807 protein-coding genes, 1 tRNA gene, 2 rRNA genes, 1 other RNA gene, 5 pseudogenes and 1 CRISPR repeat array (2 of these 817 running past the window's edge) are annotated in these 910,266 nt (G+C 67.4%); of the genes and pseudogenes, 338 read left to right on the top strand and 478 right to left on the bottom strand.

Annotation, left to right across the window (positions count from 1 at the left end; all coding sequences use genetic code 11):
* The 15 genes from mraY to dapF form a co-directional block, all read right to left on the bottom strand.
* A protein-coding gene (gene mraY / locus DACI_RS07360; RefSeq protein WP_012203397.1) for a phospho-N-acetylmuramoyl-pentapeptide-transferase crosses the window boundary here: on the bottom strand, nt 1–299 show its start. The gene continues 880 nt to the left of window position 1, outside the view; only the first 299 of its 1,179 coding nucleotides appear in the window; its start codon is at nt 297–299; the stop codon falls past the left edge of the window.
* On the bottom strand, nt 290–1,705 hold the full coding sequence (locus DACI_RS07355; RefSeq protein ID WP_012203396.1) for a UDP-N-acetylmuramoyl-tripeptide--D-alanyl-D-alanine ligase: 1,416 nt from the start codon (nt 1,703–1,705) through the stop codon (nt 290–292). Before DACI_RS07355 ends, mraY begins: the two co-directional genes overlap by 10 nt.
* Nucleotides 1,702–3,231, bottom strand: coding sequence for a UDP-N-acetylmuramoyl-L-alanyl-D-glutamate--2,6-diaminopimelate ligase (locus DACI_RS07350; RefSeq protein WP_012203395.1), 1,530 nt, complete (start codon nt 3,229–3,231; stop codon nt 1,702–1,704). Before DACI_RS07350 ends, DACI_RS07355 begins: the two co-directional genes overlap by 4 nt.
* Nucleotides 3,228–4,976: a peptidoglycan D,D-transpeptidase FtsI family protein gene (locus DACI_RS07345; protein WP_012203394.1), complete on the bottom strand. Its 1,749-nt coding sequence runs from the start codon at nt 4,974–4,976 to the stop codon at nt 3,228–3,230. The genes DACI_RS07350 and DACI_RS07345 overlap by 4 nt, the downstream gene beginning before the upstream one ends.
* Complete coding sequence (gene ftsL, locus DACI_RS07340; RefSeq protein WP_012203393.1) at nt 4,973–5,257, bottom strand: cell division protein FtsL; 285 nt, start codon at nt 5,255–5,257, stop codon at nt 4,973–4,975. The genes DACI_RS07345 and ftsL overlap by 4 nt, the downstream gene beginning before the upstream one ends.
* Nucleotides 5,258–5,294: 37 nt before the next feature.
* Nucleotides 5,295–6,224, bottom strand: coding sequence for a 16S rRNA (cytosine(1402)-N(4))-methyltransferase RsmH (gene rsmH, locus DACI_RS07335; RefSeq protein ID WP_012203392.1), 930 nt, complete (start codon nt 6,222–6,224; stop codon nt 5,295–5,297).
* 15 nt (nt 6,225–6,239) lie between these two features.
* Complete coding sequence (gene mraZ, locus DACI_RS07330) at nt 6,240–6,668, bottom strand: division/cell wall cluster transcriptional repressor MraZ (RefSeq protein WP_012203391.1); 429 nt, start codon at nt 6,666–6,668, stop codon at nt 6,240–6,242.
* Nucleotides 6,669–7,036: 368 nt separating this feature from the next.
* Nucleotides 7,037–8,356: an ATP-dependent protease ATPase subunit HslU gene (gene hslU / locus DACI_RS07325; RefSeq protein ID WP_170962086.1), complete on the bottom strand. Its 1,320-nt coding sequence runs from the start codon at nt 8,354–8,356 to the stop codon at nt 7,037–7,039.
* 117 nt (nt 8,357–8,473) lie between these two features.
* On the bottom strand, nt 8,474–9,019 hold the full coding sequence (hslV, locus tag DACI_RS07320; RefSeq protein WP_012203389.1) for an ATP-dependent protease subunit HslV: 546 nt from the start codon (nt 9,017–9,019) through the stop codon (nt 8,474–8,476).
* Between the two features lie 124 nt (nt 9,020–9,143).
* On the bottom strand, nt 9,144–10,925 hold the full coding sequence (locus DACI_RS07315; protein ID WP_012203388.1) for an STAS domain-containing protein: 1,782 nt from the start codon (nt 10,923–10,925) through the stop codon (nt 9,144–9,146).
* Nucleotides 10,926–10,970: 45 nt separating this feature from the next.
* Entirely contained in the window at nt 10,971–11,465 is a 495-nt protein-coding gene (gene dksA, locus DACI_RS07310) for an RNA polymerase-binding protein DksA (RefSeq protein ID WP_012203387.1), read from the bottom strand.
* Nucleotides 11,466–11,996: 531 nt separating this feature from the next.
* Nucleotides 11,997–13,112: a CobW family GTP-binding protein gene (locus DACI_RS07305; protein ID WP_043780841.1), complete on the bottom strand. Its 1,116-nt coding sequence runs from the start codon at nt 13,110–13,112 to the stop codon at nt 11,997–11,999.
* Between the two features lie 134 nt (nt 13,113–13,246).
* Nucleotides 13,247–14,344 carry a tyrosine recombinase XerC gene (locus tag DACI_RS07300; RefSeq protein WP_012203385.1) on the bottom strand — a complete coding sequence of 366 codons (1,098 nt, stop codon included), beginning with the start codon at nt 14,342–14,344 and terminating at the stop codon, nt 13,247–13,249.
* A 14-nt stretch (nt 14,345–14,358) separates the two neighbouring features.
* The gene (locus DACI_RS07295; RefSeq protein WP_012203384.1) at nt 14,359–15,072 is read right to left on the bottom strand and encodes a DUF484 family protein; all 714 of its coding nucleotides are present in this window, start codon (nt 15,070–15,072) and stop codon (nt 14,359–14,361) included.
* Entirely contained in the window at nt 15,069–15,929 is an 861-nt protein-coding gene (gene dapF / locus DACI_RS07290; RefSeq protein WP_012203383.1) for a diaminopimelate epimerase, read from the bottom strand. The genes DACI_RS07295 and dapF overlap by 4 nt, the downstream gene beginning before the upstream one ends.
* A 115-nt stretch (nt 15,930–16,044) precedes the next feature.
* On the opposite strand from dapF, the gene DACI_RS07285 reads away from it, so the two are divergent.
* From DACI_RS07285 to DACI_RS07270, 4 genes are all read left to right on the top strand, one after another.
* Entirely contained in the window at nt 16,045–17,715 is a 1,671-nt protein-coding gene (locus tag DACI_RS07285) for an MBL fold metallo-hydrolase (protein WP_012203382.1), read from the top strand.
* A 53-nt stretch (nt 17,716–17,768) separates the two neighbouring features.
* On the top strand, nt 17,769–18,512 hold the full coding sequence (locus DACI_RS07280) for a pseudouridine synthase (protein WP_012203381.1): 744 nt from the start codon (nt 17,769–17,771) through the stop codon (nt 18,510–18,512).
* Nucleotides 18,513–18,607: 95 nt separating this feature from the next.
* Nucleotides 18,608–19,930, top strand: a complete 1,323-nt coding sequence (locus tag DACI_RS07275) for a sigma-70 family RNA polymerase sigma factor (RefSeq protein WP_012203380.1) — start codon at nt 18,608–18,610, stop codon at nt 19,928–19,930.
* Nucleotides 19,931–20,084: 154 nt separating this feature from the next.
* Nucleotides 20,085–22,553, top strand: coding sequence for a TonB-dependent siderophore receptor (locus tag DACI_RS07270; protein WP_012203379.1), 2,469 nt, complete (start codon nt 20,085–20,087; stop codon nt 22,551–22,553).
* A gap of 44 nt (nt 22,554–22,597) precedes the next feature.
* Here DACI_RS07270 and rnpB read toward each other — a convergent pair.
* Nucleotides 22,598–23,030: RNase P RNA component class A (gene rnpB, locus DACI_RS30850), an RNA gene on the bottom strand.
* A gap of 56 nt (nt 23,031–23,086) precedes the next feature.
* A complete protein-coding gene (locus tag DACI_RS07265) occupies nt 23,087–23,881 on the bottom strand; it encodes an AraC family transcriptional regulator (RefSeq protein ID WP_043780839.1) in 795 nt (264 codons plus the stop codon).
* 180 nt (nt 23,882–24,061) lie between these two features.
* Between DACI_RS07265 and DACI_RS07260 the strand changes: the two genes are divergently transcribed.
* The 4 genes from DACI_RS07260 to DACI_RS07245 all read left to right on the top strand — a co-directional run bounded on the left by DACI_RS07260 (nt 24,062) and on the right by DACI_RS07245 (nt 28,740).
* Complete coding sequence (locus tag DACI_RS07260) at nt 24,062–24,961, top strand: DMT family transporter (RefSeq protein WP_012203377.1); 900 nt, start codon at nt 24,062–24,064, stop codon at nt 24,959–24,961.
* 273 nt (nt 24,962–25,234) lie between these two features.
* The gene (locus DACI_RS07255) at nt 25,235–26,554 is read left to right on the top strand and encodes an MFS transporter (protein WP_012203376.1); all 1,320 of its coding nucleotides are present in this window, start codon (nt 25,235–25,237) and stop codon (nt 26,552–26,554) included.
* Between the two features lie 87 nt (nt 26,555–26,641).
* The gene (locus DACI_RS07250; protein ID WP_012203375.1) at nt 26,642–27,319 is read left to right on the top strand and encodes a DUF2848 domain-containing protein; all 678 of its coding nucleotides are present in this window, start codon (nt 26,642–26,644) and stop codon (nt 27,317–27,319) included.
* A gap of 50 nt (nt 27,320–27,369) precedes the next feature.
* Complete coding sequence (locus DACI_RS07245) at nt 27,370–28,740, top strand: amidase (protein WP_012203374.1); 1,371 nt, start codon at nt 27,370–27,372, stop codon at nt 28,738–28,740.
* 20 nt (nt 28,741–28,760) lie between these two features.
* Here the strand turns inward: DACI_RS07245 and DACI_RS07240 are convergent, their stop codons facing one another.
* Complete coding sequence (locus tag DACI_RS07240) at nt 28,761–29,696, bottom strand: LysR family transcriptional regulator (protein WP_012203373.1); 936 nt, start codon at nt 29,694–29,696, stop codon at nt 28,761–28,763.
* A 140-nt stretch (nt 29,697–29,836) separates the two neighbouring features.
* On the opposite strand from DACI_RS07240, the gene cysK reads away from it, so the two are divergent.
* From cysK to DACI_RS07230, 3 genes are all read left to right on the top strand, one after another.
* Nucleotides 29,837–30,754, top strand: a complete 918-nt coding sequence (gene cysK / locus DACI_RS07235) for a cysteine synthase A (RefSeq protein WP_012203372.1) — start codon at nt 29,837–29,839, stop codon at nt 30,752–30,754.
* Between the two features lie 36 nt (nt 30,755–30,790).
* The gene (locus DACI_RS32695) at nt 30,791–30,922 is read left to right on the top strand and encodes a hypothetical protein (protein ID WP_013804127.1); all 132 of its coding nucleotides are present in this window, start codon (nt 30,791–30,793) and stop codon (nt 30,920–30,922) included.
* Between the two features lie 139 nt (nt 30,923–31,061).
* Entirely contained in the window at nt 31,062–32,918 is a 1,857-nt protein-coding gene (locus DACI_RS07230) for an ABC transporter ATP-binding protein (protein WP_012203371.1), read from the top strand.
* Here DACI_RS07230 and DACI_RS07225 read toward each other — a convergent pair.
* Nucleotides 32,915–33,661 carry a GntR family transcriptional regulator gene (locus DACI_RS07225; RefSeq protein WP_012203370.1) on the bottom strand — a complete coding sequence of 249 codons (747 nt, stop codon included), beginning with the start codon at nt 33,659–33,661 and terminating at the stop codon, nt 32,915–32,917. The genes DACI_RS07230 and DACI_RS07225 overlap by 4 nt on opposite strands.
* 97 nt (nt 33,662–33,758) lie before the next feature.
* Between DACI_RS07225 and pcaB the strand changes: the two genes are divergently transcribed.
* The 3 genes from pcaB to DACI_RS07210 are packed head-to-tail and all read left to right on the top strand — an operon-like array spanning nt 33,759 to nt 37,616.
* Nucleotides 33,759–35,141 (top strand): 3-carboxy-cis,cis-muconate cycloisomerase, encoded by a 1,383-nt coding sequence (pcaB, locus tag DACI_RS07220; RefSeq protein ID WP_012203369.1) that lies wholly within the window; start codon nt 33,759–33,761, stop codon nt 35,139–35,141.
* 44 nt (nt 35,142–35,185) lie between these two features.
* Nucleotides 35,186–36,178 (top strand): tripartite tricarboxylate transporter substrate-binding protein, encoded by a 993-nt coding sequence (locus tag DACI_RS07215; protein ID WP_012203368.1) that lies wholly within the window; start codon nt 35,186–35,188, stop codon nt 36,176–36,178.
* Between the two features lie 4 nt (nt 36,179–36,182).
* Nucleotides 36,183–37,616 carry a class II fumarate hydratase gene (locus DACI_RS07210; protein ID WP_012203367.1) on the top strand — a complete coding sequence of 478 codons (1,434 nt, stop codon included), beginning with the start codon at nt 36,183–36,185 and terminating at the stop codon, nt 37,614–37,616.
* A gap of 5 nt (nt 37,617–37,621) precedes the next feature.
* On the opposite strand, the gene DACI_RS07205 is transcribed toward DACI_RS07210, so the two are convergent.
* The 14 genes from DACI_RS07205 to DACI_RS07175 form a co-directional block, all read right to left on the bottom strand.
* Nucleotides 37,622–38,578 (bottom strand): tripartite tricarboxylate transporter substrate binding protein, encoded by a 957-nt coding sequence (locus tag DACI_RS07205; protein ID WP_012203366.1) that lies wholly within the window; start codon nt 38,576–38,578, stop codon nt 37,622–37,624.
* A 383-nt stretch (nt 38,579–38,961) separates the two neighbouring features.
* Entirely contained in the window at nt 38,962–40,950 is a 1,989-nt protein-coding gene (ggt, locus tag DACI_RS07200) for a gamma-glutamyltransferase (RefSeq protein WP_012203365.1), read from the bottom strand.
* Nucleotides 40,951–41,182: 232 nt separating this feature from the next.
* Nucleotides 41,183–42,883, bottom strand: a complete 1,701-nt coding sequence (locus DACI_RS07195; RefSeq protein ID WP_012203364.1) for a J domain-containing protein — start codon at nt 42,881–42,883, stop codon at nt 41,183–41,185.
* A 2-nt stretch (nt 42,884–42,885) separates the two neighbouring features.
* Complete coding sequence (locus tag DACI_RS07190) at nt 42,886–44,604, bottom strand: molecular chaperone HscC (RefSeq protein ID WP_012203363.1); 1,719 nt, start codon at nt 44,602–44,604, stop codon at nt 42,886–42,888.
* Nucleotides 44,605–44,751: 147 nt separating this feature from the next.
* On the bottom strand, nt 44,752–45,117 hold the full coding sequence (locus tag DACI_RS30970; RefSeq protein WP_192812311.1) for a barstar family protein: 366 nt from the start codon (nt 45,115–45,117) through the stop codon (nt 44,752–44,754).
* A 113-nt stretch (nt 45,118–45,230) separates the two neighbouring features.
* Nucleotides 45,231–45,641 carry a hypothetical protein gene (locus DACI_RS31865; RefSeq protein ID WP_012203361.1) on the bottom strand — a complete coding sequence of 137 codons (411 nt, stop codon included), beginning with the start codon at nt 45,639–45,641 and terminating at the stop codon, nt 45,231–45,233.
* 504 nt (nt 45,642–46,145) lie between these two features.
* Nucleotides 46,146–46,445 (bottom strand): hypothetical protein, encoded by a 300-nt coding sequence (locus DACI_RS31860; RefSeq protein ID WP_157059630.1) that lies wholly within the window; start codon nt 46,443–46,445, stop codon nt 46,146–46,148.
* Nucleotides 46,446–47,262: 817 nt separating this feature from the next.
* Nucleotides 47,263–47,796 carry a hypothetical protein gene (locus tag DACI_RS31855; protein ID WP_157059629.1) on the bottom strand — a complete coding sequence of 178 codons (534 nt, stop codon included), beginning with the start codon at nt 47,794–47,796 and terminating at the stop codon, nt 47,263–47,265.
* A gap of 370 nt (nt 47,797–48,166) precedes the next feature.
* Nucleotides 48,167–48,571 (bottom strand): hypothetical protein, encoded by a 405-nt coding sequence (locus tag DACI_RS31850; protein WP_157059628.1) that lies wholly within the window; start codon nt 48,569–48,571, stop codon nt 48,167–48,169.
* Between the two features lie 2 nt (nt 48,572–48,573).
* Nucleotides 48,574–48,876: a DUF6984 family protein gene (locus DACI_RS31845; RefSeq protein ID WP_157059627.1), complete on the bottom strand. Its 303-nt coding sequence runs from the start codon at nt 48,874–48,876 to the stop codon at nt 48,574–48,576.
* A 178-nt stretch (nt 48,877–49,054) separates the two neighbouring features.
* Nucleotides 49,055–49,504: a hypothetical protein gene (locus tag DACI_RS31840; RefSeq protein ID WP_012203355.1), complete on the bottom strand. Its 450-nt coding sequence runs from the start codon at nt 49,502–49,504 to the stop codon at nt 49,055–49,057.
* Between the two features lie 458 nt (nt 49,505–49,962).
* Nucleotides 49,963–60,219, bottom strand: coding sequence for a hemagglutinin repeat-containing protein (locus DACI_RS07185; RefSeq protein WP_192812310.1), 10,257 nt, complete (start codon nt 60,217–60,219; stop codon nt 49,963–49,965).
* Between the two features lie 195 nt (nt 60,220–60,414).
* Nucleotides 60,415–62,112 (bottom strand): ShlB/FhaC/HecB family hemolysin secretion/activation protein, encoded by a 1,698-nt coding sequence (locus tag DACI_RS07180; protein ID WP_012203351.1) that lies wholly within the window; start codon nt 62,110–62,112, stop codon nt 60,415–60,417.
* 5 nt (nt 62,113–62,117) lie between these two features.
* Nucleotides 62,118–63,944, bottom strand: a complete 1,827-nt coding sequence (locus DACI_RS07175; protein WP_043783228.1) for a filamentous hemagglutinin N-terminal domain-containing protein — start codon at nt 63,942–63,944, stop codon at nt 62,118–62,120.
* 676 nt (nt 63,945–64,620) lie between these two features.
* On the opposite strand from DACI_RS07175, the gene DACI_RS07170 reads away from it, so the two are divergent.
* Nucleotides 64,621–66,405 carry an NAD(P)/FAD-dependent oxidoreductase gene (locus tag DACI_RS07170; RefSeq protein ID WP_012203349.1) on the top strand — a complete coding sequence of 595 codons (1,785 nt, stop codon included), beginning with the start codon at nt 64,621–64,623 and terminating at the stop codon, nt 66,403–66,405.
* Nucleotides 66,402–66,971 (top strand): VUT family protein, encoded by a 570-nt coding sequence (locus DACI_RS07165; RefSeq protein ID WP_012203348.1) that lies wholly within the window; start codon nt 66,402–66,404, stop codon nt 66,969–66,971. The genes DACI_RS07170 and DACI_RS07165 overlap by 4 nt, the downstream gene beginning before the upstream one ends.
* Nucleotides 66,972–67,137: 166 nt before the next feature.
* Here DACI_RS07165 and DACI_RS07160 read toward each other — a convergent pair whose 3' ends face one another.
* The gene (locus DACI_RS07160; RefSeq protein ID WP_012203347.1) at nt 67,138–68,514 is read right to left on the bottom strand and encodes an amidohydrolase; all 1,377 of its coding nucleotides are present in this window, start codon (nt 68,512–68,514) and stop codon (nt 67,138–67,140) included.
* Nucleotides 68,515–68,610: 96 nt separating this feature from the next.
* Between DACI_RS07160 and DACI_RS07155 the strand changes: the two genes are divergently transcribed.
* Nucleotides 68,611–69,630, top strand: coding sequence for a GlxA family transcriptional regulator (locus DACI_RS07155; protein WP_012203346.1), 1,020 nt, complete (start codon nt 68,611–68,613; stop codon nt 69,628–69,630).
* A gap of 476 nt (nt 69,631–70,106) precedes the next feature.
* Nucleotides 70,107–70,376 (top strand): hypothetical protein, encoded by a 270-nt coding sequence (locus DACI_RS07150; RefSeq protein ID WP_012203345.1) that lies wholly within the window; start codon nt 70,107–70,109, stop codon nt 70,374–70,376.
* Nucleotides 70,377–70,696: 320 nt separating this feature from the next.
* Here the strand turns inward: DACI_RS07150 and DACI_RS07145 are convergent.
* A pseudogene (locus tag DACI_RS07145) lies at nt 70,697–71,305 on the bottom strand (integrase core domain-containing protein); the annotation flags it as partial.
* Between the two features lie 47 nt (nt 71,306–71,352).
* On the opposite strand from DACI_RS07145, the gene DACI_RS07140 reads away from it, so the two are divergent.
* Nucleotides 71,353–72,141 carry a UPF0149 family protein gene (locus DACI_RS07140; RefSeq protein WP_192812280.1) on the top strand — a complete coding sequence of 263 codons (789 nt, stop codon included), beginning with the start codon at nt 71,353–71,355 and terminating at the stop codon, nt 72,139–72,141.
* Nucleotides 72,142–72,174: 33 nt separating this feature from the next.
* Here the strand turns inward: DACI_RS07140 and tnpC are convergent, their stop codons facing one another.
* The 20 genes and pseudogenes from tnpC to DACI_RS07040 form a co-directional block, all read right to left on the bottom strand.
* Nucleotides 72,175–73,770 (bottom strand): IS66 family transposase, encoded by a 1,596-nt coding sequence (tnpC, locus tag DACI_RS07135; RefSeq protein ID WP_012203342.1) that lies wholly within the window; start codon nt 73,768–73,770, stop codon nt 72,175–72,177.
* 101 nt (nt 73,771–73,871) lie between these two features.
* Nucleotides 73,872–74,222, bottom strand: coding sequence for an IS66 family insertion sequence element accessory protein TnpB (gene tnpB, locus DACI_RS07130; protein WP_012203341.1), 351 nt, complete (start codon nt 74,220–74,222; stop codon nt 73,872–73,874).
* Entirely contained in the window at nt 74,198–74,641 is a 444-nt protein-coding gene (tnpA, locus tag DACI_RS07125) for an IS66-like element accessory protein TnpA (protein ID WP_012203340.1), read from the bottom strand. Before tnpA ends, tnpB begins: the two co-directional genes overlap by 25 nt.
* A gap of 80 nt (nt 74,642–74,721) precedes the next feature.
* Nucleotides 74,722–75,312, bottom strand: a pseudogene (locus tag DACI_RS07120) (helix-turn-helix domain-containing protein); the annotation flags it as partial.
* Between the two features lie 248 nt (nt 75,313–75,560).
* Nucleotides 75,561–76,556, bottom strand: a complete 996-nt coding sequence (locus DACI_RS07115) for a tripartite tricarboxylate transporter substrate binding protein (RefSeq protein WP_012203338.1) — start codon at nt 76,554–76,556, stop codon at nt 75,561–75,563.
* 155 nt (nt 76,557–76,711) lie between these two features.
* A complete protein-coding gene (locus tag DACI_RS07110) occupies nt 76,712–77,641 on the bottom strand; it encodes a 2-hydroxyacid dehydrogenase (RefSeq protein ID WP_012203337.1) in 930 nt (309 codons plus the stop codon).
* 8 nt (nt 77,642–77,649) lie between these two features.
* Complete coding sequence (locus tag DACI_RS07105) at nt 77,650–78,420, bottom strand: class II aldolase/adducin family protein (protein ID WP_012203336.1); 771 nt, start codon at nt 78,418–78,420, stop codon at nt 77,650–77,652.
* Between the two features lie 47 nt (nt 78,421–78,467).
* Nucleotides 78,468–80,012, bottom strand: a complete 1,545-nt coding sequence (locus tag DACI_RS07100; protein ID WP_012203335.1) for a class I adenylate-forming enzyme family protein — start codon at nt 80,010–80,012, stop codon at nt 78,468–78,470.
* A gap of 86 nt (nt 80,013–80,098) precedes the next feature.
* Entirely contained in the window at nt 80,099–81,085 is a 987-nt protein-coding gene (locus DACI_RS07095; RefSeq protein WP_012203334.1) for a tripartite tricarboxylate transporter substrate binding protein, read from the bottom strand.
* Between the two features lie 125 nt (nt 81,086–81,210).
* Entirely contained in the window at nt 81,211–82,143 is a 933-nt protein-coding gene (locus DACI_RS07090) for an electron transfer flavoprotein subunit alpha/FixB family protein (protein ID WP_012203333.1), read from the bottom strand.
* A 13-nt stretch (nt 82,144–82,156) separates the two neighbouring features.
* Nucleotides 82,157–82,906 carry an electron transfer flavoprotein subunit beta/FixA family protein gene (locus DACI_RS07085; RefSeq protein WP_012203332.1) on the bottom strand — a complete coding sequence of 250 codons (750 nt, stop codon included), beginning with the start codon at nt 82,904–82,906 and terminating at the stop codon, nt 82,157–82,159.
* Between the two features lie 122 nt (nt 82,907–83,028).
* Entirely contained in the window at nt 83,029–84,003 is a 975-nt protein-coding gene (locus DACI_RS07080; RefSeq protein ID WP_012203331.1) for an NAD(P)H-dependent flavin oxidoreductase, read from the bottom strand.
* A 7-nt stretch (nt 84,004–84,010) separates the two neighbouring features.
* Nucleotides 84,011–85,024, bottom strand: coding sequence for a Bug family tripartite tricarboxylate transporter substrate binding protein (locus DACI_RS07075; RefSeq protein ID WP_012203330.1), 1,014 nt, complete (start codon nt 85,022–85,024; stop codon nt 84,011–84,013).
* A 65-nt stretch (nt 85,025–85,089) separates the two neighbouring features.
* Nucleotides 85,090–86,109, bottom strand: coding sequence for a Bug family tripartite tricarboxylate transporter substrate binding protein (locus DACI_RS07070; protein WP_012203329.1), 1,020 nt, complete (start codon nt 86,107–86,109; stop codon nt 85,090–85,092).
* A gap of 118 nt (nt 86,110–86,227) precedes the next feature.
* Entirely contained in the window at nt 86,228–87,484 is a 1,257-nt protein-coding gene (locus DACI_RS07065) for a CaiB/BaiF CoA transferase family protein (RefSeq protein WP_012203328.1), read from the bottom strand.
* A 42-nt stretch (nt 87,485–87,526) separates the two neighbouring features.
* The gene (locus tag DACI_RS07060; protein WP_012203327.1) at nt 87,527–88,327 is read right to left on the bottom strand and encodes an oxepin-CoA hydrolase, alternative type; all 801 of its coding nucleotides are present in this window, start codon (nt 88,325–88,327) and stop codon (nt 87,527–87,529) included.
* Between the two features lie 16 nt (nt 88,328–88,343).
* Complete coding sequence (locus DACI_RS07055; protein WP_012203326.1) at nt 88,344–89,480, bottom strand: acyl-CoA dehydrogenase family protein; 1,137 nt, start codon at nt 89,478–89,480, stop codon at nt 88,344–88,346.
* Nucleotides 89,481–89,500: 20 nt separating this feature from the next.
* A complete protein-coding gene (locus DACI_RS07050) occupies nt 89,501–90,697 on the bottom strand; it encodes an acyl-CoA dehydrogenase family protein (RefSeq protein ID WP_012203325.1) in 1,197 nt (398 codons plus the stop codon).
* Nucleotides 90,698–90,863: 166 nt separating this feature from the next.
* Nucleotides 90,864–92,060 (bottom strand): acetyl-CoA C-acyltransferase, encoded by a 1,197-nt coding sequence (locus DACI_RS07045; protein WP_012203324.1) that lies wholly within the window; start codon nt 92,058–92,060, stop codon nt 90,864–90,866.
* Nucleotides 92,061–92,168: 108 nt separating this feature from the next.
* Complete coding sequence (locus DACI_RS07040; protein WP_012203323.1) at nt 92,169–94,286, bottom strand: 3-hydroxyacyl-CoA dehydrogenase NAD-binding domain-containing protein; 2,118 nt, start codon at nt 94,284–94,286, stop codon at nt 92,169–92,171.
* Between the two features lie 274 nt (nt 94,287–94,560).
* On the opposite strand from DACI_RS07040, the gene DACI_RS07035 reads away from it, so the two are divergent.
* Nucleotides 94,561–95,478, top strand: a complete 918-nt coding sequence (locus DACI_RS07035; protein WP_012203322.1) for a LysR family transcriptional regulator — start codon at nt 94,561–94,563, stop codon at nt 95,476–95,478.
* Nucleotide 95,479: 1 nt separating this feature from the next.
* On the opposite strand, the gene DACI_RS07030 is transcribed toward DACI_RS07035, so the two are convergent.
* From DACI_RS07030 to DACI_RS06980, 11 genes are all read right to left on the bottom strand, one after another.
* Nucleotides 95,480–95,839 carry a YXWGXW repeat-containing protein gene (locus DACI_RS07030; protein ID WP_012203321.1) on the bottom strand — a complete coding sequence of 120 codons (360 nt, stop codon included), beginning with the start codon at nt 95,837–95,839 and terminating at the stop codon, nt 95,480–95,482.
* 128 nt (nt 95,840–95,967) lie between these two features.
* Complete coding sequence (locus DACI_RS07025) at nt 95,968–96,393, bottom strand: type II toxin-antitoxin system VapC family toxin (RefSeq protein ID WP_012203320.1); 426 nt, start codon at nt 96,391–96,393, stop codon at nt 95,968–95,970.
* Nucleotides 96,393–96,650 (bottom strand): type II toxin-antitoxin system Phd/YefM family antitoxin, encoded by a 258-nt coding sequence (locus tag DACI_RS07020; protein ID WP_012203319.1) that lies wholly within the window; start codon nt 96,648–96,650, stop codon nt 96,393–96,395. Before DACI_RS07020 ends, DACI_RS07025 begins: the two co-directional genes overlap by 1 nt.
* Before the next feature lie 154 nt (nt 96,651–96,804).
* Nucleotides 96,805–97,683 (bottom strand): protease HtpX, encoded by an 879-nt coding sequence (htpX, locus tag DACI_RS07015; RefSeq protein WP_013804154.1) that lies wholly within the window; start codon nt 97,681–97,683, stop codon nt 96,805–96,807.
* Nucleotides 97,684–97,766: 83 nt separating this feature from the next.
* The gene (locus DACI_RS07010; protein ID WP_012203317.1) at nt 97,767–98,576 is read right to left on the bottom strand and encodes a DUF3025 domain-containing protein; all 810 of its coding nucleotides are present in this window, start codon (nt 98,574–98,576) and stop codon (nt 97,767–97,769) included.
* Entirely contained in the window at nt 98,573–99,484 is a 912-nt protein-coding gene (locus DACI_RS07005) for an NYN domain-containing protein (protein WP_012203316.1), read from the bottom strand. The genes DACI_RS07010 and DACI_RS07005 overlap by 4 nt, the downstream gene beginning before the upstream one ends.
* 33 nt (nt 99,485–99,517) lie before the next feature.
* Nucleotides 99,518–100,558 (bottom strand): dihydroorotase, encoded by a 1,041-nt coding sequence (pyrC, locus tag DACI_RS07000; RefSeq protein ID WP_012203315.1) that lies wholly within the window; start codon nt 100,556–100,558, stop codon nt 99,518–99,520.
* Nucleotides 100,559–100,630: 72 nt separating this feature from the next.
* Nucleotides 100,631–101,866, bottom strand: coding sequence for an alpha-hydroxy acid oxidase (locus tag DACI_RS06995; protein ID WP_012203314.1), 1,236 nt, complete (start codon nt 101,864–101,866; stop codon nt 100,631–100,633).
* Between the two features lie 2 nt (nt 101,867–101,868).
* Nucleotides 101,869–102,852, bottom strand: coding sequence for a Bug family tripartite tricarboxylate transporter substrate binding protein (locus DACI_RS06990; protein WP_043780830.1), 984 nt, complete (start codon nt 102,850–102,852; stop codon nt 101,869–101,871).
* Nucleotides 102,853–102,913: 61 nt separating this feature from the next.
* Nucleotides 102,914–103,609: an RraA family protein gene (locus tag DACI_RS06985; protein WP_012203312.1), complete on the bottom strand. Its 696-nt coding sequence runs from the start codon at nt 103,607–103,609 to the stop codon at nt 102,914–102,916.
* A 23-nt stretch (nt 103,610–103,632) separates the two neighbouring features.
* Complete coding sequence (locus DACI_RS06980; protein ID WP_043780828.1) at nt 103,633–104,634, bottom strand: hydroxyacid dehydrogenase; 1,002 nt, start codon at nt 104,632–104,634, stop codon at nt 103,633–103,635.
* Between the two features lie 100 nt (nt 104,635–104,734).
* Here DACI_RS06980 and DACI_RS06975 point away from each other — a divergent pair, with 100 nt between their 5' ends.
* Entirely contained in the window at nt 104,735–105,664 is a 930-nt protein-coding gene (locus tag DACI_RS06975; RefSeq protein ID WP_012203310.1) for a LysR family transcriptional regulator, read from the top strand.
* Between the two features lie 16 nt (nt 105,665–105,680).
* On the opposite strand, the gene DACI_RS06970 is transcribed toward DACI_RS06975, so the two are convergent.
* Nucleotides 105,681–106,418 (bottom strand): Crp/Fnr family transcriptional regulator, encoded by a 738-nt coding sequence (locus DACI_RS06970; protein ID WP_012203309.1) that lies wholly within the window; start codon nt 106,416–106,418, stop codon nt 105,681–105,683.
* A gap of 153 nt (nt 106,419–106,571) precedes the next feature.
* Here DACI_RS06970 and DACI_RS06965 point away from each other — a divergent pair, with 153 nt between their 5' ends.
* Genes DACI_RS06965 through DACI_RS06935 form a run of 7 tightly spaced genes read left to right on the top strand, consistent with a single transcriptional unit; the run spans nt 106,572 to nt 115,829 of the window.
* Nucleotides 106,572–107,636, top strand: coding sequence for a porin (locus tag DACI_RS06965; protein ID WP_012203308.1), 1,065 nt, complete (start codon nt 106,572–106,574; stop codon nt 107,634–107,636).
* A 9-nt stretch (nt 107,637–107,645) separates the two neighbouring features.
* Nucleotides 107,646–109,763 (top strand): acetate--CoA ligase family protein, encoded by a 2,118-nt coding sequence (locus DACI_RS06960; protein ID WP_012203307.1) that lies wholly within the window; start codon nt 107,646–107,648, stop codon nt 109,761–109,763.
* A complete protein-coding gene (locus DACI_RS06955; protein WP_012203306.1) occupies nt 109,760–110,782 on the top strand; it encodes a Bug family tripartite tricarboxylate transporter substrate binding protein in 1,023 nt (340 codons plus the stop codon). Before DACI_RS06960 ends, DACI_RS06955 begins: the two co-directional genes overlap by 4 nt.
* A 24-nt stretch (nt 110,783–110,806) precedes the next feature.
* Complete coding sequence (locus DACI_RS06950) at nt 110,807–112,204, top strand: DUF1254 domain-containing protein (protein WP_012203305.1); 1,398 nt, start codon at nt 110,807–110,809, stop codon at nt 112,202–112,204.
* An 8-nt stretch (nt 112,205–112,212) separates the two neighbouring features.
* Nucleotides 112,213–113,538, top strand: coding sequence for a DUF1254 domain-containing protein (locus DACI_RS06945; RefSeq protein ID WP_043780825.1), 1,326 nt, complete (start codon nt 112,213–112,215; stop codon nt 113,536–113,538).
* Nucleotides 113,535–114,788, top strand: coding sequence for an alkyl sulfatase dimerization domain-containing protein (locus tag DACI_RS06940; protein WP_012203303.1), 1,254 nt, complete (start codon nt 113,535–113,537; stop codon nt 114,786–114,788). The genes DACI_RS06945 and DACI_RS06940 overlap by 4 nt, the downstream gene beginning before the upstream one ends.
* A gap of 51 nt (nt 114,789–114,839) precedes the next feature.
* Entirely contained in the window at nt 114,840–115,829 is a 990-nt protein-coding gene (locus DACI_RS06935) for a Bug family tripartite tricarboxylate transporter substrate binding protein (RefSeq protein WP_012203302.1), read from the top strand.
* Between the two features lie 24 nt (nt 115,830–115,853).
* Here DACI_RS06935 and DACI_RS06930 read toward each other — a convergent pair whose 3' ends face one another.
* The 3 genes from DACI_RS06930 to DACI_RS06920 all read right to left on the bottom strand — a co-directional run bounded on the left by DACI_RS06930 (nt 115,854) and on the right by DACI_RS06920 (nt 119,174).
* On the bottom strand, nt 115,854–116,882 hold the full coding sequence (locus DACI_RS06930) for a Bug family tripartite tricarboxylate transporter substrate binding protein (RefSeq protein ID WP_012203301.1): 1,029 nt from the start codon (nt 116,880–116,882) through the stop codon (nt 115,854–115,856).
* A 76-nt stretch (nt 116,883–116,958) separates the two neighbouring features.
* Nucleotides 116,959–117,975: a Bug family tripartite tricarboxylate transporter substrate binding protein gene (locus DACI_RS06925; RefSeq protein ID WP_012203300.1), complete on the bottom strand. Its 1,017-nt coding sequence runs from the start codon at nt 117,973–117,975 to the stop codon at nt 116,959–116,961.
* A 14-nt stretch (nt 117,976–117,989) separates the two neighbouring features.
* Nucleotides 117,990–119,174 (bottom strand): M20 family metallopeptidase, encoded by a 1,185-nt coding sequence (locus DACI_RS06920; protein ID WP_012203299.1) that lies wholly within the window; start codon nt 119,172–119,174, stop codon nt 117,990–117,992.
* A 77-nt stretch (nt 119,175–119,251) separates the two neighbouring features.
* On the opposite strand from DACI_RS06920, the gene DACI_RS06915 reads away from it, so the two are divergent.
* A complete protein-coding gene (locus DACI_RS06915; protein WP_012203298.1) occupies nt 119,252–120,196 on the top strand; it encodes a MurR/RpiR family transcriptional regulator in 945 nt (314 codons plus the stop codon).
* 55 nt (nt 120,197–120,251) lie between these two features.
* Here the strand turns inward: DACI_RS06915 and DACI_RS06910 are convergent, their stop codons facing one another.
* The 5 genes from DACI_RS06910 to DACI_RS06890 form a co-directional block, all read right to left on the bottom strand.
* Nucleotides 120,252–120,989, bottom strand: a complete 738-nt coding sequence (locus DACI_RS06910) for an amino acid ABC transporter ATP-binding protein (RefSeq protein WP_012203297.1) — start codon at nt 120,987–120,989, stop codon at nt 120,252–120,254.
* A gap of 150 nt (nt 120,990–121,139) precedes the next feature.
* Nucleotides 121,140–121,811: an amino acid ABC transporter permease gene (locus tag DACI_RS06905; RefSeq protein ID WP_012203296.1), complete on the bottom strand. Its 672-nt coding sequence runs from the start codon at nt 121,809–121,811 to the stop codon at nt 121,140–121,142.
* Nucleotide 121,812: 1 nt separating this feature from the next.
* Nucleotides 121,813–122,565, bottom strand: coding sequence for an amino acid ABC transporter permease (locus DACI_RS06900; RefSeq protein ID WP_012203295.1), 753 nt, complete (start codon nt 122,563–122,565; stop codon nt 121,813–121,815).
* Nucleotides 122,566–122,677: 112 nt separating this feature from the next.
* The gene (locus DACI_RS06895) at nt 122,678–123,577 is read right to left on the bottom strand and encodes a transporter substrate-binding domain-containing protein (protein ID WP_012203294.1); all 900 of its coding nucleotides are present in this window, start codon (nt 123,575–123,577) and stop codon (nt 122,678–122,680) included.
* Nucleotides 123,578–124,020: 443 nt separating this feature from the next.
* Complete coding sequence (locus DACI_RS06890; protein ID WP_170962088.1) at nt 124,021–124,956, bottom strand: LysR substrate-binding domain-containing protein; 936 nt, start codon at nt 124,954–124,956, stop codon at nt 124,021–124,023.
* A gap of 326 nt (nt 124,957–125,282) precedes the next feature.
* Here DACI_RS06890 and DACI_RS06885 point away from each other — a divergent pair, with 326 nt between their 5' ends.
* Genes DACI_RS06885 through DACI_RS06875 form a run of 3 tightly spaced genes read left to right on the top strand, consistent with a single transcriptional unit; the run spans nt 125,283 to nt 128,199 of the window.
* On the top strand, nt 125,283–125,828 hold the full coding sequence (locus DACI_RS06885) for a TRAP transporter small permease (protein WP_012203292.1): 546 nt from the start codon (nt 125,283–125,285) through the stop codon (nt 125,826–125,828).
* Complete coding sequence (locus DACI_RS06880) at nt 125,825–127,123, top strand: TRAP transporter large permease (protein ID WP_012203291.1); 1,299 nt, start codon at nt 125,825–125,827, stop codon at nt 127,121–127,123. Before DACI_RS06885 ends, DACI_RS06880 begins: the two co-directional genes overlap by 4 nt.
* Nucleotides 127,124–127,155: 32 nt before the next feature.
* Nucleotides 127,156–128,199 carry a DctP family TRAP transporter solute-binding subunit gene (locus DACI_RS06875; RefSeq protein ID WP_012203290.1) on the top strand — a complete coding sequence of 348 codons (1,044 nt, stop codon included), beginning with the start codon at nt 127,156–127,158 and terminating at the stop codon, nt 128,197–128,199.
* A 156-nt stretch (nt 128,200–128,355) separates the two neighbouring features.
* Here DACI_RS06875 and DACI_RS06870 read toward each other — a convergent pair whose 3' ends face one another.
* A complete protein-coding gene (locus DACI_RS06870) occupies nt 128,356–129,012 on the bottom strand; it encodes a TetR/AcrR family transcriptional regulator (RefSeq protein WP_012203289.1) in 657 nt (218 codons plus the stop codon).
* 131 nt (nt 129,013–129,143) lie between these two features.
* Here DACI_RS06870 and DACI_RS06865 point away from each other — a divergent pair, with 131 nt between their 5' ends.
* On the top strand, nt 129,144–129,569 hold the full coding sequence (locus DACI_RS06865; protein ID WP_012203288.1) for a hypothetical protein: 426 nt from the start codon (nt 129,144–129,146) through the stop codon (nt 129,567–129,569).
* An 8-nt stretch (nt 129,570–129,577) separates the two neighbouring features.
* On the opposite strand, the gene DACI_RS06860 is transcribed toward DACI_RS06865, so the two are convergent.
* The 7 genes from DACI_RS06860 to DACI_RS06830 form a co-directional block, all read right to left on the bottom strand.
* Nucleotides 129,578–130,525: a 2-hydroxyacid dehydrogenase gene (locus tag DACI_RS06860; RefSeq protein WP_012203287.1), complete on the bottom strand. Its 948-nt coding sequence runs from the start codon at nt 130,523–130,525 to the stop codon at nt 129,578–129,580.
* 106 nt (nt 130,526–130,631) lie between these two features.
* Complete coding sequence (locus tag DACI_RS06855) at nt 130,632–131,594, bottom strand: PDR/VanB family oxidoreductase (RefSeq protein WP_012203286.1); 963 nt, start codon at nt 131,592–131,594, stop codon at nt 130,632–130,634.
* A 32-nt stretch (nt 131,595–131,626) separates the two neighbouring features.
* Nucleotides 131,627–132,703, bottom strand: coding sequence for an aromatic ring-hydroxylating dioxygenase subunit alpha (locus tag DACI_RS06850; RefSeq protein ID WP_012203285.1), 1,077 nt, complete (start codon nt 132,701–132,703; stop codon nt 131,627–131,629).
* Nucleotides 132,704–132,733: 30 nt separating this feature from the next.
* Entirely contained in the window at nt 132,734–134,086 is a 1,353-nt protein-coding gene (locus DACI_RS06845; RefSeq protein ID WP_012203284.1) for an MFS transporter, read from the bottom strand.
* Nucleotides 134,087–134,340: 254 nt separating this feature from the next.
* Nucleotides 134,341–134,814 (bottom strand): MarR family winged helix-turn-helix transcriptional regulator, encoded by a 474-nt coding sequence (locus DACI_RS06840; protein WP_012203283.1) that lies wholly within the window; start codon nt 134,812–134,814, stop codon nt 134,341–134,343.
* A 98-nt stretch (nt 134,815–134,912) separates the two neighbouring features.
* Nucleotides 134,913–136,004, bottom strand: coding sequence for an aromatic ring-hydroxylating oxygenase subunit alpha (locus tag DACI_RS06835; RefSeq protein ID WP_012203282.1), 1,092 nt, complete (start codon nt 136,002–136,004; stop codon nt 134,913–134,915).
* Between the two features lie 94 nt (nt 136,005–136,098).
* On the bottom strand, nt 136,099–136,857 hold the full coding sequence (locus DACI_RS06830) for a GntR family transcriptional regulator (protein ID WP_012203281.1): 759 nt from the start codon (nt 136,855–136,857) through the stop codon (nt 136,099–136,101).
* Between the two features lie 230 nt (nt 136,858–137,087).
* Here DACI_RS06830 and DACI_RS06825 point away from each other — a divergent pair, with 230 nt between their 5' ends.
* Complete coding sequence (locus DACI_RS06825; RefSeq protein WP_085930544.1) at nt 137,088–138,980, top strand: S9 family peptidase; 1,893 nt, start codon at nt 137,088–137,090, stop codon at nt 138,978–138,980.
* 60 nt (nt 138,981–139,040) lie between these two features.
* On the opposite strand, the gene DACI_RS06820 is transcribed toward DACI_RS06825, so the two are convergent.
* Nucleotides 139,041–140,867 (bottom strand): ABCB family ABC transporter ATP-binding protein/permease, encoded by a 1,827-nt coding sequence (locus DACI_RS06820; protein ID WP_012203279.1) that lies wholly within the window; start codon nt 140,865–140,867, stop codon nt 139,041–139,043.
* Nucleotides 140,868–140,908: 41 nt separating this feature from the next.
* Here DACI_RS06820 and DACI_RS06815 point away from each other — a divergent pair, with 41 nt between their 5' ends.
* Complete coding sequence (locus tag DACI_RS06815) at nt 140,909–141,385, top strand: acyl-CoA thioesterase (protein ID WP_012203278.1); 477 nt, start codon at nt 140,909–140,911, stop codon at nt 141,383–141,385.
* Between the two features lie 75 nt (nt 141,386–141,460).
* Here DACI_RS06815 and DACI_RS06810 read toward each other — a convergent pair whose 3' ends face one another.
* On the bottom strand, nt 141,461–142,126 hold the full coding sequence (locus DACI_RS06810) for a bactofilin family protein (protein ID WP_012203277.1): 666 nt from the start codon (nt 142,124–142,126) through the stop codon (nt 141,461–141,463).
* A gap of 218 nt (nt 142,127–142,344) precedes the next feature.
* Between DACI_RS06810 and DACI_RS06805 the strand changes: the two genes are divergently transcribed.
* Together DACI_RS06805 and DACI_RS06800 are read left to right on the top strand one after the other, a co-directional pair.
* Complete coding sequence (locus DACI_RS06805; protein ID WP_012203276.1) at nt 142,345–142,812, top strand: MarR family winged helix-turn-helix transcriptional regulator; 468 nt, start codon at nt 142,345–142,347, stop codon at nt 142,810–142,812.
* On the top strand, nt 142,809–144,188 hold the full coding sequence (locus tag DACI_RS06800) for an MATE family efflux transporter (RefSeq protein ID WP_012203275.1): 1,380 nt from the start codon (nt 142,809–142,811) through the stop codon (nt 144,186–144,188). The genes DACI_RS06805 and DACI_RS06800 overlap by 4 nt, the downstream gene beginning before the upstream one ends.
* A gap of 40 nt (nt 144,189–144,228) precedes the next feature.
* On the opposite strand, the gene DACI_RS06795 is transcribed toward DACI_RS06800, so the two are convergent.
* The 19 genes from DACI_RS06795 to DACI_RS06705 all read right to left on the bottom strand — a co-directional run bounded on the left by DACI_RS06795 (nt 144,229) and on the right by DACI_RS06705 (nt 166,038).
* Nucleotides 144,229–144,729, bottom strand: coding sequence for a thioesterase family protein (locus DACI_RS06795; protein WP_012203274.1), 501 nt, complete (start codon nt 144,727–144,729; stop codon nt 144,229–144,231).
* Nucleotides 144,723–145,517 (bottom strand): enoyl-CoA hydratase, encoded by a 795-nt coding sequence (locus tag DACI_RS06790; RefSeq protein WP_012203273.1) that lies wholly within the window; start codon nt 145,515–145,517, stop codon nt 144,723–144,725. The genes DACI_RS06795 and DACI_RS06790 overlap by 7 nt, the downstream gene beginning before the upstream one ends.
* A gap of 16 nt (nt 145,518–145,533) precedes the next feature.
* Nucleotides 145,534–146,364 (bottom strand): acyl-CoA thioesterase, encoded by an 831-nt coding sequence (locus tag DACI_RS06785; RefSeq protein ID WP_012203272.1) that lies wholly within the window; start codon nt 146,362–146,364, stop codon nt 145,534–145,536.
* 37 nt (nt 146,365–146,401) lie between these two features.
* The gene (locus DACI_RS06780; protein ID WP_012203271.1) at nt 146,402–147,304 is read right to left on the bottom strand and encodes an alpha/beta hydrolase family protein; all 903 of its coding nucleotides are present in this window, start codon (nt 147,302–147,304) and stop codon (nt 146,402–146,404) included.
* A gap of 104 nt (nt 147,305–147,408) precedes the next feature.
* Complete coding sequence (locus DACI_RS06775) at nt 147,409–148,605, bottom strand: acetyl-CoA C-acyltransferase (protein WP_012203270.1); 1,197 nt, start codon at nt 148,603–148,605, stop codon at nt 147,409–147,411.
* Between the two features lie 23 nt (nt 148,606–148,628).
* Complete coding sequence (locus DACI_RS06770) at nt 148,629–151,031, bottom strand: 3-hydroxyacyl-CoA dehydrogenase/enoyl-CoA hydratase family protein (protein ID WP_012203269.1); 2,403 nt, start codon at nt 151,029–151,031, stop codon at nt 148,629–148,631.
* Between the two features lie 53 nt (nt 151,032–151,084).
* Complete coding sequence (locus DACI_RS06765; RefSeq protein WP_012203268.1) at nt 151,085–151,525, bottom strand: DUF2147 domain-containing protein; 441 nt, start codon at nt 151,523–151,525, stop codon at nt 151,085–151,087.
* Between the two features lie 80 nt (nt 151,526–151,605).
* Nucleotides 151,606–153,411: an acyl-CoA dehydrogenase C-terminal domain-containing protein gene (locus DACI_RS06760; RefSeq protein ID WP_012203267.1), complete on the bottom strand. Its 1,806-nt coding sequence runs from the start codon at nt 153,409–153,411 to the stop codon at nt 151,606–151,608.
* Nucleotides 153,412–153,474: 63 nt separating this feature from the next.
* Entirely contained in the window at nt 153,475–154,182 is a 708-nt protein-coding gene (locus tag DACI_RS06755) for a TetR/AcrR family transcriptional regulator (protein WP_012203266.1), read from the bottom strand.
* A gap of 149 nt (nt 154,183–154,331) precedes the next feature.
* Entirely contained in the window at nt 154,332–154,874 is a 543-nt protein-coding gene (locus DACI_RS06750; RefSeq protein ID WP_012203265.1) for a hypothetical protein, read from the bottom strand.
* Nucleotides 154,871–155,974: an efflux RND transporter periplasmic adaptor subunit gene (locus DACI_RS31835; protein WP_157059626.1), complete on the bottom strand. Its 1,104-nt coding sequence runs from the start codon at nt 155,972–155,974 to the stop codon at nt 154,871–154,873. Before DACI_RS31835 ends, DACI_RS06750 begins: the two co-directional genes overlap by 4 nt.
* Nucleotides 155,974–156,675: a hypothetical protein gene (locus DACI_RS06740; protein WP_012203263.1), complete on the bottom strand. Its 702-nt coding sequence runs from the start codon at nt 156,673–156,675 to the stop codon at nt 155,974–155,976. Before DACI_RS06740 ends, DACI_RS31835 begins: the two co-directional genes overlap by 1 nt.
* Nucleotides 156,653–157,588, bottom strand: a complete 936-nt coding sequence (locus DACI_RS06735) for a hypothetical protein (protein WP_012203262.1) — start codon at nt 157,586–157,588, stop codon at nt 156,653–156,655. The genes DACI_RS06740 and DACI_RS06735 overlap by 23 nt, the downstream gene beginning before the upstream one ends.
* Complete coding sequence (locus DACI_RS06730) at nt 157,585–162,552, bottom strand: tape measure protein (RefSeq protein WP_012203261.1); 4,968 nt, start codon at nt 162,550–162,552, stop codon at nt 157,585–157,587. The genes DACI_RS06735 and DACI_RS06730 overlap by 4 nt, the downstream gene beginning before the upstream one ends.
* Nucleotides 162,553–162,622: 70 nt before the next feature.
* Nucleotides 162,623–162,913, bottom strand: a complete 291-nt coding sequence (locus DACI_RS06725; RefSeq protein WP_012203260.1) for a DUF1799 domain-containing protein — start codon at nt 162,911–162,913, stop codon at nt 162,623–162,625.
* A gap of 29 nt (nt 162,914–162,942) precedes the next feature.
* On the bottom strand, nt 162,943–163,398 hold the full coding sequence (locus DACI_RS06720) for a hypothetical protein (protein ID WP_012203259.1): 456 nt from the start codon (nt 163,396–163,398) through the stop codon (nt 162,943–162,945).
* A gap of 43 nt (nt 163,399–163,441) precedes the next feature.
* Entirely contained in the window at nt 163,442–164,368 is a 927-nt protein-coding gene (locus DACI_RS06715; protein ID WP_012203258.1) for a phage tail tube protein, read from the bottom strand.
* A gap of 129 nt (nt 164,369–164,497) precedes the next feature.
* A complete protein-coding gene (locus tag DACI_RS06710) occupies nt 164,498–164,983 on the bottom strand; it encodes a hypothetical protein (protein ID WP_013804206.1) in 486 nt (161 codons plus the stop codon).
* A gap of 440 nt (nt 164,984–165,423) precedes the next feature.
* Nucleotides 165,424–166,038: a S24 family peptidase gene (locus DACI_RS06705; RefSeq protein ID WP_012203256.1), complete on the bottom strand. Its 615-nt coding sequence runs from the start codon at nt 166,036–166,038 to the stop codon at nt 165,424–165,426.
* 146 nt (nt 166,039–166,184) lie between these two features.
* Between DACI_RS06705 and DACI_RS06700 the strand changes: the two genes are divergently transcribed.
* Nucleotides 166,185–166,697: a Mor transcription activator family protein gene (locus DACI_RS06700; protein WP_012203255.1), complete on the top strand. Its 513-nt coding sequence runs from the start codon at nt 166,185–166,187 to the stop codon at nt 166,695–166,697.
* A gap of 103 nt (nt 166,698–166,800) precedes the next feature.
* Here the strand turns inward: DACI_RS06700 and slmA are convergent, their stop codons facing one another.
* The 6 genes from slmA to DACI_RS06670 all read right to left on the bottom strand — a co-directional run bounded on the left by slmA (nt 166,801) and on the right by DACI_RS06670 (nt 172,827).
* Entirely contained in the window at nt 166,801–167,496 is a 696-nt protein-coding gene (slmA, locus tag DACI_RS06695; RefSeq protein WP_012203254.1) for a nucleoid occlusion factor SlmA, read from the bottom strand.
* A gap of 82 nt (nt 167,497–167,578) precedes the next feature.
* Nucleotides 167,579–169,066, bottom strand: coding sequence for a sensor histidine kinase (locus DACI_RS06690; RefSeq protein WP_012203253.1), 1,488 nt, complete (start codon nt 169,064–169,066; stop codon nt 167,579–167,581).
* 37 nt (nt 169,067–169,103) lie between these two features.
* Nucleotides 169,104–169,823, bottom strand: coding sequence for a response regulator transcription factor (locus DACI_RS06685; protein WP_012203252.1), 720 nt, complete (start codon nt 169,821–169,823; stop codon nt 169,104–169,106).
* Nucleotides 169,824–169,944: 121 nt separating this feature from the next.
* Nucleotides 169,945–170,835: an acetylglutamate kinase gene (gene argB, locus DACI_RS06680; protein ID WP_012203251.1), complete on the bottom strand. Its 891-nt coding sequence runs from the start codon at nt 170,833–170,835 to the stop codon at nt 169,945–169,947.
* Between the two features lie 109 nt (nt 170,836–170,944).
* The gene (locus DACI_RS06675) at nt 170,945–172,048 is read right to left on the bottom strand and encodes a glycosyltransferase family 4 protein (protein ID WP_012203250.1); all 1,104 of its coding nucleotides are present in this window, start codon (nt 172,046–172,048) and stop codon (nt 170,945–170,947) included.
* A 5-nt stretch (nt 172,049–172,053) separates the two neighbouring features.
* Complete coding sequence (locus tag DACI_RS06670; RefSeq protein ID WP_012203249.1) at nt 172,054–172,827, bottom strand: glycosyltransferase family 2 protein; 774 nt, start codon at nt 172,825–172,827, stop codon at nt 172,054–172,056.
* A gap of 344 nt (nt 172,828–173,171) precedes the next feature.
* Between DACI_RS06670 and DACI_RS06665 the strand changes: the two genes are divergently transcribed.
* A complete protein-coding gene (locus DACI_RS06665; protein ID WP_043780812.1) occupies nt 173,172–176,927 on the top strand; it encodes a methyltransferase domain-containing protein in 3,756 nt (1,251 codons plus the stop codon).
* A gap of 243 nt (nt 176,928–177,170) precedes the next feature.
* Nucleotides 177,171–179,633, top strand: coding sequence for a DUF7657 domain-containing protein (locus DACI_RS06660; RefSeq protein ID WP_225971047.1), 2,463 nt, complete (start codon nt 177,171–177,173; stop codon nt 179,631–179,633).
* 44 nt (nt 179,634–179,677) lie between these two features.
* On the opposite strand, the gene DACI_RS06655 is transcribed toward DACI_RS06660, so the two are convergent.
* From DACI_RS06655 to DACI_RS06565, 19 genes are all read right to left on the bottom strand, one after another.
* Nucleotides 179,678–180,559 carry a class I SAM-dependent methyltransferase gene (locus tag DACI_RS06655; RefSeq protein ID WP_012203246.1) on the bottom strand — a complete coding sequence of 294 codons (882 nt, stop codon included), beginning with the start codon at nt 180,557–180,559 and terminating at the stop codon, nt 179,678–179,680.
* Nucleotides 180,560–180,579: 20 nt separating this feature from the next.
* Nucleotides 180,580–181,464: a lysophospholipid acyltransferase family protein gene (locus tag DACI_RS06650; protein ID WP_043780809.1), complete on the bottom strand. Its 885-nt coding sequence runs from the start codon at nt 181,462–181,464 to the stop codon at nt 180,580–180,582.
* 5 nt (nt 181,465–181,469) lie between these two features.
* Nucleotides 181,470–182,744, bottom strand: coding sequence for an ABC transporter ATP-binding protein (locus DACI_RS06645; RefSeq protein WP_012203244.1), 1,275 nt, complete (start codon nt 182,742–182,744; stop codon nt 181,470–181,472).
* The gene (locus DACI_RS06640) at nt 182,741–183,541 is read right to left on the bottom strand and encodes an ABC transporter permease (protein ID WP_012203243.1); all 801 of its coding nucleotides are present in this window, start codon (nt 183,539–183,541) and stop codon (nt 182,741–182,743) included. The genes DACI_RS06645 and DACI_RS06640 overlap by 4 nt, the downstream gene beginning before the upstream one ends.
* Nucleotides 183,542–183,686: 145 nt before the next feature.
* The gene (locus DACI_RS06635; RefSeq protein WP_225971046.1) at nt 183,687–184,598 is read right to left on the bottom strand and encodes a peptidylprolyl isomerase; all 912 of its coding nucleotides are present in this window, start codon (nt 184,596–184,598) and stop codon (nt 183,687–183,689) included.
* Nucleotides 184,599–184,702: 104 nt separating this feature from the next.
* Nucleotides 184,703–186,322 (bottom strand): hypothetical protein, encoded by a 1,620-nt coding sequence (locus DACI_RS06630; RefSeq protein ID WP_012203241.1) that lies wholly within the window; start codon nt 186,320–186,322, stop codon nt 184,703–184,705.
* Nucleotides 186,323–186,845: 523 nt separating this feature from the next.
* Nucleotides 186,846–187,256, bottom strand: a complete 411-nt coding sequence (locus DACI_RS06625) for a hypothetical protein (protein WP_157059624.1) — start codon at nt 187,254–187,256, stop codon at nt 186,846–186,848.
* A gap of 53 nt (nt 187,257–187,309) precedes the next feature.
* Nucleotides 187,310–189,769: a type II secretion system secretin GspD gene (gene gspD / locus DACI_RS06620; protein ID WP_012203239.1), complete on the bottom strand. Its 2,460-nt coding sequence runs from the start codon at nt 189,767–189,769 to the stop codon at nt 187,310–187,312.
* A gap of 20 nt (nt 189,770–189,789) precedes the next feature.
* Entirely contained in the window at nt 189,790–190,458 is a 669-nt protein-coding gene (locus tag DACI_RS06615) for a hypothetical protein (protein ID WP_012203238.1), read from the bottom strand.
* Complete coding sequence (gspM, locus tag DACI_RS06610; protein WP_012203237.1) at nt 190,455–191,030, bottom strand: type II secretion system protein GspM; 576 nt, start codon at nt 191,028–191,030, stop codon at nt 190,455–190,457. The genes DACI_RS06615 and gspM overlap by 4 nt, the downstream gene beginning before the upstream one ends.
* Nucleotides 191,027–192,082, bottom strand: a complete 1,056-nt coding sequence (locus DACI_RS06605; protein WP_012203236.1) for a PilN domain-containing protein — start codon at nt 192,080–192,082, stop codon at nt 191,027–191,029. The genes gspM and DACI_RS06605 overlap by 4 nt, the downstream gene beginning before the upstream one ends.
* A 162-nt stretch (nt 192,083–192,244) precedes the next feature.
* Complete coding sequence (locus tag DACI_RS06600; protein ID WP_012203235.1) at nt 192,245–193,033, bottom strand: general secretion pathway protein GspK; 789 nt, start codon at nt 193,031–193,033, stop codon at nt 192,245–192,247.
* A complete protein-coding gene (locus DACI_RS06595) occupies nt 193,030–193,710 on the bottom strand; it encodes a prepilin-type N-terminal cleavage/methylation domain-containing protein (RefSeq protein ID WP_012203234.1) in 681 nt (226 codons plus the stop codon). Before DACI_RS06595 ends, DACI_RS06600 begins: the two co-directional genes overlap by 4 nt.
* Nucleotides 193,707–194,111, bottom strand: a complete 405-nt coding sequence (locus DACI_RS06590) for a type II secretion system protein (protein ID WP_012203233.1) — start codon at nt 194,109–194,111, stop codon at nt 193,707–193,709. The genes DACI_RS06595 and DACI_RS06590 overlap by 4 nt, the downstream gene beginning before the upstream one ends.
* Nucleotides 194,111–194,557 carry a GspH/FimT family pseudopilin gene (locus tag DACI_RS06585; protein WP_012203232.1) on the bottom strand — a complete coding sequence of 149 codons (447 nt, stop codon included), beginning with the start codon at nt 194,555–194,557 and terminating at the stop codon, nt 194,111–194,113. The genes DACI_RS06590 and DACI_RS06585 overlap by 1 nt, the downstream gene beginning before the upstream one ends.
* A 58-nt stretch (nt 194,558–194,615) precedes the next feature.
* The gene (gene gspG, locus DACI_RS06580; RefSeq protein ID WP_012203231.1) at nt 194,616–195,056 is read right to left on the bottom strand and encodes a type II secretion system major pseudopilin GspG; all 441 of its coding nucleotides are present in this window, start codon (nt 195,054–195,056) and stop codon (nt 194,616–194,618) included.
* A 32-nt stretch (nt 195,057–195,088) separates the two neighbouring features.
* Nucleotides 195,089–196,306: a type II secretion system F family protein gene (locus DACI_RS06575; protein WP_012203230.1), complete on the bottom strand. Its 1,218-nt coding sequence runs from the start codon at nt 196,304–196,306 to the stop codon at nt 195,089–195,091.
* Nucleotides 196,299–198,005: a type II secretion system ATPase GspE gene (gspE, locus tag DACI_RS06570; RefSeq protein ID WP_043780792.1), complete on the bottom strand. Its 1,707-nt coding sequence runs from the start codon at nt 198,003–198,005 to the stop codon at nt 196,299–196,301. The genes DACI_RS06575 and gspE overlap by 8 nt, the downstream gene beginning before the upstream one ends.
* Nucleotides 198,006–198,176: 171 nt before the next feature.
* Nucleotides 198,177–198,989 (bottom strand): type III pantothenate kinase, encoded by an 813-nt coding sequence (locus tag DACI_RS06565; protein WP_043780789.1) that lies wholly within the window; start codon nt 198,987–198,989, stop codon nt 198,177–198,179.
* A gap of 185 nt (nt 198,990–199,174) precedes the next feature.
* On the opposite strand from DACI_RS06565, the gene lysM reads away from it, so the two are divergent.
* Complete coding sequence (gene lysM / locus DACI_RS06560) at nt 199,175–199,645, top strand: peptidoglycan-binding protein LysM (RefSeq protein ID WP_012203227.1); 471 nt, start codon at nt 199,175–199,177, stop codon at nt 199,643–199,645.
* A gap of 169 nt (nt 199,646–199,814) precedes the next feature.
* Here the strand turns inward: lysM and DACI_RS06555 are convergent, their stop codons facing one another.
* Nucleotides 199,815–200,573 carry a maleate cis-trans isomerase family protein gene (locus DACI_RS06555; protein ID WP_012203226.1) on the bottom strand — a complete coding sequence of 253 codons (759 nt, stop codon included), beginning with the start codon at nt 200,571–200,573 and terminating at the stop codon, nt 199,815–199,817.
* Between the two features lies 1 nt (nt 200,574).
* A complete protein-coding gene (locus DACI_RS06550; protein WP_012203225.1) occupies nt 200,575–201,549 on the bottom strand; it encodes a Bug family tripartite tricarboxylate transporter substrate binding protein in 975 nt (324 codons plus the stop codon).
* Between the two features lie 105 nt (nt 201,550–201,654).
* On the opposite strand from DACI_RS06550, the gene DACI_RS06545 reads away from it, so the two are divergent.
* A complete protein-coding gene (locus DACI_RS06545; protein ID WP_012203224.1) occupies nt 201,655–202,590 on the top strand; it encodes a LysR family transcriptional regulator in 936 nt (311 codons plus the stop codon).
* A gap of 22 nt (nt 202,591–202,612) precedes the next feature.
* Here the strand turns inward: DACI_RS06545 and DACI_RS06540 are convergent, their stop codons facing one another.
* From DACI_RS06540 to glyQ, 6 genes are all read right to left on the bottom strand, one after another.
* Complete coding sequence (locus DACI_RS06540) at nt 202,613–203,053, bottom strand: rhodanese-like domain-containing protein (protein ID WP_012203223.1); 441 nt, start codon at nt 203,051–203,053, stop codon at nt 202,613–202,615.
* 90 nt (nt 203,054–203,143) lie between these two features.
* The gene (locus DACI_RS06535; protein ID WP_012203222.1) at nt 203,144–204,070 is read right to left on the bottom strand and encodes a M48 family metallopeptidase; all 927 of its coding nucleotides are present in this window, start codon (nt 204,068–204,070) and stop codon (nt 203,144–203,146) included.
* 16 nt (nt 204,071–204,086) lie between these two features.
* A complete protein-coding gene (locus DACI_RS06530) occupies nt 204,087–204,827 on the bottom strand; it encodes a lysophospholipid acyltransferase family protein (protein WP_012203221.1) in 741 nt (246 codons plus the stop codon).
* A gap of 150 nt (nt 204,828–204,977) precedes the next feature.
* Nucleotides 204,978–205,547: a D-glycero-alpha-D-manno-heptose-1,7-bisphosphate 7-phosphatase gene (locus tag DACI_RS06525; RefSeq protein ID WP_012203220.1), complete on the bottom strand. Its 570-nt coding sequence runs from the start codon at nt 205,545–205,547 to the stop codon at nt 204,978–204,980.
* Nucleotides 205,548–205,602: 55 nt separating this feature from the next.
* Nucleotides 205,603–207,717, bottom strand: a complete 2,115-nt coding sequence (gene glyS, locus DACI_RS06520; RefSeq protein WP_012203219.1) for a glycine--tRNA ligase subunit beta — start codon at nt 207,715–207,717, stop codon at nt 205,603–205,605.
* A 34-nt stretch (nt 207,718–207,751) separates the two neighbouring features.
* Complete coding sequence (gene glyQ / locus DACI_RS06515) at nt 207,752–208,690, bottom strand: glycine--tRNA ligase subunit alpha (protein ID WP_012203218.1); 939 nt, start codon at nt 208,688–208,690, stop codon at nt 207,752–207,754.
* Nucleotides 208,691–209,048: 358 nt separating this feature from the next.
* Between glyQ and DACI_RS06510 the strand changes: the two genes are divergently transcribed.
* Nucleotides 209,049–210,164 (top strand): SPFH and helix-turn-helix domain-containing protein, encoded by a 1,116-nt coding sequence (locus tag DACI_RS06510; RefSeq protein ID WP_012203217.1) that lies wholly within the window; start codon nt 209,049–209,051, stop codon nt 210,162–210,164.
* 79 nt (nt 210,165–210,243) lie between these two features.
* Nucleotides 210,244–211,416 carry a zinc ribbon domain-containing protein gene (locus tag DACI_RS06505; RefSeq protein WP_012203216.1) on the top strand — a complete coding sequence of 391 codons (1,173 nt, stop codon included), beginning with the start codon at nt 210,244–210,246 and terminating at the stop codon, nt 211,414–211,416.
* Between the two features lie 15 nt (nt 211,417–211,431).
* Here the strand turns inward: DACI_RS06505 and DACI_RS06500 are convergent, their stop codons facing one another.
* From DACI_RS06500 to DACI_RS06475, 6 genes are all read right to left on the bottom strand, one after another.
* The gene (locus DACI_RS06500; RefSeq protein ID WP_012203215.1) at nt 211,432–212,547 is read right to left on the bottom strand and encodes a TIGR03364 family FAD-dependent oxidoreductase; all 1,116 of its coding nucleotides are present in this window, start codon (nt 212,545–212,547) and stop codon (nt 211,432–211,434) included.
* Between the two features lie 32 nt (nt 212,548–212,579).
* Nucleotides 212,580–214,358 carry a putative 2-aminoethylphosphonate ABC transporter permease subunit gene (locus tag DACI_RS06495; RefSeq protein WP_012203214.1) on the bottom strand — a complete coding sequence of 593 codons (1,779 nt, stop codon included), beginning with the start codon at nt 214,356–214,358 and terminating at the stop codon, nt 212,580–212,582.
* Complete coding sequence (locus DACI_RS06490) at nt 214,355–215,428, bottom strand: ABC transporter ATP-binding protein (RefSeq protein WP_012203213.1); 1,074 nt, start codon at nt 215,426–215,428, stop codon at nt 214,355–214,357. Before DACI_RS06490 ends, DACI_RS06495 begins: the two co-directional genes overlap by 4 nt.
* A 14-nt stretch (nt 215,429–215,442) precedes the next feature.
* Entirely contained in the window at nt 215,443–216,486 is a 1,044-nt protein-coding gene (locus DACI_RS06485) for a putative 2-aminoethylphosphonate ABC transporter substrate-binding protein (protein ID WP_012203212.1), read from the bottom strand.
* Between the two features lie 198 nt (nt 216,487–216,684).
* On the bottom strand, nt 216,685–217,434 hold the full coding sequence (locus tag DACI_RS06480; protein ID WP_012203211.1) for a GntR family transcriptional regulator: 750 nt from the start codon (nt 217,432–217,434) through the stop codon (nt 216,685–216,687).
* Between the two features lie 10 nt (nt 217,435–217,444).
* Entirely contained in the window at nt 217,445–218,896 is a 1,452-nt protein-coding gene (locus DACI_RS06475; protein WP_012203210.1) for an NCS1 family nucleobase:cation symporter-1, read from the bottom strand.
* A 213-nt stretch (nt 218,897–219,109) separates the two neighbouring features.
* Between DACI_RS06475 and DACI_RS06470 the strand changes: the two genes are divergently transcribed.
* Nucleotides 219,110–219,991 (top strand): LysR substrate-binding domain-containing protein, encoded by an 882-nt coding sequence (locus DACI_RS06470; RefSeq protein ID WP_012203209.1) that lies wholly within the window; start codon nt 219,110–219,112, stop codon nt 219,989–219,991.
* A gap of 6 nt (nt 219,992–219,997) precedes the next feature.
* On the opposite strand, the gene rfbC is transcribed toward DACI_RS06470, so the two are convergent.
* The 10 genes from rfbC to DACI_RS06420 form a co-directional block, all read right to left on the bottom strand.
* Complete coding sequence (rfbC, locus tag DACI_RS06465) at nt 219,998–220,546, bottom strand: dTDP-4-dehydrorhamnose 3,5-epimerase (RefSeq protein WP_012203208.1); 549 nt, start codon at nt 220,544–220,546, stop codon at nt 219,998–220,000.
* A complete protein-coding gene (gene rfbA, locus DACI_RS06460) occupies nt 220,543–221,433 on the bottom strand; it encodes a glucose-1-phosphate thymidylyltransferase RfbA (protein WP_012203207.1) in 891 nt (296 codons plus the stop codon). The genes rfbC and rfbA overlap by 4 nt, the downstream gene beginning before the upstream one ends.
* 41 nt (nt 221,434–221,474) lie before the next feature.
* Nucleotides 221,475–222,377: a dTDP-4-dehydrorhamnose reductase gene (gene rfbD, locus DACI_RS06455; protein WP_012203206.1), complete on the bottom strand. Its 903-nt coding sequence runs from the start codon at nt 222,375–222,377 to the stop codon at nt 221,475–221,477.
* Complete coding sequence (rfbB, locus tag DACI_RS06450; protein ID WP_012203205.1) at nt 222,374–223,444, bottom strand: dTDP-glucose 4,6-dehydratase; 1,071 nt, start codon at nt 223,442–223,444, stop codon at nt 222,374–222,376. Before rfbB ends, rfbD begins: the two co-directional genes overlap by 4 nt.
* Nucleotides 223,445–223,608: 164 nt before the next feature.
* Entirely contained in the window at nt 223,609–224,832 is a 1,224-nt protein-coding gene (fabB, locus tag DACI_RS06445; protein ID WP_012203204.1) for a beta-ketoacyl-ACP synthase I, read from the bottom strand.
* Nucleotides 224,829–225,353 carry a bifunctional 3-hydroxydecanoyl-ACP dehydratase/trans-2-decenoyl-ACP isomerase gene (fabA, locus tag DACI_RS06440; protein ID WP_012203203.1) on the bottom strand — a complete coding sequence of 175 codons (525 nt, stop codon included), beginning with the start codon at nt 225,351–225,353 and terminating at the stop codon, nt 224,829–224,831. The genes fabB and fabA overlap by 4 nt, the downstream gene beginning before the upstream one ends.
* A gap of 178 nt (nt 225,354–225,531) precedes the next feature.
* Nucleotides 225,532–227,184 (bottom strand): apolipoprotein N-acyltransferase, encoded by a 1,653-nt coding sequence (lnt, locus tag DACI_RS06435; protein WP_012203202.1) that lies wholly within the window; start codon nt 227,182–227,184, stop codon nt 225,532–225,534.
* A 74-nt stretch (nt 227,185–227,258) separates the two neighbouring features.
* Entirely contained in the window at nt 227,259–228,140 is an 882-nt protein-coding gene (locus DACI_RS06430) for an HlyC/CorC family transporter (protein WP_013804259.1), read from the bottom strand.
* A 105-nt stretch (nt 228,141–228,245) separates the two neighbouring features.
* The gene (locus tag DACI_RS06425) at nt 228,246–228,971 is read right to left on the bottom strand and encodes a GNAT family N-acetyltransferase (RefSeq protein WP_043780785.1); all 726 of its coding nucleotides are present in this window, start codon (nt 228,969–228,971) and stop codon (nt 228,246–228,248) included.
* A gap of 137 nt (nt 228,972–229,108) precedes the next feature.
* A complete protein-coding gene (locus DACI_RS06420) occupies nt 229,109–229,591 on the bottom strand; it encodes an Lrp/AsnC family transcriptional regulator (protein ID WP_012203199.1) in 483 nt (160 codons plus the stop codon).
* Nucleotides 229,592–229,966: 375 nt separating this feature from the next.
* On the opposite strand from DACI_RS06420, the gene DACI_RS06415 reads away from it, so the two are divergent.
* The gene (locus tag DACI_RS06415) at nt 229,967–231,049 is read left to right on the top strand and encodes a Bug family tripartite tricarboxylate transporter substrate binding protein (protein WP_012203198.1); all 1,083 of its coding nucleotides are present in this window, start codon (nt 229,967–229,969) and stop codon (nt 231,047–231,049) included.
* Between the two features lie 64 nt (nt 231,050–231,113).
* On the top strand, nt 231,114–232,004 hold the full coding sequence (phhA, locus tag DACI_RS06410) for a phenylalanine 4-monooxygenase (RefSeq protein ID WP_012203197.1): 891 nt from the start codon (nt 231,114–231,116) through the stop codon (nt 232,002–232,004).
* Here phhA and DACI_RS06405 read toward each other — a convergent pair.
* Complete coding sequence (locus DACI_RS06405; RefSeq protein ID WP_012203196.1) at nt 231,953–232,951, bottom strand: esterase/lipase family protein; 999 nt, start codon at nt 232,949–232,951, stop codon at nt 231,953–231,955. The genes phhA and DACI_RS06405 overlap by 52 nt on opposite strands.
* 170 nt (nt 232,952–233,121) lie before the next feature.
* On the opposite strand from DACI_RS06405, the gene DACI_RS06400 reads away from it, so the two are divergent.
* Complete coding sequence (locus DACI_RS06400; protein ID WP_012203195.1) at nt 233,122–234,822, top strand: AMP-binding protein; 1,701 nt, start codon at nt 233,122–233,124, stop codon at nt 234,820–234,822.
* An 86-nt stretch (nt 234,823–234,908) separates the two neighbouring features.
* A complete protein-coding gene (locus DACI_RS06395) occupies nt 234,909–235,868 on the top strand; it encodes an MBL fold metallo-hydrolase (RefSeq protein WP_012203194.1) in 960 nt (319 codons plus the stop codon).
* A 148-nt stretch (nt 235,869–236,016) separates the two neighbouring features.
* On the opposite strand, the gene DACI_RS06390 is transcribed toward DACI_RS06395, so the two are convergent.
* Both DACI_RS06390 and DACI_RS06385 read right to left on the bottom strand, forming a co-directional pair.
* Entirely contained in the window at nt 236,017–236,580 is a 564-nt protein-coding gene (locus tag DACI_RS06390; RefSeq protein ID WP_012203193.1) for a DUF4124 domain-containing protein, read from the bottom strand.
* A 107-nt stretch (nt 236,581–236,687) separates the two neighbouring features.
* Nucleotides 236,688–238,667: a lytic transglycosylase domain-containing protein gene (locus DACI_RS06385; RefSeq protein ID WP_012203192.1), complete on the bottom strand. Its 1,980-nt coding sequence runs from the start codon at nt 238,665–238,667 to the stop codon at nt 236,688–236,690.
* Nucleotides 238,668–238,682: 15 nt separating this feature from the next.
* Between DACI_RS06385 and DACI_RS06380 the strand changes: the two genes are divergently transcribed.
* A complete protein-coding gene (locus tag DACI_RS06380) occupies nt 238,683–239,255 on the top strand; it encodes a 5-formyltetrahydrofolate cyclo-ligase (RefSeq protein ID WP_012203191.1) in 573 nt (190 codons plus the stop codon).
* Between the two features lie 141 nt (nt 239,256–239,396).
* Here DACI_RS06380 and queC read toward each other — a convergent pair whose 3' ends face one another.
* Nucleotides 239,397–240,146: a 7-cyano-7-deazaguanine synthase QueC gene (gene queC / locus DACI_RS06375; RefSeq protein ID WP_192812309.1), complete on the bottom strand. Its 750-nt coding sequence runs from the start codon at nt 240,144–240,146 to the stop codon at nt 239,397–239,399.
* 97 nt (nt 240,147–240,243) lie between these two features.
* Between queC and DACI_RS06370 the strand changes: the two genes are divergently transcribed.
* The gene (locus tag DACI_RS06370) at nt 240,244–240,933 is read left to right on the top strand and encodes a glutathione S-transferase family protein (RefSeq protein WP_012203189.1); all 690 of its coding nucleotides are present in this window, start codon (nt 240,244–240,246) and stop codon (nt 240,931–240,933) included.
* Between the two features lie 32 nt (nt 240,934–240,965).
* Here DACI_RS06370 and DACI_RS06365 read toward each other — a convergent pair whose 3' ends face one another.
* On the bottom strand, nt 240,966–242,507 hold the full coding sequence (locus DACI_RS06365) for a M20/M25/M40 family metallo-hydrolase (RefSeq protein ID WP_012203188.1): 1,542 nt from the start codon (nt 242,505–242,507) through the stop codon (nt 240,966–240,968).
* Between the two features lie 94 nt (nt 242,508–242,601).
* Here DACI_RS06365 and DACI_RS06360 point away from each other — a divergent pair, with 94 nt between their 5' ends.
* On the top strand, nt 242,602–243,855 hold the full coding sequence (locus DACI_RS06360; protein ID WP_012203187.1) for a multifunctional CCA addition/repair protein: 1,254 nt from the start codon (nt 242,602–242,604) through the stop codon (nt 243,853–243,855).
* 25 nt (nt 243,856–243,880) lie between these two features.
* Here DACI_RS06360 and DACI_RS06355 read toward each other — a convergent pair whose 3' ends face one another.
* Nucleotides 243,881–245,839, bottom strand: coding sequence for a sensor histidine kinase (locus DACI_RS06355; RefSeq protein ID WP_012203186.1), 1,959 nt, complete (start codon nt 245,837–245,839; stop codon nt 243,881–243,883).
* A 68-nt stretch (nt 245,840–245,907) separates the two neighbouring features.
* On the opposite strand from DACI_RS06355, the gene DACI_RS06350 reads away from it, so the two are divergent.
* Nucleotides 245,908–246,591: a response regulator transcription factor gene (locus DACI_RS06350; RefSeq protein ID WP_012203185.1), complete on the top strand. Its 684-nt coding sequence runs from the start codon at nt 245,908–245,910 to the stop codon at nt 246,589–246,591.
* A 43-nt stretch (nt 246,592–246,634) separates the two neighbouring features.
* Here DACI_RS06350 and trxC read toward each other — a convergent pair whose 3' ends face one another.
* Nucleotides 246,635–247,069, bottom strand: a complete 435-nt coding sequence (trxC, locus tag DACI_RS06345) for a thioredoxin TrxC (RefSeq protein WP_012203184.1) — start codon at nt 247,067–247,069, stop codon at nt 246,635–246,637.
* Nucleotides 247,070–247,143: 74 nt separating this feature from the next.
* A complete protein-coding gene (locus tag DACI_RS06340) occupies nt 247,144–247,338 on the bottom strand; it encodes a DUF2905 domain-containing protein (RefSeq protein WP_012203183.1) in 195 nt (64 codons plus the stop codon).
* A 145-nt stretch (nt 247,339–247,483) separates the two neighbouring features.
* On the opposite strand from DACI_RS06340, the gene DACI_RS06335 reads away from it, so the two are divergent.
* Nucleotides 247,484–248,380 (top strand): hypothetical protein, encoded by an 897-nt coding sequence (locus tag DACI_RS06335; RefSeq protein ID WP_043783208.1) that lies wholly within the window; start codon nt 247,484–247,486, stop codon nt 248,378–248,380.
* 26 nt (nt 248,381–248,406) lie between these two features.
* Here the strand turns inward: DACI_RS06335 and DACI_RS06330 are convergent, their stop codons facing one another.
* Nucleotides 248,407–249,420: a class I SAM-dependent methyltransferase gene (locus tag DACI_RS06330; protein ID WP_012203181.1), complete on the bottom strand. Its 1,014-nt coding sequence runs from the start codon at nt 249,418–249,420 to the stop codon at nt 248,407–248,409.
* A 116-nt stretch (nt 249,421–249,536) separates the two neighbouring features.
* On the opposite strand from DACI_RS06330, the gene DACI_RS06325 reads away from it, so the two are divergent.
* From DACI_RS06325 to DACI_RS06300, 7 genes are all read left to right on the top strand, one after another.
* On the top strand, nt 249,537–250,322 hold the full coding sequence (locus DACI_RS06325) for an SDR family oxidoreductase (protein ID WP_012203180.1): 786 nt from the start codon (nt 249,537–249,539) through the stop codon (nt 250,320–250,322).
* Nucleotides 250,323–250,364: 42 nt separating this feature from the next.
* On the top strand, nt 250,365–250,736 hold the full coding sequence (locus tag DACI_RS06320; RefSeq protein WP_012203179.1) for a dihydroneopterin aldolase: 372 nt from the start codon (nt 250,365–250,367) through the stop codon (nt 250,734–250,736).
* A gap of 140 nt (nt 250,737–250,876) precedes the next feature.
* Nucleotides 250,877–251,722, top strand: a complete 846-nt coding sequence (locus DACI_RS30965) for a sterol desaturase family protein (RefSeq protein WP_012203178.1) — start codon at nt 250,877–250,879, stop codon at nt 251,720–251,722.
* A gap of 12 nt (nt 251,723–251,734) precedes the next feature.
* Nucleotides 251,735–252,676 carry a tRNA 2-thiocytidine(32) synthetase TtcA gene (ttcA, locus tag DACI_RS06315; protein ID WP_012203177.1) on the top strand — a complete coding sequence of 314 codons (942 nt, stop codon included), beginning with the start codon at nt 251,735–251,737 and terminating at the stop codon, nt 252,674–252,676.
* A 77-nt stretch (nt 252,677–252,753) separates the two neighbouring features.
* A complete protein-coding gene (locus DACI_RS06310; protein ID WP_012203176.1) occupies nt 252,754–253,449 on the top strand; it encodes a DUF4136 domain-containing protein in 696 nt (231 codons plus the stop codon).
* A gap of 146 nt (nt 253,450–253,595) precedes the next feature.
* Nucleotides 253,596–253,955, top strand: coding sequence for a type II toxin-antitoxin system RelE/ParE family toxin (locus DACI_RS06305; RefSeq protein WP_012203175.1), 360 nt, complete (start codon nt 253,596–253,598; stop codon nt 253,953–253,955).
* On the top strand, nt 253,952–254,275 hold the full coding sequence (locus DACI_RS06300; RefSeq protein WP_012203174.1) for a helix-turn-helix domain-containing transcriptional regulator: 324 nt from the start codon (nt 253,952–253,954) through the stop codon (nt 254,273–254,275). Before DACI_RS06305 ends, DACI_RS06300 begins: the two co-directional genes overlap by 4 nt.
* A 27-nt stretch (nt 254,276–254,302) precedes the next feature.
* On the opposite strand, the gene DACI_RS06295 is transcribed toward DACI_RS06300, so the two are convergent.
* The 4 genes from DACI_RS06295 to DACI_RS06280 are packed head-to-tail and all read right to left on the bottom strand — an operon-like array spanning nt 254,303 to nt 259,526.
* Nucleotides 254,303–256,030 carry a dipeptide ABC transporter ATP-binding protein gene (locus tag DACI_RS06295; protein WP_012203173.1) on the bottom strand — a complete coding sequence of 576 codons (1,728 nt, stop codon included), beginning with the start codon at nt 256,028–256,030 and terminating at the stop codon, nt 254,303–254,305.
* The gene (locus DACI_RS06290) at nt 256,027–256,965 is read right to left on the bottom strand and encodes an ABC transporter permease (protein WP_012203172.1); all 939 of its coding nucleotides are present in this window, start codon (nt 256,963–256,965) and stop codon (nt 256,027–256,029) included. The genes DACI_RS06295 and DACI_RS06290 overlap by 4 nt, the downstream gene beginning before the upstream one ends.
* A complete protein-coding gene (locus DACI_RS06285) occupies nt 256,962–257,927 on the bottom strand; it encodes an ABC transporter permease (protein WP_012203171.1) in 966 nt (321 codons plus the stop codon). Before DACI_RS06285 ends, DACI_RS06290 begins: the two co-directional genes overlap by 4 nt.
* 6 nt (nt 257,928–257,933) lie before the next feature.
* Complete coding sequence (locus tag DACI_RS06280) at nt 257,934–259,526, bottom strand: ABC transporter substrate-binding protein (RefSeq protein ID WP_012203170.1); 1,593 nt, start codon at nt 259,524–259,526, stop codon at nt 257,934–257,936.
* A gap of 355 nt (nt 259,527–259,881) precedes the next feature.
* On the opposite strand from DACI_RS06280, the gene DACI_RS06275 reads away from it, so the two are divergent.
* Together DACI_RS06275 and DACI_RS06270 are read left to right on the top strand one after the other, a co-directional pair.
* Entirely contained in the window at nt 259,882–260,367 is a 486-nt protein-coding gene (locus DACI_RS06275) for a DUF2501 domain-containing protein (RefSeq protein WP_012203169.1), read from the top strand.
* A gap of 146 nt (nt 260,368–260,513) precedes the next feature.
* Nucleotides 260,514–261,155: a histidine phosphatase family protein gene (locus tag DACI_RS06270; protein ID WP_012203168.1), complete on the top strand. Its 642-nt coding sequence runs from the start codon at nt 260,514–260,516 to the stop codon at nt 261,153–261,155.
* A gap of 50 nt (nt 261,156–261,205) precedes the next feature.
* Here DACI_RS06270 and DACI_RS06265 read toward each other — a convergent pair whose 3' ends face one another.
* The 5 genes from DACI_RS06265 to DACI_RS06245 all read right to left on the bottom strand — a co-directional run bounded on the left by DACI_RS06265 (nt 261,206) and on the right by DACI_RS06245 (nt 266,973).
* Complete coding sequence (locus tag DACI_RS06265) at nt 261,206–262,660, bottom strand: CsgG/HfaB family protein (RefSeq protein WP_012203167.1); 1,455 nt, start codon at nt 262,658–262,660, stop codon at nt 261,206–261,208.
* A 26-nt stretch (nt 262,661–262,686) separates the two neighbouring features.
* Nucleotides 262,687–263,349 carry a hypothetical protein gene (locus tag DACI_RS06260; RefSeq protein ID WP_012203166.1) on the bottom strand — a complete coding sequence of 221 codons (663 nt, stop codon included), beginning with the start codon at nt 263,347–263,349 and terminating at the stop codon, nt 262,687–262,689.
* A 147-nt stretch (nt 263,350–263,496) separates the two neighbouring features.
* Nucleotides 263,497–264,636 carry a hypothetical protein gene (locus DACI_RS06255; RefSeq protein ID WP_012203165.1) on the bottom strand — a complete coding sequence of 380 codons (1,140 nt, stop codon included), beginning with the start codon at nt 264,634–264,636 and terminating at the stop codon, nt 263,497–263,499.
* The gene (locus DACI_RS06250; protein WP_225971045.1) at nt 264,627–265,781 is read right to left on the bottom strand and encodes a hypothetical protein; all 1,155 of its coding nucleotides are present in this window, start codon (nt 265,779–265,781) and stop codon (nt 264,627–264,629) included. Before DACI_RS06250 ends, DACI_RS06255 begins: the two co-directional genes overlap by 10 nt.
* A gap of 187 nt (nt 265,782–265,968) precedes the next feature.
* Nucleotides 265,969–266,973 (bottom strand): Bug family tripartite tricarboxylate transporter substrate binding protein, encoded by a 1,005-nt coding sequence (locus tag DACI_RS06245; RefSeq protein WP_043780777.1) that lies wholly within the window; start codon nt 266,971–266,973, stop codon nt 265,969–265,971.
* Nucleotides 266,974–267,212: 239 nt separating this feature from the next.
* Between DACI_RS06245 and DACI_RS06240 the strand changes: the two genes are divergently transcribed.
* From DACI_RS06240 to DACI_RS06220, 5 genes are all read left to right on the top strand, one after another.
* A complete protein-coding gene (locus DACI_RS06240) occupies nt 267,213–269,093 on the top strand; it encodes a lysoplasmalogenase family protein (protein WP_012203162.1) in 1,881 nt (626 codons plus the stop codon).
* A 251-nt stretch (nt 269,094–269,344) separates the two neighbouring features.
* Nucleotides 269,345–269,581 carry a hypothetical protein gene (locus DACI_RS06235; protein WP_012203161.1) on the top strand — a complete coding sequence of 79 codons (237 nt, stop codon included), beginning with the start codon at nt 269,345–269,347 and terminating at the stop codon, nt 269,579–269,581.
* A gap of 212 nt (nt 269,582–269,793) precedes the next feature.
* Complete coding sequence (locus DACI_RS06230; RefSeq protein WP_043780774.1) at nt 269,794–270,204, top strand: hypothetical protein; 411 nt, start codon at nt 269,794–269,796, stop codon at nt 270,202–270,204.
* Nucleotides 270,205–270,222: 18 nt separating this feature from the next.
* Nucleotides 270,223–272,982, top strand: coding sequence for a magnesium-translocating P-type ATPase (mgtA, locus tag DACI_RS06225; protein ID WP_012203159.1), 2,760 nt, complete (start codon nt 270,223–270,225; stop codon nt 272,980–272,982).
* A gap of 40 nt (nt 272,983–273,022) precedes the next feature.
* Nucleotides 273,023–273,739, top strand: a complete 717-nt coding sequence (locus tag DACI_RS06220) for an MgtC/SapB family protein (protein ID WP_012203158.1) — start codon at nt 273,023–273,025, stop codon at nt 273,737–273,739.
* A gap of 7 nt (nt 273,740–273,746) precedes the next feature.
* On the opposite strand, the gene ruvB is transcribed toward DACI_RS06220, so the two are convergent.
* Together ruvB and ruvA are read right to left on the bottom strand one after the other, a co-directional pair.
* The gene (gene ruvB / locus DACI_RS06215) at nt 273,747–274,832 is read right to left on the bottom strand and encodes a Holliday junction branch migration DNA helicase RuvB (protein ID WP_012203157.1); all 1,086 of its coding nucleotides are present in this window, start codon (nt 274,830–274,832) and stop codon (nt 273,747–273,749) included.
* Nucleotides 274,833–274,839: 7 nt separating this feature from the next.
* Nucleotides 274,840–275,412 carry a Holliday junction branch migration protein RuvA gene (gene ruvA, locus DACI_RS06210; RefSeq protein ID WP_012203156.1) on the bottom strand — a complete coding sequence of 191 codons (573 nt, stop codon included), beginning with the start codon at nt 275,410–275,412 and terminating at the stop codon, nt 274,840–274,842.
* A gap of 125 nt (nt 275,413–275,537) precedes the next feature.
* Between ruvA and DACI_RS06205 the strand changes: the two genes are divergently transcribed.
* A complete protein-coding gene (locus DACI_RS06205; protein ID WP_012203155.1) occupies nt 275,538–276,509 on the top strand; it encodes a PhoH family protein in 972 nt (323 codons plus the stop codon).
* A 64-nt stretch (nt 276,510–276,573) separates the two neighbouring features.
* Complete coding sequence (ybeY, locus tag DACI_RS06200; RefSeq protein WP_012203154.1) at nt 276,574–277,032, top strand: rRNA maturation RNase YbeY; 459 nt, start codon at nt 276,574–276,576, stop codon at nt 277,030–277,032.
* A 14-nt stretch (nt 277,033–277,046) separates the two neighbouring features.
* On the opposite strand, the gene acuI is transcribed toward ybeY, so the two are convergent.
* The 3 genes from acuI to DACI_RS06185 are packed head-to-tail and all read right to left on the bottom strand — an operon-like array spanning nt 277,047 to nt 280,301.
* A complete protein-coding gene (gene acuI, locus DACI_RS06195; protein ID WP_012203153.1) occupies nt 277,047–278,033 on the bottom strand; it encodes an acrylyl-CoA reductase (NADPH) in 987 nt (328 codons plus the stop codon).
* A gap of 41 nt (nt 278,034–278,074) precedes the next feature.
* A complete protein-coding gene (locus DACI_RS06190; protein ID WP_012203152.1) occupies nt 278,075–279,331 on the bottom strand; it encodes a CaiB/BaiF CoA transferase family protein in 1,257 nt (418 codons plus the stop codon).
* Between the two features lie 22 nt (nt 279,332–279,353).
* Nucleotides 279,354–280,301 carry a Bug family tripartite tricarboxylate transporter substrate binding protein gene (locus tag DACI_RS06185; protein ID WP_012203151.1) on the bottom strand — a complete coding sequence of 316 codons (948 nt, stop codon included), beginning with the start codon at nt 280,299–280,301 and terminating at the stop codon, nt 279,354–279,356.
* A gap of 118 nt (nt 280,302–280,419) precedes the next feature.
* On the opposite strand from DACI_RS06185, the gene DACI_RS06180 reads away from it, so the two are divergent.
* Both DACI_RS06180 and DACI_RS06175 read left to right on the top strand, forming a co-directional pair.
* On the top strand, nt 280,420–281,364 hold the full coding sequence (locus tag DACI_RS06180) for a LysR family transcriptional regulator (RefSeq protein ID WP_043780772.1): 945 nt from the start codon (nt 280,420–280,422) through the stop codon (nt 281,362–281,364).
* A 190-nt stretch (nt 281,365–281,554) separates the two neighbouring features.
* Nucleotides 281,555–282,313 carry a sulfite exporter TauE/SafE family protein gene (locus DACI_RS06175; RefSeq protein ID WP_012203149.1) on the top strand — a complete coding sequence of 253 codons (759 nt, stop codon included), beginning with the start codon at nt 281,555–281,557 and terminating at the stop codon, nt 282,311–282,313.
* A 212-nt stretch (nt 282,314–282,525) separates the two neighbouring features.
* On the opposite strand, the gene DACI_RS06170 is transcribed toward DACI_RS06175, so the two are convergent.
* On the bottom strand, nt 282,526–283,008 hold the full coding sequence (locus DACI_RS06170; protein WP_043780768.1) for a helix-turn-helix domain-containing protein: 483 nt from the start codon (nt 283,006–283,008) through the stop codon (nt 282,526–282,528).
* A gap of 198 nt (nt 283,009–283,206) precedes the next feature.
* Here DACI_RS06170 and DACI_RS06165 point away from each other — a divergent pair, with 198 nt between their 5' ends.
* Complete coding sequence (locus tag DACI_RS06165; protein ID WP_012203147.1) at nt 283,207–283,593, top strand: hypothetical protein; 387 nt, start codon at nt 283,207–283,209, stop codon at nt 283,591–283,593.
* Between the two features lie 194 nt (nt 283,594–283,787).
* Nucleotides 283,788–287,297: a CRISPR direct-repeat array (repeat unit 28 nt; unit sequence TTTCTGAGCTGCCTACGCGGCAGCGAAC).
* A 129-nt stretch (nt 287,298–287,426) separates the two neighbouring features.
* Here the strand turns inward: DACI_RS06165 and cas6f are convergent.
* Genes cas6f through csy1 form a run of 4 tightly spaced genes read right to left on the bottom strand, consistent with a single transcriptional unit; the run spans nt 287,427 to nt 291,564 of the window.
* Entirely contained in the window at nt 287,427–287,993 is a 567-nt protein-coding gene (gene cas6f, locus DACI_RS06160) for a type I-F CRISPR-associated endoribonuclease Cas6/Csy4 (RefSeq protein ID WP_043783206.1), read from the bottom strand.
* 5 nt (nt 287,994–287,998) lie between these two features.
* The gene (csy3, locus tag DACI_RS06155) at nt 287,999–289,027 is read right to left on the bottom strand and encodes a type I-F CRISPR-associated protein Csy3 (RefSeq protein WP_012203145.1); all 1,029 of its coding nucleotides are present in this window, start codon (nt 289,025–289,027) and stop codon (nt 287,999–288,001) included.
* Between the two features lie 54 nt (nt 289,028–289,081).
* Entirely contained in the window at nt 289,082–290,170 is a 1,089-nt protein-coding gene (gene csy2, locus DACI_RS06150) for a type I-F CRISPR-associated protein Csy2 (RefSeq protein WP_012203144.1), read from the bottom strand.
* Entirely contained in the window at nt 290,167–291,564 is a 1,398-nt protein-coding gene (csy1, locus tag DACI_RS06145; protein ID WP_012203143.1) for a type I-F CRISPR-associated protein Csy1, read from the bottom strand. The genes csy2 and csy1 overlap by 4 nt, the downstream gene beginning before the upstream one ends.
* A gap of 170 nt (nt 291,565–291,734) precedes the next feature.
* Here csy1 and DACI_RS06140 point away from each other — a divergent pair, with 170 nt between their 5' ends.
* Entirely contained in the window at nt 291,735–292,016 is a 282-nt protein-coding gene (locus tag DACI_RS06140; protein WP_012203142.1) for a type II toxin-antitoxin system RelE/ParE family toxin, read from the top strand.
* Between the two features lie 78 nt (nt 292,017–292,094).
* The gene (locus tag DACI_RS06135; RefSeq protein ID WP_012203141.1) at nt 292,095–292,406 is read left to right on the top strand and encodes a HigA family addiction module antitoxin; all 312 of its coding nucleotides are present in this window, start codon (nt 292,095–292,097) and stop codon (nt 292,404–292,406) included.
* Between the two features lie 3 nt (nt 292,407–292,409).
* Here DACI_RS06135 and DACI_RS32765 read toward each other — a convergent pair whose 3' ends face one another.
* The 6 genes and pseudogenes from DACI_RS32765 to DACI_RS06110 all read right to left on the bottom strand — a co-directional run bounded on the left by DACI_RS32765 (nt 292,410) and on the right by DACI_RS06110 (nt 300,379).
* Nucleotides 292,410–293,531: a hypothetical protein gene (locus tag DACI_RS32765; protein ID WP_373769348.1), complete on the bottom strand. Its 1,122-nt coding sequence runs from the start codon at nt 293,529–293,531 to the stop codon at nt 292,410–292,412.
* Between the two features lie 205 nt (nt 293,532–293,736).
* Nucleotides 293,737–295,896: pseudogene (gene cas3f / locus DACI_RS06130) on the bottom strand (type I-F CRISPR-associated helicase Cas3f); the annotation flags it as partial.
* Nucleotides 295,893–296,906 (bottom strand): type I-F CRISPR-associated endonuclease Cas1f, encoded by a 1,014-nt coding sequence (gene cas1f / locus DACI_RS06125; RefSeq protein ID WP_012203140.1) that lies wholly within the window; start codon nt 296,904–296,906, stop codon nt 295,893–295,895. The pseudogene cas3f and the gene cas1f, both read right to left, overlap by 4 nt.
* Nucleotides 296,907–297,021: 115 nt before the next feature.
* Nucleotides 297,022–298,797: a dipeptidase gene (locus tag DACI_RS06120; RefSeq protein WP_012203139.1), complete on the bottom strand. Its 1,776-nt coding sequence runs from the start codon at nt 298,795–298,797 to the stop codon at nt 297,022–297,024.
* 122 nt (nt 298,798–298,919) lie between these two features.
* The gene (gene dtd / locus DACI_RS06115; protein ID WP_012203138.1) at nt 298,920–299,390 is read right to left on the bottom strand and encodes a D-aminoacyl-tRNA deacylase; all 471 of its coding nucleotides are present in this window, start codon (nt 299,388–299,390) and stop codon (nt 298,920–298,922) included.
* Entirely contained in the window at nt 299,387–300,379 is a 993-nt protein-coding gene (locus DACI_RS06110; protein ID WP_043780764.1) for a cation diffusion facilitator family transporter, read from the bottom strand. Before DACI_RS06110 ends, dtd begins: the two co-directional genes overlap by 4 nt.
* A 73-nt stretch (nt 300,380–300,452) precedes the next feature.
* Between DACI_RS06110 and DACI_RS06105 the strand changes: the two genes are divergently transcribed.
* The 6 genes from DACI_RS06105 to DACI_RS06080 all read left to right on the top strand — a co-directional run bounded on the left by DACI_RS06105 (nt 300,453) and on the right by DACI_RS06080 (nt 308,408).
* Nucleotides 300,453–302,024 carry a sensor histidine kinase gene (locus DACI_RS06105; protein WP_043780762.1) on the top strand — a complete coding sequence of 524 codons (1,572 nt, stop codon included), beginning with the start codon at nt 300,453–300,455 and terminating at the stop codon, nt 302,022–302,024.
* Complete coding sequence (locus DACI_RS06100; RefSeq protein ID WP_012203135.1) at nt 302,021–302,662, top strand: response regulator transcription factor; 642 nt, start codon at nt 302,021–302,023, stop codon at nt 302,660–302,662. Before DACI_RS06105 ends, DACI_RS06100 begins: the two co-directional genes overlap by 4 nt.
* A gap of 160 nt (nt 302,663–302,822) precedes the next feature.
* On the top strand, nt 302,823–303,326 hold the full coding sequence (locus DACI_RS06095) for a GlcG/HbpS family heme-binding protein (RefSeq protein WP_013804315.1): 504 nt from the start codon (nt 302,823–302,825) through the stop codon (nt 303,324–303,326).
* A 172-nt stretch (nt 303,327–303,498) separates the two neighbouring features.
* Nucleotides 303,499–305,577: a putative bifunctional diguanylate cyclase/phosphodiesterase gene (locus DACI_RS06090; protein ID WP_012203133.1), complete on the top strand. Its 2,079-nt coding sequence runs from the start codon at nt 303,499–303,501 to the stop codon at nt 305,575–305,577.
* Nucleotides 305,578–305,580: 3 nt separating this feature from the next.
* Nucleotides 305,581–307,077: an AMP nucleosidase gene (locus DACI_RS06085; protein ID WP_012203132.1), complete on the top strand. Its 1,497-nt coding sequence runs from the start codon at nt 305,581–305,583 to the stop codon at nt 307,075–307,077.
* A 62-nt stretch (nt 307,078–307,139) separates the two neighbouring features.
* Nucleotides 307,140–308,408: a GGDEF domain-containing protein gene (locus DACI_RS06080; RefSeq protein ID WP_012203131.1), complete on the top strand. Its 1,269-nt coding sequence runs from the start codon at nt 307,140–307,142 to the stop codon at nt 308,406–308,408.
* Here the strand turns inward: DACI_RS06080 and DACI_RS06075 are convergent.
* Nucleotides 308,405–309,997: a GMC family oxidoreductase gene (locus tag DACI_RS06075; RefSeq protein ID WP_012203130.1), complete on the bottom strand. Its 1,593-nt coding sequence runs from the start codon at nt 309,995–309,997 to the stop codon at nt 308,405–308,407. The two genes, DACI_RS06080 and DACI_RS06075, sit on opposite strands and share 4 nt — an antisense overlap.
* Nucleotides 309,998–310,153: 156 nt before the next feature.
* Between DACI_RS06075 and DACI_RS06070 the strand changes: the two genes are divergently transcribed.
* The 4 genes from DACI_RS06070 to DACI_RS06055 all read left to right on the top strand — a co-directional run bounded on the left by DACI_RS06070 (nt 310,154) and on the right by DACI_RS06055 (nt 312,958).
* Nucleotides 310,154–311,002: a 3-hydroxybutyryl-CoA dehydrogenase gene (locus DACI_RS06070; protein WP_012203129.1), complete on the top strand. Its 849-nt coding sequence runs from the start codon at nt 310,154–310,156 to the stop codon at nt 311,000–311,002.
* A 98-nt stretch (nt 311,003–311,100) separates the two neighbouring features.
* Complete coding sequence (locus DACI_RS06065) at nt 311,101–311,916, top strand: crotonase/enoyl-CoA hydratase family protein (protein ID WP_012203128.1); 816 nt, start codon at nt 311,101–311,103, stop codon at nt 311,914–311,916.
* Nucleotides 311,917–312,009: 93 nt separating this feature from the next.
* The gene (locus DACI_RS06060) at nt 312,010–312,477 is read left to right on the top strand and encodes a MarR family winged helix-turn-helix transcriptional regulator (protein ID WP_012203127.1); all 468 of its coding nucleotides are present in this window, start codon (nt 312,010–312,012) and stop codon (nt 312,475–312,477) included.
* 64 nt (nt 312,478–312,541) lie between these two features.
* Nucleotides 312,542–312,958 (top strand): organic hydroperoxide resistance protein, encoded by a 417-nt coding sequence (locus tag DACI_RS06055; protein WP_012203126.1) that lies wholly within the window; start codon nt 312,542–312,544, stop codon nt 312,956–312,958.
* Here the strand turns inward: DACI_RS06055 and DACI_RS06050 are convergent, their stop codons facing one another.
* On the bottom strand, nt 312,959–313,762 hold the full coding sequence (locus DACI_RS06050; RefSeq protein WP_050771826.1) for a 2'-5' RNA ligase family protein: 804 nt from the start codon (nt 313,760–313,762) through the stop codon (nt 312,959–312,961).
* Between DACI_RS06050 and DACI_RS06045 the strand changes: the two genes are divergently transcribed.
* Nucleotides 313,761–314,825 (top strand): serine/threonine protein kinase, encoded by a 1,065-nt coding sequence (locus DACI_RS06045; protein ID WP_012203124.1) that lies wholly within the window; start codon nt 313,761–313,763, stop codon nt 314,823–314,825. The genes DACI_RS06050 and DACI_RS06045 overlap by 2 nt on opposite strands.
* A gap of 116 nt (nt 314,826–314,941) precedes the next feature.
* Nucleotides 314,942–315,892, top strand: coding sequence for a diguanylate cyclase (locus tag DACI_RS06040; RefSeq protein ID WP_012203123.1), 951 nt, complete (start codon nt 314,942–314,944; stop codon nt 315,890–315,892).
* A gap of 51 nt (nt 315,893–315,943) precedes the next feature.
* Here the strand turns inward: DACI_RS06040 and DACI_RS06035 are convergent, their stop codons facing one another.
* On the bottom strand, nt 315,944–316,423 hold the full coding sequence (locus DACI_RS06035; RefSeq protein WP_012203122.1) for a hypothetical protein: 480 nt from the start codon (nt 316,421–316,423) through the stop codon (nt 315,944–315,946).
* A gap of 320 nt (nt 316,424–316,743) precedes the next feature.
* On the opposite strand from DACI_RS06035, the gene DACI_RS06030 reads away from it, so the two are divergent.
* A complete protein-coding gene (locus DACI_RS06030; protein WP_012203121.1) occupies nt 316,744–317,913 on the top strand; it encodes an MFS transporter in 1,170 nt (389 codons plus the stop codon).
* A 23-nt stretch (nt 317,914–317,936) separates the two neighbouring features.
* Here the strand turns inward: DACI_RS06030 and soxR are convergent, their stop codons facing one another.
* Nucleotides 317,937–318,407: a redox-sensitive transcriptional activator SoxR gene (gene soxR / locus DACI_RS06025; RefSeq protein WP_012203120.1), complete on the bottom strand. Its 471-nt coding sequence runs from the start codon at nt 318,405–318,407 to the stop codon at nt 317,937–317,939.
* Nucleotides 318,408–318,536: 129 nt separating this feature from the next.
* Between soxR and DACI_RS06020 the strand changes: the two genes are divergently transcribed.
* The 10 genes from DACI_RS06020 to ureG all read left to right on the top strand — a co-directional run bounded on the left by DACI_RS06020 (nt 318,537) and on the right by ureG (nt 326,667).
* Nucleotides 318,537–319,064 carry a RidA family protein gene (locus tag DACI_RS06020; RefSeq protein ID WP_012203119.1) on the top strand — a complete coding sequence of 176 codons (528 nt, stop codon included), beginning with the start codon at nt 318,537–318,539 and terminating at the stop codon, nt 319,062–319,064.
* A 46-nt stretch (nt 319,065–319,110) separates the two neighbouring features.
* A complete protein-coding gene (locus tag DACI_RS06015; RefSeq protein ID WP_012203118.1) occupies nt 319,111–320,376 on the top strand; it encodes an MFS transporter in 1,266 nt (421 codons plus the stop codon).
* Nucleotides 320,377–320,575: 199 nt separating this feature from the next.
* A complete protein-coding gene (locus DACI_RS06010; protein WP_012203117.1) occupies nt 320,576–321,493 on the top strand; it encodes an urease accessory protein UreD in 918 nt (305 codons plus the stop codon).
* Between the two features lie 17 nt (nt 321,494–321,510).
* Nucleotides 321,511–321,813 (top strand): urease subunit gamma, encoded by a 303-nt coding sequence (locus DACI_RS06005; protein WP_012203116.1) that lies wholly within the window; start codon nt 321,511–321,513, stop codon nt 321,811–321,813.
* Nucleotides 321,814–321,824: 11 nt separating this feature from the next.
* Nucleotides 321,825–322,436, top strand: a complete 612-nt coding sequence (locus DACI_RS06000) for a HupE/UreJ family protein (RefSeq protein WP_012203115.1) — start codon at nt 321,825–321,827, stop codon at nt 322,434–322,436.
* Nucleotides 322,437–322,463: 27 nt separating this feature from the next.
* Nucleotides 322,464–322,769 carry an urease subunit beta gene (locus tag DACI_RS05995; RefSeq protein ID WP_175403235.1) on the top strand — a complete coding sequence of 102 codons (306 nt, stop codon included), beginning with the start codon at nt 322,464–322,466 and terminating at the stop codon, nt 322,767–322,769.
* Between the two features lie 165 nt (nt 322,770–322,934).
* Nucleotides 322,935–324,638, top strand: coding sequence for an urease subunit alpha (ureC, locus tag DACI_RS05990; RefSeq protein ID WP_012203113.1), 1,704 nt, complete (start codon nt 322,935–322,937; stop codon nt 324,636–324,638).
* A 7-nt stretch (nt 324,639–324,645) separates the two neighbouring features.
* The gene (ureE, locus tag DACI_RS05985) at nt 324,646–325,296 is read left to right on the top strand and encodes an urease accessory protein UreE (RefSeq protein ID WP_012203112.1); all 651 of its coding nucleotides are present in this window, start codon (nt 324,646–324,648) and stop codon (nt 325,294–325,296) included.
* Nucleotides 325,289–326,005 carry an urease accessory protein UreF gene (locus DACI_RS05980; RefSeq protein ID WP_012203111.1) on the top strand — a complete coding sequence of 239 codons (717 nt, stop codon included), beginning with the start codon at nt 325,289–325,291 and terminating at the stop codon, nt 326,003–326,005. The genes ureE and DACI_RS05980 overlap by 8 nt, the downstream gene beginning before the upstream one ends.
* A 20-nt stretch (nt 326,006–326,025) precedes the next feature.
* Complete coding sequence (gene ureG, locus DACI_RS05975) at nt 326,026–326,667, top strand: urease accessory protein UreG (RefSeq protein WP_012203110.1); 642 nt, start codon at nt 326,026–326,028, stop codon at nt 326,665–326,667.
* Between the two features lie 19 nt (nt 326,668–326,686).
* On the opposite strand, the gene DACI_RS05970 is transcribed toward ureG, so the two are convergent.
* The 4 genes from DACI_RS05970 to htpG form a co-directional block, all read right to left on the bottom strand.
* Entirely contained in the window at nt 326,687–327,442 is a 756-nt protein-coding gene (locus DACI_RS05970) for an exosortase H-associated membrane protein (RefSeq protein ID WP_012203109.1), read from the bottom strand.
* A gap of 10 nt (nt 327,443–327,452) precedes the next feature.
* Nucleotides 327,453–328,004: an exosortase H gene (xrtH, locus tag DACI_RS05965; RefSeq protein ID WP_013804335.1), complete on the bottom strand. Its 552-nt coding sequence runs from the start codon at nt 328,002–328,004 to the stop codon at nt 327,453–327,455.
* 149 nt (nt 328,005–328,153) lie between these two features.
* Nucleotides 328,154–331,762: an IPTL-CTERM sorting domain-containing protein gene (locus DACI_RS05960; protein WP_012203107.1), complete on the bottom strand. Its 3,609-nt coding sequence runs from the start codon at nt 331,760–331,762 to the stop codon at nt 328,154–328,156.
* A gap of 365 nt (nt 331,763–332,127) precedes the next feature.
* A complete protein-coding gene (htpG, locus tag DACI_RS05955) occupies nt 332,128–334,080 on the bottom strand; it encodes a molecular chaperone HtpG (RefSeq protein WP_012203106.1) in 1,953 nt (650 codons plus the stop codon).
* Nucleotides 334,081–334,323: 243 nt separating this feature from the next.
* Here htpG and aqpZ point away from each other — a divergent pair, with 243 nt between their 5' ends.
* The 3 genes from aqpZ (at nt 334,324) to DACI_RS05940 (ending at nt 338,282) form a co-directional block, all read left to right on the top strand.
* Complete coding sequence (gene aqpZ, locus DACI_RS05950; RefSeq protein ID WP_012203105.1) at nt 334,324–335,028, top strand: aquaporin Z; 705 nt, start codon at nt 334,324–334,326, stop codon at nt 335,026–335,028.
* A 215-nt stretch (nt 335,029–335,243) separates the two neighbouring features.
* Complete coding sequence (locus tag DACI_RS05945; protein WP_012203104.1) at nt 335,244–337,469, top strand: TonB-dependent receptor; 2,226 nt, start codon at nt 335,244–335,246, stop codon at nt 337,467–337,469.
* Nucleotides 337,470–337,601: 132 nt separating this feature from the next.
* Nucleotides 337,602–338,282 carry a Fe2+-dependent dioxygenase gene (locus DACI_RS05940; protein WP_012203103.1) on the top strand — a complete coding sequence of 227 codons (681 nt, stop codon included), beginning with the start codon at nt 337,602–337,604 and terminating at the stop codon, nt 338,280–338,282.
* A 24-nt stretch (nt 338,283–338,306) separates the two neighbouring features.
* Here the strand turns inward: DACI_RS05940 and DACI_RS05935 are convergent, their stop codons facing one another.
* From DACI_RS05935 to DACI_RS32465, 4 genes are all read right to left on the bottom strand, one after another.
* Nucleotides 338,307–340,718 carry a TonB-dependent siderophore receptor gene (locus DACI_RS05935; RefSeq protein ID WP_012203102.1) on the bottom strand — a complete coding sequence of 804 codons (2,412 nt, stop codon included), beginning with the start codon at nt 340,716–340,718 and terminating at the stop codon, nt 338,307–338,309.
* A 118-nt stretch (nt 340,719–340,836) separates the two neighbouring features.
* Complete coding sequence (locus DACI_RS05930) at nt 340,837–341,907, bottom strand: FecR domain-containing protein (RefSeq protein WP_012203101.1); 1,071 nt, start codon at nt 341,905–341,907, stop codon at nt 340,837–340,839.
* Nucleotides 341,907–342,404, bottom strand: a complete 498-nt coding sequence (locus DACI_RS05925; protein WP_013804342.1) for a sigma-70 family RNA polymerase sigma factor — start codon at nt 342,402–342,404, stop codon at nt 341,907–341,909. The genes DACI_RS05930 and DACI_RS05925 overlap by 1 nt, the downstream gene beginning before the upstream one ends.
* 195 nt (nt 342,405–342,599) lie before the next feature.
* Complete coding sequence (locus tag DACI_RS32465; RefSeq protein ID WP_318773082.1) at nt 342,600–344,195, bottom strand: pseudouridine synthase; 1,596 nt, start codon at nt 344,193–344,195, stop codon at nt 342,600–342,602.
* Between the two features lie 558 nt (nt 344,196–344,753).
* Between DACI_RS32465 and DACI_RS05915 the strand changes: the two genes are divergently transcribed.
* Complete coding sequence (locus DACI_RS05915) at nt 344,754–345,293, top strand: hypothetical protein (RefSeq protein WP_012203098.1); 540 nt, start codon at nt 344,754–344,756, stop codon at nt 345,291–345,293.
* 17 nt (nt 345,294–345,310) lie between these two features.
* Here the strand turns inward: DACI_RS05915 and DACI_RS05910 are convergent, their stop codons facing one another.
* Nucleotides 345,311–346,177, bottom strand: a complete 867-nt coding sequence (locus DACI_RS05910; RefSeq protein ID WP_012203097.1) for an IclR family transcriptional regulator — start codon at nt 346,175–346,177, stop codon at nt 345,311–345,313.
* Nucleotides 346,178–346,234: 57 nt separating this feature from the next.
* On the opposite strand from DACI_RS05910, the gene DACI_RS05905 reads away from it, so the two are divergent.
* From DACI_RS05905 to DACI_RS05895, 3 genes are read left to right on the top strand one after another with little or no spacing between them, the layout of a single operon-like run.
* Complete coding sequence (locus tag DACI_RS05905; protein WP_012203096.1) at nt 346,235–347,404, top strand: acyl-CoA dehydrogenase family protein; 1,170 nt, start codon at nt 346,235–346,237, stop codon at nt 347,402–347,404.
* 14 nt (nt 347,405–347,418) lie between these two features.
* Entirely contained in the window at nt 347,419–348,417 is a 999-nt protein-coding gene (locus tag DACI_RS05900; RefSeq protein ID WP_012203095.1) for a Bug family tripartite tricarboxylate transporter substrate binding protein, read from the top strand.
* Nucleotides 348,417–349,625 carry a CaiB/BaiF CoA transferase family protein gene (locus DACI_RS05895; RefSeq protein WP_012203094.1) on the top strand — a complete coding sequence of 403 codons (1,209 nt, stop codon included), beginning with the start codon at nt 348,417–348,419 and terminating at the stop codon, nt 349,623–349,625. Before DACI_RS05900 ends, DACI_RS05895 begins: the two co-directional genes overlap by 1 nt.
* Nucleotides 349,626–349,643: 18 nt before the next feature.
* On the opposite strand, the gene DACI_RS05890 is transcribed toward DACI_RS05895, so the two are convergent.
* The 3 genes from DACI_RS05890 to DACI_RS05880 form a co-directional block, all read right to left on the bottom strand.
* Nucleotides 349,644–350,558 (bottom strand): nucleotidyl transferase AbiEii/AbiGii toxin family protein, encoded by a 915-nt coding sequence (locus tag DACI_RS05890; protein WP_012203093.1) that lies wholly within the window; start codon nt 350,556–350,558, stop codon nt 349,644–349,646.
* Nucleotides 350,555–351,292, bottom strand: coding sequence for a type IV toxin-antitoxin system AbiEi family antitoxin (locus tag DACI_RS05885; protein ID WP_012203092.1), 738 nt, complete (start codon nt 351,290–351,292; stop codon nt 350,555–350,557). The genes DACI_RS05890 and DACI_RS05885 overlap by 4 nt, the downstream gene beginning before the upstream one ends.
* A 161-nt stretch (nt 351,293–351,453) precedes the next feature.
* A complete protein-coding gene (locus DACI_RS05880; RefSeq protein WP_012203091.1) occupies nt 351,454–352,182 on the bottom strand; it encodes a Crp/Fnr family transcriptional regulator in 729 nt (242 codons plus the stop codon).
* A 319-nt stretch (nt 352,183–352,501) separates the two neighbouring features.
* On the opposite strand from DACI_RS05880, the gene DACI_RS05875 reads away from it, so the two are divergent.
* The 8 genes from DACI_RS05875 (at nt 352,502) to DACI_RS05840 (ending at nt 362,347) form a co-directional block, all read left to right on the top strand.
* Nucleotides 352,502–354,439 (top strand): AMP-dependent synthetase/ligase, encoded by a 1,938-nt coding sequence (locus tag DACI_RS05875; protein ID WP_012203090.1) that lies wholly within the window; start codon nt 352,502–352,504, stop codon nt 354,437–354,439.
* Nucleotides 354,440–354,453: 14 nt separating this feature from the next.
* A complete protein-coding gene (locus DACI_RS05870; protein WP_012203089.1) occupies nt 354,454–355,239 on the top strand; it encodes an ABC transporter ATP-binding protein in 786 nt (261 codons plus the stop codon).
* Nucleotides 355,240–355,396: 157 nt separating this feature from the next.
* Nucleotides 355,397–356,326, top strand: a complete 930-nt coding sequence (locus tag DACI_RS05865) for a branched-chain amino acid ABC transporter permease (protein ID WP_012203088.1) — start codon at nt 355,397–355,399, stop codon at nt 356,324–356,326.
* A gap of 21 nt (nt 356,327–356,347) precedes the next feature.
* Complete coding sequence (locus tag DACI_RS05860; RefSeq protein WP_012203087.1) at nt 356,348–357,412, top strand: branched-chain amino acid ABC transporter permease; 1,065 nt, start codon at nt 356,348–356,350, stop codon at nt 357,410–357,412.
* Nucleotides 357,413–357,491: 79 nt separating this feature from the next.
* Nucleotides 357,492–358,808: an ABC transporter substrate-binding protein gene (locus DACI_RS05855; protein WP_012203086.1), complete on the top strand. Its 1,317-nt coding sequence runs from the start codon at nt 357,492–357,494 to the stop codon at nt 358,806–358,808.
* A 173-nt stretch (nt 358,809–358,981) separates the two neighbouring features.
* Nucleotides 358,982–359,815, top strand: coding sequence for an ABC transporter ATP-binding protein (locus tag DACI_RS05850; protein WP_013804352.1), 834 nt, complete (start codon nt 358,982–358,984; stop codon nt 359,813–359,815).
* 53 nt (nt 359,816–359,868) lie between these two features.
* Nucleotides 359,869–361,116, top strand: coding sequence for a phenylacetate--CoA ligase family protein (locus DACI_RS05845; protein ID WP_012203084.1), 1,248 nt, complete (start codon nt 359,869–359,871; stop codon nt 361,114–361,116).
* Nucleotides 361,117–361,357: 241 nt separating this feature from the next.
* Complete coding sequence (locus DACI_RS05840) at nt 361,358–362,347, top strand: tripartite tricarboxylate transporter substrate-binding protein (RefSeq protein WP_012203083.1); 990 nt, start codon at nt 361,358–361,360, stop codon at nt 362,345–362,347.
* Nucleotides 362,348–362,455: 108 nt separating this feature from the next.
* Here the strand turns inward: DACI_RS05840 and DACI_RS05835 are convergent, their stop codons facing one another.
* The gene (locus tag DACI_RS05835) at nt 362,456–362,971 is read right to left on the bottom strand and encodes a hypothetical protein (protein WP_012203082.1); all 516 of its coding nucleotides are present in this window, start codon (nt 362,969–362,971) and stop codon (nt 362,456–362,458) included.
* Between the two features lie 64 nt (nt 362,972–363,035).
* Nucleotides 363,036–363,938 (bottom strand): LysR family transcriptional regulator, encoded by a 903-nt coding sequence (locus tag DACI_RS05830; RefSeq protein WP_012203081.1) that lies wholly within the window; start codon nt 363,936–363,938, stop codon nt 363,036–363,038.
* Nucleotides 363,939–364,086: 148 nt separating this feature from the next.
* Between DACI_RS05830 and DACI_RS05825 the strand changes: the two genes are divergently transcribed.
* Nucleotides 364,087–365,070, top strand: coding sequence for an aldo/keto reductase (locus DACI_RS05825; RefSeq protein WP_043780739.1), 984 nt, complete (start codon nt 364,087–364,089; stop codon nt 365,068–365,070).
* Nucleotides 365,071–365,092: 22 nt separating this feature from the next.
* Here the strand turns inward: DACI_RS05825 and DACI_RS05820 are convergent, their stop codons facing one another.
* The 3 genes from DACI_RS05820 to DACI_RS05810 are packed head-to-tail and all read right to left on the bottom strand — an operon-like array spanning nt 365,093 to nt 367,418.
* Nucleotides 365,093–365,422: a DUF1840 domain-containing protein gene (locus tag DACI_RS05820; RefSeq protein ID WP_012203079.1), complete on the bottom strand. Its 330-nt coding sequence runs from the start codon at nt 365,420–365,422 to the stop codon at nt 365,093–365,095.
* A 33-nt stretch (nt 365,423–365,455) separates the two neighbouring features.
* Nucleotides 365,456–366,784, bottom strand: a complete 1,329-nt coding sequence (locus tag DACI_RS05815) for a class I SAM-dependent methyltransferase (protein ID WP_012203078.1) — start codon at nt 366,782–366,784, stop codon at nt 365,456–365,458.
* Nucleotides 366,785–366,809: 25 nt separating this feature from the next.
* On the bottom strand, nt 366,810–367,418 hold the full coding sequence (locus DACI_RS05810; protein ID WP_043780736.1) for a hypothetical protein: 609 nt from the start codon (nt 367,416–367,418) through the stop codon (nt 366,810–366,812).
* Nucleotides 367,419–367,440: 22 nt separating this feature from the next.
* On the opposite strand from DACI_RS05810, the gene DACI_RS05805 reads away from it, so the two are divergent.
* On the top strand, nt 367,441–368,712 hold the full coding sequence (locus DACI_RS05805; RefSeq protein ID WP_043780734.1) for an aminopeptidase: 1,272 nt from the start codon (nt 367,441–367,443) through the stop codon (nt 368,710–368,712).
* Here the strand turns inward: DACI_RS05805 and DACI_RS05800 are convergent.
* Nucleotides 368,664–370,091 carry a sensor histidine kinase gene (locus DACI_RS05800; protein WP_012203075.1) on the bottom strand — a complete coding sequence of 476 codons (1,428 nt, stop codon included), beginning with the start codon at nt 370,089–370,091 and terminating at the stop codon, nt 368,664–368,666. The two genes, DACI_RS05805 and DACI_RS05800, sit on opposite strands and share 49 nt — an antisense overlap.
* Entirely contained in the window at nt 370,084–370,758 is a 675-nt protein-coding gene (locus DACI_RS05795) for a response regulator (RefSeq protein WP_012203074.1), read from the bottom strand. Before DACI_RS05795 ends, DACI_RS05800 begins: the two co-directional genes overlap by 8 nt.
* Nucleotides 370,759–370,893: 135 nt before the next feature.
* Between DACI_RS05795 and DACI_RS05790 the strand changes: the two genes are divergently transcribed.
* The gene (locus tag DACI_RS05790; protein ID WP_012203073.1) at nt 370,894–372,645 is read left to right on the top strand and encodes a phosphoethanolamine transferase; all 1,752 of its coding nucleotides are present in this window, start codon (nt 370,894–370,896) and stop codon (nt 372,643–372,645) included.
* Nucleotides 372,646–372,669: 24 nt separating this feature from the next.
* Here DACI_RS05790 and DACI_RS05785 read toward each other — a convergent pair whose 3' ends face one another.
* The 6 genes from DACI_RS05785 to DACI_RS05760 all read right to left on the bottom strand — a co-directional run bounded on the left by DACI_RS05785 (nt 372,670) and on the right by DACI_RS05760 (nt 377,551).
* Nucleotides 372,670–373,194 carry a nucleoside deaminase gene (locus tag DACI_RS05785; protein ID WP_012203072.1) on the bottom strand — a complete coding sequence of 175 codons (525 nt, stop codon included), beginning with the start codon at nt 373,192–373,194 and terminating at the stop codon, nt 372,670–372,672.
* 14 nt (nt 373,195–373,208) lie between these two features.
* Nucleotides 373,209–373,976 (bottom strand): ABC transporter permease, encoded by a 768-nt coding sequence (locus DACI_RS05780; protein ID WP_012203071.1) that lies wholly within the window; start codon nt 373,974–373,976, stop codon nt 373,209–373,211.
* Between the two features lie 16 nt (nt 373,977–373,992).
* Nucleotides 373,993–374,835 (bottom strand): ABC transporter ATP-binding protein, encoded by an 843-nt coding sequence (locus tag DACI_RS05775; RefSeq protein WP_012203070.1) that lies wholly within the window; start codon nt 374,833–374,835, stop codon nt 373,993–373,995.
* Between the two features lie 68 nt (nt 374,836–374,903).
* On the bottom strand, nt 374,904–375,941 hold the full coding sequence (locus DACI_RS05770; protein ID WP_012203069.1) for an ABC transporter substrate-binding protein: 1,038 nt from the start codon (nt 375,939–375,941) through the stop codon (nt 374,904–374,906).
* A 55-nt stretch (nt 375,942–375,996) separates the two neighbouring features.
* Nucleotides 375,997–376,512 (bottom strand): nucleoside deaminase, encoded by a 516-nt coding sequence (locus DACI_RS05765; protein ID WP_012203068.1) that lies wholly within the window; start codon nt 376,510–376,512, stop codon nt 375,997–375,999.
* 10 nt (nt 376,513–376,522) lie between these two features.
* Nucleotides 376,523–377,551 carry an ABC transporter substrate-binding protein gene (locus DACI_RS05760; protein ID WP_043780730.1) on the bottom strand — a complete coding sequence of 343 codons (1,029 nt, stop codon included), beginning with the start codon at nt 377,549–377,551 and terminating at the stop codon, nt 376,523–376,525.
* Nucleotides 377,552–378,148: 597 nt separating this feature from the next.
* Here DACI_RS05760 and DACI_RS05755 point away from each other — a divergent pair.
* Nucleotides 378,149–379,171 carry an isopenicillin N synthase family dioxygenase gene (locus DACI_RS05755; RefSeq protein WP_012203066.1) on the top strand — a complete coding sequence of 341 codons (1,023 nt, stop codon included), beginning with the start codon at nt 378,149–378,151 and terminating at the stop codon, nt 379,169–379,171.
* A gap of 227 nt (nt 379,172–379,398) precedes the next feature.
* On the opposite strand, the gene DACI_RS05750 is transcribed toward DACI_RS05755, so the two are convergent.
* The 4 genes from DACI_RS05750 to DACI_RS05735 form a co-directional block, all read right to left on the bottom strand.
* Nucleotides 379,399–379,653 carry an acyl-CoA-binding protein gene (locus tag DACI_RS05750; RefSeq protein WP_012203065.1) on the bottom strand — a complete coding sequence of 85 codons (255 nt, stop codon included), beginning with the start codon at nt 379,651–379,653 and terminating at the stop codon, nt 379,399–379,401.
* Nucleotides 379,654–379,768: 115 nt separating this feature from the next.
* Complete coding sequence (locus tag DACI_RS05745; protein WP_012203064.1) at nt 379,769–380,548, bottom strand: ABC transporter ATP-binding protein; 780 nt, start codon at nt 380,546–380,548, stop codon at nt 379,769–379,771.
* A gap of 61 nt (nt 380,549–380,609) precedes the next feature.
* Complete coding sequence (locus DACI_RS05740; RefSeq protein WP_012203063.1) at nt 380,610–381,818, bottom strand: M20 aminoacylase family protein; 1,209 nt, start codon at nt 381,816–381,818, stop codon at nt 380,610–380,612.
* Nucleotides 381,819–381,844: 26 nt separating this feature from the next.
* A complete protein-coding gene (locus DACI_RS05735; RefSeq protein ID WP_012203062.1) occupies nt 381,845–383,002 on the bottom strand; it encodes an ABC transporter substrate-binding protein in 1,158 nt (385 codons plus the stop codon).
* 198 nt (nt 383,003–383,200) lie between these two features.
* On the opposite strand from DACI_RS05735, the gene DACI_RS05730 reads away from it, so the two are divergent.
* Complete coding sequence (locus DACI_RS05730) at nt 383,201–385,279, top strand: molybdopterin-containing oxidoreductase family protein (protein ID WP_043783196.1); 2,079 nt, start codon at nt 383,201–383,203, stop codon at nt 385,277–385,279.
* A gap of 90 nt (nt 385,280–385,369) precedes the next feature.
* Complete coding sequence (locus DACI_RS05725) at nt 385,370–387,130, top strand: ABC1 kinase family protein (RefSeq protein WP_012203060.1); 1,761 nt, start codon at nt 385,370–385,372, stop codon at nt 387,128–387,130.
* Between the two features lie 164 nt (nt 387,131–387,294).
* Here the strand turns inward: DACI_RS05725 and DACI_RS05720 are convergent, their stop codons facing one another.
* From DACI_RS05720 to DACI_RS05710, 3 genes are all read right to left on the bottom strand, one after another.
* Nucleotides 387,295–388,269: a Bug family tripartite tricarboxylate transporter substrate binding protein gene (locus tag DACI_RS05720; RefSeq protein ID WP_012203059.1), complete on the bottom strand. Its 975-nt coding sequence runs from the start codon at nt 388,267–388,269 to the stop codon at nt 387,295–387,297.
* A gap of 81 nt (nt 388,270–388,350) precedes the next feature.
* Entirely contained in the window at nt 388,351–389,364 is a 1,014-nt protein-coding gene (locus DACI_RS05715; RefSeq protein WP_012203058.1) for a TraB/GumN family protein, read from the bottom strand.
* Complete coding sequence (locus tag DACI_RS05710; RefSeq protein ID WP_012203057.1) at nt 389,361–390,383, bottom strand: fumarylacetoacetate hydrolase family protein; 1,023 nt, start codon at nt 390,381–390,383, stop codon at nt 389,361–389,363. The genes DACI_RS05715 and DACI_RS05710 overlap by 4 nt, the downstream gene beginning before the upstream one ends.
* Before the next feature lie 126 nt (nt 390,384–390,509).
* Between DACI_RS05710 and DACI_RS05705 the strand changes: the two genes are divergently transcribed.
* The 8 genes from DACI_RS05705 (at nt 390,510) to DACI_RS05670 (ending at nt 400,149) form a co-directional block, all read left to right on the top strand.
* Complete coding sequence (locus DACI_RS05705) at nt 390,510–391,289, top strand: IclR family transcriptional regulator (RefSeq protein ID WP_012203056.1); 780 nt, start codon at nt 390,510–390,512, stop codon at nt 391,287–391,289.
* A 167-nt stretch (nt 391,290–391,456) separates the two neighbouring features.
* Nucleotides 391,457–392,614, top strand: a complete 1,158-nt coding sequence (locus DACI_RS05700; RefSeq protein ID WP_192812307.1) for a DUF3108 domain-containing protein — start codon at nt 391,457–391,459, stop codon at nt 392,612–392,614.
* 205 nt (nt 392,615–392,819) lie between these two features.
* Complete coding sequence (locus DACI_RS05695; RefSeq protein WP_012203054.1) at nt 392,820–393,113, top strand: BTH_I0359 family protein; 294 nt, start codon at nt 392,820–392,822, stop codon at nt 393,111–393,113.
* 241 nt (nt 393,114–393,354) lie between these two features.
* On the top strand, nt 393,355–394,803 hold the full coding sequence (locus tag DACI_RS05690) for an MFS transporter (protein ID WP_012203053.1): 1,449 nt from the start codon (nt 393,355–393,357) through the stop codon (nt 394,801–394,803).
* 13 nt (nt 394,804–394,816) lie between these two features.
* The gene (locus tag DACI_RS05685) at nt 394,817–396,358 is read left to right on the top strand and encodes an FGGY family carbohydrate kinase (RefSeq protein ID WP_012203052.1); all 1,542 of its coding nucleotides are present in this window, start codon (nt 394,817–394,819) and stop codon (nt 396,356–396,358) included.
* On the top strand, nt 396,355–398,037 hold the full coding sequence (locus DACI_RS05680) for a glycerol-3-phosphate dehydrogenase/oxidase (protein WP_012203051.1): 1,683 nt from the start codon (nt 396,355–396,357) through the stop codon (nt 398,035–398,037). Before DACI_RS05685 ends, DACI_RS05680 begins: the two co-directional genes overlap by 4 nt.
* Nucleotides 398,031–399,581, top strand: coding sequence for an FAD-binding oxidoreductase (locus DACI_RS05675; protein ID WP_012203050.1), 1,551 nt, complete (start codon nt 398,031–398,033; stop codon nt 399,579–399,581). Before DACI_RS05680 ends, DACI_RS05675 begins: the two co-directional genes overlap by 7 nt.
* A 1-nt stretch (nt 399,582) precedes the next feature.
* Nucleotides 399,583–400,149: a glycerol-3-phosphate responsive antiterminator gene (locus tag DACI_RS05670; RefSeq protein ID WP_012203049.1), complete on the top strand. Its 567-nt coding sequence runs from the start codon at nt 399,583–399,585 to the stop codon at nt 400,147–400,149.
* An 8-nt stretch (nt 400,150–400,157) separates the two neighbouring features.
* Here DACI_RS05670 and DACI_RS05665 read toward each other — a convergent pair whose 3' ends face one another.
* From DACI_RS05665 to DACI_RS05605, 13 genes are all read right to left on the bottom strand, one after another.
* Nucleotides 400,158–401,252, bottom strand: a complete 1,095-nt coding sequence (locus DACI_RS05665; RefSeq protein ID WP_012203048.1) for an AbrB family transcriptional regulator — start codon at nt 401,250–401,252, stop codon at nt 400,158–400,160.
* Between the two features lie 71 nt (nt 401,253–401,323).
* On the bottom strand, nt 401,324–401,902 hold the full coding sequence (locus DACI_RS05660; RefSeq protein ID WP_012203047.1) for a hemerythrin domain-containing protein: 579 nt from the start codon (nt 401,900–401,902) through the stop codon (nt 401,324–401,326).
* Nucleotides 401,899–404,343, bottom strand: coding sequence for an adenosylcobalamin-dependent ribonucleoside-diphosphate reductase (locus DACI_RS05655; protein WP_043780726.1), 2,445 nt, complete (start codon nt 404,341–404,343; stop codon nt 401,899–401,901). The genes DACI_RS05660 and DACI_RS05655 overlap by 4 nt, the downstream gene beginning before the upstream one ends.
* 55 nt (nt 404,344–404,398) lie before the next feature.
* Complete coding sequence (locus DACI_RS05650) at nt 404,399–405,085, bottom strand: carbonic anhydrase (protein WP_043780723.1); 687 nt, start codon at nt 405,083–405,085, stop codon at nt 404,399–404,401.
* Between the two features lie 14 nt (nt 405,086–405,099).
* Nucleotides 405,100–405,921 carry a peptidylprolyl isomerase gene (locus DACI_RS05645; protein WP_043780720.1) on the bottom strand — a complete coding sequence of 274 codons (822 nt, stop codon included), beginning with the start codon at nt 405,919–405,921 and terminating at the stop codon, nt 405,100–405,102.
* A 91-nt stretch (nt 405,922–406,012) separates the two neighbouring features.
* Nucleotides 406,013–406,750, bottom strand: a complete 738-nt coding sequence (gene narI / locus DACI_RS05640) for a respiratory nitrate reductase subunit gamma (protein WP_012203043.1) — start codon at nt 406,748–406,750, stop codon at nt 406,013–406,015.
* Nucleotides 406,747–407,460, bottom strand: a complete 714-nt coding sequence (gene narJ, locus DACI_RS05635) for a nitrate reductase molybdenum cofactor assembly chaperone (protein ID WP_012203042.1) — start codon at nt 407,458–407,460, stop codon at nt 406,747–406,749. Before narJ ends, narI begins: the two co-directional genes overlap by 4 nt.
* An 11-nt stretch (nt 407,461–407,471) precedes the next feature.
* Nucleotides 407,472–409,013, bottom strand: coding sequence for a nitrate reductase subunit beta (gene narH / locus DACI_RS05630; protein WP_012203041.1), 1,542 nt, complete (start codon nt 409,011–409,013; stop codon nt 407,472–407,474).
* Between the two features lie 177 nt (nt 409,014–409,190).
* On the bottom strand, nt 409,191–413,030 hold the full coding sequence (locus DACI_RS05625) for a nitrate reductase subunit alpha (protein WP_012203040.1): 3,840 nt from the start codon (nt 413,028–413,030) through the stop codon (nt 409,191–409,193).
* 67 nt (nt 413,031–413,097) lie between these two features.
* Nucleotides 413,098–414,558, bottom strand: coding sequence for an MFS transporter (locus DACI_RS05620; RefSeq protein WP_012203039.1), 1,461 nt, complete (start codon nt 414,556–414,558; stop codon nt 413,098–413,100).
* Nucleotides 414,559–414,574: 16 nt separating this feature from the next.
* Complete coding sequence (locus tag DACI_RS05615) at nt 414,575–415,897, bottom strand: MFS transporter (RefSeq protein ID WP_012203038.1); 1,323 nt, start codon at nt 415,895–415,897, stop codon at nt 414,575–414,577.
* A 425-nt stretch (nt 415,898–416,322) separates the two neighbouring features.
* Nucleotides 416,323–416,994, bottom strand: coding sequence for a response regulator (locus DACI_RS05610; RefSeq protein WP_012203037.1), 672 nt, complete (start codon nt 416,992–416,994; stop codon nt 416,323–416,325).
* A gap of 28 nt (nt 416,995–417,022) precedes the next feature.
* Entirely contained in the window at nt 417,023–418,921 is a 1,899-nt protein-coding gene (locus DACI_RS05605) for a type IV pili methyl-accepting chemotaxis transducer N-terminal domain-containing protein (RefSeq protein ID WP_012203036.1), read from the bottom strand.
* A gap of 161 nt (nt 418,922–419,082) precedes the next feature.
* Here DACI_RS05605 and DACI_RS05600 point away from each other — a divergent pair, with 161 nt between their 5' ends.
* Nucleotides 419,083–419,958 (top strand): ChaN family lipoprotein, encoded by an 876-nt coding sequence (locus tag DACI_RS05600; protein ID WP_012203035.1) that lies wholly within the window; start codon nt 419,083–419,085, stop codon nt 419,956–419,958.
* A 51-nt stretch (nt 419,959–420,009) separates the two neighbouring features.
* On the opposite strand, the gene DACI_RS05595 is transcribed toward DACI_RS05600, so the two are convergent.
* Nucleotides 420,010–420,267, bottom strand: a complete 258-nt coding sequence (locus tag DACI_RS05595) for a DUF3297 family protein (protein WP_012203034.1) — start codon at nt 420,265–420,267, stop codon at nt 420,010–420,012.
* A 121-nt stretch (nt 420,268–420,388) separates the two neighbouring features.
* Here DACI_RS05595 and DACI_RS05590 point away from each other — a divergent pair, with 121 nt between their 5' ends.
* Nucleotides 420,389–421,693 carry a DUF445 domain-containing protein gene (locus DACI_RS05590; protein WP_080518168.1) on the top strand — a complete coding sequence of 435 codons (1,305 nt, stop codon included), beginning with the start codon at nt 420,389–420,391 and terminating at the stop codon, nt 421,691–421,693.
* Here DACI_RS05590 and DACI_RS05585 read toward each other — a convergent pair whose 3' ends face one another.
* On the bottom strand, nt 421,694–422,665 hold the full coding sequence (locus tag DACI_RS05585) for an arsenic resistance protein (RefSeq protein ID WP_012203032.1): 972 nt from the start codon (nt 422,663–422,665) through the stop codon (nt 421,694–421,696).
* A gap of 127 nt (nt 422,666–422,792) precedes the next feature.
* Nucleotides 422,793–424,475, bottom strand: a complete 1,683-nt coding sequence (locus DACI_RS05580; protein WP_043783188.1) for a sigma-54 interaction domain-containing protein — start codon at nt 424,473–424,475, stop codon at nt 422,793–422,795.
* A 222-nt stretch (nt 424,476–424,697) separates the two neighbouring features.
* Between DACI_RS05580 and DACI_RS05575 the strand changes: the two genes are divergently transcribed.
* The 6 genes from DACI_RS05575 to DACI_RS05550 are packed head-to-tail and all read left to right on the top strand — an operon-like array spanning nt 424,698 to nt 431,441.
* Nucleotides 424,698–426,245: an acyl-CoA carboxylase subunit beta gene (locus tag DACI_RS05575; protein ID WP_012203030.1), complete on the top strand. Its 1,548-nt coding sequence runs from the start codon at nt 424,698–424,700 to the stop codon at nt 426,243–426,245.
* Nucleotides 426,246–426,274: 29 nt separating this feature from the next.
* On the top strand, nt 426,275–427,294 hold the full coding sequence (locus DACI_RS05570) for a tripartite tricarboxylate transporter substrate binding protein (protein ID WP_012203029.1): 1,020 nt from the start codon (nt 426,275–426,277) through the stop codon (nt 427,292–427,294).
* Between the two features lie 10 nt (nt 427,295–427,304).
* Nucleotides 427,305–429,413 (top strand): acetate--CoA ligase family protein, encoded by a 2,109-nt coding sequence (locus DACI_RS05565; protein WP_012203028.1) that lies wholly within the window; start codon nt 427,305–427,307, stop codon nt 429,411–429,413.
* Complete coding sequence (locus tag DACI_RS05560; protein ID WP_012203027.1) at nt 429,410–430,771, top strand: acetyl-CoA carboxylase biotin carboxylase subunit; 1,362 nt, start codon at nt 429,410–429,412, stop codon at nt 430,769–430,771. The genes DACI_RS05565 and DACI_RS05560 overlap by 4 nt, the downstream gene beginning before the upstream one ends.
* Before the next feature lie 11 nt (nt 430,772–430,782).
* Nucleotides 430,783–431,007 (top strand): acetyl-CoA carboxylase biotin carboxyl carrier protein subunit, encoded by a 225-nt coding sequence (locus DACI_RS05555; RefSeq protein ID WP_012203026.1) that lies wholly within the window; start codon nt 430,783–430,785, stop codon nt 431,005–431,007.
* Nucleotides 431,004–431,441, top strand: a complete 438-nt coding sequence (locus tag DACI_RS05550) for a PaaI family thioesterase (protein ID WP_012203025.1) — start codon at nt 431,004–431,006, stop codon at nt 431,439–431,441. Before DACI_RS05555 ends, DACI_RS05550 begins: the two co-directional genes overlap by 4 nt.
* Before the next feature lie 7 nt (nt 431,442–431,448).
* On the opposite strand, the gene DACI_RS05545 is transcribed toward DACI_RS05550, so the two are convergent.
* The 3 genes from DACI_RS05545 to DACI_RS05535 are packed head-to-tail and all read right to left on the bottom strand — an operon-like array spanning nt 431,449 to nt 433,993.
* Nucleotides 431,449–431,877 (bottom strand): hypothetical protein, encoded by a 429-nt coding sequence (locus DACI_RS05545; protein ID WP_012203024.1) that lies wholly within the window; start codon nt 431,875–431,877, stop codon nt 431,449–431,451.
* A gap of 35 nt (nt 431,878–431,912) precedes the next feature.
* Nucleotides 431,913–433,307, bottom strand: a complete 1,395-nt coding sequence (locus tag DACI_RS05540) for a heavy metal sensor histidine kinase (RefSeq protein ID WP_012203023.1) — start codon at nt 433,305–433,307, stop codon at nt 431,913–431,915.
* Nucleotides 433,304–433,993 (bottom strand): heavy metal response regulator transcription factor, encoded by a 690-nt coding sequence (locus DACI_RS05535; RefSeq protein WP_169807217.1) that lies wholly within the window; start codon nt 433,991–433,993, stop codon nt 433,304–433,306. Before DACI_RS05535 ends, DACI_RS05540 begins: the two co-directional genes overlap by 4 nt.
* Before the next feature lie 153 nt (nt 433,994–434,146).
* Here DACI_RS05535 and DACI_RS05530 point away from each other — a divergent pair, with 153 nt between their 5' ends.
* From DACI_RS05530 to DACI_RS05510, 5 genes are all read left to right on the top strand, one after another.
* The gene (locus DACI_RS05530) at nt 434,147–434,563 is read left to right on the top strand and encodes a hypothetical protein (RefSeq protein ID WP_012203021.1); all 417 of its coding nucleotides are present in this window, start codon (nt 434,147–434,149) and stop codon (nt 434,561–434,563) included.
* A gap of 167 nt (nt 434,564–434,730) precedes the next feature.
* Entirely contained in the window at nt 434,731–436,065 is a 1,335-nt protein-coding gene (locus tag DACI_RS05525) for a TolC family protein (protein ID WP_012203020.1), read from the top strand.
* Between the two features lie 30 nt (nt 436,066–436,095).
* A complete protein-coding gene (locus tag DACI_RS05520) occupies nt 436,096–437,475 on the top strand; it encodes an efflux RND transporter periplasmic adaptor subunit (protein ID WP_012203019.1) in 1,380 nt (459 codons plus the stop codon).
* Nucleotides 437,476–437,486: 11 nt separating this feature from the next.
* Nucleotides 437,487–440,672, top strand: coding sequence for a CusA/CzcA family heavy metal efflux RND transporter (locus DACI_RS05515; protein ID WP_012203018.1), 3,186 nt, complete (start codon nt 437,487–437,489; stop codon nt 440,670–440,672).
* Nucleotides 440,673–440,881: 209 nt separating this feature from the next.
* The gene (locus DACI_RS05510; protein ID WP_012203017.1) at nt 440,882–441,232 is read left to right on the top strand and encodes a DUF4148 domain-containing protein; all 351 of its coding nucleotides are present in this window, start codon (nt 440,882–440,884) and stop codon (nt 441,230–441,232) included.
* A 62-nt stretch (nt 441,233–441,294) separates the two neighbouring features.
* Here DACI_RS05510 and DACI_RS05505 read toward each other — a convergent pair whose 3' ends face one another.
* A complete protein-coding gene (locus DACI_RS05505; protein ID WP_013804415.1) occupies nt 441,295–441,717 on the bottom strand; it encodes a hypothetical protein in 423 nt (140 codons plus the stop codon).
* Nucleotides 441,718–441,835: 118 nt separating this feature from the next.
* Between DACI_RS05505 and DACI_RS05500 the strand changes: the two genes are divergently transcribed.
* On the top strand, nt 441,836–442,858 hold the full coding sequence (locus tag DACI_RS05500; protein WP_012203015.1) for a hypothetical protein: 1,023 nt from the start codon (nt 441,836–441,838) through the stop codon (nt 442,856–442,858).
* A gap of 76 nt (nt 442,859–442,934) precedes the next feature.
* On the opposite strand, the gene DACI_RS05495 is transcribed toward DACI_RS05500, so the two are convergent.
* From DACI_RS05495 to purU, 3 genes are all read right to left on the bottom strand, one after another.
* Nucleotides 442,935–444,446: an FAD-linked oxidase C-terminal domain-containing protein gene (locus DACI_RS05495; protein WP_013804417.1), complete on the bottom strand. Its 1,512-nt coding sequence runs from the start codon at nt 444,444–444,446 to the stop codon at nt 442,935–442,937.
* A 142-nt stretch (nt 444,447–444,588) separates the two neighbouring features.
* On the bottom strand, nt 444,589–445,512 hold the full coding sequence (locus tag DACI_RS05490) for a LysR substrate-binding domain-containing protein (RefSeq protein WP_012203013.1): 924 nt from the start codon (nt 445,510–445,512) through the stop codon (nt 444,589–444,591).
* Between the two features lie 19 nt (nt 445,513–445,531).
* The gene (gene purU, locus DACI_RS05485) at nt 445,532–446,380 is read right to left on the bottom strand and encodes a formyltetrahydrofolate deformylase (protein WP_013804418.1); all 849 of its coding nucleotides are present in this window, start codon (nt 446,378–446,380) and stop codon (nt 445,532–445,534) included.
* Between the two features lie 73 nt (nt 446,381–446,453).
* Here purU and DACI_RS05480 point away from each other — a divergent pair, with 73 nt between their 5' ends.
* Nucleotides 446,454–448,409, top strand: a complete 1,956-nt coding sequence (locus DACI_RS05480; RefSeq protein ID WP_192812306.1) for a putative bifunctional diguanylate cyclase/phosphodiesterase — start codon at nt 446,454–446,456, stop codon at nt 448,407–448,409.
* A 79-nt stretch (nt 448,410–448,488) separates the two neighbouring features.
* Here the strand turns inward: DACI_RS05480 and hmpA are convergent, their stop codons facing one another.
* Nucleotides 448,489–449,715, bottom strand: a complete 1,227-nt coding sequence (gene hmpA / locus DACI_RS05475) for an NO-inducible flavohemoprotein (RefSeq protein WP_012203010.1) — start codon at nt 449,713–449,715, stop codon at nt 448,489–448,491.
* A 120-nt stretch (nt 449,716–449,835) separates the two neighbouring features.
* Here hmpA and norR point away from each other — a divergent pair, with 120 nt between their 5' ends.
* Both norR and DACI_RS05465 read left to right on the top strand, forming a co-directional pair.
* The gene (norR, locus tag DACI_RS05470) at nt 449,836–451,407 is read left to right on the top strand and encodes a nitric oxide reductase transcriptional regulator NorR (protein ID WP_012203009.1); all 1,572 of its coding nucleotides are present in this window, start codon (nt 449,836–449,838) and stop codon (nt 451,405–451,407) included.
* A 124-nt stretch (nt 451,408–451,531) separates the two neighbouring features.
* Entirely contained in the window at nt 451,532–452,713 is a 1,182-nt protein-coding gene (locus DACI_RS05465; protein WP_012203008.1) for a Fic family protein, read from the top strand.
* Nucleotides 452,714–452,722: 9 nt separating this feature from the next.
* Here the strand turns inward: DACI_RS05465 and DACI_RS05460 are convergent, their stop codons facing one another.
* The 5 genes from DACI_RS05460 to DACI_RS05440 form a co-directional block, all read right to left on the bottom strand.
* Nucleotides 452,723–453,637 (bottom strand): DMT family transporter, encoded by a 915-nt coding sequence (locus DACI_RS05460; protein WP_012203007.1) that lies wholly within the window; start codon nt 453,635–453,637, stop codon nt 452,723–452,725.
* An 88-nt stretch (nt 453,638–453,725) separates the two neighbouring features.
* Nucleotides 453,726–454,145 (bottom strand): FKBP-type peptidyl-prolyl cis-trans isomerase, encoded by a 420-nt coding sequence (locus DACI_RS05455; protein ID WP_012203006.1) that lies wholly within the window; start codon nt 454,143–454,145, stop codon nt 453,726–453,728.
* 33 nt (nt 454,146–454,178) lie between these two features.
* Nucleotides 454,179–455,321, bottom strand: a complete 1,143-nt coding sequence (locus DACI_RS05450) for a pyridoxal-phosphate-dependent aminotransferase family protein (RefSeq protein WP_012203005.1) — start codon at nt 455,319–455,321, stop codon at nt 454,179–454,181.
* A gap of 100 nt (nt 455,322–455,421) precedes the next feature.
* Nucleotides 455,422–458,715 (bottom strand): carboxyl transferase domain-containing protein, encoded by a 3,294-nt coding sequence (locus DACI_RS05445; RefSeq protein WP_012203004.1) that lies wholly within the window; start codon nt 458,713–458,715, stop codon nt 455,422–455,424.
* A gap of 146 nt (nt 458,716–458,861) precedes the next feature.
* A complete protein-coding gene (locus DACI_RS05440) occupies nt 458,862–460,460 on the bottom strand; it encodes an AMP-binding protein (RefSeq protein ID WP_012203003.1) in 1,599 nt (532 codons plus the stop codon).
* 159 nt (nt 460,461–460,619) lie between these two features.
* Here DACI_RS05440 and DACI_RS05435 point away from each other — a divergent pair, with 159 nt between their 5' ends.
* Together DACI_RS05435 and DACI_RS05430 are read left to right on the top strand one after the other, a co-directional pair.
* Nucleotides 460,620–461,342: a TetR/AcrR family transcriptional regulator gene (locus DACI_RS05435; RefSeq protein WP_012203002.1), complete on the top strand. Its 723-nt coding sequence runs from the start codon at nt 460,620–460,622 to the stop codon at nt 461,340–461,342.
* Nucleotides 461,343–461,368: 26 nt separating this feature from the next.
* Nucleotides 461,369–462,652 carry a branched-chain amino acid ABC transporter substrate-binding protein gene (locus DACI_RS05430; RefSeq protein ID WP_012203001.1) on the top strand — a complete coding sequence of 428 codons (1,284 nt, stop codon included), beginning with the start codon at nt 461,369–461,371 and terminating at the stop codon, nt 462,650–462,652.
* Between the two features lie 38 nt (nt 462,653–462,690).
* On the opposite strand, the gene DACI_RS05425 is transcribed toward DACI_RS05430, so the two are convergent.
* Nucleotides 462,691–463,416 carry a YggS family pyridoxal phosphate-dependent enzyme gene (locus DACI_RS05425; protein WP_012203000.1) on the bottom strand — a complete coding sequence of 242 codons (726 nt, stop codon included), beginning with the start codon at nt 463,414–463,416 and terminating at the stop codon, nt 462,691–462,693.
* A 37-nt stretch (nt 463,417–463,453) separates the two neighbouring features.
* Here DACI_RS05425 and DACI_RS05420 point away from each other — a divergent pair, with 37 nt between their 5' ends.
* The 4 genes from DACI_RS05420 to DACI_RS05405 all read left to right on the top strand — a co-directional run bounded on the left by DACI_RS05420 (nt 463,454) and on the right by DACI_RS05405 (nt 467,456).
* Entirely contained in the window at nt 463,454–464,497 is a 1,044-nt protein-coding gene (locus DACI_RS05420; RefSeq protein ID WP_012202999.1) for a type IV pilus twitching motility protein PilT, read from the top strand.
* A gap of 31 nt (nt 464,498–464,528) precedes the next feature.
* Nucleotides 464,529–465,161 (top strand): cyclic nucleotide-binding domain-containing protein, encoded by a 633-nt coding sequence (locus DACI_RS05415; RefSeq protein WP_012202998.1) that lies wholly within the window; start codon nt 464,529–464,531, stop codon nt 465,159–465,161.
* Between the two features lie 121 nt (nt 465,162–465,282).
* On the top strand, nt 465,283–466,419 hold the full coding sequence (locus DACI_RS05410; protein WP_012202997.1) for a PilT/PilU family type 4a pilus ATPase: 1,137 nt from the start codon (nt 465,283–465,285) through the stop codon (nt 466,417–466,419).
* A 125-nt stretch (nt 466,420–466,544) separates the two neighbouring features.
* Nucleotides 466,545–467,456, top strand: a complete 912-nt coding sequence (locus tag DACI_RS05405; protein ID WP_012202996.1) for an NAD(P)-dependent oxidoreductase — start codon at nt 466,545–466,547, stop codon at nt 467,454–467,456.
* A gap of 199 nt (nt 467,457–467,655) precedes the next feature.
* Here DACI_RS05405 and DACI_RS05400 read toward each other — a convergent pair whose 3' ends face one another.
* From DACI_RS05400 to DACI_RS05390, 3 genes are all read right to left on the bottom strand, one after another.
* Nucleotides 467,656–468,387 carry a BON domain-containing protein gene (locus DACI_RS05400; RefSeq protein WP_012202995.1) on the bottom strand — a complete coding sequence of 244 codons (732 nt, stop codon included), beginning with the start codon at nt 468,385–468,387 and terminating at the stop codon, nt 467,656–467,658.
* Nucleotides 468,384–468,992: an SIS domain-containing protein gene (locus DACI_RS05395; protein ID WP_012202994.1), complete on the bottom strand. Its 609-nt coding sequence runs from the start codon at nt 468,990–468,992 to the stop codon at nt 468,384–468,386. The genes DACI_RS05400 and DACI_RS05395 overlap by 4 nt, the downstream gene beginning before the upstream one ends.
* Nucleotides 468,993–469,065: 73 nt before the next feature.
* Complete coding sequence (locus DACI_RS05390) at nt 469,066–469,482, bottom strand: YraN family protein (protein WP_012202993.1); 417 nt, start codon at nt 469,480–469,482, stop codon at nt 469,066–469,068.
* Between DACI_RS05390 and rsmI the strand changes: the two genes are divergently transcribed.
* Complete coding sequence (gene rsmI / locus DACI_RS05385; RefSeq protein ID WP_012202992.1) at nt 469,482–470,423, top strand: 16S rRNA (cytidine(1402)-2'-O)-methyltransferase; 942 nt, start codon at nt 469,482–469,484, stop codon at nt 470,421–470,423. The genes DACI_RS05390 and rsmI overlap by 1 nt on opposite strands.
* Before the next feature lie 125 nt (nt 470,424–470,548).
* Here rsmI and DACI_RS05380 read toward each other — a convergent pair whose 3' ends face one another.
* The 3 genes from DACI_RS05380 to DACI_RS05370 form a co-directional block, all read right to left on the bottom strand.
* Complete coding sequence (locus DACI_RS05380; RefSeq protein WP_043783186.1) at nt 470,549–471,805, bottom strand: Hsp70 family protein; 1,257 nt, start codon at nt 471,803–471,805, stop codon at nt 470,549–470,551.
* Nucleotides 471,806–471,921: 116 nt separating this feature from the next.
* Nucleotides 471,922–472,746, bottom strand: coding sequence for a VOC family protein (locus DACI_RS05375; RefSeq protein WP_012202990.1), 825 nt, complete (start codon nt 472,744–472,746; stop codon nt 471,922–471,924).
* Between the two features lie 25 nt (nt 472,747–472,771).
* Nucleotides 472,772–473,323: an OsmC family protein gene (locus tag DACI_RS05370; protein WP_013804436.1), complete on the bottom strand. Its 552-nt coding sequence runs from the start codon at nt 473,321–473,323 to the stop codon at nt 472,772–472,774.
* A 252-nt stretch (nt 473,324–473,575) separates the two neighbouring features.
* Between DACI_RS05370 and DACI_RS05365 the strand changes: the two genes are divergently transcribed.
* Genes DACI_RS05365 through DACI_RS05335 form a run of 7 tightly spaced genes read left to right on the top strand, consistent with a single transcriptional unit; the run spans nt 473,576 to nt 481,253 of the window.
* Nucleotides 473,576–475,249, top strand: coding sequence for a TIGR04028 family ABC transporter substrate-binding protein (locus DACI_RS05365; protein ID WP_012202988.1), 1,674 nt, complete (start codon nt 473,576–473,578; stop codon nt 475,247–475,249).
* A 28-nt stretch (nt 475,250–475,277) separates the two neighbouring features.
* A complete protein-coding gene (locus DACI_RS05360) occupies nt 475,278–476,225 on the top strand; it encodes an ABC transporter permease (protein ID WP_012202987.1) in 948 nt (315 codons plus the stop codon).
* Nucleotides 476,222–477,178: an ABC transporter permease gene (locus DACI_RS05355; RefSeq protein ID WP_012202986.1), complete on the top strand. Its 957-nt coding sequence runs from the start codon at nt 476,222–476,224 to the stop codon at nt 477,176–477,178. The genes DACI_RS05360 and DACI_RS05355 overlap by 4 nt, the downstream gene beginning before the upstream one ends.
* A complete protein-coding gene (locus DACI_RS05350; protein ID WP_012202985.1) occupies nt 477,175–478,866 on the top strand; it encodes a dipeptide ABC transporter ATP-binding protein in 1,692 nt (563 codons plus the stop codon). The genes DACI_RS05355 and DACI_RS05350 overlap by 4 nt, the downstream gene beginning before the upstream one ends.
* A complete protein-coding gene (locus DACI_RS05345) occupies nt 478,847–479,977 on the top strand; it encodes a putative FMN-dependent luciferase-like monooxygenase (RefSeq protein WP_012202984.1) in 1,131 nt (376 codons plus the stop codon). Before DACI_RS05350 ends, DACI_RS05345 begins: the two co-directional genes overlap by 20 nt.
* Nucleotides 479,974–480,669 (top strand): CMD domain protein, encoded by a 696-nt coding sequence (locus tag DACI_RS05340; RefSeq protein WP_012202983.1) that lies wholly within the window; start codon nt 479,974–479,976, stop codon nt 480,667–480,669. The genes DACI_RS05345 and DACI_RS05340 overlap by 4 nt, the downstream gene beginning before the upstream one ends.
* A complete protein-coding gene (locus DACI_RS05335; protein ID WP_012202982.1) occupies nt 480,666–481,253 on the top strand; it encodes an alkylhydroperoxidase domain protein in 588 nt (195 codons plus the stop codon). The genes DACI_RS05340 and DACI_RS05335 overlap by 4 nt, the downstream gene beginning before the upstream one ends.
* A 12-nt stretch (nt 481,254–481,265) precedes the next feature.
* Here the strand turns inward: DACI_RS05335 and DACI_RS05330 are convergent, their stop codons facing one another.
* Nucleotides 481,266–482,771, bottom strand: coding sequence for a DASS family sodium-coupled anion symporter (locus tag DACI_RS05330; protein ID WP_012202981.1), 1,506 nt, complete (start codon nt 482,769–482,771; stop codon nt 481,266–481,268).
* 294 nt (nt 482,772–483,065) lie between these two features.
* Here DACI_RS05330 and DACI_RS05325 point away from each other — a divergent pair, with 294 nt between their 5' ends.
* Nucleotides 483,066–483,383 (top strand): hypothetical protein, encoded by a 318-nt coding sequence (locus DACI_RS05325; protein ID WP_012202980.1) that lies wholly within the window; start codon nt 483,066–483,068, stop codon nt 483,381–483,383.
* A gap of 82 nt (nt 483,384–483,465) precedes the next feature.
* Here the strand turns inward: DACI_RS05325 and DACI_RS05320 are convergent.
* The 25 genes from DACI_RS05320 to DACI_RS05205 all read right to left on the bottom strand — a co-directional run bounded on the left by DACI_RS05320 (nt 483,466) and on the right by DACI_RS05205 (nt 501,330).
* Nucleotides 483,466–483,542 (bottom strand) — tRNA-Met (locus DACI_RS05320).
* A gap of 21 nt (nt 483,543–483,563) precedes the next feature.
* Nucleotides 483,564–483,956, bottom strand: a complete 393-nt coding sequence (rplQ, locus tag DACI_RS05315) for a 50S ribosomal protein L17 (RefSeq protein WP_012202979.1) — start codon at nt 483,954–483,956, stop codon at nt 483,564–483,566.
* A 186-nt stretch (nt 483,957–484,142) separates the two neighbouring features.
* Nucleotides 484,143–485,141 carry a DNA-directed RNA polymerase subunit alpha gene (locus DACI_RS05310; protein WP_012202978.1) on the bottom strand — a complete coding sequence of 333 codons (999 nt, stop codon included), beginning with the start codon at nt 485,139–485,141 and terminating at the stop codon, nt 484,143–484,145.
* Nucleotides 485,142–485,253: 112 nt separating this feature from the next.
* Nucleotides 485,254–485,877 carry a 30S ribosomal protein S4 gene (gene rpsD, locus DACI_RS05305; protein WP_012202977.1) on the bottom strand — a complete coding sequence of 208 codons (624 nt, stop codon included), beginning with the start codon at nt 485,875–485,877 and terminating at the stop codon, nt 485,254–485,256.
* Between the two features lie 90 nt (nt 485,878–485,967).
* On the bottom strand, nt 485,968–486,372 hold the full coding sequence (gene rpsK / locus DACI_RS05300; protein ID WP_012202976.1) for a 30S ribosomal protein S11: 405 nt from the start codon (nt 486,370–486,372) through the stop codon (nt 485,968–485,970).
* A gap of 18 nt (nt 486,373–486,390) precedes the next feature.
* A complete protein-coding gene (gene rpsM / locus DACI_RS05295) occupies nt 486,391–486,756 on the bottom strand; it encodes a 30S ribosomal protein S13 (protein WP_012202975.1) in 366 nt (121 codons plus the stop codon).
* A 22-nt stretch (nt 486,757–486,778) separates the two neighbouring features.
* Complete coding sequence (gene rpmJ / locus DACI_RS30960) at nt 486,779–486,892, bottom strand: 50S ribosomal protein L36 (RefSeq protein WP_003050535.1); 114 nt, start codon at nt 486,890–486,892, stop codon at nt 486,779–486,781.
* Between the two features lie 132 nt (nt 486,893–487,024).
* The gene (secY, locus tag DACI_RS05290; RefSeq protein ID WP_012202974.1) at nt 487,025–488,344 is read right to left on the bottom strand and encodes a preprotein translocase subunit SecY; all 1,320 of its coding nucleotides are present in this window, start codon (nt 488,342–488,344) and stop codon (nt 487,025–487,027) included.
* Between the two features lie 24 nt (nt 488,345–488,368).
* The gene (rplO, locus tag DACI_RS05285) at nt 488,369–488,800 is read right to left on the bottom strand and encodes a 50S ribosomal protein L15 (RefSeq protein WP_012202973.1); all 432 of its coding nucleotides are present in this window, start codon (nt 488,798–488,800) and stop codon (nt 488,369–488,371) included.
* Nucleotides 488,801–488,811: 11 nt separating this feature from the next.
* Nucleotides 488,812–488,994 (bottom strand): 50S ribosomal protein L30, encoded by a 183-nt coding sequence (gene rpmD / locus DACI_RS05280; RefSeq protein ID WP_012202972.1) that lies wholly within the window; start codon nt 488,992–488,994, stop codon nt 488,812–488,814.
* Nucleotides 488,995–489,008: 14 nt separating this feature from the next.
* On the bottom strand, nt 489,009–489,530 hold the full coding sequence (gene rpsE, locus DACI_RS05275; RefSeq protein WP_012202971.1) for a 30S ribosomal protein S5: 522 nt from the start codon (nt 489,528–489,530) through the stop codon (nt 489,009–489,011).
* A gap of 15 nt (nt 489,531–489,545) precedes the next feature.
* Entirely contained in the window at nt 489,546–489,911 is a 366-nt protein-coding gene (gene rplR, locus DACI_RS05270; protein ID WP_012202970.1) for a 50S ribosomal protein L18, read from the bottom strand.
* An 11-nt stretch (nt 489,912–489,922) separates the two neighbouring features.
* A complete protein-coding gene (gene rplF, locus DACI_RS05265) occupies nt 489,923–490,456 on the bottom strand; it encodes a 50S ribosomal protein L6 (RefSeq protein ID WP_012202969.1) in 534 nt (177 codons plus the stop codon).
* Nucleotides 490,457–490,480: 24 nt separating this feature from the next.
* On the bottom strand, nt 490,481–490,876 hold the full coding sequence (gene rpsH / locus DACI_RS05260) for a 30S ribosomal protein S8 (RefSeq protein ID WP_012202968.1): 396 nt from the start codon (nt 490,874–490,876) through the stop codon (nt 490,481–490,483).
* A gap of 20 nt (nt 490,877–490,896) precedes the next feature.
* Entirely contained in the window at nt 490,897–491,202 is a 306-nt protein-coding gene (rpsN, locus tag DACI_RS05255) for a 30S ribosomal protein S14 (protein ID WP_012202967.1), read from the bottom strand.
* An 8-nt stretch (nt 491,203–491,210) separates the two neighbouring features.
* Nucleotides 491,211–491,750 carry a 50S ribosomal protein L5 gene (gene rplE / locus DACI_RS05250; RefSeq protein ID WP_012202966.1) on the bottom strand — a complete coding sequence of 180 codons (540 nt, stop codon included), beginning with the start codon at nt 491,748–491,750 and terminating at the stop codon, nt 491,211–491,213.
* Nucleotides 491,751–491,760: 10 nt separating this feature from the next.
* Nucleotides 491,761–492,081, bottom strand: coding sequence for a 50S ribosomal protein L24 (gene rplX / locus DACI_RS05245; RefSeq protein WP_012202965.1), 321 nt, complete (start codon nt 492,079–492,081; stop codon nt 491,761–491,763).
* A gap of 10 nt (nt 492,082–492,091) precedes the next feature.
* Nucleotides 492,092–492,460 carry a 50S ribosomal protein L14 gene (gene rplN / locus DACI_RS05240; RefSeq protein WP_012202964.1) on the bottom strand — a complete coding sequence of 123 codons (369 nt, stop codon included), beginning with the start codon at nt 492,458–492,460 and terminating at the stop codon, nt 492,092–492,094.
* Between the two features lie 688 nt (nt 492,461–493,148).
* Entirely contained in the window at nt 493,149–494,738 is a 1,590-nt protein-coding gene (locus DACI_RS05235; protein ID WP_012202963.1) for a glycerol-3-phosphate dehydrogenase/oxidase, read from the bottom strand.
* Nucleotides 494,739–495,082: 344 nt separating this feature from the next.
* On the bottom strand, nt 495,083–496,816 hold the full coding sequence (locus tag DACI_RS05230; RefSeq protein ID WP_012202962.1) for an ABC transporter substrate-binding protein: 1,734 nt from the start codon (nt 496,814–496,816) through the stop codon (nt 495,083–495,085).
* 100 nt (nt 496,817–496,916) lie between these two features.
* A complete protein-coding gene (locus DACI_RS05225; protein WP_012202961.1) occupies nt 496,917–497,225 on the bottom strand; it encodes a DUF2160 domain-containing protein in 309 nt (102 codons plus the stop codon).
* 160 nt (nt 497,226–497,385) lie between these two features.
* The gene (locus DACI_RS05220; protein WP_012202960.1) at nt 497,386–498,201 is read right to left on the bottom strand and encodes a carbohydrate ABC transporter permease; all 816 of its coding nucleotides are present in this window, start codon (nt 498,199–498,201) and stop codon (nt 497,386–497,388) included.
* A gap of 75 nt (nt 498,202–498,276) precedes the next feature.
* Nucleotides 498,277–499,170, bottom strand: coding sequence for a carbohydrate ABC transporter permease (locus tag DACI_RS05215; RefSeq protein WP_012202959.1), 894 nt, complete (start codon nt 499,168–499,170; stop codon nt 498,277–498,279).
* Nucleotides 499,167–500,249: an ABC transporter ATP-binding protein gene (locus DACI_RS05210; RefSeq protein ID WP_012202958.1), complete on the bottom strand. Its 1,083-nt coding sequence runs from the start codon at nt 500,247–500,249 to the stop codon at nt 499,167–499,169. The genes DACI_RS05215 and DACI_RS05210 overlap by 4 nt, the downstream gene beginning before the upstream one ends.
* Before the next feature lies 1 nt (nt 500,250).
* On the bottom strand, nt 500,251–501,330 hold the full coding sequence (locus tag DACI_RS05205; RefSeq protein WP_043780690.1) for an ABC transporter ATP-binding protein: 1,080 nt from the start codon (nt 501,328–501,330) through the stop codon (nt 500,251–500,253).
* A 270-nt stretch (nt 501,331–501,600) separates the two neighbouring features.
* On the opposite strand from DACI_RS05205, the gene DACI_RS05200 reads away from it, so the two are divergent.
* From DACI_RS05200 to DACI_RS05190, 3 genes are all read left to right on the top strand, one after another.
* Nucleotides 501,601–502,365 carry a DeoR/GlpR family DNA-binding transcription regulator gene (locus DACI_RS05200; protein ID WP_012202956.1) on the top strand — a complete coding sequence of 255 codons (765 nt, stop codon included), beginning with the start codon at nt 501,601–501,603 and terminating at the stop codon, nt 502,363–502,365.
* 73 nt (nt 502,366–502,438) lie between these two features.
* The gene (gene glpK / locus DACI_RS05195; RefSeq protein ID WP_012202955.1) at nt 502,439–503,935 is read left to right on the top strand and encodes a glycerol kinase GlpK; all 1,497 of its coding nucleotides are present in this window, start codon (nt 502,439–502,441) and stop codon (nt 503,933–503,935) included.
* Entirely contained in the window at nt 503,904–505,109 is a 1,206-nt protein-coding gene (locus DACI_RS05190; RefSeq protein WP_012202954.1) for an esterase-like activity of phytase family protein, read from the top strand. Before glpK ends, DACI_RS05190 begins: the two co-directional genes overlap by 32 nt.
* A 7-nt stretch (nt 505,110–505,116) precedes the next feature.
* On the opposite strand, the gene DACI_RS05185 is transcribed toward DACI_RS05190, so the two are convergent.
* A complete protein-coding gene (locus DACI_RS05185) occupies nt 505,117–505,812 on the bottom strand; it encodes a GntR family transcriptional regulator (protein WP_012202953.1) in 696 nt (231 codons plus the stop codon).
* Nucleotides 505,813–505,908: 96 nt separating this feature from the next.
* On the opposite strand from DACI_RS05185, the gene DACI_RS05180 reads away from it, so the two are divergent.
* The 4 genes from DACI_RS05180 (at nt 505,909) to proC (ending at nt 510,366) form a co-directional block, all read left to right on the top strand.
* Nucleotides 505,909–507,606: a thiamine pyrophosphate-binding protein gene (locus DACI_RS05180; protein WP_012202952.1), complete on the top strand. Its 1,698-nt coding sequence runs from the start codon at nt 505,909–505,911 to the stop codon at nt 507,604–507,606.
* 64 nt (nt 507,607–507,670) lie between these two features.
* Nucleotides 507,671–508,663, top strand: coding sequence for a tripartite tricarboxylate transporter substrate binding protein (locus DACI_RS05175; protein ID WP_012202951.1), 993 nt, complete (start codon nt 507,671–507,673; stop codon nt 508,661–508,663).
* Nucleotides 508,664–508,702: 39 nt separating this feature from the next.
* A complete protein-coding gene (locus DACI_RS05170; protein WP_012202950.1) occupies nt 508,703–509,494 on the top strand; it encodes a VOC family protein in 792 nt (263 codons plus the stop codon).
* Nucleotides 509,495–509,526: 32 nt separating this feature from the next.
* A complete protein-coding gene (proC, locus tag DACI_RS05165) occupies nt 509,527–510,366 on the top strand; it encodes a pyrroline-5-carboxylate reductase (RefSeq protein WP_012202949.1) in 840 nt (279 codons plus the stop codon).
* Nucleotides 510,367–510,438: 72 nt separating this feature from the next.
* Here the strand turns inward: proC and ubiA are convergent, their stop codons facing one another.
* The 6 genes from ubiA to recG form a co-directional block, all read right to left on the bottom strand.
* A complete protein-coding gene (ubiA, locus tag DACI_RS05160; protein WP_043783182.1) occupies nt 510,439–511,308 on the bottom strand; it encodes a 4-hydroxybenzoate octaprenyltransferase in 870 nt (289 codons plus the stop codon).
* Nucleotides 511,309–511,433: 125 nt separating this feature from the next.
* On the bottom strand, nt 511,434–512,231 hold the full coding sequence (locus tag DACI_RS05155; RefSeq protein WP_012202947.1) for a phosphatase PAP2 family protein: 798 nt from the start codon (nt 512,229–512,231) through the stop codon (nt 511,434–511,436).
* Between the two features lie 59 nt (nt 512,232–512,290).
* The gene (locus DACI_RS05150) at nt 512,291–512,896 is read right to left on the bottom strand and encodes a Dps family protein (protein WP_012202946.1); all 606 of its coding nucleotides are present in this window, start codon (nt 512,894–512,896) and stop codon (nt 512,291–512,293) included.
* A gap of 120 nt (nt 512,897–513,016) precedes the next feature.
* On the bottom strand, nt 513,017–513,982 hold the full coding sequence (locus DACI_RS05145; RefSeq protein ID WP_012202945.1) for a LysR substrate-binding domain-containing protein: 966 nt from the start codon (nt 513,980–513,982) through the stop codon (nt 513,017–513,019).
* Between the two features lie 226 nt (nt 513,983–514,208).
* Complete coding sequence (locus DACI_RS05140) at nt 514,209–514,982, bottom strand: MHYT domain-containing protein (protein ID WP_012202944.1); 774 nt, start codon at nt 514,980–514,982, stop codon at nt 514,209–514,211.
* 336 nt (nt 514,983–515,318) lie between these two features.
* Entirely contained in the window at nt 515,319–517,559 is a 2,241-nt protein-coding gene (gene recG, locus DACI_RS05135) for an ATP-dependent DNA helicase RecG (protein WP_012202943.1), read from the bottom strand.
* Between the two features lie 194 nt (nt 517,560–517,753).
* Between recG and DACI_RS05130 the strand changes: the two genes are divergently transcribed.
* Nucleotides 517,754–519,013, top strand: coding sequence for an HD-GYP domain-containing protein (locus tag DACI_RS05130; protein ID WP_012202942.1), 1,260 nt, complete (start codon nt 517,754–517,756; stop codon nt 519,011–519,013).
* Nucleotides 519,014–519,111: 98 nt separating this feature from the next.
* Nucleotides 519,112–520,212 (top strand): tRNA preQ1(34) S-adenosylmethionine ribosyltransferase-isomerase QueA, encoded by a 1,101-nt coding sequence (gene queA / locus DACI_RS05125; protein ID WP_034389929.1) that lies wholly within the window; start codon nt 519,112–519,114, stop codon nt 520,210–520,212.
* Between the two features lie 180 nt (nt 520,213–520,392).
* Here queA and DACI_RS05120 read toward each other — a convergent pair whose 3' ends face one another.
* The 9 genes from DACI_RS05120 to hpf all read right to left on the bottom strand — a co-directional run bounded on the left by DACI_RS05120 (nt 520,393) and on the right by hpf (nt 530,393).
* Nucleotides 520,393–521,151, bottom strand: coding sequence for an iron ABC transporter ATP-binding protein (locus tag DACI_RS05120; RefSeq protein WP_012202940.1), 759 nt, complete (start codon nt 521,149–521,151; stop codon nt 520,393–520,395).
* A complete protein-coding gene (locus DACI_RS05115) occupies nt 521,148–522,146 on the bottom strand; it encodes an iron chelate uptake ABC transporter family permease subunit (RefSeq protein ID WP_012202939.1) in 999 nt (332 codons plus the stop codon). The genes DACI_RS05120 and DACI_RS05115 overlap by 4 nt, the downstream gene beginning before the upstream one ends.
* Nucleotides 522,143–523,126: an ABC transporter permease gene (locus DACI_RS05110; RefSeq protein ID WP_043780677.1), complete on the bottom strand. Its 984-nt coding sequence runs from the start codon at nt 523,124–523,126 to the stop codon at nt 522,143–522,145. The genes DACI_RS05115 and DACI_RS05110 overlap by 4 nt, the downstream gene beginning before the upstream one ends.
* A 46-nt stretch (nt 523,127–523,172) precedes the next feature.
* The gene (locus DACI_RS05105; RefSeq protein ID WP_043780675.1) at nt 523,173–524,183 is read right to left on the bottom strand and encodes a siderophore ABC transporter substrate-binding protein; all 1,011 of its coding nucleotides are present in this window, start codon (nt 524,181–524,183) and stop codon (nt 523,173–523,175) included.
* A 14-nt stretch (nt 524,184–524,197) separates the two neighbouring features.
* Nucleotides 524,198–525,973 (bottom strand): enterochelin esterase domain-containing protein, encoded by a 1,776-nt coding sequence (locus DACI_RS05100; protein ID WP_012202936.1) that lies wholly within the window; start codon nt 525,971–525,973, stop codon nt 524,198–524,200.
* Nucleotides 525,974–525,977: 4 nt separating this feature from the next.
* On the bottom strand, nt 525,978–528,167 hold the full coding sequence (locus tag DACI_RS05095) for a TonB-dependent receptor (protein WP_043780673.1): 2,190 nt from the start codon (nt 528,165–528,167) through the stop codon (nt 525,978–525,980).
* Nucleotides 528,168–528,407: 240 nt separating this feature from the next.
* Nucleotides 528,408–529,364, bottom strand: coding sequence for an HPr(Ser) kinase/phosphatase (gene hprK / locus DACI_RS05090; RefSeq protein WP_012202934.1), 957 nt, complete (start codon nt 529,362–529,364; stop codon nt 528,408–528,410).
* 40 nt (nt 529,365–529,404) lie between these two features.
* Nucleotides 529,405–529,878, bottom strand: a complete 474-nt coding sequence (locus tag DACI_RS05085; protein WP_013804474.1) for a PTS sugar transporter subunit IIA — start codon at nt 529,876–529,878, stop codon at nt 529,405–529,407.
* Between the two features lie 155 nt (nt 529,879–530,033).
* Complete coding sequence (hpf, locus tag DACI_RS05080; protein WP_012202932.1) at nt 530,034–530,393, bottom strand: ribosome hibernation-promoting factor, HPF/YfiA family; 360 nt, start codon at nt 530,391–530,393, stop codon at nt 530,034–530,036.
* Between the two features lie 364 nt (nt 530,394–530,757).
* On the opposite strand from hpf, the gene DACI_RS05075 reads away from it, so the two are divergent.
* A complete protein-coding gene (locus DACI_RS05075) occupies nt 530,758–531,681 on the top strand; it encodes a phosphoribosylaminoimidazolesuccinocarboxamide synthase (protein WP_012202931.1) in 924 nt (307 codons plus the stop codon).
* A gap of 158 nt (nt 531,682–531,839) precedes the next feature.
* On the top strand, nt 531,840–532,424 hold the full coding sequence (locus tag DACI_RS05070; RefSeq protein WP_012202930.1) for a DJ-1/PfpI family protein: 585 nt from the start codon (nt 531,840–531,842) through the stop codon (nt 532,422–532,424).
* 29 nt (nt 532,425–532,453) lie between these two features.
* Here DACI_RS05070 and DACI_RS05065 read toward each other — a convergent pair whose 3' ends face one another.
* Nucleotides 532,454–533,314 (bottom strand): DMT family transporter, encoded by an 861-nt coding sequence (locus DACI_RS05065; protein WP_012202929.1) that lies wholly within the window; start codon nt 533,312–533,314, stop codon nt 532,454–532,456.
* A 94-nt stretch (nt 533,315–533,408) separates the two neighbouring features.
* Between DACI_RS05065 and DACI_RS05060 the strand changes: the two genes are divergently transcribed.
* A complete protein-coding gene (locus tag DACI_RS05060; protein WP_012202928.1) occupies nt 533,409–534,305 on the top strand; it encodes a LysR family transcriptional regulator in 897 nt (298 codons plus the stop codon).
* 3 nt (nt 534,306–534,308) lie between these two features.
* On the opposite strand, the gene DACI_RS05055 is transcribed toward DACI_RS05060, so the two are convergent.
* Nucleotides 534,309–535,220 carry a LysR substrate-binding domain-containing protein gene (locus tag DACI_RS05055; RefSeq protein ID WP_012202927.1) on the bottom strand — a complete coding sequence of 304 codons (912 nt, stop codon included), beginning with the start codon at nt 535,218–535,220 and terminating at the stop codon, nt 534,309–534,311.
* 96 nt (nt 535,221–535,316) lie between these two features.
* Here DACI_RS05055 and DACI_RS05050 point away from each other — a divergent pair, with 96 nt between their 5' ends.
* Nucleotides 535,317–536,123: an aminotransferase class IV family protein gene (locus tag DACI_RS05050; RefSeq protein ID WP_043783180.1), complete on the top strand. Its 807-nt coding sequence runs from the start codon at nt 535,317–535,319 to the stop codon at nt 536,121–536,123.
* A gap of 64 nt (nt 536,124–536,187) precedes the next feature.
* On the opposite strand, the gene trxA is transcribed toward DACI_RS05050, so the two are convergent.
* Nucleotides 536,188–537,144: a thioredoxin gene (trxA, locus tag DACI_RS05045; RefSeq protein WP_012202925.1), complete on the bottom strand. Its 957-nt coding sequence runs from the start codon at nt 537,142–537,144 to the stop codon at nt 536,188–536,190.
* A 275-nt stretch (nt 537,145–537,419) separates the two neighbouring features.
* Between trxA and DACI_RS05040 the strand changes: the two genes are divergently transcribed.
* The 6 genes from DACI_RS05040 to DACI_RS05015 all read left to right on the top strand — a co-directional run bounded on the left by DACI_RS05040 (nt 537,420) and on the right by DACI_RS05015 (nt 543,446).
* Nucleotides 537,420–538,406: an ABC transporter ATP-binding protein gene (locus DACI_RS05040; protein WP_012202924.1), complete on the top strand. Its 987-nt coding sequence runs from the start codon at nt 537,420–537,422 to the stop codon at nt 538,404–538,406.
* Nucleotides 538,403–539,791: a hypothetical protein gene (locus DACI_RS05035; protein WP_012202923.1), complete on the top strand. Its 1,389-nt coding sequence runs from the start codon at nt 538,403–538,405 to the stop codon at nt 539,789–539,791. The genes DACI_RS05040 and DACI_RS05035 overlap by 4 nt, the downstream gene beginning before the upstream one ends.
* 83 nt (nt 539,792–539,874) lie before the next feature.
* Entirely contained in the window at nt 539,875–540,372 is a 498-nt protein-coding gene (gene purE / locus DACI_RS05030) for a 5-(carboxyamino)imidazole ribonucleotide mutase (protein WP_012202922.1), read from the top strand.
* Nucleotides 540,369–541,532, top strand: coding sequence for a 5-(carboxyamino)imidazole ribonucleotide synthase (locus DACI_RS05025; RefSeq protein ID WP_012202921.1), 1,164 nt, complete (start codon nt 540,369–540,371; stop codon nt 541,530–541,532). Before purE ends, DACI_RS05025 begins: the two co-directional genes overlap by 4 nt.
* 11 nt (nt 541,533–541,543) lie before the next feature.
* Nucleotides 541,544–542,542, top strand: coding sequence for an L-threonylcarbamoyladenylate synthase (locus DACI_RS05020; RefSeq protein ID WP_012202920.1), 999 nt, complete (start codon nt 541,544–541,546; stop codon nt 542,540–542,542).
* A 214-nt stretch (nt 542,543–542,756) separates the two neighbouring features.
* Nucleotides 542,757–543,446, top strand: coding sequence for an NYN domain-containing protein (locus tag DACI_RS05015; protein ID WP_225971041.1), 690 nt, complete (start codon nt 542,757–542,759; stop codon nt 543,444–543,446).
* A gap of 36 nt (nt 543,447–543,482) precedes the next feature.
* On the opposite strand, the gene DACI_RS05010 is transcribed toward DACI_RS05015, so the two are convergent.
* Nucleotides 543,483–544,382 carry a MurR/RpiR family transcriptional regulator gene (locus tag DACI_RS05010; protein ID WP_012202918.1) on the bottom strand — a complete coding sequence of 300 codons (900 nt, stop codon included), beginning with the start codon at nt 544,380–544,382 and terminating at the stop codon, nt 543,483–543,485.
* 100 nt (nt 544,383–544,482) lie between these two features.
* Here DACI_RS05010 and DACI_RS05005 point away from each other — a divergent pair, with 100 nt between their 5' ends.
* Genes DACI_RS05005 through DACI_RS04990 form a run of 4 tightly spaced genes read left to right on the top strand, consistent with a single transcriptional unit; the run spans nt 544,483 to nt 549,343 of the window.
* Entirely contained in the window at nt 544,483–546,456 is a 1,974-nt protein-coding gene (locus DACI_RS05005) for a bifunctional 5-dehydro-2-deoxygluconokinase/5-dehydro-2-deoxyphosphogluconate aldolase (RefSeq protein ID WP_043780668.1), read from the top strand.
* On the top strand, nt 546,453–547,256 hold the full coding sequence (gene iolB, locus DACI_RS05000; RefSeq protein ID WP_012202916.1) for a 5-deoxy-glucuronate isomerase: 804 nt from the start codon (nt 546,453–546,455) through the stop codon (nt 547,254–547,256). Before DACI_RS05005 ends, iolB begins: the two co-directional genes overlap by 4 nt.
* A gap of 44 nt (nt 547,257–547,300) precedes the next feature.
* On the top strand, nt 547,301–548,320 hold the full coding sequence (locus DACI_RS04995) for a Bug family tripartite tricarboxylate transporter substrate binding protein (protein ID WP_012202915.1): 1,020 nt from the start codon (nt 547,301–547,303) through the stop codon (nt 548,318–548,320).
* Nucleotides 548,321–548,362: 42 nt separating this feature from the next.
* Nucleotides 548,363–549,343, top strand: a complete 981-nt coding sequence (locus DACI_RS04990) for a Bug family tripartite tricarboxylate transporter substrate binding protein (RefSeq protein WP_012202914.1) — start codon at nt 548,363–548,365, stop codon at nt 549,341–549,343.
* Nucleotides 549,344–549,356: 13 nt separating this feature from the next.
* Here DACI_RS04990 and DACI_RS04985 read toward each other — a convergent pair whose 3' ends face one another.
* On the bottom strand, nt 549,357–550,331 hold the full coding sequence (locus DACI_RS04985; protein ID WP_012202913.1) for a LysR family transcriptional regulator: 975 nt from the start codon (nt 550,329–550,331) through the stop codon (nt 549,357–549,359).
* 82 nt (nt 550,332–550,413) lie between these two features.
* On the opposite strand from DACI_RS04985, the gene DACI_RS04980 reads away from it, so the two are divergent.
* Nucleotides 550,414–551,952, top strand: a complete 1,539-nt coding sequence (locus tag DACI_RS04980) for a CoA-acylating methylmalonate-semialdehyde dehydrogenase (RefSeq protein WP_012202912.1) — start codon at nt 550,414–550,416, stop codon at nt 551,950–551,952.
* Between the two features lie 64 nt (nt 551,953–552,016).
* On the opposite strand, the gene DACI_RS04975 is transcribed toward DACI_RS04980, so the two are convergent.
* The 3 genes from DACI_RS04975 to dacB all read right to left on the bottom strand — a co-directional run bounded on the left by DACI_RS04975 (nt 552,017) and on the right by dacB (nt 555,641).
* Nucleotides 552,017–552,688, bottom strand: coding sequence for an OmpW/AlkL family protein (locus tag DACI_RS04975; protein WP_012202911.1), 672 nt, complete (start codon nt 552,686–552,688; stop codon nt 552,017–552,019).
* A gap of 31 nt (nt 552,689–552,719) precedes the next feature.
* Nucleotides 552,720–553,853 carry an SGNH/GDSL hydrolase family protein gene (locus tag DACI_RS04970; protein ID WP_012202910.1) on the bottom strand — a complete coding sequence of 378 codons (1,134 nt, stop codon included), beginning with the start codon at nt 553,851–553,853 and terminating at the stop codon, nt 552,720–552,722.
* Between the two features lie 252 nt (nt 553,854–554,105).
* Nucleotides 554,106–555,641, bottom strand: a complete 1,536-nt coding sequence (dacB, locus tag DACI_RS04965) for a D-alanyl-D-alanine carboxypeptidase/D-alanyl-D-alanine endopeptidase (RefSeq protein ID WP_225971040.1) — start codon at nt 555,639–555,641, stop codon at nt 554,106–554,108.
* Nucleotides 555,642–555,743: 102 nt separating this feature from the next.
* Here dacB and tsaB point away from each other — a divergent pair, with 102 nt between their 5' ends.
* The 4 genes from tsaB (at nt 555,744) to corA (ending at nt 559,118) form a co-directional block, all read left to right on the top strand.
* A complete protein-coding gene (tsaB, locus tag DACI_RS04960; RefSeq protein WP_043783177.1) occupies nt 555,744–556,484 on the top strand; it encodes a tRNA (adenosine(37)-N6)-threonylcarbamoyltransferase complex dimerization subunit type 1 TsaB in 741 nt (246 codons plus the stop codon).
* The gene (gene rimI / locus DACI_RS04955) at nt 556,481–557,005 is read left to right on the top strand and encodes a ribosomal protein S18-alanine N-acetyltransferase (protein WP_013804496.1); all 525 of its coding nucleotides are present in this window, start codon (nt 556,481–556,483) and stop codon (nt 557,003–557,005) included. Before tsaB ends, rimI begins: the two co-directional genes overlap by 4 nt.
* Entirely contained in the window at nt 556,996–557,958 is a 963-nt protein-coding gene (locus tag DACI_RS04950; RefSeq protein ID WP_012202906.1) for a uracil-DNA glycosylase family protein, read from the top strand. Before rimI ends, DACI_RS04950 begins: the two co-directional genes overlap by 10 nt.
* A 173-nt stretch (nt 557,959–558,131) precedes the next feature.
* Entirely contained in the window at nt 558,132–559,118 is a 987-nt protein-coding gene (corA, locus tag DACI_RS04945; protein ID WP_012202905.1) for a magnesium/cobalt transporter CorA, read from the top strand.
* Nucleotides 559,119–559,152: 34 nt separating this feature from the next.
* Here corA and DACI_RS04940 read toward each other — a convergent pair whose 3' ends face one another.
* From DACI_RS04940 to DACI_RS04925, 4 genes are all read right to left on the bottom strand, one after another.
* Nucleotides 559,153–559,548, bottom strand: coding sequence for a RidA family protein (locus tag DACI_RS04940; protein ID WP_012202904.1), 396 nt, complete (start codon nt 559,546–559,548; stop codon nt 559,153–559,155).
* Nucleotides 559,538–560,680: a DSD1 family PLP-dependent enzyme gene (locus DACI_RS04935; protein WP_012202903.1), complete on the bottom strand. Its 1,143-nt coding sequence runs from the start codon at nt 560,678–560,680 to the stop codon at nt 559,538–559,540. Before DACI_RS04935 ends, DACI_RS04940 begins: the two co-directional genes overlap by 11 nt.
* Nucleotides 560,681–560,699: 19 nt before the next feature.
* Entirely contained in the window at nt 560,700–561,713 is a 1,014-nt protein-coding gene (locus tag DACI_RS04930; RefSeq protein ID WP_012202902.1) for a tripartite tricarboxylate transporter substrate binding protein BugD, read from the bottom strand.
* Nucleotides 561,714–561,779: 66 nt separating this feature from the next.
* The gene (locus tag DACI_RS04925) at nt 561,780–562,457 is read right to left on the bottom strand and encodes an HAD family hydrolase (RefSeq protein ID WP_012202901.1); all 678 of its coding nucleotides are present in this window, start codon (nt 562,455–562,457) and stop codon (nt 561,780–561,782) included.
* Between the two features lie 72 nt (nt 562,458–562,529).
* Between DACI_RS04925 and DACI_RS04920 the strand changes: the two genes are divergently transcribed.
* Nucleotides 562,530–563,438, top strand: a complete 909-nt coding sequence (locus DACI_RS04920; RefSeq protein WP_012202900.1) for a LysR family transcriptional regulator — start codon at nt 562,530–562,532, stop codon at nt 563,436–563,438.
* Between the two features lie 7 nt (nt 563,439–563,445).
* Here DACI_RS04920 and DACI_RS04915 read toward each other — a convergent pair whose 3' ends face one another.
* The 12 genes from DACI_RS04915 to DACI_RS04855 all read right to left on the bottom strand — a co-directional run bounded on the left by DACI_RS04915 (nt 563,446) and on the right by DACI_RS04855 (nt 576,057).
* Complete coding sequence (locus DACI_RS04915; protein WP_012202899.1) at nt 563,446–564,741, bottom strand: MFS transporter; 1,296 nt, start codon at nt 564,739–564,741, stop codon at nt 563,446–563,448.
* Nucleotides 564,742–564,770: 29 nt separating this feature from the next.
* The gene (locus DACI_RS04910; protein WP_012202898.1) at nt 564,771–565,838 is read right to left on the bottom strand and encodes a porin; all 1,068 of its coding nucleotides are present in this window, start codon (nt 565,836–565,838) and stop codon (nt 564,771–564,773) included.
* 79 nt (nt 565,839–565,917) lie between these two features.
* Complete coding sequence (locus tag DACI_RS04905; protein WP_012202897.1) at nt 565,918–566,877, bottom strand: PDR/VanB family oxidoreductase; 960 nt, start codon at nt 566,875–566,877, stop codon at nt 565,918–565,920.
* Nucleotides 566,874–567,899 carry an aromatic ring-hydroxylating oxygenase subunit alpha gene (locus DACI_RS04900; protein ID WP_012202896.1) on the bottom strand — a complete coding sequence of 342 codons (1,026 nt, stop codon included), beginning with the start codon at nt 567,897–567,899 and terminating at the stop codon, nt 566,874–566,876. The genes DACI_RS04905 and DACI_RS04900 overlap by 4 nt, the downstream gene beginning before the upstream one ends.
* A gap of 24 nt (nt 567,900–567,923) precedes the next feature.
* Nucleotides 567,924–568,145 (bottom strand): recombinase-like helix-turn-helix domain-containing protein, encoded by a 222-nt coding sequence (locus DACI_RS04895; RefSeq protein ID WP_012202895.1) that lies wholly within the window; start codon nt 568,143–568,145, stop codon nt 567,924–567,926.
* 184 nt (nt 568,146–568,329) lie between these two features.
* On the bottom strand, nt 568,330–569,307 hold the full coding sequence (locus DACI_RS04885) for a Bug family tripartite tricarboxylate transporter substrate binding protein (protein WP_012202894.1): 978 nt from the start codon (nt 569,305–569,307) through the stop codon (nt 568,330–568,332).
* Nucleotides 569,308–569,357: 50 nt separating this feature from the next.
* The gene (locus DACI_RS04880; protein WP_012202893.1) at nt 569,358–570,332 is read right to left on the bottom strand and encodes a VOC family protein; all 975 of its coding nucleotides are present in this window, start codon (nt 570,330–570,332) and stop codon (nt 569,358–569,360) included.
* Nucleotides 570,333–570,344: 12 nt separating this feature from the next.
* Nucleotides 570,345–571,820: an aldehyde dehydrogenase gene (locus tag DACI_RS04875; RefSeq protein WP_012202892.1), complete on the bottom strand. Its 1,476-nt coding sequence runs from the start codon at nt 571,818–571,820 to the stop codon at nt 570,345–570,347.
* 35 nt (nt 571,821–571,855) lie between these two features.
* Nucleotides 571,856–573,562 (bottom strand): thiamine pyrophosphate-binding protein, encoded by a 1,707-nt coding sequence (locus tag DACI_RS04870; RefSeq protein ID WP_012202891.1) that lies wholly within the window; start codon nt 573,560–573,562, stop codon nt 571,856–571,858.
* A gap of 34 nt (nt 573,563–573,596) precedes the next feature.
* On the bottom strand, nt 573,597–574,394 hold the full coding sequence (locus tag DACI_RS04865; RefSeq protein WP_012202890.1) for an SDR family oxidoreductase: 798 nt from the start codon (nt 574,392–574,394) through the stop codon (nt 573,597–573,599).
* Entirely contained in the window at nt 574,387–575,274 is an 888-nt protein-coding gene (locus DACI_RS04860) for an IclR family transcriptional regulator (RefSeq protein WP_012202889.1), read from the bottom strand. Before DACI_RS04860 ends, DACI_RS04865 begins: the two co-directional genes overlap by 8 nt.
* 12 nt (nt 575,275–575,286) lie before the next feature.
* Nucleotides 575,287–576,057, bottom strand: coding sequence for an SDR family oxidoreductase (locus tag DACI_RS04855; RefSeq protein ID WP_012202888.1), 771 nt, complete (start codon nt 576,055–576,057; stop codon nt 575,287–575,289).
* Between the two features lie 832 nt (nt 576,058–576,889).
* Between DACI_RS04855 and DACI_RS30955 the strand changes: the two genes are divergently transcribed.
* On the top strand, nt 576,890–577,165 hold the full coding sequence (locus DACI_RS30955; protein ID WP_012202887.1) for a hypothetical protein: 276 nt from the start codon (nt 576,890–576,892) through the stop codon (nt 577,163–577,165).
* A 278-nt stretch (nt 577,166–577,443) separates the two neighbouring features.
* Here the strand turns inward: DACI_RS30955 and DACI_RS04850 are convergent, their stop codons facing one another.
* The 7 genes from DACI_RS04850 to DACI_RS04820 form a co-directional block, all read right to left on the bottom strand.
* Entirely contained in the window at nt 577,444–578,631 is a 1,188-nt protein-coding gene (locus DACI_RS04850; RefSeq protein ID WP_012202886.1) for an IS481 family transposase, read from the bottom strand.
* Between the two features lie 224 nt (nt 578,632–578,855).
* Nucleotides 578,856–579,611, bottom strand: coding sequence for a 5'-methylthioadenosine/adenosylhomocysteine nucleosidase (locus DACI_RS04845; protein ID WP_012202885.1), 756 nt, complete (start codon nt 579,609–579,611; stop codon nt 578,856–578,858).
* Nucleotides 579,612–579,722: 111 nt separating this feature from the next.
* Nucleotides 579,723–580,520, bottom strand: a complete 798-nt coding sequence (locus tag DACI_RS04840) for an aspartate dehydrogenase (protein ID WP_043780656.1) — start codon at nt 580,518–580,520, stop codon at nt 579,723–579,725.
* A gap of 54 nt (nt 580,521–580,574) precedes the next feature.
* On the bottom strand, nt 580,575–581,381 hold the full coding sequence (locus tag DACI_RS04835) for an IclR family transcriptional regulator (RefSeq protein WP_012202883.1): 807 nt from the start codon (nt 581,379–581,381) through the stop codon (nt 580,575–580,577).
* Between the two features lie 22 nt (nt 581,382–581,403).
* Entirely contained in the window at nt 581,404–582,258 is an 855-nt protein-coding gene (locus DACI_RS04830) for an alpha/beta fold hydrolase (RefSeq protein WP_012202882.1), read from the bottom strand.
* A gap of 14 nt (nt 582,259–582,272) precedes the next feature.
* The gene (locus DACI_RS04825) at nt 582,273–582,803 is read right to left on the bottom strand and encodes a cupin domain-containing protein (RefSeq protein WP_012202881.1); all 531 of its coding nucleotides are present in this window, start codon (nt 582,801–582,803) and stop codon (nt 582,273–582,275) included.
* Between the two features lie 185 nt (nt 582,804–582,988).
* The gene (locus DACI_RS04820; protein WP_225971039.1) at nt 582,989–583,306 is read right to left on the bottom strand and encodes an Lrp/AsnC family transcriptional regulator; all 318 of its coding nucleotides are present in this window, start codon (nt 583,304–583,306) and stop codon (nt 582,989–582,991) included.
* Between the two features lie 17 nt (nt 583,307–583,323).
* Between DACI_RS04820 and DACI_RS31830 the strand changes: the two genes are divergently transcribed.
* Complete coding sequence (locus DACI_RS31830) at nt 583,324–583,521, top strand: hypothetical protein (protein ID WP_192812337.1); 198 nt, start codon at nt 583,324–583,326, stop codon at nt 583,519–583,521.
* 68 nt (nt 583,522–583,589) lie between these two features.
* Here DACI_RS31830 and DACI_RS04815 read toward each other — a convergent pair whose 3' ends face one another.
* Together DACI_RS04815 and dkgB are read right to left on the bottom strand one after the other, a co-directional pair.
* Nucleotides 583,590–585,269, bottom strand: a complete 1,680-nt coding sequence (locus DACI_RS04815; RefSeq protein WP_012202878.1) for a long-chain-fatty-acid--CoA ligase — start codon at nt 585,267–585,269, stop codon at nt 583,590–583,592.
* Nucleotides 585,270–585,425: 156 nt separating this feature from the next.
* Entirely contained in the window at nt 585,426–586,247 is an 822-nt protein-coding gene (gene dkgB / locus DACI_RS04810) for a 2,5-didehydrogluconate reductase DkgB (protein ID WP_012202877.1), read from the bottom strand.
* 140 nt (nt 586,248–586,387) lie between these two features.
* Between dkgB and DACI_RS04805 the strand changes: the two genes are divergently transcribed.
* From DACI_RS04805 to DACI_RS04795, 3 genes are all read left to right on the top strand, one after another.
* Complete coding sequence (locus tag DACI_RS04805; protein WP_012202876.1) at nt 586,388–587,281, top strand: LysR family transcriptional regulator; 894 nt, start codon at nt 586,388–586,390, stop codon at nt 587,279–587,281.
* A 142-nt stretch (nt 587,282–587,423) separates the two neighbouring features.
* Nucleotides 587,424–588,677, top strand: coding sequence for a M20 aminoacylase family protein (locus tag DACI_RS04800; RefSeq protein ID WP_012202875.1), 1,254 nt, complete (start codon nt 587,424–587,426; stop codon nt 588,675–588,677).
* Nucleotides 588,674–589,648, top strand: coding sequence for a tripartite tricarboxylate transporter substrate-binding protein (locus DACI_RS04795; protein ID WP_012202874.1), 975 nt, complete (start codon nt 588,674–588,676; stop codon nt 589,646–589,648). The genes DACI_RS04800 and DACI_RS04795 overlap by 4 nt, the downstream gene beginning before the upstream one ends.
* 28 nt (nt 589,649–589,676) lie before the next feature.
* Here the strand turns inward: DACI_RS04795 and DACI_RS04790 are convergent.
* The 4 genes and pseudogenes from DACI_RS04790 to tkt form a co-directional block, all read right to left on the bottom strand.
* Nucleotides 589,677–590,035: pseudogene (locus tag DACI_RS04790) on the bottom strand (tRNA-binding protein).
* A gap of 54 nt (nt 590,036–590,089) precedes the next feature.
* Nucleotides 590,090–590,626: a hypothetical protein gene (locus DACI_RS32690; protein WP_012202872.1), complete on the bottom strand. Its 537-nt coding sequence runs from the start codon at nt 590,624–590,626 to the stop codon at nt 590,090–590,092.
* A 124-nt stretch (nt 590,627–590,750) separates the two neighbouring features.
* Nucleotides 590,751–591,752 carry a type I glyceraldehyde-3-phosphate dehydrogenase gene (gene gap, locus DACI_RS04780; RefSeq protein ID WP_012202871.1) on the bottom strand — a complete coding sequence of 334 codons (1,002 nt, stop codon included), beginning with the start codon at nt 591,750–591,752 and terminating at the stop codon, nt 590,751–590,753.
* Between the two features lie 109 nt (nt 591,753–591,861).
* Complete coding sequence (gene tkt, locus DACI_RS04775) at nt 591,862–593,907, bottom strand: transketolase (protein WP_012202870.1); 2,046 nt, start codon at nt 593,905–593,907, stop codon at nt 591,862–591,864.
* A 117-nt stretch (nt 593,908–594,024) separates the two neighbouring features.
* Between tkt and DACI_RS04770 the strand changes: the two genes are divergently transcribed.
* Nucleotides 594,025–594,810 carry a nucleotidyltransferase family protein gene (locus DACI_RS04770; protein ID WP_043780651.1) on the top strand — a complete coding sequence of 262 codons (786 nt, stop codon included), beginning with the start codon at nt 594,025–594,027 and terminating at the stop codon, nt 594,808–594,810.
* A gap of 132 nt (nt 594,811–594,942) precedes the next feature.
* Complete coding sequence (locus tag DACI_RS04765) at nt 594,943–595,779, top strand: sulfite exporter TauE/SafE family protein (RefSeq protein ID WP_012202868.1); 837 nt, start codon at nt 594,943–594,945, stop codon at nt 595,777–595,779.
* A 56-nt stretch (nt 595,780–595,835) separates the two neighbouring features.
* On the opposite strand, the gene fba is transcribed toward DACI_RS04765, so the two are convergent.
* The 3 genes from fba to DACI_RS04750 form a co-directional block, all read right to left on the bottom strand.
* Entirely contained in the window at nt 595,836–596,900 is a 1,065-nt protein-coding gene (fba, locus tag DACI_RS04760) for a class II fructose-bisphosphate aldolase (protein WP_013804528.1), read from the bottom strand.
* Between the two features lie 129 nt (nt 596,901–597,029).
* Nucleotides 597,030–598,400 (bottom strand): sensor histidine kinase, encoded by a 1,371-nt coding sequence (locus tag DACI_RS04755; RefSeq protein WP_012202866.1) that lies wholly within the window; start codon nt 598,398–598,400, stop codon nt 597,030–597,032.
* A complete protein-coding gene (locus tag DACI_RS04750) occupies nt 598,397–599,095 on the bottom strand; it encodes a response regulator transcription factor (protein ID WP_043783171.1) in 699 nt (232 codons plus the stop codon). The genes DACI_RS04755 and DACI_RS04750 overlap by 4 nt, the downstream gene beginning before the upstream one ends.
* 93 nt (nt 599,096–599,188) lie before the next feature.
* Between DACI_RS04750 and DACI_RS04745 the strand changes: the two genes are divergently transcribed.
* Together DACI_RS04745 and DACI_RS04740 are read left to right on the top strand one after the other, a co-directional pair.
* Nucleotides 599,189–599,965, top strand: coding sequence for a phosphatase PAP2 family protein (locus DACI_RS04745; RefSeq protein ID WP_012202864.1), 777 nt, complete (start codon nt 599,189–599,191; stop codon nt 599,963–599,965).
* A 12-nt stretch (nt 599,966–599,977) separates the two neighbouring features.
* Nucleotides 599,978–600,547 (top strand): phosphatase PAP2 family protein, encoded by a 570-nt coding sequence (locus DACI_RS04740; RefSeq protein ID WP_012202863.1) that lies wholly within the window; start codon nt 599,978–599,980, stop codon nt 600,545–600,547.
* Nucleotides 600,548–600,622: 75 nt separating this feature from the next.
* On the opposite strand, the gene pyk is transcribed toward DACI_RS04740, so the two are convergent.
* Nucleotides 600,623–602,059 carry a pyruvate kinase gene (gene pyk, locus DACI_RS04735; protein WP_012202862.1) on the bottom strand — a complete coding sequence of 479 codons (1,437 nt, stop codon included), beginning with the start codon at nt 602,057–602,059 and terminating at the stop codon, nt 600,623–600,625.
* A 373-nt stretch (nt 602,060–602,432) separates the two neighbouring features.
* Here pyk and DACI_RS04730 point away from each other — a divergent pair, with 373 nt between their 5' ends.
* From DACI_RS04730 to DACI_RS04720, 3 genes are all read left to right on the top strand, one after another.
* Nucleotides 602,433–603,416 carry a cyclase family protein gene (locus tag DACI_RS04730; protein ID WP_012202861.1) on the top strand — a complete coding sequence of 328 codons (984 nt, stop codon included), beginning with the start codon at nt 602,433–602,435 and terminating at the stop codon, nt 603,414–603,416.
* Complete coding sequence (locus DACI_RS04725; protein ID WP_012202860.1) at nt 603,413–605,074, top strand: AMP-binding protein; 1,662 nt, start codon at nt 603,413–603,415, stop codon at nt 605,072–605,074. Before DACI_RS04730 ends, DACI_RS04725 begins: the two co-directional genes overlap by 4 nt.
* Nucleotides 605,075–605,265: 191 nt before the next feature.
* Entirely contained in the window at nt 605,266–606,531 is a 1,266-nt protein-coding gene (locus tag DACI_RS04720; RefSeq protein ID WP_012202859.1) for a TIGR03118 family protein, read from the top strand.
* 2 nt (nt 606,532–606,533) lie between these two features.
* On the opposite strand, the gene DACI_RS04715 is transcribed toward DACI_RS04720, so the two are convergent.
* The 4 genes from DACI_RS04715 to DACI_RS04700 form a co-directional block, all read right to left on the bottom strand.
* On the bottom strand, nt 606,534–607,352 hold the full coding sequence (locus tag DACI_RS04715; RefSeq protein ID WP_012202858.1) for a hypothetical protein: 819 nt from the start codon (nt 607,350–607,352) through the stop codon (nt 606,534–606,536).
* Nucleotides 607,345–608,727 carry an aminopeptidase P N-terminal domain-containing protein gene (locus DACI_RS04710; protein WP_012202857.1) on the bottom strand — a complete coding sequence of 461 codons (1,383 nt, stop codon included), beginning with the start codon at nt 608,725–608,727 and terminating at the stop codon, nt 607,345–607,347. Before DACI_RS04710 ends, DACI_RS04715 begins: the two co-directional genes overlap by 8 nt.
* Nucleotides 608,728–608,826: 99 nt before the next feature.
* Nucleotides 608,827–609,357: a rhodanese family protein gene (locus tag DACI_RS04705; protein WP_012202856.1), complete on the bottom strand. Its 531-nt coding sequence runs from the start codon at nt 609,355–609,357 to the stop codon at nt 608,827–608,829.
* A 27-nt stretch (nt 609,358–609,384) separates the two neighbouring features.
* Nucleotides 609,385–609,702, bottom strand: coding sequence for an ArsR/SmtB family transcription factor (locus DACI_RS04700; RefSeq protein ID WP_012202855.1), 318 nt, complete (start codon nt 609,700–609,702; stop codon nt 609,385–609,387).
* An 85-nt stretch (nt 609,703–609,787) separates the two neighbouring features.
* Between DACI_RS04700 and DACI_RS04695 the strand changes: the two genes are divergently transcribed.
* Together DACI_RS04695 and DACI_RS04690 are read left to right on the top strand one after the other, a co-directional pair.
* A complete protein-coding gene (locus tag DACI_RS04695) occupies nt 609,788–610,684 on the top strand; it encodes an MBL fold metallo-hydrolase (protein WP_012202854.1) in 897 nt (298 codons plus the stop codon).
* A gap of 56 nt (nt 610,685–610,740) precedes the next feature.
* Nucleotides 610,741–611,151, top strand: a complete 411-nt coding sequence (locus DACI_RS04690; RefSeq protein ID WP_012202853.1) for an OsmC family protein — start codon at nt 610,741–610,743, stop codon at nt 611,149–611,151.
* Between the two features lie 81 nt (nt 611,152–611,232).
* Here DACI_RS04690 and DACI_RS04685 read toward each other — a convergent pair whose 3' ends face one another.
* A complete protein-coding gene (locus DACI_RS04685; protein ID WP_012202852.1) occupies nt 611,233–611,529 on the bottom strand; it encodes a hypothetical protein in 297 nt (98 codons plus the stop codon).
* Nucleotides 611,530–611,720: 191 nt separating this feature from the next.
* Between DACI_RS04685 and DACI_RS04680 the strand changes: the two genes are divergently transcribed.
* Nucleotides 611,721–612,674 carry a pirin family protein gene (locus tag DACI_RS04680; RefSeq protein ID WP_043780647.1) on the top strand — a complete coding sequence of 318 codons (954 nt, stop codon included), beginning with the start codon at nt 611,721–611,723 and terminating at the stop codon, nt 612,672–612,674.
* Nucleotides 612,675–612,774: 100 nt separating this feature from the next.
* Here the strand turns inward: DACI_RS04680 and DACI_RS04675 are convergent, their stop codons facing one another.
* Nucleotides 612,775–613,155, bottom strand: a complete 381-nt coding sequence (locus DACI_RS04675; protein WP_012202850.1) for an HPF/RaiA family ribosome-associated protein — start codon at nt 613,153–613,155, stop codon at nt 612,775–612,777.
* A 372-nt stretch (nt 613,156–613,527) separates the two neighbouring features.
* On the opposite strand from DACI_RS04675, the gene DACI_RS30950 reads away from it, so the two are divergent.
* Nucleotides 613,528–614,409 carry a gamma-glutamyl-gamma-aminobutyrate hydrolase family protein gene (locus tag DACI_RS30950; protein WP_012202849.1) on the top strand — a complete coding sequence of 294 codons (882 nt, stop codon included), beginning with the start codon at nt 613,528–613,530 and terminating at the stop codon, nt 614,407–614,409.
* Here the strand turns inward: DACI_RS30950 and DACI_RS04665 are convergent.
* Nucleotides 614,311–615,330 (bottom strand): LysR family transcriptional regulator, encoded by a 1,020-nt coding sequence (locus DACI_RS04665; RefSeq protein ID WP_012202848.1) that lies wholly within the window; start codon nt 615,328–615,330, stop codon nt 614,311–614,313. The genes DACI_RS30950 and DACI_RS04665 overlap by 99 nt on opposite strands.
* A gap of 76 nt (nt 615,331–615,406) precedes the next feature.
* Here DACI_RS04665 and DACI_RS04660 point away from each other — a divergent pair, with 76 nt between their 5' ends.
* On the top strand, nt 615,407–615,748 hold the full coding sequence (locus tag DACI_RS04660) for a protocatechuate 4,5-dioxygenase subunit alpha (protein WP_012202847.1): 342 nt from the start codon (nt 615,407–615,409) through the stop codon (nt 615,746–615,748).
* Between the two features lie 47 nt (nt 615,749–615,795).
* Nucleotides 615,796–616,641 carry a class III extradiol dioxygenase family protein gene (locus DACI_RS04655; protein ID WP_012202846.1) on the top strand — a complete coding sequence of 282 codons (846 nt, stop codon included), beginning with the start codon at nt 615,796–615,798 and terminating at the stop codon, nt 616,639–616,641.
* Between the two features lie 87 nt (nt 616,642–616,728).
* Here DACI_RS04655 and DACI_RS04650 read toward each other — a convergent pair whose 3' ends face one another.
* Together DACI_RS04650 and DACI_RS04645 are read right to left on the bottom strand one after the other, a co-directional pair.
* Nucleotides 616,729–617,199, bottom strand: coding sequence for an FKBP-type peptidyl-prolyl cis-trans isomerase (locus DACI_RS04650; protein ID WP_034399899.1), 471 nt, complete (start codon nt 617,197–617,199; stop codon nt 616,729–616,731).
* Between the two features lie 111 nt (nt 617,200–617,310).
* Nucleotides 617,311–618,213, bottom strand: a complete 903-nt coding sequence (locus tag DACI_RS04645; protein WP_043780643.1) for a LysR family transcriptional regulator — start codon at nt 618,211–618,213, stop codon at nt 617,311–617,313.
* 100 nt (nt 618,214–618,313) lie between these two features.
* Between DACI_RS04645 and DACI_RS04640 the strand changes: the two genes are divergently transcribed.
* The 3 genes from DACI_RS04640 to DACI_RS04630 are packed head-to-tail and all read left to right on the top strand — an operon-like array spanning nt 618,314 to nt 621,192.
* Nucleotides 618,314–619,330, top strand: a complete 1,017-nt coding sequence (locus tag DACI_RS04640; RefSeq protein WP_012202843.1) for a Bug family tripartite tricarboxylate transporter substrate binding protein — start codon at nt 618,314–618,316, stop codon at nt 619,328–619,330.
* Between the two features lie 16 nt (nt 619,331–619,346).
* Nucleotides 619,347–620,723 carry a lyase family protein gene (locus DACI_RS04635; protein WP_012202842.1) on the top strand — a complete coding sequence of 459 codons (1,377 nt, stop codon included), beginning with the start codon at nt 619,347–619,349 and terminating at the stop codon, nt 620,721–620,723.
* A gap of 16 nt (nt 620,724–620,739) precedes the next feature.
* Nucleotides 620,740–621,192, top strand: a complete 453-nt coding sequence (locus DACI_RS04630; protein WP_012202841.1) for a carboxymuconolactone decarboxylase family protein — start codon at nt 620,740–620,742, stop codon at nt 621,190–621,192.
* Between the two features lie 26 nt (nt 621,193–621,218).
* On the opposite strand, the gene DACI_RS04625 is transcribed toward DACI_RS04630, so the two are convergent.
* Entirely contained in the window at nt 621,219–622,265 is a 1,047-nt protein-coding gene (locus DACI_RS04625) for a pirin family protein (RefSeq protein ID WP_012202840.1), read from the bottom strand.
* Nucleotides 622,266–622,397: 132 nt separating this feature from the next.
* Entirely contained in the window at nt 622,398–623,120 is a 723-nt protein-coding gene (locus DACI_RS04620; protein WP_012202839.1) for a glutathione S-transferase C-terminal domain-containing protein, read from the bottom strand.
* 142 nt (nt 623,121–623,262) lie between these two features.
* On the opposite strand from DACI_RS04620, the gene DACI_RS04615 reads away from it, so the two are divergent.
* Nucleotides 623,263–624,249: a Bug family tripartite tricarboxylate transporter substrate binding protein gene (locus DACI_RS04615; RefSeq protein WP_012202838.1), complete on the top strand. Its 987-nt coding sequence runs from the start codon at nt 623,263–623,265 to the stop codon at nt 624,247–624,249.
* Nucleotides 624,250–624,288: 39 nt separating this feature from the next.
* Here the strand turns inward: DACI_RS04615 and DACI_RS04610 are convergent, their stop codons facing one another.
* Nucleotides 624,289–624,858 carry a DUF1439 domain-containing protein gene (locus tag DACI_RS04610; protein WP_065346849.1) on the bottom strand — a complete coding sequence of 190 codons (570 nt, stop codon included), beginning with the start codon at nt 624,856–624,858 and terminating at the stop codon, nt 624,289–624,291.
* Between the two features lie 273 nt (nt 624,859–625,131).
* Between DACI_RS04610 and DACI_RS04605 the strand changes: the two genes are divergently transcribed.
* The 3 genes from DACI_RS04605 (at nt 625,132) to DACI_RS04595 (ending at nt 628,730) form a co-directional block, all read left to right on the top strand.
* Nucleotides 625,132–626,214: a porin gene (locus DACI_RS04605; protein WP_012202836.1), complete on the top strand. Its 1,083-nt coding sequence runs from the start codon at nt 625,132–625,134 to the stop codon at nt 626,212–626,214.
* 280 nt (nt 626,215–626,494) lie between these two features.
* On the top strand, nt 626,495–627,883 hold the full coding sequence (yjjJ, locus tag DACI_RS04600) for a type II toxin-antitoxin system HipA family toxin YjjJ (RefSeq protein WP_012202835.1): 1,389 nt from the start codon (nt 626,495–626,497) through the stop codon (nt 627,881–627,883).
* A 199-nt stretch (nt 627,884–628,082) separates the two neighbouring features.
* On the top strand, nt 628,083–628,730 hold the full coding sequence (locus DACI_RS04595) for a DUF924 family protein (protein WP_012202834.1): 648 nt from the start codon (nt 628,083–628,085) through the stop codon (nt 628,728–628,730).
* An 81-nt stretch (nt 628,731–628,811) separates the two neighbouring features.
* On the opposite strand, the gene DACI_RS04590 is transcribed toward DACI_RS04595, so the two are convergent.
* The 3 genes from DACI_RS04590 to DACI_RS04580 all read right to left on the bottom strand — a co-directional run bounded on the left by DACI_RS04590 (nt 628,812) and on the right by DACI_RS04580 (nt 631,936).
* Entirely contained in the window at nt 628,812–629,960 is a 1,149-nt protein-coding gene (locus tag DACI_RS04590; RefSeq protein ID WP_012202833.1) for an acyltransferase family protein, read from the bottom strand.
* Nucleotides 629,961–630,470: 510 nt separating this feature from the next.
* Nucleotides 630,471–631,316: a tRNA-uridine aminocarboxypropyltransferase gene (locus DACI_RS04585; RefSeq protein WP_012202832.1), complete on the bottom strand. Its 846-nt coding sequence runs from the start codon at nt 631,314–631,316 to the stop codon at nt 630,471–630,473.
* 8 nt (nt 631,317–631,324) lie between these two features.
* Nucleotides 631,325–631,936, bottom strand: coding sequence for a class I SAM-dependent DNA methyltransferase (locus DACI_RS04580; RefSeq protein ID WP_013804555.1), 612 nt, complete (start codon nt 631,934–631,936; stop codon nt 631,325–631,327).
* 366 nt (nt 631,937–632,302) lie between these two features.
* Between DACI_RS04580 and DACI_RS30945 the strand changes: the two are divergent.
* A pseudogene (locus tag DACI_RS30945) lies at nt 632,303–632,945 on the top strand (peptidoglycan recognition protein family protein).
* Between the two features lie 32 nt (nt 632,946–632,977).
* The gene (locus DACI_RS04575; RefSeq protein WP_043780631.1) at nt 632,978–633,379 is read left to right on the top strand and encodes a hypothetical protein; all 402 of its coding nucleotides are present in this window, start codon (nt 632,978–632,980) and stop codon (nt 633,377–633,379) included.
* Nucleotides 633,380–633,518: 139 nt separating this feature from the next.
* On the opposite strand, the gene DACI_RS04570 is transcribed toward DACI_RS04575, so the two are convergent.
* A complete protein-coding gene (locus DACI_RS04570) occupies nt 633,519–633,905 on the bottom strand; it encodes a VOC family protein (RefSeq protein WP_012202828.1) in 387 nt (128 codons plus the stop codon).
* A gap of 139 nt (nt 633,906–634,044) precedes the next feature.
* On the opposite strand from DACI_RS04570, the gene sbcD reads away from it, so the two are divergent.
* The 4 genes from sbcD to DACI_RS04550 all read left to right on the top strand — a co-directional run bounded on the left by sbcD (nt 634,045) and on the right by DACI_RS04550 (nt 640,317).
* Nucleotides 634,045–635,322 (top strand): exonuclease subunit SbcD, encoded by a 1,278-nt coding sequence (sbcD, locus tag DACI_RS04565; protein ID WP_012202827.1) that lies wholly within the window; start codon nt 634,045–634,047, stop codon nt 635,320–635,322.
* Nucleotides 635,319–638,816, top strand: coding sequence for an AAA family ATPase (locus DACI_RS04560; protein ID WP_012202826.1), 3,498 nt, complete (start codon nt 635,319–635,321; stop codon nt 638,814–638,816). The genes sbcD and DACI_RS04560 overlap by 4 nt, the downstream gene beginning before the upstream one ends.
* A 255-nt stretch (nt 638,817–639,071) precedes the next feature.
* A complete protein-coding gene (locus DACI_RS04555; RefSeq protein ID WP_012202825.1) occupies nt 639,072–639,680 on the top strand; it encodes a hypothetical protein in 609 nt (202 codons plus the stop codon).
* Between the two features lie 109 nt (nt 639,681–639,789).
* Nucleotides 639,790–640,317: a lysozyme inhibitor LprI family protein gene (locus DACI_RS04550; RefSeq protein ID WP_225971038.1), complete on the top strand. Its 528-nt coding sequence runs from the start codon at nt 639,790–639,792 to the stop codon at nt 640,315–640,317.
* A gap of 37 nt (nt 640,318–640,354) precedes the next feature.
* Here DACI_RS04550 and DACI_RS04545 read toward each other — a convergent pair whose 3' ends face one another.
* The 3 genes from DACI_RS04545 to DACI_RS04535 form a co-directional block, all read right to left on the bottom strand.
* Complete coding sequence (locus tag DACI_RS04545; RefSeq protein WP_012202823.1) at nt 640,355–640,813, bottom strand: RDD family protein; 459 nt, start codon at nt 640,811–640,813, stop codon at nt 640,355–640,357.
* Between the two features lie 113 nt (nt 640,814–640,926).
* Complete coding sequence (locus tag DACI_RS04540; RefSeq protein ID WP_012202822.1) at nt 640,927–641,991, bottom strand: asparaginase; 1,065 nt, start codon at nt 641,989–641,991, stop codon at nt 640,927–640,929.
* 129 nt (nt 641,992–642,120) lie between these two features.
* Nucleotides 642,121–642,627 carry a glutathione peroxidase gene (locus DACI_RS04535; RefSeq protein ID WP_012202821.1) on the bottom strand — a complete coding sequence of 169 codons (507 nt, stop codon included), beginning with the start codon at nt 642,625–642,627 and terminating at the stop codon, nt 642,121–642,123.
* Nucleotides 642,628–642,868: 241 nt separating this feature from the next.
* Here DACI_RS04535 and DACI_RS04530 point away from each other — a divergent pair, with 241 nt between their 5' ends.
* Complete coding sequence (locus tag DACI_RS04530; RefSeq protein ID WP_034389809.1) at nt 642,869–643,438, top strand: ferritin-like domain-containing protein; 570 nt, start codon at nt 642,869–642,871, stop codon at nt 643,436–643,438.
* A gap of 164 nt (nt 643,439–643,602) precedes the next feature.
* Complete coding sequence (locus DACI_RS04525; RefSeq protein WP_012202819.1) at nt 643,603–646,128, top strand: penicillin-binding protein 1A; 2,526 nt, start codon at nt 643,603–643,605, stop codon at nt 646,126–646,128.
* Between the two features lie 341 nt (nt 646,129–646,469).
* Here DACI_RS04525 and DACI_RS04520 read toward each other — a convergent pair whose 3' ends face one another.
* The 3 genes from DACI_RS04520 to DACI_RS04505 form a co-directional block, all read right to left on the bottom strand.
* Nucleotides 646,470–647,657 carry an IS481 family transposase gene (locus DACI_RS04520; RefSeq protein WP_012202818.1) on the bottom strand — a complete coding sequence of 396 codons (1,188 nt, stop codon included), beginning with the start codon at nt 647,655–647,657 and terminating at the stop codon, nt 646,470–646,472.
* Between the two features lie 505 nt (nt 647,658–648,162).
* Complete coding sequence (locus DACI_RS04510; protein ID WP_043780624.1) at nt 648,163–648,942, bottom strand: tyrosine-protein phosphatase; 780 nt, start codon at nt 648,940–648,942, stop codon at nt 648,163–648,165.
* A 203-nt stretch (nt 648,943–649,145) separates the two neighbouring features.
* On the bottom strand, nt 649,146–652,073 hold the full coding sequence (locus tag DACI_RS04505) for a DNA topoisomerase III (RefSeq protein ID WP_012202816.1): 2,928 nt from the start codon (nt 652,071–652,073) through the stop codon (nt 649,146–649,148).
* 128 nt (nt 652,074–652,201) lie between these two features.
* On the opposite strand from DACI_RS04505, the gene DACI_RS04500 reads away from it, so the two are divergent.
* From DACI_RS04500 to DACI_RS04490, 3 genes are read left to right on the top strand one after another with little or no spacing between them, the layout of a single operon-like run.
* Complete coding sequence (locus DACI_RS04500; RefSeq protein ID WP_043780622.1) at nt 652,202–652,864, top strand: SET domain-containing protein; 663 nt, start codon at nt 652,202–652,204, stop codon at nt 652,862–652,864.
* Entirely contained in the window at nt 652,861–653,691 is an 831-nt protein-coding gene (locus DACI_RS04495; protein ID WP_012202814.1) for a biotin--[acetyl-CoA-carboxylase] ligase, read from the top strand. Before DACI_RS04500 ends, DACI_RS04495 begins: the two co-directional genes overlap by 4 nt.
* Before the next feature lie 34 nt (nt 653,692–653,725).
* Nucleotides 653,726–654,481 (top strand): hypothetical protein, encoded by a 756-nt coding sequence (locus tag DACI_RS04490; RefSeq protein WP_012202813.1) that lies wholly within the window; start codon nt 653,726–653,728, stop codon nt 654,479–654,481.
* A 75-nt stretch (nt 654,482–654,556) separates the two neighbouring features.
* On the opposite strand, the gene DACI_RS04485 is transcribed toward DACI_RS04490, so the two are convergent.
* Nucleotides 654,557–655,489, bottom strand: a complete 933-nt coding sequence (locus tag DACI_RS04485) for an N-formylglutamate amidohydrolase (protein WP_012202812.1) — start codon at nt 655,487–655,489, stop codon at nt 654,557–654,559.
* 167 nt (nt 655,490–655,656) lie between these two features.
* Complete coding sequence (locus tag DACI_RS04480; protein WP_012202811.1) at nt 655,657–656,625, bottom strand: Bug family tripartite tricarboxylate transporter substrate binding protein; 969 nt, start codon at nt 656,623–656,625, stop codon at nt 655,657–655,659.
* Between the two features lie 109 nt (nt 656,626–656,734).
* Here DACI_RS04480 and DACI_RS04475 point away from each other — a divergent pair, with 109 nt between their 5' ends.
* Nucleotides 656,735–657,745 (top strand): LysR substrate-binding domain-containing protein, encoded by a 1,011-nt coding sequence (locus DACI_RS04475; protein WP_012202810.1) that lies wholly within the window; start codon nt 656,735–656,737, stop codon nt 657,743–657,745.
* Here DACI_RS04475 and DACI_RS04470 read toward each other — a convergent pair.
* The 3 genes from DACI_RS04470 to DACI_RS04460 form a co-directional block, all read right to left on the bottom strand.
* Complete coding sequence (locus DACI_RS04470; protein WP_012202809.1) at nt 657,702–659,204, bottom strand: sensor histidine kinase; 1,503 nt, start codon at nt 659,202–659,204, stop codon at nt 657,702–657,704. The two genes, DACI_RS04475 and DACI_RS04470, sit on opposite strands and share 44 nt — an antisense overlap.
* 94 nt (nt 659,205–659,298) lie before the next feature.
* The gene (locus DACI_RS04465) at nt 659,299–659,973 is read right to left on the bottom strand and encodes a response regulator (protein ID WP_012202808.1); all 675 of its coding nucleotides are present in this window, start codon (nt 659,971–659,973) and stop codon (nt 659,299–659,301) included.
* A 99-nt stretch (nt 659,974–660,072) separates the two neighbouring features.
* Nucleotides 660,073–660,573 (bottom strand): MarR family winged helix-turn-helix transcriptional regulator, encoded by a 501-nt coding sequence (locus DACI_RS04460; RefSeq protein WP_012202807.1) that lies wholly within the window; start codon nt 660,571–660,573, stop codon nt 660,073–660,075.
* Nucleotides 660,574–660,720: 147 nt separating this feature from the next.
* Between DACI_RS04460 and recA the strand changes: the two genes are divergently transcribed.
* Both recA and recX read left to right on the top strand, forming a co-directional pair.
* On the top strand, nt 660,721–661,824 hold the full coding sequence (gene recA, locus DACI_RS04455) for a recombinase RecA (RefSeq protein WP_012202806.1): 1,104 nt from the start codon (nt 660,721–660,723) through the stop codon (nt 661,822–661,824).
* 202 nt (nt 661,825–662,026) lie between these two features.
* Nucleotides 662,027–662,503, top strand: coding sequence for a recombination regulator RecX (gene recX, locus DACI_RS04450; protein ID WP_012202805.1), 477 nt, complete (start codon nt 662,027–662,029; stop codon nt 662,501–662,503).
* On the opposite strand, the gene yddG is transcribed toward recX, so the two are convergent.
* The 3 genes from yddG to argC are packed head-to-tail and all read right to left on the bottom strand — an operon-like array spanning nt 662,500 to nt 666,258.
* Complete coding sequence (yddG, locus tag DACI_RS04445) at nt 662,500–663,420, bottom strand: aromatic amino acid DMT transporter YddG (protein ID WP_012202804.1); 921 nt, start codon at nt 663,418–663,420, stop codon at nt 662,500–662,502. The two genes, recX and yddG, sit on opposite strands and share 4 nt — an antisense overlap.
* Before the next feature lie 22 nt (nt 663,421–663,442).
* Nucleotides 663,443–665,329, bottom strand: coding sequence for a hypothetical protein (locus tag DACI_RS04440; protein WP_012202803.1), 1,887 nt, complete (start codon nt 665,327–665,329; stop codon nt 663,443–663,445).
* Nucleotides 665,326–666,258 (bottom strand): N-acetyl-gamma-glutamyl-phosphate reductase, encoded by a 933-nt coding sequence (argC, locus tag DACI_RS04435; RefSeq protein ID WP_012202802.1) that lies wholly within the window; start codon nt 666,256–666,258, stop codon nt 665,326–665,328. The genes DACI_RS04440 and argC overlap by 4 nt, the downstream gene beginning before the upstream one ends.
* A 436-nt stretch (nt 666,259–666,694) precedes the next feature.
* On the opposite strand from argC, the gene sucC reads away from it, so the two are divergent.
* The 6 genes from sucC to DACI_RS04405 all read left to right on the top strand — a co-directional run bounded on the left by sucC (nt 666,695) and on the right by DACI_RS04405 (nt 672,379).
* On the top strand, nt 666,695–667,855 hold the full coding sequence (sucC, locus tag DACI_RS04430) for an ADP-forming succinate--CoA ligase subunit beta (RefSeq protein WP_012202801.1): 1,161 nt from the start codon (nt 666,695–666,697) through the stop codon (nt 667,853–667,855).
* Nucleotides 667,856–667,875: 20 nt separating this feature from the next.
* Nucleotides 667,876–668,769 carry a succinate--CoA ligase subunit alpha gene (sucD, locus tag DACI_RS04425; RefSeq protein WP_012202800.1) on the top strand — a complete coding sequence of 298 codons (894 nt, stop codon included), beginning with the start codon at nt 667,876–667,878 and terminating at the stop codon, nt 668,767–668,769.
* A 166-nt stretch (nt 668,770–668,935) separates the two neighbouring features.
* On the top strand, nt 668,936–669,628 hold the full coding sequence (locus tag DACI_RS04420; RefSeq protein ID WP_012202799.1) for a TerC family protein: 693 nt from the start codon (nt 668,936–668,938) through the stop codon (nt 669,626–669,628).
* Between the two features lie 295 nt (nt 669,629–669,923).
* The gene (locus tag DACI_RS04415) at nt 669,924–670,706 is read left to right on the top strand and encodes a PP2C family protein-serine/threonine phosphatase (RefSeq protein WP_043780614.1); all 783 of its coding nucleotides are present in this window, start codon (nt 669,924–669,926) and stop codon (nt 670,704–670,706) included.
* A gap of 243 nt (nt 670,707–670,949) precedes the next feature.
* Complete coding sequence (locus DACI_RS04410) at nt 670,950–671,663, top strand: FHA domain-containing protein (RefSeq protein WP_012202797.1); 714 nt, start codon at nt 670,950–670,952, stop codon at nt 671,661–671,663.
* A gap of 224 nt (nt 671,664–671,887) precedes the next feature.
* The gene (locus DACI_RS04405) at nt 671,888–672,379 is read left to right on the top strand and encodes a pilin (RefSeq protein ID WP_012202796.1); all 492 of its coding nucleotides are present in this window, start codon (nt 671,888–671,890) and stop codon (nt 672,377–672,379) included.
* Between the two features lie 205 nt (nt 672,380–672,584).
* On the opposite strand, the gene DACI_RS30935 is transcribed toward DACI_RS04405, so the two are convergent.
* The 3 genes from DACI_RS30935 to moaC all read right to left on the bottom strand — a co-directional run bounded on the left by DACI_RS30935 (nt 672,585) and on the right by moaC (nt 675,395).
* Complete coding sequence (locus DACI_RS30935; protein ID WP_012202795.1) at nt 672,585–674,528, bottom strand: O-linked N-acetylglucosamine transferase, SPINDLY family protein; 1,944 nt, start codon at nt 674,526–674,528, stop codon at nt 672,585–672,587.
* A 16-nt stretch (nt 674,529–674,544) separates the two neighbouring features.
* The gene (locus DACI_RS04400) at nt 674,545–674,841 is read right to left on the bottom strand and encodes a hypothetical protein (protein WP_225971036.1); all 297 of its coding nucleotides are present in this window, start codon (nt 674,839–674,841) and stop codon (nt 674,545–674,547) included.
* Between the two features lie 83 nt (nt 674,842–674,924).
* On the bottom strand, nt 674,925–675,395 hold the full coding sequence (gene moaC / locus DACI_RS04395; RefSeq protein WP_012202793.1) for a cyclic pyranopterin monophosphate synthase MoaC: 471 nt from the start codon (nt 675,393–675,395) through the stop codon (nt 674,925–674,927).
* Nucleotides 675,396–675,547: 152 nt separating this feature from the next.
* Between moaC and DACI_RS04390 the strand changes: the two genes are divergently transcribed.
* A complete protein-coding gene (locus DACI_RS04390) occupies nt 675,548–677,173 on the top strand; it encodes a M48 family metalloprotease (protein ID WP_012202792.1) in 1,626 nt (541 codons plus the stop codon).
* Here DACI_RS04390 and DACI_RS04385 read toward each other — a convergent pair.
* The 3 genes from DACI_RS04385 to DACI_RS04375 form a co-directional block, all read right to left on the bottom strand.
* Nucleotides 677,147–677,494 (bottom strand): phage holin family protein, encoded by a 348-nt coding sequence (locus tag DACI_RS04385; protein WP_012202791.1) that lies wholly within the window; start codon nt 677,492–677,494, stop codon nt 677,147–677,149. The genes DACI_RS04390 and DACI_RS04385 overlap by 27 nt on opposite strands.
* Before the next feature lie 152 nt (nt 677,495–677,646).
* Nucleotides 677,647–678,105, bottom strand: a complete 459-nt coding sequence (locus tag DACI_RS04380; protein ID WP_012202790.1) for a hypothetical protein — start codon at nt 678,103–678,105, stop codon at nt 677,647–677,649.
* Between the two features lie 135 nt (nt 678,106–678,240).
* Nucleotides 678,241–678,981, bottom strand: a complete 741-nt coding sequence (locus DACI_RS04375) for a TerC family protein (RefSeq protein WP_012202789.1) — start codon at nt 678,979–678,981, stop codon at nt 678,241–678,243.
* 511 nt (nt 678,982–679,492) lie between these two features.
* On the opposite strand from DACI_RS04375, the gene DACI_RS04370 reads away from it, so the two are divergent.
* The 3 genes from DACI_RS04370 to DACI_RS04360 all read left to right on the top strand — a co-directional run bounded on the left by DACI_RS04370 (nt 679,493) and on the right by DACI_RS04360 (nt 681,049).
* The gene (locus DACI_RS04370) at nt 679,493–679,924 is read left to right on the top strand and encodes a DUF3717 domain-containing protein (RefSeq protein ID WP_012202788.1); all 432 of its coding nucleotides are present in this window, start codon (nt 679,493–679,495) and stop codon (nt 679,922–679,924) included.
* 125 nt (nt 679,925–680,049) lie between these two features.
* Nucleotides 680,050–680,184, top strand: a complete 135-nt coding sequence (locus tag DACI_RS32685; protein ID WP_264080303.1) for a hypothetical protein — start codon at nt 680,050–680,052, stop codon at nt 680,182–680,184.
* A 151-nt stretch (nt 680,185–680,335) separates the two neighbouring features.
* Complete coding sequence (locus tag DACI_RS04360) at nt 680,336–681,049, top strand: hypothetical protein (protein ID WP_012202787.1); 714 nt, start codon at nt 680,336–680,338, stop codon at nt 681,047–681,049.
* A 26-nt stretch (nt 681,050–681,075) separates the two neighbouring features.
* Here DACI_RS04360 and DACI_RS04355 read toward each other — a convergent pair whose 3' ends face one another.
* The 3 genes from DACI_RS04355 to purB are packed head-to-tail and all read right to left on the bottom strand — an operon-like array spanning nt 681,076 to nt 684,124.
* Entirely contained in the window at nt 681,076–681,636 is a 561-nt protein-coding gene (locus DACI_RS04355) for a YaeQ family protein (protein WP_012202786.1), read from the bottom strand.
* Between the two features lie 27 nt (nt 681,637–681,663).
* Nucleotides 681,664–682,740, bottom strand: a complete 1,077-nt coding sequence (locus DACI_RS04350) for an acyltransferase family protein (protein WP_012202785.1) — start codon at nt 682,738–682,740, stop codon at nt 681,664–681,666.
* Between the two features lie 4 nt (nt 682,741–682,744).
* Nucleotides 682,745–684,124 (bottom strand): adenylosuccinate lyase, encoded by a 1,380-nt coding sequence (gene purB, locus DACI_RS04345; RefSeq protein ID WP_043780606.1) that lies wholly within the window; start codon nt 684,122–684,124, stop codon nt 682,745–682,747.
* Nucleotides 684,125–684,239: 115 nt separating this feature from the next.
* Here purB and DACI_RS04340 point away from each other — a divergent pair, with 115 nt between their 5' ends.
* Entirely contained in the window at nt 684,240–684,860 is a 621-nt protein-coding gene (locus DACI_RS04340) for a glutathione S-transferase family protein (protein WP_012202783.1), read from the top strand.
* A 374-nt stretch (nt 684,861–685,234) separates the two neighbouring features.
* On the opposite strand, the gene glnE is transcribed toward DACI_RS04340, so the two are convergent.
* Nucleotides 685,235–687,979, bottom strand: a complete 2,745-nt coding sequence (gene glnE / locus DACI_RS04335) for a bifunctional [glutamate--ammonia ligase]-adenylyl-L-tyrosine phosphorylase/[glutamate--ammonia-ligase] adenylyltransferase (RefSeq protein ID WP_043780602.1) — start codon at nt 687,977–687,979, stop codon at nt 685,235–685,237.
* A gap of 133 nt (nt 687,980–688,112) precedes the next feature.
* On the opposite strand from glnE, the gene DACI_RS04330 reads away from it, so the two are divergent.
* From DACI_RS04330 to DACI_RS04315, 4 genes are read left to right on the top strand one after another with little or no spacing between them, the layout of a single operon-like run.
* A complete protein-coding gene (locus DACI_RS04330; RefSeq protein ID WP_043780600.1) occupies nt 688,113–692,258 on the top strand; it encodes a YhdP family protein in 4,146 nt (1,381 codons plus the stop codon).
* Nucleotides 692,255–693,070, top strand: coding sequence for a carbon-nitrogen hydrolase family protein (locus DACI_RS04325; RefSeq protein WP_012202780.1), 816 nt, complete (start codon nt 692,255–692,257; stop codon nt 693,068–693,070). Before DACI_RS04330 ends, DACI_RS04325 begins: the two co-directional genes overlap by 4 nt.
* A gap of 17 nt (nt 693,071–693,087) precedes the next feature.
* Nucleotides 693,088–695,157 (top strand): two-component system sensor histidine kinase NtrB, encoded by a 2,070-nt coding sequence (locus DACI_RS04320; protein ID WP_012202779.1) that lies wholly within the window; start codon nt 693,088–693,090, stop codon nt 695,155–695,157.
* A 16-nt stretch (nt 695,158–695,173) separates the two neighbouring features.
* Nucleotides 695,174–695,803 (top strand): response regulator transcription factor, encoded by a 630-nt coding sequence (locus DACI_RS04315; protein ID WP_012202778.1) that lies wholly within the window; start codon nt 695,174–695,176, stop codon nt 695,801–695,803.
* A 5-nt stretch (nt 695,804–695,808) separates the two neighbouring features.
* Here the strand turns inward: DACI_RS04315 and DACI_RS04310 are convergent, their stop codons facing one another.
* The 3 genes from DACI_RS04310 to DACI_RS32335 form a co-directional block, all read right to left on the bottom strand.
* Complete coding sequence (locus tag DACI_RS04310) at nt 695,809–697,083, bottom strand: amino acid deaminase (protein ID WP_012202777.1); 1,275 nt, start codon at nt 697,081–697,083, stop codon at nt 695,809–695,811.
* 105 nt (nt 697,084–697,188) lie between these two features.
* Complete coding sequence (locus tag DACI_RS04305) at nt 697,189–697,923, bottom strand: OmpA family protein (protein ID WP_012202776.1); 735 nt, start codon at nt 697,921–697,923, stop codon at nt 697,189–697,191.
* Nucleotides 697,924–698,069: 146 nt separating this feature from the next.
* On the bottom strand, nt 698,070–698,240 hold the full coding sequence (locus DACI_RS32335; protein WP_016449371.1) for a hypothetical protein: 171 nt from the start codon (nt 698,238–698,240) through the stop codon (nt 698,070–698,072).
* On the opposite strand from DACI_RS32335, the gene mltA reads away from it, so the two are divergent.
* The gene (mltA, locus tag DACI_RS04300) at nt 698,239–699,423 is read left to right on the top strand and encodes a murein transglycosylase A (protein WP_034389752.1); all 1,185 of its coding nucleotides are present in this window, start codon (nt 698,239–698,241) and stop codon (nt 699,421–699,423) included. The genes DACI_RS32335 and mltA overlap by 2 nt on opposite strands.
* 247 nt (nt 699,424–699,670) lie before the next feature.
* Here mltA and DACI_RS04295 read toward each other — a convergent pair whose 3' ends face one another.
* Together DACI_RS04295 and DACI_RS04290 are read right to left on the bottom strand one after the other, a co-directional pair.
* A complete protein-coding gene (locus DACI_RS04295) occupies nt 699,671–701,431 on the bottom strand; it encodes an MFS transporter (RefSeq protein ID WP_012202774.1) in 1,761 nt (586 codons plus the stop codon).
* 161 nt (nt 701,432–701,592) lie between these two features.
* Complete coding sequence (locus DACI_RS04290; protein ID WP_012202773.1) at nt 701,593–702,096, bottom strand: Lrp/AsnC family transcriptional regulator; 504 nt, start codon at nt 702,094–702,096, stop codon at nt 701,593–701,595.
* Between the two features lie 188 nt (nt 702,097–702,284).
* Between DACI_RS04290 and DACI_RS04285 the strand changes: the two genes are divergently transcribed.
* The 5 genes from DACI_RS04285 (at nt 702,285) to DACI_RS04265 (ending at nt 711,956) form a co-directional block, all read left to right on the top strand.
* On the top strand, nt 702,285–705,866 hold the full coding sequence (locus tag DACI_RS04285; protein WP_012202772.1) for an indolepyruvate ferredoxin oxidoreductase family protein: 3,582 nt from the start codon (nt 702,285–702,287) through the stop codon (nt 705,864–705,866).
* 331 nt (nt 705,867–706,197) lie between these two features.
* A complete protein-coding gene (gene yajC / locus DACI_RS04280) occupies nt 706,198–706,533 on the top strand; it encodes a preprotein translocase subunit YajC (protein WP_012202771.1) in 336 nt (111 codons plus the stop codon).
* A gap of 91 nt (nt 706,534–706,624) precedes the next feature.
* Nucleotides 706,625–708,547 (top strand): protein translocase subunit SecD, encoded by a 1,923-nt coding sequence (gene secD / locus DACI_RS04275; protein ID WP_012202770.1) that lies wholly within the window; start codon nt 706,625–706,627, stop codon nt 708,545–708,547.
* 13 nt (nt 708,548–708,560) lie between these two features.
* Complete coding sequence (secF, locus tag DACI_RS04270; protein WP_012202769.1) at nt 708,561–709,511, top strand: protein translocase subunit SecF; 951 nt, start codon at nt 708,561–708,563, stop codon at nt 709,509–709,511.
* A 39-nt stretch (nt 709,512–709,550) separates the two neighbouring features.
* Nucleotides 709,551–711,956, top strand: coding sequence for a DUF1631 family protein (locus DACI_RS04265; protein ID WP_012202768.1), 2,406 nt, complete (start codon nt 709,551–709,553; stop codon nt 711,954–711,956).
* A gap of 143 nt (nt 711,957–712,099) precedes the next feature.
* Here the strand turns inward: DACI_RS04265 and dprA are convergent, their stop codons facing one another.
* Nucleotides 712,100–713,317, bottom strand: coding sequence for a DNA-processing protein DprA (gene dprA / locus DACI_RS04260; RefSeq protein ID WP_012202767.1), 1,218 nt, complete (start codon nt 713,315–713,317; stop codon nt 712,100–712,102).
* Between the two features lie 25 nt (nt 713,318–713,342).
* Nucleotides 713,343–714,548 carry a LysM peptidoglycan-binding domain-containing protein gene (locus DACI_RS04255; RefSeq protein ID WP_012202766.1) on the bottom strand — a complete coding sequence of 402 codons (1,206 nt, stop codon included), beginning with the start codon at nt 714,546–714,548 and terminating at the stop codon, nt 713,343–713,345.
* A 199-nt stretch (nt 714,549–714,747) separates the two neighbouring features.
* Here DACI_RS04255 and def point away from each other — a divergent pair, with 199 nt between their 5' ends.
* The 8 genes from def to DACI_RS04215 all read left to right on the top strand — a co-directional run bounded on the left by def (nt 714,748) and on the right by DACI_RS04215 (nt 720,653).
* The gene (def, locus tag DACI_RS04250; protein WP_012202765.1) at nt 714,748–715,260 is read left to right on the top strand and encodes a peptide deformylase; all 513 of its coding nucleotides are present in this window, start codon (nt 714,748–714,750) and stop codon (nt 715,258–715,260) included.
* A complete protein-coding gene (locus tag DACI_RS04245) occupies nt 715,257–715,796 on the top strand; it encodes a membrane protein (protein ID WP_012202764.1) in 540 nt (179 codons plus the stop codon). The genes def and DACI_RS04245 overlap by 4 nt, the downstream gene beginning before the upstream one ends.
* 35 nt (nt 715,797–715,831) lie before the next feature.
* Nucleotides 715,832–716,815: a methionyl-tRNA formyltransferase gene (gene fmt, locus DACI_RS04240; protein WP_012202763.1), complete on the top strand. Its 984-nt coding sequence runs from the start codon at nt 715,832–715,834 to the stop codon at nt 716,813–716,815.
* Nucleotides 716,812–717,675, top strand: coding sequence for an AzlC family ABC transporter permease (locus DACI_RS04235; RefSeq protein WP_012202762.1), 864 nt, complete (start codon nt 716,812–716,814; stop codon nt 717,673–717,675). The genes fmt and DACI_RS04235 overlap by 4 nt, the downstream gene beginning before the upstream one ends.
* A complete protein-coding gene (locus DACI_RS04230) occupies nt 717,675–718,010 on the top strand; it encodes an AzlD domain-containing protein (RefSeq protein WP_012202761.1) in 336 nt (111 codons plus the stop codon). Before DACI_RS04235 ends, DACI_RS04230 begins: the two co-directional genes overlap by 1 nt.
* Nucleotides 718,011–718,203: 193 nt before the next feature.
* Complete coding sequence (locus DACI_RS04225; RefSeq protein WP_043783159.1) at nt 718,204–719,397, top strand: phosphoglycerate kinase; 1,194 nt, start codon at nt 718,204–718,206, stop codon at nt 719,395–719,397.
* A 120-nt stretch (nt 719,398–719,517) separates the two neighbouring features.
* Nucleotides 719,518–720,057 carry a hypothetical protein gene (locus DACI_RS04220; RefSeq protein ID WP_012202759.1) on the top strand — a complete coding sequence of 180 codons (540 nt, stop codon included), beginning with the start codon at nt 719,518–719,520 and terminating at the stop codon, nt 720,055–720,057.
* Entirely contained in the window at nt 720,054–720,653 is a 600-nt protein-coding gene (locus DACI_RS04215; RefSeq protein WP_012202758.1) for a FlgO family outer membrane protein, read from the top strand. Before DACI_RS04220 ends, DACI_RS04215 begins: the two co-directional genes overlap by 4 nt.
* A 74-nt stretch (nt 720,654–720,727) precedes the next feature.
* Here DACI_RS04215 and DACI_RS04210 read toward each other — a convergent pair whose 3' ends face one another.
* Nucleotides 720,728–721,609: a DMT family transporter gene (locus DACI_RS04210; RefSeq protein ID WP_034389732.1), complete on the bottom strand. Its 882-nt coding sequence runs from the start codon at nt 721,607–721,609 to the stop codon at nt 720,728–720,730.
* An 88-nt stretch (nt 721,610–721,697) separates the two neighbouring features.
* Here DACI_RS04210 and pyrF point away from each other — a divergent pair, with 88 nt between their 5' ends.
* From pyrF to DACI_RS04190, 4 genes are all read left to right on the top strand, one after another.
* Nucleotides 721,698–722,525, top strand: coding sequence for an orotidine-5'-phosphate decarboxylase (pyrF, locus tag DACI_RS04205; protein ID WP_012202756.1), 828 nt, complete (start codon nt 721,698–721,700; stop codon nt 722,523–722,525).
* Nucleotides 722,526–722,545: 20 nt separating this feature from the next.
* Nucleotides 722,546–723,451: a LysR family transcriptional regulator gene (locus DACI_RS04200; RefSeq protein ID WP_012202755.1), complete on the top strand. Its 906-nt coding sequence runs from the start codon at nt 722,546–722,548 to the stop codon at nt 723,449–723,451.
* A 155-nt stretch (nt 723,452–723,606) separates the two neighbouring features.
* Nucleotides 723,607–724,590 carry a Bug family tripartite tricarboxylate transporter substrate binding protein gene (locus DACI_RS04195; protein WP_043780594.1) on the top strand — a complete coding sequence of 328 codons (984 nt, stop codon included), beginning with the start codon at nt 723,607–723,609 and terminating at the stop codon, nt 724,588–724,590.
* A 150-nt stretch (nt 724,591–724,740) separates the two neighbouring features.
* Nucleotides 724,741–725,718 (top strand): M14 family metallopeptidase, encoded by a 978-nt coding sequence (locus tag DACI_RS04190; protein ID WP_012202753.1) that lies wholly within the window; start codon nt 724,741–724,743, stop codon nt 725,716–725,718.
* Between the two features lie 21 nt (nt 725,719–725,739).
* Here DACI_RS04190 and DACI_RS04185 read toward each other — a convergent pair whose 3' ends face one another.
* A complete protein-coding gene (locus DACI_RS04185) occupies nt 725,740–726,894 on the bottom strand; it encodes an NAD(P)/FAD-dependent oxidoreductase (protein ID WP_012202752.1) in 1,155 nt (384 codons plus the stop codon).
* 8 nt (nt 726,895–726,902) lie between these two features.
* Nucleotides 726,903–730,016, bottom strand: a complete 3,114-nt coding sequence (uvrA, locus tag DACI_RS04180) for an excinuclease ABC subunit UvrA (RefSeq protein WP_012202751.1) — start codon at nt 730,014–730,016, stop codon at nt 726,903–726,905.
* 263 nt (nt 730,017–730,279) lie between these two features.
* On the opposite strand from uvrA, the gene DACI_RS04175 reads away from it, so the two are divergent.
* The 4 genes from DACI_RS04175 to DACI_RS04160 all read left to right on the top strand — a co-directional run bounded on the left by DACI_RS04175 (nt 730,280) and on the right by DACI_RS04160 (nt 734,554).
* Complete coding sequence (locus DACI_RS04175; protein WP_043780591.1) at nt 730,280–731,455, top strand: MFS transporter; 1,176 nt, start codon at nt 730,280–730,282, stop codon at nt 731,453–731,455.
* A 160-nt stretch (nt 731,456–731,615) separates the two neighbouring features.
* Nucleotides 731,616–732,182, top strand: coding sequence for a single-stranded DNA-binding protein (gene ssb, locus DACI_RS04170; protein ID WP_012202749.1), 567 nt, complete (start codon nt 731,616–731,618; stop codon nt 732,180–732,182).
* Between the two features lie 86 nt (nt 732,183–732,268).
* A complete protein-coding gene (locus DACI_RS04165) occupies nt 732,269–732,766 on the top strand; it encodes a hypothetical protein (protein ID WP_012202748.1) in 498 nt (165 codons plus the stop codon).
* Between the two features lie 333 nt (nt 732,767–733,099).
* A complete protein-coding gene (locus DACI_RS04160; RefSeq protein WP_012202747.1) occupies nt 733,100–734,554 on the top strand; it encodes a SulP family inorganic anion transporter in 1,455 nt (484 codons plus the stop codon).
* A gap of 30 nt (nt 734,555–734,584) precedes the next feature.
* Here DACI_RS04160 and paaE read toward each other — a convergent pair whose 3' ends face one another.
* The 6 genes from paaE to paaK are packed head-to-tail and all read right to left on the bottom strand — an operon-like array spanning nt 734,585 to nt 739,733.
* Nucleotides 734,585–735,682, bottom strand: a complete 1,098-nt coding sequence (gene paaE / locus DACI_RS04155) for a 1,2-phenylacetyl-CoA epoxidase subunit PaaE (protein ID WP_012202746.1) — start codon at nt 735,680–735,682, stop codon at nt 734,585–734,587.
* Nucleotides 735,679–736,248 carry a 1,2-phenylacetyl-CoA epoxidase subunit PaaD gene (gene paaD, locus DACI_RS04150; protein WP_012202745.1) on the bottom strand — a complete coding sequence of 190 codons (570 nt, stop codon included), beginning with the start codon at nt 736,246–736,248 and terminating at the stop codon, nt 735,679–735,681. The genes paaE and paaD overlap by 4 nt, the downstream gene beginning before the upstream one ends.
* Nucleotides 736,248–737,030 (bottom strand): 1,2-phenylacetyl-CoA epoxidase subunit PaaC, encoded by a 783-nt coding sequence (paaC, locus tag DACI_RS04145; RefSeq protein ID WP_012202744.1) that lies wholly within the window; start codon nt 737,028–737,030, stop codon nt 736,248–736,250. Before paaC ends, paaD begins: the two co-directional genes overlap by 1 nt.
* A 13-nt stretch (nt 737,031–737,043) precedes the next feature.
* Nucleotides 737,044–737,349 carry a 1,2-phenylacetyl-CoA epoxidase subunit PaaB gene (gene paaB / locus DACI_RS04140; protein ID WP_012202743.1) on the bottom strand — a complete coding sequence of 102 codons (306 nt, stop codon included), beginning with the start codon at nt 737,347–737,349 and terminating at the stop codon, nt 737,044–737,046.
* A complete protein-coding gene (gene paaA, locus DACI_RS04135) occupies nt 737,346–738,368 on the bottom strand; it encodes a 1,2-phenylacetyl-CoA epoxidase subunit PaaA (protein ID WP_012202742.1) in 1,023 nt (340 codons plus the stop codon). The genes paaB and paaA overlap by 4 nt, the downstream gene beginning before the upstream one ends.
* Before the next feature lie 45 nt (nt 738,369–738,413).
* Nucleotides 738,414–739,733, bottom strand: a complete 1,320-nt coding sequence (gene paaK, locus DACI_RS04130) for a phenylacetate--CoA ligase PaaK (protein ID WP_012202741.1) — start codon at nt 739,731–739,733, stop codon at nt 738,414–738,416.
* Nucleotides 739,734–739,881: 148 nt separating this feature from the next.
* Between paaK and paaN the strand changes: the two genes are divergently transcribed.
* Complete coding sequence (gene paaN, locus DACI_RS04125) at nt 739,882–741,540, top strand: phenylacetic acid degradation protein PaaN (RefSeq protein ID WP_012202740.1); 1,659 nt, start codon at nt 739,882–739,884, stop codon at nt 741,538–741,540.
* 15 nt (nt 741,541–741,555) lie between these two features.
* On the opposite strand, the gene DACI_RS04120 is transcribed toward paaN, so the two are convergent.
* Nucleotides 741,556–742,191, bottom strand: coding sequence for a TetR/AcrR family transcriptional regulator (locus tag DACI_RS04120; RefSeq protein ID WP_012202739.1), 636 nt, complete (start codon nt 742,189–742,191; stop codon nt 741,556–741,558).
* A 191-nt stretch (nt 742,192–742,382) separates the two neighbouring features.
* On the opposite strand from DACI_RS04120, the gene DACI_RS04115 reads away from it, so the two are divergent.
* Together DACI_RS04115 and DACI_RS04110 are read left to right on the top strand one after the other, a co-directional pair.
* Nucleotides 742,383–743,066, top strand: a complete 684-nt coding sequence (locus DACI_RS04115; RefSeq protein WP_013804635.1) for a LuxR C-terminal-related transcriptional regulator — start codon at nt 742,383–742,385, stop codon at nt 743,064–743,066.
* A 5-nt stretch (nt 743,067–743,071) separates the two neighbouring features.
* Nucleotides 743,072–745,069, top strand: coding sequence for a sensor histidine kinase (locus DACI_RS04110; RefSeq protein ID WP_043780586.1), 1,998 nt, complete (start codon nt 743,072–743,074; stop codon nt 745,067–745,069).
* On the opposite strand, the gene DACI_RS04105 is transcribed toward DACI_RS04110, so the two are convergent.
* Both DACI_RS04105 and mnmA read right to left on the bottom strand, forming a co-directional pair.
* The gene (locus DACI_RS04105) at nt 745,038–746,597 is read right to left on the bottom strand and encodes a serine hydrolase (protein ID WP_012202737.1); all 1,560 of its coding nucleotides are present in this window, start codon (nt 746,595–746,597) and stop codon (nt 745,038–745,040) included. The two genes, DACI_RS04110 and DACI_RS04105, sit on opposite strands and share 32 nt — an antisense overlap.
* Nucleotides 746,598–746,728: 131 nt before the next feature.
* Nucleotides 746,729–747,847, bottom strand: coding sequence for a tRNA 2-thiouridine(34) synthase MnmA (gene mnmA / locus DACI_RS04100; protein ID WP_012202736.1), 1,119 nt, complete (start codon nt 747,845–747,847; stop codon nt 746,729–746,731).
* Nucleotides 747,848–747,948: 101 nt separating this feature from the next.
* Here mnmA and DACI_RS04095 point away from each other — a divergent pair, with 101 nt between their 5' ends.
* Complete coding sequence (locus DACI_RS04095; protein WP_012202735.1) at nt 747,949–748,875, top strand: LysR substrate-binding domain-containing protein; 927 nt, start codon at nt 747,949–747,951, stop codon at nt 748,873–748,875.
* Between the two features lie 2 nt (nt 748,876–748,877).
* Here the strand turns inward: DACI_RS04095 and DACI_RS04090 are convergent, their stop codons facing one another.
* From DACI_RS04090 to DACI_RS04065, 6 genes are read right to left on the bottom strand one after another with little or no spacing between them, the layout of a single operon-like run.
* On the bottom strand, nt 748,878–749,666 hold the full coding sequence (locus tag DACI_RS04090; protein WP_012202734.1) for an enoyl-CoA hydratase: 789 nt from the start codon (nt 749,664–749,666) through the stop codon (nt 748,878–748,880).
* An 11-nt stretch (nt 749,667–749,677) separates the two neighbouring features.
* Entirely contained in the window at nt 749,678–750,691 is a 1,014-nt protein-coding gene (locus DACI_RS04085) for a Bug family tripartite tricarboxylate transporter substrate binding protein (protein WP_012202733.1), read from the bottom strand.
* Between the two features lie 36 nt (nt 750,692–750,727).
* A complete protein-coding gene (locus tag DACI_RS04080) occupies nt 750,728–751,894 on the bottom strand; it encodes a CaiB/BaiF CoA transferase family protein (RefSeq protein WP_192812305.1) in 1,167 nt (388 codons plus the stop codon).
* Between the two features lie 48 nt (nt 751,895–751,942).
* The gene (locus DACI_RS04075; protein ID WP_012202731.1) at nt 751,943–752,728 is read right to left on the bottom strand and encodes a citryl-CoA lyase; all 786 of its coding nucleotides are present in this window, start codon (nt 752,726–752,728) and stop codon (nt 751,943–751,945) included.
* Between the two features lie 31 nt (nt 752,729–752,759).
* Nucleotides 752,760–754,259, bottom strand: coding sequence for a class I adenylate-forming enzyme family protein (locus tag DACI_RS04070; RefSeq protein WP_012202730.1), 1,500 nt, complete (start codon nt 754,257–754,259; stop codon nt 752,760–752,762).
* A gap of 56 nt (nt 754,260–754,315) precedes the next feature.
* A complete protein-coding gene (locus DACI_RS04065; RefSeq protein WP_043780580.1) occupies nt 754,316–755,353 on the bottom strand; it encodes a tripartite tricarboxylate transporter substrate binding protein in 1,038 nt (345 codons plus the stop codon).
* A 143-nt stretch (nt 755,354–755,496) separates the two neighbouring features.
* Here DACI_RS04065 and DACI_RS04060 point away from each other — a divergent pair, with 143 nt between their 5' ends.
* From DACI_RS04060 to DACI_RS04040, 5 genes are all read left to right on the top strand, one after another.
* Complete coding sequence (locus DACI_RS04060) at nt 755,497–756,303, top strand: IclR family transcriptional regulator (RefSeq protein WP_012202728.1); 807 nt, start codon at nt 755,497–755,499, stop codon at nt 756,301–756,303.
* Nucleotides 756,304–756,359: 56 nt separating this feature from the next.
* Nucleotides 756,360–757,322, top strand: a complete 963-nt coding sequence (locus tag DACI_RS04055; RefSeq protein ID WP_012202727.1) for a LysR substrate-binding domain-containing protein — start codon at nt 756,360–756,362, stop codon at nt 757,320–757,322.
* An 87-nt stretch (nt 757,323–757,409) separates the two neighbouring features.
* Nucleotides 757,410–758,834 carry an FAD-dependent tricarballylate dehydrogenase TcuA gene (gene tcuA / locus DACI_RS04050; RefSeq protein WP_012202726.1) on the top strand — a complete coding sequence of 475 codons (1,425 nt, stop codon included), beginning with the start codon at nt 757,410–757,412 and terminating at the stop codon, nt 758,832–758,834.
* Between the two features lie 5 nt (nt 758,835–758,839).
* Nucleotides 758,840–760,042 carry a tricarballylate utilization 4Fe-4S protein TcuB gene (gene tcuB / locus DACI_RS04045; RefSeq protein ID WP_043783152.1) on the top strand — a complete coding sequence of 401 codons (1,203 nt, stop codon included), beginning with the start codon at nt 758,840–758,842 and terminating at the stop codon, nt 760,040–760,042.
* Nucleotides 760,043–760,084: 42 nt separating this feature from the next.
* Nucleotides 760,085–761,065 (top strand): Bug family tripartite tricarboxylate transporter substrate binding protein, encoded by a 981-nt coding sequence (locus DACI_RS04040; protein ID WP_012202724.1) that lies wholly within the window; start codon nt 760,085–760,087, stop codon nt 761,063–761,065.
* 15 nt (nt 761,066–761,080) lie between these two features.
* Here the strand turns inward: DACI_RS04040 and DACI_RS04035 are convergent, their stop codons facing one another.
* The 3 genes from DACI_RS04035 to DACI_RS04025 form a co-directional block, all read right to left on the bottom strand.
* On the bottom strand, nt 761,081–761,584 hold the full coding sequence (locus DACI_RS04035) for a carboxymuconolactone decarboxylase family protein (RefSeq protein ID WP_012202723.1): 504 nt from the start codon (nt 761,582–761,584) through the stop codon (nt 761,081–761,083).
* Between the two features lie 137 nt (nt 761,585–761,721).
* Nucleotides 761,722–762,708: a tripartite tricarboxylate transporter substrate binding protein BugE gene (locus DACI_RS04030; protein WP_012202722.1), complete on the bottom strand. Its 987-nt coding sequence runs from the start codon at nt 762,706–762,708 to the stop codon at nt 761,722–761,724.
* Nucleotides 762,709–762,759: 51 nt separating this feature from the next.
* Nucleotides 762,760–764,001 carry an alpha-hydroxy acid oxidase gene (locus DACI_RS04025; RefSeq protein WP_043780577.1) on the bottom strand — a complete coding sequence of 414 codons (1,242 nt, stop codon included), beginning with the start codon at nt 763,999–764,001 and terminating at the stop codon, nt 762,760–762,762.
* A gap of 111 nt (nt 764,002–764,112) precedes the next feature.
* On the opposite strand from DACI_RS04025, the gene DACI_RS04020 reads away from it, so the two are divergent.
* Nucleotides 764,113–765,063: a LysR family transcriptional regulator gene (locus DACI_RS04020; RefSeq protein WP_043780571.1), complete on the top strand. Its 951-nt coding sequence runs from the start codon at nt 764,113–764,115 to the stop codon at nt 765,061–765,063.
* 221 nt (nt 765,064–765,284) lie between these two features.
* Here the strand turns inward: DACI_RS04020 and DACI_RS04015 are convergent, their stop codons facing one another.
* On the bottom strand, nt 765,285–766,301 hold the full coding sequence (locus DACI_RS04015) for a LacI family DNA-binding transcriptional regulator (RefSeq protein WP_043780568.1): 1,017 nt from the start codon (nt 766,299–766,301) through the stop codon (nt 765,285–765,287).
* A 177-nt stretch (nt 766,302–766,478) separates the two neighbouring features.
* On the opposite strand from DACI_RS04015, the gene DACI_RS04010 reads away from it, so the two are divergent.
* Genes DACI_RS04010 through DACI_RS03985 form a run of 6 tightly spaced genes read left to right on the top strand, consistent with a single transcriptional unit; the run spans nt 766,479 to nt 772,546 of the window.
* Nucleotides 766,479–767,468, top strand: a complete 990-nt coding sequence (locus DACI_RS04010; protein WP_012202718.1) for a substrate-binding domain-containing protein — start codon at nt 766,479–766,481, stop codon at nt 767,466–767,468.
* Between the two features lie 13 nt (nt 767,469–767,481).
* Nucleotides 767,482–768,981, top strand: a complete 1,500-nt coding sequence (locus DACI_RS04005; protein ID WP_012202717.1) for a sugar ABC transporter ATP-binding protein — start codon at nt 767,482–767,484, stop codon at nt 768,979–768,981.
* On the top strand, nt 768,974–770,008 hold the full coding sequence (locus DACI_RS04000) for an ABC transporter permease (protein ID WP_012202716.1): 1,035 nt from the start codon (nt 768,974–768,976) through the stop codon (nt 770,006–770,008). Before DACI_RS04005 ends, DACI_RS04000 begins: the two co-directional genes overlap by 8 nt.
* Nucleotides 770,005–771,042 carry an ABC transporter permease gene (locus DACI_RS03995; RefSeq protein WP_012202715.1) on the top strand — a complete coding sequence of 346 codons (1,038 nt, stop codon included), beginning with the start codon at nt 770,005–770,007 and terminating at the stop codon, nt 771,040–771,042. Before DACI_RS04000 ends, DACI_RS03995 begins: the two co-directional genes overlap by 4 nt.
* Complete coding sequence (locus DACI_RS03990; protein ID WP_012202714.1) at nt 771,039–771,908, top strand: sugar phosphate isomerase/epimerase family protein; 870 nt, start codon at nt 771,039–771,041, stop codon at nt 771,906–771,908. The genes DACI_RS03995 and DACI_RS03990 overlap by 4 nt, the downstream gene beginning before the upstream one ends.
* Nucleotides 771,905–772,546, top strand: a complete 642-nt coding sequence (locus tag DACI_RS03985) for a nucleoside/nucleotide kinase family protein (RefSeq protein WP_012202713.1) — start codon at nt 771,905–771,907, stop codon at nt 772,544–772,546. Before DACI_RS03990 ends, DACI_RS03985 begins: the two co-directional genes overlap by 4 nt.
* Nucleotides 772,547–772,568: 22 nt before the next feature.
* Here DACI_RS03985 and DACI_RS03980 read toward each other — a convergent pair whose 3' ends face one another.
* Nucleotides 772,569–774,170, bottom strand: a complete 1,602-nt coding sequence (locus tag DACI_RS03980; protein WP_043780565.1) for a gamma-glutamyltransferase family protein — start codon at nt 774,168–774,170, stop codon at nt 772,569–772,571.
* A gap of 167 nt (nt 774,171–774,337) precedes the next feature.
* Nucleotides 774,338–775,345, bottom strand: a complete 1,008-nt coding sequence (locus tag DACI_RS03975) for a Bug family tripartite tricarboxylate transporter substrate binding protein (RefSeq protein WP_012202711.1) — start codon at nt 775,343–775,345, stop codon at nt 774,338–774,340.
* Nucleotides 775,346–775,498: 153 nt separating this feature from the next.
* On the opposite strand from DACI_RS03975, the gene DACI_RS03970 reads away from it, so the two are divergent.
* From DACI_RS03970 to DACI_RS03960, 3 genes are all read left to right on the top strand, one after another.
* On the top strand, nt 775,499–776,419 hold the full coding sequence (locus DACI_RS03970) for a LysR family transcriptional regulator (RefSeq protein WP_012202710.1): 921 nt from the start codon (nt 775,499–775,501) through the stop codon (nt 776,417–776,419).
* 453 nt (nt 776,420–776,872) lie between these two features.
* Nucleotides 776,873–777,532, top strand: a complete 660-nt coding sequence (locus tag DACI_RS03965; protein WP_012202709.1) for a hypothetical protein — start codon at nt 776,873–776,875, stop codon at nt 777,530–777,532.
* On the top strand, nt 777,525–778,073 hold the full coding sequence (locus DACI_RS03960; protein WP_012202708.1) for a GTP-binding protein: 549 nt from the start codon (nt 777,525–777,527) through the stop codon (nt 778,071–778,073). The genes DACI_RS03965 and DACI_RS03960 overlap by 8 nt, the downstream gene beginning before the upstream one ends.
* 184 nt (nt 778,074–778,257) lie before the next feature.
* Here DACI_RS03960 and DACI_RS03955 read toward each other — a convergent pair whose 3' ends face one another.
* Nucleotides 778,258–778,971, bottom strand: coding sequence for a Crp/Fnr family transcriptional regulator (locus DACI_RS03955; protein WP_012202707.1), 714 nt, complete (start codon nt 778,969–778,971; stop codon nt 778,258–778,260).
* 89 nt (nt 778,972–779,060) lie between these two features.
* Here DACI_RS03955 and DACI_RS03950 point away from each other — a divergent pair, with 89 nt between their 5' ends.
* Entirely contained in the window at nt 779,061–781,094 is a 2,034-nt protein-coding gene (locus DACI_RS03950; protein ID WP_012202706.1) for an alkyl/aryl-sulfatase, read from the top strand.
* Here DACI_RS03950 and DACI_RS03945 read toward each other — a convergent pair.
* From DACI_RS03945 to DACI_RS03895, 11 genes are all read right to left on the bottom strand, one after another.
* Nucleotides 781,088–781,819: a uracil-DNA glycosylase gene (locus DACI_RS03945; protein ID WP_043780562.1), complete on the bottom strand. Its 732-nt coding sequence runs from the start codon at nt 781,817–781,819 to the stop codon at nt 781,088–781,090. The genes DACI_RS03950 and DACI_RS03945 overlap by 7 nt on opposite strands.
* A gap of 157 nt (nt 781,820–781,976) precedes the next feature.
* On the bottom strand, nt 781,977–783,470 hold the full coding sequence (locus tag DACI_RS03940) for a fibronectin type III domain-containing protein (protein WP_012202704.1): 1,494 nt from the start codon (nt 783,468–783,470) through the stop codon (nt 781,977–781,979).
* Nucleotides 783,471–783,488: 18 nt separating this feature from the next.
* On the bottom strand, nt 783,489–784,226 hold the full coding sequence (locus DACI_RS03935; RefSeq protein WP_197968067.1) for a right-handed parallel beta-helix repeat-containing protein: 738 nt from the start codon (nt 784,224–784,226) through the stop codon (nt 783,489–783,491).
* A 194-nt stretch (nt 784,227–784,420) separates the two neighbouring features.
* Complete coding sequence (gene trpC, locus DACI_RS03930) at nt 784,421–785,224, bottom strand: indole-3-glycerol phosphate synthase TrpC (protein WP_012202702.1); 804 nt, start codon at nt 785,222–785,224, stop codon at nt 784,421–784,423.
* Between the two features lie 50 nt (nt 785,225–785,274).
* Entirely contained in the window at nt 785,275–786,309 is a 1,035-nt protein-coding gene (trpD, locus tag DACI_RS03925; protein WP_012202701.1) for an anthranilate phosphoribosyltransferase, read from the bottom strand.
* A gap of 28 nt (nt 786,310–786,337) precedes the next feature.
* Nucleotides 786,338–786,925 (bottom strand): anthranilate synthase component II, encoded by a 588-nt coding sequence (locus DACI_RS03920; protein WP_012202700.1) that lies wholly within the window; start codon nt 786,923–786,925, stop codon nt 786,338–786,340.
* Between the two features lie 398 nt (nt 786,926–787,323).
* Nucleotides 787,324–787,947 (bottom strand): hypothetical protein, encoded by a 624-nt coding sequence (locus DACI_RS03915; RefSeq protein WP_012202699.1) that lies wholly within the window; start codon nt 787,945–787,947, stop codon nt 787,324–787,326.
* Between the two features lie 28 nt (nt 787,948–787,975).
* Nucleotides 787,976–789,586: a vWA domain-containing protein gene (locus DACI_RS03910; RefSeq protein ID WP_012202698.1), complete on the bottom strand. Its 1,611-nt coding sequence runs from the start codon at nt 789,584–789,586 to the stop codon at nt 787,976–787,978.
* A 2-nt stretch (nt 789,587–789,588) separates the two neighbouring features.
* Complete coding sequence (locus DACI_RS03905) at nt 789,589–790,833, bottom strand: toxic anion resistance protein (RefSeq protein WP_012202697.1); 1,245 nt, start codon at nt 790,831–790,833, stop codon at nt 789,589–789,591.
* 22 nt (nt 790,834–790,855) lie between these two features.
* On the bottom strand, nt 790,856–791,968 hold the full coding sequence (locus DACI_RS03900) for a hypothetical protein (protein ID WP_012202696.1): 1,113 nt from the start codon (nt 791,966–791,968) through the stop codon (nt 790,856–790,858).
* A gap of 195 nt (nt 791,969–792,163) precedes the next feature.
* A complete protein-coding gene (locus tag DACI_RS03895; protein WP_012202695.1) occupies nt 792,164–793,660 on the bottom strand; it encodes a hypothetical protein in 1,497 nt (498 codons plus the stop codon).
* A gap of 381 nt (nt 793,661–794,041) precedes the next feature.
* Here DACI_RS03895 and DACI_RS31825 point away from each other — a divergent pair, with 381 nt between their 5' ends.
* From DACI_RS31825 to DACI_RS03850, 10 genes are all read left to right on the top strand, one after another.
* On the top strand, nt 794,042–794,206 hold the full coding sequence (locus DACI_RS31825) for a hypothetical protein (RefSeq protein ID WP_157059622.1): 165 nt from the start codon (nt 794,042–794,044) through the stop codon (nt 794,204–794,206).
* A 15-nt stretch (nt 794,207–794,221) separates the two neighbouring features.
* On the top strand, nt 794,222–794,989 hold the full coding sequence (gene fabI, locus DACI_RS03890) for an enoyl-ACP reductase FabI (RefSeq protein ID WP_012202694.1): 768 nt from the start codon (nt 794,222–794,224) through the stop codon (nt 794,987–794,989).
* 33 nt (nt 794,990–795,022) lie between these two features.
* Entirely contained in the window at nt 795,023–796,498 is a 1,476-nt protein-coding gene (locus tag DACI_RS03885; RefSeq protein WP_012202693.1) for an efflux transporter outer membrane subunit, read from the top strand.
* A gap of 17 nt (nt 796,499–796,515) precedes the next feature.
* Nucleotides 796,516–797,607 carry an HlyD family secretion protein gene (locus tag DACI_RS03880; protein ID WP_012202692.1) on the top strand — a complete coding sequence of 364 codons (1,092 nt, stop codon included), beginning with the start codon at nt 796,516–796,518 and terminating at the stop codon, nt 797,605–797,607.
* Entirely contained in the window at nt 797,604–800,360 is a 2,757-nt protein-coding gene (gene rbbA, locus DACI_RS03875; protein ID WP_012202691.1) for a ribosome-associated ATPase/putative transporter RbbA, read from the top strand. Before DACI_RS03880 ends, rbbA begins: the two co-directional genes overlap by 4 nt.
* Nucleotide 800,361: 1 nt before the next feature.
* Nucleotides 800,362–801,492: an ABC transporter permease gene (locus DACI_RS03870; protein WP_012202690.1), complete on the top strand. Its 1,131-nt coding sequence runs from the start codon at nt 800,362–800,364 to the stop codon at nt 801,490–801,492.
* Nucleotides 801,493–801,545: 53 nt separating this feature from the next.
* Complete coding sequence (locus tag DACI_RS03865; protein WP_012202689.1) at nt 801,546–802,055, top strand: hypothetical protein; 510 nt, start codon at nt 801,546–801,548, stop codon at nt 802,053–802,055.
* A gap of 137 nt (nt 802,056–802,192) precedes the next feature.
* Nucleotides 802,193–804,652, top strand: coding sequence for a DUF3141 domain-containing protein (locus DACI_RS03860; RefSeq protein ID WP_012202688.1), 2,460 nt, complete (start codon nt 802,193–802,195; stop codon nt 804,650–804,652).
* A complete protein-coding gene (locus DACI_RS03855; protein ID WP_012202687.1) occupies nt 804,649–806,127 on the top strand; it encodes a bifunctional enoyl-CoA hydratase/phosphate acetyltransferase in 1,479 nt (492 codons plus the stop codon). Before DACI_RS03860 ends, DACI_RS03855 begins: the two co-directional genes overlap by 4 nt.
* Entirely contained in the window at nt 806,124–807,356 is a 1,233-nt protein-coding gene (locus DACI_RS03850; protein ID WP_012202686.1) for an acetate/propionate family kinase, read from the top strand. Before DACI_RS03855 ends, DACI_RS03850 begins: the two co-directional genes overlap by 4 nt.
* On the opposite strand, the gene DACI_RS03845 is transcribed toward DACI_RS03850, so the two are convergent.
* On the bottom strand, nt 807,353–807,703 hold the full coding sequence (locus DACI_RS03845) for a chorismate mutase (RefSeq protein ID WP_012202685.1): 351 nt from the start codon (nt 807,701–807,703) through the stop codon (nt 807,353–807,355). The genes DACI_RS03850 and DACI_RS03845 overlap by 4 nt on opposite strands.
* Nucleotides 807,700–809,199 (bottom strand): anthranilate synthase component I, encoded by a 1,500-nt coding sequence (gene trpE, locus DACI_RS03840; protein WP_012202684.1) that lies wholly within the window; start codon nt 809,197–809,199, stop codon nt 807,700–807,702. Before trpE ends, DACI_RS03845 begins: the two co-directional genes overlap by 4 nt.
* Before the next feature lie 357 nt (nt 809,200–809,556).
* Here trpE and DACI_RS03835 point away from each other — a divergent pair, with 357 nt between their 5' ends.
* The 4 genes from DACI_RS03835 (at nt 809,557) to DACI_RS03820 (ending at nt 812,338) form a co-directional block, all read left to right on the top strand.
* Nucleotides 809,557–809,952 (top strand): hypothetical protein, encoded by a 396-nt coding sequence (locus DACI_RS03835; protein WP_012202683.1) that lies wholly within the window; start codon nt 809,557–809,559, stop codon nt 809,950–809,952.
* The gene (locus tag DACI_RS03830) at nt 809,949–810,398 is read left to right on the top strand and encodes a hypothetical protein (protein WP_012202682.1); all 450 of its coding nucleotides are present in this window, start codon (nt 809,949–809,951) and stop codon (nt 810,396–810,398) included. The genes DACI_RS03835 and DACI_RS03830 overlap by 4 nt, the downstream gene beginning before the upstream one ends.
* Entirely contained in the window at nt 810,398–811,378 is a 981-nt protein-coding gene (locus tag DACI_RS03825; protein WP_012202681.1) for a CBASS cGAMP-activated phospholipase, read from the top strand. The genes DACI_RS03830 and DACI_RS03825 overlap by 1 nt, the downstream gene beginning before the upstream one ends.
* Before the next feature lie 363 nt (nt 811,379–811,741).
* Entirely contained in the window at nt 811,742–812,338 is a 597-nt protein-coding gene (locus tag DACI_RS03820) for a chalcone isomerase family protein (RefSeq protein WP_012202680.1), read from the top strand.
* Here the strand turns inward: DACI_RS03820 and DACI_RS03815 are convergent.
* The 8 genes from DACI_RS03815 to DACI_RS03780 all read right to left on the bottom strand — a co-directional run bounded on the left by DACI_RS03815 (nt 812,313) and on the right by DACI_RS03780 (nt 820,546).
* Nucleotides 812,313–813,728: a sensor histidine kinase gene (locus DACI_RS03815; RefSeq protein WP_012202679.1), complete on the bottom strand. Its 1,416-nt coding sequence runs from the start codon at nt 813,726–813,728 to the stop codon at nt 812,313–812,315. The genes DACI_RS03820 and DACI_RS03815 overlap by 26 nt on opposite strands.
* The gene (locus DACI_RS03810; protein WP_013804692.1) at nt 813,697–814,383 is read right to left on the bottom strand and encodes a response regulator transcription factor; all 687 of its coding nucleotides are present in this window, start codon (nt 814,381–814,383) and stop codon (nt 813,697–813,699) included. The genes DACI_RS03815 and DACI_RS03810 overlap by 32 nt, the downstream gene beginning before the upstream one ends.
* Nucleotides 814,361–814,861 carry a hypothetical protein gene (locus tag DACI_RS03805; protein ID WP_043780551.1) on the bottom strand — a complete coding sequence of 167 codons (501 nt, stop codon included), beginning with the start codon at nt 814,859–814,861 and terminating at the stop codon, nt 814,361–814,363. The genes DACI_RS03810 and DACI_RS03805 overlap by 23 nt, the downstream gene beginning before the upstream one ends.
* 170 nt (nt 814,862–815,031) lie before the next feature.
* Nucleotides 815,032–815,724, bottom strand: a complete 693-nt coding sequence (locus tag DACI_RS03800) for a hypothetical protein (RefSeq protein WP_043780549.1) — start codon at nt 815,722–815,724, stop codon at nt 815,032–815,034.
* A gap of 244 nt (nt 815,725–815,968) precedes the next feature.
* Nucleotides 815,969–817,264 (bottom strand): polyamine aminopropyltransferase, encoded by a 1,296-nt coding sequence (speE, locus tag DACI_RS03795; protein WP_012202676.1) that lies wholly within the window; start codon nt 817,262–817,264, stop codon nt 815,969–815,971.
* A gap of 152 nt (nt 817,265–817,416) precedes the next feature.
* The gene (locus DACI_RS03790; protein ID WP_012202675.1) at nt 817,417–818,094 is read right to left on the bottom strand and encodes a phosphoglycolate phosphatase; all 678 of its coding nucleotides are present in this window, start codon (nt 818,092–818,094) and stop codon (nt 817,417–817,419) included.
* A gap of 152 nt (nt 818,095–818,246) precedes the next feature.
* A complete protein-coding gene (locus tag DACI_RS03785) occupies nt 818,247–819,992 on the bottom strand; it encodes a methyl-accepting chemotaxis protein (RefSeq protein ID WP_012202674.1) in 1,746 nt (581 codons plus the stop codon).
* A gap of 71 nt (nt 819,993–820,063) precedes the next feature.
* Complete coding sequence (locus DACI_RS03780) at nt 820,064–820,546, bottom strand: chemotaxis protein CheW (RefSeq protein ID WP_012202673.1); 483 nt, start codon at nt 820,544–820,546, stop codon at nt 820,064–820,066.
* Between the two features lie 332 nt (nt 820,547–820,878).
* Between DACI_RS03780 and DACI_RS03775 the strand changes: the two genes are divergently transcribed.
* The 6 genes from DACI_RS03775 to DACI_RS03750 all read left to right on the top strand — a co-directional run bounded on the left by DACI_RS03775 (nt 820,879) and on the right by DACI_RS03750 (nt 828,695).
* Entirely contained in the window at nt 820,879–822,576 is a 1,698-nt protein-coding gene (locus DACI_RS03775) for a methyl-accepting chemotaxis protein (RefSeq protein WP_012202672.1), read from the top strand.
* 74 nt (nt 822,577–822,650) lie between these two features.
* On the top strand, nt 822,651–823,886 hold the full coding sequence (locus tag DACI_RS03770; RefSeq protein WP_012202671.1) for an HD-GYP domain-containing protein: 1,236 nt from the start codon (nt 822,651–822,653) through the stop codon (nt 823,884–823,886).
* Nucleotides 823,887–824,154: 268 nt separating this feature from the next.
* Nucleotides 824,155–824,526 carry a response regulator transcription factor gene (locus DACI_RS03765; RefSeq protein ID WP_012202670.1) on the top strand — a complete coding sequence of 124 codons (372 nt, stop codon included), beginning with the start codon at nt 824,155–824,157 and terminating at the stop codon, nt 824,524–824,526.
* Nucleotides 824,526–825,290 carry an HD-GYP domain-containing protein gene (locus DACI_RS03760; RefSeq protein WP_012202669.1) on the top strand — a complete coding sequence of 255 codons (765 nt, stop codon included), beginning with the start codon at nt 824,526–824,528 and terminating at the stop codon, nt 825,288–825,290. Before DACI_RS03765 ends, DACI_RS03760 begins: the two co-directional genes overlap by 1 nt.
* A 9-nt stretch (nt 825,291–825,299) precedes the next feature.
* Nucleotides 825,300–826,139, top strand: coding sequence for a substrate-binding periplasmic protein (locus tag DACI_RS03755; RefSeq protein WP_012202668.1), 840 nt, complete (start codon nt 825,300–825,302; stop codon nt 826,137–826,139).
* A 30-nt stretch (nt 826,140–826,169) separates the two neighbouring features.
* A complete protein-coding gene (locus DACI_RS03750; RefSeq protein WP_012202667.1) occupies nt 826,170–828,695 on the top strand; it encodes a sensor histidine kinase in 2,526 nt (841 codons plus the stop codon).
* Nucleotides 828,696–828,739: 44 nt separating this feature from the next.
* Here the strand turns inward: DACI_RS03750 and DACI_RS03745 are convergent, their stop codons facing one another.
* Both DACI_RS03745 and DACI_RS03740 read right to left on the bottom strand, forming a co-directional pair.
* Nucleotides 828,740–831,343, bottom strand: coding sequence for a putative bifunctional diguanylate cyclase/phosphodiesterase (locus DACI_RS03745; RefSeq protein ID WP_043780544.1), 2,604 nt, complete (start codon nt 831,341–831,343; stop codon nt 828,740–828,742).
* Nucleotides 831,344–831,582: 239 nt separating this feature from the next.
* A complete protein-coding gene (locus DACI_RS03740; protein ID WP_043780540.1) occupies nt 831,583–832,497 on the bottom strand; it encodes a LysR substrate-binding domain-containing protein in 915 nt (304 codons plus the stop codon).
* Between the two features lie 161 nt (nt 832,498–832,658).
* Between DACI_RS03740 and DACI_RS03735 the strand changes: the two genes are divergently transcribed.
* From DACI_RS03735 to DACI_RS03710, 6 genes are all read left to right on the top strand, one after another.
* Complete coding sequence (locus DACI_RS03735; protein WP_012202664.1) at nt 832,659–833,408, top strand: SDR family NAD(P)-dependent oxidoreductase; 750 nt, start codon at nt 832,659–832,661, stop codon at nt 833,406–833,408.
* Between the two features lie 62 nt (nt 833,409–833,470).
* Complete coding sequence (locus tag DACI_RS03730) at nt 833,471–834,457, top strand: TRAP transporter substrate-binding protein (RefSeq protein ID WP_012202663.1); 987 nt, start codon at nt 833,471–833,473, stop codon at nt 834,455–834,457.
* A gap of 17 nt (nt 834,458–834,474) precedes the next feature.
* Complete coding sequence (locus DACI_RS03725; RefSeq protein ID WP_012202662.1) at nt 834,475–835,029, top strand: TRAP transporter small permease; 555 nt, start codon at nt 834,475–834,477, stop codon at nt 835,027–835,029.
* 13 nt (nt 835,030–835,042) lie between these two features.
* Nucleotides 835,043–836,302, top strand: coding sequence for a TRAP transporter large permease (locus DACI_RS03720; RefSeq protein WP_012202661.1), 1,260 nt, complete (start codon nt 835,043–835,045; stop codon nt 836,300–836,302).
* Between the two features lie 33 nt (nt 836,303–836,335).
* Nucleotides 836,336–837,196 (top strand): transketolase, encoded by an 861-nt coding sequence (locus DACI_RS03715; RefSeq protein ID WP_012202660.1) that lies wholly within the window; start codon nt 836,336–836,338, stop codon nt 837,194–837,196.
* Nucleotides 837,193–838,200 carry a transketolase family protein gene (locus DACI_RS03710; RefSeq protein WP_012202659.1) on the top strand — a complete coding sequence of 336 codons (1,008 nt, stop codon included), beginning with the start codon at nt 837,193–837,195 and terminating at the stop codon, nt 838,198–838,200. Before DACI_RS03715 ends, DACI_RS03710 begins: the two co-directional genes overlap by 4 nt.
* 52 nt (nt 838,201–838,252) lie before the next feature.
* Here the strand turns inward: DACI_RS03710 and DACI_RS03705 are convergent, their stop codons facing one another.
* On the bottom strand, nt 838,253–838,945 hold the full coding sequence (locus DACI_RS03705) for a winged helix-turn-helix domain-containing protein (RefSeq protein WP_012202658.1): 693 nt from the start codon (nt 838,943–838,945) through the stop codon (nt 838,253–838,255).
* Nucleotides 838,946–838,978: 33 nt separating this feature from the next.
* Nucleotides 838,979–840,397 carry a hypothetical protein gene (locus DACI_RS03700; protein WP_225971034.1) on the bottom strand — a complete coding sequence of 473 codons (1,419 nt, stop codon included), beginning with the start codon at nt 840,395–840,397 and terminating at the stop codon, nt 838,979–838,981.
* Nucleotides 840,398–840,879: 482 nt separating this feature from the next.
* On the opposite strand from DACI_RS03700, the gene DACI_RS03695 reads away from it, so the two are divergent.
* Together DACI_RS03695 and DACI_RS03690 are read left to right on the top strand one after the other, a co-directional pair.
* Nucleotides 840,880–841,926, top strand: a complete 1,047-nt coding sequence (locus DACI_RS03695) for a porin (protein ID WP_012202656.1) — start codon at nt 840,880–840,882, stop codon at nt 841,924–841,926.
* Nucleotides 841,927–842,124: 198 nt separating this feature from the next.
* Nucleotides 842,125–842,412, top strand: a complete 288-nt coding sequence (locus DACI_RS03690) for a CzcE family metal-binding protein (protein ID WP_225971033.1) — start codon at nt 842,125–842,127, stop codon at nt 842,410–842,412.
* Between the two features lie 67 nt (nt 842,413–842,479).
* On the opposite strand, the gene rpe is transcribed toward DACI_RS03690, so the two are convergent.
* Complete coding sequence (rpe, locus tag DACI_RS03685) at nt 842,480–843,163, bottom strand: ribulose-phosphate 3-epimerase (protein WP_012202654.1); 684 nt, start codon at nt 843,161–843,163, stop codon at nt 842,480–842,482.
* Nucleotides 843,164–843,279: 116 nt separating this feature from the next.
* On the opposite strand from rpe, the gene apaG reads away from it, so the two are divergent.
* The 6 genes from apaG (at nt 843,280) to DACI_RS30925 (ending at nt 849,382) form a co-directional block, all read left to right on the top strand.
* A complete protein-coding gene (apaG, locus tag DACI_RS03680) occupies nt 843,280–843,687 on the top strand; it encodes a Co2+/Mg2+ efflux protein ApaG (RefSeq protein WP_034367895.1) in 408 nt (135 codons plus the stop codon).
* A 52-nt stretch (nt 843,688–843,739) separates the two neighbouring features.
* Nucleotides 843,740–845,707 (top strand): site-specific recombinase, encoded by a 1,968-nt coding sequence (locus tag DACI_RS03675; protein WP_012202652.1) that lies wholly within the window; start codon nt 843,740–843,742, stop codon nt 845,705–845,707.
* Nucleotides 845,708–845,905: 198 nt separating this feature from the next.
* Nucleotides 845,906–847,168 carry a cation:proton antiporter gene (locus tag DACI_RS03670; protein ID WP_012202651.1) on the top strand — a complete coding sequence of 421 codons (1,263 nt, stop codon included), beginning with the start codon at nt 845,906–845,908 and terminating at the stop codon, nt 847,166–847,168.
* Nucleotides 847,158–848,282, top strand: a complete 1,125-nt coding sequence (locus DACI_RS03665; protein WP_013804717.1) for a YbdK family carboxylate-amine ligase — start codon at nt 847,158–847,160, stop codon at nt 848,280–848,282. Before DACI_RS03670 ends, DACI_RS03665 begins: the two co-directional genes overlap by 11 nt.
* Complete coding sequence (locus DACI_RS32750; protein ID WP_318773081.1) at nt 848,188–848,652, top strand: Com family DNA-binding transcriptional regulator; 465 nt, start codon at nt 848,188–848,190, stop codon at nt 848,650–848,652. The genes DACI_RS03665 and DACI_RS32750 overlap by 95 nt, the downstream gene beginning before the upstream one ends.
* Complete coding sequence (locus DACI_RS30925; RefSeq protein WP_012202649.1) at nt 848,636–849,382, top strand: hypothetical protein; 747 nt, start codon at nt 848,636–848,638, stop codon at nt 849,380–849,382. The genes DACI_RS32750 and DACI_RS30925 overlap by 17 nt, the downstream gene beginning before the upstream one ends.
* Before the next feature lie 62 nt (nt 849,383–849,444).
* Here the strand turns inward: DACI_RS30925 and DACI_RS03655 are convergent, their stop codons facing one another.
* The 4 genes from DACI_RS03655 to DACI_RS03635 form a co-directional block, all read right to left on the bottom strand.
* A complete protein-coding gene (locus DACI_RS03655; protein WP_012202648.1) occupies nt 849,445–851,565 on the bottom strand; it encodes an alpha/beta hydrolase domain-containing protein in 2,121 nt (706 codons plus the stop codon).
* 108 nt (nt 851,566–851,673) lie between these two features.
* Nucleotides 851,674–852,657 (bottom strand): Bug family tripartite tricarboxylate transporter substrate binding protein, encoded by a 984-nt coding sequence (locus tag DACI_RS03645; protein ID WP_012202647.1) that lies wholly within the window; start codon nt 852,655–852,657, stop codon nt 851,674–851,676.
* Between the two features lie 48 nt (nt 852,658–852,705).
* The gene (locus DACI_RS03640) at nt 852,706–853,077 is read right to left on the bottom strand and encodes an AtuA-related protein (protein ID WP_012202646.1); all 372 of its coding nucleotides are present in this window, start codon (nt 853,075–853,077) and stop codon (nt 852,706–852,708) included.
* On the bottom strand, nt 853,074–854,522 hold the full coding sequence (locus tag DACI_RS03635; protein ID WP_012202645.1) for an acyclic terpene utilization AtuA family protein: 1,449 nt from the start codon (nt 854,520–854,522) through the stop codon (nt 853,074–853,076). The genes DACI_RS03640 and DACI_RS03635 overlap by 4 nt, the downstream gene beginning before the upstream one ends.
* 70 nt (nt 854,523–854,592) lie before the next feature.
* Between DACI_RS03635 and DACI_RS03630 the strand changes: the two genes are divergently transcribed.
* From DACI_RS03630 to DACI_RS03610, 5 genes are all read left to right on the top strand, one after another.
* On the top strand, nt 854,593–855,492 hold the full coding sequence (locus DACI_RS03630; protein WP_012202644.1) for a LysR family transcriptional regulator: 900 nt from the start codon (nt 854,593–854,595) through the stop codon (nt 855,490–855,492).
* Nucleotides 855,493–855,557: 65 nt separating this feature from the next.
* The gene (thiL, locus tag DACI_RS03625; RefSeq protein ID WP_012202643.1) at nt 855,558–856,523 is read left to right on the top strand and encodes a thiamine-phosphate kinase; all 966 of its coding nucleotides are present in this window, start codon (nt 855,558–855,560) and stop codon (nt 856,521–856,523) included.
* A gap of 38 nt (nt 856,524–856,561) precedes the next feature.
* On the top strand, nt 856,562–858,214 hold the full coding sequence (locus DACI_RS03620; protein WP_012202642.1) for a DUF4139 domain-containing protein: 1,653 nt from the start codon (nt 856,562–856,564) through the stop codon (nt 858,212–858,214).
* A gap of 130 nt (nt 858,215–858,344) precedes the next feature.
* On the top strand, nt 858,345–858,845 hold the full coding sequence (locus tag DACI_RS03615) for a phosphatidylglycerophosphatase A family protein (RefSeq protein WP_012202641.1): 501 nt from the start codon (nt 858,345–858,347) through the stop codon (nt 858,843–858,845).
* A 10-nt stretch (nt 858,846–858,855) separates the two neighbouring features.
* Nucleotides 858,856–859,347: a CinA family protein gene (locus tag DACI_RS03610; RefSeq protein WP_012202640.1), complete on the top strand. Its 492-nt coding sequence runs from the start codon at nt 858,856–858,858 to the stop codon at nt 859,345–859,347.
* Here DACI_RS03610 and DACI_RS03605 read toward each other — a convergent pair.
* The 12 genes from DACI_RS03605 to DACI_RS03550 form a co-directional block, all read right to left on the bottom strand.
* Entirely contained in the window at nt 859,328–859,642 is a 315-nt protein-coding gene (locus DACI_RS03605; protein ID WP_012202639.1) for a helix-turn-helix domain-containing protein, read from the bottom strand. The genes DACI_RS03610 and DACI_RS03605 overlap by 20 nt on opposite strands.
* 33 nt (nt 859,643–859,675) lie before the next feature.
* Nucleotides 859,676–860,500, bottom strand: coding sequence for a YecA/YgfB family protein (locus DACI_RS03600; protein ID WP_016450524.1), 825 nt, complete (start codon nt 860,498–860,500; stop codon nt 859,676–859,678).
* Nucleotides 860,501–860,658: 158 nt separating this feature from the next.
* The gene (locus DACI_RS03595; RefSeq protein ID WP_225971032.1) at nt 860,659–861,180 is read right to left on the bottom strand and encodes a hypothetical protein; all 522 of its coding nucleotides are present in this window, start codon (nt 861,178–861,180) and stop codon (nt 860,659–860,661) included.
* 12 nt (nt 861,181–861,192) lie between these two features.
* The gene (locus DACI_RS32455; RefSeq protein ID WP_012202636.1) at nt 861,193–862,302 is read right to left on the bottom strand and encodes a type VI immunity family protein; all 1,110 of its coding nucleotides are present in this window, start codon (nt 862,300–862,302) and stop codon (nt 861,193–861,195) included.
* A gap of 19 nt (nt 862,303–862,321) precedes the next feature.
* On the bottom strand, nt 862,322–863,410 hold the full coding sequence (locus DACI_RS32450) for a type VI immunity family protein (protein WP_225971031.1): 1,089 nt from the start codon (nt 863,408–863,410) through the stop codon (nt 862,322–862,324).
* Nucleotides 863,411–863,448: 38 nt separating this feature from the next.
* Nucleotides 863,449–864,204, bottom strand: coding sequence for a hypothetical protein (locus DACI_RS03580; RefSeq protein ID WP_012202634.1), 756 nt, complete (start codon nt 864,202–864,204; stop codon nt 863,449–863,451).
* On the bottom strand, nt 864,201–864,623 hold the full coding sequence (locus DACI_RS03575; RefSeq protein ID WP_225971030.1) for a hypothetical protein: 423 nt from the start codon (nt 864,621–864,623) through the stop codon (nt 864,201–864,203). The genes DACI_RS03580 and DACI_RS03575 overlap by 4 nt, the downstream gene beginning before the upstream one ends.
* A complete protein-coding gene (locus DACI_RS03570) occupies nt 864,602–865,162 on the bottom strand; it encodes a DUF4123 domain-containing protein (RefSeq protein ID WP_225971029.1) in 561 nt (186 codons plus the stop codon). The genes DACI_RS03575 and DACI_RS03570 overlap by 22 nt, the downstream gene beginning before the upstream one ends.
* Before the next feature lie 54 nt (nt 865,163–865,216).
* Nucleotides 865,217–865,528 carry a PAAR domain-containing protein gene (locus DACI_RS03565; protein ID WP_043780510.1) on the bottom strand — a complete coding sequence of 104 codons (312 nt, stop codon included), beginning with the start codon at nt 865,526–865,528 and terminating at the stop codon, nt 865,217–865,219.
* A 45-nt stretch (nt 865,529–865,573) separates the two neighbouring features.
* Complete coding sequence (locus DACI_RS03560) at nt 865,574–867,952, bottom strand: type VI secretion system Vgr family protein (RefSeq protein ID WP_012202630.1); 2,379 nt, start codon at nt 867,950–867,952, stop codon at nt 865,574–865,576.
* 269 nt (nt 867,953–868,221) lie between these two features.
* Nucleotides 868,222–869,364, bottom strand: a complete 1,143-nt coding sequence (locus tag DACI_RS03555; RefSeq protein WP_012202629.1) for an acyl-CoA dehydrogenase family protein — start codon at nt 869,362–869,364, stop codon at nt 868,222–868,224.
* Between the two features lie 48 nt (nt 869,365–869,412).
* The gene (locus tag DACI_RS03550; RefSeq protein ID WP_012202628.1) at nt 869,413–870,978 is read right to left on the bottom strand and encodes an AMP-binding protein; all 1,566 of its coding nucleotides are present in this window, start codon (nt 870,976–870,978) and stop codon (nt 869,413–869,415) included.
* Nucleotides 870,979–871,141: 163 nt separating this feature from the next.
* Here DACI_RS03550 and DACI_RS03545 point away from each other — a divergent pair, with 163 nt between their 5' ends.
* The 4 genes from DACI_RS03545 to DACI_RS03530 are packed head-to-tail and all read left to right on the top strand — an operon-like array spanning nt 871,142 to nt 875,271.
* Nucleotides 871,142–872,320, top strand: a complete 1,179-nt coding sequence (locus DACI_RS03545) for a thiolase family protein (RefSeq protein ID WP_012202627.1) — start codon at nt 871,142–871,144, stop codon at nt 872,318–872,320.
* A 22-nt stretch (nt 872,321–872,342) separates the two neighbouring features.
* Nucleotides 872,343–873,122, top strand: coding sequence for an SDR family NAD(P)-dependent oxidoreductase (locus DACI_RS03540; protein ID WP_012202626.1), 780 nt, complete (start codon nt 872,343–872,345; stop codon nt 873,120–873,122).
* A 40-nt stretch (nt 873,123–873,162) separates the two neighbouring features.
* Nucleotides 873,163–874,125, top strand: coding sequence for a Bug family tripartite tricarboxylate transporter substrate binding protein (locus DACI_RS03535; protein WP_012202625.1), 963 nt, complete (start codon nt 873,163–873,165; stop codon nt 874,123–874,125).
* Between the two features lie 21 nt (nt 874,126–874,146).
* Nucleotides 874,147–875,271, top strand: coding sequence for a CaiB/BaiF CoA transferase family protein (locus DACI_RS03530; protein WP_012202624.1), 1,125 nt, complete (start codon nt 874,147–874,149; stop codon nt 875,269–875,271).
* Nucleotide 875,272: 1 nt separating this feature from the next.
* Here the strand turns inward: DACI_RS03530 and DACI_RS03525 are convergent, their stop codons facing one another.
* Nucleotides 875,273–876,055, bottom strand: coding sequence for an IclR family transcriptional regulator (locus tag DACI_RS03525; RefSeq protein WP_012202623.1), 783 nt, complete (start codon nt 876,053–876,055; stop codon nt 875,273–875,275).
* Between the two features lie 194 nt (nt 876,056–876,249).
* Here DACI_RS03525 and DACI_RS03520 point away from each other — a divergent pair, with 194 nt between their 5' ends.
* Nucleotides 876,250–877,074, top strand: coding sequence for a BUD32 family EKC/KEOPS complex subunit (locus tag DACI_RS03520; RefSeq protein WP_043780506.1), 825 nt, complete (start codon nt 876,250–876,252; stop codon nt 877,072–877,074).
* 41 nt (nt 877,075–877,115) lie between these two features.
* Here DACI_RS03520 and DACI_RS03515 read toward each other — a convergent pair whose 3' ends face one another.
* Entirely contained in the window at nt 877,116–877,940 is an 825-nt protein-coding gene (locus tag DACI_RS03515) for an IclR family transcriptional regulator (protein WP_012202621.1), read from the bottom strand.
* Between the two features lie 160 nt (nt 877,941–878,100).
* Here DACI_RS03515 and DACI_RS03510 point away from each other — a divergent pair, with 160 nt between their 5' ends.
* The 3 genes from DACI_RS03510 (at nt 878,101) to DACI_RS03500 (ending at nt 882,445) form a co-directional block, all read left to right on the top strand.
* Nucleotides 878,101–879,081 (top strand): Bug family tripartite tricarboxylate transporter substrate binding protein, encoded by a 981-nt coding sequence (locus DACI_RS03510; RefSeq protein WP_012202620.1) that lies wholly within the window; start codon nt 878,101–878,103, stop codon nt 879,079–879,081.
* A 27-nt stretch (nt 879,082–879,108) separates the two neighbouring features.
* Entirely contained in the window at nt 879,109–881,493 is a 2,385-nt protein-coding gene (locus tag DACI_RS03505) for a cytochrome P450/oxidoreductase (protein WP_012202619.1), read from the top strand.
* Nucleotides 881,494–881,893: 400 nt separating this feature from the next.
* Nucleotides 881,894–882,445 carry a GNAT family N-acetyltransferase gene (locus tag DACI_RS03500; RefSeq protein WP_012202618.1) on the top strand — a complete coding sequence of 184 codons (552 nt, stop codon included), beginning with the start codon at nt 881,894–881,896 and terminating at the stop codon, nt 882,443–882,445.
* A 12-nt stretch (nt 882,446–882,457) separates the two neighbouring features.
* Here DACI_RS03500 and sugE read toward each other — a convergent pair whose 3' ends face one another.
* From sugE to DACI_RS03485, 3 genes are all read right to left on the bottom strand, one after another.
* Nucleotides 882,458–882,775, bottom strand: coding sequence for a quaternary ammonium compound efflux SMR transporter SugE (gene sugE / locus DACI_RS03495; protein WP_012202617.1), 318 nt, complete (start codon nt 882,773–882,775; stop codon nt 882,458–882,460).
* 190 nt (nt 882,776–882,965) lie between these two features.
* Nucleotides 882,966–883,454, bottom strand: coding sequence for a putative toxin-antitoxin system toxin component, PIN family (locus tag DACI_RS03490; protein ID WP_012202616.1), 489 nt, complete (start codon nt 883,452–883,454; stop codon nt 882,966–882,968).
* Nucleotides 883,451–884,731, bottom strand: a complete 1,281-nt coding sequence (locus DACI_RS03485) for a THUMP domain-containing class I SAM-dependent RNA methyltransferase (RefSeq protein ID WP_012202615.1) — start codon at nt 884,729–884,731, stop codon at nt 883,451–883,453. Before DACI_RS03485 ends, DACI_RS03490 begins: the two co-directional genes overlap by 4 nt.
* Nucleotides 884,732–884,846: 115 nt before the next feature.
* Here DACI_RS03485 and DACI_RS03480 point away from each other — a divergent pair, with 115 nt between their 5' ends.
* Together DACI_RS03480 and rocF are read left to right on the top strand one after the other, a co-directional pair.
* Complete coding sequence (locus DACI_RS03480) at nt 884,847–885,920, top strand: ornithine cyclodeaminase (RefSeq protein ID WP_012202614.1); 1,074 nt, start codon at nt 884,847–884,849, stop codon at nt 885,918–885,920.
* 17 nt (nt 885,921–885,937) lie between these two features.
* A complete protein-coding gene (rocF, locus tag DACI_RS03475) occupies nt 885,938–886,903 on the top strand; it encodes an arginase (protein WP_012202613.1) in 966 nt (321 codons plus the stop codon).
* A gap of 6 nt (nt 886,904–886,909) precedes the next feature.
* On the opposite strand, the gene rtcA is transcribed toward rocF, so the two are convergent.
* The 5 genes from rtcA to DACI_RS03450 form a co-directional block, all read right to left on the bottom strand.
* A complete protein-coding gene (gene rtcA, locus DACI_RS03470; RefSeq protein ID WP_012202612.1) occupies nt 886,910–887,953 on the bottom strand; it encodes an RNA 3'-terminal phosphate cyclase in 1,044 nt (347 codons plus the stop codon).
* Nucleotides 887,954–887,962: 9 nt separating this feature from the next.
* A complete protein-coding gene (locus DACI_RS03465) occupies nt 887,963–888,778 on the bottom strand; it encodes a nucleotidyltransferase domain-containing protein (RefSeq protein WP_012202611.1) in 816 nt (271 codons plus the stop codon).
* A 158-nt stretch (nt 888,779–888,936) separates the two neighbouring features.
* Nucleotides 888,937–890,175: an RtcB family protein gene (locus tag DACI_RS03460; protein ID WP_012202610.1), complete on the bottom strand. Its 1,239-nt coding sequence runs from the start codon at nt 890,173–890,175 to the stop codon at nt 888,937–888,939.
* 32 nt (nt 890,176–890,207) lie between these two features.
* Nucleotides 890,208–891,053, bottom strand: coding sequence for a hypothetical protein (locus DACI_RS03455; protein WP_012202609.1), 846 nt, complete (start codon nt 891,051–891,053; stop codon nt 890,208–890,210).
* 71 nt (nt 891,054–891,124) lie between these two features.
* Nucleotides 891,125–892,264: a slipin family protein gene (locus tag DACI_RS03450; RefSeq protein WP_012202608.1), complete on the bottom strand. Its 1,140-nt coding sequence runs from the start codon at nt 892,262–892,264 to the stop codon at nt 891,125–891,127.
* Nucleotides 892,265–892,961: 697 nt separating this feature from the next.
* On the opposite strand from DACI_RS03450, the gene rtcR reads away from it, so the two are divergent.
* Nucleotides 892,962–894,569, top strand: coding sequence for an RNA repair transcriptional activator RtcR (gene rtcR / locus DACI_RS03445; RefSeq protein WP_012202607.1), 1,608 nt, complete (start codon nt 892,962–892,964; stop codon nt 894,567–894,569).
* Between the two features lie 38 nt (nt 894,570–894,607).
* Here rtcR and DACI_RS03440 read toward each other — a convergent pair whose 3' ends face one another.
* The 9 genes from DACI_RS03440 to DACI_RS03400 all read right to left on the bottom strand — a co-directional run bounded on the left by DACI_RS03440 (nt 894,608) and on the right by DACI_RS03400 (nt 903,215).
* A complete protein-coding gene (locus tag DACI_RS03440) occupies nt 894,608–896,224 on the bottom strand; it encodes an RNA polymerase factor sigma-54 (protein WP_012202606.1) in 1,617 nt (538 codons plus the stop codon).
* 54 nt (nt 896,225–896,278) lie between these two features.
* Nucleotides 896,279–897,067: an LPS export ABC transporter ATP-binding protein gene (lptB, locus tag DACI_RS03435; protein WP_012202605.1), complete on the bottom strand. Its 789-nt coding sequence runs from the start codon at nt 897,065–897,067 to the stop codon at nt 896,279–896,281.
* Nucleotides 897,064–897,726 (bottom strand): lipopolysaccharide transport periplasmic protein LptA, encoded by a 663-nt coding sequence (gene lptA / locus DACI_RS03430; RefSeq protein WP_013804753.1) that lies wholly within the window; start codon nt 897,724–897,726, stop codon nt 897,064–897,066. Before lptA ends, lptB begins: the two co-directional genes overlap by 4 nt.
* A 171-nt stretch (nt 897,727–897,897) precedes the next feature.
* Nucleotides 897,898–898,548, bottom strand: a complete 651-nt coding sequence (locus DACI_RS03425; protein ID WP_012202603.1) for a thiol:disulfide interchange protein DsbA/DsbL — start codon at nt 898,546–898,548, stop codon at nt 897,898–897,900.
* 81 nt (nt 898,549–898,629) lie between these two features.
* A complete protein-coding gene (locus DACI_RS03420) occupies nt 898,630–899,319 on the bottom strand; it encodes an SPOR domain-containing protein (RefSeq protein WP_012202602.1) in 690 nt (229 codons plus the stop codon).
* Between the two features lie 20 nt (nt 899,320–899,339).
* On the bottom strand, nt 899,340–901,037 hold the full coding sequence (argS, locus tag DACI_RS03415) for an arginine--tRNA ligase (RefSeq protein WP_012202601.1): 1,698 nt from the start codon (nt 901,035–901,037) through the stop codon (nt 899,340–899,342).
* A gap of 54 nt (nt 901,038–901,091) precedes the next feature.
* Complete coding sequence (locus DACI_RS03410) at nt 901,092–901,538, bottom strand: DUF2214 family protein (protein ID WP_012202600.1); 447 nt, start codon at nt 901,536–901,538, stop codon at nt 901,092–901,094.
* Nucleotides 901,539–901,645: 107 nt separating this feature from the next.
* Nucleotides 901,646–902,251, bottom strand: a complete 606-nt coding sequence (locus tag DACI_RS03405) for a DUF3016 domain-containing protein (protein WP_012202599.1) — start codon at nt 902,249–902,251, stop codon at nt 901,646–901,648.
* 28 nt (nt 902,252–902,279) lie between these two features.
* Nucleotides 902,280–903,215, bottom strand: a complete 936-nt coding sequence (locus DACI_RS03400) for a LysR family transcriptional regulator (protein WP_013804758.1) — start codon at nt 903,213–903,215, stop codon at nt 902,280–902,282.
* A gap of 304 nt (nt 903,216–903,519) precedes the next feature.
* On the opposite strand from DACI_RS03400, the gene DACI_RS03395 reads away from it, so the two are divergent.
* From DACI_RS03395 to DACI_RS03390, 3 genes are all read left to right on the top strand, one after another.
* Nucleotides 903,520–905,712 carry a malate synthase G gene (locus DACI_RS03395; RefSeq protein ID WP_012202597.1) on the top strand — a complete coding sequence of 731 codons (2,193 nt, stop codon included), beginning with the start codon at nt 903,520–903,522 and terminating at the stop codon, nt 905,710–905,712.
* An 80-nt stretch (nt 905,713–905,792) separates the two neighbouring features.
* Nucleotides 905,793–906,047: a cysteine-rich CWC family protein gene (locus tag DACI_RS30920; RefSeq protein WP_012202596.1), complete on the top strand. Its 255-nt coding sequence runs from the start codon at nt 905,793–905,795 to the stop codon at nt 906,045–906,047.
* Between the two features lie 17 nt (nt 906,048–906,064).
* Nucleotides 906,065–906,253, top strand: a complete 189-nt coding sequence (locus tag DACI_RS03390) for a 4-oxalocrotonate tautomerase (RefSeq protein WP_012202595.1) — start codon at nt 906,065–906,067, stop codon at nt 906,251–906,253.
* Between the two features lie 63 nt (nt 906,254–906,316).
* Here DACI_RS03390 and DACI_RS03385 read toward each other — a convergent pair whose 3' ends face one another.
* A complete protein-coding gene (locus tag DACI_RS03385) occupies nt 906,317–906,946 on the bottom strand; it encodes a hypothetical protein (protein WP_225971028.1) in 630 nt (209 codons plus the stop codon).
* Nucleotides 906,947–907,084: 138 nt separating this feature from the next.
* On the opposite strand from DACI_RS03385, the gene DACI_RS03380 reads away from it, so the two are divergent.
* Nucleotides 907,085–907,852, top strand: coding sequence for a class II glutamine amidotransferase (locus tag DACI_RS03380; RefSeq protein WP_012202593.1), 768 nt, complete (start codon nt 907,085–907,087; stop codon nt 907,850–907,852).
* A gap of 154 nt (nt 907,853–908,006) precedes the next feature.
* On the opposite strand, the gene rrf is transcribed toward DACI_RS03380, so the two are convergent.
* Both rrf and DACI_RS03370 read right to left on the bottom strand, forming a co-directional pair.
* Nucleotides 908,007–908,119, bottom strand: a 5S ribosomal RNA gene (gene rrf, locus DACI_RS03375).
* Between the two features lie 125 nt (nt 908,120–908,244).
* Nucleotides 908,245–910,266 (bottom strand): 23S ribosomal RNA (locus DACI_RS03370); it runs 854 nt beyond the window's last position.

Genomic DNA, 910,266 nt, shown 5'->3' with positions numbered 1-910,266 from the left:
AAGCGGTTGGACAGGTCGAACCACAGCAGCGTGGAAACGGCAATGGACAGCAGGATCAGCGCCCCGCCCATGGTGGGCGTGCCGCTCTTGGCCAGATGGGTCTCCATGCCGTAGCCGCGCACGGGCTGGCCGATCTTGAGCGAGGTCAGCATGCGGATCAGGCGCGGCCCGGCCAGCAGTCCGATGACCAGGGCCGTGAGCGCGGCCATCACGGCGCGCATCGTGAGGTACTGGAAGACGCGCAGAAAGCCGAACTCGGGGGACAGGCCCTGCAGCCATTGGGACAGCATCAGCAGCATGCGGCCTCCTGCTTGCAACCGTCATCCTTGCCGGCCGCCTCGACCGCCTGAACCACCTGCTCCATCTTCATGAACCTCGAACCCTTGACCAGAATGCTGCCCACCTCGGGCAGCGCGGCACAGGCTGCCTGCTGCAGCGAGGCCATGTCTTCGAAATGCCGCGCACCTGCACCGAATGCGGTGGCGGCGGATGTGCTTTGCGCGCCCAGCGTGAACAGCCGGGCAATGCCCAGGCTGCGCGCCAGCGCGCCAGCCTCGGCATGGAATTGCGGCCCCTGGTCGCCGACCTCGCCCATGTCGCCCAGCACCAGCAGCTGGGGCGCGGGCAGTTCGCGCAGCACCTCGATGGCAGCGGCCACCGAGTCGGGATTGGCGTTGTAGCTGTCGTCGATCACGGTGACCGTGCGGCCCTGCACCGAAACGCCCAGTGCGCGCGAGCGGCCCTGCACGGGCTCGAACACGCTCAGGCCGCGTGCAATGTCGGCCAGCGGCACACCGGCTGCCTGGGCGCAGGCCGCAGCGGCCAGCGCATTGCGCACGTTGTGGCGGCCGGCAATGTGCAGGCGCACCGGGGCCTCGCCCTCGGGAGTGACCAGGGTGAACTGCCAGGCATCGCCCAGCCACAGCGCATCGCGGGCATGGACCTGGGCGCCATCGGCAGACTCGCCGAACAGCAGGCACTGGCGCGCAGCGGCCAGCTCGCGCCACAGCGGCGTGTAGGTGTCGCCGGCCGGGAACACGGCCACGCCGTCGGCGGGCAGGGACAGCAGCACGCTGCCGTTCTCGCGCGCCACGGCCTCGACCGTGTGCATGAATTCCTGGTGCTCGCGCTGCGCGTTGTTGACCAGGGCCACCGTGGGCTGGCCGATGGCGGCCAGCTCGGCAATCTCGCCGGGATGGTTCATGCCCATCTCCAGCACGGCCACGCGGTGCTGGGCGGTCATGCGCATCAGGCTCAGCGGCAGGCCGATGGAGTTGTTGAAGTTGCCGCGCGTGGCCAGGGCCGCCTCGCCCGCATGGGCGCGCAGGATGGAGGCCACCATCTGCGTGACCGTGGTCTTGCCGTTGCTGCCGGTGACGGCAATCAGCGGCAGCGCAAAGCGCGCGCGCCAGGCCGTGGCCAGTGCGCCCAGGGCGGCCAGCGAATCGGGCACCTCGATGCCGGCCAGGCCTGCGGCCTCCAGGCCGCCATGGGCCAGGGCTGCGGCAGCGCCGGCCTCGCGGGCCTGGGCCAGGAACTGGTTGGCATCGAAACGCTCGCCCTTCAAGGCGACGAACAGATCCCCGGCCTGCAGCGTGCGGGTGTCGGTGTGCACGCGCGTGAGCACGGCCTGGCCGTTGCCGACCAGTCGTGCCTGGGGGATATGCGACTGGATCAGCTCCAGCGCTTGTTGCAAGGTCATCATGACCGCTTCTTTCCTTCGCGGGCCGCCAGCGCCTTGTGCGCCTCGGCCATGTCGGAGAACGGATGGCGCTGGCCCGCCGTCTCCTGGTAGTCCTCATGTCCCTTGCCGGCGATCAGCACCACGTCGCGTTCGCTGGCGTGCGCAATCGCCTGGGCGATGGCCGCTGCGCGATCGGCCTGGGACTGCAGGTTCTCGCCCGGCTGCATGCCGGCCAGGATCTGGTCGATGATGCGGTCGGGCACTTCGCTGCGCGGGTTGTCGCTGGTGACCAGCACACAGTCGGCATTCTTCTGGGCGGCCTGCCCCATGAGCGGCCGCTTGGTGGCATCGCGGTCGCCGCCGCAGCCGAACACGCACCACAGCCGGCCACGGCGCTGCTCGGCGGCCGGGCGCAGGGCGCGCAGGGCCTTGTCCAGCGCATCGGGCGTGTGGGCGTAGTCCACGGCCACCAGCGGCTGGCCGGGCTGGACGATCTGCTGCATGCGGCCGGGCACGGGCTCCAGGTGGACGCAGGCGGCGACGGCCTGGTCCAGGGTCAGGCCCAGGCAGCGCAGCGCGGCCAGCACGCCCAGCAGGTTGGATACGTTGTACTGACCCACCATGCGCGTGTGCATGCGCAGGCTGTGGCCGGCCTCGATCACGGTGAAGCTCAGGCCCTCGGCACCCAGCGCAATGTCCTTGGCCTGCAGGCGCGCCGCGCCTTCGATGGAAATGCTCCAGACGTCGAGCGCGGCAGGCTGCTTGCGCGACTGCAGCGTGGCCCACAGGCGTGCGCCATGCGCGTCGTCCACATTGACGACGGCGGCCTGCAGGCCGGGCCAGTCGAACAGCGCGGCCTTGGCATCCCAGTAGGCCTGCATGCTGCCGTGGTAGTCGAGGTGGTCCTGCGTGAAATTGGTGAACAGCGCCACACGGATGCGCGTGCCGTCCAGCCGGTGCTCGACGATGCCGATGGACGAGGCCTCGATGGCGCAGGCCGCCAGGCCCGCATCGGCGTACTCGCGGAACGCGCGCTGCAGCCGCACCGGGTCGGGCGTGGTCATGCCCGTGGATTCCATGGCGGGCGGAATGCCCACGCCCAGCGTGCCCACCAGGGCGCAGCCGCTGCGTTCCTGCAGCTTCACCTGGGCCAGCGCGTGCGCCAGCCACCAGGCGGTGGTGGTCTTGCCATTGGTGCCGGTCACGGCCAGCACGTCGATCTGGGCGCTGGGGTGCTGGAACCACTGGTCGGCGATCAGGCCCGTGGCGGCCTTGAGGCCGGGCAGCGCCGCGATGTGCTCGCCGGAAAAACCGAAGGCTTCGACACCCTGCGCTTCGACCAGGCAGGCCATGGCACCGCGCTCCAGGGCCGAGGCCACATGGGCGCGGCCATCGGTGGCCCCGCCGGGCCAGGCGATGAAGGCGTCGCCGGGCCGGACCTTGCGGCTGTCGGTCTGCAGCGTGCCGCTGCCTTGCAGGCGGGCGGCCAGCCACTGGACAGCCTCGGTGGCCGTGGACAGCACCCGCAGGGCTTGGGAGGAACTCATAGCGAGGGCTCCTCCACGGGGTTGGCGACGATCAAGGGCTTGACTTCCATATCTGGCTGCACGCCCATCAGGCGCAGCGTCTGCTGCACCACTTCGCTGAACACGGGTGCTGCCACGGTGCCGCCGTAGATGGTGCCGGCACTGGGCTCGTCCACCATCACGGCGACGATGATGCGCGGGTTCTCGATGGGCGCCATGCCCGTGAACCAGGCGCGGTACTTGCCGGCGGCATAGCCCTTGCCCTGCTGCTTGCGGGCCGTGCCCGACTTGCCGCCCACCGAGTAGCCGATGGTCTGGGCGCGCTGGCCCGTGCCGCCGGGGCCGGCCGCCAGGGCGAGCATCTTGCGCACCTCGTTGGCCGTGCGCGGAGAGAACACGGGCACGCCCACGGGCGGCTCGTCGGTCTTGACCATGGTGGCCGGGATCACGCGCCCGCCGTTGGCAAAGACGGTGTAGCTGCGCGTCATCTGCAGCAGGCTGGCGGACAGGCCGTAGCCATAGCCCATGGTGGCCTGCTCCACCGGCCTCCAGGTCTTGTAGGGACGCAGGCGACCGCTGGCGGCGCCGGGGAAGGATATCTGCGGCTTCTGGCCGAAGCCCACGGCCGAGAAGGTTTCCCACATTTCCTTGGCCGGCATCTGCAGCGCGATCTTGGTCGTGCCCACGTTGCTGGACTTCTGGATCACGCCGGCCACGGTGAGCAGGCCGTAATTGTGGGTGTCGGAAATCGTCGAGCCCGTGACGTTGACGCGGCCCGGCGTGGTGTCGATGGGCGTTTCCGGCTTGAAGCGGCCCGACTCCAGCGCCAGGCCGATGGTGATGGGCTTCATGGTCGAGCCGGGCTCGAAGGTGTCGGTGATGGCGCGGTTGCGCAGCTGCTCGCCCGTCAGGTTCTTGCGCTTGTCGGGCACGTAGCTGGGGTAGTTGGCCAGGGCCAGCAATTCGCCGGTGTGCGCATCCATGACCACCACGCTGCCCGCCTTGGCCTTGTGCGCGATGACCTGCTCCTTGAGCTTCTGGTAGGCGAAGTACTGGACCTTGCTGTCCACGGACAGCTGGATGTCGCGGCCGTCCTGCGGCGGCACTTCCTCGCCCACGCCCTCGACCACGCGGCCCAGGCGGTCCTTGATCACGCGGCGCGAGCCGGGCTTGCCGCCGAGCTCCTTGTCGAAGGCCAGCTCCATGCCTTCCTGGCCATGGTCTTCCACATTGGTGAAGCCCACGATGTGGGCGGCCGATTCGCCTTCCGGGTATTGGCGCTTGTATTCCTTGCGCTGGTAGATGCCCTTGATGTTGAGGGCATGGATCTGCTGGCCAACATCCCAGTCGAGCTGGCGCTTGATCCAGACGAAGGTCTTGTCCTCGTCGGCCAGCTTTTCCATCAGCGCGGGCAGCGGCATCTCCATGAGCGCGGCCAGCTGCTTGAGCTTGGCCTTGACCTCGGGGTCCTCCTGCTCGACATCTTCGGGAATGGCCCAGATGCTGGCGGCAGGCACGCTGGAGGCCAGGATCAGTCCATTGCGGTCGAGCAGGCGGCCACGGTTGGCCGGCAGCTCCAGCGTGCGCGCGAAGCGCACCTGGCCCTGGCGCTGGAAGAAGTCGTTGCCGAACACCTGCACGTAGGCTGCGCGCGCGCCCAGGCCGACAAAGCCCAGGCCCAGCATGGCCACGATCATCTTGCTGCGCCACAGGGGAGTCTTGGACGCCAGCAGGGGACTGGAGGTATAGAGCACGCTGCGCGTCATGGAGCCACTCCGGTGCGCGCATCGTCATTGACGTACTGGGCGATGGCCGGCGTGGCCGGCTTCATCTGCAGGCGCTCGCGCGCCATGACCTCGATGCGCTGCGGCGTGGCCTGGGCGCGCTTTTCCACCTGCAGGCGCTGCTGCTCGGTGGCCAGGCGGCGCGACTCGGCCACGGCGCGGTCCAGTTCGGTGAACAGGCGGCGCGATTCGTACTGGTTGTGCACCAGGAAGATGGCGCTGGCCATCACCGCCAGCAGCAGCACGAGGTTCAGGCGCAGCATGCCACGCCCTCCTCTTGCGCCAGACGGTGCATGCGCTTCATGCAGGCACCCCGGTGCGGCGGGCCACGCGCATCACGGCCGAGCGCGAGCGCGCATTGGCGGCGACCTCGGCCTCGCTGGGCTTGATGCGGCCCAGCGCTTCAAGGCGCATGGGCGTGGGCACGGCAAAGGGTGCGCGCCGGTCATAGACTTCCTTGGAGTGCTTGGCGATGAACTGCTTGACGATGCGGTCCTCCAGCGAGTGGAAGCTGATCACCACCAGGCGTCCGCCCGGAGCCAGCACGCGCAGGCTGGCCTCTAGCGCCTGTTCGAGCTCTTCAAGCTCGGCATTGATGAAAATCCGAAGAGCCTGGAATGTGCGTGTCGCTGGGTTCTGCCCAGCCTCGCGGGTCCGGACCGCGCCAGCCACGAGCTCGGCAAGCTCCGCGGTGTTGCGAAGGGGCCCCTGGCTTTCGCGCCGAGCAACAATCGCCTTTGCAATGGGGCCAGCAAACCGTTCTTCGCCGTAGTCACGTATCACCTCCGCAATCTGCTGGGCATCGGCTTCCGCCAGCCAGTCCGCCACGCTCTGGCCGCGCGTGGTGTCCATGCGCATGTCCAGCGGACCCTCGAAGCGGAAGCTGAAGCCACGCTCAGGGTTGTCGATCTGGGGAGAGCTCACGCCCAGGTCCATCAGCACGCCCTGCACGCTGCCGGCCGGCAGCTCGCTGAGGTGGCGAAACCCTTCGTGCCGAATCGAAAAACGCGCATCGGTGATGCGCGCTGCCTCTTCGATCGCGTCCGGGTCCTTGTCGAACGCCAGCAAGGCCCCATCCGGCCCCAGCCGCTGCAGGATGCGCCGGGAATGCCCGCCTCGCCCGAAGGTCGCGTCCACCCATTGCCCGGCAACGGGCTGTGCGGCGCCGTCCAGCAGCGCATCGACGGCCTCGTCGAGCAAAACGGTGATGTGTTGCAACGGCTGATTCAAGAAAACGCCTCTTTCCTAGAAAGCAAAATCCTGGAAGGCCGCAGGCATTTCTTCCTGCATGGCCTTCGCTTCATGTGCCTCATAAGTGGCCTTGTCCCACAGCTCGAAATGGTTGCCCATGCCCAGCAGCACGACCTCCTTGGTCAGACCCACGGCTTCACGCAGCTCGGGCGACACCAGCACGCGGCCGGTGGCATCCATGTCCACGTCCATGGCGTTACCCAGGAAGATGCGCTTCCACCACTGCGCCGACATGGGCAGCTGCGCGATCCGCTCGCGAAACTGCAGCCACTCCGTGCGCGGGAACAGCATCAGGCAACCGTGGGGATGTTTGGTGAGGGTGACCTGGCCCTGGGCCATGGCCACAAGGGCGTCACGATGCCGGGTCGGCACAGACAGCCGCCCCTTTCCATCGAGATTCAGCGAGGACGCCCCTTGAAACACGGTCAGTCACCCCGGTCGGTTGGAGCCATCGCGTCCCGGAAATCGGGGCACAAAGGCAACTTTCACCACTTAATTGCACTTTTTTGCACTGTAGCAGCAATTTGGTGTTTCACAACCCGGGAATGGACAATTATTTGCAATGAAATCAACAACTTAGAAGCCGAATGCAATGTGAGTGGTGACAAAAATCCCTGGCTTTACAAGTACTTAGAGGACTGACTGCAAGTGATCTCTCAAAGCCTGCACGCAATTGCAACGATTCAATTCGCCGGCGACCGGTTGCAACTCGGGCAACCCTCCTACAAAAAGTGACTGCCCGGCAATGCGGGCAGTCACTTCGGTGGCGGCTGCGCGGCAGCCGGCCCGTTTCAGAGGATGAAGCGCGAGAGGTCTTCGTCCTGGCTCAGGGACTGCAGACGCTGGTCCACGTAGGCCGCGTCGATGGAGATGGTCTGGCCGGACAGATTGGCCGCGTCGAAGCTGACCTCGTCCAGCAGGCGCTCGAGCACGGTGGACAGGCGGCGCGCGCCGATGTTCTCGGTGCGCTCGTTGACATCGAAGGCGATGCCGGCGAGCCGGGTGATGCCTTCGGGCGTGAATTCCAGCGTGACGCCTTCGGTGGCCAGCAGCGCCTGGTACTGCTTGACCAGGGAGGCATGGGTCTGGGTGAGGATGGCCTCGAAGTCCTGGACCGACAGCGAGTCCAGCTCCACGCGGATCGGGAAGCGCCCCTGCAGCTCGGGGATGAGGTCGCTGGGCTTGGACAGGTGGAAGGCGCCCGAGGCGATGAACAGGATGTGGTCGGTCTTGACCACGCCGTACTTGGTGGAGACGCTGGTGCCTTCGACCAGGGGCAGCAGGTCGCGCTGCACGCCCTGGCGCGAGATGTCGGAGCCGCTGGTCTCCTGGCGCGTGGCCACCTTGTCGATCTCGTCGATGAAGACGATGCCGTTTTGCTCGGCATTGGCGATGGCGCGGGTGCGCACGTCTTCCTCGTTGACCAGTTTTGCCGCTTCCTCGTCGGTCAGCAGCTTCATGGCTTCGGCAATGCGCAGCTTGCGCGTCTTGCGCTTTTCCTGGCCCATGTGGCTGAACATGCCGCGCAGCTGCTCGGCCATCTCTTCCATGCCCTGGGGGCCCATGATCTGCACCTGGGGCGGCGCGTCGGCGACATCTATCTCGATTTCCTTGTCGTCGAGCTGGCCCTCGCGCAGCTTCTTGCGGAAAACCTGGCGTGCCGTGTTGTCGGCGGCCACCTCGCCGCTGCGGGCCTGGGGCACGAGCACGTCAAGGATGCGGTCCTCGGCCGCGTCTTCGGCGCGCAGGCGCAGCTTCTTCATGTCAGCCTCGCGCGTCTGCTTGACGGCCACCTCGGCCAGGTCGCGGATGATGGCATCCACGTCCTTGCCCACGTAGCCCACTTCGGTGAACTTGGTGGCCTCGACCTTGATGAAGGGCGCATCGGCCAGCCGCGCCAGGCGGCGCGCGATCTCGGTCTTGCCCACGCCTGTGGGGCCGATCATGAGGATGTTCTTGGGCGTGATCTCCTGGCGCAGGCCGTCGGCCACGTTCTGGCGGCGCCAGCGGTTGCGCAGCGCGATGGCCACGGCGCGCTTGGCGCCAGCCTGGCCTACGATGTGGCGGTCCAGTTCGGAGACGATCTCCTGGGGGGTCATGGCAGAGGACATGGTGTGTATTCGATGCATTGCGCCGCCAGCCCCGTTGCCTGGCCGCTGGCGACTGTGAGTTTCAATGCCGTGCGTTTCGATCGCCGGCCTGCTGGGCAAGCCGGCGCCGCGCGGGTGTCAGAGCGTCTCGACCGTGTGGTGCATGTTGGTGTAGATGCACAGCTCGCCGGCGATGGCCAGCGACTTGCGCACGATCTCCTCGGCCGACAGCTCGGTATTGGTCAGCAGCGCCTTGGCCGCAGAGTGCGCGTAGGCGCCGCCCGAGCCGATGGACACGATGCCCTGCTCGGGCTCCAGCACGTCGCCGTTGCCGGTGATGATCAGCGAGGCCGATGCGTCGGCCACCGCCAGCATGGCCTCCAGACGGCGCAGCACGCGGTCGGTGCGCCAGTCCTTGGTCAGCTCGATGGCTGCGCGCGTCAGGTGACCCTGGTGCTTTTCCAGCTTGGCCTCGAAGCGCTCGAACAGCGTGAAGGCGTCTGCCGTGGCGCCGGCAAAGCCGGCAAGCACCTTGCCGTGGTAGAGCTTGCGCACCTTGCGCGCGGTGCCCTTGACGACGATGTTGCCCAATGTGACCTGGCCATCGCCGCCGATGGCGACCTGCACGCCTTCGGGGGTCTGCCGGCGCACGCTGATGATGGTGGTGCCGTGATACTGTTCCATAGCGGTGCCAGATGAGGGCGAAGGCGGCCTTCTCAAGGGTCTGCTCAAAGAATGCCCACGCGCTCTTCGCAGCGAGTGCGCCGCCCTGCCGCAAGGGGTGTGGCGCAGCCGCCGCGCGGCAGGATCAGTCCCGCCGTGGAGTGACCTGCGCGTGCTCCTGGATGCCGATCACATTGAAGAACACCGCCACCAGCTGGTGCAGCTGGCCGAACTGCAGCACATGGCCCAGCGACTGCATGTGGGCAGCCCAGTTGAGCACGGAGCCGGCTGCCGCAAAGTCCATGCGGACCAGTTGGGTGCAGTCGATGAACACGGGCTCGCCCAGGCTGGCCCCCTCCTGCACCGGGTCCAGCCAGGTGGAGGCATCGCCTTCAATGGTGCCGGCCAGCGCAAATCGCACGGCGTCCGCCGTGGCAGCAACGCCTGCCGAAAGGGGCGCATCCGCGCCCTCGGTTTCGATGGCTTGCGTCAGGCACTGGCAGACCGGGTCCACCCACGAGGGAGGCGAGACCTCGTAGGTGACGCAGTAGTCCAGCGCCACCAGCTCGAAATCATCCTGCCGGTTCATCAAACGCAGCACCGCCATGCGCAACCGCCACCACAGCGTATCCACGCTGGAATCGCCCGAGGGAGCCAGCGTGCCCAGCAGCGCCAGCAGCCGGTCCGCATTGAGCAGCACGAACACGCCCTGCGAGCCCGCCCATTGCTGCAGCAACGCCTCCAGGGGCGTGGCCGCCGCATCGTCGATGCCGGCCACGGCAGCCCAGTCCAGGCACCAGGGGCTGGAAGCCTTGGCCTGGGAGGCCTTCAGGGCCGTCACGGCACTCGGCGTGATCTGCGCAGGTGCGCTCCAGCGCCAGCCACGCCCTGCCGCTGCGCCCGGCATGGACACCACGGGGGGGGTGCGCTGCTGCGGCATCGCAAACCATTGGGGAGCGGAGCGGCCGAAGCGCGCTGCGAATTCGATGCCCGCCTTGTCGAACTGCAGCGGGCGGTCGGCCGCACGGTACAGGTCCAGCAAGGCCAGCCACACCGGCAGCTGCGCGGGAACATCGCGCCGGTCGATCAGCTCCAGCATGCCCTGCTCGGCGCCATCCACATCGCCATTGGCAAAGAGGATGGCCGGCTCTTCCAGGTCGGGATCGTGCTCGAACACCACGAAGCAGGGCGGCACCATGTCCATGGGCTGCGGCGGAGAGACCTCGGTGGCCGCGAAGGCCGGCAGGAAATCGGTCGCCCCCTCCAATGGCCGCAGGGGGCGGGCCATGGGCATGGGGTCAATGATGGGAGCCGTCGAGACGGAGGGCACCTGCGGCGCAGGTGCCAGGCTCATGGGCAAGGTGGTGGCAAAGGCCGCCACGTCGCCGGCCGAGGCAATGGCCGGCGGCACCACGTCGCTGAGCATGGGAATCTGCCCAGACGGCGGCGGCTGCTTGCGAAACGAGGCCGGAGCGGGGTTGCCACCCGCCGGCAGCGCCATGGGAATGGTGGTTGCGTCGGCCGCCTGCTTGCCCCGCCACCATTGCTGGGACATCTGGGCCTCGATCTCGTCGATCTTCTTGAGCGTGACGGCGCGTTCACCGGAGGATTTGGAGCTCAGCAGGCTGCTGAGAAATTGCGAGCCCTGCGCGGCGGGGCCGGGCACACCGACCGGTGCGGTGCCCGGCCTGGAGGCCTGTTGCAGCTCGGCCTGGCGCAGGCGGCGCAGCTGGTCGAACTCGCGCTTGCGCACGAAATCGTTGCGGCGCTTGCGCTCGATCATTTCCTTGAGCGCCTGCTTGCTGTACTGGCTTTCCTGCTCCCCGTCCAGGCCGTCGAGGTCGGACCAATTGACCGTAGGGTGGCGCACAAAGCGCACCACCTTGGACAACAACCCCCCCGATTTGCTGCTCTCTTCTTTTGCCATGGCGAGTCAGATTAGCACCGACGGCCTGCAGGCCGTTGCTGCAACTCAATCCCCATACATCTTCTGCTTGAGCTCACGGCGCTGCTGGGCTTCCAGCGACAGCGTGGCCGTGGGGCGGGCCAGCAGGCGGCCCACGCCGATGGGCTCGCCGGTCTCGTCGCAGTAGCCGTAGTCGCCTGCGTCGATGCGTGCAATGGATTGCTCGATCTTCTTGAGCAGCTTGCGTTCGCGGTCGCGCGTGCGCAGTTCCAGCGCATGCTCTTCCTCGATGGTGGCGCGGTCGGCCGGATCGGGAACCACCACGGTGTCCTCGCGCAGGTTTTCTGCCGTCTCACCCGCGTTGGTGTGCATGTCGTGCTTGAGAGTGAGCAGCTTGAGGCGGAAGAACGCCATCTGCTTCTCATTCATGTATTCGTCATCCGACATGGCCAGCACTTCGGCATCCGTCAGTTCTTCCACCGACTTGGTCTTCCAGGCATTGGCCAGCTTGGGGTCTCGTTTCGTCGATCCCGACGAAGGCGTTTGCGTAGTGGTAGGCATAGTGTTGGTTTCGCTAACTTAGTCCGCGCCGAGGGCTTCGGACGGGGCCATGGATGGTACTGTCAATCGGGGCGCCCGGGTCGAATGCCGTGTAGGACAGCCGATCGCCGCAGTTGCGGAACCTGCCGGCTTCCCCGTGCGGCGGGGTGCGGCAATCCAGGCCGTGCGGCGGCCGTGCGTGCAAAGAGCCCTTTTGCGGTCAGCAAGGGACACCAGGTCGGCAACGCCGACCGCAGTGCGGACCGCGGCCTTCTGGCTTGCAGCCGGGGCCGGTGCGGCCACTGACGGCTTCTTGCTGGATTCGGCGCTCACTTGCTGTCTCCTCACGGTATGGGCGACCCCTGCGGGGCAGTCCATTGGGCTTGGGGGCTCTCTTCAGGGGCGCGATTGTATCGATGCTCTACAGGAGCGCAAGCCGTTGCACATACCCCACAGGAATGCAAAGGGGCCGCCCACGCATGCGGGCGGCCCCTGTGTCATTCAGATGTCAGCAAAAAGCCATCCGATTGCCCACAAAGGTTCACAAAAAACTCAGACCAGGCACTGCTCCAGGCCCTGCAGGAAGATGTCCTGGGGCAGGTCGATGCCAATGAAGACCATCTTGCTCTGGCGCTTTTCGCCCTCGGCCCACTGCGGTCCCAGGTCGCTGCCCATGAGCTGGTGCACGCCCTGGAAAATGACCTTGCGCTCCGTGCCCTGCATGTTCAGCACGCCCTTGTAGCGCAGCATGCGCGGGCCGTAGATGTTGACGATGGCGCCCAGGAAGTCCTCCAGGCGGGCAGGGTCAAAGGCACGGTCGGCACGGTAGACGAAGCTCTTGACGTCGTCATCGTGGTGATGGTGGTGCGGATGCTTGCAGTGCTCGCCATGCTCGTGGTCATGGGCGTGGTCGTGCCCGCAGTTCTCGTCGTGCTCATGGCCATGGTCGTGGCCGCAGTGCTCGTCATGCTCATGCTTGTGGCCATGGTCATGTCCGTGGTCGTGGTCGTCTTCCTTGAGGAAGTCGGGATCGATGTCCAGCTTGGCATTGAGGTTGAAGCCGCGCAGGTCGAAGACCTCGTTCAGGGACACTTCGCCGAAATGCACGGCACGGATGGGCGCGCGCGGGTTCATGTGCTTGAGGCGGTGGATGAGCGCGTTCTTCTCGTCCTCGCTGACCAGGTCGGTCTTGGACAGGAACAGCTGGTCGGCAAAGCCCACCTGGCGGCGCGCCTCCTGGCGGTCGTCCAGCTGCTGGTTGGCGTGCTTGGCATCGACCAGGGTGAGGATGGAGTCGATCAGATAGGTCTCGGCGATCTCGTCGTCCATGAAGAAGGTCTGGGCGACGGGACCGGGATCGGCCAGGCCCGTGGTCTCGATCACGATGCGGTCGAACTCCACCAGGCCCTTGCGGCGCTTGGCGGCCAGCAGCTGCAGGGTTTCGCGCAGGTCTTCGCGGATGGTGCAGCAGATGCAGCCGTTGCTCATCTGCAGGATCTGCTCCTTGGACTCCGTCCTGAGGATGTCGGTGTCGATGTTCTCTTCGCCGAACTCGTTCTCGATCACGGCGATCTTCATGCCGTGGGACTCGCTGAGCACGCGCTTGAGCAGCGTGGTCTTGCCCGAGCCCAGGAAGCCGGTGAGGATGGTGACGGGAATCAGTGCCATGGGATTGCTTTCAGAAAATTCAGCAAGGGGAAGCGGCAAGGCCCATCCACCACGGACGGGCCTTGTCGAAAAGACGTTCCGAATAAGTTTAGCGAGCCTGTCAAGTGCCGTTTTGCCAGAGGGCTTGGCCTTTTTTATCGGGGGCGGCCCTTTTCATCGTTATCTCCATTGCCATCGCCATCGCCACTGTCGCTGCCGCCCCCACTCTGGCGCCGCGCGCGTGGGTGGGCGTTCTCGTAGGCCTGGGCCAGATGCTGGAAATCCAGGCGCGTGTAGATCTGCGTGGTCGAGATGCTGGCGTGGCCCAGCAATTCCTGCACGGCGCGCAGGTCGCCGCTGGACTGCAGCATGTGGCTGGCAAACGAATGCCGCAGCACATGGGGATGGACGCCGGCCGACAGGCCGGCCTGCTGGCCGCGCTGTCGCAGCCGGGTCCAGACCGACTGCGCGCCCAGGCGTTCGCCGCGCCGGCCGATGAAAAGTGCGGATTCGTGATGCGCAGCCAGCGCGGCCGCGCCAGCCAGGCCTGTCTCCCGCAAGGCCAGCCAGCGCTGCAGCGCCTGCAGCGCGGCGGCGCCCACGGGCACGGTGCGCCGCTTGCCGCCCTTGCCCTGCACATGGGCATCGGCGGCCTGCAAATCTATCCAGCCACGGCCCTGGCGCTGCGTGTCCTGGCCGGGCGCCACGTCCAGGCCCACCAGCTCGCCCACGCGCAGGCCGCAGCTGTAGAGCAGTTCGGTGATGGCGGCGTCACGTGCCTCGATCCAGGGATCGGCTTCGGCGTTGCTGAAGGCGGCCAGCTGCACGGCGTCATCCACGCCCAATGCCTTGGGCAGGGGTTTGGGGGCCTTGGGACCGCGCACGCCCTCGACGGGATTGAAGGGCACCAGCGATTGCTGGGCTGCCCAGCGGAAGAAGCTGCGCCAGCCAGACAGGATGAGCGCAATGCCGCGCGGGCTGCGGCCCCGGGAATGCATCTGGGCCACGAAGCGGCGGATGTGGGCGGGCTGCAGCGCCAGCAACTCCTGGCCGGCGTCGCGGGCCATGGTGCAAAGCCGGGCCATGTCCAGCGCATAGAGTGCGCAGGTGCGGTCGGCCAGGCGCTTTTGCACGCGCACATGCTCGAGATAGGCATGGACGGCGGCGGGGAGCAGCGCCAGGTTCTCTGCCGCCAGATCCTCCGCCGGAATGTCGCCTTCCGGGAGCCCGTCCCTGTCCGATGCTCCCGGCATGGGCTTTCAGCCGGTCAGCCGCGCGCCAGGGTCAGCGGCACGGGCCGCATGCGCGACAGGGCCGCGCTGGCCAGGGCCGAGATGCGCGAGAGGAATTCCGTGCCCATGGTGGCCTCGAAGCGCAGCGGATCGGGAGACCCCAGCACCAGCATGCCGAAGGCATTGGCCGGGTTGATGCTGTCGCCGTCATGCAGCGTGAGCAGGGCCAGGGACTGGGCCGCATCGGGATCGACCAGCCAGCCGCCGGGCTCGAAGCCCATGTTGGGGCCGCAAAACGGCATGGTCAGCGATGCCGCGAAGGACTTGGCGTCCTCGCTGACGCCCATGGTGTAGATGCTGCTGGTCTGGGCGCCGGAGACGTTCCACAGGCGCAGGGCCACCTGGGGCACCTCGAAGACATGCTGCAGGCTGGCCGTGAGCGCGTGGGGCAGCTCGCGCAGGTCCTGGACCTTGGCCAGTGCGCAGCTCCAGGCATGCAGCTTGTCGCCGATGGAGGCGTTCTCGCTGCTGTGGCGCATCATGTCCATGATGCGGTGCTCCAGGCCCTTGATCTTCTCGCGCAGCATCTCGGCCTGGCGTTCCTGCAGGCTGACGGTACGCGGGCTGTGGCTGCTGACCAGCTGCACGCGCGCGAGCATCTCGGCGTGGCGCTCAAAGAATTCCGGATGGTTCAGCAGGTAGTCGGCAATCGTCTCTTCGGTGACGGCGATATCGGTAGTGCTGTTCATGGCTGGTCGGGAACCTCGATCTGTCCTTCAAAAACAAACTCTGCGGGGCCGGTCATGCGCACCGCGCCGCCGTCCCACTCGATGGTCAGCCGGCCGCCGCGGGTGTGCACATCGACGCGCGCGTCGAGCAGCCCCCAGCGAATGCCGGCCACCACGGCCGCGCAGGCGCCCGTGCCGCAGGCCAGCGTCTCGCCGGCACCGCGCTCGTAAACACGCAGCCGGATCTGGCCGCGATCGACGATCTGCATGAATCCCGCATTGACGCGCTGGGGAAAGCGCACATGGCGCTCGATCAGCGGGCCCCAGGTGGCCACGGGGGCGTGGTCCACATCGTCCACCAGTTGCACCGCATGCGGGTTGCCCATGGAAACGGGGGCGATCCAGACCGTGGCCTCGTCGCCCAGCTGCAGGGGCCATTGCTGCGCCGCACCCAGCGGGCGGGGCACAAGGTCTGCACCATTGAAGGGCACCAGGGAGGGCTCCAGCACGGGCTGGCCCATGTCCACGGTGACGCGGCCATCGGCATGCAGCTCGGGGGCGATGAGGCCGGCCAGCGTCTGCACGCGGATGACGGACTTGCCGGTCAGGCCCTTGTCGTGCACATAGCGCGCAAAGCAGCGCGCGCCGTTGCCGCACTGCTCGACCTCGCCGCCGTCGGCGTTGTGGATCACATATTCGAAATCGATGCCTTCGGCGGGCGAGGGCCGCACCGTGAGGATCTGGTCGGCGCCCACGCCGAATTGGCGATGGGCGAGGAAGCGGTACTGGGCTGCGCTCAGGCCCAGCGGGCCGGCGGTTTCGTCGAGAACCACGAAATCGTTGCCAGCGCCCTGCATCTTGGTAAAGCGGATCTGCATCCGGCGATTATCCCCTGCACGGCAGCCTCATGGCGCAATCCGGGGCCATGCCCCGCAGCAGTACTTGCGTCTCTTGCGCAACAGCGGCGGGCGGGCCAATCCGCATAATGCCCCCATGACCCGCCCCAGCCAGCTCCTGCACCCCCAGCGCCAGCCCGTAGACACCCTCAAGGCCTCCACCGTCCTGCTGCTGCGCGACCGCGCCGATGGCCAGGGGCTGGAGGTGCTGATGACGCGGCGCTCGCCCAAGGCCAGCTTCGTGCCCAGCGCCTACGTCTTCCCGGGCGGCGGCATCGAGGCCCAGGACGCGGCCGAGGCCGCCCATGCCTGCGCCAGCACCCGCCCCGCCCAGGCCGGCGACGCACTGCGCATCACCCAGGCCATCGCCGGCCTGCGCGAGACCTTCGAGGAGCTCGGCATTTTGCTGGCCCACGACGCCCAGGGCCGGCCGGTATCTGCCGCCGAACTGGCCACGCTGGACCGCAAGGCGCCGCTGGTGCCCCAGTGCGAGGCACGCGGCCTGCGCCTGGCCGTGGATGCGCTGTGGTACCTGGCCCACTGGACGGCCGACCGCGACCAGCCCCGGCGCTTCGATGTGCCCTTCTTCGTGGCGCGCATGCCCGAAGGCCAGGAACCCGACGCCGACGGGTCGGAACAGTTCGAGCCCATCTGGGTGCGCCCGCAGGAAGCGCTGGAGCGCCACCGCGCGGGCAGCTTTCCCATGATCTTCCCCACCATCCGCACGCTGGACCGGCTCAGCCGCTTCGCGGGCACCGATGCCGTGTTCGCCGCCCTGCAAGGCGAGCAGCCGCTGTGGCAGTGCTGCCCGCGCACCGGCTTTCTCAATGGCAAGGAAGCCCGCCACATGGAGGACGAGGCCCCCTTCGGCGAGCTGGAAATGGTCTGCCCGGACGGCCAGATCCTGCACACGCTGGACTGGCAGAGCGAGCGCGCCGTGCCACTGCGCAAGAACCTGCTGCGCCTGACGGCACCCAACCCCGGCGTGATGACCGGCCCCGGCACCAACAGCTATCTGGTGGGCGATGCCGCCACGGGCTACGCCGCCATCGACCCCGGCCCGGCCGATGCCGCCCATGTGCAGCGCCTGTTCGATGCGGCGGGCGGCGACATACGCCACATCCTGTGCACGCATTCCCATGCCGACCACTCGCCGGGCGCCGCGCTGCTGCAGGCGCTGGCCGTGCAGGCCGGCAGGCCCAGGCCCGCCATTGGCGGCCTGCCCTCGGCGCCCACGGCCCGGCCGGCCAGCCGCTTCACCCCCGACTACGCACTGACCGACGGCCAGCGCATCGTGCTGCAGGATGCGCAAACTGGCACCACCCACACCCTGCAGGCCGTGTTCACGCCCGGCCATGCGGCCAACCATGTGTGCTTTGTGCTGGAGGAAGACGCCCTGCTGTTCAGCGGCGACCACATCCTCAATGGCAGCACCACCATCATCGATCCGCCTGACGGCAACATGCGCGACTACATCGATTCGCTGGACAGGCTCGACGCGCTGTGCGCCGCGCACGATGTGCGCTTCATCCTGCCGGCCCATGGCTATGTGCTGGGCTTTGCGCGCCAGGCGATCGCCAAGCTCAAGGCCCACCGGCTGGCGCGCGAGGCCAAGGTGCTGGCCGCCATGCAAAAACAGCCCGACGGCAGCGTGCAGGACTGGGTGCGGCTGGCCTATGACGACGCCCCGCCGCAGCTGTGGCCGATTGCCGAGCGCTCGCTGCTGGCCCATGTGGAGCGCATCCGTGCGCTGTGCGGGCGGCAATGACCGGCAATGACCGACGACGCGCGCGGGGCCTGGTATCTGGTTAAGCTGCGCGCATGTCTGAATCTGAAAGCGTTCGCCTGGCCAAGCGCCTGGCCGAACAGGAACAATGCTCGCGCCGCGAGGCCGAACTGCATATCACCGCCGGCAACGTCCAGGTGGACGGCAAGGTCGTGCAACTGCCCGAGACGCGCGTGCGCCCCGAGCAGCAGGTCACGCTGCGCAGCGGCGCCCAGCCCGAGGCCGTGCCGCCCGTCACCCTGCTGATGAACAAGCCTGCGGGCTACACCCAGGGCCGGCCCTATGGCCGGGTGCGCAGCGCGCACTCCCTGCTGGGCGAAGCCAGCATGGCCCAGGTGGACACGCCCATGCCGCTGCTGGTGCTGGCCCAGCACTTCAAGAACCTGGAATCCTTCCTGCCCCTGCCGCTGCCGGCCAGCGGCCTCATCGTCTACACCCAGGACAAGCGCGTGGCGCGCAAGCTGGGCGAGGAAGGCATGTGGCTGGAGCAGGAATGCATCGTCGGCGTCGAGGGCCAGATCCACGAGGACGGTCTGGAGCTGATGAAGGCCGGCCTGCCGATCGGCAAGCGCCAGCTGCCGCCCTGCCGCGTGAGCTGGCAGAACGAGAACCATCTGCGCTTTGCGCTCAAGGGCATCGCCCCCGACGAGATCGACGCCATGTGCACCGAAGTGGGCCTGCGCGTGGTCAGCCTGCGCCGCCTGCGCATTGGCCGCCTCTCTCTGGCCAAGGTGCCCGAAGGCCAGTGGCGCTACCTGATGCCCTGGGAGCGGTTCTAGGCCAGCATTGCCGGGTGCGCGGCGGGCAGCACATTCGGCAAATGAGAATCATTTCATAGAATGCGGGATTCCCGTGCTGCCTTCGGGCCTCCCGCATGCCTGCGCCCGCCTCTTCCTCTTCTTCCCTGCTGAGCACCTTCCAGGACAGCTACCACGAGCTGGTACGCTTCGTGGCGCGCCGCGCCGGCCCGCAGGCCGCGCGTGACCTGGTGCATGACGCCTGGATACGCCTTGCCGAACGCCAGCGCGGCGAAAGCGATGCGCCCGCCGCGCCGGACAGTCCGCCAGGCGCCAGCCGCGCCTATCTCTACGCGGTGATGGAGAACATCGCCATCGACCACCTGCGCCATGGCCAGCGCACGGCCGAGCGCTTTGACACCAGCGCGAGGGAAGGCGAGCCGCCCTCCCCCCTCAGCCCCGATGTGGCCGACACCCATTCCTACCGCCAGGCCCTGGCCGGGGTCGAAGGCGCCCTGGCGCAGTTGCCCGCGCGCTGCCGCGACATCTTCCTGGCCGACCGCATCGAGGGCGCCTCGCATGCCGAGCTGGCCGAGCGCCACGGCGTCTCGGTCAAAACCGTGGAACGCGAGGTCATGCGCGCCATGGACAGCGTGGAAGCCGCGCTGCGCCGCTGGCGCGGAGAAACCGCCGCACCCGCACCACGCACGGGCCGCCGCCGCGCCCTGTCCACCCTGCTGGGGATGGCGGGCCTGGGTGTCGGCAGCCCGGCGATCTGGCTGGCCTGGCGCCAGTGGATGCCGCAGTACCAGGTGCGGCTGGCCACGGCCACCGGCCGCCTGCTGAACCAGCCCCTGCCCGACGGCAGCAGCTTGACGCTGGACGCCGCCAGCCGTGCCGAGGTGGATTTCTACGCCACGCGCCGCCAGGTGCGGCTGCTGGCCGGCAGCGCCTTCTTCGCCGTGGCGCGCGACACGGAATGGCCCTTCATGGTCCAGGCAGCGGACGTACAGGTCACCGTGCTGGGCACGCGCTTCGAGGTGGCGCTGGAGGACGATGCGGTGCTGGTCGCCGTCGATGCGGGCCGCGTGCAGGTGCGCGACGGCAGCGGCGCCCCGCATGAACTGGGCGCAGGCCAGATGCTGCGCCTGGCGCCAGGCCAGACGGCCGCCGTGCAAACCGTTGCGGCGGTGGCCGCCTGGCGCGAGGGCTGGCTGGACTTCCAGAACACGCCGCTGGCCGAGGTGGTCCGGCGCCTGGAGCGCTACAGCCTGCAGCCACTGCGCGTGGAGCCCGACGCCGCCGCCCTGCCCGTGCTGGGGCGCGTGCGCATTGCGGCGGCCCAGGGCTGGCTGCGCATGCTGCCGCGCACCCTGCCAGTCAGCGTGCAGGAAGAGGTGCAGGAAAAGGAGCAGGGCCCGGGAACCGGGCGCACCCTGGTCATCCGCCGCCGCAGCTGATGCGCTGATGCGCCCATGACCCCGGAATGCACGGCGCATGCGCACCAGGCGTGAGGGAATGTCTGCACCCGTTCGTATAGGCATGAGGACCCGGGAACGCGACGCATTCGCAGCCCGGGAATCGCCATTGCCCAGATCCGCCACGGGACCTTCCATGTCTTCATTCCCCTCCAAGCCTTCCCGCCTTGCCTGCCACCATGCCGTTGCGGCGGCCATCGCGCTGCTGGCCGTGCAGCTTTCTCCAGCCGCGCTGGCACAGGCGGCGCCGGTCACGGCCGCCAGCACCGACTTCCACATTCCCGCCCAGCCGCTGGACCAGGCGCTGGCCCAACTGGCCCGCCAGGCTGGCCTGCAGCTGCTGGCCGCGCCTGAACTGGTGCAGGGCCGCCGTGCGCCCGCCGTGGAAGGGCGCCTGAGCACCGCCGCCGCCGTGGCCCGGCTGCTGCGCGGCAGCGGGCTGGAAGGCCATGTGAGCCAGGGCACGCTGGTGGTGGAAAAGCCCGCCGGCACCGTGGCCCTGCCCGAAGTCACGGTCTCCGCCGTGGGCGAGACCACGACCACCGAGGGCTCGGGCTCCTACACCACGGGACTGATGAGCACCTCGACCAAGCTGCCGCTGTCCATCCGCGAGACGCCCCAGTCCCTCACCGTGGTCACGCGCCAGAAGATGGACGACCAGGGCATGCTGTCCATCGACGACGTGGCCAACAGCGCCACCGGCATCACCATCAACCGCTGGAGCGACGACCGGGCGCGCTATTTCTCGCGCGGGTTCGTGATCGGCTCCTTCCTGCAGGACGGCGTGCCCGTCTCGTATGAAACCGACACCTCCACCTACGACACCATGGCCATGTACGACCACGTGGAAGTGGTGCGCGGCCCCACGGGGCTGATGACGGGCGTGGGCGACCCTTCGGGCACCATCAACTTCGTGCGCAAGCGCGCGCCGCGCACCACCCAGCGCTCGGTCACCCTGCGCGGCGGCAGCTGGAACCAGGCCGTGGGCGAGGTCGATGTGGGCGGCGCCCTCAACGAGGACGGCTCGGCGCGCGGGCGTGTGGTGGCCTCGGCCCAGTCGCGCGACCACTTCATCGATGGCTATAGCAGCCGCCGCCAGCTGCTGTACGGCACCGCCGAGTTCGACCTGGGCCGCGACACCATGCTGAGCGTGGGCGGCTCCTATGTGAACGAAGACAACCCCGGCTCGCAATGGATGGGCGTGCCCATGGGCTTCGATGGCTCCTTCCTCGACATTGCGCGATCCAGGCGTTTCTCGCCCTCCTGGAGCAAATGGGACAAGAAGGAGATCAGCCTGTTCGCCGACCTGGAGCACCGCTTCGACAACGGCTGGAAGGCCAGGCTGGCCGCGCGCGCCCTGCAGGCCAAGTCCGCGCTGGACGGCGCCTACCTGGTCTCGGGCGGCCTGGACGACCAGGGCCGCACGCGCTACGACGTGGCCGGCGGCCTCTACGACTACGACAGGCGCCAGCTCAGCCTCGATGCCTCGGCCCAGGGCCCCGTGCGCCTGTTCGGCCGCGAGCATGACCTGGCCTTCGGCGTCAGCCGCCGCACCATCCGCTGGAGCGACCAGGGCTACAGCTACCTGTCGCCCACGGGGGAATGGCTGATCGCCAATGGCGTCGATCCCTATACCTGGAACCCCGACTCGCTGGACCGCTCCGGCCTGCTGGCCGAAGACCTGTGGACGCGCCGCCAGAAGACCACGCTGACCTCGGCCTACGCCACGGGCCGCTTCCTGCTGGCCGAGCCACTGAACCTGATCGCCGGCACGCGCCTGGACTGGTACGACTTCACCAACGTCCAGCGCCAGGGCAGCTGGAGCCGGGAACGCGAATTCAGCGAGAAAGCCCATGCCACGCCCTATGCCGCGCTGACCTATGACATCAACAAGACCTACTCGGCCTATGCCAGCTACACCAGCATCTTCCGGCCGCAGGATTTTCTGGATGTCTCGGGCAGCATGCTGGCGCCGGTGGAGGGCCGCAATTTCGAGCTGGGCCTCAAGGGCAGCTACCTGGACGAGCGCGTGAACCTGGCCGTTGCCGTGTTCAAAACCACGCAGGACAACCTGCCCCAGGCCATCGCGGACATCAACTCCTGCACGGTGAAGACCAATTGCTACCGCTCCGTCGGCAAGGTCAGGAGCAAGGGGCTGGACGTGGACATTAGCGGTGAGATCCTGCCGCGCCTGAACGCCGGCCTTGGCTATACCTTCACCCAGGCCGAGATCGCCAGCGACAGCACCGAAGGCGCCAAGGGCGCGCCCTATGCCAGCTACACGCCGCGCCACCAGCTCAAGCTGTCGGCCATGTACCACCTGGGCGGCGAGCTGGGCGCATGGCGTGTGGGCGGCGGCCTGCGCTACCAGAGCCGCACCACGTCCGAGTCGCTGACCAGCGCCGAAGGCTATGCAATCCGCCAGTCCGCCTATGCCGTGGCCGACCTGGTCATCGGCTATCGGGTGAACCGGCAGCTGGACCTGCAGATGAACATCAGCAACCTGTTCGACCGCCGCTATTTCGAGACCCTGGGCACGAACAACGGCGGCAACTATTTCGGCGTGCCGCGCAGGCTGCTGCTGACGGCCAAATACCAGTTCTGAACCGCCCATGAAAATGCCCCGCCGGTGGCGGGGCATGGAAGAAAGTGTGAAGCGCGCCGATAAGCCGGATTCTGTGCACGCGGTTGCCCGCATGTGACCGCCATTAATCTGGGCCGGGCGTCGCCGCCCGGCTCGGTGCTACCTACCCGCACACTCCGGGGGCCCCGTCAACGTGTGCCTACTTGGTATTGCTGCGCGTAGAGATTGCCCGTTTCACCCGGGGACGCGTTCCGCGTCCCCGGGTGGCTATGGGGCCCAGGCTTTCGCCTGGGCGTCTGGCTTGCGCCATCCGTCGCCAGCTTGCGCTGGCACCCCATAGAACACCAAGTTGGCGGCACATGTCCCCGACTCGTCTCTGTTGCTCTGATCCTCACCTCACGGTGGACAGCCGTTAGCTGCTACGCTGCCCTGTGCAGTCCGGACGTTCCTCCAGTGCCGTGTTTCCACGATTGCACCAGCGGCGGTCTGGCGTGCTTCACGGGCGGCATTATCTCGCGGCTTGGGCCGGGCTGCAGGCAGATGGCGCAACAGCCTCACGGCGGCATGCAGAACTCGCGGCGGAATTGTTCGGGTGAGGTGCCGGCCTCGCGCTGGAACATGGCGATGAAGGCCGAGGGCGTGCTGTAGCCCAGGTCATAGGCGATCTGCTGCACGCTCAGGCCGGCCTCCAGCGCGTCGATGGCCAGCAGGTAGCGCATGCGCTGGCGCCATTCGCCCAGGCCCATGCCCAGCTCGCGCTGGCAGTGGCGCGCCAGGGTGCGCTCGGTCATGTGCACGCTGGCGGCCCATTGGGCCAGGCTGCGGTGGTCCTCGGGCGCAGCGCGCATGCGGGTCAGCACTTCGACCAGGGCCGGGTGTTCGGCGGCTGGCAGATAGCCGGGCTCCACGGGAACGGCCCGCAACTGGTCGTAGAGCACACGGGCCAGGCGCAGGTCGGCATCCGTGGCGGGAATGTGCACGTCGCGCACGGCAAAGTCGGCCAGGATGGCCTTGACGATGGCGCCGATGCGCATGGAGCACGGCTGCGCCGGCAGCTCCCTGCACAGCGCAGGCGCCAGGTAGACCGAGCGGTAGACCACGGCGTGCGCCACATGGCAGCTGTGCACCACGCCGGGCGGCACCCAGACGCCGTACTGCGGCGGCGAGACCCAGTGCTGGCCTGCCGTGTCCATGCACATGCTGCCGTGGGGCGTGTAGTTCAGGTGACCCCAGCTGTGGCTGTGCGGCGGCACCTCGGTGTCGGCGCCGAATTCGTCGTAGCGGAAGTAGTACTCGCCCGGCACATCCTCGACGTTCTGGATGTGCATGGGTTTGCTGGGACGGGGCATGGCGGATGGTCCGGGTTGCGCTATCGATTGTCCGAAACCAGGGATGCACTCCAAGTTGTGCATGGGTTTGCTGGGACGGGGCATGGCGGATGGTCCGGGTTGCGCTATCGATTGTCCGAAACCAGGGATGCACTCCAAGTCGGACAGAACGATCATAGGATCAGTCTTAGGAGTCTTCCAATGGGGTCTTACCTTTTCCCTTTGATCGCCGTGCTCATCTGGTCGGTCAATACCGTGGTCAGCAAGATGGCGGCCGACAGCATCGGCGCGGCCGAGATCGGTTTCTACCGCTGGCTGGTGGCGGCCGTGCTGTTCACGCCTTTCCTTTTGCCGTCCATCTGGCGCCAGCGCGCCGACATCCGGCCGCTGCTGCCACGCCTCATCGTGCTGGGGATGCTGGGCATGGTGATCTACCAGAGCCTGGCCTATTACGCGGCCCATATGACATCGGCCACGCACATGGGCCTGATCGGCTCGCTCACGCCCATGATGGTGCTGGGCCTGTCCACCGCCATGCTGGGCCAGGCGTTGAGCCGGGGCGCCGTGCTGGGCTGCGTGCTGGCGATTGCGGGCGTGGCCCTGGTGGTGTCTTCGGGGCAGCCTGCCACCTTGCTCACCCAGGGCCTCAATGGCGGCGATGCGCTGATGTTCGTGGCCATGCTGGCCTATGCGGTCTACAACATCCTGCTCAAGCGCTGGCCCATGCCGCGCCTGGCCACGGTGCAACTGCTGTACCTGCAGATCCTGGTGGCCGTGATCGCGCAGCTGCCGCTGTTCCTGATGGCGCCGCGCACGGGGCTGAACGCGACCAACCTGCCGCTGGTGGGCTTTGCGGGCATCATGGCCTCCATCGCCGCGCCGCTGCTGTGGATGATGTCGGTGGCGCGCATCGGCCCGGGCCGCTCCAGCATGTTCTTCAACCTGGTACCCATCTTCACGGCCGTGATCGCCTTCATGGCATTGGGTGAGCCCCTGGCGGCCTACCACGCCGTGGGCGGCGTGCTGACCATTGGCGGCCTGCTGCTGGCCGAGCTGTGGAAGCAGCCTTTGCGCGCACCGCGTGCCGCCGCCACCGCCTGAAAAATCAGGGTTTTCCCGAGCGCAAATGGTGCACGCATGCTGCATGCCGGTGCGGCGCCCGCACCAGCTCTGCCCATAAGAATTTGCATTCAGGCCTGCTCATAATTTCTTGTTGGACAGCCCTGTCCCGCCTTTCGATACTGCCGCCACAGGAACAGCTCCAGACGCCCGGCCGGTCCCACTGCAGACCCGCCAGCGCCTGAAGCCCCTGAGACACACGGGCCCCGCCCCGGTCCGTGTGCCCGCTGCACCGTCGAAGACAGGAGACACCCCATGAGCAGTCCGGCATCCGCCGCACATTCCCCCGCCCACGGCGCCGGCCAGGCATCGCCGCCCGACATGGACGCCACCTACCGCAAGATCGCCTGGCGCCTGATTCCCTTTCTGGTGCTGCTCTTCATCCTGGCGTGGATAGACCGCGTCAACGTCGGCTTCGCCAAGCTGCAGATGCTGGACGACCTGCAGTTCAGCGAGGCCATCTACGGCCTGGGTGCCGGCATCTTCTTCATCGGCTACTTTTTGTTCGAAGTGCCCAGCAACCTGCTGCTGGAGAAGATCGGCGCACGCAAGACGCTGGCGCGCATCACCATCCTGTGGGGCGCGGCCTCCATGGCCATGGCCTATGTGACCACGCCCACCATGTTCTACGTGCTGCGCTTCATCTTGGGCGTGGTGGAGGCCGGCTTCTTCCCCGGCGTGGTGCTGTACCTGACCTACTGGTTCCCGGCCCGCCACCGGGCGCGCGTCAACGGCCTGTTCATGACCTCGTTCGCCATTGCGGGCGCCGTGGGCGGCCCGATTGCGGGCGCCATCATGAACGGCATGCAGGGCGTGGGCCATCTGTCCAGCTGGCAGTGGCTGTTCATCCTGGAAGGCATTCCCTCGGTGATCGCCGGCTTCTTCGTGCTGCTGTACCTGCCCGAGAAGCCCGCCAACGCCAGGTGGCTGAGCCCGGCCGAGCAGCGCGCCGTGACAGCCGCCGTGGAGGCAGAGAACCAGGGCGGCCACAAGCATGTGTCCTTCCTGGACGCCTGCCGCAACTACCGCGTGTGGCTGTACGCTGCCGTGTATTTCTGCATCGTCAGCGGCAACGCCACCATTGCCTTCTGGTCGCCGTCCATCATCAAGGAGATCGGCATCCAGAACACGCTGCAGATCGGCCTGATCTCGGCCATTCCCTTCCTGGCCGGCACCCTGGCCATGGTCTGGAACGGCATGCATTCGGACAAGACCGGCGAGCGCCGCATGCACTGCGCCCTGTCCGCGCTGATCGCGGCGGCGGGCCTGATCCTCACGGGCCTGTTCCTGCACAACGCCGTGCTCGCCCTGTGCGCGCTGACGCTGGCCTCCATCGGCATCCTCGCGGCCTTTCCCGTGTTCTGGTCGATTCCTGCCGCCTTCCTGGCCGGCACGGCGGCGGCCGGCGGCATTGCGCTGATCAACTCCATCGGCAACCTGGCCGGCTTCGTGGCGCCCTACATGATCGGCGCGCTCAAGACCAGCACGGGGTCGCTGTCCTCGGGCCTGTACTTCGTGGCCGCGCTGGAATTCATGGCCGCCTTCCTGGTCGTGCTCTTCGTCAAGAAGCAGTGATGCCTGCGCGCGGCACCGCGCGCGCCACTGCCCCCTCCTCTTTCCCACCGGGGCCTGCGGCCCCGCCTTTTCCCTGGATCGCCTGCCATGCAACTGCAGTTCACCACCCCCGAGGGCCAGACCTTCGCCCCTGAATTCGACACCCTGATCGTCGCCGGCTGGGCCGGCCGCGACCGCGAGGCCATCGAGCACCACATCGAGGAGCTGGCCGCCATCGGCATCCCGCGCCCCAGCGCCGTGCCGCTGTACTACCGCATCTCCAGCAACCAGCTGAGCCAGCGCAGCGCGCTGCAGGTGCTGGGCGCGGACTCCTCGGGCGAGGTCGAGGTCTTCGTGTTCACGCACGAAGGCGAGATGTTCGTGAGCCTGGCCTCCGACCACACGGACCGCAAGCTCGAGGCCTACAGCGTGGCCTTTTCCAAGCAGGCCTGCGTCAAGCCCGTGGCCACCCAGGCCTGGCGCTTTGCCGACGTGGCCGGCCACTGGGATGAGCTGGTCGTGCGCTCGTGGATCGTGGAAGACGGCCGCGAGGTGCTCTACCAGGAAGGCACGCTGGCCAGCCTGCGCACGCCCCAGGACCTGATCGCAGGCTTCACGGGCGGCAAGGATCTGCTGCCCGCAGGCTGCGGCATGACCTGCGGCACGGTGGGCGCCATCGGTGGCATCCGCCCCTCGACGCAGTTCTCCATGGAGCTGTACGATCCCCGCAGCCGGCGTTCCATCCGCCACAGCTACCGCAGCGAACTGCTGGACGTCGTGGCCTGAGCCCCGACTCCGATCCGCCCACGCCCGCCTTCACCCACAGGACTTCCCACATGACCCAAGCCCTCCCCCTGCCCAGCCTGGAACTGGCATCACAGCGCCTGCATGGCGGCGAAACCACCTCGGTGCAGCTGACCGAGCAGGCCCTGGCCCGCACCATGTCGGGGGAAGGCCCCAAGGTGTTCACGCGCGTGTTCCAGGGCGCGGCCTTGGCCGAGGCCCGTGCCAGCGACGTGCTGCGTGCGGCCGGCCTGGCGCGCTCGCCCATCGAGGGCCTGCCGGTCTCGGTCAAGGACCTGTTCGACATCGCCGGCTTTCCCACGCTGGGCGGCTCGCGCCTGCTGGCCGACGCACCGCCCGCGCAGCGCACGGCCGAAGTGGTGCAGCGCCTGCGCCAGGCCGGCGCCGTCATCGTGGGCACGACCAACATGACCGAGTTCGCCTACTCGGGCCTGGGCATCAACCCGCACTACGGCACGCCGCGCAATCCCTGGCAGCGTGACGAGGGCGGCGGCCGCATCCCGGGCGGCTCGTCCTCGGGCGCGGCCATCTCGGTCACCGACGGCATGGCCATGGCGGCCATCGGCTCGGACACGGGCGGCTCGGTGCGCATTCCTTCGGCGCTGTGCGGGCTCACGGGCTTCAAGCCCACGGCCCGCCGCGTGAGCATGGAAGGCGTGCTGCCGCTGTCGGCCAATCTGGACTCCATCGGCCCGCTGGCGCCCAGCGTGCGCTGTTGCGCCACGCTGGATGCCATCCTCTCCGGCGAGCCGCTGGGCGAGCTGCATGCCGCGCCGCTGCAGGGCCTGCGCCTGCTGGCACCCACCAACGTGGTGCTGGACGGCATGGACGCCACCGTGGCCGCCGCCTGGGAGCGCGCCCTGTCCCTGCTGTCGCAGGCGGGCGCCCACATCACCCATGTCGTGGTCGCGCCCTTCGGCGAGCTGGCCGACATCAATTCCAAGGGCGGCTTCACGGCCGCCGAGGCCTGGGCCTGGCACCGCCACCACATCGCCACACGCCTGTCCGAGTACGACCCTCGCGTGGGCACGCGCATCCTGCGCGGCAAGGACATCAGCGCGGCCGACTACATCGACCTGCTGGCACGCCGCAGGCAGTGGATTGCCGCCGTCAGCGCCCAGATGGCCGACCATGACCTGATCGTCATGCCCACCGTGCCCGTGGTCGCCCCGAAGATCGCCGACCTCACGCAGAGCGACGAGGCCTACTTCGGCGCCAACGGCCTGATCCTGCGCAACCCCACGCTGATCAACTTCCTCGACGGCTGCGCCATCTCCCTGCCCTGCCACCGCGCAGGCGAGGCGCCCGTGGGCCTGAGCCTGGCCGGTCTCGGCGGGCAGGACCGGCGACTGCTGTCCGTGGCCCTGGCCGTGGAGCAGCTGCTGGCTTCGGCGCAGGGCTGATCGACCAGGCGGCCTCGGGCCTAGCCGCCCAGGCCGCTGCCCGGCAGCCGCGCCACGGCCTGGCCGTGGTTCAGCGCAAAGGCGGCAGCGGTCTCCTCGGCCGCGCGCGCCACCACTTCGGTCAGCGGGTTCTGGTGGTCATTGCGAAAGCAGGCCACCAGCGGCAGCGAGGGAAACTCCCGGTCCACGCGCAGCAGGCGCAGGCGCTGCTCGGCCAGCTCGCGCTGGATGATGGCCGGCGGCACGGCGGCCACGCCCAGGCCGTCGCAGACCACGCGGATCATGGTCGCCACCGAGGCGATGCAGTTCAGGTGCACCGAGGCGCTGCTTTCGGTGGAGAACAACTGCTCGATCACCGCATACGGCTCGGAGCCGCGCGCAAAGCACATGATGGGAAAGGCCGCCAGCTCGGCCAGGCTCAGGGTCTCGTCGCCAATGCCCAGCTTGGGGCTGCCCACCCAGGCCATGGGAAATTCACCCAGCGACAGATGGCCCACGCCGGCCGCCGTCACGGGCTTGGCCTGCAGCGACAGGTCCAGCTGGCCCTTCACCAATTGCTCGGACATGTGCAGCGTGGTGTCGCAGGCGATCTCCACCTGCAGGCGCGGATAGCGCTGCTGCAGCAGCGCCAGGAAATCGGGAAACCAGCTGTGCACGATGGACTCGATGGCGCCGATGCGGATCACGCCGGCATAGGCCTGCTTGTCCAGCATGTCCTCGCGCATCTCGCGCATGAGGCGCAGCATGCGCTCGGCATGGACCAGGGCCTTGGCGCCGTCGGCCGTCAGCGTGACCTCGCGCACGCCACGGTCGAACAGGCGCACGCCGAACTCCTGCTCCAGCGTGGCGATGCGGCTGGAGACGGCGGCCTGCGTGGTGTACAGCCGCTCGGCCGTCAGGCGGAAATTGCGCAACTCGGCCAGCAAGACAAAGGTTTCCAGGAACCGTAGATTCATGCGGCGATGTTAGCCGTCCAGGCCATATCGATATAGCCCATGCATAGAACAGCTGCGTGCACAATGAATGCCTGGTTTTCGCGCAGCGTCTGCGCGCCACCCCCGACTGTCCAACCACCACCCCAACTCGCGGAGGTCCGATGAGAGCTGACAACATCCTGCAAACGATTGGCAACACGCCCCATGTGCGCATCAACCGCCTGTTCGGCGCCGGTGCCAATGTGTGGATCAAGTCCGAGCGCGGCAACCCCGGCGGCTCCATCAAGGACCGCATCGCGCTGGCCATGGTCGAGGACGCCGAGAAGTCCGGCGCCCTGCAGCCCGGCGGCACCATCATCGAGCCCACCAGCGGCAACACCGGCGTCGGCCTGGCCCTGGTGGCCGCCGTCAAGGGCTACAAGCTGGTGCTGGTCATGCCCGAGAGCATGAGCATCGAACGCCGCCGCCTGATGCTGGCCTACGGCGCCAGCTTCGACCTCACGCCCAAGGAAAAGGGCATGAAGGGCGCCATCGCCCGCGCCCAGGAACTGGCCAGCCAGACGCCCGGCGCCTGGATTCCCCAGCAGTTCGAGAACCCCGCCAACATCGATGTGCATGTGCGCACCACGGCCCAGGAAATCCTGGCCGACTTCCCCGAAGGCCTGGATGTGCTGATCACCGGCGTGGGCACGGGCGGCCACCTGACCGGCGTGGCCCGGGTGCTCAAGGCCAGGTTCCCCCAGCTCAAGGTCTTTGCCGTGGAGCCTGCCGCCTCGCCCGTGATCTCGGGCGGCCAGCCCTCGCCCCACCCCATCCAGGGCATTGGCGCAGGCTTCGTGCCCAAGAACCTGGACACCAGCCTGCTGGACGGCGTGATCCAGGTCGAGGCCGAACCCGCGCGCGAGTACGCACGCCGCTCGGCCCGCGAGGAAGGCATCCTGGTCGGCATCTCCTCGGGCGCCACCCTGGCCGCCATCGCGCAAAAGCTGCCCGAGCTGCCCGCAGGCGCCAAGGTGCTGGGCTTCAACTACGACACGGGCGAGCGCTACCTGTCGGTGGAAGGCTTCCTGCCGGCCTGACGGCGGCAAGCCCCGTCCGCTGCAGTGCACTGCAGCATGAAACACAAGGCCTCGCAAGAGGCCTTTTTTGTTGCCGCCAGCGGGATGCTGCATTCCCCATTCGCGCACAACGAAGCGGCCCCGGACGCGGACAATCTTCCCCACGGCGCGGTGTTCCCCCTGCACTGAAATCCGGGCGCGAATTCTGGCGTAGGACAGTTGTGTGGAGATTTCTTACAAAACATGTTGCGGCCCAAGGTCATGCTGAACGGGCATCGGGCAAACCCGACTCTGGCCTACGATGGTCTGACCAAGGAGTAAAAAAATCTTGTTCGGTTTCTTTGAAAAACGCGTTCCGCCCTATCCCAGCGTCGAGCCCACGGTCCCGCCCAAGGGCTTTTTCGCCTTCATCTGGGCCTGCACGCAAGGCATGCGCGGCTGGATCGCGCTGCTGACCTGCACCTCGGCGCTGCTGGCCGTCTACGAGGCGGCGCTGTTCGCCCTCATGGGCCATGTGGTGGACTGGTTGTCCACGGTGTCGCCGGCCGGTTTCTGGGCAGAGCAGCGCGGCACGGTGTGGGGCATTGCCGCCGTCCTGCTGTCCAGCGTGCTGTTGCTGGCCTTTCACACGGCGGTGATGCACCAGGTGCTGGCCATCAACTTCCCGATGCGGCTGCGCTGGGTGTTCCACCGGCTGATGCTGGGCCAGAGCATGTCGTTCTATGCCGACGAGTTCGCGGGCCGCATCACCACCAAGATCATGCAGACCGCGCTGTCGGTGCGCGAAGTGGTGTTCATGGTGGTCGATGTGCTGGTGGGCGTGAGCGTCTACATGATCGGTATCCTGATCCTGGCGGCCAGCTTCGAGTGGCGGCTGATGATTCCGTTTGCGCTGTGGCTGGCCGCCTATATCGGCGCCTGCTGCTACTTCGTTCCGCGCCTGGGCAAGATCGGCAAGGAGCAGGCCGATGCACGCTCCATGATGACGGGCCGCGTGACCGATGCCTACACCAACATCGCCACCGTCAAGCTGTTCGCCCACACGCGCCGCGAGGCCGAGTACGCGCGCAACGCCATGGAGGCCTTCAAGTCCACGGGCTATGCGCAGATGCGGCTGGTCAGCCAGTTCGAGATCGTCAACCACCTGATGATCACGATGCTGCTGGTGGGCTCGGCGGGCACGGCGCTGTACCTGTGGTCTGCCGGCCAGGCCAGCGCGGGCGTGGTGGCAGCGGTGATTGCCATGGCGCTGCGGCTGATGGGCTATTCGCACTGGGTGATGTGGCAGATGACGGGCCTGTTCGAGAACGTGGGCACCATCCAGGACGGCATCCTCACGCTGACCAAGCCGCGCACCATCGTGGATGCGCCCGACGCCAGGCCGCTGCAGGTCACGCACGGCGCCATCGCCTTCGAGGACCTGAGCTTTGCCTACAAGGACGGCGGCAAGCAGGTGATCGACCACCTGAACCTGCACATCCGCGCCGGCGAGCGCATCGGCCTGATCGGCCGCTCGGGCGCGGGCAAGTCCACGCTGGTGAACCTGCTGCTGCGCTTCCATGAGCCCCAGGGCGGGCGCATCACCATCGACGGCCAGGACATCCGCACCGTCACGCAGGACAGCCTGCGCGGCGCCGTGGGCATGGTCACGCAGGACACCTCGCTGCTGCACCGCTCCATGCGCGACAACATCCTCTACGGCCGCCCCGACGCGACCGAGCAGGAGATGCTCGCCGCCGCGGACAAGGCCGAGGCCTCGGACTTCATCGCCACGCTGACCGACCTCAAGGGCCGTGGCGGCTATGACGCCCAGGTGGGCGAGCGCGGCGTCAAGCTGTCGGGTGGCCAGCGCCAGCGCGTGGCGATTGCGCGCGTCATGCTCAAGGACGCGCCCATCCTGCTGCTGGACGAGGCCACCAGCGCGCTGGACAGCGAGGTCGAGGCCGCCATCCAGCAAAGCCTGGACAGCCTCATGCACGGCAAGACCGTGATCGCCATCGCCCACCGCCTGTCGACCATCGCGGCCATGGACCGGCTCATCGTCATGGACCAGGGCCACATCGTCGAGCAGGGCACGCACCAGCAACTGCTGGAGCTGGGCGGCATCTACGCCAAGCTGTGGTCGCACCAGAGCGGCGGCTTCCTCGCAGAGCAGGGCTCGGAAGCTGCCAACGCCAACGGCTAGACGCTCGCCAGATCCCGGTCCAGCTGCGTATGCAAGGTGTAGCGGCTGGCCGGGTGCAAGGTCACGCTGAGGTCCATCAACTCCCCATCGGTATCCAGGTAGCGGCGCACGATCTTCAGCGCCGCTGACCCTGCCGGGGCCTGCAATTCCTCCGACAGCGCATCCGGAATGAGCGCCCCCACCACGGCCTGCCGCACCCGCGCGATGCGCAGGCCGTATTGCTGCTCCAGCAGGCTGCTGACCAGCATCTCGGGCGCGGCGCGCACGCGCTCGGCCAGTTCCTGCGTGTCAAAGCGCTGCGCATCCACATAGACCACGGTCCAGGCAATGGGCAGGTGCGGCGCGGCGCCGTCGCGGCGCAGGCTGCAGATGGCCAGCCAGCGGCTGCCGGCCGGGCAGTCCAGTTCGGCGGCCAGGTCCTGGTCCAGCACCACCTCCTCGATGCGCCGCACCTCGCGCACATGGGTGGCGCCGAACTGCACCAGGTCTTCCAGCGAGGTCAGCGCCTGGCGGTAGTGCGCATGGGGCTGCGCCGCCTCCACGCGCGTGCCCACCTTCTTGCGCCGCGATACCAGCCCCGACTGCTGCAGCTCGGCAATCGCCGCGCGCACGGTGTGGCGGCTCACGCCATAGCGGTCGCACAGCTCCAGCTCGGTGGGCAGCAGGGCGCCCACGGCGTATTCGCCCGAGGCAATGCGCTCGGACAGGTCGCGCGCCACCTGGGCATAGCGTGTCTCAGCCATGGGCGCAGGCCCTCACCCCAGGCAAACCCGGATGTTCGTAATGTACGTACATAAATAAAAATAACGATATGTCCGAACTTAATCGCAATTGCGCATCATGACCCTTCCGTCCTTCACCTCCAGCACCGCCATCGATTCGCTGCTGTTCCGCGACGCCTTCGGCACCCCCGCCATGCGCGCCATCTTCGCCGACAGCGCGCTGGTGTCGCGCTACATCGAGGTCGAGGTCGCGCTGGCGCGCGCCCAGGGCCGCTGCGGCGTGATTCCGGCCGAGGCCGCACACGAGATCGCGCAGCGCTGCAGCCTCGACGCGCTGGACTTCGAGCTGCTGCGCAAGGAAACCGACATTGTCGGCTACCCCATCCTGCCGCTGGTGCACCAGCTGGTGAAACAGTGCGGCGAGGCAGGCCGCTACATCCACTGGGGCGCTACCACCCAGGACATCATGGACACGGCCACCGTGCTGCAGGTGCGCGATGCGCTGGACCTGGTCGATGCCGACATCGCCGCGCTGCGCACCATCCTGGCCGACCTGGCAGAACGCCACCGCGACACGCCCATGGCCGGCCGCACGCACCTGCAGCACGCCCTGCCCATCACCTTCGGCTACAAGGCCGCCATCTGGCTGGCCATGTTCGACCGCCATGCCCAGCGCCTGCAGGAACTGCGCCCGCGCGTGCTGGTGGGCCAGTTCGCGGGGGCGGCAGGCACGCTGGCCTCGCTGAGCGGCCGGGGCCTGGAAGTGCAGCAATTGCTGATGGAAGAACTGGGCCTGGGCGTGCCCGCCACCACCTGGCATGTGGCGCGCGACGGCCTGGCCGAAGCGGTGAATTTCCTGGCCCTGGTCACCGGCTCGCTGGGCAAGATCGCCTACGACGTGATGCTGCTGTCCTCCACCGAGTTCGGCGAGGTGTTCGAGCCCTTCGTCACGGGGCGCGGCGCCAGCAGCACCATGCCGCAAAAGCGCAACGCCATCTCCAGCGAGCTGATGCTGGCCGCCTCCAAGGCCGTGCGCCAGCATGCGGGCCTGATGCTGGACGCCATGGTCCAGGACCTGGAGCGCGCCACCGGCCCCTGGCACGCCGAATGGGTGGCCCTGCCCGAGAGCTTCGTGCTCTCGGCCGGCGCCCTGCACCAGGCGCGCTTCATGCTGGGCGGCCTCATCGTCGATCCCGAACGCATGGCCCGCAACCTGGACATGACCGACGGCCTGATCGTGGCCGAGGCCGTGATGATGGGCCTGGCCCCGCACACGGGCCGCCAGCAGGCGCACGACATCGTCTATGCCGCCTGCCGCAGCGTCAACGCCGAGGGCGGCACGCTGGCCGATGCGCTGGCCCGCCTGCCCGAAGTCACGGCCCATTTCGACCGCGCGGCGCTGCAGCGCCTCACCGACCCGCGCAACTACCTGGGCGAGGCCCCGCAGATGGTGGACCGCGCCCTTGCGCTGTCGCGCGCCCATACAGCCAGCGGCCGCTGACATCCCGGCCCAGGACAGAACACAGCACTACAGGAGACAACACCATGCCTTTCCATCTTCCCCGCCTGCCACGCCTGGCCCTTGCCCTGGCCGCCACCACCTTCGCCCTGGCCGCGCACGCCCAGGGCGGCTACCCCGCCAAGCCGCTGACCTGGATCGTGCCCTTCGCGGCCGGCGGCCCCACGGACGCCATGGCGCGCGACATCGCCCAGCGCACCAGCACCCAGCTGGGCCAGCAGATCATCATCGAGAACGTTCCGGGTGCGGGCGGCACCATCGGCGCGGCCAAGGCGGCGCGCTCGGCGCCCGACGGCTACAGCTTCCTGGTCGGCCACATGGGCTACATGGGCGCGGCGCCGTCGCTGTACAAGAAGCTGGCCTATGACCCGGTCAAGGACTTCGAGGCGGTGTTCCGCTTCCCCGACACGCCGCTGGTGCTGCTGGTGGGCAAGAACTCCCCGTACAAGACGGCCGAGGAGTTGGTGGCCTTCGGCAAGCAGAACCCGGGCCGGCTGAACTTCGGCAACGCGGGCGTGGGATCGACCTCGCACCTGGTGGCGGCGCTGTTCGCCAGCCGCGCGCAGATGGAGATCACCCAGGTGGCCTACAAGGGCGCGGCACCGGCCATGACCGATGTGATCTCCGGCCAGGTCGATGCCATGTTCGACCAGACCAACACCGCCCTGCCCCAGCTGGCGGGCGAGCGCATCCGCGCCATCGCCCTCACCTCGGACAAGCCCATGCCCCAGTTCCCGGGCGCCGCCGCCCTGGGCCAGAAGCTGCTGCCGGGCTTCGAGACCGCCACCTGGTACGGCATCTACGCGCCCAAGGGCACGCCGCGCGACGTGGTGCAAAAGGTCTACCAGGCCTATACCAAGGCGCTGGCCGACAAGGCCTGGACCGACAGGATGGCCGCCCAGGGCATACGCCTGCTGCCCGCAGATCAATACGCGCCCGAAGCCCTGGCACGCCACACGGCCGCCGAGGTGGAGCGCTGGCGCAAGGTGGCGGCCGACGCGAAGATCTCGCTGGACTGAGCCCATGGACCAGACACGCACCCAGGCCCAGGCACCGACCCAAGCTCATACCCGCATCGAGCACGATGCCTTCGGCCCCGTCCACATCCCTGCCGACCGCCTCTGGGGCGCGCAGACCCAGCGCGCGCTGGAGCTGTTCACCATTGGCGAGGAGCGCTTTCCGCAGGGCCTGTACCGCGCCTTCGGGCTGCAGAAGCTGGCGGCAGCGCGTGCCAACCGGCGCCTGGGCGTGCTGGACGACGAGCGCGGCGCGGCCATCGAGGCCGCAGCCGCCGAACTGCGCGACGGCCTGCTGGACGCGCATTTCCCGCTGACCATCTGGCAGACGGGCTCGGGCACGCAGACCAACATGAATGCCAACGAGGTCATCGCCAACCGCGCCAACCAGATGCTGGGCCAGCCCCCGGGCACGCGCAGCCCGGTCCACCCCAACGACCATGCCAATGCCTCGCAGTCGTCCAACGACAGCTTTCCCACGGTGATGCACCTGGCCACGGCGCTGGAGCTGCGCGACCACCTGCTGCCCGCCCTGGAACAGCTGCAGCAGCGCCTGCAGGAACGCGCCCTGGCCTTTGCCGGCGTGCTCAAGGTGGCGCGCACGCACCTGATGGACGCCGTGCCCATGACGCTGGGCCAGAGCTTCGAGACATTCGCCCACCAGGTGGGCCACGGCATCCACCGGCTGCAGGCCACCCAGCCCCGGCTGTGGAGCCTTGCCCAGGGCGGCACGGCGGCCGGCACGGGGCTCAACGCGCCGTCCGGATTCGACCGGGTCTTCTGCGAGGAGATACAGGCGCTCACGGGCCTGGCGGTCACGCCCAACCCCTGCAAGTTCGAAGGCATGGCCGCGCACGATGCGCTCATCGAGGTCTCGGGCGCGCTCAACGTGGTGGCCGGTTCGCTGGCCAAGATGGCCAATGACATCCGCCTGCTGGGCTCAGGCCCGCGCTGCGGCCTGGGGGAGCTGGTGTTTCCCGACGATGGGCTGAGCTCCTCCATCATGCCGGGCAAGCGCAACCCGACCGTGGCCGAGGTCGTGGTGCAGGCCGCCTACCAGGCCATGGGCCACCACCTCACCGTCACGCTGGCGGGCTCGGCCGGGCACTTCGAGCTCAACGTGGCCAAGCCCGTGCTGATCCACCACCTGCTGCGCGCCATGCTCGCGCTGGGCGACGCCAGCCGCGTGTTTGCCGAGAAGCTGGTGGCAGGCCTGCAGGCACACACCGAGCGGCTGGAGCAGCAGGTCAGCCACTCGCTGCTGCAGGCCACCGCGCTCAACCCGGTGCTGGGCTATGACGCCGTGGCCCGCATCACGCGCGAGGCCATGGCACGCGGCATTGCGCCGCGCCAGGCGGCCGTGGCGCTGGGGCTGATCACGGCGGCCGAGTACGACCGGCTGGTGGACCTGCGGGCCATGGCCGGGCTGCCGCCCGCGTAGCGGCCTCAATCCTCCAGGCCTATGTTCTGCACGATCTTCTTCTCGTCCTCGAACGCCTTCCTGGCGAACGCCGTGTACTCCTGGCTGCCGCGGAACTGCGTGCGCACGCCGTAGTTGCCGACGACCTGGCGGAAGGCCGGGTCGTCCATGGCGGCCTTGATGGCGGCTTCGAGCTTGCGCACGATCTCGGGCGGCAGGCCGCGCGGCCCGGCAATGCCCAGGGGCGAGGGCACATCGAAGGCATAACCGGCCTCGCGGAACGTGGGCACGTTGGCAAAGGCCTCGGGCCGCACCTCGGAGGCCGAGGCCAGGGCGCGCAGCTTGCCCGAGCTCAGGTACGGCAGCACCGTGTTGGCGTACACGCCGGACTTGATGTGGCCGGCCATCAGCGAATTCAGCGCCTCGGCATCGCCCTTGAAGGGCGCATGCGTGAAGCGTGCGCCCGTGGCCTGCTCCAGCAGCGCCATCACCACGTGGTTGGCCGTGAACTTGCCCGGCGTGCCGTAATCCACGGCGCCCGGATTCTTCTTGGCGAACTCGACCAGGTCCTGCACCGTCTTGAACGGCGAGTCCTGGGGCACGGCCAGCACGAAGTCATAGGTCATGTACGTGGCGATGTAGCTGAGATCGCGCACCGGGTCGTACTGCACCTTCTGGATGTGGGGCTGGCGGAAGATGCTCACGGGCGCCAGCGTCAGGCGGTAGCCATCGGGCTTGGCCGTGCGCATCTCCATCACGCCCATGGACGCGCCTGCGCCGGGCTTGTTCTCGATCACCACGGTCTGCCCCAGCTGCTTGCCCATGCCCTGGGCCAGCGCACGCGCCACCACGTCGGTCACGCCGCCCGCGCCGTAGGGCACGACCAGGCTGATGGGGCGGCTGGGATAGCTGTCCTGCGCCCATGCTGCGCCCGTCATCAGGACCGATGCGCACATCCATGCGCCAAACACTCGTCTTTGCATTTCCATCTTCCTCAGAGGCTCACGACCATCGAACTTGCTGCTGTTCAATTTAGATGGATGCATGCCAACCATGGATTCGGGCAAGCCCGTAGCGTTGGGGCTTGTGGGGAAAACGCGCAGCGTGGGTGCGGGGAGTGGAACTCTATAGCGGGGGGTGACGTGGTTACTTGGTTTGCAGAGTTTGTGGGCTGCTTTTTGTGCGCATCGCGGTGATTGGGGCATGTCTTTGACGTGACAGCTACGGGGCGTATGCCTTCAGAGCGGCTGCCATTCAGGGATGTTTTTTTGTCCCTGCCGGGGGGCAGGCTATGGACCCCATAAAAGAAAAGCGCCACCAGCATCCCTGCCAGCAGCGCCTTCCTCAGTCAATCATCAGACCAAAATCAGCGAACGGTATCGCCCAGAACAAGCCCTTCACGGCGCGGATCAGCCCCACCTTCCAGCTGCGCCTGCCCATTGCGCTGCACCCGCAAGATGGTGCCAATACCGCTGGACTGCGCACTGATGGACACCACATGGCCCAGGGCACGCAGGCCGCTGACCAGCGGATCGTCGTTGCCGCCATTGGCCGTGTTGATGTTGGGGTGCTCGCCGCCCACGTTGGTGGTCGGGCTGTTGGCCGCGCCGAAGTCCACCATCGATGTGGCCTGCTGGGCATCCAGACCCCAGTCCAGCGCGCCGACCAGGGTCTTGGTCACGTACTGGATGATGGTGCTGCCGCCCGGCGAGCCGGTGGCCATCTTGAAGTCGCCGGCGGTGCCGTCGGTCTTCAGGTCGAACACCAGCGTGGGCGCCATGGAGCTGCGCGGGCGCTTGCCCGGCTGCACGCGGTTGGCGACCGGGCCTTCGGTGGTGCTGGGGATGGCAGCGAAGTCGGTCAGCTGGTTGTTGAGCACGAAGCCGCGCGTGACGTGGAAGGAGCCCATGCTGGACTCCACCGTGGTCGTCATGCTCAGTGCGTTGCCCTTGGCATCGACGATGCTCATGTGCGTGGTGCCGGCCTCCTTGACATCGACCACGCCCTGCGAAGGCGTGCCGAAGTTGCCTGCCTGGGCCGTGCCCATGCTCTTGGTCGTGGAGATGAGGGCGGCGCGCTGGCGCAGGTAGCTCTTGTCCAGCATCAGGGCCGGCGAGCCGCCGGGCAGGGGCACGAAGTCGGTGTCGGCCACGTACTTGTCACGGTCGGCATAGGCCAGGCGCAGGGCTTCGCTGACCAGGTGCACGCCCATCACCGAAGGCTTGCCGCCCTCGCCATCGATGGCCGTGGGCGCATAGGCCTTGAGGTCGAAGTTCTCCAGAATGCCCATGGCCTGTGCCACGGCGATGCCGCCGGACGACGGCGGCGGCATGCTACAGACCATGTAGCGCGCGCGGTAGGTGGTGCAGACGGCCTCGCGGCGCTTGGCCTCGTAACTGGCCAGATCCTGCAGCGTGGTCTTGCCGGGGGTGATGGGTGCGCCGTCCGAGACGGTCTGCGTCACGCCCACCTTGCTGACGATGGCCTGGGCCAGGTCGCCACGGTAGAAGGCGTCGGCGCCGCCATTGGCGATGCTGCGCAGCGTGTCGGCATAGGGCTGGTTGACGAACTTGGCGCCCAGCGCCAGCGGCTTGCCCTGGGCATCGAAGTACAGCTTGGCGGCGTCGGCGTCGCGCGCCAGTTCCACCTTGGAGCCGTCCAGCGCCGCAGCCATGCGGCCGCTGATGGGAAAGCCCTTGCTGGCCAGGTCGATGCCCGAATTGAACAGCTGGGGCCACGCGGTCTTGCCGTAGTCCTTGTGTGCGAGTTCCAGCATGCGCAGCACGCCCGGCGTGCCGATGGAGCGGCCGCTGGCGCGCGCCGAGGGCTTGGGCGCGGTCTGGTCGGCGGTGTCGTCCACGTAGCGCAGGTAGTTTTCCGTGGCGGCGGCCGGCGCGGTCTCGCGGCCGTCATAGGCCACGACCTTGCCCGTGGCTGCATCGCGGTAGAGCATGAAGGCGCCACCGCCGATGCCGCTGGACTGCGGCTCCACCAGGCCCAGCACCATCTGCACGGCCACGGCCGCATCCACGGCCGAGCCGCCGGACTTGAGCACCTCGCAACCGGCCTTGGACGCCAGCGGGTTGGCCGTGACCACCATGTACTTGGAGGTGTGCAGGGCCTTCTTGCCGAGGCGGTAGCCCGACGAGGGTTCGGGTGCGGCCGGATCACCGGGCAGGCCCGAGCCCACGACCACGCTGCCATCGCCCGAGGTGATGGCACAGGCGGCCAGGTCGTCCTGGCCCAATCCGCCATTGCCGCCGCCTCCGCACGATGCGAGGAACAGCGGCGTGGCGGCAGCAAGGCCGATCCACTGCCATGCAGGCAGGCGTTGCCTGGAAGGGGGTTGCTTCATGAAATGTCTCCTTGTGGTGCGTGGAATGCGTTGATCTTGTTCACCTGGGGCAGCACCCGCCCGCAGGCTTGCCGCGAGCTTACATCCGTTCCACCACCACTTCGCGCAGATGCAGCCACGCGGTGCAGGACGTCCGTCCGGCGCCTGAGCGACCCGGCATCCATGCAATCTTCATACCAAGCGTGTGCACTGTTTTGGCAAGCGTGAAGGATGCGAGGCAATTGAACTGACGCTAGCGTTCGGAACGCTGCTGCGATGTTTGACGCATGTGTTGTGTTGTCTGCGGGACAGTCTCCGTTGGCAGGCGCCAGTCAAAACCGACCGCCGTGTTGCCACGCACCAAGGACTCGAGAGGCAATGCAGGTCGCGCCCCATCCGGCCAGGCGTCCGTATGACGCAGAAATGCCCAGAGCGCATCGCTTTCATGCCGCTCTCCATAGGTCACCCTCTCCCTGGCGTTGTCTCGGCCCTCATTCTTGGCGGCGAGCAGCTGCGCCTGGCACCAGGCCACCTCCCGAACCAAGCCAGTCGCCGCGGGTACGTCTCCAAGCTTGAGCCACATGCCTTCCAATGCAAAGGCCCGAATGTTGGCGCAGTAGCTGGGAACCGACCCCACGCGCTCGAATCCGAAAGCTCGGCCATCCTTCGTGTTCAGGCGCAGATAGTCTCCCCAGAGCGGACTGCTATCGATCCACCCCGTCGATGGATCCACCAGCACCCTGGCGATGCGCTCGGCCTGATCCATGCCGCGTTGATCCGGGATGGTGTGCACTCCCTGCGACCTGCAGGACCTCAACGAATAAAGCTTGTTGGACGGCACGTCATGCCAGCCATTCAATCGACGATCCGCATAGGCGTTGACGCATGCCTGCTTCTCCTGCGCGACCTGCTTTCCGCTCGTGCGATCCGCAATGGTGCGGAACACAAAAATCGCAGCCACCACGATCAGGCCGGCTATCGCCAGGCGAGCTCCAAGCACCTTGAGAGCCAGTCCCGCCAGCTTGGCCCCGGCCACAAGCCCCATTGAGGCACGCGTGCCTATTGGAATCCGGCGCCATGCCAACCCCCAACGATGCAATTGCTCTTCGGGAAGCCACCACTTCAGCCATGATTGCCATTGCTGTTCCACGTAACCCAGAAACCTCGGCGTGAGCAGCAGCTCCCGTGCAGAGTCGGGATTGGGCTCACCGAGCAAGCCTGTCGCTACTTTGTGCAGCATGGGAGGTAGCCGCGCCAGGCTATCCAGTATGTGTTCGAGTGGCTCCACACCCACCCCTCGGCGGCGCCAGTCGAATACGGCATCTGCGGCCAGCAGCAAGGCGCTGCTGCGCGTCCCGAAGGTCCTGCCGGCGATGCGCCGTGCGAGCTGCCGCTCGAAGGCCTCACGGTTGTCGAAGCCCTGCAATTCCGGCCTTTTCAGCAGGATCCGAAGCTCCTGCGTGGCGGCATCCAGCTCCCATGGCTGGAACCGACACTCCCACCCATCCAGCACACGGTTGGCCACATCCTCTGGTAGCTCTGGTAGCTCTGGTAGCTCTGGTAGCTCTGGTAGCTCTGGTAGCTCCGGTGGCTCGGGTGGCTCGGGTGGCTCGGGTGGCTCGGGAGTTTCTGCCAACTCCATCTGTTTGGTTGGCTCGGCATGTTCAGGGCGATCCGGGCCAGGTGCCGGCCTGGCAATGAAAGCCAAAGAGTCTCGGACAAATGCGTCTGCCTGCGGTTCATTCAGCTGCGCTTGGGTGCCAAGCTCCTGCACATTTGCATTTGCCCGCACATGGGCCATTGCCAGCTCGTAAGCGGCGCGCAATTCCATGAAAGCCTGTGGCTGGGACACCTGATCCAGACCCTTGAGCAACTGCGCGTAAGCCCTGCGCACTGCACGCCCATCAGAGTCGGGGGGCAGCCCCAGTTGTGCGAATGCCTCGCTCAGAGTCATGGCTACTCCAGATCAGGGAGGAACTGGTCAGCCTCGATACTCGCCAGCAGGTCTTCAAGCCGTTTGCGCGGCTGCGCGAACCTGCGGTCATCCTGCGTCTCCAGTGCTACCTCGAGGCTCAGGATTGCATCGGCCAGCAGGCTACGCCACTGGCCGAGCAGTTGCGCGTGGTGCCGTTCGGCCCGTGCCATCAGCGCACGCACTTCCAGGCGGTCGCGCGGATGCAGTTTGAGCGATTGCAATCGTTCAAGGCATCTTGACAGTTCCTCAGGGGAGAGCCGCTCGGCCGATGCCTCGATCACCAAGTGCTTTGCCTCTCCCTGCGGCTGATCGCCGCGCAACGGCCAGGCCTCGACTTCCAGCAGTCCGTTGGCATCGAGCGTGAAGCGTACGTCGATCGCCACATCGTCGAGATTGCCTTGCGGCAATGGCAGCACGAGCTTCCCCAGCGCCGTGTTGTCCTGCACGCGGCGGGCCTCCCCCTGGTAGATCTCTATATTGATCTGCCTGTGCTTTGCCGACACCGGGTAGAAACGCTTCACCCGGCTCGCCGGAACAATGGTGTTGCGCTCCAGCACCGGAGCCATGAAACCCGTTTGCCGACGTCCATCGCCCAGTTCCCTGGAGACATGGATTCCGAGCGTATAAGGACAGACATCCGTCATCACCCGCTCGGCCAGCGCCTTGTCTCGTCCGCGCAGCGCGGCCTGCACCGCAGCACCGAGAGCCACGACCTCATCGGGATCGAGCGCGACTTCCGGAAAGCGCCCGAACAACCGCGTCACCAGCTGCCGCACGGCCAGAAGACGCGTGCTTCCACCTGCGAGCACGACGGCATCCAGCTCCTGCGGGCGAATGCGCGAATCACGCAAGGCGCGCTCGACCGGCTGGCGCATGCGCTCCAGCAAGGGTTCGAGCGCCGCCTCAAGATCCTGCAGTGTCCAGGTCATCGTCAGCGACTCGCCATCGACATCGATGCGCATCACGGCCGCCTCCTGCACGGTCATCCTGCGCTTGGCGGCCTCGGCCGCACGCCGCAGTCGCGCGGCCACCCCGGGCTCGTGCGCCTGCTCTTCGGACATACCCGCATGCCGCACAAAGCGACGCACCATGAGCTCATCCACATCCTCGCCACCGAGGCGGTTGTCGCCCGCTGTGGCGCGCACCTCCATCACGCCCTCGAACAGTTCGAGCACCGACACATCGAACGTGCCACCGCCCAGGTCGAAGACCAAGAACCGCCCCTCATCCCGATGCAGCCCGTACGCCAGAGCCGCCGCCGTGGGCTCGTTGAGCAAGGTGATATTCGCAAACCCCGCCAGCACGCCCGCAGCGCGCGTGGCCTGGCGCTGCGCGTCCGCAAAGTAGGCAGGGACGGTGATCACCACGTCCGTTACCACCGCGCCCAGATCGGCCTCCACATCCGCTTTGAGCGAGCGCAGCACCAGCGCCGACAACTCCTCGGCACGCATCAGATGCTCACCCAGCCGAAACACGCGCGCCGTGCCCATGTCGCGCTTGAACACGGCGCAACTCAGGTGCGGATGGCTCTGCAGCCGTTCACGCGCCGGCTCTCCCACCAGCAGGCGGCCATCGTTGTCCACACTGACAACGGATGGTGTAAGCACTTTGCCAAGCGCATTGAGCACCAGGCGGGCGCAGCCGTTCTGCCATACCGCCACAAGACTGTGCGTGGTGCCCAGATCGATACCTACGAACATGTTTTTCCCCTCTCGAAACATCAGCGTCATTCCAGCCGTGCGCTGACGGCCTCATTCGCAGGCTGTGAACAAAACCTGCTGATACCGGATTAGTTGGCTTGGAGTGATCTACATCCCCCGATGGGATCGCCGGCCAATTTATTCTTGTTATTTTCTTACAATGAATTTTTCAACAACATCCTTATCCGTAAAGTCAAAATATACCTGAAAATCGTGCAAAGAATGATTTTTACCATTCCAGCTATCACATACGTCATTTAATACAGAAAAATATTTCCCCATGTCATTCACCTCCATCCCCGGAAGTCCATTGTGAATTATCAGTATCCTTCTCTTTTTTATCCATGAAATATCACACAAGAAATCGTACATAGCATCCCAGTTAAATCCAAAGTAACCCGGGAACCACATCGCACGATAATAAAAATTAAACAAATCCGTTTTATCGGTTATCCCCGGATCTACCTGAACAAAGAAAACTTCATCAAGAAAAACATGAGGTCTTTCGTTCAAATATCTAAAATTCATAGGACAACCTTACTTATATCTCATCGATATAAATTATTTCAACGTAATTTATTCGAAATTCTCAAGAGGATTCAAAAAATAAAATCAGTCAAAAGAATTTAAATATATCCATACGACCGGGCTGCACGGATAATATCCATTTCAGAACTACTACCAAATCCACTAATAGCAATAGCGCTTTTCCACGTGGAAAAAAAGTCAGCCCCCAAAGACTCCATCAAAATTTCTTTTTGCCCTGCAATCATATGATACTCATCGCACACATTTAGATAGCAAAATTCTCTAGATTCCGGAAAAATAAAATACGCCTGCCCATATAGTGAAATCATTCCTCTGCGGACTATGTTTATATTCTCGATACTCAGATAAAGATGAGCCACCAATGCCGGAGAGAAAATATCAAATTCCGGAGTCTTGTTACGATTCTTCTTCGAATATGACTTGGCGGGCAACGCATAGGCGTGTTCTTTATATCTATCCGCCAACACTTCAAACAAATTACCCAACATATAATTCTCTGCATCTTCTTTGTTACATGAGATTATTCCAACACTCCATTATCTCAAATCAACATAGGCTGGAGAAATCATAGATCCAAAATGACTATCAACCATGTCCCTGAAATTTATAATTTCATTCACTTTATCGATATCATTCAGATGGTAAAAATTTTTCTCCTCATCAAATATCCAAGGATTCTTTTTAAAACATTCATCAGGCATAAATAACCCCCCATCGCAAGAATTTCTTCAATGGAAAAATAATTACGACACTAAGTCATGCAACAGTAGAACCACTCACCCCGCCTGCCATAGAAAATCTATAGCCCGCAAATATCAATGTTGTCACGCATATTCTTTCCTTTAAAAATATTCTTCAACAGACAAGAAAAACACGTCGCATCTGCATGCATTTTGATATAAATAGCCATAGATTACTCGCGGGCGATACGCATAGCCCCCTGACTACCAGACTGTCTAACGAGGGAAACTCATGTCATTTAGCTGCCGGAATCATCTTCTTGAGTATTGAGCATCAACATCTCTCGATGTTTTAAATCCGAACACCAATCCTATCTCAAGCAATCCAACTGCATTTCCACCTGAAATCTTAAAAGAATATTTTTCCAAAAGAACGACGATTATTTCATAAGCAACACCAAACTCATCAGCGCTGTTTATATATTCATCAAGATTTCTCATTTGCACATCGAAATCTAAAATACCGTTCGGGTATTTTTCGTAAATATCTCTTTGCTCTTTTAACTCAAGAAATATCTTATTCAGTATCTCCGCTATATATTCATATCTCATAGCCACACCAATCACAAGATAAAATCGGAGAGATATTTTTCTTTTACTTCAATCTTCTTTCTTGTACACAGAGAAAAGTCTACTGTATAAGTCAGGGTTGGAAATATGAACACGACTGCACTCAGGGCATATATAAATAGACAGCGCACCAGAATCTATCTGATCATAGAAATCCTCCTCATTCATAGCACCATTATTTATACAGTCACCAATTTCCTCTATTTTTGGATTTTTAACAATCCTGCAATCATAATCTTCACACCCGGTTGACAAGATAAAAACATAACCACATTTGCATAGATATTTAGCCATAAATAAGCATTTATTATCTCAAGTACTCAACACATGCAATCTAATCTCTCTTTTATATACCTCAAAAATATTGCTAGTAAAAGCAGGTGTTGACACATATAATCTCTTGCACTCAGGACACCAATATACATTCCTAGAATTCTCGTCAATCTTTTCAAAAAAGACATTGGAGTCAATTGCCGATTTCTCAATGGATGCAGCAGTACTCTCTACATTAGAATTTCTTACCAACATAAGATCATAATCTTCATTCCCAGTAGAGAGATGAAGTACATAGCCACATAAGCATCTATATTTAGACATAAATCACTCAGGCGCTATAAATACTTTCCTATTCAACATATCGACACCGTGCTCAAGAACACAGGGTGATGTATTCCAAATCAAACGAATATCCAGACTCGCTGCATAGTGCAGCCAAACACAAAGTCGGCAAACATAGCGGAACACCCAGAACGTGGGCGATAGATATGGCGGTCCTGACTAACAAACCCCGACCAACGAACTACAGCCCAGGCGGACGAGGACAGATCAGCGGCGCGCCAGGCACTTCCCTTGGCTCATCAGACCTGCTGATATCCACGACACGCAACCCGCACTTACGCATGCCAGCCCAGACAAAATCAACAAGATAGACGCCATCGGCCGTGGGTGTGAACCGCTTGGCGACTGGCCCACAGGAACCGCTGCTGTACTGGTCCTGCCAGAAAGAAAAGCCTTTGACCTGCACTGGCGCATCTGCAGGCACTGCAGCCTCTTGCACGGTTGGTACGCCGCTGAGCTTGTTGCTCAACGCAGCAATCCAGGGCAGCAGCACGCCCTCGCCTCCATCGCGGACAGATCCTGCGAATTCAAAGCCTTCGCACGCCGTGGTGGCGGAACTGATGGAGAAGCTTGCCGACATGGGCATGCCTGTGGAGCGGAGATGCAATGTGGCGTCGTTGGGCTGTGGCGTGTAGTTGCGGCGAGGTTCAATGGCGCAGCCAGCCAGTACAGAACCCAAACAAAGAATCAATATAGAAGAATACGTGCTACTCATATTTATTCCTATATTTAAACTGCCCTGCAAAGGTATTTAATTTCCTATTTTAGGCCACCCAAGAGAATTCACTCCTCCTTCTTATGTATCTCAAAGCTATTAATATTAAAATCAGGCATCGATACGTGCAACCTATTGCAATCTGGACACCAGTACACAGTTCTTGAATTCGCATCTGTCAAACTCTCCATTTCGGAAGCAGACAAATCTTTTTGCACCATCGCGCCACTACCCTGATTGTCATTTTTTCTACAGCACGCGCTTTCTATTTAAATGAAAAAATATAAATCAGAAAAGTCATTTTATTTCAAATAACCAATGATAAATCAACATCAAATTTAGAATAATAATTATTATTACCTCAGTAGCATCAAATTATTCCAATCGAAAAAAATCTCCCTTCGTTGTAAGAAGCTCTATAATTTATCCATATGAATTTTGTTAATTCACTTAATATTGAAAAAACATCATCATCATCCAAACCATTTAGATAAAACTCAAACTCAGCACCATAATCACACTCTTTCCAACCAACATACACATCACAACTTTCATCAATCCAAAACTGGACACCATTAATTAACCCGGATTCAAAATATTCATTAAAATCAGAAAGATTTCCTTCTAATCTTTTTCCAGAAACATCAAAATAGAAAATAGTTCTACTGAACGGATTTTCTTTCAGAATATTCAACCCACTCAATAATCCTTCAATTTTCTTAAATCCATTGCTCAAGTTCTCAGGGAGAACAACACAACAAAGAGGCACGGACATATTTATTTTCTTTTAAATATAAATACTTTGCCAACGCCACCGAATAGTTTCTCGTCATCATTTCCTGCAACAAATTCAATACTCCCCATCCCACCATCACTCATATCCAAGACAAGTACTTTTCCATATGTTTCTTCAACCTCATAAAGAGAAATACCTAGCAACGCTGAAATTAATCGCTTTTCATTTTCCCGAAGAAATCTACTGTTTTTTTTCGGTGTGATTCGGTCGACATTTCTCCTCCCATCAGGACGCAAAAAATACAACCCTACCAACCAACACATTGCCATTATTCGGACCAGCATCCAGGGACTTTAAATTATTCACAAGATCATTTCCAACAGCCGATCTTAATGATTCTTTATCTGAACCTTAATTTAATACGTGCCTAGGGATTCTCTGCAAAACCTCGCTTTCTGGAAATTCAACCAGATCAATAAGTTGCGATCGATTGAATGCATGAATGAGTTTTACAGATCATCCTTAGCACAATGAAATATCGCTCACATCAGAACCAAAATCCTTATATATAGATATTATTTCGCTCATAAAATCATGATTCACATCAAAATCAAGATACCTCCAATCACCAAGGCCATATCTCTCAATTAATTCATCAAGCTTTTTGGTACTTGAATATATAACTCCATTCCACAATACAAGAGACTCCTCATTTACATCAACCTCTAAAGTTTCATATTTTTTAGAGAACTTCACAATGTCTTTTATCTTATAAATATCCGGATTTACACAACCAATCAATCCTGATGAATAATTTCTAAAGACAAACCTTGAAACGGCATTTCTCCACTTATCCTGATTAGCCCCATACTGACCACCACACCATCCAGAGAGAATACTGACGCCTGATATATCATCTAATGAGGCATCAATAAGATTTCGCTGATAACCCAACAACAATTCATAATTCATTCTATTTCCTAGGAAATTTAAACTGTGCAGGCTTATTTCTATTGATATAAAACCATAACTTATGTAAGAAGGAACAAAGCGCGCGGCTTGTCATAGGGCGCAGCACGTTGTCGCATCCTGTTTGTGTAAGTCCTTAAAACGATAGTTCTAATACTGGCAATTTTGGCAACTTCACTTCCAGATGAAATTCATACCTCCCTCTTATATATCTCAAAATTATTGCTAGACAAATCAGGTGTTGATACGTGTAGTCTTCTACAACTTGGACACCAATAAACAGTTCTTGAATCTAGGTCAATTTTTTCGAAAAATGAATCCACATCAATCCCCTTATTTTTAACAATAGCGTTGCCAATATCCTCTACATTTGCATTCTTAATCAGCATCAAATCATAACTCTCTCTCCCAGTAGAAAGATGAAATACATACCCGCACAAGCATCTATATTTAGGCATAGTTTATTTCGGCCTTTTAAGCACCTTTAGCTTACCATTTGAATTAAATATCAATGTATCAATATTTTTTGCATTAGGTTTTTTCCAAACCATGTTACTCAAAATTTCTATTTCATAATCAGTCAAATCCTTCTGCACCATCACCCCATTTCCCTGCTTGTTCTTCTTCTCTATGGCACGTGCCATATTAGGCAGCTCCGTAGATGGATCCGGACTGTACTCGTCAACTTGCCCGATTCCTTCCACATAATAATCAGCTTTTCGTCCTGGCTGATTTTGCGATGAATTAGTCGGCTGATGAACCACATTAAAACCGTTATCTGCAAGTGCATCAGCCCCTTTTATCTCGTTAACTCCAGGCGCAGCCCCGGGCAAAGCACTGACGCTACCCCCATTTTTTTTCTCGCTGAGAACAAGCTGCGGCCCTTGCGGTTCTGGGATCGGGGTAACAGTTGTAGTGTCTGAAGGGTCTGCTATCGGTTTGCCATTAGGGCCCAACCCACCCTTCGGACCATCATTAGGTGTCGTAGTAGTGCCGCCACCAGGATTCGGATTCCTAGTCTGATCCCCGCCAGTGTGGTTCGGCCCTGGAGCAGGCGTTTCCGGCTTACCCTGCACACCCAATAGCCGAGGATCCACGCCTTGCGCAATAAGCGACAGCGTACACATGGGGATCAGCCCACATCCGCGCATCCACGACTGGCCAACGGCACTGGCAACCTGCTCCTTGGTCAGACTGGCCAGATACTGCTCCATCTGCGGTGCAATGTTCTTCGCGCATGCAGGCAGCGCATAGCATCCTGCCAAAGCCAGCGCGCCTCCCTCCAGCAACACATTTATGGCAAAGGGTGCCACCGCGTTGTTTGACGCTTCATTAGCGCCGGCTGCAGCACCGGGTGCACCGCCAATTCCGGCGCCAGCACCCAGCGCATAGCCTTGCACCAGAGCATCCACCACGGGCTCCGGCAAGCCAGCTCCCCGCAGCAGGGCCTGTGCCTGCGGCGCCGTCAGTGAGGTAAACCCGCCAGCGGCCGCACCGCCCACGCCGCCTGTCGCGCCGCCAATCAGCGCATGGCCGACGGCACGGCATGCGCCGCTGGGTCCCCAGCACTCTGCCGCTTCAGCATCCTGGTTCTTCAGTGCTTCGGCATATTGCCTGGTGGCGTAGTTGCCCCATGCTGCGCTGCCTTGCTTGCCAAACTCCCGCGTGATCTCGATCTGCGCATTGACGTTCTCGCGCACCTTGTCCTTGTCGAAGATGGGCTTGAGGCCCGTCTCCTTGTCCCCCGTGCGCGCACCGCTGTCACCCGCCACGCCGCTGATGCCTGCCTTGGTGGTGCTGCTGGCATTGCCGCTGTCGCTGCCCACGCCGGCACTGCCGCCCGTCAGGCCCTTGCCTGTGTCGAGTGCGGCCTTTTTTTGTTCTTCCGTCTTGGCTGTGCTCTGGTCGCCTGCCTGGAAGCCCACGCTGCCGCCTGCGCTCCAGCCGCTGGCGTCATAGGCCGCGTGGTTTTCAATGTCGCTGGTGGTCAGCTTGCCGCCCGTTTCAAAGCGGTTCTTGCCGTCGTCCATCGCCACCTGGGTGCTGGTGATGGCGCCGCCCTTGAGCGTGGTGTCGCCCTTGACCTTGACGTCAAAGCCACCGTCGCCAGCGCGGATGCCGCTTTGCTCGACCACGCTCTGGTAGTCGCTGTCGATGCGCGTGCGCCCGGCGCTGCCGCCCACGCTGGAGGGGCCGTAGCACAGGGGAGGCACGCACAGGCTGACGTTGAGGCCGGCGCTGCTGCTTTTCTCGTTGTAGGTGCTCTTGTCCTGCAGGCTTTCGATGGCGAGGTTGCCGCCTATGTCGGCCTTGACCGTGTCGGCCACGATGGTGGCGCCCTTGAGCGTGGTGTCGCCGCCGCTTTGCACGCTGGCCGTGCCGCCTGCCTTGATGTGGGTGTTGGTGTGGCTGAGGCTTTCACCGCTGCCACTGCCCTTGCCCTGGCTGAGCCCCACATTGACGCTGAAGCCGTTCTTGCTGCCCAGGGTGAAGGCCACGCCCACGCTGGCCGAGCTGCTGCTTTGGCTGTTTTGCTCGGCAAAGCGGTTTTCTGCCGCTTCCAGGACGATGTTGCCCTTGTCCGCAGCCAGGCGTACGTCCTTGCCGGCTTCCACGCTGCTGCCGCGCACGTGGACGTCACCCTGGGTGGCCGTGATGCTGACGTTGCCGTCGGCCTTGACCAGGGAGCCTACGGCGCTGTTGACCTGGTATTCGCTGGTGCTGCGGCTGGAGCTTTTGCCCAGGCTGAGGCTGATGCCTACGCTGGTGGCACTGCTGGGGTCTGCGATGAGCTGGCTGGCCTTGCCATAGGTTTCATAGGCCGCCATGCCGGCAGCGGCCGCACCCAGGGCCTGCATCCGGGCATCGCTGGTCTTGCCGGTCGCCCCGGCAATGCGGGCGACCGTCTCGCCGCCTTGCACGACATTGACCACGGGGTTGCTGATGCTGACGCTCAGCCCGCTCTGTTTGGCCCGCATCTCGAACTTGTCGCGCTCCAGCTCGCGCGCCTCGTTGATCTCCACGCTTTTGCCGACGATGTTCACATCGCCCTGCGCCAGCACGGCCGAGCCCGTCTGGCGGTACTGGTTGCCCGCCACGATGGAGGCGTTGCCGCCCTGCGCCTGCACGCTGGAGCCGGCCGCGCGCACGCTTTCGTTGCTGCGGTCGATGGTGACGGACTTGGAGCCCAGCGTGATGCCGAAGCCGCCGCCGCTGAACAGGCCCGATTTCTTGGTTTCGCTGTGGCTGGTGGCGGCGGCGCTGTCCTGGCCCGCCAGCAGTTGCACGTCGCGCCCGGCCACCAGGCCCACATCGCCCTGGCCCACCACGTGCGAGCCGGTCACACTGATGTCGCGCCCGGCCTGCAGGTAGATGTTGTTGGCACCGAGCACGCTGCCTTCGCTGAGGCTGCTGGCGCCTTCCTCCACGGTGTGCGTGCTCTTCTTGCTCAGGAAGCCGCTTTTCTTGCTGTAGGTTTCCTCGAAGCGGCCGTGCTCGGTCTGCATGTCCTGCAGGTTGACGTCGCGGCTGGCGATGAGGCTGGCGTCGCCCTTGGCGGTGACGGTGGCGCCCTTGAGGGTGATGTCGCCCTTGCCGGCGTCGGCCTTGCCGTTCGCCACGATGCTCAGGTTGCGGCCTGCCTCTATTTCTCCGCCCGACAGGGATTCGCTGCGCTGGAACAGCGCATGGTCGTAGTTCTTGCGGTGCTCTTCCTCCAGGCTGCTGGACTTGTCCACCAGGGCTTCGACGCGCACGCTGGCGCCTTGCACCAGAACGTCCTCACCGGCCTTGATGTGCGAGCCCAGGGCCACCACGTCGCCCTTGGCCCGCAGCGTGACGCCGCCTTCGCCGCCGTCGATGGTGGTGCCGGTGTGGGTCAGGGTGTCGGTGCGCCGCTGGGTTTCGCCGATCTTGATGCGGATCTCGGGGTCCGTGAGGTTGTTGTCCGCGTCGTAGTGATGGGTGACGAGGATCTGGTCCTCTTTCTTGTGCGTGCTTTCGGCCTTGGCGGTGGCGCCCAGGCGGATGTCGCCGTCGGCATACAGGCCCGCGCCCTTCTTGCCCTCGACCTTGCTGGCGACCAGGTCGATGTTGCCGCCCGCGTCCAGCACGATCTTGCCCGCGTCGCTGACGAAGCGGCCATCGGTGGCGGCGATATTGCCGCTGGCCTGCAGGTAGCCGCCGTCATGCGCGACGATGCTGCCGCGGCTGTTGTCGATGTCGCCCTTGAGGGAGGTCAGCAGGGTGCCGGTCTCTATCCTGCCGTCCCTGTTGTCGAGGCCACCGCCGCTGAGGCTGGTGTAGCCGCCCGCGCGAATGCTGGCGCCGAAGTTGTCTATGCCTTCGGCGGCGCGTATGGCCAGGTTGTTGGTGACTTCGAGCTGGCCCCGGTTGATGAACTGGCCGTTGAGGTTGAGTTCCAGGTCGTTGGCGCTGATGCCGCCGGGCACGATCTGCATCTGCTTCCAGTCGGGCCAGGCCACGCTCTTGCCGCCACCCAGCAGGGCGGCCACGCCGCCTTCGGGCGTGGCCAGTTCAGGGCGCGAGAGGTCCAGCGGCCTGGAGGTCCGGGGCGGCAGGCCTTCGTCGCCCGGGCCCTTGATATCGCTGCCCTGGCCCTTGGTGTCGCCGGCGCCGATGCTGCCGGGGTCGCCGCCCAGGACCTTGAATTCCCTGGGCGCGTCGGCCTTGCCGGCATCGCCGGTCTTGACGTCGCCCTTGACGGCCTGGCCGTCGGGGCCCTTGGCCACGTCGCCGGGCTTGACCTCGCGGTTGCGGGCTTCCACGACCAGGGGCAGGCCCGTGGCGGGATCAATGCCGGGCCGTACGGTGATGGTGCCGCCATTGATGGTGATGGCATCGCCGACGATGGTGCCGGTATCGGGCCCGACCAGAGTGATGGTGGAGCTGCCGCTGCCGGTGTTCAGGCGCGGCACGCTGCGGGCCAGGCCTTCGACGGTGACGATGTCCCCGTCGGCGTTCTTGCCCTCCCAGGTGATGGTCTGGTTCTTCTTGCGCTGCTCGATGCTGCCGCCACCCACGCTGGCGTCCGAGGCCTCATTGACCAGCGAGCCGTCGAAGCCGCCGCCGATGTACAGCTGCGCGCGCTGCGCCACGTCGGTGTAGCCGACGACGCGCACTTCCTTGAGGTCGGCCAGCGCGGCCGGGTAGTCGGGCACCTCGTAGGTGCCGTCGCGCACATCGGGCTCGCCACTGCCGCTGCGGGTGCCCGTGGCTTCGTTGTGGATGCTGCCTTTGGCGCTGCCGGCGATGGCGACGCTGCCCTGGTTGTGCAGGGTGCCGGTCCAGGCCACGGAGTTGCCGCCATAGGACCAGCTTTCCGAGGCGCCCACGTTGATGCCGCCCACGTTGAGCTGAAGGTGGCCCAGGGCCAGCAGTTCGTTGCCGGTGGCTCCATAGGCGCCGGCCATGGTGAGGGTGACGTCGCCCAGGCTGCCCACGGTGCCGCCGCTGTTGCTGTAGCCGCCAGACTGGATGTTGAGCTTGCCGCCCGCGACAAGGGTGCCGCCGCTGTTGCTGAAGCCGCCCGTGGTGTTGATGTCGATCTCGCCGGGCGCGCCGCCCTGGCCATAGACCGTGCCCTGGTTGCTGAAACCCGAGCCCTTGATGCGGATGTCCTGGCCCAGCAGGTTGGCACCGTCGCCGTTGCTGACCGCGCCGCTGGCCTGCAGTTGCAGGCCACCGCTGGCGGCCACCGTGCCGGTGTTGGCAATGCCGCCGGCGCTGGCGGTGAGCTTCGCATCGCCGCTCTTGGCCAGCAGCGTGCCCTGGTTGTCGATGCTGGCGGCGTTGATGGTGACGCTGCTGCCCTGGATCTGGCCGGTCACCCCTTCGGCAGGGGCGCCATTGCTGAAGGCACCGGCCGATGTGATGTTGACGGCGCCGCCTGCCTGCATCTGCCCGCCCGCGTTCTGCACGGAGGGGCCCGAGATGGTGAGGTCGCCACCGGCCGAGATGATGCCGGTGCTGGCGCCACCACTGGCGCCTGCGGAAGTGTAGGGGTCGTTGACGCTGCGCGTGTTGTTGAGGCTGCCCTGGATATTGACGCTGCTGCCTGCGCTGACCACGCCCTTGTTGGTCATGCTGCCGACGTTGACGGTGAGCGCGCCGCCCGCATGCACGGCGCCCGGGTTCTGGCTGTAGCGCCAGTCTTCGGGGGCGGAGCCCGCGCCGCAGCCGCTGGCCGAGACGCAGCTGCGCGATTCGGTCAGCCCGTTGTCGAAGCTGCCGCCCGAGATGCTCAGGGAGCCCGAGGACTGGATCTGTCCATCGTTGCCTATGCTGCTGCCGCTGAGGGTGACGTCGCCGCCCGCCAGGGAGCCGCTGTTGGAGATGGAGCCGCCATAGACGCCGAGCGAGCCGCTGGCGCCTATGCTGCCGCTGTTGCTCAGGCTGCCATCTATGCCCACGCTGGAGCCGGAGATGCTGCCCGAGTTGCCGGTGGCGCCCAGTGAGATGCCCTGCGCACCGATCTGGCCGCTGTTGTCCACGGCGGCCATGGTGATGGTGCTGGCGGCAATGTTGCCGCTGTTGCTGGTGCTGCCCGAGACGCCCAGGCTGCCCTGGGCATAGACGCTGCCGCCCTGGTTGCCCAGCGCGCCGTCGATGGTGATGTCGTCGGCCACGACGCTGCCGCTGCTCGACAGGGTGCCGGTGTGGGTGAGCTTGCCACCCGCCTGGATGGTGCCCTGGCTGCTGGTGCCGCCGGCCGCCTGCAGCGCCATGTCCTGCCCGGCGCTGAGTTTGCCCTGGCTGCCCAGGCGCGTGGCGCCCCCGGCCTGGACGGTGAGTTGGCCCGGTGTGACGATGCCGCCGGCCCTGGCCAGGTTGCTGTCGATGTTGCGCGCACGGATGGAGATGTCCTGCTGCGACTGGATCAGGCCTTCGTTGGAGAGATCGCCGCCGGTGTCGATGTCCACCGCCTTGGCGAAGGTCATGTCGCCCCGGTTGCGGATGGCACCGTTGTCCGCCTTGAGCCGGGCCTCGCCCAGGAAGAGGCTGTTGCCTTCAAAGCCCAGGTTCTGCGCCGCATGGGCGTCGAAGTCGCCGGCCACGTCGAGGTTGCCGCCAAAGCCGATGCTGCCAGCCTCGCTACGGGCGGTGAGCCGGCCTTGCGCGACGGTGGTACCGCCAATGGCAATGTCACCCCGGGACTTCAGTCCCAGGTCCTGTTCGGCAGAGACCTTGCCTGCGATGGCGATGGCGCCGCCGGAGCTGGCAAGCTCACCCTTGCGCAGTTGCAGGTCGCCGCCCACGCGCACGCCGTCCGAGCCCTGCAGGCGCGCATCGCCCAGCGTGGCAAGGCCGCCGCCCACGTCGATGGCACCGGCCTTGGCCTTGATGTCCATGCCGTCGTTGACGCGCAGCTCCTTGCCCACGGCGAAGCCCTGGCCGGCGCTGGCATCGAGCCTGCCGGTGACGCGCATCTGCCCGCCCGCCTTGCCGCCCGAAGTCTCGCCGTAGCTTTGGCCCGCACCGCTTTGCAGGCGTGCATCGCCCAGCACCAGGGTGTCGCCGGCCACGGCAATGCGTCCGCCGGCATTCGCGGCCAGGCCCTGGCCGAAGGCTGCATCTGCACCCACGGTGATGTCCGCGCCAGCGGCGATGTCGGCCGGTCCCTGGACGGTGGCCGCGCCTGCCACCTCGTGGCTGCCTCCCGCGCGGGCCTGGTAGGCGCCGCCGGTCTCCAGGCTTTGCAGGCGGATGTTGCCGCCCGCGTCGATCACGGCAGCCTGGCCGTCGGCCGTGCCGGCCACCACCTTGCCGGCCTCGGCATCGGTGCCGGCCTTGAGGCTCAGCGCCCCCGGCGTGGCCACCGTGCCGGTGACCGAGATGGCGCCCGTGCGCGCCGTGGCGTCGATGCCGGCGCCCATCAGGTCGCCCTGGATGCGCAAGGCATCGTCGGCGCGCAGCGTGGCCTGGCCCTGCGCCAGCACGCTGCGGGTGTGGACGGATGCGGCCGCAACGTCAAGATCGGCGCCAGCCTGCAGGCGTTCGGCCTTGAGGGCCTGTGCCGACCGGATGTCCATGGTGCCCATGGCCGCGATGTCGCCCGCCACCGTGATGTCACGGCCTGCGCGCAGTTGCAGGTTCTCGCCGGAAAGCACGGGCCCCTGGACGTCGATCTGGCCTGTGGACAGGGCGGTGATGCCCCGGTTGGCGACCAGCTGGCCCCGGCTGGCGATGCCGCCGTCACCCGCTTCCAGGCGCAGATCGCCGCCGGCCTGCAGGCCCTTGTCCAGGCTGATGGAGCTGCCTGACAGCGCCACGTCGCGCCCGGCATAGGCATCGCCGCGCACGGTGGTATCACCCTTGGCGGCAATGCGCGCATCGCGCCCGGCATGCAGTGTTCCATCGACGAGCACATTGCCCGCCGCAGTCACGCCGGCATCGCGCCCGGCCAGCAGGTTGCCCGTTGCAATGCTGCCCGTCGAGGATTCCAGGCGCACGTCGCGCGCGGCCTGCGCCTGCTCCAGGGAGATGTTGCCCTGGCTGCGGATGTCGAGGTCTTCGTTGGTGAGGATGGACTTGGCGGTGATGCCTTCGGCGCCGGCGCTCAGGGTGGTGCTGCCTGCTGAGCGCAAGTCGCCTCCCAGCTGGAGCTTCTGGCCTGCCTTCATGTTGACGGCGCCCTGGGACAGCACATCGCCGGCGATGCGGATGTTGCGGCCCTCGACGGACAGGCCCGCAGCCTCCATGCCCTTGTCGGCGGAGAAGTCGCCGCCCGCACTCCATTGCTGGGAACCGGCCGAGCCCACCTGCCCGCCCAGGCGGATGTCCCCGCCCGCCTTGCCCGTGATGCCGCCGCCCGCAAGGATGTCGCCGTGCGCCGTGAGGTTGCCTGCGGCATTGAAGCTGGCCTTGCCGCCCGATGTGACCGGGCCGGCCATGGTCAGGTCGCCACCCGCGCTCAGGCCCAGGTCGCGCCCGGCAGTGATGGCGCCGTCGAACCGGGCGTCGCCCCCGCTGGAAAGATTCGCGCTGCCCGTGACACTGACATCGCCACGCGCATGCAGGGAGTCGCCGACGCGCAGGTTCAGGTCGCCGCCGATGGACAGGCCTTTTTCCGCGCTGCCGAGATCGACCCTGCTGGCGTCCACATTGGTCTCGCCGGCCGAGATGTCACCGTTGATGCCCACGGTGCCCGCCTTCATGCTCAGCGACTGGCCCACCTGGGCACTGCCGATGAGGCCAACCGATCGAACACCGTCGAGCTGGAAGTTCTCGCCAACGACGCTGCGTCCCGTGACGTCGATGGTGTCGGCCGAAACCTTGGCGCTGCGGTTGACCTGCAACTGCCCCGACAGCAACGCACCTTGGCCGGCCCGCATGTCCAGGCTGCCCGCGACTGCGGTGACGCCGCCCAGGGACGCACCTTCGCCCGCGTCGATGGCCAGGTCGCCACCCACCAGCAGCTTGCCGGTCTGGTGGACGTTTTTGCCACCCAGTGTGGTGGCGCCCGCAACCTGCACGGTGCTTGCGCCAGAACCCATCTGCAGGTCGCCACCCGCACGCGCCTGCAGGCTGCCGGCGGTCACGAGATCGCCGCTCACGGCGATGCCGCCCTGCGCGCTTTGCAGCCGGATGTCGCCCTGCGCCTGAACGGGTCCGTTGAACTGCATGCCATCGCGGCCGCTGACCTGCAGTTGCTTGCCCGCAGAGACTTCTCCAGCAACGCTGACATAGCCATCGCTGTCGATGCGGATGTCCCGTGCCGATGCCAGGGAACCCGTGCTGACGCGGCCGGCGCTCTGGATCTCCACGTCGCGCTGGTAGGCCAGAAGCGGGCCCTGCAGGTTGACGCCCATGCCGGCATCGGTGGAAATGACACGGATCTGGCCTGCGGTCATGGCACCGAGGGCCGTGGCATCGATGGCCAGAGCCCGGCCCGACTGCGCTGGAGCCGGGGTCTGCGGGGACTGCGGCGATTCGGAAGCGGCACGCGCGGAGCCCGGCATGGCAGGCGTCTTGCCTGCCGTCAGGTTGATGCTGGAGATGTCCTGGTTCAGGTAGTGGGCGCGCAGGGGAGCGTCGATGCTCAGCATCTCGCCGATCAGGTCCAGCTGTCCCACCGTGCCTTCGATGCCCGAGCCGCGCACTTCGATGCGGCCACCGGTCACGTCGAAGCCCTGTTTTTTTGCATCCTGGAACGTGCTGCCCATCCCCCCGGCATCCAGCCAGGTGGGCCGGCCCGTGCTCAGGGTAAGCCTGGGCGTATTGACCACGCCACAACCATCGCAGGTGATGCCGTTGGGGTTGGCGATGATGACGGTGGCGGGCGTTCCGAAGACTTCCACCGTGCCCCGCATCTGGCTGGGTGTTCCGGTGACGGTGACCTCGTTGACGATGGTGTTGGCCGCGCGCCCGCCAGACAGATTGGGATTGGCAGCCGCCGTGCCGCCCAGCAACGGCGTGCCACCGATGAGGCTGTTGTTGAGAACGACACCGGACGTTGGCACATCGAAGCGCTCGTACTGGTTGAGCGAGGTTCCGGCCGCATTGGGCGCCGTGATGTTGACCAGGGCACCACCACCCGGCAGCGACTGGATGCCCGGCTGGAAGGCCATCGGCGCGCGCGGGTCGGCAATGGGCCCGCCGAATGGGCCTGCGATGGCCCCGGCCGGCGGCTGCGGCTGGGCCTGCGCGGTGCCGACCATGACCAGTTGCAGTTGAGTCAGCCAGAAAACAGCGGCCATGAACGCCGCTGTGCGCCGGGCCCACCGAGGGGCGCGGTACGCGGTTCTCGGTTCCTCGGGCACAGGGGAGGACTGTTGGTTGTGCTGGCTCATGGTCGGTGCATGCATGCTGGGCTCCCTCTTCATTGCTCTGTCTTGTCTGTCTCTGTGTTGCTGCTGTCTTGCTGCCGGTGCGCCTGTGCGGGCGGTACAGCGCTAGAACTGGTAGGCCAGGCTGGCATTGACACGCCAGCCGGGCTTGGGCATTTCACTGGGTGTGCGCAACGGCTTGCCCGCGATCAACTCGGCGAAGCCGCCCGCGAAGGCGATGCGCAGCCCGCCTCCCGCGCTGGCCAGGGCATGTGAGCGGCTGTCTGCAACGGTGGACAGCCGCGCCGCATCCACAAACAGGTAAGGCTCGTAGCGGATCTGCCCGCCCAGGATCTGAGGCGGCCGCTGCAACGCCCATTCATTGCGCCAGACCATGCCCTTGTCGCCGCCAACGGACGATTCGGGAAATCCGCGCACGCTGCCCACGCCTCCGGCGAAGATCTGCTCGGACGAGTACAACGGATGCCGGCTCCATTGGCCCAACGCACGCGAGCGCCAGGTCAGGAGGCTGCCCAACGGCCGCTCCACCGATGCCGACAGCTCCAGCTTGGTGAACCGGTAGCGGGCGGCCTCCCGGGGCAGGTCGGCCGGGTCGCGGTTGGTGTCCAGCCAGGGCATGCCGCGCGAGATGCCCGCATCCACCGTCCACTGGCCCAGCCCCTCGCCGGCCTGAAAGCGCGTGAGGCGGTTGATGCCCAGGCGCAGCACGGCCTGGGTCTGCGGGCTGAGCGAGATGTTGTTGACGGAACGCTCGGACTTGCGGTGCGAGAAGCTCAGGTCCATGGCCGTCTTGCTGTTCTGGTCGCGCTGCAGCAGGCGGCTCAGCGACAGCGTGTAGGTCTTCGATGTGCCGTGGACCAGGGCGGTGTCGCCAATGAGGTTCTGGTATTCCGAGACGGAAGCCATTGCCGACAGCGTGGCATAGCCCAGGGGCACGGAGAAGGTGCCATACAGGGCGTTGGTTTCCGTGCTGGTGGTCAGGCCGGCGCCCAGCGACTCCATCAGGCCCAGCACATTGCCGGCATCCAGGCCCAGCTGCACGCGAAGGCGGCCGGTGGCGGCCGCGCCCTGATTGTCCAGCGAGACGTTGTAACGCGCGGCCTGGCCCGCCCGGTTGACGAACTCGACGATGGAGCCGCCCGGCTGCGTGCCCGGGCGGATCTGCACCTGCACGTTGTTGCGCCTGAGGCGGTTGAACTGGTCCACCGACTGCTCGATGTCGCGCAGGCGCAGCACGTCGCCCTGCTTCATGGCAAGGGCCAGATGCACGCCCGGAGCCTGATCGTCGCCAGGACCGACAGGGGTGCCGTTGAACAGCAATTGCTCGATGCGGCCCGGCACGATGGTAAGGGACAGCACGCCCTCCTGCAGGCTCTGGTTGCCCACGTAGGCACGCGAGGTGGTGTAGCCCGCCGCGATCAGGGCCCGGTTGACCCGCTCCAGCAGCACGTTGATGTGTTCGACCCCGATCGAGCGGCCGACAAAGGGCGCGGTGACCCTGGCAAAGACAGCCTCCGGCAGCAACGCCATGCCATCTTGCCTGATGGTATGAATGGGAAAGGCCGGTCCCTGGGGCTGCAGGCCTTCGGGGAATCGGTCTTCCATGCCTGCGGCTGCGGCAGCGGGTTGCTCGAATTCAATGCTGGCGGGTGCGGAGCGGCGCAGCATTTCCTCGCGCAGTTTTTCCTGCTGTTCGCGGATGATCTGGTCGTTGGGGTCGCGCGCAGACACAGGCTGTGCATGGACGAGCATCGGACTGAGGGCCAGCGCGCAGATGCCCGCAGCGGAGATCCAGTGGCTCATGCGGTTCACCACCAGAAGATGCCGAGGTGGTCCTCGATGCGCACCGCATCGCGGGAAGGCTTGCGAATCACGTCGATGGCGCCGTCCACGCCTTCGGAGGCTTGCAACACCCCGCCGTCCTGGTATGCCAGCCCCTTGAGAACCAGCCGTCCTTGCTGGACGGTGTAGCTGCCGCCCAGGTCCGTGGCATAGATCCTGGCCCAGGTGTCGCCGAACAGCGCCTTGAGCCCCTTGTCGCGCAGGATGACGGTATGCACGGGGCGTCCTCGCGCGATGATCTCGGGAGCCTCCAGGGTCATTCCCTTGCCTGCGTAGACCTGGCCGGCATCGTTGAGGATCTTCCCGCCAGCACGTATATCGACCGATTCGGCGCCCATGATCTGCCCGCCCACCAGCGCCTCATTGGAGGAAGCTGTGCGCCTGCAGACGAACAGGAAGCAGCTTTGCCGGTACTCGAACCCGCCAATGCTGTGCGCCTTGGTCACGACGCTCTCTTGCGCCTCTATCTTGATGCCGCCCTGGTTGGAGAACACATGGCCGCCCAGGTTGGAGAAGTTGCGCGCCGTGACCTTCACATTGCCTTGCGCCACCCAGTAGGCCTGGTTGGCAGGATCGGCCAGCTCGCCCATGTCCACGCTGTAGCCTTTTCTGCGCTTGAAGACGCTGTGCGACTGCCAGTCGCTCTGGCCTGCCCCCGCAATGTGCACGCTTTCATTGCGCACATCCGCAGCACCTCGGATGAACAGATCGCTGTTGGAGACAATGCGCGCGTTGACGGAGTCCAGGCCCCGCCCGCTGTCCAGGAACACGGAGCCTTCCTTGCCGAAAATCAGCGCGGTCTTGCTGGCCCCGACGGGCGTCCGGTGCTCTATGTCGCCGCCGGCCTTGAGCACGACGGCATGGGCATCCTCTGCGTCGCCGACGCCCTGCTGGCCGGATATCTCGCCACCCAGGTTGCGGATGGATCCGTCGGCCTGGAGCCGGACGCGGCTGCCCGCCGCCAGCAGGCTGCTTTCTTCCCCACGCGAGCTGAGCACGATTTCCTGGGAACGTATGTCCACCTGGCCCTGGGCCTGCACCTTGCCTCCAATCTGCTCCAGTTGGCCCGTGCTGGTCAGCCGGAAATCCCCCGCGGAAGCCACCATCTGCCCCTGGTTGCGCACGCCGGCGCCCTGGTCGGTCACCAGAATCTCGATACGCCCGGAGGTGACCTTGGAGTCCGCATTCAGGTCCACCGCCAATGCGGTGCTGCGCGCCTTCCCTCCCTCGTAGTAGACCCATGGCGTCAAGTTGTCCGTGGGCGACGCCGCCGTATCGAACTGGGCCGTGGATTCCCCGGCCACCATGCGGACCAGGGCACTTGATGATGAGAACTCGTTGGTGACGGCACCCTGCAGGGCAATGCTCTTGGCAATCATCTCCAGACGGATCAGATTGCCGGTGACCCCCTGCTCGCCAATCACGATCTCGCCTTGCTTCGTATGGACATCCACCAGCCGCTGGACATAGCCAGAAGGCTGCAATTGATCGCGCAGCGTCACGGCGCCCGTGGTCAGGGCAACGCTGCCGAAATTGACGAAGCTGCCTCCATTGACGCGGATGCCGTTCTGATTCGCAAAAATCAGATTGGCGCGGGGGCCATTGACATCGATGGTTCCTGTGATATGCGAGGGCGCAGCGGAAAAAACCTCCGCCACGATGGTCCGCGCCTTGACCCCCTCATTCAAGAAGGTAAGTCCAGCCTTGCCCACATCGAACTGGCTGAAGCCGTTGTATGAAACACCGTCTGTGACCTGGGCCGGCGTGACCTGCACGCGGCCACCGTCACCCATGTTCACCCGCGTGGCGGAATCTGGCAGGGCCGTGACCCTGGAAACCACCTCAGACCGGACTTCCCCCACTGCTCCCCAACCGCAGACAATGACGCCCAGCGCACCGCAAAGCGCGGCGCCTCCCATTGATTTCTTCATATTGCATAGCCAGCCGCCCCACGCACCGGGTACTGTCGCCAGCCTGTCCATCTGGTTGAACTCCATTGCCGGCACATGGCAGGCATTCTTTGCCGGCAACCCTCTCTTGCAAAATCTCCACTGCCAATGGCAATGCCCATAGCCCACTGACAGCGCGAGCAGATGATCAGCGAAATCACCGCTATCGCCAATACACTTTTTTTGACAATGGGATTTTCATCCTAGGAAATATCTAATTTTTCTGGAAAAAATCAGACCACTCCTAATTGATTAGCATGCCATTAATATGGCATTCGTTTTTTCCGTCGCCCCATTGGCCAGGGAGATAACGCCAATCACGCCAGTGCAGTTGCCCGGGCCATGCGCCCGTCGGCCGGATGCTTCCCGCCACAGGTCTTCCCGCATTCCAGGCGTGCCGGCCGGAAACCTGTGCGCCACCTGCGAACCCGAGCGTGCCCCAAGGGCGTGGCCATGGCGGAATGTGCCGCCTGGCGCTTTGGCTTACCATCGCCGGCCCTCTGCTTGATAGGTACAAGCCATGATCCGCGTCTCTGAACTGAAACTGCCCCTGTCGGCGGTGCAATACCACCCCGACAGCCACACCGAATATCTGCCCCTGGAGCCGCTGCGCGCCCTGGCCGCGCGCCAGTTGGGCATTGCCGAGGAGGCCATTGCCTCCGTGCACGTGCACAAGCGCAGCTTCGATGCGCGCAAGGCCGAGCTGCTGGCCGTCTACATCGTCGACCTGACGCTGGCCGACGAGAGCCAGGAAGCCGCACTGCTGGAGCAGTTCTCCAGCCATGCCCATGTGAACCCGACGCCCGACATGCGCTGGCATGCCGTGGGCCAGGCGCCTGCCGACCTGCAGCGCCGGCCCGTGGTGGTGGGCTTCGGGCCCTGCGGCATCTTTGCGGCCCTGGTGCTGGCACAGATGGGCTTCAGGCCCATCGTGATCGAGCGCGGCCGCTCGGTGCGCGAGCGCACCCAGGACACCTGGGGCCTGTGGCGCAAGCGCGAGCTGGTGCCCGAGTCCAATGTGCAGTTCGGCGAAGGCGGCGCAGGCACCTTCTCCGACGGCAAGCTCTACAGCCAGATCAAGGACCCGCGCCACCTGGGCCGCAAGGTGATGCAGGAGTTCGTCACCCACGGCGCACCGCCCGAGATCCTCTATGCCGCGCACCCGCATATCGGCACCTTCAAGCTGGTGAAGGTGGTCGAGGGCATCCGCGAGGAAATCATCCGCCTGGGCGGCGAGATCCGCTTCGGCCAGCGCGTGTGTGACATGCGCATCGAGGGCGAGGGCGAGGACCGCCGTCTCACCGCCCTGGAGGTGCTGGACCAGGACAGCGGCGAGCGCCAGTGGCTGGAGACCGACCATGCCGTGATGGCCCTGGGCCACAGCTCGCGCGACACCTTCGCCATGTTCTACGAACGCGGCGTGCACATGGAGGCCAAGCCGTTCTCGGTAGGCTTTCGCATCGAGCATCCGCAGGGCCTGATCGACCGGGCGCGCTGGGGCAGGCATGCCGGCCACCCGCTGCTGGGCGCGGCCGACTACAAGCTGGTGCACCACGCCAGCAACGGGCGCGCGGTCTACAGCTTTTGCATGTGCCCGGGCGGCACCGTGGTGGCGGCCACCAGCGAGCCCGAGCGCGTGGTCACCAACGGCATGAGCCAGTACTCGCGCGCCGAGCGCAATGCCAACGCCGGCATGGTCTGCGCCATCGACCCCTCCGACTATCCGCGCGATGCCAAGAGCTTTGCCTGGGCCTTCGACGGCAAGACCCATGGTGTGGAAAACCTCAAGGACGGCGAGCTGCACCCGCTGTCGGGCATCGTGCTGCAGCGCCAGCTGGAGACCAAGGCCTACCTGCTGGGCGGGCGCAACTACAACGCGCCGGGCCAACTGGTGGGCGACTTCATCGCCGGCAAGGAATCGGCCGCGCTGGGCGAGGTCGAGCCCTCCTACCAGCCCGGCATCACGCTGACCAACCTGCACCACGTGCTGCCGGCCTACGCCATCGAGGCCATGCGCGAGGCCCTGCCCGCCTTCGGCAAGAAGATCCGCGGCTACGACATGCACGACGCCGTGCTCACCGGCGTGGAAACGCGCACCTCCTCGCCCGTGAAGATCGAGCGCGGCGCGGACTTCCACAGCCTGAACACGCGCGGCCTGTACCCGGCCGGCGAAGGCGCCAGCTACGCGGGCGGCATCCTGTCGGCCGGCGTGGATGGCGTCAAGGTGGGCGAGGCCGTGGCCTGCGCCATCCTCGGGCTGCCCCTGCCCTCGTCGGGTGCACGCGGCTCCGGTGGCGCAGCATGACACCGCGCCCGCCCCGTTGCGTCGCCCCCTCGCGCACCCAGCTGCTGGCCGCCATCGCTGCCATGGGCGTGGTGGTGCTGTCGTCCAACATCCTGGTGCAGTACGCCATCAACGACTGGCTGACCTGGGGCGCCATCACCTATCCGTTCGCCTTCCTGGTGAGCGAGCTGGTCAACCGCAGCTTCGGCCCGCAGCAGGCCCGGCGCGTGGCCTGGGTGGGCTTTGCCGTGGCCGTGGCCGCCTCGCTGGTGCTGGCGCCGCCGCGCATCGCGCTTGCCTCGGGCGCGGCCTTCATTGCCTCGCAGTGGCTGGACATCGGTGTGTTCCACCGCCTGCGTGCGGGCCGCTGGTGGCGTGCCCCCCTGGTGGCCACGCTGCTGGCCGCCTGCCTGGACACCTTCCTGTTCTGGAGCATCGCCTTCGCAGGCGCCGCCGAGCCCTGGGTGACCTGGGCGCTGGGCGACCTGGGCGTGAAGCTGGTGCTGGGCGTGGCGCTGCTGCTGCCGTTCCGGCTCGCCATCGCCCGGTGGTGGAAAGGCCCATCGGCAATCGCCAGCGCCAAATAAAGCCGACGCGGTTCGCACGGACTCGATCTCAAGCCAGGGACACCGAGCAAGGGCCTACGCCGGCCGCGCCGCCCCGCAGCGCGGGTGCCGTCCCCCTCCCGCGTAGCGAGAGAGGGAGTGCCGTGCAACGGGAAGCGGCGTCCGCCGCTCAGGGGGAGTCCAACAACTATGGGTTGCGCTGCAGATAGTCCACGGCCAGCGCGGCCAGTGAGCGCGCGCCCGTGGGCAGTTGCTTCTCGTCGATGTCGAAAAGCGGCGAGTGGTTGGACGGCGCCTTGGCGAAATCCTGGCCTGCCGGCGGCGCGCCCAGGAAGTAGAAGAAGCCCGGCACCACCTTCTGGAACTCCGAGAAATCCTCGGAGCCGCTGACCTTGGGAATCACCATGGCCTTGCCGCCCATGGCCAGCTTGAGCGCGGGCAGCGAGGCCTCGGTCAGTGCGGCAGGGTTGGTGGTCACCGGATAGGCCACGGGGCCGAAGCGCACCTTGGCCTTGGCGCCGCTGGAGGCCGCGATCTGCTCGGCCGTGGCGGTGATGCGCTTGTGTGCCTCCTGGCGCATGTCCTCGTCGAAGGTGCGCAGCGTGCCCTGCATCTCCACGTTGTCCGGGATGATGTTGTAGCGCGTGCCGCCCTGGATGGAGCCAATCGTCAGCACGGCCGGCTCCAGGCTGATGTTGAGCTGGCGGCTGACCACGGTCTGCAGGCCCAGCACCACCTGGCTGGCCGCGACGATGGGATCGACCGCATTCCACGGCGACGAGCCATGGCCGCCCCGGCCCTCGACCTGGATGCTCAGACTGTCCGAACCAGCCATCAGCGGCCCGCTGCGATAGCCCACCATGCCCGAGGGCAGGTTGGCCGTGATGTGCAGGCCGTAGATGGCCTGCACGTCCTTGAGCACGCCGGCCTCCACCATGGCCTTGGCACCGAAGCTGGGCACATGGCCGTGGGCATCGGCCTCCACCGGGGCGCCTTCCTCGGCGGGCTGGAAGATGAACTTCACCGTGCCGGGCAGCTTCGCGCGCATGCCGGCCAGCGCCTCGGCCGCGCCCATGAGCATGGCCACGTGGGCATCGTGCCCGCAGGCATGCATGACCGAAACCTCCTTGCCCATGTACTGGGCCTTGGCCTTGGAGGCAAAGGGCAGGCCGGTCTTCTCGGCCACGGGCAGCGCATCCATGTCGGCACGCAGCGCCACGGTCTTGCCGGGCTGGCTGCCGCGCAGCACGCCCACCACGCCCGTGCCGCCCACGCCGGTCTGCACCTCCATGCCCAGGCGGCGCAGGTGATCGGCCACCAGCTTGGCCGTGCGTTCTTCCTGGCCCGACAGTTCGGGGTGCTGGTGGATGTCGCGGCGCCACTCCACCATCTTGGGCGCCAGCGGCTGGATGGCGGTATCCAGGGCCGCCAGGCCCTGTGCATCGAGCCCCTGGGCGCTGGCCGCCAGTGGCAGGCCGCAGGCCAGCAGCCCGGCCAGGGCGATGGAGCGCAGGCCTGTGCGCGGGGAGGAGGAAGGCTTTGTCTCGGCGCTGGTGTGGAGCATCTTCGTGGTCCTGGAAAGTGGCACAAGCAGCCATGCTAAAAGTGAAGCACGTATGACGGGCACGTCAAAATCGCCATTCGAGGAGCCAGAACCGCCATGCCCCGAGCCTTCATCATCGAGTTGCCCTGCCTGGAGCACAGCGCCATCGGCCACGCCGCGCACCTGGTGGAGATGCTGCGCAGCGCCAACCTGGTCGCCAGCCTGCGCCTGGGCCGGCGCGCGCCACGCTTTGGCTGGCGCTGGGTCGACGGCCAGGGCCGGCCCCTGCCCGCCATGCCGCATGCGACCGAAGGCGCGGCAGCCGAAGGGCCCGCGCAGGCCGTCTTCGTGAGCGCGCTGCACTGCCCCGACATCCCATCCATCCGCGACATCGTCGCCGCGCATCCGGCCCTCGTGCGCCGCATCACCACAGCCTTCGACCAGGGCCTGGCCGTCTGCACGCTGGGCAGCGCCGCCTGGTTTGCGGCAGCGGGCGGCCGCTGCAAGGGCCGGCTTGTGGCCCTGCCCTGGTATTTCATGGGCGGCTTCGGCCTGGACTTCCCGGGCATCGAACTGGCCGAGGGCCAACCCTTCGTGGACGACAGGCCCTGGCTCAGCGCCTCCCACCCCGAGGCCCTGGCACCCATGGCCGTCGCGCTCACACGCCATGCCTTCGGCGACGACCTGGCCGCAGCGCTGGCCGCCGTGCTGCAGCCCGATGCCCAGCGCGAACGCGCCACCCGCGCCGCCCTGCAGGACCGCCGCATTCCCGCCACGCGCAACAGCGTGCTGGCCCATGCCATCGCCTGGCTGGAGGCGCGCGTGGAGCAGCCCTATGACCTGCAGGCCCTCGCGGACGCGGCATCCACCAGCCCGCGCACCCTGCTGCGCCACTTCCAGCAGGAACTGGGCCACAGCCCGCTGGACCACCTGCACCGCCTGCGCTGCGCGCGGGCCCGGGTGCTGCTGGAGATCACGCTGGAGAGCGTGCCGTCCGTGGCGCTGGCCTGCGGGTATGGGGATGCCTCGGCCTTTCGGCGGGTGTTCTTGCGGTATGTGGGGATGGCGCCTGCGGCCTATCGGGAAAGGCATGCGTTGAGGGCGCCCAGGAGGCGGTGGAGGGTGGGGGCTGCTTGATTGTTTTTGCCCCTGCCGGGGGGGTTCTTTTCGAGGCCGGGTCTCGGCCCGGCAGCCGAATGTCCGCGACCCTCCGCTTCGCTGCGGGCAACCTGCGTAGTGGCGGTCGCTGCGCTCGGCCTGGGACTTTGGCCTCGCTTTCATTCAAAGCCTCTATCATTCCGAGTGGCCCCCAGTACAGGGGCTGGTGCGTAAGAACACCTTTTCTCAAAGCGGTGCGGCCTCCCCGTTAACGAGGCCTTGTCACATCTGCATTGCCGGATCGTGGGTGTACGCCCACGTCCCTACGGTTATGGACGGGATGGGGCTACCCGCAAGGGCGTCCGCACGGCTTTGAGCGTGTTCTTAACATCCCGTCCACCTGTCTGCGCGTAAGAACGCGGATTGGTGGTTTCAAGTCTCTCAAAGGAGCACGGAACCATGCATACAGCGCCAATGATTCAGAGCGCCCTCACATTCACATGGAGGGCCATGCCATGAAGCAGGAAGTCCGACCCAGCAGCGCCAGGACCACGCAACTGACCCTGGCCGTCGCCGAGATGAACGCCATGGTTCAATCAGGCTGCAACGAGGTCTCTGCACTATCCCAGCTCGCGCAGTCATGGCTGCAGACGCCAGAAGGCCTGCGCGATCCGGATGTGGTGATCAGCGCCTTGCGCACCATTCAGCACAGCGCCGAACGGCTGGCCACCTCCATGGACGACGAAATCCACGTCCTGCGCAACACCGCCAGGCCCGAACCCTGACGCCGCACCAAACTCCATGAAAACAGCCGAGCGCACCAATGCGCATCGGCTGTTTGTATTTTTGGCTGTTGGCTGTCCTTCAGCCTCCCCCTTCTGCCCACGCCTGCGTTGGGCGGGATGCGGGGTGGCAAGCCTGCCGAAGGACAGGCTTGCTTCGTCATCTGACTTGCCGCAGTTGTTTGAACGGATTGCGCCGCAGGCGCAAGGAGTGAGTTCTGCGGCACACCCCGCATCCCGCCCAACGCAGGTCGCCCGTAGCGAAGCGAAGGGGTCGCGGACATTCGGGGTGTACGTGTCAAGGACATGGGTAACAACTCAGCTCACAGACATGGGTAACACTTCAAGCTCACATAGTCCTTCTGGGGTCCTCGCACATCCTCTTCGTTGAAGCAGCCCAGTCGCACCGGCCCCAGATACACATCCCACTGGCCAGCGGCCACCTCCTGCATCCCGATCCACTGCCCCGCCAGCAGGTAGCCGATGTAGACCCGCAGCGCTCGCCAGTAAATCAGGCCGTTGTGGCTGACTCGAACTCGTTCCCAATGCTTCGGGTACTGCAGCTCCGGTAGCTTTGAGGGGTATGGCCTGGCCGAGTCGCTGTAATGCTGGGCCGGCATGCTTTGCTGCAAGGCCTCATGCGGGCGCTGCTGGTTGTAGTGCTCCACAAAGGCATCGAGCTGCATCTGCAATGCCGCTTTGTCCGCCGCAGGCTCTTTGCCCAGGGCATGCTTGAGCGTGCGGTGCATCCGCTCGTGGCGACCGTTTTGCTGTGGCTTGCCCCTCTCGATGCGCTCCGGCCTGATGCCCAGCCTTATCCACCATATCGCCAGGCGTGACAGGCCCGCCACGCCAGTAGTCGCGAATGGCGGACCGTTGTCACTGCGTATGCGCTCGGGCAGTCCGTATTGCCGAAACACCTGTTCGAAGGTAAGCGCTCTATTGACCACGCCCTTGCACTCGGATGCCCGTTGCGGCAATGAATGTTCTCTCTGCGTGGTGCGGTCTGCGACGCGCGAGAATCTGGGTCAGCGCCGCATTTCATATTCAGTTGATGACAGACCCATTTGCTCCCTTGTCCGAGGAAGAGTTCGAAGAACTCGACCACTTTCTGCTGTTCGGCATTGACACGGAAGAAGGCATGACCATGGACATGGTCGATGGGTTCTTGCACGCCATTGCGGTCGGGCCGACGACCGTGCATCCCAAGCAATGGCTGCCCAAGATCTGGGGTACCAAGGAGATGATGCCTCCGATGGGTTCCATCGAAGAGCTGAACCACATGCTGGGCTTGGTCATGCGCCACTTCAACACCATCATTGCCGGCCTGGGGGATGATCCCCGGGAGATCAGCCCGTGCTGGTCAACGATGGCCTACGACGGTGACGAGCGTGAATACGACGACGCAGAATCGTGGGCGTATGGCTTTGTCCAGGGGATGAGGCTTTGCTGGAAGGACTGGCAACCGTTGCTGTCCACTCCTCAAGGGCAAGCTTGGTTCAGACCCATTGCCCTGCTGGGCGAAGACGACTATTCCGTGGACCAGGACGAACTCACCCGAACACCGGCCATGCGATCGGAGCTGGCTCAACAAATCCCGCCGGCTGTTCTGGACATGCACGCTCACTGGCTGCCACTTCGGCTCGCTGTCTATCAGCGGGAAGTGGCCAAGTCGATGCAGCCCAAGGTGGGGCGCAATGATCCGTGCCCTTGTGGGAGCGGGGCGAAGTTCAAGAAGTGCTGTGGTGCTGCGGCCGATTTGCACTGAGCCATCTCGCGCCTCGAACCGTCAGGCGGTGGATCACCGCACCAGTCGCCAGGGCAGCAAGGCCTCGTAGTCCTCAACGGTCCTGGCCCGAGGAAGCGCCACCAGCAGCGCCCTCAGGTACTGGTACCCATCGACGCCGTTGACCTTGCAGGTCTCCAGCAACGAGTACAGGTTGGCGCTCGCGTTGGCGCCGGCCACGGTGTCGGCGAAGAGCCAGTTGCGTCTGCCGATGACAAACGGACGGATCGAATTCTCACAGCCGTTGTTGTCGATGGGGTAATGGCCGCTGGTGACGAAGCGCTCCAGCTTGACCCACTGCGAGGACAGGTAGTGCAGCGCCTTGCCCAGCAAGCTGCCCGGCAGCACCGCATGAACATTGGCCAGCAGCAAGGCCTGGATCTCTTGCAGCACCGGCACACTGTGGGTCTGGCGGCTTTGCAGCAGCGCATTCACATCCAGCCGTTGTTCTTTGGCCAGTGCCTCCACGCGGTAGAGCGTGCCGATCAGCGCGATGAATCTGGCCGCCAATTGCTCAGGCCCCCGGTTCGCTTTGGGCAGCGCCTGCAGCGCGTCATTGAAGTAACGTCGGCAATGCGCCCAACACCCAATGTGCACGAGCTTGTTGGCCAAGGCGATTTTGTTGTAGACCTCGTAGCCGTCGCTCATCAGCACGCCGCCCTCGCGCACGCCGACGTACAGACGCTGCGCCGCTTCGGTGCTGCGTGAGGGTGAGTAGGCGAACAAGCGTATGGGCGGACCCGTGCCGCTGGCGCCAGAGCCATCGGTCATCTGCGCCCACATGTAGCTCTTGGACTGGGCGCTGCGCCCAGCCTCCTTGAGCACCTGGATCTCGGTTTCGTCACCGAAGATCAGCGGGGCGTCCAGCACCCGGTCGCGCAGCAGGTTGATGACGGGCTGCACCGCCTGGCCCACCCGCACCACGCTGGCGGCCATGGTGTTGCGCGAGAGGTCGCTGCCGCCAAAGCGCCCCAGCAAGGCCGCCTGGCGGTACAGCGGCAGGCCGTCCACGTACTTGGAGGTGATCACCCAGGCCAGCAGGCCTTCGCTGAACAGCCCCTTGGGGATGACTTGCTCGGGCTTGGCCGCCAGACGCAGCGTGCCATCGCAGCACGGGCAGGCGTACTTGACCCGCTCGTGGCGGATCACGCGCACTTGTTGCGGAATGATGTCGAGCTGCTCGCTGGCCTCCACGCCAATCTCCCGCAACACGGCACCGTCGTGCGGGCATACGCGCTCGGATTCGGGCAGTTCGTGGCGCACCACCTCGCGCGGCAGCGCCGGGTCCAGCGGCTTGCGCCCGCGCTTGGTCCGTTTGTGGGCGGGGACCTCGACGGTGTTGTCGTCGGCCTCGGTTTCTTCCTGGGCCGGCTGGGTTGCCGATCCAAGCGCCTCGGCCTCGTTGAAGAACATGTCCTTCTGGTGGCCGGCGCTGGCCTCGCTCTTGGCGGCGAACAACTGGCGCTTGAACTTGTTGAGCTGCTCCTTGAGCAGGTCGCGCTCGGCGCGCGTGATGCGCAGCTCACCAGCGAGCGATTCGCTGGTCTGGGTGGCTTGGGCCAGCGCCTTTTGCAAGGCTGCAAATTCTTCGGCGGTGGGCATGTGAACCATCGCCTGCTTCGATCTGCTTGTCGCTCAGGCGGTTCCTTGTGCTGGGGATTTTGCGGCAAATATTCTCAGCAGTGGCCTTGCTCATTTCGGCAGCACCAGCCTCACGCAACGCGCTCGTAGAACCGCTGTGGATGTCGCTGTGTGACCGCCAGATCAATGCCATCAAGCAACCAGTGCAGTTGCTCCACCGTCAGCGTCGGCACCACCGCCTCGTCCGGCCAGATGAAGCGGTCTTGCTCCAGGCGCTTCATCAACAACCAGAAGCCGTTGCGCTCCCAGACCAGGATCTTCACCCGGTTGCGCTGGCGGTTGCTGAACACGTACACCGCCGCCGCGAACGGGTTCATGCCCAGGGCTTGCTCCACCAGGATGGCCAGACCGTTGATGCCCGTTCGGAAGTCGATGGCCGGGCGGTGCAGGTACACCGTCAGCGTGTCGTCGAGTCGGAACATGGCAGGCGCCCCAGAAGTTCAATGACGGGCAACCACTCGCCTGGGCCTGTTTCGCTGAGGTCGATCTCCACCCCATTAGGCAGTCGGGCGTGCAGGCGTGCCTTGATCTGCGCAGCGGTGACGGAGGACACCTCGGGGGCCGCCAGCCGCAGCGGGACAAAAGCACTGGTGCTGGCCATGGCCACGGTCGGCATGCTGGCCCGACTTGCCTTCATGTCTGCACCCATGCTCTGGGTGATCCAGCGGCGCAGCAAGTTGGCGTTGATGCCGCATTGCAGCGCCATGCGCGCCACCGACACACCCGGCTTCAGGCACGCCCGCACCACCTCTGCCTTGGCCTGCGGGTCGTACACGGCCCGTCCATCGTTCTTGCGACCCGTGACCAGGCGCCGTACCACTTCTGCGTCGATCTCTGACATACGTGTCCACCTTGTTCTACATGGACACGTAGCTTCCCCTCTCAAGCGCTCTGTGGGAAGACGTAGTTGGATGACCGCTTACGTTCGAAGCTGCGTTTGGCATCCTCGTAGTTGGGGCTGTCGTAGACGTGCACGGCCAGCAAATAGCGGCTGGCGTGGTCCATGATGGTCAATGGATAGCACCAGTGACCATCGGCTGTCTTGAACTGGCCTTTGTAGTCTGCACTCCACACCCCATTGGGCTGCTTGCTCGTTCGCAAGGGCTGGGCCGTAGGCACCGAGCGTCTGCGTACACGCCTGCTGCAAACAAGCCCCTCAGCCTTCAGCACGTTGTAGATGGTGGTTTTGCTGGGTGTCTCCTGTGGGCCCCAACGCTGCAGGAGCAAAGCGTGCAGCTTCTTGGGCCCCATCTGTGACCTTTGCTGCGTGCGCAGCTCAATGATGGCCCGGCGCTGTGCATAGCTGATCGCCTGATTGTTCCCGTGGGGCCTGCGACTGCGTTCTTGCAATCCATCCATGCCCAGTTGGCGGTAACGCTCAACCCACTTGTAGGCCGTCTTGCGGCTGATGCCGTAGCGCCTGCACAGCTCGCTCAGCGGCGCACCACCGCGCAGGTGGTCGGCTATGAAGAGCAGTTTCTCGTCCATGGGTGCGCACTCCTTCCAGGGCATGGTGATCGCTCCTTGGCTGCTGTTGGCTCCAGCTGCCAAGCTTGGATCTGTTACCCATGTCCTTGTACTGATGTGTCACCTATGAGTGTGAGTCGTACCGGGCGCGCTTCTTTGCCTACTTTCTTATCGCGCGATAAGAAAGTAGGTCGGCCGCCGGGCCGAACCCCGGCCTCGAAAAACAACCACACGGCAGGGGCAAAAACAGAAAAACAGACCGACGAACAAAAGGATCAACGGACCAGCAAAACCTAGTCCACCGTCACCTTCGCCTCCCGAATCACCCTCCCCCACTTCTCCGTCTCGGCAGCAATGAACCGATCGCACTCCTCAGGCGTGGACCCCTCCGCAAACGTCCCCATCACCTGCTCCAGCCGCTGCGACACCTCGGCACTGCGGATGATGCGCGACACCTCGGCGGACATGCGCTGCACGATCTCGCGCGGCACGCCGGCCGGCGCGATCATGGCCGCCCAGGTGCTGCCCAGCAGGCCGTCGTAGCCCTGCTCCACGAAGGTGGGCACGTCGGGCAGCGCGGCCAGGCGCTTGTCGCTGGCCACGCCGATGAGGCGGATGCGGCCGGCCTTGGCGGGCTGGATGAGGTTGGGCGGCGGGTCCAGGAACAGCGGGATCTGGCCGCCCATGAGGTCGGCCAGCGCAGGCGCGGCGCCCTTGTAGGGCACGTGGACCATGTCCGTCCTGGTGAGCAGCTTCATCAGCTCGGTGGTCAGGTGGGCGCTGGAGCCGCTGCCCGAGGAGCCGAAGCCCACCTTGCCGGGATTGGCCTTGGCATAGGCGATCAGCTCGGGCGTGGTCTTGAAGGGCGCGTTCATGGCCACGGCAGCGACCAGGGGCGAGACGCCCATGAGCGAGACGCCGACCAGGTCCTTCTTCGGGTTGTAGGGCAGCTTGGGATAGAGCGTGGTGTTGGCCGCATAGGCCGCGATGACCACGCCGAAGGTGTGCCCGTCCGGCGCGGCCTTGGCGATCTGGTCTACGCCGATGATGCTGTTGGCGCCGGGCTTGTTCTCCACGATGACGGGCTGGCCCAGGGCCTTTTGCAGGCCGACCTGCAGCAGGCGCGCCATCTGGTCGGTGAAGCCGCCTGCCGTGTACGGAACGATGATGCGGATGGGCTTGGAGGGCCAGGGGCTCTGGGCCCAGGCCGAGGGGGCCAGCACGGTGGTGGCTGCTGCAGCGGCGGCAGCGGTCGATTGCAAAAAGCCGCGGCGGGAAGTCGAAGGCATGGTGTCTCTGGGTTCTTCTCAGTTGAAAAATGGCCCCCACGCTACCCTTGCTGCGCAAGGTCCGCTGCCCCCCAAGGGGGCCGCTTTTCATCTTGGGGCGGCCCGGCGATGAAAAAACGCCACGCAACAGCGCAGCGTCGGATGGAAAACAAGGCTCAATACCCCCGCGCCACATCCACAAGGTTGAGCAGCGGCTCGCCTGCGCGCAGGCGGCGCAGGTTCTCCAGGCACTGGCGGGCCACGGTGTCGGCCGAGGCCTGGGCCGCGATGTGCGGCGTGACAAAGGCCTTGGGATGGCCCCAGACCTTGTTGCCGGGCTGGGGCGGTTCGTCGCGCAGCACGTCCAGCGCGGCGCCGGCCAGGTGGTCTTCGTCGAGCAGGGCCAGCAGGTCGTCTTCCACCACCTGTTCGCCGCGCCCCACGTTGATGAAGTAGGCGCCACGCGGCAGCAGGGACAGGGTTCGGCGGTCCAGCAGGTCGCGCGTCTCGGGCGTGAGCGGCAAGGCGCAGACCAGGATGTCGCTGGTGGACAGCAGCTGCTTCAGACCTTCGGCACCGCTGTGCGTGGCCAGGCCTGCAATGCTCTTGGCGCTGCGGCTCCAGCCTACGACGGGGTAGCCGATGGCCTGCATGGCGCCGGCCACGAAGCGGCCGACCTCGCCCAGGCCCAGGATGCCCACGCGGCAGTCTGCGCTGGCGCGCACGGGGCGGCGCAGCCAGTCGCCGGCCTGCTGCTGGCGCGCGAACAGGTCCAGTTCGCGCGTGTGGCGCAGCGCGGTGCCGACCACGTACTGTGCGATCTCCACATGCTGCTGCGGATCGACCGTGCGCGCCACGGGCAGGCCGGCCGGCAGATCAGGCACGGCCAGCAGCTTGTCCACGCCCGCGCTGGGTGCGCACAGCAGCTTCAGGCCCGGATAGGCCGGCAGCACGCCCGGCTTGAGGCTCCAGGCGAGCATGGCCTCGACCGCGTCGGCCGGCGCCTCCTCGCGGTGGCCCCAGACCTGCACGCCGGGCGCCAGCGCGCGCAGCGAGTCGACGATGGGCGCGCCCATGCTCGGGTGGATATTGACCAGAATTCCCATGGTTTCCTTCAGTCCTTGTAAGAAGGGTCTATGCGGTCCAGGCGGCGCAGCAGGCCGGGCCAGGCCAGGCCTGCGCCCTTGCCCTTGGTGACCTGGCGCGACTGGTTGACCGCATCGGCAATGATGTCCTGCGGGATGCGCGTGAGCTCGCCGCCGCCCGACTGCGCCAGGATCTGGATGCGGCAGGCCGACTCCAGCGTGTACATGGCCAGCACGGCCTCGGCCACGTTGCGGCCGCAGGTCAGCAGGCCGTGGTTGCGCAGGATGAGGAAGTTGCTGGCGCCCAGGTCATCGACCAGGCGCGGCTTCTCGTCGTCGCGCAGGGCCACGCCTTCGTAGTCGTGGTAGGCCAGGCGCGCCAGCGGGAAGATGGACTGCTGCGAGATGGGCAGCAGCCCTTCCTTCTGCGCCGAGACGGCCACGCCGTAGCGCGTGTGCGTGTGCAGCACGCACTGCACCTCGGGACGGCCGTCGTGGATGGCGCTGTGGATGACGAAGCCGGCCGGGTTGACGTCGTACTCGGTCTCCATCAGCGGCCGGCCCTCGTGATCGACCTTGACCAGGCTGGAGGCCGTGATCTCGTCGAACAGCATGCCGTAGGGGTTGATCAGGAACTGGTCGGGCTGGCCCGGCACGCGCGCCGAGATGTGGGTGAAGATCAGGTCGTCCCAGCCGAAGTGGGCGACCAGCCGGTAGGCGGCGGCCAGCTCGATGCGGGTCTGCCATTCCTCGGCCGTCACCTGGCGGCGGACCTCGGACATCGTGGTGTCGTTGCTCATGGGGTGTACCTCTTGGTGGACATCGTTTGGAGAAAGCATCCGCCGGTTCAGCGCCCCGTCGCGTACTGGTCGCGCAGCTCGCGCTTGAGCACCTTGCCGATGGCGCTGCGCGGCAGCTCGGCAATGAAGCGCAGGTCCGCCAGGCGCTGGGTCTTGCCGGCCCGCTGGTTGTACCAGCCCATGATGTCCTCGGGCAGGGCCGGCTGCCCCGCGCGCGACACCACGTAGGCCACGGGCGTCTCGCCCCATTGCTCGGAGGGCACGCCGACCACGGCCACGTCGTCCACGGCCGGGTGGGCGCGCAGCTGGGTCTCCAGGTCGCTGGGGTAGATGTTGAAGCCGCCGCTGATGATCATGTCCTTGCGGCGGTCGAACAGGGTGAGGAATCCATCGGCATCGAAGCGGCCCACGTCGCCCGTGCGGATGAAGCGCTTGCCCGTGGGGTCGAACCATTCGGCCTCGCGCGTCTTGGCAGGCTGGCCGTGATAGCCGGTCATCATGCTGGCCGAATGGCCCACGACCTCGCCATCCGCGCCCGGGGCGACCTCGCGGCCGTCCTCGTCGATGAGGCGGATGTCATGGCCCTCGGCGGGCTTGCCCACGGTGTGCAGCTTGTCCGGGTGCAGATGGGCTTCGAGGATGCAGGTGCCGCCGCCTTCGGTCATGCCGTAGAACTCGGTCAGGCTGCCGGGCCAGCGCGCCACCACGTCGGCCTTGAGCTCGGCCCGGAACGGCGCGCTGGTGCAGAACTTGGCGCGGAAGCTGGACAGGTCATGCTCGCCGAACTGCGGCAGCGCCATGATGCGCTGGTACTGCACGGGCACCAGCATGGTGTGGGTGACGCGGTGCTGCTGGGCCAGCTGCAGGTAGCGGGCCGCGTCGAATTTGGGCATCACCACCACGCAGCCGCCGCTGCCCAGCGTGGGGAAGAACACCACCAGCGTGGTGTTGGAATACAGCGGCGTGGCCAGCAGCGTCGTGCCCTCGGGGCCATAGCCGTAGACGCTGCCCCGGTTGATGTGGGCCCAGCGCATGCCGTGCGACTGCACGATGCCCTTGGGGGTGCCCGTGGTGCCCGAGGAATAGATGATGTTGAACGGCGCGGCCGGCTCCACGCTCACGGGCGCGGGCTGCGCGCCTTCGGGCGCCAGCCAGTCGTCAAAGGCCCGGCCGGGCGCGGCGCCGTCCAGCGAGATGCATTGCAGGGCGCCGTCGGCAGGCACCAGGTCCTGGGCCGCCTTGTCGAGGAACAGGTGGCGCTCCTGGGCATCGCGCAGCATGGAGGCCAGGCTGTCGGCCGTGGAGGACGGCGCCAGCGGCGCAACCACCACGCCCGCGCGCAAGGCGCCCAGGAACAGGGCGGCATAGCGCACCGAGTTCAACGCGCAGATGGCAATCGCCTGGCCAGGCTGCACGCCGTCGCGCTGCAGCGCGGCGGCCACGCGGTCCATGAGGGCGTCAAGCTGCGCGTAGCTCAGCGTCTGCTGGTCGTCGCGCAGCGCGGCATGGGCGGGCTGCTGGCGCGCGTGGCTGCGGATCAGCTCGGCCAGCGTGGTGAAGGGCGCATCGGGCGAAGGCAGGGAGACAGTCATGAGGGACTCCGTTTCACGAATTCACGAATCTCAAGCGGACTGCGCCCGCCAGCCCCCTGGCCCTGCGGGCGCATTGGAGGACAGGCCTACTTGGCGGCCAGGCCCAGGCGGTCGATCAGGACCTTGTCCTTGGCATAGGCCTCGCGCACCCACTGTGCATAGTCGGCGCCGGAGCGGTACCAGGCGTCCTGGTTCAGCTGCTTGAGCACCTCGATGTGGCGCGGGTCATCCATGGCTTTCTTGAAGGCGTCGTGCAGCTTGCGCACCACGGCCGGGTCCATGCCCTTGGGGCCGGCCAGTCCGTAGGGCGAGGTGGAGACCACGCCATAGCCCAGCTCCTTGGCCGTGGGCACATCGGGCCAGCGCTGGGTGCGCTTTTCGCCGAAGGTCATGAGCAGGCGCATCTGGCCGCCATCCACATAGGTGTCCCAGCCCGAGGCATCGCTTTGCGCGGCCACGTGGCCGCCCAGCAGGGCCTGCTGCAGGTCGGCGTTGCCCTTGAAGGGCACGTGGTTGAGCGTGACCTTGGCGTTCTCGGCCAGTTCCTCCATCAGCAGGTGGGGCGAGGAGCCTATGCCGGTGGAGCCGTACTCTATCTTGCCGGGGCTCTTGCGCGCGGCGGCAATGTATTCGTTGAAGCTCTTGTAGGGCGAGTCCGAGCGCACCGTGAAGCCGAAGGTGTAGCCCGAGACGCCGATGATGTAGGTGAAGTCCGTGACCGGGTTCCAGGCCGTCTTTTGCATGTGCGCCATGCGCAGCATGGACATGGGGAACTGGGTGATGGTGTAGCCATCGGGCTTGGCCGTGCGGGACATGTTGCCCGGGCCCAGCGTGCCGCCCGCGCCGGGCTTGTTCTCCACGATGATGGTCTGGCCCAGCTGCTTGCCCGCGATGTCGGCCAGGGTGCGCATGTGGCGGTCGGTGGAGCCGCCTGCGGGGAAGGGCACGATCAGCGTGATCGGGCGCGTGGGAAAGTCGCTGGCCTGGGCCCATGCCGGTGCGCTGGCGCCCGTGGTGGCCACAAAGACAACAGCCGCAAGCGCAAGGCTGCGGCGGCCAATGGAAATCTGCATATCTGTCTCCTGCATCTCTGAACCAGGTGGGGCCGGGGCACATGCCTTGTGTGCCGCTCTGGCCAGGGCCCGGATGCTTCACCCGGGCCCGTTGGCACCGCCTCCCGGTGCGGTGCCTTGCGTTCCTACAGCGACTGCACCAGCTCGGGCACGGCCTGGAACAGGTCGGCCTCCAGGCCGTAGTCGGCCACCGAGAAGATCGGTGCCTCGGGGTCCTTGTTGATCGCCACGATCACCTTGGAGTCCTTCATGCCGGCCAAGTGCTGGATGGCGCCGGAAATACCGGCCGCAATGTACAGCTGGGGCGCCACGATCTTGCCAGTCTGGCCGACCTGCAGGTCGTTGGGCGCATAGCCTGCGTCCACCGCAGCGCGGCTGGCACCGATGGCGGCGCCCAGCTTGTCGGCCAGCGGGGTCATGACTTCGTTGAACTTCTCGCTGCTGCCCAGCGCACGGCCACCGGAGACGATGATCTTGGCGGCCGTCAGTTCCGGGCGGTCGTTCTTGGTGACCTCGCGGCCCACGAAGCTGCTCTTGCCGTTGTCGCCAGCGGCTGCCAGCTGCTCCACCTGGGCGCTGCCGCCCGTGGCGGCCGCTGCGTCAAAGCCCGTGCCGCGCACGGTGATGACCTTGATCTTGTCGCTGCTTTGCACCGTGGCAATGGCGTTGCCAGCGTAGATGGGGCGCTCGAAGGTATCGGCGCTGTCCACCTTGGTGATGTCGCTGATCTGGGCCACGTCCAGCTTGGCAGCCACGCGCGGCGCGGCGTTCTTGCCGCTGGCGGTGGCGGGGAACAGGATGTGGCTGTAGTTCGAAGCAATCGCCAGCACTTGCGCCGCAATGTTCTCGGCCAGGCCGTCCTTCAGGCTGGCGCCGTCGGCGTGGATGACCTTGGCAACGCCAGCGATCTGGGCAGCGGCCTGCGCAGCGGCGCCGGCATTCTCGCCCGCCACCAGCACATGCACGTCGCCGCCGCAGGCCAGGGCCGCAGTGACGGTGTTGAGCGTGGCGCTCTTGATGGAAGCGTTGTCGTGTTCTGCAATAACGAGGGATGTCATGTCGCTGTCTTCCTTAGATCACTTTGGCTTCGTTCTTGAGCTTGGACACCAGCGTGGCAACGTCCGGCACCTTGACACCGGCGCCGCGCTTGGCGGGCTCGGCCACCTTGAGCGTCTTCAGGCGCGGGGCGACATCGACGCCCAGCTCTTCAGGCTTGACGGTGTCCAGCTGCTTTTTCTTGGCCTTCATGATGTTGGGCAGCGTGACGTAGCGCGGCTCGTTCAGGCGCAGATCGGTGGTGATGACGGCCGGCAGGCTCAGGGCCAGGGTTTCCAGGCCGCCGTCCACTTCACGGGTCACGTTGACCTTGTCGCCAGCGACTTCGACCTTGGAGGCGAAGGTGGCCTGCGGCAGGTCGGCCAGGGCCGCCAGCATCTGGCCGGTCTGGTTGGCGTCGTCGTCGATGGCCTGCTTGCCCAGGATGATCAGGCCGGGCTGCTCCTTGTCCACCAGGGCCTTGAGCAGCTTGGCGACGGCCAGGGGCTGCAGCTCCTCGGTGGTCTCCACCAGGATGCCGCGGTCGGCACCGATGGCCATGGCCGTGCGCAGGGTTTCCTGGCACTGGGCCACGCCGCAGGAGACGGCGATGACTTCGGTGGCCACGCCCTTTTCCTTGAGGCGAACGGCTTCTTCGACGGCGATTTCGTCAAAGGGGTTCATGCTCATCTTGACGTTGGCGATGTCCACGCCCGTGCCGTCCGACTTCACGCGGACCTTCACGTTGTAGTCCACGACACGTTTGACGGGTACAAGGATTTTCATGAGAAAGCTCTTTCCTGGTTTTTGAAGTACGACCTACGCAAGAAGGAACAAGGCAAGCGGCTTGCCATGGGGCGCAGCACGTTGTCGCATCCTGTTTGCGTAAGCCCTGTGAAGATGGGCGGTCAGCGGGCCAGGCCGGCCAACCGCTCGTTGATCAGTGCATGGGCCTGGTCCATGATGCCGGAGATCAGCTGCTGGACCGTGGGCACGTCGTTGATCAGGCCGGCCACCATGCCGCAGGACCAGACGCCTGCGTCCATGTCGCCGTCATGCATGATGCGCGGATAGACGCCGGCCACCTCGGGCGCGATGTCGGCAAAGGTGATGGCCGCGCCCAGCTCGCGCTCCTTTTGCAGCAGGCGCTCGGTGGCCGGGTTGGTCAGCACGCGCTCGGTGTTGCGCAGCGGGCGCATGACCAGGCGCGTGTCCAGCTCGCTGGCCGCGACGATGGCCTGCTTGACGTTGTCGTGCACGGGCGCTTCCTGCGTGGCAATGAAGCGCGTGCCCATGTTGATGCCCTCGGCGCCCAGCGCCAGCGCAGCCACCAGCGAGCGGCCGTCGGCCATGCCGCCCGAGGCGACGAAGGGAATCTTCAGTTCTTCGGCCGCGCGCGGCAGCAGGATGAAATTGGGGATGTCGTCCTCGCCTGGATGGCCGCCGCATTCGAAGCCGTCCACGCTGATGGCGTCGCAGCCGATGGCCTCGGCCTTGAGCGCATGGCGCACCGAGGTGCACTTGTGGATGACCTTGATGCCGGCTTCCTTGAGCGCGGGCAGCCATTTCTGCGGGTTGTTGCCCGCCGTCTCCACGACCTTGACGCCGCCTTCGATGATGGCCTTGACGTAGCCCGGGTAGTCGGGCGGGTTGACCGAGGGCAGGAAGGTCAGGTTGACGCCGAAGGGCTTGTCCGTCATCTCGCGGCAGCGCGCGATCTCGCGCGCCAGCAGCTCGGGCGTGCGCTGGGTCAGGCCCGTGATCAGCCCCAGGCCGCCCGCGTTGGAGACGGCGGCGGCCAGCTCGGCCAGGCCCACATGGTGCATGCCACCCTGGATGATGGGATGCTCGATGCCAAAGAGTTCGGTGATGCGTGTCTTCATGTCGATGTCACTCCACTGCAATGCCCTTGTCGCGGATCAGTTGGCCCCAGCGCGTGTAGTCCTGCTGGATGCGCTGGCCCAGCTGGGCGGGATTCTGGTATGCGGCGATGGCGCCTGCGTTGAGCAGCTTTTCCTGGATGTCCTTGTCGGCCAGGATCTGCTGCACTTCGCTGGCGATGCGGTCGACCACGGCCTTAGGCGTGCCCTTGGGCGCCAGCAGGCCGCCCCAGGAGACGGCGTCGTAGCCCTTGATGCCCTGCTCGGCAATGGTCTTGGTGTCGGGCAGCATGGCCACGCGCTGGGGCGATCCCACGGCGATGGCGCGCAGCTTGCCGGCCTGGATGTGGGGCAGCGCGGCCACGAGGTCGGCATACATGATGGGCACCTGGCCGCCGATGGTGTCGGTGATGGCGGGCACGCCGCCCTTGTAGGGCACGTGCTGCATGTCGAAGGCGGCCATCTGCTTGAGCAGCTCCATGCTCAGGTGGCCGAAGCTGCCGGCGCCCGAGCTGGTGTAGTTGAGCGCGACCTTCTGCGCCTTGGCGTGGGCGATCAGGCTCTTGAGGTCGGTGACGTCGGGCAGCAGCGTGGGGTTGACCACGATGACGATGGGCAGGTCATAGACCGTGGCCACGGGCGTGAAGTCCTTGACGGTGTCGTAGCCGGCCTTCTTGTACAGGTGCGGCGCCAGCAGCGTGGGCGTGGCCAGCATCATCAGCGTGTAGCCGTCGGCCGGGCTCTTGGCGACCTGCACGGCCGCGATGGAGCCGGAGGCGCCAGGGCGGTTTTCCACCACCACGGTCTGCTTGAGACGCTCGCCCAGCTTCTGGCCCACGATGCGCGATGCCGTGTCGGTGGGGCCGCCCGCCGGGAAGGGCACGACCAGCCGCAGCATCTTGCTGGGCCAGCCGGTCTCGGCCAGGGCGCCGCCGGCCATGCCGGCCAGCAGCGGGGCTGCGGCCAGGGCCAGAACGCTGCGCCGCGTGGGGCGTGCCGGGGATGCGGGATTGCGCGTGTACATGAAGTCTCCTCTCAAAGCTGTCTCAGCAGTCGTCGGTGGCGGCCCGCTGCTGCGGGCCGGAAAAATCAATCAAGCTTTGCGCCAGCCTCATCGACCAGCGCCTTCCAGATGGGCATGTCGCGCTGGTAGTTCTCGCGGAAGGCCTGCGGGCTGTTCATCAGCGGCATGAAGCCTGCTCCCACGGTGCGCTCCAGCACCTTGGGGTCCTTGGCGATTTCGCGCAGGTGGCCGTAGAGCTGGTCCACGATCTCCTTGGGCACGCCGGCCGGTGCGCCCATGGCCACCCAGCCGTAGATGGCGTATGCGTCGTCGGTGACGCCCTGCTCATGGATGGTGGGCAGCTTGGGCAGGATTTCCATGCGCTCCTTGCCCGTGACGCCGATGGCCTTGAGCTTGCCCGAGTCGATGAAGGGCTTGGTGTTGAGCGCGCTGGAAAAGCACATCTGCAGCTGGCCGCCGATCAGCTCCTGGATCATGGGCGCCTCGCCCTTGTAGGCGGCGTGGGTCATGTCGGCGTCCATGGTCTTGCTCATGTAGGCACCGGCCAGGTGGGCATACGAGCCCACGCCCCAGGAGCCGTACGAGAGCTTGCCCTTGTTGGCCTTCACATAGGCCAGCAGCTCCTTCATGTTGTTGGCCGGCACCGAGGGATGGACCACCAGGGTGACGGGCGCCGCCGCGATCTGGGTGATCAGGGCGATGTCCTTTTGCGGGTTGTAGGGCAGCTTGGTGTAGAGGAACTGGTTGATCAGCATGGAGGTGCTGAGCGAGACCAGCAGGGTGTGGCCATCGGCGGGCGCCTTGACCACGGCGTCCGTGCCCAGGATGCCGGCCGCACCCGCGCGGTTGTCGATGACCACGGGCTGGCCCACGCGCCTGGCCAGGGCCTCGCCGATGGTGCGCGCAATGATGTCGGTGGCGCCGCCCGCGTTGAAGGGCACGACCACGCGGATGGGCTTGGTGGGCCACGCTGCCGGCTTGCCGGCCTGTGCGAGGGCGCTGGTGGCACCCGTGGCCAGCAGGCTGGTGCCGCCGATGGCGGCCAGCCCTTGAAGAATGTCGCGGCGTGTGACTTGGTTGCTCATGGTTTTGTCTCCTGGGTATTGCTGTCTATGGGTGCCGTCTTGGTGCGGCATGCAAACCTGGCGGGTCGGGAGCCGGGCATCAATGGCCCCCGTGGAATCAGTCGCGTGATCGGTCCTCTTATCCCTGTTGCGCGGGGGTCTCGGGCAGGGTCAGCACGCCCTTGGACTGCAGCTGCTGCAGCTGCTCGTCGCTCATGCTCAGCAGCCGGTGCAGCACCTCGCGCGTGCCCTCGCCCAGCGTGGGCGGTGCATGGCGGATGGGCAGGCGCTGGCCGTCCAGGCGGTAGGGCGGCGCGAACACGGGCGTGGTGCCGACCACGGGGTGGGGCATGTCACGCAGCAGGCCGCCACGGCGCGTGCGCTCGCTGGTCAGGGCCTCGTGCAGGCCGGCCACGCGGCCGCAGGGGATGCCGGCGGCCGTCAGGCGCTCCAGCAGCAGATCGCGCGGGAAGGAGCGGATCAGTTCCTTGAGCATGGGGCCCAGCTCCAGGCGGTTCTTGGCGCGGTTGACGTTGGTGGAGAAACGCGCGTCCTCGACGATGTCGGGGCGCATCACCACCTGGCGGCAGAACTTGTCGAACTGGGCGTTGTTGCCCACGGCGATGATCAGCGGGCCGTCGGCCGCCTCGTACATGCCGTAGGGAACGATGGAGGGGTGGGCATTGCCGTAGCGCTCGGGGTCGTGGCCCAGCTGCATGGCGTCCAGGCCGTAGTAGCCGGTGATCATGATGCCGCTGTCGTACAGCGCCATCTCGATGAGGCGGCCCTTGCCCGTGCGCTCGCGGCGGAACAGCGCGGCCAGGATGGCCTGGGCCGCGTACATGCCGGTCATGAGATCGACCACGGCCACGCCGAACTTGAGCGGCGGCGTGCCGGCCTCGCCGTTGAGCGCCATGAGGCCCGCCTCGCCCTGGATGACCAGGTCGTAGCCGGGGCGCTTGGCCTCGGGGCCGCTGCTGTCGTAGCCGGCCACGGCGCAGTAGATGATGCCGGGCTTGATGGCCTTGAGCTGTTCGTAGCCCAGGCCCAGCTTCTCGGCGCCGCCGGTCTTGAAGTTGTGGATGACCACGTCGAACTGGGGCAGCAGGTCGTGGACGATCTTCACGCCCTCGGGGGTCTGCAGGTCCAGCGTGATGGACCGCTTGTTGCGGTTCATGCTGTTGTAGTAGGTGGTCTCGGTCTTGCCGATGCGCAGGCCCCAGTCGCGCGTGTCGTCGCCGCGGCCCGGGTGCTCGACCTTGACCACTTCGGCGCCGAAGTCGGCCAGCACCATGCCGCACAGCGGCCCCGCGAACACGCGCGAGAGGTCGAGCACGCGCACACCCTCCAGCGGGAAGTCGATGTCCTGGTTCTGATCGTTGTGGCTGTCGGCCATGTGCGTTGTCTCCTTGGGAAGTCTTTTAGGTCTTGAACGGTGTCAGCTGCGCAATTTCGTGAAGTCGGCGCTGCGCTTTTCGAGGAAGGCGCCAATGCCTTCGCGCGATTCCTCGCTCTCCTGCGAGCGCACCATGTACTGCGCCTCCAGCTCCAGCTGCTCTTCCAGCGTGTTGCGCGGCGCCTGGCGGCACAGGTCCTTGATCAGGGCCATGGCCTGGTCGGGGCCGGTGGCCACCTGGGCGGCCAGCGCCACGGCGTCGGCCTGGGCCTGGCCCGGTTCGGACAGGCGGTTGACGGGGCCCAGGGCATGCAGGCGCTCGCCGCTGATGCGCTCGCCGGTCAGGCACAGCTCGGTCAGCACCTGGCGCGAGACGAACTCGGCCAGGAAGGCGGTGGCGCCGCCATCGGGCGTGAGGCCGACCTTGACGTAGGCGACCGAGAACACGGCGTTCTTCGCCGCCACCAGCATGTCGCAGGCCAGGGCCAGCGACAGGCCCGCGCCGGCCGCCGCGCCTTCGACGGCGGCGATCACGGGCTTGGGAAAGTCGCGCACGCTGCGGATCAGGTCATGCAGGCCTTCGAGCTTGGCGCGTCGCTCCTGCACCGGCAGCTCGCGGCGCTTGGCCAGCTGGCGCAGGTCGCCGCCCGCGCAGAAGTGGCCGCCCTCGCCCGTGAGCACCACGGCGCCCACGGTGGGGTCGGTCGCCGCGCTCTTGAGCGCCGCCGAGACGGCCGCGTAGAACTCGGGCGACAGCGCGTTGCGCGCGGCCACGTTGTTGTTGGACAGCACCAGCACGGCGCCTTCGCGGCGGGTCAGCAGGACTTGGTTCGCTTCGGTCATGGCGGCTTTCCTTGGCTCAGTGTTGCGAGCCGAGTGCGATGTAACGCGACAGATGGTGGTCCTCGTCGCCGAACTGGTGGTCGATCATGACCAGGCGCTTGGCATAGTGGGCCAGGGGCAGTTCCCAGGTCATGCCGATGCCGCCATGCATCTGGATGCTTTCCTCGGCCACCAGGGTGCCGATGCGGCCGATGCTGTACTTGGCGGCCGACAGGGCCTTCTCGCGCGCCACGCGGTCTTCGTCCGCAATGGCGGCGGCCGCGTTGATCACGGCCGAGCGCGCCTGCTCCACTTCCAGCAGCAGGTCGGCCATGCGGTGCTGCAGGGCCTGGAAGCTGCCGATGGGCACGCCGAACTGCTTGCGCGTGCGCAGGTACTCCAGCGTCTGGTCCTTGGCCACGTCCATGGCGCCCACGGCCTCGGCGGTCAGCGCCAGCACGGCGTAGCCGCTGATGCGTTCCAGCAGGGACAGGCCCTGGCCTTCTTCGCCCAGCAGGGCGTCTGCGCCGACCTGCACCTTGTCCAGCACCAGCTCGGCGGCGCGGCCGCCCTCGATGCGGTTGTAGCCGCGCTTTTGGATGCCTGCGGCATTGCCGGGGACCAGGAACAGGCTGATGCCGGCCTCGTCGTACTGGCTGCCCGAGGTGCGGGCCGAGACCAGCAGCAGGTCGGCCTTCTCGCCGAAGGCGACCACGCCCTTGGCGCCGTTCAGCACCCAGCCGTCGCCGCTGCGCACGGCCGTGGTGGCGACGTTGTTGAGCTCGTAGTGGCTGCCAGGCTCGTCATGGGCCAGGGCCGCGATGGACGTGCCGCCGATGATGGCTGCCAGCTGTTCCTTTTGCGCATCGCTGCCAGCCGCGATCAGGGCCTGGCCCACGACCAGGGCGCCCAGCAGCGGCTCGGCCACCAGGCCGCGGCCCAGGCATTCGAAGACCACGCTGATGTCGAAGCCCTGGCCGCCGAAGCCGCCAGCGTCCTCGGGGAACAGCGCGCCGATGGCGCCGATGTCCGCGAACTGCCCGTACAGCAGCGGGCTGTGGCCTTCCTCGCCATAGGCGACGTGGTTGCGCGCCTCGATGGCGTACTGCTCGGAGACGAAGCGGTTGAGGCTGTCCGCCAGCATGCGGCGGTCTTCGGTGTGTTCGAAGTTCATGTTCCGTTTTCCTTGCCGGATCAGAGGCCGAGGATCATCTTGGAGATGATGTTCTTCTGGATTTCGTTGGAGCCGCCGAAGATCGACAGCTTGCGGTAGTTGAAGTACGCGGCGGCGGCCGTGGCGGCTGCAGTGTCGCCGATGGCAGGCTGGTCGTAGCCGGCCTGCAGGGCCTCTTCGATGAAGGGCGCGGCGTAGGGGCCCATGGCGCGGCGTACCAGGGACAGGATTTCCTGGCGGATCTCGGTGCCGCGGATCTTGAGCATGGAGCTTTCGGCGCCCGGCACGCCGCCGCCGGCCACGGCGGCGATCACGCGCAGGTTGGTGGTCTTCATGTTCTCCAGGTCGATCTCGACCTTGGCCAGGCGGGCCGCGAACAGCGGGTCCTGCGTCAGCGGCTTGCCGTTGCGCAGCATGCGGCCGGCGACGGCCTTGAGCTTTTCCAGGCCGGCCACCGAGAAGCCCACGCCCGCGATGTTGGTGCGCTCGTAGGTCAGCAGGTACTTGGCGTAGGTCCAGCCCTTGTTCTCTTCGCCGACCAGGTTCTCCACGGGCACCTTGACGTCGGTGAAGAAGACTTCGTTGACCTCGTGCTCGCCGTCCAGCGTGATGATGGGGCGCACTTCCACGCCGGGCGAGTTCATGTCCACCAGCAGGAAGCTGATGCCCTGCTGCGCCTTGGCCTCGCGGTTGGTGCGCACCAGGCAGAAGATCATGTTGGCGTGCTGGCCCAGCGTGGTCCAGGTCTTCTGGCCGTTGACGATGTAGTGATCGCCATCGCGCACGGCAGACGTCTTGACCGAGGCCAGGTCCGAACCCGAACCCGGCTCCGAATAGCCCTGGCACCACCAGTCGGCGCCATTGAGGATGCGCGGCAGCCAGTGGGCCTTCTGCGCCTCGTTGCCGTACTTGATCAGGACGGGGCCCAGCATGCTCAGCCCGAAGGGCACGATGCGCGGCGTGCCCGCCAGTGCGCATTCATGCTCGAAGATGAATTTCTGCACCGCGCTCCAGCCCGGGCCGCCGTGCTGCTCGGGCCAGTGGTTGGCCAGCCAGCCGCGCTCGTTGAGGATGGCGTGCCAGCGCTCCATGTCCTGCTTGCTCAGTTGCAGGCCGTTCTTGACCTTGTGCGACAGGTCCTCGGGCAGCTTGTCCTTGAGGAAGCCGCGAACCTCGTCGCGGAAGGCCAGTTCTTCAGTCGTAAATTGCAAATCCATTGCTATTCCCCAGTAATCCGTGGCGTTGTAAGCCGTTTGCAGCCCTGAAATTGGCGTGCCCCAAGCGAGGGACGCCGAGCAAGGGCCGCCCCGCAGCAAGGGCGTCGTTCCCCTCCCGCGAAGCGAGAGAGGGGGAAGCGGCGCCAGCCGCTCAGGGGGTGCTTATTCAGTAAATTTCGAACAGGCCTGCGGCGCCCATGCCACCTGCGATGCACATGGTGACCACGCCCCACTTGACTGACGCGTCCCGGGCCTTGCGGCGCCGGCCTTCCAGCAGGATGTGGCCGGCCAGGCGCGCACCCGTCATGCCGAAGGGGTGGCCGATGGAGATGGCGCCGCCGTTGACGTTCAGGCGCTCGTTGGGAATGCCCAGCTTGCGCTGGCAGTACAGGGCCTGGGAGGCGAAGGCCTCGTTGAGTTCCCACAGGTCGATGTCCTCGACCTTGAGGCCGTGGCGCGCCAGCAGCTTGGGGACCGCGAAGACGGGGCCGATGCCCATTTCGTCAGGCTCGCAGCCGGCCACGGCAAAGCCGCGGAAGGCGCCCAGCGGGGACAGGCCCAGGCGCTCGGCCTGCCTGGCCTCCATCAGCACGCAGGCCGACGATCCATCGGACAGCTGCGAGGCATTGCCGGCCGTGATGAACTGGTCCGGGCCCTTGACGGGTTCCAGCTTGGCCAGGCCTTCCAACGTGGTGGAGGCGCGGTTGCAGTTGTCCTTGGTGGCGACCACGTCGCGGTAGGTGATCTCGCCCGTGTCCTTGTTCTTCTCGGCCATGCGCGTGGCGCAGGCAATGATTTCGTCCTTGAACAGGTCGGCGGCCTGGGCGGCGGCCGTGCGCTGCTGGCTTTGCAGCGAGAAGGCGTCCTGGTCCTCGCGGCTGATGCCGTAGCGGCGCGCCACGATGTCGGCCGTGTCGATCATGGCCATGTACAGCGCGGGCTTGTGCTCGACCAGCCAGGGGTCCATGTCGGTGGGCAGGTTGTTGCCGGGGCGGATGCCCGAGATGGTCTCGATGCCGCCGGCCAGCATGGCGTCCACGCCCTCGGCCACGATGCGGCCCGCCGCGATGGCGATGGACTGCAGGCCCGAGGCGCAAAAGCGCGTGATGGTCGTGCCCGCGATGGACAGGGGCAGCTCGGCGCGCAGCACGGTCTGGCGGCCCAGGTTGCGGCCCTGGAAGCCGTCGGGGTTGCCGCAGCCCAGGATCAGGTCCTCGATCATGGCCGGGTCGATGCCCGAGCGCTCGACCGCGGCCTTGACCGAGAAGGCCGCCAGCTGGGCGGCGGGCGTGACGTTGAACTCGCCGCGGTGCGACTTGGTCAGGGGCGTGCGGGCAGTGGAAACGATGACGGCTTCGCGCATGGTCGGTCCTTGCTTGTCTCTGGAAAATTGTTGTGGTTGTGCACGGCCCTGCCCGCTCTGCGTTGGACGGAGCGGGTCAAGGGCATGCCGGAGAAACGCGGGGACGGCTTACGCCGCCTTGTTCAAGCTTTCGAAATCGCGGCCTTCGGCGACCAGCTTTTCGAGCAGTGGAGCGGGCTTCCAGAACAGCGCGTCTTCCTTGGCGAATTCGCGGATGTCGGCCAGCACCTTGTCCAGACCTTGCATGTCGGCCCACTTCATGGGGCCGCCACGAAAGCGCGGGAAGCCGTAGCCGGACAGGAAGGTCACGTCCACATCCAGCGGGCGCAGGGCAATGCCCTCCTCCACCACCTTGGCGCCTTCGTTGACCATGGCGGCCATGTAGCGGCGCATGATTTCCTCAGGGGTGAACTTGCGCGGCGTCACGCCCTTCTTGGCGCGTTCGGCATCGACGATGGCCAGCACTTCGGGGTCGGGCTGGCCGACGCGCGCGCCGTGCGGGTAGAGGTAGAAGCCACGGCCCGTCTTCTGGCCGAACCAGCCGCGCTCGCAGACGCGGTCGGCCACTTCGACGTAGCGGGCCTTGGGATCGCGCGTGGCAGCGCGCCGCTTGCGCGTGGCCCAGCCGATGTCGCCGCCGGCCAGGTCGGTGACCTGGAACGGGCCCATCGGGTAGCCGAAGCCGCGCACGGCCTCGTCGATCTCGTAGGGGCTGGCGCCGTCTTCCATGATGTAGTCGGCAGCCTGCTTGTAGACGGCCAGGATGCGGTTGCCGATGAAGCCGTCGCAGACGCCGGCGCGCACGGGCACCTTCTTCATGCGCTTGGCCAGCTCGAAGGCCGTGGTCACCACGTCGGGCGCCACCTTGGCGGGCACCACGATCTCCAGCAGCTTCATGATGTTGGCGGGGCTGAAGAAGTGCAGGCCGATCACGTCCTGCGGGCGCGAGGTGGCGGCGGCAATGGCGTCGATGTCCAGGTAGGAGGTGTTGGTGGCCAGCACGGCGCCGGGCTTGCAGACGCGGTCCAGTTCCTTGAACACGGCCTTCTTGACTTCGAGGTCCTCGAACACGGCCTCGATCACCAGGTCCACATCCTTGATGTCGTCATAGGAGGTGCTGGGCGTGTAGCGCGCCATGACGGCGGCCTTGGCCTCCTCGGTCATGCGGCCCTTGGCGATCAGGCCGTTGTAGACCTTCTCCACATTGGCCTGGCCGCGCGCGATGGAGTCGGCGTCGCGCTCGATCATGGTCACCGTGAGGCCCGCGTCCAGCGCGGACACCGTGATGCCGGCGCCCATGGTGCCGCCGCCGATGACGGCGATCTTGGCAAAGTGGCGCGGCGCGGCAGCCTTGGCTTCGGGAATCTTGGCGGTTTCGCGCTCGGCGAAGAAGGCATGGATCAGGCCGGCGCGCTGCGGGCTGTTCAGGCATTCCACGAACAGGGCACGCTCCTTGGCGATGCCTTCGTCGAAGGGCAGCTCCACGGCGGCGCGCACGCATTCCACGATCTTCAGCGGCGAGAACAGGCCGCGGCTCTTCTTGGCGGTGTCGGCGGCCAGCGCGTCGAGTTCGGCCAGGGCGGCGGCCTTGTCGGCAATCTCGATGTCACGCGTGCGGCGCGGCGCGGTATTGGTTGCCAGCAGTTCGTTGGTGTATGCCAGGCCTGCAGCGGTGGCGTCGGTGCCGTCCACCAACTTGTCCACCAGGCCGGCGGCCAGCGCGGCCTTGGCCGACAGGTGCTTGCCGCTGAGCATGAGGTCGGCGGCCGCCTTCACGCCCATCAGGCGCGGTGCGCGCTGCGTGCCGCCAGCGCCGGGCAGCAGGCCCAGGTTGACTTCGGGCAGGCCGAGCTTGGCAGCCGGCAAAGCCAGGCGGTAGTGGGCCGACATGGCGACTTCCAGGCCGCCGCCCAGGGCCGGGCCATGGATGGCGGCGACCACGATCTTGTCGGAGGCTTCGAGGCGATTGAGCACCTCGGGCAGCGAGGGCGGCATGGCGGGCTTGCCGAATTCGCGGATGTCTGCTCCGGCGATGAAGGCCTTGCCCTCACCCACGATGAGCACAGCCTTGACGGCGGCATCCGATTCGGCCTGCTCCACGGCAGCCAGCAGGCCGGCGCGCACGGCCTGGCCCAGGGCATTCACGGGGGGGTTGTTGATGCTGACCACCAGCACGGCACCATCAAGGCGGGTCTGGACCACGGAAGCCTGGGCTTGTTCGCTCATCTGTATGTCTCCGAACTTGGGTTTTCCACTCAAAACATCCATTCTTGCCACGACAATGGTTCTTTACAATCCCATGAATCATTGACAGACTGTAAAAAAATCTTTGACATTTAGGCGCTTGCGCGCCTTCCCCCTCTATTCGCTGCGCGAGGAGGGGGACGACACCATCGCTGCAGGGCGGCACGGCAGGCGTAGGCCCTTGCTCGGTGCCCCTGGTTTTGGAGCCCCGCCCATTTCATAGGCTGTGGGCGAAGCAAAGTATCTGGACATATCCATGGATCTGAACTCGCTGACCCTGCTGGTGGAAATCATCGATAGCGGCAATCTGAGCCAGGCGGCACGCAAGCTGAAGATGACGCGGGCCAATGTGAGTTATCACCTGACGCAGCTGGAAAAATCGGTGGGGGTGCAGCTGGTGCGGCGCACCACGCGGCGCGTGGAGCCGACCGAGGTGGGGATGCGGATGTACGAGCATGGCCGCGCGATCCAGAACGAGATGATGTCGGCGCGCGAGACGATCACGTCGCTGGGCCAGGGGATGGCGGGGCGCGTGGGGCTGAGCGTGCCCAGCGGCTATGGGCAGATCGTGATGAGCGACTGGCTGATCGAGTTCAAGCGGCTGTATCCGGGCATCGTGCTGGATGTGCTGTTCGAGAACCGGGCCGACCATTTGCGCGACGAGGTGGACATCGCCATCCGCGTGATCCAGGAGCCGCCGCTGTCGGTGATTGCGCGCAGCCTGGGCAATGTGCACTACGTGGCCTGCGCCTCACGCGAGTATGCGCAGCAGCACGGCCTGCCCACCACGCTGTACGAGCTGCGCAACAGCCCGCTGATCACGGCCGGCGTGATGGGCCGCCAGCTGCGCCTGTCGGCCTACCAGGGCACGGACCGCCAGGAGGTGCTGTTGGCGCCGACCATGATCTCCGAGCACTTCCCCTTCCTGCGCCAGGGCATTCTGGCGGGCCTGGGCGTGGGCCTGGTGCCCGACTACGTGGTGCAGGACAAGGTGGCCAGCGGCGAGGTGGTGCTGACCCTGCAGGAGTACCGCCTGAGCATCTTCGGCACCCACATGTACCTGCTGTACCTGCCCGACCGTCATCAGACGCGGGCCGTGCGCACCTGCATCGACTTCCTGCTGGCCAAGGCCGGCCAGGGTGGCAGCGGCAGCGGCGACGCTGCCGCCACCTGACTCAGCGGCGATACCAGCCGCCCGGACGCTGGTACCAGCCACGCGGGCCATGGTCCCAGCCGTGCGGACGCCAGGCATAGCCGGGATGCGGCGGCGCGGCCCAGTAGCCGGGGCGCCAGGCATAGCGGCCGCCACCCCAGCCCCAGGAGCCGCCGATCCAGACATGGACGGGCGAGGGAGCGACCGGAATGACCTCGGTCTGCAGGGGCGGCGGCGCCATGGGCGCGTAGACCACCTCGCCCGAAGGACCTACGGGATAGGCAGGCGCCACCACGCAGCCGGTCAATGCCACGGTGGCGGCAGCCAGGACCAGGGCCGGAACCAGGCGACGGCCCGGCGTTTGAATCGATACAGACTTCACGATGCACTCCTGGCCGCGCTTAGTGCGGCCATGCAGATACAACGAAAAAGCCCCTGCCGGTTGTTGACAGGGGCTTGTGAAGCCTGGGTAAAGATCAAGTCTGGCTGTACCTGAGGTTGAGACGGGCCCTACATCCAAGGGTTCAAGACGCGCACTCCATGAACATGGAACGGCTCGAAATCCTTGATGTTGCGGGCGACTACGCACAAGCCATGCACCTTCGCCGTGGCCGCGATCAGGCTGTCGGCCAGCGGCCGCGGCGCAGGCACGTGGTAGGCCGCGTTTTCCATGGCAACCATCGCATCCACTGGCAGCACACGCCCCTGAAAGGCCGTGAACACGCGTTCCACCAGCCAGCGGCGCAGCACCTGCCCGGCAACCGGGTCTTGCCGGGCTTTCAACTGCACGCCTTTCTCCAGCTCCATCAGCGTGATCGCGCTGATGAAAAGGGAGTCGGCCGCGACCGATTGCGCCCAGGCCACAACGCCATCGTTCGCGCGGCCCGACGATGCCTTGCGCAGTTCGGAAACGATGTTGGAGTCCACCAGATACATCAGGACAGGTCCACGGCGCGCGGCAAATCCTTCGTGCGCTCAATGTCGAAATCGATATCGGCGGCCTCGGGCATGGCCAGCAATTGAAGAATGTTCCGGGTCTGCCCCGACAGTTCACGGAATTTCTCAATGCTCATCAGCACGTGGGCAGGTTGCCCCCGGTCCAGGATGTAGACCACGTCATCACCGCTGGCCGCTTTCTTGGCAGCGGAAACATGCTGGTTGAATTCACGGCTGCTGAAGGTCGAAATCTGCATGACGCACCTCCGTCAAAGAAAATGCTTGTACGTTACTACATTCGCATAAATGCAGCACCGGACAAGCATTTCTGATGGGGCTTCGGGAAGCGGAGCCCAGTCGATGACCGGGCTCCCACTGGACAGGTTCCAGCGTATCGAACCTGATCCTGAATCAGAGGTTCTGCGCGTTCTGCAGCGCGGCAATGCGCTCTTCGATCGGCGGGTGGGTCGAGAACAGCTTGCCGATGCCGCCGGCAATGCCCATGGCGGCCACGCTCTTGGGCAGCTCGCCGGGGTGCATGCCGCCCAGGCGGGCCAGGGCATTCATCATGGGCTGCTTGCGGCCCATGAGCTGGGCAGCGCCCGCGTCGGCGCGGAATTCGCGCTGGCGCGAGAACCAGGCCACGATGATGGCGGCCAGGAAGCCCAGCACGATGTCCAGCACGATGGTGGTCACGTAGTAGCCGATGCCGGGGCCCGAGCTGCTTTCGTCGTTCTTGCGCAGGAAGCTGTCCACGGCATAGCCGATGACGCGCGACAGGAAGACCACGAAGGTGTTCATCACGCCCTGGATCAGGGTCATGGTCACCATGTCGCCATTGGCGATGTGGGCGACCTCGTGGCCGATCACGGCCTCCACCTCTTCGCGCGTCATGCCTTCCAGCAGGCCCGTGGACACGGCCACCAGGGCCGAGTTCTTGAAGGCGCCGGTGGCGAAGGCATTGGGCTCGCCCTCGTAGATGCCGACTTCGGGCATGCCGATGCCGGCACGGTCGGCGAAGCCGCGCACGGTGTTGACGATCCAGGCCTCATCGGCGTTGCGCGGCTCGTTGATCACGTGCACGCCCGAGCTCCACTTGGCCAGCGGCTTGGAGATCAGCAGCGAGATGATGGCGCCGCCAAAGCCCATGATGAAGGCGAAGCCCAGCAGGGCCCCGAGGTTCAGGCCATTGGAGGTCAGGAAGCGGTTGACGCCCAGCAGGCTGGCGACGATGCCCAGCACCACCACGACGGCGACGTTGGTCAAAAGAAAAAGTGCGATGCGTTTCATCAGTGGGTTCTCCACAAAGTGGGGAAAGGGGGGAAGGATCTGGGCCCTGCAGCGTTGACAAGTGAGGGCCCCACCGGCTGTTTTCAAGCCGGGTCCTGCGCCGCTGCCATTCCTTGTTGTGATGCTTGTGCGGAACGGGGCGCCCGGAACACGAGAGAGTCATCATAGAAGGAAAAGTTCTCGTTCTCGCGCCACCAGCCGGGCACGCCCAGCACGGGCAAGGGTGCAAAAGGCTTGCACGCCAGGGTGTCGGCCCCCAGCCAGATGCTGCCGGCCAGCCAGGCGTCGATGTCCGCCGTGGCGGGGCCTGCCGTGGCGCCTGCACCATTCGTGTGCACGCACAGCACATGGGCCGTGATGGGCTTGCGCGGCTGCACCAGCTTTTCCAGCAGCGCATGGCCTATGGGCAGCAGCCTGGCCTGGCGCCACAGCGCGCGCTGCTCCACGAAGAGCTGGTGCCAGCGCCGGTGGCGCAGCGCCTCGCACAGCGCGGCCGGCGCCAGCAGCAGGGCGCCGTTCTCGTCCAGCACGGTGACGGCATCGCGCAGCGGCCCGCGCTGCGCGCCCACGCCCGCCTGGGCAATGGCGCGGGCCTGCAGGGCATTGCAGCGCTGCTTGAGCGCGGGCCAGCGCAGCCAGATCAGGCCGTTGAAGAAGTCATGCAGGTTGTCGCGCGTGGGAATGCAGCGCGTCTCGAAGATGAATTGCTCGTAGGCCGTGCCTTCGGGCAGATCGTGCTGGGGCACAAAGCGCCAGGGCAGCGCCTGTGCGTCGGCCAGTGACTGCAAGGCCTGCCAGACCGGCCGGCCCTGCGCCACCTGCAGGCAGGCCGCCCTGCCCTGCGTTTGCAGCCCCTGCAGCCAGGGCGCATTCCAGTCGATGGGAAACGTCAATTGCCGGACGGCCTGGACTGGGCCTTGGCCAGGCGCTTGTCGCGCACGGCCACGCGCGAGGTGCCTTCGTCGCGCATCTCGAAAGCCTGCGTGGCCGCCAGCAGCTTGGTGAGCGTGGCGTAGCCGTAGTTGCGCGCATCGAACGAGGCCTTGTTGCCGATCTGCGCGCCCACGGCGCCCACATGGGCCCAGCCGCTTTCATCCTGCGTGGCGTTGACGGCGCTGCGCAGCATGGCCAGCAGCCGCTTGTCCTGGCGCAGTTCCTGGCTGGGAACGCGCAGGCAGGGACGCTGGGGCTGGGCTTGGGGTTCTGCCGAGGGTTCGTTCTCGGCCTGGGCCGGCGCACGCTCCTTTCCAGCGCCGTTCGGCGGCTGGGGAGCGGTAGCCACTGCGGCTGCAGCCACGGGCGGCACCGCCGCCTGGCCCGCCTCATGCGCGGCGTCCTGGCCATTGCCGTTGGCGGGCGCCGCCTCGCCCAGCGCCTCCAGGTACAGGAAGCGCGAGCAGGCATTGACGAAGGGCTGGGGCGTCTGCGCCATGCCGAAGCCGTAGACGGCCGCGCCCTTGGAGCGCAGGTGCATGACCAGCGGCGTGAAGTCGGCGTCGGAGGAGACGATGCCGAAGGCGTCGGGCCGCTCGGTGTAGAGCAGCTCCATGGCGTCCACGGTCATCGCCATGTCGGTGGCGTTCTTGTGCTTGGAGTAGTCGAACTGCTGCATGGGCCGCAGTGCGAAATCGAGCAGCTTGCGCTGCCAGCCGCTGAGCGAATGCTTGGTCCAGTTGCCGTAGGCGCGGCGGATGTCGATGACGCCGAAGGTCGACAGCTCGGTCAGGATCTCGTCGATCATCTCGGCCGGCGCGTTGTCGGCGTCGATCAGCAGGGCGATGCGCGGTTGCGGCTCAGGCATGGCAATCCTCTGGCGGGTGGCAGTCCCGCCAGCTTAAACCAGCTTCCAGGGCAAGGCTTCGCCGGAGCGCAGCGGCTTCAGTTGCGCCTCGCCGAAGGCGAAGCTGTCCGGCGGCGTCCAGCTTTCGCGCACCAGGGTGATCTTGCCGGTGTTGCGCGGCAGGCTGTAGAAGTCCGGGCCGTTGAAGCTGGCGAAGGCTTCGAGCTTGTCCAGCGCGCCGGCATTGTCGAAGGCCTCGGCATACATCTCGATGGCGGCATGGGCGCTGTAGCAGCCGGCGCAGCCGGTGGCGTGTTCCTTGAGATGGGCCGCGTGCGGCGCGCTGTCCGTGCCCAGGAAGAACTTGGGCAGGCCGCTGGTGGCCGCCTCCACCAGGGCCAGGCGGTGCGTCTCGCGCTTGAGCACGGGCAGGCAGTAGTAGTGCGGACGGATGCCGCCCGTGAAGATGGCGTTGCGGTTGAACAGCAGATGCTGGGGCGTGATGGTGGCGCCCACGAAGCGGTCGGCCTCGGTCACGTACTGGGCGGCTTCGCGCGTGGTGATGTGCTCGAAGACGATCTTGAGTTCGGGGAAGTCGCGGCGCAGCGGGATCAGGTGCTGGTCGATGAAGGCGGCCTCGCGGTCGAACAGGTCGATGTCGCTGCTGGTGACTTCGCCGTGCACCAGCAGCAGCAGGCCTTCGCGCTGCATGGCCTCCAGCGTGGGGTAGATCTTGCGCAGGTCGGTGACGCCGTGGTCGCTGTTGGTGGTGGCGCCAGCCGGGTAGAGCTTGCAGGCCACGACGCCGGCCGCCTTGGCGCGCACGATTTCCTCGGGCGGCAGGTTGTCGGTGAGGTACAGCGTCATCAGCGGCTCGAAGGCCATGCCCTCGGGCACGGCCGAGAGGATGCGCTGCTTGTACTCCAGCGCCTGCTCGGCGGTGGTCACCGGCGGCTTGAGGTTGGGCATGATGATGGCGCGCGCAAACTGCGCGGCCGTATGCGGCACCACGCTGCGCATGGCTTCGCCATCGCGCACGTGCAGGTGCCAGTCATCGGGACGGGTGATCGTGAGGGTGTTGGTGGAGGCGGTCATTCCGACATTTTCCCATCGCCGCGAAACCGCGGGCCAATTGCGGGGCACGCCACCCTCGGGACTGGCGCGTGGCTAACGCGGTCGCAGGTGCTGCGGCCCCAGCTCCTGCAGGCCTTGCACGCCGATCAGGGCCATGTTGCGCCGCATCTCGGCCGCCAGGATGGCGATGGCGTGCAGCACGCCGGCCTCGCCGCCCACGGCGCCCGCATAGTTGAAGGGTCGCCCCACGAAGACGAAGTGTGCGCCCAGGGCCAGCGCCACCAGCACGTCGTTGCCCCTGCGAAAGCCGCTGTCGATCATCACCGGGTAGTCCGGCCCCAGCGCACCCACCACCAGGGGCAGCATGTGCAGGGGCGAGACCGCGCCATCGAGCTGGCGGCCGCCGTGGTTGGACAGGATGATGGCGTCGGCCCCGGCATCGCGCGCGGCCAGCGCGTCCTGCGGGCTGAGGATGCCCTTGACCACGAGGCGGCCCTTCCAGCGCCGGCGTATCAGGGCCAGGTGTTCCCAGCTCAGGTGGTCGCGTGCGCCGAAGTCGCGCGTGACGGTGGACGAGAGAATGGGCGCGCCGCGCGTGGCCTGCGAGTTCTCGAAGTGCGGCATGCCGTGCCGCACCAGCGTGCGCAGCGCCGTGCCCAGCAGCCAGCGCGGATGGGTGATGCCCTCCCAGGCCAGGCGCAGGCCGGGCCGCAGCGGCGTCGAGAAGCCCGCGCGGATGTTGTTCTCGCGGTTGCCCGAGACGGGCGTGTCCACGGTGACGACCAGGGTGGCGAAGCCTGCGGCCTCCACGCGCTCCAGCAACTGCACGATGCGTTCGGTCTCGCCGGGCACATAGGCCTGGAACCAGGCCTGGGGATTGGCCTGGACCACCTCCTCCATGCGGATCAGCGAGGTGCCGCTCAGGATGGCCGGGATGCGGGCGGCCGCCGCCGCGCGCGTCTGCACCAGGTCGCCCCGGTAGGCCGACAGCGCGCTGATGCCCATGGGCGCGATGCCGAAGGGTGCAGCCCAGGTCTGGCCCAGCAGCGGTGTGGCCAGCGTGCGCCGCGAAGTGTCGGTGAGCACGCGCGTCACCCAGCGGTGGGCATCGAAGGCCTCGCGGTTGGCGCGCAGGGATTTGTCGGTCTCGCAGCCGCCGCTGACGTAGGCGAAGATGGGCGCAGGCAGGTGGTGGCGCGCCGCCCGCTCGAAATCATCGAGCGACAGGATGCGCCTGAGCCTGCGCGGCGTGGAGGAGCCCGCGCCCGCACCTGCGGGTGCGGAGGAACTGGGGGTGTCGAGCCGGTCGACCTCGATTGGGGCTGCCATGGTCAGTTGATCTGGAACTTGCCCTCGCGGATCAGCTTGCCCCATTTGGCGTGCTCGCTGCGAATCCACTCGCCGAACTGCGCGCCATTGGCGGGCGTGGCCATGCTGCCTTCCTGGGCCAGCTTCTCTTTGACCTCCTTGGTGGCCAGCAGCTTCATGGTCGCGTCGGCAATGCGCTCGGCGATGGGGGCGGGCAGGTTGGCCGGCCCCACCAGGCCCAGCCAGGTGGAGGCCTCGAAGCCCGGATAGCCCTGCTCGGCCACCGTGGGCACGTCGGGCAGGGACGGCACGCGCTGGGCCGAGGTGACGGCCAGCGCACGGATCTTGCCCGTGGCCAGTTGCGACATCACCGACACCGTGTTGCCGAAGTACAGGTCCACCTGCCCGCCCATCAGGTCGGTGAGCGCGGTATTGGCGCCCTTGTAGGGCACCTGCAGCACCTCGATGCCCGCGCGGCGTGCCAGCATTTCCCCCGCCAGGTGGCCTACCGTGCCATTGCCGGCCTGGGCGATGCCGTAGGTGCCGGGCCTGGCCTTGGCCGCCTTGATGAAGTCCTGCAGGTTCTTGAAGGGCGAGTCGCGCCGCACGGTCAGCACCACGGGCTGCAGGGCCACGCTGGCGATGGGCGTGAAGTCCTTGAGCGCATCGAAGGGCATCTTGGCGTAGAGGCTGGGATTGATGGCCAGGTTGGCGGCCTGCCCCATGCCGATGGTGTAGCCGTCCGGCGCGGCCTTGGCCACGGCATCCAGGCCGATGTTGCCGCCCGCGCCGGGCTTGTTGTCTATGACCATGGTCCAGCCCATGGCGAGGTTGAGCCGGTCGGCCACCAGGCGCGAGGTGGCATCCGTGCCGCCGCCGGGCGGAAACGGCACGATCAGGCGCACGGGCCGCTGCGGCCATTCGCCCTGGGCCAGCGCCAGTGCAGGAAAGGCCGTGGCCAGGGCGGCGGCAGCGCCGCCCAGAAGATGCCGTCTGCGCATTGTCATTGTTTGTCTCCTTGGAATCGTTGTGGCGGGAAAAAGTCGGGCGCAGCCTGCGCGCGGGACGCTAGACCGGCAGGCCCTTGGCGCGCAGCACGGCGTCGAAGCGCTCGGGGTCGGCCGTGCCGCTGCGGTTGGTCTCGCGGATGACGGCCTCGCGGGCCAGGTGGGCCTGGCTGCGGCGCAGCACCTCGGCGGCCTCGGCCGCGGGCACGGCGATCACGCCGTCGGCATCGCCCACGATCAGGTCGCCGGGCAGCACGGCCAGGCCGGCGCAGGCCACGGGCACATTGATCTCGCCCGGGCCGTCCTTGCTGGGCCCGCGGTGCGTGTGGCCGCGCGCAAAGATGGGCATGCCGTCCTGCGCCCATTCGCACAGGTCGCGGATGGCGCCGTCGATGACCAGGCCGCCCAGGCCGCGCGCCAGGCAGGTGGTGCGCATCAGGCCGCCGACCAGGGCCTGCGAGACATCGCCACCGCCGTCGATGACCAGCACATCGCCGGGCTGCACCATCATCAGCGCCTTGTGGATCATGAGGTTGTCGCCGGGCCGCACGCGCACGGTGACGGCCGGGCCGCAGAGAACGGCCTCCAGCCGCGCGTGGTACTGGCGCAGGCCGATGGCGCCGACATTGCGGCTCATGGCGTCGCCGATGGCGGCCACGGGAATGGCCTTGAAGGCCTGGACGACGCCGGCCTCGGGGCCTGCGGCGCGCGGATGGATGCGGTAGCCCGCAGGCCATTGGCTGGATGGGGTGGTCATGGCAAATCTCCGGGAAAAACAGCTCAGCGCAGAACCTCGGGGTTCACGCAGTGGGAAGGGTCGGCGGGGCTGCCCTGCAGCCAGCCCAGCACATTGGCGGCGGCCATGCCGGCCATGGCAGCCAGAGCAGCGGGCGTGGAGCCGCCCACATGGGGCGTCAGCACCACGTTGTCCAGCGCGGCCAGGGCGTGGCCCGCAGGCAGGGGCTCCTCGGCCATGGTGTCCAGGCCGGCGGCGGCCAGGTGGCCGCTGCGCAGGGCGTCGATCAGCGCCGCCTCGTCCACCACCTCGCCCCGCGCGGTGTTGACCAGCAGGGCGCCGCGCGGCAGCTGGGCGATGCGGCCGGCATCGAGCAGATGGCGCGTGCGGGCATTCAGGGGTAGGTGCAGGCTGAGCACATCGGACAGGGGCAGCAGCTCGTCCACCGAGCCCAGCATGCGCACGCCCGCCACGGCGCCGGGCCCTGGGGCGCAGGCCGGATCGAACGCTGGATCGAAGGCCACCACCTGCATGCCCAGCGCCAGCGCCACGCGCGCCACGCGCTGGCCCACCTGGCCAAAGCCCAGCAGGCCCAGGGTGCGGCCGCTCAGCTCCAGGCCGTCCTGGGCGCGGGACCAGCGGCCGGCGCGCAGCTCGGCATCCATCCAGGCGATGCGGCGGGCGGCCGCGAACATCAGGCCCAGCGTCATCTCGGCCACGGACTGGGCATTGGCGCCCGGCGTCACATAGACCGGAATGCCACGCTGGCTGGCCGCGGCCACATCGATATTGCTCACGCCCACGCCGTGCTTGGAGATGACCTTGAGCGTGGGACAGGCCGCGATGGCAGCGGCCGACAGCGTGGCCGTGCGCGAGATCACGGCATCGACGCTCTCGCGTGCCAGCACGGCGGCAACCTCGGCCTCGCCGCCGCCCTCTTGCAGGTACAGCACGCGGCAGTGCGCCGCCTGCAGGCGCTGCAGCCCGGCGGGCGCCAGGCGTGGCGCGGTCACGAAAACGGTGGGCGGGTGGGTAGTGGCGGTCATGGGAACGGGCAATTCGCTTTGTCGATGCACCGCATTCTTGTGAGCGCAACCCATTCCGTCCATTCGATAATGTTCATTCAAACATCACTTTTATTCATCGATGGACCTGCACCTGCGCGACCTGCGCTTCTTCGAGATCGTGGCCGACCTCGGGCACCTGGGCCGGGCCGCAGAACAGCTGGGGCGTACCCAGCCCGCGCTGAGCAAATGCATACAGCGCCTGGAACTGACCGTGGGCGGCGCGCTGTTCGAGCGTGCCGGGCGCGGCATACGCCTCACGCCGCTGGGCGATGTGCTGCTGGCCCGCGCGCGCATGCTGCGCAATGCCAGCCAGGAGGCGCTGCGCGAGGTGCGCGATTTCAACGAAGGCCATGCCGGCCATGTGCGCATCGGCAGCGGGCCGGTGGCCGCCGACCACCTGCTGCCCGAGCTGTGCAGCAAGGCACTGGCCGACGGGCGGCGCATCACCATCAGCATCGTGATCGGCCCCAGCTGGGAACTGCGCGACCGCCTGCGCGAGGGCCAGCTGGACCTGCTGATCGGCCTCACGGCCGATGGCGATCCCGAGCTGGTCTCCCACCCGATCGCCGAGGACGTGGTGGTGGTCGCGGCGCGCCAGGACCACCCCGTCTTCGAGCGCCAGCGCATCACCATGGCCGCGCTGCTGCGCCATCCCTGGGCCCTGCCCAGCGCCAACATTCCCAGCCGGCAATGGCTGGACCAGGCCTTCACCTCGCGCGGCATGCCGGCGCCCACGGTGCAGGTGGAAGCGGGCTCCATCCCGCTGCTGCCGCGCATGGTGGCCAAGACCGATCTGCTGACCTTCGTCTCGCGCCACACGCTGCGGCTGGAGCGCAGCCGCACGCTCAGGGAAGTGCGCCTGCCGGCCACCACGCTGCGCCGCCACCTGGGCGTGACCTGCCGGCGCGACGGCTATCTGTCGCCCGCAGCCCGGCACATGCTGGAGCTGCTGCGCGCCGACGGCCAGGCCCTGTTCGGCGAGGATGCATCGCCTCTGGACGAGGACTGATTCCAGCGGACCGGGGCTAGGGCCCCGGCCGCGCGCCCGCATCGGCCAGGCGCAGCAGGCCCGCCAGGTCGACGATGGTCAGCCGGCCATAGGCGGCCTGCAGCAGGCCGCGCTGCTCCAGCAGGCGCAGCTCCTTGTTGATGGTCTGGCGCGAGACCGACAGCATGGCGGCCAGGTCGCTCTGCGAGATGCGCAGCACCACGCCCTGCCCGTCGGGCGCGGGCTGGCCATGCGTGGGGGCCAGCCGCGCCAGCAGCTCGGCCACGCGGTTGTCGATGTTGCTGAAGGCGTGGCGCTGCTGGACGACGATCAGTTCGTGCATGCGCGCCAGCACCAGCAGGCAGATGTCCTTCCACAGCGGCGGATGGGCATCGAGCAGGGCCAGGAAGGACTCGCCGGGAATCTCCACCAGCACCGTGGGCTGGTGCGCGTGGTAGTCGTAGACGAATTGCGTGTGCTCCAGCAGCCGCGCCAGGCCGACGATGTCGCCCGCGCTGTGCATGGACAGCACGAAGCGCGAGCCCGTGGCGTCCACGCCGCCCACTTCCACGCAGCCCGAAGCCACCACCAGCACCTCGCGCCGCTTGGGGTCGGCGGCGCGCACCTGCTGGTGGCGCTCGTAGCGGCCCAGGCGGGACAGCGCCGTCAGCTCATCCAGCACCTCGGGCGGCCAGTTGTGCAGCATGCGGCACAGGCCCAGGGCGCGGCGGATCAGCGCCGAAGGGTCGGCCACGGGAGCAGGCTTGGAGCGCATGGTTCTCTCACGATGTCGAAGGCCCCGGGTTAGTCCGGTGCCCATGTACCGCCATTTGTCAATGGCTTGACAGAGTGCACCCCCTGTCGCTCGGGATAGTAGCAAGCAAGCCACCGGGCAAAGCATCCGGGGCGCTACCAAGGAGACAAGTTCGTGAAGCACAAGCATTGGCTGGCCGCCGGCGGCATGGCGGCCCTGGGCATGTCCGCGTGGGCCCAGAGCAGCGTGGAGATGTTCGGCATCGTCGACGTCCACATCAACAGCGCAAGGTCGGGCGCCACGCGCCTGAGCCGGCTGGAGGACGGGGGCAGCGCGGCATCGCGCATCGGCTTTCGCGGCAGCGAGGACCTGGGCGGCGGCCTGCGCGCCCAGTTCATGCTGGAGGCCGGCGTGGCGCCGGACACGGGCCTGGGCACCATTCCCGGCCCGGGCCTGGCCTTCACGCGGCAGGCCTGGGTGGGGCTGAACAGCGGCTGGGGCGCCGTGGAGATGGGCCGCATGTACACGCCCATGTTCGGCGCGCTGTTCCGGGCCGATCCGCTGGGCATGAACGCGCTGTTTTCCTCGCTGAACCTGGTGTCGGCCACCGATGCCCAGGCCGGCCTGCGGCCGTTTGCGGCGCGGGCCAACAACCTGGTGCGCTACCGCACGCCGGCAGGCCAGCCCTGGCTGGCGGACCTGGCCTATTCCTTCGGCGAAGTGGCTTCGCCGAACAGCAGCAACGGCCGCCTCTACGGCGCCACGCTGGGCTGGAACCAGAAGCCCTGGTTCCTGGCCTACAGCTTCCAGAAGTCCGTGGAAGGCAGCGCCGCCGCACCCGTGGCCGCGCCCGCCACCAGCCAGTACCAGGCACTGTCGGCCAGCTGGGAGGCCCTGGACGGGCTGCGCCTGACGGGCAACTACGTCATCAACCGCGTGGACCGTGCCGGCACACCCAAGGCGAAGCTGGCCCAGCTGGGCGCCGATTGGAGCGTGGATTCGCGCTCCAAGCTGCTGGTCTCGGTGGCGCGGCGCGAGGTGGGCGGCACGGACCGCGCCCAGAACACCTGGACGCTGGGCTACGACTACGCGCTGAGCAAGCGCACCGTGCTCTACGCGCGCTGGCTGCAGCTGGGCAACGCGGCCAATGCCTCGGCCGCCATTGCCAACGTGCCGGTGGCCGCCAACAGCGGCGACGGCGTGCGGTCCCTGGCGCTGGGCGTGCGCCACAACTTCTGAGGGACACCCATGACCGACAGCCATTGCTTCGACACTTCCCGGCTCGACGCGCTGTTCGCGCCGCGCTCCATCGCCGTGGTCGGCGCCTCGGACCAGGCCAGCAAGATCGGCGGCATTCCGCTGGACTACCTGCTGCGCTTCGGCTACGGCGGCGCGCTGTATGCGGTGAACCCGCGCGCCAGCCGCGTGCAGGGCCTGCCCGCGCACGAGCGGCTGGCTGCCATCGGCGCGCCGGTGGACTTGGCCATCGTCGCCGTGCCGCAATCGCAGGTGGCCGGCGTGCTGGAGGATGCGGCCGCCGCGCGCGTGCAGTCCATGGTGCTGTTTTCCTCGGGCTATGCCGAGACCGGCTCCGACGGCACGGCCGCCCAGCAGGCGCTGGCGCGGCGCGCGCAGGAGGCGGGCATACGCCTCATCGGCCCGAACTGCCTGGGCTTCATGCGCCCCGGCCACCAGGTCTACGCCACGTTCTCGCCCGCGCCGGGCGGCGGCCTGGTGCGGCCCGGGCGCATCGGCATGGTCAGCCAGTCGGGCGCCTTCGGTGCCTATGCCTACAGCCTGGCGCGCGAGCGCGGGCTGGGCCTGTCGCTGTGGGCCACCACGGGCAACGAGGCCGATGTGCAGCTGGCCGATGGCCTGGCCTGGCTGGCCCAGGACCCCGAGACCGACGTGATCATGGCCTACATGGAGGGCTGCCGCGACGGCCCCCGGCTGCGCGCGGCCCTGGCCCTGGCGCAGGAGCGCGGCAAGCCCGTGGTCATGTGCAAGGTGGGCACCAGCGCCCTGGGCGCGGCCGCCGCCGCATCGCACACGGCCTCGCTGGCGGGCAACGATGCCGTCTATGAGGCGGTGTTCCGCCGCTACGGCGTGCTGCGCGCGCATTCCATCACCGACTTCTTCGCGCTGGCGGCCAGTGCCTACATCGCGCGGGCGCCCAAGGGGCGGTCCATCGGACTGTTCACGGTCTCGGGCGGCGTGGGCGCCATGATGGCCGACGACGCCAGCGCAGCCGGCCTGGAAGTGGCACCGCTGTCCGATGCGGCCCAGCGCCAGCTGCGCGAATGGGTGCCGTTTGCCGCGCCGCGCAACCCCGTGGACATCACGGGCCAGGTCACCAACGACATGACGCTGCTGGAGCGCAGCGCCCGCCTGATGCTGGCCGACCGGCAGTTCGACAGCTGGCTGGGCTTCTTCGCGGCAGGCGGCCTGTCCGACGCCTTCTGGCCCGTGCTGCAAAGCCTGGTGCAGACGCTGCGCACCCACCATCCCGACACCCTGCTGGCCGTCAGCACGCTGTGCCCGCCCGAGCGCCGCGATGCGCTGGAGGCGCTGGGCTGCCTGGTGTTCGCCGACCCGGGCGCAGCCATACGCTGCATTGGCGCGCTGGCCCGCCTGCATGAAACACCGCAGGCTTTGCCCGCGATGGCCGATGCAGGCAGCGCGCTGCACCTGCCGGCGGGCACGCTGTCGGAGCAGCGCAGCATGGCCCTGCTGGCCGAGGCCGGCGTGCCCGTGGTGCCGCACCGGCTGGTGCGCACGGCGGCCGAGGCAGCGCAGGCCGCGCAGGAGATGGGCGGACGCATTGCGCTCAAGGTCTGCAGCGATGCCATCGCCCACAAGTCCGACGTGGGCGGCGTGGCACTGAACCTGGCGGATGCGGCCGGCGCCCAGGCCGCCTTCGACCGCATCCTGGCCAATGCGCGCCAGGCCCGGCCCGATGCGCGCATCGACGGCGCGTTGGCCGCCCCCATGGTGCAGGGCGGCGTGGAGTGCATCGCCGGCGTGCACCGCGACCCGGTATTCGGCCCGGTGCTGATGTTCGGGCTGGGCGGCATCCATGCCGAGATCCTGCGCGATGTCTCGCTGCGACTGCTGCCCATCACGCGCGACGACGCGCTGGCCATGGTGCGCGAGCTGCGGGCCTTTGCCGTGCTGGACGGCGCGCGCGGCCGCCCCCGCGTGGACCTGGACAGCATTGCCGACACGCTGTGCGCCCTGGCCGGCTTTGCGCAGCGCGCAGGCGCCACGCTGGAGAGCGCCGAGATCAACCCCCTGATCGCCCGCCCGCGCGAGGACGGCGGCTGCGTGGCCGTCGATGCGCTGGTCATCGGCAGGGAGGCTGCATGAAAGCCAATGCCCATTCCATCTCCTGCCCGGAGGCCACCATGAACACACCCCTGCTGCGCACCACCGCGCTGACCTGCCTTGCCCTGGCCTGCAGCGCCGCGCTGGCCCAGGACGGCTATCCCGCCCGGCCCGTGCGCATCGTCGTGCAATACCAGGCCGGCGGCTCCACCGACACCGTGGCGCGCATCCTGGCCGAGGGCCTGGCCAAGCGCCTGGGCCAGCCCGTGGTGGTGGACAACCGCAGCGGCGCGGGCGGCATCATCGGCACCGAGCATGTGGCCAAGAGCGTGCCCGACGGCCACACCCTGCTGCTGACCGTGCCCGGGCCCATCACGGCCAACCTGGTGCTCTACAAGAAGCTGCCCTACGACCCGCGCACCGAGCTGCGCATGGTCTCGGACGTGGTCTCGCCCTCCATGGTGATGGCCGTCAACCCGGCCGTGCCGGCCAAAGACTTCAAGGGCCTGGTCGAGGCCGTGCGCCAGTCGCCGGGCAAGTACGCCATGGGTTCCTGGGGGGCGGGCACGCAGCCGCACCAGGTCCAGGTCTTCATGGACAAGGCCTACGGCCTGCAGTCGCTGCACGTGGCCTACAAGGGCGAGGGGCCCATGTCCATCGACCTGATCAGTGGCGTGATCCAGATGACGCTGGGCTCGGCCGCCACGCTCAAGCCCTTCATCGACGCTGGCAAGCTGCGCGCCCTGGCCGTGGCAGGACCGCGCCGCAGCAAGGCACTGCCCGATGTGCCCACCTTTGCCGAGCAGGGCTACCGCGAGCCCGTGTATGCCATCACGGGATCGATCTCGCTGATGGCGCCCGCGCGCACGCCCGACGCCATCGTCGAACGCCTGGGCCGCGAGGTGGCCGCCGTGATGCGCGAGCCCCAGGTGCGCCAGCGTGTCGAGGCGCTGGGCCTGGAGGCCCAGGGCAACAGCCCGGCCGAGGCCAGCGCCGCCTACGCCGCCTTTTTGCCCGTGGCGCTGGACCTGGCGCGCTCCACGGGCGTGACCCTCGACTGACCCCCTCATCCCCTGAAGAAAACAATGGACATGAACCCGACCCCTCCCTCCCTGCCCGAAGTCCGCCGCGCCCTGGCGCGCTCCATCGGCCTGGCCGCCTTTGTCTACGGCTATCCGCTGATAGAGACCTACCGCACCTGCCGCCTGCAGACCGATGCCGGCGCCGCACGTGCCACCGGTCTGAGTGTGGGCCTGGGCCTGGACATGCGCGGCGACTTCGACACGCTGCACCACAGCCAGCGCCCCTCCACCCATGAGGACCGCGACGTGGTCACGCCCGCCAACGACCTGCTGTACTCGCTGGCCTGGATCCACCTGGCCGACGGCCCGCGCCTGCTGACCGTGCCCTCCAGCGCCGCGCATCCGGGCCGCTATTTCGTGCTGGCCCTGTACGACGCCTATACCGAGAATTTCGAGAACCTGGGCCCGCGCAACTGCGCGCCCGAAGGCGAGACCGTGGTCCTGGTCGGGCCGGGCGGCCAGGTGCCGGAACACCTGGCCGGCCACCGCCTGGTGCACTGCCCCAGCAACCTGGTCTGGCTGATCGGCCGCACCGTGGTGGGCGATGCGCCCGACTGGCCTGCAGCCCGCGCGCTGCAGGCCGACATCCGGCTGGAGCCCGCGCCGGGCGTGCCGAAAGGAGGCCGCCCGGCCGCCGTCGCGAACTGGGTCGGCCCGCCCGTGGACGCCATGGCGGCCGCCTTCGAGAACCAGGAGCCTGCGGCCGAGGTTGCGCCGCGCTTTTTCACCAACCTCTGCCATGCGCTGGCCGAGGCGCCTGGCCGCAAGGAGGACCAGGGGCTGCTGGCCTGGTTCGGCCAGGCCGGCCTGGTGGCCAGCGCCCACATGGCGTGGGAGCAGCTGGAGGAGCCCGTGCGCGAAGGCCTGACCGAGGGCTTTGCCGACGGCGTGCGCACCGTGGCCGCCATGGGGCGCAACCGCCGCCCCCGGCCCTGGACCATGACGCCGTCCACCGGCCGCTACGGCAGCGAGTACCTCGGCCGCGCACGCACCGCCTACCTGGGCCTGGGCGCGCTGGCCACCAGCGAGGCCATCTACGCGGCCGCCCACCACGACGCAGGCCTGCAGCCGCTGGACGGCAGCCAGCGCTATGTGCTGCGCTTCGATGCCGCCGACATGCCGCCGGCCGATGCCTTCTGGTCCGTCACCCTGTACGACGCCGACCGCTTTCTCTACGGCAACGAGATCGGCCGCCACTCCATCGGCGACCGCACGCCGGGATTGCTGCGCGAGGCCGACGGCAGCCTGCAGATCGACCTGGGCCATGCCCGACCGGCACAGGGCGCCGCCAACTGGCTGCCCACGCCGCACGGGCGCTTCTACCTCATCCTGCGCATGTACCACCCGCAGGCAGGCGCGCACCAATGGCCTGTTCCGCCCCTGCAGCCCGTGGCCGCATGAGACACGCCATGGACCTGAGCGCACTGGCCGAAGAGGCCGTCATCCACACCTGCCCGCTGTACGAGATGCGCCGCATGCGCGCGGCCACCTCGCCCCGGCGCAATGCGGCCGGCGAGGCCGCACCAGCCCCGCTGCGCTGGTGCAACCAGTTCGTGCATGCGCGCCAGCTGCTGCGCGCCGGCACCAGCCGCGTGGTCACGCCCAACAACGACACGCTCTACACCAACGCCTGGCTGGACCTGGGCGCCGGACCGCTGGTGATCGATGTGCCCGACACGGCGGGCCGCTACTACGTGCTGGGCCTGCTGGACTTCTTCACCAACCCCTTCGCCCACCTGGGCCAGCGCCTGACGGGCACGGCTGCGCGCTCCTTCCTTGTCACGCCGCCCGGCTGGCAGGGGGCGCTGCCGCCACCGTTCGATGCGCCCGGCGCACACATTGCCGCGCCCACGCCCTGGCTGTGGGTGATAGGCCGCATCCTGGTCGATGGCGTGCATGACCTGCCCGCCGTGCACGCGCTGCAGGACGGCTTTGCGGTGCGCCCGCTGGCCGACTGGCAGGCGGGCACGCCCTCGCAGGCCCGTGCCTTCGACCCGGACTGCGATCCCCAGGCCCCGCCAAATGCCGAGCACTATGCAGCCCAGGTGAATGCCGCCTTGCGCGACAACCCGCCGCCGGCAGGGCATGCCGCACGGGTCGCGCGCTTTGCGGCCGTGGGCCTGGGCGCCGGGCTGGGCGCACCCGATGCGCAACAGCAAGCCGCACTGCAGCGCGCGCTGGACAGCGTGCTGCCCCGGCTGCGCGCGGCCAGCACGGGCCGGCGCCTTGACTCGGGCTGGGAACTCCCCGCACTGGTCGAAGGCAGTTTTGGCGACGACTTCCAGGCCCGCGCCGAAATTGCGTTCAAGTACATCGGCATGCTGGAAAGCCGCGAGGCCATCTACCCGCTGGCCTGGCATGACGCCCGGGGCCGGCCCCTGGACGGCAGCCGCCGCTACCGGCTGCGCTTTGCCCCAGGCGCGCTGCCGCCCGTGCAGGCCTTCTGGTCCCTGACCCTCTACGGCGCCCACGACTGCATGCTGGTGGACAACCCCATCGACCGCCATGCGATCGGCGACCGCACGCCGGGCCTGTGCCCCGACTCTGATGGCGATGGCGGGTTGACTATCCACATCAGCCACGCGCCACCGGCCAGCGAAGAACACCGAGCCAACTGGCTGCCCGCGCCGCGCGAAGGCTTTTACCTGTGCCTGCGCGCCTACATGCCACGGCCCGAACTGCTGGACGGCCGCTACGCCCTGCCCCCCATCGAACCAGACCCGGAGACCCCATGAACGCCAGAGACGACGACAAGCCCTTCTTGCTGGTGGGCACCGGCAGCGAAACCGTGGCGCCGGGCCTGCACATACTGCGCGGCCAGGGCCAGTCCTTCGTGGCCGAGACCGACGCGGGCCTGGTGGTGATCGACGCCGGCCCCGGCGGCAAGGTCAGCCAGGACATGATCGCCAGCCTGCGCCAGCTCAGCGACGCGCCCGTGCATGCGCTGTGCTACAGCCACGGCCACATCGGCTACAACGCGGGCGTGCCCGCCTGGCTGGAGCATGCGGCCGCGCGCGGAGAGCCTGTACCGCGCCTCATCGCGCACCGCAACCTGCCGCGCCGCCAGGCACGCTACCGCGAGACCCGGGCGCTGCAGCACCGCATGGCCGAGATCCAGTTCAACCGCAGCGCGGGCTTTTTCGAGCACCGGCTGGACATGCACGAGCCCACCGAAACCTTCGACACGCGGCTGGAGATAGGCAGCGGGGACAGCCGCATCGAGCTGTTCTGGGCGCCGTCCGAGACCGACGACGCCATCGCGCTGTGGAGCCCCGGCCAGCGCGTGCTGTACGGCGGCGCGGCGCTGCTGGACTCCATCCCCAACATCGGCACGCCGTTTCGCACGCTGCGCGACACCGTGCGCTGGGCCGACACGCTGCAGGCCATGGCCGCGCTGCGCCCGCTCAAGGCCGTGCGCGAGTTCGGTCCCGTGATCGAGGGCGAGCAGGCCGTGCAGCAGGTGCTGCTGCACACCGCACAGGCGCTGCGCTGGCTGCGCGCCGAAGTCGTGCGCCTGATGAACGAGGGCCTGAACGAGCAGCAGGTGCTCGCGGCCATGGACTATCCGCAGGAACTGTTCGGCGTGGAGTGGATGAAGCCCACCTATGGCGACCCCAGCTACATCGTGCGCGACATCTACCGCTCGGAAAACGGCTGGTGGGACCGCAACCCGACCACGCTGCACCCGGCCCCGCCCGAGACTGCGGGCGCCGCCATTGCCCAGGCCATCACCGACAAGCCCGGCCTGGTGGCCAGCGCCCAGGCGCTGGCCGACGCGGGCCAGTGGCAGCTGGCCCTGCATGTGATCGACGTGCTGGCAACGGCGGCGGGCGACGCGCCCGAGATCGGCCAGGCCCGCAGCCTCAAGGCCGCCTGGCTGCGCGAGCGTGCGCGCGAGGTGGACAGCTATGTCTCGCGCAACCTCTACCGCGTGGGGGCCGACATGATCGAGCAGGGCCGGCAGGCGCGCCTGGGGCTGCGCTGACGGGGCCGCGCACAGGCAAGGCGACTCAAGGCGACACAAGGAGACAAGTGCATGAAGACGATGAAGAAGCACGGCATGGCCCTGGCACTGCTGCTGGCCATGGCCTGCACGGGCCACGCCCAGCCGGCACAGGATGCCGGCAACTACCCCGCCCGCCCCGTCACGCTGATCGTGCCCACGGCCGCCGCCGGCGGCACGGACACCATCGCACGGGTGTTTGCCGAAGGCCTGACCCGGCTGCTCAGGCAACCCTTCGTGGTGGACAACCGGCCTGGCGCCAACGGCCTGGTCGGCGTGGAGCAGGCCGCGCGCAGTGCGCCGGACGGCTACCGGCTGCTGTTCACCTACACGGCGTCCATGGCCGTGAACCCCAGCCTCTACCGCAAGGTGCCCTATGACCCGGTGAAGGACTTCACGCCCATTGCGCAGATAGGGCGCGCCGGCAATCTGCTGCTGGTCTCGCGCGATCTGCCCGTGCATTCGCTCAAGGAGTTCGTGGAGCATGTGCGCGCCCGGCCCGGCCAACTCAGCTACTGCTCCTGGGGCCAGGGCTCGGGCGGGCACCTGACCATGGAATTCCTGCTCAAGCAGGCCGGCCTGCAGATGCAGCATGTGCCCTACAAGGGCAGCAGCCCCTGCGTGCAGGGCCTGCTGGGCGGGCAGGTGCAGGCCGCGTTTGCGGACACCTCGTCCACCGTGGAGCTGGTGCGTGCCGGCCGCGTGCGCGCCATCGCCCACAGCGGCGACAAGCGCATTCCCAGCCAGCCGGACCTGCCCAGCCTGACCGAGGCGGGCTACCCGTTCCACAACTATTCCTGGTACGGCGTCTTCGCGCCCGCCAAAACGCCGCAGCCCATCGTGGACAAGCTCAACGCCGCCATCAACCAGTTGCTGCAGGACCCGGCCACGGCCAAAAAGCTGGGCGAGCTCAACCTGACTGATCTGCCCCGGACCACGCCCGCGCAATTCGCCGACACGCTGCGCCAGGACCTGGCGGACTGGGGGCGGCTGGTGCGCGAGGTGGGTGTGCAGCTGGACTGAGGGCAGGCCCTTGGCGGGCCAGGCTCACTCGGCCACGATGCCCGTCCTGCGCACCACCTCGCCAAAGCGCTTCAGGCGCTCGGACATCATGGCCTCGAAAGCGGCCGGGCTCATTTCCTCGGGCGGGGTCACGCCCCGGTCCTGCAGGCTGGCTACCATGGCCGGCGCCGTGGCGGCCTGGCGCACGGCCTTGAAGAGGGCCTGCACCACGGGTGCAGGTGTGCCGGCCGGCGCGGCCAGGCCGGTCCATGAGCTCATGTTCAGCTGCGGGTAGCCCACCTCGGCCAGGGTGGGCACATCGGGAATTTGTGCCACGCGCTGCTCGGAGGCCACGGCCAGGGCGCGCACCTTGCCCGCCTGGATGTGGGGCAGCATGGAGATGAGGTTGTCGAAGAACACCTGCACCTCGCCCGCCAGCACCGAGGTGACCAGCAGCGTGCCGCCACGGTAGGGAACATGGGTGATGTCCAGGCCCGCGTCGGCCTTGAACATCTCCATGTTGAGCTGGCCCATGCTGCCCGTGCCGCCGCTGCCGTAGTTGAGCTGGCCAGGGTGCTTTTTGGCATAGGCGATGAACTCCGCAAAGCTGCGGATGGGCAGGCTCGCGGGCACGACCAGCACATTGGGCAGACGGCCCAGGATGGCAATGTTCTCGAAGTCCTTGATGGGGTCGTAGCCCACCTTGGGCTGGGTCAGAGGATTGGCCAGGTGGCTGCTCTGCGAGGACACGACCAGGGTGTAGCCGTCCGGCCTGGCGCGCGCCACGGCCAGCGCAGCCACCGAGCCGCCCGCGCCGGGCCGGTTCTCCACCACGATGGGCACGCCCAGGATGCGCGCCATGGGCTCGGCGTACTGGCGCGCCATGGCGTCCACCGAGCCACCGGCCGGAAACGGCACGATGAAGCTGATCTGGCGCGTGGGGTAGCCGGCGGCCTTGCCTTCGGTGGCCAGCGCCGCAAGCGGCGCCAGCACACCCAGGCCCAGCCCCGCGCCGAGCACGCGGCGGCGGGAAGGGTGGCTGGCAGCCTGGCGGGCGATAGGGGTCATGCTCATGTCTCCTCCTTATGGAAATACGTCGGCTGCGCCCGGCCATCCGGGGCGCCCTGGGGGCACCCTGGGCGTGCCCTGCTTACTCGGCCACGATATGGGCCTTGCGCACCACCTCGCCGAAGAGCTTCAGGCGCTCGGCCATCATGTTCTCGAAGGCGGCGGGGCTCATCTCCTCGGGGGCGACCACGCCGCGCTCCTTGAGGCTGGCCACCATGGCCGGCGCCGTGGCCGCCTGGCGGATGGCCTTGTACAGCGTCTGGACGATGGCGTCGGGCGTGCCCGCAGGCGCCGCAATGCCGGTCCAGGAACTCATGTTGAGCTGGGGATAGCCGACCTCGGCCATGGTGGGCACGTCGGGCAGCATGGGCAGGCGCTGCTCCGAGGCCACGACCAGGGCGCGCACCTTGCCCGACTGCACGTGGGGCAGCATGAAGACCAGGTTGTCGAGGATGAACTGCACCTCGTTGCCGATGGCGGCCGTGACCAGCGGCGAGCCGCCACGGTAGGGGATGTGCGTGGCAAAGATGCCCGTGGCGGCCTTGAGCATTTCCACATTGAGCTGGCCCATGCTGCCGATGCCGGCGCTGCCGTAGTTGACCTGGCCGGGGCGCTTCTTCACGTACTCGATGAACTCCTGGAAGTTCTTCACGGGCAGGCTGGAATGCACCATCAGCGCATTGGGCTGGCGGCCCAGGATGGCAATGTTCTCGAAGTCCTTGATGGGGTCGTAGCCCACCTTGGGCTGGGTCAGCGGATTGGCCAGGTGGCTGCTCTGCGAGGACACGACCAGGGTGTAGCCGTCAGGCTTGGCGCGCGACACGTACTGCGTGGCTACCGAGCCGCCCGCGCCGGGCCGGTTCTCCACCACGATGGGCGCGCCCAGGATGCGCGACAGGGGCTCGGCGTACTGGCGGCCCATGATGTCCACCGAACCGCCGGGCGGAAACGGCACGACCAGCGTGATCGGGCGCGAGGGGTACTTGTCATCGGCGCGTGCGGCCAGCGGCGCCAGCGCGGACAGGCCCGCCAGGCCAAGGCCTGCGCCCAGCAGTTTGCGGCGGGTAGGGACGGAGGGGTTCACGGACAGGTTTTTCATGGGTATCAGCGCAATCAGGGGTGATCAAAGATGGCGAGGGCCACGGCCTGCGCACGCGGCACGAAGGTGGCCAGCTCGCAGTACTCGCGCTCGGTATGGGGATGGCCGCCCACGGGGCCGGTCGCGCACAGCGTGGGCACGCCCACCGACGCGGTCAGGCCGCTGTCGGCCGCGCCGCCCGTGAACTCGCCCTGCACGTCAAAGCCCAGCGACTGCGCGCCGCGCCGGTACAGCTGCAGCAATGCATCAGGCGTGGGCGCCATGGGCAGGGTGCGGCGCACGGCGGTGACGCGGCCCTGGGTGCGGGGCACGGATTCTTCCTCCACGATGGCGCGGATGCGCTCCATCAGCGCATCGGGATCGGTCTGGGCCGTGTAGCGCACATCGAGCTCAGCCTTGGCGTGGGGCGCCACCATGTTCGGCACGATGCCGCCCTGCAGCACGCCCACATTGGTGGTCGTGCCCGTGGCGGGATCGGTCAGCGCATGCAGGGCCAGCAGCTTGCGCGCCATGGCCTCCAGCGCGCTGGCGCCGGCCGCGTGGTTGATGCCCGCATGGGCGGCAACGCCCTGCACCTCGAACTCCACGGCCATGGAGCCCTTGCGGCTGGTCACCAGGTTGCCGCTGACGCGGCCCGGCTCGGCGTTGAAGACGGCGCGCGCACCGCGCACCGTATCCATGATGGTCTGGCGCGTGGCGGGCGAGCCGATTTCCTCATCGCACGAGAAGAACAGCTTGAGCGGCGCCTTCAGGCCGCCGCAGCGCGCAAAGGCCTCGGCCACGAAGACGTTGAGCACCAGGCCCGACTTCATGTCGGCCACGCCGGGACCGTAGGCCCTGCCCTCTTCCACGCGGAAGGGGCGGCGCGCCACGGTGCCCGCCGGAAAGACCGTGTCCATATGGCCCATCAGGTAGATGGGCGCGCCCTCGGCCGGGCCGTCCCCGTCGGGACCGGCGACATCGGCATGCAGCAGCACGCCGTAGCCGGGCACGTCCTCGAAACGCACGGCCACGCCTGCCGCCTCCAGCCGCTCGCGCAGCGCCTGGGCCACGGCCAGGATGCCGGCTTCATCGCGGCTGCCGCTGTCGATATCGACAATCCTGTGCAACAGATCTTGCATGGCCTGCTGCTGGCCGCCCAGCCAGTCCAGCAGTCTCGCGCGCTGCTGCACGCGGCTTTGTTCGAGGGTATCGTGCATGGTGGAATCTCCAGAGTGCATGCAGTGTTGCACGCGACCCCCTATTTTGCAACACACGTTGCATATACAAGAAAAATATGAAATCACCATTGCAAAAAGCCACACTGCTGCTGCCGCAGCGCCTGGCGCAGCAGGGCGCGGATCTGACGGCCAGCGAGCTGACGGTGGCCCAGACCCTGGGCAGCAACTACCCGCATGCGCTGCTGGAGTCGGCCACGGCGCTGGCCGCGCACACGGGCACCAGCGCATCGACCGTGGTGCGGCTGTTCGCCAAGCTCGGCTATGCCAGCTATGCCGAAGCCCAGCGCGAGGCGCGCGGCGAGGTGACGGCGCTGCTGCAGACGGCTGCCCAGCGCGCGCCCGTGCTGCTGGGCGCGCAGCGCAGCCTGAGCGAGTGCGTGGACGATGCGCTGCTGCACGACCAGCACAACATCCAGGCCACGCGCGAGGGGCTGGACATGGCGGCCTTCGAGGCCATGGCCCGCAAGCTGGCCCAGGGCGAGGGCCGCGTGTTCGTGCTGGCCCAGCTCAACAGCTCGCCGGTATCCGCCTGGCTGGCCCTGCACCTGAACATGTGCCGCCCCGGCGTGCAGGAGCTGGATGCCGGAGCCATCGCGCCGGCAGACCAACTACTGTGGATCGGCCCCTCGGACACGCTGCTGGCCTTCAGCGTCAGCCAGTATTCGCGCGGCACCTTCGAGATAGCGCAGCGCTTTGCCGACGCCGGCGCCCAGGTGCTGGCCCTCACCGACAGCCCCGCCGCGCCGCTGGCCACCGTGGCCCACCACTGGCTGCAGGTGCGCACGGCCAATGCCTCGCCCTTTCACTCCTACACGGCAGCCTTCTACCTGTGCAACGCCCTGGTCTCGGCCGTGGCCCAGCTGCGCCACAAGGATGTGTCCGAGGCGCTGGCCCGGCGCGACGCGCTGTGGAAGGAGTTCAACCACCAGTTGATCAGGACGCCCGAGCCGCGCACCGCCGCACGGCGCAACCCCGGCCGCTCCAGAGCGGCAAAAGACTAAGGGCGCCGAAGCGCCCTTGTCTTGAGATGGCCTGCTGCCTGCCGGCAGCAGCCGATCAGTGCTGCAGGATCTTGTTGAGGAATTCCTTGGTCCGGGGCTGGCGCGCTTCCGGGTTGCCGAAGAATTCGTCCTTGGAGCAGTCCTCCAGGATCTTGCCGCCCACGTCCATGAAGATCACGCGGCTGGCCACCTTGCGCGCAAAGCCCATTTCGTGGGTCACGCACATCATGGTCATGCCTTCGTTGGCCAGGCCGATCATCACGTCCAGCACTTCGCCGACCATTTCGGGGTCCAGCGCGGAGGTGGGTTCGTCGAACAGCATCACGATGGGGTCCATGGACAGCGCGCGCGCAATGGCCACGCGCTGCTGCTGGCCACCCGACAGCTGGCCCGGGAACTTGTCCTTGTGCGCCGTCAGGCCCACGCGGTCCAGCATCTTGAGGCCGCGCTTCTTGGCATCGTCCGGACTGCGACCCAGCACCTTGATCTGGGCGATGGTCAGGTTCTCGGTCACCGACAGGTGCGGGAACAGCTCGAAGTGCTGGAACACCATGCCCACGCGGCTGCGCAGCTGGGGCAGGTTGGTCTTGGGATCGTGCACGGCCACGCCGTCCACGAAGATCTCGCCCTTCTGGAAGGGTTCCAGCGCGTTGATGGTCTTGATCAGCGTGGACTTGCCCGAGCCCGAAGGGCCGCAGACCACCACGACCTCACCCTTCTGGATGTTGGTGGAGCAGTCGGTCAGCACCTGGAAGCTGCCGTACCACTTGGAAACGTTCTTGAGTTCAATCATTGGTTCACTCCGACTCGTGTCAGTTGTCCATCGCCGCGCCGACAAGGGGCGCGGTCATGGGGGCGGGACGGCCAGCAAGGGCCGCCCCGCAGCCAAGGCCGTCGTCCCCCTTCAAGGGGGAAGGCGCGAAGCGACTCAGGGGGTGGTGTGTCATCGAATGATGGCAATCTTTTTGTGCAGGCGCTTGACTGCCCACGAGAGCGAGTAGCACAGCACGAAGTAGGTCACGCCAGCGGCCAGATAGGATTCGATGGGACGGCCATAGTTCTTGCCCGCCACTTCGAAGCCCTTGAGCATGTCGTAGGCACCGATGGCATAGACCAGCGAGGTGTCCTGGAACAGGATGATGGTCTGCGTGAGCAGCACCGGCAGCATGTTGCGGAAGGCCTGGGGCAGGACCACGAGGCGCATGTTCTGGCCGTAGGTCATGCCCATGGCCTGGCCCGCGGAGACCTGGCCGCGCGGGATGGACTGGATGCCCGCGCGCATGATCTCGCTGAAGTAGGCCGCCTCGAAGGCGATGAAGGTGATGATGGCCGAGACCTCGGCGCCGATGGGCCGACCGATGATCAGCGGCATCAGCAGGAAGAACCACAGGATCACCATCACCAGCGGCACGGAGCGCATGCCGTTGACGTAGAGCGTGGCGGGCACATCAAGCCACTTCTTGCCGGACAGGCGCATCAGCGCCAGCACGGTACCGAAGAGCACGCCGCCGATGGTGGCGATGACGGTCAGCGTCAGGCTGAAGTACAGGCCCTTCAGCACGAAGTTGCTGAACAGGTCCCAGGTGAAGAACGACCAGTCGATTTGCAGGTTCATGTCAGTGTCCTCCGCCGCTGGCAGCGATCAGGCCCGGGACGCGCGAACGCTTCTCGATGAAGGCCATGATGCGGTTGATGGCAAAGGCGGAAACCACATACAGGCCGGTGACGGCCAGATAGATCTCGATGCCGCGCGAAGTCTCTTCCTGCGCCTGCATGGCGAACATGGTCAGCTCGGCCACGGACACGGCGAAGGCCACGGACGAGTTCTTGAACACGTTCATGGTCTCGCTGGTCAGCGGCGGGATGATGATGCGGAACGCCATGGGCAGCAGCACGTAGCGGTAGTACTGGAACGTGGTGAAACCCATCGCCATGCCCGCATAGCGCTGGCCGCGCGGCAGCGCCTGGATGCCCGAACGCACCTGCTCGGCGATACGCGCCGAGGTGAAGAAACCCAGCGCCAGCACCACGAGCACGAAGCCGGGCAGCGACTTCAGCGCAGGAACAAAGGACGGAACCACGTGGTACCACATGAAGATGTGGACCAGCAGCGGAATATTGCGAAACAGCTCCACCCAGGCATTGCCCAGCCGCACGATCCACGGCCGGCCCTCCAAAGTGCGCAGCGTGCCGATCAGCGATCCGACGACCAGAGCGATCACCAGCGACAGCAGCGACACGGAAATGGTCCAGCCCCAGGCCGACAGCATCCAGTCCAGGTAGGTGATATCGCCGTTCTTGCCGAAGCAGCTTTGACCGACCTCTTGGGTAATGGTGTCCTGGCAGAACACCTGCCAATCCCAACTCATAGGAGCACCCCTTCATTCAAAACACGAAATGCGTGCCGGCAGAAAAACCGACGACGCAACAAAAAACGCCCCTTCCAACCGCATGGCAGAAGGGGCGGCATTCAGCTGGTACTTACTTGACTTCGTACGACTCCATGGGCTTGTCGTTGGGGTGGGCCCATGCGTCCTTGGTGGCGTCGGACAGTGGCAGGCCGACCTTCACGTTGGCCGGGGGAATCGGCTGCATGAACCACTTGTCATAGAGCTTGGCCAGCGAGCCGTCGGCGATCTGGCGCTTGATGGAGTCGTCCACGGCCTTCTTGAAGGCAGGATCGTCCTTGCGCAGCATGCAGGCGATGGGCTCGACCGACAGGGTTTCGCCGACGATCTTGTAGTCGGCAGGTGCCTTGGACTTGGAGATGTTGGCAGCCAGGATGGAGCCGTCCATGATGAAGGCGTCGGCACGGCCGGTTTCCAGCATCAGGAAGCTGTCGGCGTGGTCCTTGCCCATGACTTCCTTGAAGGTCAGGCCGTCGGCGCGCTTGTTCTTGCGCAGGGTCTGCACCGAGGTGGTGCCCGTCGTCGTGACGATGGTCTTGCCGTTCAGGTCCTTGATGCCGGTGATGCCGGAGTTGCCCTTGACGGCGATGCGCACTTCTTCCACGTAGGTGGTCACGGCGAAGGCCACATCCTTTTGGCGGGCCTGGCTGTTGGTGGTGGAGCCGCACTCCAGGTCAACGGTGCCGTTGGTCACCAGGGGGATGCGGTTTTGCGAGGTGACGGGCTGGTACTTGATGTCCAGCTTGGCCAGGCCCAGTTCCTTCTGGATGTCGGCCAGCACGCGCTCGCCCATCTCGGTGTGGAAGCCCACGTACTTGCCATTGCCCAGCGTGTAGCCCAGGCCGGAGGATTCACGCACGCCCAGCGTCACGGCGCCGGAGGACTTGATCTTGGCCAGGGTGTCACCAGCCTGCGCGAAAGCGCTGCCTGCAGCCAGGGCGGTCACGGCGATGGCCAACAAATGCTTCTTCATACGGGTCTCCTGAGATGAGAACGAAAACGGTCTTGATGAGAACGGTCGAGTCGCCTTGTGGGCTGGCTCGAACTATCAACGATGTGACACATATTGTGCAATCACGCACGGTGCTGGAGCACCGACACGTGCTAGGGCTTTCCAGCACGTCAGCCGGATTCAGGTAAGCAACTGCCGTGCCATGGCACGCGTTTTTTGACCGATCCAGCGCACCGGCGGTCCTGCACACGGCGTGGTTGCTGTGCGCGCACTCTAATGCCAGGGCCGGTGGCACAGCCAATGCCGTTTGCAAAAGCCCTTATGCATGCTATGCATAATAGGTGTTTACCCTAGGCATAACCCGTGCACCAAGTCGGTCTCTTGCCGGGCACCCGCATGCACCAACGTGCAGCAAAAAGGGGCTGCGAGAGCCCCTTTTTTCCTGATGCGTGCCGTTTGGCGTGTCAGCCGATGGTCTCGCCCTGCTCCAGCAGGAAGTTCCACAGCGCGCCGGCCACGCCCTGGGGCGCGTCCTTGCTGGCGGGTTTTTCACGGTAGGCGCGCACTTCCATGTCCATGCGAAAACCGTTGTCGCCCGCAGGCGCGGCGCTGACCAGGCGCCCGGCCTCCAGCTCGTTGCGCACGGCACTGAACGGCAAGAACGCGACGCCATGGCCTTCCAGCGCCATGGCCTTGAGGCCTTCGGCCATGTCGGTCTCGTAGACGCGTTCCAGGTGCACGGCCTCGGCCGCTTCCTTGAGGATGAGCTCCGTCACCCGGCCCAGGTAGGCGCCGGGCGCATAGCCCAGATAGGGCAGCGGCTGGCCCTGGCGGCCCGGCAGCTGGTGCAGCGGCAGGCCGTCGGCGTCGGGCTTGGCGTAGGGGGCGAGCACCTCATGGCCCAGGCTGACCATCTCGTAGCGCGCCGGGTCAAGCTGGAAGGGCTGGGACGGATGGAAGTAGGCGATCAGCAGGTCGCAGCCGCCTTCGACCAGGCGCATCACGGCGTCATGCACGTTGAGCGCGAACAGCCGGCTGCGGAACGGCCCGAACTTGGCCTGCACGCTGGAGACCCAGTTCGGGAAGAAGGTGAAGGCCAGCGTGTGCGGCACGGCAAAACCCACCATGCCCTTGCCCGCGCTGACATGGGCCCGCAGCATGGTGCGCGTGCTCTGCAGCGACTGCAGCATCTCCAGCGCCTGGTCATACATGGTCTTGCCGGCCGGCGTGAGCCGGGTCGGGTAGGAGCTGCGGTCCACAAGGTCGGTGCCGGCCCAGGCCTCCAGTGCCTGGATGCGGCGCGAGAACGCAGGTTGCGTCACATGCCGCAGTTGGGCGGAGCGGCTGAAACTGCGTGTTTCAGCCAGGCTGACGAAATCTTCTAGCCATTTGGTTTCCATGCCCGCCATTATCCGCTGTGATGGAAGGCACCCCCTGAGCGGCTACGCCGCTTCCCCCTCTCTCTCCGGGAGGGGGACGGCACCCTCGGTGCGGGGCGGCCCTTCCTCGGTGCCTCCACGCCGGGTATGCCCGTATCAACGTCCCGCATGGGCCGCCACACTGAGGAAACCGCCATCTGATGCGGCGCTCGTATGCGCACATAATGGCGCTGCGCCGCATTTACCCAATGTGACATTTTTTCCTCACGGCCCCCGGCACACGACGCCGAGGAAGCTCAGTGACTGCATCTGCCCCGCCATGTGTAATTTTCTGACTCCCCGCGTCCATGTCATCCCCTCCCACCGAAAACGGCGCCGCTGAGACGCCTTCGCAGCCGGACGAGCCGCGTTCGCTGCGCATCGAGGACTGGCTCACCGTGGTGATCATGGCCCTGCTGGCCCTGATCACCTTCGCCAATGTGCTGGTGCGCTACTTCACCTCCTCCTCCTTCGCCTGGACCGAGGAAATCTCGGTCTTCCTGATGATCCTGCTGGCCATGGTCGCGGGCTCGGCGGCCGTGGCGCGCAACGCCCATATCCGCATCGAGTACTTCGCCGAAGGCGGCAGCGCCCTGCGCAGGAAGCGCCTGGCGCGCTTCGGCACGCTGATGGTGGCCCTGCTGTTCGCCGTGATCGCCGCACTGAGCGTGCGCGTGGTCTGGGACGACTACCGTTTCGAGGAAACCTCGCCCGGCATCGGCGTGCCGCAGTGGTGGTATTCGATGTGGCTGCCGATTTGCTCGGCCCTGATCACGGTGCGCGCGCTGCAGCTGTTCCAGCGCCAGGGCCGCCCTGGCGCCTTCGATGACAGCCCCGGGGAGAAGGCGCAATGATCGCAACCCTGCTCTTCATCGCCTTCCTGGGCCTGATGTTCCTGGGCGTGCCGATCGGCGCGGCCCTGGGCCTGGCGGGCGCCGCCGCCATCGCGCTGGCCAGCCCCGACACGCAGTGGTACGGCCTGCTGGCCGTGCCGCAGAACTTCTACGCGGGCCTGGGCAAGTACCCGCTGCTGGCGATTCCGATGTTCGTGCTCGTGGGCTCGATCTTCGACCGCTCTGGCGTGGCGCTGCGTCTGGTGAACTTCGCCGTGGCCATCGTGGGCCGCGGCCCCGGCATGCTGCCCCTGGTGGCGATTGCCGTGGCCATGTTCCTGGGCGGCATCTCGGGCTCGGGCCCGGCCAATGCCGCCGCCGTGGGCGGCGTGATGATCGCGGCCATGAGCCGTGCCGGCTATCCGGGCAGCTTCTCGGCCAGCGTGGTGGGCGCGGCCGCGGCCACCGACATCCTGATCCCGCCGTCCGTGGCCTTCATCATCTACTCGGTGCTGGTGCCCGGCGCCTCGGTGCCGGCGCTGTTTGCGGCCGGCATGATCCCCGGCATCCTGGCCGGCGTGGCGCTGATCATTCCTGCCGTGTGGATGTCGCGCAAGCACAAGATGGGTGCGCTGGAGTCGTCCATGCCGCGCCCGCCGTTCTGGCGCAGCCTGCGCGAGGCCTCCTGGGGCCTGGCCGCTCCGGTGCTGATCCTGGGCGGCATGCGCGCCGGCTGGTTCACCCCCACCGAGGCCGCCGTGGTGGCCGTGTTCTACGGCCTGTTCGTGGGCATGGTGATCCACCGCACCATCACGCTGCGCGACCTCTACCCCATCCTGCGCGAGGCCGGCGAGCTGTCGGCCGTGATCCTGCTGGTGGTGTCGCTGGCCGGCATCTTCGCGTTCTCGCTGTCCACGCTGGGCGTGATCGATCCGGTGGCCAAGGCCATCGTGGACTCGGGCCTGGGCGAGTACGGCGTGATGGCGCTGCTGATCCTGCTGCTGATCACCGTCGGCATGTTCCTGGACGGCATCTCCATCTTCCTGATCTTCGTGCCGCTGCTGCTGCCGATCATGCAGCACTACAACTGGGACCCGGTGTGGTTCGGCGTCATCCTCACGCTCAAGGTGGCGCTGGGCCAGTTCACGCCGCCGCTGGCCGTGAACCTGATGGTGTCCTGCCGCATCGCGGGCGTGCGCATGGAGTCCACCGTGCGCTGGGTCGGCCCCATGCTGCTGGCCATGTTCCTGGTGATGATCGCAGTGATCGCCTTCCCGCAGCTGGCTCTCTGGCTCCCAGCACGCCTGGGCTACTGATTTCCCAAAAATTCAACAAGGAGACCTTCGCAATGAAACTTCGCACTTTCCTCGCCAGCGGCCTGGCCGCGGCTGCGGCCCTGGCCCTTTCGTCCGCTCCCGCAGTGGCGCAGACTCCGGCCAAGTACAAGAGCGAGTACCGCATGTCGCTGGTGCTGGGCACGGCCTTTCCCTGGGGCAAGGGCGGCGAGATCTGGGCCAACAAGGTGCGCGAGCGCACCAACGGCCGCATCAACATCAAGCTCTACCCGGGCGTGTCCCTGATCCAGGGCGACCAGACGCGCGAATTCAGCGCGCTGCGCCAGGGCGTGATCGACATGGCCGTGGGCTCCACGCTGAACTGGTCGCCCCAGATCAAGGAGCTGAACCTGTTCGCCCTGCCCTTCCTCATGCCCGACTACGCCGCTGCCGACGCACTCACGCATGGCGAGCCCGGCAAGCGCCTGTTCCAGCGCCTGGAAAAGGCCGGCGTGGTGCCGCTGGCCTGGGGCGAGAACGGCTACCGCGAGATCAGCAACTCCAAGCACGCCATCAAGACCCCTGCCGACCTCAAGGGCCTGAAGATCCGCGTCGTGGGCTCGCCGCTGTTCCTGGACACCTTCACCGCGCTGGGCGCCAACCCCACGCAGATGAGCTGGGCCGATGCCCAGCCCGCCATGGCCAGCGGCGCCGTGGACGGCCAGGAAAACCCCGTCTCGGTCTACATGGCCGCCAAGCTGCAGTCCGTGGGCCAGAAGCATCTGACGCTGTGGGGCTACATCAACGATCCGCTGATCTTCGTGGTCAACAAGGACATCTGGGCCACCTGGACCAAGGAAGACCAGGACATCGTGCGCCAGGCCGCCGTGGACGCCGCCAAGGAGCAGATCGTGATCGCGCGCAAGGGCATGATCGAGGCCGACAAGCCCCTGCTCAAGGACCTGGCCGCCAACGGCGTGACCGTGACCCAGCTCACGCCGGCCGAACGCGAAGCCTTCGTCAAGGCCACGCGCCCCGTCTACGACAAGTGGAAGCAGCAGGTCGGCACCGACCTGGTGGATGTGGCGGAGAAAGCCATTGCCGCGCGAACTCGTTAGAATGCTATCGGTTGATCGCACACTCCGGTAGAAGCAAAAGGCCCCGCTCTGCGGGGCCTTTTTTTGCCATCCTCCTGCGCAGGAACGGCCCGGGCCTCCGGCACGCCCTCAACGAACGCCATGCCCCCATGATGGCCTCGGCGAATGGGACAGCCTCTATGAGGCAGCAGCGCCGGCGCCCTGCACGCCACCCAGCAACATGTCTGTCCCCATCTCGCACAGCAGCTCCTCCAGTGCGCCCGAGGCAATCAGCGGCGAGGCCTCCAGCGAGGCGAAGCGCACCGTGCCCAGCACGGCCCGCGTGGCTACGTAAAGGCGCGCATAGGACAGCGAGGGGCCACCCCAGCGCTGCAGGTGGGCGGCCATGCGCTCGGCGGTCTCGCGCATGGACAGGGCAATGCGCTCGTCACCATCCTGGCGCCAGGCAAAGCGCGCCAGCTTGCGCCGCGCAGGCGTGCGGCCCGCAAAGCCCTCGACGATGCAGGCGACCACGCCGCGCGCCACGGCCTCGCGCGGCAGGCCCTGCTCCGACGCCTGCTCCAGCCAGGCCTCGATGGCCGCGACGGCCACACGGCGCTGGCCATCGACCATGGCGCGGAAGACGGCCTGCTTGTCGGGGAAGTACTGGTAGAGCGTGCCGATGGAGACGCCTGCGCGCTCGGCAATGCGGTTGGTGGTGAGCGCGGCTTCGCCCTCCTTGACCAGAATCTGAGCTGCTGCCTGAACAATGGCCTGCAGCGTGCGCTGCGCACGGGCCTGTACGGGCTGTCTTCTTCTCTGGGATTCAGTGGTAGCGGAGGTATGGGAGGGCATGCGGCAAAACCTGAGCACAAGGCGAGTTTTCTGCCCGGAGTTTAAGCACTACAGTGGCCGGCCATTGCAGCAAATCCCAAGGAATACACCATGAAGAAACATCAGCACACCGGCGCGTGGGAAGCCCTGCCGTGAAGGGCTTGCAACTGCTGGCCCTGGCCGCCGCCCTGTTCGACACGGCGGCCGCGCTGGCCCACTTCGCCTGCATCGTCTGGGGGGGACGCGGGCTGCGGCTCATGGGTGCCGGCGAGCGCATGGCGCGCATGGCCGAGGCCGGGCACTGGTATCCGCCGCTGGTGTCGGCGGCCATCGGCGTGGTGCTGTCGCTGCTGGCGGGGTATGCGCTGGCAGGCGCGGGCCTGCTGGGTCCCCTGCCCTTCATGCGCACGGTGCTGGCCGGGGCCGGCCTGGTGCTGGTGGCGCGGGCCGTGGCCTATCCGTGGCTGAAGCCGCGTTTCCCGGACAACAGCGACCGCTTCTGGCATGTGTCCTCGGCCATCTGCCTGGTCATGGGGCTGCTGCACCTGGCAGCAGCTGCCGGGATGGCACAGGGCTGAATCCGGCCTCAGGCCGTGACCGGCGAGACCAGCGGGCGGCCTTCCAGGTGGCAGCGCATGTTGGCGATGAAGCGGTCCACCGAGGCCTGCACGGCTTCGGGCGACCAGCCGCCCACATGGGGGGTGAGCACCACGGCGTCCAGGTCCAGCAGTTCGGCCGGGGGCGCGGGTTCGCTTTCGTAGACATCCAGGCCCGCGCCGGCAAGGCGGCCTTCGCGCACGGCGGCGGCCAGGGCGGCGGTATCGACCACGCTGCCGCGCGCGATATTGACCAGATGGCCCTGCGGGCCCAGCGCATCCAGCACCTGCGTGTTGATGAGGTGGCGCGTGCCCGGGCCGCCCGGCGTGGCGACCAGCAGCACATCGGCCCATTGCGCCAGGGACAGCAGATCGCCGAAGTAGCGGTGTGGCAGCTCGCTGCGCTGGCTGCGGTTGTGGTATCCGATCTCCATCTCGAAGCCCAGCGCGCGCTGGGCGATCTTGGCGCCGATGGCGCCCATGCCGAGGATGCCCAGGCGCTTGTGCGAGACATTGGGCGGCAGCGGCATGGCGGTGCGCCAGACGCCGTCGCGCGTGGCGCGGTCCAGGCGCACCAGGCCGCGCACGGAGGCGATCAGCAGGCCCATGGCGTGGTCGGCCACGCAGTCGTCATTGGTTCCCGCGCCATTGCCCACGGCAATGCCATGGGCCTGCGCATGGGCGACATCGATGTTCTCGTAGCCCGCGCCCAGCGCGCAGACCAGCCGCAGCGCAGGCATGCGCTGCATCTGCGCGGCCGACAGGCCGATGGAGCCGATGGTCAGCACGGCCTGGATGCGTGCGCCGTGCTCGGCGAGAGCCGCCTCGCATTGGCTGGCGTCGGGCGCGTAGAGCAGGTCGAAGGAGGGAAAGGCCTGGGCCATCTGGCGCAGATGGCCTTCGGCGTTGAAGTTCAGGACAAGCAGGGCAGGTTGCATGGCGAAAGAGCGGCGCCCGCTGCCGCGGGGAAATCAGCGGCTTCAACGGGCTGTGGGCAAGGGAAAACCCATTGTCCACCCGCCAGGGGCCCTGCGCGGTGCAGCGCTACAGGTCCAGCACCAGCCGGGCGGATTTGGCGCGCGAGCAGCAGGGCAGGAACTGGTCGCAGGCGGCCTGCTCGTCCTCGGTCAGGTACATGTCGCGGTGCTCGGGCTCGCCCGAGAGCACACGCGTGAGGCAGGTGCCGCACACGCCCTGCTCGCACGAGGTCTGCACCTCCACGCCGATGCCGGCCAGCGCCTGGACCACAGTCTGCTCGGGCGCCACGCGCACCACCTGGCCGGTGCTGGCGATCTCGATCTCGAACCCGGCATCGCCCTCGCGCTGCACGGCCTCGCCCGCGAAGAACTCGTAGTGCAGACTGTCCTCGCTCCAGCCCGACGCGCGGGCATGGCCCAGGGCCGCGTCCATGAAGCCGCGCGGGCCGCAGACATACAGGTGCAGGCCCGCCTGCGGGGCGCCGAGCAGTTGCGCCATGTCGAGCGCCCCCTCGCCATCCACATGCAGATGCACGCGGTCGGCCCAGGGCATGGACTGCAGCAGGGCCGTGAAGGCCATGCGCTCGCGCGAACGCGCGCAGTAGTGCAGTTCGAAATCGGCACCCTCGCGCGCCAGGTGGCGCGCCATGGCCAGCACGGGCGTGATGCCTATGCCGCCGGCCAGCAGCAGATGCCGCGCAGGGCCGTCTGCATGCAACGCGAAGTGGTTGCGCGGCGCGCCAATGGCGATCTGCTGGCCTTCCTGCACCTGTTCGTGCACGGCGGCCGAGCCGCCGCGCGAGGCGGCCTCGCGCAGCACGCCGACCACATAGCGGCCCGTGTCCTGCGGGTCGTTGCACAGCGAGTACTGGCGCACCAGGCCACCGGGCAGGTGCAGGTCGATGTGCGAGCCGGCCGTGAAGGCGGGCAGTCTCTGGCCGTCCAGCGGCACGAGTTCAAGGCTGCAGATGTCCTGCGCCTCTGCGCATTTGCGCGCGACACGCACTTGAAGGATCGAGTTGGCTTGCATGGGGAAACGTGGGAATGGAGGGGTTCGGAAAATCAGGCCGCCGCCAGCGCACGGGCGCTGGCCTCGCGCAGCCGGCTGATCACGCGGCGCGCGCGGTTGGGGCCGGCGTCCACGTGGATGTCGATGACGGGGCGCGCGCCAAAGCGCTGCTGGTTGCGGAACTGTGCCTCGATGACGACCTTGTCCTCCTCGAAGGTGGCGGCCGTCTGGTCGATCACCAGGCGCGTGGTGTCCTGCATGTCGGGATGCGGGTTGGTGGCGATGGTCCAGAAGTAGTGGGCCGAATGCTCGGTCTCCGGCGTCACGCCGTGAAAGCCCCGCATGTGAAAGCCTTCGCGCTGCGGATCGTCCAGCTGCCCGCTGCCTGCGTCCATGGCGCCGGTCCAGATGCGCACATGCGAGGGGTGGAACTCCACCTCCTGCCAGCGGTCGATGCGGCCCGCGAACGGCCAGGCCGCCGCATAGGTGGGCGGCGGGTCGGAGTCTGGCATCCAGCGCAGCACGGTGACGCTGTCGCCGTCCTGGCGGACCTTGAGCTCGGCATTCATGTGGACACCGGCATTGCCGCCGATGGTCTTGAGGTGCACATAGCCCAGGTGGCTGAGGTCCAGCAGGTTGTCGTGGATGAGCTGGTAGGGCGCGTCGTAGTGGTAGACATCGCCGCCGAAGCGGTAGCGCGCATCGCCGTGCACGGGATAGGCGGGCGGCTCCTGCGCGGGCACGGAATCGGGCGTGGCGCCCATCCAGATCCAGAGGATCTGGTCACGTTCGCGCAGGTCGAAGGACTTGACGCAGGCCTTGGGCGGTATGCGCTGCTGGCCCGGAATCTCCAGGCACTGCCCGGCGCGGTCGAACAGCAGGCCGTGGTAGCCGCAGCGCAGGCCGCGCGCCTCCACCGTGCCGCAGGACAGCGGCAGCTCGCGGTGGCAGCAGCGGTCTTCCAGCGCGGCCACGCTGCCATCGGGCGTGCGAAACAGCACGACGGGCCGGCCCAGCAGGGTACGCGCCAGCGGCGCGTCCTGCAGTTCCCAGGCAAAGCCGGCGACATACCACTGGTCCAGCGGGAAGGCAGGCGTGGAGGCGGGTGCAATGGTGGTGCATTCGGTCATGGGGTTCTCCTTCTTGTCTGCAAGCCGCGCTCAATGCGCCGACAGCGTGCGGCCCGTGGCTGCGGGCCTGCCGGCTTCGGGCCCTTGCAGCCGGTGCAGCGACACGATGCAGGCCGCGAACACGAAGGCCGCGCCATAACCCACGTACAGCTGGCTGGCCGACCAGGAGGCGTCGAGCAGCGAGCCCGCGACCATGGGCGAGACGATGGCGCCGATGCGCCCTATGCCTATGCCCCAGCCCACGCCGGTCACGCGCACCTCGCCGCCATAGACCATGGGCGCGATGGCATAGAGCCCCGCCACGCAGCCGTTGACGAAGACGCCGATCAGGAAGGCCAGCGCGTAAGACAGCAGCAGCGAGCCCGGATTGCTCACGATGAAGCACAGCAGCACGGCCGTGGCCAGCATGAAGCCGGCCAGCGCGCGGTGCACGGGATAGCGCGCCGCCAGCAGGCCCAGCAAGGTGGCGCCCAGAATGCCGCCCAGGCTCAGCAGCACGCCGCCGGTCACGCCCTGCTCGGGCGTGAGGCCCGAGGCGGCCAGCAGCTTGGGCGTCCAGCTCATGACGAAGTAAAAGCCGAACATCACCGCGAAGAACGACAGCCAGACCAGCAGCGTGGGCCGGCGCAGGCCCGGCGCAAACAGCTGCAGCGGGCCCCGCCGCGCCGGTCCCGCCGATGCGGGCGCGGCAGGCGGCAGCGCCCCCAGCGTGGGCAGATCCAGGCGGACCGCCAGGGCATTGAGCCGCTGCAGCGCGCCGGCTGGGCGCCGCGCCAGCAAAAAGTCCATGGATTCCGGCAGGCGCCACCAGGCCAGGACCAGCACGCCCAGCGTCACGCAGCCGCCGAACAGGAAGACCGCGCGCCAGTCATGGCTTCCCAGCAGCCACACCGCGATGGAGCCGCCGATGCTGGCGCCCAGCGCGTAGCCCGTGGACTGCAGGGTGACGGCCAGGCTGCGCCAGCGCTGCGAGGCGTATTCGCTGGCGATCACGTTGCTGCAGGCCAGGATGCCGCCCACGCCCAGGCCCGTGAGCACGCGCAGCGCCGCAAGCTGGATGGCGCTGTGGCTGAATGCCGAGCCCAGCATGCCCACGCCCGAGAGGGCCAGGCAGGCCAGGATCAGCGGCCGGCGGCCCAGCCGGTCGGCCCAGGGCGCAATCAGCAGCGATCCGCCCGCCATGCCGAACAGGCCCGCACTGAGCAGAAAGCCCAGCTGGGCGCCGCTGAGCTGCCAGTGCGCCGACACGGCCGAGGCCGTGAAGGCCATGACCAGCACGTCGAAGCCGTCGATCATGTTGAGCACCATGCACAGGGCTATGACCGACCACTGGAAGCGCGTCATCGGCCGCTGGTCGACGCTTGCACGCAGGTGGGCGCTCATGGCCGCAGCTCCCGCAACGGGCAGTTGGACGATGCGGCGGCGCAAGGCCGCTGCAGCCATGGGACAGGGGTAGAGGCAGTCATCGTGGGTCTCCTTGGGTTGAAGCTCTGTGGGAGCTTTCTTGTGTTCTCAGCACATCATTACGTATGCTGAATGTGATTCAGTTTACTGAATGAAAATCTGCGCAAGATACCGGGATTTCCCCGATCAGGCGGGGCCGCGCAGACTCGGACGCGGAGGCGGCCGGGCCGCCGTCAGTCGGATGAGGAAGCGTCGAGGGTGTCGCGTGCGTCGTGCAGCTGCACGAACTTGCGCAGCAGGCGCTTGAACTCGGCCTGCTCTTGGGGTTCGAGCGCGGCCAGCATGCGCTCGTGCAGTTCGTGGACATTGGGCACGAAGCCGGCCAGCATGGTCTCGCCCTCGGCCGTGAGCGTCAGGCGCCGCTGGCGCCGGGGCAGGATCTCGCGCAGCACCCAGCCCTTGGCCTCCAGGCGCGCCGCGATGTCGGCCGTGGTGGAGTTGTCCAGCGCCACCAGCCGCGCCAGCGTCACCTGGTCGATGCCCGGCTTTTCCTGCAGCATGCGCAGGATGGCGTACTGCACCGGCGTCACGTCCGGCCCCAGCACGTCGCGGAACAGCTGCGCCGCGATCTGCTGCGCGCGCCGGATCAGGTGGCCCGGCTGGTCGTAGAGGTCGATGGAAAGCGGATCGGAGGCGGAGTGGACCATCGGTGGCGGCAGGCCTTGCGGCCCTGGGGTTGAAGCCCGCCGAGGTTACCCCATCCCCGGCGCCGCCCGCGCCTGCTGGCCTGGCCATGCCGGCAGCCTCAGGCCACGGCGGCGGCAGGCTGGGCCGCTGCTGCGGCCACCGCCGCCGCCTGCTGCTCCTGCGCAATCCATTTGTCGATGACCTTGCGCGACTGCACGCCGCCCGCATCGATGTTGAGCTTGAGCAGCTTGCGGTCGGGGTGGGCACTGAGGTTGCGCTGCTGCAGCTCCAGCATCTGCAGGTCTTCGCTGAAGATCTTGTGCTGGCCCTCGCGGATGCGGTCGGTGACTTCGGCATCGCCCGGATTGAAGCGGCGCGCCATGCCCCAGAAGTACCACATGGATTCCTCGGTCTCCGGCGTGATGAAGTCCACCACCATGCTGTAGACCTTGTGTTCGTCGGGCGCGTCGTAGCCGCCGTGGCCTGCATGGGCCACGCCGACCTCGATCAGCACATGGCTGGGCGGGGTGAAGCGGCAGACCTGCCAGCGGTCCACGGGCACATCGTCGGCCAGGCCGTTGCTGCGCAGCGCCATCTTCCAGAACGGGGGGGCGGGGATGTCGTTCATGAAGCGGCTGGTGACGACCTCGACATCGGCGCCCTCGCCGCGCGTCTCGGTCTTGCAGGGCGTCTCGTCGATCTCGGCCTGGCCGATGGAGCTGGCGTGCACATAGGTCTCGTGCGTCAGGTCCATGAGGTTGTCGATCATCAGCCGGTAGTCGGCCTGGATGTGGAACATGCCGCCGCCGTAGGCCCATTCGGGGTTGTCGTGCCAGGGCAGCTTCGGAATCAGGGCGGCATCGGCCAGCGCCTTGTCGCCGGGCCAGACCCAGATGAAGCCGTGGCGCTCCTCGACGGGATAGCTGCGGATCTCGGGGAAGCCGCGCACGCGCTGGCCCGGCATGGCAATGGTCTTGCCGTCGCAGCCCATCTCCAGCCCGTGGTAGCCGCAGACCAGTTTGCCCTCGCAGACAAAGCCCAGCGACAGGGGCGCTCCGCGGTGCGGGCAGAAATCCTCCACGGCGGCAATGCCGTGCTGCGCGCGGTAGAACGCGATGCGCTCGCCGCAGATGCGACGGCCCAGCGGCTTGTCCTGGATCTCGTCGGACGTGGCGGCCACGTACCAGGTGTTCTTGGGAAATGTGCTCATGGGGGGTCTCCTTTATGGGTGGGGTCCGCAGTCCTTGGCGCTGCGGTGGCTGGGGCACGGGCGGCCGAGGCCGCCGGCACGTATCAAGCTTGGATCAGGCTCGGATCAACTGCACGCCAGGAACCGCGTGGCTGCCGGGCTCGCTCACGGCCTCGCGCAGGTTGCGGCGCGCGATGCGCGAGTGCTCTTTCATCAGCGCCTCGGCCCGGGCGCCCTCGCGCGCGGCAATGGCGTCCAGCACCTGGCGGTGCTGGTCCTGGGCCACCATCAGGCTGTGGCGCGCACGCGGGGATTCGGCCCGCGCCAGCACAAAGCCCGAAGGCGAGGCGAAGGGCATGCGCACCACGCGCTCCAGCTCGCGCTGCATGACGCTGCTGCCGGCCATGGAGTGCAGCAGGTCGTGGAATTCGGAGTTCAGCGCCACATAGCGCGAGAAGGCCTCGTCGCCCCAGTCGGCCGTCTCCAGCACACGGTCGATGGCGTCCAGGCAGCGGCCGGCCTGGGCCAGCAGCGGCTCGGCCACGCCGCGCTCGGCCGCCCAGCGCGCGGCCAGGCCTTCCAGCGTGCCGCGCAGCTCGATGGCATCGGCCACATCGGCCTCGGAGAACAGCCGCACGCGGTAGCCGCGCCCGCCGGCCATGGCTTCGAGCAGGCCTTCCTGCTCCAGCCGCATCAGCGCGGCGCGCACCGGCGTGCGCGAGATGCCCAGGCGCTGCACCACGGTCAGCTCGGCGATGCGCTCGCCTGCGGGCAGTTCGCCCGCAAGAATCATCTCGCGCAGTTGCAGCTGGGCCTTGATGACCTGGGAGTGGCTTTCCGCTTCGGAGGCGGCGGGGGCAAGCTGGGGGCTCATGGGGCTTTGTCTGGATGGAATGGCGTGAATGTATACAACCAAGGCAATTTATGGCGCATATTTCCGCAAAAATGCGGGAAAACACCAATCAAATGTATACAACCAATCCCGGCAAAGACAGTGGCCCGCCTGTTTGTATACATCGCCATGGCATCATGGCCGGCTCCCTTTTTCCCCTGCCGCTGCAACCCAGGAGGTCACCCTTGCCGACGTTTTCCCGACACCCCGCCATGGCCGCCCACATCCTCAACCTGGCACGGGATGCCAGCGCCGATGCGCAGGCTCCGCAGGCCTATCCGATCAAGGACTTCTTCCGCAATCCGGAGCGCGGCTTCTTCCGCCTGGCCGATGACGGAAGCATGCTGGGCTTCATGCAGCCCGTCAGCGTGGACGGCTATCCGGCGCGAATGAACATTCATGTGCAGGCGCTGGAGGGCAGCACCCCTGTGGGCGAGCCGCGCCGCATCACGGCCGAGACCGAGCGCGACATCAGCAACTTCTTCTGGAAGGGCTCGGATGTGGTGCTCTACCAGAAGGACTTCGGCGGCGACGAGAACTTCCACGTGCTGGCGGTCAACGCGCGCAGCGGCCAGGCCACCGACCTGACGCCCTGGGACGGCGTGCGCGCCAGCATCGAGGACGACCTGGAAGACGACCCCGACCATGTGCTGATCAGCCACAACCAGCGCGATGCCGAGGTCTTCGACGTGTACCGCGTGAACGTGCACACGGGCGCGGCGCAACTGGTGGCGCAGAACCCCGGCAACATCGTCGGCTGGCAGACCGACCATGCGGGCCGCGTGCGGACCGCCGTGGCCAGCGACGGCCTGAACAGCGCCCTGCTCTACCGCGACGACGAGGCCGGCGAGTTCCAGCCCCTGATCACCACCGACTACCGCACCAGCGTCAGCCCGGCCTTCTTCACCTTCGACGACCAAAAGCTCTACGCCCTGTCCAACCGGGGCCGCGACAAGCTGGCCCTGGTGGTCATCGACCCGGCCCGGCCTGACGAGGAAGAGGAAATCTTCGTGCCCGAGGAAGTCGATCTGGGCGCGGCGGCCTATTCGCGCAAGCGCCGCGTGCTGACCCTGGCCGCCTACCAGACCGACAAGCCGCAGTACCGCTTCTTCGATGCCGAGACCGAAGCCCTCTACGGCCGGCTGGCTGCGCAGTTGCCGGGCTACGACTTCGCCATCCAGGGCGCCAACCGCGCCGAGGACAAGTTCATCGTCGCCGCCTTCAACGACCGCACGCCGGGCGCGCGCTACATCTACGACGCGGCCGCCGATGCGCTGACCAAGCTGGCCGACATCAACCCGGCCATCCCCGAGTCCGCCATGTCGCGCGTGCAGCCCGTCAGCTACACCAGCCGCGACGGCCTGACCATCCACGGCTACCTGACCTTGCCGGCCGGCCGCGAGCCCAGGAACCTGGCCTGCATCATCAACCCGCACGGCGGCCCCTGGGCCCGCGACGGCTGGGGCTACAACCCCGAGGTGCAGTTCCTCGCCAACCGGGGGTTCTGCGTGCTGCAGGTGAACTTCCGGGGCTCCACGGGCTATGGCCGCGCGTTCTGGGAAGCGGGATTCGGCCAGTGGGGCCTGAAGATGCAGGACGACATCACCGATGGCGTGCACTGGCTGATCGACCAGGGCATTGCCGACCCTGCGCGCATCGGCATCTATGGCGGCAGCTATGGCGGCTATGCCACGCTGGCCGGCGTGGCCTTCACGCCCGACCTGTATGCGGCGGCCGTGGACTATGTGGGCGTGTCCAACCTGTTCACCTTCATGAAGACCATTCCGCCCTACTGGAAGCCGCTGCTGGACCAGATGCACGCCATGGTGGGCGATCCCGAGCGCGACAGGGAGCGCCTGGCCGCCACCTCGCCGGCCCTGCATGTGGACCGCATCAAGGCGCCACTGTTCATCGCCCAGGGCGCGCGCGATCCGCGCGTGAACAAGGACGAGAGCGACCAGGTGGTGAAGGCGCTGCGCGAGCGCGGCGTCGAGGTGCAGTACATGGTCAAGGACAACGAGGGCCACGGCTTTCACAACGACGAGAACAAGTTCGAGTTCTACGAGGCCATGGAGCAGTTCCTGGTCACGCACCTCAAGCCCTGAAGCCGTCCAGGCGCCAGGCCACCCGGTCGCCCGGCCGCCCGGCCGCCCGGTCGCACCGCGCTACAGCACGGCGGGCTCCCCGCTTTGCTGCAGCGCCCACATGTCCGCATAGCGCCCGCCCGCCGCGACCAGTTGGGCGTGGGTGCCGCGCTCTACGATGCGCCCGGCATCCATGACCAGGATCTCGTGCGCATCGACCACTGTGGACAGGCGGTGGGCAATCACCAGCGCCGTCTTGTTGCGCGCGGCGCTTTGCAGCTCGGCCTGGATGGCGCGCTCGTTGGCCGAGTCCAGCGCCGAAGTCGCCTCGTCAAAGATCAGGATGGGCGGGTCCTTGAGCAGGGTGCGCGCAATCGCCACGCGCTGCTTTTCGCCGCCCGACAGCTTGAGGCCGCGCTCGCCCACGCGCGTGGCATAGCCCTGGGGCGTGGCCTCGATGAAGTCGTGGATGCGCGCGGCGCGTGCGGCCGCCACCACCTGGTCGCGGCTGGCGCCCGGGCGGCCGTAGGCGATGTTGTATTCCACCGTGTCGTTGAAGAGCACCGTGTCCTGCGGCACGATGCCCACGGCGCCGCGCACGCTGTCCTGGGTCAGCTCGCGCAGGTCGTGCCCGGCGATGCGCACATGGCCGGACTGCACGTCGTAGAAGCGGAAGATCAGCCGCGCCAGCGTGCTCTTGCCCGAGCCCGAAGGGCCGACCACGGCCACGGTCTTGCCGGCCGGAATGGTGAAGCTCACGTCCTTGAGAATGGGCCGCTCGGGGTCATAGGCAAAGTCCACATGCTCGAAGCGCAGCTCGGGCGGTGCGCCGTCGGCCGGCAGGGGCCGGGCGCCGGGCGCATCGGCCACCTCGCGCTCCTTGTCCATGAGGGTGAACATGCGCTCCAGGTCGGTCAGGCTCTGCTTGATCTCGCGGTAGATCACGCCCAGAAAGCCCAGCGGGATGTAGAGCTGGATCATGAAGGCATTGACCATGACCAGGTCGCCCAGCGACAGCCGCCCGTCCACCACGCCCTGCGTGGCCCGCCAGAGGATGGCGACCAGGGCCGTGGCGATGATCAGCTGCTGCCCGCAGTTGAGCATGCTCAGCGTGGTCTGGCTCTTGAGGCGCACGCGGCGCAGCGCCTCCAGGTTCTCGTCATAGCGCCGCGCCTCGAAGCCCTCGTTGCCGAAGTACTTGACGGTCTCGTAGTTCAGCAGCGAGTCGATGGCCTTGGTGTGCGCCGCCGACTCCTGGGCATTGGCCTCGCGCCGAAAGCGCGTGCGCCACTCGGTCACCGTGACGGTGAACGTGATGTAGAACACCAGCGCCGCCAGCGTGATGACCGCGAACCAGATATCGAACCGCAGCGCCAGGATGCCCAGCACCAGCGCCATCTCGATGAAGGTGGGCAGGATGCTGTAGAGCGAATACGAGATCAGCGACTCGGTGCTGCGCACGCCGCGCTCGATGTCGCGCGTCATGCCGCCGGTCTGGCGCTCCAGGTGAAAGCGCAGGCTCAGCGCATGCAGGTGCTCGAAGGTGGACAGCGCAATCGCCCGCGAGGCGCCCTGCGTGGCCTTGGCAAAGACCAGGTCGCGCAGCTCGGTGAACAGCGAGCTGGAAAAGCGCAGCAGCCCGTAGGCCAGCAACAGGGCCACGGGCACGACGAGCACCGCGCGGGCGTCGCCGGCCTTCAGATCCAGCGCATCGACCAGGTGCTTGAGCAGCACCGGCACGCCCACGTTGGCGAGCTTGGCCCCGATCATGAAGCCCAGCGCCGCCAGCACGCGCCACTTGTATTGCCACAGGTAGGGCAGCAGGCGCCGCAGCGCGTTCCAGTCCCGCGACGGTGCCGGGGTTGGGACTAAGGGTAAATCCGTAGGGGAAGCGCTCTCGCGTCGCATGAAAGACAATTCTCGGTTGTTATATTGACCCGATTGTGCCCATGCCACCCCGCCCCGACCTCCCGCCCCATCCCTTGCCCGCAGACAAGGAGCTGGTTCTCAAGGTCATTCCCATGCCCGCCGATGTCAACGCCAATGGCGACATCTTCGGCGGCTGGGTCATGGCGCAGGTTGACCTGGCAGGTTCCGTGCTGCCCTCGCGCCTGGGCCAGAGCCGCATGGTCACCGTGGCCGTGAACGAGTTCATCTTCAAGCAGCCTGTGCGAGTGGGCGACATCCTGTCGTTCTACTCCAGCGTGCAGCGCGTGGGCCGCACCTCGGTCACGGTCGATGTCGAGGTCTATGCCGAGCGCTTTGCCGACCAGGGCCGCTTCGTCAAGGTGACCGAAGCCCTGCTGACCTACGTGGCCATCGACGGCCAGGGCAAGCCCCAGTCGCTGCCGGACAACGATCAGGTGCGCTCCTGGCGCGCAGCGGCCGAGCGCAATGCAGAACGCAAGCAGCAGCAGGCCGGCTGAACCCGCCCCGCCTCTGCAGCCATGAAAAAAGCGACCTTCGCAGGTCGCTTTTTCATTTCCGGCAGCAGAGATGGCTCATGCCAGCGACGGCGTGACGCGCGGCTGCAGCGAGGCCGCTGCGGTGGCCGCCGCCAGGGCAGCGGAACTGCTGGCGGCGCTGTCGCTGGAGACGGCCGACGAGGAAGAGGACAGGCTGGAGGCGCTGGACGCCACGGCCGAACCCGAAGATGAACGCGGCGAGGAACCGGCCTCGATCTGGCCCGTGAGCTCGCCGCCCTCTTCAATCACCACCTTGCCGTAGCGGATCTTGCCGCTGACCTTGCCCGTGCCGTAGATGACCAGCTTCTCGCGCACGGTCAGCGTGCCATCGAACACGCCATGGATCTCGGCGATATCGATCTCGGCCGTGCCATGGAAGGCGCCCTGCTCGGCGATCTGGATCACGCGCGAGTCCATGGTGGCCTCCACCGTGCCTTCGACCACCAGCGTGTCGCAATCGGTGATCTCCACGCCCTTGAGCTTGATGTTGGGGCCCACGGTGAGCTTGCTGCCCGGAGAGTCCTGCGACACAGGCGAGGCCTGGCGCTGGGTGGATGCCGGGCTGCTCACGCTGGAGCTGGGCATGACGGCTCCCGAAGGGCTGCCGCCCGTGCTGGCGGCGCCTGTGCCGCTGCCCAGGGTGTTGCGGGAGGTGAAAGCATCGTTGTCGCGCTTGCCAAAGAACGGGTTCTGAACAGCCATGGGTGGGTCTCCTTCGGAAAAATCCGATGCTACGCACACGAACTGGCAACAAATGCCGGCATCTCGCAAGAACGGTAACGAGATGGTTCTCCCGTTTCATGTGCTTGCAAGCCTTTCTCGATCACACACCGCGCATGCGCAGGTCGCGCAGCGGACATGCGCAAATCAATAGGTGCATCTACACTCATTTCCATTCCAGGCCACCTGCCCCACGCCCCATGACCTCCTCCACCTCAAGCGCCGCCAGTCCGGTCTGCACCTGCTTCATGGTGCGCAGCCTGTCGCGCAAGATCTCGCAGCTCTATGACGACACGCTGGCGCCCAGCGGCCTGCGCGGCACGCAGTTCAGCCTGCTGGTGCAGGCACGCAATGCGCCCGACGGCCCGCCCACGGTCTCGGCCCTGGCCGAGCAGTTGCACACCGACCGCACGACGATGACGCGCAACCTGCGCACGCTGCAGCAGGCCGGCTTCATCGACCTGGTTCCCGGCGCGGATGCGCGCAGCCGCTGCGTGGTGGTCACGCCCGAAGGCCGCGCCCGCATCCGCGAGGCTGCCGCCCTGTGGCGCCAGGCCCAGCAGCGCGTGCGCGAGCTGTGCGGCAGCGAGCAGATCGGCGCGCTTGAAAGCCTGGTGCTGAGCATGCTGCCCGTGCTGGAAACCGCCACACAGGAGAGCGCGGAATGAGCGCCGCCCTGCCCTCCGCAGCCCCTGGCGCTGCGGCCAGCGGGTCAGCGCATCCGTTGGTCAGCGGCCCCATCGCCTCCACCCTGGTGCGCCTGGCCGTGCCCAACATGGTGGCGCTGAGCATGTCGGTGCTGGTCGCCGTGGCCGAGACCTACTACGTGGGACAGCTGGGAACCGTATCGCTGGCGGCCATGGCCCTGGTGTTTCCGCTGGCCATGCTCACGCAGATGATGAGCAACGGTGCCATGGGCAGCGGCGTGTCCTCAGCCATCAGCCGCGCGCTGGGTGCTGGCGATGGCGCGCGTGCCTCGGCACTGGCCCTGCACGCCATCGTGATCGGCGCCATCGCAGGCCTGCTGTACTCGCTCATCTTCGTGCTGTGCGGCGCCACCTTCTACGGCTGGCTGGGCGGGCGCGGCGAGGTGCTGGCAGCGGCCACGGGCTTTGGCGCCGTACTGTTCAGCGGTGCCATCCTGGTGTGGCTGTGCAATACGCTGGCCTCGGTGGTGCGGGGCACGGGCAATATGCGCATGCCGTCGGCCGTGATCTTTGCGGCCTCGCTGGTGCAGATCGCCGTCGGCGGCACGCTGGGGCTGGGCCTGGGTCCCATGCCGCGCTGGGGCATGCCGGGCGTGGCCGTGGGCAACATCGTGGCCATGGTGCTGTCCGTGGCGGCCTTTCTGGCCTACCTGCAGTGGGGCCAGCAGCGCCTGCAACTGGACTGGCGCACGCCGCGCCTGGCCTGGCCCATGTTCCGCGACATCCTGCGCGTGGGCGCCCTGGCCTGCCTGTCCCCCGTGCAAACGGCGCTGGCCGCGCTGCTGCTGACAGGCATGGTCGCCCGCCTGGGCCCGCTGGCCCTGGCCGGCTACGGCATAGGCCAGCGGCTGGAGTTCCTGCTGATCCCCATGGCCTTCGGCGTGGGCATGGCCGCCGTGCCCATGGTGGGCATGGCCATGGGCGCAGGCCAGGTGGCCCGCGCGCGCCGCGTGGCCTGGTCGGGCGGCGCCATGGCCGCCGCCCTGCTGGGCGTGCTGGGCCTGGTGGTCATGGTCTGGCCGCAGCTGTGGTCAGGCATCTTCACCGGCGACCCGGCCGTGCGCGCCTATGCCGACCTCTACCTGCGCACCGTGGGCCCGGCCTTCGGGCTGTTCGGCCTGGGACTGGTGCTGTACTTCGCCTCCCTGGGCGCAGGCCGCGTCTGGGCTCCCGTGCTGGCAGGCACGGTGCGCCTGCTGATCGTGGTGGTGGGCGGCGGCTGGCTCATGTCCAGCGGCCTGGGCAGCGCCCAGTCGCTGTTCATCCTCGTGGCCGTGGCCATGGCCGCCTATGGCGCAGGCACGGCCTGGGCCGTGTGGCGCGCGCGCTGGGGGTGAAGAAACGCAAAAAGAAGGCCCGCAGTCGGCGGGCCATGCTTCAAGAAACGATGTACGCCGCCGTCCCCGTGGACAGCAAGCTGCCATCGGCCCCCAGGAATTCCATGCGCGTGTTGGCCACGCGCGAACCCAGCCGCAGCACCTCGGCGCGCAGGATGAATTCGCTGCCTATGCCGGGGCGCAGGTAGTCCACGCGCAGGTCGATGGTGCCCAGGCGCGAGAAGCGGTGCAGGCGCTGCAGCGGCGCATCGTCCATGTGCTTGGCACCGATGGCCGCCATGACGGCCAGGCCGCCCATGGAGTCCAGGCCGGCGCTGATCACGCCGCCGTGGATGCGCTGGTAGGCGGCGTGGCCTATGAGCTCGGGTCGCATGGTGATGCGGCCTTCAACCCGCTCGGGCAGCACTTCGGTGATGCGCAGGCCCAGCACCTGGTTGAAGGCGATCTGGCGCTCGAACACTTCGCGCAGCCCGGCGATGAACTCGGGCTCGAACTGCACGGGCGCCTCGGAGGCCTCGGAGGCCTTCGTGGATTTCAGCACTGGCTGAAGTCCGGCTTGCGCTTCTCCATGAACGCGGTGAACGCCTCCTTGGCAGCAGGCCCGCCCATCAGCTTGCCGAAGCTCGCGCCCTCCTCGGCCATGCGCTCGCGCACCAGGCCGGACTGGCCGGCCTTCATGAGGCGCTTGGTCTCGATCAGGGCCGACAGCGGCTTGGCGGCCAGCTTCCTGGCCTGGGCCTGGACCAGCGCATTGCATTCGCTGGGCGGCACGACGCGGTTGACCAGGCCCACTTCCAGGGCGGCTTCGGCCAGGAAGGGCTCGCCCAGCAGCAGGGCCTCGGCCGCGCGGTGGTAGCCGAGCATCTGGGGCAGCAGCAGGCTGGAGGCCGCTTCGGGGCACAGGCCCAGGTTCACGAAGGGCAGCGAGAAGGCCGCGTTGTCGCCCGCATAGACCAGGTCGCAGTGCAGCAGCAAGGTGGTGCCGATGCCCACGGCCGGGCCGCAGACGGCGGCGATCACGGGCTTGGGAAAGGCGGCGATGTTGTGCAGGAAGCGCCAGACGGGGCGCTGCTCGCCCTCCGGCCTGGCGGCGCCGCCGGCCGACTGCTTGAGGAAGTCGGCAATGTCGTTGCCCGCGCTGAAGATGGCCATGTCGCCCTGGAAGACCACGCAGCGCACGGCGGCGTCTTCGCCGGCCTGGGCCAGCGCATCGGCCATGCTGGCGTACATGGCCTCGGTGATGGAGTTCTTCTTGTCTGCGCGGTTGAAGGTGATGGTGCAGACACCGGCTTCGGTGTGCACGAGGATGTCCTGGGTGGTTTCGCTCATGATGGTCTTGCCTTGCTTATTCCTTGAAATACACGATCTGGTGGCTGCTCGCCAGCATCACGCCGGCCTCGCTCCACAGCTGGGCGCTCTGGTCGAAGAAGCCGTTGCGAAATTCCTGGCCGCGCGCCTGGGCCAGCAGGTGGCCCGTGCCTGCGGCGGCCAGTTCCTCGCGCCCCGCATGGAAGTAGACGGTGATGGACACCGTGCCCGCCGGGGTGCGCTGTGCGCGGCGCAGCCACACGCGCGGGAAGAATACGTCAGCCAGGCCGGCCAGCGCGCAAAAATCCAGTGCGCGCGGCGGCTCGTCGCGCACCCACAGGCGCGTGAGGCTGTCGGTCTCGCGGCCATCCCAAGTCTGGGGAATGATGCCGTCGAGAAAGCGCATGTCGTAGCGGTTGAGCCACTCCACGCCCCCCAGAGGCGGCACGCGCGGCACGACGGCGGGCGACGGCACCTCGGGCATGGCCAGGTCGGTACCGCCCCAGGTGCTGCGCCGCACGGCCGTGACGGCCGTGGCCGTGGTGACGACCTGGGCATCACCGTCCTGGTCAGGCTGGGTGATGGTCAGCAGCCAGTGCTGGGTGGAGCGGTTGGTGCGAACGGGGCGGGCCTCGATGTCGAAGCGCCCCGCGCCCAGCGCGGCCGCGTAGTTGACGGTGATGGACAGCGGATCGCCCAGGCACAGCGGATGCTGCTGGATGGCCTGCACCAGCGCGGCGGCGGTGATGCCGCCGTACGGGCCCACCATGTTCCAGTAGTCCTGCGTGGTCTGGCCCTGGTAGTGGCCAACGGCGCCGGTGGGCGTGAGCGCCACGGCCTGGTCGAGAGGATGGATGTCTGTGCTCATGGCAAACGAGTGTGATGGCAAGCGGGGCCCGCGTCCGTCAAGCCGGCGACTCTGCGGGTGAGGAAAAGCGCGGGTGGGCCGCGGCTGCCGGCGCCTTGGTCCAGCCCGAGAACACGTCCACGGCCCGGCTCCAGAGCGCGTCGCGCATATCGGCGCGGAAGAAGCCGAAATGCCCTATGCGCCGCAACTTCAGGGCCTTGGGTTCGATGCGCTCGATGCGGCTGGGGGCATTGGCGTAGAGCGCGAACAGGTGCTCGGTGCCGCGCCAGGTCATGAGTTCGTCGTCGCTCATGGACAGCGCCATCACCGGAAAGCGCACGGCGGCGTAGCTGCGCGCGGCGGCCTCGCCCTCGGCACCCACGCTGTAGCGCGGGTTCAGGCACCAGCGGCGCCACTGCAGCATGACGCCGGCCGGCAGGTCGCCCACCTTGCGCAGGCGGCGGCCCGGAAAGTAGCCGCACAGGCGCGTGGCCACGGGCACCAGCACATGCCAGAAATAGGGAACCATGCGCTTGAGGCGGGGCGCATTGTCACGCCAGTAGCCGCTGCCGGCCGCAATGCTCAAAAGACCGTCCACCAGCTGCGGGGAGCGCAGCAGGCCCGGCAGCTGGGCGCCCAGGCTGTGGCCGATCAGGAACAGCGGCTGGTCCGGCAGCTGCGCCTTGGCATGGGCGATGACTGCCTCGTAGTCGCGCGCCCAGTCGCACAGGTCGGCACGCACCTGGCGCAAAGAGCCTTGCAGGGAATCGCCATGGCCCCGGTAGTCAAAGCTGGTCACCCGATAGCCCTGGCCCGCAAGCCAGGTGGCAAAGGCCTCGTAGAAGGCCTGGCGCACCCCCATGGCCCCGCCGATGACCACGCTGGCGCGCGGCGGGCCAGCGGGCGTATAGACGCGCAGCGCCAGCGTGGCGCCATCGCTGCTGAGTTGGTGTTGTTCCATGGCTGTCTCCTGGTCAGTGCCGTTTCTGTGCCGGCTCGCATGGATGGGAAAAAATGGAATGAGCGAAAAAGACAAAGCCCCGCGAACGGGGCCTTGAGCAACGGTCAGACCCGCTCGAAGATGCCGGCGGCGCCCTGGCCCATTCCGACGCACATCGTCACCATGCCGTAGCGCAATTGCTTGCGGCGCAGCGCATGCACCACGGTGGCAGAGCGGATGGCGCCCGTGGCACCCAGCGGGTGGCCCAGGGCGATGGCACCGCCCATGGGATTGACCTTGGCGGGGTCCAGCCCCAGCGTGTTGACCACGGCCAGTGACTGGGCGGCAAAAGCTTCGTTGAGTTCGAACCAGTCGATGTCGTCCTGCTTGAGGCCCGCATAGCGCAGCGCGGCCGGGATGGCTTCGATGGGGCCGATGCCCATGATGGCCGGCGGCACGCCCTTGCTGGCATAGCTCACGAAGCGCGCCAGCGGCGTGAGGCCGAAGCGCTGCACGGCTGCGCCGCTGGCCAGGATCAGCGCGCCTGCGCCATCGCTGGTCTGCGAGCTGTTGCCGGCCGTCACCGAGCCGCGCGCCGCGAACACGGTGCGCAGCTTGGCCAGGCCTTCCAGGCTGGTGTCGGGGCGTGCGCCCTCGTCCAGCTCCACGGTGCGCGTGCGCACCACGGGTTCGCCCTTGGCCAGGTCCAGGCCCCGGTCGGTGACCTCGATGGGCGTGATCTCGTCCTTGAACTCGCCGGCCTGCTGCGCGGCCAGGGCACGGCGGTGCGACTCCAGCGCAAAGGCGTCCTGCGCATCGCGCGAGACCTTCCACTGCTGGGCCACCTTCTCGGCCGTCAGGCCCATGCCATAGGCAATGCCCACGTCGCCATCGCGCTCGAAGATGGACGGCGACAGCGAGGGCGCGTTGCCCATCATGGGCACCATGCTCATGCTCTCGACGCCGGCCGCGATCATCACGTCGGCCTCGCCCACGCGGATGCGGTCCGCCGCCATGGCCACGGCCGACAGGCCCGAGGCGCAGAAGCGGTTCACGGTGATGCCACCCACGCTGGTGGGCAGGCCCGCCAGCACGGCGCTGATGCGCGCCACGTTCAGGCCCTGCTGGGCCTCGGGGATGGCGCAGCCGCAGATGATGTCCTCGATGGCAGCCGGGTCCAGCCCCGGCACCTGGGCCAGCGCGGCCTTCAGCGTGGTCGCCAGCAGGTCGTCGGGACGGTAGTTGCGGAAAAAGCCCTTGTGCGACTTGCCGATGGGCGTGCGCGTGGCGGCGACGATGTAGGCGTCTTGGATTTGTTTCATGTCTTGTCTCTCCTCGATCTGCCTCAATTGCGGACGGGCTTGCCGGTGTTCAGCATTCCGAGAATGCGTTCATGGGTCTTCGGATGGCCGATCAGGTGGCAGAACGCCTTACGTTCGAGCTTCATCAGATAGGCCTCGTCCACCAGGGTGCCCGCATCCACATCGCCGCCGCAGACCACGTTGGCGATCAGGCTGGCCACATGCTGGTCGAACTCGCTGATGAAGCCGCCGTCACGCATGTTGACCAGCGAGCCCTTGATGGTGGCCACGCCGCTGCGTCCCGCCACGGGGAAGCTGCGCGGCAGCGGCGCGCGCCAGCCGCCTGCGGCCATGGACTTGGCCTCGTTGATGGCGACGAAGAGCAGCTCGTCCTTGTGCGGCACGATGAGGTCGCTGTCCAGCAGGTAGCCCAGCTTGCGCGACTCTATGGCACTGGTGCCCACCTTGGCCATGGCCGCGGCCGTGAAGCCTTCGGTCAGGAAGGGCAGCAGGTCCTTGCCCGTGCTGGTGGCGGCGTTCTCTGCCGCACGGCGCGCGATATAGGTCAGGCCGCCCGCGCCGGGCACCAGGCCCACGCCGACTTCCACCAGGCCGATGTAGCTCTCCATGTGCGCCACGCGGCGCGCGCTGTAGACGGCCAGCTCGCAGCCGCCGCCCAGCGCCATGCCATGGATGGCCGCAACCACGGGCACCTGGGCGTAGCGGATGCGCAGCATCAGGTTTTGCAGCTCCTGCTCCACGCTTTCGATGGCGTCTGCGCCGCCGATCACGAAGGCCGGCATGGTGGCCTCCAGGTCGGCGCCCACGCTGAACGGCGCATCGCCCGACCAGATGACCATGCCCTGGAAGTCGGTCTCGGCCACGTCCACGGCTTCCATCAGCGCTTCCATGACTTCGGGGCTGATGGCGTGCATCTTGTTCTTGATGCTGGCGATCAGGATCTGGCCGTCCAGCGTCCAGGTGCGCAGCGCCTTGGATTCGGCGATCGTGGTGCCAGCCGTCTTCCAGTCGGGCAGGCTGTCTTCGCCCAGCAGCTTCTCGGGGAAGATCTGGCGTTCGTAGACGGGCAGCACGCGGCGGGGCACGAATTGGCCCTTGGCAGGGCTCCACGAGCCCTGCGCCGTGTGCACGCCGCCGGCCTCGGCCACGGGGCCTTCGAAGACCCACTTGGGCAGGGGCGCCTTGCTCAATGCCTTGCCGGCATCGATGTCCTCCTGAACCATCTTCGCCACTTCAAGCCAGCCGGCCTCCTGCCACAGCTCGAAGGGGCCCTGCTTCATGCCGAAGCCCCAGCGCATGGCCTGGTCCACGTCGCGGGCAGACTCCGCAATGCTCTCCAGGTGGATGGCCGCGTAGTGGAAGCTGTTGCGCAGGATGGCCCACAGGAAGCGGCCCTGCGCGCCCTCGGCATTGCGCAGCAGCTTCAGGCGCTCGGCAGCGGGCTTCTTGAGCATGCGGCCATAGACCTCGTCGGCCTTGCCACCTGCGGGCACGTAGTCCTCGCTGTCCAGCTCGAACTGCAGGATGTCGCGGCCGACCTTCTTGTAGAAGCCCTTCTTCGCCTTCTGGCCCAGGTTGCCCAGCTCGATCAGCTTGGCCAGCACGGGCGGCGTGCCGAAGCTGCCGTAGAAGGGATCGGTCTCGGCGCTGAGGTTGTCCTGCAGCGTCTTGATCACATGGGCCATGGTGTCCAGGCCCACCACGTCGGCCGTGCGGAAGGTGCCGCTGGATGCACGGCCCAGCTTCTTGCCGGTGAGGTCATCGACCACGTCGAAGGTCAGTCCGAAGTTCTCGACCTCTTTCATCGTGGCCAGCATGCCGGCGATGCCGATGCGGTTGGCGATGAAGTTGGGCGTGTCCTTGGCGCGCACCACGCCCTTGCCCAGGCCGCTGGTGACAAAGGCTTCGAGCTGGTCCAGCACCACGGGCTGCGTGGTCGGCGTGGCGATCAGCTCCACCAGCGGCATGTAGCGCGGCGGGTTGAAGAAGTGGATGCCGCAAAAGCGCGGCTTGATCGCGTCGGGCAGCGCCTCGGACAGCTTGGTGATGGACAGGCCCGAGGTGTTGGACGCCACGATGGCGTGCTTGGCCACATGGGGCGCGATCTTGGTGTACAGATCGAGCTTCCAGTCCATGCGCTCGGCAATGGCCTCGATGATCAGGTCGCAGCCCTTGAGCAGCTTGAGGTGCTCCTCGTAGTTGGCGGGCTGGATCAGGTCCGCGTCCTCGGCCACGCCGATGGGCGAAGGCTTGAGCTTCTTGAGGTTGGCGATGGCGCGCTCGGCGATGCCGCTTTTCGGGCCTTCCTTGGCAGGCAGGTCGAACAGCACCACGGGCACCTTGACATTGACCAGATGGGCCGCGATCTGCGCTCCCATCACGCCAGCGCCGAGCACGGCGACTTTCTTCACATTGAATCGGGACATGGATGTTCCACAAGTGGGAGGAAGGCGGCCGCTGCGGCCGCCCTCCGGAATGGTTACTGCACGCGCACCCAGGTCTGGGTGCGGCCGAAGGGGCCGATGGAGCCGCGCACCTCGAGCTTGGCGCCGCCTTCGATGGGCGTCAGGCGCAGCGTGTAGGTCTTGCCGTTTTCGGGGTCGAGGATCTTGCCGCCTTCCCAGACGTCCTTGCCCTCGGCCTTCTTGGCGCCGCGAATGATCTCCAGCCCCTTGAGCGGCTGGCCCTTGCGGTCGTCAGAACACTCGGTGCAGGTGGCGGCCGGATCGGCGCCTTTGCGCAGGATCTGCTCGATGCGGCCCGTGACCACGCCGTCGTTCTCGGCCACGCGGATCTCGGACTTGGCCTCGCCGCTCTTGTCGTCCACGCTCTTCCACAGGCCCACGGGCGTCATCTGCGCCTGCGCTGCGGCAGCCGTGAGGCCCAGGACCATTGCTGCCAGTGCTTGATATGCCTTCATTTCAAACCCCCTTCGCCTAGAAAGGTGCGCAGGCCAGGCTGATGCGCACAGCCCGCGCTCCCATGTTGGAGTGAAGCCGTTCAGGCCAGCGCTGCGTCCGTGTCCATCAGCGACTTGCTGCCCGCGCGGGCCGTGCGCATCAGCGTGGCGGTCTCGGGCAGCAGCTTGGCGAAGTAGAAACGCGCGGTCTGCAGCTTGGCCTGGTAGAACGGGTCGGTGTTGCCCTTGGCGATTTCGCGCAGCGCCACCTGGGCCATGCGGGCGAAGAAGTAGCCGAACACCAGGTGGCCCGCCACACGCAGGTAGTCCACGGAAGCGGCACCCACCTCGTCGGGGTTTTGCATGCCCTTGAAGCCGATCTCGGTGGTGAACTTGGTCATCTGGTCGCCCAGGTAGGCGATGGGATTGATGAACTCGGCCATCTTCTCGTTGACGCCCTCTTCCTCCACCAGTTGCGCCACCAGCTTGCCGAACTTCTTGAGCGAGGCGCCCTGGTTGCCCAGCACCTTGCGGCCCAGCAGGTCCAGCGCCTGGATGCCGTTCGTGCCTTCATAGATCATGTTGATGCGCGCATCGCGCACGAACTGCTCCATGCCCCATTCGGTGATGAAGCCATGGCCGCCATAGACCTGCTGGCTCATGGTGGTGGCCGTCCAGCCGTTGTCGGTGATGAAGGCCTTGACGATGGGCGTCAGCAGCGCCACCAGCTCGGCACTGTCCTTGCGCACCTTTTCGTCGGGGTGGTTGAACTCCTTGTCGATCAGGAAGGCGCAGTAGGTCACCAGCGCGCGGCCGCCTTCGGCATAGGCCTTGGCCGTCAGCAGCATGCGGCGCACATCGGGGTGGACGATGATGGGGTCGGCCGGCTTGTCCTTGGCCTTGGTGCCCGACAGGCTGCGCATCTGCAGGCGGTCCTTGGCATAGGCCAGGGCGTTCTGGTAGGCCACCTCGGTCAGGCCCAGCGACTGGTTGCCCACGCCCAGGCGGGCGGCATTCATCATCACGAACATGGCCTGCAGGCCCTTGTTCGGCTGGCCCACCAGGGTGCCGATGGCGCCGTCGATATTGATCTGTGCCGTGGCATTGCCATGGATGCCCATCTTGTGCTCCAGCGCGCCGCAGAAGATGGGGTTGCGCTCGCCCAGCGAACCATCGGCCTTGACCACGAACTTGGGCACCACGAACAGGCTGATGCCCTTGGAGCCGACCGGCGCATCGGGCAGGCGGGCCAGCACCAGGTGGACGATGTTGTCGGTGAAGTCGTGCTCGCCCGCGCTGATGAAGATCTTGTTGCCGGTGATCTTGTAGGTGCCCTCGGGCGCGCCGGCCACGGGCTCGGCCTTGGTGCGCAGCAGGCCCAGGTCGGTGCCGCAATGGGGCTCGGTCAGGCACATGGTGCCCGTCCACTCGCCGCTGGTCAGCTTGGGCAGGTACAGCTTCTTTTGCTCTTCCGTGCCGTGCACATGCAGGGCCTCGTAGGCGCCGTGCGACAGGCCCGGGTACATGGTCCAGGCCTGGTTGGCGCTGTTGAGCATCTCGTACACCGCCGAGTTCACCGCAAAGGGCAGGCCCTGGCCGCCGTAGGCCGTATCGCAGGACAGCGAAGGCCAGCCGCCTTCCACATACTTCTGGTAGGCCTCCTTGAAGCCCTTGGGCGTGGTGACCTCATGGGTTTCCTTGTTGAGCACGCAGCCCTCGGCATCGCCGCTGATGTTCAGCGGAAACGTCACATTGGCCGCAAACTTGCCCGCCTCTTCGAGCACGGCATTGATGGTGTCGGCATCGACCTCGGCATGCGCCGTCATCTGCTGGTAGTCGTCCGTGACCTTGAACACCTCGTGCATGAGGAATTGCATGTCGCGCAGGGGCGGGTTGTAGCTGGGCATTTGTCTTCTCCTGTGATGGCGGGGTTTGCGGTGGATGCAGTGAAAACGGTGGAAGCGAAAAAATCAGGCCGGGCTGGCGTAGCGCGCCAGGATGCTCTCGAAGCCGTCGATGGCGCGCTGCATGGAGCCTTCATTGCGCAGAAAGCGCGCCTCGTAATGCAGGGCCAGGATCAGGCCGTGGATCTCGAACAGCAGCTGGTTCTCGTCAAGGTCGGCACGCAGGTCGCCGCTTTCGCGGCACTGCACGATGGTGCGGCGCATGGCTGCATGCCAGGTCTGGACCGAGGCCGTCAGCGCATCGCGCACCGGCCCCGTGCGGTCGTCAAACTCCACGGCGCCGCTGATATAGATGCAGCCCGAGTCCAGCTCGATGGAGGTGCGCTTCATCCAGTTGTCGAACAGCGCCCGCAGACGCGCCACGCCGCGCGGCGCCTGAAGCGCGGGAAAGAACACTTCCTGCTCGAAACGGTCGTGGTACTCATGCACCACGGAAATCTGCAGCTCCTCACGCGAGCCAAAATGCGCGAACACGCCCGACTTGCTCATGCCCGTCAGCTCGGCCAGAGCGCCGATGGACAGACCCTCAAGCCCGATGTGCGTGGCCAGGTTGAGGGCAGCCTCCACAATGGTGGCCTTGGTCTGCTGCCCCTTGTGCAGCGCACGGCGCGGCGCGGGCGCAGCGGCTTCGTGCACGGAAGAGCCCGCCTTGGGATCGGCCGTGGCGTCAGCGGTCAAACGGGTGGTGCGGCGTGGGGCGGAAACGCTGGACATGCGAAATTCTTGTTAAAACGAACGTTCGTGCTATTTTGCATGGAAAGCTTGTCGCGGCGAAGACATGCGGGGGAAAACACCTAGCTTGTGGGCAGGCGAAAAAAAGCCGGCAGGTGCCGGCTTGGTTGTTTGTCAAGCCTCAGAGCAAGTCATGCCTCCACGGCAAATACCTTGATGCCCTTGAAGCGCATGTGGCGTTCGGGAGGAAGGTCGGAATTGACCGTGGCTTCGGTCACTTCCCAGACCCGACTGTCTTCGAAGTGGACAGAGAAACGGATGAAGCCCTTGGCCATGGAGGCCAGCACCACGCGCTCGCGGCCATCGCGCGACCGGATGGGCAGTCGAAAGCTGTCGTCCAGCGTCAGCACCTGATCGCCGGCCCGCAGTTCGGCAGAGAAGGCCAGCGTAGCACCCACCGGCACCGTCGCATCGGTGAAGTCCGGGGTGTGCACGAAGCCCTCCCTGTCGGCCGCGATGCCGGTGATGACGATCTCCGGCAGCGCGGGTTCGGACACCGGCTCGGGCGGGGCCTCATAAGGCAGTTCGACCCAGGCCAGGCCCGTGAAGTTGCTGCGCGGGCGGCCCGCTATCTCGTGCGTCTGCATGTTGTCGGGTGGCAGTGTCGTCGTGCGCGAGCCGGGCATGGTGGACATGCCTGCGTACCAGCCCCAGAGGTTGAATTCGTAGTTCATGCGGCACCCAGTTCGTAATAGAAGTCGCGGTCGTTGACGGTGTCGGAGATGAATGCATGGTCTGCATCTGCCCAGGGGATGGCATAGATCCCCTGACCAGGGGCGAGCTCAAACATCCCGTTGGACGGGTCTATCAAGCTACTACGAGTTGCGATGGCAGGCAAAGCGCGCCAGGAAATGCCATCAATGGACGAGAAAACTCGAGTACGAATAATACCGGCCGTATCGCTGGTAGCGGCTCGCATATACATCACCCCATCTGCCGCAACGACCTGGATGATCCAGCTCCTAAATTCTTCCCCCTCTACGCCGCTTTCTAGCGACTGGCTAAATTGCTCGAAATCAATACCATTCTCAGTCATCACGGTGTATATCTGCCCCCCCTGCACGCCCACCATTACAAACTTTTTCCCGATGACTGCTGCACTTTGTATATAAGCACCAGATGGAAACTTTGATCGCTCGTTTGCAAATTTATTTGACAAAATGAATGACACCCCATCCAATGAGTAAGCTGCATTGTAAAATACATTGTTAATAATACTCAATGTGAAATAAATTTCACCATTGTGCAGCACATGACTCCATACCTCCCCTGATGGCATGGACGTGGCACTCCATGCCGTATCCAGGCCCGTCTTCGAACGAACCATGCTCGAAGACAAGGCGTAAAAATAGTCTCCTGCTCTTACAAACCTTGGCGTCGCAAGTGCGTTTCTGAATGTCAAACCGTCATCAACACTGACATACCCCCCATATGAGGTGTACATACCTGATCGATATTGCGTACCAACGATCACAACCCCACCCAGTTGAGCAATGGATGTAATGATTGAATTCTCTCCACCAGCCAGCAAACGGTGGGTGAGAGTTTTCAAATCTGGAGTGGTATAAACATTTCCACCTTTAGCCAAAAAATACAGGCGTCCATTGTATAAACCCATGCTTGCAGAAAAATTTGCAGGAGAAACACTGCGAACTGGCTTGAATGCATTGGCAATATGCGCAGAGACACCAGAAATCTTGCGCTCCTCCCCGCTCCAAATACGCCGGCGCATCAGCGCGGCAGGTTGTCCATAGATATTGTTGAAGGAAAGCATCAGATCCACCCCAGGGTTGCGGTTTGAGTAAATACGCGGTCGGCATAGCGCGAGTCCAGCGCCAGGTCGTCCTCGATTCCGGAAAACTTGCCTCCGTTGCGCCTGAGCACGGGCGTCAGCGCACCGGAGCGGTTGGTGACGCGCAGTTGCTCCTGCGGCGCGGACCCGGCCGGCATCAGGCATTCGCACTGTGGATGCAGGACGATGTAGTGCATGCCGACGATCAGGTGATGGGGCCCTGCCGTTGTCAGCTCCTGCTGCGGCATGGACTGCGGTGAACCGGACAGCCGCCAGCCCGCGGGATCCTGGGCCGGGTCGAGCGCGCTGGCCGTGGTGCCGGGTGGTACGCGCCGATAGGTCAGCAGCGACTGGGGCGACCACACGGCGTCTCCCTGGGCGTAGCTGCCCGGCGCCCATCGGGAGGCACCGGCGACAATGGCAGCGTTCTGGGCGCTGGTTGCGGCAGCGGAGGCGGCGGCCTGCGCAGCGTTCTTGTTGCCCTCGACCGTCAGCATGGCCTGGGCCATTTCCGTCAGAAACGTCGTGAGCCACGTCACCAGGCCCGCCGTCCAGTTACGAAAGCCCGTCAGCCAGTTCAGATAGACATCCGTCTTGACGTCGAATACGTCCTGCGGGTCCGTGCGGCGATTCGGGATCGCCACCGATTCCTCGGGCGCACTAGGTGGGGGTGTGAAGTTCATCGTCTTCCAGTCCTTCAATGGTTAGGTTGCAATCGGAGAAGCCATGGGCCACCAGTACCTGGTCGAAGCCCGTGATGTAGCCGTAGGTGGTGAGCACGCCGTAGCCGCGCGCACCTATCCAGACGACCGGTCTGGCGCGATACGCCAGGATTTCGTTGCGCACGCGCTCGTACTGCGTGCCGTGAACGAGGACCTGCAGCTTCAAGCGGTCGCTGTAGGCGCCAGGCTCGGCCATCCAGCCGCCCCAGTCGTCGCGCTTCTTGAGGCTCCAGTCGTCGAAGCTGACCGAGGGCCGCCACTGCGTGTTGCCCAGCCAGACGGCACGGCCGATGACGACTTCGGCGCAGCGCGCCTTGGCCCCCAGGTTGGCGATGCGTATCGTGATGCTGGCCTGCGTGTAGGCCGGCAGTCCCGAGATGGACAGCTTTCGTTCGCGCTCTATGGGGTTGAAGAAGTAGCCCCAGTGCGAATTGCCCGAAGGGCGCAGCACCAGGCGCTGCCCGCTGTGGAACACCTCGCCGGCCACGGGGTCGGTCATCACCACCTCGACCGTGTGCGCCTGCAGGCCCAGCAGCTCGATGTCCGTGACCACGCGGCCGGGCTTGATGGTGACCTCGATAAGGTCATCGGCCTCGGTGTACGAGCCCAGGCTGGCATCGAACATGCGCAGCCGGTTTTCCACACCGCGCCTTTGCCACTTGCCTTCCGAACTGGCGGGGTCATTGCCGGTATTGCTGCCGACCATGCTGCGCCAGATCACGCGCGAGGTGTCGATGATCTCGTCGTTGAGCGCATAGGCCTTGCTGGCGGACCAGGGCTGCAGGCCGCTTGCGGCGACGTTCGTGCTCATGTTGTCCAGCGTGATAGGCAGGGGCGGCACAAATCCCATGCCGCGTGTGAATTCATCGTTCATGCGGTCTCCCTTTGCTTGACGCCGATGGCGTCGCTCTTGCGAGCCATCTTTTCGAGGCTTTGCAGCAGCACGATCTGCTGGCGCCCCAGGTCATAGGTCAGACGCTGCAGGGACTCGAGGGCCCTGTGCAGGTCGCCGCCCTGCATTCCCTCCAGCAGGCGCCGCGTCTGCTGGGCGCTGTGGATCCGTGAAGGTCCGGTGAACTCGAGCTCGGGGCCGTTTTCCCCGACCAGGCGCAGGCCGCCGAAGTGCTCGCCACCCGAGGCGAAGCGCGGAATGCCGAACTGGTCCAACGCCGCCAGCACGTCGCGCTCCGAGTAGCCATACAGATAGGCAAGATCCAGCGCCGTGCCCCCCTGAGCCTTGATGTCATTGGCCAGTCCCACCAAGTCTCCGGTGCCGTCGTACTTATGGAAGGTTGGCGAGAGCGCATCGAGCTTCTTGACTCGCTCGGGATCCGTTTCGTAGTCGTAGATCGCGAAGCCATCACCGAGCACGGCAATAGGCATCTTGTACTTGCTATACACGGTGGAGCTGCCGCCTCCACCCCCAGGACCTGGCCCCGGACCAAGTTCCGCGCCCCCGCTGCCGCCACCGGAACCGCTTCCGCCAGAACCAGCACCACCTCCGGTACCAGCTCCTTCCTTGAGCAGCGCCGCGCGGAATTCCGCCCATGCGAGATCGGACGACAGCAGCCGCGTGTCGATGCCACGCGCTATGTCCAGCGCCTCCTTCTCGGTCTTGATCAGCCGCTCCAACGCATCGACCTGGCTTTTTTCCTGCTCCAGAATCAATTCATCGGCAGACAACTGCTCGCCCGCCGCGTCATGCAGCACTTCGAGCTTGTTGGCCAGGATCAACTGCGCGGCCTCATAGTCCAGGCGCGAGCGGAAGTTGCCCGAGGAAATACCGCCGCGCGCAGCCGAGACGGCCTCGCCGATGTCAGCCGATTCGGGCAGATAGCCCGTGCGCCGGTACGCAGCCAGTGCCTGGTCAATGACCTCGTTGGCTCTGGCCAAGGCCATGGCCTGGGTGCTCTCGATCTGGCCGCGCAGTTCGACGACATGCCCGCGCAAGGTGTCCATGAGGGCGCGCTCGGTATCCACGCGCTCCTGCGCGACATCGATGCGTGCCTGTATGGCCGAGCGCTCTGCATCGACGGAACGCTGCAGCAGGCTCCACGCCGCATCCGTATCGGCCTCGTTCTTCTTCTTCGCCTCCTGCGCCTGCTCCTCCTGCTTGCGCTTGGCTTCCTCGGCCTGTTTGGCCGAAGCCGCCGCAGCATCCTCGGACGTCTTGGTAACGGCCTTGAACGTGTCGTTGAGCTTGAGCAGCTCGGCAGCGGTCTCGGCCGAAGATTTGCCGGTGCCGCCGATATTGCCGATCAGCTTGTCCATACCGGCGGTGAAGTCGGCCAGCGACGTGCTGGTGTTCGCCAGGTTCTCGAGATCGGCCGTGAGTTTTCCGATATCGCCCGTACCTTCTACCAAGGTGGTGCCGATCAAGTCCCTGAAGGCACCATTCTTGGCCATGTCCTTGAGGCCTTGCGTGCCCTGGACCTTTGAGATGGCGTCCTTCAATACCTTGGCATTCGCCTCCTCGGAGTTGGCTGCCTTGAGCTTGTCCTCCACCAGCTTGCGGAACCGGGCCTGGGCGTCGTCGGCATCCAGGTCGATGTCCACGCCCAGGTCCTTGAGCTTGCTGCCCATCTCGCGCTTGGCGATGGTCTTGCGCTCGTCCTCGCTGTAGTAGTTCTGGTAGAAGCTGCCGGCGTTGGCGTTCAGCGCCTCGATGCCGCCCGAGGCCTTGATCAGGGACTCGAAGGCCAGGTCGGTCAGGTTGGCAAAGCCCGTGATCTTCTTGCCCAGTTCCTCGAAGGAGCGGCCGATCAGGTCGATGGTCTGGAAGGCGGCCTGCAACGCCTCGACATTGGGTGCTTCGCCCAGCGAGTCCAGCGTGGTGCGCATCCAGCTGGGCAGGTCCGCCTTCTTGAGTTCGGACACCAGCAGGGAACCGGTCTGGCCCAGGAAGGCCTTGTAGGCCTCGTCCGGGTTGTTGCCCAGCGAGCGGTTTTCGAAGCCGGCCAGCACTGTGCCCGTCACCTTGTCGATGATCTTGGCATAGCCGTAGGCATCCTCGTCGGTGTACTTTCCGTTGACGGCAAAGCCGCCGACCAAGTCAATGCCGCGCGCGCTACCCGTCGCGTATTTACTGAGGGACCCATAGACCGAGGCCAGGCCATCCAGGCTGGTCTTGAGCTGCTTTTCGACGGCATCGCTGTGGCGCTGCGTCAGATCGTCATACCAGTCTCCGGCCGCACGGCCGAACAGCTGTTCGGCAGCCTTGTCGTTGCCGACGCCAGCGGTGCTGTAGGCGGCACCGGCGTGGTTGGGGCCGCGGGAGCCGAAAACATCGCTGCTGAGCAGCGAATACAGTGCCAAGCCCCCAGCGATCCATGGCATCGCAGCGCCCAACCCCATTGCGCTACCCGCGGTTCCGGAGCCCAGCCCAGCGCCGATGGAGCTCGCACCTGCCCCGGAGGCAGTCAAGCCCAGCCCGCCTCCAGCCGTAAGGCCTAAACCGCCTCCAGCGGTCAACCCAAGACCTGATGCAGCTGCTGTCGAACCGCCGAAGCCAAGCCATCCCCCAACGGTTCCCGCCAGACTGCCTAGCATTCCGCCGCTGCCAGCCAGAGACAAAAAGTTGCCTGCGTTGCCGGCCAACCCGAGCAAGCCGCCTGAACCTGCCCCGCCGAGCCCCAGCGCCGCGCCAAGGTTGCCGATGAATCCTTGCAGTTGCGCTATCACAGGCATGACAAGCGGCCGCGCGAACGCCTTGTACATCTCATCGGCCACCGTGGCCTTGAACGTCGCGCTCAGGTTCTTGGTGAACGTGCGCCAGCCTTCCGTACCGTTGGCCAGCATGTCTGCGAAGCCCTTGCGGAACATCTCGTCCATCTGGTCAACGGACTTTTGGGTTTCCTGCATGCGGGTGCGCTCGGCGACATTGGCCTTGGCCTGGTTCGCAGCGGCCGTGGCGTCTTCCTTGAGCTTCTGGGCGGCAGCGGCATCCGTGGGATTCTTGGCCGCGATGTCCTGCAGCTTTTTCTGGAGATCTATCTCGATCCTGTACTGCGCCAGGGCAATCTCCCGATCGCGCTGCGACATGGCGGCCAGGGACTGCTCGAACTGGGTCGCCTCGTTGGCCTCCCTCACGCTTTGCGCGTACTCGGCCACCATGCGTGCCGAGTCGTTATAGCCTTTGACCCTGGCGAGTTCGCGCGCGGCATCGGCCTCTTTGCCCACGGCCTCGGCGACGTCCTTCGAGCATCGGACGCTCTCTTGCTTGGCTGCGTTGTCTTGCAGTTCCGCGATGGTCTTTTCGACCTGCTCCTGCCGCAGCTGTCCCAACGCATCGCCAGTCAGACCGATCGCGAGGGTCTCCTGCCGGGCGAGGTCCAGGTTCTTTTCGGCCAGCTCTGCCTTGGTCTGGTGTTCCTTTACGAGCTGCGCCACCTCCTGCTGCCTTTTCTGCAGTTCCTGATCGCGCTTGAGCTCCTCATTGTCCTGCTGCGTTCTGGCTGGCGCGGCCGGTGGTGCGTAGCTGACGATGCGGGGCACTGCAGGCTTCTCTTTCCTCTGCGCAGGCGCGTCGGTTTTCTTGCTTTGCTCCTGCGGCTGCGGCTGTGGCTGTCCCACCAGCGGCGGATTGATGAACCCACGGCCGCCGCCTGCATTGCGCTGACCCTGTGCCGCCATCAATTCGCGCTGCACCTGCTGCAATTTTTCGACCAGGCGCTGGGCATCGTCATGGGCCGTGCGCACCCACACATTGCGCGATGTGGCTGCCCCCTTGGCCTGCAGCATCTCCAACTCAGCCCTGGCGCGCGGAAGCTCCTTGGCCAGATAGGCTGCCTTTTCCGCATTCGACTGGAAGGCCGTGCTGATGTATTGCAAGCCCACCGCGCGCCCGGCTATGTTGCCCAGGCCGCTGCTGATCTGGCCCAGGAAGCCCGACCCGTTGTCACGCGCGCGCGACATGGACTCCGAAAAGGCGTTCATGTCGTTGGCCGCTGCATTCATGCCAAAGGAGATCATCTGGCTGATGCCGGAATCTCCCACGGCGGACTTGAGCTTGTCCCAGGCGTTGGCCATGCGCTGGGTGCCGGCATCCAGCCTGTCCGCCGCCTTGTCCGTCCCCTCTCCCAGGGAGCTTTGCAGCGCCTGCGAGAAACGGGGCAGAAAGTCCTGCGTCACGACCTCGCCGGTCTGCAGCATCTGGGAGAACCGCTCCTGTGTCACACCCAGGGCCTGAGCGCCGACCAGCGCCGCATCCGGGATATGTCCCAGTTTCTCGCTGAAGTCCGACGCGCCTATCGTCCACTTGCCCATCAGGTCGAGTACGGCTGCCAACGAGGCATTGCCCTGCTCCACGGAAAGGCCCATGGCCGCGTTGGCCGAGGCAATCCCCGTGAAGATGGTCTGCACCTGCGCGCCTTCCAGCGCCGTACCACGCGCCTTGGTGGCGAAGTCGGCGTAGGCCTGGCCGGTGGCATTGAGCTGCAGGCCCAGCCGATCGGCCAGGGCCGTGACATAGGCCAGTTCCTGCGCGCCCTTGCCGCCGGTGGCAAGGTCCAGCCGCGTACGCAGATTCTCTGTCTGGGCACTGGCCGTGTAGAGCGCCTCTCCCACCTTGGCCGCCGAACCCGCCACCTCCAGCAGGGCATTGGCGCGGCCTGCAATCTTGCCCATGGAAGTAGACAGGCTCTCGACATCGACGCTGGCACGCGCCGATACAAGTCCCGTATCCGTTGAGGCACCTGCGAACTGCGACATGCCGGCATACGCCTGCTGCAGCTTGCCGTGGAGTTTGTCGAGCTCCTGGGAGAACTGGGCATTCTGCGCACGCAGCTCGCTCAGGCTGGGCGTCTCGGCGATGCCTATGCTTTTGACCGCTGTACTCATGCTGATCTCTGTTCGGTATGCTTGACCGCTTGTGTTTGTCTTGAAAGGCCGGAGCCGAGGCCCCTATGCCTCAGCCCCGGTTGAGCTGGCGCAGCGCCTGCGCCTCCAGTACCTGCAACTGCGCGAAGACCTCGCCGCGCTGCGCGGCGGGCACCGCGTAGCGGCGCATCACGATCTCGGCCCCGGCGTAGTCCAGCCCGTCCCAGTGCCACTGGCCCCAGGGCGTGGCCGTCCTGCGCCACTGGGTGGAGCAGCCGAGGTACACGCTCCAGGCCATCGCATGCTCCGGCCACAGTTCGTAGTCCTCGGGGTGCTGGCGTTGCAGATCGCCAGGCACCATCCGATCGGGGTCGATCCCCATCTGCGCACACTGGGCGCGCAGCTCGTCGTCTACGAGATAGCGGTCTGCGCCGTCGAGGCCGAGGTGATGCCGGACAGCGCCACGGAGTTTTTTGTGGCGGCATCCCGCTGGTGCACGTTGAGTCCGTCGAACCAGGCCACGGCCATGGCCTGCTCCAGTCCCGGGTAGGCCTCCTCGGCCGCCAGGCGTTCGTCGCGGCTGTAGGGCACGGGTGTTCCTTCGTCGCCCAGCATCCCCTCCCAGCCCACAACCACTTCGTCGAGCAGCTCAGGGATGGTCATGCGCCGTACCTCCTGCGAGCCATCGGGCTGCGTGGCGGGCTTGCCGACGACGATGAGTTCATTGATCTCGTCGCGCCGCGCCTTGCCCAGGCGCTTGAACACGACGGCAAAGTGATGGGCTCCGAACCTGCCCTCATCGACGGGCAGGTACAGCGTTGCGGGAACGGAGATGGTGGGCTTGAGCCCGGAAATCTTGACGGCCATGGTGATCCTTGGATGTGTAGTTGTCAGGCAGGGAGGTGAGGCGTCAGATCTCGATGGACCACTCGTCGTTGCCCGCGTCGGAGGGAATGAACGACAGGGGGATCGTGATCATCTGCACGCCATCGCTGTCGCTGTAGGTCGGCTTGCCGATCTGGGCGCGCGCGCTCTTGAAACTGACGGTGTTGGTGGCGCCGGGGCCGTGCTTGAGCGTGACGGGCACGATGGCGCTGGCACGCGCCAGGCCGATCCAGTCCTTGGTGGCCACGCTGGTGTTCTCGAAGGTGACGCTGCCCGTGGACTTGCGGTCCGTGATTTCCACGGTGTCCACGTTCATCAGGTCGCGCTTGACCACCTGGTTGCCGCACTTGAAGCTGAAGGCGCTGCAGGCCACCGCCAGGCCGTCGAGGGTCAGTTGGGTGTTGGTCTTGTTGACGCCCAGGGGAGCGACGAAGTCGCTGTAGTCCACTGCCGGCAGGGCCTCATCCACGGCGGGGACGAAGGAGCCCGTGAACTCGAACTTCCACTTGGGAATGGCCTTGGCATCGGTGCTGAACTCCACCTCGCCGCGTGCACCATGCATCTTGTAGAGGGTGCCGTCCACGTTGCCGTAGATGGTCACGCTCTGGATGCCGTCGGTCACGGGAGAGAAGACCGTCTTCACGCCAGTCTCGGTGCTGGCGCTGGCGGCGCACGCACGCAACAGGTCGGTCACGCCGGGACGCTCGCCCGCTGCGGCCACACCCGCGAATTCCACGGAGAACGCCACCTTCTGGTATTCGGTGACCAGGGTGCTGCCGCTGGAGCCGAAGAAGGGACGGATGTTGTTGCGCTCGACCACATCGCCCTCGATGGGGGTGAGGGTCACGTCGCTGACCAGCATGGCATTGGCCGCCAGCGGTACGACGGCCGTGCCGACAACAGTTTCAACCAGGGCCAGGAGGGCCATCTTGCGCATGATCTTTGCTGCCATTTGGAAAATCCTTTGAAGAGATGAGGAGAGGTTTCGCGGCCTTTGGCGCCGTTCTCCAGCGCCGCAGACCACAGGGGTTGCGGGAAAGTTGCGGGTATCCGGTCTAGGCCCGGTTCGGTGGTGTGCAGGTCACAGGTAGCTCCAGGTTCTGAGTTGCAGGACAACGGAGTGGCAACGCACTCCCGCGAAATCCACAGGCTCGGCACGCATGACCTGCACGCCATCGGTGCTGTCGTCGCTGCCTGCCAGGGGACCGGGCTGGCACACGCCACCCAGGGTCGGATCGGCTCGCACCAGGGCGCGGAACTGCTCGACCAGGTCGTCCAGCAGCAACTCGCTGGCCTGGGCGTCGGCGATGGCCAGGTAGCCATGCAGCGTCCACTGGTGCACGCTTACCGTGCGGGCCGTGCTGCTGCCGTGCTCGGCCGTGCTGCTTCTGCGCAGCCACCAGCCGCGGACATGGGCCGTGCCTGCTGCAGGCGGCGTATACGTGAACAGGGCGGCCAGCTCGGCATCGCTGGCGGCATGGCGTTCGCGGTCCTGCACAACGCCGATCTGCGGCACCGAGGCCAGGACGGCCACGATGGCGTTGCGATGCTGGGCCAGTGCATTCATGAGCGCAGCACCGGAAAGGCCGCTGCCACGCTCGCCGCAGCCTCGGCCACGATGGGCCGCAGATGGGCGGCAAAGAGCAGGAACAGTTGTGCGATGGCGTACATGGGTCACTCCGTGGGAGACGCAGAAAAAGATGCGTCGTTGCGATGGAGTGACTGTGCCGAGGCAGGCAAAAATGAATAAGGCCTGCATATGCAGGCCCGGTTTCAGCGTCCACAGGCGCGCGCCTTCTCAGGCGCAGCGGATCTGGATGCCAGGCACATGTGCCTTGGCCCGGCACATCCCAACGGCCAGACAAGCGCAAACGTCCTGCCGCTCGGGCAGGCACGGACGCATGAAAGAGGTGGACGAGAAAGGCTGGGAGAAGACGGAAACGCCCAGGCTCGCCTCAGGCCTGCGGCAAAGTCTCTGGAGCGGTGCCGGGCGGCGCGGCCCGGGGGCTAGAGTTCTCCGCCGTGCCAGAGAACCCGGCCGCAGATGCGCAGCCGGTTGGCCGCTTCGCCTTCCAGAACCTGGGGCGGATAGGCGGGGTTGTAGCTGACGATGCGCACACCGCCCGTGCTGAAGTCGCGCTCCAGCAGCTTGACGTAGTTCTCACCCTCCAGCTCGATCACATAGACACCATCCTGGGTCAGCGTATCGACCGAGGTGTTGACCAGCAGGATGTCGCCGTCGTTGATGCGGTCCGCCATGGATCTTCCACGGGCACGCACGATCTTGGCGTTGTGCCTGCCCAGTCCTTTGGACTGCAGCCAGGACGTACGGAAGGCGAAGCGGCCTATCACCTCGTCGGGGCCGTTGACGGCCCCATGCCCAGCGCTGACATGCGCATCGAGCATCTCGATCTGCGTGAACTCGTCTTCGGCCGCGCCACCATGCCGAGCGACAGGCTTAGCCGCGCCCGTGCCGTTGAAATACTCCAGCGGCCGGCCCGCTCGCTGCGAGGCCCGCAGCAGTTGCCGTGCCGGCACTTCGCCGCGCTTGCGCCAGGTCCGCACCGTTTCAGGCTGAACCTCCATGCCCGCCATCCAGTCGGGGCCCAAGGCTTCAGCCATGCGCGCCAGTACCTCATCAACGTTGGATGTAAGCGCATCAGTCACAGGTTTTGCAGGCATGGCGAATCTTGACAGTGGTTCGTTATGGACCAAGAATATGGTTCAAATTGAACCGTTTCCTTTTGAACCAAGAGCGTACAGCCAAAATGCATTCCGAACACCATCCGGCACCCGCCTTCCAGGGCTTTCGGCCTGCTGCCCTGCCTCCCGCCATCGGCATGCACACGCCCGCGTCAGCCGCCTCGCACCCGCACCATGGCACTTGCAGCGATCTGCTTCCACCGCTGCTGCAGGACTTCGAGCGCCTGATCGGGCTGCAGCCCACGATGACCCTGGTGCAACGCTGGGGTGGACTGCGCATCTACATTCCCACACCGGACAAGGTCACAGCCGAGCATCCCTATGCGGCCACCATCGGCGTGCAAGCCTTGCTCCAGCTCGCCCGTGAGTATGGCGGCCTGCCCCACTTCCAGCTGCCCAGGGCGGCGCGTGCACTGCAGGCACTGCGCAACCAGCGCATCGCTGCAGACTACGCCACGGACAAAACGGCACGGCAACTGGCTGCCGAGCATGGGATTACGGAAGGCCAGGTGGGGCGCATCGTTGCGGCGCTGGGCGTGACAGCACCGGCCAGGCGACGGCGCAATCTCGTGGGCTGAGCACAGCCACCGCGACGAAGCAAGGCCCTGGTCGCAAAAAAAGCCACCGGCACAAGCGGGTGGCTTTGCTGCAAAGCGGACCCTGGGGTCCGCTGGGCCATGTTCAGACCATTAAGGCCAGGCTGGCTTCCAGATGCTCGGTCGGCAGGCGGCGGAAACCCGAGCGCGCGTAGCGCTGCAGGCGGCCCAGCGCGAACGATGTCAGCACGCTGGCGGCCACCTGGGCATCGACCGTCGGGGCGGAAGAGCCCAGCGCACCGGCGGCGGGGCGCAGGCACTGGCGCAGCGTGGATTCGATGCGGTCGAAGAACTGGTTCATGCGGGCCTGCAGGCGCTCGTGCTCGAAGACGATGGCATCGCCCACCATGACGCGCACCATGCCGGGGTTGCGCTCGCCAAACTGCAGCACCAGGGAGATCACGCGGCTGGCCTGGCGCATGCCATCCACTGCGGGCCGCTCTTCCTCCGGCACATCCCGCCCGACGATCTGCTGCACCAGCGTGAAGACGGATTGCTCGATGAACTCGATCAGTCCTTCGAACATCTGGGCCTTGCTGGCGAAGTGGCGGTACAGGGCTGCCTCGCTGACGCCCAGATGGGCCGCCAGCGCTGCCGTGGTGATGCGTTCTGCGCCGGGCTTTTCCAGCATGGCCGCAAGCGCCTGCAGGATCTGCTCGCGCCGCTCCCCGGGTTTGGGGCGTTTGCGCGCAGGCGTAGGGGCGGAAGCGGAGGCGGCTTCGTCGGAAACGACATCAGCGCCAGGAGCGGATAAAGGCGACAGAACTTCAGACTCGGACATAAGCAGATCAACTATTTGTAAGTAATTCTCTCACAGCCCTCGGCGGCAACTCCGCACAAAGCTGTCCCCATGAGCGCAACCGTCAGGATCGCTTGCCTGTTGCTTGCGCTGCTATTGTTTCCGAGAGCACGGCCGGCATTTGCAGTGGAAGCTCCAAGCGTACCAGCAGGCCTTTGCCCTGCGTGCCGGCGCCAAAGGCCAGAGTGCCCTGGTGCAACAGGGCGATTTCATCGGCAATCGCCAATCCCAGCCCCGTTCCATCGCCGGCCGCACCCTGCGCGCGGTAAAAGCGCTGCGTGATCTGCGAGCGCTCGGCCTCGGGCACGCCGGGGCCGTCGTCCTCGATCTCCAGGAAGGCCCAGCCTTGCGGTTCATCCGCAGACTGCCCCGCGCCATGGTACATGCCGCAGCGCAGCGTGACGCTGCCGCCGGGCGGCGTGTACTTGATGGCGTTGTCCACGAGGTTGGACACCAGTTCGCGCAGCAGCCAGCTGTGGCCCCAGACACTGGCCGGAGCAACGTCAAGGCCGAAGTCCAGCCCCTTGGCGCTGGCCTGGTCGAAGAACATTTCCAGCATGCTTTCGCACAGGTCCTTGAGGTCCACCTTCTGCAGCGGCTGGACTTCGGCATTGCGGGCGTCGGCACGTGACAGCGCCAGCAACTGGCGTGCCAGCTGCGAGGTGCGCCGCGTGGCATCGCGCAACTGCTCGATCTGCGTCACGCTGAGCACCACCTGGGCCTCGGTGCCCTTGCGCCTCGCCTCGGCCTGGGCAGCCTGCGCGCTCAGCGCCCAGGCCTCTACCTGGGCCTGCAAGGCCGCCAGCGGCGTGCGCAATTGATGGGCCGCATCGGCCACAAAGCGCCGCTGGCCTTCGGCCTGGGCGTTGACCAGTGCAAACAAGCGATTGAGCGAGCGCACCAGCGGACGGACTTCGGCCGGCGAGCTGTGCTCCGAGATGGGACTGAGGTCGCGCGGCGAGCGCCGCTCGACGGCCTGGGTAAGAGTCAGAAGCGGCCGGAAAGCCCGGCTGACCGACCAGTAGATGGCAATGCCGGCACCCGCGATCAGCAGCACGCTGGGCAGCAGCACATGCAGCAGCAACTGGCGCACCCATTGCTGGCGCACATCACCGCCATCGGCCAGCACCAGCACCATTTCACCGGCGCCATAGGTTTCGGCGCGCATGACGGCCACGCGGTAGGTCAGGCCGTCATGCTCCTGGCTGTGGAACTCGGCCAGCGGCGTGGAAGGCACGTCGAAGCGGATCCAGGTGTCGCCGGCAACGACATGGCCCTGCAGATCGCCGATGGCATATCCGACGTCGTCGCCGCGCTGGCGCAAGACGTCCTCGATGGCGGGCGTCAGCGCCACCAGGGGCGGCGTTCCCTCGGCGATCGACGGCGCCAGCACCGAATCGGCCAGCGCAGGCAGCAGGCGCAAAAGGCGCTGGTCATGCTGGGTGGAGGCCTCGTCTGCCGAGCGATAGCCGAACCAGCCGCCCATCAGTGCCAGCAGCGTCAGCGGCACCACCAGCAGCACCAGCAGGCGAAGGCGCAGATTGGCCGTCATGGGCGGTCAGCGCCTGGGGCCATGCGCCATGTACGCATCAGGCGGCAGTATGCGAGAGTTCCAGCCGATAGCCGAAGCCACGGATGGAACGAAGCGCCACGCCATGCGGCTCCAGCTTGCTGCGCAGGCGCGAGACATAGACCTCGACGGCATTGGGCGTGATCTCGCGGTCCCAGCCCGTGAGCGCCTGCAGCAGCTTGTCCTTGCTGGCGGGCTTGGGCGCGTGGATCAGCAGGTATTCCAGCACGGTCCATTCGCGTGGGCCCAGGTCGATGGGCAGCAGCTTTCCCTCGCTTTCATCGTCTTGCGCAGGCTGGCGCGCGCCGGCGCGGCGGCCTGCCGTGTCCAGCTCGATGGGGCCGAAGCTCAGGACGGCCGATGTGGCTGCCTGCGAGCGGCGCAGCAGCGCACGCAGCCGGGCGAGCAGCTCGGGAAGCTCAAAGGGCTTGACCATGTAGTCGTCGGCGCCCTGGTCCAGGCCCTGCACGCGGTCCTGCAGCGCATCGCGCGCCGTCAGGATCAGCACGGGCATGGCCGAGCTCTCGACGGCGCTGCTGCGCAGGCGGCGTGTGAGCTCCAGCCCGTCGATGCCCGGCAGGCCGATGTCGATCACGGCCAGGTCGAAGGCTTCCTGGGCCAGCACCTCCAGGGCGCGCTCGGCACTGCCGACCCAGTCCACGGCATAGCCCGCATCGGACAGCCCCAGCTTGATGCCGCTGGCCACCATCACATCGTCTTCCACAAGAAGCAAACGCATATCAAACCTAAAAAACAAAAGCCGCCCAAAGGCGGCTTGCAGCAAACCGGCCCAGGCCGTCAGACCACGCCCGGGCCATGCGCGATGGTAACGCGAACCGCAAAGTCCGCGCCATCGGGCCTCAATGGCTGCGGATCATGGTGCCGTAGGCCTGGTCGGTCAGGATTTCCAGCAGCATGGCATGCGGCACGCGGCCATCGATGATGTGCACGGCGTTGACGCCGGCCTTGGCGGCATCCAGAGCGCCGCTGATCTTGGGCAGCATGCCGCCCGAGATGGTGCCGTCGGCGAACAGGGCGTCGATCTCACGTGCCGTGAGGTCGGTCAGCAGGCTGCCCGCCTTGTCCAGCACGCCGGGGGTGTTGGTCAGCAACACGAGCTTTTCGGCCTGCAGCACGGTGGCCAGCTTGCTGGCGACCACGTCGGCGTTGATGTTGTAGCTCTCGTTTTCCTCGCCAAAGCCGATGGGGCTGATCACGGGGATGAAGGCGTCATCCTGCAGCGCGCGCACCACGCTGGGGTCGATGGAGACGATATCGCCCACCTGGCCCACGTCGTACTCGATGTTCGGGTCCTTGTTGTCGACCATCTTGAGCTTGCGTGCGCGGATCAGGCCACCATCGCGCCCTGTCAGGCCCACGGCCTTGCCACCGGCCTGGTGGATCAGGCCCACGATGTCCTGCTGCACCTCGCCGGCCAGCACCCATTCCACGACTTCCATGGTTTCCGCGTCGGTCACGCGCATGCCCTGGATGAACTCGCCCTTCTTGCCCAGGCGGTTGAGAGCCGTCTCGATTTGCGGCCCGCCGCCATGCACCACCACCGGATTCATGCCCACCAACTTCAGCAGCACCACGTCTTCCGCGAAGTCGGCCTGCAGGGCCGGATCGGTCATGGCGTTGCCGCCATACTTGATGACCATGGTCTTGCCATGGAACTTGCGGATATAGGGCAGGGCCTGGGCGAGGATTTCGGCCTTGTCGCGGGGGGCAATCGAGAGGATATCGTTCATGGTGCTAGCCCTGGGGCGTGGAAGTAGTCAACAACAAGGCGGGCATTGTGCCGCAACTGCGCGGCAGTGTTGCATGCCCGGATGACGGAACGCCCATGGCGCCCGGACATCATCCATTGTTCTGCATCCAGCCCGGCAGCTTGAAGCGCACGATAGCCAGATAGGCGATCACATAGCTGACCACGAACAGCAGGCAAAAACCCACCAGAACGGGCGTGTTGCTCCAAAACAGCAATGCCGGCACCACGGTCAGCAGCGTGAAGGCCCACAGATAGGGCGAAGTCCGGTTATTGCGACGCAGCATGCGCCGTGCCAGATCGTCGTCGAACACGCCGCGCACGATGCGCCGGTAGATCAACTGGTGGAAATGCAGGGCATCCGCCATGCCAGGCGACATGCCGCGCATCAGCTTGCGGTAAATGGAAAACACCGTCTCCCAGACCGGATAGATCAGCAGCAGCATGGGAAACCATGGCGACACTGCGGAATTGCGCTGTACCAGGGCAATGCTGGCCAGGGCAATCGCCAGCCCCCAGACATAGGCCCCGCCATCACCTGCAAACATCATGCCGCGCGGGTAGTTCCAGACCAGGAAGCCGCAGGTGGCGGCGGCCAGCGTCACCAGCATGGCGGCCAGGGTCCGGTCCCCCACCTGCAGTGCCACGTGGGCCAGCGCCAGGCAGATGATGGTGGCCACCATGCCGGCCAGCCCGTTGTAGCCGTCGATGATGTTGAAGGCATGGGGCAGGCCCGTGAGGGCCAGGACGGCCAGGCCCATGCCCAGCCAGGGCATGGCCGGACCCAGTGCCTGCTCCAACCAGGGCCAGCCGAGCCGGGGCACGGTGAGGCCGCACAGCAAAACCGCCAGCACGGCGCTCAGCAGGGTGAGCACCAGCCGGTAGCGCACGCTCAGGCGCTGCGATACATCCTCGATGACGCCGCCGACCACGGCCGGCAGCATGGCGGCCAGGCACACGACAACCCACAGCTGCATGCGCAGCGAGGAAGGATCTCCGCGCATGCTCAGCCAAGTGCCCACCCCCCAGGAGACAGCCAGCCCGAGGTACATCGGCACGCCCCCAAGCCGGGGTACCTCGCCGATGTGAAAGCGCTGCGGCTTGTCGTATCCGTAAGAGGACGTCGAGGACCGCCCGGCCCAGCGCACCAGCAGTGCACAGCCGGTGCAAGACACCATGAAGGCCAATACCGCCATCCAGATCACGATAGCTCCCCATGCAGGCTGCGCAGCGAGGGCGCTGCCTGCGGCAGGGCTCGGGCCTTGCGGTAGGCCGGACGGCTCCACAGCCGCAGCAGGCTGGCCACGTGCCATGCGCCATGGCGCAGGCTGCGCCGGCTCGCCCTCTGGCCCGCATGGACGACAGGCAACTCACCGCGCCGAAGCTCTCCGCCCAGCACCCGCAGGCGAAGGCACAGATCCACATCCTCACAATACATATAGAAACCTTCGTCAAACCCACGCAGCCGCATCCAGCTGTCCCGGCCCAGCACCAGGCAGGCCGCATTGACCCATTCCACACGCTGCTCCACACGCCCGTGCAGCTTGCGTCGCAGCAAATTCCAGAAAGATGGCAGCTCCCGCTCGAAATCCTGCAGCGTGCCGTCTTCGCCGATCTGCGGGGGATAGGCCAGGGCCAACCCCGGCCGGGCCGCCAGCGCCAGAAGCTCTTGCAGCGGCTCTTCCTGCGCTCCCCAGTACACGTCAGGATTGATCACGCAGACAAACGCCTCCCGGGCATTCGCCAGCGCCCGGTTGTGGTTGCAGCCAAAACCCAGGGGTTGCGCATTGCGCCGGATCTCCAGGACAAAAGGCCAGCCGGTCGCTGGAGCCAGGGGCTCCGGTTCGGGAATATTGAGCGTCAGCACCACGCGGGACATCGGCGCAAGGCGCGCCGATGCCAGGCATTCAAGCAGCCTCTGTATATGAGCGCCATGTCCGTGGCTCACCACCGACACGACCAACGATGAACCCATCAATGCCGCCCTTCAGATCTTCAAATTCCAACCCGCATACCTGCGCCGAAAAAACGGCGGCTCCGAGTATTCAGCGGAAGGCGCCCGGAAGGCGTCAGCGGGTATGCCGTGATGCAAGGAAATGCAACAGCCGCACAAAATGTCATTAACCCGCCATGCCATGCAATCACTGCGGTGGCCGGGATTATGATGCGCGACAATCTGCCGCCCGGACTTCCGGGATTTTTTGCGCCTGGCGTGGGCATGCCCTGCTGCTCTCTGCAGACCGGCCACGGTCGACTGGCGCAGATGAATATGACGGGCGATCGATCCCTGCCCGGACCGCGCCTGGCACCTCATTTCCTATGACCACACCCATTCCCGATCCCCACGTCTACCTGCGCACCGTCGATCTGAACGAGCGCACGTCGCTGTCCGTGCTGGCCGGCCATGTCCGGGCCCAGGCGCACATACTGGATCTGGGCTGCGGCAGCGGCGCGCTGGGCGCCTTTCTCGCCGAGCACAAGCAATGCGTCTGCGACGGCGTCACCCTGAGCCAGGAAGAGGCCCGCCATGCCGCGCCCTTCTACCGCCATGTCCATGTGGCCGACCTGGAGGACTGCGACCTGGACCAGCTCTTCGGCGACGCGCGCTATGACTACATCGTCTGCGCCGACGTGCTCGAGCACCTGCGCCAGCCCGAGCGCATCCTGGCTGCCTGCCGCAAGCGGCTGACGCCTGAAGGCCGTCTGCTGATCTCCGTACCCAACGCAGGCTACAGCGGCCTGGTGGCAGAACTGCTGCACGGCGAATTCCGCTACCGCGAAGAAGGCCTGCTGGACCGCACCCACCTGCGCTTTTTCACACGGCGCTCGCTGTCGCGCTTTCTGGCCGAGCAAGGCTGGCAGGTGGATGACATCGACACCATCGAGCGCGCTCTTCCCGAATCGGAATTCCGCGTCGCCTACGACAGCCTGCCCCCGGCCGTTGCCCGCCACCTGCTGGCCACGCCCGATGCACTGGCCTACCAGTTCATCGCCAGTGCGGCGCCCGCCGCCCAGGCACTGCCCATCGAGCCGCCGCTGAACTACCCACAGGGGCATGCACTGTTCACGGCCCAGCTCTATATCGCCCACGATGGACGGTATGAGGAACACAACAAGCTATCGACTACAGGAAGCATCGGCCAAGCCCGCCAGACCCTGCGTTTCCAGTTGCCATCTGACGGGGCGGCTGTAAGTCATCTTCGACTGGACCCTGCTGACCGTCCTGGCTTTGTGCATTTGCACCGGATTTCGCTGGTGGATACCCACAATGGCACAGCTTGGCAATGGATGCCGAAGGATACTGAATCAGCACTACTGGGACAGCGCCCCCATCAACAGATCGCATGGAATGCGCCCTGCCCTCCCGCAGCCTTCTCGTTGATGCTGCTGCTGACCGGTGATGATCCCTGGTTCGAACTGCCCATTCCCTCTTCTATCCTTGAAACGCATCCAGGAGCCTCGCTTGAGATAGAACTGGGCTGGCCCATGTCCGCAGACTATCTGGCACTCTCGCAGGTGGTTCGGCCATTGCAGAGCCAGCTTGAGGAGGCAGCCGCCGCACAGGACCGATGGAACCATCAACGCTCCGAGTTGGAGAAAGATATCCAGCACCGCGACCAAACTATAGGTCAGCTCAAGCACCGCAACGCCCTGCTCGACGAAAGCCACCAAGTACAAAGCCAAGAGCGCGCACGCTGGCAGCAGGAAGCCAGTCGGGTACAGCGTGACTTTGCGCAGCTTGTGCAGCATCTACACAGTATCGAAAACTCCACCATATTCCGGGCAACGCGCCCGCTCGTCCACGCAAAGATGCGCCTTGATCGACTTTTGGGCCGCAAACCGGTAGCGGCGGCTGTCCGTACACCCGTACCACAGACGATTCCCGACCTCCCCGTAGATGTGATTGTTCCCGTCTACCGAGGACTGGATGACACGCGCGGCTGCATCGAATCCGTGCTGGCCAGTCAGTGCCGAACGCCATGGCAGCTGATCGTCATCAATGACGCCAGCCCGGAGCCAGGCGTCACACAATGGCTGCGTGAACGCGCGGCGCAGGACAAACGCATCACTTTGCTGGAGAACGAGGAGAACCTCGGCTTCGTCGGTACCGTCAACCGGGGCATGGCGCTGAACACCGCCCATGACGTGCTGCTGCTCAACAGCGACACCGTGGTCGCCAATGACTGGCTGGACCGCATCCGCCAGGCTGCCTACGGCGATGCACGCATCGCCTCCGTCACGCCGTTTTCCAACAACGCCACCATCTGCAGCTATCCGCGCTTTTGCGAGGGCAACGATCTGCCGCCCGGCCTGGACACCGCCGCCATCGACGCACTGTGCGCGCGCACCAACCCCGGCCAGGTGGTGGACGTGCCCACCGGCGTGGGCTTTTGCATGTACATCCGCCGCGACAGCCTGAACGCCGTCGGCCTGTTCGATACCGAGCACTTCGGCAAGGGCTATGGCGAGGAAAACGACTTCTGCCAGCGTGCCGCAGCCGCTGGCTGGCGCAACCTGCATCTGCTGGACACCTTCGTGCTGCACACAGGCGGCGTGAGCTTCGGAGAGAGCAAGAGCCCGCGCGAACGTGCTGCCATGGAAACCCTGCGCCGCCTGCATCCGCGCTACGAAGCCGATGTCATGGCCTTCGTCCAGGCCGACCCTGCGCGCACCGCGCGCCTTGCGCTGGACGTGGCACGCCTGCAGGCACAAGCCGCACACCAGCCTGTGGTGCTGGCCGTGCTCCACGACCGGGCGGGCGGCACGGTGCGCCATGTGCGCGAACTGGCGCAGTTCCTGCAAGGCAAGGCGCTGTTCCTCATGCTCTCGCCAGCCGCAGGTGGCACCGTGGTATTGCGCCGTGCCGAGGAGAAGGAGGCATTCGAGCTCGCCTTCCGCATCAACGACCAGATGGAGGAGCTGGTGCAGGCCCTGCGCCAACTGGGCGTGGTGCACGTGCACTACCAGCATCTCCTGGGCCACAGCGAAGCCATCCTTGACCTGCCAGCACGCCTGGGAGCTGCCCATGACTTCACGGCCCATGATTTCTATACCTACTGCAAGAACATCTCGCTGACCGGCATAGACAACCGCTACGTCGTTCCGCTCCGCGCGGGCGAGTGCGGCTGCTGCGAACCCACGGACACAGCCCCCTACGCCGGCACCGTGGCCCAGTGGCGTCATCGCAATGCGCTGCTGCTGAACAACGCTCGCCATGTGCTGGCCCCCAGCCAGGACACGGCCAGCCGGATTGCCGGTTTCGTGCCCGGTGCCCGCGTCCAGGCGGTTGCCCACACCGACCTGCCGGCACAGCTGCCGGCCCCGGTGGCACACCCGCTGGCCGCCACGGCTCCGCTCAAGATCGTCGTACTGGGAGCCATGAGCGCCATCAAGGGCGCCGACGTACTGGAAGCCGTGGCGATCGAAGCAGCCAAGCGGGGAGCTCCTGTGGAATTCCATCTGCTCGGCTATGGCTACCGCAGCCTACAGACACAACCGCGTGCACGTCTTACCGTACACGGAAGCTACGAGGAGCATGAGCTGGTCCAGTTACTGGAATGGTTGCAGCCTGACCTAGCCTGGTTCCCAGCTCAATGGCCCGAAACCTACAGCTATACCTTGAGCGCGTGCTTGGCAGCGGGCCTTCCCATCGTCGCACCAGATATCGGTGCATTCCCGGAACGGCTCGCCGGCCGCTCCTGGTCCTGGATTCGTCCCTGGGATGCCAGCGCCTCGCAATGGCTGGAGTTCTTTGTCCAGGTTCGCGAGCACAATTTCCTTACAGGGCAATCGCCAGAACGAACATCTGCCACCGAGCAATCCGTCGCCCATTCAGGCAATGCCTTCTATGGCGACAGCTATCTTCGAGGCGTGCACGCCCGCAGCGAAGCCGTGCAACACCCCCTGGACGTCGCCTTTCTTGCCGCTCACAGCCTGCAGCGGAAAAACCATGCTGCTCAGACATGGGCTCTGACAGCGCTCGCCCATCTGCGAGCACTGCCCATGCTGCGCGAGATCGCCAGACGCATCCCCGCGCATTGGCAGCGGCGAGTGAAAAACTGGCTTCAGGCTTGACTTCAGGCACCCCGTCTTCTTCGCATGGCCCACCGAGGACGGGGATCCCATTCACTCAGCACCATCTTCCCCCGGGCGCTGCTGCAAGATTTCATGGCAAAGTCCTGCCCAGCTTCGAGCCCTCTCTACGCCTCGCCAATCATGTGTCCCATCTTCCAGCAATGCCGCCATCTCGTTGAACGAGTATGGCGCCTATGGATTTACCTGCTGCTTGGCTGTATTTTCCAGGCGTCGACACTGGCGATGAATCCCCCTACTGAGCTCGCCGATCAAGGCTTCCTAGAAGATATCCATTTCGACGCGTCCCATAGGCAAATGACGGTCAAGGGATGGAGTGCGTCTGGTCGCAGCAACGCTTTCCCGACCTTGGCCACCATTTATTTGGACAATCACGTGGTCTACAAAGGTCGCCTGAACTCGCTGGCTTACCCCAGACCTGATGTGGTACAAGCAACCGGAAATCCGAGCTGGGCCAACACAGGTTTTCACATTCGTTTCTTTCTTGATCCGGATTTCCCATCGGGAACATACGCAGTAAAAATAGACATCACGACGACGGACGGCCATCAATTTCCATTGCTTCTACAGGACCAGACCAGGCAGATCACGCTGAATCAATCAGCTCGCTCCAGCCGGATTGCAAGAGCCATTTTTCTACTTGCTTTTTCGCTACCTGTATTTTTTTTCCTGATCTCCTTTAAGGCTGGCTTCTTCCCTCGAATAAAAAGTTTAAAACTTTTTGGAATCAGTATCGCACTGGCATTTTTTATTCTCGTGACCGGTGGATGGACAGGCTCCTCTGTTTCAATGCTGTTTTCCGGGAACGACTTAGTTGAGCACGATGAAAAATCTTGGCTTGGTAGCAGCCAGATCATTCGCAGTGACGAATGGCACGTCATCACGGCAATGGCCATCAGCCAATTCAATGCAGCAGCAACGGATGGAATTCCGAGAAGATTCGAGAACATCAGCACCGTTTTCTCTATTGCCGGACACAACATGAATACCGTTGGAATGTCGGGAGTCCCTGTTTCCAACCCATCCGCAATTGCAAGACCAGCGACTTGGGGATTTTTCTTCCTAGATTTACGCAGTGCACTTGCATGGTACTGGTGGTTTCCATTTTTTGGGTGCTTCTGTACATGCCTCTGGGTACTGGCACGCATATTTTCCCTGCGCTGGCAAGCTGCCGCCGTCATCGCCCTGACCATCAGCGCATCCCCTGTTTCCGTAGGGTGGTCAGGCTGGCCTGCCTATGTATTGTTTTTCGCCATACTGGCTTTTGGCATGTTCTTGACAGCATGGACACAGAGATCCATATGGCAAATTATTGCTCGATCATCCATAGCGGGTTGGGCAATCGCGGGCTTTGTTCTTACACTCTACCCGGCTTGGATGATAGTGGTCGCCACGCTGTTGCTGCCCTTAGCCCTGGCATGGTTGTCTATGCAACGCGTGCAATGGAGCTGGAGCTGGAGCTATCGCCAAGCCATCTTGTTGCTATGTGCAGGAATAGTCTGCTCTCTGCTGATGCTTTCGTGGTGGAGCCATACGGCAGATGCCGTATCTGCCATCACTTCTACTATCTATCCCGGCAAGCGTGCGGAGACTGGTGGATACATGGACCCTTGGTACCTGGTCCGCGGACTGTATGGACCGGACCAGATGTTCCATATCACAGACATGTCGGTCCCCAGTGATGCAGGCTCTTATATCTTCCTTTTCATACCTTTGTTTATTCTCTTTGGTTGGCAGCAAATCATCCACATCAAGAAGCATGGCATTCACCAACTTGATTGGACAGGAGTTGTGTGCCTGCTATTTACTACCTGGGTGATTTGTTTTTCATATTTTGGAATCATGCCGTGGGTTGCGCAGATCACGCAATGGTCCAAGGTCCCAGTTTATCGAACCGATATCGGCCTGCTCCTCGCCCAGAGCATAATGCTTGCCCTCGTCATCCGGAGCTATTGGCCTCAGCAAGTCGACAGCAGTCGGCCGACAGTTCTAAAAGATCAACACTCTATGCTCATGGGGGTAATCAGCGCAGCCGCTTGCATCTGGCTTGCGCTTTTTTCTCTTGCAAAGCTGCCCGCCGCAATTTCAGAAACAATCACACCAGCATTCGCAATAATAGCAATATCTGCCTATGCGATTCTGGCCTACCTCATCCCGAATCAGAAATTCATTTCCGCGCTGGCAATTTATAGCATTTGGATGCTCGGAACCTCACTGCCATTCAATCCTGTTTCACAGGCTCCGAATCAGGTCAAACCTAGCCAATTACTGAATCAGATTGAGTCGTTGACAACCACCCAGCAGGAACGCTGGGTTATTCTGGATGAGCACCGAATCTCAATAGGATTGGCGGCCTCGGGCATCAAGATAGGCTCAGGGATCTTCTACCATCCACCCTTTTCACTCTGGGAAAAACTAGATCCGCAAAAGATATACTTCAACACCTACAATAGATACCAGCACCTCACCATCGAAGGCGCCGAATTAAAAGAGGGAGATTTCGAACCCGTACTCCATAGCCTGGATCACGTACTATTGAAAATAGATACCAGAAGGTTTGATTTTTGGAAAATGGGAGTCACACACATCGCGGCTCCTCGCAGACACGAGGCACAATTAATGCAAAATCCTCATTTGCAGCACCTTAAAACCGAGGGAAATTGGTGTTTCTACCGAACCGTTAGATGACGGCCAGCTGAAAATGCCTGACCGACATCGACTTGCTTGAGCCGTCAGGTAGTGCTCTTACCCAACAGCAGCATGATCTCGTTGTTCAGCAGCCAGTCATCCTGGTAACGGCCCTTCAGTGGAGCGGGAATCGGCAAATCCACCTGGCGGCGCTCCTGACGGAGCAACTCGAAGCCTGCCTGCTTTGTCAACTCCACCAACTCATCGGCTGTAAGTCTGTTCAACGCCTGGTATTCCCTGAACACGAAGCGCTTGTAGCCGTCAACGCCAAAATCAGAAAAACCGAAATCCACCTCCGATGCATCGAGTGGGCCATCATGGGCTTCGATGATGCGCCACAACTCTTCCTCCGACGCCATCAGATGATGCCAGGGCACATCGTCGTAGCGCCGCAGATGAGATCCCCATGGTGAATGGAATAGCGGCTCGATCTGCAAAAAGAACACCCCGCCCGGGCGTAGACAGGCATGCAGATCGGCAAGAATGGGCAGCACCTTGTCGCGTTGCACATGCTCGAAGGTAGACCATGTGAGCATTCCGTCGTAGCCCGCATGCCGCGTGGCCAGGGGCTCGTTGGGCACGATGGTCTCAAAGCTGAGCGCCGAAGGCACACGCGACATCCCCAGTTGCTCGCGAGCGATGCGCGGCAACTTGGTGTACTCCTGGCGGATGTCGATGCCGTGGATTCGGGTGGCCCCATGGCGCAGCACCAAGGCCAAGTCTGTGATGCCGTCGCCGCAGCCGAAGTTCAACAGCCGCGCCTTGGACATGTCCAACTCCTGCCCCAGCCAACTATGTACCACGTCGGCCGCATAGTCGAAATGTGCGCGAAACCACTCATCCGTGATCTTGCCTGCATCCCACGGAGCCAAGCCGAACAGTCGCTCCTGCCAACGGCGCCCCCACAAGCTCAATCGATCCGCCATATTCCTCCTTCAGTTCAACATCATTGCCGGGCGCAAAAGCGCGGCCATTGTCCCCAGAGATGCCACGCTGCCGGGCTCTTCCAGATCAGTGCCTCCAGCTGAGCGAGCATTTCCAATGTCATATCCTGCGCGCCAGCACCGGGGCCGAAGCACATGATTTCCAGAAATCTCTGGCCACTGGCCACATCCAGCCCAGTTGCATAGACCGCATAGGCCTGCGACTGTCGCGCTGCCATCTCGGGTATGGCTATCGACAACAGCACCTGTTCGCCCAGCAGCCCAAACACCTGCCCCTTGCCAGAGCCGTCCTGGGGCACATCGAGCAAGGCCAGAATCTGTTCATCGCGCGCAAGCGCGTCCTTGACCTGGCGCAATCCCCTTGGCACAAACACCAGGGGTTGTTCGAGAGCCTGCTCAACGGAACGCAATCGCGCCTTCACGTAGCGCATGAGCACCCATCTGCCATGGAAGCTTGCATTCTCAGCCGGGGCGGAGAGCGCGTGCACGCTCAGCCCCGCCTTCCGCGCATGGCGCAGGCCCCACATTCCCGCACCCCAATGGAACGTGAACAGAAATGAAGGCCTTCCATGCTCCATCCAATCGCCACGGACCTGCAAGTGGCGGCGCATCCAGGCATCGGAACGCGTGCGATGCAAGTAATGGTCCGCATGGTCCACCAGTTGCACCAGCTTGCGCTCCCACAACCAATGGAGCCGATCCTGTGCAAACCCCTTGGCATGGGCCTGACGCCAGTCTGCCTCGCAGGCCTCACGATATAGCCATTGCCATCGCGCCAGACGCCGGAAAATCCGAAAGCAAAATGTCCAAGGCAGCACGGCAGCCAGCCCGGGAATCAGCACCAGTTCCAAAAGGTCCCTGCCCTCGCACCACAGGCGCCGCACCATGGCTTTCAAGGCGCCTCCCAGCGGTGCGGCAAATGCACGATACCCGGCAGCGGCTGGTCAGAGATAAAGCGCAGGGACCGAAAACGCAGCCACTCATCCATGACCATCAGACCCGTCTCATCAAACAGATAGGCGCTGACCACGTAGTCGCCTGTATGCAGCGGCAGCTCGGGAAAGCGCAAGTCCATGCCCCAGCTGCCGTCTGCCTGCCGCACAGGCTTCACGCCCTCCGTATGCATGGCCACTGAGGTGATGCCCACACCATTGAGCTGCTCCAACATGAAGCCAAAGCTGGGCGCCGCCTCATTCGGCACATGGGCTCGGAAGCGCAACTCCAGGTCATGACCACGCAGGATCGGCAGTCCGTCGGCCGAGGCCTGTGCAGCATCAAGCCCAGGCATGTCCACCGACAACAGATGAGCGGCATCGCTGGCATGCGGCTTGTTTGAAAGTGCAGCCTCCGCCTGTGCCTGCTGCTGCGGCAAGGCCTGCGGGTGTTCCCCGGAAGATTGTCCTGGCTCCTCACCCGCACGACTTGCGGCTTCATAGGCGGCCAGCACGCTTTCGGTTTCGCCCAGTGCATGCACCTGCCCCTTGACCAGCCACAGCGCACGATCACATAGGTGGCGGATGTGATAAGGGCTGTGTGAACAGAACAAAATTGTGCAACCGCTGCGCCGAAAATCCAGAATGCGCTCTATACACTTCTTCTGGAAGCTCTGATCACCTACAGCTAGCGCCTCGTCGATGATCAGTACGTCGGGCCGCACAGCCGTCACCAGCGCAAAGGCCAGCCGCACCGTCATACCCGACGAGTAAGTCTTGACGGGGCGATCCAATGCTTCGCCCAACTCGGCAAAAGCAACGATCGCCGCCTCTAGCGTGCGCATCTGTGCTGCATCAATGCCAATCAGGCTGCCACCGAAATACAGGTTGTCGCGCCCGCTGAACTCTGGATGGAAGCCCGCCCCCAGCTCCAGGATCGCCGTCACGCGCCCGTCGCGCGAAATGCTGCCGGTGGAGGGGTGAAGCGTGCCGGCCAGCAGCTTGAGCAACGTACTCTTGCCGGCGCCGTTGTCACCGATCACACCCAGGCATTCGCCGCGGTGCAGGGCGAAGGACACATCGTGCAGTGCCCAGTGGCTGCGGTGCAGAGCCTTGCCCGTCAGCAGGGCACGTGCGCGGCGACCCGGTGAATCGTAAAGCTTGTACTCCTTGCCAACGCCCTCGACGCGCAATGCCACGTCCTGCGATCCCTTGTATTCCATCGCTGCGTTCATAGCCAATCCACCAGTTCATCCCGGCTGCGCCTGACCAGGATCGAAAGCACCACGGCCAGCAGCAGCATCCAAGCCAGCAACGCCACCCATACCTGCCACTGCGGCCACATCCCCTGCAGCAAAGCCGACTGGTAACCCAGCACCAGCGCCGTCACGGGATTGAGCCACAGCAGCCAGCGCCACTGCTCGGGAAACAAGGTCAGCGGAAACAGAATGGGCGACAGATAAATGCCCACGGACAGCAGGAAACCCACCAACTGCACCGTATCGCGCAGGGCTGCGGCCAGGATGGCCAGCGCATAGCCCAGCAGCAGGCTCAGGCACAACTGCGCCAGCAGCAGCGCAGGCACGCTGGCTACTGGCCACTGGAATCCGTGCAGCGGCGCATAGGCCAAGGCCACCAGCAGCAGCAGCGGTGCAAAGATGATCTGGCTGGCCAAAACGGCCCGCACGGGAAACAGCACCGTAGGCAAGGCATTCTTTTGCAGCAGCCCGCCCGCGTCGATCAGGCTGTTCATGCCGCGCGATATCGCATCGCACATGGCCATCCACGGCAAGGCCCCCACCACCAGGAAGGCGCCGACGGCGCGCGTGGGAGCGCCATCGCCCAGCCGCATGCGAAACACCACGTCGAACACCAGGTAGTAGGCAGCCACGGTGCACAGCGGCTGCAGATACAGCCACACCACACCCATTGCCGTGCCCTGGTAGCGTGCCGCGACCTCGCGCCGCGTCAACACCCACATCAACTGGCGCGAGCGCCACAGCGCGCGCCATTCATCGCACAAGGTCCGCATGCCACTCCATGGTTTGCATCCGCCGGCCCGCTACACCATGCCGCAGGCCGCAGCAAAACGGCCTGCCTTTGACAGGCAGGCCGCGAAAAAACAGGCGCAAGTCTAAGCCAAGCGGCCCGCTACGTCTGTCAGAAGATGCACCTTCTTATTGGGCCTTAGGCTGGGCAGCCTGGCTTTGCGAGTATGCCTGCACAGCAGCCTCATCCACCTTGAACTCCTTTCGGATGGCATTGGCTGCAGCCACACGGCCTTCAGCCTGAGCCTGTTCTATCACTTCCTTGACCAGGGCCTCACGCACTTCGGAGAAGGATTGCTGGCCGGCAGGCTTGCGGTCCAACAACTGCAGCACATGGAAGCCGAACTTGCTCTGCACCGCGCCACTGATCTCGTTTTTCTTGAGCGCAAAGGCGGCCTGCTCGAACTCGGGCACCATCTTGTCCTTGCCGAAGAAGCCCAGGTCGCCACCGCGCGCGGCAGAGCCCTTATCGGCCGAACGCTCCTTGGCCAGAGCCGCAAAGTCGGCGCCACCGCGCAACTCGGCAACCAGCTTTTCGGCCTGTGCACGCGCGGCATCGTCCGTGCCGGCAATCAGGATATGGCGCACATGCACCTGCTCCTCCACCGCGAAGCGCTCGGGGTGGGCCTTGTAGATATTGCGTGCCTGGCCTTCGGCAGCTGCTGCCGAAGGCGTGTTGTCCGCATCGATCTTGGCCAGCCAGGCATCGGACAGGATCTTGTCACGCGCCACATTCAGGGCCGCCTGTGCAACAGCATTATTTCCCAGACCTTGTGCCTGTGCCTTTTGCGCCATCACGCGGCGCACCAGCAGGTTGTCGGCGATCTGGCTCACATTCTGAGGACGCGCCAGCAGGCCTGCTCGCACCTCGGGAGGAATGCGCTGCGCATCGGCCTGCAGATCGTCCACCGTCACGCTCACGCCTGCACCAGAAGCCAGCACAGCGGCGGGCTGCCCGGCAGCCGGCTGTGCGGCCAGCGCCAACACTGGAGTGCACAGCGCCAAGCTCAGGAAGCCCTGGCGCAGGGTATGTCGGGACAAAGGAAACTGCATTGTCATATCCATCTTTCCAAAAAAACAAAAAAAAAGCGGGGTTTCCCCCGCTTTTATATATGAGCCCGAAAGACCGGGCTCTCAACTACAAATTACTTGTAGACGTGAGGCCACGTCACACCGTAGTTGCCGATCATGCCTTGGCTGGCGCTGGGGTTTGTGCCCTTCTGGAAGGCAGCACCCAGGACGGGCACGCTTTGTGCAAACTGCACATAGCCCCAGCCGTTGGTGTAAGGAGCAGCAGCAGTCTTCTTCGACACAGTAGCGCCGGTCACCGATGTTGCACCGAAAGTCACAACGCTCACTTCACCGCAAACAGCCAGCTTGGTGGTCGTGCCAGGCGAGAACACTGCGCCGTCCTTCTTGCTAGTTTCTTCGCGGTCGAAGAACACTTGCGTGCTGGCGGTAGCGCAGATCTGGCCGTCGGCATTCACCGTCGAGTTTGCAGCCTTTTCCGTGAACAGGAAGACCTTGAGCGGAGCAACCGCATCGACAACGGCCTGGTTGAACACGCGGTAAGCCTTGGATGCGTCAGCAACGTTGGCGTCAAACGCACCAACAGTACCCGTACCGTCAGCCAGCAGTGCAGGAGCTGCGGTGCTGACTGCGGACACGCCGTAAGGCGCGCCAACAGCGGCAGAGTAGTTGGCAGCAACCATGTAGCGACGGGTAGGCATCGAGAAGACCCAATCGGTCTTCGCAGAGATGGTCGCATCCGTAACGTACTGATTGGACACCGAAGTGTGAGCCAGAGCCTTGGTCAGGGCAGCAGCTTGCACTTCTGCAGTGTCTGCCTGCAGCAGAGGAGTCGACAGGTCAGGCACGTCGTAGTGCTGAGCAGCCACCAAGCCGGAGTTCAGCAGGGGGTCTGCCGACTTCAGAGCTGCGGGCTGAGCCAGCTGAGGCGAGTACAGCACTGCGTCAGGCGTCGTGCTGGAAACGATTGCGTTTGCTGCGCCGGAGAACGTGGTCGAGTCCGGAACATTGATCACGTACCAAGCGCCAGCCAGGCCATCAGTGGGTGCGGTCAGACCGAAGTTCTGAGCGCCATTCGCATTGATGTTGTTGTTCTGGGCGGGGTCAATGCCGTCCAGTGCTGCCAGAGCTGCGGGGGTGCAAGGAGCCTTGCCGGCCACGTGCTTGATGGCTGTGTACAGCGCAGAATTGGCCGTACCAGCGCTCCATGCTCCACCAGTCACGCCGCGCACGCCGGAGGTTCCGTAGATCTTGGCGGAGTCAATATCAGCCATATTGAGAATTTCAATATAGCCTTCACGGGTCTGCTCGTTCTTCTGAGCGTCGGTCCACGATGCCTTGGTCAGACGATCCTTGATGAAAGGAACAGGCGTGCCGGGGGTGATGGCGGGCACCGTGCAGGTGTTGTCGCCAGTAACCAGTTGGGACAGACCGTTGGCGTCAGCGGACACAGCAGCAGTCCACACGTCGCCAGGCGACAGGAACACTTGGAAGTCCAGCACGTCGTCGGAGTTGGAGGCACCGCGGAAGCGAACCTTCACAGCCTTGCCGTTCACCAGATCGGTGTTGGTCAGGTGGAAGACCGTGGCGTTACCGTTCTGTGCCGTGTAGTAGGGCACCACCAGGATGTGACCCGTGCCGCTTTCGTTCACAGTCAGTGCTGCAGACGCTGCACCGGCAAAGCCCAGACCACCGATCATGGTGGCAATGCTCAGGGCCAGAACATTTTTCTTCATACAAGTTTCTCCAGTAAGAAAAGGAAGGGGAGTTTGATAACTACCACCACGATTGATCGCCCGGGAATCCTAGCATAGTGAACCTTGCCAGGACACCATTCACTACGCACAATTTCTTGCCCGGCGTTTCAAAAAAACGACAAACGGCTGCGAGCGACCCTGTTTACCACGGTAGAAGCTGCGCCCTCGCCGCACCTCCATGGAAAGCCAGCCGATGGTAACTGAAAAGTTGCAACGCAAACCATGGGCCACTTCGGGACTTCGGCTTTTTACATCATGCGTTGTTGCCACAGAGCCACAAGCTAGCTCTAGCTGGACAAATGGCACGCCGCTCGCATGGCCCCCTACCCCTACCCCTGCACAGGGCAGGGTGCACATATAAACAGCACAAGGCCTATGACTACCGGGGGATTGCACTGGTAGCCGTAGGCCTTGTCTTGCACTGAATGAGCAAAAGCCCTATGTCATACAGTCGCCATTGCACGGATTGTTTGAGGGCAACTCAAAGCAAAAGAGCATGCACTCACTTCTTGAAAATCCACCATTGACCATCTTCGCGGATCCACACTTCATCAGAATAAACCGGCACCTTGGTGCCACGCATCATGGGAGGCTCGACATCGAATTTCTGCTTAAGCACACACCGGCCGTCCGCCTCTTCGCAGATCACTGAGACCACCTCACGCTTGTCGACCATGGGAACGCCAGCGTATTCGGTGCGAAAGCGCTCCACGTCCTTGATCTGCCGGTAGGACGGAGGAGTGAACTTGTATGCCTGCGCCATATCGTTCTTCAAGCGGGCATCCCAGAAGGCGTTGGAGCGCTGGGTGATCACATCTTCGTTGGAACGGCCGGGCACCTGGGCGCAGCCGACTACGGCGGCGGAGACGGCCAGGAGCAACAAGGGGGAGAGCTTGGTGGAGGAAATTTTCATGGTATCGGGCATTTCTTCGGAAAGTTCGCAGATTTGACCCAGCGCAACCAGGTTCACTGGGGGCGTTCTGGCTGGGACGGGACGTTGGAGCTGTTTTGCTGTGCAGGAGTTCTGAGCAGTGGCGACAGCGAGCGCATGTGCTCGCGCAGATCTTCGCTGACCTCGCGTATGTCCACATCGGTGCGTACCACGCGCGGCGTGATGATGACGAGCAGTTCGGTGCGCCGCATCGAATTATTGGTTGAACCAAAAAGGTTCCCCACCACTGGGAGCTCATGTAGCACTGGAATGCCGCTGCGTCCGTCAGAGGTATTCTCCTGGATCAGGCCTCCCATGACGATGGACTCCCCCGAGCGCACCGACACCCGGCTGGACAGCTGCCGCTGCAGGAAGGTGACCTGCTGGGTGATTTCATCCTTCGCCCCCACATCGGTCACCATCTGGTTGACGGTCATGGTGACGATGTTGCCGGCGTTAACCGAGGGCGTGACCTGCAGGTTCACGCCGGTGTCCTTGTACTGATAGCTGACGGCGTTGCTGCTTCCCACCGTTGTGGTGGAAATCTCGCCGGACCGGTAAGGCTGCTGCGTGCCGACCGAAATTGCCGCCGTGTGGTTGTCCAGCACCATCAGCGAGGGACTCGCCACCACCTTGACATTGGTCTTGCTGGACAGAGCGTTCAGCGCTGCCTTGATCGTGCCTGCCGAATTCTTCAGGGTGTAGTTGAAGCCCTGTCCGATGGCCGCAGCGATGTCCGCCGTGGTGCGCTTGCCATCCGTGGAGATCAGGCCCGAGCCCGAGTACCCGTTGTTGCCGACATCTCCGCTGAATGCCCACTGCAAGCCGTACTGCAGGCCATCATTGAGCGTGACCTCGACGATGCTGGCTTCGATGAGGATCTGGGTGGGAGGCAGATCCAGCCGCTTGAGTGCAGCCTCGATGCGTTCGTATTCAGCGGGGGTACTCCAGACCAGCACCGAATTGTTGAGCTCATCGGCCATGACCCGCACGGTGCCCAGGTTGGCCACGGTGGAACCCGTGCCCTGGTTGATGCCGGTTTGTGAGCCAACGCCCGATTGCCCGAAACCCGTGCTGCCCGTGCGCAGTCCAGTGCCCGAGTTGAATCCACTATTGCCGAACCCGCTGTTGCCGAACCCGCTGTTGCCGAACCCGCTGTTGCCGAAGCTACTGTTGCCGAAGCTACTGTTGCCGAAGCTACTGTTGCCAAAGCTGCTGTTTCCGAAGCTGCTGTTGCCGAACCCCGTGTTGGTCGAGGTGCCCAGTCCCGGCGCGACGCCGCTGTTGGTGCTGGTGCCGCCCGTGGAACCACCGAAGATACCGGACAGCACACCCGCCAGATGCCGGGCATTGCCGTTTTGCACGCGGTAGATGTTCAGTTGTGCCTGACTGCCACCGCTGCCAGGCTGGTCCAGCTTGGCAATCCAGCGACGAGCCTCCTCCAGATAGGCTGCACGCGGCGTGATGACGAGGATGCTGTTGAGCCGCTCTATTGGCATGATGCGCAAAGCGCCAAATAGCGGGTTGCCTTCACCCAGGCCAGCGACCGCGCTGGCGGCCCCGGCCGCTGCCGTACCGGGCACCGTACCAGAGCGCACGGCGGCGGCACCTGCAGGAGCCACGGCCCCCTGGGCACCTGCGGCGGCACCCCCACCGCCGACCAGCTGCAGGGCCGCGCTCACCTCCTGCACCGAGACATACTTGAGTGGGAACACACCCACCGACATGCCTTCAAGCAGGTTGATGTCGAAAGTGCGAACCATGTCGAGCCAGCCTTCGGCCTGGGCGCGCGAGCCCGCCATGACCAGCAAGTTGCGCACGTTGTCCACGCGCACGATGGCGTCGGAGGGAACCATGGGACGCAGGATGGCCGCCATTTCATTGGCGCCGATGTACTGGAGCGGCACGAGGATGGTGCCGTAGCCGGGAGCCATCTGAGTGCCGACGCTTGCCTGGCGCACGCTCGCGCCAATGCTCTTGAGTGCATCGATGCGGCCCACGTGGTAAGTGCCCCGCACATCGCGCACCATGGCCATGCCGTTGGCCTGCAGTGCGGTTTCGAGAAGATTGAGCGCCTGATCCGCCGAGACGGCATTCTGCGTGCTCATCGTGACCGTGCCGGAGATGGGCGGGTGCAGCACATAGTCGACCGACAGCAGGTCGCCCAGTATGGTTCGCACGACCTGGGCCAGGGGGGCTTCCTCGAAGCTGAGCTTGATGGAGTCCCCCTTGACGGCAGGCGCATCCTGGGCCTTGCCCAGCAGCTTTCCGGTGCCTTCGATCACCCGGGGCTGGGACTCGTCGGACTCGCTCTTCTTCTTGCCCGTTTTCACGGAGCCATCTGCCTCGTCTGCAGCAAAGGAAAAATCCTGCGCAGAGCTTGCTTCACTGAAGTGGCTGACGAAGTTGTTTCTATTGGGTTGCGCGCAAGCCAGCAGCAGTTGGCAGACAGCCAACGCCAGCACGGTGCGCACGGGGCGGTTGGGAAATTTCATGGTGTTCTTAACCCATCTGTTCATGGTTTGTCGGCACGCTGTGCCCTGGATCCGCCGAATACAGCCCTGGATGTGCGCTGCGGCGGGGCCGGAGCATCGGCTGCGGCAGGCTCCGGAGCCGCTTGCGCGGCCACCGGCTCGGACGGCCGCTGAGTCGGCGCACGGGCACCTGCTGGTAGATTCGGCCCCTTGTCAAGCGCGGCTCGTTTGAGGTCTATGGTTCGCTTGGTGCCCGCGCGTTCAAGCTCGATATAGCGCCCCTGGATACCAACGAGCTTCCAGCCACCCAGGCTCTGATTGAGCATCAGGCGTTGGTCCTTGCCTTCCAGGCGCACGATGGCGCCCGATGCCTGCCCCTGGAAAGTGCCCAGCACACTGGCGTCTTTCCACACGTCCGGCGGCTCGGGCGGCGGAGCCTCCACCTTCTTGACGGGTGGTGGCGGCTTGCGGCTCATGGAAAACAGGGGGCGCTCCTGCATGGTCAACAGCCAGCGCTCCTCCTCCCCCCTGCCGGGAGCTGCAGTCGGGGGCGGCATCAGCGCCTGAAGGTTGGATTTCAGTGGCTCAGGCGGTGTCCAGCCGGTCTGGCGCAGGTGCAATTGCGGAGTCAGCCATGACCATGCCAATGCGCCGCACAGCGCCAGCAGCATCACGCCCTCGGCGGCGCCCAGTAAATTGCGCTGCATCATGACGCCTTGCTCCGGAAGATGCTGACGGTGAACTGGGCGCTGAGATCGGGCGCCAGTTGAGGATTGGTGTTTTGCAAACTGCCGCGAAGGTTGACCTGCAGGTCATCCACCCAGATCGTCGGCCGTATGGCGCGCACGGATGCTAGCGCCATCTGGACGGCAGGCCATGGCCCTTCGGCGGTCATGGAAACGGAGATACGCTCGTAGGGTCCCTCTTCCGACGTCGCCTTGACTTGGCTGCTGGTCACCGACAGGCCCGCGCGGTCCATCACGGAACGCAGTTGCTGCTGCACGCCGTTGCCGGTCTGGGTGCTGTCACTATCCCCGGGATATACATGCTGGGCCCTTATGCCCTGCAGTTGCTCCAGAGCCTCCTGGATCTCGGTCTGCTGCTGCTGCATGCCCAGCACGCGCGCATAGCGCGGCTCCAGCGATGCGAGCTGCCCATCGGCCCATTGGTGCTTTCCGTATACCCACAAGGCCACCAGCACCAGGGGAAGCACCAATACAGCCGCCGACAGCGTCAGCAGCAGGATTTGCCGCCCCGACAGACCGGGCGTTGGATTGATCATGGTGTGCCTTTCTTTTCTGCCGCAGCAGGGGTTTCAGGCGTTTCGCTGGTAGCGTCAGGAGCTGCCTGTGCTTCTGCTTCAGGCGAAGCCAGGACGCCAAAGACCTTGGGGTCCAGCACGGCCTCGACGGTGTAGCTTTCCTTGTTGGATCCCGACGCCCTCGTCACGGCTGAGGGCATGCGCACCTCCAAAAAGCCCGGAGCCTTGGACATGAGCTGCACCACGTTGGATGCATTGCTGCTGAGGCCTTGGATCGCCAGCTTGGATCCACTGAACGATACCCGCTGTACAGCCGTGTCATCGGGAAACAATTGTGTGAGCGCTGCCATGACCTGCAGGTGATTGATCTGCTCGCGCTGCAGCTTCTGAAGCGCGGCAATCTCCTCGACCCCGGTCACCAGGCCCTGGCGCTGGGCCGTCACCTCCCGTGTCTCGCGCACGATCTGGTCGAATTTCCTGCTGGCGTCGACGGCTTGCAGATACAGCTTGGCAGTCGGCGTGATGGCCAGGGCCAGGCCTGCCGCCACGATGGCCGCAAGGCCCGCACCAATCCATCGGCGTTGCCGGGATTCACGGGCCAGCCGCGGCCCCTCGCCAAAGCCTGCGAGCAGCACAGGCATGGTCGATGTGCTGGCCCAGATCTCCGGCTGCGCCTGTCCGGCCAACTGGCCAGCGGCATCCCGCAGGGCTTGCTGCACCAGCGCATTCGACGTGATCACCAGCTCCACACGCTGCCCTCCTGCGGGGTCCGTGGCCACCACATAGGCCCAGAGCGTCTCGAGCGCGGGAAACGGCGACATGGTCTGCACATCCAGCGCCACAGCACCGTGCAATGCCTGAGCAGACAGCGAAGGCATACGCAAGGTGCGCAGCAGCAGTTGATCACCGCCCATCAGCACGGCCGAGCCTGAAGGCTTGCGTCCGCTTGCCTCGCGTTCAACGGCCCAATGCCACTGGCCTGCACGCACCCACGCATGGGCGAGCCCTCCATCAGCCTTCACGACACGCACCAAGGCAGCGGGAAGGCTGCGGCGCAGCAGCGGCAGGCCCATCAGTTGGCCCCATGCAGCACGCAATTGCCCAGCCGCTGCACTGAGGTCCAGTCCGAACAGCTTTGTGTCAGTACTCAGTGCCATGGGCTCCCATCCATTCGCAACACGGCCTGTCCACGCAGGCCCCTTGGTTCAATCATTTGCCTGATCATCGCAATCCACTCAAATCTTTCCAATCCAGGATTGGGAGGCGGACAACACACTCCATGGCAGGCGTCCCACACCGGCTCCCGAGCGAACATTCACCATTCGCCGGACAGCGACCATCCCCGCCCCCTCGAAGAGCACTCTCGCAGTGATGGCATAACGTGTGCCGGACAAGCCTTGCTGAGCGGGGACCGCGCCACCGGCACTTTCCAGCCACCCTCTCAAGGGCTGGGGCGCAGCGTTGGGATTGATGCCCTGGCGGTTCCCGGAGTCGGCGACCACGAAATCGCGGATGCTCGCATAGATGCCGTAGGTCATGCCAGGCACTTGCAGCAGATCCTCTGGCGCCTCCCACCCCCCCGCCGCGGAACCTGACTGCTGGCGCATCGCATCCCGGGCTTGCCGGACGGTCTGGGCCATCGCCATGGCGGCCCCCTGCGACAGGCCGGCCGCATGCTGAAAGAGCACTGCAAGCAGCTCCGGCGTCGCACCGTTGATATCCACCAGGCCGCTCCAGGGAACGACTTCCACCTCGACGATCTGGCCACCCGGTAATGTAACGGGTTCAAGAACAGGCTCCCGCAGCGCCTCCGGCCTGGTGGCCATGCGCTGTAGCGCGAGATAGATGGCTGCTTCACCAGCAGCCCGCCCAGTTGCGAGATTTCGGCTCACGCCTCCCACGGCAGCTTCCTGCCGGACCACGCCGCCAAGACTGCTGGCGAAGACAGCCAGGGCCGCAACGATCCACAGGACCAGCACCAGCGCCATGCCCCGTTCAACAGGAAATGATGAATGGCCGGTCATGAGCGGCTCCCCCCGAAGACTGCCCTGGCGCCTGCATCCGGGCTGGTAGAAGCCGTTGCGCGCATGGCCACGACCGTCAGGGGCCAAGCTCCCGCCGAAGTCTGCACTTGAACATCCACGGCAGATGGCAGTTCCTTTTCGTTGTCCTTCTCGGGGCCCCATTGCGGCTGCCAATGTGCCACGCCCAGCTTGGCGTTCTGGTAACGCAAGGCAAAAGCCGTGACACCGCGATCGATCACATAGGACTGGCTTTGCCCCCAGTCGGGCATGACATCGGGACCCTGCCAGGGCGCGAAGCGTAGCACCAAGGCATCACCTTCGACGGAGAGCTGGAAATGGGTGCGGCCGCCCATTCCGAAGCGCGCAGGCATGATGCCCAGCCAGCGCATGCCTTGCGGGCCGCCTTCGAAGAACAATTCGCTCTCGCCCTGCTTGCGCAAACCGGCCTGGCGCCGCACGGCGGACACCTGTCCCAGGACTGAACGAAGAAAACCAATCGAGACACGTTGATGGTCCATGCGGTCCAGCCGCGCATCCACACGCTCCTGCGTCTGCGAGACCGTGGACATGGCCGACGCCAGCCCGAGCATGAGCAGGGACAGAAGGGCCATGACCACCAGCAGCTCCACCAGCGTGAAGCCCTTTTGCCTGCCCGAAGATGGAGCGCGCCCAGTCATCGCGTCACCTCGCCTTGCTGCAAAGGGCGCTGCGGGCGCAGGGTCTCGAAGACCCAACTGCGGTTTTCAACGGAGATCGTGATGCGCAAGGCATGCAGGGGAACCGCGGTTTCGGGCAGGCCGCCCACGGAGAAAGGCGCGGAAGCCACCTGCCAAGCGTAGACACCATCCTGCCCTGAGGCCTGGGTGCCACCAGGATCGACCATGGGAAAGGCGTCCATCAGCGAATCGGCCAGCAGGGCCACTCCCTGGTTCTGCTCCAGTTTGGAAACACCGCGCGCGGAACCACCAACGGCCCGATAAATGAGCGCCAGCGAGATAGCCATGATGGACAGCGCCACCAACAGCTCCAGCAAGGTCATGCCCCGCACCCTGGGGCGGGAAGCGGCGCGCCGACGCATTACAGAGCCTCTTTGGTGACTTGGCCGGACAGCCAGTCCACACGCAGGCGCACGCCACCGCCGCTTTGCGCGCGGGCGATCGAAATGCTGCCCCCCGTGGCGCCGCCTTCGGGCAGAAAGACGATGGTCTGGCTGCCATCGGCAAGCGCCATGCCGGCTGCTGTGGTCAGTTGCACCGTCAGGCTGTCGGGCAGCTTGGCCGTGGCTTGGCCGGCGATGCCGTACTGGCGGCTATTCGTATTGATCGCGAATGCCACAGGCATGCCCTGCAGCGTGGCCTGCTGGCGCGCCTTGCGCAGCAGGGCCGTCACGTCCTGCACCGTCTGCCGATAGTCCACGGCATCGCGCAGCTTGCCCATGGCAGGCGGCACGATGCCGATGATGGCGCCAAGAATGGCGAACACCACCAGCAGCTCGATCAGCGTGAAACCCTGGGCGCGCTTCAAGACTCATCCTTGGCGAGACGGAATGGCAACGGTTGCGGCAGCTGTTCTGGACAGCTGATTACTTGGTGTTGCGAATGTCGGAAGCCTCGCCCTCGCCGCCAGGCGCACCATCGGAGCCCAGCGAGAGGATTTCGAGGTCGCCATTGGCAGCCGGGTAGGTGTAGCGGTAAGGGTTGTTCCAGGGATCATTGGGCACGCCGCCCTTGAGGTAGGGCCCCGCCCAGCCGGCAACGCCGGCCGGCTGCTTGACCAGCGCGTCCAGGCCCTGCTGCGAGGTGGGGTAGCGGCCCACGTCGAGCTTGTACAGCTCCAGCGCCTTTTCGATGTCGGCGATCTGCACGCCGGCCGTCTTGGTCTTTGCTCCACCCAACTGGTTCAGCACCTTGGGGCCAACCAGGCCGGCCAGCAGGGTCAGGATGGCCAGCACGACCAGCAGTTCGATCAGCGTGAAGCCACGCTTGCGGGCGCGGGAGGACAGTTGCTTTTGCATGCGCATCATCTTCTACATACCTTTCAGTCAATTCAGATTCATCAGACGGCCAGATCGTTGACGGACAGGATTCCGAGCAGGATCGACACGATGATGGAGGCGATAAGGATACCGAGGACCAGGATCAGCGCCGGCTCCAACATGGTCAGGAGGCGTTTGATCGCGTTTTCGACCTCGCGGTTCAATATGTTGGACAGCTCCAGCATCATGTCGCCCAGGCGGCCGGTTTCCTCGCCGACCCGCACCAGATTCAGGGCCAGGGGCTCGAATTCTCCGGTTTTCTGGGCGGCATGGGCCATGCGATGGCCTTCCTTGACCATGGGGCCCATTTTTTCCAGGCGCTCGCGGATGGCGACGTTGGAGACCGTGTCGCTGGCAATGCGCAGTGCGGTCAGCAGCGTGACGCCGTTGCCCAGCAGCGTGCCCAGCGAGCGGCTGAACAGGGTGAGCTGGTACTTGCGCACCACGCCACCCAGGCCCGGCAGGCCCAGCAGCCACGATTGCCAGGTCTGGCGGCCCTTGGGACTCTTGGCCCAGCGGGCTAAGACCCAGGCCAGCGCGCCCAGCACGATGAACACCGCCCAGCCGTAGCTGCGAAACGCATGGCCCAGCCCCATCACGAATTGCGTGGGAAGGGGCAGCGCGTCACCCATGTCGTTGAAAAGCTGCTCGAACTGCGGCACCACGAAGCCCAGCATGGCCACCAGGGACAGCACAGCCACGCCCAGCAGGATGGCAGGATAGATGGTGGCCGAGACCACGCTGTCGCGCAGGGCACGCTGGCGCGCCATGTGTTCCACCAGCCGGTTGAGCACGCCCGACATCTGGCCGCTGGCTTCGCCTGAGCGCACCATGTTGATATAGAAGTCGCCGAACAGGTCGTGGTGCTTGCCCAGTGCCTGGCTCAGCGGCATGCCGGCCTTGACGCTGTCGAGCACGGACTGGAGCATGGCCTGCATCTGCACCTTGTGGCTCATCTCGACCAGGACCTTGAGCGCGTTGTCCAGCGACAGGCCGGCACGCATCATGATGGCCAGCTCGGTGGTCATGCCCTGGATGTCGTCGGCCTTGATGCGGCCTTTCTTGAGCGCACGCGCCGCCAGCGGCACGTTGCCCAGGCTTGCGGCTTCCTCGACCTTGATGGGCGACAGGCGGCTCTTGCGCAGGTGCACCACCACCTCGGCCACGGCTGCGGCGGAATAGGTGCCCTTGACCATCTGACCGCGGCTGTCCACGGCCTCCCAGCTGTAATCAGGCATCGCTCTGGTCCTGGGTCACGCGCAGCACTTCGTCCAGCGTGGTGGCGCCCGAGGCCACCTTGCGCAGGCCGTCGTCGTAGAGGCTCAGCATGCCGCTCTTGGCCGCCATGGCATGCAGGGCGTTGGCGTCCTGGCCTTCGATGATGGCGCGGCGCAGCGGCTCGTCGATGACCATGAGTTCATGGATGCCGGTACGGCCCTTGTAGCCCGTGCCCCGGCAATGCTCGCAGCCGACGGCGCGGTAGATGGGCGAGCCCTCGCGCAAAAAACGCTTGAGGCCGCTGCCCTCGACGGCGGCGGCCGGCAGCGTGTCGGGCTGCTTGCAGTGCGAGCACAGCGTGCGCACCAGGCGCTGGGCCAGCACGCCGTTGACCGAGGACGTGATCAGGTAGCTCTCCACCCCCATGTCGCGCATGCGGGTGACGGCGCCTGCGGCCGTGTTGGTGTGCAGCGTGGACAGCACCAGGTGGCCTGTCAGCGCGGACTGCACGGCGATCTGCGCGGTTTCTCCGTCACGCATTTCGCCGATCATGATGATGTCCGGGTCCTGGCGCAGGATGGAGCGCAGGGCGTTGGCAAAGGTGAGGTCGATCTGCGGATGGACCTGGATCTGGTTGATGCCGTCGAGCTGGTACTCGACCGGGTCCTCGACGGTGATGATCTTGTTGGAAACCGCGTCGATCTTGGACAGGGCCGCGTACAGCGTGGTGGTCTTGCCCGAGCCCGTGGGCCCAGTGACCAGAACGATGCCGTGCGGCTTGGCCAGCAAGGTGTTGAAGCGCTCCAGCGTATCGACCTCGAAGCCCATGCTTTCCAGGCGCAGGCGCACGTTGGCGCGGTCCAGCACCCGCATGACGATGCTCTCGCCATGCACCGTGGGCGCGGTGGAGACACGCAGGTCCAGTTCGCGGCCCTTGGCGCGGGTCTTGATGCGGCCGTCCTGCGGCAGGCGCCGCTCGGCAATGTCCAGATGGGCCAGCAGCTTGACGCGCGAGCCCACGGCCGCGCTCAGCCGGGGCGGCACGAGTTCGGCCGCATGGATCACGCCGTCCATGCGGTAGCGCACCTGCAGGCCGGCCTCGAAGGGCTCAAGATGGATGTCGGAGGCGTGCAGCTCGATGGCGCGGGAAATGATGCCCGTGACCAGGCGGATGACCGGCGCCTCGCTGGCCAGGTCCTTCAGATGCTCGACGAAGTCGCCACCCGTGGCGTCCGACTCCCAGTCCTGGCCTTCTTCGCCTTCGGGTTCCTGGCCGGCTTCGGACAGGGCCTTGCGGATATCGGCTTCCAACGCCAGCACGGGCTTGATCTGCAACCCGGTGGCAAGGCGCAGCGCCTTGGTGATGAAGGGGTCCTGCGGCACGGACATGGCCACTTCGAGCACGCCGTCCTGCAGCGAAATGGGGCAGACGCACTGCGCATCCAGAAAGCTGGCCAGCAGGCCCGGCACATCGGGCAGCAGGTCGGGAAACTCTTCCGCGCGCAGCCAGCGCATGTGCAGCTGTTCGGACAGCGCCTGGGCCACGTCGGTTTCCGCCACCACGCCCAGCTGGACCAGCACCTGGCCCAGGTAGCCGCCCAATTCCTGCTGCGCCTGCAGGGCGTTTTGCAGATCGCGCTCGTTCAGCTTGCCGGCGGAAAGCAGGCGTTCGCCCAGCCGCCCCTTGATCGGGGCTTCGACACCGGCAATCGGTTCCATGACGTGATTGGTGGAAGACATTGCCGCGGATTATCCACTGTCGCCGCATCCCCCGCGAAAGGCTCCGGATGCGGGGTCCAAGGCCGCCCCTGCACCCGGCACCAGCGCTGTCATCAACTGTTACGCAACGGATACAACGGCGCGATGCTGCGCCGCACGATCAAAGTGGCTTCAGGCCGCTTTGACCGCGTCGGCAGGCAGGCCGCTGGCATCGCCCCAGCGGCGCTGCGCCATGACCAGCAGGCCTTCGAAGATGAGGTTGTCCACCAGCTCGAAGGGCCGCGTCATGCTGGGCACCATCTTCCAGCCTGCACCGCCGGCCATGACGCAGGCAGGCTCCATGCTGCAGTGCATGTACAGATGCTGGTACATGCGCTCCACGGCCCCGGCGATGGCGTAGGTGCCGCCACTGGTCAGCGCGTCGCTGGTGTTGGTGGGGAATGGCGTGACCGCACCCGTGGGCACATGCAGGCCGGCCGTGCCGCTTTCCAGGGCGCGCAGCATGATGCCGTGACCCGGCAGGATCAGACCGCCCATGAAGTGGCCGTGCTGGTCCAGTGCATCCACGGTGACGGCGGTGCCGACCATGACCACGATCAGGGGCCGCTCTGGCCCGCGCTGCAGAATGTGCTGGCGCGCGCCGATCATGGCCACCCAGCGGTCCGCCCCCAGGCGCGAGGGGAAATCGTAGCCGTTGGTGACTCCGGCCTCGGCCGCGCCGGGCACGGCCCACTGCGGCTCGAAATCCCAGCCCAGCATCATGTCGATCTGGTCGTGCACGCGCCGGCGCGCCGTGTCGCCGGCCACCACGCAGCCCAGCATGCGCGTAGGCGTGGGCAGGTCGCTCCACGGCCCTTCGGCCAGGTGCTCGATGTGCTCCAGGAACTCCGCGCCGTGCGCCAGCAAAGCGGCGCCAGGCCGATGCGCGTCGTACATCGCCCATTTCAAGCGGGTGTTGCCGATGTCTATGGCCAAAAAAGTCATGGGCGCGATTATCGGAGTTTTCCGGAGGATAGCGTCAGCCATGGACGACAACTGAGTGAGGACGTGAACGCAAGAATGGCGCAAATGTCAAAAATCCGGGAGCGCTCCTGCCCGGCAGCGCGCGCTGCCACTGTTAGGCGTTACATTGGCCTTTCCGTTTTTCCACCCACCAACAGGAGTCACCCATGGGACTTTTCAGTTTCATCAAGGAAGCCGGCGAAAAGCTGTTCGGCGGCAGCGCCGCACAGGCAGCCGAGCCTGCGCAAGACCTGAATGCCAAGGCCGCCAAGGCCATCGAGACCTATATCGGCACGCAGAACCTGGGCGTCAGCGACGTGAAGGTGCAGTTCGACGGCTCGCAGGGCAAGGTCACGGTGCTGGGCACGGCCCCCACCCAGGCGGTCAAGGAAAAGGTGACGCTGTGCTGCGGCAACGTCTCCAGCGTGCAGTCGGTGGACAACCAGATGACGGTGACCAACCCCGAGCCCGAAGCCCAGTACCACGACGTGGTGCGCGGCGACACGCTGTCGGCCATTGCCAAGAAGTTCTATGGCGATGCCAACAAGTACCCGGTGATCTTCGAGGCCAACAAGCCCATGCTGAGCCACCCCGACAAGATCTACCCCGGCCAGAAGCTGCGCATTCCGGCAATCTAAGCCCCCCCTGAGCGGCGTCGCCGCTTCCCCCCGAGGGGGACGACACCCTCGCGGCGGGGCGGCCCTTGATCGGTGTCTCTGACCTGGCTCATGCCAGTTCTGGATGCCGCGAATTAGACCTACCCCGCTCCGAGAAAGGCCGCAATAGCGGCCTTTCTCAAGGAAAGATTCAGTATTTACCGCTCAACAGCGCACCGAACCCCGGAACGGCTGTCGGCAAGCCCAGGCGCTTGAGCATCATGAACGTCGTGGCCACCGAGGAAGACAGTACCGGCAGGCCCACGCGGTCCTCGATGGGCTGCACCGAGGCCAGCGAGGGCATCTGCACGCAGGCCGAGGCGATGACCGCGTCGGCGTTGGCCGTGTTCAGGCGCCGCGTGATCTCGATGGGTGCGCGCGCATCCTGGGCGCCCACCTGCAGGTTGTCGGCAATCTCCAGCGAGATGCTGTCCACCACTTCGATGCCTTCGTTCTCTATGTAGTCGATGACCAGTTGCGTCAGCGGCTTCATGTAGGGCGCCAGTAGCGCCACCTTCTTCGCGCCGATGGCGTGCAGGCCATCGACCAGGGCGCCGGCGCTGGTGACAACGGGCGCGGGGCCGCCGTTGTCCACGGTGCGCTGGTGCAGGCGCGCTTCCGAGACACGGTGGTAGCCGCGCCCCATGCTCATGATGGCCACCAGGCAGGCATAGCCGAGCACATCGACACGCGCATCCGACAGTTCCAGCGCGCAGCGATCGCTGTCGCCGTCCATGGCGGCCAGTTCCTCCTTGGTCACATGCTTCATGCGCATGCGGCTGGAGTGGAAGGTGAAACGCTCGGGCGCCAGGGCCTCGCGGGCGCGCAGGATGGCGGGGATCTCGGTCTCCATCGTGGTGTTGGAGCTGGGCACGATCTGCCCGATGCGGAAATGGGTTTTGGCTGTCATGTCAATCCATCGTGATGTGGTTGGCCTTGATCACCTTGCCCCAGTGGTCCGTCTCGCGCTGGACCAGGGCGGCCAGCGCTTGCGGGCCAAGGAATCGCGGCTCCACGCCCTGCAGGGCCGCGCGCTTTTGCACGTCGGGCGACTCCAGGGAGGTCTTGAGCGCGTCCGACAGCCTGGCGATGGCCTCTGGCGGCGTGCCCGCAGGCGCGAACAGGCCGACCCAGGCTTCCAGCTCGAAGCCCGGCAGGCCCGCTTCGGCCGTGGTGGGCACATCGGGCAGCATGGGATGGCGCGTCTTGCTGGTCACGGCCAGGGCCCTGAGCTTGCCAGTCTGCACATGGCCCAGCACCGAAGGCGGCGTGGTGATGAACATCTGTACTTGGCCGCCCAGCACGTCCTGGATGGCCGGGCCGGACCCCTTGTAGGGCACATGCGTGATCTGGGTCTGGGTCACCTGGGCGAACACGGCCGTGCCCACATGGGACAGCGAGCCATTGCCCTGCGACGCGTAATTGACCTTGCCCGGGTTCTTGCGCAGATAGGCAATGAACTCCTGCAGATTGTTCGCTGGCACCGAAGGATGAACGGCGATCACATTGGTGGCGGCCACGATCAGCCCCACGGGCGCCAGCTCGGACTGCGCCCAGGGCAGCTTGGGGAACAGTGCCGGATTGCCCACGTGGTAGGCCGAATACGAGGCCAGCAGCGTGTAGCCGTCCTTGGGCGACCGGGCCACCATCTGGTAGGCAATGTTGCCGCTGGCGCCGCCCCGGTTGTCCACCACGACCGACTGCCCCAGCAGGCGCGACAGCGGGTCGGACGCCAGGCGTGCAGCCGTGTCCACCACGCCGCCGGGCGGGTTGGGGACCACGAGGGTGATGGACTTGGTTGGAAAGGCCTGGGCCTGGACGGTTCCTGCGCCCAGCAGGGCGGCCGCTGCCAGGCCGGCGGCCTGCAGCACAATGCGTCGATTCATGCTTGTCTCCATGTTCTCTTTGTACCGGCGCATTCTTGCGGGCCTGATCGCGGCCGAACAGCCGTATCTCGTTGATCCATCCTTCGTCTGTGGTGGAGGATGGGAATGATCAACCTGCACCGCTTCGATCTGCTGACGCTGCGCCTGTATGTGGCCGTGGTCGATGCCGGCAGCCTGACGGCAGGCTCGCGCACGCTGGGGCTGTCGTTGGCAGCCGCCAGCAAGCGCGTGGCCGAGCTGGAGCAGCACTGCGGCGTGACCCTGCTGGTGCGCAGCAAGCGCGGCGTCACGCCCACGCCCGCCGGTCAGAGCATGTACCACCATGCCGTGGACGTGGTGGCCCGGCTGGAGCACCTGGCCCTGGCCATGGACGACTTTCGCAGCGGCGCCACGGGCCAGTTGCGCCTGTGGGCCAACAACTCCGCATTTGCGGGATTTCTGCCCCGGCTGCTGGCCGACTTCATGGCGGCCCACCCGGGCGTGTCGGTGGACCTGGAAGACGCGCTCAGCGAGGAGTCCGTGCGCGCCGTGCTCAGCGGCGTGGCCGAGCTGGCCATCATCGGGGAGAACACGCCCCTGGAAGGGCTGAGCACCCAGGTCTGCGATGTGGACGAGCTGGTGCTGGTCATGCCGCGCGGCCATGCGCTGGACACGGACGACGACTCCCCCGTGCCCCTGGCCACGGTGCTGGACCACGACTTCGTGAGCCTGGCCCGCTCCACCTCGCTGATGCGGCGCATTGCGGCTGAGGCCGAATCCATCAACCGGCCCGTGCGGATCCGCATCCAGGTGCGCAGCTTCGATGCCATGTGCCACATGGTCTCGGTGGGCCTGGGCCTGGCCATCCTGCCGCGCGCGGCCACCGCGCCGCACCTGGCAGCGCGGGCACTGCGGCTGCGCCCGCTGGGGGCGCTCAACACACGGCGCCGGCTGTTGCTGGCCATGCGCTCGCAGGCCACGCTGTCAGGACCGGCCCAGGCCCTGGTGGACATGGTGGCCGCCCGGGCGGCGGCGCTGGGGTTCGCGCAGCCGCAGCGCTGAGCGACGACAGGCTGGCGCCGGCTTACTGGCGCCAGGGCAGGCCGCGCAGGCGCCAGCCGCCGACATGGCCGCGCTGGCCGCTGGCGTCCACATCGCCCTCGAAGCCTTCGAGGATGTTGTAGGCCTCGATGCCCAGTTGCGCTGCGCGCTGGGCAGCGGCCACCGAGCGCACGCCGCTGCGGCACAGCAGGACCACCTTGCCGCCCTCAGGCACGGCGGCGCGCAGCTGGCTATCGAAATCGGGGTTCATGGCCATGGACGGCCACTGCTTCCAGGCCACGGCCACGGCGCCGGGTACGCGGCCCACCCACTCGCGCTCGGCATCGGTGCGCACGTCCACCAGCGCGGCTTCGCCGGATTGCAGCCATTGCCAGGCAAGTTCGGGAGGAATGTCGCCGGCATAGCCCTGTGCGGGCTGGACGGTCAGGGGAATGGCTGCGGGAACGGGAGCGTTTGCGGACATGGATGGGCTTTCTTGATAGGACGCGGTTGTGTGCCCGGCAAGAATAACCGTCCAGCCCGACTGGCGCCGCCTCGCCGGTGCCCGGATCGCCTACTCCCAGGGCGGCAGCAGCTTGTCACGCAGCACCTGGCGCTGCGCCTCCCAGCCCGGCATCACGCTGGCCACCGTGGCCCAGAAGCGCGGACTGTGGTCCATGTGGCGCAGGTGGGACAGCTCGTGCACGACCACGTAGTCGATGACCTCGGGCGTGTGCTGCATGAGCCGCCAGTTCAGGCGGATGGCCCCTGCGGTGTTGGCGCTGCCCCAGCGCGTGCGCGCGCTGGTCAGGCGCAGGCTGGTCCATTGCACGCCCAGCAGCGGCGCATGGCGCTGCAGGCTGGCCGTGAACCAGGAGCGGGCCTCGCGCAGCATCCAGGCCTGCACGCAGGCGCGCACCTCGGCGGCCGATGCCCCAGGCGCCAGCGGCAGGTGCAGGGACTGGCTGCCGTCGGCCGCCTGTTCACGGTGCACCTGGCGCGTGCGCAGCGGCTGGGTTTCGCCACCGGTCAGGCACAGCTGCAAGGGGCGGCCCAGATAGCCGATCTCTGCGCCGTGCTCCCATCGGATGCGTGCCGCCTGCTGGGCTTGCTGGCGCTGGCCGGCCTCATGCAGCTTGCGCAGTATCCAGCCCGATTTCGCCTCCAGCGCCTGCGCGATGGCAGCCATGTTGACCCAGGCAGGTGCGCTGACCACCAGCCCCTGCGCGCCGATGGTGAAGCCTATGGTGCGTCGGCGCGAGCGCTGCAGCCGGTAATGCAGCACCTGTCCCTGGAGGACCGCCTGCTGGTTGGCCTCCGGGTGGATGCGGGGACTGTGCTCGGGGATGGTGGATGGAGACGGGGCAGATGAAGGAGGAGGCGCGGATGGAGGCTGGGCGGGGGGAGCGGCCCGGTCACGGCGCGGCTTCAGCCCGCCGTCCTGCGTTTGCACGGCAGGTGGCAGCAGCCAATCCCAACTGCGCTGTGCCGGGTTCGCCATGCCGGTCTCCGGCGCCTCAGGCGCGGTAGGCCTCGGGGTCGAGGCGCTGCATTTCGGCCTCGATCCAGTTTTCGACTTCCACCATCAGCTCCTCGTGCTTGCGGCCCACGGAAGGAATGGGCTTGCCGATGGAGACATCCACCACGCCCGGGGTCTTGATGAAGGCCTTGCGCGGCCAGCACTTGGCCGAGGTGACGGCAATGGGCACCACGGGCACGCCGGTCATGATGGCCAGGCGCGTGGCGCCGGTCTTGTACTCGCCGCGTTCGCCGCGCGGGATGCGCGTGCCTTCGGGGAACATGATGACCCAGGTGCCCTGGCCCAACAGGCGCTTGCCCTGCTCGACCACCTTGTGGAAGGCGCGCGAGCCGTGCTTGCGGTCGATGTGGATCATGTCCATGCTGCCGATGGACCAGCCGAAGAAGGGCACCATGAGCAGCTCCTTCTTGAACACATAGGCCAGCGGGCGCGGCATGATCGCCGGCATGAGGAAGGTCTCGTAGGTGGACTGGTGCTTGACCAGCAGCACCACGCCCTGCTTGGGATCGGTGGGCAGGTTCTCCATGCCCTGCACGCGGTGGCGCACGCCCATGATGACGCGGGCGCTGTCCACCGACAGCTTGAGCCAGGCGCGCGCCACGGCATAGACGCGGCGCGGCCCGCCGCCCAGCCAGCGCGTGAGCAGCACGGCCAGGGTGTAGGGGATCACGGTGATGCCCATCCAGAGCATGTGGAGGGTGGAGCGGATCAGGGACATGGCGGCAGTGTGGTGCAGAAAGCGGCGCGGCGGCCGGGCGGCAGGCCCGGGCCTTGCGCCCTCAGGAATCGGAATTCACAAAGATAGCATTGTGCGCAGGACGGCAGGCCGGCGGCGCATGGGCAAAGCGCCGTTCGGGCGTTCAGGCGTTCAGGGAGCGGGTGCGGCATCCGCCGGAACCAGCGCATCGGCCAGCGCGGCCAGGCTGGCATGGCGCTGGGTGCCGGGCGGCAGTCCGGGCGGCAGCGCCCCGTCCAGAGACACTCCGGCGCTGGCTCCCGTGCAGACCAGGTGCAGGCGCGCGCCCATGGCGGCGCCGGCCTGCAGGTGGGCCACGCAGGAACCGATGACCCACAGCTGGTGCCCCTCGACGCCGAAGCGCTCGGCAATCTGCTCGAACAGCGCCGTGCCGGGCTTGCGGCAATGGCATTCTTCGTCCGGCGCATGGGGGCAGTAGAAAACCGCATCGACGCGCGCGCCTGCCGCCGCCATTTCGCGGTGCATGCGCGCGTGCACGGCATTGAGCTCGGTCACGTCGAACAGGCCCCGGCCCAGGCCCGGCTGGTTGGTGGCGACCACCACATGCCAGCCGGCCCGGTTCAGGCGCGCCACGGCTTCCAGCGCCCCGCGCTGGGCCTTCCAGGCCTCGGCAGAGCCGATGAAGCCCTCCTCACCGATTTGGTTGAGGGTTCCGTCACGGTCCAGGATCGCAATTTTCATGGTCGGGTCCCAGGGTGGAAGACGCAGGGCCCGGGCGGCAGATGCCGCCACGGGATCAGGCGGCCAGTCGCGAAAGGTCCGCCACGCGGTTCATGGCTTCGTGCAACGTGGCCAGCAGGCCCAGGCGGTTGGCCTTGAGGGCCGGGTCTTCGGCGTTGACCATCACATGCTCGAAGAAGGCATCGACCGGGGCGCGCAGCGCGGCCAGGGTCTGCAGGCTGGCCGTGTAGTCGCCGGCAGCAAACTGCTGCTGCGCCTTGGGCGCCACCGATTGCAGGGCTGCGTACAGGTCCTTCTCTGCCACCTCGGCCAGCACGGCCGCGTCGACCTGGGCCTGCACGGCCTGGTCGGCCTTCTTGAGGATGTTGCCCACGCGCTTGTTGGCGGCGGCCAGGGCCGGTGCCTCGGGCAGCTCGCCGAAGGCGCGCACGGCTTCCAGGCGCTTTTGCACGTCGGACAGGCGCTGCGGGCGCAGGGCCAGCACGGAGTCCACTTCCTGGGCCGAGAAGCCCTGCTCGCGCAGGTTGCCGGCCAGGCGGTCGTAGATGAAGTCGGCCAGCTGGGGCGTGGCGTCCTCGATCTTGTCGCCGAAGGCCGGCAGCACGCTGACCAGCAGGGTTTCCAGATCCAGCGCCAGGTCTTTCTCGACCAGCATGCGGATCACGCCCAGCGCATGGCGGCGCAGCGCGAACGGGTCGCGGTCGCCCGTGGGCAGGTTGCCGATGCCGAACATGCCGACCAGGGTTTCCAGCTTGTCGGCCAGGGCCACGACCACGCCGGCGTTGCCGCGCGGCAGTTCGTCGCCCGCAAAGCGGGGCTTGTAGTGGTCCTCGATGGCATCGGCCACGGCCACGTCCAGGCCGTCGTTGAGCGCGTAGTAGCGGCCCATGGTGCCCTGCAGCTCGGGGAACTCGCCCACCATGTCGGTCACGAGGTCGGTCTTGGCCAGTTGCGCGGCCAGGTCGGCCTGCTGGGCCAGGCCCGTGTCGCCCAGCTGGCGGGCAATGCTCTTGGCGATGGAGCGCACGCGCTCCACGCGCTCGCCCTGGGTGCCGAGCTTGTTGTGGTAGACCACCTTGCCCAGCCCTTCCACGCGCGAGGCCAGGGTCTTCTTGCGGTCCTGGTCGAAGAAGAACTTGGCGTCGGCCAGGCGCGGGCGCACCACGCGTTCGTTGCCGCCGATGACGGCGCTGGCATCCTGCGGGCTGATGTTGCTGACCACCAGGAACTGGTGGGTCAGCTTGCCGGCGGCGTCCAGCAGCGGGAAGTACTTCTGGTTGGCCTTCATGGTGAGGATCAGGCATTCCTGCGGCACGTCGAGGAATTCCTTCTCGAACTCGCAGACCAGCACATTGGGGCGCTCGACCAGGGCCGTGACTTCGTCCAGCAGGGCCTCGTCCTCGATGGGACGGACACCGCCGCCCAGGCGCTCGGCAGCGGCCTGCAGCTGGCGCGCGATCTCGGCACGGCGCTCGGCGAAGCTGGCGATGACGGCGCCCTCCTCGCGCAGCTGCGCGGCGTAGTCATCGGCGGAGCGGATGACCACGGGATCGACCGCCGCCTCGAAGCGGTGGCCATGCGTGGCCGTGCCGGCCGTCAGGCCCAGGGCCTTGACGCCGATCAGCACCTCGGTGCCGTGCAGCACCACCAGGCCATGGGCCGGGCGCACGAAATGGACACTGCTCCAGCCGTCGGCCAGCTGGTAGCGCATGACCTTGGGGATGGGCAGCTTGGCAATGGCTTCGTCCAGCGCCTTTTGCACGCCGTCGGCCAGCATCACGCCGCGCACGGTGGAGGAGTGGAACAGGGCCTCGGCCTTGCCTTCGCCCTGACGGGTCAGGCCGGCAACGGCTTCTTCGCCGGCACCCAGGGCGGCCAGCTTCTTGATCAGGGCGGGCGTGGGCTTGCCGTCGGCGTCCAGGCCCACGGAGACGGGCATGAGCTTTTGCGACACGGCCTTGTCCTCGGCCTGGGGCAGGACTTCGGTGATGTGGGCGGCCAGGCGGCGCGGCGAGGCATAGGCCGTCAGGCGCGCTTCGCTGGAGGCCAGCAGGCCCTGGGCCTTGAGCTGCTCGAACAGCACGCCGGCAAAGGCGTCGCCCAGCTTTTGCAGCGCCTTCGGGGGCAGCTCTTCGACAAACAGTTCAACAAGAAGATTCGATGCGTTCATGGTCTGGTGTTCTCTCGGTGCAGCGGTGTCCGCCTCAGGCGGCCTTCTTGCCCTGTTGTTCGGCGGCCTTGGCCAGCTCGGCCAGCACTTCGTCGGCATGGGCCTTGGGCGCCATGGGGAAGCCCAGGCGTGCACGGCTGTCCATATAGGCCTTGGCCACGGCGCGGGCCAGGTTGCGGATGCGGCCGATGTAGGCGGCACGCTCCGTCACGCTGATGGCGCCGCGCGCATCGAGCAGGTTGAAGGTGTGGGCGGCCTTGAGCACCTGCTCGTAGGCCGGCAGCGCCAGCTGTTCGCCGATCAGGTGGTTGGCCTGCTTTTCGTAGGCGCCGAAGGCGGTGAACAGGAAGTCGGCGTCCGAATGCTCGAAGTTGTAGGTGGACTGCTCCACCTCGTTTTGGTGGTAGACGTCGCCGTAGCTCAGGCCGTCGGTCCAGGTCAGGTTGTAGACGTTGTCCACGCCCTGCAGGTACATGGCCAGGCGCTCCAGGCCGTAGGTGATCTCGCCCGTGGCGGGCTTGCAGTCGATGCCGCCGACCTGCTGGAAGTAGGTGAACTGCGTCACCTCCATGCCGTTGAGCCAGACTTCCCAGCCCAGGCCCCAGGCGCCCAGCGTGGGGTTCTCCCAGTCGTCCTCGACGAAGCGGATGTCGTTCTTCTTCAGGTCGAACCCCAGGGCTTCGAGCGAGCCCAGGTACAGCTCCAGGATGTTGTCGGGCGCGGGCTTGAGCACCACCTGGAACTGGTAGTAGTGCTGCAGGCGGTTGGGGTTGTCGCCATAGCGGCCGTCCTTGGGGCGGCGGCTGGGCTGCACGTAGGCGGCCTTCCAGGGCTCGGGGCCCAGCGCGCGCAGGAAGGTGGCGGTGTGCGAGGTGCCCGCGCCCACTTCCATGTCATAGGGCTGGAGCAGTGCGCAGCCCTGGTCGGCCCAGTAGGACTGCAGCTTGAGGATGATTTGTTGGAAAGTGAGCATGACTTGTTTCAGGCGTCGCACGCAGGCCGGGGCCGCGCCGGTGAATGAGAGGCGGCTCGCGCCGCGCAAACGACGATTTTAAGGCGCCGCCCGGCCATGCGCCGTGCTGCCGGCCTGCGGCCCCACGGCAGACGCTCCACAGGGCGATCTGCATCAAAAAACGGAGCAGGCGACACATGCCGGCAAAGGCCGTGGCGCGCGAAGACCCGAAGGCCCGCCTTGCACGACGCATCCGGATCATTTTTTGACAATTCACCAGGGCAGCGGCCGGTGACCGTTCGCCACGCCGCCATGCACGCCCCCTAGAATGGCCCATTGACCTTTTTTGTCGTGGACCACCACCGCCCCGGAGCCTGCCATGAACCTGATGAACATCATCACCAAGCAACTGATAGAGATCATCGAGTGGACCGATGACTCGCGCGACACGCTCTCCTACCGCTGGCCCGATGACGACAAGGAAATCAAGAACGGCGCCCAGCTCATCGTGCGCGAGTCGCAGCAGGTGCAGTTCGTCTCGGCCGGCCAGTACGCCGACCTGTTCAGCCCCGGCAAGCACACGCTGACCACGCAGAACATTCCCATCCTGTCCACCATCCAGGGCTGGAAGTACGGCTTCAACTCGCCGTTCAAGTGCGATGTCTACTTCATCAACACGCGCCTGTTCACGGGCAACAAGTGGGGCACCTCCAACCCCGTGATGGTGCGCGACAAGGACTTCGGCGCCGTGCGCCTGCGCGCCTTCGGCACCTATGACTTCCGCATCGTCGAGCCGGCCAAGTTCCTCAAGGAAGTGGCGGGCACGGACCAGAACTTCCGCATCGACGAGTTCGCCGACACCATGCGCTCGCGCATCATCAGCGTGTTCACCGAGTCGCTGGCCAAGGCCCAGGTGCCCGTGCTGGACGTGGCCCAGCGCTATGGCGAGCTGGGCGATGCGCTGCTGCCGCTGATCAATCCGGCCATGACGGACAAGTACGGCCTGGAGATCACCAGCTTCGTGCTGGAGAACGTGTCCGTGCCGCCCGAGGTGGAGCAGGCCATCGACAAGCGCTCCAGCATGACGGCCATCGGCAACCTCAACGACTACGTCAAATACCAGATGGGCCAGGCCATGACCACGGGCGGCGAAGGCGCTGCCGCAGCCACCCTGCCCGCCACCATGGCCATGGGCTTCGGCATGGCGCAGGAGATGATGAAGAGCATGCAAAACGGCGGTGGCGGTGGCGCACCGGCCGGCCAGGGCCAGGCGTCCGATCCGTTCTCGCCCGCTGCCGCACAGGCGGCCCAGGCCCCCGCAGCGCCCGCCGCCGGTGGACTGCAGGTGCTGACCCCGGCGCAGGCGGCCCAGGTGCTGGGTGTGAGCGAGGCCGATGTGCTGGCCGAGATCCAGGCCGGCAACCTCAAGGCGCGCCAGATCGGCAGCCAGTGGCGCATTGCGCAAAGCGCTCTGGACGAGTTCCTCAAGGGCTGAGCGCCCTCGCTTTCTGTTGGCTTGAACCTTCCCGGCGCCAGGCCCTGCCTGGCGCCGTACGCTTTCCAGGACCGATGCCGTGAGCGCGCCCTCCCCCCGTTCTTCTTCCACTCCCGCCTCCGGCTCCGGCTCCTGGGAGGCGGCCGCCGCCGCGCCCGCCATGGTGCGCAAGCACCCCTGCCCCGAATGCGGCGCCAACCTCGAATGGAATGCCCAGGCCCAGGCGCTCAAGTGCCCGTACTGCGGCACCACGGTGCCCTGGAGCGAGGAAACGCGCGAGGAACTGGGCCGCGATGTGGTCGAGCAGGACCTGGCCGAGGCGCTGCGCAACCCCAAGTCCGGCCGGGGCTGGGGTACGGAGGACCGCTACGAGGTCCAGTGCCAGAACTGCCGTGCCATCTCGGTCTTCGTGAACCGCACCGTGGCCCAGCGCTGCGACTTCTGCGGCTCCCCCTCCATCGTCGCCCATGAGGACCAGGGCGATGCCATCACGCCGCAGAGCATCCTGCCCTTCAAGATCAGCGACGGGCAGATCCGCGACCGCATCCGCCAGTGGTACGGCAGCCGCTGGTTCGCGCCCAACCGCCTGAAGTCCGCCGCGCTGACCGACACTCTGCACGGCGTCTACCTGCCCTACTGGACCTTCGACGCCCACGCCAGCGCCGACTGGCAGGCCGAGGCGGGCTTCTACTACTACACCACCGAGTCCTACCGCGACAGCAACGGCAATGTGCAGACGCGCCAGGTGCGCCATGTGCGCTGGGAGCCGGCCGCGGGCAGCCTCGCCCATTTCTTCGACGACGAGCTGGTGCCCGGCACCGTAGGCGTGCACGCCAACCTGCTGCGCCAGGTGGAGCCCTTTCCCACGACCACCGACCTCAAGCCCTACACGCCCGAGTTCGTGCGCGGCTGGACCGTGGAGCGCTACCAGATCGACCTGGGCAAGGCCGCCCAGGTCAACGTGCAGGACATGGACGAGCAGCTGCGCGCCCTGTGCGCGCGCCAGGTGCCCGGCGACACCTACCGCAACCTGCAGATGCAGCGCGAGTACCAGGGCCGCACCTTCAAGCACATCCTCGTGCCGGTCTGGCTGGTAGGCTACACCTACGGCAGCAAGACCTTCCAGATCATCGCCAACGGCTACACGGGCCAGATCGCGGGCGAGCGCCCCTACAGCGCCCTCAAGATCACGCTGGCCGTGCTGGCCACGATCATGGTGCTGGCGCTGCTGTGGGTGATGTTCGGCAAGTAGTAGGCCGGCTACCGCTCACCACGCGCTCCAGACCTCTTCTGCAAGCCCGAAGGCGGTGCTCGCGCCGGAACCTCCGGTGACCGCCACCACACGCGTGGCCTCGTCGGGCGCATGCACCACGCAGGGCGCGTCCTGCGCACTCGGGTAGACGCCCACCCAGCGCTCCACCACCTGCGCATCGCGCAGGTTCAGGGCCTCGTTCATGTGGCGCAGCATCAGCCGGTCCACGGCCTCGCTGGCAAAGGGCTGGGGCGCTGCGCCGTAGTGGTGGGAATCGCCCACCACCAGGCTGCCGTCGGCGCTTTGCACGGCGATCAGGTGGATGCCGTGGGCCAGGCTCTCGCCCTCCTCCCGCTCCAGTTCGGCGCGCAGCGCGGCGGCTTCGGGCAGGGCGCTGTAGCCCTCGTATCTGACCATGCTCAGGTCACCCATGACCGAGCCCTTGAGCCGAAAGCCCGGCTGCGGCCGCACGCGCAGCATCTGCAGCTGGCACAGCTGGATGCGATGCGGCGCCCACAGGCCGGCGAACAGGCCGCCCGGGTCGGCGTTGTTGCAGACCACCACGCGTTCGCCGTGGTAGCTGGCGCGCGTGCTGCGCACCCGGGGCGCGGCCACGTCGAGCACGGCCTCGCCAAAGCGGAAATCCACGCCCATGGCCTGCTCCAGCCACTGCGCCAACCTGGGAATGGCCGTGCGCGACTCCACGCGCAGTTCATGCGGGCTGTAGAGCACGGCGGACAAATCCTCGGTATGCAGTGCAGGATGGCGCTCGGCGGCCTGGGCCGGCGTGAGCAGCTCGCAGCGCTCGCCCATGGCGGTGCTTAGAAAGGCATGGAGCACGGCCTCGGCGCTGGGGCGGCGCGCCGTCAGCCACAGGCCGCGGTGCACGACCTCGATGCCGGCCTGCGGCGCGATCTCGGCCCAGGTGTCGCGCGAGCGCATGGCACGCCGCCAGTGGGCCCCGGCCTGCTGCCCCGTGATGGTCACAAAGCCGAAGTTGCGGATGGAGGCGGAGATGCAGGCCGCGTCGCGCTCGATGACGAGCACGCTGCGGCCACGGCGCGCGGCCGCATAGGCGTGGGCCAGGCCGACAATGCCGGCCCCCACCACGATCAGGTCGTAGTTCTTCATGGGAAAAAACGGAGGGGGGAAGAAAGAAGGGATCAGCGCTGGCGCCAGCGCTGCGTGCGCCGCTGCACCCAGGCATCCAGCGCCGCGATCAGCAGCCGGCCCGTGGCGGCGGTGGCAAAGATCAGCGTGGCCATGGCGGCGGCCGGCGCGGTGTCGCCCGCGTCGTCCATGGCCAGCACGGCCACCGAGGCCAGCGTGGTCTCGGGCGAGTAGAGGAACACCACGGCCGACACCGTGGTCATGGCGTTGACGAAGAAGTAACCGGCCACCTGCATCACTACGGGCATGCACACCGGCAGGTGCACGCGCCACAGCAGCGTCCAGAAGGCCACGCCCAGAGAATCGGCCACGCGCTCGTATTCGGCATCGAGCTGCTGCAGCGCGGCCAGTTGCGTGATGTGCGCCACCGAGAAGAAATGCGCCACCGAGCACAGCACCAGGATGGCCATGCTGCCGTACAGAAAATGCAGCGGATTGCCCTGGGCATTGAAGAACAGGATGTAGCCCAGGCCCAGCGCCAGCCCCGGCACGGCCATGGGCAGCGTGGCCACGGCATGCAGCCACTGGCGCGTGCGTGCCCAGCGCTGGGGCTTGGCCACCAGGTAGGCGGTCACAAAACTCAGCACCGCCCCCACCACCGCCGTGGCCAGCGCCATGGACAGCGAGTTGCCATAGCTGGCCCAGCCGCCGCCGTCCATCATGTCGAAGCGGTAGTTCTTGAACGTCAGCGTGAGGTTGTAGGGCCAGTAGCTGACCAGGGAGGCCAGCACGGCCGTGCCCATGACGGCCAGCAGCGCCAGCGCCACCAGCGCGCAGTACGCAAGCAGCGCGCGGTCCAGCGGCGCATGGGGCTGGGGCACCAGCGGCACGGAGCGCACGCCCATGGTCGCCGCCTGCCGCGCACGCAGATGGCGCTCTGCCGCAAAGGCCAGGCCCGCAGGCACCAGCAGCAGCATGGCCACCACGGCACCCATGGACAGCTTTTGCTGGCCTATGACCTGCTTGTAGATATCGGTGGCCAGCATGGCCGTGTTGCCGCCAATGACCTTGGGCACGCCGAAGTCGGTCACCACGAGCACGAAGACCACGATCCAGGAAATCATCAGCCCGTAGCGGCTGGCTGGCAGCGTGACCTGGCGGAAGCTGCGCCAGCGGCTGGCGCCCAGCGTGGCGGCCGCCTCGTACAGGCGCGCATCGCCCGAGGCCAGCGTGGTGCACAGGATCATCAGCGCATGCGGAAAGGTCCAGAGCACCGAGCCCACGATGATGCCGAAGGGCCCGTAGGCCGAGCCCCCCTGCAGCCAGCCCTTGAGCAGGCCCTGGCTGCCGAACAGGTAGATCAGGCTGATGGCCATGAGCAGCGAAGGCGCCAGCAGCGGCACCAGGGCCAGGCCCCGGAACCAGCGCGCCAGCGGCATGCAGCTGCGCACCACGCCATAGGCGTAGACATAGGCCAGCAGCACGCAGACCGTGCTGCTCACGGCCGACAGCCACAGGCTGTTGAACAGCGATTGCGCCACGCCCGGCATGCGCGCATAGGTGATGAACTGGGCCAGGCCCGTGAAGCGGCCCGCATCGTCCCAGAAACTCCTGCCCAGCAGGCTGGCGACCGGCAGGGCGATGGTGGCCAGCAGCCAGGCCAGTGCGCCCAGCACCAGGGCGCCCAGCCACCAGCGCTCCCAGCCTGCGCTGCGCCCCCGCGGACGCACGGGCCCTGCAGGCGCGCTGCGGCGGGCGGAAACGGAGCGGTCCACCGGCACGGGCACGGGCACGGGCACGGAAATGGCCGTGTCCATGGGATGCGCGCTCATGCGGCCTTCCTCACGTCGGGCGCCGCCAGCGGCTGCAGCGCGGCGGCGGGCAGCTCCATCAGCACCTCGCCCTGCAGCCAGTCGGGCAGGCCCACGTCGTGGCGCAGGGGCCACTGGGCGTCAACCTGGCATTGCAGCGTGGGGCTGAACAGGCGCACCAGGGCCATCGATCCCAGGAAGGAAGTCTCCACCACGCGGGCGCGGAACAGGTTGGCCAATGCCGTGGGCTGGGCCGGGTGCAGCACCACGCTCTCGGGCCGCACGCCCACCAGCAGGGCAGCGCCAGGCTCGAAACCGGCCAGCGCACAGCGCAGGCTGGCCTCGCCGATGCGCACCTGGTCCGCCGATTGGGCCGTGGCCGGCAGCAGGTTCATGCGGCCCACGAAGCCGGCCGCGAACTGGCTCACGGGCCGGGCATAGAGCTGCTCGGGCGAGCCCTGCTGCTCGATGCGGCCCTGGTGCATGAGCACCACGCGGTCGGCCATGGACAAGGCCTCTTCCTGGTCGTGCGTGACCATGATGGAGGCAATCCCCAGCTGGCGCTGCAGCTGGCGGATCTCGCTGCGCAGCTCGGTGCGCACCTGGGCATCGAGCGCGGACAGCGGCTCGTCGAGCAGCAGCAGGCGCGGCCGGGGCGCCAGCGCACGGGCCAGGGCCACGCGCTGCTGCTGGCCGCCGGACAGCTGGGCGGGGTAGCGCTGGGCCTGCGCGCCCAGGCCCACCAGGGACAGCATCTCGGCCACACGCTCGCGCGCCTGCGCCGCAGGCTGCCCGTTCAGCCCGAAGGCCACGTTCTGCGCGGCCGTGAGATTGGGAAACAGCGCATAGCTCTGGAACACCACGCCAAAGCCACGGCGTGCGGCCGGCCAGCGCGTGATGTCATCGCCCTGGAACAGCACCCTGCCCTCGTCAGGCATGTCGATGCCGCAGACGATGCGCAGCAGCGTGGTCTTGCCGCAGCCCGAAGGGCCGAGCAGGCTGACGAACTCGCCCGCCTCCACGTTCAGGTCAATGCCGCGCAGCACCTGCTGCTCGCGGTAGCGCTTGGCGATATGGTCTATGCGCAGCATGGCGTGGCTCCGGCTTACTTTTTCTCTGCCTTGGCTTCGTAGCGACGGCTCCACTCGGCCAGGATGCGGTCACGGTTATCGGCGGCCCAGTTGAAATCGTTCTTCGCCAACCGCTTTTCCAGATCGGCGGGGATGAACTCCAGCTTCTCCTGCGCCTCGGGCAAGGCCAGCACGGCGAAGTTGGCGGCATACAGCTTGTTGGCCTCTGGCGTGACGGCCCAGTCGGCCAGCGCCTTGGCGGCTTCCTGCTTCTTGCTGGTCTTGAGGATGGCCGTGGCCTCCACGTCCCAGCCCAGGCCTTCCTGCGGGAAGACGATGTCGATGGGCGCACCGTCCTTCTTGGTCTTGCTGGCGCGGTACTCGAAGCTCAGGCCCACGGGAAACTCGCCGGCCCCCGCCTGGCGGCAGGGCTTGGAGCCGCTGTGCGTGTACACGCCCATGTTCTGGTGCAGGCCGTCCATGTAGGCCCAGCCCTTTTCCTCGCCCATGATCTGCAGCCAGGCGGCGACCATCAGGTAGCCCGTGCCGCTGGAGGCCGGGTGGGGCATGGTGATCGTGCCCTTGAACTCGGGCCTGACCAGGTCGGCCCAGCTGGCGGGCACCGGCAGCTTGCGCTTGCCGGCCTCCACGGTGTTGAAGCAGATGGCCGAGGACCACAGGTCCATGCCCACCCAGGTCGGCTGCGCGCGCGGATCGCGCATGTTGGCGCGCACCTTGTCCAGGCCCTTGGGCGCGTAGGGCTGCAGCATGCCCTGCTTGTCCAGCAGCATCAGCGAGGTGGCGGCCACGCCCCAGATCACGTCGGCCTGGGGATTGGCCTTCTCGGCCAGCAGGCGGGCCGTGATGATGCCCGTGCTGTCACGCACGAACTTGAGTTCGATCTCGGGATGGGCCTTCTCGAAGCCGCTCTTGTAGGCCTTGATCTGGTCGGCCTCCAGCGCGCTGTAGACCAGCAGCTCGGTCTTGGCTGCGTGGGCCAGGGGTGCGAAGGAGGCGACGGTCAGCGCCGCAGAGGCAATGGCGAGGCGGCGGCCCAGGGAGGCAAGGGTGTGGCGCATGGCGTGGCAGTTCCGTTGTGGGTTCGTGGACAGGTGGCAGGTTCACCACCTCTGACACCCACTTTAGGAAGCGCAGGTGAAACGCCCGTGTCACACAACGGAAATTTGGCGAAGCGGGTATTGGTGGATTTGGGTGCCCCCCCATCGCCCACCCGTCACCCGACCATCACCCTGCCATCCGCCACGCTCCCCGCTTCTTCAGCCGCGCGGCTTGCCCCTGCCTGTGCGCGTTGCCTGGGCGGCCTGGGCCGCCTGGGGCTGCAGCGCATCCAGCAGCCGGTCCTGCAGGCGCGCGCGGTGGGCGAGGTTCTCATCCAGCCGCGCGGCCAGCGCGTCGATGTGCTCGCGCATCAGTTGCTCGGCGCGCGCCATGTCGCCGGCCGCCAGCGCATCGACGATGGCCTCGTGGTCGGCATTGGAGTGCTGGGCCTCGGTCTGCGACTGGTACAGCGCAGACACCAGGGTGGTGCGCGCCGAGAGGTCGGCCATCATGGCCGTGAGAAAGCGGTTGCCCATCTGCTCGGCCAGGCAGACATGGAAGTCGGCCAGCAGCACGCTGCGCTGGCCGGCGTTGTCGGCCTCGGCGATGGCGCCGCGCTCCTGTGCCACATGCTCGCGCAGCGTGCGTATGGCCGCCTGCAGCGGCCGGCCCGCGTCGCGCAGCATGCCGGACTCCAGCACGCGGCGCGCGGCATAGGTTTCCTGGGCTTCCTCGAATGAGGGCTCGACCACGTACCAGCCCTGGCGCGAGCGCACCTCGACGAAGCCGCGCGCCTGCAGCTGCATCAGCGCCTCGCGCACCATGGTGCGGCTCACGCCGAAGACCTCGGCCAGTTCCTTTTCGCCCAGGCGTTCGCCAGGGCGCAGCTTGCGCTCGACGATGGAGCGCATGACACGCTCGGCGATCAAGGCCGGCCCGGTGGCCGGCGCATCCTGTGGCTCGGACATGGCAGCCTCCTCAGGCCGCGGCCGGAATGCGGCGCGGGCGCAGCGTGGCCATCACCCAGTACACGCCGCCGCCGATCAGCACGCCGAAGAACCAGCCGTAGGTGCCCCACCAGACCGGCAGCAGGCTGGTGAAGTTGGGCAGGATGGTGGAGAACACGCTGCCGATGCCTGTGGCGATGAGCGCGTTGACGTTCCAGCCGCCCTCGTAGCGGTACTCGCCATGTTCGTCATACAGCGCGGCAACGTTGATGTTGCCCTTGGCCACCAGGTAGTAGTCCACCAGGATGATGCCCAGCAGCGGCCCCATGGTGGCGCCGATTGCGTTCACGAAGTGGGCAGCGCCGCCCTCCCATGGTGCAAAGGGGTAGAGAGCCAGGGCGATCAGTGCGGCGATGTATCCGCCGCGCTTGAAGTCGATGCGCTTGGGAAACACGTTGGAAATATCGAAGGCCGCCGAGACGAAGTTGGCCACCACGTTGATGCCCAGCGTGGCCACGGCAAAGGTGACGGCGGCCAGCAGGGCCAGCACCCAGCTGTCGAACTTGGCCGAGATCTGCTCGGGGTGCAGCAGCACCTCGCCATAGACCTTGAAGGCCGCAATCGTGGTGATGCCGGCCACCAGCGAGAACGCGATCAGGTTCACGGGCAGGCCCCAGAGGTTGCCCTTGGCGACCGCCTCCTTGTTCTTCGCATAGCGCGAGAAGTCGCAGAAGTTCAGGTACAGCGCCGCAAAGTAGGTGATCCAGGTCGCGCCCACGGCCATCAGCGCCCAGAAGCTGCCCGGCGCGCCGCTCACCCCCGCATCCTTGGTTTTGTCCAGCAGCACATCCATGGGAATGCCGTGGTCGAAGCTGAAGCCGCCGGCCTTCACGCACAGGCCGATGGCCAGCACCAGCATGGCGATCCACACGGCAGGCCCGGCCCAGTCCTGGAATCGCCGCACGGTCTCCATGCCCCTTTGGATGATCAGCAGCTGCAAGGCCCAGATGACCACGTAGCAGATCACCTCCAGCCCCGAATGGCCCAGCCAGTGCGTGGTCTGGTGGAAGGACAGCAGGGCGTCATTGCGCACCAGCAGCGCCACCATGGCGCCCGAGGCGGCCGCCGTCTGCGCGCCATACCAGAAGCAGGCCACGACGGCGCGCACAAGCGCCGCCAGATTCGCCCCCCAGACACCGAACGAGGCACGCGCCAGCACCGGATAGGGCACGCCGGTCTTCTCACCCGCATAGCCCACCAGGTTCATCAGAAAGAAGATGACCAGGGAGCTGATGCCGATGGCGATCAGAAAATTGACGAAGCTGCCGCACAGCAGAAACAGGCTGGCCGCCAGGTAGTAGCCCCAGAGGCTGTGCACGTCCGAAGTCCAGACGTTGAAGATGCTGAAGGCGCCCCAGCGGCGGTCCCTGGTGGGCGCCAGATCTTCGTTGTAGAGACCTGGCGAGGGGTTGCGGATGTCCATTGATGCGCTCCTTGACCACGAGTAATCACTGACACAAGACCAGCCGAAACCCATGATCAGCTGGCACACAAACTGGCACGCAAACTGGTATGCAAGAAGTGTGCCTTTGGGCGCAGGAGTTTTTTCCCGGGACATACCCGGCCACCGCAGGCCTTCAGGCTGCGGCGACATGGTGAAATATGAAGCTGGACCTCCCCTCCCTCCAACCCCGCCATGTTCGTCACGCAGCTCAAGTCCTTTTTCTGGGTCGCCCGCCTTGGCAGCATCACGCAAGCCGCGCGCCAGCTCGCACTGAGCCAGCCCACCGTGACCACCCAGATCCGCGCGCTGGAAGAGCACTACGGCGTGGAGCTGTTCCATCGCCAGGGCGGACGGCTGTCCATCACCGATGCCGGCTTGCGCCTGCTGCCCCAGGTCGAGCAATTGCTGCTGCAGACCATCCAGCTGGAGTCGGCGCTGCGCCATTCGGGCGATGCCAGCCAGGGCCAGCTGCGCATAGGCGCGACGGCGCCCTACTACGTGCTGGACATCGTCAAGCGCTACCAGCGGCGCTTCGAGCGGGTGGAAGTGGCCATCGTGGGCGGCAACTCGCGCCAGATGGTGCAGGCGTTGGTGGACTACCAGGTGGACCTGGCGACCTCATCGCACCTGGAAGGTGATCCGCGCCTGCTGCGCGTGGAGCTGGGCCAGGACCCGCTGGCCCTGCTGGTGCACCGCAGCCACCGGCTGGCGCAGCGCACCATGGTGCAGGCGTCCGATCTGGTGCACGACACGCTGATCCTGCGCGAGCGCGGCTCCATGACGCGCCAGCTCACCGAGCAGATGCTGGCCGCCGCCGGCCTGGCACCGCGCCACATCATGGAAATCGCCAGCCGCGAAGCCATCCGCGAGGCCGTGATCCGCGACATGGGCATCAGCGTCTTCGCCCGGCATGAAGCCTCGGCCCACCCCGACATAGTCGTCCTGCCCTTCGCAGGCCCCGTGCCGCGCCTGCCCGAATACCTGTACTGCCTGCGCGAACGCCGCCAGGCCCGGCTGATCGCCGGCTTTCTGGAGGAAGCCGTGCCGGGCGGTGTGCTGCCGGACCAGATGTGAACCGGCTCAGGCCAGCTCGGCATCCGCCAGCAGCGGCTGCTTGAGGTCCTTGTCCGACAGCGACAGCTCCACATCGAGCTGCGGCCACTGCACACCGATGGCCGGGTCGTCCCAGGCAATGCCGCGATCGGCCTGGGGCGCGTAAAAGGCCGTGGCCTTGTAGAGGAAGTCGGCGCTGTCGCTGAGCACCATGAAGCCGTGAGCGAAGCCCGGCGGCACCCACAGCTGGCGGTGGTTGTCCTCGGTCAGTTCGGCGCCCACCCATTGGCCGAAGGTCGGCGAGCCCTTACGGATGTCCACGGCCACGTCGAACACGGCGCCGCGCACCACGCGCACGAGTTTGCCCTGGGCATGGGGCGGCAGTTGGTAGTGCAGGCCGCGCAGCACGCCCTTCTTGCTGCGGCTGTGGTTGTCCTGCACGAACTGGTGGTCCGTGCCGGTGGCCTGGTTGAAGGCCTGCTGGTTGAAGCTTTCGAGGAAAAAGCCGCGATCGTCACCAAACACCTTGGGCTCGATCAGCATCACCTCGGGGATGGCCTGGGGTGTTGCCTTCATGCGTGCACCTTTTCCTTGAGGATCTGCAGCAGGTACTGGCCGTAGCCATTCTTGGCCAAGGCCTGGCCCAGCGTCTCGAGCTGGGCGCGATCTATCCAGCCCTGGCGGAAGGCGATCTCCTCGGGGCATGACACCTTCAGGCCCTGGCGCTGCTGCAGCGTGGCGATGAACTGGCCTGCCTCCAGCAGGCTGTCGTGCGTGCCCGTGTCCAGCCAGGCATAGCCACGGCCCATGAGCTCCACATTGAGCTGGCCCTTGTCCAGATACAGGCGGTTGAGGTCGGTGATTTCCAGCTCGCCGCGCGCCGAGGGCTTGATGGACTTGGCCAGCTCAACGACCTGGTTGTCGTAGAAATACAGGCCCGTGACCGCGTAGTTGCTTCTGGGCTGCTTGGGCTTTTCCTCCAGGGAAAGAACCCGGCCCTGGGCATCGAACTCGGCCACGCCATAGCGTTCCGGGTCCTGCACATGGTAGGCAAACACCGTGGCGCCTTCGCTGCGCGCGTCAGCGCGTTCGAGCAGGCGGGGGAAATCGTGACCGTAGTAGATGTTGTCGCCCAGCACCAGGGCGCTGGGTGCACCTGCCAGGAAATCCTCGGCAATCAGAAAGGCCTGTGCCAGGCCGTCCGGGCTGGGCTGGACTGCATATTCGAGCTTCAGGCCCCACTGCGAACCATCGCCCAGCAACTGCTCGAAGCGCGGCGTGTCCTGCGGCGTGCTGATCACGAGGATCTCGCGGATGCCCGCGAGCATGAGGGCGCTCAGCGGGTAGTAGATCATGGGCTTGTCGTAGACCGGCAGCAGTTGCTTGCTGATGGCCAGCGTGGCCGGGTGCAGGCGGGTGCCGGAGCCGCCCGCGAGGATGATGCCTTTGCGTGTCTGGTTCATGTCCTGGATCCTGGGGTTCTTGCTGAAGCGCGCAGCCACGCTCAGATGATTTCCTGCAGCATGCGGTCCACGCCGGCTTGCCAGTGGGGCAGGCGCAGGCCGAAGGTCTGCTGCAGCCGCTCGGTGTTCAGGCGGGAATTGTGCGGACGCTGCGCCGGGGTGGGAAAGGCGCTGGTGGGCACGGCAGCTATGCGCTGCACCATCCAGGGGTGTTCGGGCGCGAGTTCGCGCGCCTTGGCGATCACATGGTCGGCGTAGGCATGCCAGGTGGTCTCGCCACCGGCCACCAGGTGATACAGACCCTGGTCGCCGGGTTGGCGCTGCAGCTGGCGAATGGCATGGGCCGTGACGTCGGCGATGAGGTCCGCGCCCGTCGGTGCGCCCCATTGGTCGTCGATCACGCTCAGCGCCTCACGCTCCTGGGCCAGGCGCAGCATGGTCTTGGCGAAGTTGCCGCCGCGCGCCGCATAGACCCAGCTGGTGCGAAAGATCAGGTGGCGGCAGCCCGAAGCCTGGATCAATTGCTCGCCTTCGAGCTTGCTGCTGCCATAGACGGACAGCGGCGCCGTGGCCTCGGTCTCCGTGCGCGCGGCGCTGCCGCTGCCGTCGAAGACATAGTCCGTGCTGTAGTGCACCAGCAGCGCACCGATCTGCGCCGCCTCGCGGGCCAGCACCTGGGGAGCCAGCGCGTTGAGCAGCCGCGCCTGGTCAGGCTCGCTTTCGGCCTTGTCCACGGCCGTGTGGGCGGCGGCATTGACGATGACATCGGGGCGCAGAGCGCGCACGGTGCGTGCAAGCTCATCGAGGCGCGAGAGATCGCCGCACAGGCCCTGGCCACCGGCGTCGCCCTGGCGGTCCAGCGCAATCAGTTCGCCCAGTGGCGCCAGGCTGCGCTGCAGCTCCCAGCCCACCTGGCCATTGCGGCCCAGCAGCAGCAGCTTCATGCACCGGCTCCGTCGGTGTACTGGCGGCTGACCCATTCGCGGTAGGCACCGGACTGCACATCGGCCACCCATTCGGGGTTGTCCAGGTACCACTGCACGGTCTTGCGGATACCGGTCTCGAAGGTCTCGGCAGGCTTCCAGCCCAGTTCGCGTTCGAGCTTGCGCGCGTCGATGGCATAGCGCCGGTCATGGCCGGGGCGGTCCTTTACATAGGTGATCTGTGCGCTGTAGCTGGTGCCATCGGCCTTGGGACGCAGCTCGTCGAGCAGCGCGCAGACCGTGTTCACGATCTCCACGTTGGGCTTCTCGTTCCAGCCGCCCACGTTGTAGGTGTCGCCCAGCCTGCCGGCCTCCAGCACGCGGCGGATGGCGCTGCAGTGGTCGCGCACATAGAGCCAGTCGCGCACCTGCATGCCGTCGCCATAGATGGGCAGCGGCTTGCCGGCCAGGGCGTTGACGATCATCAGCGGGATCAGCTTCTCGGGAAAATGCAGCGGGCCGTAGTTGTTGCTGCAGTTGGTCGTCAGCACGGGCAGGCCGTAGGTGTGGTGCCAGGCGCGCACCAGGTGGTCGCTGGCGGCCTTGCTGGCCGAGTACGGGCTGTTGGGCTCGTAGAGGTGGTCTTCGGTGAAGGCCGGTGCCGCAGGCGCCAGGCTGCCGTAGACCTCGTCGGTGGACACATGCAGGAAGCGGAAGGCCGCCTTGGCCTCGGCATCCAGCGCGCTCCAGTAGCCACGCACCGCTTCGAGCAGGCGGAAGGTGCCGACCACGTTGGTCTGGATGAAGTCCTCGGGGCCGTGGATGGATCGGTCCACATGGCTCTCGGCCGCGAAGTTGACCACGGCGCGCGGCCTGTGCTCGGCCAGCAGTCGGGCCAGGGTCTGGCCGTCGCCGATGTCGGCCTGCACGAAGACATGGCGCGCATCGCCTTGCAGGCTCTCCAGGCTTTTGAGGTTGCCGGCGTAGGTGAGCTTGTCCACGTTGAGCACCGGCTCATCGCCGGCAGCCAGCCAGTCCAGCACGAAATTGGCGCCGATGAAGCCAGCGCCGCCTGTGACAAGAATCATGGTTCAACCTTGCAAAATTTCATTGTTCTTGGGGCGGGGATCCGGCAGCAGCATGGGGTGCTGCCTCCCGCGCGACCTGGGCATTGTCGGCGCTCGCCAGTAAAAAAGCCCGCAGGAGGCGGGCTTTTTCCTTCAGGACACGCCTTTTACACACCAGGGCGTGTTCACTGGCCCTGCCAGCGGCGCAGCACCAGCGAGGCGTTCGTGCCACCGAAGCCGAAGCTGTTGGACAGCACGGTGTTCAACTGGGCATCGCGCGTGCGGGTGACCAGGGGCATGTCGCCCAGTGCTGGATCGGGCGTGTCCACGTTGACCGAGCCTGCGATGAAGCCCTTGTTCATCATGATCATGCAGTAGATGGCTTCCTGCACGCCGGTCGCGCCCAGCGAGTGGCCGGTCAGCGACTTGGTGGAGGAGAACGGCGGCACCTGGTCGCCGAACAGCGCGCGCATGGCGCGCACTTCCTGCATGTCGCCCACAGGCGTGGAGGTGCCGTGGGTGTTGATGTAGTCCACGCCGCCTTCGATGCCTTCAAGGGCCTGCTGCATGCAGGCGATGGCTCCGTCGCCCGAGGGCGCGACCATGTCCTCGCCATCGCTGGTGGCGCCAAAGCCCACGACTTCGGCCAGGATGTTCGCACCCCGGGCCTGGGCGTGCTCCAGGCTTTCCAGCACCACGGCACCGCCGCCGCCTGCGATCACGAAACCGTCGCGGTTGGCGTCATAGGCGCGCGAAGCCTTTTCGGGCTGGTCGTTGTGCTTGCTGGACATGGCACCCATGCCGTCGAACAGCAGGGCCATGCCCCAGGACAGCTCTTCGCCGCCACCGGCAAACATCACGTCCTGCATGCCCCAGGCAATCTGCTGTGCCGCCGCACCGATGCAGTGCGCCGAGGTGGAGCAGGCCGAGGTGATGGAGTAGTTGATGCCCTTGACCTTGAAATTGGTCGCCAGGCAGGCCGACACCGTGGAGCTCATGCAGCGCGTGACCTGGTAGGGACCGACGCGGCGAATGCCCTTCTCGCGCAATGTGTCAGCCGCCTCGATCTGGTTGGCCGGCGAGCCGCCGCCCGAGCCCATGATCAGGCCCGTGCGCGGATGGCTGACCTGCTCGGGTGCCAGGCCCGCCTGGGCGATGGCATCTTCCAGCGCGATCTGCGCATAGGCTGCCGCATCGCCCATGAAGCGCAGCTGCTTGCGATCGATCCTTGCCTCGACGTCGATCTCCGGCACACCGGCCACCTGGCTGCGCATGCCCAGTTCGGTGAACTTCGGCATGGCCTTGATGCCCGTGCGGCCCTCGCGCAGCGAGGTCTCCACGGTATCGAGGTCGTTGCCGATGCACGAGACAATGCCCGCGCCGGTGATGACTACGCGACGTTTGGTCATGCTGCCGTTCCCTGGCCTTCACCCTCGCGCAGGAACAGACCCACGCGCAGGTCATTGGCCACGTAGATTTCCTTGCCATCGGCCAGCAGGCGTGCATCGCCGATGGCCATGTTGAGCTTGCGCTTGATCACGCGCTTGATGTTGATTTCGTAGGTCACCAGCTTGACGTCAGGACCCACTTCGCCCGTGAACTTGACCTCGCCGGCGCCCAGGGCGCGGCCACGGCCGGGAAGGCGCAGCCAGGTCAGGTAAAAACCGATCAACTGCCACATGGCGTCCAGGCCCAGACAGCCGGGCATGACGGGATCGCCCCGGAAATGGCAATCGAAGAACCAGAGATCAGGCTTGATGTCGAGCTCGGCGACGATCTTGCCCAGGCCGTGGGCGCCACCATCGGTGTCGATGTGCGTTATGCGGTCGAACATCAACATGGGAGGCAGGGGAAGACGTCCGCTGTCTGCGGAAAACAGCTTGCCTTCGCCCGAAGCGATCAGTTGCTCATACGAAAAAGAATCGGCCATTGTCTAACTTGCTCCACGGCGGCACTGACGCCACCTCTATCTCTGAATGGGTGCGGCCCGCAGCGGACCATGCAGCCGCGCATTATCGGGGTTGAACGTTGCCAGACTGCAACAAAACCCCGAGGCCGCATCAAAACTCTGCCACAAAAGCCACGCCGACCCAGGTCGCGGGCCTTGGCTACAGCCCCTGGACCGGCCGCTTGCGGCGCCTGATCCACGCCACCGCCAGCACCGCCAAGGCAGCCAGGCACAGCGGCACCAGACCTGCCGCGTGCACCCAGCGCGCGAATGGCGTCAAGGCCTCGCGCCCCTGCACGCTGGCCTGCAGCACGGCGCGCTCGTAAGGCACCAGCGCCTGCGTGACCACACCCCGGTGGTCGATGGCAACCGTGGCGCCGGTGTTGGTGGCGCGCAGCATGGGGCGCTCGAATTCCAGCGCGCGCATGCGGCTGATGGCCAGATGCTGGTCGATGGCCACGCTGTCGCCAAACCATCCGATGTTGCTGAAATTCACCAGCACCGTCGGCGCCGTCGCCGCGTTGCCAAAATGCGCCCCCAGCTCCTCGCCAAACAAATCCTCGTAACAGATGTTGGGCGACAGACGCTCGCCGGCCCAGGCCATGGAGGGCTGGCCCAGCGCGCCGCGGTTGAAGTCGCCCAGCGGTATGTTCATCATCTGCGTGAACCAGCGAAACAGCGGCGGGATGAACTCCCCGAAGGGCACCAGATGGTGCTTGTCGTATTGGTAGTCCTGGATCTGGCCGGGCTGCCAGCCCACGACCGAGTTCGTGTAACCGGCCTCTTCCGACCCCAGGGGAATGCCCAGCAGCGCTGCCTGCCGGCCGTCCTTCTTCAGATACGGTTCGCGCAGCAGGTCCAGGTATTCCTCGGGCAATTGCTGGGGCAGCAGGGGAACGGCCGTCTCAGGCGCCACGACCAGTTGCGCGGTGGCCGCGCGCAGCTCGCGCCCGTACCAGCCCAGCGCCAGCGGAATGCCGCTGCCGGCCTCGAATTTCTCATCCTGCGGGATATTGCCCTGCAGCAAGGCCACGCTCAGCGCCGGCCGTTCGGCCGACGGTGCATTGATGGCGGCATCGCGAAGCCACCACAGCCCGCCCCAGGCCAGGACCAGCGCCGCGGCAGTGGCCACCAGGCGGACGGGCCGGAGACCCTGTCTGTCCAGCAAGGCAGCCAGCCCATACGCCAGCCCATATGCCAGCCAGGCCGCCACGGCCCCCGTGCCATAGACGCCAATCCAGCGCGGCAGCACGGACAAGGGGCCTTCCACATGGGCATAACCGCCCGCGCCCCAGGGAAAGCCGGTCCACAGCCAGCCACGCGCCAGCTCGGCCAGCAGCCAGACGGCGGAAAACAGCAGCGCGCCACCCGCCGCACCAGCAGGGCGCAGCCTTTGCCAGCCCCAGGCTGCCACCGCGTAGTAGCTGCCCAGAAACGCCGCAAGCGCCAGCACGGCGGCAACGGCCAGCGGCGCAGGCAGGCCGCCGTAGACATGCATGGAGATGAACAGCCACCAGAAGGTGGCCACCAGCCAGGCCGTGGCGAAGAGCATGGCACGCCCTGCCGCTTGGGCCGGACGCTGCGCCGTCTGCAGGGCGCGCGCCAGCACGGCCAGCGACAGAATCTGCAGCCACCACAGCGGGCGGCCATAGCCGCCGATGAGGCTCAGCGGCCCGTCACCTTGCCCGCGCGCCCAGGGCCAGGCCAGTGACAGGGCCTGCGCTGCACCGGCCACAAGCAGCAGCACGCCATGGGCGAACCGGCCCATGCGCCGGCCGTCTTGCGAGAAAGCGGAAGAACTGGACAGGGGCATCGGCCGGTTGTGCGCAAAAAGAGGTAGGTCTCGGGTGAGAGAGGTCCAGCCAAGGGCGGGCTCAGGCGCAGCGCTCAGCTGCGCAGCAGGCTGTCGGCAGCAGGATCGCGCACCACCTTGAACCAGCGCACGGCGCCGCCCTTGGTGTGCAGCACGGTGAATTCCAGGCCCGCCAGATGGATCTGCTCGCCGCGCTTGGGCACATGGCCCATTTCGTGGGCGATCAGGCCGCCGATGGTGTCGAACTCATCGTCGGGATCGCGGGCATGCAGGGCGACCTCGAAGGTCTCGTTCACATGCTCGATGGTGGTGTCGCCCGCCACGCGGTAGCTGTTGTCGGCCAGGGCGAAGATGTCGCCCTCGTCCTCGGGGATGTCGAACTCGTCCTCGATCTCGCCGACGATTTCCTCCAGCACGTCCTCGATGGTCACAAGGCCCGCCACGCGGCCGAACTCGTCGATGACCACGGCGAGGTGATTGCGGTTGCCCCGGAATTCACGCAGCAGATCGTTCAGGCCCTTGCTCTCCGGCACGAAGGCGGCGGGGCGCAGCAGGGCGCGGATGTTCAGGTCCGGCGAACGCTGCAGCTTGAGCAGGTCCTTGGCCAGCAGGATGCCGATGATGTTCTCGCGCTCGCCCTGGTAGACCGGGAAGCGCGAATGGGCCGTGGTGATGACCTGGTGCAGCAATTCATCGAACGGCGCGTCGATGTTGACCAGGTCCATGCGAGGGGCTGCGACCATGACGTCGCCGGCCGTCATGTCGGCCATGCGGATCACGCGTTCGAGCATGACGCGCGACTCGGGGCCGATGACCTGATTGTCCTCGGCGTCGGCCAGGGTCTCGATCAGCTCGTCGGGAGAGTCGGGGGCCGGGTGGATGAACTCGGCCACCTTTTGCAGGAAGCTTCGCTTGCTTTCCTTCTCGGAAGAGCGCGCAGGATGGGGGTCGGACACTGTCTTGGAGTGCAGGACGTGCGGTAGTGAAACAAGCTGCAAGGATAGCGGATTGCTCCGTCACCCCTGCATGCGCTGCGCCAATTCCCTTGCGGCGTTTTGCGCTTATTCGCCGGCCTGGTGGCGGCCATCCTGCACGCCACGGCGGATTTCCTGCACGTCGGCCAGGAAATCCCAGAACTGCTTGGCCTGCTTCTTGAACTGGTAGTCCACCTCGCCGATGTGCTCGGTCATCAGAGACGCCATGTGCGTGTCGATGCCGGCGGGCGGCAGTTGCAGGTAGGCCTCGGATTCGGAGCCATCGCGCTTGATGGTGGCGCCGGCCTTGCGCGCAATCCTGAGCATGGCCGTGTTCTCCGACAGCGCGTGGATGAACATCATGGACACGCCCTTGGTGCGTGCATGGATCACGGCGCGGTTGAACAGGCGCCCGCCATAGCCACGGCCACGTGCCTGCTTGAGCACGGAGACGCCGAATTCGGCGCAGCTCTTGTGCTCGGGATGCGAGGCAAAGGCCAGGTGCGCCATGGCGATCAGCTCGAGCCGGCGGTTGTAGATGCCGAAGATGTCATCGCGCTCGAAGTCGAGCTGCATGGCATAGCGGCGGACCTGCTCGTCGCTGGCGGCATAGCCGAAGCGCAGGTAGCGGTCGCCTTCATCGAGCTTGAGCAAATGCGCCACCACGCGCTCGCGGTGGGACGGGCCCAGCGAGCGAATGGGCACCATGGACACGGAGCGCCCATCGGGACGGTGCGGCTGGCCTGCGCTCGCACGCAACATGTCCCGGCCGGCCTGCCAGGACGCCTTCAACCAGTCTTTGGATGCATTCATGGCTCAAATATAGGTAAAAACCCGATGTCGAGCAACGGAGATATTGCAATGCAACAAAACCGTAAGGTTTTGGCATGCAAACCAATTTTCCCTCCCTGCACTTCTCGACGGCCAGGCCCCTGTCCGAGCCTTCGTGGCTACAGAGGCACCGCCGTGGTCACCTTCACCCGGTCCATCACGAAGCTGGTCTTGCAGTCCTGCACGCTGGGGTGCTTGAGCAAGGTGTCCATGACGAAGCGCGTGTAGTGCTGCATATCGGCCACGACCACGCGCATCAGGTAGTCCATTTCGCCGGTCAGTGACACGCATTCCACCACCTCGGGCCAAGTCTGCACGCTGGCGCGGAACACGTCCATGGGGTTGCGCTTGCTGGTCTCGGTGTACTTTTCCAGGCGCACGTTGAGATAGGCGGTCAGCCCCAGGCCCACCGTCTCGGGCTGGACCAGGGCCACGTAGCGATCGATCACACCGCCGTCTTCCAGGCGCTTGACCCGGCGCAGCACGGCGCTGGGAGACAGGCCGACCTGCTCCCCGATGACGTCATAGGTTTCCCGGCCGTTGGCCTGCAGGCGGCGCAAAATGGCCCGATCCAGTTTGTCGATGTTGTGCGTGGCGCTCATGGCGGTGGACTCGTAAATAAGTACGGATTTCTTCAGGGTTAACCCGAATTAACCAGTTAAATTGCGATAAACGAAAGAATTCCGCAATTTTCATGCATTTCGCATTTTCCCTCCACGGGCAAACGGCAAAAAGCTGAAGCCCCTCCCGCCTACAGTGACAGCACCGATCGAGAAGACGCAGGCGCCGGCCATGGCGCCCGTCCGACTGTCCTGCATTGAACTGGCCGGAGATCCCCATGAATGCCCCGCTGAACCAGGCTGCCGCCCAGGCCTGCGCGCAAACAGTCAAGCGCCAACGGGACATGCCTCGTCCACGCCTTCCGGCCTGCCCACGCTGCCTATACTGCGGGGATCGCCTCCATTTCGCTTCACGCCATGACGCCCCGCCACGACGCCAACCGCGCCATGTCACGCCATGCCCGTGCGCCTGCGCCAGCCGGCCCGCAGCCGTCGGCCCGGTTGGCGCGGCGCAGCCTGCTGGCAGCACTGGCCGCCCTGCCCTGGCTGCCTGCGGCGGCGCAGGCCCAGCAGCCCTCCGCCGCCCAGACGCGCGATGCGAAGTCCGACTCCCTGACCCTGATCGTTCCCTATGCGGCCGGCGGCCCGCTGGACCGCACGGCACGGCCGCTGGTCGAGGCCAGCACCGCGAAGCTGGGAGCCATCCAAATCCTCTATGTGCCGGGCGACGGCGGCGCCAAGGGCTCCAACATGGTCGCCCAGGCCACGGCCCAGGACCGCTTGCTGCTGATGGGCGCGGCCGCCACCCATGCCGTGCTGCCCTGGCTTCAGCCCCAGCTGGGCTACGACCCGCTGCGCGACTTCCAGCCGCTGGTGCTGGTGGCGCGCATGCCCAATGTGCTGGTCATGCGCAGCGATCTGGCACGCCAGTGGCGCATACGCACGCCGCTGGACCTGCAGCGCTTTCTTGCCAAGCACCGCCAGCCGCTGCGCTATGCCTCGGGCGGGCCGGGCAGCAGCGGCCACCTGTCGGGCGAGATGTACCAGATGCTCACGCGGCTGCCGCTGCTGCACCTGCCCTTCGGCGGCACGCAGCCGGCACTGTCGGCCCTGCTCGACGGCTCGGCCGACCTGCTGTTCGACAGCCTGGCGTCTTCGCTGCCGCACATCCGCGCAGGGCGGCTGCAGGCCCTGGCCGTGACCACGCTGGAGCGCGCGCCCCTGCTGCCCGAGGTGCCCAGCCTCAACGACACGGTGCAGGGCTTCAACATGGCCAACTGGTTCGGCCTGTTTGCACCGGCCAGCTGGCCCGCGGAACAGGCGCAGCGCCATGCCGCCGCGTTCTCGCAGGCCATGCGCAGCCGCCCGGTGCAGGACACCCTGTCCGCCATGGGCGCGCTGCCCGAAGAACTGCAACTGCAGGAGTTCGCGCGCTTTGTGCGTTCCGAGCACAGCAAATACGGCCTGCTGGTACAGGCCGCCCGAATCCGCCAGCTCTGAGCCGCGCAGGTGCCTTGCCTGCCCCCGGCCCGGGGCGGCAATGACAAGATCCTTGGAGAGCACCATGATGAGCACCGCAGCGACCCCCACCTCGTCCCACGCCCACGCCCCCGGTGTGGCACCCGTGGTCTACGGCCAGGCCGACCGCCCCCCGCGCGGCGACTACAGCCGCGCCAGCGACGACTACACCTGCGCGCAGGACTACGACGCCTACACCGAGGCCGACCACGACACCTATCGGCGCCTGTACGAGCGCCAGTCCGCCCTGCTGCCGGGCCTGGCAAGCCAGCACTTCATCGACGCCCTGCCCTCGCTGGGCGCCAAGGACCGCATTCCGCGCTTCGAGGAAGTCAACGAGCGCCTGCGCCGCGCCACGGGCTGGGAGATCGTCGGCGTGCCCGGGCTGATTCCCGAGGTGCCCTTCTTCTCGCTGCTGGCCAACCGCAAATTCCCGGTCACGGACTGGATCCGCAAGCCCGAGGAGTTCGAGTACATCGTCGAGCCCGATGTCTTCCACGACCTCTTCGGCCATGTGCCTCTGCTGTTCAACCCCGTCATCGCCGACTACATCCAGGCCTACGGCCAGGGCGGGCTCAAGGCGGCCGAGTTGGGCGCCTGCGAGATGCTGTCGCGCCTGTACTGGTACACCATCGAATTCGGCCTGATCCGCGAGCAGGGTGGCCTGCGCGCCTATGGCGCGGGCATTCTCAGTTCATCGGGCGAACTCAACTACTCGGTGCGCAGCCCCGAGCCGCAGCGCCTGCCGCTGTCGCTGGAGCGCGCCATGCGCACGCTCTACAAGATCGACAGCTACCAGCACACCTACTTCGTGATCGACGACCTGCAGCAGCTGTTCGACCTCACGGCCGCCGATTTCGAGCCGCTGTACCGCCAGCTGCGCGATCAGCCCACCGTCGCGGCAGATGCGCTGCTGCCGGGCGAGGTCGCTCTGTAGGAATCGGCGCTGCAGGAATCTGCAGCCTGAAGCCGCTCGCGCAGCGCCAGGCAAAAGCGCCAGACGCGCTCGTCGAACACCAGCTGCACGTGGGCCACATCGTCCAGGCGGTGCGCATCCTGCCCCGGCAGCGTGGCCACGGGCGATGGAAAGACGATGTTGTCGCAGCAGCTCCACCAGCAGCTGAAGGGCACGTCCGAGGGGGGCGGCCCCAGGCGCTGCAACCAGGGGCTGTCCGTGCGCATCTGCAGCGCCGGCAGGCCATGGGCGAAGCGCGCCATCCAGGTGCCACGGTGCGGGGTGGCCAGCGTCACCACATGGGCCGCCAGTTGCGGGCGCTCCTGCGCCGACAGTTGCCCCAGCCATGCCCGCACCACCAGGCCGCCCATGCTGTGCGCCACGATCAGCGGAGCGCGCCCCGTGGCCTGGGCCATGCGGCGCGCGCAGGCGTCAAGGTCGGCCACCATGGCGTCGATGGATGCGCCATGCGCCGGCTCCAGCGTCATGGCCGCGCAGGCAATGCCGCCGTCCTTGAGCCGCCGCAGCCAGGGCGCCCAGACCGCGCGGTTGCAGAAGAACCCGTGGACCAGCACCACGCCCACCTGGCCCATCGCACCCACTTGGCCGGTGGTGCCGCCGTCAGGCAAGCCATCGGCCTCGGCACGGGCGCGAAACGGCAGCCGCCAGCCAAACACCTGCACGGCCAACCGCCACTCGGCCAGCCAGGCCTCCGCCACCGCGCGCCATGACGGCACGGGTGCCCCCGCCTTGCGCACCACGCGGCGCATCAGCAGCATCTGCAGGCCCAGGTGCAGGCCCGGCCAGCACAGGCCCAGCAGCGCCCCCGCCAGCGCCAGCCCGGGTGAACGCGGCCACCACCATGCCAGCCAGGCCGCGGCGCCCGCCAGCGTGCCCAGCGCCACCATTTGCAGAATGCGTGCGTTCACGGCAGCCCGTCCCCAATGAAAAAAGAAGCCAACGTAGCACAGGCCCTAGGACAACCCCGTGTAGACCGCAAAGCACCCGCCTGACCAGAATCGGCCGCAGCGGTGGCCGGCCGGCCGGCGCCTGCAACTTCGCTGTCCCCCTGTCTTCCCAGCAACCCAAGGTACCCTGCATGGACGCTGCGCCCTGGCTCAAGAACTATCCCGCCGATGTGCCTCATGAGGTGCATCCCGAGCAATACCGCTCGCTCACACACCTGCTGGAGGAGGCCTTCACCCAGCATGCGGACCTGCCCTTTTCGGTCTGCATGGATCGCTGGATGAGCTACCGCGAGCTGGACCAGCTGTCCACCCGCCTGGGCGCCTGGCTGCAGGGACTGGGCCTGGAGCCCGATGCGCGCGTGGCCATCATGCTGCCCAATGTGCCGCAGTTCGCCGTGAGCATGGCGGCCGTGCTGCGCGCCGGCTACACCTGCGTCAACGTCAATCCGCTGTACACCCCGCGCGAGCTGGAGCACCAGCTCAAGGACTCGGGCGCCACGGCCATCATCATCCTGGAGAACTTCGCCCACACCCTGGCCGACGTGATCGAGCGCAGCGCCATACGCCATGTCTGCGTCACGGCCATGGGCGATCTGCTGGGCGGCATGTACGGCAGCTGGATCACCTTCGCCGTGCGCCACCTGGCCAAGATGGTGCCGGCCTACAGCCTGCCGCTGGACGGCGCCGGCGGCACGGTGCGCGAGGTCACGACCTTTTCCCAGGCGCTGGCGCGCGGCGCCCAGAAAGAGCTGCGGCCCAGCCAGGCGGGGCTGGATTCGGTGGCCTTTCTCCAGTACACGGGCGGCACCACGGGCCTGTCCAAGGGCGCCGTGCTCACCCACCGCTGCATCGTGGCCGCCACGCTGCAGGCCCATGCCTGGTTCACGCCCGCGCTGCATGGCCGCGTGAAGGCCCAGGACACGCACATCATCGCGGCGCTGCCGCTGTATCACATCTTCGCGCTCACGGTGAGCCTGTTTGCCATGCGCATGGGCGCCAGCCTGAGCCTGATCCCCAATCCGCGCGACATCCCCAAGTTCGTCAAGGTGCTGCAAAAACGGCCCTTCCACATCCTGCCGGCCGTCAACACCCTGTTCAACGCCCTGCTCAACAACGCCCAGTTCCGCGAGCTGGACTTCTCGCAACTGCGCGTGTCGCAGGCCGGGGGCATGGCCGCCAGCGAGGGCACGGCGCGCCAGTGGCAGCAGGTCACGGGCAGCGTGATGATCGAAGGCTGGGGCATGAGCGAGACCTGCGCCATCGGCACCAACAACCCCGTCGTCACCACCTCCTTCAGCGGCACCATCGGCCTGCCGCTGCCGGGCATCTCCATCGCCATCAAGGACGACGAAGGCCGCGACCTGCCCATGGGAGAGGCCGGCGAGCTGTGCATCAAGGGCCCCAACGTCATGCGCGGCTACTACAACCAGCCCGACGAAACCGCCAAGGCCTTCACGGCCGACGGCTACATGCGCACCGGCGACATCGGCGTGATGGACCAGGAGGGCTTCACCCGCATCATCGACCGCAAGAAGGACATGATGGTGGTCAGCGGCTTCAACGTCTATCCGAACGAGCTGGAGAACGTGATCTCCATGTGCCCCGGCGTGCTCGAATGCGCAGCCGTGGGCGTGGCCGATGAGCGCCAGGGCGAGGCCATCAAGGTCTACGTGGTGCGCAGCGACCCGGCACTGACCGAGGACCAGGTCATGCGCTTTTGCCATGACCAGCTCACCGGCTACAAGCGCCCGCGCACGGTGGAGTTCCGCGACGAACTGCCCAAGACCAACGTAGGCAAGATCCTCAGGCGCGCCCTGCGCGATCCCGCCTGAAACCCGCACGGCCGCAGCTGTAGCCCACGCGTCAGCCGTGGCTGCCTGCGGCTGTTAGCCTCGGGCAAAAACCGCCTCGCCTCCTCATGACAACCTCCGCCCCAACCAGCGATAGCGCCGCGCTGCCCCCCGGCATGACCGTGCTGGAGCGCGGCTGGCTGTCGGCCAACAACATCGTCTTCGCCGCCGATGCCGATGTCCCTGTGGACGACGGCGCTGCCGTGGTCGATACCGGCTACGTCAGCCATGCCGGGCAGACCGTGCTGCTGGTCGAGCAGACGCTGGCCGGCCAACCGCTGGCACGCATCCTCAACACCCATCTGCACAGCGATCACTGCGGCGGCAATGCTGCCTTGCAGGCGCACTGGCCGCAGGCCAGAACCTACGCCGCACCGGGCCAGGCCGCCTTCGTGCGCGACTGGAACCCCGCTGCACTGAGCTACACGCCCACCGGCCAGGAATGCCCGCAATTTGCGCTGACCGGCGTGCTGCAGCCCGGCACCAGCGTGCGGCTGTCGGGGCGCGACTGGCAGATCCATGCCGCGCCCGGGCACGATCCGCACTCCATCATCCTGTTCGAGCCCGCCAGCCGCACCCTGATCTCGGCCGACGCGCTCTGGGAAAACGGCTTCGGCGTGGTCTTCCCCGAGATCGAGGGCCTGAGCGCCTTCGACGAGGTGGCAGCCACGCTCGACGTGATCGAAGGCTTGGCACCGCTGACCATCGTCCCCGGCCACGGTGGCGTTTTCACGGGCGTCGCCGCCGCGCTGGACACGGCACGCCGCCGCCTGGACGGCTTTGTGCGCGCCCCCGAGCGCCACGCGCTCTACGCGGCCAAGGTGCTGCTCAAGTACCGGCTGCTGGACTGGCAGCGCATACGCACCACCGATCTGCTGGCCTGGCTGGCCGCCACGCCCTACTTCGGCACACTGCACGCAGGCTATTTCTCTGACCAGCCCCCTGACGATTGGGGCCGTGCGCTGGTGGACATGCTCGTGCACTCCGGCGCGGCGCAGCGTGAGGGCGAGTGGCTGGTGAATGCCTGAAGGCCTGAATGTCTGAAGGCCTGAACGCGGGCACACCTGCAAATGCGTCCGGACAGCGCCATCACGACCCATTTCCCGCAGGACAAGGCCAGCGGCCCTGACTAGCACATGGGCATGCCGGCGTCTGTATGGGTTGCCAGCGCCCGGTTCAGGGCTTGTGCTTTTCCGCGCAGCCGATCAGGTGGTTGTAGCTGCTGGACATGCACTGGTACATGGCCTTGGAGCGGCCCGTGGCGGCCTGGCAGTCGGCCACCGTGGCATGGGTGCGCGCCTCGCGAAACTTGCCGGCGGTTGCATCGAACTGCGCCTGGGTGATGTAGCCGCCCTTGACGTTCTTCTGCCCGTTCTCGACCATGGTGTCCACCTGGCTGCGGATGTTGTCCACGGCGGCGGCGCAGTTCAGCGGCACCTCCTTTGAGTCGACCTTGCTGAGGCCCTTGGCCACGCCGTCCGCCATCTCGCGCACCTGCTTGGGCAGCTTCTTCGTGCCGTCGGGGTTGCGCTCCTCGCCAAACCGGCCCGAGCCTGCGCCCGAGCTGCCATTGGGCGATACCTTGATCTGGCCGGCATCGGCCTGGTCGGTGGGCAGCTGCGATCCGTAATGCGTGCGCCCTTCCGCGTCCACCCATTTGTAGACCGGCTGCGCTGCCGCCGTGCACGCCCATGCAAGACCCAGCGCGGCCCAGGCCGCGCGGCTCCATGTTGTTGTCATTGTTGAAACCCCTGCGGTATCCGGGCCGCGGCATGCGGCCCGCCTGTCGGTAACCAAGTGTAGCAACGACAGATGACGCTGCACCCCGCAGGAATGTCAAGTGCGGCTCAGGGCAGGTCCTTGCTGGGGTCGGGCGTGGCTGCGTCGCGGGGGCCGATGGTTCCCAGGCGGCTCTTGAGCGACTGGGGCTGGCCGGTGATGAGCGCCGCGTAGTTGGTGGTGTTGGACAGCACCTTCTTCACATAGTCGCGCGTCTCGGTGAAGGGCACGTTCTCGGCCCAGATGGCGGCGTCGAGCACCGGGCCGTTGCGCCAGTTGCGCGGGCGGCCGGGACCTGCGTTGTAGCCGGCCGCAGCGAGCGCCATGGAACCGTCGAAATCGTCCAGCGCCAGCTTCAGATAGGCGGTACCGATGGTGATGTTCACCTCGCGGTCATTGATCATGGACGGGGAAAAGTCCGTCATGCCGATCTTGCGCGCCGTCCAGCGGGCCGTGGCCGGCATGACCTGCATCAGGCCCGAGGCGCCCACGCCCGAGCGGGCATCCATGATGAAGCGGCTTTCCTGGCGGATCAGGCCGTAGACGTAGGCCGGGTCCAGGCCGATGGAGCGCGAGCGCGCCAGCACCGTATCGTGGAAGGGCATGGGAAAGCGCTGGCTCCAGTCGGCAAAGCTGCGGGTGCGCTCGCTGGTGTTGATGCAGCGGTCCCAGACCTGCTGCTGGCAGGCAAGGTCGGCGGCGGCCAGCAGTTCGCGGTCGCTCATGCCGCCGGCCTGGTGCAGGTTGGTGGCGTAGTTCCATTCGCGCACGCCTTCGCTGCGCAGGCCGTTCTGGATGGCGTAGAGGCCGCGCACCAGGCTGGGGTTGGCGCGGGCGGCGGCCTTCTCCTGTGCCGTGGGCGGCGCAGGCGGCGGTGGCGCCGTCACGCGCTGGCCGATATCCTCCAGCGCCAGCTGCTCGTAGAAGCTGCCGGGGCCGGCCATGTCCTCCAGCAGCTGGCGCGCCTCGGAGCGTTCCTGCTCGCTCGGTCGGCCGGACAGCAGGGCGCGCGCCTTCCAGTAGGTCCATGTGTGTTCGGTGCGCTCGGGCCCCATGGCGTCGATGGCGCGGCGCACCGTGCGCCAGTCGCCGGCGCGCAGCGCGGCGCGCACCTTCCAGCCCAGCAGTTCATCGCTGAGGTCGCCGTCCTTGCGCACCTTGCCGAAATAGGTCGCCGCCTCGGGCTGCAGCTTGAGCGCGGCCTGCTTGCCGATCACACCCCAGGCCCAGTTGTTCTCCTCGGCCGTCAGCCGGGCACCCCAGCCGCCTTCCAGCTGCGTGGCCGCCGCCGCCGGGTCGCTGGAGGCCATGCGGATCAACGCCAGCAGCGCCAGTTCCTTGGGCACGGCACCACGCACGCGCGTCTGCCCGGCCAGGTACTTGGCGGGCGAAGCAAAGACCTGCGCCACCTGGGGCAAGGCCTCGGGAGCGACGATGGCCACGGCATCGCGCGTGGCCTTCTGGCGATTGGCCTCGGCCGCCTGGCGCGCCTTGCGCCAGACTTCGGGTTCGCTGATCTGCTTGGCCGCGTACAGCTCGCCGGCGGCGTAGGTGCAGCCGTCGTCGGCGTCGCGCTGGGCCCACCACAGGTCGCGCACCTGCTGGCCCAGGTTGGCCGCAGGCTGGCCCTTGATGCTGTCGATCAGCAGGGCGTAGCAGCTCACGGAGCGGTCATCGCGCATGCGAAACGCACCGTGCACCTGATCGAACATGCCCCAGTCGCGGCGCTGCCCCAGCAGCAGCAGCCAGTCGTTGCGCAGCCGGTCTTCCTGGTAGGTGCCGGGCCAGCGCTTGAAAAACCCCAGAATCTCATCGGCACTGGCTTCATCCAGCCGGGCCTTGAGTTCCCAGTACGCGGCCCAAGGTTCGAGCACATGGCCACGCGCAGAAGGCAGCAGCTGCGTGAGCTTGGCCTTGTCGCCTTTGCGGAAGGCCTGCTGCATTTCCAGCAAGACATCGTCGCCACGGTTTTGCGCCAGCGCAGGCGTGGCTGCGGTGGTCCAGAGGGAAGCCGCCAAAAGCGGTGTCAAAATCTTCAGCCAGTGCATGGAGGAAATTATCTGATGGACAAAGCAGCCCTGCGCCGCAGCTTGATAGACCAGCGCCTCAATCTTCCTGACCGACTGCAGCGCGCCGACGCGCTGCAACAGGTCATGCGCTTTTGGCTGATACAGCGGCCCGACACCGTGATCGGCGCCTATTGGCCGATCAAGGGAGAGTTCGATCCGCTGCCCGCGCTTCACCGCTGGAAGGAAGATGGCGAGCTACAGGGTACCCCACAAAGGCGCCGAATCGGACTGCCGGTGATTGACAAGCAGCGTAAGACACTCAGCTTTCACGCCTGGTACCCGGGCTGTCCCATGGAAGAGGATGCCTACGGCATTCCCAAGCCCAAGGACACCGAAACCCTGACCCCCACCCTGCTGTTCGTGCCCTGCGTGGGCTACGCGGCCGGCGGCTACCGCCTGGGCTATGGCGGGGGTTTCTACGACCGCACCCTGGCCGAACTGCAGCCCAAGCCCTTCACCGTGGGCCTGGGCTACGGCTGCGGCTATGTGGACGAGTTCGAGCCCGAGCCGCATGACCTGCCGCTGGACGCCATCTTGAACGACCACGGGGTCGTCTGGCCGGTGTAGAATAAGCACCCCCTGAGGCGCTGCGCGCCTTCCCCCTCTCTGCCCGCTTCGCGGGGGAGGGGGACGACACCCTCACTGCGGGGCGGCCCTTGCTCGGTGTCCCTCGCTTTTGGCCGCGCCGGTTTTTAGCGCTGTGCTTCTTTAGTTTGCTGTCTCGCGCTGCGCCTGCCATTGATGCCAGCCGCGGGCTCGCAGGTCGCAGGCGGGGCAGGTGCCGCAGCCGTAGCCCCAGTCGTGCAGCGTCTCGCGCGTGCCCTGGTAGCAGGTGTGGGTGTCGCGCTGGATGAGGTCCACCAGGGTGTCGCCACCCAGGTCGTGGGCCATTTGCCAGGTTTGGGCCTTGTCTATCCACATCAGGGGCGTTTCGATGCGCAGGCGCCGCTCCAGGCCCAGGTTCAGGGCGAGCTGCATGGCCTTCATGGTGTCGTCCCGGCAGTCGGGGTAGCCGGAGTAGTCGGTCTCGCAGACGCCGGTGACGATCACCGACAGGCCGCGCCGGTAGGCCAGCGCGCCGGCCAGGGTCAGGAACAGCAGGTTGCGGCCGGGCACGAAGGTGTTGGGCAGGCCGTCGGCCTGCATGGCGAAGGCCACGTCCTCGGTCAGAGAGGAGCCGCCGATCTGTTGCAGCACGTCCAGCGAGAGGACATGGTCATCGCCCAGGCGCGGTGCCCATTGGGGAAAGTCCCTGGACAGCCGCTCGCGCACCTGCTGGCGTACCTGCATTTCCACGCTGTGGCGCTGGCCGTAGTCAAAACCGAGGGTCTCGACGCGCTCGTACAGGGACAGCGCCTGCGCCAGGCAGGTGGTCGAATCCTGGCCGCCGGAAAACAGGACCAGCGCAGCCGTGTGGCGCGCCGCTGGCGCCTGGGGAGAAGAGCTATCGTTTTGCATGGCACGCATTAGAGCGCGCCCAGGCAGCGCCCGGCTCCTACATGGGTTTTCCTGCCATGCTTGCTAAGCTGTAGGGCCTATCGCGGAGGTTGCGGCCATGCTCACGCTCTATATCGGCAACAAGAATTATTCGTCCTGGTCCATGCGCCCCTGGGTGCTGATGCGCCAGGCCGGCATCGCTTTCGAAGAGGTCATGCTGCGCTTTGACAGCTTCGAGGAGCAGTCCGCCTTCAAGCAGCGCGCCCGCGCGCTCTCGCCCTCGGGCCGCGTGCCCGTGCTCATGGATGAAGGCATGGCCATCTGGGACAGCCTGGCCATCTGCGAGTACCTGGCCGAGAAATTCCCTGAAAAGCACCTGTGGCCCACGCTGGCGCTGAACCGCGCCCGCGCGCGCAGCCTCTGCGCCGAGATGCACAGCGGCTTCGGCGCCCTGCGCTCGCTGTGCCCGATGAACATCGAGGCCCAGCTGCCCGAGGTCGGCGCGCGGCTATGGGCAGAGAACGTCGCACTGCGCGACGATGTGCAGCACCTGTCCGAGCTGTGGCAACCGCTGCTGTCCACGGCCAGCGGCCCCATGCTGTACGACCAGTTCAGCATCGTCGATGCCTTCTTCGCCCCCGTTTGCATGCGCCTGGCGACCTATGAGCTGCCCGTGGCACCGGCCATCGACGCCTATGTGCGCCGCGTGCGCGCCCTGCCGGGCGTGCAGGACTGGGTGCAGGGCGCACTGGCCGAGCATGATTTCCGGCCGTTCGAGGAGCCGTACCGCACGGCTGCGGCGGGCTGAGTGCCGCCTGTCTGCTGCCAGTCTGCCGCCTGTCAGAACGGCTCGGCCAGCAGATGCACCAGGCTGTGCACGCCATCGAAGTAGTTGCCCAGGCGCATGTTCTCGTCAAAGCTGTGCTGGTTGTTGTCGGCATTGACCAGGGGCAGGATGACGAAGGGGATCTTCAGCGCCTGCACGGCGGCGCCCGTGGGCACGGTGCCGCCCATCATGCGGATCTGCACCGGGTCGCTGTCCCAGGCCTTGTTCATGCCCTTGCGCAGCCACTGGCCGACAGGGGCGTCCAACGGTGTGCGAACGGCAGAGCCGGAGGCTGATACACCGCCCAGCTTGAGGGTGGCGAGCCTGGGGTGGCTGGCACGCTGCTCGGCCGTGAGCGGGCCATCGACCAGATGGAAGCCCTGCGCCTCGATATGGGCGCGCAACAGTTTCTCCAGCCGCTGGGGAGGCGTCTCGGGCACGGTGCGCATGTCGATCTCGGCCACGGCCACGGAGGGCACGACGGTACGCGCCTTGCTGCCCACCTCGGCGCTTTGCAGGCCGCGCACGTTCAGCGAGGGGTACTGCATGGCCTCCTGGTAGTTGCGTCCCACGGTCTCGGCCTTCGCAATGCCCAGGCGCTTGCGCAGGGCCGCCTCGTCGTCGGGCACGGCCTGCATCACCTCGCGTGCCTGCGCATCGAACTCGATGCCGTCGTAGTAGCCCTGGATCAGCACCTTGCCGTCATCGCCCTTCATGCTGGCCAGCAGGCGCGCCAGGGTCTGGGCCGGATTGGCCGCGTAGTTGCCGTAGTGGCCGCTGTGCAGTTCCTGGCTGGCGCCATAGACAGTGAGCGTGGCCTGGGCAATGCCCCGGTTGCCGAACACCAGGGTGGGCCGGTTGCTGGCGTGCATGGGACCGTCGAGCACCACCATGGCATCGGACTTCAGCGCACCCAGGTTCTCGCCGATCACGCGGCCCAGCGTGGGAGAGCCCTTTTCCTCTTCGGAATCCAGCAGCACCTTGATGTCCACGCCCGGCTGCTTGCCCTGGGCCTTGAGCGCATCCAGCGCCGCCAGCAGCATGACGATGGGCGCCTTGTCGTCCGAGGACGAGCGCGCAAACACGCGCCACTGCGGATCGGGCTGCTCGCCGTACAGCTGCTCCAGCGGCAGCGCGGCCCAGCGGCCGTCCGGCTGGCGCTGCTTGAGCGTGGCCTGCCAGGGGCTGGCCTGCTGCCACTCCTCGGGCTTGACGGCCTGGCCGTCAAGGTGGGCGTAGAACAGCACGGTCTTGCGCCCGGGCCCAGCCGACGGCAGCGTGGCCATGAGCATGGGCTTGTCGCCATTGGCCAGTTGCCGTACCTCGAAGCCCCGCCGCTCGAAGGCCTTGGCAAACCAGGCCACGTTCTTCTGGATGTCGGCCGGCACATTGGCGTCGTTGGGCAGGGCCAGCACCTCGACCCATTCATGCAGGCTGGCACGGGCCGCCTGCCGGGTGGTATCGGCCAGCGGTGCGGCGCTGGCTGCGGACAGCAGGCCGGCAGCCGCCAGGCCCAGGATCAGGGCGGGAACACGCGGTCGAAAGGACCAAGCCATGGTTTTGTCTCCAAATGGAAAATGGGCATGCGGCGCCCCTCGGCGCCCGGTGCAGCCCGCCATCATGTCACCGCCCAGGCCGTACCATTGCGGGATGAGTGAATTTCAGGTGTACATGGTGGGCGGCGCGGTGCGCGACCGCCTTCTGGGGCGGGCCGTGCATGACCGCGACTGGGTCGTGGTCGGCGCCACGCCCGAGCAGATGGCCGAGCGCGGCTTCATGCCCGTGGGACGGGACTTCCCCGTCTTCCTGCATCCCGAAACCCACGAGGAGTACGCCCTGGCGCGCACCGAGCGCAAGAGCGGGCCGGGCTACCGCGGCTTCGTCGTCCAGGCGGCGCCCGACGTCACGCTGGAGCAGGACCTGGCCCGGCGCGACCTGACCATCAACGCCATGGCCGCCCCCCCGGACTGGGATGGCAAAGGCGCCATCGACGATCCCTACGGCGGCCAGGCCGACCTGCAGGCCCGGGTGCTGCGCCATGTGACCGACGCCTTTCGCGAAGACCCGGTGCGCATCCTGCGCGTGGCGCGCTTTGCGGCTCGGTTCCACGAATTCACGGTGGCGCCGGAAACCATGGCCCTGATGCAAGAGATGGTGGCCGCCGGTGAGGTGGATGCCCTGGTGCCCGAACGCGTCTGGCAGGAGATCAGCCGGGGCCTGATGGAGCGCCAGCCCTCGCGCATGTTCGAGCTGCTGCGCGAATGCGGTGCGCTGGCCGTGCTGCTGCCCGAGCTGGAGCGCCTGTGGGGCGTGCCCCAGCGCGCCGAATACCACCCCGAGGTCGATACCGGCGTGCACGCCATGATGGTGCTGGACATGGCCGCGCAGCTGGACACCCCGCTGCCCGTGCGCTACGCCTGCCTGGTGCACGACCTGGGCAAGGGCACGACCCCGGCCGATGTGCTGCCGCGCCACATAGGACACGAGCACCGCAGCGCCCGCCTGGCCGAAAAAGTGGGCGAGCGGCTGCGCGTGCCCACCGACTGCCGCGAACTGGGCGACGTGGTGGCGCGCGAGCACGGCAACATCCACCGCAGCGGCGAGCTCAACGGCGCCGCCATCGTGCGCCTGCTGGAGCGCTGCGACGCCATCCGCAAGCCCGCGCGCTTCGAACAGGCCCTTGCGGCCTGTGAATGCGACGCGCGGGGGCGCCTGGGTTTCGAGGACCGGCCCTACCCCCAGCGCGCCCGCCTGCGCGATGCGCTGGCTGCCGCGCTGTCCATCTCCACCTCGGACATCGCGGCCCAGGCCGCCGCGCGCGGCAAACAGGGCAAGGCCATAGGCGAGGCCGTGCAGGCAGCCCGCGCCCAGGCCGTGGCCGATTGGCTGGCGCAGGCGGCCTGAGCGCAAAGGCCACCACACACGGGAATCAGGCTCGCGCCACGGGCAGGACCAGTCGCAGGCACACGGGCTGCTCGCCCCCTGCCGTCAACAAGGCCACGCTGCCGCCCAGCCGCTCGGCGATGCGCCGCACCAGGTACAGCCCCAGCCCGGCGCCGGGCCGGTGCTGGGCGTTGCGGCCACGGTAATACCTTTCGAACAACTGGTCCTGGTCTGCCTGGGCAATGGGCTCGGAGGGATTCGAGACCTGGATCTCCAGACCCTCACCCTGCCTGGTCACGTCCAGGCGGACCGATTCGCCCTCGGGCGTGTGGCGGTCTGCATTGGCCAGCAGATTGCGCAGCGCGATGCGCAGCAGGCCGGCATCTGTGATCAATTGCTGCGTGCCACCGCCCAGGTGGCAGACGATGCGGCCGGGCGCAAAGTCCAGGCACAAGCCATCCACCAGCGCATGCAGGTCGCAGGGCTGCAGGCGTGGCTCGGCATGGGGCTGGGGGTCGGCCATGCGGTCGTCGGCCAGGCAGTCGTCCACCAGGGCCAGCAGGCGCTGGGCGGCTTCGCGGATGTTGCGGCTGCGTGCCAGCGTCTTGTCGGGCGGTGCCGCCAGATTGCGCGCCAGTTGCTGCGCACTGGTCAGGATGATGGCCAGCGGTGTGCGCAGTTCGTGCGAGACCATGGCGACAAAGTCGCGCTGCTCCTGGCGGACCCTGCGCTCCAGCACCAGCGCCTGGCTGAGTTCACTCTCGCGCAACTGGCGCTGCACAAGCTCGGCCTCCAGCAGCACCTGCTCCCGCTCTCGAACGCGGCGCCTGTGCTCGTATCCGCCGATGATCCAGCCGCTGAGCAGCAGCATGTGCGCCATGGTGCCCAGCGCGGACGCATGCGTGGACACCAGCGCGGTCAGCGCGTTCATGGGCAGCCAGCCCAGGTTGCGCAGAAAAGAGATCAGCACGCCGGCATAGAAGATGCCGAACGCCAGCATGAAGAACCGTGCCGGGGCATGGCCGCGCCGCCACAGCCAAAGGGCGAACGCGAGAAAGCCCAGGGTCAGCGGCAGGGTCATGGCCTGCACCGGGATCATGCCCGCCGCGTAGTGCCCCGACACCACCAGCAGCATGCAGCACAGGCTGAACAGCCACAGCAGCGGCACGATCTGGCGCACCAGCCGCGGATACAGCGACGCCAGGTCCAGCTGCCTGCAGGCCAGTTGCATGGAGATCGCCAGGGCAGCGGCGATGCCGCATCCCAGCAGGCGGTCGCTCCAGAACCCCGGCAGTCCCGTCAGTTGCTGCACCAGCCCCAGCGATACCACCTCATTGAGCACGCAGACGCTGAGATAGGCCAGGAACAGGCCGCTCAAGGGGGCCCGCGTGCCCAGCCAGAACACCAGTTGCACGCCGATCAACAGCAGGTACAGCCCGAAATACAGGCCGAACGAAAGGGCCTCGCGCCGCGTGTGGTTGTCGAACGCCAGTCGCTGCCACAGATCGATGCGGGTGACGAGCGCGTTGCGCGCGCGCAGGCGCACCAGCAACTCGTAAGACCCGGCGGCAGGGGGCTCGAACTGGAATGCCGGACTGCGGTAGTCCACCGGCCAGGCGTGGCGCGGCACTTCTTCGCCGCTGCGCCCCAGCAGCTGCCAGGGGCCACCGGATCTGCGCACGTGGACCTCCACCTCGTCCAGCAGGGCATTGCCCAGCAGCAGCATCCAGCTGCCGGGCTGCTCCACCTGCAGCGGCATGCGCAGCCAGACCGCCGCCTGCGTGAAGCTGGCGTTCAGGTGACCGGGCAGCGGCTGCCATCCGGGGGCGGCGTCGGCCTGCCCGGCGTCGAGCAGGCCAGCGGCGTCATCGAGCCGCTGCCACTGACCGGCGGTCTCCAGCATGGGCACATCGGGGTTCAGCAGGAGCGCCTGGGCCTGGGCCTGGGTCAGCAGCGGACACAGCAGCCAGGCCAGCAGCAGGAGGGTTGCACGGTAATATCGCATCGGAGGTCCACCACAGGGCCGCCAGCGTACACCAGCCTCCCGGCCTCGCCGCTCAGCCCCCTTCCCCCATGCTTGATGTGATCCTGCTCGAAGACGAGCCCGTGCTGCGCCATGAACTGGGTGAATTCCTGGAGGGCCTGGGCTACGCGCCGCAATGCGTTGCCAGCCTGCAGGAGTTCGACCGCCACTTCGACGCCCGGCGCCACCGCCTGGCCATCATCGACATCGGCCTGCCCGATGGCAGCGGCCTGGCCCTGATCCAGCGCCTGCGCCAGCAGGGTCAGCAACTGGGCATCATCGTGTTCAGCGCGCACAACACCAGCGCCAACCGCATCGACGGCCTGGAAAACGGAGCCGACCACTATCTGGGCAAAGGCTGTGATCTGGACGAGCTGGAGGCCACGCTGGCCGCGCTGGTGCGCCGCCTGGGCCTGCAGCAGCGCCAGGCGCGCTGGCTGTTGCAGCTGGGTCCGAGCCGCCTGCTGCCCCCATCGGCCCCGCCGGTGGCGCTCTCCCAGCAGGACCTGCTGGTGCTGCAGTGCCTCATGGGCCAGGCAGGCACCGAGGTGAGCCGCCGAAAGATCGTGCAGGCCCTGGGCGGCGACTACCTGGTCTACGACCAGCGCCGCCTGGACACCCAGATGCGCCGGCTGCGCCGCAAGGTGGAGGAGGCCAGCGGCCAGCAACTACCCGTCAAGACGCTGCGCAACAGCGGCTATTGCTTCTACCAGCCGGGCGAAGTGCAGGCCTGAGGGCGGGCTTGAAGGCGCCCGGCCTTGGGGACCCGCAGAGAAATCAGACGACCGAACGCACCCAGCGCACGATCTCGCCGGCCGGCAAAGCGCCGGAGACACGGGCGATCTCGCGTCCTTCCTTGAACACCACCATGGTCGGGATGCTGCGGATGTTCCAGGGCGCGGCAGCCTGGGGATGGGCTTCGGTATCGAGCTTGGCCAGCTGCACGCCGGGCGCCAGCGCCTGCGCCGCCTGCTCGAAGGCCGGCGCCATCATGCGGCAGGGGCCGCACCAGGGCGCCCAGAAATCGACCACCACCGGCGCCTGGCTGCGCCCCACATGCCTGGCAAAGCTTTGCGCATCCAGCGCCACGGGCTGACCGGTGACCAGCGGCTGGTGGCAGCTGCCGCAGTCAGGCGCGCTGCCGAGCTGGTCGGCCGCAATGCGGTTGGTGGTGTGGCAATGGGGGCAGACGAAATGCAGCTTGTCGGACATGGGCGGCCTCTTGTTCGGAAGTCAGGGGGCAATGCCTGCATATACGGGCGGCGCGCCCGTGCTTCAAGCCATGCTCAGACCAGCTTGGCGATCAGGGCGGCAATCACGCTGAGCAACACGGTGCTGGCAATGGGCAGAAAAATCACGCGGCCGAACAGGCGAAAGCGGAAGTCGCCCGGCAGGCGGCCCAGGCCTATGCGCTCCAGCCAGGCGTGCAGGCCATTGAACAGCAGCAGGGCCAGGAAGATGACGAGGAGCCAGCGGATCATGGCGCCGAGTGTACGGCGGCGGCGCGTCATGGGCGGGACACATGGGCGTCCTACATTGGGAAAGTCCCGTGGCGGGAGGCTTCGGGACCATTCGGGACACGCCCCCTTCTTCCATGGCTCCATGCCGCAACAAGACAACCCCACCATGCAACACACATCCAGGCGCCTTCTTCTCGCCCTCCTGCCTGCCGCCCTGCTGGCGGCCTGCGCCAGCGCTCCGGCCCCCACCACGGCAGCCGCAGCGTCGGGCGCCATCGACAACAGCGCCCTGCAGCGCAGCGATTTCCGCGCCCACCAGGCCACCTATGGCCTGGTCTACCGTCTGCCGGCCGATGCCACGGCCATCATGGACAGCCAGGTCACGCCCGTGGTGCACGAGCAGTTGCTGCGCCTGAAGCTGGTGGCCGAGGCCAACACCTTCAACCTGCCCCATGTCACCGTGGTGCATATCCACAGCGCCGACCCGTCCACGCCGCGCAAGATGCTGGCCGCCCTGCCGGCATTGCCGCCCGTGCTGCAGGACGTGCACCTGAAGAATTTCTACACCACCGAGGCCGCCAAGGGCGCCGGCAAGCCGTGGTGGCTGGACCTGGGCATCGTCAAGTCCGGCCCGGCCTACGAGGCCATGATGGACTTCAACACCCGCGCCACCGCCGCCATGGCACCGCTGCGCGACGGCCCGCTGCCACGCGTGACGGGGCCCGTCTATGCCCGCATGAACGATTCGGCCAAGGCCATGGTGCAAAGCGTGGGCGTCAGCGGCATCAACCAGGTGCAGGCAGGCAAGGAGGTGCGCAGCCACAACCCGCACAACACCCTGGTCTACAGCGAAGCCACCTTCACGCCCGAGACCGAGCGCGCCATGGGCGAGACGGCCGCGCGCCTGAACCGCATCCTGCCCGGCGGCTTCACGACCACGTTCGAGAACCTGTCCATCGTGGAGCTGGGTTTCTCGGGCAACGTCACGCGCGAGATCTACCGCATCAACCTCAAGGACCAGACGGCCTACGACGTGAGCAACGGCCGCAGCGTCCAGCGCTGAGACCGGGGAGGAGCTATGGCCGGCGGCTACAGGCGGTGCGTGCGGTCGCCGCGCACAAAGCCCATGGCGTCCCAGGGCTCCACGCCCTTGGCCAGGCCGATGACCTTGAACAGCTCGCCCATCTCGTGCTCCATCATCAGCTTGGTGGCCATGGCGCGCGGGCCCTGGGCCAGGGCGTCGAGCTTGGGTCCCAGGCCGCAGTTGATGAGGAAGTGGGCCTGCGAGGTATAGCCCAGCACCTCGAAGCCCGCCTCCTGCGCGGCCACGGCCGTGCCCGTGAAGTTCACGTGGGCGGTGATGTCCTTGAGGCCGACCTCGGCCAGCGGGTCGTCGTCCACCTTGTGCAGGCGGTGACAGACCAGGGTGCCCATGTGGCGCTGCGGGTGGAAGTACTCGGACTCGCCGAAGCCGTAGTCGATGAAGAAGGCAGCGCCCCGCGCCATGCGCTCGCCCAGCGTGCGGATGAAGGCCTCGCCCTGCAGATGGATCTCGGTCAGGTAGTCGTGCTCGCCCTCGATCTCCATGGGCGGGCGCAGCTGTGTGGGCCGGTCTTCCCAGCCCAGGCTGCCGTCCGGCTGCAGCACCACGCCGCGCTCGTGCCAGACACCTGCCTTGCGCACCAGCAACTGCACGGGCATGGCGTCCAGCACCTCGTTGCCGATGACCACGCCTTCGAGCCGTTCGGGCAAGGCATCGGCCCAGTGCACCAGTCCTTCGTACTTCACCAGCCTGAGCTGCTGGCGCGCACGCAGCGTGCCCGACAGATCGACGATGGTGTAGCGGTCAGGCCGCACGCCCAGGGCGGCCAGCTCGTCCAGCACCTGCAGCGCCAGCGCGCCCGTGCCGGCACCAAACTCCCAGACTTCGCGGGTATGCGTGCGCTGCAGCGCCTCGGCCACCTGGGCGGCCAGCAGCTGGCCGAAAACCGGGGACATCTCGGGCGCGGTCACGAAATCGCTGCCCGACGATGGCATCAGCCCGAACTTGGCGGTGTCATTGGCGTAGTAGCCCAGGCCCGGCTCGTACAGCGCCAGGGCCATGAAACGGTCGAAAGCCAGCCAGCCTCCAGAGGACGCAATCTCTTGCGCAACACGGGATTGCAGGGCGGCCGTTAAAATTGAGGGTTCTGTCGTCACGATCCGTACATTGTCCTCGAATGTCCACACCTGCCCGAACACGCACCGTTTTGGTGACCGGCGCGGCCCGCCGCCTGGGGCGCGACATCGCGCTCGCGCTTGCCAGCGCCGGCTGGCAAGTGGCCGTGCACTACCGCGACTCGCACGACGAGGCGCTGGAGACGGCCGCCGCCTGCGCTGAACTGGCCGGCGACAGCGCCGCCCTGGATGCCGATTTCTTCAACGAGGATTCGGTGCGCTCCCTGGTGCCGCGCGCCGTGGCGCACTTCGGCCACCTGGATGCCGTGGTCAACAATGCCTCGCTGTTCGAGCACGACGATGCAGGCAGCTTCAGCTACGTGGCCCTGGAAGCCCACCTGCGCAGCAACACCGGCGCGCCCATCCTGCTGGCCCAGGCGCTGCATGCCCATATCGAGGACCGCGTGGCGGCCGGCGAGGAGCATGCCAGCGGCGCCGTGATCAACATGCTGGACCAGAAGCTCTGGAACCAGAACCCCGATTTCCTCAGCTACACGCTGTCCAAGGCGGCTCTCGAGGCCGCCGGCACCATGCTGGCGCTGGCGCTGGCCCCCCGCGTGCGCGTTGTCGGCGTGGCCCCGGGCCTGACGCTGACCAGCCACATGCTGAGCCAGGAGCGCTTCGAGTCGCTGCACCGCCTCAGCCCGCTGGGCCGCTCGTCCAGCGCGGCCGACGTGGCCGCCACCGTGTGCTTTGCGCTGGACAACCAGTCCATCACCGGCACCACCTTGCTGGTCGATGGCGGCCAGCACCTGCAGCGCTTCGAGCGCGACTTTTCCATGATGTAGGCGCCCGCGCGCGCCACCCCAAACACTCCACGGCTTTTCCCCATGCACTCCGCCACCGGACAACAGATCCTGACGCTCACGGGTTTGCGCTTCGACGCCAACCTGGGCATCCTCGCCCACGAAAAACAGATGCCCCAGCCCATCCAGGTCGATGCCGAGCTGAGCCTGGGCACCCAACCGCTGGCGCCGCGCGACGACGACATCCTGCATGTGCTGGACTACCGCAAGGTGCGCCAGATCATCATCGATGAATGCACGGCCGAGCATGTGAACCTGCTGGAGAGCCTGATCGGCAAGCTGGCCCAGCGCCTGATGCAGCTGCCCGGCGTGATGGGCGTGCGCGTGAAAATCGCCAAGCTGGAAATCTTTGAAGACTGCGAAGTGGCCATTCGCATCGAAACCGGACAATGGTAGTTGTTTCATGCCCCCATATGGCGTGATGGCTGTCTGCCGCTGTGTGGGATAGCGACCAAAGACAGATGAATTTTCTTGCAGATCGATTTTTCAGAATCTTCCCAAATGGCAACCAATCAAATACCAAATAAAATGCCACCATGGATATGCTTACAGATTTCTTAAATGATTTTAATAACGTACTATCTGCCCTGAAAGCATGGTGGCCCGTACTTGCTGTTGCCACATTTCTTGAAATCCTAAAACCTGGGAAGAAATCGCATTGGCCCACCATTCTCTCCAATATTATTTACCTACCACTAGGCTTAGCCATCGGAGCTACGGCTCTCAGCTCCGTTATTCCATTTTTGGAAGCTTATATTCCAACAGATATACTCCAAGCCAGAAAATGGGCTCACACTCCAATCAGACAAATCCTGCTATGGATTGCATATATCGCATTTTTTGACTTCCTTTACTACTGGCTACATAGAGCACAGCACCAGATTCCATTTCTGTGGCGCTACCACATGGTGCATCACTCGGATGTCAACACCTCAGCTACCACAGTAGGACGCCATCACTGGCTTGAAGAGGGTTTTCGATTTTTCATCATCACTGCTCCGCTGATATTCCTGATGGGAGGTACCAAGAATATGCCATTGTGGGTCGCCATATTAATGTCACTCAATGGAATATTCATGCACTGGAATGTATCTTTCAGATTCGGAATACTGGAAAAAATCATTATCACACCTGCATACCACAGAATCCACCACTCGATTGAAGAGCATCACTACGATAGAAATTTTGGCGTCTTCACTCAGATGTGGGATCGTATTTTCCTCACACGCCACCTTCCTAGCCCAGAAGAGTTTCCAGTCACCGGAATTTCCGGCCTATCCCACATCCGTAGCTGGGCGTTGCTGCTTCCATGGCCCATAGTTCTTAGTGAGCGAAAATCTATTCCTCGAGAAGCAGCAAAACCTCATGAAGCGATTGACTAAAGGATACCCACCATGTTCAATAATCCAGATTTTTCTGACATCGCTACCTGCGATTTAGAGGAACCCAAGAACAGCATCAAGATCGAGCGCGAGCAGGTCAAGCTGGAAAAGCGCCTGTGCCGCGAGGTGGGCCGCGCCATCACCGACTTCAACATGATCGAGGAAGGCGACAAGATCATGGTCTGCATGTCGGGCGGCAAGGACAGCTACACGATGCTGGACGTGCTGCGCAAGCTGCAAAAGCGCGCGCCCGTGAAGTTCGAGCTGGTGGCCGTGAACCTCGACCAGAAGCAGCCCGGTTTTCCCGACCATGTGCTGCCCGAGTACTTCAAGAGCATCGGCGTGGACTACCACATCGAAACGCAGGACACCTACAGCGTGGTCAAGCGCGTGGTGCCCGAGGGCAAGACCACCTGCGGCCTGTGCTCGCGCCTGCGCCGCGCCATCCTGTACAAGGTGGCCGACGAGCTGGGCTGCACCAAGGTGGCCCTGGGCCACCACCGCGACGACATCGTGCAGACGCTGATGCTCAACATGTTCTACGGCGGCCGCATGAAGGGCATGCCCCCGAAGCTGGTCTCGGACGACGGCAAGCATGTGGTGATCCGTCCGCTGTGCTACGTGCCCGAGAAGGACACCGTGCGCTGGGCCCAGTACCAGAACTTCCCCATCATCCCCTGCAACCTCTGCGGCAGCCAGGACGGCCTGCAGCGCGTGGCCGTGGGCGAGCTGCTGCGCGAGTGGGACAAGAAATTCCCGGGCCGCGTGGAAAGCATGTTCCGCGCCATGGGCCACATCGTGACCACGCACATGATGGACCCCGAGCTGCACGATTTCAAGAACGCCAAGGCCACCGGCATTGCCGACCCCAACGGCGACATGGCCTTCGACCATGAAGAGATGCCCGTCTCCGCATCACTGCCCGGCCTGCAGGTGGTACAACTGTCGTCCTGACGGCTGAACCTATAACAATCGCCCCACTCCAACCAAGGCCCGTGCAAACGGGCCTTTTTTCGACCAAGGAGTACACCATGAAGCTGCGCTGCATCCATGTCCTGGCCATCGTGGCCACGGCCTTGCTTACGGGCTGCGCCAGCGTGCGCGAAGTCCAGAGCACCGTCCAGAGCTATTCCACGCTGGGCGCCCTGCCCGCGCCGCCCACCTACCGCCTGGAAGTGCTGCCCTCGCAACGCGAGGCGCAGACGCACTTCGCGGCCATCGAATCCCAGGCCCAGCAGGCCCTGGGCCGCGTGGGCCTGCAGCGCGACGACTCCCGGGCCAGCCTGATCGTGCAGATCGGTGCCGACGCACGCTATGCGCGCGACTACGCCGCCTGGCCCTACTACGACCGCTGGGGCGGCCCGCGCTGGGGTTGGGGCGTGGGCTACGGGCGCGGCTGGGGCATGGGCTTTGGCGGCAGCTTCATGTTCGACGGCCCGCCGCTGGAGTACTACCGCGCCGTCAGCATCGTGATGCGCAACGCCACCACGCAGCAGATCGTCTACGAGACCTCGGCCCAGCGCCAGGATGTGTGGACCGATGACCCGGCCATCTTCGGCATCCTGTTCGACGCCGCCCTGACCGGCTTCCCCAACCCGCCCAAGGGCTCGCGCGTGGTGCGCACCACCATCGGACCGGTGCAGCAGGATGGCGCGCCGGCGCAGCCGCCGGCCCAGGCGGCACCTGCGGCGCAGGCAACACCGGCCACGCCAGCACCCGCCCGGTAAGCCATCGCGCACCCAAAGCAAAGGCCTGCATCCGCAGGCCTTTTTTGGGTCCATCGCTGTCATTCGTTCCTGGGAACATGAGAACGCTGTAGGTCATGTGGACAGCGCCTTGCAGCACTGGTAACTCATAAGTTACCATCCAGTCCATGCGAATCCAGCTCCAGGAGTACATCCGCGAAGACGGCAGCAGCGCGTACCAGACATGGTTCAACGGGCTGGATGGCCAGGCGGCCGCCAAGGTGGCCGTCGCCATGGCCCGCATGGAGTTGGGCAACACCTCCAATATCGAATGGTTCCGGGGTATTGGCGAATACAAGATCGACTGGGGCCCGGGCTACCGCATCTATCTCGCCAAGGACGGGGAAAGATTGATCATCCTGTTCGGGGGCAGCACGAAAAAGGGCCAGCAGAAGGCCATCGACGAAGCCGTGGCCCTGCACAGCGAATACAAGGCTCGCAAGAAGCAACGCCCCTCGGACAATGCCAAAAAAGGAACGAAGGCATGACGCTCACCCGCGATTTCAAACAAACGGTCATTCAGCGCATTGAGCGCGACCCTGCTTTCGCACAGGCGCTGCTTGATGAGGCGGCCACTCTTTTTCTGAGCGGTGAGCCAGAAACGGCACGCCTCGTCCTGCGCGATCTCGTCAACGCAACGGTGGGATTCGAGACGCTGGCAGACCTCACGCACAAACCGAGCAAGAGCCTGCACCGCATGCTATCGCCGAAAGGCAACCCCAGCATGGACAATCTTGCCGCGATCTTTGCCGCCATCAAGAACTGGCTTCAGGTCCGGTTCGACGTGCGGGTCGTTGCCGCGACCTGAACGCCAGGCCATGGCAGTGCACTTGCCTCAGTGCACATGCTCCATATCAGGCACGGCAGCCATCAGCGCGCGCGTGTATGCATGCTGCGGTGCATCGAGCACGGCGCCGGCCTCGCCGGTCTCGACCAAGCGGCCGCGCTGCATGACGCCGATGTCGTCGCACATGTGGCGGATCACAGCCAGGTTGTGGCTGATCAGCAGATAGGTCAGGCCGAACTCCTCCTGCAGGTCGCGCATGAGGTTGAGCACCTGGGCCTGGACCGAGACGTCCAGCGCCGAGGTGGGCTCGTCGCAGATGATGAATTCGGGCCGGCTGGCCAGGGCGCGCGCGATGGCGATGCGCTGGCGCTGCCCGCCCGAGAACTGGTGCGGGTACTTGCGCGCATCGTCGGGCTTCATGCGCACGCGGCGCAGCGCCTCCTGCACGCGCTCGGCCGTCTCGTCCTTGCCGGCCGTCAGGGCCAGCACCTGCAGGGGCTCGGCAATCAGTTCCTGCACGGTCCAGCGCGGGTTCAGGCTGGCATACGGGTCCTGGAAGATCATCTGGAAGCGCCGGCGCATGGCCACGGTCTGGGCGGCCGGGCTCCACTTGTCCACGCCGTCGAACAGCACGGTGCCGCTGGTCGGGGGCGTCAGCCCGGCCACCATGCGCGCCACCGTGGATTTGCCCGAGCCGGACTCGCCGACCAGGCCGAAGGTGGAGCCCCTGCGGATCGAAAAGCCGACGCCGTCCACGGCCTTGAGGATTTTTTTGTCCTCGCGCGCCAGCAGACGGGCCAGCCAGCCGCTGGACAGGTCGAACTCCTTGCACAGATCCCTGACCTCCAGCAGGGCAGCCGCGGGCTCCTGCGCTCCGGCCCTGGGCTGCCAGGGCACGGCGGGCGCGGCCGGGCCGCCGCCCACCTCGGGCACGGGCAGGCGCTGCACGCGGTGGTGCACGCTGGGAATGGCGCCCATCAGCACCTGGGTGTAGGGCTGCTGCGGTGCGTCCAGCACCTGGCGCACGGGGCCGGTTTCCAGCACGCGGCCCTGGTACATGACCATGACGCGGTCGGCCGTCTCGGCGATCACGCCCATATCGTGCGTGATCAGCATGGCGGCCGCGCCGCGCTCCTTGCACACACGGCGCAGCAGGGCAATGATCTGCGCCTGCACGGACACGTCCAGCGCCGTGGTGGGCTCGTCGGCAATGATGAGCTCGGGCTCGGCGCACAGCGCCAGGGCGATGGCCACGCGCTGGCGCATGCCGCCCGAGAACTGGTGCGGATACTGGGCCATGCGCTCGCGCGCCTGCGGGATCTCCACCTCTTCGAGCAGGGCCAGCGCGCGGGCTTCGGCCTCCTTCTCGGAGACGGGCAGATGCGTGCGGATGGTCTCCACCAGGTGCCAGCCCACGGTGTAGACCGGGTTCAGGCTGGTCAGCGGGTCCTGGAAGATGGAGCCTATGCGCCGGCCGCGTATGCGCCGCAGGTCCTCGCCGCGCAGCGTGTCGATGCGCTCGCCGCGCAGCTGCACCGTGCCGGCCGAGATGCGGCCCGGCGGCTCGATCAGGCCGATCACGGCGGCGCCCGTCATGGACTTGCCCGCGCCCGACTCGCCCACCACGCCCAGGATCTCGCCGGGCGCGATGTCGAAGCTCACATCGTCCAGCACCTGCACGGGGCCCTTGTAGGTGTCGAAGGTGACGGACAGGCCGCGAACGCTCAGCACCGCAGGCTGTGCAGGGGGCTGCCCGGATTCTTGTGTCGTGCTCATTGCAGCTTGGGGTTCAGTGCGTCGCGCAGCCAGTCGCCGACGAGGTTGACGGACAGCGCCAGCGCCAGCAGCACCAGCGAGGGGAACAGCAATATCCACCACTCGCCCGAGAACAGGAAGCCCTGGCCGATGCGGATCAGCGTGCCCAGCGAAGGCTGGGTGGGCGGCAGGCCCACGCCCAGGTAGGACAGCGTGGACTCGGCCACGATGGCATGCGCGAAGCTGATGGTGGCGATCACCAGGATGGGCGCCAGCAGGTTGGGCAGGATGTGGCGCACCAGGATGGCCACGCGGCTGCGGCCAATGAGCTGGGCGGCCAGCACGTAGTCCTTGTGCTTTTCCACCATCACCGCGCCGCGCACGGTGCGTGCGTACTGCACCCAGTCGGACAGGCCGATGGCCACGATGATCACGAAGACCGCCATGTCGTCGCGGTAGCCCTCGGGCAGCAGGCCGCGTGCGATGCCGAAGACCAGCAGCGCCACCAGGATCACGGGAAAGGTCAGCTGCACATCGGCGATGCGCATCATCAGCGTGTCGAACCAGCCGCCCGCATAGCCGCAGACCAGGCCCAGCGGCACACCGATCAGCAGGGACAGCCCCACGGCCGACACGCCCACCAGCACCGACATGCGCAGCCCGTAGAGGATGGCGCTCCACACATCGCGGCCCTGGTCGTCCGAGCCCAGCGCGTACAGCGTGCCGCTGGTGCCCGCCTGGCCCGGCGGCGTGAAGGCGTCCATCAGGTCCAGATTGGCCGGATCGAAGGGGTTCTGCCAGGCCAGCCAGGGCGACAGCAGCGTGGCCGCCACGATCAGCGCCAGCACCAGCGCCGCCGCCTGCACCAGGCGCGAGCGTGCAAAGGCGCGCTTGACCGGCGAGTCGCTGGCGCGCCAGCCCGTGGGAGGGATTGCTTGTTTGGCGGAATCGGTCATCGGTTTCTCAAGCGGGGATCCACGATCACGTACAGGAAATCGACGAGCAGGTTGATGCCCACGTACAGCAGCGCGATGAACATCAGGTAGGCGGCGATCAGCGGCACGTCCACGCCCTGGATGGAGGAGATGAACAGCAGGCCCACGCCGGGCCACTGGAACACGGTCTCGGTGACGATGGCAAAGGCGATCAGCGAGCCGATCTGCAGGCCCGCGATGGTGATCACGGGAATCAGGGTATTGCGCAGCGCATGGCCGAAGTACAGGTCGCGCTCGCGCAGCCCGCGCGCACGGCCGAAGCGCATGTAGTCGGCGCGCAGCACCTCCAGCATCTCGGCGCGCACCAGGCGCATGATCAGCGTCATGTTGTAGAAGCCCAGCGTGATGGCCGGCAGGATCAGCGCCGACCAGCCCGAGGCCGTCAGCAGCCCGGTCTCCCAGCCGCCCAGCTTCACCGTCTCGCCGCGCCCGAAGGACGGCAGCCAGCGCAGCTCCACGGCAAACAGGTAGATCAGGGCGATGCCGATCAGGAAGGTGGGCAGGGACACGCCCACCAGCGACACCGTCATGATCGAGCGGCTCAGCCAGCCCTCGCGCCGTATGGCCGTGTACACGCCCAGCGCCACGCCGATGACCAGGGCGAACAGAGCCGCCGTCATCGCCAGCTCCAGCGTGGCGGGCAGGCGCTCGGCAATGATCTCGGTCACGGGGCGCTTGAGCCGGTAGGAGATGCCCAGGTCGCCCTGCAGCACCTTGCCCACGTAGCCCAGGTACTGCAGGGGCACGGGCTTGTTGAAGCCCAGGCTTTCCGTCAGCGCCTCGCGCTCGGCAACCGTCGCGTCCTCGCCCAGCAGGCTGATCGTGGGATCGCCGATATGGCGGAACACCATGAACGAGACAAAGGAAACGGCCAGCAGGACCAGGGCGGACTGGCCCAGCCGGCGCAGCAGATGGACCAGCATCGGCGCTTACTTCTTCTCGAACTTGACGAACTTGAAGTGCAGCGCGTTGTCCGGGTGCACGGGCACATTGATCCGGGGCACGGACGCGAAGTGGATCACCTGGTCATGCAGCGCAATGTAGAAGCGCTCCTTTTGCACGGTCTCCCAGATGCTCTTGATGGTGGCATCGCGCTTTGCCTTGTCGCTCTCCGAGGACAGGGACAGGATCTTGGCATCCACATCGGCATTGCTGTAGTGCGTCGCGTTCTGCGCGCCACGGCTATCCTTGCCGCGCGTGTGCACCAGGAAGTCGAAGATGTAGGCCGAGTCATAGGTGGGCACGCCCCAGCCGTACAGGTAGAAGTCGCTGTCCGCCTTGGTCAGCGACACGCTGTGCATGGCAATCGGCCGGGCCGAGACTTCGGTCTTGATGCCGATGCGGCCCAGGAAGCCCGCCACCGCCGTGGCAATGGCCTCGTCGTTCACATAGCGGTCATTGGGCGTATTCAGCGTGATGGTGAAGCCGTTGGGGTAGCCCGCCTCGGCCAGCAGCTGCTTGGCCTTGGCGGCATCCGCCTTGGGATAGGCCGCGAAGGCCTTGTCATAGCCATTGACGAACGACGGCGCGATCACGCCCGTGGGAATCGACAGGCCGCGCATCACCGAGCGCTTGATCGCATCGCGGTCGATGGCCAGCTCGATGGCCTGGCGCACCTTGGGATCGGCCAGCGGATTCTTGCCCTTGACGTTGCTGCTCTTGAGCTCTGCCGCACCCACGTTCAGCCCCAGGAAGATGGAGCGGTTCTCGGGGCCTTCATTGATGCGCAGGCGCTTGTCCTGCTTCAGGCGCGCCACGTCCTGCGCGGGAATGTCCTGGGCGAAGTCCACCTCGCCCGACAGCAGGGCCGCCACGCGCGTGGCCGGGGACTTGATGGGCAGGTAGATCAGCTCGGTCACCTGCAGCGGGAACTGGCCCTTGCCCCAGTAGTCGGGATTGAGCTTCATCACCGTCTTCGAATCGACCTCGCGGCTGGCCAGCACATAGGCGCCCGTGCCGTTGGCCGCGCGCGTGGCGCCGTTCTCGGTCTTGCTGGCCGTGTCCTGCGTGGTCTCGGCGCCGTTGGCCTTGGACCACTTCTCGCTCATGATGAAGAGGTTGGTCAGGTTGTCGGGGAAGATCAGGTTCGGCCCCTTGGTCTTCACCTGCACCGTGAGATCGTCCACGGCCTTGGCCTCCTCCATCGAGGACAGCAGGGACTTGACCTGGGCGTTCTCGCCCTTGGCGCGGTTCAGCGAGAAGACCACGTCGCGCGCCGTGAACGGCGTGCCGTCATGGAACTTGACGTTGGGACGCAGCTTGAACTCCCAGACCGACGGGTCGGAGGTCATCTTCCACGAGGTGGCCAGCGTGGGCACCAGCTTGCCGTCGGCCGAGCGGATGACCAGGGTTTCGTAGATCTGGTGCAGCAGCACGAAATTGGTGCCCACGTTGAAGGCATGCGGGTCCAGCGAAGTCGGATCGGAGCCGCGCGCCCAGCGCACGGTCTCGGCCTGGGCCAGCGCGGCCGAGGTCAACAGGCCTGCGGCCAGCAAAGAACTGCCCAGAATCTTCATGATCATTTGTCTGCTCCCCTGTGGATTGATTGGAATGGCGGCGGTCATGCGACGCAGCAGCCCGGATGCCGCAAGAAGCGGGCCATATAGGTGCGCCCCACTGTAAATAACTTTTACAGCTTGTTGAATTGATTTTTATACTTAAAAGCCATTTCCAAATAACAAGACCGCCGCCTGCGGCCCGCCATTGGCGTGCGGCCATCATGGACAGGCCAACGGCTTTGACAGCTAGTGAAAACGCGAAAGACCGCCACGGCCTGCTCTGGCAAAGGTTTGCAATCGGGCACAGGTCTGCGCCGCACGGCGTGCTAATTTCAGGCCCTGTATCGAGCCTGCGGGTTGCCGCGGAAAGGAAGCATCCATGAAGACATCCATTGCCAGCGCACTGCTGTGCGCCATGCTGGGCCTGGGCGCCCTGCCTGCCCAGGCGTCGGGCCTGGGCGACTCGCTGCGCCAGGCCTCGGGCCTTGGCGGTGACAAGGCCGCCGCCAGCAGCGAAGGCTCCGGCCTCGGCGGCATGCTGGGTGCGGGGGCAGGCGGTGCGGGCGCGCTGTCCGCCCTGGGCCTGAGCCCCTCGGCCACGGCCGGCAATGCGGCAGGCGTCATCTCCTACTGCATGAAAAACAACTACCTCAATGCCGACAAGGCGGCCCAGGTCAAGGACCAGTTGCTGGGCAAGCTGGGCATGCAAAAGCAGGAAGAGCCCAAGGACACGGGATTCCAGAACGGCCTGGGCGGCCTGGTCACCGGCTCCAACGGCAAGAGCTTCAGCATCGACAAGCTCAAGGGCGACCTCAAGGAGAAGGCCTGCGACTTCGTGCTGAACAACGCTAAATCGCTGATCTGACCCCCTGAGCGGCTGCGCCGCGAGGCGGCTCTTGCTCGGCGTCCCTGAGTTGGGCCGTGCCAGTTTCAACGGTGGCGCGCGATGCAGGCTTGCCTGGCTTGCGGGACAATGCCTGCTCTTTTTGCAGCACCCCACGCCAGCCCCTCATGCAAGCCACGCGCATCATTGCCATCCGCCACGGAGAAACCGCCTGGAATGTGGACGCCCGCATCCAGGGCCATCTGGACATTCCTCTGAACGACATGGGACTTTGGCAGGCCGCCCAGGCCGGCAAGGCCCTGGCGGGCGAGCCGGTGGCCGCCATCTACAGCAGCGACCTTCTGCGTGCCTATGTCACGGCCGAGGCCGTGGCCGCAAGCACGGGGGCGACGCTGACGGCCGACAAGGGCCTGCGCGAGCGCTGCTTCGGCAGGTTCGAGGGCCAGACCTTCAACGATATCGAGGCATCCCACCCGGAGGATGCGCTGCGCTGGCGCAAGCGAGATCCCGAGTTCGTGCCCGCAGGCGGCGGCGAGTCGCTGCTGATGCTGCGCGACCGCATCTCGGCCACGGTGAACCGGCTGGCCAGTGGCCATCCCGGCGAGCAGATCGTGATCGTGGCGCATGGCGGCGTGATGGATGTGCTCTACCGCCTGGCCACGCACCAGGAAGTGCAGGCACCACGCACCTGGGCGCTGGGCAACGCGGCCATCAACCGCCTGCTGTGGACGCCCCAGGGCCTGGGCCTGGTCGGCTGGGGCGATGTGCAGCACCTGGAAGGCGGTGCGCGCGACGAGGTTTTCAGCTAAGCACCCGCACGGGGAAGGGCGCCGCAGCGCACCTCCCCGCCACTTGTCGCTTACCAGTTGTCGTCGTCCTTCTTGCCGACCGGGGCATCGGCCTCCTTGGCGGGCGATGCCGCGCGGCGTGCTGCGGGCGCTTGTGCAGCACGTGCCGGTGCGGCCTGGGGCTCAGCGGCCGCGGCCATATCACCTGATGCAGCCTGTGCAGCCAGCACGGGCGCGGCGGATGCCTTCAGCACCTCACGCACCTGCAGCCCGCCCGGTGGCAGGTCTTCCATGCCGCCGCGCATGTTCTCCAGGTGGCCATAGGAGAGGTTGGGGGTCACGCGATCGACCACCAGTTCGCAGCACGGTGACTCCAGGCGCCCCAGGCTTTGCCCGGTCTGCGGGTCCTTCATCTCCTTGCCCATGGCCACCACCTGGTAGCGCGCGCCCTCCTTCACGGCCTGGCCGCCCTGGCTCAGTACCACGCTTTCGCCATCACGGGCGACCACGGTCAGCGGAAAGGTGCGCTGCAGGATGGAGCTGACCACGCCGGCGACGAGCGCATCGCTCATGTCGGTCATGACCTTGTTGCCATCCACGCCCGCGCCCAGCGTGGTCGGTGCCGTGGAAGGGACGGAGCCGCGCAGCGAATCCGAGGCCGTGACCTGGCGCGTGGCCACGTTCACCAGCTTCTGCGACAGGGCCCAGCCGCCCGAGTAGCTCACCAGCTGGCGGTCGCTGGTCTTGAGCTGGCGGGCATGGCGGTTGTAGGCAAAGCTGCTGACGCGGGCGCTCCACACCAGATCGGCGCTGGCGGCCTGGGACAGCTTGGCCAGCTCGGCACTGGGCGCCTGGCCCGTGGCGATGATGGCCAGTTCCTGCTCGATCTCGGGGCTGAATTCGCGGTCCAGCACGGCAAAGCGGCCTGTCTGCACCAGGGCGTCGCTGATGCGTTGCCTCAGCGTTGCACCCACCTCGGCGGCGGAAACGCTGCGGTCGCCCATGGGCAGCGAGGCCTGCTCGAAGCGCACCGGCCCCACAACGACCTTGATCTTCTGCATCTCGGCCGAAGGCTTGAACTTGGAGATGCTGGCCTTGATGGTGTACTTGTAGCGCTTGGCCCAGGGCTTGGGTTCCTCCAGATCCACCACCTGGACCGACTGGATGACGCCACCGGACTTCTGCTTGACCACCTCGGCGAAGGCGCTGGCGCGCAGCGAGGCGGCGTCCTGTCCCAGCGCCACGTCGAGGCCGTACCTGGCCGTGACCGAGGCGGACTGGATCACGGCGCCATTGACCTGCAGCAGCGCCATCTGCAGCGCCTGCGCCATGGCTTCGCCAGGGGACTGGCCCAGGCCGATGACCTGGACCTCGACGGTCTCCAGCCTGCCCACGTCGGGCACGGGCGGGGCGACGCTTTGGGGTTGTTCAGGCGCGTCGGTCCTGGGCTGCTCGGACGGCTTGTCGCCACAGCCGGACATGGCGGCGCAGGCAGCCACGACGGCCGCAATGATGCGGGTACGCATAGAAAGTGCTCCTTGCCTGTACCGGATCACAGCTTGAGCGTGCCCAGCGCGGCCGTGGCGTCGGCCGCATTGGCCGGCACCTCGATGTCGTTGGCCCGCGCGAAGGCAATGGCCGTCTGCACGGTGCTGAACAGGTCGGAGGCCGAGCCGGGGAACTTGGACACCACCCAGGCCGCGGAGGTGAGCTTGGTCAGCTGCATGGGGTTGGCGCTTTGCAGGCTCTTGCCCATGACCGACACATCCTTGCCCATGCCGGCGTACTTCACGCTGCCGTTGACCAGGTGCACCAGCCCCTCGGCGAAGGTGGCCTTGGAGGCCGCATCGAGCACGGGCTTCTTCGCCATGGACTCGGCAATCGCGCCGCTGGTGTCCGAGACCACCTTGTTGCCATCGCCCAGCGCGCCGATGGTCGCGCCATCACCCAGGCTGTCCGCCGTGCTGGCGGCGCTGGCGGCCTGCTCCTTCAGGCCCAGGGCCGTGGCCATCTTGGCATTGGCGCTGAGCACCTCCTTGCTGGCGCCCACATAGCTGCGCACCAGGGCGTCGCCCTGGCCGGCCACGTCGGCAGAGCCGCTGCCGCCCATGAGCTTGCCGACACCCGGGATGGAGGGCATGGAGAACTGGGCCTGTGTCAGGGCGGGGCTGGCCATGGCGGCGGCAACGGCGACGGTGGTGAAGAGCTTTTTCATGGAGATGGACTCGGGTTGCAGCAGTCCGTGAACGCGGACGGCGAAGATAAAAACGAGGTAAGCGTGGAAAACGTGGAAAGCGAGGAAAGCGAAAGAACGGAAAAAAGGTCCGGCTGCATGGCAGCCGGACCTTGGAAGCCGCAGCGCTCAGCGCAGGCCCAGATTGGTGACCTGGCTGGTGAGATCGCGGGCCGCGTTGTTGGCGGCCAGCTTCAGCGCGTTGTTGCGCGCCTCATCCTCGGACGGGCCCATGCCCGCGTACAGCACCGGGCCGACGGCGGCAATCGTGTCGGGAATGGTCTGGGCGATGTCCAGGATCTTGGCGTTGACCGTCACGCTCACGCGCATCAGGCCGGTCTGGGGATCGGGCTCGCCCATGCCCACATCCAGCGTGCCCAGGGCGATGTAGGGAATCTGCGCCGTGCGCATGCCGGCCACCATGGCCGCCAGGGTCGAGGGCTGCAGGTCCATGCCGCTCTTGTAGTCGTTCTCCACGGCCGCGACCTTGAAGTGACCGCCCGTGTAGGGCTCCACCATGGCTGCCTCTGACACCTTGAAGCCGGCCTTGGCGAAGTTGGAGGAAAAGACCTGGGACAGGTTGGCGCTGGGGATCACGCGCCAGGTGGACTCGGCCGAGCGTCGCGTCGTGCTGCCGCCGGTCTCGGAAGTGCGGCTGCTCTTGACCGAGGCGGTGCCCGAGGTCGCCGTGGAGGCATTCGTGCTGATGCGTCCGCCACGGATGGATTCACCCTCGCTGCCCTTTTCGGAAGCGCTGACCTGGGCCTTGACGTCCTCGGTCTCGTCCACGCGCTTGTAGACGCGGTCATCGAAGGACTTGGTCGTGGCCACCTGGCGCGAGACGAACATGAAGGCCAGCGGCGACCGGCCTGCGGGACCGCCCCTGGCCACAGCAGAGTTGGCCTTGACGGCATTGCGCAGATTGGCCACGTTCAGCGCCACGCGCACGGAGACCGTGTACTGCTTTCTGTCGGCGTTGTCCTCTTCGCTGAGCACGGTGTGCTCAAGGATGTAGCGATCGGGGTTGGCCAGGATCTTGTCGCGCACGGCGTCGAAATTCTCGGCCTCCGACTGGCCCGCTTCGGCGTAGTAGAACTCCACGGCCTTGAGCTGGGCCGCCATCAGCGCACGCTCCTTGTCCTGCGGGCTGACCTTTGAATCCTGGTAGCTGACCGAGGCCTTGCCGCGTGCCTGCTGCACCTGCGCGCCCGCACCGGCCGCGAACAGCGCCATGGAAAGGCACAGGAGGATTTTCTGGATTACTTGCATAGATTCATCAGGTCTTTTGTTTTGACAATTTGCGCTTCGATGTCGCTCTCGGCAGCAGCCGACTTGAGCCAGTCATTGCCCCGTCCAGCCGCCACCGTCTCGGCCAGCTTCACGAAAAGGCCGTTGAGCGAGTCATAGAACGCCGGAAAATCATCGACATGGGTTTGCGTGGAAGGCACCACCTTCACTTCCGCGTTCTTCAGCGAGGCGCCGAGAAACACCGGCCCATTGGGTTCCTGGATGCGCATATCGGCAAAGGTGCCGTAGACATAGCTGGTGCCGGCGCTGGATTCCTTGAACTTGAGCTTCTTGAATCCCTTGAAATCGACGCTGATGGCGTAGTCGGCACTGGGCAGTTGCAGCGTGTAGACCTCTCCGTCAAGCACCTGCATGCGCATCACATTGCCCACGGCATAGCCCATGGCAAAAGGAATGATGGGCACACCAATGCGGCTGGAAATGGCCTCGCCCACGATATCGGCGGCCCAGGTCTTGTGCACCTGCGGGTCCTGCAGATAGCCGGGCAGCATCTCGGCCATGGCGGCGGGAATCTGGATATCGGTGACCTGCAGGAAACGCGGCGTCTGCGAGGGCACGGTGGCCGTGGCCAGCACCTGGGCAAAACGGCCGAAGATGCCGGGCTTGCCTCCCGCGCCTTCGTATACCTTGGTCACGCGCTCCATGATTTCCTCTTGCGACGGCTCGTGGCGCAGGTTGTCGATGAAGGCAAAGCTGAGCGGATACGAACGCACCGCCGTCATGGACTTGAAGTCGAAAAACAGGGCCTGTCCACGAATCAGGATGAACAGCTTGCGCACGCCGCCAAAGCTTTCCACGGAGACCGTCTCGGAATTGAGCACCAGAGAAACCACCAGCGCCTGGTCGCGCCCCTTGAGCTCATCGATGGGATTGGTGGATATCTGCAGATGCTGTGCAGGCGCCTGCTGCACGAATGCCAGTGCCCGCGCATAGGCACTGTGTCCGGCGGCCTTCAGGTGGCTCTCATACTGCTTTGAATAAGGGAATCGCTGCTGCTGCGAACTGGCGTCGCCCGAATAGGCGACTCCCGCAAAAGTGACATTGGGCCGGTCCTCGGCCATTGCAGCGCCCGACGCGGCAAGCGCAAAAAGCCAGAGCCATGCCATGGCCCGGCGCATGATTTTCTCCACCCCCACACCGCCCCCTTAAAAATGTAAGCGGAGGGTAACAGATTTCACACACCAATACGTAGCACTCGGCGCACAAAGGCGACTGCAGACAATGCCGCCGATTTCACCGGCCCTGTCTTCATTCAATGGAAAAAAGCGGTCACCCGCTGACTGCCAGCGCGGCCTATTCCACCTGGATATTGGCGGACTTGACGATCTGCGTGTAGCTCGCCTTTTCCTTCTTCAGGAATTGGGCGAACGTGGCCGGCGTGCCCGAGCCGGGCGTGGCGCCACTGTCCTGCAGGCGCTTGCGGACCTCGGGCAGCTTCAGCACCTCGGCCAGTTCGGCGGCCAAGCGGCTGACCACGGGCTCGGGCGTGCGGGCGGGGGCGAACAGGCCGGTCCAGGCTTCCAGCTCGAAGCCCTTGAGATCAGGCGCCTCCGCAAAGCTCATCACCTCGGGAATCACGTCGATGCGCTGTGCCGAGGTCACGCCCACGCCTTCCAGCTTTTTCTGCTGCACCAGCGGCGTGGCGCCGGTGGTCATCAGAATGCCCAGATCGACCTGGCCGCCCATGACCTCGCTGGTCACCTGGGCCACGCCGCGATAGGGCACATGGACCAGGCGGATGCGGGCGCGCTCCTGCAGCCGCTCCATGGCCAGGTGCAGCACCGTGCCCACGCCCGGCGTGGCATAGGTCAGCGCGCCGGGCCGGGCGCGGGCCATGCTGATCAGCTCGTTGAGGTTGTGCACCGGCAGGCCCGGGCGGGCCACGATCACCATGGGCGCCACCGTAGTCAGGCCCACGGGAGCCAGATCACGCTCGGCGTCATAGCGCACGGAGGAGTTCACCAGTTGCGCAATGCTCACCGGCCCGTCAAAGCCCAGCAGCAGCGTATAGCCATCGGCGTGCGAGCGCGCCACCTTGCTCACGCCCAGCACGCCACCCGAGGCCGGCACGTTGTCCACCACCACCGACTGGTGCAGCCGCGCACCCAGCTTTTCGGCGATCAGCCGCGCCGTGGCGTCCACATCGCTGCCCGCGCCAAAGGGCACGATCAGGGTGATGGGCCCGGCTGCCGGCCAGGGCTTGCCCGCGCCCGGCGCGGCATGGGCGGCGGGTGCAGCGGCAAGGGCCGCAGCCAGTGAGGCGGCAGCCGATAGCAGGGAGCGGCGGGACAAGGGCATGGGGCTTGGGCATGCAAGGCGCATGCCGGCAAAGGCGGTGCGGGCTGGCGATGGCCTGCAGGGCAAGCACATCCAGCGCGTGGAAAGCGGGCGATTCTGCCATAGGGCGCAATTTTCCTGCCATGCGCTTGCCATGAAGCCCCATTTATTGCAATCCGTTTCAACCCTTGTGATTCCGTGTCCTAGGGTTCACGCCTAAGGCGCCGCACAACGGCCCTGTCCAGAATTGGCAGGTCATGATGCCCTCACCCAGCCAAATCATCGTCTTCGCCACGCCGGCCTTTTTGCTGCTGATCGCGCTGGAATGGGGCGTGAGCCTGTGGCGCGGGCGCAATGCCTACCGGCTGGCCGATGCCGTCAGCTCCATCAGCCTGGGCATGCTCAGCCAGACCAGCGCCGTCTTCACCCAGCTGCTGCGCATAGGTCTGTACACACTGGCCTTCGATCATGTGGCGCTGTGGCGCAACGACGCCTTCTGGACCAGCATTCCCGGCTGGCTGCTGGCCCTGCTGCTCTACGACTTTTGCTATTACTGGCTGCACCGCATGGGCCATGAGGTGGCCGTGCTGTGGGCAGCCCACGCCGTGCACCACCAGAGCCAGGACTACAACCTGTCGACGGCGCTGCGCCAGACCAGCTCGGGCGCGCTGCTGGGCTGGCTGTTCTACCTGCCCATGGCGCTGGCCGGCGTGCCGCCGCTGGTGTTTGCCATCGTGGGCCTGATCGATCTGCTCTACCAGTTCTGGGTCCATACCGAGCAGGTGCGGCGCCTGGGCTGGTTCGACCGCTGGTTCTGCGCGCCCAGCAACCACCGCGTGCACCACGCCGTCAATGACTGCTACCTGGACAGGAACTACGGCGGCATCCTCATCGTCTGGGACCGCCTGTTCGGCACCTTCAAGCCCGAGGACGACAGCGAGCCCTGTGTCTACGGCACGCGCGGCCTGCTGCAAAGCTGGGATCCGCTGTGGGCCAACGCCGTGGTGTACCGGCAACTCATCCATGACAGCTGGCATGCGCGGCGCTGTGGCGACAAGCTGCGCGTCTGGCTCAAGCCGCCCGGATGGCGCCCTGCCGATGTGGCGCAGCGCTTTCCCAGGCCGGCCTTCGACCTGGACGCGCACCGCGTGCTCTACGCACCGGGGATGGAACGCGGCCTGCGCTGGTTTGCAGGCCTGCAGTTCGTGGCGCTGATCGCCGGGGTGTCGCTGTTTCTGTGGCATGCCGACCAGTCCTCGACGGCGCGCAATGCGCTGTGGTTTGGCGTGCTGCTGGCCTGCCAGTGGGCACTGGGCGCGGCCATGCAGGGGCGCATCAGCCTGTGGGTGGCCCTGGCCATCGAGGCCGGCGCGCTGGCCACCGCCACCGCCACCAGCGTGCTGGACATGCTGCACTGGCACTGGCTGTTCAAGCCGCTGACCATGGTCTTTGCGCTGATCGCCGTCATGCAGCTGTGGCGCGGCAGCACGGCCTTCTCGGCACTGGCGAAACCCGCGCGCGGCGCCTGCTGGCTGGCCGCGGCACTGGCGGCATCCCTGGCGGGCGACGTGTTCCTGATGCTGCCCGATCTGTTCATCCCGGGCCTGGCCAGCTTTCTGCTGGCCCACCTGGCCTATATCGTGCTGCTGCGCCAGGACGCGCCCTGGTTTGTACACCGGCCCTCGCTGGCCGCCACGCTGGCCCTGGGCGCGGGCATGTATGCCGTGCTCTGGCAGGGCGGCCTGCCCGCCGCGCTGCGCCTGCCCGTGGCCGCCTATGTGCTGGTCATTGCGCTGATGGCGGCGCAGGCCCTGGGCCGCGCGCGGCACCTGGGCGGCCAGCCCGCCTGGACCGTGGCCATCGGCGCCTGCTTCTTCATGGCCAGCGACTCGCTGCTGGCCATCAACCGATTTGTGCAGCCCTTCGACGGCGCGCAAGCCGGCGTGCTGTCCACCTACTACGCGGCGCAACTGCTGATCGTGCAGGGCTGGCTGGACCGTGGCGCATCGACATCAGGGTTGACCCGAAGCAGCTCGCAAGGCACAATCGAGGGATCGCATTTTCAGGAGTCCTCCGTGGACAGTGCCAGTTCAACCAGTGACAAACAGCGCGCCGCAATGGCTTCGCTGCTGGCTGACTGACCGACTCCTGTGATGGGAGCGGCCATGTCGGTCGGCTTCCATCCATTGCTGCGTTTCCCCTTGGATCTTCGCGCCGCCCGGCGCTGCAGTGGCGCTTGGCCTGCATCAGGCACGCCGCTCCTGCACCGAAGATTCCAATGGCTGTTGATCACTGACCGCGTGCCCGTGTGTCTGCCATCGAGCAGCGCCCGGCCCACGCTGCTTGACGGCCCTGCCTACGGCGGTCTTCCTGGTTCGCCAAGGAGAAAGCCATGTCCACACCGTTCGTCCGCCCCGCAATGCAACGCCTGCAGCCTGCCACTGCCGCGCCCTGCCCCGGCGCCACCGGCACGCGCGTGGCTGCCTCCCAGGCAGCAATGCAGGCCAAGGCACAGGCACAGATGCAAGCCCAGGCCCCTTCGGCCATGGAGCACGCCATGCACCTGGACCTGCAGACCCACTGGCCCACGCACCGCATCCGCAGCTTTCTGAGCCTGCAGCCGCGCTGAGCGCGCGCCGCGCCTTGTCCGTCCCCTCGTCAGAAAGGAGCTCCCCCATGGACCCCGATCCGAGTCGATCTTGCCCTGACCCCTCCGATACGGTCCGGCCGCACATGCCTGCGGCCCTTCCGCCTCATCCCAAGGCCCCGGTCGGGAGACCCGCGCACGTCCATTGATGGACAGATGCCGGGCTTCTTCCGCCGCAACGAAAGAAGCCCGCCATGCAACACGTCATCACCGCGCTGCGCACCACGCCGGCAACCACGCCCGCCACAGCACCCGTCTCCGCACGCGCCAGCCACACCTCCCGCGCCAGCACCCTGCAGCTGGCCCTGCAAGCCGCCATTGCGGCACGCCACACCGGACAACTGCACGCCCTGCTGCAGCAACACGGCCCCGATCTCTTCGCCCATGCCCTCGTGGCGCTCACGCAGCGCCAGCAGGCCGACGTTCTGTCCCTGCTGGCGGCGCAGGAGCGCGCTGAGGTCTACCGCCACCTGCCTGCCCATGCCCGGCGCCAATGGCTGCAGTCGGCCACCGTGACCCGCCCGCCGCTGCGCCGCCGCCTGCTGTGCGCCTGCCAGCGCAACTGGCACTGGCTGCGCGCCACCCTTCGTTCGAGCCAGGCCTGAGCCGCCAGGGAGGTCACCATGAAAAGCCTCAAGCACCTGTTCCAGGCGTTTCTGCGCAGCCGCCATGCCCTGGGGCTGTTCCGGCGCAATGCCCTGCCCTCGGGCACGGCCGTGCACCACTCGCGCTCGGTATCGCCGACCCTCACGCGCGAGCTGCTGCGCGCCTCGCGCGACGACATTGCCGCCGTGCTGGCGCGCACCGGCTCCAGCGAGGACGGCCTGACCCGCGAGCAGGCCCGCGCCGCGCTCACGCGTCTCGGCCCCAACGAGGTCGAGCACGAAAAGCCGCTGCCCGGCTGGCTGCACCTGTGGTACTGCTACCGCAATCCCTTCAACCTGCTGCTGACGCTGCTGGCCGTGGTCTCCTACGCCACGGAGGACATGAAGGCCACGGTCGTCATCGCCTCCATGGTGCTGCTGTCCACGCTGCTGCGCTTTGTGCAGGAAGGCCGCTCCAACCGCGCCGCCGCGCGGCTCAAGGCCATGGTCAGCAGCACGGCCACGGTGCTGCGCCGCAATGGCGGCCCCGCGGCTCCTGCAGATGCCGACTCCGCAGACGCCCCGCACAGCGGCTTCGGCCAGCAGGCGCGCCGCTACGAGGTGCCGCTGCGCGAGGTCGTGCCCGGCGATTTCGTGGTGCTGTCGGCCGGGGACATGATTCCTGCCGACTGCCGCGTGCTCAGCGCCAAGGACCTGTTCGTGAGCCAGTCCGCCATGACCGGCGAATCCCTGCCCGTGGAAAAGCGCGCCGACGCCAGTGCATCGAATGGCACCGGCGTGCTGGATGCCAGCAACCTGCTGTTCATGGGCACCAACGTGGTCTCGGGCACGGCGCTGGCCGTGGTGCTGGCCACGGGCAACCGCAGCTACTTCGGCACCATTGCCACGCGGGTGACCTCCAACGACCGCGCGCCCACGGCCTTCGAGACCGGGGTCAACAGCGTCAGCTGGCTGCTGATCCGCTTTGCGGCCGTGATGGTCCCCGTGGTGCTGTTCATCAACGGCTACACCAAGGGCGACTGGGCCGAGGCCTTCCTGTTCGCGCTGTCCGTGGCCGTGGGCCTGACGCCCGAGATGCTGCCCATGATCGTGACCTCCACCCTGGCCAAGGGCGCCGTGGTGCTGTCGCGCCGCAAGGTCGTGGTCAAGCGGCTGGACGCCATCCAGAACTTCGGTGCCATGGACGTGCTGTGCACCGACAAGACCGGCACGCTGACCCAGGACCGCATCGTGCTGGAGCGGCACACCGACGCCTTCGGCCAGCCCTGCGATGAGACGCTGCGCTTCGCCTACCTCAACAGCCACTACCAGACGGGCCTGAAGAACCTGCTCGACCATGCCGTGCTCGAGCATGTGGAGCTGCACACCCAGATGCGCGTGGCCGAGGACTACCGCAAGGTCGATGAGATCCCCTTCGACTTCGAGCGCCGCCGCATGTCCGTGGTGGTGGCCGAGCGCAACCACCACCACGAGCTGATCTGCAAGGGCGCGGTCGAGGAAATCCTGGGCGCCTGCACCCGCCTGCGCGAAGGCGACGGCACGCGCCCGCTGGACGAGGAGCAACTGGCCCGCGTGCGCCGCGTGACGCGCGAACTCAACCGCGAGGGCCTGCGCGTGGTCGCCGTGGCCATGAAGGAAGTGCCGCCGCACAAGAGCGACTACGGCGTGGCCGACGAGTCGGAGCTGACCCTGATCGGCTACATCGCCTTCCTGGACCCACCGAAGGAAACCACGGCCGAGGCGCTGGCCGCCCTGGCCGCGCACGGCGTGGCCGTCAAGCTGCTGACCGGCGACAACGAACTGGTGGCCGCCAAGGTCTGCCGCGATGTGGGGCTGCCCGCAGACCACATCATCCTGGGCACGCAGATCGAGCACATGAACGACGAGATGCTGCGCCAGACGGTGGAACGGCACCAGCTGTTCGCCCGGCTCACGCCGCTGCACAAGGAGCGTATCGTGCATGCGCTGCGCGCCAACGGCCACATCACCGGCTTCATGGGCGACGGCATCAACGACGCCCCGGCCCTGCGCGCGGCCGACATCGGCATCAGCGTGGACAGCGCCGTGGACATCGCCAAGGAAGCGGCCGACATCATCTTGCTGGAAAAAAGCCTGATGGTGCTGGAGCAGGGCGTGATCGAGGGCCGGCGCACCTTCAGCAACATGCTGAAGTACATTCGCATGACGGCCAGCTCCAACTTCGGCAACGTGTTCTCGGTGATGGTGGCCTCGGCCTTCATCCCCTTCCTGCCCATGCTGCCGCTGCACCTGCTGGTGCAGAACCTGCTGTACGACCTCTCGCAGATCGCCATCCCCTTCGACAACGTGGACGACGAACTGGTGCGCCAGCCGCTGCGCTGGAACCCGGCCGACCTGGGCCGCTTCATGGTGTTCTTCGGGCCCATCAGCTCGCTGTTCGACATCCTGACCTTCGCGCTGATGTGGTTCGTCTTCGCCGCCAACACGCCCGAGCAGCAGACGCTGTTCCAGTCGGGCTGGTTCGTCATCGGGCTGCTCACGCAGACGCTGATCGTGCACATGATCCGCACGCCCAAGATCCCCTTCCTGCAAAGCCGCCCTTCCTGGCCACTGCTGCTGGCCACGGCGGCCGTGATGGCGGCCGGCATCTTCCTGCCGATGGGGCCGCTGGCCGGCTACTTCAAGCTGCAGGCGCTGCCGGCGGCCTACTTCCCGTGGATGATTGCCATATTGCTGGGCTACGCTTGCCTGGCCACGCTGCTCAAGCGCGTCTACATCCGCCGCTACGGCTGGCAGTGACGCACCCTTCAACCCATTCACCAGGAAAGCCCGGAACCCCATGCAGGCCCTGCAGAACCTCAACCCCGGCGCCATGCTGGACACCTTCGTCAGCCTGACCACGGCCTTCGTGTTCGGCGCCCTCATCGGCCTGGAGCGCCAGGTGCGCCAGCGCACGGCGGGGCTGCGCACCAACACCCTGGTCGCCGTGGGCGCGGCCGTCTTCGTGGACCTGGCCGTGCGCCTGGGCGGGGCCGAGGGCGCCACGCGCGTGGTGGCCTACGTGGTCTCGGGCGTGGGCTTCCTGGGCGCGGGCGCCATCATGAAGGAAGGGGCCAACATCACCGGGCTGAACACGGCGGCCACGCTGTGGGGCTCGGCCGCCGTGGGCGCCTGCGCGGGCGCCAGCCTGGTGGCCGAGGCCGGCCTGGCCACGCTCTTCGTGCTGGCTAGCAATACCTTGCTGCGCCCCGTGGTCAACCGCATCAACCGCCGCCCGGTGGATGACGAATCCACGGAATCGACCTACTACGTCTACGCCATCTGCCACCGCGGCGCCCAGGGTGATGTGCGCGAGCAGATGCTGGAGCTGCTGGAGAACGCCAGCTACCCCGTGCGCGGCGTGGAAACCCATGCCTTCGGCCCGCAGGACACGGAGATCGAGGCCATGCTCTACGCCACCTCGGTGGACTCCGACGAGCTGGACCGCGTGATCGCCGCCATCGAGGCCCTGCCCGGCGTGCTGCAGGCCTTCTGGAACGCCGGCACGGAGGAGTGAGCCTGCGTCAGCTGGCGTCGTCGCCCGGCACGGGAAGGCCCAGGTGGCGGTACGCCGCCTGGGTCGCCATGCGCCCGCGCGGCGTGCGCTGCAAAAAGCCCTGCTGGATCAGATAGGGCTCGATCACGTCCTCGATGGTGCCCGCTTCCTCGCCGATGCTGGCCGCGATGTTGTCCAGGCCCACGGGGCCGCCGTCGAAGCGGTGCACCACGGCCTCCAGCAGCTTGCGGTCCATGATGTCGAAGCCCTGGGGATCGACATCGAGCATGGCCAGCGCACGGTCGGCCAGCTCGCGCGTGATGCTGCCGTCGCCGCGCACATCGGCATAGTCGCGCACGCGGCGCAGCAGGCGGTTGGCAATGCGCGGCGTGCCGCGCGAGCGGCGCGCGATCTCGAAGGCGCCCTCGTCATCGATGGGCGCGTTCAACAGGCCTGCACTGCGCCGCACGATGCGCGCCAGCTCCTCGGCCGTATAGAACTCCAGCCGCGCCACGATGCCGAAGCGGTCGCGCAGCGGATTGGTCAGCATGCCCGCGCGCGTGGTGGCGCCCACCAGCGTGAACGGCTGCAGGTCCAGCTTGATGGAGCGCGCCGCCGGCCCCTCGCCGATCATGATGTCGATCTGGTAGTCCTCCAGCGCCGGGTAGAGGATTTCCTCGACCACGGGCGACAGGCGGTGGATCTCGTCGATGAACAGCACATCGTTGGCTTCGAGGTTGGTCAGCAGCGCCGCCAGGTCCTTGGGCTTTTCCAGCACGGGGCCGCTGGTCTGGCGCAGGTTCACGCCCAGCTCGGCCGCGATGATGTGCGACAGCGTGGTCTTGCCCAGGCCCGGCGGGCCGAACAGCAGCACATGGTCCAGCGCCTCATTGCGCTTTCGGGCCGCGCCGATGAAGATCTCCAGCTGCTCGCGCGCCTTGGCCTGGCCCACGTACTCCTGCAGCAGCTTGGGGCGCAGCGCACGCTCCATGGCCTCTTCCCCGCGCGAGACCGGCGCTGCCGAAATCATGCGCAGCTTGTCCGGTGCCTTGTCTGGCGGGAAGCCGCCCTGCGCAAAGCCGCCCTGCCCGAAATCGTCGGTATGGATGCTCATGCGCCGCTCACTTGGCCAGCGCCTTCAGCGCCAGCTTGATGCCTTCGGTCACGCCCACGTCGGGCGGCAGCTTCTTGAGCGCGGCGGCCGCATCCTTGTCGGAATAGCCCAGCGCCATCAGCGCCTGCACGATGTCGTTCTGGTCGTTGTTCACGAACAGCGACTGCGCGCCCGTATCGGCGCCGATCTTGCCCTTGAGCTCCAGCAGCAGGCGCTCGGCCGTCTTCTTGCCGATGCCCGGCACCTTGACCAGGCGGCCCACCTCCTGCAGCGTCACGGCCTGGGCCAGGTCCTCCACGCTCATGCCGCTGAGCACCGACAGCGCCATGCGCGGGCCGATGCCGGTGATCTTGATCAGCTCGCGGAACGCCTGGCGCTCGCTGTGCGTGCCAAAGCCGTACAGAAGCTGCGCATCCTCGCGCACCACGAAGTGCGTCAGCAGGCTGACCTTGGCCCCACTGGCGGGCAGGTTGTAGAAGGTGCTCATGGGCACCTGCACCTCGTAGCCCACGCCGCCGCAGTCCACCAGCACCTCGGGCGGGTTTTTTTCCAGCAGCGTTCCTGTCAATTTGCCTATCATTGGTGTCCTTTGCCGCCCTGGGGGCGGCTTTTCATGCCCGTCCGCAACCGAACGCCGGCCCATTCACAGGGTATGGCACCACGCCCTCGCGCTGGCCGCCGCCCGGAATCTCTGGAATTATCCGCGTGATCCTGCGCCACACCTTCACACCCCACGACAACAACCGGTTGAGCCACGTCTGCGGCCCGGCCGACGCGCACCTGCGCACCATCGAGATCGCAATGGGCGTCAAGATCGCCCACCGCCACGAGCAATTCAAGATCGACGGCCCCAAGGCCAAGGCCAACGACGCACTGGAGCTGCTGCAGGCCCTCTACGAGATGGCCGACGACCCCATCCTGGACGACTCCCTGCAACTGATGCTGGCCGGTGATACCGAACTCATCGAGCAGCCCCAGGACGCCATCCAGCTGTCCACGCGCCGCCCCGACCTGCGCGCGCGCACGGCCAACCAGTCGGCCTACCTGGAGAACATCGCCCGCCACGACATCACCTTCGGCATCGGCCCGGCCGGCACCGGCAAGACCTACCTGGCCGTGGCCTGCGCCGTGGACGCGCTGGAGCGCAGCGCCGTGCAGCGCATCGTGCTCACGCGCCCGGCCGTGGAAGCGGGCGAGCGCCTGGGCTTCCTGCCCGGCGACCTCACGCAGAAGGTCGACCCCTACCTGCGCCCGCTGTACGACGCGCTCTACGACCTCATGGGCTACGAGAAGGTGCAAAAGGCCTTCGAGCGCAATGTGCTGGAGATCGCGCCGCTGGCCTTCATGCGCGGGCGCACGCTGAACAACGCCTTCGTCATCCTGGACGAGGCGCAGAACACCACGCCCGAGCAGATGAAGATGTTCCTCACGCGCATCGGCTTCGGCGCCCGCGCCGTGGTCACGGGCGACGTCAGCCAGATCGACCTGCCCAAGGGCGCCCTGAGCGGCCTGATCGATGCCGAGCGCGTCTTGAAGCGCGTCAAGGGCATCGCCATCAACCACTTCACCAGCGCCGACGTGGTGCGCCACCCGCTGGTGGCCCGCATCGTGGACGCCTACGACGCACGCGGCCAGGCCCCTGCGCGCCGTGCCGCACCGCGCCTTGCCGCGCATTGATCCCGACAGCTACAGCAGACGCCCGCCCACGGGCGCTCCAAAGCACACGCCCACGCCTCCTCCCATGTCCCTGAACCAACTGCAACTGTCCCTGCAATTCGCGCGCTTTGCCGAGGCACCTGTCCACCGCGCCGTGCTGTCCCGCAGCAAGGTCACGCGCTGGATACGCCACGCCCTGGCCGTCGATGCCGAAATCACCGTGCGCATCGTCGACGCCGAGGAAGGCCAGCAGCTCAACCGCGAATACCGCCAGAAGGACTACGCCACCAACGTCCTGACCTTCGACTACCAGCAGGAGCCCACGGCCATGGCCGACCTGGTGCTGTGCGCCCCCGTGGTCGAGCGCGAGGCGCGCGAGCAGAACAAGACGCTGGAGGAGCACTACGCCCACCTGCTGGTGCATGGCACGCTGCATGCCCAGGGCTGGGACCATGAAACCAGCGAGCAGGACGCCGAGGAAATGGAAGCCTACGAGACCGAGATCATGGTCGAGCTGGGCTTTGCCGACCCCTACGCCAAGTAGGCCCCGCGCGGGCCTCAGCGCGCCGTATCGATGACGACCCGGCCGCGCACCTGGCCGGCAAGCAGCCTGGGCGCCAGCGCAACCGCATCGGCCAGGCCCGCCTCTTCGGTATTGCGCTCCAGCACCTCGCGCGGCAGTTCGGCAGCCAGCCGCGCCCAGGCCTGCTCGCGCCGCGCCTGCGGCGCATAGACGCTGTCGATGCCCAGCAGCGACACGCCGCGCAGAATGAACGGTGCCACGGAAGCCGGCAGGTCCAGCCCCTGGGCCAGCCCGCAGGCCGCCACGCAGCCGCCGTAGCGCAGGCTGGCGCACACATTGGCCAGCGTATGGCTGCCCACGCTGTCCACGGCCGCCGCCCAGACCTCCTTTTGCAGCGGCTTGCCCGGCGCATCCAGGCTGCTGCGCTCCACGATCCGCGCCGCGCCCAGCGCCTTCAGGTGCTCGGCCTGTTCGGGCCGCCCGGTGCCGGCGTGCACCTCGAAACCCAGGCGCGACAGCAGGGCCACGGCAATGCTGCCCACGCCGCCATTGGCCCCCGTCACCAGCACCGGGCCGCTGGAGGGCGTGATGCCATGCGCCTGCAGCGCCATCACGCACAGCATGGCCGTATAGCCGGCCGTGCCTATGGCCATGGCATCCCGTGCGCTGAAGGCCTCGGGCCGGCGGATCAGCCAGTCGCCGTTCACGCGCGCCTGCTGGGCGAGCCCGCCCCAGTGGGTCTCGCCCACGCCCCAGCCGTTGAGCAGCACGGCATCGCCGGGCTGGAAACGAGCGTCCTCGCTGTCCAGCACCGTGCCGGCCAGGTCGATGCCCGGCACCATGGGGAACTGGCGCACCACGGGCGAGCGCCCCGTGATGGCCAGTGCATCCTTGTAGTTGAGCGTGGAATGCGAGACGGCCACGCGCACCGCGCCGGCGGGCAGGCTGGCTTCGTCCAGCTCCACACACTCGGCACGGGTTTCACGCGGTACGGGTTGGGTCAGCAGCAAGGCTTTGAACATGGGGTCTCCAGCAAGGCAGTGGCAAAGGAATCCAAAGGCAATCAGGACTGCGGCGCGCCCAGCACGCCGCTGCGGCACAGGCGGGCGATGGCGTCATCCGTCATCCCCAGTTCCCGCAGCAGCGCAAGGTTGCCATCGCCCAGGGCGGGGGCCGGCGCACCCGGCAGGGGCTCGGCATCCACCCACCGGAACCCCAGTCCCGGAGTGTCCACCGCAGCGCCGCCGGCGCCATAGCTCACAGGTGACACGGTGCCGGCGGCGCGGGCCTCGCCCAGGAATTCACCCAGGCGCCGCACCCTGGCGGCAGGCACGCCCACGGCGTTGAGCCGGGCTTCCATGTCCCGTGCGCTGCGTGCGGCGAAGGCCTCGGCCAGACATGCCTGCAGCCGCTGCAGCGCGGACGCATCGCGCGCGGCGACAAAGCCGCCCTCGGGCGCGTTGAAGGCATCGAGGTCCAGCAGCGTGGCGTCCTCGCACAGGGCATCGAGCTCCAGCACGCTGGCGAGCCTGCGAAACTGCTGCGGCGTGTTGGCGGCCGTGGACAGCCAGCCGTCGGCGCACCGGTAGGTGTCGGCCGCCGGGCTCCCCGTATAGCCCCGGTTGCCCACGCGCCGAGGCTCCACGCCATGGGTGAGATAGGTACAGGCATGCGGGTACATCAGCATCAGCGAGGCCTGCAGCATGGAGGCATCGATGTGCTGGCTGCGCCGCTCGCCAGGCGCCCGTGCGTTGCGCTGGTGCAGGGCCGCCGTGACCGACAGCGCCCCCAGCATGCCCACCGCCACGTCGATCACGGGAAAGCCCACCTTCACGGGCGGCGCTTCCTCGTCGCCCCCCGCCATCATCATCATGCCCGTGAGCGCCTGCACCACATGGTCATAGGCGCCCCGCCCGGCCCACTCGCCCTGCTGGCCAAAGCCCGAGATGGAGCAATACACCACGTCGGGGCGCACCGCCCGGATGTCCTCGTAGCCCAGGCCGTGGCGCGCCACCACGCCGGGGCGGAAGTTCTCGATGAACACATCGGCCGTGCGCGCCAGGGCACGCACGATGTCCGCACCCTCGGGCTGGCGGATGTCCACCGCCAGCGAACGCTTTCCCGCATTGAGCGCCACGAAGCCCGAAGGCATGCCGCCCCCGGGCTCGCCGGGCGCCCGGCTGTTGCGCATGACCTCGCCACGCGTGGGCTCGACCTTGATGACCTCGGCCCCGAGCTGGGCCAGGTAGTGCGAGGCCAGCGGCCCCGCGATCACATGCGACATGTCGATGACGCGCACTCCTTGCAGCGGCTTGTCCATACCCGTCTTGCCTTTCCCTGGTTCAACTGTTGGCGGTGATGCCGGCCAGCTCGATGATGGCGGCCCACTTGCGGTTCTCGCTGCGCACGAAATCAGCGAAGGCCTCGTTGCCGACAGCCTCGAACGAGGCGCGCAGCGCTGGCTGGGCGGCGGCCTGGCGCACGGCGGCGTGCAGGCGCTCGACCACGGCAGGGGGCGTCCTGGCCGGAGCCCACAGCCCGAACCAGGACTCCTGCACCGCCAGCTCGCTGCCCAGCACCTCCTGCAGCGTGGGCACCTCGGGCAGCTGCGCCAGGCGCTTGCGGCTGGTCACCGCCAGGGCCCGCAGCTTGCCGCCCTGCACCTGGGGGATGCCGGTGCCCGCCACCGGAAACGCATACTGCGTATCGCCGCGGATCAGCGAGGCCGCAATCTCCACCGATCCCTTGAGCGGTATGTGCGTGACCTGCAGGCCCGCCAGCGAGGCCAGCGTGGCGCCCGCCAGATGGGCCGAAGTGCCTATGCCGCCCGAGCCGTAGTTGGACTGCGCCGGCTGGGCCTTCAGCCCCGCGATCAGCTCCCGGGCCGTGCGCCAGGGCGCATCGGCACGCACCACCAGCACCGTGGGCGACGAGGCCAGGTTGCTGACGGGCGTGAAGTCGCCGATGGGGTCGAAGCGCAGGCCCGGTTGCAGCAGCTTCTGGATCAGGTGGGTGTTGGAGCCCATCAGGCAGGTGTAGCCATCGGCGGGCTGCTGCGCCACATACTGCGCGGCCAGCACGCCGGCCGCGCCCACCTTGTTCTCGATCACGATGGACTGCCCCAGGATCTCCCCCAGCACCGGGCCGGCCTGGCGCAACTGCACATCAGGCCCCCCGCCCGCCGCATACGGGGAAATCACCCGCACCGGCCGGCTCGGAAAATCGCTGGCCCGCACCAGCGGAAGCGCGGCAGCCGCCAGGCTGCCTGCCAGAAAGACGCGTCTGTCCATGGTCCTGTCTCCTTGTCGCTTGTCGTCGTGGGGTCACGATAGAACGGCAGGCCCATTTCCAATAGTGATATGTTTGGATGGATGGCAAACCTCCGGTAATCACTCCACCCCCGGGAACATGCACGACTTCGACCCGCAACGCCTGCTGTCGCGGCTGCGCTTCAAGCACCTGCAGCTCCTGCTGGCCCTGCACCAGGGAGGCAGCCTGCGCGCCGCCGCCGGCCTCATGCATTTGACCCAGCCCGCGCTGAGCAAGGCCCTGGGCGAGATCGAGGCGGCCTTCGGCGTGGCGCTGTTCCTGCGCAATGCGCGCGGGCTCGAACCCACGGCCCAGGGCGAGATCGCCATCCGCGGCGCGGCCATGCTGCTGGCCGAGCTGCGCCATCTGGGCAGCGAGACCGCCCAGCAACCGGCCATCACCTTGCTGCGCATCGGCACCCCGCCTTTCGTGGCACAGGGCTACCTGCCCGGCGTACTGGCGGACCTGGCCGCACAGCAGCCCCATGTGCGGGTACAGCTCAAGGAAGAACGCGTGCCTTTGCTTGTGCAATGCCTGCTGGACGGCCAGCTCGATGCCCTCATCACCAGCTACCCCACCGAGCTGCCCGAGGCTGCAGGCCAGCCGCTGCGCTACGAAAAACTGTTCGACACCGGCTTCACCGTCATCGCCCCGCCGGACCACCCTGCAGGCCACGCGCGCAGCAACCGCTGGGAGGAGCTGGCGCGCCAGCGATGGATCCTGCCCACGCGCAGCTCCATGCTGCGCCGCATGATGGAAGAGGTGTTCCGCCGCGAAGGCGTGATCGCGCCCACGCCCGTCATCGAATCAACCAGCCCCTTCACCAACCTGCAACTGGTCCGGGCCGGCCTGGGGCTCAGCGCCGTGCCCGACTCCACGCTGCAGGCCTCGCCCCGGTCGCTGGGGGTGCGCAGGGTGCATGTCACACCCGCCATCTCCATGGGCCCCGTGGCGCTGATCTACCGCAGCGCCGTCGCCAACCCGCGCGTTGCCCTGCTGCGCGCCACGCTGGGCCTGCCCGGCCCGGCGGTGGAGCCGCCCTAGTCGCCAGGCGGCCACCACGCCGGCGCGATCCTGTCCTTTTGCGCAAAGCAGCCCTGACCCCGCCGCCATGCCGGTGCGACAGCCCGCCCGATGGTCCGGCACTAAGATCGGCCTCGACCTATAACACCGGCCTGGCCGCGCAAGGCCACGGCGGCCTGCCGATGCCCGGCCCCAGGAGGAGACAACACCCATGTGGGACATCGCACTGCTCATGAGCGCCGCCTTCGTGGCCGGCGCGCTCAATGCCGTTGCCGGGGGCGGCAGCTTCCTCACCCTGCCCGCCCTGGTCTTCACCGGCGTGCCGCCCGTGGCCGCCAACGCCACCGGCACCGTCGCCCTGCTGCCCGGCTACATGGCCGGTGCCTGGGGCTTTCGCCAGGACATGGAGCCGCCGCCCGGCCTGGGCATGCGCGGCGTGATCGTGCTGTCGCTCATCGGCGGCTCGCTGGGCGCGGCTCTGCTGCTGGTCACGCCCGACCACCTGTTCCGCAAGGTCGTCCCCTGGCTGCTGCTGGCCGCCACCGCCATGTTCGCCTTCGCGCCCCAGCTCAGGCGCATGGCATCACGCGGCAGCGCCGAGCATGCCGCCCATGCATCGCCCCTGAAGGCCGGCGCCGGCATGCTGGCCGTGGCCATCTACGGCGGCTACTTCAACGGCGGCCTGGGCATCCTGCTGCTGGCCCTGTTCGGCCTGCTGGGCCAGACAAGGCTGCACGCCATGAACGGCATGAAGAACCTGGTCTCCGCCCTGCTCACGGCCATTGCCGTCGCCATCTATGCGGCCGGCGGCGTCGTGCAGTGGGAGCAGGCCCTGGTCATGATGATTGCCGCCACCGCAGGCGGCTACGGCGGAGCTCGCCTGGCGCGCCGCATCCCGCCCGAATGGCTGCGCGCAGGCATCGTGCTGACGGGGCTGGTGATGGCGGGGGTGTTTTTCTGGAGGCAGTGAGGCGGGGCTGCAGCGTACAAGTGCATTGCAGGTAAACAGCAACTCACCCCAAGGCAAGCGCATCTGCCGCACAAGCCCTCGGGCCGGGTCAAGTGGAAGATTGCCGCCAAGCCAAAGAGGTCTCGGGATCAGCACCCACTCAGCAAAGCCTACGGCGGAGGACGAGGCGCCAGATGCGTTTCAGGCGAGGTGGCTCATCCTGGCGCGCGCGGCTACTCGGGCACGGGGACCACTATTGAAAGTTCCTGATGCTCTGCGCCCTCGAGCGCAAGCTGGGTTCTTTGATGACGTCTCAGGAAATCCTCCAGATCAGCCGGCTGCCGCTCGAAGCGCTCCAGCATTTCCCGCATCAGCGCAACGCAGAGCACCTCGTAGGCCATTCCTGTACGTTGGGCAAACCGTTGCACAGCCGCATGGAGGGCATCCTCCACCTCAATCTCCACACGCTTGACCTGCACGGGTGGATATCCGGGCTCCTTGCCTGCGGTGTCATCCTGTCCAAACGCCAACCACTCGAATCGGACCCCCAGTGCCTTGGCCAACTTGGCGACAACGGGAGGCCGTGGCGTCGTACGGCCTTGCTCGTACCGAGAGATCTGCGCAGCAGCTACTCCGCTGGACTCCGCCAAATCGGCCTGGCTCCAGCCATGACTTGAACGCGCCTTGATGAGCCGCTGAGCCAGTGCGTTGTTCATACATCTTTCTTGTCGATAGTCCTGAAAAGTATTGACAAGTCATTTTTAGTATTGAAAATACTGTTCATGACTGTTTGATACCAATCTGGATGATGAGTGATTGTATTCCCCGCTCCAAGGCAGGGGAGTGCACGCCTTCGCCATCGCTCCGCGTCTTTTCACATGCAAGGCTCCCGTGAGAGCACAAAGGAACTCGATATGCATGCCACATCTGCCCATGCTCGCGGCACCTCTCAATGCCCCGATTCACAACAAATGATGGCGCTTGCCATCCGTTGTGCCGAGCACCGCCTGGAGGTCCTGATTGCTACCACCGACACGGATAACGTACGGGACGAAACCGATGTTGAAGTAGAACTGGTCGCAGAACTCGCCCTGCATCACATCCGGCGAATGAAGGACATGAAGCTGGGCTGTGCCAGCGAGTTCGACAGCGAGTGGTATCGGGCACGCTCTGCTGTTGCACTGGCAGTGCAAGCCTTCAGCCGGCCCGACTCTGTCTACGGCAAGCGCCTGTCGCTGGCCCTGAGGGTGTTCGATGAAGGTGCGAGTTTCGTGGAATTTGTGGAACAGGGAATGAAATGAGGGTTCAGAAGGTCTCGGATGCGGAAAAAGCTGCGGAAACAGCAGCGCGGCTCCATGGACTGGGCCGTACCGGGCAATGCAAGGCAAGATCCGACCGAGTACAGAGCGGCTTCTGCCACTCTAGGCAGAGAGCATTTTTGATGCAGCCCATACGCCGCGATCTACAAAAACTACTCGGTCGTCAAAGTTGAGGGATTCTGAGCTGCCTATGCGGCAGCGAACGGCTAGTAGCGCTCTGCCCCTGGATGGGATCATTTCTGAGCTGCCTATGCGGCAGCGAACGACAGCTGCATGAGCAGCGCAACCCTGAATCATTTCTGAGCTGCCTATGCGGCAGCGAACGGCCCTGTCGTCAGCGTGGGCAGCATCGGCGTTTTCTGAGCTGCCTATGCGGCAGCGAACCAGATGGGCATCGAGATCGAAGGCGGGGGCATTTTCTGAGCTGCCTATGCGGCAGCGAACTTTCAGCGTCGCTGTTGTTGGGATCGGGCATTTTTCTGAGCTGCCTATGCGGCAGCGAACGAACAGGGTGACGTCCATCACGTCGCGGATCATTTCTGAGCTGCCTATGCGGCAGCGAACGCCGTGACCAGCGCGCACGGCACCGGCCAGGCTTTCTGAGCTGCCTATGCGGCAGCGAACGGCCGGGCGCACTGTCGCCCTGGCCACTGCATTTTCTGAGCTGCCTATGCGGCAGCGAACATGGGGCTTCCTTCCAGAGGGGAACGTTCGCATTTCTGAGCTGCCTATGCGGCAGCGAACGCTCTATGGGCCAGGGCGATGACGGCCTTGATTTTCTGAGCTGCCTACGCGGCAGCGAACGATGCCGCTGCTGACGCCATCCGGGCCATGAATTTCTGAGCTGCCTACGCGGCAGCGAACGGTATGCTCCGCGCACTCTGTACAGGGTGGCGCTTCTGAGCTGCCTACGCGGCAGCGAACGTCAGGGGGCCGGCGGTTCGCTGATCTGGTCCATTTCTGAGCTGCCTACGCGGCAGCGAACGGGCTGGCCCAAGGCCTGGGCGGCGTACTCGCTTTCTGAGCTGCCTACGCGGCAGCGAACGAGGCGCACCAACATCCGCAGACGAACGTTCGTTTCTGAGCTGCCTACGCGGCAGCGAACAAGTCGCTCCCACGATCCCTTCACGCAGCACTTTTCTGAGCTGCCTACGCGGCAGCGAACCAAGGTCGAGGACTGGGCGCGCGTGCCTGCGTTTTCTGAGCTGCCTACGCGGCAGCGAACCCGCCCTGGCAAGCCCAGGGCCCATCACGAAATTTCTGAGCTGCCTACGCGGCAGCGAACGTTCAGGGAGTGGGGCGCCATCAGCAGGGTCATTTCTGAGCTGCCTACGCGGCAGCGAACGCGGGCGTTCATGGCGTGCTCCCGGTGGCCTTTTTCTGAGCTGCCTACGCGGCAGCGAACATAGGTACGCATGGCGGTGGTGGCGTGTTGCATTTTCTGAGCTGCCTACGCGGCTGCGAACGGCACGAGCCAGCTATTCGAGGCGGGCTTTCATTTCTGAGCTGCCTACGCGGCAGCGAACCCCGGCCATCAGCGCGTCCAGGGGTAGCAGTCTTTCTGAGCTGCCTACGCGGCAGCGAACGAATAGCGGTTGGCGATGTGGGCCATGACGGCTTTCTGAGCTGCCTACGCGGCAGCGAACATGGTTCTGTTGCCCTCCGGGCAGTTCTTGTTTTTCTGAGCTGCCTACGCGGCAGCGAACCTGGCCATGGTGGCGGTGGTCGAGTACGGCAATTTCTGAGCTGCCTACGCGGCAGCGAACTGGTAGGCCTTGTCAGCGGCCTCCCAGGAATTTTTCTGAGCTGCCTACGCGGCAGCGAACTCCACCATCTTCAAGCCCAGCGGCTCGGGCGTTTTCTGAGCTGCCTACGCGGCAGCGAACGCTGCATGAAAACCAAAACAACGAGTGAGAGATTTCTGAGCTGCCTACGCGGCAGCGAACTCCGAAATCTCTGCACCGCAATTCCTGCAGTGTTTCTGAGCTGCCTACGCGGCAGCGAACGTGCGGGCCAGCGGAAGTCCGCGCGCGCTACATTTCTGAGCTGCCTACGCGGCAGCGAACACCAGATCCTGCAGCGTCTGCAGTGACTGCTCTTTCTGAGCTGCCTACGCGGCAGCGAACGAGAAGTGGAGCATTGCTCTGTGCCGCAAGCTTTTCTGAGCTGCCTACGCGGCAGCGAACCTATCGGTATCGCCCAGCTCGACGGTTTGATATTTCTGAGCTGCCTACGCGGCAGCGAACCCAGCGCATCAGCACGCCCGGCTTTTGGACTTTTTCTGAGCTGCCTACGCGGCAGCGAACAGCGCGATGGCCCAGGCTCTGACCCGCGCGACTTTCTGAGCTGCCTACGCGGCAGCGAACAAGCCGGTCAGGGTGTCGGCCCAGCCTTTGAATTTCTGAGCTGCCTACGCGGCAGCGAACCGCCCGTCTCATACCCCGCCCAGACACCCAAATTTCTGAGCTGCCTACGCGGCAGCGAACCTTTACTTCGGGCGTGATGAGGTTGTTGTGCTTTTCTGAGCTGCCTACGCGGCAGCGAACAACAGCACGGCCACGGTCTGCGGCTGGGGCATTTTCTGAGCTGCCTACGCGGCAGCGAACGTCGTAATCTGGCTTTGACGCTCCCCAGGTCTTTTCTGAGCTGCCTACGCGGCAGCGAACGCGATTTGGACAATCCCTGCCGAGCGCATGAATTTCTGAGCTGCCTACGCGGCAGCGAACTGGTCTCGGGCACGCCCTCGATCACATCGTCATTTCTGAGCTGCCTACGCGGCAGCGAACGAGGTGGCGTGGGTCGGCTCCGGTAACTACAATTTCTGAGCTGCCTACGCGGCAGCGAACTGTGGTCCGCCCGGCGAATATCAGCAGGTCAATTTCTGAGCTGCCTACGCGGCAGCGAACTTGTTGCAGCGCAGTTCGGCCTGCTTCTGGAATTTCTGAGCTGCCTACGCGGCAGCGAACCTGTACCAGCGCCCTGCCACCACGTCGGGGCCTTTCTGAGCTGCCTACGCGGCAGCGAACGCCGGCAGGCTCGGGGTTGGAATCACGGGCCATTTCTGAGCTGCCTACGCGGCAGCGAACTCCAGCGGCGTGGCGCGGATCTTCGACTATGTTTTCTGAGCTGCCTACGCGGCAGCGAACGCCACCGTCGCCTATTTCACCCCCGACCCTGATTTCTGAGCTGCCTACGCGGCAGCGAACAAGCCGCCAAGGGCGTGAAGGGGATCGGCGATTTTCTGAGCTGCCTACGCGGCAGCGAACGTGCAGTACGGCGTCAGCTCGCTGCTGGGTATTTTCTGAGCTGCCTACGCGGCAGCGAACGGCGGCGGCGGTCTTGGCGTGCTCTTGGATTTTTTCTGAGCTGCCTACGCGGCAGCGAACCCGGGCGCCGCACGTGGTCTGCCGCAGACATATTTCTGAGCTGCCTACGCGGCAGCGAACTGGGCCGCACGCAATGAGTGCCTCGGCGTGTTTTTCTGAGCTGCCTACGCGGCAGCGAACTTCGCCATAGCCCACCAGTTCCACGGCCTCATTTTCTGAGCTGCCTACGCGGCAGCGAACAACAGCGCCAAGCCCGGACACGCTGGCTGCTGTTTCTGAGCTGCCTACGCGGCAGCGAACAAGACCAACCCCGAATGGCCTGCGTTCTTCCATTTCTGAGCTGCCTACGCGGCAGCGAACTAGGCAAAAAATTCCCCAATCCATTGATTTTGAAAGAGCTATCACCTCCAGCTGGCGAACACCCCAAATTGCGGGGTATCTGCCAAGCTGTTGATTTACAAGGCAGTCTGCAGGCCGCCAGAAAAAGGGTCAGAACCAGGGAACAGCAGTTCCCAGGCTCAGCCCGTAGGTGTTGAAGCCTTCCTGGCCCGCCGTTCCCTGCACCGCTTTCTGCTCCACGAACAGGCAAAACGGCTGGCCGGTGCTGGCGCTGCGCAGTTGAACGTAGGGCAGGTCCGGGGTGCGCTCCACGCTGTCGGGGATGGCGGCCGCAGCCTGTTCTGCGGTTTCTCCCTTGCGCCGCATGCGGCGGCGGCGCAGGCGGTCGGGGCTGGTCTTGAATTGCCGGCGCTGCACCAGGCAGGGCACGGCGCCCTCTGGCACCAAAGCTGGCGGCGTGCAGTGCACGTGATCGCGCATGCCCTGCAGCCAGGGCTGTTCCATCAGGCCGCGCAGCGCGGCTTCACTGCCATGCAGGCGCAGGATGGTGCCCAGAGTGCGTGGACGCAGGCTGTAGCCGGGAAAGCTGATGCCTATGTCCGTGCTGCCCAGTTGCACGAGCGCGCGGTGCAGCTTGGCGACCAGCGCGCCCAACAGGTGGGCGTGGCTGAACTCCGGGTCAGGCAGCAGCGTGGTGTCGATGTAGTGCGAGGTCATGGCCATCAGCTCGCATCGCCGAAGACGCCGCCGCGGATCAGCACGGCCATCACGAAGTGCTGCTGCTCGACGGGCGGCACCTTGTCCTTGAGCAGCCAGTCGTCCAGCAGGGTGTAGAAGTCCTGCTTTTGCTTGGGCTGGCGCCAGGCCTTGCCCTGGGTGGTGACGGAGCCGTAGGGCTCGACCGCGATGGGGCCCAGGTCCTGCGCGCCGTCGTACCAGGTGTCGATGGTGCGCAGGGCGTTGCCGATTTTCTGGGAGTGGATGGCGGCGACCTCCTGGCCTTTTTCACCGATCTGGTAGAGCGTCTTGCTCTTTTTGGTGCTGCCCTTGTCGAGGATCAGCTCCTGTGAGGGGAAGACTTCCTGGCCCGCGCCCAGGCGCACAAAGGCGGTGATCTGCAGCAGCACATGGGCCTTGCCCTCAAGCCCCTGCGCGATCACGCTGCCCAACGAAGCCACTTTCTCGTCAGGCTGCTCCAGCGTGCGCAGGTTGTGGGCCAGCGCATCGAACGACCATGCCTGCCCGGCCTTGCCATCCTTGAGCTGCACCACCTGCACCTGCACGCTTTCCGCGCCCACGCGGTTGCGCCACAGAAAGCGCCCGTTCGCCAGGTTGGCCGCATAGCGGTTGGCCAGTTCGGCAAAGCCCTGGGCCGAGGCATAGGTCTGGACGGTCTGCGCGAGCCTGGCCTGGTATTCGGCGCTGTTGCAGGCAGACGGGGTGCCTGCGCCAGACAGCACGCGCAGCGTGAACTGCACCTTGAGCGTGTCGGCATCGGCGGGCAGGGCTGCCACGTCCACGGTCTGCAGGTTGGGGTTCTCGATGGCAGCGTCGAGCTTGGCCGGGTCCTGGTCTTTGGTCTTGAGGCGGTTGGAGATGGTGCCGCGCACGGATTTCTCGCGCAGCTTGACGGAGGGCCAGGAGGCGGAGGCCGCCCGGTCATCCCAGTTGCCTGCGTGGAAGACGGCGTCGGAGGGGTCGAGCTTGCGTTCGAAGGCGAGGACGGATGCGGTCTTGAGGGTGCTGGACATGGTGTTCAATCCTTTGGCAATACGGTGTGAAAGGCGGCGGTGCAAGGACGCGGGTCAGGTGTATGCATAGCTGTCGTCGTCTTCCTGCTCCTGGGCTGCGGCGTCGTCAGGGTCGGCCACGGCTGCGGGGTCTGGCACGTAGCCGCTGCGGCAGCGGTAAAGGCCCCGCTTTTCATCGGTGTGCGCATGCCACAGCAGTTGCTCCAGATGGGTGAGGCGGTGCGGGCTGATCCATTCGCCCAGCGAGTAGACCGACTCCACGAAGCGCAGCGGCGTGGTGGCATCGCGGGCGTTGAGCACTTCGCCTGCGGCATGCGATGGCGAGAGCGCCGCATAGCCCACGGGCACAGGCACGATCCAGCCGCTGCCGGGGCCGCGCCAGGGATCTGCCCATGGATGCTTGCCATCGGCAGGCGGGGGCTGGCCTTCGGCCGCTGACACGGGCTCGTGGTTGAAGCGCGATGCATGCAGCCAGGCATCGAGCAGCGTGGTGTGCGCCGCTTTGTCGCGCAGCCTGTGCAGGCGGTCGGCCAGCAGGTCGTCACGCCCCACCAGGGCGAAGCCCGGCAGCCACTGGCGCCGCCATTCGCGGAACTGGCGGCTGCGCTCGGTGGCGTCTTCTGCCAGCACGGACAGCCTGGGGCGCACGCGCCTGCCGGGCGCGGCGCGCGATGGCAGCAGGCTGCCGCCGGCCACGCGCATTTGCGACAGGATTTGCCCGGCTTCATCGGCCCATTGCTGCATCGGCTCGGCAGCGCTTTGCACCAGGGTCGGGGCCGAGTTGGAGCCGGGGACGCGTTTTTCCGAGACGGTGAAGACCAGGGAGATGTCGAGGTGGATGCGCCCTTCCTCCACGATGGCGGCGGTGCTGCCGTCCTTGTCCACCGGGTTGCGCGTGAGGTTGAAGCTGCGCACATAGCCCTGCGTCACCTGCTCCTGATGGTGGTGGCAGACCACGCCCACCGCGTGCAGGCGCAAGGGGATGCCGGCCTGCGCCAGCTTGCGCTCCAGCGCCCACATCAGTCCGGTGAAGGCGGTGATGGAGGGGAAGCCGTGCGTGAGCGGGCTGGAGATGGCGTTGGCGTTCTGCACGCGCAGATGGGGGAAGGTCAGGATGGCCTGCGGTTGTGGCGATTGCGTCATACCGCGCCCCCCCTGTGCATCACCAGTTCATCGTGCGTTTTGCGGATAGGGATATAGGCCGGGGCGTCCAGCCTTTTGCGCAGTTCACGCAACTGCTGCACAAAACCATCCTCATCGGTCAGCAGCTCTTTCTTCCACACACGCGCCTCGGCGTCGCCCACAGGCAACTGGCCGAAGAGCTGGCTGTTGAGCCAGTTGGCAAAGCGTTTGCCTACCTCGGCAGGCCAGTCCATCCAAAGCCATTCGCGGGCGAAATCTGCCTCATCGCGCAGTTCGGTTCGCAATGGGTCCAGCCACAATTGCTCTTCACGCACCAGCTTGCCGAAGCGTTCCACATCGCGGCTCCAGCCAGCGGGCAGGGTCTGCTGCACTTCGCCGGCGAGCGAGACCATTTCATCGATCAGCGCATCCATGAAGGCTTCACGGCGCTCGCGCGTTTGCAGGTTGGGCTCCGGGTCGGTCGCAAGGAAGGCACGCAGCTTGCGCACCGTGCTTCGCACCTCGGGACGGCCGATGAACAGCCTGTCGAACACGGAGCTGGCATGCACCGGAAGCCGTACATCGCTGCTGCGCCAGACCGGTGGCAGCGACGCCAGCAGGTAGTTGACTCCGCCACGCTCGCTGTTGAGCTGGGAAATATTCTGTGGCTTTGTCCCTCCCATCTTCTGGACGGCCAGCCCAGGGTAGTCATGGAAGACGCCGTCATGCGCCTTGCGCTCGCGCCGCGCCTGCCGGGCCGCCTTGTTGCTTTCCCCAAAGCGGTCTTCCTGCACCTGCGCATGCACGGCATGCGCCAGCGTGGTGGCAAACAACGGCGCCAGCAATTCATAGCCTTCATCGGCACAGGCATCGCTGCCCGTCAGCCAGTACAGCTGCTTGGCCCGCGTGTGCGAACTGGGTGCGCCCGCGCGCGGCTGGGTCAGGCCGACGAAGGCATCGCGCAAGCCCATGGCCTGCTGCGGGTCCTCATGCAGGGCCTGGAGCGCGCCCGGGTCTTGCGCCAGCAGCGCGGCCAGCAGGCTGGTGCCGTCCACCTCGACCTTGAGGAACTTGTAGACGTCAAGCGCCGCCGCATTGCCCACCACATCGCCAGCGAAGGACTGCCCCAGCGCATGGCTTCCCAGTTCCTGCAGCGCTGGCAGGCTGGCCGGCTCCACATAGAGATTGGTGCCGCGCGCATCAGGGTGTATGGGCTTGAGGGAGTGGGTGACGGCCTGGATTTGCGTCACCCGGCGGGCGGCGTCTTCCATCCAGGTATCGCGCTGGTGCTGAGCCAGCAGCTCCTGTCGTTTGAGGTCGTCTTCGGCCAGCTTGTCCAGCTTGGCCTTGAGGCGCTCCTGAATGAAGGTTGCGATGGCGTCATGCCATCGCATGGCGCTTGGGGTGGGTGGCATTGCTTCTCCCTCCTTGCGAAAAAATCAGAAATCAACCATGATTTGTGTAGTCTGCCGGAATATTGGCAGCTCAGTAGATGATGTGTGTGGTCTGTGTTCTGCACCTCGTTTCTTTTCTGCCGCGCAGGCAGCATCCCGAATAACGGTAAGCGGTATAAAATTCCCTTCTCATGGCGATCACTTCCTTCAAGTGCCCGGAAACCCAGCGCCTGTTCACCAGCGGCAAGACCCGCCGGTTCGCCAACATCCAGAGCGTGGCGGAGCGCAAGCTGGCTCAGTTGGATGCGGCTGTGACACTTGAATTTCTGCGCAGCCCTCCTGGCAATCGCCTGGAAATGCTCGTGGGAGATCGGCAGGGCCAGCACAGCATCCGCATCAACGACCAGTGGCGCGTCTGCTTTGTCTGGACGGAAAAGGGAGTGGCTGACGTAGAGATAGTGGATTACCACTGACGAGCAATGACACACCAACTCTGCCGCATAGGCAGATTGGGAACCGGCGCCTCCCAATGAGGAGCACAGGAGAAAGACATGCTTAAAAACGGCATGCGCCCCATACACCCAGGTGAAGTCCTGCGCGAGGACTACCTGAAGCCCATGGACATGAGCGCCAACGCGCTGGCCAGGCACCTGCACGTTCCCGCCTCGCGCGTGAACGACATCGTGCTGGAGCGGCGCGGCATCACGGCCGACACGGCGCTGCGGCTGAGCCGCTTCTTTGGGGGCGACGCCCAGTCCTGGCTGAACCTTCAGACCGCCTACGACCTGCGCACGGCAGAGCTGAACGCGGAGTTGCAGGCGTCCGTGAGGCAAGTTCATCCGATGCAGCTGCATACCGCCTGATCCTCAGGCCCGGCCCACAAAGCCCAGCACGCCATGCCAGCGCCAGCCCTGTGCCTTGTCGGGCAGGCTGGCCGTGGCGTACTTGCCTGCACAGGCATCCAGCGCCAGCCCCTTGCCCTCCGCCAGGGCTAACAGTTCCTGCATCAGGTCGGCCTGCCCCCATGCAGTGACAGACCCCTTCCGTGGGTCCAATGGTTCCCGGTGCAGCAGGCTGTCCTGCACCAGCACATGGAGCTTGTCGCCCCGCCGCTGGCCATCGACCACGCGGTGCAGTTGCAGGCCCTCTTCCTCCTCGTCCGGCAGAAACACCACATCCACGCGCGGCAGCGGGTCGTAGCGAAAGCGCTGGAACTGCGGCAGCAGGCCCGTGAGCCAGAAGCAGGCTGGGCTGGCCCAGTGCAGGCTGGCGGCGCGCAGCACCGGCGTGGCATCCGGGCTGTCTGCGGGGCGCGGCAGCATGGTGTCGTGCAGGCGGGCGTGTTCCAGGTCCACGAGGTTCCTGGCCGGGTGGAACTGCTCCCTGGCCACTTCGATGCGTGCGCGGGCATCCACGGGCCAGAGGGGCTCGCCCTTGGTGTGCTTGGCCAGCAGCGATTGCAGGTCATGCGAGCGCAGGTGGAAGTACCGCGCCGTGTCCGCCTTGTCATCCACCGGCTCCATCTCGAAACCCGGCTTGCAGAATGCTGCTCGGCCTGGATGCTCGAAAGCACGCAGGTTGCTGTCCAGCAACCGCATGTTGGCCTCCTGCACCGCACCCGGCCTGTGGCGCCGCACGCGTCCGGCCAGCTGGATCAGCGAGCGCATGGACGAGGGCTCGACCACGGCCCAGTCATAGTCGTGGTCGCGGCCCACTTCGGTGACGGGGGAGCCGAGCACGATGAAGATGTGATCGGCCTCATCGTTGGCATCAAGCAATGCGCGGATGGCCGGCCTCTGGAAGATGGGGTCTGCGCCGTCGGGGGAGCGGCGGTCCAGCACAGTGTCCAGGTGCCGCTCGATGCTGGAACGCACCAGCAGCGGAAACTGCGAGTGGTAGACGCACAGGTGCACACGCACGCCCGGTGCAGGAGCGCCCTGGCCATACATGGCGACGGCCACGTCGAACAGCGGTTCGATGTTGGCCATGCGGATGAGGCCGAAGCTCACACGCTTGCCACTGGCAGGGTCGATGCCATGGTTGCCCGGCTGCTGGTGCAACTGCCATGCATGCTCCAGCGCGATGCGCAAAATCCCGGCGCCGCGCGGCCGGGTCCAGCCCCTGCCAGCCGGCAGGCAGGGGAGCGATGGCAGCCAGGCGCCGCACCTCGGCCCGGGCGAGCTGGGCCACGCGCTTTTGCACAAAGCTTTCATGGCCTGTGCGAAACCCTGCGCCATCGGCGCAGTCCAGTGCCTGCTGGTGGAATTCGTCCACCCACAGGCAGCAGATGGCCACGGGCTCGCCGGGCCGCTCGCCGCGATGGCGCTGGAAGATCTCGCGCCCGGCGCGGTAGGCCAGGTAGAGCCCCTCCACCAGCGCTGGCGGCAAGGTGGCCGAGGACAGCAGCACGCGCGAGCCCAGCAGGCCCGCCCAGTGCACTAGCCGCGTGAGCGCGGGCAGGTCGGCCATGTCGAAATCATCGGGCTCGTCCAGTACCAGGTCGCCCGTCATGAGGCGCAGCATGGGCGCGATCTGGCGGCCTCCGCGCAGGCTTTCGGTGGCGGGCGTGAGGTGGTCCACAGTGCAGGCCAACACGGGCGCGGCGATCAGCGAGCGCACCTGCGCATCGTCGGTCAGGCGCTGCAGCAGTGGGTGCTGGTCATTGCCGTCAAACAGGACTTGCCCGCCTTCGTCGAGCAGCGCCTGGCGCGAGGCCGAACCCGTGGCCTCGGCCTGCGCTTCCCAGTACTCGAACAGCGCGCGGCTGGCCGCGCCGCCGACCTTGATGGCGAGCTGGTCGTCGCCCAGGCCCAGGTCGTTCTGGAACACCCGCCCCGTCTGCAGCGTGAGCGTGCGCAGGCCAATGGCGAAGGCACAGCGCATGCCCACGCCCGGGTCAGCCAGCGCGTTCATGATGCGCGCATTGCCCAGCGTCTTGCCGCAGCCAGTGGAAGCCATGTTGACGATGAAGCCGCCCTGGCTGGCGGCCCGGTGGCGCACGCTGGCAGCCAGGTCGGCGGCCTTGTCCTGCCACTGGAAGCGCGTGTTGCTGCTGCGCTTCTTGAGGCCGCGATGGCTGCGCAGTGCCGGCAGGCTGCGCGCCAGTGTGGGCAGCGAGCGCGCTACCAGCGTGGCATGGGCCTGCACGCCGAGCAGGTGTTCGTCCAGCGTCTGGTTGAAAGCGGACGCGGCACCTGGAGCTGCACTCTTGCGCCGGGTGTTGGCGTACAGCGGATAGCCCGCGTTGCGGAAAGGATGGCGGCGCGCCTCGTCCTCGATGCTGGAGTAGTGGTGGTCGGCCAGCATCAGGCACAGGCGCGAAAGGTGCAGCGTGAACGGATCTCCCAGGCTTGCAGCGTCAAGCGACCGGCCCGTCAGTTCCTGTAGCTTGATTGCGTAGCGCGCGGCCTGCTTTCGCCAGGGTGCCGTGGCCACCGGAAGGCCCTGCGGGAAGTCCCAATGGGAGCGCACTTTCGCCGGGTCGGCTTTCTCGCGCGGCTCGTTCCAGTCGGCGCTGATGCACTGCAGCAGTTGCTCGATGTCATTGCTGTTGACGAAGCGCGGGCGCGCGCCGAAGCGGCACCATTGGCGGCGGTCGGGCTCCAGCTCGTCGTCGGACTCCTGCCGGCCTGCAGCGACCGGCATGCAGGGCAGCCGATGGTGTGTCAGAACCAGCCAGGCCACGGCGGTGGCCAGCGGCGGCAGCGCCTTGAACGGCAGATGCTGGCTGGCCTGCGGCTCGTCCAGGCCATCGCGCAGAAGGCGGCCGCTGCGGTGATCCAGCCATTGCGCCTCAAAGGCCCGGGCATCGGCGGCCTCATCCACACAGGCTGCCAGCCTTTGCAGCCATGCCGCGTCGCCGTCGCCGCCCACGAAAGCCTGGAACAGCCGCACCGACACCCATTCATGGCGGTAGTGGTTGCGCTCGCGCAGGCCAGGATTGTTCAGCCGGTCCTGGAATGCCTGGGTGGCCTTGCCCAAGTCATGCACCAGGGCCGCCAAAGCGGCCAGCGCCGTGATCAGTGGCAGGTGGTGCCAGTGGCTTTCATCTTCGGCGCGCAGCACGTTGCTGGCCGTGGTGTTGGTGGGCACGGCGCCTTCGGCGTTGAACTGGCGCCCGTCGCCCACGATCCACAGCAGCTCGCTGTGGTCGCGCCCGCGTATCCAGTGGCAGGCCACGGCGGTGTTCTTGCGCGCGCTCTGGCGCAGCAGCTTGCGCACGGTGTCGAGCCCGGCCGCCGTGATGGGCGTCTGCCAAGTGCGATCGCCGCGCCGCTCGGCAAACTGGTCGAGGATGCGGCGCGTTTCGGTGAGGGCGCGCTTGCTGCACTGGGAGACGAAGAGCACGTTCATGTGCCGGCCTCCTGCGCAGCGCCGGGCGTGGCGGACGCGCCGGCCATGCGCGCCGTGTCGACGGCAATGCGCTTGAGCGTGTCGATGATGAAGTCCAGCGATTCGCTGCGCGTGAGCGCCTCGATGCATTGGCGGCGAAATTGCGGCTCGTCGTCGCCGCGCATGGCCGACAGGAAGGCCTGCGGCAGGATGGCCGCATCCTTGACCAGATCGGCCGCATCGAACACCAGGCCGCCGCGCCGCGTCTTGCCATGCAGCACGGCCAGACCGTGGGGCAGGCCCAGCACCCAGGTGGCCGTGGCGCCCAGTCCGTAGGCCAGATAGTTGCCATGGTCCAGATAGCGGTTGGCTCCATCGGTGCCGGTGCCGCGCTTGGCGCGTGTGAATTCGCCATATCCCACGGCGTCCACGGCGAGCTTGAACAAGGCCTTGGTCAGCCGTGCCTCATCGGTCAGCAGTGTCATGACATCGGGCGCATTGGCCATCAGCGCCGCAAATTGCTGCACCAGCGCCTTCAGGCGCTCCATGTCCACGGCAAAGCCGGATTCACGCAAGGCACGTGCACCCCATTCCTGCTGCAGCCGCTGCAATCGCAAAGCCTGCAATTGTTTGGCGGCATGCAGGCGCAGTTCATCGTCAAACCAGAATTGGACCCAGGCCTGCAGGTATTCAGTGGGGCGGTACTCGCTTTGCGGAGTGAGCCAGGCGACTTCCACATCGACTTCATTGGCGCTGAACAAAGGCGTTCCACCGCCGCCGCAAAAGCCGACCAGCACGCCCGCCTTGGCCAGTTCCCGCATGGCCGCCTGCGTGATGGAGGTGCCGGCGCCCAGCAGGATGCTGGTGGTGTTGGCAATGGGAATATTCCAATACAGGCTGCGCTTGCCGGCATCGGTCACATATTCCACCCGCCCGCCATTGACCAGTACACGGCAGTGCTCAAGGTAATAGATGTTGGCGCGTTTGGAATGGAGAATGGTCTTGAGATCCTGGCCCTTGATATCCTGCATTGCAGCCTCCCGCAGGCAGTTGTATCAAATTGCCAATCCCCTTCAATGGCTTGTCCCAGGAATAAAAAGGCGCCTTGCTTGTACAAGGCGCCTTTCTTTACATCCCAGTGAATGATCACTGCATCTGCTTCAGATTCCCGATGCGCACCAGCATTTCCGTGAACATCTGCATGTCGGCGCGCAGGTCGGGCAGTTCCTTGTATTCGAGCGCGTTGTGCGCCGTGTACTTCTTGCCGGGCATGGCAGGGCCGAAGTTGATGGCGTTGGGCATGAGCTTGGCCGTGGTGCTGCCGGCCGTGGGCACGGGCTTGGCGTCCAGGCCCGTGGTGTCGCCGAAGATGTTGAGCAGGGTGGACAGCCAGGCCCCCTTGGGGTCGCGCGCCATCCAGTTGCCCTGGGTGTATTGCAGGGTCAGGGGGACCTTGGCGGCCGCGCTCCAGCGGGTGATGCGTTGCTCGACTTCGGTGCGCAGTTGCTCGGGCGTCTTGCCGCGCGGCATGCGCACGTTGGTGGTGACTTCCAGCTTGCCGTCTGCCGCCTTGATGAGGTTGGGCGACAGGGTCAGCGGGCCCATGAAGTCGTCGGCATAGGCAACGCCCAGCTGCTTGCCGAAGTAGTCGAGGCCGAAGGCGCCGTTGATGTAGCGCAGGGCGTTGCTGTAGGCATTGGGCTGGACCAGGGCCACGCCATCGGTGGGCATGAGCACCTGCTGCAGGAACAGCGTCAGGCGCGGCACGGGGTTGACGCCTTCCTCAGGGCGCGAGCCGTGGGCCGAGGTGCCCGTGACCTTGACGGTGGCTGCGGTGCCGCTGCGCTGGATGTCGATGGTGAACGGCCCGCCCTGCCCTGCATAGCTGGTGGTGAAGTCACCCTTGGCCGCCTGCAGGCGCGCGGCGATGGCTTCGATGGCGGCTTCGTCGCCGGCCGTGATGGTGGCGGTGGCAGTCTGCGCAATGGCGTTGGCCGAGGCGGCGCCGGCCATGGCGGTGATGGCGGGCTGGGCGGGGTCGGCCTTCACGTCGTCGAATACGGCCTTGAGCGCGCCCGAGCCTTTTTCCGCGACGACGGCCGGGTACTTGCTGTCCAGCACGATGTTGTAGGCGGGCAGCGTGGTCTTGCCCTGGTAGTACTTCATGGCGTCGCCGCCGGTTTCCTCGGTGGTCTCGATCATGAGCCGAATGCCGCGCGACAGGGGCAGGCCGCTGTCCTTGACGGCCTTCATGGCGAACAGCACGGTGGCGATGGAGCCCTTGTCGTCGATGGTGCCGCGCCCGTAGAGCTTGTCGCCCACGCGCGTGACCTTGAAGGGGTCGATGGCCTGGCCGTCCAGCACCCATTCGGCGGGGACGACGGGCACGACGTCTGCATGGGTGAGGATGCCGAATTCATCGGTGCCCGAGTTCGAGGCGCTCGCGGTGTTCGCAGGCAGGGTGACCTCGAAGATGCGGTTGTCCACGTTGCGGTACTGCAGGCCGAAGTCCCTGGCCATCTGCTGCACCAGTTCGCCGAAGGCGAGGATGGCCGGGCTTTCATGGGGTGGCACCTTGGGATCGCGCACCGTGGGCAGGGCCACCATGCGCTCGATGCTGGCCAGCACGGCCTGCTCCTGCGTGAGCCGCGTGTACAGGCCCAGCAGGCGGGCGACGTGGTTGAGTTCATCTCCCGTGAGCGCGGCGCCTGCCGCATGTCGCTGCACGGCCTGGGCGATGGCAGGCTGCGCGGCCGCGGCCTGCTTCAGGAAGCTGGCGAAGTCGGTGGGCGCCGGCTGCGCCTGGGCCAGCGCGTCCAGCGCGGGCTTCCTGAGGGTGTCGGCGCCGGCCGCGCCGCTCCACGCCAGGGCCATGCTCATGGCAAGGGCCAGGGTGGAGGCTTTGAACGGATGGTTCTTCATGGTCGTCGGTCTGTCGATGAATGCTGAGGCCGCAAGAATACGGGCTTTGCAGCCCTTTTCCGGCCAGGACGTGCTCGCAGATCGCGCCAGAATCCGCCCCAGAACAGCAGGTCTGCGGCAGGCTATGCCGCGGTGGCCGGAGCTATCGACAGCGGAATGGTCACGGGCCCGTCGTTGAGCAGGTGCACCTGCATGTCGGCGCCGAAGCGGCCCGTGGCGACTTCCGGGTGCAGGGCGCGCGCCCGCTGGACGATGTAGTCGTACAGGCGCTCGCCCTCGGCCGGTGGCGCGGCGCGCGTGAAGCTGGGGCGGTTGCCGCCGCCGGTGTCGGCCGCCAGCGTGAACTGGCTGACGATGAGCAGGCCGCCGCAGGCGCCCTGCCCGTCCAGGTCCTGCACGCTGCGGTTCATCTTGCCCGCGTCGTCGGCAAAGATGCGCAGCTTGAGCATCTTGGCCAGCAGCTTGTCGGCTTCGGCCTCGGTGTCGCCGCGCTCTGCGCAGACCAGGGCCAGCAGGCCGGGGCCTATGCTGCCGGCGACCTGGCCGTCGATTTCCACGCGGGCCTGTTTCACGCGCTGCAGGATGCTGATCATTGTTCGGGGTTCGGGTTCTTGTCGGTGGATGGGGAAGGAGTGTCCGCTTGGCCCGCCGCCTCGATGGCGGCTTCCATGGCGGTCTGCATGCCCAGGGGCAGCAGCTCGATGCGCGCATACAGCCCGGGCACGGCCTGCAGAAGTTCGGCCTCGATCTCGGTGCGCAGCCGCGCGGCGCGGGCCACGCTCCAGTCGCCGGGCACATGCATGTGCAGGTCGGCAAAGCTGCGCTCGCCGGCGCGCCGGCTGGAGATGTTGTCGAAGACCACGCCCTGCTCGCGGTGCGCATGGCGGTCCAGAACGGCGTCGATGCGCAGGCGCTCGGGCGCGTCCAGCGCCTGGTCCATCAGGCCCTGGGAAGACTGCCAGACCAGTTGCGCGCCCTGCACGCAGATGTTGAGCGCCACGCCTATGGCCACGGCCGCGTCCAGCCACAGCCAGCCTGTGAGCGATGCGCCGATCAGGCCGATGACGACGCCGGCCGAGGTCCAGACATCGGTGAGCAGGTGGCGGGCATCACCCTCCAGCGCCATGGAGCGGTGCTGGCGCGCCGAGCGCAGCATGGCCACGGCCAGCAGGCCGTTGAGGGCGGAGCTGACCACGGACAGCGCCAGGCCCCAGCCCAGTTGCTCCAGCGGCTGCGGGTTCCACAGCCGCGCCAGCGCCGCCCAGGCGATGGCCAGGCTGGCGCCGATGACCAGGATGCCCTCGAAGCCCGCAGAGAAGTACTCGGCCTTGTGGTGGCCATAGGGATGATCGGTGTCGGCCGGCCGCTTGGCGATGGTGACCATGGTCAGCGCGAACACGGCTCCGGCCAGGTTGACGAAGGATTCGAGCGCGTCCGACAGCAGGCCCACCGAGCCTGTGAGCCACCAGGCCAGGGTCTTGAGCACGATGGTCAGCAGCGCCACAACGACCGAGATGCGCATCAGGCTGTGCGGCGCCATCCAGTCGGATGCGTTGGCGGTAGATGGAGTGGACTCGGCCATGCTGCGCTGCGATAGGTGGGGGTGCTGCGGATTAGACCACTGCCTGCGCGGGCCGCATGCCAGAATCCGCGCCATGAATGGATGGCAGCGATCAGCGGGGTGGGTGCTGGCCTGGGCCGTGGCCGCAGGCTGCGGCGCGGCCTGGCTGGCGCATGGGCGCCTGCAGTCGCTGCGCGAGGTCTTCGATACCGATGCCCGCATTGCCCACCGGCTGCTGAGCCAGCGCATGGTGCAGCACGATGCCATCCTGGGCACGCTGGCGCTGCTGCAGCCGCGCCAGCCCGCGACCGACCAGGCCTCGTGGAAGCAGTTGCCTCGCCTGTATCCGCAGGTGCTGGATGTGGCGCGCCGCTCGGCCGCCGCAGGCGAGTCATGGCCCGCGCCCTGGCCGCACGGCATGGCCGAGGCCGAGCGCCGCTCCCAGGCCAGCGGCCATGCCGAACTGGCCCTGGCCGATCTCACCCGGGGCCGCCTGTACCTGGTGCAGGCCGGGCTGCCGGCCAGCTATGCATTGCTGCTGGACCTGCGCGCCACCATTCCCGCCGACGAATGGCCCATGCCACCGGCCACCAGCCCGGTGCGCGCCTGGCTGGCCCTGGGCGGGCAGGAATTCCTGATCCAGCCAGGCAGCACCGGCTCGCCAGGCTGGAACACATGGTCCTGGGAGGTGAGCAAGACCCTGGCCTCGCCCAGCCAGCCGCTGGTGCTGTACCTGCGCCAGCCGCTGGACGCCTCGGTGCTGCCCTGGACGGCCATGCTGGGCTGGGCCCTGGGCTGCGCGCTGGCCGTGGCCGCGCTGCGCGCCCTGCTGCGCCAGCGCGTGGCCCGCCGCCGCGCCGAGCAGTTGCTGCAGCTGGGCCAGGTGGCACGGCTCAATACGCTGGGCGAACTGGCCGCAGGCATGGCGCATGAGCTGAACCAGCCGCTGACGGCCGTGCTGTCCAACAGCCAGGCCGCGCGCCGCCTGCTGGCCGAGGACCCGCCCGAGATGGACGCCGCCCGCCAGGCCATGACGCAGGCGGCCGAGCAGGCCAAGCGCGCGTCCGCCGTGGTAGGCCGGCTGCGCCGCCTGGTGGAGCAACCGGGGCTTGCGCCCCAGGCCGAGCCGCTGGATCTGAACCAGGCCGTTGCCGAAGCGCTTTATCTGCTGGAGCCCGAGCTGCGGCGCCGCCAGGTCCAGGTCAAGGTGCAGATGAAAGTGCAGGCCGCCGATCTGCCCGCCGCCCAGGCCGACCCCGTGGCCGTGCAGCAGATACTGCACAACCTGCTGGTCAATGCGCTGCAGGCCATGCAAGAGCAGCCGCCCGCAACACGCCATCTGCGGGTGGAGCTGGAACGACGCGACACCCGCCTGCTGGTGGCGGTGCAGGACAGCGGACCCGGCGTGGCGCCCGAGATGCGCCAGCGCCTGTTCACCCCGTTTGCCACGGGCCGCGCCCAGGGGCTGGGCCTGGGCCTGACGTTGAGCCAGAGCCTGGCCGAATCCATGGGCGGCAGCCTGGAGCTGGCCGCCTCGGGACCGGGCAGCGGAGCCCGCTTCGAGCTGCTGCTGCCTGCGGCGTGCGCCAGTGCATGCGCCAATGCATCCACGGCATGCGCCGCTCCCACCGCATCCACACCACCACCACCACCACCGAACCCATGACCGCCGCGCCTGCCCAAGACCTGTCCCCGCTGATCCATCTGGTCGATGACGACGAGGCCGTGCGCGACAGCCTGGCCCTGCTGATCGGCACCGTGGGCCTGCGCGTGCAGTGCTGGGCCGATCCGCTGGCCTTTCTCGAAGGGCTGGACCGCCAGGGCATAGGCGCCATCGTGATGGACGTGCGCATGCCCGGCATCGGCGGGCTGGCCCTGCTGGGCCGGCTGGTGGAGCAGGGCGTGGACCAGCCCGTGATCATGCTCACCGGCCATGGCACGGTGGACATGTGCCGGCGCGCCTTCAAGGCCGGCGCGGCCGAGTTCCTTGAAAAGCCCGTGGACGACGAAGTGCTGATCGACGCGCTGCAAGGCGCCGTGCGCCACCATGTGCAGTCGCGCGAACGCCAGCAGGCCGACCGCGATGCGCAGCAGCGCTTCGCCCAGCTCTCGGCACGCGAGCGCGAGGTGCTGGCGCTGATCGTGCAGGGCCTGACCAACAAGGAGATAGGCCGCAGCCTGGAGCTGTCGCCGCGCACGGTGGAAACGCACCGGGCCAACCTCTTCGCCAAGCTGGAGGCGCCCAGCCTGGCCCAGCTCATACGCCGCTACGCCAGCCTGGCGGACACGGCGGCAGGCGCCTGAAGCGCCACCTCCTCGCCCAGCAGCGCGCCTGGCTTCTCCGTATTTCTACGCAGCGCCGCGCGTAGCCGTCCGAATGGTGCGCGGCGGCGGCATTTTCTACAGTGCATGCATGCCGTCCGGGCTTGTGGCCCGGGCCGTACTGACCCCCAAGGAGAAGACCATGCAACGCCACGCCACCAAGCTCGCCACCCTCGCTGCCCTGACCCTGGGCCTGATCACCACCGCCGCCCAGGCCGAGGCCGTGCGCACGGAAAAGAACATGTCGCTGGAGCTGGCCAACCAGATCGCCGCACGCAGCGTGGCCGCCTGCGCCGCCGACGGCTATGCCGTCACCGCCACCGTGGTGGACCGTGCCGGCACCGTGCGCGCCGTGCAGCGCGCCGACAACGCGGGCCCCCACACGCTGGAGGCCAGCCGCCTGAAGGCCTATACGGCCGCATCGGCCAAGAACAGCACGCTGGCCATCATGGAAGGCGCGCAGAAGAACCCCGGCGCCGCCAACCTGGTGAACATTCCCGGCTACCTGCTGCTGGGCGGCGGCCTGCCGGTGAAGGTGGGCAACGAGGTGATCGGCGCCGTGGGCATCGGCGGCGCGCCCGGCGGCCATCTGGACGACAAGTGCGCCCAGACTGCACTGGGCCAGGTGCAGGACCTGCTCAAGTAAAGAAGCCGCGCCGCACGTGATGCGGCGCTGCAAAAAAAAGACAGGCCGCCATGGCGGCTCCCGATGCTCGACAGCCGCACGCGCCCCCTCGCGTCAGCGGCCGCTCACCCTCGCACAAGAGCGCTATCAAAATCTCGGCGATTCCGCTATAAATCCCCAGCGAGGGGGACGAATGCCAGAGAACGTCGATGCGCAAATCACGGGGCCCAACGATACGCTGCTGCGGCTGATAGCAGATACGGCTCCGGCCATGCTGGCCTACTTCGATGCGCGCACGCTGCGCTGCCGCTTCGCCAACATCAACTACGCACGCAATTTCGGATTGACGCCCGCCGAGGCGATCGGCAAGACCGTGCGCGAGATCGTGGGCGAAGCCGTGTGGCAGCTCATCGCCGAGCATGTGGAGCGCGGCCTGCGCGGCGAACATGTGCGCTACGAGCGCGAGGTGCCACAGCCGGATGGACCGCCTCGCCATATCGAATCGCTGCTGATGCCGCATTTCGAGCACGGGCAGCTGCAGGGCGCCGTGGTGCAGATCACCGACGTGAGCCATCACCACCATGTGGCGCAGAAGGTGCGCGACAGCGAAGAGCGCATGCGCAAGTTCACCGAGGTCACGACCGAGGCCATCGTCATGCACCGCGACGGCCTGATCATCGACGGCAACGAGGCCCTGTCCCGCCTGGCCGGCTACACGCTGGACGAGCTGACCGGCCGCCCCATTCTCGACTACATCTGCCCCGAGTTCCGCCTCTACGCGCTGCAGTACATGCGCAGCGGCCGCGAGGACCGCTTCGACGGCGCCATCCAGCACAAGGACGGCCACCGCATCCCAGTGGAGATCGAGGCCAAGACCATGCCGGCCGAGGGCGAGCCCTACCGCATCGTGCTGGTGCGCGACATCACGCTGCGCCAGCTGGCGCAGGAGCGCATGGACTTCCTGGCCCAGCACGACCAGCTCACCCAGCTGCCCAACCGCGTGCGCCTGATCCAGATGCTGCGCCAGGCGCTGTCGCTGGCTTCGGTCAAGCGGCGCGCCCTGGCCGTGCTCATCATCGACCTGGACCACTTCAAGACCATCAACGACTCGCTGGGCCATCAGGCCGGCGACCTGCTGCTGTGCGAGGTCGCCCAGCGCCTGCGCGGCAGCGTGCGTGCCCACGACCTGGTGGCGCGCGTGGGCGGCGACGAGTTCGTGGTCGTGCTCACCGACGACCCCGATCCGCAGGAAACCGAGACACAGGCCAGCCACCTGCAGCGCATCATCGAGGCGCCCTGCGCCATCGATGGCACGCCGCTGGTGATCTCGCCTTGCATGGGCATCGCCATGTACCCCGGCGACGGGAAAAACGCCGAAGAGCTGCTCAACCGCGCCGAAAGCGCCATGCACATGGCCAAGGACAGCGGCCGGCGCAACCTGCAGTTCTATGCACCCGCCCAGGACGGCCAGGCCACCCAGGCCCAGATGCTGATGCAGGAGCAGCAGCTGCGCGGCGCGCTGGAGCGCGGCGAGTTCGAGCTGTACTACCAGCCCCAGACCTTCACGGCCGATGGCCGGCTGGCGGGCTTCGAGGCCCTGGTGCGCTGGCGCCACCCGCAGCGCGGCCTGGTGCTGCCCGGCGAGTTCATCGGCTTTGCCGAGGCGCGCGGCCTGATCTCGGCCATAGACCACTGGGTGCTGCGCGAGGCCTGCCGCCAGGCGCGCCAGTGGCAGGACGAGGGCCTGGCGCCGGTGCCGCTGTCCGTGAACCTCTCGGCGTTGGAATTCCGCCAGCGCGACATGGCGCGCGAAGTGGCACAGGTGCTGGAGGAAACGGGGCTGGAGGCGCGCTGGCTGCACATCGAGCTGACCGAGTCCACGCTGATGCACACCAGCGGGCAGGTGCAGGACACCTTGCAGGCGCTGCAGGCCCTGGGCGTGGGCCTGGCCATCGACGACTTCGGCACCGGCTACTCCTCGCTGGCCTACCTGCGCCGCCACCCGATCAACCAGCTCAAGATAGACCGCTCCTTCATCGCCGACGTCCCCGATAGCGAGGACGACACGGCCATCGTCACCGCCATCGTGCAGATGGGCCACAGCCTGCACCTGGACATCGTGGCGGAAGGCGTGGAAACACCTGCCCAATTGGCGCTTTTGCGCGAGCTGGGCTGCGGCATGATGCAGGGATACCTTGTGGCGCCGCCCCTGCCGGCCGAGAGGGCGCGCGCCTGGCAATTGCACAACAGTCATCCAGTCCAACGACAATAGCCCATGGTTTTGCTTCACAACCCCTCGCAGGCCTCCAGGGCCGCAGCCACCTTGCACACCGACCCCCAGCGGGCCCTGGAGCACGTACAGCAGATCTACCGGGAGCAGATAGAGCACCTTCGCTCGAACATGCAGCGCTTCGTCTCCGGCGAAACCCCGGCCGCTCCCGTCCACGCCTACTACCCCTTCGTTCGCATGCACACGAGCACCGTGGCACGCGCCGACACGCAGCTGGCCTACGGCTTCGTCGAGGGCCCGGGCACGCACGAGGCCACGCTCACGCGGCCCGACCTGTTCTCGCGCTACTACGCCGAGCAGTTCCGCCTGCTGATCAAGAGCCACGGCGTGCCGCTGGAGGTGGGCCTGAGCGACAAGCCCATTCCCATCCACTTCTCGTTCGCCGAGAACGACCACATCGAGGGAACGCTCACGCGCGAGCGGCGCCAGCTGATGCGCGACGTGTTCGACCTGCCCGACCTCGAAGCCATGGACGACGGCATTGCCAACGGCACCTGGCGCCCGCATCCCGGCGAGGCCCTGCCGCTGTCCCTGTTCACCGCCCCGCGCGTGGACTACTCGCTGCACCGCCTGCGCCACTACACGGGCACCCAGCCCGAGTGGTTCCAGAACTTCGTGCTGTTCACCAACTACCAGTTCTACATCGACGAATTCATCCGCCTGGGCCACGCCGAGATGGCCCGGGAGGACAGCGAGTACGTGGCCTTCATCGAGCCCGGCAACGTGGTCACGCGCCGCACCGGCCTGCCGGCCCAGCCCAATGACGAGCTGGGCACGCCGCCGCCGCGCCTGCCGCAGATGCCGGCCTACCACCTGGTGCGCGCCGACCACAGTGGCATCACCATGGTCAACATCGGCGTGGGCCCGGCCAATGCCAAGACCATCACCGACCACATTGCCGTGCTGCGCCCGCATGCCTGGATGATGCTGGGCCACTGCGCGGGCCTGCGCAACAGCCAGCAACTGGGCGACTACGTGCTGGCCCACGCCTATGTGCGCGAGGACCATGTGCTGGACGAGGAGCTGCCGCTGTGGGTGCCCATTCCCGCGCTGGCCGAAATCCAGCTGGCACTGCAGCAGGCCGTGGCCGACGTCACGCAGATGGACGGGCCCGACCTCAAGCGCATCATGCGCACCGGCACCGTGGCCAGCACCGACAACCGCAATTGGGAGCTGCTGCCCAACAACCTGCCCCAGCTGCGCTTCAGCCAGAGCCGCGCCGTGGCGCTGGACATGGAAAGCGCCACCATCGCGGCCAACGGATTCCGCTTCCGCGTGCCCTATGGAACGCTGCTGTGCGTGTCCGACAAGCCGCTGCACGGCGAGATCAAGCTGCCCGGCATGGCCAACCACTTCTACCGCGAGCGCGTGGACCAGCATCTGCGCATCGGCATGCGCGCCATCGACATCCTGCGCGAAGGCGGCACCCAGCGCCTGCACAGCCGCAAGCTGCGCAGCTTCGCGGAGGTGGCGTTCCAGTAGCGCCCCGCCACCGGCCACCGCTTCTCACGGGCCACGCTTCGCACCGCCATCCAGGGACGCACATGCCATCCACGCTGCCCACCCTGGACTTTTTCTCCATGACCGCCGTCGTGGCCATCAACATGATGGCCATGTCGGCCGCCCTGCCGCTGGCCATGGGGCGGCGCGTCAGCGGTGCGGCGCGCCATGCGCAGCACTTCTTCCTGATGCAGGCCCTGGCATGGATCCTCATCCTGATCGCCAGCCGCCTGCCCCACGGCCTGATGGGACGTGACCTGCTGTCGCTGGGCGCGGCGGCGTTGGCCGCCACCGCCCAGTGGCAGATGGCGCGCGCCCTGCGTGAATGGCTGGGGCCGCGCCCGATGCTGCTGGAGCGCGGCCTGATCGCGCTATGCGTGCTGGGGCCGCTGGGCTTTGCGCTGCTGCTGCCCCAGCCGGCCCTGCGCACCGGATGGTTCAGCGCCGTCCATGGCCTGTGCCTGATGGCGCTGGCCGGCCTGTGCCTGGACCCACAGCGGCCCGTGGCGCGCAGCTGGCGCTACCTGATGTGCGGCGTGGCCGCCTTCATGGGGCTGATGCTGTTCGTGCGCAGCTACCTGGCCCTGGCCACGCCCTTCCTGCCCAGCTTCACCGCAGACAGCGGCGCCAACCAGATCTTCGCCCTGCTGACCACGCTGAGCAGCACGCTGCTCATGGTGGCCGTGCTCGTGGCCTGGCGCGACGAGACCAGCCAGCAACTGCGCGACCTGGCCTTGCAGGACATGCTCACCGGGCTGCCCAACCGCCGCGCCCTGCTGGAGCGCGCACCCGCCATGCTGGCCCATGCCCAGCGCCACCGCCAAGCCCTGGCCCTGGTGATGCTGGACCTGGACCACTTCAAGCATGTCAACGACGAGCACGGCCACGCCGTGGGCGACCAGACGCTGTGCCTGTTCGCCCGCCTGCTGCAGCAGCAGCTGCGCAGCGACGAAATCGCCGCGCGCTGGGGCGGCGAGGAGTTCTGCCTGCTGCTCTACACCACGGACGACGGCGTGGACACCCTGTGCACCCGCCTGCAGTCCGCGCTGCTGCAGGCCTCGCGCAAGGTGCTGGGCTTCGAAGTGCGCTTCAGCGCCGGCTGCGCCCACGCACCCCAGGCCTGGAACGGCCTGTGCCTGGAACTGATGCTGGCCCCCGCAGACGCCGCCCTCTACGCCGCCAAGCGCCGCGGGCGCGACTGCTGGACGCAGGTGCGGCTGAGTCCGGTGACCGCGTCCGAGGAGCAGGGGCCGCAGCCGTCGGCCTCCATCCCTGAGCAGGCCATGGCGCACGGGCGCACGCCAGGCACCTAGAGGGCTCCCCCGCGGATCATGTCCACCGCCTTCTCCGCGATCATCACCGTGGGCGCATTGGTGTTGCCGCTGACGATGCGCGGCATGACCGAGGCATCGACCACGCGCAGGCCCTTGATGCCGTAGACACGCAGCTGCGCATCGACCACGTCCATGGGCCCCGGCCCCATGCGGCAGCTGCCCACGGGGTGGTAGATGGTGTCGGCATGGCTGCGAATGAAGGCCTCGATGCCTGCATCGTCCTGCGCGCCGGCCGAGGCCGGCATCTCGCGCCCGCCCAGGGCCGCCAGCGCCGGCTGGGCCAGGATCTCGTGGGCGCGGCGCACGCCGTTCACCATGCGCCGCAGGTCCTGCGCGTCGGAGAAAAAGGCCGGGTCCACCAGCGGCAGGGCCAGCGGGTCGGCACTGGCCAGGCGCAGGCTGCCACGGCTGGCCGGCTGCAGCACGCAGACATGCAGCGAATAGCCATGGCCCCAGACCGTCTTGCGCCCGTGGTCCACCAGCTTGGCGACGACGAAGTGCAGTTGCAGATCGGGCGCAGGCTCGCCAGGGCTGCTGCGGATGAAGCCGCCCGCCTCGGCAAAGTTGGTGGTCAGCATGCCGCGCCGCTGGCTGCGCCATTGGCCCACGGCGGCCAGCAATCTGCGTGCGCCCCCCAGGGACAGGCCGAAGCTGTCGGCCAGTTGGGGGCCATCGACCACCAGCACCACATCCGGGTGGTCATGCAGATGGGCGCCCACGCCGGGCAGATGGTGGACCACATCGATGCCCAGCGAACGCAGGTGATCGCCCGGCCCCACGCCAGACAGCATCAGCAGCTGCGGCGACAGCAGTGCGCCGCCGCAAAGCAGCACCTCGCGCCGGCAGTGCAGTTGCTGCACCGTACCGCCCTGCAGGTACTCCACGCCCACGGCGCGCCGGCCCTCGAACAGAATGCGCAGCACCTGGGCACCCGTTTCCACGCGCAGATTGGGCCTGGCACGGTGCGGCGCCAGATAGGCCTTGGCGACGTGGTGGCGCTCGCCGTTGCGCTGGGTGACCTGGTACAGCCCCACGCCCTCCTGCGCCTGGCCGTTGAAATCCGCGTTGTGCGCATGGCCGGCCTGCACGCCCGCCTGCACGAAGGCCCGGGACAGCGGGTTGGGATCGCGCAGGTCGGCCACGTTCAGCGGCCCGCCCGCGCCATGCCAGGCATCGGCGCCGCGTTCGTTGTGTTCGGCGCGCAGGAAATAGGGCAGCACCTCGCACCAGCTCCAGCCCGGGTTGCCCTGGGCCGCCCAGTGGTCATAGTCGGCCGGCTGGCCGCGCACATAGACCATGGCGTTGACCGCGCTGGAGCCGCCCAGCACCTTGCCGCGCGGCTGGTGGCCGCGCCGCCCGCCCAGGCCGGGCTGGGGCACGGTGGACAGTCCCCAGCTGTGGCGCCCGCCCTTGGCCATGGCGGCCATGCCCGCCGGACAGTGGATGAGCACGCTGGAGTCGGGAGGCCCAGCCTCCAGCAGCGCCACCTGCGTCTCGGCATCCTCGCTGAGCCGCCCGGCCAGCACCGAGCCCGCCGATCCCCCTCCGATCACGATGAAATCCAGCATGTCTCCCCTCCCCTGCGGTGTAGCCATCCACTGTTGCAGTCGCCTGCGCGGCGCCGCAAGCCGGGGCAAACCCGGTGGATGCTCCGAATCCCGCTACGATCGCCGGATCGCATTCACGTTCGCATTCACTTTGTTCGTTTGAGGAGACTGACAGTCATGGCAATTCAAACCGTAGGCATCATCGGCGCAGGCACCATGGGCAACGGCATCGCGCAGGCCTGCGCGGTATCGGGCATCGACGTGGTCATGGTGGACATCTCGGAGGCCGCCGTCCAAAAGGGCGTGGCCACCGTCTCGGGCAGCCTGGACCGCCTGATCAAGAAGGAAAAGCTGACCGAGGCAGAGAAGACCGCCGCCCTGGCCCGCATCAAGACATCGACCGACTACGCGGCGCTCAAGGGCGCGCAACTGGTCATCGAGGCCGCCACCGAGAACTACGAGCTCAAGGTCAAGATCCTCAAGCAGCTGGACGCCCTGCTGGATGCCGATGTCATCGTCGCCACCAACACCTCGTCCATCTCCATCACCCAGCTGGCCGCCGTGACGGGCCGTGCCGACAAGTTCATCGGCATGCACTTCTTCAACCCCGTGCCCATGATGGCGCTGGTGGAGATCATCGTCGGCCTGCAGACCAGCGACGAGACGCACGCCACGGTCAAGGAACTGTCCGAGCGCCTGGGCAAGAGCCCCATCACCGTGAAGAACGCCCCCGGCTTCGTGGTCAACCGCATCCTGGTGCCCATGATCAACGAGGCCTTCTTCGTGCTGGCCGAAGGCCTGGCATCGGCCGAGGACATCGACGCCGGCATGAAGCTGGGCTGCAACCAGCCCATCGGCCCGCTGGCCCTGGCCGACATGATCGGCCTGGACGTGTGCCTGGCCGTGATGGAGGTCTACCTCAAGGAATTCGGCGACAGCAAGTACCGCGCCTGCCCCCTGCTCAAGGAAATGGTGGCCGCCGGCCGCCTGGGCCGCAAGACGGGCCGCGGCGTGTACAGCTACTGATAAACGGCCTTGGCCTGCCGGCCCGCACGGGCCGGCCGTCTTCTGCGCGACTGCGCCCTCCAGCGGCCTGCTCTAAGGTCCATGCGCAGGAGACAACCATGGACATCAACACCCCCACCCCGCCGCCCGAAGGCTGCATCAGCTGCGAAGTGCGCGGCCATGTGCTGCTGATCGGCATCAACCGCCCCGCCAAGCGCAACGGCTGGACGCCGCCCATGTTCCAGCAGCTGGCCGAGGCCTATACGCGCCTGGACGACGATCCCGAGTTGCGCGTGGGCGTGCTGCATGCGTTTGGCAGCCATTTCACGGCGGGGCTGGACCTGCCGGTGATGGCGGAGTACCTGCGCTCGGGCAGGAAGGCCATCCCGCAAGGCCTGGTGGAGCCGCACGACTACGGCCTGGTCGGTTACCGGCGCCGCGCCAAGCCCATGGTGGTGGCGGTCAAGGGCATTTGCTTCACGGTGGGCATCGAGCTGATGCTGGGCGCCGACATCGTGGTCGCGGCCGATGACTGCCGCTTTTCCCAACTGGAGGTGCAGCGCTGCATCATGCCCACGGGCGGCGCCACGCTGCGCATGGCCGAGCGTGCGGGCGTGGGCAATGCCATGCTGCACCTGCTCACGGCCGATGAGTTCGACAGCGCCGAGGCCTATCGCCTGAACTTCGTGCAGAAGGTGGTGCCGGCCGGCCAGGAACTGGCCGAGGCCCTGCGCATTGCCGAGCGCATTGCCGCCCAGGCCCCGCAGGCCGTGGTGGCCACGCGGCTCAATGTGCTCAAGGCCATCGAGCTGGGCCAGGCCGCCGCAGTGGCCGACTTCATTCCCGTGCAGCAGCGCCTGGCCAGCAGCGAGGATGCCGCCGAAGGCGTGCGCTCCTTCATCGAGAAACGCCCCGCGCGCTTCACGGGCCGGTAGGCCTTTCTCACCCTCCCGATCTTCCCCCTCCGATCTGGAGGGATTTCATCAATTAAGTTGTGCACAATTTAATTGACAGCAATAATTAAACCCATGCCACGCAACGCCCTGCCCACCGACACCCCCGAGCTTCTGCGCCTGGACAACCAGGTCTGCTTTGCGCTGTACTCGGCGTCGCTGGCCATGACCAAGCTGTACAAGCCCCTGCTCGACGGCATCGGCCTGACCTATCCGCAGTACCTGGTGATGCTGGTGCTGTGGGAGCGCGACGGCCTGACCGTGTCGGAGATCGGCGAGCAGCTGACCCTGGATTCGGGCACGCTGACGCCGCTGCTCAAGCGGCTCGAGGGCGCGAACCTGCTGGAGCGGGTGCGCGATGCGCAGGACGAGCGCCGCGTGCGCATCACGCTCACCCCGCAAGGCCGGGCACTGCGCGATGCGGCTGAAAAGATTCCCGCCTGCGTGCTGCAAAGCACGCAGTGCACGCTGCCCGAGCTGCAGGCGCTGACGCAGCAACTCGGCGCACTGCGCGAGCGGCTGGCACCGCGCCGCAGCGACTGACAACGGATTGCCGATTTCCTCCACCCGTCCGCACAGCCGGACAACTTTGCAAAAGGAAGACACCATGGCCCAGCTCGAAAAAGTCCTGTACACCGCACGTGCCCACACCACCGGCGGCCGCGACGGCGCCTCGCGCACCGATGACGGACGCCTGGACGTGACCCTTTCCTCGCCCGGCACCAGCGGCACGGGCACCAATCCCGAGCAACTGTTCGCCGCAGGCTACTCGGCCTGCTTCATCGGCGCCATCAAGGCCGTGGCCGGCAAGCAGAAGATCAGCCTGCCGCAGGACCTGTCCATCGACGCCGAAGTGGACCTGGGCACCATCCCCAACGCCTACGGCATCGCTGCCCGCCTGAAGGTCAGCCTGCCCGGCATGGACAAGGCCGCCGCCCAGGCCCTGGTGGACGCAGCCCACCAGGTCTGCCCCTACTCCAACGCCACGCGCGGCAACATCGACGTGCAGATCACCCTGGTCTGATCAGGCCCAGCCCGGCCGCTCCCGCCATTGCAGCCTGCGACCCCGGAGGTCGTAGCGTGCATGGCAGGTCAGCGGGCCGTGCAAGGCGTTGGCCGCATAGCTGACCAGCGCGATCTCGCCCACGGCGGCCTGCCAGTGCTCCAGCACCGGCAGGCCGCTTATCCATTGCAGCACCTGGGCGCGCGGCCAGGCGGCGTTCCAGGCGCCCAGCGTCACATGGGGCACGTAGGGGCGCAGCGCCTCGGTCAGCGCCAGTTCGGGTCTTGCCGGCCTGAGTGCACCATGCAGCATGCCCAGCGTGGGCCCGCCCTGGCTGCGGTCGCGCACCTGCAGATACGGCGCCATCTCGAAACTGCCCCAGCCGCCGAACTCCAGTTGCAGCGGTGCGGCCGGCAGGTCCTGCAGCGCGCGCAAGTCGCGCGATAGTTCCGCCGCGCCGTAGGCATCCGGCAGGGCCGCATCGCCATCCAGAAAACCGGCCGTGGCCAGGGTCACATGCAGCTGCCGCTCGTACCGCGGAACCAGCGCAGCGTCCAGGGCCTGGCGCGCCTGCGCACAGGCGCGGCGCACGGCTTCGCCCTCGGCAGGGCCCAGCGCCTGGAGCTCCAGCACCCAGACCGCATAGCGGCGCCGGCCCAGATGCCAGCCGCTCCAGTCGTCGGATGCGCCTGCCGCGCTGGAACTGGCGCTGGCGCTCGCTATGGCATGGGATTGCAGGAAATGGGGCAGCAGCGGCACGGCGGGCGAATCGGCGAAGGCTAGGCAGCCGCACAGCTTAAGCCAGCCCGGCGACAATCGCCCCATGTCCGCCACACCGCACGATCCTGATCTGAATGTCGTCCCCGACGACGACTCGCACGCCTATGCCCGCCTCACGCCCGACGTGGTGCTCGACGCCCTGGCCTCGGTCGGCCTGTGGGGCGACGGCCGGCTCACGGCCCTGGCCTCCTACGAGAACCGCGTCTACCAGGCCGTACTGGAGGACGGCGATCGCGTCGTGCTCAAGTTCTACCGCCCGGGCCGCTGGAGCCGCGATCAGATCCTGGAGGAGCACGCCTTCAGCGCCGAGCTGACGGCCGCCGAAGTGCCCGCCGTGCCCCCGCTGGTGCTGGAAGGCGCCACGCTGCACAGCCACGCGGGCTTTGATTTCTCGGTCAGCCCCTGGCGCGGAGGCCGTCCGCCCGAGCTGGACGACTTCGAGGTGCTGGAGTGGACCGGGCGCTTCCTGGCCCGCATCCATACCGTGGGCGAAGCCCGTCCGTTTGCGCACCGGCCCGCGCTGGACCTGGCCACCTTCGGCCACGACTCCATGCAATGGCTGCTGGACCGGCAAATGATTCCGCTGGAAGTGGAATCCACCTGGAAGGCCGCCTGCCAGCGCGCCCTGGACCTGATGGCCCCCGCTGCCGACGGCCTGAGCGCGGCCGGCCACTTCGGCCTGCACAGCGCGCGCACGCTGCGCCTGCACGGCGACTGCCATCCCGGCAACGTGCTGTGGACGCCGCTGGACGACGAAGGCCGCGGCGGCCCGCATTTCGTGGACCTGGACGATGCGCGCACCGGCCCGGCCGTGCAGGACCTGTGGATGCTGCTGTCGGGCGACCGGGGCCAGCGCACGCGCCAGCTGGGCGCCCTGCTGGATGGCTATGAACAGTTCCGTCCCTTCGACCGCCGCGAGCTGGCCCTGATCGAGCCGCTGCGCACGCTGCGCCTGATCCACTACAGCGCCTGGCTGGCGCGGCGCCAGGACGACCCGATCTTTGCCATCAACTTCCCCTGGTTCGGCACGCCCGACTACTGGCGCGGGCAGGTGGACATGCTCAACGAGCAGATCGAGGCCATGCAGGAAGAGCCTCTATACGCCTGAGGCCACCGGGCCGCCTGCCTCCCGAAGACAGATATCTTTACAAATTGTCCAGGCCCGCGGCGCCCTATCCAGGGCTGCGGGTTCCGGGGTATTCTCGGCCCGAAATCCCATCGGCCATGCCCTACTCCGCCTTCCCACCATCGCTGCCCAACCCGCTACAGCCCTTGCCTGCCGCGCAAAAGGTGCTGGTGGTGGACGACGTTCCGGACAACGCCACCGTCATCTGCCAGGTGATCAAGGATCTGTGCGGCCCGCTTGTGGCCTACACCGGTGAGGAGGCGCTGGCCCTGGCCCACCAGCACCAGCCCGACCTCATCCTGCTGGACATCCGCATGCCCGGGATGGACGGCTTCGAGGTCTGCCGCCGCCTCAAGGCCGACCTGCAGACCGCGCATATCCCCATCATCTTCCTCACCGCGCTGACCGAGCCCCATTGCGAGGAACTGGGACTGAACCTGGGCGCCGTGGATTTCGTGACCAAGCCCTTTCGCCCGGCCGTTCTCAAGGCACGCGTGCGCACGCATCTGGAGATTGCGCAGCAGCGCCAGATGCTGCAGCTGCTGTCGCACAGCGACGGGCTGACGGGCGTGGCCAACCGGCGTTTCTTCAGTGCCCAGCTGGAGCGCGAGTTCATGCGCCTGCAGCGCCTGGGCGAGCCGCTGTCGCTGGTGATGATGGACGTGGACCACTTCAAGGCCTACAACGACCACTACGGCCATCTGGTCGGCGATGAATGCCTGAGCCAGATCTCCCAGGCCATTCAGGGCGCACTGCACCGGCCGGGCGACCTGCTGGCGCGCTATGGGGGAGAGGAATTCGTCTGCCTGCTGCCCCATACGGCGCTGGATGGCGCGGTGCTGGTGGCGCAGGGCATCGTCGATGCGCTCAGGCTGCTGGACCTGCCCCATGCCGCCTCGCCCCTGGGCCAGGCGCTGACCGTGAGCCTGGGCGTGGCCTGCATTGCGCCTTCGTCCACCAACAGTGCCCAGCAACTGCTGGCCGATGCCGATCGGCGCCTTTATCTCGCAAAAAACGCTGGTCGCGACCGCATCGTCTGGGCTGGGTGATCAGAAGCACCCCCTGAGGCGCTACGCGCCTTTCCCCTCTCTCGCACCGGCTCAGCAACGCCCATCGACGCGGCAGGTCGGCACGACCTGACCGCTGGCATCACGCCATTGCACCTGGCCGGCCGGGGCCTGAGGCGGGGCGGCAGGCGCTGGCTCCGGGGCCGGGGCCGGGGCCGGTTGAACGTTGGAGCGTTGCGGATCGTGCAGCACGGTGGATGAACCCACGCCCACGCCGACCCGCGCGCCACCCACACCCGTGGAGGCGCCCACGCCTGCGCTGCCCAGCACCTGGCCGCTCTGGTTGACGCCGACACCGACGCCGACCGGGCCCACGCCCGTGCCGACTCCGGCACTCAGCCCGCCGCTGCCCAGCCCCACGCCCACCGACACGGGACCGACCGGAATTCCGATGCCCACCCCGCCGCCCACCGAGCCGCAGCCGGCCAGCAGCAGCGCGCAGGCGCCAAGCGCGGGCCACGCTGCCTTGCGGGATGGCTGGGAGGTCATGAAGGCGGAGGATGGAACTGGCATGCCGGACTCTCTGGACAAGGGAAAACACAGGGACGGCCACAGGGTACACCCGCCCGCCCGGCGCACGATGCCAGCGGTATGCCCGGGTCCATGCCAGGGGCTCGGAGGCGGCGAAACACCCAGGACACGCGGGTTTCTTAGAATTCACCCATTGGCCTGCGGGTCATTCCAGATTCCATGCGCTCCCGGACAGCGCCGTGGCGCCCCGGTGGCGCCAGGCCTGCGCGGCGCCGCTTTCCCCTTCGCTTTCTTCGCGCTCCCTTTTCGCTCCCTTTTCTATGCAAACCCGTTGGCCACCCTATGCGTGGGTGTGTTTTTCCATGTGCGTGGGTGTCATGGGCACGGCCCTGGCCAGCCCGCTGTACCCGCTGTACCAGCAGGCCTGGGGGCTGCAGCCCAGCCACATCACGCAGATCTTCGTGGCCTATATGTTCGGCGCGCTGGCCAGCCTGCTGTTCCTGGGCCGGCTGACCGACCGTTTCGGCTTTGTCACCGTGCTGCGCGCCGGGCTGATCCTGATGACGCTGGGCGTGCTGGCCTCCACCGTGGCCTGGAACGTGCCCAGCTTTGCGCTGGGGCGCGTGGTGATCGGCGTGGCTTCTGGGCTGATCACCACCTCGGCCTCGGTAGGCATGACCCGGCTCAACAACCGGGGCGACCTGCAGCGCGCCGCGGCCACGACCAGCCTGACCATTGCCTTCGGCTTCGGGCTGGGCCCCGTGGTGGGCGGGCTGATCGCGCAGTGGCTGCCCTGGCCGCTGGTCACGGCCTACATCCCCTCGCTGGGGCTGGGGCTGCTGGCCATCTATGCGCTGTACCAGGTGCGCATCGCCGAGCCGGCCGAGCTGGCATCCACCCAGGCACGCGCGCTGCACTGGCGCGATTTCATGCCCACCATCACGCTGCCGGAGCGGCGCTTTGCGCGCCACTACGCACTGGGCGGCATGTGCGCGTTCTGCGCCTTCGGCATGTTCAGCCTGTTCGCATCGCTGGCGCCCAGCTTCATGCAGCGCATGGTGCCCTGGCACGGGCCGGCTGTCTCGGGCCTGTCCATCGGCGTGATCCTGTTCCTCTCGGCGGGCTTCCAGTACCTGGCGCGCCCGCGCCCGACCAAGGGCTCGGCCATTGTGGGCTTTGCCTGCCTGGTGGCCTGCAACCTCCTGCTGCTGGTCAACAGCTTCGCGGGCTCGGCCCTGCTGTTCGCGCTCAGCGTGATCACCACGGCGGCGGGCCACGGCCTGTGCAACCTGGCGGGCATGTCCATCGTCAACAAGGTCTCCACGCCGGCCACGCGCACGGGTCTGCTGTCCACGTACCTGGTAGTCGGCTACCTGGGCACCATCGTGCCCATCCTCGGCCTGGGCTGGCTCTCGGACCATATCGGCATCACCGAGGCCCTGGTCGCCTACTGCATCGTCATGGGTGCGCTGGCCGGCTGGCTGTGCTGGATGTGCACGCGCACGCCCACGCTGCCCATGCCCAAGCACTAGTTCCGCCAAGGGCGCATGCCTGTTCAGCGAAAGTGCGGTCCCGGCCCGTCTTCGGCCAGGCAGTCGCCGTCATTGCGCAGCGGGCAGACCTTGAGGGACAGGCAGCCGCAGCCTATACAGCCGTCGATCTGGTCGCGCAGCTGGGTCAGGCCCTGGATGCGCGCATCCAGCGCGTGGCGCCAGCGCGCGGACAGCGCGGCCCAGTCGGCCTGCGTGGGCGTGCGGCCGCTGGGCAGGTCCTGCAGCGCCTCGGCAATCTCGGCCAGCGGCACGCCCATGCGCTGGGCCACCTTGATGACCGCCACGCGCCGCAGCACGGCACGCGCATAGCGGCGCTGGTTGCCGGGCGTGCGCAGGCTCTCGATCAGCCCCTGGCGCTCGTAGAAATGCAGGGCCGAGACGGTGATGCCGCTGCGCCGGGCGACTTCGCCCACGGAAAGGATGGCCGGCCCGTCATGGTCGGACGCGGTGACACCGGCAGAAGACAGATTCATGGCAACAGGAAAATAGGCGCAGGAAAAATAGGTCCAAGCAGGCCTGCATTTGACCTCAACTTTGGTTGAGGTTTCACACTGGCAAGCCTCGCCGCCCGGTCCGGCCCACTCTCAGACTCCAAGCCATACATGCCACACGACGCACTTGCCACCTCCTCGGCACAGCCCGCCGCTTCCTCGGCCCCGCAACTGCACCATCTGCAGCCCGCCGGCCTCTACGACGCCACGCCCAACGGCTACACCCATGTGGTCACCGTGCACGGGCCGGCGCAATGGGCCTTCGTCTCGGGCCAGGGCGGCGAGAACCAGGCGGGCGACCTTCCCGACAGCTTCGCGGCCCAGGCGCAGCAGGCCCTGTCCAACCTCAAGCTGGCGCTGCAGGCGGCGGGCGCGGACATGGGCCAGGTGGTCAAGCTGACCCTGCTCATCGTCGACCACTCGGAGGCCCGCTTCAACGACTGGCAGGCCGCCGTGCGCCTGCATTGGAGCGACGGCGCCCCCGGCGATGGCGCCCCCAGCAGTACCCTGCCGCGCTTTCCGGCCTGCACCCTGATCCCCGTGCCCCGGCTTGCCCTGCCCGGCATGCTGATCGAGGTCGATGCCGTGGCCGCACTGCCCGCCCACGCCCAGCCCGCACGGCCGCCGCTGTGGGTCTGAGCCATCCGTTTGCCACCCATAAACAGATAACACAGGCATTCGTCAGATGAACAGATCCTCCCAGGCTTGCGCCCAGCCCTCCCCGCCCATGCAGGCCACCGCCACACCCGTGCTGCCACAGAGCACCCTGCTGCTCATGGCCACGGCCTGCGGCCTGTGCGCGGGCGCCAATTACTTCAACCAGCCGCTGCTGCACTCCATCGCCATCGACCTGGGCATCAGCGAGGCGCGTGCCTCGCTGACGGTGACCATGGCCCAGGTCTCCTATGCGCTGGGACTGCTGCTGCTCGTGCCGCTGGGCGACATGCTGGAACGCCGCCGCCTGGTGCTGGGCCTGATGCTGCTGGCCGCGCTGGGCATGCTGGCCAGCGGCATGGCGCACAGCTTTGCGCTGCTGGCGGCGGGCACGCTGATGACCGGGCTGTTCTCGGTCGCGGCCCAGGTGCTGGTGCCCATGGCGGCCAGCTTTGCGGCGCCCGGCGCCAGCGGGCGTGCCGTGGGGCTGGTCATGAGCGGGCTGCTGATCGGCATCCTGGCGGCACGCAGCGTGGCGGGCCTGCTGTCGGAGCTGGGCGGCTGGAATGCCGTCTACTGGGTGGGCGCCCTGGCCACGGCCGGCGTGGCCCTGCTGCTGCGGCGCGCGCTGCCCCTGGCGCAGCCGGCCCAGCCCATAGGCTATGGCGCGGTGATGCGCTCCCTGCTCACGCTGGCACGCGAGCAGCCGCGCCTGCGCAGCCGCGCGCTGATCGGCGGCATGGGCTTTGCCACGGTGAGCGTGCTGTTCTCGACCATGGCACTGCTGCTGGCCGGGCCGGGCTACGGGTTTGGCGATGCGCAGATCGGCCTCATCGGCCTGGTCGGCGTGGCCGGCGCCCTCATGGCCAACATGGCCGGGCGGCTGGCCGACCGGGGGCTGGAGCAGCGCACCACGCTGGCCGGCGGCCTGCTCATGCTGGCGGGCTGGGGGGCGCTGTGGCTGGGCGGCACCAGCCTGTGGTGGTTCCTGGCGGGACTGCTCATCGTCGATGCCGCGCTGCAGGCCCTGCACATCAGCAACCAGAACGTGATCTATGCGCTGGCACCCTTGGCGCGCTCGCGCATCAATGCGGTCTATATGACGGGCTATTTCATCGGCGCCTCGGCAGGCTCGGCAGTGGGCTCGGCGGTCTGGCTGCACTGGGGATGGACAGGCGCCAGCGTGGCAGGCCTGATTCTGAGTCTGGCCACGCTGGCCGTCGTGGCCTGGGACAGGTCCCTCGCGCGCCAGGCACAGCAGACTGGCCAGACAGTCCAGCCACAGGGCCGCGTGTAAGAAAGAGCACCAGCCTGCGGCACGCTGCGCAAGAATGCACTGCAAACGTGCCGTCTTGCGCGCCTTGCCATGCAGGAAACGCACCAATCCGATGCGCCAGCGCACCAGCATGGCGCAACCGCCACTGCACCGGATTGGCACGCTAAATGCATGACAAAGGCCGTTACAACCACCACGCCCTGTACCGCCCGTCACGCCCATGTCCGCAGCGCTACCGATCACCGCCGTGCCCGCTTGCGCCTCGGGCTGGCAGGCCATGCTGGACCTGCGCTTCGGGCACCGCGCCGGCCAGGGCAGCGTGCTTTCCCACGCACGCCACAGCGGTCCGCTGCGCGTGCAAAAACCGCTGCACCCCGAAGGCCCCGGCATCTGCCATGCCGTGCTGCTGCACCCGCCCGGCGGCGTGGCCGGCGGCGACCAGTTGCAGATCGATGTGACCGTGGAGCCCGGCGCCCACGCCCTGCTGACCACACCGGGCGCCACGCGCTGGTACAAGTCCCAGGGCCGCCCGGCCGCGCAGCGCGTGCGGCTGCGCGTGGAAGAAGGCGCCATCCTGGAATGGCTGCCACAGGAAAACATGCTGTTCGCCGGTGCCGACGCCACCATGGCGCTGGACCTGGATCTTGCGCCGGGCGCGCGCGCCATCGGCTGGGATGCCGTGGTGCTGGGCCGCTATGGCGCGGGCGAGCACTGGAACCACACCGGCGCCGCGCCCACCGCTGCCGCGCGCCTGCAGCTTCACAACCGGCTCGCATGCGGCGGACGGCCGCTGTGGCTGGAGCAAGGCGAACTGCACGCCGGCCATGCCCTGCTGTCCAGCCCCGTTGCCTGGGCGGGCTTGCCCATACAGGCCAGCCTCTGGGCCGTGGCCCCGGAACCCCTGGCGGCCATGGAGCCATTGAGCGAGCAACTGGCCGCCAGCCTGCCCTGGAGCGATGAAGTGCGCGCCGGCGCCAGCCTGCTGGCCGGCCAGGGCGGCGCACCCTCGGTGCTGCTGCTGCGCGTGCTGGCACGGCGCATGGAGGCAGCACGAGCCGTGCTGCATGAAGGCTGGCGCCTGCTGCGCCCGGCCCTGCTCAATCAACAAGCCCGCCCCCCGCGCCTGTGGGCCACCTGATCAACGGAGACTCATCGATGGAACTCACGCCCCGTGAAAAAGACAAGCTGCTGCTGTTCACCGCAGCCCTGGTGGCCGAGCGGCGCAAGGCGCGCGGCCTGAAGCTCAACTACCCCGAGGCCGTGGCGCTGATCAGCGCCGCCGTGCTGGAGTGGGCGCGCGACGGCAGGACCGTGGCCGAGCTCATGCACCTGGGCACCACGGTGCTGACGCGCGCCGATGTGATGGAGGGCATTCCAGAAATGATCCCGGACATCCAGGTCGAAGCCACTTTCCCGGACGGCACCAAGCTGGTCACCGTTCATCACCCGATCGTTTGAGGAGATCCGCCATGTTCCATCCCCGCCTTCTGCTCGCCCCGGCCCTGCTGGCCGCTGCCACGGCCGCCAGCGCCCATACGGGGGCCGGCGCCCACCTGCATGCCGGCGACGGCGCCATGCAGGCCCTGATGGCCGGGCTGTCCCATCCCATCGCGGGCCTGGACCATCTGCTGGCCATGCTGGCGCTGGGCCTGTGGTGCGGGCTGATGCTCAAGCGCCAGTGGCTGCCGCCCGTGGCCTTTGCAGCCTGCATGGCGCTGGGCCTGGCGCTGACGCAGACCCCGCTGGAGCTGCCGGCCGTGGAGCCCATGGTGGCTGCATCGCTGCTGGCCTTCGGCCTGCTGCTGGTGGCCCAGCGCCGCCTGCCCGTGGCCCTGGCCATGGTGCTGGCCGGCGCCTTCGCGCTGTTTCACGGATACGCGCATGGCGAGGTCTTCCCCCACGCGCTGCCCGCAGCCGTGTTCTGGGCCTACATGGCGGGCATGGTCGCCACCACGCTGGTGCTGCATGCCCTGGGCGTGGCCTTTGGCCGGGCCATGCGCGGCGGCACGGCTTCGGCCTGGGCCGCACGCCTGGCCGGCGTGGCCGCCATGGGCTACGGTGCCGTGGCGCTGGCAGGCTGATCGCGGGAGCCGCACATGACCGAGCGCATCATCCCCGGCGAGCTGCTCGCCGAGCCCGGCGAGATCCTGCTGAACGCAGGCCGGCCCGTGCAGACCCTCACGGTCACCAACACCGGCGACCGGCCCGTGCAGGTGGGCTCGCACTTTCATTTCTTCGAGGTCAACGAGGCCCTGCACTTCGACCGCGCCGCCGCACGCGGCTGGCGGCTGAACATCGCGGCCGGCACGGCCGTGCGCTTCGAGCCGGGCCAGGAGCGCACGGTGGAACTGGTGGAAATCTCCGGCGACCGCATCATCTTCGGCTTCAACGCCAAGGTGATGGGCAGGCTTTGAAGTACCCCCTGAGCGGCTACGCCGCTTCCCCCTCTCTCGCTTCGCGGGAAGGGGACGACACCCTCGGTGCGGGGCGGCCCTTCCTCGGTGTCCCCGGGTTGGACCACGCCGGTTTTAAGTACAACGAGCAACGCATAGCGTCGTAGACAACAGAAAGGGAATGCTATGGCAAGCATCACGCGCCAGGCCTATGCCGAGATGTTCGGCCCCACCGTGGGCGACCGCCTGCGGCTGGCCGACACGGCCCTGGTCATCGAGATCGAGAAGGACCACACGATCTACGGCGAAGAGGTCAAGTTCGGCGGCGGCAAGGTCATCCGCGACGGCATGGGCCAGAGCCAGCGCATGGCCGCCGACTGTGCCGACACCGTCATCACCAATGCCGTGATCATCGACCACTGGGGCATCGTCAAGGCCGACATCGCCATCAAGAACGGGCTGATCGCAGGCATAGGCAAGGCCGGCAACCCGGACATGCAGCCGGGCGTGACCATCGTCATCGGCCCCGGCACGGAAATCATTGCGGGCGAGGGCATGATCGTCACGGCCGGCGGCATCGACACGCACATCCACTTCATCTGCCCGCAGCAGATCGACGAGGCGCTGACCAGTGGCGTGACCACCATGATCGGCGGCGGCACGGGCCCGGCCACGGGCACCTTCGCCACCACGGTCACGCCCGGCCCCTGGCACATGGAGCGCATGCTGCAGGCCGTGGACGGCTACCCCATGAACATCGGCCTGCTGGGCAAGGGCAACGCCAGCCAGGCCGCGCCGCTGCGCGAGCAGATCGCGGCGGGCGCCATCGGCCTGAAGCTGCACGAGGACTGGGGATCGACGCCCGCCGCCATCGACTGCTGCCTGGGCGTGGCCGACGAGACCGACACCCAGGTCGCCATCCACACCGACACGCTCAACGAGGGCGGCTTCGTCGAGGCCACGGTGGCCGCCTTCAAGGGCCGCACCATCCACACCTACCACACCGAAGGCGCGGGCGGCGGCCACGCGCCCGACATCATCAAGGTCTGCGGCGAGGCCAACGTGCTGCCCTCGTCCACCAACCCCACGCGGCCCTACACGGTGAACACGCTGGACGAGCACCTGGACATGCTCATGGTCTGCCACCACCTGGATGCCTCGATTGCCGAGGACATCGCCTTCGCCGAAAGCCGCATCCGCCGCGAGACCATCGCCGCCGAGGACGTGCTGCACGACCTGGGCGCCTTCTCCATGATCTCCAGCGACAGCCAGGCCATGGGCCGTGTGGGCGAAGTGGTGCTGCGCACCTGGCAGACCGCGCACAAGATGAAGGTCCAGCGCGGCAGCCTGCCGGGCGACAACGCGCGCCACGACAACTTCCGCGTCAAGCGCTACGTGGCCAAGTACACCATCAACCCCGCACGCACGCATGGCATCGCCCATGTCGTGGGCTCGGTCGAGGTCGGCAAGCTGGCCGACCTGGTGCTGTGGCGGCCGGCGTTCTTCGGCGTCAAGCCCAGCCTCATCCTCAAGGGCGGCAGCATCGCCAGCGCCGCCATGGGCGACCCCAACGCCAGCATCCCCACGCCCCAGCCCGTGCACTACCGGCCCATGTTCGCGGGCCAGGGCAGCGGCGTGGCGGCGGCCAGCCTCACCTTCGTCTCGCAGGCCGCCCAGCAGGCCGGCGTGGCAGACCGCTACGGCCTGCGCAAGCGCACCGTGGCCGTGGAAAACTGCCGCAGCGTCAGCAAGCGCGACATGGTGCACAACGACTGGCAGCCCGACATCAGCGTCGATCCCGAGACCTACCAGGTCGTGGCCGACGGCCAGCTGCTGACCTGCGAGCCCGCCACCGAGCTGCCGATGGCGCAGCGGTATTTTCTGTTCTGATCACCCCATGCTCACCGTCAACAAACACATGCCCCAGGGCGGCGGCCTTGCCGCCGTGCTGGTCAGGCGCGCCGCCACGCTGGAACTGGACTGGGACATGCGCCAGAAGAGCCGCTTTGCGGCAACGGACTCCACGGGGCGCGAGCTGGCCGTGGTGCTGGCGCGCGGCAGCGTGCTGCGCGGCGGCGATGTGCTGGTGGCCGAGGATGGCAGCCTGGTCGCCGTGCGCGCGGCGCCCCAGGCGGTGTTGCGCGTGACGGCGGCCACGCCGCTGGGCCTGCTGCGTGCGGCCTACCACCTGGGCAACCGGCATATCCCGGTGGAGGTCACCCCCACCCACCTGCACCTGGAAAACGACCCCGTGCTGCACGACATGCTGCTGCGCCTGGGCGCGCAGGTGGCCCTGGTGGATGCGCCCTTCGAGCCCGAGGCCGGTGCCTATGGCGGCGGCCACCGCCACGGCCATGACGCCAGCTTTGCCGAGGACCAGGCACTGGCACAGAGCGTGTATGCGCTGCATGATCATGGGCACGCACACGGCCATTCCCACGATCATTCCCACGGGCATGAACATGGCCACGATCACAGCCATGACCATGACCATGATCACAAAGGCTGCTGCGGACACGGGCACGGCCACGACCATCCGCATGGCTGACCTGTCGATACAGGGGCTGTGCGCCCTGCTGCACCTGGCATCGCCCCAGCTGCCCGTGGGCGGCTTCAGCTATTCGCAGGGGCTGGAGGCCGCCATCGAGCACGGCCTGGTCACGGATGCCGGCACGGCGCGCACCTGGATTGCCGATGCGCTGGCCCACGGCTTTGCACGCTGCGAGGCGCCGCTGTGGCTGCTGCTGCGCCGGGCCTGGAGCGCAGGCGACGAAGGGGCAGTGCACGAATGGAACCAATGGTTCATCGCCAGCCGCGACAGCCGCGAGGCCCGTGCCGAGACGCTGCAGATGGGCTGGTCGCTGCACAGCCTGCTGCGCTCCGTGCCCTGGGGCGGCGAGGCCTTTGCGCCCCGCATCGCACAACTGGGCGCCCTTGTGGAGGGAGCGGGCCTGGCCTATCCCACGGCCTTTGCCTGTGCCTGCGCCGCCGTGGATGCCGACGAGGACCATGCCCTGCTGGCCTATGGCTTTGCCTGGCTGGAGAACCAGGTGGCCGCCGCCATCAAGGCCGTGCCGCTGGGCCAGGTGGCGGGCCAGAGCCTGCTGCTGGCCCTGCATCCGCTGCTGGAGCAGGCCGTGTGCGAGGCACGCCGCCGCGCCAGCGAGGCGCCGCCCCGGCTGGACACCATGCTGCCCCAATGGAGCGTGCTGCAGGCACGGCACGAACACCAGTACTCCCGGCTCTTCCGGTCCTGATCACTCACCCCAAGTCCACCATGAACACCCGCACCAAGAAACTCCCCCCGCTGCGCGTCGGCATCGGCGGCCCTGTCGGCTCCGGCAAGACCACGCTGCTGGAGATGCTGTGCAAGGCCATGCGCGCCCACTACGACCTGGTGGTCATCACCAACGACATCTACACCAAGGAAGACCAGCGCCTGCTGACGGTGGCCGAGGCCCTGCCGCCGGAACGCATCATGGGCGTGGAGACCGGCGGCTGCCCGCACACGGCCATCCGCGAGGACGCCTCCATCAACCTCGAGGCCGTGGACCGCATGCTGCGCCAGTTCCCCGAGGCGGACATCGTCTTCATCGAAAGCGGGGGCGACAACCTGGCCGCCACCTTCAGCCCCGAGCTGTCGGACCTGACCATCTACGTGATCGACGTGGCCGGTGGCGAGAAGATTCCGCGCAAGGGCGGCCCCGGCATCACCAAGAGCGATCTGCTGGTGGTCAACAAGACCGACCTGGCGCCCTACGTGGGCGCCAACCTGTCCATCATGGAAGCCGACACGCAGCGCATGCGCGCCCACAAGCCCTATGTGATGGGCAGCGTGAAAAGCGGCAAGGGCCTGCGCGAGGTGATCGACTTCATCACCGAGCGCGGCCTGCTGCCGCCCATGCCCGCGCAGGGCTGAAGACGGCCGCGCACGGCCTTCAGCGCTGCGGCGTGCCGCTGGTGGCCTTGGCCTTGGGCAGGGTGGCCGCGCTGCTGGAGGACACCAGCGGATGGCCGGTGGAGGTGGCGGCACCATCGGTCTGGCGCCAGGCCGAGGGCTTGGGCGCCACCATGGGCTGGGGCGCGGCGGCAGGCGCGCGGCTGCGGTTCCAGGCCGGCAGCAGCACGCGGCGCACAAAGCCCATGTCCAGCGCCAGCCACAGCAGCACCGGGCACAGCGTGGGCACCATCAGCCCGCCCATCTGATAGGCGTAGACGATGGCCTCCAGCTGCCATGTCTGTATGCCCAGCACGTTGAGGTCAAGCCGTGCCGCAAGGCACAGCTGCATCAGCACCTGCGAGACCACGCTGAAGGTCTGCAAGGGCAGCAGCGCCACATAGCCCACCAGGATGCGCCACCACCGGCCCGGCCCCCAGGCCGCCAGCAGCATGGCCACCAGCACCGGCAGGCCGTAGCCGTAGCGGGCGGGATCGACCTCGACGATGGCCTCGGCGCGGCGCCAGCCGGTCTGCTCGTTGGAGACCTGGACCGAGGAATTGACGACCAGGTTGCGGGGCGTCTCCAGGTCCACGCGCTGCACCCAGCCGTTGGCGGCGTTCTCCAGCACCCACTTGCTCATGCCGGACACCGGCACGGCCAGCCAGCCGGCCGCCAGCGTCCAGGCCAGGGTCAGCACCACGATGCCGCCCATGGCCAGGGCCGCGAAGCGCGAGATGGGATTGCGTCCGATCATGGCCTGCTCCTCAGGCGGCCACGGCGGCGGAAGCTGCAGCGGCGGGCGGCAGCGGCGGCTGGCCGCCATCATCCTGCGACGGCGCCTTGCGGCCGCTCCAGCGCACCCACAGCAGCCAGAACACCAGCACGTCCAGCATGATCAGCGCCTGCCAGAGGTATTCATGCGCGAAATTGAAGGCCGTGGTGCTCCACTGGCCCAGGTAGAACAGGCTGATGACGCGCAGCACGTTGATGGCCTGCACGGCCACGAAGCCGGCCAGCAGGCCCGCCAGCTTCTGGCGCCATGACGAGGGGAAGGCCATCACGGCGGCAAACAGCACGATGTAGGCCTCCAGGCCGTTGCAGCCGGCCTCGATGGAGACGCCGAAGCCCGTGGCCGTGTTCCACAGCACCTTGCCCGTGGCCGAGGCCGTGCTGTCGAACCAGGTCACCAGCGAGGCGCAGATGTGCGCCAGAAAAGACGTCCAGGGCAGCACGATGTGCTGCTGCACCCAACTGAGCAGGTTCAGCCCGAACATCGTCAGCTGGATGGCCAGAAAGATCAGAAAGAAGCGCAGCATGGCAGGTCTTGGAGTGTTGGTTGCCGGGCTTGCGACCTGGCAGTTGCGAAACAGTGTCCCTCTATAGGCTCGCATTATCTTCGGACCGCTCAAAGACGACAAAGGCCGGTGCGTGAATCACGCCACCGGCCCTTGCCGTCACGGGCGCATCACCGACGCTCGCGCCTGCGCATGGCCCCCAGCGCCATCAGTGCCAGCAGGGACGACATCAGCATCAGGCCCCACTGCGACAGCGTGGGAATGCTGGCCGTGGTGTCCGGGCCCGGCTTGAGCGGCGTGGTGGTCGTGCTCTTGTCGTTGTCGGGATTGCCATCACCGGGTACCGAGACCGTGGCCGAGTTGACCAGCGGGCGGGCGCCCTTGTAGGGCTTGTCCAGCTTTGTCTCCAGCGTGAAGACCGCCGTGCCGCCCTGGGCCAGCTGCGGCACGCTGCAGGTCACGGTGCGCGTGCCGCTGGCGTAGCTGCAGCCTGCCGAGGCCGAGACGAACTCCAGCCCGGCGGGCAGCACGTCGGTCACCGAGCCGCCTGCGGGCGACTGAGGATCACGGCCGTAGTTGGTGACGGTCAGCGTGTAGCTGGCCGTGTCGCCATCGTCCAGCGGGCCGGCGGGGCCCTGCTTGCCGATCCCCAGGTCCACGGCATTGCCCTGGCGGCTGGTGGAGGTGCGGTCGGTGGTGGTGTTGTTGACGATCACATCGCCGCCATTGCTCAGCCATTCCGTCTCGAAGGGCTTGACCGAGGCCTCGTGGTAGATGGTGCCGCCCGATGCCTTGTCGGGCAGGGTCTGTGCGCGCATCTTGAACTTGATGGTCATGCTCTGGCCCGGAGCCAGCGCCGGGATGGTGCACTGCAGCGGCCCGCTGGTCGCGTTCAGCGCCGGCTGCACGCCGCACCAGGATGCGGAGGCGCCGGGAATGCCGGCCAGCGCCAGGCCGTTCTGGTAGCTGAAGGTGGCCGTGGAGCCCGATGCGGGGAACTTGTCGGTCACGACCACCTGGGTGGCGTAGGAGGGGCCGGAGTTGGTCACCGTGATGGTGTATTCAGTGTCCTCACCCAGCACCAGGCCGTCCGCCGTGTGGCGCATGCTGATGTTCACATCCAGCTCGGCGCGCTTGAGCCGGGCCTTGGCCTCGGCCTGGTTGTTGGCCTTGGTCAGCTCCTCGGTGGTGGTGTCCACGGCGACCGTGTTGAGGATCTCCGTATCGGCCGCCAGATCGCCGCGCGAGCGCATCTTGTAGGTCACGGTGTACTGCGCGCCTGCAGCCAGCTGATTGGTCCAGGCGCATTCCAGCGTGCCGCCCTGCACGCCATCGGTGGCAGCCGGAGTACAGGTGCCGCCGCCGGTGACCGTGGGCGAGCCGATGAAGATGGCGTCCGCAGGCAGCACGTCCTTGAGCGTGACATTGGCGGCCGACGAGGGGCCGTAGTTGGGCACCGTGACCGTATAGGTCAGCGGCTCGCCCGCAGCCGCCACCTTGGGCGAGACCTGCTTTTGCGCAGCGATTTCCGCGATGGCCTGCACGGTGATGCTGGCCGTAGAGGAATCGTTGCCGGGATCGGCGTCATGGATGTCCAGGGACTGGGCCGAGGCCGCGTTGGCATAGGTGCCGGTGGTGGCGCGCTTGGGGCGGATCTTGACCTCGATCACCACCTCGGCCTCCGGAGCCATGGAGGTGATGTCGCAGGTCAGATCGCGCGTCTCGCTGTTGACGCCGCCCGAAGGGGTGCCGCAGCTGGCGTTGGCGCCGGAGACGATGCGGCTGGAGACAAAGCCGCCGCCCGGGTACGTGTACGGCACGGGATTGCCGGCCTCGTCCAACGGGTCGACGCCCACGATGCGCACACCATCGGTCTGCTTGACCAGGGACTGCAGCGAATCGCGCACGCGGACATTCGTCACCGTGGTGCTGGCCGAATGGTTCTTCACCACCAGCTGGTAGGTGACCTCTTCACCGCTCTTGATGGAGGCCGGCGGCACAGGGCTGACCACGCTCTTGACGATGCCCACATCCACCTTGTCGGCAGACACGGTGACGGTCGCGGAGGTGGTGGCCGACGCATTGTCCCGACCGATCACGCCCGCCGAGGCGTTGTTGGTGAAGTCCAGATGGCCCGAGGCCAGCGTGACCTTGGCCCTGACCGTGATCTGGCGGCTGGCGCCCACGGCCAGGCCCGCGGTCGAGGTGCAGCTCTGGGTGGCGCAGGTCCAGTCACCCGCGCCGGTGCCCGCACCGGACATGCCGATGACGGTCATTCGGTTGTCCGCAGGGGTGTCGGATACGGTGATCAGCTGATTCGGCAGCACAGGCATGGGACCGTTGTTGGTCACCGTGATCGTGTACTGGAACTCCTCACCCGCCAGTACCGGGCGGCTGGGGCCGGCCTTGACGAGGCGCAGCCGCGCATCGTTGCTGAAGCTCACCGCCGCGCTATCGGTGTTGTTGGTCTTGTTGGGCTCGTTGAGTTCGGGTGGAACCCCGATCACGCCCTGGTTGACCAGTTGCGCACCCGGCGTTCCGCCCGCAGCCACGCTGGCCTTGAAGCGGATGGCCTGCATGTTGGCGTAGCCGGCCACCGGGTACTCGCCCGCATGGGTGCAGGTGATGGTGCCGCTGTTGTGGCCGCAGTTCCAGGGCGCCGTGCTGCCGTCGAAGCCCGTGAAGGTCACGCCGGCCGGCAGGGTGTCGGTGACGGTAAGGTCACGAGGCACGAGGGAGCCGCCTTCGCGGCGCGGCTGCAGCGTGTAGGTGACCTCGGTCGCCTGCAGCGCATCCAGCACCGTGGGCGCCACCTGCTTGCGCAGCGAGACATCCACGAACTCGCTGCCGCTGGAAACCACGGCGGCGCTGGCGGTGTTGTTGCCGGACTGGCCGTCAGGCATCTCGGTGCTGGCGTCCTTGTAGCCCTTGACGCTGGCAGCGCCGGCAATGGTGCCGCTCATGTTGGCGATGGCCGGCACGGAGATGGAAGGCAGCACGGCGCCGGGCAGCACCGGGCCGCCGCGCGTGCAGCTGAGCTCGCCCGAGATCAGCGGATAGCCCGAGGCGGGCGTACAGCTCCAGCCGCTGCCTGAGGGCACGCCCGTGACCACGGCGCCGTTGGGCACGGGGAAACGCACCACGGTACGGCCACCGGCGGGGACCTCGGACGGGCCCTTGTTCTGCACGTCGATGGTGTACTGGAAGGCGCCGCCGTTGGCGACGCTGGCGGGAGCCGCTATCGCGATGGCCAGATCGGCGGCCTCGGTGGTGGTGAAGTTGCGGTCCAGCTGCGTGTTGTTCTGGTCGTTGTCGTAGTCGGGCGAGGCCATGCGCGCGCTGGCCACGGCGCGCCAGTTGGTGCCGACGGTCGGCAGGATGACCTCGAAGCCCACGGACTTGAAGCCATCGGCGGGCGCCAGGTTGCCGATGTTGCAGACCAGCGTGTTGTTGCCTGCGGTGAGCACCGTACCAGCTGCGGGTGCCGTGCAGGAGATGCCGCCCGGGCTGCTGCTGTAGCCCTGGAACACGGCGCCCACGGGCAGCACCTCGGTCAGGGTGACGCCTACGGCGTCGGGACCGATGTTGTTGTGCCTGACCTTGGCCACATAGGTGAAGGTGCCGCCGGCAGGGCCTGCCGATGCGTCCTGTCCGTCATAGAGACCGTCCTGGTTGACCAGGATGTCGGTGTCGGCCGGCGCCGCCACGGCAGCCGCTGTTGCCAGCAAGCCGCCGGACAGCAGCGCACGCGCCAGCCAGCCCTTTCTCGTGAAAGCCATACAAACCTCTCTTTTGCTTCGTTGACAGCGCCGAATGCCGCAGGCACGGACGCACGAGGTGCCCGGCTGGAACAGCTCTGTCAGAAAGCCGGCTACCGGGCGCACCAAAAGGAGGCATGATGGTTCTTTATTACCGAAAGTAAATATGATCTGGAATTTTTAACAAAAGTGAGTATTTAGAAGTATTTGTGAGTTTTTCGTGAGTCGACCTTTTCCGGTCGTTTTTCCTCACGGAACGCAGACGTGAAAAAGCCGGTGGCAGCTTGGCTGGCACCGGCTTGCAATGCTGATCTGCCGCGCGCTGGCGCGGCAGTGAGCAGGCACTAAGGCCTAGGGAATGCGGCGGGGCAATCCTTGTGAGGAACTCACGCCAGCAGCGCGTTCACGCGCCTGACGTAGGCGGCCGGGTCTTCGGGCATGCCGCCTTCGGCCAACACGGCCTGGTCGAACAGGATGTTGGCCAGGTCATGGAAATGCACCGAACCGTCCAGCTTCTTGACCAGCGGATGCTCGGGGTTGACCTCCAGCACGGGGCGGGCGTCCGGCGCCTGCTGGCCGGCCTGCTTGAGCAGGCGCGCCAGCTGCAGGCTCATGCCGCCGTCCTGCACCACCAGGCAGGCGGGCGAGTCCACCAGGCGCGTGGTCACGCGCACGTCCTCGGCCTTGTCCTTGAGCGCTTCCTTGAGCTTGGCCAGCAGGGGCTTGAAGGTCTCGGCCGCTTCCTCGGCCGCCTTCTTTTCCTCTTCGTCCTGCAGCTTGCCCAGGTCCACGGCGCCCTTGGCCACGGACTGCAGCGGCGTGCCGTCGAATTCGGTCAGGTAGCCCATGGCCCATTCGTCCACGCGGTCGGCCATCAGCAGCACCTCGATGCCCTTCTTGCGGAAGACTTCGAGCTGCGGGCTGTTGCGTGCGGCGGTCAGGGAGTCGGCCGTGATGTAGTAGATCGCGTCCTGGCCTTCCTTCATGCGGGCCTTGTAGTCGGCCAGCGAGACGATGGCCTCGTCCTGGCTGGTGGAGGAAAAGCGCAGCAGCTTGGCGATGCGTTCCTTGTTGGCAAAGTCCTCGCCCAGGCCTTCCTTGAGCACGGGGCCGAACTCGGCGTAGAACTGGCTGTACTTGCCTTCCTTGGCCTTGTCCTCTTCGCTGACCACGTCGGTGACGCCGTCGGCCGCCGCGTCAGCGGCAGCGTCGTGGCGATCGTGCTTGGCCAGGTCTTCCAGCATGGACAGCACGCGCTTGGTCGAGCCGTCGCGGATCAGGCGCACGTCGCGGCTTTCCTGCAGCAGCTCGCGGCTGACGTTCAGCGGCAGGTCGGCCGAGTCGATCACGCCCTTGACGAAGCGCAGGTAGCCGGGCATCAGCGCCTCGGCGTCATCCATGATGAAGACGCGCTTGACGTAGAGCTTGACGCCGGCCTTCTTGTCGCGGTTGTAGAGGTCGAACGGCGCCTTGGCCGGGATGAACAGCAGCTGCGTGTACTCGGTGTTGCCCTCGACGCGGTTGTGGCTCCAGGTCAGCGGGTTCTCGAAGTCGTGGCTGATGGCCTTGTAGAAGTCCTGGTACTGCTCGGCCGTGATGTCCTTCTTGGGACGTGTCCACAGCGCGCTGGCCTTGTTGATGGTCTCCCACTCGCCCGTCTTCTCCATGGTGCCGGGCTGGTCGTTCTCGCCGTCCTTCCACTCCTCTTTTTCCATGAGGATGGGCAGGCTGATGTGGTCGGAGTACTTGCCGATGACCTGCTTGATCTTCCAGGCGTTGAGGAACTCCTCGGCCTCGGGGCGCAGGTGCAGCGTGATGCTGGTGCCACGCTGGGGGCGCTCGATCTGCTCGACCTCGAACTCGCCCGTGCCGCCGCTGGTCCAGCGCACGCCTTCGGAGGCCGGCAGGCCCGCGCGGCGTGTTTCCACGGTGATCTTGTCGGCCACGATGTAGCCCGAGTAAAAGCCCACGCCGAACTGGCCGATCAGCTGCGAGTCCGACTTCTGGTCGCCCGACAGCTTGTCCATGAAGGCCTTGGTGCCGCTCTTGGCGATGGTGCCCAGGTTGTCGATGGCTTCCTGCTCGCTCATGCCTATGCCGGTGTCGGCAATGGTCAGCGTCTTGGCAGCGGCGTCGAAGGACACGCGCACTTCCAGGTTGGGCTGGTCCTCATAGAGGGAGGCATCGTTCAGCGCCTCGAAGCGCAGCTTGTCGCAGGCGTCGGAGGCGTTGGAGACCAGCTCGCGCAGGAAGATCTCGGGGTTGGAGTACAGCGAATGCGTGACCAGGTGCAGCAGTTGCGCAACTTCGGCCTGAAAAGAATGGGTTTGCTTGCTCATGCAGACAGTGTCCTATGTCCTATGGGTTCACAACAGGGAAAAAATCAGCCCTCATCTCGGGCCGGCGAGCGCATTATCAAGACCCCGCCGCCCCTGTGGCGGCGCAGGCTCTGGACGATTGTTCACTTTTTCGCCCTCACGGCGGGGCTGGCGCAGGGCTATAACTGCGCCACTTTCCGCTGTGCGGCGGACGGTGCGCGCAGGGCCCGGGCGCAATGGCGGGCCTGCTTCAGGAGATTTTCCATGCACAGCTCTGTTCAAAAATGGTCCGCCGAATTCCTCGGAACCCTGTGGCTGACCCTGGGCGGCTGCGGTGCGGCCGTGCTGGCCGCCGCCTTCCCGCAGGTGGGCATCGGCCTGGTCGGCGTCTCGCTGGCCTTCGGCCTGACGGTGCTCACGGGCGCCTATGCCTTCGGGCCCATCTCGGGCGGGCACTTCAACCCGGCCGTCTCCGTGGGCCTGGCCATGGGCGGGCGCTTTGCCTGGAGCGAACTGCCGGGCTACATCGTCTCGCAGGTGCTGGGCGCCATCACGGGCGCGGCCATCCTCTATGTGATCGCCACGGGCAAGGCCGGCGCCGACATCGGCGGCTTTGCCACCAACGGCTACGGCGCGCATTCGCCGGGCGGCTACGGCATGACGGCAGCCCTGGTCACCGAGGTGGTGATGACCGCCTTCTTCATCCTGGTCATCCTGGGCGCCACGGCCAAGCGCGCGGCGGCCGGCTTTGGCGGGCTGGCCATCGGCCTGTGCCTGACGCTGATCCACCTGATCTCGATTCCCGTGACCAATACCTCGGTCAACCCCGCGCGCAGCACGGGCCCGGCCCTGTTCGGTCCCGAGATCGCCATCTCGCAACTGTGGCTGTTCTGGGTGGCCCCCATCGTGGGTGCGCTGATCGGCGCCGTGATCTACAAGGCCCTGCTGGCCAACCCGGCCAACGAATAAGGCCAGGGACGGGCGCTGCAGGCGCCCCGCAGCAGACTCAAGCGGCTGGCGACAGCCGCTTTTTTCATTGAATCTTTGGTGAAACACGGTTTTCGTTTGTTGCATGGCGGCAACGCGAAGGACTTTCACCCGGCAAAAACCGGCCAACTTTACGAAACAGAAACCGAACGCTAGTGATTCGCAATAACAATTCGCGGGCTTTCATCGGAGTGAACATGAGCAAAATCCAACAAATCCTCCCCCCCGCGAACGTCACGCAGCTGGCCCTTGCCGCTGCCCTGTGCCTCGCGGGCACCTCGGCCTTCGCGCAGACCAGCACCACGCTGGGCACCGTGAACGTGACGTCTTCGAGCGAAGCGCCCGTCAAGACCGACAACGCCTCCTCGGCCAAGTTCACGGCCCCGCTGGTGGACACGCCCAAGACGGTGCAGGTCATCAACGAGGAAATCATCAAGCAGACCGGCGCGACCAGCCTGCAGGAAGCCCTGCGGTCCACGCCCGGCATCACCTTCGGCAACGGCGAAGGCGGCAACCCCTCGGGTGACCAGCCCTTCATCCGCGGCATGGATGCCCAGGCCAGCACCTTCGTGGACGGCATGCGCGACATTGCGGCCGGCACGCGCGAGGTGTTCAACCTGGAAGCGGTGGAAGTCATCAAGGGCGCCGATTCGGCCTACGCAGGCCGTGGCGGCGCTGGCGGCTCCATCAACCTGGTGACCAAGAAGGCCAGGAACGAGAACTTCATCACCGGCGACGTGGGCCTGGGCACGGACAGCTACCGGCGCGCCACCATCGACGCCAACCGCGTGCTGGGCGAAGGCGTGGGCCTGCGCCTGAACGCCATGGTGCACGACGCCGACGTTCCCGGCCGCAGCGGCCCCGAGAACAAGCGCTGGGGCATTGCCCCCACGGTGACCTTCGGCATGGGCACGCCCACCGAGGTCTCGCTGTCCTGGCAGCACCTGCAGACCGACAACATTCCCGATGGCGGCGTGCCCTACCTGTACAGCAGCACGGCTGCGGCCGGCCTGCGCGGCGGCAGCGTGGTGCGTCCCACCTACGGCAACAGCCGCGACAACTGGTACGGCCTGACCAGCCGCGACTACGAAAAGGAAAAGAGCGACCTGTTCACGGCCACCGTGGAACACAAGTTCACCGACACCCAGAAGTTCCGCAACAGCCTGCGCTACAGCAAGACCGAACAGGACTACCTTTGGACCCAGCCCGACGACAGCAAGGGCAATGTCGTCAATGGCTATGTGTTCCGCCGAGGCAATGCACGCGTGGCCGACATCAAGACGCTGCAGAACCTCTCGGAATTCACGGGCAAGGCCCAGACCGGCAGCGTGGGCCACAGCTACGCCTTCGGCCTGGAACTGTCCAAGGAAAAGGCCGAGTCCCGCACCGCCGCGCTGCAAACCACCAACACCACCTGCACGGCCGCCAGCCTGTGGTGCGCCTCGCTGAACAACCCCGACAGCAGCCCGCTGTGGAACCTGCCCGTGACGCTGGGCGACCCCAGCCACAACCAGATCGACACCGTGGCGCTGTACGGCTTCGACACGCTGAAGTTCAACGACCAGTGGCTGCTCAATGCCGGCCTGCGCATGGACCACTACAAGATCAGCTCCTCCGGCCCCGCCGGCCGCACCACGCCGGCCTATGACCTGAGCCGTTCGGACACATTGTTCAACTACCAGCTGGGCCTGGTCTACAAGCCGGCCACCAACGGCAGCATCTACGCCAGCATCGGCACCTCCTCGCGCCCCGGCGGCTCCATGCTGGGCAACGGCAACGAGGACCTGGGCATCTCCACCGACCAGCTGGCCAACCTAGCTCCCGAGAAGACCCGCTCGCTGGAGCTGGGCACCAAGTGGGACCTGATGGAAAAGCGCCTGGCGCTGACGGCCGCGCTGTTCCGCAACGACGTGACCAATGCGCGCATCACCGAAAACGGCGTCACCTACATGGGCGGCAACAAGGTGGTCAACGGCGTGGAACTGGGCTTCACGGGCAGCGTGCTGCCGGGCCTGAGCGTCTTCGGCGGCTACACCTACATGGACAGCGAGCAGAAGAACGCAGGCGCTGGCAGCGTGGCCAATGGCCAGCCCTTCCCCAACACGCCCAAGCACAGCTTCAGCCTGTGGACCAGCTACAAGCCCATGGCAAAGCTGACCTTGGGCCTGGGCATCTACGCCCAGAGCAGCGTGAACCAGAGCTACATCCTGTCCACGGTGGATGGCGGCATCGTCACCAAGGGCGCCAGCGGCTATGCGCGCTACGACGCCATGGTGGCCTACCAGATCGACCGCAACCTGACCGTGCAGCTGAACCTGTACAACCTGGGCGACAAGGTCTACTACAGCGGCATCCGCTCGCCCCACTACGCGACCATGGCCGCAGGCCGCTCGGCCGTGGCCTCGCTCAAGTGGACGTACTGATCTGCTGATCGCCCCGCGCGAACGCGCAGCGGCTTGACGCTGCGCAGATCACCGCAAAGCCCCGCAGGCCATCGCCGCCTGCGGGGCTTTTTTGCGGGACACTCGCTGATTCCCCCCTGAGGACCGCCTGCCATGATGCTCCGCATACCCGCCCTGCTCAGCCCCGACGAAGTGCGCCAATGCCGCCAGGCGCTGGAGCAGGCCCCGTGGCAGGACGGCCGCGCCACGGCCGGCCCTCTGGCGGCCCAGGTCAAGGCCAACCTGCAGCTGCCGCTGGACAGCCAGGCAGGCCAGGCGATAGGCAACCTCATCCTCGACAAGCTGGGGGCCAGCGCGCTGTTCATGTCGGCCACCCTGCCGCTGAAGGTGCTGCCGCCGCGCTTCAACCGCTACGAGGGCGGCGGCACCTACGGCAACCATATAGACAACGCCATCTTCACCATCCCCGGCACGGCCATCAAGGTGCGCAGCGATGTCTCCACCACCGTGTTCTTCAGCGAGCCCGACGAGTACGAAGGCGGCGAACTGATCGTGGAGGACACCTTCGGCCACCAGAGCGTGAAGCTGGCCGCGGGCGACGCCATCGTCTACCCCGGCACCAGCCTGCACCGCGTCAACCCCGTCACGCGCGGCACGCGCTACGCCAGCTTCTTCTGGACGCACAGCCTCGTGGCCTCGGACGAGAAGCGCCGCATCCTGTTCGACCTGGACCAGCAGATCCAGCAACTGACGGTGCGCCACCCGGGCGACCCCGCGCTTTCCGCGCTGTCCGGCACGTACCACAACCTGTTGCGGATGTGGTCGCAGGCCTGACGACAGAGCGGTCCGGGAGCCGCATCAGAACCTGTACCGCGCAGTCAGCAGCACATTGCGCGGATCGCCATACACGCCCGTGCCATAGGAGCCCAGGCCCGGCATATAGGTCTTGTCGAACAGGTTGTTGACGTTCAGCGTCACCGACCACTGGCGGTCCACGTCGTAGCGCGCCATCAGGCCCACCAGCGCATAGGCGCGCTGGTCGGCGCGTGCATAGGGGGCGGAGGATTGCTGGTAGTAGGTCAGGCTCTGCCAGGCCAGCGAGCCGCCCACGGTCCACTGCGGGTTGAGACGGTAGCTGGTGCTGAGCTTGAACAGGTGGCGCGGCTGGTTGGTGTTGACGGCGCTGAGGATCACATCGGGCTGGGCCGGTGCGCGCGAAGTACGGTAGGTGTAGCCGCCGTAGATGTTCCAGGCCGGCGTGATGCTGCCCGACACCTCCATCTCCACGCCTTTGCTGGTCACGCCGTCGATGGCCGCATAGACCTCTTCCCCGGTTTCCGGATTGGCGCTGACGTACTGCGCGGCATTGCGCTGCTGGATGTGGAACAGCGCCAGCGAGGCGTTGAGCCGGCCGTCCAGGAACTCGCCCTTCACGCCCACTTCGCGGCTGCGGCCGGTGAGCGGCGGCAGCGGGCTGCCGGCTGCGTCCTTGTAGTAGGTCTGCGGATTGAAGATGTCGGTCTGGCTGGCGTACAGCGACAGCTGGCGGCTCAGGTCATAGACCACGCCTGCATAGGGCACGGTCTTGTGCGCCACGCGCAGCGCGTTGTTCACGCCGTAGCTGCCGTCCAGGCCCGTGGTGTCGTCCAGCATGTCGTACCAGCTCACGCGCGCGCCCAGGATCACGGACAGCTCGTCCGTGGGCCGCAGGCGTGCTGCACCGAAGGCGCCCTTCTCCACGATGCGCGTCATGCGGTGGTCGCTCAGCTGGAAATCGGGCCGGGGCACCTGGCCGTCCCATTCGAAGTAGTTGCCCACGGGGCCGTAGGCGTTGGTGTAGCCGGGCGCATGCCGGCGCTGGCGCGACCAGCTGGCGCCGAACGACAGCTCGTGCTCGCGCCCGAACAGCTGCAACGGCCCGGACAGCGCCGCATTCACGGCCTGCGTGGTGGCATCGGTGGGAATCTTGTTGGACAGCATGTTGATGCCCAGGCCGCTGACCGGGTCCACCATGCCGTGGGCGGCCACGCCGACCTCCACGTCGCGCGACTGGCGCAGCCGGCTGGCCGACAGGTCCGCCTTCCAGCCATTGCCGAAGCTGTGCTTGAGTTCGGCAAACAGGTTGGTGCTGTCGTTGTCCCAGTACGACCAGCGCGCGGCCGGGTTCAGCGAGGTGGGGAAATGCGTGCGGCTGCCATCCTTGAAGAACAGCGGGATGTGGCCGAAGCTGGCCCCGTTGGCGCGCGTCTGCATGTGGTCAATGCCCAGGCTGGCCACCGTGCCCGGGCCCAGGTCGGCCTCGATGATGCCGTACAGGCTGCGCACGTTGCGGCTGTAGTCGTCCACATGGGACTTGGCGTTCTGCGCCACCGCCACCACGCGGGCGCGCACGCGGCCGTCCTCGGTCAGCGGCGCGGAGATGTCGCCCACGCCGCGCAACCGGTCATGGCTGCCGATGGCCGCCTCGGCCGAGGCCTGGAAGGTCTTGGTGGGCCGCTTGCGCACCAGATTGACCACGGCCGACGGATAGCCCGCGCCCGTGAGCAGGCCTGTGGCGCCCTTGACCACCTCCACGCGGTCATAGATGGCGCTGTCGGCCAGCGAGGTGGTGTACTGGTTGGCCGAGTCCATGGTGTTGGGCACGCCGTCGAACTGGAAATTCTCGATGGCATAGCCGCGCGAGTAGAAGGTAGTGCGCTCGCTGTCGTTGCGGCCCACGGTAATGCCGGGCGTCTTCTCCAGCACCTCCGGCAGGCTGGTCAGGCCCTGGTCGTCCATGAGCTGGCGCGTGACCACGCTGACGGACTGCGGCGTCTCGCGCTGCGACAGGCCCAGCCGTGTGGCCGTGCTGGACTGGCGCGTGGCGTAGGAGCCCGTGCCTTCGGAGACCGCGCTGCGCTCGGCAGCCGCCGTCACGTTGACCGTGCCCAGCGTGGCGCCTGCAGCGGCAGCGGGCACCACCTGCTCCACCCGCCGCAGCGCATAGGCGCCGCTGGCCTGGCGCACGGCCTGCCAGGCGGTGCCGGCCAGCAGGGCCTCGAAGGCGCCCTCCACCGTATAGCTGCCGCGCAGGCCCGCGCTGCGCTGCCCGGCCGTCTGATCGGCCGTGAAGATCAGGGCCACGCCGGCCTGGGCGGCCGTGCTGCGCAAGGCGGCATCCAGCGGGCCGGCAGCGACGTCATAGCTGCGCTGGGCCTGGGCCAGCACGGCGGCGGGCATGAGCGCGATGGCCAGCGCCAGCGCGGGGCGGGGCATGAAAAGGGGTTGCATGGTCCTGGGTTCTCCCTGTGTTCCGATGTCGAAAATCAAAGCTCTCGGAAGCAAGGAAGCGCGGCGCGGGAAATCGGGTCACCCCCGGCGCAAAAAATGCGAAAAAGAAGAAAGAGCCTCAGCCGCGCGCCTGCGCAGGCTCCACCACCACCCACCAGCGCGTGCGCCAGCGCAGCTGCACGGGCAGCGCTCCGGGCAGCATGGCCAGCACGGCGTCCGTGCCATCGATGCCGCCTTCGTCCAGCGGGAACACGCCCGAGAACCGCAGCCCGGCCACGGCCGGATCGGCGTGCAGCCAGCCGGGGCGGTAGCGGTTGAGCTCGGCCAGGAAGTCGTCCAGGCGCTGGTTGTCCACCCACAATTGGCCCCGGCTCCAGGCGTCGTCCGCAGGGCCGGCCGGCTGCACCGTGCTCCAGCCCGTGCGCGTGAAGTCCATGGCCTCGCCCGCCTGCAGACGCCGTGCGGATGCGCCTGTGCCGGCCGGGCGCAGTTCCACGGCGCGCTCGAACACCGCCACGCGCGCACCTGCATGGCTGCTGCGCACCATGAAGCGCGTGCCCAGGGCGCGCACGCGGCCGTGGGCGGTCTCCACCACAAAGGGCAGATCGCCCAACGTTCCTGCGGGATGGCCGGTGGTGAACAGCGCCTCGCCAGCCATCAGGCGCAGACGGCGTTCGCTGCCGTCGAACTGCAAGGCCACGGCGCTGCCGGGGCCCAGCAGCATGTCCGTGCCGTCGGGCAGGGTCCAGCGGCGGCGCTGCGTGCCCGAGGCGTAGTCGGCCGCCATCTGCTGCCACTGCGGCGTGCGGCTGGCCAGCCAGCCCGCGCCCGCCGCCGTGCCCAGGCCCGCAAACAGGCCCAGCAGGCGCCGCCGCGCAGCCCGGGGAGCGGCGGACAGGCCGCGATAGCCCGCGCCACCGGGATTGAGCCCCGTCAGCGCGCCCGTGACGGCCTGCAGATGGGCCCAGGCGCGGCCATGGTCGGCGTCTTCATCGAGCCAGCGCTGCCAGCGCGCCCGGTCGGCGGCCGAGGCCTGGCCCGATTGCAGCAGCGCAAACCAGCCGGCCGCCGCCCGCGCCACGCCGGCCGGCAAGGGCCGGCCCAGCGCCTGGGGCGCCTGGATACTGCTGCCGGGTAGCGGCGCGGCGCTGGACAGGCGCCGAGGATCGGAAGGAGGCACCGGCGCCATCAGGACAGCGCCAGCACGAAGCAGCGCTCATAGCCCTGGGCCAGATAGCGCTTGACGCTGGTCATGGACACGCCCAGGCGCGTGGCGATGTCCGCATAGCTCAGGCCTTCGAGGTGGGCCAGCAGGAAGGCCTCGCGCACCTTGGGCGCCAGCGCGTCCAGCGCCTGGTCCACGGCCTGCAGCGATTCGAGCGCGATCAGCCGCTCTTCGGGCGAAGGGGCAAGTTCAGCGGGCAACAGGGCCAGGGTGTCGAGATAGGCGCGCTCCAGCAGCCGGCGCCGGTGCTGGCGGATCACAAGATGGCGGGCCACGGTGGCCAGAAAGGGGCGCGGCTGCTCGATGCGGCCGGCCATGCCCGAGGTGATCACGTTGACGAAAGTGTCGTGCGCGATATCGGAAGCCTCGAACACATTGCCCAGCTTGCGGCGCAGCCAGCCTTGCAGCCAGCCGTGGTGTTCGACATAGAGGGTGTGTACGGGATCGGCCGGTGCGCGCATGAAAAGACGGACGCGCCCCGGACTGGCGTGCCGCAGCGCTGAAGCTCGTTTGAGAATGGTTCGCATTCTAAACACGAGCTCAAAACCGTCGCTGCCCAAATCAGGGGCACCGAGGAAGGGCCGTCCCGCACCGAGGGTGCCGTCCCCCTCCCGCGAAGCGAGAGAGGGGGAAGCGGCGCAGCCGCTCAGGGGGTGCTAAAAATTCTCGTGTGCACCCAGGTAGCGCCACTGGCCCACAGGCAGATTGCCCAGCGTCACGCGGCCGATGCGGATGCGCTTGAGGCCCACCACACGCAGGCCCACCAGTTCGCACATGCGGCGGATCTGGCGCTTCTTGCCTTCGGTCAGCACAAAGCGCAGCTGCTCGGGGTTCTGCCAGTCCACCTTGGCGGGCTTGAGTGCCTCGCCGTCCAGCGACAGGCCATGGCACAGGCGTGCCAGCTGTTCGGCCGGGAACACGGATTGCACGTCGATGTCGCGGTCACCGTAGGTCACGCGCACCAGGTACTCCTTGTCCATCTCCGAATCTTCGCCAATGATCTGGCGCGCCACGCGGCCGTCCTGGGTCATGACCAGCAGGCCCACGGAGTCGATGTCCAGCCGGCCGCAGGGCGCCAGGCCCTTGAGCTGCGCGAAGTTGAAGCGCGTGCGGCTGGTGTCCTGGTTCCAGTGGTTCTGGGGCGTGACCAGGACCACGGCGGGCTCGTGCCCGTCCTCGGCCTGGCCGCTGACATAGCCCATGGGCTTGTGGATCAGGATGGTGACCTGCTGGTCCTGGCGCTCGCGCGCCTCGCGCTCGACGGTGATGCGGTCGGCCGCCACCACGTTCTGGCCCATCACGGCGAGTTCGCCATTGACGCGGACCCAGCCCTTGTCCACCCACTCGTCGGCCTCGCGGCGCGAGCACAGGCCCATATCGGCCAGGCGCTTGTTGATGCGCACGCCACCGGGAACCTGCTCCTGCAGCGGCTCGGGAGCACGCTTGACGGGGATTTCGCGGCTGGCGCCACCGTCGGCGGGACGGTAGGTGCGGATGCCGCTGAGCGGACGGTAGGCGGGCTCGGCCTGGGGCGCCTCGTCGCGGCGCGGGCCACGGGCGTCATCACGGCGTGGACCACGGGCGTCGTCGCGGCGCGGTCCGCGCGCATCGTCACGGCGGGGGCCGCGGGCGTCGTCCCGGGGACGGTCGCGGAAACCACCTTCACGCGGGCCGTCGCGGGGTCCGTCGCGCTGGCCGTCACGTTGGCCATCGCGTTGACCATCACGCGGACGCTCATCGCGCTGGCCATAGGGCCGGTCGCGGCGATCGTCCGGGCGGGGCGGGCGCGGGGGGCGGGCATCGCGCGTATCACGGGCATCGCGCATGTCGCGCTGCTCGCGCGGGGCACGGTTTTCGCCGCCGCCCTGTTCGCGCCAGTCGCCACGCGGCTGGGAACGGTCCAGGTCCTCGGCACGGCCGAAACCGCTGCTGCGCGGGCGCTGGTCACGGGCGTCGTCGCGGGGTGCTGCACCGCGGGCATCGCCGCGAGGGGGGGCATCACGGCGGTCGGAGCGCTCGTAGCGATCATTGCGGCCGCCACGGTCGCCGCCACGTTCATTGCGGTCGTTGCGGTCACTGCGCGGGCCGCCGCGTGCGCCCGCAGATTTGCCCGCGCCACCCGAAGGGCGGCGGGCATCGCCAGCCGGCTCGGCCTGTGGCTTTTCGGGGCGGCGCAGCACAGGGCGCGCGGAGGGCGCTGCCGCCTCGTCGGCGCCGGGCCGGGACGGTTTGGAAGAAGTAGGGGATGACATTAGACCGCCATTGTCGCGCGGCAAGGCCCGCAGCGGCTGCGCCCTGCGGCCAATACGGGCATTGCGCTCGGCTATCGGGCGACTATCGGGCGGCCTGCGGGCAGGCCGCCAGGGCCCCCTTGCCAGCCCCGCCGCCCGGCCCTGCGCCCCGGCGGGCTCTCCATGTTCCGCACCACACATTCATGAACCATGCAATGCGCCTGGCGGCCGACCCATCCCGATCGCTGTATCCGTCGCGATATGCACAACCGGAATGAATCCTCAATGAAAAATCGACAAGAAGCGAATCACATCGGCAAAACATCTTCAATCCGGCCGATTGGGATCTTGCAATGCACGGCATGCAATATGTAAAAAACTGTATTTTATTTGGGCGATTCCATTCATTGGCGATTGCAAATCAACCCATTGGGCTTGCCATTGCCCATACATCTCCCCATAGAATGGCGCCCGTCCAGAAACGGGGGGCTTTTTCGAGACAACAGCCCTTCGCGCAGCGCCTGCTGCGGTATCCAAACCATCCCGCCCGGACTCCCGCCTCATTCAACAAGGAAAACCATGAGCGATACACCCAACCTATCGAATTCCACTCCATTGAAAGAACAATTCAAGGCGCTGCTTATCACCAAGCCGGACTTGACTGGAATCGAGTGGTCCGATATGGAGACGGCCATCGGCCCGAATGCTGAGAAATACCGGCCACTGTGGGAGCGCATGGTCAGCGGGAAAAAGGGCTTTTTCGCATCCATGAGTCCCTGCTGGACCGCCATTCCCTTCATGGGCGTTTCCTGGGCCATTGCGCGCCGCGTCTACGCCTATGCCGTGGTGGCCTTCATCACCCTGTTGATCATCAATCTGCTGATGCCCGGCACGGGCGGCGCCGGGCGCGTGCTCGGCATCGCGGTGGCCATCTCGTTCACGGTCAAGCGCACCTACCTGCAATGGCTGATCACGCGCATACAGCAGATCAACCAGAGGGGCCTGGTGGGCGCTGCGCGCGAAGAGGCGCTGCGCCAGATCGGCGGCCTGGACCAGAAGGACGGCTGGATCTCCTTCGGCGTGCTGCTGGCCATCGGCATCGTGCTGGCCGCCTTCTGAAGCGCCAGGCCCGCAGATCAGCGGTCCACGGGCAGCCGGTCGCACAGGGCCACCAACTGCGCCAACTGGGGGCCCACATCCCGGATCAGCGTGCGGGCCGGCATGCGCAGGCCCGGCACGGCGCAGTTGAACAGCAGGCGGCGCGACCCGTAGCGGATGCGCGAGGCCGCACCCACGGCGCACACGCCCAGGCCGGAGTCCCCCATGTTGACCGCGAAGCCCCGGGCGGCATAGTGCGCCAGGCTTTCGCTGGCGTTGTCCCTGCAGCGCGCATATTCCTCGGGCCGCTGGCTGCGCACGCGGTTCAGGAAGCGCTGAAGTTCCCCGGCATCGAGCTGGGCCAGCCCTGCCCGGCCCATGGCCGTTTCCAGCACGCCGCGCACGGCGCCCACGCCGGGTCGCTTGAGCGTGCCGCCCTCCCAGGCGCAGGTATCCAGGTAGACCACATCCAGGTCCATGACCACGCCCACCGACACCGCCCCCTTCACACGGTCGGCCAGCGCCTGCATGGGCAGGCGCAGCGGGCCGAGCAAGGGCGTGTTGATCACATAGGGGTAGCCCAGGGCGACGGCGGCCGGGCCGACGAAGTACCGGTCCAGCCGCTCGTCATGGTCCAGGTAGCCCATGGTCTGCAGGCTGCGGCACAGCCTGGACACGGTGGGGCGCGGCAGGCCCAGGCGGCGGGCCAGCTCGCTGTTGGCATGCGGGCGCGGGTCGCTGACGAAGCACTGGAGAATCATCAGCCCCTTGGCCAGCGTGCCCGCGAAATACGGGTCCTGCTCGCGGATGCGGCAGACATCCTGCGAGTCCCTGGGTTGGTGGGCAATGGGGGTATGGGGCACGTGGCGATTGTGCGGACCACGGCCGCAAAGCCGCAACTGCATTTCAATATTTGAAACTGCATTGCAGCCCTGGTGCCCGCGCTTCCTACAGTGCGGCCCATGAGCCAAGCCCCCACCCCCCATCCCGCCGACGCCCGCCTGCAGGCGTTGATTGCAGACATCCGCCATTTCGTGCGCCACCGCTGGCATCCGCTCGAAGAGCAGATCGAGCGCGACGACAGCATTCCGCCCGCCGTGGTCCAGGAGCTGCGCGACAAGGGCTATTTCGGCTGGAGCATTCCCCAGGCCTATGGCGGCCTGGGCCTGGGCACCGAGGAGCTGGTGCGCTGCGCCTTCGAGCTGTCCCAGGCCTCGGTGGCGCTGCGGGCCCGCGTGGGCACCAACACCGGCATTGGCTCCGAAGCCCTGGTGGCCGACGGCACCGAGGCGCAAAAGCAGCGCTGGCTGCCGCGCATGGCGCGCGGCGAGCTCACGGGTTGCCTGGCGCTGACCGAGCCGGACGCGGGCTCGGAGGCGAGCAACATCCAGACCACGGCGCGCCGCGAGGGCGACCACTACGTGCTCAACGGCAGCAAGCGCTTCATCACCAATGCGCCGCTGGCCGATGTCTTCACCGTCATCGCCCGCACCGGCGAAGGCAGCACGGGCAGCGAGGGGCTGACGGCCTTCTTCGTGGAGCGCTCGCCGGGCCTGGTGACGGGCCAGCCCTATCGCAAGATGGGCCAGGCGGGCTCGCCCGTGTCCGACGTGCATTTCCAGGACTGCCGCGTGCCGGCCGACCAGATCATCGGCGGGCGCGAGGGCCAGGGCTTCAAGACCGTGATGAAGGTGCTCAACAAGCAGCGCCTGCACCTGGCAGCGCTGTGCACGGGGCCGGCGATCCGCATGCTGGACCTGGCGCTGGCCCATGTGCGCCAGCGCGAGCAGTTCGGCCAGCCGGTGGCGAACTTCCAGCTGGTGCAGGCCATGCTGGCCGACAGCCGCACCGAGATCTTCGCGGCGCAATCCATGATCCTGGAGGCCGCCCGCGCCCGCGACCGGGGCGAGGACGTGGCGCTGTCCGCCTCCATGTGCAAGTACTTCGCCTCCGAGATGTGCGGCCGCGTGGCCGACCGCGCGGTGCAGATGTTCGGCGGCGCGGGCTATGTGGCCGACTTCAGCCCCATCGAGCGCTACTTCCGCGACGTGCGCCTGTTCCGCCTCTACGAAGGCACCAGCCAGATCCACCAGCTCAACATCGCCAAGCTCATGCTGCGCGAGAGCGCCTGACACCGGAGGCCCCCATGACACGCCCCCTCACCCCGAAGCACCTGGCCACCCTGGGCCTGCTGGCTGCGCTGTGTGCCTGCGCGCAGGCTGCCCAGGCGGCACAGACGGCCCAGGCGACTTTCCCCGATCGGCCCGTGCGCGTGATCGTTCCCTTTCCCGCAGGCGGCAGCACCGACCTCGTGGCCCGCGCGCTGTCGGTGGAACTGGGCCAGGCCCTGGGCCAGCCGGTGGTGGTGGAGAACAAGCCGGGCGCAGGCAGCCTGGTCGGCTCGGAACTCGTGGTCCGCGCCGCGCCCGACGGCTACACCCTGCTCATGGCAGGACTGAGCAATGTCTTCCTGCCCCATGTGCACGCCAACCTCAAGTGGAATCCGCTGACCGACTACGAGTACATCGGCCTCGTGGCCGACCTGCCCAACGTCATCGCCGTCAACGCCAAGACCCCCTACCGCACGCTGGCCGAACTGGTGGCGGCCGACAAGGCCAGGCCCGGCACGCTGTCCTTCGGCTCGGCCGGCACGGCCACGCCCTCGCACCTGGTCTGCGAGATGGTCAACCACCGGCTCGGCACCAAGATGCAGCACCTGCCCTACAAGGGCAATGCCCCGGCCGTCAACGACCTCATGGCCGGCCACATCCCGGTGATGTGCAACAACCTGGGCGGCACCCTGCCCTACATGCAGGGCGGGCAGATCCGCATCCTGGCGCAGACCGGCAAGAGCCGCTCGCCCGCAGCGCCCGACATTCCCACCTTTGCCGAGCTGGGCGTGGCCGGGCTGGACACCGGCCTGTGGGTGGGCCTGGCCGCGCCCAAGGGCACGCCGCAGCAGATCGTGGCCACGCTCAACCAGGCGCTGGCCAAGGCCATGGCCTTGCCCGAGACACGCGACAAGCTGGCGCGCCTGGGTGCCACGCCGCTGCCCACGCAGACGGCGGACTTCCACAAGCGCGTGGCCGAAGACCGCCGCGCCTGGGAGCCCGTGCTGAAGAACGTGGACCTGAAAGGCAACTGATGCAGCGCCAAGGCTATCCGCTGGAGGGTGTGCGCATCCTCGACATGGCCACGGTGCTGGCCGCCCCCTTCTCGGCCACCCTGTGCGGCGACCTGGGCGCCGACGTCGTCAAGCTGGAGTTGCCCGGCGGCGGCGACACGCTGCGCAGCCTGGCCCCCGTGCACGACGGCCACGCCGTGTTCTGGAAAACCGCCAACCGGGGCAAGCAGGGCATCTCGCTGGATGTGCGCAAGGCCGAGGGCCGCACGCTGTTCCTGCGGCTGATCGAGGATTTCGACGTGCTCGTGGAGAACTTCCGCACCGGCACGCTGGACCGCTGGGGGCTGGACCTGGCCACCTTGCATGCCCGCAACCCGCGCCTCATCGTGCTGCGCCTGACGGGCTTCGGCCAGACCGGTCCCTATGCGCGCCGGCCGGGCTTTGCGCGCATCTTCGAGGCCATGAGCGGCTTCGCCCACCTCACGGGCGAGGCGGGCGGCCCGCCCCAGCACATGAACTACCCGCTGGGCGATGCCGTGGCCGGCCTGTTCGGCGCCTTCTCCATCGCGGCCGCACTGGCCGAGCGCAACGCGCAGCCGCATGGCGAACAGCGCGGCGTGGAGATCGACCTGTCGGCCACCGAAGCCATGCTGCGCCTGCTGGACCCGCTGGCGGCCGAGTACCAGCTGGGCGGACAGGCACGCAGCCGCACGGGATCGTGCGCGGGCTACACGGCGCCTTCCAACGTCTACCGCACGCGCGACGGTGCCTGGCTCACCGTGGTCGCCACAGGCGATGCCATCTTCACGCGCCTGTGCCAGGCCATGGACCGCGCCGACCTGGCCACCGACCCGCGCTTTGCAGACAACGCCGCGCGCATACGCCACCTGCTGGCACTGGATGCGCAGATCGTGCAATGGTGCGCAGCCCTGGACTGCGCCCAGGCCACGGCCGCGCTGGCCGCGCACGACATTCCGTTCAGCAAGGTCTGCTCGGCCGAGGACGCGCTGCAGGACCCGCATTTCGCGGAGCGCGGCAGCTTCATCACCCTGCCCGACCCCGACCTGGGCCCCCTCGCCGCCCCCGCGCCTGTGCCACGCTTCACGGGCCGCCAGGCCCCTTCGCCCCGCAGCGGCCCGGCCACTGGCCAGGACAATGCACGCATCTATGCGGCGCTGGGGCTGGATGCGCAGCAGCAGGAGCGGCTGCGGCGCGAAGGCGTGATCTGAAGGTGTGCAGTGCTGGCGTCAGATGACCAGCCGTGCGGCCAGCAGGTCCGCCTGCTCGGCGAACTTGCGGGGATGGGACCTGCGCAGCTGCGCCAGGTTCTGCACCTTCCATCGCACGCCGGGCAGGTGTTCGAGATGGGCGATGTCCAGCGCCGGCCAATCGGGGGCTCCTGCGGCCAGCGACAGCAAAAAGCGCCGCTCACTGGCATCCAGCCCTTGCTGAAGCTCCCGCAGTAACCGCTCGCGTGCTGCGAGCAGAGATTGCAGCGGCACAGGCTCGGCCGTCATGCCCCGGAAGTTGTTCTCGAAATCGTGCCGGACATCACGCAAGGGAGGAAACAGCACTTCGTGCAAAGGTCGGTTGCTGCAGGCCAGATAGACCACGAAGGCGCGCCGGATGCCTGAGGTGATGCCGCCGTGCGCGAACAGCTGCATCACATCGAACAGATCACGCGGGTGCTGCCGGTCCAGGGCGGCCACAAGCTTGCCGCCGTACACGTCCTCTGCGGAGACCACGGGAATCTCCAGGTCAGCCATCAGCACATCGCGCGCAGTTGGCGTGAGCGAGGCCTGCCGCACCGGCAGCACCGTGCCGCGCATGACATAGTTCACTTCGATCTTGACCTGCACGGGACCGCGGCGCACCAACAGCTTGGTCTGGCCCGCTGCAGCCACCGGCGCATGGGTCTGAAAGCCCCGCTTCGTCAGACGTTCTGCCGATTGCCGGATGGCCTGATTGATCCGCAGCAGCGCCTCATCACGTGACGGCCTGTGATCGGGAAACACCAGGTCCAGATCAACGGACAGGCGCGGCATATCGCGCACGAACAGGTTGATCGCGGTTCCGCCCTTCAGCGCGAACGTGTCGTCCACAAACACCAGCGGCGCGACCTGTGTCAACAGGCGCGCAGTGTCGAGATAGGTCTGGTTCATGGCTTGAGCACCAACAGACCCTCGGCCGACCGGGACACCCAGGGCCTGTCGCTTCCCTTCGGCAGCGAGGCCGTCTCCAGCCTGGCGGCCCAGGGCAGCGCCCCCTCGCGCCCGAGTTGAAGGCACAGGCGCACGGTCTTGACGCTGGTGCAGCGCTGCAGAAGTTCACGCAGCACATCGGCGCGCAGGCTGTACGCGCTCTCCACCAGCTCCCTGGCTTCCTGCAGCGGCTGGCGCACGCCCACATCGCTCAGAAGCTCCAACAGCGCACGCTCCGGCGCCGAGACCTGGGCTGCACCGCTGCGTTTCTCGAACGGTCCCACGTGCAGCAAATCGCCGGGTTGTTCATCGAACAGCCGTTTGCGATGGTATTCGGCAGGGAACCGCTCCGTGAACCATGGCGGCAACTGCCCGGCGGCCCAGCCATACAGCTGCAGCACCGGCTGCTGCGCCACATACTGGCGCATGCCGTACCAGTCCAGCGCCGACTTGCCCCCCACATGCAGGCCCTCCAGGCGGCGCTGCAGCACGCACAGGCTCGGATGCAGGGCCAGGCTGTCGTTGGGCCGGCAGAAGACCCCCCGCATCAGGCGCTTCAGCCAGCCCGCTCGCACGTAATGGACAGCCAGGTCTGCGGAGATGCCCAGCGCTGCCAGATCCTGCGAGGTGATGGGCGTGCCCGCAGGCAGCTGCGTGTAGAGCGCGTTTAATTTGCTTGCCCCGGTCGTAGTCATGCTGCGATTCAAGCACTTATTCCAAACACGGACAAGTTTGGTATTTTTCTACCAATCGTAGTTTGGCTACGATTTTCAGTACTTTTCAAAATTCCTTGGTGGCATGCATCGGTGCTGGTTCATGCCAATGGGTACGGCGCCAAAGCGGACGCCGCGCATGCTCAAGCCGCCCGCCGCGCCGCCGCAAACAGCCCGCTGCGCAGCGCTTCCAGGTCGAGCACGCGCAGGCCGCCGTACTCCACGACAATGGCGTTTTCGCGCTGCAGCACGGACAGCGCCTCGTTGACGCGCTGGCGCGACAGGCCCACCAGGTAGGCCAGCTCCTGCTGGGTGATGCGCAGCACCTCGCCCACGCCCGGGTACAGCAGTGGGTGAAAGAGCGCGGCCAGGCTGCGGGCCACGCGCAGGTCGGGGTTGGTGAGGCGGTCGATTTCGCGGGCCGAGATGAACTGGCCCAGGCGCTCGTTGAGCTGGCTCATGACGAAGCGGTTGAAACCGATGGAGTGGTCCAGCAGCCAGTGGAAGGTCTCGATCGGCAAGCCACCGACCACGCTGCGGCGTATGGCCTGCACGTTGTAGCGGTAGGGCTCGCGCTTGACGGCCGTGCCTTCGCCGAACCAGCCGCCCGGGGGCAGGCCGGCCAGGGTCATGCTGGCACCATCGGCGCCGTCGGTGTTCATCTTGAGCAGGCCTTCGACCACGCCGAACCAGTAGGTGGGCGCGCGGCCGGTGCGGCAGACATAGTCGCCGGGCTGGGCGTCGCCGACGACCAGCGCCTTCTGGGCCCGTTCGCGCTCGGCGGGCTGGAGTACGGCCAGCCAGGGAATGCCTTCGAGTTCCTCGGGCCGGGGCGCGCGGCGGCGCTGGTGCAGTGACAGTTCTTGGCTCATGGAGTCGCGGCGAGGGTGCGCGGATCAATCATCAAAACCACCCAAGCATTGCCCGAGCCCGGTGGCTGGCGTGAGCGGGATTTCCAGAAGGACCGCGGCGCGCGCACATTCCCGGATGCGCAAGCCCCCAAGCGGGACATGAGACCGTTTTGGCACCTTTTGTTACGGCGCGTTTTCCCGATGATGAGTTTCCCGCGGATTGTCGTCAAACAGACACCACGGCGTCAAAGCCAGTCCTAGGATGCAGTCCAAGCCGGTAGGTCACAGCCTGGGCATCTGCACCATGCGACCACCATTCACGAACATCCAAGGACATGGAATGACGACCACGTTCCCGCACCTGCTGCTCCAGCATGCCGCCCAGCGCCCCCAGGCGCCGGCGCTGCGCGAGAAGGAATACGGCATCTGGCAGACCTGGAGCTGGAGCGAGGCCGCCGAGACCGTGCGCCACATGGCCTGCGGCCTGGCGGCGCTGGGCCTGGCACGCGGCCAGAATCTGGCCTTCATCAGCGACAACCGGCCCCATGTCTACATGGGCTTCATTGCCGTGCAGGCGCTGGGCGGCGTACCGATCCCGCTGTACCAGGATGCCGTGGCCGCCGAGATGCGCTTCGTCATCGAGGATGCCGAGATCGACTTCGCCTTTGCCGAGAACCAGGAGCAGGTCGACAAGCTGCTGGAGGTGCGCGAGAGCGTCTCCGGCCTCGGCCACATCATCTATGACGACCCGCGCGGCCTGCGCCACTACGACCAGCCGGGGCTGATCAGCACCGAGGCGCTGCTGCAAAAGGGCCAGGAGTGGGATGCCGCACACCCGGGCGCCTGGGATGCGATGCTGGCCGCGCTGTCGCCCGACGATGTCTCGGTCATCCTCTACACCTCGGGCACGACCGGCAAGCCCAAGGGCGTGTGCCAGACGCACCGCAGCTTTGGCGAGTCGGCACGCGGCGGCGTGCAGGTGGACCGCCTGGGCCCCGGCGACAACGTGATCTCCTACCTGCCCCCGGCCTGGGTGGGCGACCACCTGTTTTCCTTCGCGCAGTGGCTGGTGGCGGGCTTCACCATCAACTGCCCGGAGTCGGCCTCGACCGTGTCCATCGACCTGCGCGAGATCGGCCCCAGCTACTACTTCGCACCGCCGCGCATCTTCGAAGGCATGCTGACCTCGGTGTCCATCCGCATGGAGGATGCCGCGCCCTTCAAGCAATGGATGTACGGCCGCGCCATGGCCGTGGCGCGCCGCGTGGGCTCGGACATCCTGGACGGCAAGACGGTGGGCACGCTGGACCGCCTGAAGTACGCGCTGGGCGACCTGTGCATCTACGGCCCGCTGCGCAACGCCATGGGCCTGTCGCGCATCCGCGTGGCCTATACGGCGGGTGCGGCCATCGGGCCCGAGCTGTTCCGCTTCTTCCGCTCCATCGGCATCAACCTCAAGCAGCTCTACGGCCAGACCGAGACCTGCGCCTATGTGTGCATACAGCGCGACGGGCAGGTGGAGCTGAGCAGCGTGGGCCAGGCCGCACCGGGCATCGAGCTGAAGATCGCCGACAACGGCGAGGTGCTGCTCAAGGGCGTGTCCGTGCTCAAGGAGTACTACAAGCGCCCCGACGCCACGGCCGAGGTGGTGGATGCCGACGGCTGGTTCCACACGGGCGATGCCGGCGTGATCGATGCCAGCGGCCAGCTGCGCATCATCGACCGCGCCAAGGACGTGGGCAAGACCAGCCGGGGCGCCATGTTCGCGCCCAACTACATCGAGAACAAGCTCAAGTTCTTCCCACAGATCAAGGAGGCGGTGTGCTTCGGCCACGGCCGCGACCAGGTCTGCGCCTTCATCAACATCGACTACGAGGCCGTGGGCAACTGGGCCGAGCGCCAGGGCCTGCCCTATGGCGGCTATGTGGACCTGGCATCGAAGGCCAAGGTGCTGGAGATGGTGGCCGACTGCGTGGCCCAGGTGAACGCCGACCTGGCCGCCGAAGCCGGCATGGCCGACACGCAGGTGGCGCGCTTCCTGGTGCTGCACAAGGAGCTGGACCCCGACGACGACGAGCTGACCCGCACGCGCAAGGTGCGCCGCGGCTTCATTGCCGACAAGTACGGCGTGCTGGTCGATGCGCTGTACACGGGCAAGCGTGAGCAGTTCATCGAGACCCAGGTCAAGTTCGAGGACGGCCGCACCGGCAGCGTCAGCGCCACGCTGTCCATCATCGATGCCAAAACCCATTCGGTGGCCGCCACCGCCAGGGCCTGACCGGAGCCGCTGACATGACCCACAAGAAGATCGGCGATGTCATCCTCGACATCAAGAACATCAGCCTGCGCTTCGGCGGGGTGAAGGCGCTGACGGACATCTCGTTCGATGTGCGCGAGCACGAGATCCGCTCCATCATCGGCCCCAACGGCGCGGGCAAGAGCTCCATGCTCAACTGCATCAACGGCGTGTACACGCCGTCCGAGGGATCGATCACCTTCCGGGGCAAGACCTTCAGCCACATGAACAGCCGCCAGGTGGCCGAGATGGGCGTGGCGCGCACCTTCCAGAACCTGGCGCTGTTCAAGGGCATGAGCGTGATCGACAACATCATGACCGGCCGCAACCTGCAGATCAAAAGCGGCATCCTGATGCAGGCCCTGCGCCTGGGCCCGGCCCAGCGCGAGGAGATCCGCCACCGCGAGTTCGTCGAGCACATCATCGACTTCCTGGAGATCCAGGCCTACCGCAAGACCCCCGTGGGCCAGCTGCCCTACGGCCTGCAAAAGCGCGTGGACCTGGGCCGCGCCCTGGCCATGCAGCCGCAGGTGCTGCTGCTGGACGAGCCCATGGCCGGCATGAACGTGGAGGAAAAGCAGGACATGTGCCGCTTCATCCTCGATGTCAACGACGAGTTCGGCTCCACCATCGTGCTGATCGAGCACGACATGGGCGTGGTCATGGACATCAGCGACCGCGTCGTGGTGCTGGACTACGGCAAGAAGATCGGCGACGGCGCACCCGACGAGGTGCGCCAGAACGAAGACGTGATCCGCGCTTACCTTGGCACAGGCCATTGAAATGAAGTACCCCCTGAGTCGCTGCGCGCCTTCCCCCTGGAAGGGGGACGACACCCTCGGTGCGAGGCGGCTCTTCCTCGGTGTCTCTGGCCTTTGGCCGCGACAGTTTCATGCGATATGGGTGTCGCGCAGCACTATGGAGAACTGAGAGGTCATCATGGGATTTTTTCTGGAAACGCTGTTCGGCGGCCTCATGGTGGGCACGCTGTACGCGCTGATCGCCATCGGCTTCGTGCTGATCTTCAAGGCCTCGGGCGTGTTCAACTTCGCCCAGGGCGCGATGGTGCTGTTCTCGGCCCTGGCCATGGCGCGCTTTTCCGAGTGGATCCCGAAGTGGATCGGCATGGAGCCGGGCTGGTTCACCAACCTGCTGGCCATCTGCGTGTCGCTGGCCATCATGGTGGTAGTGGCCTGGGTGATCGAGCGGCTGGCGCTGCGCCACCTGGTCAACCAGGAGCCCATCACGCTCTTGATGGCCACGCTGGGCATCGCCTACCTGCTCGACGGCCTGGGCCCGATGATCTTCGGCAGCGCCGTCTACAGCATCAACGTGGGCATGCCCAAGGACCCCATGTTCATCCTCGAGGGCCTGTTCCAGGGCGGCGTGCTGCTCAGCCAGGAAGACCTGTACGCGGCCTGCATCGCCGCGCTGCTGGTGGCCGCGCTCAGCGTGTTCTTCCAGAAGACCAAGACCGGCCGCGCGCTGCGCGCCGTGGCCGACGACCACCAGGCGGCGCAGTCCATCGGCATCCCGCTGTCGCGCATCTGGGTCATCGTCTGGTCGGTGGCCGGCGGCGTGGCCCTGGTGGTGGGCATCATCTGGGGCTCCAAGCTGGGCGTGCAGTACTCGCTGTCGCTGGTGGCCCTGAAGGCCCTGCCCGTGGTGATCCTGGGCGGCCTGACCTCGCTGCCCGGCGCCATCATCGGCGGCCTGATCATCGGCGTGGGCGAGAAGCTCTCCGAGGTCTACCTCGGCCCCATGGTCGGCGGCGGCATCGAGACCTGGTTCGCCTACGGCCTTGCCCTGTGCTTCCTGCTCGTGCGGCCCCAGGGGCTGTTCGGCGACAAAATCATTGATCGCGTTTGACCGTTACGGAGAACTTGCACCATGTTTTATCGTGAGAACGGTCAATTCAAGACGACCTACGCATCCGACCAGCAGATCTTCGGCGTCGCCCAGGACCGCTGGGCCATCGTGGCGCTGCTGGCCGTCGCCTTCCTGGTGATTCCCTTCAGCGTCAGCGACTACACCTTCCAGGCCGTGCTGATCCCCTTCCTGATCATGTCGCTGGCGGCGCTGGGGCTGAACATCCTGGTCGGCTACTGCGGCCAGATCTCTCTGGGCACCGGCGCCTTCATGGCCGTGGGCGCCTACGCGGCCTACAACCTGCAGGTGCGTTTCGAGGGCATGCCGCTGCTGGTGGCCCTGATCGGCGGCGGCGTGCTGGCCATGGTCTTCGGCGTGATCTTCGGCCTGCCCAGCCTGCGCATCCGGGGCCTGTACCTGGCCGTGGCCACGCTGGCCGCCCAGTTCTTCGTGGACTGGCTGGCCAGCCGCGCGGCCTGGGTGACGAACAACTCCTCCTCGGGCTCGGTGAGCGCAGGCCCGCTGTCCATCATGGGCTGGAAGATCGACACGCCCATGGAGAAGTACCTGCTGTGCCTGGGCATCCTGTGCGTGCTGGGCCTGGCCGCCAAGAACCTGGTGCGCGGCGCCATCGGCCGCGAGTGGATGGCCATGCGCGACATGGACGTGGCCGCCAGCGTGATCGGCATCCGCCCGACCTACGCCAAGCTCAGCGCCTTTGCCGTGAGCAGCTTCATCGTCGGCGTGGCCGGCGCGCTGTGGGGCTTCGTTCACCTGGGCGCCTGGGAGCCCGCGGCCTTCAGCCTGGACCGCTCGCTGCAGCTGCTGTTCATGATCATCATCGGCGGACTGGGCTCGGTGGTGGGAAGCATCTTCGGCGCGGCCTTCTTCGTGCTGCTGCCGCTGCTGCTCACCCAGGTGCCGCACTGGATGGGCCTGCCGCTGTCCACGGCCACGGCGACCTACCTGGAGCACATGATCTTCGGTGCGCTGATCGTGTTCTTCCTGATCGTGGAGCCGCATGGCCTGGCAAAACTGTGGGCCACAGCCCGCCAGAAGCTTCGCGTCTGGCCCTTCCCGCATTGAGTTGATCTGTATCGAGACAGGGCACCACAGAGTGCCGGATAACCGGGGAATCTTCCCCAGCCAACTAGGAGACAACGTCATGATGTTCAAGAAAGTCGCCATCGCCGCCGCCACGGTCGCTGCTGGAATCGGCGCTCTCGTGGCCGCCCCTGCCGCACAGGCCCAGGACCAGTTCGTGCCGCTGCTGGTCTACCGCACGGGCCAGTTCGCGCCGCTGGGCATTCCATGGGCCGATGGCAAGCAGGACTACATCAAGCTGGTCAACGCCAAGGGCGGCATCAATGGCGTGAAGATCGCCTACGAGGAATGCGAGACGGCCTACGACACGGCCAAGGGCGTGGAATGCTATGAGCGCCTGAAGGGCAAGGGCGGCGGCGCTGCCGGGTTCGATCCGCAGTCCACCGGCATCACGTTCGCCGTGACGGACAAGGCGCCGGGCGACAAGATGCCCATCATCACCACGGGCTATGGCCTGTCGCAGTCGGCCGACGGCAAGGTCTTCGAGTGGAACTTCCCGCTGCTGGGCAACTACTGGACGGCGGCCGATTCCATCATCCAGGACATCCTCAAGAAGGAAAAGGGCAGCCTCAAGGGCAAGAAGATCGCCCTGGTCTACCACGACTCGCCCTATGGCAAGGAACCCATTCCGCTGCTGCAAAAGCGCGCCGCCAAGGAAGGCTTCGACCTGACGCTGCTGCCCGTGACGGCGCCCGGCGTGGAGCAGAAGTCCACCTGGCTGCAGATCCGCCAGCAGCGCCCCGACTACGTGCTGCTGTGGTCGGCCGGCGTGATGACGCCCACGGCCGTGCGCGAGGCGCAGGCCACCGGCTACCCGCGCGAGAAGATGTACGCCATCTGGTGGGCCGGCTCGGACCATGACGTGAAGGACATCGGCGCCGGCGCCAAGGGCTACAACACCGTGACCATCCACAACACGGCCGAGCACGACAAGGTGCACGACGAGGTCAAGTCCATGGTCTACGACAAGGGCCAGGGCACGGCCACCGACGCCAAGGAACTGGGCGCCATGGCCCACACGCGCGGCATGGTGATCTCCATGCTGCAGGTGGAGGCCATCCGCACGGCACAGGAAAAGTACGGCAAGGGCAAGGTCATGACCTCCGAGCAGGTGCGCTGGGGCCTGGAGAACCTGAACCTCACGCAGGAGCGCCTCAACGAGCTGGGCTTCGGCAAGATCATCCGCCCCGTCAAGACCAGCTGCGACAACCACCTGGGCACCGACTGGTCGCGCATCGCCCAGTGGGATGGCGCCAAGTGGAAGGTGGTCTCCGACTGGTACCAGGCCGACAAGTCCATGGTCGAACCGCTGGTCAAGGAGTACGCGGACAAGTACGCCAAGGAAAAGAACGTAAAAGCTAGAACTTGCACCCCCTGAGGCGCTTGCGCGCCTTCCCCCTCTCTACCCGCTTCGCGGGGGAGGGGGACGACACCCTCGGTGCGGGGCGGCCCTTCCTCGGTGTCCCTGAGTTGGGGCATGCCCCGCGCAGAGGTGCTTCGAGAGTTGCGGCCCCGCACTCCGCTTTCGTATCAACGCCCATGGACGACGCCATGACCACCGCACCCACCTCCGCCCCGGCCCCCAGCGATCCGCTGCTCGTGGTCAATGGCATCGAAGTCATCTACAACCATGTGATCCTGGTGCTCAAGGGCGTTTCGCTCCAGGTGCCGCGCGAGAGCATCGTGGCCATTCTGGGCGGCAACGGCGCGGGCAAGACCACGACGCTGCGCGCCATCTCCAACCTGCTCAAGGGCGAGCGCGGCGAGGTGACCAAGGGCACGATCGAGCTGGAGGGCGAGCGCATCGAAAGCCTCACGCCCTCCGAGCTGGTGCAGCGCGGCGTGGTCCAGGTCATGGAGGGGCGGCACTGCTTCGCCCACCTGACCATCGAGGAAAACCTCATGACCGGCAGCTACACGCGCACTGACAAGGGCGAGATAGCGGCCAACCTCGAGAAGGTCTACAACTACTTTCCGCGCCTGAAGACGCGCCGTACCTCGCAGGCCGCCTACACCTCGGGCGGCGAGCAGCAGATGTGCGCCATCGGCCGCGCGCTGATGGCCAATCCGCGCATGGTGCTCCTGGACGAACCCTCGATGGGCCTGGCCCCGCAGATCGTCGAGGAGGTGTTCAACATCGTCCGCGACCTCAACAGCAAGGAAAAGGTCACCTTCCTGCTGGCCGAGCAGAACACCAACATGGCGCTCAAATACTCGGACTACGGCTACATCATGGAAAGCGGCCGCATCGTCATGGACGGCGCGGCCTCGGACCTGGCCAGCAACGAGGACGTCAAGGAGTTCTACCTGGGCGTGGGCGGCGGCGAGCGCAAGAGTTTCAAGGACGTCAAGAGCTACAAGCGCAGAAAACGCTGGCTGGCCTGACCGGCGGACATTTCCCAGCCCCTGCCCCAGACCCTTCTTCCACAGGACTAGCCATGAGTGCCTTCTACGACGCGCTGGAGACGCGCACCCCTGACGAACGCGAAGCGGCGCTGCTGTCCGCCCTGCCCCGGCAGATCGCCCATGCGCAGCAACACTCTGCCGCCTTCGCCCAGATCCTGGCCGGCGTCGATGCCGCGCAGATCACCAGCCGCGAGGCCCTGGCCCGCCTGCCGGTGACGCGCAAATACGAGCTGCTGCAGCGCCAGGCCGAGCAGCGGCCCGCGCAGATCTTCGGCGGCTTCAACGCCATCGGCCTGGGCCAGCCCATGCCGCGCCTGTTCTGCAGCCCCGGCCCCATCTACGAGCCCGAAAGCCGCCGCCCCGACTACTGGCGCATGGCGCGCGCGCTGCATGCCTCGGGCTTTCGGCCCGGCGAGCTGGTGCACAACTGCTTCAGCTACCACTTCGTGCCCGCGGGCTCGATGATGGAAAGCGGCGCCCATGCGTTGGGCTGCACGGTGTTCGCAGGCGGCACGGGCCAGACCGAGCAGCAGGTGCAGGCCATGGCCGACCTGCGGCCCGCAGGCTACGTGGGCACGCCCAGCTTCCTCAAGATCATTGTGGAAAAGTCCCTGGAGATGGGCCTGCCCATCCCCTCCGTGACCAAGGCCATGGTCTCGGGCGAGGCCTTTCCGCCCTCGCTGCGCGACTGGCTGGCCGAGCGCGGCATTGCCGGCTACCAGTGCTACGCCACGGCCGACCTGGGCCTGATCGCCTACGAGACCGAGGCCCGCGAAGGCCTGGTGCTGGACGAGCAGGTCATCGTCGAGATCGTGCGCCCCGGCACGGGCGACCCGGTGGCCCCCGGCGAGGTGGGCGAGCTGGTGATCACCACGTTCAATCCCGACTACCCGCTGATCCGTTTCGGCACGGGCGACCTCTCTGCCGTGCTGCCCGGCCAGTGCCCCACGGGCCGCACCAATGCGCGCATCAAGGGCTGGATGGGACGCGCCGACCAGACCACCAAGGTGCGCGGCATGTTCGTGCATCCGGGCCAGATTGCCGACGTCGTGCGCCGCTTCCCCCAGGTGGGGCGCGCGCGGCTGGTGGTCACGGGCGAGATGGCCAACGACCAGATGCAGCTGCTGGTCGAAACCCGCGAAACCTCACCGGGCCTGGCCCAGCAACTGTCCGATGCCGTGCGCGAAGTCACCAAGCTGCGCGGCGATGTGCAGATGGTGCTGCCGGGCACCCTGCCCAATGACGGGAAGGTCATTGAAGACGCGAGGTCGTACAAGTAGCCACCGAGGCGCGGGGACGGCGGCCTCGCCGCCGAGCTGCCGTCGCAGACCCTGAAAACCTGATGCCTGTCAAGACTCCCAGGGTTTGCACTAGATCAATGGCAAGGGAATCTGCTGCGGCGCAATAGAAACAATTCTTAAAATCCGTCTCCTCGTGCATTCGGTTTCTCTTGCGTGTTTGCCCTCGAAGGCAAATGCGCATCGCCCCCTATCATTTGCACGCTATTTACTTGGAGACACTATGAAAGCATTGTTCAAGATCGCAGCCATTGCGCTGGCAGCCGGTGCAGCCCTTGGCGCCCACGCGCAGGACTATCCTGCCGCAGGCAAGACGATCACCCTCATCGTGCCGTTCACCGCAGGCGGCCCGACCGACAAGGTGGCCCGCGATCTGGCCGAGTCCATGCGCAAGCAGTTGAACAATGCCACCATCGTGGTGGACAACGCCGACGGCGCCGGCAGCACCATCGGCACGGCCAAGGCCGCGCGTGCCCGTCCTGACGGCTACACGCTGCTGATCAACCACATCGGCATGTCCACGATCCCGTCGCTGTACCGCAAGCTGTCGTTCAACGTGCTCAACGACTTCGAGTACGCCGGCATCATCAACGACGTGCCCATGACCCTGATCGGCCGCCCCAGCCTGCCGGCCAAGAACTTCGCCGAGGTCAAGGACTGGATCGGCAAGAACCAGGGCAAGGTCAACCTGGCCAATGCCGGCATCGGTTCCGCCTCCCACCTGTGCGGCCTGATGCTGCAGGCGTCCATGAAGACGGAAATGACGCCCGTGCCCTACAAGGGCGCCGCCCCCGCGATTGCCGACCTGATCGGCAACCAGGTGGACCTGCTGTGCGACCAGACCACCAACACCACGGGCCAGATCACGGCCAAGAAGGTCCAGGCCTATGCCGTGACCACGCCCAAGCGCCTGACCATGCCCGCGCTCAAGGACCTGCCGACGCTGGCCGAAGTGGGCGTGCCCGACTTCCAGGTCACCATCTGGCACGGCCTGTACGCACCCAAGGGCACGCCGGCCGACATCGTCAAGAAGGTCAACGAGGCCATGAAGGCCGCCCTGAAGGACCCCGAGTTCATCAAGCGCCAGGAAGCCCTGGGCGCCGTGATCGCCAGCGACGGCCGCATCGAGCCCGAAGGCCACAAGAAGTTCGTCCAGGCCGAGATCGAGAAGTGGGGCAAGGTCATCAAGGCAGCCGGCACCTACGCCGACTGATCCCGAGGACCACCACCGCGACGGATCGCCCGGTTGCAACCACGATCAAGCCCGGCTTCGGCCGGGCTTTTTCGTTGGCGGGAGCCGCGCGACAGCAGCGGTGCAGTCTCAGGGCGCCGGCCCGCGCAGCGCCATCACGGCCTGCCAGCTGCCGCCGCGCTGGCTTGCGTTGTAGAGGTTGCTCTGCGTGTTGCTCGGACCTTCGTAGTAGCTGCCGCGCATCAGGCATTGCGATCCCGAGGCCGTGCAGTGCACGAGCTCGACGCCGAACATCAGCGCCGGCCGGCCGCTGGCCCGGTCCAGCACCTGCTCGCCGCCTTTTCCAACGTCGCAGGCCGAAGCCGGCCGCACCTGGCTCTGGCCGCTGAGCAGGGCCAGCGTGCCCGCATCGGGGTCCAGCAGCGCCCAGCCCCGGCCGTTGCCTACGCAGTAGGCCGCCGCCTTGGGGCCGAGGTTGGAGGCGTTGTCCAGAAACAGCAGCGAATACACGGCAGCCGCCGCTCCCGGGGGCGCCTGCGGGCCGGTGGGCGCCTTGGGCCTGTCGGCGCATGCGGCCAGCGCCAGTGTGGCGGCCAGCGCGCCCAGCCAGGGCAGGAATCGGGAGGAATGACGGAGGCGGTGCATGGAAGTCCTTTCTTTCTCGCAATCTGCGTGCGTGTTTAACACGGCGCGCGGCCCCTGCTGCGGCTCAGGCCGGGCCTTCGAGTTCGGCTTGCCGCCGCTCGAACAGTTCAATGAGGTGGTCGGCCACGGCCCGCACCCGCCTTGAATGGGCAAGGTCGGCATGCATGGCAAGCCAGATCGGCTGGTCGGCGCCCAGCTGCGGCTCCACGCAGACCAGCCCCGCCTGCCGCGCCAGGAAATGCGGCAGCACGGCCAGGCCCAGGCCCGCCTGGGCCGCGGCCAGCTGCGCGGACAGGGTATTGGTCTCCAGCCGGCAGGGCCGCCCGCGCAGGGCGCGCGCCATCCAGCGTGCGGCGGGCAGGTGGGCATGGCCGTCATCCCAGCCGATGAAGGCGTCGCCCTCGAACGGGTCCGAGCCGTGGGTGCCCGCGCTTCCGTTTCCGCCGGCGCGGCCTTGCACGTAGCCGGCCGATCCATACAGGCCGAAGCCCAGCGTGCCCAGGCGCCGTATCGTGAGGTGGCCGGCCTCGGGCTGGGTCATGCGCACGGCCAGGTCGGCGTCGCGCCGGTGCAGGTTCAGCGTCTGCACGCCGCTGACCAGCTGCACGCGCAGACCCGGGTGGCGGGCGAACAGAGGGACCAGCGAGGGCGCGATCAGCGGGTTGGCCAGGTTCTCGGCCGTGGCCAGCCGCACCACGCCCGCGACCTGCGCCTGGCTTTGCGCGGCGTCGCCCAGGGCCTGGGCCGCCTGCTCCAGCGCCTCGGCCGGGGCCAGCAGCGCCTGGCCGTCGGCCGTGAGCCGATAGCCGCTCTGGTGGCGGCTGAACAGCGGCATGGACAGCGCGGACTCCAGCCGGTCCAGCCGGCGCGAGACCGTGGCCACGCCCAGCCCCAGCGCGGCCGAGGCACCGCTCAGGCTGCCGGCGCGGGCAATGGCCAGGAAGATGCGGGCGTCGTCCCACTGCAATGGAATGCTCCTTTGTTTTCGGGAATGTTTTTCGGGAATTTTTTCGGGAATGCTTTCCGAAAATGGAAGATCAAAGCGCGATTTTGTCAGTAGGCAAGGCCGCTTCGGAAAACCATACTGGCCCCTTGTTTCAGCAAGAGGATATGCAATGCAACAACGCACACTTGGCCACGATCTGCAGGTATCCGCCCTGGGCCTGGGCTGCATGGGCATGAGCGAGTTCTATGGTCCGCGCGACGACGCCCTGGCGCTGCAGGCGCTGGACCACGCCGTGGAGTCCGGCATCGATTTCCTGGACACGGCCGATGTCTACGGGCCGCACCACAACGAGGAGCTGATCGGCCGCTTCCTGGCCTCGCGCCGGCCGCGCGTGAAGATCGCCACCAAGTTCGGCATCGTACGCAAGGCCGGCGAGTACCGGCGCAGCATCGACAACAGCGCGCAGTACGCACGGCAAAGCTGCGAGGACTCGCTGCGGCGCCTGGGCGTGGAGCGCATCGACCTGTACTACGTGCACCGCGTCGATGCCACGCGCCCCATCGAAGAGACCATGCAAGGCCTGGCGCAGCTGGTGCAGGAGGGCAAGATCGCCCGCATCGGCCTGTGCGAAGTCAGCGCGGCCACGCTGCGCCGTGCCCATGCCGTGCACCCGGTGGCGGCGGTGCAGACCGAGTATTCGCTGTGGACGCGCGAGGTGGAGGAAGAGGTGCTGCCCGCCTGCCGCGAGCTGGGCGTGGGGCTGGTGGCCTATTCGCCGCTGGGGCGCGGCTTTCTCACGGGGCGCTTTCATGGCGGCACGGCCTTCGAGCAGGGCGATTTCCGCGCCAGCCTGCCACGCTTTCAGCCCGGCAACATCGACACCAACCAGGCCCTGGTGGGCGCCGTATCGGCACTGGCGCAGCGCAAGGGCAGCACGCCCGCGCAGATCGCCCTGGCCTGGCTGCTGGCCCAGGGGCCTGACGTGGTGCCCATTCCGGGCACCCGGCGCATCGCCCATCTGCAGGACAACCTGGGCGCGCTGTCCGTGGCACTGACCCCCGCCGAGCTGGACGAGCTGCGGCGCGCCAGCGACGAGCTGCCCGTGGCCGGGCAGCGCTATACGGAGGAAGGCATGAAGGGCATCAACGCCTGAAGGGGCCGGTGGGGCCGCCGGCTTACCAGGTGACGTCGCTGTTCTCGGCGGCGCTGCGTCGCAGCATGTCGATCATGGGCGCGGCGCGCTGGCGCAGGCTGACGGCGTCGCGCGCGCCCGCTGCGGCGCTGTCCTGCTCGCCGTCCTGGGGCTCGTCTTCATGGCTGGCCTTGCGGCGGGCGTCGTCGTCGGCGACGGCGGCCTCCAGCGCCTCGATGGCGGCGGGAATCTGCTGCACCGTGATGATGCCGCTGGCGCCGGGCGTCTTGCCGACGATCTCCAGGACCTGGCGGCCGTTGGATTCGAGCATGATGACGTCGGCCGTGGCACGGGACTTGAACTTGTAGAGCATGGCTATCCTTTTTCTGTGTGGCGTGTCATGCACTCAGCGGTACATGTACTCGCGGTTGAAAGCATAGTCCGATTGAGCCCCCACCATGGGTCCCGACTGGAGCAGTCCATCGGGATGCGTGCACAGCATCTGGTGCAGGGCGATCCAGCCGCGCTCGAATCCCATGGCGCAACCCGCCAGATAGAGCCGGTAGGCGCGCAGCACCTTGGCGGCACCTTCGGCATCGGCATGCTGCTCAAGGATACGCTGCGCCTGCGGCAGCCGGGCTTCCAGTGCGTCGGACCAGTTCCACAGCGTGCGTGCGTAGTGGGGCCGCAGGTTCTCCGTGTCCACCATTTCCAGCCCGCTGTGGCCCATGTCGTGCAGCACGCGGCTCACATGCATCAGCTCGCCGCCGGGGAAGATGTAGCGGTCGATGAACTCGCCCATGCCCGCGCCCAGCTCGGTGTTGTCCACGCCGCCCGCCGTGATGCCGTGGATCAGCGCCATGCCGCCCGGGCGCAGCAGGCGGTGCACGGTCTGGAAGTACTCGGGCAGCTTGGCCTGGCCCACGTGCTCGAACATGCCCACCGAGCCTATCTTGTCGAAAGGCTGGCCGGGCGCCAGCGCGCGGTAGTCCAGCAGTTGCATGTCCACCTTGCCCTGCAGGCCGCGCTCGGCAATCAGCTGCTGCACGTAGCGGTGCTGGTTGTGCGAGAGCGTGATGCCCGTGGCCGTGACGCCGTAGTGCTCGGCCGCCCACACCAGCAGCGCGCCCCAGCCCGCGCCGATGTCCAGGAAGCGCTCGCCGGGCCGCAGGTCCAGCTTGCGGCAGATGTGGTCCAGCTTGGCCTCCTGGGCCTGGGCCAGCGTCATCTGCGGATCGCGGAAGTAGGCGCAGGAATAGACGCGGCGCGGGTCCAGCCACAGGCCGTAGAAGTCGTCGGAGATGTCGTAGTGGAACTGGATCTGCTGGGCATCGCGCGCCAGCGTGTGCGCGGCCATGGAGCGCATGCGGGCCATGGCATGCCCCCACCAGTGCGATGTGCCGCGCACCGGATCGGACTGCAGCAGGCTGGCGGCCACCGCCATCACGTCGCGCATGCGGCCATCGATGTGCACCAGCCCTTCCACGATGGCACTGCCCAGTGTCCCTATCTGCCCGGCCGCCAGGCTGGCGATGGCCGACATGGTCTGGAAATGCAGCACCACCTGCGCATCCGCAGGACCAGCGCGCTGGCCGGACGGCAGGATCACGGCCACGGGGACAGGGAGAGACGCCAGCCGCGCCTCGATGGAGCTCAGCACTTGTGTCATGGCGTTCATTTTTGACAGCAAGGCGCACTGCGTCAATCGCAGCCTGGGCTGTGCATGGCGGGGCATGGCGCCCCGCCACAGCAGGGGGAAATCAGGCGATCAGCTGCCTGTAGTCGCGCCGCGTCTGATCCGTCACCGAAGCAAGCACTTGCTCGAAGGGCGTCTTGTGCCGTGCGACCAGCCGCAGGGATGCCACGGCGCGCGATTTGCAAAACCAATGACAGGTGTACTGCATGAGCAACAGCTCGGCCGTCATCGTGAAGGCGCGCGCACGGCGTTCGTCCTCGTTGGCGCTGTCGGCCACGCGCACGGAGGCAATGCCGCGCGCATGCAGCTGCATGGCGTCGCGCAGATCGAAGGATGACGAGGGAAAGAGCCGGTCCAGATAGGGGAGCGCCACGGGCAGCGTGCTCACGCGCGTGAGCTGCGGATCGGCCGTGGCCATCTCCTTGGCAAAGCGCTGGAACTGCTCGACCAGGTTGGCCTCGGTGTTGTCCAGCACGGTCCAGATCTGGGCACGGCGCTGCTCGTCGTTCTCACCCAGGGCGCGCAGATAGCCTTCGATCAGGCCGCCCATCAGCTTCTCGATCTGGAATCGTCCCAGATACTGGGCCAGCAGCAGGGTATGCCGGCGCTGTTGCTGCGTCTTGAGCAGGTAGATTGCGATGAAGACAATGATCGCCAGCGTGAAGAAGTCCATGAAAGCAGCAAGGGGGCCAAGGGTGCGAGAAGGCTTGAGTGTAGTCAGGCGCGGCCTGCCCGCGATTTTGGTGGGCATAGGCCTGCTGCTGGGCGGCTGTGCCAGCCGGGGGGCCGGTGGCGACGGGCTGGGCTATTACTGGCAAAGCCTGCGCGGGCAAATGCACCTGCTGCAGGCCAGCCGCCCGATTGACGACTGGCTGCAGGACGAGAGCCTTGCGCCCGCACTGCGCGAGCGCCTGCTGTCGGCCCGGCGCATGCGCGCCTTTGCCGTGGAGCGCCTGGGCCTGCCCGACAACGCCAGCTACCGCCGCTATGCCGATCTGCAGCGGCCGTTTGCCGTATGGAACGTGGTGGCCGCGCCGCCCGACAGCCTGGAGCTGCACCGCTGGTGCTTTCCGGTGGCCGGCTGCGTAGGCTACCGGGGCTACTTTGCCGAGGCCGACGCCATGGCCCAGGCACGGCAACTGGCCGACCAGGGCCTGGAGTCCGGCAGCTACGGCGTGCCCGCCTATTCCACGCTGGGCTACCTGAACTGGCTGGGCGGCGATCCGCTGCTCAACACCTTCATCGGCTGGGGCGAGGGGGAGTTCGCCGGCCTGCTGTTCCACGAACTGGCCCACCAGGTGGTCTATGTGGCCGGCGACACGGCCTTCAACGAATCCTTTGCCACCACCGTGGAGCGCCTGGGCACGCCGCTGTGGCTGGCCACCGAGGCCGGCCCCGCCGCCCGCGCACGCTGGGATGCAGGCCAGCTGCGGCGCGCGCAGTGGCGGGCGCTGACCGGCCACACGCGCCAGGCGCTGCAGCAGCTCTACCAGGACCCGCAGCAGCGTGGCCCCGCCATGGCGCAGGCCAAGGCGCAGATCTACCAGCAGTTCCGCAGCGACTACGCCGCGCTGCGCGCGCAATGGCGCAGCGCCGATGCGGCCCTGCTGACCACCGATGCCCAGCGCCAGCTCTACGACCGCAACCAGGCGCGGCTGGACCAGTGGGTGGCCGATGCCAACAACGCCAGCTTTGGCGCGCTGGCCGCCTACGACGACTGGGTGCCGGCCTTCACCGCGCTGTGGAAGCAGTCGCAGACCCAGGCGCCGGCCCAGGCCGGCGGCGAGGCCACCCAGGGCTGGCAGCGCTTCTATGCCGAGGTAGAGAAACTGGCCGCCCTGCCTGCCTTGCAGCGCAACACAAGGCTGTGCGGGCTCATGCCCGCCGATGCGTCCCTGCCGCCTGCCTGCGCCCCGGATCAGGACCGTGCGTCGGTCTCCACGCACGGGTCGCATCCCGGCAACTGAATGCGGGCCAGCAGGCCGTTGGAACTGCCGGGCAGCGGCGACTGCAGCTCCAGGCTGCCGCCATGCTGGGCCACGATCATGGACACGATGGACAGGCCCAGGCCGTAGCCCGGCGACGCCAGCTCCCGCACGGTGCCCTGGGGCAGGCGCAGGTCGTCCACATGGCGCACATGGCGCTCGCGCGCGGTGCTCAGCGCCGCCGCATCCATGCCCGGCCCCTCGTCGCGCACCTGGACGGTGCGGCTGTCGCAGACTTCGAGCAGCACCTCCGAGCCATCGCTGTAGCGCAGCGCGTTCTCCACCAGGTTGCGCAAGGCGATGGCCAGCGTGTCCACATCGCCCGCCACCGGCCCGCAGGGCTGCTCGGGCAGCACCACGTCCAGCCGCAGCTGGGTGGATTCGTCCTGCTGCCAGAACTCGGAGGCCACCATGCTGGCCAGCGCGTCCAGCCGCACCTCGTCCTGCGCCAGCGCCGAGCCCGAGGCCGCGCGCGACAGCTGCAGCAGTTTTTCCGTGCGCTGGCGCAGCCGCTCCAGCGCCTCATAGGCCGCGCGCACATCGGTGTTGTCCACGCCCCTGTCCAGGGCCGTCTGCAGGCGCAGCGTGGCCACGGCCAGCGGCGTGCGCAATTCGTGGGCCGCATTGGCAGCCATGGAGCGCTCCACCTGCACGGCATGCGACAGGCGCTGCATCAGGTGGTTGATGCCCCGGCCCAGGCGCCACAGCTCGCGCGGCATGGCGTCCAGGTCCAGCGGCTCCAGGTTGGCGCCGCCGCGCTCGCTCAGTTGCAGCTGCATGTCGAGCAGCACGCGCAGGCGCCGGCGTGCCGTCGCGCGCAGCACCCAGCCCATCAGGGTCAGCATCGCCAGCATCACCAGCACCAGCGCCAGCAGGGCGCGCTGCAGCGCCTCGCTGCGTTCGGCCAGGGGATCGGCCAGTACCAGAAACAGCGGCAGCCGGGGATGTGCCACCACGTACATGCGCCAGCCCTCGCGCTCGTAAAACCCGTCGCGCATGGGAACGGGAAAGGCCACCACGGGCGCCGCCTGGGTGCGCAGCAGCACATTGCCATGCCGGTCCTGCAACTGATAGACCAGACTCTCCGCCCCGTTGCCGGGCTCCAGCGCCACATGGGGCAGGGGCAAGCCTTCGACCGAGTGGTCCTGCTGCTCCAGCTGGTGCACGGCCACCTCCAGCATGCGGTGGGCACTGTCGATCATCTCCTGGTCGAAGTTGCGGTGCACGATGTGGCTGACATACCAGGCCAGCGCCAGCACGCAGGCCAGCCAGACGGCGGCCAGCGCCAGCGTCAGGTCGCGGGCCAGCTGGTCGGCCAGCCGGGGCGGCAGGCCGGGCTTCTCCCGGCGCCCCTCAGCCATGCTCGGTCACCAGGCGGTAGCCGGTGCCGCGCACGGTCAGGATGCGTTCGCGCCCGAGCTTGCGGCGCAGCCGGCTGATGAAGACTTCCAGCGTGTTGCTGTCGGCCTCGGCGTCGAAGCCGTAGAGCGCATCGAGCAGATGCTCGCGCGTGTACAGGCGCCCCGGATGGACCGTGAGCACGCGCAGCAGCGCCCATTCCTTGGGCGTGAGCAGCAGGGTGCGGCCTGCATCGCGCACCATCTCGCGGGCCAGGTCGATCTCCAGCGTGCCCATGCGCAGCACCGCGTCCTGCCCGGCCTGCATGCCGCCGCCGCGCCGGCTCACGGCGCGCAGGCGGGCCAGCAGTTCCTCGGGGTCGTAAGGCTTGACCAGGTAGTCGTCGGCCCCTGCGTCCAGCCCGCGGATGCGGTCGCTGACCTGGTCGCGGGCCGTCAGCACGATGGTGACGGGCGGCTGCTCCAGCCGGCGCAGCGTGGGCATGAGCGCCAGGCCGTCGCCGTCGGACAGGTGCAGGTCCAGCAGCACGGCCGCGTAGCTGGCGCCGGCCAGGCAGGCGCGCGCCTGGGCCAGAGAAGGCACGCTGTCGATCAGAAAGGCCTTGGAGCGCAGATAGCTGCCGACCGCCTGGGCCAGGGCCTCATCGTCTTCGACCAGCAGGATTCGCATGGGAGGTGGGGCCTTCGCACATCAGGATGCGCTCCGCACATGGGCGGAACAGAGGGGACGGGAGAGGTTCAAGCTGAACGGAGTCTGAACGCGGGGTTCAGATGTTCTTAAGCTGCGAATTCTACGCTCGCGGTCATGCCCGAACGCCTGCTCGCACACCCCCCTCTGGCCAGTTCATCCGCCACCGGCACGGCCTCCTCGTCTACCCAGACCCCCCACACCAGCCTTGCGGCGCGGCTGCGCATGGCCTGGAGCGCCCCGCGCTCGCCCCAGGCCGTGGCCCTGGTGCTGGCGCTGTGGCTGCTGGCCACCGCGAACTGGGCGCTGTGGCTGCGCCTGCCCCACCTCGAAGGCTATGACGGCAGCCTGGCCACCCTGGTGCTGCGCCTGCTGCCGCTGGGCCTGGGCGGCATCCTGCTGCTGCTGTCGCTGACGGCCTGGCCGCGCGGCATGAAGCCGCTGTGGATCGCCCTGCCCTGGATTGCCGGCTCGGCCCAGTACTTCATGACTGCCTACGGCACGGTCATGGACGGCGGCATGATCAACAACATCCTGCAGACCGACCTGCGCGAGAGCAGCGACCTGTTCAACCCCCAGTTGCTGCTGCAGCTGCTGCTGGTGGCCGGCCTGCCCACGGCCTGGCTGCTGCGGCTGCGCATCATCCGCCCGCGCCGCAGCATGCAGACGGTGCTGCGCACGCTGGGGCTGCTGGCCGCCTCGGTGGTGCTGCTGGCGGCATCGGTCTTTGTCTCGTACCGCGAGCTGGCCCCCGTGATCCGCAACAACCTGTGGATGCGCCACATGCTCAACCCCGTGAGCCCCGTGCTGGCCTCGCTGGACGCGGTGCTCAAGCCCATCCTGCGGCCCAAGCGCCCGTTTGCCAGCATTGCGGCTGGTGCCACGCTGGGCGCCACCTACGCGGCCGAGCGCAAGCCGCCGCTGTTCGTCATCGTGGTGGGCGAGACGGCGCGCGCCGCCAACTGGGGCCTGAACGGCTATGCCCGCGACACCACGCCCGAGCTTGCCAAGCGCAAGGTGCTCAACTGGAGCAACGTGACCTCCTGCGGCACCAGCACGCGCGAATCCGTGCCCTGCATGTTCTCGCACCTGGGCCGCACGGGCTTCTACAAGAGCAAGGTGGACTACGACAACCTGGTGGACGTGCTGTACAACGCCGGCCTGGCCGTGCTGTGGGTGGACAACCAGGCCGGCTGCAAGGGCGTGTGCGAACGCATTCCCAACGCCAGCACGGCCGACCGCCTGAACACGCCCGACGGCAAGGCCCTGTGCTCCAGCGACGGCGAATGCCTGGACGGCATCCTGCTCAGCGGCATCGACGAACGCATCGCTGCCCTGCCGCGCGAGCGCCGCGAGCGCGGCGTGGTGCTGGTCATGCATGAGATGGGTAGCCACGGCCCGGCCTACTACAAGCGCTCCACGCCCGAGACCAAGGTCTTCCAGCCCGAATGCCTGACCAATGCACTGTCCAGCTGCACGCGCGAGCAGGTGGTCAACGTCTACGACAACTCCATCCGCTACAACGACCACTTCCTGTCGCAGACCATCGACTGGCTGGCAAGCCAGCAGTCGCACTACCAGACCGGCATGGTCTACATGTCGGACCATGGCGAGTCGCTGGGCGAGATGGGCATCTACCTGCACGGCATGCCCTACGCCATGGCGCCCGAGGAGCAAAAGCACATTCCCATGATTGCCTGGCTGGGCAACCTGGGCGAGCGCACCGGCGTGTCCGAGCGCTGCGTGCGCGGCCAGCTGGACACGCCGCTGTCGCACGACAACCTCTACCACACCACCCTGGGCCTGCTGGACGTGACCAGCCCCACCTACCAGAAGCCCCTGGACGCGCTGGCCGGCTGCCGCAGTTGAGCGGGCGCGGGGCGCAGCCGCCGTTCAGCGCTGCTGCCAGAAGCCCCGGTGCGGCTCCAGCATCTCCTCGTGCAGCGCAGGCACCGGGCCGATGACCTGCACGGCGCGCTGCCCGCGCGCGAAGACCTCGCGGCAAGGCAGGGACAGCGTGGGATTTTCGGGATGGTCGCCCGTCAGCGCCAGCAGCGCCGTTTCCTCGGCGCCGTAGAGCACACGGCCTATGCCGGCCCAGTAGATGGTTCCGGCGCACATGGCGCAGGGCTCGAAGGTGGTGACCAGGGTGCACTGCGCCAGGTAGGCACCCGGATAGTTGGCGGCCGCCGTGCGCGCCAGCGTGGACTCGGCATGGTTCACCGTGTCGATGTTGCCCTGCTCGGCCAGCACGGTCTCGCCGTCGGGCGCCAGCAGCAGCGCGCCAAAGGGGTGGCGACCCATGGCCATGGCCCGCCCGGCCACGGCGCCTGCGCGGCGCAGCTGGCGGGCGGCCTGTTCGTCGGTCAGGGGCGTCATGGGCGTCATGGAAGGCGGCGTCGTGGGTGCGGGCGTCATGGCCGGATTCTCCTTCACTCGCCCTGCGAGCCGCGCCGGGCCCAGCCGGTGGTGCGCTTTTCGATGGCGCTGAACAGCTCGTACATGACCATGGCCATGGCGCCCACCACGATCAGGCCGGCAAAGGCCAGGCCCATCTGCATGGACGAGCCGGCCGACACCAGCAGGTAGCCGATGCCTTCGTTGGCCGCCGTCATCTCGCTGACCGTGGTGCCCACGAAGGCCAGCGTGATCGCCACCTTCAGTGAGCCGTAGAAGTAGGGCATGGAGCGCGGCAGGCCGACCTTGATCAGCACGTCCCAGCGCCGGGCGCCCAGCACGCGCAGCACATCCTCCAGCTCGGGCTCCAGCGTGGCCAGGCCGGTGGCGATGTTGACCATGATGGGAAAGAAGCTGATCAGGAAGGCCGTGAGGATGGCCGGTCCCGCGCCGATGCCGAACCAGACCACCAGGATGGGCACGAAGGCCGCCTTGGGCAAGGCGTTGAAGGCCGTCATCAGCGGATAGAACGCCGCATAGGCCAGGCGCGAGGAGCCGATCAGAAAGCCCAGCAGCACGCCCACCACGATGGCGATGCCAAAGCCCGCCATGGTCACCCAGTAGGTGCGCCAGGCGTGGGCGGCGATGATGCCGCTGAACTCGGCCAGTTGCCGGCCGATGGCCCAGGGGCTGGGGAAGATGAATTCCGAGACCTCGAAGGCCGAGCAGATGACCTGCCACAGCAGGATGACCGCCAGCAGCAGCACCCAAGGCGCCCAGCGTTCCGCGTATTTCTTGTGCATGTGAATCTCCCCCGTTCTATTGTTGGATGGCCGCGCCGGTCTTGCGCATGGCGCCGATGTGGCCGCGCAGCTCGTGCACGATGTCGGTGAATTCGCGCGTGTAGGTCAGCTCCAGCTCGCGCGGGCGCGGCAGCTCGATGTCGCGGCGCACCACGAAGCGGCCCGGGCTCTTGCTCATCACATACACGGTGTCGGCCAGGAAGACGCTCTCGCGCAGGTCGTGCGTGACCAGGATGACGTTGAAGCGCTGCTCGGCCTGCAGGTCGCGCAGCACGCACCACAGCTCCTCGCGCGTGAAGGCGTCCAGCGCGCCGAAGGGTTCGTCCAGCAGCAGCATCTGGGGCTCGTGGATCAGCGCGCGGCAGATGCTGGCGCGCTGCTGCATGCCGCCCGACAGCTGCCAGGGGTACTTGTCCTCGTAGCCGCCCAGGCCCACCTTCTGCAGCAGGGCGCGCGCACGCGCCTCGTACTCCTTGCGCTTTTGGCGGAACAGCGAGCGGTGCGGCTCCACGATCTCCAGCGGCAGCAGCACGTTGTCCACCGTGGTGCGCCAGGGCAGCAGCGACGGCGCCTGGAAGGCCATGCCCGAGATCTTCAGCGGCCCGGTCACGCGCTCGCCGTTGACCATGACGCGGCCCATGGAGGGCATCTTCAGCCCCGTGGTCAGCTTCATGAAGGTGGACTTGCCGCAGCCCGAGGGGCCGACGATGGCGATGAACTCGCCGCGCCGCACCTGCAGGTCGATGGCCTCGACCGCGAAGTGGTTGGCGCGCAGCAGCTCCTCGTTGTAGGCAAGCCAGACGTCGCGGAACTCGACGAAGAAGGCGTCGTCATCGCCGTGGGATGTGGAGGAATTCATGGCAGGCAGCAGGCAAGGGCCGGCGCGTCGCCCGCTGGCGCACGCGCACGGTGTCAATCACTTTGTCTTCACTTCTTGGGCAGGATGTTCAGCTCGGCCGCAGACGGCAGGAAGCTGCCGTTCCAGACCTCGGCCGGGTTCACGCGCGTCTTGGTGGCGTAGACATCGGAGACCTGCGACGCCATCAGCGACAGCCGCGTGGGCACGACCTGGCCAAAGCCCTCGGCACGCGCGTCGGCGCTGTTGACCACGGTGTCGATGGCCAGTTGCAGGCGGCGCGTCTCCAGCTGGGTGTTGACGATGCCGTCGCGCTCCTTCACGTAGGCAATGGCCGCGCCCGGGTTGGCGATGACTTCCTTGGCCCCCTTGGCGAAGGCCTGCAGGAAGGCCTTGATGGCGGCCGGGTTCTCCTTGATCAGCTTCGGGCTGGCGATGATGGCGTTGCCGTACAGCTTCACGCCGAAGTCCGCATAGGGCATGACCACCACATCGGCGGCCTTGATGCCGCGCGCCTCCAGGTTCAGCAGCGAGGTGAAGGTGAAGCCCGTGATGGCATCCACATCGCCGCGCACCAGCATGGTCTCGCGCAGCGGGGGGTCCATGGCCGTCCACTGCACGGTGCCGACCTGGTTGGCCTTGGCGAACAGCGGGAAGGCGCGGCGGCCCGCATCGAACACGGGCGCGCCCAGCTTCTTGCCGGTGAGGTCGGCCGTCTTGGCGATGCCGCTTTTCTTGAGCGCCATCACCGAGGCCGGCGTGTTGTTGTAGACCATCATCACGGCCACGGGCTTGTTGGGCATGTCCGGGTTGTTGGCCTGGAACTCCATCAGCGCCGCGATGTCGGCAAAGCCCAGGTCATAGGCGCCCGAGGCCACGCGCTGCACCACGCCGCCCGAGCCGCTGCCGGCATCGACCGTGACATCCAGGCCCGCGTCCTTGAAGTAGCCCTTGGCCACCGGCTGCAGGAAGAAGGCGGCCGGCCCCTCGAAGCGCCAGTCCAGCTGGAACTTCAGCGGCGTGGCCGCGTGGGCCTGTGTCTGGGCCGTTGCCAGGCCCGCGCTGGCGGACAGGGCCAGGACGGTGTGCAGGAACAGTCGTTTTTGCATGGTGGGCTTCCTCTCTGATGGTCAAAAGAAACGGTGGGGACGGAACGGGGCCGGATCAGCTTTTCCAGGCGCCCTGGTGCGATGCGGCGGCCTCGCCGATCAGCGCCGGGCCTATGCATTCGATGGCGTGGGACGAGGCGGCGAACACATCGCGGCAGGACAGCTCGGCATCCTTCTGGTCCAGGCGCTCGCCGCGGAATTCGCGCAGGCGCACGGCATCTATGCCGTAGACCACGCGGCCTATGGCCGACCAGAAGATGGCGCCCGCGCACATCACGCAGGGCTCGGCCGATGAATACAAGGTGGCTGCGGACAGCGCTTCGCGGTCATGCAGCGGGCTGGCCAGGCGGATGGCCGACAGCTCGGCATGGGCCGTGCAGTCGCCGCTCTCGCCATTGGCGTTGGAGGCCTCGGCCAGCACGCGGCCATCGGCGGCCACGATGAGCGCGCCGAACGGGCGGTTGCCGCGCTGGCGCGCGCGGTCGGCCATGGCGATGGCGCGGCGCAGGTACAGGCCGTCGCGCTCGTCGAGCGAGGCCTCAAGGGGCAGTGAAACGGTGGCGTGGTCCATGTGCGCTCCCTCAGGCCTTGGCCATGCGCGCGGCCAGCGGCGGCAGCAGGCTGCGGTTGAACAGCGCATCGGCCGACACGGGTGCCTTCAGGCCGAAGGCCTGGCTGACCTGCTCGGCCTGGCGGGCCAGCAGCTGCGGGTCGATGTCGCCCAGGCCGTGGCGCTGCGTATCGGGCGCGGCCAGGTATTGCGAGGTGATGGCCCAGCGCGCCAGTTCCAGCTTTTCATCCAGGATGGGCTCGCGCTGGCGCACGGCGGCCACGGCCAGTGCGGGCTGGGCCAGGCATTCGATGAGGGCACGGTTGCTGGCGCGCAGGAATCCCGCCACCAGCGCCGGCTGCTCGGCCACCAGCGCGCTGGAAGCCAGGATGGCATTGCCGTACAGCTGCACGCCCGCATCGGTGTAGCGCAGCACCGACAGCTCCTCGGGCTTGATGCGTGCGAACAGCGACACGGCCGAGTCATGGAAATAGGTGGCCGCATCCACATCGCCGCGCACCACCACGTTGTCGCGCGCCGAGAACTCCGTCGTGGTCCAGGCGAACAGGTCGGCCGGCAGGTTCTGGCGCTGCGCGACCAGGGGCCAGACGCGGCGCGTGGACTCCACGGCGGCGGCGGCCACCTTCTTGCCCTTGAGGCTGGCGAACTCGCCCGTGATGCCCCGGTCCTTGCGGCCGATGATGGCGAACGGCGCGCGGTTGTAGTACTGGTAGACGGCCTGCACGCGCGCCGCGCCCGCGTTCTGCGCCTGGAACTCGATCAGCGAGCTGATGTCGCCCAGGCCCAGCTGGTAGGCGCCGCTGGCCACCCGCGTGATGGATGCCACCGAGCCCGAGCCCACGTCGATGCTCACGTCCAGCCCCTCGTCGCGGTAGTAGCCCTTTTGCAGCGCCACGAAAAAGGGCGCGGTCTGCGAGGTCACGCGAAAGTCCAGCGTGAACTTCAGCGGTGTCAGCGCCTTGCCCTGGGCGAAGGCACCGGGCATCACGGCACTGGCAGCGGGAAGGGCGGCGGCGGCAAGGAAATGGCGGCGTTGCATGGTGGAACTCTCAGTCGCTATCAACATGGGGACCGGCCGCTGGCATGGGGCCGGGCGGCTGGCGTGACATGAGCAATTTCCGGGCAACGCGCACTGGGCGCGTGCTGAACGCTTCTACTCAACGATGCTTGTATGCAAAGTGCGTACCACCCCCTGAGTCGCTTCGCGCCTTCCCCCTCTCTCGCTGCGCGGGAGGGGGACGACACCCTCGGTGCGGGGCGGCCCTTCCTCGGTGTCACTGGGCTGGGCCGCACCGGTTTTCGACGCGGCGGGCATGCATCAGATTGGTGCCAGACGGTTCCGATGCGGCGCGTGCACCAAGCTGCCCGGCCCTCTTGCACCACGATGGAACGCAGGTGGCCTTGAACAGGCCTGCGCGGGCTGGCGCGCTGTTTGCTTGGGTGGTTGGCAAGAGTAGAAGCGTTCAGCTTGCCGGCCTGTGCCGGCGCGGGTCATTGCTCTTGAAGCGGGTGCGGGAGCGGCGTGGCTGCGACCTGTGCCCTGTCAGCCACTTCAAGAGCGACGTGCGGGATCGGTGTCTTTTTGCGCCGGCCGCCGCGTGCCTTGCCACTGCCTTTGCGGCAAAGGAAACAGACCATGAACATGCTTGCCAACCCGACCCTGCCTTCGGCACCGGCCTCAGATTACGCGCTGGGCGAACTCGCCAAGGAGGCCCGCATGGGCGGCCAGGGGCAGGAGACGCGCGCACGGGAGGTGCGGGTGATCGATATCTCCGACTTTGACCGCCGCAAGGCCGAGATCGCCGATGCGATCTGGCAGGCCTCGGTGGAGATCGGCTTCTTCCAGGTGTCGGGCCACGGCATTCCCCAGCCCGATATCGATGCGGCCTTCGGGCGTGCCGAGCAGTTGTTCGCCCTGCCGCGCGAGGTGAAGGCGCAGTGGCCGCTGTCGCGCAATGCGGGCTGGGAGCACAAGGCGCAGATCCGGCCTTCCACGCGCACGCCCGACCAGAAGGAGTCCTACCAGATGACGCGCCCGCGCATGGCCGGCCTGTGGCCCACGCAGCAGGAGCTGCCGGGCTTTCAGCAGGCCACGCTGGGCTTCGAGCGCCAGTGCTGGCAGGTGGGCATGCAGCTGCTGTCGTGCTTTGCGCACAAGCTGGGCTTTGATGCGGACTTCTTCACGCGCGCCCACGACCCTTCGGTGCCCGCCTACCAGAGCACGCTGCGCATGCTGCACTACTTCGCGGTCGATCCCGCGCTCAAGGACGAGCTGGGCCTGTGGCGCGCAGGCGCCCACACCGACTTCGACTGCCTGACCCTGCTGTTCCAGCGCGCAGGCCAGGGGGGCCTGCAGGTGCTGCCGGGCAAGGAAATGGAAGGCCAGCAATGGACGCCCGTGGACCCCGTGGAAGGCGTGATCACCTGCAACATCGGCGACATGCTCACGCGCTGGAGCGACGACCAGTTGCCCAGCAACTTCCACCGCGTGCGCAATCCCCTGCCCCATGAATACCAGGGCGCGCGCTACAGCCTGGCCTTCTTCTGCCAGGCCAACGAGGACGCGGTGATCGAAGGTCCGCAAAAGAAGTACCCGCCCATCACGGGCGCGGAGTACCTGCGCCAGCGCATCAGCGCCAACTTCTCGAACAAATATTGATCCCCCTGAGCGGCTGCGCCGCTTCCCCCTTCTCGCTTCGCGGAGGGGGACGACGCCTTCGGCTGGGCGCCCCCGCCGCGAGGCGGCTCTTGCTCGGCGTCCCTGAGTTGGGCCGCGCCAGTTTCCAGCGCTCCACTCTTTGACATAGTGTGGTGTGGCCTGGCCGGAAACGGCAAGGCCCCGGAGTCCGGGGCCTTGTCTGTGTCTGCGATCGGTGGTGGCGCGGATCAGCGCAGCGATTCGATCAGGTCGATGTACTGCTGCTTGGCGTCGTCGGCCGAGGTGTCCTTGAGCTTTTCCCAGGCGTCCCACTTGGCGCGGCCGACCATGTCGGTGAAGCTGGGCTTCTTGGCCTCGTTGTCGCCTTCGGTGGCCTGCTTGTACAGCGCGTAGAGCTTGAGCAGCGTGGCGTTGTCGGGGCGCTCGCTGATCGAGGTGGAGTTCTTGACGGCGGCCTCGAAGGCGGCATTCAGATCGGACATGGCGGGTCTCCTGGTGGGCGGTTCGTGTAGCGGCACAGTGTAGCCAAAAAAGCAGGAATTTAGAACGACCGTGCTTTTTTCACCGTCATCCGAACCGAGACCGGCCATGCCCCTCTTATGCTGCGCTGCACAGGTGCCCGGCCATGGGCCGTCGGTCGGCCCCGCAAGGCACGGGGGCCGGCGCCTGGTCCCGGGCGCTGCCCGGTTGCAGGATGCGGCCGTGCTCCATCACGACCACGCGGTCGGCGACGGCCAAGGCCTGCTGGCGGTCCTGGGTCGCATAGACGGCCGTACAACCCAGGCTGCGCAGCAGCCGGGGAATTTCCTCGCACAGGCGCTCGCGCAGGTTGCCGTCGAGGCCGGACAGGGGTTCGTCCAGCAGCACCAGGCGCGGGCGCTCCACCACGGCGCAGGCCAGCGCCGCACGCTGCTGCTGGCCGCCCGACAGGCTGCCGGGAAGACGCTCGCCCATGCCCTGCAGCCCGACCAGGCCCAGGGTCTGCTGCACCCGCTCGTGGATCTGCGCGCGAGGCAGGCCGCGCATTTCCAGCGCGAAGGCCACGTTGGCCTGCAGGCTCATATGGGGCCAGAGCGCATGGTCCTGGAGCACCAGGCCCAGCTCGCGCCGCTCGGGCGGCAGGGACTGCGAGGCGCTGGCTGCGCACTGCCCGCCCATCCAGACTTCGCCGCGGCTGGGCTGCTCCAGCCCGGCCAGGATCTTGAGCAGGGTGGTCTTGCCGCAACCCGAAGGACCCAGCAGGGCCAGCACCTCGCCGGGGGCGATCTGCAGGCTGATGTCCTGGAGCACGGCACGCTCGCCGTGGATGCGCTTGAGCTGCCGGGCTTGGACGGCCACGCCCTGCGCGGCGGCCGTGGAGGATTCGATGGAGGTCACAGGGACCGCATGCTAGGTGCGGTGTGTGACATGCCGGTGTCGGCCGGACCCTGCAAGGGCCTCAGCGCGTGGGCTCGCTCAGCCAGCGCTGGGCCAGCCTCACCCAGAACGTGGCGCCCTGCGGGATCAGCTGGTCGTTGAAGTCGTAGCTGGGGTTGTGCAGCGTGCAGGGACCGCCGCCATGGCCGATGGCGCGGTGGTCGCCGTCGCCATTGGCGATGAAGCAGTAGGCGCCGGGCTTTTCCAGCAGCATGAAGGCGAAGTCCTCGGCGCCCATGGATGGCTCCTGGGGCAGCACATTGGCCTCGCCCACGACCTCGGCCATGACGCGGCGTGCGAACTCGGCCTCGGGCGCGGAGTTGATGGTGGGCGGGTAGTTGCGCACGAACTCGAACTCGCAGCGCGTGTCATGCGCCGCGCAGATGCTCTCGGCCAGGGTCTTCATGCGCCGCTCGATCAGGTCCAGCACCTCCAGCGTGAAGGTGCGCACCGTGCCCTGCAGCTCCACGCTGTCGGGCACCACGTTCGTGGCCTCGCCCGCGTGGACCATGGTCACCGAGACCACGCCCGCCTCGATGGGCTTGACGTTGCGGCTGACGATGGTCTGCAGGCCCAGGATGAGCTGTGCCGCCACGGGCAGCGGGTCGATCACCATATGCGGCATGGCCGCGTGGCCGCCCTTGCCGCGCACGACGATGCGGAATTCGTTGCTGGACGCCATGGCCGGGCCCGGGCCCACGGCCATGGTGCCGGCCTTCATGCCCGGCCAGTTGTGCATGCCGAACACGGCCTGCATGGGGAACTGGGTGAACAGGCCGTCCTCGACCATCTCGCGCGCGCCGCCGCCGCCCTCTTCGGCCGGCTGGAAGATCAGGTGCACCGTGCCATCGAAGCTGTCGCGGTGCGCGGCCAGGTACTGCGCGGCAGCCAGCAGCATGGCGACATGGCCGTCATGTCCGCAGGCATGCATTTTTCCGGCGTGGCGGCTGGCGTGCTCGAAGGTGTTGAACTCCTGCATGGGCAGGGCGTCCATGTCGGCGCGCAGCCCGACGGCGCGGCCGCTGGCGCCGCCGTCACGGCCGTGGATGGTGCCCACCACGCCTGTGCGGCCCAGGCCGCGGTGCACGGCAATGCCCCATCCCTCCAGTTGCCGGGCCACGAGGTCGGCGGTGCGGATCTCCTCGAAACACAGTTCGGGATGGGCATGTATGTCGCGGCGCAGCGCGGTGATCTCGGGTGCGCGGTCCAGCAGTTCCTGCAACAAGGCCATGGGGTTCTCCTTCTAGAGCTGCAAGCCTACACCCGGACCTTGCCGTCGCCGGTCAGCATGGACAACTCCACGAAGCGCGGCTTGCCGGACTGCGGCTTGAAGACCAGCGGGAAGCCGGCCACCTGCTGGCCGTGCATGGCGTCGAGCGCGGCCACCAGGCCGTCGCGCGTGGGCTTGCCCGAGGCCGATGCCTGGCGCAGCGCATCGGCGAACACGCGCGCCGCCAAGTAGCCTTCCATGCTGGAATAGTTGGGCGTCAGCTTGCCGCCGCCCTTCTGGATGGCCGCCAGGAAATCGCGCGTGATCTGGCGCGAGGTCTGGAAGGGCGAGGGCACGACCTGGGTGACGACCACGCCTTCGGCATCCTTGCCCAGCGTCTCCGACAGCGCCTGGGCACCCACGAAGGACACGTTGTAGAACTGCCCGCCAAAGCCTGCCTGGCGCGCCGCGCGCACAAAGGCCGCGCTGGCCGAGTAGGTGACGATCTGCACGATGACATCGGCGCCCAGCGGCACCAGCGTCTTGACGGCCGCCGCCACATTGTTCGAGTTGCGCTCCACCGTGGCCGCGCCCACGGGCTCCAGCCCCTTGGCGGCCAGCGCCGCCTTGACACCGGCCAGGCCCGATTCGCCATAGGCATCGTTCTGGTGCAACACGGCCACCTTCTTCAGGCCCAGGCCCGTGAGGTGGCGCACCATCAGCGCCGTCTCGTCGGCATAGGAGGCGCGCACATTGAAGACCAGGTGGGCCAGCTGGGGCTGGCGCAGCGCGTCGGCGCCCGTCAGCGGTGCGAACAGGGGCACGCGCGCCTTTTGCAGCAGCGGCAGCGCGGCCATGCTGGTGGAGGTGCCCACGTAGCCGAACAGGGCGAACACGTCGTCGGACAGGAAGCGCTGGGTATTGGCCGCGCAGCGCTCGGGCTCGTAGCCGTCGTCCATCACGCGCAGTTCGATGTTGCGCCGGGCAATGCCCCCCTGCGCGTTGAGCTGCTCGAAGTACAGCTTGGCGCCTTCATGGAAGGGCTGGCCGATCTGTGCCGCAGGGCCCGTCATCGGGCAGGACTGGCCCAGCACGATGGTGCCTCCCGCGTCCTGGGCGCGCACTGCGCCGGTCCAGGTGGCGGCAGCAGCCGTGCTGGCTGCGATGAACTGTCTGCGGCTGAACGCCGTCTTGGGTCGGAGCATGAACTTGCCTGTTTTTGTCACTGGAATCGGCGCCGTTGCTGCGTGCAGCCGGCTGCAAGGGTCCGCATAATAAAGACAAGCGGCGATTGCGGCATGCAAGACCGGCACCGCCCCTTGCCCGTGACGGCCTTTTCCCGTTTTCCCGGCTTTTCACGGTTTTTTCGCAAAGTACCCACCCTGTCCGAGACCGCTGCCACCATGTCCTCCGCCACGCCCCCAGTCCAGGCCACCTCACAGGTGCTGGGCGCCTGCCCCCATGACTGCCCCGATACCTGCTCGCTGGTGACCACGGTCGAAGACGGCATCGCCAAGAGAGTCCAGGGCAACCCCGCCCATCCGCACACGGGCGGCGTGCTCTGCGCCAAGGTCAGCAAATACACCGAGCGCAGCTACCACCCCGAGCGTGTGCTCACCCCGCTGCGCCGCGTGGGACCCAAGGGTTCCGGGCAGTTCGAGCCCGTGGGCTGGGACGAGGCGCTGGCCGACATCGCCGCGCGCCTGCAGTCCCTGGCGGCGCGCGATCCCGAAACCATCCTGCCCTACAGCTACGCAGGCACCATGGGCCTGGTGCAGGGCGAGAGCATGGACCGGCGCTTCTTCCACCAGCTCGGCGCCTCGCTGCTGGACCGCACCATCTGCTCCAGCGCCGGGGGCGAGGCCCTGAACCTGACCTATGGCGGCAAGCTGGGCATGCGCGTGGAGCATTTCACCGAAAGCCGGCTCATCCTCATCTGGGGCAGCAACAGCATCGGCAGCAGCCTGCATTTCTGGCGCTATGCGCTGGAGGCCAAGCGCAACGGCGCACGCCTGGTGTGCATAGACCCGCGCAAGACCGAGACCGCCGACAAATGCCACGAGCACCTGCAGCTGCTGCCCGGCACCGATGCCGCCCTGGCACTGGCCCTGATGCACGAGCTGATCACGCACGGCTGGCTGGACCATGACTACATTGCGCGCCACACGCTGGGCTGGGAGGAACTCAAGGCCCGCGCCCTGCAGTGGCCGCCCGAGCGCGCGGCCCAGGTCTGCGGCCTGCCCGTGGAGCAGATCCGCCAGCTGGAGCGCGACTACGGCACCACCACGCCCGCCGCCATCCGCCTGAACTACGGCGTGCAGCGCGCGCGCGGCGGCGGCAATGCCGTGCGCGCCATCGCCTGCCTGCCGGCCCTGGTGGGCGCCTGGCGCCACCGTGCGGGCGGCCTGCTGCTGTCCGCCTCGGGCGCCCTGCCCGCGCAGCGCGCCCGACTGCAGATGCCGCACCTGCTGGGCGAGCGCCGCCCGCGCACCATCAACATGAGCACCATCGGCGACGCCTTGCTGCACGAAGGCGGCAACGGCTTCGGCCCGCGCGTGGACGCCATCGTGGTCTACAACAGCAATCCCGTGGCCGTGGCGCCCGAGTCGGCCAAGGTCGTGGCCGGCTTTGCGCGCGAGAACCTGTTCACCGTGGTGCTGGAGCAGTTCATGACCGACACGGCCGACCTGGCCGACTACGTGCTGCCGGCCACCACGCAGATCGAGCACTGGGACATCCACGGCAGCTACGGCCATACCGACGTGCTGCTCAACCGCCCCGCCATCGCGCCGCTGGGCCAGGCGCGCAGCAATGGCCAGATCTTCCGCGACCTGGCCGCGCACATGGCGCGGCATGACGACGCCTTTGCCGCCGCCCATTTCCAGACGGGAGACGAGCAACTGTGCCGCGAAGCCTTCGAAGGGCGCGGCGTGGACTTCAACGAGCTGCTGGACAAGGGCTTTGCCACCCTGGCCCTGCCCGAGGCCCCCTTTGCCGAGGGCGGCTTCGCCACGCCCTCGGGCCGCTGCGAATTCACCAGCGCCGAGCTGGCGCGGCGCGGCATGGACCCGCTGCCCGACTACCTGCCCAACTACGAAACCGCCGAAACGGATGCGCGCTACCCGCTGGCCATGATCTCGCCGCCGGCACGCAACTTTCTCAACAGCAGCTTCGTCAACGTCAAGAGCCTGCGCACCATGGAAGGCCGACCGCTGGTGGAACTGCACCCCGACGACGCCGCCCCGCGCGGCGTGGCCGAGGGCGACCGCGTGCGCGTCTTCAACGACCGGGGCAGCTACGAATGCCACGCCACCCTCAACGGCCGCGCGCGCCGGGGCGTGGTCAACGGCCTGGGCATCTGGTGGCGCAAGCATGGCGACAACGGCACCAACGTCAACGAGCTCACCCACCAGCGCCTGACCGACCTGGGCCGCGCGCCCAGCTTCTACGACTGCGCGGTGCAGGTGCAGCGGCTGGCCTGAGCCCCGCCCCGGAGACGGGCGATTCCTGCGCAATGGCGTCTGGCGCATCGGCACAATGGACCGCATTGCCACCACCGACAGGAGATGCCCATGCTGCAAACCGCCGTGGTCGCCGTGCGCGACCGTGCCCGGCTGCAGGAAATCGTCGGCGTGCTGCTGCGCTTCGGGCTGGCCGACCTGGTCGACACGCTGGGCCTGGCCCGCTTCGCGCCGCGCGGCAGCCAGCCCCATCCCGAGCATCCGCTGGATGCCAGCCGCCCCGAGCGCCTGCGCATGGCCCTCGAACACCTGGGGCCGAGCTTCGTCAAGCTGGGCCAGATCATGGCCACGCGCTCGGACCTGCTCGCGCCCGAATGGACGGCCGCCCTGCAGCAACTGCACAGCCACGCCGCCCCGCTGCCCTGGGAGACGGCCCAGCCGTTGATCGAGCAGTCGCTGGGCCTGCCCGTGGAGCAGGTGTTCACGCATTTCGACCCCGTGCCGCTGGCCTCGGCCTCCATGGCCCAGGTGTACCGCGCGCGGCTGCCTGCGGCTGAAGACCGGGATGACCGGGATGACCGGGAAGACCAGGAGGACGGCAGCGACAGCACCCCTGCGGCCAGCGCTGCCGACATCGAAGTCGTGGTCAAGGTCCAGCGCCCCGGGCTGCGCCCCCAGATCGAGGCCGACCTGCGCCTGCTCGAGCACCTGGCGCTGCTGGCCCAGGAACAATGGCCGCAGCTGGCACGCTACCGCCCGCGCGAAGTCACGCGCCAGCTGGGCCAGGCGCTGCGCGAGGAACTGGATTTCACCGTCGAAGCCCACAACGGCGACGCCGTGGCGCGGCACTTCGCGGCCCAGCCCGAGATCGTCGTGCCGACCATCCACTGGGCATTGAGCGGGCCGCGCCTGCTGGTGCAGGACTTCGTGCCGGGCGTGCCAGCCTCGGCCGTGGGTGCGGACCCCGCGCTGGACGGCCCGCTGCTGGCGCGCCGTGGCGCCTGCGCGTTTTTGCAGATGGTGCTGCGCGACGGCCTGTTCCACGCCGACCCGCACCCCGGCAACCTGCTGGCCTTGCCCGGCAACCGCGTGGGCTTCATCGACTTCGGCATGGTCGGGCGGCTGTCGCCCCAGCGCCGCCGCCAGGTGCTGGGCCTGATGCGCGCCTTGGTCGAGGGCCAGGGCCGCAGCCTCTCGGGCGTGCTGCTGGAATGGGCGGCCGAAAGCGAAATGCCCGGCCGCGCCCTGCCCTCGGCCGCACGCATCGAGGCCGCCGTGGACCGCTTCGTGACCCGCCATGGCCCCGGCGCCAGCAACGGCCGCCTGGTCATGTCCCGCGCGCTGCAGGACTTCATGGCCCTGGCCCGCGAAACCGGCGTGGCCCTGCCCGCCGACATGGCGCTGCTGCTCAAGGCCCTGATCACGGCCGACCAGGTGCTGCTGCAGCTGGACCCGCAATTCGACGTGGTGCAGACGGCCACGCCCCTGGTCAAGGCCCAGCTGCTGCAGCGCTACTCCCTGCGCAGCCTGGCGCGCCAGCGCCGCGCCGCCATGGCGCAGTGGCTGGAACTGGCCGACGACGCGCCGCACACCCTGCGGCTGGTGATGCAAAGACTGCGCTCGGGCCGGCTGCAGGCCGACCTGGACATACGCCACATCGACCGGCTTTCACTGGCACTGGAACGCGCCGCCACCCGCCTGGCCCTGGCCGTGGTCTCCGGCGCCTTCATCCTGGGCCTGGCCCCCGGCCTGCTGACCATGGGCCCGCGCCTGTGGGGCATCCCCCTCTTCGCCGCCCTGGGCGTGGCCGGCGCCGCCGCCAGCCTGGCCGTTCTTTTCACCACCATGCGCAGGCAGAAGGCGCTGGATTGATCGCTGGATTGGCGATGAGCAACGCCCAAAGGCACCGCCAGCACACCAGCGCCCAAACCCGCCACGACCCAACCCAGAGACACCGAGGAAGGGCAGCCCCGCACCGAGGGTGTCGTCCCCCTCCGCGAAGCGAGAAGGGGGAAGGCGCGCAGCGCCTCAGGGGGTCAGTCCAGCTTCACGCCCGCGCTCTTGATGATGGCCCCCCAGCGCTTGGACTCCGCGCGCGACATGGCCAGGAACTGCTCGGGCGTGCCGGGCAGCGCCTCCATGCCGAAGTCCTGCATGCGCTTGACCACGGCGGGGTTGGCCAGCGCCCTGTTGAGCTCGGCGTTCAGGCGCTGCACCACGGCGGGGGGCATCTTGGCCGGGCCCAGGATGCCCTGGAAGGCATAGACCTCGGTGTCGGGCACGCCGACCTCGGCCAGCGTGGGCAGCTCGGGCAGGCTGGGCACGCGCTTGCCCGTGCCGATGGCCAGGGCGCGCACCTTGCCCGACTGGATCACGGGCAGGCCCGAGGCCAGGTCCAGGAACATGCAGGGCACCTGGCCGCCCATCACGTCGGCCAGCGCGGGCGCCGCGCCACGGTAGGGAATGTGCGTCAGGAAGGTGCCCGTGCGGTTCTTGAACATCTCCATGGCCAGGTGGTGGGGCGAACCGTTGCCGGGAGAGGCGTAGTTGACCTGGCCCGGATGCGCCTTCACGTAGGCCAGGAATTCCTTGAAGGTCTTGGCCTCGAAGTTCGGGTTCACCACCAGCGCCATCGGGAAGCGGCTGATGCCGCCGATGTAGGTGAAGTCCTTTTCGGGGTTGAAGGACAGCTTGCTGAACAGGTGCTCGTTGTAGGCCAGCACGGCGTTGTCGGCCGACATGATGGTGTAGCCGTCGGGCTTGGCCGTGGCCACGATCTGGGCGCCGATGTTGGTGGAGGCGCCGGGGCGGTTGTCCACCACGATGGTCTGGTTCAGCGTCTGGCGCATGGCCTCGGCCACGGTGCGCGCCAGCACGTCGGTGCCGCCGCCGGGCGGATAGGGCACGACCCAGCGGATGTTGCTGGCGGGCCAGTCCTGCGCCTGTGCAAAAGGCGCGGCCATGCCGGCGGATGAGGCCGCCACGGCGGCCAGGAATTGTCTACGGTCCATTGTTGTCTCCTGTGGGATGGGTGTGGATGGGTCCTGGCCGCGCCCTGTTGCTCTTGTTCATGGAGGCGGCGGCCGTGTGTTTCAGGGCGGGCTGGCTGCGGGGAACTCCACGCGCTGCACCTTGAAGCCCTGGGCCGCCAGCAGCGCCGGCAGGCCGCGCGTGCCCACCATGTGCAGGGCGCCCACGGCGGCAAACACGCTGCGGCCGGAACGGATCTGCCGCGCCACTTCACGCGCCAGGCCGGGGTTGCGGCCATAGACCATGCGGTCGTAGTCGGCGCGCTCGGCGGCATTGGCCATGCAGTCGCACCAGTCGGGCAGGCTCTCCAGCAGGTGGATGCGGCCATCGGCCCAGACGCGTGCGATCAGTCCCAGCTTCTGGGAGGCGATGCCGCTTTCCAGCTGGCGCAGGCCGGACTCCACCGTCTCGGCCACGCGCGCGGGGTCGTCCGAGACCAGTTCGCGCAGTTGCAGCTCGGGTGTCTCCAGCGACAGCACGGGCTTGCCCAGGGCCAGCGCCACGCCGGCCAGCGAGAAATCGATGCCATAGGACGCGTCCAGCCCCTCGCTGCGGCCGGCCAGCGACAACAGGGAGATCACCTGGGCGTCGGGGCGCAGCAGGGCCAGCTCGGGGCCGGCGCAGGCCAGGCGCCTTTGCTCCTCAAGCCGGCGCTGGAGATCGCCGCGCAGCGGCGGCGCATCCGGCCGCGCCTGCATGCCTGCGAACAAGACCTTCATGACCGCGGGATCGAGGATGTTCAGCTCCAGCGCCAAGCTGTCGGAGGCGCGCAGCGCGTCCGCCACCGTGGGGCCGGGCACGCTCCAGTCGAGCTTGGCCGCGTGCATGGTCCCGTAGAGCCAGCTGGTGCGGCCCCGGTGCTCGATGCGCCACAGCAGCCCACGGTCCTGCGCCTTGCGCTGCATGGCGCGGATCTCGTCCGGGCTGGGCATGCGCGCCTCGGGCGGGCAGGTGACGGGGTCCGCGGCCGGGGGCGCCGCGAATGCCCCCGCCAGCGGCGACAGCGCCAGCGCGGCCAGGCCGGCGCGCAGCGACCTGCCCGCCAGGCGCCACCAGGGTGCGCAGACGCGGCTCATTCGGCAGGCTCGACGATGTTCTGGTCGATGGCGCCGAAGATGCTCTGGCCGTCCTTGCCCTTCATCTCGATGCGGATGGTGTCGCCAAAGCGCATGAACTCGGTCTTGGGCGCGCCGTCCTGGATGGTCTCTATGCAGCGCTTCTCCGCAATGCAGCTGTAGCCCTTGGGCCACTCCATGCGCCGGTTCTTGCCCTTGCCGCTTTCCACGCCCTTGTTGCTCACGGTGCCGCTGCCCACGATGGAGCCGGCGCGCACATTGCGCGTCTTGCAGATATGGGCGATGAGCTGGCCGAAGTGAAAGCTCATGTCCTCGCCCGCATCGCACATGCCGACCTTGCGGCCGTTCCAGATGGACTGCAGCGTCAGGTGCAGGCGCCCGCCCTTCCAGGCGTCGCCCAGCTCGTCCAGCGTCACGGCCACGGGGCTGAAGGAGGTGGCAGGCTTGGACTGGAAGAAGCCGAAGCCCTTGGACAGCTCATTGGGGATCAGGTTGCGCAGGCTCACGTCGTTGGCCAGCATGACCAGGCGCACGCCGCCCAGCGCACGCTCGGGCGTGGCGCCCATGGGCACGTCGGCGGTGATGACGGCGATCTCGGCCTCGAAGTCGATGCCCATGGACTCGCTGGGCACCACCACATCGTCGCAGGGGCCCAGGAAATCGTCGCTGCCGCCCTGGTACATCAGCGGGTCGGTGTAGAAATTGGCGGGCACCTCGGCGCCGCGCGCCTGGCGCACCAGCTCCACATGGTTGATGTAGGCCGAGCCGTCGGCCCATTGGTAGGCGCGCGGCAGCGGCGCCATGCACTGGCGCGGATCGAAGGCAAAGGCATGGACCGCCTTGCCGCTGTTGAGCAGGTGGTACAGGTCCTGCAGCTGGGGCGCCATGTAGCTCCAGTCGTCGAGCACCTGCTGCAGGCGGCTCGCTATGCCGGTCGCATAATGGGCCTGGCTCAGGTCGCGTGACACCACGACCAGTTGCCCGTCCCGCGATCCGTCCTTGTATGTGGCAAGTTTCATGCTGCTCCCCCGTGCCGCCGCCGCGCGCCACGGCATCCGGGCAGCGGCCTGGATACCCATGGCGACGCAGCCACGAATTACGATAAGTTAAATTGATTTAACTAAACAAAACCAAATTCTATTGCAATGGACAAGGAACGCGCAGGGATTCAATCGGTCGAGGTCGGTTTTACGTTGCTGGAGGCGCTGACGCGCGCCCGGGGCCCGCAGATGCTCAAGGACCTGGCGTCCGACGCCGGCATGAGCGCCGCCAAGGCGCACCGCTACCTCGTGAGCTTCCAGCGCATCGGCCTGGTCACACAGGACGCGCGCACCTCCCGCTACGACCTGGGCCCGGCCTCGCTCAAGCTGGGCCTGGCCTCGCTGGCGCGGCTGGACCCCGTGCGGCTGGCGCGCGAACGCATGCCCGCACTCATGGAGCGCATCCACCACACGGCGGCCATCGCCGTCTGGGGCAACCACGGGCCGACCATCGTGCACTGGGAGGAAAGCGCGCAGTCGGTCACCGCCAACCTGCGCCTGGGCGATGTCATGCCCATGCTGGCCTCGGCCACCGGGCGCTGCTTCGCAGCCTGGCTGCCGCGCGAGGTCACGGCCCCGCTGCTGGAGCCCGAAGTGGACAAGGCCCGCCGCATCCAGCGCAAGGACCTGCCGCTCACGCCCGAGGCCATAGACGCCATGCTGGCCGAGGTGCGCGAGCGCGGCACCGCCCGCGTGGTCGATACCGTGCTGCCCGGCATCGTGGCCTTTTGCACGCCGGTCTTCGACTCCTCGGGCCATATCGTGCTGGGCCTGACCACGCTGGGCTCGATTGCCACTTTCGACCCCGAATACGGCGGCGCCATCGACGCGCCGCTGCGCGAGGCCTGCGTGCAGCTGTCCCAGGACCTGGGCTGGAATGCCTGAGATGAAGCTACACCCCCTGAGTCGCTTCGCGCCTTCCCCCTGGAAGGGAGACGACAGCCTCGCTGCGGGGCGGCGCGGCCGGCGTAGGCCCTTGCTCGCTGTCCCTGGCCTTGGGCCGCGCCGGTTTCATGGGCTGTGGGTGGCGCGCAGCACTATGGATAACTGACATGAGCCTACGCCAGCGAGCCCTGCCCGCCCTCACCGCCGTGGTGCTGGGCGTGCACGCCCTGGCCCTGCTGGGCCTGCCGCTGTGGAGCCAGGTATCGGCGCCGCACACCGAGGTGGCAGCCATGCAGACGCGGGCGCTATCCCTGCCCGAGCCACCCGCCCCCCCGCCTGCAGCGCCCGTACCTGCACCGAAGGCGCCTGCGCCCAAGCCGCAGCAGCCTCGCCCCAAGGTCCAGCGCCCGGCACCCGCCGCACCCGCGCCCACGCCCGAACCGCTGGACACGCCCATCCGCGAAACCGTGGAGCCCTTGCCGACGGCCGCAGCGCAGGAGCCTGCCGCATCGGACGCATCGGAAACTGCCGCTGCCGGCAGCGGGCCAACCCCGGCCACGCCGCCGGCGCCGCCCGCTCCCAAGCCCGAACCCGAAACACCGCCCACTCCCTCGGCCGGCCCGGCCCAGGGCATGGCCATCACCTCGCCCGACGGCACGCCGCTGGCCTCCGACGCCCCTGTTCCCGTGCAAATGCCCGATCCCGCGCGGCTGTCGTTCGCCGTCACCGGCCAGGCCAAGCGCTTCAACTACTCGGCCAGTGCCGAGCTGGTCTGGCGCCATGCCAACGGCCAGTACCAGGCCAGCCAGGAAGTCAGCCTGTTCCTGCTGGGCTCGCGCTCGCAGACCAGCGAGGGCCGCATCACCGACAGGGGCCTGGAGCCCAGCCGCTTCAACGACAAGGCACGCAAGGAGCAATCGGCGCAGTTGGCGTTCGACCAGAACCTGGCGCACTTCAGCACGGGCGCGCCCGATGCCGCCATCGCGCCCGGCGCGCAGGACCGGCTCAGCGTGTTCCTGCAACTGTCGGCCCTGCTGGCGGCGGCGCCGCAGCGCTATCCGGCGGGTACGCAGATCAGCTTCATCACCGTCAGCGCGCGGCGCGCCGACCGCTGGACCTTCCGCGTGGGCGAGACCGAGACGCTGGACCTTCCCTCGGGCAGCACGCAGGCGCTGCGGCTGGACAAGATCGCGGCGGCCGGCGATGACCAGCAGGCCTCGCTGTGGCTGGCGCCGTCCATGCAATACCTGCCCGTGCGCATCCGGCTGGCGCAGGACAACGGCGACTTCGCCGACCTGCAGCTCAAGGGCCGCCAGGCGCCCTGATCGCGGGTAGGCCGGCACTTGCAGGCACCGCTGCCGCCCGCCTACCACAGCGCGGCCTGCGGCGCACGCCGCCGCGCATGCCAATCCGTGGAATACTGCATGCAAGTGCCTGTGATAGATCGGGACCCCCACGGTTCTTGAAATCCGGCGCTTCGCAGCCATGTAGGCTGTGCGACGCCCGGCAACGGGCCAGAAAGGGAACACCATGCAAATGCTTTACGACTCCGAATCTTTTGTGGTGCTCCATCTGCGTCCCGACATGGATCCGGATGCAACGGCTGGCAATGAGGCAGTCGATACCGCCCGCCAACTGCCACGCCACGGCTTCGAGATCGTGGACAAGCGCTCGGGCAAGGAGGTCTACCTGGACGGTTCCTGGGCCGAGATGTTCCAAAAGCAGATCATTGCCTGGCAGCTCGACGCCCCCACCGAGGAAGAGGTGGAAGACGCGCTGGATCGCTACGCAGGCCTGGCACAGCAGCCCGTCGTGGTCCACTGACAGCACACAGCGCACGGCCCCCTGAAGGGGCCGCGTGCCAAGCCCGCAGCAGACTCTCTGCGGCGGGCTTTTTCTTTGGGCGCGGCCATTGCGCGGACCCTGGTGCTTTCACCGATCCGCAGCCTGCGCCGCCTGCCTAGAATCCTGAGCGCAGGTTCAAGATTTGAAGACCATCTGTGAGATGGTCTTGTCACGCCTGTGTGGTGTGCGCCGGCCTCTTGCAGACAACCAGGAGGCAGCGATGCAAACCACAGGCCACAGCATTCGTGGCGTTCAGGATGTCATCTCGTACATCGACGCACGCCAGGGCATTTCAGGCCGCGCCGGCACCATCTGGTGGCTGGCACTCGGCGGCCTTTTCCTCGACGCCTTTTCCAACTCCGCGCTCAGCGTGGGCCTGGGGCCCATGACGCGCGACCAGCAGCTCACGCCGGCCGAGGTGGCCTGGATGACGTCGCTGGCCTCCTGGGTGTCCATCGCCTTCAACCCCATCGGCGGCTGGATGGCCGACCGCTGGGGCCGCATGCGCCCGCTGGTCATCGCCAAGGTGCTGGCCGTGGCCGGCGCGCTGCTGGTCAGCATGGCGCCCGACTACGCCACCATCCTCTTCGGCCGCTTCTTCGTGGGCGCGGCCTATGGCATCGACTTCGCCATCGCCATGGCGGTGCTGGCCGAATTCACGCCCGCACGCCTCAAGAGCCGGCTCAATGTCTGGCAGGGCATGTGGTACATGGCCGTGTGCAGCAACCTGGTGCTGGCGCTGTGGTTCCACTCCTGGGACGTGGGCGATTCGCTGTGGCGCTACTCGGTTGCGGCCACCGCCGTGTTCGGCGTGTTCATCCTGGGCATGCAGGCCGCGCTGCTGGTGGAAAGCCCGACCTGGCTGGCACGCAAGGAGCGGCTGGACGACGCGGCCCGCGCCATGACGCGCATCTATGGCCAGCCCTTCAGGGCAGCGCCCCTTGCCGAGCGCCTGCCCGTGCTCAACCCGGCCCGGCGCGGCTTGGCCAATGTGCTGCTGATCTTTCGCGGCATCTACCTGCCGCGCACGCTGCTGGCGGCCACGGTGCAGATAGGCCAGTCCATCCAGTACTTTGCCGTGGGCTGGTACCTGCCGCTGATCAGCGCCTCGCTGTTCGGCAAGGACTTCCGCGAGGCCACGCTGGGCGCGCTGGTGTTCAACGTGTTCGGCATCGTCGGCGGCTTCCTGTCGCCCGTCATCGGGCGCCGGCTGGGCCTGCGGCGGGCCTCGGCCTTCGGCTTTGCGCTGGTGTTCCTGATGCTGCTGGTGCTGGGCCTGTTCAACGGCCGCATGCCCATCTGGCTGGCCGTGGCCGTGCCCTCGCTGTTCATCCTCTTTCACTCGGGCGGGCCCGGCGCCAACGGCAAGAGCCTGTCCACGCTGTCGTTCCGCAGCGAGTTGCGCGCGGGCGCCAACGGCGTGATCGGTGCGCTGGGCGCCATGGGCGCGGCGCTGGGGCTGCTGGTGTTCCCGCTGTTCCGCCAGCAGTACGGGCTGGAGAACACCTTCCTCATCCTGTCCGTGGTGCCGCTGCTGGCCAGCATCGTCTGCTTTTCCATCCGCTGGGACCCCACGCGCACCACCGTGAACCCCGACGACGAGCCCGGCGCGCCCCAGTTCGCGGACGACGCCGCCCCGCCCGCCAAGGTCGCTCAAACCACCGCCTGAAAGAGACCACCCCATGCACCATGAAGCCGTGATCCTTTGCATAGACGAAGGCACCTCGGGCACGCGCGCCGCCGTCGTGGGACGCGACGGGCAGGTGTCCGCCCAGGACTATCTGCCGCTGGAAATCCACTGCCCGCGCCCCGGCGTGGTCGAGCAGGACGCCGACCTGCTTCTGGAGCGCACGCTGGACGTGTGCCGCCGCGCCATCGCCCGCGCACAGGGCTGCGGCCAGCAGATCGTGGCCCTGGCCATTGCCAACCAGCGCTGCTCGGCCGTGCTCTGGGATACGGTCACAGGCCGGTCGCTGGCGCCCATCATGGTCTGGCAGGACTCGCGCTACCGCGACGAACTGGCCCTGCTGGCCGGCGACTGGGATGCCCGGCTGATCCGCCACGCGGGCCGGCCCGTGGGCGTGCGTTCGCCCTACCTGTGGGCCGCGCGCAAGCTGCGTGAGGATGCGGCCGTGGCCCGTGCCTGGCAGCAGCGCCGCCTGGCCTTCGGCACCATCGACTCCTGGCTGCTGTGGCATCTGTCGGATGCGCGCGCCGTGGTCACCACGCCCACCAATGTGACCTCGGGCAACGCCTATGCATTGGGCGATCACCGTTATCTGCAGGACTGGCTGGACGCGCTGGAGTTTCCCGCCGAACTGCTGCCCCGCCTGTGCGAGGACGTGCAGGACTTCGGCCGCACGCGCACCGAGCTGCTGGGCCTGGCCGTGCCCATCCTGGCCTGCGCAGGCGACCAGCATGCGGCCGCCGTGGGCCTGGGCTGCCTGGAGCGTGGCCAGGCGCTGTGCGTGCATGGCACGGGCAGCTTCGTCGATGTGCTCACGGGAACAAAGCTGCCCGCGCATGACGCGGCCCATGAAAGCTCGCTGACCATGACGGCGCGGCGCATGGGCGGTGTCTCGCGCTATGCCATCGAGACCTATGTGCCCACCACGGGCTCGGCGCTCAACTGGATCTGCGAGAAGCTGCAGTGGTTCGACAACCCGCAGCAGATCAGCGCCTTGGCCCGCGAGGCCGAGACGCCGGCCGACCTGGTCTTCATCCCCGCGCTCACGGGCCTGCGCCTGCCGGCCATGGAGCCGGGCGCGCGGGCCTCGATCTCGGGCGTGTCCATGGCCACCTCGCGGCCGCAGCTGGCGCGCTCCATCCTCGAAGGCATTGCGCATTCCGTGGCCTCCTGCGTGCAGGCGGACGAGGCGGCCTCGGGCACCGAGGTGGGCGAGCTGCTGGTGGGCGGCGGCCTGTCGGGCAGCGATGCGCTGCTGCAGATCCAGGCCGACCTGGGCGGCCTGCCCGTGCGCCGCCTGGCCGATACCGACAAGGCCAGCCTGCGCGGCATCGCCTTCATGGCCGGCAGCGCAGGCCTGCTGTGGGACGGGCTGGAGCAGGCCTGCGCCACGCTGCGCACCGAAGCGGTCTTCACCCCGCGCATGGCCGCCGACGAGCGCGGCGAGCGCCGCCGCATCTGGCGCGCCCGCGTGGGCGACGAACTGGCCCGCGCCCGGGCCCCCGGGCGCAGCGCCGCCCTGGAGGGCTGCGCATGATGCAATGGCCCTTTGGCAAGGAGCGCAGGGACAGCGCCGCACTGACCCAGACCGCGCCGCTGCAGCTGCAGCGCGCGGACCAGCTCGCGCGGCTGGGCGACGAGGCCTTCGACCTGCTGGTCATCGGCGGCGGCATCACCGGCGCCTATGCGGCGCTGGACGCCAGCCTGCGCGGCCTGCGCGTGGCGCTGGTGGAGAAGGACGACTTCGCCTCGGGCACCTCGTCCAAGTCCTCCAAGATGGTGCACGGCGGCCTGCGCTACATCGAGCAGGGCAACCTGGGGCTGGTGCGGCACTCGCTGCTGGAACGCCAGCGCCTGCGCCGCAATGCGCGGCACCTGGTGCAGCGCCTGCCCTTCCTGTTTCCCGTGATGGAGCGCGACGGCGTCTTCGACGCCCGCCTGGCCAAGGCCTTCGGCAGCCTGTTGTGGACCTATGACCTGGCCGGCGGCTGGCGCGAAGGCATCCTGCACCGCAAGCTCGGCAAGGCCGAGGTGCTGTCGCACTGCCCGAGCTTTCGCGAAGAGCAGCTCCTGGGCGGCTACATGTACTTCGACGCGCGCGTGGACGATGCGCGGCTCACGCTGGCCGTGGCGCGCACGGCGGCCTTCCATGGCGCGGCCGTGCTCAACCACTGCCAGGCCACCGCCGTCAAGCGCAACGCCCACGGCCGCGTGGACGGCGCCATCGTCCAGGCCGATGGCCGCGAGATCACGGTGCGCGCGCGCAGCGTGGTCATGGCCACGGGCGTGTGGCTGCGCGACTGGGATGGCCGCAAGCCCGGCCAGGAGCCCCGGCTGCACGTGCGCCCCGCCAAGGGCGTGCACGTGGCCATTCCCTGGCTGCGCATACGCAACGACTGCACCGTCACCATTCCCGTGCCGGGCCGCAGCCGGCGCGCCACCATCACGCGCTGGGGCGATGTCTCCTACCTGGGCACCACCGACGAGGACTACGCAGGCGGCCTGGACGATGTGCACTGCACGCGCACCGAGCTGGACTTCCTGCTCGAAGGCGCCCGATCGGCGCTCAAGGTGGACCTGTCGCCCGAGGACGTGGTTGGCTCCATCGCTGGCTGCCGCCCCCTGGTCGGCCCGCCCGGCGGCAAGACCGTGGAGATGAAGCGCAACCACGAAATCCATGTGGCGGCCGACGGCCTGGTCACCATCGTTGGCGGCAAGCTCACCACCTCGCGCCACATGGCCGAGCAGACCGTGGACGCCGTGGAAAAACTGCTGGGCCGGCGCACGCGCTGCACCACCACCTCGGCCTTTGTGCTGGGTGCGGCCGGCTACGACGCCCAGGCCATCACGGCCACGGGCGGCCTGTCGGCCCACCTGGGCGAGCGCTACGGCACGGAGGCGCGCTTCGTCAGCGACCTGCTGGCCGCACGCCCCGAACTGGCCCGGCCCATCGTGCAGGGCCTGCCCCATACCGAGGCTGAGGTTCTCTACGCCGTGCGCCATGAAATGGCGGCCAGTGTGGACGACGTGCTCTCGCGCCGCCTGCGCGCCCGCCTCATGGCGCGCGATGCCTCGGCCCACGCCGCGCAGCGCGTGGGCGACATCCTGGCCGATGAACTGGGGCTGACACCCGCGCAGGTGGCGCAACAGGTCCACGACTACCGCCGCGCCGTGGAGCGCGAAAAACAGATTTTGATGGGAGACATCCAATGCTGAGCAAAGACGCAATCGCCCGCGGCTACAACCGCCGCAACTACGTGGTGGGCGCCCCCACGACACCGGGCTGGGCGGCGCAAGCCGCACCTGCAGCCGACCGCCCTGCCTCCGAAGGTCCTGCCTGCGGCCTGCAGCACGAACCCGTGGCCGTGCCCGAGGCCGCGCTCGCCGCGCTGCGCGCCGCCTGCGACCGCGTGCAGACCGAGCGCGCCGACATCGTCGCCGGCACGCGCGACTGGTGGGCGCGCACCATGGTGGCCGAGACCTCGGGCCACCCGGCCACGCCACAGGCCGTCATCGCCCATGCATCCACCGTGGAGCAGGTGCAGGCCGTGATGCGCATTGCCGATGCGCACGCCATTCCCGTCACCGTCTCGGCCGGGCGCAGCAACGTCACGGGCGCGGCCCTGCCCCTGCGCGGCGGCATCGTGCTGGACCTGTGCGAACTCAACCGTTTCATCGCCATGGACGAGCAAAGCCAGATCGTCGAGGTCGAAGCCGGCATGTTCGGCGACGTGTTCGAGGAAACCATCCAGCGCCGCCACGGCATGACCATGGGCCACTGGCCCTCGTCCTTCGGCATCAGCACCGTGGGCGGCTGGGTGGCCTGCCGGGGCGCGGGCCAGCTGTCCACGCGCTACGGAAAGATCGAGGACATGGTCCACGGCATGGACGTGGTGCTGGCCGATGGCCGCCTCGTCACCGTGGGCGGCTACGCGCGCGCGGCCATCGGGCCGGACCTGCAGCAGCTGTTCATCGGCTCGGAAGGCACGCTGGGCGTGATCGTGCGCATCCGCTTCAAGCTGCACCGCCTGCCCGACCACGGCCGCGCCATCGCCTATGGCTTTGCCAGCTTTGCCCAGGGCCTGGAGGCCTGCCGCCAGATCCTGCAGCAAGGCGCCAACCCCGCCGCGCTGCGGCTGTATGACGCGCTGGAAAGCGGCGTGCAATTCGGCCGCAGCGACCTCAACGTGCTGCTGATCGCCGACGAAGGCGCGCCCGAGATCGTCGATGCCGTCATGGCCATCTGCGAGCGTGTGTGTGCACCCTTGGGTGAACGGCTGGACGGCGCCGCCACCCTGGAGCGCTGGCTGGACACGCGCTACCTGACCGGCAAGAGCGCCGAGGGCTTCAAGAAAGGCCCGGGCTTCGTCGCCGACACGCTGGAGATGTGCGGCCCCTGGAAAGACCTGCCGGCCATCTACGAGGAAGTGGTCGCCGCCCTGCAGGCCATCCCCGGCACCCTGGCCGGCTCGGCCCACCAGTCGCATGCCTATGTGGATGGCGCCTGCCTGTACTTTTCGCTGCGCGGCGAGGTGGCCGTGGACCAGCGTGCCCAGTGGTACCGCGCAGCCTGGGACGCGGCCAACGCCGTGCTGCTGCGCCACGGCGCCACGCTCAGCCACCACCACGGCGTGGGCCTGCTGCGCGCGCCCTACATGCGGCAGTCGCTGGGCCCGGCCTTTGCCCTGCTGGAGGCCACCAAGCGCATGCTGGACCCCAAGAACCTGCTCAACCCCGGCAAGCTGGGGCTGGACCTCTGACATGGGCCGCCCGGACAACTCCCTGGGCGCGCGGCTGGCGCGCCGCCCCGTCATCGCCACCCTGTACGGGGCCGAGCAGATGGACGCGCTGCTGGCCAGCCAGGCCGAAGTCGCCATCGTCGCCAACATCGAACTGCGCCGCCTGCGCTCGGTGATCTCCACCATCACCGGGGCGGGCAAGATCGCCATCGTCAACATCGACAGCTGCGACGGCATCTCGCCCGACAAGGGCGGCGTGGACTACCTTGTGGACCTGGGCGCCAGCAGCCTGCTGTCCACGCGCGTGGCCACCATCCAGCGCGCCAACAAGGCCGGGCTGCTGACCATGCAAAAAGTCTTCGTCACCGACCGCTCCACCTGGCCGCGCAGCATCAAGGCCGTGGAGCAGAGCGACCCCAACCTCGTGCAGATCATGCCCGCCCCCATGCTGGCCCACATCACCGAGGCCGAGCGCCGCATCCTGCCGCCCCTGGTGGCCTCGGGCTTCGTCTGCAGCCAGGAGCAGGTCCAGCAGGCGCTGGCCGGTGGTGCGATTGCGGTGTCTACCAGCGACAGTGGGCTGTGGTGAGGTGGGCCCTAGGCCGTGCGCGACGCGGCCGGCCCGCGCGCCTCCACCCAGCGGAACAGCGGCGCCACCAGCAGCAGCACGGCGATCAGCCGGCAGACCTGGAAGGCCGTGACCACGGGCACGCCCAGCTGCAGCACCTTGGCGGTGATGGCCATCTCGGTGATGCCGCCCGGCGAGGTGCCCAGCAGCAGCGTGACCCAGGGCAGGTCCACGGCCAGGTGCAGCAGCCAGGCGAAGCCCGCGCAGATCGCCATGAGCCCCACGGTGCCCACGGCCACGGAGCCCAGCCAGCGCGGCGCGGTGTGCAGGAATTCGCGCTTGAAGCGCACGCCCAGGCTGATGCCGATCACCAGCTGCGCCACATTGACCAGGGCCTGGGGCACGGCCGACAGTTCCTGGCCGCACATGGTCAGCAGCATGGACACCAGCAGCGCGCCCAGGAACCAGGGGTTGGCCCGCTTGAGCCGGTCCATGGCCCAGGCGCCCAGGCCCGTGAGCACGGCCAGCAGCGCCAGCCCCGGCCATTCGACGATGCGGATGCTGGGCGGCGTCAGCCCCTCCAGCCCGTGCAGGCCGCTCCACTGCAGCGCAAACGGAATGCTCACGGTGACGATGACCAGGCGCAGGCTGTGGCTGGCCGCCACCAGGTCGGTGCGCGCGTTCTCGCGCTCGGCCAGCAGCGTCATTTCAGAGGCCGCGCCAATGGCGCCCGCGAAATAGGTGGTGGCGCGCATCTCGCCAGCCGGTATCTGCGGCATGCGCGGCGCATGCACGCGGTACAGCCAGGCGCCGAAGCCCCAGCCCAGCAGCAGCGCCCAGACGATGGCCACGGCAATCGCCCACCACAGCCCCGCGATCAACTGCACCACGGCCGGCGTGAAATACAGGCCCAGCGAGGCGCCGATGATCCACTGCCCGCCGTTGCGCAGCCGGCCCGCGCTGGCCGTGGGCGCGCCCAGGATGGAGGCCAGCGAGGTGGCGATCAGCGGCCCCAGCATCCAGGGCAGCGGCGTGCGCAGCCACAGGCACAGCTGGGCGGCGGCAAAGGCGCCCAGCAGGGTCAGTGCGATGCGAAGCAGGAAAATGGGGCGGCGCTCGGGCATGGCAGGCGAGGCGGGGCAGGTTCAAAGCCTGCGAGTATCGCCGCGCCGGCTCCCGCGCGCTGCCGGCGGCGCTATCTCCGTGACAGGTCAGCGCCGCGCCGCACGGCCATCTCACGGCCCATGGCCGCCTGCGTTGCCTCTGGCAGCAGGCCGCGCGCCTGGGGGTAGGCCAGCCGCTCTTCATTCTCGACATGGCTGGCATAGCAGGCCGCGAAGCGTTCGAACACCGCCTCGTCAGCCGCGCCAAAGCCCTGGCAACGCCCCTCGGCCATGTCCAGCAGCGGCTGGCGCGCCAGCGCCCAGTCGGCGCTCATCAGGCCGTGCTCACGCTGCAGGCGCTGCACCAGGGCCACGGTCTGCGCATCGCCCTGCTCCAGCAGCGGCGGGAAGACATGCAGCTCCTCGTCCTCATGGTGCAGCGGCGCCGCCTGGTCGAAGTAGCGCAGGATGTCGCGCGCCGCGTGGCGTGCGCTGTCGTCGCAACCTTTGGTCTGGAGATGCACGCGCAACCGGTCCAGCAGCGCCAGCATGCGCAGCACGCGCTCGTGGCAGGCTTCGAGCATCTCGAAGGGCTGGTCGAAGCCCGTGCCGGGCGCGCGCCAGCCGGGCACGGCATCGCCCTGCGGGCGCGGGGCCACGGCAACTTTCACCCACAGCTCCCCAGATGGCCGCAGGCCGTGCAGTACTCGCAGCCGTCCTTGCGGATCACGGCATGGGCGCCGCATTCCTCGCATTTGCGGCCGGCCATGACCATGGAGTCGGTGGCCAGGGCCTCGGGCTCGGGCAGCGGCGATGGCGCGGGCGGCGCGCCGCTGCCGCGCCGGGCCAGAATGTTCTGCACCGCATAGGCGATGGCGGCCACCTCGGAGTCGTGCCACATGGGCACGCGCGCGCCGTCGTCGCGCTGGTGGGTGCCCAGGCGCACGGGGCCCCGGTCCCAGGCCACCTTGCGCATATCGCTGAGGGCGCGCTCCAGGAAGCCGCCGCGCGCGGCCAGTGACAGCAGGCGCATGCTGGAGGTCACCCATTGCTGGGATTCGCCGCTCTGGCCCACGGGCATGAAGAATTCGATGGCGCGGTCCACCGTGCGGCCATCGGGCAGGACCACGGGCAGGAAGGAGACGACCAGGTACAGGCGCTTGGGGCCTTGCTGGGTCCAGTACTCGATCTTCTCGGCCACGGCGTCCAGCGCGCCCTGCGGGCGGCTTTCTATCACGGTGCGCAGCGGGTCGGGAGCGGAAGCCGAGGCCCCTGCCGGCGCGGGGGAGGCCGGCTTTTCAGCAGATTCGGGCGCATGGGTCTCGAGCACGGCGCCGAGGATGGTGTTGGGCCGGTAGGTGGCCAGGCCCTTGAGGCCGGCCTTCCAGGCCTGTCGGTACAGGTCCTTGAAGTCCTCGTAGGGATAGTCGGCTGCCACGTTGACGGTCTTGGAAATCGCCGTGTCCACGAAGGGCTGCACGGCCTGCATCATGGCGATGTGGCCGGCCGCAGGCATCTGCAGCGCGCTGACGAAGTACGCGGGCAGCTGCTGCACGTCGCCGCCCAGCGAGCGGTACAGGCGCCAGGCATGGTCTTCGACCGCGTACTCGGCGCTGCCGCCATCGGCCGTGCGTTTCTTGCGCTTGTAGGTCCAGGAGAACGGCGGCTCTATGCCGTTGGAAGCGTTGTCGGCAAAGGCCAGGCTGACCGTGCCCGTGGGCGCGATGGACAGCAGGTGACTGTTGCGTATGCCGTGCGTGCGTATGCGCTGGCGCAGCGCCTCGGGCAGGCGGCTGGCGAAGGTGCCTTCGGCCAGGTAGCCATCGGCGTCGAACTTGGGGAAGGCCCCCTTCTCGCGCGCCAGCTCCACCGAGGCGCCATAGGCCGCATCGCGCATGCGCTCGGCAATGCGCGCGGCCATGGCCCGGCCCTCGGGCGCGTCGTAGCGCAGGCGCAGCATGGCCAGCGCATTGCCCATGCCCGTGAAGCCCACGCCGATGCGCCGCTTGGCCTCGCTTTCCTCGCGCTGCTGCGGCAGCGGCCACCAGGTCAGCTCCAGCACGTTGTCCAGCGCACGCACCTGCACGGCCACGGCGCGCTCGAAGGCCTCGAAGTCGAACACAGGCTCGCCCGCGAAGCCGAACGGATGGCGCACGAAGCGCGTGAGGATGACGGGGCCGAGGTCGCAGCAGCCGTAGGAGGGAAGCGGCTGTTCGCCGCAAGGATTCGTCGCCGCGATCTCCTCGCAGTAGCGCAGGTTGTTGTCGTCGTTGATGTGGTCCAGGAAGAGGATGCCGGGCTCGGCGAAGTCGTAGGCCGAGCGCATGATGGTGTCCCACAGCGTGCGGGCGGGCAGGGTCTGGTAGACCCACTGGCCGTCGGCGCGCTGGTGGGCACCCTGCTCCAGCAGGGCGGTGCCGGGGCGGGCGCGGTGCACCAGGTGCCAGGGCTGGTCTTCGGCCACGGCTTGCATGAAGGCGTCGCTGACGCCGACCGAGACGTTGAAGTTGTTCCAGCGGCCCGGCGTGCGCTTGGCGGTGATGAATTCGAGCACGTCGGGGTGGTCGATGCGCAGCACGCCCATCTGGGCGCCGCGCCGCGCGCCCGCGCTTTCCACGGTGGCGCAGGACTGGTCGAAGACGTTGATGTAGCTGCACGGGCCCGAGGCCAGCGAGGCGGTGGCGCGCACCTCGGCGCCACGGGGGCGGATGCGCGAGAAGTCGTAGCCCACGCCGCCGCCACGGCGCATGGTTTCGGCGGCTTCGCGCAGGGCTTCGTAGATGCCGGGGTAGCCGCCGTCGTCCACGCCCTGGATGCAGTCGCCCACGGGCTGCACGAAGCAGTTGATCAGCGTGGCCTGCAGGTCGGTGCCGGCCGCGCTCATGATGCGCCCCGCGCCTATGGCGCCGGCCTGCAGGTTGGCCAGGAACAGGGCCTCGCATTCGGCGCGGCGCGCCTCGGGCTCGACCGAGGCCAGGGCGCGGGCCACGCGGGCGTAGAGCTCGCCCACGCCGGTCTCGCCGTCCTTGAGGTATTTCTCGCGCAGCACATCGAGGCTGATGGGCTGCAGATCCGCCGCGTCCTGCGCGCGGCCCAGGTTTTCGCGATGCATTGGCATGGCTCCCGTGTTGACTTGCCTGCCGCCGTCCCTGGCACTTGCTCGGGCCTCAGTCGACAAGCACTTGTCCATCATGCTCCACGTAGGGCGCGTAGGGCGCGTACGGCCCGGTGCCGCTGTGCGGAGCTTGAGATGCCGCAACAAAGCGGCCGGTCTGGACATCGAAGACATGGACTTCGCCGTCTTCGATGACATAGTGCCATCCGTGCAGGCTGAGCTGCCCGGCCTCTACCCGCGATCGCACCATGGGATAGTCCATCAGCCGTTCGAGCTGCAGCACGACGGCGCGCTGCTCGGTGCGGCGCAGCGCCTCGGGGCCGGCCTGCACGGGCAGCACGGCCTCGCGGCCCAGGTCCAGCCAGCGCTGCAGGTTGCGCGCCTCGGGCGAGACTTCTCCATACAGGGCCTTGATGGCTCCGCAGTGGCTGTGGCCGCAGACCACGATGCGGCTGACCTGCAGGTTGAGCACGGCGAATTCGATGGCCGCCGCCGTGCCGTGGTGGCCGTGCGATCCGTCGTACGGCGGCACGAAGGCGCCCACGTTGCGCACCAGGAACAGCTCGCCCGGCGGCGCCCCCGTGAGCAGGTAGGGCACCAGGCGCGAGTCCGAGCAGCCGATGAACAGCGTGGTCGGGTGCTGGCCCTCGTCGACCAGGGTGCGGAACTGCGCGCGGTACTGCGGGAAGGCGTGCTCGTGGAAGCGCCGCAGGCGCAGCAGCAGTTCGTCGTCGGGCATGGGCACTTCCCCGGCTATTGCACCAGCGGCGAGTCGGCCGCAGCGATGCGCACGCCCACCACTTCGGACTGGCCGGCCAGCAGTTGCAGGTACTGGTGGAGCGCGCTCACCCAGGTCTGCTGGTGCAGGGCCTGGGCGACGGCCGGGCGCGCCTGCTGCCAGTCGGGCAGAACGCCCGCCTCGCGCGCGCAGACCTCGACCACGTGCAGGCCGAAGCGGCTGTGCACCAGGCGCGGCAGCACGCCGATTTCCTGGGAGGCAAAGACATCGCGCGCGAATTCGGGTGCGCAGTCGCTGCGGCCCAGCCAGCCCAGTTCGCCGCCATGCTGGCCGCTGGGGCAGTTGGACCATTGGCGCGCGGCCTCGGCAAAGCGCAGGCCGGCGTCGTCGGCGCAGCGCAGCTCGATCAGCAGGGCCTCGGCCCGCTGGGTGAGGGCGCGCACGTCCACGCCGGGCGTGACGGCAAACAGCACGTGGCGCAGGCGCACGCGCTCGCCCTGGGCGAAGCGCGCGGGGTTGGCATCGAAGTGGCGGCGGCAGGCGTCCTCGCCGGGCTCGGGCAGGTGCAGCGATTGCTCCAGCAGCTGCTCTATGGCCTGGGAGGCGCGCTCGCTGATGACGCCGTCGTCGCCGGCCGCATCATCGGCGCCCAGCAGGCCTTCGCGCTGGGCCGCCTGGCGCAGCAGCTCGGTGCAGGCGCGCTGGCGCAGTTCGCGCTCGGGCGGGCGCTGTCCGGGTGCGTGCAGCGGCGTGTTGTTGATGCGGGCCACCTCGGCCCCGGCCTCGCCCACGGGCTGGAAGGCCGGCACTTCGGGAATCGCCGGGAGATCCCCCATCGGGGCAGAAGAAGTAGAAGAAGGGGTTGAAGACGCGCAGCCGCAGTGGCCGCCGCCCGATCCGTTGCATCCATGTTCCATGTCGATCTCCTCAATGGCCGGGCTTGGCGTCACGGCGTGCCGACGATGCGGGCAGGCCCAGGCGGCGCGAGCGCACCAGCTGATAGGGGCGCAGCAGGTAGACCAGGGTGCCGAAGCCGCTCCAGACATGGACCAGGCGCGTGAAGGGGAAGACCAGGAAGATGCTCATGCCCAGGAACATGTGGGCCTTGAACACCCAGCCGGCCTCGGCCAGCAGTTCGGCTGCGCCGCCACGGAAGGTGACGATGCGCTGCGCCCATTCGGCCAGGGCCATCATCATGGAGCCGTCCATGTGCTTTGCAGACAGCGGGATGGTGGCCAGGCCCAGCAGCAGCTGCAGCCACAGCAGCCAGAGGATGGCGATGTCGCTGAACCTGGAGTGGGCGCGGATGCGCACGTCCGACAGCCGGCGGTGCAGCAAGATGGTGAGGCCGATGAAGCCCAGCGTGCCCGCGATGCCACCGCTGACCATGGCCAGCAGCTGCTTGGCGCCTGCGGCCATGAAGGGCTCGTAGACGAAGTGCGGCGTGAGCATGCCCACGGTGTGGCCGAAGAACAGGAACAGCACGCCGATGTGGAACAGGTTGCTGCCCCAGCGCAGGCTGCCGCTGCGCAGCAGCTGCGATGAGTCGCTCTTCCAGGTGTACTGGTCGCGGTCGAAGCGCAGCCAGCTGCCGATGAAGAACACGGCCAGGCAGATGTATGGGTAGAGGCCGAAGAGCAGGTGGTCTATCCAGGAGGGGGTCATGTCAGGCTCCTTTGGCGGGGTCCTTGGGCTTGGGGCGCCGCCGTGCGGCGCACGAAATGCACGGGCTGCTCGGCGCCGGGGCGCGATTGGCCCTGGCTGCTGCAGCCGTCGAAGGCGGCGGGTTCGGCCCAGGCCTCGTCCATGGCGGGCTCGGGGCGGATTTCCACGCGCTCGGCCCTGTGGCCGGTGATCTCCAGCACGGCCGCGATCACGCTGGCGTAGGGGCTGTCGCGCCGCGCCAGCGCCGTGAACAGGGCGTTGAGGATGTGGGCCATCTCGCCCAGGAATCCACGGGCGATGGCCGGCGGCTGGGTGGAGGCGAACTCCAGCACCACGGCCAGGTGGTCGGGCAGTTCGTCGGCCTCGAAGGCCAGGCCCGCGCGCTCGTAGGTCTGCTGCAGGTCGATCAGCGCCGGGCCCCGGTCGGCCGAGTCGCCGTGCACATGCTCGAACAGGTGCAGCGAGGTCTGGTGGCCCCGGTCGAAGGTGTCCACGTAGCGGGCCTCGGCCTCGAAGGGGTCCATGGCCTGCAGCTGCTCGGCCAGCTGCTGCAACTCGCGCAGCCGCGCGGGCGCCACGGATTGCTCCAGGCGCAGGGCGTCGATCAGGCCCGGCAGCAGGGCGCGCAGCTCGGCGCCGGGGTAGCCGATGAGGCAGGCCAGCGCGCGCAGCGTCAGGCGCACGGGGGAGGAGGTGTTGTGATTGAACATGGCGGCAGTCCTCACATTTGCGCGCGGATGGGGATGGTGCGCGGCTTCTTGCCGCCGAACAGGCTGGCGTCGGTGCTGCCGTCGGAGCAGCCGTTGCCGAACGAGAAGCCGCAGCCGCCGCGCAAATCGAACGCGCTTTCGGCGTATTCGCGGTGGGCCGAGGGGATGACGAAGCGGTCCTCGTAGTTGGCGATCGCCATGGTCTGGTACATGTCCTCGACCTCGTCCACCGTCAGTCCCGCGTACTGGAGCACGGCCAGGTTCTGTTCCTGGTCCACGTGCTTGCTGCGCTGGTACGCGCGCATGGCCAGCATGCGCTCGAGCGCGCGCACCACGGGCGTGGTGTCGCCGGCGGTGAGCAGGTTGGCCAGGTACTGCACGGGGATGCGCAGCTGCGAGACATCGGGCAGGTCGCCATTGATGGGGCTGCGGCCGACACTGTCGAGATGCCCGGCGTTCGCCGCCGAGGTGATGGGCGACAGCGGCGGCACATACCAGACCATGGGCAGGGTGCGGTACTCGGGGTGCAGCGGCAGGGCCACCTTCCAGTCCACGGCCATCTTGTAGACGGGGCTGGACTGGGCAGCCTCGATCCAGGCGTCGGGGATGCCGTCGATGCGGGCCTGGCGGATGACCTCGGGGTCATTGGGGTCCAGGAAGATGTCCAGCTGCGCCTGGTAGAGATCGCGGTCGCGCTCCACGCTGGCCGCTTCCTCGATGCGGTCGGCGTCGTACAGCAGCACGCCCAGGTAGCGGATGCGGCCCACGCAGGTTTCGGAGCAGACGGTGGGCTGGCCGGCCTCGATGCGCGGGTAGCAGAAGATGCATTTTTCGGCCTTGCCGCTTTGCCAGTTGTAGTAGATCTTCTTGTAGGGGCAGCCCGAGACGCACATGCGCCAGCCGCGGCACTTGTCCTGGTCGATGAGGACGATGCCGTCCTCCTCGCGCTTGTAGATCGAGCCCGAGGGGCAGGACGCCACGCAGGCCGGGTTCAGGCAGTGCTCGCACAGGCGCGGCAGGTACATCATGAAGGTGTTCTCGAACTGGCCGTAGATGTCCTTCTGGATCTGCTCGAAGTTCACGTCATGGCTGCGCTTGCTGAATTCGCCGCCCAGGATTTCCTCCCAGTTCGGACCCCATTCGATCTTCTCCATGCGCTGGCCCGAGATCAGGCTGCGTGCGCGCGCCGTGGGCGCGGCCTTGCTTTCCCTGGCCGACTGCAGGTGCTCGTAGTCGTAGGTGAAGGGTTCGTAGTAGTCGTCGATCTGGGGCAGGTTGGGGTTGGCGAAGATGCGCATCAACAGGCTCCACTTGCCGCCCTGGCGGGGCGCGATGGAGCCGTCCGTGCGGCGCATCCAGCCGCCGTTCCACTTGGCCTGGTTTTCCCACTCGCGCGGGTAGCCGATGCCGGGCTTGGTCTCGACGTTGTTGAACCAGGCGTATTCGACGCCGGGGCGGCTGGTCCAGACGTTCTTGCAGGTGACGGAGCAGGTGTGGCAGCCGATGCACTTGTCCAGGTTCAGCACCATGCCGATCTGTGCGCGGATTTTCATCGTGTTTGTCCTTTCAACGTGTGTGCACGTTTTCTTCGAGGGGTGCGCGTGGCACCTTGAAACCGCAGGCTTTGCGGAGTAGCGGTCCCATATCGGGGACAGCAAGCAAGGGCCGCCCCGCAGCGAGGCTGTCGTCCCCCTCCCGCGTAGCGAGAGAGGGGGAAGGCGCGTAGCGACTCAGGGGGTGTTCACCTCTTCATCCAGCCAATCTATGCGGCGCATCTTGCGCACCAGGACAAATTCGTCACGGTTGGTGCCGATGGTTCCGTAGTAGTTGAAGCCGTAGCTGTACTGCGCGTAGCCGCCGATCATGTGGGTGGGCTTGAGCACGATGCGCGTGACCGAGTTGTGGATGCCGCCGCGCGTGCCGGTGATCTCCGAGCCCGGCGTGTTGATGGTCTTCTCCTGCGCGTGGTACATCATCACCATGCCCGGCTTGACGCGCTGGCTGACCACGGCCCGCGCCGCGATGGCGCCGTTGGCGTTGTACAGCTCCACCCAGTCGTTGTCGGCGATGCCGGCGCTCTTGGCGTCGTCCTCGCTGAGCCAGACGATGGGGCCGCCACGCGCCAGCGTGAGCATCATCAGGTTGTCGCCATAGGTGGAGTGGATGCCCCACTTCTGGTGCGGCGTGATGAAGTTCAGCGCGATCTCGGGGTGGCCGTTGGGCTTTTGGCCCTGCACTTCCTGCAGCGCCTTCATGTGCACGGGCGGGCGGTAGCTGACGAAGCCTTCGCCGAAGTCGCGCATCCACGGATGGTCCTGGTAGAACTGCTGGCGGCCGGTGAGGGTGCGCCATGGGATCAGCTCATGCACGTTGGTGTAGCAGGCGTTGTAGCTGACCTTCTCGCTTTCCAGGCCCGACCAGGTGGGCGAGCTGATGATCTTGCGCGGCTGGGCCTGGATGTCGCGAAAGCGGATCTTCTCGTCCTCGCGGTGCAGGGCCAGGTGGGCGTGCTCGCGCCCCGTCTGCTTCGACAGCGCCTCCCAGGCCTTGACGGCCACGTGGCCGTTGGTCTCGGGCGCCAGCATCATCACCACCTCGGTGGCGTCGATGTCGGTGACGATGCGCGGGCGGCCCTGGCTCACGCCTTCCTCGCGCACCAGGCCGTTGAGCTCGCCCAGCTGCTCCACCTCGGTCTCGGTGTTCCAGCCGATGCCCTTGCCGCCGTTGCCCAGCCTGTCCATCAGCGGGCCCAGGGCCGTGAAGCGCTTGTAGAGGTTGGGATAGTCGCGCTCGACCACGGCAATCTGCGGCGCGGTCTTGCCGGGGATCAGGGCGCACTCGCCCTTCTTCCAGTCGCGCACGCCATCGGGCTGGGCCAGCTCGGCGGGGGTGTCGTGCATCAGCGGCGTGAGCACCACGTCCTTTTCCACGCCCAGGTGGCCCACGCAGACCTCGCTGAAGGACTTGGCGAAGCCCTTGTAGATCTCCCAGTCGCTCCTGGCCTGCCAGGCCGGGTCCACGGCCGCCGACAGCGGATGGATGAAGGGGTGCATGTCGCTGGTGTTGAGGTCGTTCTTCTCATACCAGGTGGCCGTGGGCAGGACGATGTCCGAGTACAGGCAGGTGGTGCTCATGCGGAAGTCCAGCGTGACCAGCAGGTCCAGCTTGCCTTCGGGCGCCTTGTCGTGCCAGCGCACTTCCTGCGGCTTGGCCGAATGGCCGGCGCCGGGCCGCCCCAAGCCGGCCGCCCCCTGGGAGGAGGCGCGCAGCGCATCGGGGGGGTCTTGTTCTCCAAGGTCTTTTCCTTGCACGCCATGGGTGGTGCCCAGCAGGTGCTTGAGGAAGTACTCGTGGCCCTTGCCCGAGCTGCCCAGGATGTTGGAGCGCCACACGAACATGTTGCGCGGCCAGTTGGCCGGGTGGTCGGGGTCCTCGCAGCTCATGGACAGCGAGCCGTCCTGCAGGGACTGCACCACGTGGTCCTTCACGTCCAGGCCCTGGGCCTGGGCGTCGCGCACCAGCTGCAGCGGGTTGGCCTGCAGCTGCGGGGCGCTGGGCAGCCAGCCCATGCGCTCGGCGCGCACGTTGTAGTCGATCATGGCGCCGCCGTACTGGCTGCGGTCGGCCAGCGGGGACAGCACCTCTTCCACACCCAGCTTCTCGTAGCGCCACTGGTCGGTGTGGGCGTAGAAGAAGCTGGTGGAGTTCATCTGGCGCGGCGGGCGCAGCCAGTCCAGCGCAAAGGCCAGCGCGGTCCAGCCGGTCTGCGGGCGCAGCTTTTCCTGGCCCACGTAGTGCGCCCAGCCGCCGCCGCTCTGGCCTATGCAGCCGCACAGCATCAGCATGTTGATGATGCCGCGGTAGTTCATGTCGCAGTGGTACCAGTGGTTCATGGCCGCGCCGATGATGACCATGGACTTGCCGCGCGTCTTCTCGGCGTTGTCGGCGAACTGGCGCGCAATGGCGATCACCTGGTCACGCGGCACGCCGGTGATCTTTTCCTGCCAGGCCGGGGTGTAGGGCGCATCGGCGTCATAGCCGCCATCAGCGCCCTCGCCTTCCAGGCCGCGGTGGATGCCGTAGTTGCCCGCCAGCAGGTCGAACACGGTGGCCACGATGGCCTCCTCGCCGTCCAGCACCATGCGCGAGACAGGCACGCGGCGCAGCAGCACATCCGTGCCCTGCTCGTTGGCGTCGAAGCCCGGCGACTGCAGGCCGCCGAAGTAGGGGAAGGCCACGTCGGCCACTTCACTGTCCACGCCCTGGCCGTCCAGCACCGAGAGCTTGAGCTGCACGTCATTGCCCGTGCGCGCCTCCTTGGATTCGAGGTTCCACAGGCCCTCGTCGGCGCGGCCGGCCTCGCCCCAGCGAAAGCCGATGGAGCCGTTGGGCAGGGCCACGCCGCCGTCCTCGCCGTAGGCCACGGTCTTCCATTCGGGATTGCTGTCCTGGCCCAGGTGGCCGTCGAAGTCGCTGGCGCGCACATAGCGCTCGGGCACCAGGACCGTGCGGCCATCGGGCAGTTGCTGGCGCTTGAGGCGAATCAGCAGCGGCAGGTCGGTGTAGCGGCGCGCATAGTCCTCGAAATAGGCCGGGCGGCCGCGCTCGCCGAAGTAGAACTCCTTGAGGATGACGTGGCCCATGGCCATGGCCACGGCGGCATCCGTGCCCTGCTTGGGGTGCATCCACAGGTCGGCCAGCTTGGCGACCTCGGAGTAGTCGGGCGTGACGGCCACGACCTTGGCGCCCTTGTAGCGGACCTCGGTGAAGAAGTGGGCATCGGGGGTGCGCGTCTGGGGCACGTTGGAGCCCCAGGCGATGATGAAGTTGGAGTTGTACCAGTCCGCGCTCTCTGGCACGTCGGTCTGCTCGCCCCAGGTCTGGGGGCTGGCCGGCGGCAGGTCGCAGTACCAGTCGTAGAAGCTCATGCACACGCCGCCGATCAGGCTCAGGTAGCGGCTGCCTGCGGCATACGAGATCATGGACATGGCCGGAATCGGCGAGAAGCCGATGATGCGGTCCGGCCCGTGCTTCTTGATGGTGTAGACGTTGGCCGCCGCGATCATGCGGTTGACCTCGTCCCAGCTGCTGCGCACGAAGCCGCCCAGGCCGCGCTGCTTCTGCCACTCGCTGCGCGCATCCGCGTTCTCGACGATGGCGGCCCAGGCATCGACCGGGCTCCTGGCCACGGCCAGGGCGGCGCGCCAGTGCTTGAGCAGCCGGCCGCGCACCATGGGGTATTTGACGCGGTTGGCGCTGTACAGATACCAGCTGTAGCTGGCGCCGCGCGCGCAGCCGCGCGGCTCGTGGTTGGGCAGGTCGGCGCGCGTGCGCGGGTAGTCGGTCTGCTGGGTCTCCCAGGTCACGATGCCGCCCTTGACGTAGATCTTCCACGAGCACGAGCCCGTGCAGTTCACGCCGTGCGTGGAGCGCACCACCTTGTCATGCGCCCAGCGGTCGCGGTAGGCGTCTTCCCAGGTGCGGTCCTCGCCCGTCACCTGGCCATGGCCGTTGGAGAATTCCTGCCGGGGCAGGGAGAAGTAGGAAAGCTTGTCCAGAAAATGGCTCATCGCGGGACTCCTTGTTGTTCGTTGCGGTGCGTTGCTGTTCGGTGCAGTAGTGCCTGCAGCCCGGGGCTCAGCAGGGCATCTCGGCGTTCCTGCGCGCGTAGTACCACCAGGTCACGCCCACGCACAGCACATAGAAGGCGGCAAACACCCACAGCGCCAGCTCGGGCCCGCCCGTGGCGGCGATGGAGCTGCCGTAGCTCTTGGGGATGAAGAAGCCGCCGTAGGCTCCCAGCGCGCCCGCAAAGCCCAGGGCGGCCGCGCCTTCGGTATTGCCCTCCTTGAGGGCATGGGCCTGCGCTTGCTCGCTGGGATGGGCGCCCAGTTCGCGCTGCTTGAGGGCCAGGAAAATCGCCGGGATCATGCTGAAGGTCGATCCGTTGCCGATGCCCGTGGTCAGGAACAGCACCAGGAACATCAGGAAGAAGCCCATGAAGCTGCCCTCGGCAGGGCCGAAGCCCAGCGCGTAGCCGCCGCTGCCCTTGGGCAGGAAATACAGCACGCCCACCACGGCCACGGCCATGACGAGGAAGTTCCAGAACGTCACGCGCGCGCCGCCCGCCTTGTCGGCCAGCCAGCCGCCAAAGGGCCGCGACAGCGCGCCCAGCAGCGGGCCCAGCCAGGCATAGGCCAGCGGGTTGACCGCCGGGAACTGGCTCTTGATCAGCAGCGGAAAGCCGGCGGCAAAGCCGATGAACGAGCCGAAGGTGCCCAGGTACAGCAGGCACATCACCCAGTTGTGCTTGCGCCGGAAGATGGCGGCCTGGGCCGCGAAGCTGGCCTTGGCATCGGCGATGTCGTTCATGCCGAACCAGGCGGCCAGCGAGGCGATGGCGATCCACGGCACCCAGATGAAGGCCGCGTTCTGCGCCCACACCCGGGTGGTCTCGCCGGCCTTGGTGATGGTCTGCGCATCGCCGCCGAAGACGCCGAAGATGCCGGCCGTGATCACCAGCGGGCTCAGGAACTGCACCACCGACACGCCCAGGTTGCCCAGGCCCGCGTTCACGCCCAGGGCCGAGCCCTTGCGCTCCTTGGGAAAGAAGAAGCTGATGTTGGCCATGCTGGAGCTGAAGTTGCCCCCGCCCAGGCCGCACAGCAGGGCCAGGATCAGCATGGTCGGATAGCCGGTGCTGGCGTCCTGCACCGCGTAGCCGATGCCGATGGCCGGGATCAGCAGCGAGGCCGTGGACAGCGCCGTCCAGCGGCGCCCGCCCATCAGCGGCACCATGAAGGAATAGAAGATGCGCAGCGTGGCGCCCGACAGCGCGGGCGCGGCCGCCAGCCAGAACAGCTGGTTGGTGGAGTAGGTGAAGCCCAGCGCGGGCAGGTTCACGGCCACCACGCTCCAGACCTGCCAGATGGCAAAGGCCAGGAACAGGGCGGGCACCGAGATCCAGAGATTGATCCTGGCGATGGCCTCGCCCTCGCGCTCCCAGAACTGCCTGTCCTCGGGGCGCCAGAGGGTCAGCACGCTGCCGGGGCGGCTGCGCGCGGATGCCTTTGCGGCGGTCTTGGTGTTCGCATGCATGTGCAACTCCTGCGGTTCAGCGCGCGGCCGGCTGCACATCGCTGTGGCCGCCGTGGCTGTTGAGCACGTCGGTGCGGCGCACCTCGGTGAAATACATCCAGATCAGCGACACCCAGACCACGCCGTACAGCAGCATGAAGGCGCTGGAGCGGATGCCCGTCCAGTCCAGCAGCACGCCGAACAGGATGGGCAGGATGAAGCCGCCCATGCCGCCGGCCAGGCCCACGATGCCGCTGATGGCGCCGATGTTTCCGGGGTAGTCGTCGCTGATGTACTTGAAGACGCTGGCCTTGCCGAAGGCCATGGCAATGCCCAGCACGAACATCAGCGCGGTGAAGGCATAGACGTTCAGGCCCAGGTGAAAGCGGGTGCTGCCCTCGGTGGTGAGCACCGTGAAATCGGTCTGCGGATAGGACAGCAGGAACAGGCAGATCCAGCACACCCACAGCACCCACCAGGTCACGCTGTGCGCGCCGTACTTGTCCGACAGCCAGCCGCCGATGGCGCGCAGCACGCCGCCCGGCAGTGAAAAGCAGGCCGCCAGCAGCGCCGCCACGCGGATGTCCAGGCCGTACTCGCCCACGTAGTACTGCACCATCCACAGGCTCAGCGCCACATAGCCGCCGAAGACGATGCTGTAGTACTGGCAGTACTTGAGCACGCGCGGGTCCTTGAGCGCCTTCAACTGGTCGCTGAAGCGCACATTGCTGGGCACCAGGTGGGCCGGGTCGCTGTGGCTGAACAGCCAGAACAGCACCAGCGCGCCCAGCATGATGGCCGCATAGGCATGCGGCACGGCGGCCCAGCCGAAGGCCACCAGGATCACCGGCGCCACGAACTTGTTGACCGCCGCGCCCGAGTTGCCCGCGCCGTAGATGCCCATGGCCATGCCCTGGCGCTCCTTGGGAAACCAGCGCGCCACATAGGGCGTGCCCACCGAGAACGAGCCGCCCGCCAGGCCCACGAACAGGCCGATGGTCAGGAAGTGCCAGTACTCGGTGGCATAGCCCATCACCCAGATCGCGGGCACGGTGACGGCCATCAGCACCGCCATCACGATGCGCCCGCCGAAGCGGTCGGTCCAGATGCCCAGCGGCACGCGCACCAGTGAGCCCGTGAGCACGGGCATGGCCGTGAGCAGGCCGAACTGCGTGGCGTTCAGATCCAGCATCTTCTTGATGGGGATGCCGATGATGCCGAACATCATCCAGACCATGAAGCAGACCGTGAAGGCCAGGGTGCTGACAGCCAGGACCGACCAGGCCTGGCGGTCGTGGCGTGTGCCTGTGCTGGTGCTCTTTCGGGGGTCGCCCTGTGCGGTGGGCGCTGTGTTTGCCATTTTGTTTTCCTCGTGGGGGCTATGGCTTGCATGGTCCCGCGCGAGGGCCGCGCCGCACATCCGCCAGCCGTACGCTCGGACAAGGCGGAAGAACTAGGAGCGCGCAGGCGGGCCTAGTTCCAAAGAACTATGGGAAGCATGCGCAGGAGCAGATCACCGGCCGCCAACGGAAAAACGGAGATGCCACACGACGCTGCAAAGTCAGGCAGGAGCCGCCTTGCAGCGGGGCGCCGCACAACGGGAAGCGGCGCAGTTGCTCAGGGGGAACTGAACTTCAGGGGTTGCGGCTCAACGCCGATTTCGTACTGCGCTCCCACAGGCGCGCAAGCGCCGCTCTGGTGTGGTGGGAACAGGCAGAGCCCGGCTGCAGCGGCACGGCCCGAAGCGAGCCGCCGGGCACCGTGCGGTCCGCCGCAATGGGCCTTTCAATCCCGCTGCCGCTCCGACGCATACACCGCCGCCTGCACGCGCGAGCTCAGGCCCAGCTTGCGCAGGATGTGTTGCACATGGATCTTGACCGTGGTCTCGGCAATGTCCAGCGTGCGGGCGATTTCCTTGTTGCTGGCGCCCCGGGCGATCTGGACCAGCACCTCTTCCTCGCGCGGGGACAGCGGCGAGGCCGGGGCCTCGTCCGGCTCGGGCGCCTGGGGCTCGGGCGCGCCCTGGGACTGGAAGGCCGCCACCAGCTTGCCCATCATCTCGGGGCTGACCACGGGCTCGCCGCGCGCGGCGCGGCGCAGGGCTTCGGACAGCAGGTCGCCGTCGATGGTCTTGAGCAGATAGCCCTGGGCGCCGTTGCGCAGCGCGGCCGCCAGGTCCTGGCCGTCCTCGCTCACGGTGAGCATCACGACGCGGCTGCCGGGCGAGGCCGCGCGCAGGCCCGCGATGGCATCGACGCCCAGCACGCCGGGCAGGTGGTTGTCCAACAGGATGACCTGGGGCGCCAGCGCGGGCACCAGGCGCAGGGCCTCGCCCGCGTCGCCGGCCTCGCCGACCACGCGCAGGCCTGCGTCCTGGGCGATGAGGGCGATCAGGCCGCGGCGGAACAGCGTGTGGTCGTCGATGACGAAGACGGAGATGGGGCTGGAGAAGGACATGGGGCGGCTTTTTTCTTCCGGGAGCGTGTCACGCGTTCGAGGGGAGGGCCTGCGCTGGCGCGCCGGCCGAGGCCGACGGCGGCAGCTCGATGAGCACGCGCGTGCCCTCGCCGGGGCGGGAGTGGACATGGACCAGCGCCTGCGCCAGCAGGGCGCGCTCGCGCATGATGCCCAGGCCCACATGCAGCGAGTCCGGCGCAACGGCGGCGGGGACGAAGCCGCAGCCGTCGTCGCAGACTTCGAAGCGCCAGGGGTGGCGTCCCACGCGCAGCTCCACATGCCTGGCACCCGCGTGCTTGCGCACGTTGGACAGCGCCTCCTGCACCATGTGCAGCACCTGGATCTGCACGTCGGGCGCCAGCGGCAGGCCCTGGCCCGTCATGCTCAGCGAGGTGGCGATGCCCGTCTGGTGCTCGAACTTGGACAGCGTGGCGCGCAGCGCGGCCTCGATGTCCTCGGCGCTGGTGCGCGTGCGGAAATGCACCAGCAGCTCGCGCACGTCGGCATAGCATTCGCGCACGCCCACTTCCAGCTCGCCCAGGCTGCGGTCGCGCGCCTCGTCGCGGCCCTTGGCCACGGCGTCGCGCAGCAGCTGGGTCTGTATCTTGAGAAAGGCCAGCGACTGGGCAATGGAGTCATGCAGCTCGCGCGCGATCAGGCCGCGCTCCTCGGCCACGGCGGCCTCGCGCTCCAGCGCCGTGGCGCGCAGGCTTTCCATGGCGCTGGCCAGGTGGCGCGCCATGGCGGACAGCAGGTCGCGCATGTCGTCCGTGAGCACCACGGTGGAGCGAAAGAACAGGTTGACCTCGCCCAGCAGGCGTTGCTGCAGTTGCACGGGGATGCTGACCACGGTCTCGAAGCCGGCCTCGCGGCAGTGGGGCAGCTGCAGGTCGCTGGCCGGCGTGATGGGGATCACGCGCAGCCGCGCCTGCTCGCGCGGCTGGCCGCACAGGCAGGCGCCCGTGTGCAGGCAGTGCTCCTGCACCGACATGGACTGGGGCAGGCCGTCGCCGGCCAGCAGCACATAGCGCTCGTTGGCCTCGTCGGACCAGCGCACCGTGGCCGCATCGGCCTGGGCCGCCAGGCGGACCTGGCGCACAAAGCCTTCGGCCAGGGACTGCAGGCTGGCGGCCTCCGACGCCTGCACGCTGACCGCGTACAGCGCCTGCAGCTGCTGGTGCTGCACGTTGAGGCTGGCGGTCTTCTCGCGCACCTTGTCCTCCAGCTCGGCGTGCGAGCTTTGCAGCGACTGGGCCATGAGGTTGAAGCCTGCGGCCAGCTGGCCGAACTCGTCGTCCACCTCCACGCTCATGCGCGTGTCCAGGTGTCCGCGGCGCATGCGCTCCAGCGCCGAGCGCAGCTGGCCCACGGGATGCAGCACCAGCCAGTAGCTGGTGGCCATGAAACTCACGGCCGCGATGATGGCCAGCGCCATCAGACACATCTGAAACAGGTGCAGGATGGCCGTCCAGCGCGAGAGCCGGTCCTCGATGGCCTCGACAAAGCCGTCCACCTCGCGCACGAAGGCATCGGCGCTGCCCATGATGGCCTGCGCATCGACATGGTCCTCGGCCTGCCACTGCGTGCGCAGCGCACTCCAGTCGCCGCGTATGCGCTCGTAGCGCGCGCTGACCGCATCGCTCCAGGGCACGAACAGCGGGCGCGACATGTCGCCGCTGCGCAGCAGGTCCAGGCTGGCGTCGAACTGCCGTGCGCGCTCCTGCCACTGCGCTGGCGCCTCGTTCTGGCGCGCCATGGCCATGCGCACCATGCTCATGCGCAGCCGCCCGGCCTCGTTCACCGCCGCCGCACCGCCTTCCAGCTGCCAGGCCACCCACAGCGTGAAACCGATCGATGCCACGGCCGCGAGCAGGCAGGCCGCGCCCATGAGCAGCAGCTTGGTCGAAAGCGAGGGCTTGCCATGCATGGCTGCACTGTAGCCACGGCACGTTTGCGCGTCTTGACCTGAATCAAGCGCCGCCCGTTTGCGCCGTGCCCCCGCCCCGATTCCCAGGATCCTTTCAACTGCCCCCAATGCCCACAGGGCCTATGGGGCCCCCGGGCGAGGCCAGTGATTAGCATGGGGCCATGCAAGTCCGCTCCCACCTCCGCCCCTTCATCCGCACCCCGCGCCTTGCCGGCCTGGCTGCGGCCGCATTGCTGGCGGCAGCCCTTGCCGGCTGCGCCAGCTCCTCCGCCCCGGCGCGGGACTGGACACAGCAGCTGCAGCGCTGGTCCGACGCGCCCATCGTGCTGCTGGGCGAGCAGCACGATGCGGTCGCCCACCAGGCCTGGCAGCAGGCCACGGTGGAGCAGTTGGCAAAACAGGAGCGCCTGGCCGCGCTGGTGATCGAGATGGCGCCGCGCACGGGCTCCACGGCCAGCCTGGCGCGCGATGCCTCCGAGGACGCGGTGCAGCAGGCCCTGCAATGGCAGGACGCGGCCTGGCCCTGGCCGCGCTACCGCGGCGTGGTCATGGCCGCCGTGCGCGCGGGCGTGCCCGTGCTGGGCGGCAACCTGCCGCGCGCCGACATGAAGCAGGCCATGCGCAACGAGAACCTGGACACCCACCTGCCGCCCGAGGGCTGGCAGCGCCAGCTCGACGCCATCCGCGAAGGCCACTGCGGCCTGCTGCCCGACACCCAGCTGGCGCCCATGGCCCGCATCCAGCTGGCCCGCGATGCCAGCATGGCCGAGGTGGCCAGGGCCGCAGTCAGGCCCGGCAAGACCGTGCTGCTGGTGGCCGGGCGCGGCCACGTGCTGCGCGGCGTGGGCATTCCCAGCTGGCTGCCCGAGGCCGCAGGCGCCAAAGTGGCCGTGGCGCAGGCGGGGGAGACATCGGTGGCGCAGGCCTCGGATGTGGATTGGCTGCAGAAGACGGATGCCCTGCCCGCCAAGGACCACTGCGCCGAGCTGCGGGAGAAGTTCAGGAATCCGCCGGCGCCGCGGGCCGATGCGGGCTGAAGCCCGCTGATTCCTGAAGAGGTTGCGGCCGGCCTTGCGACCGGCCGGAAATCAGCGGTAGAAAGCTTCCACGGCGCCCTTGAGCTTGATCAGCAGGGGCCTTCCCTTGCGGTCCACCGTCTTGCCGGCCGGCACCTTGATCCATCCCTCGCTCACGCAGTATTCCTCCACATCGAAGCGCTCGTTGCCGTTGAAGCGGATGCCGATGTCGTGCTCGAACACGGCGGCCACATGGTGCGGGCTGCGCGGGTCGATGGACAGGTGGTCGGGCAGTGCGGGGCGATCGGCGGGTGCGTTGGCGTCGGTCATGGTCTTGTTCTCGCAAGAGGGTTCTGAAGAAAGCCGGTATTGTCCGCGCAATTCGCAGGCAGGCGCTGGCTGACAGGCTTTGGCGGCAGGCATCGCCATGCGGATGGCGGACGGGCGTCGTATGCTGCGCTCCATGCTGTCGCCAGAGCAACGTCAAACACTGAAGTCGGCCAAGCGCCTGCCGCTGGCGCTGCTGCTGTTCGTGGCGCTGGGCTTCGTGGCTTCGTCCGTGGCGGCGGGGCACTGGCAGCAGGTGCCGCTGTGGCTGGCCTGCATCAAGGCCGTGACCGAGGCCTCGCTGGTCGGCGCGCTGGCCGACTGGTTTGCGGTGTCGGCGCTGTTCCGGCGCATTCCGCTGCCCCTGGTCGGGCGCCATACGGCCATCATCCCGCGCAACAAGGACCGCATCGGCGAGAACCTGGCGAATTTCGTGCGCGACAAGTTCCTGGACGGGCCTTCGCTGGTGGCGCTGATCGAGCGCCATGATCCCGCCCGCGTGCTGGCCGGCTGGCTGACCACGCCGGCCAACAGCACCCTGCTGGGGCGGCAGGTGGCGCGGCTGGCGCTGGCGGCGCTGGAGATGGTGCAGGACCGGCAGGTGGAGCGCTTTCTGACACAGGCATTCAAGGCCTTGCTGGCCCAGGTGGACCTGCCCCGCGCGGCGGCGGATCTGTTGTCGGGCCTGACCAGGGACGGCCGCCACCAGGCCGTGCTGGACGATGTGCTGGCCCGCGTCAGCGGCGTGCTGCGCGAGGCCGAGACCCATGTGCTGATCGCCCAGACCATCGTGCTGTGGCTCAAGCGCGAGCATCCGCTCAAGGAAAAGATGCTGCCCACGGACTGGCTCAGCGACAAGGGCGCCAGCGCCATTGCGGGCGCGCTCGACAGCCTGCTGCAGGACATTGCCAGCAATCCCGAGCACCACATGCGCAAGGCCTTCGACGCCTCCGTGGACCGGCTGGTCACGCGGCTGCAGTCCGACCCCGCCATGTCCGAGCGCGCCGAGCGGCTGCGCCACTACCTGCTGCACGACGAAAAGCTGGCCGGCTACCTGCGGGCGCTGTGGCTGGGCCTGCGCGCCAAGCTGCAGGCGGACCTGGCCAACGAGCATTCGCAGGTGGCGCGCAAGACCGCCGCCATGGGCCGCTGGCTGGGCCAGTCGCTGGCGCACGACGAGGCGCTGCGCAGTTCCATGAACGAGCGCCTCAAGCGCTGGGCCCAGGCGCTGGCGCCCGATGTCTCGCAGTTCCTGGCCCAGCACATCGCCGATACCGTGCGGCGCTGGGATGCGCGCGAGCTGTCCGAGCTGATCGAGCTGCACATCGGCAAGGACCTGCAGTACATCCGCATCAACGGCACCGTGGTCGGCGGTGCCGTGGGGCTGGTGCTGTTCCTGGTCTCCAATGCGGGGCGGCTGTGTGCCTGATCACTGGCTGGCCGGCTGGCCCCGGCCCCACAGCGCAATCACGCGCACATAGGCCAGCTCGGCCAGCAGCTCCACCAGCGTCTGCGTGACGATGACGGCCGGCAGCACGGGAATGGCGCCGGGCACGGCCAGGGCCAGCGGCAGCACGACCAGCGAATTGCGCGTGCCCGCGCTGAACGCGACGGCGCGGCCCGAGGCTGCCGGGAGCCGGAAGGCGCGCGCCACCAGCCAGCCCAGTGCGGGCGCTGCCACCGCAAAGGCCGCATAGACGGGCACCATGCTCCAGGCGGCCTGCGTTGCCGGGCCCAGTTGGGGCAGCACGGAGGCGATCACCACGAACAGCACCAGCGCAGTGGCCGGCACGGGCAGCAGGCCCAGCCATGCCGAGGCGCTGGCGCCGCGCCGGCTGCGGGCCGCCCACACCTGGGTGGCAGCGGCCAGGGCCAGCGGCACGGCGATCAGCCACACGAACGCATGCAGGAAAGGCCCCGCCTGCACCAGCCGCGCCGCATCGTCACCCAGGAACAGGCCCAGGTAGCCGGGCAGGGCCAGCATCTGCGCGATCAGCAGGGCCGGCGTGGCCGCCAGCAGCAGGCGCGCATCGGCGCGTCCCAGGTGGGAGAAGGTGACCACGTAGTCGATGCAGGGCGCCAGCAGCACCAGCAGCGCGCCCAGGCGCAGCAGGGGGTCGGCGGGCAGGAACTGCAGCAGGGCCCAGACCAGCAGCGGCACCATGATGAAGTTGGCCACCATCAGCGCGGTCAGGAAGCGCACCTGGCCAAAGGCGCGCCGCAGCTCGGCCACGGGCACCTGCAAGAAGGTCACGTACAGCATCAGCGCCAGCGCGGGGTTGATGGCACGCTCCAGCACGCCCGTGCCGGGCAGCGCCCAGGCGGCAACTGCGGCCAGGGCCACGGCGGCGAAGTAGATGGGGATCTGGCGCTGTTCGAGCGCGTCTCGGGTGTCTTGCATTCAGGAGGCCGGTGGCGGCGGGTACGGGGCGGGTACGCGGATGTGGGGCGGATGTGGGGTGCCTAGTATGGCAACGGCACAGCTGGCCCGCTGCTTCATTCCCCTGCATGCCCTGGGCCCGCAGGGATCAGCCCTGGCTTGCCGCGCCCAGCACCTTGTACAAATAGGAGCGCGAGATGCCCAGCTCCTGCGCGGCCAGCTTCTTGTTGCCGCCGCAGCGTGCGATGGCGTCGAGGATGGCGTTGCGCTCCTGGTCCTTGAGCGGGGCCACGGCGCCGGTGGAGGGCATGCCGGGCTCGGCGGCGGGCAAAGGTCGTGCGCCGGCCAGCGGGTCCTCGTGGCGCGCGAAGTTGTCCACGCCCAGCAGGTGGCCGTCGCAGAACACCAGGGCCTCTTCCACGCGCTGTCGCAGCTGGCGCACATTGCCGGGCCAGGCCTGGCGGGCCAGGTAGGGCATGACACCGGGAGCGATGCGCGGCAGCGCAATGCCGTTGCGCTCGCAGAACGACTGGGCAAAGCGCTGCACCAGGGCCGGGATGTCCTCCAGGCGCTGGCGCAGGGCGGGCACATGCAGCACCACGCCGCTGAGGCGGTAGAACAGGTCCAGCCGGAAGCGGCCGCTGTCGATGAGGCCGCGCAGGTCGCGGTGCGTGGCGGCCACGATGCGGAAGTTCACCTGCCGGCCGCTGTGCGCGCCCAGGCGCTGCACCTGGCGGTCCTCCAGCACGCGCAGCAGCTTGACCTGGATCTCCATGGGAATGTCGGCCACTTCGTCGAGGAAGAGCGTGCCGCCCTCGGCCTGCTCCAGCTTGCCGGGCTGGCCCTGCCTGCGCCCGCCCGTGAAGGCGCCGGCCTCGTAGCCGAACAGCTCGGACTCGATCAGCGTGGCCGGCAGGGCCGCGAGGTTGAGGCTGACCAGGGGCGCTTCGGCTTCGCGCCCGCGCGCATGCAGGGCCTGGGCCACCAGTTCCTTGCCGCTGCCGCTTTCGCCCAGGATGAGCACGGGCACATCGAGCCGCGCCACGGCGTCGATCTCGCGGGCCAGCCTTTGCATGGGGGCGCTGGCGCCCACCATCTGTGCCGTAGGTGCGCCGCCGCGCAACTGGCTCAGTTCGCGCTTGTAGTGCTGCACCTCGTCATGCAGCTGGTTCAGCCGCTGCTGCATGCGGTTGAGTGCCTCCACGCCGCTGAAGCTGACCTGGCCCACGGCACCCACCACGGCGCCGCCCTCGTAGACCGGCATGCGGTTGACGATGCGGCTCACGCCCGGCCCCAGCTGCTGCAGGTCGCCGATCTCGGCCCGGCCGCTGCGCACCACGTGGGGCAGGCGCGAGTTGGGGATCACGTCCTCGGCGCGCCGGCCTGCGGCCGTGCCGGGCGCCAGGCCGAAGAACTTCTCGTGCACGGGGCTGATGTAGCGCATCAGCCCTTCATGGTCGGCCACCGTGATCGCCTGGTACGGGTTGGTCAGGAACATGTTGAGGATGGCGAAGGCGAAGGGCACGCTGGCCACCATGTCGAACAGCGCCGCCGCCTCGTCGGCCGGGCGCAGCAGGGCGACCTCGCCCTCGGCATCGGCCAGCACCACGGCCACATGGCGGGCCACCGTGCCGCGCGGGCCCGGTGTTTCCACGTGCAGCAACTGGCCATGGCCGATGGGGTTGTGCCCGTCGCCGTGCGCGCGGGCCAGGGCCTCGGTGACGGCTGCATGCAGCAGCGGCTCCTGCGCCAGGCCCAGCCGCGCCACGGGCTCGGGCGAGTCGCGCCGCCAGACGAGAACGCCGAATCGGTGGTCGGGGGAGCTGGGCATGGGCATGGCGGGCAGTGGCTGGGGTGAACGCACTCTAGCGGCGCGCAGGCCACGGGTCTGTCCCCGTGGTGTCTCCATTGAAGACAGTGCCCAACCCGTGTCTTCAAGGCTGTCCTTGATGTGGACACGTGAAGGTCGACTGTGGAAAAAATCCTTTGAATTCAACGCACTGCGTTCTGGCACGCCTTGTGCATCTGTGCTGGCACAAGGAGACACGACGACATGAGCTGGCAACCCGAAGTGGACGAGATCGCATACCGCCGCGCACTGGCGGCCAAACTGGGCGGAGAGGACAAGGTGGCGCGGCACAAGGCCGCGGGCAAGCTCACGGTGCGCGAGCGCATCGATGCCTGCACGGACGCGCAGTCCTTCGTGGAGGTGGGCTCGCTCACCGGCTCGGGCCAGTACGACGGCCTGGGCAGGCTGACGGACTTCACGCCCTCCAACCTCATCATGGGGCGGGCGCGCGTGGGCGGGCGGCCCGTGGTCGTGGTGGGTGACGATTTCACGGTGCGCGGCGGCGCCAACGACGGCGCCGTGGGCGACAAGCTGATCTTTGCCGAGAAGATGGCGCACGACCTGCGCCTGCCCATGGTGCGCCTGGTGGACGGCACGGGCGGCGGCGGCTCGGTGCGCAATATCGAGACCAAGGGCTACACCAGCGTGCCCACCATGAAGGTCTGGAGCCAGGTGGTGCAGAACCTGTCCACCGTGCCCGTGGTCTCGCTGGCCCTGGGCTCGGTGGCCGGCATGGGCGCAGCGCGCGTGGCCTCCAGCCATTACTCGGTGATGGTCAAGGAGACCGCCCAGCTGTTCAATGCCGGCCCGCCCGTGGTGGCGCGCATCGGCCAGAACGTGACCAAGAACGAGCTGGGCGGCAGCCAGGTGCACACGCGCAACGGCGTGGTCGATGACGAGGTGGCCACCGAGCAGGAGGCCTTCGAGCGCGTGCGCCGCTTCCTGTCCTACCTGCCATCGTCGGTGTACGAGCTGCCTGCGCGCACCGCGCCGCAGGACGATCCGCGGCGGCGCGACGAATGGCTGCTGTCGGCCATTCCGCGCGATGGCCGCAAGGTCTACAAGATCCGGCCCATCGTCGAATGCCTGGTCGATGAGGGTTCCTTCCTGGAGACGGGCCGCCACTGGGGCCGGGCCATCGTCACCGGGCTGGCGCGCATCGACGGCTGGCCCGTGGCCGTGGTGGCCAGCGACCCGTACTTCTATGGCGGCGGCTGGGACGGCCCCTCGGCCGAGAAGTTCACGCGCTTCGTGGACATGGCCCAGACCTTCCACCTGCCCGTGGTCAACCTGGTGGACATCGCGGGCTTCCAGATCGGCGTGGAGGCCGAGAAGGCCGGCGTCATGCGCTACGGCGTGCGCGCCCTGGCCGCCGTCTACCAGGCCACCGTGCCCTGGTGCAGCATCCTCATCCGCCGCGCCTACGGCGTGGCGGCGGCCGGCCACCAGCACATGGGCCGCTTCAACTTCCGCTATGCCTGGCCCTCGGCCAACTGGGGCTCGCTGCCCATCGAGGGCGGGCTGGAGGTGGCCTACAAGGCCGAGATCGAAGGCGCCGACGACCCCGTGCAAAAGCGCGCCGAGATCGAGCAGCGCGTGCGCAGCCTGACCTCGCCCTTCCGCACGGCCGAGGCCTTCGGCATCGACGAGGTGATCGATCCGCGCGACACGCGCGCCCTGCTCAGCGAATTCGTGGAACTGGCCGCGCCGCTGCGCGAGGCCGGAGCGCCGCAGTTCGGCCTGCGGCCCTGAACGCATAAAAAACCCAAGGAGACAAAGCAATGGCAACCAGACAACCGCGCGCGCCCTCGCGCCGCACCGCCCTGGCCCTGTGCCTGGCGCCGTGCCTGACCCTGTGCGCCGCGACGGCGGCCCAGGCCCAGGCCCCCCAGGAGGACAAATGGCCCACGCGCCCCGTGCGCATCGTGGTCGGCTTTCCTGCAGGCTCGTTCACCGACACCATTGCACGTGCGCTGTCCGAGCCGCTGAGCAAGTCGCTGGGCCAGCCCGTGGTGGTGGAGAACAAGCCCGGCGCCAACGGCGCCATCGGCGTGGGCGAGGTGGCGCGCGCCGCGCCCGACGGCTACACCCTGCTGGTCACCAACTCCAGCAGCATCACCATCAACCCCCAGATCTACAAGAAGATCACCTACCGCGCCAAGGACTTCGCGCCCATCACCATGGTGCTGGATGCGCCCTTCATCCTCACCGTCAACCCCGAGTGGGCGCAGAAGCACCAGATCCGCTCGGCCAAGGACGTGATCGCCTTCGCCAAGGGCCATCCCGACAAGCTCAGCTACGGCTCTGCCGGCCCCGGCAACATCGCCCACCTGGCCTATGCGGCCTGGAGCAACCGCACGGGCGTGAAGACCACGCATGTGCCCTACAAGAGCGCATCGCAGGCCCAGATGGCCGTGCTCAGCGGCGAGCTGGACACGCAGTTCGACACCTGGAGCGCGCTGCCCCACATCGCCAGCGGCAAGCTCGTGGCGCTGGCCGTCACCGCGCCCCGGCGCATGCAGCAGCTGCCCGAGGTGCCCACCATGGCCGAGGCCGGCTATGCCGATTTCGACGTCACCTTCTGGGCCGGCCTGCTGGCGCCCGCGGGCACGCCGCCGGCCATCGTCAACCGGCTCTACGAGGCCTCCAGGGGCGTGCTGCAGGACGCCCGCATCCGCGCCGTGCTCAGCAGCCAGGGCGAGCCCGTGATGATGCCGCCCGCGCCGTTCGGCCAGCGCATCGCCAAGGAGGTCTCGGATTGGGGGCAAGTGATCCAGCGCGAAGCCTTGTCTTTGGATTGATGAGGTACGCATGTCTCTGTTGCAAGCACTGAACCCCCGCTCCGTCGCCATCCTCGGCGCCTCCGACAACCCCATCAAGGCCGGTGGCCGGCCCATCGATTACCTGCGGCGACATGGTTTCGCGGGCCGCATCCTGCCCGTCAATCCCAAGCGCGCCGAGGTCCAGGGCCTGGCCGCCTACCCCTCGCTGCGCGCGCTGCCCGAGGCGCCCGACGCCGTGGTCATCAGCCTGCCCGGCGAGGACGTGGCCGCCGCCATCGACGACTGCGTGGCCGTGGGCGCGCGCCTGGCCGTGATCTATTCGTCCGGCTTTGCGGAGCTGGGCGAGGAGGGCCGCCGGCAGCAGGCCGACCTGGTGGCGCGGGCGCGCCGGTCGCCAGGCGGCGGGCTGCGCCTGTTCGGCCCCAATTGCCAGGGTGTGGCCAACTTCGCCACGGGCGCCATCCTCAACTTCTCGACCATGATCAACGAGAACGCGCCGGCCGACGGCCCCGTGGCCATCGTCAGCCAGAGCGGTGCGGGCGCGGCCATTCTCTACGGCGGCCTGCGCCGCGCGGGCATCGGCGTGCGCTACATGCTGTCCACGGGCAACGAGGCCGATGTCTGTGCGGCCGAAGCCGTGCGCGCCGTGGTCGAGGACGAAGGCATCCGCCTGGTCGTGCTCTACATCGAGACGCTCAGGCAAAGCGCCTGGCTGGCCGAGGCCGCGCGGCTTGCCCATGCGCGCGGCGTCACCATCCTGGCCGTGAAGGCCGGCCGCACGCGCGCAGGCCAGGCCACGGCCAGCTCGCACACGGGCGCGCTGGCGGCCGAGGACGCGCTGGCCGATGCCTTCCTGCGCCAGCACGGCATACCGCGCCTGGCCGACTTCCGCGAGCTGATCGACTACGCGCCGCTGTTCCTGTCCCAGCCCGCGCCGCGCGGTCGCCGCGTGGTCAGCATCAGCAATTCGGGCGCCACCTGCGTGCTGTCGGCCGACGCGGCCGAGGAATACGGCCTGGCCCTGGAGCCGTTCGATGCCGCCACGCTGGACGGCCTGTCCCAGGCCCTGCCGTCCTATGTCACGGCGCGCAATCCCATCGACATGACCACGGCCCTGCTGGGCAGGCCGCAGACCTTTGGCGACACGCTGCGGGCCTTGTCGGGCAGCGGTGCGGCGGACCTCGTTCACGTGGGCTTCCCGATCGGCGGCGAGGGCTATGACTTCGCCGACTTCGCGGGCCAGGCCAGCCGCTTTGCGCGCGATACCGGCGTGCCCATTGCGGTCAGCGTCAACCAGGACTGGGTGGCCCAGGCCTTCCAGGACCAGGGCGTGCCCACCTTCTGGAGCGAACGCGCCGCCATGCGCGGCCTGGCGCTGCTGGCCGAGCAGGCCGGTGGCAGGCAGGCACAGGCGCCGTCTGCCGAGGCATCGGTGCCGGTGGCGGCCTCCCGCTCCCTCACGCTTGACGAGCCCTCCAGCCTGTCCGAACTCGCCCGCGCCGGCCTGCCGGTGATGCGCCATCTGGTCTGCAGGAGCGAGGACGAGGTGCGCGCCGCCATCGAGTCCCTGCCACGGCCCCTGGTGGCCAAGGGCGTGTCCGCCGATCTCTCGCACAAGTCCGAGCATGGCCTGGTGCGGCTGAACATCCGCGAAGCCGGCCAGGCGCTGGCGGCCTTCGGTGATTTCTCGGCCACGCTGGCCCGCCTGGGCGCGGCCGATGGCGGCCTGCTGCTGGGCGCCCAGCACAGGGCCGACTTCGAGCTGGCGCTGGGTGCCCATGTGGATGCCGAGTTCGGCGTGGTGGTCATGGTCGGCCAGGGCGGCGTGCTGGTGGAGGCGCTCAGGGACGTGCAATTCCTCGTGGCTCCCTTCAGTGCGCGGCAGGCGCTGGATGCCCTTGCGCGCCTGTCCATCGCCCTGGCCTTTGCGGCCGTGCGCGGCATGCCGGCCGTGGAGCTGGACGCCGTGGCCGCCATGATGGTGCGGCTGGGCGACTGGATGCTGGCCCAGGGCGGGCGCGTGCAGTCGGTCGATGCCAATCCCGTGCTCGTGGCGCGTGGCGCGCAGGCGCCGGTCATCGTCGATGCGGTGGTGGCCGTGGCCGCCGCGCCAGCGGTCTCCTCGGAGGCGGCATGAGCGGCGCCCCGCACCCCATCCGCCGCGTGCTGGTCGCCAACCGGGGCGCCGTGGCCGCGCGCGTGATCCGCACGCTGCGGCGCATGGGCCTCGAATCCGTGGCCGTGTACTCCGAGGCCGATGCCGGCCTGCCCTATGTGCGCGCGGCCGACCAGTCCGTATGCATAGGCCCTGCGCCCGCCGCGCAAAGCTATCTGGACCAGGCGCGGCTGCTGCAGGTGGCGCGCGAGACCGGCGCCGATGCCGTGCACCCGGGCTACGGCTTTCTCTCCGAGAACGCGGACTTCGCCGAGGCCGTGCAGCGCCAGGGCCTGTGCTTCATCGGCCCCTCGCCGCACTGGATACGCACGCTGGGCCACAAGACCCAGGCGCGGGCCTTCATGGCCGCCCAGGGCATGCCGCAGGCGGCCAGCTCGGCCGTGCTGCACAGCGTGCAGGAGGCGCAGGCGGAGGCGGCGCGCATCGGCTTTCCCGTGCTGGTCAAGCCCGCAGGCGGGGGCGGCGGCATCGGCATGCTGCCCGCGCACGATGCCCCGCAGCTGGAGGCCGCCTGGTCCAAGGCCAGCGGCATTGCCGCCAAGTACTTCGGCACGGCCGAGCTGTACCTGGAAAAGCTGATCGAGGCGCCGCGCCACATCGAGTTCCAGGTGCTGGCCGACCGCCATGGCGAGGTGCGCGTGCTGTTCGAGCGCGACTGCTCGGTGCAGCGCCGCCACCAGAAGGTGGTGGAAGAGGCCCGCCCCGCAGGCATTCCCGCGCAGGCCCTGGCCGACATGCGGCAACTGCTGGCCGGCCTGCTGGCGCGCACGGGCTATGACGTGATCGGCACCGTGGAGATGCTCTACACGCCGCAGCACGGCTTTGTCTTCCTGGAGATGAACACGCGGCTGCAGGTCGAGCATGCGGTGACCGAGGAGATCACGGGCATCGACATCGTCGAGGCCCAGATACGCCTGGCCGCCGGCGAGCGCATGCGGGAGGTGCTGCCCGCCGAACCCGTGGCCCGCGGCCATGCCATCGAGGCGCGCATCTATGCCGAAGACCCCGTGCGCTTCCTGCCCTCGCCGGGGCGCCTGGACCGCTTCGAGATGCCCCAGGGCGAAGGCCTGCGCGTGGAGACCGGCTATGCCCAGGGCTGCAGCGTCACGCCCTTCTACGACCCCATGGTCGCCAAGCTCGTGGCCCATGGCAGCGACCGCACCCAGGCCATCGCACGGCTGCGCCAGGCACTGGCGCAGACCCGCATCGAGGGCGTGAAGACCAACATCCCCTTCATCGAACGCATCCTGGGCCACGCCGATTTCCTGGACCTGCGCATCGACACCGGCATCGCCCAGCGCGTGCTGGCCCACCTTTGAAAGCCCTACCCATGACCACCACCCCGAACATGATCACAAGCCCCATCGCCGGCCTCGTGGCCGCTGTGGAAGCCGCCGAAGGCGGCACCGTCGCCCTGGGCGACACCCTCATCATCGTGGAGTCCATGAAGATGGAGATTCCCGTGGAAAGCGAGGTGGCAGGCGTCGTGCGCCGCATGCTCGTGGCCGTGGGCGAGCCGGTGGCCGAAGGCCAGGCGATTGCGGAGATCGGATGAACGCCGTTGGAATCTCCACCGCCCCGGACCTGGAGGCCGCCGCGCTGGCGCGCGGCTACTTCGGCATCGACGTGCCCTTCATGTCCCATATCGGCCTGGAGCCCGTGAGCCTGGCACCCGGCCTGGCGCGCACGCGGCTGCCCATGCGTCCGCACCTGGCCAACAGCCGGGGGCATGGCCATGGCGGCGCGCTGATGAGTGCGCTGGACTTCACGCTGAGCGCGGCCGCGCGCTCGTCCAACCCGCTGGGGCTGGGCGTGGTGACCATCGAGATGAGCACGCATTTCCTCGCCTCGGCCACCACCGACCTGCTGATCGAGGCGCGCGTGCTGCGCGCAGGCGCGCGCACCGTGTTCTGCGAGGGCAATGTGCTGGACAGCGCGGGCCAGGCCGTGTGCACGGCGCGGGCCGTGTTCAAGCTGATCGCGCTGTAGCCTGGCTTCAGGCGCCTTCGCCTTCGGGCGCCGGCGGCAGCAGGTGCTGGCCGATCTGCTGCCAGGCCTTGGCCGCGTCATGCTGGCCGCCGAACATGTGGCAGCTGGCGGCCGTCATGGCCAGGCGGCCGTTTTCGGGTTCCAGGTCGAACGCCAGCTCGCATTGCGCGGCGGCGTTGCGCCACATCACCACGGCGTCTGGCGATTCTTCCTTTTGCAGCGCATGGGCTTCTGCCATCCAGGCCTGGGCCAGGCGAAACGCGCCCTCGGCCTGGTCGGGGTCGGCCTTGTGGGCCAGGTAGAAGTGCTTGCCGGCCTGCTGCCACAGCGCCCGGGCCTGGGCGAAATCCTGGGTGGCGGCCCGCTGTGCCTGGGCCACCAGGGCATTGCCTTCGGCCAGCAGCGTTGCGTAGGAGGAGGGGGCGTCTTGCGTCATGGGGCGCCATTGTGCCGCCGCTCCGGTGCCTGTGTTCAGGCCGGGGAATCGCGCGGCGGGCTCGGGCTGTCGGGCAGTTCCAGGCCGATGCGCGTGAAGCCGCCTTCGGACTCGGCAAAGCAGCGCCCGCCGTGCATGCGCGCGATGGCGGCCACGATGGCCAGGCCCAGGCCATGGTTGCGGTCGGCCTGGCTGCGCGCGGCGTCGGCGCGGTAGAAGCGGTCGAACAGGCGCGGCAGGTCGGCGGGAGCTATGGTCGGGCCCCGGTTGAGCACCGCCAGCGCCACGTCACCGGCGCCACCGTGGTGGGCACAGGGCCGAGCGCCTATCTGCACGGTGATGGTGGAGCCGCGCTGTGCATAGCGTGTGGCATTGCCCAGCAGGTTGGACAGCGCCCGGCGCAGCAGCCGCGCATCGACCTCGGCGGCCGCGTCGCCCTGGACGACGACCTGCAGGTCGGCCTCCTGCAGCGCGGCCTCGTGGAAGTCGATGACCTCATGGGCCAGCGCGGCCAGGCTGGCCCAGGGCGCCAGGCGCGCGCCCTGGCCCCGGTCGGCCTGGGAGAGAAACAGCATGTCGGCCACGATGCCGGCCATGCGCCGCAGGTCCTCCAGGTTGGAGGCCAGCACCTCGCGCAGCTCGGCCTCGCTGCGCGGCTTGCGCAGGGCCAGCTCGCAGCTGCTGATCAGCGTGGTCAGCGGCGTGTTCAGCTCATGGGCCACGTCGGCATTGAAGGCCTCCATCTGCCGGTAGGCCACGGCCAGCCGTTCCAGCAGGGCGTTGAATTGCGCGATCAGCGGGCGCAACTCCTGCGGCTGTCCGCTGTCGTCCAGGCGCCGCTGCAGGTCCTGGGCCGACAGCTTGCGCGTCTGCTCGGTCAGTTCGCGCAGCGGCGCCAGGCCCAGGCGCACCAGCCAGATGCCGGTCAACGACACCAGCAGCGCGCCGCCCACGGCAGCCAGGGCCAGCGTCCAGGCCAGCAGGGACAGCTGCCGGTCATCGTCGGCGCGGTCCAGGGTGAGCTGGGCCTGTGCATGCTGGCCACTGTCGGCCAGCACCACCTCGAAGCTGCGCTGCAGCGTGCGGCCCGGCGTCTTGGGAATGCGCAGGCGCTCGTAGATCACGCGGCCCTGCAGGTCGGTGATGCGCAGCGACATCTCGTCCAGGCCCGTGAGAAAGTCGTCCAGCATGTGGGCCAGACCGGCCTCGTTGTGGGCGCTGCGGCTTTCCGTCATCAGGTGCAGCACGGCCTGCTGCTTGAGGTCCAGCGTCTCGTGCTGGTGCTGCTCCAGCGTCATCGAGGCCACCCCGTAGACGGCCGCGCACACCAGGCCCAGGCCCAGCATGGTCTGCAGCGCCAGCCAGCGCGACAGGCGCCGGCCCAGGTGGGGAATGTCGGCGGCGGGAGGTGCGGCAGGGGCGGCGCTCACGGTGCGCGCGACTCCAGCACATAGCCCATGCCGCGCACCGTGTGCAGCAGGGGCTGCTCGAAGGGCTGGTCCAGCTTCAGGCGCAGGCGGCGCACGGCGACCTCGACCACGTTGGTCTCGCTGTCGAAGTTCATGTCCCAGACCTGGGAGGCCAGCTCGGTGCGCGACAGCACCTCGCCCTGGCGGCGCAGCAGCAGGCTCAGCAGGTTGAATTCCTTGGCCGTGAGGTCCAGGCGCTGGCCGGCGCGCGTGGCGCGTCGGCGGATCAGGTCCAGCTCCAGGTCAGCCATGCGCAGCATGGTGGCCTCGGCCGCCGGATGCGCCGTGCCGACACTGCGGCGCAGCAGCACATGCATGCGCGCCACCAGTTCGGAGAAGGCAAAGGGCTTGACCAGGTAGTCGTCGGCACCGCCCTGCAGGCCGCGCACGCGGTCCTCCACCTGGCCGCGCGCCGTCAGCATCAGCACCGGCGTCTGGCGCGACTGGCGCAGCGCCGCCAGCACGGCCAGGCCGTCGATGCCGGGCAGCATGCCGTCGAGCACGATGAGGTCGTAGGCCAGCTCGGTGGCCAGGTGCAGGCCGTCGATGCCGTCGTGCGCGACATCGACCACGAACCCCTCCTCGGTCAGGCCCTTGCGGAGGTAGTCGGCCAGCTTGATTTCGTCTTCGATGACCAGGACTTTCATGCAGAGCATTGTCGGGGAAGGGCATGGTTTGCCAAGATGACAAATTTGTCATGTGCCCGACAGCCACAGGTCGCCGCACGGCCCTAGACTCGCCGGCTTGGGGGAGTCGTGGCTGTGGGCAAACGCCATGCACGACAATCCCGCACCTGTCCCATGCCCTCCTCCATGACCCGGCCCCGTCTCGCCGCCCTCGCCGTCCTCGTGATCGCGCTGCTGTTCCAGTGGAGCTGGATGGCGGCCGCTGCGCTGTGCCGGCACGACGGGCATGAGACCCGGCACTTCGGCCACCATGTCCACGGCGTGAGCCTGCATGGCATGGGCGCCGAGCGCCATGCCAACGCAGATCCGGGCGCTGGCGCCGAACCGGGGCAACCGGCAAAGAAGTCGGACCAGGGCCAGCCGTCGTCGCTCAGCGTCGATTGCTCCATGTGCCATGCCTGGGTGGCCGTCGCCACCCACTACGCCAAGGCCGCGCCGGTGGCGCCTCCCCCCATGCCATTTGCCGAGCCGCTGCGCCGCCATGCCTCGGCCGTACTGCTGCGCCCCGATCGGCCCCGCTGGCAGGGCTGACGCCCCCTGCAGCCGCCGGCCGGGCATGGCCCTGTTTCTGCCCCGGACCGGCATTCCCCTGAAATCCCCTCGCGCTCAGCGGCCATGGGCCGTGCGCGCCCGCCGCAGCGGCCTGACCGGCTGATGAACGGTCAGGCCTGACCTGCGCGCGGGCAAGGAGTCCGTGTATGTCTTTCCCTTCGTCCTTTCCGTCGAGGACGGCTTCCCACGCACCATGGAGCGCCTGGCCCGGGCCGCGTGCCCTGCTGGTGATGGCCGTGCTGACCGCTTGCGGCGCCGTGCAGGCGGGCGAGCCTGCCGATGCGGCTGCGCCATCTGCAGCCGCTGTTTCCGAGTCCACACCGGCCGGCCCGCCGCTGGATCTGCAGCAGGCCCTGGCCCTGGCGCTGGACGGCAACCCCGGCCTGCGTGCGGCCCGCCGTGCGCTGGAGGCCAGCGATGGCGCCGTGCTCCAAAGCCGTGCCCGGCCCAACCCCGAGCTGGCCTGGTCGCAGGAGGACACGCGCCGCAGCACCCGCACACTGACCGTGCAGCTGAACCAGACCCTGGAAGTGGGCGGCAAGCGCGAGGCCCGCATGCGCGTGGCCGAGCGCGGGCGCGACCTGGCGCAGGCCGAGCTGGCGAGGGCCGAGGCTGCGCTGCGCGCCGACGTGGGCACGGCCTTCTTCGGCGTGCTGGCTGCGCAGCAGCGCGTGGTCCTGGCCGGGCAGACGCTGGAGATCGCCAGCAGCGCGCGCGAGGCCGCAGCCCGGCGCGTGGCGGCCGGCAAGGTGGCGCCGCTGGAGGAAACCCGGGCCCGCGTGGCCGAATCCGGCGCCCGCCTGGAGCAGGCCCAGGCCCGCTCGGGCCTGCGCGTGGCGCGCGGCCAGCTGCAGGCGCTGTGGGGCGAGCGAGTGCGCCCCTTCGGCCAGGCCGAGGGCGCGGTGGACGCCCTGCCCCAGCTGCCTGAGCTGGCAGCCCTGCAGCAGCGCATCGAACAGGCTCCCGCCGTGCTGCGTGCGCGCCAGGCGCTGGAGCAAAGCCGCGCCACGGCCGACCTGGAGCGTGCGCGGCGCCTGCCCGATCCCACCGTCAGCCTGGGCGTCAAGCGCGCCACCGAAGTCGGGCGCAACCAGCTCGTGGTCGGCGTCTCCGTGCCCCTGCCCGTGCTCGACAGCAACCGGGGCAACCAGCTGCAGGCCCTGCGCCTGGCCGATCAGGCCGAGGAGCAGTTGCTGGCCACGCGCGTTCAGCTGCAGGCCCAGCTGTTCGAGGCGCGCGAGCTGCTGCAGGCCAGCCGCGAGCAGGCGCGCCAGCTGGCCGAGGAGGTGCTGCCCACGGCGCGCACGGCCTACGAGCTGGCCTCGCGCGGGTTTGCGCTGGGCAAGTTCGGCTACCTCGACGTGCTGGACGCACAACGCACCTGGTCCGAGGCGCGCAGCCAGTACCTGGACCAGCTGCTGGCCACCCACCGCGCCGCCGCCGACATCGACCGCCTGCTGGGCACCGAATCCGGCCTCTGATTCCGATAGCAACCTGATTGCATCCAGACCATGAACACCAAGCCCTCCTCCTCCCCCCTCGGACCGCGCCGCACCCTCGTGGCCATTGCCGTCATCCTGGCCCTGGGCGCGCTGGCCGCCACGCTGATCCTGCGCAGCGGCACGCCAGGCGCTGCCAAGGCCGACAGCCATGGCCACGGCCACAGCGAGGCCGCAGGCCATGCCGATGGCGAGCACCACGGTGCCACCGCCGCCGCAGCGGCCGATGGCCACAAGCACGACGAAGGCCATGCCGACGATGAACACCATGAAGACTCCAAGGCGGAAAAAGCCGAGGCCAAGCCTGCGGCCCAACCTGCCGCCAAACCGGCTGCAGAAGCCGGCCATGGCGACGACGAAGGCCTGATCGCCATGGACGCGCAGCGCATGCAGGCGGCCGGCGTGCGCCTGGCCGAGGCCGGTCCGGCCACCGTGCGCTCCGTGCTGCAACTGCCCGGGGAGATCCGCTTCAACGAAGACCGCACGGCCCACGTCGTGCCGCGCGTGGCCGGCATTGCCGAGAGCGTTCCCGCCAACCTGGGCCAGAACGTGAAGAAGGGCCAGCTGCTGGCCGTGCTCAGCAGCGCCGCCGTGTCCGAGCAGCGCAGCGAACTGCTGGCCGCCAGCAAGCGCCTGGAGCTGGCCCGCACCACCTACGCACGTGAAAAGCAGCTGTGGGAGGAAAAGGTCTCGGCCGAGCAGGACTACCTGCAGGCGCGCCAGGCACTGCGCGAGGCCGAGATCGCCGTCTCCAACGCCCAGCAGAAGCTGGCCGCCACGGGCGCCGGTGCCGGCGGTGGTGCGGGCGGGCTCAACCGCTTCGAGCTGCGCGCGCCGTTTGACGGCGTGATCGTGGAAAAGCACCTGTCCGTGGGCGAGGCCGTGCAGGACACCACTCAGGTCTTCACCATCTCCGACCTGCGCAGCGTCTGGGCCGAGATGCGCGTGGCCGCGCCCGACCTGCCCGCCGTGCGCGTGGGCGAGAAGGCCACGGTGCGCGCCACGGCCTTCGACTCCTCGGCCACGGGCGAGGTGGCCTATGTGGGCGCACTGATCGGCCAGGACACGCGCACGGCCCCCGCGCGCATCACCCTGCCCAACCCCGACGGCGTGTGGCGCCCGGGCCTGTTCGTGAATGTGGAGCTGACGGCATCGTCCCGGCAGGCGCCGCTGGCCGTGGCAGCGCAGGCACTGCAGAAGATGGAGCAGCAGACCGTGGTCTTCGTGCCCGTGCAGGGCGGTTTCCGCGCCCAGCCCGTGCGCGTGGGCCGCAGCGACGGCAAGGCCACAGAGGTGCTCGAAGGCCTCAAGCCCGGCCAATCCTACGTGGCCGAGGGCAGCTTCATGCTCAAGGCCGAGCTGGGCAAGGCCAGCGCTGAACACAGCCACTGATCGGAGAGTCCATGTTTGAACGCATCATCCGATTCGCCATAGAGCAGCGCTGGCTGGTCCTGCTGGCCGTGCTGGCCATGGCGGGCCTTGGCATCTACAACTACCAGCGCCTGCCCATCGACGCCGTGCCCGACATCACCAATGTCCAGGTGCAGATCAACACCCAGGCCAGCGGCTACTCGCCGCTGGAGACCGAGCAGCGCGTCACCTATCCCATAGAGACGGTGATGGCCGGCCTGCCCCATCTGGAGCAGACGCGCTCGCTGTCGCGCTACGGCCTGTCCCAGGTCACCGTGGTGTTCAAGGACGGCACGGACATCTACTTCGCGCGGCAGCTGGTGGGCGAGCGCATACAGCAGGCGCGCGACAGCCTGCCTGCCGGCATCACGCCCACGCTGGGCCCCATCTCCACGGGCCTGGGCGAGATCTACCTGTGGACCGTGGAGGCCGAGGACGATGCGAAAAAGCCCGACGGCACGCCCTACACCCCCATGGACCTGCGCGAGATCCAGGACTGGGTCATCAAGCCGCAGCTGCGCAACGTGCCCGGCGTCACCGAGATCAACTCCATCGGCGGCTACGCCAAGGAGTACCTGGTGGCGCCAGCGCCCGAGAAGCTGGCGGCCTACGGCTTCACGCTGGCCGACATCGTCACCGCCCTGCAGCGCAACAACAGCAACGTGGGTGCGGGCTATATCGAGCGCCAGGGCGAGCAGTACCTGATCCGCGCGCCGGGCCAGGTCGGCGGCATCGCCGACATCCGCGAGGTCATCGTGGGCTCGGCCCAGGGCCAGCCCATCCGCATCCGCGACCTGGCCGAGGTAGGGCTGGGCCAGGAGCTGCGCACGGGCGCGGCCACCGACAACGGCCGCGAGGTGGTGCTGGGCACGGTGTTCATGCTGATCGGCGAGAACAGCCGCACCGTCTCGCGCGCCGTGGACCAGCGCATGGCCGAGATCAACCGGGGCCTGCCCCCGGGCGTCAAGGCCATCACCGTCTACGACCGCACCAACCTGGTGGACAAGGCCATCGCCACGGTCAAGAAGAACCTGGTGGAGGGCGCGGCCCTGGTGGTGGTCATCCTCTTCCTGTTCCTGGGCAACCTGCGCGCGGCGCTGATCACGGCGCTGATCATCCCGCTGTCCATGCTGTTCACCTTCACGGGCATGGTGCACTACAAGGTCAGCGCCAACCTCATGAGCCTGGGGGCGCTGGACTTCGGCATCATCATCGACGGGGCCGTGGTCATCGTGGAGAACTGCGTGCGCCGCCTGGCCCATGCGCAGGAGGCGCGCGGAAGGTCGCTGACGCGCAGCGAACGCTTCCATGAAGTCTTCGCCGCCGCGAAGGAAGCGCGCCGCCCGCTGCTGTTCGGCCAGCTCATCATCATGGTGGTCTACCTGCCCATCTTCGCGCTCACGGGCGTGGAGGGCAAGATGTTCCATCCCATGGCGCTGACGGTGGTCATCGCGCTGGCCGGCGCCATGCTGCTGTCCATCACCTTCATCCCGGCGGCGATTGCGCTGTTCATGGGCGACAAGGTGGCCGAGAAGGAAAACCGCCTCATGGGCTGGGCGCGCCGCGGCTATGCGCCCGTGCTGGCGCGCGTCATGGCCGCGCCCGCCGTGGTGCTCACGGCCGCCGCCGTGGCCGTGGCGCTGAGCCTGCTGCTGGCCACGCGCCTGGGCAGCGAGTTCGCGCCCAACCTCAACGAGGGGGACTTCGCCATCCAGGCGCTGCGCATCCCCGGCACCAGCCTTACGCAGTCGCTGGAAATGCAGATGCAGATCGAGAAGGCGCTCAAGAAGGAGTTCCCCGAGATCGACCGCGTGTTCGCGCGCACCGGCACGGCCGAGATCGCCTCCGACCCCATGCCGCCCAACATCTCCGACGGCTACATCATGCTGAAAGCCCGCAGCGAGTGGCCCGACCCGGCGCGCCCGCGCGATGAGCTGCTGGCCGCCGTGCAGGCGTCGGTGGACCGCATCCCTGGCAACAACTACGAGTTCTCCCAGCCCATCCAGCTGCGCTTCAACGAGCTGATCTCGGGCGTGCGCAGCGACGTGGCCGTGAAGATCTTCGGCGACGACATGGCCGTGCTGGAGAAAAGCGCCCAGACCGTGGCCGGCATGCTGCAGCAGATTTCGGGCGCCTCCGAGGTCAAGGTCGAGCAGACCACGGGCCTGCCCATGCTCACCGTGCAGATCGACCGCGAAAAGGCCTCGCGCTACGGCCTGAACATGGGCGATGTGCAGGACGCCATCAGCACCGCCATGGGCGGCACCGAGGCGGGCACGGTATTCCAGGGCGACCGGCGCTTCGACATCCAGGTGCGCCTGCCGGACGCCGTGCGCAACGACCTGCAGGCCCTGAGCCGCCTGCCCATCGCCCTGCCGCGCGGGGCGGACGGGCGCATCGGCTTCGTGCCGCTGTCGGCCGTGGCCACGTTCGAGACCGCGCCCGGCCCCAACCAGGTCAGCCGCGAAGACGGCAAGCGCCGCATCGTGGTCAGCGCCAATGTGCGCGGGCGCGACATGGGCTCCTTCGTGGGCGAGGCACAGCAAAAGCTGCAAGGCCTGTCGCTGCCGCCCGGCTACTGGACGCGCTGGGGCGGCACCTTCGAGAACCTGGAGTCGGCCACGCGCCGCCTGCAGATCGTCGTGCCCGTGGCGCTGCTCATGGTCTTCGTGCTGCTGTTCGCCATGTTCGGCAATGTGCGCGACGGGCTGGTGGTCTTCACGGGCATTCCGTTCGCGCTCACGGGCGGCATCCTGGCGCTGTGGCTGCGCGACATACCGCTGTCCATCTCGGCGGCGGTGGGCTTCATCGCGCTGTCGGGCGTGGCCGTGCTCAACGGCCTGGTCATGATCTCCTGGATCAGAACCTTGCGCGAACAGGGCGCCAGCGTGCCCGACGCCGTGACCGAGGGCGCGCTCACCCGGCTGCGCCCCGTGCTGATGACGGCCCTGGTCGCCTCGCTGGGCTTCGTGCCCATGGCGATTGCCACGGGCACGGGCGCCGAGGTGCAGCGGCCGCTGGCCACGGTGGTGATCGGCGGCATCCTGTCGTCCACGCTGCTGACCTTGCTGGTGCTGCCGCTGCTGTACCGGCTGGTGCATCGCAACGATCCGTCGGAGGGAATGCAAGGGCAGGAGGGACAGCCCGACAGCGAGGGCAAGGGCGCCGTGGCCGCCTGACGGCCAAGCCGCTCCACGAAGGCCACGGAATGCCCGTGGCCTTTTTTTTTGGGATGCTTTTGGCGTATGTCGGTTGTATGACAGCAATGTCACCATCCTGTGGGGCTGGTGTGGGCACGTGATTTCTACATTGGAGTCCTCTCCTCGGCGTTCCGCATCGCGGGGCGTGGGGAGAACGAATTACCAACGTGCCTGAAAGGAATCACATCATGTCGCAACGCCGCTTCACCCCCGCCACCCTCATCGCCGGCCTGGCCGCATCGGCAGCGCTGCTGCTGCCCGGCATGGCATCGGCGGCCGGATACATCCACCCGGCCAACAACGAGGCGGGCGCCGTCGTCCACCCCGAGCATTTCAAGAGCAGCAAGACACGCGCCCAGGTGATTGCCGACGCCGAGGCAGCCGTGCGCCAGGGCGGCACTTCGCGCTTCAATGCCAGCGTCTATCCGGCTCCCGCGCCGCAGACCGGCGCGGGCAAGACACGCCAGGAAGTGATCAATGAACTGATCAACGAAACGCCCGCCCAGCGCGATGCACGCCAGCGTGCCATGGGTGGCTGATGCGCAGGCGGGGCCCGTGCCCCGCAGGTGCCGGATCAATGCAAACCCGACGCGCCGCCTGGCTACGAGCCTGCGGCGCGTTCCGCTTCCTCGGCATCATGGGCGCGCGCAATGGCCAGGATCACGTCGCGCGCCAGCCGGCGCTTGGGCACGGGAAGGCGCAGGTAGATCTTGAACAGCTCGTTGTCCTCGTAGCCCAGGCCTGCGGACCAGGCGCTCTTGGGCTCGCGCACCTCGCGAACCTGCTGCGGCGAGCGCAGGAACTCCTCCAGCGGCACCTGCAGCCAGTCGGCCAGCGCAGCGAGCTTCTTGGCGTTGGGCATGGTCTTGCCGACCAGCCAAAGGCGCACGCCGTGCTGGGACATGGGCTTGCCCCAGAAACGGGAATTGAACTCGTGCTCCAGCACGGCAGGCCTGGCTTCATAGCCCTGGGCCTGCATTGAATCACGTAATTTTTGAGCAAACCGCTGCTTTGCATCCTGCATGCGCGAACGCTATGGGATTGGTCTGATTGAGATGTGAGTATTGATAAAAATCACATCTCTTTTTGATTGATAGTTAATATCAACCATCGATCTGGAAATCACATGCACGGGGGAGCAAATGCGTTGGCAACGAGTGTGGCTGCTGCCCTCGAGCCTTGTACTGGTGCTGGGCGGTTGCGGCGGTGACGACGGTGATGTCCTGGCGGTGCGGGCCGCGTCCTGGGGCGGTGCATCGGGGGTTTCGATAGGCCAGGTGCTCCAGGAGAGGAACGCATGCGCGCGCAGTGCATGGCGCAGCGTGGGCGATGGAAGCGGCGGGCGCATCGTCGAGTACACCTGCGAGAGATCAGGCACGCATGGATACCTGCAGCTGCGTCTGCGCCAGGATGCCGAGCAGCTGCAGCAAGCGGCCGATGGCGAGCAGGCGCGGTTCGAGGCCCGGCTGCGTGGCGGCTGGCGCGAATTGCTGATGCTGGAGCGCCAGCGCCAGGAGATGCTGGGCCGCCATCGGCTTGAGGCGCAGAAGGACGCGGAACGCATGCGCCTGCACCTGGAAGACCTGCGCATGCTGGAGGAAATGACAGACTGCCGCAGCTTCCGTCCGCAAGGGCTGGGCGCCGAAGCAGCTCCGCAGCGGCTGGTGCTGGCCGCCGACGCTTGCGTGCGTTCCGGGCGCCCCGCCGAGCCGGTCTACGCACGCGAACGCCAGCAGACGCTGGAGCGCATGCGTGCAGCCCTGCCGCGCTACGACGAGGCACGGCTGGGGCGCGAGGCGGCTCTGCGGGCACTGGAGCGCACGCTAGAGCAGCAGGAGGCGGCGCTGCGCAGACTGGAGGAGGACCGGCCCGAGACAGGGGAGCGCATCCGCAGATCCCTGGCCGAGCGGCTGGAGGCCATGCGCCTGCGGCTGAACCAGGTCGGCCGTGTGCGCGAACTCACGCGCTGGAGCGTGGCCGGTGCGCGCGTGGTCTACCTGGACACCGCCTTGGCGATGGAATGCGGCATGCGCACCCTGTCCCATGCCGTACCACTGGAGGCCATGATCGAAGACCTCGCGGAGGACCTGGCCGTGCCCCGGCAGGAAGCTGCGCTGGCCCGCGCACTCGACGGGCTGTGGCTGCGCTGCCTGCAGCAGCCGTGACCAGCGGGTTGCATGGTGGTCGTTGCACAGTGCTCTTTGCACGGAGCCGGTTGCACCGCGCCCGTTGCACGGCGCCTCAGAATCTCGGCAGGTCCGGGTGTGAGATCTGGCCGCCGCGCACCAGCATCTTTCCGTACTCGGCGCAGCGGTTGAGCGTGGGAATCACCTTGCCGGGGTTGAGCAGGGCCTGCGGGTCGAAGGCGGCCTTGAGCGCGAACATCTGGTCGTTCTCGGCCGTGGTGAACTGGGTGCACATGGAGTTGAGCTTTTCCACGCCCACGCCATGCTCGCCCGTGACCGTGCCGCCCATGGCCACGCTGGTCTCCAGGATGTCGGCGCCGAACAGCTCGCAGCGGTGCAGCTCGTCGGGGTCGTTGGCATCGAACAGGATCAGCGGGTGCAGGTTGCCGTCGCCCGCGTGGAAGACGTTGGCGCAGCGCAGGCCGTATTTCTTTTCCATCTCCTGGATGGCCAGCAGGATGTCGGCCAGGCGCTTGCGCGGGATGGTGGAGTCCATGCACATGTAGTCGGGGCTGATGCGCCCGCTGGCGGGAAAGGCGTTCTTGCGCCCGCTCCAGAAGCGCAGGCGCTCGGCCTCGCTCTCGCTGACGGTGATGGCCGTGGCCCCGGCGCCGCGCAGCACCTCGCTCATGTGGGCGATCTCTTCCTCGACTTCCTCGGGCGTGCCGTCGCTCTCGCACAGCAAGATGGCCTCGGCCGTGAGGTCGTAGCCGGCCTTGACGAAGTCCTCGACGGCGGCCGTCATGGGCTTGTCCATCATCTCCAGCCCGGCCGGGATGATGCCGGCCGCAATCACGGCGGCCACGGCGTCGCCGGCCTTGCGCACATCGTCGAAGCTGGCCATGATGCAGCGCGCCAGCTGGGGCTTGGGGATCAGGCGCACGGTGACTTCGGTGGTCACGGCCAGCATGCCCTCGCTGCCGACCAGGATGGCCAGCAGGTCGAAGCCCGGCGTGTCCAGCGCCGTGGAGCCGAACTCCACCGGCTCGCCCTCCACGGTGAAGCCGCGCACCTTGAGCACGTTGTGCACCGTCAGCCCGTACTTGAGGCAGTGCACGCCGCCCGAGTTCTCGGCCACGTTGCCGCCGATGGTGCAGGCGATCTGGCTGCTGGGATCGGGCGCGTAGTACAGGCCGAAGGGCGCGGCGGCCTCGCTGATGGCCAGGTTGCGCACGCCGCACTGCACCACGGCCGTGCGGCTGGCCGCATCGACCTGGAGGATCTTGTTGAACTTGGCCAGCGACAGCGTCACGCCCATGGGATGGGGCAAGGCACCGCCCGACAACCCGGTGCCCGCGCCGCGCGCGATCACGGGCACCTGGATGGCGTGGCAGGCTCGCAGCACGGCCTGGACCTGGGCCTCGGTCTCGGGCAGGCAGACCACCAGCGGGCGCTGGCGGTAGGCCGTGAGGCCGTCGCATTCATAGGGCGTGGTGTCCTCGGCATTCCACAGCAGGGCGTGGGCGGGCACATGGCGGGCCAGCGCGGCCACGACCTCGGCCTGGCGCCGTGCGCGCTCGGAGACTGTGGGCTGCTGGTGGGCCGCATCGGCGGCGGCCGACGCCATGGCGCCGGGAGCGAGGCTGGCTGGGGAGCTGGCGGAAGTCATGGAGCCTGACTTTAGGCGATGCCGCCGTCTTTGTGCAGCGGGGCTGCGCTGATGTTTATTGCAACGGTGCGTGAAATCCGCGAAATCAGTTATGGGCGCCTCAGCAGGCCATCGCCCTCTTCAACCATTCAGCAAAGGCCGCGCATTCCCAGCGGTCCATGGTGCCGGTACGCCAGCACAGGTAGTGGGCATGGGGGCTGGCCGTGTCCACGTCGAACAGGCGCACCAGGGTGCCGTTGTCCAGCCAGGGCGCACCCAGCTTGTGGCGCACCAGGGCGATGCCCATGCCGGCCGAGGCCGCGTCGCACATCAGGCCGATGTCGTTGAACTGCGAGCCCTCGTGCGGCTCGGGCCAGTCCAGGCCGGTGGCGCCGAACCAGGTGCGCCAGGGCTCCAGCGGGCTGCGCAGCAGGGGCATGCCTTCCAGGTCCTGGGGCTGCTCGAAGGGGCCGTGCTCGCGGATGAAGGCCGGCGAGGCCAGCGGCGTGACCACGTCGCGCGCCAGCTCGATGTGCTCCACATCGGCGTAGTGGCCGGGGCCGAAGCGCACCATCAGGTCGGCATCCTCGGCCACCACGTCCAGCAGCGGGATGGAGACCTGCAGGGCGATGTCGATCTCGGGATAGGTTTCCGTGAACTGGCGCAGGCGCGGGATCAGGATCACGCGCGCAAAGGTGGGCGTGACGGCGAGCTTGAGCCTGCGGCGGCCCGGTGCCGTCACCTCGCCCGGAAAGCGCTGCAGCGCGCCCAGGCCCTCGCGCACGTGGGACAGGTAGGCGCTGCCTTCGGTGGTGAGCGAAAAGTCCGAGCGGCCGAACAGCCGCGTGCCCAGGATCTGCTCGAGCTGGCGCACGCGGTGGCTGACGGCGCTGGGCGTGACGCACAGCTCCTCGGCCGTCTGCGTCACGCTGCGCAGCCGCGCCAGCGCCTCGAAAGTGAGCAGGCACTGTATGGGCGGGATGCGGCGGGCGCCGCTGCCGGGCGGGGCAAAGCCGCTGCCGGCGGCAAGGGTCACGTTCGCCATGGGCGGCCGGGAGCCGGCTTCAGCGGAAGACCACGGTCTTGTGGCCGTTGAGGATGACGCGGTGCTCGCTGTGCCACTTGACGGCGCGGGCCAGCACCTGGCTCTCGGTGTCGCGGCCGCGGGCCGTGAGGTCCTCCACGGTGTCGGTGTGGTCGGCGCGGGCCACGTCCTGCTCGATGATCGGGCCCTCGTCCAGGTCGGCCGTCACATAGTGGGCCGTGGCGCCGATCAGCTTCACGCCGCGGTCATGGGCCTGGTAGTAGGGCTTGGCGCCCTTGAAGCTGGGCAGGAAACTGTGGTGGATATTGATCGCGCGGCCCGCCAGCTTGGTGCACAGGTCGTTGGACAGCACCTGCATGTAGCGCGCCAGCACCACGAGTTCGGCGCCTTCGGCCTCGATGATCTCGAACTGCTTTGCCTCAGCCTGGGCCTTGGTGGCAGCCGTGACGGGGATGTGGTGGAAGGGGATGTTGTAGCTGGCCGCCAGCTGGTAGAACTCGCGGTGGTTGCTGATGATGGCGCGGATGTCCACCGGCAGCAGGCCGCTCTTCCAGCGAAACAGCAGGTCGTTGAGGCAGTGGCCTTCCTTGCTGACCATGAGCACGGTCTTCATGGCTTCTGCCTTGGTGTGCAGGCGCCACTTCATCTGGTACTGGCCGCCCAGGTCGGCCAGGGCCGCCCTCAGAGCCGCGGGATCGCAGCCGTTGCAGGCAAATTGCACGCGCATGAAGAACAGTCCGGTGGCCGGGTCGTTATACTGCGCGGCCTCTTCGATGTTGCCGCCTTGCTCGAGCAGAAAGCCCGAGACGGCATGTACCAGACCGAGCCGGTCGGGGCACGAAAGGGTAAGAATATAGGCTTGGGTCATAGCGGCGCAATTGTCGCAGCATGGACACGACCCTGCGCAAGTCACACGTTCTGGGAACGTTCTGAGGAACCACATGCAAGATCAGGGAGAGCAGCCCCGAATACCGCTCTGGGGCGCAATGACCCTGTACGTGTGCGCAGGTCTGCTGTGGCTCTGGGGCGTGGAATGGCTGCTGGCGCACCTGCAGATTCCGCCCGAGGCGGCGGCGCAGCGGCGCATGCTGTCCTCGGTGACCCTGGTGCTGGTCACGGCCGTGGGCGGCGGCTGGCTGCTGTGGCGCATGCGCCGTGGAGAGCGCACTGCCCATGCCGCGATGGCCGCCGGGCGGGAGGCCGACGAACGCCAGCGCCTGGCCACCGCCGTGGTGGACAACACCATGGAGGGCGTGGTCGTCACCGACGCGCGCAGCCGCATCCTCTCGGTCAACAGCGCCTTCACGCGGCTGCTGGGCTATACCGAGCAGGAGATGCTGGGCAAGACCCCGCGCATGTTCAAGTCCGGCCGCCATGACAAGGCCTTCTACGAGGCCATGTGGGACAGCATGCAGGCCACGGGCCACTGGCAGGGCGAAATCTGGAACCGCCGCAAGAACGGCGAGGTCTTCCCCGAGCGCATGTCGCTCAGCGCCGTCAAGGACGCACAGGGCAAGGTCACGCACTACGTGTGCATGTTCACCGACATCTCGGCCGAGAAGGCGCGCGAGGCCCAGCTCGAATTCCTGGCCCACCGCGACATGCTCACCGGCCTGCCCAACAGCGTGCGCTTCACAGCGCTGCTGGAAGACGCCGTGGCCGAGGCGGCCGCCGAGCAGGGCACGCTGGCCGTGATGCTGCTGAACATCGATCGCTTCAAGGACGTCAACGACAGCTACGGCCACGCCATTGGCGACCAGGTGCTGCGCCACATCGCCGCCCGTGTGCACGACTCCCTGGGACCCCAGGACCTCATAGGTCGCATGGCCGGTGACGAACTGGCCGTGCTGTGCAAGGGCATGAGCGAGCGCGGCGACGCCATCGCCCGTGCACGGCAACTGATCGCGGCGGCCGGCCAGCCCTGGAGCTCGCCCGACGGCCTGTCCGTCATGGCCGGCGTCAGCGTGGGCATCTGCATGTATCCCTCCCACGCCGGCAATGCCCAGGACCTGCTGCAGGGCGCGCACGCCGCCGTCTACGGCGCCAAGTCGCGCAGCGGCCGTGCCTGGTGCTTCTTCGAGGAAGACATGACCTCGGCCGCGCGCGAGCGCCTGGCCATGGAGGCACGGCTGCGGCAGGCCATAGACCTGGGCCACCTGCGCCTGTACTTCCAGCCCCAGATCGACCTGGCCACGGGCCGCCTGGTGGGCGCCGAGGCCCTGGTGCGCTGGCTGGACCCGGACGAGGGCCTCATCTCCCCGGCCCGCTTCATTCCCGTGGCCGAAAGCTCGGGTGTCATCGGCGCGCTGGGCCTGTGGGTGCTGCGCGAGGCCTGCGCCCAGGGCCGGCGCTGGCGCGATCAGGGCCTGCCCGAGATGACCATCGCGGTCAATGTCTCGCTGCACCAGTTCCTGCTGACCGACATCGCCGGCGCCACCGCCGACGCGCTGGCCGCCACGGGCTTCGCCCCGCACTGCCTGGAGCTGGAAATCACCGAAAGCGCCCTGGCCGAGCGCCCCGAGGAGGCCCTGGCCGTCATGCGCCGCCTGCGCGCCCAGGGCCTGCGGCTGGCCATCGACGACTTCGGCACCGGCTATTCCTCGCTGGCCCACCTCAAGCGCTTTCCGCTGGACCTGCTCAAGATCGACCAGGGCTTCATCCGCGATATTCCGCACAGCGCGGACGACATGGCCATCAGCGGGTCGGTGATCGCGCTGGGGCATGCCATGGGGCTCAAGGTTCTGGCCGAGGGCGTGGAGACGGCCGAGCAACTGGCATTCCTGCGCGGCAAGGGGTGCGACTTCTTCCAGGGCTATCTGTGCAGCAAGCCCTTGCCCGCACAGGCGTTTGGGGAGTGGGTGTCGGACAACCAGGGCATGTGGGCCGTGCAGGGCTGATCGCCCGATGCACGGCGGGCCAAGGCCCGGCCCCTGCTCCGCCACTCAGGCCAGGGGACCCGAGCGAATCGACGGCAAATCAGGCCAACGCCTCCGCCGGCCCAAAGAATTCATAGCGGACCTGCCCTTCCGGCACCCCCAGCACACGCAACGACTCCTTCACCGACCGCATGAACGGCCGGGGCCCCAGGAAATACACATCGGCATCCACTGAAGGCAGCCACTCACCCAACTGCCGGGCGGTCAGCAGCCCCTGCGCATCGGCCTCATCGCCCTCATCCACCCGGTCATAGCAGTAGTACCGGCTGAGCTGCGGATGCACTGCGGCCAGCGCATCCACACGTTCACGGAAGGCATGAACACCGCGCTCACGCGCGCAGTGGATGAAGACCACGGGACGCTTGCTGGGCAAGGCCGCATCCAGCATGGGCAGGGTCGGCGTGATGCCCACGCCCCCGCTGATCAGCACCAGCGGACGCTCGCCGGGCTGCAGCGTGAAGTGGCCTGCGGGCGGGAACAGCTGCAGCGTGTCGCCGACGCGGACCCGGTCGTGCAGGAAGTTGGAGACCTTGCCACCTGCCTCGCGCTTGACGCTGATGCGCAGGCTGCGGCCATCGGCGGGCGCGGACAGCGAGTAGTTGCGCCGCTGCTCCTGCCCGTCCACCACCAGGCGCAGGCCGATGTACTGGCCGGGCTGGTGGGCGATCACGGGGCCGCCATCGGCCGGCACCAGGTAGAACGAGGTGATCTCGGCGCTTTCCGCCACCTTGTCCTCGACCACGAAGGCGCGCTCGCCGCGCCAGCCGCCCTCGGCCGCCGCCGTGCGGTCATAGGCCTGGCGTTCGGCGCCGATCAGGATGTCGGCCAGCTGCTGGTAGGCGGCGCCCCAGGCATCGATGACCTCGTCGGTGGCGATCTCGGCGCCCAGCACTTCGCGGATGGCGCGCAGCAGGCAGGTGCCGACGATGGGGTAGTGCTCGGGCTGCACCTGCAGCGCAACGTGCTTGTTGATGATCTGCGCGGGCAGATCGCCCAGGGCTTCGAGCCGGTCGATGTGCTTGGCGTACATGAGCACGCTATAGGCCAGGGCACGCGGCTGGGCACCGCTTTGCTGGTGGGCCATGCTGAACAGGGCGCGCACCTCGGGGTACTCGCCCAGCATGGTCTGGTAGAAGTGGGTGATCAAAGCCTCGCCGCCGGTTTCAAGCAGCGGGACGGTGGATTGGACGATGGCACGTTGGCGGTCGGTCAGCACGGGAAACTCCTTGGGTACGGGGACGGGCATGCCCGGTGCGATGCCCGGCATGCCTTGACAAAGGCAAGTGCCGTGCCAGGACTGCCGCCCTTGCAGAACAAGGGTTTGGCGTTTCATGCGTCAATATGACCTTCATCAAATCGAGTCTTTTTGACAGCTATCGCAGTCTTTATGACCACATCCACCGCCCTGCATGCCCTGACCCCTCTGGTGGCCGACCTGGCCCAGGACCTGCCCGAGCGCGAGCGCTTTCGCCGCCTGCTGGCAGCCCTGCGCGCCGTGCTGCCGGCCGATGCCGCCGCCCTGCTGCGGCTGGAGGGCGAGTGGCTGCGGCCCGTGGCCATCGATGGCCTGGTGCCCGATGCGCTGGGCCGGCGCTTTCGCATTGCCGAGCACCCGCGCTTTGCCCAGCTGCTGGCGGCGGGCCAGGCCATGCGCTTTGCGCCCGACAGCCCGCTGCCCGACCCCTATGACGGCCTGGTGGCCCAGGGCCACGGGCCGCTGGAGGTGCACGACTGCATGGGCTGCGTGCTGCAGACGGGCGGCCTGCCCTGGGGCCTTCTCACGCTGGACGCGCTGGACCCGGGGCGCTTTGCCGACCCGGCCGCGCTGGCGGCGCTGCAGGCCTTCAGCAACCTGGCGGCGGCCACCGTGACCACGGCCGAGCGGCTGCGCCGGTTGGCGCGCAGTGCGCGCGCCCTGCCCGCGCCCGGCGCCGCCCCGGGGGGCGAGTCATCGCGTCCGCTGATCGGCCAGAGCCCGGCCATGCGCGCGCTGCAAAAGGACATCGCCCTGGTCGCGGCCAGCGACCTCAACGTGCTGATCACGGGCGAGACCGGCACGGGCAAGGAACTGGTGGCCCAGGCCGTGCATGCGCAGTCGGCGCGTGCAGGCCGGGCGCTGGTCAGCATCAACTGCGCGGCCCTGCCCGACAACCTGGTCGAAAGCGAGCTGTTCGGCCATGTGCGCGGCGCCTTCACGGGCGCGCTGTCCGAGCGCAGCGGCAAGTTCGAGCAGGCCGACCAGGGCACGCTGTTCCTGGACGAAGTGGGCGAGCTGTCCCTGCCCGTGCAGGCCAAGCTGCTGCGCGTGCTGCAAAGCGGCCAGCTGCAGCGCCTGGGCTCGGACCGCGAGCACCATGTGGACGTGCGCGTGATCGCCGCCACCAACCGCGACCTGGCCGCCGAGGTGGCGGCAGGCCGCATGCGCGCCGATTTCTTCCACCGCCTGAGCGTGTACCCGCTGCGCGTGCCCGCGCTGCGCGAGCGCGACAGCGACGTGCTGATGCTGGCCGGCTTCTTCCTCGAGGAAAACCGTTCGCGCCTGGGCCTGGGCGGCCTGCGCCTGCACCCCGCCGCGCAATCGGCCTTGCTCGCCCAGGACTGGCCCGGCAATGTCCGGGAGCTGGAGCACCTCATCAGCCGCGGCGTGCTGCGGGCTCTGAGCCGTGCGCCCTTTGCCGCTCCAGCCGGTGGCCGGGCTCGCATGGTCACGCTGGGCCAGGCCGATCTCCGGGATGACGCTCAGCCCCCGGCGACGGCCACCCCGTCCCTGCCCCTCCCACAGGCCGCATCGCCCGGCGCCAACCCCCAAGGCCTGCGCGAAGCCGTGGAGAGCTACGAGCGCCATCTGATCGACGCCAGCCTGCAGCGCCACCAAGGCAGCTGGGCCGCCGCCGCACGCGAGCTGCAGATGGACCGCGCCAACCTGCAGCGGCTGGCGCGGCGGCTGGGACTGGCATGAGGGATCATGCGGCCGGCCCGCCGCCTTGAGACGAAGGCTTATTTAAGTCTGCTTAACTTGGCGCTCTCGTTATTTAAGAAAAACCGCATTTGCTTAAATAAGCGTCCGAAGCCATAGTCAGCCCATGCCCGATTCCCCTACCAGCCAGCGGCTTGGCCGCTTCATCGAGACATCCGCAGCGGGCGAAAAGGTGCGCGCCTTCGTGCCGCCACCGCTTCCGCCGGAGCCGGCCATCGATGTGCTCGCGCTCCTGGAAAAGCTCAGCCTTGCCGAGCGTGCGCTGGGACGGCTCGATGGCATCACCATGCTGCTGCCCCGCCAGGAGCTGTTCCTCTACATGTACGTGCGCAAGGAGGCCGTGCTTTCTTCGCAGATCGAGGGCACGCAATCGACGCTGTCGGACCTGCTGCGCTTCGAAGCCGAGGCCCAGGCGGGCCAGCCCATCGACGACATCCGCGAAGTTTCGAACTATGTGGACGCGATGATGTACGGACTGGAGCGCCTGCGGGACCTGCCGCTGTCACTGCGCCTGATCCGCGAGATGCATGGCCGGCTGTTGCAAAGCGCACGCGGCGGCACCAAAAGCCCCGGCGAGTTCCGGCGCTCGCAGAACTGGATTGGCGGCACGCGTCCAGGCAACGCCTTGTTCGTGCCGCCGCCCGTCAACGAGCTCGGCCCCTGCCTCGACGCCTTTGAACGCTTCATGCACGAAGATGCCTCCCGCCTGCCCGCCCTCATCAAGGCGGGCCTGCTGCACGTGCAATTCGAGACACTGCATCCGTTCCTCGATGGCAATGGCCGCATCGGTCGCCTGCTGGTCACGCTGTATCTCTGCATCAACGGCGTGCTGAACAAGCCGCTGCTCTACCTCAGCCTTTTTCTCAAGACGCACCGGGCCGAGTACTACCGGCTGCTCCAGGAAGTGCGCGAGAACGGCAATTGGGAAGCCTGGCTCGACTTCTTTCTCACCGGCGTGGCACAGACCGCGAACCAGGCCTTCGAGGCCGCCACCCATATCGTCGACCTGTTCAGGCAGGACCGCGAGCGCATCGCGACCGAAGGCGAGCGCGCCAACTCCACACTGCGCATCCACGACCTGTTCCAGCTCAACCCCTTCCTGACGTCGAACCAACTGGTCCGGCAGACAGGACTGTCCTCGCCCACCGTCAACACGGCGCTCGCCGACTTGCAGCGCCTGGGCATCATCGAGGAAGTGACCGGCCGCAAGCGAGGCCGGGTCTTCAGCTATCGGCGCTATCTTTCCGTGCTCAACGAGGGCACGGATCCGCTACCCCGGCCGGCCTGATCCCTGGCCTCACCGCCTGAGCGACATCAGCCACCCATACCCGCTCACCAGCAGCACCCCGGCCAGCACCATCAGTGCCCCGGCCAGGAAGTTGGGCTCGATGGGCTCGCTGAGCAGCCAGGCACCGAAGACCACGCCGAAGATGGGCGTCATGAACGAGAACACGCCCAGGCGCGAGGCCAGGTATTGCGTGAGCAGCCAGAACCAGACCAGGAAGCTCACGAAGCAGACCAGCACGGACTGGAAGGCCAGGCCGGCCCAGGCCAGCGGCGTGGGCTCGAAGCGGGTCTGGCCCAGCAGGAAGGCGGCGGGCAGCAGCAGCGCAAAGCCGGTGGCCAGTTGGTAGAGCAGGGTCTGCGCGGCGGGCAGCGATGCCAGCCGCGTGGTGCGGATGGCCACCGTGGTGGCGCCCCAGGCCACGCCGGCGGCCAGCGCCAGCAGGTCGCCCAGCAGCATGGCGGCGCCGCCCGCCTTCGAAGGCTTGCCGCCGCCAAGGAAGGCCAGCGCTATGCCGGCAAAGGCCAGTGCGATGCCCAGCCATTGCAGCGGCGCCAGGCGCTCCGAGGGCAGCTTCCAGTGCAGGCCCAGCGCCGCGAACACGGGAGCGGAATACAGGAAGACCACCACATGGGCGGCCGAGGTGTGGTTGATGCTCTCGCCCACCAGCAGAAATTCCAGCGCAAACAGCGTGCCCACGGCTAGGCCCGGGCGCCAGCTGCCGTCGCCCCACTGCACGCGCATGCCGAGCCAGCGCATGAACAGCCACACCAGTACGGCGCCCACGCCCGAGCGCAGCGCGATCTGCAGCGTGGGCGCAATGGCATCGGCCGTGGCCTTGAGCAGGATCTGCTGCAGGCTCCAGATCAGGCACAGCATGAGCATCAGCGCGGCGGCGCGCGCGTCCAGCGGTTTGCGTGAATCCACGGCATATCCCTTTCAACGACCGTAAAAAAGCCGGCCCGCAGGCCGGCTTTGCATCAAGCGGGGGCTGGCCCGGCCAGCGGGCCGGCCATCACTTGATGCCCAGCAGTTCCACCTCGAAGTTCAGCGTGGCGTTGGGCGGGATCACGCTGCCCGCGCCACGGCTGCCGTAGGCGATGGAGGGCGGGCAGGTCAGCTTGGCCTTGCCGCCGACCTTCATCTTCTGCACGCCTTCGGTCCAGCAGGGAATCACGCCGGTCAAGGGGAACTCGATGGGCTGGCCACGTGTGATGGAGCTGTCGAAGTCCTTGCCCGTGTCGGGGAAGTAGCCGCGGTAGTGCACGCGCACCGTGTCGCTGGCCTTGGGGCTGGCGCCCGTGCCTTCCTTGAGGCTTTCATAGACCAGGCCGCTGGCCGTGGTGACGGGCTCGGCCGCATGGGCAGCCACGCCGGTCATCGCGGCGAGCATCAGGCCGCAGGAGGCGGCCAGGGTGGTGAGGGTCTTGTTCATGAGGGTTCTTTCAATGCAATGTTTGCAGCGGGTTCACGCCTTGGCGGGGACACCGATGTCGTCAAGGGCCTTGGCGATGTGGCCGACGGTGCGGTCCACGTTGTGCCATTTTTCCAGGCCGAACAGGCCGATGCGGAAGGTCTTGAAGTCCGGGCCTTCGTCGCACTGCAGGGGCACGCCCGAGGCGGTCTGCAGGCCGGCTTCCATGAACTTCTTGCCGCTCTGGATGCCGGGGTCGGTGGTGTAGCTGACGACGACGCCGGGAGCCTTCCAGCCTTCGGCCGCCACGCTGGGAAAGCCGCGCGACTCCAGCAGGGCACGCACCTTGGCGCCCAGGGCGATCTGCTCGTCGCGCACCTTGGCGAAGCCGTAGGCGCGCGTCTCCAGCATCACGTCGCGCAGGCGGACCAGGGCGTCGGTGGGCATGGTGGTGTGGTAGGCGTGCTGGCCCTTTTCGTAGCCCTCGGCGATCTGCATCCACTTCTTGAGGTCGCAGGAGAAGCTGGAGCTTTGCGTGTGCTCGATGGCTTCGCGCGCACGCTGCGAGAGCATGACCATGGCGCAGCACGGCGAGCTGCTCCAGCCCTTTTGCGGCGCGCTGATCAGCACGTCCACGCCGGTCTTTTCCATGTCCACCCACATGGCGCCCGAGGCCACGCAGTCCAGCACGAAGAGCGCGCCCACCTCGTGCGCGGCATCGGCCACGGCGCGCAGGTAGCTGTCGCTGAGGATGATGCCGCTGGCCGTCTCCACATGGGGGGCGAACACGACCTTGGGTTTTTCAGTGCGGATGGCGGCGGCCACGTCCTCGGCCGCGCAGGGCGCCCAGGGGTCCTGGCTGCCCGGTCCCTGGCGACGCGCCTTGCAGACCACGGCGCCACCGCCCAGGCCGCCTTCCTCGAAGATCTGGGTCCAGCGGTAGCTGAACCAGCCATTGCGCACGATGAGCACCTTTTCGCGGTTGGCGAACTGGCGCGCCACGGCCTCCATGCCGAAGGTGCCGCTGCCCGGCACCAGCACGGCCGTGTGGGCGTGGTAGACCTCCTGCAGCGTGGTGAGGATGTCCTGCATCACGCCCGCGAAGCGCTTGGACATGTGGTTGAGCGCGCGGTCGGTGTAGACCACCGAGAATTCGAGCAGGCCGTCGGGATCGATATCGGGCAGAAGTCCGGGCATGGGGGGTCTCCAGAGGCAGCGGGGCCTGCACTGCAGGCCCGCCATCATGTTCGTCGGAAAGGCGGCCAGCTTAGCATGCCGTCCATGGCGTTTTCAGGGCCTACCAGGTGTCCACGAAGCCGGCTTGGGCAGGCGCAACGCGCGCCCCTGCCAGGCCGCGCGACAGCCAGGCGCGCGTGTCGGCGGGGTCGATGACGGCATCGATCTCCAGCGTGCCGGCCATGTGCATGGCCTCGCCGTGGGCGTACTGCTGGGCCAGCAGCCGGTCGAACAGGGCGTTGCGTTCGGCGCCCTCGGGCAGGGCCTCCAGTTCCTTGCGAAAGCCCAGGCGCACGGCGCCTTCCAGACCCATGGCGCCGAACTCGCCCGTGGGCCAGGCCACGTTGAACACCGGCGCATGGAAGCTGCCGGCCGTCATGCCCATGGCCCCCAGGCCGTAGCCCTTGCGCAGCACCACGCTGAAATACGGCACGCGCAGCTTGGCCGCCGTGACGAACAGGCGGCTGACATGGCGTACCTGGGCGGTCTTCTCGATCTCGGGGCCGACCATGAAGCCGGGCGTGTCCACCAGGCTCACGATGGGCAGGCCATGGGCATTGCACAGTTGCATGAAGCGCGCGGCCTTGTCGGCCGCATCGGCGTCGATGGCGCCGCCCAGGTGGGAGGGGTTGTTGGCCATCAGCCCCACGGGCCGGCCTTCGATGCGCGCCAGCGCCGTGTGGATGCCTGCGCCAAAGCCCGTGCGCAGCATCAGCAGGCTGCCTTCGTCCACCAGATGCGCCATGGCCGCACGCGTGTCATAGGCACGCAGCCGGTTCTCGGGCACCACATGGCGCAGGGCGCGCGTGTCGGGCGCGGTCCACTCCGTGGTGCGGCCCTGGAAGAAGGACAGGTAGTGGCGCGCGGCGGCCACGGCTTCGGCCTCGTCCTCGACCAGCACGTCGATCACGCCATTGGCATGCTGCACGCTGCTGGGCCCGATCTGTTCGGGCCGGAAGACGCCCAGCCCGCCGCCCTCGATCATGGCCGGCCCGCCCATGCCGATGCAGCTGGCGCGCGTGGCGATGATCACGTCGCTGCAGCCCAGCAGGGCCGCGTTGCCCGCGAAGCAGCGGCCATGGGTGATGCCGATCACGGGCACCTGGCCCGACAGGGCCGCATAGGCCGCGAAGGTGTGCACATGCAGGCCCGCGACCACGGGCGTGTCGGTGTCACCGGGCCGCCCGCCGCCGCCTTCGGCGAACAGCACCACGGGCAGCTTCTGGGCCAGCGCAATGCCCAGCATGCGGTCGGTCTTGGCATGGTTGCGCGCGCCCTGGGTGCCCGCCAGCACGGTGGCGTCATAGGACATGACGACGGCGCGCGAGCGCTCCTGGCCGAACTGCGCGCCGTTGATGGAGCCCATGCCCGTGACCATGCCGTCGGCCGGCGTGTTGGCGATCAGGTCGTCCATGCTGCGCCGGCGCGTCTGCGCGGCAATGGCCAGCGCACCGTATTCGATGAAGCTGCCCTCATCGCAGAGGTCGGCGATGTTCTCGCGCGCGCTGCGGCTGCCCTGGGCATGGCGCTTGGCCATGGCCTCGGGCCGGGCAGCATCGCGCGTGAAGGCATGGCGGTCGATGACGCGCTGCAGGTCGGCGCGGATGTGGTCCGGGTCCTGTGCGGACTGCTGCGCGCGTGCGTCGGCCTGCACGCCTTCGGCGGCGGCCAGCACCAGCAGGGGCTGGTCCTGGGCCACATAGGCACCGGCCTCGGCCAGCAGTCGGGTGATGGTGCCGGCCTGCGGCGCCAGCAGCACATGCTCCATCTTCATGGCTTCGAGCACGCCCAGCTCGGCGCCTGCGGCCACGGAATCGCCCACGGCCACGCTCCACTGCACGATGCGCGCGGGCATGGGGGCCGTGAGGGCGCCTTGGGGGACGGGCGCGCCAGCAGCCTCGGCCGCCGCCGGAACCTCGGCGGCCGCATCCGTGTGGCGCGCGCCTTCGGCCAGCGCCTGGGCGTCCGCCACCAACTCGGGAAGGGCCTCTTCAAGCCAGCGTGTGTGCACGGCCTGCGATGCCATCTCGGGCCGCCGGGCCAGCGCCTGCAGCAGCGGCAGGTTGGTGGCCAGCCCGTCGATGCGGCATTCGTCCAGTGCGCGACGTGCGCGGCGAAGCACGTCTTCAAAGCGCGGCCCGCTGCTGTGCACGATGAGCTTGGCCAGCAGCGTGTCGTAGTGCGGCGAGGGGCTGGCGCCCGCCACCGCATGCGTGTCGATGCGGATGCCGGGCCCGGCCGGCCACTGCAGTGCGCCTATGCGCCCGCTGCCGGGGCGCGACTGGCCTGCGGCATCCAGCGTCTCGGCATTGATGCGCCACTGCATGGCATAGCCGCGCGGCGCGGGCGGCGTCCTGGCATCCAGGCCCAGCTCTCCAAGGTGATCGCCGGCCGCCACGCGGATCTGGGCCTGCACGAGGTCGATGCCGAAGACCTCCTCGGTGATGGTGTGCTCCACCTGCAGGCGCGGGTTGGCCTCGATGAAGACATAGGGCAGGGAGTCGGAGACCGCATCGACCAGGAATTCGAAGGTGCCCAGGCTCTCGTAGCCGATCTCGGCGGCCATGCGCAGCGCGTCGCGCGTGATGCGCTCGCGCAGCGGCTGCGCCAAGCTGGGGCTGGGCGCGATCTCGACCAGCTTCTGGAAGCGCCGCTGCAGCGTGCATTCACGCTCGCCCAGCGCGATGGGGCCTGCGCCGCCGTCGCCCAGGATCTGCACCTCGATATGGCGTGCGCCCGTCATCAGCCGCTCCACATAGACGCCGTCCACGCCGAAGGCGGCGCGCGCCTCGCTGCGGCAGCGCTCATAGGCGGCAGGCAGGTCCTCGGCGCGCGCCACGGCACGCATGCCGCGCCCGCCGCCGCCGCCGATGGCCTTGACCATGATGCCGCTGGCGCCCCCGGCCTGCTGCGCCTCGAAGAAGGCCTGGGCCTGTTCCAGCGTGACAGCCTCGCTGCTGCCCGGCATCAGCGGCACGCCGCAGCGGCGCGCCAGATCGCGTGCGCGGGCCTTGTCGCCCAGCAGCGCCAGGTGCTCCGGCGCGGGGCCGATGAAGCGCAGGCCCGCATCGGCACAGGCCTGGGCAAAGCCCGCGTTCTCGCTGAGAAAGCCGTAGCCCGGATGGATGCCGTCGCAGCCGTGCTCGCGCGCAATGCGCAGCAGGTGGGCGCCGTCCAGGTAGGCCGAGGGGCCGCTGGCGCCCAGGGGCACGGCTGCATCGGCAGCGGATACATGGGGCGCCTGCGCATCGTCTGCGGCAAAGACGGCCAGGCTCGGCACACCCAGCTCGCGCAGCGCGCGCACGATGCGCAGCGCGATCTCGCCGCGGTTGGCAATCAGGATCTTCTGGAACATGGGTAAAAGGTCCGGTATCAATGGTCAACAGCGTTTGCAACTGGCGCCCTCAAATGCAAGGGGCACCGAGGAAGGGCCGCCCCGCACCGAAGGTGTCGTCCCCCTCCCCCGCGAAGCGGGTAGAGAGGGGGAAGGCGCGAAGCGACTCAGGGGGTGTCTTTCAACATCCTGCGCAGCACCTTGCCCGCGCCGGTGGCAGGCAGCGCCTCGATGAAACGCACCTCGCGCGGCGCCTTGTAGCTGGCCATGTTCTCGCGCGACCACTGCACAAGATCCTCGGCCGCGATCTGCCGGCCCGGCCGCGTGACGATGAAGGCGCGCACGACCTCGCCCCTGTGCGGGTCGGGCACGCCGATCACGGCGGCCTGGGCCACGGCCGGATGCTTGATGAGGATGGCTTCCACCTCCTCGGGGAAGACGCTGTAGCCCGAGACCTTGATCATTTCCTTGAAGCGGCCGATGAAGGTCAGGTAGCCATCGGCGTCGATGCGGCCCATGTCGCCCGTGTGGACCCAGCCGTTCTTCAGGGTCCTGGCCGTGGCCTCGGGCTTGTTCCAGTAGCCCTTGAAGTTGCCGGGGCCGCGGATGGTGATCTCGCCCACTTCGCCGGCCGGCAGGGGCTCGCCGGTCTCGGGGTCGATGATGCGCACCTCGTTGCCGGGCAGCGGCTTGCCGTGCGTGCCCCAGCGGATGGCGTCGCCCGGCATGGAGGTGTCCATGGTGTGGGTCTCGCTGAGGCCATAGGCCGCCTCGCTGGAGATGCAGTTCGGGGTGAAGCGCTTCCACTGCCGCGCCAGCTCCTCGGTGTAGGCAATGCCGAAGCTGGTCACCGTGTTGCGGCGCAGCGCGGAAAAGTCCATGGCCTCCACGCCCGGCAGCTGCATCACGGCCACGTTCATGGGCGCGATGCTGTACCACCAGGTCACGCGGTAGCGCTCCAGCGCCTGGGCCACGGCCAGCGGGTCGAAGCGGTGCAGCAGCACGCAGGTGGCGCCGCTGTGCACGGGCATGTTCACGCCCATGGACATGCCGGCAATGTGATAGAGCGGCGCCACGGCCAGCAGCATGTCCCCGGCGTTCACGCCCGTGGCGCTGGAGGCGCCGGCCGTCTTGCTGGCCGCGTTGCCGTAGCTGAGCATGGCGCCCTTGGGCAGGCCCGTGGTGCCCGAGGTATAGGTCATCAGCGAGACATCGTCCATGGCGACATCGACGGGCACGGGCTTGGCGCCGCTGTGCATGACATCCCAGAACGATTCCACGCCCTCGGGCAGCGGCTGCACGGGGGCCAGCAGTTCGGGCGGCAGTGCCAGCGTGGCCGATTCAGGAAGCCAGTCGCCATAGCGCACGGCCAGCACATGCCTGAGCGCCGTGCTGGCGCGCACCTTGTCCACCACGGGCAGCAGCACATCGGCCGCGACGATGACGCGGGCCTTGAGGTCATCGAGCTGGTACTGCAGCTCATGCTCCTTGTTCAGCGGCCCGCAGGGGCAGACGATGGCGCCGATCTTCTGGATGCCGTAGTGCGCCACGATGTACTGCGGGCAGTTGTTCATGAACAGCGCCACGGGCTCGCCTCGGCCCACGCCCAGCGCCTGCAGCCGCGCGGCAAAGGCGTCGCTGGCCGCATCCACCTCGGCCCAGCTGATGTGGCGGCCATACCAGATGTAGGCGTCGCGGCCGGGGTGGTTGCGCGCATTGCGGCGCAGGGCCTCATGCAGGGGAATGAGGGTCTCGGAATCCGCCATGCTTGTCTCCTGGGTGTCTGGCCATCCCGGAACCAGTCCTAAAGGATAGCCTTGATCTGATTTTTGGATCGGCGTCTTGCCAATATATACCCTCTGGTAGAAAATTGCTACCCATCGGTATAACCATCGCAGCCACCGACGCGATACGAGATTTCCCGCATGCCCAAGCCCCCTGTCACCCCGCGCGGCCGCCAGCGCCTTCCCACGGCCGGCTCCGATGAAAAGCGCGAACGCATCCTCAAGGCGGCCGAGGCCCTGTTCGACCGCAACGGCTACGCCAACACCACGATGGAGCAGATCGTCCAGGCCCTGGGCGTGACCAAGCCCTTCGTCTACTACTACTTCCGCAACAAGCAGGAGATCTTCGAGACCCTGTGCTGGGCGCCCACCGAGGCCTGCTTCACGGTGCTGGACTTCGCGGCCGACGATGCGCGCGCCGCGCACGAGAAGGCCGTGGACGGCCTGCAGCGCCTGATCGCGGCCACCATTGCCCACTATCCGGCGGCCTTCTTTCCCTACCGCGAGCCCCAGGCCTTCAGCCCCGCGTACATGAAAGCCTCGCGCACGCTGGCGCGCCGTTTCTACCGCCAGTTCTGCGCGCTGCTCGAAGAAGGCCGCGCCAGCGGCCATCTGGATTTCCGCGAGACGCGCATCACCGCCCAGGCCGCCTGCAGCCTGCCGGGCTTTCTCTACAACTGGTACCGCCCCGGCGGCCGCCTGGGCACGGCCGAGATGGTGGCCGAGCTGACCGAGCTGGCCAGCCGCGTGCTGGGCCTGCGCACGGCGCCTGCCACCGCGCCCGAAGCCATTGCCACATCCCCCGCGAAAAAGACGCCTGCACGGCGCAGCCGGCCCCGCGCCGAGCCGCCCGGCAAGGACTGACGACCATTCCTTCGAGGAGACAAGACATGCCGATCCGCCGCCATTGCATCCGACGATATTCCCAACCATCCATCGTTCTCGCCACCGCCCTGCTGTGCGCCACGGCCGCCCACGCCCAGGGCGGCGAGACCTTCAAGATCGCCTTCATCGATCCGCTGTCCGGCCCCTTCGTCAGCACGGGCGAGCTGATGCGCGACCACGTGCAATACGCGGTCGAGGACGTGAACGCCAAGGGCGGGCTGTTCAACGGCGCGAAGCTGCAGCTGCTGCAGTTCGACAGCAAGCTCTCGGCCCAGGAAAGCCAGGCCGCGTTGCAGGCGGCCATTGACCAGGGCGCGCGCGTGGTGGTGACGGGAGGTTCGGGCTCTTCGGTGGTGGCGGCGCTGGTGCAGGCGGCATCGCGTCACAACCAGCGCAATCCGGGCAAGGAGGTGCTGGTGCTCAACCACTCCTCCATCGACCCCGAGCTGACGGGCAAGGCCTGCAGCTTCTGGCACTTCATGTTCGATGCCAACACCGCCATGCGCATGCAGGCGATTGCCAGCTATATCAAGACCCAGCCCGGCATCCGCAAGGTCTACCTGCTCAACCAGGACTACGCCCACGGCAAGCAGTGGGCGGCCTACGGGCGCCAGATGGTGAGCGCGGCCCGGCCCGACATCCAGTTCACGGGCGAGATGCTCCACCCCATAGGCCGGGTCAAGGACTTCGCGCCCTATGTGGCCAAGATCAAGGAAACGGGTGCGGACTCGGTGATCACGGGCAACTGGGGCCAGGACCTGACCCTGCTGCTCAAGTCGGCCGCCGACTCGGGCTATGACCTGCGCTACTTCAACCACAGCGCGGGCGGCATGCCGGGCACGGTGACATCCTTCGCCCAGACCCGCATCGGCCAGCTGACCTGGGTGGCCGAATGGCACCCGGGCCAGGCCGGCCGCCCGCTGGCCGACGCCCGCGCCCAGGAATACAAGGCCCGCATGGGCAAGGACTTCATGGCCCCGCGCATGGACCTGGTGCCGCGCATGCTGGCCGCCGCCATGGCCAAGGCACAGTCCACCGAACCCGTGAAGATCGCGCTGGCCATGGAGGATTTGCAGATGGACACCGTGGTCGGCCCTGTGCGCATGCGCGGCAAGGACCACCAGCTGCTGCTGCCCCAGGTGGTCAACACCATCGCGCCCGTGGACGGCAAGCTGGTCAAGGCCGGCTGGGAAGGCACGAACTACGGCTTTCGCACCGATGCCGTCTACACGCCCGAGCAGGTGGAATTGCCCACGTACTGCCAGATGAAGCGGCCTGGCGGGCGCTGAGGCGGCCTGCCCCGCCAGTCAGGCCAGCTACGCCCCGCTCAGCGCGGGGCGTAGTTTCTCTGGCCGAAGATGCCGCTGCCCACGCGCACCATCGTGCTGCCTGCGGCCACGGCCGCTTCCAGGTCGCCGGTCATTCCCATGGAAACCGTGTCGAAGCGCTCCAGCCCCGGCAGGCCGCTGGCGCGGATCTGTTCGAAGACGGTGGTGGCGCGCGCATGCACCTCGCGCTGGGCCTCGAAGCCCGGCGCATCGTCGGGAATGCTCATCACGCCGCGCAGCGCCAGGCGCGGCAGCTGCACGATGGCGGCGGCCAGCTCCAGCGCCTGCTGCGGCGCCACGCCGGCCTTGGTCTCGCCGCCATCCACGTTCAGCTGGATGCAGACCTGCAGCGGCGCCAGGCCCTCGGGGCGCTGGGCCGACAGGCGCTCGGCGATCTTCAGGCGGTCCACGGTCTGGGCCCAGTCGAAATGCTCGGCCACCAGGCGCGTCTTGTTGCTCTGGATGGGGCCTATGCAATGCCATTGCAGGGTCTCGCCGCCCGGCAGGCCCATGGCGCGCACGGCGGCGATCTTGTCCACGCCCTCCTGGATGTAGTTCTCGCCGAAGCTGCGCTCGCCGGCCAGCACGGCCTCGCGCACGGCGTCGGCGCCGAAGGTCTTGGAGACGGACAGCAATTGCACCGAGCCGGATGCCCTGCCCGCCTGCGCGCAGGCCGAGGCAATCCGTTCGTGAATCTGTTGAAGCTTGTTTTCAATCGTCGTCATAATTGCCGCCAGCGTACCAAACGAGGGAGCGAACTCCGTGGACATCACCCAATTGCTGGCATTCAGCGTCAAGAACAAGGCCTCCGACCTGCACCTGTCCGCGGGGCTGCCGCCGATGATCCGTGTGCACGGCGATGTGCGCCGCATCAATGTCGATCCGCTGGACCACAAGACGGTCCACGCCATGGTCTACGACATCATGAGCGACTCCCAGCGCAAGGCCTACGAGGAGTTCCTGGAGGTGGACTTCTCGTTCGAGATCGAGGGGCTGGCGCGCTTTCGTGTCAACGCCTTCAACCAGTACCGGGGCGCGGCCGCCGTCTTCCGGACCATTCCCAGCAAGATCCTGACGCTGGAGCAGCTCAACGCGCCACGCATCTTCGGCGACCTGGCCCTGAAGCCGCGCGGCCTGGTGCTGGTGACCGGCCCCACGGGCTCGGGCAAGTCCACCACGCTGGCCGGCATGGTCAACCACCTCAACGAGACCGAGTACGGGCACATCCTGACGGTGGAGGACCCCATCGAATTCGTGCACGACTCCAAGAAGTGCCTGATCAACCAGCGTGAAGTCGGGCCGATGACGCAGTCGTTCTCGGCCGCCCTGCGCTCGGCGCTGCGCGAGGACCCGGACGCCATCCTGGTGGGCGAAATGCGTGACCTGGAAACCATCCGCCTGGCCATGACCGCGGCCGAGACGGGCCACCTGGTCTTCGGCACCCTGCACACCTCCAGCGCCGCCAAGACCATCGACCGCATCATCGACGTCTTCCCCGCCGAGGAAAAGGAGATGGTGCGCGCCATGCTCTCCGAATCGCTGCAGGCCGTGATCTCGCAGACGCTGTGCAAGACCAAGGACGGCCAGGGCCGCATCGCGGCCCACGAAATCATGCTGGGCACCAGCGCCATCCGCAACCTGATACGCGAGGCCAAGGTGGCCCAGATGTACTCCACCATCCAGACGAGTCAGAATGTGGGCATGCAGACGCTGGACCAGAACCTGACCGATCTGGTGCGGCGCAACCTGATCAGCCCCGCGGAAGCCCGCGCCAAGGCCAAGATACCGGACAACTTCCCGGGCTGACCGCCACCCGCCCAGCCTCTCGCCACGCGCCATGAAAAGCATTTTCCGCAAGCTGCGAAGCGGCCAGGAGCCTTCGGCCCCGGCCTCCGAGTCGGCCTTCTTCACGACCACGCTGGCGGCGCATGGCTTCATGGACCCGCACACTCCTCCCGTTCCCTGGGAGGCGCGCGCCATCGAGGTAGGGGCCACGCGGCTGCCGCGCGGCGGCGGGGGCCAGCTGGAGCAGCTGTGGTCGCGCGACCGCTACCTGGGCCAGCTGGATGCGGCCAGCCTGCAGCGGCTCAGTGAATACTTCATCTACGCGGCCGTGGCACCGCAACGCGACGTGATCCGCCAGGAAGAGAACGGAAGCTTCATGGCCGTGGTGCTGTCCGGCCAGATCGCCGTGGAGCGCCAGCAGCCCTGGGGCGAGCGCATGCGCCTGGCGCAGACGCGGCCCGGCGACATCCTGGGCGAGATGTCCCTGCTGGACGGCGGGCCGCGCTTTTCCAGCTGCACCACGCTGACCGACTGCGAGATCGGCGTGCTCAGCGCCGAGGCGCTGGACGAGATGATGGCCAAGGACGCCGCGCTGGCCGCCAAGCTGATGGCGCTGCTGGCGCGCAAGCTCTCGTTCCGGCTGCGCGCCATCAGCGTGCGCCTGGGCGAAGAGCAGCACACATAGACAGTGAGTGAGTGAGTTGAATATGAGGACGCCTGGCCCCTGCGGGCCGGACCGGCCTACCTGCAAATAACAAAACAACCTGTGCGCCACAACGGCGCGCAATGCCCGGGGGAATACGGCAATGGAAAGAGATCAGGCCACCAAGTTCATCAACGACCTGCTCAAGCTCATGGTCAGCCGCAACGGCAGCGACTTGTTCATCACGGCGGAATTCCCGCCGGCGATCAAGATCGACGGGCGCATCACCAAGGTGTCGCCGCAGCCGCTGTCGCCCGTGCACACGCTGACGCTGGCGCGCTCGGTCATGAGCGACAAGCAGATCGCCGATTTCGAGCGCACCAAGGAGTGCAACTTCGCCATCTCGCCGCCGGGCATAGGGCGCTTTCGCGTCAACGCCTTCATCCAGCAGGGCCGCGTAGGCATGGTGATGCGGACGATTCCGCTGGCCCTGCCCACCATCGACAGCCTGGGCGTGCCCCAGGTGCTCAAGGAGGTGGCCATGACCAAGCGCGGCCTGTGCATCCTGGTCGGCGCCACGGGCTCGGGCAAATCCACCACGCTGGCCGCCATGGTGGACTGGCGCAACGAGAGCTCCTACGGCCACATCGTGACCATCGAGGACCCCATCGAATTCGTGCACCCGCACAAGAACTGCGTGGTCACGCAGCGCGAAGTGGGCCTGGACACGGACAGCTGGGACGCGGCGCTCAAGAACTCCCTGCGCCAGGCGCCGGACGTGATCCTGATGGGCGAAATCCGCGACCGCGAGACCATGGAGCACGCCATCGCCTTCTCGGAAACCGGCCACCTGTGCCTGGCCACGCTGCACGCCAACAGCGCCAACCAGGCGCTGGACCGCATCGTCAACTTCTTCCCCGAGGACCGCCGCCCGCAGCTGTTGATGGACCTGTCGCTGAACCTGCGCGCCATGGTCTCCCAGCGCCTGCTGCCCAAGCAGGACAGCAAGGGCCGCGTGGCCGCCATCGAGGTGATGCTCAACTCGCCGCTGATCTCCGACCTGATCTTCAAGGGCGAGGTCACCGAGATCAAGGAGATCATGAAGAAAAGCCGCAACCTGGGCATGCAGACCTTCGACCAGGCGCTGTTCGACCTGTTCGAGTCCAACCTGGTCACCTACGAGGATGCACTGCGCAATGCCGACTCGGTCAACGACCTGCGGCTGCAGATCAAGCTGGGCAGCCAGCGCGCCAAGTCGCTGGACCTGGCGGCGGGCACCGAGCATTTCGCCATCGTCTGAGGGGCGTGCCATGCACGCCCTGACCGCGCCTTCAGTGCGCTGAGCCGGCATGCCGGCTCCTTCCAGGGCCGCGCCGGACGCGGCCCTGCGCCACCCGCCTCCCACCACCTCTCAGGATTGCTTCCATGTCCGACTCCTCCATCGCCGCCCGCAGCTATGCGGACACCGCCCCTCTTTCCGTGGCCTTCCTCGGGCTGGGCGTCATGGGCTACCCCATGGCCGGCCACCTGGCCACGGCGGGCCACCGCGTCACGGTCTACAACCGCACGCCGGCCAAGGCCCGCGCCTGGTGCGAGGAGTTCAACGGCGGCCATGCGGCCACGCCGCGCGAGGCCGTGGCCGGCGCCGACATCGTGTTCAGCTGCGTGGGCAATGACGATGACCTGCGCTCGGTCGTGCTGGGGCCGGATGGTGCCTTCGCGGGCATGCGCCGCGGCGCCATCTTCGCCGACCACACGACGGCATCGGCCGAAGTCGCGCGCGAGCTGCATGCGGCCGGGCTGGAGCTGGGCCTGCAGTTCATCGACGCACCCGTCTCGGGCGGCCAGGCCGGCGCCCAGAACGGCCAGCTCACCGTGATGTGCGGCGGCGACGAGGCCGCCTTCGCCACCATGCAGCCCGTGGCCATGGCCTTCTCGCGCGCCTGCACGCTGATGGGCGACAGCGGCGCCGGCCAGCTCACCAAGATGGTCAACCAGATCTGCATCGCGGGCCTGGTCCAGGGCCTGTCCGAGGCCATCGCCTTCGGCCAGCGCGCGGGCCTGGACATTCCCAGCGTGCTCGATGTCATCGGCAAGGGTGCCGCCCAGAGCTGGCAGATGGACAACCGTGGCCGCACCATGGCCGAAGGCAAGTTCGACTTCGGCTTTGCCGTGGACTGGATGCGCAAGGACCTGGGCCTGGTGCTGGCCGAAGCCCAGCGCAATGGTGCCCGTTTGCCCGTCACGGCCCTGGTGGACCAGTTCTATGCCGATGTGCAGCAGATGGGCGGCAGGCGCTGGGATACCTCCAGCCTGATCAAGAGGCTCACCCCCTGAGCGGCTTACGCCGCTTCCCCCTCTCTACTTGCTTCGCAAGGGAGGGGGACGACACCATCGCTGCGGGGCGGCCCTTGCTTGGTGTCCCTGGCTTTAGGCCCTGCCAGATTCAAGTGCTATGCCCTGAGGAACGAGATCTTCCTATGCCCAAAACAAAAAGCCGGAACATGTTCCGGCTTTTGCTTTCAGGCGGCGGTGATCACTTCACCGGGGTGGCGGTGGCGCCTGCGGGGGTGGACAGGCTGCTTTCCGAGAGGCTGGTGGGAGCGCTGGCTGCGGCGGCCTTGCCGGAGTCGTCGGTGACCACGGGGGCGGACTGGGGCTGCATGCGGGCCAGTTCGTCCTCGGAGATGACTTCCACCACGCGCACGACCTTGGTCACGTCGTTGATGCCGCGTGCAATCTCGGCGCCGCGCTTGGCTTCGCGCGGGGTGACGATGCCCATCAGGAAGACGACCTTGTTCTCGGTCACGACCTTGAAGGCCGAGGCCTGGATGTCCTTGGCGTCCAGCAGGCTGGCCTTGACCTGGGTGGTGATCAGCGTGTCCTTGGAGCGCTGGCTCAGCGTGGAGGTGAAGGGAGCCACCACCACTTCGTTGAAGACATTGCGCACCGTGGGCTGCTCGCGCACGAGCTTCTCGATGGTCTGGCGGTCGGCCTCATTGCCGGCCTCGCCGGTCAGCAGCACCTGGCGGTTGTAGCTGGTGACGTTGACATGGGCCTTGTCGCCCAGCACTTCGGCGATGCGGTTGTTGGCGCGCAACTCGATGCCCTGGTCTTCCACCTGGGTGCCGGTGGTGCGGCGGTCCGCCACCGACATGCCGGCCATCACGGCGCTGCCGCCCACCAGGGCGACGCAGCCCGACAGGGCGGCGCCCAGGGACGCGACGGCGAGCACGGCGCAGGCGGCGCGGGACCAACGGAACTTCATAGAGGCATCTCCTGTTCACCAAGTAACTGGGCATCCACGCCGTCGCACAGGCAGTGCAGCACCAGCGTATGGGTTTCGCGCACGCGCGCCGCACGGTCGTGCGGCACGCAGATCAGAACATCGGTCTCGCGCACGCGGCCGGCCAGGGAGCCGCCCGTGCGGCCGGTCAGCACCACGGCCATCATGTCGCGCTCATGGGCGGCATCCAGCGCCTCCAGCACGGCCACGTCGTTGCCCGTGGCGGACAGCACCAGCAGCAGGTCGCCGGGCTGGCCCAGGGCGCGTATCTGGCGCGCCAGGTACTGGGTGGCGTTGCCGCCCGAGCCCGTGGCGCCCACGGTGCCCAGCAGGCCGCCGTCGGAGACCAGGGCCACGGCAGCCAGCTCGGGCCGGTCGCGTTCGAAGCCGGCCACGCACAGGGCGGCGAAGAGTTGGGCATCGCTGGCAGAGGCGCCTGCGCCGCAGGCCAGAACCTTGCCGCCACTGGTCACGCAGGCCAGCATGGCCTGCACCGCCGCCGCAATGGGCTGGCTCAGCGCCTGGGCGGCCTGGTATTTCAGGTCGGCGCTGTCGATGAAATGCTGTTGGATACGTTGCTCAAGCATGGAGGCCCGATGATAACTGCCGCCCTTGAAGTCTTTCGTAGCCAGGCGTTATTTGTGCTGCAGCGGTAACGGATCAGGCGCCTTCGGCGTCAAAGGCGGCCTGCAGCCACTGCACGGAGGGCCAGGCGCCGGGCTCGACCAGCACCACGTCGAAGCGGCATGGCGGCGGCGCGGACCAGCGCATCAGGTAGTGGCGCGCCGCAAATACGATGCGCCGCTGCTTGGTGGCACCGATGCTGGCGCCGGCACCGCCGAAGGCGCGCGTGCCACGGCTGCGCACCTCGACGAAGACCACGGTGCCGTTGCGCGCCTGCACGATGAGGTCGATCTCGCCGCCGCCGCGGCCCGGCGTCCGATAATTGCGCTCGACCAGACGCAGGCCGGCCGCCTGCAGATGGGCCAGCGCCGCATCCTCGGCCTGCTGGCCCCGATGCCGGGTCGTGAGGGCAGACGGCCCCGCGCCTGCCGGCTTTTTCGCAAGGAAACCCATTGACTACCTCTTTCGCCACCGCGCTGGGCGCAGCCAAGGATGCTGCGGCATCCCAGCATTATCCGCAGGGCGCCCTCTACGTGGTGGCCACTCCCATCGGCAACCTGGCCGACATCAGCCTGCGCGCCCTGCATGTGCTGCAGCTGGTGGACTGCGTGGCCTGCGAGGACACGCGCCACACGCAGGGCCTGCTGCGCTCCTATGGGCTGGACCGGCCCGGCAGCCAGCTGCTGGCCGTGCACCAGCACAACGAGGCCGAGGCGGCCCAGCAGATCGTGGCGCGGCTGCAGCAGGGCCAGCGCATCGCCTATGTCAGCGATGCGGGCACGCCCGGCGTCAGCGACCCCGGCGCACGCCTGTGCGCAGCCGTGCAGGCCGCGGGCCTGCGCTGCATTCCGCTGCCCGGCGCCAGCAGCATCACGGCGGCCATCAGCGTGGCCGGCGCGGTCACGCCTTCGCAGGGCGAGGGAGGTTTCGTCTTCGCAGGCTTTCTGCCCACCAAGTCGGCCGAGCGCCTGGCCGCCGTGCAGCAACTGGCCCTGCAGCCGCGCTGCACCGTGCTGCTGGAGGCGCCCCACCGCATTGCCGACCTGGCCGCCGCGCTGGCCACGCTGGGCGAGCGCCCGGTGACGCTGGCACGCGAGATCACCAAGCAGTTCGAGGACATTGCCACCATGCCCGCCAGCGCGCTGCCGGCCTGGCTGCAGGCCGTGCCCCAGCGCAGCAAGGGCGAATTCGCCGTGGTGCTGCACCCGGTGGCCCTGGGTGGCGATGAGGCCGACGCCGACGCCCTGCGCGTGCTGCGCCTGCTGCTGGCCGAGCTGCCCACCAAGACCGCCGTGCGCCTGGCCGCCGAGATCACGGGCGCACCGCGCAACCGCCTCTATGACGCCGCGCTGGCGATCAAGCAGGCCGCCGAGGAGGACCCGATAGAGGATTAAGCCCAAGGCGGCAGCACCACAGTGGCCTTCACCCTCAGGGACACCGAGCAAGGGCCGCCCCGCCGCGAGGGTGTCGTCCCCCCCGCGTAGCGAGAGGGGGAAGCGGCGCAGCCGCTCAGGGGGACTTATGCATACGCGAGGCCGGTGGCCACGCCACCGAACAGGTCGCCTTCGACCTGCGGCACGCCCGGGAAGGCCTCGCGCAGCGCATCGCGCAGCGTGCGCAGGGCCGATGAGCCGCCCGTGAGGTAGATGGCGTCCAGCGCCTGGGGCGCCACGCCGGCCAGGCGCAGGCAGTCCTGGGCGCAGGCCACGACCTGTTGCAGCGGGCCTTGCAGCTGCTCGTGCAGCACCTCGGGCGAGATGGCGGCGGACAGGCCCGATTCCAGCCAGCCCAGCTCGATGGCCGCTTCGGCATGGCGCGTGGAGGCCTCGATCTTGGCCTGCTCCACCACGGCGGCCAGGCGGTGGCCTTCGCGCAGTTCCAGCACTTCCATCAGGCGCTTGTGCAGGCGCTGGTCGCTGTAGTCGGTGCGCAGGTTGCGTGCCTCGGCCAGGGCCTTGGGCGAGTACAGCCACTGGATCAGGTGCCAGGTCGAGAGGTCGAAGAACACGCGGCTGGGCACTTCGCGGCCGCTGGGGCCGATGTGCCGGTAGCCCAGCAGCGGCATGAGCTGGGCCAGGTTGAGCCGGTGGTCGAAGTCCGTGCCGCCGATGTGCACGCCGCTGGTGGCCAGGATGTCGTCGCGGCGGTCGCTGCGGCCGGCCTGCTCGGGACCCAGGCGCACGACGGTGAAGTCGGAGGTACCGCCGCCGATGTCCACCACCAGCACCACGGATTCCTGCGTGAGGCGCTGCTCGTAGTCCAGCGCGGCGGCAATGGGCTCCATCTGGAAATCCACTTCGCCCAGGCCTGCGGCGCGCGCGGCATCGGCCAGGGCCTGCTGCGCCTGGCGGTCGCGCTCGGGATGGTCGTCCACGAAATGCACGGGCCGGCCCAGCACCACGCGCTCGGGCAGGCGGCCGTCCAGCGAGGCACGCGCCCGGTCGGCCACGCGGCGCAGGAACAGGCCGATGATGTCCTGGTAGCTCACGAACTGGTCGTGCACCGCCGTCTTTTCCTGCAGCAGCGCACTGCCCAGCAGGCTTTTGAGGGAGCGCATGAGCCGGCCCGGCTCGCCGTCCAGGTACTGGGCCATGGCGTCGCGCCCGAAATGGGTGCTGTGCTCGTCCGTATGGAAGAACAGCGCCGTGGGCATGCCGCAGGCATCGCCCTCCAGCGGCAGCAGGCGTGCGGTCTGGCCGGGGGCGCGCCAGGCCATGGCGGAGTTGGAGGTACCGAAATCTATGCCCAGCGTGGCAGGAGTGGAAGCAGTCGTCATGGCAAGCAGCGCCGCGCCACGGCGCCCCTCAAGGAAGGCCGCGGCTGCAACGAAAACGCCCACCGGGGTGGGCATGGGTGTCAGCGGGGCGCCATTCTAGCGCCCGCGCATTTCGCCTAGGCGGCGGCGGTTTCCCTGGCCGGGGAAACCTGGGCCAGCACGATGCGCGCGCCATGCGTGGCGGCCTCGTCCAGCGCCAGTGCAGACGCGGGCTGGCGCACCTCCAGCTCGATGGCATAAGGGCCTTCACCGCGCGTGGCCAGACGGTGGCCCAGCGCGCCCGTGGCAACGCCCTGGGCGGGCGCAGCCAGCACCAGCGCAGTGGCGCCCAGCCTCAGCGATGCGCGGTAGGCGCTGCCTTCGTCCGACAGCCGGGCCTCGCCAATGTCTGCGCCCTCGCCCAGCAGCGCGCGCCAGCGTGCCAGGCTGGCGCGCAGGTCATGCACGGCCACGTACAGCCGGGCCACGCCGGTGGCGCCGTTGGGGTGCACGCGTGCATCGCCCTCGGGCACACGCAGGGCGCGCGGCGTGAGGTCGCCGCAGAGAAAGGGCAGGTCCTGGCTGCGGGCGCGTGCATTGCGCCAGCGCAGCTGCGCGCCGTCGGGGCGCAGGCGGCCGCCTTCGTAGGGCGCCTCGTAGTCCAGGCCGCGCGCCTGGGCGGCGGCAACCACGGCGCCGGTCTCCGACGGCAGCAGCGCGAAATCGACAATGCCCTCGCCATGGCGCTGCAGCTGCAGCCACCAGCGTTCCTCGGGCGCGGGTGCGCGCCAGGCGATGAGTTCGAAATAGGCGCCGTCGGCAAACACCACCAGGGCGTTGTGCGTGGAGCGGCCCGGATGCTCGCCGCCGCGCAGCACGTTGAAGCCCAGCGCGGTGTAGTCGGCAATGGTGCGTTCCAGGTCCTGGACCGCGATGACGATGTGGTCGAGTGGCAGGGTCATGGCAGGGGTGCTTTCCGCACGGTGTTCAGGCTGCCAGGCGCGCGGCGGCGCTGGAGTCGGTGTGGCGCACTTCGGCGCGGATGTTCTGCGGATTGCGCAGCAGGTTGAGGATGGGGCAGGTGCGCTCCACGGCCTCGAACAGCGCATCGATCTCGGCGCGGCTGGCGGGCGAGTCGATGTGCACGGTGTAGCCGATCTCATGCGGCCAGATGGGCGTGGCCTCGTGGCCGGGCTTGCCGCCGCGCGGATCGATGATGCCCGTGACCTCGACCTCCAGGCTCTCCACGGGCACTTGGCGCTCGGCCGCCTGGATCAGAAAGATGTGGGTCACGCAGGTGCCCAGCACGCCCAGCTGCAGCTCGGGCGAGCTGGGGCCGAGGTTGTAGCCCGCGAAGTCGGGCGGGCTGTCGCTGATGACCTGGTGCTCGCGGATGCGCAGGCGGCGCACGCCGCTGCGGCCCTCGGCGCGCACATGGGCCTTGAGGTGGGCGGGCTGGGCCGTGCCGGCCGCGACGGCGGCGCTGCGGGCGAGCACGGCGGCACGCTTTTCGGCGAGGTATTCGTTGAGATGGCTCATGGACGGGCTTTCGGTGAAGGAAGTACCAGCCCATTGTTGGGACCGCCGCATGCGCGGCAAACAAACGAATCCGTCTGCGCTTATGCACTGGGCAGATATGCGGGAGCCCTCATCCCTTAGTCGTTTTCCAAATAACGATGCAACTCGATATATGAGCGCAAATATTTGGCATCGATAGCATGAAAAACATGGAGCCGGTCCTGTGGCCGGCAGTCTTGTTTTTCAGCGCCCCAGCGGCGGCGAGGTACAAACGTGTTTTCCCAATCGAAGGCGGGTCAGGTGGCATGGAAGGCCGCGATAGCGGTATTGGCGGGCAGCAGCCTGCTGCTGGCGGCTTGCTCCAGGCAGGCCGATACGGCCCAGGCGGGCGCGGCTGCCGGCCCCGTGGAAGGCGGCACCCTGGTCTACCTGGAGCAGCAGGCCCATACCAACCTCTATCCGCCGGCCGGGGGCTTCTATCCCAACGGCGGCGTGCTCAACCAGATCACCGACAAGCTGACCTACCAGGACCCGAAGACGCTGGAGATCCAGCCCTGGATCGCCGAGTCCTGGACCGTGAATGCCGACGCCACCGAGTACAGCTTCAAGCTGCGGCCCGGCGTCACCTTCTCCGACGGCACGCCGCTGGACGCGGCGGCCGTGGCGCGCAACTTCGACACCTATGGCCTGGGCAACAAGGCGCTCAAGCAGCCCGTGTCCGAGGTGATCAACAACTACGAACGCAGCGAGGTGGTCGACCCGCTGACGGTGAAGTTCTTCTTCAGAAAGCCTTCGCCGGGCTTTCTGCAGGGCACTTCGGTGATCGGCTCGGGCCTGGTCTCGCCGGCCACGCTGGACCGCCCCTTCGAGGAGCTGGGCGACGCCACGCGCATCATCGGCTCCGGCCCCTTCGTGGTGGCCAGCGAGACGCTGGGCAAGGAGCTGGTGCTCAAGGTGCGCAAGGACTATGCCTGGGGTCCCGCCAAGCTGGCCCATCAGGGCCGCGCTCGGCTGGACGAGGTGAAGTTCATCGTCACGCCCGAGGACAGCGTGCGCATCGGCGCGCTGCTGGCCGGCCAGGCCGGGCTGATCCGCCAGATCCAGGCCTATGACGAAAAGCGCGTCGAGGACCAGAAGTTCAGCATCTACGCCCCGCCCACGCGCGGCGTGAACAACAGCGTGGCCATCCGCCCGGACAACGCCCTGGTGGCCGATCTCAAGGTGCGCCAGGCCCTGCTGCATGGCACCAATGCCAAGGAGATCGTGGAGACGCTGTTCTCGCCGCGCTATCCGCAGGCGCGCTCGGTGATTGCCTCCACGGCGGCCGGCTTCGTGGACCTGTCGGCCAAGCTGGCCTATGACGAGGCCAAGGCGAAACAGCTGCTGGACGAGGCCGGCTGGACGCTGGGCGCCAACGGCCTGCGCCAGAAGGACGGCCGCGATTTCGTGCTGTCCACCTACGAGTCCCTGCCCCAGCCGCAGAACAAGGAGACGCTGCAGCTCGTGGCCCAGCAGTGGGCGCGCATCGGCGTCAAGCTCAACGTGCTGTCGGGCGACGCGGGCAGCCGCGCCGTGGACACGCTGGACCCCGACAAGACCGGCGTGCTGCCCGGCATGGTGGGCCGCGCCGATCCCGACGTGATCAAGAGCAACTACTACCCGACCAACCGCAACGTGCTGCTGCAAAAGGGCGGCGTGAGCCAGAAGGTCAAGTCCTTCGAGGACACCAGGCTCAACGGCCTGTTCGACGCCATCGCGGCCGAGACCGATGCCGCCAGGCGCCTGGCGCTGGCCGGCGAGGTGCAGAACTACCTGATCGACCAGGCCTATGTGATCCCCATCTTCGAGGAACCCCAGGCCTTTGCGGGCGCAGGCTGGGTGCGCGACGTGGGCTTCGAGGCCGTGGGCCGGCCCAGCTTCTACAGCACCTGGCTGGCCAGGCGCTGACCGGATCGCTCACTGAGGAACCACTCCCATGCCGCGCCGCTATCTGCTCAGCCGCATCGCCCAGGCCGCCCTGGTGCTGTGGGCGGCCTTCACGGTCTCGTTCATCCTGCTGCAGCTGCTGCCGGGCGATGCCGTGCTGATCAAGTTCCTGAACCCCGAGCTGGGCCTGGGCCCGCAGGAGATTGCCGACATCCGCGCCGCCTACGGCTCGGACCAGCCCGTGTGGCAGCAGTACCTGCACACGCTGGGCCAGTTCCTCACGGGCCATTTCGGCTATTCGCTGCAGGCCGGCGTGCCGGTGAGCCAGGGCCTGGCCACTAGCCTGCCGCCCACGCTCAAGCTCGCGGCCCTGGGCTTTGCCGCAGCCGCGCTGCTGGCCGTGGCGCTGGCGGCGGCTGCCAGCCTGGCGCCCTTTGCCTGGCTGCGCAACGCGCTGTATTCGCTGCCTTCGGTCTTTGTCTCGGTGCCCGTGTTCTGGCTGGGGATCATGCTGATCCAGGTGGTGTCGTTCCGCCTGGGCTGGATCGCCGTGATCAATCCCGGCCCCTGGGAAGGACTGGTGCTGCCCACGCTGACCCTGGCCGTGCCGATCTCGGCGCCGCTGGCCCAGGTGCTGCTGCGCAATATCGACGCCGTGCTGGCCCAGCCCTTCGTGGCCGTGGCGCGGGCCAAGGGCGCCTCGCGCCGCTGGGTGCTGCTGCGCCATGTGGCACGCAATGCCCTGCTGCCCACGCTGACCATTGCCGGCGTGCTGTTCGGCGAGCTGCTGGCCGGCGCCGTGGTGACGGAGGCCGTGTTCGGCCTCAACGGCCTGGGCACGCTGACCCAGCAGGCCGTGGGCAACCAGGACACGGCCGTGCTCCAGGCCGTGGTGGTCGTCTCGGCCGCCGCCTTCGTACTCATCAACCTCGCCGTGGACCTGCTGTACCCGCTGCTTGATCCGCGCCTGCGCCATTCCGTGGAGAACCGGCCATGAACACTGCCGTCTCAAGCGCTCTTTCCCCGGCCCTGGATGCCCAGGCCGCGCCCGCCACTCCAACTCCCATTCCCACGGCGCTGCCAGCGTCGTCCCTGGCCCCTGCGCCAGCCGCCCCGCGCCGCAGCTTCGCCTTGCCGGCCCGCCTGCAATCCCTGAAACGCCTGCCGCCCACGCTGGCCCTGGCCTGGCTGGTGATTGCCGTGGCCGCGCTGTGGGCGCTGGCGCCCGGCTGGTTCGCCCACCAGAACCCGATCGCGGGCCAGGCCGGCCAGCAGCTGCTGGCGCCCGGCGCCGCGCACTGGCTGGGCACGGACGCGCTGGGGCGCGACCTGTGGGCGCGCGTGGTGCATGGCGCCGTGCATTCGCTGTCGGGCGCCTTCGTGGCCGTGGGCGTGGGCCTGGCCGTGGGCACGCTGATCGGCCTGCTGGCCGGGGCCACGGGCGGGCGCACGGAAGATGCGCTGATGCGCCTGGTCGATGTGCTGCTGGCCGTGCCTTCGCTGCTGCTGTCGCTGACCATCATCATCGTGCTGGGCTTTGGCACCATCAACGCGGCCATTGCCGTGGGCGTGGTCTCGGTGGCCAGCTTCGCGCGCCTGGTGCGCTCGGAGGTGGTGCGTGTGCGCCGCTCCGACTACGTGGAGGCCGCCTTTGGCAGCGGCGGGCGCTTTGCCGCCGTGCTGTGGCGCCATGTGCTGCCCAATTCGCTGACCTCGGTCATCGCCATGGCGGCGCTGCAGTTCGGCTCGGCGATCCTTGCGATTTCCACGCTGGGTTTTCTGGGCTACGGCGCGCCGCCGCCCACGCCCGAATGGGGGCTGCTGATCGCCGAAGGCCGCAACTACATCGCCACCGCCTGGTGGCTGACCACGGCGCCGGGCCTGATCGTGGTGGCCGTGGTGCTGGCGGCCAACCGCATCGCCACGGCCTTCGCACGGAGGCCTGCATGAGCGCCGCCATCGAGGAGCGCATCCACGCCGCACCAGCGGTGGCAACGACCGCCCCCGTGCTCGAAGTGCAGGACCTGGCCGTGGCCTACCGCGATGCCGCAGGCCAGGCGCAGCGCGTGGTGCACGGCGTGTCGTTTTCCGTGGCGCCGGGCGAGGTGGTGGCCCTGGTCGGCGAATCGGGCTCGGGCAAGACCACCACGGCCCAGGCCGTGATCGGCCTTTTGGCCGACAACGGCCACCGCGAGCACGGCAGCATCCGCCTGCAGGGCACCGAGGTCTCGGGCTGGCCGGCCGCACGCTGGAACGCCATCCGCGGCCGCGTGGTCAGCCTGGTGCCGCAGGACCCCACCATGTCGCTGAACCCCGTGCGCACGGTAGGCGACCAGGTGGGCGAGATCCTGCGCATCCACGGCCTGCGCGACCGCACGGCCGTGGAGGCGCGCGTGCTGGAGCTGCTGGACCGCGTGGGGCTGTCCCAGCCCGCGCTGCGCGCACGCCAGTATCCGCACGAGCTGTCGGGCGGCATGCGCCAGCGCGTGCTGATCGCCATCGCCATCGCGCTGCGGCCCGCCCTCATCATTGCCGACGAGCCCACCAGCGCGCTGGACGTGACCGTGCAGCGGCGCATCCTGGACCTGATCGACGCGCTGCGCCGCGAGACCGGCACGGCCGTGCTGCTGGTCACGCATGACCTGGGCGTGGCGGCCGACCGTTCACACCGCCTGGTCGTCATGCAGGGCGGCCGCATCCAGGAGCAGGGCCCCACGCTGGAGCTGCTGCGCAATCCGCAAAGCGCCTATACGCGGCGGCTGCTGGCCGATGCGCCTTCCCTGGCGCCCGCACCGCGCCGCACGCCCAGGCCCGCCACGGCCGATGACTGGGCCATCGAGGTCGAGGACCTGGTGCACGAGTTCGCGGCGCCCGGCCATGCCTCGGCCCACGGGCGCGGCATCTTCCGTGCCGTGGACGGCGTGTCGCTGCGCGTGCGCCGGGGCAGCACGCATGCCATCGTGGGCGAGTCGGGCTCGGGCAAGACCACCACCATCCGCGCCATCGTGGGCCTGGGCCGGCCCACGGCGGGCCGCATCCGCATCGAAGGCACCGAGGTCACGGGCCTGCGCGGCGAGGCCCTGCGCCAGCTGCGCCGCCGCGTGCAGCTGGTCTACCAGAACCCGTTCAGTTCTCTGGACCCGCGCCAGAGCGTGTTCGACATCATCGAGGAGCCCCTGCTGAACTTCGACCCGCTGCCGGCCGATGAGCGCCGCCAGCGCGTGCACGACATGCTGGAGCGCGTGGGCCTGCCTGCCGCCGTGCTGCAGCGGCGCCCGCATGCGCTGTCGGGCGGCCAGCGCCAGCGCGTGGCGATTGCGCGCGCCCTGGTGCTGCAGCCGCAGGTGCTGGTGCTGGACGAGGCCGTATCGGCCCTGGACGTGACGGTGCAGGCGCAGATCCTGGCCCTGCTCGCCCAGCTGCAGCAGGACCTGGGGCTGACCTATCTCTTCATCTCGCACGACCTTGCCGTGGTGCGCCAGATCGCCGACACGGTGTCGGTGCTGCGCGCGGGCCGGGTGGTGGACGCGGGCAGCGTGGAGGAAGTGTTCCAGCGCCCGACCAGCGACTACACGCGCGAACTCATGGACGCCATTCCCGGCAAAAGGAGCATTGATTTTGTCCCTCATACCGCCTGACACACACGCTGGCGCCACCCCCCGCAACGGCCCGCGCCTGGGCTTCTTCAGCCGCCTGCTCGACGATGTGCCGGCCGGCGAACGCTACCGTCTGGTGGCCGAGCAGATCGCCCATGCCGAGGCCCAGGGCTTCGACTCGGCCTGGGTAGCCCAGCACCATTTCCATGAAAGCGAGGGCGGCCTGCCCTCGCCCTTCGTCTTTCTGGCCCATGTGGCGGCGCGCACGCGGCGCATCCGCATCGGCACGGGCGTGATCACGCTGCCGCTGGAAAACGCGCTGCGCGTGGCCGAGGACGCGGCCGTGCTGGACCTGCTGACCGGCGGCCGCCTGGAGGTGGGCCTGGGCACGGGCGGCACGGCCGAATCCTTCGAGGCCTTTGGCGTGCAGGGCGCAGAGCGCGGCGCCGTCTTCGCACGCAACTTCGGCGTGCTGCAGGACGCCTGGGCCGGGCGTGCGCTGGCCGGCGGCGTGCGCCTGTACCCGGCCGCGCCGCAGCTGCTGGAGCGCGTCTGGCAGGCCACGTTCTCGGCCGAGGGCGGTGCGCGGGCCGGGGCCAACGGCGATGGCCTGATGCTGTCGCGCACCCAGCCACGGCCCGAAGGCGCGCCGCAGGCCACGCTGTCCGAGATCCAGAACCCCATCATCGACGCCTACCTCGCCCACCTGCCCGCAGGGCGGGCGCCGCGCATCCTGGGCTCGCGCACGCTGTTCGTGGCCGACCGCCGAGACGATGCGCTGCGCTGGGCCGAGGCCGGCCTGCGCCGCGTGGCCCTGCGCCATGCCGCCCAGCCCTCGCAATGGGCGGCCCGCGTTGATCCGCAGGCGCCGCTGGCCGATCTCATCGCCGCCTACGACGTGCATGTGGGCACGCCCGACGAGGTCATCGCCTCGCTGCGCGCCGACACGGCGCTGGCGCGCGTGAGCGACATCGTCTTCCAGGTGCACTCCATCGATCCGTCGCACGCCGCCATCCTGCGCTCCATCGAGCTGACGGCCGCCCATGTGGCACCGGCCCTGGGCTGGCGCCGTGCCGATGAGTCCACATCCACGTCCACCCCAGCGCCCTCTTCCCTCCCCGCAGTCCGGGCCGGACTGCTGCAAGCCGCATGACCATGAACACCACCGCAACGCCCCGCTTTCCCGGCGACGTGATCGACCACCTCGCCGACATCACCCCCGGCAGCGCCCTGGACCGCGTGCGCCGCCACCGCACCGAGGCACGCACGCAGGCCCAGCAAAGCTTTGCCGCCCTGTTCACGCCCGCCGAGCCCGTGCCCGGCACGGTCTCGCTGCGCGAGCGGCTGGCCCTGGCCGCCTTCACGGCCGGGCTGCATGGCGAGCCGCGCAGCGCCGTCTTCTATACACGCGCGCTGGCCACCGAGGATGCGGAACTGGCCGCCGTGGTGGCGTCCGAAGTGGTGCGTGGCCGCGCCCAGAGCCTGCAGGCCGGCAGCGGCCCGCACGGCCCCTACGGCAGCTACCCGGCAGGCCCGCTGAGCCGCGAGGACCAGCCCGGCCCCGCCTATGCCGTGGACCCGGCCCACGCCGCACTGCTGGGCCCGCGCCTGGCCGCGGCGCTGGCCCATGCCCACCTGCTGGCCTACCACCCGCGCGACGCCAGCGCCGGGGCCCTGCAGGCGCTGCAACAGGCGGGCTGGAGCGAGACGGACATCGTCATCCTGTCCCAGCTGGCGTCCTTCCTGTCCTTTCAGATCCGCGTGGTGGCGGGGTTGCGCGTGCTGGCTGCACGCCCCGCGCCCCAGGCAGCCCATCAACCCAACACCCTGCAAGCCCAGCCATGACCTCAACGAACTCCGCCGCTCCCCAGGTCTTCACCCAGGAACAGCTCGACTGGCTGCCATGGATTGAGCCGCTGGACGAAAGCGAGCTGACCGAACGCCACCATGCAGGCCTGGTCGATGCCTCACGCGCGCAGTCGCCCTACTTCCGCCTGCTGGCGCGCGACCCCGACACGCTGGGCGCGCGCACGCGCACCGACAAGGACATCTTCTACAACCCCGACGCCGGCCTGCCGCGTGCCGAGCGCGAGCTGGCCGCTGCGGCCACCTCGCGCGCCAACGGCTGCATCTACTGCGCCTCGGTCCATGCGCGCTTTGCCACGCACTTCTCGCGCCGGGGCGGCGACGTGCAGCGCCTGCTCGACGAAGGCCCGGGAACGGACCTGGGGCCGCGCTGGAACGCCATCGTCACGGCGGCCGTGGCGCTGACCCAGACGCCGCCTGCGCTGGAGCCCGCCCACATCGATGCGCTGCGCACCGCAGGCCTGGACGATGCCGCCATCTCCGATGTGCTGCACGGCACGGCCTTCTTCAACTGGGCCAACCGGCTCATGCTGTCGCTGGGCGAGCCACGGACCACGGCTTGAGGGCGCCCGCCCTCACCACAGGCCCAGCAGCTTCCACCAGACACTGCCGACCACGGCAAAGATCAGCAGCTCGATCACGCACATGGCCGCACCCACACGCCACCAGTTGCCCAGCGTGACGTAGCCGCTGCCGAAGATGATGGGCGAGGTGCCGGTGGCGTAGTGGGTCAGCGTCATCATGATGGCCGAGCCGGCCGTCATCATCAGCATGAAGGGCACGACATAGTCGGCCGGAATCAGCTGCGCGCCCACGGTCAGGAAGGCCAGCATCATCGCGCTGATGTGGGCCGTGGTGCTGGCGAACAGGTAGTGCGAGAACACGAACACGCCCACCAGGATGGCCGCCACCGGCAGCCAGTCCAGGCCGCTGGCGACGATGGCGTTCTTCATGCCCACGGCAAACCAGGACACCACGCCGAGCTTGTTGAGCTGCTCGGCCAGCATGACCAGGGCGCCGAACCAGACCAGGGTATCCCATGCGCTTTTCTCGGACAGCACGTCATCCCAGTCGATGGTGCCCGTGATGATCAGCACGAACAGGCCCAGGAAGGCGACCACGGTGGGGTCCAGCACGAAGGCCGGGCCGAACAGCATCTGCGGCACGTTGGCCCACAGCAGCAGCATCAGGCCGAAGGTGCCCAGCATCACGCGCTCCTTGCCCGACAGCGGCCCCATGCGCGCCATCTCGCTGCGCGCGTACTCCACGGCATTGGGCGTGGCCTTGAGCTCGGGCGGCGACAGCAGGTAGATCACCAGCGGCATCAGCAGCAGGCACAGCAGGCCCGGCAGCAGCATGTACAGCGCCCAGGTGGTCCAGCTCAGGTGCAGGGCCTGGCCCGTGGCCTTGGCCACGAAATCCACCACCAGCGGGTTGGGCGCGGTGGCGGTCAGGAACATGGCCGAGGTGATGGGATTGGCGTGGTAGTTGACCAGGGCCAGGTAGGTGCCCACCTTGCCCTGCGTGCCCTTGGCCGGGTCCGAATCGAAGGCATTGGCGATGGACTTCATGATCGGGTGCACGATGCCGCCGCCGCGCGCCGTGTTGCTGGGGGTGAACGGTGCCAGCACCAGCTCACAGATCGCCAGGCCGTAGCCGATGCCGATGGTGCGCTTGCCCAGCAGGGCGATGAACATCAGGCCGATGCGGCTGCCCAGCCCCGTCTTCTTGAGGCCGCGCGAGATCAGGATGGCCACCACGATCAGCCAGATCAGCGGGCTGGAAAAGCTGCTCAGCGCATCGGTGATGGCACCCTTGGACGAGCCGGAGGTGACCTGGGACAGCGAGACGATGACGATGGCCATCAAGGCCATCACGCCGATGGGCATGACCTTGAGGATGATGGCCACGATGGTGGTCAGGAAAATGGCGACCAGCTGCCAGCCCTTGGGCGTCAGCCCCTCGGGCACGGGCATCAGCAGCAGGCCGAACAGCACGGCGGTGGCAATCAGTGCCGGCACCAGCCGGAACGGCACGGCCGCCTTGAAATAGTGGAACAGCGAGGCGATCTTCTCGAGCATGTGGATCCTTTGCGTTGCCGGAGCGGCGCCGAGAGAGCATGGCCTGCCGGGAGCAAAAGCCCACCAGCCTGCACGGGCACTGGCGGCCGCGCCGCATGACTGACATCATGATGCAGTGCAGCATGAACCCGGCTTCCAGCGGGCGCCTGCGCCACCGAAGTTTGACAGGCATCAAGGCCGGGCCAGTAAACCTGGCGACCCAGGCCACCGAGCCCCGCTCACATGACAGCATCCCCAGACCGGGTGCCTTTCGCCCCGGTGTACCCATGCAGTGAAAAAAGGAGAAAAGCCGACATGCCAGCCAACCGATTCTTGCCCGAGGAATGGGAATGCCGGCTCCAGGAGATCGACCTGGAGATCGCCCGCCACGCCGTCATCTGCAAGATCCCGCTGCTGCAGGCCGGTGTGGTGGAGCGCGTGCTGGCCAATGACGCCAGCGTCTGCGGCGCCGAGCACGAGGCCGCATTCAAGACCCTGCGCGGCCTTCTGTACATGCACTACACCGAGCTGCTGCACATCAGCGAAGTGCTCAGCCCCGAGGTCGCCCAGGAAATCGCCCACCGCGTGCGCCTGCGGCTGGGCCAGCGCATCGGCAACCAGCTGGGCGGCTGATGCCGGGCTGTCCACCTGGCCTTTGCCCTGGCGCGAGGGCATGAAAAAAGGGCTACGACAGTTGTCGTAGCCCTTTTCAATTTGGTTGCGCGAGAAGGATTTGAACCTCCGACCTTTGGGTTATGAGCCCAACGAGCTACCAGACTGCTCCATCGCGCGGTATTCCAAAATTATAGCAGATTATTCAGCTGCCTTGGCTTCGGCGGCGCCTTCTTCAGCGCGCTCGACCAGTTCCACGAAGGCCATGGGGGCGTTGTCGCCCACGCGGAAGCCCATCTTCAGGATACGGGTGTAGCCACCAGGACGCTTTGCGAAGCGGGGGCCCAGCTCGTTGAAGAGCTTGGTCACGCTGTCGCGGTCGCGCAGGCGGTCGAATGCCAGGCGGCGGTTGGCAACGGTGTCGACCTTGGCCAGGGTGATCATGGGCTCGATCACGCGGCGCAGTTCCTTGGCCTTGGGAACGGTGGTCTTGATGGCTTCGTGCTCGATGAGCGAATTCATCATGTTCTTCAGCATCGCCAGGCGGTGCGAAGAGGTGCGATTGAGTTTGCGGAGGCCGTGACCGTGACGCATGGTGCTTTATTCCTAAAATATGTAATTAGGGCTTGCGCAAACAAGGATGCAAGCCTGGACCCGTTACCGGATCTGCAGCTTGCCTCAACCGAATTTGCGCAAGTTGTTGATTAATTCGAGCAGCCGTATCAGGTACTGCCCGAGGCACTGAGGCTCTCCAAAAAGGAGAGCCTGCAATTATAGTGCTTAGCGCTTTTCCAGGCCAGCAGGCGGCCAGTTCTCGAGCTTCATGCCCAGCGTCAGACCGCGGGAAGCCAGGACTTCCTTGATCTCGTTGAGCGACTTGCGACCCAGGTTGGGCGTCTTGAGCAGCTCGTTTTCGGTACGCTGGATCAGGTCGCCGATGTAGTAGATGTTCTCTGCCTTGAGGCAGTTGGCCGAACGCACGGTGAGTTCCAGCTCGTCCACGGGACGCAGCAAGATGGGATCAAAGGCGGTTGCGGCACCACGGCCACCGGCCGGAGCATCGAAGACGCTGGCGATATCGCCGCCGTCCAGCTGAGCGAACACGGCGAGCTGTTCCACCAGGATCTTGGCGGATGCGCGCACGGCGTCCTCGGCAGTGATCGCACCATTGGTTTCGATCTCCACCACCAGCTTGTCGAGGTCGGTGCGTTGTTCAACGCGGGCCGATTCGACGGCGTAGCTCACGCGCTTGACGGGCGAGAACGAAGCGTCCAGCACAATGCGGCCGATCGACTTCGTGGACTCGTCGCCATAGCGGCGCACGTTGCCGGGCACATAGCCGCGGCCCTTCTCCACCTTGATCTGCATGTCCAGCTTGCCGCCTTGCGACAGGTTGGCGATGACATGATCAGGGTTGATGATTTCCACGTCGTGGGGCGTCTGGATGTCGCGCGCCGTCACGACGCCTTCGCCATCCTTGCGCAGCGAGAGCGTGACCTCATCGCGGTTGTGCAGCTTGAACACCACACCCTTGAGGTTCAGCAGGATGTTGACCACATCTTCCTGGACACCGTCGATGGACGAGTACTCGTGCAACACACCAGCAATCGTCACTTCCGTCGCTGCGTAACCCACCATGGACGAGAGCAGGACACGGCGCAGGGCGTTGCCCAGCGTATGGCCGTAGCCACGCTCAAACGGCTCCAGAACAACTTTGGCGCGATTGTGGCCAAGCTGCTCGACATTGATCGTCTTGGGCTTCAGCAAATTGGTTTGCATGCAGACTTCCTCTCAATACCCCCGGCTCGTTACACCGGTAAGGCTGGTGAAGCACCCCAGCGCGATGCCTCGCGGCTGGGGGACGGTTTTACAGAAATGTCGCTGCGCGGAATTAACGCGAGTACAACTCAACGATCAGGGATTCGTTGATGTCTGCACCGAACTCGTCGCGGTCAGGCGACTTCTTGAACGTGCCTTCAGCCTTGTCGGCAGACACTTCCACCCATGCGGGGAAACCGACTTGACCAGCCAGTTGCAGGGCTTCGACGATACGAGCCTGCTTCTTGGACTTTTCACGCACGGCGACCACGTCACCCACCTTCACCATGTAGGAAGGGATGTTGACGGATTGGCCGTTGACCGTGATGGCCTTGTGCGACACCAGCTGACGCGCTTCCGAGCGGGTCGAGCCGAAGCCCATGCGGTACACCACGTTGTCCAGACGCGACTCCAGCAGCGACAGCAGATTGGCACCGGTGTTGCCCTTCTTCTTGTCGGCGGCTTCGAAGTAGCGGCGGAATTGCTTTTCCAGCACGCCGTACATGCGCTTGACCTTCTGCTTTTCACGCAGCTGCAGGCCGAAGTCGGAAGTACGCTGACCGGAAGTGCGGCCGTGCTGGCCGGGCTTGGTGTCGAACTTGGACTTGTCGGCGATCGAGCGACGTGCGCTCTTCAGGAACAGGTCAGTGCCTTCACGGCGGGAGAGTTTGGCCTTGGGGCCGATATAGCGTGCCACTTGATTTCCTTTGTGTCATCTGCCGTGCACAAGCACGGGAGCCGCCCGCGATGTTACACATCTGGGCGGCGGTGGGCTTGGTGAAAAAGCTTAGATACGACGGCGCTTTTGAGGGCGGCAGCCGTTGTGGGGAACCGGCGTCACGTCCGCGATGGAAGTGATGCGGATGCCCAGGGCGCCCAGGGCGCGAACCGAGGATTCACGGCCAGGACCGGGACCCTTGATTTCGACGTCCAGGTTCTTGATGCCCTGTTCGATGGCAGCACGACCAGCCACTTCCGAAGCCACCTGGGCAGCGAAGGGAGTCGACTTGCGCGAACCCTTGAAGCCCTGGCCACCCGACGAGGCCCACGACAGAGCGTTGCCTTGGCGGTCGGTGATGGTGATGATCGTGTTGTTGAACGAAGCGTGCACGTGGGCAATGCCGTCCGAAATGTTCTTACGGACTTTCTTGCGAACGCGCTGTGCAGCGTTGTTTGCGGGAGACTTAGCCATAGTGATCTTTCAATCTCTTTATTTCTTCAAAGCCGCGGCACCCTTGCGCGGACCCTTGCGGGTACGTGCATTCGTGCGGGTACGTTGACCACGCATGGGCAGGCCACGACGATGACGGAAACCGCGATAGCAACCGATGTCCATCAAACGCTTGATGTTCATCGTTGTTTCGCGACGCAGATCACCTTCCAGAGTCAGGGAAGTCAGCTGATCACGGATCTTTTCCAGATCACCGTCAGTCAGTTCCTTGATTTTCTTGGAATATGCGATGCCAGCGGCTTCGCAGATCTTGCGTGCAGTGGTGCGACCGATCCCATAGATAGCGGTCAGGCCGATTTCAGCGTGCTGATGCGGCGGGATGTTAATGCCAGCGATACGTGCCATTATTCGTCCTCAAACTTTCCTATCAACCCTGGCGCTGCTTGTGGCGCTGGTCCGTGCAGATCACTCGCACCACACCTTTGCGGCGGATGATCTTGCAGTTACGGCAGATTTTTTTGACCGAAGCCGAAACTCTCATTTCATTCTCCTAAAACTCTACATCCGTTACGGCCTATCGACCGGGAAACATGCCCGCGATGGATAGATCGAGTGGGCGTCTACTAACTCTTACTGGACCCGCCGGCACCGCCGACCAGGCCCATCACTTAGTTCAATTGCCAAGTGTCGCTTTGAAGTTCGCCTTTTTGAGGAGCGATTCGTACTGTTGCGACATCATGTAGTTCTGCACCTGGGCCATGAAGTCCATGGTCACCACCACAATAATCAGCAGTGATGTGCCACCGAAGTAGAACGGAACGTTGTACTTCAGGATCAGGAACTCGGGCAACAAGCACACGAATGTGATGTACACCGCGCCAGCCAGGGTCAGGCGAACCAGGATCTTGTCAATGTAGCGGGCCGTCTGGTCACCGGGACGGATCCCGGGGATGAAGGCACCACTCTTCTTCAGGTTGTCGGCGGTTTCCCGGCTGTTGAACACCAGGGCCGTGTAGAAGAAGCAGAAGAAGATGATGGCAGTGGCGTAGAGCATCACATAGATCGGCTGACCGGGGGTCAGCGTGCTAGCAATGTCCTTCAGCCAGCGCATAGATTCCCCTGCACTGAACCAGTTCACAACGGTCGCCGGCAGCAAGATGATCGAGGAAGCGAAGATGGGAGGAATGACCCCCGCCATGTTCAGCTTCAGCGGCAAGTGCGAAGACTGGCCACCATACACCTTGTTACCCACCTGACGACGCGCATAGTTCACCAGGATCTTGCGTTGTCCCCGCTCGACAAACACGACGAAGTACGTCACGGCTGCCACCACGAGAACGATGAAGATCGCGGCCAGGATGCTCATGGCACCGGTGCGCACCAGCTCCAGCAGACCACCGATGGAGCTCGGCAGACCTGCGGCGATACCTCCAAAGATGAGGATCGAGATGCCGTTGCCCAGACCACGTTCCGTGATCTGTTCACCGAGCCACATCAGGAACATGGTGCCGGCCGTCAGGCTGACCACCGCCGTGAGGCGGAAGCCGAAGCCAGGGCTCAGAACCAGACCTGCGGAGCTTTCCAGAGCCACGGCAATTCCCAGGGACTGAAAAATCGCCAGGCCCAATGTGCCGTAGCGGGTGTACTGGGTGATCTTGCGACGACCCGATTCACCTTCCTTTTTCAGCTGCTCGAATGTAGGGACCACGTAGGTCATGAGCTGCATGATGATCGATGCCGAGATGTACGGCATGATCCCCAGTGCGAACACCGTGAAGCGCGAGAGCGCCCCACCCGAGAACATGTTGAACAGATTGAGAATGCCGCCCTGCTGGCCATTGAACAGCTGCTGCAGCTGCGCTGGATCGATGCCCGGCACGGGGATATGAGCCCCGATCCGGTAAACGACCAGCGCGAGCAACAGAAAAACCAGACGGCGGCGAAGATCGCCGAATTTTCCGGTTTTTGCAATTTGAGCTGCGCTAGTAGCCACGGATGTCTTCTTTCAGATCATTAATCAGGCGATGCTGCCACCGGCAGCTTCGATGGCAGCCTTGGCGCCGGCGGTAGCGCCGATGCCGTTGAGCTTGACAGCCTTGCTGATTTCACCGCTCTTGATGATCTTGACCACCTTTGCGATTTCACCAACCAGACCGGCTTGCTTCAGAGCTGCCAGATCGACTTCGGCCAGGCCCAGCTGTTCCAGAGCGGACAGGGTCACTTCTGCATTGAACTTCAGCAGATGCGACTTGAAGCCACGCTTGGGCAGACGGCGCTGCAGAGGCATTTGACCGCCTTCGAAGCCCACCTTGTGGTAGCCACCCGAACGCGACTTCTGACCCTTGTGACCACGGCCGGCAGTCTTGCCCAGGCCGGAGCCGATGCCGCGACCGACACGGCGCTTGGCGTGCTTGGAGCCCTCTGCAGGCTTGATGCTATTGAGTTCCATCATCAATCCTTTCAGAGAACTTTGACCAGGTAGCTGATCTTGTTGATCATGCCGCGCACGGCAGGCGTGTCCTGCAGTTCGCTGATGCTGTTCAGCTTGCGCAGGCCCAGGCCACGGACGGTGGCGCGGTGCGATTCCTTGGTGCCAATGGGGCTGCGCACCAGTTGCACCTTCACGGTTTGTTGCGTTGTCATGTGATTGACTCCGATCAGGCGGTGAAGATGTCTTCAACCGACTTGCCGCGCTTGGCTGCCACTTCCGAAGGGGTCGTGGAGTGCTTCAGAGCGTCAAAAGTCGCGCGGACCATGTTGTAGGGATTCGACGAACCATGGCTCTTGGCCACGATGTCGGTGATGCCCAGCACTTCGAAAACGGCGCGCATCGGGCCGCCGGCGATGATGCCGGTACCCTTGGGAGCGGGGTTCAGCATCACGGATGCTGCGCCATGCTGACCCATCACGGTGTGATGGATCGTGCCGTGCTTCAAAGACACCTTGATCATGTTGCGACGGGATTCTTCCATCGCCTTTTGCACGGCTGCAGGCACTTCTTTCGACTTGCCCTTGCCCATGCCAACGCGGCCATCACCATCGCCAACCACGGTCAGTGCAGCGAAGCCGAGGATACGACCGCCCTTCACAACCTTGGTGACGCGGTTCACCGCGATCATTTTTTCGCGCAGACCGTCGTCACGACCTTCGTCTTGCACCTTGGGAGAAAACTTTGCCATTTCTATCCGCTCCGCTTAGAACTGCAGGCCGGCTTCACGAGCGGCTTCTGCCAAAGCCTTCACGCGGCCGTGGTATGCGAAACCAGCGCGATCGAAAGCCACTTTCTCCACGCCGGCAGCCTTCGCCTTCTCGGCAATGCGCTTGCCAATCAGCGTAGCGGCAGCCACGTTGCCACCCTTGCCGATGGCGCCCAGTTGGGTGCGCACTTCGGCTTCGGCGGTGGAGGCCGAAGCCAGCACCTTGGTGCCGTCTTCCGACACCACGCTTGCGTAGATGTGGAGGTTCGTACGGTTCACGCTCAGACGTGCCACGCCTTGCTGTGCAATGCGGATGCGGGTCTGGCGGGCACGACGGAGACGCTGCTCTTTCTTGGTCAACATAATGCAGCTCCTTACTTCTTCTTGGTCTCTTTGATCACGACCTTCTCATCCGAGTAACGGATGCCCTTGCCCTTGTAGGGCTCGGGAGGACGAACGGCACGGATCTCAGCAGCCATTTGGCCAACGGCCTGGCGGTCAGCACCCTTGACCAAGATTTCGGTCGGTGTGGGGGTGGTGACAGTGATGCCGGCCGGCATTTCGAAGTTCACCGGGTGCGAAAAGCCGATCGCCAGGTTCAGCTTGGAGCCCGAGGCCGAAGCCTTGAAACCCACGCCAACCAGCGACAGCTTCTTCTCGAAGCCCTTGCTCACGCCCACCACCATGTTGTTCACCAGCTGACGCATGGTGCCGCTCATGGCGTTGGCTTCGCGCGAGTCATTGACGGGCTCGAAAGACAGCTTGCCTTCGTTGTTGGAGATCTTCACCAGAGCGTTCTGGGCTTGCGACAGCGCGCCGCCGGTGCCCTTCACATTGATCTGGTCGTCTTTGATGGACACATCCACGCCTGCGGGGATGGCCACGGGAGTCTTTGCTACGCGAGACATTTCAGTATTTCTCCTTAATGTCCGTTAGGCCACGTAGCACAGCACTTCGCCGCCCACGCCAGTGGCGCGTGCCTTGCGATCCGTCATCACGCCCTTGGGAGTGGTGACGATGGCAACGCCCATGCCGTTCATGACCTGGGGGATTGCGTCACGGCCCTTGTACACGCGCAGGCCGGGACGGCTCACGCGCTCGATGCGCTCGATCACCGGACGGCCGGCGTAGTACTTCAGGGTAATTTCGAGTTCGGACTTGCCAGCGTCGGTCTTCACTTGGAAGCCGTCGATATAGCCTTCATCCTTCAGCACCTGGGCGATGGCAACCTTGACCTTGGAGGAAGGAGCCGTCACGGTGGTCTTGGAGACCATTTGTGCATTGCGGATGCGGGTCAGCAAGTCAGCGATGGGATCACTCATGCTCATGTTTAATCTCTCCTGCTTGCTTACCAGCTGGCCTTGGTGACACCGGGGATGTCGCCAGCGAAGGCCAGTTCACGGATCTTGGCGCGGCCCAGACCGAATTGACGGAAGGTGCCACGGGGACGACCCGTGATCTCGCAGCGGTTGCGCTGGCGAGTGGGGTTCGCGTTACGGGGCAGCTTCTGCAGGCCCAGGCGAGCGGCGTCGCGCTCTTCGTCGCTGCGCTTTGCGTCAGCGGCGATTGCCTTCAGTTCTGCGTATTTGGCAGCGTACTTGGCTGCCAGCTTTTCGCGCTTGAGTTCGCGCTGGATCAATGCAACTTTAGCCATGCGCCACCTCAGTTCTTGAAGGGGAAACGGAAAGCGGCGAGCAGTGCCTTGCACTCATCGTCGGTCCGAGCTGTCGTCGTGATGCTGATGTTCAGACCACGCAGAGCGTCCACCTTGTCGTACTCGATTTCGGGGAAGATGATCTGTTCCTTGACGCCGACGTTGTAGTTGCCGCGACCGTCGAAAGAACGGCCGGAGATACCACGGAAGTCACGCACGCGGGGCAGAGCCACGGTAACGAAACGGTCCAGGAATTCATACATCTGAACGCCACGCAGGGTCACCATGCAGCCAATGGCCTGGCCTTCACGGATCTTGAAGCCGGCGATAGCCTTCTTGGCCTTGGTCACCACGGGCTTCTGACCAGCAATCTTGGTCAGGTCAGCCACGGCGTTGTCCATCACCTTCTTGTCGGCCACGGCTTCGCTCACACCCATGTTCAGGGTGATCTTGGTCAGACGGGGCACTTCCATGGAGGAGGTGTAGCCGAACTTTTCCTTGAGTTCAGCCGCGATCTTTTCGCGATACAGTTTTTGCAGTCGTGCCATGTGTTACCCCTTAGGCCGCCTTGATTTCGGCGCCGCTGGACTTGAACACGCGAACGCGTGTGCCGTCGGCCTGCACCTTGATGCCCACGCGATCAGCCTTGCCGGTCGCTGCATTGAAGATGGCCACGTTGGATTGGTGGATAGGCATGGCCTTTTCCACGATACCGCCGGTGGTGCCCTTCATGGGGTTCGGCTTGACGTGCTTCTTCACCATGTTGATGCCATCGATCAACAGGTGGGAGTCGTCCTTGCGTGCCGAGACCACGCCTTGCTTGCCCTTGTCACGGCCGGTCAGCACGATGATTTGGTCGCCCTTGCGAATCTTGTTCATGGTGCTTCCTTTAGAGAACTTCAGGTGCCAGGGACACGATCTTCATGAACTTTTCGTTGCGCAGTTCACGAGTCACGGGGCCAAAGATGCGGGTGCCGATAGGCTCCAGCTTGGCGTTCAGCAGAACGGCGGCGTTGCCGTCGAACTTGACGAGCGAGCCATCAGCACGGCGAATACCCTTCGCCGTACGCACCACGACCGCGCTGTAGACCTCGCCTTTTTTGACGCGTCCACGCGGTGCAGCTTCCTTGATGGTCACCTTGATGATGTCACCAACACTCGCATAGCGACGATGAGAACCGCCCAGCACTTTGATGCACTGAACAGACTTCGCGCCGGTGTTGTCGGCAACCTCTAACCGAGATTCTGTTTGGATCATTTCAATATTCCCAACTTGCTCCAGCAAACACTCGACAGCCCCAGAGTCTTCTCAAGGGCCGCGAGCAGCCAGTCAGTCTTGGGCCCGTCGTCCACGCCGAAAACCATTTCTCGGCGCTTCCACTGGGCAGATAACTTCACGATTTTCACGTGAAGCATGGGATTGTCCCAGAAATTCCTTTGCGCGTCAAACCCTTAGCTGCCTTTTCCACCCCTGGCCGGCAGCGTTGCGCAACCCCCACAAGAGCGCTATCAACCCAGGAGCAAGCTGGGCCTGCCGATGGCCGCACACCATCGGAAACGCCCATAAAAAAGCCGAGCCTGGCGGGCTCGGCAAAGGGTGGCAGACTCAACGCAATCGTCTGCTGCGGGCTGACCGCGCGTGCAACGGCGGCGCAGACATCGCAGCGGCTTGGGGCCACCGCGTTGGGCTCGGGCACGGCCCTTGCCCTGCGGAAAACGGACTTTCAAGCGCTTTCTTCATCATTTCCCCCTCCCTCGTCAGCCTTGTGCTGGCTGCTGTTCGCTGGCACCGCTACGAGATGCCATGAGCAGCATTTTGATTCATAAAAACAATCATAGATATATATCCATAAATTTTGACAATCTTTCCCTGGCTTGTATCTGCCTCCAAAAGCAAAACGCCCTGCAGTGCAGGGCGTTTTGCTTGAGAGGGACTTCAGCCGCAATCAGGCCGGCAGGTACTGGGCCGCCAGCGGCATGAAGTCCGCCAGGCCGGCGTCCTGCCCCAGCTCCTCCTGAAGGATGGCTGCCACGCGCGGCGCCACCTCGGCGGCCTTGCGCGCATCGAGGAACAGCAGGCGGCTGCGGCGCGCCAGCACGTCTTCCACGGTGCGCGCGTATTCGAAGCGCGCGGCAAAACGCACCATGGCTTCGTTCAGGCCGTCTGCCAGCCATTCGTCGTTGCCCGGCAACGCCTCCACCGCCGAGGCTTCCGTGCCATAGGAATGCAGGCCCTGGACCTGGTTCATGCGGTGGTGCACGGCGGATTCGGCCGGGGCGCCGGCCAGCGGCAGGCGGGCCGTGACGCCACCCGGGCGGTGTGGCAGGCGGCCGATGGCAAAGCACTCGGAGAGCACGTCTTCGGCCATGGCGCGGTAGGTGGTCCATTTGCCGCCCGTGACGGTGACCAGGCCGGTGCGGCTGGACATGACCGTGTGCTCGCGACTGATCTTCTTGGTGTTTTCGCCGTCGTCGTCCTGGGGCTTGACCAGCGGGCGCAGGCCGACCCACATGCTGCGCACGTCGGCCAGCGTGGGCTGGCGCGTGAGGTAGCGTCCGGCCTCGGTGAGGATGAAGTCCAGCTCCTCGGGGAACGGCAGGGGCTCGCGTGCCAGGTCGTTGCGCGGGGTGTCGGTGGTGCCCAGGATGACCTTGCCCAGCCAGGGCACGGCAAAGAGCACGCGGCCATCGGCCGTCTTGGGCACGAGCAGGGCGTGGTCGCTGGGCAGGAAGTCGCGGTCCACCACCACGTGCACGCCCTGGCTGGGCGCGACCATGGGCTTGACGGGACGGCCCTGGGCCTCGGCGTCCTGCTGGCGGAACAGGTCCACCCAGGGGCCGGTGGCGTTGACCACGCACTTGGCGCGCAGCGTGAAGCGCCGGCCCGATTCCGTGTCTTCGCAGACCAGGCCGGCGACCTTGCCGCCTTCGTGCAGCAGTTCAAGCGCGGGGCAGTAGTTGACCAGCAGCGCGCCCTTGGCAGCGGCCGTACGGGCCAGCGCCAGCGCCAGGCGGGCATCGTCGAACTGGCCGTCCCAGTATTTGACGCCGCCCTTGAGGCCTTGCTGACGCACGGTGGGCAAACACTTGACGGTGCTGGAGCGCGAGAGGAATTCCGTGGCGCCCAGGCCTGCCTTGCCGGCCAGCGCGTCATACATCTTGAGGCCGATACCGTAGAACGGCGTGTCCAGCAACTTGTAGGACGGCATGACAAAGGCCAGCGGCTGCGCCAGATGGGGCGCGTTGTGCAGCAGCGTGGTGCGCTCGTGCAGCGCTTCGCGCACCAGGGCGATGTTGCCCTGGGCCAGGTAACGCACGCCACCATGGACCAGCTTGGTTGCACGCGAGGACGTGCCCTTGGCGAAGTCATGCGACTCCACCAGCACGACCTTGAACCCGCGCGCCGCCGCGTCCAGGGCCACGCCCAGACCGGTGGCACCGCCGCCGATGATGGCCAGATCGTAGGTTTCAGGCTGGGCCAGGCGTTCCAGCAGGGCGGCGCGGCCGGTGGGCAGAGGGGAAGCAGCGAGGGACATGGATCTTCGACGAAGGAATGTGGGGCAAGTTAACAGGGCGCCATGTAGCCGCCATGTCAGCACCCGGGACGCCACGCCTGCGCCCAATGCGAAGGGGACGGAATCGGGTTTTCCGCTATTTTCGCTCGTTTTTGTATTTTTTTCTTCGCTATCTTTCGTTTCGTGTTTTTTGCAGTCAACGAATTTGGCGATAGGCCGGGAGACCAGCACAGGGCATGTTGTCCAAAGCCGACACGGCCCAACTCAGGGACGCCGAGCAAGAGCCGCCTCGCGGCGAGGGCGTCGTCCCCCTCCCTTGCGAAGCAAGTAGAGAGGGGGAAGGCGCGCAAGCGCCTCAGGGGGTGCTAACGCACCTTGCCGTTTTTCCAGGCATTGAGCAGCGTGTCATACGCAATCGTCTCGCCCTTGGGCTTTTCATTGGCCAGCTTCTTCCATGGCGCCTGCTTGTCGCTGAGCCACTTGGCCGGGTCGCCCTTGGGGTTGAGCTTGGGCGCGCAGTGCGCCATGCCGGCACGCTGCAGGCGGGACATGACCTGGTCCATTTCCTCGGCCAGGTTGTCCATGGCGCCCTGGGGCGTCTTCTCGCCGGTGACGGCCTGGGCCACGTTCTTCCACCACAGCTGGGCCAGCTTGGGGTAGTCGGGCACGTTGTTGCCGGTGGGCGTCCAGGCCACGCGGGCGGGGCTGCGGTAGAACTCGACCAGGCCGCCGAGCTTGGGCGCCATGTCGGTCATGGCCTTGGAGCGGATGTCGCTTTCGCGGATGGGCGTCAGGCCGACGATGGTCTTCTTGAGGCTGGTGGTCTTGGCGGTGACGAACTGCGCGTAGAGCCAGGCGGCGGCCGTGCGGTTGGCGTCATGGTCCTTGAAGAAGGTCCAGCTGCCCACGTCCTGGTAGCCGTTTTGCATGCCGTCCTTCCAGTAGGGGCCGTTGGGGCCGGGCGCCATGCGCCATTTGGGCGTGCCGTCGGCATTGACCACGGGCAGGCCGGGCTTGGTCATGTCGGCCGTGAAGGCGGTGTACCAGAAGATCTGCTGCGCGATATGGCCCTGGGCCGGCACGGGGCCGGACTCGCCGAAGGTCATGCCCATGGCTTCCTTGGGCGCGTATTTCTTCATCCAGTCCACGTACTTGGTGAGCGCGAACACGGCGGCCGGCGAGTTGGTGGCGCCCCCGCGCGAGACCGAGGCGCCCACGGGCGTGCACTTGTCGTCGGCCACGCGGATGCCCCATTCATCGACGGGCATGCCGTTGGGAATGCCCTTGTCGGCCGCGCCGGCCATGGACAGCCAGGCATCGGTGAAGCGCCAGCCCAGCGACGGGTCCTTCTTGCCGTAGTCCATGTGGCCGTAGATGGGCTTGCCGTCGATCTGCTTGACGTCGTTGGTGAAGAACTCGGCGATGTCCTCGTAGGCGCTCCAGTTCAGCGGCACGCCCAGCTCGTAGCCGTACTTGGCCTTGAACTTGTCCTTGAGGTCCTTGCGCTCGAAGAGGTCGGCGCGGAACCAGTAGAGGTTGGCGAACTGCTGGTCGGGCAGCTGGTAGAGCTTGCCGTCGGGCGCGGTGGTGAAGCTGGTGCCGATGAAGTCCTTGATGTCCAGGCCCGGATTGGTGAAGTCCTTGCCGGCGCCGGCCATGTAGTCGGTCAGGCTCATGATGCGGCCGTAGCGGTAGTGCGTGCCGATCAGGTCGGAGTCGGAGATCCAGCCGTCATAGATGGACTTGCCCGACTGCATCGAGGTCTGCAGCTTCTCGACCACGTCGCCTTCCTGGATCAGGTCGTGCTTGACGGTGATGCCCGTGATCTCGGTGAAGGCCTTGGCCAGCGTCTTGCTCTCGTACTCGTGCGTGGTGATGGTCTCGGACACCACGGCGATCTCCTTGACGCCCTTGGCCTGCAGCTTCTTGGCCGCCTCGATGAACCACTTCATCTCGGCCATCTGCTGGTCCTTGGACAGCGTGCTGGGCTGGAACTCCGCGTCGATCCACTTCTTGGCTTCCGCCTCTCCGGCCCAGGACGCCTGCCCCGCCGCCAGCAGGGCCGCCGCGAGGGCGATGGTATGAAGTCGTTGTTTCATCTGCCGTCTCCTAGATTCTTGCTGTCTCCCCGACATGCACATGCACCAGCGGGCCCCGGGGGAGCTTCGGACCCGGCTGTCGATAAATGGAATGAAGTGATCAGCCTTTGCGCATCACGACGGCCAGCACGAGCATGGACAGCACCAGGCTGATCCACACCGAAGGCTCGGCCTCCAGCGAGAACCACTGCGCCATCCTCTCGCCCAGGCCCACCCAGGCCAGATTGACATAGGCCGCCAGCAGCAGCCCGATGAACAGCCGGTCCCCGCGCGTCGTCGCCATCGGCAGCCAGCCCTTGCGCATCACGGTCGGGCTGCGCAACTCCCACAGCGTCATGCCCACCAGCATCAGCACGATGCAACTGAAGAACACCGCCACCGGCAGCGTCCAGGCCATCCAGGAAAACATTGACGAGTCCTTTCAGAAACAAAAACCACTGCCCGTCGAAACTGGCGCGACCCCAAGCGAGGGACAGCGAGCAAGGGCCGCCCCGCCGCGAGGCTGTCGTCCCCCTCCCCCGCGAAGCGGGTAGAGAGGGGGAAGGCGCGCAAGCGACTCAGGGGGTGCCTCACACCCTTCCCATTGCGAACCCCTTGGCGATGTAATGCCGCACGAACCAGATCACGATGGCGCCCGGCACGATGGTCAGCACGCCGGCCGCCGCCAGCGTCGCCCAGTCCATGCCCGAGGCCGAGACGGTGCGCGTCATGGTCGCCACGATGGGCTTGGCGTTCACGCTGGTCAGCGTGCGCGCCAGCAGCAGCTCCACCCAGCTGAACATGAAGCAGAAGAAGGCCGCCACGCCCACGCCGGCCTTGATCAGCGGCAGGAAGATGGTGAGGAAAAAGCGCGGGAAGGAGTAGCCGTCGATATAGGCCGTCTCGTCGATCTCGCGCGGGATGCCGCTCATGAAGCCCTCCAGGATCCAGACGGCCAGCGGCACGTTGAACAGCAGGTGGGCCAGGGCCACGGCGATGTGCGTGTCCATCAGGCCCACCGTGGTGTAGAGCTGGAAGAAGGGCAGCAGGAAGACGGCCGGCGGCGTCATGCGGTTGGTCAGCAGCCAGAAGAACACATGCTTGTCGCCCAGGAACTGGTAGCGCGAGAACGCATAGGCCGCCGGCAGCGCCACCGTCAGCGAGATCACGGTGTTGATGGCCACGTAGATCAGGCTGTTGATGTAGCCCGAGTACCAGGAGGCGTCGGTGAAGATGGCTTGGTAGTTGGCCCAGGTGAAATGCTGGGGCCACAGCGAGAAGCTCGACAGGATCTCCTCGTTGGTCTTGAAGCTCATGTTGACCATCCAGTAGATGGGCAGCACGGCGAACAGCAGGTAGGCGACGAGGAACAGCGTGCGCTTGTGGAAACGGCGGTCTTCAGTCATGTCCGGCCTCCCGCAGGGCCGCCCCAAGGGAGGCCGAGCCCCCTCGGGGGGCAGTGAACGAAGGGAGCGTGGGGGTCATTCTCTTGCCCCTTCCTTGTCTGCCGTGCCCACGCGCTGCATCCAGTTGTAGAGGATGAAGCACAGCAGCAAGATGATGAGGAAATAGATCAGCGAGAAGGCAGCCGCCGGCCCGAGATCGAACTGGCCCACGGCCTTTTGCGTGAGGTACTGCGACAGGAAGGTGGTCGCATTGCCGGGCCCGCCGCCCGTGAGCACGAAGGGCTCGGTGTAGATCATGAAGCTGTCCATGAAGCGCAGCAGCACGGCGATCATCAGCACGCCGCGCATCTTGGGCAGCTGGATGTAGCGGAACACCGCGAACTTGCTGGCGCCGTCGATGCGCGCGGCCTGGTAGTAGGCGTCGGGAATGGAGCGCAGGCCCGCGTAGCACAGCAGGGCCACCAGCGGCGTCCAGTGCCAGACATCCATGACCAGCACGGTGAGCCAGGCATGGGTGGCATTGCCCGTGTAGTTGTAGTCCACGCCCAGCGCGTTGAGCGCCGCGCCCAGCAGGCCGATATCGGCGCGGCCGTAGATCTGCCAGATGGTGCCGACCACGTTCCACGGAATCAGCAGCGACAGCGAGACCACGACCAGCACGGCCGAGGCCTTCCAGCCCTGGGCCGGCATGGACAGGGCCAGGGCGATGCCCAGCGGGATCTCCACCAGCAGCACGGCCAGCGAAAAGCCGATCTGGCGCAGCAGGGCCGAGTGCAGTTCCTCGTCGCGCATGACCTGGGCAAACCATTCCGTGCCCACGAACACGCGCCGGTCCGGACTGATGATGTCCTGCACCGAGTAGTTCACCACCGTCATCAGCGGGATGATGGCCGAGAAGGCCACGCAGATGATGACCGGCAGGATCAGCAGCCAGGCCTTCTGGTTGACGGGCTTGACGGTCTGGCTCATGCCTGCAGCTCCTCGTTGACGTAGTAGCAGGTGTGGGGGCCCTGCAATTGCACCCAGACGGTCTGCCCTGCGGCAGGCAGGAAAGCATCGGCGCCGCAGCGCAGCTTGAGCAGCCGCTCGCCCAGGCGCGCCACCAGCAACTGGTGCGTGCCCACGTCCTGCACGCGCTCCACCGTGCAGGCCACGGCGCCGGGCGCGTCGGCCGAGGCCAGTGCCAGGTACTCGGGGCGTATGCCCAGGCTCAGCGGCAGGCCGGGCGCCACGCTGGCCAGTGCGGCGGGCAGGGGCAGGTACTGGCCCTCGGCCAGCAGCCGGCCGCCGTCCTGCTGCAGCGGCACGAAGTTCATGCCCGGCGAGCCGATGAAGTGGCCGACGAAGGCGTGGCTGGGCCGCTCGAAAAGCTGGGCGGGCGTGCCCACCTGCACGGCGCGCCCACGCGTCATGACCACAACGTGCTCGGCAAAGGTCAGGGCCTCCACCTGGTCGTGCGTCACATAGATCAGCGTGAGCCGCAGTTCATGGTGGATCTGCTTGAGCTTGCGGCGCAGCTGCCACTTGAGCTGGGGGTCGATCACCGTGAGCGGCTCGTCGAACAGCACGGCCGACACATCGGGCCGCACCAGGCCCCGGCCCAGCGAGATTTTCTGCTTGGCATCGGCCGACAGGCCGGCCGCGCGCTGGTCGAGCTGGCCGCTCATCTCCAGCATCTCGGCGATCTGGCCGACCCGCGCGCGGATGCGCTCCTCGGGCATGCGGCGGTTCTTCAGCGGAAAGGCCAGGTTCTCGGCCACGGTCATGGTGTCGTAGATCACCGGGAACTGGAACACCTGGGCGATGTTGCGTTCCTGGGGCGTGGCGCGCGTCATGTCGCGGCCGTCGAACAGCACCTTGCCCTGCGAGGGGACCAGCAGGCCCGACATGATGTTGAGCATGGTGGTCTTGCCGCAGCCCGAGGGGCCGAGCAGCGCATAGGCGCCGCCGTCCTCGAAGACCATGCTCAGCGGCAGCAGCGCGTAGTCGCTGTCCTGCTGCGGGTTCGGCTTGTAGGAGTGGGCCAGATCAAGTTCTATGCGGGCCATCTCATCGTCCTCCCGGCCGCGCCGGCGCCAGCAGCAGCGCGCCGTCCGTGCCGAAAACGTAGGCATGGGCCGGATCCAGGTGCAGCGTGACCGCGCTGCCCAGGTCCAGGTGGTGCACGCCCGTGACCTGGGCCACCAGCTCGCCCCAGGGCGTGGTGGCATGCACGAAGGTGTCGGAGCCCGAAATCTCGGCCAGTTCCACCACGCCCTGCAGTGCCAGATCGCCGGGCCGGGACTGCAGGCGCAGCGCGCTGGCGCGCAGGCCCAGGGTCAGTGGGCCGGACGCAGCCAGGTCCGCAGGCAGCGCCACGGGCAGCCGCGCGCCGCCCGGCAGTTGCAGCCCGCCCTCCACGGCACTGGCCGCGATCAGGTTCATGGGCGGATCGCTGAAGGCGCGCGCCACGCGCAGCGAATTCGGCTGATGGAAGACCTCGGCCGTGGGGCCGTACTGCAGCAGTTCGCCCTCATGCAGCACAGCCGTGTAGCCACCCAGCAGCAGGGCCTCGCCGGGCTCGGTGGTGGCATAGACCACGGTGGAGTCGCCCGTGGCGAACAGCTGGGTCAGCTCCTCGCGCAGTTCCTCGCGCAGCTTGTAGTCGAGGTTGACCAGGGGCTCGTCCAGCAGCATCAGCGGAGCGCCCTTGGCCAGGGCGCGCGCCAGCGCCACGCGCTGCTGCTGGCCGCCCGACAGCTCGGCCGGGTAGCGGTCCAGGAACATCTCGATGTGCAGCCGCTCGGCCAGGGCGCGCACGCGCTGCGCCACGTCGCGGTCGCCGCGCAGCTTGAGCGGCGAGGCGATGTTGTCCGCCACCGTGAGCGAGGGATAGTTGATGAATTGCTGGTAGACCATGGCCACGTTGCGCTCGCGCACGGGCATGCCGGTCACATCGACGCCATCGGCGCGCACACGGCCTTCGGTGGGCACGTCCAGGCCGGCCATGATGCGCATCAGGCTGGTCTTGCCGGCCTGCGTGGCACCCAGCAGCACGGTCACCGCGCCGCTTTCCAGTTCAAGGTGCATGGGGTGCAGCCAGGTCTGGCCGCCCACGCGTTTGCTGATTCTCTCCAACACCAGTTCCACGACCGCCCTCACTGACGAGGCCGCCTCGGGGGCAGCGATTGAACAAGGAGAAACATCTCGCTCAAGGCGGCGATTGCGCGCCATCCGAAAGCAAGAACGTGATCATTTTTGTTCTTTCCAGATCGCAGCCCATCAACACATACCCTAGGTGCTGTTCTTTTTTCTTCGTTTTAAAGTTCCCCAACCCACGGCCGGCCAGGGGCAAATGCGCTATAACCCGGTCGCCCCGCCTTGTTTGCCTGAGAACGCACCAGATCTGGAATCGCCGCCGTGAACACCAATCCCCGACAACTACAGCTGCTCGACGAAGTGCGCAGCCGCCAGTCCACTTCGGTGGAGCAGCTGGCCGAGATCCTGGGCGTGACCCTGCAGACCGTGCGCCGCGACATACAGAAGCTGGCCGATGCGGGCCTGATGGTGCGCTTTCACGGCGGCGTGCGCGTGCCCAGCGCCACGGTGGAGAACCTGGGCCACACCCAGCGCCAGGTGCTGCATGCCGAAGGCAAGTCGCGCATTGCGCGCGCCGTGGCCGAGGCCATTCCCAACGGCTGCTCGCTGATCCTGAACATCGGCACCACCACCGAGGCCGTGGCCCAGGCCCTGCTCAAGCACCGGGGCCTGCGCGTGATCACCAACAACCTCAACGTGGCGGCCATCCTCAGCTCCAACGCCGACTGCGAAGTCATCGTGGCCGGCGGCGTGGTGCGCACGCGCGACCGGGGCATCGTGGGCGAGGCGGCCGTGGACTTCATCCGCCAGTTCAAGGTGGACATCGCCCTGATCGGCATCTCGGCCATCGAGCCCGATGGCAGCCTGCGCGACTTCGACATGCGCGAAGTCAAGGTGGCCCAGACCATCATTGCCCAGTCGCGCGAGGTCTGGCTGGCCGCCGACCACAGCAAGTTCCACCGCCAGGCCATGGTGGAGCTGGCACGCCTGGACCAGATCGACCGCCTGTTCACCGATACCGCGCCCCCCGCCCCGTTCGATGCACTCCTGCGCGAAGCCGAAGTGCAATGCGTGGTGGCGCAGTAAGTTTTCCGCAGCCGCTGCGCCACCGCCCGCACAGGACACGCGCACCGGCCCTGCTTTTCCTGGATACCGCACCATGACCTATCTGCTTGCCCTGGACCAGGGCACCTCCAGCTCGCGCAGCATCGTCTTCGACACCCAGGGCCGCATCGTGGCCTCGGCCCAGCTGGAGCTGCCGCAGATCTATCCGCGCCCCGGCTGGGTCGAGCACGATCCGCGCGAGATCTGGCGCACCCAGCTGGCCACGGCGCGCGAGGCCCTGGCCAAGGCCGGGCTGGCGGCGGCCGACATCCGCGCCCTGGGCATCACCAACCAGCGCGAGACCACCGTGGTCTGGAACCGCGCCACGGGCCAGCCCATACACCACGCCATCGTCTGGCAGGACCGCCGCGCCGAGCCGCTGTGCGCCCAGCTGCGCGAGGCCGGCCATGCCGACACCATCCAGCGCAAGACCGGCCTGCTGATCGACGCCTATTTCTCGGGCACCAAGCTGCGCTGGATTCTGGACAACGTCAACGGCGCGCGCGCCGCCGCCGAGCGCGGCGAGCTGGCCTTCGGCACCGTGGACAGCTGGCTGATCTGGCAGCTCACGGGCGGGCGCCGCCATGTGACCGATGTCTCCAACGCCAGCCGCACCATGCTGTTCAACGTCCACACCAACCAGTGGGACGACGATCTGCTGGCGCTGCTGGAGATTCCGCGCGCGCTGATGCCCGAGGTGCTGCCTTCCGCCGCCGATTTCGGCCGCACAGCTGCCGAGGTGCTGGGCGGCGAGATCGCCATCGGCGGCGTGGCCGGCGACCAGCAAAGCGCCCTCTTCGGCCAGGCCTGCTTTTCGGCCGGCATGGCCAAGAACACCTATGGCACGGGCTGCTTCATGCTCATGCACACGGGCGGCGTGTTCCAGACCTCCGCCAACGGCCTGCTGACCACCGCTGCGGCACAGCCCACCGCTGCGCCGGCCTATGCGCTGGAAGGCAGCGTCTTCGTGGGCGGCGCCGTGGTCCAGTGGCTGCGCGACGGGCTGCGCGCCATCGAGCACAGCGGCCAGGTGCAGCAACTGGCCGAGAGCGTGCCCGATTCGGGCGGCGTGATGATGGTGCCGGCCTTCACCGGACTGGGCGCCCCCTACTGGAAGCCCGATGCGCGCGGCACCATCACGGGCCTGACGCGCGGCACCACCATTGCCCACATCGCGCGGGCCGCGCTTGAATCCATCGCCTTCCAGAGCGCCGCCCTGCTGCTGGCCATGAGCCGCGACGCGGTGGCCAGCGGCGGCGCGCCGGTGAGCGAACTGCGCGTGGACGGCGGCGCCTGCGTCAACAACCTGCTCATGCAGTTCCAGGCCGACCTGCTGGGCATTCCCGTCGTGCGCCCGGCCTGCGTGGAGACCACGGCCCTGGGCGCTGCCTACCTGGCGGGCCTGTCCTCGGGCGTGTACCAGAGCACCGAGGAACTGTCGGCGCTGTGGAAGGCCGAGCGCCGCTTCGTGCCCACGCTGGACAAGCACCGCGCCGACGAGCTGATGGCGCGCTGGGAGCATGCGGTGGCCCAGACTGCGCTGGCGGCCTGACAACGGGCTCACGGCCTTGTTCAAGGCGGCCAGCCTGGTGCTTTCCGGCCTGCTGCTGGCCGGCTGCGCCGCGCCGCCCCAGGCCCTGCCGGCCCCGCAGCCCACGGCATGTGCGCGCCTGCAATGGCTGGGCAGCACCACGATTGCGCGCGATGAACCCATCCATGGCGCCACCACCGGCGGCATCTCGGGCCTGAACTATGACGCCCGGCGCGGCGACTTCGTGGCCATCAGCGATGACCGCTCGGCGCGCGGCCCCGCGCGCTGGGTGCGCCTGCGCATAGAGCAGCTGGACGCGGGCCAGCGCGCCGGCCCCAACCCCTGGCAGGCGCAGGTCACCGAAGTGCATCCGCTGCTGGATGCCGAGGGCCGCTGGCTGCGCCCGCGCCATGCCGCGCCCGCCACCCAGCCCGTGCCCGACCCCGAAGCCATCCGCCTGCTGCCGGACGGCGGCCTGCTGTGGACCGATGAAGGCGACCCGGGCCGGGGCTTTGGCACCTCGCTGGTGAGGACCGACGCCACGGGCCGCCAGATCGCGCGGTGGTTCTACGCATTCAAGGACGAGGACGGCAGGCCGGGCCTGCGCTCGAACTTCGGCTTCGAGGGGCTGGCCGTCACGCCGGACGGCCAACAGGCCTGGCTGGCCCTGGAAGCGCCGTTGCGCCAGGACGGCCCGCGCGCCAGCGCCGCCACGGCAGGCGCGCCCGTGCGCATCAGCCTCGTCAGCCTGGACGACGGCCGGCTGCTGCGCCAGATCGCCTACCAGCCCGATGCCGTGCCGGCCGCCAGCTGGGCCCTGCCCCAACGCGAGGTCAACGGCATCAGCGAGATCCTGCCGGACGGACCCGACCATCTGCTGGTGCTGGAGCGCTCCTACAGCCCGGGCCACGGCTTTGGCGCGCGGCTGTACCGCATCGGCCTGGATGCGCCTGGCACGCTGGCCCTGGCCAGCTTCGCGCAAACGCCGCCACAAGTGGCCGTCAAGCAACTGGTGGCCGATCTGTCCACCGTGCAGCCCGGCCGGCTGGACAACATGGAAGCCATGTCCTGGGGCCCGCCGCTGCCCGACGGCACCCGCGTGCTGGTGTTCGCCAGCGACGACAACTTCAACCCGGCGCAGGCCAACCAGATCCTGATCACCGCCTACCGGCCCTCGCCGCCCTGCGCACCCTGAAGGCGTTTCAGGGCGTGGCCTGCACCTGCTCCTGCGGCAGGTAGATGCGCGTCAGCCCGCGCGCAATGGCCTCCACGATCTGCTCGCGCCGCAGGCCGATGTGCTCGGCCATCAGGCGTTCGCTGGCCTGGGCGTCGCGCGCACGCAGTGCCTGCAGGATTTCCAGGTGCTCGTGCTGGGTGGAGGCGCGCCCCACGCTCTCCATGTCGATCCAGCGGATGAAGCGGATGCGCTCGTTCAGGCTCGCCAGCATGCGCCGCAGCTCGGCGTTGTCGGCCATGTCGGCAATGCGCAGGTGGAATCCCTCGTCCAGGTCCACCAGTTGCCGGATCGGCGTATCGGAGGCCACGCGCTGGCTCTGCTCCAGATAGGCCAGGGCCTCGTCGAGCTGGGCATCGGTGGCGCGCTCCACGGCCAGGCGCACGCATTCGCGCTCCACGGCCACGCGGGCCTCGTACAGGTCCAGCGACTCCTTCACGTCCAGTTCGCGCCGCATGTAGCCGCGGCTGGCCGGCAGCAAAAAGCCATCGGCCACCAGCCGCGTCAGTGCCTCGCGCACGGGCGTGCGGCTCACGCCCAGGCGCAGGGCCAGTTCGCTTTCGCTCAGGCGCTCGCCCGGCTTGAACTCGTAGGAGATGGCCATGTCACGCAGCGTGCTGTAGACGCTGGAGCCCCGTTCATGGCGGATGTTGGAGATTTTCATGGCGCCATTGTGCCCTTTGGCGCTGCGCATTCTTTTAAGTATACTGAAATGGATTCTTAAAAATCCCATCACCCAACCTGCCTGGAGACTCCCGACATGACCACCGCTTTCAATGGCGCCGACGCCATGGTCCGCATGCTGCAGCTCAATGGCGTCAAGCACATCTTCGGCCTGTGCGGCGACACCAGCCTGCCCTTCTACGACGCCATGGCGCGGCTGGACCACGGCATGGACCACATCCTCACGCGGGACGAGCGCAGCGCCGGCTACATGGCCGACGCCTATGCGCGCGTCACAGGCAAGGTGGGCGTGTGCGAAGGCCCCAGCGGAGGCGGCGCCACCTACCTGCTGCCCGGCCTGGCCGAGGCCAACGAGTCCTCGGTGCCCGTGCTGGGTATCACCTCGGACGTTTCCGTGGGCGCACGCGGCAAGTTCCCGCTGACCGAACTCGACCAGCAGGCGCTGTACAAGCCGCTGACCAAGTGGAATACCACCATCGACCGCGTGGACCAGATTCCGCACGCCGTGCGCAGCGCCTTTCGCGCCATGACCACGGGCCGGCCCGGCGCCACCCATATCTGCCTGCCCTATGACGTGCAAAAGCACACGCTGGATCCGGCCGATGTCTGGGCCCAGCCAGGGCATGACCACTATCCGGCCTATCGGTCCGCCCCCGATCCGGCGGCCGTGGCCGAGGCGGCCGACCGCCTGGTGGCGGCGCGCTGCCCCGTGCTGATCTGCGGCGGCGGCGTGCTCATCGCAGGCGCCAGCGCCGCACTGGATGCGCTGGCCACCGTGCTCAACGCGCCCGTGTGCTCCAGCGTCAGCGGCCAGGGCAGCCTGGCGGGCAGCCATCCGCTCAATGCCGGCGTGGTGGGCACCAATGGCGGCGTCGAGGCCACGCGCGCCGTGGTGGCGCAGGCGGACCTGGTGATGTTCATCGGCGCCCGGGCCGGCTCCACCACCACCGAGCACTGGCAGATGCCCTCGCGCAAGGTCACCATCGTCCACCTGGACGTGGACGCCATGACCATAGGCACCAACTACCGCACCGACGTGGCCCTGGTGGGCGACGCCCTGCTGGGCCTGCAGGCGCTGCACGCGGCCGTGCAGCAGCGCATCGCCCGCCGCCCCGCCGATGCCGCGGACGGCGCCTCGCTGGCGGCCACCGCGCGCGCCGCCAAGCAGGCCTTCTTCGCACCGCTGGCCGCCTCGCTGGAGCGCCCCATCAAGCCCGAGCGCGTGGTGGACACGCTCAACCGCCTGCTGCCCGCGCGCGCAATCGTGGTGGCCGACCCCGGCACGCCCTGCCCCTACTTCACGGCCTATTTCGACGCGCCCCAGGCCGGCCGGCACTTCATCACCAACCGCGCGCACGGGGCGCTGGGCTTTGCCATGTCCGCCGGCTTTGGCGCCGCCATCGGCCAGCCCGATTCCGTGGTGGTCGCGGTCATGGGCGACGGCAGCTTCGGCTTCACCTGCGGCGAGCTGGAAACCATCGTGCGCCGCAACGTGCCGCTGAAGATGATCGTGTTCTCCAACAGCGTGTTCGGCTGGATCAAGGCCAGCCAGAAGTCCGGCTACGATGAACGCTACTTCTCCGTCGACTTCAACCGCACCCACCATGCCCGCGTGGCCGAGGCCTTCGGCGTCAAGGCCTGGCAGGTGCATGACCCGGCAGATCTCGAAGCCGCGCTCAAGGCCGCGCTGATGCACGACGGCCCGGCGCTGGTGGATGTGATCTCGCAAGAGCTCCAGGACACGGCCGTTCCGGTGAGCCAGTGGATGGGTTGACTCCAGGCCCCACGCACAGACCCCTCTCCCCTCTGCCCGTCAATGCGCTTGAAAAGGAGTTTCCATGCCCTGCCCCCCTTCACGCCACCTTTCCCGCCGCCAGCTGCTGCTGGCCACGGCCGCCGCATGCCTGCTGGGGCCGTCCGGCACGGCATCCGCGCAGGGCGCCACCCCGCTCAAGCTGGTCATCACCTTCCCGCCGGGGGGCAGCACCGACATCGCCGCCCGCATACTGCAGCCGCGCCTGGGTGAGGTGGCCGGCCGCCCGGTGATCGTCGAGAACCGCCCCGGCGCCGCCAGCCAGATCGCCACCCAGTACGTGGCCAAGTCGGCCCCGGACGGCAACACCCTGCTGTTCAGCTTCGACACCCATGCCATCAACCCCATCGCCAAGTCCCGGCTGCCCTACGACACCTTCAAGGACTTCACGGGCGTGTCGCTGGCGCTGCGCTTTCCGCTGGTGATCGGCGCTTCGGCCTCGGTGCCCGCCAAGGACCTGGCCGGCTTCCTGGAACTGGCGCGCCGCAACCCGGGCAAATACAGCTACGCATCGACCGGCCTGGGGTCCATGAACCACCTGGTGATGGAGGACATCAAGCGCCGCTCGGGCACCTACGTGCTGCACGTGCCCTACGGCGGCGGCGGCCCGGCCGTGCAGGCCGTGCTCGGCAATGTGTCCGACCTCACCCTGCTCAGCTACGCGGCGCTGCGCGGCCAGATTTCGGCGGGCAAGATCAAGCCGCTGGCGGTGACCGGCCTCAAGCGCCTGCCCGAACTGCCCGACGTGCCCACCGTGGCCGAGTCCGGCTTCCCGGGCTTCGAGGCCTATTCGTGGATCGGCGTGTTCGCGCCTTCCGCCACGCCGGCAGCCACGGTGCACAAGCTCACCGAAGACTTCCAGGCCACGCTGAACACGCCCGACATCCGCAGCAAGCTCATGCAGTCGGGCTTTGAAGTCATGGCCACGGACGGACCCGCCCTCGACCGCTGGGTGCGCCAGGAATATGAGCGCTGGGGCCGCTTCGTGCGCGACAACAAGGTCCAGCTCGAAGACTGAGAATCCGGACGGCCCCCCTTACACCACACAGGAGCATTCATGGCACTTCCGCTGGACCACATCGTCATCGCCGTGCAGGACCTCGAGGCCGCCGTGGCGGACTACCGCGCGCTGGGTTTTCAGGTCGCCATCGGCGGCCGTCATCCGGGCCGCACCTCGCACAACGCACTGGTCGTGTTTGCCGACGGCGCCTACCTGGAGATCATTGCCTGGACCGCCCCGGCGCCCGAAGAGCGCTGGTACCGCACGCTGCGCGACCATGGCGAAGGGCTGGTGGACTTCGCCCTGCTGCCCCAAAGCACCGCCCAGGCCCTGGCCGAGGCGCGCGGGCGGGGGCTGGATACCCTGGTCGGCCCCGTGGACGGAGGCCGCGTGCGCCCCGATGGCGCGCAACTGCTGTGGCAGACGGCGCGCCACGCCACGCCCGACCTGCCCTTCCTGTGCGGCGACGTCACGCCGCGCGCGCTGCGCGTGCCCGAGGGCAGCGTGCGCGAGCATCCCAACGGCGCGCTGGGCGTGGCCTCGCTGACCGTCGCCGTGCACGACCTGGACGCCAGCCTGGACCGCTACCGGGCGCTGCTGGGCCCGGGCCTGCCGCTGCAGAGGCTGGACAACCAGGGCGCGCGGCTGGCATTGCCGGGGTTCGACCTGCTGCTGCAAGGCGCGCAGGCACTGGCGGCGTCCGACGCACTGCGCCAGCGCCTTGCCACGCGCGGAGAGGGTCCTTGCGCGCTCACCCTGCGCCAGCGGCCGGGCGCCCCGGCACAGCCCCTGGACCTGGCCGCCAGCCATGGCGTGGACATGCGCTGGCACGGTGTGAACACGCTCTAAACTCTTCGTTTTCCTTCTCCACCGCCACCAGCATGAACACCGTTTCCACAGCCTCCCCTGTCATCGCCTTCATCGGTGGCGGCAACATGGCCAGCGCCATCATCGGCGGACTGATCGGCCAGGGCCAATCCGCAGACCGCATCGTCGTCGTCGAACCCTTCGAGGCTGCACGCGACGCGCTGCGCACGAACTTCGGCATCACGGCGCATGCCGATGCCGCGGCCGCCGCCAGCGCGCTGGAGGGTGCCGGCATCGTGGTCTGGGCCGTCAAGCCCCAGACCTTCAAGGAAGCCGCCCAGGCCGTGGCGCCGCATACCGCCCAGGCCCTGCACCTGAGCGTGGCCGCCGGCATTCCCACGGACTCCATCGCCCAGTGGCTGGGCACGGGCCGCATCGTGCGCGCCATGCCCAATACGCCGGCCCTGGTGGGCAAGGGCATGACGGGCCTGTTCGCATGCGCCCAGGTCGATGCCGCAGGCAAGAGCGCCATCGAGCAGGTCGTTGCCACCACGGGCCAGTTCGTCTGGGTCGACCAGGAAGCGCACCTGGACGCCGTGACCGCACTGTCGGGCTCGGGCCCGGCCTATGTCTTCCTGTTCCTCGAAGCCATGACACAGGCCGGCGTGGACATGGGCCTCACGGCCGAGCAGTCCTACCGCCTGGGCGTGGCCACCTTCCAGGGCGCATCGGAACTGGCCGCCCGCTCCACCGAAAGCGCCGACGTGCTGCGCCAGCGCGTGACCAGCAAGGGCGGCACCACCCACGCCGCCATCACCCACATGCAGGCGCAACAGGTGCCCGAGCATTTCGTGGCCGCCATGCGGGCAGCGGAAACACGGGCCAAGGAGCTGGCCGCCGAATTCGGCCGCTGAGCCCGGCGCAGCGCCCCAGGCTTCATGCAAAAGGGAGGCACCGGCCTCCCTTGTTTTTTCAGCGCTGAGCCCTCAGCGCAGCGCAAACCCCAGCGCCACGCCCGCGAACAGGCTGGCACCGATCCAGTGGCTCTTGCTGAACGCCACGAAGCAGCCCTCGCGCGTGCGGTGGCGGATCAGGGTGAAGTGCCAGATCACCTGGGCCGCGGCCACGGCCAGGCCCAGCCAGAAAGGCCAGGCCAGGCCATAGGGCGCCAGCGCCCAGACGGTGAGCAGGCCGCAGAGCACGAAAAAGCCCATGACGGCCACCACGTCGAAGCGGCCCAGGGTGATGGCCGAGGTCTTCATGCCGATCCTGAGGTCGTCGTCGCGGTCCACCATGGCGTATTCGGTGTCATAGGCCAGCACCAGGAACATGTTGGCGAGCCACAGAATCCAGGCCGTGGCCGGCACCTGGCCCTGCACGGCGGCGAAGGCGATCACGATGCCGAAGTTGAAGGCAATGCCCAGGAAGGCCTGGGGCATGGCGAAGAAGCGCTTGGTGAACGGGTAGAGGATGGTGAACAGCACGGCGGGCACGGACCAGGCCACGGCCTCCCAGCGCGTGGTCAGCACCAGGCCCAGCGAGACCAGGGCCAGGGCCGCGCCCAGCAGGGCGGCCTCCTTGACCGAGACCTGCCCCGAGGTGATGGGCCGCTGCGTGGTGCGCTTGACGTGGCGGTCGAAATCGCGGTCGGCGATGTCGTTGATGCAGCAGCCGGCGCTGCGCATCAGCACCGTTCCCAGCACGAAGACCACCAGCAGATGCCAGCCCGGAAACCCGCCCGCTGCCACCCACAGTGCGGCCAGCGTGGGCCAGACCAGGACCAGCCAGCCGGCCGGCCGGTTGAAGCGGACCAGGTCCAGATAGAGCGACAGTTTGCTGCGCCGGGGCGCAGGCATGGGCGTGGAGGAGGTGGTGGGCATGGCGTCTGGGCGCCGATGGCGGCCGTGGGCCGACCATCGCACGCATCACATTCGAAATGCCCGCATTGTCGCCGCTGGGCGGGCAGGCTCGGCGGCGCGCCTCAGCAGCGCCTGCCGGCAACACGGGTTTGCGCCCACTCCACGGCACAGATCACCAGCGCCATCCAGGCCAGGCCCAGCAGCCAGCCGGCCAGCACATCGCTGGCATAGTGCACGCGCAGCACCACGCGGCTGGCGCCCACGCCCAGGGCGACAGCCAGGGCCGCCAGGCCCACGGGCCAGCGCCAGGCCGGGCGCAGGTACGGCAGCAGCAGCCAGGCCAGCATCAGATAGAGCACGAAGGTGCCCGCACTGTGGCCGCTGGGGAAACTGAAGCCGCCTTCAGGCACCCAGCCACCCACGGGGCGCGGACGGCCCACGCTGGTCTTGATGGCGCGTATCCACAGGCCCACGCCAGCCGTGGCCACCACCCAGGCGGCCGCATGCAGCCAGTCGCGCCGCCACAGCAGCAGCGCCAGCACGGCGGCCGACAGCGACACCATCCAGGCCACATTGCCCAGTTGGGTGAAGGCGACCACGGGGCGCACCCAGGCATCGGTGGCATGGCCGGCCAACCACAGGTGCAGGGCCTCGTCGAGCACCGGCCAGTCGGTGCAGGTGGCGCAGCCTGCGGGCTGGGCCAGGCCCAGCATGTCGCGCACCATCACGGCCAGTGCCAGCAAGGCCAGCACGCCGGCGGCAGCCAGGCCCAGCCATGCGGCCCGCGGCATGGGCAGGCCTGCGTGGCGCAGCCGGGCCGTGGCAGGCAGGCGCAGATAGAAAAAAAGGCCGCCCAGGGCGGCCAGTACCAGGCACAGGCCGCCCGTGGCGGCGTGTGCGTCAATCCAGGTCCAGAGCATGCGGTGGCATCACTCCCGGGCCAGGGTGGGTACGCGGGAAGACTGGGGTTTGCGCAGCATCAGTCTTCGAGCAGGGCGCGCAGCATCCAGGCGGTCTGCTCGTGCACGGTCAGGCGCTGGGTCAGCAGGTCGGCCGTGGGTTCGTCGCTGGCCTTGTCGGCCTGGGGGAACAGGCTGCGCGCTGTGCGGGCCACGGCCTCGTGGCCGGCGACCAGGATGCGCACCATCTCCAGGGCCTTGGGCGGATCGTGGGGCACGTCGGCCAGGCTGGTGAGCTTGCCGAAGTCGGCATAGGAGCCCGGCGCGAAATGGCCCAGCGCACGGATGCGCTCGGCGATGGGGTCGACGGCGTTCCACAGCTCCGTGTACTGCCCCATGAACATGGTGTGCAGCGTGTTGAACATCGGGCCGGTGACGTTCCAGTGGAAATTGTGCGTGGTCAGATACAGCGTGTAGGTGTCGGCCAGCAGGGCCGACAGGCCCTTGGCGATGGCCGCGCGGTCCTTGTCGCTGATGCCGATATGGATGGCGGAGGAGCGCACGGACGCCGGTGCCACGTCGGCCAGTGCGGCCTTTGCAGGCTGCACTGCCTTGTCCGCCTTGTCGGCCTGCACGGCCTCTGGCTTCTTTGCACCGGACTTGTCTTTGCTGGCATTTTTGGCCATGGGATCCCTTTCAGCTTCGTACAAACGGAAGATGCTCCCGGCAGGTCGCCCGGGAGCCAGTTGCAACGATAACGCAAGCGCAGCGGCCCCACAGGCCCGACTCGCGCGCCGGTGCGGTCATCAGGACAGGCGTTTGACGCCGGGCAAGGCGCAGGCGTAGACCGCGTTGCGCAGGGCGGCGATGGCCTCGTAGCGCGTGAAGCTGCGGCGCCAGGCCAGGACCACGCGGCGTGTCGGCGGAGGCGAGCCGTCGTCCTCGAGGATGGGCAGGTAGCGGATGTGCGGCTCATCGGTCTTGCGGCGGCGCGCCGTGGTCTCCAGCGCATCGGCGGGCACGGACAGGCGCGGCACCAGGGTCACGCCCATGCCGGCGGCCACCATGTGCTTGATGGTCTCCAGCGACGAGCCTTCGAAGGTGCGGCGAATGCCTTCGGCATTGCTGGCATAGCGTGCGAACTCGGGGCAGACCTGGAGCACATGGTCGCGGAAGCAGTGGCCCGAGCCCAGCAACAGCATGGTCTCGTTCTTGAGATCGCTGGTGGAGACATGGTCCTTCTGGGCCAGCGCATGGGTGCTGGGAACGGCGGCCATGAAGGGCTCGTCGTACAGCGGCGCCAGCGCCAGGCCGGTGTCGGGGAAGGGCTCGGCGACGATGGCGCAGTCGATCTCGCCGGTGCGCAGCATCTCCAGCAGCTTGATGGTGTAGTTCTCCTGCAGCATCAGCGGCATCTGCGGCGTGCGCATGATGGAGTTGCGCACCAGGTCCGGCAGCAGGTAGGGGCCGATGGTGTAGATCACACCCAGGGTGAGCACGCCGGACAGCGGGTCCTTGCCGCGCTTGGCGATTTCCTTGATCTCGGCGGCCTGCTCCAGCACGCTTTGCGCCTGACGGATGATCTCCTCGCCCAGCGACGTGACCGACACTTCGCCGGCACTGCGCTCGAAGAGCTTGACATCGAGCTCCTCCTCCAGCTTCTTGATCGCCACGGACAACGTGGGCTGGGACACATAACAGGCTTCGGCGGCGCGGCCAAAATGCTTTTCACGTGCCACGGCCACGATGTATTTGAGTTCGGTAAGTGTCATTGGCGAGCTGTGTCTGGGAGGGAGCCTCGGAAAATACGATGGTCTTACACCAAGAACCTGTGCCGGAACCTTTGTGCAATCAGGCCTTGCGGCCGGCTTGCCGGGGTGCTCCCCTCAAAAGTTCCTGCACAGGTTCTAGGATTTGTCCTAATTCGATTGTGCCAGTCCTCGTCCGCGCATGACCACTGCGCGCTCCCCGACCCGCCGGCTTTTTGTATTTATCCACCTAGTGCAACGGCCGGCGCATCCGGTCGCGTTGCTGCATGAGCTGGTCCATGCCTATCAATGCAGCCAGGCCTATGGCCACGATCACGGTAAAGACCGGAAGGTCCAGGGCGCTGATCACGGCAAAGCCTTGCGGCCTAGCATAACGCTGTGCCTCTGAAATGCATACGAAGTCCGCTGCGGCCATGCCGGTGTAGTGCATGGAACAGACCGCTGCGCCCATGACGGCGGCGGCCAGCGCACGCATGCCCGGCGAGCTGGTGCGAAACGAGAGCCACAGCGCGGCGCTGGCCGCAGCCACGGCGATGCCCACGGACAGCAGCACGGTGGGAACAGACCAGACGATGAAGCCCGGAAAGCGCATGCCATACATGCCCAGGTAATGCATGAAGGCCACGCCCAGGCCCAGCAGGGTGCCCGCGCCCAGCACGCGCGCCCCGCTTTCGGGCCGCCGCGCGACAAAGGCCAGCGCCACCGAGGTGGCGGCAACGGCGGCGCACAGGGACGCCAGGGTTTCGACCATGGAGTAGCCCGAACCCATGCCCAGGTTCAGCGCCAGCATGCCCGTGAAATGCATGGACCACACGCCGATGCCGCCCAGCGCCGTGCCCGCCGCCAGCAGGTTCAGCCAGCTGAGGCCCTCGCGTCCCCGGATGCGCTGCGCCGCAGTCAGGGCCACGAAGGAGCCCAATACGGCAATGCCATAGGACAGGGCCACCAGGCCCATGCGCCAGGAGGTCTCGACGATCTCATTCGCTTGAACGGCTTCATTCATGTTGGCAGCTCCTCATTCGCAGAAAAATGGGACAACACAAGAGTGATCGCGGCCGTCCTCCCCGTGGGGGAGGCTTGGCAGGCCATCCCCTCCCGGATGGAGCTACCCTGTTTTTTGTGACTCAATGTACCAAAAGGTCACAAATATTCAATGCCGTAACGGGGCGGCGCTGTCACCGCCAGGACGGCATGAAGCGCTCCATTTCGATGGCTACAACGCGCGTGGAAACCATGTCTGGCGCGGGCTGCAGGCCTGCGGAAGATGCCGCTGCCAGGCAGCGCCTGGACGCGTAAAAATACGTAACACAACCACCCGGCAGGGAATGGAACGGGCCGATCAGGCCTTGAGGAATTCGGCCTTGCCGCCCAGCCAGCGGCCCACATGGCGTTGGGCCAGTTGCGGGTGCTGCTCCAGCATGCGCGGCGCCAGCTCGCGGGCCCAGTCGAGCAGCATCAGGTCCTGCTCCAGGTCGGCAAAGCGCAGCATGGGAGCGCCGGACTGGCGTGCGCCCAGGAATTCGCCTGGGCCGCGGATCTCCAGGTCGCGCCGCGCGATCTCGAAGCCGTCGTTGGTCTCGGCCATGGCGCGCAGCCGGTCCTTGGCCGTCTCGCCCAGGCGCCCACTGTCTCCCACCGAATACAGCAGCACGCAGGCCGAGGCCGCCGCACCCCGCCCCACGCGCCCGCGCAGCTGGTGCAGCTGCGACAGGCCGAAGCGCTCCGCATGCTCGATGACCATGAGCGAGGCGTTGGGCACGTCCACGCCCACTTCGATCACCGTGGTGGAGACCAGCACGCCCATGACCCCGGCGGAGAACAGCTCCATCACGGCCTTCTTCTCGGCCGTGGGCATGCGCGAGTGCAGCAGGCCGACCATGACGCCGGGCAGCATCTCGCTCAGATAGGCATGGGTGGCCGTGGCGTTGGACAGGTCCAGCGCCTCGCTTTCCTCGATCAGCGGGCAGACCCAGTAGACCTGGCGTCCTTCCGCGACCTGGGCGCCTATGCGCTCGATGACCTCGTCCTTGCGGCTGTCGGCAATGAGCTTGGTGACGATGGGCGTGCGGCCCGGCGGCAGCTCATCGATGGTGGACACATCCAGGTCGGCGTAGTAGCTCATGGCCAGGGTGCGCGGGATGGGCGTGGCGCTCATCATCAGCAGATGGGGCTCCATGCCCGAGGCCGCGAGCTTCTGGCGCAGCGCCAGCCGCTGGGCCACGCCAAAGCGGTGCTGCTCGTCGATGACGGCCAGCGCCAGGTTCTTGAACTGCACCTGGTCCTGGATGACGGCATGCGTGCCCACGACCAGGGCCGCCTCGCCGCTGTGGACCAGCTCCAGCATGGCGGTGCGTTCCTTCTTCTTCTGCGCGCCGGCCAGCCAGGCCACGCGCTTGCCCAGCGGGGCCAGCAGCGGCTCCAGCCAGCCGACCAGCTTGCCGAAATGCTGCTCGGCCAGGATTTCGGTGGGCGCCATCAGCGCGCACTGCCAGCCGGCCTCGATGCAGGCCACGGCCGACAGCGCCGCCACCACGGTCTTGCCCGATCCCACATCGCCCTGCAGCAGCCGGTGCATGGGCATGCGGCGCTCCATGTCGGCAAGGATCTCGGCCACCACGCGCTGCTGGGCGCCGGTCAGGCCAAAGGGCAATTGGTCCAGGAACTGGCGCGCCAGGCCCTGGGCGCTGTCCATGGGCTGGGCGCGCAGCACGGGTGCCCTGAGCCGCGCGCGTTCGCGCTTGGCCTCGTATTGGGACAGTTGCTGGGCCAGCAGCTCCTCGGCCTTCAGGCGCTGCCAGGCCGGGTGCGAATGGTCTTCCAGCGTGGCCAGGGCCACATCGGGCGTGGGGTGGTGCAGGAACTGCAGCGCATCGCGCAGGCTGAACAGCGGCGGCAGCCCGCCGTTGCCATGGAACTGCGCCACGGGCGGATGCTCGCCCTGGGGCAGGGTATCGGAGAGATCGGCGCGCAGCATGGCCGTGACCGCCGCGCGGCGGATGTAGGCCTGGGGCAGGCCCGCCACCGTGGGATAGACGGGCGTGAGCGCCGTGGGCAGGTCGCCGCCCGCCGCGCGAAACGCCGGGTGCAGCATCTGCCGGCCCCAGAAGCCGCCCTTGACCTCGCCGCGGATGCGCAGCCGCGCGCCCACGGACAGGGTTTTCTGGTGCGAGGGGTAGAAGCTGAAGAAGGTCAGCACGCACTCGGCCGTGCCATCGTCCACCGTGACCTTGAGCATGCGGCGCGGGCGCAGTTGCACCTCGCTGTGGGTCACCGTGGCCTCGATCTGCACCGTGTCGCCCTCGCGGGCATTGCGCAGCGCGGTGATGCGCGTCTCGTCCTCATAGCGCAGCGGCAGGTGCAGGGCCAGATCGATGTCGCGCACCAGGCCCATCTTCTGCAGCGCTTTCTGCGCGGCGCTGGCTGCGGGCTTGGCGGGCGCTGCGGGCTTGTCTCCTGCCTTGTCCGCTGCCTTGCCGCCCTTGCCTGCGGCCTTGCCCTTGCCCTTGCCGGCACGCGCGGCCTTGCCGCCGGGGGCGTCGCGCCCCAGATCTGGGAAGGCAGAGGAGACGTTCAAGGGCATGGGCTATCCTGTTTCAGAGCATGCGCATGGGCATGGGCGGGCATGCAGCATAGTGTATGAATATACAGGTGTAGGCAACACGCCACGTTCATGCCGGATGCCCTTGCCCAAAGCACCCTTGAGGCCCCGGGTCTCTGGGGAAGCCGCTACCATGCACGCTGACGTTACGTAGTGTTACCCCGCCACCGAATGCCATGTTGAAGCGTATCAATGTCCAGCATGTCACTCTGGGCATGTTCCTGCACGAGTTCTGCGGCTCCTGGATGGAGCATCCTTTTTGGCGAACCCGTTTCCTGCTCCGCTCCGAGGCCGACCTCCAGCGCCTGCGCTCCACCTCCATCCAGGAGGTCTGGATCGACGTGCGCAAGGGCCTGGACGTGGGTGTCCAGGTGCCTTGCCTGCGCTTTGACCCGCAGGACGAGCTTCGCCACCAGATCCCGGACAGCGCCCGCCCTGTCTCCGAGCAGAGCACGGCCCCCATTTCCACCGCCACCGAGCTGCGCCGCGCCGCCCAGACCTGCGTGCAGGCCAGGCAATTGCTCAGCCGCCTGTTCAGCGACGCGCGGCTGGGCCGGCCCGTGGACGCCACGGCCGCCGGGCAGCTGGTGGACGATGTGACGGCCTCCGTGGCGCGCAATCCCCATGCCCTGATCGGCCTGGCACGGCTGAAGACGGCCGACGACTACACCTACATGCACAGCCTGGCCGTGTGCGCGCTGATGGTGGCGCTGGCCAAGCGCATGGGCCTGGACGACCACAGCCTGCGCAAGGCCGGCATGGCCGGTCTCATGCACGACCTGGGCAAGACCGCGATTCCGGTCGCCGTGCTCAACAAGCCCGGGCCGCTGGACGATGCGGAATGGGCGCTGATGCGCGCCCACCCACGCCATGGCGAGCAGCTGCTGCGCCCGCTGGGCCTGGACGACGAGGTCATCGATGCCTGCCTGCACCACCACGAAAAGGTGGACGGCAGCGGCTACCCCGACGGACTGCAGCAGGGCGACATCGGCCTGCTGGCGCGCATGACGGCGATCTGCGATGTCTACGACGCCATCACCTCGGACCGGCCCTACAAGAAGGGCTGGCCGCCCTCGGAGGCGCTGCGGCGCATGGCCGAGTGGAGCCCCCGCCATTTCGACAAGCGGCTGTTCGAGCAGTTCGTGCAGACCGTGGGCATCTATCCGCTGGGCTCGCTGGTGCGCCTGCATTCGCAGCGCCTGGCCGTCGTGGTCGATGCCTCGCCGGGCAGCCTGCTGGCGCCGCGCGTCAAGGTGTTCTATTCGCTGCGCCAGGCCTGCCGCATCACGCCCGAGATCGAGGACCTGTCCGAAAGCCAGGGCAACGACCGCATCATCGCGCGCGAGGACCCGGCGAACTGGGACTTCCCGGATCTGGAGACGCTGTGGCTGGAGTTCGAACGCCAGCCCCAGACACAGGCCCAGATGGCCAAGTGACCGCCGCGAAATTCCGGGGATGACCCCAGGGTTTGCGACAATGGCGGACTTCCGTTCAACGAACTTGGAACGGGCCCTGTCCGGCCCTCAAGCACTGCATGTCCTCCCTGTCCCGTGTGTTTTCGCTCAGCGATTTCGACTTCGAGCTTCCTGAGAACCTGATCGCCCAGCATCCTGCCGCCCAGCGCAGCGCCTCGCGCCTGCTCGACGGCCGCGACGATGCCACCCCGCCCACCGACCGCATCTTCCACGAGCTGCCCGACCTGCTGCAGCCCGGCGACCTGCTGGTGTTCAACGACACGCGCGTGCTCAAGGCGCGCATCTTCGGCGAGAAGGCCAGCGGCGGCCGGCTGGAGCTGCTGGTCGAGCGCGTGCTCGAAGGCAACGATGTCGTGGCCCACATGCGCGTCAGCAAGAAGCCCCTGCCCGGCTCGCGCATCCACCTGTGCGGCGGCAAGAACCGCGGCGGCTTCGACGCCGTGCTGCGCGGCCGCTGGCCCGACGAGAACGGCCCGCTGTTCCACCTGAGCTTCGAAGGCCCGCGCGGCGAGACGCCGCACGAGCTGATGGAGCGCTTCGGCCACCTGCCGCTGCCGCCCTATATCGAGCGCCACCAGGACACCGGCAACGACCCCGATGCCGCCGAAGACAGCGAGCGCTACCAGACCGTCTTCGCGGCCCGCCCCGGCGCCGTGGCCGCGCCCACGGCCGCCCTGCACTTTGACGACGCCGTGCTGGCCCGTCTGGCCGAGCGCGGCATCGAGCGCGCCAGCGTCACGCTGCACGTGGGCGCCGGCACCTTCCAGCCCGTGAAGACCGAGAACCTGGCCGACCACCAGATGCACAGCGAGTGGTACGAGATCCCGCTGGCCACGCTGGCTGCGCTGGAACGCTGCCGCCAGCGCGGCGGCCGCGTCGTCGCCGTGGGCACGACCACGGTGCGCACGCTGGAGTCCTGGGCCCAGACAGGCCAGTTCTCCGGCGACACGCGCATCTTCATCACGCCCGGCTTCGAGTACCAGGTGGTCGATCTGCTGATCACCAACTTCCACCTGCCCAAGAGCACGCTGATGATGCTGGTCAGCGCCTTCGCGGGCTACGAGCAGGTGATGGCGCTGTACCGCCATGCGATTGCGCAGGAGTACCGCTTCTTCAGCTATGGCGACTCCATGCTGTTGAAGAAGAAAAGCACCCCCTGAGTCGCTTCGCGCCTTCCCCCGTTGCACGGCGCCTCTCTACCCGCTTCGCGAGGGAGGGGGGCATACGGGCAGCAGGCGACACCCTCGCTGCGGGGCGGCGCGGCCGGCTTAGGCCCTTGCTTGGTGTCCCTCGCCTCAGGCCGCGCCAGGTTCAAGCGCCAAGCCCGAAACGCCGCATGTTCAACCAAAGTAATGGCAAAGCCTGCGGCCCTTGACTTCGTGCACGCTGACGGGGATGCCGTAGAGGCTGCTGAGGACCTCGTCCTGCACGACCTCGGCCGGCGTGCCCGCCACGGCCAGGCGGCCGTCCTTGAGCGCGATGATGTGGTCGGCGTAGCAGGAGGCGAAGTTGATGTCGTGCAGCACCATGACCACGGTCTTGCCGCGTTCGGTGACGGCGCGGCGCAGCAGGCCCATCATGCTGACGGCGTGGGCCATGTCCAGGTTGTTCAGCGGCTCGTCCAGCAGGATGAAGGGCGTGTCCTGGCACAGCACCATGGCGATGTAGGCGCGCTGGCGCTGGCCGCCTGACAGCTCGTCGAGAAAGCGCTCGGCCAGCGGCGTGAGCTGCAGGTACTCCATCGCCTCGTCCACATGGCGCAGGTCTTCGGGGCCCAGCCGGCCCTTGCTGTGCGGAAAGCGGCCAAAGCCCACCAGGTCGCGCACCGTCAGGCGCAGCGTGCTCTGGTTGTCCTGGCGCAGGATGGCCATGATGCGCGCCAGCGCCTCGGTGGGCGTGGTGGCCACGTCGAGGCCGGCCACCCGCACCTTGCCCGCCGTGATGGGCATGAGGCGGCTGACCAGGGACAGCAGCGTGGACTTGCCCGCACCGTTGGGCCCGATGATGGCCGTCAGCGCCCGCTCGGGCACATCGAAATTGAGCTCCTGCAGCACTGCCGTGCCGCCATGGCGCTTGAGCAGATCACGCACCTCGATCATTGGGTCCCCTTGCGCATGAGCAGCACGATGAAGACGATTCCACCCAGGAACTCCACCACGATGCTCAGCACGGTATTGAATTGAAAAAGCTGCTCCAGCAGCACCTGCCCGCCCATGAGCAGCACGCAGCCCCAGAGCACGGCCGCAGGCAGCACCCAGGCATGGCGGCGCGTGCCCATGGCGTGATAGGCCATGTTGCTGACCAGCAGGCCGAAGAAGATCACCGGGCCGACCAGGGCCGTGGACACGGCCACCATGCAGGCCACCACGGCGAGCAGCCGCAGCACGCGGCCCTCGTAGTCCAGGCCCAGGCTGACGGCGGCATCGCGCCCCAGCGAGATCACGTCCAGCACGCGGCGCTGGCGCCAGATCCAGGCGCTGCCCAGGGCGATCAGCAGCAGCGACGGCAGCAGCAGCTGCAGGTTCACCGCGTTGAAATTGGCGAACATGCGGTCCTGCAGCGCCGTGAACTCATTGGGATCGAGCACGCGCATGGCCAGCCCGGCCAGGCTGCGAAAGAAGATGCCTCCCACCATGCCCACCAGCAGCATCAGATGCAGGCTGCTGGCATGGCCCACGAACAGCCAGCGCATCAGCAGCACGCTGAAGCCCATCATCAGCACGATGTTGAGCGCATAGCGCCCGACCTCGCCCATGGCGGACACGCCCGCCGCGCCCAGCATCAGCACCATGGACGCCTGCACGAACAGGTACAGCGCATCCAGCCCCATGACGGAAGGCGTGAGGATGGTGTTGTGCGACACGGTCTGGAACACCACGGTGGACAGGCCGATGGCACAGGCCACCAGCGCCATGGTCAGCACCTTGGCGCCCCGGTGCTCCAGCACGAAGGCCCAGTCGGTCTTGACGCCCACGGTCATAAAGGCCAGCAGGCACAGCAGGGCCAGCGCGCCCAGCAGCGCCAGGCGCGCGCCATGGCCCCAACTGCGCGCTGCAGGCCCATCGGAAGCAACGGATTGCGGCAGGCTGCTCATGCACGGTCCTTGCGGCGGCGCAGGATCAGCGCCAGGAACAGGGCACTGCCCAGCACGCCCAGCACGGTGCCCACGGGAATTTCATAGGGAGCGATCAGCAGCCGCCCGACCAGGTCGCACAGCACGGTCAGGCCCGCGCCGATCAGCGCCACCCACAGCACGCTGCGGCGCACGTTGTCGCCCAGAACCAGGCGCACCACGTTGGGCACGATCAAGCCCACAAAGGGCAGGCTGCCGGCCGTGACCACCACGGCCGAAGTAGCCACGGCCACCACCACCAGCCCCTGCCAGACCAGGCGCCGGTAGTTCAGGCCCAGGTTGGTGGCAAAGCTCTCGCCCAGGCCCGCCACGGTGAAACGGTCGGCCGCCAGGCAGGCCAGGGCCGTGACGCCCAGCGACAGCCACAGCAACTCGTAGCGGCCTTGGACCACCAGCGAGAAATCGCCGTTGGACCAGGACTTGAGCGCCTGCATCATGTCGAACTGCAGCGCCAGAAAGCTGGCGGCTGCCTCCAGCACGCCGGCCAGCACCAGGCCGACCAGGGGCACCATCCACGACGAGCGCAGCCGGATGCGCGAGAGCACGGCCAGGAACAGCGCCGTGCCCAGCAGTGCCGCCACGGCCGAGATGCCCATCTTGGCCATCACCGGCCAATGCGGCACCCAGAGGAACGCGGCCAGCATGCCCAGGCTGGCCGACTCCACCGTGCCCACGGTGGAAGGCTCCACGAAATGGTTGCGCGCCAGCATCTGCATGAGCAGTCCGCAGACCGCCATTGATGCGCCGGCCAGCACCAGGGCCAGCGTGCGCGGCACGCGGCTGTAGACCAGCACCTGGCTGGCCAGGTCGTCCTCGCTGCGCGACCACAGCACGCTCCAGTGCATGTCGCCCGCGCCCACCATCAGGCTGGCCAGCGACAGCGCCAGCAACAGGCCCAGCGCGAAAAGCCAGGCAAGGGCCTGGCGAGAGGGGCGTGACATGGGCGCGGCGTGCGCGGTGGCGACAGGCGGGCTCAACGCTTTGAGGTCATGTGCGGGTGAAGGCATCCGACAGTTGCTGGATATTGGCCTTCAGTGCGCCCGGCCCGGCGTTGGACAGGGTGTACCAGTTGGCTGCATTCAGATAGACCACCTGCTTGCCGCGCCAGGCCTTGGTGGCGCGCACCAGCGGGTTGTCCAGCAGTTGCTGGGCGGTCTTGCCATCCTGGCCGATGGCCACGTCGCGGTCGATGACGAACAGCCAGTCGGGATTGGTCTTGAGCAGGAACTCGAAGGAGACCACCTGCCCATGGCGTGCCACCGTCAGGTTGTCGATGGCCGGCTTCACGCCGAACACATCGTGCAGCATGCCGAAGCGCGAGCCCGGACCGTAGGCACTGAGCTTGCCGCCCGAGGTCAGCAGCACCAGCCCCTTGCCGGCGTCCTGCGCCTTCCCATGCAGTGCGGTGATGGCCTGCTCCACCGACCGGACCTCGGCCTCGGCCTTGTCCTGCAGGCCGTAGACGGCGCCCAGCGTGCGGATGTTGCGGTAGATGTCCGCCATCTGGTGCTGGTCGCTGACACTGAGGTCCAGCACGGGCGCGAAGCGCGACAGCTCCTTGTACTTGGCTTCGGAGCGGCCGCCCACGATGATGAGGTCGGGCGACAGCGCCTTGATGGATTCGTAGTCGGGCTCGAACAGGCTGCCGATGCGTGCGTATTTCGCATCGGCATAGCGGGCCAGCAGCGGCGGCATCTTGAACTCGGGCACTCCCCGCACCTCGCCGCCCAGCGCCTGCAGCGTGTCCAGCGCCGCCAACTCGAACACCAGGACGCGCACGGGCTTGAAGGGCACCTGGACCTCGCCCTTGGCATGCGGCACGGTCACGGTCTTGCCAGCCGCTGCCGTCTGGGCATGGGACATCTGCGCCGCCAGCGGCAGCGTGACCAGCACGCCCAGGCCCTGGCCCATCTTCGCCAGGATCCGACGACGGGAATGATTTGCATTCATGGTGTTCATCTTTACAGTGATTGCTGTATTGCCAGGAAGTTCAAACATTGGTTTTTGCGGCATCAGGGAAGTGCAGGCGTGCCGTCCGGCATGCGCTCGCAGGCCGGCAGGCCCTGGGCAAAGCGCCCAGGGTTGAGCAGGGCCACCAGGCCGCAGGCCAGCGAGCCCTGCCACTGCAGATAGTCATGGCTGGTCTCGTGCTCGGCCTGGGTGACCTCGTAGCCCTTGGCGCGCAGCACATCGGCCAGGTGGCGGTTGGTTTCCAGGATGCCGTCCTGCCCGCCGCGTGCGCGCTCGTAGCGGCCTGCATCCAGATAAAAGCGCACGGGCTGGCGCGGCTCCTGGGCATAGCGGCGCTGCACCCAGCCCGGCACCTCGCCGGCCGGCGACCACCAGAACGATCCCGACATGCTCAGCACGTTGCCAAACCAGCGCGCATTGACCAGACCCGCATAGGCCGAGGCCAGGCCGCCAAAGCTGGAGCCACCGATCACCGTGCGTGCCGCCGGCTGGCCCAGGCCCTGTTCACCCACCCAGGGCATCAGTTCCTCATCCAGAAAGCGTGCGAAGGCGGTGTTGGGCGGCAACTCCCTGCCGCGCGCCTGCGGGCTGGCGTTGTCCACCAGCACCACGGCCGTGGGCGGGATCAGGCCGTCGGCCATGAGGTTGTCGATGAGGGTGGGCGTGGACACCTGCTTCGCATAGGCGTTGCCGTCGAACAGCACCAGAAGCGCCTCGGGCGCCTGGCCGCCCGCCGGGCGGTAGGTCCAGACATCGCGGCTGTTGCCCAGAACGCGGCTGGACAGGCGGTGCTGCACCAGCGCCCCCCGGGCCACGCCCGCGCGCGGCGCCACCCAGGGCTGGGGCGGTGCCTTGGGCAGCTCCAGCACGGAGGCGCCCTGGAAGGCGTCGATGAAGCCGCCCTGAGGCGACTTTGGCGGCTGCGGAAACACCTTGGGATTGAGCGGATCGCGCTGCGCCGTGGCCAGCAGGGCGCGGCGCTGCTCCATGGCCGAGCCTGCGATCAGCGGCACATCGGGCGCCAGGCGGTAACTGAGCCGCGCGTTGTCGGCCATGCGGAAGCTGGCCCACCAGACATCGCTGCCGGCCAAATGCTGCAGCGGATCATGGTTGCCGGCCGGGCTGCCGAACAGGCGAACCCCCTGCATGCCGGCGCGCGGCTGGCCACGCCACAGGAAGGTGACCAGGGACTGGCCGCCGGGCAGCGGCTCCACCATCGGCGTGCCCTCCTCCTGCACGCGCCGCCAGAAGGCGTCTGCCGCCACGCCCGAACCCGCGCCGCGCTGGATGGCCTGCGCCAGGGCCTGCAGGCGTGGGCTTTCCAGTGCAGGCCGCTCCGAGGCCTGCACAGCCTTGGCGCCCAACGGCGCAAGACTGGAGGTCAACCGCAGCGCAAAGCGGCCGGCTGCGGATTTCACCTCGCCGGCCATCAGCGCGTCCGTTGCGATGTGGCGCGCCACCAGCCTTTGCCTGCCGGCTCCCTCCGTGACCCACATCAGCGACTGCGCGCCGCCATCGGGCCGCGCCAGGCGGCGCAGGTGTCGGCCCTGGGCATCCTCCAGGTCCAGGGCCACGCCCTGCCCTTCGAATTCACCCTGGACCACGTGGCCGGCGGGCAGATCGACGCGCCAGGACTCGCGCCCACCGGCAGCCAGGACCCCTGTGGCCGCCTGGCCCGGCGCCAGCGTGCCCGGCCGTGCGGCCAGGGCCTGCCGCGATGCGGCTGCCGTCATGTCTTCACCGGCATGGACGGCTGCGCCCAGCAGGCACAGCAGCGAGGTGGCCAGGCACAGGCCTTGTCGTGCAGCTTGCGCCATGGCGTCAGAAGTCCACCGTGGCCGAGACACGCACCGTGCGCGGGCCGCCCGTGGTGGCGAAGTTGTCGTTGAAGCTGCCGGCCCAGTAGGACTTGTCGAACAGGTTCTCCACCGTGGCGCGGAAGGTGACGGGTTTGGCCGCGATGCGGGTGGCATAGCGCGCGCCCACGTCCACGCGGGTCCAACTGGGCATCTTCAGCGTGTTGGCCGAATTCACCCATTGCGCACCCGTGTAGATCAGGCGACCGGTGAGCGTGGCGCCCGGCAGCGCGGGCACATCCCATTCGCCGCCCAGGTTGGCCGTCCAGCGCGGCACGCCGTAGACGCCAAAGCCATCGCGCGCGCCGCCCTGGGTCTTGCTCTGGATGGCCTGGGTGTAGGCCAGGCCGCCCAGCACGCGCGTGCCGCGCAGCGGCTCGCCGAACACATTCCACTCCAGGCCCCGGTTGCGCTGCTCGCCATCCATCAGCAGGCGGTTGGTCGCGGTCTCCACCACGGACGAGGGCCGCTCGATCTGGAACAGCGAGACCGTCTGCGTGAAATCACCCGTGCGCCACTTGGCGCCGATCTCGAACTGCTTGGTCTTGTAGGGCGCGAACACTTCGCCGGCATTGGCATAGGTGGCGCCGACGATGGAGCCCGCGCTCAGGCCCTGCACATGGTTGGCGTACAGCGAGACCGCATCGCCCCAGGGCTTGACCACCAGGCCCAGCGCGGGCGAGACGGCCTGCTCGTTGTAGCCCGCCATCTTCTGGTTCACGCGCTGCAGGCGTGCGCCCACGGTCAGTTGCACGGCATCGCCGCCCCAGCTCAGCGTGTCGGCCAGGGCCAGGCTGCTGAGCACATCGTCGCGCTCCTGCTTGATGGCGCCGTAGGGGCCGGCCAGCGTGATGGGCGCGGGGTTGTAGATGTTGGTGATGTAGCTGGCGCTGGTGGCCACGGCCGCGCGCCCGCCCTTCTGGTTCATCCAGTTCAGGGAGGCCACCAGCAGGTGGTTCACGCCGCCCGTGCGCAGGCGCCCGCGCACGCCGAACTCGGCCGCCGTGCTGTCGGTATAGCCGTACTGGTTGTAGGTCTGGCCCACGGCCGAGCCGTCGCCCTGGGCGCGCAGCACCACGCGCGTGCCGTTGAGCATGCCGTCGTAGGCATGCTGCGCCGTGCCTGCGGAGCCGAACAGCGTCCAGTCCGCGCCCAGGTCCACCGAGCCGCGCAGCATCAGCGCATCGCTTTGCTGCTTGGCGTGTATTCCGGGGAACAGGTTGGTCGTGGCGTCGGGCGCCGCGATGACCTGCTTGAGGTTCTGCATGCTGACCATCATCGGGCTGCCGTCGCGGATGGTGGAGCGGTAGCTGTAGGCATCCAGCCCCAGCGTGAAACCGTCGCCCTGGTAGTCCAGCGCCAGCGCGCCCAGGCCATGGCGGCGGTTCTGGCCGTCGATCTCGGTGTCGCCGCTCGAAGTGCTGCCGTTGACGCGTATGCCCAGGCGGCGCTCGGGGCCGAAGCGGCGCGAGACATCGGCCTGCAGGCCCAGTTGCGAGCCGCTGCTGAACATGGTGGTCACGCGCGTGAGATCCCGGGCCAGCGGGCGCTTGGTCACCAGGTTGATGGTGCCGCCCACGGCGCCGCCGGGCGTCATGCCGCTCATCAGCGCACCGGGGCCCTTGAGCACCTCCACGCGCTCGATCATCTCGACGGGCACGTGGCCGTCGGGCGCCAGGCCATACAGGCCGTTGAAGCCCAGCTCCGAGGCATTCACCCCCAGGCCGCGGATGGTGAAGTTCTCGTAGGCATGGCCGGTGTTGGTGGTGAAGCGCACCGAAGGATCGTTTTCCAGCACCGACATCAGCGTGGCCGCGTTCTGGTTGGCAATGCCTTCGGCCGTGTAGGAGGTGATGTTGAACGGCGTGTCCATCACATCGCGCTGGCCCAGCACGCCCAGGCCCGCACCCTTGGCCACCTGGCCGCCCGGGGCCACCGTGGGAAGGGTCTGGGGATCGGTGGTGCCGCGCACCGTGACCTCGCCCAGCTCGGCGTCAGCGGCCCAGGCGCCGGCGGGCAGCGCCGCGGCAGCCACCATGGCGCAGACACGGGCGATGGTGCCCAGGCGGTGGAGCGTGCAAACAGGGGGGCAAACAGGGGTGAAGGGGCTGACGGCGCCTGCGCGCGGCAGGCCGATGCGGGTACGGGAAGACATCCGGGAGGGCTTTCGAGACGGAAGGAAATGCGCCGCATCCAGCCCGGAGCCACTCGGACACACTCGGACACAGGCCGGATACGGCATCTGCCCGAATTATAGAAAATGAGAATTATTCTTATTAAGAAAGCAGCAACAACGCACCGCGCGCAAACATGGGCGCACGGCCAGCAAACAATCGCGTTGAAAACAGTGGGGGCCAGGCAACAGGCGGCCCGGCCTCGGCGACGCCAGAGGTCGCTAGAAGGTGTCGCCGCGCTCCATGGCGCGGCGGTGGCGCTGCACGAATTCCTGGTAGGTGTCGATGCCGCGCAGCTGCAAGATGGCATTGCGCACGGCGGCCTCGACCAGCACGGCGATGTTGCGGCCCGCCACCACCTGGATCACCACCTTGCGCACGGGCACGCCGAGCACATCCTGCGTCAGCGGCTCGGCCGGCAGGCGCTCGTACTCGCGCTCCATGGTTTCCTTGCGCACCAGGTGCACGATGAGCTTGAGGCGCATCTTGCGGCGCACGGCCGTCTCGCCAAAGATGGCGCGGATGTCCAGCAGCCCGATGCCGCGCACCTCCAGCAGGTTCTGCAGCAGCTCGGGGCACTTGCCCTCGATCGTGGTCTGGTTGATGCGGTACAGGTCCACGGCATCGTCGGCCACCAGGCCGTTGCCGCGCGTCACCAGTTCCAGCCCCAGCTCGCTCTTGCCCAGGCCCGACTCGCCCGTGATCAGCACACCCATGCCCAGGATGTCCATGAACACGCCGTGCATGGTGGTGCGGTCGGCGAAATGCTTGGCCAGGTAGGCGCGCAGCACATCGATCACGAAGGCCGACTGCTCGCGCGTGGAGAACATGGGAATGTGGGCGCGCTCGCACATGGACAGCAGCGCCTCGGGCGCCGTCTGCCCGTCGGCCAGCACCAGCACGGGCGGCTCCAGCGTGACGATGCGTGCCACGCGGCGCTGGCAGTCCTGCGGCGTGGCATTGCTCAGATAGGCGATCTCGCGCTCGCCCAGCACCTGCAGCCGGTAGGGATGGATGTAGTTCAGGTAGCCGACGAGGTCCGCGCCGGAGCGCGCCGAGCGCACGGCCATCTCGTCGAAACGGCGCTCCGAGGCTCCCAGGCCCGCCACCCACTCCCAGCGCAGGCTGGAGCGGAACTCCTCGAACAGGACATCGGCGCTGATGGCACTGGGTCTCATGGCAAGGCCCGTGAAAAAGGGAAGGAAAAAGTCTGGAAGACTAGACCAGGGGCGCAGCGGAGGACTGCCAGCCGGCAATCATTCCATGCAGCCGGGCCGCATCTGCGCAGGACTTCAGGCGCTCGCGCAGCTGGCTGTCGCTGAGAAGCTCGGCGATTTCGGACAGGATTTCCAGATGCTTCTGGGTGGCCGCTTCGGGCACCAGCAGAAAGATCAGCAGGCCCACGGGCTGCTCATCGGGGGCATCGAAACCAATGGGATTGTCCAGTTGGAACACAGCCGCCATGGGAGCGGTCAGGCCCTTGATGCGCCCATGGGGAATGGCCACGCCGTGGCCAAGCCCCGTCGAGCCCAGGCGTTCGCGTGCAAACAGGCTGTCGGTGATGAGTGCGCGGGACAGGCCATGCAGGCTCTCGAAGAGCAGACCTGCTTCTTCGAAAGCGCGCTTTTTGCTGGTGACGTCGACGCTCACGAGCACTTGAGCGGCGGGCAGGATGGAGGCAAGACGGTTCATGGTTCGGGAAACAATTATGCACCGCAGTGCCGGAAACCGTGGGGAAACCCTGACCCCCATCAAAAACCGCCCCGAAGGGCGGTGGTCGTGCGTGGCTCATCAGCCACATAAGCGCAGGTATTGTAAGCGCCCGCACAGGGCTGGCGCCTTACCTGTCACCCGACTGACGCCAAGGTCAGCCCAGCATCATCGAGTCGCTTGGCCGAACCATAGCGGCTGCCCTGCTGGCGGGTCTTGTAGCGCACCACCACGCGGTCCAGCTTGTCAGCCAGCGCATCGACGGCGGCGTAGAGATCGAAGTGAGAGGTCTCGACAAAAAGATCCTGGCCCTTGACGCGCAGCGTGCAACCGGCACGTTGGCGCTTTTCCTTCTCCTTTTGGTTATGAACGGTCAGCAAGACCTTTACATCCACCACCTGGTCAAAGTGTCGAAGAATGCGTTCGAGCTTGGCCATGACGTAACTGCGCAGCGAGGGAGTGACCTCCAGGTGATGCCCACTAATCGTCAGATTCATATCTAAACACTCCTTGCTCTGGATGAAAACAGCCCGGTCCACCGGGAGACGATCCGCAGGGACAGGTGCTTGCAGGCCGGAATGCGCATTCGTTTGCTTGCGAACCCACTATGCGCCGGGGTCTGCCCAAAAGCAACGCCGCAAGCCGATAGCGCAGGACGGTGCAGGGCCTTGGAGGCGGGTTTTGCGCGCCATGCAATTGGGCGCACAATCGGCGGGTTTGCCAGGCTGCGCCCCTGGGGTGGGGCTTGCCACGGGCCGCCCGTCACCGTGAGGCGCCGTTGGTTAGAATCGCGCTCCTGCGCGTGCCGCTTGCAGCCATCCGGCCGCTGCAGCCTCTTTGCCAGATTGCCCCTTGCCTCACATGACCACCCAGTCCCGCCCCTCCGCCCTGCACACTTCCAACATTGCCTCGCTGCCGCTGCTCGCGCGCGGCAAGGTGCGCGACAACTATGCCGTGGGCGATGACCGCATCCTGATGGTGGCCTCGGACCGCCTGTCGGCCTTCGACGTGATCATGGGCGAGCCCATCCCCGGCAAGGGCGAGCTGCTGACGCAAATGGCGCTGTTCTGGTTCGACAAGCTCGGCCACATCTGCCCCAACCACCTGACCGGCGAAGCGCCCGAGTCCGTGGTCACGCCCGCCGAAGTGCCCCAGGTCACGGGCCGCTCCATGCTGGTCAAGCGCCTCAAGCCCGTGCTGATCGAGGCCGTGGTGCGCGGCTACCTGGCCGGCAGCGGCTGGAAGGAATACCAGGAATCGCGCTCGGTCTGCGGCGTGCCCCTGCCCGAAGGCCTGACCAACGCCGCCAAGCTGCCCGAGCCCATCTACACCCCGGCCGCCAAGGCCGAGATGGGCGACCATGACGAGAACATCACCTACGAGCGCACGGTGGAGATGGTCGGCGAGAAGCTGGCATCCCAGATCCGCGATACGGCCATCCGCATCTACAAGGAAGCGGCCGCCATCGCCCTCGAAAAGGGCATGATCATTGCCGACACCAAGTTCGAATTCGGCCTGGACGAGAACGGCGAACTGGTGCTGATGGACGAAGTCCTCACGCCCGACAGCTCGCGCTACTGGCCCGTGGAGGGCTATGCCCAGGCCCTGGCCAATGGCGAGAACCCGCCCAGCTACGACAAGCAGTTCGTGCGCGACTGGCTGGAGCAGGCCCAGGTCAACGGCAAGCCCTGGGACAAGAAGGCCCCGGCCCCGCGCCTGCCCCAGGAAGTGACCGAGAAGACGGCCGCCAAGTACCGCGAAGCCCTGCAGCGCCTGACGGCCTGACGGCACGCCGTAGCCCGGCCCCGCGCGCCTTTCCCCGCAAAAGAGAGCTTCGGCTCTCTTTTTCGTTGCGGGCCTGCGTTTTTGCAGCCGGTCATGCCTGCGTCACCGACGCTGCCACAATGTTCGCTTCCTCTGACTTTTTCTGAAGGAGCAAGCACATGGCTGGCAAGAAGATTCTGATGATCTGTGGCGACTACTGCGAGGACTACGAAACCATGGTCCCCTTCCAGGCCCTGCAGGCCGTGGGACACACGGTGCATGCGGTCTGCCCCGACAAGAAGGCCGGGGAACACATCAAGACGGCCATCCATGATTTCGAGGGCGCGCAGACCTACAGCGAAAAGCCCGGCCACAACTTCACGCTCAACGCCAGCTTCGCCGACATCAAGCCCGAGCAGTACGACGCCCTGGTGATCCCCGGCGGACGCGGCCCCGAGTACCTGCGCAACTACGATGCCGTGCGCGCCGCCGTGCGCCACTTCTTCGACAACAACAAGCCCGTGGCCGCCGTCTGCCATGGCGCCCAGCTGCTGGCCGGCGCCGGCGTGCTCAAGGGCCGCACCTGCTCGGCCTACCCGGCCTGCCGTGCCGAGGTCGAACTGGCCGGTGGCACCTATGCCGACATCGGCGTGGACCAGGCGCATACCGAAGGCAACCTGGTCAGCGCCCCCGCCTGGCCCGCACACCCGGCCTGGATCGCCCAGTTCCTGACGCTCCTGGGCACGCGCATCAGCCACGGCTGAGCACGCAGCGGCCGTTGGCGCCGGGCGGCTCAACCGCCCCAGCGCACCAGCACGATGCCGCCGAAGACCAGGGCCGAGGCCAGCATGCGCACGCGGCCCAGGCGCTCGCGCATCAGCCAGGCGGCGATCCAGCCCGCAAACAGCACGCTGCTTTCACGCAGCGCAGACACCAGCCCCATGGGCGCCTGCGACAGCGCCCAGGTCGCCATCCAGCTGGCACTCAGCTGCATGGCGGCGGCCAGGGCGCACAGGCGCCAGGTGCGTGCATCGGCACGCAGCACGGCGGGGCCGCGCCGCCAGGCGACGATCAGCACCGTGGCCAGGCCATCGCCCAGCGTGAGCAGGGCCGCATAGAGCAGCGCGGAGCCGGATGCGCGCGCACCCAGCCCGTCGATGACCGTGTAGCAGGCAATCATGGCGCCCGTGGCCAGCGCATAGCCGCTGCCGCCATAACCGCTGGCCGCGCCGCTGCGCACCGACAGCGCCAGCACGCCCAGCGACAGGCACAGCACGCCGGCCAGCCCGGTCGCGCCCGGCCACTCACCGGCCAGCAGCGCCGCGCCCAGCGTCACGAACAGCGGCGCACTGCCCCGCGCCACCGGGTAGACCACGCCGAACTCGCCATGCTGGTAGGCGCGCGGCAGCACGAAGTGATAGACGGTGTGCACGGCCACCGAGGCCGCCAGCCACCACCACACCGATGCGTCCCACAACCCCGCCGCGCGCCAGTCCAGCCAGGGCAGCACCAGCAGCGACCACAGGCTGGCCAGCCCCGTGGTCAGCGCCATGGCGACCATCTTGTCGCCGCCCAGCTTGATGGCGCTGTTCCATCCCGCATTCATCAGCGCGGCCCCCAGGGCCGCGGCCAGCACTGCATTGCTCAATTCCATTCCATGGCCTCGTTCTTGATACGGGACGGGATGATGGATTCGCACCCAGATTAGATAAAGTCGAATCTTCGGAACATCATCTTCAGGAAACCTGATGCGACGCCTGAACCTTGACCAGCTCCAGACCCTGGTGGCCGTAGCCGACCTGGGCACGCTGGCTGCCGCCGCCCAGGCCCTTCACCTGTCGCCGCCCGCCGTCAGCCTGCACATCCAGGAGCTGGAAGCGCGCCTGGACACACCGCTGCTGGTGCGCGGCAAGCGCCAGGCGCAGCTGACACCTGCAGGCGCTCTGCTGGCCGAAGGCGGACGCCGCCTGCTGGCCGATAGCGAATCCCTGCTGCGCCAGGTCCGAAAGCGTGCCGAGGGCTTTGGCGCCAGCGTGCGCATAGGCGCCTCGGCCGGCGTCAGCCCCCTGCTTTTGCCCGAACTGCTGCAATGGCTGGCCGAGCACGCGCCCGGCGTGGAACTGCGCCTGGAAGTCGTGAGTTCCGCCCAGGCTATGCAGCGCCTGGCGACTGGCCACCTGGACCTGGCCCTGGTCGGGCTGCCCCAGCCCGTGCCTTCAGGCCTGGAAATGCGCGCCTGGCGCGACGACCCCATGGAGCTGTTTGCCACGCCGCAGATGCCGCTGCCCGACCAGATCACGCCCGAATGGCTCAACGCCCAGCCCTGGATAGGCTTTGCCGCCGGCACCCAGATGCACCGCCTGCTGTCCCAATGGTTCGCCCAGGCGGGCCTGCTGCCCCAGCCGCGCATGGAAATGAGTTTTCCCGAAGGCATACGCGCCCTGGTCGCCGCAGGCCACGGCCCCACGGTCCTGCCACGCGAGGAGCCCATGGACGCCGTCAGCCGCACGCTGCAGCAGCGCGGACTCACCCCCGCACTGAAACGCCCGCTGGGACTGGCCTGCCGCAGCGCCGCGCAACAAGACCCGGCCGTGCAGGCCGTGGTGCGCGGGTTGATGCGATTTGCCGATCCCGTACGGCAGTAGGCGCTACAGCCCGGCCTCCCGCAGCACCCACGCACGCAGCGCCTCGATGGCCGGCTGGCCCTGGCTGCGTTGGGGGTAAAGCAGGTGGTAGGCGTAGGCCGGGCCCAGGCCCACGGCGATGTCGAACAGGCGCACCAGGCGGCCGCGGGCCAGGTCTTCGGCCACCAGGTCCTGCTCGACCAGGCCCACGGCGCCGCCGTCCAGCACGGCCTGCACGACGTGGCTGGAGTCGGTGAAGGCGATGCAGCGGCCTGCGTCCAGGCCCTCCACGCCGGCCGCCGCCATCCACATCGGCCAGTTCGGCCAGACCTGGCCGTCCACCCTGCAATCGACATGGCACAGCGTGTGCGCCAGCAGGTCAACGGGCCGGGCCAGCGGCGGGCCGGACTGCAGCAGGGCCGGGCTGCAGACGGGGATCACCCTGGCATCGAACAGGCGCACCGCCAGGGTGTGCGGATCACGGCCGGTGCCGAAGCGGATGGCGGCGTCGATGTCATCGGCGTCGAAGTCGCGAACCTCGTCGCAGATGTCGAAGCTCAGTTCGATCTGCGGATGCGCGGCGCGAAAGCGCGGCAGCCGGGGCAGCAGCCACTGCGTGGCAAAGCGCGCGCCCAGCGACAGGCGCAGCCGCGTCTCGCCCCGGGCCAGCTGGCGCGCCCGGCCCGTGGCGCGCCGCAGCAGGCCCAGCGCCTCGGCCGTGGCCTCCAGCAGCACGCTGCCTGCGGGCGTGAGCTGCATGCTGCGGCTGTTGCGCGTGAAGAGGACGAGGCCCAGCTGTTCCTCCATCTCCTTGATCTGGTGGCTGACCGCCGCCGGGGTCAGCCCCAGTTCGTCGGCCGCGCGCGTGAAGTTCAGGTGGCGCCCTGCGGCCTCGAAGCTGCGCAGGGCGCGCGTGCCGGGTGGAAGCTGGCGCATGGATCTTCAAATTTTTCTTGATGAAGCGCCGAATACTACTTGCTTCCTCTTTTGGGACCGCCATCGAAAAATCAAGAAAACTTGATGGATGAACCCATGGAAACCGCCTCTTTCTTCACCAGCCTTATCGATGGGCAGCCCGCTACGGCGGCCGAGCTCGCCGCCCTGGCCTTTGCCGGCCATGCCCATTTCACGGCCATGCAGGTGCGCGACGGCAGGCTGCGCGGGCTGGACCTGCATCTGCAGCGCCTGCGCCAGGCCTCGCTGGAGCTGTACGGCCAGGCCTTGTCCGATGACCATGTCCAGGCACAGCTGCGGGCGGCGCTTGCCGACGGCCCGCAGGATGTGTCGCTGACCGCCACGGTGTACTCGCCTGCCGGGGAATTCACGGCCGCCGATGCGCGGCCGCGCATGCTGGTGCGCACCTCGGCACCCGCCTCGGGCCCCGCCGGGCCCTTGAGCCTGGCGCTGTTCGAGCATGAGCGCATGCTGCCCCACCTCAAGCATGTGGGCGAGGTGGCCAAGACGCATCTGCTGCGCCGCGCCGTGGCCCAGGGCTTTGACGACGCCGCCTTTGCCGACCGCCACGGCCGCATTGGCGAGGCCACCATCTGGAACCTGGCTTTCTGGGATGGAGATGCCGTGGTCTGGCCGCGCGCCCAGGTGCTGCCGGGCACGACCGAGTCCATGCTGCGGCGCCAGTTGCAGCGCCTGGGCGTGGCGCAGCGCCAGGCCGTGCTGACCCTGGCCGACCTGCCACCCCTGGCCGGCGCCGTGGTGATGAATTCGTGGTCCCCGGGCATTCCGGTCAGGCGCCTGGCCGATGTGCATCTGCCCGATGCGCCCGGCTTCGTGCAGTTGCTGCACCGCGCGCATGAGGCCGAGGAACCGGTTGCACCCTGAGCCCTCGCCATGAAAAAGGGGAGCCGCAAGGCTCCCCCGTCTCTTCACCCGTGCAGCGCCGATCTCAGTTCAGCGCCATGCTGAGCTTGCGGCGGTAGCTGTTGACCAGTTGCGTGGCTTCGTCCTGCTCGGCGCCAGCCTTGCCCAGCAACTCGATGCCGCCGCTGCTCTTGCCGGGGATGGCGTCCTGCTTCTTGGGCTTCGGGGGCGTGAGCAGCTCCAGGATGCCCACGTAGAGCTTGCGCGCGGCCTGGCCGTTCCAATCCTTGTCGCGCATGATGATTTCCAGCAGTTCGTCCATGCTGGCTGCCCATTGGCCTTCGGCGGCCAGAGCCCGGGCCTTGCCGAAGCGGGTGTCGAAGTCGCGCTTGTTCTGCGCGATGACGGCGTCGAACTGCGCAAACTCCCAGTTGCCACGCTCGTCGTTGTGCACGAACAGCATGCACTGCAGCCACTGGTTGAGCGCCTCGAAGCGCGTGGCCTGGGGAATGCGCTTGAGCGGCTCGGCCAGCAGGGCGCCGGCCTCTTCGTAGCCGCCCGTGGCGATCAGCAGGCGCACGTAGTCGAAGCGCGCATCGTCGTTGGCGGGGTCGGCGGCCAGGGCGTCGGCCAGCTTTTGCAGGGCGGCCTGGGTGTCACCGGCTTCCAGCAACTGGTGGGCCTCGTCGGCTTCGGCCTCGGCGGCCAGCTCGCCTTCGGAGGGCAGGTGCTTGTCAAGGAACTCGCGCAGCTTGCCTTCGGGCTGGGCGCCCATGAAGCCGTCCACGGGGCGGCCGCCCATCATCAGAATGCAGGTCGGGATGGAGCGGATGCCGAACATGCCGGCCAGTTGCTGCTCCTGGTCGGAGTCGATCTTGACCAGCTTGAAGCGGCCCTCGTAGGCCACTTCGAGCTTTTCCAGGATGGGGCCCAGCGTCTTGCACGGGCCGCACCAGGGCGCCCAGAAGTCGACGAGCACCGGCACCTGCATGGAGGCGGCGACGACTTCGGCTTCGAAATTCTCAATGGTGACATCAATCATGTGATCAGACCCTGTGGCAAGGCGCGCGGCCAGGGCGCGCGGACTGTGGCGGTTCGGAGTTCGGCGGCCGAATGCCTCCGATGCGGACCGTGTGATTCTCCAGCAATTCCAAGGCCCAGGGCGTGAACGCCCTGGGCGGCAGCCACCCCAGATGGGAGCAGGCTGCGCGCATTTCAAGCCGCCCGGCCGAGGGCGCGGCGCGGCAGCGCTGGGCTATATTGGCGCGCTGTGCCGCCATTGCGGCCTGCCATCAACGCAATGAGGGAGGGCTCGCCTTGATCAAGGTTTCGCAGCTGGTGTTCGAGTACCCCGGCCACCGCGCGCTCGATGGCGTCAGCGTCCATATCGCCGCAGGCACCGTCACGGCCCTGGTGGGACCCAACGGCGCCGGCAAATCCACGCTGATGCGCTGCATCGCCGGGCTGGACCAGCCGCTGTCGGGGCAGGTCGAGGTGCATGGCATTGCCGTGCAGGAGCAGCCCCGCGAAGTGCACCGGCACCTGGGCTATCTGTCGGATTTCTTCGGCCTCTATGACCGCCTGAGCGTGCGGCGCTGCCTGCAGTACGCGGCCCTGTCCATGGGCGTGCTCCCGTCCGAGGCACCGCAGCGCGTGGCGCACGTGGCCGGGCAGCTGGGCCTGGCCGATCTGCTGGAGCGCCTGCCCACCGAGCTGTCTCGCGGCCAGCGCCAGCGCGTGGCCATCGGCCAGGCCATCGTCCACCAGCCGCGCGTGCTGCTGCTGGACGAGCCGGCCAGCGGCCTGGACCCCGAGGCCCGCGCCAGCCTGTCGCAGCTGATGCGGGCGCTGCAGGCCCAGGGCATGACCCTGATCGTCTCCAGCCACATCCTCAGCGAACTCGACGAGTACTGCACCCACATCCTGAGCCTGCGCGGCGGACGCGTGGAAAGCCACGAGGCCCTGCACGGCGGCATCAAGGCACCTGCCGCCGGCGGCGATGTGCCGCTGGCGCTGTACGCGCTGGAGCTGGCACCGCCCCCGGGCGCCTCGGCCGGGTCGCTGGCGCGGCAACTGCACCAGGTCGTTCCCGACACCCCCGTGCCGCCGCCCGATGACCAGGGCCTGGTGCATCTGCAGCTGTGGCTGCCCACGCCGCCACGCGAACGCGCCGACCTGCTGGCACGCCTGGTTGGCGCCGGCCTGCCCGTGGCCAGCCTGGCGCCTGTGCGCGAGCGCCTGCAGGACCGCTACGCACGCGGCCTGCAGGCCGCAGCCCCCCTCAGCCCTGCGGAGCAGCCATGACGCACAACCCCGAATTCCAGCGCCAGCTCTGGCTCAACTGGCGGCCCGCCCAACTGGGCTGGAGCCTGCTGCTCACCGCCTTGCTGCTGGCAACGCCAATGGTCCTGGTCCAGCCCGAAGACCGCCTGCATGCCCTGCTGGTCGCCGCCCTGATCGGCATGTGGATCGCCGCGGCCGGCCTGGGCAGCGTGCTGGCCGGGCGCGGCCTCAACGAAGAGGCGCACCAGCACACCTGGGACTGGCAGCGCCTGTCGGCCCTGACGCCCTGGCAGATGGCCTGGGGCAAGCTGCTGGGCGCCCCGCTGCCGGCCTGGCTGTACATGCTGTGGTGCGCGCTGGCCGTGCTGGCCACCTCGACGGGCCAGCCGGGCGGGCTGGCCTGGGGCGTGCACGCCGTGCTGCAGGCCGTGCTGTGGGGCCTGGCCCTGCAGGCCTGGAGCATGCACTCCGTGCTCATGGGCTGGGGGCCGAAGGAGCAGCCCGCGCGCCGCATCCGCTTCGTGCTCGTGCCGCTGCTGTTCGTGATGGTGCTGCCCGGCCCCATCCTGGGCCGGCTGACCGAGCAGTTGGGCCGCGAGGAAGGCCGCCCTGTGCTGTGGTGGTCCGTGCCGCTGCACGGGCGCGGCGCCATCTACCTGTTCGGCGCCATCGCGCTGGGGCTGGGCCTGCTGGCCCTGTGGCGGCTGCTGTGCACGCGGCTGGATGTGCGCACCCTGCCCTGGGCCTGGCCGCTGGGCCTGTGCGTGGCGGGCCTGGCCTTTGGAGGCATGCACCTCGATGCGATGCAGTTGCAGGGCCCCGGCCCGGCCTCCTTCTTCGCATGGACCACCGGGCTGGCGCTGGCGGGCACGGCCTATGTCTGCCTGCACGGCATGGACGAGGGCCTGCGCAGCTGGCGCCAGGTGCAGTGGTGCGTGCTGCAGGGGCGCTGGCGTGGCGCGCTCGAAGCGCTGCCGCTGTGGCCCGTGAGCTGGCTGCTGGCCGTGCTGGCCTGCGCGCTGTGGCTGCTGTGGCCTGCGGGCGGCCAGCCCATCGTGCCGGGCGCGGCCCAACTGGCGGCGCTGGCCACGGCGCAGTTGCTGCGCGATGCCGCGCTGGCCACGGGCTTTTCCCTGCTGGCCGGGCGCATCAAGTCACCGCTGGCCGCGTTTGCCGTCACCTGGCTGCTGGTCAACATCGTGCTGCCGTTGCTGGCCTTTGGCCTGGCCGGGGCCGATGCCGCCGTGCTGGCCCAGCCGCTGGCAGCCGGCCTGACAAAGCCCGTCACCAGCGGAATGTGGCTGTCGCTGGCCGCGCAGGTGGGGCTGGCCCTGGCCTGGCTGGCCCATGTGTTTCGCCAGCGCGTGCTGGGTTTTGCGCGCGAGCAGCACACGGCTGTGCGGTGATTTGGCGCATGGATTACGCGAATTAGGACTAAAAAAGTAAAATCGCGGGTTCCACTAGGCCGGGCCGCAGGCGCCCTCACGACATGAACTCCATCCAGATCGGTGTGGTCATGGGCTCCAGCAGCGACTGGGAGACCATGCAGCACGCAGTTGCCATTCTTCAGCAATTTGGCATCGCCCATGAAGCCCAGGTCGTCTCGGCCCACCGCATGCCCGACGACATGTTCGCCTACGCCGAGGCCGCTGCCGGCCGTGGCCTGAAGGCCATCATCGCGGGTGCGGGGGGCGCTGCCCACCTGCCCGGCATGATTGCCGCCAAGACCGTGGTGCCCGTGCTCGGCGTGCCGGTGGCCAGCCGCCACCTGCAGGGAGTGGACTCGCTGCACTCCATCGTGCAGATGCCCAAGGGCGTGCCCGTGGCCACCTTTGCCATCGGCGCGGCCGGTGCGGCCAATGCGGCCCTGTTCGCCGTGGCCCTGCTGGCCAATGAGGACCCGGCCCTGCGCACCAGGCTCGAAGCCTTCCGCGCCGAGCAGACCGCCGCAGCGCGCGCGATGACGCTTCCCCCGGTGGCCGTATGAGCGCAGATGTGATCCTGCCGGGCGCCACGCTGGGCGTGCTGGGTGGCGGCCAGCTGGGCCGCATGTTCGTGCAATCGGCCCAGGCCATGGGCTATTTCACGGCCGTGCTCGACGCCGACCCGACCAGCCCTGCCGGCCTGGTCAGCCACCACCACATCCGTACCGGCTACGAAGACCCGCAGGGCCTGGCCGAACTGGCGCGCCTGTCGGCCGCCGTCACCACCGAATTCGAGAACGTTCCCGCCGCGGCGCTGAACCTGCTGGCCGCCCAGCGGCCGGTCTCGCCGGCCGGCTCCTCCGTGGCCATTGCCCAGGACCGCGCCCAGGAGAAGGCCCACTTCGTGCGCTGCGGCGTGCCCTGCGCGCCCTATGCGGTGATCGAGACGCCCGCCCAGCTGGCGGCCGTGCACGCCAGCCTGCTGCCCGGCATCCTCAAGACCGCGCGCATGGGCTACGACGGCAAGGGCCAGGTGCGCGTGAAGAACGCCGCCGAGCTGGCCACCGCCTGGGAGCAACTGGGCCGCGTGGCCTGCGTGCTGGAAAAAATGCTGCCGCTGGCCCATGAATGCTCGGTCATCGTGGCGCGCGGCCGTGACGGCTCCATGGTCAACCTGCCCGTGCAGCGCAACCTGCACCGCGAAGGCATCCTATCCGTCACCGAGGTCTACGAAGGCAACCTGCCGCAGGCCCAGGTCGAGCAGGCGCTGGCCGCCGCACGTTCCGTGGCCGACGGCCTGGACTACGTGGGTGTGCTCTGCGTCGAATTCTTCGTGCTGCAGGACGGCATGCTCGTGGTCAACGAGATCGCGCCGCGCCCGCACAACAGCGGCCACTACAGCCAGAACGCATGCGATGTCTCGCAGTTCGAGCTGCAGGTGCGCTGCATGACCGGCCTGCCGCTGACGCAGCCGCGCCAGCACAGCCCGTCCATCATGCTGAACCTGCTGGGCGACCTGTGGTTCAAGGACGGCGAACAGGCCAAGGCGCCGGCCTGGGACCAGGTCCTGGCCCTGCCCGGCTGCCACCTGCACCTGTACGGCAAGCACGACGCCAAGCGCGGCCGCAAGATGGGCCACCTGAACGTCACCGGCCCCTCGCCCGAGGCCGTGCGCTCCACCGCCCTGCAGGCCGCCGCCATCTTAGGGCTAGAGCCGTTCTGAAGGCCCGCGCGATGATTCTTGATGGAACGCTGGCGGCCTCTGTCCAGGCCGCCGCACAGGCGCTGCAGCGCGGCGAACTGCTGGGTCTGCCCACGGAAACCGTCTATGGCCTCGCGGCCGACGCCGACAACGACGCGGCCGTCGCGCAGATCTTCACCGCCAAGGGCAGGCCGCCCAACCATCCGCTCATCGTCCATGTGGCCGACAGCGGCGCCATCACGCGCTACGCACGTGAAGTGCCGCTGTTCGCGCAGCAGCTGATCGACGCCTTCTGGCCCGGCCCGCTGACCCTGATCCTGCCGCGCCTGCCCCAGGCCGCCCGGGCCTCGACCGGCGGCCAGGACAGCGTGGGCCTGCGCTGCCCTTCCCATCCCGTCGCCCATGCCGTGCTGGCCGCCTGCCGGCAGCTGCAGCCGCCCGTCTGGGGCGTGTCGGCGCCCAGCGCCAACAAGTTCGGCCGCGTCAGCCCCACCACGGCAGCCCATGTGGCCGACGAGTTCGGCGACACGCTGCTGGTGCTGGACGGCGGCGCCTGCGAAGTGGGAATTGAATCGACCATCGTGGACTGCACGCGCGGCGTGCCCGTGCTGCTGCGCCCCGGCGCCATCACGCGCGACGATATCGAGCGCGCCTGCGGCCAGCGCCCCCTGTCCAAGGAAGAGCTGCAGGAGAACACGCCACGCGCCTCCGGCACCCTGCTGGCCCACTACGCGCCCAACGCCCAGGTGCGCCTCATGGACGCCAGGCAGCTGCAGGCCGGGCTGGACGTGCTGGGCGCCGACGCCAGGAACCTGGCCGTCTACCACCGCACACCACTGCGCACCGCCTCGCGCGCCGTCACGCTGCGCGCCATGCCCGCCGACGCCGCCGCCACCGCGCGCGAGCTGTTCGGTGCCCTGCGCGACTTCGATGAAGTCGGCGCCAGGCTGATCTGGATCGAGACCCCGCCCGACACGCCGGACTGGGAAGGCGTGCGCGACCGGCTGCTGCGCGCGGCGGCTGCGGGATAGAAGAGGTCCCCCCGGGACTGCAGTGCCGCATCGGGCATCAACCCGCGCACCTGTCCAACGGCGTGCGGCGCAGGAACAGGTGCCGTTCCAGGCCTTTGAATGGCAGGAGTTGGTAGAATCGCGCTACACAATCCCTTCGCGGTGTCATTCAGTTGGCTCAGGCTTAGGGCGAAAAGGCCACCGCAAGGTGGTCTTTTCATTGGTGGCTTGGACATTGACCAGAACAACCATCTACATCGACGGCTACAACCTCTACTACTCGCGGCTCAAGGGCACGCCGTACAAGTGGCTGGACATTGCTGCGCTGTTTCGTGATCGCATCCTGCTGCCGCAAGACCCTGGCGCAGAGGTTGTCGCCATCAAGTACTTCACGGCCCCCGTCAAAGCCTCGTACGCCCGGCATGGCGAGGCATCGGTCCAGGCACAGACCCAGTATCTTCGCGCCCTTCAGGCACGAGACCCTGGCCTGATCCAGATCGTCAACGGCTTCCACGTCTTCGAACCCACATCCCTGCCAAGCTACCAAGCGGGCGCCAACCCGAGCAAGAACAACGTGTCGCGCGTCTGGATGATCGAAGAAAAGCAGACCGACGTGAACCTTGCGCTGCACGCCTACCGTGATGCAGTACGTGGCGAATGCGACCAGCTGGTGATCTGCTCCAACGACAGTGACGTGGAACCCGCACTGCGCATGCTGCGCGAGGACGTGCCCGCCGCCAGGCTGGGGCTGGTCATGCCATTGCGCGACAGGACCGCAGCAGACGGCAAAGTGCCCAACAAGCGCTTGACGGCGTTGGCGCACTGGGTTCGCCATCACATCAGGGACGACGAGCTGGCGCAGTCGCAGTTGCCGCTGAACGTGCAGACGCGGAAAAAACCAGCCAGCAAGCCTGCGCATTGGTGAACCCCCACAAAGCGGCCCTGGGCGGAACGCTGCCGCCTAGGACCTCTTCACCGAAGGCTCGTACGCCAGCTCCATCCGGTAGGCCAGCGCCAGGAACAGCGACTGCGCCAGGGTCAGCGTGCTGGTCAGGGAGCGAAAGCCGAAGGTGGCTGCGTCCTGGGCCAGCAGGGTGACGGTGGCGCGGGATGCCAGGGGGCTGAGCTGGCTGTCGGTCAGCGCCAGCAGGCGCGCGCCGCGTGCCAGGGCCGCGTCCACCACCTCCAGCGTTTCGGGCGCATAGGGCTCGAAGGAGACGGCCAGCATCACGTCGCCGGGCGCCAGCGCGCGCAGCTCGCCCTTTTGCATGGCGCCCAGGCCGTGCAGCCAGTGCACGGGCTTTTCGGTGTGCTGCAGCGCATAGGCCAAATAGGCGCCCACGGGGAAGGCCCGGCGCGAGGCGGCCAGCCACAGCGAGGGGGCATCCAGCATGAGGTCCACCGCCGCCTCGAACTGCTCGGGCGGCAGGCCGCGCTGCAGGGCCTGCAGGCTTTCGATGCTGCCTTCGATGACCTCGTGCGCCAGGCGCGCGCTGCTGCGTGGCTCGTTGCCCGAGGCGATCAGGCCCCGGATGCGGTCCTGGTAGTCATGCTGGGCCGAGAGCTGGCGCGCCGCATCGGCGCGGAACAGCGCCTGCAGTTCCGAGTACCCCGAGAACCCGAAATGCTTGGCAAAGCGCACCACGGCCGAAGGCTGCACGCCACATTGCTCGGCCGTGGCCTGGATGCCGTCGAAGGCCAGGCGATCGCCCTGCATTTCCACATGGCGGCCGATGGCCTTGAGCTGGCGGCTCAGGGCCTCGAAGCCTTCGCGCAGCACGGTGAGGAAGGCGGCGCGGTCGGCGTAGGGGCCGGCCAGCGAGGGGGCGCCTGCATCGCCAAGGGTTTTTCTATTTTTCATATATATGGAAAACTTTTTCTATTTCGATCTATGATCGCATGCACGCAACGATTATGGACAGGCCCGCACGCGGGTGTCCGCAACGCACAGGCCTATGACGATGAGCATGCTGAACTTTCCCTCCGACCGGCCGCTGGACGTGGCCTGCCTGGGCCGACTGGCCGTGGACCTTTACGCGCAGCAGATCGGCTGCAGCCTGGAGGAGGCCAGCAGCTTTGCCAAGTACCTGGGCGGCTCCTCCGGCAACATGGCTTTCGGCACGGCGCGCCTGGGGCTGCGCTCGGCCATGATTTCGCGCGTGGGCGATGAACAAAATGGCCGCTTCCTGGTCGAGACGCTGCGCCGCGAGGGCTGCGACACCAGCCAAGTGCAGGTCGATGCCCAGCGCCTGACCGGCATGGTGCTGCTGGGCATCAAGGACCAGGAGACATTCCCCCTGCTCTTCGCCCGCGAGAATTGCGCCGACATGGCCCTGGACGCCGAGGCCATCAGCGAGGCGTTCCTGGCCAGCTGCCGCTGCCTGGCCATCACGGGCACCCACCTGAGCGCACCCGGCGTGCTGGCCGCCAGCCGCAAGGCACTGGAGATGGCAGGCCGCCACGGCCTGGTGCGCGTGCTGGACATCGACTACCGGCCCGTGCTGTGGGGCCTGGCCGGACGGGGCGACGGCGAGACGCGCTATGTGGCCAGCGCCGAGGTCAGCCGCAGGCTGCAGGCCGAGCTGGGCCAGTTCGAACTCATCATCGGCACCGAGGAGGAATGGCTGATCGCCGGCGGCGTGGAGGGCGACCTGATCGCCAGCCTGCGCCGCGTGCGCGAATGCAGCCGCGCCGTCTTCGTGGTCAAGCGCGGGCCGCTGGGCTGCTCGCTGATCGAGGGCGAGGTGCCCGATGCGATCGCCGATGCGCCCACGGTGCTGGGCGAGCGCGTGGAGGTGCTCAATGTGCTGGGCGCGGGCGATGCCTTTGCCTCGGGCCTGCTGTCCGGGCTGCTGCGCGGCAAGAGCCTGGAGGCATCTGCGGCGATTGCCAACGCCTGCGGCGCCATCGTGGTTTCGCGCCATGGCTGCGCGCCGGCCATGCCCACGCAGGCCGAGTTGGCGCACTGGTTCTCGGGCCACCGCCATCCGCGTCCCGACCAGGACCCTGAGCTGTCCCACCTGCACCGCGTCAGCCGCGCGCGGCCGCAGTGGCCCGCGCTGTGCGTGCTGGCCTATGACCACCGCAGCCAGTTCGACGATCTGGCGCGCGAGGCCGGCGCAGCGCCCGCGCGGCTGCGCCCGCTCAAGCGGCTGATCAACGAGGTGGTCGCCCAGGTCGAGCGCGACCCGGGCAATGCGGGCCGCATGGGCGTGCTGATCGACGGCCGGCACGACCTGGGCGAGGCCGCGCTGCACGACGCCACGGGACGCGGCTGGTGGATAGGCCGGCCCATCGAGCTGCCGGGCTCGCGCCCGCTGCGCTTTGACGGCACGGACTCGCTGGCTTCCGAGCTGCTGCACTGGCCGCAAAGCCATACCGTCAAATGCCTGGTCTTCTACCACCCCGACGACACGCCCGCACTGCGCGCCGAGCAGGAAGCCTGGCTGCAGCAGGTCTGGACCGCCACGCGCGCCAGCGGCCATGAGCTGCTGCTGGAAGTGATCCCGCCAAAGGACGCGCTGGCGCCCGACGACCGGGGCGAGGCCGTGCTGCGCGCCATACGCCACTTCTACGACCTGGGCCTCAAGCCCGAATGGTGGAAGGTCGGCACCATGGCGCGCGAGAACTGGGAGGCGCTGGACGCCCTGGTGAACGAACGCGACCCCTGGTGCCGGGGCGCCGTGATCCTGGGCCTGTCCCAGCCCGTGGAGCAACTGGTGCAGGGCTTTGCCCAGGCGCGGGCGCCCGTGGTCAAGGGTTTCATGATCGGCCGCAGCGTCTGGGCCGGACCCGCGCTGCAGTGGCTGCGCAACGAGCTGGACGACGCCGCGCTGCGCGATGCCGTCGCAGCCAACTTCCGCGCGCTGATCGCGGGCTGGGATGCCAGCCGCGTGGACGCGCGCCAGGACATCACCGAAGGAGCCGCGGCATGAGCCTTCTCGTCAAGGCCGCGCCCGGCCGCGTCGTCACCGACATCACGCCCGCCAGCGCGGGCTGGAAGCACATCCACTTCAAGGCCCTGAGGCTGCAGGCGGGCGAGCAGGAGGAGCTGTCCACCGGCCCGCTCGAATACTGCATCACCGTGCTCACCGGCCAGGTGGACGTGCAGGTCGGCAGCCAGGCGTTCAGCGCCCTGGGCAGCCGCGCCAGCGTGTTCGAGGAGAGTGCGCCCACGGCCGTCTACGTGCCGCCCGGCCAAAGCCTGCGCATCACGGCGCGCGGCCCGGCCGACGTTGCCTTGAGCGCCGCACCCGCCACGGGCCGCCATGCCACGCGCGTGATCGCGCCCGAAAGCATGCGCCGCAGCGTGCGCGGCCAGGGCAGCAACACGCGCCATGTCTGCGACATCCTGCCCGAGACCGAGGCGGCCGAATCCCTGCTGGTGGTCGAGGTCATCACGCCCGCAGGCAACTCGTCCAGCTATCCGCCGCACAAGCACGACAGCGCCGACCCCGCCGCGCCGGACGCCGAGACCGTGCTGGAGGAGACCTACTTCCACCTGCTCAACCCCAGCCAGGGCTTTGCCTTCCAGCGCGTCTACACCGATGACCGCAGCATCGACCAGGCCATGGCGGTGGAGCACCGCGACACCGTGATGGTGCCGCGCGGCTACCACCCCTGCGTGGCCCCGCACGGCTACGACCTCTACTACCTCAACACCATGGCCGGGCCCGAGCGGCGCTGGGCCTTCCGCAACGACCCCGCGCACGAATGGATGCTGCGGCCGCGCTGACGCACGGCGCAACAGACACCTATAAAAACCACCGGAGACAAAAAATGCTGTTCAACCCAATGGCCCTGCACCGCCAGGCCTGGCTTTCCTGCGCCCTGCTGACGCTGGGCATGGGCACCGCCCAGGCGCAATCCGCCCCAGCCCCGTCCTCCCAGAGTGCGCCAGCCTGGCCCACCCAGCCCGTCAAATGGGTGGTGCCCTACGCACCGGGCGGCACCACCGACGTGATCGCGCGCCAGCTGGCCGTGCAGATGGGCAAGGACCTGGGCCAGCCCGTGGTGGTGGACAACCGTCCCGGCGCGGCCAGCATCATCGGCGCCACGCTGATCGCACGCGCCCCGGCCGATGGCTACACGCTGGGCACGGCCGACTCGGGCACGCTGGCCTTCAACCCCGCCATGTATGCGCGCCTGAGCTATGACGCGGGCAAGGACTTCAGCTACATCGGCGGCCTGGGCCGCATGCCGCTGGTGCTGGCCGTGCATCCGTCCTTCCCTGCGAAGAACGTGCAGGAATTCCTGGCCATGGCGCGCAAGGAGCCGGGCGGCATCTCCTCGGCCTCGTCGGGGCCGGGCTCGCCGCTGCACGTGGCGCTGGAGCTGTTCAAGCAGCGCACGGGCACCCAGATCCTGCACGTGGCCTACAAGGGCTCGGCCCCGGCGCTGCAGGACCTCATGGCCGGCCAGATCCAGTCCATGTTCGTGGACCTGCCGCCCAGCATCTCGGCCATCCGCGCGGGCAAGCTGCGCGTGCTGGCCGTGGCCACGCCCCAGCGCCTGCCCATCCTGCCCGACGTGCCCACCATGGCCGAAGCCGGCGTGCCCGGCTTCGAAGCCTATGCCTGGCAGGGCTTCGTCGGCCCCGCCCACCTGAGCCCCGCGCTCACCGAGCGCCTGAACAAAAGCCTGGCCACCGCCCTGCGCCACCCCGAAACGCGTGCCAAGCTCGAAGAGATCGGCATACAGCCCATGGAGATGACGCCGCAGCAGTTCGCAGGCTTCGTGCGCTCGGAACAGGCACTGTGGAGCGGCGTGATCAAGGCCGCCAACATCAAAATGGATTGAAGCGCAGACATCGCCACATAAAAAAGATCCCGGAGACAAGCCATGACCCTCGCATCCCGCCGCCAATTCATCCACTCGCTGACCGCCCTGGCCGCAACGCCGGTCCTGCCCGCCATTGCGCAGGCACCGGCCGGCGCCTGGCCCCAGCGCCCCATTGAACTCATCGTGCCCTTTGCCGCTGGCGGCGGCACCGACGTGCTGGCACGCGCGCTGGCCGAGGTGGCGCGCAAGCACCTGCCGCAGGACCTGATCGTGCTCAACCGCGCAGGCGCCAGCGGCGCCGTGGGCTGGACCGAGCTGGCCAATGCCAGGCCGGACGGCTACAAGATCGGCATCATCACCGTCGAGCTGACCATGATCCCGCACATGGGACTGACCAAGATCAGCTCCGACGCCGTGCTGCCCGTGGCCCGCCTGAACGCCGACCCCGCCACCATCGCCGTGCGTGCCGACTCGCCCTATCGCAGCATCGAGGAACTGATCGCCGCCGCGCGCAAGGACGAGGCAGCGGTGCGCATCGGCAACGCCGGCCCGGGCTCGCTGGGCCACCTGGCCGCCGCCGCGCTGCAGGACAAGGCGGGCGTGAAGTTCAACCACGCGCCCTACCGCGGCGCCAACCCTGCCGTGCTCGACCTGCTGGGCGGCCACATCGAGGCCGTGGCCGTCACGCCCGTGGAGGTGGCCACCTATGTGGCGGCCGGCAAGATCCGCCCGCTGGCCATCATGGCCGAGCAGCGCATACAGGCCGGCTGGGAAGCCGTGCCCACGCTCAAGGAGCGCGGCATCGACCTGCTCATCGGCGGCTGGCGAGGCCTGGCCGTGCCCCGCAACACGCCCGACGCCGTGGTCCAGACCCTGCGCAAGGCCATGGCCCTGACCCTCAAGGACCCCGTCCTGCGCGAAACCATGGCCAAGCAGAACATGGGCGAGGGCTACCTGGACCAGCCCGAATTCAAGGCCGTGATCGACCGCGACAACGCGGTGTTCAAGCAATTGGTGGACAAGCTGGGGATCAAGGCCTGAGGGGCAGCAGCCTTCACCGAATGAACCCTGCCGCAAACGACGCCCGCAGGAACTCCACGAACACCGCCACCGCGCGCGGCACGTGGCTGGCGTAGGGGCGGATGGCGAACAGCTGTTCGCCGAAGGCGTCGACGGGCCGCCAGCCGGGCAGCACCTCGCGCAGGTGGCCGGAGGCCAGGCCCGACTGGGCGCTGAAGTCGGGCACCAGGGCGATGCCCAGGCCTGCCATGGCGGCATCGCGCAGCATTTCGCTGTTGTTGGCGGCAAAACCGCCGGCCACGGGCACGACGGTGCGTACTGCGTCTGCACTGGCGTCCGCACCGGCGTACGCACCGGCATAGGCGGGCACGAAGCTCCAGGCCATGGCGCCCTGGGTGCGCGGGTAGTGCAGGCACTGGTGCGCGGCCAGGTCCTGCGGGGTGGCCGGGGTGCCGTGCGCGGCCAGGTAGTCCGTGCTGGCCACCAGCAGCGAGCGCGTGGGCGCCAGCGCCCAGGCCACATGGGTTTCGGGCGGGGTGGAGGCATGGCGCACGGCGATGTCGAAGCCCTCCATCGCCAGCGAGCGCAGGTGGTCAGACAGGTCCAGCTCCAGCCGGATCTGCGGATGGGCGCGCAGGAAGGCCGGCAGCCGGGGCATGAGCTGCTGGCGCGAGAAGGCCACGGGCGCGGTCACGCGCAGCAGGCCGCGCGGCTCGGCAGCCAGGTCGCGCACGCCCGCAAAGCTGTCGGCGATGTGCTCGAAGGCGCCGCGCGTCTCGTCCACCAGGCGCTGGCCCGCTTCGGTCAGGCGCACGCTGCGCGTGGTGCGTGTGACCAGGGCCACGCCGGCCGCGCGCTCCAGCTCGGCCACGCGCTGGCTCATGGCCGCCTTGCTCACGCCCAGGCGCGCGGCGGCCGAGGTGAAGCTGCCTTGCTGCTCCAGCACGACCAGCCAGTGCAGGTGGCTCCACAAGGCCTCGGCCTTGGCATCGGGTTTTTCATTTGCCATGCAGAGATTGTTCAGCAAAATGAACAATCAATTCAAGCGCAGCGCCTAGGCAGGCCGAAGGCGCACTCCTAGACTGGCTGGCATGAACACCGCAAACACCTCCTTCGCTTCCATCGTCCATTACGTCAACGGCCAGCGCACGGCAGGTGCCAGCGGCCGCGAGCAGGACGTGACCAACCCGGCCACCGGCCAGGTCACGGGCCGCGTGGCCCTGGCCTCGCGCGCCGATGTCGATGCCGCCGTGGCGGCCGCCCAGGCGGCCTTCCCCAAGTGGGCCGACACGCCGCCGCTGCGCCGGGCGCGCGTGATGTTTCGCTTCCTCGAGCTGCTCAACCAGCACAAGGACGAACTGGCCCACGCCATCACGGCCGAGCACGGCAAGGTCTTCACCGATGCGCAGGGCGAGGTCAGCCGCGGCATCGACATCGTGGAGTTCGCCTGCGGCATCCCGCAGCTGCTCAAGGGCGATTTCACCGACCAGGTCTCCACCGGCATCGACAACTGGACGCTGCGCCAGCCGCTGGGCGTGGTGGCGGGCGTGACGCCGTTCAACTTCCCCGTGATGGTGCCGATGTGGATGTTCCCGGTGGCCATTGCGGCGGGCAACACCTTCGTGCTCAAGCCCAGCCCCATCGATCCCACGCCCTCGCTGCTGATCGCCGACCTGCTCAAGCAGGCCGGCCTGCCCGACGGCGTGTTCAACGTGGTCCAGGGCGACAAGGAAGCCGTGGATGCGCTGATCGAGCATCCCCAGGTGAAGGCCGTGAGCTTTGTCGGCTCCACGCCCATTGCCAACTACATCTACGAGACGGGCGCCCGCCACGGCAAGCGCGTGCAGGCCCTGGGCGGCGCCAAGAACCACATGGTGGTCATGCCCGACGCCGATATCGAACAGGCCGTGGACGCACTGATCGGCGCCGGCTACGGCTCGGCCGGCGAGCGCTGCATGGCCATCAGTGTGGCCGTGCTGGTGGGCGACGTGGCCGACCAGCTGCTGCCGCGCCTGATCGAGCGCACCAAGGCCCTGAAGGTGCTGGACGGCGAGGACCTGGCCGCGGAAATGGGCCCCATCGTGACCCGCGCCGCACACGATCGCATCAGCGGCTACATCGACCTGGGCGTCAAGGAAGGCGCGCAGTTGCTGGTCGATGGCCGGGGCTTCAACGGCAAGGCGGCCGGCGCCGCCACGGGCACCGACACCTCGGGCGGCTTCTGGCTGGGCGGCACGCTGTTCGACCATGTCACGCCCGACATGCGCATCTACAAGGAAGAGATCTTCGGCCCCGTACTGGCCGTGGTGCGCGCCAAGGACTTCGCCGAGGCCGTGCAGCTGGTCAACGACCATGAGTTCGGCAACGGCGTGGCCTGCTTCACACGCGACGGCAATGTGGCGCGCGAGTTCGGCCGCCGCATCGAGGTCGGCATGGTCGGCATCAACGTGCCGATTCCCGTTCCCATGGCCTGGCACGGCTTCGGCGGCTGGAAGCGCAGCCTGTTCGGCGACATGCATGCCTACGGCGAGGAAGGCGTGCGCTTCTACACCCGCCAAAAGAGCATCATGCAGCGCTGGCCCGAGAGCACGCCCAAGGGCGCGGAATTCGTGATGCCCACGGCCAAGTAGGCGCAGGCCCGCTCCATGAAAAAACCAGCCCGCGGGCTGGTTTTTCTTTGGGGACTGCGACCTGTCAGAAGCGGTATCCGATGCCGATGGCGTAGACGTTGGGATTGAGCTTGAGCGACACGCTCTGGCCCGAGGACAGGTGTGCCGTGGTCTTCAGGAAGCTCTTGTAGTAGGCCACGTCCAGGAACCAGCGCTCGTTGAAGCTGTAGACGAAGCCGATCTGCGGCGTCAGGCCCCACTTGCTGTCCACCGAGGCCGTGGTGGGGTTGGCCAGGGTGCCGCCGGTCAGGCCGTTGAGGGAGGCCGTGGTGCGCTCGCCGAAGAACTTGGCATAGGTCACGCCCAGGCCCAGGTAGGGGCGGAAGGCGGAGTTGGCCTCGCCGAAGCGGTACTGCGCGAACACGGTGGCGGGCAGCACCTTGGTGCGGCCGAGCTTGCCCGTGCCGGAGATGGCGCCATCGCCCACGAAGTCGTGCTTGAACGGCAGGCCCACGGGCACGTCGATGGCCCAGTTGTTGGTGACCATGTAGGTCACGCCGCCCGTGAGCTGGCTGTTGGCCTTCACGTCCACGCGGGTGTCGGGGAAGCTGGGCGTGCTCAGCCAGCCGCTGCTGGTCTGGGGATCGATGCGCGTGGCGCCCAGGCGCACGCTCCAGGTGCCGGCGGACTGGGCGGTGGCGGCCATGCAGGCCGTGGCCATGGCCACGGCGGCGGTGATACGCAGGAATGTCTTCATGGATGTGTCTCCTCGTGCTGCGTGTCTGCTATCACAGCCAGCCGGCGCGGGCCAGGGTGCGGGAGGCCAGCTGGCTCATTTGCTGGTGGCCGTAGGGCGTGGGGTGGAAGCTGTCGGCAAAGGCATAGCTCTTCCACCAGTTGGCGCTGGTCTCGCCCACGGGAATGGAGGCGGACAGCGCGGCCTCGGTGCAGGTCGGGAAGCTGTAGGTGGGCAGGCCGTCGGCGCCCACGCCGGTGGCCGGGCAGGCCGGCTTTTTCACGTTGGTGTACGCGTACTGGGCGGGGTCGGCCATCTGCTGGCGGAACTCGCTGTAGAAGTCGATGATGGCCACGCGGCTCTCACCCGTGAAACCGGCCGCGACCTGCTGGTTGAAGGCCTTGACCCAGCCGTCGAACACGGTCTCCAGCTGCGCGGCGGCGGCCGAGCCCTGCTGCTGGGCCACGGACTGCAGCACCAGCTGGAAGCGCGGCGTCAGCGTGATGGCGGGCACGTTGAGGATGGCCACGCGCGTGGCGCCCTTGCCCAGCACATTGGTCTGGATGCTGGAGACAAAGCCCTTGGCCAGGTTCTGCATGTACAGGCCACCGGCCTGGGCCATGCCGGCCTGGCCCTGCTGCAGCAGCGCGCCCAGCGTGGCCGCGTCGATCTTGGTGGACAGCAGTGCCTTGAAGCTCGCACCCTGGTCCCTGGAGGCGGCCAGGAAGGCGCCGACCACGTCGGCCGCGTCATTGGCGCCGCCGTCGATCACCGCCAGGTCATCGGCCGTGAAGCCTGCCGCGCCGGCCAGCAGGATCTGCTGCGTGATGGAGATGGGCGCAGTGGGCGCGCTGGTGTAGTTGATGCGGCCACCGCCCACGGCGTAGTTGTTGCAGGCCGTGTTGGGCGTGAAGGCCGTGCCGTTGAAACGCGGGCACAGGGAGATGTTGTACAGGCCCGCCACGCGCTCGGCCCAGACCTGGTTGGAGCCGGCGCCCGTCAGCGTGGCGTTCTGCACGGTGAACTTGTAGCCGAAGGTGCCGCTGTCGGAGAGGCTGTCGCCCATCACCTTGACGGAGGTGATCTTGGCGCGGGGGGTGGTGTCAGCGCCGCTGCCGCCGCCGCATGCGGCCAGCAGGCCGGCCGTGGCCAGAGCGGCCGCGAGGATTCGATAACGATTTGCCAAGATGGAATCTCCGTGAAGTGTTATGAATAGCACGACCGTGCTTTTTTGCTAAAGCCATCGTAACGACACTTGCGCATTGGCGACACCGGGCAACTACGGATAGGAATCGCACGCCGACAAGGCAATTCGCACGCGGGCGAACAGACGATAAGGACCGCCGCATCGCCCGTGGGTAGGACAACGTCCTTGCTGGAAAAACAATGAAAAAGGGCCTGCGAAAGCAGGCCCTGCACAAGACGCGAAGGCGCTCGGTCAGCGGTCGCGCGCCGTCCAGTCCACCAGCGCATCCCAGGCCGCGCGCGCGGCCGGGGCGTTGGCGTGGTTGGCCATGGCCACCAGCACGTAGCGGCGGCCGCTGGCCCCGTCCACATAGCCGGCCAGGGCCGAAGCATCGCGCAGCGTGCCGGTCTTCAGATGCGCCATGCCCTGGGCCCGGCTGAGGCTGCGGCGCAGCGTGCCATCCACGCCGACGATGGGCATGGAGGCCACGAACTCCGGCATCACCGGCGAGGCCCAGGCCTGCTGCAGCAAGCGGCCCAGACCCGAGGCGGTGATGCGCGCCTCGCGGCTCAGGCCGGCGCCGTTGTCGGCCACGGGCTGCTCGGCCGCGCCCCAGCGCGCCTGCCACCACTGGCCCAGGGCCTGGCGCGAGGACTCGAAGCTGGCCACGCCCGTGCGCTGCATGCCCATGGTCAGGAACACCTGCTGGGCCATGACGTTGTTGCTGTACTTGTTGATGTCGCGCACCACCTCGGCCAGCGAGGGCGATTCGCTCTGGAACGCTGGCTGCAGCCCGGCCGGCACGCGGCCGTCGTGCACGGTGCCGGTGAGCTTGCCGCCCAGCTCGCGCCACATGCCCTCGATGGCGCGGGCCGCGAAGGCCTCGGGCTGGGCCGGCGCCAGCGACCAGCTCTTGTCGCCGCAGCTGGCCGGGAACGGGCCGGCAAAGGCGATGCGCAGCGGGTCGGTCATGTCCAGCTGCAGACGGGCGCGCCAGTCGCCGCATTCGCTGCCGGCCGGCGCCAGCGGCACGGTTTCCTGCTGCTGGATGCCGGCCAGCGGCGGATCGTATTGCAGCCGCGCCACGCCCGCCGCCGCGTCGGGCGTGAAGCCCACGGTCACGGCCTTGTAGTTGACCAGCAGCGCGTCGGGCGCCACGTTGTAGGGGCGCCAGGGTTCGTTGTCGAAGGTGGCCGCGTCATGGCCGCTCACGGAAAACGCGCTGCGGTCCAGCACGATGTCGCCCACGATGACCTTGATGCCCATGCCCTGCAGGCGGCGCAGCATCAGCCACAGTCGCTCCATCACGAGTTTGGGATCGCCCTGGCCCTGGATGTACAGCGGCCCGCGCAGCACGCCGTCCTGCACCGGCCCGCCCAGGAAGACGGGCGTGCGCCAGACATGTGCGGGACCCAGCTGGTCCAGCGCCGCATAGGTGGTGACCAGCTTCATGACCGAGGCGGGGTTCATGGCCACGTGGCTTTGCCAGTCCAGGCGCGGGGCGGCTCGGCCATCGACCTCGACCACCAGGGCCGAGACCGCGTCGCGCGGCAGCTTGGCGCGCGCAAGCGCCGCCTCCACGGCCGGGGGCAGCCGGCTTTCGCGTGCAGTCTTGGTGGACAGCGAGGCCGGCGAGGTGGGCGCATCTGCCTGGGCGCTTGCCACGCCGGGCAGGACAGACGCCGCCAGCAGCGCGGCCGCCAGGCACTGGCGTGAACGCGGCGTTCCGAGTGAGAAGGCGGAGGAAATCGAGGAAATAAGGGAAGAAGACGTCGAAAGATGCAACATGGCCGGCAAGTCTACGCCGGTCATTGCAGCCCTGCCGGGCGCGGGACGGGCGGGGCACCGATAATCCTGCACTTGCTGCGGCACCGCCGCCTGCCCCAAGCCATGAATCTTCTTGCCCTAGACACCAGTACCGACACCCTCTCCATCGCCGTGCAGCACGGCGATGCCGTCTGGGAGCACAGCGGCCCCGGCGGTCCGCAGACCTCGACCGAGCTGATCCCCGCCATCCTGGCGCTGATGGCCCAGGCCGGCCTGGAATTCGCCGAGCTGCAGGCCATCGTCTTCGGCCGGGGTCCGGGCTCGTTCACGGGCCTGCGCACGGCCTGCTCCGTGGCCCAGGGGCTGGCCTTTGCCGCCCGCGTGCCCGTGCTGCCCATGGACAGCCTCCTGGCCGTGGCCGAGCAGGCCCGCATGCAATACGGCTGCACCGACCTCATCGCCGTGATCGATGCGCGCATGAACGAGGTCTACCACGCCGCCTACCACTGGAGCGACGGCCGCTGGAACGACATTGGCGAGCAAAGCGGTGACTTCGGCCTGTGCGCGCCCGAGGCCCTGCAACTGCCGCCCGGCACCGTGGTGGCCGGCAACGCCCTGGCCGCCTACGGCGAGCGCCTGGCGCCCCAGGCCATCCACCTGGCCGCCCTGCCCACCGCCGCCGCCATGCTGCGCCTGGCCCCGGCCCTGCTGGCGGCCGACCGCGCCTTGCCGGCCGACCAGGCCCTGCCGCGCTACATCCGCGATAAAGTCGCGCAGACCACGGCCGAGCGGGAGGCTGCCAAGGCGGCCGCCGCGCTGGCCCTGGCCACGCCCACACCAGAGGCCACCCCACCCGCACCATGAGCACGCACACGCCACAGCCCTCGCGGCCGCAGCCGCCCCTGACCGACGCTCCGGCGCCGGAGCGGGACAGCGTGCGCTTCGAGCCGCTGAACGTGCTGTCGCTCGACATGCTGCTGCCCGTGGAGCAGCAGGCCTACTCGCATCCCTGGTCCCGTGGCAACTTCATCGATGCCATGGCGGCCGGCAATGAAGCGCAGCTGCTGGTCGATGCCCGGGGCGAACTGGTGGGCTACTTCGTCGCCATGATCGTGCTCGACGAGGTCCACCTGCTCAACATCACCGTGGCCCCGTCGCGCCAGCGCCAGGGGTGGGCCCGCATCCTGCTGGACGCGCTGGCCCTGTGGGCGCGCCAGCGCAAGGCCCAATGGATCTGGCTGGAAGTGCGCGAGAGCAATGTCCGCGCACGCAGCATCTACGCCGCGCATGGCTACCAGGAGGTGGGCCTGCGCAAGAACTACTACCCCATGCACGACGGCCCGCGCGAGCATGCCGTGCTCATGAGCCTCAAGCTATGGCCCTGAATCTAGACACCCGCCAGCGGGCCATGCTGCACGCCATGGGCATCACCGTCTGGCTGCCCGAGCCTGAGACCGCACCCGCCGTGCTGTCCGAGGCCCTGGCTGCGCCCGCCGATGCGCCTGCAGCGGCGCCCCTGGCAGATCCGCCGGTGGCCCGCCCCGTGCCGCCGCCCGTGCAGGAGGCGCCCTCCCCGGCGCCTGCTGCACCGGCGCCTGATGCACCGGCGCCTGTCGCCGCGCCAACGCCCGCACGCGTTCAGGTGCCTGTCCAGGCGCCACCGCCTCCCGCACCCGTGCACGCCTCTCCCGCACCCGTCATTCCCGAACGCGAACGCCCGCCGCGCCGCTACGTGCAGCAGCCCGTGGCCGGCGCCCCCGGGCTGGGCTGGCGGCTGGGCCCCGTACGGCCCGTGTATGCGGCAACCCCGCCTGCCGGTGATGGCGGCGAAGGCGGCTGGCTGATCCTGCTGGAGCCGCCCGCCAACTCGCTGCCCCTGCCACCCGCCCAGCGCCCCGGCCCCGACTGCGCGCGCACCGCGCTGGAAGGTGACGCGGCCCGGCTGCTGGACAACATGCTGCGCGCGCTGAACCTGCAGGACCATCCGCGCCTGTACAGCGCCGCCCTGCACCGCGTGCAGCCTGCGGCCGAAGGACAGGAGGCGCCCGAGGTCCCGGCGCTGCAGCCATCGCTGGAGGCGCTGCTGCGCGATCTGCGCCCGGCCTGCGTGCTGGTGCTGGGCCTGGCCACGGCGCGCGCCGTGCTGCAGCGCCAGGAGGCGCTGGGCCGCCTGCGTGCCGAGCCGCACCGCATTGCGGGCGTGCCCGCCGTGGTCAGCTACGACCCCAACTACCTGCTGCGCGCCCCCCAGGCCAAGGCCGGCGCCTGGGCCGACCTGTGCCATGCGCAGGCTTTTGTGACAGGCCGCCAGATGCCCCCTGGAGCCGCTTCCGAATAGCGCAGCCGGCCCGCATGTTGCAGCGCAACGCTGCATAATCCAACGCTTTGCATCTTGGAGAAAGCTCCGTGGAAACCTACCCCAGTTGGTAGCTTTCAACTCCCGGTTGGCCTGTGGGGTTGAAAGCACCTCCGATACCCCGCACGCCTGAGAAGAACACCTGGAGTGAGCCTATGCTCAACATCTTTACGCTGGCCAATGGCCGCCTGGTTCAAGAAGAGATCGAGTCGCTGGAGGAGCTGTCCCGCTTCAAGCCGATCTGGGTGGACCTGGAGTCGCCCACGGTCGAGGAAAAGCGCTGGATCAAGCAGCACTACGAGCTGTCCATCCCCGAGGATGCGATGGACGACGACATCGAGGAGTCCGCCCGCTTCTACGAGGAAGACAACGGCGAGCTGCACATCCGCAGCGACTTCCTGATCGACGATGACGAGGACCCGCGTTCGGTGCGCGTGGCCTTCATCGTCAACGAGCACAACAAGAACCTGCGCAGCTGCGGCGTGCTTTTCTCCATCCACGACGAGGACGTGCCGGTCTTCCGGCTGCTGCGCATGCGCGCACGCCGCGCGCCGGGCCTGATCGACGAGGCCAAGGACGTGCTGCTCAAGCTCTTCGACGCCGACGCCGAATACTCGGCCGACACGCTGGAGCGCATCTACGACGACCTCGAAAAGGCCAGCCAGATGGTGCTGTCCGGCGACGTGACCGACGACGTGGCCCGCGAGGTGCTGGGCGCCATCGCGCGCCAGGAAGACTTGAACGGCCGCATCCGCCGCAACGTCATGGACACGCGCCGCGCCGTCAGCTTCATGATGCGCTCCAAGATGCTCAATGCCGAGCAGTTCGAGGAAGCGCGCCAGATCCTGCGCGACATCGAATCGCTGGACAGCCACACGGCCTTCCTCTTCGACAAGATCAACTTCCTGATGGATGCCACGGTCGGCTTCATCAACATCAACCAGAACAAGATCATCAAGATCTTCTCGGTGGCCAGCGTGGCCCTGCTGCCGCCCACGCTGATCGCCAGCGTCTACGGCATGAACTTCCGCTTCATGCCCGAGCTGGAATGGGAGTTCGGCTACGTCTACGTCATCGCGCTCATGGTGCTCAGCGCCGTGGGGCCCATGCTCTACTTCCGCAAGCGCGGCTGGCTGAAGTAGCGGCAGCCGGCCCCCCTCGGGCCGGAACGCCTTCTCAGGCCAGCGCCACGGCCTCGATCTCCACCTTCAACCCGAAATGCAGCGCCCCCGTGGGCACCACGGCGCGCGCGGGCCGGTGCGTGCCGGCCCAGTCCGCGTAGATGCGGTCGAAGGCCGGCCAGTGCGCCATGTCGTCCAGGTACACGCGCACCTGCAGCAGCCGTGGCACGCCGCTGCCGGCCAGCTCCAGCGCCGCTGCCAGGTTGGCCAGCGCCTGCCGGGCCTGGTCCTCGAAACCGGCATCCACCAGGCGCGTGCCGTCGGGCCGTATGGGCAGCTGCCCTGACACGAAGACCAGCCCCTGGCCCGTGGCCGTGTGGCTGTAGTGGCCGCCCGGCGCAGGCAGGTTCGGCGATGCATGGCGCAGATCGATCCCGTTTTCACCAGCCATGGAGCCGCTCCCAGGTTTGCACCGAGCCATCTGCCGCCAGCGCCTGGTAGGCCGGGAACTGCGCGCCCGTGGCGCAGGCATGGTTGGGCAGGATGCGCAGCCGCGTGCCCAGGGGAAAGCGCGTGGCGATGTCGGCCTCCGCCGTGCCATCGGCCCGGGCCAGGATGCCGTGCTCCTGGTTGGCGCCCGTGAGAACGAAGCCCGGCATCACCCGCCCCTGCAGGTCGCAGACCTGGCCGTAGCCGAAATCCTGTTTCTGCCGGGCCGTTCCGCGGTCGCGGCTCATGGCCATCCAGCCCGCATCCACGATGGCCCAGCCCTTGTCGGCCTGGTGGCCGATCACGGTGGCCAGCACCGACAGCGCCACGTCCTCGGCCGTGCACACGCCGATGTTGCGCATCACCAGGTCGAAGAACACGTAGACGCCTGCGCGCACCTCGGTCACGCCGTCCAGCCGGCTGGCCGCCAGCGCCGTGGGCGTGGAGCCCACGCTGACCACGGGGCACGGCAGGCCGGCCGCGCGCAGGGCCTCGGCAGCCTGCACGCAGCCGGCGCGCTCGCGTTCGGCCAGGGCCTGCAGCGCCTCGGGCGTGTCCAGCTCGTAGCTGGAGCCCGCATGCGTGAGCACGCCGCCCAGGCGCATGCCGCCGTCGTGCAGCGTGCGGCCAATGGCCAGCAGCAGCGGCGTATCGTCTGCGCCCACGCCAGAGCGGTGGCCGTCGGTGTCGATCTCTATCCACACCTCGAAGGCCTCGCCCTGCTCGCCGCCGAACGCGGCAATGGCCTGGGCCGCAGCCACGCTGTCCACGATGAGCTTGAGGTCGCAGCCGCGCCGGCGCAGTTGCAGGGCCTGCGGCAGGCGGTGCGGCGCCATGCTGACTGCATAGAGGATGTCGGTGGTGCCAGCCGCAAAGAACTGCTCGGCCTCCTTCAGGGTGGAGACCGTGATGCCCGAGGCCCCTGCCGCACGCTGCGCGGCGGCCACGGGCACGCTCTTGCTGGTCTTCACATGGGGGCGCAGGCGCACGCCCTGCGCGTCCATGCGCTGCTGCATGCGGGCGATGTTGCGCTGCATGCGGTCGAGGTCGATCACGGCAGCGGGCGTGTCCAGGGTCAGAAGTGTGTCTTGCATGGTGTTTCTCTCTCCATCGTCAATCCAGGTATTGGCCTTTGGCCTTGAGGGCAGGCACGTCGTTGCGCAGTCCCTGTTCGATCAAGGCGGAGACCGTGGCCGGCACGGCCTGCTCGGGCGACGGCAGCTCCACCCCCAGCGCGGCCATCTGTGCGCGCAGGCCCGCATCGCCCATGGCGTGCTGCAGCGACCGCGTCAGCCGCGCGAGCACCGCTGGCGGCGTGCCGCGTGGTGCGAAGATCGCGTTCCATGAGCGCGCCTGCAGGGGGTGGCCGGCCTCGGCGCTGGCCGCCGTGCCCGGCAGTTGAGCCAGGCGCTGTGTTCCCAGCACCGCAATCGCCTTGATGCGGCCGCCCGCGATCTGCGGCAGCGCCGTCGTCGTCTGGTCGCACATGAAATCGGTCTGTCCGCCCATGAGATCGTTCATGGCAGGCGCGATCCCGCGATAGGGAACATGGGTGGGGCTTTGGCCCAGCGCCGACAGCAGCAGCACGCACCCATAGTGCGATATCGAGCCCACGCCGGCGCTGCCATAGGAGGCTGCGGCCTGGTTGCGCTTGAGCCACTCGGCGAACTGGCGCAGATCGGAGGCCGGCAGATTGGCACGCGCCAGCAGCAGCATGGGCGCCGCGCCCGCAGGTCCCACAGGGGCGAAGTCGGCCACGGGGTCATAGGGCAGCTTGCGGTACAAGGCCACATTGACCACATGCGTGCCTATGCCGCCAAAGGACAGGGTGTAGCCGTCGGCGGCGGCCTTGCGCGCCTGGTTCAGGCCGATGGTTCCATTGGCGCCACCCAGGTTCTCGATCACCAGGGGTTGGCCCAGATGCTCCCCCATCTTCTGAGCCACGGCACGGGCCAGCGCATCGCTGGGGCCTCCCGGGGGAAACGGCACGACCAGCGTGACCGGCCTGGCCGGAAAGGCAGCGCCGGCCTGCGCCAGGGCTCCCTGGCTCCACGCCATGGCACAGACGATGGACAGGACCGGGAATGCGGACACAAGGGACAACGGCAGGGCTGGACGCAGCTGCATGGCAGGCTCCTCACAAGGGTGGACAGGAAAGGACGGCGGGCACAGCACCGGCTGCACCCTCGGGGTTCAGCCCTGCTGCGGGGAAAAGTCCCTGAGCCAGGGCAGTGCCGGCGCCAGCGTGGGTGCTTCGGCCTCGGCCTGCGGCGCGCCCGTGGGCCGCGACAGGCCCACGCGGTTGTGCCAGAAGGTGCGCAGGCCCACGGCCGAGGTGCCGAACAGGTCATAGCCCGATCCGGCCACGAAGGCGGCCTGGTCCGCAGGCAGCCCCAGCCGGTCCAGCGCCAGCTGGTAGGGCCGGGGGTCGGGCTTGTAGAAGCCTGCTGCTTCCGAGGTCACCACCACATCCCAATCCACGCCCAGCAGCGCGGCGGCACGTTGACCAAGGCGCTCGGAGCAATTGGTCACCACGGCCAGGCGGCAGTGCGGGCGCAGGGCGGCCAGCAGCTCGCGCGCGCCGTCCCAGGGCTGCAGCTGGTCCCATTGCGCCTCCAGCCGGTCGGCGGCCGAGGCGGGCAGGCCCCGGTTGCGAGCCGCCTCGCGCACCAGGTCTTCATAGGGTTGGTAGGCGCCGCAGCCATAGGTCAGGCGCAGGTACTCGGCACGCCAGTCGCGCCCTGCGGCCTCGCTGCCGGCAGCGCTGTTCCATACCGTCCAGGAGTCAAGCAAGGCGGTCAGCAGGTCGAAAAGCACGGCACGGGGCCAGGCGGCGGCGGTCGTTTCCGTCAGTGGGGCTGGGGTGTTCATGGCCTGGAACTGTACGGATGGAACCTGTGCCCGTGGTTAAATCCGCCGTCATCAATCGTTAAGGCAAATTGAATGATTGCCATCGAAGACCTGCAGCTTGCCGCCGCCCTGCTGCGCGAAAGCTCGCTGAGCGCCGCAGCCCGTGCGCTCGATGTGACGCCGCCCGCCCTGTCCATGCGGCTGCGCCGGCTGGAGGCCGAACTGGGCCTGTCCCTGGCCAACCGCAGCGCGCGGCGCCTGGCGCTGACGCCCGAGGGCGAGCGCTTCGCCCGCGAGGCCGTGCGGCTGCTGGGCCAGATCGAGGAGCTGCGCGACTCGCTGCACGGCGATGCCCGCCAGCTGGGCGGCACGCTGCGCATTGCCGCGCCCTTTGGCTACGGGCGCAGCCGGCTGGCCCCGGCCCTGGTGCCCTTCACGCGCCAGCACCCGCAACTGAAACTGCAGCTGGACCTGCGCGAAACGCCCTTCCCCGACCGCCACGATGCCGATGCCGTGGTCCACATCGGCGCGGTGCGCGACTCCTCCTGGGTGGCGCGCGAACTGGCCGCCAATGACCGCTGGCTGTGCGCCAGCCCCGACTACCTGCGCCGCCACGGCACGCCCGCCACGCCGCGCGAATTGCTGGAGCACGCCTGCATCTGCATCCGCGAGAACGAGGAGGATGTGACGCTGTGGCACCTGCGCCCCGCCGCCAGCCGGCGTGCCGCGGACGGCCAGACCCTGCGCGTGACGCCGTCCTACGTCACCAACGATGGCGGCGTGGCCCGCCACTGGGCCGAGCAGGGCCTGGGCCTGGTGCTGCGTTCGCAATGGGACATGGAGCAGGCCGTTGCCGAGGGTCGGCTGGTGCGCGTGCTGCCCGACTGGCATTTCGGCAGCGCGCCCGTCACCCTGCTGGTGCCCACGCGCAAGGGACGCACGGCACGCGTGCAGGCCCTGGTGACGTTTCTGGAGCAGTGCGCCGCAGCGGGCGCGCTGTAGTGCAGGGTCAGGCCGTGCGCGCGGACCTGTCCCGGGCATCGCTGGCACTGTCGGTGCCCCGGCCGCGCTCGCGCAGCCACAGCACCAGGCCGCAGACCATGACCACCAGCTGCGTGCCCACCAGCAGGCTGAAGCCTGCGACGAACCCGCCACCGGCCGAATGCGAGGTCCAGCCGATGACGGCCCCCATGAGCGCAGGCATGAAGCCAGCCACCAGGGTCGCCGTGCCGTTGACGACGCCGTAGGCGCTGGCCACATGCTCGGGCCGCGCGCAGTACTGCACGGTGCTGGGAATGGCCGGGCTCATCAGGCCCCAGCAGAAGTTGGCGGCGATCAGGCAGTAGGCCGCCGCGTAGCGGTCGTCCATGTGGATGGCCAGCCAGATGGCCAGCGCCAGGCCCAGGCTGCCGCCGACGAAGATCAGCGGCACCTGGCGGCGCGGCAGGCGGTCGATGACGATGCCGCCGACCAGCACGGCCAATACCGTGGCGTACTGCGGCAGCGAGGCTAGCCAGCCCATCTCGCGCAGCGAAAAGCCGCGCGACTCCAGATAGGCCGGCAGCCAGTTGCTGCTGCCCCAGAGGTAGGAGAAGAAGGCCGCCGACAGCACGGCCACCAGCACCAGATAGCGCGTGTGCATGGCGCCGCGCACGATCTGCCCGACCTGTCCCACCGCCTCGCCCAGCGAACGCGGGCGCGGCATGCCGGTGTCCACGCGGGGCATGCGGATGAAGGCCAGCACCAGCGGAATGCCGATGGCCACATTGATCAGGCCCAGCACGTGGAACGAGGTCTGCCAGTCATGGCCGGCCACCAGGTAGCCGATCAGCGGGTAGCCCACCGCCAGCCCCAGGCCCGTGCCCATGTTCACGAAGGAGTTGGGCAGGCCGTTCTCGTGGCTCTGGAAATGCGCCTTGATGTAGCTGCCCGCCAGCGAGTACAGCGGCCCTTCGGAGATGCCCAGCAGGATGCGCGAGGCCAGCAGCAGGCCATAGCTGTTCATGGCCGGGGACAGAAAGGACACGGCGCCCCACAGCAGCAGGCCGACCACCAGGCTTCGGCGCACGCCGAAGAGCGCCGCGCAAAACGGCGTCAACACGAAGGAAGAAACGCCGTAGCCCACCATGAAGGCCGTGGCCAGAAGGCCCTGGCGCGTGCGGTCGTCGTGCGTCAGCCCGATGTGGTCCAGAAATCCCTGATCGAGGATGAGGATCGAAAGGTTGATCCGGTCCACATAGGAGATGGCGACGATGATGAAGAGGCTGATCACCCCCCACCAGCGGGCCGCACGCATATCTTTCATGGCAAGTCTCTATCGCCCGATGGGCTGTATCAGAAGAAGTGGCGCACGCCCACCTCGAAGCCGGAGGAGCGGCCACCCAGCGTGGTGCCCGGGGCCGACAGGCCCTGCACGCCGATGGACTTGGCCGCGCCGTCCTTGTTCTTGAGGAAGGCCACCGTGCCGTAGACCTGGGTGCGCTTGGACAGGTTGTGCCCGTAGCCCACACTGATCTTGTTCCAGTCGGCATTGCTGCCGTCGGTGTTGTAGTGGCCGTAGGAAGCCTTGAACTCGCCCATGCCCACGGGCGCGGTCACGCCCAGCTGCAGGGCGGTGACCTTGAGGGCGCCGCGCTTTTCGCTGGCCCACAGCAGCATGGGCTTGGCCACGCCGAAGTCCCAGCTCAGGCCCACGTTGCTGGCCGTGAGGTTGGTCGCATCGCTGTCGCCATAGAACTTGCCCGTGGCCAGCGCGCCGTTGAAGGGGCCCTGGCGGTAGCCGAAGCGCAGGCCGCGGTAGTCGCCCTGGTTCTTGTTGGGTGCGCTGCGCGCCTGCTCGCCCATGGCCACCTGCACCTGGCCGTAGAAGCCGCCCAGGTTCTGCGGCAGGAAGTAGCTGACCGCGTTGCTGATCTGGATGGGCGCGCCGCCCGTGGCCGTGCCCGTGCCGGGAATGCCCAGCATGGTGAAGCCCATGGTGCCGCCCACGCCGTTGGTGAGGAAGGGGTCGAAGATCAGCGTGCTCAGGAAGGTGGCCGAGTCATCGCGGCCCAGGCGCACTTCGCCGAAGTCGCCCGACAGGCTCACGGTGGAGCGGCGGTTGAAGCTCAGGCCGCCACCGCTGGCCTTGCCCGAGCCGCTGTCCACGTCCATGCCCGCCTCCAGCCAGAAGCCAGCGCGCAGGCCGCCGCCCAGCTCTTCCGTGCCGCGAAAGCCGATGCGGCTGATGTTGGCGCCGCCCGTGGACAGGCCGGTCTTGGAGGGGCCGGAGCCGTTCAGGTGCGTGACGCCGACATCGACGACGCCGAAGATCTCGACCTTGGACTGCGCCGAAGCGGCCCCGGGCAAGGACGCCAGGCAGGCTAGCGCCACGCCCAGCATGGGCGTATGGATGGTTTTCATGGGGTTGTCTCCTCTGGGGTGGTGGCTTGGGGGGGGCTTGGGGGTGGTGGGTTGTTGCCTTGCAGGTCTGATTGCCTGCTCAGATATCCAGGACCAGTCGCTCGCTCTTGCAGCCGGAAACGCAGACCATCATCACTTTGTTGCTGGCCTTTTCCTTGGGGCTGAGCACCGAGTCGCGGTGGTCTGGAATGCCTTCGAGCACGCGCGTCTCGCAGGAGCCGCAGACGCCTTCGCAGCAGCTGTGGTCCATCTGGATGCCGGCATCCAGCAGGGTGTCTAGCAGCGATTTCTCGGGCGTGATCTCGATGAAGCGGCCGCTGCGCTTGAGCTCCACCGTGTAGTTGCTGCGCGCGTCGTCGGCGGCCTTGACCTCCACGGGCGTGAAGCGCTCGACGTGGGCGTTGGCGTGGCCCAGCTCGGCGCAGAACTTCTCGAAGGCGTCCAGCATGGGCGTGGGGCCGCAGGCGTAATGGTGCGTGCCCGCGTCCGGCTGGCGTTGGGCCAACAGCGCGCGCAGGTCGGGCGGGCCGCCGGCCTCGCTGTCGAAGTGCAGGTGCAGCGGCATGCCCAGCGCCTGCAGCTCTTCCAGGAAGGCCGCGCCCTTGCGCTCGCGGGCGAAGTACAGCATCTCGAACGAGCGGCCCTGGCCCTTGAGCCGGCGCGCCATGCACAGCAGCGGCGTGATGCCGATGCCGCCGGCCACCAGCACGGTGTGCGCGGCGCTTTCGTCCAGCGCGAAATGGTTGCGCGGCTCGGAGATGGTGATGGGCATGCCCACGCGCAGCGACTCGTGCACGCAGCGCGAGCCGCCGCGGCTGGCGCGGTCGCGCAGCACGCCGACCACGTAGCGGTGGCGCTCCTCGCTGGGGTTGCTCAGCGAGTAGCTGCGCACCAGGCCGTTGGGCAGGTGCAGATCGATGTGCGAGCCCGGCGTGAAGGCGGGAAGCTCCCCGCCCGCCACGGGCCGCAGGTCCACGCTGATGGTGTCCTGGGCCTCGAAGCGCAGCGTGTGCACGAAGGCCTGGAGGTTGGTGCTCATGATGCGGCGCCTTCGTCGATCTGCTCCTGGGCCAGGCGGCGCAGGTGGCGGCGCAGGCGCACCAGGCCGATGTCGTGCTGGTAGAGGTTCTCGCGCTCGTTGGCGTCCAGCTCCATCTGCTCCATCATGATCCGGTCCTGCTCCAGCACGGCCCAGTGGCGCGCCTCCAGGCGGTTGCGGTACAGGAAGCGCCAGGTGTCGCGCATCCAGCCCTGCACCTTGCGGCAGCGCCAGAAGAACACGGCGCACAGGTCGGCGCTGATGGGCGTGACGCAGGCCACGATGGCGAAGTTGCCGCCGGGGCCGCCGGTCTTGGGGTACGGAATCTCCAGGCGCATCCAGTGCACGCCCGTGCTGCCCCACTCGGTCCAGTCGAAGTTCACGCCGCGCTGACCCACCTTCTCGAAGACGAAGCCGTCATCGGTCTCGCGCACCTGGAACGTGGCCTTGCTGTCGCCCTCGGCCATGGAGTGCGACTGCTTGTGCAGGAAGGTGCCGTGCATGGGGTCCATGACGTTGTCCAGCGCATAGCGGTAGTCGCTGCGCCACTCGGCATAGCACAGGAAGTTGGAGTACTCGGGCGAGGTCAGCTCCTCGGGCAGCGTGAACTCGGGCGCCTCGTCAACAGCCTTGTCGCTGTTGTAGAGAAAGATGGCGCCATGGGCCTCGCGCGCATGGAAGGCCAGCGCCGCGCGCGAGCCTTCGAGCTTGCAGCCGGGGCTGCCGGGGACCTTGGTCACCGTGCCGTCGCCGCGCACTTCCACGCCGTGGTAGGGGCAGGCCAGGCGGTCGCCCAGGATCACGCCCTGCGACAGCGGCGCGCCGCGGTGCGGGCAATGGTCTTCCAGCGCGTGGACCTGGCCGGCGGCATCGCGCCACAGCGCGATCTTGCGGCCGAAGCGGCGCACGGACACGGGCTGGGTCTTCACGAAGTCCGATGGGCAGACCGCGTACCAGAGGTTCTTCAGGCCTTTGTTGAGCAGGCCGTCCACCGGATCGATGGTGATGGTTTGTACGTTCATGGGGCTCTCCAGTCCTGCTCGGTATCAATAGCCCAGCCGCGCCATCAGCGCCTGGAAGCTGTCTTCGGTCCAGGCCTGGCCGTTTTCGCCGGCGGGGCCGCTGCGGTTGAGATAGGCCACCAGTTCGGGCAGGGTCTGCACGCCTTCGCCGAAGGCGCGTTCGATGGAATCGCCCAGCAGGTCTTCCATCAGGGTGGGGGCACGTTCGCGCGCCTGGTGCGGCTCGAGATAGCGATCAGCGGCCATGGTTCTCTCCTTCGAAAACTGTCTTGAATCGTGGTTCGGCTTCATTGCCCGGAGCGTCGCCCGCCACCCGTATCGCGTGAAACCGGCGCAGCCCGACCTCAGGGACACCGAGGAAGGGCCGCCCCGCACCGAGGGTGTCGTCCCCCTTGGGGGAAGGCGCGAAGCGACTCAGGGGGTAGGTCATTTAGTCAGCGCGGATATCCAGGTCTTTGATGAGCTTGCCGAAGCGATTGAAATCGGCGGCGTTCGTCTTTTCCAGGCGCGCGGGATCGCCGCCTGCGGGCAGCGCGCCGAAGGTGGCCATCTTGGAGACCACGTCGGGCATCTTCAGGATCTCGTTGAGGTGCGTGTTCAGCAGCTTCACGGTCTCGGGCGACATGCCCTTGGGGCCGAACAGGCCCTGCCAAGCGGACACTTCCACGTCCTTGACGCCCAGCTCGGCCAGGGTGGGCACATTGGGGGCCAGCGCGCTGCGCTGGCTGTCGGCCACGGCCAGGGCGGTGACCTTGCCGCCGATGTAGGGCGCAATCGGGCCCCAGGTCATGAAGGTCGTGGGCACATGGCCGCCGATCAGGTCGTTGACGGCGGGTGCCACGCCCTTGTAGGGGATGTGGGCGATGCGCGTGCCGGCGGCGCGGTTGAACATCTCGCCCAGGATGTGCATGGGCGAGCCGCTGCCGGGGCTGGCGTAGGTCAGGCCGTCGCGCTTGCCCTGGGCGATCAGGGTCTTCATGTCCTTGATGCCCGAGGCCTGGTTGGTGGCCACGAACATGGGCTGCACGCTGGTCTGCACGATGGGCGTGAAGCCGTGCAGCACGTCGTAGCTGGAGCCCGAGGCCGTCTTGAGCACGAACTGCGCGATGGCGAAGGTATTGGGCGCCAGCAGCATGGTGTAGCCGTCCGGCGCGGCCTTGGCCACATGCACGCTGCCGATGGTGCCGCTGGCACCGGGGCGGTTGTCCACCAGCACGGGCTGGCCCAGGCGCGTGGACAGCTTCTCGGCATACAGACGCGCCATGGCATCGGTGTCGCCACCGGCCGGATAGGCCACGATGATGGTGATGGGCTTGGCCGGATAGGCCTGGGCCATCGCGGTGCCGGACAGCGTGGCTGCAGCCAGGAATGCAGCGGCAAGAGAAACCTGGCGACGTGTCTTGTTCATGGGGAGGCCGTGGGGTGGTTGGGTTGTGGGGTGAGCCGTCAGGCGCGGTCTCAATGCCGCTTGTCGGTGATGAACTTGCCGTCCGATGTGCCAACGCCCTTTTGACGCCGGGTGTTGCCGTCGATGCCGCCATCGATGGCCCATTCGGCAAACACCGTGGGACCGGGCTCGAACTCGCGCGGCTGCCAGTCGGCGGTGAGCTGGTCCTCGTCGGCGTAGTACTCGACCAGGGCGCCGGCCGGATTGCGGAAGTACCAGAAATAGGCCGAGGACACGGGATGTCGGCCCGGGCCCAGCTGGGTATCCCAGCCGCAGCGCGAGATGTGCATGCCGCCGCCGAAGACCTCGTGGATGTCGCGCACCGTGAAGGCCACGTGGTTCAGGCCCGCGTCCTTGGCGGGGCGCTGCAGCAGGAAGATGTCGTGGTGGCCGCCGTCAGGCGCGCAGCGCAGGAAGGCGCCGCGCTCAGGGTAGCGGTCCGAGGCCGCGAAGCCGAAGTTGTCCACGTAGAAGCGCTCGCAGGCCTGCACATCCTTGACGAAGAACACCACATGGCCGACCTCGATGGGCTGGGCGCGTTCGTAGGCCGGGCTTGCCTGGTTGACGCGGTCCTTGCGGTTCCAGGTGTTGTAGGCGGCGCCTTGCACATCCACATCACGCTTTTGCGTGACCTGCAGGCGCACGGACAGGCCGTTGGGGTCGGTGCAGCCTATGCGCCCCTGGCCCGGGCCCTGGCCCTGCGTGAAGCCCGGCAGCGCGGCGATGCGACCGGCGTACAGCGCAAGGTCCGCCTCGCTTTCCACACCCCAGACCACTTCGCGCAGCGTGGGGCCGGCCTCGATGGCGGGCGGCAGATCGGGATGGTCCACGGCGGCCACGATCACGCGGCAGCCGTTGAGGGTCTCGAACACCAGCCGGTCGTCCGCTTCCTGCACCAGCGCCAGGCCCCAGTCCAGGAAGAAGCGGCGGCAGGTAGCCAGGTCGTCCGCGCCGTAGGTGATTTCGTCTATGCCCAGTACGCTCATGTCGATTCCCTTTCAGTTCGCCCAGGCCAAAGGCTGGTCGTTCAAGCCCCAGTACATGCTCTTTTGCTCCATGTACTGCTGTATGCCCAGCCGTCCCTTCTCGCGGCCCAGGCCGCTGTCGCGCCAGCCGCCGAAGGGCGTGGAGATGGAGAACTGCTTGTAGGTGTTGATCCAGACGGTGCCGGCCTGCACGGCGCGGCCAATGCGCCAGGCGCTCTTGTAGTCGCGCGTCCAGATGCCGGCGGCCAGCGCGTAGACGCTGTCGTTGGCCTGGGCAAGCAGGTCGTCCTCGTTGTCGAAGGGCATGGCCACGAGCACGGGGCCGAAGATTTCCTGCTGGCAGATCTGCCAGTCGTTCTTCACGCCGTCGATGATGGTGGGGCGGTAGTAGTAGCCGCGCTCGAACTGCGCGCCCTCGGGCCGCTGGCCTCCCGTGAGCAGCCGGCCGCCCTCGGACAGGCCCAGGGCCACATAGCTCTCTATGGATTCGCGGTGCTTGGCGGTGATCAGCGGCCCCATCTGCGTGCGCTCGTCGGCCGGGTCGCCCACCTGCAGCGCGGCGGCCTTGGCCGTGAGGCGCTGCATGAATTCGGCATGCAGGCTGCGCGCCACGAACAGGCGCGAGCCCGCGATGCACGACTCGCCCGAGGAGCTGAAGATGCCGTAGAGCACGCCGTTGACGGCATGGTCGATGTCGGCATCGGCCAGCACCATGGTGGCCGACTTGCCGCCCAGCTCCAGCGAGACCGGCATCATCTTGTCGGCCGCGATGTGGGCGATGTGCTTGCCCGTGGACGTACCGCCCGTGAACGACACGCGCTTGACCAGCGGATGCTTGGTGATGGCATCGCCAATCACCGAGCCCCGGCCCGGCAGCACGCTGACCAGGCCCTTGGGCACGCCGGCCTCTTCGCAGATCCTGGCCAGCTCCAGCGCCAGCAGCGGCGTGGCCTCGGCGGGCTTGACGACCACGGCGTTGCCGGCGGCCAGCGCAGGCGCCAGCTTTTGCGCCTCGCTGGCGATCGGCGAGTTCCACGGCGTGATGGCCGCCACCACACCCATGGGCTCGTACACGCTCATGGTCATGAAGTCGCCGCGCGAGGGCGTGATGGTTTCCTCCATGGTCTCGCAGGCCGCTGCAAAGAACTGGAAGGTGGCGGCGGCGCTGGCCACCAGCATGCGTGTTTCCTTGATGGGCTTGCCGTTGTCCAGGCGCTGCAGCTGGGCCAGGGGCTCGGCGCGCTCGCGGATCAGCTGGGCCACGCGGTGCAGCACTGCCGCGCGCTCATGGGGCTTTTTCTGGGCCCAGCCGCTGGTGCGGAAGGCGTGGTCGGCCTTCTGGATGGCCTCCTCCACATCCTCCAGGCTGGGCGCGCGCAGGCGGCCCACCACTTCGCCGGTGGCGGGATAGAGCGTGGTGGATTCGCCGCCGCCGCCCAGGCGCCATTCGCCGGCGATATTGATGGGGAGCAGTTCCAGGTTCGACATGGTGAGCCTCTCTCGTTCGTTCGAATCCAGCCGCCTCAGGCGGCCTTGGACGCCGTGGTGGTGGCCGGGATCTGGTCCAGCTTGTTCACCGGCGGGCCCGAGAACGTGGCCTTGAAATTGCCGATGGCGCGCATGTCGATCTCCAGCAGGAAGGGGCCCTTCTTCGTCCAGGCCGACTGCAGCACCGCCGGCAGCTCCTTGAGGTCTTGCACGCGGGCATGGGGCAGCTGGATGGAGGCGCACAGCTGCGCGTAGTCGGGCGTGTGCAGTTCCACATAGCAGCGGCGGCCGCCGTAGGAGGCGTCCTGGATGTTCTGGATCACGCCATAGCGCTGGTCGTTCATCAGCACGATCAGGGTGTCGCACTCTTCCTGCACCAGCGTGGCCAGCTCGCCCAGGTTCAGGATGAAGCCGCCATCGCCCGCCAGGCCCAGCGTCTTGCGGCCCGAGCCGCTGACCGCCGCGCCCACGGCCGCGCCGATGGCCATGGGCATGCCCATGCCGATGCCGCCGCCCGTGGCGTGCACGCCCGCGTTGGGCTCGAAAAAGCGCAGCTCGCGGTTGCCCCAGGTGCTGTTGGAGACGGTCACGTCGCGCACCCAGTTGAAGTTGCGGCCCACGGCCTTTTGCAGCTCCTGCACCAGCACGCTGTACGGGCCCAGGCCGTCGCGCATGGTGGCCACGGCCTCGTCGTGCACCTGGCGCAGGTCGGCCAGCAGCTCGGGGTCGGCCTTGTAGCCACGCGCCTCCAGCCGGTCGGCCAGGCCCGTCAGCGCCAGGGCCGAGTCGCCGCAGACAAAGCCGTCATCGGCGTAGCAGCGGCCCTGCTGGGCGGCGTCCACATCGATGCGCAGCAGCGGGCGCGGCAGCTTCAGTTCGTACTTCAGCGTCTCGTTGCTGCGCAGGCGCGTGCCCACGGCCAGCATGGCGTCGCAGCGCTGGTAGAAGGCTTCCACGGGCTTTTGGATGTTGTAGGCGCCCAGCGAGGCCGGATCGTCCTCGGCCACGATGCCGCGGCCCTGGCCCGTGCTGACGATGCCGAAGCCCAGCGCCTTCAGGCGCTGCACGGCAGCGACTGCGTGGCGTGCGCCGCCACCCAGCCACAGCAGCGGGCGGCGTGCCTTGGCCAGCGTGTCGGCCAGCGCATCCAGCGATGCCTCGCTGGGGGCCAGCACGGCCACCGGCAGCGGCGACAGGTCGGCCGGCATGTCGATCACGGTCTGCTGGATGTCGATGGGAATCTCCACGCTCACCGGGCCCGTGGGCGCGGTCATGGCGGCCTGCACGGCGGCCTTCAGGGTGGACAGGCAGGTCTCGGCGCTGCGCACGCGGAACGCCGCCTTGGACACGGCGCCCAGCATGGTCAGCTGGTCGGGCGCCTCGTGGATGTACGACAGCTTCTGGTCCAGGTACTGCGTCTCGATCTGGCCCGTGATGTGCAGCAGCGGCGTGCCGGCCGTATAGGCCTCCACCAGGCTGCCGGCGATGTTGCCGGCAGCCGGGCCGGTGCTGGTGATGCACACGCCCAGGCTGGAGGTGGAACGCGCGCAGGCATCGGCCATGTTGCCGGCGCCGGCCTCGCCGCGCGCCATCACGAAGCGGACATGGCCGCGCGCATTCATCGCGTCCAGGATGGGCATGTTGTGGATGGAGATCACCCCGAACGCGGCCTGCACGCCGCAGTGTTCGAGGAACTGGGCTACAACGGCGCCGACGGTGATTTTGGATGCGGAAGAAGTCATGTTCTGCTTTGAATCGGGTGAAGGGGCTGGAGCACTACGCTTGCCGTGCAAGGCCACCGGAGACGTCGATGTGGCTGCCGGTCGTGTAGGAGGACAGGGGCGTGGCGAGATAGAAGATGGCGCGCGCGGCCTCGTCGGGCGAGCCCAGGCGGCCCAGCGGAATGGACTTCTTGCGGGCGAGGTCGGCGCTCCAGGCGTTCCAGTCCTGGCTGCGGTCCTCGCGCGCCTCGAAGCGGCGGCGCCACTGGCCGGACTCGATCAGGCCGACCAGGATGCCGTTGACGCGCACGCCCTTGGGCGCGAACTCGGTGGCCATGGAGCGCACCAGGTTCTTGAGGCCGGCGCGCGCGGCCGAGGTGGCCACCATGTGCGGCTCGGGCTGCGAGGCCAGCAGCGAATTGACGCAGACGATGGCCGGCTGCGCCGTGCGCTCGAGCTGCGGCAAAAAGGCGCGCGTGGGATGCAGCACCGAGAAGAACTTCAGGTGCAGCTCCTCGGTCCAGGCCGCATCGTCGGTGCTGGCAAACGTCGAGACCCGGCCCTGGCCCGCGTTGTTCACGAGGATGGAGGCCGGACCCAGCGCAGCCTCGCTGTCGCGCGCAAATTGCTGCACCTGGGCAGCGTCGAGCACGTCGCAGGCCTGGGCGAACAGCCGGGCCTCGGGATGGCGTTCGCGCAGTTGCTGCACGGCCTGCTCCAGGCGTTCGGCGCTGCGCCCGCACAGGGCGACACGCGCGCCCTGCGACAGCAGCAGATCGACCGTGGCCAGGCCAATGCCCGAAGAGCCGCCGGTGACGACGGCCGTGGTGTCCTTGAGTTGGGAATCAAACATGGCCGCCTCCTGCGCGCCGGGAATTGAGGGAAAGCAGCTGTGCCGTCTGCGTCTGCGTTTGCGGGCGGTAGTTCAGCAGCTCGGACAGCTCGGCCGCCGCGTCGCAGACGCCGGCGATCAGGGTCTCGGCACGGCCCTCCTCCACATGGGGCGCGGGAACCGTCGTGCCCAGCGCCGCCACCACGCGGCCGCTGTGGTCGCGCACGGGGGCGGCGATGGTGCAGATGGAACTTTCGTAGAAGCCTTCGCTGAACACATGGCCGCGCTCGCGGTCGGCCTCGACCAGGTTGAACAGGTCCAGCACCGTGCGCGGCGTCTTGGGGGTGTGCGCTTCCAGGTGCTCCTCGGGGTAGAGCGTGCGCAGCTCGGACAGGGACAGGTCGGCCAGCAGCACGCGGCCCAGGGCCGTGGCATGGGCAGGCAGGCGCGTGCCCACGCGCACCGAACTGGTCAGCGGCGTGGGCGGCGTCACCTTGGCCACGTAGACGATGGAGCGGCCATCGCGCACCACGATGTTGCAGGGATAGCGGATCTCGCCGCACAGCCGCGCGATCACGGGCTGGCCCAGCTCGGTCAGGTCCATGGACGACAGGAACTCGAAGCCCAGGCGCAGCACGGACAGGCCCAGCCGGTAGTCATTGCTGCCCTCGGCACGCTGCAGAAAGCCCATGGCCTCCAGCGTGTTGAGCATGCGGAAAATCGTGGCGCGCGGCAGTTGCAGGCGGCGGGCCAGCTCGGGCGCGCCCAGCGTGGCATTGCCGCGCCCGAACTCCTGCAGCAGGCGCAGGCCGCGCTCCAGCGCGGGCACCATGTACTTGTCGGCGCCGTTGTCCGCGCTCTCGGCGCTCTCGGCATTCCCGGAAGGGGTGGTGTCGGTCATGGCGAAACCCCTTCAATTCATGACGAAGCCGCCGTTGACGGGCAGCACCTGCCCCGTCACGAAGCGCGCGCCATCGGACAGCGCATAGGCCACGGCGCCCGACACATCCTCGGGCCGCTGCTCGCGCTGCAGCGCGCGCTGGTCGATGTACAGGCGGTGGCGGTGCTCGGGCACGTACTCCGTGGCCTCCACCAGCACCAGGCCCGGCGCCACGGCGTTGATGGTGATGCCGTCGGCGCCCAGCTCGCGCGCCATGGAACGCGTCATGGCCATCACCGCGCCCTTGCTGGCCACATAGGCCATCAGGTTCGGGGCGCCCCACATCGCGGTGTCGGACGCCAGGTTGACGATGGCGCCCCGGCCGCTGTCGCGCAGCGCGGCGCGGCAGGCGCGCGTCATCAGCCACACGCCGCGCACGTTCACGTTCATCACCTGGTCCCACTTGTCCAGATCGATGTCGTCCATGCCCTTGCCGCCCGAATCGGTCACGGCCGCGTTGTTCACCAGCCCGTCCAGCCCGCCCAGCGCCTGCACGGCCTGCTGCGCGCAGCGCTCTATCGACTCCGGATTGCCGGCATCCAGCCCGAAGCCATGCGCCTCGAAGCCCTGCGCACGCAGCCGGGCCACGGACTCGGCCAGCAGCTCCTCGCGCAGATCGGCCATGGCGACACGCGCGCCCTGCTCGCAAAAGGCCTTGGCGAACGCAAAGCCCAGGCCGCGCGCCGAGCCTGTGACGAGGATGCGGCGGCCGGCAAGCTGGCCTGTGGAGGGCGTGGTGTTCATGGCGTACCTCAATCGAAGGGGGTTTGTGTCTGTTTCAAATTTGAAATGACACTTTTTTCTTGAAACAAACGTGAGTTTAGGACTGATGGTTCGGGGTGGGATTGGGGAAAACACGGAGGCGTGTGGGAAATGGATGACAGAGGTGTGTCTGGGTGTGTGTTTTTCGGGGTCTTTTTTGATGCTTCCTTGATGCTTCCTTGGTCTGCTTTGGACGCATGCCCGGCCTGCGGGCAGAGGCCGGGTTTCGGCCCGGCGGCCGACCGACTTTCTTGCCGCGCGGCAAGAAAGTCGGCAAAGAAACGCGCCCAAATGCCCGCGACCCCTGCGCTTCGCTCCGGGGCAACCTGCGTCGTGGCGGTTGCGGGGTTCGCTGCGGAACTCGCTGCGTTCACTGCGTGAACTCCGCTCAGACAACCGCAGCGAGCCAGATGACGAAGCAGTCCTGTCCTTCGGCAGGACTGCAACCCCGCAACCACCACGCCGCAGGCGCGTTCATACGGGGAGTGGGTGCGGGCCGTCGCTTCGCTCGGCCTGGGGTTTGAGGCGGGGTTGTGGAATGCCTCTATGATTTCGGTGGCCCCCTGTTCCGGGGCTGGTGCTTGAAAACACCATCAACACACAGCGGCAGAGCCTCCCCGAAAGAGAGGCCTCGTCACGTCTGAACACTTGGACAGTGGGCATCGCACCCGCACGTCCACACGGTTTTGGATGGGATGGGGCTACCCGCAAGGCTGCCCGCACGTCTGTGTGCGTGTTTTCAACATCCCATCCACCCTTTCTGCGCTTGAAAACGCAGGTTGGGTGTTTCCGTCTCGCACAGGAGTACGAAAACATGAACGATCAGCGCACCGCTCTTCCCACGCGCGCCAGCTTCGAGCAACTGGCTCGCACCATCACCGACACCAATGGATGGGTACAGGAAGGCTGCAACGAAATATGGGCCCTGGCCCAACTTGTGTTGGCCAGCCTCAATGCACCAGAAGACTTGCGACGTCCGCAAGCCATGGCTCACGCACTGCGCGCCATCCGCGACGGCGCTGAGTCACTGGCCGACTATGTACAAGGCGAAGCCAGAAGCGTAGGTTGCGACCACACTCAAAGCCCATAGCCACGAGTGCGGCCACATCCGGCCGAGCGCAGCGAAGGCCCGAGCAAACTCCCCGTATGTCAGCGCCTGCGTCGGGCCGCCTGCGGGGTTGCAAGCCTGCCGAAGGACAGGCTTGCTTCGTCATCTGACTCGCCGTGATTGTCTGAACGTAGCGCGCAGCGCGAAGTGAGTTTCACGGCGAACCCCGCAGGTGGCCCGACGCAGGTTGCCCCGTAGCGCAGCGAAGGGGTCGCGGACATTCGGGGTGTACGTGTCAAGGACATGGGTAACAACTCAGCTCACAGACATGGGTAACACTTCAAGCTCACATAGTCCTTCTGGGGTCCTCGCACATCCTCTTCGTTGAAGCAGCCCAGTCGCACCGGCCCCAGATACACATCCCACTGGCCAGCGGCCACCTCCTGCATCCCGATCCACTGCCCCGCCAGCAGGTAGCCGATGTAGACCCGCAGCGCTCGCCAGTAAATCAGGCCGTTGTGGCTGACTCGAACTCGTTCCCAATGCTTCGGGTACTGCAGCTCCGGTAGCTTTGAGGGGTATGGCCTGGCCGAGTCGCTGTAATGCTGGGCCGGCATGCTTTGCTGCAAGGCCTCATGCGGGCGCTGCTGGTTGTAGTGCTCCACAAAGGCATCGAGCTGCATCTGCAATGCCGCTTTGTCCGCCGCAGGCTCTTTGCCCAGGGCATGCTTGAGCGTGCGGTGCATCCGCTCGTGGCGACCGTTTTGCTGTGGCTTGCCCCTCTCGATGCGCTCCGGCCTGATGCCCAGCCTTATCCACCATATCGCCAGGCGTGACAGGCCCGCCACGCCAGTAGTCGCGAATGGCGGACCGTTGTCACTGCGTATGCGCTCGGGCAGTCCGTATTGCCGAAACACCTGTTCGAAGCTGCGTTTGGCATCCTCGTAGTTGGGGCTGTCGTAGACGTGCACGGCCAGCAAATAGCGGCTGGCGTGGTCCATGATGGTCAATGGATAGCACCAGTGACCATCGGCTGTCTTGAACTGGCCTTTGTAGTCTGCACTCCACACCCCATTGGGCTGCTTGCTCGTTCGCAAGGGCTGGGCCGTAGGCACCGAGCGTCTGCGTACACGCCTGCTGCAAACAAGCCCCTCAGCCTTCAGCACGTTGTAGATGGTGGTTTTGCTGGGTGTCTCCTGTGGGCCCCAACGCTGCAGGAGCAAAGCGTGCAGCTTCTTGGGCCCCATCTGTGACCTTTGCTGCGTGCGCAGCTCAATGATGGCCCGGCGCTGTGCATAGCTGATCGCCTGATTGTTCCCGTGGGGCCTGCGACTGCGTTCTTGCAATCCATCCATGCCCAGTTGGCGGTAACGCTCAACCCACTTGTAGGCCGTCTTGCGGCTGATGCCGTAGCGCCTGCACAGCTCGCTCAGCGGCGCACCACCGCGCAGGTGGTCGGCTATGAAGAGCAGTTTCTCGTCCATGGGTGCGCACTCCTTCCAGGGCATGGTGATCGCTCCTTGGCTGCTGTTGGCTCCAGCTGCCAAGCTTGGATCTGTTACCCATGTCCTTGTACTGATGTGTCACCTATGAGTGTGAGTCGTACCGGGTGCTTTTCTTTGCCTACTTTCTTGTAGCAAGACAAGAAAGTAGGTCGGCCGCCGGGCCGAAACCCGGCCTCGAAAAACAACCACTCGGCAGGGTCAAAAAACGCCCCCACCAGCGTCAAAAATCAAACAGCAAGCCGCCGCAAAAACCCATCAACAACCCGCAACGCATACCGACTCGCCACCACCCGCACAAACTCCGCAAAGTCCACATGCGCACTGTCATCCGCACGATCGGAAACAGTCCGCATCGCAGCAAACGGCACGCCATAGTCCAGGCAAGCCTGCGCCACGGCGGCGCCTTCCATCTCCACCGCCAGCACCTCATGCCCTGCAGCACGCAGGCCCTGCGCCAGCGCGGAAGAGGCGCCCGCCGTGCCCACGAACTGGTCACCGCTGGCAATCAGCCCCTGGTGCGCGCGCGGCGCCGTGGTGGCGTGGGCGGCGCGCAGGTCTTCGCCCGCCTCGGCCACGCAGGCCTGGGCAGCCGCCAGCAGCGCGGCGGTCATTTCGGGGTCGCAGGGCAGGCGCGTGCGTCCGTAGCCGGGCATTTCCCAGCGCGGGAAGATGGGCGAGGCGTCCAGGTCGTGCTGCAGGTATTCGTCGGCCACGACGACATCGCCCACGCGCACGCCTTCGCCCAGGCCACCGGCGACGCCGGTGAAGGCGATGCGGCGCACGCCGAAGCGCTCGATCAGCGCCGTGGCCGTGGTGGCCGCCGCCACCTTGCCTATGCCCGACAGCGCGCAGACCACGTCGTGCCCATGCAGGCGCCCGCGCCAGAACATGCGGCCGGCGTGGGCCGTGCCCTGGGCGTCGGACAGGGCATGGACCAGGCCTTCCTGTTCCTGCGGCAGGGCACTGAGGATGGCGATGGTCATGGTGGCTTCTCTTTCAACGTTTCAACGGCACAGGCAAAAAGCAAAGGCGGCCCGGGGGCCGCCTGCGGGGCGAAAGTGCCCATTGTGCCGCGAGCCTGTGCCCGGTGCGGCTCAGATGGCGATGGCCGTGGCCTGGTTGAGCACGGCGCGCACCACGCTGTAGACGGTGAGGGCCGAGGTCTTGGGATTGGCCTCCAGCGGCTTGCCGCGCATGGTCAATTCCATGGACCCGAAGGCGCCGCGCGCGGCCACATGGTGCACGTTTTCGTCCACGGCCGGGTCGGCGTACAGGCGCACCGTGGTGCGGTCCAGGCCCATGCCGGCCAGCGACAGGGTGGCGGCCACGTTGGCGTTCTTGGGGTAGAGCTGGGCGGCCTCGCGTGCGCTGCCTTCGAAGATGCAGAAGGCTTCCTTGAGGCTGGCGAGGTCGCAGCGCTGTTCTGCGGGCGTGCCGGTCCAGGCCAGGGGCGGCTTGCGGCCGGTGTAGACCACTTCGTCCAGGCCGCCGATGCGCGCGGCGGCCAGCGCATCCACGCCGCCGATGGCGCCCGACAGCAATTGCACCTGGGTGCCTCCGGCCTCGGCCGCGGCCTGCACGGCCTCGGCCATGCCGGGGGCGCTGAGTGCGCCGATGGAGGCCACGACGGCAGGAATGCCGCGCCGCAGGGCGGGCAGCACATGCTCTTCGATGGCGGTATGGCCTGCGCATTCGACAATGAGGTCGGGCCGGTCTTCAATCGTCAGCGCAGGCAGTGCGCGCGCCTGGGGCGCATGCCGGGCCAGGGTGGCGCGCACGGCGTCCGTCACTTCGGGCACAAGCACCCAGCCCACCTGCACCGCGGCATGGCCCTTGAGCAGTTCGAGCACGCTGGCGCCAATCGCACCGCAGCCAATCACAGCAATATTCATCGTCATTTCTTTCTGAGCAAGAACGCGCTGAAGGCCGGTGGGAGCACCAGTTCCTCAGCGCAGAAAACCAGGATGCTGGGTGCGCAGGTGGCCCGTCAGTTCGACGGCGGCCTCGCGCACCTGTTCCACCCAGTGCGCCATGCGCCCGGGTGCGATTTCGGTAAAGGCCACGGCCATGCCCAGGCCCGCGATGATGCGGCCCTGCGCATCGCGCACGGGTGCGGCAATGCTGGAGACGCCGGGCTCGTAGAAGCCCTCGCCCATGGCGTAGCCGCGCTCGCGGTCCTGCAGCAGCAACTGCTGCAGTTGCTGCACGTCGCGCGGGGTGCTTTCCGAGAATTGCGGCAGCTCGCTGCCGCCGAAGAGTTCGCGCAGCTGGTCTGCGTCCATGTCCTGCAGCAGGGCGCGGCCCAGCACGGTGGCATGGGCCGGCAGGCGCGAGCCCACGCGCACGGCGCCCTGGAAGGCGCCGGCCGGCGCGATGCGCGCCACGTAGACTACGGAGGTGCCGTCCAGCAGCGCCAGGTTGGTGGTGAAGCCCAGGCGCTCGCACAGCGCCTGCAGCACGGGCTCGGCCAGCTGGGCCAGCGGCTGGGTGGACAGGTAGTCGTAGCCCAGGCGCAGCACGGACAGGCCCAGCCGGTACTCGGTGCCCGAGCGTTGCAGATACCCCATGTTCTCCAGCGTCGTCAGCATCCGGAACACCGTGGAACGCGGCAGCGCCAGGGTGCGCGCCAGGTCGGGCGCGCTCCACACGGGCTGCGAAGGCGTGAAGCAGGCCAGCAGGCGCAGGCCGCGCTCCAGCGCGGGGACGGTGTAGCGGTCGTTGTCGTTCGAGAGGGTTTCGGAGGTGTCGCTCATCGCAATTCGGGCCGGTAGGCCATCAGGTCAGCAGGGTGGCCAGCCTCTGTGCGACATCCGCAGGTTGTTCGACGACAGAGGCATGGCCGGCTGCCGCAAGCGTAACGTACCGGGCGCCCAGCCTTGCGGCCCAGGCCGCACAGGCGGCGGGCGGCGTGACCACGTCGTGCTCTCCCACCCAGACCTCGACCGGCATGGCCAGTTGCCCCGCCGCCTGCCCCAGGTCGCTGCCGCACAGCAGCTCCACGGCCTGGGCGTAGCCGGCAGCATGCAGGCGCGCCGTGTTCCAGCGCACCCATTGGCGCACGGGCTCGGGCGCGGCGGGCGAGACCAGGCGCTGGTCGATGGCGGCGGCCAGGCCTTCGATGCCTTTTTCCTGAAGGGCCGCAAGACGGCCCTGGCGTACCTTGGCCTGCTGCTCGCCCATGCCGGGTGCGCCATAGCCGCCAGCGGGGCTGATCAGCACCAGTTGCTGCACGCGCCCGGCACCGGCCTGCACCGCCCAGGGCGTGCCCATGAGCGCACCCAGCGAGTGGCCCACCAGCAGGCAGCGGCGCACGCCCAGCGCCTGCAGCGACTGCTCCAGCACGCGGGCGTAGTCGGCGCCCGTGGGCGCGTCGGGTGCCAGCGGCGTGGAGCGGCCATAGCCGGGCGCGTCCCAGGCCAGCACACGCGCGCGCGGCGCCAGCTCCAGGGCCACGTCCAGCCAGGAGGCGGCGCCCGAGCTGATGCCGTGCAGCATCACCACGGCAAAGTCCGAGGCCGTGTCGCCGGCCTCGCGCCAGGCGGCCTGAGCGCCACCGGGCAGGGCGATGAGGTGTTCGGGGAACTGCGTCTGAAGGCGCTGTTCCATGCGCTGCAGCGTCTGCGCGGTCATGGCAGGCCCGCTACTCAACGTTTGATTTTTGCCAGGGGGTGTTCTGGGGGATAGGTGGGCGTGATGGGCTTCTTGGCGCCCAGCATCACGCACATCAGCGCGTCTTCGTCGCCGATGTTGATCTCTTCGCGGTACACGCCGGGCGGCACAGAGACCACGTCGCGGTCGGTGAGGATGGTCTCGAAGCGCTGGCCGTCCTTCTCCAGCACGAGCTTGAGCTTGCCGCGGATCAGGAAGAAGACTTCCTCCACATCGGTGTGCAGGTGCGAGGGGCCTTCATTGCCGGCCGGGATGACCATGGTGGAGAAGGTGAAGTTCTCGGAAGGGATGGTGTTGCTGTCCGCAGCCACGCCCGTGCCGCCCGTGCCGATGTAGCGCATCTGGCCACGGCGGTACTTGGGGTCGAAGTCGGCCTGGAACTTCAGCGCATCGAAGTCGTACTTGCGCGTGGAAAATCGCGCCACGCGCGACTCCATCCATTGTTCGAAGCTGGAGCCTTCGGGCTGGTCCCAGGTGCGGGGCGTGTTCTGAGCGGATTCGGACATGTGTCTCTCCATCAACGTCGGTGGATCATGGCGGGGAAGGCGCCATTTGTTTTATCCATGAATCACAGTTCATGGGGTAAAACAATTATAGGAAGATTGATCGCATGCAACAAGGGCCGCCATGCAGGAGCATGGGCGGCCCTTTCCATCCGGTGCACAAGATCCCGGCTGCGCCGGCAATGGACTCAATCGCAGGGGATCTCCAGCCCCACCTTCACGCGGTCCAGCGCCACGATGGTCTTGAACCATTTGACGTTGGGGTTCTCGGCGAAAAGGCGCCGCGCCAGGGCCTCGTACTCCTGCATGGTGGCCACGGTGAGGACGAGCACGAGGTCCACCTCGCCCGTGACGTAGTAGCACTGCTGGACCTCGGGCACGGCGAAGTGCGACTTCATGGCGTTGAGCGCGTCGATGCTGGTGCGCTCGGTCATGACCTCCACGATGATGGTGATGGGCCGGCCCACGCGCGTGGGGTCCACGGTGGCGGCCTGGCCGGTGATCACGCCTGCTGCTGGCCGCCGTGCACAACAGCGCCGCCGGGCATGCGGCACTGGGCTCCCTGTCCATCGTGATGCTGGTGCTGGGCCTGGCACGGACCAATGCCCAGGAAGAGGGAGAACTCGTGCGCTTCGGCTTTGCGCTGGCCTGCCTCAATGCGGCGGCCGTGGCGCTGGCGGCGCTGGCGGCGTTGGTCATGGCGGGTCTGGGCGTGTTCTGAAGACGTGCTCCCTTCCAATGAAAAGAGGCGCCGCAGCGCCTCTTTTCAAACACGGCAAGCCGCCCGCGTTACTTGCTGTCGCGCAGCTCCCGGCGCAGGATCTTGCCCACCGGGGTCTTGGGCAGCTCGGTGCGGAACTCGATCACGCGGGGCCGCTTGTAGCCCGTAAGGTTGTCGTGGCAGAAGTCGCGCACGGCCTGTTCGGTGAGGCTGTCGTCCTTGCGCACGATGACCAGCTTGACGGCCTCGCCGGTCTTCTCGTCGGGCACGCCGACCACGGCGCATTCGAGCACGCCGGGGCAGTTGGAGACCACGTCTTCCACTTCATTGGGATAGACGTTGAAGCCGCTGACCAGGACCATGTCCTTCTTGCGGTCCACGATCTTGAAGTAGCCGCGCTCGTCCATGGTGCCTATGTCGCCGGTGCGGAAATATCCGTCGGCGGTGAAGACCTTGGCGGTTTCGTCGGGGCGCTGCCAGTAGGCGGCCATGACCTGCGGGCCCTTGATGGCCAGTTCACCGCGCGCGCCCAGTTCGGTCACGTCGTTGCCGTCGTCATCGACCAGCTTGAGATAGGTGCTGGGCAAGGGCACGCCGATGGTGCCCGAGAACTCGGTGGAGGTGACCGGGTTGCAGCTGACCGTGGGGCTGGTCTCCGACAGGCCATAGCCCTCGCAGATGGGGCAGCCGGTCTTTTGCAGCCACAGCTGGGCCACGGCGCTTTGCACGGCCATGCCGCCGCCGACCGAGACCTTCAGGTGCGACCAGTCCACGGTATTGAAGTCCGGGTGGTTGGCCAGGCCGTTGAACAGCGTGCTCACGGCGGGAAAGCTGTGAAAGCGCTGCGTGGACAGCTGCTTGAGCGTGGCCTTGAGGTCGCGCGGATTGGGGATCAGGATGGTCTTTCCGCCCGTGCGCATGGACAGCATCATGTTCACCGTGAAGGCGAAGATATGGTACAGCGGCAGCGCGCAGATGCTGGTGGGCTGCTCGCCGGCCGGCACCTTGCCCATGGCAGGCAGGTTCCAGGCCTCGGACTGCAGCACGTTGGCGATGATGTTGCTGTGCAGCAGCACCGCGCCCTTGCTCACGCCCGTGGTACCGCCCGTGTACTGCAGCAGGGCCATGTCGGAGGCCTGCAGCTGCGGCGCCTGGAAGGGCGAGCGCATGCCCTTGGACAGCGCGTCGTTGAAGCGCACGGCCCCCGGCAGCGAGAACGGCGGCACCAGCTTCTTGACCTTGCGCACCACGTAATTGACGATGGCGCCCTTGAGCATGCCCAGCTGGTCGCCCATGGTGCACAACACCATGTGCTGCACGGGCGTGGCGGCCTTGCAGGCCTGCAGCGTGTGGGCGAAGTTCTCGATGATGACGATGGCCTTGGCGCCCGAGTCCTTGAGCTGGTGCTCCAGCTCGCGCGCCGTGTACAGCGGGTTGACGTTGACCACGACGAAGCCCGCACGCAGCACGGCGGCCACGGCCACGGGGTACTGGGGAATGTTGGGCATCATCAGCGCCACCCGGTCGCCGCGGGCCAGGCCCAGGCTCTGCAGATAGGCGGCGAAGGCGCGGCTTTGCGCATCGACCTGCGAGTAGGTCAGCTCCTTGCCCATGAAGGAATAGGCCACGCGGTCCGCGTAGCGGCTGAAGGCCTCCTCCATCAGGGCCACCAGCGAGGGGTATTGGGAGGGATCGATGTCGGCGGGCACACCTGCCGGATAGGCACCCAGCCATGGGCGGTCACTCATGCTGCTCGTCTCCTGGTTTCTCGATTGAACGTGCATTCTCATAAAAAGCACGGTCGTTCGATACTGTGATAACCCTAGTACTACCCCTAGGGTCACCATTGCGTTGCTCCAGGTCAAAGCCCGCCGGGCCGCGCAGTCCCCCGATACCAGCCCCGCTCAATCCCAGGCGGGAGCCAGGCCGTCAGGGCTGACCTGGCGGTCGCCGCGTTCCAGCGCGGCGATGCGCTGCATGTCTTCGGCGCCCAGCACCAGCCGGCAGCTGTCCAGGTTGGCCTGCAGGTGGGCGCGCTGGGTGGACGAGGGAATGACGGCATAGCCCTTGGCCATGGCCCAGGCCAGCGCCACCTGGGCGGGCGTGGCACCGTGGGCGGCGGCGATGTCGGCCAGCACGGGATCGGCCAGCAGCTTGCCGTAGCCCAGCGTCATGTACGAGGTGGTGTGAATGCCCTGCTGGCGTGCGAAGTCGGTGACGGCGCGGTTTTGCAGATAGGGGCTCAGTTCGATCTGGTTGGTGGCGATGTTCGCGGCGCCCACGGCAGCAATGGATTGCTGCAGCAGCGCGATGTTGAAGTTGGACACGCCGATGTGGCGCGTCAACCCCTGCTCCCTGGCGCGCATGAGCGCGCCCAGGCTGTCCTCCAGCGGCACGCTGCGCGAGGGCCAGTGGATCAGCGTCAGCTCCACATGGTCGGTGCGCAGGGCTTCAAGGCTGCGCTCCAGGCTGGGGATCAGCGCGTCGGCGGACAGGTTCTCGGTCCAGATCTTGGTGGTGAGGAAGAGCTGATCGCGCGACACGGCGCTGGCGGCGATGGCGGCACCCACATCGGCCTCGTTGCCGTAGATCTGGGCGGTGTCGATGGCGCGGTAACCCACCTCCAGGGCCTGGCCCACGGAGTGGCGCACCACCTCGTCCTTGAGGCGGAAGGTGCCCAGGCCGAACGCGGGCACCACGGAAGCGAGAGAGGCAGTCGATGTCATGCAGGTCTTTCAAAAAGCAAACAAGGCGCGGAACCACGCCCCGAAGACTGCAGTCTGGCGGGTTAACGCTTGCAGATAAAGCCTGGTATCAGCAGAAAATATTTGACGCTGCAGCAACAATTGCGCCAAGCTGGCGCCCCATGAAAACCACCCTGGACGAGTTGCAGGCCTTTCGCGCCGTGATCGACTGCGGCAGCATCACGGCGGCAGCCGAGCAGTTGGGACAGACCACCTCGGGCATCAGCCGCAGCCTGTCGCGCCTGGAGAAAAAGCTGGCCACCACCCTGGTACGGCGCACCACGCGCAGCCTGGAACTGACCGAGGAAGGCGCGCGCTTCCTGGCCCGCGCGCGCGAGGTGCTGCAGGCCCTGGACGCGGCCGAGGAGGAGCTGGCCGCGCGGCGCCAGGCGCCGGCCGGGCTGCTGCGCGTCAACGCGGCCTCGCCCTTCATGCTGCATGCCATCGTGCCGCTGGTCGGCGAGTTCCGCGCGCTCTATCCGCTGATCACGCTGGAGCTGAACACCGATGACCTGCACATCGACCTGCTGGCCCAGCGCACCGACATCGCCATCCGCATCGGCGAGCTGCGCGACTCCACGCTGCATGCTCGGCTGCTGTGCCACAGCGTGCTGCGCGTGCTGGCCAGCCCCGCCTACCTGCAGGCCCATGGCCCCGTGGCGAGCGTGGCCGCGCTGGCGCGCCACCAGCGCATCGGCAACAGCCAGGTGCCCGGCCTGAACCACTGGCCGCTGCGCACGCCCGAGGGCGGCGACCGCTGGGATGCCGCGCCCCAGCTCACGGCCTCCAGCGGCGAGACCATGCGCCAGCTGGCCCTGGCAGGCCAGGGCGTGGTCTGCCTGGCCGACTTCATGACCGTGCGAGACCGCGCCCAGGGCGAGCTGGTGCAGGTGCTGGCGCGCGAGACCGTGCAGCAGCGCCAGCCCATCCACGCCGTCTACTACCGCAACACGGCGCTGGCCGCGCGCATCACGGCCTTCCTGGACTTTCTCGCGCAGCGCATGGCGCAGTCCTGAGGGCCCTGTGACGTCCGCCTGAACGGCCTGAACGGCTTGATCGGCCCGTTCGGCTTGTGCATGCAGGGCGCATGCATATGCGTTTTGCTTCGTTGCCGCAGGGCTGGCGGTTTTACAGAATCCGGGATTCGCCGCAGCAGGCATGGGCCGGCTGCGGCCGGAGACCGCCTTGCCCCACCTGATCGAAAGCTTTGCCGACATGGCGCCCTTCGTGGCCCTGCGGCGCGACCTGCATGCCCACCCCGAGCTGGGCTTCGAGGAACACCGCACCTCGGCCATCGTGGCCGAACGCCTGGCCTCCTGGGGCGTGGAGGTGCACACCGGCCTGGCCGGCACGGGCGTGGTGGGCGTGGTGCACGGCAGGCATACGGACGCACGCCACGGCACGCGCACCATCGGCCTGCGCGCCGACCTGGATGCGCTGCCGCTGCAGGAAGAAAACCGGTTTGCCCACCGCTCGCAGCACGCAGGCCGCATGCATGCCTGCGGCCATGACGGCCACACCACCATGCTGCTGGCCGCGGCCTGGCATCTGGCGCGCACGCGCGACTTCGCGGGCACGGTGCACCTGATCTTTCAGCCGGCCGAAGAGATGGGCAAGGCCGGGGCACGCAGGATGATCGACGAAGGCCTGTTCGAGCGCTTTCCCTGCGATGCGGTCTTCGCCCTGCACAACTTCGCGCTGGACCGCGTGGGCAGCTTCGCGCTCAACCCGGGCGCGCTCATGGCCTCCAGCAACACCTTCCGCATCGTGCTGCATGGGCAGGGCACGCATGCCTCGCTGCCGCACACGGGAATCGACCCGGTGGCCGCCACCATTGACCTGGCCCAGCAGCTGCAGACCCTGGTCGCGCGCCATGTGGATTCGCGCGAACGCGCGCTGCTGGCGGTGACGCAGATCCAGGGCTCGGACGCGCCCAACGTGATTCCCGACAGCGCCTGGGTGGGCGGCACGGTGCGCACCTTCTCCGTGGCGGCGCTGGACATCCTCGAATCCGCCTTGCGCCGCCAGGCCGAGCACACGGCCCTGGCCCATGGCTGCAGGGCCGAGATCCATTTCCGGCGCGCCTCGCCGCCCCTGGTCAACCACGCGGCCGAGGCCGCCTTCGCCGCCGCCGTGATGCGCGAGATCGCGGGCGACGACGCCGTGGACACGCAGTTCCCCGGCGTGCTGGCGGCCGAGGACTTCGCCCACATGCTGCAGGCGCGGCCCGGCTGCTACGCCTTCATCGGCAACGGCCAGGGCGCTCACCGACTGCCCGGCCATGGCGACGGCCCCTGCCTGATCCACAACCGCTCCTACGACTTCAACGACGACATCCTTGCCATCGGCGCCAGCTACTTCGTGCGGCTGGTGGAGCGGTGGCTTGCCGTCACCCAGGAAACTTCCCCATGAAAACCTCTCACCCTTCTCCCGTCACCCGCCGCGTTCTGCTGGCAGCAGCCCTGGCCCTGGGACTGGCACCGGCCGTGCATGCCGAACGCGTGATCCGCATCGTCGTGCCCTTCGGCGCGGGCGCCACGCAGGACACGGTGGCACGCACCTTCAGCAATGAACTGGGCCAGGCCCTGGGCGCCACCGTGGTGGTGGAAAACCGGGCGGGCGCGGGTGGCAGCGTGGGCACGGCCCAGGTGGCCAAGTCCGCGCCGGACGGCAGCACCCTGGTGCTGGCTGCGGCCAGCCACAACCTGGCCGGCCATCTGTACGCGAAGCTGCCCTATGACCCGCTCAAGGACTTCGTGGGCGTGTCTTTCCTGGGCCGCACGGGCTATGTGGTGGGCGTGCCGGCCGCCTCGGGCGTGCAGACCCTGGGCGAGCTGCTGCAGCGCGCCAGGGCCCAGCCCGGCCAGCTCAACTATGCGTCGGCCGGCAATGGCAGCGCCTCGCACCTGGCCTCGGCCTCGCTGGCCGCGCAGGCGGGCGTCAAGCTGCAGCACATCCCCATGAAATCCACGGGCGACGCCACGACCGAACTGCTGGCCGGCCGCGTGCAGCTGGTCACGGGCGCCACCATCGGCATGCTGGCCTTCCAGAAGGACCCGCGCGTCAAACTGCTGGCCTACTCGGGCCAGCAACGGTCGCGCTTCCTGCCTGACTTGCCCACGGTGGCCGAGTCCGGCGTGCCCGGCTATGCCTTCGACTCCTGGCTGGGCCTGCTGGCACCGGCCGGCACGCCGCCCGTCGAAGTGGAGCGCATCAACGCCGCCGTGCGCAAGGTGCTGGCCGAGCCCGTGGTCCAGGAGCGCCTGGCCCGCGTGGGCGTGGAAGCCGCCACCCTGCCGGCCGCCGAATTCCAGCGCCTGCTCAAGGACGACTGGGAAGCGTCCGGGCGCATCGTCAAGGCGGCCGACGTGCGCATCGAATAGTCACCCAGGCCAACAGTCACCCAGGCCGTCACAGCAGCTTGGTACCCAGCGGCACCTCGCGGTCGGGCACGCACAGCGCCACCTCGCCTTCTCGTTGTGGAATCCCGTGACCAGGCATTCCGAGCGCATGGGCCCGATCTGCTTGCTGGGAAAGTTCAGCACAGCCACCACCTGGCGGCCTATCAGTTCCTCGGGCCGGTACAGCGCCGTGATCTGGGCGCTGGACTTGCGCAGGCCCAGCGCCGGGCCGAAGTCGACCTGCAGCACATAGGCGGGTCGGCGCGCCTCCTTGAACACCTGGGCGTCCACGATGCGGCCCACGCGCAGCTCCACCTTGAGGAAGTCGTCAAAGCCAATGGTCTCGTGCAATGCGGATGAAGTAGTCATGCGGCCATGATGCCGCGCCGCCGGTGCCGGCTTTGTCGAGCAACACTTGCAGTGCTAGACCTGGGCCGCCTCGCGCGCCCGCTTGGCGGCCAGCACGCGCTGGCGCCAGCGATACAGCGCAATCGCATAGCCCGTGCTGTGCCCCGCCATGAGCCCGAACACCGACAGTGTGAGCGGACTGGCAATGAACCCATGCAGGCCGGTATCGGCGCCCGGCGACAGCCAGGCCAGTTGCACCACGCGCCAGGCGATGCGCGCCAGGAACAGCAGGGACAGGGCAATGCCCAGATGGGTATGAGGCGTGTAGTACAGGCCCTGTGGAGTCGGTTCGAGCTGCGTGCGCGACCAGGCCCAGCGCGACAGCAGCCCGCCGCAGACCAGCCCGCCGCCCAGCGCCGCCAGCGCAGGCCAGTGGCCCCAGGCGACCCAGCCCACCAGGCCCAGCAGCACGGTGTAGATGCCCAGCGTGATCCAGGGCCGGTACTTGTTCGTGCGCTGGCGCCCCACGAGCCGCCGGTAACGCGCGTGCAGGCGCCAGACCAGCAGTGGCAGCAGCACGATCAGCGTGGTGGAACTCGCGTGGACAGCCATGGGAACCTCCGGTGTGGCGCACAAGCCGCCAGTGTCGCAGCTTCCATGAAAAAGGCCGGCATCGCGTCCGATGCCGGCCTGGTGCAGGGCCCTTCGACAGGCCCCGCAGCGGTTCGCGCCAGGATTACTTGGCGGCGACCACGCGCACCATTTCCAGGCACTTGTTCGAGTAGCCCCACTCGTTGTCGTACCAGGACACGACCTTCACGAAGGTCTTGTCCAGGGCGATGCCGGCTTCGGCATCGAACACCGAGGTGCAGGACTCGCCGCGGAAGTCCGTGGCCACGACCTTGTCTTCGGTGTAGCCCAGCACGCCCTTGAGCGCGCCTTGCGACTGGGCCTTCATTTCGGCGCAGATCTCTTCGTAGCTGGCTTCGCTGTTCAGCTCCACCGTCAGGTCCACCACCGACACGTCGGAGGTGGGCACGCGGAAGGACATGCCGGTCAGCTTCTTGTTGAGCTCGGGAATCACCACGCCCACGGCCTTGGCTGCGCCCGTGCTGGAGGGAATGATGTTTTCCAGGATGCCGCGGCCGCCGCGCCAGTCCTTGTTGCTGGGGCCGTCCACGGTCTTTTGCGTGGCGGTGGCAGCGTGCACGGTGGTCATCAGGCCGCGCTTGATGCCCCACTTGTCGTTGAGCACCTTGGCCACGGGAGCCAGGCAGTTGGTGGTGCAGGAGGCGTTGGAGATCACGTCCTGGCCGGCGTAGGTCTTGCAGTTCACGCCGAAGACGAACATCGGGGTGCTGTCCTTGGAAGGCGCGGACATGATGACCTTCTTGGCGCCGGCAGCCAGGTGCTTGCGTGCAGTCTCGTCGGTCAGGAACAGGCCGGTGGCCTCGATCACGATGTCGGCGCCGACTTCGTTCCACTTCAGGTTGGCGGGGTCGCGCTCCTGCGTCAGGCGGATGGTCTTGCCGTTGACGATCAGGTTGGAGCCCTCCACCGAGACCTCGCCCTTGAAACGGCCGTGCACGCTGTCGTACTTGAGCATGTAGGCCAGGTAGTCGGGCTCGAGCAGGTCGTTGATGCCCACGACTTCGATGTCGCTGAAGTTCTGCACGGCAGCGCGGAACACCATGCGGCCGATGCGGCCGAAGCCGTTGATACCGATCTTGATCGTCATATTTGCCTCTTGGATTGACGGATTGCGAAAAACGGAAAAACTGAAACGGTGAGGGCCAGGCCGGGCCTGGCGGGCGGCAAAAAGGGGCCACAGGCCCCTTCTCGCAGCTTTACTTGCCGGCGCGCTGCAGCGCAGCCTGCACGGTGTCGGCCACGTTCTCTGCCGTGAAGCCGAAGTGCTTGAACAGCACGGGCGCGGGGGCCGATTCGCCGTAGGTGTCGATGCCGACGACGGCGGCGCAGCCGTACTTCCACCAGAAGTCGGTCACGCCCATTTCCACGGCGATGCGCGGCAGGTTGGCCGGCAGCACCTGGCTCTTGTACTTGGCGTCCTGCTTGTCGAAGGTGGTGGTGCTGGGCATGGAGACCACGCGCACGGCGACCTTGCGCTCGGCCAGCAGCTTCTGGGCTGCCAGGGCCAGTTGCACCTCGGAGCCGGTGGCGATGATGACGGCCTGGGCCTTCTTGTTCAGGCCGACGGCCTTGGGCTCGGACAGCACGTAGGCGCCGCAGGCGATGTCGTCCAGCGCGTCTTCGGTCTTGGCTGCGTAGGCCAGGTTCTGGCGCGACAGCAGCAGGGCCGTGGGCTTGTTCTTCTGGCTCAGGGCCACGGTCCAGGCGACGGCGGTTTCCGTGGTGTCGGCAGGGCGCCAGACATCCAGGCCAGGGATCAGGCGCAGCGAGGCGGCGTGCTCGATGGACTGGTGGGTGGGGCCGTCTTCGCCCAGGCCGATGGAGTCGTGCGTGAAGACGTGGACCACGCGCTGCTTCATCAGCGCGGCCATGCGGATGGCGTTGCGGCTGTAGTCGCTGAAGGTCAGGAAGGTGCCTGCGTAGGGGATGTAGCCGCCATGCAGGGCGATGCCGTTCATGATGGCGGCCATGCCGAACTCGCGCACACCGTAGTTGATGTGGCGGCCGATCTTGCCGTCTTCGGTCAGGACCACGGCACCCTTGTCGTCCACGCGCAGCGAAGGCGTGCTCTTGGTGTTGGTCAGGTTGGAGCCGGTCAGGTCGGCCGAGCCGCCCAGCAGTTCGGGCAGGGCTGCGGTCAGGCCTTCCAGGGCCAGTTGGCTGGCCTTGCGGCTGGCCACGGTGGCGCCTGCGTCATGCGCGTCGGAGGCGATCTGCGCGGCGATCTCGCCGAAGTTGGCAGGCAGGTCGCCGGCCATGCGGCGCGTGAAGTCGGCAGCCAGTTCGGGGAAGGCCTTGGCGTAGGCGGCGAACTTCTTGTTCCAGGCCGCTTCAGCCTTGGCGCCGGCGGCCTTGGCATCCCAGTCGCCGTAGACGCTGGCGGGGATGTCGAAAGGGCCGTGCTCCCAGCCCAGGGCCGCGCGGGTCAGCGCGATTTCCTCGGCGCCCAGGGGCTCGCCGTGGGCCTTGGCCGTGTCCTGGCGGTTGGGCGAGCCCTTGCCGATGCTGGTCTTGCAGCAGATCAGGGTGGGCTTGGAGCTGTTCTTCTTGGCAGCGGCGATGGCGGCATCGAGGGCCTGGACGTTGTGGCCGTCCACGTCGCGGATCACGTTCCAGCCATAGGCTTCGAAGCGGGCGGGCGTGTTGTCGATGAACCAGGGGGCGACCTTGCCGTCGATGGAGATGCCGTTGTCGTCGTACAGCGCCACCAGCTTGCCCAGCTTCCAGGCGCCGGCCAGGGCCGCGGCCTCGTGGCTGATGCCTTCCATCAGGCAGCCGTCACCCAGGAACACGTAGGTGTGGTGGTCGACGATGGCGTGGCCGGGACGGTTGAATTCGGCAGCCAGCAGCTTTTCTGCCAGCGCGAAGCCCACGGCATTGGTGATGCCCTGGCCCAGCGGGCCGGTGGTGGTTTCCACGCCGGGGGTGATGCCCACTTCGGGGTGGCCGGCCGTCTTGCTGTGCAGCTGGCGGAAGTTCTTGAGCTCGTCGATCGGCAGCGCATAGCCCGTGAGGTGCAGCAGCGCGTAGATCAGCATGGAGCCGTGGCCGTTGGACAGGATGAAGCGGTCACGGTCAGCCCATTGCGGGTTGACGGGGTTGTGCTTGAGGTGACGGCTCCACAGTGCCACGGCCATGTCGGCCATGCCCATGGGGGCGCCGGGGTGGCCGGAGTTGGCTTGTTGAACGGCATCCATTGCGAGTGCGCGGATCGCATTCGCCATTTGTTGAGTGTTGGCCATCAGGGCGCTCCGTGAAGGAGGGGGTAATCAAAATAAGCCGGCCATTTTAAAGGACTGGGGTTTTCGGCTCCCGCGCGCGGGGCAATGGCCGCTGGCAATGGTCTACAGTTGCCCTCCATGACCGCCCAGCCCATCCCGCCGTTCCCCGCCGCCAAGGCGCTTTCCCTCACCGAACAGCCGCCTGCCATGCTGCTGGCCGCAGGCCGTGGCGAGCGCATGCGGCCGCTGACCGACACCTGCCCCAAGCCGCTGCTGCAGGTGCAGGGCCGGCCGCTGCTGCAGCACCACCTGCAGGCCCTTGCGCAGGCCGGCGTGCGCCGCGCGGTGGTCAACACGGGCTGGCTGGGCGCGCAGATTCCGGCGCGATTCGGCCCCCAATTCGTGCCTGACAACGGGGGCGAGCCGCTGCAACTGGCCTATTCCCCCGAGCCCGAGCAGGCGCTGGAGACCGCCGGCGGCATTGCGCGCGCGCTGCCGCTGCTGGGCGATGTGTTCTGGCTGGCGGCCGGCGACGTCTACGCGCCGGACTTCGATTTCCCGTTCGAGGCCGCCCGGGAATTCGCGGCCAGCGGCCGCCTGGCCCATCTGTGGCTGGTGCCCAACCCCGAGCACCATCGGCGTGGCGACTTCGGCGTGGACGAACTGGGCCTGGCCTGCGACTGGCCCGAGGGCGACGCCCGCCCGCGCCAGACCTACGGCACCATTGCGCTGCTGCGCGCCGAGCTGTTTGCCGCGCCCTGGTGCGACATCCCGCCCGGCAACCCCGAGGGATGGCGCGTGCCGCTGGTACTGCTGCTGCGCCGCGCCATGGCGGCCGGCCAGGTGGGGGCCAGCCCGTATACCGGCCGCTGGACCGACGTGGGCACGCCCGAGCGGCTGGAACGCCTCAACGCGCGGGGCTGATACACCGCGCGTCGGTGAGTGCGGCCTGGCGATCGGCGGCTTGGCGCCCTGCCCGCTGCGCCTGCAGGCAGCGGCGCGCGCTTCGTGATAGCGTCGCCGGTTCGGCGCAGCGGCGCGCCAGAAAGCCTTTCGATGAGCGTGATCCAGTATGTGATGTTCCTGGCCCTGGTGGGCCTGGCGACGTTTTGCCAGAACCTGACGGGCTTTGCCTTCGGGCTGATCTTCGTGGGCGTGGCCGGTGCCACGCATCTGATGGGCATTGGCGATGCGGCCAACGTGGCCTGCCTGCTGTCCGTGGTCAACGGCGTGGCCTACCTGCGCGCCCACCGCCAGGTGCCGCAGTGGACGCTGCTCAAGCCCATGCTGATCAGCAGCGTCATCGGCGTGATCGGCGGCGTGCTGCTGCTGCAGTGGCTCAGCGGCAATGCGCTGAGCGGGCTGCGCATGCTGCTGGGCCTGGCCATCGTGGCATGCGCGCTGTTGCTGTTGCTGCAAAAGCAGGTCAACGCGCAGGTGTCGGGGCCGGTGTCACTGTGGGTGGCCGGTGTGGCATCGGGGGTGCTGGGCGGCCTGTTTGCCACGCCGGGCCCGCCCATGGTCTACCACCTGTACCGCCAGCCGCTGGACCGCCTGGTGGTGCGCCAGTGCCTGTTTGCCATGTTCCTCACCTGCGCGCTGCTGCGCCTGGCGATGGTGGCCTGGGAGGGCGAGATCACCGCCAGCGTGCTGCTGGCGGCGGCCCTGGCCTTTCCCGTGGTGACGGTGGTGACCTGGCTGCACATGCGCCATCCGCCCGCCCTGCCCAAGCGGCTGGTCGAATGGATGGTCTGCCTGCTGCTGGTGCTGTCGGGCACCAGCTTGCTGGTGTCGGGCTGGAACGCCAGCCACCCCCAGCCCGTGGTGCCCGATGACGAGATGGCCATGGCCGTACCCCAGCGGTCACCGGCTGCGGCCCCCGCGCCGCGCTGAAAGCAAAAAAGCCCGCCGGGCGGACCGGCGGGCTTTTTTGAAGGGGAAGGAACCGATCAGTTCACGACCTGCTGCAGCGAACCGGCAGCGTACTTGGCAGCCATCTGCTCCAGCGTGTAGCCCTTGATCTTGGCGCCCTGGCCTTCGCAGCCGAACTCGATGTAGCGGGCCTTGCAGATCTGCTTGGCGGCTTCGCGGGCAGGCTTGAGCCATTCGCGGGCATCGAACTTTTCGGGGTTCTCGGCCAGGAACTTGCGCACGGCGCCGGTCATCGCCAGGCGGATGTCGGTGTCGATGTTGATCTTGCGCACGCCGTGCTTGATGGCTTCCTGGATTTCCTCGACGGGCACGCCGTAGGTTTCCTTCATGGCGCCGCCGTACTGGCGGATGATTTCCAGCAGTTCCTGGGGCACGGAGGAGGAGCCGTGCATGACCAGGTGGGTGTTGGGCAGGCGCGCGTGGATTTCCTTGACGCGCTGGATGGACAGGATGTCGCCCGTGGGCTTGCGCGTGAACTTGTAGGCGCCGTGGCTGGTGCCGATGGCAATGGCCAGCGCGTCCAGCTGCGTCGCCTTGACGAACTGGGCCGCTTCCTCGGGGTCGGTCAGCAGCGCCGAGTGGTCGAGCACGCCTTCGGCGCCCACGCCGTCTTCCTCGCCGGCCATGCCGGTTTCCAGCGAGCCCAGGCAGCCGAGTTCACCTTCGACGGTGGCGCCCAGCTTGTGGGCCATTTCCACGACCTTGCGGGTCACGTCCACGTTGTATTCGAAGGAGGAAGGCGTCTTGCCGTCTTCCATCAGCGAGCCGTCCATCATCACCGAGCCGAAGCCCAGGTTCAGCGCGCCCTGGCAGATGGCGGGCGAGGTGCCGTGGTCCTGGTGCATGACCAGGGGAATGTGGGGATACTGCTCGGCAGCGGCCTGGATCAGGTGCTTGATGAAGGGCTCGCCGGCGTACTTGCGGGCGCCTGCGCTGGCCTGCAGGATGACGGGCGCGCCCACTTCGTCTGCGGCCGACATCACGGCTTGCACCTGCTCCAGGTTGTTGACGTTGAAGGCGGGAAGACCGTAGCCGTTTTCGGCAGCGTGGTCCAGCAGTTCGCGCATCGAAACGAGAGGCATGTGTAGGGTCCGTATCAAGTTGTTGAGAGGGGGATGCCCCTGCCGCATGGCAGCCGCCGCTGCGTCATGGGTGCGCTGCGGGGCCACGGCCGGGGGATCGCGGCAGTAACCGCTTGGTAACTGGCGATTTTAACCAGCTGCCGCCAACCCTGTCCCGGGCATTCCCATGCGGTAGCACGTCGTGAAGCCTTCGGGCGGCGCGGCCTCGCCAAAGCTTCCCTGGTGGGCGCGCAGCACGCGCGCCACGATCTCGTGGCCCAGGTGCAGGCTGTCCACGGGCGCTGCCGCGCGCTCTGCGCCATCGCGGCGGCCGTCGTCGCAGACCTGCAACCAGACCTCGCCGTCGGGCCCCTGCCCGGCCTGGACTTCGATCTGCGTGCCGTGCGGCGTGTGCTTGAGGGCGTTTTCCACCAGGTTGCGCAGCGCCAGCTCCAGCAGCACGGCATTGCCCATCACGCCCAGTGCCTCAGGCGCCTGCACGGACAGGCTGCAGTCGCGCTGCCAGGCCGCCTGCGCATGGGCGGCCACCACCTGCCGGGCCAGCGCGGCCAGGTCCACGGGCACGGGCGGCTCGGCCAGCATGGCGCGGCCGGCGCGTGCCAGTGCCAGCAGCTGGTTGAGCACATGGCCGGCGTGCAGCGCGTCCCGGCCTATCTGCGCCAGCGCCTGGCGCTGGGCCGGGGCGTCCATGGCGCCGGCCGGCGCATCGCCCAGGGCCCGCGCCTGCAAGGCGATGGAGGCCAGCGGTGTGCGCAGTTCATGGGCCACTTCGTTGGCCAGGCTGCGCTCGCGCTCCAGCGCCTCCTGCTGGCGGTCCAGCAAGGTGTTGATGGAGTTGACCACGGGCATGAATTCCCGCAGCGCGTGGCGGTGCGAGACGCGCTCGGCCTGGGCCAGGTCCAGGCGCTCCACCTCACGCGAGAGTTCGTTGAGCGGCCGCATGCCCCGGCGAATGGCCAGCCCCAGCGCCAGCGCCACCACGGGCAGCAGCCACAGGCCGGGCTCGACCATCTGGCCGGCAATGTCGTCGGCCAGTTCGTCGCGCTCCTGCAGCTCGATCATCACGCTGACCTTGCGCGCATGGTCGCGGCTCCACTGGGTGAAGCTGCGCCAGGCGCGGCGCTCCGGGCCCAGGCGCAGCGTGGCAAAGCCCTGCTCGGTGTCGAAGGAGGGCTCAGGCGCATCGCCCGTGCGCGAGATGAGCCGGCCCGAGCCATCCCACAGGGCCACGCTCAGCGACTGCTGGTAGTCGTGGGCCATGAGGCCCGGCGGCTCGTGCACGGGCGTAGCCTCGCCGTGGTCCACCGCGCCATCCACGTGGAGGTTGAGCACCAGTGCGGCCACACCGGCCAGGTGGCCGTCGGTGAGCTCGTCTGCCTCGTGCACGCCGGTCTGGTAGCCCAGCGCCACGAAGCTGGCCCAGACCACGACCAGCGCGCCCAGCATCCAGGCCATCAGATGCCAGATCAGCGAGGGGCGGCGGTCCGGCGCGGTGCTCATGTGTTCTCCACGGGCAGGAAGTAGCCCACGCCACGCATGGTGACGATGCTGGCATTGCCCAGCTTCTTGCGCAGGTGGTGGATGTGGACTTCGACGGCATTGCTTTCCACGGCCGTGCCCCAGCTGTAGAGGTGCTCTTCGATCTGCTGGCGCGAGAGCACGCGCCCGCGCGCCTGCAGCAGCACCCAGAGCACCGAAAACTCGCGCGGCGACATCTCCACCAGCTTTCCGTCGCGGCGCACGGTGCGCGCGGCCGGGTCGACCTCCAGCTCGCCATGGCGGATCACGGGTGCCGCCTGGCCTCCTGCGCGGCGCAGCATGGCGCGCAGCCGCGCCTCCAGCTCGTCGATGTCGAAGGGCTTGACCAGGTAATCGTCGGCACCCAGGTCCAGCCCGGCGATGCGCTCGCGCACCTGGTCGCGCGCGGTGAGGATGAGCACGGGCGTGTTGGGGTCAGGCAGGGCCTGGCTGTCGCCACCCGGGCGGCGCGGGCCCCGCAGGCGGCGCAGGATTTCGCTGCCGTCGCCATCGGGCAGGCCCAGGTCCAGCAGCACGGCATCGAAGCGCTCCATCTCCAGCGCATGCCAGGCCTCGGCCACGGTGGTGCACACATCGACCGCGTAGCGGCGCTGTTCCAGATTGGCCTGCAGGCCTGCGGCAATGCCCGCGTTGTCTTCGACGACCAGTATTCGCATGCGCGCATTGTGCAATGACCGCTGCCGGCTGCGGCGCCAGACGATGGCCGCACGCCGGGGCATGCGTTAAGACGGGTTTAAGCCGCGCTTCTCATGCTGCCGGCCATGCCGACACCTGAACCCCGAGATTTCTCCGCAGCCCCCGCGCAGGGCCCCTCCTTCAAAAGCACCCTGCTGTGGACCCTGGCGGCCCTGGCCGTGGTCCTGGCCTGGGATGCCAGCGCCCTGGACCTGGCCATGGCCCGCTGGTTTGGCGACGCCGATGGCTTTGCGCTGCGTTCGGACTGGTTCTTCGTGAACATCGCCCATGAAGGCGCACGCCGCCTGGCCTGGCTGGTGGTGCTGGGCCTGACGCTGTGCGTCTGGCGGCCCGTGGGCCCGCTGCGCCTGCTGCCCCATGGGCGGCGCGTGCAGCTGGTGGCGGGCATCTTGCTGTCGCTGGCCCTGATATCGCTGCTCAAGTACACCAGCGCGACCAGCTGCCCCTGGGACCTGGCCGAGTTCGGCGGCGTGGCGCGCCATGTCTCGCACTGGTCGCTGGGACTGGCCGATGGCGGCCCGGGCCGCTGCTTTCCCGCAGGCCATGCCTCGGCGGGCTTTGCCTTTCTGGCCGGCTATTTCGCGCTGCGCCGCCATGCACCGCGCGCAGCCTGGATCTGGCTGGCCGTCTCGCTGGCCGCAGGTCTGCTGATGGGGTTGGCCCAGCAGATGCGCGGTGCCCATTTCATGAGCCACACGCTGTGGACCGGCTGGCTGTGCTGGACGGCGGGCTGGCTCTTCGACCTGGCGGTCACGCGTGCGCTGCGCACCCGGGACAGCGCGCCCGACTCCCTGTGGCCCGCCGCCAGCCTTCCGCCTTCCGCACCCTGATCGAGCATTGCCATGCTGCCCCTGGACCCCGCCCTGTTCACGCTGCTGAACGCCAACGCGCAAACGCCCGCCATCTCGATCGAGGCGGCGCGCGCCATCTCGTCCTGGCTTCCCTCGCTGTGCGCCCTTCCCGTGATGGCCGGGCTGCTGCGCGGCTCGCCCGCCCTGCGCCGCACCCTGGTGCTGGCCCTGCTGTCCATGCTGGCCGCCTGGGCCGTGGCGCGGCTGATCCGCTGGGGCTTTCCGGCGCCGCGTCCTGCCCAGTTGGGCATGGGCGTGCAATGGGTGGAACACGCGCTGCGGTCCAGCTTTCCGAGCATGCATGCCACGGGCGCCTTTGCCCTGGCCCAGGCGCTGACCCTGGGCTGCACGCGCCACCGCCGCTGGGTCATGGTGTCAGCCTGGTCGCTGGCCCTGGGCATGGCCTGGAGCCGCGTGCACCTGGGCGTGCACTTCCCGTCCGATGTGGTCGGCGGCGCCATCGTGGGCATCTGCAGCGCCACCCTGGTCTGGCATGCCGCGCTGTGGCGCCGCCGTGCAGGCGGGCCGCTGCTGGCACGCCTGGGCTCAGGCATGCTCTGAAACAAAAAACCCGGGAAGGCCTGTGGGCCTGTCCCGGGTGGGTTCAATCACTGACGCGCAGCGGATGCGTGCGCATCAGTTCACACGACATATCTTGAGCATGTTGGTGCCGCCGGGCTGGCCCATGGGCTCGCCGCAGGTGATGGCGTAGACATCGCCGCTTTGCACGATGTTGCGCGCGCGCAGATGGCCTTCGGCCTGGTCCAGCGCGGTGTCGCGGTCGGCGCTGGTGTCCATGAGCAGGGGGCGCACGTTGCGGTACATGGCCATCTTGCGCTGCGTGGAGATCTTGGGCGTGAGCGCGTAGATGGGGATGTGGATGCGGTGGCGGCTCATCCACAGCGCGGTGGAGCCGCTGTCCGTCATGGCGACGATGGCCTTGGCACCCAGGTGGTGGGCCGTGAACAGCGCGCCGATGGCGATCGACTGGTCGATGCGCGAGAACTGGCGGCCGGTGAACTCGGCATCGCTGTCCGGGTCTTCGGCGGCTTCTGCGGCAGCGCAGATCTTGGCCATTTCCTGCACGGTCTCCAGCGGGTACTTGCCGGCGGCGGTCTCGGCGCTGAGCATGACGGCGTCCGTGCCGTCCAGCACGGCGTTGGCCACGTCGCTGACCTCGGCGCGCGTGGGCACGGGGTTGGTGATCATGCTCTCCATCATCTGCGTGGCGGTGATCACGAACTTGTCCATGTCGCGCGCCATGCGGATCATCTTCTTTTGCAGCGCGGGCACGGCCGCGTTGCCCACTTCCACGGCCAGATCGCCACGGGCGACCATGATGCCGTCGGAGACATGCAGGATCTCTTCCAGGCGCGGAATGGCCTCGGCGCGCTCGATCTTGGCGATCAGGCCGGGCTTGTGGCCGTACTGGGCCGCAGCCACGTTGCACAGCTGGCGCGCCATCTCCATGTCGGTGGCGTTCTTGGGAAAGCTCACGGCCACGTAGTCGGCCTGGAAGCTCATGGCGGTCTTGATGTCCTCCATGTCCTTGGCCGTCAGCGCCGGGGCCGTCAGGCCGCCGCCCTGCTTGTTGATGCCCTTGTTGTTGGACAGCTCGCCGCCCAGCTTGACGGTGGTGTGCACCTCGTCGCCGCGCACATGGTCCACGGTGAGCACGATCAGGCCGTCGTTGAGCAGCAGCACATCGCCGGGCTTCACGTCGCGCGGCAGCTCCTTGTAGTCAAGGCCCACGCCGCCCAGGTCGCCGGGCGCGGTGCGCGATGCGTCGAGCACGAAGCGCGCACCGGGCTCCAGCATGACCTTGCCTTCGGCGAACTTGCCGACGCGGATCTTGGGGCCCTGCAGGTCGGCCATGATGGCCACCTCGCGGCCTGCGCGCTGGGCCGCCTCGCGCACCATGGTGGCGCGGTCGATGTGGTCCTGCGCCTTGCCGTGGCTGAAATTCAGGCGCACCACGTTGACGCCTTCACGCACCATCTGTTCCAGCAGTTGCGGGTCGCTGGAAGCGGGGCCCAGGGTGGCGACGATCTTGGTGGCACGGCGGACTTGCATGGAATGTCTCTCGCTCAGGGTTTGTAATCGGGTTTCAATTCTCACACGAATGCGGTTACATGAAGGCAACATTCCGGCATGCGGCCAGGGGCCGAAAGCCAGGCCCCAGGCACACCGCAGATCGTGCAGGCGCGGCACGCAGCGCATCGCAAAGCACTGTGGCGCCTGGCCTTTGCCGCTATGGGTTTTGATGCTGCAACGCAGCATCGCCGGCGCAGGCACGCCGCCATGCCTGCCGCCTGTGAAAGCAGTTTTGCCCGGGACGTTCGCAATGCCTGCCGCCCGCGTGTCGAACCCGCGACAGCCTCGCGCCCCTCCTGGCGTTTGAATGCCCTGCGCGCCTTGTTCGACAAACCAACGACAGGAGACAGACATGGGACATGCCCACGACCATGGACACACGCACGACGACGCCCCGCTGATGGAGGATCTGCTCAGGAACGCCCCCAGCAACTGGGGACGCTGGGGACCCGACGACGAGGTCGGGGCGCTGAACTTCCTCACGCCCGCCGAGGTGCTGCGCGGCGTGTCCCACATCCGCTCGGGCGAGACCTTCACGCTGCAGCGGCTGATCGGCGACCCGCGCGGCGATCCGGTCTGGCCGGGCCGCACACCGGCCGAGCGCACCATGGTGTTTGACGAGTCCAGCTGGGACGGCCCCGATGCACCCCGGTTCCCCGGCGGCCTGCACTATGCCGATGACAAGCTGGACGCCTTCCTGCAGGGATCGACCCAGTACGACGCGCTGGGCCATGTCTGGTACGGCGGGCGCATCTGGAATGGCTATGACGCACGCACCACCGTCGGCGGGCTGGACAAGGCCAGCGTGGAGGCGCTGGGCGCGCGCGGCATCGTGGGACGCGGCGTGCTGCTGGACATGGCGCGCCACCGCGGCAAGGCAGCGCTGGAGCGTGCCGAGACCTTCACGCACGAAGACCTGATGGCCTGCGCCAAGGCCCAGGGACACACCATAGAAAAGCACGACATCCTGATCGTGCGCACCAATTTCCTGTCGGGCTTCTACGAAGACCAGGCGAGCTTCTACGACGACTTCTGCGAGCCCGGCCTGACCTACTCGCCCGAACTCGTGGACTGGTTCCATGCGATGGAGATCCCCAACCTGGTCACCGACACCATCGCCAACGAAGTCACCATGGACCCCGTGCACGGCGTGGCCCTGCCGCTGCACTGCGCGCTGATGCGCAACCTGGGCGTGACGCTGACCGAGATCTGCGACCTGGAGGCCCTGGCCGACAGCTGCGCGCGCGACGGCCGCTACACCTTTCTGTACGTGGCCGCGCCGCTGAAGATCCACCGCGCCACGGGCTCGCCCGTCAATCCCGTGGTGATCAAATGAGCGCGGCCCCATCGCACGACAGGCCCTGGCTGGGCCTTTACGCGCCGGGCCAGCCGGCCGAGATGCGGCCGCAGTTCGGCAACATGCTCGACCTGTTCGAAGCCTCGCTGGCTGCGGCACCCGGCTGCGCCATCGTGCGCTACTTCGACGGCGGGCTGAACCTGCGCGAACTCGACCAGGCCGCCAGCGCGCTGGCCCATGCGCTGCAGGCGCGGGGCTTTGCGGCCGGCGACCGGCTGGCCCTCTATACGCAGAACAATCCGGCCTTCGTCATCGGCCTGGTGGCGGCCTGGAAGCTGGGCGGTATCGCCGTGCCGGTCAATCCCATGAACCGGCAGCGCGAGCTGCACTACATCCTGCACAACGCGGGCGCCCAGGCCCTGCTGTGCCTGGACCAGCTGTACCTGGACGTGGCCCGCGAGGTGCATGCGGCTGGCGGCCTGCCGCTGGCCACCGTGGTCACCACATCGGCGCTGGACTGGCAGACGCGCGGCGATGCGCGCGTGCTCGGCGACGGTCCGCGCCTGCCGGTGGCCGATGGCACGCTGGACCTGCTTGCGCTGGTGCAGGCCGGCGGCCAGCCCGCGCCGCTGGCGCGCCGGCCCACGGCGGACGATACGGCCGTGATCACCTACACATCGGGCACCACGGGCCAGCCCAAGGGCGCCATGAACACGCATGGCAACCTGGCCTTCAACGCCCAGACCTACCGCGACTGGATAGGCATCACGGCGGACGACAGCGTGCTGGGCATGGCGCCGCTGTTCCACATCACCGGCCTGGTCGGCCATGTGGCCCTGGCCCTGCTGGTGCCCTGCCCGCTGGTGCTCAGCCACCGCTTCCATCCCGAGACCATGCTCGAATCCATGCGCGAGCACCGGCCCAGTTTCACCATCGGCGCCATCACCGCCTTCGTGGCGCTGATGAACCACCCGGGCGTCTCGCGCGAGGATTTCCGCAGTTTCAAGGCCTTGTACTCGGGCGGGGCGCCCATTGCGCCGGCCGTGATCCAGGCCTTCGAGCAGCTGTCGGGCCTGGCCATCCACAACGCCTTCGGCATGACGGAGACCTGCTCGCCCACGCACTTCGTTCCGCTGGGCGCGCGGGCGCCGGTGGACCCGGCCTCGGGTGCGCTGTCCATCGGCGTGCCGGTCTATGGCACGGTGGTGCGCATCATCGACGACCAGCACCGCGAGGCCGCGCCGGGCGAGATCGGCGAGATCGTCTCGGCCGGCCCGCAGATCATGTCCGGCTACTGGAACCTGCCCGAAGCCACGGCCGACGCCATGTTCGAGGGCGGGCTGCGCACGGGCGACGTGGGCTTCATGGACGAGCGCGGCTGGTTCTACCTGGTGGACCGCAAGAAGGACATGATCAACGCCGCCGGCTACAAGGTCTGGCCGCGCGAGGTCGAGGACGTGCTCTACACCCACCCCGCCGTGCGCGAGGCCGCCGTCATCGGCGTGCCAGACGACTACCGTGGCGAGACCGTCAAGGCCGTGGTCTCGCTGAAAGCGGGCCGGCAGGCCGCGCCCGAGGAACTCATCGCCCATTGCAAGGCACACATGGCCGCCTACAAGGTGCCGCGCATCGTCGAGCTGCGCGAGGAACTGCCCAAGACCGTGACCGGAAAGATTCTGCGCAGGCAGCTGCGCTGAGTTCTCCTGCATCGCTCTGCAGAATCAGACGGGGCCGCATTGACCCGGCAGGCGGCCCCTCCCTAGCATCGCCTGTTCATATCTGCGGCCCCCCCGGGTTCGCAGGCAGCAGCCAGAACATTCGGTGCCCCTTGGTTTCGCATGCTCAGCCAACCCATCCACCGCTTTGCCATGCCACCAGAAAATCCAACATGCTCGACCGGAGACATTTTGTTCTGAGCGCCCTCGCTTCCTCGGCGCTGACCGCCTGCGGCGGCGGCGCACCCGCCAACCGCTACCTCCAGACACCCCTGCTCGCCAGCCATGCTGGCTACGGCGCGCGCTTCACGGAACCCGACTTCGTCAACGGCTGGGGCATTGCCATCCGCCCGGCCGGCGCAGGCGGCCATTTCTGGATTGGCGGCGGTGGCACTTCCTGGCAATTCCTGGGTGACGTCTCGCGCTCGTCCGAGCCAAGCCTGCGCACACTGCGCCAGGACGGCCTTCGCAAGGTGGCCGTGCCCCAGTCGGACTCCCGCATCGACGACGGCAGCGCAGGCAAGGTCACTGGCGTGGTCTACCACGGCGCGCCCCTGGAGTCCCACCTGTTCCGCGTGCGCAGCCAGCCCGCAGGCGGGCGCCTGCTCGACGGCGCGGCGCGCTTTGTCTTCGTGACCGACAGCGGCAGCGTCAGCGCCTGGACCGAGCGCGACGCCGAGACGGGCGCCATCGTGCGCGTGGACGGCCCAGCCGTCGAGGTCTTCGATGGCACGGGCCGGGGCATGGCCTTCTTCGGCGCGGCCCTGCATACGGGCCGCTGGGACCGTCTGTGGCTGGCCGATTTCGGCGACCAGCCTCAGATCCGCACACTGGACGCGCAGTGGCAGCTCACCCCCACCCAGGGCTTCGTCAACCCCTTCGCCAGCGGCCCTGCCGGCGTTGCCAGACCTGGCGATCCCGTGCCGTTCAACATCCAGGTTGTCAACGACGGCTCAAGAGACCGCGTCTTCGTGCTCTACGCCATGAGCCAGCCCGACCCCGAGGACGCCAGCGCCTTCTTCGCGGGTGAGGAAGATGCCATGGATGCAGAGCGCGAGGCCGCAACCGGCAACCGCCCCGCGCGCGGCAAGCTGGCCGAGTTCGATCTGGACGGCCGCCTGCAGCGGATCTATTCAGACGATGGCAGGCTCAACGCGCCCTGGGGCGTGGCCATCGCACCGCCCGACTTCGGGCCGCTATCGGGCCGGTTGCTGGTGGGCAACTTCGGCGGCGCGGGCCGCATCTGCGCCTTCGACCTGGACAGCGGCAGCTACGTGGACGAGCTGCGCGATGGCCAGGATCGCCCGGTCGCCATACCGGGCCTGTGGGCGCTGCAGTTCGGCAACGGCGTGGCCCTGGGCGACAGCAACGCCCTGTACTTCGCGGCCGGCCCCAAGGATGAGACCGAGGGCTTGTTCGGCTCGCTGAGGTTTGGCTAGAGTCACACCAGCCCGTGCGAGAGCAGATAGGTGATCGCATGGGCCACCATGGCCGCCTCCAGGCCATAGCGCCAGAACAGGAAGCCGCCCACGGCGCCGTGGACGATTTCGAACAGCAGCAGCTGCAGCACCAGCCCGTCCGACAGGCCGCCCCAGGTACCCCAGGCCAGCGCCAGCTGCAGCAAGCCCCAGAGCAGGGCCGACAGCATCACCGACCACCAGCCCAGCATCCAGCCCGGGCGGCGGTCGGTGCGCCCGCTCAGCCGCCACAGCAGCCACATCACCAGCGTCATGCCGCCCAGGCGCATCACCAGCTCGGCCGTGATGCCCGCGTACAGGATCTTGGCGCCCAGCGGCATGGCGTAGACGGGGTCGATCAGGGTCAGGTCGTCGGGCCAGGCCAGGGCCAGGGTCACCAGCCAGGCCGCGCCGACCACGCCGCCGGCCAGCCCCGGCAACGTAAGGTAGCGCACGGCGCGCTGGGGCGAACGCCCGGCCACCCAGGTGGTCAGCAGCGGTGCGGACAGGCCCAGCCTTGGCCCCAGCCACACCCCGACGCCCACGGGCAGGGCCAGCAGCGCGGCCATCACGCCAATGCCGGCGAGCGGCGTGGCCAGCGGCTCCACGGGCAGGCCCAGCAGGCGCATCCAGTCGGGCAGGACGAACCAGGCCATGGCCGCCACGCCGGGCAGGCCCAGCAGCCAGAGCACCGTGAAGATGCGCCAGCTCAGCCGTGGCAACGCGGGCGGGACATAGGCCGATGGGGCGGGCATGAGGGTGGACACGGGGCCGGTGGTGGGCAGGCTGGCGTTGTCAGTCACGCATCAAGGCTTCTATCTCGTCGGGCTCCACGGGCACACCGCGCGTGATCAGCTCGCAGCCCGTCTCGGTGACGATGGCATCGTCCTCGATGCGGATGCCGATGTTGTGGAACTGCTCGGGCACGCCGGCCGCAGGGCGCACGTAGATGCCCGGCTCGATGGTGGTGCACATTCCCGGGCGCAGGATGCGGCTGGGGCGGTTGGTGATGGTCTCGCCCGACAGCGGGTCCTTGCGCTCGTGCGACTGGCCCAGCTCCGAGGGCTCCACATAGCTGCCGCAGTCGTGCACGTCCATGCCCAGCCAGTGGCCCGTGCGATGCATGTAGAACTGGAAGAAGGCGCGCTGCTCGATCACGTCCTGGGCGTTGCCATAGACCTTTCTATCCAGCAGGCCCAGGTCCAGCATGCCCTGCGCCAGCACGGCCACGGTGGCGTCGTGCGGATCGTTGAAACGCGCACCGGCGCGCGTGGCCGCCACGGCGGCCTTCTGGCTGTCCAGCACCAGCTCGTAGAGCGCGCGCTGCGGGCCGGTGAAGCGGCCATCGGCGGGGAAAGTGCGCGTGATGTCGCTGGCGTAGCCGTCGAGCTCGCAGCCCGCGTCGATCAGCACCAGCTCGCCCGCGTGCACGGGCGCCTTGTCGGCCTGGTAGTGCAGCACGCAGGCGTTGGCGCCGGCCGCCACGATGGAGCCGTAGGCCACGTACTGCGAGCCCTGCTGGCGGAATTCATGCAGCAACTCGGCGTCCAGGTGGTATTCGCGCACCTCCTGGCCTGCGCGCAGCATGCGTGCCGAGCGCTGCATGGCGCGGATATGGGCCTGGGCGCTGATGGCGGCGGCGCGGCGCATGATGTCCTGCTCATGCGCGTCCTTGACCAGGCGCATCTCGTCCAGCAGCGTGCACAGGTCGCCCTGCTCGGCCGGGCACAGGGCGCCGAAGCGCACGCGCGCGCGCACCTGGCCCAGCCAGCCTTCCACGCGCACGGCCAAGCCTTCATGCGTGGCGAACGGATACCAGAGGCGGCCCCGGTTCTCCAGCAGGCGGGGCAGGCGCGTATCGATCTCGGCGCTGGAAAACGCCTGGCTCACGCCCAGCGTGGCCACGGCGGCCTCGGGGCCCAGGCGGATGCCGTCCCAGATTTCGCGCTCCAGGTCCTTGGGCTGGCAGAACAGCACGCTGGTGCCGTCGGCGGCCAGCACCAGGCAGGCATTGGGCTCGGCAAAGCCGGTCAGGTAGTAGAAGTAGCTGTCGTGGCGGTACAGGTAGCCGGTGTCCCGGTTGCGCTGGCGCTCGGGAGCGGTGGGAATGATGGCGATGCCGCCAGCGCCCAACTGGGCGGCCAAGCGTGCGCGGCGTTGAGCGTAAACAGATGTCATACAGCTATCGTACTGCCGTCCGGGGTTCTCCACAGTCCCCTGAACAGGGGAACTTGGGGTCGGACAGCAGGCGTCAGGCTGGATTCAGTGCAGGCACCGTCACTGCCCCAGGGCGCGCCGGTTCCAGGGCGCCTTCATCAGAACGCGCGCCAATCCGCAAAAGCCCGTGGCACCGGCCACGATCAGGCCGCAGCCCACGAAGCCCGACAGCAGGTGCCACCACGGGGACACCGTGGCGCCGAGCACGGCGCCCAGCAGCGCCAGCCCGCCCGCGCCCAGTTGCACCTGGCGCTGCAGCTCCAGCGGCTGGCGGCTGTCGCGCAGCACGGGCAGGCCTTGTGCCTTCCAGGCGTCCAGGCCGCCGTCGAGCACATGGCCGGCACAGCCGGGCGGCAAGGCTGCCGCCAGGGCCTGGGCGTTGAGGCGCGTGCGGTGGCCGGAGCGGCAGTGAAAGACCACGGCGGCAGGCGCGCCAGCCAGGGCTCCCGCCGCCAGGCGGTCCATGGGCATGCTGCGTGCGCCGCCTATGCGTTCGCGCGCATGTTCGTCCGGCGCGCGGATGTCGATGAGCCAGGCGCCCTGCTCCTGCATCTGGCGGGCGGCTTGGGAGGAGACGGAGGAAAGAGACATGGATCAGCTCCTTGGGAACAGAGGATTTCAGGCGCAGAAGATGCTCTTGAGCGTGGCCACCAGCTTTTGCACATCGGGATTGGCGATGCGGTAGTACAGCGTCTGCGACTCGCGGCGGTAGGCGACCAGACCCTCTTCGCGCATGCGGGCCAGGTGCTGGGACAGGGCCGACTGGCTCAGCGGGATCTGCTGCAGCAATTCGCCCACGGACAGCTCGCCATGTTCGATCAGCAGGCACAGCACCAGCAGGCGCCTCTCGTTGCCCACGGCGCGCAACAGCGCGGCGGCACGTGCAGCGCCCTGCTGCAAAAAGGCCTGTTCAGGAGAGAGCGTCGGTTCGGTCATGGTTGATCAAGAACAATCTAATTTAGCAAATTCTAATATAATTGCCGACAGGCTGCACACGAGCCCTCGAACCAGGAGTGCCTTCATGACATCACCGCTGCGCATTGCACCGTTCTTCGACGCCAACACCCACACCGTGACCTACCTGGCCTGGGATGCGGACACGGCCGAGGCCGCCGTCATCGACCCCGTGCTCGACTACGACCACGCCAGCGGCCAGGCCCACACCGGCTCGGCCGATGCCGTGCTGGACGCCGCGCAGGCCCAGGGCCTGCGAGTGCGCTGGATTCTGGAAACCCATGCCCATGCCGATCACCTCAGCGCAGCCCCGTACCTGCGCGAGCGCACGGGCGCCCCGATTGCCGTGGGCGAGCACATCCGCGAGGTGCAGCGCATCTTCCGCCCCGTCTTCAACCTGCCCGCGTCCGGCAGCGACCAGCCCTTCGACCGGCTGCTGGCCGACGGCGACAGCCTGCCGCTGGGCGGGCTGCGCATCGAGGTGATGCACACGCCCGGCCATACGCCGGCCTGCGTGTCCTACCGCATCGCGGACGCGGTCTTCGTGGGCGATACGCTATTCATGCCCGACTACGGCACGGCGCGCGCCGACTTCCCCGGCGGCGACGCGGGCACGCTGTTCCGCTCCATCCAGCGCCTGCTGGCCCTGCCGCCCGCAACGCGATTGTTCATGTGCCATGACTACAAGGCGCCGGGCCGCGACCGCCATGCCTGGGAAACCACGGTGGACGCGCAACGCGCCGGCAATGTGCATGTGCACACGGGCGTGGACGAGGCCAGCTTCGTGGCCATGCGCAACCAGCGAGACGCCACGCTGTCCGCGCCCGCCCTGCTGCTGCCCGCCATCCAGGTCAACATGCACGCAGGGCATTGGCCTGCGGCCGAGGCCAATGGCGTGCACTACCTCAAAATCCCGCTGCGCATGAAGCACCGGCCCCAGGCAGCGGACGCAAAGCAGGCGTAGAGTCGTCCGTTGCCTCTCCCACCCCTCTTGCGACACCCCAGGACAAAGGACTTTCCATGATCCACAGCGCCCACGCCACCAGCACGGACACCCCCTATCGCGTCACGCTCGGCGACCCCCAAGGCCACAGCTGGCATGTGGACGAACCTGCGGACAAGGGCGGCGGCGACACGGCGCCCAACCCGCTGCAGCTGCTGCTGTCGGCCCTGGGCGCCTGCACCACGGTCACGCTGCAGATGTACGCGGCGCGCAAGCAGTGGAAGCTGGAGCAGGTGGACGTGCAACTGCGCCTGAACCCCGAAGGCACGCCGGCCAGCGGCAACCTGATCGAGCGCCAGATCACGCTGCAAGGCGCGCTGGACGACGAGCAGCGCCAGCGCCTGCTGCAGGTGGCCGAGGCCTGCCCCGTGCACAAGCTGCTGGCCGGCGAGGTGCACATCCAGACCGCGCTGCAGCTGCCGGCCTGAGCGTGCGCCAGGCCATCATGCAAAAAGCCCTGCAGCTGTCAGGCCGCAGGGCTTTTGGAGTGGATGGGGACATGGCCGGCGTCAGGCTTGGCTGACCTCGATCTCCCCGGTATCGACATAGAGCTCGAACTCGCGCTTGGCCAGCGACACGGTGATCGGCTGCTCGTCCTGGGTCCAGGACAGCACATAGCTTCCAATGGCCGTGGCCACCTGCACACGGGTGCCGCGCGGAATGTCTTCCAGGGGGCCGTCGCCTACCCGGTGCTGCACATTGCCGGTGACCGTGGCTTCGAACTTCTCGGGGAATCGCTGGACTTCCACGGCGCTCTGGACCGCCTCTTCAGCGGCTTCGGCTTGCGTCTGTACGGATGTATTCATGGCGGTTTCTCCTGTAAGAGTGAGGCCGGCGCCCGCCAAAATGGCGGGCGCCGGTCCGTTCTTCGAATGTAAACAATGTTCCTGAGAACGCGCTGTCAGCGAACAGGCCCAATCCATGCGAGCCGCGTTTGCCTGCTGCGCCGCGCTGCACGACACTGGTGGCTTCCCCCACGAAACAGGCCGATCCGACCATGTCCGACACGTCCCAGCCCCACTCCCAACCCCAGCACCTGCCCACCCGCACCGCCGATGTGGGCGGCATTCCCATCCAGCGCGCCATTCCCCAGCGCGCCCTGCGCAAGGTCGGCGCCTGGTGCTTTCTCGATCACGCCGGTCCTGCCGACCCCGCGCCACCGGGCATGCAGGTCGGCCCGCATCCGCACATCGGCCTGCAGACCTTCACCTGGATGATCCGCGGCGAAGTGCTGCACCGCGACAGCCTGGGCCACACCCAGATCATCCGCCCCGGCCAGGTCAACCTGATGACGGCCGGCCACGGCATCGCCCACTCCGAGGAAAGCCAGACGCCCTCGCACATCCACGCCGCGCAGCTGTGGATTGCGCTGCCCGAGTCGCACCGCAACGGTCCGCCGCGCTTCCAGCACTACCCCGAGCTGCCCTGGACCACGGTGGGCGACTTCACGGCCACGGTGCTGGCCGGCGAAGCGCTGGGCCTGACGTCGCCGGCCGAGGTGCACACGCCCCTGATGAGCGTGGACCTGCATGCGGACAGCGCGGGCAATGGCAATGCCGTCGCCACGCTGCCGCTGCGTGCCGATTTCGAGCATGCCGTGCTCAGCCTGGAAGGAAGCGTGAGCGTGAACGGCCAGCCCCTGCCGGTGGAGGAACTGCTCTACCTGCCCCTGGGCACGGCCTCGGTCGCCATCGAGACCACGCCCGGCAGCCGCCTGCTGGTCATTGGCGGCGAGCCAATGGATGAAGCCATCTTGCTGTGGTGGAACTTCGTGGCCCGCACCAGCGAAGAGATCGCCGAGGCCCGCGCGAAATGGGAAGCGGAGGCCGGTCAGGATGCGCAGGCCCTGCCCGCAGGTGCGGCACGCCGCTTCGGGCCGCCGCTGGCATCGCCCCTGAAGCCGCTGCATGCGCCTTCGCTGGACGGCGTGGTGCTGCGCGCCTCGCGCTGAACACGCTTGCTGCGGCGATCGACCTGCAGCCATGGCCCTGCCCAACAAAAAGGCGCCCCAATGGGGCGCCTTGCCGTTTGTGTTGCGGGGATTTCGAGGGTCAGGCCGGGCTGGCCGCATCCACCTCGGTGCCATCTTCCACGCCGCGAACGCTCTCGCGGCCGTTCTTGTCCTTGAGCTTGCCCAGGTCGGTCTCCACGGCCCGCTTCAGCTTTTCAATGGCCGCGTTGAAGGCATCCTTGACCTTTTCAGCCTCGGCGTTCACGGCGATCGGCGGGCGGCCATTGGCCCGGGTCTCCAGAACGCAGCGCTTGCCGGGAGCGCCGGAGGTCTTGAGCGCATCGACGCCGGTGAGGAAAACCTCCACGCGTACCACGTAGTCCTTGAATCTCGCCAGCTTGGCGTTGATCTCTTCCTGCGCCCATTGCGCCAAGGACTCGCCACCCTGGATCGAATCGTCGGCATGAACCTGAACTTGCATGCATATCCTCCTAGTCGCCAAAAGCCGCACCACCGGCGCGGCGGGGTTGTCGGGGCCATTGATGAACTGGCGAATCCATCGTAACGCCATGCGGGCTGCCTGCACAGCAAGTCGCACCCTGCGTCGTCAGGTTTTTCGCGCTGCAGCATCCGCAGCCCCAACCCCTGCCTACAGGCTACACCCGCGGGCGGGGCGCCTGCACGAATGGACGGAAAAAGCTTGAGATGCCTCAAGACAACTCTTGCATTCACCTACACCTATTTGCAGTGATGGCCCTGCGCCGGTCGCGGGCGTTCAACCCCTTCCTACAGGTCGCAGGCACGATTGGGCTTACAACGTGACCATCAGGACTTTCCCCTTGCCCACCACCCCATGAGCCCACTTGCCTCACGCCGCCTCAAGATCGGCCTTTCGGCCTGTTTCTCCCATGCGGACCCGCAGCGTCCGCTTTTCACGGGCAAGACGCTGCAGTACGTGGAGCAATCGATAGCGCACTGGATCATGTCGGCCGGCGCCATGGTGGTGATGGTGCCCTGCCCCACAGGCGAGACCGCGCGCGGCGACGTGACGCTGGAGCACTATGCCGAGTGGCTGGACGGCGTGGTCATGCACGGCGGCGCCGATGTCTGGCCCGGCAGCTATGGCGAGGAACCCATGCGCCCCGAATGGCTGGGCGACCGCGTGCGCGACCTCTACGACCTGGCCGTGGTCGAGGCGTTTTCCCAGGCCGGCAAGCCCATCTTCGGCGTCTGCCGCGGTCTGCAGCTGATCAACGTGGCCTTCGGCGGAACGCTCTACCAGGACATCGAGACCCAGGTGCCCGGCTCGCAGCTGCACCGCAATCCCACCGAGTACGACCGCCACTACCACGACATCGCCATCGTGCCCGGCAGCCGGCTGGAGGCGCTGTACCCCACGCTGGACCGCGCACGCGTGAACAGCATCCACCACCAGGGCATCAAGGACGTGGCGCCCGAGTTCGATGTGGAGGCCTGGAGCCTGCCCGACCGCATTCCCGAGGCCATCTTCCGCAAGCCCGGCACGCTCAAGAGCTATATCGCCGCCACGCAGTGGCACCCCGAATTCCAGTTCCGCAACCCGGACACCAGCACGCTGGATGACAGCGTGCTGCTGCGCGACTTCCTGGCTGCCTGCTCACGCGCCCGCGTGAGCCCGGCCGTGAGCCACAGCCCCTTCCAGATCCGCAACCGCGCAGCACGCCTGTTGCGCCGCGCCTTGCTTCGCAGGCATTGACGGCCCGGCGCCTCCAAGCGCCTGCGCCACCACCTGCTGCAACTGCCCGCGCAGCCACGCATGGGCTGGATCGGCCTGGTGGCGCGTATGCCAGATCATGAACATGGGCAGCGGCGGGCAGTCCACGGGCACGACAAAGCTGCCCAGCGATGACAGGGCCGTGCGGCCCAGCAGCGACGGCGCCGTCGCCAGCAGCGGCGTGCCGCGCACGAAGGCGGCCAGCGCCGCAAAGCCCGGCACGCGCACGGCAAAGCGGCGCTCCAGCCCGCGCGCCTGCAGTTGCAGGTCCAGGTCCAGCGCTTGGCGGTCGGCATAGGCCACGGTGGCGTGCTCGGCCTGCAGATAGTCGGCCAGGCTGGCCGGCGGCTGTCGCACGGCGCTGTCATAGAAGACTGCGTACTCATCGGTGAACAGGCGCTTTTGCACGATGTCCGTGGCATCGGGCGGGCGCGGGCTGATGGCCAGCAGGCAGGCATCCGAGCGCAGCAGTTCGGCATCCGGCGCGCCGCTGTCGATCACGCGCAGCATGGCTGCGGGCGCTTGCGTGCGCAGGCGCCGGGCCAGCGCGGGCAGCAGCAACTCGCGCTGCAGGTCGTTGGCGGCAATGGTGATCTCGGCACGCCAGTGCGCGGGGTCAAAGCTGGGCCCCTGGCCGAACTGCTGCATCTGCCGCAGCAGCTCGCGCGCCGGGTCCTGCAGCGCCAGCGCATGGGCCGTGGGTGCAATGCCCCGCCCCTGCCGGACGAACAATCGGTCGCCCGTGATGGCGCGCAGCTTGTCCAGCAGATGGCTGACGGCCGATTGCGTCACGCCCAGGCGCTGCGCCGCCGCCGTGACGCTGCCGGTCTCCAGCACGGCCAGCAGCAGTTGCAGCAGCCTGCCATCGAGCTGCGATCCATCGATTTGTCTCATGCATTCCATGATTGGCCGCCGCTTTATCTTTGGCAACGCGGGCCGGACACTGCCGCTGATCCAACGCAAATACCGGAGACAAAACATGGCCGATCAGCCGCAGATTCCCGGCACCACCCTGTTCGATGGCAGGCAGGCCCGCAAGGGCTATGCGCTCAACAGCATGTGCTTTTCCTTCAACGAGCTGGCCAACCGCCAGGCCTTCCTGGCCGACGAGGAGGCCTATATGCGCAGCTACGGGCTGAACCAGGAGCAGGCCGATGCCGTGCGCGCCCGCAACGTGCTGCAGATGATCGCGGCCGGCGGCAACGCCTACTACCTGGCCAAGCTGGCCGGCATCTTTCACCTGGACATGCAGGACATAGGCGCCCAGCAGACCGGCATGACCAAGGCCGAATTCCAGGCCCTGCTGCGCTCGCACGCCTGAGCCCCGCCGCAGCCCACACGCAAGACACAGCACAGGAGACACCCACCATGGCACATCTCATCGGCGGCCTCGGCACCTCGCACATTCCCGCCATCGGCAACGCCATCCACAAGGGCCTGCAGAACGAGCCCTACTGGAAGCCCTTCTTCGACGGCTTCCCGCCCATCCGCGAATGGCTGGCCGCGCAGCGCCCCGACGTGGTGGTGATGTTCTACAACGACCACGGCCTGAACTTCTTCCTCGACAAGATGCCCACCTTCGCCGTGGGCGCGGCCGAGCGCTACTGCAACGCCGACGAAGGCTGGGGCATTCCCACGCTGGCACCGCTGCGCGGCCACACGGAGCTGTCATGGCACCTGATCGAGTCCCTGGTGGGCGAGGATTTCGACGTGGTCAGCTGCCAGGAGATGCTGGTGGACCACGCCTGCACGCTGCCGCTCAAGCTGTTCTGGCCCGAGGGCGACTGCCCTGTGGCCGTCGTGCCGGTGTGCATCAACACCGTGCAGTTCCCGCTGCCCTCGGCGCGCCGCTGCCATGCGCTGGGCCAGGCCGTGGGCCGGGCCATTGCGCGCTGGAACAGCGACCAGCGCGTGGCCGTCATTGCCTCAGGAGGCCTGTCGCACCAGCTCGATGGCGAGCGCGCGGGCTTCATCAACAAGGCCTTCGACCTGCAGTTCCTTGAAAGCATGGCCACCAATCCCGAATGGGCCACGCAGTTCAGCATGCATGAACTGGTGGAAAAGACCGGCACCCAGGGCGTGGAACTGCTGATGTGGCTGGCCATGCGCGGCGCCCTGTCCGCGGCTGCGCCCGGCGTGCGGCGCGTGCACGGCAACTACCACATACCGATCTCCAACACCGCCACGGCGCTGCTGGCGCTGGAGGCGGTCTAGTCGGAAAACACAAAGGCCGCCGGGCATGCCAGGCGGCCTTTGTGCTTTGCGGGGCCGTGCGGACCGGGTGTATCCCGGCCCTGCCTCTCAATGGTGGTGGCCGTGGCCGCCGTGCACGTGACGGTGCTCGATTTCCTCGGGCTTGGCCGCGCGCACTTCGGTGACCTTGCAGGCAAAGTGCAGCGCCATGCCGGCCAGCGGGTGGTTGCCGTCCAGCAGCACCACGGGGCCCTTGATCTTGACCACGTGGTAGATCTGGGGCTGGCCCTGGTCATCGGTGCCGCGCAGCTGGCCGCCGACCTTCACGCCGGGCGGGAACTCGCCCTTGGGGATGGTGCGGGTCAGGCTCTCGTCGCGCGCGCCGAAGGCGTCTTCCACGGCCAGGTCCACGGTCAGCGTGTCGCCCACGGCCTTGCCGTCCAGGGCGGCTTCCACCTTGGCGAAGATGTTGTCGTAGCCGCCGTGCAGATAGGCCACGTCGCCCTTGTCGAGCAGTTTGCCCAGCTTGTCGGTGATCTTGTAGTTGATGGTGACGGCGGTGTCTTTGGTGATGTTCATGGCAAAGGCCTTGGAAAACCGCAGCGCAGAAGGCGCGCCGCGCAAAGCTGCCATTGTCGGCGACCTGGGGCATTCCAGCGTCGCGGCCGTGGGTTCACCGGCCGCCCGACCTCAAGCCAGGCACTCGCGCGCGCATTCGAGCAGGCTGCGCGCCCAGCGCGCGCGGGCCGAGGTGTTGAGCCACAGCAGGCCCACCTTGCGCGCATCGGCGGGGCGGGAGCCGACGCCGTCCGCAGCAGCGCCCTGCTCGGGCAGCGCCAGCACGCGCACGTCGCGGCCCTGGGAGAGCACGGGGCCTATGTCGGGCACCAGGCCCACGCCCAGGCCCTGGTCCACCATCATGGCCACGGCCAGCACCGAGTTCAGTTCCATGCGCTCCAGCGGCGCAATGCCCTGGGCGCGCAGGTAGCGGTCGGCCAGCCGGCCACCGGCCAGGGAGCGGTCGTAGCGCACCAGGGGCCGGGTGCGCAGCAGGGCCAGCGGGTCCTGCTGCGCATCCCGGGCGCGGCACAGCACGACCAAAGGCTCCTGGCGCAGCTCGGCCCAGCACACGGTCTTGGGCAGGTCGAACGAGGGTTGCAGGCAGCTCAGCACGTCCAGCTCGGACTGGACCAGGGCCGTGTACAGCTCGGGCGTGAGGCCGGCGCGCACGCTGATGCGCACCTCGGCGTGGCGCGCCACGAAGGCCCGCATCACGGCGGGCACGAAGCCGTGCAGCGCCGTGTTCACGGTGCCCAGCCGCAGCTCGCCGCCGTCCGCGTCCGAGGCCACCCATTCGCGCAGGCCCTCGAAGTCCTGCAGCAGCTGGCGGCCACGCTCGAACAGCCGCTCGCCCGCCTCGGTGGCGCGCACGCTGCGGCCATGGCGCACCAGCAGCGGCGCACCCAGCTCGCCTTCCAGCACGCGCATTTGCTGGGCAATGGCCGAGGGGCTCAGGTCCAGCTGGCGAGCGGCTTCGGACATGGAGCCGGTGTCCACCACTCTCAAGAAATTGTGTATGTATCTCACGTCCATTTCACACATTTTCTTGAATCACAACGCAGATGCAACTGCTGTTTTCCCAGGCTGCGCTGCACCACACTGCGTGACAACGACTATTTCAGGAGACAGACGCATGGATTCCCGGCTCACCTCTCAACCCGCTCAAGCCTCTCAGACCTCTTTGCCGCGCCGGATGTGGCTGTCCACCGCCGCCGCCGCGCTGGCCGCGTGTGCGCTGCCGGCCTGGGCCCAAAAGCGCGGCAGCCGCCTGGTGGTGCCGTTTGCGCCGGGCGGCGGCAACGATGTGTTTGCGCGGCAGATGGCGCATGGCCTCAACGAGTCCTTCGGCTACGGGATGATCGTGGAGAACAAGGCCGGCGCGGGCGGCAACCTGGGCACGGAAGCCGTGGTGCGTGCGGCCGGCGACGGCAGCACCTGGCTGCTGGGCCACACGGGCACGGTGTCCATCAATCCCTCGCTGTATCCGGGCCTCAAGTTCAATGCGGCCACCGATCTGCAGCCGGTGGCCATGTTCGCCTCGTCGGCCCTGCTGCTGGTCGTGCCGGCCTCCTCGCCCGTGCGCAGCGTGGCCGATCTGGCCGAGCAGATGCGCAAGCGCAGCGGCGAGATGAACTACGCCTCCAGCGGCTCGGGCACGGGCGGCCACCTGACGGGCGAGATGTTCGCCCACGCGCTGGGCGCCAAGGCCATCCACGTGCCGTACAAGGGCACGGCCCCGTCGCTGACCGACCTGGTGGGCGGCAATGTGGACTTCAGCTTTGGCGTGATTCCCGCGGCCATGGCCCTGGTGAAGGCCGGCAAGCTGCGCGCCCTGGCCGTGACCGGCGCCAAACGCCAGCCCCAGCTGCCCGACGTGCCCACGGTGGCCGAGTCCGGCGTGCGTGCGCTGGCCGACTTCGAGAGCTCGCTGACCTACGGCATCCTCGCGCCCAAGGGCACGCCTGCCGAGACGGTGCGCGCGCTGGGGCGCGACATCCTCAAGGTGGCGTCTGCCGAATCCTTTCAGTCGCGCCTGGGCATCGAGGGCGCCGTGCCGCTGCTGGGCGACGGCGCGCAGTACGCGGCCCGCATCCAGGTGGAGAGCGCCAAGTGGGCCGCCGTGATCAAGGCCTCGGGCGCCACGGCCTGAGACCGGCAAGGACAGCATGTCATTGGTGAAGGACTATCTGGGCCCCGCCGACAGCGGCCACTGGTTTGCAGACGCGCGCTGGCTGGACGCGCTGCTGCGCTTCGAGAGCGCGCTGGCCCAGGCCCAGGCCGACTGCGGCCTGGTGCCGCGCCCGGCCGCCGAGGCCATTGCGCGCGCCTGCGCGCAGGCGCCGCTCACGTGCGAAGGCGTGGTGGAGCAGGCACGCGCCAGCGGCGCGCTGGGCCTGGCCGTGGTGCGGCCGCTGCAGCAGTGGCTGCAGGCCCACGCCCCGGAAGGCCTGCCCTGGCTGCACTGGGGTGCGACCACGCAGGACGCCGTGGACACGGCGCAGGCCCTGCTCACGCAGCAGGCCCTGCAGGCGCTGCTGGCCGAGCTGGACGCGCTGCAGTCCGCACTGCAGGCCCTGGCCCGCACGCACGCGGCCACGCCCATGCTGGCGCGCAGCCTGCTGCAGCCCGCGCAGATCACCAGCTTCGGCTTCAAGTGCGCGCAGTCGGCTGCCGCCGTGGGCCGCAGCATCGAACAGTTTGAAAGGCTTGCCACCGCTGCGCTGTGCGTGCAATTGGGCGGCGCCGTGGGCAATGGCGCCGTGCTGGGAAGCCACCGTGCCGAGGTGGAGCAGGCACTGGCCCGGCGCCTGGGCCTGTCGGCCTGCGGCCGCAGCTGGCATACCCAGCGCGACGACTGGATGCGCCTGGCCATGGAGGCCGCCGTATGCGGCGGCAGCCTGGCCAAGCTGGCCAAGGACTGGTCGCTGATGGCGCAGTACGAGGTGGGCGAAGTCAGCGAGGCGCCGCGCGGCAGCACCTCCAGCGCCATGCCGCACAAGCGCAATCCCGTGCACCTGATGCAGGCGGTGGCACAGGCCCAGGCCGTGCCCCAGTTCGCGTCCCTGCTGCTGGGCTGCATGGCCCAGGCCCATGAGCGCGCGCTGGGCGAGTGGCAGGCCGAGGTCGCGCACTGGCCCGACCTGTGGCGCCATGTGCATGGCGCAGCCGCCGCATTGCGCCAGGCCGCGCAGTCGCTGCAGGTGCATCCGCAGCGCATGCTGGGCCATGTGCGGGGCCTGCACGGACTGGTGTTTTCAGAGGCCTGCGTGCACGCCATGGCACCCTGGACAGGCAAGCCCGAGGCCCTGGCCGCCGTGGAGCTGCTGGCCCCGCAGGCGCTGGAGCAGGGGCGCGAGCTGCGCCTGCTGCTGGCCGAATGGGCCGCGCCCCGGCTGGACGCAGCGGCCCTGCAGGCGCTGCAAGATGCGCTGGCCCGGGCCTGCGACCCGGCCCGCGCCGTGCAGGCATCGCATGATGCATGCCTGGCGCTGCTGGCAGCGCCGCAGACCCACGCCAATGCCCATGCCCATTCCCATGCTTGACACAGGAACCCCCGCCATGACCGAATCTTCCGCCAACGCCCTGCAGCGCGGCCTTGCCAACCGCCGCCGCGTGCTGGGCGATGAATGGGTGGACCAATCCGTGGCGCGCGCCAACGAACTGAATGTGGAGTTCCAGCGCATGATCACGGCCTACGCCTGGGACGGCATCTGGAGCCGCCCTGGCCTGGAGCGCCGCACGCGCCGCATCATGGTGCTGGCCATCACGGCCTCCATGGGCCGCTGGGAAGAGTTCGAGCTGCACATCCGCACGGGCCTGCTGGCCGACCCGGCCGATGCCGAGGCCGCGCCGCTGGACCTGGACACCATCCGCGAAGTGCTGCTGCAGACCGCCGTCTATGCCGGCGTGCCCGCAGGCAACACCGGCATGGCCATCACGCTGAAGATCCTCAAGGAGCTGGGGCGCACGCCCGCGCCGGCCAGCTTTCATCCGCCCGCAGACACGGCCTGACACGGCCTGACGCGGCCTGACCGGACTCAGGCGGCCGGCGGCTGCTCCTCGGCCGCAGCGCCCGGGTAGCGCGCAAAGCGCCGGTTCTCTGCGCCATGCACCGGGTCCTGCTCGGCCCAGGGCCATCCGCCGAACTGGGTGCGCCGGTAGTCCTGCATGGCCTGCATGATTTCCTGCTGCGTGTTCATCACGAAGGGGCCGTACTGCGCCACGCTCTCGCCGATGGGGCGGCCCTGCAGCACCAGGCATTCCACGGCGTCGGCGCCGCTGTTGTGCAGTTCCCAGTCCTGCGTGGCATCCACATGCAGGGCCGCATGCTGGGCCAGCGCCGTGGGCCCGACCTGCAGTGCCTGGCCCGCAAAGAAATACAGCATGCGCTGCGTGTCCGCGCCGGCTGCGCGCGGCAGCGTCCAGCGTGCGCCGGGCTCCAGGCGCAGCGTCCAGATGGCCACGTCGCCCTCGGGTTGGGAGGCCCAGGATTCGGGCGGCGGCGGCAGGGCGGCCGCCGTGCCGGGCAGGCTGCCTGCCACCACGGTGACCACGGTCCTGCGGCCTGCGGCGTCTGCGTGCTCCAGGCGCGGGATGCGCTCGTTCCAGAACATGGTGAAGTGCGGCTCCACCATCTTGGAGCGCGCAGGCAGGTTCAGCCAGATCTGGAACAGCTCCAGCGGATTGGGCGCGTCGCTGTTGAGCAGCGGGAACATCTCCGAATGCTGGATTCCCTTGCCGGCCGTCAGCCACTGCACGTCGCCGCCGCCAAAGCGCGCGGCTGCGCCCAGCGAATCGGAATGGTCGATCAGGCCCTTGCGCACCAGGGTCACGGTCTCGAAGCCGCGGTGCGGGTGGCCGGGAAAGCCCGGCACGCCATCGCCGTGGTACATGGAAAAGCCGTCCTTGCGGCTGAAGTCGCTGCCCATCTGGCGGCCTTCCAGGTCCACGGCCTGCACGCCCAGGCGGCCATCGCTGGGCGGATAGGCATCGTCATGGTGGGCACAGAACAGGAAGGGGTCCATGGTGGGCCACAGCGGGCCCAGCGGCTGGCTCTGGAGGACGGGGGTGGTGGCTGCGGTCATCGTGGCTCCTGTGAGGCTGCGCCCGCAAGAAAAAGGGGGGCGCTGCATTCTCGGACAGATGCGGCCCCCGCGCCGGTTTTGAAAGCCACCATGGCTGGGACAGTGCGGCCCAGGAATGCAACGCCCGCCGGGTCAGTTGCGCGGCGGCGTCACCAGGCCCTTTTGCACGGCCGGGCGCGCCACGAAGGCGGCCAGCACGCGCTGCAGCTCGGGAAAGCGCTCCCAGCCCAGCAGTTCGGCCGCGTTGTAGCCCTGCTCCACCACCATGTTGCGCACCCAGGGCCACAGGGCGATGTCGGCAATGGTGAACTGCTCGCCCATCACCCAGGCGCGGCCGGCCAGGCGGCGCTCCAGCACACCCAGCAGGCGCACGGACTCGTTCACGTAGCGGTCGCGCGGACGCTTGTCCTCGAAGTCCTTGCCCGCGAATTTGTGGAAGAACCCCAGCTGGCCGAACATGGGGCCGACGCCCCCCATCTGGAACATCAGCCACTGCAGCGTTTCATAGCGCGCGGCCGGGTCGGCGGGCAGCAGCGGGCTGCCGGTCTTCTCGGCCAGGTAGACCAGGATGGCGCCCGATTCGAACAGCGCCAGCGGCTTCCCGCCCGGGCCTTGCGGGTCCAGGATGGCCGGGATCTTGTTGTTGGGAAAGGTGTCCACGAACTCGGGCGAGAGCTGGTCATTGCTCTCGAAGCCCACGCGGTGCGCCTCATACGGCAGGCCCATCTCCTCCAGAGCGATCGACACCTTGACGCCGTTGGGCGTGGGCAGGGAATACAGCTGGATGCGGTCCGGCTGCGTGGCCGGCCACTTGCGCGTGACGGAAAAGGCGGAAAGCGGATTCTGTGAAGTCATGGGGCACCTTGAGGGCTGGACGGGTTCGCCAAGAAATCGATGGCCGCTGCATCGTAACGTTCGGCGCCCAGCCATGCTTGGCACGCTAAATAATGGCGGACCCGGCCCTGCCGCCGGGCCATAACAATCAACGGAGACATGCATGACAAGACATTCCACCCGCCGCCACGCGCTGGCCCTGCTCGGCACCACCGCCGCCGCCTGGGCGGCCCTGCCCCTGGTCGCCACAGCGGCCGGCTACCCCGAGCGCCCCGTGACCGTGGTCGTGCCCTACTCGCCCGGCGGCGGCGTGGACATCATCACGCGCCTGGTCACGCCGCCCATGGCCGAGCTGCTGGGCCAGTCCCTGGTGGTGGACAACAAGCCCGGCGGCGGCACCAACATCGGCATGGGCGCGGTGGCACGCGGCGCGGCCGACGGCTACCTGCTGCTGACGGCATCCAACACGCTGACCACCAACAAGGCGCTGTACGCCAAGCTCAATTTCGATCCGCTCAAGGACCTCATCCCGGTGGGCCGCATCGGCGAGGCGCCGCTGGTCGTGGTGGTCAACGCCAAGTCGCCCCACAAGAACCTGGCCGAGCTGATCGCCGCCGGCAAGGCCAAGGCCGGCGCCCTGTCCTATGGCACGGCTGGCGTGGGCAGCTCGGGCCACATGGCCAGCGCCCTACTGGAGCGCGCAGGCGGCTTCCAGGCCGTGCACATCCCCTACAAGGGCGGCTCGGCCGCCGTGACCGACCTGCTGGGCGGGCGGCTGGACTTCATGGCCATCAACCCGCTGGAGGTGGCAGGCCATGTGGGCAGCGGCGCGCTGCGCGCCCTGGCGGTGCTCAACCACAATGGTTCGCGCCTGTTGCCGGGCGTGCCCACGGCACGTTCGCTGGGCGTGAATGTGCAGGCCACCGTGTGGTGGGGCCTGGTGGCGCCGGCCGGCACGCCGCCGGCCGTGGTGCAGGCGCTGAACCAGGCTTTGAACAAGAGCCTGGCCCAGCCCGCCGTGCAGCAGAAGCTGGCCGACATCGGCGCATCGCCCATGGGCGGCACGCCGGCCGAGTTCGGCGCCTTCATTCAGGCCGAGAGCGCCGAGCTGGGCGAGGTGATTCGCGCCGCCAATATCCGCGCGGACTGAGGCGCGGGCGAAGGGAAGGACAAAGGCGCGCCGCTGCGCTCAGCGCGGCGCGACGGGCTTCTGGACCAGGGCCACGCTCAGGCCGTCCGGCGTCACCGTGATGGCGCCGGGCTCCATGTTCAGCGAGTCCATCAGGGCCAGTTCCTTGTCCTGCAGCTGGTAGAGCACGAGCTGGCCCAGCGCCTGCTCGGCCAGCGCGCTGGCGTAGGTGGTGAGCATGTCGCTCATGGCGGGCGCCAGGTCGTTGATGACCAGGCTGTTGACCTTGATCTGGTGGGCGCGCAGCGTGCGGTCCGTGGGCTCGTAGCGCAGCGCGAAGTCCAGGTTCAGATGGCCGCCATAGCCCTGCTTGAGCACGGGCCCCGACAGATCGGCCTGCAGCACCGCATTGAGCGCGTTGCGCTCGGGCAGCAATCCCAGCACCGGCGAATGCAGCTTGAGCTGCAGCATGCCGGCCACGGGGAACTGCCGGGGAAAGCGCTGGGCCACCACCTCCTGCAGCCTTTGCCGCGAAACCGAGACATTCCCAGGTCCGGACTTTCCCGAACATCCGGTCGCGGCCAGGCTCCAGCCCGCTGCCACGACCATCAACAAAAAGCGGCGATTCATCACGACAGCACAAGCCTCAGAAAGCCCGACACGAAACCCTGAAGCGCCATGCATGCCATACGCATGGCGCTATGTTTTTTGAGAGCGACATTGTCCCGCCAGGGGCTATTCCCTGTCCCGGCAGTGGGTGTTGCCCGGCACCTGCGCGCAGCCACTTCGAGAACGAAACGACATAGCAGCTAGTGCCCGCCGGACATAGGCAGTACCGGCTCCCATACGGAAACTCGGCCGCTCGCAAAGTTCCCGCATTCCAGAAGAAATCAAGGAGACACCATGAAGAAGAACAACATCGCCCTCGCCCTCGCCCTGCTGGCCACAGGCTGCGCGGCCGGCCCCGCCCTGGCGCAGTCCACCAGCAGCGTGAGCCTGTACGGCATCATCGACGTGTCGGTGCGCGCGCAAAGCGGCCTGTCGGGCGCCAATGCGCCGGCTGCGGGCAGCATGGGCTCGGTCAACAGCGGCGTGGGTCCCACCAGCCGCTGGGGCATACGCGGCAGCGAGGACCTGGGCGGCGGCCTGCGCGCCATCTTCAACCTCGAATCCACGCTGGGCGCCGACGTGGGCGGCATCGGCGGCGTGGCCGGCACCTTCGACCGGGCGGCCATCGTGGGCCTAGCCGGCCACTGGGGCGCGGTCACGGCTGGCCGGCAGAACACGCTGATCTCCGACTCCGTGGGCCTGGTCGATCCCATCGCCCTGCGCTTTGCGGGCCTGAACCCCAACATCCAGGTCACCAGCCTCACGGGCCACGGCCTCAACAACGAATGGGGCGCCACCAACACCAAGGTGGGCTCCAACCGCGTCAACAACTCCATCAAGTACTCGGGCAGCTTTGGAGGCCTCACGGCGCGCGCCATGTACAGCTTCGGGGAGACCGGCGTGTCGGCCTCGCGCCTGGACACGCGCGGCCTGGGCCTGGACTGGCGCCAGGACGACCTGGTGCTGACCAGCGCCTACACCCAGTTCCACGACGCCAGCGGACGCACGCTGGACGCCGCCAACATCGGTGGCGCCTGGAGCCGTGGCGACCTGCGCCTGATGCTCAACTACGGCCGCAACAAGGCCGAGACCAGCGACACCGCGAAAACCACGAACAAGATCCTGGCCCTGGGCGCGCGCTACGCCGTCACGCCCGTCATCGGCCTGAACGGCGGCTACTACAAGGTGGACCGCGAGCGCACGGGCCAGGGCGACGACGGCTTCCAGCGCCTGATCGGCTTCGTGGACTACCAGTTGTCCAAGCGCACCAGCCTGTTCCTGGAGCTGGACACGACCAAGTGGAAGAACGGATATCAGGGCGCAGGCAACAAGACACGCGCCAGCGGCATCAGCCTGGGTATCACTCACAATTTCTGACCCCCTGAGCGGCTGGCGCCGCTTCCCCCAGGGGACGACGCCCTCGGCCAGGCGCCCCCGCCGCGAGGCGGCTCTTGCTCGGCGTCTCTGAGTTGGAGCACGCCAGTTTCACAGGCTGTGATCGTGATTCGCAGACCTGCAAGCCCCCGCGAAATCCAGCTTTGCCGCGCCCTTGGGCGCGGTTTTTTTATCTATTCATATATCCATTCACGGATTTGCATAAATCCTTGATTTTCAATAAATTAACCCCTTGTTTCATCCATTCATGAATTGATTCCCCATGGCCACTGAAGACCTCTCCCTGCAGGTGCTGGCAGCACTGCGCCGCCAGGGCGGTGCGCTGGCGGCGCGCGAGTTGCAGCAGATGCTGGGCGTGAGCCAGCCCACGGTGTCGCGCGCGCTGGCACCGCTGATCCAGTCGGGCCAGGTGCGCAAGGTGGGGGCGGCGCGCACGCAGCGCTATGTGCTGCCGCGCCAGGTGGCGGGCGTGGGCGCCGAGGTGGCCATCATGCGCGTGGACACCGAAGGCCATGCATCACCCTTCGGCCGCATGATCGCCCTGCACGGCGGCGGCTTCTGGGTGGATGAGGCCGACGGCCTCAGCGAGCAGCACGACGGCCTGCCCTGGTTCCTGGACGACATGCGGCCCCAGGGCTTCATCGGCCGCAGCTTTGCGCACAGCCACCCCGAACTACAGCTGGGCGGCGACCCGCGCCAGTGGGGCGAGGACGATGTGCTGCGCGCCCTGGCCCGCTTTGGCGAAGACCTGCCGGGCAACCTCATCGTGGGCGAAGCCGCCTTCGAGCGCTTTCACTCCCTGCCCGCGCGCACGCTGCGCGCCGCCTCTGCGGCCGACTATCCGCGCCTGGCCATGCAGGCCATGCAGGGCACGCATCCGGGCTCGTCGGCGGGCGGCGAGCAGCCCAAGTTCTGCTGCATCACGGCCGGACGCAGCGTCATCGTCAAGTTCTCCCCGGCAGGCAACGCGCCGGCCGAGCAGCGCATCCGCGACCTGCTGGTCTGCGAGCACCTGGCACTGCAGACCCTGGCCGAAGACGGCCTGCCCGCAGCGCGCACGCGGCTGTTCCTCGATGGCGGCCGCGCGTTCCTCGAATCGGAGCGCTTCGACCGCAGCCAGCCGGCGCCGGGCGATGTGCCAAGCGTTGTGCCGGGCGATGTGCCAGTCTCACAGGCCCACCCGGGCAGCAACCCTGGACGCATCGGCATGGTGTCCCTGCAGGTGCTCAATGCCCAGTACGTCGGCGAGGTGGACAACTGGGCAGCCACGGCCAACCGACTGGCCGCACGCGGCCTCATCACCGAGGCCGACGCGCGCAGCCTGCGCCTGCTCGAAGCCTACGGCCAGCTCATCGCCAACACCGACCGGCACTACGGCAACATCTCCTTCGTGCTGCCGCAGCCCCATGGCGACTGGGCGCTGTCGCCCACCTACGACATGCTGCCCATGCTCTACATGCCCATCAACGGCGAGATCGTGGAGCGCGACTTCGGCGCCCAGCCCCAGCGCCCCACGGCCGCCACGCTGGCCGAATGGCCGCATGCCCAGGCGCTGGCACGCCGCTTCTGGCAGACCGTGGCGCAGGATGCGCGCATCTCCGGGGACTTTCGCAACATTGCCACGCGAAATCTTGAATTCATGAGTGCCTGATTGACAGGCGCCAGCAATGAAATCCGAATACCAATCTGTGGATAACACCGGTAATTTCTCTTGAAAAACCTGTGTACATCCTATTGAAAAACATTTGCACAAGCTGTGCTTCATCTGCGCAAAACCGCCATCCACAAGGGCGGTACGCCACCGCCTGCACAATCGAAGGCTTCCTCATCCGACAAGAGCCTGGCCACCGATGACAAGCATTGCCCCTTCTCACGCCGCAGACCCGCGCATCGCCGACGTGCTCAGCTACTGGCTGGGCTCCGCGCATCCCGACAACGAGGGCGCCCTGGCCTGCAAGAACCTGTGGTTCATCAAGTCCGATGCCACTGACGACCAGATCCGCGAGCGCTTCGGCGCCCTGGTCGAAGATGCGCTGGCCGGCCAACTGGACGGCTGGGCCGACACGGCGCTGGGGCGGCTGGCGCTGATCGTGTTGCTGGACCAGTTCACGCGCAACCTGTTCCGGGGCACGGCACGCAGCTTTGCAGGCGACCCGCAGGCGCTGCAACTGGCGCTGGATGGCATCGCCCTGGGCCATGACCGGCATGCCGACCTGCCTGCCGTGGCGCGCATCTTCTGCTACCTGCCGCTGGAGCATGCCGAAGACCTGGCCCTGCAGGACCGCAGCGTGGCTGCCTTCCAGGCCCTGGCCGACCAGGCCGGTGACGCTGGCGGCGAGGGCGTGCGCGAGTTCCTCGCCGGCACCCTTGACTACGCCCACCGGCACCGCGACGTCATCGTGCGCTACGGCCGCTTTCCGCACCGCAATGCCATCCTGGGCCGCACCAGCACGGCCGAGGAACTGCAGTACCTGTCCCAGCCCGGCTCAGGGTTCTGAGAGCGCAGCAGGTCTCCTTCACCCACAAAAAAAGGGAACGTGCCAACGTTCCCTTTTTTGCTTTCGGCGCGCTGCCGGCATTCAGGCCGGCTGCGCCTGGGGCTGGCGCTCGCCGCCCTTGCGCTCGCCATCGCGCATGCGCAGCGCCCAGCGCTCGATCGTGTAGAACGACAGCGCCGACAGCGCCACCGAGATCGCCAGGCCCAGCGCCACCACCACGGGCCACGAGAAGTCGGCGCGCAGATAGCGCACCACCGGGTAGTGCCAGAGGTAGACGCCATAGGACAGGCGGCCCAGCTTCACCAGCGTGGGCGACGACAGCATGTCGAAGACCAGGCCCGAGCCCTGGCTTGCCGCCACCAGCAGCACCACGGCGGCGCATTCCACCACGGTGATGCCCCAGACCATGGCGTCCTGGTTGTCCCATTGCAGCGCCATCAACAGCGGCACGGCCAGTGGCACCCACATGGCGTGGTGCATGCGCGCCTTCAGTGCAGCGATGAAGTCGGGCCGCTCGATCATCACCGCCGCCAGCAGCGCACCGGCGAACAGGCCCGAGGCACGGGTGTCGAAGCGAAAGAAGATCTCATAGAAGTGCTGGCCCTGGTCCACCCAGTACACGCGCCACAGCCAGCTCAGCGCCCACAGCAGGGCAATCGGGCGCCACAGACGACCCGGCTTGGAAAAGCGCAGCAGCAGCACCAGCAGCGGCGGCCAGATCAGGTAGAAATGCTCCTCCACCGACAGCGACCACATGTGCAGCAGCGTGTCCGGGCTGTCGAAGAAGGCGATGCCGTAGTCGGCCAGATAAAGGATGGAGACCAGCGCATCGGTGTAGATGTCATTCAGGTCCGGCCACAGAAAGGGCGCGAAGATGCAGTACGCTCCCAGGAACAGGGCCAGCGCCGGCATCAGGCGATAGAAGCGGCGGCGGTAAAAGCGCCAGAAGCCGATGCGGCCTTCGGATTCGTTCTCCATCAGCAGCAGCGAGGTGATCAGATAGCCGCTGAGCACGAAGAACAGGTCCACCCCGAAGAATGCGCCATCGAACAAAGGCGCATGGGAGTGCGACAAGATCACCAACAGGATCGCCACGCCCCGCAGCCCGTCAAGGGCGGGGTTGTAGTGCAGTTTGAAATCCTTGACCACCAAAACCGGACACCTTTCCAACGCCGGGGCATACGCCCCGGGCCATGAACAAACCCCATGAAAAATGGAGCACGCGGACATGGCGCAGCCGTCCCCGGGAGGGTCGCAACGCATGGTCCAGCGCGATAAGAGAGACGGCACGCCCCAAGGTTCCCGGCGGATGCTGTGACCAGCAATCCGCGAGCCGCGGCTGCGGCGCACCTGGAGGATGCGGGCCGTCTCTACGGGCGGCCCTGCGTGCACGAACATGCCTTGCAGTGCAGGGCAATGGCTGATGAATTTCAGCGAAATCCGATTTTAGCCATCACCGCCTGCGGGCCAGGTTCGATGGACATTCGGCCTGAAGTCCTGGGTCGCCCCGCCCCGCCGTCTGTCCACCTCTCATCGCACGCCGCGAGTATGGGCAGCGCACCGCGGCCGGAACGTAACAGGAAGTTGCCGCCGGCGCTGCTGTACCCGGCCTCACGCCGCCCTGCGCCGCCCTGATGAGCCACTGGCGAACACAGGGCAAGGGGAGTTGGATGCGCCGTCAACAATTTGGAACAAAACGCCACCAATCCCAATGAACACCAGCTTCTTCCGCTATCGTTTTTAACAAGCAGGCGGACAAACGGAAGAGATCGCGTCCTGCAGACCACGGCGCGCGTCACTGCCTGCCTGCACCGGCTGCTGGTTCTTGGCGCGCAGATAGTGCTCGGTGAACACCGCCAGGTAGCTCTCCAGCGCACGGCCCGCACGCCGGTCACCCACGTCGCCCGTCAGCTCCAGGCACAGGGCCGCCACTTCGCTGGTGCAGAAATGGTCTTCGCGCTGCGAGCGGCGCAGACGGTACTGCGACACCTGGTCCGGGTGCAGGCTCAGCACCGGAAAGCGGTCCAGGTAAGGGCTCTTGCGGAACATCTTGCGCGCCTCGGGCCAAGTCGCGTCCAGCAGGATGAACAGCGGGCGCCGGCCTTGGTTCGGTTCGACCCCGGCTCGGGGCGCCGGCAGCGTATGCACCACGCGCTGCGGCGGCTCCACGAACTCACCGGGAAACACCACATAGGGCTGCCACTGCGGATCATCGAGCAAGGCCAGCAGGCCCGCATCAGCCTCGGTGCGCGCCCAGCCGAAGGCGTGCGTCTGCTCCACCACATCGGCGATCAGCCAGCCCGTGTTGCTGGGCTTGAGCGGCTCGGCATCGTGCATCAACAGGCAAAAGCCCGCCCGCGTCGGCAGCATGGGACGCAGCGCGCAAAGGCAGTGCGAAGGCCGCAGCCGGCAACCCTCGCAGCGCTCACCGCGCGGCCCGCCGCGCGACAGAAACGGCCGCGTGCTGCGCGCCAGCCGCTGCGTGCGCAGCCGCGAGACTGCATGCGGCGCCACGCCGGAGTCCACGCCGCGCAGATAGGACAGAGGCACGCAGGCATCCTGCGCCGAAGCAGGCACAGCTGACATTTCCAGGCTCATCCCACGCTTTCCAGCTCGAACAGCGGCAGCTCGGCGCGGCGGCTCAGCCACACGCCGCCGCCCAGTTCCTTGAAATGCTCGGCCAGCCCGCGCCGGTACAGATCGGCCCGGTGGCGGAACAGGCGCGGATCGGTCAGATCCTCATCGATCACGCCGCGTTCGTAATCCTCGCGCGCCACCGCCTCCACATACAGACCGCCTCGGCTCAACCGCCCCAGATTGGCCAGCGCGCGCTTGAGATCCGGCGGGCTCAGATAGGGCAGCACGCCCTGGCAGATCACCAGATCGAAGGGCTCTGCAGGATCATGCGCCGCATAGTCCACCACCGAGCCGCGCTCCCAACCGAAGCGTCCGCACAGGTACTCGCTGAACTCCACGCCGTGGTAGCTGGCACCGGGGAAGTGGCGCTGCACCGCCTCGCGCCACAGACCGATGCCGCAGCCGACATCCAGCACGCGGCGCACGGGCACGCGCACATAACTCAGGTAGGAACAGACGAAAGCGCCCAGCCGGTTCACATGCTCGGTATCGACCACGCTGGTCTTCTTGTCGAAGTAGTAGCGCTGGTAGTACGCCTCGTCGAACCACTGGTCACTTGCTGATTGCACGCATTCTCCTTGGGGGTGAGCGCCCGGCGGGCGCATCGGGGCGGGAGTATGGCGTACAGGGCAGTGGGTATGGGCCTGCGTATTTTTTGACCCTGCCGGGTGGTGCTTTTTCCGAGGCCAAGCCTGTCCAGTTGTCGACCAATTTCTTGATCACCCGCATAAGCCAAGACAGTTGCTACTCCGCCAGGCAGACTGATTCGCATATCAGATCACAACAACAGCCGCCCAAACATCTAAAAACTGCGAGATATGACAAAAAGATCAGGATTGCATAATTTTACAAATTCAACCCAACCACTCAATACTCATCATGGCTAACATATCAACGGCAATTACGATATCTCGCAAATCACTGATTAACAACTCATGGGCCATCATCAGGCCCACATCTTTGGTACTCAAATGCTAATAATCGATAGAAATGGAATAGCAATCCACTCACTCATAAAGCCAGCCATCGCACCCACCATTGAACGTGGTGAAATGAAAGAAATTCATGGCATCATTGTTCATCAAACTGGAGGATCGACAGCACAGTCTTCAATTGATAGTTACAAAAACCCATCAGCAAATGGAGCACATTTCTTGATAGAGAAAGATGGAACAATATATCAAAACCGCTTCCCTCTACAAACAAACATGGCACATTGGCAAAATAAAAGCGCGTTGTTTACTGGAAAAGCGATGCACACCAGTTGAATTAAAATCGTTACAACGTTTCAATCCAACCCAAGAGAACAAGCGCGAGATGCTGAAAAAGGTTCCAGCACGATTTCCGGCCAACCAAGACAGCATTGGCATTGAATTGGTAGGTAAAGCACTTCCTCGTGGCGGGAACATACCAGACGAAAAGAAAACTTATCAAGCCGTTACAAGCGAGCAGAATAATGCACTACAGTGGCTTATCGCGGAATTAACGCTGACACTAAGAATATCTATGAGCGAAGTTTTCAGGCACCCAGAAGTCTCTAGAAAAAATCCTACGGAAGCGATTTCAGCAAAATGGTGAGATCACTATTAACCTTACCCCTGCTAGTTGTTATGGCTAGCACCGCCTCCGCCGCCAATCAATGCACAAAAGGCTCAGAGTTCGAGCCGCCACTGTGCCCACTGATACTTCCCAAGATCAGCCAGATCACCATCCAGGAAAACGCGGCCAAATCGCCCATCGAAAAAGACCCAGCGGTGAGTTGCGCCAACTTTGTCCTGTCCATCTCCCAGGTGCGCCGTTATTTTCAACAGGCAAAAACCACCAACGAAAACGACGCGCACTACACGCTAGACTGGTCGCCCTGCTATGCAAGCGGCGAAATCGCATTCAGCGATGGCAGCCGTGGAAGTTGGAGCATCAACCAGTTCCGGGGCGGTGCGCTGTTCCTGGAGGGCCGGGACAAGACGGTATTGCACTGCCCAAAATGCAAGTTCAAGCCATTTCAATGGTGATTATTCTGGCGTGGCACCACCTTGGCCAACCGCAATAAAAACAGCCGAGTGCAGCGATGGCACATCGGCTGTTTGCATTTTGGCGTTTCGACGTCAGGGCTCCAGCGCCGAAAAAACACCGTCCGGCACGGTCAGAAACTCAGGCCTTCGGCGGCCGATGCAACAGGCACAGCTTGTTGCCATCCAGATCCCGCACATAGGCCAGGTACAGCCGGCCACCGGGCGAAGCCTCGCGCCAGCCGGGCGGATCCTCGCAGGTCACGCCGCCGGCTGCCACGGCGGCAGCATGGGCCGCGTCGGCCTGCTCGGGCGACTGCGTCGCAAAGCCGATGGTCGCGCCATTGCCGTGGCAGGCAGCCTCGCCGTTGATCGGTGTGGAAATGGCAAACGTGCCGCCCGCGCTGCGGTAGAAATAGCGGTTCTTGTTGGCCATGCCCGGCGCAATGCCGAGCGCGCCCAGGAATGCGTCGTAGAACTGCTTGGATTTTTCGAGGTCGTTGACCCCGACCATGACGTGGCTGAACATGCCTGTGTCTCCTTGGTTGATGTGAACCGGGATGTTAGCTGCGGCACGCCGTCCTGCTGTCACCCATGCGCGCCAGCGACCATACTGTCGCCCCCGCCACAGCCGGCGGACATTGGACCGATACCGCGATACCGAAACCATGCGCCTTCTTCACACTTCCGACTGGCACCTGGGCCAGCACTTCATGGGCAAGAGCCGCCAGGCCGAGCACGCTGCGCTCATCGACTGGCTGCTGGAGCAGGTCGATGCCCAGGCGGTCGATGCCGTGCTCATCGCGGGCGATATCTTCGACACCGGCGCGCCGCCCAGCTATGCGCGCGAGCTGTACAGCCAGCTGGTGGTGCGCCTGCATGCGGCGGGCGTGGCCCTGTTGCTGCTGGGCGGCAACCACGACTCCGTGGCCACGCTGGCAGAGAACCGCGAGCTGCTGGCCTGCCTGGACACCACCGTGGTTGCCGCCGTGGGCGAGACGGCCAGCCACGTGGTCGAGCTGCCGCTGCGGCGCCGGCCGGGGCAGCCGGCCGCGCCCGGCTGCATCGTCTGCGCCCTGCCCTTCATGCGCCCGCGCGACCTGGTGCTGAGCCAGCCCGGCCAAAGCGCCGAGCAAAAGCAGCAGGCGCTGCAAGCCGCCATCGAGTCCTGTTACCGCAGCGTGCACGACGCCGCCATGGCACGCCGTGACGCGCTGGCCGCCGCATCCGGCCAGCGCCTGCCCATCATCGCCACAGGCCATCTCACCACCGTGGGCGCCAGCAGCAGCGAGTCCGTGCGCGAGATCTACGTGGGATCGCTGGACGCCTTCCCCACCTCGGCCTTTCCGCCCGCCGACTACGTGGCGCTGGGCCACATCCACCAGCCGCAGAAAGTGGGCGGCCTGGAGCACATCCGCTACAGCGGCTCGCCCATTGCGCTGAGCTTTGACGAGGCCCGCCAGTCCAAGCAGATGCTGCTGGTGGACCTGGGCCCCGAAGGGCTGCAGGCCGTCACGCCGCTGCCCGTTCCCTGCTTTCAGCCCATGGCCTCGGTGGCAGGCAGCCTGACCGCCTTGCCGGATCTGATGCGCGCCGCCGCCCAGGCCGGCAGCCCTGCACGGTCCGTATGGTTGGAGGTGGTGGTGGAGCAGGACGACTACCTGCCCCAGCTCACCGACCGCGTGCAGGCCCTGGCCGACGAGCTGCCCGTGGAACTGCTGCGCGTGCGGCGCCAGCGCGGCCGGGCGGTGGCCGGCATGGCCGCCGCCGCCGGCGAGTCGCTGCACGAGATCAGCCCCGCCGACGTCTTCGAGCGCCGCCTGGCGCTGGAAACACTGGAGCCCGGCCTGGCCCAGGCCCTCACCCGGCGCTACCAGGAAGTGGTGGCCGGGCTCGATGCGCCCCAGCCAGGCGCCGGCGAACACGGCGAGGAGGCCCGCGCATGAAGATCCTTACGCTGCGGCTCAAGAACCTCAACTCGCTCAAGGGCGAATGGCGCATCGACTTCACGCAGGCACCGTTCGCGGGCAACGGCCTGTTCGCCATCACCGGGGCCACGGGCGCGGGCAAGTCCACCCTGCTCGATGCCATCTGCCTGGCGCTGTACCACCAGACACCCAGGCTGAACAACATCTCGGCATCGGCCAACGACCTCATGACGCGCCACACGGCCGACTGTCTGGCCGAGGTCGAATTCGAGGTCAAGGGGCAGGTCTACCGCGCCTTCTGGAGCCAGCGCCGCGCACGCGACAGGCTCGATGGCGCACTGCAGGCGCCCAAGGTGGAACTGGCCCGGGGCGACGGCAGCATCCTCAGCAGCCAGACGCGCGACAAGCTGGAGCAGACCGCCGCCATCACCGGCCTGGACTTCGAGCGCTTCACCAAGTCCATGCTGCTGGCCCAGGGCGGCTTTGCGGCTTTTCTGCAAGCCAATGCCAATGAGCGCGCCGGCCTGCTGGAAGAGCTGACAGGCACCGAGATCTACGGCCTCATCTCGCAGAAAGTCTTCGAACGCGCCCGCGATGCGCGCCAGCGCCTGGACCAGCTCAAGGCCCAGGCCGATGGCGTGGAGTTGCTGACGCCCGAGGCACGCGATGCCCTGCAGGCCCAGGCCGACAGCCTGGTAACGGAGCAGGCCACGCTGCAGGCCGACTACCTGCGCGCCCAGGCCCAGCACCAATGGCAGCAGCAACTGGCCCAGGCCACCCAGACACTGCAGGCCGCCCGCACCGGCTGCGCAGACGCCGCCCAGGCACTGGAACAGGCCACGCCCGAACTGGAAAGACTGGCCCATGACGAGCCCGCGCAGGCGCTGCAGCCGCTGCACCAGGCCTGGCAGCGCAGCACCGCCGCCTGCGATGACAGCCGCCAGCAACTGCAGCAACTGCGCGAGCACGAACAGCAGACCCAGGCCCGCCTGCTGCTGCAGCACCGCCATGCCCAGGCCCTGTCCGCCCGCCTGGCCCAGGCTGCGCAAGACACCCTGGCCCGCCAGCAGGCCGAGCACCAAACGCTGGAACAGTTCTGCACCCAGCATGCCGCCCATGCCCTGCTGGGCGAGCGACTGGGCAGCTGGCGCCAGCAGTTCAAGCTGCGCGCCAGCCAGCAACAGCAAGCGGCCAACCAGCAGCAAGCCCTGCGCAAGCTGGATGCCGAACAGGCCCGCATGGCGCAAAGCGCCGAAGCCGGCACGGCCCAGGTCCAAGCCGCCACCGACGCCCAGGCCCGCGTCAGCGCCGCACTGCAGCATGCGCAGGACGAACAGGCGCAGCGCCTTCAAGGCAGCGGCGGCATGGCCGAGTTGCGCGCGCGCGAGCAGGCAGAGCAGGACCGCCTGCACCTGTGGCGCCAGGCAGAAACCCAGGCCGCGCAGCGCCGCGAACTTGCGCGCCAGCAAGCTGCGCTGGAGCAGGAATTGCGCGATGGAGAGGCACAGGCGCGAGCGCAGGACACATCACTGCAAGCCCTGCGGCAGCAGTACAAGAGCGTCAAGGAACAGGTCGCGGACAAGCAGACCCTGCTCCTGCAGGAGCAGCGCATCCAAAGCCTGTCCGAGCACCGCCACGCCCTGCAGCCCGGCCAGCCCTGCCCGCTGTGCGGCGCGCACGAGCACCCGGCCGTGGCCGCCTACGAAGCGCTGGACGCCTCGGCCACCGAAGCCGCGCTGCGCCGCAAGCAGGATGAACTCGACGCCCTGCAAACCCAGGGCGAAACCGCCCGCGCCACGCTGGCCGCCACCACGGCCGCACAGGCTGCGCGCCAGCGCCAGGCCGACGAACTGGAACAAGACATCGCACGCTGGCACGGCACATGGAACGACACATGGCAGGGCCTCACGCAACCCCTGCAACTCGCGCCAGACAGTTGGCAACAGGCCGACACCCTCGCCGCATCGGCCCAGGCCTGCGCCCGCCAGCTGGATACGCTCAAGCGCGCCGTGCAGGCCGCCGAGCAAGGCGAGCAGGCCGTGCAACAGGCCAAGGACGCCGCCCAGCACAGCCGCCAGTCACTGCAGACCGCGCAAGGCCAGCTTGCGCTGCAGCAGCAGGCCCTGGCCGACCACAGCGCACGCCGCGAAGAACTGCAGCAATCCATCGCCGGTCTGCAGGCCGAAGCCCAGGCGCTGAACGCGCAGTTGCAGGCCTCACTCGGCGAGGCCGGCCACACCCTGCCCGACGACGCCCAGCCCTGGCTTGAAGCGCGCGAAGCCGAATGGCAGCACTGGCAACAGGCCCGGCACGACCTGCAGCAACTGGCCCAATCCATGGCCTTGCAGCGCAAGGAATGCGAGGCGGCCGAGGCCGATGCGCAGCGCTGGAAAACACAGTCGGAAACACAGTGGGAGGCGCAGTGGGAGGAGCAGAGAACGGCGCAGCCCCATCCCGCCGATACGGCTGTGGCAGAGCCGCCTTCACTGCCCTTGCCGCCCGTGGAACAGCTGCCGCAGGCCCTGGCCGAATGCGCCAGCGACATCGCCGCTCTCACGCGGCGGCAGGATGCCCTGCAAGGCCAGCAGCAACAGGCCCAGGCCACGCTGGCCCGCCAGCGTGAGGAAGCGGCCCAGGCCGAATCCGCATGGCAGGCCGCCCTGGCCGCCAGCCCCTTTGCTGACGAGTCCGCCTTCCTGCAGGCCCTGCTGCCCGCATCCGAACGCCAGCGCCTGGCCGCGCTGCGCCAGCAACTGCAGGCGGCACAACAGCGCGCGGCTACCCTGCTGGAAGCCGCACAGCGCGAGCACGCGGATCTGCAGGCCCAGGCCCTGACCGACCTGGCACCCGAAGCCATACAGGCCCTGCTGCAAACACTGCAGGAGCGCCATACGGCACTCAGCGAACAACTGGGCGGCACCCGTGCCCAGCTGGCCGACGACCAGCGCCGCCGCCAGGGCCAGCAGGCCCTGTTCGAGCACATCGCCGCCCAGGCCAGCGACAGCGACCTGTGGCAGCACCTGGACGGCCTTATCGGCTCGGCCAAGGGCGACAAATACCGGCGCTTCGCCCAGGGCCTTACCCTGGACCACCTGCTGCACCTGGCCAACCTCCACCTGGCCCGCCTGCACGGCCGCTACCTGCTGCGCCGCAAGCCAGAGGGCGAGCTGGAACTGGACATCGTCGACAGCTGGCAGGGCGACACCCCGCGCGACACGCGCACGCTATCGGGCGGCGAGGCCTTCCTCGTCAGCCTGGCCCTGGCACTGGCGCTGTCCGACCTGGTCAGCCACAAGACCTCCATCGACTCTCTGTTCCTCGACGAAGGCTTCGGCACGCTCGATGCCGACACGCTGGAGATCGCGCTCAACGCACTCGACAGGCTCAACGACAGCGGCAAGATGATCGGCATCATCAGCCACGTGGAGGCGCTCAAGGAGCGCATCGCCGTGCAGGTGCGGGTGGAGAAAGGCGGTGGCGTGGGGCATTCGAGGCTGGTGGTTTCTTCGTGATCCGAAGCGTTTCAAAATCTCTTAGGCTGTTGTTTTGAAAAGAATTTCGGTACGTTTCTGGTTTTTTGAGAAACGTACCGAAAAAGGCTCTTTCGATTTCTGCCGGTAAGTTGTTGCGTGCTACCGCTTCGCCCGACTCTGCTTGCGGGGCTGTGAGTCAATACAGAACTGTCACCAAACTGCCGCCCAACGCCTGCACCATCGTGCGGGCACGGCCTGCGTGGCCGCCGTTCACTCCTTTTCAAGGACCGCTCCATGCAAGTGCGCTTTCCCAATCCCTTCGGCCTGGCCCTGCCCGACGCCCAGGCGGTGCGCGAATACCAGGCCGCGCAAGGCTTCTCCGACGCCTACGCGCAGTTCCTGATCACGCAGAACGGCCTGGACTTCGACCGGCTCGAAGCGGCGCCCGACCGCGAGGACTACCTGCAGGCCGACGACGAGACCGGCGACAACCACGCCTGGCTGCGCACCCTGCACCACTTCCGCGCAGGCTCGGAGCATTGCGACGTGGAGGACCACCAGCGCGAGAACCTGTTTGCCGCCCACTTCATGGTCATTGGCCATGACCCTGGCGGCAACCCCTTCGTGGAAGTGCTGCACGGCGCCTTCAAGGGCCGCATCGGCAGCCTGGACCATGATCTGTTTGCAGGCTGCGAGGACCTGGAGCAGTTCCTCGAAGAAATGGAACTGAACGGCTTTGCCGCCGCCAGCGTGGACGAACAGACCGACATGCTTTGCGACGAAGACCAGGGCCTGATCTGGTTCCACGCCCGCAGCCTGGACAGCTTCTTGCAGCAATGCGTGTTCTGCGACGAGGACGGCTCGGGCTTGGTGGTGGACGAGCCGGGGTTGGAAGAGGATTGAGCCACGGGGCGGGGAGGCCGGTGCTCGTGCGCAAAGGAAACCACTGCGCATTGGCATGACCGGCGGCTTGGCGTTCGCGTGCAGTTGCTCGCAACCTAGCCAATCAAGCATGCCAGAATGCCCGGCGCCTTTGCGGCCATCGTCATTGCATCGGGATCAGGCAGCCCGGCCTCTTCGGATTCAGGACCTCCACATGCGAGCAAAAAAGCTGACAACCCTGGCACTGGCAGCCTGCATTCCTCTGTGGAGCCTCGCCACGGAAATCATTCCTCAACCCGATGAACGCGCCTTGCGCGAGGAATGCAGTGCCCACTCCCAGGCCGGAATGCGAGACTGTCTGGCGCGCAGGCTCGCAGACAGCCACAAGGCATTGAAGCAGGCCGAGGAACAGGCAGCCAGCGCACTGGGACAATGGGATGAGGATGCCAAATATGCCGCCCAGGCCAAGGCCAGGCTGTCCGCCTCCGGCAAGGAATTCACGCAGTACCGCGATGCCCAATGCAGCTGGCTTGCTTCTCTGGCTGGCGGCGCAGCCGGCAACGCGACGGAGATCAGGCGCCTGTCCTGTGCTGCAGCACTGAACTTCGGGCGGGCCGCGCAGCTGCGCGATGCCACATCCGAGCTGCCGTTGAAATAGCACGGAGCGCCCGCTGCGGGCGCGCCTGAGGTGCATGTCAGCGGAACTTCACCGGCTGCACGCCCCGGTGCTTGGGCCTGACCACCACGGTGCCCGCAATCTTGTCGTGCCAACCCTGCTTGCGCGGGTCAAAGGCCACCCAGATCAGCCCCAGGCACAGCGGGATGATGGACACGAAATAGGCCAGGTAGCGAATGATGGCCTGCCGTGTGCTCATGTCCGCGCCGGTCTGCGCGTCCACGATCCTGGCGGCGATGAGCATCTTGCCCGGCGTGGCCTGTTTCTTGATCCAGAAGATGACGACGGCAATGGCAGGCAGCACCCAGGAGATGACGAAATCGGCCGGGCCGTGCAGCAGTTTTTCGGACTCCAGGTATTCCCAGCCATAGATGGAGATCAGGGCCGGAAGCATGAGCACGAGCAGGATCACGGTGTCGATCAGCGCGGCGCCGGTGCGGGCCCAGAAGCCCACGTATTCGAGATCGTCATCCTGCATGGTGCGCCCTGGTTGGCATATGAGGCTGCCAGTGTGCCACCTCGGTGCCCCGCCAGAAATGCCGCGCAAGGCCAGGGCCTGCGCGGCAGGGTTGCGGCGGCCTGTCGGTCGAACTATCGATCGAATACCGCCTGCAGGTCCTTCTGCCCCGTCACGCCGGACTGCAGCGCCAGCATCAGCAGGATCCGCGCCTTGGGCGCGCGCAGATCGTCGGCCATGACGGCGCCGGCCTCGAACGAGGTCTTGCCGCCGCCCTCGAAGCCGTAGCTGGGCATGACGCGGCCGTTGTGCACGCGCGTGCTGACGACCACGGGCACGTTCTTGCCGAGGGCGTACTTGGCGGCATCGAGCATGGCGACGTTCATGTTGCCCATGCCCAGGGCGTCGATGACGATGCCCTTGACGCCACGGTCCACCGCCTGGCGAACGGCCTGGCCGTTGGCGCCGCCGTACATGGGGAAGATTTCCACCTCGGGCATGGTCTGCGCCTGGATGGGCAGGTGCTGGCGGCGCGCGGGGGCGGAGGCGAAGTTCACGCGGTCCGGGTAGACCTCGCCCAGAAAGCCGAACTCACCCGAGCGGAAGGTCTCCACGTTGGCCGTGTGTGTCTTGGTGACGTAGCGCGCGGCGTTGATCTGGTTGTTCATGGCCAGCATGGCGCCCTTGTCGCGCGCCTTGGGGTCCACGGCGATGCGCACGGCGTTGAGCAGGTTGCGCGGCCCGTCGAAGTCGGACACCGAGGCATTGCGCTGCGCGCCTATGAGCACGACGGGCTTGGACGACTGCACGGTCAGGTCCAGCCAGAAGGCGGTTTCCTCCAGCGTGTCCGTGCCGTGCGAGACGATGGCGCCGGCCACCTCAGGGCGGGCCAGGGCGGCCTGTACGGCCTGGGTGAGCTGCACCCAGCGGGCCGGGTCCATGTAGTCGGAGGGCACGTTGGACAGGTTGTTGACCTGGATGCGCGCGTACTTGCCCACGTCGGGCACGGTGGCCAGCAGGTCGTCGCCCGAGATCGCGGGCACGGGCGCGTTCTTGACCGGGTCGATCTTCATGGCGATGGTGCCGCCCGTGGCAATGAACTGGACCACGGGCTTTTCCTGGGCGGTGGCGCTGGCAGCAATCATGGGCAGGGTGCAGGCAGTGAGCAGGGCGAGGGCGGTGCGGCGGAAGGCTTTCACGGGTGTTGTCTCCTTGTTGCGATGTCAAGGAGCATGCTAACCATGGCGTGCGGCCGGCCCGCGCTGCCGGCCCTGCGTGAAACCCTGATGGACAGGCGCGATCAGCGCGCATCAACGCGCATCAACGCATCAAAGCGCCAGCGCGGCCTCGATGTCCGTGGACAGCTTGGCCGGCGCATCCTGCGGCGCATAGCGGCGGATGACCTGGCCGTCGCGGCCAACGAGGAATTTGGTGAAGTTCCACTTGATGGCCTTGGTGCCGAGCACGCCCGGCGCCTCGGCAGTGAGCCAGCGGTACAGCGGGTGGGCGTTGGCGCCGTTGACGTCGATCTTTCCCATGAGCGGAAAGCGCACGCCAAAGTTCAGGTCGCAGAAGCTGGCGATTTCCGATTCGCTGCCCTTTTCCTGAGAACCGAACTGGTTGCACGGAAAGCCCAGCATCACCAGGCCGCGCTCGCCGTACTGCTCATGCAGCGCCTGCAGGCCGGCGTACTGCGGCGTGAAGCCGCAGGCGCTGGCGGTGTTGACGATGAGCAGCACCTTGCCGCGGTAGTCCGACAGGGGGACGGCCTGGCCCGTGATGGAGGTGGCCTCGAAGTCGTAGGCCGAGCGGGGCGCGGCGGCGGTGTCATTCATGCGGGTGCTCCTGGAGTGGAGCGCCCATGGTAGCGCCGGGATACCCAGGGACACCCAGGGGCGCGCTGGCCGGGCATGGGGATGCGGACTTGTCTCACAGACAGCAGGCGGCCAAAAACTTACCTTGGAAGGCAACAGGCGGGCACATCGGCCCGCCTGGTCCCGTTTCGCTGGCAGGTGTTTACAAGCCGCATAGGCGCATGCCTGCCGTAGTTTCCGTCCCACGATGAAGAGACCACGTATGAACCCCAACAGCACCCCCACGAAGCAAGCCAAATCCAACGCCGGCAACGGCCACCTGGCGCTGGACCCCAAGGCCCTGGAGGCCGCCAAGCACAGCCTGGACGATGGCGCCGTGACCCCGCACTTCGGGCCCTGGCGCGAGGACATCATCAAGCTGCTCAATGACTCGCTGGCCACCGAGCTGGTGTGCGTGATGCGCTACAAGCGCCACCACTTCACGGCCGTGGGCCTGGCTTCGCCCGCCATTGCCGACGAGTTCCTGGTCCATGCCAACGAGGAAATGGCCCACGCCGACAAGCTGGCCCAGCGCATCGTGCAGCTGGGCGGCGAGCCCGACTTCAATCCCCAGACGCTGACCCAGCGCAGCCACGCCGACTACAACGGCGAGACGGACCTGAAGGCCATGATCCGCACCAACCTGATCGCCGAGCGCGTGGCCATCGAGGCCTACAGCCAGATGATCGACCTGATCGGCGACAAGGACCCGACCACGCGCCGGCTGATCGAATCCATCCTGGAGCAGGAGCAGGAACACGCGGATGAGCTGTCCGACTGGCTGGAGAAATAAGCACTTCCCGCCAGTACACGCCAGCCCGACAATACCGGGGCTTGGCCCATAGGCAAGGCACCCCGCGCGAGCGGGGTGCCGTTTTTTTGGGCATTCTCTCGGCTTCGCGGAAATGGTCCCGCCCTATCGGCCCTGATGTCCTGTCATCAGGGCCGTCTTGCAATATGCGCTTTTCTTTCAATGACTTGAAGCTGCCCGACGCTGTGCTCGCAGCCTGGCAAAGGCTGCTGGCCAGCCGCATCGGCCAGCGCGTGGCGGCCCTGCCCTGGTGGCACCGCTGGCCCACGCGGCGCGAATGGCTGCTGTTCGCCGCCGCGCTGCCGCTGCTGTTCGCGCTGTATGTGCTGGCCCTGATCCCGTTCACGCCCGGCATCCGCGACATACGCAAGGCCAAGCTGGAGCAGCCCGCCCAGATCATGAGCGCGGATGGCAAGCCGCTCGCGCAGTTCAAGCGCAGCAACCGGCAATGGGTGAAGCTCGACGAGATGTCGCCCTCGGTGATCAAGGCGCTGATCGCCACGGAGGACCACCGCTTCTACGAGCACCACGGCATGGACTGGCGGCGCACGCTGGGCTCGGTGGTGCACACGCTGCGCGGCGATCCGCAGGGCGGCTCCACCCTCACCCAGCAACTCGCACGCAACCTGTACCCGACCGAGATCGGCCGCGCGCCCACGCTCAACCGCAAGCTCAAGGAGGCGATCACGGCCTTCAAGATCGAGGCGCTCTACACCAAGGACGAGATCCTCGAGACCTATCTGAACACCGTGCCCTTCCTCTACAACGCCTTCGGCATAGAGATGGCGGCGCGCACCTATTTCGACAAACCGGCCGCGCGGCTGACGGTGCTGGAAAGCGCCACGCTGGTGGGCATGCTCAAGGGCACGAGCTACTACAACCCCGTGCTCAACCCCGACCGCGCGCTGTACCGCCGCAACACGGTGCTGTCGCAAATGGTCAAGCGCGGCGTGCTGCAGGAGGCCGAGTTCGCCCAGCTCAAGAAGCGCCCCATGCGCATCAACTTCGAGCGCCAGGAAGAGCCCCTGGGCATGGCCCCCCACTTCGCGCAGCAACTGCGCAAATGGCTGATCGACTGGGCCGACCGCAACGACTACAACATCTACACCGACGGCTTGGTGGTGCACACCACCATCGACTCGCGCCTGCAGAACTGGGCCAACCAGGCCGTGGCGCGCCAGACGCGCACGCTGCAAGGCGTGGCCAATGGCGCCTGGAGCCAGCGCGACGGCTGGAATGCCGCCAACCCGCTGGTGCAACAACTGGTGCGAGAGACCCCCGCCTGGCGTGCCGCGCGCAAACGCGCGGACGGCCAAGGCAAGGACAAGGCAACGGACAAGGACAGCGAGGAAGACACCCTCAAGGCCCTGCTGGCCGACAAGGCCTTCATGAAGCAGCTGCGCGAGGACAAGACCCGCGTGCAGGCAGGCTTTGTGGCGCTGAACCCGGCCACCTCCGAAGTGCTGGCCTGGGTGGGCAGCCGCGACTTCACGCAGGACGCCTACGACCACGTGCAGCAGGCACGGCGACAGCCCGGATCCACCTTCAAGCCCTTTGTCTATGGCGCCGCGCTGCAGCAGGGCGCCACCCCCGACGACAGGCGCGTGGACGGCCCCGTGGAAATCAAGCTGCCCGGCGGCGAAGTCTGGCGCCCCACCGACGCCACGCCACCCACGGGCCGCGAGATGACGCTGCGCGACGCCCTGGCCTACTCCAAGAACACCATCACCGCCGAAGTCATGCAGTCCGTGGGGCCCGCCCGCGTGGCACGCCTGGCGCGCGCCCTGGGTGTGCGCCAGAGCCCGCTGGACGAAGTACCCGCCCTGGCCCTGGGCAGCAGCCCGGTGTCACTGCTGGAAATGGTCAACGCCTATGCCAGCCTGGCCCACGGCGGCCGCTGGCTGCCCCCCATGATGGTCACGCGCATCGAGGACGCCGACGGCAAGGTCATTGCCGAATTCAGCCCGCCCAAGCCCGAGCGCGCGCTGGACGAAGACCACGCCTACGCCCTGGTGGACATGCTGCGCTCCGTGGTGGACAAAGGCACGGCCGTGGCCGTGCGCCAGCGCTACGGCATCCACGCCGACGTGGCCGGCAAGACCGGCACCACCCAGGGCAATGCCGACGGCTGGTTCATCCTCATGCACCCGGAAATCGTCACCGGCGCCTGGGCCGGCTTCAACGACCCGCGCATCACCCTGCGCAGCGACCGCTGGGGCCAGGGCTCGCGCAGCGCCCTGCCCATGGTGGGAGACTTCATGTCCCGCGCCCTGCGCAGCCCCGTCATCGACGCCAAGGCCCGCTTCGAGCCGCCCGAACAAAGCCACTGGTGGTCCGACATGGTCGGCCGCCTGCGCGAACGCATGCAGGGCTGGTGGCCTGACCAGCCGCCGCCCGCCCAGCCCGACCAACCCGCCACCCCGGAGCCGACTCCGGCCCCTGAACCCGCACCCGAGCCCACGGAGCCACCCGGCCCGGGCCTGTCGCCCGGCGAGGAAATCATAGAAAGCACTCCCGCCCTGCCCGCCCCCAGCATCCCCCTCACCCAGGGCACGCTGGGCCCCACGGACCAGCGCGCAGTGCAGGAAGCCACCCCCGCCACGCCCGCCCTGCCCGGCGGCGAAGACGCCCCCGCAGGCACCGGCGTGGTGATCACGCCGATCCAGCCCTGACCCGGCTGGCTGTTGGCTGTTGGCTGTTGGCTGTTGGCTGTTGGCTGTTGGCTGTTGGCTGTTGGCTGTTGGCTGTTGGCTGTTGGCTGTTGGCTGTCCTTCAGCCTCCCCCTTCTGCCCACGCCTGCGTTGGGCGGGATGCGGGGTGGCAGCCTTGCCGAAGGACAGGGCTGCTTCGTTGTCTAGCTTGCCGCAGTTGTTTGAACGGATTGCGCCGCAGGCGCAAGGAGTGAGTTCTGCGGCACACCCCGCATCCCGCCCAACGCAGGTCGCCCGTAGCGAAGCGAAGGGTCGTGGGCAGTTCGGGGTGTACGTGTCAAGGACATGGGTAACAACTCAGCTCACAGACATGGGTAACACTTCAAGCTCACATAGTCCTTCTGGGGTCCTCGCACATCCTCTTCGTTGAAGCAGCCCAGTCGCACCGGCCCCAGATACACATCCCACTGGCCAGCGGCCACCTCCTGCATCCCGATCCACTGCCCCGCCAGCAGGTAGCCGATGTAGACCCGCAGCGCTCGCCAGTAAATCAGGCCGTTGTGGCTGACTCGAACTCGTTCCCAATGCTTCGGGTACTGCAGCTCGGGTAGCTTTGAGGGGTATGGCCTGGTCGAGTCGCTGTAATGCTGGGCCGGCATGCTTTGCTGCAAGGCCTCATGCGGGCGCTGCTGGTTGTAGTGCTCCACAAAGGCATCGAGCTGCATCTGCAATGCCGCTTTGTCCGCCGCAGGCTCTTTGCCCAGGGCATGCTTGAGCGTGCGGTGCATCCGCTCGTGGCGACCGTTTTGCTGTGGCTTGCCCCTCTCGATGCGCTCCGGCCTGATGCCCAGCCTTATCCACCATATCGCCAGGCGTGACAGGCCCGCCACGCCAGTAGTCGCGAATGGCGGACCGTTGTCACTGCGTATGCGCTCGGGCAGTCCGTATTGCCGAAACACCTGTTCGAAGCTGCGTTTGGCATCCTCGTAGTTGGGGCTGTCGTAGACGTGCACGGCCAGCAAATAGCGGCTGGCGTGGTCCATGATGGTCAATGGATAGCACCAGTGACCATCGGCTGTCTTGAACTGGCCTTTGTAGTCTGCACTCCACACCCCATTGGGCTGCTTGCTCGTTCGCAAGGGCTGGGCCGTAGGCACCGAGCGTCTGCGTACACGCCTGCTGCAAACAAGCCCCTCAGCCTTCAGCACGTTGTAGATGGTGGTTTTGCTGGGTGTCTCCTGTGGGCCCCAGCGCTGCAGGAGCAAAGCGTGCAGCTTCTTGGGCCCCATCTGTGACCTTTGCTGCGTGCGCAGCTCAATGATGGCCCGGCGCTGTGCATAGCTGATCGCCTGATTGTTCCCGTGGGGCCTGCGACTGCGTTCTTGCAATCCATCCATGCCCAGTTGGCGGTAACGCTCAACCCACTTGTAGGCCGTCTTGCGGCTGATGCCGTAGCGCCTGCACAGCTCGCTCAGCGGCGCACCACCGCGCAGGTGGTCGGCTATGAAGAGCAGTTTCTCGTCCATGGGTGCGCACTCCTTCCAGGGCATGGTGATCGCTCCTTGGCTGCTGTTGGCTCCAGCTGCCAAGCTTGGATCTGTTACCCATGTCCTTGTACTGATGTGTCACCTATGAGTGTGAGTCGTACCGGGGCGCGCTTCTTTGCTTCCTTTCTTATCGCGCGATAAGAAAGGGAGTCGGCCGCCGGGCCGAAACCCGGCTCCTGCCCGCCGCAAAGGCAAGGAGCAAAAATCAGTCCAGAAGATCAGCCCAGATCAGGCAAGAAACCAAGTCACCGCGAAGTCCGCGTATGACTCACATTGGCATCCACAGTCCCAAACACCGTCACCCCACTGCCACTGGACGCCTGGCTCCCCGCCACATCCCCAGGCACCCCGCCCGCGCAACCAGCCAGCCCCACACTCAGGGCCACCAGCACCATCGCGGCCAGCCCACGCATGCCGTACTTCATCGCAATCTCCTTCATCTCCGGCGCAACCGACCGGCACAGCCCATGTTAGCCGCGCCAACCCGCCGCCCCGTGAGCGAAGGTAATCACCCTTCCAGATAAAGCGCAGCCAGCCGCTCGCGTGCAGCGCTGTCGATGCCCAGCGCATCCCGCAGATACCCCTCCATCCCTCCGAAGTCGGCCCGCACCATGTCGGTGGCCGCCGCCAGGTAGGACGCCTGCACGCGCCACAGCACATCCATCACCTCGGCCGGCATGGGAGCGAAGGTGGTGGCGGGGCGCTGGTAGAGCTGGTTGGTCAGCAGGTAGTCCTGCATCACGGTGTCCTCGTCCACGCCCAGCGCGGTGAGCAGCAGGGCGGCGGCCCAGCCCGTGCGGTCCTTGCCGGCCGTGCAGTGGAACACCAGCGGGTCCTGGCTGTCCAGCAGCAGTTGGAACAGCTGTGCAAAGCGTGGCGCGTAGTCGTGCACGAAGCTGCGGTAGGTGTCCTGCATCAGCTCCTCGGCATGGGCGGCCGTGAGGTCGTTGCCTGCAGCGATCAGGGCGCTGGCGCGCTGCACCACGGTGGGCTCGACGATGAGCGCATGGCGGGCAATGCCCGGCCATTCGTAGGCCAGGTGGGCGCTTTCCATCTTGCCCCGGAAGTCCGCGCTGCGCGCGAGCTTCAGGCCATGCAGCACGTCCAGGTCCGCCGCGCTGAGGCCGGCCAGGTGGTCAGCACGGAACAGCGTGCGCCAGCGCACGCGCCGGCCATCCAGGCCCGCGTAGCCACCGAGGTCTCGGAAGTTGGAGGCGCCGTCCAGGCGGATGGAGCGCGAGGGCGCCGGGGAGGAAGCAGCGGCGGCAGCCGCTGCCGGGGTGAGCATTTCGGTATCCATGCCCGCTAGATTAGCCCAAGCATGTGTTGCCCCCATGTCAGGCCGGCGACCCGCTGGTGTAGAGCTCAAACACTGCCCTCAAAACTGGCGCGCCCCAAAGCCAGGGACACCGAGGAAGGGCAGCCCCGCACCGAGGGTGTCGTCCCCCTCCCTCGCGGAGCGAGTAAAGAGGGGGAAGGCGCGTAAGCGCCTCAGGGGGTGAGATGTTTCCCCACGATGCCGGCCAGCTCGAACATGTTCACGCTGTCCTTGCCGAAGACGGGCCGCAGCTTGTCATCGGCGCGGATGACGCGCTTGTCCTTGGGGTCCTGCAGGTTCTGGGCCTTGACGTATTCCCACAGCTTCTTGACCACTTCGGTACGCGCCACCGTGCCTTCGCCGATGACGGCGGCCAGGGCCGCGCTGGGCTGCAGCGTGCCGGCAGCCGGCTTGCGCGCGGTCTTGGTGGCGGTCTTGGTGGCCGTCTTTGCCGTGGTCTTGGCCGCGGCTTTCTTGGCAGGCGCCTTCTTGGCCGGCGCGCTCTTGGCGGCCGCCGTCTTGCGCGGCGGGTACTTGCTGTCGCGCTGCTCGAACTCGAAGTTGACCTTGCCGGCCGCGCCATCCCAGACCAGGAAGGCCTTGAAGCTGCGGCGCGTGCGGTTGGAGACGAACTTGTCCAGCAGGTCGGTCTTGCCGGTCTGCAGCAGCTTTTGCATCTGCTCGCGCTCTATGGGCTGCTGCAGGATGATCTGGCCGCTCTTGAAGTCGCAGCTGGGCGTGGCCTGGGCCAGCGTGGGCACGGCCTTGGCGCAGACGTAGTTGCTGCCGTGTTCGAAGACCGGCGCGCCGCACTTGGGGCAGGGCCCCAGCGATTGCTGGCTGGCAAAGTCCACCAGCTCGCCCGTGTCTTCGGAGGCGGCATCGTCGCCAAAGTCGAACTCGAGCTTGTAGTTGCCGCCTTCCTCATCGTGCACGATGGTGACCTCGGCCACGAAGGGCCAGCCTGCCTTGGAGCGAAAGCCGTCCAGCGGACCCAGGCGGCGGTCGCGCAGCAGTTGCTCGGCCTCGGCCGTCTCGAAGGTGCGGCCTGCAGGCGACTTGGTGAACGAGAAGCCGCAGCCCGCGCCCTGTCCGTCGCTGCCCGTGCAGCCGTAGCGGCGGTAGTTCTCCTTGACCACGCCGCCGCAGTTGGGGCAAGGCGTGGACAGGGTGGCGTAGTCGCCGGGCACGGTGTCGCGGTCGTATTCCTTGGCCTTCTTGACCAGCTTTTCCGTCATGGCCTGGATCTGCTGCATGAAGGCATCGCGCGAGAGCTGGCCCTTTTCCATCTGCGCCAGCTTGTACTCCCATTCGCCGGTGAGGTCGGCGCGCGAGAGTTCTTCCACGCCCAGGCCGCGCAGCAAGGTCATGAGCTGGAAGGCCTTGGCCGTGGGAATCAGCTCGCGGCCTTCGCGCAGCATGTACTTTTCGGTCAGCAGGCCTTCGATGATGGCCGCGCGCGTGGCAGGCGTGCCCAGGCCCTTTTCCTGCATGGCCTCGCGCAGCTCGTCGTCCTCGACCTGCTTGCCGGCGCTTTCCATGGCGCCCAGCAGCGTGGCTTCGGAGTAGCGCGCGGGCGGCTTGGTCTTGAGGCCCTTGGGATCGACCTGGCCGGCGCGCGGCTGCTCGCCGGGCTGCACCGCGACCAGGGGCTGGCCCTTGTCGCCGTCCTTGCCGCCTTCCACCTCGTTGGCGGCCTCCTTGCCGTAGATGGCCAGCCAACCGGGCTTGACCAGGATCTTGCCCTCGGTCTTGAAGCTGTGCTGCTCGACCTTGCTGATGCGCGTGGTCACCTGGTGCTCGGCGCTGGGGAAGAACACGGCCATGAAGCGGCGCACGACGAGGTCATAGAGCTTTTGCTCGGCCTCGGACAGGCCGCTGGGCGCCTGCGTGGTCGGGATGATGGCAAAGTGATCCGACACCTTGCTGTTGTCGAAGATACGCTTAGTCGGGCGCACGTAGTTCTCGTCCAGCGCCTGCTGGGCAAAGGGCGCCAGGTGGCGCATGCCGCTGCCGGCCAGCATGGCGAAGGTCTGGTGCGCCACGGGCACGTAGTCCTCGGGCAGGGCACGCGAGTCGGTACGCGGGTAGGTCAGGGCCTTGTGGCGCTCGTACAGGCTTTGCGCCAGCGACAGCGTGGTCTTGGCCGAGAAGCCGAACTTGCCGTTGGCCTCGCGCTGCAGGCTGGTCAGGTCGAACAGCAGCGGGCTGGCCTGGGACGTAGGCTTGGACTCCTCGGTGACCTGGGCTGGCTTGCCGCGCACGGCGTCGGCAATGGCCTGGGCGTCGCGCTGGTTCCAGATGCGGTCGGCGCGGGCTTCCGCATCCTCGCTCTTCTTCCATTGCGTGTCGAACCACTTGCCCAGGTACTGGCCGGCCTGCGCATCGAAGGCGGCATGCACTTCCCAGTAGTCGCGGCTCACGAACTTGCGGATCTTTTCCTCGCGCTCCACCACCAGGGACAGCGTGGGCGTCTGCACGCGGCCCACGGTGGTCAGGAAGAAGCCGCCATCGCGCGAATTGAAGGCCGTCATGGCGCGCGTGCCGTTGATGCCCACCAGCCAGTCGGCCTCGGAGCGGCTGCGCGCGGCGCTGGCCAGGCCCAGCATCTGCGCGTCGCTGCGCAGGTTCTGGAAGCCGTCGCGGATGGCCTGCGGCGTCATGGACTGCAGCCACAGGCGTTTGACCGGCTTGCCCAGGCCCTTGCCATCGGGCTTGGCGCCTGCGGCGTACTGCTCGATCAGGCGGAAGATCAGCTCACCCTCGCGGCCCGCGTCGCAGGCGTTGATGAGTTCGGTGACATCCTTGCGCTTGGCCAGCTTGACCACGGCATTGAGCCGGCTCTTGGTCTTGTCCACGGGCTTGAGGTCGAAATACGGCGGAATCACCGGCAGATTGGCAAAACTCCATTTGCCGCGCTTGACGTCGAATTCCTCGGGCGCCTGGATTTCCACCAGGTGGCCCACGGCGCTGGTCACGACGTAGTGCTCGCTCTCGAAGTATTCATCGTGCTTGTCGAATTTGCCCGCCACCGGAGTCAACGCGCGGACGATGTCCTGCGCGACCGAAGGCTTCTCAGCAATCACCAGGGTCTTTGTCATTGTGTGTACTCGTCATTCCCCGCAGGAGCTGCATGTCGCATGCCTGCGCTTCTACAATCCATGGCTCACGCGTGTACGTACGTGTACGCGCACGCGCATGTGTGCCTATTCAAGTTATCAGAGAAAACATGCCCCGCACAGCTTTGGCCCCTTCCGGCGGCCGCCGTATCCAGACCCGCCGCTCGGGTGTCCATGGCAAGGGCGTCTTCGCCGTGCAGGATCTTGCCGAAGGCGAGGTCCTTGTCGAGTACGTAGGGGAAATCGTCAGCTGGCAGGAAGCCCAGGACCGGCATCCGCACGACCCCAGCCAGCCCAACCATACCTTCTACTTCCACGTGGACGAAGACCGCGTGATCGACGCCAACTACGGCGGCAACTCCTCGCGCTGGATCAACCACAGCTGCGCACCCAACTGCTACACCGACGAGCGCGATGGCCGCATCTTCATCGTCGCACTGCGCAACATCGCTGCCGGCGAGGAGCTGAGCTACGACTACGGCCTGATCATTGACGAACCCTACACCAGGAAGCTGAAGGCCGAGTATCCATGCTGGTGCGGCGCAGCCACCTGCCGCGGCACGCTGCTGGCACCCAAGCGCGGCTGGCGCCCGCCCATGCCCGGCGATGCATTGCCGGCCAGCGCAAAGCCGGCATCGGAACAATCTGAAAAGACAAAGCGGGCCAAAAAGCAGCAGGTCAAAGCGGAAAAGCCTTTGGAAAAGCATTTGGAAAAGGCCCCCCAAAAGCCAAAGAAAAAATCCCGCAAATCCTCCACAAAGGCCGGCGCATGATGGCATCGTCCCCCATTCACTGGCCTGCGGAATCGCTGTGGCAGGCCATCGAGCCGCAACTGCCGGGCTTTTCCGTGGAAATCGTGCCCAGCATCGGCTCGACCAATACCGAGCTGATGGCGCGTGCCCGCGATGGCCGCAACGAACCCGTGCTGCTGGTGACCGAAGTGCAGACCGCCGGCCGGGGCCGGCTGGGCCGCCAGTGGACCAGCGGCGTGGGCGATTCGCTGACCTTCTCGCTGGGCATGCCACTGGCGCCTGCCGACTGGTCCGGCCTGTCGCTGGCCGTGGGGCTGAGCGTGGCGCAAAGCCTGCAGCCGCAATTGCCCGCCCCGGGCTCGCAGCGCCCGCGCATCGGCCTCAAATGGCCCAACGACCTGTGGATCGACGGCGACCGCAAGCTCGGCGGCATCCTGATCGAGACGGCCAGCTTTGTCGGCAGCGCCGCACATGAGCCCGGCACGCCGCGCTACGTGGTCGTGGGCATCGGCCTGAATGTGCGCCCCCGCCCCGGCGACGGCATGCGCACGCCCCCGGCCAGCCTGCTGGAGCTGGACGAACGCCTGGACGCACCCACCGCCCTGGCCTGCGTGCTGCCGGGCCTGGTCTCCGACATCCAGACCTTTGCAGCCCAGGGCTTTGCGCCGCTGGTGGAGCGCTTTGCCCAGCGCGACCTGCTGCGTGGCCGCGCCGTCAATCTCAGCGATGGCGAAAGCGGCACGGCCGAGGGCGTGGGCCCCGATGGCGCGCTGCTGGTGCGCACGGCGCGCGGCCTGCAGGCCATCACCAGCTCGGAAATCAGCGTGCGCCCGGCTGCTGTAGGCTAGGGCGGGTGACTCATCACTAGGGCCAAGAAACGACATGCTGCGAATCGCCTTCCTGCTGCTGGTGCTGGCCAATGCCGGCTACTACCTCTGGAACCACGGCCAGCTCCAGGCCCTGGGCCTGGCACCGCCTTCCCAGACCGAGCCCGAGCGGCTGGGCCAGCAGGTGCGCCCGGAGGCGCTGAGCCTGCTGAGTGTGGACAACGCGCCGCCCCCTTCCTCGGCCACCCCGGCCACGGCTCCTGCATCCCCTGCGGCACCCGCTACGCCCGCAGCACCCGCGGCTCCTGCAAGTGGCGAGGAACCCGCCGCACCGGCTCGCCCCGAGAAAGCCGCGGGCCAGCCCACCAGCTGCCTGGTGGCCACGGGCATCGAAGACCGCCATGCCGAGGCGCTGCGCCGCGGCCTCATCGCCCAGGTCGCCAGCGACCAGTGGGACCTGAGCAGCACGCACCAGCCGGGCCGCTGGATGGTCTACATGGGCAAATTCCCCGATGCCGAGTTCCTGGAGCGCAAGCGCTCGGAACTGCGTGCACGCAAGATCGACTTCGACCGCGCAGGCGGCGCACTGGAGCCCGGCCTGTCGCTGGGCCGCTTCTCCTCCGAGGAAGCGGCCACGCGCGAGCTGACCAACGTTGCGCGCCAGGGCGTGCGCACGGCCCGCGTGGTGCAGGAGCGCCCCGACATCACCCTCTACACGCTGCGCCTGCCCCAGGCCACGCCCGCGCTGCGCAGCCAGGTCGAGTCCATGGGCGGCAAGGCCTTCGAGGGCAAGCCGTTCAGGCCCTGCTGAGCCCCGCCAGGGCACGATGAAAAAAGGCCCGCGATCCTGTGATCGCGGGCCTTTTGCATTTCACTCGCAGGGGCTTCAGAGCGTACGCGGATCGGTGGCCATCAGCTGCTCCACCAGCACCTTCAGGTCGGTGGTCAGGCGCAGGTAGCCGGCCTGGTCGAGATCCAGGGTCTGCTCGTTCATGTAGAGCTTGCGGTTGATCTCGATCTGGATGCTGTGGCGGTGCTCGGCGGGCTTGCCGTAGCGGCGCACCAGCTCCACGCCCTTGTAGGGATGGTTGTAGTCCACGCTGTAGCCGCGCTTGCGCAGGAAGGCGCAGATGCGCTCGGACAGCGCCGGGCTGGCCGTGCTGCCGTCGCGGTCGCCGATGACGAAGTCGGCATGGACCAGGCCCGGGTGCAGCGTGGCGTGGCTGGCTGCGACGGAAGGCATGGAGTGGCAGTTGATATGGATGCTGTAGCCATGGCGCGCATGGGCGCCGTCGATGGCACGCTCCACGGCGGTGTGGTAGGGCTTCCAGCAGCGCTCGATGCGCTGCAGCAGTTCAGCGGCGGGCAGTTGGCGGTCATAGATGGGCACGCCCTCATCGGTGAACTTCCAGATCAGGCCCTTGCCCAGGCGCACCTTCTGCAGCACGACCTGGTCGGTGGTGACGGGCAGCGGCCACTCGCCCTCGATCATGGTGGTGTCGATCTCGGTGGTGTCGCGGTTGGCATCCAGGTAGATGCGCGGGAAATGCGCCTCCACCCAGCTCACGCCCAGGCCCGGCGCAAAGGCGTAGATCTTCTCCACATGCGTGTCCTCGGCCTGGCGCAGCGTGGCCAGCGGCAGGCAGGAGCCGAAGTCCGCCGGGTAGACCGTGCCGCTGTGCGGCGAGTCCAGCACCACGGCACTGGCGCCGGCAACGCTGGTGACCATGGGCGGCGCGGCATCGGCCGCGCCGGAGCCTGCCGCGCCGGGCAGGGATTGCAGGAAGTTCTGACTGATCAGTCGCAGGACGGGATGCATGAGATGTGTCTACTCGGTTGTGCAGACGCCACTCGCCGGGCGCACTCCATGAACAGGGCGCAGCCTCATATCAGGCACGCCCAGCAAGGGCCGTCCCGCAGCGAGGGCGTGGTCCCCCTCCCGCGAAGCGAGAGAGGGGGAAGGCGCGAAGCGCCTCAGGGGGAGCCTTAATCCAGCTGGATCTGGGCCGTGGCGGCAATCTTCTTCATCTTGGCGACTTCGCTGGCGATCTGCTTGGTGAAAGCGTCGCTGCTGGTGCCGGAGATGTACAGGCCCTGGGCCGCCATGCGCTTTTGCACGGCCGGGTCCTTGAGCGCGGCCGCGATGGCCTTTTGCACGCGGGCGATCTGCTCGGGCGGCGTGCTCTTGGGGGCCACCAGGCCGAACCAGGAGGGATCGTTCAGGTCGGCATGGCCGGCTTCGGCGTAGGTCTGCACGTCGGGCAGCACGTCCAGGCGCTCATGCCAGGACACGGCCAGGGCCTTGACCTTGCCGCCCTTGATGTGGGGCAGCGAGGAAGCCACCTGGTCGAAGTACACGGGAACCTGGCCGCCGAGCACGTCGTTGATGGCCGGGCCTGCACCGCGGTAGGGAATGTGCTGCATCTCGGTGCCCGTGCTCTTCATGAACTGGGCGCCCCACATGTGGCCGATGGTGCCGTTGCCGGGTGTTGCGAAGCTGACCTTGCCGGGGTTGGCCTTCAGGTACTTCACGAACTCGGCGAAGTTGTTGGCGGGCACCAGCTTGGGGTTGATCACGATCACGCCAGGCGCCTTGACGATCTCGGTCACGCCGACGAAATCGTTGATGGCGTCGTAGGGCAGCTTCTTGAACACGGCGGGGTTCACGCCGTGCGTGGACAGCGTGGCGATGCCGAAGGTCACGCCGTCGGTGGCACGCGCCACTTCGGCCATGCCGATGGAGCCGCCAGCGCCGGCCTTGTTCTCGATCACCACGGCCTGGCCGCCCAGCAGCTTGGGCAGCACGTCCTGCATGTTGCGCGGGACCATGTCGGTGGAGCCACCAGCAGGGAACGGAACGACGATGCGCAGGGGACGGGAGGTGTCCTGGGCGAAGGACATTCCAGGAACGACAGAAGAAGCGGCGATGGAAGCAAGGAAATGACGTCGTTGCATAGGATCTTTCTTACAAACAAGTTCAGATTAAAAGAAATCTGCTCACAAAAAAAGCAAATACTGTGCCTGTTAATATTCCAAACAGGAATACTTTCATCATATCCCTGTCATGAGTTTGCGCCGCCTCAACCCGCCCACGCATCTGCTGCGCGCTTTCTCCACCGTGGTGCGCTTCGGGGGCGTCTCGCGCGCGGCCGAAGCCTTGCACCTGACGCAAAGCGCAGTCAGCAAGCAGATCCAGGAGCTGGAGAAATGGGTGGGCGTGCCGCTGTTCGAACGCGAGCGCAAGCGCTTGAGGCTGACGCCCGCGGGCGAGCGCTATGAGCGCGCAGTGCGCGCCCTGCTGGGCCAGCTGGAGGCAGCCACCCTCGAACTCATCACCAGCGATGACAGCCGAGGCGCGCTGCACCTGTCATCGCTGCCGACTTTCGCGGCCAAGTGGCTGATCCCCAGGCTGCCCCAGTTTCAGCAGCGCTATCCACAGATCACGCTGCACTTTGTACCCTACGTACACAGCTACCAATTTGACAGTCCGGGGCTGGACTGCGCAATTTTGTTTGGCGACGGGCACTGGAATGGCGCGCATGCCCACTATCTGGTGGGCCGCCAGGTGGCGCTGATCGCACCGCCGCGCGGCGCGGGCCCCGAGGCGCGCATCACCACCCCCCAGGACGTGGCGCGCTGCACCCGGCTGCGCCATGTGACCATTCCCGATGCCTGGGCGCGCTGGAGCGAGGCCCATGGCGTCAACGGCATCAGCCCCCTCGCGGGCCCGCAGTTCGACCAGTTCCAGACCATCATCCGCGCCGTCATGGCCGGCATGGGCATCGCCCTGGTGCCGCGCTGCCTGGTGCACGACGAGATCGCGGCCGGCCTGGTGAACGAGCCCCTGCCCCAGCACGGCTACCAGAGCGCCCTGGGATACTGGCTGTGCTACCCGGCCGACCGTGCCAACCACGGCACCCTGGGCATCTTCCGCAACTGGCTGGTGGACCATGCCGCGCAGACGCCGGGACGGATCGCGGTGGCGCCTGTGGCTCCCGGGGAATCTGCGGCAGCCGGGGAAGCCCCGCCACCTACGCCGCAGGCTTGGGCGACGGCGGCGAGCGCAGCGCCTTGAAGCGCACGCTGAAACGCGCACCCGGCGGCTGCTGGCCAGGATGCGCATCTTCCAGCACCACCTGGGCGCCATGCTGGCGCGCGATCTCCAGCACGATGGGCAGGCCCAGGCCCGAGCCATCGGCCTCCGAGCCCAGCACGCGGTAGAACGGCTGGAACACCAGCTCGCGCTCGGCCTCGGGCACGCCGGGCCCCGAATCCTCCACCTGCAGCAACAAAACCTGGCCGAAGGGATCGGCCAGCACGCGCACCGTGACCATGCCGGGCCGGCTGCTGCTGGAAGGCGTGTAGTTGATGGCGTTGTCCACGAGGTTGCGCACCAGCTCCGTCAGCAGCGTGGCATTGCCCTGCAGCCAGACGCCGGTGGCCGATGACTCGGCGCCGTCGTATCCCAGGTCCACATGCTTGTCCATGGCGCGCGGCAGGCAGTCGCGCACCACGTCGGTGACGATGCGCACCAAGTTGCAGGGCTGCATGGCCAGGCCGCGGCCCACGCCGGCGCTCTCGGCGCGCGCCAGCGCCAGCAACTGGTTCACCGTGTGCGTGGCGCGGATGCTGGAGCGCGCGATCTGGGCCAGTGACTGCCGCAACTCCTCCGTGCTCACGCCCTCGCGCTGGGCCAGTTCGGCCTGCATGCGCAGCCCGGCCAGCGGTGTCTTGAGCTGGTGGGCCGCGTCGGCCAGAAAGCGCTTTTGCGTGGCCAGCGAATCACCGAGCCGGCCCAGCAGGTCGTTGACGGAGTCCACCAGCGGCACGACTTCCAGCGGCACGTCCTTGTGGTTGATGGGCGAGAGGTCCTCGGGCCGGCGCGCGCGGATGCGCTCCTCCAGCCGGTGCAGCGGCTTGATGCCGCGCGCCAGCGCCAGCCACACCAGCAAGGCGGCCAGGGGCAGGATGACGAACTGCGGCAGCATCACGCCCTTGATGATTTCCGTGGCCAGCACGCTGCGCTTTTCGCGCGTCTCGGCCACCTGGACCAGGGCCTGGGGCTCGTCGGGCAGGGGCATGCGCACCCAGACATGGGCCACGCGCAGGTCAATGCCGCGAAACTCCGCATCGCGCAGCTGCACGGCCCCGCCGGTCGGCGCAACGCCGGGCGACAGATCGCCGGATGGCGGATCGTCGGACTCGGGCGGCAGCGGCAGATCGCGCTCGCCGGCCAGGTACTCGCCCTTGACGCCCAGCACCTGGAAATACACGGTGTCCGACTCGTCGGCGCGCAGGATCTCGCTGGCCGATTGCGGCAGGTTGAACAGCACCTTGCCCTGCTGCACCATCACCAGCTGCGCCAGCGCCTGGGCGTTGTACTCCAGCGCGCGATCGAACGGCTTGTTGGCCAGGCCCTGGGCCACCAGCCAGGTCAGCGCCAGGCTCACGGGCCACAGCAGCAGCAGCGGCGTGAGCATCCAGTCAAGGATCTCGCCGAACAGTGAGCGCTGTTCACGCTGGAAGATTTTCATCGGCGGGCAGCCCTCACGACGGGTTCACGGCCCCGTGGCATCCGCCACTATGCGCAGGCAAGCCAACCCGGGCCTGACAGCCAGGGCAGCGGCCTCAGGAAGCGATCTTCTCAAGGCAGTAGCCCAGGCCGCGCACGGTGGCGATGCGGATGGGGCCGCGCTCTATCTTCTTGCGCAGGCGGTGGATATAGACCTCGATGGCATTGTTGCTGACCTCGTCGCCCCATTCGCACAGGCGCTCGACCAACTGGTCCTTGCTGACCAGCCGGCCCGCACGCTGCAGCAGCACTTCCAGCAGGCCCAGCTCGCGCGCCGACAGCTCGACCATCTTGCCGTCGATGGTGGCCACGCGGCCGGCCTGGTCGTAGACCAGGGGGCCGTGCTTGATGGTGCTGCTGGCGCCACCCATGCCGCGCCGCGTGAGCGCGCGCACACGCGCCTCCAGCTCGGACAGCGCAAACGGCTTGGCCATGTAGTCGTCGGCGCCGTAGTCCAGCCCCTGCACGCGCTCTTCCACGCTGTCGGCCGCCGTGAGGATGAGCACCGGCAGCGCATCGCCCCGGCCGCGCAGCTTCTTGAGCACTTCGAGCCCGTGCATCTTGGGCAGGCCCAGGTCCAGGATGAGCAGGTCGAACTCGCTGCTGGTCATCAGCGCGGTATCGGCCTCGCTGCCGTTGGCCACATGACTGACCACGGCGCCCGAGCCGCGCAGGCTGCGCAGCAGACCATCGGCCAGGACCTGGTCGTCTTCGGCAATCAGAATGCGCATGGGGTTGTCTCCTGAAATACAGACGCGCTCTGGATGTTGGAAATGCGCGCCTTTGATTCCCAGGATTCTAGGATGCGCCCCGCCCCACGGGCAGGGACCTTACCCGAGTGAGCCGCCGCCCGCATAGGCCTCCAGCCCCAGCGCCACCACGGTGGCGATGTCGTCGCCGACTTCCTCGCGGAACTCGGCCTCGGCCTGGGACACGGCGTCATGGAAAGCTTGCAGCCAAGCCAGGCCCGCAGGCGTGAAGCGGATTCGGCGTGCGCGCGCATCGCGCTCGTCGCTTTCGCGCGTGACCAGGCCCCAGGCCTCGCACTGGGCCACCAGGTCGCCCATGGACTGCTTGGTCATGCCAGCGCGCTCGGCCAGGTCGGTGAGCCTGTCGCCAGCCAGCGACAGATGCCGCGTGATGTGGATGTGGGCCGCACCCACCTTGTCGCGCGCCGCAAGATTGGACAGCGCCAGCGGCACCTCCACATCGCGCGCCATGAGCTGCAGCACACGCGCGTCGAACCGCCGCATGGCATGGCCGAGCAGGCGGCCCAGGTGGGTCTGGCGCCAGGCATCGGCGGGCGGCGTGACGGGGGAAAACTCACTCATGGATGCATTGTGGAGGCAAATCCAACAAGTCAGGAAAACTGACTAAAAACACCAACAAAACAAACCAACAAGCCCATAAACTACTGTTCAAGCATCCAGCCTGAATGCAAATACAGAGCTGAAACCCCAGCCAACCCAGGAGTCCGCATGAACACCGCCGTCACCACCGCCAACAGTGAAAAAGCCAAGGCCCTGCAGGCCGCACTCGCCCAGATCGAAAAGCAGTTCGGCAAGGGCACGATCATGCGCCTGGGTGAAGGCGAAGCCATCCAGGACATCCAGGTCGTCTCCACCGGCTCGCTGGGCCTGGACATCGCCCTGGGCGTGGGCGGCCTGCCCCGTGGCCGCGTGATCGAGATCTACGGCCCTGAATCCTCGGGCAAGACCACGCTGACGCTGCAGGTCATCGCCGAAATGCAAAAGCAGGGCGGCACCTGCGCCTTCATCGACGCCGAGCACGCACTGGACACCAGCTACGCCCAGAAGCTGGGCGTGAACCTCAACGAAGTGCTGATCAGCCAGCCCGATACCGGCGAGCAGGCCCTGGAAATCGTGGACAGCCTGGTGCGCTCGGGCGCCGTGGACATGATCGTCGTGGACTCGGTGGCCGCCCTCACACCCCGGGCCGAAATCGAAGGCGAGATGGGCGACCAGCTGCCCGGCCTGCAGGCCCGCCTGATGAGCCAGGCGCTGCGCAAGCTGACAGCCACCATCAAGAAGACCAACTGCATGGTCATCTTCATCAACCAGATCCGCATGAAGATCGGCGTGATGTTCGGCAGCCCCGAAACCACCACGGGCGGCAATGCGCTGAAGTTCTACGCCTCGGTCCGCCTGGACATCCGCCGCACCGGCACCATCAAGAAGGGCGACGAGGCCATCGGCAACGAGACCAAGGTCAAGGTCGTCAAGAACAAGGTCTCGCCTCCGTTCAAGACCGCCGAGTTCGACATCCTCTTCGGCGAGGGCATCTCGCGCGAAGGTGAAATCCTGGACATGGGCGTCAACGCCAAGATCCTCGACAAGTCGGGCGCCTGGTATGCCTACAACGGCGAGAAGATCGGCCAGGGCCGCGACAACGCCCGCGAATTCCTGCGCGAGAACAGCGGCCTGGCCGTGGAGATCGAGAACAAGGTGCGCGACAGCCTGGGCATCGCCCTGCTGCCCACGGCCGGTGGCGATGCCCCCGAAGCCAAGGCCGCCAAGGCGGGCAAGGCCAAGGCCGACAAGGACGGCGTGATCGAAGCCTGAGCGGCCTGACCCCTCACTGCAGGCGCTGCCGCGCCTGCACACACTGTGTTTGCCATCTTGGCGCAGGCTCACGTCTGCGCCTTTTTTATCGCCGGGACGCCCCAAGGCAAAAAAGCGGCCCCCTTGGGGGGCAGCGGACCTTGCGCAGCAAGGGGAGCGTGGGGGCCTTTTTTATTCGGGACGATTCAGGAGACATTGCCGCATGGGATTCGCCAAGCTGTCGCTCAAGGGCCGGGCGCTCAAGCTGCTGGGCCAGCGCGAACATTCACGGCTGGAGCTGGAACGCAAGCTCGCCCCCCATGTGGAGGAAGGCGAAGACCTGGGCGCCATGCTCGACGCGCTGGAGCAGCGCGGCTTCATCAGTGCCCAGCGCGTGGCCGAGTCCGTGCTGCACCAAAAGGCCGCACGCTTTGGCACGGCACGCGTGGTGCAGGAGTTGCGCAACAAGGGACTGGACGACGGCCTGGTGCGCGCCGCCGCAGAGCAACTGCGTGCCACCGAACTGCAGCGCGCCCTTGCCGTATGGCGCCAGCGCTTCGGCTCACCACCGACCACACCGCAGGAACGACTCAAGCAGATGCGCTTTCTGGCTGCGCGCGGTTTTGGTGGAGAAATTGCGAGCAAGGTGCTGCGGGGGCGCAGCGAAGACTGGGACGCAGGAGCAGAGGACGAAGGCTAGTCTGCGCGCCGGGTCGCACCCCAGCACACCAGCGACCCCACGGTCACCAGCACCACGCCCTGCCAGAAGCCCCAGCCTGGCTGCACCTGCAGCCAGGCACTGGCCAGCAGCGCCGAGAATACGGGCGTGAAGTACGACGCTGCAGCCATCACGGCCAAGTGCCCGTGCTGTATGCCGTGCTCCCAGCAGCTGTAGCCCAGGGCGGTGAGCCCGCCCACGGCCAGCAATTGAAGCACCACGGTGCCCGACCACTGCATGCCGCCTTCACCGCCCAGCCACAGCCATTTGATCCACAACGCCAGCGCGGTCCATATCAGGAAAAGGCCCACGGCATTGTGGCCACCGCCCCAGCGCCGCGCAGCCAGCGAATAGCAGGGCCACAGCAGGGCCGCGCCAAAAGCCAGTCCATACGCCAGCGGGTTGGACAGCATGTGGTCCGCCATGCCCCGCAGTTGCAGGGAGTCGCCGCCCAGCACGCGCGTCAGCCCCCACAGGCACAGCAGCACGCCGGGCCACAGCCACCAGCGCGCATGCTGCTGGCGCAGCAGCACGGCCAAAACGATGGTCAGGCTGGGCCACAGGTAATTGATCAGCCCCAGCTCCAGTGCCTGGGCGCGGTCCTGCGCCAGGCCAATCGCCAGCGACAGGCAGATCTCGTAGACCGCAAACAGCAGGCCGCAGCCCCAGAAGTAGGCCGGATGCATGGCCCGCCACTGCGAGGGCCTGGGCAGGCCGCGCACGGCGGCCACGCACAGGGCGCTGACCGTGTAGAGCATGGCGGCGCCGCCCACGGCGCCCAGCGGCTCGGCCACCGAGCGCATCAGGCCCACGGTGCAGCTCCAGCACACCACGGCCAGCAGTCCGATGGCGGTGGCCCGGCCGGCGGCCACGGGGGAGTTGTTCTGCAGGGAAGACACGTCGATGGCTGCGCGCGGCAGCTCAGTGCGGCTGCAGCAACTGGCGCAGCGAGTGGTACAGCGCATCCGAGCCATGCGCGGTGTTGTCCGCATCGAACGAGAACTCGTTGCTGGACTGCGTGCCCGTCGCATCCTCGGGCCGGGCTTCCATGAAGAAGGACAGGAAGCGCGCACCCTGGCGGCGGTGCATGGTCAGCACTTTCTCCAGCCGCTGCGGCGACAGGGCCACCAGCGGATGGAACTCCGTCACGCCATAGGCCGTGTGGCCATAGCGGCGCAGCATCTGGCCGACCAGCGGGCCGTAGGTATCTTCGCCGTACAGGCTGACACCCAGGGACAGCCCCGGCATGCGCTGCAGGCTGCGCTCCACGGCATAGCGGTTGGCATCCCAGCTCGGATTCGCATGGGGGTTGAGCTGGTGGGCAAAGCGAGGAACCCGGCCCAGGCAGCCGTGGCCGATGTGCTCGGAAAAGCCCTGGATGTAGTCGGCCACCTGCTGCTCGCGGAAATCGTTCCAGTCCGTGACCAGCGGGTTGTAGAACAGCGCCAGCCGGTCCTGCGGGCTGTCCACCCAGAATTCCACGCCGTCCGGCAGCTTGCCGAAGTCGGGCAAGGCCTCGGCGGCATGGGGCCTGGGCTCGCCCTGGTTGCGGTCCATCACGGCGATCTGGCGCGTGGCCAGCAGGCCCAGGCTGCGTCCACCGGTCTGCAGCACCACGTCGATGCGGTGCAGGCCCTCGCCCAGCGCCGGATAGCGGATGTCGGCACGCCAGCCCACATCGGGCGTGAGGAACCCGGGCTTGGCCTGTGCCACGTCCTGACGGTGCATGTGCACGGGGGCATGCGAGTAAGGGCGCCCGTCCACGAAGACGGCCACGGCCAGCTGCTTTTGCAGCTTCGCATCGGGCGAGTGGACCCAGCCGGACACGGGCACGGTGCCGGCTGCATAGCTGTCGATGTGCTGGAAGAAGTTCTGCAGCGGCTCGCTGCGGATGTTGCGCGACGGCGGCTCGACCGCGTCGAAGCTGGCAAAGCCGGACTTCAGGTGGGCATTGAGCCGCGCGATGTCGCCATAGCGCTGGCGCAGGAATGCATGGAAACCCGCCACGGAGGCCGGACTGTAGTCGGTGACCGCATAGCCTTCGGCCGCGAACCCCATGCCGGCCTCGAACCCCGGGAACAGCTGGTGCGTCTCGCCCAACACGGTGAGGGCGCGCAGCTGGTGCATGGCGGCATCGCCTGCGGCGCACATGCGCTCGGCCAGGGCATCGACGACCAGTTTGCGCACGCGCGTGACTTCGTTGTCCTGCCGCGCGACCGACCACGGGAAGATGCGCGCGCCCAGATAGCTGTCCAGCGGCAGCGGCCCCTTGGGTGTCCACGCAAGATTGGCGGGATCGGCGGCCAGGCGCTCCTCGGCCTTGGAATGCACCTCGAAATGCGTGGCGAACAGATACAGCACCACGGGCCGGTGCGCCTGCGCCACCGTGCGCACCACGCGGTCCAGCGCCTCGCCCCGGACTTCCCAGGCCTGGCCATTCCACTGCACATAGCGCAGCAGCGGCACGCTGAGCGTATAGCCCAGGTCCAGTTCGCCCTGGGGCCGGCCCAGGCGCTGCAGCGTGGCTTTCACCATTTCTGCGGCCGAGCCCTGCGGACCCAGGCAACTGGCGGGTATCTGCTGAAATTCCTTGGGGAAGTCCTCGCGCAGCCCGTCCTGCACCAGACAGGCCTCCATATTGCCCAGCAGCGGACTCAGCAGCAGGCGCGATGAAGACGGCAATGCAGGCCGCAGCTTCCAGGCAAATACAACGACCAGCAGGCACAGCACGGCCAGGGCCAGGACATGGCCCCAGACCGGACTGCGCCGGCTAGGCAGGGACGCGGACGGTGGCGTGGCCGGGCTCACAGGCCCAGCATGATCTGCAGGTTCTGCACGGCGGCGCCGCTGGCGCCCTTGCCCAGGTTGTCCAGACGGGCGATCAGCACGGCCTGGCGGTACTGCTCATTGGCGAACACGCGCAGCTCCAGCTTGTTGGTGTCCGTCAGCGTGTCGGCGGCCAGCTTCATGTCCTCGGTCGGCGGCAGCACCGACACCCATTGCTCCGGCGTGTTGGTGGCCGCGTAGTGGGAGGCCAGCGCATCGTGCAGGTCGGCCGCCTTGGGCGCGCCCGGCAGCAGGTCCAGATGCAGCGGCAACTGCACCAGCATGCCCTGGCGGAAATTGCCCACGGCGGGAATGAACACCGGGCGGCGCGTCAGGCCGGTGTATTGCAGGATCTCGGGAATGTGCTTGTGCGTCAGGCCCAGCGCGTAGGCCTCGTAAGGCGCGGCCGTGCCGGCCTCATAGGCTTCGATCATGCTGCGGCCGCCGCCCGAATAGCCGGACACCGAGGGCAGGCTCAGGCCGTGGTCGGCAGGGATGAGGCCCGCGGCAACCAGCGGGTGCAGCAGCGCGATGGCTCCCGTCGCATAGCAGCCGGGGTTGGACACGCGCTTGGCAGTCCTGACCGCCTCAAGCTGGCCGGCACGCAGCTCCGGAAAGCCATACACCCAGTCGGGCGCCACACGGTGGGCCGTGGATGCATCGATGATCTTGATGGTGCGGCCGGTCTCGGCCTCGATGGAATCGACCATGGCCACGGTCTCGCGCGCGGCATCGTCATGCAGGCACAGGATGACCAAGTCCACGCCGGCGATCAGCGCACGCTTGGCGGCAGGATCCTTTCGCAGCTCGGGGGCAATGCTGACCAGCTCCACGCCGGACAGATCGACCAGACGCTCACGGATCTGCAGCCCTGTCGTGCCTGCTTCGCCATCGATAAAGACTTTTGCCATCGCTGTATTTCTCCTGCTGCGCGGCCCTCCTGGAGCCGCTGCGGCACCATTGCCGCGTTCCAGCTGCGGATTCTCACCGAAACCGGGTCCCCCTGCGCCCGTTGTCGCAAAACGGTTGGCGGTGGCGATCAAGGGCGCGCTGACATGCGCCTGTTACAAACAGCGGGCAGCGCCGTCTGCAGATCCTCTATAAGACAAAAGAGCTGTGGCGCCTGAAAGAAATGTCGGGAAACCGTCTTTTCCCTGACATATCAATGCATTGCACACTTCCTGGCATGCTGCTTGGCCCGCAGGAAATTGTGGATTCTGCGCATGGGGGCGTGTCGGATGGCGCAGTGCAGCATGGTACATTCGGCGATTGCCAGGTCACTCCGCCTTGAGGCAGCACCCCAGGGCTACCGGGTCAATCCCCCCCTATTTGTTTGAGAGAGACATCATGAAGATTCATGAATACCAAGGCAAGGACATCTTGCGTCAGTTTGGTGTGCCTGTACCTCGCGGTATCCCTGCGTTCACAGTGCAAGAGGCCGTCGAGGCCGCCCAGAAGCTCGGCGGCCCCGTGTGGGTCGTGAAGGCCCAGATCCACGCTGGTGGTCGCGGCAAGGGCGGCGGCGTGAAGGTTGCCAAGAGCATTGACGACGTCAAGGCACTGGCTGGCCAGATCCTGGGCATGCAGCTGGTCACGCACCAGACCGGCCCCGAAGGCCAGAAGGTCCGCCGCCTGTACATCGAAGACGGCGCCGACATCCAGAAGGAATACTACCTGTCGTGCGTGACCGATCGCGGCACGCAGAAGGTGGCCTTCATCGCTTCCAGCGAAGGCGGCATGGACATCGAGGAAGTGGCCCACTCCACTCCCGAGAAGATCATCACCATCTTCGTTGACCCCCTGGTCGGCCTGACCCAGGCCCAGGGCGAAGAACTGGCCAAGGGCATCGGCATGCCTGCCGACTCCACCGCCCAGTTCATCGACATCTGCCAGAAGCTCTACAAGTGCTACATGGACACGGATGCCTCGCTGGTCGAGATCAACCCGCTGAACCGTGACAGCAAGGGCAACGTGGTTGCCCTGGACGCGAAGTTCAACTTCGACGCCAACGCCCTGTTCCGCCTGCCCGAAATCGTGGCACTGCGCGACCTGGACGAAGAAGATCCCGCTGAAGTCGAAGCCTCCAAGTTCGATCTGGCCTACATCTCGCTGGACGGCAACATCGGCTGCCTGGTCAACGGTGCAGGTCTGGCCATGGCCACCATGGACACCATCAAGCTGTTCGGCGGCGAGCCGGCCAACTTCCTGGACGTGGGCGGCGGTGCCACCCCCGAGAAGGTCACCGAAGCCTTCAAGATCATGCTCAAGAACCCCAAGGTCGAAGGCATTCTGGTCAACATCTTCGGCGGCATCATGAAGTGCGACACCATCGCCACCGGCGTGATCACTGCCTGCAAGGCCGTGAACCTGCAAGTGCCCCTGGTCGTGCGCATGAAGGGCACGAACGAAGAACTGGGCAAGAAGATGCTGGCCGAGTCCGGCCTGCCCATCATCAGCGCCGACACGATGGCCGAAGCGGCCACCAAGATCGTCGAAGCCGTCAAGTAAGCAGGCCCGGAGAAAACACCATGTCGATCTACATCAACAAAGACACCAAGGTCATCACCCAAGGCATCACGGGCAAGACGGGCCAGTTCCACACTGAAAAGTGCATTGAATACGCGAACGGCAAGAACTGCTTCGTGGCCGGTGTGAACCCCAAGAAGGCCGGCGAAAAGATCTTCGACGTGCCAATCTACGCCTCCGTCAAGGAAGCCGCGCAAGGCACGGGCGCCACGGTCTCCGTGATCTACGTTCCCCCCGCAGGCGCTGCCGCCGCGATCTGGGAAGCCGTGGAAGCCGACCTGGACCTGGCCATCTGCATCACCGAAGGCATCCCCGTCCGTGACATGCTGGAAGTGCGCAACAAGATGCGCGCCAAGGAAGCCGCAGGCGGCAAGCGCACCCTGCTGCTGGGCCCCAACTGCCCCGGTCTGATCACGCCCGACGAGATCAAGATCGGCATCATGCCCGGCCACATCCACAAGAAGGGCCGCATCGGCGTGGTCAGCCGCTCCGGCACGCTGACCTATGAAGCCGTGGCACAGCTGACCGAACTGGGCATTGGCCAGTCGTCGGCCGTGGGCATCGGCGGTGACCCGATCAACGGTCTCAAGCACATCGACGTGATGAAGGCCTTCAACGACGATCCCGACACCGACGCCGTCATCATGATCGGCGAAATCGGCGGTCCCGACGAAGCCGAAGCTGCCCGCTGGTGCAAGGACAACATGAAGAAGCCGATCGTCGGCTTCATCGCTGGTGTCACCGCCCCTCCCGGCAAGCGCATGGGCCACGCCGGCGCGCTGATCTCCGGCGGTGCCGACACGGCCGACGCCAAGCTGGCCATCATGGAAGAGTGCGGTTTCGTCATCACCCGCAATCCTTCCGAAATGGGTCGCCTGCTCAAGGGCCTGATCTAAGCGGCACCGGTTCTGCGCGACATCCTGGGGTTCGCCCCAGGAGAAAATTACGCAGAATTACGAATCGGTAAGGCGGCAAGTCCGCCCTACACTGACGACTCCAAAAAAGAAAAAGCGCCAGAGGCCACCGCCCTGGCGCTTTTCAACTCATAACAGTGGAGAAACCATGGAATACCTGCAAAGCGCCGATTTCTGGATCGGCCTGTTGAAGATCGTCTGGATCAACATCATCCTGTCTGGCGACAACGCCGTCGTCATCGCCCTCGCAGCACGCTCGCTGCCCCCCGCACAGCAAAAGAAGGCCGTCATGTTCGGCTCCGGCGCCGCCGTGGTGCTGCGGATCATCCTGACCGTGGTCGCGGCCAAGCTGCTGGAGCTGTCCTTCCTGCAGATCGTGGGCGGCTGCCTGCTGCTGTGGATCGGCTTGCAACTGCTGACCGGCGAAGAAGAGGATGAAGGCGAATCCAAGGGTCACGGCAGCATGATGGTCGCCATCCGCACCATCCTGATCGCCGACCTGGTGATGAGCCTGGACAACGTGATCGCCGTGGCCGCCACGGCGCAGGGCAACATGGTCCTGCTGATCCTGGGCCTGGCCATCAGCATCCCGCTGGTGGTCTTCGGCTCCACGCTGATGATCAAGCTCATGGAGCGCTTCCCCGTCATCATCACGCTGGGCGCTGCCCTGATCGGCTGGGTCGGCGGAGAAACCATCGTCAACGACCGCCTGCTGCACGACTACGCCATCAGCCATCCCTGGCTGCACTACGTGGCGGCTGCCGCCGGTGCCGTGCTGGTCGTCGGCATTGGCAAGCTCCTGCAGGCGCGCTCCGGCGCCAAGCACGCGGCACAGGCCTGATACTGCCGCAGGCGGCGGCCCCTCGCCACCTCCACAACGCACTGCCTCGGCAGTGCGTTTTTGCTTTGTGAGGGTCCGTTCTTGATGTGGCGTCAAGCTGACGAGCCGCTACGCCGGCCCATTCTTGGCACTTGGGGGCACTGTTTTCATTTACGCTGTGCACCGGCTTCACCATTGCATCTGCACACAGGGACTGATGGCAACACCGCCGCGCCCGCCCTTCGCCACCATGCCCAGCGCACCCAAGACCCCGGACCAGCCCTGCCGACAGGCAGTCCCTGCGCAACACTGCGCCATGGTTGCGCGCACCGATGTGGGCCGGCGCCGTGACAACAACGAGGATGCGGTCACCATCCACCCCAGCGCCCAGCCCTGGCCCATTGCGGTGCTGGCCGATGGCATGGGCGGCTACAACGCCGGCGAAGTCGCCAGCGCCATGGCCATCAGCCTGGTATCCGTGGCACTGCAAAGCGTAACCACCGAGGCGCCGGCAGCCAACACTCCGCAAGCCCGCCAGGAATTGCAGCAGTCACTGGCCAATGCCTTGAACCTGGCCAACGCCGCCATTCTTACGGCTGCCCGGGAAACACCGGGCTGCCGCGGCATGGGCACCACCATCATTGCAGCAGCCCTGCTGCCAGGCCTGCTGATGCTCGCCCACCTTGGCGACTCGCGGGCCTACGGCTGGCGCGAGGGTCAACTGCTGCGCCTGACCCGGGACCACACCTGGCTCCAGGAAGAAATCGACGCAGGCCGCATCCAGGACCACGAAGCCCGGCAATCCGGCCTGGGCCACCTGCTCACCCAGGCCCTGGGCGTCACGCCGGACGTCACGCCCGATTTCAATGAGTGGCCGCTGCAACCCGGCGACCGCATCCTGCTGTGCTCCGACGGCCTCACCGACATGCTCGATGACCAAGCCATCGCCGCCCTGTTCACCCAATCCAGCCCGCTGCCCGTCTTGCTGACCTCGCTGCTCGCCGCCGCCAATGAAGCCGGCGGAAACGACAACATCAGCGCGGCACTGATCGAGATACAGGCCAGCCCTCCCCCTGCAGCCAGCACCTCCCTCGATTGAGCCCACACAGCGATCGACGGCAGATCCCAACCGATGGACGCGCTTGCCTGCACCGCCCTCGCAGGTTCCAATTGTTAAAAATGATTGCAAATTCAACAATCAGGAAAAGACGATCCATAGTCTGTATCAAATACCATGGCAGACCTCGGCGCGCGCAGGCCGCAGACATAATATTTGGATACACCCCAGCTCCGGATCGCCCAGTGGATGGTGCAACCCGGGCATAACAAAGGAACTTTGAGCATGCCGACCCTGGTCATCTCCATCGACGGCGCCGTCATCAAGGAAGTGCAGCTGGCCAAGGAGCGCACCACGCTGGGACGCCGCCCCTACAACGACATCGTGATCGACAACCTCGCCGTCAGCGGCGAGCACGCCGTTCTCAGCATCGTCGACGGCACCGTCATCATCGAAGACCTGCGCAGCACCAACGGCACCTATGTCAACGGCCAGCCCATACTGCGCCAGACCCTGAACCACGGCGACCTGCTGGACATCGGCAAGTACAAGATCCGCTTCGTGCAACAGCAGGTCAGCGCGTCCTCACGCTCGGCCCTGGCCGCCATTGCCGCCGCAGTCGAGGCCACCCGCCCAGCCCCTTTGGCAGAAGCGGATCTGCCCTCGCAGTTCAGCCAGGAAACGCCCTCGGGTTTCGACCACACCCTGCCCCCTTCCATGGCCGGACTGGCCACGCGCCAGGCCGCCATCCGCATGCTCAACGGCAACGCCGCCGGCCGCGAAGTACCACTGGTCAAAGTCGTCACCACGCTGGGCAAGCCCGGCGTGGCCGTCGCCTCCATCACCCAGAAGCACCACGGCTTCGTGCTGGCCCAGCTGGAAGGCGACTCCCCCAGCCTCAAGCTCAACGGCCAGGAAATCGGCCGCCGCGCCATGCCGCTGCAGCATGGCGACACGGTGGAACTGGCAGGTACGCAGATGCAGTTCCTGGTGGCGTGAAGGACCCTCTTGATCCACTGACAAGGTTCGCTGTTGCTTCGTTGGCAAGCTCACCATCCTTGACAAAAATGTCACGCAAAATTGGATCGATTTGTCAGAGAATGTCGACCAGCCGTGTAATTTGCAACCAAACAATACACATGCGCGAACCTTGGCCTCAAGGCGCGACTGGCACGGCTCTTGCTCTACAGAGCATGCAATCAACCCCCTATGAGGAGAAGTTCATGAAGCGTTCCATCCAGCAAGGTTTTACCTTGATCGAATTGATGATCGTTGTGGCGATCATCGGCATTTTGGCAGCCGTTGCGCTGCCGGCTTATCAGGACTACACAACCCGCGCCAAGGTTACTGAAGGTCTTTCCCTTGCTGCCGCCGCCAAAGTGGCCGTCGCTGAGAATGCGGCCAATGGCAAGCCCTATAACGCCGGTTGGATGCCTCCTAACGCGACCAATAACGTTGCTGGTGTAACTATCGATCAAGCAGCAGGATACATCACGATCACTTATCAAACTGGCATCGCCGGCGCTGGCACGCTGATTCTCAACCCAATTGATGGCCCCAAGACTAGCGGCACTGCATTTTCCGGCGGAACCTCAACCTCCTCGAACATTCCGACCAGCGGTTCCATCAGCTGGAATTGCCGCGCTGCTGGATCTACTGGCGTCGGCACAGCCGGCACCATCCAAGCCAAGTACACACCTGCTGAATGCCGTTAATGGGATTTAAATTCCATAATAAACTTTAGCTTTCAAGAAAAGGGTGGTGTGATTTTTCACATCACCCTTTTTTATCAGCAAGGAAAATTCACTCCCACCAAACACCAAACACCAAGCACCAAGCACCAAGCACCAAGCACCAAGCACCAAGCACCAAGCACCAAGCACCAAGCACCAAGCACCAAAAGATTATTCGTTAGTAAAGCTAGCGCGTTTCTCCAGAGGTTCTGCACCAATCTTCCCAAATATCCCGCCAAGCTTTTTCCAGCCCCTGCGTAAATTCAAGCGCTAGTCTTGCATTCTGCTTAGCCACTCTTTCTGGCAATATCTTACGCAAATTCGCCAATTCCTCACACCTCTGGCTCCAGTCTACAGCCCGTACCACATAGTCTTCAATATCAAGACAGCAAAACTCTGACAGCCCATACCCCTGCATTATTGACATCCCCACACGGGATATGGCACTTTCACTGCCAAGAACAATAGTCGGCAAGCCCATACCTATAGCATGTAAAGTGGTGGTCCCGCCATTGTAGGGAAAGGTATCGAGCATCAAATCGATACGTTGATGCAGCGCAAGATATCCTTGCAAGGATAAGCGCTCTACAAATATCAGACGATCAGAGCTAACACCTTTGCACCCCATACGCTGACGCACTTTTTGAGCATATAGGGATGTCGAATTCCCCATCAGCAAAACTGTAGCCGGTGCTCGCAAAAGAATTTCGGCCCAAGCATCCAGAGCTTCCATCGTAACTTTAGAAGGATTGTGCAGGCAGCCGAAAGTAAATTGCTTACCCGTGAGGCATGGGAGCTCACGAAATACGGGAGAATTATCATCTATCGCAAAAACACCAGCAGCAGGTAGTCTCAGAAGACGTTCACTGTTGAATCGCTCCGTCATACCCACAGGATCCAGACTATGGTCCGTGATGCGCCAATCGATCGCGGTCAAGCCTGTGGTCGACTGGTATCCCAGCCACGTCATCTGTATAGGAGCAGGCTTTCTAGCGAATACGGGCAAGCGATTGTGTGCCGTGTGCCCAGAAAGATCCACCAAGATATCTATCTGCTGATCCTGAATATCACTGAACAGTTGTTCATCATTCCAGTTCCAGCAATCCACCCAACGATCTGCGTACGACCGCAACCTCTTCGTGTGTTCATCATCGATACGATTGGTATAATAGCAGTGGATTTCAAAGCGGTCATGGTTGTGATTTTTCAATACCGGCTCAATAAAGAATCGCAAGGCATGATCGCAAAAATCACCCGAGACATAACCTATTCTCAAGACCTTCGATAGATCACGTCGATTCTGGTGAGAAGCCCACAACTTCTTATAGGGTTCCTCAAAAATTTTCGCATAGCGCCTGTGTTCAAGAAATTTATCCTGAACACTGACATCTGATGCCGACTGCAAAAGAAAAAGATAGTTACTAAAAAAATCCGGCACACTGGAATTCAACTGCATGGCTTGGCGCGAATAATTCAACGCTCTTTCCAAATCACCGCTTTGGCGGCAAGCAACTCCCAGATTGGCGAGAACATCTGCAGAATTTGGATTAATCTTGAGAGCCTGTAAATAGTATGGGATTGCAGCTTCTGTCTGATGAGCGTGGACCAAGAGGTTGGCATGGTACAATTGATATTCGAAACAGTCCGGCACACGCTCTGCAGCCTTCAATGCAATTTCCATAGCCTCTTGAGCACATCCCAGACGCACAAGCAGCTGTAAGATATCGGGATAGACCGGAAGAAAATCCGGATTGACTGCGAGTAGTCTCCGCCAACTCTTCGCCGCATCCTCCTCCAGACCCAGGGCAATCTGTGCTTTTCCTGCCAAGAACCAGGCATCCTGGCTATTCGGCAAAACTCGTATCGCCTGGAGCAAGGTCGCCAGTGCCTGCTTTGGCCTTACAGCCTGCAGATGGCTAAAACCCAGGCCGACCAACAGAGATGCGTCTGCTGAGTTGGCCAAAATTGCCTTTTCATATAGCTGTGCGGCCTCATCCCAGCGCCCTTGCGCGACAGCTTGGTTTGCCTGCACTTTTAAGTCTCGAGACAACTCTATGCGATCCAAGCCAACCAGATCAACAATCTGTTTATTCCTAGATTTCCCAAGGAAAAATTCCAGAATTTTTTTCATCTTTAAACCAAGTATATCATTGCACCTGCATTACCAGCCACTCCGTCAACTGATGAGCATACGCTTCCGGACAATCTTCATCACGCAGATGCCATAAAAAACTATTGGCAAGCTGGCTGCGCTGGTAGAAATTCAGCTTGTTTTCCATCTTGAATTTCTGCACCAATCTGTCCGCCCTGACTAGGGTCTTTTGCGCCTTCTCCATGAACTTGGCATCTTTTTTCGCTTGGGATGCATTAAGTTCCCTCATGATCAAGCCTGCCAATTCCTTACCAAATATTTTTACATGCTCTGTTTGAAAAAACTTCAGCATTTTCACCTCCCTTTTTAACCACGCCAATTCTGCAATGAAATAGTACGAAAGCTCTTACCAATGGTATTAACGTACATCAATCATTATCGAGATGGATTTGTCTTGCCGCCCAGCTTTTCCAGCACCCTGATTCCCTCCATCACCATGCCCTTGTCCACCGCCTTGCACATGTCATAGACCGTAAGCAGTGCGACCTGCACAGCGGTCAGGGCCTCCATCTCGACCCCGGTAGGCCCCACCGTTTCCACGGTAGCCACACAACGAACAGAAGATACATCTGACAACAGATCAAACTCCACTGCCACCCGCGTCAACGCCAGCGGATGGCACAGAGGAATGAGGTCACTGGTCTTCTTGGCAGCCATGATGCCGGCGATGCGCGCAATGCCCAGTACGTCACCCTTCTTGGCGGTGCCGCTCTGGATGATGGCCAGGGTGGCGGGTTGCATGATGATGCGGCCTTCGGCGACCGCGATGCGGTGGGTTGCGGGCTTGGCGCCGACGTCGACCATGTGGGCTTGGCCCTGGGCGTCGAAATGGGTAAGGGAAGACATGGCAACTCCAAAAAATGCACGGGCCGGTCTACGGCAGTCCTGACACGCTGGTCAGTCCTGCCGTGAACGTTCGGCGAACCGAGGCATCATAGTGGGGTGTTTCACCGCCCCGTGCCGATGCACGGGCCTGGCCCCTTGGTTCTTACCTGCCCATGCGCCCATCACGCCTGAAGACACGTATCGCCGTCGGCCTGCAGTTGCTGGCGGCCTCCCTCACCATCGCAACGCATCTTCCCGCACAGGCCCAGTTGCGCCTGCCCACGCTGGGCGATGGCGCCGCCACGACGACCAGTGACGAGCGGCGCCTGGGTGACCGCATCATCCGCTCGCTGTACCGCGATCCGGACTACATCGACGATGCGGTGCTGCAGGAATATGTGGAAGGCATCTGGCAGCACTTGGTAGATGCGGCACGCACGCGCGGCGAACTGTCGGACGAATTGGAAGAGCGCTTTGCCTGGGAAATCCTGCTGGGGCGGGACCGATCGGTCAACGCCTTTGCGCTGCCCGGCGGCTATCTGGGGGTGCACCTGGGCCTGATCGGCGTGGTCAGCACGCGCGACGAGCTGGCATCGGTGCTGGCACACGAGCTGAGCCACGTCACCCAGCGGCACATTGCGCGGCTCATTGCCCAACAGGGCAAGCAGACGCCGCTGATGATCGGCTCGATGATTCTGGGCGCGCTGGCTGCCAGCCGCAGCCCTGATGCCGCCATGGCCATGATGATGGGTGGCCAAGCGCTGGCCGTGCAGAACCAGTTGAATTTTTCGCGCGACATGGAGCGCGAGGCCGACCGCATGGGCTACGGGCTGATGGCGCCGGCAGGGTTCGCGCCACAGGGCTTTGTGACCATGTTCGACAAGCTGCAGCAGGCCAACCGCCTGAATGACAACGGCAGCTGGCCCTATCTGCGCAGCCATCCGCTGACCACGGAACGCATGGCCGACATGCATTCGCGCCTGCCGCGTGGCGTTGCGCCTGCGCCAGCACCATCCCTGGAACACGTGATGATGGCCGCACGGGCCCGCGTGCTGTCGCGCCCCGGCGTGGATGTGCTGCGCCAGTGGGCCGTGCAGCCGCGCTCCACCAGCTTTGGCAGCCAAACCCAAACCCAGCAGGTGGCGCAGCTATATGCCGCCACGCTGAGCGCCGTGCAATTGCGCGATTGGGCCGAAGCGCGGGAAATGTCCGGGCGGCTTCAAGTGGCAACCGCCGCAGATGCCGGCGCCCAGCGGCAGGCCAAGCTGCTGCAGGCCGAACTGGAGCTGACGGCCGGCAAGCCCGGCGCCGCGTTGCAGGCGTTGCCACCGCTCTACCTGCCGGCAGCTGCGCCTGCCCAGGCCAATCCCGCGGAATCCACCCCCGCCAAGACAACGGAAAGCGGCCCCAGCCTGGCCACCGTCAATGTGGTCGAAAGCCGCGCGGTGCGCCGGCCCGAGCTGCTGATGCGCACCCAGATCCTGCTGCGCGAGCAAGGCGCCGCCAGCATGGCGGGCCCGCTGCAGACCTGGGTGACGGACCACCCGCGTGATGCCAGCGCCTGGCAGTTGCTGGCCCAGGTGCAGCGCGCCCAGGGCCAGGAGCTGCGCGCGCTGCGCGCAGAGGCCGAGGCCCAGGTCGCGCACTACGACTACGCGGCGGCAGTGGACCGTTTCAAGGCCGCGCAGGACCTGGCCCGCAAGGGCGGGCCCAAGGTGGATTTCATTGAAGCCTCCATCGTGGACACGCGGCTGCGTGCCGTGGAGGAGCTGCTAAGGGAACAGGCGCGCGAGAAGTGATTCGATGGCCAGGCCCAGCAGCGAGTAGATGAGCGCGCCCAGCATGGCCGCCCAGAAGCCCGCGACGTGAAAGCCGCTGAGCAGGCCCGAGGCTGCCCAGAACATCAGTCCGTTGACCACGAAGAGAAACAGCCCGACCGTCACGATGGTCACGGGCAGCGTCAGCACCACGAGGATGGGGCGCAGCACCGCATTGAGCAGGCCGATGACCAGCGCCGCGATCATGGCCGAGCTGAAGCTGTTGACCTGCACGCCACCATAGAGATAGGCCACGACCAGCAGGGCACCGGCGCTGAGCAGCCATTTGATCAGGATTTTCATGCGGGCAGCATAGCAGCAGCCGGCAAATCCGGGTTGAGGCGGCGCACTGGAAACCGTGGACCGGAGAACCCCATGAAAAACGGCATCCCGTTTTCCGGGATGCCGTCCTGAGAGTGATCGCCTGACCAGAGCGGCCAGGCAGATGCCAGCCTTTAGATCATCGCTTCCTCGAACACCAGGCCCATCAGCGCGCCGATGGCCGCCAGCGTTCCCGGAAGATTCCAGCGCCGGCCCAGCGGGGCGGCAGGCGCCACGGCGGGAGCCGTGGCTTCCTGCTTGGGGCGGCGTGCATCGACGATCTGGGCCGCGCCGTGCTCCTGCTGGAGCTGGGCCACCAGTTCGGCCAGCGGGCCCTTGGCCAGCACCGGCGTGATCCTGCCAGCGCTGTCACCGAACACCGGCAGCAATTGGGCGAACAGCTTGTCCGCCCACTTGCCGCGCCAGCTTTCGCGCGCGCTGTGGCTCACCCATTTGCTGACCCGGTGGGTAATGCGCGGTGCGCAGGCCACCAGCAGCCAGTGCGAGGCCTGGGCCTGCGGCGAGGCGGCCAGGGCCTGTACCAGAGGCAGGGCGTAGGAAGCGTCATCCACGTAGACGATGATGGGGTTCAAAGCAAGTCCTTGTCGAACTGGGTTTGCGGGAGTGGGAGAGGCAGGCGGCCGGGGCCGCCCTTGCCATGGATTGTCGCGAATCGGCGCGGGCGGCCCATCGGGCCAACCCGGCGCCCACCTCAACTTTTCAGCGGATCAGGCTCCGTGGGCGCCGGCCTTGGGAGCAGGACGGCGCGAAGCGATGTACTTGCCCAGTGCCAGCACCAGCAGGGCTCCGAACACGCTGGCACCGTACTTGAGCATGTCGGTCTGGGGCAGCTTGACCATCCAGTCCCACTTCTCCGTATTGGCGAAGACGGGGTCGGTAACCAGCATGCCGCCGGCAATCCAGCCCAGCAGCATGCCGCCGGCCACGATGATGATGGGGAAGCGCTCCATCAGCTTGATCACGAGCTGCGAGCCCCAGACGATGATGGGGATGGAGATCAACAGGCCCAGCACGACCAGCAGCATCTGGTGCTCGCCCGAGCTCTGGGCGGCGCCGGCGATGGCGATCACGTTGTCCACGCTCATCACCAGGTCGGCAACAATGATGGTCTTGATGGCAGCCAGCAGCTTGTCGCTGCCCTGGATGTTGTCGTGGCCGTCTTCATCAGGGGCAATCAGCTTGATGCCGATCCACACCAGCAGCAGTGCGCCGACGAACTTCAGGAAGGGCAGCGCCAGCAATGTCATCGCGAAGGCGATCAGGATGACGCGCAGGATGATGGCACCCGCCGTGCCCCAGATGATGCCCTTCTTGCGTTGCTCGGGCGGCAGCTTGCGGCAGGCCAGCGCGATCACGACCGCGTTGTCGCCGCCCAGCAGGATGTCGATGATGATGATTTGGCCCAGGGCCACCCAGAACGGGGCGTGAGTCAGAAAGTCCAAGTCCATAAGGTCCTCGCTGTTGAGTAAGGCCGGCGAGAACTCCTCCCTCCTGGAGAAACACCCACCGGCACAGAAAGACCGATGCAACGCCGCAGCGCCTACCCGGGCAAGGACATGCCTGGCTCAGGGGAGAACACATTGATCGACCGTCATCAGGTCCATCAAAGGTCTTGCTCGGCTGCGGTATGCACCGCAACCCGGAAGGCCGGAAGCTTACGCTTCGTATTGACGACCATTCCGATGCCGGCACGGTGGCTTTGCAAAAACCACCTCCGCCGGCAGAGAGCTACTCCCCTTCGAACCTGTGGATTGCAACACAAAGCCGCTGCGGCACGCAAGTGAAAAAACCCTTCATTTCCACGGAAAGCACAAGTCGCGCATCCCCCAGACCATTTACCTGCCCACCTCAAATGCTTCACTATCCATAGCAACCCTTGAGCCAACGGAGTGTTGCAGCCATGCCCGGCCGTGCGCGGGCAGGCGTCTTATCATCGCTGTCCCTTCCCCCTGACCGTCCATGACCGCACTGCACATCACCGACATCGAAGCCGCCATCAACTACTGGCGCGAGCGCCATCCGTCCCCGGACGGCGTGCTGCTGCAGCCCGAAGTACGGGCCCTGGCTGAGGTGTACGCGCTGATGATCTTCTGGCATGAGAGCGAAGTACAGGTTGAGGGCTTTCCCTCGCACGCCATGGCGGCCTGGCTGGCCTGGTACGACACCACGCCCGATACGCCCTGCATCGCCATCTGCTCCACCAGCCAGGGCGACGAAAGATGCAAGGGCTGCGGCCGCAGCTTTGATGAAGTGCAGCTGTGGACCGCGATGGAGCCGGCACAAAAGCGGATGGTCTGGCGCAGGATCACGGCAGAGGGCGACTCCTGGCGTTTCACCCGCTATGCAGAACGTGCGGCCGAGCGCACGGACACATCGCGTGACTCTGGCTGATTGCTGGTTGATTGCCGGCTGATCTGCCGGATACCGCACCGGACCAGTGCGATGTTGCAGACGGCCTAACATCGGCCGCCATGCTGCAGACCGCCGCTTACCGCCACAGCCACCTCCGCCTTTGCTTGCGCCTCACGGCACGTGATGCGGGCGAGACGCGCGTGCCGACCGGCAAGGCCTGGCCCGCCACGGCCACGCGCCTGCGCGAGCGTGATGCGGCACGGCTGAACATCGGCCCCCGACAGGCCGCACGGTCTTGATGCGCTGCCCTGCGCGGAACCGGGCAGCGTCGCTTCACTGAATCCGCTCTTCTTGCGCCGCCTTCATCCCTAGGCTGAAGGCGGTTGGATTTTCACGCGTCTGCCCGGCCACAAGGCCAGCAGACGGCCAGCCGACGAAGCGAGCCCTGCCGTGACCTGTCTAGCCCTTGCCCCAGCCGGGCCCTCTTTTGCCGCCCCCTCTTTTTCCACGCTCTTGCGCCATCTGCGCCATCTGAGCGATACCGTGGCGCATCGCGCCCTGCCCCGCTGCGCGCCACGCCACGTCACCGAGCTGCGCATCGACGTGATGCAGCCGCTGGTGGAGGGCGAGCTCGAAGCCATTCACGAGCGCCTGTACCAGCCCGGCAACAAGCTCCATGGCCTGGAGCGCCGCCCGTTGCACGACCCGCAGTTCCAGCTGCACTGGCGTGAAGCCGACGGCGAATGGTTTGCCTACGTGGAGGACATGGAGCGGCGCTGCCTGGCCGGCTACACGGTGTTCAATCGCCTGGTCGAGGTGGACAAGCGCACCGACCGCCGCGTGCGCTCGCCGCATTCGCGCTTTGCGCCGCATTACCAGCGGCGTGGCATTGCCAGCGCTGTGTATCGCAGCGTGCTGGACAAAGGCACCTGCCTGGTCAGCGGCGCACGCCAGTCGCCGGGCGCCCACGGCCTATGGAACCATCTGGCGCGAAGCTATGACGGCCGATATGTGGGCATTGGGGACAGCAAGTCGCTCATCCATCTGGGCCGCAATGTGCCGGACGATGTCATGGACCGCCTGTCCACGCGCCGCATGCTGCTGGGCGCGGGCTGGACCGTGGAGTCCTTTGCCCAGGCCGTCCGGATGCAGTTGCCGGGTTGAAACGGGGACCTTGAGCGGGAGCCCGTTTACTTCCAGCGCAGCGGCTCGATGAAGACCGTGCCCAGGTTGCTGCTGAGCGTCAGCGCGCCTTCCTGGATGGTGGCCTGCAGCTGCATGCTGCGCTCGGCCAGCTCCGCCAGGGATTGGGATGTTTCGGAGGGAATGCGCCAGACCTGCAGCTTGTTCAGCCGCGCCAGCTTGCCCTCCAGGCCCTTCCACCAGACCTCGGCCGCATGGTGGAAGGCGTAGAGCACCACCGCATCGGACTTGTTGCAGGCCTTGGCGATGGGCTTTTCCTCGGGCTGGCCGACCTCGATCCACAGGCGCTTGGCGCCCGTGAAGTCGGTCAGCGAGACATCGGGGTCTTCGGGATCGGACAGGCCTGCGCCAAACGCCAGCGTGCCGTCGCCCTTGCACATGTCATTGAGCTGGTGTGCATTGAGGGCCAGGGCCACCAGGCGCACCATCATGCGTTCGTCCGTCTCGCTGGGATGGCGCGCCAGGGTCAGCGCATGGTCGGCGTAGTAGCCGTGGTCAATGTCGGCGATGGACAGGTTCGCCTTGAAGATGGTGGATTTGAGGGCCATGAGACGAGTACGTTCGGCAGGTGCGGGTCAGCCCGTCACTTGCGCCGAAGGAATTTTGGAAACACCCGAAGCAGGCCTGGGGGGCTTGAAGGTCAGCGCCTTCTTTTCAAGCAAATGCCAGGACAGAACTGCCAGCAGGCCCGTGCCGGCCACGGTACAGGCCAGAGCCGCGCCATAGCCGAGCCGATCCGCGAAATGCCAGGCCACCAGCTGCTGCACGGGAAAGGCGTAAATGTACAGGCCGTAGGAGAAATCACCGAAATGCCCTGCGTGCTTGAGGACGGGAGTGGAGGCTGACCCGGCCACCACGGCCACCACGGCCAGCGCCAGCAAGGGCGCCTGGCCTGCAATGATCGCCGGGCCCTTGAAGTACAGGGCGCCAATTACCAGCAGCATGGCCGCCATGGCGATCGGGCGGCGCCCTATCCACAGATGGCGCCAGCAAGCCAGCGTCGCACCCAGCGCGAACACCATACCGTATTGCAGCCCGAAGGACCACGCAGGCATGGCCGCACCCGGCGCCGGGCTGTAGCGCCATTGCATGCCCAAAAGCAGCGCAAGAAATACCAATGGTGCAACCCAGCGCCAGCGCATCAGACCCAGGGCACCGGCTGCAGCAAGGAAGGCATAGCAGCCCACTTCCAGAGGAATGGTCCACAAAGGACCATTGACAGATGAAGCCAGCACGTTGCCATCAAATACGCCCGGCAGCGCAAACTGCGTGTCCAGCCACAGGTTGCGCAGATAGTCCCACGTCAATGGATGCGCGAAATAGGCCTTCACGGGCAAGGAGGTCACCAGGGGCCCGAGCACCAGGGCACAGAGCAGCACAGCCGCCGTGAGGCCTGGCCAGATCCGCAACGCGCGCCGGGCAGCAAAACGCCCCAGGTGGGGGTCTGCCAGCCATGACAGGGTGACGAGATATCCGCTGATGGCAAAGAAGATGACAACGCCCAGCGCACCCGGCTCGTTGTGCAGGAGCTGAGGAACCGGAAGGCCCATGACCGCGAACTGATGGCTCCAGATCACCAGCAGTGCAGCCAGCAGCCTCAGCGCATCAAAATTGTTGGATCGCGCCGCAGTGCCGACGCCATGGGCCTGCATCAACTCAGACGCGGCGGGCCAGCTCGGCCGCCTTGCCCACATAGGAGGCAGGCGTCATGGCCAGCAGGCGGTCCTTGTCGGCCTGGGGGATTTCCAGGCCGTTGATCAGGCGGTGCAGGTCTTCGGCCTGCACGGTCTTGCCGCGCGTGACTTCCTTGAGCTTTTCGTAGGCGCCCTGCACGCCGTAGCGGCGCATGACGGTCTGGATGGGCTCGGCCAGGACTTCCCAGGCGTGATCCAGGTCTTCCTGCAGGCGCTCTTCGTTGAGTTCGAGCTTGTTCAGGCCCGTCATCAGCGAGCTGTAGGCCAGCGTGGCATAGCCCATGGCCACGCCGATGTTGCGCAGCACGGTGGAGTCGGTCAGGTCGCGCTGCCAGCGCGAGATGGGCAGCTTTTCGGCCAGGTGCTTGAGCAGTGCGTTGGCCAGGCCCAGATTGCCTTCGGCATTCTCGAAGTCGATGGGGTTGACCTTGTGCGGCATGGTGGACGAGCCGATCTCGCCGGCCTTCAGGCGCTGCTTGAAGTAGCCCAGGGACACATAGCCCCAGACATCGCGCGAGAAGTCGATGAGGATGGTGTTGGCGCGCGCGATGGCGTCGAACAGCTCGGCCATGTAGTCATGCGGCTCGATCTGGATCGAGTAGGGCTGGAAGCTCAGGCCCAGGCCCTGGGGCTCGGGCGACTCGATCACCTTCTTGCTGAAGGCTTCCCAGTCGAACTCGGGCCAGGCCGACAGATGGGCGTTGTAGTTGCCGACGGCGCCATTCATCTTGGCCAGGAGCTTGACCTCGGCGATGCGGGCAGCGGCCTTTTCCAGACGCACCAGCACGTTGGCGATTTCCTTGCCCACGGTGGTGGGGCTGGCGGTCTGGCCGTGCGTGCGGCTGAGCATGGGCACGGCCGCGTAGGCGTGGGCCATCTCGCGCAGCTTGGCAGTGATGCCCGCCAAGGCCGGCAGCAGCACGCTGTCACGACCGGCGCGCAGTTGCAGCGCATGGCTGGTGTTGTTGATGTCTTCGCTGGTGCAGGCGAAATGCACGAATTCGGCGGCCTTGAGCAGTTCGGGACGGCCGTCGAACTTGCCCTTGATCCAGTACTCCACGGCCTTGACGTCGTGGTTGGTGGTCTTTTCGATGTCCTTGATGGCCACGGCATCGGCCTCGGAGAAGTTCTTCACCAGATCCTGCAGATAGACGCGGGCGCCTTCGGTCAGGGGCTTGAACTCGGCAAAGCCGGCGTCCGACAGGGCGATGAACCAGGTCACCTCCACCTGCACGCGGCGGTGCATGTATCCCATCTCGCTCATGATCGGGCGCAGAGGAGACAGTTTGGCGGCGTAGCGGCCGTCGAGCGGGGACAGGGCGGAGATGTGCGGCAGATTCATGGGCCGTGATTGTAGGTGCGCGCGGCAAAAACGGGGGCTGTAGGGGGAGATCGCCGGGCAGCGCATAGAATCGGCTGCCCGCCCATGGGCCGCCTCTTCGCCACGGAAAACAGCCATGAAACTGATAGGTTCCTCCACCAGCGCCTACGTACGCAAGGTACGCGTCGTACTGGCCGAGAAAAGGCTCGACTATCAGTTCGTCGAGGAAAACCCCTGGAGCCGCGAGCTGTCGCCGGGCACCGGCAATCCGCTGGGCAAGGTGCCGCGCCTGGTCATGGACGGCAGCGATGCCATGTTCGACTCGCGCGTGATCGTCGAATATCTGGACACACTTTCCCCGGTAGGCAAGCTGATCCCCGGCACAGGCCGCGAGCGTGCCGAGATCAAGACCTGGGAAGCCCTGGCCGATGGCGTGCTGGACGCCGGAGCCCTGGCCCGCCTCGAAGCCACCTGGGATGGCCGCAGCGAAGAGCAGCGTTGCCAGGCCTGGATAGACCGCCAGCTGGCCAAGGTGCGCGCCGCACTGAACGTGATGTCCCAGGGCCTGGGCGACAAGCCGTATTGCTGCGGCATCCACTTCACCCTGGCCGACGTGTGCGTGGGCTGTGCCCTGGGCTGGCTGGACTTTCGCTTTCCCGAACTGGACTGGCGCGCCGACCACCCCAATCTGGCCACCTTGCAGGCAAAGCTGGCGGAACGCGCCAGCTTTGCGACCACACGCCCGCCCCAGCCCTGAAAACGGGTCACCCCCGCAACGACAACTGCAGCTGCAGCGGCAACAAAAAAGGCCACCCGATGGGTGGCCTTTTTGCTGGCATAAAAAAGTTGCGAAGCATCCCGAAACGAATAAAGAGAGGGAGGGAGGAGAAGCGCTTCGGGCGGAACAGTTCAGGACTGTGGCCCCAGAGGCTTCGCAACGTGAAATTCGGTCTGGATACCCTCTCTCGTCAACCTGTCCAATAGATGAGCTACTTTTGCAGAAGTTCCAGGGGTCGGGGGCGGGAAAAATGTAACATTTTGACGAGGAGCGTCATTCTGCTGTAGGCCGTGTTCGATGGATGCTGACGGGACGGCGTCGGCCAGGGCCGACCACCTTCCCTCCCCGCACCCTCACACCAGAGCGGCTCCCGTGAAAACAGCTTCCCACAGGGCCTTGACCGGCGCACTGAGCGGCTCGGCCTGGCCGGGCACCAATTGGGCCGTCCGCTCGTCCAGCCGCGCCACGTGCTGCAGGCGGCGCAGTTCACGGTAGGCCCGGGCGGCCTGCTGGCCCACGCCTGCAGGCAGCAGGCCCGCCTCTTCCGCACGCTGCAGCAGCGCGATGTTGCCCAGATTGGCCATCAGCCCCGGATGCATGGCCGATTGCGAGAGAACCAGGTACTGGACGGCGAACTCCACATCGACCATGCCGCCGGGGCTGTGCTTGACGTCGAAGAGGCCGCCGCGCACCGGATGCGCACTGCGCACGCGTTCGCGCATGGCCACGATCTCGTCGCGCAGGGCCGCGGCGTCGCGCGGCGCGGTGATCACGGCCTCGCGCACGGCGTCGAAGCGGGCCTGCAGATCGTCGCTGCCCAGCACGAAGCGCGCCCGCGTCATGGCCTGGTGCTCCCAGGTCCATGCCGTGTTGCTGCCGCGCTGCTGCTGGTAGTTGGCATAGGAGGCAAAGCTGGTCACCAGCAGGCCGGAGTTGCCGTTGGGGCGCAGCGCAGTGTCGATCTCGAACAGATCGCCCTCGCCCGTCTTGACGGCCAGCCAGTTGATGAGCTTGCGCACAAAGGCGGCATAGATCTCGGAGGCGTGCTCGTCGTCGTCATCGAAGACGAAGACGATGTCCAGGTCGCTGCCGTAGCCCAGCTCCTTTCCGCCGAGCTTGCCGTAGCCAATGATGGCGAATTGCGGCGACTCGCGGTGGCGGTTCTTGAGCCGGCTCCAGCACCAGCTGGCCGTCACGCGCAGCACGCAGTCGGCCAGCGCACTGAGGTCGTCCGCCACCTGCTCGACCGTGATGCGGCCCTCGATATCACGCGCCAGCGTGCGAAAGACCTCGGCATGGTGGGCGCGTCGCAGCAGGTTCAGCAGGGTTTCGTCGTCGTCCTCGCCCGTGGTCTGCAGCGCGGCCAGGCGCAGGGCCAGCTCATGCTCGAAATCCATGGGGGAGAAGCGCTCGCCCAGCATGGCGTCGTTGGCAAGCTCGTCGATCACGCCCGGGTGCTGCTGCAGATAGCGCGCGGGCCAGCGCGCCGCGCCCAGCAGGTCCAGCAGCCGCTCGTGCACGGCAGGGCGCTCCAGCAGCAGGGCCAGATAGCTTTCGCGGCGCAGCAGCGGCTCCAGCCAGTTCAGAAAGCGCACTGCGGCGTCTTCGGGCACGCTGCGCTCGGCCACCCATTGCGCCGTGCGCTGCACAAGGCGGAACAGCCGGCCGCGCGCCTCGTCGCGCAGGTTGGCGATGCGGGCGTTGCCGCGCCAGTCGGCCACGTGGGCGGCCAGGGCGGGCGGCAACTGCTCCATGAGTCCATCGATCTCGCGCGGCGTTCCTCCCTGGGCAGGGCTGCGGGCGCCGTTGCAGCGGCCCGCGCTGCATTGCGGCGGGGCCGAGCCGCCGAGCAGGGTGTCGAACTCCTCGGCCACCTTTTCGCGGTGGGCGTCGAACTGGTGCAGGAAGGCGCAGGTATCGGCAAAGCCCATGGTGCGCGCAATCCATTCGAGGTCGTCATCGCGCGTGGGCAGCACATGGGTCTGCTGGTCGTCCAGGTACTGGATGCGGTGCTCGACACGGCGCAAAAAGGTATAGGCCGCGCCCAGGGCGTCGGCCACTTCCTGGCTCATGAGGCCGGCGCGCGCCAGGCGCCCCAGCGCCTCCAGCGTGGGGCGGCAGCGCAGCTCGGGGAACTGGCCGCCACGCACCACCTGCAGCAATTGCACGGTGAATTCGATCTCGCGGATACCGCCGCGCGAGAGCTTGACGTCATTGGAGCGGCCGGGATGGCCCGCGCTGCGCCGCGCCGCATGCTCGCGGATCTGGCGGTGCAGCGAACGCAGCGCATCGAAGACCGCGTAATCCAGATAGCGGCGAAAGACGAAGGGCAGGACCACGGCGCGCAGCGCCTGCACCTGCGTGGAGCGCACGCTGTCCATGGGCGCCACCACCCGGCTCTTGAGCCAGGCGAAGCGCTCCCATTCGCGGCCATGGGTCTGCAGATACTCTTCCAGCGAGGCCAGCGAGACAGCCGACGGCCCCGAGTTGCCGTTGGGCCGCAGCGCCAGGTCCACGCGGAACACGAATCCGTGCTCGGTGGTGTCGCCGATCAGGCCATAGATGCCTTTGACAACGCGCGCGAAGTACTCATGGTTGGAGAGAACGCCGCGCCCGTCAGGCAGGCCGGCCGTGTCGCCGTCCTGCTCGTAGACGTAGATCAGGTCGATGTCGCTGGAGACATTGAGCTCGCGCGCGCCCAGCTTGCCCATGCCGATGATCCACAGCTGCACGGGCCGGCCCTCGGGGCCTTGCGGTGCGCCATGGCGCGCATCGAGTTCGGCGCGCACCTGGATGCAGGCGCGCTCCAGCGCCAGCTCGGCCAGCTCGGTCACGGCCCGCGTGACCACGGCCAGCGGCGCCTGCTGCTCGCAGTCGAGCACCATGGTGCGCTCCATGACCAGCTGGCGCAGCACGCGCAGCGCGGCCGACAGGTCCAGCCCGCGCTCCAGCAGCGCCGACAGGGCCTGCTCCATGGAGGCACGCTCGGGCGGGCCCGGCGGCAACAGGCTCAACTCGTCGCCATAGCGACGATGCAGCCGTTGGTGGAAACGGGAATAGGCGGCCTGTGCGGGGACATTCAAGGCCGTGTCTGCCATTGCGTGCTCTGAGGATTGCATACGGAACGCGAAAGAAGCGGCCACTCACGCGCAGAGGGATCGCAGCAACCCTTGGTTACCGTCCGGTCCCCGAGGGTGCCGGTCATAATTCCCGTCATAGCTGATGCCGCCGATGATCGAACCGAAACCGCACCCCACACGCCTGACCCGTTGGATGGCCGGCCTTGCGCGGTGGTCACTGGGGCTGGTCCTGGCCTTCTGGCTGGTCCTGGGCTCCGTGTGGGGGGTGCTCCATGGCTGGATTGTGCCGCGAATCGGCGAATGGCGTCCTCAGCTGGAATCCCTGGCCTCACGCACGCTGGGCCTACCCGTGCGCATAGGCAGCATCACGGCCCGCAGCGAGGGACTGGTCCCCCGGTTCGAGCTGGGCGACGTGGTGGTCGAAGACCCAGAACACACCGCGGACGCCCTGCGCCTGCCCAGCGTGGTGGTGGCCGTTTCGGCCCGCTCGCTGATGCGCCTGGGCGTGGAGCAGATCTATATCGACCGCCCCGAACTCGTGGTCCGCCGCGCGGCCGATGGCCGTGTCTTCGTGGCCGGCATCGAGATCAGCCCTTCATCGGGCGGGGACAATGCCGCCGCCGACTGGCTGTTTTCCCAGACCGAGCTGGCCCTGCGCGGCGGCAGCCTGCTGTGGGTGGACGAAATGCGCCAGGCACCGCCGCTGGCCTTGCGCGATGTGGACCTGGTGCTGCGCAACAAGGGCTGGAGCCACGGAATGCGCCTGGATGCCACGCCGCCCGAAGGCTGGGGCGAGCGCTTTATGCTTGCCGGCCTGTTCCGCGAGCCGCTGCTGTCCACGCACGAGGGCAACTGGCAGCGCTGGAGCGGACAGGCCCATGCGATGTTCACGCAGATCGACCTGTCCCGGCTCGGGCAGTACATGGATACGTCCGACCTGCGCCTTCAGCAGGGCCGGGGCGCACTGCGCGCCTGGATCGACCTGCGCCAGGGCCAGCCCGTGGGTGCCATGGCCGATGTGGCGGTGAATGCCCTGCAACTGCAGTGGCGCGAGAACCTGGAGCCGCTGCAACTGCAGGCGCTGACGGGCCGGCTGAGCGTGCAGCACCAGGATGGCTGGCGCTTCGCCGCGCAGAACCTGGAGTTCTCCACGGGTGATGGCCTGCACTGGCCTGCCGGCAACCTGCGCGCGCGCTACAACCCTGCGGGCGCCAGCACGCAGGGGGCGCTGGGCGAGCAGGGCGAGTTCCAGGCCGATGGCATTGACCTGGCCATCCTCGCCCAGCTGGGCCAGCGCCTGCCGCTGCCCGAGCAGCTGCAGCGCCATCTGGCCGACATGGCCCCGACCGGCCAGTTGCGCCAGTTCCAGGGAAGCTGGCGCGGCCCGCTGCAGGCTGTGCAGCAGTACAAGGCCAGCGGCGAGCTGCAGCAGCTGTCGATCGACGGCGTGGCATCGTCCGAAGGCCCCACGAAGCCGGGCATGCCCGGCATCAAGGGCCTGAACGCGCGCTTCTCGCTGGACCAGGACGGCGGACAGGCGCAGCTGGAGATGGAGGGCACGGGGCAGCAGCCGGCCGCGCTGTCCTTTCCTGGCGTCTTCGAGGAACCCGAGATCCCGCTGCACCGCCTGCAGGCCAGCCTGCGCTGGCAGTTGCGCGGCCAGGCCATCAGCGTGCAGGTGCCCAACCTGCGCTTTGCCAACGATGACACCGAGGGCGAGGCCCGTGCGCAGTGGCACACCGGCGACGGCAGCGACAAGCACCCGCGCTTTCCGGGCGTGCTGGACCTGCAGGGCCAGTTGCGCAACGCAGACGGCACGCGCGTGCACCGCTATCTGCCGCTGGAAATCCCCGCCGATGCGCGCCACTACGTGCGAGAGGCCATCCACGCCGGGCGCGCAAGCACGGTGAACTTCAAGGTGCGCGGCCACCTGGACCACGTGCCGGCCGAAAAGCCCAGCCAGGGCGAGTTCCATATCGCTGCCAAGCTGCATGACGTGCACTATGAATATGTGCCGCCCCATCTGCTCACGCATGGCGAGGCGCCCTGGCCGGCCCTGGTCGATCTGTCGGGTGAGCTGGTCTTCGACCGCTCGTCGATGGCCGTGCGCAATGCACGCGGCGAGTTCGCGGGCTACCCGCAGCTGCAGATGCGCGACATCCAGGCCAGCATTCCCAACCTGGGCCACACCGAGGTGGCCGTGACCGCCAAGGGCCAGGGCCCGCTGGCCGACATGCTGGGCGTGGTCAAGACCTCGGCCCTGTCGGCGCTGACCGGGCACGTGCTGGACGGCAGCGAGGCCACGGGCGCCGCGCAACTGGCCCTGCAGCTGCAATTGCCCATCGACCATCTGGACCGCAGCAAGGTGTCCGGGCAGGTCACGCTGGCGGGCAACTCCCTGCAGCTCGATGATCAGACGCCCCATCTGAGCCAGTTGCGCGGGGTCGTCAAGTTCTCCGAAACCGGCTTCTCGCTGGCCGGCCTGCAGGCGCGCGCGCTGGGCGGTGAGCTGCGCGCCGACGGCGGCATGCAGGCGCTGGCGCGCAATGCGCCGGCCACCGAATCGTCCGTCAAAGTGCGCGTGCAGGGCACGGCCACGGCACAGGGGCTGCGCGAAGCCAGGGAACTGGGCTGGGTGGCCGACCTGGCCCGCCATGCCGAGGGCCAGTCGCCCTATTCCCTGCTGCTGAAGGTGCGGCGCGGAACACCCGAAATCCAGGTCCAGTCCAGCCTGCAAGGCATGCGCATCAACCTGCCCGCCCCGCTGGGCAAGGCGGCGGAGTCCATCCAGCCATTGAACGTGAGCCACCAGCTCGCACCCGCCAGCTTCACCTCGCCCGATGCCCCGCTGCGCGACCAGATCAGCGTGCAACTGGGCGATACGGGCTCGGTGTTCTATGAGCGCGACATCAGTGGCAAGCACAGCCGTGTGCTGCACGGCAGCATCCTCATCGGCCAGGAAGCGGGCACGGCTTCCACTTCGGGCCAGGGCGTGCAGGCCCATGTGCAGCTGCCGCTCTTCAATCTCGACGACTGGCTGGCACTGGCGCCGCAGTCCAGCGGCGCCAAGCCGGAGCCCGCCGATGCCGCGGACCCGGCGCGCGAATACCTCCCCGACCGGCTGACCCTGCGCGTCAAGCAGCTGCAGGCCAAGGGGCGGCAGCTGCACGACGTGGTGGCGGGCATCTCGCGCGATGGCGGCTCGTGGCACAGCAACCTCACCTCCCAGGAGCTGGATGGCTATGTGGGCTTTCGCGAAGGCACGGACGCCCAGCCCGAAGGGCAGCTGGTGGCCCGGCTGTCGCGCCTGACGGTGCCCGAGGCCAAATCCGACCGCGTGGACGCCCTGTTCAGCGAGGGGCCGCGCCAGCTGCCGGCCCTGCAGATCGTGGTGGACGACATGCACCTGTCAGGCCACGCCCTGGGCCGCCTGGAAGTGGAGGCCCGCAACCGCCCCGTTCCCGGCAATGCGGCGGCGCGCGAATGGCAGTTGTCGCGCTTCAACATCGCCACGCCCGAGGCCACGCTGACGGCCAGCGGCCAGTGGCGCCTGCCCCAGGGCCAGTCCGAACACCCGGGACGCAGCCAGTTGCAGTTCCAGCTGGACCTGCGCGACGTGGGCAAGCTGCTCACGCGCTTTGACATGCCTGGCGTGGTGGGCAACGGCAAGGGCGTGCTGCAGGGCTCGGCGGGCTGGACGGGCTCGCCCATCACGCCCGACTTTCGCAGCCTCTCTGGCTCCATGCACCTGGATGTGCAGACCGGCCAGTTCCTCAAGGCCGAGCCGGGCCTGGCCAAGCTGCTGAGTGTGCTCAGCCTGCAGGCGCTGCCCCGCCGGCTGACCCTGGATTTCCGCGATGTGTTCAGCAACGGCTTCGCCTTCGACTTCATGCGCGGCGACGTGCAGATCACCGACGGCGTGGCGCGCACCAACAACATGCAGATGAAGGGCGTCAACGCCGCCGTGCTGATGGAGGGCACGGCCGACCTGGTCCAGGAGACGCAGAATCTGCATGTGGTGGTGGTGCCCGAGATCAATGCCATGACGGCCTCCCTGGTGGCCACGGCCATCAACCCCGTGGTCGGCCTGGGCAGCTTCCTGGCGCAGGTGCTGCTGCGCGGCCCGCTGATCGCGGCGGCCACCAAGGAATTCCGCATCGACGGCAGCTGGGACGAGCCCCAGGTCACGGCCCTGCCACGGCGCCGGGCCACGACACCCTCCGATCCTGCCGCCAACAGCCCCGCCAGCACGCCCTCCGGCGCCACCGAACCCGCTTCTTCAGGAGAGAACCCATGAAAATCGCAGCCCTGCAAATGGTGTCGGAACCCGATGTGCGCGCCAACCTCGACCAGGCGCTGGCCCTGCTGCGCCAGGCACGCGACCAGGGGGCCGAGCTTGCGGCCCTGCCCGAGTATTTCTGCGCCATGGGCCTGCGCGACACCGACAAGCTGGCCTACCGCGAGAGCTTCGGCGCAGGCCCCATCCAGGACTTCCTGCGCCGCGCAGCACGCGAGCTGCAGCTGTGGATCGTGGGCGGCACCCTGCCTCTGGTGGCCGATGACGATGCCCACGTGCTCAACAGCTCCCTGGTGTTCTCGCCCGAGGGCGAATGCGTGGCGCGCTACGACAAGATCCACCTGTTCCACTACGACAACGGACGCGAGCGCTACACGGAAGCCGCCGTGGTCCAGGCGGGCCACACGCCCGTGACCTGCGACATCACCTCGCGCGAGGGCGAGACATGGCGCCTGGGTCTGAGCGTGTGCTACGACCTGCGTTTTCCCGAGCTGTACCGTCGCCTTGCCGAGCAGGGCGCCGACCTGCTGCTGGTGCCCGCCGCATTCACCCACATCACGGGGCTGGCGCACTGGGAAGTGCTGCTGCGCGCCCGCGCCATCGAAAACCAGGCCTACCTGCTGGCGCCCGCCCAGGGCGGCCACCATGAAAACGGCCGCCGTACCTGGGGCCACAGCCTGCTGGCCGATCCCTGGGGCATGGTGCTGGCCCAGCAGGCCGAGGGCGCCGGCGTGGTGCTGGGCGAGATCAAGCGCGAGCGCCTGGCGCATGTGCGCCGCCAGCTGCCGGCCCTGGAGCACCGCGTCCTGTGAATCCAACGCACCCGCCGATGTCGCCCATGCCCGAAGGCCGCTGGCCCTGGCGCCGCTGGCGCACGGCCTGGCGCCGCTGGTCGCTATGGAGCCTGCTGGTCGCCCTGGTCCTGAGCATGCTCGTCACCATGGTCTGGCTGGCCGGGCGCTACGAGGCCTCCCAGGTCCAGGACAAGCTGGAGCGCGACACGGCCAATGCCGTGGCCGACATACGCGCAGCGCTCAACCGCAACCTGCAGGACCTGCAGGCGCTGAACGCGCCCGACAACGAGCCCGCCGAATGGAAGACCCGCGCCGCCGAACTGCTGCAGGTGCGCCGCGAGCTGATGCGCATCGAGTGGCGCGACGCGGGCCTGCAGATCCGCTCCCATGCCGAGACCCCCTATCGCAATGTGCAGTGGGAAGACCAGCTGCGCACGAACAACACCCACCCCGAGGCCGTGCTGACCTGCACCCACGCGCGCCGCCTGAACGGCCCCGCCTACTCGCCCAGCTACTTCCAGCTGCTGGCCGAGGGCCTGGGCACGGAGATGATGGAGGTCTGCCTGCCGCTGACGCAAAGCGGCCACATCATCGGCTTCGTCATCGGCACCTACAGCCTGCAAAGCCTGCTGATCACCCAGGTCAGCAAGAACCTGCCGCGCACCCAGGAAGTGTCCTTCACCGAGCCCGACGGCACGCGCCTGGCCCTGCTGGGCGCCTCCTGGCGCGGCACGCGCATGTTCACGGCGCAGCAGCTGCTGGATCTGCCCGGCAGCACCCTGGTGCTGCGCATGGACAGCTGGCACCGCGCGCCCAGCGTGTTCCCCAACGTGCTCACGGCCCTGGTGACGCTGATGTCCATCGCCCTGGTCTCCGTGGTCGCCGTGCTGGTGCGCGACAACCGCCGCCGCCTGCGTGCCGAGCGTGACCTGGGCGATGCGCTGGCCTTTCGCAAGGCCATGGAGGACTCGCTGGTCACGGGCCTGCGCGCGCGCGACCTGCAGGGCCGCATCAGCTATGTGAATCCGGCCTTCTGCAACATGGTGGGCTTCACGGCCGAGGAGCTGCTGGGCCTGAGCATCGCGCCCTACTGGCCGCCCGAGCGCGCCGAAATCTACGCGCGCCGGCGCGACAACCGCCTGTCCGGCAACGCACCGCCGCCGCGCGAGGGCCACGAAAGCATCTTCATGCGCAAGGACGGCACACGCATTCCGGTGCTGATCTTCGAGGCGCCGCTGATCAACGCCCAGGGCCAGCACACGGGCTGGATGAGCGCCTTCATCGACATCAGCGAGCAAAAGCGCATGGAAGAGATCTCGCGCGCCTCGCAGGAGCGCCTGCAGGCCACGGCACGCCTGGCCACCGTGGGCGAAATGGCATCGCTGCTCAGCCATGAACTCACCCAGCCGCTGGTGGCCATCTCCAGCTACGCCACGGGATCGCTGAACATGCTGGGCAGCGACGACGGTGCGGCAGGCAGCGCCGGCAACGAAGCCCATCTGCGCCAGCAGTTGCAGGACTTGCGCATGGCCATGGAGCGCATCAGCTTCCAGGCCGACCGTGCAGGCCGCGTGATCAAGAGCGTGCGCGACTTCGTGCGGCGACGCGACCAGTCACGCGAAGTCATAGGTGCCGCCGAACTCATAGACGCCGTGCTGCCGCTGGTCAGCCTGCAGGCGCGCAACCTGGGCGTGCGCGTGACCACCGATATCGAGCCCGGCCTGTCGCCCGTGCTCTGCGATCCGACCATGATCGAGCAGGTGCTGCTCAACCTGGCGCGCAACGACATGCAGGCCATGGACTCGCCCGAGACCGTGGACCGCGAACTGCAGTTGCGCGTGCGGCGTGCGGCCGCCAGCACGCGCCGCAGCTGGGTGGAATTCGCCGTCATCGACTGCGGCAGCGGCATCCCCAAGCATGTGGCGGAGCAGTTGTTCACGCCCTTCTTCACCACGCGCAACGAGGGCATGGGCCTGGGCCTGAGCCTGTGCCGCACCGTGGTCGAACAGCATGGCGGCCACCTGCAGCACAGCCCGCACAGCCCGCGCGGAACCGTCTTCGCCTTCACGCTGCCGACCCACAACCCGGCACAGGTGGAACCATAGATGGAACAATAGGCCCATGGAACCTGTACCCGACGCCACCGTCTACATCGTCGATGACGACACCGATGTACGCGAAGCGCTGGCCTGGCTGCTGCGCTCGCGCCGCCTGCTCAGCGAATGCTATGACAGCGCAGAGGCCTTCGACGCCATGCTGCAGTCGCGCCCGCCGCCACGCAATCCCTGCTGCCTGCTGCTGGACATGCGCATGGGCGGCATGAGCGGGCTGGCGCTGTTCAACCTCATGCTGGAGCGCAACCAGATCGCGGGCATGCCCGTGATCTTCCTGACCGGCCATGCCGACGTGCCCACGGCCGTGGACACGGTCAAGCGCGGCGCCTTCGATTTCTGCGAGAAGCCCTTTTCGGACAACGCGCTCGTGGACCGCATCGAGCAGGCGCTGGAACTGTCAGCCCAGCACCAGGCCGAGACCCGCGCACGCGAGGCCGTGCGTGCGCGCTTCAACGAACTGACGGAGCGCGAGCGCGACGTGATGCGGCTGGTGGTGGAAGGCATTCCCAACAAGCTCATCGCCGACCAGCTGGACATCAGCGTGCGCACAGTCGAAGTCCACCGCGCGCGCGTCTTCGACAAGATGCAGGTCAAGTCGGCCGTGGAACTGGCCAACCTGCTGCGCACGCACGGCTGACATCCTCAGAAATACGTGGCGATCACGTCGACCACGTCGTAGCTATCGTTGACGACGGCCATCTGCCGCCATTTGTCGAAGGTCAGGCAGGGGTGGGAGATATCGAATGCCAGCATGTCGCCGACGCGCAGGCCATCGTCCTCGGCCACCTTCAGGAAAGCATGCTGGTCCATCATGGCCGTGACCTCCCAATGGGGCGGTGCGGCCACCGGCGCGGCATCACCGGGGCGGTAGCGCAGCGCGGGCCGGGGCGGCACGGCCTCGAAGGCGGTATCGCGCTTGCCCAGCGCCACGATGGCGCGGCCGGGCTCGGGCAGTGACTGCACATAGGCCCAGACCTGCAGCGCAGGCAGCAGGCTGGCACGCATCTGCTGCGCCACGGGGTTGGTCTGATCGATGCGCTGCTGCGCTGCCTGGTAGATGCCCGCGTCATGCGTGAGATAGCAGCCGGGGCGCAGCACCAGATCCAGCGCTCCCCCTATATCGGCCTTGCCGAATTCCTGGGCCACCACGTCGTACCAGGCCGAGCCGGCCCCCGTGAGCACGGCCGGGCTGCGCTGCAATCGTCCATCGCTTGCGAGCCGCTCAAGCCAGAGAACGGCGCGCCGCAGCAGGGTGCGAATGGCATCCTCTTCCTTGAGCACGCCCTCGTAGACCTCGATGCCGGCAAGCCGCACGGCCACGCCAGCCCTTGCCAGCGCGTCCAGCAGCGGCTGCATCTGCGCATCGGAACGCACTCCCGTGCGCCCGCCGGGCGGGCCCAGCTCGATCAGCACCTGCACGGACTGGCCCGCCGCGCCAAAGAAGGCTGCCAGTTGCTCGACCTGCTCGGCGCAGTCCACCAGGCAGAAGAACTCGAAACCGGGATCGGCCAGCAGCTCGGCCACGGCGGCCATATTGCGCCGTCCGATCAGCTGGTTGGCCATGAGCACGCGGCGCACGCCGTGGGCATGGGCCACGCGTGTCTGCTGGGCGGTTGCCAAGGTGATGCCCCAGGCGCCCGCATCGATCTGCTGGCGGAACAGGCGGGGCGCCATGGTCGTCTTGCCGTGGGGCGCGAGCTTGGCGCCGTAGGCGTCCACAAAGCGCTGCATCCAGGCCAGGTTGTGCGCCAGGCGCGACTGCGAGAGCACGGCGGCCGGCAGGCCCAGATCCTCGCGCAGCAGATTCCAGCCCTGCGCTGCGGCGTCCTGCGGCGCGCAGGGCGCCGACAGCGCACCCAGGCCCTTGTCGAGCGGGCTGACCACGTCGGCCATGCCTGCTGTGCTTGCTTCACTCATACGACTCCCCATTGATGGATGGGTGCCAGCATAGGGCAAGCCAGGTGGCCGCCCACGCAAAAACGCCCCGCGTTGCGGGGCGTTGCATCCGGGCCAGAGCCGGGATCAGCGGGGCTGCTGGTACTGGGGCTGGTATTGCGGCTGCTGGTACTGCGGCTGCTGTTGATACTGGGGCTGCTGCTGCTGCTGGTGCTGCTGCGGGATCTCACCCACGAAGATTTCCACGCGGCGGTTCATGGCACGGCCGCTGGCCGAGTCGTTGGAAGCCACGGGCTGGTGCGAGCCACGGCCTTCGGTGGCGATGCGAGCGCCCGAGACGCCGCGCATGGTCAGGTAGTTGCGCGTGCTGTTGGCGCGGTCCAGCGACAGCGGGTTGTTGATGGCGTCCGAGCCGGTGCTGTCCGTGTGGCCGATGATGCGCACCTCGGCATTGGGGTTGTTGCGCAGGCCTTCAGCGAAGCGGTCCAGGATGGGGGCGAAGTTGCCCTTGATGTCGGAACGGTTGGTATCGAACGAGATGTCGCTGGGAATGTCGAGCTTGAGCTGGTTGTCGGCCGTCTGGCTCACGTTCACGCCCGTGCCCTGGGTGGCCTGCTCCATCTCGCGCTTTTGCTTTTCCATGTTCTGCGACCAGATGTAGGTGCCCAGTGCACCCACGCCGGCACCGATCACGGCGCCCGTGCCGGCCCTGCCGCCGGTGACCGCGCCCAGCACGGCGCCGGCTGCAGCGCCCACGCCAGCACCCGTGGCCGTGCGGCGCTGGGTGTCGCTCATGTTCGCGCAGCCGGAGATGAACAGTGCGGCAGCCGTTGCGGCGGCCAGAACGATGTGCTTGCGCATGGGAAACTCCTTTTTGAATCTTGGGAACGCACCGTGCGGTAGCGCCAGGGTCCCCATTGTGGAAAGCAGGCTGCGCACAGCCTATCAGTGCGAGCAGGGCATACCCGTAGGACGGCGCCCGCTCCGCGAGGCTGCCTCCACGGCCGTCACGGGCCGCTGCGATCCTGCCCGGGGGAGGGTTTGTCTGGAGACGGATGCGAATCCCGTGGCGTGTCCACGGGCAACTCGCCCTTGCGGCGCCCGGAGAACATGGTCCACCACACAATAGCGACCAGAATCACCAAGGCCAGCAGTGCTTCGAGCAAAATCAACCCCATGAATTTCCACCTCCTGCGCCATGCCGCGATGGCGCTGATTGTAGGGACGCTGGTCGCCTGCACGACCACCACCAAGCCGGTCTATGACCCTTCGCCCGTGCCCGACCTGCAGCCGGGAGGCCCGGTCACCGTGACACCCAGGCCCCCGCTGGTCACCAGCACCCCCACCAAGAGCCGCTGGATCGCAGCCGACTGGAGCGAATTGCCCGGCCTGCAGGAAGACGCGCTGCACGAAGCCTGGAATGCCTGGCTCAAGAACTGCGAACGGCCCAGCTCGGTCTTCGCGGGCCTGTGCCGGGACGTGCGCCAGCTGAGCATTGCCACGGGCGACGAGCAGCGCGCCTGGCTCATGGCCAATCTGCAGCCCTACCGCATCGAAGCGCTGGGCGGTGGCCCGGACGGCATGCTGACCGCCTACTACGAGCCCCTGTTCGAGGCGCGGCGCCTGCCGGGCGACGGCTTCAACGTGCCGCTGTACAAGACGCCGGCCGGCGCCGGCTTCGGCAGCCGCAAGCCCTGGTTCTCGCGCCAGCAGATCGAGACGATGCCCGAGGCCCAGGCGGCCCTGGCAGGCCGCGCCATCGCCTGGCTGCGCGACCCCGTCGATGCGATGGTGCTGCACATCCAGGGATCGGGGCGCCTGAACATCACCGAGCCCACAGGCGCGCAACGCACGATCCGCGTCGCCTTTGCGGGCACCAATGACCAGCCCTACAAGAGCGTGGGCCGCTGGCTGCTGGACCAGGGACTGGTGCGCGATGCCACCTGGCCGGGCATCAGCGCCTGGGTGGCCGCCAACCCCGGCCGCGTCAATGAAATGCTGTGGAGCAACCCGCGCTATGTCTTCTTCCGCGAGGAGCCGCTGGAAGGCCTGGACCTGCAATTCGGCCCCAAGGGCGCCCAGGGCGTGGCCCTGACCCCGGGCCGCTCCATCGCCGTGGACAAGCAGAGCATTCCCTACGGCACGCCGGTCTGGCTGTCCACATCCGGGCCCACCGTGGCCCTGAACCGCCTGGTCTTTGCCCAGGACACGGGCAGCGCCATCGTCGGCGCCGTGCGTGCCGACTACTTCATGGGCTGGGGACCCGAAGCCGGCGACCTGGCCGGCCGCATCAAGCAGAACCTGCGCCTGTGGGCCTTCTGGCCGCGCAGCCTTGCCAGCCAGGCGCCGCACTTGAGGTGACCCCCTGAGCGGCTACGCCGCTTCCCCCTCTCTACTCGCTTCGCGAGGGAGGGGGACGACAGCCCCGCTTTGGGGTGCGCCGGTTTTATCCTTTGCGCCAAGGCTCGCCCCGCATGGCACAAGACCAGCGCAGACACATCTCTATCCACTGTCCCTCGCTCTGGCGCAGCCCAACGCCAGGGGCGCCGAGCAAGAGCCGCCTCGCTGCGAGGGCGCCGTCCCCCTCAGGGGGAAGGCGCGCAGCGCCTCAGGGGGTATCGAAGTACCTCGTGACGCGCGGCGGTTCCTTGCCCTTGTGATAGGCCAGCTTGCGGTCGCGCAGGGCCACGTCGGCGGCGGTGACGCGGTCGAAGCGGCGCAGGTGCTCGGTCCAGGATTCGTCGATGATCTGCTCCACATAGCGCTCGGGATGGCTCATGCTGTGCAGCAGGCTCCAGCCCAGCGCGCCCTGGCGCATGCGGCTGCGGCGGCTTTCCTGCATGAGGGCGCGGAAGGCCTCGGCCTGGGTGGGGTCGATCTGGTACTCGATGGTGACGACCACGCGGCCGGCTTCGGGGATGTTGACCTCGGGGCGCTGGAAGGCCTTGGAGGGACTCAAATCCTCCTCGATCTGGCGGTCGCGCACCAGGCGCTGGACCAGCAGCATGCAGACCACGCCGCTGGCGGCGGCCACCATGAGGCTGCCCCGCACGCCCACCATGCTGGCCACCTGTCCCCAGAGAGCGGCCCCTGTCGCCGTACCGCCCATGATGGACATCTGGTAGATGGACATGCCGCGCGCCCGCACCCAGTTGGGCAAGGCCATCTGGGCCGAGACGCCCAGCACGTTGGCGGTGGAGATCAGCGCCATGCCGGCCAGCATCATGGCCGGCACGGCCATGTAGACATTGGGCGACAGGGCCACGGCCAGCGTGGCCAGCGCATGCACGGCAGAGCCCGACCGGATCAGGCTTTCCTTGGACATGGCCTGGCGCAGGCGCGGCAGGAACATGGCACCCACGATGGCGCCCGCCCCCATGGAGGCCAGCAGCAGCGTGAAGGTCTCGGCGCCGCCGCCGCCCTCGGTGGGGCCGTGCAGGCGCTGTGCCACCAGGGGCAGCAAGGCCATCACGGCCGTGCACTGCAGGAAGAAGCACACCGTGCGCGCCAGCACCGCATGCATGCGGGGCGACTCGCGTACGAACTGCAGGCCCACGCGCATGGCCGAGGGCAGGCGCTCGCGGCCCAGCGGGTTGGCCACATGGCGGCGCTTCCAGCGGATCAGCACGATGCCCGAGAGGATGGACAGCACGGCGTTCAGCACGAACACCCATGCGCTGCCCAGGCTGGCGATGATGGCGCCGGCCACCAGCGGGCCGATGATGCGCGAGGCGTTCATGGCCACGGCATTGAGCGCCATGGCCGAGGGCAGGTGGTGCTTGGGCACGAGTTCGGGAATCAGCGCCGAGAACACGGGCCAGCGCATGGCCAGGCCGATGCCGTTGGCAAAGGTCAGCACCAGCAGCCAGTGCGCCGTCATCTGGCCGGACAGCACGAACAGGCACAGCACCAGGGCCACGGCCGCCACCCAGAACTGGGTGACGATGAAGTAGCGGCGCCGGTCCAGGATGTCGGCCAGCGCGCCGCTGGGCAGGCCCAGCAGGAAGACGGGCAGCGTGGAGGCCGATTGCACCAGGGCCACGAGCACGGGCGAGGTGGTCAGCGAGGTCATGAGCCAGGCCGCCGCCACATCGTTCATCCACATGCAGGTATTGGCCGCCATCCAGATCAGCCAGAGCATGCGGAAGGTGGGGCCGGACAGCGGCGCCCAGACGCCCTGCTGGGCCTGGGCCGTCTTCTGGCCTTCGGCCTCGGCAGCCGCCTTGTCGGCGGCCGTCATGCCTGACGGGTCTTCGATCAGGGTGCCCGGCGCCCCCATGCCCGAAGGCTCGGCCGGGGGCGGGGTGGAAGGCTCGGATTCAGAGGCAGGCGGCTGGGCGGGGACTGGTGTTGTTTGTTCTGCGGCCATGTGCCCCTGATTCTCGGCCCAAACGCGGGGGTGGCGCCAGAAATGGTTGTTGCACTAAGAACCACGATCACCGCCTTGCGCGGCAGGCGTTTTTTGCTCCTTTTGCAGGAGCACACTGTCGCTTCGGCGCGACCTTCACAGGCCAGTCCGCCGGCCTGCGGCTACTGGTCCGGCAGGCCCTTGCCCGCCATGGGCCCCAGCTGGGACAGGGGCAGCGCATGGCTGGACTTGATCTCGCCCAGCGAGAAACTGGTCTGCATGTCCTTCACATTGGGCAGGTTCAGCAGCGTGTTGCGCGCGAACTGCGCAAAGCTGTCCAGGTCGCGCGCCACCACCTGTAGCTCGAAGGTGCCGGTGCCGCTGATGTAGTGGCAGGTCACGACCTCGGGCAGCTTGCGGATGGCGTCCTCCATCTCCAGCGTCAGCGTGCCGGCCGTGCGCACGGCATCGAGCCGCACGAAGGCCAGCACGCCCAGGCCGATCTTGTGGCGGTCGATGTCGGCGTGGTAGCCGCGGATGAAGCCCGCCTCCTCCAGCGCCCGCACACGGCGCCAGCAGGGCGCGGCCGACAGGCCCACGCGCTGGGCCAACTCGGCATTGGTCAGGCGTGCGTCGGCCTGCAGGTGGCCGAGGATGGCAATGTCGAATTTGTCCAAAGTTTGCACAAAACACCGTTTTTAAGAAAGATTCTTGCCAAGAATACTTGAAACAGCGCAAAGAAAGCAAAGACCTATCAGACGAGCACGAATACACTGAAAAAAGGCGATTTGGTTCAGACAACGAGTGCCGTGCATGCCTCTTTCCCGTTCCGGGCAGGACATGACAGGGCGCCGACCATCGATGGAGACAAGCCATGAATGCCCCACTGCCCGAAGACGTGCGCCGCGCCCTGGAGACGGTCACTCTCGACGACAAATACGCTCTGCAGCACGGCCGTGCGTTCATGAGCGGAGTACAGGCCCTTGTGCGCCTGCCCATGCTGCAGCGCCAGCGCGACGCTGCAGCGGGCCTGAACACCGCAGGCTTCATCAGCGGCTACCGGGGCTCCCCGCTGGGCGGCTATGACCAGGCGCTATGGGCCGCAAAAAAACACCTCGAATCCAACAACATCGTCTTCCAGCCCGGCGTCAATGAAGAGCTGGGCGCCACGGCCGTCTGGGGCACGCAGCAACTGGATCTCTATCCCGAGACCAAGAAGTTCGACGGCGTCTTCGGCCTGTGGTACGGCAAGGGCCCGGGCGTGGACCGCTGCTCCGACGTGTTCAAGCACGCCAACATGGCGGGCACGGCCAGGCACGGCGGCGTGATCGCGCTGGCCGGCGACGACCACATCAGCAAGAGCAGCACGGCCGCCCACCAGAGCGACCACATCTTCAAGGCCTGCGGCACGCCGGTGTTCTTTCCCAGCAATGTGCAGGACATCCTGGACATGGGGCTGCACGCCTTTGCCATGAGCCGCTTCTCCGGCCTGTGGTCGGGCATGAAGACCATCCAGGAGGTGGTGGAGTCCTCGGCCAGCGTGTCGGTGGAGCCGGACCGCGTGAACATCATCCTGCCCGAGGATTTCCAGATGCCGCCCGGCGGCCTGCACATCCGCTGGCCCGATGCGCCGCTGGAGCAGGAGCAGCGGCTGATGAACTACAAGTGGTATGCGGCCCTGGCCTATGTGCGCGCCAACCGGCTCAACCACAACGTGATCGACGGCCCCAACGACCGCTTCGGCCTGATCGCCAGCGGAAAGGCCTACAACGACATGCGCCAGGCCCTGGCCGACCTGGGCCTGGACGACGACACCTGCCGCCAGCTGGGCATACGCGTGCACAAGGTCAACGTGGTCTGGCCGCTGGAGGCCACCATCACGCGCGACTTCGCGCGCGGCCTGCAGGAAATCCTGGTGGTGGAGGAAAAGCGCCAGGTCATCGAATACCAGATCAAGGAAGAGCTGTACAACTGGCGCTCCGACGTGCGGCCCAACGTGGTCGGCAAGTTCAGCGATGAGCACGGCGGCGAATGGTCGGTGCCCAATCCCAGCCAGGACTGGCTGCTGCGCCCCAATGCGGACCTGACGCCGGCCCTCATCGCGCGCGCCATCGTCCAGCGTCTGACCAAGATCGGCGTGCCCGAACACATCGCCCAGCGCATGCACGAGCGCATTGCCGTGCTGGACGCCCGCGAGGCCGCGCTCAAGGCCGCCCAGAGCCAGCCCACGGGCGACCGCGTGCCATGGTTTTGCAGCGGCTGCCCGCACAACACCAGCACCCGCGTGCCCGAGGGCAGCCGCGCCGTGGCCGGCATCGGCTGCCACTACATGACGGTGTGGATGGACCGCTCCACCAGCACCTTCACGCAGATGGGGGGCGAGGGCGTGACCTGGGTGGGCCAGGCGCCCTTCACCAAGGACGCGCATGTCTTCGCCAACCTGGGCGACGGCACCTACTTCCACAGCGGCCTGCTGGCGATACGCCAGAGCATCGCGGCCGGCGTGAACATCACCTACAAGCTGCTGTACAACGACGCCGTGGCCATGACGGGCGGCCAGCGCGTGGGCGAGCGGCCCGAGGGCCACTCGGTGCTGCAGATCATGAACAGCCTCAAGTCCGAGGGCGTGGCCAAACTGGTCATCGTCACCGACGAGCCTGCCAAGTACGACGGCGTGGCGCTGGCCGAGGGCGTGACCGTGCACCACCGCGACGAGCTGGACCGCATCCAGCGCGAGTTCCGCACCCTCAAGGGCTGCACGGCCATCATCTACGACCAGACCTGCGCCACCGAAAAGCGCCGCCGCCGCAAACGCGGCACGCTGGCCACGCCCGACAAGACCGTGGTCATCAACGAATTGGTCTGCGAAGGCTGCGGCGACTGCTCGGTGCAGTCCAACTGCCTGTCGGTCGAGCCGGTGGAGACCGAGTTCGGCCGCAAGCGCCGCATCAACCAGAACACCTGCAACAAGGACTACTCCTGCGTGAAGGGCTTTTGCCCCAGCTTCGTCACCATCGAAGGCGGCCAGCTCAAGAAGCCCAAGAAGGAGAAGAAGGGCGACCTGTCCATGCTGCCCGCCATCCCGGAGCCCGTGCTCCCCGTGGCCGAGCAGGCCTGGGGCATCGTCGTGGCCGGCGTCGGCGGCACGGGCGTGATCACCATCGGCTCGCTGCTGGGCATGGCGGCCCACCTGGAGGGCAAGGGCGTGATCACCCAGGATGCGGCCGGCCTGGCGCAAAAGGGCGGCTCCACCTGGAGCCACATCCAGATCGCCAACCGTCCCGAGGCCATCTACACCACCAAGGTGGACATGGCCAAGGCCGACCTGGTGATCGGCTGCGACCCCATCGTCACGGCCACGCCGACCACCATGTCCGTGATGCAGCCGGGCCGCACCTTCGTGGCGCTCAACAGCCACGGCTCGCCCACGGCAGCCTTCGTCACCAACCCTGACTGGCAGGCGCCGGACGACCGCTGCGCCAGCGCACTGGCCCAGGCCGTGGGCCCCGAGCTGCTGGGCAGCTTCGACGCCGAGCAGGTGGCCGTGCAACTGCTGGGCGACAGCATCTACACCAACCCGCTGATCCTGGGCTACGCCTGGCAAAAGGGCCGCGTGCCGCTGTCGCATGCCGCGCTGATGCGCGCCATCGAACTCAACGGCGTGCAGGCCGACAACAACAAGGCCGCCTTCGAGTGGGGCCGCCGCTGCGCCCATGACCTGGCTGCCGTGCGCGCCCTGTTCCAGACGGCCCAGGTAATCCAGTTCGTCAAGAAGCCCTCGCTGACCGAGATGGTGGCCAAGCGCGTGGACTTCCTCACGGGCTACCAGAACGCCGCCTATGCGGCCGAGTACCAGGCCTTCGTGGACAAGGTCCATGCCGCCGAGCGCGGCGTGGCGGGCTCGGGCACGCGCCTGTCGGAGGCCGTGGCCCGATATCTGTTCAAACTCATGGCCTACAAGGATGAGTACGAGGTCGCGCGCCTGCACACCGATGCGGCCTTCAGCCAGCGCATCGCCGGCATGTTCGAGGGCGACTACCGCGTGGTCCACCACCTGGCGCCGCCGTCGTCGGCCGGCAAGGACGAGCACGGCCATCTGGTCAAGAAGTCATACGGTCCCTGGATGCGCAAGGCCATGGAAGTGCTGGCGAAGATGAAGGGCCTGCGCGGCACGGCGCTGGACCCCTTCGGCCGCACGGAGGAACGCCGCACCGAGCGCGCCCTGATCCAGGAATACCGCCAGTGCATCGAAGGCCTGCTGGCCGAGCTCACGCCCGAGCGCCTGGCGCTGGCCGTGGAGATCGCCAGCATTCCCGAGGACATCCGCGGCTACGGCCATGTCAAGGAGCGCAACCTGGCAGCGGCCCGCATCAAGTGGAAGGCGCTGATGGCACGCTGGAGCGCACCGTCACGGGGTGCGGGCAGCACGGGCAAGCCCGCCGTCGGCGTCGCCTGAAACCACACGGACCGCCCCGCTCCAGGGGCCTCCTGTAAGATCGCTGCCGCCGTCCGCACCGCAAGGTGTGGGCGGCGCGGCTCCGTCAGGGTCCGTTCCATGGACCGTCAAGCCGGGCGCAAAAATCACGAAAAACCGCGCTCCACCCCTTTAAAAACGGCAGATGGCAGCCAGTTGCAGCCATCGTCGCCGAAAAACCCGCAGCCGCCAGATCCTGGCAGCCCATGTGGGTCAGGGCTGACGCATACAATGCTCCGTTCTCCTGCGCGGGCCCGTGCATACGGCGTGCGCAGCGACCCTTTTTCGACCTTCCAATCCTGGAGTCTTGCCCGTGTTTATTTCTTCCGCTTTTGCCCAGACCGCACCCGCAGCAGCAGCCTCCGGTGGCGACTTCATGTCGCAGCTGTACGGCATGGCACCGCTGGCACTGATGTTCGTGGTGCTGTACTTCGTGATGATCCGCCCCCAGATGAAGCGCCAGAAGGAGCACCGCTCCATGATCGAGGCGCTGGCCAAGGGCGACGAAGTGGCAACGTCCGGCGGCATCATCGGCCGCGTGACGCGCATGTCCGAGCAATTCCTGCACATCGAGATCGCCTCGGGTGTGGAAGTCCAGATCCAGCGCAGCGCCGTCGTACAGGTGCTGCCCAAGGACACGCTGAAGTAAGCGCTGTCCCTGTCTTGCGGGTGTGCGGACCGCGCAGGCGGCAGCACACCCTTTTGTGCGTTGCTGTCTACAAAGAGCGAAGAGCGCGATCATGAACCGATATCCGGTCTGGAAGTACGCGATCATCGTGATCGCGCTGCTGGTGGGGGTGCTCTACACCCTGCCCAATTTTTTCGGTGAGGCGCCTGCGGTGCAGGTCTCCTCGGCCAAGGCCACCGTCAAGGTGGACAACGCGGTGCTGCACAGGGTCGAGGAGGCCTTGAAGGCTGCCGATGTCAAGCCCGATGTGCTGACCATCGAGGGCACCTCGGTGCGGGCGCGCTTCAACACGCCCGACGAGCAGCTCAAGGCCAAGGACGTGATCCAGAAGGCCCTGATCCCCGATGCCAACGACCCGGCCTACATCGTGGCGCTGAACCTGGTGTCGCGCTCGCCGCAATGGCTCACGGCCGTCGGCGCCAAGCCCATGTACCTGGGCCTGGACCTTCGCGGTGGCGTGCACTTCATGCTGCAGGTGGACATGGCTGCGGCCCTGACCAAGAAGGCCGACTCCTTTGCCGGCGACCTGCGCACCTCGCTGCGCGACAAGAACATCCGCCACGGCGGCGTCTCGCGCAACGGCAACACCGTCGAGATCCGCGTGCGCGACGAGGCCATGCTCACGGCCGCCCGCAATCTGGTCACCGACCAGTTCCCCGATCTGGCGGCCACCTCCGAGCCTGATGGCGCCGGCTTCAAGCTGCTGGCCTCCATCAAGCCCGAAGCCCTGCGCAAGGTGCAGGAGCAGGCGCTCAAGCAGAACATCGTCACCCTGCACAACCGTATCAACGAGCTGGGCGTGGCCGAGCCCGTGATCCAGCAGCAGGGTCTGGACCGCATCATCGTCCAGCTGCCCGGCGTGCAGGACACGGCCAAGGCCAAGGACATCCTGGGCCGCACGGCCACGCTGGAAGTGCGCCTGGTCGACGAATCCTCCGAGGCGCGCGGCGCCGAGCTGGGCTCGGGCCCCGTGCCATTCGGCTCCGAGCGCTACCTGGACCGCAACGCCCAGGCCGTGATCGTGCAAAAGCAGGTCGTGCTGACCGGCGAGAACCTTACCGACGCACAGCCCGGCTTCGACAGCCAGACCCAGGAACCCACGGTCAACCTGGTGCTCGATGCCAAGGGCGCGCGCATCTTCAAGGACATCACGCGTGAGAACGTGGGCAAGCGCATGGCCATCATCCTGTTCGAAAAGGGCAAGGGCGAGGTCGTGACGGCTCCCGTGATCCGTACCGAGATCGGTGGCGGACGCGTGCAGATCTCGGGCCGCATGACCACGGCAGAAGCCAACGACACGGCCCTGCTGCTGCGTGCCGGCTCGCTGGCCGCGCCCATGGAGATCATCGAGGAATACACCATCGGCCCCAGCCTGGGCGCCGACAACATCAACCGCGGCATCCACTCCGTGGTCTGGGGCCTGGTGGCCATCGCGGCCTTCATGTGCGTGTACTACATGCTGTTCGGCGTGATCTCCACGGTGGCCCTGTCGGTCAACGTGCTGCTGCTGCTGGCCATCCTGTCCATGCTGCAGGCCACGCTGACCCTGCCCGGCATCGCCGCCATGGCGCTGGCGCTGGGCGTGGCCATCGACTCCAACGTGCTGATCAACGAGCGCATCCGCGAGGAACTGCGCGGCGGCGTCTCGCCGCAGGCCGCCATCCATGCGGGCTACGAGAACGCATGGCACACCATCCTGGACTCGAACGTGACCACGCTGATCGCGGGCCTGGCGCTGCTGGCCTTCGGCTCCGGCCCGGTGCGCGGCTTCGCCGTGGTGCACTGCATCGGCATCCTGACCAGCATGTTCTCGGCCGTGTTCTTCTCGCGCGGCCTGGTCAACCTCTGGTACGGCCGCCGCAAGAAGCTCAAGAGCATCTCCATCGGCCAGGTCTGGAAGCCGGAAGACACCAGCCAGTTGCGCTCGGTGACGGCCAAGGGTTCCAGCGTCGCCGATTCCGGCGCCAACAACTGAAAGGGGGAAGACCATGGAGTTCTTCCGCATCCGCAAAGACATCCCCTTCATGAAGTACGCGTTGGTCCTCAACGCGATCTCCTTCATCACCTTCGCGCTGGCCGTGTTCTTCCTGCTCACGCGCGGCCTGCACCTGTCCGTGGAGTTCACGGGCGGCACCGTGATGGAGGTGGCCTATACCCAGACCGCCGACATCGCCAAGGTGCGCGATACCGTCTCCAAGCTGGGCTACAGCGACGTCACGGTGCAGAACTTCGGCACATCGCGCGACGTGATGATCCGCCTGCCCGTGCAAAAGGACGTGTCCTCCGCGCAGCAAAGCGAGCAGGTGCTCACGGCGCTCAAGAAGGAAGACGCCGAAGTCACGCTGCGCCGCACCGAGTTCGTGGGCCCGCAGGTGGGTGACGAACTCATGCACAACGGCCTGATGGCCCTGGGCTTCGTGGTGCTGGGCATCGTGATCTACCTGGCCATGCGCTTCGAATGGAAGTTCGGCGTGGCCGCCGTGATCGCCAACCTGCACGACGTGGTCATCATCCTGGGCTTCTTCGCGTTCTTCCAGTGGGAGTTCTCGCTGTCCGTGCTGGCCGGCGTGCTGGCCGTGCTGGGCTACTCGGTCAACGAGTCGGTCGTGATCTTCGACCGTATCCGCGAAGCCTTCCGCAAGTTCCGCAAGCTCAGCACCACCGAGGTGATCGACCACGCCATCACCAGCACGATGAGCCGCACCATCATCACCCACGCCTCCACCGAGGCCATGGTGCTGTCCATGTTCTTCTTCGGCGGTCCCAGCCTGCACTACTTCGCGCTGGCGCTGACCATCGGCATCCTTTTCGGCATCTATTCCTCGGTCTTCGTGGCCGCCGCCATCGCCATGTGGCTGGGCGTCAAGCGCGAGGATCTGATCAAGGCGCCCAAGGCTTCCACGGACCCCAACGATCCCAACGCTGGCGCCACCGTGTAAGCAGATGTTCTAGACCTGTACCGGCTTACACTCGCGGGCATGCCCTCCCTGCCCACCCCTTCCAACGCGCCTGCTGGCACCCAGTCTTCACTGGGCCAGCAGGCGCGTTTGCATTGGGTGCGTGGACTGTGCAAGGGCCTGCCCGGCGTGGCCCAGCAGTTGCTGGCCCAGATGGAACAACAGGCCCAGGCCGTGGGCACCGCACGTGAAATGCAGGAGCGTCGCGAGGCCTGGTCCAGCTACCGCCAGCACCAGGCGGCCTGGCTGAATGCCTGCATGCAGGCGCTGCAGGGCGCACTGCAGCCAGCCAAGGCGGCGGCTGCTGCTCCGGTGCCGCAGCGCGGGGCGCTGCAGTTCGAACTGCTCAGCGACGATGTGGTGGAGAACAAGATCCTGGCCTCCCGCATGGCGCTGGCCATGGGGGAGGCCACGGCACCCGTCTTCGATACGCTGCGCCTGCGCATGCAGGCCATCGAAAACCAGGAACTGCCATCCGACGACATTCTGCGCAGCGAGTCCGTGTGCCGCCATCTGGTCGAGCAATGGCTCGCCAGCGGCCTGCAGCGCGGCGATCTGCAGCGCGTGATGGATCTGCTGCAGACAGCCCTGGCACCGCTGCTGGTGGCCGGATACCAGGCGGCCCACCAGCTGCTGGATGGCCAGGGCGTCACCCGTTCGCAGGACGTGGCCATGCGGGTGCGGCGCACCGAGGGCGGCCACTCCACGCGCGCCATGGGCCTGGGCCCGGCCACGGCGCCTGCCTCGACCTCGCAGCCTTCCTCAGCCTATGCGCCCACGCAGATGGGCGGCGCGCCGGGCGCTGCCGCCTCCTATCCGCCCAACGGAGCACTGCCCCAGGGCCAGATGCCCGTGGGCCTGACAACACTTTCGCGCGCACGCCACCGCGCCCATGAAGTCGTGGGCCAACTGCGCCGCCTGCTCATGCAGCCGGGCGTGGGCGTGCCGGGCCTGGTGCCCGGCGTGGGCGGCGTGGGCGGCGTGGGCGGTGGCCTGCAGCAGGCCCCCGCATCGGCCGCGCTGACCCAGGCCCTGCTGGAGCAGCGCGTCGTGGCCCAGACGCAGTACCAGCAGATGCTGGCCCGGGGACTGACCACGCTGCAAATCGATGCCAGCCCGGCCGCCATCGGCCAATTGGTGGGCCAGGTGCGCGAGCGCTCGGCCGAGCTCAAGCGCAAGGCCACCACCTCGGGCGAAAAGGCCACCATCGAGATCGTGGCCCTGATGTTCCAGGCCATCCTGACCGAGGACCGCATCCCGCCCTCGGTGCGCGTCTGGTTTGCCCGGCTGCAGGTGCCCGTGCTGCGCGTGGCCTTGGCCGAGCCGGAATTCTTCAGCAACCTGCGCCACCCGGCCCGGCTGCTGATCGACCGCCTGGGTTCGTGCGTGATGGGGTTCGACGCCTCCAGCATCAGCGGCAGCGCGCTGGAGTCGGAGATCCGGCGCATCGTCCAGGTCATCGAGCAGTACCCGGAGACCGGCCAGAAGGTCTTCGTGCTGGTGCTGCGCGAGTTCGAGGACTTCCTGGCGCGCTACCTGACCCAGTCGCAGGACAAGGCCAAGATCGTCAGCGTGGCCCAGCAGGTGGAGCAAAAGGAAACCCTGGCCATCCAGTACACGATCGAGCTGCGCCACCTGCTCACCGACATGCCGGTGCGCGAAGAGATCCGCGAGTTCCTGTTCAAGACCTGGACCGAGGTGCTGGCCCTGGCCGCCGTGCGCCACGGCGCCAAGGACGCGCGCACCATGCGCTTCAAGCAGGCCGCCAGCGAACTGGTCTGGGCCGCCAGCGCCAAGCCCACGCGCCAGGAACGCTCGCGCGTGATCCAGACGCTGCCGACGCTGCTGCAGACGCTGCGCGAAGGGCTGGCCCTGATCGGCGTCACGGGCGAGGGGCAGTCCGCACGCATCAAGCTGGTCACCGACACGCTGGCCGAAGCCTTCGTCTCCAAGACGGCGACCATCGCACCGGCCCGCATCGAAGCCATGGCCCAGCGGCTGTCCCATCTGGAGCAGTACATCAGCGAAGACGGCATGCTCGACGAGGACATGCCGCTGTCGCCCGAGAACATCGAGATGATCCTGGGCGTGGACACGGCCGGTCTCAACGTCATCCCGAGCACCAACACCCCCGTGGACCCGGTGATGCTGGAGTGGGCCACCTCGCTGGAGCCGGGCCGCTGGTTCACGCTGGACCACAACGGCGCGCGCATCCAGGTGCAATACACCTGGCGCAGCCGCCGCAAGCAGCTGCACCTGTTCGCCGCGCTCGATGGCACCTGCCACCTGCTTCAGCTGCGGCGCATGGCTTCCTACCTGCAGTCCGGCCTGCTGTCCGTGCATGACGAAGAGGCGCTCACGGTGCGCGCGACGCGCGATGCGCTGGAGAAGATTCAGGCGAACCCTGAAAGGCTAAGCTCCTCCTGAGGCGCTGCGCGCCTTCCCCCCGGGGCACGGCGCCTCTCTACCCGCTTCGCGGGGGAGGGGGACGATGCCCTCGGCTAGGCGCCCCCACCGCGAGGCGGCTCTTGCTCGGCATCTCCCGCTTGGGGACGCGCCAGTTTTTGAGATCAGGCCTGGGCCAGGCGCTGGAACAGGCCGCCGGGCAGGCGCTCCACGCGGCCTTCCAGTTCAAGCTCCAGCAGGTGGGCCTGCAGGGCTGCGGCATCCATGCCTGTGCGGTCCATGAGCTCGTCCAGCGACAACGGATCGTGGGCCAGGGCGCGCAGGGTGGCGTCGTTCTCATGGTCCTGGGCGGACTGGACAGCTGCCGCTGCCGCCGCTGCTGCCGGTACGGGCTTGGCAATCGGCAGGCGCACGGCCGTTCCCTGCAGTTCATCGAGCACGTCCTGCGCCGTTTCCACGAGTTTGGCGCCCTGGCGCAGCAGCGCATGGCAGCCGCGCGACTGGGGCGCGTGGATGGAGCCGGGGATGGCAAAGACCTCGCGGCCCTGTTCGCTGGCCAGCCTGGCCGTGATCAGCGAGCCCGATTGCAGGGCCGCCTCGACCACCAGCGTGCCCTGCGACAGGCCCGCAATGATGCGGTTGCGCTGCGGAAAGTGCGCGGCCATGGGGCCGGTGCCCAGCGGATATTCGCTGACGATCAGCCCGTGGCTGGCTACTTCGCGGGCCAGGCCGATGTGGCGCCGTGGATAGACCTGGTCCAGGCCCGTGCCCACGACGGCAATGGTGACGGGCGCCGCCTGGGCGCCCGTGCGCAGCACCGCTCGCAGTGCGCCCTCATGGGCAGCGCCATCCACGCCCTGCGCCAGTCCGGAGACGATGCACAGGCCGGCCTCGGCCAGCGCCTGCGCCATGGCACGCGCATTGGCCGCGCCCTGGACCGTCGGCCCGCGGCTGCCGACCATGGCCAGGGACTGTGGATAGGGGAACCAGGGGCCCGGCCCTGTCATGCAGCGCTCGCTGCCCTGCACATGCAGCAGCAGCGGCGGATCTTCGGTCTGCAGCAGCGCCTGCGGATACTGGGGATGGCCCAGCGCAAGCACGGCATGCAACTGCCCGGAAGCGGGCTGGTCCAGCCATTGCACCGTGGCCGCCACAAGCTGCTCCAGGCGCTGGGGCACGGTCTGCAGCGAATGGGCCTGCGCCGCCGTCACCAGGCCGTGCCAGGCGGCTGGAGGGCCGCTCCAGATGTTCTGCGCGCCACCGCAGGCCGCCAGCAGGCGCCGCGCCGTGGTGCGGCCCACGCCGGGCGTCAGCAGCAGCCGAAGCCAGGCGGACAGCTCCTCGGGAGCGAGCCGGTCGGTGGACTGCAAGGCGGCCGCCATGGCGTTGCCGGCAGGCCGCTGGGGCTCAGGGAGCCGGCGAGGTCAGGCTGTCGCCCACCTCGACGCCGCGCCGTGCCTCCAGGATCAGCGCGTAGGAGACGCGATCGAAGGTGCGGAACACCATGGCGTAACCATTGCGTTCGTCGGGCAGCTGCACTTCTTCCTTCTTGTCGCCCGTCTTGTCCACGATGCGCACGCCACGGCGGATCAGCTCCAGCACCGTGCCCACGTCCATGCCGTCCTGCGTGCCCTTGTTGATGGCAATGACCTGGTTGTTGGCCGCCCAGCGCACGGCCTGGTCGCCGTACAGGGACACCACATGGGCCTTCACGGCAGCCTGCGGCGCATGCGGCGCATAGTTCATGTAGGTTCGTTCCGGTGCGGGCAGCAGGCGGTCACCGGCACGCATCTCTGTCTTGGCGCGCGACAGGTCCACCGTGGCGGGAGAGGCCTGCTCGTGCTTTTCGCCCTTGCTGTCCACGATCTCCAGCGAGGTCTCGCCCTCGATGAGATCGGCCAGGCCCAGGTACTTGGCCTCGTAGCCCAGCACCTCACCGGAGATGGGATCCTTGAGCGCCACCGCATCGCGGAAGACACGGTACTGGCGCGGCAGGCCGTCGCCTTTGCGCAGCGGCGCCTCGGCCGTGCCACGCGCATAGGCACGGTCACCGCTGGCCATGAGCACGCGCTCGTCCGTGGTGGCGATCAGGCGTGGCGCGCGCAGCAGCGTTTCGGCATCGACGACCAGCGGCTCGGCCAGGAAGGGCTCGATCAGATGGGGCTGCAGCGTGGGCAGGGCCGCCTGCGCCAGCGACTCGCTGCGCGTGCTCGGAGACACGCGCACCACACCGGGCTCGCCGCCGTCGCCCATGGGCCGCGCCGTGCTCAGGCGGGCATAGCCATCACGCTTGTCCAGGTACAGCACCTGGCCCGGATAGATGAGGTGGGGATTGGCGATGGCCTGCATGTTCATGCCCCACAGCTCGGGCCAGCGCCAGGGACGGCGCAGGTACATGCCGGAGATGCCCCACAGCGTGTCGCCGCGCTTGACGGTGTAGCTGTCGGGCGCATCGGGCGCCAGCTCGCCCACGGGAACGCCCTGCTGGGCCACCTGCTGGGCGGCCGAGCGCTGCGATGCCGTCACCGGAAGCTGCTGCGCGTGGGCCGCTGCGAACGCAGCGATCAGGGCCGTTGCGACAGTCCAGGTACGAGCTGTGGCGAATGCAGTCATGGAATTCCTCTTCTTGTGGCTGACGCAGCGTCCCTCCTAGGCACTGCGGCACGGCCGATCTTGTCATGAACGGCCATACAGGTCTTACAAATCAGCAAAGATTCTGCGTGCAAGGCCATGAGAGGGCAACGCTTATTGCGTCGTCCCGCTGCGCCCAGGCAGAAAAGTGGCGAAAATAACGACATTCACCGACCACGCCATGTCCATTCTGCCCATTCTTTGCTATCCCGACCCCCGCCTGCACACCGTCGCCAAGCCGGTTGCCAAGGTCGATGACCGCATTCGCCAGCTGGTCCAGGATATGTACGCCACCATGTATGACGCCCAGGGCGTGGGCCTGGCAGCCACCCAGGTGAACGTGCACGAGCGCGTGGTCGTGGTCGATGTCTCCGAAGGCCGTGACGAGCCCTTTGCGCTGATCAACCCGGAACTGCTCTGGGCCAGCGAGGAAACGCAGCTGGGCGAAGAAGGCTGCCTGTCGGTGCCCGGCATCTACGACGGGGTCGAGCGCTCCACCGCCATCAAGGTCAAGGCGCTGGACGAGAACGGCAACGAACGCATCATCGAGGCCGAAGGCTTCAAGGCCATCTGCATCCAGCACGAGATGGACCACCTGATGGGCAAGGTCTTCGTCGAATACCTGTCTCCGCTCAAGCGCAACCGCATCAAGACCAAGCTGCTCAAGCAGCAGAAACAGGCAGAACGCGCATGACCCACCTGCCAGCGCTTCGCTTCATGCCGCGCTGGAAGATGGACGGCGCGGGCCTCGTTGCCTGGGCGCTGCTTGCCCTGGCCTTTTCCTTGCTGCTTGCCGGCTGCGCCGTGCCCGAGTGGCAAAAGCCCGGCACGCCGCGCTCCGAGATCGAGCGCTCCATGGGCCGCCCGACCCTGAGCCTGCCGCTGGACGGTGGCGGCACGCGCCTGGTCTACAGCCGGCAGCCTGCGGGCCAGCAGGTCTACCACATGGATTTCGACGCCAGCCAGCGCCTGGTGCGCGTGGAGCAGGCGCTCACCATCGAACGCTTCCACGCCCTGCGCAATGGCGAGGACACCCGGGAAAGCGTGCGCCAGCTCTTCGGCCCGCCTGCGCTGATCGAGAGGGTCTACAGTTTCAACGGCGACATCTGGACCTACCGTATTCTGGAAAATGGCATTCGCCGCCAGGCCCATGTGCATATCGACCCCGCCGGCGTGGTGCGCCGCGTGATGTTCACCGACGAAGTGTTCAACGACGACGACCGTCGCTGAGCCTGCACACCGTCCCACTGTCCCTACTGGATTGCATGAGAGTCATTTTTGCCGGCACGCCCGAGTTCGCGCGCGTTGCCCTTGAACGCCTGCTCGCCGCGGGCTTTACCGTCCCCCTGGTGCTGACCCAGCCCGACCGTCCCGCCGGGCGCGGCATGAAGCTGCAGGCCTCGCCCGTCAAGCAGTGCGCGCTGGAGCATGGCATTGCCGTGGCCCAGCCGCGCAGCCTGCGCCTGGACGGCAAATACCCCGAAGAGGCCGCCGCCGCCCGCGCCGCCATCGAAGCGGCCCAGGCCGATGTCATGGTCGTGGCCGCCTACGGGCTGATCCTGCCGCAGTGGGTGCTCGATACGCCCCCGCGCGGCTGCCTGAACATCCACGCCAGCCTGCTGCCGCGCTGGCGCGGCGCCGCCCCCATCCACCGCGCCATCGAGGCCGGCGATGCCGAGACCGGCGTCACCATCATGCAGATGGACGCCGGCCTGGACACGGGCGACATGTGCCTGGTCGAGCGCCTGCCCATCACCGCCGACGACACCACGGCCAGCCTGCACGACAAGCTGGCCGACCTGGGCGGGCGCCTCATCGTCGAGGCGCTGGAGATGAGCGCCTGCGGCGGCCTGCCGCGCACGCCCCAGCCCGCCGAGGGCGTGAACTACGCGCACAAGATCGAAAAGGCCGAAAGCCAGATCGACTGGCGCCAGGATGCCGAGGCCATTGCCCGGCGCCTGCGCGCCTTCAACCCCTTCCCGGGCGGCGCCACGCAGTACGGCGATGAATCCATCAAGGTCTGGGAGGCTCACGCCGACCCCGCCATCGCCGTGGGGACGGCAGCCCCCGGCACCGTGCTGTCCGCAGGCGCCGACGGCGTGCGCGTGGCCTGCGGCAATGGCGTGCTGTGCATGACGCTGCTGCAGCGCGCGGGCGGCAAGCGGCTGGCGGCCGGCGATTTCCTGCGCGGCTTCGATCTGCCTGAAGGAGCCGTTCTGGACGGTGCTGCCAGCGGCGGCACGCCATGAACCTGCAGCCCCTGGTGGAGCGCGCACGCGGCATTGCGCGCGATCCCGCCTTCATGACCGGCGTGCGCGACATGTCGGGCACGGCGCTGGGCATAGGCGCCTGGGGCCTGGTCACGGGCGTGGCCATGATCAAGAGCGGCATGTCCCTGCCCCTGGCGCTGTTCATGGGCCTGCTGGTCTATGCCGGCAGTGCCCAGCTGGCCGTGCTGCCGCTGATGGCCGTGGGCGCGCCCATGTGGGTGGTCTGGTTCACGGCCATCTGCGTGAACCTGCGCTTCGTCATCCTCAGCAGCATGTGGCGCAGCTACTTTGCCCACCTGCGCCTGCGCCACCGCCTGGCCATCGCCTATTTCAGCGGCGACGTGATCTTCGTGGGCTTCATGAAGCGCTACCCCGATGCCCGGCCCCAGCCCGAGCAGTTGCCCTATTTCTGGGGCGCCGCATCGACCAACTGGCTGGCCTGGCAGATCCCGTCCACGCTGGGCATCCTGCTGGCCGACCAGGTGCCCCTGTCCTGGGGCCTGGGCTTTGCGGGCGTGCTGGCCCTGATGGGCGTGCTGCTGTCCATGCTCAACGACCGGGCCACCTGGGTGGCAGGCGTGGTTGCTGCCAGCGCGGCCGTGGCGGCCTTTGCGCTGCCGCTCAAGCTCAATATCCTCGTGGCCATCGCGGCAGCCGTGGCCGCAGGCCTGCTGGCGGAAACGCTGCAGCAGCGCCTGCGCGCCCTGCAGGCGCCTGAAAAAGGGGAGCCAGGCCCGGTGATTCTCCCGCCCGATACAGCCCGCGGCGAGCGCCATGCCCGGCTGCCGCTGGACGAAGACGCCCGGCCCGTGCAAACCAAGGAAAAGGAAACGCTCTGATGGATCTGTCCTGGCTGTGGCCCTGGCTGGCCTGCGTGGGCCTGGCGGCCATCACGCTGTTCACACGCGCCTTCTTCCTGATTCCAGAGCGCGAGGTGCCCTTGCCGCAATGGCTCAAGCGCGGCCTCAAGTACGCGCCGCTGGCGGCCCTGGCGGCCGTGATTGCGCCCGAGATCGTGATGACCAACGGCCGGCTGATCTCCACCGTGGTCGATGCGCGCCTGCCGGCCCTGGCTTGCGCGGTCATGTATTTTTTTTACAAGCGCAGCATCATGGGAACGATCGCGCTTGGCATGGCGGTCTATCTGCCACTGCATATCGGCCTGGGCTGGTAGGCGCAGCGCGGCCAAGAGCGGCCGAGAGCGCCCGGCTCCCCGGCTGAAACCGGATTACAGGCGGCTCCCGATGCCCCGGATCGCCGGTGCGCCCGCCCGCAGCCGGGGCGGGCACGCCGCCTACAATGGCCGCGCTTTACCTCTTTTTCGTTTCAATTCCATGGCGATCGCCACCGATCGCAACGCCGCCGTCATGAACATTCTCCGTTTCTCCGATCTGTGCGCCCAGGGCAAGGCCCAGGGCCAGCGCGTCTTCATCCGCGCCGACCTCAACGTGCCCCTGAACGATGCCGGCGAGATCACCGAGGACACGCGCGTGCGCGCCTCCGTGCCCGCCATCGAGATGGCGCTGAAGGCCGGCGCCGCCGTGATGGTGACCAGCCACCTGGGCCGCCCCACCGAAGGCGAGTTCAAGCCCGCCGATTCGCTGGCGCCCGTGGCCCGCCGCCTGGGCGAGCTGCTGGGCCGCGAAGTGCCCCTGGTCGCCGACTGGGTGGACGGCGTGCAGGTGGCGCCCGGCCAGGTCGTTCTGCTGGAGAACTGCCGCGTGAACGTGGGCGAGAAGAAGAACAAGGAAGAACTGGCCCGCAAGCTGGCCGCGCTGTGCGACATCTTCGTGCACGACGCCTTCGGCACTGCCCACCGTGCCGAAGGCACGACCTACGGCATCGCCCAGTTCGCGCCCATTGCCTGCGCGGGTCCCCTGCTGTCGGCCGAGATCGACGCCATCACCAAGGCCCTGGCCAACCCGCGCCGCCCGCTGGCCGCCATCGTGGCCGGCTCCAAGGTGTCGACCAAGCTGACCATCCTGCAGTCGCTGGCCAAGAACGTGGACCAGCTCATCGTGGGCGGCGGCATTGCCAACACCTTCATGCTGGCCGCGGGCCTGAACATCGGCAAGAGCCTGGCCGAGGCCGACCTGGTCGGCGAGGCCCGCGCCGTGATCGACGCCATGGCCGCACGCGGCGCCGAGGTGCCGATTCCGACCGACGTGGTGGTCTCCAAGACCTTTGCGGCCGACGCGCCCGCCACCGTCAAGAAGGCCACCGAAGTGGCTGACGACGACATGATCCTGGACATCGGCCCCGAGACCGCCGCCCGCCTGGCCGAGCAACTGCGCAAGGCCGGCACCATCGTCTGGAACGGCCCCATGGGCGTGTTCGAGTTCGACCAGTTCGCCAACGGCACCAAGGTCGTGGCCCAGGCGATTGCCGAGTCCGACGCCTTCAGCATCGCCGGTGGCGGCGACACCCTGGCCGCCATCGCCAAGTACGGCATCGAGGACAAGGTCGGCTACATCTCCACGGGCGGCGGCGCCTTCCTGGAGGTGCTGGAAGGCAAGACCCTGCCCGCCTTCGAGATCCTGCAAAAGCGCGCCAACGGCTGAGCACGGCAACATCCGGATACGGGGCACTTTCTTGTCAGTGCCTCGCGGCGAAGCCACAATCGACACTTTGCGCAGCTGCAGCAATCCGCCGCAGCGCGCCCCCGCACCGAGGAGAAATCCATGCGATCGTTCAAATCCGCTGGCGGCCTGGCCCTGGCGGGCCTCTGCCTGGCCCTGGCGGGCTGCGTCAATGCACCGATGACCAGCTACTTCGAAGCCACGGCCCAGCCCAAGATCGGCGCTGCCGGCCACTGGGACTCCGTGGCCAACGATGTCGTCGCCAAGACGCTGGAAACACTGCAAAAGACCGGCATCGAGCGCACCACGCCGGTCCACGTGGCCCTGCCTGCCGAGCCCAGCCAGTTCGACAAGGGCTTTCGTGAGCTGATCATCACCAAGCTCGTGCAAAGCGGCGTGACCGTCATGCAGCAGCCGGCCCAGGCCCAGCTGCAGGTGAGCTACGGCGCCCAGGTCGTGCGCCACGGCAAGCGCCTGCCCAACCCCGAACTCGTGCTGACGACGACGGTGGTGCGCAACAACCAGTACCTGGCGCGCAAGACCGACGTCTACTACCTCGAAAAGAGTGACGCCGTGCTATTCACGGCCGAGGACGAGCGCCCCGAATTCCCCGCCAAGAACCTGAAGGTGGTGGGCCAATGACACTGCGCACGCCCCTCCTGCCTGCCGCACTGGCTGCGGCGGCCCTGCTGTCCGCCTGCGCCGTGCCCGCTCCCGCGACCACGCCCGAATCGTCGGCCGCGCGCCGCGGCGAGCCCACCTACCAGTCGGCCGCAGCCAACCCCTTCATCGCCAGCAGCCGCGCTGCCGTGGACGAGCTGGTCAAGGGCCTGAACACCGAGGAACTGGGCGAGGCGCCCGTGCTCGTGGCCACCGTGGTCAACGTCAACGACCTGACGCGCTCGGCCCCCCTGGGCCGCACGCTCAGCGAGCTGTACGCCTCCCAGCTGTCCGCCAAGGGCTACAACGTCAAGGAGCTGAAGCTGCGCGGCGATGTGTACGTCAAGGAAGGCACGGGCGAGCTGCTGCTGTCGCGCGAGATCAAGGACATCGCCCGCAACCACAATGCGGCCCTGGTCCTGGTGGGCACGTACTCGGCGGCTGCCAAGTACACCTATGTGAGCCTGAAGCTGGTTCGCACCGACGACAGCCGCATCGTGCGCAGCCACGACTACGCGCTGCCCAACAACATCGACATCCAGCGCCTGCTGGGCGCCCCGGCCACGGCGCAACGCTGAGGCCCTGCAGCCTGACTGCGCCCGTGTGCGCAGTCAGGCTGCGTCTTCTTCTCCCGACCTTCGCCTGCTTGCCCTCAGCGGCCGCGCGCCGGCCACAGCACCGAGGCGATGGCCACCACCATCAGCGCCACGGCCGTCCAGTCCTGCCAGTGCAGCACCTCGCCCAGCCACCAGGCGCCGCTGAACACGCCCAGCACGGGGATCATCATCACGCTCAGCGTGGACGCCACGGGCGGCAGGCTGCGCGCCAGGAAGAACCAGACCGTCTGGCCAAAGCCCAGCACCAGCACGCCGTTGAAGACGATGGCGCCCGTGGCCTGAGCATCAGGCCAGTGCCACAGGTGGCGCTCGAAGACGAAGGCCAGCACCGTGAGCGTCAGTGCGGTCAGCGCCACCATCCACAGCGTCATCGTCAGCAGGGGCACGGGCACCTCGGCGCGGCGCAGCTTCTGCGTGCCGAAGGCCCAGCTCAGCGCGGCGGCCAGCATCAGGCCCACGCCGATGGGGCGGCTGCCCAGGGCGCCGACCTCGTGCCACAGCAGCAGGAGCACGCCCGCCAAGGCCGCCGCCACACCCGCCCAGGCACGCGGCGCCAGCCGGTCATGGAAGAACAGGCTGCCCAGCACGGCCGAGAAGATGGGCATGGTGTAGCCCAGGATGGCCGCCCGCCCGCTGGACAGCATCGGGATGGCAATGATGATCAGGCTGTTCCACAGCACCATGTTGAACAGCGTCAGCTGCGCCAGCCGGGGCCAATAGGCGCGCGGCACGGCCAGCGGCAGGCGGCGCCAGACCACGAAGGCCGCCAGGATGGGCAGGCCCACCCACATCGAGGCCATGCGGAAACTCAGCGGCGGGAAATGCTGCACGCCCAGCTTCATCACCGGCCAGTTGATGCCCCAGATCAGGGTCAGCGCGATCAGCAAAAGGATTTGTCGGGCGGTGAAGGCAGGCATAGGCCGCCGATTGTGCCCGCGGGCCGCCAGGCCCGCTGGATGCCCGGCGACAGGCCCCGGGAAGGGCCGATCGCTAAAATCGCGCCCCATGACCTTTCTCGACATGCTGCGCAATGCCACCGCCCAGAACCAATCCATGCTGTGCGTGGGCCTGGACCCCGAACCCAGCCGCTTTCCTGCGGCCATGCGCGGCGATGCAAGCAAAATCTACGACTTCTGCGCCGCCATCGTCGACGCCACGGCCGACCTGGTGAACTCCTTCAAGCCCCAGATCGCCTACTTCGCGGCCCACCGCGCCGAAGACCAGCTGGAAAAGCTCATGGCGCACATGCGCGCCGTCGCGCCCCATGTGCCCATCATCCTGGACGCCAAGCGCGGCGACATCGGCTCCACGGCAGAGCAATACGCCAAGGAAGCCTTCGAGCGCTACGGCGCCGACGCCGTGACCCTGTCGCCCTTCATGGGCTTCGACTCCATCACGCCCTACCTGCAGTACGAGGGCAAGGGCGCCTTCCTGCTGTGCCGCACCTCCAACCCCGGCGGTGACGACCTGCAGGCCCAGCGCCTGGCCGACCTGCCGGGCCAGCCCCACCTGTTCGAGCATGTGGCGCGCCTGGCGCAGGGGCCCTGGAACACCAACGGCCAGCTCGGCCTGGTGGTGGGCGCCACGCGCCCGCAGGAGATCGAGCGCGTGCGTGAATTCGCGCCCTCGCTGCCGCTGCTGATTCCCGGCGTGGGCGCCCAGGGGGGCGATGCCGTGGCCACGGTCAAGGCGGCGCGCATCGGCGGCGGCCCCATCATCATCAATTCCTCGCGTGCGGTGCTCTATGCGTCGCAGGGCGACGACTTCGCTGCTGCCGCGCGCACCGCCGCCCAGGCCACGCGCCAGACGCTGCAAGACGCAGCCGCCGCCTGAGACGGCAGGGAAGCCCGGCCATGCAAGGCAAATGGCTGGAAGACTTCCTGCTGCTGGCCCAGGAGCGCAGCTTCACGCGCGCGGCCGAGCTGCGCCATGTCACCCATCCGGCCTTCGGGCGGCGCATCCGCGCGCTGGAGGCCTGGGCCGGCACGCCCCTGGTCGAGCCCGGCGGCGGCCCCGTGCGGCTGACGCCGGCCGGCGAAGCCTTCCGCGATACGGCCGAGCAACTGGTGCGCACGCTGGCCCAGTCGCACGATGAACTGCAGGCCGTGGCCGGGCGCCAGGCCCGCGTGATCACCCTGGCCACGGGGCGCACGCTGGCGCGCACCATCGTGGCCGACTGGCTGACGCGCCACGGCAGCGTGCTGCAGACGGCCGAGCTGCGCGTGGTCACACGCACGCTGGACGAGACCGTGGCCATGCTGCAGCGCGGCGAAGTCAGCTTCACGCTGGTCTACCACCACGCCGCCATTGGCGTGCGCCTGGATGGTCGCCAGTTCAGCTACCTGACGGTGATGCAGGACAGGCTGGTGCCCGTGGCCCGCGCCGATGCCCAGGGCCGTCCGCTGTACGAGCTGTCGGCCAGCCACCAGCCCGTCGCTCCCGTGCCCTACCTGGCCTTCTCGCACAGCATGGCCCTGGGCCGCCTGGTGGAAGACCACCTGGCCCGGCATCCGCTGGCGCCGCGCCTGCGCCGCTGCGTGGACTGCGACTCGGCCGACGCCCACTACGAATACGTGCTGCGCGGCCTGGGTCTGGCCTGGATGCCGTGGTCCATGGTGCGCGGCGACTGCCAGGCCGGCCGCCTGGCCGTGGCCGGCGACCCGGGCCTGGAAGTGCACTTCGACGTGCGCCTGTACCGTCCCAAGCGCCACCTGGGCCCTGCGGCCGAGCAGTTCTGGAGCGACATCACGGGCGCCTGACGGGTGCATGCATGCGCCCTCCTGGTGCAAACCCGCACCGCGCTGTGGAACAAGCGGGTTTTGGTGCTGCAATGGCTCCGCCTCGTGCCGAATCAGCACCAAATGCCTGGGTAGTCCTTCGCACAATCAATCTCATACATTTCAGGAATAACCCCATGCCCAGCAACTCCCTCCTGCGCCGCACCGCCCTGGCCTGCGGCCTGCTGATCGCCGCCACCGGCAGCGCCTTCGCCGACGACGCCGCCAGCTACCCCAACCGTGCCATCACCATGATCGTGGGCTACCCTGCCGGCGGCAGCACCGACCTGGTGGGCCGCTTCGTGGCCGATGGCCTGGCCTCGCGCCTGGGCCAGCCCGTGGTGGTGGAGAACCTGGGCGGCGCAGGCGGCGCCATCGGGGCGCAAAAGGCCGTCAAGGCCACGCCCGACGGCTACACGCTGTTCGTGGGCGCCAACAACGAGCTGGCCATCGCACGGCTGATCAACAAGAGCATCAAGTACTCCATCGGCGACTTCACGCCCATCGGCATGATCGGCTCGCAGCCCATGGTGCTGGTGGCCTCGCAGAAGGCCGGCGTCAAGACAGCCGCCGAGTTCAGCGCCCTGGTGGCCAAGAACCCGGGCAAGTTCAGCTACGGCAGCTCGGGCGTGGGCACGGCACTGCACCTGGCCGGTGAAATGATCAAGGAGCAGGGCAAGCTGCACATGACCCACATCCCCTATCGGGGCGTGGCGCCCCTGACCACGGACCTGGTGGGCAACAACATCGAGTTCGGCATGTTCGTGCTGTCCTCGGGACTGCCCCAGATCCGCGCGGGCAAGGTCATCGCCCTGGGCACGACGGAGGCCAAGCGCTCGGCCATCACGCCCGACATCCCGGCCCTGTCCGAGCTGCCCCAGTACAAGAACGTGGACATCAACGTCTGGTTCGCACTGATGGCGCCCAAGGGCCTGCCCGCACCCGTGGCCGCCAAGGTCAAGAAGGCGCTGGACGAGACCATGGCCTCGCCAGAGTTCCGCAAGAAGATGGAAGAGGCAGGCTCGGTGGTGGCCGATCCCAAGACGGATGCCGGCAAGTACATCAACGCCGAGATCGCCAAGTACACAAAAATCGTCCAGTTTGCCCATATTGAGAACTAAATAACCCCCTGAGTCGCTCCGCGCCTTCCCCCTTGAAGGGGGACGACAGCCTCGCTGCGGGGCGGCCCTTGCTCGCTGTCCCTCGCCTGGGTCACGCCAGTTCCAAAGGCAGTGCGCATTGCATCAGGGTTGTAGACCACGGAGTGAGTGATGGAAACTTTGCGATTTGACCTTCCCCTGCCCGACCTGAGCGCCTGGCGCGCGGGCAATACCGGTACCGAGGGCGTGTGGCAATTCGACTCGGGACGCCCGGGCCGCCACGTGATGATTTCCGCGCTGGTGCACGGCAACGAGATCTGCGGCGCCTGGGCCGTGTCCGGGCTGCTTCAGGCCCTGAACAACGGCCTGGCGCTGGACAACGGCCGCCTGACCCTGGTGCTGGCCAACCTCGATGCCTTCGACCGCTTCGACGCGGCCAGCCACGATGCCTCGCGCTTCGTGGACGAGGACATGAACCGCCAGTGGATAGACGCACGCATCGACGAGGGCAGCACCCGCGAACGCCGCCGCGCCGCCGCGCTGCGCCCCTTCGTGCAGCAGGCCGACTGGCTGCTGGACCTGCATTCCATGCACGAGCCCTCGGCCCCGCTGCTGCTGACCGGCATGCAGCCGCGCAACCGCGATCTGGCACGCCAGATGGGCGCGCCGGCGAACATCGTCGTGGATGCCGGCCACAAGGACGGCACGCGGCTGCGCGACTACGGGCGCTTCGGCCTGCCCGACGCCGAGGCCGGCGACTCGCGCTCGCTGCTGATCGAATGCGGCTTCCACGGCGATCTGGCCAGCCGCGACGTGGCGCACGACCAGTGCCTGCGTTTCCTCGAAGTGGCCGCCATCTTCGACAACGGCGCGCTGCACGCCGCCCTGCCCGGCTGGAAGCAGGCCGACGCACCGGCCCAGTGGGCGCTGGAAGTCACGGCGCCCGTGGTGGCCAAGAGCAGCGGCTTTCGCTTCACGGCGCCGTTCACGGGGCTGGAGCGCTTCGAGAAGGCCGGCACGGTGATCGGCGACAACGATGGCGAGCCGGTGATCACGCCCTATGGCGACTGCGTGCTGGTCATGCCCTCGGTGCGCCAGGCGCGTGCGGGCGTGACCGTGGTGCGCTTCGCGCGGCGCTCGCCGCTCTGAGCGGCACGCTTCAACCGAACCTCAGCTGCGCTGACAGCGCGCGGGCGACAGCCGTTCAGGCTGCACGCCCTGCGCGGCCAGGCGCACATCCAGCGGCTCGCCGCGCAGCAGGTTGCGCGCCAGCAGGCTGTAGCCGAAGGCGCTCTGTATGCCGTAGCCGCCCTGGGCGGCCACCCAGAAAAAGCCCGGCAGCGGCGCAGGCGAGGCATCCCAGCCCACGGCCATCTCGCCGTCGGCCACGAAGCTGCGCAGCCCGGCCCAGGTGTGGGAGGGGCGGCGGATCTGCAGCGTGGTCACTTCCTCGATGCGCCAGATGCCCGTGGCCACGTCCAGTTCCTCGGGCGCCACGTCCTGCGGCGCCACGGGGTCGGCATTGGCGGGCGAGCCCAGCAGCTGGCCTGCATCGGGCTTGAAGTAAAAGCCCTCGTCGGCGCTGATCACGGCGGGCCAGTGCGCGGCATCCATGCCTTCGGGCACGGCAAAGGTGAAGGCACTGCGCCGCTTGGGCACCAGGCCGATGGGCGCTGCGCCCGCCAGCGCACCCAGCGCATCGGCCCAGGCGCCGGCCGCGTTGACCACGCAGCGCGCGCGCACTTGGCTGCCGTCGGCCAGGTCCAGGGTCCAGACACCTGCGGCCTGCGCCAGCGCACGGACCTCGGCGCTGCAGCGCAGCTCGCCGCCGCACTGGCGCAGGCCGCGCAGGAATCCCTGGTGCAGGCCGTGCACGTCGATGTCGCGTGCGCCGTCGTCCGCAAAGCCATCGACCAGCAGCGTGGTGTTCAGGCAGGGCACCAGGGCCTTGAGTTCATCGGGGCCCAGGCGCCGCGCATGGGGCGAGTGCAGGAGCGCCTCGGCATGGGCGGCATCGAGCAGGTCCTTCTGCGCGGCCGTGCCCACATAGAGCACGCCGCGCGGCGCCAGGATGGGCGCCTGCACAAAGCCCTGCGGCGGCTGCTCGTAGAAGGCGCGGCTGGCGCGCGTCAGCGCCTGGACCTGCAGCGGGCCATAGTGCTCCTCATACAGCGCGGCCGAGCGGCCCGTGCTGTGGTAGCCAGGCTGGGATTCGCGCTCCAGCACCAGCACCGAGGCGCCGCCATCGCGCGCCAGCTGCCAGGCCACCGAGGCACCGGCCATGCCCGCGCCCACCACCACGAAATCACGGATGCTGCTGTCCATGGCCGGCCTCACTTTGCGTTCTTGCGGCCTGGCTTGGCCTGCGCAGGAGCCGACGCTGCCTCCAGATAGGGCCGCAGATAGCGCCCCGTATGGCTGGCCGGGTTGGCCGCCACGTCCTCGGGCGTGCCCGTGGCCACCACCTGACCGCCGCCCGAGCCGCCTTCGGGGCCCATGTCGATGATCCAGTCGGCCGTCTTGATCACGTCCAGGTTGTGCTCGATGACCACGATGGTGTTGCCCGCATCGCGCAGCTGCTGCAGCACCTTGAGCAGCAGGGCGATGTCGGCGAAGTGCAGGCCCGTCGTGGGCTCGTCCAGGATGTAGAGCGTGCGCCCCGTGTCGCGCTTGGACAGCTCCTGGGCCAGCTTGACGCGCTGCGCCTCGCCGCCCGACAGCGTGGTCGCGCTCTGGCCCAGCCGGATATAGGACAGGCCCACGTCCAGCAGGGTCTGCAGCTTGCGGGCGATGGTGGGCACGTCCTTGAAGAAGGCATGGGCGTCCTCCACCGTCATCTCCAGGATCTGGGAGATGTTGCGGCCCTTCCACTGCACCTCCAGCGTCTCGCGGTTGTAGCGCTGGCCGTTGCAGATGTCGCAGGGCACGTAGACATCGGGCAGGAAGTGCATCTCCACCTTGACCACGCCGTCGCCCTGGCAGGCCTCGCAGCGGCCGCCGGCCACGTTGAACGAGAAGCGCCCGGGGCCGTAGCCGCGCTCCTTGGCGGTGTTGGTCTCGGCCATCAGGTCGCGGATGGGCGTGAACAGGCCCGTGTAGGTGGCCGGGTTGCTGCGCGGCGTGCGGCCTATGGGTGACTGGTCCACATTGATGACCTTGTCGAAATGGCCCATGCCGATGATGTCGTCGTGCGGCGCGGCCTCGCCGCCGGCACGGTGGATCTGGCGCGCGGCCTCGGTATAGAGCGTGTCGTTGACCAGGGTGCTCTTGCCCGAGCCCGAGACGCCGGTCACGCAGGTCAGCAGGCCCACGGGAAAGTCCGCCGTCACGCCCTTGAGGTTGTGGCCGCGTGCGCCCACGACGCGCAGGGCCTGCAGTTGCGGCGCGCCGGGGGCGGTTGCGTTGTCGGGATTGGCCGGGGGCTGCTGGGCACGGGCCGGAAAGCCCTTGGCCGCTGGCCGGGCCTCGCCCTCGGCCGTTGCCTCCAGCACCGGTTGCCAGGGCGTGCGCCGCGCAGGCACTTCAATGCGCTGGGTGCCCGCCAGGTAGCGGCCCGTGGGTGAATCGGGATTGGCGCGCACCTCTTCGTAGCTGCCCTGGGCCATGACGCGGCCGCCATGCACGCCCGCGCCGGGCCCCAGGTCGATGATCTGGTCGGCCGCGCGCATCATGTCCTCGTCGTGCTCGACCACGATGACGCTGTTGCCGATGTCGCGCAGGTGCTGCAGCGTGCCGATGAGCTTGTCGTTGTCGCGCTGGTGCAATCCGATGCTGGGCTCGTCCAGCACATACATCACGCCCGTCAGGCCGCTGCCGATCTGGCTGGCCAGGCGGATGCGCTGGGCCTCGCCGCCGGACAGGGTGTCCGCGCCGCGCTCCAGGCTCAGGTAGCTCAGGCCCACGTCGTTGAGGAACAGCAGGCGCGAGGCGATCTCGCGCACCACCTTGCCCGCGATCTCGGCCTTGGCGCCCGACAGCTGCAGGGACGCGCACCAGGCATGGGCCTCGGCCAGCGTGGCGTGGCCCACTTCGTAGATGGCGCGGGCCTGCTCGCCCTCGCCAATGCGCACGAAGCGCGCCTCGCGGCGCAGCCGCGTGCCGCCGCAGTCGGGGCAGACGGCGACGCTGCGCAGCCGCGCCAGATCGTCGCGCACCACGCTGGACTCGGTCTCGCGCCAGCGCCGCGTGATGTTGGGAATGATGCCCTCGAAGGGATGGCTCTTGACCATGGACTCGCCCTTGCGCGCGCCGCTGTCGAAGACGTAGCTGAAGGGCATTTCCTCCTCGCCCGAGCCCCAGAGCACCACATGGCGCACCTTCTCGGGCAGCTCCTCGAAGGGCAGTTCCACATCGGTGCCGTAGTGGCGCGCCACGCTCTCCAGCATGGAGAAGTAGTAGCCGTTGCGCCGGTCCCAGCCCTTGACGGCGCCGCTGGCCAGGCTCAGCGTAGGGAAGGCGACCACGCGCTCGGGGTCGAAGGACTCAGTGCAGCCCAGGCCGTCGCAGCCCGGGCAGGCGCCCATGGGCGAATTGAACGAGAACAGGCGCGGCTCCAGCTCGGGCAGCGAATAGCTGCACAGCGGGCAGGCGAACTTGGCGCTGAAGAGGTGTTCCTTGCCGCTGTCCATCTCCAGGGCGATCACGCGGCCGCCGGCGTCGGCGCCACCCGCGCGCAGGGCGGCCTCGAAGCTCTCGGCCAGGCGCTGCTGGGCGTCGGCGCGCACCTTGAGGCGGTCGATCACCACGTCGATGTCGTGGCGCTCGTTCTTCTCCAGCGTGGGCAGGGAATGGGACTCGTGGATCTTGCCGTCGATGCGAAAGCGCACATAGCCCTGGGCCTGCATCTGCGCGAACAGCTCGGCGAACTCGCCCTTCTTGTTGCGCGCCAGCGGCCCCAGCACCATGAGGCGCGTGTCCTCGGGCAGGGCCAGGGCCGCATCCACCATCTGGCTGATGGTCTGGGACTGCAGCGGCAGGTTGTGGTCGGGGCAGTAGGGCGTGCCGGCGCGTGCGAACAGCAGGCGCAGGTAGTCGTTGATCTCGGTCACCGTGCCCACGGTGGAGCGCGGGTTGTGGCTGGTGGCCTTCTGCTCGATGCTGATGGCGGGCGACAGGCCCTCGATCAGGTCCACATCGGGCTTGTCCAGCCGCCCCAGGAACTGGCGCGCATAGGCCGACAGGCTCTCCACATAGCGGCGCTGGCCCTCGGCATACAGCGTGTCGAAGGCCAGGCTGGACTTGCCCGAGCCCGACAGCCCGGTGATCACCACCAGGCGGTTGCGCGGAATGTCCAGGTCGATGTTCTTGAGGTTGTGCGTGCGCGCACCGCGGATGGCGATGCGTGACTGCGCCAGCGCCAGGCCAAGGTAGCGGCCGTCGGGCTGGGAGCGGGAGTCGGCGGCCCGGTCCAGGCCGCCGTCTTCGGAAATCGTGTGGGAACCAGGCATCGGGAAAACCCCTGCGAAGGCTAACCCGCCATGATAGGTCAGAACCCGTGCCACCGCATGGCGGCTCGGTCTGCGGGGCGGCAGGGCCTTCTGCGGCGCCCATTCACAAAACTGTCTTGCATAACCCAGCCACCCCGCAGCGCCGGCCTATGGGCGAGAATGGCGGATTGCTTGCCCCCACAACAGTGCACCCCGTGCTCGATTCCCCCACACCCGTCCACGGCGCCCAGGCGCCAGCCCCCTCCTCGGCCGCATCGGGCCGCATGACCTCGCAGGAACGCCGATCCAGCGCCAGCCTGGCGCTGATCTTTGCGCTGCGCATGCTGGGCCTGTTCCTGGTGCTGCCGGTGTTCGCGCTGGAGGCGCGCAAATACCCGGGAGGGGATGATCCGGCCATGATCGGCCTGGCCATGGGCCTGTACGGGCTCACCCAGGCCGTGTTCCAGCTGCCGCTGGGCCTGGCTTCGGACCGGTTCGGGCGCAAGCGCGTCATCGTCGCCGGGCTGCTGGTCTTTGCGGCGGGCAGCCTGCTGGCGGCCACGGCCGACTCGCTGCTGGGCCTGATGTGGGGCCGGGGCCTGCAGGGCGCAGGCGCCGTCTCGGCCGCCGTGACCGCGCTGCTGGCCGACCTCACGCGCGACAGCGTGCGCACCAAGGCCATGGCCATGGTGGGCGGCAGCATCGGACTCATGTTTGCGCTGGCCCTGGTGCTCAGCCCCCTGCTGGCTGCCTGGGGCGGGCTGCCCGGCATCTTCGGCCTGACCTACGCCCTGGCGCTGGCGGGCATTGCCGTCGTGCTCTGGGTCGTCCCGCCCGAGCCCGCGCGCCACGCCGACCAGCCGCGCGGCCGCATGGCCGAGCTGTGGCGCCATGGCGACCTGGTGCGCCTGAACCTGGGCGTCTTCGTGCTGCACACCGTGCAGATGTCCATGTGGGTGGCCGTGCCCGCCATGCTGGTGCAGGCAGGCCTGGACAAGCAGGCGCACTGGCATGTCTACCTGCCGGCCGTGGCGCTGTCCTTCGCCGCCATGGGCGGCCTGTTCGCCATGGAGCGGCGCGGGCGCCTGCGCGCGGCCCTGCTGGGCGCCATCGCCCTGATCACCCTCGTGCAGATCGGCCTGGGCCTGCTGGCGGCCGGTGGCGCGCAGCCGCCGCTGTGGGCCATGGCCGTGCTGATGTTCGTGTTCTTCTGCGGCTTCAACGCGCTGGAGGCCACCCAGCCCAGCCTGGTCTCTCGCATGGCCCCGGCCCCGCTGCGCGGCGCGGCGCTGGGCGCCTACAACACGCTGCAATCGCTGGGCCTGTTCGCAGGCGGCGCGCTGGGCGGCGCCGTCGCCAAATGGGCCGGCATGCCGGGCCTGTTCACCCTGACGAGCGTCCTGGCCGTGCTGTGGCTGGTCGTCACCTGGCCGCTGCGCCCCGTGGGCCGCCACGGCTGAACGGCGGATTTTCAGACGGTTACAAGCCGCCGCCACAGGCGGTTGCCGCGGGATATCCGCCCCCTGCCATCGGCGGACGGCTTGCGGCACAATGGCGCGTCTGGCCCGGGATCCATCCCTCTATGCCCGGGCCACTTCCCTATGTAAAGGTATTTCACTCATGGCATCCGTCAACAAAGTCATCATCGTCGGCAACCTCGGACGCGATCCCGAAATGCGCACCTTCCCGAGTGGCGATCAGGTGGCCAACGTGACCATCGCCACCACCGACCGCTGGCGCGACAAGAACACGGGCGAGAACAAGGAAGCCACCGAGTGGCACCGCGTGGTCTTCAACGGCCGCCTGGCCGAAATCGTGGGCCAGTACCTGCGCAAGGGCAGCCAGGTCTATGTCGAAGGCAGCCTGCGCACCCGCAAGTGGACCGACCAGGCCAGCGGCCAGGAACGCTACGCCACCGAAATCCGTGCCGACAGCATGCAGATGCTGGGCAGCCGCCAGGGCGGCGGCGGTGGCCAGCAAGGCGGCGGCTACGGCGATGAAGGCTACGGCGACAGCGGCTACGACGCCCCTCCCCAGCAGCAACAGCGCCGCCCGGCCCCTGCCCCCATGGCAGCGCCCGCACCGCGCCAGGCCCCTGCCCAGCGCCCCGCTCCCGCGCCCATGGCACCCCCGCCCCAGCGCGCAGCCTCGGGCTTTGACGATATGGATGACGACATTCCGTTCTGATTCGGACCATCAAGGTTCTTGAGCATCCAGACCCGCTTTCCCCGGAAAGCGGGTTTTGTTTTTCCAGGCGCCCGACGATAAATCCCATGCCCCTGCCGCGTGCCAGAACCCTGTTGTGGAGTCTTGTCCTGTGCCTGCCGCTGGCCGTGTTCGGCTGGCTGGCTGCAGCCCTGTGCCTGATCTCGCAAGAGGACTACACGCCCGAGCCCGGCAGCTTCACCTACTACATCGGCATCTCGTCCCTGGTGCGCCATGCGCCGCTGGTGGGCGCGCTGGGCAAGGCGGAGTACTTCGGCACCGTAGGCGACGGCAACAAGCCGCCACACGGCCTGGTGTCCTATGACGTGGAGTTCGCAAGCATTGGCCCCGCCACGCACGCCTTCGATGCCTACCTGCTCGGCAAAGGCTATTCCCGGACTGCGGACGACGAAACGCCCGGCCCCTCCTACGGCATGGGGCGGCGCGTTCGCCATGCCAGGTACACGGCGTCTTCGGGCCAAGTCGTCTACGTGGAAGTGGTGCAGGCCTCATCGGCCGAGCAAGGCCCTGTGCGCTACCGCGCCACCATGGCGCACTACGACTGATTGCGGCCAGGGGCCCATCCCGCGGCAGGCAGCACCCCCTCGTACAATCGCGCCCGTGATTTCAGTCCACCGGCACCGTCAACCAGGGGCTCGCCAAGCGCGCAGCCGCGATGCCGCACGCCTTCACAGCTTCACGCTGGCCCGCATCGCGCGCGGCTCGCAGAGCCGGCGCTCGGGCTGCACCCGCCTGGCGCCGCCGTAGCACGGCCGAACCGTACAAGCCGCCAGGTTTCGGGCATGGCCCGACGCCCGGCATGTTCATTGCCGTCTACAAAATCCTGCCCCGCCCTGCCCCGCCCTGTCACACCCAGCGCGGCGGGGCCGGCCATTTCCATGTCGAAACACCCCCATCCCTTTCGCGCCGAGTGGGCGCCCAGCATTCCGCGCGAGCTCATGGCCGGCGCCGTGGCCACCTTTGCGCTGATCCCCGAGGTCATCGCCTTCTCCTTCGTGGCCGGGGTCGATCCCGCCGTCGGGCTGTTCGCCTCCTTCGTCATCAGCATCGTCATCGCCTTCACGGGCGCGCGCCCGGCCATGGTGTCGGCGGCTGCGGGCTCGGTCGCCCTGGTGGCCGCTCCGCTGGTGCATGCGCATGGCGTGCAGTATCTTTTTGCGGCCGGCATTCTTGCGGGGGCCGTGCAGATCCTGTTCGGCGTGCTGCGCCTGGGCGTGCTGATGCGCTATGTGTCCGGCTCGGTGCGCACGGGCTTCGTCAATGCGCTGGCCATCCTGATCTTCTCGGCCCAGATGCCGCACCTGATCGGCGCCAATGCCGCCACCTGGGCCATGGTGGGCGCCGGCCTGCTGATCATCTACGGCCTGCCCCGGCTGACCACGGCCGTGCCCTCGCCCCTGGTCTGCATCGTGGTGCTGACGGTGGCGGCGAATTGGCTGGACCTGCCCCTGAAGACGGTCGCCGACCTGGGCCTGCTGCCGGACGGCCTGCCTAGCTTCGGGCTGCCGCAGGTGCCGTGGTCGCTGGAGACGCTGCGCCTGATCGCCCTGCCCGCGCTGGCGATCGCCATGGTGGGATTGCTGGAGTCCATGATGACGGCCAGCGTGGTCGATGAACTCACGGACACGCCCAGCTCCAAGAACCGCGAGTGCAGCGGCATCGGCGTGGCCAACATCGCGGCCAGCCTGTTCGGCGGCATTGCCGGCTGCGCCATGATCGGCCAGACCGTGGGCAATGTGCGCTACGGCGGCCGGGGCCGGCTGTCCACGCTGTTCGCGGGCGCCTTCCTGCTGATCCTGATGGTGCTGCTCAAGCCCTGGGTGTCCCAGGTGCCGGTGGCGGCGCTGGTGGCCATCATGGTGATGGTGTCGGCCTCCACGCTGGACTGGGGATCGGCCCGCGCCCTGCTCAGGCATCCCAAGCTGTCCAGCGCCGTGATGCTGGCCACCGTGGTGGTCACCGTGGCCACGGACAACCTGGCCGCTGGCGTGGGCGTCGGCGTGCTGCTCAGCGGGGTGTTCTTCACCTTCAAGGTCTCAAGGCTGCTGTCCGTCGAGAAGACGCAGGACGGCGCAGGCCTGACCTACCGGGTCTCGGGCCAGGTCTTCTTCGCCTCGGCCGACCTGCTGGTCGATGCCTTCGACGTGCGGGACATCGAAGGCCGGCCGGTGCGCATCGCGCTCGACAACGCCCATTTCTGGGACATCACGGCCGTCAATGCGCTGGACAAGGTCTGCCAGCGCCTGCGCAAGCACGGCAGCACGGTCGAGGTGACGGGCCTGAACGAACACGGCCGGGCACTGGTGTCGCGGCTGGATATCGGCATCGAGTAGGCCCGCGGCCGTCCCCGGGCGGGACGGCCCTCACCGCTCATCGAACGACAGCACCACCCGCTCGGTCAGCGGATGCGCCTGGCAGGTCAGCACGAAGCCGCAGGCGACTTCGTTCTTGTCGAGGGCGAAGTTGCGCTCCATGCGCACTTCGCCCTCGACCACCTTGGCGCGGCAGGTGCCGCAGACGCCCGAGGTGCAGGAATAGGGCACTTCCAGCCCGGCCGAGGAGGCCGCGTCCAGGATGCTGGCCTGGCCGCGCGTGAAGGGGATCTCGCGCGAGAGGCCGTCGCGCACCAGGGTGATGCGGGCGGTGGCGGCGTCGCCGGGCTGGGCCTCGTGCACCACGGCGCCCACCGTGCCCTGGCCTGCGGCCGGCAGGGCCACGCCGAAGCGCTCGATGTGGATGCGCTCCTCGGCCACACCGGCGGCCAGCAGGGCGGCCTCGGCCTCGTCGTTCATCTGGAAGGGTCCGCAGATGTAGACATGGTCGATGTGCGTGGCCGGCACCACGCCCTGCAGGAATTCGGCGATCTTGCTGCGGTCCATCACGCCCATGTTCAGCGGCAGGTCGGTGTGTTCGTCCGAGAACACATGCTGCAGCGACAGCCGCGATATGTAGCGGTTCTTGAGGTCCTCGATCTCCTCCTTGAACATGGTGGACTGCAGCTGGCGGTTGCCGTAGATCAGCGTGAAGCGGCTGGCAGGCTCGCGCGCCAGCACGGTCTTCATGATGGACAGGATGGGCGTGATGCCGCTGCCGCCGGCGATGCCCACATGGTGGCGCGCGGCCCCGGGCTCGATGGGCACGAAGAAGCGGCCCTGGGGCGCCATGACCTGCAGTGTGTCGCCGGGGCGCAGATGCTCGTTGATCCAGTTGGAGAACTGGCCGCCGCGCACCTTGCGCACGCCCACGCGCAGCTCGCCGTCATCCACGCCTGCGCAGATGGAGTAGCTGCGGCGCAGGTCCTGGCCGTCGATCTGGTGGCGCAGGGTGAGGTACTGGCCCTGGGTGAAGCCGAAGACCTCGCGCAGCGCGGGGGGCACGTCGAAGGAGACGACCACGGCCTCGGCCGTGTCGGGCGCAATGCTGCGCACGCGCAGCGGGTGGAACATCGTGGTCGTGGTCATATCGGCTTGAAGTGTTCGAAGGGTTCGCGGCAGTCCAGGCAGCGGTGCAGGGCCTTGCAGGCCGTGGCGCCGAAGGCCGACAGCCGCTCGGTGTGCGCGCTGCCGCAGTGCGGGCAGGCTACGGGCTCGGGCGCGGCAATGCCCTGGCGGCGGCGCACCAGGCGGATGGGCGAAGTGCCCTCCGGCAGGCCGGCGTCGCCGCAGCGCCCGGGCGGCGCGATGCCGTACTCGCGCAGCTTGCGCCGGCCGTCGTCGCTGATCCAGTCCGTGGTCCAGGCGGGGGCGCGGCGCAGCACGGCGCGCGCGGGGCCCAGGCCCGCGGCCTCGATGGCCTCGAGCACGCTGCGCTCGATGACCTCGGTGGCCGGGCAGCCCGAGTAGGTGGGCGTGAGCACGATCTCCATGCCCTGGCCTTCGGGCAGGGCATGGACCTCGCGCACGATGCCCAGCTCGCAGACCGAGATCACGGGCACCTCGGGATCGGGCACGTCCTGCAGCGCGGCCCAGGCCAGGCGCTCGCGCTCGGCCGAGGCAGATGTGACGGCCACAAGCCGTGCGGCAGCCATCACCACACCCCGCCCGGATAGGCGCGCTGCAGGTGCTGCATCTCGGCCAGGATGAAGCCCATGTGCTCGCTGTGCACGCCGTTGCGGCCCGTGCTGCGGAAGGCGGATTCGGCCGGCATGTCCAGCGTGGCCTCCTGCAGCAGGGCGGCCATTTCGGCCTGCCAGGGCTCGCGCAGCTCGGACCAGGCCGGGCCCAGGCCGCTGGCGCGCGCGGCGGCGTCTGTGGCGTCGTCGGTGAACAGCTCGGCCGCATAGCGCCACAGCTGGCCCAGCGCCGCCTCCATGCGCTGGCGCGATTCCTCGGTGCCGTCGCCCAGGCGCACCACCCAGTCGCCCGCGTGCTGCTCGTGGTAGCGCGCCTCCTTGAGCGCCTTGGCGGCGATGGCGGCCAGCTCGGCATCGCTGGATTGCACCAGGCGCTCCCACATCAGGCGCAGCCAGGTGGCGGCCATGGCGTTGCGCAGCACGGTGAAGGCGAAGTCGCCGCGCGGCAGCTCGGCCAGCGTGGCGTTGAAGTAGTCGCGCTCGTCGCGCAGAAAGGCGAGCTGGTCCTCGTCGTGCGCGCGGCCTTCGAGCTGGCCGGCGCGGGTGAGCAGCGCACGCGCCTGGCCGACCAGGTCCAACGCCATGTTGGTCATGGCGATGTCCTCTTCGAGGATGGGCGCGTGGCCGCACCACTGGCCCAGGCGCTGGGCCAGGATCAGGCAGGTATCGCCCAGGCGCAGCAGGTACTGCACGTCGGGCCGGGCGTCGATGGCGATGGAGGAGGCGGAGGCGTTCATGGCTGCACCCCGCTCACATGTGGTCCACCGAGGGCGGCAGCTGGTAGAAGGTCGGATGGCGGTAGACCTTGTCCTGGGCCGGGTCGAAGAACATGTCCTTGTCGCCGGGGTCGCTGGCCACGATCTGGTCCGAGCGCACCACCCAGACGCTCACGCCCTCCTGGCGCCGCGTGTAGACATCGCGCGCCATCTGCAGCGCCATCTGCGGGTCGGCCGCATGCAGGCTGCCGCAGTGCTTGTGGTCCAGGCCGGCCTTGCTGCGGACGAAGACTTCCCACAGCGGCCATTCGTTGGTGATGTTCTGTTCGACGGCGGTCATGCGGCCTCCTTGCGGGTCTGGTTTCTCTGTGTCTGCTTGCGGGCATGGGCCAGGGCGGCCTCGCGCACCCAGGCGCCCTCATCCCAGGCCTTGACGCGGGCGCCCAGGCGCTCGCGGTTGCAGGGGCCGTCTCCGGCGATCACGCGCCAGAACTCGTCCCAGTCGATGGGGCCATGGTCATGGGCCTGGCGGGCCTCGTTCCATTTCAGGTCGGGGTCGGGCAGGGTCACGCCCAGCACCTTGGCCTGGTCCACCGTGGCGTCGATGAACTTCTGGCGCAGCGCGTCGTTGGAGATGCGCTTGATGCCCCAGCGCATGGACTGCGCACTGTTGGGCGACTGGTCGTCGGGCGGGCCGAACATCATGATGGACGGCCACCACCAGCGGTTGACGGCGTCCTGCACCATGGCCTTCTGCGCCTCGGTGCCCTGCTGCATCATGGTCAGCAGCGCCTCGTAGCCCTGGCGCTGGTGAAAGCTCTCCTCGCGGCAGATGCGCACCATGGCGCGCGCGTAGGGCGCATAGGAGCAGCGGCAGATGGGCACCTGGTTCATGATGGCCGCGCCGTCCACCAGCCAGCCGATGGTGCCCATGTCGGCCCAGGTCAGCGTGGGGTAGTTGAAGATGGAGCTGTACTTGGCCTTGCCCGTGTGCAGCGCGTGCAGCATCTGATCGCGGCTGCTGCCCAGCGTCTCGGCGGCCGCGTAGAGGTACAGGCCATGGCCGCCCTCGTCCTGCACCTTGGCCAGCAGGATGGCCTTGCGCTTGAGCGTGGGCGCGCGGCTGATCCAGTTGCCCTCGGGCAGCATGCCGACGATCTCGCTGTGCGCGTGCTGGCTGATCTGGCGCAGCAGCGTCTTGCGGTAGTTGTCGGGCATCCAGTCCTTGGCCTCGATGAATTCGCCGGCATCGATGCGCTCGTCAAAGCGCTGCTGCAGGCGCATTTCGTCGGCCGAGCGCACGGCCTTGCCGCCATCGCCCGCTTCCTTGCCCATGGTGTCCATGGCCTGGGTATACATGTGCGATCTCCTTGAATGAAATGGTTGACGACGGCCGGCGGTGCCTCAACGCGGCCGCTTGTCGTACACGCGCCGGGCCTTGCCGGTCTGCGTGCGCTCGATGGTGTCGGGATCGAAGACGCGCACCGCCGTGGAAATGCCCACCAGGGTCTTGATGCGCTGCTGCACCCACTGCGCGATCTCGCCGCGTTCGGCATCGCCCAGGCCGCGCCGCTGCGGCTGCAGCTCGCAGTGCACCTCGACGGTGTCCAGCAGGCCTTCACGGCTGATGTGCATCTGGTACAGGCCCGTGAGGCTGGCATTGGCCAGCACGATTTCCTCGATCTGGGTCGGAAAGACGTTGACGCCGCGGATGATCATCATGTCGTCGCTGCGCCCCACGATCTTGCCCATGCGCCGGAAGCTGCGCGAAGTCGGCGCCAGCAGCCGCGTCAGGTCCCGCGTGCGGTAACGAATGATGGGCATGGCTTCCTTGGACAGCGACGTGAAGACCAGCTCGCCCTCGCTGCCGTCGGGCAGCACCTCGCCCGTGTCCGGGTCGATGATCTCGGGATAGAAATGGTCTTCCCAGATCACCGGCCCGTCCTTGCTCTCCACGCATTCGCTGGCCACGCCCGGGCCCATGACTTCGGACAGGCCGTAGATGTCCACGGCATCCAGCCCCGCCTTGCTCTCGATCTCGCGGCGCATGGCCTCGGTCCAGGGCTCGGCGCCGAAGATGCCGATCTTGAGCGAGCTCTCGCGCGGGTCCATCCCCTGGCGCTGCATCTCCTCCACGATCACCTGCATGTAGCTGGGCGTGACCATGATGATGTCGGGCCGGAAATCCTGGATCAGCTGCACCTGCTTTTCGGTCTGCCCGCCCGACATGGGCACCACGGTGCAGCCGGCGCGCTCGGCGCCGTAGTGCGCGCCCAGCCCGCCCGTGAACAGGCCGTAGCCATAGGCCACATGCACCATGTCGCCGGGCCGCCCGCCCGCCGCGCGGATGGAGCGCGCCACCAGGTTCGCCCAGTTGTCGATGTCATTCAACGTGTAGCCCACGACCGTGGGCTTGCCCGTGGTGCCCGAGGAGGCATGCACGCGCGCCACCTTCTGGCGCGGCACGGCGAACATGCCGAACGGGTAGTTCTCGCGCAGGTCCTTCTTGGTGGTGAAGGGAAAGCGGGCCAGGTCGGACAGCGTGCGCAGGTCGGAAGGGTGCACGCCCTTCTCGTCGAAGGCGCGGCGGTAGTGCGGCACGTGGTCGTAGGCATGCTGCAGCGACCAGCGCAGGCGCTGCAGCTGCAACGAGGCGATCTCGTCGCGGCTGGCGGTTTCGATGGGGTCGAGTTCGCCGGGGGCGGGGCGCAGGTCTTTGTTCATCGGGGTTCTGGCGTCGTGAGGCAAGGGGTTCAGAATAATTGACCGACCGGACGGTAGGATTATAAGATGCAGCTTTCTTGAGCAACAAGGCTTGTTGTCCGGTACTAACCCTGATAGCGACGCCACATTCCAACCCAGGAGACATCCCATGCCCGCCCACGCCCTCTACGAACGCCACCGCCCCCTGCTCGACGACGCGCTGCAGGCCCTGTCCCGCCGAGGCCACTGGTCGCCTTTCCCCGAGGCGCCCTCGCCCAAGGTGTATGGCGAGACCGCACAGGCCCAGGGCCACGCCGCCGTGCAGGCGCTGTTCGGCAAGGACTATCCGCTGCGCCAGCCCGGTGAACGCGCCCGCGTGGCCACCGAGCAATCGCCCTATGGCGTGGCCCTGGACATCCGCTACCCCGAGTGCGATGCCCAGGCGCTGGTGGACGCGGCCCAGGCGGCCGAGCCCGCATGGCAGGCGCTGGGACCCCAGGGCCGCACCGGCGTGCTGGTGGAGGCGCTGACGCGCATCCACCAGCGCAGCTTCGAGATCGCGCATGCCGTGATGCTGACCACGGGCCAGGGCGCGATGATGGCCTTCCAGGCCGGCGGCCCCCATGCCCAGGACCGCGCCCTGGAAGCCATTGCCGTGGCCTGGAAGGCCATGGCCGACGTGCCTGCCGAGGCCGTCTGGGAAAAGCCCCAGGGCAAGCATGCGCCCGCCGTGCTGCACAAGCGCTTCGAGATCGTGGGGCGTGGCGTGGCCCTGGTCATCGGCTGCGCCACCTTCCCGACCTGGAACACCTACCCGGGCCTGTTCGCCGCGCTGGCCACGGGCAACCCCGTGATCGTCAAGCCCCACCCCAACGCCGTGCTGCCGGCCGCGCTCACCGTAAGCGTGCTGCGCGATGTGCTGACCGAGCAAGGCCTGGACCCCAACCTCGTGACCCTGGCCGTGAGCGACAAGCCCGAATTGACCCAGGCCCTGGCCACGCACGCGGCCGTGGCCTCCATCGACTTCACGGGCGGCAATGCCTTCGGCCAGTGGCTGCAGTCCAACGCGCCGCAGGCACGCCTGTATGCCGAGATGGCCGGCGTGAACCTGGTGGTGATCGAGTCCACCGATGCCTACGCAGGCATGCTGCGCAATCTGGCGCTGTCACTGTCGCTGTACAGCGGCCAGATGTGCACCACCACGCAGAACCTGCTGATTCCGGCCGGCGGCATAGAGACTGACCAGGGCCACAAGAGCTTCGAGCAGGTCGGCGCCGATCTGGCCGCCGCCATCGACCAGTTGCTGGCCGATCCCAAGGTGGCCTTCACCGTGCTGGGCGCCATAGGCTCTGCGCAGACCGTGGAGCGCGTGGAACAGGCCGCCACCGTGGGCCGCGCCGTGCGCGCCTCGCAAAAGCTCACCCATCCCGAGTACCCGCAGGCCGAGGTGCGCACGCCCGCGCTGCGCGCGCTGGACGTGGCGGACGCCGCCATCTACGAGCGCGAATGCTTCGGCCCGGTCTCCTACCTGGTGGCCGTGCCCTCGGCCCAGGCCGCGCGCGAGCTGGCCGAGCGCAGCGTGCGTGCGCATGGCGCGATGACCCTGGGCCTGTACTCCACGGATGCGGCCTTTGTCGATGCCGTGGCGGCCTCGGCGCTGCGCTCGCGCGTGGCCCTGTCCATCAACCTCACGCAGGGCGTGATGGTCAACCAGTCGGCAGGCTTCTCGGACTTCCACGCCACGGGCGGCAATCCCGCGGCCAATGCCAGCTACACCACGCTGGCCTTCGTGGCCGACCGCTTCGTGGTCGTGCAGCGCAGGTGGTAAGGGACCGGGCCGAGCCTAGGCCTGGCGGGCCTTGCGCGGCTTCTTGCCGTCCGGCACGCTGACCGCGCGCACGCCGCCGAAGAACAGCTGGGACACCATGGTGCCAATGGCGTCATGGTCCAGCGTGCCGCCCGGCTTGAGCCAGGTGAAGGTCCAGTTGATCATGCCGAACAGCAGCATGGCCAGGGGCTTGCCCAGGGCGCTGTCGGCGGGCTCGCCGCGCACCTGGGCAATGGTCTGCGCAAAGGCGGCGACCACGCGGCGCTCCACGTCCAGGATGCGCTGCTGGTCTTCCTCGCGCAGGAAGCGCACGTCCTCGGTCAGCACGCGGTGGGCATTCTGGGCCTGGGCGTACTCCTGGCCGAAGCCGCGGATCAGCGCATGCAGGCGCTGCTCGGGATCGGCATGGGCCTGCAGGGTGTCGTTGACCAGGGCTTCGAGGCGCAGCACATGCTCTTCGGCAATGCGCACGGCCAGGTCGTGCTTGTCGAGCACATAGTGGTAGAGCGTGGCCTTGGAGACGCCGCAGGCCGCAGCCACCTCGTTCATGGAGGTGCCCGCATAGCCGCGCTGCGCGAACAGCTGGGCGGCGTGGGAGAGGATCATTTCACGCTGGCCATCGTAGCCAGCAGGGTCACGTACGCGTGCCATGCGGCGGCGTCCTTTCGGTAGGTGTCGTTGCCAGGGTCCGCCCGTGCGGCCCGGGCCGGAATTATGGACGGCGCAGCGGCGCGCGCCCCCGCGATTACCAGTTTTCAGGGATATGCAAAGATGCGGGCTTCGCCCACAGTCGGGCGGCCATCCTGCCCCTTTTTACGCCCGCCGCTGCGCACGCCTTTTCCATGCCCGCCCACCTGCTTGTCCCAGAGTCCACGCTTCCGGCCCCGGTGCTGGTGGTGGAGGACGAGCCGCTGATCCGCCAGCGGCTGCAGTCCGTGCTGGGCCAGCTGGGCTACACGCCCGATGCCCTGCTGTTCGCAGGCTCCCTGGCCCAGGCACGCGCCTGCCTGGCCGAGCCCGTGGCCCTGGCCCTGGTGGACCTGGGCCTGCCCGACGGCAGCGGCATCGACCTGATCGCCGAGATGCGCAGCGCAGACCCGGCCGTGGGCATCCTGGTGATCTCGGCCTGGAGCACGGAGGATGCCATCCTCGCGGCGCTGCGCGCAGGCGCCACCGGCTATGTGCTCAAGGAGCGCGACGACCTGGAAGTGTCGCTGTCCATCCGCAGCGTGCTGCGCGGCGGCGCGCCCATCGACCCTTTCATCGCGCGCCGCGTGATCGCCGAGCTGCAGGGCGCGGCACCCGCCACGCCGGAGAGCAGCGGCACCGAGTCCACGCTGAGCGCGCGCGAAAGCCAGATCCTGCGCCTGGTGGCCGATGGCCTGACCAACCGCGAGATCGCCGAGCAGCTGCACCTGTCGCGCTACACGGTGGAATGCCACATCAAGCACATCTACCGCAAGCTGGCCGTGTCCTCGCGCACGCGCGCCGTCAACACGGCACGCGTGCGCGGATTGCTGGGCTGACGGCCATGGGCGGGTGGCGCCGGTGGTTAGGACCGGTGCGGCACTTCGCTCTGGGCCAGGCCCTGGGCCTGGGCCTGGCGGTCCTCCTGTGCAGTACCTGCGCCTTGGCCCAGGCCTGCCTGCCGCAGATCCTGTCCATCCAGTCCGCCAAGGCGGCAGGCCTGGGGCCGCCGCCCATCGCCAGCGCGGTACGCGACTGGCACAACGTGACCCTGCCCGACCACTGGTTGGACCGCTGGCCCGGCTACAGCGGCGCCGTCTGGTACCGCATCGACTGGCAGCGCGGCTGCGCTCACCCGGCTGCCGCAGCTGCCACCGCTCCCGCTGCCGCAGATCCCGTGGCGCTGGCCCTGCACTCCATGGTCATGGCCGGCGAGGTCTTCGTGAACGGCGACCTGCTGTGGCGCGACCGGCACCTGGTCGAGCCCCTGTCGCGCAGCTGGAACATGCCGCGCTTTTGGCTGCTGCCCGAATCCGCCCTGCATGCGGGCACCAACAGCGTGTGGATACGCGTGCACGGCCTGGCCGAGCAGACGCCCGGCCTGGGCGAGGTGCGCCTGGGCGAGCCCGAGGCGCTGCGCCAGTGGCACGCGCAGACCTGGTGGAACCAGCGCACGCTGTTTGCCATGAACATCGTGGTCTCGCTGGTGCTGGGCGTGCTGTTCGCCTTTGCCTGGCTGCAGCGGCGCGCCAGCAAGGCCTTTGGCTGGTATGCGCTCAATGCCTTCTGCTGGGCGCTGTTCCTGGCCAATATCCTGGCCACCGAGGCCTGGCCCTTCCCCGACACCCTGGCCGTGGCACGCGGCAATTTGCTGGTCTTCTTGCTGTTCAGCCAGAGCTTTTGCCTGTTCACCTGGCGCTTCGGAAAACTGCATCTGCCCCGGCTGGAAAAGCTGCTGTGGGCGGTGACGCTGGCCGGCATGGCCGCCGCCATCTTCGCGCCCTGGTCGCTGGTGGACGGCGTGCTGCACATCGGCCTGGTGTACTTCGGCATCTGCGTGGCCGTGTCGCTGCACTTTCCGCTGCACGCCTGGCGCACGCGCGAGCCGGGCCACCTGGTCTACGCGGCCTGCCTGCTGGTCTTCCTGTGCGCGGGCCTGCACGACATGCTGGCGCTCAAGAAGGTGATCGGCCCCGCCACGCCCTGGATGCCCTATACCGCGCCGCTGACCATGCTGGCCCTGTCCATGGTGCTGGGCCGGCAGTTCGTGCTCAGCATGCGCCGCATCGAACAGTTCAACCAGGAGCTGACCGACAGCGTGGCGCGTGCCTGCGACGAGCTCGGCGGCACGCTGGCGCGCGAGCATGCGCTGGCGCTCAGCCACTCGCGGCTGCAGGAACGGATGCAGCTGGCGCACGACCTGCACGACAGCCTGGGCGGCTCCTTGGTGCGCTCCATCGCCATGGTGGAGCAGGCGGGCGGCCCCATGCACAACCGCCAGTTCCTGTCCGTGCTCAAGCTGCTGCGCGACGACCTGCGCCAGATGATCGACAGCGGCACCAGCGTCTCCGTCACCGTGCCGGACACGCCCCAGGCCTGGATCGCGCCGCTGCGCCACCGCTTTGCCAGCCTGTTCGACGCGCTGGACATGCAGTCCGACTGGCAGGTGCCGGCCGCCTGGCCGCAGCCGCCCGGTGCGCTGCAGTGCCTGGCGCTGACGCGCGTGCTGGAGGAAGCGCTGGCCAATGTGATCAAGCACAGCCGCGCCCAGTGCGTGCAGGTGCAGCTGCAGTGGCCCGAGCCGCATTGGCTGATGCTGCGCATCACCGACGACGGCGCAGGCTTTGACGTGGCCGCCGTGCAGCAGGCCGGCATGGGCGTGGGCCTGCGCAGCATGCAGGCGCGCCTGCAGCGCCTGGGCGGCCATCTGGACATGGATTCAGAACCCGGCGCCACCGTGCTGGCCGCCTGGCTGCCCGTGCCCGGCGATCACCTGCCCGACAGCACGGGCAGCACGGCGCACGGCGTCTTCAGCGGGAAAAGCGCCCTATCCCCGCACTGACGCCGGCCGGGGTCAGCACATCGTCGAAATACTCCAGCGTGAGCTGGTTGCCGTCGAACGTGGCCTTGGACAGGCTGCCCGGCGAATCGCCCTCGGGCACGAAGCTGAAGACCTCGCCATCCCAGTGGCTGAGCAGCATGCGCTGCGAACCCAGGCTGACCTGCAGCCCCCCGCCGCCCGTCTGCAGGCTGACCTGGGCCGGCCCGTAGAAGCGGTTGGCGTAGCTGCCCACATAGGCGCCCAGCGGCCGGGGCGGGCGCGGGAAAGGGGGCCGGGTCTTGCCTACCAGCTCGCCGTGCGGCTGCATGATGGGTGCCAGCCGCTTGGTCCAGATGCTCTCCCAGTCCTGGCGCTGGCGGCCCCATTCGACCTGGTCCAGGAACTGCGAGACCACGATCTCGGGCACGCCGATGGGCATGCCGTTGGTCAGCACCACGATGCCCAGCTTGAGCTCGGGCATGACGGTGAAGCTGGTCGCGCTGCCCGTGCCGAAGGCGCCCGAGTGGCTGTAGGTGGTGCGCCCCGCCTCGGACACGCCCACGTTGAAGCCGAAGCCGTAGTAGCGGGCGGGCTCGCCGTTGCCGGCCGGCGACTGCAGCATCTGCGGCGACAGCGCCGTGCGCAGCGCCTGCGCATCGACCACCTGGCGGCCCTCGAAGCGGCCCTCGTCCAGCAGCATGGTCATCCAGCGCGCCATGTCGCGCACCGTGGAGCTGACGCCGCCGGCAGCCGACTGCGCATCGGGCCGGCGCACCGGCCCCGCCTGCCACACGCCGTTGACGCGCAGGTGGCCGGCCGCGCGGTTGGCGCGCGCCTCGAAATCGGCAAACAGCGAACTGGTCTGCGTCATGCCCAGCGGGCCGTAGACGGCCTGCTGCGACAGCGCCGCCCAGGACTGGCCTGCGATGGCGGCCACGGCCTCGGCGCCCGTGGTCAGGCCGAAGTTGCTGTAGGCGTACTGGGTGCCCACGGGCCGCAGCGGCAGATAGCGCAGGCGCTCCAGAATCTGGCGCTGGCTGTAGCCCAGTTCCTCCAGCGCATCGCCGGCCTGGCCGGGCAGGCCCGAGCGGTGGGCATACATGTCGCCCACGGTGATGCGCTGGGCGGCATCTGCGTCCTCCAGCGTCCACCAGGGCAGGCCCTGCTGCACGCGCGTGTCCCAGGACACGCGGCGCTGGCCCACCTGCTGCGCCACCACGGTGGCGCCCACGGACTTGGAGACCGAGGCGAGCTGGAACACCGTGTCCGCATCCACGGCCAGCGACGAGCCCAGACGGCGCACGCCCATGCCCTGGGCATAGACCAGGCGCCCCTCATGCACCACCGCCACGGCCACGCCGGGCACGCCCGTGCGCCGCATCTGCGCGCGCACCTGGCCATCGAGTTGATCGAGCGCACGCTTGACGCGGTCCGTCACGGGCGGATCGATGGGATCGCCCCAGGACACCTCGCCGTTGCATCCGGCCGTGGCCACGGCGCCCAGGGCCGCTCCCAGAAAATGCCGGCGCGCAAGAATCGATGAAGCCATGGGGTCTCCTGTGGTGCTGTCGTGAAGAACAAAAGGAAAAAGAAAAAGGGGCGGTTGTGCCGCCCCCCGTGACGATAGCAAAACGCGCTGGGACCAATCCTGCCCGGCATCAATGCCGCGTCAGTGCTGCATCAGTGCGGATCCACCGCCGCGATGATGCCGCCGCCCAGGCACACGTCGCCGTCGTAGAGCACGGCCGACTGGCCGGGCGTGACGGCCCATTGCGGCTCGGGAAAATCCAGCCGGAAGCCCTCGGGCGTGGCGCCCGAGATCAGGGCCGGCGAGTCGGGCTGGCGGTAGCGCGTCTTGGAGCCGTAGGCCTTGCCCTCGGCGGGCGCGTGGCCGGCCACCCAGCTGACCTGGTCGGCCAGCAGCGACTGCGACAGCAGCCAGGGGTGGTCATGGCCCTGCACCACGCGCAGCGTGTTGGTGTCCAGCTCCTTGCGCGCCACGAACCAGGGATCATGGTCGCCGCCGCCGCGCGGCGCGCCCTTTTCCTTGACGCCGCCGATGCCCAGGCCCGAGCGCTGGCCCAGCGTGTAGAACGACAGGCCCACATGCTTGCCCAGCTTGCGGTTGCGGTCGTCGAGGATGTTGCCGGGCTCCTTGCTGATGTAGCGGTTCAGGAAGTCGCGGAACGGCCGCTCTCCGATGAAGCAGATGCCCGTGGAGTCCTTCTTCTTCGCGTTGGGCAGGCCGATCTCCTCGGCAATGCGGCGCACCTCGGTCTTCTTCAGCTCGCCCACGGGGAACATGGACCTGGACAGCTGAGCCTGGTTGAGGCGGTGCAGGAAGTAGCTCTGGTCCTTGGCCGGGTCCAGCCCCTTGAGCAGCTCGAACAGCTGCGTGTCGGGGTTCTGGCGCACGCGGGCGTAGTGGCCCGTGGCGATCTTCTCGGCGCCCAGGCGCATGGCGTGGTCCAGGAAGGCCTTGAACTTGATCTCGGCATTGCACAGCACGTCGGGGTTGGGCGTGCGGCCGGCCTGGTACTCGCGCAGGAACTCGGCGAAGACGCGGTCCTTGTACTCGGAGGCGAAGTTCACATGCTCGATCTCGATGCCGACCACGTCGGCCACGGCGGCGGCATCGACGAAATCGACATTGGACGAGCAGTATTCGCTGTCGTCGTCATCTTCCCAGTTCTTCATGAAGATGCCGACCACTTCATGGCCCTGTTGCTTGAGGAGATGGGCCGTGACAGCGGAGTCCACACCGCCCGACAGGCCCACCACGACGCGGTGTTTAGTCATGGTGGCGATTATCCCAGCGCCCTTCAAAGGCTGCGCGCCACGGGCTTTGCAGCCCTGCGCCAGCAGGAATAATGGCCCTCTTGCCCCTAGGAAACGCCCGCATGCGCTACGACCTGACCGATCTGAAGCTGTTCATGGCCATCGCCCAGGCCGGCAATCTCTCGCGTGCCAGCCAGGCGCGGCACCTGACGCCCTCGGCCGCCAGCCAGCGTCTGCGCAACCTGGAGCAGGCCCTGGGCTGCCAGCTGTTCACGCGCGAGCACAAGGGCATGCGGCTGACCGAGGAAGGCCACGCCATGCTCGAGCATGCGCGCGGCGTGTTCGCCGCCATCGACGGCATGGAGGCCGAGGCCGCCCTGCTGGGCAGCAGCCTGCAGGGCAAGGCAACGCTGGCGGCCAACAGCTCCTCGCTGCACGGCTTCATCGGCCCGCACGTCGGCGAGTTCCTGACCGCCTTTCCCGAGGTGAACCTCACCCTGGTGGAGCAGACCAGCGAGACGATTGCCGCCAGCGTGGCCGAGGGCGAGGCCGACCTGGGCGTCTACGCGGGCGAGCCCATGGCGGGCGCCGTGGCCTGCGAGACCTTTGCACAGGACCGCCTGGTGGTGATCGCCCCGCCCGGCCATCCGCTGGTGCCCCAGCCGGGCGAGAGGCCAGAGGACGGCGAAGGCCCTTCCTGCCGCTTCTTCGACACCCTGGCCCATGCCTTCGTGGGCATGGCGCTGACCAGCAGCAACTACGCCTTTCTGCGCGAGCTGGCCAAGCGCCATGGCCGGCCGCTGCGCTGCCGCATCCACGTGGACGATTTCACCTCCATCGTGCGGCTGGTCTCGCAGGGCGTGGGCCTGGCCATCATTCCGCACAGCATCTACCGCAGGCTCGGCACCGCGCATGCGGTGGCCTGCCTGCCGCTGGAGGAAACCTGGGCACGGCGCCCGCTGCAGCTGGTGCGCTCCAGCGAACGGCCGCTGACGCCCACCGCGCAGCGGCTGCGCAGCTTTCTGAAAGGGCTGGCCGACAAGGCGTAGGTTCAGGGCTGGGGCTGGGGCTGGGCTTGGGCCTTGGCCTGCTTGCGCTCCAGGAAGGCATTCATGTGGTGCTGCGGCTCGCCCGTGTTGAAGGCCGCGCCGAACTCGGCCACGCTGTCGGTGATGGCCGAGTCCACGCCCATGCCCTCCCAGCGGCGCAGCAGGCGCTTTTGCTGGCGCAGCGCCTCGATGCCGATCCCGCCCAGCCCCTCGGCAATCTGCGCGATGCGCGCATCGAGCTGGTCGCCGGGCACGCATTCGTTGAGCAGGCCCCAGCGCTCGGCCTGCAGGGCGCCGATGTTCTCACCCGTGAGCAGCAGCCAGCTGGCGCGCGTGCCGCCGATCTGCGCGGGCATCATGGCCGCGTGGATCACCGAGGGAATGCCGACCTTGACCTCGGGCATGCCCACCACGGCATCATCGGCCGCGATGCGCAGGTCGGCCGCCATGGCCAGCTCCAGCCCGCCGCCCAGCGTATGGCCCTGCAGCCTGGCGATCACGGGCACGGGGAAATGCCGCACCGCGTTGCACAGGTCGCGCAGCCCGCTGATGAAGGCGCGTGCCGAGGCGGCGTTGAGCGACGCCATCTCGCGGATATCGGCCCCTGCCACGAAGGCGCGCGTGCCCGATCCGCGCAGCACCAGGCAGTGCAGACCGGGGCGCTCGGCCAGCTCGGCCAATTGCGCGGTCAGCGCGCGGATCACGGGCGTGCCCAGGATGTTCAGCGGCCCGCCGCCGGTGATGGTGAGCACGGCGGTCTGCGGGGTGGGAAAGGTCACTTGTGCATGCACGGCAGATCTCCTCAAAGTTTCTCGAATCCGATGTCGCGGATCAGCTGGGACCAGGCGCGGTTGGAGCGCTCCACCGTCTGCCTGAATTGCGCAGGCTCCTGGAAGTCCACGACGGCGCCCTGCTGCTCTATGGTCTTGATCAGCTCGGGCTTTTGCAAGGTCTTGCGCATGGCTTCGCTGAGCCTGGCAAGAATGGCGGGATCGAGCCTGGCAGGCGCGCCCAGGCCGTACCAGGACATGTCGTTCATGGGCTTGAGACCGGCCTCGGCATAGGTGGGCACGCCCGGCAGGGCCGGAAGGCGCACGGGGCTGGACACGGCCAGGGCACGCAGCTGGCCGCCCGCGATCAGCGCGCCCGAGGACGGCATGTTGTCGAACACCACATCAAGCTGCCCCGCCATCAGGTCATTGAGCGCCGGCCCCAGGCCTTTGTAGGGCACATGGGTGAGGGTGGTGCCCGTGGTGCTGCCGAACAGCGCACCGCTCAGGTGGCTGAGCCCGCCATTGCCCGAGGAGCCGTAGTTGAGCTTGCCCGGCGCGGCGCGCGCCGCGTCGCTGACGTCCTTGGCGCTCTTGTAGGCCGAGCCTGCGCTGACCACCATCACGCCCGGCACATTGGCGATGTTGGTGATGGGGGTGAAGTCCTTCACGGGGTCATACGCGGGCTTGGCGTAGACGTTGGGATTCACGGCATGCGAGCTCTCCACCATCATCACCAGGGTGTAGCCGTCGGCCGGCTGCTTGGCCGCATAGGCCGAGCCCGTGCTGCCGCCTGCGCCGGGGCGGTTTTCCACCACCACGGGCTGGCCCAGCGTCTCGCCCAGATAGCGGGCCGCCACGCGCGCGATCACATCGGTGGCGCCGCCCACCGCATAGGGCACGACCAGGCGTATGGGCCGCTCGGGATAGCTTCCTGCCCCCGCCGTCCCGGCCGCCCCTGCCGCCCCTGCTGCATATGCCAGCGGCATCCCCGCCAGCGCGGCGGCTGCCACGGCGGCCTTCAGTGCTTTCATGCGTTTCGTCATCCTTGTCTCCTTCTTGGCTTGTCGATGTCTAGGGATTCAGAGGTCCTGCGGCGCCGCACCGAGCACGGGCGGTGGCGGCACCTGGGCGCCGCTGCCGGCCGGCACCATGGGGTTGCGCACCAGCTTCAGCGTGCCCAGCTGCGGGTGCTCCACCGTCTGCAGCATCTGGCGGTGCCGTACCTGCGGATGGGCGAAGACCTGTTCCAGGGTGTTGATGCAGCCCCAGGGCACCTGGGCGGTGTCCAGCGCATCGGTCAGGGCCTGCAGCGGCCAGCGGCCCAGCGCCGCGCGCAACAGCGGGCGCAGCTGCGCCATGCCGGTCAGGCGCGCGGCATTGGTGGCAAAGCGCGCGTCCAGGTGCCAGTCCGTGCCCAGCACGGAGCACAGGGCGGCGAACTGCCCGTCATTGCCGATGGCCAGGATCAAATGCCCGTCTTCGCAGGCAAACACCTCGTAGGGCGCGCAATTGGGATGGGCGTTGCCCGTGCGGCGCGGGTTCTCGCCGCTGACCAGGTAGTTGGCCGCCTGGTTGGCATTCATGGCCACGGCCACGTCCAGCAGCGCCAGGTCGATGTGCTGGCCGCGCCCCGTGCGCTGGCGCTGCACCACGGCCGCCAGCACGGCGCTGGTGGCATACATGCCCGTCATCAGGTCCACCACGGCCACGCCCGTGCGCAACGGGCCCGCGCCCTCCTCGCCATCGGCCACGCCCGTGTAGCCCATGAGGCCGCCCAGCCCCTGGAACACATAGTCGTAGCCGGGCTTGTGCGCAAAAGGGCCGCTCTGGCCGAAGCCCGTGATCGACAGGTAGATCAGCCCCGGGTTGATGGCGGCCAGCGCCGCGTAGTCCAGCCCGTGGCGCGCCAGCGCGCCGGCCTTGTAGTTTTCCACCAGCACGTCGGCATCGCGGATCTGGCGCAGCAGCCAGGCATGCGAGGCCGGCTCGGTGAAGTCCAGCGCCACCGACTGCTTGCCGCGGTTGCAGGACAGGAAGTAGGCCGACACGGCCTCGCCACCGGGCGCCTGCACGAAGGGCGGGCCCCAGGCGCGCGTGTCGTCGCCCGTGCCGGGACGCTCGATCTTGAGCACCGATGCGCCCAGGTCGGCAAGGTTCTGGGTGCACCAGGGTCCCGCCAGGATGCGGGACAGGTCCACCACGCGCAGGCCGTCGAGGGCGCTGGACAATCCATGGGTTTGTTGCATGGACTCCATGCTCGCGGCATGGCGCGCGGTGGTCCATCGGTCATTGCTTCACGCAGCGTTCGCGGAAACTGCATGCCCCGCGTAGGGGATGGCCTCCTCCACCGTTTCCCAGATGAACCGGCCCGACGGGCTTTGCTGCTCCTCCACCACATGCGCCACCAGCCCGGCCGCCCGCGAGATGACGGCAAAGCCGCGCATCACGGCCGTGGGCACGCCGATCTCGCCCAGCAGGGCGGCCACGGCCCCCGTGGCATTGATGGTGATGGGCCGGCCCGCCGCGGCGTCCACGGCGGCGGACAGGGTTTCGAGCGCGCGGATTCTGCTGCCCGCCAGTTCGGGGTCGGCGCGGCCCATGTCCAGCAGCTTGTAGGCGCGCGGGTCCACGGGCTTGTGCAGGTGGTGGCCAAAGCCGGGCACGGGGCTTTTCAACGCCTTGTGGTGCCGGGCGATGGCGCGGGCCTCGGCCTCGGGGTCGGCGGCGGCGGCGATGCGGTCGAGCAGCGCGGCGCAGTTCTCCATGGTGCCCACGAAGGAGCTGCCCACGGCCAGCAGGCCGGCCGAGACGGCGCCCTGCAGGTTCTCCGGCGCGCTCATGTAGATGAGGCGCGTGGCGATGGCGCTGGGCGTGAGGCCATGCTCCATGAGCACGATGAGCACCACATCGGCGATGCGCAGGTCCACGGGGCGCGGCGTGCGGCCCAGGATCTGCATCAGCATCACCTCGGTGAAGGTCTTCTTGCCCATCAGGTCCTCGACCAAGTCGGCATCGCGGTAATGCAGGCTGGTGAGGGTGTGGGTGCACAGGCGGGTGACGGGGGGTTGGGGGGTTGCCATGGCCAGGGTTTCCTTGTGATGGTGTGCGGGATCAACGGGGTGCCAGCGCAAGCTCGCGCACGGCCGTCTTGAGCAGCTTGCCCACGGGCGAGCGCGGCAGGCTGGCGTGAAAGTGGATGCGCTTGGGTGTCTGCACGGGGCCCAGGCGCTGGCGCACGAAGGCGATCAGCTCGGCCTCGTCCGGGCGCTGGTCGGGGCGCAGTTCGGCGCGCAATTGCACGGCGGCCTGCACGGCCTCGCCCCAATGGTCGTCGGGGATGCCGAAGACCACGCACTCATGCACGGCCGGGTGCTGGCCCAGGGCGTTTTCCACATCCACGGGATAGACGTTGAAGCCGCCCGTGATGACCAGGTCCTTCAGGCGGTCCTTGAGGTGCAGGTAGCCCTGCGCATCGATCAGGCCCCGGTCCCCCGTGTGCAGCCAGCCGTTCACCAGGGTCTCGGCCGTCTTGCCGGGCAGGCGCCAGTAGCCGCTCATCAGCAGATCGCCGCGCGCCACGACCTCGCCCACCTCGCCCCGGGGCAGCAGGCGGCCGTCGGGCGCCATGATGGCCAGGTCGCTGAACCAGGTGGCCCGGCCCACGGAGGTCCACAGGCCTTCGTCCTCGAAGTCCTCGGGCCGCATGGCCGTGAGGATCTGCGGCGCCTCGGTCTGGCCATAGGTGGTGGCCAGCACGGGGCCGAAGAAGGCGCGCACCTGGCGGATTTTCTCGGGCGGCATGGCGGCGCCGCCGTAGATGAGGCGGCGCAGGCCGGGGAAGTCCGCACGGCTGGCGCCCGGCAGAGCCATCAGCATGTAGATCAGGGTGGGCGGCATGAAGCACACGGTGCCGCCGCGCAGGGCAAAGGCGCTGCGCACGGCCTCGGCACCCGCACCGTCGAGCAGCACATGGCAGCCGCCCTGCGCCAGGATGGGCAGCAGGTAGGTGGACGTGCCATGCGTGATGGGCGCGGCCATGACGTAGCGGTCATGTTCATCGAACCCCCAGGCCTGGATCTGGTTGGCAATGCCGGCCATCCAGGCGCGGCAGGGCTGCATCACGCCCTTGGGCAGGCCCGTGGTGCCGCCCGTGAACTTGATGGCCTGGATGGCATCGGCGGGCAGTTCGGGTGTCACAGGCAAAGCGCCGGTCTGCGCCTGCTCCAGGGCCGCCGTGCCCTCGCCCAGCATCAGGTGGATGCCCGGCGCCCCTTGCACCAGTGCAGCGCCGCCCGCATCGCACAGCACGATGGAGGGCTCGGTGGCATCGATGATGCGGCGCACCTCGGACTGCGTGCTCTTGGGATTGAGCGGCACCCAGACCTTGCCGCTGGCCATCACCGCCAGCAGGGCGGCGATATGGTCTGCGCTGTTGCCCGCGCAGATGCCCACGCGGCTTTGCACGGCAGGCTCCAGCGCCTGCAGGCCGGCCGCCAGCGCGGCCACCTTGCGGGCCAGCGCGTCATAGCGGATGCAGCCGCCCGGCGCGTCGATGGCTATGCGCTGCGGCCAGCGTTCGGCCGCGCGCCAGAAAAAATCAATGGGTTGCATGGGGGTTGTCTCCTTGTGGGGCGGTTGTGTTGAGCTTGTGCCGAACGTGTGTCGAACTACTGGGCGGTGGCGCCCGAGGCCTTGACCACCTCGCGCCAGCGCTTGATCTCCGACGCCGCAAAGCTGCGCATCTGCGCCGGGGTGCCGGGCTCGGGCGTGGCGGCCATCTCGCCCAGGCGCTGGCGCAGCTCGGGTGCGGCCAGGGCGGTGTTCAGGGCATGGTTCAGGCGCTCGATCACGGCCGGCGGCGTGCCCGCAGGGGCGGCCAGGCCGAACCACGACTGCACGTCGAAGCCCGCATAGCCCGACTCCGCCAGCGTGGGCACATCGGGCAGCAGCGCCGAGCGCCGGGCGCTGGTGATGGCGATCGCGCGCAGCTTGCCTGCCTGCACATGGGGCAGGGCCGAGGGCGCGTTGTCGAACATGGAATCCACCTGCCCGCCCAGCAGGTCGGTGATGGCCGGTGCGCTGCCCCGGTAGGGCACGTGCAGCATGCGCAGGCCCGACAGCTGCCGGAACATCTCGCCCGACAGGTGGATCGACGAGCCGCTGCCCGACGAGGCGAAGCTGATGCCCTGCGCACTCTGCCGGGCATGGCGCACATAGTCGGCCACGTTCTGTATGGGCAGGCGCGGGTTGACCACGAGGATGTTGGGAATCTTGGCGATCAGGCCGATGGGCTCAAAGTCCTTGACCGGGTCATAGCCGAGCCGGGGGTAGAGCGAGGCATTGATGGTGTTGGCAATGGTGTAGACATACAGCGTGTAGCCGTCCGCAGGCGCCCGCGCCACGGCTTCGGCGCCCACATTGCTGTTGGCGCCCGTGCGGTTGTCCACCACCACGCTCTGGCCCAGTTGCTCGCCCATCCGGGCGGCCACCAGGCGTGCGATCACGTCGGTGGCGCCGCCAGCCGCATAGCCCACCACGAGCCGCACGGGCCGGGCAGGCCAGGCCGCCGGCTGCGCCAGCACGGGCGCGGGCGCCAACGCCACGGTCGCGACGGTCGCGGCGGCCATGCCGGCCAGTGCGCAGGTGAAGGAACAGGCCAGCAGGCGCCGGCGCGCCCACGGATTGAAACGGGCAGGGATTGTCATGTCTTGTCTCCAGGTGATCGTTCTGATGTCTGCTGATGTCCGCTTATGTCTGCCTGTGTGGGCTTTCGACGGCCTGCGGCACACTGCGCGCTGCACGCAGGCCCTTTTCTGCCCTGCCTGCAATCACCGGGAAATTCTTTTCCATGGCTTCGCGCAGCACCAATCCAAACGTCCGGCCAGCGGACATTCCAGTCTCCGCCGACGATGCCGGCAGCCGCACGCTGCGCCGTGGCCTGCAGGTGCTGGACGCCGTGCTGGCCGCAGGCCGCGAGGGCCTGCGCGTCGCTGACCTGTGCCGCGCCACGGGGCTGGAGCGCGCCACGGTGTACCGCCTGCTGTCCACCCTGGTGGACAGCGGCTATGTGGCGCACAGGGGGCGCTTCGGCTATGCGGCCGGCCACCGGCTGGCGGCCACGGCCGCCAGCGCGGGCCAGCCCAACATGGCCGTGCGGCTGCAGCCCGTGCTGGAGCGCGTGAGCGCGGGCTGCGCGGACGCGGCCTTCGCCATCGTGCGCGAAGGCGCGGCATCGCACTGCATCGCCCGCCATGTGGGCACGCATCCGGTGCAGATCCTGGTGATCCAGGTGGGCACGCGCCAGCCGCTGGGCGTGGGAGCGGCGGGACTGGCCCTGCTGGCCGCCCTGCCCGATGCCGAGGTGCAGGCCGCGATGGTGGCCAACGCGCCCGTGCTGGAGCAGTACGGCGGCATGACGCTCGAGCGCATGGCCCTGCTGGTGAAGGCCACGCGCCAGCGCGGCTGGTCCGTCATCGGCAACCACGCCACGCGCGGCGTGCTGGCCGTGGGCATGGCGGTGCGCAATGCCGAAGGCGAGCCCGTGGCCGCCGTCAGCGTGGCCTCCACGCTGGAGCGCATGCCCGGCGAGCGCCAGAAGCTGATTGCGCGCTCGATAGGCGAGGCCCTGGCGGCCCTGCTGCCGCGCGGCATCTGAGGCCAAGCCCCGGTCTGCACCGACAATCGGCGCTGCACACCACAAGCGCCGCCCCCATGGAACTGAGACAACTCCGCTACTTCGTCCGCATCGTCGAACTGGGCTCCATGAGCCGCGCCGCCCTGGACCTGGACATGGTCCAGTCCGCGCTGAGCCAGCAGGTCAGCCGCCTGGAAAGCGAGCTGTCCACCCGGCTGCTGCAGCGCACGCCGCGCGGCGTGGTGCCCACCGAGGCGGGCGTGGCCTTCTTCCGCGAGGCCCAGCTCACGCTGCGCCATGCCGAGCAGGCCGTGCGCAGCGCGCAGCAGGCGCGGCTGTCGGGCTCGGTCAGCGTGGGCCTGGCGCCCACCACCTCGGCCATGCTGGGCCTGCCCATGATGCAGGCCATGCGCGCGCGCTACCCCGATGTGCGCCTGCACATGGTGGAGGGCATGTCCGGCCACCTGACCGACATGCTCAATGCGCGCGCGCTGGACATGGCCGTGCTGTTCGACGCCCGCCTGCACGGCGGGCAGGCCCGCGCAGGCGGGCGGCGCTGGCAGGTGCACCCGCTGATCGAGGAAGAGCTGTTCCTGATCCGCGCGCGTGGCCACCACCCCGAGCCGCTGCCGCCGCAGATGGCGCTGGCCGACCTGGCCGGCGAATCGCTGATCCTGCCCACGGGCCTGCACGGCCTGCGCAGCACGCTGGACACGGCCTTCTCGCAGGCGCGCTTCACACCGCATCTGGTGCTGGAGGTGGACTCGCTGTCCATGGTCATGGCGGCCGTGGATGCGGGCCTGGGCAGCACGGTGCAGCCCTGGGCCTCCATGGGCCGCTATGCCGATGCCGCGCAGCGCTTCGAGTGGTCGCGTATCACGGACAAAGATGCCCTGCGCACCAACTTGCTGTGCAGCCTTTCCGAGGATGAGCTGTCGCCCGCCGCCCTGGCCGCGCGCGTGGTGCTGATCGACTGCGTGCGCCAGCTGCTGCGCGGCGGCGCCTGGGCTGGCACGGCCCTCATCCATCACGAAGACTGATACCCCCATGCCGGCGGGCCCCTGCCCGCCGCGCGGCGTTCTCCCTACATTCGCAATCCCCACGATGGCGAATGCAAGGAGAACTCCATGGACCCCGATGTCCTGGTCATAGGCGGCGGCAATGCCGCCCTGTGCGCGGCCCTGATGGCGCGCGAGGCAGGCCGCAGCGTGCTGCTGCTGGAGGCGGCGCCGCGCGACTGGCGCGGCGGCAATTCCGGCCACACGCGCAACCTGCGCTGCATGCACGACGCGCCCCAGGACGTGCTGGTCGAGGCCTACCCCGAAGAGGAGTTCTGGCAGGACCTGCTCAAGGTCACGGGCGGCATCACCAACGAGCACCTGGCGCGCATGGTGATCCGTGCCTCCTCCACCTGCCGCGACTGGATGCGCCGCCACGGCGTGCATTTCCAGCCGCCGCTGTCGGGCGCCCTGCACGTGGCGCGCACCAATGCCTTCTTCATGGGCGGCGGCAAGGCCCTGGTCAATGCCTACTACCGCAGCGCCGAAAGGCTGGGCGTGCAGGTGCGCTACGCGTCGCCCGTGGACCGGCTGGAGATCGAGGACGGCGAGTTCAAGGCCGCCTGGGTGGGCGAGCAGCGCATCACCGCAAAGACCTGCGTGCTGGCGGCGGGCGGCTTCGAGTCCAACCGCGAGTGGCTGCGCGAGGCATGGGGACAGAACGCGCGCGGCGAGTGGCCGTCCGACAACTTCCTGATCCGCGGCACGGCCTTCAACCGCGGCGTGCTGCTGCGCCACCTGCTCGAAGACCATGGCGCCGACCGCATCGGCGACCCCACCCAGGCCCACATGGTGGCCATCGATGCGCGCGCGCCGCTGTACGACGGCGGCATCTGCACGCGCATCGACTGCGTCTCGCTGGGCGTGGTGGTCAACCGCGAGGCCGAGCGCTTCTATGACGAGGGCGAGGACTTCTGGCCCAAGCGCTATGCCATCTGGGGCCGCCTGGTGGCCCAGCAGCCGGGCCAGACCGCCTGGTCCGTCATCGACGCCAAGGCCATAGGCCGCTTCATGCCGCCGGTCTTCCCGGGCGTGCGCGCCGACTCCCTGCCCGAGCTGGCACGCAAGCTGGGCCTGGACGAGGAACGCTTCATGCAGACCCTGGATGCCTACAACGGCGCCTGCCGCGTCGGCCACTTCGACCACACGGCGCTGGACGACTGCCATACCGAGGGCCTGGCGCCCGCCAAGACCCACTGGGCCCGCCCCATCGACACGGCGCCCTTCTACGGCTACCAGCTGCGCCCCGGCGTGACCTTCACCTACCTGGGCCTGGAGACCGACGACACGGCGGCCGTGCGCTTTGCCGGCCAGCCCAGCACCAACCTGTTCGTGGCCGGCGAAATGATGGCCGGCAACGTGCTGGGCAAGGGCTATACGGCCGGCGTGGGCATGTCCATCGGCACGGCCTTCGGCCGCATCGCGGGCCGCAACGCGGCCCTGGCCGCCACGGGCCACCCCGCCGTGCGCGGCGCAGTGACAGAGAAGGCTTGACCGAGATGCAGACCCTGAACGCCCTGGCCCAAGAAGCCCAGGACCTGGCCGCCGGCCGGGTCATTCCCATCCTGCCGGTCTCCACCGAAACGGCCGCCGAAGGCGAGGTGGCGCGCGCCCTGCAGATCTGCAACGCCTGCCGCTACTGCGAAGGCTTTTGCGCGGTCTTCCCGGCCATGACGCGGCGGCTGGAGTTCGGCAAGGCCGATGTGCACTACCTGGCCAACCTGTGCCACAACTGCGGCGCCTGCCTGCATGCCTGCCAGTACGCGCCGCCGCATGAATTCGCCATCAACATCCCCAAGGCCATGGCCGAGGTGCGTGGCCAGACCTATGCCGACTACGCCTGGCCGTCCGCCCTGGGGCGCCTGTACCAGAGGAACGGACTCACGCTGTCGCTGGCCCTGGCCGCAGGCCTGTCGCTGTTCCTGGTGCTGGCCGTGGCCCTGCAGGGCGGCCTGGGCCGGCTGTGGGGCGCCGACCTGGGCGCCAACTTCTACAACCTGTTCCCGCACAACCTGCTGGTGGGCATCTTCGCGCCCGTGTTCCTGTTCGTGGTGCTGGCACTGGCCATGGGCGTGCGCCGCTTCTGGAAGGACGTCAAGCCCGCCACCGGCGGCGTGGACGTGGGCACGCCGGCGGCGGCCGAGGCCGCGCACGACGTGCTGCGCCTCAAATACCTGGACGGCGGCCACGGCGAGGGCTGCCACAACGAGGACGATGCCTACACCCTGAGCCGCAGGCGTTTTCACCACCTGACCTTCTACGGCTTCCTGCTGTGCTTTGCGGCCACGGCGCTGGCCACGGTCTACCACTACGTGTTCGGCTGGGCCGCGCCCTACGAATTCCCCAGCCTGCCCAAGCTGCTGGGCGCGGTGGGCGGCACCAGCCTCATGCTGGGCACCGCAGGCCTTTGGCGCCTGAACCGCAGGCGCCACCCGCTGCATGGCGACGCGCGCCAGAAACCCATGGACCTGGGCTTCATCGCCCTGCTGTTCCTGGTCGCCGCCAGCGGCATGGCGCTGTGGCTGGGCCGCGGCACGCCGGCCCTGGCCCTGCTGCTGTGCCTGCACCTGGGCGCGGTGATCGCCCTGTTCGCCACCCTGCCCTACGGCAAGTTCGCGCACGGCGTGTTCCGCACGGCATCCCTGCTGCGCCACAACACCGAAAAGCGCCAGCCCAGCCCCATCGGGCTGGGCGCCGACTAGCCGCATCCGCCCCGATTCCCAGCCAATGACGGAGACAACCCCATGATGAACAAGCGCAACTTCCTGCACGCCACCGCCCTGGCCGCCTCCCTGCTCGCACTGGCCGCCAGTGCGCAGGCCCAGGACTTTCCTCCCAAGAAGCCCGTGTCCCTGGTCGTGGGCTTCGCCGCCGGCGGCGCTGCCGATGCGGCCGCGCGCCTGATCGCCAAGAAACTGGGCGAGAACATCGGCCAGAGCGTGGTGGTGGAGAACAAGGGCGGCGCGGGCGGCAACATCGCCCACCAGCAGGTGGCCAATGCGGCGGCCGACGGCTCGGTGCTGCTGTTCGGCTCGGTGGGGCCGCTGACCATTGCGCCGCACCTGATGAAGCTGCCCTACGACCCCTTCAAGGACCTGGCGCCCATCTCGGGCGGCGTGAACTTCCCCAACGTGCTGGTGGTGCACAAAGGCGCGGGCGTGAAGACCCTGGCCGAGTTCGTGGCCAAGGCCAAGAAGAACCCGGGCACGGTGGACTACGCCTCGACGGGCGCGGGCTCGGCCTCCCACCTGGCAGGCGAGCTGTTCAACCAGCGCGCGGGCATCGACATGGTGCACGTACCCTACAAGGGCGGTGCGCCCGCGCTGCAGGACCTGCTGGGCGAGCGCGTGACCAGCTACTTCGCCGCGCCGCCCACGGCCCTGCCCCACATCGAGGCCGGCAAGCTGATCCCGCTGGCCACCACGGGCCTCACGCGCCCGGCGTACATGCCCGACATCCCCACGGTGGCCGAAGCCGGCTATCCCGGCTTCGAGGCACTGAACTGGTATGCCTTCGTGGCACCGGGCAAGACGCCCAAGCCGATGCTGGACCGCTGGAACACCGAGATCGTCAAGGTACTCAATGACCCTGGCGTCAAGGAGGCGCTGAACAAGCACGGCCTCACCCCCCAGCCCACCACGCGCGCCGAGTTCGCGGCCTTCATGAAGAAGGAATACGAGCAGTGGGGCAGGCTGGTGAAGGAGCGAAAGCTCTCCGCGGAGTGAACGGCTTGCGCCCGTTCAGAGCTTGATCGGCTTGCGCGCCACGGGCGCTGCAAAGCCCGCGCACAGGCGGTTCCAGACATTGATGCTGCCGATGGCATAGGTCAGCTCCACCATCTCGCGCTCGCTGAAATGCGGGCGCAGCGCCTCGAAGTCCTGCTGCTCGGGATGGGCCTGGCTCAGGCGCGTGCAGCGCTCGGCCCAGTTCAGGGCGGCGCGCTCGCGCCCGTCGTAGAAATCCACCTCGGGCCAGGTGACGATGCTGTTGATGCGCTGCAGGTCCTCGCCCCGGGACAGCAGTTCGCGCGTGTGCATGTCCACGCAGAAGGCGCAGCCGTTGATCTGCGAGACGCGCAGGAACACCAGCTCCAGCAGCTGGATGCCCAGGCTGGACTGGTTGAGCAGCGCGTTGATGCCGGCCTGGGCCTTGTACAGCTCGGGGGCCACGGCCTGGAAGTTCAGGCGCGGCGTGGGGGCGGCAAGAGGACGGGCGCCGGTGGCAGCGGAAGACGAAGCGGTCATGGAAAACACTCCTTGAGGGATGTAGCAGCCGGCCGGAATGGCTGGCCCATACCTTCAAGACGCACGGGGCGTGCGCGTTGTGACAGCGTTGGCGAAAATTCTTTCGCAGCCCCTATCCCCCTTCCGCCGGCTGCCCCTCAATCCGCCACGATGCGCCGCTCCGTGGCGATCTTGCGGTACAGGGCGTTCTCGGCCGCGATCTCGCGCGCGAACTCCTCGGGGCGGTTGCCGATCACGCGCGAGCCCGTGTCCTCGATCTGGCGGCGCACCTCGGGGCTGGCCAGCGCGCGCTGGGCGGCCGCATGCAGGCGCGCCACGATCTCGGGCGACAGCCCCTTGGGGCCGTAGATGCCATAGAAGGCGCTGCGGTTGACCGGCTCCAGGCCCAGCTCCTTGAAGGTGGGCACCTGGGGCAGCTGGGCCAGGCGCTCTGGCGCGGCCACCGCCAGCGCGGTGAGCCGGCCCGCCTTGATGAAGGGCAGGGCCGAGGGCAGGTTGTCGAAGACGATGGGCACCTGGCCCGCCACCGCATCGTTGAGCGCGGGGCCCGATCCCCGGTAGGGCACATGCGTGAGCGACAGCCCCGAGCGGCTGGACATCAGCTCCATCAGCATGTGGCCTATGGAGCCCGTGCCCGCCGTGCCGTAGGCATGCTTGCCGGGGTTCTTCTTGACCTCGTCCACGAAGGCCGCAAAGCTCTGCGCCTTGAAGCCCGGATGCACGGCCAGCACATTGGGCGTGGCCGCAATGTTGGTGATGGGCGTGAAATCGGTGAGCGGGTTGTAGGGCAGGCGCGGGTTGATGGCCGGATTGGTGGCCGTGGTGGACACGGTGGCCACGCCCAGCGTGTAGCCGTCGGGCTGGGCGCGCGCGGCCTCGTGCGCGCCGATGGCGCCTCCGCCGCCGCCCTTGTTGTCCACCACCAGCGGCTGGCCCAGGGCCTCTGCCATGCGCGGCGCAATCGCGCGCGCGACGATGTCGGTGGTGCCGCCGGCCGCAAACGGCACGATCAGGCGCACCGGGCGCGTGGGATAGGCGCCGGCATCGGCCGCCATGGCGCCCGGTGCGGCGCCTGCGGCCAGCAGCAGGGCGCACAGGCTGCGGCGTGAAGTGAAGTGGTTCATGGAATGTCTCCTGGGAATGGCTGTGTTTTGAACGGACGGTGGAGGTTTCTGTCAGGCCGATGCGCGGCGCACGATGTGCGAGCGGTCCAGCGCGCCGCAGGAGGAGGCACCCAGCATGGCCAGGTTGCGGTCCACCTCGTCGCGCAGCAGGCCGATGGCGTGCAGCACGCCGGCCTCGCCGCCCACGGCGGCGGCATAGTTGAAGGGCCGGCCCACCAGCACCATGCGCGCGCCCAGCGCCACGGCCTTGAGCACATCGGAGCCGCGCCTGAAGCCCCCGTCGATCAGCACGGGATAGTCCGGCCCCAGGGCCGCCACCACGTCCTCAAGAATGCGCATGGCCGACACCGCGCCGTCGAGCTGCCGCCCGCCATGGTTGGACAGCACGATGCCGTCGGCCCCCACGCGCCGCGCCTGCAGCGCGTCCTCCACGCTGAGCACGCCCTTGATGACCAGCGGCCCCTTCCAGCGGCGGCGGATGGCCTCGATGTGGCGCCAGCTCAGGTGGTCGCGTGCCGAAAAGTCGCGCATCACGCTGGACGACATGATGGGCGCGCCGCGCGTGGCAAACGAGTTCTCGAAATGCGGCATGCCGTGGCGCAGCAGCGTGCGCAGGAAGGTGCCGGCCACCCAGCCCGGGCGCACCATGCCGTCCCAGGCCAGGCGCAGGCTGGGCTTGAGCGGCGTGGAAAAGCCGGTGCGGATGTTGTTCTCTCGGTTGGCAGAGATCGGTATGTCCACCGTCACCACCAGGGTGCGAAAGCCTGCGCGCTCCACGCGGTCGATCAGCGCGTCGATGCGGGCCTGGTCCCCGGGGATATAGGCCTGGAACCAGGTGGCCGGGCTCTCGCGCGCCACCTCCTCCATGGGGATCAGCGAAGTGCCGCTCATCACCGACACAATGCCCGCGCGCTGGGCCGCGCGTGCCAGCACCAGGTCACCCCGGTAGGTGGACAGCGCATTGATGCCCATGGGCGCAATGCCGAAGGGGCTGGCATAGCGCTCGCCGAACAGCTCCACGGCCTGCGAGCGCTGCGACACATCGGCCAGCACGCGCGTGGTCAGGCCCCATTCGCCGAACACCTCGCGGTTGTCGCGCAGCGAGGCGTTGTCCTCTGCCGCCCCGGCGATGTAGCCGAAGATGGGCCGGGGCAGCCTGCGGCGCGCGGCCTCCTCGAAATCATGCAGCGACAGCATGCGGCGCAGCACGGCCGGGGCGCGCGGCGCCGGCAGGGCGGATGCCGAAGGCGTGGAGGCAGAGGCAGAGGAAGAGGAGGAAGCGATGGCGGCCATGGTGCGGACCTCGGAATGTTCAGGAACCGGCGCCACTGTAGGCCGCGCATCCATTGAATGAAAGTGGATTATTTAGAATGCACTTGTTCGCTTTTTGCCAATGACAAACCCATGTCCACACCCTCGGTCAAGCAGCTCGAAGCCTTCTGGTGGGCCGCCACCTGCAGCAACTTCGCCACGGCAGCGCAGCGCGTGCACCTGTCCGTGTCCTCGCTGTCCAAGCGCATCACGGAACTGGAATCCGCGCTGGGCCAGCCGCTGTTCGACCGCAGCGGCCACCGCGCCGTGCTCACCGATGCCGGCCAGCGCCTGCTGCCCGCCGCGCTGGAGGTGCTCAACGCCATGGCCGCGCTGGGCCAGGCCCTGGACATGCGCGAGGCGCTGGCCGGGCATTGCCGCTTCGGCGTGGGCGACCTGTCGGCGCTGACCTGGCTGCCGGCCTTCGTGGCCGCCGCGCGCCAGGCCCATCCGCAACTGGTGCTGGAGCCCCATGTGGACGTGGGCGGCGTGCTGGAGCAGCGCCTGGACGACGGCGAGCTGGACTTTGCCGTCATCGCGGGCCGCTCCTCGCGCAGCAGCCTGCTGTCCCGCCCCGTGGGCGCCGCGCGCTTTGCCTGGGCCGTGGCCCCCGGCCTGGCAGGCGCAGGCCGCCTGGGCGCCACGGCCCTGCTGCAGCGCCATGCACTGGTCACCCTGCCCCCGCAGGCCGGCACCACGCGCCTGCTGGACGACTGGCTGCTCGCCCAGGGCGCCAGCGTGCGCGAGCGCATCCTGTGCAACAGCTGGGGCGCCGTGGCCGGCATGCTGCGCGCCGGCCTGGGCGTGGGCTTCCTGCCCACCGGCTGGATCACCGCCCTGGGCCTGCGCGCCGTCGGGGGCGCCCATCCCAAAGCCGCTCTCGCCCCCCTGCACTACGCCTTCCAATGGCGGCGCGGCGACGCCCGCGCCCTGATCCCGGCCATGCAGCAACTGGCGCAGGCGCAAGTGGATTTCACGGTGATGCCGGGGTTGGTGGGTGAAATACAGATTCAGCGACATACCCATTCATGGCGTCGCAAGTGACGTGAGCCGCACATATGTCTTCATTTCGATGAAATGAGAACATGTTTCATTGACGTGTCGTCGGGGACGACATAAGCGGTCGGCGCAAGCGCTGAGAAGCAGGATCGTTCTCAAAGCGGGGCTTGAGGCTCGTCGAACTCATTCCTAATCAAGCGATGTTGATCAACACCATGGAGTTGGTCTTCCATCGGGCTCCCGGCAAGCGCCTCCCACAAAGCGACTCACCTCCCCCACTCCACCAACTGCGGCCGCACCTGCACCACCTGCCCAGCGCGCAGGCCTTCGCCGTCGATGGCGCGGAAGGCCTCGGCCATCAGGCCTTCGACGTTCTGGCGCACCATGTGCACCGGAAAGCGCAGGCATTCGGCATAGGGGTCCCAGTCGTAGCTGCCAAAGCTGCATTGCGCCAGTTCCGCATCGGGCAGTGCGCGCAGGAAGCGGATGGCGCCCTGCAGCGTGATGCCCGATGAAAACAGCAGCGCGCGCGGCAGGCCGCCCAGGCGCTGGTAGAGCGCTGCCATGGCAAGGCGGGCCGCTTCGGGGTCGTAGCCGCAGCAGACGATGTGCTCGTCCGCCACCGGCGTGTGGGGCGCCAGGGCTTCGCGAAAGCCGGCCAGGCGCTGCTCGGTGGCGTACTCCTTGCGGACGCCGCCCAGAAAGCAGACGGCGTCCTGCGGCGCACCTGCCGGGGGCCTGGAGCGCGCCAGCAGCAGGCGCGTGAGTTCGGCCGCACCCCAGCGGTTGTCGCTGGTGACGGAGGGCGCCTTCTTCCCCGGCAGATCCACGTTGACATGGCGCACGCCGGCCTTGCGGCATTCGGCGCTGATGGCGTCGGGCCGGGTGGCGCCCGTGACGATGAGGTGCTCCACGCGAAAGGCGATCAGCGAGCGCACGGTCTCCACCTCCAGCGCGCCGTCGCGCAGCGTGCTGACCACCAGCGGGCACAGGCCGCGCGCGTGGGCCAGGCGCTCGAAGGCCTGGGACAGCGCGCCGAAGAAGCGGTCCTCATGCGTGGGAATCACCATGCCGATCAGCCCCGAGCGCTGGCGGCGCAGGCCGCTGGCCTGGCGGTTCACGGCAAAGCTGTGTTCCTGGGCGAGCTGCTGCACGCGGCGCGCGGTCTCCTCGCTGATGCGCCGCGACTGCCAGCTGCCGTTGAGGATGGCGCTGACCGTCGAGGCCGAGGTGCCGGCCAGTTCGGCCAGGTCGTAGATGGTGGAGGTTCGGGGGCGGTTCACGGTGCTCTGCAGGGGTTGGGACGGGAGCGCTCGGCGGCCATCGTAGCCGCTGCGGCAGCGATTCGGGCGGGCCGGAGCCGGCACGCAGCAGCGGCCCGGGAAATCCCGCATCGGCAATGGAAGTCCATCTGTCTATAGTTTGCACAATCGATTGTGCAAAACAGAGGGAGGAGCGCCATGTTCCATGGATTCAGCCGGTTCTCGAGGGCACTGTTGGCCTGCACCCTGGCGGCGCTGGCAGGCGCGGCCGGTGCCGAGGATGTGTCGGTGGTGGCCAAGGTCGGGGGCATTCCGTGGTTCAACGCCATGGAGACCGGCATCGGCAAGGCAGGCCGCGAGCTGGGCATCTCCAGCGGCATGGTCGGTCCCACCGAGGCCGATGCGGCCCAGCAGGTGCGCGCGGTCGAGGACCTGATCGCGCGCCGCAGCAAGGTCATCGCCGTGGTGCCCAACGATGCCAGGGCGCTGGAGCCCGTGTTCCGGCGTGCGCGCAGCGCGGGCATCAAGGTGCTCACGCACGAGTCGCCCGACCAGAAGGGCGCCGACTGGAACATCGAGCTGAGCAGCGTCGCGGGCTTTGGCGAGCGCCACATGGACAGCCTGGCCAAGGCCATGGGCGGCGAGGGCAAGTACGTGGTCTTCGTGGGCTCGCTGACCGTGCCGCTGCACAACGCCTGGGCCGACGCGGCCATCGCCCACCAGAAAAAGCAGTGGCCGAAGATGCAGCTGGTGTCCGAGCGCTTCGGCGTGGCCGAGAGCCTGGACGACTCCTACCGCAGCGCCCAGGACCTGATGCGCGCCCACCCCGACCTCAAGGGCTTTCTGGCCTTCGGCAGCCAGGGCCCCATTGGCGCGGGCCGCGCGGTGGCCGATGCGCGCAAAGCCGACCGCATTGCCGTGGTGGGCTCGTTCTCGCCGGGCCAGGGCGCAAAGCTGGTGCGCGACGGCGTGATCCGCGAAGGCTTCATCTGGAACCCCGCGCTGGCCGGCGAGGTCATCGTGCATGTGGGCAAGATGCTGATCGACGGCCGCGAGCCCACGGACGGCATGGAGATACCGGGCCTGGGCAAGGTGCAGGTGGACCGCGAGCGCCGCAACATCCAGGGCCAGAAGCTGGAGCCGATCAACCGGCAGACCATAGACCGGCTGGTCGGCCTGGGCCTGTGAGCCGCGCGCTGCCATGGATGCCACCACAACAGCACTGGTCCGCATGCAGGCGGTCACCGTGCGCTTTGGCGACGCCACCGCGCTGCATGCGCTGGACTGGGACGTGATGCCCGGCGAGGTGCACTGCCTGATGGGCAGCAACGGCAGCGGCAAGAGCACGGCGATCAAGGTGCTCAGCGGCGTGCACGCGCCGCAGCCGGGTGCGTGCATCGACATCGGCGGACAGCCCGTGCAGCGGCTGGACCCGGCGCTGGCCAAGTCCCTGGGCATTCAGGTGATCTACCAGGACCTGTCGCTGTTTCCCAACCTGAGCGTGGCCGAGAACATTGCCTTCGACCAGGCCATGGGCCGCTGGTGGGCACCCGTGCGCCGCAGGCGCCAGCGCGAGGCGGCCCAGGCCGTGTTGCGGCGCCTGGGCATTGCGCTGCCGCTGGATGCGCGGGTGGGCGACCTGCCCATTGCGGGCCGCCAGCTCGTGGCCATCTGCCGGGGCATGGCGGCCCGGGCCAGGCTGCTGTTCATGGATGAGCCCACGGCCTCGCTCACGCGCGCCGAGGTCGATGCGCTGCTGGCCGTGGTGCGCCGGCTCCAGGCCGATGGCATGGCCATCGTCTTCGTGAGCCACAAGCTGGACGAGGTCATGGAGATCGCCGACCGCGTCACCGTGCTGCGCGACGGGCGCAAGCTCGGCACCTGGCCCGCCGAACAGTTGTCGGGCCGGCAACTGGCCGCGCTGATGACCGGGCAGGAAGTGGATGAGCGCCTGCATGCGCGCGACATGTCCGCCGCGCCCGTGCTGCTGGAAGTGCGCGGCCTGGGCCGCGACGGCGACTACGAGGACGTGAGCTTCGATGTGCGCGAGGGCGAGATCCTGGGCCTGACCGGGCTGCTGGGCGCGGGCCGCACCGAGCTGGCCCTGGGCCTGTTCGGCATGCGCCGGCCCGATCGCGGCAGCATCCGCCTGGGCGGCCGCACGCTGGCGCTGCGCAGCAACCGCGATGCCATGGCGGCGGGCATTGCCTATGTGCCGGAGGACCGCCAGTCCATCGGCCTGAACCTGCGCCAGTCCGTGCAGGACAACCTGGTGCTGGCCATGCTGCCGCGCCTGTCCGGCCCGCTGGGCTGGCTGCCCGCCAGCCGCCGCGCCGCCACTGCGGCCCAGTGGCGCGACCGCCTGCACATGCGCCTGCCCGCGCTGGACGCACCCGTGCACCAGCTGTCGGGCGGCAATGCCCAGCGCGTGGTGCTGGCCCGCTGGCTGGCGACCGCGCCACGCCTGCTGATCCTCGACTCGCCCACCGTGGGCGTGGACATCGGCAACCGCCAGGGCATCTTCGAGATCGTGCACGGGCTCGCCGCACAGGGCATGGCGGTGATCGTCATCTCGGACGAGGTGGCCGAGGTCCATGCCCACTGCGACCGCGTGCTGCACATGCGCGGCGGGCGCATGGCCGGCGAGTTCGTGCCGGGGGTGCATTCCGAAAGCCAGATCGAGGAGGCCGTCCATGCCTGAACACGCACACGCGCTGCTGCACCACCCCGTGGCCCGGCTCGGCCTGGCCATTGCAGCCATGGCCCTGCTGTTCGGCGCCCTGGCGCCGGGCTTCTGGACGCTGGGCAACTGGATGGACGTGGCCGAGGGCGCATCGGTCACCGCCATCATGGCCGTGGGCCTGCTGGTGGTGCTGGTCGCGGGCGGCATCGACATCTCGTTTGCCGCCACGGCCACGGTGGCGCAGTACCTTGCGGCCCTCGCGGCCACACGCCTGGGCTGGGCACCGGCGGCCAGCATCGCGCTGGGCCTGGCCACGGGACTGGCGCTGGGCGCATTCAACGCCCTGCTCATCCACCGCCTGCGCGCCACCTCCATCATCATCACCATCTCCACGCTGAACCTGTACTTCGCGCTGCTGATGCATGGCACGGGCGGCCGGTCCATCTACGACCTGCCGTCGTGGTGGAGCGATTCCGTGGTGCTGGCCCGCTTCGCAAGCGCCGACGGCGCAGACCCCGTGCGCCTGACCCTGCCCATCGCCGTGGCCGGCGCAGCCGCCGTGCTGACGGCGCTGCTGCTGGGCCACAGCGCGCTGGGGCGGCGCCTGTACGCCTTCGGTGGCAACCCCGAGGCCGCCCACCGCATGGGCATCGGGCTGGGCGCCATCCAGGGCGTGGCCTATGGCTGGCTCGGCATGATGGCGGCCATCGCAGGCCTGGTGCAGGCGCACCGCGTGGGCGAGTCGGTGCCCAACGCGCTGGTCGGCACGGAGCTGTTCGTGCTCGCGGCCGCCGTGTTGGGCGGCGCCAGCCTGTTCGGCGGCACGGGCAGCGTGGGCGGCGTGCTGATGGGCGTGCTGCTGCTGGCCGTGCTGCGCAACGGGCTGAATCTGATGGGCGTGTCGCCGTATTTCTTCCAGGTGCTGCTGGGCGCCGTGGTGCTGGCCTGCGCCGCGGCAACGGGACTGCGGCGCACGCAGCGACGCAACCAGCAGCGCAGCACTGACGCCACTCCTGCAGCGCCTTTGGCGGGGGCCGCGCCATGAACCTCAGCACTGGCGCGCCGCTGGGCCTGATCGCGCTGCTGGCGCTGCTGTGCGCCGTGTTCACGCTGCTGCTGCCCGGCAGCTTCGCCACCCTGGGCACGCTGCAATCGGTGCTGCTGCAAATCCCCGAGTTGGGCCTGCTGGCACTGGCGCAGATGCTGCCGCTGGTCAGTGGCGGCATCAACCTGGCCGTGGTCGCCAGCGCCAACATGGCGGGCCTGGCCATGGCCTGGGTGCTGGTGGGAGGCCTGTCGGCGCTGGGCCTGGACCTATCGGGCCATGAGGGCCTGCTCATCGCCGCGGCACTGACCGTGGGCGCCCTCGCCAGCCTGCTGGTGGGGCTGGCCAGCGGCTGGCTGGTGGCGCGCGTCAACGCCCATCCCATCCTCGTCACGCTGGGCACCATGTCGCTGATCAACGGCCTGTGCGTCTGGCTCACGCGCGGCAAGCCCATTGCAGGCTTTCCCGAGGCCTTCCAGGCCCTGGGCTCCGCCCAGTGGCTGGGCCTGCCGCTGCCGTTCTGGATCTTCGCGGCCGTGTGCATGCTGGTGGGCCTGTACCTGGGCAGCACACGCCACGGGCTGGCCATCCGCATGGTCGGCTCCAATGCCGAGGCCACGCGCCATGCGGGCATCGATACGCGCCGCGTGCTGATCGGCGTCTACACCCTGTCCACGCTGCTGTGCTGGATCGCGGCCGTGCTGATGATGGCGCGCTTCAACTCGGCCAGTGCGGGCTACGCCCAGTCCTACCTGCTGGTCACGGTGCTTGCGGCCATCCTGGGCGGCACCGATCCCATGGGCGGCTTCGGCCGGGTGTCGGGGCTGTTCGTCGCCCTGCTCATCCTGCAGGTGCTGTCCAGCGGGGTGAACCTGCTGGGCGCCAATGCCCAGCTCACGCAGGCCCTGTGGGGCGCCACCATGATCGCCGCCGTGGCCGCGCGCCACCTGCTCGCGCGCTGGCGGGGCCGTGCCCGGGCACCCGCCGAACCCTCCCCTTCACGCTCTCGCAGAGTCCACCCGGAGCCCCTATGAACCCCCTCGGCATCCACGCCCTTGTCTGGGCCGGCGACCTGTCGCCGGCATCCACCCGCCATGTGATCGAGCGGACGCGCCAGGCCGGCTACGACCTGGTCGAGCTGTCCCTGCACGGCCCCCGGCTCATGGACCTGGCGCTCACGCGTGATCTGCTGCAGGAGCATGGCCTGGGCGTGGGCTGCTCGCGCGGGCTGACCTTCGAGGCCGATGTCTCCAGCGAAGACCCCTCCGTGGTCGCGCGCGGCCTGGCGCTGCTGCAAGAGGGCGTGGACATCACGGCGCGCCTGGGCGGACGCTATTTCGGCGGCATCCTCTACGGCGCCATGGCGAAATACGGCCACCCCTGCACGCCGCAAGGCCGGCGCAACGCGATCGAGGCCGTGCGGCGCATTGCCGACTTCGCGGGCGAGCGCGGCGTCACGCTGGGCCTGGAGGTGGTCAACCGCTACGAAAGCAATCTGCTGAACACGGCCGCGCAGGCGCTGGAGTTCATCGACGAAGTCGGCCAGCCCCATGTCTGCGTGCACCTGGACACCTACCACATGAACATCGAGGAAGCCGACCTTGCCGCGCCCGTGCTGGCCTGCGGACAGCGGCTGGGCTATGTGCACATCGGCGAGAACCACCGCGGCTACCTGGGCGCGGGCCACATCGACTTCGCGCAGTTCTTCGGCGCACTCGCGCAGATCGGCTACCAGGGCACCGTCACCTTCGAGAGTTTCTCGTCCGCCATCGTCAACGAGCAGCTGTCGAACGCGCTGGCCATCTGGCGCCCCATGTGGGAAGACGGCATGGACCTGGCCCTGCACGCACGCGGCTTCATGGCAGACGGGCTGGCCAGCGCGCAGCAGGCACGCGCATGACGGCCATCCTGCCGCCCGAAGCCCTGGCGCGTGCGTTTGCGCTGGCACGCTCCGGCCCCCGCCGCCTGCTGGGCCTGGCTGGCCCGCCCGGCGCAGGCAAGAGCACGGTCTGCGCCGCCCTGCTGCAGGCGCTGGGCCCGCTGGCGGCGGCCGTGCCCATGGACGGCTTCCACCTGGCGCAGTCCGCGCTGGAGCGCCTGGGCCGCGCGCAGCGCAAGGGCGCGCCCGACACCTTCGACTCGGCCGGCTACGTGGCCCTGCTGCGCCGCCTGCACACGCCCGTGGCCGGTGAAACGGTCTACGCCCCCGAATTCCGGCGCGCCATCGAGGAGCCCATTGCAGGCGCCATCGCCATCGCGCCCGGCGTGCCCCTGGTCATCACCGAAGGCAACTACCTGCTGATGGATGAACAGGATGCGCCAGGCACACACTGGCATGCCGTGCACGCGCTGCTGGACGAGGTCTGGTACGTGGACATGGACGACCGCCTTCGCATCGAACGCCTGACCCGCCGCCACGAACTCCACGGCCGCAGCCCCCAGGCCGCACGCGACTGGGTGGCGCAGGTGGACGAGCCCAATGCGCGCCGCATTGCGGCAACGCGGGGGCGGGCGGATTGGGTGTTGCGCTGGGGGTGAGGCGGCCGGACACAGCCCCCGCTCAGAACGCCACCACGCCCCCGTCCTTGCGCGGGTCCGATCCGCCGATGTAGTGGTCGCCGTCGCGCAGCACCAGTTGCGCGCCGCCGAAGGCGAAGACGCCATGGCCTTCCTCGATCGTGACTTCGTGGCCGCGTGCGCGCAGGGCGGCGACGACCTCGGCGTCGAAGGCGGGCTCCACGGCCACGCCCTTGCCGCCCGTCACGCGCCAGCGCGGTGCGTCGGCGGCAGCCTGGGGGTTCTGGCCGTAGCGCAGCACGCGCAGGGCCATCTGCAGGTGGCCCTGGCTCTGCATGGGGCCGCCCATGACGCCGAAGGCCATCTGGGGCGTGCCGTCGGCGTTCATCGCAAAGGCCGGGATGATGGTGTGCGAGGGGCGCTTGCGCGGCGCGACCTCGTTGGCATGGCCGGCTTGCGTGGTGAAGCCGTGGCCACGGTTTTGCAGGCTGATGCCGGTGCCCGGCACGACCACGCCCGAACCGAAGCCCATGTAGTTGGACTGGATGAACGAGACCATCATGCCGCTGGCATCGGCCGCCGCCAGGTAGACCGTGCCGCCGGGGCGCGGTGCGCCGTAGGTGGGCGCGCTGGCGCGCTCGCGGTCAATGAGCGCCGCGCGTTCGCGCAGGTAGCCGGCGTCCAGCAGATGGGCGGATTCGACGCGCATGTGGTCGCCGTCGGCGTTGTATTCGTGCAGGTCGGCCAGGGCCAGCTTCATGGCCTCGACCTGCAGGTGCACGGACTCCACGCCGTCCAGCGGCTCAGCGCCCACGCCCAGTGCGTCCAGCATGCCCAGCGCCATCAGCGCGGCAATGCCCTGGCCGTTGGGCGGGATCTCGTGGATCACCGAATCGCCAAAGGTCTGCGACACCGTGCCGACCCAGTCGGCCTGGTGGGCGGCCAGGTCGGCCTCGGTCATGGCGCCGCCGCAAGCCTTGGCGTGCTCGGCCATCGAGCGCGCCAGTGCGCCACGGTAGAAGGATTCGCCCTTGGTGGCGGCGATCTCCTCCAGCGTGCGCGCATGGGCTTCGCTGCGGAAGACCTCGCCCGCCTTGGGGGCCTTGCCATCGGGCAGGAAGCATTCGGCAAAACCGGGCTGGTCAGCGAGCTTGGCGCCGCCCAGCGCCCACAGCGTGGCGATGGTGGGCGAGACCGCAAAGCCGTCGCGCGCATAGCGGATGGCGGGCTGGGCCAGTTGCTCGAACGGCAGCTTGCCGAAGCGGCGCGACAGCTCCACCCAGGCCGAGACGGCGCCGGGCACGGTGACGGCGTTCCAGCCCTTCTCGGGGATGCCGCCCAGCGCGGCGAAGTACTCGGGCGTCCAGGCTTCGGGCGAGCGGCCCGAGGCATTGAGGCCGTGCAACTCCTTGCCATCCCACAGGATGCAGAAGGCATCGCTGCCCAGACCGCAGCCTGTGGGCTCGACCACGGTCAGCGCCATGGCCGTGGCAATGGCCGCATCCACGGCATTGCCGCCGGCCAGCAGCATGGCCAGGCCGGCCTGCGCGGCCAACGGCTGCGAGGTGGAGACCATGTTGCGGCCCAGCACCGAAGAGCGGTGCGAGGCGTAGGGAAGTGTCCAGTCCGTAACAGTGCTTGTCATATCAATTTCCATAGCGCCAACGCGCCACCGATAGCTTGAGGAACCGCAGGCACGGCCCAGCTCAGGGACGCCAAGCAAGGGCCTACGCCGGCCGCGCCGCAGCAAGGGCGTCGTCCCCCTCCCGCAGGAGAGGGGGAAGCGGCAAAGCCGCTCAGGGGGTGCTTCACTCAATCCAATGTGATTTTGTTGTCTTTGATGACCTGCGCCCAGCGCGCGCTGTCGGCCTGCACCATGGCAGCGAACTGCGCGGGCGTGCGGGGCGATGCGGCCTCCACGCCCTGCTTGGCCAGGCTGGCCACCACCTCGGGATTCTGGATGGCCTTGTTGAAGGCCTGATTGATCCGCGCCACCAGCTCGGGCTTCATGCCGGCCGGGCCATAGACGCCGAACCAGGTGACCGAAGAATAGCCAGGCAGGCCGGACTCGGCCACCGTGGGCAGGTCGGGCGCCAGCGCGCTGCGCTTGTCGCCGGTCACGGCCAGGGCACGCAGGCGGCCGCTGGCCACATGGGGCATGCCGGTGGGAATGGAGTCGAACAGCAGGTGCACCTGGCCAGCGGCCAGGTCGGTGATGGACTGGGCCGTGCCCTTGTAGGGCACATGGGTCAGTTGCAGTCCCGCGCGCGCCGCGAAGGCCGCCGCGTTCAGGTGGACGATGGTGCCATTGCCGCTGCTGGCGTAGTTGAGGGCGCCCGGATGGGCCTTGGCATAGGCGATCAGCTCCTGCACGTTGCGCACGGGCAGCGAGGGCGTGACCAGCAGGATGCTGGCCGCGCCGCCGATCTCGGCAATGGGCGTGAAATCCTTGTCGGCCTTGTAGGCCAGACGGGTCATCAGATGCGGCGAGATGGCATGCGTGCTGCTGGTGGTGAACAGCAGCGTGTAGCCGTCCGGCGAGGCCTTGGCGGCCTCGCCCGCGCCGATGGTGCCGCCCGCGCCGGGGCGGTTGTCGATGACCAGCTGCTGGCCCAGGTCCTGGGACATGCGCTGCGCCACCACGCGCGCCACGAGGTCGGTGGCGCCGCTGGCCGGAAAGGGCACGACCAGGCGCACCGGGTGCGAGGGCCAGGACGCCTGGCCCTGTGCCACGGCGGGCAGGGCGATGGCGCCAGCCAGGGCACAGGCTGCAGCCACGATGGCGCGGCGTGGAAGTAAAACGCTGGGCAATGCCTTCATGGGCACACTCCTGGACAGGGGTTGGACGGCTGCAGCCGCTGCTCCCCAGCAACGCCGCAACAGGCCATCGTAGAACCCTCGCCCCTTTGCCGCCATCAGCAAATTTGCAAACCTGCGTTGCCTCTGCGGCAAATTGATGACAATCGGGGCGACATGCCCGACGCCCGCCACCTTCTTTTGCAGGACACCGCGCTGCGCTACTTCCACGAAGTGGCGCAATGCGGATCGCTGACCGAAGCCTCGGCGCGGCTGCATGTGGCGGCCTCCGCCATCAGCCGCCAGATCGCGGCGCTGGAGGGGCTGCTGGGCACGCCGCTGTTCGAGCGCCACCCGCGCGGCATGGTGCTCAATGCGGCCGGGGAGATCCTGGCCGACCATGTGCGCCGCGCCGGCCTGGATGCCGAGCGCGCGCTGGGCGAGATCGAGGCCCTGCAGGGGCTGCGCAGCGGCCGCGTGCGCATCGCAAGCTCCGACGCCTTTGCCAACGAATTCCTGCCGCGCCTGTGCGCAGCGTTCCAGCGCGCGCATGCCGGCATCGTCTTCGAGGTGATGGTGCTGCCCACGCCTGCCGTGCCAGAGGCCGTTCGCAGCGGCGCGGCCGACATCGGCCTGTGCTTCAGCCGCGCGCCTGAAAAAGGCATTGCCGTGGCCTGCCGCGTGGCGGCGCCCCTGGTTGCCCTGGTCGCACCCGGCCATGCCTTGGCCCAGGCGCGCCGCCTGTCGCTGGCCCAATTGGTACGCCACCCCCTGGCACTCACACCGGCCGATACTGCCGTGCGCCAGCTGCTGGACGCGGCCTGCAGCCGCCAGGGCCTGATGCTGATGCCCGTGATGGAGAGCAACCACGGCAAGACCTTGCTGAACTTTGCAGCCCAGGGCGCCGCCGTGGCCGTGGCCAGCGAGATCGCCGCGCGCCACATGGTGGCCACAGGCGCACTGGTGGCCGTGGCGCTCAGCGACCGGGGCATGGACCTGCGCGACATCGAGGTGCAGACCCTGGCCGGCCGCACGCTGCCGCATGCGGCGCAGTCCTTCCTGGAAATGCTGCAGCTCAGGCTGCCAACCTCCTGGTAATCCACCTGGCGCCCTGGCATGGAACGCCCAGACACAAAACACGGCAGGCCTGCTGAATTTGCAATGCATTCCAAGGTCTTGGTTACAACAACCAGATAACTCCTGTTTTTCAGCGCCGCCATGGCTCCGAAAATCCGGAAGCGACCAAAAAACCGCTCAAAGCGTCTGAAGCCTCGCTGCAGGAACGCAATGCGCTAGGACTGATCCGGATACATATCGGACGATTCCGAATCACGCTGGCGAACTGCCCGCTTCCGCTCCAAGCGCTTCCTATGATGCGCCCGCATCTCCCTTGAAATCATTGGCATGCGCGGCTTGCTTTGCCGTGCGGCGCATTCAGGACAGGAAACGGCGACGTGATGGGCACAAGGAAACAGGCAGGCCGGAGCCTGCAGGCACGGCAACTACGGTTGCGGTTGCGGTTGCGGCTGCAATTGCTGAAGGCAATGCGGCATGGATGAGCGTCCCGCGCTCACCTTCCCGCTGCGCGGCCTCGATGACCGCGACGCCAGGCTGTTCCGCTCCTTCGTGCGGCTGGTGGACCACCGCACGCAGCACCGCTGGGAATGGACGGAATCCTCGGCCGACCTGGTGGTACTGCATGACGGCGTGCACGAGCCGCCGTCCAGCCGGGTGACGCTGCGCGTGGGCCGCCAGCCCCAGAGCACCCGCCCCACGGGGGACTACCTGAGCCTGCCCCTGCGCGCCGACGCGGTGGAGGACTGCCTCAATGCCATGGGCCTGCGCGCCCTGGCCGTGCGCCAGACGGCGTCCGGGCAACGCATGGTGGCGGCACCCCACCCGGCAGCGGCGACCGACATGCTGGTGCAGCTGCTGCGCTGGCCGCCCCAGCGGCTGCTGACAAGCGCGCACCACATGCGCCTGGCAACGTTGATGACGGGCCGGCCCACCACCTTGCAGGCGCTGTGCCGGCGCTCGGGCCTTGCGCCGGAGATCTGCGCGGCCTTCCTGAACCGCCTCGATGCCATCGGCCTGCTGCGCTGGACCGCCACGGCACCCCGCAGCAGCGCTGCCCCGGGTCCTGCCCAGGGCATTCTCGGCCGCATCCGCCAGCGGCTTGCCCAATTGACGAGAGCCTCCGTGCATGAGTGAGCTGAAGATCCTGATTTGCGGAACCGCGGGCGCGGGCAAGACCACCGCCATACGCGCCGTCAGCGAGATCGCGCCGGTAAGCACCGACGTGCGCAACACCGATGCGGCAGTGGACAAGGCCCTGACCACCGCCGGCATGGACTACGGAGAACTCACCCTGGACAACGGCGAAAAACTGTACCTGTACGGCACACCGGGCCAGGAGCGCTTCGACTTCATGTGGAACATCCTCTCGCACGGCGCGCTGGGGGTGGTCCTGCTGATCGACAACAGCCGGCCCGACCCATTGGGCGACCTGGATACCTACATCAATGCCCTGTCCGCCACGCTGCGCACCACGGCCTGCGTGGTGGCCGTGTGCCGCATGGACCGGCATGGCCGGCCCGACCTCGAAGGATTTGCCCTGCACCTGCAGTCGCGTGGCCTGCTGTGCCCGGTGGTGCCGGCCGATGTGCGCGAGCGCGCGCAGGTGGTGGCACTGATCGAGTTGCTGCTGCTGCAGATCGAAGCCCTGTCGCAGGACAGCCCCCATGAAGAATGACCCCGCCCTGAAGGCGCGCGCCCACCGCGAGGGACTGTTCCTCTCCCTGGTGCTCGACAAGGGCCAAGGCCCATCTCGCACTGGCGCGGCGCAAGATGCAGGACGTGGAAGGCGTGCTGGTGGTCTGAAGCAGGCAGCCTGCAACGCGTAGCGCCGCCTTGATGGACCCTCTAACCGGGCCTTCTCAGAACCGCTCGGCGCACAGCGCCTGCCACTGCAGGATCTCGATCTCGCCGCGCTGCACCCGGATGAGGCCGCGCGCCTGCAGGCCCTGCAGCAGCACGTTGGTGGTCTGGCGCGAGATCGACAGCATGCGCGCCAGCTGCTCCTGCGTGATATCCAGGCGCGGCCGGGCCGGCACATCGTCCAGCCGCTCGCCGTAGCCGCGCGCCATGGCCACCAGGCGGCGCGCCAGGCGCTGGGGCGCGGGCAGCAGGGCCAGGTCCTCCAGCGCCGCAAAGGCCGCGCGCATGCGCCCCGACATCAGCACGCCCAGGTCATGCCAGTGCGCGGGGTGCTGCTGCAGCCAGTCCAGCAGCGGCTGGCGCGGCACCTGCAGCACCACGCTGGGCTCCATGGCGTGGGCATCGTGGGTGCGCGGCGAACCGTCGAACAGCGCGATCTCGCCAAACCAGGTGGCCGGGCCCATGCGCGTGAGCAGCGCCTCGCGCGCCTGCTCGCTCTGCCCACCCACACCGGAGAAACCGATGCTGCCCCGGACCACGGCGAACAGCCCGCCCTCCAGCGCATCGCCGCGCAGGAACAGGGCCTCGCCCGTCTCCAGGCTGCGCGGCTGGGCCAGCGCCAGCAGCAAATCGGCAAACTGCGGCGCCAGTGCGCTGAACCAGCGACCGGCGCGCAGCGTGGGCAGGTAGGAAGAGGCGAGGGAAGCTTGCATGGAAAGGGATGTCGGGTGGCTGACAGACACAGCCGGCGGGCCTGCGTATTTTCGCCGCTGACATCGAACACATGCCAGGAGACCTTTCCATGCAAGCCTCACACTCCCTGCCCCGCGCGCTGGCGCGCCCTTCCCGCCTGCTGGCCAGCCTGGCCACAGCCGCTTTGCTGGGCGCCTGCGCCCAAAGCACCCTGCCCGTCTCCGACATGGCCAGGCCCCAGCCGGCCAGCGCCGTCACGCGCGCGGCCCAGCAGGCGGCCTTGGCGCAGCAGCCGCTGGACGATGCGCAGGCCATGGAGGACGCCCGGCGCGGCCTGATCGCACCGGCCGACACCCTGGTCGTGCGCAATGCCCAGGGCCGTCCCATCTGGAGCATGCAGTCCTATGCCTTCCTGGAGCGGGACCAGGCGCCCGACACCGTGCACCCCGCGCTGTGGCGCCAGGCCCAGCGCAACCGCGTCAGCGGCCTGTTCCAGGTGACCGACAGGCTCTACCAGGTGCGCGGCCTGGACCTGTCGAACATGAGCATCATCGAGGGCGAGACCGGCCTGATCGTGGTCGATCCGCTGATGTACACCGAGACCGCCCAGGCCGCCATGGACCTGTACTTCCAGCACCGCCCGCGCAAGCCCGTGGTGGCCGTCGTCTACTCGCACAGCCATGTGGACCATTTCGGCGGCGTGCGCGGCGTGGTGCGCCAGGAAGAGGTGGATGCAGGCCGCGTGCAGGTCATCGCCCCGGCGGGCTTCATGGCCGAGGCCGTGGGCGAGAACGTGATCGCCGGCCACGCCATGGGCCGGCGCGCGCTCTACCAGTTCGGCATGCTGCTGCCGCGCGATGCCAGGGGACAGGTGGACGCAGGGCTGGGCAAGGCGGGTGCGCCCGGCACCATGGGGCTGATCGCGCCCACGCGCGTGATCGACAAGCCGCGCGAGACCCTGCGCATCGACGGCGTGGACATCGAGTTCGCGCTCACGCCCGGGGCCGAGGCGCCGGCCGAGATGATCATGTACTACCCCCAGCTCAAGGTGCTGAACATGGCCGAGATCGCCGTGCACACCCAGCACAACCTGCTGCCGCTGCGCGGCGCCCAGGTGCGTGACGCGCTGGGCTGGTCCCGCCACCTGAACGACGCCCTGCACGCCTATGGCGGCAAGGCCGAGATCCTGATCGCCCAGCACCACTGGCCGGTCTGGGGCCAGCCCCGGCTGCAGCGCATGCTGGCCAGCCAGCGCGACACCTACAAATACCTGCACGACCAGACCGTGCGCCTCATGAACCACGGCTACGTGGGCTCGGAGATCGCCGAGATGCTGAAGATGCCCGAATCCCTGGCCCGCGACGGCGCCACACATGCCTTCTACGGCCACCTGCGCCACAACATCCGCGCCATCTACCAGCACTACCTGGGCTACTACGAAGGCAACCCGGCCCAGCTGGAGGCGCTGCCGCCCGTGCCCGCCGCGCGCAAGACCGTGGAATACATGGGTGGCGCCGACGCCGTGGTGCGCCGTGCGCAGGCCGACTACGAGCGCGGCGAATACCGCTGGGTGGCGCAGATCGCCTCGCAGCTGGTCTTTGCCGACCCGGCCAACCAGGCCGCGCGCCGCCTGGCGGCCAATGCCTATGAGCAACTGGGCTACCAGATGGAATCGGCCACGGCCCGCAACGCCTTCCTGCAGGGCGCGGCGGAACTGCGCCAGGGCGTGCCCCAGCTGCCCAGGCCCGGCAGCACCGCGCGCGACCTGGTGCGCAGCCTGCCGCTGGAGATGTTCTTCGACTACCTGGGCGTGCGGCTGGACGCCGGCAAGGCCGCAGGCCAGCGCATCGTGCTCAACTGGACCTTCACCGACACCGGCGAGCAGCGCAGCCTGAACCTGGAGAACAGCGCCCTCACCCAGAGCCCGGGCCTTGCGCCCTCCGCCCATGCCAGCCTGCGCCTGACGCGCGCCACGCTGGACGCCATTGCAGGCCAGGAGACCACGATGGCCGAGGCCATCAAGAGCGGCCAGCTGCGCATCGAGGGCGATGCCTCCAAGGTGACGGCGCTCATGTCCATGCTGGACCGCTTCGACAGCGTGTTCCCCATGGTGGAGCCACGCCCCGAACGAGCTGCTCAGTAACCGTGCTGTGCGCGGAAGTCGCGCGCCTTGCCGAAGTGCCCGTTGCCGATGAAGGGCACGGGCGGGCGCAGCGCCGACAGCGGCGAGGGATGGTTGCTGGTCAGCACCAGATGGCCCCGGTCGGCCGGAATGAAGGCGCGCTTGGACTGCGCATGGCTGCCCCAGAGCATGAAGACCACGGGGCGCGCGCCCTGGGCGATGTGCCGGATCACCGCATCGGTCAGCAGCTCCCAGCCCTTGCCCGAGTGGCTGGCCGCCTGGCCTTCCTCCACCGTGAGACAGGTGTTGAGCAGCAGCACGCCGTTCCTGGCCCACTTGACCAGGCTGCCGCCCGGGTTGGGAAACGGGGGGAAGGGCACGCCCAGGTCACGCTGCATCTCCTTGAAGATGTTCTGCAGCGAGGGCGGCATGCGCACGCCCGGCGCCACCGAGAACGACAGGCCTTCGGCCTGCCCCCGGCCGTGGTAGGGGTCCTGCCCCAGGATCACCACGCGCACTTCCTCGGGCGGGGTCAGCTCCAGCGCGCGCAGCGGCTGGGGCGGAAAGATCACGGCGCCGGCTTCCAGGCGCTGGTGCAGAAAGGTCAGCAGCTGCTGGCCCGTGGCACCCGCGAAGAAGTCCTCGACCAGGGGCTGCCAGTCAGGCGCAACGGGCCAGTCGGCGGGATCGGCGGATTGGAGTTGGTCGGCTTGCGCCGGGGCGATTGCGTCGTCTTGAAGGGCCATGGCGGATGGGGCACCAGCGCACGCATGGCGCGCGATGGTGGTTCCTCGAAGGTACGAAAGAAACGGGAATGCACCGGCGCGCGGCCGGTGCATTGATGTCCTGAGGATACCCGCAGTCGCACAGCCGCCCGGCGTGTGCGACATGCACGTCAGCGCATCAGCGCGTCCGGCGGCGCCGGCGCATTGCCGCCATGGCCAGCAGCACCGAGGCCGATGTGGCCGCCAGACCCGCGAGGTTCCACACGGGAATGGCTGCAGCAGAGGTCGCCGCCATCACCATGATGCCGCCCGGATCGACCACCACGCCATTGGCCTGCAGGTCATCGTCGCCCAGGCCGCCGTCCTGGACTTCCAGGGTGTAGGTATTGGCCGAGATCACCTTGAAGCCGTCGTTGAAGGCATACCAGTGCGGTGCCGGGTTGGCCGCCGTGGGGCCGTACTTCCAGTACTGGGCACCCGCAGGCAGGGCCTGCGGCATGGTGACGCTGAGCTTCAGCGTCGCGCCTGAGTTGCAGCCCGACGAGCGCAGGTCCAGCACACCCAGCGGATAGGCCGCTGCACCCTGGGGTGGTGCAGCAGGCAGGCTTTGCGCACGCACCAGCGATGCCGATTGCAGGCTGCAGCCGCTGGCCGGATTGCTGACGGTCAGCGTCGCGCTGCCGCCTTGCAGGGTCGAGATGGTGGTGGCGCCAGCGACAGGGGCGTTGACCGTCAGGGGCTGCGAGGCGGGCCCCGCACCGCTGCTGGACTGTGCCGCCACGCTGCAGTTGTAGGCCACGCCGGGCGTCAGGCCGTTGACCGCCACCGTCGGAGTGCTGGACGTGCCCATCAGCACCGCGCCGCCGCCTTGCGGGACACATTGCGCCACATAGCCCGTGACCGTCTGGCCGGGGATGGAGGCCACCGGATCGAAGGTCAGCTGCACGGCCGTGCCCTGCGCGAAAAAGCCCGTATCGGCAGGTGGCTGAAGTGCGCCCGGAACGCTGCCGGACCAGACGCTCATCGCATCCACGCCGAAGAACAGGCTTTGCCGGTTGTCCACCTCGGCAATGCGCAGGCGCACGGTCTGGCCCGCGTAGGCCGACAGGTCGAACTGCAGCGACTGGTAGCCGCTGCCGCTGGCCGAAGGACCGGGCGCCGTGGCCGGCGGCCACTGGAAGACGTTGGCCAGCACACCGGCGCCCAGGCTGTCGGGCGCGGCGGCGGGGTTGATGACGTCGATGCGCACCTGCTGGTTGGGCGCAGCCACCGTGTAGTCAAGCGTGGCCGGCGCCGCAGCGACCTTGGCCGCATTCTGGACATAGACGCGGGCGCTCAGCGTGGCCGGGCTGCCCGCCGGAATGGCGACGTCCTGGTAGAGCACATGGCTGCCGGGGCCGGGCTGGTCGCTCATGAGGGCAAATGCCCCGTCGGGAGGTGCTGGCACGGCCACGGGCGTGATGGCGCCCCTGGCGCCTTGCTGGGCGGCGAAGCCGCCCTTGGAGCCGGCCTGGGACACGGATTGCCAGCCCGTGAAAACCAGGGAACCCGGACCGGAGTTCTGCTCGAAACTGCCGTTGGCCAGCAGTTCGGCGGCTTGCGCCGGGCCCAGGGCCGCAAACACCGCAAGCCCCAGACAGGACTTGCGGGCAACGCCTTTTACGCTGTGCATGATGCTGCCTTGCGCCGATCAGCGTTCGTAGACGGTGTCGGTGGGGGCGCTGTCCTGGGTGTTGCCCATGACCCGGTTGTTGTTGAACGAGGTGATCTTGCCGCCAGCCACAGCGTTGAACGCCTTGTCATTGCCGAACACCGTGGTGTTGGACAGGTAGACCTGGGCGGTCGTGCTCTGGACACTGATGGCGGCGCGGGCTGCATCGCCCTGGACCGGCTGCACATTGCCCAGCAGTTGCGAGCCTTGCACGAGCACAGAGGTGTTGGTGGCTGCAGCGTCCACCCTGACCGCCGCCTGCGCGAAGCCCTGGATCTTGACGTTCTCCACCACCACCTTGCCGGCCTGCAGGATGTTCACTCCGGACAGGCCCTGGTCAACGCCGTTGATGTCCAGGCTCCTGAGCACCACGGTATCCGAAGGGTTTGCAGAGACAGTGATGCCGTTCGTGCCAGACACCAGCACGCCGGCGATGGCACCGCCGCTGCCGTCAATGGTGATGGACTTGGTGATGGTGATCGCACCGAATCCGCCCGGGTCCAGCACATTGATCTCACCCTTGGCGGCCGTCTTGGAGATGGCCCCCGCAAACGTCTTGCAGGGAGCCGTGCGGCTGCAGGGGTTGACGTCATCGCCCACGCCCGAGACCCAGGTGCGCGTGGCCTGTGCCCAGGCGCCGGACGATGCCAGCGCGGCAGACGCGCAAACGATGAGGGCAGCCCAGCCGCGGCTGGACGGGAAAGGGGCACGGGGCATGAACGACATCGGAATCTCCGTAGGCGATGGGCTGCGGCCATGTTGCCGGAGCGGCATTTCATGCGCATTGTCAATAATTATCATGCAAACGAAAAACTTTTAGAAACACTATTTGCACAAAAAAAAGCCCGCACGCATGGCTGCGGCGGGCTGCTTCGGTGGCGCACCACCGAGGGACCGATCCGGTCTCGGCTTCAGGCAAACAGCTTGGCCAGCGCCTCTCCCGGCTCCTTGGCGCGCATGAAGGCCTCGCCCACCAGGAAGCTGTGGATGCCGGCATCGCGCATGGCCTTGACGTCCTCGCGGCTGCCGATGCCCGACTCGGTGACCAGCAGGCGGTCGGCCGGCACGTTCTTTTGCAGGTCCAGCGTGGTCTGGATGCTGACCTCGAAGCTGCGCAGGTTGCGGTTGTTGATGCCCACCAGCGGCGTCTTGAGCCGCAGGGCGCGGTCCAGCTCGGCGCCGTCGTGCACCTCGACCAGCACGGCCATGTCCAGGCTGTGGGCGATCTGTTCCATCTCGGCCATCTGCGCGTCGTCCAGGCAGGCGGCGATCAGCAGCACGCAGTCGGCGCCCATGGCCCGCGATTCATAGATCTGGTAGGGATCGACCATGAAGTCCTTGCGCAGCACGGGCAGGTGGCAGCTGGCGCGCGCCTGCTTGAGATAGTCCACGCTGCCCTGGAAGAACTGCTTGTCGGTCAGCACCGAGAGGCAGGCGGCGCTGACGCCCTTGCCGTCGCCATCGGCATAGCTTTGCGCGATGTCGGCGGGGATGAAGTCCTCGCGGATCACGCCCTTGCTGGGGCTGGCCTTCTTGATCTCGGCGATCACGCCGGCCTGGCCGGCGGCGATCTTGGCGCGCAGCGCGCCCACGAAGTCGCGCGTGAGCACGCGGCTTTCGGCGTCGCGGCGCATGTCCGCGAAGGGCATGCGCTTCTGGGCGGCGGCCACTTCCTGCACTTTCACGTCGCAGATTTGCTTGAGGATGTCGGACACGTTGCTTTCCTTGGTTTCTTGTATTCGGTGGTCGATGGGGGCTGCGCGGCTCAGGCCGTCAGCCGGGCCGTGTAGGCCACGAGTTCGTTGAGCTTGGCCAGGGCCGCGCCGCTGTCCAGCGCCGCCTGGGCGCGGGCCATGCCGTCCTCGATGCTGGAGGCCACGTTGGCCGCATACAGGGCGGCACCCGCGTTCAGGCAGACGATGTCGCGCGCGGCACTCTTTTCGCCATGGAGCACGCCCAGCAGCATGGCCTTGGATTCCTCGGGATTGTCCACCTTGAAGGCGCGCGTGCCCACCATGCGCAGGCCGAAGTCCTCGGGATGGATCTCGTACTCGCGCACCACGCCATCCTTGAGCTCGCCCACCAGGGTGCCCGCGCCCAGGCTGATCTCGTCCAGGCCGTCGCGGCCATAGACCACGATGGCGTGCTCGGCGCCCAGGCGCTGCAGCGCGCGCACCTGGATGCCGACCAGGTCCTCGTGGAACACGCCCATGAGGATGTTGGGCGCGCTGGCCGGGTTGGTCAGAGGGCCCAGGATGTTGAAGATGGTGCGCACGCCCAGCTCCTTGCGCACGGGCGCCACGTTCTTCATGGCCGGGTGGTGGTTGGGCGCGAACATGAAGCCGATGCCCACGTCGGCGATGCTGCGCGCGATCTGCTCGGGGGTGAGCTGGATGTTGACGCCCAGCGCCTCCATGGCGTCGGCGCTGCCGCTCTTGCTGCTGACGCTGCGCCCGCCGTGCTTGCTGACCTTGCCGCCCGCCGCCGCGATCACGAAGATGGAGCAGGTGGAGATGTTGAAGGTGTTGGCGCCGTCGCCGCCTGTGCCCACGATGTCCACCAGGTGGCGCTTGTCCTCCACATGGACCTTGTTGGAGAACTCGCGCATGACCTCGGCCGCAGCCGTGATCTCGCCGATGGTCTCCTTCTTCACGCGCAGGCCGGTGACGATGGCCGCCGTCATCACGGGCGACAGCTCGCCGCGCATGATCAGGCGCATCAGGTGCAGCATCTCGTCGTGGAAGATTTCGCGGTGCTCGATGGTGCGCTGCAGCGCTTCCTGGGGGGTGATCTGGGTCATTGCGGTGTCTCGGTTGGTGCCGGCCTGCTCAGGCCTTCTGTTCCAGGAAATTCTTGAGCATGGCGTGGCCATGCTCGGTGAGGATGCTCTCGGGGTGGAATTGCACGCCCTCGATGGCCAGGCTGGTGTGGCGCACGCCCTGGATCTCGCCGTCCTCGCTGGTGGCCGTGATCTCCAGGCATTCGGGCAGGCTGGAGCGCGCAATGGCCAGCGAGTGGTAGCGGTTGACCGTGAACTGCTCGGGCAGGTCGGCGAACACGCCCTTGCGGTCGGTGGTGATGACGCTGGTCTTGCCATGCATCTGCTGGCCCGCGCGCACGATGTCGCCGCCGAAGGCCGCGCCAATGCTCTGGTGGCCCAGGCACACGCCCAGGATGGGCAGGCGGCCCGCGAAGTGCTGGATGGCCGCCACGGAAATGCCGGCTTCTGCCGGCGAGCAGGGGCCGGGCGAGATCACCAGGCGGTCGATCTTCTCGCGCTCGACCAGGGCGATCACCTCGTCCAGCGTGGCCTCGTCATTGCGCACCACGGTGACATCGGCACCCAGCTCGCCGAAGTACTGGACGATGTTGTAGGTGAAGCTGTCGTAGTTGTCGATCATCAGCAGTCTGGTCATACCGGCTCCTGGGTCTCAAAGGGAAAAACGGGTGGCGCGGGCATGCCGCAGCGAAGGCTGGCGCGGGAATGCGCGCAATGCTGCCTGGGTCTGGAAGGGGGAATCTGAGGGCATCTGGGCAATCTCCTGGGTTCTGGGAGCCGCCGTGCCGGGGAGCCATCTGCTGAGTGAGCCTTGCTGCCGTCACGGCGGCAAGGTGCGGTACGCAACCGCGACGACGTGCCGCTTCCTTATTGGAAGCGCCACCACTGTGCAACGATGATCGAAACGGGCGTACCGTTCATGGCTGTCTTGGATCGAGAGTTCAGGTGTCTGGAAGACGGGAATGCAGCAGGCTGCATGGCGGAGCATGCTAACACAGGGTCCGCGCAGCGTGGCGGGACGACCCTGCAGGCGCCTCACTTCAGGAAATCCGGCTGGTCGAACTTCTGCTTCAAAAAGCGCCCGTTGGCCAGCAGCGCCTGCGCATCGCTGGCCGCCACATGGGCCACCACCTGCTGCATCTGCCCGGCCAGCAGCGCCAGCTGCTCGGTCAGCAATTGCCTGGGCGTCTTGCCGTCCTGCACGGGCTGGGTGACACGGAACAGCGGCGGCAGCGCCGCATAGTGCGACAGCGTGGCGGGCAGGTACTGCAGCACCGTCTCGCGCACGGTGAACAGGCCGTCGTTGAAGACCGGGCCGGCGTCGGCCAGCGAGGGCAGCACCTCGTGCACCGAGCCGCGCACGCTGTCCAGGTGCTTTTGCATCTCGGGCGTGAGCATCGGGCGGGCCTTTTGCACCAGCTCGTCGATGCGTTCGCGGATGTCCTCGGCGCTCCAGTGCTGCTGCAGCGCCCGCTCGAAGCTGGCGCCCGCGGGCTGCAGGGCCCAGCCCAGCAGCAGGCCCGCGACGTACAGCCCCAGCGTGATCCAGCCCCAGCCGGCGCCGATCACGCCGGCAAACAGCAGCACCGGCCCCAGCAGGGCCAGCGCCAGGCCGGCGAGGTTGCCGTTGCCGTAGAAGAAAAGCTGCAGGCGGCGCATCAGGCGGGTCCGATAGGTGGCGGCGCTGTCACTGGTAGCCCCGGATTTCCTTGAACACCAGCGGCAGTCCGCTCTTGCCGGTGTTGCGCGCATCGAAGGCGCGCCCGCCCGTCAGCGCGGCCAGGGCCTGCATTTCGCCGGACTGCGCCTCGCCAAAGATGATGGGAAAGACGCGCACCAGCGGCGCGCCGCCGTCGCGCGCCATGCGCTGCTCGCGCTCGAACGCGGCCCAGTCGCGGCCGGCCGTGTTGGCGCCATCGGTCAGCAGCACGATGCTGACGAAGCGCTCGGGATCGGCCCGCAGTTCCTGGCGGGCCTGCTGCTGGGCCAGCGTGAGCGCGTCGTAGATGGCCGTGCCGCCGTCGGCCACCAGGCTGTCGGCATAGGCCAGCACCTGGGCGCTTGCGGCCTGCAGGTCGCCCGCCGCGAACTGCACGCGCGCGGGCTGGCCCACCAGGCCCGAGAACGGAATCAGCAGCACGCGCTCGCGCGCCTGGAAGGCGGCATAGCGCTGGCTGGCGGCCGATGCCTCGGCGCCGGACAGCAGCTTGAGCGCCTCCTTCATCTGCGCCAGCCGCGCACCCTTCATGGAGCCGCTCACGTCCAGCACGAAGATGCTGGTGGCCGGACGGCGCAGATCGCTCTGGTAGGCCGAGAGCACGGCATCGATCACCTCCAGCCGGTTCGGAAAGCTCAACTCCACCACGGGCGCCGTGGGCAGCGCCGGGCTGGCCTGTGCCTCGGGGCTGGCGGGGCGCAGCTGGGCCTGGCGCAGCGGCTGGCCCTGGAAGGCGGGGGCCTTGAACTGGGCGACCAGCCGGTCATAGTCTGCGCGCCGTGCCGCGTTGAGCAGCATCAGCGGATAGTCGGCCGAGATCACGCCGTCGCGCGGGTAGACCAGGGTGAGCCGGTCGGCGGCGAGCAGCTTCTCGTTCAGGCGCAGGATCACGGCCTCGTAGTTGACCAGCGCATCGACGGCGCCGGGCTCACGCTCGAAGGCCTCGGCCAGCCAGCCGGAGCTGCCGGCGGTGAGCTTGTGGCCCGACAGGAAGTCCTTGAGCACCTTGGCATTGACCTCCCTGGCGTCCAGGTCCTCGGTCTTGCCGGCCACGGCCGAGGCCACGGCGAACAGTGCGCTCATGCCGGTGTTGGAGCTGGCCGGATTGGTCATGCCGTAGCGCAGCCGGCCCTGGGCGGCAGCGCGTGCGATGTCGGCCCAGGTGGGCGGTGCCTTGTCCCAGCCCAGCTTTTGCAGCACGGGGACCTTCACGCCCAGGGCCACGCGCGAGTAGAAAAGCTTTTCGCGCGCCAGCGGCTTGTTTGCCAGCGCCAGCGCGGGATAGGCGCCATTGGGCGGCAGGATGGCGTCGTACTGCTCGCCCGCATTGATGCGCTCGACCATCTCCAGCGTGCCCGCATAGCTGAGCTTGAGCGGCACGCCCGCCGCCGTGGCGGCCTGCTCCAGCGCGGGCGCCACGTCCTTGAGCTCGGAGCCGGCCAGCACGGTGAATGCACCCTGGGGAGCGGCGGACGGATCGGACTTGGCGGCGGCCTGCTGCGCGGGTTCGGGCGACTTGCCGCAGCCGGCCAGGGCCAGCGCAAGGCCCAGCAGCCACCAAGCCGCCAGGCGCTGGAACATGCTCACAGCACCACCTCGCCGGCGGGCGCCTGCAGCGCCTCGCGCACGTTCTCGCGGCGGCTCTTTTCCAGATAGGCGCGGGACTTGTCCACCTCCTGCGACAGCGTGTCCACCGTGGTCTGCATGGAGGCCAGGGCCTTGACCTTGAAGTCGGCCATGGCGTCCATGGTCTGGTAGATGTTGCCGAAGGCCTGCTGAAGTTTGGCGATGTCGATGGTGCTGCTGGCCGCCTGCTCGTGGATCTTCCCGCTTTGCTCGCGCAGCAGCTCGCTGGTGCCGGCGATCAGGTTGCCCGTGGTGGTGTTCAGCGCCGTGATCTGGTCCAGCACCAGCTTCTGGTTGGCCAGCGCCTGCGCCACGATGACGGCCGTGCGCAGGGCGGAGACCGTGGTGGTGGTCGCGCGGTCCACGCCCTTGGCCAGTTCGAGGTTGTTCTTGCGCACCAGGTCCAGCGCCAGGTAGCCCTGCACGTTCACCGCCATCTGGGTGAGCAGGTCGGTGACCTTCTGGCGTGCGTAGAACAGCATGTCCTCGCGCACCACGCGCGCCTTTTCCGGGTCGCTGGCGTCCAGTTGCGCCGCCTTGGCCTCCAGCGCCGCGTCCAGCTTCTTGCCGATGTGGATGTATTTCTCCAGCCGCTCCATCAGGCCCCACAGGTTGGCCTTTTCCTGCTCGATGGCGGCGTTGTCGCGCAGCAGCTCGTCCTTGCCGCGCTTGAGGCTGTCGATGATGGCGTTCAGGTGGCTCTGGCTCGACTGGAACTTGTCGAAGTAGTCCACCAGCCTGTTGCCCATGGGGATCAGGCCCAGCAGCTTGCGCGGCTTGAACAGGTCGTCCTGGCGCGAGGGGTCCAGCGCCTCCACCTGGCGGCGCAGGTCGATCAGGCCCTGGCCGATCTGGCTGCCCTGGTCGAACAGGCCGTTGTTCAGCGTCTTGACGGGGCGCTCCAGCATGCGGTTGGAGACGGCCGCAGCGGCCTGCACCTCCTTGTTGCCCATGCCGTGGATGCGCTCGACCGCGCCCTTGAACGCGGGCGACTGGCTGTCGTTGGCGGTGATGTCGTCGATGAACTGCGCCACCTGCGCGTCCAGCTGCTGCACTTCCTCGGCCTTGAGGCGGACCTTGCCGCTGGCCGACTCGATGGGCACGGGCAGGGCGGGCGCAGGCGGCTCCAGCACGAAATCCTGCTCCTGTGCAGGCACGGCCACGGCGGCGCTGGCAGCGGTGGTCTGGGGGGTGTTGCTCATCGGTTGCTCCTGGAACGTTCGGTCATTTGAAGCGCTGCTCCATGTCCACGATCATTCGCTCCAGCCACTCCTGGCTGGGCGGTTCGATCACATCCACCAGCTGCGCGGGCGCCTGCACGCCCTGCCCGGCCCAGCGCTCGGGCCCGTGCGTGTCGCCGCCGGTGCGAAAGCCGTATTCCTGCGCCAATGCGCGCAGTTGCGGATCGGATTCGAGCAGTTGGCCCACGCGATCGCCCGCAGGCGTGTAGGGCACGAGCACATGCTTGGAATACAGCGTGGGCTGCGGGTAGAGCATCACCATCTCGCCGCTCCTGCGCTGCGGGTGGCGCAGCAGGAACTCCACCAGCTGCGATTCATAGGCCACCAGCAGCGGCGCCTTGCCCATGCCCAGGGCCAGGTAGTCCTCGAAGGGGCCGGCCGACGAGCTTTCCTGGAAGCCCTGGCGCAAAAACAGCGGCGCCACCTGCGGCAGCACGCGCTCCAGGTCGGCCGGGCTTTGCACCACCTGCTGGCCGTTGAGCACATAGCTGGCCAGCGCCAGGTACATGGCCGCGCTGTTGGAGCTGCGCACATCGGTGCTGGCGGGCAGCACGGCCTTGCCGGTGGCAAAGGCGCCGGAGGCCTTCAGGTCACGCCAGCGCGTGCCCTTGCCGGCCATGGCCAGCAGGGCGGGAAGATCGGTCACGTAAAAGAAGTCGCCCTGCTTTTGCACAACGCCATTGGCGATCAGGATCTCGGCAATGGGCCGCCAGCTGGCGAACACGATGGGCGTGTAGAACGGCGTATAGACCGTGCCGGCCCTGGCCGCCGCCTTGAGCTGGGCCGCAGCCGGCGCCCCCGAGGGAAAGCCGAAGTCGTACTGCTTGGGGTCGTAGCTGTTGGCAATGCTGCGCGAGCCGGCCTTTTGCACCGTCACCGTCACGCCGTGGCGCGCCAGCACGTCGCGCACGCGCTCGTCCTGGAAGAAGGCTTCCTTCTCGGAGCCGATCAGGCCGCGCGTCGTCACGGACTGCTGCTGCGTCAGCTGTGCCTGGCGGTCCTGCACCAGGGCCGTGCGCGAGTACCAGATGCCGCCGCCCACGGCCGCCAGCAGCAGCGCCGCCAGCCCCGCCGCCAAAGCACGGCGCGCGTTCATTGAGAGGCTCCGCCCTGGATGACGGCAAGATGAAATTCGGTCATGAACGCGCGGGCCGTTGTCATGTCTTGTTCAAAAAAACTTCTTATACGGAAGTTTTGTGACACAACGACGACACGCGGCCCGGCCCGCGCCGCGACTACCTCAACGCGACTACCTCAACGCGACTACCTCAACGCGACTATCTCAGCGCGACTACCTCAGCGCGAGTTGCTCAGTGAAGCTGCGCCCGCCGGGCGTTTCGCGGTGCTGCTGGGTGCGGTGCTCCACCAGCTGGTCCCACGTCTGCATCTGGCGCTCTTGCGTCTTGCGCAGCGCGCCGGTGACCTGCTTGCCGGCTGTCTCGATCAGCGTGGTGATGGTGCGGCTGTCCTGCACCTTGGTCAGGTCATAGTTGCCCGACTGCAAATCCAGCATGCTGCGGTTGCGCGCCTTTTTGGACTCGGCGTTCAGGGACTCGCTCACCACCTGGGCGATCGACTCGCCCTCCGTGCCGCGGGACTGCCGGGTGGTCCTCTGGCCCACCTGGTACTCGGCGCGGCCGATTTCGGTCACGGCGCCGAATTCATTGGTGTTCTCGAAATCACCGCTGAAGCTGGCCTGGAAATCGGCCAGGCCGCTTTGCAGGGACTGCACGGAACGCTCCAGCCCGGAGAGTGCGGCGATGGCGCCCGGCGCGGCCGGCGCCTGCGCGTTGTGCAGCTGACTGAAGGCACTCTTGAACATGTCCACCAGCGCCGCATCCGCACGGCCGCGCTGCGCGGCGGCATCAAAGCGCTTCAGATGCTGGTCCAGCGCCGCCTGGCGCTGCGAAGCACTGGCGCCCACGGGGGCATCGGCCTCCAGGTTGACGGCCAGCTCGCCCGCCGCGCCCTTCATCGCCACCGATCGGCCATCGGCGCCCACATGCAGGCTGAACGAGGACAGGGGCTGCGAAGGCTTGGGGTTCTTGATGTCCAGGTCCAGGCCGGACAGCACGCTGCGGTCGAAGTCCATCAGCTTGCCCAGTTCCAGCTGGGGCTTGCCCGGCTTTCCCAGGCCCTCCAGCGCTTCGTCCAGCCCGTCGGCCAGCTGGGCAATGGCCGCACTCTCGGCCTGGCTCAAGGTGCCGGAACTCTTGACCTCGACCCGCAGCCCGCTGCTGCTGCCCGCTTCGCTGCCGTCGTTCGTGGCAATCCGCAGCTCCACGGTCTGGCCCGATTGCGTGCGGATCTTCAGGCTCACGGTGGCAGCGCCCACGGACACATCGCTCAGTGCGGACCTGTCCAGGGCCTGCGCATCCGCGCTGCCTGCGACGGAGTCGGCCGCCGTGGGCGCCTGGTACTCCGCCACCGTCTGTTGGTAGTCCGACGGCGTGGCCGCAAAGCGCGACAGCAGGGCGCCGCCCAGGCCGCGCCAGCGGTCGGCCAGGCTGGCCGACGGGCCCAGGCCCAGGTTGCGTGCCATCAGGGTGCTGATGTCGTCCCTGTCTTGCGAGGCCCAGGCCCGGGTCAGCCTGAACTGGCCCGGTTCCACGGGCTGCGGTTTGGCATAGATGACGCTGGACCCTGCGGACTGGCCCAGCGTGACCTGCGTGCCCGGGTCGGCGGGTGCAGCAGCTGCCGTGGTCGCTGACGACCTCACGGACACCGTGGGCCGCATGCCCGCAGCGCTGGCGGCAAAGCTGGCGCCGGTGGAGGAAATGCTGGTCATGGATTGATCGTCTTCCTTCGGTCTGGTCCTGACTGAATGTGGCGGCCCAGGTTTTTGCAGGCAGGGGATTTTCTCTGTTCATGGACCATCGGCAGATTTCCGGTTTTCTTTACCTCCCGTGCACCAATATGGTGTGAATACCTTGTATTCATTGAAATCCGGCCAATACAGGCAATGTTCGGCTGTTGGCGCAAGAAGACACCATTGCTCTACTGGGCAAAGCGACCGGCGGCAAGCGACATCATCTCAGTGACGCCGCTCTCTTTGACCTGAGTCAAGACTATGGAGTGAACTGCATCGATATAACGAAACGGCATCGCCAAAATCGGTCGCTGCAGTGCAACATAGATAGAATGAAAAAGACCAGGAGACGATATTGGCATGCAAACCTTTGATTTGCATGCATCAAAACAAGCTATCAAAAGCTTCGTAGTCACAGGAAATACAAACATTCGCCGTGGCGCATATGTCGGCAATGCCGCGCCATGCCCCGTGATTCCTGACGAAGCCGCCCCAAGGCGGCCTGTTTCCCGGCAGTCCTTCTGATCTGGAGCATTCGAGATGACGCTATTGGCTGGCAAAAAGGGCCTGATCGTCGGCATCGCCAACCGCGACAGCATTGCCTGGGCCTGTGCCCGGGCCATGCATGCGGCGGGCGCCGAGATCGGCGCGACCTGGCAGAACGACAAGGCCCGTGTGCATGTGGAGCCCCTGCTCGACGAGATCGGTGCCGAGCTGCGCATGCCGCTGGACGTGGGCGACGACGAGCAGATGCGCGCGCTGTTCGATGCCGCCGCCGTGCGCTGGGGTCGGCTGGACTTCGTGCTGCACGCCGTGGCCTACGCCCCGCGCAAGGACCTGCAGGGCCGCGTGGTGGACAGCTCCCGCGAGGGCTTTGCGCTGGCCATGGACATCTCCTGCCACTCCTTCATCCGCATGGCGCACCTGGCCGAGCCGCTGATGGCGGCCAGCGGCGGCAGCCTCATGACGCTGAGCTACCTGGGCGCCAGCGAGGTCATGCCGCACTACGGAATCATGGGCCCGGTCAAGGCCGCGCTGGAGTCCACCACGCGCTACCTGGCGGCCGAGCTCGGCCCCTCGCGCATCCGCGTCAATGCCGTCTCGCCCGGGCCCATCGCCACGCGCGCGGCCTCGGGCATTGCCGCGTTCGATGAACTCGTGGCCGACAGCGTGCGCCGCTCGCCCATTGCCGGCGAGCTGCGGCCCGACGACGTGGGGCCGCTGTGCGCCTTCCTGGCCTCGGACGGGGCGCGCGCCATCACGGGCTGCACGCTGTATGTCGATGGCGGCCACCACATCCTCAACTAGCGGCTGCCGCACCGGCACCCCGCAGCACTGCAGATGACCCTCCCATTCCCCCGAACCGCCGCCGCCGCGCTGGCAGCCGCACTGGCCACCGCCCTGGCGGGATGTGCCTCCCTGGCGCCGCCGCACGAGCCGCCGCCCCTGCCCACGCCCGAGGCCTGGCCTGCCCATCTGCAGGCGGGCGCCCAGGGTGTCGCCGCCGCCGGCCTGCCCTGGCGCGAGTACTTCACCGACCCCGCGCTGCGCCAGCTCATCGCCACCGCGCTGGAGCACAACCGCGACCTGCGCGTGGCCGCGCTGCGCGCCGAAGAGGCGCGCGCGGCCTTCCAGATCCAGCGCTCCGAGCTGTTCCCGGCCATTGGCGTGGGCGGCCAGGCCGCGCGGGCTCGCGTGCCTGGCGACCTCAACCTCTCGGGCCGCTCCGTGGTCAGCGGCGAGTACCGCGCCGAGGTCGGCTTCAGCAGCTGGGAGCTGGACCTGTGGGGCCGCGTGCGCAGCCTCAAGGACGCGGCCCTGCAGACCTGGCTGGCCAGCGATGCGGGCCGCCACGCCGTGCAGACCGCGCTGATCGCCCAGGTGGCCGACGGCTACCTGGGCCTGCGCGAGCTGGACGAGCGCGTGGCCATTGCGCGCGAGACGCTGGCCACGCGCCAGGAATCCTTTCGCATCTTCACGCGCCGCGAGGCCGTGGGCGCCAGCTCGCGCCTGCAGCTGGCCCAGGTCCAGACCCTGCTGACCCAGGCCCAGGCCCTGCTGGCCCAGCTGGAGCTGGCACGCGCGCAGCAGTTGCACGCCCTGGCCCAGCTGGTCGGCGCCCACCCGGGCCCGCTGCCCGCCGCCGCACCCTTTGACGACGCCCTGGTGCTGGCCGAGCTGCGGCCGGGCCTGCCCTCGGAACTGCTCACGGCGCGGCCCGACATTGCCGCCGCCGAGCACCAGCTGCGCGCGGCCCGGGCCCAGATCGGCGCGGCGCGCGCCGCCTTCTTCCCGCGCATTGCGCTCACGGCCCGCTGGGGCACGGCCAGCGCCGAACTCGACGGCCTGTTCGACGGCGGCAGCCGCGCCTGGGCCTTCGTGCCCACGGTGTCCCTGCCCATCTTCGACGGCGGCCGGCGCCGCGCCAACCTGGAGCTGGGCGAGATCCGCAGCGACATGGCCGTGGCCCAGTACGAGAAAGCCATCCAGACCGCCTTCCGCGAGGTGGCCGACGGCCTGGCCGCGCGCCGCTGGCTGTCCGAGCAGATCACCGTGCAGCGCACCGCCGTGCAGGCCCAGGCCGAGCGTGCGCGGCTGGCGCAGCTGCGCTACGACAACGGCTCGGCCGCCTACCTGGAGGTGCTGGACGCCCAGCGCGACCTGCTGGCCGCACGCCAGCAACTGGTGCAGGCGCGGCGCGCCCTGCTGTCCAGCCAGGTGGGCCTGTATGCCGCCCTGGGCGGCGGCAGCGGCGCCGAACCTGCCGCGCTGCCCGCCACCCTGCCGGCCACGCCTGCCGATCCCCCGAATTCCTGAAGCCTCCGGACCCGCCCATGGACAAGAACACCTCTCTGAAGAACAAGATCGTGCCGATCGCCGCCGTGGCGGTCCTGGCCCTCGTGGCCTGGTGGGCCTGGAAGACCTTCACGCCCAAGGGCCCGGGCGAGGGCTTCGTCGGCAGCAACGGCCGTGTCGAGGCCACCGAGATCGACATCTCCACCAAGCTGCCCGGCCGCGTGGAGGAAATCCTGGTGCGCGAGGGCGACTTCGTGCAGGCCGGCCAGCCCGTGGCGCGCATGCAGATCGACACCCTGCGCGCCCAGCGCCAGGAAGCCGACGCCATGCGCCAGCAGGCCGAGCACAGCGTGGCCGCGGCCGAGGCCCAGGTCACGCTGCGCCGCAGCGACCTGGCCGCCGCCCAGGCCCTGATCGTGCAGCGCGAGACCGAGGTGGACGCCGCGCAGCGCCGCTTCAAGCGCTCGGAAACGCTGGCGCGCGAGGGCGCCTCCTCGGTGCAGGAGCTCGATGACGACCGCGCCCGCGTGCGCGGCAGCGAGGCGGCGCTGGCCGCCACGCGTGCCCAGGCCGCCGCTGCCCAGGCCGCCGTGAAGGCGGCCGAGGCCCAGGTGGTGGGCGTGCGCTCCCAGGTGCAGGCGGCCACGGCCACGGTGGCGCGCGTGCAGGCCGACATCGACGACGGCGTGCTCAAGGCCCCGCGCGACGGCCGCGTGCAGCTGCGCGTGGCCCAGCCCGGCGAAGTGCTGGGCGCAGGCGGGCGCGTGCTCAACCTGCTGGACCTGTCCGATGTCTACATGACCTTCTTCGTGCCGGAAACTGCAGCCGGCCGCATCGCCCTGGGCAGCGAGGTGCGCCTGGTGCTGGACGCCGCGCCCGAGTACGTGATCCCGGCCCGCGTCTCCTTCGTCGCCAGCCAGGCCCAGTTCACGCCCAAGACCGTGGAGACCGCCAGCGAGCGCCAGAAGCTGATGTTCCGCGTGCGCGCCCAGATCCCGCCGGAGCTGCTGCGCCGCCATCTGGAACAGGTCAAGACCGGCGTGCCCGGCATGGCCTGGCTGCGCACCGATGCCAGCCATGAGTGGCCCGCCAACCTGGCCATCAAGCTGCCAGCCCAGCCCGCGCAATGAGCGAGAGCACGACGCCCCATGCCAGCGGCTGGGTCGTGCGCCTGAAGGGCGTGCACCAGCGCTATGGCCAGGTCGAGGCGCTGGCGGGCATCGATCTGGACATTCCCGAAGGCCGCATGGTCGGCCTGATCGGGCCGGACGGCGTGGGCAAGTCCAGCCTCATGGCGCTGATCTCCGGGGCGCGCAAGATCCAGGAAGGCAGCGTCGAGGTGCTGGGCGGCGACATGGCCCAGCGCCGGCACCGCGAGGCCGTCTGCCCGCGCGTGGCCTACATGCCGCAGGGCCTGGGGCGCAACCTCTATCCCACGCTGTCGGTGGAGGAGAACCTGCAGTTCTTCGCGCGCCTGTTCGGCCATGACGCGGCCGAGCGGCGCCGTCGCATCGACGATCTCACCCAGGCCACGGGCCTGCGCAAATTCCTGGAGCGGCCGGCCGGCAAGCTGTCGGGCGGCATGAAGCAGAAGCTGGGCCTGTGCTGCGCGCTGATCCACGACCCCGACCTGCTCATTCTTGACGAGCCCACCACGGGCGTGGACCCGCTGGCGCGCGCCCAGTTCTGGGACCTGATCGCGCGCATCCGCCGCCAGCGCCCCGGCATGAGCGTGCTGGTGGCCACGGCCTACATGGACGAGGCCCAGCGCTTCGACTGGCTGGTGGCCATGGACGAGGGCCGCGTGCTGGCCACGGGCACGCCGGCCGAGCTGCTGCAGCGCACGGACAGCCGCTCGCTGGAAGAGGCCTTCATCGCCCTGCTGCCCGAAGAGAAAAAGCGCGGCCATGCGCCCGTGACCATTGCCCCCCTGCCCGAGGGCGGCGAGGACGACATCGCCATCGAGGCCAGGGACCTGACCATGCGCTTTGGCGACTTCGTCGCCGTGGACCATGTGTCCTTCCGCATCCGCCGCGGCGAGATCTTCGGCTTCCTGGGCTCCAACGGCTGCGGCAAGAGCACCACCATGAAGATGCTGACCGGCCTGCTGCCGGCCAGCGAGGGCCAGGCCTGGCTGTTCGGCCAGCCCGTGGACCCGCGCGACATCGACACGCGCCGCCGCGTGGGCTACATGACCCAGGCGTTCTCGCTGTATGGCGAGCTGACCGTGCACCAGAACCTGGTGCTGCACGCGCGCCTGTTCGGCGTGCCCGAGGCGGACATTCCCGCGCGCGTGGCCGAGATGCTGCAGCGCTTTGACCTGCAGGCCGCGCAGCACAGCCTGCCGGCCGCCCTGCCGCTGGGCATGCGCCAGCGCCTGTCGCTGGCCGTGGCCATGGTGCACAAGCCCGAGCTGCTCATCCTGGACGAGCCCACCTCGGGCGTGGACCCCGTGGCGCGCGACGGCTTCTGGCGCCTGCTGGTGGAGCTGTCGCGGCGCGACCGCGTGACCATCTTCATCTCCACCCACTTCATGAACGAGGCCGAGCGCTGCGACCGCATGTCCATGATGCATGCGGGCAAGGTGCTGGACAGCGACACGCCCGCGCGCCTGGTGGCCAAGCGCGGCGCGGCCACGCTGGAGGAAGCCTTCATCGGCTACCTGGTCGAGGCCGGTGGCGGCGAAGCCCCGGCCGAGGAACAGCAGGCCGCGCCAGCCGCCCCCGCTGCCGTGGAAACGCACACTGCGCGCCACCGCCATTTCAGCGCCCAGCGCATGCTCAGCTATGTCTGGCGCGAAGCGCTGGAGCTGCAGCGCGACCCGGTGCGCGCCACGCTGGCCCTGGTGGGCTCGCTGATCCTGATGTTCGTGATGGGCTACGGCATCAGCCTGGACGTGGAGGACCTGCGCTTTGCCGTGCTGGACCGCGACCAGACCACCATCAGCCGCAGCTATGCGATGAGCCTGTCGGGCTCGCGCTACTTCATCGAGCAGCCGCCGCTGACCGACTACGACGCACTGGACCGCCGCATGCGCAGCGGCGAGCTGACCCTGGCCATCGAGATCCCGCCGGGCTTTGCGCGCGATGTGCTGCGCGGCGGCTCCGTGCAGGTGGGCGCCTGGTTCGACGGCGCCATGCCCACGCGCGCCGAGACCGTGCGCGGCTACCTGCAGGGCATCCACCAGCACTGGCTGACCGAGCAGGCGCGCGAGCGCCTGGGTGTGACGCCAGCCGGCCTCATCGACATCCAGACGCGCTTTCGCTACAACCCCGACGTGCGCAGCCTGCCGGCCATGGTGCCGGCCGTCATGCCCCTGCTGCTGCTGCTTTTGCCGGCCATGCTGACGGCGCTGGCCGTGGTGCGCGAGAAGGAAAGCGGCTCCATCACCAACCTCTACGTCACGCCGGTCACGCGCACCGAATTCCTGCTGGGCAAGCAACTGCCCTATGTGGTGCTGGCCATGCTGAACTTCCTGCTGATGTGCCTGATGGCCGTCACCCTGTTCGGCGTTCCCGTGACGGGCAGCTTTGCCACGCTGGCCCTGGCGGCGCTGATCTTCAGCGGCGCCTCCACGGGCTTCGGCCTGCTGGCCTCCACGCTGACGCGCAGCCAGATCGCCTCGATGTTCCTGGTGCTGATCGGCACGCTGATCCCCACCACGCAGTTCGCGGGCCTGGTCGATCCCGTGTCCTCGCTGGAGGGGGCGGGCCGCATCATCGGCGAGGTCTATCCGGCCAGCCACATGATCGCCATCAGCCGCGGCGTGTTCAGCAAGGCGCTGGGATTTCGGGAGCTGGCCGGCTCGTTCGGGCCGCTGCTGCTGTCCGTGCCGGTGATCCTGGGCCTGGCCATTGCACTGACCAGAAAGCAGGAGAGCTGACATGCGCACCCGCCTTTTCTCCAACATCTACCGGCTGGGCGTCAAGGAGCTGTGGAGCCTGTGGCGCGACCCCGTGCTGCTGGTGCTCATCGCCTATGTGTTCACGGTCTCCATCTACACGGCGGCCACGGCCATGCCCGAGAGCCTGCACAACGCGCCCATCGCCATCGTGGACGAGGACGGCTCGCCGCTGTCGCAGCGCATCGCGGGCGCCTTCTATCCGCCGCAGTTCGCGCCGCCGGCCATGATTGACCGCACGCAGATGGACCCGGGCATGGACTCGGGCACCTACACCTTCGTGCTCAACATCCCGCCCAACTTCCAGCGCGACGTGCTGGCGGGCCGCGCCCCCGAGCTGCAGCTGAACGTGGATGCCACGCGCATGAGCCAGGCCTTCACGGGCAACAGCTATGTGCAGCAGATCGTCACGGCCGAGGTCAGCGAGTTCGTGCGGCGCTTTCGGGGCGCCACCGCCCTGCCCGTGGACCTGGTGGTGCGCGCGCGCTTCAATCCGGCGCTGGACAAGGTCTGGTTCGGCGGGCTGATGCAGATCATCAACAACGTGACCATGCTGTCCATCATCCTCACGGGCGCGGCCCTGATCCGCGAGCGCGAGCACGGCACGGTGGAGCACCTGCTGGTCATGCCGGTGACACCGACCGAGATCATGCTGGCCAAGATATGGTCCATGGGACTGGTCGTGCTGGTCACCGCCTTTGCCTCGCTCAACCTCGTGGTGCGCGGCGCCCTGGGCGTTCCCATCGAAGGCTCGCTGCCGCTGTTCCTGGCGGGGGCCGCGCTGTGCCTGTTCGCCACAACGTCGCTGGGGATCTTCCTTGCCACGCTGGCGCGCAACATGCCACAGTTCGGCATGCTGCTGGTGCTCGTGCTGCTGCCGCTGCAGCTGCTGTCGGGCGCCATGACGCCGCGCGAGAGCATGCCCGAGCTGGTGCAGAACATCATGCTGGCCGCGCCGACCACCCACTTTGTCGAGCTGTCGCAGGCCATCCTCTACCGCGGAGCGGGGCTGGACGTGGTCTGGAAGCCCTTCCTCGCGCTGGCCGCGATCGGCTCCGTGCTGTTCGCCCTCACGCTCACCCGTTTTCGCAAGACCATCAGCCAGATGGCCTGATTTCGTTCCCGCCGCCAAGGCATCTTTCCATCTCAACCAGCAAGGAGTTTCATATGAGCGCACAGACCATTCCCCTCCATCTGCTCAAGGCACAGCTTGAACTGCAGCTGCACCTGAGCCGGCTGCTGCAGGAAAGCGGCCAACAGTGGCTGGAGCATGCCGCACGCAACGGCCCCGAGCGCATCGCCGAGACCGGCAGCGAGATCGAGGGCGTGCAGCAGACCAGCAGCTGGCAGGAGCTGGCCACCCTGCCCGCCCAGGCCTTCTGGCGCCACGCCCATCTGCGCATGGGCCATGCCCAGGCCCTGGCCCAGACCGCCATGGCCAGCCAGATCACCCTGGCCCAGGGCGTGCAGCAGGCCGTGCACGACTGGCAGCAACAGGTGGCAGCCACGCTGGGCAACAGCACCCAGGGCGCAGCCGACACCGCCGTGCCGTGGAGCGACCTGCTCGCCCGCTGGACCTCGGCCGTGCAGTCCGTGGCCCAGCCCGCCCATGCGGCGCAGCAGCCCATTGCGGCAGCCGCCGCCGAAACGGCCCGCGACGCCACAGCCCAGGGCTGACGGCCCCCAAGGAAGCCGCCACGCGGTCCCGCAGGTTCGGGGCCGCATGGGCGCGGGGCGGCCATCCGCACCCAGCCACACGCAATCACACGCAATCTGCGAGCAGGGCATGACATGCCGGTAAAGGAGTGGGCCAGATGAACGAGAACCTGCAGAGCCACGTCACCGTGGACGTGGGAGGGATGTGGGGCGATCCGATGAAGCTGTCGCAGGCAGCCGCGCAATACGCCACCGATGCCTGGCAGCGCTCGCTGCTGTATGCCGACATCCGGCGCCAGCGTGGCAACCAGTACCGCGAGCATCTGGCCGAGGAAGTGCCCAATGTGCTGAGCTTCCGGGCCGAGATCGTGATGTCGGGCCTGGACCTGCCGCGCCCCGTCAACTACGGCCTGGCACGCATCGCGCCCATGGAGGGCACGGTCATCGACCCGGCCAAGCGCCCCTTCATCGTCGTCGATCCGCGCGCGGGCCACGGCCCCGGCATCGGCGGCTTCAAGCCCGACAGCGAGATCGGCGCCGCGCTCAAGGCCGGCCATCCCTGCTACTTCGTGGGCTTCCTGCCCGACCCCGTGCCCGGCCAGACCGTCGAGGACGTGATGCGCGCCGAGGCCCAATTCGTGCGCAAGGTCGCCGAGCTGCACCCCGAGAGCCGGGGCAAGCCCGCCGTCATCGGCAACTGCCAGGCCGGCTGGCAGATCCTCATGACGGCCGCCGTCTGGCCCGAGCTGTTCGGCCCCATCATCGTGGCCGGTGCGCCGCTGTCGTACTGGGCCGGCGACAACCCCATGCGCTACGGCGGCGGCCTCATGGGCGGCAGCTGGATGACGGCGCTGACCAGCGACCTGGGCGCGGGCCGCTTCGACGGCGCATGGCTGGTGCAGAACTTCGAGAACCTCAACCCGGCCAACACGCTGTGGGAAAAGCAGTACCAGGTCTATGCCGACGTGGACACCGAGGGGCCGCGCTACCTGGGCTTCGAGAAGTACTGGGGCGGCTATGTCTTCCTGGAAGGCCGCGAGATGCAGTACATCGTGGACAACCTGTTCATCGGCAACCGGCTGGCCACGGCCGAGCTGACGACCTCGGACGGCGTGCGCATCGACCTGCGCAACATCCGCTCGCCCATCGTGGTGTTCTGCTCGCATGGTGACAACATCACGCCGCCGGGCCAGGCCCTGGGCTGGATCACCGACCTGTACCGCGACGACGAGGACATTGCCGCCCACGACCAGACCATCGTCTTCGCTACGCATGACAGCATCGGCCACTTGGGCATCTTTGTCTCGGGCGCCGTGGGCCGCAAGGAGCACCGCGAGTTCGCGGCGCACATCGACATCATCGACCTGCTGCCCGCCGGCATCTACCGCGCCGAGATCGCCGACCGCCCGGCCGGTGTGCCGGCGCAGGACCTGACCGACGACGCCTACCTGATGAAGATCCGCCGCAGCGACCTGGCCGAGGTGCGCTCCATCGTCCGGCCCGACCCCGAAAGCGAGCGCCATTTCGCCGCTGCCGCGCGCGTCTCCGAAATCAACCTGGCCCTGTACCGCAACACCGTGCAGCCCTGGGTGCAGGCGCTGTCCACGCCGCTGTCTGCGCGCTGGCTGCAGGCCATGCACCCGCTGCGCGTGGGCTATGAATGCTGGTCGGACTCGCACCCGCTGGCACCCGTCGTGGCCCAGGCCGCCGAGCATGCGCGCGAGGACCGCCACCCCGTCGAGCCCGACAACCCCTTCCTGAAGGCGCAGCAGGCCATGTCGCAGGCCGTGGTGCATCTGCTCGACACCTACCGGGACCAGCGCGATGCCATGCAGGCGCGGCTGTTCCACGCCATCTATGGCTCGCCCCTGGTCCAGGCCCTGGCCGGCCAGAGCCGGCAGGACGACGGCCCGCCGCGCCCGCACCCCGGCGAATCGCCCGAGCACTGCCAGTACATGCGCCAGGAGCTGGCGCGGCTGCACGAAAGCGTGGCCCAGGGCGGGTTGTACGAGGCCGTCATCCGCGCCCTGTTCCACGTGCTGCGCGCACGCGGCGAGGCCGATGAGCGCCACTTCCGCCACGCCTGGCGGCTGCTGCAGGACCACCTGGGCGGCGTGCCGCCCGACATGGCGCAGTTCCGCCGCATCGTGCGCCGCCAGGCCCTGCTGATGCAGCGCGAGCCCGACGCCGCCATGGCCGCCATCCCCCGGTTGCTGGCTGCCTCGCCCGCCGCCGACATCCGCTGGGGCATGACCACGGTGGACGAGCTGGCCAACCAGGGCGGCAACCTCAGCGATGCCGAGCACCAGCGCCTGCTGCAGGCCATGGGGCATTTCGTGCAGGCGCTGGAGGCGGCCGAGTCCAGGCAGGCAAAAGAGCAGGCCGAGCGGCCCCCGGCCATCGCGCCAGCCTCGGTGGCCGAGCCTGAACCCGCACCTTTGACGGCGCCTCTGACCGCTCCTGTTGCGGCTCCTGTTGCGGCCCCTGTGCTCCCTCCTGCAGCAGCTCCTGAACAGGCCCCCAAGCCCGCACCTGTTCCCGACTCCACGCCTGCCGCCAAGCGCCCCGCACGCGCCCAGGCCAGCCGCGCACACCCCAGCCCCCGGAAAAAGCGATGAACCTCTCCCCTGATTCCGATGCGGCCCTGCCGCCCGAAGACCTGGCCCTGCTGCGCAACCACAGCTTTGACGAACTGGGCGTGGGCGACAGCGCCAGCCTGGAACGCACGCTGAGCACCCAGGACCTGCGCCTGTTCGCCGCCCTGTCGGGCGCGGCCGTGGCCGACGGCGCTGGCGCTGGCGCTGGTGCCGGTGCCGGTGCCGGTGCTGGCACGGTTGCCGGCGCCGACGATGACGACACGGCCCTGATCGCCCACGGCATGTGGGGCGGCATGCTGCTGGCTTCGGTGCTGGGCACGCGCCTGCCCGGCCCCGGCACCACCCTGGTCGGCCAGACGCTGCGCTTTCTGGCGCCGCTGGCCGCAGGCGACCGGCTGACCGTGCGCGTGGAGGTGCTGGCCAAGCAGGCCGAGCAGCGCCAGGTCACGCTGGCCGTGGCCTGCACCAACCAGCATGGCGCCGCCGTGATCGAGGGCCAGGCCACCGTGCATGCGCCTGCGCGCCACATCGAGCGCCAGCGCACCAGCCTGCCCGAGATCCGCCTGGAAGCCGGTGGACGCGACGGCCTGCAGCGGCTGCTGGCTCATGTGGCCGGCCTGCCGCCCATCCGCGTGGCCGTGGTCCATCCCTGCGACGAGCCCAGCCTCTCGGCCGCGCTGGACGCGCGCCGCGAAGGCCTGATCGACCCCGTTCTGGTGGCCCCGCGCGCGCGGCTGGAGGCCGTGGCGGCCGAGCACGGGCTGGACCTGGGCGGCCTGCGCATCGAGGACGTGCCGCACAGCCACGCCGCCGCCACGCGCGGCGCCGAGCTGGCCGCCTGCGGCGAGGTCGAGGCCATCATGAAAGGCAGCCTGCACACGGACGAACTCATGGCCGAGGTGGTGGCCGCCGCCGCCGGCCTGCGCACCAAGCGCCGCGTCAGCCACTGCTTCGTGCTGCAGACGCCGCACTACCCGCGCCCCTTCATCGTCACCGACGCGGCCATCAACCTCGCGCCCGACCTGCAGCAAAAGGCCGACATCGTGCGCAACGCCATCGCCCTGGCCCATGCCATCGGCGTGCCCGAGCCCAAGGTCGCCATCCTGGCCGCCGTGGAGACCGTGAGCCCGCACATGCCGGCCACGCTGGACGCCGCCGCGCTGTGCAAGATGGCCGACCGGGGCCAGATCGAAGGCGGCGTGCTCGACGGGCCGCTGGCCTTCGACAACGCCGTGTCCATGGCCGCCGCGCGCACCAAGGGCATCGATTCGCCCGTGGCGGGCCAGGCCGACATCCTGGTCGTGCCCGACCTGGAAAGCGGCAACATGCTGGCCAAGCAGCTCATGTACATGGGCGAGGCGGCCAGCGCCGGCATCGTCATGGGCGCCAAGGTGCCCGTGATCCTGACCAGCCGCGCCGACAGCCGCGCCTCGCGCATCGCCTCCTGCGCCATCGCCCTGCTGCTGGCCCACCGCTACCGGAACTCCCCGCCATGATCCCTGCCCACACCGCATCCTCCCCCGCCCGCGAACTGGTCGTGGTGCTCAACTGCGGCTCGTCCAGCATCAAGTTCGCCGTCTTCGACGGTGCCCAGCGCCCGCTGCCGCGCAAGCCGCTGTGGAACGGCAAGGTCCAGGGCATCGGCGGTCCCGCGCCCGACTTCGGCGAGAGCGGCGTGCCGCCCTTTGCCATTGCCCTGGATGCCGCCCACCCCTACCGCGCCGCGCTGCAGCTGATCCGCGAGCGCATCACAGCGCGCCTGGCGCAGCTGGACGGCGCCCGCGTGGCCGCCGTCGCCCACCGCGTGGTGCACGGCGGCAGCCGCTACTTCGAGCCCGTGCGCGTAGATGCCGGCGTGCTGGCCGATCTCAAGGCCTTCATCCCGCTGGCGCCGCTGCACCAGCCCTTTGCGCTGGAGGCCATGGACATCCTGCTGCGCGAGCGGCCCGAACTGGTGCAGGTGGCCTGCTTCGACACCGCCTTCCACCACACGCTGCCCAAGGTCGAGCAACTGCTGCCCCTGCCGCACGCGGCCTGGGAGCGCGGGCTGCGCCGCTACGGCTTCCACGGCCTGTCCTACGAATACATGGCCACCGCCCTGCCCGAGCGCCATGGCGACCTGGCGCGCGGGCGCACCCTGGTGGCCCACCTGGGCAGCGGCGCCAGCCTGTGCGCCATGCAGGGCCTGCAAAGCGTGGCGACCACCATGGGGTTCTCTGCGCTGGACGGCCTGATGATGGGCACGCGCACCGGCGCGCTGGACCCCGGCGCCGTGATCTACCTGATGGAAATCGAAAAGCTCAGCCTGCAGGAAGTGGGCCGCATCCTGTACCACGAGTCCGGCCTGCTGGGCGTCTCGGGCACCTCGTCCGAGCCGCGCGTGCTGCTGCCGCTGGAGTCGGGCGCAGATGCCCAGGCCGAGCGCGCGCGCGATGCGCTGGCCCTGTACGTGCGGCGCATCGTGCGCGAGATCGGCGCCCTGGTCGCCGTGCTGGGCGGCCTGGACCTGCTGGTGTTCACCGCAGGCGTGGGCGAGCACAGCGCCGAGATACGGCGGCGCGTGTGCGAGGGCCTGGGTTTTCTGGGCCTGCGGCTGGACGCCGAGGCCAATGCGCGCGATGCGGCCGTGATCTCGGCCACCGGCAGCGCCGTCACCGTGGGCGTGGAGCCCACCAACGAGGAATGGGTGGCAGCGCGCCATGCGCTGCGCTGGCTGCCGGGCTAGGAACGATCGTCCTGCGCACCGCCCTCGCGCAGCCGCGCGAACTCGCGGTGCTCGTAGGCAATGCATTCCTCCATGAGGTGGCGGTACACCGCCTCCATCACGTCGGGCTGGCCGCCCTCGGCGGCCGTGCGCTCGCGCACGCGGCGCACGATGGCCTCGATGCGGCCCTCGTCGCGCACCTGGGCCGCATCGGCCTTGATGCGCGCGGCCTGCTGCATGTAGCCCATGCGCGTGACCAGCAGCGGCACCAGCACATCGTCCAGCGCATCCACATTGCGGCGCACATCCAGCATGTCGGTGCAGTGCTGCACCAGGTCGATTGCCTGCTTGGCGCGGTCCGTGCTCATTCCAGTCCTTCCTCCACCAGCTCGGCCGCGCGCATCAGTGCGCGGGCCTTGTGTTCGGTCTCTTTCCATTCCATCTCGGGCACGGAATCGGCCACCACGCCGGCGGCGGCCTGCACATAGAGCGTGCCGTCCTTGATCACGCCCGTGCGGATGGCAATGGCCAGGTCCATGTCGCCCGCAAAGCTCAGGTAGCCGCAGGCGCCGCCGTAGATGCCGCGCTTGGTGGGCTCCAGCTGGTCGATGACCTCCATGGCATGCACCTTGGGCGCGCCCGTCAGCGTGCCGGCCGGGAAGGTGGCCTTGAACACGTCCATGTTGTCCATGCCCTCGCGCAGGATGCCCTCCACGTTGCTGACGATGTGCATCACGTGGCTGTAGCGCTCCACGGCAAAGGCCTCGGTCACCTTCACGCTGCCCGTCTTGGCGATGCGGCCGATGTCGTTGCGCGCCAGGTCGATCAGCATCACGTGCTCGGCGCGTTCCTTGGGGTCGGCCACCAGCTCCTTTTCGGTGGCCTTGTCGGCCTCGGGCGTGGCGCCGCGCGGGCGCGTGCCGGCCAGCGGGCGGATGGTGACCTTCTGGCCCTCGTCCGTGTTCTCCTGGCGCACCAGGATCTCGGGGCTGGCGCCCACCACATGGAAATCGCCCAGGTGGTAGTAGTACATGTAGGGGCTGGGATTGAGCGAACGCAGCGCGCGGTACAGGCTCAAGGGGCTGGCCGTGAAGCGCTTGTGGATGCGCTGGCCCACCTGCACCTGCATGAAGTCGCCCGCGGCGATCAGCTCCTTGGCCTTCTCCACGGCCGCCAGGTAGTCTTCCTTGGCAAAGCTGCGCTGGGCCGGGTGGCTCTCGCCGGCCTTGATCTGCGGCGCGCTGACCGAGTAGCGCAGCAGATCCTTCAACTGCCGCAACCGCTTCTTGGCGCGCGTATAGGCCTCGCTCTCGCCGGGGTTGGCATAGACGATCAGGTACAGCTTGCCCGACAGGTTGTCGATCACCGCCACTTCCTCGCACTGCAGCAGCAGGATGTCGGGGCAGTTGAGCGTATCGGGCGGGCAGGAATCTTCCAGCTTCTTCTCGATGTAGCGCACGGCGTCGTAGCCGAAGTAGCCGGCCAGCCCGCCGCAAAAACGCGGCAGCCCCGGGCGCAGCGCCACCTTGAAGCGCTTTTGGTAGGCAGCGATGAAGTCCAGCGGATTGCCCTTGGCCGTCTCCACCACCTGGCCATCGGTCACCACCTCGGTGCATGCCGCATCGCCGAAGCCGCTGGCGCGCAGCAGCGTGCGTGCAGGCAGGCCGATGAAGCTGTAGCGCCCGAAGCGCTCGCCGCCCACCACGGACTCCAGCAAAAAGCTGTGCTTGCCGTCACCGCCCGCATGGGCCAGCTTGAGGTAGAGGGACAGGGGGGTTTCGAGGTCCGCAAACGCCTCGACCATCAGAGGGATGCGGTTGTAGCCCTGCGCAGCAAGGCTCTTGAATTCGAGTTCGGTGATCACGGGGAAAGACTCCGGATTGCGTGGCGCTGGCAGACCTGGTGTGGGTGCGGGCTGCGTATGGATTGCGCCGATTCATTCGATTGGCCCGTAGGGCCTCGGGTGCACGCCGGGTCGCGCCCCGGGTGCTTCAGCTGTTCAGTTGGACAGGCTTGCGCCAGGGCCAGGCTCCCCGGTCTCCACAACCTGCAATGAACATGCGATGAATGAACATAGCGGGCAAGTGTAGCGCAGACGCGGCTGGGTACAAGTGCGGACCGGCGCCTTGCGGGGTCGCCGCAGGGGCCTGCCATGGCCACAATTGACACCCTGGTCAGCCTGACCAACAATGGCAGCACAACCTGACCAGAAAGGTCGACCATGCCGTCCCATTTCTCCGCCCGCACCGACGCTGCCTTGCCCGAGGGCGAACGCGACCCGCTGAACCGCGCCCTGCGGGACCTGAGCCATCAGGTCGGCTCGGCCATGCCGCGCAACACCACGCCCATGCCGATCTCGGTCTTCAAGGCGCAGTACGGCGCGGTGCTCAAACAGGCCGATCACGACGGGGTGGCCCTCATCTCCCAGGGCCGCAAGCGCTACGTGATCGTCAGCGAGGAGCACATGGTGGCCCTGTCCGCCAACGAGCGCGCCCCCCGCACGGTGGCCGACATCTGCCGGTCCCTGCCGCTGCCGCGCCAGGCCGTGGATCTGTCCGCTGCGCAGATGTCCGGGGCGCGCGGCGATATCGACGTACCCGCCCGGCGCGCGCGATGAGCCGCTACCTGCTGGGTCCCCGCTGCCTGCTGTGGATGGCGAACCAGGAGCCCGCAACCCTGGAGTGGTTCTCCACCATCCGGCCGCTGGACTGCATCGTCAGCGACCTGTCCATGGCCATCGCCAAGGCGGCCGTGGCCGAGGCATTCCATGACCTGCGCGACCGCAACGAATGGTTCTCCCTGCTCGACGCGCTGTATGCCAACCTGCGGGCCGAAGGCGCCTCCATGCTGACCAGCGTGGACAACAAGGTGCTGGAGCGCTTCATCGAATGGCGCAACTTCGCGCCGCTGGACAGCCAGGGCCCGCGGGGCACGGCGCCCCTGGCGCAGGACCTGCGGCTGCTCATCGCCACGGCCGACCTGCTCAAGGTCTGCTACACCGAGCCCGCCAACCTCTACCTGACGCAGGCCGCCGCCCGGGGCGTTGCCGTGCACGCGCTGTGATGGACTTCGACGTACCGCCCCTGTCCAGCGCGGTGCGCCAGGGCCTGCGCCGGCGCCGGGTCATCCTGAGCCTGTCGGGCGGCGGCTATCGCGGCCTGTTCAGCGCCCATGTGCTGGAGCGCATCCACCGCGAATTCGGCAACGGCGACCTGCTGGAGAAAGTGGACCTGTTCGCCGGCACCTCCATCGGCGCAATCATCGCCACCGCCCTGGCCAGCGGCTGCCAGCCCGCGCGCATCAAGCAACTGCTGCTGGACCACGGCCCCGCCATCTTTCCCTCCAAATGGCTGCCCGGCCTGCGCCAGGCCATGGGCAAGGCGCTCTATGACAGCGCCCCGCTGCGCGCAGCGATCAAGGAGGCCATGCCGCAAGCGGAGCAGTCCGCCCTGGGGCAACTGCAGGTGCCGCTGCTGCTGCCCGCCGTGAACTGGAATTCATCGCAGCTGCACCTGCTGGCCAGCGGCGCCCTGCCCGACAGGGACCGGCTGGGCCTGACGCTGATGGACGCCATGCTGGCCTCATCGGCCGCCCCCACCTACTTTCCCGCGCACGCCGCAGCAGGCCATGTCTTCGTGGACGGCGGACTCGCCGCCAACGCGCCCGACCTGCTGGCCCTGCAGGCCGCCCGCCAGCTCTGGGGGCCGGCCGCCGACATCGTGATGATCAGCGTAGGCACCGCCAACCCCCAGCAGGGCCAGGACCCCGTGGCCATGCCCCGGCGCGGGCTGACCCTGGTCAAGCCCCTGCTGGACCTGGTCATGGCCGCCCAGGAGGTCCAGGCCGTCAAGGCGGCCCGCCAGGAACTGGGCACCAGCAGCTACCTGCGCCTGAACTTCACGCAGCCCGCAGCCCAGCAAAAGCGCCTGGGCCTGGACATCGCCAACGCCGACAGCACCCGGCTGCTGCAGGCCCTGGGCGACGAATGCATCGCCGCCCTCACGGAGCAGGAGAAGACGCTGCTGAAGAACGTCCTGGGCTGAAACGCCCAAGGCTTCTCGCCCACCCGGCCGAGCGCAGCGAAGGCCCGCACCCACTCCCCGTATGTCCGCGCTGCCCGCGCCTGCCCCGCAGCGCAGCGAAGGGGTCGCGGACATTCGGGCGCTTTTCTTTGCTCACTTTCTTGTAGCGAGACAAGAAAGTGAGTCGGCCGCCGGGCCGAAACCCGGCCTCGAAAAGAAACGCCCCGACAGGGGCTTGCAAAGAGACTCAGCGCGGAAACGCCGCCAAAGCAGCGCCATCCACCGGCCCGCGAAAACCCTGTTGCCACCCCTCTCCAATCCCCACAACATCTCGCCCGGACGTAACAAACCGCAACCGGGCCGCAGCCCCCCGCAGGAGACACCATGACCGCCTTGCCCCGCTGGATGAAGACAGCCGCCCTGGCCATGGCGCTGGCGATGCCGCTGGCCGCCACAGCCCAGGAGCCGCCGCGCACCGTCGCGGGCGTGGCCTATCCCGCCCAGGCGGGGGTGGGCGGCCAGACGCTGCAGCTCAATGGCGCGGGCATTCGCTACAAGGCCATCTTCAAGGTCTACACGGCCGGCCTGTACCTGGAAAAGCCGGCCGCCAGCCTGCAGGAGATCGCGGCCCTGCCCGGCCCCAAGCGCGTGAGCGTGACCATGCTGCGCGAGATCGATTCGGCCGAGCTGGGCAAGCTGTTCGCGCGCGGCATCGAGGACAACATGGAGCGCGCCCGCTTCTCGCGCCTGGTGCCCGGCGTGCTGCGCATGAGCGACATCTTCACGCAGCACAAGAAGCTGCTGCCAGGCGAGAACTTCTCGGTGGACTGGGTGCCGGGCCAGGGTGCCCAGGTCTTCGTCAAGGGCCAGGCCCAGGGCGCGCCCTTCCAGGAGCCCGAGTTCTTCCAGGCGCTGCTGGGCATCTGGCTGGGCCCGCACCCGGCCGACGAGCAGCTCAAGAAGGCATTGCTGGGCGGTTGAACGGCTGCGCGGGCTCCTGCACCGGCCCGGCAAAGCGCGCCTGGATCTCCAGCCCCGTGGCACCGGGCAGGGCCGTGAGCGTCCAGCCGTGGGCGCGCGCAATCTCCAGGCAGATGGGCAGGCCCAGGCCTGCGCCCAGGTCGCGCCGCTCGCTGCTGCGCCAAAAGCGCTCGAAGATGCGCGGAAGGTCCTCGGGCGGCACGCCACGGCCCTGGTCCAGCACCGAAAAGCCCAGGCCGCAGGCCTTCACGGTGACGGTGGCGCCCTGCGGGCTGTGCTGCACGGCGTTCTCGATCAGGTTCTTGAGCAGCACGAAGAGCGCGCCCCGGTCGGCACGCCAGGCAGGGGCATCGTCCTTGACCTCGCAGTGGATGTGCACGCCGCATTTTTCGGAGGCGCGGGCCATGAAGTCGCAGACCTCGCCAATGATGTCGGCCGGCGCAATGTCTTCCATGCGGTAGCGCTGGTGTTCGCAGACCTCGGCCAGGTGCAGCAGCTGCTGGACCTGGCGCGCCATGTGGTCCACGTCCTTGAGCAGCTCGGGGCTGCGCCGGTCCTCGGGCTCCAGCTCGATCTGCACGCGCATCAGGGCCAGAGGCGTCTTGAGCTCATGCGCGGCCATGGACAGGAATTCCTGCTGGTTCCTGAAGCCGGCCTGCAGCCGGTCCAGCACATGGTTGAAGGCCTCGACCAGGGGAGCGAACTCGCGCGGCAGATCCTTGGGCTGCAGGCGCGTGCCCAGCGTCTGCGGGGTGATGCGCTGCGCATCCTGCGCGGCCACGCCCAGCGGCCTGAGCATGCGCTGCAGCGTGCGGTGCGTGGAGAACAGGAACACGACCAGGAAGACCACGCCGATGGCCACCATGCCGCGCCACAGCGCGGGCAGGCCCACCGATTCGCACAGCCAGTCCACCATGCGGTCGCTGACGGCTATCTGCACGTGCCACGTCGTGCCATCGTGGACCAGCGTGGCCGTGCCCGCGCGCATGACCACGCCGCCGCGCTCGTAGGCAAAGGCCTTGAGCTCGGGGTCGAAGCCCTGGCCGGTCTGCGTCAGCGGCTGCATTTCGCCGTTGGGGGCGAAGACCACGCGGCCGCGGGCGTCGGTGATGCGCAGCTGCATTTCCTCGCCCAGGCTGGTCAGCATCCAGGCCTTGAGTTCGCGCTCGCTGAAACCCTGGGGCACGCCCCGGGCATCGAAGCTCACCCATTCGGCCAGCTTCTCGGCCGCATGCCCCATGCCGCGCTGCAGCGCGTAGCTGTCGAAGGGCTTGGCGACGAGGATCACCAGCGCGCCGACCAGCAGCGCGCTGAACACCATGCTCAACCCATAGACGGCCAGCAGCCGCGAGCGCAGGCTACCGGGCCAGCAAAGGTTCGCGAAGCGCATAGCCCTGACCCCGGATGTTGACGATTTCCATGCACGAGCCGGCCGCGGCCAGCTTGCGGCGCAGCCGGTGCAGGGCCACATCGAGGGCATTGGGCGTGACCACGCTGCTCATGCCCCAGGCCGCCGCCTCCAGCGTGGAGCGGCGCACCGTGGCGCCGGCCTTGCGCACCAGGCTGAGCATGATCTGCAGCTCCGCCGGCGGCAGCGCGATGGCCGAGCCCGCGCAGTGCATGCAGGCCTGCTGCGGGCTGATGCTGATGTCGCCCAGCTGCGGCGCCAGCTCCTGCACCAGGGCCGGGCGGCGCAGCAGGGCGCGCACGCGGGCGATCAGTTCTTCCATGGGAAAGGGCTTGGTCAGGTAGTCGTCGGCACCGGCCTCCAGGCCGCCCACGCGGTCGCTGAGTGCGTCACGGGCCGTGAGCATCAGGCAGGGCGTGGAGCGGCCCGCGGCGCGCAGGCGCTGCACCAGTTGCAGGCCGTCGCCATCGGGCAGGCCGCGGTCGATGACGATCACGCCGTAGTCGATGTCCTGCAGGGCCAGCCAGGCCGTGGAGATCTGGTGGAAGACATCGGTCTCTATGCCGGAGTTGGCCAGCGAGCGGCTGACCAGCGTGGCCAGCCTGGCATGGTCCTCAATTAATGCGATGCGATTCATGGTTTCCGTCGTTGCCGCACAGGGACAGCAAATGCTCCCTGATCCCGGTGATGCGCTGCGGCGCCATGGGCTCGACCAGCACATGGATGACCCACAGGTCCTCGACCATGGCGCGGCATTGCAGGGCAATGTCCTCGGACACCAGATCGTCGGCGCAGGCCGCGTCCACGAAATCAAACCATATGTTCTGGAATCTTGCGCGGGTCAGCAACTGTGCGGCCGTCTTCTGGCCGCGCTGGCGGGACAGGGCATGGTCGCAGACGCAGCGCACGTAGGCGCGCAGGTGGCGTGCGGGGCCTGGCGGCTCCTCGGCCAGCGCCTGCAGCAGGTCCTCGCGGAACTTGAGGATGACCAGCTCGAAGATCGTCTCCAGCCGCACGGCACGGTGCTGGCTGCATTCTTGGAAGCGCGAACCCAGGGAATACGCCTGGCCCGCCGCCTGGATACCTATCACGTCCTGGTAGATGGAGGCTTGCATTGCGATGGCACGTTCTGTCGTTTCAGGCTCCGTCGGTCCGCCGCGAGAGCGGCAAACCTGCGGGGAAAACGGCCATGCTCCTCGATTGCGTCTTACTGGCGACTTACCGGCCCCTGAATCTGCCCCATTACACCGGGAATATGCAGGCGGCCGGTTTGATCAATATCGGCTCAAATATCTTCCCGCCAGCCAGCAACATACCTGACCAGCGCCCACTGCGCCAGCCACAGTGCCATATAGCCAAAGGTCTCCACCAGCTCCTCCAGCACGATCACCTGATAATCAAACCATTGCTGCAGGACAATGAAGCCATGACCTTCCGCATTGGTGGAGATCACCATGGCCGCGACAAATATCGCCAGGCTGAATATCGGCAGCGCATTTTCGCGCACCAGGCGCTTGATGACCTTGTTCCAGACACCATGGCGCACAAACCAATAGCAGCACAGCAGCAGCATGGCCCCCACCACCCATTTGACGGCGGGCCGGTACCACAGCGCCTGGGAGCTGATCACCGGCCCCCACTTGCCAGCCTCCAGGCTGGGCAGGAAAGCCGCGCCCCAGGCCAGTTCACGCCCCAGAAAGGCCAGCCAGAACAGGGAGGCGATCCACCACAGGGGCGCTGCAAGGGAGCCCTTTTGCCGCCGCGCCGCAACCAGGGCCGCCACCATGCCCAGCAGCAGGGTCACGGCCTGGATATTCTCCAGGAATCCATTTTCCCAGCTCAGGCTTTGCGGCAATACAAAGCTCAGGGGGAAACTCAATACCAGTCCCGCCAACAAAGCCCAATTCCAAATCCGCAGCAAGGAATCATCATGGAATTTGGACGCGGATATTCTTGTTTTTGAAAGGGAAGCAGTCATTTTGATACAGGGCGTCTGGCGCTTATCTGTTGATATGGTTCTTGCAAGCACGCAATATCCCGGAAATACTTACCAGGGAGGCCGAAAAAATGGCGGGCGCACAGGCCTTCCCGCCGTTTTTCATTACAGCAGACTTGCCACCAGATTGCAGCACTGTGTCAAATTTGCCCTGCCGGGCACGCAGTTGCCACCGCAGCCCGGCCAGGGCGGGCCGGGCTCGGACCGTTGCCAGAACGGGCTGGGCTCAGGCGACGCGGACCGCGCGCGCGGGCAGCGCCGCCAGGGGCGCGGGCTGCACCAGGTCGCGGTAATAGTTGGGCAGCGCGAACAGTGCGGGGTGCACTTCGGCGTTGTAGTAGCGCAGGTCGGGCAGGCGGCGCTCGGCCAGGCGCTGGCGCAGCTGGGCGGGGGGCAGCGCCGCCGCGTCCAGCGTGTCGGAGGCCACGGCCAGGCCCCAGTAGGCGCCGTACAGGGGGATGTACAGGCCGTAGCAGCGCACGATGGCAAAGCGCTCGCGCAGGCTGGCCACCAGCCGCGCCACCTGCTCGCCATGGAAGACGGGGCTGCCCAGGTGCAGCACCAGGGCGCCGCCCGGCGCCAGCACGCGCTTCATGCGCGCCAGGGCCTGGTCGGAGTACAGCGCGCTGGCAGGCGTGTCGGGGTCGGTGAGGTCCATGAGCGCGAGGTCGAAACGCTCCTCGGTGCGCTCCACCATGGCCATCCCATCGCCGATGCGCAGTTGCAGGCGCGGGTCATCGAACACGCCCCAGTGCACCTGCTGCAGGTGCGTGCGCGCAGCCTGGACCACGGCCTCGTCCAGCTCGGCCACCACCACCTGCTCCATGGACGGGTGCTTGAGCAGCTCCTCGGCCGCGCCGCCATCACCACCGCCCAGGATCAGCGCCTTGCGCGGCGCCGGGTGGGCCAGGGCAGCGGGATGGACCAGGGCCTCGTGGTAGAAGAATTCCTCGCCTTCGGAGGTCATGAAGCGGCCATCCAGGCGCAGCACCTTGCCGAACTGCGGCGTGTGCAGCAGCTCCAGTTCCTGATGGGGCGTCTGCACGGTTTCGCGCCGCGTGGCGCGCCAGCCAAAGCGCGCATGGGGCGTGAGCGCCTCCAGCGCCCAATCGCCCTCATCGGCCGCCGCCGTGGCCTGGGCGCCGGAACCGATGTCGCCGCGCATCAGGTGCTGGCGCACCACGCGGCCCGGCGCGTAGGCGGCGATCACGCCCTCCATCAGCGCGCGGGCCTTGCCCGAGTTGTCGGCGGAGAAGTTGCAGACGTAGACATCGACGGTGACGCAGCCGGTCTCGGGCCAGGTGTGTATGGCCAGGTGCGATTCGGCCAGCAGCACGGTGCCGGTGACGCCGCCGGGCTGGCCCTGGTAGTCCGGGAACTTGACCCAGCGGTCCTCCACCAGGGTCAGGCCGGCCTGCGCGGTCTGTGCGCGGCACAGGGCGGCGATGGCGTCGGCGTCAAGCATGTGGCGCGCGTCGCCCTGGCATTGGTAGAGATCGGCGGTCAGGTGCAGTCCGTGCATGTGGCGTGCTTCCTCCTTGTCTGTGGCCGGATCGCGGCCAGGATGGCAAAGCAGACGACTCTAGCAAAAACATAAATCGCACCACCAAAGTGCGTTAACCGCCGCCAAACCTCATTCTTCTCTCAACAACACCGGCACCGAGCCCCGGCAGGTCAGGCCAGCTCGGTCAGCGCGTCGACAAAGCCGTCGGCATCGACCTGGCGCACGGGCTGGCCGTGGTTGTAGCCGTAGCTGACCAGCACCACGGGGCAGCCTGCGGCGCGCGCGGCCTGGGCGTCGTTGCTGGAGTCGCCCAGCATCAGCGTGCGTGCGGGGGAGGTGCCCAGGGCCTCGCAGGTCTTGAGCAGGGGCAGCGGGTCGGGCTTCTTGCGCTCGAAGGAGTCCCCGCCGAAGACCTGCTCGAACAGCGGCGCCAGGCCCTTTTGTGCCAGCAGCGGCTGCGCGAAGGACAGCGGCTTGTTGGTCAGGCAGGCCAGCCGCAGGCCGCGTGCGCGCAGGGCCTGCAGGCCTTCGAGCACGCCCGGATAGACCTCGGCGAACTGGCCGTTGAGCTGCAGGTAGTGGTGCTCGTAGCGCTGCCAGGCCTGGCCGTAGATGGCATCCACATCGGCCGCGCCCACATGGGCCAGCACCGAGCGGATCAGGTGCTCCGAACCCTTGCCCACCATGGTCTCGATGGCCTGCGGGGCGATGGCCGGCAGTTGCAGGTCCGCCAGCATGCGGTTGAGGGCTTCGGCGAAGTCGCCCAGGGTGTTGACCATGGTGCCGTCGAGATCAACGATGGCGGCGTCCAGTTGCTGTGGGTTCAACGGAATGAAGTTTGAAATCATGAAATGGGGGTGTCGAAAGCCGGGGGCTGCCTGCGCAGGAACAGCGCTGAAAATATCAGAACTTGCGCGGACCCTGGACTTGGGCCCTGCAGCCCCTGGCAGACCCGGCATGGCGGCGGCCCCGCACCCCGGCGCACGCAAGGGGCCGTTGATCAGAACGACACCCAGTCGTCCTGCTCCTGCGCTTGCGCCTGCTTGTGCGCAGGGCTCACGGGGCGCAGCACGGGCCGGGCAGCCTGGCGGGCGGGGAGCGCTGCTTTCGCGGGTGCCGGATTGCGCGCCCGCACCGTCGGCTGCGACAGCGGCGGTGTCGAGGCAGGCTGTGCCGCATGGCCTCCCAGCTGGAAGATCGACACGGCCTGCACCAGCTGCTGTGCCTGCGTTCTGAGGCTGGCCGCTGCCGCCGCGCTTTCCTCCACCAGCGCCGCATTTTGCTGCGTTACCTGGTCCATCTGGCTGACGGCCTTGCCGACCTGCGCCACCCCCGCGCTTTGCTCATCACTGGCGCTGCTGATCTCACCCATGAGATCCGTCACGCGCTGGATGGAATGCAGCACTTCCGCCATGGTGGCTCCGGCTTGGTCAGCCAGCTCGGTCCCCTGTTTGACGCGTGTGGCACTGGTGGCGATGAGCTGCTTGATCTCCCGGGCTGCCTGCGCGCTGCGCTGCGCCAGGTTGCGCACCTCACCGGCCACCACGGCAAAGCCTTTTCCCTGCTCGCCCGCGCGGGCCGCCTCGACCGCGGCGTTGAGCGCCAGGATGTTGGTCTGGAACGCGATGCCGTCGATCACGCCCACGATTTCGCCAATCTGGCGCGAGCTTTCGCTGATGTCCTGCATCGCATTGACGACCTCCTGCACGGAGCCGCCGCCCTTGGTGGCCACCTGGCTTGCCCCCAAGGCGAGTTGATTGACCTGCCTGGCGTTGTCCGCGTTTTGCTTGACGGTGGTCGACAGCTGCTCCATCGACGCTGCGGTCTCCTGCAAGGCACTGGCCTGCTGTTCGGTGCGCTGGCTCAAGTCGGCATTGCCATTGGCGATTTCCGTGCTGCCGCCGGCGACCCCGTCGGCATTGTTGCGAACTTCATGGACGACAGAGACCAGACTCTTGAGCATGGCATTGAGCGATGCCTGGACGCTGCCTTCAGGGGCTTGGTGGCGAAGCAATTCAGGGCTGAGATTGCCCTGGGCAATCTGTTGCGCAACGTCGCCCAGTTGTGCCGGCTCCGCACCCAGGGCGCGCGTCAGGCCGCGTGCTATCAGTTGCCCCATCAGCACAGCCAGGACAAAGGCCATGACGCTGGCGGCGATCAGTATGTTTCTGCGGTGCGCGTAGGCCTGTGCGGCCTGCTCGATCATCTGCTGTGAACGGGCGCCGGTCAGTTCACTGTACTGGCGGGTGGCCTCGATCAGCTGCGCCAACAAGGGCCGGCACTCTTCGTTCATCTTGCGGATCGCTGCCTCCTTCTGGTTTTGCAGAGCCAGGGCCACGATGTCGGTCGCGACCGGTCCATAGCGCTGTTCCACGCCCGCAATTTTGGCGACCAGATCGCGTGCATCGGCCGCAACTTCCGGCGAAGCCACCTTGGCCTGGAGTTCGGCCAGCCAGGTGCGAACGTCGGCTTGTGCGGAGGTCACCGCCTCCTTCTCCGCCGCCAGGTCCTCAGGGGAGGACACCAGCACCAGGTTGCGCGCCGCGATCGCCCGGCGGTCCACGGCTGTGCGAACCTTCTCTGCCAGGTGCGCACGGGCGTTGATGCCTTCGACGAAGCGGACAAGATTCAGATTTGCCTCGCTCAGAGCCTGCAGGGCCAGCAGGGACACCACCATGGTGAGCAGCGCCAGGCAAGTGAAGGCCGCGGAAAGTTTGGTCTTGACAGTCCAGAAGCGAGGATTCATGACGCGTCTCCAGTGGGGTGGGCAAATTGCGATGTACGGGCGGGGAAGGGGGGCGTGCCGGAGCACATGGCTCAGTTCGCAGCGCAGTACGGCAGGGCTGCTGTTGCTGTTGCCGGCGACAAGAGCCGGTGGGCATCGATGAGCAGCAGCGAACGCTCATCGAGCACGCCCAGGGCGAGAAGGCAGTCATTGACCAGGCCCCCGCCCATATCGGGCACGGCGCGCAGGTCCTGCGGCATGAGCGTCACCACGTCGGTGACCCCCTCCACCACCATGCCCGTCACTCCGCCAGGCAGGCGCAGCATGATGGTCACGGTGCAGGCGTCGTACTGCTTGTGCGCCAGACCCAGCCTGAGCCGCAGATCGATGACGGGGATGACCTCTCCGCGCAGTTCCAGCACGCCGTTGAAGTAGGCGGGGCCATTGGCAATGCGCATGGGCGACTCATAGGACCGGATCTCCTGCACTTGCAGCAGGTCGATGCCGAACTCCTCATCGTCCACGCGGAAGGAGAGCCATTGCCTGGTGGTTTCGGTTTTCAGTGTGTGCGACATTTTTATCACTCCAATCAAATTTATTTGATGAATTTGATAAAAATTTAGCAGAGAGCACCAACGAACACAACCTACTGTTACAACTTTGGTCGCTGATGCTTCGTCGTGCACGTCAGGCGGAAGGCTTCGCCCGGCGCCAAAGGGCTGCGGCGATTGGTCAGATCAGAGGAAGAGGACTGCGTGGCGGCTCCAGCGGAACCGGATCTCGGTGGCAAGGGCCACGCAGAATTAAATTGATAAATTTGATTTCTTAAGCTGCGTTTAAGCCAGGGGAAACAATCATTTACATCATATTGATCGAAGATCTTTCCAACCGCCTCCCAGGAGACCCCATGTTCCTCCGACTTCTGTCCATCCGCACAAGGCTCATCGTTGCCTTTACCCTGCTTTTGCTCTTGTTGAGCATGGTGGCGGGTATCGGCTCCCTGCAGATCGCCCGGGTCCAGTTCAATGCCAACGACCTGGGCACGAACTGGCTGCCCTCCACCAATGTGCTGGCCTCGATCCGGGCCACGGCCAACGCGGCACGGCGCGCGGGGCTGAGCCACGTGATCGAGGTGGACGCGCAAAGCAAGCGCGCCCAGGAGAACCTGCTGCTGCAGGCCCAAAAGTCCCTGGAGTCGGAGCTGGTCGTCTATGAAAAGCTGGTGTCCTCACCCGAGGAGCGGCAGCTGTATGACAGGATGGTGGTGCTGTGGGATACGGTCCGCGCCGCTGACCGCAAGACGGTGGAGCTGTCCAGTGCGGGCCCCGAGCAGGCGGCCCAGGCGCGCGCCTGGGCCACGGGCGACGCCGCACAGGCCTTTGCCCAGCTCATGGACGTCGTGGGCCAGGACATCGCGCTGAACCAGGAAGGCGGGCGCAAGGCCACCGAGCAGGCCGAGAAGGACTACCACCTGGCGCTGTACCTGCTCGGCGGCCTGGCCGCACTGGCTGTGGCCTTGGGTACCGTGCTGGCCTGGGCGATCACGCGCTCGATCACCGAGCCCCTGCGCATGGCGGTCTCGGTGGTGGACACCGTGGCGCACGGCGACCTCACGGCCAACATCGTGGTACAGGGCAAGGACGAGCCAGCCCAGTTGCTCTCCGCCATGAGCAGCATGAACGACAAGCTGCGCGAAATCATGGGCCGTGTACGCCAGAGCAGCGACTCCATTGCCACGGGATCGAGCGAGATCGCCTCTGGCAGCCTGGACCTGAGCCAGCGCACCGAGCAGCAGGCCAGCAACCTTGAGGAAACGGCTGCCTCGATGGAGGAACTCACGGCCACGGTGCGCACGAATGCAGACACGGCCCAGCAGGCCAACAAGGTGGCCTCGGCCGCCTCGGCCTCCGCTGTCGAGGGGGGCAAGTCCGTGGCCCTGGTGGTGCACACCATGCAGGACATCTCGGAGGCCTCACGCAAGATTGCCGAGATCACGAACGTCATCGACTCCATTGCCTTCCAGACCAATATCCTGGCGCTCAACGCGGCCGTGGAGGCCGCGCGGGCCGGTGAGCAGGGCCGGGGCTTCGCGGTGGTCGCCAGCGAGGTGCGCGCGCTGGCCCAGCGCTCGGGCACGGCCGCCAAGGAAATCAAGGAGCTGATCGGTGCCAACCTGCAAAAGGTCGAGCAGGGCACCGAGGTGGCCACACGGGCCGGCGAGCAGATGGGCCGCATCGTGGAGCAGGTGCGCAGCGTGGACACCATGATCAGCGAGATCTCCAGCGCATCGGCCGAGCAGGCGGTGGGCATCCGTCAGGTGGGCGAGGCGGTGAGCCAGCTCGACCAGATGACGCAGCAGAATGCGGCGCTGGTCGAGCAAAGCTCGGCCGCTGCAGGCAGCCTGGAACAGCAGGCCGCCGCCCTGGCGCAGATCGTCTCCACCTTCAAGATGCATCCCGAGCATGGCGCAAGCCAGCCTGGCGGGCTGCGCGCCGCGACGGCCCAGTCCACGGCCCCCAGGCAAGTGCAGCCCTCCAGGCCGCCACGCCTGTCGCCTGCCCGTGCGCAGCCGCAGGTCAAGGATGAGGAATGGGCGGCCTTCTGACCTGAATTCGTACCGAAGCAGGCAAAAGGCGGCAAGATGGTGCATCCATGTGAACCGTTGCAGGGTCCGAGTTCATGATCAAGCGAATCAGCGTGCGCCAGTTGCGGCTGGGCATGTTTCTTGAGTGCTTTTGCGGCAGCTGGATGGAACACCCGTTCTGGCGCAGCCGCTTCAAGCTGGAAGACCCTGCCGACCTGGCGAGGATCCTGCACTCCCCCATTCAGGAAGTGTGGATCGATACCGCCAAGGGCCTGGACGTCGAGCAAGGCGGGCCGTCTCGCTCGCGCGAGCAGGTGGACACCGTGATCGACGCCCAACTGTCCGAGATCTCGCAGCTGGCCGAGTTGGAATGCGAGCTGCGGCCCGTTGCCTTCGAGCAGGAGGTGAAACGGGCCGCCAGAATCTGCCACCAGTCCAGGCAGGCGATCACCGCCATGTTCCGCGAGGTGCGGATGGGAGAGGCGATCAACCAGGACAAGGCCCGCTCCGTGGTCGCGGAGGTGTCCGATTCGATCATCCGCAATCCCAGCGCCATGGTCAGCATCGCCAGGCTCAAGACCAGCGACGACTACACCTACATGCACTCGGTGGCGGTCTGCGCCCTGATGATCGTGCTGGCACGCCAACTCGACCTGCCACCGCACCAGGTACGCCAGGCAGGCTATGCGGGGCTGCTGCACGATATCGGCAAGATGGCCATTGCCACCTCCATCCTGAACAAACCCGGGCGTCTGACGGACCAGGAGTTTGACGAGATGCGTGAGCATCCGGCGCGAGGCCTGGAGTTGCTCAAGGCCGGTGGCGTCGATGACCCGGTCGTGCTGGACGTGTGCCTCCATCACCACGAGAAGGTGGATGGCACGGGCTATCCCCACAGGCTGCGCGGCGAGGACATCAGTCTGCTGGCGAAGATGGGCGCGGTCTGCGATGTCTACGACGCCATCACCTCGGACCGCCCCTACAAGCGCGGCTGGGACCCTGCGGAGGCGGTGCACAAGATGGCCGAATGGAGTGCCGGCCACTTCGACAAGACCGTGTTCCAGGCCTTCGTCAAAAGCATAGGCATCTATCCGGTGGGCTCCCTGGTGCGGCTGACCACGGGCAGGCTGGGGGTGGTGGTCGACCCTGGCCGCCAGTCCCTGACCTGTCCGCAGGTCAAGGTGTTCTATTCCACGGCCAGCGGCATGCGGATGGCACCGGAGACCGTGGACCTGGCCCGGCCTGGGTGCACGGAGAAGATCGCCAGCCGGGAAGACCCCGAGAAATGGGGCTTCACCGATCTCGACGCACTGTGGAAGGACGAGGCCTAGGAACGGGCCCTGCGCACAGGCGCAGCGGCAGGTCTGCGACGAACCTGCCTCAGGGCGGCCACCTGCCCGGCTGGCGGCTCAGTTGCGCCTTCTGCCCCCAAGCGCGTTTTGCCTGCCTGCGACTTGTCGCGATCGTGCTTGGATCGCGCCTACCGGAGCACCTTGCCCGGCAAGGATCTGATAGGAAAATTCAATAAAATTTGATTAAATTGATATTTATGATTCACATGTCGGATCAAATTTCCGTTTCGGCATGAAAGGTCTCCCCATGCAAAAAATACTCATCGTCGAAGACCATGCAGACATCCGCAAGCTGCTGCGCATGACGCTGGAATTCCGTGACTTCGAAGTCGTAGAGGCTTGTGATGGCGATGAAGCCTGGACGATGGCCCAGAGGCTCAGGCCCGACATCGTCCTGCTCGACATCATGATGCCGGGCACCATCAATGGCCTGGAGGTTTGCAGCCGCATCAAGAGCTCCTACGAGCTGCTGCATACGCTGGTCATCCTGCTGACGGCCCGGGGCAGTGCCGAAGACCGCAAGGCGGGCATCCTCGCCGGAGCCGACGAATACCTGGTCAAGCCCTTCAGCACCTTGAAGCTGCTGGAGACGATCGAAAGCCTGCAGAGGATCGACTGATGGCCCAGTACCAGACCGGCAACCCGAGGGAGCCATCGCGACGTTTCGATCCTGCGGCCGTGGAGCAGATGGAGCAGCTCATCCAGGACTTCGGCCGCATGTACCGCGAGCGCAACGATCTGCTCAAGGAAGTGACACGTGCCCACCACGAGACCCTGCTGCGCCTGGCCATGGCCGCAGAGCTCAAGGATGACGATACCGGCTCGCACATCGTCCGCATCGGCTACCTGTCGGAGGCCCTGGCCCTGCGCCTGGGCTGCCGCATCGAATTCGCCAGCCTGCTGCGCAAGGCGGCTCCGATGCATGACATAGGCAAGGTCGGCATTCCGGACACCATCCTCAAGAAGGGGGGCCCACTGGATCCGCAGGAGCGCCTCGTCATGAACCGGCATGCCGAGATCGGCGCACGCCTGCTGGGCCAGTCACGCATCCCCGTGTTCCAGATGGCCGCCGAGATCGCCGCAAGCCACCACGAACGCTTCGACGGCAAGGGCTATCCAGAGGGATTGGCAGGCGAAGAAATCCCGCTGTCGGCCCGTATCACGTCCATCGTCGATATCTTCGACGCGCTCACCATGGACCGGGTGTACCGGCCGGCGTTCGGGCTGGAGCAGGCCCTGGAGATGATCGCGGCGGAACGGGGCAAGGCCCTGGATCCCGGAATCGTCGACGCTTTCATGGACAACATCGAAGAGCTCGATGCGCTGCGCCTGGCGCTGACCCGGCAGGCTCCGTCCTTCACCGAACTGATCGACACACCCTGAAAGCCCGCCATGCGTCCATCATCGACCTGTTTCGGCGCACCGCCTCAACGGCGCGTGCTGGCCCGTCTGGCGGCCGCTGCCGGATTGCTGCTGTGTCTTGTGCAATGGTCCGGTTGTGCCGGGGCAGGCGAGGTGCTGGACCGGATTGCCGCCACGGGTGCCCTGCGCGTGTGCATATGGCCGGACTACTACGGCATCACCTTCCGTGACGCGCGCACAGGCAGGCTGACGGGCATCGATGCGGAGCTCTCGGTGGAGCTGGCCAAGGACCTGGGCGTGCGGGTGCAGTATGTGGACTCCTCCTTTCCCAGGCTGATACCTGACCTGCTGGAGTCGCGCTGCGATGTCGCCATGTTCGCCGTGGGCATTCTTGCCCAGCGCCAAAAGCAGTTGCGCTTCACGCAGCCGTATCTGAGCAGCGACATCTACGGAGTGACCACCAAGAGCAATCAGACCGTGCAATCCTGGGCGGACATCGACCAGCCTGGCGTGCAGGTCGCCGTGCAGCGCGGCACCTTCATGGAGCCCGTGATGCGCGAGACGCTCAGGCACGCGCGCCTCGTGCCCATAGAGCCACCCCAGAGCCGGGAAAAAGAACTCATGGCGGGGCGCGTGGACGTGTTCATGACCGACTACCCCTACAGCCGCAGGCTGCTCGACAGCTCCGACTGGGCCCGGCTGATCGCGCCGCCCAAGCCGTTCCATGTGCTTCCCTACGGCTACGCGACCAGTCCTGCCGACACCCAGTGGCTCGCACGCCTGGACCAGTTCGTCTCCGACATCCGGCGCGACGGCCGCCTGGCCCGGGCGGCGCGCAACAACGGCCTGACCGAGATCGTTGCCCCCTGACCCTCCTTGCTGCGCAGGAAGCCCATCACCATGCCGCACAGAGCCGCCATGCATCGCTTCCTGGGGGCCAGGCGCAGCGCCCACATCAAAGCCTTGATCCTGAGCTTTGCGCTGTGCGTGCTGGCGGGGCTTGTGCTCTTCATCTGGGGCCAACTGCACACCCAGGCCGAGCAAAGCAGATCCCAGGCCGCGTTGCTCAGCCGTGTACTGGAAGATCAGACCGGCAAGACCTTCGAGACCGGCGAGGTGGTCCTGGCGAGCCTGTCCCACAATCCGGTCATCCTGTCCGCCGACAGCCCGCGCGCCGCGCGCGAGGCGGCCATGGCGCAAGTGGTCGCCCAACTTCCGGTTCTGCGCAGCATGGCGCTGCTCGATGGCCAGGGCCACATCCTGGCGAGCACGCAGGCGGGCGAAGCCGGCCTGCAGGTCGAGGTGCAGCAGTTGCTGCCGGACAATGCATCGGCTCCGGTCCTGGGCAAGGTGCAACTGGGACGCCTTGTCACCGGCCGCAGCCTCTCTTCCCTGACATTGGCCCCGCATGCAACACCGCGGGGCGTCCACTACCTGCCCCAGATCCTGGCCTTCAAAAACGACAGCGGCGCACCCGCCGTGCTGGTGGGACTGATCAATCCCGATGCCGTGGCCAACTTCTACCAGGCCACGCTGGAAACCCTCAGCTACGAGGCGGTGCTGCTGAGCTACGACGGCCAACCGCTGGCCAGCACAAACGCAGGCGGGGGCGTACAGACGGCCTCTGCACGCAAGACCCCCATCTTCCAGAAATGGCTGCCAGGCAGCGAATTCGGCTCCTACATTGGCGCCGGGCTGCTCGGCCCCCATGAGATCGTGTCCTTTCGCACGGTCCGCAACTGGCCCCTGCTGCTGGTGGTGGAGGAGCCCTACGCGGCGGTGATCGCGCGCTGGCTTGACGATGCCTTCGCCTTCTTCGTTGCCGGACTTGCGCTTCTTGCCCTGGTGCTCGGCCTGAGCGGATCGGTGCTCAAGACCCGCAGGGTCCAGCAGTCGGCCCAACAGGCCATGGAAAAGGCCCAGGCGCGCATAGCCCGCAGCGAGCATGAGATGGCCGTGCTCATGCGCAGCGTGCAGGAGCTGATCTTCCGAACCGACAGCCACGGCCGGCTGACCTTCGTGAACGCCCGCTGGGAGCAGTGGACCGGGCAGCCCAGCGCCGAGGCGGTAGGGCAGCCGCTGGAGGGCATCGTGCATGAAGCCTGCAGGCCCCAGATCCAGGCACTGCTCGACCCCCAGGCCAAGCTGGCCCTGCGCAACTGCCAGGCGCGCTTTCGCCTTCCCGACGAAAGGGAAATACTCTGCGACATCGCCGTAGTGCCCCTGCTGCGCGAGGGCCGGCTGGTGGGCTTTGCCGGCAGCGCCGTGGACGTGACCGCCCGCTGGAAGGCCCAGCAGGAGCTGCAGACCCAGCTGGCCTTCCAGCACCTGCTGTTCGAGACCACGCCCCTGCCCATGCTGGTCACCGACGCGGACCAGCGCGTGGCCCTGGTCAACAAGGCCTGGGAGGACTTCTTCGGCCGGGGCCGCTACGCCGTGCTCGGCAATGAGGTCGAGGGCCTGCACTCGGGCGACCATGACCTGCTGCAGATGCACAGCAATCAGGACGTGATGCGCTCCGGCCAGCCCATGGTGCTGGAGGCCCGGCTGCCCCATGTGGACGGCAGCTACCGCGACGTGCAGATCTCCAAGGCCGCGGTGAAGAACGCCCAGGGCCGGATCACCGGCGTGCTCAGCATTTTTGTGGACGTGAGCGAATTCCGCGCGGCCGAGCATGCCACCCACGAAGCCCGCGACGCGGCCGAAGAGGCCTTCCGCGTGAAATCGGAATTCGTGGCCAACATGAGCCACGAGCTGCGCACCCCGCTGCAGTCCATCATGGGCTTTGCCGAGCTGGGCGGCCTGCGCTCTCACGGCAATGCCGCGATGGCAGAAATGTTCAGCGACATCCATGCAGCCGGCCAGCGCATGCTGGCCCTGGTCAACGACCTGCTGGATGTCGCCAAGCTGGAAAGCGCCGTGGGAACCATCCACCTGGAACGCACCGACCTCAGGAGCCTGATACGGCCCGTGGTGCGCGAGCTGGAGCCGCAGCAGCAGCACAAGCTCATCGACCTGCGGCTGGAGCTCGACGACACGCCGCTGATCGCCAAGGCCGACCCCGTGCGCTTTCAGCAGGTGGTGCGCAATGTGCTGGCCAATGCCATCAAGTTCTCGCCCATTGGCGGGCGCATCGATGTGCAGGGCCGCATCGACGGACAGGGCGACATCTGCATTGCCGTCTCCGATCAGGGCCCGGGCATTCCGCCGCAGGAACTGGACAAGATCTTCCAGCCCTTCGTGCAGTCCAGCAAGACCAAGAACGGCTCGGGCGGCACGGGCCTGGGCCTGGCCATCTGCCGCAAGATCATCGACGCCATGGACGGCACCATCGTCGCCAGCAACGGCCCCGCGGGAGGCGCCATGTTCTGCATCACCTTGCCCACCCGCAATGCCATGGAAACCCGTCCAGCCGAGTTGACATAGCCGGCACCAGCACTGGCACCGGCACCGGCGCCGGGACGCGAAGCTCAGACCTCGGACGGCATATGCCGCCCATGCGCCAGCCAGTTGTCCCCCGCCTGCCAGCGCGCGGCCCAGGCGGGCAGCTGGTCGGCGGGCATGGGCCGGGCGATGCCGTAGCCCTGGGCCACGTGGCAGCCCATGTCGCGCAGGCGGCGCGCATGCTTGGGCGTTTCCACGCCTTCGGCCACCGATTCGAGCTGGAAGGTGCTGGCCAGCTGGATGACGCCTTCGACGATGCCCAGGTCGTCCGGGTCGGCCAGCATGTCGCGCACAAAGCTCTGGTCGATCTTGAGCGACTGCACGGGCAGCTTGCGCAGGTAGGTGAGCGAGGAATAGCCGGTGCCGAAGTCGTCCAGCGCAAAGCGGATGCCCAGCTGCCGGCACTGGCCCATCACCTGGATGGCCTGCTCCATGTCGGCAATGGCGGCGCTTTCCAGGATTTCCAGCTCGATCAGGTGCGGCGGCAGGTCCGGGTGGCGGGCCAGCACCTGGGCCATCTTGGCGTGGAAGCCGCCGTCCAGCAGCTGGTTGGCGCTGACGTTGATGCTCACGCACAGGTCCAGTCCCTGGCCGAACCAGCGCGCCGCCTGGGCCACGGCCTCGCCAATGACCCAGTCGCCCAGCGGCCGCTCCAGGTCGCTGCCCGCCACGAAGGGCAGGAACTCGCCCGGCGCGCGCAGGCCCTGGCGCGGGTCGTGCCAGCGCAGCAGGGCCTCGGCACCCACCAGCCTGCCGCCGCCCAGCTCCACCTTGGGCTGGTAGTGCAGCAGGAATTCACCCTTCTCCAGCGCCTGGCGCAGCCAGCCCAGCTGCAGGCGGCGCGCATGGGCCTTGCGGTCGTTTTCCGGATCGAACAGCTGGTAGCGGTTGCGCCCGGCCTGCTTGGCCACGCACATGGCCTGGTCGGCATGGCGCAGCAGCAGGTCGGGGTCGGCCTGGTCGTCGGGGTAGAGGCTGACGCCCAGGCTGGCGGTCACGGACAGCACCCTGTCCTGCACGGGCACGGGACGGCTGGCCGCCTCCAGCACCCGGTCGAGGATGGTGGCGCAGTGCTCGGCCGAGCCGATGTGCGACAGTAGCAGCACGAATTCGTCGCCGCCGAGCCGGGCCAGCGTGTCCTCGGAGCGCAGCACGCTCTTGAGGTGGGCGGCCACGCCCACCAGCAGCGCATCGCCCGCGGCCGCGCCGTGCAGGTCGTTGATTTCCTTGAAGCCGTCCAGGTCCAGGAAGCACACGGCCAGGGAGCGGCCCTCGCGCGCCGTGCGCAGCATGGCCTGGTTGAGCCGGTCGATCAGCAGGCGGCGGTTGGGCAGGCCGGTGAGCAGGTCGTAGTGGGTGACGCGCTCGAGCTCGGCCTCGTGGGCCTTGATGTGGCTGATATCGGTGAAGACGCCGATGTAGTGCTCGATCTCGCCACCGGCGCCCTGCGCGGCGGAGATGGACAGCATCTCGGCGAAGATCTCGCCCGTCTTGCGGCGGTTCCAGATCTCGCCGTGCCAGAAGCCGTCGCGCTCGATGCAGGCCCAGATCTGCCGGTAGAACTCCGGGCCGTGCAGGCCCGAGGACAGCACGCGCGGTGTCTTGCCGATCACGTCCTCGGACGCATAACCGGTGATGCGGGTGAAGGCCGGGTTGACACGCGTGATGCGCCGCCCCGGATCGACCACCATGATGCCCTGGTGGCTGCTGTCGAACACCACGGCGGCCTGGGCCAGCTCGCGCTCGAAGCGCTTGCGCTCGGTGATGTCCCGGGAGATGCCGAACAGGCCCGCGATGTGGCCTGCGGTGTTGCGCACCGGGCCCTTGGTGACCAGGAGGTCCAGCGTCCTGCCCGGCTCCACCGTCAGCTGCTCCTCATGCGTGGCCACCTCCTGGCGCAGCACAGCCTGGTCCTTCCTGCGGATGGCGCTGGCGATGCCGAAGGGAAAGAGCGCGAAGTCGTCCTTGCCCACGATGTCTTCGGCCTGCCGGCCCACCAGGCTGGCGGCGGCCCGGTTGACCAGCAGGTAGCGCCCGCGCAGGTCCTTCACGAAGACGGCGTCCGAGGTGCCGGAGATCACCGAGTCCAGCAGCTGCCGCTGCATGTTGGCCTTGCGCAGCGAGCGCTGCAGCGTCTCGGCCAGCACGCTCACGGCCAGGCCGTTGACGGCCACCACGCCCCACTGCGCCCAGTCGCGCACGTCCACGCCGTCGGTCTGGTCCAGGCTGTAGGCCGCAAAGGCCGTGGCCAGCAGGCCCGGCCCCAGGCCGCCGATCAGCGCACTGACCAGCACGGGCAGCATGAACAGCAGCAGCAGCGACCGTTCGCCGAAATGGCTGGCCAGCGTGCTGCTGGCAGCCAGCACGGCCAGGCTCATGGCCAGGGAAAACAGATACGAGGCCCATACCGGAAAACGGCGCGGCCCCATTTCCTGCGCAATGGCCGAGGCGCCGCTGTCCTGCGCAGCCGGCACCGAGCACAGCGCGAAGAACAGCAGGAAGTCGGTCGCCAGGACAAAGAACAGTCCCTTGCCCACCGAGAGCCAGCCGATGTCCGCGCTGCCCGCCAGTGCGAACAACAGCTTGTCGGACAGGATGATCCAGGCGAACGCCAGCAACCCGTAGCTCACCGTGATCAGTCCGATAAATCGGCGTCTTGCTGATTTGGCCATTTCAGCGTGGCACCCCTGTGATGTGTACTGCTGGCAAGGAACAGGCCCGACGCCCGTGGGCGGCCGCCACGGGCACGAGAGCGTGAAGATGGCGGAATTATTGCCAATTCCGGCCCCCGGCCGTGTCGTCATTCATCGAGAAAATCAATGGACTCCGGCCGTTGCATGGCCATTGCCCGGGCTGCGGCCCGGCCGCATCAGTCGATGCCGTGGCGCCGGGGCTGCTGCTCGGTGCGGGCGGCCTCGCCATGCAGCCAGGCCAGGAAGGCGGCCACGGCGGGCCGGTGGGCGTTGCGCGTGGGATAGACGGCAAAGTGCGCCTTGACGCGCAGGGCCTGCTCCATGCCGAAGGGAGCGACCAGCCGGCCATCGGCGATGTGGCCGCCCGCGTTCATGGCGCTTTCCAGCGCCACGCCCAGGCCCTGGGTGGCCGCGTCCAGCGACATCTGGGCGCGGTCGAAGCGCACGGCAAAGCGCTCGGGCGCACGCAAGGGGGTGAAGGCCAGGAACCAGTCCGACCACTGGACGATGCTGACGTTGCTCTGGATCAGCGGCACATGCAGCAGCTGCTGCACGCGCGCCAGCCCATGCTCGGCCACGAAGGCGGGGCTGGCCAGGGGCAGCACGCGCTCTTCGAACAGCGGCTCCACCTCCAGGTCCGGCCACTGCGCAATGCCGTAGCGGATGTCGATGTCGGCCTGGCCCAGCGCGAAGTCGCTGTGCGAGTGCGCAGCCGACAGGTTCAGCGCAATGTGCGGGCAGGCCCGCGCAAAGTCCCGCAGCCGGGGCATGAGCCAGAGGCTGGCGATGCTGGGCGCGCAGTGCACGTAGAGGCTGTTGCTCATGCTGTGGCGCAGGTCCTCGGTGGCCGAGACGATGGCCGCCAGCGCGCCGCCCACGCGCTCCAGGTAGGCCTGCCCCGGGCGGCTCAGGCGCACGCCATGCGCGCTGCGCTCGAACAGGCGCACGCCCAGCTGCGCCTCCAGCTTGGCTACCTGGTGGCTGACGGCCGAGGCCGTCAGGTGCAGCTCGGAGGCCGCCAGCGCAAAGCTGCGCCGGCGCGCCACGGCCTCGAAGGCCTGCAGGTGGGCAGTGGTGGGAATGGAGGCCATGGCAAGTTCCTCGAAGACGCCCGGAGGCTGAGCGGCACCCCGGGAGACCCCGCACATAAGCTGAAGAGTCGTCATCTTAGGCTGATGAAACATCGTTTGTCTTCATGCTCGTGACGGCCCAAGATGGCTGCATCCACCACAACCACAGCGGAGACAGGCACATGCTGCTCAAGGACAGGGTCGCCATCATCACCGGCGGCGCAGGGATCAACGGACTCGGTTTTGCCACGGCGCGCCAGATGGCCGCCCAGGGGGCCCGCGTGGCCATCCTCGACCTGGAGCGGGCCGACCCGGCCGGCGCGGCCGCGCGGCTGGGCGACGGGCACCTGGGGCTGGTGGCCGATGTGACGGACAAGCCCTCGTGCGAGGCGGCGGCCGCCGCCGTGCTGCGCGCCTTCGGGCGCATCGACGCGCTGGTCAACAACGCGGGCATCACGCAGGCCGTGGGCACGCTGGAGATCGGCGGGGCCGACTACGACCGCGTGCTCGACGTGAGCCTGCGCGGCACGCTGTACATGTCCCAGGCCGTGCTGCCGTCCATGCGCAGGCAGCAAGCGGGCGCCATCGTCTGCATCTCTTCCGTCTCGGCGCAGCGCGGCGGCGGCATCTTCGGCGGGCCGCACTACTCGGCCGCCAAGGCCGGCGTGCTGGGCCTGGCCCGCGCCATGGCGCGCGAGTTCGGCGGCGATGGCATACGCATCAACTGCGTCACGCCGGGCCTGATCGAGACCGATATCACCCAGGGCAAGCTCGGCCCCGAGCGCAAGCGCGAGATCTCCGCCACGATTCCGCTGGCACGCCTGGGCCGCGCCGACGATGTGGCCGGCGCCTGCGTGTTCCTGGCCAGCGACCTGGCCGGCTATTGCACGGGCATCACGCTCGATGTGAACGGCGGGATGCTCATCCACTGAGCCCCGCGCGCCTGGCCATGGCCTGCATGGCCGCACACAACCCAAGCAAAGGAGACAAGACCATGCAAAGCACGCTTTTCCACCGCGCCGCCCTGGCCGCCTGCGCCCTGCTGCTGCCGGCCCTGGCCTGTGCCCAGGCCGTCAAGCTCACGCTGGGCCACGGCGCGGCGCCCGACAATCCGCGCCACCTGGCCTCGCTGAAGTTCGCCGAACTGGTGAAGACGCGCAGCGCAGGCCGCATCGAGGTGCAGGTCGCCCCCTCGGCCCAGCTGGGCGACGACGCGGCCATGGTCACGGCCCTGCGCACGGGCGCGCTGGACCTGTCGGCCAATTCCCAGGGCGCGGTGGCAGCGGCCGTGCCCGAGTACGCGGCCTATGGCATGCCGTTTCTCTTCGCCACGCCGGCCCGTGCCTTCCAGGTGCTGGACGGGCCGCTGGGCCGGGAGCTGGCCGACAAATCGGCCGCCAAGGGCATGGTGGTACTGGGCTACTGGGACAACGGCATACGCCACATGACCAACAGCAAGCGGCCCCTGCGCAGCGTGGACGATCTCAAGGGCCTGAAGATGCGCACGCCGCCCGACGCGGTGCTGGTGGACATCATCCAGGCCCTGGGCGCCGAGGCCCAGCAGATCAAGTTCGCCGAGCTGTACGTGGCCCTGCAGCAGGGCGTGGTCGATGGCCAGGAGAACCCGCTGGCCAACTTCCACGCCAGCAAGCTGTACGAGGTGCAAAAGCACCTGACGCTGACGGGCCACATGTTCCAGATGACGCCGCTGATCATGGGCAAGCGCAGCTGGGACCGGCTGCCGGCCGCCGACCGCACGCTGCTGACCGAGGCCGCGCAGGAGGCCACGGCCTACCAGCGCCAGCTGGCGCGCGAGGCCGACGACAGGCTGCTGGACGACATCCGCGCCAAGGGCGTGGAGGTGAGCACCATCGACGCGCGGGCCTTCGCCCAGGCCACGGCCAAGGTGCAGGACAAGTGGCTGGCCAGCCCTGCGGGCCCCTATATCGCCAAGGTCGTCAAGGCCGCAGGCGCGCAGTGAAGCGCAGGGAGCCGTCCATGAACCTCATCGAACGCCTGGTCACGGGCCTGTGCCGCGCCGTGCTGTGGGCCAGCACCCTGGTGATCTTCGTGATCCTGGTGTGCAACACCGCGCTGCGCTATGCCAGCGGCGCCAGCCTGCAATGGGCCAACGAGGTGCCCGAGCTGCTGTTTCCCTGGCTGGTGATGTCGGGCGTGGTGCTGGCCGCCGCCCATGGTGCCCACATCACCACCAGCTTTCTGGTCGAGGCGCTGCCGGCCCGCGTGCAGCGCGCCACGGCCGTGCTGGGCTGGCTGGCCGTGGCCGCCCTGTACGCCACGCTGGCCTGGTCCACGCTGAACATGCTGGAGATCGTGCATGACGAGCGCAGCCAGATCCTGGGCATTCCCGGCTCGCTGACCTATGGCTGCGTGATGGTGGGCATGGCGCTGCTGGCCTTGCTGGCCCTGCAGTCGGCCTGGCGCGCCTGCGTGGCGGGCGGGGGCCGGGCATCCGCAGGGGCTGCAGATGCGGCCGATGCCCCAAGTGCCGATGCCGAACCCGCGCGGCCCGTGGCCGCCGCGCACTGGTGAAGGGGGCAGGTCCATGTCCTTCATCATGCTTTTCGTCTTCATGGCGGGCGCCGTGATCGCCATGCCCATTGCCCACGCGCTGCTCATGGGCGCCATGGCGGCGGCGGCCACCTCGGACCGCGTGCCGCTGGACCTGCTGGTGCAGCAGATGGTGGCCCAGGTGCAGAGCTTTCCGCTGATCGCCATCCCGTTCTTCATGCTCACCGGCTCGCTGATGATGGGCGGGCGCCTGGGCGAGGCCCTGGTGGGCGTGCTGTCGGCGCTGATAGGGCGCTTTCACGGCGGGCCGGCCCAGGTGGGGGTGATGTCGTCCACGCTGTTCGGCGGGGTGTCGGGCTCGGCCGTGGCCGATGCCTCGGCCATCGGCTCGCTGATGATCCCGTGGCACAGGCGGCTGGGCTATCCGCCCGCGTTCTCGGCGGCCACGCTGGCGGCGGCGGCCACCATCGACATCCTGATCCCGCCGTCGATTCCCATGATCCTGTTCGCGCTCAGCGCCAATGCATCGATTGCGGCGCTGTTCGTGGCGGGCATCGTGCCGGGGCTGCTGATGTGCGCGGGCTTCATGGGCGTGTGCTGGTGGGTGGGCCGCAGCCGCGGCTTTCCGCGCGACACCACGCCCTTTGCCTGGCCCGCCTTCCGTCGCCACCTGCTGTACGCCAGCCCGGCCCTGCTGCTGCCGGTGCTGATCATCGTGTTCCTGCGCTTCGGCATTGCAACGCCCACCGAGGTGGCCGTGCTGTCCACGCTGTATGCGGGCCTGGTGTCGGCCGCCATCTACCGCGACCTGGGCTGGCGCCGGCTCAACGATGCGGTGGTGCATGCGGGCCTGGCCACGGGCGTGGTGCTGCTGGTGATCATGGCCTCGTCGGCCATCGGCTGGCTGCTGACCTTCGACCGCATGCCCGATGGGGTCGTGCACTGGGTGCAGTCGCATGTGCATTCGGCCTGGCTGGTGATCGTGCTGATGAACCTGCTGATGCTCTTCATCGGCATGTTCATCGACCTGCCGGCCGCCGTGCTGCTGCTCACGCCGGTGTTCGTGCCGCTGGCCCAGAGCATCGGCATGGACATGACCCAGCTCGGAATCATGATGGTCGTGAACCTGGCCCTGGGGCTGTACACGCCGCCCGTGGGCACGACGCTGTTCATCACGAGTTCGCTGGCCCGGGTCAAGGTGGGCCAGACCGTGCGCGAGCTGATTCCCTTCTACCTGGTGGCGCTGGCCGTGCTGGCGCTGGTGTCCTATGTGCCGGCCAGCATCCTGCGCTGAGCCGCGCGCCCTTCCATCCCGAGGAGACGATGCATGAACCAAGAACTGCAACAGCGCCTGGACCGGCTCGCGGCCTGTGCCTGGCGCATACGCCGCCGCGCCCTGCAAATGGGCGAGGTGCAGGGCCAGGGCTACATAGGCCAGGCCCTGGGCTGGGCCGATGTGCTGGCCGTGGCCTATGGCGACGCGCTGCGGCTGCGGCCCGATGAGCCCGGGTGGGAGGGACGCGACCGCTTCCTGCTCTCGCACGGCCACTACGCCATCGCCTTCTACGCGGCCCTGGCCGAGGCGGGCATCCTGTCCGATGAGGAGCTCCAGACCTATGGCAGCGATGACAGCCGCCTGCCCATGTCGGGCATGGCCAGCTATACGCCGGGCATGGAGATTTCGGGCGGCTCGCTGGGCCAGGGCCTGCCGATCGCCGTGGGCATGGCGCTGGCGCTGCGCCACAAGGGCAGCGATGCCTTTGTCTACAACTCCATGTCCGACGGCGAGCTGGACGAGGGCTCGACCTGGGAGGCCGCGCTGTCCGCCGCCCACCACGGGCTGGGCCGGCTGATCTGCCTGGTGGACGTGAACAACCAGCAGGCCGATGGCCCGTCCACGCGCATGCTGGGCTTCGAGCCGCTGGCCGACAAATGGGCCGCCTTCGGCTGGCATGTGCAGCGCGTGGACGGCAACGACCTGGCCCAGGTGGTGCAGGCCTTCGACGCGGCTCGGGCGCTGGCCGAGGACCGGCCCCGCGTCATCCTCTGCGACACGCTGATGGGCAAGGGCGTGCCCTTCCTGGAGCAGCGCGAGAAGAACCATTTCATCCGCGTCGATCCGCCCGAGTGGCAGCAGGCCCTAGCCATCCTGGACGCATCGCAACCCCTGGAGCCCGCCCTGCCATGAACATGCCTCTTGCCACCCCCAAGCCCCGGCCGACCACCTCGGCCATGATCGCCTCCATCGCGGCCGAAGGGCAGCGCGTGCAGGCCGCGCCCTTCGGCAAGGCCCTGGTGGAGCTGGCCGCCAGCCGGCCCGATGTGGTGGGCATGACGGCCGACCTGGCCAAGTACACCGACCTGCACCTGTTCGCCCAGGCCCACCCCGAGCGCTTCTTCCAGATGGGCATGGCCGAGCAGTTGCTCATGGCCGCCGCCGGCGGCATGGCCAAGGAGGGGCTGACGCCGTTTGCCACCACCTATGCGGTGTTCGGCACGCGGCGGGCCTACGACTTCATCCACCAGGTGATTGCCGAGGAAAACCTGGACGTCAAGATCTGCTGCGCCCTGCCCGGCCTGACCACGGGCTACGGCCCCAGCCACCAGGCCACGGACGACCTGGCCATGATGCGGGCCGTGCCGGGGCTGACCATCGTCGATCCCTGCGATGCACTGGACATCACCCAGGCCGTGCCTCAGATCGCGGCGCACCGCGGTCCCGTCTACATGCGGCTGCTGCGCGGCAACGTGCCGCTGGTGCTGGACGAGTACGACTACCGTTTCGAGCTGGGCAAGGCGAAGATGCTGCGCGAGGGCCGCGAGGTGCTCATCATCTGCAGCGGCTTCATGACCATGCGCGCGCTGGAGGCCGCACAGCTGCTGGCCGCCGACAACGTGGGCGCCGCCGTGCTGCATTGCGCCACCATCAAGCCGCTGGATGTTCAGGCCATCGTGCAGGCCGTGGCCAGCGGGCCGCGCCTGGTGGTGGTGGCGGAGAACCATTCGGTGGTGGGCGGCCTGGGCGAGGCCGTGGCCGGCGCCCTGCTGGAGCGCGATGTGCGGCCCGCGCGCTTTCGGCTGGCGGGCCTGCCGGACGCCTTCCTCGATGCGGGCGCCCTGCCCACGCTGCATGAGCGCTACGGCATCAGTGCCCAGGCGCTGGCGGGGCGCATCCGGCAGTGGCTGGGCTGAACGCCCGGCGTTGTGGCGGCGGGCGCACCAGAGCAAAGCAGGGCAGTGCAGATCAGGGCTGCTTGGCCGGATCCCCGTCGCGCAACGCCAGCAGGTAGCCCATGCCGCGCACCGTGTGCAGCAGCTTGACCGCATAGGGATCATCGAGCTTGCTGCGCAGCCTGCACACCGCCACATCCACCACGTTGTTCAGCGCATCGACGGGCAGGCTCCAGACCTGCTGCACCAGTTCGGCGCGCGTGACCACATCGCCCTGGCGCTGCAGCAGCAGCCACAGCACGGCGAATTCCTGGCGAGTGAGGTCCAGTCGCCGGCCGGCACGCTCGACCCGCTTCTTCGACAGGTCCAGCACCAGGTCCGCCAATGTCAGGCGCAGGCCCTCCTGGCCGGCAGAGCCTCGCATCCGCAGCCGTGCACGGGCCAGGAACACCGGCAACCTGACGGGTTTGACCAGGTAGTCATCGGCGCCGTTCTGCAGGCAGAACACCTGGTCCTCCAGACTGTCGTTTGCGGTGACCACGATGGTGGGCGTGTCGCCCGCCTGCAGCAGGGTCTGCAGGACCGCACGCCCGCTCTGGCCAGGCAGGTCCAGATCCAGCACGAGCAGGCTGTAGGCGCGGCTCAGTGCGAGGTTGCGGCCCTGCAGACCGTCATGCACGACATCCACGTTGAATCCGTCCTGGCACAGGCCCTGGCACAGGTACTGCGCCGATGGCGGGTGGGCATCCACGATCAGGATCTTCATGTCATTTCCTTCGCACGCGGCCACAGGCGAGGCTCAGGCCAGCACCTGCCGGAGGATCTGCTGCTGCCGCCTGGCCCATTTCGTGCCAACGCGAATGGCATCGCGCTGCTGTGAGGAGGCAGAAGCGAAGAAGACCGTTTCACTGATCTGCAGGCGGTGAAACAGCCGCCGCATCTGCAGGGATCGGGCCCTCAGCGAGCCTTCAGGCGCCAGGGATTCCCCGTGCTGCGCCGAGAACATGGACGCGGCCTGCTCCAGGCAGCGCAGGGCATCGGGCGTGGTCGCGGGCACGGCACGGGGCTCGCACAGCCGGGCCTTCGCCACCAGGCGGTTGTGGCCCACCACCAGCCCCCAGGGACGCATGGCGGTCGAGGGATTGACCGACAGCGCCTCCAGCTTGGTGAGCCCGAACACGCGCGCCAGGCGCAGGCGCATGGCCAGCAGCGGGGCATCTGGCTGTACGGCCTCGATGGCCGCGAGGGCCTCCTGCTCGTTGTCACCGCCCACGGGCAGCAGCAATGAACGCAGCAGCAGCCCGGCCAGCACGTCCCCCTTGGCCGCTGCAGCATGCAGCAGGGCCACGCCCTGTTCCATGGGCTCGATGTGCGTGGCATCACGCAGCACCAGCGCACCCAGGCGGCGCTCGGCCTCGGGCAGCCCGTGACGTGCCGCCTTCTCCAGGCAAAAGCGTGCCAGGGTGGGATTGGCCACCGAGCTGCGGTAGTCGGAGCAGATGCGGAACAGGTGCAGCCAGGCGGTGACGATGCCGCCATCGGCAGCGCGCAACAGCAGGGCTGCGGCCTTGCGCAGGTTCTGCGCATTCACGAGGGTTTCGGGAGCCAGGTGTGCACAGGGCAGCCCCGAAAGCGCCCGTCCAAGCACGTGGCAGGCGCGCACGTCGCCATTGGCGGCGCACCGGTCCAGGCTGGCTTCGATACAGCCCACGGTCAACCGTCCCAGGCCATGGCCCGCCACCTCCGCCTGGTGGACCAGGTCGGCAATGAGCTGCTGCATGACCGGGCCATGAGCGGCATGAGGCAGGTCGCGCAGGAGCTCCAGCATCCGCACGGCGCGGTGCGACTGGCCCATGGCCATGGCCTGCCGGGCCTCGCAGGCCATGACTTCGGCAATGTCCAGCGGCTGTATGGCGCGCAGGATCTGCAACGCCTGCAGCAGCTCGCCGGATGTGTGCGCAGACACGCTGCTTGCCAGATGGCTTGGCAGGGCGGCGCTGCACTTGCCAAGGCACTCCAGAGCCAGATCGAGCTCCCCCCGGATGAGATGCCATGCGGCAAGCTTCTGGCGCCCGACATCCTCGTACTCCGCCGCGATCCTCAGGGTCTCCAGCAGCCCGTGCTCCAGCAACTCCCTGAGCGGCAGATGCAAGGCTATGCAGACCGAGGCCTGGCGCCTGGCCTGAGGCAGTGCGGCCTGCAGGTACTCCAACCCCACCGGGATGCTCCTGGAAACGCCGGGTCCCCCGGTCAGATACGCCTCCCCGAGCTGAAGCCTGGCACCCGTGTCCCCTCGCCTGGCCAGCATCCTCAGCTTGACATCCTCGCGCCGCATTTTTCTGTCCCCTCCTATCTTGCGATACCCGCTCTCAGCCGTATCAACAACCCGATACGAATTGATTTTTTTCTTCTTTACCGATTCAACCCCCGTGATGCTATCAATCTCCAGAATCCATCTACCCAACAGAAAAGTGACATTCAAGACATATTGAAGAAAGACAACTGCCATGAATGGAATTGCAATCCATTGGTGTTGGCCGGACGGAACATGTCGAGCCCCAAAAACCTGTGATTGGCTTGCCACCCCCCGTCGATTCCTTTTCAAGACTCCTGGCGCCGTCCTGTGAATTCTAGTATTTACAACAGCATCCGTTTTGAAATGGATGCGCATGGAATCCACATTCAATACAAGGACCAGGCATGAAATTCAATCGTATATTGGCGGCCGCACTGCCCGTCATTTCGCTGGCGGCCAGCGCGCAGTCATCCATCACCCTGTTCGGCATCGTTGACGTCAATGGGCGCTACGTGAAGAACAGCGATCTGCCCAGCAACATGACCATGAACAACAGCGGGCTGTCATCGGGCCGGTTTGGCTTTCGCGGCACCGAGGATCTGGGCGGCGGATTGAGGGCCGAGTTCTGGCTGGAGTCAGACCTCTATGCCGACACCGGCACGACAAACGCCAATGGCAAGTTCTTCCAGCGCCGCTCCACGGTGAGCTTGGCGGGCGGCTTCGGCGAGCTGCGCCTGGGCCGCGATTTCACGCCGGCCGCGCAAAATCCCACCAAGTTCGACCCGTTCAACGTGATCGGCCTGGCAAACTCCAACATCATCAGCCGCCTGCCCGGCACCTTCTCGAACTACTACCGCAGCGACAACGCCATCCAGTACTTCACTCCCAAATGGAGCGGTTTCCAGGCAGAAGTGATGTATGCCCTGGACGAAGACCCGGTGAGCAGCGCCGGCCGCCATTTCGGCAGCCGCCTGACCTACGACAGCGGCCCTCTGAACCTGGCGCTCACCTATGGCTCGACCGATGTGAACGCTGCGGGCACCAAGCTCAAGCAATACGGCGCAGGCGCCTCCTACGATTTCGGCTTTGCCAGGCTGATGGGGTATTTCCAGCGCGAGGACCTGCCCTATGGCACCTATGGAACCCGCATCGCGGGCTCCGAGGACCGCTGGCAGGTCGGCCTTACCGTGCCCGTGGGGGCGAACTACATCCGCGCCTCCTATGTGCGCACCGATTCGCGCCGTGGGCCGGTGGCCTTCAATGGCAGCGATGCCAACAGGTATGCGATCGGCTATGTGCACAACCTGTCGCGGCGCACGGCACTGTACGGAACCCTTGCACGCGTGACCAACAAGGGCGGGGCCAATTTCAGCCTCAATGGCGGCACCACCGGACTGGCTGCGGGCGGCAGCTCCACAGGCGCTGAACTCGGCATGCGCCACAGTTTCTGAAGATTGCCACGCATTTGCGGCAATATGGCTGAAATGTCATCCGGCTGCCCGGATATATAGAAGCCGATGACTCTACAGTCTCCGCCATGGACTGAATACAGTTCATGGCGGATTTCATGAATCCGCCCATGTATCCGCCCTATTTCGGAGGCATATTCAATGAAATCCATATTCATATTTGGCACCGCAGCAATCGTCATGGCTGCATTGCCGGCCCATGCGGAACGCTTTGCAAACGGAAAATCCTATTACGGATCGCCCGCGCCTGCGGGCGTCTACCGTACTGTCGATCTATCGCAGAAAGGGCCCATCAATATCGCCTGCGGCGAAACCGTGAATTTCACCAGCCAGGGCCGCACATTCGCGTGGAAGGTCAGCTCCATCCAGCACAACCATGTCCCGGTGGCGCGCTTTGCGCCGCCCGGTTTCGACACGCAGGGCAAGAGCATCTTCGTCATGCCCGGAGAGCATGAGCTGGGCGGCTGAAAGCGCCGTTGGCAACGAAAAGGGCCCGCAATTCGCGGGCCCTTTTTTGCTGGAGGCAGGCCGAAGCTCAGGCCGCCAGGGCGCCGCGCATGGCGTCGATCACGGCCTTGTAGTCAGGCTTGCCGAAGATGGCGCTGCCGGCCACGAAGGTGTCGGCACCGGCATCGGCCACGCGGCGGATGTTGGTTTCCTTGATGCCGCCGTCCACTTCCAGGCGGATGTCGCGGCCGCTGGCCTCGATGCGCTTGCGCGCGGCCTCGATCTTGCGCAGCGTGCTGTCGATGAAGCTCTGGCCGCCGAAGCCGGGGTTCACGCTCATCAGCAAGATGAGGTCGATGTCGTCGATGACCCAGTCCAGCACGTCCAGCGGGGCGGCGGGGTTGAACACCAGGCCGGGCTTGGCGCCCTGGGCGCGGATGTTCTGGATGCTGCGGTGCACGTGGGCCGTGGCATCGGGGTGGAAGCTGATGTAGTCGGCACCGGCCTTGGCGAAGGCCGTGGCCAGTTCGTCCACGGGCGAGACCATCAGGTGCACGTCGATGGGCACGGGCTGGCCGTCGGGCGTCTTCGCATGGGGCTTCAGGGCCTCGCAGATCATGGGACCGAACGTGAGGTTGGGCACGTAGTGGTTGTCCATCACGTCGAAGTGGATCCAGTCGGCGCCGGAGGCGATCACATTCTTGACCTCATCGCCCAGACGGGCGAAGTCGGCAGACAGGATGGAGGGGGCGATGCGGTAGGTGGGGCTCATGGCCTGCGATTGTCGCAGCTAGCCCATGCCGGCACCAGCGACGGCACAAAGCCATGGGCGGCGGCGCGTGGGGGCGTTCGCAAGCCGGTACATTGCGGGCAGTTACCATTGCCGCCATGCCCATGAACGAGTTCCAGGTCCAGGTCCGCCCCGCCTTTTTGCCAGAGCAATCCGCTCCAGCGGCGGGCGTATACGCCTTCTCCTACACGATCACCGTGACCAATACCGGCCAGGTGCCGGGCCAGTTGATCGCGCGCCACTGGATCATCACCAACGAACTGGGCCATGTCGAAGAGGTCAAGGGCCTGGGGGTGATCGGCCGCCAGCCGCTGCTGCAGCCCGGCGAGACCTTCGAGTACACCAGCGGCTGCCAGCTGCGCACGCCCAACGGCAGCATGCAGGGCAGCTATCTGTGCATCAGCCACGAGGGCGAGGTCTTCGAGTGCCCCATCCCGCGCTTTCATCTGCAGTCGGGCGCTGGCGGCGACAGCTTTCCAGACCCTGACAACCGCGTGCTGCACTGAGCGCGTTCCTCGGGGGAGGCGCTAGTCTTCCGCCCTGCCGCAAGACCCCTACATGAAGCGAATCACCCAAGACCTGCCCGGCCTTCTGGCCGCACTCGACCCCGAGGCCGACCTCGCGCACCGCCATATCTGGCTGATCCACCTGCTGGAGTGGGTGCGCGCGCCCAAGCCGTCGGTGGACGGCGCCGTGCAGCGTGTGCAGTTGCTGGTGGAGGCCGTGGAGGCCGACCCGGCCGTGCGCCAGCGCCTGCATGCCTGGTGGCTGCGCTTCATCGACACCGTGGACATCACGGCGCTGCTGGCCGATTTCGGCTTTGCACCGCGCACCAACATGTTCAGCGAGCTGTCCGAGCGCGCACGCTACAAGCTGCTGCCCAGCACGCCGGAGACGGTGGATGCTTCCGAGCTGTTCATGCTGGCCATGCCCGACGAATTCGACGCGCGCTGGCTGCACGCGCTGGAGGCGCCGCTGCTCGAACGCATCGCACTGCTGCTGACCGACGGCAGCGAGGGCCAGGGCAGCAGCTTCTGGCAGAACAGCCTGCTGGGCTCCATCACCTATTGCACGGGGCAGATCCTGTCCACAGGCTTTTCGCCCGAACTGCGCCTGCGCATGGACGAGCAGGCGCGCGACGACCAGCCCTTCCACGCCCTGATCCACGACGCAGAGAGCCTGCGCGTGGAGGTGATGCACGCGCTGCGCACCAATGACCGGCGCGATGCGGCCGAGGCCCGGCTGCGCGAGCGCCTGGATGCCTGTCGCGCGGCCGTGACATCGGTCTACACACATTTCGAGTCCGAAGGGATTTCGGTGGGCCTGGTGTTCCGCCTGCGCCAGCTGCGCGCGCGCATCCTGCGCGTCAGGCGGCTGCTGGACTGCCTTGTGGCCGACAACCGCGCCACCGAGACGGCCGACCTGCTGGCCAACCTGGTGTCCGTGGGCATCGAGCGGCGCAGCCTGCGCGCGCTGCTGTCCACCAACACCTCTCTGCTGGCGGCCAAGGTGGCCGAGCGCAGCGCCGAGACCGGCGAGCACTACATCACCCGCACCGGCCGCGAATACCTGTCCATGGCAACCAAGGCCGCCGGCGGCGGCTTCGTGATGGCCTTCACCACGCTGCTGAAGTTCGCGCTCTACGCGCTGGGGCTGTCAGCGTTCTGGGGCGGGCTGGCGGCGGGCATCAACTACTCCATCAGCTTTGTGCTGATCCAGCTGCTGCACTTCACGGTGGCGACCAAGCAGCCGGCCATGACGGCACCGGCCATGGCCGCCAAGCTCAAGGACCTGCGCGCCAGCGAGGCCATCGAGGAGTTCGTGGACGAGGTCGCCCACCTGGTGCGCTCGCAGGTGGCGGCCGTGCTGGGCAACGTGTTGGTGGTGCTGCCCATGGTGCTGCTGCTGTCGCTGGGCTATGCCCAGCTGTTCGGCCACACGCCCATCGACGGGCCGCATGCGATTGCGGTGCTCGACTCGCTGAGCCTGCTGGGCATGTCGCCGCTGTTCGCGGCCTTCACGGGCGTGCTGCTGTTCGCCAGCAGCCTGATCGCGGGCTGGGCGGAGAACTGGTTCGTGCTGCGCCGGCTGGACTCGGTGATCCGCTACAACCCCGGCATCACGCGCTGGCTGGGCGCCAAGCGTGCCGACCGCTGGGCGCATTTCTGGCGCAAGAACATTTCGGGCTTTGCCGCCAACGTCTCGCTGGGCATGATGCTGGGCCTGGTGCCCGCGTTCGCGGCCTTTTTCGGCCTGGGGCTGGAGGTGCGCCACGTCACGCTGTCGGCAGGCCAGATCGGTGCCGCCATGGCGGCCCTGGGCTGGCAGGTGCTGCACTCCGACATGTTCTGGTGGGCGGTTGCCCTACTGCCGGTCAATGGCGCGTTGAATGTCACTGTCAGCTTTTATCTGGCATTCCGCGTTGCGATGAGGGCACACAATGTCAGCGGAGTCGACCGCTCGCGCATCTATTCGGCCATCCGCCGCCGTCTGCGCACAGCGCCGCTGAGTTTCTTCCGCCCCTGAGCCTGCGGGACCTCGGGAACCACGCGGAACCCACGTGCTGGCGTGCCCGCCCGGCCTTGCAGCCCGGCAGTCACGCCAGTGGATCGCCAACGAAGTGTCCCCGTGCCAGGCGCACGGGACGCGGGCTTGCCCGCGCCGCAGGGAAGGCCCTGCGGAGCTTCGCTTGCGGGCCACTGGCTCGCGCAAAGGACCTCGCTTATGAATGACATGCTGAGCTTCTGGGAACCGTGGCTGCGGCCATCGGCCGGGTTGGCCACGGTGCAATGGTCCCTGCTGCTGGCCGTGGCCACCATGGTGGGTTACGCCTGCCAGCGCCATGCGGCCCTGCCCAAGGTGGTCGGCTATTCGCTGGTCGGCGGCATTGCCGGGCTGATCGGCTTTGGCGCCAATACCGCCTGGCCGCTGCAGGGCACGGGATTGTTCCTGCTGGAGCTGGGCGTGGCCATCGTGCTGTTCGAATGCGGCGGGCGCATCACGCTGCGCTGGTTCCGCCACAACCCCATGGTGCTGGTGCAAAGCGTGGCCGAATCCGCGTTGACCTATGTGCTGGTCTCCCTGGTGCTGGGCTGGCTGGGCGTGGCCCCCGAAGTGGCCGGGCCGCTGGCCCTGGTGGCCATGGCGGCCTCGCCCCTGGTGCTGACGCGCGTGGTGGCCGACATGCGTGCCGCAGGTGCCGTGACCGATCGCGGCCTGGTGCTGGCCACCCTGTCCACGCTGTATGCGCTGGCCCTGGGCAGCGCCAAGGCGGGCATGCTGACGCAGCCCAAGGCGGGCTTCGTGGCCTCGATCATGCCGGTGCTGGTGGTGCTGGGCGTCTCGGTGGCCGTGGCCCTGGTGCTGGCCGTGCTGATGCGCCTGGCGCTGCGCTTCATGAGCCCGGCCAGCGAGAACACCTCCATCCTCTTTCTCACGCTGATCTCGGCCAGCGTGCCCGTGGCCTCGTACCTGGGCGGCTCGGCGCCGCTGGCGGCGCTGCTGGGCGGCATCCTGCTCAAGCAGTTCAACCCGCGCCCCTGGGCCTGGCCCCGCCAGCTGGGCACGGCGGCCTCGCTGCTGACCATGCTGATGTTCGTGCTGGTCTCCACCGTGGCCGCGCAGGCCGACTGGAGCGCGCCGGTGGCCGGCGTGGTGGGCGCCGTGATCCTGGCACGCCTGGTCGCCAAGACCCTGGGCGTGGCCGTGGGCAATGTGGGCACGGGCGCCAACTGGCGCCAGGCCTTCTGGGTGGGCTGCGCCATGGCGCCCATGTCGTCGGTGGCGCTTTTGATCGCCTCGCAGTTCGTGGCCGCCGCGCCCGAGCTGGGCGCGCAGATCGCAGGCGTGGCCCTGCCCACCATTTTGGTGATGGAGGTGCTGGGCGCCGCCCTGGCCACCGTGGCCATCTACCGCTCCGGCGAAAGCTCCCGTCCCTGGAAGCCGCTGAGCCGCACGAATACCGCAGGAGATGAACGTGAGTCTTGAAGCCTTCAACTCGTCCGAACCGCTGACCCTGGGCGTGGAGCTGGAACTGCAGCTGGTCAACACCCACGACTACGACCTGGCCCCCTACGCCGAGGACATGCTGCGCCTCATGCTCAAGAACCCGCTGCCCGGCAGCGTGGTGCCCGAGATGACGAACAGCATGATCGAGATCTCCACCAGCGTCTGCCATTCGGCCTCGGAGGTGCTGGGCCAGCTCAGCCAGATCCGCGATGCGCTGGTCAAAAGCGCCGACAAGCTCAACATCGCCGTGGTGGGCGGCGGCACCCACCCCTTCCAGCAGTGGCATGAGCGGCGCATCTACGACAAGCCGCGCTTCCAGGAGCTGTCGCAGCTGTACGGCTACCTGTCCAAGCAGTTCACCATCTTCGGCCAGCACGTGCACATCGGCTGCCCCGACGCCGACGCGGCCCTGCTCATGCTGCACCGCATGTCGCGCTACATCCCGCACTTCATTGCGCTGTCGGCCTCCAGTCCCTATGTGCAGGGCCATGACACGGCCTTCGACTCGGCGCGGCTGAACTCGGTGTTCGCCTTTCCGCTGTCGGGCCGCGCGCCCTGCGTGCTGCACTGGAGCGAGTTCGAGCAGTACTTCGACAAGATGACGCGCACGGGCGTGGTCAAGAGCATGAAGGACTTCTACTGGGACATCCGGCCCAAGCCCGAGTTCGGCACCATCGAGATCCGCGTGTTCGACACGCCGCTGACCATCGAGCGCGCAGCCGCCCTGTCCGGCTATGTGCAGGCGCTGGCCGCCTGGTTCATGGACACCCAGCCCTTCACGCCCGTGGAAGACGACTACCTGGTCTACACCTACAACCGCTTCCAGGCCTGCCGCTTCGGCCTGGAGGCCGTGTACGTGGACCCGGCCACGGGCGAGCACATGCCGCTGGCCGATCACATCCTCAAGACCATGGATGCCGTGGCCGACTACGCGGCCCGCCATGGCGCCGCGCCCGCCCTGCACCTGCTGCGCAGCGACGTGGCCGCCGGCAGCAACGATGCCCGCTGGCTGCGCGAACGCCAGCGCAGCGAGCAGCTTCTGGCCGAGGTCTCGCGCCAGGCGGCCATGCGCTTTCGCGGTCAGGCCGTGTAGACACGACTGGCACTGCATGCATCCAAGGGCTGCTACCGCAGGTTGTGCGTCAAGCCCTCACGTTCGACAAAGCGGCGTTCCTCCACACAACACGCTGTGGCCCCAGCACAATGAAATTGCGTTGGAGAGGGTGGCCGAGCCTTGGCGGCCTGATCCGCGATGTTCTCCATCAAGTCCGGAGGGTCGCGCCATGCAAGAGGTCAGATGTGCCAGTTGCAACCGCAAACTGGCAATGGGAGTTTTCCAGCAACTAAGCATCAAATGCCCACGCTGCGGAACGCTCAATTCCTTGAGAGCCCATATGAGCCCCGAACCCGAGTGCCTACGAGCGCCCTTGAAGAAAGGAAGCCACCATGGCTCAAGCAACTAAGGTATTAATTGCCGATGGCGACGTGTTGTCCAGCACACCGAACAACGAAGTCATCTATTTCGCATCCAATGCCAGCGGTATTCCTGTGGTGCCGGGATCGCACCATATCTTGCCGACCAACCCCTATACGCTCGTATTCGACGACGCGGGCAAGCCATCCGGGTATGACAGGAAAAACAATCGTCATACTGTTGCGATGGATGTGAAGTTTGTCGAAGACTTCCTTGAAATCGAGTCGTGCCACACGGGCATCATCTCTCGCCACAAGGGCTGGAACAGCGTTCCCTATGTAAGAGGCGACAACCGTGGCGCTGCAGCCATTGCAGGCAAATGGGGCTATGCAGGCGGTAGTGTCGCTCTGGAGGAAATCGAAATCACGAACGATTTCAATAATGGTGAATCGCATCACCCTCCGTCGGCGCAGCATCCAAGAGGTGCTATCGGACAGGCAAAACTTCAGGGTGATCGCTGGTATCGCATGGTGCTTGAAAGCATCGTGTTCCATGGCGCCGTCGGGCACAAGGTTAGATTCATCGACAAACAAACCAAATCCATTGTTTACAAACTACCCATCTACTGGTCGGAATTCTCGGGAAACTATGTATCTCGAGACGACGGCAAGGTGTGTGTGTTCAGCATTCATGATCCGGCCAAGCCCGCAGCAGGTTTTTATTTCACGAACCTGATGAGCTATTGGACGCGCGCCCACAAATCGGTTGCACACCCCTGAGAGTACAGGGGCTTGCAGCCCACGCGGTCAGCCCCCGCCATGCAAGTCAAGGCCTTAGACCCTCAAGGCAGCACCGCCGCCGCACGCGCGGCGGTGATCTGCGCGTCGGCGTCGCGCTGCAGCAGCAGGCGCTGGCGCACCAGGTCCTGGGCCGCGGCCGTGACGGCGCTCACGTAGCCGGCCTGATCGACATACAGCTCCTCCAGTGAAGGCCGCGCGTCACCGGCCGCCAGCCGCGCCGCGCGCGTCTTGTGGAAGGGGATGAAGCTGCCCGTGAGGTTGGACAGGTCCACGATGCCCGGTGTGGCCACGTAGTTGAACTCCATGCTGGTGCCCAGCGGTGCCCGCGCCTCCACGCTGCGGATGCCTGCGCGCGTGAGGCCGGTGGCCGCATCGACCTGGGGCACGAGGATGGCGTAGTCCTTGCCCGTGGCACGCGGCGGCTGCAGCGTGGCGATGCCGCTTTCGTCCTGCGGCACGTATTGCGGGCCGAAGTCGAGCAGCGCAAAGCCGTTGTGGCGCGCCAGGTAGCGGAACTCGGGGATGGCGGTCTGCACGCCGCCCACGCTCCAGCTCAGGCCCTTCATGGCGGGAAAGACCAGCTTGTCGGGCCGCACCAGGGTGCCGTCGGCCAGCTTGGGCACCTGGCTGGCCGGCGGCTCGGTGCCGCGCACCACCCAGTCCTCCAGCGCGACGAACAGCGCGCGGAACGTGTCGTTGAAGTGCACCACGGTGCCGGCCGGATAGACATTGCGCGTGGGCGCATAGCCGATGCTGGCCGTGCCGCCTGCGCCGCCGTGCTGGGTGCTGGCGTAGTAGTAGATGCGCGCATTGGCGGGCTGGGCGATGTCGCGCAGGCCATTGGCATCGGTCAGCACGGGCGAGCCCTGCAGCTGCCAGAACTCCGTGCCCGACAGGCCCAGGAAGAACTTGGGGCAGGTGTTGCTGGCTTCGCAGCGCTTCATCACGCCGCCCTGGCGGCCGCTGACCTCGTCGCTGTAGTCCTTGTCCAGGCCACGCGGCGCGGTCTGTCCGAAGGCCGTGTGGTCGGTGCGCAGGCCGCCCCCGCCGCCGGGCACGGCAAAGCGCGTGTTGATGTTGGTCTGGCGCGCGGCCACGTGGGCATACATGCCGTCGAAGACCTTGCCGCCATCGAGCGCCTGGTTGAAGCCCAGGTGCAGGAAGGTCTTCATGGCATTGCCCGACTGCGAGGTGCCCTGGCCGATGGTGTGCGTGATGCGCCCGGCCAGCGGATTGGCCTTGCCGTCGGCATCGGCCGCCTTGGCGCGGAAGAAGCTCACCGTGTCGCGCAGCGCGGCCAGGCCCACGCCCATGACCTTGGGGTCCTTGGCCACGTAGACCAGCTCGTAGAGGTACTGCGGATCGAACCCGCCCTTCAGGCAGACATTGGTGGCGCTGGCTGTGCCGGGGAAGGGATTGGCGGCGGCATCGCAGCTGGCGAACTTCCAGTCGCCCGCAGGCACGGTCTGGCGCGCATCGGTTTCGTTGATGCGGCGCGTGAGCGAGTAGCCGGCCTGCGTGTTGTCCAGGCTGGCGGGCTCGTAGGGAATCATGGTCCCGTTGAACACGCCGCCGGGCAGGGTCATGGAGGGCACGGCGGCGGCCGGGACCAGCTCGGTGCGGTAGCTGCCCGTGATGCTGCTGCCGTCCTTGTTGCGGGCCACGGGCACGGTGACCGTCAGGCGCGCTGGCGTGGACTTGGGCACATCGCCCTGCCAGGCCGAGTACAGCAGCACATAGCCGCGCTCCAGGTAGACCGCATCGCCGGGCGTGGCCGTGGGGTTGGGCATGGTCAGGATGTTGCCGCGGTTGGGCGCGTCATAGCGCAGCACGCCGCTGGCCTTGGACATGTCCTTGGGCTTGAGCATGACGAAGTCGGTGCTGTACTCGACCATGCCGCGCGCATTGACGGGCGCCAGCGCCAGGTCCTGGATCACGGCGTTCTTCGGGTCGGCCGGGTCCAGCTCGCCGCGCAGCACGCCGGTGACTTTCTCGTAGGCGCCGACACTTCCATAGCTGCCGGCAAAGTCCTCGGTGGCGCTGATGCTCAGCTGCATGCGCGGCGCCTGCGAGCCGGCAGGCGAGTCACTGCCGCCGCAGGCGGTCAGCAGCCCGGATGCGGCCAGGGCAAGGGCCAGTGGATGGGTGGATCTGATGTGCATGTTGTCTCCTTGGGGTCATGGCACAGGCAAGGCTCCGCCCTGGCCGCCGTGCATTGCGGCGGCCTAGGACGGTTCGGAAAAAAAGGGAACGGGAGAGCGGGGAGCGGCCTACTCGGGCTGGATGCCGGCGGCCTTGATCACCTGGCCCCACTTCTGGGTCTCGCCCGCCTGGAAGGCGGCCAGCTCCTGGGGCGTGGCGGTCCAGCCCTCGGAGCCGGACATCTCGAAGAAGGACTTGGCGCCCGCGCTGTGCACAGCGTCGGACAGCAGGCGGTTCAGACGGGCCACCACGGCCTCGGGCGTGCCAGCGGGCGCGTAGGCCGCGAACCAGTAACCCATGTCGTAGCCCTTGACGCCGGCTTCCTCCAGCGTGGGCACCTCGGGCAGCTGCGGGCTGCGTTTGGTGGTGGAGTAGCCCAGGGCGCGCAGCTTGCCCGACTTGACCTGGGGCACGCCGGTGGAGGTGTCGGTGATCATCAGGTCGATCTGGCCGCCCAGCAGGTCGGTGATGGCCAGCGGATTGCTCTTGTAGGGCACGTGCATCAGGTCCACGCCGGCCAGCTGCTTGAGCATTTCACCGGCCACGCGGCTGGAGGAGCTGCCGCTGCCGAACGACAGCTTGCCCGGCTGCTTCTTCGCCGCCGCCAGCAGGTCGCCCACGTTCCTGTACGGCGCATCGGCGCGCACCACCAGCACCTGGCCGCCCTTGCCCAGCCCGGCCACGGGCGCGAAGTCCTTGACCGCGTCATAGGGCAGCTTCTTGTACAGATGCTGGTTGGCCGCATGCGTGGTGTTGGTGGTGATCAGCACCGTGTAGCCATCGGCCGCCGAGCGCGCCACCTGCTGGGCCGCGATCATGCCGCTGGCGCCGCCCTTGTTCTCGACCACCACGGCCTGCTTGGTCGCCGTGGTCACGGCCTGGCCCAGCGCCCGTGCCAGCTGGTCGGTGGCGCTGCCGGCCGCAAACGGCACGACGAAGGTGATGGGCTTGGACGGATAGTCCTGTGCCAGCGCCGGTGCTGCGGCGGCTGCCAGCGCGCAGGCGGCCAGCGCGAGCACATGGCGGCGGGGGAAGTTGTGCGAAAGGTTCATGTCTGTCTCCTTTGTTGTGATGAATGTGTGACGGGCGGGTCCTGCCGGCTACTCCGGCGCCAGGTGGGGCAGCAGCGAAGCCGGTATGGGGACCTGCATCTGCAGCAGCCAGTACGACAGCGCCTTGCCGTGGCTGTCGAGGTTGAGCGCGTCGTTGACGCCGCCGTCCAGCACCGCGTCCAGCACCCAGTTCATGGCCTGCAGGCGCTGCAGCACGAAGCGCTGAACGCGCGCCGGGCGCCGGGCGGCGAAGTGCGCGGCCACGCGCTCTTCGGTGATCTGCTCCACCAGCACGGGCCAGCAGGCGGCATTCCAGGCGATGAGGCTGATGTTGGAGCGGTTGCCCTTGTCCCCCGTGCGCCCGTGCGCCAGGCGGTACAGCGGCACGGTGACGGGCATCGTGGTTGGCAGTGTGTTCATGCGGCGTGCTCCCCGGCCTCTTTCCCGGCCTCTTTCTCGACCCCTTTATCGACATCTCCCTCGGCCCACTTCCACCCGGTGGCGACGCTCTGCTGCGCCAGCAGGCAGGACACTGTGCCCAGCCGCGCGCGCAGCGCCGTGCGCACGCCGCCGCCGCCAGCCGGCCCGCAGGTGTACAGCGCATTGACCTCGCGCGGCAGGCGCCGCGCCTGGGCCTGCGTGGGGCGCAGCCAGGCGGCGCGCAGGCGCACGTCCTGGGGGGCGGCCGCGCCGGCCGGCTGCGCGTCGCGCCAGCGGCCGGCGTCGTCACCCAGCACGCTGGCCACGCCGATCCAGTCCAGGCGCAGGTCGCCTGCAGCCTCGCCGCCCAGGCGCTCGCGCAGCACCTCGCCGGCCAGCCGGGCGCGCTCCAGGGCGCGCGGGCCGGCATAGGAGATCTCGCCCTCGGCCAGCCAGCCCGAGGCATGGCAGACATTGACCTTGTAGTGGCCGTTGTGCGCATGGCCGCGCACGCCGCTCAGGCGCACGGCGTCAGACCCCACCTGGTGCACCTCGGCCTCGGACAGGTCGGCCACCACGTCGGGCGTCAGGTAGGCGGCCGGGTCGTGCACCTCGTACAGCAGCTGTTCCTTGACCGTGCGTTCGCTGACCAGGCCGCCCGTGCCTTCGGGCTTGGTGATGGTGCAGTCGCCCGAGGGCTCGATGATGGCAATGGGATAGCCCAGCCGCGCCAGGCCCTGCACGTCCTTGAAGCCCGGGTCGGCGAAGTAGCCGCCCGTGACCTGGGCGCCGCATTCCAGCAGGTGGCCTGCCATGGTGGCGCGCGCCAGGCGGTCCCAGTCGTCCCAGGCCCAGCCGAAATGCGCCATGGCCGGCCCCAGGGTCAGCGAGGGGTCGGACACGCGGCCGGCCACCACGATCTCGGCGCCGGCCTGCAGGGCCTCGGCAATCGCGCGGGCACCGATGTAGGCGTTGGCACTGACCAGCGAATCCTCGGGAAACTCCGCGCCCAGCGCGGCCCGCAGCGCCTCGCGGTACGCTGGGCCGCAGACATCGTCGCCATGCACCACGGCGATGCGCGGCACGCGCAGGCCCAGGCGCTGCGCCAGCCGCTGGATGCAGCGCGCCGCGCCTTCGGGGTTGGCGGCACCGAAGTTGCTGACGATGCGTATGCCATGCGCCAGGCAGTCGGCCAGCACGGGCTCCAGCAAGTCCTCCAGCAGGGGTTCGTAGCCCGCGTCGGGCTGCTCGCGCCGCGCGAGCTGGGCCAGCGCCAGCGTGCGCTCGGCCAGGGTCTCGAAGATCAGGCAGGCGCTCTGGCCGCTGGCCGCCAGGGCGCGCACCACGGGCGCGGCGGCATCGGTGCGGTCGCCCGAGAAGCCGGCTGCGCAGCCCACCCACAGCGGGGGCCTGTCCGGGGCAAGAGAGGGTTCCAGGTTGTCCATGAGAGCCAATGTAGGCAGCCGCTGCTAATCTGTGAAATCGATTGTTCGGATCGACTTATCCAAAAACCCGATGAATATCTCCTCCCGCCAGCTCGATGCCTTCATCGCCCTGGCCCAGCTCAGCAGCTTCACCCTGGCCGCGCAGCGCTGCCATCTGTCGCAGCCGGCCTTCAGCGCCCTGATCAAGGGCCTGGAAGACGGCGTGGGCGTGCGCCTGTTCGACCGCAGCACGCGCCATGTGGCGCTGACGCAGGAGGGGGCGCAGTTCCTCGATGCCGCGCAGCGCATACGCGCCGACCTGGGCGATGCCGTGCACGGCCTGCGCGAGGCGGCGGCGCTGCAGCGCGGGCGCGTGTCCATCGCCCTGCTGCCTTCGCTGGCGGCAGCCTGGCTGCCGCCCGTGCTGGCGCTGTTCCATGCGCGCCATCCGGGCATACAGCTGCAGGTGTCGGACCTGCTGTCCGAATCGTGCATCGCCCAGGTGGCCTCGGGCCAGGCCGACCTGGCGCTGGCCGCCATCCGCGCCGACACCGAGGAGCTGCAGGCCGAATGGTTCTGCGCCGACCGGCTGCACCTGGTCTGCCGCGCCGACCATGCGCTGGCGGCCCTGCCCGCGCCGGCCATGGCCGACCTGCGGGACCAGCCCTTCATCCAGCTCGCCCGCCACAGCAGCGTTCGCCAGTACCTGGAATCGCAGGAGCAGGCCCCGCCCCTCAACACCTTGCTGGAAGTGGAGCACCTGGCCACCGTGATGGGCATGGTGCGCGCGGGCATGGGCATCAGCGTGGTGCCGGCCCTGGCGCTGTTCCACTTCGTGCAGCCTGGCCTGGTGACGCGCCCGCTGGCCGATGCCGACCGCCGGCGCGACCTGTACCTGGTGCGCAGGCGCCAGCGCAGCCTGTCGCCGGCCGCCCAGGCCTTCCACGCGCTGGCGCTGGAGCATCGGCCCGGTGCGGGCGAGACCACCTGATACGGGGCAGCACGAACCTCGCAGCACAATAGCCTGATCGCCAAACGCATCCGAAAGCCGCCACAGTGGGTGAATTCGACCTGATCCGCCGCTTCTTCCAGCGCCCCGTGCGCCGCGCCGCCCTGGGCGTGGGCGATGACTGCGCCCTGCTCGCCCCGGCGCCGGGCATGCAGCTGGCCGTCTCCAGCGACATGCTGGTCGAGGGCCGGCATTTCTTCGCCGACGTGGACCCGCGCCTGCTGGGCCACAAATGCCTGGCCGTGAACCTGTCCGACCTGGCGGCCTGCGGCGCCCGCCCGCTGGCCTTCACCCTGGCCCTGTCCCTGCCGCGTGCCGATGCGGCCTGGACCGAGGCGTTTGCAGGCGGCCTGCTGGCCCTGGCCGACGCCCACGGCTGCGAGCTGGTCGGCGGCGACACCACCCAGGGGCCCTTGAACATCTGCATCACCGTCTTCGGCGAGGTGCCGCCCGGCCAGGCCCTGCTGCGCAGCGGCGCGCGCGCGGGCGACGACATCTGGGTCAGCGGCAGCCTGGGCGATGCCCGCCTGGCGCTGGAAGCCCTGCTGGGCCACACCACCTTGCCACCCGGCACGCTGGCCGCCGCGCGCCAGCGCCTGGAAGCGCCCACGCCGCGCGTGGCCCTGGGCCAGGCGCTGCGCGGCATTGCCAGCAGCGCGCTGGATGTGAGCGACGGCCTGCTGGGCGACCTGGGCCACATCCTCGCGCAATCCCGCGTGGGCGCCAGCCTGGATACGCGCCTGATCACGCCCCTGCTCGATGCCGGCAGGCACACGCCCCTGGCCATCGACCTGCTGCACCAGTGCACCCTGTCCGGCGGCGACGACTACGAGCTGTGCTTCACGGCCCCGGCCGACCGGCGCGATGCCGTGCAGGCCGCAGGCCGCGACAGCGCCACGCGCGTGACGCGCATAGGCTGCATCGAGGAGCAGCCCGGCCTGCGGCTGATCGGCCCGGACGGAGCGGCCATGGCGCCCCGGTGGACCTCATTCGACCACTTCGCTGCGGCCTGACGCCGCGCCAAACCACTTTCATCCGAGAAGGACTGCCCATGGTTCAACGCTCCGCCCTGCCCGCCCTCTCTGCCCTGGCCGCCGCCTGCTTCCTGCTGGCAGGCACCCCGGTCCAGGCCCAGGCACAAGCCCAGGAAGCCACCATCGCCCGCGCCCCCATCGCGCGCGTCACCCTGTATGCGGGCGTGGCCTCGGTGGAGCGCACGGCGCGCATCACGGCCGCCACGCGCCAGCTGGTGTTCGAGTGCCTGCCCGGCTCCATCGACCCGCAGAGCCTGCAGGTCAGCGCCGATGCCGGCGTGCGCCTGGGCGACTACAAGCTGCAGTCGCAGCCGCGCGAACTGGCCTCCAAGGCCTGCGCCAGCCCGCTGGAGCAGCAGATCCGCACGCTGGAAGACCAGCTGGCCGCGCTGGAGGCCGACGAGTCCGCCGCCAAGCTGGTGGGCGACTACCTGCAGGGCCTGGCCAAGCCCGGCGATGACGCCAAAGCCCCCGCCCTGCCCGCCGCCAGCCAGCTGGGCGCCGCCACCGAGGCGCTGCGCAGCGCCAGCCGTGGCAACACGCTGCGCGCCCACCAGATCCTGCGGCAAAAGCAGGCGCTGCAGGAGCAGCTCAGGCCGCTGCAGCTCGAACGCGACCGTACGGGCGCAGGCAACGCCCAGGTGATGAAGGTCACCGTGCAACTGGCCAGCCCCACCGATGCCAATGTGCAGCTGACCTACCAGGTGCGCGGCCCGAGCTGGCAGCCCACCTACCGCGCCCAGCTGGACCCGGCCAAGGGCACGGTGGCCATCGAACGCCTGGCCCTGGTGGCCCAGAACAGCGGCGAGGACTGGAGCCAGGTACAGCTGCTGCTGTCCACGGGCCAGCCTTCGCGCAGCACGCAGGCGCGCCTGCCCAATCCCTGGACGCTGGATGTGGAACGGCCCCGCCCCGTGGCCGCCATGGCCCCTCCGCCAGCGCCGGCCCCGGCGGCCCCTGCGATGATGCTGGAGCGCGCCCGCAAGCCCGGGGCGGCCAGCGAGGCCGCCGAACTGCCGGTGCTCGATGTCGCCAGCCTCAACACCGCCTACGCCACGCAGTTCTCCGTGCCCTACCGCATCAGCGTGCCCTCCAGCAGCGAGCGCGTGACCCTGGCCCTGGGCTCACAGAACCTGCCGGCCACCTTGCTCACGCGCACGGCGCCCGCCGTGGAAGAGGCCGCCTACCTGGTGGCCCAGCTGACCGTGCCGGCCGGTGTCTGGCCCGCAGGCCCCGTGGCCCTGTTCCGCGACGGCGCCTTCGCCGGCCAGGGCCGGCTGGACTTCGGCAACGCCGCCGCGCTGGCCCAGGGCCTGTCCTTCGGCCGTGACGACAAGGTGGTCGTGCGCAACCTGCCCGTGGACTCGGCCACGGGCAGCGGCGGCCTGCTCAGCAGCAGCACCGAACGCCAGGTCACGCGGCGCTTCCAGGTGGACAACCGCCATGACCGCGCCATCGAACTGCAGGTGGTGGACGCCGCACCCATCTCGCGCAATGACCAGATCCGCGTGCAGTCCCAATACAACCCGCAGCCGGCCACCACGCGCTGGAACGACCGCAACGGCATGATCGCCTGGCAGCAGCCGCTGGCCGCTGGCGCCAGCGCCAGCTTCGAGGCCCGCCACCAGATCCGCCATCCGCAGGATCTGGCGGTCGAAGAGCGTCAGTGAAGCACCAGGGCCGCGCTTATGATCTCGCCCCATGAGTGACGCGCCGCTGCGGCCGGAGGTTTCCGGCGATCCTGCTACCCCCACCTTTGCCTCTGCGGCGCGCCCACCGGAAGGCCCGCCGCAGGGCGGCATGGCACGCCCCACGCTGGAATTCATGATGTCCCACCCAGCCCACTTCATCGCCATGGGGCTGGGCTCGGGGCTGGGGCGCATCGCGCCGGGCACCGTGGGCACGCTGTGGGCCTGGCTGTCCTTCCTGCTGCTGCAGCACTGGTTCACGCCCCAGCAGATCGGCCTGCTGATCGCGGGCAGCATTCCCCTGGGCTGGTGGGCCTGCACGGTCACGGCGCGCCACATGCGCGTGGCCGACCCGGGCAACCTGGTCTGGGACGAGATCGTGGCCTTCTGGCTGGTGCTGTGGCTGGTCATGCCCACGGGCTTCTGGGGCCAGCTCATCGCCTTTGCGCTGTTCCGCTTCTTCGACGCCGCCAAGCCCCAGCCCGTCAAATGGGCGGACCGGTGCTTCAAGGGCTTCGGCTGGCGCGGCGGCTGGGGGATCATGTTCGATGACCTGGTGGCCGCCTTCTGCACGCTGCTGGTCATCGCGCTATGGCGCCATTTCATCGGCTGAAGGAACGGGCATGAACGCATCCAACGAACTCGTCGAAACCCTGGCCGGCCTGCTGCTGCAGCGCGGCTGGATGCTGGCCACGGCCGAGAGCTGCACGGGCGGCATGATCGCTGCGGCCTGCACGGACCGCGCCGGCTCCAGCGAATGGTTCGAGCGCGGCCTTGTCAGCTACTCCAACGCGGCCAAGCACGACCTGCTGGGCGTGCCCGAGGCGCTGATCGCCGAGCACGGCGCCGTGAGCGAGCCCGTGGCGCGCGCCATGGCCGAAGGCGCCATCGCCCACTCACGCGCGCAGTGCAGCGTGGCCGTGACAGGCGTGGCCGGGCCGGGCGGCGGCAGCGCCGCCAAGCCCGTGGGCACGGTCTGGTTCGGCTGGAACGTGTACGGCACCACGCACAGCGAATGCCTGCGCTTTGACGGCGACCGCGCCGCCGTGCGCCAGGCCACCGTGGCACACGCCTTGCAGCGCCTCAATGCGCTGATCAGCGCAAGGCTTTTATGAGCCGGTGCGCGATCTCCTGCAGCGGTGCAGGCAGGGCGCGGTAGCTTTCCAGCAGGCGCTGCTCGTCCACGGGCAGCGGCGCGTTGTCGTCTTCCAGGCCGGCCGTCAGCTCCAGCGCCGTGGTCTGCAGCGCCAGGGCCACGCGGGCCAGGGTGTCGTTCTTGAGGGTGCGGATGGCCCCCGATTCGATCTGCGACACGGCCGAAGCCGTGATGCCTGCGGCCTCGGCCAGCCGGCCCTGGGTCATGCCCAGTTCGGCGCGGCGGGCGCGTATGCGTTCACCGATATGTCTCATGGCCCGTGCATCCAAAGCCTGTGGCGCGGGCGCTCAGGCGCCGTGGCACTTCTTGAACTTCTTGCCGCTGCCGCAGGGGCAGGGGTCGTTGCGGCCCGGCTGCTCGCCCTTGACGATGGTTTCCTGGCGCGGGCCCATGCTCTTCCAGATCTGGCGCAGGTCGTACAGCGCCCAGATGGCCTCGCCGAACTGCTCCACGCGCTCCTGGCTGGTGCTGGCGGGGCCGTCCTCGTCGTACATGCAGACTTCGGGCTTGCCGGTGTCGTCCTCGGTCAGGGCCACGACGGCGTTGAGCGCCTCGTTGAGCCAGCCGGCGGCTTCCTTGTCGCGCGGGGCGGCCCATTCCTCGGCCCAGTTCTCGACCACGAACATGAAGCCCAGCGCCCAGATCTGGCCGAACGAGGGAATCTCGCCGTCATCGGGACGCTCTTCCTCGGGCAGCGACAGGATGGCGCCGCGCATGTCCATGGCCTCGGGCTGGAAGGTGCGGTCGTCTTCCAGCGTCTTCACGTCGGCGTCCAGCTGGGTGCGGATCTCGTCCATGCGCAGGCCCACCAGCTCCAGAAAGCGCGCCTGCTGCGCCGCGTCCTTGAACACTTCCATCAGCGGCAGCGGCTGGCCCTCGGCCGCCTCCAGCGTGCCGCCGTCGCCCAGCAGCATGGGCAGCCACTCGGCGGCCGGCACCTCGCGGCGCGTGCAGATCAGCGCCGTCAGGAAACCGTCGCAGAACTCCCACTGCGGAATCTCCTCGCCGCGCGTGCGCAGCTCGTCGAGCAGATCGTCAAGCTCCTCCAGCGCCTCGGGCGTCAGGGCAGGCTCGTCGGGCAGGGCGGTGGCTTCGTGGGCGTCGTTGGACATGGCGGAAATCTCTAGGGAAAACAGGGGGAAGGAACCGGCCACGGCCAGCCCCTCGAATGAATGGCCCGCAGTGTAGCCGCGCCGCCATGTCCGTGGCGCCCGGTCGGAACTGGCGCCCACGGGGCCCTATCGCCTACATGGCCCACATGGCCCACCCGCTACCCGGCTCCCTGCCAGGCCGGGAGCATGGAAAGCCCCACCCATTCCCCGACCCGGCTCATCGTCAAATTCTGCAAAGCGCCGCTGGCGCCGCCAAAGACTGCCACCAGTGCCCATGTCTGCTCGTCGAAGCCGCGGGTCGTGCAGCAGGCCATCTGGGGCAGGCACAGCGCCTCGGCCGGGTCCTGGGCCAGCAGGCTGACGAATTCCTGCGCGGTCACGGTCTCCGGATCCAGGCCCATGGGCCAGGACCCCTTCCAGCGCTGCGCATCCAGGGTCACGCTGTGCACGCCCCATGTCGGAGCGCCTGGCATGTCGCCCCAGGCCAGGCGTTGAAGGACCAGGCCCAGCCCCGTCTCCGCCCATGTCACCGGGTAAGGCGGGGCGTGATCGATCTTCAGCAGCTGCGTATCGCTCAATCCCGCCTGGTGCAGAGCCAGGCGCAGGTAGTCCTGCCGGCTATGCCGCCCCAGCGTGCGCAACACGGCATCCATCAACGGGGCGATGGGCTGTGGCTTCATGGTGCTTTCCATTCAGAATTCATCAAAGCGACGCATATAGGCGTCGCATGCCAATTGCCACGCGTCTTCGTCGTCGGATCCGGAAGGCGGCGGTCCGATGAAGTTGTTGAGCCGGGATTTGGCACGAATCGGCTTGAGCAGGCGCGCCGCCTCGCCAAAGGCTGGCAGTGTCAGTCCCTTACCCATGTCCCCCAACCCCGGAAAATCTCCTGCACGAATCCCCAGGCAGTTGCCCACATCTCCGGCAGAAAGGTATTGGCTGGCCTCAACCTGCTTACGCACCGCTTCCCGCCCGCCCAGTTTCTCCAGCAAGGCATCGCTGACAAAACTGAGCCAATTGATGCTGTACATGGCGTTGTTGAAGTCATGGCTCATCAGCGCAAGACTGCCTAGGGCATTCAAACCCGGGAACCGCTGCAGGTAGGGATACAGTATTTGCTGCCCTTTGCCGTCGGGTCCGATATTGCGTTCTTCCACTGCGGGCATGACGCCCCAACCTGCAATGGCCCAATAGGGCTGCATCAACTCCACAATCTGGGTGGTGAGGCGGCCCACATTGCGCTCTGGCGGTTGATCCATAATCCACCATGCGGGAAATGCCATGCGAATGAAAGACATGGCCGGGCCTTTTTTTATCGACCCATATCTCTCACGATACCAAATACCTTCATCATTCTCAATACGGCAATAAAGGCGAAAGTCTTGCGCATTATTCTCCCACACCTCTGGAGGATTTGGCTTACCCGAAGCCATATGAAAGATCAGTGCATAACCTTTTGGGTTATCAAAGCTTTTCTGCTTCTTTGCAGCCAACTTTCTTTGTGCTATCGCGCTGGTCAGCATGGCGGGCATTCCGTCGTACCAATAAACCAGTTTCTCTTTCCCTACAGCCTCACAAAAAAGATCGACCACTTTCCATGAACGCTCACGCACGGCCAATGAATCCCCGTCATGGAACACCATCTCGATCGTCCAGCCTGCTCTTGCACAAATACGCCCAAATTGGTTCTGCAATACCAGCGCCTTGAGAATATCCATCGTCGCCACGGTGGCAGCATCCGCTTCCTCATTGCCGAAAGGCCAGTTGAAATCATGTTCCGCAGCCATTGTGATCTTCCCCATTCCTTCAAAACACCAGAAATCAGAACAAATCAAACCGACTCATATAGGCATCGCATGCCAGTTGCCACGCATGTTCATCATTCGAGCCAGAAGGCGGCGGGCCGATGAAGTTGTTGAGCCGCGATCTGGCGCGCAAAGGCTTGAGCAGGCGCGCCGCCTCGCCAAAGGCGGGCAGCGTCAGCCCCTGGTCCATATCCCCCAGTCCTGGGAAATCTCCTGCACGGATTCCCAGGCAGTTGCCCACATCCCCAGCAGATAGATACTGGCTGCCCTCCACCTGCTTGCGCACCGCTTCCCGCCCGCCCAGTTTTTCCAGCAATACATCACTGACAAAACTGAGCCAGTTGATGCTGTACATGGCGTTGTTGAAGTCATGGCTCATCAACGCAAGGCTGCCCAGGGCATTCAAGCCTGGAAAACGCTGCAAGTAGGGATACAGTATTTGCTGCCCTTTCCCGTCGGGTCCAATATTGCGTTCTTCCACTGCGGGTATAACGCCCCAGCCTGCAATGGCCCAATAGGGCTGCATCAACTCCACCATCTGGGTGGTGAGCCGGCCCACATTGTGCTCAGGTGGCTGGTCTAGAATCCACCATGCGGGAAATGCCATGCGAATGAAAGACATGGCAGGGCCTCTCCCCGGGGTTCTATATCTTTCACGATACCAAATACCTTCATCATTCTCCACACGACAGCAAAGGCGAAAGTCTTGTGCATTTTCCACCCAATCATCTGGAGGTTTTGGTTTACCCGAGGCCAGATCAAACATCATTGCAAAGCCCTTCGGATTATTGAGCGTACTCGGTTTGTGTTTTTCCATCCTCTCCCGCCCTTTCTCGCTGGCCATAGCAACAGGAGCCAGCCCCCACCATATTGCAAGCTTTTCAGAACCAACGACTTCAATGAATAGATCTATCACCTTCCAAGCTCGCTCGCGCACAGCCAATGAATCCCCATCATGAAACACCATTTCAATGGTCCAGCCTGCTCGCGCACAAATACGCCCAAATTGGTTCTTCAATACCAGCGCCTTGAGAATATCCATAGTCGCCACAGTGGCCTTCTGTAGCTCCCTGGTACTCAAAGGTTTGTTGAAGTCTTTTGCCATATCCATCCCCCATATTTCGCTGTACCTAAACCATCGCTTCAAAAGGACAATCCAAGGACTCTTGCGAGTGCACTCCCTACCGTACCGACACCTCTGAGTACCCGACCCAGCGCAGACGCACCGGCGGCAGCCCCGACAGCCGCCGCCGTATCCTTATTCACCCGTTCGGACAAAGAGATGACCTTTTCCCTGTTGGCCTGCCATTGCGCTGCCTGGTTCAACACACTTTCATTTGCGTTTTCGCCATCACTGTCGCAAGCACAGCTTCCAGCGTCCAAGGCATCCTTTTGAAACTTGTCTTCAAAAATATATGTGTAGGCCTGAAGCTGACTTCTGCCGTCTGGCCCAAGGTCTGAAGAAAATTTATCCCCCGGAAACTTCATCTCATAGACCCGCTGCACGTTGTCCAGCACAGGCGGAAGGCGCGGGTTCTTCACCACGACCACATCCGGGATGCGCGAGCCCGCAGGCCGGCTGCGCGTGGGTCGTACGGGCTCCCTGCGCGACATGACGGGGGCCTTGTTCAGGTACGGCACTTCCTGCTTGTAGTAGCCCCGGTAGCCTTCAAACCCGTCGGCCTGCATGACCACGCCGGCCACGCAGCGCTGGCCCAGGCCGCCGGTCATGCAGCAGCAAAACAGCTCGCACAGCGCCCTGCGGTCCAGTTCGTTGTCGAAGTCCCGGGTGCCGCATACCTTGTCAAAGCCCATGAGCACGACGGCCTTGCACAGCTGCCTGGACCGCTTCAGGCGGTTGAGGGCGATGAAGGCGGGGACCAGTTGTTCGCAGCTCATGCGCCAGGCCCGCCGAGGGGCGAGGAGGATTCGCCAGCAGGTGTGCGCCGCCGCACCACGTCCCAGATCCCCATCGGCAGCTCAAGCATCATCAATTGAATGCGGCCGTCAGGCGGCAGGTCGGTGCGCGCGAGAAACTTGCGCACGGCGGGAAATTCGTCGAAGCGCTCGCCAAACTGGTGGCGCAAGGCCAGGAAGCCGATGACATCGTCCGGCGTCGACAGGCCCCAGCCCACCGCGCGGTCAAGGCCTCGCCGGGTATGGGCCAGCAGCCTGTCATGCGGCCAATCCTGCTCACTGAGATGGCAGGTCTGCCGCACGATGGCGGCAATCCCTCCCTCGCTGGGCACCAGGTTGCGGCGCCGCGTGCGCTGCATTTCCAGGGTTGAAATTTCCATCATTGCGAAGGCACCTCCCATTGCCTGTTGTCCAGGCGCGCCAGGCCTGTGACATGGTCCAGAAACTTGCGCTGCGCCATGCCGACCCAGATCCCCTCGGGATGCGGTGCCAGGCAGGCGAGGATGCTGTGGCCGCGGAACCAGTCCCCCAGATGCGCCGGGTCGAACTGCGCCAGCAGGCGAGGCAGCACGCGCGGGTCGTAAAAGCGCAGCCAAAGCCGCTGGCCGCCGTCTCCCCTGGCCTGCAGAAACCGCTTGAGATGGCGCTTGAGCGCAGGGGCCGGCAGCCGGCTGATCAGGAAAATGCCCCAGTGCGCCTGCCAGCCCTCCAGCGGCCAGCGCTGGAACAGGGGGCTGCCTGCATGCACCCGCAGCAGATAGGGCGCGTAGCGCGCATAGCGGGCGGCGGGCATTCCGTCATACAGGCAGGTGATGCCGGACTGCGGCGGCTCGGCCAGGAGGGCGTCATGCAGGTGCTCATCCGCCGCCGCGTCCACGACGGCGTAGAGCAGGCCGTCATAAGTCGCCGCAGTCTTTTGCAGCACGGCCCGGCGGGCCATTTGGAGAGCTCCGGGAAGGCAGAGGGCGGGCGGGTTGAGCTTCGGCATGGCGATTCAGTCCTCCATGGCCGACACGAAGGCGGCCCCCGATTGCGCGGCTTCGGCCAGGCACCGGCCCGCATTCGCACCGATCCAGACGGTGGTGCAGCCCGAGACGACCACGCCGACGTGCACGGTCCTGTCCCCCATGCGGGCCGCGGGCCTGCCACCGATCAGTACCGTGGCTTCGCCTTCGGCCAGGGCATCGGGCGGTGAACGGGGGCACAGCGCCTTGTCCGTGACCCTGGCCGCCGGCATGCCGCCGATGAGCACATTGGCCTGGCCGGAGAGAATGGCTCCGCCCCCGTGGGCGGGGCAGGCATGCATGTCGCCCACTCTTGCTGCAGGTTGTCCCATGCGAGTGCCCCGGGTTCAGCAGTTGATCTTCACCAGCGGCGACTTGATCTCGACCATGGCCGCAGAGATCTCGATGGAGCTCGCTCCTGATTGCAGCCGGATGCTTTGGGTGCCGGTGACGATGACCTGTTGCCCATCGACCGTCAGCGTGGTGCCCGCCGCCAGGGCCAGCTGTCCGCCCGCATCGAGCAGGCTGTTGGCGCCCACCCGCAGCGCGTGGTCGTTGCCGACGTTGACTGCCTGGTCCTGCCCAACCTCGGTGCTGTCGTTGTTCTGGATGGTGCTGCTGCGGTTGTGGCCCACGACGAGGCCTTCATCGTTGCCAATCTGCGCGCTGCGGTTGCGCCCCACGGTCCGGCTCCAGTCCATCCCCACGCTGTCGCTTCGCAGGACACCCACATTGCTCATCAGCACCGCGCCTACGTTGAGGTTGTAGGCACACCCCACGGTAACCATCTTGAACAGGCCCGTGCCCTGCGTGTAGCCGATGCCCACGGTTTCGGATTTCATGCGCCCCGTGGCCAGGGTCCAGTTGCGGCCGATGCTGTCGCGCCCATTGGCATCCACGGTTTTCGTGCGGTTCTTGCAGATGCGGATGCTTTCATCCAGGTCCACCGTGCGCGTGCGGTTCTGGTGGACGGTGAGGGTCTCGTCCAGGTCCACCACCTCCGTGCGCCAGCCGTGCACGTCGATCTTCTCGTTGCGGTCCACGGTCTCCGTGCGGTCGCGGTGGATCACGCTGGTCTCGTCCCGGTCCACCGTCTTGCGCCGGTCGTTGCCCACCCATTTGTCTTCGTCGTTCTCGACTTCGGTGAGCTGGTCCTTTTGCGCGTGCAGCCACAGCTGCTCCTGCCCGGCCTTGTCCTCGAAGCGGATGGCGTTGGCGTCGCCCTGGCCGTTCTTCATGCCGGCACCCGGTGCGCCGCCCTTGCTCGACCGCGTCTTGATGCCCGATTGCGTGGCATTGGCCGGCAGCGCCCAGGGCGGCATGTTGGCCGCGTTGTAGACGCAGCCCGTGACGATGGGGTAGTCGGGGTCGCCATTGAGGAAGTCCACGATGACTTCCATGCCGATGCGCGGGATGGAGACAACGCCAAAGCCTGTGCCCGCCCATTGGGTGGCAACACGTATCCAGCAGCCGGAGTTCTGGTCCTTCTTGCCCAGGCGGTCCCAGTGGAACTGCACCTTGATGCGGCCGTATTCGTCGGTCCATATCTCCTGCCCAGCAGGACCCACGACGACGGCGGTCTGCGGGCCGGTGGTACGCGGCTTGGGCGTGGTGCGTGCAGGGGTGTAGGCAAGACTCGTGGGCTGGGCCTGCAACTCGTAGCGCTGGAAGGAGCCTTCTTCCTTGGCGCCGTCCCGGGCACTCGGTGCGGATGGGACGCCACGTACGCTGGTGATCGCGCTGACGCGAGGGTTTTCTTTCAGGTGGTAGCTCAGGCCGGTGATCAGGTACTGCTGGTTCTGGTCACCGCGCGGGTAGTTGTAGAGGCTGAAGGTGTAGCCCGTGGCCAGCGCCCGGTGGCAGGACTGGCCCCGCACCCGGCTTTGGCCCGTGAGGCTTTCCTTCAGGCGCACGCGGATGTAGGCCTCTCCATCGCCGTACTCCGTGTAGCCGCCCGGCCATTCGTAGGTTTCATGGCCGTCGTGCGCATGGCCCGGTGGATCGCGGCGCATGTGGGACAGTTCGGCCCGGGGCTTTTTGAAGTCGTAGTCGTCGATGTAATGGCGGCCCGGCTTGATTTCCTGCTCCAGCTGCCAGGCGTGGATGTTTTCCTGATCGCCTGCGGCCGCTTTTTCCGGGGGATAAAAGGGAATGGAGGCGCCCCCGGGCAATACGCCGTGCGAGGCAATGATGTCGTCGCACAGCACCAGGGTGTGTTCTCCCATGGCATGCGCGAAGTGGTAGTAGATGCCTTCGTGCTCCATCAATCGCGAGACAAAGTCGCAATCGCTTTCGTTGTATTGAACGCAGTAGTCCCAGCTGCGATAGGCGCGCGTGAGTTTCCTTTGCAATGGATGGCCATAGACGCCCAATACCTGCTCGATGATGTCGGGCACGGTCTGGTTCTGGAAGATGCGAAAGTCGCTCTTGCGCGTGGCCAGCCACAGCCAGGGGCTCAGGCGCGCCTTGTAGGCGTAGTGGCGGTGGTCCTGGCCCTGCATGCCAAAGCGGGTGACGATGCCGTCGATGAAGCGCCTGCCGCCGCCCTGGGTTTCTATTTCTATGGTGGCGTTTTTGCCCAATAGGGCCTTGGGATCGATGCTTTCGCTTTCGCTGAGCATTTCCACATCGAGGCTGAAGAGCTGGCTGATGTTTTCCTGGCCGCGCAATTCACGGAAATGCAGCTGCTCGCCCAATGGCGTGTGTATGGTGACTCGGCGTGTCATTGGTGCTCGCGCCCTGTCGGGGCGCCCTCCCGGTCTTTCGATACGGAAAGATCATGGAAGAATGAGCCGCCCCATGGAAATTCCAGTTTCTGCCGAAAAATAGGATTGCCAAAGGGAAGTTGCCGACTCTCCCACCCGGAACGGGCTTGGGAAAAGCCTAGGACAAGCGGCCGGAGCAAGGGCCTTCATGATGTGCTGCCGCCACACATCGCCCCGGCTGGCCGCCCCCGGGATCAGGGCGCCGCACGCCCGCGCAGCCGCTCATGGATTCACAGTGTCCTGGCGATGATCTCCTTCATGATCTCGTCGCTGCCCCCGTAGATCCGCCCGATGCGCGCATCGGTCCAGGCGCGGCCGATCTGGTATTCGGTCATGTAGCCGTAGCCGCCGTGCAGTTGCAGGAATTCGTCGAGCAGGCGGTTTTGCAGCGCCGTGGCATTGAGCTTGACCATGGCGGCGCGGTCGGGGGCGAGCGCGCGGCGCAGGTGCAGGGCGATGCAGTCGTCCACGAAGACGCGCAGCATGGTGGCCTGGGCCTTGGCCTCGGCCAGCTTGAAGCGCGTGTTCTGGAAGTCGAACACCGGCTGGCCGAAGGCCTTGCGCTCGCGCGTGTAGGCAATGGTCTTGTGCAAAAAGGCCTCGATGGAGGCGGCCGCGCGCACGGCCACCACCAGGCGCTCCTGGGCCAGTTCGTGCATCAGATACCTGAAGCCCGCGTTCTCCTCGCCCAGCAGGTGGTCGGCCGGCACGCGCACGTTGTCGAAGAACAGCTCCGAGGTGTCCTGTGCCATGAGGCCGATCTTCTCGAGCTTGCGGCCCTTGGAGAAGCCGGGCATGCCGTCCTCGACCACGATCAGGGACACGCCCTTGGCACCCATCTCGGGCGCGGTCTTGGCGACGACGATGACCAGCTCCGAATTGATGCCGTTGGTGATGAAGGTCTTCTGGCCGTTGAGCACGTAGTGGTCGCCCTCGCGCCGCGCCGTGGTGCGCACGGACTTGAGGTCGCTGCCCGCGCCGGGCTCGGTCATGGCGATGGCGCCGATCAGCTCGCCTGCGGCCATGCGCGGCAGCCAGCGGTCCTTCTGCGCCTTGCTGCCATAGGCATGGATGTAGGGCGCGACGATGTCCGAATGCAGCGGAAAGCCCAGCCCGCTGGCGCCCGTGCGCGCGATTTCCTCCAGCAGCACGGCCGCATGGCCGAAGTCGCCGCCGCCGCCGTAGGGCTCGGGCAGCATGGGGTTGAGCAGGCCCTCGCGCCCGGCCTTGCGCCAGACCTCCTTGGGCACGATGCCCTGGCGCTCCCATTCGGCATGGTGGGGCACGATCTCGCGCTCGAAGAAGCGGCGGGCCTGCTCGCGGAACTGTTCATGGTCTTCGCGGTAGACGGAGCGCTCGGTCAGGTCTTGCATGGGTCGGTATCCGGTGGTTGTCGGTGAGGAAAGACGGTGAAGGGCCGTTCAGGCGCTGCGCAGGTTGAAGCCCGCGTGTGGCTGCTCGCGCAGCCTGTCCTTGAGCACGCGGCGCAGCAGCTTGCCCGTGGGCAGGCGCGGCAGCTCGTCCACGAACTGCAGGCGCTGCGGGCGCTTGATGCGCGACAGCGTGGCGCCGGCCTCGGCGACGATGGCGCGCGCCATCTCGGCGCTGGCCGCATGGCCCTGGCGCAGCACGACCACGGCCATGGGCTGCTCGCCGAAGTCGGGCTCGGGCACGCCCACCACGGCCACCTCCTGCACGGCCGGGTGCGTGGCCAGCGCGTTCTCTATCTCCTGCGGATAGAGGTTGACGCCGCCCGACAGGATGAGGTCCGCCCGCCGGTCGCTGAGAAAGAGGTAGCCCTCCTCGTCCACATGGCCCAGGTCGCCGTAGGTGGCCCAGCCACGCTCGTCGATGGCCTCGCGGGTCTTGGCGGGATCGTTGAGGTAGGCGAAGGGTGCCACGTCCGAGAAGAACACGCGGCCGATCTGGCCCGCAGGCAGCTCCTGCCCGTCGTCGCCCACGATGCGCAGCCGCCCGTAGCTGGCGCGGCCCACCGAGCCTGGGCGCCGGCGCCATTCGGCGGAGTTGATCAGGGTGATGCCGCAGCCTTCGGAGCCTGCGTAGTACTCCAGCAGGATGTCGCCCCACCAGTCCAGCAGCGCCTGCTTGACGGCCACCGGGCAGGGCGCGGCCGCATGGATGGCGCAGCGGTGGCTGGACAGGTCATAGCCGTGCCGCACCTCCTCGGGCAGCTGCAGCAGGCGGCCCAGCATGGTCGGCACCCACTGGCTGTGGGTGATGCGGTAGCGCTCGATCATGGCCAGCGCCTGCTGTGCGTCGAAGCGCGCCGTGATCACCACCGCGCCGCCGCCGTCCAACGTGCGCAGGCAGTAGCGCAGCGGCGCTGCGTGGTAGAGCGGCGCGGGCGAGAGGTAGACCGCGTCGGCGTCAAAGCCCATGTTGCGCTGCCAGGCCAGGAATTCGGGATCGGCCTGCGTGCGGTAGAGCGCCGCCGGCAGCGCCTTCTTGATGCCCTTGGGCCGGCCCGTGGTGCCCGAGGAATACAGCAGGTCGCGCCCCAGCGGGCGGCCTGACAGATCGATGGGCGCGGGCGCCTGCGCACGCCAGGCGGCCAGGGCATCGGCCAGCGACGGCAGGCCCGTGGATGCGCAGTCTCCGTCCACCGAATGCACGGTGGCCGCCAGCGCGGCCGGCAGCTGCGCCGCCGTGGCGGCCGAGGCAAAGACATGGCGCGCCCCGCTGTCGCCCAGGATGTAGGCCACCTCGGGCGCCGTCAGGTGGGTGCTGATGACCACCGCGTACAGGCCCGCCAGGCGCGCGGCCAGCACCAGCTCCAGGATCTCCACGCGGTTTTCCATCAGCACGGCCACCGTGTCGCCGGCCGCCAGGCCCTGCCCGGCCATCCACTGCGCCACCTCGCGCGAGCGCTGCGCCAGCGCGCCCGCCGTGTGCTGCTGGCCGCTGTCGCCCATGGTCAGCGCAACGCGGTCGGGCCGGGCATCGGCCCAGCTGTGAAAGTCATGCACGCCTGTCTCCTTCGCTTTTTTTGAATCCGCCGTCTCGAATTCATCGGTTTTTCAGCAAGTATTTTTGTTTACGCGCGGTTTTTCATCCGGGAAAACGCTTTGTTCAATGCAAATTTCGAGACTTATCATTCATTTCATGAACCTCCAGTCTCATTAAATCCGCATGAACACACCCGTCATCGTCGATGCCATCCGCAGTCCCATGGCCCGGGCCAAGCCCGATGGCGCCCTGGCCCAGCTCCACCCCGTCGATCTGCTCAGCCAGGTGCTGGAGCAGCTCGTGCAGCGCAACCGCATCGACCCCGGCGCGGTGGACGATGTGATCACCGGCTGCGTGAGCCAGGCCGGAGAGCAGGCCGGCACGCCGGGCCGTCTGGCCTGGTTGGCCGCAGGCCTGCCTGCCCATGTGCCGTCCACCACCATCGACCGCAAGTGCGGCTCCAGCCAGCAGGCCGTGCACTTTGCCGTGCAGGCCATCATGTCGGGCACGCAGGACATGGTGATCGCCTGCGGCGTGGAGTCCATGAGCCGCGTGCCCATGGGCAGCTCGCGCATGGGGCAGAACACCACGGGCGCGCGCTTCGATGCGCGCTTTGCGCCGGGGCTGGTGGGCCAGGGCGTGTCGGCCGACCTCGTGGCCGCGCGCTGGGGCCTGGGCCGCGAGGAACTGGATGCCTATGCCGCGCGATCGCACCAGCGCGCCCATGCGGCCCAGTCGGCCGGGCACTTCGAGCGCGAGATCGTGGGCATCACCACGCCTGCCGGCCTCGTCACGGCCGACGAGACCATCCGCCCGGGCACCACGGTGCAGAAGCTGGGCGCGCTCAAGGCCGTGTTCCAGAACGACGAGCTGTCGGCGCGCTTTCCGCAGATCCGCTGGCACACCACGGCGGGCAATGCCTCGCAGATGACCGACGGCGCCAGCGCCATGCTGCTGATGAGCGAAAAGCGCGCCCAGCAACTGGGCCTGCGCCCGCGTGCGCGCTTCGTGGCGCTGGACGTGGTGGGCGACGATCCGCTGTACATGCTCACGGCCCCCATTCCCGCCACGCGGCGCGTGCTGGCCAAGGCCGGCATGCGGCTGGAGCAGATGGACCACTGCGAGATCAACGAGGCCTTTGCCTCCGTGCCGCTGGCTTGGCAAAAGGAACTGGGCGCCGACCCCGAGCGGCTGAACCCGCGCGGCGGCGCCATCGCCCTGGGCCATCCGCTGGGCGCCTCGGGCATCCGCCTGATGACCACCATGCTGCACGCGCTGGAGGACAGCGGCGCGCGCTATGGCCTGCAATCCATGTGCGAGGCCGGCGGCATGGCCAACGCCACCATCATCGAACGCCTGTAAGCCAGGCACCGGAGACACATCCATGCAACTGCAAAAGAACATGACGGCCCTGGTGACGGGCGGCGTATCGGGCCTGGGCGAGGCATCGGCCCAGGCGCTGCTGGAACGCGGCCTGAACGTGGTGGTGGTGGACCTGAACGAGGACCGCGGCGCGGCCATGGTGGACGCCGCCCGCCAGCGCCACGGCAGCCGCCTTCGCTTCGTGAAGGCCGACGTGGCCGACGCCGACCAGATGGCCGCCGCCATTGCCGCCGCCGAGGACTTCGGCGAGTTCCGCGCCCTGGTGCACTGCGCGGGCGTGGGCGGGCCGCTGCGGCTGGTGGAAAAGGACGGCAGCCCCGGCTCGCTGGACAAGTACACGGGCATCGTGCGCGTGAACCTGATCGGCACTTTCAACACGCTGCGCCTGGCCGCCGCCAGCATGGCGCGCAACGAGCCCTTGCAAGGCGAGCGCGGCGCCTGCGTGCTCACGGCCTCGGTGGCGGGCTACGAGGGGCAGATCGGCCAGATTCCCTATGCGTCGGCCAAGGCCGGCATCATCGGCATGACCATCGTCGCCGCGCGCGACCTGGCCACGCGCATGATCCGCGTGTGCACCATTGCGCCGGGCCTGTTCGACACGCCCATCCTGGCCAAGCTGCCCGACAACATCCGCCAGTCGCTGGCCGCCTCCGTGCCCAACCCCGCACGCCTGGGCCACCCGTCCGAGTACGCGCTGACCGCGCTGCACATCCTGGAGAACCCCATGCTCAATGGCGAGACGATTCGCCTGGACGGTGCCATTCGGATGAGTCCTCGCTGACAAGCGCCCTGGCCCAGCACACGCGCGGAGAAGAAACACCATGTTCAAACGCCTCACGCTGGCCGCTGCCGCCTGGCTGTGCGCCACGGCAGCCATTGCAGCCGACGCCTGGCCCACGCGGCCCATCACCCTGGTCGTGCCGGGCGCGGCCGGGGGCTCCACCGACATTCCCGCGCGGCTGCTGGCGCTCAAGCTGGGCGAGCGGCTGGGCCAGCCCGTCATCGTGGACAACAGGCCGGGCGCGGGCGGCTCCATCGGTGCCAGCCAGGTGGCACGCGCGCAGCCGGACGGCTATACGGTGCTGGTGGGCAACACGGGCTCCAACGCCATCAACTACACGGCCTACAAGAAGCTGCCCTACAGGCCCGAGGACTTCGTGGCGCTGACGGACATGATCTCGTTCTCCAACGTGCTGGTCGTGCCCCAGGCATCGCCGGTGCGCTCGCTGGACGATCTGCTCAAGGCCGCGCGGCAGGCGCCGGGCAAGCTGTCGTTCTCCTCGGCCGGCGTGGGCCAGACCACGCACCTCATGGGCGAGCTGCTGCGCGAGCGCACGGGCGTGGACGTGGTGCATGTGCCCTACCGCGGCTCGGCACCGGCCACGGCCGCCATCGTCTCGGGAGAGACGCAGTTCATGTTCGACAACCTCACGGCCTCGCTGGTGCATATCAAGGCGGGCAAGCTGCATCCCATCGCCGTGACGGGCGCGCAGCGCGAGCCCGAGCTGCCCAACGTGCCCACCACCACCGAGCTGGGCCTGCAGGACTTCGACAAGGTCGGCTGGATGGGCTTTTTCCTGCCCGCGCAGACGCCGCCCGCCGTGGTGCGCAAGCTCACCGACGGCCTTGTCGCCGTGCTCCGGGACCCCGAGGTGGCGCGCCGCTACCGCGAGCTCGGCGGCCGCCCCGGCGGCATGCCTCAGGCGCAGTTCACCCAGCTGGTGGACAACGACCGCAAGAGCTGGGGCGCGCTGATCACCAGCCGCCAGCTGCAACTCGACTGAACCGATTTCGACGGAGACGCCATGAAGGTGCTGGACAGCGTGCGCGTGCTGGAGATTGGCGGCATTGGCCCGGGGCCGTTTTGCGCCATGCATCTGGCGGACCTGGGGGCCGATGTGATCTCCATCGTGCGGCCCGAGGCGGAACCCGCCGCCGCCTCAGCCGCCTCCGCGCTGTCGCGCGGCAAGCGCTCGGTGTTCGCCGATCTCAAGTCGCCCGAAGGACGTGACCTGGTGCTGGCCCTGGTGCGCGATGCCGATGCGCTGATCGAAGGCATGCGGCCCGGCGCCATGGAGCGCCTGGGCCTGGGGCCCGAGGCCTGCCAGGCCCTCAACCCGCACCTGGTCTATGGCCGCATGACGGGCTGGGGCCAGGACGGCCCGCTGGCCCAGGCAGCTGGCCACGACAACAACTATGCGGCCGTCTCGGGCGCGCTGTGGGGGTGCGCGCCGGCCGGCGCGCGACCGGTCTCGCCCTTTGCCACCCTGGGCGACATCGGCGGCGGCGCCATGTACCTGATGACGGGGTTGCTGGCCGGCATCGTGCAGGCGCGCGCCACGGGGCGCGGCACCGTGGTGGACGCGGCCATCGTCGATGGTGCGGCGCACATGCTCAACCTCATGCTGCATGCGCGCCAGCGCGGGCTGGTGGCCGACGAGCGCGGCCACAGCATCCATGACAGTGCGCCGTTCTACGAAACCTATGCCTGTGCCGATGGCGGCTTCATCACCGTGGGCGCCATCGAGCCGCAGTTCCACGCCCTGCTGCTGGACAGGCTGGGCCTGGCCGATGCCGCAGCGTTCCAGGGCCCGCAGTGGGACCGCGCAGCCTGGCCTGCGCGGCGCGCGCAGCTGCAGGCGCTGTTCGCCTCCCGGCCCCGCGCGCACTGGCAGCAATTGCTGGAGGGCAGCGATGCCTGTTTCGGCGCCGTGCTCAGCCCTGTGGAAGCAGCCCGCCACCCGCACCTGCAGGCGCGCGGCGTCTACCTGCAGCCCGAAGGCGGCGCCCTGCAGGCCAGCCCCGCGCCGCGCTTTGACGGCCAGGCCTATGCGCCGGGCCCTGCGAATGCCGCAGGCTCCGACACCGCCAGCGTGCGGGAGAAGGTGAGCGCAGGGCGCGCGCAGGAAGTCTGGCGCAGCGCCCGCTGATTCACGAGAGGCTGGAGGCGCCCAGCATGCCCTCGACCAGGCGCACCAGCGTGATCAGGCGCGGCCCGGCATCGCTTTCCAGCGCGCGGCTCTGCGGGCTGTAGATGGGCAGGGAGACCGAGAACACCCAGTACTCGCCGTCCTTGGCCGTGGACATGGGCACGGCAATGGACTGGATCTCGCGGTGCAGGTCGCCGTGGCTGCGGCAAAAGCCGTGCTCGGCCAGGTCGCGCCGCGCATCGTCGAGCCGCTCGCGCAGTTGCTGGGCGCGTGCGGGATCGTCGGCCTGCAGTTCCGCGATGAAGGCCTCGCGCTCGGCCTCGGGCAGGCTCAGCAGGTAGGCGCGGCCCGTGGCGGTGCGCGACAGCGAGATGTGCACGCCGATCTCGGGCAGGAAGACCTTGTTGGTCAGGCCGTTGGCCAGCTCCACCAGGCACAGCTGGCGGCCGTGCCCCACGGCCAGCTGGATCTGGCCCTCCAGGTGATTGGCCAGCTCCTGCATGTGCGGCCGCGCGAACTGGCGCATGTGCATGCGCGCCAGCACGGGCGAGGACAGGTTCAGCAGCCCCACGCCCGGCACGTACTTGGACAGGCGCTCGGAGTAGCGCATCAGGTTCAGTTCGCACAGGGTGTCGATCAGGCGGAACAGCGTGGGCTTGGGCAGGCCCGTCATGTCCATCAGTTCACGGGCGCTGAGTTCCTGGTGCTTGTTGGAAAAGCACTGGAGCACGGAGATGCCGCGCACCAGGGCGGCCACCAGCTTGCCACTGTCTTCTGTGTTCATGAATGGTTTTCGGCACTGCTAAAGATGAAACGATTGTCTCAATTTTCCGGCTGCCGGGCGGCAAATCCACCGGCCTTGCCGCAGTGCAAACCCTGGCGCCACCGCCGGCCGGCGCAAGCGGCAAGTCCTGGCACGGCACAATCGCCGCATCCGGCTGGCGTTGCGCGCCAGCCACTCACTTTCCAGAGCCTGCCGTGTCCGAACCGTCCTTCGCCGTCCCGCCTACCGAGCCGCCAGACTACGACGCCTTTTTGCGCGCCCATGTGCTGAGCCAGCCCCTGAGCATCCAGCGCTATGACCGGGAAGACGAAACCATCTGGGTCAAGCGCGCGGGCGCCAGCAATCCGGCATGGCGCTATCGCGCGCTGGCCCTGCTCGCCTTGTGCCTGCGCCTGCCCGTGCTGCGGCCCGTGCCCAACCCCGGCGGCCACGAAGCCATCCGCACCGAGGTACGCCGCCTGCGCCAGCTCGCGCAGCGCGGCCTGCGCGTGCCTGCCGTGCTGGCCGAGTGCGAGGACGGCTTTGCCATGCGCCACCTGGGCAGCCCCGGCGTGGAGGCACCCTCGCTGGGCAATGCCATGGAAGCCGCCCTGCCCCGGGGGGATGGCAGCACGCTGGCGCTGTGGCTGCAAGGCCTGCAGACGCTGCAGCAGGTGCATGGCAGCGGCGACTGCCTGAGCCAGGCCTTTGCGCGCAACATGGTCTGCTGTGCCGATGGCGTGATCGGCTTCATCGACTTCGAGGACGACCCTGCCGCCCACCTGCCCCTGGCGCTGTGCCGCGTGCGCGATGCCCTGTGCTACGCCCACTCCACGGCCTGGATACTGGAGCAGGCCGGCGCCATGCAGACCGCGCGCACGGCCTGGCGGGATTTCGTGCAGTCCATGGAGCCCGAAACCCGCGCCCTGATGGCGCGCACCGTGAAACAGCTGGCCTGGGTGCGCCGCCTGCCCGAAAGCCGCCGCCTGGGCCGCGACATGCAGCGCGTGCGCATGGCCTACACGCTGGTGACGCCGTAGCGGCAGCGGGCTGCAGGCCTCAGCCGGGCTTCAGTCGGGCCTCAGCCGGGCAGATAGCCCAGCGAGGCGCTGACGCGCGCCGCTTCGGCGCGCAGGGCCCGGGCCACCGCGCCCTGCGGGTCCGGGTCGAAGCCACCGCTGGCGCCCAGCGCGCACAGCACGCCCACCACATGGCCCGTGTAGTCGTGCAGCGGCGCCGCCACGGCGCTGATGCCCGGCAGGTTGACGTCGCGCACCGAGGCGCAGCCCGCAGCGCGGATCTCGCGGCGCAGCGTGCCCAGCGGGTCCGCGCCATCGAGCAGCGCGCGCCGCGCGGCCGGCGCCTCGGCCAGCTCCCGGGCCAGCAGCGCATCCACGCGGGCATCGTCGTCCATGAAGGCGAAGAAGGCGCGCCCCGTGGCCGACCACAGCAGCGACATCACCGAGCCCACGCGCACATTGACGGTGACCGGCAGGCCCGGCTCCTCGAAGCGCACGATGGTCGGCCCCAGGTTGCCCATCACGGCCACGAAGCTGGTGACCTGCAAGGCCTCGCGCAGGTGCAATAGGGCCGGCTCGGCCAGGCGGATGGGGTCGGACTGCCGCATGGCGGCCAGGCCCACGCGCATGGCCTCGGCCGCCAGCGCGTACTGCGTGCCGCCACGGTCCTGCTCCACCAGCCCCTCGGCCATCAGGCTGGCCAGGTAGCGGTGGACCTTGGCCGGGCTTTCCTCCACCGCGCCCGCGATGGCCGTGAGGCTGGCGCGTCCGCCCAGCGTGGCCAGGGCCTTGAGCACGGCCAGGCAGGTCTCGGCAGCCTGCACGCGCTGGCGCCTTTCGCGCGGCGGCGCGGGCTCGTCGATCTCGGAGGCAGCAGTGGAAGTCATGGCGGCAGGGCGGGTCTGGAAAGGCCTGTTTTAAGGGCTGGCGGGGCATTGTGCCGCAGCTTGCGGGTAATCCCGGGCGGTGTTTTTACGCAATGCGTAGAAAAATTACGCAAAACAAGATTCCATGGATTCCACCCAAGCCTCACCGGAGACAAGCCCCATGCACAAGCGCCTTTTCCTCACCTCACTGGCCGCTGGCCTGCTATCGGCCGCCGCCCTGCCCGGCGCGCTGGCCCAGGACGGATTCCCCAGCAGGAACGTGCGCTGGATCGTTCCCTACGCGGCCGGCGGCGGCTCGGACTTCCTGGCCCGCACCATAGGCCAGGCCTGGGGCGGCCAGGTGCACCAGCCCATCGTGGTGGACAACCGCCCGGGCGGCAACACGGCCATAGGTGCCTCGGAAACCGCGCGCGCCGCCGCCGATGGCTACACCGTGCTGTCGGCCGACAACGGCACCCTGGTCTTCAATCCAGTGCTCTACAAGAGCCTCAGCTACAACCCCGCCAGGGACCTTGCGCCGGTCACGCTGATGGGCCGCTTCCCGATGATCCTGGTGGCCGGCCCCGGCATGGCAGCGGCCACGGCCAAAGACTTCCTGGCCCAGGCGCGCACCAGCAAGGACGGCGTGAACTACGCCTCGGCCGGTGCCGGCAGCCCGCACCACCTGGCCATGGAACTGCTCAGGGTGGAGGCCGGCCTGAAGCTGGTGCACGCCCCCTACAAGGGCGCGGCACCGGCCCTGGGCGACGTGGCTGGCGGCCAGGTGCCCGTGATGATGGTGGACCTGGCCGCGGGCGCAGGCTTCATCAAGGGCGGCAAGGTCCGGCCGCTGGCCGTGGCCAACGCCACGCGCCTGCCCCAGTTGCCCGACGTGCCCACCTTCGCCGAGCTGGGCCTGCCCAAGGTGCAGGCCGCCGCCCTGGTGGGGCTGGTGGCGCCCGCCAGGACCCCGGCCCCGGTCATCGCGGCCCTGCACAGGCAGGTCGTGGCCGCGATCAACGAGCCCGCCGTGCGCCAGAAGCTCGTGGATTTCGGCGTGGAGCCCGTGGGCAACACGCCCGAGCAGTTCGCCGCGCTGCTGGCCAGCGAAAGCACGCGCTGGCACCAGCTGATCCGCGACCAGAACATCACTTTGGATTGACCCTCCGCGCCTGCCTGCGAACCTGCCATGACTGCCTCCGCCGCCCCCGACACCGCCCCGTCCGCCTCTGCGCCAGCATTTGCGCCCGCCTCCGCGCGCTGCCCCTTCGACCACCGCCAGCCCAGCGGCCAGACCGGCCCCACGGGCTGCCCCGTCAGCGCGGGTGCCGCGGCCTTCGACCCGTTCAGCGACGGCTACCAGCAGGACCCGCCCGAATATGTGCGCTGGGCGCGCGAGCAGGAGCCGGTGTTCTACAGCCCGCAACTGGGCTACTGGGTGGTCACGCGCTTCGACGACATCAAGGCGGTGTTCCGCGACAACATCGCCTTCAGTCCCTCGATCGCGCTGGAGAAGATCACGCCCACGGGCGAGGAGGCCAATGCCGTGCTGGCCTCCTACGGCTTCGCGCTGAACCGCACCCTGGTCAACGAGGACGAGCCCGCCCACATGCCGCGCCGCCGCGCGCTGATGGACCCGTTCACGCCCGAGGAGCTGCGCCACCACGAGCCCATGGTGCGCGAGCTGGCGCGCGCCTATGTGGACCGCTTCATCGACGACGGCCGCGCCGACCTCGTGGACCAGATGCTGTGGGAGGTGCCGCTGACAGTGGCCCTGCACTTTCTCGGCGTGCCCGAGGAGGACATGGACAGGCTGCGCGAGTACTCCATCGCCCACACCGTCAACACCTGGGGCCGGCCCCGGCCCGAGCAGCAGGTGGCCGTGGCCCATGCGGTGGGCAACTTCTGGCAGCTGGCCGGCAAGGTGCTGGCCAAGATGCGCGAGAACCCCGATGCGCCGGGCTGGATGCAATACGGCATACGCAAGCAAAAGGAGCTTCCCGAGGTCGTCACCGACTCCTACCTGCACTCCATGATGATGGCCGGCATCGTGGCCGCGCACGAGACCACGGCCAATGCCACGGCCAACGCCGTCAAGCTGCTGCTGCAGCATCCCGGCGCCTGGAAGCAGATCTGCGAGAACCCCGCGCTGATCCCCAATGCCGTGGAGGAATGCCTGCGCCACAACGGCTCGGTGGCCGCCTGGCGGCGCCTGGCCACGCGCGACGTGGTGATCGGCGGCGTGGCCGTGCCGGCGGGCTCGAAGCTGCTCATCGTGACCTCGTCGGCCAACCACGACGAGCGGCATTTCGCCGATGCCGACTTCTTCGACATCCACCGCGACAACGCCGGCGACCACCTGACCTTCGGCTATGGCTCGCACCAGTGCATGGGCAAGAACCTGGCGCGCATGGAGATGCAGATCTTCCTGGAGGAGTTCACGCGCCGCCTGCCCCACATGCGGCTGGCCGAGCAGCGGTTCACCTACGTGCCCAACACCTCGTTCCGGGGTCCCGAGCACCTGTGGGTGGAGTGGGACCCGGCCCTCAACCCCGAGCGCGCCCGTCCCGCCCTGCTGCAGGCGCGCCAGCCCGTGCGCATCGGCGAAGCCCTGCAGGGCGGCGCCAGCCGGCCCATGGTCGTGGCCGAGGCCGAGGCCGCCGCCGAAGGCGTGCTGCGCCTGCGCCTGAAGGCCGCCGATGGACACGCCCTGCCGCGCTGGACGCCGGGCTCGCACATCGACCTGCAATGCGGCGACACGGGCCTGTCACGCCAGTACTCGCTGTGCGGCGACCCGCAGGACACCGGCAGCTACGAGATTGCCGTGCTGCGCGAGGCCAACGGCCGTGGCGGCTCGGCCTGGGTGCATGAGCATCTGCACCGCGGCGCCACCGTACAGGTGCGGGGCCCGCGCAACCATTTCCCGCTGGACGAAGGCGCCAGCCACCTGATCCTGGTGGCCGGCGGCATCGGCATCACGCCCATCTCGGCCATGGCACGGCGCGCCAGGGCGCTGGGCCTGTCCTATGAAATCCACTACAGCGGCCGGCGCCGCGCGGGCATGGCGCTGCTGGCGCCGCTGCTGGCCGAGCATGGCGCCAGGCTGCATCTGTACGTGGCGGAGGAAGGCCGGCGCGCCGACTACGCCGCCCTGCTGGCCACGCCGCGCGCCGGAGCCCGCATCCATGCCTGCGGACCGGCGCGCCTGCTGGACGGCCTGGAGGCCGCCAGCCGCCACTGGCCCGAGGACAGCCTGCGCGTGGAGCATTTCGTCTCCACCGTGGGGGCGCTGGACCCTGCCAGGGAGCAGGGCTTCGAGGTGGAACTGCGCGCCTCGGGCCTTGTGCTGCAGGTGCGCAACGACCAGACGCTGCTGGACGCCCTGCGCAGCGCGAAGATCGAAGTGCAAAGCGACTGCCGGGAAGGGCTGTGCGGGTCCTGCGAAGTGCCCGTGCTCGAAGGCGAGGTGGACCACCGCGACATGGTGCTCACGCGCGGCGAGCGCGCGGCCTGCACCAAGATGATGAGCTGCTGCTCGCGCGCCAGGAGCGGCAGGCTGGTGCTGGGCCTGTAGCCAGGGTTCGGGAAGCCCGGCGCCCAGAAACACAAAAGCCCCAAGGCCATCATCGGCAATGGGGCGATCGCATCGGTGGGCGCGCTTCAGGGCGCACCTGCCTCCAACCGGATTACTGGTTGGCGATTTCGAGCTCGGCGTTGCGGGCTTGCTGGATGAAATCGATCAGGGAATAGATTGCTTGGCGCATGGTGAACTTCCTTACTGAGACGCTCAACAATCACTGGCGGCATGCATCTCAAGTGCCGCGAATGCCGGGAAAACCCTCTAAGCGTTTACCCTAGGTCTAAGTATAAACCACTAGATCCACCCGTGCAAAGGCACAGTTGTAAGCGCACGTCAAGATTCCGCAGAGGCGCCCAACTGCGTCCCAATGGCAGGCATGGGATGATTCAGGCTTATGACCGCGCCTTCCGTTTCCCTCGCACCCTGGCACATAGAGCCGCTGAACCCGGCCGAGGCGCCGTGGCCGCTGCTGCTGTCGGCGGATCCGTCGCGGGAGAAGGTGCGCGGCTATCTGGCGGGCTCCACCTGTTTTGCCGCGCGCGAGTCCTTCCAGCGCGAAGGCCAGCCGCCGCGTCCCGGCGGGCGCGGCGAGGTATTGGGCATGTGCGTGCTGGTGCCGCTGCGCGCCAGCGGCGACGAGGCCTCAGGCCCACCCGCCTGGGAGCTGATGAACATAGCGGTCGCGGAATCGCTGCACCACCGGGGCCTGGGCACCGCCCTGCTGCGGCGTGCCATCGAATGGGCGCGCTCCCAGCGAGCGCCGCGCATCGAGGTCGGCACGGGCAGCTTCGGCGACCAGCTGGTCTTCTACCAGCGCGCGGGTTTTCGCGTGACGGGCATAGACCGGGATTTCTTCCTCAGGCACTACACCACCCAGCTGTGGGAGCGCGGCGTGCAGCACCGCGACATGCTGCGCCTGACGCTGGAGCTGGGCACGGGCCGCTGAACGGCCGTCCGCTCAGTCCGAGGACAGCTTCATCAGCACCAGGCCCGAGACGATGAGCACGGCCGCGCCGATGCGCATGGCGCTGACCTGCTCGCCCAGGACCGTGATGCCGACCAGGAAGGCGCCCACGGCGCCGATGCCGGTCCAGATCGTGTAGGCCGTGCCCAGCGGAAGGCTGCGCATGGCCACGGCCAGCAGGCCGAAGCTGGCGATCATGGTGACGATGGTGATGGCGCTTGGCACCAGCCGCGTGAAGCCGTGCGATTGCTTCATCGAGAACGCCCAGACCACTTCGAGCAGCCCCGCCACCAACAGATAGACCCATGCCATGGAAAACTCCTTGTGAAGCCGGGTCGTCCCGGCGCATGCATGTCCCGGTGTGGGGGAGGCCGTCCTCCTGGCAGAAGGGCTTGCGCCTCCTGCATGGCCGCCAGTTTAGGAGAAAGCCTTCAAGCTGGCCGCACCCAGCCTGTTGCCCCATTGCCGCCTGGGTGGTTGCTGCACAACAGCGGCCAGGGCGTCAGGCGGCCAGCGCCTCTTCCTGCTCGGCCAGCAGGATGTTGCCCACGGTGGCGCCCAGGCCGGCCACGCGCTTGCGCAGCTTGAGCACGGCCTTGTCCTTGCTGATCAGCAGCGCCTGGTGCTGGCTGGCCAGGTCCAGGAAATGCTGGTCGTCGGGGTCGGTGCAGGCAAAGCGGATGCGCGGCGCATCGGCCACGTACTCGACGGCTCCGTCAAAGGCCGAGAGCACGCCCTCGACCGTCTTGCCGTAGAAAGCCACGCGCGGCGCGATCTGGCTGTAGTGCAGCACGCGCTCGAGTTCGAGGCGCTGGGCCTGGTCGGCAATCCAGCGCATCTGTCCCTGCTCCACCAGTTCGCGGATCGGCGGCACATGCGGATCGTCGAAGATCAGCATGTCAAGGACCACATTGGTATCGAGCACCACAGGCCGGGGCAGGGGACCTTCGTAGCCGTCGTTGCACTGCGGCCAGCGCAGCACGATCTTCATGGCGCGGCGCCCTCTGCCGGGCCTTCGGCGGCCTTTCTGGGCTTGACTGCGCCACGGATCATGTCGAAGCGGAACAGCCGGCATTCGATGGGGCCGTTCCACATGGGCGTGCGACGCGCCTCCTTCAGGCGCATCTTGCCGGGCAGCTTGAGGTCGGGCGTGAGCATCCAGGCGCTCCAGCCGCTGTAGTTCTTCTTCCAGTGGGTGGCCAGCTGGCTGAAGAATTCCACGCCGTCCTCGGTCTGGGCCGTCTCGCGGCCTGCGCGCTCGACCACTTCCATGCGTTCGCCGGCGCTGCGGCCGGCCGAGCCGGCTGCGGCAATGCGCTCGCCATAGGGCGGGTTCAGCAGCATCAGGCCGGGCTGCTCGCAGGGCGGCATGCGCTGCAGCGCGTCGCCACCGCGCAGTTGCACGGTCTGGCCCACGCCCGCGCGCTCGGCGTTGCGCTGGGCAAAGTCCACCATGCGGTGGGACACGTCGGAGCCATAGATGGCCACGGGGCTGTCGGGCAGGATGGCGGCCTCGGCCTCGTCCAGCATGGCTTCCCACACATGCCTCTGGAAGGGCACCAGCTTCTCGAACGCGAAGCGCCGCAGGATGCCGGCCGGAATGCGGCGTGCAATCTGCGCGGCCTCGATCAGCACCGTGCCGCTGCCGCAGCAGGGGTCGTACAGCGGCTGGGGATCGTCGCCATGCGGGTCCCAGCCCGTGGCCGCGATCATGGCCGCGGCCAGGGTTTCCTTGAGCGGCGCATCGCCCTTGTCCTCGCGCCAGCCGCGCTTGAACAGCGCCTCGCCCGAGGTGTCGATGTAGATGGTGGCCTCGTCGGTCGTCAGGTGCAGGTGCACGCGCACGTCGGGGTGGCGCGTTTCCACGTCGGGGCGCACGCCCTTCCTGTCACGGAAGCGGTCGGCAATGGCGTCCTTGACGCGCAGCGCCGCGAAGTTGAGGCTGGTCAGCGGGCTGTGCTGGGCCGTGACCTCGATCTTGAAGCTCTCGCGCGGGGAGAACCAGATCTCCCAGGCCACTTCGCTGGCGGCGCGGTACAGGTCGTTCTCGTTGCGGTACAGGGTCTGCGACAGCTGCACCAGCACGCGCTGGGCCAGCCGGCTGTGCAGGTTCAGCAGCAGGGCGTCGCGCCACAGGCCGCGCACCATCACGCCGCCACGGCCCACCATGAGGTCGTGGCCGCTCAGGCCGGTGATCGCGTGGACCTCGTCGGCCAGAAATCCCTCAACGCCGGCGGCGCAGGGCAAAAACAGATGCAGTTGGTTCATAGCTTGGGTGCCGAGCATACGCGCACCGCGATTCCCCGCGCAGGCGCCAGCCGAAACCCGCTTGCCTGCGCTTCGGCCCGGGCCTACAGTGGAAGCAACCGCGAGGGAGAGCACCATGAAGCCTCGAACCACGCCCGTCCACACGGATTTCCTCGGCGCCACGCAGGCCGCACGCCTGGTGGCGCAGGTCGGCGTTGCCGCCTGCCTGGCCGGCCTGGCCGATGCCATCGAGGAAGACTTCGCGCGCTGGCCCGATTTCGAGAAATCGGCCCGCATCGCCCACCATTCGCCCGGTGGAGTGATCGAGCTCATGCCCGTGTCCGATGCGCTCGACTACGCCTTCAAGTACGTCAACGGCCACCCGGACAACGCCGATCGGGACCTGCCCACGGTGATGGCCTTCGGCGCCCTGGCCGACGTGGCCACGGGCCTGCCGGTCTTCCTGTCCGACCTGACGCTGGCCACGGCGCTGCGCACCGCCGCCACCTCGGCGCTGGCCGCGCGCCGGCTGGCGCGGCCGGGCTGTCGCAGCATGGCGCTGATAGGCGCAGGATCGCAGTCCGAATTCCAGGCCCTGGCCTTCACCCACCTGCTGGGCGTGGAACGGCTGCGCATCTTCGACATCGATGTGCAGGCCATGCGCAAGCTGGTGGACAACCTGGGACATGCGGGCATCGCGGCCCAGCGCATCACCTGCTGCGCCAGCAGCGCCGAGGCCCTGGAGGGCGCCGACATCGTGACCACGGTGACGGCCGCCAAGCACCGCGCCTGCGTGATCGCCGATGCCGACGTGCGCCCGGGCACCCACATCAACGCCGTCGGCGGCGATTGCCCCGGCAAGACCGAGCTGCCCCTGGCACTGCTGCGGCGCGCGCGCATCTTCGTGGAGTTCACGCCCCAGACGCGCGTGGAAGGCGAGCTGCAGCAATTGCCCGCCGACGCGCCCGTGACCGAGCTGTGGCAGGTCATCAACGGCCAGGCGCCGGGCCGCGGGCATGACACGGAGATCACGCTGTTCGACTCCGTGGGCTTTGCGCTGGAGGACTATTCGGCCCTGCGCTGGTTGCGTGCGCTGGCCCACGACACCGGACTGATGCAGTCGATCGACCTGGTGCCTGCGCTGGCCGACCCCCGCGACCTGTACCGGCTGGTGCGCGAGGCCGGGCAGGCAGAACGCGGCTTTGGCTGACACGGGGACTGCATACCATGGGTCCCATGAGCATGAACACCCATACGACCCCGCAGACCGCACGCGCCCTGAGACTCATAGGCGTGCCCACCGACATCGGCGCCAGCCGCCTGGGCAGCGCCATGGGCCCCGACGCACTGCGCGTGGCCGGCCTGGGCCCGGCGCTGCGCCAGCTGGGCTGCCAGGTGAGCGACATCGGCAATCTGGCAGGCCCGCCCAATCCGCAGACACCGCCCGAGCAGGGGCTGCGCCACCTCGCACCGGCCCGCGCCTGGATGGACGCCGTGCACCAGGCCGTGGGCCAGGCGCTGGACGACGGCGAGCTGCCGCTGATGCTGGGCGGCGACCACAGCCTGGCCATGGGCTCGATCAGTGCCGTGGCCGCCCACTGCCGCCGACGGGGCCGCGCGCTGCGCGTGATCTGGCTGGACGCCCACGCCGACTGCAACACGCCCGATATCTCGCCCAGCGGCAACCTGCACGGCATGCCCGTGGCCAGCCTGTGCGGCCTGGGGCCCGCGGCGCTCACCGCGCTGTCCCAGGGCGGCGATCCGGCGCTGGCAGCCGCCTCGCTGTGCCAGATCGGCCTGCGCAGCGTGGATGACCAGGAAAAGCGCCTGCTGCATTCGCTGGGCGTGGAGGTCTATGACATGCGCGCCATCGACGAGCTGGGCATGCGCGAGGTCATGCGCCGCGCGCTGGAAGACCTGGAAGGCAGCGACACCCACCTGCACCTGAGCTTCGACGTGGACTACCTCGATCCCGACATCGCGCCCGGCACCGGCACCCCCGTGCGCGGCGGCCCCAGCTACCGCGAGGCCCAGCTGTGCATGGAGATGCTGGCCGACACCGGACGCCTGGGCTCGATGGATCTGGTGGAGCTCAATCCCGCGCTGGATGTGCGCAACCAGACGGCCGAACTGGTGGTGGACCTGCTGGAGAGCCTGTTCGGCAAGAGCACGCTGGTGCGGGCCGATCGCTGACCCCGCTCAGGCTGGCGAGAGCGAAACACGCCAGCCGTCGCCCCCTGCATCTGTGGCGAAGCGCACAGGCACAAAGCGCTCGATCACCTCGAAATTGCTGCGCGCATGCCGCGTCAGTTCCGTGCAGGTGTAGCTGGCACCGCGCCCGCTGCGCCAGACGGCCAGCGCCAGCGGCAGGGCCCATTGGTCGGCCAGGTACGGGCCCAGGGCGGCCCGGCTGCCCTGGTGGCGGCGCACCTCGCGCGCCAGGTCGTGTGCCACCTTTTCGGCGCTGATGCCCTTCATGCCGAACTGCGTGAACACTTCGCTCAGGTGCTCATAGGCCAGCGTGGCCAGCAGCGCGTTGCCCGGCCCCTCGTTCTGGCGCACGGCAGCCACCTGCAGCTGCTCGCCAGACCAGCCCAGGGCCTGGCCCAGATGGTCCAGTTCGCGCTGGGCCACCGCGCGTGGCAGCGCGGGCGCAAAGCATTCGGCATGGCTGGCCACGGGGGCGCCGCGTTCGGTGATATCGAAAGGCACAAGCCCATTGGTTGCCGGCGTGATCGTCACGTCCATCTCGCCGCCACCGGCCGGATAAAAGCCCAGCCGGCGCAGCCGCAGTTCGCAGCGCGCGCCCAGCCTGTGCAGCAGCGGCGCATAGCTGCGCTCCAGGAAATGGAAGGGCGGCGCGGCCGGGTTGTGGGTGCCGCCGCCCAGGGTCAGGCGGCTTTCGCCATCGGCCAGCATCAGCGCGGGCCACAGCGTCTGCAGCAGCAGGGTGCAACTGCCCGCCGAGGCGATGACGAAGCGGTACTCGCCCGCACGCACCGGCCCCGGTGTGAATTGCAGCGCCTGCGAATTCATCTCGGCGCCCTGCATCTGCGCGCCGCAGATTTCGGCGGCGGCATTGACGCAGGCCAGGTGCTGGCGCATCAGGCCCGGCTTGGCGCGCCCGGCACGGATGTGCTGCATGGCAAAGGGCTGGCCCGTGCACATGGACAGCGCCAGCGCGCTGCGCAGCATCTGGCCTCCGCCCTCCCCGGCGGAGCCGTCGATCTCGATCACTTTCATTTTTCTCTTTCATTCATTGCCGCCAAAGCGCGCCACGGCATCCCGCAGATAGCAGTCCAGCGGCGCCGCATCGGCCTGGTCCCCCGGATCGGGCGCATGGGCCATGGCATGGGCCAGCTCGCGCTCCAGGAAATCATGGACGCGCACCCGGCGCGGCCCCTTGGCGGCCTCGCCCAGGCGCATCTTGAGCTCCAGCAGCTCGTTGAGCTCGGCCAGCAGGCCCGCATCCTCCAGCGTGCCCGCCGCCAGCTGTGCAAAGCGCATGGGCGGCGCACCGCGCCCCTCGCGTATCCAGCGCGCGGCCAGCAAGGGGCGCAGCACGTAGAAGTATTTCTTGTAGCGCACCACATCGCCCTGCAGGTGGGCGCGCAGGTTCTTGCGCGCCATGGCCACGTAGTGGTGGTAGGCGCGCACCGGCGAAAAGCCCTGCTCGGCCAGCAGATGCAGGCGCTCGGCCCAGGGCTGCTCCTGCCGGTAGACCACGGGCGAGCGCAGCCATTCAAGCAGCGTAGGGTTGGAGGCGCACAGCAGCCCCAGCGCCTTGCGCAGCTCCCAGCCGCTGACATCGAGCTCGCCGCTGAGCGGCTGCTCTATGACATCGCGGCCCGGCGCCACGGTCAGGTACCAGGGCAGGCGGTGGACATAGATGAAGCGCACGTCGTAGTCGCTGTCGGGCGAGGCAAAGCCCCAGCCCCGGCTGCCCGACTCGCAGGCAAACAGCACCGTGACCTCGTGCCTGCGCTCCACCTCGACCAGGTTGGCCAGCACCGTGGCGCGCATGGCATCGGAGACCGGATGCGCGCTCAATACCTTCTCTTCCCTCATGCTCTCATCCTGCTTTCTTTTCAATTGCCACGCCTCATAAGACTGGCAAGCCCCAAGCGAGGGACACCGAGGAAGGGCCGCCCCGCACCGAGGGTGTCGTCCCCCTCCCCCGCGAAGCGGGTAGAGAGGGGGAAGCCGCATAGCGGCTCAGGGGGTGCCTATCCTTTCACGCACACCACTTGCTTCAGGGTGTGCACCACCTCCACCAGATCCTGCTGCGCGGCCATGACCGCATCGATGTCCTTGTAGGCCATGGGAATCTCGTCCACCACATTGGCATCCTTGCGGCATTCCACGCCCTCGGTGGCCTTGATGTGGTCCTCCACGCTGAACATCTTCTTGGCCTTGGTCCGGCTCATCACGCGGCCCGCACCGTGGCTGCAGCTCTCGAAGCTCTCCGGATTGCCCAGGCCGCGCACGATATAGCTGCGCGCGCCCATGCTGCCCGGGATGATGCCCAGCTCGCCGCGCCGCGCGCTCACCGCGCCCTTGCGGGTGATGAACACGTCCTGGCCGAAATGGCGCTCCTGCTGCACATAGTTGTGGTGGCAGTTCACCGCCTCCACATGCGACTCGAAGGGCTTGGCGATCACCTTGCGCACCGTGGCGATGAGGTTGGCCATCATCACCTCGCGGTTGCGCATGGCGAACTTCTGCGCCCAGGACACGCCGCGCACATAGTCGCCAAAGTAGCGGGCCCCTTCCTCGAAATAGGCCAGATCCTTGTCGGGCAGGTTGCGCTGATGGAGTTCTGCATCCTTCTTGGCCAGCTCGATGAAATGGGTGCCGATGGCATTGCCCACGCCGCGCGAGCCCGAGTGCAGCATGAACCACACGAAGCCCGCCTCGTCCAGGCAGATCTCGATGAAGTGGTTGCCACTGCCCAGCGTTCCCAGGTGCTTGCGGTTGTTGGTGTTGGCCAGGCGCGGATGCAGCTCGCACAGCAGGTCGAACTCATCGGCCAGCGTGGCCCAGACCTGGTCCACCGACACGGGCGGGTTCTCCCAGCTGCCGGGATCACGGCCCCGGTGGCGCGGCACCGAGCCATGCGGCACGGCCTGCTCTATCGCCGAGCGCAGCGGGCCCAGGTTGTCGGGCAGGTCCTCGGCGCGCAGCGTGGTCTTGGCGGCCATCATTCCGCAGCCGATGTCCACGCCCACGGCCGCCGGGATGATGGCCTTGATGGTCGGGATCACCGAGCCCACGGTCGCGCCTATGCCCAGGTGCACGTCGGGCATGGCCGCGACATGCTTGAACACCACGGGCAGGCGCGCGGCGTTCTCCAGCTGCTTGCGCGCCTCGTCCTCCACGGGCACGCCCTTGGTCCACATCTTGATGGGGACGCCGCCCTCGACATCATGCTGTTGGTAGTTGTTCATGGTGCTGTTCTCTTTCATGTCTTTGTTCTTGGTTGAATCGTTTTTTCGCCTCAAGTGGCCATGGCGTCGAATACCGCGCCTATGCGCTCATCCAGCGGGTAGCACTGGTGGTCGCGCTTACCTGAAGGCAGCCAGGTGCTGGCCGGGCCACGCTCGGCCAGTTGCAGCAGCTTTTCTGCCCAATGCTTCTTGTTGCCTGTCTGCGAGAGCCACTGCTCCATCGTTGCACGGTAGCCATTGCGATCGGATGCGAAGGCATTGCTGATGCAGTGCCCACCCCAGATGAATTCGTAGAAGCATGCATCGACAAAATGCAGCGTGGCGCTCTCGCTGTCACAGGTCAGCCAGTGATCCAGCAGGGGCTGGAGCGGCACACCGGCGTAGTCCCACATGAGCAAAAAGGAGAAGGCCTCTTCGCCCTGGAAGACGCTGGTGTCCGGCTCAGCCCACTGCTCCAGGCCCAAGGCAAAGAAGGCACGAGCAAAGGCTTGCAACGCCGCGCTTTCCTGCGATGAAAAGGAGCCGGGCTCGCAACGACCAAGGCGGTCCAGATACAACTCGGTGGAGTGGTGCAGCCTTGCGCCCTGCGCCAGCAGTTCCAACATTCTTGGCGCCAGGTACTTGATCTCATCCGCAGGCTGGACCACGCTTTTGGCAGCGTCGTTGTATTGGTAAAAATGGTGCTCGGTCAGGCTGCGCAGGGGCAGTCGACGCATCTCGCGCTCCAGGTCTGCATCCATGCAGCATGTGACGCAAGCGTCCAGCGCTACCGACGGCGACCTGTATCCCGCAAAGCTCTGGTAGAGCGCCTGTGATGCAGCAACCAGGGCGTCTGTACGCTCCTGTATTTGCGCTGCAGGCGATTGCATCCTTTTCGATGTCATCTTCTTGTCCATGGTGTCTCCTTCAAGGGCAGGCATGAAGCAACCGGCACCGCCGGCGACTCCACGCCCGCCTCATCGCTTTATCAACGCATCTTCACCAGCCCGTTGAGCACCTGATCCAGCCCGCCGAACACGGAGATCTTGTCGATGCGCTCGGCCACGCGTTCCAGCGTCTCCAGCTCCTTCATGCGCAGGGCCACGGGGTTGTCCTCCATGACCTTGGCGGTGTTGAGCAGCGAGCGCGTGGCCGCCGTTTCCTCGCGGCGGCGGATCACGTTGGCCTGGGCCTGCTTTTCGGCCTGCACCACCTGGGTCAGGATGGCCTTCATCTCGCCGGGCAGCACGATGTCCTTCACGCCCACGCTCTCCACCACCATGCCGAAGGGCTGCAGCTTGGCCGCCATGTGCGCGGTCACCACGTCGTCGATCACCGTCTTGTTCTCCAGCAGCTCATCGAGCGTGCGGGTGCCCACGGCGGCGCGCAGCGCGAACTGCAGCTCCCGGTACAGGTGCTCGGCGGGCTTTTGCAGCTGGGCAAAGGCGCGCAGAACGTCGGTGTGGCGATAGGTGGCGCTCAGGTTCAGGCGCAGGCTGACCTTGTCGCGGGTCATGATGTCCTGGCCCGAGACCTCGACGGCCTGCAGGCGCAGATCCACCAGCTCCACGGCAATGCTGCGGCCGAACTTCCAGAATGCATGGCTGCCGGCCTGCAGCAGGCGGTCCACCTTGCCGTCGATGGTCAGCAGCGCGCACTGGCCTGCGGGCACCTGCACCTGCAGCACGCCGTTGAGGCCCGACACGCTGCGCTGGCGCAGCTGCGTCTGGGTCAGGCGCGCTGCCAGGGCGGCGGGCAGCTCGGCGCCGGCCTGCAGGTCGACCACCTGCACGCCCACGTCCACCAGTCCCTTCCAGTACAGGCGGCGCGTGCCGGGCGGCAGGATCTCGACCAGCACGCCGTTTTCGCTGCGCAGGCCCGCCTCGGTTTCGGACAGTTCCACGCGCAGGAATTCGGCGGCCACCACGGCGGGCTCCTGCGCCATCAGGTAGTCGGCCAGGCCGTGCGTGAAGGCGGGCTGCTCCAGGGCAAAGGTTTCCACGCGCAGCTGGTCGGTGCCGGCAAACAGCCAGTGCCGGCCGCTGTGCAGCACGCGCTCGAAATCGCCATTGCGCAGCAGCAGGGCGCGTTCGTTCTTCTTGACGGTGATGCGTTGGATCTTCAGCATTTCTTCTTCTCCTCGTTCGGCGTCTTCGCCGCAATCAATAGGGGTGCCGTTACAGCAGCGGCGGGGTTCCAGGGGGCACGGCCCGGGCCTTGCAGTGCGCCGTGGCGGCAACCCTGGAAACAGGTTGCAGCGTGGCTGGCTGCGGGCGCGGACCGTGCCGGGACCTGGCACAGCCGCCGCCGCTGACGGGTGGGGGCCTTGGGCTGCATCGCAACCCGGTGGCCACCTCCCGCGTTCGGCGGGTGGTCTTTCGACCGTTTCAATAGCCCGGCCTTGCGGCCGGAAGAGTGGACAGGAATCGAACCTGCGACAGTCCTCTTGCGAGGGTGCTCTACCAGACTGAGCTACCAGTGGCTGGCAAGCCTGGAGTCGAACCAGGCGTCCCTTGCGGGACGGTTTCCACAACCTTGCCGTTACCCAGCGCCTGCGGCGTGCGGCATGCGGGAAATCGACAAGCCCCTGGGGGCCCGGACCTCCGGCACCGGCGGGGCGGGCCTTTGCCCCAACCCCGGCCTGTGAGCGGTCTCCGCTTGCACTGGATGCCTTGGTTATTGCGAGATGCGTGCCAGCCTGGCCTCAGGCGCCAAACAATTCTTCAACCCATTGATTTATTTGAATAAATCTCGAATCACACTTTTCTTGAATTCGTATTCGATCCAAAGAAACTAGAATTTCAGCTATTCAACTAGACAAAACCATGGAAAAGAAAAAGGTCGTCATCGGCTTTCTGGGTACGCAGCTGGACTCCGGCAGGGGCGCGGGGCGCTGGGAAAAATGGCGGCCGACCCTCTCCCTCATGCAGCATGAGGATCTGGTGGTGGAGCGGCTGGAGCTGCTCTACACGCCGCCCCATCTGGCCCTGGCGCAGCTGCTGCAGGGCGACATCGCCACGGCATCGCCCGAGACCCAGGTGAACCTCGTGCCCATGGACATTGCCGATCCCTGGGATTTCGGCGAGGTCTATGCGCGGCTGTTCGACTGGACGCAGGCCTACCGCTTCGACCCCGAGCGCGAGGAGTACTGGACGCACATCACCACGGGCACGCACGTGGCACAGATCTGCCTGTTCCTGCTGGTGGAGTCGCGCCGCATTCCCGGCGTGCTGGCCCAGACGTCGCCACCCCGGCGCCAGCGCATGGGCGACCCTGGCAGCTATGCGCTGATCGACCTGGACCTGTCGCGCTACGACGTGATCGCCCAGCGCTTCGGCGCCGAGCAGAGCGAGGCCGTGCAATTTCTCAAGAGCGGCATCGCCACGCGCAATGCCGGGTTCAATGCGCTGATCGACGAGATCGAGCGCGTGGCCGTGCGCTCGCGCGCGCCCATCCTGCTCACGGGTCCCACGGGTGCGGGCAAGTCGCATCTGGCGCGGCGCATGTACGAGTTGAAGAAGGCCAGGCACCAGGTTCAGGGCGACTTCGTGGAGGTCAATTGCGCCACGCTGCGCGGCGATGGTGCGGCCTCGGTGCTGTTCGGCCACAAGAAGGGCGCGTTCACGGGCGCTGCGGCCGACCGCGCCGGCCTGCTGCGCAGCGCGCACCAGGGCGTGCTGTTCCTGGACGAAATCGGCGAGCTGGGCCTGGACGAACAGGCCATGCTGCTCAAGGCGGTGGAGGAAAGGCGCTTCTATCCCATGGGCAGCGACCGCGAGGTCAGCAGCGACTTCCAGCTGGTCGCCGGCACGCACCGCGACCTGCGCATCGACGTGGCGCAGGGGCGCTTTCGCGAGGATCTGTTCGCGCGCATCAACCTGTGGTCCTACGCGCTGCCGGGCCTGGCCGGGCGCCCCGAGGACATAGAACCCAACATGGACCACCTGCTCGCGCGCTCGGCCGACGAGACCGGCCAGATGGTGCGCTTCAACGTGGAGGCCCGCGAGCGCTATCTGCGCTTTGCGCGCTCGCCCGAGGCGCTGTGGAGCGGCAACTTCCGCGACCTGTCGGCCAGCATGACGCGCCTGGCCACGCTGGCCGACGGGGGGCGCATCTCCACGGCCCTGGTCGATGCCGAGATCCAGCGCCTGAAGTGGCTGTGGCAAAGAGGCGATGCCGTGCAACCGGCCAGCGCCAGCCTGCAAAGCCTGCTGTCTGCCGAAGTGCTGGAGCCGCTGGATCTGTTCGACCGCATGCAGCTCGAAGCGGTGCTGCGCGTGTGCCGAGAGTCGCCTTCGCTGTCCGATGCGGGGCGCCGCCTGTTCGACCAGTCACGCACCCAGCGCAGCGTGGTCAACGATGCCGACCGCCTGCGCAAGTACCTGCTGAAATTCGGCTTGAAGTGGGATGCCGTGGCCGGCCGAACGCCATAGACACCACGGTGGCACGATGGCGAGTTTGCGCGCCTGGGCTACAGCGCCTTGCGCAGCGTGGTCGGCGGGATCTTGAGCAGCTCGCGGTACTTGGCCACCGTGCGCCGCGCGCATTCGATGCCCTGCTCCTTGAGCATGTCGGCGAGCTGGTTGTCCGACAGCGGCTTCTTGGGGTCTTCGGCCGCGACGAACTGCTTGATCAGCGCGCGCACGGCCGTGCTGGAGGCATTGCCACCGGCCTCGGTGCCCAGGCCCGAGCCGAAGAAATACTTGAGTTCGTAGGTGCCCTGCGGCGTGGCCATGTACTTGGCCGTGGTCACGCGGCTGATGGTGGACTCATGCAGGCCCAGCGCATCGGCAATGTCGCGCAGCACCAGCGGGCGCATGGCCAGTTCGCCATGCACGAAGAAGTTCTTCTGGCGCTCCACGATGGCCTGCGACACGCGCAGGATGGTGTCGAAGCGCTGCTGGATGTTCTTGATGAACCAGCGCGCCTCCTGCAGCCGCTGCTGCAGCGCTGCATGGCCTTCGCTGCCCCTGTGGCTGCGCAGCGCGCTGGCATAGATGTCGTGCACGCGCAGCTTGGGCATGACGTCGGGGTTGAGCTGCACGCTGAAGTCCATGCGGCCCGCGCCGCTGCGCACGGGGCGCACGATGACGTCGGGCACGACGATCTGGCGCTGCACGTCGGCAAAGCGCCGGCCCGGGCGTGGCTCCAGCCGGGTGATCAGCACCAGCGCCTCGCGCAGCCGCTCCTCGCGCGCACCGCACAGGCTGGCGAGCTTGCGCAGGTCGCGCCGCGCCAGCAGGTCCATGGGCTGGGCGCAGATGTCCAGCGCGGTGCGCAGCACGGCCTGCCGGTCTTCGTCCTCGGCACTGCCGCTGCCTTCGCGCTCGGCATCGGCCAGCTGGTCGCGCAGTTGCAGCGTCAGGCATTCGGCCAGGTCGCGCGCGCCCACGCCCACGGGCTCCAGGCTTTGCAGCAGGCGCAGCGCCACGGTGAAGCGGTGCACCAGTTCCTCGCACTCCTCCAGATCGTCGCCCGCCAGGCCCTGTGCCAGCTCGTCGAGCGGGTCTTCCAGGTAGCCGTCGTCGTTGAGGTTCTCGATCAGAAAGCGCAGTGCGGCGCGGTCCACCTCGCCCAGGCGCAGGCTCAGGGCCTGGCGGTGCAGGTGGTCGGTCAGGCTTTCGGCGCTGCGTGCCAGTTCGGTGGCATCGGCCTCGTCTTCCTCGCCCTGCCCGCGCGTGCGGCTGGAGGGCGCATCGCTGCCCCAGTCGCGGTCATCGTTGCCCGAGTTGGTCTGGCCGTCGCCTTCCCAGCTCAGGGACTCGGCCGTGCCGGAAGTCTCCACGGCATCGCCGGAGGATGCATCCGACGAGGGCTCCCACTCCACCGCCGCCGAAGGCTGGTCTGCGCGGCTTTCCTGGAAGGACTCCGTGGCCTCGGCGCCGGGCGCGGCAGGCTCGCGGGTGCCGGCAGCCGCATCGTGATCGCCCTCCTCGTTCGCCAGCTCCAGGAAGGGGTTGTCGCCCAGCATCTGCTCCACTTCCTGCGCCAGCTCCAGCGTGGACAGCTGCAGCAGCTGTATCGACTGCTGCAGCTGGGGAGTGAGCGAAAGATGCTGGGAGACGCGCAGCGACAGACCGGGCTTCAAGCGGCAGCTCCTTCGCGCAGACAGTCTCGCAGACGGGCCAGGCAGGGCATGGCGCTACATCCGGAAGTGTTCGCCGAGGTAGACACGCCGCACTTCGGCGTTGTCCACGATCTCCTCGGGTGTGCCCTGGGCGAGCACGTGGCCGTCGCTGATGATGAAGGCATGGTCGCAGATGCCCAGCGTCTCGCGCACGTTGTGGTCGGTAATGAGCACGCCGATGCCGCGCGCCTTGAGAAAGCCGATGATGCGCTGGATCTCGATCACGGCGATGGGGTCGATGCCGGCAAAGGGCTCGTCCAGCAGGATGAAGCGCGGCTGCGTGGCCAGGGCACGCGCGATCTCGACGCGGCGGCGTTCGCCGCCCGACAGCGCCAGCGCAGGCGATGCACGCAGATGGTCCACGCGCAATTCCTGCAGCAGCGCCGTCAGGCGCTCCTCGATGACGCTGCGCGCCAGCGGCCGGCCCTGCTCGTCCCTTTGCAGCTCCAGCACGGCGCGCACGTTGTCCTCGACGCTGAGCTTGCGGAAGATCGATGCCTCTTGCGGCAGGTAGGACAGGCCCAGGCGCGAGCGCTGGTGGATGGGCATGTTGCCCACGGCCTGGCCGTCGATGAAGATGTCGCCGCCGTCGCTGCGCACCAGGCCCACGATCATGTAGAACGAGGTGGTCTTGCCAGCGCCGTTGGGGCCCAGCAGGCCCACGACCTCGCCCTTTTTCACGGACAGCGACACGTCCTTGACCACCTTGCGGCTGCCGTAGGACTTGGCCAGATGGCGTGCCTGCAGGCTGCTGCCCTGGTCGGCGCGTGCAGTGGCAGCCGGGGCTGCGGCTTGCCCGCTCATCGCTTGGTACCGCCGAGGCTGTCCAGGCTGTTGCTGGGCTGCAGGGACGTGCCCGGCGTGCCCGCTGCGGGGGCGCGCGGCTGCGAGCCCGGCGTGCCTTCCTTGGGCGCCAGCACGGCGCGCACGCGACCGCCCTGGCCGGCCGTGGAGCTGGGCTGGCCACCGCTGGTCTTTTGCCCGTCAACGGTGAACACGTCGGTGAGGTTGTTGTAGACGATGATGGAGCCGGTGATTTCGTCGCTGAGCTGGCCGCCGCGATAGCGGCGCAGTTCGCCGCGGCGGATGAACTTCACGAGGTCGGCCTTGCCGTCGTATTCGATGACCTCGCCCTCGCCTTCCACGAATTCCTCGGGTTGGCCCGGCACGGTATCGCGCTTTTGGCGGAAGAAGGCACGCTTGCCCGCCTCGGCCGTCACCACGCCGTACTGAAAGCCTTCAGGGTCTTGCCGCACATCGAGCTGGGCGCCGCGCAGCACGATGGTGCCCTTGGTCATCACCACGTTGCCAGTGAAGACGCTGGTCTGCTTGAGTTCGTCATGGCGCAGCGCATCAGCCTCGATGTTCATGGGCTTGGTGCTGTCGGCCTTTTCGGCCTGGGCCATACCGGCGAAAGCCGCCAGGGCGGCGGCGAGCAGGAGGGAGGAAAGTCGTTGTTTCATGGAGGGCACGCTTCTTGCATCCATTGTAGGGGGTGTCGCGCGCAACCGTTCCTGGCGTCTTTCAACGCGCACGGAAAGCGCTGACACAAAGGCACAAAAAGAGGTTTCCAAAAGCGACAGGCCCGCGCAATGGCGGGCCTGTCGCGGCTTGGCTGGGCCGAGGCCCGGGCCTCAGCCCTTGCGGCTGGTGGCGATCAGATGATCGACCACGCGCAGCACATTGGTCATGTTGCCGGCCTTGGTGCCGTCGGTGTAGTAACGGCCCGCCACGCCCATGGCCGGCACGCCTTCCACGTCATAGTCCTGCTGCAGCTGGGTGGCCTTGCGAACCTGGTTGGAGACCGTGAAGGAGTTGTAGACCTCCTTGAACTTGGCCACGTCCACGCCCTGCTTGCCCACCCAGGCGAAGATGTCCTCGTCCTTGGCCAGGCGGTTGCGTTCCACATGGATGGCGTGGAAGGCGCGCGCATGCATGGTGTCCAGCAGGTTCATGCCTTCGAAGGCGTAGTAGAGCTTTTGCTGGGGCACGAAAGTGGCGTTGAAAGCCACGGGCACGCGGTGCACGACCACGTCGGCCGGCGCCTGGTTCTTCCAGGCGGCAAAGGTGGGCTCGAACGCATTGCAGTGCGGGCAGCTGTACCAGAAGAACTCGACCACCTCGACCTTGCCGGCGCCGGCGCTGGTGGGTGCGGGCTTGGCCAGCTTGATGTAGTCCTTGCCCTCCTTGGGCGCTGCGGCCTGGGCCTGGGCGGCGGAAGTGCCCAGCGTCAGTGCGCTGGCAGCGGCTGCCGAGGCAGCCAGGGAAAAGTCGCGGCGATTCATCAAAACAAACTCCTCGTTCAATGCTGCAGGTTAGGAGGCAGGGGCCCGCCAAAAGTTCAGCGCTCTTGTCGCAACGCGCTTTCAGCGTGCGGCGCGCACCAGCGTGGACTCGACCCCGGCGCCATCGAGCTTTTGCTTGAGCTGCTCGGCATCGTCGCGCTTGGTGAACGGACCCACACGCACCCGGAAGATGGTGATGCCGTTTTGCTCGCGCTCGCTCACGCGCGCCTCCCACCCCAGCATGGCCAGCTTGGCGCGCTGCGCATCGGCATCGCCCTGGCTGCGGAAGGCGCCGGCCTGCACGAAGTAGTTGAAGGCGGCGTCGGCCTTTTCTGCCTTTTCCGCCTTCTCGGCGGCGGCGGAGCGCGACTTGACCAGGTCACCCAGCGGATCGGCCGAGCTCTTGCCATCGGCCTTGGTTTCGGGCTTGGCGGGCGGCTTGGCCGGGTCCACGGGCGCGGGTGGCGGAGTCACGCCTCCTGCCACGGCGGGCGGGGTGGGAGCGGTTGGCGCGGTGCTGCCGGGGAGGCTGGGCGTGACGGCGGCCGGTGGTGGCGGCGCCGGGTTCTTGCCCTGCAGCGGTGCGTTGGGGTCCCAGTTCTTGTTGCGCTGGGCCTCGGCCGCGTCCTGGTCGGCCGTCTTGCCGCCCTTGGAGAGAAAGGGCACGGGCACCTTGGTCACATAGACGGCGACGGCCAGGGCTGCTGCCAGCCCGACGATCATGCCGATGATGAGACCGATGACGGTGCCCCCACGTTGCTGTGTCTTCATAGATCGCTTGTCGCTCGAAGTTACATGCGTTGCGGGGCCGAGACGCCCAGCACTGCCAGGCCATTGTGCAATACCTGGCGCGTGGCCGAGATCAGCGCCAGGCGGGCGAGCTTGACCTTTTCGTCGTCCACCAGGATGCGTTCCGCGTCGTAGTAGCTGTGGTACAGCGAAGCCAGTTCGCGCAGGTAGAACGTCACGTCGTGCGGCGCATTGCCTTCTGCGGCCGAGGTCAGCATGGCCGGGTACTTGGCCAGCTGCAGCATCAGCGCCTGGGCCTGCGGGCCTTCCAGCGCCGACAGGTCCACGTCCTTGAGCGTGGCCGCGTCACCCCCCCAGGCGGCCAGTACCGAGCAGATGCGCGCATGGGCGTACTGGACGTAGTACACGGGGTTGTCGTTGTTCTGGGCCACGGCCAGGTCCACGTCGAAGGTGTACTCGGTGTCGGGCTTGCGGGACAGCAGGAAGAAACGCACCGCGTCCTTGCTGGTCCACTCGATCAGGTCGCGCAGCGTGACGTAGGAGCCGGCGCGCTTGCTGATCTTGACTTCCTCGCCGCCGCGCACCACGCGCACCATGGTGTGCAGAACATAGTCGGGATAGCCGGCAGGAATGCCCACGTCGGCGGCCTGCAGGCCGGCGCGCACGCGCGCGATGGTGCCGTGGTGGTCCGTGCCCTGGATGTTGACGACCTTGGAGTAGCCGCGCTTGAATTTCTGGATGTGGTAGGCGACATCGGGCACGAAGTACGTGTAGTTGCCGTCCTGCTTGCGCATCACGCGGTCCTTGTCGTCACCGTAGTCGGTGGACTTGAGCCAGAGCGCGCCGTCGAGTTCGTAGGTATGTCCGCCCGCGATCAGGCGCTGCACCGCGTCCTCGACATAGCCGTTGGTGTAGAGGCTGGATTCGAGGTAGTACTCGTCAAAGTGCAGGTTGAAGGCCTGCAGGTCCTTGTCCTGCTCGTTGCGCAGATAGGCGACGGCGAACTGGCGGATGTTGTCGTAGTCCTCGACATCGCCGTTGGCCGTGAATTCGCGGTCATCGGCCTTGACGGTCTTGCAGGCCAGGAAGTCGTCGGCGATGTCCTGGATGTAGGAGCCGTTGTAGAAGGCCTTGCTTGCCGGATTCTCGGGATCGATGGGCCAGCATTCGTCACCGGGCTTGAAGCCCTTGGCACGCAGCTGCGTGCTCTTGGTCAGCGTGTCGATCTGCACGCCCGCGTCGTTGTAGTAGAACTCGCGGTGCACTCCCCAGCCCTGGGTGGCATAGAGGTTGCAGATGGCATCGCCCAGCGCAGCCTGGCGGCCATGGCCCACGTGCAGCGGGCCGGTGGGGTTGGCGGAGACGAACTCGACCAGCATCTTTGCGCCACGGTCGGCCAGCCAGCCGAACTTCTCGGCCTGCTCCAGCACTTCGCGGATGATTTGCTGCTTGGCGGCGGGCTTGAGGCGGATGTTCAGAAAGCCGGGGCCGGCGATCTCGATGGCATCGACCCAACGCTGGAAGGACGGCGTGGCCTCCAGTGCGGCCTTGAGCTGCTCGCCCAGCGAACGCGGGTTGAGCTTGAGCGGCTTGGCCAGCTGCATGGCGGCCGTGCAGGCGAAATCGCCATGGGCAGCCACCTTGGGGGATTCAAAAGCGGCACGGGCACCGGCGCCGGGCGACAAAGTTTCAAGCTCGCCGGCCAGAGCCGCGAGCAGTTCCTGTTTGACGGAGAGCATCGGCGGATTCTACGTGGCAGGCCCACCCCATGCCGCCGGACAGGAAAACGGAGCCTACATGCCCCGCGCCCAGAACACCGCGACGACGGCGATCACGGGCACCACATGGGCCTGCCACATCACCCAGCGGCGCGTGCTGGCGACCTCGGCCGGCTGGGGCAGGCCCTGGCCGGCATCCAGCGCGCGGCGCCAGCGCCGGAAGGCCAGCGTGGGCTTGATCGACAGCAGCGCGCCGACGACAAACAAAGTCATCTTCAGATGAAACAGTGGCTGCGAGACGTACCAGGACATGCCCTTGACGCCCCACACCAGACGGGCGATGCCGGTGAGCACCAGGAAGACCACGGCAAGGCCATAGATCATGTCCAGCCGCGCCAGGCGCTGCACCACGGCGGCGTTCATCCACTCGCTGCGGCACAGCGCCGCCTGGCTGGACAGGAACACCACGAAGGTGAGGATGGCCAGCAGGTGGAGGCTGGCCAGGATGGCTTCTATCGTCATGGGGAATCCGTATAGAAATTGGGCCTCTTGGGCCAAGCGTCCATTACGCCAGAAACGGGGACTGCCATCGTGATGTCCGAGGCAATCGGTAGACCACTGCGGTCCGGTCAGCGCCCCAGTTCCGCGCGCACCCAGTCGTCCAGCAGCGTCTTTTCGTAGCGCAGCGGATCGTTGGGATAGAGGTCCGGGCGCATCATGAAGCTGGCGTCGCGCAGCTGGCGGCTGCCTTCTCGCAGCAGCTTTCCATCGGCTCCCAGCAGCTTGAAGCGCAGGTCGATGCGCGGTGGGTAGATGTCGCGCACGATGCGCACATCGGCAGCCTGGGGCCCGCGCCAGGGCTCGAAGCCGCCTGCGCGCTGCACATCGGTGAGGTGAACTTCAAGCCGCTGGCCCTGGGGCAGCCTGGGCGCGGCACGCTCGGCCAGGAACTGGGCCAGCGCATCGACCCAGGCGCGGCGCGCCTTCTCGGACTCCTGGGGTCCGTTGCGCCCGGCGTCGAACCGCGAGGGATCGTCAAAGGTCACGCTCACGATGCCGGCAGGCACCGCGCCCTGCCGCATCCCGTCCGGCCGGCCCTGCCCCGACCCCTGGACGGCGCAGCCCGCCACCATGCCCAGGCAGGCAGCTCCCAGCGCCATGCGCATCCAGCGCCGCCGTCCTGGGGCCCCGCCCTGCGTTGCGGATACCGCTTTCGTCGCTATCGACACTGCCATGCTCATTCCTCCTTGCTGGGCGGCCCGCTCAGGCCGCGTGGGTACGCCGCCAGAAATCCGGCTGCTCGTAGTGGTGCTTGAGATAGTCGATCCACAGCCGCACACGCAGCGGCATGTGCTTGCGCTGGGGAAAGACGACAAAAATGCCATTGGGCGGCGCCGCGAATGTTTCGAGCACGGCCACCAGGCGGCCCGAGGTGATCTCGGCCTCGACCTCCCAGGTGCTGCGCCAGGCGATGCCCCAGCCGCCCAGGCACCAGTCGTGCAGTACCTGGCCGTCGGAGCAGTCCAGCGGGCCGCCCGGCTTGAAGTGCACGACCTCGCTGGTGCCGCTGTCGGGATGGGGGATGCGAAAGGCCCAGCCACGCGTCTGCGAGGCGTCGCTGGACAGCGTCAGGCAGTCGTGCTGGGTCAGCTCGCTGGGGTGGCGTGGCGTGCCCCGGCGCTCCAGATAGGCAGGCGTGGCCACGCACTGGCGCCGGTTGTCGGCAATGCGCACGCTGACCAGGGCCGAGTCGGGCAGATCGCCCACGCGCACCGCGCAGTCAAAGCCTTCGCCGGCCAGATCGACCACGCGGTCGCTGAGGTTCAGGGAAATCGTCACATCCGGGTGCAGATCCCGAAAGAGCGGCACCAGGGGCGCCACGTGCCGCCTGCCAAAGCCCGCCGGCGCCGTGATGCGCAGGTGGCCCGTGGCCTTGACCCCGCCCGCGCTGACACTGGCCTCGGCGTTGGACACATCGGACAGCAGGCGCTGGCAATCCTCAAGAAAGGCGCTGCCCTCATGCGTGAGGGAGATGCGCCGCGTGGTGCGCACCATGAGCTTGACGCCCAGGTGCTCTTCCAGGGCATCGAGGCGCCGCCCCATGATGGCCGGCGCCACGCCTTCCGCCTTGGCCGCCGCCGTGAGGCTGCCGCGCGTTGCCACCGATACGAATGACTCGAATGCCTTGAGCTTGTCCATGACCGCTGTCCGTTTCTTTTCCGTGTTCTTGTGGGGCATGCGACCGCACACCCGTCTCCTGTGACTCGCCTTTTTGCATAGTGGGCACTGGCTGTCCTCCATGTGCACCATGCATAGGGCTGTGCGCCAAAGCCGGCCGGTTTTGGCGCGCGCATAACCTTCCCACATTTTTGCGTAAAAGTCACGAGTTTTAAGATTTATGGTCTATTTATGTACGCAAATAAATCTAATAAAGTATTCCTTATAGTCAGGCCCGAAAAGGGTCTGCCAAGCCTTTCCATCCATCCAACCCGGGGTTCCCACCATGACCGATCGCACCCAAGCCCACAGCCTGCAGGTCGCTACAGAGCTGCACCGTTTCATCAATGAACAAGTGCTCCCGGGCACCGGTGTCGCTCCCGAGGCGTTCTGGAAAGGCTTCGACGCGATCGTCAACGATCTGGCTCCTCGCAATGCCGCCCTGCTGGCCGAGCGCGACCGCCTGCAGACCGAGCTGGACACCTGGCACAAGGCCCATCCCGGCCCCATCACCGACATGGCCGGCTACCAGCAATTCCTGACGCAGATCGGCTATCTGGTCGAGCAGCCCAAGGATGCCAAGGCCACCACCACCAATGTGGATGCGGAACTGGCCATCCAGGCCGGTCCCCAGCTGGTCGTGCCCATTCTCAACGCCCGCTATGCGCTGAACGCCGCCAACGCGCGCTGGGGTTCGCTGTATGACGCGCTGTACGGCACGGACGCCATCGGCGAAGACGGCGGCGCGGAAAAGGGCAAGGGCTACAACCCCGTGCGCGGCGCCAAGGTGATCGCCTTCGCACGTGATTTCCTGGACCAGGCAGCCCCGCTGGCATCGGGCTCGCACAAGGATGCCGCCGGCTATCGCGTGGAAGCTGGCCAGCTGGTCGTCGCGCTCAAGAGCGGCGGCACCACGGGCCTGAAGAACACCGCCCAGTTCGTCGGCTACCAGGGCGATGCCGCGGCGCCCTCTTCCGTGCTGCTGCTCAACAACGGCCTGCACATCGACATCCGCATCGACAAGACCACGGCCATCGGCCAGACCGATGCCGCCGGCGTGGCCGACGTGGTGGTCGAAGCCGCCCTGTCCACCATCCTGGACCTGGAAGACTCCGTGGCCGCCGTGGATGCCGAAGACAAGGTGGTGGGCTATGCCAACTGGCTGGGCATCCTCAAGGGCACGCTGACCGAAACCTTCGACAAGGGCGGCAAGAGCATGACGCGCGGACTGAACGCCGACCGCGAGTACACGGGCGCTGATGGCAAGCCCGTCAAGCTGCATGGCCGTTCGCTGATGTTCGTGCGCAATGTCGGCCACCTGATGACCAACCCGGCCATCCTCTGGGGCAACGGCAAGGAAATTCCCGAGGGCATCCTGGACGCCATGGTCACCACGGCCATCGCCGTCCACGACATCAAGGGTCTGGGCGCCAACGGCATCCGCAACTCGCGCACGGGCAGCGTCTACATCGTCAAGCCCAAGATGCACGGCCCCGCGGAAGCCGCCTTCGCCAGCGAGCTGTTCGGCCGCGTGGAAAAGGTCCTGGGCCTGCCCGAGAACACCGTCAAGCTGGGCATCATGGACGAGGAGCGCCGCACCAGCGTCAACCTCAAGGCCTGCATTGCCGCCGCCGCATCGCGCGTGGCCTTCATCAACACCGGCTTCCTGGACCGCACGGGCGACGAAATGCACACCGCCATGTATGCCGGCCCCATGGTCCGCAAGGCCGACATGAAGGGCAGCGCCTGGCTGGCCGCCTATGAGCGCAGCAACGTGCTCGTGGGCCTGGGCCTGGGCCTGCGCGGCAAGGCGCAGATCGGCAAGGGCATGTGGGCCATGCCCGACCTGATGAAGGCCATGCTGGAGCAAAAGATCGGCCACCCCAAGGCAGGCGCCAATACCGCCTGGGTGCCCTCGCCCACGGCCGCCACGCTGCACGCCCTGCACTACCACCAGGTCAACGTGGCCGAAGTGCAAAAGCAGCTGGAGCAGACCAATGCCGACGCCGAGCGCGCCACCATCCTGGCCGACCTGCTGCAGGTGCCCGTGGTCAAGGAAGACAAGTGGAGCGCCGCCGAGAAGCAGCAGGAGCTGGACAACAACGTCCAGGGCATCCTCGGCTATGTGGTGCGCTGGGTGGACCAGGGCGTGGGCTGCTCCAAGGTGCCCGACATCCACAACGTGGGCCTGATGGAAGACCGCGCCACGCTGCGCATCTCCAGCCAGCACATCGCCAACTGGCTGCAGCACGGCATCGTGACCGAGGCCCAGGTGCGCGAGACCTTCGAGCGCATGGCCGCCGTGGTTGACCAGCAGAACGCGGGCGATGCACTGTACAAGCCCATGGCCGGCCACTTCGACACCTCGATGGCCTACCAGGCCGCCTGTGACCTGGTCTTCAAGGGCAAGGAGCAACCCAGTGGCTACACCGAGCCCCTGCTGCATGCCTGGCGCCTGAAGGTCAAGGCAGCCGCCTGACACCTGGCGGCGCCCAAGGCTGCAAAAGCACCCAGGCTTGCCTGAGGTGCTTTTTTCATGGGCCTACACTCGGAACCACGATGAGTGCCCCTCCCCCCGATGCCAGCCTGTGTCCCCTGTGCGGCCGCAGCAATCAATGCGCCATTCTTGCGGGCGTTGATCCGCTGAGTTGCTGGTGCATGGACACGCCAGTGGCACCCGATGCACTGGCCCGCATTCCGGAGCCACTGCTCAACAAGGCCTGCCTGTGCCCCGCCTGCGCGCTTGGCACCGACAAGCCTCGACCGCCCGCGTCGGCCGATATGATGTCGCCGACCCACCCCCCTAGAACTTGATCCCTGAGGAGATTGACATGCCCACATACCACGTCGAAATGATGGAAGGCCGCACCGTCGAACAAAAGCGCAAGCTGGTCGAAGAGATCACGCGCGTCTCGGTTGAAGTCCTCGGTGGCTCGCCCGAATCGGTGGACATCCTGATCACCGACATCAAGCGCGAAAACTGGGCCACAGGCGGCAAGCTCTGGTCCGAACGCAGCTGAGGATCTTTCGCTCAATGCATGCAAAAGGCAGCTTTGGCTGCCTTGTTTCATGAAAACTGGTCTTTAATCCCGTATTTCCATGAGTGCCTGCAGTGCACTCCCAGCCACCGTCCAGGGCACAGGCATGGAGGCATCTGGCTTCCAGTGCCTGGCAACATCATCCATGGACACCTGCGTCAGGGCCACCTGGGTAGCACCGGCAGCATGGGCCTGAACAGCCGCATCGGCCATGCACGCCACATAGCCGGCGACATCACCCCTGCGAAAAAGAGCCCACGCCCCTTCAACACATTGCAGCTGCATGCGTTGATCTGCGTTGCCTTGCTGCAGTTCTCCCATGAACAGATTGCGCGTGGCTTCGTACGTCGTGGGAGCGGCGCACAGAAGTGCAATGCGCGCTTCGGGGTCACTTTGCAAGGCAGCGGCCACCTTGCGCGCCAGCATGCCATCGGCACGCCAGACCTTGCCACTGCGGCAATCCGCCACGGCCGGGCCCAGGGTCGAGCAGGTCAGCAGCACGGCATCGATATCGGCAGGGTCTGCCAGCGCATCGAGCTGCCCTGCCGTTTTCTGCCGAAGCGACGCATTCATGCCACCTGCAGCCTCCGCCTCCAACAGCAGTTCCTCATGCACCTGATGAACGATTGAGTGGGCCGGCCAGCCCAGTTCGGCAGCAGCCTGCTCGAAGATCACGGCGTTGCTGTGCGCCGTATGCAGACAGAGGATGGGCATGGGTGTGTTCCGTTTTTTTGCCGTTGCCCCGCATTGTGCTTGCAGCTGCCGCGCCAGGCGTTAGGCTATGGCTTGAACTACGCAAACAACGATACCGCCATGTGCCAGCTGCTTGGAATGAACTGCAACACGCCCACCGACGTGCGCTTCAGCTTCTCGGGGTTCACCCAGCGGGCGGGCAATACCGGCGACCATACGGACGGCTGGGGCATCGCCTTCTTCGAGGACAAGGGCCTGCGCCACTTCGTCGGCTACGAGCGCGCCATCGACTCGCCCATCGCCAAGCTGATACGCGAGTACCCGATCAAGAGCCGCAACGTCATAGCCCACATCCGCAAGGCCACGCAGGGCGCAGTAAGCCTGCAGAACTGCCACCCCTTCGTGCGTGAACTGTGGGGTCGCAACTGGGTCTTTGCCCACAACGGGGATCTCAAGGGCTTCGCTCCCAAACTGCATGCCCACTTCCATCCGGTAGGCAATACCGACAGCGAGCAGGCCTTCTGCTGGATTCTCCAGGAGCTCTGGAAGTCCCATGCCGGCCTGCCCAGCGTCCAGGAACTCACGCACACGCTGCGCGAACTGGCCAGGCGCATCTCGCCGCACGGTACCTTCAACTTCCTGCTGTCCAACGGCGAAGCGCTGTGGGCCCATGCCACCACACACCTGTGCTACATCGAGCGTCGCCACCCCTTTGCCCAGGCCCATCTGTCGGATGAGGACCTGACCGTGGACTTCGCCCGGGAGACCACACCACAGGACCGTGTGGCCATCATCGTCACTGCACCGTTGACCAAGAATGAAACCTGGACATCAATCCAGTCGGGTGAACTCAAGGTATTTGTACAGGGTGAATGCCTGCCGCTCTGAAGCATTGCGCATTCAGGATGAAAAAAGAGAGCGCGTCAGCGCTCTCTTTTTTTTGGGATGTCCGTTTCGGCTGTTCTGCCTGTTTCCCCGTTTCCTGCATCCCAATGCAAAAAACCCCGTAGCTTTGGGCTACGGGGTTTCTTGGGCTGTAAGAGCCTGACGATGACCTACTTTCACACGGGAACCCGCACTATCATCGGCGCAAAGTCGTTTCACTGTCCTGTTCGGGATGGGAAGGAGTGGTACCAACTTGCTATGGTCATCAGGCATAACTTGTTGTCATGCTGCTCATGGAGCAACACAACGAATTCATAGAGTCTGTAAATCAGCTTTGTATTTTGACTGCGCCTTACTTGGCATAACCACCTTGATGATCACGTCATCAAAGTTATAGGGTCAAGCCTCACGAGCAATTAGTACTGGTTAGCTTAACGCATTACTGCGCTTCCACACCCAGCCTATCAACGTCCTGGTCTTGAACGACTCTTCAGGGGGCTCAAGGCCCCGGCAGATCTCATCTTGAAACGAGTTTCCCGCTTAGATGCTTTCAGCGGTTATCTCTTCCACACTTAGCTACTCGGCAATGCCACTGGCGTGACAACCGATACACCAGAGGTGTGTCCACTCCGGTCCTCTCGTACTAGGAGCAGGCTTCCTCAAATCTGCAGCGCCCACGGAAGATAGGGACCAAACTGTCTCACGACGTTTTAAACCCAGCTCACGTACCTCTTTAAATGGCGAACAGCCATACCCTTGGGACCGACTACAGCCCCAGGATGAGATGAGCCGACATCGAGGTGCCAAACACCGCCGTCGATATGAACTCTTGGGCGGTATCAGCCTGTTATCCCCAGAGTACCTTTTATCCGTTGAGCGATGGCCCTTCCATACAGAACCACCGGATCACTATGTCCTGCTTTCGCATCTGCTCGACTTGTCAGTCTCGCAGTTAAGCACGCTTATGCCATTGCACTATCGTCACGATGTCCGACCGTAACTAGCGTACCTTCGAACTCCTCCGTTACGCTTTGGGAGGAGACCGCCCCAGTCAAACTGCCTACCATGCACTGTCCCCGATCCCGATAAGGGACCTGGGTTAGAACCTCAAACGCACCAGGGTGGTATTTCAACGTCGGCTCCATGAGAACTAGCGTCCTCACTTCAAAGCCTCCCACCTATCCTACACAGATCCGTTCAAAATCCAATACAAAGCTACAGTAAAGGTTCATGGGGTCTTTCCGTCTTTCCGCGGGGAGATTGCATCATCACAAACATTTCAACTTCGCTGAGTCTCTGGAGGAGACAGTGTGGCCATCGTTACGCCATTCGTGCAGGTCGGAACTTACCCGACAAGGAATTTCGCTACCTTAGGACCGTTATAGTTACGGCCGCCGTTTACTGGGACTTCAATCAAGAGCTTGCACCCCATCATTTAATCTTCCAGCACCGGGCAGGCGTCACACCCTATACGTCCACTTTCGTGTTTGCAGAGTGCTGTGTTTTTATTAAACAGTCGCAGCCACCGATTTTTTGCAACCGCTTTGGGCTCCCTTTGTTCAAGTTCACCTACTTGCGGCATACCTTCTCCCGAAGTTACGGTATCAATTTGCCGAGTTCCTTCTCCAGAGTTCTCTCAAGCGCCTTAGAATACTCATCTCGCGCACCAGTGTCGGTTTGCGGTACGGTCGTGTGTAGCTGAAGCTTAGTGGCTTTTCCTGGAAGCAGGGTATCACTCACTTCGTCTGCAAGCAGACTCGTTATCACCCCTCATCTAAGCCCGGCGGATTTGCCTACCAGGCACGACTACAGGCTTGAACCAACATATCCAACAGTTGGCTGAGCTAACCTTCTCCGTCCCCACATCGCACTACACATCGGTACAGGAATATTGACCTGTTTCCCATCAGCTACGCATCTCTGCCTCGCCTTAGGGGCCGACTCACCCTACGCCGATGAACGTTGCGTAGGAAACCTTGCGCTTACGGCGAGGGGGCTTTTCACCCCCTTTAACGCTACTCATGTCAGCATTCGCACTTCTGATACCTCCAGCACCCGTTACCAGGCACCTTCACAGGCTTACAGAACGCTCTCCTACCACTTGCAATAAATTGCAAATCCGCAGCTTCGGTAACTGGCTTAGCCCCGTTACATCTTCCGCGCAGGACGACTCGATCAGTGAGCTATTACGCTTTCTTTAAATGATGGCTGCTTCTAAGCCAACATCCTGACTGTTTTAGCCTTCCCACTTCGTTTCCCACTTAGCCAATTTTAGGGACCTTAGCTGGCGGTCTGGGTTGTTTCCCTCTTGAGTCCGGACGTTAGCACCCGGTGCTCTGTCTCCCAAGCTGTACTCTGCGGTATTCGGAGTTTGCATAGGTTTGGTAAGTCGCCATGACCCCCTAGCCTAAACAGTG

This window comes from Delftia acidovorans SPH-1, assembly GCF_000018665.1.
Taxonomy (GTDB): domain Bacteria; phylum Pseudomonadota; class Gammaproteobacteria; order Burkholderiales; family Burkholderiaceae_C; genus Comamonas; species Comamonas acidovorans.
This window is presented reverse-complemented; position numbering and strand designations above follow the sequence as displayed.

Coding starts and splice junctions, on each gene's coding strand:
- DACI_RS04510 (WP_043780624.1), bottom strand. CDS start 648,942: ATGCTCACCCCGGCAGCGGCTGCCGCCGCTGCTTCCTCCCCGGCGCCC.
- tnpB (WP_012203341.1), bottom strand. CDS start 74,222: ATGTTCCGACTCGACGACACGCTGACGGTGTACCTGCACCGCCCGGCC.
- DACI_RS04295 (WP_012202774.1), bottom strand. CDS start 701,431: ATGGCCGCAGAACAAACAACACCAGTCCCCGCCCAGCCGCCTGCCTCT.
- secF (WP_012202769.1), top strand. CDS start 708,561: ATGGAGTTCTTCCGCATCCGCAAAGACATCCCCTTCATGAAGTACGCG.
- DACI_RS07195 (WP_012203364.1), bottom strand. CDS start 42,883: ATGACTCTGAGCGAGGCATTCGCACAACTGGGGCTGCCCCCCGACTCT.
- DACI_RS03560 (WP_012202630.1), bottom strand. CDS start 867,952: ATGACACGCCGAGTCACCATACACACGCCATTGGGCGAGCAGCTGCAT.
- DACI_RS03750 (WP_012202667.1), top strand. CDS start 826,170: ATGCCGCACAGAGCCGCCATGCATCGCTTCCTGGGGGCCAGGCGCAGC.
- recX (WP_012202805.1), top strand. CDS start 662,027: ATGGGATTCGCCAAGCTGTCGCTCAAGGGCCGGGCGCTCAAGCTGCTG.
- DACI_RS05880 (WP_012203091.1), bottom strand. CDS start 352,182: ATGAGCCAAGAACTGTCACTGCACCAGCGCCGCCGCGCGCCCCGGCCC.
- apaG (WP_034367895.1), top strand. CDS start 843,280: ATGCCCATGAACGAGTTCCAGGTCCAGGTCCGCCCCGCCTTTTTGCCA.
- DACI_RS05735 (WP_012203062.1), bottom strand. CDS start 383,002: ATGCTCCGACCCAAGACGGCGTTCAGCCGCAGACAGTTCATCGCAGCC.
- lnt (WP_012203202.1), bottom strand. CDS start 227,184: ATGCCCCTGTCCAGTTCTTCCGCTTTCTCGCAAGACGGCCGGCGCATG.
- DACI_RS06945 (WP_043780825.1), top strand. CDS start 112,213: ATGGACCTGAGCGCACTGGCCGAAGAGGCCGTCATCCACACCTGCCCG.
- DACI_RS05715 (WP_012203058.1), bottom strand. CDS start 389,364: ATGAGCCGCGTCTGCGCACCCTGGTGGCGCCTGGCGGGCAGGTCGCTG.
- DACI_RS07055 (WP_012203326.1), bottom strand. CDS start 89,480: ATGAACTTCGAACACACCGAAGACCGCCGCATGCTGGCGGACAGCCTC.
- paaN (WP_012202740.1), top strand. CDS start 739,882: ATGCCCGCCCACGCCCTCTACGAACGCCACCGCCCCCTGCTCGACGAC.
- DACI_RS03615 (WP_012202641.1), top strand. CDS start 858,345: ATGGCACGCCCCACGCTGGAATTCATGATGTCCCACCCAGCCCACTTC.
- DACI_RS05680 (WP_012203051.1), top strand. CDS start 396,355: ATGATGCAATGGCCCTTTGGCAAGGAGCGCAGGGACAGCGCCGCACTG.
- purU (WP_013804418.1), bottom strand. CDS start 446,380: ATGACCCAAGCCTATATTCTTACCCTTTCGTGCCCCGACCGGCTCGGT.
- DACI_RS07050 (WP_012203325.1), bottom strand. CDS start 90,697: ATGGATTTGCAATTTACGACTGAAGAACTGGCCTTCCGCGACGAGGTT.
- DACI_RS04470 (WP_012202809.1), bottom strand. CDS start 659,204: ATGAAAATCTTCCAGCGTGAACAGCGCTCACTGTTCGGCGAGATCCTT.
- DACI_RS06685 (WP_012203252.1), bottom strand. CDS start 169,823: ATGCGTTTGCTTCTTGTGGAAGACGATGTGATGGTGGCCAGCGGCATC.
- DACI_RS06100 (WP_012203135.1), top strand. CDS start 302,021: ATGACCGCCGCGCCTGCCCAAGACCTGTCCCCGCTGATCCATCTGGTC.
- fmt (WP_012202763.1), top strand. CDS start 715,832: ATGAGAGTCATTTTTGCCGGCACGCCCGAGTTCGCGCGCGTTGCCCTT.
- DACI_RS06850 (WP_012203285.1), bottom strand. CDS start 132,703: ATGACCGAATGCACCACCATTGCACCCGCCTCCACGCCTGCCTTCCCG.
- DACI_RS03735 (WP_012202664.1), top strand. CDS start 832,659: ATGCTGCTCAAGGACAGGGTCGCCATCATCACCGGCGGCGCAGGGATC.
- DACI_RS03920 (WP_012202700.1), bottom strand. CDS start 786,925: ATGACCAGACTGCTGATGATCGACAACTACGACAGCTTCACCTACAAC.
- DACI_RS07215 (WP_012203368.1), top strand. CDS start 35,186: ATGCCTTTCCATCTTCCCCGCCTGCCACGCCTGGCCCTTGCCCTGGCC.
- DACI_RS04680 (WP_043780647.1), top strand. CDS start 611,721: ATGTCCGACACGTCCCAGCCCCACTCCCAACCCCAGCACCTGCCCACC.
- DACI_RS06285 (WP_012203171.1), bottom strand. CDS start 257,927: ATGCTGGTCCATCTGCTGCGCCGGCTGGGCCAGTCCGCCCTGGTCCTG.
- DACI_RS04055 (WP_012202727.1), top strand. CDS start 756,360: ATGGAACTGAGACAACTCCGCTACTTCGTCCGCATCGTCGAACTGGGC.
- DACI_RS04390 (WP_012202792.1), top strand. CDS start 675,548: ATGCGCCCATCACGCCTGAAGACACGTATCGCCGTCGGCCTGCAGTTG.
- DACI_RS05325 (WP_012202980.1), top strand. CDS start 483,066: ATGCCAGCCAACCGATTCTTGCCCGAGGAATGGGAATGCCGGCTCCAG.
- DACI_RS05055 (WP_012202927.1), bottom strand. CDS start 535,220: ATGCGCCAGCTTCCACCCGGCACGCGCGCCCTGCGCAGCTTCGAGGCC.
- DACI_RS05455 (WP_012203006.1), bottom strand. CDS start 454,145: ATGAACAAGACCCTCACCACCCTGGCCGCCTCCTGCGGCCTGATGCTC.
- DACI_RS06320 (WP_012203179.1), top strand. CDS start 250,365: ATGCACTCCGCCACCGGACAACAGATCCTGACGCTCACGGGTTTGCGC.
- rbbA (WP_012202691.1), top strand. CDS start 797,604: ATGAGCGAGAGCACGACGCCCCATGCCAGCGGCTGGGTCGTGCGCCTG.
- DACI_RS05405 (WP_012202996.1), top strand. CDS start 466,545: ATGTCCGACTCCTCCATCGCCGCCCGCAGCTATGCGGACACCGCCCCT.
- DACI_RS06900 (WP_012203295.1), bottom strand. CDS start 122,565: ATGAGTTGGGATTGGCAGGTGTTCTGCCAGGACACCATTACCCAAGAG.
- DACI_RS06760 (WP_012203267.1), bottom strand. CDS start 153,411: ATGCCCAGCTACAACCCGCCCCTGCGCGACATGCAATTCCTCATGCAC.
- DACI_RS07175 (WP_043783228.1), bottom strand. CDS start 63,944: ATGGGTGACGGTGGCCGCGTGCAGGTCACGCCGGCCCAGGTCACAGAC.
- DACI_RS04195 (WP_043780594.1), top strand. CDS start 723,607: ATGCCCAGCAACTCCCTCCTGCGCCGCACCGCCCTGGCCTGCGGCCTG.
- DACI_RS06235 (WP_012203161.1), top strand. CDS start 269,345: ATGTCCACACCGTTCGTCCGCCCCGCAATGCAACGCCTGCAGCCTGCC.
- DACI_RS05560 (WP_012203027.1), top strand. CDS start 429,410: ATGAGCGGCGCCCCGCACCCCATCCGCCGCGTGCTGGTCGCCAACCGG.
- DACI_RS04315 (WP_012202778.1), top strand. CDS start 695,174: ATGGAACCTGTACCCGACGCCACCGTCTACATCGTCGATGACGACACC.
- DACI_RS07345 (WP_012203394.1), bottom strand. CDS start 4,976: ATGACGCGCAGCGTGCTCTATACCTCCAGTCCCCTGCTGGCGTCCAAG.
- DACI_RS06040 (WP_012203123.1), top strand. CDS start 314,942: ATGCCCTACTCCGCCTTCCCACCATCGCTGCCCAACCCGCTACAGCCC.
- DACI_RS04325 (WP_012202780.1), top strand. CDS start 692,255: ATGAAAATCGCAGCCCTGCAAATGGTGTCGGAACCCGATGTGCGCGCC.
- xrtH (WP_013804335.1), bottom strand. CDS start 328,004: ATGCTGCGCTTCTTTCTGATCTTTCTGGCCATCCAGCTGACGATGTTC.
- DACI_RS04610 (WP_065346849.1), bottom strand. CDS start 624,858: ATGAATCGCCGCTTTTTGTTGATGGTCGTGGCAGCGGGCTGGAGCCTG.
- DACI_RS06395 (WP_012203194.1), top strand. CDS start 234,909: ATGACAACCTCCGCCCCAACCAGCGATAGCGCCGCGCTGCCCCCCGGC.
- secD (WP_012202770.1), top strand. CDS start 706,625: ATGAACCGATATCCGGTCTGGAAGTACGCGATCATCGTGATCGCGCTG.
- DACI_RS04420 (WP_012202799.1), top strand. CDS start 668,936: ATGGAATACCTGCAAAGCGCCGATTTCTGGATCGGCCTGTTGAAGATC.
- ggt (WP_012203365.1), bottom strand. CDS start 40,950: ATGAAGCAACCCCCTTCCAGGCAACGCCTGCCTGCATGGCAGTGGATC.
- DACI_RS05130 (WP_012202942.1), top strand. CDS start 517,754: ATGTTGAAGCGTATCAATGTCCAGCATGTCACTCTGGGCATGTTCCTG.
- DACI_RS06595 (WP_012203234.1), bottom strand. CDS start 193,710: ATGACTGGGCGCGCTCCATCTTCGGGCAGGCAAAAGGGCTTCACGCTG.
- DACI_RS05065 (WP_012202929.1), bottom strand. CDS start 533,314: ATGGAATTGAGCAATGCAGTGCTGGCCGCGGCCCTGGGGGCCGCGCTG.
- DACI_RS04615 (WP_012202838.1), top strand. CDS start 623,263: ATGACAAGACATTCCACCCGCCGCCACGCGCTGGCCCTGCTCGGCACC.
- DACI_RS04765 (WP_012202868.1), top strand. CDS start 594,943: ATGAGCGTGATCCAGTATGTGATGTTCCTGGCCCTGGTGGGCCTGGCG.
- DACI_RS05350 (WP_012202985.1), top strand. CDS start 477,175: ATGAGCGCCGCCATCGAGGAGCGCATCCACGCCGCACCAGCGGTGGCA.
- DACI_RS07045 (WP_012203324.1), bottom strand. CDS start 92,060: ATGCGCGAAGCCGTCATCGTTTCCACTGCCCGCACGCCCCTGACCAAG.
- DACI_RS03910 (WP_012202698.1), bottom strand. CDS start 789,586: ATGTTCCAGCGCCTGGCGGCTTGGTGGCTGCTGGGCCTTGCGCTGGCC.
- DACI_RS05910 (WP_012203097.1), bottom strand. CDS start 346,177: ATGCAGTTGCGGCTTTGCGGCCGTGGTCCGCACAATCGCCACGTGCCC.
- DACI_RS05435 (WP_012203002.1), top strand. CDS start 460,620: ATGCCCAAGCCCCCTGTCACCCCGCGCGGCCGCCAGCGCCTTCCCACG.
- DACI_RS05330 (WP_012202981.1), bottom strand. CDS start 482,771: ATGCTCGAGAAGATCGCCTCGCTGTTCCACTATTTCAAGGCGGCCGTG.
- DACI_RS06035 (WP_012203122.1), bottom strand. CDS start 316,423: ATGCCAGTTCCATCCTCCGCCTTCATGACCTCCCAGCCATCCCGCAAG.
- DACI_RS05615 (WP_012203038.1), bottom strand. CDS start 415,897: ATGGCAAACACAGCGCCCACCGCACAGGGCGACCCCCGAAAGAGCACC.
- DACI_RS06110 (WP_043780764.1), bottom strand. CDS start 300,379: ATGGCCGAGTCCACTCCATCTACCGCCAACGCATCCGACTGGATGGCG.
- paaK (WP_012202741.1), bottom strand. CDS start 739,733: ATGAACAAAGACCTGCGCCCCGCCCCCGGCGAACTCGACCCCATCGAA.
- DACI_RS05675 (WP_012203050.1), top strand. CDS start 398,031: ATGCTGAGCAAAGACGCAATCGCCCGCGGCTACAACCGCCGCAACTAC.
- DACI_RS06815 (WP_012203278.1), top strand. CDS start 140,909: ATGCCACCCCGCCCCGACCTCCCGCCCCATCCCTTGCCCGCAGACAAG.
- DACI_RS06940 (WP_012203303.1), top strand. CDS start 113,535: ATGAACGCCAGAGACGACGACAAGCCCTTCTTGCTGGTGGGCACCGGC.
- DACI_RS06015 (WP_012203118.1), top strand. CDS start 319,111: ATGAACAGATCCTCCCAGGCTTGCGCCCAGCCCTCCCCGCCCATGCAG.
- DACI_RS04710 (WP_012202857.1), bottom strand. CDS start 608,727: ATGACATCTGTTTACGCTCAACGCCGCGCACGCTTGGCCGCCCAGTTG.
- argS (WP_012202601.1), bottom strand. CDS start 901,037: ATGCTCTCCGTCAAACAGGAACTGCTCGCGGCTCTGGCCGGCGAGCTT.
- DACI_RS03870 (WP_012202690.1), top strand. CDS start 800,362: ATGCGCACCCGCCTTTTCTCCAACATCTACCGGCTGGGCGTCAAGGAG.
- DACI_RS04620 (WP_012202839.1), bottom strand. CDS start 623,120: ATGACTTCACAGAATCCGCTTTCCGCCTTTTCCGTCACGCGCAAGTGG.
- DACI_RS05115 (WP_012202939.1), bottom strand. CDS start 522,146: ATGAGCAGCCTGCCGCAATCCGTTGCTTCCGATGGGCCTGCAGCGCGC.
- DACI_RS04110 (WP_043780586.1), top strand. CDS start 743,072: ATGGGCGGGTGGCGCCGGTGGTTAGGACCGGTGCGGCACTTCGCTCTG.
- DACI_RS03410 (WP_012202600.1), bottom strand. CDS start 901,538: ATGACGATAGAAGCCATCCTGGCCAGCCTCCACCTGCTGGCCATCCTC.
- DACI_RS05915 (WP_012203098.1), top strand. CDS start 344,754: ATGAGCGATACACCCAACCTATCGAATTCCACTCCATTGAAAGAACAA.
- fba (WP_013804528.1), bottom strand. CDS start 596,900: ATGCCTCTCGTTTCGATGCGCGAACTGCTGGACCACGCTGCCGAAAAC.
- DACI_RS03400 (WP_013804758.1), bottom strand. CDS start 903,215: ATGGACAAGCTCAAGGCATTCGAGTCATTCGTATCGGTGGCAACGCGC.
- DACI_RS06075 (WP_012203130.1), bottom strand. CDS start 309,997: ATGCTGGATTTCATCGTGATCGGAGGGGGATCGGCGGGCTCGGTGCTG.
- htpG (WP_012203106.1), bottom strand. CDS start 334,080: ATGAGCAAGCAAACCCATTCTTTTCAGGCCGAAGTTGCGCAACTGCTG.
- lptB (WP_012202605.1), bottom strand. CDS start 897,067: ATGAGCGGGCAAGCCGCAGCCCCGGCTGCCACTGCACGCGCCGACCAG.
- argC (WP_012202802.1), bottom strand. CDS start 666,258: ATGGCAAAAGTCTTTATCGATGGCGAAGCAGGCACGACAGGGCTGCAG.
- soxR (WP_012203120.1), bottom strand. CDS start 318,407: ATGAATCTGTCTTCTGCCGGTGTCACCGCGTCCGACCATGACGGGCCG.
- DACI_RS06180 (WP_043780772.1), top strand. CDS start 280,420: ATGCACGACTTCGACCCGCAACGCCTGCTGTCGCGGCTGCGCTTCAAG.
- rpmD (WP_012202972.1), bottom strand. CDS start 488,994: ATGACAACGCAACAAACCGTGAAGGTGCAACTGGTGCGCAGCCCCATT.
- DACI_RS06830 (WP_012203281.1), bottom strand. CDS start 136,857: ATGAGCCCCCAGCTTGCCCCCGCCGCCTCCGAAGCGGAAAGCCACTCC.
- DACI_RS05610 (WP_012203037.1), bottom strand. CDS start 416,994: ATGTCCTTCTCCAGCCCCATCTCCGTCTTCGTCATCGACGACCACACG.
- DACI_RS03860 (WP_012202688.1), top strand. CDS start 802,193: ATGAACGAGAACCTGCAGAGCCACGTCACCGTGGACGTGGGAGGGATG.
- DACI_RS31855 (WP_157059629.1), bottom strand. CDS start 47,796: ATGAGTAGCACGTATTCTTCTATATTGATTCTTTGTTTGGGTTCTGTA.
- DACI_RS04375 (WP_012202789.1), bottom strand. CDS start 678,981: ATGGACTTGGACTTTCTGACTCACGCCCCGTTCTGGGTGGCCCTGGGC.
- DACI_RS04405 (WP_012202796.1), top strand. CDS start 671,888: ATGAAGCGTTCCATCCAGCAAGGTTTTACCTTGATCGAATTGATGATC.
- DACI_RS04840 (WP_043780656.1), bottom strand. CDS start 580,520: ATGAATATTGCTGTGATTGGCTGCGGTGCGATTGGCGCCAGCGTGCTC.
- DACI_RS03380 (WP_012202593.1), top strand. CDS start 907,085: ATGTGCCAGCTGCTTGGAATGAACTGCAACACGCCCACCGACGTGCGC.
- DACI_RS03865 (WP_012202689.1), top strand. CDS start 801,546: ATGAGCGCACAGACCATTCCCCTCCATCTGCTCAAGGCACAGCTTGAA.
- DACI_RS04585 (WP_012202832.1), bottom strand. CDS start 631,316: ATGTCAGCTGTGCCTGCTTCGGCGCAGGATGCCTGCGTGCCTCTGTCC.
- DACI_RS06250 (WP_225971045.1), bottom strand. CDS start 265,781: ATGGCATGGCTCTGGCTTTTTGCGCTTGCCGCGTCGGGCGCTGCAATG.
- DACI_RS06750 (WP_012203265.1), bottom strand. CDS start 154,874: ATGAACTACGAATTCAACCTCTGGGGCTGGTACGCAGGCATGTCCACC.
- DACI_RS04950 (WP_012202906.1), top strand. CDS start 556,996: ATGGCCCTGAATCTAGACACCCGCCAGCGGGCCATGCTGCACGCCATG.
- DACI_RS05400 (WP_012202995.1), bottom strand. CDS start 468,387: ATGAAGTTCCGTTGGTCCCGCGCCGCCTGCGCCGTGCTCGCCGTCGCG.
- DACI_RS07250 (WP_012203375.1), top strand. CDS start 26,642: ATGCAACTGCAGTTCACCACCCCCGAGGGCCAGACCTTCGCCCCTGAA.
- DACI_RS30935 (WP_012202795.1), bottom strand. CDS start 674,528: ATGAAAAAAATTCTGGAATTTTTCCTTGGGAAATCTAGGAATAAACAG.
- DACI_RS05585 (WP_012203032.1), bottom strand. CDS start 422,665: ATGCAAGACACCCGAGACGCGCTCGAACAGCGCCAGATCCCCATCTAC.
- paaD (WP_012202745.1), bottom strand. CDS start 736,248: ATGGCTGCCGCACGGCTTGTGGCCGTCACATCTGCCTCGGCCGAGCGC.
- DACI_RS05870 (WP_012203089.1), top strand. CDS start 354,454: ATGACCCACAAGAAGATCGGCGATGTCATCCTCGACATCAAGAACATC.
- DACI_RS06600 (WP_012203235.1), bottom strand. CDS start 193,033: ATGACCGGCCATTCATCATTTCCTGTTGAACGGGGCATGGCGCTGGTG.
- DACI_RS03940 (WP_012202704.1), bottom strand. CDS start 783,470: ATGCACAGCGTAAAAGGCGTTGCCCGCAAGTCCTGTCTGGGGCTTGCG.
- ureG (WP_012203110.1), top strand. CDS start 326,026: ATGAACACCCGCACCAAGAAACTCCCCCCGCTGCGCGTCGGCATCGGC.
- DACI_RS03725 (WP_012202662.1), top strand. CDS start 834,475: ATGAACCTCATCGAACGCCTGGTCACGGGCCTGTGCCGCGCCGTGCTG.
- DACI_RS05445 (WP_012203004.1), bottom strand. CDS start 458,715: ATGTTCCAGAAGATCCTGATTGCCAACCGCGGCGAGATCGCGCTGCGC.
- DACI_RS06995 (WP_012203314.1), bottom strand. CDS start 101,866: ATGGCAGCCCCAATCGAGGTCGACCGGCTCGACACCCCCAGTTCCTCC.
- DACI_RS05175 (WP_012202951.1), top strand. CDS start 507,671: ATGCCCTGCCCCCCTTCACGCCACCTTTCCCGCCGCCAGCTGCTGCTG.
- DACI_RS04800 (WP_012202875.1), top strand. CDS start 587,424: ATGGGCCGGCTGCGGCCGGAGACCGCCTTGCCCCACCTGATCGAAAGC.
- DACI_RS06630 (WP_012203241.1), bottom strand. CDS start 186,322: ATGAAGAAAAATGTTCTGGCCCTGAGCATTGCCACCATGATCGGTGGT.
- DACI_RS06475 (WP_012203210.1), bottom strand. CDS start 218,896: ATGGACATCCGCAACCCCTCGCCAGGTCTCTACAACGAAGATCTGGCG.
- DACI_RS04650 (WP_034399899.1), bottom strand. CDS start 617,199: ATGAACATCACCAAAGACACCGCCGTCACCATCAACTACAAGATCACC.
- DACI_RS06005 (WP_012203116.1), top strand. CDS start 321,511: ATGGAACTCACGCCCCGTGAAAAAGACAAGCTGCTGCTGTTCACCGCA.
- DACI_RS06020 (WP_012203119.1), top strand. CDS start 318,537: ATGCCACACGACGCACTTGCCACCTCCTCGGCACAGCCCGCCGCTTCC.
- DACI_RS05520 (WP_012203019.1), top strand. CDS start 436,096: ATGAACACCAAGCCCTCCTCCTCCCCCCTCGGACCGCGCCGCACCCTC.
- DACI_RS07275 (WP_012203380.1), top strand. CDS start 18,608: ATGCCTGCGCCCGCCTCTTCCTCTTCTTCCCTGCTGAGCACCTTCCAG.
- DACI_RS04500 (WP_043780622.1), top strand. CDS start 652,202: ATGCCCCGCACAGCTTTGGCCCCTTCCGGCGGCCGCCGTATCCAGACC.
- DACI_RS03960 (WP_012202708.1), top strand. CDS start 777,525: ATGAGTGAGCTGAAGATCCTGATTTGCGGAACCGCGGGCGCGGGCAAG.
- DACI_RS04095 (WP_012202735.1), top strand. CDS start 747,949: ATGCGCTACGACCTGACCGATCTGAAGCTGTTCATGGCCATCGCCCAG.
- DACI_RS07060 (WP_012203327.1), bottom strand. CDS start 88,327: ATGACCGAAGCGAACCAAGTCCTGCTGACCCGCCGCGAAGGCGCCGTG.
- DACI_RS03535 (WP_012202625.1), top strand. CDS start 873,163: ATGTTCAAACGCCTCACGCTGGCCGCTGCCGCCTGGCTGTGCGCCACG.
- DACI_RS05060 (WP_012202928.1), top strand. CDS start 533,409: ATGCGACGCCTGAACCTTGACCAGCTCCAGACCCTGGTGGCCGTAGCC.
- DACI_RS06825 (WP_085930544.1), top strand. CDS start 137,088: ATGGCCGCCCACATCCTCAACCTGGCACGGGATGCCAGCGCCGATGCG.
- DACI_RS03600 (WP_016450524.1), bottom strand. CDS start 860,500: ATGTCCAACGACGCCCACGAAGCCACCGCCCTGCCCGACGAGCCTGCC.
- DACI_RS06300 (WP_012203174.1), top strand. CDS start 253,952: ATGACGCTCACCCGCGATTTCAAACAAACGGTCATTCAGCGCATTGAG.
- DACI_RS05770 (WP_012203069.1), bottom strand. CDS start 375,941: ATGCAAAAACGACTGTTCCTGCACACCGTCCTGGCCCTGTCCGCCAGC.
- glpK (WP_012202955.1), top strand. CDS start 502,439: ATGACCTATCTGCTTGCCCTGGACCAGGGCACCTCCAGCTCGCGCAGC.
- DACI_RS04975 (WP_012202911.1), bottom strand. CDS start 552,688: ATGAAGACATTCCTGCGTATCACCGCCGCCGTGGCCATGGCCACGGCC.
- DACI_RS06930 (WP_012203301.1), bottom strand. CDS start 116,882: ATGAGCATGACCCCTATCGCCCGCCAGGCTGCCAGCCACCCTTCCCGC.
- DACI_RS06960 (WP_012203307.1), top strand. CDS start 107,646: ATGACCGACAGCCATTGCTTCGACACTTCCCGGCTCGACGCGCTGTTC.
- DACI_RS32450 (WP_225971031.1), bottom strand. CDS start 863,410: ATGGCAAAAGACTTCAACAAACCTTTGAGTACCAGGGAGCTACAGAAG.
- ruvA (WP_012203156.1), bottom strand. CDS start 275,412: ATGATAGGCAAATTGACAGGAACGCTGCTGGAAAAAAACCCGCCCGAG.
- gspD (WP_012203239.1), bottom strand. CDS start 189,769: ATGAAATTTCCCAACCGCCCCGTGCGCACCGTGCTGGCGTTGGCTGTC.
- DACI_RS05760 (WP_043780730.1), bottom strand. CDS start 377,551: ATGCAACGCCGCCATTTCCTTGCCGCCGCCGCCCTTCCCGCTGCCAGT.
- DACI_RS03790 (WP_012202675.1), bottom strand. CDS start 818,094: ATGATTTCAAACTTCATTCCGTTGAACCCACAGCAACTGGACGCCGCC.
- DACI_RS05655 (WP_043780726.1), bottom strand. CDS start 404,343: ATGCATCGCGAAAACCTGGGCCGCGCGCAGGACGCGGCGGATCTGCAG.
- DACI_RS30925 (WP_012202649.1), top strand. CDS start 848,636: ATGGCTCAAGCAACTAAGGTATTAATTGCCGATGGCGACGTGTTGTCC.
- DACI_RS03645 (WP_012202647.1), bottom strand. CDS start 852,657: ATGAACCTTTCGCACAACTTCCCCCGCCGCCATGTGCTCGCGCTGGCC.
- DACI_RS05750 (WP_012203065.1), bottom strand. CDS start 379,653: ATGTCCGATCTGAATGCCGCCTTCGAGGCCGCCGTCAAGAACTCCACC.
- DACI_RS06470 (WP_012203209.1), top strand. CDS start 219,110: ATGTTCGTCACGCAGCTCAAGTCCTTTTTCTGGGTCGCCCGCCTTGGC.
- DACI_RS06655 (WP_012203246.1), bottom strand. CDS start 180,559: ATGGCGGATCGATTGAGCTTGTGGGGGCGCCGTTGGCAGGAGCGACTG.
- dapF (WP_012203383.1), bottom strand. CDS start 15,929: ATGCAGATCCGCTTTACCAAGATGCAGGGCGCTGGCAACGATTTCGTG.
- DACI_RS05980 (WP_012203111.1), top strand. CDS start 325,289: ATGGCTGACCTGTCGATACAGGGGCTGTGCGCCCTGCTGCACCTGGCA.
- DACI_RS06140 (WP_012203142.1), top strand. CDS start 291,735: ATGGCGATCACTTCCTTCAAGTGCCCGGAAACCCAGCGCCTGTTCACC.
- DACI_RS03775 (WP_012202672.1), top strand. CDS start 820,879: ATGTTCCTCCGACTTCTGTCCATCCGCACAAGGCTCATCGTTGCCTTT.
- DACI_RS06490 (WP_012203213.1), bottom strand. CDS start 215,428: ATGCTGCGCATAGACCATATCGCCAAGCGCTACCGCGAGCAGCAGGTG.
- DACI_RS04995 (WP_012202915.1), top strand. CDS start 547,301: ATGCTGTTCAACCCAATGGCCCTGCACCGCCAGGCCTGGCTTTCCTGC.
- DACI_RS06880 (WP_012203291.1), top strand. CDS start 125,825: ATGATCGCAACCCTGCTCTTCATCGCCTTCCTGGGCCTGATGTTCCTG.
- DACI_RS03770 (WP_012202671.1), top strand. CDS start 822,651: ATGATCAAGCGAATCAGCGTGCGCCAGTTGCGGCTGGGCATGTTTCTT.
- DACI_RS06385 (WP_012203192.1), bottom strand. CDS start 238,667: ATGCACTGGCTGAAGATTTTGACACCGCTTTTGGCGGCTTCCCTCTGG.
- DACI_RS06310 (WP_012203176.1), top strand. CDS start 252,754: ATGAAGCTGCGCTGCATCCATGTCCTGGCCATCGTGGCCACGGCCTTG.
- DACI_RS05495 (WP_013804417.1), bottom strand. CDS start 444,446: ATGGCGTCGGCCGCCGCCGATGCGGCCCACCAGCAGCCCACAGTCTCC.
- DACI_RS05895 (WP_012203094.1), top strand. CDS start 348,417: ATGCAGCGCCAAGGCTATCCGCTGGAGGGTGTGCGCATCCTCGACATG.
- DACI_RS05860 (WP_012203087.1), top strand. CDS start 356,348: ATGTTTTATCGTGAGAACGGTCAATTCAAGACGACCTACGCATCCGAC.
- norR (WP_012203009.1), top strand. CDS start 449,836: ATGACCACATCCACCGCCCTGCATGCCCTGACCCCTCTGGTGGCCGAC.
- DACI_RS06835 (WP_012203282.1), bottom strand. CDS start 136,004: ATGAGCACATTTCCCAAGAACACCTGGTACGTGGCCGCCACGTCCGAC.
- DACI_RS04225 (WP_043783159.1), top strand. CDS start 718,204: ATGAACATTCTCCGTTTCTCCGATCTGTGCGCCCAGGGCAAGGCCCAG.
- DACI_RS05555 (WP_012203026.1), top strand. CDS start 430,783: ATGACCACCACCCCGAACATGATCACAAGCCCCATCGCCGGCCTCGTG.
- DACI_RS07085 (WP_012203332.1), bottom strand. CDS start 82,906: ATGAAAATCCTTGTACCCGTCAAACGTGTCGTGGACTACAACGTGAAG.
- rplN (WP_012202964.1), bottom strand. CDS start 492,460: ATGATCCAAACAGAATCTCGGTTAGAGGTTGCCGACAACACCGGCGCG.
- DACI_RS04200 (WP_012202755.1), top strand. CDS start 722,546: ATGCAAGGCAAATGGCTGGAAGACTTCCTGCTGCTGGCCCAGGAGCGC.
- DACI_RS04460 (WP_012202807.1), bottom strand. CDS start 660,573: ATGAGTGAGTTTTCCCCCGTCACGCCGCCCGCCGATGCCTGGCGCCAG.
- DACI_RS06840 (WP_012203283.1), bottom strand. CDS start 134,814: ATGGTCCACTCCGCCTCCGATCCGCTTTCCATCGACCTCTACGACCAG.
- rpe (WP_012202654.1), bottom strand. CDS start 843,163: ATGAGCCCCACCTACCGCATCGCCCCCTCCATCCTGTCTGCCGACTTC.
- DACI_RS06955 (WP_012203306.1), top strand. CDS start 109,760: ATGAAAGCCAATGCCCATTCCATCTCCTGCCCGGAGGCCACCATGAAC.
- DACI_RS03580 (WP_012202634.1), bottom strand. CDS start 864,204: ATGAGCTGCGAACAACTGGTCCCCGCCTTCATCGCCCTCAACCGCCTG.
- DACI_RS06915 (WP_012203298.1), top strand. CDS start 119,252: ATGAAATCACCATTGCAAAAAGCCACACTGCTGCTGCCGCAGCGCCTG.
- DACI_RS06000 (WP_012203115.1), top strand. CDS start 321,825: ATGTTCCATCCCCGCCTTCTGCTCGCCCCGGCCCTGCTGGCCGCTGCC.
- DACI_RS06555 (WP_012203226.1), bottom strand. CDS start 200,573: ATGACAGCCAAAACCCATTTCCGCATCGGGCAGATCGTGCCCAGCTCC.
- DACI_RS06890 (WP_170962088.1), bottom strand. CDS start 124,956: ATGGAAACCAAATGGCTAGAAGATTTCGTCAGCCTGGCTGAAACACGC.
- DACI_RS05360 (WP_012202987.1), top strand. CDS start 475,278: ATGCCGCGCCGCTATCTGCTCAGCCGCATCGCCCAGGCCGCCCTGGTG.
- DACI_RS06045 (WP_012203124.1), top strand. CDS start 313,761: ATGTCCGCCACACCGCACGATCCTGATCTGAATGTCGTCCCCGACGAC.
- DACI_RS05095 (WP_043780673.1), bottom strand. CDS start 528,167: ATGTCTTCCCGTACCCGCATCGGCCTGCCGCGCGCAGGCGCCGTCAGC.
- DACI_RS04805 (WP_012202876.1), top strand. CDS start 586,388: ATGAAAACCACCCTGGACGAGTTGCAGGCCTTTCGCGCCGTGATCGAC.
- DACI_RS05505 (WP_013804415.1), bottom strand. CDS start 441,717: ATGCAGGATGCAAAGCAGCGGTTTGCTCAAAAATTACGTGATTCAATG.
- proC (WP_012202949.1), top strand. CDS start 509,527: ATGAACACCGTTTCCACAGCCTCCCCTGTCATCGCCTTCATCGGTGGC.
- DACI_RS06070 (WP_012203129.1), top strand. CDS start 310,154: ATGGCAATTCAAACCGTAGGCATCATCGGCGCAGGCACCATGGGCAAC.
- DACI_RS06660 (WP_225971047.1), top strand. CDS start 177,171: ATGAATCCCCCTACTGAGCTCGCCGATCAAGGCTTCCTAGAAGATATC.
- DACI_RS06270 (WP_012203168.1), top strand. CDS start 260,514: ATGCAAGCCACGCGCATCATTGCCATCCGCCACGGAGAAACCGCCTGG.
- DACI_RS03710 (WP_012202659.1), top strand. CDS start 837,193: ATGAACATGCCTCTTGCCACCCCCAAGCCCCGGCCGACCACCTCGGCC.
- DACI_RS07205 (WP_012203366.1), bottom strand. CDS start 38,578: ATGCAAAGACGAGTGTTTGGCGCATGGATGTGCGCATCGGTCCTGATG.
- DACI_RS03720 (WP_012202661.1), top strand. CDS start 835,043: ATGTCCTTCATCATGCTTTTCGTCTTCATGGCGGGCGCCGTGATCGCC.
- DACI_RS07280 (WP_012203381.1), top strand. CDS start 17,769: ATGTCTGAATCTGAAAGCGTTCGCCTGGCCAAGCGCCTGGCCGAACAG.
- DACI_RS06295 (WP_012203173.1), bottom strand. CDS start 256,030: ATGAGCACGACACAAGAATCCGGGCAGCCCCCTGCACAGCCTGCGGTG.
- DACI_RS05415 (WP_012202998.1), top strand. CDS start 464,529: ATGAAAAGCATTTTCCGCAAGCTGCGAAGCGGCCAGGAGCCTTCGGCC.
- DACI_RS04640 (WP_012202843.1), top strand. CDS start 618,314: ATGGATTCCCGGCTCACCTCTCAACCCGCTCAAGCCTCTCAGACCTCT.
- DACI_RS06735 (WP_012203262.1), bottom strand. CDS start 157,588: ATGAACGATGAATTCACACGCGGCATGGGATTTGTGCCGCCCCTGCCT.
- DACI_RS07090 (WP_012203333.1), bottom strand. CDS start 82,143: ATGACATCCCTCGTTATTGCAGAACACGACAACGCTTCCATCAAGAGC.
- phhA (WP_012203197.1), top strand. CDS start 231,114: ATGATGAGCACCGCAGCGACCCCCACCTCGTCCCACGCCCACGCCCCC.
- DACI_RS04230 (WP_012202761.1), top strand. CDS start 717,675: ATGGATCTGTCCTGGCTGTGGCCCTGGCTGGCCTGCGTGGGCCTGGCG.
- DACI_RS04165 (WP_012202748.1), top strand. CDS start 732,269: ATGCCCCTGCCGCGTGCCAGAACCCTGTTGTGGAGTCTTGTCCTGTGC.
- DACI_RS04860 (WP_012202889.1), bottom strand. CDS start 575,274: ATGACCGACACCACCCCTTCCGGGAATGCCGAGAGCGCCGAGAGCGCG.
- DACI_RS04595 (WP_012202834.1), top strand. CDS start 628,083: ATGACAAGCATTGCCCCTTCTCACGCCGCAGACCCGCGCATCGCCGAC.
- DACI_RS06740 (WP_012203263.1), bottom strand. CDS start 156,675: ATGAACTTCACACCCCCACCTAGTGCGCCCGAGGAATCGGTGGCGATC.
- rfbC (WP_012203208.1), bottom strand. CDS start 220,546: ATGAAGGCAACACCCCAGGCCATCCCCGAGGTGATGCTGATCGAGCCC.
- DACI_RS04545 (WP_012202823.1), bottom strand. CDS start 640,813: ATGCAGGATGACGATCTCGAATACGTGGGCTTCTGGGCCCGCACCGGC.
- tnpA (WP_012203340.1), bottom strand. CDS start 74,641: ATGTCAGAGATCGACGCAGAAGTGGTACGGCGCCTGGTCACGGGTCGC.
- DACI_RS03530 (WP_012202624.1), top strand. CDS start 874,147: ATGAAGGTGCTGGACAGCGTGCGCGTGCTGGAGATTGGCGGCATTGGC.
- DACI_RS06170 (WP_043780768.1), bottom strand. CDS start 283,008: ATGAACAACGCACTGGCTCAGCGGCTCATCAAGGCGCGTTCAAGTCAT.
- DACI_RS06970 (WP_012203309.1), bottom strand. CDS start 106,418: ATGCGCTCCAAGCCTGCTCCCGTGGCCGACCCTTCGGCGCTGATCCGC.
- trxA (WP_012202925.1), bottom strand. CDS start 537,144: ATGATTGATGTCACCATTGAGAATTTCGAAGCCGAAGTCGTCGCCGCC.
- DACI_RS03555 (WP_012202629.1), bottom strand. CDS start 869,364: ATGCAAGACCTGACCGAGCGCTCCGTCTACCGCGAAGACCATGAACAG.
- DACI_RS05800 (WP_012203075.1), bottom strand. CDS start 370,091: ATGGCTGAGGGGCGCCGGGAGAAGCCCGGCCTGCCGCCCCGGCTGGCC.
- DACI_RS04985 (WP_012202913.1), bottom strand. CDS start 550,331: ATGGCAAATGAAAAACCCGATGCCAAGGCCGAGGCCTTGTGGAGCCAC.
- DACI_RS04475 (WP_012202810.1), top strand. CDS start 656,735: ATGAGTTTGCGCCGCCTCAACCCGCCCACGCATCTGCTGCGCGCTTTC.
- DACI_RS06950 (WP_012203305.1), top strand. CDS start 110,807: ATGGACATGAACCCGACCCCTCCCTCCCTGCCCGAAGTCCGCCGCGCC.
- DACI_RS03515 (WP_012202621.1), bottom strand. CDS start 877,940: ATGACTTCCACTGCTGCCTCCGAGATCGACGAGCCCGCGCCGCCGCGC.
- DACI_RS03880 (WP_012202692.1), top strand. CDS start 796,516: ATGGACAAGAACACCTCTCTGAAGAACAAGATCGTGCCGATCGCCGCC.
- narJ (WP_012203042.1), bottom strand. CDS start 407,460: ATGTTCAATCACAACACCTCCTCCCCCGTGCGCCTGACGCTGCGCGCG.
- DACI_RS06790 (WP_012203273.1), bottom strand. CDS start 145,517: ATGAGCGAAACCACCCAGGACATCCTCGTGCACACCGAAGCCGGTGTC.
- DACI_RS04625 (WP_012202840.1), bottom strand. CDS start 622,265: ATGACCGCAGCCACCACCCCCGTCCTCCAGAGCCAGCCGCTGGGCCCG.
- DACI_RS06690 (WP_012203253.1), bottom strand. CDS start 169,066: ATGACGGCCAATCTGCGCCTTCGCCTGCTGGTGCTGCTGGTGGTGCCG.
- DACI_RS06770 (WP_012203269.1), bottom strand. CDS start 151,031: ATGTCCCGATTCAATGTGAAGAAAGTCGCCGTGCTCGGCGCTGGCGTG.
- DACI_RS04255 (WP_012202766.1), bottom strand. CDS start 714,548: ATGACTGCATTCGCCACAGCTCGTACCTGGACTGTCGCAACGGCCCTG.
- DACI_RS06275 (WP_012203169.1), top strand. CDS start 259,882: ATGAAGACATCCATTGCCAGCGCACTGCTGTGCGCCATGCTGGGCCTG.
- DACI_RS06335 (WP_043783208.1), top strand. CDS start 247,484: ATGCAACACACATCCAGGCGCCTTCTTCTCGCCCTCCTGCCTGCCGCC.
- DACI_RS07065 (WP_012203328.1), bottom strand. CDS start 87,484: ATGGCCGACAGCCACAACGATCAGAACCAGGACATCGACTTCCCGCTG.
- DACI_RS03970 (WP_012202710.1), top strand. CDS start 775,499: ATGCCCGACGCCCGCCACCTTCTTTTGCAGGACACCGCGCTGCGCTAC.
- DACI_RS04235 (WP_012202762.1), top strand. CDS start 716,812: ATGAACCTGCAGCCCCTGGTGGAGCGCGCACGCGGCATTGCGCGCGAT.
- pcaB (WP_012203369.1), top strand. CDS start 33,759: ATGACCCTTCCGTCCTTCACCTCCAGCACCGCCATCGATTCGCTGCTG.
- DACI_RS06305 (WP_012203175.1), top strand. CDS start 253,596: ATGCGAATCCAGCTCCAGGAGTACATCCGCGAAGACGGCAGCAGCGCG.
- tkt (WP_012202870.1), bottom strand. CDS start 593,907: ATGGCCAACACTCAACAAATGGCGAATGCGATCCGCGCACTCGCAATG.
- DACI_RS04035 (WP_012202723.1), bottom strand. CDS start 761,584: ATGACCGCTTCGTCTTCCGCTGCCACCGGCGCCCGTCCTCTTGCCGCC.
- DACI_RS31825 (WP_157059622.1), top strand. CDS start 794,042: ATGCAAACCTTTGATTTGCATGCATCAAAACAAGCTATCAAAAGCTTC.
- DACI_RS04350 (WP_012202785.1), bottom strand. CDS start 682,740: ATGCAGGCCCATGGCGTCGGCACTGCGGCGCGATCCAACAATTTTGAT.
- DACI_RS03395 (WP_012202597.1), top strand. CDS start 903,520: ATGACCGATCGCACCCAAGCCCACAGCCTGCAGGTCGCTACAGAGCTG.
- DACI_RS04570 (WP_012202828.1), bottom strand. CDS start 633,905: ATGTTCAGCCACGTCATGGTCGGGGTCAACGACCTCGAAAAATCCAAG.
- DACI_RS07110 (WP_012203337.1), bottom strand. CDS start 77,641: ATGGGAATTCTGGTCAATATCCACCCGAGCATGGGCGCGCCCATCGTC.
- DACI_RS04085 (WP_012202733.1), bottom strand. CDS start 750,691: ATGACGAAACGCATGAAAGCACTGAAGGCCGCCGTGGCAGCCGCCGCG.
- DACI_RS04410 (WP_012202797.1), top strand. CDS start 670,950: ATGCCGACCCTGGTCATCTCCATCGACGGCGCCGTCATCAAGGAAGTG.
- rimI (WP_013804496.1), top strand. CDS start 556,481: ATGAGCACGCACACGCCACAGCCCTCGCGGCCGCAGCCGCCCCTGACC.
- DACI_RS06805 (WP_012203276.1), top strand. CDS start 142,345: ATGACCTCCTCCACCTCAAGCGCCGCCAGTCCGGTCTGCACCTGCTTC.
- DACI_RS05105 (WP_043780675.1), bottom strand. CDS start 524,183: ATGTTTGAACTTCCTGGCAATACAGCAATCACTGTAAAGATGAACACC.
- DACI_RS03635 (WP_012202645.1), bottom strand. CDS start 854,522: ATGGACAACCTGGAACCCTCTCTTGCCCCGGACAGGCCCCCGCTGTGG.
- DACI_RS05840 (WP_012203083.1), top strand. CDS start 361,358: ATGAAAGCATTGTTCAAGATCGCAGCCATTGCGCTGGCAGCCGGTGCA.
- DACI_RS06240 (WP_012203162.1), top strand. CDS start 267,213: ATGCCCTCACCCAGCCAAATCATCGTCTTCGCCACGCCGGCCTTTTTG.
- DACI_RS05845 (WP_012203084.1), top strand. CDS start 359,869: ATGAGTGCCTTCTACGACGCGCTGGAGACGCGCACCCCTGACGAACGC.
- DACI_RS03610 (WP_012202640.1), top strand. CDS start 858,856: ATGAACGCATCCAACGAACTCGTCGAAACCCTGGCCGGCCTGCTGCTG.
- sucD (WP_012202800.1), top strand. CDS start 667,876: ATGTCGATCTACATCAACAAAGACACCAAGGTCATCACCCAAGGCATC.
- tsaB (WP_043783177.1), top strand. CDS start 555,744: ATGAATCTTCTTGCCCTAGACACCAGTACCGACACCCTCTCCATCGCC.
- DACI_RS04465 (WP_012202808.1), bottom strand. CDS start 659,973: ATGCGCATTCTGATTGCCGAAGACGACCAGGTCCTGGCCGATGGTCTG.
- DACI_RS05510 (WP_012203017.1), top strand. CDS start 440,882: ATGTCGCAACGCCGCTTCACCCCCGCCACCCTCATCGCCGGCCTGGCC.
- DACI_RS03780 (WP_012202673.1), bottom strand. CDS start 820,546: ATGTCGCACACACTGAAAACCGAAACCACCAGGCAATGGCTCTCCTTC.
- trxC (WP_012203184.1), bottom strand. CDS start 247,069: ATGTCCGACAAGCTGCATTTCGTCTGCCCCCATTGCCACACCACCAAC.
- DACI_RS05190 (WP_012202954.1), top strand. CDS start 503,904: ATGCGGTGGCCCAGACTGCGCTGGCGGCCTGACAACGGGCTCACGGCC.
- DACI_RS06325 (WP_012203180.1), top strand. CDS start 249,537: ATGTCCACACCTGCCCGAACACGCACCGTTTTGGTGACCGGCGCGGCC.
- DACI_RS07095 (WP_012203334.1), bottom strand. CDS start 81,085: ATGCAGATTTCCATTGGCCGCCGCAGCCTTGCGCTTGCGGCTGTTGTC.
- DACI_RS04550 (WP_225971038.1), top strand. CDS start 639,790: ATGCCAGAATGCCCGGCGCCTTTGCGGCCATCGTCATTGCATCGGGAT.
- DACI_RS03510 (WP_012202620.1), top strand. CDS start 878,101: ATGCACAAGCGCCTTTTCCTCACCTCACTGGCCGCTGGCCTGCTATCG.
- DACI_RS06980 (WP_043780828.1), bottom strand. CDS start 104,634: ATGACCGCCACTACCCACCCGCCCACCGTTTTCGTGACCGCGCCACGC.
- moaC (WP_012202793.1), bottom strand. CDS start 675,395: ATGTCTTCCCTTACCCATTTCGACGCCCAGGGCCAAGCCCACATGGTC.
- DACI_RS04265 (WP_012202768.1), top strand. CDS start 709,551: ATGCCCTCCCTGCCCACCCCTTCCAACGCGCCTGCTGGCACCCAGTCT.
- DACI_RS07355 (WP_012203396.1), bottom strand. CDS start 1,705: ATGATGACCTTGCAACAAGCGCTGGAGCTGATCCAGTCGCATATCCCC.
- DACI_RS04210 (WP_034389732.1), bottom strand. CDS start 721,609: ATGCCTGCCTTCACCGCCCGACAAATCCTTTTGCTGATCGCGCTGACC.
- DACI_RS05970 (WP_012203109.1), bottom strand. CDS start 327,442: ATGATCGGACGCAATCCCATCTCGCGCTTCGCGGCCCTGGCCATGGGC.
- DACI_RS04305 (WP_012202776.1), bottom strand. CDS start 697,923: ATGCGCAAGCACATCGTTCTGGCCGCCGCAACGGCTGCCGCACTGTTC.
- DACI_RS06845 (WP_012203284.1), bottom strand. CDS start 134,086: ATGAGCGCCCACCTGCGTGCAAGCGTCGACCAGCGGCCGATGACGCGC.
- DACI_RS03950 (WP_012202706.1), top strand. CDS start 779,061: ATGCAAGCCTCACACTCCCTGCCCCGCGCGCTGGCGCGCCCTTCCCGC.
- DACI_RS03655 (WP_012202648.1), bottom strand. CDS start 851,565: ATGCACATCAGATCCACCCATCCACTGGCCCTTGCCCTGGCCGCATCC.
- pyrC (WP_012203315.1), bottom strand. CDS start 100,558: ATGACCGCCTCCACCAACACCCTCACGATCACCCGTCCCGATGACTGG.
- DACI_RS04385 (WP_012202791.1), bottom strand. CDS start 677,494: ATGAAAATCCTGATCAAATGGCTGCTCAGCGCCGGTGCCCTGCTGGTC.
- DACI_RS03705 (WP_012202658.1), bottom strand. CDS start 838,945: ATGAAGATCCTGATCGTGGATGCCCACCCGCCATCGGCGCAGTACCTG.
- csy1 (WP_012203143.1), bottom strand. CDS start 291,564: ATGCCACCCACCCCAAGCGCCATGCGATGGCATGACGCCATCGCAACC.
- DACI_RS07100 (WP_012203335.1), bottom strand. CDS start 80,012: ATGACTGTCTCCCTGCCTTCGCCCGATGCGCCCTTCACCACGCTGGCC.
- DACI_RS06715 (WP_012203258.1), bottom strand. CDS start 164,368: ATGGCAGCAAAGATCATGCGCAAGATGGCCCTCCTGGCCCTGGTTGAA.
- DACI_RS31835 (WP_157059626.1), bottom strand. CDS start 155,974: ATGCTTTCCTTCAACAATATCTATGGACAACCTGCCGCGCTGATGCGC.
- DACI_RS06545 (WP_012203224.1), top strand. CDS start 201,655: ATGATCAACCTGCACCGCTTCGATCTGCTGACGCTGCGCCTGTATGTG.
- DACI_RS06870 (WP_012203289.1), bottom strand. CDS start 129,012: ATGCCCTCCCATACCTCCGCTACCACTGAATCCCAGAGAAGAAGACAG.
- DACI_RS04070 (WP_012202730.1), bottom strand. CDS start 754,259: ATGCAACCCATTGATTTTTTCTGGCGCGCGGCCGAACGCTGGCCGCAG.
- DACI_RS05925 (WP_013804342.1), bottom strand. CDS start 342,404: ATGCGCGCACCGGCCGATCCCGTACACACCCTCTATGTCGAACACCAC.
- narI (WP_012203043.1), bottom strand. CDS start 406,750: ATGACCCCCTCCTGGATAGACCACCTGCTCTTCGGCCTCTACCCATAC.
- rpsM (WP_012202975.1), bottom strand. CDS start 486,756: ATGGCACGTATCGCTGGCATTAACATCCCGCCGCATCAGCACGCTGAA.
- DACI_RS03905 (WP_012202697.1), bottom strand. CDS start 790,833: ATGAGCAACACCCCCCAGACCACCGCTGCCAGCGCCGCCGTGGCCGTG.
- DACI_RS04525 (WP_012202819.1), top strand. CDS start 643,603: ATGCGCTTTTCTTTCAATGACTTGAAGCTGCCCGACGCTGTGCTCGCA.
- DACI_RS06510 (WP_012203217.1), top strand. CDS start 209,049: ATGAACCTGATGAACATCATCACCAAGCAACTGATAGAGATCATCGAG.
- DACI_RS06590 (WP_012203233.1), bottom strand. CDS start 194,111: ATGCGTCGGCGCGCCGCTTCCCGCCCCAGGGTGCGGGGCATGACCTTG.
- DACI_RS04835 (WP_012202883.1), bottom strand. CDS start 581,381: ATGAGCGACACCTCCGAAACCCTCTCGAACGACAACGACCGCTACACC.
- ureE (WP_012203112.1), top strand. CDS start 324,646: ATGCTCACCGTCAACAAACACATGCCCCAGGGCGGCGGCCTTGCCGCC.
- DACI_RS05670 (WP_012203049.1), top strand. CDS start 399,583: ATGGGCCGCCCGGACAACTCCCTGGGCGCGCGGCTGGCGCGCCGCCCC.
- DACI_RS07270 (WP_012203379.1), top strand. CDS start 20,085: ATGTCTTCATTCCCCTCCAAGCCTTCCCGCCTTGCCTGCCACCATGCC.
- DACI_RS07285 (WP_012203382.1), top strand. CDS start 16,045: ATGACCCGCCCCAGCCAGCTCCTGCACCCCCAGCGCCAGCCCGTAGAC.
- rplO (WP_012202973.1), bottom strand. CDS start 488,800: ATGGAACTCAATAGCATCAAGCCTGCAGAGGGCTCCAAGCACGCCAAG.
- DACI_RS05820 (WP_012203079.1), bottom strand. CDS start 365,422: ATGCTCTACAAGTTCAAGTCCCGTGCCACGGCCGACGTCATCATGCTC.
- DACI_RS03985 (WP_012202713.1), top strand. CDS start 771,905: ATGACGGCCATCCTGCCGCCCGAAGCCCTGGCGCGTGCGTTTGCGCTG.
- DACI_RS05375 (WP_012202990.1), bottom strand. CDS start 472,746: ATGACCCTGCCACTCGACCACATCGTCATCGCGGTCCAGGACCTGGAA.
- DACI_RS03540 (WP_012202626.1), top strand. CDS start 872,343: ATGCAACTGCAAAAGAACATGACGGCCCTGGTGACGGGCGGCGTATCG.
- DACI_RS06650 (WP_043780809.1), bottom strand. CDS start 181,464: ATGGTGCGGCGCCTGTGGTGCGAGGGCAGGGACCTTTTGGAACTGGTG.
- DACI_RS05850 (WP_013804352.1), top strand. CDS start 358,982: ATGACCACCGCACCCACCTCCGCCCCGGCCCCCAGCGATCCGCTGCTC.
- DACI_RS04175 (WP_043780591.1), top strand. CDS start 730,280: ATGACCTCGCAGGAACGCCGATCCAGCGCCAGCCTGGCGCTGATCTTT.
- DACI_RS04725 (WP_012202860.1), top strand. CDS start 603,413: ATGAGCGCGGCCCCATCGCACGACAGGCCCTGGCTGGGCCTTTACGCG.
- DACI_RS04560 (WP_012202826.1), top strand. CDS start 635,319: ATGAAGATCCTTACGCTGCGGCTCAAGAACCTCAACTCGCTCAAGGGC.
- DACI_RS07165 (WP_012203348.1), top strand. CDS start 66,402: ATGACACCGCGCCCGCCCCGTTGCGTCGCCCCCTCGCGCACCCAGCTG.
- DACI_RS32335 (WP_016449371.1), bottom strand. CDS start 698,240: ATGGGGTTGATTTTGCTCGAAGCACTGCTGGCCTTGGTGATTCTGGTC.
- DACI_RS05215 (WP_012202959.1), bottom strand. CDS start 499,170: ATGAGCCAGACCGTCAAGCCCGTCAACCAGAAGGCCTGGCTGCTGATC.
- DACI_RS06030 (WP_012203121.1), top strand. CDS start 316,744: ATGTGCGTGGGTGTCATGGGCACGGCCCTGGCCAGCCCGCTGTACCCG.
- DACI_RS05335 (WP_012202982.1), top strand. CDS start 480,666: ATGACCTCAACGAACTCCGCCGCTCCCCAGGTCTTCACCCAGGAACAG.
- DACI_RS05480 (WP_192812306.1), top strand. CDS start 446,454: ATGCAAGATCAGGGAGAGCAGCCCCGAATACCGCTCTGGGGCGCAATG.
- DACI_RS05170 (WP_012202950.1), top strand. CDS start 508,703: ATGGCACTTCCGCTGGACCACATCGTCATCGCCGTGCAGGACCTCGAG.
- fabB (WP_012203204.1), bottom strand. CDS start 224,832: ATGACCAAACGTCGCGTAGTCATCACCGGCGCGGGCATTGTCTCGTGC.
- DACI_RS06700 (WP_012203255.1), top strand. CDS start 166,185: ATGCATTCCGAACACCATCCGGCACCCGCCTTCCAGGGCTTTCGGCCT.
- DACI_RS07255 (WP_012203376.1), top strand. CDS start 25,235: ATGAGCAGTCCGGCATCCGCCGCACATTCCCCCGCCCACGGCGCCGGC.
- fabI (WP_012202694.1), top strand. CDS start 794,222: ATGACGCTATTGGCTGGCAAAAAGGGCCTGATCGTCGGCATCGCCAAC.
- DACI_RS06860 (WP_012203287.1), bottom strand. CDS start 130,525: ATGCAACCTGCCCTGCTTGTCCTGAACTTCAACGCCGAAGGCCATCTG.
- DACI_RS05740 (WP_012203063.1), bottom strand. CDS start 381,818: ATGGCCTTGTTGCAGGAACTGCTGGACCGCGCACCCGAGATCACCGCG.
- DACI_RS04770 (WP_043780651.1), top strand. CDS start 594,025: ATGACCGCCCAGCCCATCCCGCCGTTCCCCGCCGCCAAGGCGCTTTCC.
- DACI_RS05780 (WP_012203071.1), bottom strand. CDS start 373,976: ATGCACAAGAAATACGCGGAACGCTGGGCGCCTTGGGTGCTGCTGCTG.
- DACI_RS04755 (WP_012202866.1), bottom strand. CDS start 598,400: ATGAGCACCGCGCCGGACCGCCGCCCCTCGCTGATCTGGCATCTGATG.
- DACI_RS06400 (WP_012203195.1), top strand. CDS start 233,122: ATGGACGCTGCGCCCTGGCTCAAGAACTATCCCGCCGATGTGCCTCAT.
- DACI_RS04025 (WP_043780577.1), bottom strand. CDS start 764,001: ATGGCCGCCATCGCTTCCTCCTCTTCCTCTGCCTCTGCCTCCACGCCT.
- DACI_RS05380 (WP_043783186.1), bottom strand. CDS start 471,805: ATGACGACTGCTTCCACTCCTGCCACGCTGGGCATAGATTTCGGTACC.
- DACI_RS06705 (WP_012203256.1), bottom strand. CDS start 166,038: ATGGCTGAAGCCTTGGGCCCCGACTGGATGGCGGGCATGGAGGTTCAG.
- DACI_RS04855 (WP_012202888.1), bottom strand. CDS start 576,057: ATGAACACCACGCCCTCCACAGGCCAGCTTGCCGGCCGCCGCATCCTC.
- fabA (WP_012203203.1), bottom strand. CDS start 225,353: ATGGCCGATTCTTTTTCGTATGAGCAACTGATCGCTTCGGGCGAAGGC.
- DACI_RS06540 (WP_012203223.1), bottom strand. CDS start 203,053: ATGTCCGCAAACGCTCCCGTTCCCGCAGCCATTCCCCTGACCGTCCAG.
- DACI_RS04675 (WP_012202850.1), bottom strand. CDS start 613,155: ATGCAAGTTCAGGTTCATGCCGACGATTCGATCCAGGGTGGCGAGTCC.
- DACI_RS04720 (WP_012202859.1), top strand. CDS start 605,266: ATGCTCGACCGGAGACATTTTGTTCTGAGCGCCCTCGCTTCCTCGGCG.
- DACI_RS32455 (WP_012202636.1), bottom strand. CDS start 862,302: ATGGGGAAGATCACAATGGCTGCGGAACATGATTTCAACTGGCCTTTC.
- DACI_RS06135 (WP_012203141.1), top strand. CDS start 292,095: ATGCTTAAAAACGGCATGCGCCCCATACACCCAGGTGAAGTCCTGCGC.
- DACI_RS04905 (WP_012202897.1), bottom strand. CDS start 566,877: ATGAGCACCAACCTCCAGGCCTTCGTGCACACGCTGCGCTTCGAGGCC.
- DACI_RS04530 (WP_034389809.1), top strand. CDS start 642,869: ATGAACCCCAACAGCACCCCCACGAAGCAAGCCAAATCCAACGCCGGC.
- DACI_RS04980 (WP_012202912.1), top strand. CDS start 550,414: ATGAACACCGCAAACACCTCCTTCGCTTCCATCGTCCATTACGTCAAC.
- DACI_RS03765 (WP_012202670.1), top strand. CDS start 824,155: ATGCAAAAAATACTCATCGTCGAAGACCATGCAGACATCCGCAAGCTG.
- DACI_RS03740 (WP_043780540.1), bottom strand. CDS start 832,497: ATGGCCTCCATTCCCACCACTGCCCACCTGCAGGCCTTCGAGGCCGTG.
- DACI_RS04990 (WP_012202914.1), top strand. CDS start 548,363: ATGACCCTCGCATCCCGCCGCCAATTCATCCACTCGCTGACCGCCCTG.
- DACI_RS06710 (WP_013804206.1), bottom strand. CDS start 164,983: ATGAATGCACTGGCCCAGCATCGCAACGCCATCGTGGCCGTCCTGGCC.
- DACI_RS03715 (WP_012202660.1), top strand. CDS start 836,336: ATGAACCAAGAACTGCAACAGCGCCTGGACCGGCTCGCGGCCTGTGCC.
- DACI_RS04930 (WP_012202902.1), bottom strand. CDS start 561,713: ATGCAGCTGCGTCCAGCCCTGCCGTTGTCCCTTGTGTCCGCATTCCCG.
- DACI_RS04730 (WP_012202861.1), top strand. CDS start 602,433: ATGGGACATGCCCACGACCATGGACACACGCACGACGACGCCCCGCTG.
- DACI_RS05930 (WP_012203101.1), bottom strand. CDS start 341,907: ATGGCGCCGGTGCCTCCTTCCGATCCTCGGCGCCTGTCCAGCGCCGCG.
- DACI_RS07300 (WP_012203385.1), bottom strand. CDS start 14,344: ATGCCGGGAGCATCGGACAGGGACGGGCTCCCGGAAGGCGACATTCCG.
- DACI_RS05355 (WP_012202986.1), top strand. CDS start 476,222: ATGAACACTGCCGTCTCAAGCGCTCTTTCCCCGGCCCTGGATGCCCAG.
- DACI_RS05755 (WP_012203066.1), top strand. CDS start 378,149: ATGAACATGCTTGCCAACCCGACCCTGCCTTCGGCACCGGCCTCAGAT.
- DACI_RS06280 (WP_012203170.1), bottom strand. CDS start 259,526: ATGATCATGAAGATTCTGGGCAGTTCTTTGCTGGCCGCAGGCCTGTTG.
- DACI_RS06080 (WP_012203131.1), top strand. CDS start 307,140: ATGCCATCCACGCTGCCCACCCTGGACTTTTTCTCCATGACCGCCGTC.
- DACI_RS04870 (WP_012202891.1), bottom strand. CDS start 573,562: ATGACTTCTTCCGCATCCAAAATCACCGTCGGCGCCGTTGTAGCCCAG.
- DACI_RS05960 (WP_012203107.1), bottom strand. CDS start 331,762: ATGGCTTTCACGAGAAAGGGCTGGCTGGCGCGTGCGCTGCTGTCCGGC.
- DACI_RS04590 (WP_012202833.1), bottom strand. CDS start 629,960: ATGTCCGCGTGCTCCATTTTTCATGGGGTTTGTTCATGGCCCGGGGCG.
- DACI_RS07105 (WP_012203336.1), bottom strand. CDS start 78,420: ATGAGCAACGACACCACGATGTCCGAGGTCCGCCGCCAGGTGACGGCC.
- DACI_RS06985 (WP_012203312.1), bottom strand. CDS start 103,609: ATGACCACCCCATCCAGCCAATGGCCTGCGGGCTACCGCATCCATCCG.
- DACI_RS03565 (WP_043780510.1), bottom strand. CDS start 865,528: ATGCATGCCTGCCCCGCCCACGGGGGCGGAGCCATTCTCTCCGGCCAG.
- DACI_RS06370 (WP_012203189.1), top strand. CDS start 240,244: ATGCTCACGCTCTATATCGGCAACAAGAATTATTCGTCCTGGTCCATG.
- DACI_RS06755 (WP_012203266.1), bottom strand. CDS start 154,182: ATGTCCAGCGTTTCCGCCCCACGCCGCACCACCCGTTTGACCGCTGAC.
- DACI_RS05885 (WP_012203092.1), bottom strand. CDS start 351,292: ATGACTACGACCGGGGCAAGCAAATTAAACGCGCTCTACACGCAGCTG.
- DACI_RS05600 (WP_012203035.1), top strand. CDS start 419,083: ATGCAAGTCCGCTCCCACCTCCGCCCCTTCATCCGCACCCCGCGCCTT.
- DACI_RS06725 (WP_012203260.1), bottom strand. CDS start 162,913: ATGGGGATCGACCCCGATCGGATGGTGCCTGGCGATCTGCAACGCCAG.
- DACI_RS03895 (WP_012202695.1), bottom strand. CDS start 793,660: ATGACCAGCATTTCCTCCACCGGCGCCAGCTTTGCCGCCAGCGCTGCG.
- DACI_RS06920 (WP_012203299.1), bottom strand. CDS start 119,174: ATGCACGATACCCTCGAACAAAGCCGCGTGCAGCAGCGCGCGAGACTG.
- ssb (WP_012202749.1), top strand. CDS start 731,616: ATGGCATCCGTCAACAAAGTCATCATCGTCGGCAACCTCGGACGCGAT.
- paaA (WP_012202742.1), bottom strand. CDS start 738,368: ATGTATACCCAGGCCATGGACACCATGGGCAAGGAAGCGGGCGATGGC.
- DACI_RS05890 (WP_012203093.1), bottom strand. CDS start 350,558: ATGAACCAGACCTATCTCGACACTGCGCGCCTGTTGACACAGGTCGCG.
- ruvB (WP_012203157.1), bottom strand. CDS start 274,832: ATGAGCATCCATACCGACGATTTCGGGCAGGGCGGCTTTGCGCAGGGC.
- DACI_RS06905 (WP_012203296.1), bottom strand. CDS start 121,811: ATGAACCTGCAAATCGACTGGTCGTTCTTCACCTGGGACCTGTTCAGC.
- DACI_RS05865 (WP_012203088.1), top strand. CDS start 355,397: ATGGGATTTTTTCTGGAAACGCTGTTCGGCGGCCTCATGGTGGGCACG.
- DACI_RS06645 (WP_012203244.1), bottom strand. CDS start 182,744: ATGAACGCAGCGATGGAATACAAGGGATCGCAGGACGTGGCATTGCGC.
- DACI_RS04900 (WP_012202896.1), bottom strand. CDS start 567,899: ATGAACGTACAAACCATCACCATCGATCCGGTGGACGGCCTGCTCAAC.
- paaB (WP_012202743.1), bottom strand. CDS start 737,349: ATGACCGCCGTCGAACAGAACATCACCAACGAATGGCCGCTGTGGGAA.
- dtd (WP_012203138.1), bottom strand. CDS start 299,390: ATGATCAGCATCCTGCAGCGCGTGAAACAGGCCCGCGTGGAAATCGAC.
- DACI_RS05945 (WP_012203104.1), top strand. CDS start 335,244: ATGAGCAAAATCCAACAAATCCTCCCCCCCGCGAACGTCACGCAGCTG.
- DACI_RS06975 (WP_012203310.1), top strand. CDS start 104,735: ATGGACCTGCACCTGCGCGACCTGCGCTTCTTCGAGATCGTGGCCGAC.
- DACI_RS03460 (WP_012202610.1), bottom strand. CDS start 890,175: ATGAAAGAGAACAGCACCATGAACAACTACCAACAGCATGATGTCGAG.
- sugE (WP_012202617.1), bottom strand. CDS start 882,775: ATGGCATGGGTCTATCTGTTGGTGGCGGGGCTGCTCGAAGTGGTCTGG.
- DACI_RS05075 (WP_012202931.1), top strand. CDS start 530,758: ATGACCACCCAGTCCCGCCCCTCCGCCCTGCACACTTCCAACATTGCC.
- DACI_RS07245 (WP_012203374.1), top strand. CDS start 27,370: ATGACCCAAGCCCTCCCCCTGCCCAGCCTGGAACTGGCATCACAGCGC.
- corA (WP_012202905.1), top strand. CDS start 558,132: ATGCTCAACATCTTTACGCTGGCCAATGGCCGCCTGGTTCAAGAAGAG.
- DACI_RS04060 (WP_012202728.1), top strand. CDS start 755,497: ATGGCTTCGCGCAGCACCAATCCAAACGTCCGGCCAGCGGACATTCCA.
- DACI_RS05650 (WP_043780723.1), bottom strand. CDS start 405,085: ATGCCCGACGACGAACTGCTGCTGCGCCTGCGGCGCTTCCACGAGCAC.
- DACI_RS04740 (WP_012202863.1), top strand. CDS start 599,978: ATGCTGCCCCTGGACCCCGCCCTGTTCACGCTGCTGAACGCCAACGCG.
- DACI_RS03955 (WP_012202707.1), bottom strand. CDS start 778,971: ATGCAAGCTTCCCTCGCCTCTTCCTACCTGCCCACGCTGCGCGCCGGT.
- trpD (WP_012202701.1), bottom strand. CDS start 786,309: ATGACCCAGATCACCCCCCAGGAAGCGCTGCAGCGCACCATCGAGCAC.
- DACI_RS04010 (WP_012202718.1), top strand. CDS start 766,479: ATGTTCCATGGATTCAGCCGGTTCTCGAGGGCACTGTTGGCCTGCACC.
- DACI_RS07190 (WP_012203363.1), bottom strand. CDS start 44,604: ATGTTCGTAGGTATCGATCTGGGCACCACGCACAGTCTTGTGGCGGTA.
- DACI_RS04020 (WP_043780571.1), top strand. CDS start 764,113: ATGTCCACACCCTCGGTCAAGCAGCTCGAAGCCTTCTGGTGGGCCGCC.
- DACI_RS06290 (WP_012203172.1), bottom strand. CDS start 256,965: ATGACCGATTCCGCCAAACAAGCAATCCCTCCCACGGGCTGGCGCGCC.
- DACI_RS04825 (WP_012202881.1), bottom strand. CDS start 582,803: ATGTCCGAATCCGCTCAGAACACGCCCCGCACCTGGGACCAGCCCGAA.
- DACI_RS05310 (WP_012202978.1), bottom strand. CDS start 485,141: ATGCAAACCAATTTGCTGAAGCCCAAGACGATCAATGTCGAGCAGCTT.
- DACI_RS05005 (WP_043780668.1), top strand. CDS start 544,483: ATGAGCATGCTGAACTTTCCCTCCGACCGGCCGCTGGACGTGGCCTGC.
- DACI_RS06780 (WP_012203271.1), bottom strand. CDS start 147,304: ATGGAACAACACCAACTCAGCAGCGATGGCGCCACGCTGGCGCTGCGC.
- DACI_RS03815 (WP_012202679.1), bottom strand. CDS start 813,728: ATGCGCTTCGCGAACCTTTGCTGGCCCGGTAGCCTGCGCTCGCGGCTG.
- DACI_RS32750 (WP_318773081.1), top strand. CDS start 848,188: ATGCCCGCTGGCTGCGCGAACGCCAGCGCAGCGAGCAGCTTCTGGCCG.
- DACI_RS07225 (WP_012203370.1), bottom strand. CDS start 33,661: ATGGCTGAGACACGCTATGCCCAGGTGGCGCGCGACCTGTCCGAGCGC.
- mgtA (WP_012203159.1), top strand. CDS start 270,223: ATGAAAAGCCTCAAGCACCTGTTCCAGGCGTTTCTGCGCAGCCGCCAT.
- DACI_RS05620 (WP_012203039.1), bottom strand. CDS start 414,558: ATGCATGCGAACACCAAGACCGCCGCAAAGGCATCCGCGCGCAGCCGC.
- DACI_RS31865 (WP_012203361.1), bottom strand. CDS start 45,641: ATGTTGGGTAATTTGTTTGAAGTGTTGGCGGATAGATATAAAGAACAC.
- acuI (WP_012203153.1), bottom strand. CDS start 278,033: ATGTTCAAAGCCTTGCTGCTGACCCAACCCGTACCGCGTGAAACCCGT.
- DACI_RS04605 (WP_012202836.1), top strand. CDS start 625,132: ATGAAGAAGAACAACATCGCCCTCGCCCTCGCCCTGCTGGCCACAGGC.
- DACI_RS05935 (WP_012203102.1), bottom strand. CDS start 340,718: ATGCAACCCCTTTTCATGCCCCGCCCCGCGCTGGCGCTGGCCATCGCG.
- DACI_RS03500 (WP_012202618.1), top strand. CDS start 881,894: ATGACCGCGCCTTCCGTTTCCCTCGCACCCTGGCACATAGAGCCGCTG.
- DACI_RS06060 (WP_012203127.1), top strand. CDS start 312,010: ATGCCACGCAACGCCCTGCCCACCGACACCCCCGAGCTTCTGCGCCTG.
- DACI_RS05180 (WP_012202952.1), top strand. CDS start 505,909: ATGACCACCGCTTTCAATGGCGCCGACGCCATGGTCCGCATGCTGCAG.
- DACI_RS06425 (WP_043780785.1), bottom strand. CDS start 228,971: ATGAATGCATCCAAAGACTGGTTGAAGGCGTCCTGGCAGGCCGGCCGG.
- DACI_RS03605 (WP_012202639.1), bottom strand. CDS start 859,642: ATGAGACATATCGGTGAACGCATACGCGCCCGCCGCGCCGAACTGGGC.
- paaC (WP_012202744.1), bottom strand. CDS start 737,030: ATGAACGCCTCCGCCTCCTCCATCGCCATCGACGCCCGGCCCGACGTG.
- DACI_RS05395 (WP_012202994.1), bottom strand. CDS start 468,992: ATGCTTGAGCAACGTATCCAACAGCATTTCATCGACAGCGCCGACCTG.
- DACI_RS04065 (WP_043780580.1), bottom strand. CDS start 755,353: ATGACAATCCCTGCCCGTTTCAATCCGTGGGCGCGCCGGCGCCTGCTG.
- gspG (WP_012203231.1), bottom strand. CDS start 195,056: ATGATGCGCATGCAAAAGCAACTGTCCTCCCGCGCCCGCAAGCGTGGC.
- aqpZ (WP_012203105.1), top strand. CDS start 334,324: ATGCACAGCTCTGTTCAAAAATGGTCCGCCGAATTCCTCGGAACCCTG.
- DACI_RS05700 (WP_192812307.1), top strand. CDS start 391,457: ATGAGCCTACGCCAGCGAGCCCTGCCCGCCCTCACCGCCGTGGTGCTG.
- argB (WP_012203251.1), bottom strand. CDS start 170,835: ATGAACGATATCCTCTCGATTGCCCCCCGCGACAAGGCCGAAATCCTC.
- DACI_RS04340 (WP_012202783.1), top strand. CDS start 684,240: ATGAAACTGATAGGTTCCTCCACCAGCGCCTACGTACGCAAGGTACGC.
- gspM (WP_012203237.1), bottom strand. CDS start 191,030: ATGATCAATCCAACGCCCGGTCTGTCGGGGCGGCAAATCCTGCTGCTG.
- DACI_RS03965 (WP_012202709.1), top strand. CDS start 776,873: ATGGATGAGCGTCCCGCGCTCACCTTCCCGCTGCGCGGCCTCGATGAC.
- DACI_RS04895 (WP_012202895.1), bottom strand. CDS start 568,145: ATGGCCGCTGATCGCTATCTCGAGCCGCACCAGGCGCGCGAACGTGCC.
- DACI_RS04185 (WP_012202752.1), bottom strand. CDS start 726,894: ATGGACAGCAGCATCCGTGATTTCGTGGTGGTGGGCGCGGGCATGGCC.
- DACI_RS03390 (WP_012202595.1), top strand. CDS start 906,065: ATGCCCACATACCACGTCGAAATGATGGAAGGCCGCACCGTCGAACAA.
- DACI_RS03505 (WP_012202619.1), top strand. CDS start 879,109: ATGACTGCCTCCGCCGCCCCCGACACCGCCCCGTCCGCCTCTGCGCCA.
- DACI_RS05430 (WP_012203001.1), top strand. CDS start 461,369: ATGCCGATCCGCCGCCATTGCATCCGACGATATTCCCAACCATCCATC.
- DACI_RS03640 (WP_012202646.1), bottom strand. CDS start 853,077: ATGAACACACTGCCAACCACGATGCCCGTCACCGTGCCGCTGTACCGC.
- DACI_RS07005 (WP_012203316.1), bottom strand. CDS start 99,484: ATGCCTGAGCCGCAACCGCGCATCGCCCTGCTGATCGACGCCGACAAC.
- DACI_RS03980 (WP_043780565.1), bottom strand. CDS start 774,170: ATGACAAGCACTGTTACGGACTGGACACTTCCCTACGCCTCGCACCGC.
- DACI_RS05545 (WP_012203024.1), bottom strand. CDS start 431,877: ATGACGCAAGACGCCCCCTCCTCCTACGCAACGCTGCTGGCCGAAGGC.
- rpsH (WP_012202968.1), bottom strand. CDS start 490,876: ATGAGCATGAGTGATCCCATCGCTGACTTGCTGACCCGCATCCGCAAT.
- DACI_RS06360 (WP_012203187.1), top strand. CDS start 242,602: ATGAGTGAATTTCAGGTGTACATGGTGGGCGGCGCGGTGCGCGACCGC.
- DACI_RS06090 (WP_012203133.1), top strand. CDS start 303,499: ATGCCAGAGAACGTCGATGCGCAAATCACGGGGCCCAACGATACGCTG.
- DACI_RS05500 (WP_012203015.1), top strand. CDS start 441,836: ATGCGTTGGCAACGAGTGTGGCTGCTGCCCTCGAGCCTTGTACTGGTG.
- ybeY (WP_012203154.1), top strand. CDS start 276,574: ATGTCCCTGAACCAACTGCAACTGTCCCTGCAATTCGCGCGCTTTGCC.
- DACI_RS04495 (WP_012202814.1), top strand. CDS start 652,861: ATGATGGCATCGTCCCCCATTCACTGGCCTGCGGAATCGCTGTGGCAG.
- DACI_RS07160 (WP_012203347.1), bottom strand. CDS start 68,514: ATGCTCCACACCAGCGCCGAGACAAAGCCTTCCTCCTCCCCGCGCACA.
- DACI_RS05625 (WP_012203040.1), bottom strand. CDS start 413,030: ATGAGCCATTTTCTGGACAAGCTTTCCTACTTCTCCCTGCCCCGGCAG.
- DACI_RS05875 (WP_012203090.1), top strand. CDS start 352,502: ATGACGACCACGTTCCCGCACCTGCTGCTCCAGCATGCCGCCCAGCGC.
- DACI_RS04105 (WP_012202737.1), bottom strand. CDS start 746,597: ATGGCTTCATCGATTCTTGCGCGCCGGCATTTTCTGGGAGCGGCCCTG.
- DACI_RS03820 (WP_012202680.1), top strand. CDS start 811,742: ATGACCGCCTTGCCCCGCTGGATGAAGACAGCCGCCCTGGCCATGGCG.
- DACI_RS07170 (WP_012203349.1), top strand. CDS start 64,621: ATGATCCGCGTCTCTGAACTGAAACTGCCCCTGTCGGCGGTGCAATAC.
- narH (WP_012203041.1), bottom strand. CDS start 409,013: ATGAAAATCCGCGCACAGATCGGCATGGTGCTGAACCTGGACAAGTGC.
- DACI_RS04535 (WP_012202821.1), bottom strand. CDS start 642,627: ATGAATGACACCGCCGCCGCGCCCCGCTCGGCCTACGACTTCGAGGCC.
- hpf (WP_012202932.1), bottom strand. CDS start 530,393: ATGAATCTGACGATTAGTGGGCATCACCTGGAGGTCACTCCCTCGCTG.
- DACI_RS03990 (WP_012202714.1), top strand. CDS start 771,039: ATGAACCCCCTCGGCATCCACGCCCTTGTCTGGGCCGGCGACCTGTCG.
- DACI_RS04850 (WP_012202886.1), bottom strand. CDS start 578,631: ATGCCCTGGAAGGAGTGCGCACCCATGGACGAGAAACTGCTCTTCATA.
- DACI_RS04005 (WP_012202717.1), top strand. CDS start 767,482: ATGGATGCCACCACAACAGCACTGGTCCGCATGCAGGCGGTCACCGTG.
- hprK (WP_012202934.1), bottom strand. CDS start 529,364: ATGAGACCCAGTGCCATCAGCGCCGATGTCCTGTTCGAGGAGTTCCGC.
- DACI_RS03885 (WP_012202693.1), top strand. CDS start 795,023: ATGACCCTCCCATTCCCCCGAACCGCCGCCGCCGCGCTGGCAGCCGCA.
- DACI_RS05370 (WP_013804436.1), bottom strand. CDS start 473,323: ATGAGCCATCTCAACGAATACCTCGCCGAAAAGCGTGCCGCCGTGCTC.
- lysM (WP_012203227.1), top strand. CDS start 199,175: ATGGGACTTTTCAGTTTCATCAAGGAAGCCGGCGAAAAGCTGTTCGGC.
- DACI_RS07185 (WP_192812310.1), bottom strand. CDS start 60,219: ATGGCCGCTGTTTTCTGGCTGACTCAACTGCAACTGGTCATGGTCGGC.
- DACI_RS06775 (WP_012203270.1), bottom strand. CDS start 148,605: ATGAAACAAATCCAAGACGCCTACATCGTCGCCGCCACGCGCACGCCC.
- DACI_RS05110 (WP_043780677.1), bottom strand. CDS start 523,126: ATGTCACGCCCCTCTCGCCAGGCCCTTGCCTGGCTTTTCGCGCTGGGC.
- DACI_RS07035 (WP_012203322.1), top strand. CDS start 94,561: ATGGATCTGAACTCGCTGACCCTGCTGGTGGAAATCATCGATAGCGGC.
- DACI_RS04400 (WP_225971036.1), bottom strand. CDS start 674,841: ATGCTGAAGTTTTTTCAAACAGAGCATGTAAAAATATTTGGTAAGGAA.
- DACI_RS03455 (WP_012202609.1), bottom strand. CDS start 891,053: ATGGACAAGAAGATGACATCGAAAAGGATGCAATCGCCTGCAGCGCAA.
- DACI_RS06420 (WP_012203199.1), bottom strand. CDS start 229,591: ATGAGCGCCACGCACAACATCGACAAACTGGATCGGGCCATTTTGCGC.
- DACI_RS03805 (WP_043780551.1), bottom strand. CDS start 814,861: ATGCAAGCCTCCATCTACCAGGACGTGATAGGTATCCAGGCGGCGGGC.
- DACI_RS06120 (WP_012203139.1), bottom strand. CDS start 298,797: ATGAAGAACCATCCGTTCAAAGCCTCCACCCTGGCCCTTGCCATGAGC.
- DACI_RS04690 (WP_012202853.1), top strand. CDS start 610,741: ATGATCCACAGCGCCCACGCCACCAGCACGGACACCCCCTATCGCGTC.
- DACI_RS07150 (WP_012203345.1), top strand. CDS start 70,107: ATGAAGCAGGAAGTCCGACCCAGCAGCGCCAGGACCACGCAACTGACC.
- DACI_RS05220 (WP_012202960.1), bottom strand. CDS start 498,201: ATGACTGAAGACCGCCGTTTCCACAAGCGCACGCTGTTCCTCGTCGCC.
- DACI_RS03935 (WP_197968067.1), bottom strand. CDS start 784,226: ATGCCCCGTGCCCCTTTCCCGTCCAGCCGCGGCTGGGCTGCCCTCATC.
- DACI_RS04830 (WP_012202882.1), bottom strand. CDS start 582,258: ATGACCGCGCAGACGCTGCAGCGCATGGAACAGCGCCTTCAGACGCAG.
- DACI_RS06010 (WP_012203117.1), top strand. CDS start 320,576: ATGTCCGCAGCGCTACCGATCACCGCCGTGCCCGCTTGCGCCTCGGGC.
- DACI_RS07025 (WP_012203320.1), bottom strand. CDS start 96,393: ATGTATCTGGTGGACTCCAACATCGTTTCCGAACTGCGCAAGGCATCG.
- DACI_RS03825 (WP_012202681.1), top strand. CDS start 810,398: ATGGACTTCGACGTACCGCCCCTGTCCAGCGCGGTGCGCCAGGGCCTG.
- DACI_RS07350 (WP_012203395.1), bottom strand. CDS start 3,231: ATGAGTTCCTCCCAAGCCCTGCGGGTGCTGTCCACGGCCACCGAGGCT.
- DACI_RS05235 (WP_012202963.1), bottom strand. CDS start 494,738: ATGTCCCTCGCTGCTTCCCCTCTGCCCACCGGCCGCGCCGCCCTGCTG.
- DACI_RS05595 (WP_012203034.1), bottom strand. CDS start 420,267: ATGACCGACGCCAACGCACCCGCCGATCGCCCCGCACTGCCCGACCAC.
- lptA (WP_013804753.1), bottom strand. CDS start 897,726: ATGAAACAACGACTTTCCTCCCTCCTGCTCGCCGCCGCCCTGGCGGCT.
- DACI_RS05725 (WP_012203060.1), top strand. CDS start 385,370: ATGCTGCAAACCGCCGTGGTCGCCGTGCGCGACCGTGCCCGGCTGCAG.
- DACI_RS03570 (WP_225971029.1), bottom strand. CDS start 865,162: ATGGCCCGCCGGGCCGTGCTGCAAAAGACTGCGGCGACTTATGACGGC.
- DACI_RS07140 (WP_192812280.1), top strand. CDS start 71,353: ATGAATGTTCTCTCTGCGTGGTGCGGTCTGCGACGCGCGAGAATCTGG.
- ubiA (WP_043783182.1), bottom strand. CDS start 511,308: ATGCCTGCGCCCCGGCGCAGCAAACTGTCGCTCTATCTGGACCTGGTC.
- DACI_RS04285 (WP_012202772.1), top strand. CDS start 702,285: ATGAATGCCCCACTGCCCGAAGACGTGCGCCGCGCCCTGGAGACGGTC.
- DACI_RS04815 (WP_012202878.1), bottom strand. CDS start 585,269: ATGAGTGACCGCCCATGGCTGGGTGCCTATCCGGCAGGTGTGCCCGCC.
- DACI_RS05550 (WP_012203025.1), top strand. CDS start 431,004: ATGAACGCCGTTGGAATCTCCACCGCCCCGGACCTGGAGGCCGCCGCG.
- rplF (WP_012202969.1), bottom strand. CDS start 490,456: ATGTCTCGCGTAGCAAAGACTCCCGTGGCCATCCCCGCAGGCGTGGAT.
- DACI_RS04220 (WP_012202759.1), top strand. CDS start 719,518: ATGCGATCGTTCAAATCCGCTGGCGGCCTGGCCCTGGCGGGCCTCTGC.
- mltA (WP_034389752.1), top strand. CDS start 698,239: ATGAATTTCCACCTCCTGCGCCATGCCGCGATGGCGCTGATTGTAGGG.
- DACI_RS05940 (WP_012203103.1), top strand. CDS start 337,602: ATGATGCTCCGCATACCCGCCCTGCTCAGCCCCGACGAAGTGCGCCAA.
- DACI_RS06190 (WP_012203152.1), bottom strand. CDS start 279,331: ATGGACAAGCCGCTGCAAGGAGTGCGCGTCATCGACATGTCGCATGTG.
- DACI_RS03465 (WP_012202611.1), bottom strand. CDS start 888,778: ATGAGGGAAGAGAAGGTATTGAGCGCGCATCCGGTCTCCGATGCCATG.
- DACI_RS04310 (WP_012202777.1), bottom strand. CDS start 697,083: ATGAGTGAAGCAAGCACAGCAGGCATGGCCGACGTGGTCAGCCCGCTC.
- DACI_RS03405 (WP_012202599.1), bottom strand. CDS start 902,251: ATGGCAGTGTCGATAGCGACGAAAGCGGTATCCGCAACGCAGGGCGGG.
- DACI_RS05425 (WP_012203000.1), bottom strand. CDS start 463,416: ATGACGACGATTGAAAACAAGCTTCAACAGATTCACGAACGGATTGCC.
- DACI_RS06245 (WP_043780777.1), bottom strand. CDS start 266,973: ATGCCCTTGTCCCGCCGCTCCCTGCTATCGGCTGCCGCCTCACTGGCT.
- rtcR (WP_012202607.1), top strand. CDS start 892,962: ATGGAAAAGAAAAAGGTCGTCATCGGCTTTCTGGGTACGCAGCTGGAC.
- DACI_RS07210 (WP_012203367.1), top strand. CDS start 36,183: ATGGACCAGACACGCACCCAGGCCCAGGCACCGACCCAAGCTCATACC.
- DACI_RS03595 (WP_225971032.1), bottom strand. CDS start 861,180: ATGAAGCCACAGCCCATCGCCCCGTTGATGGATGCCGTGTTGCGCACG.
- DACI_RS04915 (WP_012202899.1), bottom strand. CDS start 564,741: ATGAAAGATATGCGTGCGGCCCGCTGGTGGGGGGTGATCAGCCTCTTC.
- DACI_RS07240 (WP_012203373.1), bottom strand. CDS start 29,696: ATGAATCTACGGTTCCTGGAAACCTTTGTCTTGCTGGCCGAGTTGCGC.
- DACI_RS05530 (WP_012203021.1), top strand. CDS start 434,147: ATGCCCTCCTCCATGACCCGGCCCCGTCTCGCCGCCCTCGCCGTCCTC.
- cas1f (WP_012203140.1), bottom strand. CDS start 296,906: ATGCAGGATATCAAGGGCCAGGATCTCAAGACCATTCTCCATTCCAAA.
- DACI_RS05155 (WP_012202947.1), bottom strand. CDS start 512,231: ATGCTCTGGACCTGGATTGACGCACACGCCGCCACGGGCGGCCTGTGC.
- DACI_RS05785 (WP_012203072.1), bottom strand. CDS start 373,194: ATGACGCCCGCACCCACGACGCCGCCTTCCATGACGCCCATGACGCCC.
- DACI_RS04645 (WP_043780643.1), bottom strand. CDS start 618,213: ATGGACGTGAGATACATACACAATTTCTTGAGAGTGGTGGACACCGGC.
- DACI_RS06105 (WP_043780762.1), top strand. CDS start 300,453: ATGAATGGATGGCAGCGATCAGCGGGGTGGGTGCTGGCCTGGGCCGTG.
- DACI_RS06365 (WP_012203188.1), bottom strand. CDS start 242,507: ATGGCTTGGTCCTTTCGACCGCGTGTTCCCGCCCTGATCCTGGGCCTG.
- DACI_RS03485 (WP_012202615.1), bottom strand. CDS start 884,731: ATGAACCAACTGCATCTGTTTTTGCCCTGCGCCGCCGGCGTTGAGGGA.
- DACI_RS06530 (WP_012203221.1), bottom strand. CDS start 204,827: ATGTCCCTGATCCGCTCCACCCTCCACATGCTCTGGATGGGCATCACC.
- DACI_RS06055 (WP_012203126.1), top strand. CDS start 312,542: ATGGCCCAGCTCGAAAAAGTCCTGTACACCGCACGTGCCCACACCACC.
- DACI_RS06230 (WP_043780774.1), top strand. CDS start 269,794: ATGCAACACGTCATCACCGCGCTGCGCACCACGCCGGCAACCACGCCC.
- DACI_RS04370 (WP_012202788.1), top strand. CDS start 679,493: ATGACCGCACTGCACATCACCGACATCGAAGCCGCCATCAACTACTGG.
- DACI_RS05010 (WP_012202918.1), bottom strand. CDS start 544,382: ATGAAAAATAGAAAAACCCTTGGCGATGCAGGCGCCCCCTCGCTGGCC.
- DACI_RS04750 (WP_043783171.1), bottom strand. CDS start 599,095: ATGCGAATACTGGTCGTCGAAGACAACGCGGGCATTGCCGCAGGCCTG.
- DACI_RS31850 (WP_157059628.1), bottom strand. CDS start 48,571: ATGTCCGTGCCTCTTTGTTGTGTTGTTCTCCCTGAGAACTTGAGCAAT.
- DACI_RS04000 (WP_012202716.1), top strand. CDS start 768,974: ATGCCTGAACACGCACACGCGCTGCTGCACCACCCCGTGGCCCGGCTC.
- DACI_RS03975 (WP_012202711.1), bottom strand. CDS start 775,345: ATGAAGGCATTGCCCAGCGTTTTACTTCCACGCCGCGCCATCGTGGCT.
- DACI_RS06925 (WP_012203300.1), bottom strand. CDS start 117,975: ATGAAAAACCTGTCCGTGAACCCCTCCGTCCCTACCCGCCGCAAACTG.
- DACI_RS03575 (WP_225971030.1), bottom strand. CDS start 864,623: ATGGGAGGTGCCTTCGCAATGATGGAAATTTCAACCCTGGAAATGCAG.
- DACI_RS05645 (WP_043780720.1), bottom strand. CDS start 405,921: ATGGGGGATCTCCCGGCGATTCCCGAAGTGCCGGCCTTCCAGCCCGTG.
- DACI_RS06415 (WP_012203198.1), top strand. CDS start 229,967: ATGACGCCCCGCCACGACGCCAACCGCGCCATGTCACGCCATGCCCGT.
- DACI_RS04940 (WP_012202904.1), bottom strand. CDS start 559,548: ATGGCTGGTGAAAACGGGATCGATCTGCGCCATGCATCGCCGAACCTG.
- DACI_RS03995 (WP_012202715.1), top strand. CDS start 770,005: ATGAACCTCAGCACTGGCGCGCCGCTGGGCCTGATCGCGCTGCTGGCG.
- def (WP_012202765.1), top strand. CDS start 714,748: ATGTCCATTCTGCCCATTCTTTGCTATCCCGACCCCCGCCTGCACACC.
- DACI_RS05120 (WP_012202940.1), bottom strand. CDS start 521,151: ATGATCGAGGTGCGTGATCTGCTCAAGCGCCATGGCGGCACGGCAGTG.
- purE (WP_012202922.1), top strand. CDS start 539,875: ATGAACTCCATCCAGATCGGTGTGGTCATGGGCTCCAGCAGCGACTGG.
- DACI_RS06255 (WP_012203165.1), bottom strand. CDS start 264,636: ATGCAAGTAATCCAGAAAATCCTCCTGTGCCTTTCCATGGCGCTGTTC.
- DACI_RS03630 (WP_012202644.1), top strand. CDS start 854,593: ATGAATATCTCCTCCCGCCAGCTCGATGCCTTCATCGCCCTGGCCCAG.
- DACI_RS04695 (WP_012202854.1), top strand. CDS start 609,788: ATGACATCACCGCTGCGCATTGCACCGTTCTTCGACGCCAACACCCAC.
- rocF (WP_012202613.1), top strand. CDS start 885,938: ATGGGTCCCATGAGCATGAACACCCATACGACCCCGCAGACCGCACGC.
- DACI_RS07295 (WP_012203384.1), bottom strand. CDS start 15,072: ATGAACAGCACTACCGATATCGCCGTCACCGAAGAGACGATTGCCGAC.
- DACI_RS04555 (WP_012202825.1), top strand. CDS start 639,072: ATGCAAGTGCGCTTTCCCAATCCCTTCGGCCTGGCCCTGCCCGACGCC.
- rtcA (WP_012202612.1), bottom strand. CDS start 887,953: ATGAAAGTGATCGAGATCGACGGCTCCGCCGGGGAGGGCGGAGGCCAG.
- DACI_RS30965 (WP_012203178.1), top strand. CDS start 250,877: ATGGATATGCTTACAGATTTCTTAAATGATTTTAATAACGTACTATCT.
- DACI_RS06495 (WP_012203214.1), bottom strand. CDS start 214,358: ATGAGCGCGCATCCCATGGACACGGCCATTTCCGTGCCCGTGCCCGTG.
- DACI_RS05490 (WP_012203013.1), bottom strand. CDS start 445,512: ATGGCGAACGTGACCCTTGCCGCCGGCAGCGGCTTTGCCCCGCCCGGC.
- DACI_RS03830 (WP_012202682.1), top strand. CDS start 809,949: ATGAGCCGCTACCTGCTGGGTCCCCGCTGCCTGCTGTGGATGGCGAAC.
- DACI_RS05580 (WP_043783188.1), bottom strand. CDS start 424,475: ATGCCCAGCTCCCCCGACCACCGATTCGGCGTTCTCGTCTGGCGGCGC.
- paaE (WP_012202746.1), bottom strand. CDS start 735,682: ATGACCACGACCACGATGTTCCACCCGCTGCGCGTGCGCAGCATTGCG.
- DACI_RS06535 (WP_012203222.1), bottom strand. CDS start 204,070: ATGGCGAACCCGGCACAGCGCAGTTGGGATTGGCTGCTGCCACCTGCC.
- DACI_RS04665 (WP_012202848.1), bottom strand. CDS start 615,330: ATGGAATGCATGAGACAAATCGATGGATCGCAGCTCGATGGCAGGCTG.
- DACI_RS04705 (WP_012202856.1), bottom strand. CDS start 609,357: ATGTCTCTTTCCTCCGTCTCCTCCCAAGCCGCCCGCCAGATGCAGGAG.
- DACI_RS04520 (WP_012202818.1), bottom strand. CDS start 647,657: ATGCCCTGGAAGGAGTGCGCACCCATGGACGAGAAACTGCTCTTCATA.
- DACI_RS03695 (WP_012202656.1), top strand. CDS start 840,880: ATGAAATTCAATCGTATATTGGCGGCCGCACTGCCCGTCATTTCGCTG.
- DACI_RS04075 (WP_012202731.1), bottom strand. CDS start 752,728: ATGGCAACCCCCCAACCCCCCGTCACCCGCCTGTGCACCCACACCCTC.
- DACI_RS06220 (WP_012203158.1), top strand. CDS start 273,023: ATGCAGGCCCTGCAGAACCTCAACCCCGGCGCCATGCTGGACACCTTC.
- DACI_RS05020 (WP_012202920.1), top strand. CDS start 541,544: ATGATTCTTGATGGAACGCTGGCGGCCTCTGTCCAGGCCGCCGCACAG.
- DACI_RS07305 (WP_043780841.1), bottom strand. CDS start 13,112: ATGGCACTGATTCCCGTCACCATCCTCACCGGCTTCCTGGGCTCGGGC.
- DACI_RS05835 (WP_012203082.1), bottom strand. CDS start 362,971: ATGCACCGCCTCCGTCATTCCTCCCGATTCCTGCCCTGGCTGGGCGCG.
- DACI_RS05565 (WP_012203028.1), top strand. CDS start 427,305: ATGTCTCTGTTGCAAGCACTGAACCCCCGCTCCGTCGCCATCCTCGGC.
- sucC (WP_012202801.1), top strand. CDS start 666,695: ATGAAGATTCATGAATACCAAGGCAAGGACATCTTGCGTCAGTTTGGT.
- DACI_RS06480 (WP_012203211.1), bottom strand. CDS start 217,434: ATGTCCGAGCCACAGGATGCGCCGGCCACCGGGCCGGCCTTGATCGCC.
- rfbA (WP_012203207.1), bottom strand. CDS start 221,433: ATGAACCAGACACGCAAAGGCATCATCCTCGCGGGCGGCTCCGGCACC.
- tnpC (WP_012203342.1), bottom strand. CDS start 73,770: ATGGTTCACATGCCCACCGCCGAAGAATTTGCAGCCTTGCAAAAGGCG.
- pyk (WP_012202862.1), bottom strand. CDS start 602,059: ATGCAAGTCCGCCGTGCCACCAAGATCGTCGCCACCCTGGGCCCCGCT.
- DACI_RS04935 (WP_012202903.1), bottom strand. CDS start 560,680: ATGCAAGACACACTTCTGACCCTGGACACGCCCGCTGCCGTGATCGAC.
- DACI_RS06330 (WP_012203181.1), bottom strand. CDS start 249,420: ATGGCCCTGGCGCTGTACGAGCCGGGCCTGGGCTACTACGCCAATGAC.
- DACI_RS05465 (WP_012203008.1), top strand. CDS start 451,532: ATGCCCGATTCCCCTACCAGCCAGCGGCTTGGCCGCTTCATCGAGACA.
- DACI_RS07315 (WP_012203388.1), bottom strand. CDS start 10,925: ATGGCAAAAGAAGAGAGCAGCAAATCGGGGGGGTTGTTGTCCAAGGTG.
- DACI_RS06640 (WP_012203243.1), bottom strand. CDS start 183,541: ATGCGGACCTTGTGCGATGAATGGCGCGCGCTGTGGCGCTCGCGCCAG.
- DACI_RS03835 (WP_012202683.1), top strand. CDS start 809,557: ATGCCGTCCCATTTCTCCGCCCGCACCGACGCTGCCTTGCCCGAGGGC.
- DACI_RS04415 (WP_043780614.1), top strand. CDS start 669,924: ATGGTTGCGCGCACCGATGTGGGCCGGCGCCGTGACAACAACGAGGAT.
- DACI_RS06990 (WP_043780830.1), bottom strand. CDS start 102,852: ATGACAATGCGCAGACGGCATCTTCTGGGCGGCGCTGCCGCCGCCCTG.
- DACI_RS06175 (WP_012203149.1), top strand. CDS start 281,555: ATGTGGGACATCGCACTGCTCATGAGCGCCGCCTTCGTGGCCGGCGCG.
- DACI_RS05025 (WP_012202921.1), top strand. CDS start 540,369: ATGAGCGCAGATGTGATCCTGCCGGGCGCCACGCTGGGCGTGCTGGGT.
- DACI_RS04120 (WP_012202739.1), bottom strand. CDS start 742,191: ATGGCACGCGTACGTGACCCTGCTGGCTACGATGGCCAGCGTGAAATG.
- DACI_RS05605 (WP_012203036.1), bottom strand. CDS start 418,921: ATGCATGGCAAGCCCTCGCTTTCGACCAAGCTGCTGCTCATGGGCGCG.
- DACI_RS06665 (WP_043780812.1), top strand. CDS start 173,172: ATGACCACACCCATTCCCGATCCCCACGTCTACCTGCGCACCGTCGAT.
- hmpA (WP_012203010.1), bottom strand. CDS start 449,715: ATGCCGGGCATCGCACCGGGCATGCCCGTCCCCGTACCCAAGGAGTTT.
- DACI_RS06165 (WP_012203147.1), top strand. CDS start 283,207: ATGCATGCCACATCTGCCCATGCTCGCGGCACCTCTCAATGCCCCGAT.
- DACI_RS32695 (WP_013804127.1), top strand. CDS start 30,791: ATGAAACACAAGGCCTCGCAAGAGGCCTTTTTTGTTGCCGCCAGCGGG.
- DACI_RS05570 (WP_012203029.1), top strand. CDS start 426,275: ATGGCAACCAGACAACCGCGCGCGCCCTCGCGCCGCACCGCCCTGGCC.
- DACI_RS05790 (WP_012203073.1), top strand. CDS start 370,894: ATGCCCGAACGCCTGCTCGCACACCCCCCTCTGGCCAGTTCATCCGCC.
- gspE (WP_043780792.1), bottom strand. CDS start 198,005: ATGGAACCGATTGCCGGTGTCGAAGCCCCGATCAAGGGGCGGCTGGGC.
- rpsE (WP_012202971.1), bottom strand. CDS start 489,530: ATGGCAAAGTTTTCTCCCAAGGTGCAAGACGAAGGTCGTGACGACGGT.
- DACI_RS05815 (WP_012203078.1), bottom strand. CDS start 366,784: ATGCCCCGCCATGCACAGCCCAGGCTGCGATTGACGCAGTGCGCCTTG.
- rpmJ (WP_003050535.1), bottom strand. CDS start 486,892: ATGAGAGTTTCGGCTTCGGTCAAAAAAATCTGCCGTAACTGCAAGATC.
- DACI_RS06935 (WP_012203302.1), top strand. CDS start 114,840: ATGAAGACGATGAAGAAGCACGGCATGGCCCTGGCACTGCTGCTGGCC.
- purB (WP_043780606.1), bottom strand. CDS start 684,124: ATGAATCTGCCGCACATCTCCGCCCTGTCCCCGCTCGACGGCCGCTAC.
- queA (WP_034389929.1), top strand. CDS start 519,112: ATGTCCTCCCTGTCCCGTGTGTTTTCGCTCAGCGATTTCGACTTCGAG.
- DACI_RS05690 (WP_012203053.1), top strand. CDS start 393,355: ATGCAAACCACAGGCCACAGCATTCGTGGCGTTCAGGATGTCATCTCG.
- DACI_RS06260 (WP_012203166.1), bottom strand. CDS start 263,349: ATGAAAAAGCTCTTCACCACCGTCGCCGTTGCCGCCGCCATGGCCAGC.
- DACI_RS04115 (WP_013804635.1), top strand. CDS start 742,383: ATGCCCGCCCACCTGCTTGTCCCAGAGTCCACGCTTCCGGCCCCGGTG.
- DACI_RS04245 (WP_012202764.1), top strand. CDS start 715,257: ATGACCCACCTGCCAGCGCTTCGCTTCATGCCGCGCTGGAAGATGGAC.
- DACI_RS06575 (WP_012203230.1), bottom strand. CDS start 196,306: ATGCCTGATTACAGCTGGGAGGCCGTGGACAGCCGCGGTCAGATGGTC.
- glnE (WP_043780602.1), bottom strand. CDS start 687,979: ATGGCAGACACGGCCTTGAATGTCCCCGCACAGGCCGCCTATTCCCGT.
- DACI_RS05340 (WP_012202983.1), top strand. CDS start 479,974: ATGACCATGAACACCACCGCAACGCCCCGCTTTCCCGGCGACGTGATC.
- DACI_RS05905 (WP_012203096.1), top strand. CDS start 346,235: ATGAGCCAAGCCCCCACCCCCCATCCCGCCGACGCCCGCCTGCAGGCG.
- DACI_RS32465 (WP_318773082.1), bottom strand. CDS start 344,195: ATGTCATCCCCTACTTCTTCCAAACCGTCCCGGCCCGGCGCCGACGAG.
- DACI_RS05100 (WP_012202936.1), bottom strand. CDS start 525,973: ATGGCGCAAGCTGCACGACAAGGCCTGTGCCTGGCCACCTCGCTGCTG.
- DACI_RS04490 (WP_012202813.1), top strand. CDS start 653,726: ATGCTGCGAATCGCCTTCCTGCTGCTGGTGCTGGCCAATGCCGGCTAC.
- DACI_RS04575 (WP_043780631.1), top strand. CDS start 632,978: ATGGCTAGCACCGCCTCCGCCGCCAATCAATGCACAAAAGGCTCAGAG.
- DACI_RS03945 (WP_043780562.1), bottom strand. CDS start 781,819: ATGGCCCTTCAAGACGACGCAATCGCCCCGGCGCAAGCCGACCAACTC.
- DACI_RS04685 (WP_012202852.1), bottom strand. CDS start 611,529: ATGAATACATCCGTACAGACGCAAGCCGAAGCCGCTGAAGAGGCGGTC.
- DACI_RS04160 (WP_012202747.1), top strand. CDS start 733,100: ATGTCGAAACACCCCCATCCCTTTCGCGCCGAGTGGGCGCCCAGCATT.
- DACI_RS03785 (WP_012202674.1), bottom strand. CDS start 819,992: ATGAATCCTCGCTTCTGGACTGTCAAGACCAAACTTTCCGCGGCCTTC.
- rfbD (WP_012203206.1), bottom strand. CDS start 222,377: ATGAAGCTGCTGCTGCTGGGCCGCAATGGCCAGGTGGGCTGGGAGCTG.
- rplX (WP_012202965.1), bottom strand. CDS start 492,081: ATGAACAAGATTCGCAAGGGCGACCAAATCATCGTGCTGACCGGCCGT.
- DACI_RS07080 (WP_012203331.1), bottom strand. CDS start 84,003: ATGAAGACACGCATCACCGAACTCTTTGGCATCGAGCATCCCATCATC.
- DACI_RS05810 (WP_043780736.1), bottom strand. CDS start 367,418: ATGGACTTCTTCACGCTGGCGATCATTGTCTTCATCGCAATCTACCTG.
- DACI_RS03800 (WP_043780549.1), bottom strand. CDS start 815,724: ATGACTGCTTCCCTTTCAAAAACAAGAATATCCGCGTCCAAATTCCAT.
- DACI_RS05210 (WP_012202958.1), bottom strand. CDS start 500,249: ATGGCCCGCATAGAACTTGATCTGGCCCACTCCTACAAGCCGAACCCG.
- yjjJ (WP_012202835.1), top strand. CDS start 626,495: ATGGCCACTGAAGACCTCTCCCTGCAGGTGCTGGCAGCACTGCGCCGC.
- DACI_RS06800 (WP_012203275.1), top strand. CDS start 142,809: ATGAGCGCCGCCCTGCCCTCCGCAGCCCCTGGCGCTGCGGCCAGCGGG.
- DACI_RS05685 (WP_012203052.1), top strand. CDS start 394,817: ATGCACCATGAAGCCGTGATCCTTTGCATAGACGAAGGCACCTCGGGC.
- DACI_RS05825 (WP_043780739.1), top strand. CDS start 364,087: ATGCAACAACGCACACTTGGCCACGATCTGCAGGTATCCGCCCTGGGC.
- DACI_RS03420 (WP_012202602.1), bottom strand. CDS start 899,319: ATGAAGACACAGCAACGTGGGGGCACCGTCATCGGTCTCATCATCGGC.
- DACI_RS04845 (WP_012202885.1), bottom strand. CDS start 579,611: ATGACCATCGCCATCCTCAGTGCCCTGCCGCAGGAACAGGAAGGCCTG.
- DACI_RS03675 (WP_012202652.1), top strand. CDS start 843,740: ATGAAGCGAATCACCCAAGACCTGCCCGGCCTTCTGGCCGCACTCGAC.
- DACI_RS06085 (WP_012203132.1), top strand. CDS start 305,581: ATGGTTTTGCTTCACAACCCCTCGCAGGCCTCCAGGGCCGCAGCCACC.
- dacB (WP_225971040.1), bottom strand. CDS start 555,641: ATGTTGCATCTTTCGACGTCTTCTTCCCTTATTTCCTCGATTTCCTCC.
- DACI_RS04635 (WP_012202842.1), top strand. CDS start 619,347: ATGTCATTGGTGAAGGACTATCTGGGCCCCGCCGACAGCGGCCACTGG.
- ttcA (WP_012203177.1), top strand. CDS start 251,735: ATGTTCAATAATCCAGATTTTTCTGACATCGCTACCTGCGATTTAGAG.
- DACI_RS07155 (WP_012203346.1), top strand. CDS start 68,611: ATGCCCCGAGCCTTCATCATCGAGTTGCCCTGCCTGGAGCACAGCGCC.
- DACI_RS06615 (WP_012203238.1), bottom strand. CDS start 190,458: ATGATGCAGCGCAATTTACTGGGCGCCGCCGAGGGCGTGATGCTGCTG.
- DACI_RS03525 (WP_012202623.1), bottom strand. CDS start 876,055: ATGAACACAGAAGACAGTGGCAAGCTGGTGGCCGCCCTGGTGCGCGGC.
- recG (WP_012202943.1), bottom strand. CDS start 517,559: ATGCCCTTGAACGTCTCCTCTGCCTTCCCAGATCTGGGGCGCGACGCC.
- DACI_RS05590 (WP_080518168.1), top strand. CDS start 420,389: ATGCTGCGCTCCATGCTGTCGCCAGAGCAACGTCAAACACTGAAGTCG.
- DACI_RS05185 (WP_012202953.1), bottom strand. CDS start 505,812: ATGAAAATCTCCAACATCCGCCATGAACGGGGCTCCAGCGTCTACAGC.
- DACI_RS06355 (WP_012203186.1), bottom strand. CDS start 245,839: ATGCGATATTACCGTGCAACCCTCCTGCTGCTGGCCTGGCTGCTGTGT.
- DACI_RS07020 (WP_012203319.1), bottom strand. CDS start 96,650: ATGCAGATTTCGACCTTCAGCAGCCGTGAATTCAACCAGCATGTTTCC.
- DACI_RS03855 (WP_012202687.1), top strand. CDS start 804,649: ATGAACCTCTCCCCTGATTCCGATGCGGCCCTGCCGCCCGAAGACCTG.
- DACI_RS06895 (WP_012203294.1), bottom strand. CDS start 123,577: ATGAAGAAGCATTTGTTGGCCATCGCCGTGACCGCCCTGGCTGCAGGC.
- DACI_RS05775 (WP_012203070.1), bottom strand. CDS start 374,835: ATGAATTCCTCCACATCCCACGGCGATGACGACGCCTTCTTCGTCGAG.
- slmA (WP_012203254.1), bottom strand. CDS start 167,496: ATGTCCGAGTCTGAAGTTCTGTCGCCTTTATCCGCTCCTGGCGCTGAT.
- DACI_RS06675 (WP_012203250.1), bottom strand. CDS start 172,048: ATGGCGGTATTGGCCTTCATGGTGTCTTGCACCGGCTGTGCACTGCTG.
- DACI_RS05450 (WP_012203005.1), bottom strand. CDS start 455,321: ATGCCCGGACTTCTGCCCGATATCGATCCCGACGGCCTGCTCGAATTC.
- DACI_RS04700 (WP_012202855.1), bottom strand. CDS start 609,702: ATGACCGAACCGACGCTCTCTCCTGAACAGGCCTTTTTGCAGCAGGGC.
- recA (WP_012202806.1), top strand. CDS start 660,721: ATGAACACCGCCGTCACCACCGCCAACAGTGAAAAAGCCAAGGCCCTG.
- DACI_RS05710 (WP_012203057.1), bottom strand. CDS start 390,383: ATGAAACTTGCCACATACAAGGACGGATCGCGGGACGGGCAACTGGTC.
- DACI_RS03425 (WP_012202603.1), bottom strand. CDS start 898,548: ATGAATCGCCGCGACTTTTCCCTGGCTGCCTCGGCAGCCGCTGCCAGC.
- DACI_RS05575 (WP_012203030.1), top strand. CDS start 424,698: ATGAGCTGGCAACCCGAAGTGGACGAGATCGCATACCGCCGCGCACTG.
- iolB (WP_012202916.1), top strand. CDS start 546,453: ATGAGCCTTCTCGTCAAGGCCGCGCCCGGCCGCGTCGTCACCGACATC.
- DACI_RS30950 (WP_012202849.1), top strand. CDS start 613,528: ATGAGCCCACTTGCCTCACGCCGCCTCAAGATCGGCCTTTCGGCCTGT.
- DACI_RS06340 (WP_012203183.1), bottom strand. CDS start 247,338: ATGATCCGCTGGCTCCTCGTCATCTTCCTGGCCCTGCTGCTGTTCAAT.
- DACI_RS06390 (WP_012203193.1), bottom strand. CDS start 236,580: ATGACAACAACATGGAGCCGCGCGGCCTGGGCCGCGCTGGGTCTTGCA.
- DACI_RS03620 (WP_012202642.1), top strand. CDS start 856,562: ATGGTTCAACGCTCCGCCCTGCCCGCCCTCTCTGCCCTGGCCGCCGCC.
- csy3 (WP_012203145.1), bottom strand. CDS start 289,027: ATGTCCAGCACCCTCAAGACCGCATCCGTCCTCGCCTTCGAACGCAAG.
- DACI_RS07070 (WP_012203329.1), bottom strand. CDS start 86,109: ATGAGCAACCAAGTCACACGCCGCGACATTCTTCAAGGGCTGGCCGCC.
- ftsL (WP_012203393.1), bottom strand. CDS start 5,257: ATGCTGCGCCTGAACCTCGTGCTGCTGCTGGCGGTGATGGCCAGCGCC.
- DACI_RS05150 (WP_012202946.1), bottom strand. CDS start 512,896: ATGGCCAAAAATGCCAGCAAAGACAAGTCCGGTGCAAAGAAGCCAGAG.
- cas6f (WP_043783206.1), bottom strand. CDS start 287,993: ATGACCTCGCACTACATCGACACCACGCTGCTGCCTGACCCGGAGTTC.
- csy2 (WP_012203144.1), bottom strand. CDS start 290,170: ATGACGCAATCGCCACAACCGCAGGCCATCCTGACCTTCCCCCATCTG.
- DACI_RS04865 (WP_012202890.1), bottom strand. CDS start 574,394: ATGTTTGATTCCCAACTCAAGGACACCACGGCCGTCGTCACCGGCGGC.
- DACI_RS31860 (WP_157059630.1), bottom strand. CDS start 46,445: ATGAGATATGAATATATAGCGGAGATACTGAATAAGATATTTCTTGAG.
- DACI_RS03545 (WP_012202627.1), top strand. CDS start 871,142: ATGAACACACCCGTCATCGTCGATGCCATCCGCAGTCCCATGGCCCGG.
- DACI_RS05900 (WP_012203095.1), top strand. CDS start 347,419: ATGACACGCCCCCTCACCCCGAAGCACCTGGCCACCCTGGGCCTGCTG.
- DACI_RS06265 (WP_012203167.1), bottom strand. CDS start 262,660: ATGCGTACCCGCATCATTGCGGCCGTCGTGGCTGCCTGCGCCGCCATG.
- htpX (WP_013804154.1), bottom strand. CDS start 97,683: ATGAAACGCATCGCACTTTTTCTTTTGACCAACGTCGCCGTCGTGGTG.
- hslV (WP_012203389.1), bottom strand. CDS start 9,019: ATGGAACAGTATCACGGCACCACCATCATCAGCGTGCGCCGGCAGACC.
- DACI_RS06380 (WP_012203191.1), top strand. CDS start 238,683: ATGGACAAAGCAGCCCTGCGCCGCAGCTTGATAGACCAGCGCCTCAAT.
- DACI_RS04925 (WP_012202901.1), bottom strand. CDS start 562,457: ATGAACACCCCAGCCCCACTGACGGAAACGACCGCCGCCGCCTGGCCC.
- DACI_RS06765 (WP_012203268.1), bottom strand. CDS start 151,525: ATGAAGGCATATCAAGCACTGGCAGCAATGGTCCTGGGCCTCACGGCT.
- DACI_RS03760 (WP_012202669.1), top strand. CDS start 824,526: ATGGCCCAGTACCAGACCGGCAACCCGAGGGAGCCATCGCGACGTTTC.
- rfbB (WP_012203205.1), bottom strand. CDS start 223,444: ATGATTCTTGTCACAGGCGGCGCTGGCTTCATCGGCGCCAATTTCGTG.
- DACI_RS05730 (WP_043783196.1), top strand. CDS start 383,201: ATGTCCTCCGCCACGCCCCCAGTCCAGGCCACCTCACAGGTGCTGGGC.
- DACI_RS03690 (WP_225971033.1), top strand. CDS start 842,125: ATGGCTGCATTGCCGGCCCATGCGGAACGCTTTGCAAACGGAAAATCC.
- dksA (WP_012203387.1), bottom strand. CDS start 11,465: ATGCCTACCACTACGCAAACGCCTTCGTCGGGATCGACGAAACGAGAC.
- DACI_RS06885 (WP_012203292.1), top strand. CDS start 125,283: ATGTCATCCCCTCCCACCGAAAACGGCGCCGCTGAGACGCCTTCGCAG.
- queC (WP_192812309.1), bottom strand. CDS start 240,146: ATGCAAAACGATAGCTCTTCTCCCCAGGCGCCAGCGGCGCGCCACACG.
- tcuB (WP_043783152.1), top strand. CDS start 758,840: ATGCAGACCCTGAACGCCCTGGCCCAAGAAGCCCAGGACCTGGCCGCC.
- DACI_RS05515 (WP_012203018.1), top strand. CDS start 437,487: ATGTTTGAACGCATCATCCGATTCGCCATAGAGCAGCGCTGGCTGGTC.
- DACI_RS06785 (WP_012203272.1), bottom strand. CDS start 146,364: ATGAGCACAGACATCCATCCTCTCGACCAGGCCGTGGCGCTCACGCCC.
- DACI_RS05855 (WP_012203086.1), top strand. CDS start 357,492: ATGATGTTCAAGAAAGTCGCCATCGCCGCCGCCACGGTCGCTGCTGGA.
- DACI_RS05720 (WP_012203059.1), bottom strand. CDS start 388,269: ATGGACCGTAGACAATTCCTGGCCGCCGTGGCGGCCTCATCCGCCGGC.
- DACI_RS06670 (WP_012203249.1), bottom strand. CDS start 172,827: ATGGGTTCATCGTTGGTCGTGTCGGTGGTGAGCCACGGACATGGCGCT.
- DACI_RS04330 (WP_043780600.1), top strand. CDS start 688,113: ATGATCGAACCGAAACCGCACCCCACACGCCTGACCCGTTGGATGGCC.
- DACI_RS31845 (WP_157059627.1), bottom strand. CDS start 48,876: ATGCTGGTCCGAATAATGGCAATGTGTTGGTTGGTAGGGTTGTATTTT.
- DACI_RS07265 (WP_043780839.1), bottom strand. CDS start 23,881: ATGCCCCGTCCCAGCAAACCCATGCACATCCAGAACGTCGAGGATGTG.
- DACI_RS05410 (WP_012202997.1), top strand. CDS start 465,283: ATGGAAAGAGATCAGGCCACCAAGTTCATCAACGACCTGCTCAAGCTC.
- rpsN (WP_012202967.1), bottom strand. CDS start 491,202: ATGGCTAAAGTTGCATTGATCCAGCGCGAACTCAAGCGCGAAAAGCTG.
- DACI_RS07040 (WP_012203323.1), bottom strand. CDS start 94,286: ATGAGCGAACAAGCCCAGGCTTCCGTGGTCCAGACCCGCCTTGATGGT.
- dkgB (WP_012202877.1), bottom strand. CDS start 586,247: ATGACATCGACTGCCTCTCTCGCTTCCGTGGTGCCCGCGTTCGGCCTG.
- DACI_RS04040 (WP_012202724.1), top strand. CDS start 760,085: ATGATGAACAAGCGCAACTTCCTGCACGCCACCGCCCTGGCCGCCTCC.
- pyrF (WP_012202756.1), top strand. CDS start 721,698: ATGACCTTTCTCGACATGCTGCGCAATGCCACCGCCCAGAACCAATCC.
- DACI_RS05070 (WP_012202930.1), top strand. CDS start 531,840: ATGGCTGGCAAGAAGATTCTGATGATCTGTGGCGACTACTGCGAGGAC.
- DACI_RS06910 (WP_012203297.1), bottom strand. CDS start 120,989: ATGATTGAACTCAAGAACGTTTCCAAGTGGTACGGCAGCTTCCAGGTG.
- tcuA (WP_012202726.1), top strand. CDS start 757,410: ATGGACCCCGATGTCCTGGTCATAGGCGGCGGCAATGCCGCCCTGTGC.
- DACI_RS07115 (WP_012203338.1), bottom strand. CDS start 76,556: ATGCCTTCGACTTCCCGCCGCGGCTTTTTGCAATCGACCGCTGCCGCC.
- glyQ (WP_012203218.1), bottom strand. CDS start 208,690: ATGCTCACTTTCCAACAAATCATCCTCAAGCTGCAGTCCTACTGGGCC.
- DACI_RS03915 (WP_012202699.1), bottom strand. CDS start 787,947: ATGCGCCGCCTGCAGCTTTTCTTCTACGGCAACGGCAACCTCGCCGGC.
- DACI_RS07075 (WP_012203330.1), bottom strand. CDS start 85,024: ATGTACACGCGCAATCCCGCATCCCCGGCACGCCCCACGCGGCGCAGC.
- DACI_RS05390 (WP_012202993.1), bottom strand. CDS start 469,482: ATGGGTTTCCTTGCGAAAAAGCCGGCAGGCGCGGGGCCGTCTGCCCTC.
- DACI_RS04655 (WP_012202846.1), top strand. CDS start 615,796: ATGGCACATCTCATCGGCGGCCTCGGCACCTCGCACATTCCCGCCATC.
- DACI_RS06500 (WP_012203215.1), bottom strand. CDS start 212,547: ATGAAGAACTACGACCTGATCGTGGTGGGGGCCGGCATTGTCGGCCTG.
- DACI_RS04480 (WP_012202811.1), bottom strand. CDS start 656,625: ATGCAACGACGTCATTTCCTTGCTTCCATCGCCGCTTCTTCTGTCGTT.
- DACI_RS03755 (WP_012202668.1), top strand. CDS start 825,300: ATGCGTCCATCATCGACCTGTTTCGGCGCACCGCCTCAACGGCGCGTG.
- DACI_RS05050 (WP_043783180.1), top strand. CDS start 535,317: ATGGAAACCGCCTCTTTCTTCACCAGCCTTATCGATGGGCAGCCCGCT.
- rplQ (WP_012202979.1), bottom strand. CDS start 483,956: ATGCGTCACGGTCACGGCCTCCGCAAACTCAATCGCACCTCTTCGCAC.
- DACI_RS06565 (WP_043780789.1), bottom strand. CDS start 198,989: ATGACTTTTTTGGCCATAGACATCGGCAACACCCGCTTGAAATGGGCG.
- DACI_RS06820 (WP_012203279.1), bottom strand. CDS start 140,867: ATGCGACGCGAGAGCGCTTCCCCTACGGATTTACCCTTAGTCCCAACC.
- DACI_RS07260 (WP_012203377.1), top strand. CDS start 24,062: ATGGGGTCTTACCTTTTCCCTTTGATCGCCGTGCTCATCTGGTCGGTC.
- DACI_RS04630 (WP_012202841.1), top strand. CDS start 620,740: ATGACCGAATCTTCCGCCAACGCCCTGCAGCGCGGCCTTGCCAACCGC.
- DACI_RS03850 (WP_012202686.1), top strand. CDS start 806,124: ATGATCCCTGCCCACACCGCATCCTCCCCCGCCCGCGAACTGGTCGTG.
- DACI_RS04215 (WP_012202758.1), top strand. CDS start 720,054: ATGACACTGCGCACGCCCCTCCTGCCTGCCGCACTGGCTGCGGCGGCC.
- DACI_RS05765 (WP_012203068.1), bottom strand. CDS start 376,512: ATGGACCACGCCACCGTTTCACTGCCCCTTGAGGCCTCGCTCGACGAG.
- DACI_RS06720 (WP_012203259.1), bottom strand. CDS start 163,398: ATGGCCGTCAAGATTTCCGGGCTCAAGCCCACCATCTCCGTTCCCGCA.
- glyS (WP_012203219.1), bottom strand. CDS start 207,717: ATGAACGCATCGAATCTTCTTGTTGAACTGTTTGTCGAAGAGCTGCCC.
- DACI_RS03480 (WP_012202614.1), top strand. CDS start 884,847: ATGAAGCCTCGAACCACGCCCGTCCACACGGATTTCCTCGGCGCCACG.
- DACI_RS32765 (WP_373769348.1), bottom strand. CDS start 293,531: ATGGCCAACATCGAACCGCTGTTCGACGTGGCCGTCGCCATGTATGGC.
- DACI_RS03900 (WP_012202696.1), bottom strand. CDS start 791,968: ATGAACGCGCGCCGTGCTTTGGCGGCGGGGCTGGCGGCGCTGCTGCTG.
- DACI_RS04505 (WP_012202816.1), bottom strand. CDS start 652,073: ATGACAAAGACCCTGGTGATTGCTGAGAAGCCTTCGGTCGCGCAGGAC.
- DACI_RS05795 (WP_012203074.1), bottom strand. CDS start 370,758: ATGCGAATCCTGCTGGTCGAAGACGATGAGGCCCTGGCCCAGGCGGTC.
- DACI_RS04355 (WP_012202786.1), bottom strand. CDS start 681,636: ATGGCCCTCAAATCCACCATCTTCAAGGCGAACCTGTCCATCGCCGAC.
- rplR (WP_012202970.1), bottom strand. CDS start 489,911: ATGTTGACCAAGAAAGAGCAGCGTCTCCGTCGTGCCCGCCAGACCCGC.
- DACI_RS05665 (WP_012203048.1), bottom strand. CDS start 401,252: ATGCCCGAGCGCCGCCCCATTTTCCTGCTTCGCATCGCACTGACCCTG.
- DACI_RS04745 (WP_012202864.1), top strand. CDS start 599,189: ATGCTGCCGGCCATGCCGACACCTGAACCCCGAGATTTCTCCGCAGCC.
- DACI_RS06730 (WP_012203261.1), bottom strand. CDS start 162,552: ATGAGTACAGCGGTCAAAAGCATAGGCATCGCCGAGACGCCCAGCCTG.
- mnmA (WP_012202736.1), bottom strand. CDS start 747,847: ATGACTAAACACCGCGTCGTGGTGGGCCTGTCGGGCGGTGTGGACTCC.
- DACI_RS04320 (WP_012202779.1), top strand. CDS start 693,088: ATGTCGCCCATGCCCGAAGGCCGCTGGCCCTGGCGCCGCTGGCGCACG.
- DACI_RS04030 (WP_012202722.1), bottom strand. CDS start 762,708: ATGAACCACTTCACTTCACGCCGCAGCCTGTGCGCCCTGCTGCTGGCC.
- DACI_RS05705 (WP_012203056.1), top strand. CDS start 390,510: ATGGACAAGGAACGCGCAGGGATTCAATCGGTCGAGGTCGGTTTTACG.
- rpsK (WP_012202976.1), bottom strand. CDS start 486,372: ATGGCTAAGTCTCCCGCAAACAACGCTGCACAGCGCGTTCGCAAGAAA.
- DACI_RS06185 (WP_012203151.1), bottom strand. CDS start 280,301: ATGGACAGACGCGTCTTTCTGGCAGGCAGCCTGGCGGCTGCCGCGCTT.
- DACI_RS05035 (WP_012202923.1), top strand. CDS start 538,403: ATGACGCACAACCCCGAATTCCAGCGCCAGCTCTGGCTCAACTGGCGG.
- DACI_RS04910 (WP_012202898.1), bottom strand. CDS start 565,838: ATGAAAACCATCCATACGCCCATGCTGGGCGTGGCGCTAGCCTGCCTG.
- DACI_RS05145 (WP_012202945.1), bottom strand. CDS start 513,982: ATGACACTTACCGAACTCAAATACATCGTGGCCGTGGCACGTGAAAAG.
- DACI_RS04885 (WP_012202894.1), bottom strand. CDS start 569,307: ATGAACAAGACACGTCGCCAGGTTTCTCTTGCCGCTGCATTCCTGGCT.
- DACI_RS03730 (WP_012202663.1), top strand. CDS start 833,471: ATGCAAAGCACGCTTTTCCACCGCGCCGCCCTGGCCGCCTGCGCCCTG.
- DACI_RS03450 (WP_012202608.1), bottom strand. CDS start 892,264: ATGCTGAAGATCCAACGCATCACCGTCAAGAAGAACGAACGCGCCCTG.
- DACI_RS05695 (WP_012203054.1), top strand. CDS start 392,820: ATGCAAATGCTTTACGACTCCGAATCTTTTGTGGTGCTCCATCTGCGT.
- DACI_RS05085 (WP_013804474.1), bottom strand. CDS start 529,878: ATGAACCGTCTTGCCTCCATCCTGCCCGCCGCTCAAGTGCTCGTGAGC.
- DACI_RS07180 (WP_012203351.1), bottom strand. CDS start 62,112: ATGAGCCACTGGATCTCCGCTGCGGGCATCTGCGCGCTGGCCCTCAGT.
- DACI_RS06855 (WP_012203286.1), bottom strand. CDS start 131,594: ATGCAAGCCAACTCGATCCTTCAAGTGCGTGTCGCGCGCAAATGCGCA.
- uvrA (WP_012202751.1), bottom strand. CDS start 730,016: ATGCCTGGTTCCCACACGATTTCCGAAGACGGCGGCCTGGACCGGGCC.
- DACI_RS04485 (WP_012202812.1), bottom strand. CDS start 655,489: ATGCATCCCGTCCTGCGACTGATCAGTCAGAACTTCCTGCAATCCCTG.
- gap (WP_012202871.1), bottom strand. CDS start 591,752: ATGACGATCAAGATCGGTATCAACGGCTTCGGCCGCATCGGCCGCATG.
- DACI_RS05225 (WP_012202961.1), bottom strand. CDS start 497,225: ATGTTTTCCTGGATGGCCTGGACGCTGCCGGTGGCGGTGTTCTTCAGT.
- DACI_RS06525 (WP_012203220.1), bottom strand. CDS start 205,547: ATGAAAATTGCGATCCTGGACCGTGACGGAACCCTCAACCAAATCGGT.
- DACI_RS04875 (WP_012202892.1), bottom strand. CDS start 571,820: ATGTCGAACCTGGAACTGCTCCCCATCAATATCGCCGGCGAATGGCGC.
- DACI_RS04880 (WP_012202893.1), bottom strand. CDS start 570,332: ATGAGCGTACTGGGCATAGACGAAATCACCTACGGCGCGGACGACCTG.
- DACI_RS06485 (WP_012203212.1), bottom strand. CDS start 216,486: ATGCGCCACACCCTTGCCTCCCTGGGCCGCCGCCTCGCCATTGCCTCT.
- DACI_RS31840 (WP_012203355.1), bottom strand. CDS start 49,504: ATGAATTATGAATTGTTGTTGGGTTATCAGCGAAATCTTATTGATGCC.
- DACI_RS06095 (WP_013804315.1), top strand. CDS start 302,823: ATGCAACGCCACGCCACCAAGCTCGCCACCCTCGCTGCCCTGACCCTG.
- DACI_RS06605 (WP_012203236.1), bottom strand. CDS start 192,082: ATGGGCCTGCCGCTGCTGCGCCGCAGCCTTCCCGCTGCCTTGGTGCGT.
- DACI_RS04080 (WP_192812305.1), bottom strand. CDS start 751,894: ATGCAACAAACCCATGGATTGTCCAGCGCCCTCGACGGCCTGCGCGTG.
- DACI_RS06550 (WP_012203225.1), bottom strand. CDS start 201,549: ATGAATCGACGCATTGTGCTGCAGGCCGCCGGCCTGGCAGCGGCCGCC.
- DACI_RS06065 (WP_012203128.1), top strand. CDS start 311,101: ATGGACATCAACACCCCCACCCCGCCGCCCGAAGGCTGCATCAGCTGC.
- DACI_RS05525 (WP_012203020.1), top strand. CDS start 434,731: ATGTCTTTCCCTTCGTCCTTTCCGTCGAGGACGGCTTCCCACGCACCA.
- DACI_RS32690 (WP_012202872.1), bottom strand. CDS start 590,626: ATGGCTGTCCACGCGAGTTCCACCACGCTGATCGTGCTGCTGCCACTG.
- DACI_RS03810 (WP_013804692.1), bottom strand. CDS start 814,383: ATGAATCGCATCGCATTAATTGAGGACCATGCCAGGCTGGCCACGCTG.
- DACI_RS05230 (WP_012202962.1), bottom strand. CDS start 496,816: ATGAAACAACGACTTCATACCATCGCCCTCGCGGCGGCCCTGCTGGCG.
- DACI_RS05140 (WP_012202944.1), bottom strand. CDS start 514,982: ATGAATGAAGCCGTTCAAGCGAATGAGATCGTCGAGACCTCCTGGCGC.
- DACI_RS03490 (WP_012202616.1), bottom strand. CDS start 883,454: ATGAAGATCGTGCTGCGCTGGCCGCAGTGCAACGACGGCTACGAAGGT.
- DACI_RS03845 (WP_012202685.1), bottom strand. CDS start 807,703: ATGAGCACGGACCGCGCCAAGCAGGCAATCGACCTGGTGCAGCACTGC.
- DACI_RS06875 (WP_012203290.1), top strand. CDS start 127,156: ATGAAACTTCGCACTTTCCTCGCCAGCGGCCTGGCCGCGGCTGCGGCC.
- sbcD (WP_012202827.1), top strand. CDS start 634,045: ATGCGCCTTCTTCACACTTCCGACTGGCACCTGGGCCAGCACTTCATG.
- DACI_RS06350 (WP_012203185.1), top strand. CDS start 245,908: ATGCTTGATGTGATCCTGCTCGAAGACGAGCCCGTGCTGCGCCATGAA.
- DACI_RS05535 (WP_169807217.1), bottom strand. CDS start 433,993: ATGAAAGTCCTGGTCATCGAAGACGAAATCAAGCTGGCCGACTACCTC.
- cysK (WP_012203372.1), top strand. CDS start 29,837: ATGAGAGCTGACAACATCCTGCAAACGATTGGCAACACGCCCCATGTG.
- DACI_RS30955 (WP_012202887.1), top strand. CDS start 576,890: ATGAACGATCAGCGCACCGCTCTTCCCACGCGCGCCAGCTTCGAGCAA.
- DACI_RS05440 (WP_012203003.1), bottom strand. CDS start 460,460: ATGGCGGATTCCGAGACCCTCATTCCCCTGCATGAGGCCCTGCGCCGC.
- DACI_RS04660 (WP_012202847.1), top strand. CDS start 615,407: ATGGCCGATCAGCCGCAGATTCCCGGCACCACCCTGTTCGATGGCAGG.
- DACI_RS06050 (WP_050771826.1), bottom strand. CDS start 313,762: ATGGGGCGATTGTCGCCGGGCTGGCTTAAGCTGTGCGGCTGCCTAGCC.
- speE (WP_012202676.1), bottom strand. CDS start 817,264: ATGCACGGACTGCACCTGACCGCCGATCTCTACCAATGCCAGGGCGAC.
- hslU (WP_170962086.1), bottom strand. CDS start 8,356: ATGTCCTCTGCCATGACCCCCCAGGAGATCGTCTCCGAACTGGACCGC.
- DACI_RS03670 (WP_012202651.1), top strand. CDS start 845,906: ATGAATGACATGCTGAGCTTCTGGGAACCGTGGCTGCGGCCATCGGCC.
- ureC (WP_012203113.1), top strand. CDS start 322,935: ATGGCAAGCATCACGCGCCAGGCCTATGCCGAGATGTTCGGCCCCACC.
- DACI_RS30920 (WP_012202596.1), top strand. CDS start 905,793: ATGAGTGCCCCTCCCCCCGATGCCAGCCTGTGTCCCCTGTGCGGCCGC.
- rplE (WP_012202966.1), bottom strand. CDS start 491,750: ATGGCACGACTGCAAAAACTGTATCGCGAAAAGATCGCGGCTGAACTC.
- DACI_RS04190 (WP_012202753.1), top strand. CDS start 724,741: ATGGAAACTTTGCGATTTGACCTTCCCCTGCCCGACCTGAGCGCCTGG.
- DACI_RS06625 (WP_157059624.1), bottom strand. CDS start 187,256: ATGAAAATTTCCTCCACCAAGCTCTCCCCCTTGTTGCTCCTGGCCGTC.
- DACI_RS06810 (WP_012203277.1), bottom strand. CDS start 142,126: ATGGCTGTTCAGAACCCGTTCTTTGGCAAGCGCGACAACGATGCTTTC.
- dprA (WP_012202767.1), bottom strand. CDS start 713,317: ATGGCGGCCGCCTTGCAGTCCACCGACCGGCTCGCTCCCGAGGAGCTG.
- DACI_RS04795 (WP_012202874.1), top strand. CDS start 588,674: ATGAAAACCTCTCACCCTTCTCCCGTCACCCGCCGCGTTCTGCTGGCA.
- DACI_RS04920 (WP_012202900.1), top strand. CDS start 562,530: ATGATTGCCATCGAAGACCTGCAGCTTGCCGCCGCCCTGCTGCGCGAA.